Source organism: Psychrobacter sp. P11G3, from assembly GCF_001435845.1.
Lineage (GTDB): Bacteria > Pseudomonadota > Gammaproteobacteria > Pseudomonadales > Moraxellaceae > Psychrobacter.
This window is the reverse complement of the sequence record NZ_CM003596.1, coordinates 2403298-3256231: the sequence shown is the minus strand read 5'-3', so window position 1 is coordinate 3256231 and position 852934 is coordinate 2403298. Positions and strand designations below refer to the sequence as shown.

General features: G+C 43.1%; 684 protein-coding genes, 17 tRNA genes, 12 rRNA genes, 3 pseudogenes and 1 riboswitch. Of the genes and pseudogenes, 416 read left to right on the top strand and 300 right to left on the bottom strand.

All coding sequences use genetic code 11. The features are described from left to right. The first annotated feature begins 591 nt into the window (after nt 1-591). From rpmH to AK824_RS13175, 8 genes are all read left to right on the top strand, one after another. A complete protein-coding gene (rpmH, locus tag AK824_RS13205; RefSeq protein WP_007394757.1) occupies nt 592-726 on the top strand; it encodes a 50S ribosomal protein L34 in 135 nt (44 codons plus the stop codon). Between the two features lie 179 nt (nt 727-905). Next, nucleotides 906-1277 carry a ribonuclease P protein component gene (gene rnpA / locus AK824_RS13200; protein ID WP_057762244.1) on the top strand — a complete coding sequence of 124 codons (372 nt, stop codon included), beginning with the start codon at nt 906-908 and terminating at the stop codon, nt 1275-1277. 1 nt (nt 1278) lies between these two features. Beyond that, nucleotides 1279-1659, top strand: coding sequence for a membrane protein insertion efficiency factor YidD (yidD, locus tag AK824_RS13475; RefSeq protein WP_082624661.1), 381 nt, complete (start codon nt 1279-1281; stop codon nt 1657-1659). 215 nt (nt 1660-1874) lie between these two features. Further along, nucleotides 1875-3557: a membrane protein insertase YidC gene (gene yidC, locus AK824_RS13195; protein WP_057762242.1), complete on the top strand. Its 1683-nt coding sequence runs from the start codon at nt 1875-1877 to the stop codon at nt 3555-3557. A gap of 280 nt (nt 3558-3837) precedes the next feature. Further along, nucleotides 3838-5226 carry a tRNA uridine-5-carboxymethylaminomethyl(34) synthesis GTPase MnmE gene (gene mnmE / locus AK824_RS13190; RefSeq protein WP_156410741.1) on the top strand — a complete coding sequence of 463 codons (1389 nt, stop codon included), beginning with the start codon at nt 3838-3840 and terminating at the stop codon, nt 5224-5226. 87 nt (nt 5227-5313) lie between these two features. Continuing rightward, nucleotides 5314-5772, top strand: coding sequence for a transcriptional regulator NrdR (nrdR, locus tag AK824_RS13185; RefSeq protein ID WP_057762240.1), 459 nt, complete (start codon nt 5314-5316; stop codon nt 5770-5772). A gap of 126 nt (nt 5773-5898) precedes the next feature. Continuing rightward, nucleotides 5899-6954 (top strand): bifunctional diaminohydroxyphosphoribosylaminopyrimidine deaminase/5-amino-6-(5-phosphoribosylamino)uracil reductase RibD, encoded by a 1056-nt coding sequence (gene ribD / locus AK824_RS13180; protein WP_057762239.1) that lies wholly within the window; start codon nt 5899-5901, stop codon nt 6952-6954. Nucleotides 6955-7385: 431 nt separating this feature from the next. Continuing rightward, nucleotides 7386-8060 (top strand): riboflavin synthase, encoded by a 675-nt coding sequence (locus AK824_RS13175; protein WP_057762236.1) that lies wholly within the window; start codon nt 7386-7388, stop codon nt 8058-8060. A gap of 105 nt (nt 8061-8165) precedes the next feature. Here the strand turns inward: AK824_RS13175 and AK824_RS13170 are convergent, their stop codons facing one another. Then, nucleotides 8166-10919, bottom strand: coding sequence for a response regulator (locus AK824_RS13170; protein WP_057762234.1), 2754 nt, complete (start codon nt 10917-10919; stop codon nt 8166-8168). A 327-nt stretch (nt 10920-11246) separates the two neighbouring features. Here AK824_RS13170 and fmt point away from each other — a divergent pair, with 327 nt between their 5' ends. From fmt to AK824_RS13130, 8 genes are all read left to right on the top strand, one after another. After that, a complete protein-coding gene (fmt, locus tag AK824_RS13165; protein WP_057762232.1) occupies nt 11247-12317 on the top strand; it encodes a methionyl-tRNA formyltransferase in 1071 nt (356 codons plus the stop codon). A gap of 65 nt (nt 12318-12382) precedes the next feature. Next, nucleotides 12383-13969, top strand: a complete 1587-nt coding sequence (locus AK824_RS13160) for a transcription antitermination factor NusB (protein WP_057762230.1) — start codon at nt 12383-12385, stop codon at nt 13967-13969. Nucleotides 13970-14014: 45 nt separating this feature from the next. Then, nucleotides 14015-15436: a threonine synthase gene (thrC, locus tag AK824_RS13155; protein ID WP_057762227.1), complete on the top strand. Its 1422-nt coding sequence runs from the start codon at nt 14015-14017 to the stop codon at nt 15434-15436. A 323-nt stretch (nt 15437-15759) separates the two neighbouring features. Beyond that, entirely contained in the window at nt 15760-16857 is a 1098-nt protein-coding gene (locus tag AK824_RS13150) for a LysM peptidoglycan-binding domain-containing protein (RefSeq protein WP_057762225.1), read from the top strand. A gap of 75 nt (nt 16858-16932) precedes the next feature. Further along, nucleotides 16933-18183 (top strand): DNA-processing protein DprA, encoded by a 1251-nt coding sequence (dprA, locus tag AK824_RS13145; protein WP_057762690.1) that lies wholly within the window; start codon nt 16933-16935, stop codon nt 18181-18183. A gap of 117 nt (nt 18184-18300) precedes the next feature. Continuing rightward, on the top strand, nt 18301-18930 hold the full coding sequence (locus AK824_RS13140; RefSeq protein ID WP_057762223.1) for an L-threonylcarbamoyladenylate synthase: 630 nt from the start codon (nt 18301-18303) through the stop codon (nt 18928-18930). 290 nt (nt 18931-19220) lie between these two features. Then, nucleotides 19221-20231: a TIGR01777 family oxidoreductase gene (locus tag AK824_RS13135; protein WP_057762221.1), complete on the top strand. Its 1011-nt coding sequence runs from the start codon at nt 19221-19223 to the stop codon at nt 20229-20231. A gap of 86 nt (nt 20232-20317) precedes the next feature. Beyond that, the gene (locus AK824_RS13130) at nt 20318-21451 is read left to right on the top strand and encodes a metallophosphoesterase (protein WP_057762219.1); all 1134 of its coding nucleotides are present in this window, start codon (nt 20318-20320) and stop codon (nt 21449-21451) included. Nucleotides 21452-21487: 36 nt separating this feature from the next. Here the strand turns inward: AK824_RS13130 and AK824_RS13125 are convergent, their stop codons facing one another. Beyond that, nucleotides 21488-22882 carry an alpha/beta hydrolase gene (locus tag AK824_RS13125; protein ID WP_057762217.1) on the bottom strand — a complete coding sequence of 465 codons (1395 nt, stop codon included), beginning with the start codon at nt 22880-22882 and terminating at the stop codon, nt 21488-21490. Between the two features lie 433 nt (nt 22883-23315). Here AK824_RS13125 and grpE point away from each other — a divergent pair, with 433 nt between their 5' ends. Together grpE and dnaK are read left to right on the top strand one after the other, a co-directional pair. After that, a complete protein-coding gene (grpE, locus tag AK824_RS13120; RefSeq protein WP_057762215.1) occupies nt 23316-23915 on the top strand; it encodes a nucleotide exchange factor GrpE in 600 nt (199 codons plus the stop codon). A 183-nt stretch (nt 23916-24098) separates the two neighbouring features. Continuing rightward, nucleotides 24099-26039 carry a molecular chaperone DnaK gene (gene dnaK / locus AK824_RS13115; protein ID WP_057762214.1) on the top strand — a complete coding sequence of 647 codons (1941 nt, stop codon included), beginning with the start codon at nt 24099-24101 and terminating at the stop codon, nt 26037-26039. Nucleotides 26040-26268: 229 nt separating this feature from the next. On the opposite strand, the gene AK824_RS13110 is transcribed toward dnaK, so the two are convergent. Together AK824_RS13110 and AK824_RS13105 are read right to left on the bottom strand one after the other, a co-directional pair. Then, the gene (locus AK824_RS13110) at nt 26269-27078 is read right to left on the bottom strand and encodes a methyltransferase domain-containing protein (protein WP_057762212.1); all 810 of its coding nucleotides are present in this window, start codon (nt 27076-27078) and stop codon (nt 26269-26271) included. Between the two features lie 71 nt (nt 27079-27149). Beyond that, nucleotides 27150-28382 carry an 8-amino-7-oxononanoate synthase gene (locus tag AK824_RS13105; RefSeq protein ID WP_057762210.1) on the bottom strand — a complete coding sequence of 411 codons (1233 nt, stop codon included), beginning with the start codon at nt 28380-28382 and terminating at the stop codon, nt 27150-27152. A gap of 308 nt (nt 28383-28690) precedes the next feature. Between AK824_RS13105 and AK824_RS13100 the strand changes: the two genes are divergently transcribed. The 4 genes from AK824_RS13100 to AK824_RS13085 all read left to right on the top strand — a co-directional run bounded on the left by AK824_RS13100 (nt 28691) and on the right by AK824_RS13085 (nt 31582). Further along, nucleotides 28691-29227, top strand: a complete 537-nt coding sequence (locus tag AK824_RS13100) for a porin family protein (RefSeq protein WP_057762208.1) — start codon at nt 28691-28693, stop codon at nt 29225-29227. A 215-nt stretch (nt 29228-29442) separates the two neighbouring features. Beyond that, a complete protein-coding gene (locus AK824_RS13095; protein ID WP_057762205.1) occupies nt 29443-30018 on the top strand; it encodes a porin family protein in 576 nt (191 codons plus the stop codon). Nucleotides 30019-30210: 192 nt separating this feature from the next. Beyond that, nucleotides 30211-30705 (top strand): NfeD family protein, encoded by a 495-nt coding sequence (locus AK824_RS13090; protein ID WP_227511172.1) that lies wholly within the window; start codon nt 30211-30213, stop codon nt 30703-30705. Between the two features lie 16 nt (nt 30706-30721). Further along, nucleotides 30722-31582, top strand: coding sequence for an SPFH domain-containing protein (locus AK824_RS13085; RefSeq protein ID WP_057762202.1), 861 nt, complete (start codon nt 30722-30724; stop codon nt 31580-31582). Between the two features lie 78 nt (nt 31583-31660). On the opposite strand, the gene hemN is transcribed toward AK824_RS13085, so the two are convergent. Continuing rightward, complete coding sequence (gene hemN / locus AK824_RS13080; protein WP_057762201.1) at nt 31661-33217, bottom strand: oxygen-independent coproporphyrinogen III oxidase; 1557 nt, start codon at nt 33215-33217, stop codon at nt 31661-31663. 295 nt (nt 33218-33512) lie between these two features. Then, nucleotides 33513-35963, bottom strand: coding sequence for a penicillin acylase family protein (locus AK824_RS13075; protein WP_057762200.1), 2451 nt, complete (start codon nt 35961-35963; stop codon nt 33513-33515). Between the two features lie 334 nt (nt 35964-36297). Here AK824_RS13075 and AK824_RS13070 point away from each other — a divergent pair, with 334 nt between their 5' ends. Then, entirely contained in the window at nt 36298-37878 is a 1581-nt protein-coding gene (locus AK824_RS13070) for a YifB family Mg chelatase-like AAA ATPase (RefSeq protein ID WP_057762198.1), read from the top strand. Between the two features lie 50 nt (nt 37879-37928). Here AK824_RS13070 and AK824_RS13065 read toward each other — a convergent pair whose 3' ends face one another. Then, a complete protein-coding gene (locus AK824_RS13065; RefSeq protein ID WP_057762196.1) occupies nt 37929-38612 on the bottom strand; it encodes a phosphoglycolate phosphatase in 684 nt (227 codons plus the stop codon). A 121-nt stretch (nt 38613-38733) separates the two neighbouring features. After that, nucleotides 38734-39231, bottom strand: a complete 498-nt coding sequence (locus AK824_RS13060) for a DUF4385 domain-containing protein (RefSeq protein ID WP_057762194.1) — start codon at nt 39229-39231, stop codon at nt 38734-38736. 80 nt (nt 39232-39311) lie between these two features. Between AK824_RS13060 and AK824_RS13055 the strand changes: the two genes are divergently transcribed. Next, a complete protein-coding gene (locus AK824_RS13055; RefSeq protein WP_057762192.1) occupies nt 39312-39794 on the top strand; it encodes a hypothetical protein in 483 nt (160 codons plus the stop codon). A 124-nt stretch (nt 39795-39918) separates the two neighbouring features. Here AK824_RS13055 and AK824_RS13050 read toward each other — a convergent pair. Continuing rightward, nucleotides 39919-39994: transfer RNA gene (locus tag AK824_RS13050), tRNA-Phe, on the bottom strand. A gap of 122 nt (nt 39995-40116) precedes the next feature. Beyond that, complete coding sequence (locus tag AK824_RS13045; protein WP_057762190.1) at nt 40117-40539, bottom strand: hypothetical protein; 423 nt, start codon at nt 40537-40539, stop codon at nt 40117-40119. Between the two features lie 375 nt (nt 40540-40914). On the opposite strand from AK824_RS13045, the gene hisB reads away from it, so the two are divergent. The 3 genes from hisB to AK824_RS13030 all read left to right on the top strand — a co-directional run bounded on the left by hisB (nt 40915) and on the right by AK824_RS13030 (nt 42977). Then, the gene (hisB, locus tag AK824_RS13040) at nt 40915-41580 is read left to right on the top strand and encodes an imidazoleglycerol-phosphate dehydratase HisB (RefSeq protein WP_057762189.1); all 666 of its coding nucleotides are present in this window, start codon (nt 40915-40917) and stop codon (nt 41578-41580) included. Nucleotides 41581-41768: 188 nt separating this feature from the next. Further along, nucleotides 41769-42404, top strand: a complete 636-nt coding sequence (hisH, locus tag AK824_RS13035; RefSeq protein WP_057762687.1) for an imidazole glycerol phosphate synthase subunit HisH — start codon at nt 41769-41771, stop codon at nt 42402-42404. Between the two features lie 183 nt (nt 42405-42587). Beyond that, on the top strand, nt 42588-42977 hold the full coding sequence (locus AK824_RS13030) for a hypothetical protein (protein WP_057762188.1): 390 nt from the start codon (nt 42588-42590) through the stop codon (nt 42975-42977). Nucleotides 42978-42999: 22 nt separating this feature from the next. Here the strand turns inward: AK824_RS13030 and AK824_RS13025 are convergent, their stop codons facing one another. From AK824_RS13025 to AK824_RS12955, 15 genes are all read right to left on the bottom strand, one after another. After that, nucleotides 43000-43467: a hypothetical protein gene (locus AK824_RS13025; protein WP_057762186.1), complete on the bottom strand. Its 468-nt coding sequence runs from the start codon at nt 43465-43467 to the stop codon at nt 43000-43002. Between the two features lie 32 nt (nt 43468-43499). Further along, nucleotides 43500-44837: a valine--pyruvate transaminase gene (locus tag AK824_RS13020; protein ID WP_057762184.1), complete on the bottom strand. Its 1338-nt coding sequence runs from the start codon at nt 44835-44837 to the stop codon at nt 43500-43502. A 126-nt stretch (nt 44838-44963) separates the two neighbouring features. Next, nucleotides 44964-47606: an ABC transporter permease gene (locus tag AK824_RS13015; RefSeq protein WP_057762182.1), complete on the bottom strand. Its 2643-nt coding sequence runs from the start codon at nt 47604-47606 to the stop codon at nt 44964-44966. Between the two features lie 19 nt (nt 47607-47625). After that, complete coding sequence (locus tag AK824_RS13010; protein ID WP_057762180.1) at nt 47626-48342, bottom strand: ABC transporter ATP-binding protein; 717 nt, start codon at nt 48340-48342, stop codon at nt 47626-47628. Next, entirely contained in the window at nt 48342-49196 is an 855-nt protein-coding gene (locus AK824_RS13005) for an arylesterase (protein ID WP_057762179.1), read from the bottom strand. Before AK824_RS13005 ends, AK824_RS13010 begins: the two co-directional genes overlap by 1 nt. 311 nt (nt 49197-49507) lie before the next feature. After that, nucleotides 49508-50740, bottom strand: coding sequence for an MFS transporter (locus tag AK824_RS13000; RefSeq protein WP_057762177.1), 1233 nt, complete (start codon nt 50738-50740; stop codon nt 49508-49510). Nucleotides 50741-51136: 396 nt separating this feature from the next. Continuing rightward, nucleotides 51137-51382 carry a (Na+)-NQR maturation NqrM gene (nqrM, locus tag AK824_RS12995; RefSeq protein ID WP_057762175.1) on the bottom strand — a complete coding sequence of 82 codons (246 nt, stop codon included), beginning with the start codon at nt 51380-51382 and terminating at the stop codon, nt 51137-51139. A gap of 200 nt (nt 51383-51582) precedes the next feature. After that, entirely contained in the window at nt 51583-52737 is a 1155-nt protein-coding gene (locus AK824_RS12990; protein ID WP_057762173.1) for an FAD:protein FMN transferase, read from the bottom strand. Between the two features lie 127 nt (nt 52738-52864). Then, on the bottom strand, nt 52865-53665 hold the full coding sequence (locus tag AK824_RS12985; RefSeq protein ID WP_057762172.1) for an SDR family NAD(P)-dependent oxidoreductase: 801 nt from the start codon (nt 53663-53665) through the stop codon (nt 52865-52867). A gap of 619 nt (nt 53666-54284) precedes the next feature. Next, a complete protein-coding gene (gene nqrF / locus AK824_RS12980; protein ID WP_057762171.1) occupies nt 54285-55520 on the bottom strand; it encodes an NADH:ubiquinone reductase (Na(+)-transporting) subunit F in 1236 nt (411 codons plus the stop codon). Nucleotides 55521-55642: 122 nt separating this feature from the next. Continuing rightward, complete coding sequence (nqrE, locus tag AK824_RS12975) at nt 55643-56251, bottom strand: NADH:ubiquinone reductase (Na(+)-transporting) subunit E (RefSeq protein ID WP_057762170.1); 609 nt, start codon at nt 56249-56251, stop codon at nt 55643-55645. Then, nucleotides 56251-56922 (bottom strand): NADH:ubiquinone reductase (Na(+)-transporting) subunit D, encoded by a 672-nt coding sequence (locus AK824_RS12970; RefSeq protein ID WP_057762168.1) that lies wholly within the window; start codon nt 56920-56922, stop codon nt 56251-56253. The genes nqrE and AK824_RS12970 overlap by 1 nt, the downstream gene beginning before the upstream one ends. A 1-nt stretch (nt 56923) precedes the next feature. Further along, nucleotides 56924-57826, bottom strand: a complete 903-nt coding sequence (locus AK824_RS12965; RefSeq protein ID WP_057762167.1) for a Na(+)-translocating NADH-quinone reductase subunit C — start codon at nt 57824-57826, stop codon at nt 56924-56926. Continuing rightward, nucleotides 57807-59042 (bottom strand): NADH:ubiquinone reductase (Na(+)-transporting) subunit B, encoded by a 1236-nt coding sequence (locus tag AK824_RS12960; protein ID WP_057762164.1) that lies wholly within the window; start codon nt 59040-59042, stop codon nt 57807-57809. The genes AK824_RS12965 and AK824_RS12960 overlap by 20 nt, the downstream gene beginning before the upstream one ends. 5 nt (nt 59043-59047) lie before the next feature. Beyond that, nucleotides 59048-60400, bottom strand: a complete 1353-nt coding sequence (locus AK824_RS12955; protein WP_057762163.1) for a Na(+)-translocating NADH-quinone reductase subunit A — start codon at nt 60398-60400, stop codon at nt 59048-59050. A 1095-nt stretch (nt 60401-61495) separates the two neighbouring features. On the opposite strand from AK824_RS12955, the gene hisA reads away from it, so the two are divergent. The 3 genes from hisA (at nt 61496) to AK824_RS12940 (ending at nt 64335) form a co-directional block, all read left to right on the top strand. Further along, nucleotides 61496-62233 (top strand): 1-(5-phosphoribosyl)-5-[(5-phosphoribosylamino)methylideneamino]imidazole-4-carboxamide isomerase, encoded by a 738-nt coding sequence (hisA, locus tag AK824_RS12950; protein WP_057762161.1) that lies wholly within the window; start codon nt 61496-61498, stop codon nt 62231-62233. Between the two features lie 65 nt (nt 62234-62298). Next, entirely contained in the window at nt 62299-63972 is a 1674-nt protein-coding gene (locus AK824_RS12945; RefSeq protein WP_057762160.1) for a mechanosensitive ion channel family protein, read from the top strand. An 81-nt stretch (nt 63973-64053) separates the two neighbouring features. Continuing rightward, complete coding sequence (locus AK824_RS12940; protein WP_057762159.1) at nt 64054-64335, top strand: hypothetical protein; 282 nt, start codon at nt 64054-64056, stop codon at nt 64333-64335. A 117-nt stretch (nt 64336-64452) separates the two neighbouring features. On the opposite strand, the gene rnr is transcribed toward AK824_RS12940, so the two are convergent. The 4 genes from rnr to thrS all read right to left on the bottom strand — a co-directional run bounded on the left by rnr (nt 64453) and on the right by thrS (nt 70980). Further along, on the bottom strand, nt 64453-66729 hold the full coding sequence (rnr, locus tag AK824_RS12935) for a ribonuclease R (protein WP_057762158.1): 2277 nt from the start codon (nt 66727-66729) through the stop codon (nt 64453-64455). A gap of 139 nt (nt 66730-66868) precedes the next feature. Beyond that, on the bottom strand, nt 66869-68113 hold the full coding sequence (locus tag AK824_RS12930; RefSeq protein WP_057762157.1) for a toxic anion resistance protein: 1245 nt from the start codon (nt 68111-68113) through the stop codon (nt 66869-66871). A 405-nt stretch (nt 68114-68518) separates the two neighbouring features. Beyond that, nucleotides 68519-69022 (bottom strand): translation initiation factor IF-3, encoded by a 504-nt coding sequence (infC, locus tag AK824_RS12925; protein ID WP_057762155.1) that lies wholly within the window; start codon nt 69020-69022, stop codon nt 68519-68521. A gap of 23 nt (nt 69023-69045) precedes the next feature. Next, complete coding sequence (gene thrS, locus AK824_RS12920) at nt 69046-70980, bottom strand: threonine--tRNA ligase (protein ID WP_057762153.1); 1935 nt, start codon at nt 70978-70980, stop codon at nt 69046-69048. A gap of 1132 nt (nt 70981-72112) precedes the next feature. On the opposite strand from thrS, the gene AK824_RS12915 reads away from it, so the two are divergent. The 17 genes from AK824_RS12915 (at nt 72113) to AK824_RS12835 (ending at nt 91496) form a co-directional block, all read left to right on the top strand. Next, nucleotides 72113-73651, top strand: a 16S ribosomal RNA gene (locus AK824_RS12915). Between the two features lie 75 nt (nt 73652-73726). After that, nucleotides 73727-73803 (top strand) — tRNA-Ile (locus tag AK824_RS12910). A 9-nt stretch (nt 73804-73812) separates the two neighbouring features. Continuing rightward, nucleotides 73813-73888, top strand: a tRNA-Ala gene (locus tag AK824_RS12905). A gap of 347 nt (nt 73889-74235) precedes the next feature. Further along, a 23S ribosomal RNA gene (locus AK824_RS12900) occupies nt 74236-77091 on the top strand. A gap of 184 nt (nt 77092-77275) precedes the next feature. Next, nucleotides 77276-77389, top strand: a 5S ribosomal RNA gene (gene rrf, locus AK824_RS12895). A 693-nt stretch (nt 77390-78082) separates the two neighbouring features. Continuing rightward, nucleotides 78083-79621: ribosomal RNA gene (locus AK824_RS12890) — 16S ribosomal RNA — on the top strand. A gap of 75 nt (nt 79622-79696) precedes the next feature. Further along, nucleotides 79697-79773: transfer RNA gene (locus AK824_RS12885), tRNA-Ile, on the top strand. Nucleotides 79774-79782: 9 nt separating this feature from the next. Continuing rightward, nucleotides 79783-79858: transfer RNA gene (locus AK824_RS12880), tRNA-Ala, on the top strand. 347 nt (nt 79859-80205) lie between these two features. Next, a 23S ribosomal RNA gene (locus AK824_RS12875) occupies nt 80206-83061 on the top strand. Between the two features lie 184 nt (nt 83062-83245). Beyond that, nucleotides 83246-83359, top strand: a 5S ribosomal RNA gene (gene rrf / locus AK824_RS12870). A 693-nt stretch (nt 83360-84052) separates the two neighbouring features. Beyond that, nucleotides 84053-85591 (top strand): 16S ribosomal RNA (locus AK824_RS12865). Between the two features lie 75 nt (nt 85592-85666). After that, nucleotides 85667-85743: transfer RNA gene (locus AK824_RS12860), tRNA-Ile, on the top strand. Nucleotides 85744-85752: 9 nt separating this feature from the next. Next, nucleotides 85753-85828 (top strand) — tRNA-Ala (locus AK824_RS12855). 347 nt (nt 85829-86175) lie between these two features. After that, nucleotides 86176-89031: ribosomal RNA gene (locus tag AK824_RS12850) — 23S ribosomal RNA — on the top strand. A 184-nt stretch (nt 89032-89215) separates the two neighbouring features. Next, nucleotides 89216-89329 (top strand): 5S ribosomal RNA (gene rrf / locus AK824_RS12845). The 16S, 23S and 5S rRNA genes sit together here with 6 tRNA genes alongside, the layout of an rRNA operon. 223 nt (nt 89330-89552) lie before the next feature. Beyond that, nucleotides 89553-90530: a DGQHR domain-containing protein gene (locus AK824_RS12840; protein WP_057762151.1), complete on the top strand. Its 978-nt coding sequence runs from the start codon at nt 89553-89555 to the stop codon at nt 90528-90530. After that, nucleotides 90531-91496 (top strand): hypothetical protein, encoded by a 966-nt coding sequence (locus tag AK824_RS12835; RefSeq protein WP_057762149.1) that lies wholly within the window; start codon nt 90531-90533, stop codon nt 91494-91496. It abuts the gene before it with no gap. A 77-nt stretch (nt 91497-91573) separates the two neighbouring features. On the opposite strand, the gene AK824_RS12830 is transcribed toward AK824_RS12835, so the two are convergent. Then, the gene (locus tag AK824_RS12830) at nt 91574-91834 is read right to left on the bottom strand and encodes a DUF1289 domain-containing protein (protein ID WP_057762147.1); all 261 of its coding nucleotides are present in this window, start codon (nt 91832-91834) and stop codon (nt 91574-91576) included. 187 nt (nt 91835-92021) lie between these two features. On the opposite strand from AK824_RS12830, the gene AK824_RS12825 reads away from it, so the two are divergent. The 3 genes from AK824_RS12825 to AK824_RS12815 all read left to right on the top strand — a co-directional run bounded on the left by AK824_RS12825 (nt 92022) and on the right by AK824_RS12815 (nt 95539). Continuing rightward, entirely contained in the window at nt 92022-92681 is a 660-nt protein-coding gene (locus tag AK824_RS12825) for a YqiA/YcfP family alpha/beta fold hydrolase (protein WP_057762144.1), read from the top strand. A gap of 110 nt (nt 92682-92791) precedes the next feature. Next, nucleotides 92792-94678 carry a DNA topoisomerase IV subunit B gene (gene parE / locus AK824_RS12820; RefSeq protein WP_057762142.1) on the top strand — a complete coding sequence of 629 codons (1887 nt, stop codon included), beginning with the start codon at nt 92792-92794 and terminating at the stop codon, nt 94676-94678. A 165-nt stretch (nt 94679-94843) separates the two neighbouring features. Beyond that, nucleotides 94844-95539, top strand: a complete 696-nt coding sequence (locus tag AK824_RS12815; RefSeq protein ID WP_057762140.1) for a lysophospholipid acyltransferase family protein — start codon at nt 94844-94846, stop codon at nt 95537-95539. 179 nt (nt 95540-95718) lie between these two features. Here the strand turns inward: AK824_RS12815 and AK824_RS12810 are convergent, their stop codons facing one another. Further along, complete coding sequence (locus AK824_RS12810) at nt 95719-96501, bottom strand: meso-2,3-butanediol dehydrogenase (RefSeq protein ID WP_057762139.1); 783 nt, start codon at nt 96499-96501, stop codon at nt 95719-95721. A gap of 298 nt (nt 96502-96799) precedes the next feature. Here AK824_RS12810 and AK824_RS12805 point away from each other — a divergent pair, with 298 nt between their 5' ends. Then, complete coding sequence (locus AK824_RS12805) at nt 96800-98242, top strand: hypothetical protein (RefSeq protein ID WP_156410717.1); 1443 nt, start codon at nt 96800-96802, stop codon at nt 98240-98242. Nucleotides 98243-98387: 145 nt separating this feature from the next. Here the strand turns inward: AK824_RS12805 and AK824_RS12800 are convergent, their stop codons facing one another. Then, nucleotides 98388-100052, bottom strand: a complete 1665-nt coding sequence (locus tag AK824_RS12800; RefSeq protein ID WP_057762135.1) for a mechanosensitive ion channel — start codon at nt 100050-100052, stop codon at nt 98388-98390. Between the two features lie 456 nt (nt 100053-100508). Here AK824_RS12800 and AK824_RS12795 point away from each other — a divergent pair, with 456 nt between their 5' ends. After that, a complete protein-coding gene (locus AK824_RS12795; protein ID WP_057762133.1) occupies nt 100509-101240 on the top strand; it encodes a BamJ family beta-barrel-assembly machinery protein in 732 nt (243 codons plus the stop codon). 137 nt (nt 101241-101377) lie between these two features. Here AK824_RS12795 and argA read toward each other — a convergent pair whose 3' ends face one another. Next, nucleotides 101378-102700 carry an amino-acid N-acetyltransferase gene (gene argA, locus AK824_RS12790; RefSeq protein WP_057762129.1) on the bottom strand — a complete coding sequence of 441 codons (1323 nt, stop codon included), beginning with the start codon at nt 102698-102700 and terminating at the stop codon, nt 101378-101380. Between the two features lie 398 nt (nt 102701-103098). Here argA and AK824_RS12785 point away from each other — a divergent pair, with 398 nt between their 5' ends. Further along, a complete protein-coding gene (locus AK824_RS12785; protein ID WP_057762127.1) occupies nt 103099-103686 on the top strand; it encodes a hypothetical protein in 588 nt (195 codons plus the stop codon). Between the two features lie 174 nt (nt 103687-103860). Here the strand turns inward: AK824_RS12785 and AK824_RS12780 are convergent, their stop codons facing one another. Further along, nucleotides 103861-104865 (bottom strand): patatin-like phospholipase family protein, encoded by a 1005-nt coding sequence (locus tag AK824_RS12780; RefSeq protein WP_057762125.1) that lies wholly within the window; start codon nt 104863-104865, stop codon nt 103861-103863. 280 nt (nt 104866-105145) lie between these two features. Here AK824_RS12780 and recG point away from each other — a divergent pair, with 280 nt between their 5' ends. The 6 genes from recG (at nt 105146) to ahr (ending at nt 115527) form a co-directional block, all read left to right on the top strand. Next, the gene (recG, locus tag AK824_RS12775) at nt 105146-107497 is read left to right on the top strand and encodes an ATP-dependent DNA helicase RecG (RefSeq protein WP_057762123.1); all 2352 of its coding nucleotides are present in this window, start codon (nt 105146-105148) and stop codon (nt 107495-107497) included. Nucleotides 107498-108042: 545 nt separating this feature from the next. Then, nucleotides 108043-109335 carry an efflux RND transporter periplasmic adaptor subunit gene (locus AK824_RS12770; protein WP_057762120.1) on the top strand — a complete coding sequence of 431 codons (1293 nt, stop codon included), beginning with the start codon at nt 108043-108045 and terminating at the stop codon, nt 109333-109335. Beyond that, nucleotides 109332-112421 carry an efflux RND transporter permease subunit gene (locus tag AK824_RS12765; protein WP_057762118.1) on the top strand — a complete coding sequence of 1030 codons (3090 nt, stop codon included), beginning with the start codon at nt 109332-109334 and terminating at the stop codon, nt 112419-112421. The genes AK824_RS12770 and AK824_RS12765 overlap by 4 nt, the downstream gene beginning before the upstream one ends. A gap of 84 nt (nt 112422-112505) precedes the next feature. After that, nucleotides 112506-113216 (top strand): AraC family transcriptional regulator, encoded by a 711-nt coding sequence (locus AK824_RS12760; RefSeq protein ID WP_057762116.1) that lies wholly within the window; start codon nt 112506-112508, stop codon nt 113214-113216. An 89-nt stretch (nt 113217-113305) separates the two neighbouring features. Beyond that, nucleotides 113306-114241 carry a DMT family transporter gene (locus tag AK824_RS12755; RefSeq protein ID WP_057762114.1) on the top strand — a complete coding sequence of 312 codons (936 nt, stop codon included), beginning with the start codon at nt 113306-113308 and terminating at the stop codon, nt 114239-114241. Between the two features lie 284 nt (nt 114242-114525). Beyond that, nucleotides 114526-115527 (top strand): NADPH-dependent aldehyde reductase Ahr, encoded by a 1002-nt coding sequence (gene ahr, locus AK824_RS12750; RefSeq protein ID WP_057762112.1) that lies wholly within the window; start codon nt 114526-114528, stop codon nt 115525-115527. A gap of 450 nt (nt 115528-115977) precedes the next feature. On the opposite strand, the gene AK824_RS12745 is transcribed toward ahr, so the two are convergent. Beyond that, entirely contained in the window at nt 115978-117261 is a 1284-nt protein-coding gene (locus AK824_RS12745) for a hypothetical protein (RefSeq protein WP_057762111.1), read from the bottom strand. Nucleotides 117262-117363: 102 nt separating this feature from the next. Between AK824_RS12745 and AK824_RS12740 the strand changes: the two genes are divergently transcribed. From AK824_RS12740 to AK824_RS12730, 3 genes are all read left to right on the top strand, one after another. After that, nucleotides 117364-117555, top strand: a complete 192-nt coding sequence (locus AK824_RS12740; protein ID WP_264753488.1) for a helix-turn-helix domain-containing protein — start codon at nt 117364-117366, stop codon at nt 117553-117555. Between the two features lie 288 nt (nt 117556-117843). Then, nucleotides 117844-118776, top strand: coding sequence for a leucine-rich repeat domain-containing protein (locus AK824_RS12735; RefSeq protein WP_057762107.1), 933 nt, complete (start codon nt 117844-117846; stop codon nt 118774-118776). Between the two features lie 66 nt (nt 118777-118842). After that, nucleotides 118843-120198 (top strand): phospholipase D-like domain-containing protein, encoded by a 1356-nt coding sequence (locus AK824_RS12730; protein ID WP_057762105.1) that lies wholly within the window; start codon nt 118843-118845, stop codon nt 120196-120198. A gap of 42 nt (nt 120199-120240) precedes the next feature. Here the strand turns inward: AK824_RS12730 and drt2 are convergent, their stop codons facing one another. Both drt2 and AK824_RS12720 read right to left on the bottom strand, forming a co-directional pair. Continuing rightward, on the bottom strand, nt 120241-121572 hold the full coding sequence (gene drt2 / locus AK824_RS12725; protein WP_057762102.1) for an antiviral reverse transcriptase Drt2: 1332 nt from the start codon (nt 121570-121572) through the stop codon (nt 120241-120243). 428 nt (nt 121573-122000) lie between these two features. Continuing rightward, nucleotides 122001-122438 carry a hypothetical protein gene (locus tag AK824_RS12720; protein WP_057762100.1) on the bottom strand — a complete coding sequence of 146 codons (438 nt, stop codon included), beginning with the start codon at nt 122436-122438 and terminating at the stop codon, nt 122001-122003. A gap of 276 nt (nt 122439-122714) precedes the next feature. On the opposite strand from AK824_RS12720, the gene hsdR reads away from it, so the two are divergent. The 3 genes from hsdR (at nt 122715) to AK824_RS12705 (ending at nt 128537) form a co-directional block, all read left to right on the top strand. Continuing rightward, nucleotides 122715-125141, top strand: a complete 2427-nt coding sequence (hsdR, locus tag AK824_RS12715) for an EcoAI/FtnUII family type I restriction enzme subunit R (RefSeq protein WP_197411854.1) — start codon at nt 122715-122717, stop codon at nt 125139-125141. A 127-nt stretch (nt 125142-125268) separates the two neighbouring features. Continuing rightward, a complete protein-coding gene (locus AK824_RS12710) occupies nt 125269-126744 on the top strand; it encodes an N-6 DNA methylase (protein WP_057762096.1) in 1476 nt (491 codons plus the stop codon). A gap of 2 nt (nt 126745-126746) precedes the next feature. Further along, nucleotides 126747-128537, top strand: a complete 1791-nt coding sequence (locus AK824_RS12705; RefSeq protein WP_197411803.1) for a restriction endonuclease subunit S — start codon at nt 126747-126749, stop codon at nt 128535-128537. Nucleotides 128538-128648: 111 nt separating this feature from the next. On the opposite strand, the gene AK824_RS12700 is transcribed toward AK824_RS12705, so the two are convergent. The 12 genes from AK824_RS12700 to hisF all read right to left on the bottom strand — a co-directional run bounded on the left by AK824_RS12700 (nt 128649) and on the right by hisF (nt 144282). Then, nucleotides 128649-130241 (bottom strand): Tn7-like element transposition protein TnsE, encoded by a 1593-nt coding sequence (locus tag AK824_RS12700; RefSeq protein WP_057762094.1) that lies wholly within the window; start codon nt 130239-130241, stop codon nt 128649-128651. Continuing rightward, nucleotides 130219-131778: a TnsD family Tn7-like transposition protein gene (locus tag AK824_RS12695; RefSeq protein WP_057762092.1), complete on the bottom strand. Its 1560-nt coding sequence runs from the start codon at nt 131776-131778 to the stop codon at nt 130219-130221. Before AK824_RS12695 ends, AK824_RS12700 begins: the two co-directional genes overlap by 23 nt. A 1-nt stretch (nt 131779) precedes the next feature. Continuing rightward, nucleotides 131780-133456 carry an AAA family ATPase gene (locus tag AK824_RS12690; protein WP_082624659.1) on the bottom strand — a complete coding sequence of 559 codons (1677 nt, stop codon included), beginning with the start codon at nt 133454-133456 and terminating at the stop codon, nt 131780-131782. Nucleotide 133457: 1 nt separating this feature from the next. Beyond that, nucleotides 133458-135551 carry a Mu transposase C-terminal domain-containing protein gene (locus AK824_RS12685; RefSeq protein WP_057762090.1) on the bottom strand — a complete coding sequence of 698 codons (2094 nt, stop codon included), beginning with the start codon at nt 135549-135551 and terminating at the stop codon, nt 133458-133460. Next, nucleotides 135535-136344, bottom strand: a complete 810-nt coding sequence (locus AK824_RS12680; protein WP_057762086.1) for a heteromeric transposase endonuclease subunit TnsA — start codon at nt 136342-136344, stop codon at nt 135535-135537. Before AK824_RS12680 ends, AK824_RS12685 begins: the two co-directional genes overlap by 17 nt. 151 nt (nt 136345-136495) lie before the next feature. Then, nucleotides 136496-138340, bottom strand: a complete 1845-nt coding sequence (gene glmS / locus AK824_RS12675; RefSeq protein ID WP_057762084.1) for a glutamine--fructose-6-phosphate transaminase (isomerizing) — start codon at nt 138338-138340, stop codon at nt 136496-136498. Nucleotides 138341-138522: 182 nt separating this feature from the next. Next, on the bottom strand, nt 138523-139899 hold the full coding sequence (glmU, locus tag AK824_RS12670) for a bifunctional UDP-N-acetylglucosamine diphosphorylase/glucosamine-1-phosphate N-acetyltransferase GlmU (RefSeq protein ID WP_057762083.1): 1377 nt from the start codon (nt 139897-139899) through the stop codon (nt 138523-138525). A 206-nt stretch (nt 139900-140105) separates the two neighbouring features. Then, nucleotides 140106-140699, bottom strand: a complete 594-nt coding sequence (locus tag AK824_RS12665) for a phosphatidylglycerophosphatase A family protein (protein ID WP_057762081.1) — start codon at nt 140697-140699, stop codon at nt 140106-140108. A gap of 3 nt (nt 140700-140702) precedes the next feature. Beyond that, nucleotides 140703-141734 carry a thiamine-phosphate kinase gene (gene thiL, locus AK824_RS12660; RefSeq protein ID WP_057762079.1) on the bottom strand — a complete coding sequence of 344 codons (1032 nt, stop codon included), beginning with the start codon at nt 141732-141734 and terminating at the stop codon, nt 140703-140705. Nucleotides 141735-141736: 2 nt separating this feature from the next. Beyond that, the gene (gene nusB / locus AK824_RS13470; RefSeq protein WP_082624658.1) at nt 141737-142579 is read right to left on the bottom strand and encodes a transcription antitermination factor NusB; all 843 of its coding nucleotides are present in this window, start codon (nt 142577-142579) and stop codon (nt 141737-141739) included. A gap of 216 nt (nt 142580-142795) precedes the next feature. Beyond that, complete coding sequence (ribE, locus tag AK824_RS12650) at nt 142796-143314, bottom strand: 6,7-dimethyl-8-ribityllumazine synthase (protein WP_057762077.1); 519 nt, start codon at nt 143312-143314, stop codon at nt 142796-142798. A gap of 185 nt (nt 143315-143499) precedes the next feature. Next, the gene (gene hisF / locus AK824_RS12645) at nt 143500-144282 is read right to left on the bottom strand and encodes an imidazole glycerol phosphate synthase subunit HisF (protein ID WP_057762075.1); all 783 of its coding nucleotides are present in this window, start codon (nt 144280-144282) and stop codon (nt 143500-143502) included. Nucleotides 144283-144379: 97 nt separating this feature from the next. Between hisF and AK824_RS12640 the strand changes: the two genes are divergently transcribed. Continuing rightward, a complete protein-coding gene (locus AK824_RS12640) occupies nt 144380-145228 on the top strand; it encodes a class II glutamine amidotransferase (protein WP_057762073.1) in 849 nt (282 codons plus the stop codon). A 44-nt stretch (nt 145229-145272) separates the two neighbouring features. Here the strand turns inward: AK824_RS12640 and AK824_RS12635 are convergent, their stop codons facing one another. Further along, a complete protein-coding gene (locus tag AK824_RS12635; protein WP_057762072.1) occupies nt 145273-145461 on the bottom strand; it encodes a hypothetical protein in 189 nt (62 codons plus the stop codon). A gap of 23 nt (nt 145462-145484) precedes the next feature. Between AK824_RS12635 and AK824_RS12630 the strand changes: the two genes are divergently transcribed. The 3 genes from AK824_RS12630 (at nt 145485) to AK824_RS12620 (ending at nt 148004) form a co-directional block, all read left to right on the top strand. Next, the gene (locus AK824_RS12630; protein ID WP_057762070.1) at nt 145485-146648 is read left to right on the top strand and encodes a homoserine kinase; all 1164 of its coding nucleotides are present in this window, start codon (nt 145485-145487) and stop codon (nt 146646-146648) included. 72 nt (nt 146649-146720) lie between these two features. Further along, a complete protein-coding gene (locus AK824_RS13720) occupies nt 146721-147083 on the top strand; it encodes a hypothetical protein (RefSeq protein ID WP_227511171.1) in 363 nt (120 codons plus the stop codon). Next, nucleotides 147084-148004 carry a class II glutamine amidotransferase gene (locus AK824_RS12620; protein WP_057762068.1) on the top strand — a complete coding sequence of 307 codons (921 nt, stop codon included), beginning with the start codon at nt 147084-147086 and terminating at the stop codon, nt 148002-148004. A 20-nt stretch (nt 148005-148024) separates the two neighbouring features. On the opposite strand, the gene AK824_RS12615 is transcribed toward AK824_RS12620, so the two are convergent. Both AK824_RS12615 and AK824_RS12610 read right to left on the bottom strand, forming a co-directional pair. After that, nucleotides 148025-148615 (bottom strand): YchJ family protein, encoded by a 591-nt coding sequence (locus AK824_RS12615; protein WP_057762066.1) that lies wholly within the window; start codon nt 148613-148615, stop codon nt 148025-148027. A 59-nt stretch (nt 148616-148674) separates the two neighbouring features. After that, on the bottom strand, nt 148675-149391 hold the full coding sequence (locus AK824_RS12610; RefSeq protein ID WP_057762064.1) for a metal-dependent hydrolase: 717 nt from the start codon (nt 149389-149391) through the stop codon (nt 148675-148677). 126 nt (nt 149392-149517) lie between these two features. On the opposite strand from AK824_RS12610, the gene AK824_RS12605 reads away from it, so the two are divergent. Together AK824_RS12605 and acnA are read left to right on the top strand one after the other, a co-directional pair. After that, the gene (locus AK824_RS12605) at nt 149518-150597 is read left to right on the top strand and encodes a DUF3025 domain-containing protein (RefSeq protein WP_057762063.1); all 1080 of its coding nucleotides are present in this window, start codon (nt 149518-149520) and stop codon (nt 150595-150597) included. 296 nt (nt 150598-150893) lie between these two features. Further along, entirely contained in the window at nt 150894-153731 is a 2838-nt protein-coding gene (gene acnA / locus AK824_RS12600) for an aconitate hydratase AcnA (RefSeq protein WP_057762061.1), read from the top strand. Between the two features lie 99 nt (nt 153732-153830). Here the strand turns inward: acnA and AK824_RS12595 are convergent, their stop codons facing one another. The 5 genes from AK824_RS12595 to gltX all read right to left on the bottom strand — a co-directional run bounded on the left by AK824_RS12595 (nt 153831) and on the right by gltX (nt 157233). After that, nucleotides 153831-154484 (bottom strand): LysE family translocator, encoded by a 654-nt coding sequence (locus AK824_RS12595; RefSeq protein ID WP_057762059.1) that lies wholly within the window; start codon nt 154482-154484, stop codon nt 153831-153833. Nucleotides 154485-154776: 292 nt separating this feature from the next. Next, nucleotides 154777-154852: transfer RNA gene (locus AK824_RS12590), tRNA-Glu, on the bottom strand. A 148-nt stretch (nt 154853-155000) separates the two neighbouring features. After that, a tRNA-Ala gene (locus AK824_RS12585) sits at nt 155001-155076 on the bottom strand. A 122-nt stretch (nt 155077-155198) separates the two neighbouring features. Beyond that, nucleotides 155199-155564 (bottom strand): hypothetical protein, encoded by a 366-nt coding sequence (locus AK824_RS12580; RefSeq protein ID WP_057762057.1) that lies wholly within the window; start codon nt 155562-155564, stop codon nt 155199-155201. A gap of 142 nt (nt 155565-155706) precedes the next feature. Then, nucleotides 155707-157233: a glutamate--tRNA ligase gene (gltX, locus tag AK824_RS12575; RefSeq protein ID WP_082624657.1), complete on the bottom strand. Its 1527-nt coding sequence runs from the start codon at nt 157231-157233 to the stop codon at nt 155707-155709. Nucleotides 157234-157597: 364 nt separating this feature from the next. On the opposite strand from gltX, the gene rsmH reads away from it, so the two are divergent. The 8 genes from rsmH (at nt 157598) to AK824_RS12535 (ending at nt 167895) form a co-directional block, all read left to right on the top strand. Then, entirely contained in the window at nt 157598-158632 is a 1035-nt protein-coding gene (gene rsmH / locus AK824_RS12570) for a 16S rRNA (cytosine(1402)-N(4))-methyltransferase RsmH (protein ID WP_413772224.1), read from the top strand. Nucleotides 158633-159063: 431 nt separating this feature from the next. Then, nucleotides 159064-159546, top strand: a complete 483-nt coding sequence (locus tag AK824_RS12565) for a cell division protein FtsL (protein WP_057762053.1) — start codon at nt 159064-159066, stop codon at nt 159544-159546. Further along, a complete protein-coding gene (locus tag AK824_RS12560) occupies nt 159543-161633 on the top strand; it encodes a peptidoglycan D,D-transpeptidase FtsI family protein (protein WP_057762051.1) in 2091 nt (696 codons plus the stop codon). Before AK824_RS12565 ends, AK824_RS12560 begins: the two co-directional genes overlap by 4 nt. 66 nt (nt 161634-161699) lie before the next feature. After that, nucleotides 161700-163415, top strand: a complete 1716-nt coding sequence (locus AK824_RS12555) for a UDP-N-acetylmuramoyl-L-alanyl-D-glutamate--2,6-diaminopimelate ligase (RefSeq protein WP_057762049.1) — start codon at nt 161700-161702, stop codon at nt 163413-163415. A gap of 82 nt (nt 163416-163497) precedes the next feature. Then, complete coding sequence (locus AK824_RS12550) at nt 163498-164946, top strand: UDP-N-acetylmuramoyl-tripeptide--D-alanyl-D-alanine ligase (protein ID WP_057762047.1); 1449 nt, start codon at nt 163498-163500, stop codon at nt 164944-164946. A gap of 3 nt (nt 164947-164949) precedes the next feature. Further along, nucleotides 164950-166068, top strand: coding sequence for a phospho-N-acetylmuramoyl-pentapeptide-transferase (gene mraY / locus AK824_RS12545; RefSeq protein WP_057762045.1), 1119 nt, complete (start codon nt 164950-164952; stop codon nt 166066-166068). 139 nt (nt 166069-166207) lie between these two features. Continuing rightward, nucleotides 166208-167155 (top strand): putative RNA methyltransferase, encoded by a 948-nt coding sequence (locus AK824_RS12540; RefSeq protein ID WP_057762044.1) that lies wholly within the window; start codon nt 166208-166210, stop codon nt 167153-167155. A 425-nt stretch (nt 167156-167580) separates the two neighbouring features. Then, nucleotides 167581-167895 (top strand): hypothetical protein, encoded by a 315-nt coding sequence (locus tag AK824_RS12535; RefSeq protein WP_156410716.1) that lies wholly within the window; start codon nt 167581-167583, stop codon nt 167893-167895. Nucleotides 167896-167990: 95 nt separating this feature from the next. Here AK824_RS12535 and AK824_RS12530 read toward each other — a convergent pair whose 3' ends face one another. Both AK824_RS12530 and AK824_RS12525 read right to left on the bottom strand, forming a co-directional pair. After that, nucleotides 167991-168710 carry a hypothetical protein gene (locus AK824_RS12530; RefSeq protein ID WP_057762040.1) on the bottom strand — a complete coding sequence of 240 codons (720 nt, stop codon included), beginning with the start codon at nt 168708-168710 and terminating at the stop codon, nt 167991-167993. 493 nt (nt 168711-169203) lie between these two features. After that, nucleotides 169204-169294, bottom strand: a tRNA-Ser gene (locus tag AK824_RS12525). A 177-nt stretch (nt 169295-169471) separates the two neighbouring features. On the opposite strand from AK824_RS12525, the gene AK824_RS12520 reads away from it, so the two are divergent. From AK824_RS12520 to AK824_RS12510, 3 genes are all read left to right on the top strand, one after another. Continuing rightward, nucleotides 169472-170317: a DNA/RNA non-specific endonuclease gene (locus AK824_RS12520; protein WP_227511170.1), complete on the top strand. Its 846-nt coding sequence runs from the start codon at nt 169472-169474 to the stop codon at nt 170315-170317. A gap of 71 nt (nt 170318-170388) precedes the next feature. Further along, nucleotides 170389-170652 (top strand): hypothetical protein, encoded by a 264-nt coding sequence (locus tag AK824_RS12515; RefSeq protein ID WP_057762038.1) that lies wholly within the window; start codon nt 170389-170391, stop codon nt 170650-170652. Between the two features lie 261 nt (nt 170653-170913). Beyond that, complete coding sequence (locus tag AK824_RS12510; RefSeq protein WP_057762037.1) at nt 170914-171297, top strand: DUF2147 domain-containing protein; 384 nt, start codon at nt 170914-170916, stop codon at nt 171295-171297. A 194-nt stretch (nt 171298-171491) separates the two neighbouring features. Here the strand turns inward: AK824_RS12510 and AK824_RS12505 are convergent, their stop codons facing one another. The 4 genes from AK824_RS12505 to AK824_RS12490 form a co-directional block, all read right to left on the bottom strand. Further along, nucleotides 171492-172754 carry an ammonium transporter gene (locus tag AK824_RS12505; RefSeq protein ID WP_057762031.1) on the bottom strand — a complete coding sequence of 421 codons (1263 nt, stop codon included), beginning with the start codon at nt 172752-172754 and terminating at the stop codon, nt 171492-171494. Between the two features lie 107 nt (nt 172755-172861). After that, nucleotides 172862-173200 carry a P-II family nitrogen regulator gene (locus tag AK824_RS12500; protein ID WP_010197981.1) on the bottom strand — a complete coding sequence of 113 codons (339 nt, stop codon included), beginning with the start codon at nt 173198-173200 and terminating at the stop codon, nt 172862-172864. Nucleotides 173201-173679: 479 nt separating this feature from the next. Then, nucleotides 173680-174534, bottom strand: coding sequence for a universal stress protein (locus AK824_RS12495; protein WP_057762029.1), 855 nt, complete (start codon nt 174532-174534; stop codon nt 173680-173682). Nucleotides 174535-174708: 174 nt separating this feature from the next. Further along, nucleotides 174709-176208, bottom strand: a complete 1500-nt coding sequence (locus AK824_RS12490; protein WP_057762027.1) for a SulP family inorganic anion transporter — start codon at nt 176206-176208, stop codon at nt 174709-174711. A 709-nt stretch (nt 176209-176917) separates the two neighbouring features. On the opposite strand from AK824_RS12490, the gene murD reads away from it, so the two are divergent. Both murD and AK824_RS12480 read left to right on the top strand, forming a co-directional pair. Then, on the top strand, nt 176918-178342 hold the full coding sequence (gene murD, locus AK824_RS12485; RefSeq protein ID WP_057762025.1) for a UDP-N-acetylmuramoyl-L-alanine--D-glutamate ligase: 1425 nt from the start codon (nt 176918-176920) through the stop codon (nt 178340-178342). Between the two features lie 280 nt (nt 178343-178622). After that, a complete protein-coding gene (locus AK824_RS12480) occupies nt 178623-179819 on the top strand; it encodes an FtsW/RodA/SpoVE family cell cycle protein (protein WP_182176715.1) in 1197 nt (398 codons plus the stop codon). Nucleotides 179820-179955: 136 nt separating this feature from the next. On the opposite strand, the gene gluQRS is transcribed toward AK824_RS12480, so the two are convergent. The 6 genes from gluQRS to AK824_RS12450 form a co-directional block, all read right to left on the bottom strand. Continuing rightward, the gene (gene gluQRS / locus AK824_RS12475; protein ID WP_057762677.1) at nt 179956-180951 is read right to left on the bottom strand and encodes a tRNA glutamyl-Q(34) synthetase GluQRS; all 996 of its coding nucleotides are present in this window, start codon (nt 180949-180951) and stop codon (nt 179956-179958) included. A 242-nt stretch (nt 180952-181193) separates the two neighbouring features. After that, nucleotides 181194-181631, bottom strand: a complete 438-nt coding sequence (gene dksA / locus AK824_RS12470; protein ID WP_057762021.1) for an RNA polymerase-binding protein DksA — start codon at nt 181629-181631, stop codon at nt 181194-181196. 492 nt (nt 181632-182123) lie between these two features. Continuing rightward, complete coding sequence (locus tag AK824_RS12465) at nt 182124-182963, bottom strand: metallophosphoesterase (RefSeq protein WP_057762019.1); 840 nt, start codon at nt 182961-182963, stop codon at nt 182124-182126. A 309-nt stretch (nt 182964-183272) separates the two neighbouring features. Further along, a complete protein-coding gene (locus AK824_RS12460) occupies nt 183273-184076 on the bottom strand; it encodes a metal ABC transporter permease (RefSeq protein WP_057762017.1) in 804 nt (267 codons plus the stop codon). Nucleotides 184077-184173: 97 nt separating this feature from the next. Then, a complete protein-coding gene (locus tag AK824_RS12455) occupies nt 184174-184896 on the bottom strand; it encodes a metal ABC transporter ATP-binding protein (protein WP_057762674.1) in 723 nt (240 codons plus the stop codon). A 245-nt stretch (nt 184897-185141) separates the two neighbouring features. Beyond that, nucleotides 185142-185690 (bottom strand): Fur family transcriptional regulator, encoded by a 549-nt coding sequence (locus tag AK824_RS12450; RefSeq protein WP_057762015.1) that lies wholly within the window; start codon nt 185688-185690, stop codon nt 185142-185144. A gap of 183 nt (nt 185691-185873) precedes the next feature. Between AK824_RS12450 and AK824_RS12445 the strand changes: the two genes are divergently transcribed. From AK824_RS12445 to AK824_RS12385, 13 genes are all read left to right on the top strand, one after another. Next, nucleotides 185874-186758 (top strand): metal ABC transporter solute-binding protein, Zn/Mn family, encoded by an 885-nt coding sequence (locus AK824_RS12445; RefSeq protein ID WP_057762013.1) that lies wholly within the window; start codon nt 185874-185876, stop codon nt 186756-186758. Nucleotides 186759-187034: 276 nt separating this feature from the next. Next, nucleotides 187035-187433, top strand: coding sequence for an ATP synthase subunit I (locus tag AK824_RS12440; RefSeq protein WP_057762011.1), 399 nt, complete (start codon nt 187035-187037; stop codon nt 187431-187433). A gap of 676 nt (nt 187434-188109) precedes the next feature. Further along, complete coding sequence (gene atpB / locus AK824_RS12435; RefSeq protein WP_057762009.1) at nt 188110-188976, top strand: F0F1 ATP synthase subunit A; 867 nt, start codon at nt 188110-188112, stop codon at nt 188974-188976. Nucleotides 188977-189009: 33 nt separating this feature from the next. Further along, entirely contained in the window at nt 189010-189258 is a 249-nt protein-coding gene (gene atpE, locus AK824_RS12430) for a F0F1 ATP synthase subunit C (protein WP_010197960.1), read from the top strand. Nucleotides 189259-189375: 117 nt separating this feature from the next. Next, nucleotides 189376-189846, top strand: a complete 471-nt coding sequence (locus tag AK824_RS12425) for a F0F1 ATP synthase subunit B (protein ID WP_057762007.1) — start codon at nt 189376-189378, stop codon at nt 189844-189846. A 13-nt stretch (nt 189847-189859) separates the two neighbouring features. Then, the gene (locus tag AK824_RS12420) at nt 189860-190483 is read left to right on the top strand and encodes a F0F1 ATP synthase subunit delta (protein WP_057762004.1); all 624 of its coding nucleotides are present in this window, start codon (nt 189860-189862) and stop codon (nt 190481-190483) included. A 93-nt stretch (nt 190484-190576) separates the two neighbouring features. Next, a complete protein-coding gene (gene atpA, locus AK824_RS12415) occupies nt 190577-192121 on the top strand; it encodes a F0F1 ATP synthase subunit alpha (RefSeq protein WP_057762002.1) in 1545 nt (514 codons plus the stop codon). A 216-nt stretch (nt 192122-192337) separates the two neighbouring features. After that, the gene (gene atpG / locus AK824_RS12410) at nt 192338-193219 is read left to right on the top strand and encodes a F0F1 ATP synthase subunit gamma (RefSeq protein WP_057762000.1); all 882 of its coding nucleotides are present in this window, start codon (nt 192338-192340) and stop codon (nt 193217-193219) included. 38 nt (nt 193220-193257) lie between these two features. Next, nucleotides 193258-194691, top strand: coding sequence for a F0F1 ATP synthase subunit beta (gene atpD / locus AK824_RS12405; protein WP_057761998.1), 1434 nt, complete (start codon nt 193258-193260; stop codon nt 194689-194691). Between the two features lie 114 nt (nt 194692-194805). Then, the gene (locus AK824_RS12400; protein WP_057761996.1) at nt 194806-195222 is read left to right on the top strand and encodes a F0F1 ATP synthase subunit epsilon; all 417 of its coding nucleotides are present in this window, start codon (nt 194806-194808) and stop codon (nt 195220-195222) included. Nucleotides 195223-195822: 600 nt separating this feature from the next. Further along, nucleotides 195823-196539 carry a response regulator gene (locus AK824_RS12395; RefSeq protein WP_057761994.1) on the top strand — a complete coding sequence of 239 codons (717 nt, stop codon included), beginning with the start codon at nt 195823-195825 and terminating at the stop codon, nt 196537-196539. A gap of 329 nt (nt 196540-196868) precedes the next feature. Further along, nucleotides 196869-198566: an ATP-binding protein gene (locus AK824_RS12390; RefSeq protein ID WP_057761992.1), complete on the top strand. Its 1698-nt coding sequence runs from the start codon at nt 196869-196871 to the stop codon at nt 198564-198566. Between the two features lie 191 nt (nt 198567-198757). After that, nucleotides 198758-198937 carry a hypothetical protein gene (locus tag AK824_RS12385; RefSeq protein ID WP_057761990.1) on the top strand — a complete coding sequence of 60 codons (180 nt, stop codon included), beginning with the start codon at nt 198758-198760 and terminating at the stop codon, nt 198935-198937. Nucleotides 198938-198975: 38 nt separating this feature from the next. On the opposite strand, the gene AK824_RS12380 is transcribed toward AK824_RS12385, so the two are convergent. Beyond that, complete coding sequence (locus AK824_RS12380; RefSeq protein WP_057761988.1) at nt 198976-200451, bottom strand: ATP-binding protein; 1476 nt, start codon at nt 200449-200451, stop codon at nt 198976-198978. A 426-nt stretch (nt 200452-200877) separates the two neighbouring features. Between AK824_RS12380 and rpsP the strand changes: the two genes are divergently transcribed. From rpsP to rplS, 4 genes are all read left to right on the top strand, one after another. Then, nucleotides 200878-201147, top strand: a complete 270-nt coding sequence (gene rpsP / locus AK824_RS12375) for a 30S ribosomal protein S16 (protein WP_021812802.1) — start codon at nt 200878-200880, stop codon at nt 201145-201147. A gap of 165 nt (nt 201148-201312) precedes the next feature. Then, nucleotides 201313-201846 (top strand): ribosome maturation factor RimM, encoded by a 534-nt coding sequence (rimM, locus tag AK824_RS12370; protein WP_057761985.1) that lies wholly within the window; start codon nt 201313-201315, stop codon nt 201844-201846. A 77-nt stretch (nt 201847-201923) separates the two neighbouring features. Then, nucleotides 201924-202688, top strand: coding sequence for a tRNA (guanosine(37)-N1)-methyltransferase TrmD (gene trmD / locus AK824_RS12365; protein WP_057761983.1), 765 nt, complete (start codon nt 201924-201926; stop codon nt 202686-202688). 205 nt (nt 202689-202893) lie between these two features. Then, nucleotides 202894-203316: a 50S ribosomal protein L19 gene (gene rplS / locus AK824_RS12360; protein WP_057761981.1), complete on the top strand. Its 423-nt coding sequence runs from the start codon at nt 202894-202896 to the stop codon at nt 203314-203316. Between the two features lie 224 nt (nt 203317-203540). On the opposite strand, the gene AK824_RS12355 is transcribed toward rplS, so the two are convergent. Beyond that, nucleotides 203541-204101, bottom strand: a complete 561-nt coding sequence (locus AK824_RS12355) for a DUF4442 domain-containing protein (protein WP_057761979.1) — start codon at nt 204099-204101, stop codon at nt 203541-203543. Nucleotides 204102-204613: 512 nt separating this feature from the next. Here AK824_RS12355 and AK824_RS12350 point away from each other — a divergent pair. Continuing rightward, nucleotides 204614-206137, top strand: coding sequence for a DUF3360 family protein (locus AK824_RS12350; protein WP_057761977.1), 1524 nt, complete (start codon nt 204614-204616; stop codon nt 206135-206137). Between the two features lie 154 nt (nt 206138-206291). Next, nucleotides 206292-208136, top strand: a complete 1845-nt coding sequence (uvrC, locus tag AK824_RS12345; protein ID WP_057761975.1) for an excinuclease ABC subunit UvrC — start codon at nt 206292-206294, stop codon at nt 208134-208136. A 133-nt stretch (nt 208137-208269) separates the two neighbouring features. Here uvrC and AK824_RS12340 read toward each other — a convergent pair whose 3' ends face one another. The 8 genes from AK824_RS12340 to urtA form a co-directional block, all read right to left on the bottom strand. Continuing rightward, nucleotides 208270-208842 (bottom strand): dihydrofolate reductase, encoded by a 573-nt coding sequence (locus AK824_RS12340; RefSeq protein ID WP_057761973.1) that lies wholly within the window; start codon nt 208840-208842, stop codon nt 208270-208272. A gap of 64 nt (nt 208843-208906) precedes the next feature. Next, a complete protein-coding gene (locus tag AK824_RS12335) occupies nt 208907-209776 on the bottom strand; it encodes a thymidylate synthase (protein WP_057761971.1) in 870 nt (289 codons plus the stop codon). 148 nt (nt 209777-209924) lie between these two features. Next, a complete protein-coding gene (gene lgt / locus AK824_RS12330; RefSeq protein WP_057761969.1) occupies nt 209925-210809 on the bottom strand; it encodes a prolipoprotein diacylglyceryl transferase in 885 nt (294 codons plus the stop codon). Nucleotides 210810-211126: 317 nt separating this feature from the next. After that, nucleotides 211127-211825, bottom strand: a complete 699-nt coding sequence (gene urtE / locus AK824_RS12325) for an urea ABC transporter ATP-binding subunit UrtE (RefSeq protein ID WP_057761967.1) — start codon at nt 211823-211825, stop codon at nt 211127-211129. 78 nt (nt 211826-211903) lie between these two features. Then, on the bottom strand, nt 211904-212713 hold the full coding sequence (gene urtD / locus AK824_RS12320) for an urea ABC transporter ATP-binding protein UrtD (protein WP_057762671.1): 810 nt from the start codon (nt 212711-212713) through the stop codon (nt 211904-211906). A 44-nt stretch (nt 212714-212757) separates the two neighbouring features. Further along, nucleotides 212758-213828 (bottom strand): urea ABC transporter permease subunit UrtC, encoded by a 1071-nt coding sequence (gene urtC / locus AK824_RS12315; RefSeq protein ID WP_057761965.1) that lies wholly within the window; start codon nt 213826-213828, stop codon nt 212758-212760. A gap of 10 nt (nt 213829-213838) precedes the next feature. Beyond that, the gene (urtB, locus tag AK824_RS12310) at nt 213839-215527 is read right to left on the bottom strand and encodes an urea ABC transporter permease subunit UrtB (protein ID WP_082624703.1); all 1689 of its coding nucleotides are present in this window, start codon (nt 215525-215527) and stop codon (nt 213839-213841) included. 364 nt (nt 215528-215891) lie between these two features. Beyond that, nucleotides 215892-217244 carry an urea ABC transporter substrate-binding protein gene (gene urtA / locus AK824_RS12305; protein ID WP_057761963.1) on the bottom strand — a complete coding sequence of 451 codons (1353 nt, stop codon included), beginning with the start codon at nt 217242-217244 and terminating at the stop codon, nt 215892-215894. Nucleotides 217245-217672: 428 nt separating this feature from the next. Between urtA and AK824_RS12300 the strand changes: the two genes are divergently transcribed. Both AK824_RS12300 and AK824_RS12295 read left to right on the top strand, forming a co-directional pair. Next, nucleotides 217673-219325, top strand: a complete 1653-nt coding sequence (locus AK824_RS12300) for a DUF4139 domain-containing protein (protein ID WP_057761960.1) — start codon at nt 217673-217675, stop codon at nt 219323-219325. A gap of 108 nt (nt 219326-219433) precedes the next feature. Continuing rightward, entirely contained in the window at nt 219434-220261 is an 828-nt protein-coding gene (locus AK824_RS12295) for an NRDE family protein (protein ID WP_057761958.1), read from the top strand. A gap of 90 nt (nt 220262-220351) precedes the next feature. On the opposite strand, the gene AK824_RS12290 is transcribed toward AK824_RS12295, so the two are convergent. Next, the gene (locus AK824_RS12290) at nt 220352-220870 is read right to left on the bottom strand and encodes an RNA pyrophosphohydrolase (RefSeq protein WP_057761956.1); all 519 of its coding nucleotides are present in this window, start codon (nt 220868-220870) and stop codon (nt 220352-220354) included. A 475-nt stretch (nt 220871-221345) separates the two neighbouring features. Between AK824_RS12290 and AK824_RS12285 the strand changes: the two genes are divergently transcribed. Then, complete coding sequence (locus tag AK824_RS12285; RefSeq protein ID WP_057761954.1) at nt 221346-221759, top strand: OsmC family protein; 414 nt, start codon at nt 221346-221348, stop codon at nt 221757-221759. Between the two features lie 11 nt (nt 221760-221770). After that, nucleotides 221771-222199, top strand: coding sequence for an MAPEG family protein (locus tag AK824_RS12280; protein ID WP_406947838.1), 429 nt, complete (start codon nt 221771-221773; stop codon nt 222197-222199). A gap of 45 nt (nt 222200-222244) precedes the next feature. Here the strand turns inward: AK824_RS12280 and AK824_RS12275 are convergent, their stop codons facing one another. The 7 genes from AK824_RS12275 to AK824_RS12245 form a co-directional block, all read right to left on the bottom strand. Continuing rightward, nucleotides 222245-223279 carry a tRNA dihydrouridine synthase gene (locus AK824_RS12275; RefSeq protein WP_057761952.1) on the bottom strand — a complete coding sequence of 345 codons (1035 nt, stop codon included), beginning with the start codon at nt 223277-223279 and terminating at the stop codon, nt 222245-222247. A 75-nt stretch (nt 223280-223354) separates the two neighbouring features. Next, complete coding sequence (locus tag AK824_RS12270) at nt 223355-224854, bottom strand: UvrD-helicase domain-containing protein (RefSeq protein WP_057761950.1); 1500 nt, start codon at nt 224852-224854, stop codon at nt 223355-223357. 216 nt (nt 224855-225070) lie between these two features. Continuing rightward, on the bottom strand, nt 225071-225988 hold the full coding sequence (tatC, locus tag AK824_RS12265) for a twin-arginine translocase subunit TatC (protein WP_057761948.1): 918 nt from the start codon (nt 225986-225988) through the stop codon (nt 225071-225073). Next, nucleotides 225988-226683 (bottom strand): Sec-independent protein translocase protein TatB, encoded by a 696-nt coding sequence (gene tatB, locus AK824_RS12260; RefSeq protein WP_057761947.1) that lies wholly within the window; start codon nt 226681-226683, stop codon nt 225988-225990. Before tatB ends, tatC begins: the two co-directional genes overlap by 1 nt. A 26-nt stretch (nt 226684-226709) precedes the next feature. Continuing rightward, a complete protein-coding gene (tatA, locus tag AK824_RS12255) occupies nt 226710-226949 on the bottom strand; it encodes a Sec-independent protein translocase subunit TatA (protein WP_057761945.1) in 240 nt (79 codons plus the stop codon). A 205-nt stretch (nt 226950-227154) separates the two neighbouring features. Continuing rightward, nucleotides 227155-228012: a bifunctional phosphoribosyl-AMP cyclohydrolase/phosphoribosyl-ATP diphosphatase HisIE gene (hisIE, locus tag AK824_RS12250; RefSeq protein WP_057761943.1), complete on the bottom strand. Its 858-nt coding sequence runs from the start codon at nt 228010-228012 to the stop codon at nt 227155-227157. 187 nt (nt 228013-228199) lie between these two features. Beyond that, the gene (locus AK824_RS12245; RefSeq protein ID WP_057761941.1) at nt 228200-228643 is read right to left on the bottom strand and encodes an acyl-CoA thioesterase; all 444 of its coding nucleotides are present in this window, start codon (nt 228641-228643) and stop codon (nt 228200-228202) included. A gap of 435 nt (nt 228644-229078) precedes the next feature. Between AK824_RS12245 and rpmI the strand changes: the two genes are divergently transcribed. The 5 genes from rpmI (at nt 229079) to AK824_RS12220 (ending at nt 234237) form a co-directional block, all read left to right on the top strand. Further along, on the top strand, nt 229079-229276 hold the full coding sequence (gene rpmI / locus AK824_RS12240) for a 50S ribosomal protein L35 (RefSeq protein WP_057761939.1): 198 nt from the start codon (nt 229079-229081) through the stop codon (nt 229274-229276). 119 nt (nt 229277-229395) lie between these two features. Continuing rightward, nucleotides 229396-229752 (top strand): 50S ribosomal protein L20, encoded by a 357-nt coding sequence (gene rplT, locus AK824_RS12235; protein WP_011281252.1) that lies wholly within the window; start codon nt 229396-229398, stop codon nt 229750-229752. A 326-nt stretch (nt 229753-230078) separates the two neighbouring features. Continuing rightward, nucleotides 230079-231134 (top strand): phenylalanine--tRNA ligase subunit alpha, encoded by a 1056-nt coding sequence (gene pheS / locus AK824_RS12230; protein ID WP_057761938.1) that lies wholly within the window; start codon nt 230079-230081, stop codon nt 231132-231134. 188 nt (nt 231135-231322) lie between these two features. Next, a complete protein-coding gene (pheT, locus tag AK824_RS12225; RefSeq protein WP_057761936.1) occupies nt 231323-233722 on the top strand; it encodes a phenylalanine--tRNA ligase subunit beta in 2400 nt (799 codons plus the stop codon). A 215-nt stretch (nt 233723-233937) separates the two neighbouring features. Then, a complete protein-coding gene (locus AK824_RS12220) occupies nt 233938-234237 on the top strand; it encodes an integration host factor subunit alpha (RefSeq protein WP_057761935.1) in 300 nt (99 codons plus the stop codon). 246 nt (nt 234238-234483) lie between these two features. Here AK824_RS12220 and AK824_RS12215 read toward each other — a convergent pair whose 3' ends face one another. After that, the gene (locus AK824_RS12215; RefSeq protein ID WP_057761933.1) at nt 234484-234840 is read right to left on the bottom strand and encodes a hypothetical protein; all 357 of its coding nucleotides are present in this window, start codon (nt 234838-234840) and stop codon (nt 234484-234486) included. 544 nt (nt 234841-235384) lie between these two features. Between AK824_RS12215 and AK824_RS12210 the strand changes: the two genes are divergently transcribed. Beyond that, on the top strand, nt 235385-236272 hold the full coding sequence (locus AK824_RS12210) for a KPN_02809 family neutral zinc metallopeptidase (protein WP_057761931.1): 888 nt from the start codon (nt 235385-235387) through the stop codon (nt 236270-236272). 194 nt (nt 236273-236466) lie between these two features. Here the strand turns inward: AK824_RS12210 and AK824_RS12205 are convergent, their stop codons facing one another. The 3 genes from AK824_RS12205 to trxA form a co-directional block, all read right to left on the bottom strand. Next, nucleotides 236467-236694, bottom strand: a complete 228-nt coding sequence (locus AK824_RS12205; protein ID WP_057761930.1) for a hypothetical protein — start codon at nt 236692-236694, stop codon at nt 236467-236469. Nucleotides 236695-237011: 317 nt separating this feature from the next. Next, nucleotides 237012-238280, bottom strand: a complete 1269-nt coding sequence (gene rho, locus AK824_RS12200; protein WP_055125334.1) for a transcription termination factor Rho — start codon at nt 238278-238280, stop codon at nt 237012-237014. A gap of 525 nt (nt 238281-238805) precedes the next feature. Continuing rightward, the gene (gene trxA / locus AK824_RS12195; RefSeq protein ID WP_057761928.1) at nt 238806-239132 is read right to left on the bottom strand and encodes a thioredoxin; all 327 of its coding nucleotides are present in this window, start codon (nt 239130-239132) and stop codon (nt 238806-238808) included. Between the two features lie 481 nt (nt 239133-239613). Between trxA and AK824_RS12190 the strand changes: the two genes are divergently transcribed. Next, the gene (locus AK824_RS12190; protein ID WP_057761926.1) at nt 239614-240327 is read left to right on the top strand and encodes an RluA family pseudouridine synthase; all 714 of its coding nucleotides are present in this window, start codon (nt 239614-239616) and stop codon (nt 240325-240327) included. Between the two features lie 217 nt (nt 240328-240544). After that, nucleotides 240545-242047 (top strand): flavin-containing monooxygenase, encoded by a 1503-nt coding sequence (locus tag AK824_RS12185; protein ID WP_082624702.1) that lies wholly within the window; start codon nt 240545-240547, stop codon nt 242045-242047. A gap of 11 nt (nt 242048-242058) precedes the next feature. Here the strand turns inward: AK824_RS12185 and AK824_RS12180 are convergent, their stop codons facing one another. The 3 genes from AK824_RS12180 to AK824_RS12170 all read right to left on the bottom strand — a co-directional run bounded on the left by AK824_RS12180 (nt 242059) and on the right by AK824_RS12170 (nt 246709). Then, nucleotides 242059-243006, bottom strand: coding sequence for an NAD(P)-dependent oxidoreductase (locus AK824_RS12180; protein ID WP_057761921.1), 948 nt, complete (start codon nt 243004-243006; stop codon nt 242059-242061). A 325-nt stretch (nt 243007-243331) separates the two neighbouring features. Then, the gene (locus AK824_RS12175) at nt 243332-244288 is read right to left on the bottom strand and encodes a response regulator (protein WP_057761920.1); all 957 of its coding nucleotides are present in this window, start codon (nt 244286-244288) and stop codon (nt 243332-243334) included. Between the two features lie 105 nt (nt 244289-244393). Beyond that, nucleotides 244394-246709 carry a sensor histidine kinase gene (locus tag AK824_RS12170; protein ID WP_057761917.1) on the bottom strand — a complete coding sequence of 772 codons (2316 nt, stop codon included), beginning with the start codon at nt 246707-246709 and terminating at the stop codon, nt 244394-244396. A 664-nt stretch (nt 246710-247373) separates the two neighbouring features. On the opposite strand from AK824_RS12170, the gene rapA reads away from it, so the two are divergent. Both rapA and AK824_RS12160 read left to right on the top strand, forming a co-directional pair. Further along, nucleotides 247374-250262: an RNA polymerase-associated protein RapA gene (rapA, locus tag AK824_RS12165; protein ID WP_197411802.1), complete on the top strand. Its 2889-nt coding sequence runs from the start codon at nt 247374-247376 to the stop codon at nt 250260-250262. Nucleotides 250263-250622: 360 nt separating this feature from the next. Continuing rightward, nucleotides 250623-251525 carry an acyl-CoA thioesterase gene (locus AK824_RS12160; RefSeq protein ID WP_057761915.1) on the top strand — a complete coding sequence of 301 codons (903 nt, stop codon included), beginning with the start codon at nt 250623-250625 and terminating at the stop codon, nt 251523-251525. A gap of 86 nt (nt 251526-251611) precedes the next feature. Here AK824_RS12160 and mutY read toward each other — a convergent pair whose 3' ends face one another. The 5 genes from mutY to AK824_RS12135 all read right to left on the bottom strand — a co-directional run bounded on the left by mutY (nt 251612) and on the right by AK824_RS12135 (nt 259787). After that, nucleotides 251612-252886 (bottom strand): A/G-specific adenine glycosylase, encoded by a 1275-nt coding sequence (gene mutY, locus AK824_RS12155; RefSeq protein WP_057761914.1) that lies wholly within the window; start codon nt 252884-252886, stop codon nt 251612-251614. Nucleotides 252887-252991: 105 nt separating this feature from the next. Beyond that, on the bottom strand, nt 252992-254416 hold the full coding sequence (locus tag AK824_RS12150) for a KAP family P-loop NTPase fold protein (protein WP_057761912.1): 1425 nt from the start codon (nt 254414-254416) through the stop codon (nt 252992-252994). Nucleotides 254417-254546: 130 nt separating this feature from the next. After that, nucleotides 254547-255503 carry a ribosome biogenesis GTPase YlqF gene (gene ylqF, locus AK824_RS12145; protein WP_057761911.1) on the bottom strand — a complete coding sequence of 319 codons (957 nt, stop codon included), beginning with the start codon at nt 255501-255503 and terminating at the stop codon, nt 254547-254549. Between the two features lie 125 nt (nt 255504-255628). Further along, a complete protein-coding gene (locus tag AK824_RS12140; RefSeq protein ID WP_057761910.1) occupies nt 255629-258877 on the bottom strand; it encodes a DUF2339 domain-containing protein in 3249 nt (1082 codons plus the stop codon). Between the two features lie 172 nt (nt 258878-259049). After that, nucleotides 259050-259787 carry a dienelactone hydrolase family protein gene (locus AK824_RS12135; RefSeq protein ID WP_057761908.1) on the bottom strand — a complete coding sequence of 246 codons (738 nt, stop codon included), beginning with the start codon at nt 259785-259787 and terminating at the stop codon, nt 259050-259052. 235 nt (nt 259788-260022) lie between these two features. Between AK824_RS12135 and AK824_RS12130 the strand changes: the two genes are divergently transcribed. Then, nucleotides 260023-260547, top strand: coding sequence for a YcgN family cysteine cluster protein (locus tag AK824_RS12130; protein WP_227511241.1), 525 nt, complete (start codon nt 260023-260025; stop codon nt 260545-260547). 7 nt (nt 260548-260554) lie between these two features. Here the strand turns inward: AK824_RS12130 and AK824_RS12125 are convergent, their stop codons facing one another. Continuing rightward, entirely contained in the window at nt 260555-261904 is a 1350-nt protein-coding gene (locus tag AK824_RS12125; protein WP_057761904.1) for an Lnb N-terminal periplasmic domain-containing protein, read from the bottom strand. 288 nt (nt 261905-262192) lie between these two features. Between AK824_RS12125 and AK824_RS12120 the strand changes: the two genes are divergently transcribed. The 5 genes from AK824_RS12120 (at nt 262193) to AK824_RS12100 (ending at nt 269692) form a co-directional block, all read left to right on the top strand. Next, entirely contained in the window at nt 262193-263092 is a 900-nt protein-coding gene (locus AK824_RS12120) for a CBS domain-containing protein (RefSeq protein ID WP_057761902.1), read from the top strand. 290 nt (nt 263093-263382) lie between these two features. Then, nucleotides 263383-264957, top strand: a complete 1575-nt coding sequence (gene lnt / locus AK824_RS12115) for an apolipoprotein N-acyltransferase (protein WP_057761900.1) — start codon at nt 263383-263385, stop codon at nt 264955-264957. Between the two features lie 192 nt (nt 264958-265149). Next, nucleotides 265150-265599: a hypothetical protein gene (locus AK824_RS12110; RefSeq protein WP_057761897.1), complete on the top strand. Its 450-nt coding sequence runs from the start codon at nt 265150-265152 to the stop codon at nt 265597-265599. 299 nt (nt 265600-265898) lie between these two features. After that, nucleotides 265899-267467 carry a peptide MFS transporter gene (locus tag AK824_RS12105; protein WP_057761894.1) on the top strand — a complete coding sequence of 523 codons (1569 nt, stop codon included), beginning with the start codon at nt 265899-265901 and terminating at the stop codon, nt 267465-267467. Nucleotides 267468-267874: 407 nt separating this feature from the next. Next, nucleotides 267875-269692: an aminopeptidase P family protein gene (locus AK824_RS12100; protein ID WP_057761892.1), complete on the top strand. Its 1818-nt coding sequence runs from the start codon at nt 267875-267877 to the stop codon at nt 269690-269692. A 138-nt stretch (nt 269693-269830) separates the two neighbouring features. Here AK824_RS12100 and AK824_RS12095 read toward each other — a convergent pair whose 3' ends face one another. The 3 genes from AK824_RS12095 to AK824_RS12085 form a co-directional block, all read right to left on the bottom strand. Continuing rightward, nucleotides 269831-270679 carry a cell envelope integrity TolA family protein gene (locus AK824_RS12095; RefSeq protein WP_057761891.1) on the bottom strand — a complete coding sequence of 283 codons (849 nt, stop codon included), beginning with the start codon at nt 270677-270679 and terminating at the stop codon, nt 269831-269833. Nucleotides 270680-270809: 130 nt separating this feature from the next. Beyond that, nucleotides 270810-272060 (bottom strand): beta-ketoacyl-ACP synthase II, encoded by a 1251-nt coding sequence (fabF, locus tag AK824_RS12090; protein WP_413772223.1) that lies wholly within the window; start codon nt 272058-272060, stop codon nt 270810-270812. A gap of 237 nt (nt 272061-272297) precedes the next feature. Continuing rightward, nucleotides 272298-273656 carry an anhydro-N-acetylmuramic acid kinase gene (locus tag AK824_RS12085; protein ID WP_057761889.1) on the bottom strand — a complete coding sequence of 453 codons (1359 nt, stop codon included), beginning with the start codon at nt 273654-273656 and terminating at the stop codon, nt 272298-272300. Nucleotides 273657-273799: 143 nt separating this feature from the next. On the opposite strand from AK824_RS12085, the gene tyrS reads away from it, so the two are divergent. Then, complete coding sequence (tyrS, locus tag AK824_RS12080) at nt 273800-275011, top strand: tyrosine--tRNA ligase (RefSeq protein WP_057761887.1); 1212 nt, start codon at nt 273800-273802, stop codon at nt 275009-275011. Between the two features lie 98 nt (nt 275012-275109). Beyond that, nucleotides 275110-275337 (top strand): DUF1653 domain-containing protein, encoded by a 228-nt coding sequence (locus AK824_RS12075; protein ID WP_057761885.1) that lies wholly within the window; start codon nt 275110-275112, stop codon nt 275335-275337. A gap of 87 nt (nt 275338-275424) precedes the next feature. On the opposite strand, the gene AK824_RS12070 is transcribed toward AK824_RS12075, so the two are convergent. Then, on the bottom strand, nt 275425-276393 hold the full coding sequence (locus tag AK824_RS12070) for an alpha/beta fold hydrolase (RefSeq protein ID WP_057761884.1): 969 nt from the start codon (nt 276391-276393) through the stop codon (nt 275425-275427). A gap of 191 nt (nt 276394-276584) precedes the next feature. Between AK824_RS12070 and AK824_RS12065 the strand changes: the two genes are divergently transcribed. Continuing rightward, entirely contained in the window at nt 276585-277265 is a 681-nt protein-coding gene (locus tag AK824_RS12065; protein WP_057761882.1) for a hypothetical protein, read from the top strand. A 69-nt stretch (nt 277266-277334) separates the two neighbouring features. Here AK824_RS12065 and AK824_RS12060 read toward each other — a convergent pair whose 3' ends face one another. Both AK824_RS12060 and upp read right to left on the bottom strand, forming a co-directional pair. After that, nucleotides 277335-278084: an SDR family NAD(P)-dependent oxidoreductase gene (locus AK824_RS12060; protein ID WP_057761880.1), complete on the bottom strand. Its 750-nt coding sequence runs from the start codon at nt 278082-278084 to the stop codon at nt 277335-277337. Between the two features lie 73 nt (nt 278085-278157). Next, nucleotides 278158-278817 carry a uracil phosphoribosyltransferase gene (upp, locus tag AK824_RS12055; RefSeq protein WP_057761878.1) on the bottom strand — a complete coding sequence of 220 codons (660 nt, stop codon included), beginning with the start codon at nt 278815-278817 and terminating at the stop codon, nt 278158-278160. A gap of 481 nt (nt 278818-279298) precedes the next feature. Between upp and AK824_RS12050 the strand changes: the two genes are divergently transcribed. From AK824_RS12050 to AK824_RS11990, 13 genes are all read left to right on the top strand, one after another. Continuing rightward, nucleotides 279299-279865 carry a DNA glycosylase gene (locus tag AK824_RS12050; protein ID WP_413772222.1) on the top strand — a complete coding sequence of 189 codons (567 nt, stop codon included), beginning with the start codon at nt 279299-279301 and terminating at the stop codon, nt 279863-279865. 684 nt (nt 279866-280549) lie between these two features. Beyond that, a 16S ribosomal RNA gene (locus tag AK824_RS12045) occupies nt 280550-282088 on the top strand. Between the two features lie 75 nt (nt 282089-282163). After that, nucleotides 282164-282240 (top strand) — tRNA-Ile (locus AK824_RS12040). Between the two features lie 9 nt (nt 282241-282249). Then, nucleotides 282250-282325 (top strand) — tRNA-Ala (locus AK824_RS12035). A 347-nt stretch (nt 282326-282672) separates the two neighbouring features. Next, nucleotides 282673-285528: ribosomal RNA gene (locus tag AK824_RS12030) — 23S ribosomal RNA — on the top strand. 184 nt (nt 285529-285712) lie between these two features. Then, nucleotides 285713-285826, top strand: a 5S ribosomal RNA gene (rrf, locus tag AK824_RS12025). Nucleotides 285827-286025: 199 nt separating this feature from the next. Continuing rightward, on the top strand, nt 286026-286373 hold the full coding sequence (locus tag AK824_RS12020) for a hypothetical protein (protein WP_057761874.1): 348 nt from the start codon (nt 286026-286028) through the stop codon (nt 286371-286373). Nucleotides 286374-286754: 381 nt separating this feature from the next. Continuing rightward, nucleotides 286755-287813: a TRAP transporter substrate-binding protein gene (locus AK824_RS12015; RefSeq protein WP_057761872.1), complete on the top strand. Its 1059-nt coding sequence runs from the start codon at nt 286755-286757 to the stop codon at nt 287811-287813. A gap of 18 nt (nt 287814-287831) precedes the next feature. Beyond that, the gene (locus AK824_RS12010; protein WP_057761870.1) at nt 287832-288359 is read left to right on the top strand and encodes a TRAP transporter small permease; all 528 of its coding nucleotides are present in this window, start codon (nt 287832-287834) and stop codon (nt 288357-288359) included. Then, nucleotides 288356-289645 carry a TRAP transporter large permease gene (locus AK824_RS12005; protein WP_057761868.1) on the top strand — a complete coding sequence of 430 codons (1290 nt, stop codon included), beginning with the start codon at nt 288356-288358 and terminating at the stop codon, nt 289643-289645. Before AK824_RS12010 ends, AK824_RS12005 begins: the two co-directional genes overlap by 4 nt. 144 nt (nt 289646-289789) lie before the next feature. Further along, the gene (locus AK824_RS12000; RefSeq protein WP_057761866.1) at nt 289790-290008 is read left to right on the top strand and encodes a dodecin family protein; all 219 of its coding nucleotides are present in this window, start codon (nt 289790-289792) and stop codon (nt 290006-290008) included. A gap of 162 nt (nt 290009-290170) precedes the next feature. Next, nucleotides 290171-291223, top strand: a complete 1053-nt coding sequence (locus AK824_RS11995; protein WP_057761864.1) for a 5'-nucleotidase — start codon at nt 290171-290173, stop codon at nt 291221-291223. A gap of 40 nt (nt 291224-291263) precedes the next feature. Next, nucleotides 291264-291869 (top strand): rhomboid family intramembrane serine protease, encoded by a 606-nt coding sequence (locus AK824_RS11990; protein ID WP_057761862.1) that lies wholly within the window; start codon nt 291264-291266, stop codon nt 291867-291869. Between the two features lie 57 nt (nt 291870-291926). Here AK824_RS11990 and AK824_RS11985 read toward each other — a convergent pair whose 3' ends face one another. The 3 genes from AK824_RS11985 to AK824_RS11975 all read right to left on the bottom strand — a co-directional run bounded on the left by AK824_RS11985 (nt 291927) and on the right by AK824_RS11975 (nt 294777). Next, nucleotides 291927-292475, bottom strand: coding sequence for a hypothetical protein (locus AK824_RS11985; protein WP_057761860.1), 549 nt, complete (start codon nt 292473-292475; stop codon nt 291927-291929). Between the two features lie 169 nt (nt 292476-292644). After that, a complete protein-coding gene (locus AK824_RS11980) occupies nt 292645-294513 on the bottom strand; it encodes a sodium:solute symporter family protein (protein ID WP_057761858.1) in 1869 nt (622 codons plus the stop codon). Nucleotides 294514-294516: 3 nt separating this feature from the next. Continuing rightward, a complete protein-coding gene (locus AK824_RS11975) occupies nt 294517-294777 on the bottom strand; it encodes a DUF4212 domain-containing protein (protein WP_057761855.1) in 261 nt (86 codons plus the stop codon). Nucleotides 294778-295550: 773 nt separating this feature from the next. On the opposite strand from AK824_RS11975, the gene AK824_RS11970 reads away from it, so the two are divergent. Continuing rightward, nucleotides 295551-297047 carry an alanine/glycine:cation symporter family protein gene (locus tag AK824_RS11970; protein ID WP_057761853.1) on the top strand — a complete coding sequence of 499 codons (1497 nt, stop codon included), beginning with the start codon at nt 295551-295553 and terminating at the stop codon, nt 297045-297047. 136 nt (nt 297048-297183) lie between these two features. Here the strand turns inward: AK824_RS11970 and AK824_RS11965 are convergent, their stop codons facing one another. Then, on the bottom strand, nt 297184-298821 hold the full coding sequence (locus AK824_RS11965; RefSeq protein WP_057762658.1) for an electron transfer flavoprotein-ubiquinone oxidoreductase: 1638 nt from the start codon (nt 298819-298821) through the stop codon (nt 297184-297186). A gap of 551 nt (nt 298822-299372) precedes the next feature. Between AK824_RS11965 and AK824_RS11960 the strand changes: the two genes are divergently transcribed. The 4 genes from AK824_RS11960 to AK824_RS11945 all read left to right on the top strand — a co-directional run bounded on the left by AK824_RS11960 (nt 299373) and on the right by AK824_RS11945 (nt 303048). Then, a complete protein-coding gene (locus tag AK824_RS11960) occupies nt 299373-300164 on the top strand; it encodes a DUF1285 domain-containing protein (protein WP_057761852.1) in 792 nt (263 codons plus the stop codon). Between the two features lie 211 nt (nt 300165-300375). Continuing rightward, nucleotides 300376-301365, top strand: a complete 990-nt coding sequence (gene murI / locus AK824_RS11955; RefSeq protein ID WP_057761850.1) for a glutamate racemase — start codon at nt 300376-300378, stop codon at nt 301363-301365. Nucleotides 301366-301536: 171 nt separating this feature from the next. After that, on the top strand, nt 301537-302544 hold the full coding sequence (locus AK824_RS11950; RefSeq protein ID WP_057761847.1) for a DUF4062 domain-containing protein: 1008 nt from the start codon (nt 301537-301539) through the stop codon (nt 302542-302544). 204 nt (nt 302545-302748) lie between these two features. Next, complete coding sequence (locus AK824_RS11945) at nt 302749-303048, top strand: hypothetical protein (RefSeq protein ID WP_057761845.1); 300 nt, start codon at nt 302749-302751, stop codon at nt 303046-303048. A 117-nt stretch (nt 303049-303165) separates the two neighbouring features. Here AK824_RS11945 and AK824_RS11940 read toward each other — a convergent pair whose 3' ends face one another. The 4 genes from AK824_RS11940 to msrA all read right to left on the bottom strand — a co-directional run bounded on the left by AK824_RS11940 (nt 303166) and on the right by msrA (nt 307017). Continuing rightward, the gene (locus AK824_RS11940) at nt 303166-304626 is read right to left on the bottom strand and encodes a lytic murein transglycosylase (RefSeq protein WP_057761843.1); all 1461 of its coding nucleotides are present in this window, start codon (nt 304624-304626) and stop codon (nt 303166-303168) included. 227 nt (nt 304627-304853) lie between these two features. Further along, nucleotides 304854-305567, bottom strand: coding sequence for a DUF1499 domain-containing protein (locus tag AK824_RS11935; protein WP_057761841.1), 714 nt, complete (start codon nt 305565-305567; stop codon nt 304854-304856). 50 nt (nt 305568-305617) lie between these two features. After that, nucleotides 305618-306310 (bottom strand): thiopurine S-methyltransferase, encoded by a 693-nt coding sequence (gene tmpT, locus AK824_RS11930; protein WP_057761839.1) that lies wholly within the window; start codon nt 306308-306310, stop codon nt 305618-305620. Between the two features lie 185 nt (nt 306311-306495). Further along, nucleotides 306496-307017: a peptide-methionine (S)-S-oxide reductase MsrA gene (gene msrA / locus AK824_RS11925; protein ID WP_057761837.1), complete on the bottom strand. Its 522-nt coding sequence runs from the start codon at nt 307015-307017 to the stop codon at nt 306496-306498. Nucleotides 307018-307276: 259 nt separating this feature from the next. Between msrA and cmoA the strand changes: the two genes are divergently transcribed. The 3 genes from cmoA to AK824_RS11910 are packed head-to-tail and all read left to right on the top strand — an operon-like array spanning nt 307277 to nt 310333. Continuing rightward, nucleotides 307277-308074: a carboxy-S-adenosyl-L-methionine synthase CmoA gene (cmoA, locus tag AK824_RS11920; RefSeq protein ID WP_057761835.1), complete on the top strand. Its 798-nt coding sequence runs from the start codon at nt 307277-307279 to the stop codon at nt 308072-308074. 50 nt (nt 308075-308124) lie between these two features. Next, nucleotides 308125-309171, top strand: a complete 1047-nt coding sequence (cmoB, locus tag AK824_RS11915; protein WP_057761833.1) for a tRNA 5-methoxyuridine(34)/uridine 5-oxyacetic acid(34) synthase CmoB — start codon at nt 308125-308127, stop codon at nt 309169-309171. 34 nt (nt 309172-309205) lie between these two features. Next, nucleotides 309206-310333, top strand: a complete 1128-nt coding sequence (locus AK824_RS11910) for a DUF1176 domain-containing protein (RefSeq protein WP_057761831.1) — start codon at nt 309206-309208, stop codon at nt 310331-310333. Nucleotides 310334-310499: 166 nt separating this feature from the next. Here AK824_RS11910 and AK824_RS11905 read toward each other — a convergent pair whose 3' ends face one another. Beyond that, complete coding sequence (locus AK824_RS11905) at nt 310500-310718, bottom strand: DUF2788 domain-containing protein (RefSeq protein WP_057761830.1); 219 nt, start codon at nt 310716-310718, stop codon at nt 310500-310502. Nucleotides 310719-311096: 378 nt separating this feature from the next. On the opposite strand from AK824_RS11905, the gene argS reads away from it, so the two are divergent. The 3 genes from argS (at nt 311097) to AK824_RS11890 (ending at nt 315037) form a co-directional block, all read left to right on the top strand. Beyond that, a complete protein-coding gene (gene argS / locus AK824_RS11900; protein ID WP_057761828.1) occupies nt 311097-312926 on the top strand; it encodes an arginine--tRNA ligase in 1830 nt (609 codons plus the stop codon). Between the two features lie 87 nt (nt 312927-313013). Next, nucleotides 313014-313817, top strand: a complete 804-nt coding sequence (locus tag AK824_RS11895; RefSeq protein WP_057761826.1) for an SPOR domain-containing protein — start codon at nt 313014-313016, stop codon at nt 313815-313817. Between the two features lie 125 nt (nt 313818-313942). Continuing rightward, complete coding sequence (locus tag AK824_RS11890; protein ID WP_057761824.1) at nt 313943-315037, top strand: PTS sugar transporter subunit IIC; 1095 nt, start codon at nt 313943-313945, stop codon at nt 315035-315037. 161 nt (nt 315038-315198) lie between these two features. On the opposite strand, the gene AK824_RS11885 is transcribed toward AK824_RS11890, so the two are convergent. The 3 genes from AK824_RS11885 to clpP all read right to left on the bottom strand — a co-directional run bounded on the left by AK824_RS11885 (nt 315199) and on the right by clpP (nt 318614). After that, nucleotides 315199-316044, bottom strand: a complete 846-nt coding sequence (locus AK824_RS11885) for an SDR family NAD(P)-dependent oxidoreductase (protein ID WP_057762656.1) — start codon at nt 316042-316044, stop codon at nt 315199-315201. Between the two features lie 481 nt (nt 316045-316525). Then, a complete protein-coding gene (clpX, locus tag AK824_RS11880; RefSeq protein WP_057761822.1) occupies nt 316526-317800 on the bottom strand; it encodes an ATP-dependent protease ATP-binding subunit ClpX in 1275 nt (424 codons plus the stop codon). Nucleotides 317801-317987: 187 nt separating this feature from the next. Then, a complete protein-coding gene (gene clpP, locus AK824_RS11875) occupies nt 317988-318614 on the bottom strand; it encodes an ATP-dependent Clp endopeptidase proteolytic subunit ClpP (protein WP_197411852.1) in 627 nt (208 codons plus the stop codon). An 816-nt stretch (nt 318615-319430) separates the two neighbouring features. Here clpP and AK824_RS11870 point away from each other — a divergent pair. From AK824_RS11870 to AK824_RS11840, 7 genes are all read left to right on the top strand, one after another. Continuing rightward, on the top strand, nt 319431-320456 hold the full coding sequence (locus tag AK824_RS11870; protein ID WP_057761817.1) for an urease accessory protein UreD: 1026 nt from the start codon (nt 319431-319433) through the stop codon (nt 320454-320456). 119 nt (nt 320457-320575) lie between these two features. After that, a complete protein-coding gene (gene ureA / locus AK824_RS11865; protein WP_057761815.1) occupies nt 320576-320878 on the top strand; it encodes an urease subunit gamma in 303 nt (100 codons plus the stop codon). Between the two features lie 56 nt (nt 320879-320934). Continuing rightward, complete coding sequence (gene ureC, locus AK824_RS11860) at nt 320935-323124, top strand: urease subunit alpha (protein ID WP_082624652.1); 2190 nt, start codon at nt 320935-320937, stop codon at nt 323122-323124. A 166-nt stretch (nt 323125-323290) separates the two neighbouring features. After that, the gene (gene ureE, locus AK824_RS11855; RefSeq protein ID WP_057761813.1) at nt 323291-323923 is read left to right on the top strand and encodes an urease accessory protein UreE; all 633 of its coding nucleotides are present in this window, start codon (nt 323291-323293) and stop codon (nt 323921-323923) included. Then, on the top strand, nt 323913-324707 hold the full coding sequence (locus AK824_RS11850; RefSeq protein ID WP_082624651.1) for an urease accessory protein UreF: 795 nt from the start codon (nt 323913-323915) through the stop codon (nt 324705-324707). The genes ureE and AK824_RS11850 overlap by 11 nt, the downstream gene beginning before the upstream one ends. Nucleotides 324708-324764: 57 nt before the next feature. Continuing rightward, nucleotides 324765-325454, top strand: coding sequence for an urease accessory protein UreG (gene ureG, locus AK824_RS11845; RefSeq protein ID WP_082624650.1), 690 nt, complete (start codon nt 324765-324767; stop codon nt 325452-325454). A gap of 50 nt (nt 325455-325504) precedes the next feature. After that, nucleotides 325505-326257: a HupE/UreJ family protein gene (locus AK824_RS11840; RefSeq protein ID WP_057761811.1), complete on the top strand. Its 753-nt coding sequence runs from the start codon at nt 325505-325507 to the stop codon at nt 326255-326257. A gap of 183 nt (nt 326258-326440) precedes the next feature. On the opposite strand, the gene tig is transcribed toward AK824_RS11840, so the two are convergent. Then, nucleotides 326441-327784 (bottom strand): trigger factor, encoded by a 1344-nt coding sequence (tig, locus tag AK824_RS11835; protein WP_057761809.1) that lies wholly within the window; start codon nt 327782-327784, stop codon nt 326441-326443. Nucleotides 327785-328318: 534 nt separating this feature from the next. Continuing rightward, nucleotides 328319-328972, bottom strand: coding sequence for an RdgB/HAM1 family non-canonical purine NTP pyrophosphatase (gene rdgB / locus AK824_RS11830; protein ID WP_057761807.1), 654 nt, complete (start codon nt 328970-328972; stop codon nt 328319-328321). Between the two features lie 552 nt (nt 328973-329524). Between rdgB and AK824_RS11825 the strand changes: the two genes are divergently transcribed. Beyond that, nucleotides 329525-330154, top strand: a complete 630-nt coding sequence (locus AK824_RS11825; protein ID WP_057761805.1) for a superoxide dismutase — start codon at nt 329525-329527, stop codon at nt 330152-330154. A gap of 85 nt (nt 330155-330239) precedes the next feature. Here AK824_RS11825 and AK824_RS11820 read toward each other — a convergent pair whose 3' ends face one another. From AK824_RS11820 to AK824_RS11810, 3 genes are all read right to left on the bottom strand, one after another. Beyond that, on the bottom strand, nt 330240-330818 hold the full coding sequence (locus AK824_RS11820) for a hypothetical protein (RefSeq protein ID WP_057761803.1): 579 nt from the start codon (nt 330816-330818) through the stop codon (nt 330240-330242). Nucleotides 330819-330975: 157 nt separating this feature from the next. Beyond that, complete coding sequence (locus AK824_RS11815; RefSeq protein WP_057761801.1) at nt 330976-331794, bottom strand: DUF72 domain-containing protein; 819 nt, start codon at nt 331792-331794, stop codon at nt 330976-330978. 71 nt (nt 331795-331865) lie between these two features. Further along, nucleotides 331866-332942 (bottom strand): polyprenyl synthetase family protein, encoded by a 1077-nt coding sequence (locus AK824_RS11810; RefSeq protein WP_057761799.1) that lies wholly within the window; start codon nt 332940-332942, stop codon nt 331866-331868. Between the two features lie 880 nt (nt 332943-333822). Here AK824_RS11810 and fadB point away from each other — a divergent pair. From fadB to AK824_RS11790, 4 genes are all read left to right on the top strand, one after another. Continuing rightward, complete coding sequence (fadB, locus tag AK824_RS11805) at nt 333823-335982, top strand: fatty acid oxidation complex subunit alpha FadB (protein ID WP_057761797.1); 2160 nt, start codon at nt 333823-333825, stop codon at nt 335980-335982. Nucleotides 335983-336218: 236 nt separating this feature from the next. Then, nucleotides 336219-337391, top strand: a complete 1173-nt coding sequence (fadA, locus tag AK824_RS11800) for an acetyl-CoA C-acyltransferase FadA (protein WP_057761795.1) — start codon at nt 336219-336221, stop codon at nt 337389-337391. Nucleotides 337392-337676: 285 nt separating this feature from the next. Further along, entirely contained in the window at nt 337677-338252 is a 576-nt protein-coding gene (locus AK824_RS11795) for an isochorismatase family protein (RefSeq protein WP_057761793.1), read from the top strand. A gap of 239 nt (nt 338253-338491) precedes the next feature. Further along, nucleotides 338492-339121 (top strand): HD domain-containing protein, encoded by a 630-nt coding sequence (locus AK824_RS11790; protein WP_057761791.1) that lies wholly within the window; start codon nt 338492-338494, stop codon nt 339119-339121. Nucleotides 339122-339215: 94 nt separating this feature from the next. Here AK824_RS11790 and asd read toward each other — a convergent pair whose 3' ends face one another. Beyond that, nucleotides 339216-340052 carry an archaetidylserine decarboxylase gene (asd, locus tag AK824_RS11785; RefSeq protein WP_057761789.1) on the bottom strand — a complete coding sequence of 279 codons (837 nt, stop codon included), beginning with the start codon at nt 340050-340052 and terminating at the stop codon, nt 339216-339218. 113 nt (nt 340053-340165) lie between these two features. On the opposite strand from asd, the gene dtd reads away from it, so the two are divergent. The 3 genes from dtd to phoR all read left to right on the top strand — a co-directional run bounded on the left by dtd (nt 340166) and on the right by phoR (nt 342585). Next, nucleotides 340166-340618 (top strand): D-aminoacyl-tRNA deacylase, encoded by a 453-nt coding sequence (dtd, locus tag AK824_RS11780; RefSeq protein ID WP_057761788.1) that lies wholly within the window; start codon nt 340166-340168, stop codon nt 340616-340618. A 112-nt stretch (nt 340619-340730) separates the two neighbouring features. Continuing rightward, nucleotides 340731-341435, top strand: coding sequence for a phosphate regulon transcriptional regulator PhoB (gene phoB, locus AK824_RS11775; protein ID WP_057761786.1), 705 nt, complete (start codon nt 340731-340733; stop codon nt 341433-341435). Nucleotides 341436-341493: 58 nt separating this feature from the next. Then, nucleotides 341494-342585, top strand: coding sequence for a phosphate regulon sensor histidine kinase PhoR (gene phoR / locus AK824_RS11770; RefSeq protein ID WP_057761783.1), 1092 nt, complete (start codon nt 341494-341496; stop codon nt 342583-342585). A gap of 107 nt (nt 342586-342692) precedes the next feature. On the opposite strand, the gene AK824_RS11765 is transcribed toward phoR, so the two are convergent. Then, complete coding sequence (locus AK824_RS11765) at nt 342693-343283, bottom strand: M23 family metallopeptidase (RefSeq protein ID WP_057762651.1); 591 nt, start codon at nt 343281-343283, stop codon at nt 342693-342695. Between the two features lie 197 nt (nt 343284-343480). Here AK824_RS11765 and AK824_RS11760 point away from each other — a divergent pair, with 197 nt between their 5' ends. Continuing rightward, entirely contained in the window at nt 343481-344203 is a 723-nt protein-coding gene (locus tag AK824_RS11760) for a putative quorum-sensing-regulated virulence factor (RefSeq protein WP_057761782.1), read from the top strand. Between the two features lie 48 nt (nt 344204-344251). Here the strand turns inward: AK824_RS11760 and AK824_RS11755 are convergent, their stop codons facing one another. Continuing rightward, a complete protein-coding gene (locus AK824_RS11755) occupies nt 344252-345097 on the bottom strand; it encodes an alpha/beta hydrolase family protein (protein WP_057762649.1) in 846 nt (281 codons plus the stop codon). A gap of 423 nt (nt 345098-345520) precedes the next feature. On the opposite strand from AK824_RS11755, the gene AK824_RS11750 reads away from it, so the two are divergent. Then, the gene (locus AK824_RS11750; RefSeq protein ID WP_057761780.1) at nt 345521-346204 is read left to right on the top strand and encodes an LOG family protein; all 684 of its coding nucleotides are present in this window, start codon (nt 345521-345523) and stop codon (nt 346202-346204) included. A gap of 132 nt (nt 346205-346336) precedes the next feature. On the opposite strand, the gene AK824_RS11745 is transcribed toward AK824_RS11750, so the two are convergent. Further along, nucleotides 346337-347956: an FAD-dependent oxidoreductase gene (locus AK824_RS11745; protein WP_057761778.1), complete on the bottom strand. Its 1620-nt coding sequence runs from the start codon at nt 347954-347956 to the stop codon at nt 346337-346339. 557 nt (nt 347957-348513) lie between these two features. Between AK824_RS11745 and AK824_RS11740 the strand changes: the two genes are divergently transcribed. Continuing rightward, entirely contained in the window at nt 348514-348951 is a 438-nt protein-coding gene (locus AK824_RS11740; protein ID WP_227511169.1) for a COG4315 family predicted lipoprotein, read from the top strand. 151 nt (nt 348952-349102) lie between these two features. Here the strand turns inward: AK824_RS11740 and AK824_RS11735 are convergent, their stop codons facing one another. Then, nucleotides 349103-350194 (bottom strand): GNAT family N-acetyltransferase, encoded by a 1092-nt coding sequence (locus tag AK824_RS11735; protein ID WP_156410715.1) that lies wholly within the window; start codon nt 350192-350194, stop codon nt 349103-349105. Between the two features lie 232 nt (nt 350195-350426). After that, a complete protein-coding gene (locus tag AK824_RS11730) occupies nt 350427-351026 on the bottom strand; it encodes a YceI family protein (RefSeq protein ID WP_057761775.1) in 600 nt (199 codons plus the stop codon). Nucleotides 351027-351529: 503 nt separating this feature from the next. On the opposite strand from AK824_RS11730, the gene AK824_RS11725 reads away from it, so the two are divergent. Then, nucleotides 351530-351808, top strand: a complete 279-nt coding sequence (locus AK824_RS11725) for a type B 50S ribosomal protein L31 (protein WP_057761772.1) — start codon at nt 351530-351532, stop codon at nt 351806-351808. 110 nt (nt 351809-351918) lie between these two features. Here AK824_RS11725 and AK824_RS11720 read toward each other — a convergent pair whose 3' ends face one another. The 4 genes from AK824_RS11720 to AK824_RS11705 form a co-directional block, all read right to left on the bottom strand. Next, complete coding sequence (locus tag AK824_RS11720; protein ID WP_057761770.1) at nt 351919-352779, bottom strand: SGNH/GDSL hydrolase family protein; 861 nt, start codon at nt 352777-352779, stop codon at nt 351919-351921. Then, on the bottom strand, nt 352773-354170 hold the full coding sequence (locus AK824_RS11715) for a nicotinate phosphoribosyltransferase (RefSeq protein WP_057761768.1): 1398 nt from the start codon (nt 354168-354170) through the stop codon (nt 352773-352775). The genes AK824_RS11720 and AK824_RS11715 overlap by 7 nt, the downstream gene beginning before the upstream one ends. Before the next feature lie 210 nt (nt 354171-354380). Beyond that, nucleotides 354381-355448, bottom strand: a complete 1068-nt coding sequence (locus AK824_RS11710) for a bifunctional nicotinamide-nucleotide adenylyltransferase/Nudix hydroxylase (RefSeq protein ID WP_057761766.1) — start codon at nt 355446-355448, stop codon at nt 354381-354383. 139 nt (nt 355449-355587) lie between these two features. Continuing rightward, the gene (locus AK824_RS11705) at nt 355588-356577 is read right to left on the bottom strand and encodes an alpha/beta fold hydrolase (protein ID WP_057761764.1); all 990 of its coding nucleotides are present in this window, start codon (nt 356575-356577) and stop codon (nt 355588-355590) included. Nucleotides 356578-357160: 583 nt separating this feature from the next. Between AK824_RS11705 and nfuA the strand changes: the two genes are divergently transcribed. Further along, entirely contained in the window at nt 357161-357844 is a 684-nt protein-coding gene (nfuA, locus tag AK824_RS11700) for a Fe-S biogenesis protein NfuA (RefSeq protein ID WP_057761762.1), read from the top strand. Nucleotides 357845-358098: 254 nt separating this feature from the next. Further along, nucleotides 358099-359421, top strand: coding sequence for an O-acetylhomoserine aminocarboxypropyltransferase/cysteine synthase family protein (locus AK824_RS11695; RefSeq protein ID WP_057761760.1), 1323 nt, complete (start codon nt 358099-358101; stop codon nt 359419-359421). Nucleotides 359422-359536: 115 nt separating this feature from the next. Here AK824_RS11695 and AK824_RS11690 read toward each other — a convergent pair whose 3' ends face one another. After that, nucleotides 359537-360556 (bottom strand): adenosine kinase, encoded by a 1020-nt coding sequence (locus tag AK824_RS11690; protein WP_057761758.1) that lies wholly within the window; start codon nt 360554-360556, stop codon nt 359537-359539. A 53-nt stretch (nt 360557-360609) separates the two neighbouring features. Further along, nucleotides 360610-361566 (bottom strand): 16S rRNA (cytidine(1402)-2'-O)-methyltransferase, encoded by a 957-nt coding sequence (rsmI, locus tag AK824_RS11685; protein WP_057761756.1) that lies wholly within the window; start codon nt 361564-361566, stop codon nt 360610-360612. A 143-nt stretch (nt 361567-361709) separates the two neighbouring features. On the opposite strand from rsmI, the gene AK824_RS11680 reads away from it, so the two are divergent. The 8 genes from AK824_RS11680 to hisC all read left to right on the top strand — a co-directional run bounded on the left by AK824_RS11680 (nt 361710) and on the right by hisC (nt 369834). Then, nucleotides 361710-362195 (top strand): YraN family protein, encoded by a 486-nt coding sequence (locus tag AK824_RS11680; RefSeq protein ID WP_057761754.1) that lies wholly within the window; start codon nt 361710-361712, stop codon nt 362193-362195. 267 nt (nt 362196-362462) lie between these two features. Continuing rightward, nucleotides 362463-363263 (top strand): BON domain-containing protein, encoded by an 801-nt coding sequence (locus AK824_RS11675; protein ID WP_057761752.1) that lies wholly within the window; start codon nt 362463-362465, stop codon nt 363261-363263. A 237-nt stretch (nt 363264-363500) separates the two neighbouring features. Beyond that, nucleotides 363501-364496 (top strand): alpha/beta hydrolase, encoded by a 996-nt coding sequence (locus tag AK824_RS11670; RefSeq protein WP_082624648.1) that lies wholly within the window; start codon nt 363501-363503, stop codon nt 364494-364496. 164 nt (nt 364497-364660) lie between these two features. Beyond that, on the top strand, nt 364661-364912 hold the full coding sequence (locus tag AK824_RS11665; protein ID WP_057761749.1) for a BolA family protein: 252 nt from the start codon (nt 364661-364663) through the stop codon (nt 364910-364912). Nucleotides 364913-365023: 111 nt separating this feature from the next. After that, complete coding sequence (gene murA, locus AK824_RS11660; RefSeq protein WP_057761747.1) at nt 365024-366292, top strand: UDP-N-acetylglucosamine 1-carboxyvinyltransferase; 1269 nt, start codon at nt 365024-365026, stop codon at nt 366290-366292. A 94-nt stretch (nt 366293-366386) separates the two neighbouring features. Further along, a complete protein-coding gene (gene hisG / locus AK824_RS11655; RefSeq protein WP_057761746.1) occupies nt 366387-367079 on the top strand; it encodes an ATP phosphoribosyltransferase in 693 nt (230 codons plus the stop codon). Between the two features lie 251 nt (nt 367080-367330). Next, the gene (gene hisD / locus AK824_RS11650; protein ID WP_057761744.1) at nt 367331-368626 is read left to right on the top strand and encodes a histidinol dehydrogenase; all 1296 of its coding nucleotides are present in this window, start codon (nt 367331-367333) and stop codon (nt 368624-368626) included. Nucleotides 368627-368700: 74 nt separating this feature from the next. Continuing rightward, complete coding sequence (gene hisC, locus AK824_RS11645) at nt 368701-369834, top strand: histidinol-phosphate transaminase (RefSeq protein ID WP_057761742.1); 1134 nt, start codon at nt 368701-368703, stop codon at nt 369832-369834. 154 nt (nt 369835-369988) lie between these two features. On the opposite strand, the gene AK824_RS11640 is transcribed toward hisC, so the two are convergent. Continuing rightward, a complete protein-coding gene (locus AK824_RS11640; RefSeq protein ID WP_057761740.1) occupies nt 369989-371722 on the bottom strand; it encodes an anthranilate synthase component I family protein in 1734 nt (577 codons plus the stop codon). Nucleotides 371723-371725: 3 nt separating this feature from the next. After that, nucleotides 371726-372961, bottom strand: coding sequence for a beta-ketoacyl-ACP synthase II (locus AK824_RS11635; RefSeq protein ID WP_057761738.1), 1236 nt, complete (start codon nt 372959-372961; stop codon nt 371726-371728). 499 nt (nt 372962-373460) lie between these two features. Here AK824_RS11635 and AK824_RS11630 point away from each other — a divergent pair, with 499 nt between their 5' ends. The 15 genes from AK824_RS11630 (at nt 373461) to AK824_RS11560 (ending at nt 394102) form a co-directional block, all read left to right on the top strand. Continuing rightward, nucleotides 373461-374552 (top strand): EcsC family protein, encoded by a 1092-nt coding sequence (locus tag AK824_RS11630; RefSeq protein WP_057761737.1) that lies wholly within the window; start codon nt 373461-373463, stop codon nt 374550-374552. 411 nt (nt 374553-374963) lie between these two features. Beyond that, the gene (gene rpsL / locus AK824_RS11625; RefSeq protein WP_011281154.1) at nt 374964-375338 is read left to right on the top strand and encodes a 30S ribosomal protein S12; all 375 of its coding nucleotides are present in this window, start codon (nt 374964-374966) and stop codon (nt 375336-375338) included. Nucleotides 375339-375556: 218 nt separating this feature from the next. After that, nucleotides 375557-376030, top strand: coding sequence for a 30S ribosomal protein S7 (gene rpsG, locus AK824_RS11620; protein WP_057761735.1), 474 nt, complete (start codon nt 375557-375559; stop codon nt 376028-376030). Between the two features lie 343 nt (nt 376031-376373). Next, nucleotides 376374-378500 (top strand): elongation factor G, encoded by a 2127-nt coding sequence (fusA, locus tag AK824_RS11615; RefSeq protein ID WP_057761733.1) that lies wholly within the window; start codon nt 376374-376376, stop codon nt 378498-378500. A gap of 223 nt (nt 378501-378723) precedes the next feature. Then, nucleotides 378724-379914: an elongation factor Tu gene (gene tuf / locus AK824_RS11610; RefSeq protein WP_057758488.1), complete on the top strand. Its 1191-nt coding sequence runs from the start codon at nt 378724-378726 to the stop codon at nt 379912-379914. A 329-nt stretch (nt 379915-380243) separates the two neighbouring features. Next, nucleotides 380244-380319, top strand: a tRNA-Trp gene (locus AK824_RS11605). A 51-nt stretch (nt 380320-380370) separates the two neighbouring features. Then, on the top strand, nt 380371-380856 hold the full coding sequence (gene secE, locus AK824_RS11600; protein ID WP_057761731.1) for a preprotein translocase subunit SecE: 486 nt from the start codon (nt 380371-380373) through the stop codon (nt 380854-380856). A 71-nt stretch (nt 380857-380927) separates the two neighbouring features. After that, on the top strand, nt 380928-381458 hold the full coding sequence (nusG, locus tag AK824_RS11595; protein WP_057761729.1) for a transcription termination/antitermination protein NusG: 531 nt from the start codon (nt 380928-380930) through the stop codon (nt 381456-381458). 90 nt (nt 381459-381548) lie between these two features. Continuing rightward, nucleotides 381549-381980, top strand: coding sequence for a 50S ribosomal protein L11 (rplK, locus tag AK824_RS11590; protein ID WP_057761727.1), 432 nt, complete (start codon nt 381549-381551; stop codon nt 381978-381980). Further along, the gene (gene rplA / locus AK824_RS11585; protein WP_057761725.1) at nt 381980-382681 is read left to right on the top strand and encodes a 50S ribosomal protein L1; all 702 of its coding nucleotides are present in this window, start codon (nt 381980-381982) and stop codon (nt 382679-382681) included. The genes rplK and rplA overlap by 1 nt, the downstream gene beginning before the upstream one ends. 457 nt (nt 382682-383138) lie before the next feature. Continuing rightward, nucleotides 383139-383666 (top strand): 50S ribosomal protein L10, encoded by a 528-nt coding sequence (gene rplJ, locus AK824_RS11580; protein WP_057761724.1) that lies wholly within the window; start codon nt 383139-383141, stop codon nt 383664-383666. A 120-nt stretch (nt 383667-383786) separates the two neighbouring features. Continuing rightward, complete coding sequence (gene rplL, locus AK824_RS11575) at nt 383787-384158, top strand: 50S ribosomal protein L7/L12 (protein WP_057761722.1); 372 nt, start codon at nt 383787-383789, stop codon at nt 384156-384158. A gap of 764 nt (nt 384159-384922) precedes the next feature. Continuing rightward, the gene (rpoB, locus tag AK824_RS11570; RefSeq protein WP_057761720.1) at nt 384923-389041 is read left to right on the top strand and encodes a DNA-directed RNA polymerase subunit beta; all 4119 of its coding nucleotides are present in this window, start codon (nt 384923-384925) and stop codon (nt 389039-389041) included. A gap of 151 nt (nt 389042-389192) precedes the next feature. Continuing rightward, a complete protein-coding gene (rpoC, locus tag AK824_RS11565; protein WP_057761718.1) occupies nt 389193-393410 on the top strand; it encodes a DNA-directed RNA polymerase subunit beta' in 4218 nt (1405 codons plus the stop codon). 167 nt (nt 393411-393577) lie between these two features. Further along, nucleotides 393578-394102, top strand: a complete 525-nt coding sequence (locus tag AK824_RS11560) for a DUF6586 family protein (RefSeq protein WP_057761716.1) — start codon at nt 393578-393580, stop codon at nt 394100-394102. Between the two features lie 160 nt (nt 394103-394262). On the opposite strand, the gene AK824_RS11555 is transcribed toward AK824_RS11560, so the two are convergent. Then, nucleotides 394263-396899: a penicillin-binding protein 1A gene (locus tag AK824_RS11555; protein WP_057761714.1), complete on the bottom strand. Its 2637-nt coding sequence runs from the start codon at nt 396897-396899 to the stop codon at nt 394263-394265. Between the two features lie 193 nt (nt 396900-397092). Here AK824_RS11555 and pilM point away from each other — a divergent pair, with 193 nt between their 5' ends. The 11 genes from pilM (at nt 397093) to AK824_RS11500 (ending at nt 414084) form a co-directional block, all read left to right on the top strand. Then, on the top strand, nt 397093-398148 hold the full coding sequence (gene pilM, locus AK824_RS11550) for a type IV pilus assembly protein PilM (RefSeq protein WP_057761712.1): 1056 nt from the start codon (nt 397093-397095) through the stop codon (nt 398146-398148). Then, nucleotides 398148-398801 (top strand): PilN domain-containing protein, encoded by a 654-nt coding sequence (locus AK824_RS11545; RefSeq protein WP_057761710.1) that lies wholly within the window; start codon nt 398148-398150, stop codon nt 398799-398801. The genes pilM and AK824_RS11545 overlap by 1 nt, the downstream gene beginning before the upstream one ends. Next, nucleotides 398798-399523 (top strand): type IV pilus inner membrane component PilO, encoded by a 726-nt coding sequence (locus AK824_RS11540; protein ID WP_057761708.1) that lies wholly within the window; start codon nt 398798-398800, stop codon nt 399521-399523. Before AK824_RS11545 ends, AK824_RS11540 begins: the two co-directional genes overlap by 4 nt. Further along, entirely contained in the window at nt 399523-400056 is a 534-nt protein-coding gene (locus AK824_RS11535) for a pilus assembly protein PilP (RefSeq protein WP_057761705.1), read from the top strand. Before AK824_RS11540 ends, AK824_RS11535 begins: the two co-directional genes overlap by 1 nt. Before the next feature lie 27 nt (nt 400057-400083). After that, nucleotides 400084-402435 (top strand): type IV pilus secretin PilQ, encoded by a 2352-nt coding sequence (gene pilQ / locus AK824_RS11530; protein ID WP_057761703.1) that lies wholly within the window; start codon nt 400084-400086, stop codon nt 402433-402435. A 205-nt stretch (nt 402436-402640) separates the two neighbouring features. Then, nucleotides 402641-403201, top strand: coding sequence for a shikimate kinase AroK (aroK, locus tag AK824_RS11525; protein WP_057761701.1), 561 nt, complete (start codon nt 402641-402643; stop codon nt 403199-403201). 75 nt (nt 403202-403276) lie between these two features. Further along, nucleotides 403277-404383: a 3-dehydroquinate synthase gene (gene aroB, locus AK824_RS11520; RefSeq protein ID WP_057761700.1), complete on the top strand. Its 1107-nt coding sequence runs from the start codon at nt 403277-403279 to the stop codon at nt 404381-404383. A gap of 130 nt (nt 404384-404513) precedes the next feature. Then, nucleotides 404514-405602, top strand: a complete 1089-nt coding sequence (locus AK824_RS11515; protein ID WP_057761698.1) for a hypothetical protein — start codon at nt 404514-404516, stop codon at nt 405600-405602. Between the two features lie 864 nt (nt 405603-406466). Then, nucleotides 406467-410930: a glutamate synthase large subunit gene (gene gltB, locus AK824_RS11510; protein ID WP_057761696.1), complete on the top strand. Its 4464-nt coding sequence runs from the start codon at nt 406467-406469 to the stop codon at nt 410928-410930. Between the two features lie 231 nt (nt 410931-411161). Beyond that, nucleotides 411162-412583, top strand: a complete 1422-nt coding sequence (locus AK824_RS11505) for a glutamate synthase subunit beta (RefSeq protein ID WP_057761694.1) — start codon at nt 411162-411164, stop codon at nt 412581-412583. A 289-nt stretch (nt 412584-412872) separates the two neighbouring features. Continuing rightward, nucleotides 412873-414084 (top strand): FUSC family protein, encoded by a 1212-nt coding sequence (locus AK824_RS11500; protein WP_057761692.1) that lies wholly within the window; start codon nt 412873-412875, stop codon nt 414082-414084. An 81-nt stretch (nt 414085-414165) separates the two neighbouring features. Here the strand turns inward: AK824_RS11500 and AK824_RS11495 are convergent, their stop codons facing one another. Beyond that, the gene (locus tag AK824_RS11495) at nt 414166-415299 is read right to left on the bottom strand and encodes an ABC transporter substrate-binding protein (RefSeq protein ID WP_057761690.1); all 1134 of its coding nucleotides are present in this window, start codon (nt 415297-415299) and stop codon (nt 414166-414168) included. A 375-nt stretch (nt 415300-415674) separates the two neighbouring features. Here AK824_RS11495 and AK824_RS11490 point away from each other — a divergent pair, with 375 nt between their 5' ends. After that, on the top strand, nt 415675-416502 hold the full coding sequence (locus AK824_RS11490) for a 3-oxoacyl-ACP reductase (protein ID WP_082624646.1): 828 nt from the start codon (nt 415675-415677) through the stop codon (nt 416500-416502). A gap of 201 nt (nt 416503-416703) precedes the next feature. Here AK824_RS11490 and AK824_RS11485 read toward each other — a convergent pair whose 3' ends face one another. Further along, a complete protein-coding gene (locus tag AK824_RS11485) occupies nt 416704-417534 on the bottom strand; it encodes an HAD family hydrolase (protein WP_082624645.1) in 831 nt (276 codons plus the stop codon). 300 nt (nt 417535-417834) lie between these two features. Between AK824_RS11485 and AK824_RS11480 the strand changes: the two genes are divergently transcribed. The 3 genes from AK824_RS11480 (at nt 417835) to AK824_RS11470 (ending at nt 420103) form a co-directional block, all read left to right on the top strand. Next, complete coding sequence (locus tag AK824_RS11480) at nt 417835-418341, top strand: hypothetical protein (RefSeq protein WP_057761688.1); 507 nt, start codon at nt 417835-417837, stop codon at nt 418339-418341. A gap of 450 nt (nt 418342-418791) precedes the next feature. Further along, a complete protein-coding gene (locus AK824_RS11475; RefSeq protein ID WP_057761686.1) occupies nt 418792-419265 on the top strand; it encodes a BLUF domain-containing protein in 474 nt (157 codons plus the stop codon). 373 nt (nt 419266-419638) lie between these two features. After that, entirely contained in the window at nt 419639-420103 is a 465-nt protein-coding gene (locus AK824_RS11470) for a BLUF domain-containing protein (RefSeq protein ID WP_057761684.1), read from the top strand. A 116-nt stretch (nt 420104-420219) separates the two neighbouring features. On the opposite strand, the gene AK824_RS11465 is transcribed toward AK824_RS11470, so the two are convergent. Together AK824_RS11465 and parC are read right to left on the bottom strand one after the other, a co-directional pair. Continuing rightward, a complete protein-coding gene (locus AK824_RS11465; protein WP_057761683.1) occupies nt 420220-421338 on the bottom strand; it encodes a YecA family protein in 1119 nt (372 codons plus the stop codon). A gap of 126 nt (nt 421339-421464) precedes the next feature. Beyond that, on the bottom strand, nt 421465-423771 hold the full coding sequence (parC, locus tag AK824_RS11460) for a DNA topoisomerase IV subunit A (RefSeq protein WP_057761681.1): 2307 nt from the start codon (nt 423769-423771) through the stop codon (nt 421465-421467). 457 nt (nt 423772-424228) lie between these two features. On the opposite strand from parC, the gene AK824_RS11455 reads away from it, so the two are divergent. The 6 genes from AK824_RS11455 (at nt 424229) to AK824_RS11425 (ending at nt 432824) form a co-directional block, all read left to right on the top strand. Continuing rightward, entirely contained in the window at nt 424229-426022 is a 1794-nt protein-coding gene (locus AK824_RS11455) for a vWA domain-containing protein (RefSeq protein ID WP_057761679.1), read from the top strand. Between the two features lie 353 nt (nt 426023-426375). Beyond that, nucleotides 426376-428103: an AMP-binding protein gene (locus tag AK824_RS11450; RefSeq protein ID WP_057761677.1), complete on the top strand. Its 1728-nt coding sequence runs from the start codon at nt 426376-426378 to the stop codon at nt 428101-428103. A gap of 509 nt (nt 428104-428612) precedes the next feature. Further along, on the top strand, nt 428613-430412 hold the full coding sequence (locus AK824_RS11440; RefSeq protein ID WP_082624644.1) for an AMP-binding protein: 1800 nt from the start codon (nt 428613-428615) through the stop codon (nt 430410-430412). Nucleotides 430413-430593: 181 nt separating this feature from the next. After that, nucleotides 430594-431310: a ribonuclease PH gene (gene rph / locus AK824_RS11435; protein ID WP_057761673.1), complete on the top strand. Its 717-nt coding sequence runs from the start codon at nt 430594-430596 to the stop codon at nt 431308-431310. Nucleotides 431311-431428: 118 nt separating this feature from the next. Then, nucleotides 431429-431920: a hypothetical protein gene (locus AK824_RS11430; protein WP_057761671.1), complete on the top strand. Its 492-nt coding sequence runs from the start codon at nt 431429-431431 to the stop codon at nt 431918-431920. A gap of 265 nt (nt 431921-432185) precedes the next feature. After that, entirely contained in the window at nt 432186-432824 is a 639-nt protein-coding gene (locus tag AK824_RS11425) for a hypothetical protein (protein WP_057761669.1), read from the top strand. A 111-nt stretch (nt 432825-432935) separates the two neighbouring features. Here AK824_RS11425 and hemJ read toward each other — a convergent pair whose 3' ends face one another. The 6 genes from hemJ to serB all read right to left on the bottom strand — a co-directional run bounded on the left by hemJ (nt 432936) and on the right by serB (nt 438702). Next, the gene (gene hemJ / locus AK824_RS11420; protein ID WP_057762639.1) at nt 432936-433370 is read right to left on the bottom strand and encodes a protoporphyrinogen oxidase HemJ; all 435 of its coding nucleotides are present in this window, start codon (nt 433368-433370) and stop codon (nt 432936-432938) included. Nucleotides 433371-433410: 40 nt separating this feature from the next. Then, nucleotides 433411-434574, bottom strand: a complete 1164-nt coding sequence (bioB, locus tag AK824_RS11415) for a biotin synthase BioB (RefSeq protein WP_057761667.1) — start codon at nt 434572-434574, stop codon at nt 433411-433413. A gap of 253 nt (nt 434575-434827) precedes the next feature. Then, nucleotides 434828-435334, bottom strand: coding sequence for an SCP2 sterol-binding domain-containing protein (locus AK824_RS11410; protein WP_057761664.1), 507 nt, complete (start codon nt 435332-435334; stop codon nt 434828-434830). 206 nt (nt 435335-435540) lie between these two features. Then, entirely contained in the window at nt 435541-435933 is a 393-nt protein-coding gene (aciT, locus tag AK824_RS11405) for an AciT family ciprofloxacin tolerance protein (RefSeq protein WP_227511168.1), read from the bottom strand. Nucleotides 435934-436215: 282 nt separating this feature from the next. Beyond that, entirely contained in the window at nt 436216-437211 is a 996-nt protein-coding gene (locus AK824_RS11400; RefSeq protein WP_057761662.1) for a DUF368 domain-containing protein, read from the bottom strand. A 300-nt stretch (nt 437212-437511) separates the two neighbouring features. After that, nucleotides 437512-438702: a phosphoserine phosphatase SerB gene (gene serB / locus AK824_RS11395; RefSeq protein ID WP_057761660.1), complete on the bottom strand. Its 1191-nt coding sequence runs from the start codon at nt 438700-438702 to the stop codon at nt 437512-437514. Nucleotides 438703-439160: 458 nt separating this feature from the next. On the opposite strand from serB, the gene AK824_RS11390 reads away from it, so the two are divergent. From AK824_RS11390 to AK824_RS11365, 6 genes are all read left to right on the top strand, one after another. Beyond that, complete coding sequence (locus tag AK824_RS11390; protein WP_057761658.1) at nt 439161-440606, top strand: hypothetical protein; 1446 nt, start codon at nt 439161-439163, stop codon at nt 440604-440606. Nucleotides 440607-440792: 186 nt separating this feature from the next. Continuing rightward, nucleotides 440793-441029, top strand: a complete 237-nt coding sequence (locus AK824_RS11385; RefSeq protein ID WP_057761656.1) for a PA3496 family putative envelope integrity protein — start codon at nt 440793-440795, stop codon at nt 441027-441029. A gap of 298 nt (nt 441030-441327) precedes the next feature. Then, nucleotides 441328-441885: a YecA/YgfB family protein gene (locus tag AK824_RS11380; protein WP_057761653.1), complete on the top strand. Its 558-nt coding sequence runs from the start codon at nt 441328-441330 to the stop codon at nt 441883-441885. 108 nt (nt 441886-441993) lie between these two features. Beyond that, the gene (locus tag AK824_RS11375; protein ID WP_057761652.1) at nt 441994-442434 is read left to right on the top strand and encodes a YbjQ family protein; all 441 of its coding nucleotides are present in this window, start codon (nt 441994-441996) and stop codon (nt 442432-442434) included. 78 nt (nt 442435-442512) lie between these two features. Further along, nucleotides 442513-443010 carry a YbjQ family protein gene (locus AK824_RS11370; protein WP_057761650.1) on the top strand — a complete coding sequence of 166 codons (498 nt, stop codon included), beginning with the start codon at nt 442513-442515 and terminating at the stop codon, nt 443008-443010. 422 nt (nt 443011-443432) lie between these two features. Next, nucleotides 443433-444356 (top strand): bile acid:sodium symporter family protein, encoded by a 924-nt coding sequence (locus AK824_RS11365; protein ID WP_057761648.1) that lies wholly within the window; start codon nt 443433-443435, stop codon nt 444354-444356. Nucleotides 444357-444515: 159 nt separating this feature from the next. Here the strand turns inward: AK824_RS11365 and AK824_RS11360 are convergent, their stop codons facing one another. Next, nucleotides 444516-445658, bottom strand: coding sequence for a formate/nitrite transporter family protein (locus tag AK824_RS11360; RefSeq protein ID WP_057761646.1), 1143 nt, complete (start codon nt 445656-445658; stop codon nt 444516-444518). A gap of 312 nt (nt 445659-445970) precedes the next feature. On the opposite strand from AK824_RS11360, the gene AK824_RS11355 reads away from it, so the two are divergent. From AK824_RS11355 to AK824_RS11345, 3 genes are all read left to right on the top strand, one after another. After that, nucleotides 445971-448940, top strand: a complete 2970-nt coding sequence (locus tag AK824_RS11355) for a valine--tRNA ligase (protein WP_057761644.1) — start codon at nt 445971-445973, stop codon at nt 448938-448940. 288 nt (nt 448941-449228) lie between these two features. Then, nucleotides 449229-450947 (top strand): hypothetical protein, encoded by a 1719-nt coding sequence (locus AK824_RS11350; protein WP_057761642.1) that lies wholly within the window; start codon nt 449229-449231, stop codon nt 450945-450947. An 8-nt stretch (nt 450948-450955) separates the two neighbouring features. Beyond that, the gene (locus AK824_RS11345; RefSeq protein WP_057761640.1) at nt 450956-452254 is read left to right on the top strand and encodes a VWA domain-containing protein; all 1299 of its coding nucleotides are present in this window, start codon (nt 450956-450958) and stop codon (nt 452252-452254) included. 109 nt (nt 452255-452363) lie between these two features. Here the strand turns inward: AK824_RS11345 and AK824_RS11340 are convergent, their stop codons facing one another. Further along, the gene (locus AK824_RS11340) at nt 452364-453260 is read right to left on the bottom strand and encodes an ABC transporter substrate-binding protein (protein WP_057761638.1); all 897 of its coding nucleotides are present in this window, start codon (nt 453258-453260) and stop codon (nt 452364-452366) included. Nucleotides 453261-453411: 151 nt separating this feature from the next. Next, nucleotides 453412-453528: riboswitch (TPP riboswitch) on the bottom strand. Here AK824_RS11340 and AK824_RS13580 point away from each other — a divergent pair. The 3 genes from AK824_RS13580 to AK824_RS11330 all read left to right on the top strand — a co-directional run bounded on the left by AK824_RS13580 (nt 453489) and on the right by AK824_RS11330 (nt 454827). Then, complete coding sequence (locus AK824_RS13580) at nt 453489-453665, top strand: hypothetical protein (RefSeq protein ID WP_156410713.1); 177 nt, start codon at nt 453489-453491, stop codon at nt 453663-453665. (Overlaps the previous riboswitch by 40 nt.) Nucleotides 453666-453951: 286 nt before the next feature. Further along, nucleotides 453952-454374 carry a YbaN family protein gene (locus AK824_RS11335; protein ID WP_057761636.1) on the top strand — a complete coding sequence of 141 codons (423 nt, stop codon included), beginning with the start codon at nt 453952-453954 and terminating at the stop codon, nt 454372-454374. Nucleotides 454375-454617: 243 nt separating this feature from the next. Further along, entirely contained in the window at nt 454618-454827 is a 210-nt protein-coding gene (locus AK824_RS11330) for a cold-shock protein (protein ID WP_045453470.1), read from the top strand. 181 nt (nt 454828-455008) lie between these two features. On the opposite strand, the gene AK824_RS11325 is transcribed toward AK824_RS11330, so the two are convergent. Next, on the bottom strand, nt 455009-456133 hold the full coding sequence (locus tag AK824_RS11325) for a YeiH family protein (RefSeq protein ID WP_057761634.1): 1125 nt from the start codon (nt 456131-456133) through the stop codon (nt 455009-455011). A gap of 221 nt (nt 456134-456354) precedes the next feature. On the opposite strand from AK824_RS11325, the gene AK824_RS11320 reads away from it, so the two are divergent. After that, the gene (locus AK824_RS11320) at nt 456355-457290 is read left to right on the top strand and encodes a LysR substrate-binding domain-containing protein (protein ID WP_057761632.1); all 936 of its coding nucleotides are present in this window, start codon (nt 456355-456357) and stop codon (nt 457288-457290) included. Nucleotides 457291-457409: 119 nt separating this feature from the next. Here AK824_RS11320 and AK824_RS11315 read toward each other — a convergent pair whose 3' ends face one another. Together AK824_RS11315 and AK824_RS11310 are read right to left on the bottom strand one after the other, a co-directional pair. Continuing rightward, nucleotides 457410-457871 carry a universal stress protein gene (locus AK824_RS11315; protein WP_057761630.1) on the bottom strand — a complete coding sequence of 154 codons (462 nt, stop codon included), beginning with the start codon at nt 457869-457871 and terminating at the stop codon, nt 457410-457412. A gap of 99 nt (nt 457872-457970) precedes the next feature. Then, nucleotides 457971-458432: a universal stress protein gene (locus AK824_RS11310; protein WP_057761628.1), complete on the bottom strand. Its 462-nt coding sequence runs from the start codon at nt 458430-458432 to the stop codon at nt 457971-457973. Between the two features lie 397 nt (nt 458433-458829). On the opposite strand from AK824_RS11310, the gene AK824_RS11305 reads away from it, so the two are divergent. Next, nucleotides 458830-461910: an insulinase family protein gene (locus tag AK824_RS11305; protein ID WP_057761627.1), complete on the top strand. Its 3081-nt coding sequence runs from the start codon at nt 458830-458832 to the stop codon at nt 461908-461910. Nucleotides 461911-461991: 81 nt separating this feature from the next. On the opposite strand, the gene AK824_RS11300 is transcribed toward AK824_RS11305, so the two are convergent. The 3 genes from AK824_RS11300 to AK824_RS11290 form a co-directional block, all read right to left on the bottom strand. Beyond that, the gene (locus AK824_RS11300; RefSeq protein WP_057761624.1) at nt 461992-462555 is read right to left on the bottom strand and encodes an NUDIX hydrolase; all 564 of its coding nucleotides are present in this window, start codon (nt 462553-462555) and stop codon (nt 461992-461994) included. 216 nt (nt 462556-462771) lie between these two features. Next, nucleotides 462772-464052, bottom strand: coding sequence for an AGE family epimerase/isomerase (locus AK824_RS11295; protein ID WP_156410712.1), 1281 nt, complete (start codon nt 464050-464052; stop codon nt 462772-462774). Nucleotides 464053-464056: 4 nt separating this feature from the next. After that, the gene (locus AK824_RS11290) at nt 464057-464872 is read right to left on the bottom strand and encodes an SDR family oxidoreductase (protein ID WP_082624643.1); all 816 of its coding nucleotides are present in this window, start codon (nt 464870-464872) and stop codon (nt 464057-464059) included. Between the two features lie 619 nt (nt 464873-465491). On the opposite strand from AK824_RS11290, the gene AK824_RS11285 reads away from it, so the two are divergent. Next, complete coding sequence (locus AK824_RS11285) at nt 465492-466226, top strand: NUDIX hydrolase (protein WP_057761619.1); 735 nt, start codon at nt 465492-465494, stop codon at nt 466224-466226. A gap of 132 nt (nt 466227-466358) precedes the next feature. Here the strand turns inward: AK824_RS11285 and AK824_RS11280 are convergent, their stop codons facing one another. The 3 genes from AK824_RS11280 to nhaA all read right to left on the bottom strand — a co-directional run bounded on the left by AK824_RS11280 (nt 466359) and on the right by nhaA (nt 469803). Continuing rightward, nucleotides 466359-467732, bottom strand: a complete 1374-nt coding sequence (locus AK824_RS11280) for an oxygenase MpaB family protein (protein ID WP_057761617.1) — start codon at nt 467730-467732, stop codon at nt 466359-466361. Nucleotides 467733-467797: 65 nt separating this feature from the next. After that, the gene (locus AK824_RS11275) at nt 467798-468400 is read right to left on the bottom strand and encodes a DUF2799 domain-containing protein (protein ID WP_057761615.1); all 603 of its coding nucleotides are present in this window, start codon (nt 468398-468400) and stop codon (nt 467798-467800) included. Between the two features lie 200 nt (nt 468401-468600). Beyond that, the gene (nhaA, locus tag AK824_RS11270; RefSeq protein WP_057761613.1) at nt 468601-469803 is read right to left on the bottom strand and encodes a Na+/H+ antiporter NhaA; all 1203 of its coding nucleotides are present in this window, start codon (nt 469801-469803) and stop codon (nt 468601-468603) included. Between the two features lie 464 nt (nt 469804-470267). Here nhaA and AK824_RS11265 point away from each other — a divergent pair, with 464 nt between their 5' ends. After that, on the top strand, nt 470268-471023 hold the full coding sequence (locus tag AK824_RS11265) for a TSUP family transporter (protein WP_057761611.1): 756 nt from the start codon (nt 470268-470270) through the stop codon (nt 471021-471023). 118 nt (nt 471024-471141) lie between these two features. Here the strand turns inward: AK824_RS11265 and AK824_RS11260 are convergent, their stop codons facing one another. The 3 genes from AK824_RS11260 to radC all read right to left on the bottom strand — a co-directional run bounded on the left by AK824_RS11260 (nt 471142) and on the right by radC (nt 477006). After that, nucleotides 471142-472518, bottom strand: coding sequence for a dicarboxylate/amino acid:cation symporter (locus AK824_RS11260; RefSeq protein ID WP_057761609.1), 1377 nt, complete (start codon nt 472516-472518; stop codon nt 471142-471144). Between the two features lie 524 nt (nt 472519-473042). Further along, on the bottom strand, nt 473043-475973 hold the full coding sequence (locus tag AK824_RS11255; protein WP_057761607.1) for an acyl-CoA dehydrogenase: 2931 nt from the start codon (nt 475971-475973) through the stop codon (nt 473043-473045). Nucleotides 475974-476322: 349 nt separating this feature from the next. After that, nucleotides 476323-477006 carry a RadC family protein gene (gene radC, locus AK824_RS11250; RefSeq protein ID WP_057761605.1) on the bottom strand — a complete coding sequence of 228 codons (684 nt, stop codon included), beginning with the start codon at nt 477004-477006 and terminating at the stop codon, nt 476323-476325. Between the two features lie 128 nt (nt 477007-477134). On the opposite strand from radC, the gene coaBC reads away from it, so the two are divergent. Both coaBC and AK824_RS11240 read left to right on the top strand, forming a co-directional pair. Then, complete coding sequence (coaBC, locus tag AK824_RS11245; protein ID WP_057761604.1) at nt 477135-478541, top strand: bifunctional phosphopantothenoylcysteine decarboxylase/phosphopantothenate--cysteine ligase CoaBC; 1407 nt, start codon at nt 477135-477137, stop codon at nt 478539-478541. Nucleotides 478542-478621: 80 nt separating this feature from the next. Continuing rightward, complete coding sequence (locus AK824_RS11240) at nt 478622-479404, top strand: sulfite exporter TauE/SafE family protein (RefSeq protein WP_057761602.1); 783 nt, start codon at nt 478622-478624, stop codon at nt 479402-479404. A gap of 204 nt (nt 479405-479608) precedes the next feature. On the opposite strand, the gene AK824_RS11235 is transcribed toward AK824_RS11240, so the two are convergent. The 3 genes from AK824_RS11235 to AK824_RS11225 all read right to left on the bottom strand — a co-directional run bounded on the left by AK824_RS11235 (nt 479609) and on the right by AK824_RS11225 (nt 482652). Continuing rightward, nucleotides 479609-480523: a histone deacetylase family protein gene (locus AK824_RS11235; protein ID WP_057761600.1), complete on the bottom strand. Its 915-nt coding sequence runs from the start codon at nt 480521-480523 to the stop codon at nt 479609-479611. Nucleotides 480524-480651: 128 nt separating this feature from the next. Further along, nucleotides 480652-481512: a type III secretion system chaperone family protein gene (locus AK824_RS11230; protein WP_057761598.1), complete on the bottom strand. Its 861-nt coding sequence runs from the start codon at nt 481510-481512 to the stop codon at nt 480652-480654. Between the two features lie 30 nt (nt 481513-481542). Continuing rightward, entirely contained in the window at nt 481543-482652 is a 1110-nt protein-coding gene (locus AK824_RS11225) for a hypothetical protein (RefSeq protein ID WP_197411800.1), read from the bottom strand. Nucleotides 482653-482811: 159 nt separating this feature from the next. Between AK824_RS11225 and ccmA the strand changes: the two genes are divergently transcribed. From ccmA to ccmE, 5 genes are all read left to right on the top strand, one after another. Beyond that, nucleotides 482812-483441, top strand: a complete 630-nt coding sequence (gene ccmA, locus AK824_RS11220; protein ID WP_057761596.1) for a heme ABC exporter ATP-binding protein CcmA — start codon at nt 482812-482814, stop codon at nt 483439-483441. A gap of 84 nt (nt 483442-483525) precedes the next feature. Beyond that, nucleotides 483526-484233 (top strand): heme exporter protein CcmB, encoded by a 708-nt coding sequence (locus AK824_RS11215; protein WP_057762635.1) that lies wholly within the window; start codon nt 483526-483528, stop codon nt 484231-484233. A gap of 230 nt (nt 484234-484463) precedes the next feature. Next, on the top strand, nt 484464-485252 hold the full coding sequence (ccmC, locus tag AK824_RS11210; protein WP_057761594.1) for a heme ABC transporter permease CcmC: 789 nt from the start codon (nt 484464-484466) through the stop codon (nt 485250-485252). Nucleotides 485253-485268: 16 nt separating this feature from the next. Then, nucleotides 485269-485490, top strand: coding sequence for a heme exporter protein CcmD (ccmD, locus tag AK824_RS11205; RefSeq protein ID WP_057761592.1), 222 nt, complete (start codon nt 485269-485271; stop codon nt 485488-485490). 243 nt (nt 485491-485733) lie between these two features. Continuing rightward, nucleotides 485734-486234, top strand: coding sequence for a cytochrome c maturation protein CcmE (gene ccmE / locus AK824_RS11200; RefSeq protein WP_057761590.1), 501 nt, complete (start codon nt 485734-485736; stop codon nt 486232-486234). Nucleotides 486235-486334: 100 nt separating this feature from the next. On the opposite strand, the gene AK824_RS11195 is transcribed toward ccmE, so the two are convergent. The 7 genes from AK824_RS11195 to AK824_RS11165 form a co-directional block, all read right to left on the bottom strand. Then, nucleotides 486335-487183, bottom strand: a complete 849-nt coding sequence (locus tag AK824_RS11195) for an aldo/keto reductase (RefSeq protein WP_057761588.1) — start codon at nt 487181-487183, stop codon at nt 486335-486337. Between the two features lie 339 nt (nt 487184-487522). Continuing rightward, the gene (locus AK824_RS11190; RefSeq protein WP_057761586.1) at nt 487523-488500 is read right to left on the bottom strand and encodes a MetQ/NlpA family ABC transporter substrate-binding protein; all 978 of its coding nucleotides are present in this window, start codon (nt 488498-488500) and stop codon (nt 487523-487525) included. Nucleotides 488501-488670: 170 nt separating this feature from the next. After that, the gene (locus tag AK824_RS11185; protein WP_370587210.1) at nt 488671-489327 is read right to left on the bottom strand and encodes a methionine ABC transporter permease; all 657 of its coding nucleotides are present in this window, start codon (nt 489325-489327) and stop codon (nt 488671-488673) included. A 49-nt stretch (nt 489328-489376) separates the two neighbouring features. Continuing rightward, nucleotides 489377-490147 carry a methionine ABC transporter ATP-binding protein gene (locus tag AK824_RS11180; protein ID WP_057761581.1) on the bottom strand — a complete coding sequence of 257 codons (771 nt, stop codon included), beginning with the start codon at nt 490145-490147 and terminating at the stop codon, nt 489377-489379. A gap of 256 nt (nt 490148-490403) precedes the next feature. Further along, nucleotides 490404-492533 carry a sensor histidine kinase gene (locus AK824_RS11175; protein ID WP_057761580.1) on the bottom strand — a complete coding sequence of 710 codons (2130 nt, stop codon included), beginning with the start codon at nt 492531-492533 and terminating at the stop codon, nt 490404-490406. 85 nt (nt 492534-492618) lie between these two features. Continuing rightward, on the bottom strand, nt 492619-493341 hold the full coding sequence (locus AK824_RS11170) for a response regulator transcription factor (RefSeq protein ID WP_057761578.1): 723 nt from the start codon (nt 493339-493341) through the stop codon (nt 492619-492621). 259 nt (nt 493342-493600) lie between these two features. Next, entirely contained in the window at nt 493601-494821 is a 1221-nt protein-coding gene (locus tag AK824_RS11165; RefSeq protein WP_057762633.1) for an efflux RND transporter periplasmic adaptor subunit, read from the bottom strand. A gap of 686 nt (nt 494822-495507) precedes the next feature. Between AK824_RS11165 and pilG the strand changes: the two genes are divergently transcribed. The 9 genes and pseudogenes from pilG (at nt 495508) to AK824_RS11120 (ending at nt 508692) form a co-directional block, all read left to right on the top strand. After that, nucleotides 495508-495885 (top strand): twitching motility response regulator PilG, encoded by a 378-nt coding sequence (pilG, locus tag AK824_RS11160; RefSeq protein ID WP_057761576.1) that lies wholly within the window; start codon nt 495508-495510, stop codon nt 495883-495885. 179 nt (nt 495886-496064) lie between these two features. Next, nucleotides 496065-496427 carry a response regulator gene (locus AK824_RS11155; RefSeq protein WP_057761573.1) on the top strand — a complete coding sequence of 121 codons (363 nt, stop codon included), beginning with the start codon at nt 496065-496067 and terminating at the stop codon, nt 496425-496427. A gap of 3 nt (nt 496428-496430) precedes the next feature. Further along, nucleotides 496431-496961 carry a chemotaxis protein CheW gene (locus AK824_RS11150; RefSeq protein ID WP_057761571.1) on the top strand — a complete coding sequence of 177 codons (531 nt, stop codon included), beginning with the start codon at nt 496431-496433 and terminating at the stop codon, nt 496959-496961. A gap of 330 nt (nt 496962-497291) precedes the next feature. Then, a pseudogene (locus AK824_RS11145) lies at nt 497292-498578 on the top strand (methyl-accepting chemotaxis protein); the annotation flags it as partial. A 184-nt stretch (nt 498579-498762) separates the two neighbouring features. Beyond that, nucleotides 498763-499620, top strand: coding sequence for a CheR family methyltransferase (locus tag AK824_RS11140; RefSeq protein ID WP_082624642.1), 858 nt, complete (start codon nt 498763-498765; stop codon nt 499618-499620). Between the two features lie 30 nt (nt 499621-499650). Continuing rightward, complete coding sequence (locus tag AK824_RS11135) at nt 499651-506526, top strand: Hpt domain-containing protein (RefSeq protein WP_057761567.1); 6876 nt, start codon at nt 499651-499653, stop codon at nt 506524-506526. Beyond that, nucleotides 506516-507511: a chemotaxis protein CheB gene (locus AK824_RS11130; protein ID WP_057761565.1), complete on the top strand. Its 996-nt coding sequence runs from the start codon at nt 506516-506518 to the stop codon at nt 507509-507511. The genes AK824_RS11135 and AK824_RS11130 overlap by 11 nt, the downstream gene beginning before the upstream one ends. A 17-nt stretch (nt 507512-507528) precedes the next feature. Further along, nucleotides 507529-508026, top strand: a complete 498-nt coding sequence (locus AK824_RS11125) for a hypothetical protein (protein ID WP_057761563.1) — start codon at nt 507529-507531, stop codon at nt 508024-508026. A 138-nt stretch (nt 508027-508164) separates the two neighbouring features. After that, a complete protein-coding gene (locus AK824_RS11120; protein WP_057761562.1) occupies nt 508165-508692 on the top strand; it encodes a cytochrome b in 528 nt (175 codons plus the stop codon). A gap of 80 nt (nt 508693-508772) precedes the next feature. Here AK824_RS11120 and minE read toward each other — a convergent pair whose 3' ends face one another. From minE to AK824_RS11095, 5 genes are all read right to left on the bottom strand, one after another. After that, on the bottom strand, nt 508773-509063 hold the full coding sequence (gene minE / locus AK824_RS11115) for a cell division topological specificity factor MinE (RefSeq protein ID WP_057762631.1): 291 nt from the start codon (nt 509061-509063) through the stop codon (nt 508773-508775). A gap of 2 nt (nt 509064-509065) precedes the next feature. Next, nucleotides 509066-509878: a septum site-determining protein MinD gene (minD, locus tag AK824_RS11110; RefSeq protein ID WP_057761560.1), complete on the bottom strand. Its 813-nt coding sequence runs from the start codon at nt 509876-509878 to the stop codon at nt 509066-509068. Nucleotides 509879-510167: 289 nt separating this feature from the next. After that, nucleotides 510168-510992 carry a septum site-determining protein MinC gene (gene minC / locus AK824_RS11105; RefSeq protein ID WP_057761558.1) on the bottom strand — a complete coding sequence of 275 codons (825 nt, stop codon included), beginning with the start codon at nt 510990-510992 and terminating at the stop codon, nt 510168-510170. 71 nt (nt 510993-511063) lie between these two features. Beyond that, entirely contained in the window at nt 511064-512161 is a 1098-nt protein-coding gene (locus AK824_RS11100) for a hypothetical protein (protein WP_227511167.1), read from the bottom strand. Between the two features lie 390 nt (nt 512162-512551). Beyond that, nucleotides 512552-513505 (bottom strand): acyltransferase, encoded by a 954-nt coding sequence (locus AK824_RS11095; RefSeq protein WP_057761555.1) that lies wholly within the window; start codon nt 513503-513505, stop codon nt 512552-512554. Nucleotides 513506-513883: 378 nt separating this feature from the next. Between AK824_RS11095 and AK824_RS11090 the strand changes: the two genes are divergently transcribed. The 7 genes from AK824_RS11090 to AK824_RS11060 all read left to right on the top strand — a co-directional run bounded on the left by AK824_RS11090 (nt 513884) and on the right by AK824_RS11060 (nt 522674). Further along, nucleotides 513884-514540, top strand: a complete 657-nt coding sequence (locus AK824_RS11090; RefSeq protein ID WP_057761553.1) for a YiaD family glycine zipper/OmpA-like lipoprotein — start codon at nt 513884-513886, stop codon at nt 514538-514540. Nucleotides 514541-514895: 355 nt separating this feature from the next. After that, on the top strand, nt 514896-516356 hold the full coding sequence (locus AK824_RS11085) for an imelysin family protein (protein ID WP_057761550.1): 1461 nt from the start codon (nt 514896-514898) through the stop codon (nt 516354-516356). Between the two features lie 285 nt (nt 516357-516641). Further along, entirely contained in the window at nt 516642-518318 is a 1677-nt protein-coding gene (locus AK824_RS11080) for a di-heme oxidoreductase family protein (protein ID WP_057761548.1), read from the top strand. Between the two features lie 69 nt (nt 518319-518387). Beyond that, a complete protein-coding gene (locus AK824_RS11075; RefSeq protein ID WP_057761546.1) occupies nt 518388-519539 on the top strand; it encodes an imelysin family protein in 1152 nt (383 codons plus the stop codon). A gap of 3 nt (nt 519540-519542) precedes the next feature. Next, nucleotides 519543-521105: a DUF1513 domain-containing protein gene (locus AK824_RS11070; protein ID WP_057761544.1), complete on the top strand. Its 1563-nt coding sequence runs from the start codon at nt 519543-519545 to the stop codon at nt 521103-521105. 216 nt (nt 521106-521321) lie between these two features. Further along, nucleotides 521322-521855: a M48 family metallopeptidase gene (locus tag AK824_RS11065; RefSeq protein WP_082624641.1), complete on the top strand. Its 534-nt coding sequence runs from the start codon at nt 521322-521324 to the stop codon at nt 521853-521855. 216 nt (nt 521856-522071) lie between these two features. Further along, nucleotides 522072-522674 carry a methyltransferase domain-containing protein gene (locus AK824_RS11060; RefSeq protein ID WP_057761540.1) on the top strand — a complete coding sequence of 201 codons (603 nt, stop codon included), beginning with the start codon at nt 522072-522074 and terminating at the stop codon, nt 522672-522674. Here AK824_RS11060 and AK824_RS11055 read toward each other — a convergent pair. Both AK824_RS11055 and AK824_RS11050 read right to left on the bottom strand, forming a co-directional pair. Then, nucleotides 522652-523323, bottom strand: coding sequence for an HD domain-containing protein (locus tag AK824_RS11055; protein ID WP_057761538.1), 672 nt, complete (start codon nt 523321-523323; stop codon nt 522652-522654). The two genes, AK824_RS11060 and AK824_RS11055, sit on opposite strands and share 23 nt — an antisense overlap. A 39-nt stretch (nt 523324-523362) precedes the next feature. Then, complete coding sequence (locus AK824_RS11050) at nt 523363-524274, bottom strand: hydrogen peroxide-inducible genes activator (RefSeq protein WP_057761536.1); 912 nt, start codon at nt 524272-524274, stop codon at nt 523363-523365. 268 nt (nt 524275-524542) lie between these two features. Between AK824_RS11050 and ahpC the strand changes: the two genes are divergently transcribed. Continuing rightward, nucleotides 524543-525109: an alkyl hydroperoxide reductase subunit C gene (ahpC, locus tag AK824_RS11045; RefSeq protein ID WP_057761534.1), complete on the top strand. Its 567-nt coding sequence runs from the start codon at nt 524543-524545 to the stop codon at nt 525107-525109. A gap of 170 nt (nt 525110-525279) precedes the next feature. Here the strand turns inward: ahpC and AK824_RS11040 are convergent, their stop codons facing one another. Further along, entirely contained in the window at nt 525280-525528 is a 249-nt protein-coding gene (locus AK824_RS11040; RefSeq protein WP_057761532.1) for an HP1242/YdcH family protein, read from the bottom strand. Nucleotides 525529-525967: 439 nt separating this feature from the next. Here AK824_RS11040 and ahpF point away from each other — a divergent pair, with 439 nt between their 5' ends. Further along, on the top strand, nt 525968-527545 hold the full coding sequence (gene ahpF / locus AK824_RS11035; RefSeq protein WP_057761530.1) for an alkyl hydroperoxide reductase subunit F: 1578 nt from the start codon (nt 525968-525970) through the stop codon (nt 527543-527545). Nucleotides 527546-527803: 258 nt separating this feature from the next. Beyond that, entirely contained in the window at nt 527804-529252 is a 1449-nt protein-coding gene (locus AK824_RS11030; RefSeq protein WP_057761528.1) for an alanine/glycine:cation symporter family protein, read from the top strand. 70 nt (nt 529253-529322) lie between these two features. On the opposite strand, the gene AK824_RS11025 is transcribed toward AK824_RS11030, so the two are convergent. From AK824_RS11025 to AK824_RS11000, 6 genes are all read right to left on the bottom strand, one after another. After that, on the bottom strand, nt 529323-530072 hold the full coding sequence (locus AK824_RS11025; RefSeq protein WP_057761526.1) for a glutathione S-transferase family protein: 750 nt from the start codon (nt 530070-530072) through the stop codon (nt 529323-529325). 182 nt (nt 530073-530254) lie between these two features. After that, a complete protein-coding gene (locus AK824_RS11020) occupies nt 530255-531112 on the bottom strand; it encodes a bile acid:sodium symporter family protein (RefSeq protein WP_057761524.1) in 858 nt (285 codons plus the stop codon). A 387-nt stretch (nt 531113-531499) separates the two neighbouring features. After that, nucleotides 531500-531832, bottom strand: coding sequence for a protein tyrosine phosphatase family protein (locus AK824_RS11015; protein WP_057761521.1), 333 nt, complete (start codon nt 531830-531832; stop codon nt 531500-531502). Nucleotides 531833-531896: 64 nt separating this feature from the next. Then, a complete protein-coding gene (locus tag AK824_RS11010; protein ID WP_057761519.1) occupies nt 531897-532223 on the bottom strand; it encodes a protein tyrosine phosphatase family protein in 327 nt (108 codons plus the stop codon). Nucleotides 532224-532459: 236 nt separating this feature from the next. After that, nucleotides 532460-534163: a SulP family inorganic anion transporter gene (locus AK824_RS11005; protein ID WP_057761518.1), complete on the bottom strand. Its 1704-nt coding sequence runs from the start codon at nt 534161-534163 to the stop codon at nt 532460-532462. A 46-nt stretch (nt 534164-534209) separates the two neighbouring features. Beyond that, the gene (locus tag AK824_RS11000) at nt 534210-534497 is read right to left on the bottom strand and encodes an ArsR/SmtB family transcription factor (RefSeq protein ID WP_057761516.1); all 288 of its coding nucleotides are present in this window, start codon (nt 534495-534497) and stop codon (nt 534210-534212) included. Between the two features lie 378 nt (nt 534498-534875). Between AK824_RS11000 and AK824_RS10995 the strand changes: the two genes are divergently transcribed. From AK824_RS10995 to trxC, 3 genes are all read left to right on the top strand, one after another. Then, nucleotides 534876-535748 (top strand): MBL fold metallo-hydrolase, encoded by an 873-nt coding sequence (locus tag AK824_RS10995; RefSeq protein ID WP_057761514.1) that lies wholly within the window; start codon nt 534876-534878, stop codon nt 535746-535748. Between the two features lie 159 nt (nt 535749-535907). Continuing rightward, entirely contained in the window at nt 535908-536528 is a 621-nt protein-coding gene (locus AK824_RS10990; protein WP_057761512.1) for a class I SAM-dependent methyltransferase, read from the top strand. Between the two features lie 147 nt (nt 536529-536675). Continuing rightward, nucleotides 536676-537113, top strand: a complete 438-nt coding sequence (gene trxC / locus AK824_RS10985) for a thioredoxin TrxC (protein WP_057761510.1) — start codon at nt 536676-536678, stop codon at nt 537111-537113. Between the two features lie 187 nt (nt 537114-537300). Here trxC and AK824_RS10980 read toward each other — a convergent pair whose 3' ends face one another. The 4 genes from AK824_RS10980 to AK824_RS10965 form a co-directional block, all read right to left on the bottom strand. Further along, nucleotides 537301-537696, bottom strand: a complete 396-nt coding sequence (locus AK824_RS10980; RefSeq protein WP_057761508.1) for a hypothetical protein — start codon at nt 537694-537696, stop codon at nt 537301-537303. Between the two features lie 165 nt (nt 537697-537861). Then, the gene (locus AK824_RS10975; RefSeq protein ID WP_057761505.1) at nt 537862-538221 is read right to left on the bottom strand and encodes a SirB2 family protein; all 360 of its coding nucleotides are present in this window, start codon (nt 538219-538221) and stop codon (nt 537862-537864) included. 74 nt (nt 538222-538295) lie between these two features. Beyond that, on the bottom strand, nt 538296-538616 hold the full coding sequence (locus tag AK824_RS10970; RefSeq protein WP_057761504.1) for a BolA family protein: 321 nt from the start codon (nt 538614-538616) through the stop codon (nt 538296-538298). A gap of 284 nt (nt 538617-538900) precedes the next feature. Beyond that, nucleotides 538901-539713 carry a M48 family metallopeptidase gene (locus tag AK824_RS10965; RefSeq protein ID WP_057761502.1) on the bottom strand — a complete coding sequence of 271 codons (813 nt, stop codon included), beginning with the start codon at nt 539711-539713 and terminating at the stop codon, nt 538901-538903. A 531-nt stretch (nt 539714-540244) separates the two neighbouring features. Between AK824_RS10965 and AK824_RS10960 the strand changes: the two genes are divergently transcribed. Together AK824_RS10960 and AK824_RS10955 are read left to right on the top strand one after the other, a co-directional pair. Continuing rightward, a tRNA-Gly gene (locus AK824_RS10960) sits at nt 540245-540319 on the top strand. A 210-nt stretch (nt 540320-540529) separates the two neighbouring features. Further along, a complete protein-coding gene (locus AK824_RS10955; protein ID WP_057761500.1) occupies nt 540530-541936 on the top strand; it encodes a Na+/H+ antiporter NhaC family protein in 1407 nt (468 codons plus the stop codon). A 34-nt stretch (nt 541937-541970) separates the two neighbouring features. On the opposite strand, the gene AK824_RS10950 is transcribed toward AK824_RS10955, so the two are convergent. After that, nucleotides 541971-542876: a LysR family transcriptional regulator gene (locus tag AK824_RS10950; RefSeq protein ID WP_057761498.1), complete on the bottom strand. Its 906-nt coding sequence runs from the start codon at nt 542874-542876 to the stop codon at nt 541971-541973. 137 nt (nt 542877-543013) lie between these two features. Between AK824_RS10950 and AK824_RS10945 the strand changes: the two genes are divergently transcribed. The 3 genes from AK824_RS10945 to AK824_RS10935 all read left to right on the top strand — a co-directional run bounded on the left by AK824_RS10945 (nt 543014) and on the right by AK824_RS10935 (nt 545170). Further along, nucleotides 543014-543394, top strand: coding sequence for a DoxX family protein (locus tag AK824_RS10945; protein ID WP_057761496.1), 381 nt, complete (start codon nt 543014-543016; stop codon nt 543392-543394). Between the two features lie 345 nt (nt 543395-543739). Then, nucleotides 543740-544453 carry a pirin family protein gene (locus AK824_RS10940; RefSeq protein ID WP_057761495.1) on the top strand — a complete coding sequence of 238 codons (714 nt, stop codon included), beginning with the start codon at nt 543740-543742 and terminating at the stop codon, nt 544451-544453. A gap of 105 nt (nt 544454-544558) precedes the next feature. Beyond that, complete coding sequence (locus AK824_RS10935) at nt 544559-545170, top strand: nitroreductase family protein (protein ID WP_057761493.1); 612 nt, start codon at nt 544559-544561, stop codon at nt 545168-545170. A gap of 220 nt (nt 545171-545390) precedes the next feature. Here the strand turns inward: AK824_RS10935 and AK824_RS10930 are convergent, their stop codons facing one another. The 3 genes from AK824_RS10930 to nadR all read right to left on the bottom strand — a co-directional run bounded on the left by AK824_RS10930 (nt 545391) and on the right by nadR (nt 547944). Next, nucleotides 545391-545825 (bottom strand): Mpo1 family 2-hydroxy fatty acid dioxygenase, encoded by a 435-nt coding sequence (locus tag AK824_RS10930; RefSeq protein ID WP_057761491.1) that lies wholly within the window; start codon nt 545823-545825, stop codon nt 545391-545393. A gap of 220 nt (nt 545826-546045) precedes the next feature. Further along, nucleotides 546046-546777, bottom strand: a complete 732-nt coding sequence (gene pnuC / locus AK824_RS10925; RefSeq protein ID WP_057761488.1) for a nicotinamide riboside transporter PnuC — start codon at nt 546775-546777, stop codon at nt 546046-546048. Nucleotides 546778-546885: 108 nt separating this feature from the next. After that, complete coding sequence (gene nadR / locus AK824_RS10920) at nt 546886-547944, bottom strand: multifunctional transcriptional regulator/nicotinamide-nucleotide adenylyltransferase/ribosylnicotinamide kinase NadR (protein ID WP_057761487.1); 1059 nt, start codon at nt 547942-547944, stop codon at nt 546886-546888. A 742-nt stretch (nt 547945-548686) separates the two neighbouring features. On the opposite strand from nadR, the gene AK824_RS10915 reads away from it, so the two are divergent. The 4 genes from AK824_RS10915 (at nt 548687) to AK824_RS10900 (ending at nt 553052) form a co-directional block, all read left to right on the top strand. Beyond that, nucleotides 548687-548899 (top strand): PspC domain-containing protein, encoded by a 213-nt coding sequence (locus AK824_RS10915; RefSeq protein WP_057761485.1) that lies wholly within the window; start codon nt 548687-548689, stop codon nt 548897-548899. A 460-nt stretch (nt 548900-549359) separates the two neighbouring features. After that, the gene (gene glyQ / locus AK824_RS10910; protein ID WP_197411849.1) at nt 549360-550361 is read left to right on the top strand and encodes a glycine--tRNA ligase subunit alpha; all 1002 of its coding nucleotides are present in this window, start codon (nt 549360-549362) and stop codon (nt 550359-550361) included. A gap of 9 nt (nt 550362-550370) precedes the next feature. Further along, nucleotides 550371-552464 (top strand): glycine--tRNA ligase subunit beta, encoded by a 2094-nt coding sequence (gene glyS / locus AK824_RS10905; protein WP_057761483.1) that lies wholly within the window; start codon nt 550371-550373, stop codon nt 552462-552464. Nucleotides 552465-552761: 297 nt separating this feature from the next. After that, on the top strand, nt 552762-553052 hold the full coding sequence (locus AK824_RS10900) for a hypothetical protein (protein WP_227511166.1): 291 nt from the start codon (nt 552762-552764) through the stop codon (nt 553050-553052). 78 nt (nt 553053-553130) lie between these two features. Here AK824_RS10900 and AK824_RS10895 read toward each other — a convergent pair whose 3' ends face one another. After that, nucleotides 553131-553592: a cell division protein ZapA gene (locus AK824_RS10895; protein WP_057761481.1), complete on the bottom strand. Its 462-nt coding sequence runs from the start codon at nt 553590-553592 to the stop codon at nt 553131-553133. 106 nt (nt 553593-553698) lie between these two features. Beyond that, nucleotides 553699-554139, bottom strand: coding sequence for a hypothetical protein (locus AK824_RS10890; RefSeq protein WP_057761479.1), 441 nt, complete (start codon nt 554137-554139; stop codon nt 553699-553701). Between the two features lie 212 nt (nt 554140-554351). On the opposite strand from AK824_RS10890, the gene AK824_RS10885 reads away from it, so the two are divergent. The 5 genes from AK824_RS10885 (at nt 554352) to AK824_RS10865 (ending at nt 559639) form a co-directional block, all read left to right on the top strand. Continuing rightward, nucleotides 554352-555005 (top strand): UPF0149 family protein, encoded by a 654-nt coding sequence (locus AK824_RS10885; protein WP_057761477.1) that lies wholly within the window; start codon nt 554352-554354, stop codon nt 555003-555005. 48 nt (nt 555006-555053) lie between these two features. After that, the gene (argE, locus tag AK824_RS10880) at nt 555054-556340 is read left to right on the top strand and encodes an acetylornithine deacetylase (protein ID WP_082624640.1); all 1287 of its coding nucleotides are present in this window, start codon (nt 555054-555056) and stop codon (nt 556338-556340) included. A gap of 170 nt (nt 556341-556510) precedes the next feature. Further along, nucleotides 556511-557239 carry a LysE family translocator gene (locus AK824_RS10875; protein WP_057761475.1) on the top strand — a complete coding sequence of 243 codons (729 nt, stop codon included), beginning with the start codon at nt 556511-556513 and terminating at the stop codon, nt 557237-557239. Between the two features lie 798 nt (nt 557240-558037). Next, entirely contained in the window at nt 558038-559252 is a 1215-nt protein-coding gene (locus tag AK824_RS10870) for an RtcB family protein (protein WP_057761473.1), read from the top strand. Nucleotides 559253-559384: 132 nt separating this feature from the next. Further along, entirely contained in the window at nt 559385-559639 is a 255-nt protein-coding gene (locus AK824_RS10865; RefSeq protein ID WP_057761470.1) for a hypothetical protein, read from the top strand. Nucleotides 559640-559741: 102 nt separating this feature from the next. Here the strand turns inward: AK824_RS10865 and miaB are convergent, their stop codons facing one another. Then, nucleotides 559742-561235, bottom strand: coding sequence for a tRNA (N6-isopentenyl adenosine(37)-C2)-methylthiotransferase MiaB (miaB, locus tag AK824_RS10860; protein ID WP_057761467.1), 1494 nt, complete (start codon nt 561233-561235; stop codon nt 559742-559744). 347 nt (nt 561236-561582) lie between these two features. On the opposite strand from miaB, the gene AK824_RS10855 reads away from it, so the two are divergent. From AK824_RS10855 to AK824_RS10840, 4 genes are all read left to right on the top strand, one after another. After that, nucleotides 561583-563715, top strand: a complete 2133-nt coding sequence (locus tag AK824_RS10855; protein WP_057761464.1) for a lytic transglycosylase domain-containing protein — start codon at nt 561583-561585, stop codon at nt 563713-563715. Nucleotides 563716-564210: 495 nt separating this feature from the next. Further along, complete coding sequence (locus AK824_RS10850) at nt 564211-564891, top strand: T2 family ribonuclease (protein ID WP_227511165.1); 681 nt, start codon at nt 564211-564213, stop codon at nt 564889-564891. Nucleotides 564892-565267: 376 nt separating this feature from the next. After that, entirely contained in the window at nt 565268-566251 is a 984-nt protein-coding gene (locus AK824_RS10845; RefSeq protein ID WP_057762621.1) for a malate dehydrogenase, read from the top strand. A gap of 293 nt (nt 566252-566544) precedes the next feature. Continuing rightward, nucleotides 566545-566784 carry a DUF2789 domain-containing protein gene (locus tag AK824_RS10840; RefSeq protein ID WP_057761462.1) on the top strand — a complete coding sequence of 80 codons (240 nt, stop codon included), beginning with the start codon at nt 566545-566547 and terminating at the stop codon, nt 566782-566784. A gap of 78 nt (nt 566785-566862) precedes the next feature. Here AK824_RS10840 and ribF read toward each other — a convergent pair whose 3' ends face one another. Further along, the gene (gene ribF, locus AK824_RS10835) at nt 566863-567945 is read right to left on the bottom strand and encodes a riboflavin biosynthesis protein RibF (protein ID WP_057761460.1); all 1083 of its coding nucleotides are present in this window, start codon (nt 567943-567945) and stop codon (nt 566863-566865) included. A gap of 215 nt (nt 567946-568160) precedes the next feature. On the opposite strand from ribF, the gene AK824_RS10830 reads away from it, so the two are divergent. Next, a complete protein-coding gene (locus AK824_RS10830) occupies nt 568161-568781 on the top strand; it encodes a GNAT family N-acetyltransferase (protein WP_057762618.1) in 621 nt (206 codons plus the stop codon). Nucleotides 568782-568792: 11 nt separating this feature from the next. On the opposite strand, the gene AK824_RS10825 is transcribed toward AK824_RS10830, so the two are convergent. From AK824_RS10825 to ampD, 3 genes are all read right to left on the bottom strand, one after another. Then, on the bottom strand, nt 568793-569416 hold the full coding sequence (locus tag AK824_RS10825) for a nuclear transport factor 2 family protein (RefSeq protein ID WP_057761458.1): 624 nt from the start codon (nt 569414-569416) through the stop codon (nt 568793-568795). A 129-nt stretch (nt 569417-569545) separates the two neighbouring features. Beyond that, a complete protein-coding gene (gene murJ / locus AK824_RS10820) occupies nt 569546-571096 on the bottom strand; it encodes a murein biosynthesis integral membrane protein MurJ (RefSeq protein WP_057761456.1) in 1551 nt (516 codons plus the stop codon). Nucleotides 571097-571208: 112 nt separating this feature from the next. Then, nucleotides 571209-571838 (bottom strand): 1,6-anhydro-N-acetylmuramyl-L-alanine amidase AmpD, encoded by a 630-nt coding sequence (gene ampD / locus AK824_RS10815; protein ID WP_057761454.1) that lies wholly within the window; start codon nt 571836-571838, stop codon nt 571209-571211. 151 nt (nt 571839-571989) lie between these two features. Here ampD and AK824_RS10810 point away from each other — a divergent pair, with 151 nt between their 5' ends. From AK824_RS10810 to lpxC, 12 genes are all read left to right on the top strand, one after another. Further along, nucleotides 571990-574152 (top strand): Lnb N-terminal periplasmic domain-containing protein, encoded by a 2163-nt coding sequence (locus tag AK824_RS10810; protein WP_057761452.1) that lies wholly within the window; start codon nt 571990-571992, stop codon nt 574150-574152. Nucleotides 574153-574277: 125 nt separating this feature from the next. Next, the gene (locus AK824_RS10805) at nt 574278-575117 is read left to right on the top strand and encodes an SDR family oxidoreductase (protein ID WP_057761450.1); all 840 of its coding nucleotides are present in this window, start codon (nt 574278-574280) and stop codon (nt 575115-575117) included. Nucleotides 575118-575197: 80 nt separating this feature from the next. Then, nucleotides 575198-576220 (top strand): hypothetical protein, encoded by a 1023-nt coding sequence (locus AK824_RS10800; protein ID WP_057761447.1) that lies wholly within the window; start codon nt 575198-575200, stop codon nt 576218-576220. Between the two features lie 62 nt (nt 576221-576282). Then, nucleotides 576283-576999, top strand: a complete 717-nt coding sequence (pyrE, locus tag AK824_RS10795) for an orotate phosphoribosyltransferase (protein WP_057761444.1) — start codon at nt 576283-576285, stop codon at nt 576997-576999. Nucleotides 577000-577064: 65 nt separating this feature from the next. After that, nucleotides 577065-578036, top strand: coding sequence for a glutathione synthase (gshB, locus tag AK824_RS10790; RefSeq protein ID WP_057761442.1), 972 nt, complete (start codon nt 577065-577067; stop codon nt 578034-578036). Nucleotides 578037-578333: 297 nt separating this feature from the next. Continuing rightward, complete coding sequence (murG, locus tag AK824_RS10785; protein ID WP_057761441.1) at nt 578334-579419, top strand: undecaprenyldiphospho-muramoylpentapeptide beta-N-acetylglucosaminyltransferase; 1086 nt, start codon at nt 578334-578336, stop codon at nt 579417-579419. A gap of 65 nt (nt 579420-579484) precedes the next feature. Then, complete coding sequence (murC, locus tag AK824_RS10780) at nt 579485-580924, top strand: UDP-N-acetylmuramate--L-alanine ligase (protein ID WP_057761439.1); 1440 nt, start codon at nt 579485-579487, stop codon at nt 580922-580924. A gap of 23 nt (nt 580925-580947) precedes the next feature. Beyond that, nucleotides 580948-581940 carry a D-alanine--D-alanine ligase gene (locus tag AK824_RS10775; RefSeq protein WP_082624639.1) on the top strand — a complete coding sequence of 331 codons (993 nt, stop codon included), beginning with the start codon at nt 580948-580950 and terminating at the stop codon, nt 581938-581940. A gap of 377 nt (nt 581941-582317) precedes the next feature. After that, nucleotides 582318-583106, top strand: coding sequence for a cell division protein FtsQ/DivIB (locus AK824_RS10770; RefSeq protein ID WP_057761437.1), 789 nt, complete (start codon nt 582318-582320; stop codon nt 583104-583106). Nucleotides 583107-583270: 164 nt separating this feature from the next. Further along, a complete protein-coding gene (gene ftsA / locus AK824_RS10765; protein ID WP_057761435.1) occupies nt 583271-584563 on the top strand; it encodes a cell division protein FtsA in 1293 nt (430 codons plus the stop codon). A gap of 265 nt (nt 584564-584828) precedes the next feature. Further along, the gene (gene ftsZ / locus AK824_RS10760; RefSeq protein ID WP_057761433.1) at nt 584829-586034 is read left to right on the top strand and encodes a cell division protein FtsZ; all 1206 of its coding nucleotides are present in this window, start codon (nt 584829-584831) and stop codon (nt 586032-586034) included. A 324-nt stretch (nt 586035-586358) separates the two neighbouring features. After that, nucleotides 586359-587276 carry a UDP-3-O-acyl-N-acetylglucosamine deacetylase gene (lpxC, locus tag AK824_RS10755; protein ID WP_057762614.1) on the top strand — a complete coding sequence of 306 codons (918 nt, stop codon included), beginning with the start codon at nt 586359-586361 and terminating at the stop codon, nt 587274-587276. 298 nt (nt 587277-587574) lie between these two features. Here lpxC and AK824_RS10750 read toward each other — a convergent pair whose 3' ends face one another. Beyond that, complete coding sequence (locus AK824_RS10750) at nt 587575-588090, bottom strand: hypothetical protein (protein ID WP_057761432.1); 516 nt, start codon at nt 588088-588090, stop codon at nt 587575-587577. Nucleotides 588091-588339: 249 nt separating this feature from the next. Here AK824_RS10750 and AK824_RS10745 point away from each other — a divergent pair, with 249 nt between their 5' ends. Further along, a complete protein-coding gene (locus tag AK824_RS10745; RefSeq protein WP_057761430.1) occupies nt 588340-589068 on the top strand; it encodes a CHAP domain-containing protein in 729 nt (242 codons plus the stop codon). A gap of 135 nt (nt 589069-589203) precedes the next feature. On the opposite strand, the gene AK824_RS10740 is transcribed toward AK824_RS10745, so the two are convergent. Next, nucleotides 589204-589962 (bottom strand): DOMON domain-containing protein, encoded by a 759-nt coding sequence (locus tag AK824_RS10740; protein ID WP_057761428.1) that lies wholly within the window; start codon nt 589960-589962, stop codon nt 589204-589206. Between the two features lie 219 nt (nt 589963-590181). Then, entirely contained in the window at nt 590182-590493 is a 312-nt protein-coding gene (locus tag AK824_RS10735) for a YhbY family RNA-binding protein (protein ID WP_057761426.1), read from the bottom strand. A 334-nt stretch (nt 590494-590827) separates the two neighbouring features. Here AK824_RS10735 and AK824_RS10730 point away from each other — a divergent pair, with 334 nt between their 5' ends. From AK824_RS10730 to AK824_RS10705, 6 genes are all read left to right on the top strand, one after another. After that, nucleotides 590828-591460: an RlmE family RNA methyltransferase gene (locus AK824_RS10730; RefSeq protein WP_057761424.1), complete on the top strand. Its 633-nt coding sequence runs from the start codon at nt 590828-590830 to the stop codon at nt 591458-591460. 401 nt (nt 591461-591861) lie between these two features. Then, nucleotides 591862-593757: an ATP-dependent zinc metalloprotease FtsH gene (ftsH, locus tag AK824_RS10725; RefSeq protein ID WP_057761422.1), complete on the top strand. Its 1896-nt coding sequence runs from the start codon at nt 591862-591864 to the stop codon at nt 593755-593757. A 456-nt stretch (nt 593758-594213) separates the two neighbouring features. Continuing rightward, nucleotides 594214-595107 (top strand): dihydropteroate synthase, encoded by an 894-nt coding sequence (folP, locus tag AK824_RS10720; protein WP_057761421.1) that lies wholly within the window; start codon nt 594214-594216, stop codon nt 595105-595107. A gap of 126 nt (nt 595108-595233) precedes the next feature. Beyond that, nucleotides 595234-595515, top strand: a complete 282-nt coding sequence (locus tag AK824_RS10715; RefSeq protein WP_057761419.1) for an FAD assembly factor SdhE — start codon at nt 595234-595236, stop codon at nt 595513-595515. Nucleotides 595516-595567: 52 nt separating this feature from the next. Continuing rightward, nucleotides 595568-596026 (top strand): hypothetical protein, encoded by a 459-nt coding sequence (locus tag AK824_RS10710; protein WP_057761417.1) that lies wholly within the window; start codon nt 595568-595570, stop codon nt 596024-596026. Between the two features lie 241 nt (nt 596027-596267). Continuing rightward, the gene (locus AK824_RS10705; RefSeq protein ID WP_057761415.1) at nt 596268-596981 is read left to right on the top strand and encodes a YidB family protein; all 714 of its coding nucleotides are present in this window, start codon (nt 596268-596270) and stop codon (nt 596979-596981) included. A 194-nt stretch (nt 596982-597175) separates the two neighbouring features. Here the strand turns inward: AK824_RS10705 and AK824_RS10700 are convergent, their stop codons facing one another. The 3 genes from AK824_RS10700 to trmB form a co-directional block, all read right to left on the bottom strand. After that, nucleotides 597176-598267: a regulatory protein RecX gene (locus tag AK824_RS10700; protein ID WP_057761413.1), complete on the bottom strand. Its 1092-nt coding sequence runs from the start codon at nt 598265-598267 to the stop codon at nt 597176-597178. Between the two features lie 40 nt (nt 598268-598307). Continuing rightward, nucleotides 598308-599360: a recombinase RecA gene (recA, locus tag AK824_RS10695; RefSeq protein ID WP_057761411.1), complete on the bottom strand. Its 1053-nt coding sequence runs from the start codon at nt 599358-599360 to the stop codon at nt 598308-598310. Nucleotides 599361-600417: 1057 nt separating this feature from the next. Then, nucleotides 600418-601257 (bottom strand): tRNA (guanosine(46)-N7)-methyltransferase TrmB, encoded by an 840-nt coding sequence (gene trmB, locus AK824_RS10690; protein WP_057761409.1) that lies wholly within the window; start codon nt 601255-601257, stop codon nt 600418-600420. A gap of 201 nt (nt 601258-601458) precedes the next feature. On the opposite strand from trmB, the gene AK824_RS10685 reads away from it, so the two are divergent. Continuing rightward, entirely contained in the window at nt 601459-602388 is a 930-nt protein-coding gene (locus tag AK824_RS10685; RefSeq protein ID WP_057761407.1) for a DUF2628 domain-containing protein, read from the top strand. A gap of 45 nt (nt 602389-602433) precedes the next feature. Here the strand turns inward: AK824_RS10685 and AK824_RS10680 are convergent, their stop codons facing one another. The 8 genes from AK824_RS10680 to gmk all read right to left on the bottom strand — a co-directional run bounded on the left by AK824_RS10680 (nt 602434) and on the right by gmk (nt 613345). Then, on the bottom strand, nt 602434-604320 hold the full coding sequence (locus AK824_RS10680) for a monovalent cation:proton antiporter-2 (CPA2) family protein (protein ID WP_057761405.1): 1887 nt from the start codon (nt 604318-604320) through the stop codon (nt 602434-602436). A gap of 90 nt (nt 604321-604410) precedes the next feature. Beyond that, nucleotides 604411-605115, bottom strand: coding sequence for a hypothetical protein (locus AK824_RS10675; protein ID WP_057761404.1), 705 nt, complete (start codon nt 605113-605115; stop codon nt 604411-604413). 307 nt (nt 605116-605422) lie between these two features. Continuing rightward, on the bottom strand, nt 605423-606616 hold the full coding sequence (locus AK824_RS10670; RefSeq protein ID WP_082624637.1) for a cation diffusion facilitator family transporter: 1194 nt from the start codon (nt 606614-606616) through the stop codon (nt 605423-605425). A 217-nt stretch (nt 606617-606833) separates the two neighbouring features. Next, nucleotides 606834-609122 (bottom strand): primosomal protein N', encoded by a 2289-nt coding sequence (locus AK824_RS10665; protein WP_057761402.1) that lies wholly within the window; start codon nt 609120-609122, stop codon nt 606834-606836. Nucleotides 609123-609269: 147 nt separating this feature from the next. Beyond that, nucleotides 609270-609650 carry a RidA family protein gene (locus AK824_RS10660; RefSeq protein WP_057761400.1) on the bottom strand — a complete coding sequence of 127 codons (381 nt, stop codon included), beginning with the start codon at nt 609648-609650 and terminating at the stop codon, nt 609270-609272. A 105-nt stretch (nt 609651-609755) separates the two neighbouring features. Continuing rightward, the gene (locus tag AK824_RS10655) at nt 609756-611954 is read right to left on the bottom strand and encodes a RelA/SpoT family protein (RefSeq protein ID WP_057761397.1); all 2199 of its coding nucleotides are present in this window, start codon (nt 611952-611954) and stop codon (nt 609756-609758) included. 339 nt (nt 611955-612293) lie between these two features. Beyond that, a complete protein-coding gene (gene rpoZ / locus AK824_RS10650) occupies nt 612294-612554 on the bottom strand; it encodes a DNA-directed RNA polymerase subunit omega (protein WP_057761396.1) in 261 nt (86 codons plus the stop codon). 164 nt (nt 612555-612718) lie between these two features. Next, nucleotides 612719-613345: a guanylate kinase gene (gmk, locus tag AK824_RS10645; protein WP_057761394.1), complete on the bottom strand. Its 627-nt coding sequence runs from the start codon at nt 613343-613345 to the stop codon at nt 612719-612721. 372 nt (nt 613346-613717) lie between these two features. On the opposite strand from gmk, the gene ispH reads away from it, so the two are divergent. The 11 genes from ispH (at nt 613718) to AK824_RS10590 (ending at nt 624056) form a co-directional block, all read left to right on the top strand. Continuing rightward, nucleotides 613718-614674 carry a 4-hydroxy-3-methylbut-2-enyl diphosphate reductase gene (gene ispH, locus AK824_RS10640; protein WP_057761392.1) on the top strand — a complete coding sequence of 319 codons (957 nt, stop codon included), beginning with the start codon at nt 613718-613720 and terminating at the stop codon, nt 614672-614674. A gap of 59 nt (nt 614675-614733) precedes the next feature. After that, nucleotides 614734-614982, top strand: coding sequence for a hypothetical protein (locus AK824_RS10635; protein WP_057761390.1), 249 nt, complete (start codon nt 614734-614736; stop codon nt 614980-614982). A gap of 54 nt (nt 614983-615036) precedes the next feature. Continuing rightward, complete coding sequence (locus AK824_RS10630) at nt 615037-615852, top strand: thioesterase family protein (RefSeq protein ID WP_057761388.1); 816 nt, start codon at nt 615037-615039, stop codon at nt 615850-615852. 535 nt (nt 615853-616387) lie between these two features. Continuing rightward, nucleotides 616388-618349: a molecular chaperone HtpG gene (htpG, locus tag AK824_RS10625; RefSeq protein ID WP_057761386.1), complete on the top strand. Its 1962-nt coding sequence runs from the start codon at nt 616388-616390 to the stop codon at nt 618347-618349. A 320-nt stretch (nt 618350-618669) separates the two neighbouring features. Next, complete coding sequence (locus tag AK824_RS10620; protein ID WP_057761385.1) at nt 618670-620151, top strand: C13 family peptidase; 1482 nt, start codon at nt 618670-618672, stop codon at nt 620149-620151. 120 nt (nt 620152-620271) lie between these two features. Next, nucleotides 620272-621162 carry an S-formylglutathione hydrolase gene (gene fghA / locus AK824_RS10615; RefSeq protein ID WP_057761382.1) on the top strand — a complete coding sequence of 297 codons (891 nt, stop codon included), beginning with the start codon at nt 620272-620274 and terminating at the stop codon, nt 621160-621162. A 298-nt stretch (nt 621163-621460) separates the two neighbouring features. Then, on the top strand, nt 621461-621673 hold the full coding sequence (locus tag AK824_RS13755) for a TIGR03643 family protein (RefSeq protein WP_057762609.1): 213 nt from the start codon (nt 621461-621463) through the stop codon (nt 621671-621673). Nucleotides 621674-621787: 114 nt separating this feature from the next. Then, nucleotides 621788-622477, top strand: a complete 690-nt coding sequence (gene rpe, locus AK824_RS10605) for a ribulose-phosphate 3-epimerase (RefSeq protein WP_057761380.1) — start codon at nt 621788-621790, stop codon at nt 622475-622477. Between the two features lie 211 nt (nt 622478-622688). After that, on the top strand, nt 622689-623087 hold the full coding sequence (locus tag AK824_RS10600; RefSeq protein ID WP_057761378.1) for a hypothetical protein: 399 nt from the start codon (nt 622689-622691) through the stop codon (nt 623085-623087). 124 nt (nt 623088-623211) lie between these two features. Beyond that, on the top strand, nt 623212-623523 hold the full coding sequence (locus tag AK824_RS10595; RefSeq protein WP_057761376.1) for a hypothetical protein: 312 nt from the start codon (nt 623212-623214) through the stop codon (nt 623521-623523). A gap of 221 nt (nt 623524-623744) precedes the next feature. Then, on the top strand, nt 623745-624056 hold the full coding sequence (locus AK824_RS10590) for a hypothetical protein (protein ID WP_057761374.1): 312 nt from the start codon (nt 623745-623747) through the stop codon (nt 624054-624056). A gap of 141 nt (nt 624057-624197) precedes the next feature. Here the strand turns inward: AK824_RS10590 and rpmG are convergent, their stop codons facing one another. Beyond that, nucleotides 624198-624353 (bottom strand): 50S ribosomal protein L33, encoded by a 156-nt coding sequence (rpmG, locus tag AK824_RS10585; RefSeq protein ID WP_010201403.1) that lies wholly within the window; start codon nt 624351-624353, stop codon nt 624198-624200. A 128-nt stretch (nt 624354-624481) separates the two neighbouring features. Further along, complete coding sequence (gene rpmB / locus AK824_RS10580) at nt 624482-624718, bottom strand: 50S ribosomal protein L28 (RefSeq protein ID WP_057761372.1); 237 nt, start codon at nt 624716-624718, stop codon at nt 624482-624484. 484 nt (nt 624719-625202) lie between these two features. Between rpmB and AK824_RS10575 the strand changes: the two genes are divergently transcribed. Both AK824_RS10575 and purU read left to right on the top strand, forming a co-directional pair. Next, nucleotides 625203-630869 carry a hypothetical protein gene (locus AK824_RS10575; RefSeq protein WP_057761370.1) on the top strand — a complete coding sequence of 1889 codons (5667 nt, stop codon included), beginning with the start codon at nt 625203-625205 and terminating at the stop codon, nt 630867-630869. A gap of 211 nt (nt 630870-631080) precedes the next feature. Beyond that, nucleotides 631081-632001 carry a formyltetrahydrofolate deformylase gene (gene purU / locus AK824_RS10570; protein WP_082624635.1) on the top strand — a complete coding sequence of 307 codons (921 nt, stop codon included), beginning with the start codon at nt 631081-631083 and terminating at the stop codon, nt 631999-632001. 84 nt (nt 632002-632085) lie between these two features. Here purU and AK824_RS10565 read toward each other — a convergent pair whose 3' ends face one another. Next, nucleotides 632086-632850 (bottom strand): cytochrome C assembly family protein, encoded by a 765-nt coding sequence (locus AK824_RS10565; RefSeq protein ID WP_057762605.1) that lies wholly within the window; start codon nt 632848-632850, stop codon nt 632086-632088. A gap of 452 nt (nt 632851-633302) precedes the next feature. Here AK824_RS10565 and ffh point away from each other — a divergent pair, with 452 nt between their 5' ends. From ffh to AK824_RS10530, 7 genes are all read left to right on the top strand, one after another. After that, entirely contained in the window at nt 633303-634847 is a 1545-nt protein-coding gene (gene ffh / locus AK824_RS10560) for a signal recognition particle protein (protein ID WP_057761369.1), read from the top strand. Between the two features lie 270 nt (nt 634848-635117). Continuing rightward, nucleotides 635118-635819, top strand: coding sequence for a tRNA (adenosine(37)-N6)-threonylcarbamoyltransferase complex dimerization subunit type 1 TsaB (gene tsaB / locus AK824_RS10555; RefSeq protein WP_057761367.1), 702 nt, complete (start codon nt 635118-635120; stop codon nt 635817-635819). Nucleotides 635820-635961: 142 nt separating this feature from the next. Then, entirely contained in the window at nt 635962-636804 is an 843-nt protein-coding gene (locus AK824_RS10550) for an undecaprenyl-diphosphate phosphatase (protein ID WP_057761366.1), read from the top strand. 66 nt (nt 636805-636870) lie between these two features. Then, nucleotides 636871-637770, top strand: coding sequence for a class I SAM-dependent methyltransferase (locus AK824_RS10545; RefSeq protein WP_057761364.1), 900 nt, complete (start codon nt 636871-636873; stop codon nt 637768-637770). Nucleotides 637771-637858: 88 nt separating this feature from the next. Beyond that, nucleotides 637859-638101 (top strand): hypothetical protein, encoded by a 243-nt coding sequence (locus AK824_RS10540; RefSeq protein WP_057761362.1) that lies wholly within the window; start codon nt 637859-637861, stop codon nt 638099-638101. A 129-nt stretch (nt 638102-638230) separates the two neighbouring features. Further along, nucleotides 638231-639148 (top strand): 4-hydroxybenzoate octaprenyltransferase, encoded by a 918-nt coding sequence (ubiA, locus tag AK824_RS10535; protein ID WP_057761360.1) that lies wholly within the window; start codon nt 638231-638233, stop codon nt 639146-639148. Then, complete coding sequence (locus tag AK824_RS10530) at nt 639141-639818, top strand: DUF4112 domain-containing protein (RefSeq protein ID WP_057761358.1); 678 nt, start codon at nt 639141-639143, stop codon at nt 639816-639818. Before ubiA ends, AK824_RS10530 begins: the two co-directional genes overlap by 8 nt. Before the next feature lie 150 nt (nt 639819-639968). Here the strand turns inward: AK824_RS10530 and AK824_RS10525 are convergent, their stop codons facing one another. From AK824_RS10525 to ispZ, 6 genes are all read right to left on the bottom strand, one after another. Continuing rightward, a complete protein-coding gene (locus AK824_RS10525; RefSeq protein WP_057761357.1) occupies nt 639969-640613 on the bottom strand; it encodes a hypothetical protein in 645 nt (214 codons plus the stop codon). Nucleotides 640614-640695: 82 nt separating this feature from the next. Continuing rightward, nucleotides 640696-641130, bottom strand: coding sequence for a secondary thiamine-phosphate synthase enzyme YjbQ (locus tag AK824_RS10520; protein ID WP_057761356.1), 435 nt, complete (start codon nt 641128-641130; stop codon nt 640696-640698). A 105-nt stretch (nt 641131-641235) separates the two neighbouring features. Further along, nucleotides 641236-643287: a tRNA (5-methylaminomethyl-2-thiouridine)(34)-methyltransferase MnmC2 gene (gene mnmD / locus AK824_RS10515; protein ID WP_057761355.1), complete on the bottom strand. Its 2052-nt coding sequence runs from the start codon at nt 643285-643287 to the stop codon at nt 641236-641238. Nucleotides 643288-643411: 124 nt separating this feature from the next. Continuing rightward, nucleotides 643412-643801: an SH3 domain-containing protein gene (locus AK824_RS10510; RefSeq protein WP_156410711.1), complete on the bottom strand. Its 390-nt coding sequence runs from the start codon at nt 643799-643801 to the stop codon at nt 643412-643414. A 56-nt stretch (nt 643802-643857) separates the two neighbouring features. Further along, a complete protein-coding gene (locus AK824_RS10505) occupies nt 643858-644184 on the bottom strand; it encodes a YciI family protein (RefSeq protein WP_057761353.1) in 327 nt (108 codons plus the stop codon). Between the two features lie 97 nt (nt 644185-644281). Further along, nucleotides 644282-644833 carry a septation protein IspZ gene (gene ispZ, locus AK824_RS10500; RefSeq protein WP_057761351.1) on the bottom strand — a complete coding sequence of 184 codons (552 nt, stop codon included), beginning with the start codon at nt 644831-644833 and terminating at the stop codon, nt 644282-644284. Between the two features lie 291 nt (nt 644834-645124). On the opposite strand from ispZ, the gene AK824_RS10495 reads away from it, so the two are divergent. Beyond that, the gene (locus tag AK824_RS10495; RefSeq protein ID WP_057761349.1) at nt 645125-646006 is read left to right on the top strand and encodes a PHP domain-containing protein; all 882 of its coding nucleotides are present in this window, start codon (nt 645125-645127) and stop codon (nt 646004-646006) included. Nucleotides 646007-646277: 271 nt separating this feature from the next. Then, nucleotides 646278-647705 carry a GGDEF domain-containing protein gene (locus AK824_RS10490; RefSeq protein WP_082624634.1) on the top strand — a complete coding sequence of 476 codons (1428 nt, stop codon included), beginning with the start codon at nt 646278-646280 and terminating at the stop codon, nt 647703-647705. Between the two features lie 109 nt (nt 647706-647814). Here the strand turns inward: AK824_RS10490 and truD are convergent, their stop codons facing one another. Next, nucleotides 647815-649131, bottom strand: coding sequence for a tRNA pseudouridine(13) synthase TruD (gene truD / locus AK824_RS10485; RefSeq protein WP_082624633.1), 1317 nt, complete (start codon nt 649129-649131; stop codon nt 647815-647817). Between the two features lie 243 nt (nt 649132-649374). On the opposite strand from truD, the gene AK824_RS10480 reads away from it, so the two are divergent. Then, entirely contained in the window at nt 649375-651024 is a 1650-nt protein-coding gene (locus AK824_RS10480; protein ID WP_057761347.1) for an FAD-dependent oxidoreductase, read from the top strand. A gap of 365 nt (nt 651025-651389) precedes the next feature. Continuing rightward, nucleotides 651390-652013, top strand: coding sequence for a GNAT family N-acetyltransferase (locus AK824_RS10475; protein ID WP_057761345.1), 624 nt, complete (start codon nt 651390-651392; stop codon nt 652011-652013). 44 nt (nt 652014-652057) lie between these two features. On the opposite strand, the gene AK824_RS10470 is transcribed toward AK824_RS10475, so the two are convergent. The 4 genes from AK824_RS10470 to AK824_RS10455 form a co-directional block, all read right to left on the bottom strand. Next, nucleotides 652058-652219, bottom strand: a complete 162-nt coding sequence (locus tag AK824_RS10470; RefSeq protein WP_227511163.1) for a hypothetical protein — start codon at nt 652217-652219, stop codon at nt 652058-652060. Nucleotides 652220-652518: 299 nt separating this feature from the next. Beyond that, on the bottom strand, nt 652519-653883 hold the full coding sequence (gene gorA / locus AK824_RS10465; protein ID WP_057761341.1) for a glutathione-disulfide reductase: 1365 nt from the start codon (nt 653881-653883) through the stop codon (nt 652519-652521). A gap of 174 nt (nt 653884-654057) precedes the next feature. After that, nucleotides 654058-654510: a threonine/serine exporter family protein gene (locus tag AK824_RS10460; RefSeq protein ID WP_057761340.1), complete on the bottom strand. Its 453-nt coding sequence runs from the start codon at nt 654508-654510 to the stop codon at nt 654058-654060. A 1-nt stretch (nt 654511) separates the two neighbouring features. After that, nucleotides 654512-655300 (bottom strand): threonine/serine exporter family protein, encoded by a 789-nt coding sequence (locus AK824_RS10455; protein WP_057761338.1) that lies wholly within the window; start codon nt 655298-655300, stop codon nt 654512-654514. Nucleotides 655301-655430: 130 nt separating this feature from the next. Here AK824_RS10455 and AK824_RS10450 point away from each other — a divergent pair, with 130 nt between their 5' ends. Then, nucleotides 655431-655712 (top strand): DUF503 domain-containing protein, encoded by a 282-nt coding sequence (locus tag AK824_RS10450; protein WP_057761335.1) that lies wholly within the window; start codon nt 655431-655433, stop codon nt 655710-655712. 137 nt (nt 655713-655849) lie between these two features. On the opposite strand, the gene AK824_RS10445 is transcribed toward AK824_RS10450, so the two are convergent. Next, the gene (locus tag AK824_RS10445; RefSeq protein ID WP_057761332.1) at nt 655850-657151 is read right to left on the bottom strand and encodes a PDDEXK-like family protein; all 1302 of its coding nucleotides are present in this window, start codon (nt 657149-657151) and stop codon (nt 655850-655852) included. Between the two features lie 101 nt (nt 657152-657252). Here AK824_RS10445 and AK824_RS10440 point away from each other — a divergent pair, with 101 nt between their 5' ends. Next, a complete protein-coding gene (locus tag AK824_RS10440; RefSeq protein ID WP_057761331.1) occupies nt 657253-658185 on the top strand; it encodes a hypothetical protein in 933 nt (310 codons plus the stop codon). A 101-nt stretch (nt 658186-658286) separates the two neighbouring features. Here AK824_RS10440 and uvrA read toward each other — a convergent pair whose 3' ends face one another. Then, nucleotides 658287-661193, bottom strand: a complete 2907-nt coding sequence (gene uvrA / locus AK824_RS10435; protein WP_057761328.1) for an excinuclease ABC subunit UvrA — start codon at nt 661191-661193, stop codon at nt 658287-658289. Nucleotides 661194-661906: 713 nt separating this feature from the next. On the opposite strand from uvrA, the gene AK824_RS10430 reads away from it, so the two are divergent. From AK824_RS10430 to AK824_RS10385, 10 genes are all read left to right on the top strand, one after another. Continuing rightward, complete coding sequence (locus AK824_RS10430; RefSeq protein WP_057761326.1) at nt 661907-663271, top strand: MFS transporter; 1365 nt, start codon at nt 661907-661909, stop codon at nt 663269-663271. A gap of 129 nt (nt 663272-663400) precedes the next feature. After that, complete coding sequence (locus AK824_RS10425) at nt 663401-664012, top strand: DUF3833 domain-containing protein (protein ID WP_082624632.1); 612 nt, start codon at nt 663401-663403, stop codon at nt 664010-664012. Nucleotides 664013-664329: 317 nt separating this feature from the next. Continuing rightward, nucleotides 664330-664953 (top strand): single-stranded DNA-binding protein, encoded by a 624-nt coding sequence (gene ssb / locus AK824_RS10420; protein WP_057761324.1) that lies wholly within the window; start codon nt 664330-664332, stop codon nt 664951-664953. A gap of 1177 nt (nt 664954-666130) precedes the next feature. After that, on the top strand, nt 666131-666454 hold the full coding sequence (locus AK824_RS10415) for an H-NS histone family protein (RefSeq protein ID WP_057761322.1): 324 nt from the start codon (nt 666131-666133) through the stop codon (nt 666452-666454). A 229-nt stretch (nt 666455-666683) separates the two neighbouring features. Beyond that, on the top strand, nt 666684-667511 hold the full coding sequence (gspN, locus tag AK824_RS10410; protein ID WP_057761320.1) for a type II secretion system protein N: 828 nt from the start codon (nt 666684-666686) through the stop codon (nt 667509-667511). Then, nucleotides 667512-668417 (top strand): type II secretion system protein N, encoded by a 906-nt coding sequence (locus AK824_RS10405; protein WP_057761318.1) that lies wholly within the window; start codon nt 667512-667514, stop codon nt 668415-668417. A 77-nt stretch (nt 668418-668494) separates the two neighbouring features. Beyond that, nucleotides 668495-670738 carry a type II secretion system secretin GspD gene (gspD, locus tag AK824_RS10400; protein WP_057761315.1) on the top strand — a complete coding sequence of 748 codons (2244 nt, stop codon included), beginning with the start codon at nt 668495-668497 and terminating at the stop codon, nt 670736-670738. 497 nt (nt 670739-671235) lie between these two features. Beyond that, nucleotides 671236-672168 (top strand): TatD family hydrolase, encoded by a 933-nt coding sequence (locus tag AK824_RS10395; RefSeq protein ID WP_057762598.1) that lies wholly within the window; start codon nt 671236-671238, stop codon nt 672166-672168. Between the two features lie 100 nt (nt 672169-672268). Next, nucleotides 672269-673138 (top strand): tRNA threonylcarbamoyladenosine dehydratase, encoded by an 870-nt coding sequence (locus tag AK824_RS10390; protein ID WP_057761313.1) that lies wholly within the window; start codon nt 672269-672271, stop codon nt 673136-673138. Between the two features lie 21 nt (nt 673139-673159). Next, entirely contained in the window at nt 673160-674962 is a 1803-nt protein-coding gene (locus tag AK824_RS10385; RefSeq protein WP_227511162.1) for a GAF domain-containing hybrid sensor histidine kinase/response regulator, read from the top strand. Nucleotides 674963-675120: 158 nt separating this feature from the next. Here AK824_RS10385 and efp read toward each other — a convergent pair whose 3' ends face one another. Then, complete coding sequence (efp, locus tag AK824_RS10380; protein WP_057761310.1) at nt 675121-675693, bottom strand: elongation factor P; 573 nt, start codon at nt 675691-675693, stop codon at nt 675121-675123. Nucleotides 675694-675853: 160 nt separating this feature from the next. On the opposite strand from efp, the gene epmB reads away from it, so the two are divergent. From epmB to AK824_RS10340, 8 genes are all read left to right on the top strand, one after another. Beyond that, nucleotides 675854-676861 (top strand): EF-P beta-lysylation protein EpmB, encoded by a 1008-nt coding sequence (gene epmB / locus AK824_RS10375; RefSeq protein ID WP_057761308.1) that lies wholly within the window; start codon nt 675854-675856, stop codon nt 676859-676861. 368 nt (nt 676862-677229) lie between these two features. Further along, nucleotides 677230-678987, top strand: coding sequence for a hypothetical protein (locus AK824_RS10370; RefSeq protein WP_057761306.1), 1758 nt, complete (start codon nt 677230-677232; stop codon nt 678985-678987). A gap of 322 nt (nt 678988-679309) precedes the next feature. Continuing rightward, complete coding sequence (locus tag AK824_RS10365) at nt 679310-681397, top strand: EAL domain-containing protein (protein WP_057761303.1); 2088 nt, start codon at nt 679310-679312, stop codon at nt 681395-681397. Nucleotides 681398-681461: 64 nt separating this feature from the next. After that, nucleotides 681462-681920 carry a c-type cytochrome gene (locus AK824_RS10360; protein ID WP_057761301.1) on the top strand — a complete coding sequence of 153 codons (459 nt, stop codon included), beginning with the start codon at nt 681462-681464 and terminating at the stop codon, nt 681918-681920. A 31-nt stretch (nt 681921-681951) separates the two neighbouring features. After that, nucleotides 681952-682995 carry an AAA family ATPase gene (locus AK824_RS10355; RefSeq protein ID WP_227511161.1) on the top strand — a complete coding sequence of 348 codons (1044 nt, stop codon included), beginning with the start codon at nt 681952-681954 and terminating at the stop codon, nt 682993-682995. A 256-nt stretch (nt 682996-683251) separates the two neighbouring features. After that, a complete protein-coding gene (locus AK824_RS10350; RefSeq protein WP_057761299.1) occupies nt 683252-684268 on the top strand; it encodes a hypothetical protein in 1017 nt (338 codons plus the stop codon). Next, complete coding sequence (locus AK824_RS10345; RefSeq protein WP_057761297.1) at nt 684265-686529, top strand: transglutaminase TgpA family protein; 2265 nt, start codon at nt 684265-684267, stop codon at nt 686527-686529. Before AK824_RS10350 ends, AK824_RS10345 begins: the two co-directional genes overlap by 4 nt. A 95-nt stretch (nt 686530-686624) precedes the next feature. Further along, nucleotides 686625-686912 (top strand): DUF4031 domain-containing protein, encoded by a 288-nt coding sequence (locus tag AK824_RS10340; RefSeq protein WP_057761296.1) that lies wholly within the window; start codon nt 686625-686627, stop codon nt 686910-686912. A gap of 90 nt (nt 686913-687002) precedes the next feature. Here the strand turns inward: AK824_RS10340 and AK824_RS10335 are convergent, their stop codons facing one another. Beyond that, complete coding sequence (locus AK824_RS10335; protein WP_057761294.1) at nt 687003-687521, bottom strand: DUF302 domain-containing protein; 519 nt, start codon at nt 687519-687521, stop codon at nt 687003-687005. Nucleotides 687522-687632: 111 nt separating this feature from the next. Then, nucleotides 687633-688553, bottom strand: a complete 921-nt coding sequence (locus tag AK824_RS10330) for a LysR family transcriptional regulator (protein WP_057761292.1) — start codon at nt 688551-688553, stop codon at nt 687633-687635. Nucleotides 688554-688845: 292 nt separating this feature from the next. Between AK824_RS10330 and AK824_RS10325 the strand changes: the two genes are divergently transcribed. Continuing rightward, nucleotides 688846-689976, top strand: coding sequence for an S-(hydroxymethyl)glutathione dehydrogenase/class III alcohol dehydrogenase (locus AK824_RS10325; RefSeq protein ID WP_057761290.1), 1131 nt, complete (start codon nt 688846-688848; stop codon nt 689974-689976). A gap of 124 nt (nt 689977-690100) precedes the next feature. Here the strand turns inward: AK824_RS10325 and AK824_RS10320 are convergent, their stop codons facing one another. Beyond that, nucleotides 690101-690796: a haloacid dehalogenase type II gene (locus tag AK824_RS10320; RefSeq protein ID WP_057761288.1), complete on the bottom strand. Its 696-nt coding sequence runs from the start codon at nt 690794-690796 to the stop codon at nt 690101-690103. Between the two features lie 44 nt (nt 690797-690840). Further along, nucleotides 690841-691494 (bottom strand): DsbA family oxidoreductase, encoded by a 654-nt coding sequence (locus tag AK824_RS10315; RefSeq protein WP_057761286.1) that lies wholly within the window; start codon nt 691492-691494, stop codon nt 690841-690843. Nucleotides 691495-691885: 391 nt separating this feature from the next. On the opposite strand from AK824_RS10315, the gene AK824_RS10310 reads away from it, so the two are divergent. The 7 genes from AK824_RS10310 to AK824_RS10280 all read left to right on the top strand — a co-directional run bounded on the left by AK824_RS10310 (nt 691886) and on the right by AK824_RS10280 (nt 699881). Next, a complete protein-coding gene (locus AK824_RS10310) occupies nt 691886-692542 on the top strand; it encodes an oxygen-insensitive NAD(P)H nitroreductase (RefSeq protein WP_057761284.1) in 657 nt (218 codons plus the stop codon). A 457-nt stretch (nt 692543-692999) separates the two neighbouring features. After that, entirely contained in the window at nt 693000-693671 is a 672-nt protein-coding gene (locus AK824_RS10305; protein ID WP_057761282.1) for a 2Fe-2S iron-sulfur cluster-binding protein, read from the top strand. Further along, nucleotides 693668-694660, top strand: coding sequence for an FAD binding domain-containing protein (locus AK824_RS10300; protein WP_057761279.1), 993 nt, complete (start codon nt 693668-693670; stop codon nt 694658-694660). Before AK824_RS10305 ends, AK824_RS10300 begins: the two co-directional genes overlap by 4 nt. A 2-nt stretch (nt 694661-694662) precedes the next feature. Further along, a complete protein-coding gene (locus AK824_RS10295) occupies nt 694663-697101 on the top strand; it encodes a xanthine dehydrogenase family protein molybdopterin-binding subunit (protein ID WP_057761278.1) in 2439 nt (812 codons plus the stop codon). A gap of 111 nt (nt 697102-697212) precedes the next feature. Continuing rightward, nucleotides 697213-698538 carry an XdhC family protein gene (locus AK824_RS10290; protein ID WP_057761276.1) on the top strand — a complete coding sequence of 442 codons (1326 nt, stop codon included), beginning with the start codon at nt 697213-697215 and terminating at the stop codon, nt 698536-698538. After that, a complete protein-coding gene (locus AK824_RS10285) occupies nt 698535-699257 on the top strand; it encodes a nucleotidyltransferase family protein (protein ID WP_057761274.1) in 723 nt (240 codons plus the stop codon). Before AK824_RS10290 ends, AK824_RS10285 begins: the two co-directional genes overlap by 4 nt. Before the next feature lie 72 nt (nt 699258-699329). Beyond that, the gene (locus AK824_RS10280; RefSeq protein ID WP_057762594.1) at nt 699330-699881 is read left to right on the top strand and encodes a GNAT family N-acetyltransferase; all 552 of its coding nucleotides are present in this window, start codon (nt 699330-699332) and stop codon (nt 699879-699881) included. Between the two features lie 19 nt (nt 699882-699900). On the opposite strand, the gene AK824_RS10275 is transcribed toward AK824_RS10280, so the two are convergent. The 11 genes from AK824_RS10275 to hutU form a co-directional block, all read right to left on the bottom strand. After that, nucleotides 699901-700581 carry a class I SAM-dependent methyltransferase gene (locus AK824_RS10275; protein WP_057761272.1) on the bottom strand — a complete coding sequence of 227 codons (681 nt, stop codon included), beginning with the start codon at nt 700579-700581 and terminating at the stop codon, nt 699901-699903. A 418-nt stretch (nt 700582-700999) separates the two neighbouring features. Continuing rightward, nucleotides 701000-701614 (bottom strand): hypothetical protein, encoded by a 615-nt coding sequence (locus AK824_RS10270; protein WP_057761270.1) that lies wholly within the window; start codon nt 701612-701614, stop codon nt 701000-701002. Nucleotides 701615-701754: 140 nt separating this feature from the next. Next, on the bottom strand, nt 701755-702378 hold the full coding sequence (locus tag AK824_RS10265; protein ID WP_057761268.1) for a hypothetical protein: 624 nt from the start codon (nt 702376-702378) through the stop codon (nt 701755-701757). 124 nt (nt 702379-702502) lie between these two features. Further along, nucleotides 702503-703252: a PhnD/SsuA/transferrin family substrate-binding protein gene (locus tag AK824_RS10260; RefSeq protein WP_057761266.1), complete on the bottom strand. Its 750-nt coding sequence runs from the start codon at nt 703250-703252 to the stop codon at nt 702503-702505. 3 nt (nt 703253-703255) lie between these two features. Continuing rightward, the gene (locus AK824_RS10255; protein WP_057761264.1) at nt 703256-703750 is read right to left on the bottom strand and encodes a PAS domain-containing protein; all 495 of its coding nucleotides are present in this window, start codon (nt 703748-703750) and stop codon (nt 703256-703258) included. Nucleotides 703751-703926: 176 nt separating this feature from the next. After that, a complete protein-coding gene (locus AK824_RS10250) occupies nt 703927-704289 on the bottom strand; it encodes a roadblock/LC7 domain-containing protein (RefSeq protein WP_010201036.1) in 363 nt (120 codons plus the stop codon). Nucleotides 704290-704533: 244 nt separating this feature from the next. Continuing rightward, nucleotides 704534-705811 carry an imidazolonepropionase gene (gene hutI / locus AK824_RS10245; protein WP_413772221.1) on the bottom strand — a complete coding sequence of 426 codons (1278 nt, stop codon included), beginning with the start codon at nt 705809-705811 and terminating at the stop codon, nt 704534-704536. Nucleotides 705812-705908: 97 nt separating this feature from the next. Further along, complete coding sequence (gene hutG, locus AK824_RS10240; protein ID WP_227511160.1) at nt 705909-706940, bottom strand: formimidoylglutamase; 1032 nt, start codon at nt 706938-706940, stop codon at nt 705909-705911. A gap of 24 nt (nt 706941-706964) precedes the next feature. Continuing rightward, nucleotides 706965-708527, bottom strand: a complete 1563-nt coding sequence (gene hutH / locus AK824_RS10235; protein WP_057761259.1) for a histidine ammonia-lyase — start codon at nt 708525-708527, stop codon at nt 706965-706967. A gap of 160 nt (nt 708528-708687) precedes the next feature. Next, complete coding sequence (locus AK824_RS10230; protein ID WP_057761257.1) at nt 708688-710052, bottom strand: YjiH family protein; 1365 nt, start codon at nt 710050-710052, stop codon at nt 708688-708690. A gap of 70 nt (nt 710053-710122) precedes the next feature. Continuing rightward, nucleotides 710123-711841, bottom strand: coding sequence for a urocanate hydratase (gene hutU, locus AK824_RS10225; protein ID WP_057761255.1), 1719 nt, complete (start codon nt 711839-711841; stop codon nt 710123-710125). A gap of 366 nt (nt 711842-712207) precedes the next feature. Here hutU and AK824_RS10220 point away from each other — a divergent pair, with 366 nt between their 5' ends. From AK824_RS10220 to AK824_RS10205, 4 genes are all read left to right on the top strand, one after another. Further along, a complete protein-coding gene (locus AK824_RS10220) occupies nt 712208-712981 on the top strand; it encodes a UTRA domain-containing protein (protein WP_057762592.1) in 774 nt (257 codons plus the stop codon). Nucleotides 712982-713410: 429 nt separating this feature from the next. Further along, on the top strand, nt 713411-714247 hold the full coding sequence (locus tag AK824_RS10215; protein WP_057761253.1) for an amino acid ABC transporter substrate-binding protein: 837 nt from the start codon (nt 713411-713413) through the stop codon (nt 714245-714247). 74 nt (nt 714248-714321) lie between these two features. Then, entirely contained in the window at nt 714322-715005 is a 684-nt protein-coding gene (locus AK824_RS10210) for an amino acid ABC transporter permease (RefSeq protein WP_179797881.1), read from the top strand. 59 nt (nt 715006-715064) lie between these two features. Further along, a complete protein-coding gene (locus AK824_RS10205) occupies nt 715065-715808 on the top strand; it encodes an amino acid ABC transporter ATP-binding protein (protein WP_057761251.1) in 744 nt (247 codons plus the stop codon). A gap of 113 nt (nt 715809-715921) precedes the next feature. Here the strand turns inward: AK824_RS10205 and AK824_RS10200 are convergent, their stop codons facing one another. From AK824_RS10200 to AK824_RS10180, 5 genes are all read right to left on the bottom strand, one after another. Next, the gene (locus tag AK824_RS10200; RefSeq protein ID WP_057761249.1) at nt 715922-716875 is read right to left on the bottom strand and encodes a DMT family transporter; all 954 of its coding nucleotides are present in this window, start codon (nt 716873-716875) and stop codon (nt 715922-715924) included. 299 nt (nt 716876-717174) lie between these two features. Next, nucleotides 717175-717921, bottom strand: coding sequence for a lysozyme inhibitor LprI family protein (locus tag AK824_RS10195; protein ID WP_082624631.1), 747 nt, complete (start codon nt 717919-717921; stop codon nt 717175-717177). Between the two features lie 6 nt (nt 717922-717927). Further along, the gene (locus tag AK824_RS10190) at nt 717928-718575 is read right to left on the bottom strand and encodes an anthranilate synthase component II (protein ID WP_057761245.1); all 648 of its coding nucleotides are present in this window, start codon (nt 718573-718575) and stop codon (nt 717928-717930) included. A 72-nt stretch (nt 718576-718647) separates the two neighbouring features. Continuing rightward, nucleotides 718648-720066 carry an anthranilate synthase component I family protein gene (locus AK824_RS10185; RefSeq protein ID WP_057761244.1) on the bottom strand — a complete coding sequence of 473 codons (1419 nt, stop codon included), beginning with the start codon at nt 720064-720066 and terminating at the stop codon, nt 718648-718650. 100 nt (nt 720067-720166) lie between these two features. After that, complete coding sequence (locus AK824_RS10180; protein WP_057761242.1) at nt 720167-720442, bottom strand: Trp family transcriptional regulator; 276 nt, start codon at nt 720440-720442, stop codon at nt 720167-720169. A 498-nt stretch (nt 720443-720940) separates the two neighbouring features. On the opposite strand from AK824_RS10180, the gene AK824_RS10175 reads away from it, so the two are divergent. The 3 genes from AK824_RS10175 to AK824_RS10165 all read left to right on the top strand — a co-directional run bounded on the left by AK824_RS10175 (nt 720941) and on the right by AK824_RS10165 (nt 727758). Then, a complete protein-coding gene (locus AK824_RS10175; RefSeq protein ID WP_057761240.1) occupies nt 720941-723043 on the top strand; it encodes a TonB-dependent receptor domain-containing protein in 2103 nt (700 codons plus the stop codon). Nucleotides 723044-723941: 898 nt separating this feature from the next. Further along, nucleotides 723942-726263 (top strand): FepA family TonB-dependent siderophore receptor, encoded by a 2322-nt coding sequence (locus tag AK824_RS10170; RefSeq protein ID WP_057761238.1) that lies wholly within the window; start codon nt 723942-723944, stop codon nt 726261-726263. A 163-nt stretch (nt 726264-726426) separates the two neighbouring features. Next, nucleotides 726427-727758 (top strand): PepSY-associated TM helix domain-containing protein, encoded by a 1332-nt coding sequence (locus AK824_RS10165; protein WP_057761237.1) that lies wholly within the window; start codon nt 726427-726429, stop codon nt 727756-727758. Nucleotides 727759-728187: 429 nt separating this feature from the next. On the opposite strand, the gene AK824_RS10155 is transcribed toward AK824_RS10165, so the two are convergent. From AK824_RS10155 to AK824_RS10140, 4 genes are all read right to left on the bottom strand, one after another. Further along, complete coding sequence (locus AK824_RS10155; protein ID WP_057761234.1) at nt 728188-728958, bottom strand: iron ABC transporter ATP-binding protein; 771 nt, start codon at nt 728956-728958, stop codon at nt 728188-728190. Nucleotides 728959-729017: 59 nt separating this feature from the next. Beyond that, complete coding sequence (locus tag AK824_RS10150) at nt 729018-730103, bottom strand: iron chelate uptake ABC transporter family permease subunit (RefSeq protein ID WP_057761232.1); 1086 nt, start codon at nt 730101-730103, stop codon at nt 729018-729020. A gap of 83 nt (nt 730104-730186) precedes the next feature. Then, nucleotides 730187-731272 carry an ABC transporter permease gene (locus AK824_RS10145; protein WP_156410709.1) on the bottom strand — a complete coding sequence of 362 codons (1086 nt, stop codon included), beginning with the start codon at nt 731270-731272 and terminating at the stop codon, nt 730187-730189. Between the two features lie 81 nt (nt 731273-731353). Continuing rightward, complete coding sequence (locus AK824_RS10140) at nt 731354-732406, bottom strand: siderophore ABC transporter substrate-binding protein (RefSeq protein ID WP_057761230.1); 1053 nt, start codon at nt 732404-732406, stop codon at nt 731354-731356. A gap of 485 nt (nt 732407-732891) precedes the next feature. Between AK824_RS10140 and AK824_RS10135 the strand changes: the two genes are divergently transcribed. The 3 genes from AK824_RS10135 (at nt 732892) to AK824_RS10125 (ending at nt 735166) form a co-directional block, all read left to right on the top strand. Beyond that, on the top strand, nt 732892-733851 hold the full coding sequence (locus tag AK824_RS10135; RefSeq protein WP_057761228.1) for an energy transducer TonB: 960 nt from the start codon (nt 732892-732894) through the stop codon (nt 733849-733851). 108 nt (nt 733852-733959) lie between these two features. Beyond that, nucleotides 733960-734649: a MotA/TolQ/ExbB proton channel family protein gene (locus tag AK824_RS10130; RefSeq protein WP_057761226.1), complete on the top strand. Its 690-nt coding sequence runs from the start codon at nt 733960-733962 to the stop codon at nt 734647-734649. Between the two features lie 115 nt (nt 734650-734764). Further along, nucleotides 734765-735166 carry an ExbD/TolR family protein gene (locus AK824_RS10125; protein ID WP_057761224.1) on the top strand — a complete coding sequence of 134 codons (402 nt, stop codon included), beginning with the start codon at nt 734765-734767 and terminating at the stop codon, nt 735164-735166. Between the two features lie 225 nt (nt 735167-735391). On the opposite strand, the gene AK824_RS10120 is transcribed toward AK824_RS10125, so the two are convergent. Continuing rightward, the gene (locus AK824_RS10120; RefSeq protein WP_057761222.1) at nt 735392-735931 is read right to left on the bottom strand and encodes a DUF2799 domain-containing protein; all 540 of its coding nucleotides are present in this window, start codon (nt 735929-735931) and stop codon (nt 735392-735394) included. Between the two features lie 357 nt (nt 735932-736288). Between AK824_RS10120 and AK824_RS10115 the strand changes: the two genes are divergently transcribed. Together AK824_RS10115 and topA are read left to right on the top strand one after the other, a co-directional pair. After that, nucleotides 736289-736885, top strand: coding sequence for a hypothetical protein (locus AK824_RS10115; RefSeq protein WP_057761220.1), 597 nt, complete (start codon nt 736289-736291; stop codon nt 736883-736885). Nucleotides 736886-737168: 283 nt separating this feature from the next. Then, nucleotides 737169-739835, top strand: coding sequence for a type I DNA topoisomerase (gene topA, locus AK824_RS10110; protein ID WP_057761218.1), 2667 nt, complete (start codon nt 737169-737171; stop codon nt 739833-739835). A gap of 225 nt (nt 739836-740060) precedes the next feature. Here topA and AK824_RS10105 read toward each other — a convergent pair whose 3' ends face one another. Together AK824_RS10105 and lon are read right to left on the bottom strand one after the other, a co-directional pair. After that, entirely contained in the window at nt 740061-740618 is a 558-nt protein-coding gene (locus AK824_RS10105; RefSeq protein WP_057761216.1) for a superoxide dismutase family protein, read from the bottom strand. Nucleotides 740619-740976: 358 nt separating this feature from the next. Next, nucleotides 740977-743580, bottom strand: a complete 2604-nt coding sequence (gene lon / locus AK824_RS10100) for an endopeptidase La (protein ID WP_227511159.1) — start codon at nt 743578-743580, stop codon at nt 740977-740979. Nucleotides 743581-744014: 434 nt separating this feature from the next. On the opposite strand from lon, the gene AK824_RS10095 reads away from it, so the two are divergent. Next, a complete protein-coding gene (locus AK824_RS10095; RefSeq protein WP_057761214.1) occupies nt 744015-745376 on the top strand; it encodes a Na+/H+ antiporter family protein in 1362 nt (453 codons plus the stop codon). 43 nt (nt 745377-745419) lie between these two features. Here AK824_RS10095 and AK824_RS10090 read toward each other — a convergent pair whose 3' ends face one another. The 3 genes from AK824_RS10090 to AK824_RS10080 all read right to left on the bottom strand — a co-directional run bounded on the left by AK824_RS10090 (nt 745420) and on the right by AK824_RS10080 (nt 747003). Continuing rightward, nucleotides 745420-745917: a hypothetical protein gene (locus AK824_RS10090; protein ID WP_057761211.1), complete on the bottom strand. Its 498-nt coding sequence runs from the start codon at nt 745915-745917 to the stop codon at nt 745420-745422. A 100-nt stretch (nt 745918-746017) separates the two neighbouring features. After that, nucleotides 746018-746278 carry a hypothetical protein gene (locus tag AK824_RS10085; protein ID WP_057761209.1) on the bottom strand — a complete coding sequence of 87 codons (261 nt, stop codon included), beginning with the start codon at nt 746276-746278 and terminating at the stop codon, nt 746018-746020. Continuing rightward, nucleotides 746278-747003, bottom strand: a complete 726-nt coding sequence (locus AK824_RS10080) for a 5-formyltetrahydrofolate cyclo-ligase (protein WP_227511158.1) — start codon at nt 747001-747003, stop codon at nt 746278-746280. Before AK824_RS10080 ends, AK824_RS10085 begins: the two co-directional genes overlap by 1 nt. Nucleotides 747004-747201: 198 nt before the next feature. On the opposite strand from AK824_RS10080, the gene fumC reads away from it, so the two are divergent. From fumC to AK824_RS10065, 3 genes are all read left to right on the top strand, one after another. Beyond that, entirely contained in the window at nt 747202-748605 is a 1404-nt protein-coding gene (gene fumC, locus AK824_RS10075; RefSeq protein WP_057761207.1) for a class II fumarate hydratase, read from the top strand. Between the two features lie 186 nt (nt 748606-748791). After that, on the top strand, nt 748792-749619 hold the full coding sequence (locus AK824_RS10070; RefSeq protein ID WP_156410708.1) for a TdeIII family type II restriction endonuclease: 828 nt from the start codon (nt 748792-748794) through the stop codon (nt 749617-749619). Between the two features lies 1 nt (nt 749620). Beyond that, nucleotides 749621-751102, top strand: coding sequence for a DNA cytosine methyltransferase (locus AK824_RS10065; protein WP_057761205.1), 1482 nt, complete (start codon nt 749621-749623; stop codon nt 751100-751102). Between the two features lie 114 nt (nt 751103-751216). Here the strand turns inward: AK824_RS10065 and AK824_RS10060 are convergent, their stop codons facing one another. The 4 genes from AK824_RS10060 to AK824_RS10045 all read right to left on the bottom strand — a co-directional run bounded on the left by AK824_RS10060 (nt 751217) and on the right by AK824_RS10045 (nt 755012). Then, the gene (locus AK824_RS10060) at nt 751217-752029 is read right to left on the bottom strand and encodes a MipA/OmpV family protein (RefSeq protein WP_057761203.1); all 813 of its coding nucleotides are present in this window, start codon (nt 752027-752029) and stop codon (nt 751217-751219) included. A gap of 147 nt (nt 752030-752176) precedes the next feature. After that, a complete protein-coding gene (locus tag AK824_RS10055) occupies nt 752177-753262 on the bottom strand; it encodes a rhomboid family intramembrane serine protease (RefSeq protein ID WP_057761201.1) in 1086 nt (361 codons plus the stop codon). A 185-nt stretch (nt 753263-753447) separates the two neighbouring features. Beyond that, nucleotides 753448-754647, bottom strand: coding sequence for an alpha-hydroxy acid oxidase (locus tag AK824_RS10050; RefSeq protein WP_057761199.1), 1200 nt, complete (start codon nt 754645-754647; stop codon nt 753448-753450). A 56-nt stretch (nt 754648-754703) separates the two neighbouring features. Next, a complete protein-coding gene (locus AK824_RS10045) occupies nt 754704-755012 on the bottom strand; it encodes a glutaredoxin family protein (RefSeq protein WP_057761197.1) in 309 nt (102 codons plus the stop codon). A gap of 297 nt (nt 755013-755309) precedes the next feature. Between AK824_RS10045 and mtgA the strand changes: the two genes are divergently transcribed. Next, entirely contained in the window at nt 755310-755999 is a 690-nt protein-coding gene (gene mtgA / locus AK824_RS10040) for a monofunctional biosynthetic peptidoglycan transglycosylase (protein ID WP_057761195.1), read from the top strand. A gap of 170 nt (nt 756000-756169) precedes the next feature. Further along, on the top strand, nt 756170-758413 hold the full coding sequence (gene ppk1, locus AK824_RS10035) for a polyphosphate kinase 1 (protein ID WP_156410735.1): 2244 nt from the start codon (nt 756170-756172) through the stop codon (nt 758411-758413). Here ppk1 and AK824_RS10030 read toward each other — a convergent pair. Further along, a protein-coding gene (locus AK824_RS10030; protein WP_264753486.1) for an IS5 family transposase occupies nt 758410-759110 on the bottom strand; the annotation gives its coding sequence in 2 pieces (ribosomal slippage) (nt 758410-758933 and nt 758933-759110; 702 coding nt in all). The genes ppk1 and AK824_RS10030 overlap by 4 nt on opposite strands. A 452-nt stretch (nt 759111-759562) precedes the next feature. Here AK824_RS10030 and AK824_RS13650 point away from each other — a divergent pair. The 4 genes from AK824_RS13650 (at nt 759563) to AK824_RS10015 (ending at nt 760720) form a co-directional block, all read left to right on the top strand. Then, nucleotides 759563-759733, top strand: coding sequence for a hypothetical protein (locus AK824_RS13650; RefSeq protein WP_197411797.1), 171 nt, complete (start codon nt 759563-759565; stop codon nt 759731-759733). A gap of 63 nt (nt 759734-759796) precedes the next feature. Continuing rightward, nucleotides 759797-760054, top strand: a complete 258-nt coding sequence (locus AK824_RS10025; protein WP_057761194.1) for a hypothetical protein — start codon at nt 759797-759799, stop codon at nt 760052-760054. A gap of 66 nt (nt 760055-760120) precedes the next feature. Beyond that, entirely contained in the window at nt 760121-760447 is a 327-nt protein-coding gene (locus AK824_RS10020) for a hypothetical protein (protein ID WP_057761191.1), read from the top strand. A gap of 72 nt (nt 760448-760519) precedes the next feature. Next, nucleotides 760520-760720 (top strand): hypothetical protein, encoded by a 201-nt coding sequence (locus AK824_RS10015; protein WP_057761189.1) that lies wholly within the window; start codon nt 760520-760522, stop codon nt 760718-760720. Between the two features lie 175 nt (nt 760721-760895). On the opposite strand, the gene AK824_RS10010 is transcribed toward AK824_RS10015, so the two are convergent. Further along, nucleotides 760896-761693: a MiaE family protein gene (locus AK824_RS10010; protein ID WP_227511156.1), complete on the bottom strand. Its 798-nt coding sequence runs from the start codon at nt 761691-761693 to the stop codon at nt 760896-760898. Between the two features lie 551 nt (nt 761694-762244). Between AK824_RS10010 and AK824_RS10005 the strand changes: the two genes are divergently transcribed. From AK824_RS10005 to AK824_RS09955, 11 genes are all read left to right on the top strand, one after another. After that, on the top strand, nt 762245-764443 hold the full coding sequence (locus AK824_RS10005) for a malate synthase G (protein ID WP_057761187.1): 2199 nt from the start codon (nt 762245-762247) through the stop codon (nt 764441-764443). Between the two features lie 610 nt (nt 764444-765053). Then, nucleotides 765054-766103 carry a porin gene (locus tag AK824_RS10000; protein WP_057761186.1) on the top strand — a complete coding sequence of 350 codons (1050 nt, stop codon included), beginning with the start codon at nt 765054-765056 and terminating at the stop codon, nt 766101-766103. Nucleotides 766104-766298: 195 nt separating this feature from the next. After that, nucleotides 766299-767933 (top strand): CTP synthase, encoded by a 1635-nt coding sequence (locus tag AK824_RS09995; protein ID WP_057761184.1) that lies wholly within the window; start codon nt 766299-766301, stop codon nt 767931-767933. Between the two features lie 215 nt (nt 767934-768148). Further along, complete coding sequence (gene kdsA, locus AK824_RS09990; RefSeq protein ID WP_057761182.1) at nt 768149-769024, top strand: 3-deoxy-8-phosphooctulonate synthase; 876 nt, start codon at nt 768149-768151, stop codon at nt 769022-769024. Between the two features lie 27 nt (nt 769025-769051). Next, nucleotides 769052-769309 carry a heavy-metal-associated domain-containing protein gene (locus tag AK824_RS09985; RefSeq protein ID WP_057761180.1) on the top strand — a complete coding sequence of 86 codons (258 nt, stop codon included), beginning with the start codon at nt 769052-769054 and terminating at the stop codon, nt 769307-769309. 240 nt (nt 769310-769549) lie between these two features. After that, entirely contained in the window at nt 769550-769774 is a 225-nt protein-coding gene (locus tag AK824_RS09980) for a heavy-metal-associated domain-containing protein (protein ID WP_057761178.1), read from the top strand. A 236-nt stretch (nt 769775-770010) separates the two neighbouring features. Continuing rightward, nucleotides 770011-772368, top strand: a complete 2358-nt coding sequence (locus AK824_RS09975) for a heavy metal translocating P-type ATPase (protein ID WP_057761176.1) — start codon at nt 770011-770013, stop codon at nt 772366-772368. 326 nt (nt 772369-772694) lie between these two features. Continuing rightward, on the top strand, nt 772695-774011 hold the full coding sequence (eno, locus tag AK824_RS09970; protein ID WP_057761174.1) for a phosphopyruvate hydratase: 1317 nt from the start codon (nt 772695-772697) through the stop codon (nt 774009-774011). Between the two features lie 166 nt (nt 774012-774177). After that, on the top strand, nt 774178-774486 hold the full coding sequence (locus AK824_RS09965) for an FtsB family cell division protein (protein WP_057761172.1): 309 nt from the start codon (nt 774178-774180) through the stop codon (nt 774484-774486). 167 nt (nt 774487-774653) lie between these two features. Beyond that, a complete protein-coding gene (gene ispD, locus AK824_RS09960; RefSeq protein ID WP_227511155.1) occupies nt 774654-775382 on the top strand; it encodes a 2-C-methyl-D-erythritol 4-phosphate cytidylyltransferase in 729 nt (242 codons plus the stop codon). 431 nt (nt 775383-775813) lie between these two features. After that, the gene (locus AK824_RS09955; RefSeq protein ID WP_057761169.1) at nt 775814-776422 is read left to right on the top strand and encodes a BLUF domain-containing protein; all 609 of its coding nucleotides are present in this window, start codon (nt 775814-775816) and stop codon (nt 776420-776422) included. 239 nt (nt 776423-776661) lie between these two features. Here AK824_RS09955 and AK824_RS09950 read toward each other — a convergent pair. The 4 genes from AK824_RS09950 to pyrC form a co-directional block, all read right to left on the bottom strand. Then, nucleotides 776662-776737: transfer RNA gene (locus AK824_RS09950), tRNA-Glu, on the bottom strand. 52 nt (nt 776738-776789) lie between these two features. Then, complete coding sequence (locus tag AK824_RS13715; RefSeq protein WP_134292217.1) at nt 776790-776987, bottom strand: hypothetical protein; 198 nt, start codon at nt 776985-776987, stop codon at nt 776790-776792. Between the two features lie 280 nt (nt 776988-777267). Further along, nucleotides 777268-777948 (bottom strand): ribonuclease T, encoded by a 681-nt coding sequence (gene rnt / locus AK824_RS09945; protein WP_057762574.1) that lies wholly within the window; start codon nt 777946-777948, stop codon nt 777268-777270. A 270-nt stretch (nt 777949-778218) separates the two neighbouring features. Next, nucleotides 778219-779289, bottom strand: a complete 1071-nt coding sequence (gene pyrC / locus AK824_RS09940) for a dihydroorotase (RefSeq protein WP_057762571.1) — start codon at nt 779287-779289, stop codon at nt 778219-778221. A gap of 335 nt (nt 779290-779624) precedes the next feature. On the opposite strand from pyrC, the gene AK824_RS09935 reads away from it, so the two are divergent. Continuing rightward, complete coding sequence (locus tag AK824_RS09935; RefSeq protein ID WP_057761167.1) at nt 779625-780863, top strand: argininosuccinate synthase; 1239 nt, start codon at nt 779625-779627, stop codon at nt 780861-780863. Between the two features lie 144 nt (nt 780864-781007). Here AK824_RS09935 and AK824_RS09930 read toward each other — a convergent pair whose 3' ends face one another. Further along, on the bottom strand, nt 781008-782276 hold the full coding sequence (locus tag AK824_RS09930) for a hypothetical protein (RefSeq protein WP_057761166.1): 1269 nt from the start codon (nt 782274-782276) through the stop codon (nt 781008-781010). A 140-nt stretch (nt 782277-782416) separates the two neighbouring features. Between AK824_RS09930 and AK824_RS09925 the strand changes: the two genes are divergently transcribed. Beyond that, nucleotides 782417-782932, top strand: coding sequence for a L,D-transpeptidase (locus AK824_RS09925; protein WP_057761164.1), 516 nt, complete (start codon nt 782417-782419; stop codon nt 782930-782932). A gap of 150 nt (nt 782933-783082) precedes the next feature. Here the strand turns inward: AK824_RS09925 and AK824_RS09920 are convergent, their stop codons facing one another. Together AK824_RS09920 and AK824_RS09915 are read right to left on the bottom strand one after the other, a co-directional pair. After that, nucleotides 783083-784681: a CYTH and CHAD domain-containing protein gene (locus AK824_RS09920; protein WP_057761162.1), complete on the bottom strand. Its 1599-nt coding sequence runs from the start codon at nt 784679-784681 to the stop codon at nt 783083-783085. Between the two features lie 153 nt (nt 784682-784834). Beyond that, on the bottom strand, nt 784835-786421 hold the full coding sequence (locus AK824_RS09915) for an isocitrate lyase (RefSeq protein ID WP_057761160.1): 1587 nt from the start codon (nt 786419-786421) through the stop codon (nt 784835-784837). Between the two features lie 698 nt (nt 786422-787119). On the opposite strand from AK824_RS09915, the gene AK824_RS09910 reads away from it, so the two are divergent. Together AK824_RS09910 and AK824_RS09905 are read left to right on the top strand one after the other, a co-directional pair. Then, on the top strand, nt 787120-788109 hold the full coding sequence (locus AK824_RS09910; protein WP_057761159.1) for a LysR family transcriptional regulator: 990 nt from the start codon (nt 787120-787122) through the stop codon (nt 788107-788109). A 402-nt stretch (nt 788110-788511) separates the two neighbouring features. Continuing rightward, nucleotides 788512-789885, top strand: a complete 1374-nt coding sequence (locus AK824_RS09905) for an NAD-dependent succinate-semialdehyde dehydrogenase (RefSeq protein WP_057761157.1) — start codon at nt 788512-788514, stop codon at nt 789883-789885. Nucleotides 789886-790049: 164 nt separating this feature from the next. On the opposite strand, the gene purN is transcribed toward AK824_RS09905, so the two are convergent. Beyond that, nucleotides 790050-790742, bottom strand: a complete 693-nt coding sequence (gene purN / locus AK824_RS09900) for a phosphoribosylglycinamide formyltransferase (RefSeq protein ID WP_057761155.1) — start codon at nt 790740-790742, stop codon at nt 790050-790052. Continuing rightward, entirely contained in the window at nt 790742-791803 is a 1062-nt protein-coding gene (gene purM / locus AK824_RS09895; protein ID WP_057761153.1) for a phosphoribosylformylglycinamidine cyclo-ligase, read from the bottom strand. The genes purN and purM overlap by 1 nt, the downstream gene beginning before the upstream one ends. A 500-nt stretch (nt 791804-792303) precedes the next feature. Here purM and AK824_RS09890 point away from each other — a divergent pair, with 500 nt between their 5' ends. The 3 genes from AK824_RS09890 to AK824_RS09880 all read left to right on the top strand — a co-directional run bounded on the left by AK824_RS09890 (nt 792304) and on the right by AK824_RS09880 (nt 795349). Beyond that, on the top strand, nt 792304-793410 hold the full coding sequence (locus AK824_RS09890) for an AI-2E family transporter (protein WP_057761151.1): 1107 nt from the start codon (nt 792304-792306) through the stop codon (nt 793408-793410). Between the two features lie 328 nt (nt 793411-793738). Then, on the top strand, nt 793739-794542 hold the full coding sequence (hda, locus tag AK824_RS09885) for a DnaA regulatory inactivator Hda (RefSeq protein WP_057761150.1): 804 nt from the start codon (nt 793739-793741) through the stop codon (nt 794540-794542). 102 nt (nt 794543-794644) lie between these two features. Further along, complete coding sequence (locus AK824_RS09880; protein ID WP_057761148.1) at nt 794645-795349, top strand: DUF2057 family protein; 705 nt, start codon at nt 794645-794647, stop codon at nt 795347-795349. A gap of 118 nt (nt 795350-795467) precedes the next feature. Here AK824_RS09880 and AK824_RS09875 read toward each other — a convergent pair whose 3' ends face one another. After that, nucleotides 795468-795953, bottom strand: coding sequence for a Dps family protein (locus AK824_RS09875; RefSeq protein WP_057761146.1), 486 nt, complete (start codon nt 795951-795953; stop codon nt 795468-795470). A 260-nt stretch (nt 795954-796213) separates the two neighbouring features. After that, on the bottom strand, nt 796214-796879 hold the full coding sequence (locus tag AK824_RS09870; RefSeq protein WP_057761144.1) for a YcxB family protein: 666 nt from the start codon (nt 796877-796879) through the stop codon (nt 796214-796216). 467 nt (nt 796880-797346) lie between these two features. Here AK824_RS09870 and serS point away from each other — a divergent pair, with 467 nt between their 5' ends. The 4 genes from serS (at nt 797347) to AK824_RS09845 (ending at nt 802859) form a co-directional block, all read left to right on the top strand. Further along, a complete protein-coding gene (gene serS, locus AK824_RS09860; RefSeq protein ID WP_057761140.1) occupies nt 797347-798633 on the top strand; it encodes a serine--tRNA ligase in 1287 nt (428 codons plus the stop codon). Nucleotides 798634-798928: 295 nt separating this feature from the next. Continuing rightward, nucleotides 798929-800926, top strand: coding sequence for a transketolase (tkt, locus tag AK824_RS09855; protein ID WP_057761138.1), 1998 nt, complete (start codon nt 798929-798931; stop codon nt 800924-800926). Nucleotides 800927-801197: 271 nt separating this feature from the next. Beyond that, complete coding sequence (locus tag AK824_RS09850; protein ID WP_057761136.1) at nt 801198-801740, top strand: hypothetical protein; 543 nt, start codon at nt 801198-801200, stop codon at nt 801738-801740. A gap of 60 nt (nt 801741-801800) precedes the next feature. Beyond that, a complete protein-coding gene (locus tag AK824_RS09845; protein WP_057761134.1) occupies nt 801801-802859 on the top strand; it encodes an NERD domain-containing protein in 1059 nt (352 codons plus the stop codon). 42 nt (nt 802860-802901) lie between these two features. Here the strand turns inward: AK824_RS09845 and AK824_RS09840 are convergent, their stop codons facing one another. The 8 genes from AK824_RS09840 to AK824_RS09805 form a co-directional block, all read right to left on the bottom strand. Then, nucleotides 802902-803873, bottom strand: coding sequence for a peptide ABC transporter ATP-binding protein (locus AK824_RS09840; protein ID WP_057761132.1), 972 nt, complete (start codon nt 803871-803873; stop codon nt 802902-802904). Beyond that, nucleotides 803870-804937, bottom strand: coding sequence for an ABC transporter ATP-binding protein (locus AK824_RS09835; protein WP_057761130.1), 1068 nt, complete (start codon nt 804935-804937; stop codon nt 803870-803872). Before AK824_RS09835 ends, AK824_RS09840 begins: the two co-directional genes overlap by 4 nt. 1 nt (nt 804938) lies before the next feature. Beyond that, a complete protein-coding gene (locus AK824_RS09830; RefSeq protein ID WP_057761128.1) occupies nt 804939-805853 on the bottom strand; it encodes an ABC transporter permease in 915 nt (304 codons plus the stop codon). 133 nt (nt 805854-805986) lie between these two features. Beyond that, a complete protein-coding gene (locus AK824_RS09825; RefSeq protein WP_057761126.1) occupies nt 805987-807003 on the bottom strand; it encodes an ABC transporter permease in 1017 nt (338 codons plus the stop codon). A 195-nt stretch (nt 807004-807198) separates the two neighbouring features. Further along, nucleotides 807199-808839, bottom strand: coding sequence for an ABC transporter substrate-binding protein (locus AK824_RS09820; RefSeq protein ID WP_057761124.1), 1641 nt, complete (start codon nt 808837-808839; stop codon nt 807199-807201). A gap of 459 nt (nt 808840-809298) precedes the next feature. Then, entirely contained in the window at nt 809299-810927 is a 1629-nt protein-coding gene (locus AK824_RS09815) for a GMC family oxidoreductase (RefSeq protein WP_057761122.1), read from the bottom strand. Between the two features lie 190 nt (nt 810928-811117). After that, complete coding sequence (locus tag AK824_RS09810; protein ID WP_057761120.1) at nt 811118-811444, bottom strand: DUF779 domain-containing protein; 327 nt, start codon at nt 811442-811444, stop codon at nt 811118-811120. Nucleotides 811445-811600: 156 nt separating this feature from the next. After that, entirely contained in the window at nt 811601-813127 is a 1527-nt protein-coding gene (locus AK824_RS09805) for an acetaldehyde dehydrogenase ExaC (RefSeq protein WP_057761119.1), read from the bottom strand. A 326-nt stretch (nt 813128-813453) separates the two neighbouring features. Here AK824_RS09805 and AK824_RS09800 point away from each other — a divergent pair, with 326 nt between their 5' ends. From AK824_RS09800 to AK824_RS09790, 3 genes are all read left to right on the top strand, one after another. Then, complete coding sequence (locus tag AK824_RS09800; RefSeq protein ID WP_057761117.1) at nt 813454-815391, top strand: AAA family ATPase; 1938 nt, start codon at nt 813454-813456, stop codon at nt 815389-815391. A 159-nt stretch (nt 815392-815550) separates the two neighbouring features. Continuing rightward, entirely contained in the window at nt 815551-816699 is a 1149-nt protein-coding gene (locus tag AK824_RS09795) for a type I glyceraldehyde-3-phosphate dehydrogenase (RefSeq protein ID WP_057761115.1), read from the top strand. Between the two features lie 92 nt (nt 816700-816791). After that, nucleotides 816792-816882, top strand: a tRNA-Ser gene (locus tag AK824_RS09790). 111 nt (nt 816883-816993) lie between these two features. On the opposite strand, the gene AK824_RS09785 is transcribed toward AK824_RS09790, so the two are convergent. The 3 genes from AK824_RS09785 to AK824_RS09775 form a co-directional block, all read right to left on the bottom strand. Then, nucleotides 816994-817725, bottom strand: a complete 732-nt coding sequence (locus AK824_RS09785; protein ID WP_057761114.1) for a hypothetical protein — start codon at nt 817723-817725, stop codon at nt 816994-816996. Nucleotides 817726-818048: 323 nt separating this feature from the next. Further along, nucleotides 818049-818378 carry a hypothetical protein gene (locus AK824_RS09780; protein WP_057761113.1) on the bottom strand — a complete coding sequence of 110 codons (330 nt, stop codon included), beginning with the start codon at nt 818376-818378 and terminating at the stop codon, nt 818049-818051. A 190-nt stretch (nt 818379-818568) separates the two neighbouring features. Further along, a tRNA-Asn gene (locus AK824_RS09775) sits at nt 818569-818644 on the bottom strand. Nucleotides 818645-819131: 487 nt separating this feature from the next. Between AK824_RS09775 and AK824_RS09770 the strand changes: the two genes are divergently transcribed. The 13 genes from AK824_RS09770 to AK824_RS09710 all read left to right on the top strand — a co-directional run bounded on the left by AK824_RS09770 (nt 819132) and on the right by AK824_RS09710 (nt 833444). Continuing rightward, nucleotides 819132-819476, top strand: a complete 345-nt coding sequence (locus AK824_RS09770) for a DMT family transporter (RefSeq protein ID WP_057761111.1) — start codon at nt 819132-819134, stop codon at nt 819474-819476. 1 nt (nt 819477) lies between these two features. Then, entirely contained in the window at nt 819478-820047 is a 570-nt protein-coding gene (locus AK824_RS09765; RefSeq protein WP_227511154.1) for a TetR/AcrR family transcriptional regulator, read from the top strand. Nucleotides 820048-820196: 149 nt separating this feature from the next. After that, entirely contained in the window at nt 820197-821699 is a 1503-nt protein-coding gene (betB, locus tag AK824_RS09760; protein WP_057761107.1) for a betaine-aldehyde dehydrogenase, read from the top strand. Between the two features lie 118 nt (nt 821700-821817). After that, nucleotides 821818-823518 (top strand): choline dehydrogenase, encoded by a 1701-nt coding sequence (betA, locus tag AK824_RS09755; RefSeq protein WP_057761105.1) that lies wholly within the window; start codon nt 821818-821820, stop codon nt 823516-823518. 292 nt (nt 823519-823810) lie between these two features. Further along, nucleotides 823811-825856 carry a choline BCCT transporter BetT gene (betT, locus tag AK824_RS09750; protein ID WP_057761103.1) on the top strand — a complete coding sequence of 682 codons (2046 nt, stop codon included), beginning with the start codon at nt 823811-823813 and terminating at the stop codon, nt 825854-825856. 222 nt (nt 825857-826078) lie between these two features. After that, on the top strand, nt 826079-826567 hold the full coding sequence (locus AK824_RS09745; protein ID WP_057761101.1) for a M48 family metallopeptidase: 489 nt from the start codon (nt 826079-826081) through the stop codon (nt 826565-826567). Nucleotides 826568-826828: 261 nt separating this feature from the next. After that, nucleotides 826829-827251 carry a hypothetical protein gene (locus tag AK824_RS09740; RefSeq protein WP_057761099.1) on the top strand — a complete coding sequence of 141 codons (423 nt, stop codon included), beginning with the start codon at nt 826829-826831 and terminating at the stop codon, nt 827249-827251. 131 nt (nt 827252-827382) lie between these two features. Then, nucleotides 827383-828537 carry a flavin monoamine oxidase family protein gene (locus tag AK824_RS09735; protein ID WP_057761097.1) on the top strand — a complete coding sequence of 385 codons (1155 nt, stop codon included), beginning with the start codon at nt 827383-827385 and terminating at the stop codon, nt 828535-828537. 77 nt (nt 828538-828614) lie between these two features. Continuing rightward, nucleotides 828615-829556 (top strand): DMT family transporter, encoded by a 942-nt coding sequence (locus AK824_RS09730; protein WP_057761095.1) that lies wholly within the window; start codon nt 828615-828617, stop codon nt 829554-829556. Nucleotides 829557-829765: 209 nt separating this feature from the next. Then, the gene (locus AK824_RS09725; protein ID WP_057761093.1) at nt 829766-831526 is read left to right on the top strand and encodes a TrkH family potassium uptake protein; all 1761 of its coding nucleotides are present in this window, start codon (nt 829766-829768) and stop codon (nt 831524-831526) included. Nucleotides 831527-831593: 67 nt separating this feature from the next. Further along, nucleotides 831594-832295, top strand: coding sequence for a potassium channel family protein (locus AK824_RS09720; RefSeq protein WP_057761091.1), 702 nt, complete (start codon nt 831594-831596; stop codon nt 832293-832295). A gap of 44 nt (nt 832296-832339) precedes the next feature. Beyond that, complete coding sequence (locus tag AK824_RS09715) at nt 832340-832882, top strand: DUF3124 domain-containing protein (protein WP_057762569.1); 543 nt, start codon at nt 832340-832342, stop codon at nt 832880-832882. 142 nt (nt 832883-833024) lie between these two features. Next, complete coding sequence (locus AK824_RS09710; RefSeq protein WP_057761089.1) at nt 833025-833444, top strand: PaaI family thioesterase; 420 nt, start codon at nt 833025-833027, stop codon at nt 833442-833444. Nucleotides 833445-833465: 21 nt separating this feature from the next. Here AK824_RS09710 and AK824_RS09705 read toward each other — a convergent pair whose 3' ends face one another. The 10 genes from AK824_RS09705 to AK824_RS09660 all read right to left on the bottom strand — a co-directional run bounded on the left by AK824_RS09705 (nt 833466) and on the right by AK824_RS09660 (nt 844719). Continuing rightward, nucleotides 833466-834155 carry a c-type cytochrome gene (locus AK824_RS09705; protein WP_057761087.1) on the bottom strand — a complete coding sequence of 230 codons (690 nt, stop codon included), beginning with the start codon at nt 834153-834155 and terminating at the stop codon, nt 833466-833468. An 87-nt stretch (nt 834156-834242) separates the two neighbouring features. Next, nucleotides 834243-835844 (bottom strand): flavin monoamine oxidase family protein, encoded by a 1602-nt coding sequence (locus tag AK824_RS09700; protein WP_057761086.1) that lies wholly within the window; start codon nt 835842-835844, stop codon nt 834243-834245. Between the two features lie 70 nt (nt 835845-835914). Further along, nucleotides 835915-837219, bottom strand: a complete 1305-nt coding sequence (locus tag AK824_RS09695) for a cytochrome c (RefSeq protein WP_057762567.1) — start codon at nt 837217-837219, stop codon at nt 835915-835917. A gap of 190 nt (nt 837220-837409) precedes the next feature. Next, nucleotides 837410-838024, bottom strand: a complete 615-nt coding sequence (locus AK824_RS09690) for a YceI family protein (protein ID WP_057761084.1) — start codon at nt 838022-838024, stop codon at nt 837410-837412. Nucleotides 838025-838295: 271 nt separating this feature from the next. Continuing rightward, nucleotides 838296-839120, bottom strand: a complete 825-nt coding sequence (locus AK824_RS09685; protein ID WP_082624628.1) for a PAP2 family lipid A phosphatase — start codon at nt 839118-839120, stop codon at nt 838296-838298. Nucleotides 839121-839258: 138 nt separating this feature from the next. Further along, nucleotides 839259-839732, bottom strand: a complete 474-nt coding sequence (locus AK824_RS09680; protein WP_057761083.1) for a diacylglycerol kinase — start codon at nt 839730-839732, stop codon at nt 839259-839261. A gap of 178 nt (nt 839733-839910) precedes the next feature. After that, nucleotides 839911-841251, bottom strand: a complete 1341-nt coding sequence (locus AK824_RS09675; RefSeq protein ID WP_057761082.1) for a sensor histidine kinase — start codon at nt 841249-841251, stop codon at nt 839911-839913. A gap of 127 nt (nt 841252-841378) precedes the next feature. After that, the gene (locus AK824_RS09670) at nt 841379-842074 is read right to left on the bottom strand and encodes a response regulator transcription factor (RefSeq protein ID WP_057761080.1); all 696 of its coding nucleotides are present in this window, start codon (nt 842072-842074) and stop codon (nt 841379-841381) included. Nucleotides 842075-842181: 107 nt separating this feature from the next. After that, nucleotides 842182-843888 (bottom strand): phosphoethanolamine transferase, encoded by a 1707-nt coding sequence (locus AK824_RS09665; protein WP_082624627.1) that lies wholly within the window; start codon nt 843886-843888, stop codon nt 842182-842184. A gap of 141 nt (nt 843889-844029) precedes the next feature. Then, complete coding sequence (locus tag AK824_RS09660) at nt 844030-844719, bottom strand: Crp/Fnr family transcriptional regulator (protein ID WP_197411796.1); 690 nt, start codon at nt 844717-844719, stop codon at nt 844030-844032. A gap of 85 nt (nt 844720-844804) precedes the next feature. Here AK824_RS09660 and AK824_RS09655 point away from each other — a divergent pair, with 85 nt between their 5' ends. From AK824_RS09655 to AK824_RS09645, 5 genes and pseudogenes are all read left to right on the top strand, one after another. Next, nucleotides 844805-845596, top strand: coding sequence for a class II aldolase/adducin family protein (locus tag AK824_RS09655; RefSeq protein WP_227511153.1), 792 nt, complete (start codon nt 844805-844807; stop codon nt 845594-845596). A 7-nt stretch (nt 845597-845603) separates the two neighbouring features. Next, nucleotides 845604-846476, top strand: a complete 873-nt coding sequence (locus AK824_RS09650) for an alpha/beta fold hydrolase (protein ID WP_057761076.1) — start codon at nt 845604-845606, stop codon at nt 846474-846476. 1011 nt (nt 846477-847487) lie between these two features. Continuing rightward, a pseudogene (locus tag AK824_RS13820) lies at nt 847488-848366 on the top strand (ESPR-type extended signal peptide-containing protein); the annotation flags it as partial. Nucleotides 848367-848549: 183 nt separating this feature from the next. After that, nucleotides 848550-849059, top strand: a pseudogene (locus tag AK824_RS13815) (hypothetical protein); the annotation flags it as partial. Between the two features lie 327 nt (nt 849060-849386). Beyond that, the coding region (locus tag AK824_RS09645; RefSeq protein ID WP_413772220.1) for a beta strand repeat-containing protein at nt 849387-852934 on the top strand (3548 nt) is incomplete at its 3' end.

The following is an 852934-nucleotide window of genomic DNA, read 5'->3' as shown; positions in this document are numbered from 1 at the left end:
GAAAAATACTGACCTTGTAATCTGAAATAATAGTTATTTTTTAGCAATATAAATTGCTACCTAAGCCTCGATATTACACGTAACAACTAACCAAAAAGTTCGTACTGATATCCTATACGAAGGTGTATATCAAGTAGCGCCTAATTTAACACAGATACCCTGTGGATAAAACCTTGTTTTTTGTGGATAAGACTGTGGACAGTTTTATGCATAACTTTCACAAGCTAGTTATCCATATTTAACCCACAGTTTATCCACAAGTTTACCCATAGCCTAGTAAATTGATAATAAAAAGGAAAATAGACTTAACCACAGATAATTATGGTCCCAATAATAACAATACTATATCTATATTAATTAATTATTATTATAGTGTTTGAACCAACCTGTGGATAACTTTGTAAATATATAGAATATATAACTATAAAATTTGGTTAACTAGAAATAGGTTTTAAGGAAATATCTTTACTAGATTTGTATGAGGTATTTCCTATTTAGGGACAAAGCAAATTAGTTTATTGACCAAAACTATACTGAATGGTATAATCCTCCGTTATTACGAATTTAGTCCATTATTTTGATAGGTGAGTTATGAAACGTACATTCCAACCAAGCGTGATCAAGCGTAAACGTACTCACGGTTTCCGTGCTCGTATGGCAACTAAAAAAGGCCGTCAGGTCTTAGCTCGTCGCCGCGCTAAAGGACGTCATCGCCTTACTGTATAATCAGTAGATTGCGATAAGCATGGCTAACAGTGCTTGTTGTGTTCTTATTGCTTATAGATTGCGATAGTCAATCATCACAACTGACACTTAGCCATATATTAAAAGCGCCCACATAGGCGCTTTTTTTGTCTCTATAATTTGTTATTATTTCTTCTATCGTTATTCTACTAGGTTGTACTATGTCCAATACTCTATCAGATACACCTGCAGCTAGTTTCACTAAACAGCAACGCTTGCTTACCCCTGCAGCCTTCCGTGAGGTATTTGACGCACCTGAGCGCAAGATTCATCAGAGTCATTTAATGGCTTTTGTACGTACTAACGAGCATGCACAGCCACGAGTCGGTATGGCTATTACCAAGCGTAAAGTACCTACTGCTGTCGCTCGTAATCTAATCAAAAGATATGTGCGTGAAGAGTTCCGTACCAAAGCTTTCAAAATGGAAAATAATGACATTGTTTTTATTGTCAAAAAACCTATTAAAGATATAGATAATAAAGAATTAAAAAATCAAATAATTAATATTTTTAAAAAAATAGAAAGAAAATAAAATGAATTTTTTATTTAAAGAAATACTTATAAGTAAATTTATTTATAAATTATTTTTTAATTTAATTATTTTTTATCAAAAAATAATTAGTCCTATAATACCTGCTCGTTGTCGCTATTATCCGACATGCTCAAATTATGGCAAACAAGCTTTAACATGGCATGGTACTCGTAAAGGTGGTTGGTTATTATTAAAACGTCTTAGCAGGTGTCACCCTTTAGGTGGACACGGTATAGACTTTGTACCCTTACCCTTAGCTTCCTATAGCTATCAATACATATCTTTTACTGATGTATCAAATAATAACCCCCAGAGTTTGGGTGTTTATCGAGACAATACTAGCTATGTTTCACAGCTTAATCATTTGATAAAATCAACATGAAGTCGTCCTCTTTAGTCTCAGATAGATACTCTGTTAAGTTACCCACAAGTTATCCACACTCTTGGTATCATTTGAGACAGATTTTTAGTAAAATGATGCACATTTTATGTAAATGACTACTGATGCAGTTGCAATGTGACAGGACAGCTGTGTAGGACAGTCATGACACATGCCCTAATTTTTCATTCCCTAATTTTTTAATCTAGGAAAGGTTTATGCAAAAGATATTTCGGGTGATGATCATCATTGCGATGCTAATTACCGCTTATCTGCTGATTTTGGCATGGCGAGATGATTATGCCGATGCTCCAGCTGTAGATGCGGTGCCAGAAACTACAAGTTCGGTAGGTGCTGACATTCCTTCTACTACTGGTGCAGCAGGTGATATCCCGGTACAGACATTACCTGTGGATAATAGTGCTGTGACAGCGACTCCTGCGAAAAACGCTGGTCTAATCACGGTAACAACTGATCGCTATGATATAAAAATCAATCCAGAAGGTGGTGATATTGTTTATGCTGCACTCAAGCAGTATGACGCAACGCTCGATAGCGATAAGCCTTTCGTATTGTTAGAAAACAACAGTAACCGTGTGTATGTGGCTCAATCTGGACTTATTGGTCAGAACGGTATTGATACAGCAGAAGGTAGAGCGACTTATAACCATACTGCTAACAATTATGTGATGGAAGATGGACAGCAAACGTTGTCAGTGCCGCTTACTTATAAGAAAGACGGTGTGACGATTACCAAGACTTTCACTTTCACTGAAAATAAATATCCAATCGATATTAGCTATCAGATTCAAAACGCGTCTACCAATGCTTGGCAAGGTCAGATGTTTGCACAGTTAAAGCGTGATGATAGTAAAGATCCTGGTATGTCTGATAAAGGCGCGCTGAGCATGGCGACTTATCTAGGCGGTGCTTGGGGTACCCCAGATGATCCTTATAATAAGCTGAAATTTGGTGACTTTAGTGATGGTGAGTTGACGACCACTAGCGATAAAGGCTGGGTTGGTATCGTACAGCATTACTTTGTATCTGCTTGGACGCCTGAAAATTTCACTGGTAAATTCTTTACTCGTGAAACAGGTAGTGATTATTTTATCGGCTTTAATAGCCAACCAGTGAATGTAGCACCAAACAAACAAGTTACTTTAAATGCAATACTGTATGCAGGTCCAAAAGTTCAGTCTGAGCTAAAAGACGTTGCGGTAGGCCTTAACAAAACAGTTGATTATGGTCTGCTGTGGCCAATATCAAAGGTCTTATTTGCTATCTTGGAAGGTGTGCATAAGGTTGTTGGTAACTGGGGTTGGTCAATTATTTTACTGACTATCTTAGTAAAAATTGCCTTGATGTGGTTCTCTAATAAGAGCTACTACTCGATGGCTAAAATGCGTGCCATTGCGCCAAGACTCAAAGTGCTTAAAGAAGAGCATGGCGATGATCGGATGAAAATGTCGCAAGAGATGATGGCGATATACAAAGAAGAAAAAGTCAATCCGATGGCAGGTTGCTTGCCAATCTTGATGCAGATGCCGATTTTCTTAGCTTTGTACTGGGTATTAGTAGAGAGTGTTGAGTTGCGTCACGCACCATGGATTTTGTGGATTCAAGATCTGTCAGCGATGGATCCGTGGTTTATCTTGCCGTTGTTAATGGGTGCGTCGATGTTTGTACAGCAGCAGTTGAACCCGCAGCCAGCAGATCCGATGCAAGCAAAAGTCATGAAGTTCTTGCCGATTATCTTTACTGCATTCATGCTGTTCTTCCCAGCAGGTTTGGTTTTATATTGGACAGTCAACAACTTGTTTAGTATGACTCAGCAATATATCGTCAATAAAAAAGTCGATGAAGAGCAAAAGCGTCGTACGGTAAAAGTGGTCGATTAATCAGTTCTTTGTCAGAAACACCAAAAACCATCGCGCAAGCGGTGGTTTTTTTATAGGTGGTGGATAAGTGGTAAATGTTATCCACAGCTTATCAACATTATCCACAGCTTATAAATATCAAAACGAATATATGTCTGATGCGGCTACCTTTCAAAGTTTGCTTTGTCAGTATGAGTCCAGACGTCTATAATGGAGCTTTTAAACATTGAGAGTCATTGTGGATTCCTTAGAGACAGCATTAGCCGTACCTAATTCTTCTGAAAAGTCTAATACATCTGGATTGGCCACAATTGCTGCGATTGCAACGCCGCTTGGGCGAGGAGGTGTGGGTGTCATACGTCTATCAGGCAGCCGTGCTTACGATATGGCATGTGCCCTAACAGGTAAGTCTGCTTTTACGCCGCGAATGGCTAGCTTTTGTCGTTTTTATCAAGCTGATGGCACTGTCATTGATGAGGGATTGGTCTTGTTTTTCAAAGGTCCGCATTCATTCACAGGTGAGGACGTTATTGAGCTGCAAGGGCATGGTGGTGTTATTTTACAAAACCAGTTGCTCGCGCGCGTATTTGAGCTAGGTGCCAAGCAAGCAAGTGCAGGAGAGTTCTCTTATCGTGCCTTTGATAATGATAAATTGGACTTGGTGCAGGCAGAAGCGATCGCTGATGCGATTGATGCCACCAGTGCTGCCGCCGCCAGTAGTGCGATTCGTTCTTTAAGTGGTGAGTTTTCACAAAAAATTAACCAGTTATTAGAACAACTCATTCACCTTCGTTTACATGTCGAAGCTGCTATTGATTTCCCCGACGAAGAAGACGTTGATTTTTTGTCTGATGGCGTCATACAAAGTAAGCTTGAGCAGACGCAAGATAAGATACAACAAGTTTTATCAACGGCAAAGCAAGGTCAGCTTTTGCGCGACGGTATCCATGTCGTGCTAGCAGGTAGGCCAAACGCAGGTAAATCTAGCTTGCTCAACCGCCTTGCAGGGCAAGAGCGTGCTATCGTGACTGATGTCGCCGGTACTACGCGTGATACGCTGCAAGAGACAGTCGTGCTCAATGGTTTGACGCTACATCTGACTGACACAGCAGGCCTACGTGAGACAGAAGACACTGTGGAACGTATCGGAATCGAACGTGCCCGTACAGCCATCACGCAAGCTGATATGCTACTGATGGTCTATGATGTGACTCGCGATGTTGAAGAAGAAAGCACACCGTTGCAGCTTGCTGAACAGTTGTTTGGTGAACTGCCAGAAGCTAAACGCTTACTTATCATTGCTAATAAAAGCGACTTATTGAGCGATAATAATAGAGAAGAAAGTGCTGCTAAGACCCAAACTGAAATCAAAAACAGAGGTTATCAGCAGGTTAATGTTTCATGTGAAACAGGCATTGGTATCGATAACTTGGTTGAAGCATTATGTGAGAAAGTAGGCTTTCATCCACCAGAGAATAGCTTAATCGCTCGTACCAGACATCTCGATGCACTTAGACGAACTGCTAATTTCTTGGCAGAAGCCCATGAGCAATTAACGGTATTCGAAGCGGGTGAGTTGGTTGCTGATAGCTTACGTCAAGCACAGCAGAGCTTGGGTGAAATTACGGGTGAGTTCAGCGCTGATGACTTATTGGGTAAGATATTCGGCAGCTTTTGTATTGGTAAATAACTGTTAAGTGGTTTTTGTTATTATCCAATAACATGAACCATTATAAAAACACTGCTTTTATTCTCAATCGTAAAATAAGGAAATGCTATGCACTGTCCGTACTGTAATGCGTCAGAGACCAAGGTTATTGACTCACGTCTTGCTGCGGAAGGGGCACAAGTGCGTCGACGCCGTTCGTGTAACAGCTGCCAAGAACGTTTTACGACTTTTGAGATGGTAGAAGTGGTCATGCCAAGAATCATCAAATCAAGCAACAAGATCGAACCTTACGACAATGAAAAGCTGCGCCGTTCTATTTTACTACCTTTACAAAAGCGTCCTATCACTATCGATGAACAAGAGGCGATGATTAGTCGTATTGAAAAACGTGTTAGGCAGATGGGTGAGCGAGAAATCAGTAGTAAAGTCTTGGGTGAAATCATCATGAGTGAACTCAAAACTTTGGATGATGTCGCCTATGTACGCTTTGCTAGTGTGTATCGCGACTTTCAAGATATCGATGCATTTCATCAAGAAATTGCCAATATTCGTCCAAATGAGAAGTAAGCGAAGCAAGCTTTTGAGTAATCCCTAGTTGATAAGTGTTTCCCAATTACTAATCAGAATTATCAATCAGCTTTCAACGCTTATTTTCTTATATAGAGTCTTCAACTATTTATTAAGCCTAGCCTTATGTCTAATCAAAGCCATGCTCAAGATGCACAAGACCGCTACTTTATGATGCTTGCTATCGAACAAGCGAAGCGCGGTTTGTATACTACTAGACCGAATCCTGCAGTAGGCTGCGTTATTGTTCAGGCAGAGCGGATTGTTGGTCAAGGGTTTCACCCTAAAGCTGGCGAACCACATGCAGAAGTGTTTGCACTTAAAGAGGCCGGTACACAGGCAGCAGGGGCAACTGCTTACGTTACATTAGAGCCATGTAGTCATACGGGACGTACACCACCATGTGCGCTGGCACTGGTTGTTGCTAAGGTAAAGCGCGTTGTAGTTGCAGGTCTAGATCCAAATCCGCAGGTTGCAGGTCGCGGTGTGAAACTATTAGAGCAAGCTGGTATTGAGGTAACGGTCGGTGTCCTGACAGAGCAGGCAGAAGTACTAAACCGTGGTTTTCTAAAAGCCATGCGTACTCAAATGCCTTATGTACGATTGAAAATAGCGACCAGTTTAGATGGCCGTACAGCGATGGCATCTGGTGAATCAAAGTGGATTACCTCGACAGCTGCCCGCGAAGATGTACAAAAACTACGAGCACAAAGTGGTGCGATTATCACAGGTAGTGAAACCGTAATAACTGATAACCCGCAGCTCAATGTGCGCTCAGAACAATTGGACGTACCACCTGAAAAAATACCTAACCCTAAAATAGTCATACTTGATAGGCGTCAGCGTTTAAAGCACAGCCTACAGTCTGATTATCAGCTGTGTCAGCATCCAGATACTATTTATTGGCATGAAGATGATTTGCCGGCGTTGTTGGCTAAGTTAGTCAGTGAGCATCAATGCTATGACGTGTTAGTGGAGGCAGGTGCTAGCGTTGCAGGTAGTTTTTTGAGTCAACAGTTGGTAGATGAGCTAATCGTATATCAAGCACCTTGTTTACTTGGTGAGCAAGCTCGTCCAATGGTTGATTTCAATCCTATGTCCCTTGCTCAGCAGTTACGGTTTGATATAGAAAGTCATCAACAGCTTGGTCCAGATCTTAAATTAACCTTATTACCTTTATAAATATTCTTCGTATAAGTAGGTTGTCCACAAATCATAAGAATAAGCTTGGAATGTGGATGAAACAGTAATTGATTTACGTGTTTCACATGGAACTGTGTATAACTTTGTTTCACATGAAACAAGAAAGATATGTGTCTCTAGGATGTATTTATAAATATTATTTTAAATCAATAACTTAGAATTTATTTTCTAGATGGATACGTACCATGAGAAATTTACATTTGTTGTGGATAACTATGTATTTATAGTGGTTTCTAACTATACCTCTATTGATTTATCCCTACTTATCCACAACCTATCCTATTAAAGGTCAAATCTATTGATGTTTCACTGTCAGCTATTTGAACAAATTGTGATGAAGAATTGATAGTTGATTTGATAAACTAAAATATTCGCCTATAACGGCAATACTATAATGAGATGAGGATAATATGTTTACTGGAATTATAGAAAGCGTTGGAAAAGTTAAATCTATGCAGGCTACAGGCGGTGACATACGTTTGACAGTAGAGTCTGATGACTTGGATTTCAGTGACGTGAAGCTAGGCGATTCTATTGCATCGAATGGTATCTGTTTAACCGTGGTAGAGCTCGGAAGTAACTACTACTCTGTCGATGTCTCACGTGAAACGATTGCTAGAACAGCATTAGAAGGGTTAAAAGCCGGACATACGGTCAATCTAGAAAAGGCCATGCTACCAACGACTCGTTTTGGTGGTCATATTGTCGCTGGTCATGTAGATGGAGTAGGGGTAGTTAGTAAATTACAACAAGATGCTCGTTCTATCTATATTGAGATTGAGATACCCCAGGATCTGGCGCACTATACAGCGACCAAAGGCTCTATTACAGTAGATGGTATTAGTCTGACGACCAATTTAGTGCGTGACAATATTGTTTCTCTAAATATCATTCCGCATACTGCTCAAGTGACAAATATCGCTAAGCATTGGTTAGTAGGTAACAAAGTGAATATTGAAGTAGATATCGTTGCCCGTTATCTAGAGCGTCTATTAAATAAATCTCAATCTGGCGGTATGAATGCGTCAAACCCGCAAAGTCAAATCACAGAAGCATTTTTGGCCGATAATGGGTTTATGAAATAACAATTAAGCTTACCGAAATATTATCCTCGTACCAAGTTTTTGACCCTATCGATATTACTTTGACTAAGTGATATCGATAGGGTATTTTTTATTTGCACTAGAGATTTATTGTATAAAACTCTGCAAAACGGATTCTAAGTCTTTTTTGCTAATGGGTTTGGATAAAAACTCGTCCATACCAACTTGCATACAAGCCTCGCGATCCTCTTCTGTATTATTCGCAGTTAGCGCCACAATCGGTATTTTATCACCTTGCGAGCGAATCACTTGTGTGGCTTGTAGGCCATCCATAACGGGCATTCTGCAGTCCATCAAAATCAGAGAGATCTCTTCACGTCGGCTTTTGAGCTTCTCAAGTGCTTGCTGTCCATCTTCTGCGACGATGCTACGATAACCAAGTTTACTTAACATCTTACAGGCTATCTTTTGGTTAGTAGGACTGTCTTCTACGACCAAAATCAGTGGCGACAAGATTTCTTTCTTAGGTATATCTTCTACAAAAGATAGACTGCTGTCGTATTGATGTTTGACCAGTATGTTTAGCGTTTTCCTTGCAAACAAGGTTAAGCGTAGTAGCTCAGACAGTAATAAACTTGCGTCCAAGGGTTTGGTCAAAAATCCATCATATTGGCCTAGTAAAGTAGAAGGGATATGCCTTTCAAGTTTCATGCTAAGTAATATCTTTGGTAGTGAAGGCGTAGCGACTAGGTCGTTTAACGCTTCTTGTTGCTCGCTATGCTTGTTGCTCGCATGAACTGGTGAGGTGATGGATTGGCTATACTCATAATCTAATAACAAGACAGGAATGATGGTTTGCTCATCTTGTTTTAATTGTTTTTTTAGCTGCTGTACAGTCGCTCTATCTAAAGTGCTGTAGATAGTCACGGATATCGTTAAGTACTCGCACAAACGTTGTAAATGTTCAGCAACTAGAGGTTGATTGATGATAGCGATAAGGTGAATATGGGGCAGCTGCGAACAACGATGATATACCGATTGATAAGTGGCATGAGGATAAGGAAGGTAGAGGCTAAATATCGTCTCTTTATCCACCGTATTACTTAGTTCGATGAAACCGCCGAGTAACTGAGCAAAGCTATTGGCATCACTCAAGCCAATATTACTGTCTTCAACTAAGTTATGATTGCTTTGATTCAAGATATTGACTAATTGATTTTTTCTCTCAGGAGTAATAGTTGCTCCAGTGTCTTTTACGCTACAGCGAATCCAATAAGATGTCTGCGCAGGCATTGTCGTGTCATTGTTAGGAGTTGAATGCTGATTACTTATTCGCGTTACTTTATCTTCAGATACACGATCAACAGTGAGCGCGACATAACCTGATGTTGTAAAACTAATAGCATTTTTCAACAAGTTTAATAGGATATGGTGCAGTCGAATGTAATCAGTTTCGATGTAACGAGGACAGTCCGGCGCAAAGAAATAGATCAATTCTAACCCTTGTTGTCTTATTTCTTGTGTGACTAAATTGCTAACCTCTTTGCTTACCTTATAAATATCAACCGTTTCTATACTTAGACGTGTTTTTCTGACTTCAACTTCCTCTGTTGCTAGCGTCTCATTGAGCACAGTCAACATGCTTTGACTGGTTGTAATCAATGTATTTAGAGTTTTTTTGCCTTGAGCTGTCAATGTTGAAGGGTCGATGGGTTCCAACGAATCAATTATCTTCTCTAGTGGTATCCTTAACTTACGACCTATAAATGCCTGGGCTTCGTTTGATTCATCAATTTGTAATTGCAGTTGTTTGTTGTGCAGCTGTAATTGCTCAGATTGATGGAAAATCTCATCGACATTATTGAAAATCACAGTAAAACCATGAACTTGCCCATGTTCACCGAACCATGGTGTTACGTGTAGTTGGTAGGCTTGTTTATTTTCCAAGCCATAAACTATCAGTGTGCGAGTAACGCGCAAACTTGAAATAGTTTTTAACAGTATTTGAGTGGCCTCATCTTTCCCTTCAACGAAATCAGTTAGCTCATAGCTTTGCTCTCTTTGTGTAGGAGGAGTAAATACTTGCTCAAAGCGCTGATTATAGAAACTAATTTGACCATGTCGTATACTCATCAACATCGGTAAAGGTGCTTGATCAACCAAGCGTTCTAAACGATGAGACAGTGTTTTGATACGCCGATAGTCATTATGTAGTTGGTAGCTGACGCGACTTAGGGCATGACCTAACAGCATGAACTCGGTAGTAGATTTCTTTTGTAAAAACGGCGGCGGCGTATAAGATTCTTTTGCGCGACTACTCAAATTATCGGTATAAACCAGTAATTGCTCCCAGTTGGTTCGACGATTAAGCATATAGAGCAATGCCATGAAAAATAGTACGATGGCGACCATCAAAGGGAGCCAATAACGGTAAGATATCCAGTCAACAACAAAAGGCTCATGACGTAATACGATATAAATCTGGTGTCCGCTTTTTAGATTAATAATCCCTGTTAGTTCATTACTATTGACAGTATAAGAGCTATGGTCGCTGCTGCTAGAAGCTGATGTACCGATGGTAGGGAAAGCAACGGTAGAAAAAGCAGATTCATTAGGACGAGTATTATGATGAATATAGGTCTGCCCAGAAGGCATCATCAAAATCAGCTGATAACTCAGTTGGTCAAAAGTAGGTTGTTCTAAGATTTTTTTTATTTCACTATCTACAGGTGCTGCATGCTCAATAATACTGTGCTGTAGGGAATAAAAAGTATCTATGCTATGTTGCTCACTATGTTTTTTCATCCCATCAAACATTGTGACATAGTACAGCAGTAACATAACCGTGAGAGACAAGGTATAAAAAATCAATAAGCGCTGTAAGGACTGAAACTGTTGCATGAAAGCGTGGCCCTATCTCGACACGAAAAAATATAGTGAAATTAAAATTAGGTTTCTACATATAGTAGGTGAATTATACAGCAGTTGAATTGCCTAAAATTTTTAGTGTTACCTTCTATTTATAGCAGAATAACGGCTTACTGTTTACAGAGAGTGGTTATTAACACCAAATTGTTTTGTAAAAGATATAAATAGAACGTTCGATGTCCTTGATATTATAAAGGCAAATAATGTCATTGATTATCATGAAGTGATGTCATTACAATCATGGCACTGCGCCGTAAACTCACCTATAATGAACAAATAAACCTTATATAATGCATGATTATGACTACAACTGCTCCTACCTTTGATACATCTAACTCGCTTACTGACCATGATAACCCAACTACTAACCGATTAAGGGTAGTATTTGCGGGTACGCCTGAATTTGCTGCTATTAGCCTTGAGTCATTAATTAAGCAGCAAGAAGTGCTGAATATAGAGATAGTCGCTGTTTACACGCAGCCTGATCGTAAAGCAGGTCGTGGTCAAAAGTTGTCAGCCTCTGCGGTAAAAGAAGTTGCATTGACACATGATATCGCTGTAGAGCAGCCAGTCACTTTTAAAAAGTCTAGTGCAGAAGGGCTAGCTGCTAGGCAAACTCTGCGCACCTACCAACCAGATGTGATGATTGTCGCCGCTTATGGATTGATCCTACCTATCGGTGTACTAGAGACGCCTACTCATGGTTGCTTGAACATTCACGCTTCACTATTACCACGCTGGCGCGGTGCTGCACCTATCCATCGAGCACTCTTGGCCGGAGATGATGAGACAGGAATTACTATTATGCAGATGGACAAAGGTCTTGATACAGGTGACATGCTTTATAAAGTTAGCGAAAGTATTGCCTCTGATGATACCGCTGCTAGCCTACATGATAAGATGGCTGCACTTGGTGCGACAGCCATTAGTACGGTGCTAAAGGATTTGCCCACTTATCAAGCGCAAGCTATCGCTCAAGATGATAGTCAAGCCAACTATGCTGAAAAGCTGGTCAAAACCGAAGGCGAAGTTGATTGGTCGCAGCCTGCTGCCGCTATTGAACGCCAAATTCGTGGGCTAACACCATGGCCAGGTGCTTATACTTTCCTAGCAGGGCAGCGCGTTAAAGTACTGGCTAGCTTATCTGTAAATACATCGCAGCAAACGAATAAACCTGCTGGGACGGTCATCAGTGTCGGACGAAAAGCGATCTTAGTCGCTTGTGGTAAAGAGAGTGACACTGAATCATCAGCCACCACTTTAGCTATTACCCATTTACAGTTTGCGGGTGGTAAGCCAATGACTGCCGAACAAGTTTGCCATGGCAACCAATTAAATGACGGCGATCAATTTACGTCAGAAACAAAATAACGTTACTTATATTTAACCTACTTGCACAAGACGCTATCGATTATACGTCAAGGAAATGAAATTTAATGAGACAAAACAGTACTGCGCCTAGAAACAATAAGCTCAAACCATCAAGCAATCTTATTATGAATGGCAGCGTACGCGTGCGTGTGATTCGTACCTTACTGGCTATTCAAAATGGTCAGTCGCTCTCAAGCGTCCTTGATCCATTATTGAATAGTCTACATGATGGTGACAAAGGCTTTGCTCATGCGTTACTGCTCACGACATTGCGCCAATGGCACGCGCTGGCACGTTTGCTCGATAGCTTAGCAGACAACCCTATCGACGAAGTTGAAGTGCGTACCACTATTCAAGTCGGCTTAGTACAGTTGCTATATTTAGAAGTGGCTGACCATGCTGCAATTCATGAAACCGTTGAAGCAGCAAAAGAAATTGAGTTCGCTCATTCGACTGGTTTAGTAAATGCTATTTTGCGTAAAGTCGCTAAGAATCCAAGCAAATTCCGTAAGAAGTGCGATAAAAAGCATAGTCTGCCGAATTGGCTCGCTTATCAGCTTAAGCAAGATTGGAGCGAGCAGTATGATGAGCTGACACAAGGCTTACGCCAAGCGGCACCGATGTTTTTACGAGTGAATTCTGCGGTTACTTCGGTAGAAGATTATCAGCATGCATTGGATGGCACAGAAATTGATGCAGATATCGTTGAGCTAACGACTGGCTTTAAGGTAGCAAGCTCATCAGAGTCTGCCACTTCTACCACGCTATCAACCAAAGGTCTTAGACTACATCAAAGCACTGCCGTTAATGCTTTGCCTGATTTCGCTTTAGGAACGGCTAGCGTACAAGATATGCATGCTCAGTTAGCTGCACCGATTATCAATAAAGCATTAATGGCTAAGCTTAGTGCTGAAAAATCTGATACGGAAAATACGAATAATGAGCTACATATTCTAGATGCTTGTGCGGCACCTGGTGGCAAGCTTGCTCATTGGTTGGAGCTTATAAGCGCTAATGACGAATCATCATTGTTTCACGTGAAACAAGACAATAATCAAATATCACCTGAAACGTCGCCTGTGACTACTGATATCAAGGTAACGGCTATCGATAACGAAGCACCACGTATCGAGCGTATTCGTGAGAATTTACAGCGCCTAAATTTAAGTCAGCATGATCTACAGAAAGCAGAGAAAAGTGTCGCGCTTAATATCGTCTGTGCAGATGCAACCAGATGGCAGCATGGCAAAAATAAAAAAGCGGCTACCAATGAACCCGTGTTTGATGCGATATTATTGGACTCTCCTTGTACTGCGACTGGCGTGATTCGCCGTCATCCTGATATCAGTATCCTACGTACCGAAGAAGATATCGAGCAAACGGCACTGTTGCAAGCAGACATCTTGCATAACTTATGGCCACAACTTAAAGCTGGTGGTTATCTGCTGTACGTGACCTGTTCTATCTTAAAGCAAGAGAACGTCGAGCAAATGCAGGACTTTATCACTCATCATAATGACGCAGTAGTGATCGAGTTTACTGAAGATTGCAACTGGGGTATCGAACAAGCAATCGGTCGTCAGTGCTTACCCATTGATAGCGCGAGTGGTGATGGTTTTTATTATGCATTGCTACAAAAAACTGCTGAATAAACCGTTTTAATTATTGAATAACATTATTGTAGACAGGACAATCTAATGAAATATATCAGTACCCGTGGTCAGACAGCGCCGATGGATTTTAGTGATGTGCTTTTGATGGGTCTTGCCCCAGACGGTGGTTTGATGTTGCCTGAGCATTATCCAAATATCGATAGTGCAACCCTTGATGAATGGCGTACGCTCAGCTATCCAAAGCTTGCAATGGCGATTATGCAGCGTTTTGCCACTGATATTCCTGTGGCTGATTTGCAAGATATCATTGAACGCACTTATACCACTGAGGTGTTTGGCTCTGACGAGATTGTTCCTGTCCGCAAACTTGAAGACAATTTATATATCCTAGGACTATCAAACGGTCCTACATTGGCATTTAAAGATGTCGCCATGCAGTTTTTGGGCAATGCCTTTGAGTATGTGCTTAAGAAAAAAGACGCGCGTATTACTATCATTGGTGCCACCAGTGGTGACACAGGTAGTGCGGCGGAATATGCACTACGTGGCAAAGAAAATGTCGAAGTCTTTATGTTGTCACCACATGGCAAGATGAGTGAGTTCCAGCGTGCGCAGATGTATAGCTTGACGGATGCTAATATTCACAATATCGCTATCGATGGTATGTTTGATGATTGCCAGGATATCGTTAAAGCGCTACAGCAAGATGCTGAGTTTAAGGCGGCTTATAATTTAGGCACGGTAAACTCTATCAACTGGGGTCGTATCCTAGCGCAGATTGTTTATTACTTTAAAGCTTACTTTGCGGTTACGGCGAGCAACGATGAAAAAGTCAGCTTTAGCGTACCATCAGGTAACTTCGGTAATATCTGTGCTGGTCATATCGCGCGTGAAATGGGACTGCCAATTGACCGCTTAATTGTCGCAACCAATGAAAATGACGTGTTGAATGACTTCTTTAATCAAGGTGCTTATCAGCCGCGTCCGACTGAAAAAACCTACGTAACCTCTAGTCCGTCTATGGATATTTCAAAAGCGTCTAACTTTGAGCGTTTCGTTTATTTACTATTAGAAAAAGACAGCGCACGCGTTCATGAGTTATTCGATGGCGTAAAATCAGGTCGAGGCTTTGACTTATCTGAGTTGATGGAAGCGGTTAATAGCCGTTACGGTTTTGCTGCTGGTAAATCTACTCATAGCGACCGCTTGCAGACTATCAAAGCGCTTTATGAACAGCATGGTGAATTGGTTGATCCACATACTGCAGACGGCATTAAAGTCGCCAAAGAGCTACAGTTAGATGGCGAAATCATCGTTTGTGCAGAGACGGCATTACCCGTTAAATTTGCAGATACTATAGTTGAGGCTATCGGTCAGATAGATATCGCTCGTCCAGCGCATACTGAAGGGTTAGAGAGTTTACCGCAGCATGTAGTGGTACTGGATAACAAGGCAGAATTGGTCGCTGAACAAATCCGCCAACATGTTACGCCGAATCTTACTTAAGTAATTATGGTCTTTATGCTTATCATTAACAAAGAAAAGTATCCGCGTGAAAGTTACACCATTGTAATAAAGTGTTTATGATTGTGTTATGGTAGATATAATTGTAATATTAGAAACAGCGTCAGCAAGTCATCATCGTGCTAGGCGCTTTTTAGGAATTATTCTAGCCAATTACACTGAACAGTTACCCTATAATCGCCATGAGAATTTTATTAACAAGTTACTGATAAATTTGATCTTTTATTAATCCAAAAGATTTTACAGTAATAAATTAAGGATAGTTCTTTGCGTCGAACACAGTGGTACATATTGTGGATATAACGATGAAGATGAGCTTAAAAAAGATAGCAAAAGCACTGTTAATGACGACGTTTAGTAGTGCCATGTTGATGAGCACGGCTCAAGCTAACAATCCGCCGCCAACTATCAAAGCTGATGCGCCCAATCGTTATATCGTTAAAAAAGGCGATACCTTATGGGATATTTCAGGTCGCTATCTAGACAGTCCTTGGCGCTGGAAAGAAATTTGGGCAACCAATAAGCAAATCAAAAATCCAAACCTTATCTACCCCAATGACGTTCTTATCCTTTGTGTGATTCAAGGAAAAACGCTGATTGGCGTTGATACTGGTGAAGGCTGTGCTGGCGTTGAAAAACAGCTTACTGGAAGTGTCAGTACGAGTACGGTCGCGATTACCTCGACGGCCAATAGCATTCCTCCTATTCCGTGGTCAGCTATTCAGCATTGGCTTGATAAAACGCTTATCGTTAATCCTCAAGACTTTAATACCACACCTTATATTTTAGCTTCTAAAAACCGTAACTTAATTACTGCGCGTGGTGATAAGGTCTATGCTAAAGGCGTACCGCTTATCGTAGGCCAGCGTTACGGCGTTTACCGTGAGGGTGAGCTATATGTGGATCCTAAAACGCAAGAAGTGATAGGCTTAGAAGTTACACAAGTAGCGACTGGTCTTGTTACTTCTACAGAAAGTAATGGTGTGACTAGCTTGCAGCTTATCGATAGCTATGGCAAAGAAGTGCGTGAAGGGGATCGAGTGTTTGTAGAGTTAGACAACGCTATTCCTCCTGTCTTTTATCCAACGCCTGCAAGTGTCAGTCGCGGCGGTATGATCGTGCGTGTCATGGACTCTATCAGCTCGGCTGCGAAGGGTAGTGTGGTCGCCATCAATTTGGGTAGCTTACAAGGTGCTAAGCCAGGTGATGTGCTAACGGTTTATCAAAAAGGGCCTTTGGTACGTGATACTAAGGACAATGACACACCAGTCCGTCTACCAAACGAGCCTAGCGGTATGGTGATGGTTTTTAATACCTTTGACCACATCAGCTATGCTTATGTACTTGATTCTGAGCTGCCACTTAATATTGGCGATCAGTTATTACCACCTCCTTATTTATAAATAGCTATAAGGTTTTATTAAGCAATATATTAAACTAAATACTAATCTAAGCTTGCCTATACGAGACAGATGACAATGACGGCAGTCACCTCTTCTTTATCCGACGATCAGCGCGCTATCTTAGCGCTGTGGTACGAGGTGAATGCGTCTTTATCTGCTTATCACAAACTGATCACTTCTTTTGGTTATCCGCAGCTTGCTTGGCAAGCCAAAGTAGAGGCATGGAAGCAGCTAGGTATTCATCATACCCATCTCAAACGTCATGAACAGCCAGAGCAAACACTCGCCAATATCGATAAGATTCAGCAAGCATTGATAGATGGGCGTTATGGTTTACTATTCGCTGATGACACCGATTATCCTGCCCAACTCTCACAAATCTACGACCCGCCGCCATTATTATTTTATCGTGGGAATAGCGCACGCCTGCATCAAGCACAAATCGCTATAGTAGGTAGCCGCAAACCCACCGCGCATGCGCAAAAAATCACGTTTGATATGGCGCAGTACTTAGCGCAAGCAGGTTATATCGTTACTAGCGGTCTGGCTATGGGTGTAGATAAACGCGCACATTTAGGTGCATTAGCGCAGGCAGACCCTGACTATCAGGGACGGACAGTTGGTGTAATGGGTACGGGGATCGATGTGAACTATCCTAATCATCGGGATCAATTATTTACTCAAATTGTTGAGCAAGGTGGCTGCATCATCAGTGAGCTATTACCACACACTCAGCCGCATAAACATACTTTTCCGCGTCGCAATCGTTTGGTGGCTGGGCTGAGTCTTGCGACCATTGTGACGGAAGCGACAATCAAGAGCGGCTCGCTTATCACAGCACGTCTCACGTCTGAGCAAGGTAAACAGGTCTTTGCCATTCCCAGTCATATTGACAATAGTAATGCAGAGGGTTGCCATCATTTGATACGTGAAGGCGCGACCTTGGTTTATCATCCTCAGCAAGTACTAGAAGACGTCAATGGTCAGCTTGACTATGATAAAGGCGCTTATAGAACAGCGAATGTTACTAATTTCAATAGCAATCACTCGAATATCACTCAGACTTCCGATGCGTTTGAGATAGAGAAAAAATCAATCAAATCTACTAGCCAGCAACCATCCTCTGAGATAAAGCCTGCGCGCAGCACAGTCATTGTGCCTGAGCATTTAGCTGCAATCTATGAGCAGCTTGACTGGCATGGGCAAGATTTAGATGCGCTTATTAGTGCAACCAAGCTTGCACCGCCGCAGTTGATTGGTCAGCTAATGGAGCTTGAGTTAATGGGTCTCATCAGCGAACAAGGTGGACGATATTTACGCGTTTAAAGTATCGTAAATATTCCTTATTGGACACTGGCATAGATAGCCCTTAGTTGTAGACTCTCCTAGATAATATCTCTCTTGTGGTATTATTAGAATTTACTTCTACGAACCATTTAAGTCATGAGCCAACCTACACCCCTTATTACTGATTCTGCTATCCAAGCCGCTAAGTGGCTAAAAGAAGGGCAACTGCTCGCGTACCCCACAGAAAGCGTTTGGGGTATTGGTTGCGATCCTTATGACCAAGCAGCTGTTCAGCGTATTTTGGATATCAAACAACGTCCACAAGCCAAAGGCATGATAGTCGTCACTGATAGTGTGTCTCGCTTAGCACCTTTGCTAGCCTCTTTAGATGATGTTCAGCGCCAGCAGGTTGTTGATAGTTGGCAGACAGACGATAGCGGAGATGAAAAGGACAGTCGTCAAGCACATACTTGGTTATTACCGATTCCTCAGCCGCTTGCGAGCACTGTACCTACTTGGATTATCGGTCAGCATCAGACTATTGCTGTTCGAGTTATCTCGCATCCTACAGTTCGTCAGCTTTGCCAACAGCTGGTCAGTGAAGAGAATCCATTTGGTCTATTGGTTTCTACAAGCTGTAACCCATCAGGGCAAACGCCTGCTAGCACTTTTGATACCGCCTATGCTTATTTTAATGAGCAAATTGGTTATTTGCAGGGCGATACGTTAGGTTATACATTACCTAGCCAAATTCGTGACGCAACGACAGGTTTTGTCGTTCGATAGCTCTCTCTATAAAAACTCTTAAATTTCTCAGATGCGATTGCTTGCAATGCAAAGTGATGGGTGTCGCTGTACCTTATTTACTTCAGCATTCATAGATTAACCATTTGCTAGCTTGCCTATTTGCTCACCTTCCTTTACCAAAAGCATGTAAAAGTCGTTTTGATAAAAACCACAAAAAAGCAGACGATGGTTATAACGGTCTAGTTTTTATTGAACGATAAGTACTTCAGCAATAAGTAACTCAAAGATAAGTCATAGTGATGATATTTGAGGCATATAGGGAGTAGGATATGAAGGTTTTGATTAGTGGCGGTTCAGGGTTCTTGGGAAGTGCGTTTAGTCGAGAGCTAATGGCACGGTCTCGCGCGCAAAATAACGACGTGTCGATTACTTGGCTAACTCGTGATAGCGGTCAACCACATCCCGATGATATCAATATGATGACTTATGACGAGCTGGTAACGTCTGATATGAGCTTTGATGTCATATTAAATTTAGCAGGCGCAGGGATTGCTGACTCTCGTTGGAGCGATGAGCGTAAAGAACAGTTGATGGCGAGCCGTATCAAACCTACTCAGTCGATATTGGATTTTATCGCACGTGCTAGCACCAAACCCAAGTTACTGGTGAGCGGATCAGCAATCGGTTGGTATGGTACGCAGGGCGACAAGCCACTGACTGAAAACAGCGATTATGAGACGGATTTTGCTCATACATTATGTGATGAATGGGAGCAATTAGCACTTAAAGCAACCGATCACGATGTTCCTGTAGCTATCGTCAGAACAGGTGTAGTCATCCATCCTGAAGGTGGTATGGTGGCTAAATTATTACTACCCTTTAAATTTGGTGTCGGTGGTCAGTTGGGTAATGGACAGCAAATCATGAGCTGGATCAGCCGTGAAGATTGGGTTAGTGCGGTTATCTTTATTATCGAGCAGCAGCTTAAACTTACTAAAGAATCAGACGTTAATCACATCGAAAGCTTAGCGCAAGATAATGCACCTATTAGTGACAGCACTATCAAGACTGCAAGCGGTACGGCAAATAATATAAATGCAGTCGTATATAACCTTACTGCTCCGAATCCTGTGACCAATCATACTTTTACCAAAGCACTTGGCTCGTGGCTACATCGCCCAACTTTTTTTACTTTGCCAGAGTTTTTGCTCAAGCTGATGTTTGGTGAAATGTCGACCTTACTTATTGATGGTCAAAAGGTGCTGCCACAAGCGCTATTGGATGCAGGTTATTCGTTCAAACACTTGACACTCCAGCACGCATTAGAAAATCAGAAATAGTTATATAGCAGTTGTTTCATGTGAAACATTACGAACCATCTTCTGATAATTAATTACTGAACCGTATTTATGTCTAAGGGCAGTCCATGCGTTACGCATTTTTCTTCACTATATTTTTGCTATTACAGCTGTTCAGTCTGGGTACAGTATTAAGTATACAGTGGTGGCTCCAGCCTTGGATAACGCCAACATTACAGACAACGATATGGGCCAGTGTATTTATTATTACTAATGGCCTATTAGTATTGAGCGTAAAAAGAGCATTTGCTAACAGTTATCGTTGGATTAGTGGGTGGATGCTAGTCATGCATTTTATGATACTGACGGCGTTGGCAGTGAGTCTACTTTACGGAGGGTATCTACTAGTAATTTCTTTATCAGACAGTACGTTGCACCAATCGAATGAGATGTTTATAGCGCTAAGAGCACTAGCGCTACTCCTATTTATAGGACTATTTATTTATTCGTTATATAGTGCCTATGCGCCTGTCATACGCAAGTTGTCTATTAAGATAGATAAACCTTTAACCAAGCCACTACGCATTGCAGTCGCTAGTGATTTGCATATAGGTCGATTGTTTGGTGTGAGAGCCATAGATAGATTGCAACAACTTATGATTCGCTCTGGTGCAGATATGCTGCTGATGCCAGGGGATATTATGGATGATAATACAGATGCCTTTAATGAATGTCATATGGAGCAAAACCTAGCAGAATTGTGCAATAGTCTGCCACGTGGTGTCTATGCGACATTGGGTAATCATGACTTATATGGTCATGAGCGACCTATTAGCGAAGCGCTGCAAAATGCAGGTATACAACTGTTGAACGATGAGGTGCTCTGTATCGAGCATGAGGGTCAACCAGTATGGCTAGTTGGACGTTTTGATAATCATAAACGTCAACGTATAGCAACTACCGATCTGCTTGCGCAAGTAGATACGTCGCAGCCAGTGATATTGTTAGACCATAGACCGAGTGATATAGATAATCACAGTCAATTACCTATAGATTTACAAATCTCGGGACATACTCACAACGGTCAAGTATTCCCCGCTAATTTCATCGTAAATGCTATTAATCGTTTGGGTTATGGCTATGAGCAGATTGGTAAAGGACACTTCGTCGTGTCCTCTGGCTATGGTTTTTGGGGTATTCCGTTTCGATTGGGATCGCGCTCAGAGATTTGGTTGATTACACTATCTGGCAATACAAATTAGTTAGTTATACAAATCAATAGTTAGTTAGAAAATGGTCTATGCAGCTAACTGGGATTGTGTACTGATGATTTCACGTACAAAGCTGCTAAAACCATGAATAATATTGTTTGTCTCTTGTCCAAGACCTTGATGGACACTCATAAAGTGAATAAAGCCATGCGGTGCACCAAGCACAGTATAGGTCTCTACAGCAACGCCGTAACCTTTCAGCTGCTTTGCATACGCAAATGCCTCATCACGTAATACATCGAGCTCGGAAGCTACAATGTAAGTTGGGCAAACTTTACTATTATCACCCAGCATAGGTGAGTTCAGTATGTGTAAGCGAGGCAGCGGACTGTTTTCCAAGCAAGCAGCATCAAATACTGCTACATCAGCATGATCTAATAGTAGGCCTTCGCCATATAGCTCCCAACTTGGATAGTCTGTCTCAATATCAGTGACTGGATATAAAGGCATCTGCGCTAGAGGTTCGGGTAGTTTTTCTAATAGATTAAACATTTTCTGACCATCTAACCCTAGGTCTGCCCATGCGCTTTTGCTCGGTGCGGTCAGCTGCTGCGCAATTAAAGTTGATAAACCACCACCTGCGCTATCACCAGCCAATACGATACGAGAAGGTAACGCACCTAATTTGTGACAGTGCTCAACCAACCAGGCATACGCAGTGATACAGTCTTTTAATGCTGCGGGAGCAGGACATTCAGGTGCTAAGCGATAATCGACACTAACCACAGACCAGCCAGTTTGCTCACAGACCGCATGACAGAACTCATGATGTGTATCGACATCACCAATGCAGAACCCGCCACCATGAAAGAACAGCATGACTGTTTCATCAGGATTATGAATACGTTTTCTTCTAAAACCAGACTTTTTGCCGCCTGCTTTATAGCAACGAACAGTCATGTCGCCATCATCCGCATTGGCAATCGTTTCATCTTTCCAACTAACAGGTGAGTCACTTTTTTTAGTGAAGGGCTTTATATTGCTTAGCATAGTCGTATTGGCTTGTTGCCATACTCTAGGTGATTGCATGGCTACCGCATCAGCAGTAAATCTCTCACGCAATTCCAGCATTGGGGTTAGTTCTAACGGCGTTTTGAGGTAACTATTTACTGCAAGGATGAGACGTAGATGAGCATTTGCATGCAGATACTGTTTTGAATTAGGGCCTTTAAGGTAACCAATTACACCTTCCAAAATAGGGTCTGGTAAGTAGCCCAGACTTTTCATTGCATAATGCAATGTATGCGGCTGGTAGTTTGCTACAGGGTTATAAGCGAGTATTTTCTCTTTAACGCTCAGACGTTTTTCTAATGAGTCATACGCTTGCGCATCTTGATTTGATGGCTCTTTTGACGCTAAGTGCAATGTCATCAATGCTTTATTAAGCAAAGTATTGATAGATAAATTTTTTGAATTAGACATAACAGCTCTCATAAATGATTTTTAGCGTGCATTTGAGTGTGGGCGATAATATTTATAGCAATGATAAAATAGCTAGCAGAATAATAGCGTATCGTTTGGTAATAGCTTGATTAATAAGCGTAAAGCAATTGGAGTAAATAGCGGTTTTTTGTTCTTTTTGTGAGTGAATATTGAGATTTATTGACATGGAACAAAAATGTTTGACGCATCGTATTAATGACACTTCACGAATATTTGTCATAAATGGTAAAAATTCCTTTGCTCTAGGCTTGAAATTTGTCTTCATCACCTTTATCAAGCAGCTATTGAAGCGTATTAAAAAAACAATGAGTCAGAAACATCGAGCATTTAATAATGGCATAGTAGGACCAGTAATTATTCGGTCTACTGTGCCGTCTCTTAATCTTCATTATTGAAATTCCAAGGAGCTATCATGAGCGAGCAAAACCCGAACCACGAAAATCTTGACCAAAATGTGGCACATGAGAATATTGATCACAATGACAGTATCTTAGAAGAAACCATGAAAGAGTTTGATCCACAGAATAATTCAGGTGAAGAAACGACTATCGAAAACGAAATCAACCTTGATACTTTCAAAGCGCGTATTGCTGAGCTAGAAGGCGAAGTAAAACAAGCCAAAGAAGGTACTGCACGCGCTAATGCTGAAGCTTACAATGCGCAAAAACGCATGGAGCAAGAAGCGGATAAGAGCAAAAAATTCGCACTACAGAAATTTGCTAAAGAATTGTTAGACATCGTTGACAACTTAGAGCGTGCTATCGAAAATGCCGATGCCAATGATCCAGTCGCTGAGGGTGTGCAATTAACGCACAAAGCATTGGTTGCAGTATTGACCAAAAACGGCGTAGAAGTGGTCGATCCACAAGGCGAAAAATTCAACGCTGACTTCCATGAAGCAGTGGGTATTGACCCAGAAGCAGCGGCAGATACAGTGGGTACGGTCTTACAAAAAGGCTATAGCCTAAACGGTCGTCTATTACGTCCGGCCATGGTTCGTGTTGGTCAGTAATATTTTTAGGGCTAAACCTTACTAATATGAAGGTTTTTCACAAAAAATGACATGAAACACAGTTTTTGCGTGATTATCGCCTTGAAAAATACGACGGGTAAACCGATATATAGCAACAAGTGACCGACTACGGTCTGGATAAATAAGTATTTATAGTTAAAAACAAATTAGGAGCAATTGATTATGGGTAAAGTAATTGGTATTGATCTAGGTACTACTAACTCGTGTGTAGCAGTAATGGAAGGTGACAAAGTTAAAGTCATCGAAAATGCTGAAGGTACTCGTACAACACCATCAATCGTCGCTTATAAAGATGACGAAACGCTTGTTGGTCAGTCAGCTAAGCGTCAAGCAGTAACTAATCCAAGCAACACTTTGTTTGCGATTAAGCGTTTGATCGGTCGTCGTTTCGATGACAAAGTCGTGCAAAAAGATATCGGCATGGTTCCTTACAAAATCGCTAAAGCAGACAACGGCGATGCATGGGTAGAAATCAACGGTAAAAAACTTGCGCCACCACAGGTTTCTGCTGAAATCTTGAAAAAAATGAAAAAAACAGCAGAAGATTATCTTGGTGAGAGCGTGACTGAAGCAGTTGTAACTGTACCTGCTTACTTCAATGACTCACAGCGTCAAGCAACTAAAGATGCGGGTAAAATCGCTGGTCTTGATGTAAAACGTATCATCAATGAGCCAACTGCTGCTGCACTTGCTTATGGTATGGACAAGAAGCAAGGCGATAGCACTGTTGCTGTATATGACTTAGGTGGTGGTACTTTCGATATCTCAATCATCGAAATCGCAGACGTAGATGGTGAGCAACAATTCGAAGTACTAGCGACCAACGGTGATACTTTCCTAGGTGGTGAAGACTTTGACTCAGCATTGATTGATTTCTTAGTTGCTGAATTCAAAAAAGAACAAGACGTGAACCTAAAAGGTGACTCTCTTGCGATGCAGCGTCTAAAAGAAGCGGCAGAAAAAGCGAAGATTGAGCTATCAAGTGCACAAAGCACTGAAGTAAACTTGCCATATATCACTGCTGATAGCAGTGGTCCTAAGCATTTGGTTGTTACTATCAGCCGCTCGAAACTAGAGAGCCTAACTGAAGAATTAGTACAACGTACAATGGGTCCTTGTAAGACTGCACTTGAAGATGCTGGCCTAAAAATTGGCGACATCAACGATGTAATCTTGGTTGGTGGTCAGACTCGTATGCCACTAGTACAGCAAAAAGTACAAGACTTCTTCGGTCAAGAGCCACGTAAAGACGTGAACCCTGATGAAGCAGTTGCAGCTGGTGCAGCGATTCAAGGTGCCGTATTGTCTGGTGACAAAACTGACGTATTGCTACTTGATGTAACGCCATTGACCCTAGGTATCGAAACGATGGGTGGTGTCATGACGCCAGTTATCGAGAAAAACACCATGATTCCTACTAAGAAATCACAGGTATTCTCAACTGCTGAAGACAACCAGCCAGCAGTAACGATTCAGGTATATCAAGGTGAGCGTAAAATCGCTAACCAAAACAAAATGCTTGGTCGTTTTGACTTAACGGATATCCCACCAGCACCACGTGGCCTACCGCAAATCGAAGTGTCTTTTGACATCAATGCTGATGGCATCATGAACATCTCTGCAACCGATAAAGGTACTGGTAAAGCACAAAGTATCCAAATCAAAGCGGATTCTGGTTTGTCGGACGAAGAAGTCGAACAAATGGTTCGCGATGCAGAAGCCAATGCTGCTGAAGATGAGAAGTTCGCTAACCTAGCGCAAGTTCGTAACGAAGCAGATGGTCGTATTCATGCCGTACAAAAAGCGCTAAAAGAAGCAGAAGATAAAGTCACTGATGAAGAAAAATCAACAGTAGAATCTGCTATCACTGAGCTTGAAGCAGCAGCGAAAGAAGATGACCATGACGAAATCAAAGCTAAGCTTGAAGCATTAGACAATGCATTCTTGCCAATCAGCCAGAAAATTTACGCTGATAGCGGCGCTGGTGCAGAAGGTATGGATCCAAGCCAGTTCCAACAAGGTGCTGACGATGCTGGTAGCAACAAAGCTGATGACGACGTCGTTGATGCTGAGTTCACTGAAGTAGACGAAGACAAAAAATAATACCAAATTCAAAAACGCGATCAGCTGCGTCAAACTTGCTTAGTCTACCCAATGTAGTACTTACGCTCGTTTTCCTTGCTACTCAAGTTTTTGAAAATGGTATAGTCGATACAAATCGATAACTAGTTAAATTAAAAAAACGCATCCTTCGGGGTGCGTTTTTTTATGGCTGTTTTTTCTAACGGCTACTGTTTCTGCTAGCTATTGTTTTTATTAATAAGGTACGTGCTTATAGTTTAAACGCGCTCACTATGAGCACTTCATAGGTTAAATTAACCACGAGCTGTCCTGTTTCATCCTTTCCTGAGAATTGCTGCCAATAGTCTGACTCAAATTGCTGTAGACGCGATTTTGTCCATATAAAGGTTTGAGTATCATCTGACGTAACCTGAGTTTGATTGGTCGATACGCCAGTGAGTTTCATATGCTTTAAAATAGCGTAGGGAGTAGGAAATGGTAAATCGAAGCGCTGAATTGAGAGTTCGATATTCTTAAAGCCAGCACTATCTAATGCCAATTGCCATTTATCAATATCTGGATAGTAAAGCCCTTGGCCAGTAAGAGTTTTAATTTGCAAAAAGTTATTTGGCGTAAAAGTACTAAAGACCAGTTGTCCTCCAGGTTGTAGACGCTGCGCGGATTGCGTGACGAAACTCAACGGACTATCAAACCATTGCACGGCATTGGCACTAACTATCAAGCTATGATTTTCTGCTAAATCTATCGTTTCAGCATCACCAATCATTACGTCAGCAGTTGGCAGTATTGATTGCAATGTAGCCGTCTGCTCACTACATAACTCATTGATAAGCCAGTGCTGGCTTTGAATATGCTCAGCGAGTAGGCGCGTCATTTGACCTGTGCCTGCACCCACTTCTAGCACACTGCTTTGCTTGATATGAGCAATACTGTCTAATAAATAATGACAAACGATCTGTTGAACATTGGCATGTTGATCATAGTCACTTGCATTGGCAAAGTGGCGAGCGATGGTTTGTTTTCTAACACTGAGGTCATCAGCTGTGTCGAATGTTGTCATAGGCTTTATTATGTCCAAGTGCGCCAGTTATCTATCAATAGTAGAAATAAAGTTTGTGTCAAACGATAAAGTTACAACTGCTGTATCAATCGCTCGCAGTCTTCGTTAGTCAGTTTGGCATTCATAACTAAGCGAATACGGGCAGTGTTTGCAGGTACAGTAGGCGGCCTGATAGGCAGCGCGTAAAATCCTGCTGCCTGTAACTGCTGGGCTTTGGCAAGCGCACGCGCATTATCGCCCAATATATAAGGAATGATAGGAGAGTCGTAACTGATATGTTGAGCAGTAGGTGATACACGGTGTTGTGGGTCGATAGCTTGGCTCAGTGTGATAGACAATTGCGCTAAATGCATACGTTGGTCGGTTAAGGTTGGCATTTTGGCTAAGATAAATCGTGTCCATGCGTGATTGATAGGAGGAAGTGCAGTGCTGAAAATCAGTGGACGCATGGCATTAATTAGCCATTGTTTGACGACCTCATCACACATGATATAAGCACCAATTGAAGCAAATGCTTTACCAAAGGTACCCACCAAGTAGTCAATATCCGCCAAGGTATTTGTTTCTTCCGCCAACCCTAAACCTGTATCGCCAAGCACTCCAACAGCATGTGCTTCATCGACATACAGCTCAATACGAGCATCTTTGGATTTTAATTGTACTAGTTGAGGCAAATCAGCACGGTCACCATCCATACTAAATATACTCTCGGTGACAATAATGATGCGTTCGACCGTCTCGTCTACTTGTTCAATAAACTTGGCTAAATGCTCGTAATCGTTATGACGGTAACGACGATAGGTAACAAGTTTGCTTTGGCTCAGGCGCATCCCATCGATAATGCTAGCATGTACTAGCTTGTCAGCCAAAATGAGTGTTTTGACTGGCAAAGCTGTCAATGCTGGCAAGATACCTAGGTTGGCGTGATAGCCACTGTTCAATACCAATACAGATTTGGAGTTGGTTGAACTCTGTTTCTTTATGGCGCTTTGATACCAGTTTTGCAGTTCTTCTTCTAGAGCTTCTAACTGTATATCGTTGCCTGTCAGTAGGCGTGAGGAAGTGGCACTCATTTTAGGAGTGTGTGTAGTAGATAGCTGTCCCACTTGAGCTAGAAATTCAGCTTGCATCTCGGTATCGCCACCTAAACCAAGATAATCATTACTCGCAATATTGAGTAAAGCCTTACCATTGCTAATCACATATCGTCCATCATGCTTTAGATTTGGTAATTGACGATACTGCTGCTTTGCTTTTAAGTCTGCAAGTGCGCTTTGCAAACGCTCAGTGATAGAATTTTGCATTTTTTCTCTCTAATTATTGTTATATCAGTCATATTTAGCTGATTTTTATAGCAAGAAAACTGTGAAATGAGTACGGATTATTGCATAAACTGGGTGGATGTAACAAAAGGTTTCATATCTAAGCCTTTGTAACCCATACACTGATGAATACTTTCAAATCTTAACTTTCGTACCATTAAACACTGACAGAGTGTCTGAAATAGTTTGTTACTATGTATTCATCGTTAGCAGACAAGGCGATAGGGCCACAAGGCCAATATAAACAAATAAATAACTTGTTTGTCCAAATTTCTTTCAAGGAGCTAATAATGAAAACTCTACAAAAAACAATACTTGCACTAGCAACTGGTTCTTTACTTTCTGTAGGTGCACAAGCCGCTGTTAACTATGGCAACGGCTACACAGGTCAGCCATATGTCGCTGCTAAAGTTGGTCAATTCGATCTAGATATCGATGGCGCTGATGATCCAACTGCATATGGTGTAACTGCTGGTTATAACTTTGATCCTAACTTCGGTGTAGAAGCAGAATATGTAGGTTCAGATGATGCCGATTATAGAGGCGGTGACATCGATGCTAAAACATATGGCGCCTATGGTACTTACCGTTATGCATTCCCAAACAGTGGTCTATATGCAAAAGGTAAACTAGGTGTTGCGAAAACTGAAGTAGAAGCATCTAATACTACTTTAGGTTTATACGACGGTTCAAAAGACGATACTAACCTTGCTGGCGGCGTAGGTCTTGGTTATGCAGTAAACTCTGACTTCAGTGTTGAAGCTGAATACGATATGCTAGGCGATGATACAGATCTTATGACTGTTGGCGCACAGCTAAAATTCTAATTACTTAGAAAACAAGTTTTTAGCTAAACAGCTATAATAAAGAAACGATCACTTTAAGTGGTCGTTTTTTTTCGCTTAAAATTATATAAAACATATGTTTACTTTATCAAACAGTTTGGTATGATACTAACACTGCTATTTAGTGAAAAATAGTTCAGTAAAATCTGATAACTAGAAAGTTGTTTTTCTACTAAACCTAAAATTGAGAACAATCTATGAAAAATCTACAAAAGGCTTTAATCGCAGCAATCTTCGGTTCAGTAGTGACAATGAGTGCACAAGCAGCAATCTCCTTTGGTGCTGGCCAATCGTACGCTGGTGCTAAAATTGGTCAATATAGCCCAGATGACGTAGATGATGATGCAGTATCATACGGTGTTTACGGTGGCTACAAGTTTACTCCAAACCTTGGTGTTGAAGCTGAATATCTAACCACTGGTGATGCTGACGCGTTCAATGATAGCTTTGAGAAATCTGAATACAACGCTGAGGTATATGGCTTGTATGGTACTTATGATTATGCTTTTCCAAACACAGCCTTGTATGCTAAAGGTCGTTTAGGTATCGCAAAGAGTAAAATCGATGGAGACTACACAAATAAATTTGACGCTAGCGAAAACGAAAGCTATAGCTATTCTGATACAGGGTTGGCCGGTGGTTTAGGCATTGGATACAATATTACTCCTGTAGCAAGCATCGAAGCTATGTACAACTTTTATCCTACCATCGAAGATGAAGGCGATGATTTAGACTCTAATGGTATTACATTAGGTGCACATTACAAATTCTAAGCCTTGAATCTTAGCTAAAAAACGATCACTTTAAGTGGTCGTTTTTTTTTGCTTAAAATTTATGATGAAGTTTTTAAGGTAATAATTTATAAGTAGCTCACCGATAATATATCATTATCGTTAAAGCGTTGTTATCCTTAAAAATGTGCTACATTAAAAACTGGAATGATAAAGATAGGAATGGTGGCAAGGATGGAGATACTTTGGATGATTGAACCTTGGCATTGGTTAGTATTGGGCTTCTTATTACTAATCGTTGAGATGTTTGTACCGACGTTTGCCAGTTTGTGGTTTGGCGCCGCTGCCATCATCGTTGCAGCGCTATCATGGCTATTGCCTATTTCTGTCTCTGTTCAGATTATCGTCTGGTTAGTGCTCTCTGCTGTGTTTTTGCTAGCTTGGTTTAAATTTATCAAACCGTTGTCAGTAGATCGTACCAAAGCTGGGCTAGGCGGTAGTGTCATAGTTGGTGAGGTAGGGATGATTATCGTGTCACCGCAGCTAGATAAAGCTGGCACAGTTAGGTTTAGTGTTCCTATCGTTGGTGCGGCTGAATGGATGTGCCGTACGAGAGGGGAGCAAGTGGCAATCGGCGATAGGGTAGTAGTGACTGATATTGTTGGTAATGAGCTGATTGTGAGCAGTACAAAAGCGCAGGCAGCAATGCATAAAAGTATGCAGGTATAATAATAAGGGATGAGTTATGGAAAGCTTTAGTATTGTCATGGTGGTATTGATTGCACTGGTGGTATTCACCGTGTTTAAAGGCGTACGTATAGTACCGCAAGGTTATAAATGGGTAGTGCAGCGACTGGGTAAGTATAGCCAAACGCTAGAGCCTGGGCTTAACCTCATCATCCCTTATGTAGATGATGTGGCTTATAAAGTAACGACCAAGGACATCGTACTCGATATTCCGTCACAAGAAGTCATTACTCGTGACAACGTCGTTATCATTGCAAACGCTGTCGCGTATATTAATATCGTGCGTCCTGACAAAGCGGTCTATGGTATTGAAGATTATGAATACGGTATCCGTAATCTGGTGCAAACATCGCTACGTTCGATTATTGGTGAAATGGATCTTGATAGTGCATTGTCTAGTCGCGACGAGATCAAAACCAAGCTCAAACATGCGATTTCAGAAGATATCGCAGATTGGGGTATTACCCTTAAGACAGTAGAGATTCAAGATATTAATCCTTCGCAAACCATGCAAGCATCTATGGAAGAGCAAGCAGCGGCAGAGCGTTTACGCCGTGCGACCGTGACCCGTGCTGATGGTCAAAAGCAAGCTGCTATCTTAGAAGCGGATGGTCGCTTGGAAGCGTCACGCCGTGATGCTGAAGCGCAGGTCGTACTAGCCAGAGGTTCTGAAGAGTCGATTCGTTTGATTACCAGTGCGATGGGCGAGGAAGAGATGCCGATTGTATACTTGCTTGGTGAGCAATATATCAAAGCGATACGAGAGCTGGCTGAATCTGACAACTCCAAAATGGTGGTGTTACCTGCTGATATTTTAAGTACCGTAAAAGGTATGGTCGGTGATAAATTAAAAGTGTAAGAAATCATAGCACTGTTAAAAAAAGACCTCGTTTGAGGTCTTTTTTATGTCTATTAATTGGACGAATGACTCGCTAACTTAGATAACTTTTGAAAAGCGGTTTTGGTGTTTCTTGTCCAAGTATTCATCAAATACCATGGCGACGTTACGGCCAAGCAAGCGACCTCTGGGTAAGACACGAATACCTGCTGCATCCATATCAATCAATCTATCGTCTTGCATAGCGCCTAACTGCTGTATCTCATTAATAAAGTAGGTGATGGCATCGATACCAAACTTTTGATTCACATCTTTAAAATCGAGGTAATCATGACACAGTAGGTTCATGATGGCATATTCACGCAAGCGGTCTTTGATAGAGGTTTTTATGTACTTTACCGCAGGCATGACAGTTGGATTGATTTTCGCCATATCAATCTTGGCTTGATAGCTCTGTAGATCAGTATCGTTTTGCAAAATATAGCGCGTATTGGCATTAGAAATCTGACTGATTGATGAGACACCAAAACCTAATAAGTCACAATCTCCCATGATGGTGTAACCCTGAAAATTACGATGTAGTTTACCTTCGCGCTGGGCAATAGCCAACTCGTCATTAGGTTTGGCAAAGTGATCGATCCCGATATATTGATAGCCAGCTTCGGTCAATGTGTTGACAGTATTGCCGAGCATCGTCAGTTTGGCAGCTGGGCTAGGCAAGTCTTCATCTTTTATCTGACGCTGGGCTTTAAATCGTTCAGGCAAATGCGCATAGTTAAAGACTGACAGGCGATCTGGCGACATCTCGATGATACGATTTACGGTTTTGTCCAAAGTATCAGGCGTTTGATGCGGTAAACCATAAATCAAATCAATATTGATAGAGCGAAAACCAAGCTCACGTGCTTCTGTTAGCACGCTTTCAATAAGCTCTGCGGAATGCACACGATTAACGGCAATTTGCACGGTTTCATCTAAATCTTGTACACCTAAGCTGATACGGTTGAAACCGAGATTACGTAATATCTGTAAGGTGTTTTCACTCAGCTCGCGAGGATCAATTTCGATAGAATAATCGCCTTCATCTTCTGGTAAGAACTCAAATTGAGTCTGTAAAAACTCCCATAATTGCACCATCTCTTCATCACGCAAAAACGTTGGTGTACCACCGCCTAAATGTAGCTGTTTGACCAATGGTTTGTCGCTGCCTTCTGGCGTAGATAACAAGCGGCGCTTATGCGTAATTTCAGCGATTAAATACTGCAAGTAATCGCCAGAATCACTATTTTTTTTGGTAATGATCTTGTTGCAAGCACAGTAGTAGCAAAGGTGGCGGCAAAACGGTATGTGAAAATATAATGATAAGGGAGCACGCGCTTCGCGACTCTGCAGGATTTTTGTCTCAAGACCGATAGCCTCAAAGCTATCCGGTATTGGAGTAAATTCTAAAGCAGTCGGATAAGAGGTATAACGTGGCCCTGAGCGATTGTACTTATTGATGATTGCCTCATCAAATGCTGGTAGCTGCTTGCTAGTAATGCTGCCGCGTGTACTGGCATAAGGGTTGTCAGGTTGCGTAACAGGGCGCACAGTCGTGGGCGGCTCGTCCGCACGGTTGTAGGGCTGCTGAGTGTTCTGTTCTGAATAGTCTGTCATGCGATATTCCTCGTTTTTACTCTAGATACTGCTGGTTTTTATATTATCAATGACTTCAGATTTGGTATTTATTTTTCAATTTTATGACTGATCGATAATAAGATTTGAATACGTCATCGGCAGCAGTATGTATCGCTAAATGTATAGTAGATAGTATAACAAATCCCTATTAGCAGTGGGGTGGTCGGTGGGTATTCTTAAATATTAAAATAGAGCGTTATTTACACATAAAAAAACCTCAGAACGACGCTGAGGTTTTTTTACTTATACTTTTATATCTATCTTTCTGTTAAAGCTATTCTCTTAGCTGAATAGTATTACCAACAGCCTGATCGCTGACTTCAGTTTTGCTAAAAGGTAAGCGTATCCAGTCTTTAGCTGAGTAACGACGTGTCTGATCACGATGATAAGGTCGAGTGCTGTCTGACGCTTGAGAATAAGCCAATAACGCCTCTACGATTGGGCCTTTACTGTCAAAAGTAACCGTCTGCATGTATGTAGGGCCATTGGTGATTGGCTGATAAGTACCATCTTCATTTAATCCAGGACTTTGAGCAACGTTAAAGATACCTTCACGTCCTAATCCACCATGCATAGGAATCTTCTCATCGTTATTACCCGCATCGATGACATATTGTAAGTCTGCTAAAGACGCATCAAGCGCTATATTCTTTTCATTAAAGTAAGTAATAGCATCTCCTAAAGCTTTGCGTGTGCCATCATTAATGATAAGACCACGAGGTGTGTTGACAGGGTCATTGATATCGAATTTTATGCTAAATGCATCATCCGTCGTTTCCGTAAAGTTGACCTTACGCCAAAACTCTCTAAATACATGAGCGCCTTTACTATCAAGGTTATTACGGCGGTCCCAATTACTTAGAACATCACAGGCTTGAGCAGCATCGATGGTGCCACCACTTGTCAAAGGCAAGGTAGAATTGGCTCGGCAATCTGCTAATACATCATCTAATACAAGCTCAGCAACATAGCTGCGGTTGCCATAAACGACGTCTTGCATATTATCTAAATTAAAGGTATTTCCTCCAAGTTGGTCTTTATTGCTCAATCGATCTGAAATCTGCGTCAGACCCATACGTGAACGCATGAGTAGTGGCACACCATCTACTGCATTAGCGCCCAAAAATGGTGATAAGCGACGACGTAGGAGCGGTGAGAATCCAGTCAGTGGTTGTTTTGGATTGCTCAACCAATAGCTGTCATTTGAGTTGGCGACGTAGTCATCACGGATTAAGAAAGGTAGGTTTGAGCGTCCAAAAATACCTGCTTGTGGTGAGTCCTCATCATTGCCCCATTCACAGGCAGCGGTAGCACCATTGAGTGCTGGCAAGTCTGATGCAATCAATGCGCCAAGGAACGGGCCAGCATTGGCACTACAAGATTCTAGCTGTTGTTTAGTGACATGCGGTACGGTTGAGATATCGGCATATAGAGCTTTGCCGTAGCGATCAGTGGCAATAGTATTGACGAAGCCCAGACCAAGCGTATCCTGCATTCTATCGACCAAATCTTCAACACTGGTTGCTTTATTCATGCTGCGCCATTGATTCAAGGCACGTGGATTCTCAGATGCAGCATCGCGAATGGTATAAGCTAGGTTATTATCACCCCAGTTAGGTAGTTGACCGTTCAGTGCCTTTACATTCAGCATAGGCCCATACTGTGATAAATAGATAGGACGAACCAACGTTTGATTATTTGGTAATTGAATGGTCACATCGACTTGTTCAATATCACGCTGCTCAAATACACCTTCACTATTTTGATAATTGTATTTCATAGGATTACCATTCACCAAGCTAAGCTGATAAAGGGTAAATCGTTTGGCTGTAGAGACTGTATGACTCCAAGCCACATCCTTGTTGAAACCGATATTGATGAATGGTTGGCCTTGTTGAGCAGAACCCATTACGTCAATCTCACCTGGTAAGGTTAAATGAAACTCATAAAAGCGTTGCACCCCTTCCCATGGTTCGTGCGGATTACCATACAAGATACCACTTTCCGTACCTGTTACCTCGCTGCCAAATGCATAAGCATTACTACCGCCTTTCATCGCATTGATTGTAGAGTCATCAAACTCCACTGCTGGCTCTGGGCTGACAGTACGCATTCTACTGCTGTTCATAATCGTATTCTGAGCAGGAGGTGCTGCTGCCACGATCGGTTTAACAAAATTAGACAAGCCGCCGCGCAAGTTTGCTTTGCCGTAGACAGTTAACAAGTCATCAATCGTAATCTCACGTACCCATTCGGCACCAGCACAGTCAGGATTGATATTATCAACACCTGTATCACGTAGATACCGGCTATAGCCAGCAGCGTAGCCTGTGACAGCATCAATAGTCTCGGGGTCCTGAGCGGCTAAGAAACTAGCACGTCTCTCTGGGGAGTTATACCAAGTATAAAATATGTCGCTTGCCACATCGCCTTCATCGCCTAGGTACAGCATACTTTGACCACTGGCCACGACGATTTCACGCGCCAGTGAGCAGATGTTGTCTTCGGCAAAAGCATAACCTACGCCGTAACCTAAACCTTTATAATCATTGGCTGTAATATGTGGTATACCGAACTCAGTACGCTGAATATCTGCTGAGTAAGTTGGTGGGTCGAACGTTGAATTGTTATCGTTGTCTCCGAAACAACCAGATAGTCCTAGAGAGACTGCCACTGTGAGTAGCGCGAGCCTAGGCACACGCTGATTAAGCATATCAATGCTCATAAGCTTATCCATCCATGGTTAGTTGGTGTGTATAAAGCCGTAGAAAACAGCAATCACCGAGCTTTATATGATCAATAAAATCCTTTTATTGCCAATGCTCTTTCTGACCTTAAATGTCTGATATGGATTTGAATTTATTGGAATATCTAGCTGTAATTGAAACTTCCAAAAAGCTTTAGATAAACTGTAAACTCAAGTCAAATAAGACAAAGCATAAGAGCATTTGCTCATCATATAACAGTAAATAGTATCTACACCAGCAATAAAATACGACATTTGCGCGTTGATAAATAATACTTTATTATCAATGACACTCTGTATTAGGAAGATGCTGATGTCGTTTGCCCAAGTCTATACCCGTTCGGTGGTTGGTCTGCATGCTCCCAAGGTCATCATTGAGGTGCATCTATCGCAAGGACTACCTGCATTGACCATCGTTGGCCTACCTGAGGCCGCCGTGCGTGAGAGTAAAGACAGGGTACGCTCCGCCATTCTCAATTCAGGTTTCCAGTTTCCTAATCGCCGCCTCACGATTAATTTAGCCCCTGCTGATCTACCTAAAGATGGCGCGCGTTTAGACTTACCAATTGCTATCGGTATACTGGCAGCAAGCGGACAGCTTGAGCCAGAGGTGCTATCAGGATTTGAATTTATTGGCGAGTTAGCGCTCAATGGTCAATTGCGACAAGTAACTGGTAGTTTGGCAGTCGCACGTGCAATCAAAGCTGAGAAGTTGGCGTTAGCATTGTCGCAGTTAGCAGCGAGTGACCAAGGACAAAATAATTCAGATACCTCGCTGCAGACAACTCCGCAACTGATTGTACCGATTGATAATGGTCGTGAGGCCAGCCGCGTTGATGGCGTAACGATACTAGCTGCTCAGAGTCTAAAAGCAGTTTGCGACCATCTACAGTCGCTCGTTGACCCAAGTGCAAACTATGAGAGTTTAGCAGTGGTGCAGCCAAGTCTTGCTCAGAAGCATGTCGGCTATCAAGTGGATTTAGCTGATGTCAAAGGACAGCACCATGCTCGGCGCGCGTTAGAGATTGCCGCTGCGGGCGGTCATTCATTGTTATTTACAGGGCCACCAGGTTCTGGCAAGACGCTTATGGCGTCACGATTGCCAACGATATTGCCAGATTTGAGTGATGAGGATGCGCTAGAAGTTGCCAGTACCTATTCTGTCGCAGACAGTGATTATGACTATGGGACGCGGCCATTTAGACAAGTACATCATACGATATCAGCTGTAGCATTAGTCGGTGGTGGTTCACGGCCAAAACCGGGCGAGATTACGCTAGCTAATAAAGGCGTATTGTTTTTAGATGAATTACCTGAGTTTGATCGAAGCGTACTGGAAGTATTGCGTCAGCCGCTAGAAGCCAAACAAATCACGATTAGTCGCGCTAACTCTCAAATGACCTTTCCAGCGAATTTTCAACTGGTCGCTGCGATGAATCCTTGCCCATGTGGTTATGATGGCGATACATCAGGACGTTGTCGCTGTCGACCTGAGCAAATCAAACGCTATCAAGATAAGTTATCTGGGCCTCTCTTAGATCGTATTGACTTACATATTACCGTGCCTGCGTTACCGATTGCCGATCTGCAAAATAGTCAGGTAGGTGAAACCTCTAAGCAAGTACGGGCTCGCGTAGTGGTCGCGCATCAGCATCAAATGCAGCGCCAGCAAAAGGTTAATAATGAGCTTAGCCCTAGCGAAATCGATGAATATATCCAGCTAGGCGACAATGAAAAGCAGTTATTGCAACTTGCTCAGCAGCGTCTGAATTTATCAGCACGTGGCTACCACCGAGTATTACGAGTAGCACGTACAATCGCGGATTTGGCTAACAGTACCAATATCAACAGCGCCCACTTATCTGAGGCGCTGAGCTATCGCAGTAAAGCGTAATCTCTGTTTGAGCAAGTTACACTATGATGATTTGATAAATTCTTTATAGACTAAACTCTATCTTTCATAATCCAAGCAACCAAGTCAGCAAAGTGGTCAAATGCTTCGGTCGGGTTTAGCTCTCGAATATCTTGCCCATAGTTATAGCCATAAGACAGACCGAGCGTGTCCATATTGGCGTTCTGTCCAGCCAACATATCGTTTCTAGAGTCCCCAATCATCACTGACTGCTCGACACTGACATTGAGAGTCTCACAGACGTGTAGTAGGGGCGTTGGGTCTGGTTTTTTGACAGGCAAGCTGTCGCCGCCCATCACTTCGCTAAACAAATCCTGCCAGCCAAACGACTGCAATATCTTCGGCACAAATCGAATGGGCTTGTTGGTGACTAAAGCAAGCGTATAGCCAGCTGCGTGCAACTTTTTGAGTCCGTTATCGACATCTGGATAGGCAACGGTTTTGCTACCACTGAGGTTTTGATAAGCCTCAAAAAATATTTGCTCTGCGTGATCAGCTTCTTCGACCGTTAGCTCACCCTCTGCTACTTCTACTTTACCAACCAAAGCGCGCTCTACGAGCAGTCGTGAACCATTTCCTATCCAGTTCCGTATCATCTCGATAGGGTAAGTGTCTTTGCCCAATGTGGTTAGCATGGCGTTGGTGGCGTCGGCCAAATCGGGTACGCTATCAATGAGCGTTCCATCAAAATCAAAAATTAAAAGCTGCTTATTCATTATTCCTCACTATTAAAAATCGTTATATTTATTATATTGGCCATACCTTAGCACAGTAGCGTTTTGAGACCAGTCAATTTAGTTTATCTGTTGTGCTTAATGTCTTGAGCATTAGCATCTATTAGACATCTTTATAGCGTTCACGATGTTCTTTCTTCATTCTCAAATAATCTTCGTTCTCACGACATTCGTCCCATTTAACTTTAAAGATCCGTGCAGATTCTGCTTTGACTGGGTCTTCCTCTTGTCGTGGCAATTCTTCGCGGCCATGGGCGCCGCTTTGACCTTTTTTATCATCAGGTACCGCGCCTTTATATTTTTTACCGCCTTTATGATTGGCATAGCGACGAGCACGGGTATAGCCCATTTGGATAAACTTGCGCGCCATATCTGCGCCGACGAAGTCATCATCAGCCAAGTAATCTAAAAACATCTGATAGATAGCTTCACTGCTTTCGCGGGCGATGTCGGGAGTCGCAAAACGCCAATGGGGTAAAATCTCAGACTTATAAGGCTCTACCAGTAATACGCCTTGCTCACCGCGACCGACACGGTACAACTCAGGCTGAGCGCGCAAATCCAAACTCTTATAATCCAAGTCGTAATCAAACTCTCTCATATCTATGACCTATTATTTTTATCTATTCGTATATGGTTATTGAGTATACTTAGCCAAGCTGTTTAGAAAAAAGCACAAAAATGTTATGCAACCGTGACAGTAGGTATTTAGCATCAGAAGCGATGAGTGAAAATGGTTATGGTAAAGTCAGCTATGAGACATATGAAGGCTATGAGTATGATGAATACAATGCTACGAGAGATGTTATGTTGAGAAATAAGATAAGTGTCAAGAAGCCGAGCCGCTTGCTATTGCCTAAAAACATACTGGTGGCATGGCTATTGCTAACGACAAGCATACTAGCCAATACGACTGCCCACAGCGCGTGGTTTGAACGCTTAATTCCGCAAGGGGAGACTTATACGGTACGCGAGATAGATCGCGATTTGGCATTCGTGATAGATGGCTTTATCTATGATGCGCGTACGTCTTGTTTTTTGGCAGTAGGCGACCGAGTGATATTCTTTGAGGGGCGTCACGGTATTGATTACCGCGCAACTATATACGACTTGGATTCGCGTGAGCGCTGTAATTTACTATTACGTGGTCGGTTGTACGAATAGTGGTCGGCTATACGAATAAGAGCAAAGTATGAATAGAATAAACGCTAAAGAATACGGGAAAATTTAAACATAAAAAAAGCCCCGAACATCGCTGTTCAGGGCTTTTTAGAATTCTATTAACGAATGGTGGCTCGAGGCAGGATCGAACTGCCGACACACGGATTTTCAATCCGTTGCTCTACCTACTGAGCTATCGAGCCGTCTTCGTTGAGGCGCTATTAAACTAAATATAGGCTCAGCTGTCAAGCAATTTTTGCATTATATCTGATAAAAGACGATAAATAATTAGATATTGGCAAAATTAACCATTTTAGCGTTCAGTTTAGTCTTTTACACGTAATAGTTCGTACTCACTCATGATACGGTGAATATCAGCGTCAGCAGGGACAAATTCACGTACGCCTTTTCTAACTTCGCAATCATAGACCAGTTTAATAAACTTGGCATCGATAGCACGTTTACGATTCTCCGGATGCACCGTGAGATATTGTAGGCGCTTAGCATTGGTCTGACCATCATCAAAGCAAGCGACCGCAGCGATAGGCTTATCATTGAACATCCCAACATACAGATACTGTCCACGTTTAAACCCTTGCTCAACGATATTTAATACCTCGAGACCATCAGGCTGTGCATCATCACTATCGTACAACGCTTGCAAGCGCTCTTCTAGCTCATTGTCGCGAGCAGGTTTTTTGATAAGTGGCGCATCCAAACTATTAATGGCGATCGCTTCTAAAGGCATAGCAGTTCCTATAAATAGAGGGTTTCTATAGTATAAATTAGCAGTATGAGGCAGCACGATGTCATAGCGTGTAGTGCCGTAAGTAAGGGTCTTCAAAGTCAGCGCGAGTCATGATTGATAAAACTGAACACACTATTTTAGCAGAATGAGGTGATTTTGTGCGTGGTTTACCGCTTGGTCATGGCAGTAAATGTTAGGGTTTGCTATGATGAGGCTATATAATATTTAGTATGTATCAGCCCTAATATGTTGATATCTTTTGTATATATCATTTTCTGCTAAGGTCTGTCCCAGACACTAGTAAAATATTTTGGGCAGGTTTTCGCCTTATTTATTGACCGCTTTTCACTGATAAAAAACTGATAGAGAGTAGCCATGACAGCCAATGCAACGACGACTGCTGCCACACCTGAGCAAACTGAGTCAAAAAACGTAAATCTATATGGTCGCCCTGAACGTATCGCGACCGTTGAACGTATCACTGCCGAAACGCAAATCACCTGTACCGTTAATTTAGATGGTACAGGTAAAGGTGTGGTAGACACTGGTGTGCCATTTTTGGATCATATGATTGATCAAATCAAGCGTCACGGTTTATTTGACTTAGACATCAAATGTACCGGTGATACCTTTATTGATGACCATCATAGCGTCGAAGACACTGGCATTACCCTTGGCCAAGCGTTCAATAAAGCATTGGGTGACAAAAAAGGCATTCGTCGTTATGGGCACTTTTATGCGCCGCTAGATGAGTCATTGACCCGTGCTGTCGTCGATCTGTCAGGGCGTCCTGGTTTGCATATGGATATCCCATTTACGCGCTCGCACGTCGGCCGTTTCGATGTTGATTTGTTTAGTGAGTTTTTTTACGGGTTCGTCAATCATTCATGGATGACGGTGCATTTGGATAATCTCAAAGGCAAGAACAGCCATCATCAGATCGAATCAACCTTTAAAGCCTTTGCTCGTGCGTTACGTATGGCTTGTGAGTATGATGAGCGTGCGTTGAACACCTTGCCATCGACCAAAGAAGCTTTCTAAGGCGCATTTAAGGCTCTTCTACGGTGTCAGTCAAGCTTGGCGTACTAGTTGTACAGCCTGCGCTTGACTTCCTTGTAGCAAAACCTTATCTACACCCGCGATAATAGAAAAGGCCATAGCCAACAATATAAATGGTCAATAATATAAATAGTACAGTAGTCAAAATATTTAAAAATGAGAACCAATCGATGACTAAAGTAGCACTATTAGATTATGGTATGGGCAACCTGCATTCTGCTAGCAAAGCCCTATCGGTAGTCGGGGCAGAAGTCTCTATCACCAATGATCCAAAAGTCGTCGCGGCGGCTGATAAGATCGTCTTCCCTGGTGTGGGTGCGATGCGTGACTGTATCGCTGGTATGCATGAAGCAGGAATTGATGAGGTCATACGCCATGCAGTTTTTAACAAGCCCGTTATGGCCATCTGTGTGGGCATGCAGGCGTTGTTTGAGCAGTCAGCTGAAAATGGTGGCACGGACTGTTTGGGCATCTTAAACGGCACTGTAGAAGCATTTGACCCTACGTGGAAAGACAAGCAGGGCGCAACGATAAAAGTACCGCATATGGGCTGGAATACTATTAGCGGCATGGATTTTGACCATCCGCTATGGCATGGTATCGAAGACAACGCGCATTTTTACTTTGTACATAGTTATTACTGTGAGCCTGCTGATAGCTCACAAGTGGCGGCGGTATGTGATTATGGCCAACCGTTCTGCGCCAGCGTGATCCAAGACAATCTATTTGCCACCCAGTTCCATCCAGAAAAGAGCCACACCGCTGGCTTGCAACTGTTAAAGAACTTTGTAGAGTGGAATGTGTAAATAGTTGATAAATGTGAAGTGAATATTTAATTTAGTAGAAGGTAGATTATCAATTGTATAATCTGCCTTTTTTATACTCAGTGATCACTTTGTAGCTGCTATTCTTTAGCTATTATAGTTTAGCCATCATGGTTTAGTGATACGCTCAGTTATTTTCTACTCGCTTATATTTGGAATATCTCAGTGGATTTTACTGCCTTTAAAATGAATGTTGTGGAAACAACGGGCCTTGCCAAAGATGCTTTACATATCTATGTCGGTGTCGGTATTTATCTGCTGTGTCTGGTTGCGCTGCGTCCTATCATCAAAAGCCAAGGTATTCGGTCATTTATCGCATTGATTGTCGTAACTTGCATTGCGCTGTTGGGTGAGTATTTAGACAATCGAGATATGATTGAATCGCTTGGCTTGGCAGGCTTGAGCCGTGATCAGATACTCGCGAGTATCCGCGATTTGATTAATACCTGTATGCTGCCGTACGTGCTCTTTGCGCTGAATAAGTGGACGACTATATTTCGACCAACCAATAAATCGACTTCATTGACCAAAGGCCATAAAAAAACGGACTATTAGTAAGTCCGTTTTTTGTTGTACCTCAAAAAATATTTAGTTTATTGCTTGAGGAGAGGAACAAAGCTAATACCACAGCAATTATCGGCAACACCAGAAATTTACTCCATCCAAACGGCAAAGCATAAGCCAGTTTCGGGTAAAAAGGGCAGACATAGACAGCTATTCTGTCTTCTGAAGTTATCGAATTCGCTACTGCCTTTCTAACTCCGTTTTCACCAAAACTACGCACCCCTCCAAAAGCATTCAGTAATGTGCTGGTATAAATGACACCTTCGAACTCATATTGATACTTAATAAAAAGCTCATGCACATCATCCAGATAAGAGAATTTGGCAGAAGTAATCACTACTCTTTTGCTTAAAACCTTTGAATCTACTTTTGGAAAACATAAAAATATAAAGTCAGTTATGATCGCTATTAAGATCCATACCAAAAAAATAGCTGAAAATATAAATATGCCATAGAGTAAAAATATTGGGTACATAGCCATCAGACTCTAGGTTTATATGTTAGCTATATTTATTAGCTATTAGCTTCATCATACAACTCACGTACCACTTCACCAATCGCTTTGATACCATCAGAGAGTGTCTGCTCGTCAGCAGCGATACTCATACGAATACACTCGTGTGCGTGCTGATAATCGCTAACATCGACACCAGGGAAGAAGTATTCGCTTGGCACAATAAGCGTGCCTTTTTCTTTGAGGCGTTCGTATAGCTCAAGGGTGCTAATCGGTAAGTCTTTAAACCACAACCATAAGAATATCGCACCTTCAGGCTTATGAATGACCAAAGGATAATCACCCAAGGCTTCTTTTAATAGCTTGACCGCAAGGGTGGCCTGCTTTTGATAAAACGGCTTGATGTCGTTATCTGACAATTGCTTGATACGGTCATTTTCTACCAGTGGCGTTGCAATCGCTGCACCAAAGCGTGTCGGCGCTAGATTGACCACGGCATTCATTGCGCTGACCGCTTCAATTACTTTGGCATCGGCCACGATAATACCCGTACGCATACCAGGCAAACCAATCTTCGACAGGCTAAAGCACAGAATCGTATTATTATCCCAATTCAGGTGCGCGTCAGAGTAGATGATGTTGGGGAAGGGCATACCGTAGGCGTTATCGATAATCAGCGGAATGTCATAGCGTTTGGCAATCTCGGCCAAATGCGCCATTTCTTCATCGGTCAGCACATTGCCCGTTGGATTGGTCGGGCGTGAGCAGCAAATCGCACCGATACGACCTTCTTTTAATGCTGGCAAGTTCTCTAATGCATCAAAATCGACACGATATTTAAAGAAACCTTCCTCGCCATCATGCGTCACTTCATCGATATGCGGTAATACCGCGGTGAAATGTTGACCTTCCACATGCACATCGCTATAGCCAATATACTCAGGGGTCAATGGCAGTAGAATGGACTTGTCGATAGATTGGTTCTTTTCATCTTGACTGTTTTCATCAACGAAAGCACCACCAAACAGATTAAATAGATAGAAAAACGCATTCTGTGAGCCATTGGTCAGAGCGATGTTTTCTGAGGTGAGGTTCCAATCATAATGACGGTTAAAGAAGCCAACCAACGCATCGATAAAGGCGGCATCCCCTTGCGGATTAGAGTAGTTCGCCATACTGATAATCGCGCTACTATTGGGTACGCCTGTATCATTATCAACACCTAGCGCCTTATATGTCTCCAAAAATAACTCATTAACGGCATCAATTTTGGCAGGATTACCACCGCCCAGCATGTTGACTGGCTGATCGCTTTTTAGCGCATCGCCTAGATCGTCCATCAATTGTGAGATGCCAGTGGGCTGAGTAAATTTTTGACCGAACTTTGAGAATTTCATAAGGCTACCATGCTATTTGGGAAGGTGTTAATGAGGTATAGGCACGCATACCCCTAATGATAATATGGGCGTTAGTATAGCAAATAGTCAGTTTTAAACGAGTTGGAATCGTAAAATAAACTATTGCTAAATCATCGCCCTGACCCTTGCCATAATCCCGCGTCCAATCACCAATCTCACATAAATAATGGCAATGGCAAACAGCAATACGACTAACGCCGCACCGCCAATCGCCAAGCTCGTCCACGGCACACTAAATTGTAAATTAAACCACTGCGTGATAGCAGCCCATGCACCAACGCTAGCGATAACAACGGCAAAGGTCGCTGCGCTAATACCAAGCACGCCCAATTCTAAAATATTGAGCATATACAGGTCACGCTTTTGCATACCGAGCAGTCTAAATGAAGCGCTGTCTTTCATACGATCTTGCGAGGTAGACAGCAGCGAGCTGATTAGCACCATGACGCCAGTGAGTAGGGCAAGCAAGGTGAATACATAGACCAAGCGGCTCATTTGTACCACCAGCTCTTGAATTTGTTTCGCAATAGCAGTGCCATCGATCGTAGTGACAGCAGGGAACTCGCGTACCAGTTTGCCTTGTAGTTCTGGAATGGCATCTTCTGATACGTGGGCAGTAGCAAACTGAATCTGCGGGGCAGCGGACAGCACGGACGGCTCAAATAAGAAATAGAAATACGGACTTGGGCCACGTTCATAGCGCGTGCGAATACTGGTAATTTGCCCGATGATTTCGATACCTTGAATGTTAAAACGCACCTGATCGCCCATACCGACATTGAGCATACCTGCGGCAGTGTCCAAGATAGACAAGGGTTTGATTTGTTCGTTTGTCGCATCGATAGGCGTATATAGCGCATCATCTGTGAGCGATTCAGTGATGTATTCAGTATCCATGACCGTATCTGCATAGCTTAAGTTAAACACTCGCGTAGGATCATCAAACCCATCAGCAGGCTCGATATCTTTTGCCGCCACATCATTTGCCGTCTCTACACGCGCACGAATGACGGGATAATAAGTGACAGGCGCTTCAATGATTGCATCAATATCGTCATGTTGATCGCTCTGCACATCGAGCAAAAACAGATTAGGCGCATCTTCAGGATAGGCGTTGATAAACTGCGCATTGATACTGTGATTGAGTGTCGTGATAAGCGTCAGCACCGCTACCGATAGTGATAAGGTGACAAAGAACAACGCCGATTGGTTGCCTTTACGCGCAAGGTTATGGATGGCAATACGCTGCATCCAACTGACCTTGGTATTACTCGCTAACTTGTTAAGCAGCCAGATCCACCCACGCGCCAATAGCCAAAATATCGCCACAAAGCCAATCAAGCCGCCCAATAACTGCGCCCCTAATGACAGCGAACCTACTTCATAGGTAAAGAAAGCATACAGCCCTGCCAGCACCAAGCCATACCATAGTAGCGGCACACGTCGATACCAAGGCAAATTTTGTGTTTGCGTATTCGCCCCTTGATTGAGTAGGGTAGCGGGTTTGGTTGTATTAAGCGCGCTTAGACCACGCTGTGCAATCAGTAACGTCAGGGCTAAAGCAATGAATATGGTCTTGATCGCACTGATTGGATTGATGGCGAGACCCACGTCGGCAGGCAAAATAGCTACGAGATAAGGTTGCCCGATTTTAAGCAAGCCCAAACTCAGGACAATCGCGGCAACACAAGCAATGGCGGTGGTAACGATAAGCAGTTGATAATAGCTGCGCTTGAGTGAACCAAGTGGCTCGCCGAGCGCCAATCGAATGGCATTATTGGATTGCTGCTTGCTGACAAAGGCGCTAATGACGCCGTACATGGCGACGGCAGAGAGTAGCAATACCGCAATGACCAGTAATTTTAAGAACATCAATACATTGTCAGAGATACGGGACACAGAGGTATCTTCGGACTGGGCTTCAGACAGCTCGATATCAGGATAATTGGTCAGAATATCTGTGAACGCATCACGCTGCGTCGTGATCAGCTCGGGATCACCTGCTATCTCAATACGGTAATTGACGCGGCTACGTTGACCGAGTAGGTTGGTGGCTGCCAAGGCATCTTGTTTCATCAACACCCGCCCACCAAAACCAAACGCGGTCAAAGGTCGGTCAGGTTCTTTGGTCAGCACATCACTGATGGTAAACTGCGCATCACCAATGGTGATACGGTCGCCGACATCGGCCTGTAGACTACTGAGCACTTCTGGCGCGACGATCACACTGTCAGATGTTAGCTGATCCCACAGCGGCTGTCCCGAGGCAAGCTCTGCTGTGCCGTATAAGGGGTACGACGGCGAGACGGCTTTGACGCTGGCAAGCAAGGTTTGCTCATCATTGACCAGCATGGCGCTAAACTGATAGTCATATACCGTCTGTGTATTAGGGATAGTTTCTACCTGTGACAATACTTCGCTTGGCCAGTCTTGCTTACTGTTTAGGATTAGATCCCCACCAACGAGCGCGCGCTGATTGTCATTGATGTAGCTATCGACAGACTGCTGCACCGAGTCGAGGGTCAGGTAGGTTGCAAGCGACAAGGTCAAGGTCAGTAGAAACAACACAGGATATACCCAGCGCTGCCACCAGCTACGGCTGAGTGCTTGCGAGCCTAGATTTTGAAAACCTAGAGTACGGGTAAATAGTTGACTAAGGATGCCGCTAGGATAACTGGACTCTTGATGCATACTGGTAGCAGTCTTTTTTGTATCAGGCGATTTGTTGTCTGTGGGCTTACTATTCATTAAGATACAATCCAGTTATTCATGTAGGTACAATGCGGCCGTCATGCATGGTGATGACGCGATCTGCCATCTCGGCAAGTGCAGGATCATGAGTCACGACCACCAGTGCCGAGCCAACCTGTTGGCGTAAGTCCAATAGCAGCTGCATAACTTGATCGGCATTTTGCTCGTCTAGGTTGCCTGTTGGCTCATCCGCAAAGACAATCTTTGGATGCGATACCAGTGCTCGCGCCACCGCTGTACGCTGCTGCTCACCACCTGACAACTGATTGGGTAAGCTGTTACGTCTATGACCTAAGTCGACTGCATCTATCAGCTCGTCTACGCGTGATGGGTTTGGACGTCTGGCAATATCAAGTGGAAAGGCGATATTTTCAGCGACGGTTAGTGTGGGCAGTAGATGAAACGACTGAAAGACAAAGCCCATATCCTGCTGTCGAATAACGGCAAGCGCATCCTCGTCAAGACTGCTGAGCGTTTGATTTGCCAGTGACACCGTACCGCTATCGGGATAGTCTAGCGCGGCAAGTAGTCCTAGTAAGGTCGATTTGCCTGAGCCTGATTTGCCCATGATGACCACAAACTCGCCTGCATTAACATGGATATCAACGTCTTTGATGATGGACAACTTTTGCTCACCGACTTGTACGGTTTTGTTTAACTGTGAGGCAGTTAGTAGGGTTTGTGTCTTAAAGTCTGTTTGCGATGTCTCTGCAATCGAGCTTGATGATGTCATTACATGGTCTCGTTAGTCGTATTTTTAGTCGTCTGTTTTTGCGCAGTTGTAGATGTGTTATCGGTATCGGCTGTTTTTAGCTCTTTTAACTCATTTAATTTAGGCTCTAGAATAGGCAAGATATTGTCATTGACGATAATCTCGTAGCCTTCTTTGGTCGGATGAATGGCGTCGGCTTGGTTGAGTGCGCGGTCACCGCCGACGCCCTCTAAAAAGAACGGAATGAGCGTTAGATTCATGTCTTTCGCAATACGAGGATAAATGTCTGAGAATGCCGCCACGTATTCACTGCCTAGATTGTCATAGATCGACATACCGCCCAAGATGACGACACTGCCATTGTCTTGCAGGTGCTTAACCGCAGTACGAATATTGGCTTCAATTGTCGCTACATCGATACCACGTATGGCGTCGTTGGCACCGATAGTCAATATAGTGATGTCAGGTTTGGTTTGCGATACCCAGTCCAATCGATTGACCAGACCAGTACTGGTTTCACCGCTTAGACCTGAGTTGATAACTTTGGCGTTAGCATAGCCCATCTCTTGTAGACGATCTTCTAACTGAGCAGGGTAATTGTCGTCTTTGTCCACTCCCAGACCTTCTGTCAGTGAGTCACCAAGCGCCAAAATAGTAAGTGATGAGGATTTGACCTGTTGATCAGTTGAGGCTGCGGTTTCAGTAGCTACTGGAGCAGTGCTGGCTTGACTGTTGGTCGCTTCAGTACTGGTACTCTGCGTGTCAGTAGCAGATGTGGTTTCAGCATCTTTCTGACAGCCACTGATAGCCATTACAGCCGCGAGCATGGCGATAGCAGGCAAGCGCTGAGCAAAACGAGAGGGAAATTTCATCATGGGTGTTATGTCCTATATGCAATCAAACCAGTGTCTAGTCAAATCCTATCTAAACCAGATACAGTATCAGTCGGATAAATCGTCAGGCTCGCTCAGTCTACTATTGGTAGTACTTTCACTCACCTTCCTTTTATCCGGGTTATATTGAGTATCCAGATTATATTAAGTATCTAAGTTATATTAAACTGACTATAGCAAAATAAGACAGTGACCTATATTGGCCTAAGGTTAATTTAAGGCCGCTTTATTGCGCGTTAGCAATCATAGCCTTGTAGACCACAAAAACTGATAGACATGAAAGCTGATAGCAATCAAATATATTTACCATCGACCATCACTGGACGACTAACAAGCCAAGCAATCACGACGTTGACAATCATCAGTATCAGCATAATAAAAAGTGGCATACTCCAGCTACCAGTCATTTCATGCAGCCAACCTGTACCCAATGGTCCAAAAAACGCAATGACATAACCAACTGCTTGAGCCATACCAGACAGCTCACTTGCCTGATTAGTCGTATAAGTACGCATAGAGAATAGCATCATGCTCAAGGTAAAAATCGCCGAACAGCCCATGCCCATCATGCCTGACCATAGCCATGCCAAATCAGTCGATAGATAACTGACGCCCAATATACCAATGACATTTAGCACAGCAGCAAATACCGCTAGCGCTTGAATAGGGCGGCCGCGATTGACCAACCAAGTTAAACTTAAGATAGAAACCGGTGCCATAAACTGAAATACAGAACCCATTTGTCCAGCACTGACGGCAGATAGTCCCTTACTGACCCAAATCGACGGTAAAAAACTGGCAACGGTGTAAAACAATAATGACTGTAATCCCATAAAAATAGCAATCTGCCACGCAAAGGTGGTTCGCCACATGGAAATATCAGAAGAGCTTAAGGCCGCAGGGATGACCGCTTGATGGTTAGATGAACCCAAACGCAAACGTAAGAACAACCAGATAACAAAGGCAAAAACACCTAGTATCGTCCAACCGCCTAATGCCCACTGCCAACCAACCTGCTCCGATAGCGGTAATACGACGCCTGCGACGATACCTGCTGCTGTGGTCATCGTCAGACTAAACAACCCTGTAATCAGCGGAATATGTTGTGGGGTACGCTGCTTAATGACCGGTGCTGCTAAAGTATTAGCGAAACCAATGGCGAGGGTAAGTAGCAAAGTACCAATTAAAAACCCACTCCACGTCGGGATAGCGGTACGAATAATCATCCCTACCGTTAACAGTCCAATCATGGCAATCAGTGTATTTTCTAGCCCGAATCGCTTACCAATGGTTGGAGAAATCAGCGCACCAACGGCAAAGCTCAGCATAGGCACTGCTCCTAGCCAGCCTATCTGAAACTCAGAGATATCAAGCGCGTCTTTTACCACTGGGGCGATAGAACCTAGCGCGACGATAGGTGCACGCATATTGGTTGCTAGCAGAATCATGGCACACAGAACCAACCAAAAGGTAAAGCGTGAGGAAGGCAGGCTAGATGAAACAGATAGATTGGACGAGGTAGACATAGCAGCACAACGATGACAGCGAAAAAGAACACGTTATTAAACAGCGCCAAGAAATTGCCGCTTATAAAATAACACCAGAGAGCATTTACCCAGACACGTACCTAAACGGTAAGCGATATCTTAAATGAGACCGAAAAATATATGTAGCACGTAAGACATACAATTTGCTGCACTGATTTTGCTAAATTTGCAGGCAGGTTAGTCAAAATGCATTTGTGGTTACTTCGAGTTACGGCTATAGAACAGTGATAATAAGAGATGGCGATAATAAGGAATCTCAAATAAGCAGTCTTATCGCACAATAAAAATAGCGTCAAGTCACTTTTGAATGACTTGACGCTATTATAAGAACATATGTCAGGTAAATGCTACCAGCGTATGGTAACCAATAGGCTATTAAACCGATTTACCCAATTGAGCAGCTCTTAATGCATTCTCTTGCTGTTCAGCGATTAGTGAATCGCACTTATTGGGATCATTACCGCAAAACGAGCAATTTTCATCACCCATCAATTTAGCAACACCGCCACAAGATCCTCTAAGCGGCTTTTTTTTGACCATATAACCGACGCCCATAAAAATAAAGAATAGGACAAATACGGTGAAAGTAATGGCAAGCATAGGAAGCAGTTGGCTAAGCATAGAGGAAACCTCATTTTAAAAAATAGGGCAGTTATTAGTAGTGCTGTCTAAGTTCATGACAGCTAAGCACCATTAATAACAACTGTATAATAGTATAACAAATTTTAGTGCGGCTCGTTGTGCGTTAACGTATTCTCTTATTTCACATCTATCACTTACCAGTGGCTTCTAGAGTGTGCTGTCTAGAGCTTGGAGAACGATTAGAGCTTTTTATCAGCACGTAATGCTTTCATCGCTGGTGTCTGTACCACTTGCCAATCGTCAATATCATCATCAGCAGCTTCGTTGGACATATCGTCAGAACCTTTTGCCTTTACATCGTCAGCTAGTACCACAAACATGGCTGCTAGATTTTGTGTTTTAGCGAGGTCTAGTGCTTTGTAATAAGGCATCGCGGTAAGGGCAGTTGCCCACGCATCCGCCAATGCAACCGAATCAGCTGCGACAGTAACTGAAGGTGCGCCGCCTGCAATAGGGTTGCCCGTTGTCGGGTCGATAGTATGGCTATAGCGTTTGCCATCGAATATGACAGAATTGCGATAGTTGCCAGAGGTCGCTAGATGCATTTGGCTAGCCGTGTTTTTCGGCTGGCGAATAGCAGATATGGTCTGACGTTCACTGACCGTGCTGCCTTCAATAGGAGCGTCAATCGCAATTTGCCATGGCTGCTGCTGGTTATTCACACCAGAAGTGGCTATTTCACCGCCGATCTCAACCATATAGTTACGAATTTGGTAATCCTCTCTCAGCACATCAGCGATGACATCGACGCCATAACCTTTGGCAACAGCAGAAAAATCTAAACCAACGCCGTCTTTGGTCTTATAGATGGTGTCGTCTTTCTTTATGATGCTCTCAAAATCGACCAATGCTTTTGCTTGCGCAATCTCTACTGCGGTCGGTGGACTTTGTAAACGCTCGACCGTCATGGTGCTCCCAAAGCCCCATGTATTTACGAGTGGCATAACGGTAGGGTCAAAAGCACCGCCAGATTGCTGATAGACAATTTGCGATACATCTAGCACACGACTAAAATCAGCATCGATAGTGATAGGTTTGTCTTTGCCCAAACGATTGAATGTAGATATGGTCGAGTCGTTTTGATAAGTAGACATGCTATCGTTAATTTGTTTTAGGCGCTCGTCTACCGCAGCTTGTATGGCGGCTTCGTCCGCATCATCAGGCAACTGATAGCTAATATGGTAGCTCGTACCCATCGTCTCACCGATCAGATAGTTATAGTCTGGGGGTTGCTGGCAAGCGCTGAGCCCTAAAGTACTAGCAAGGCTGATGACGCCTACTAAAGTAAGGTGCAGAGGTTTTTTGGAAGATAAGCTGGATATAGTGTTTTTCATAATATTTTCGGTATGGCGTAGAAATGAGTAGGGTGTAAAACAAGCCACGCTTATTTTACACCCCTTGAACCCAAAAATACTAATGAAGGCACCATTCAGCGACAATTCGTTCGGTTGATTGAGTGGCTTACTTCACTTGTGACTCACGTATGAGCTTATAGAGTTTTGGTGGAGAGACGCGGTTGACCCGTGTGGCCAGTTTTTCTTTGCGACCAGCGACGATGATATATTCCTCTCCCTTGGTGAGCGCCTTCACGACTTGTTTGGCAAACTCAGTCGCAGTTAGACCATTGTTGGTCGCTTCATCCATCGTACCTTGTGCGCTACCGTCGCCAGTCAACGCATTGATAGAGATATTAGTCTGAATAAACCCGGGGAATATCGTGGCTACTTTGATACCTTGATCATGTAGCTCAGCACGCAAACTGTTGGCCCACATATGCAGTGCGGCCTTGGCTGCTCCATAAGCACCGCGATATTGTGTACCCAATAAACCTGCTACACTCGAGACCATTACTACTTTGCCGCCGCCTTGTGCGATAATATCAGGCAATACCAGTCTAGTAAGGCGCGTCTGGGCAAAATAATCTATTTCCATGATTTGGCGTTCAACTTCTTCAGCCGTGTCCATGATGAGCGAACGCTGACTGATACCAGCATTATTGATGAGCCAGTCGATTTTTTCCGCCTGAGCTTTAGCAGTAGCATAAGCTTCTTTGGTTTGGTTGGCATTACTGATATCAAAGGGAACGACAATATGTTTGTTAGCGCGTTTGCAGCTATTTTTGACCACCTCTAACTTATCACTGTCACGTCCACTTAGAATAATTCTAGCTCCGCGTTTGGCGAAGGCAACGGCTAATGCTTGTCCAATACCACTAGAAGCACCGGTGATCCAAATGGTCAAATCTTTGTATTTCGTTTTCATAAGAGTCCTTTCTTAATTTGTTAAAATTCTGTGCATGTTTGAGATATCATATTTTTCAGATAAGTGTTTTTTCTATTCAAGACTATGAGCTAAATAGCATCGTATAGTCAATCTAAAAGAAAAAAGGTACCTTATAAGGTACCTTGAAAAATAGATTAAATATAATCCTCAGAAAATAGATCTCTTTTAAGAAACTCGTCTGTTCGTATAACGATAACCCTCTGACTCCATGCAAGAACTGAACAAGCTGCTTTCTCTCTCACTTTTTACCTTTGCAATTCCAATTTGATAACGACATTTTTGTATTGCATTATGTGTATCATGTTGAGATATTCCTGCTTTTTTCCAAGTCGACTTAGGCGCACTTGAACAACCCGACAATATTAGAATAGAAGCAAGAATGCTTGTAAGTATACTAATTTTCATACTAAAACCTTTTATTGAATTCAAAAATAATAATCTATTGTTCAATTAAAACTGATACCAGTTCTAAGAACCAACAATTATTTAATAATAACAATAAACATCTATTATTGTAAGGTTTTGGAAACAAAAAAGAGTCTCAATTGAGACTCTTTTTTATATTCTTAGATTTGTGCTGTCAGATTAATTATCTAACTTAACCACCGAAATCATCAAGCATGATGTTTTCGTCTTCCACGCCCATGCTGTGTAGCATGTCAATTACGGCAGCATTCATCATCGGTGGCCCACACATGTAGTATTCACAGTCTTCTGGGTTTGGATGATCTTTCAGATAGTTTTCGAGCAATACGTTATGGATAAAGCCTGTTGGACCTTCCCAGTTATCTTCTGGTAATGGGTCAGACAGTGCAACATGCCACTCAAAGTTATCGAACTCTTCTTCTAGCTGATCATAGTCTTCAACGTAGAACATCTCACGAATAGAACGAGCACCATACCAGAAGCTAATCTTACGATCAGTGTTCAAGCGTTTGAGCTGATCAAAGATATGCGAACGCATTGGAGCCATACCAGCACCACCACCGACAAAGATCATTTCAGCTTCGGTTTTCTTGGCAAAGAACTCACCATAAGGACCTGAAACCGTCACTTTGTCACCAGGTACTAAGCTAAATACCCATGAAGACATTTTGCCTGGTGGAATACCGTCAGGACCACGTGGCGGTGGACTTGCGATACGGATGTTAAACTTGATGAGGCCTTTTTCTTCAGGATAGTTGGCCATTGAGTAAGCACGGATAACTGGCTCATCAACTTTCGAGACATAGTTGAAGATACCGAATTTTTCCCAGTCTTCTCTATACTCTTCATCAATCACAAAGTCTTTGTAGTGCACTTCATGCGGTGGCGCTTCAAGCTGCACATAACCACCAGCGCGGAAGTTTACTTCTTCGCCTTCTGGAATTTTTAGTACCAGCTCTTTAATGAAAGTGGCAACGTTATCGTTAGAGATAACTTCACATTCCCATTTCTGTACATCAAAGAACTCAGGGTCAATCTCAATTTTCATGTCTTGCTTAACAGCTACCTGACAAGCTAAGCGCATGTGATTGCGGATTTCACCTTGAGTAAAATAGCCTTCTTCGGTGGGCAAAATAGAACCACCACCTTCAATAACGCGGCAACGACACTGCGCACAAGTACCACCACCACCACAAGCTGAAGATAAAAATATACCTTCGCCCGCTAGCGTTTGTAGTAGTTTGCCGCCAGCTGGTGTCACCACATCATTATCGGGATTATCATTAATATGGATAGTGACATCGCCTGAACTGACCAGTCTTGAGCGCGCCGCCAAAATAATAGCGACGAGGCCCATGATGATCAAGGTAAACATAGCAACGCCACCAATCGCCGTAGCGTAATCCATGGTAGGTATCCTTAATCTATGGGGTAGGGGTGTGGGGGCATAATCTATGCTGTACCCAAACCTCTACCGAATAAATGAATTAAATAAGTCAAATAGCTAATGAAAGCTTTGAGCTTAGCGGTTTAGATGGACATACCACCGAACGACATAAAGCCGAGCGACATAAGACCAACCGTGATAAAAGTAATACCAAGACCACGCAGCGGTGCTGGAATGTCTGAGTATTTTAGCTTTTCACGGATACCCGCCAATGCTGTAATAGCAAGTGCCCAACCGAAGCCTGCCCCCACACCATAGACAACAGATTCACCAAAGTTATAGTCACGCTCAACCATAAATAGTACACCACCCAAGATGGCACAGTTTACGGTGATGAGTGGTAAGAATACCCCAAGTGCGTTATATAGACTCGGTACAAACTTGTCCAAGAACATCTCTAGGATCTGTACGGTGGCTGCAATCAAACCGATATAACTTAGCAATCCTAAGAAGCTCAAGTCGATATCAGGGAAACCTGCCCATGCCAGCGCACCATCTTTTAGGATAAACTGGAATAGTAAATTGTTTAGTGGAACGGTAATTGCCATAACGACAATAACCGCAACACCTAGACCAATCGCTGTAGAGACTTTTTTGGATACGGCCAAAAAAGTACACATGCCTAAGAAGTAGGCAAGCGCCATGTTCTCGATAAAGACTGAGGTTATAAATAAACTAACATAATGTCCCATTAGTGACCGCCTCCATGTGCCATGCCTTTAGACTGCGGCTTCATTACAAACTCAGCTTCTTCAACTTGTTCTGGTTTCCAGATACGGACAACAGCGATGAACAAACCAATGATAAAGAACGCTGACGGTGGTAACAGTAATAGACCGTTTGGTATGTACCAACCGCCATCAGTGACTGGCTGTAGAATCGTAATACCAAACCAAGTACCAGCACCCAATAGCTCACGGATAGTTGCGACAAATAGCAATACTGCTGAGTAACCAAGACCGTTACCAATACCATCTAAAAAGCTTGGGATTGGTGGGTTGCTCATAGCAAATGCTTCGGCACGGCCCATAACGATACAGTTCGTGATAATCAGACCAACGAAAACTGACAGACCTTTACTGACGTCATAAGCCACTGCTTTTAGTACCTGATCAACCAAGATAACCAACGAAGCAATAATCGTCATCTGTACGATGATACGAATGCTTGATGGAATCTGCTTACGGATAATCGAGATAAAGAAGCTTGAAAATGCCGTTACCAAGGTCAATGCCACACACATGACCATAGCGTTAGCCATACTGGTGGTGACAGCCAATGCCGAACAGATACCAAGGATCTGTAGGGCAATTGGGTTATTATCAAAGATAGGCGTGGTTAAAATGCTTTTAGTGTCAGCCATGTTATGCCTCCTTGCCGTTTGCTACTGGTAGCTTGGCTGCCAATTCGGTTTTAGGTTGAGCTGCCGGCTTTGATTGATTTGCTTGCGTGTCTGCACCTTCAACCGTTTGGCCGCTCTTTTCACGTAGCGTATCTAGATAAGGCTTATAACCTTGCTCACCTAACCAAAACTGAATCATGTTGCTGACGCCGCGGCTAGTCAATGTTGCACCGCTAATACCATCAACCCAGTTCTCTTTTGGGTTACCAGCTTTGGTTACACCAGTGGCAACGTTACCATTCTCGTCATAAGACTCGATACCGCTCCACTTTGCACGCCACTCTGGCTCTTCGATACGAGCGCCAAGACCTGGGGTTTCTTTATGCTCATAGAAACTGATACCTTTGATGGTATTCATATCACTTTCGAGCGTTAAGAAACCATAGATAGTGCCCCATAGACCGTAGCCCTGAATTGGCAGTACAACTGTTTCTGGCTGACCTGCGTCATCATTTTTGACATAGACTTTGGCGTATTTTGGCTTACGACCAATACCAGCAGGATCGTTGTCACCCAAGTCTTCACTTAGAGCTTGGTTTTTTGTCGCTTGACTGGCGTCATAAGCATTACGATCAGGGATGCCAGCAGTTTTTAGCGCGTCGTCATCGAGATAAGTACCTTCGTTTAGATCAATGATTTTTACTTCAAAGTCTTTAAAACGTTCGGCGACATCATCTGCTGTATCAGACTCAGCGTCATACATATCAGCCGCAACTAAGATGTTTTTGTTGCGGTCTAAACGTGCGTTTTCAACTTGCGCAGGCTTTAGACCAACAGCCACTGCTGAGACCAACACTGAACACACCAAGCATAGCGTCAAAGCCACACTGATGGTTTTCGCGTTATTACTTTTGGGCTTGGACATAGCGAACCCTCCGAGCGGTTTGGCGTTTGATATTTGCTTGAGTCACAAAGTAATCAAACAATGGAGCAAATAAGTTGGCAAATAAGATGGCCAGCATGATGCCTTCTGGGAAAGCAGGGTTGATGACGCGAATCAATACGGTCATAAAACCAATCAAGATACCGTAAGCCCAGCGGCCTTTGTTTGTATGTGCAGCTGATACTGGATCGGTTGCCATAAATACAGCACCGAAAGCAAAGCCACCGATAACTAAGTGCCAGTAGAACGGCAAGCTCATCATCATGTTGTCTTCAGAGCCAATCATGTTGAACACAAGAGACGTCGCAATCAGACCGACCACACAACCTGCCATAATGCGCCAAGAAGCAATACGCGTCCATAGCAACACTGCCGCACCCATTAGAATGGCTAGCGTCGATACTTCACCGATACTACCTTGCATATTACCTAAGAATGCATCACTCCACGTGATGGCATTACCATAAACGTCGACGAAGTCCTGAGGAACCACACCAAGGGCTGCAAGGCCAAGAGGGGTTGCACCTGAGAAACCATCTACTGCCGTCCATACTGAGTCACCAGACATATAGGCTGGATAAGCAAAGTATAGGAATGCACGACCCGATAGGGCAGGGTTAAGGAAGTTTTTACCAGTACCACCGAACACTTCTTTTGCGACGACTACACCGAAGATAATACCTAGGGCAACTTGCCATAAAGGAATATCAGGTGGTAGACATAATGCAAATAGAACTGAAGTCACAAAGAAACCTTCGTTAACTTCGTGTCCACGGACGACAGCAAAGATAATCTCACAGAGAATACCCACTGCAAACGTCACGATATAAATAGGCAAAAACTGCATCGCACCATAGACGAAACTTGCCCAGATACTGTCTGGGTTATAGCCTGCCATGCTAGTGATCACAGTACGCCAGCCTTCAGGCTGTAAGCCAAGCTGAGCGATAGCGGTTAGTGCTTGATGACCAATGTTGTACATACCCCAAAACATCGCTGGGAAGGTACATAGCCATACGGTAATCATAATACGCTTTAGGTCAATCCCGTCACGTACATGTGATGACGCATAAGTGGTTGAGCTTGGTTGACGTAAGAACGTATCAAACATCTCAAAAATAGCGTAGTACTTCTCGTGTTTGCCGCCTTTGGTGAAAGATGGCTCCATACGATCGAACATATTGTGTAAAAATTTCATCGTGGTTAGCCCTCCAGCTCAATGCGCGTTAAGTTATCACGCAAAATATCACCGAATTCATATTTGCCAGGAGATACAAAGGTGCATAGTGCCAAATCTTCTTCGTCCAGTTCAAGCACACCCAAATCTACTGCGCTAATGATGTCTTCGACGATCAATGCACGTAGTAATTGAGTTGGTAGGTAATCTTGTGGCATGACTTCTTCATAGACACCGATTGGTACCATCGCTCGTGGTGAGCCGTTACTTGTGGTAGTAAAGTCGTACTTTTTGCCACCAAAGAACTGCGAAATATAGATAGGCAGTTTTGAGAAGCGGTTTTTACCTGGAGTAAAGAAGTGGAACGCAGGACGCTCACGACCTTCAGTCAATACGCTGATCTGATTGTGAAAACGACCCAGATAGGCGATGTTTTCAAACACTTTGCGACCAGACAATACTGAACCTGAAATGATACGGTTCTCGCCAGCAGCCAGCTTACCTTTGGTCAATGCAGTGATATCAGCACCGCGCTCAGTCATAACCAAATGTGGGTTGGTGACAGCAGGACCTGCTAAGCTCACCATGCGGCGCGTATATAGACGACCTGTCGTAAACAATTTACCGATGGCAATCACGTCTTGATAACCAATCGTCCATACGGTCACACCGCGGCTGATAGGATGCAAAAAATGAATATGCGTACCAGCAAGACCAGCTGGATGCTTACCAGCAAAACCATGATACTCAGTGACGTTATTCGCTGCAGTCTTTGCAACTGGTGTCAGTTGGGTATCGCCGTGATGACAGACAAAGGTCTTTGGACTAAGCGTAGATAATACAGCAAGTCCATCATTGAACGCTTGTAGCTGCTCATTGATCACAAGCATTGGGTCAAAGGCAAGTGGATTGGTATCCATTGCTGTGACAAAGATAGCATGTGGACGAGCGCCGATTTCGGGTGCGCGGCTATAAGGACGCGTACGGAACGCGGTCCATTCGCCAGAGGCAATCAGTTGGGTTTCAACGACTTCAGAGTCTAGGTCAGCAAGCTGCTGTGAGTCATAGCGCTCAAAGTCTACTTCTTCACCATTTGGGTCGACCGCAATCACAAGACTCTCAAACACTCGACGTTCGCCACGTTTAACAGCGACGACCTTACCGGCAGCAGGAGCAGTGTAGACCACGCCAACACGTTTTTTGTCTTCATAAACGGGCTGACCTTTGGCTACAATGTCACCTTCTTTGACATTCATAGTGGGCTTCATACCCACATAATCATAGCCAACAAGTGCTACATGTGTCGGTTGGTGCTCAGATATCTCGCGGGAGGGTTCACCAGTGATGGGCAAATCCAAACCTTTTTTGATGGTAATCATAAGCGAAAACTTAGTCCATAGTCTAAAACGATACCAGACGTCCTGTTTGGTATATCGGTAGCATGAACGTTTGTATCACTCAACAAAGCCTTCAATCGTCTATTTCCTTTATAGTGAAATAGGGATGAAAGCTCTGTGAAGACAATACATGATCATAACTACTAGTAAGAGTATTAACGCTGACCTTAGACTCCTTAACAACACGTTAATGTCTTATTCGAATTACCAAAGTGGCGACTGGCTACCAAGGTGTATGCTAAAACCGCTTCATCGAAATCAATCGCTATAGCACATGGCTAAAAGAGACTGGTTTAAATACAAATGGCTTTATCACACGTTTCATTGAAATTTAAAACTTGTAACACCAGTATGTTTGACCATCTCTCGTTCACTAATATCGTCTAAAGATATTCGGTAGAATAAGAGTGTGGCCAAATAACGATCTATTAAGGTAGATGATATACTGGTTAAAAGACAAACTAGCTAAGCAACTGATAAGCAAACCTCGCTTATTATAAGCTGCTATAGTTTTAATCGTAACGGTTTTAATATAGTTAGCTAGTGATAGGGACTTGCAAGACATCTAATTAAGGTTAAATACCGCAGAATCGATGGTTTAGAGACTATTAGTTGAGATTTTTCAGATAGTCCTTTTTAGCAATTTCTTGGCCAATATTTTATTGGCGTATTGAGCGATTGCTCGATCCATCCTGATCACCATGCTGTATTAGTGAGTTGTAACAACTCAACAAAAAGCGTAACACATGGTTACTATCACATAGAAACAAATAAAAATTTACCTAGGATTATACGCTAAATTGACCTAAAATTGCCAGTCAGTAATAGAATTTAACGATTGTTGGTAGTGATTCTACGTACTAAAACTTATGGTTATGATTGTCTAGTTTCTGTTTTTCTTATTTGTATTCAAACAGATTGCTAACTTAGCGATGTCTTGGTTTTCGATCTGTCCATAATTTATGCTACTTTTAAGCAGCGTTTTCTCTCGTTATTTGATGCTTCAATAACGTTTCATTCTCAAAATTTTAATTTACTAAATTTATTGCCAATCTTGTGCTTTATAAGGAATGCTATATGTGTGCTGTGCCTGTCATTATCCCGGCTATTGATTTAAAAGATGGTAAGTGTGTACGTTTAAAACAAGGCCGTATGGAAGATGATACGGTGTTCTCTGATGACCCAGTTGCCATGGCAGCGCGTTGGGTAGATGAAGGCGCTCGTCGCTTACATTTGGTCGATTTGAATGGTGCTTTTGATGGCGTGCCAGTACATAGACAAGTGGTCAATGATATCACCAAAGCCTATCCGAACCTGCCTATTCAATTGGGTGGTGGTGTACGTAACATGAACACTATCGAGCAGTATATTACCGCAGGTTTGACGTATATCATTATCGGTACAAAAGCCGTTGAAGATCCTGATTTTGTCGCTGAAGCTTGCCGCGAATTTGCAGGGCATATCATCGTCGGTATCGATGCCAAAGACGGTATGGTAGCCACTCATGGCTGGGCAAACGTGACAGATACCAAAGCGACCGAGCTTGCTAAGCGCTTTGCAGATGTAGGCGTATCATCAATCGTTTATACTGATATCGCGCGTGATGGCATGATGCAAGGCGTCAACGTTGAACAAACTGTTAATTTGGCGCGTGAAGGCAGACTACCTGTGATTGCATCAGGCGGCGTTACCGATATGAAAGATATCGAGCTGTTAAAGCCTTATGGTGATTGTATCGAAGGTATCATCACTGGTCGTGCTATCTATGAAGGCACGTTGAATTTGAGCGAAGCGCAGATTTATTTAGATAGCTAAATCCAGATAGCCAGTTACCAACAACAAGCTAAGCGAGAAAAATCCGTAAAAAATTAAGGATGCTTATGGCCACTTATATTGACCGTCCGATAGTACGCAGTTTTATAAAAGCGTGGGGTCAAATAGTGTTGTTACTAAGCATCCTTTTTGCGTTTTCAGCGCATGCTGCCAGTGAAGAGATTTCTGGTATCGCAGCAGCGCTAGGTATAGAGACAACTGAAAGTGTAGATACGACAGAGGCAAGCGTATCTAACGATAATTCTGCTATATCAGAAAATGAGACATCAGACAGTGAAGTCACAGAACCTGCCAGCTCATTGCCAACGCCAGCTACGCCACCAATAATCAGTGGCGAAAGCACTAATAACGCACAAATCGAGACCACACCCACACCGCAAAAAGACAACGATATTCGTCAACGTATCAGCGGTATTTTCTCTGAAATCGAAGGCTTACAAGCCGTCAATGTTAGTGTCACTCAAGGGGTCGTTACCCTAACGGGAGAAACAGCCAACGAAAAAAAAGCACAACAAGCGATCAACTTAACCAACCGACTAACAGATGTCGTCACTGTAGAAGATAGAATTAACCGCACACTAGATGTTCAAGAGAATGTCTCAACGGTCTATCAAGGTCTAAAAGCGCAGGTGACCAATCTAGTGAAGGCGCTACCGCTACTATTGGTTGGCATCTTTATATTTGCCTTGGTAGCATGGTTTGGCAGTTGGTTATCTAATCGCAAAAAAATGTGGCAACGTCTAACACCCAATCCATTTGTCGCTGAGCTGCTGTCACAAACGGTCAAAGTCATCTTTATTATCTTTGGTCTGATTCTAGGGCTAAGTCTGATAGGTGCAGAGACTATTTTAGGTACTCTGCTTGGTGGGGCAGGTGTCATTGGTATTGCGGTTGGTTTCGCAGTCAAAGACACCATTGAGAATTATATCGCTTCATTAATGCTGAGCATTCGCCAACCTTTTCGTGCTCGTGACCATATCGTGATTAATGGGCAAGAGGGCATCGTGGTTCGTTTGACTTCACGTGCGACAATACTGATGACACTGGACGGTAATCAGCTGCGCATTCCTAATGCTGAAGTCTTTAAAGGTACCATTCTAAATTACACCAAAAACCCTGAGCGCCGATTTACTTTTGAATTGGGCGTTGATGCCAATGATGATCCATTAGCAGCAATCAAAGTCGGATTGGATGCGATACATACGCTGGCGTTTGTGTTGAATGAGCCTAAGGCGATTGCGGTCATTACCAATGTGGGTGATTCTAATATTGTTTTGGAATTTCAGGTTTGGGTAGATCAATCAGAGACCGACTTTGCCAAAGCACGCAGTATCGCCATTCGTGAGACCAAGCATGCATTAGAAGATAAAGGCTTTAGCTTACCTGAGCCTATTTATCGTCTGCGCTTCAATAACAAGTTAGAAAAAGCCTTTGAACACATGCAAAGCAGTGCCAACAATGCTAATAATGTTCAATCTGATATAACGATTACGCCAACTGCCTCTAAACCTGCTGACACAAATCAGGTCAGCGGGAGTCATACGGATGACCAAGATAAAAAACAAGCCAAGGCTCGAGCCAAAACCATTTTGCAAGGTCGCAGTGCTAATGAGGTTCTCGACGCCCGTCCTGACGATAAGCTGATGGAAAAGGTAGAGCAAGAGATTGCTCAAAGCTCAGATGAGACTGACTTATTGAATAATAATAGCCCGCAAGAATAGGTACTAGACGTTAAATAAGATTTAGGCATAAAAAGTGCAACAGAATCTATATTTGGTGGTTATTCAAATACGGGGCTTTTTATGGAAATGAAACACGTTATTATCTTTGCAGTAATTGGTATTGTGGCATTACTTGGCTTTAACATTATCAATGGCAATAGTCGCGAACAAAATAGAGAGATTGCAACCAGTAGTGTAGCGGCTGAACAGCCTGATTCTACAGTAGCTACATCTGATACAGATATTACTAGCCAGCCACTTAGCCAACAGCCGAAAGCTATCGTAGATAGTGCTACTAGCAAAATTGACCAAGCACAGCAAGCCGAACAAGACCGTGTAGAGCAATTGGACGATGCGCAATAGGCACAATAAATAGCTATATCATTGATGATTGAAAAGTACACAGCATAAAAAAGGCTAACGATTACGTTAGCCTTTTTTATTGTATTACAACATCAGTATCCAAGTATCAGTCTAAGCTTAGCTTTTTTTGGCAGCGCCTCTGCGGTTGCTGCTTCTTTTTGCTGGGGCTTTCTTAGGCTGCTCTTTCTTCGGTTGACCTTTTTTGCTTTGGTTCATTGCACTAGATTGCAATTTAGCCTTCAAATCAAAATCAATTTGTAACAGGTCCATGTTGACACCCGCAACCTTCACTTTAACCGAATCGCCCAATCCAAATAGTGTGCCTTTATCTTTACCGATAAGCTGCTGTTGCTGCTCATCGTAGACAAAGAAGTCATCGCCAACGTTTGAGATATGAACCAAACCATCGATATATAAGTCAGTCAATGTGACGAATAGACCAAAGCTAGTAACCGTAGTCACAACGCCTTCGAACTCTTCACCGACATGATCGGTCATATAGTGACACTTGAGCCAAGACTCTACATAACGTGATGCTTTTTCTGCACGGCGTTCTGTATCTGACGTTTGTGTACCAGCACCTTCAAGAGAAAAGTCCATAACAGGCTGTTGGCTGTTGGTGACTTTTGCCTTAATCGCGCGATGCAGCATCAAATCTGGATAACGGCGAATCGGCGAGGTAAAGTGGCTATATTCGTCATATGCTAAGCCAAAGTGACCAATATTGTCAGGTGCATAGTTTGCTTGCATCATTGAACGCAGCAGCATGCTATGAATACTGATGGCATCTGGTCTATCTTTAGTTGCTTCGATAATGCGCTGATAGTCCGCTTGCGTTGGATTCTCTTCTGGGAATGGTAAGCCAAAGTTTTTTGCATATTCATGAATACGCATCGACTTCTCATTATCAGGCTTGTCATGGTTACGATATAAAACTGGCAGCTCATGTTTAAGCGCGAAGTTTGCAGCACAAGTATTGGCAAGCAGCATACATTCTTCGATTAGCTTCTGAGAGTCGCCACGAGTGCGCGGTAAAATCGCTTCGATTCCGCCTTTCTCGTTGAACTTGATATACGTTTCAACCGTTTCAAATTCCATTGCATGACGTTCTTCACGCTTTTTAAGTAGTAGCTCATACAATTGATGTAACGTATCAACAGATTTTTTAACGTCTTTATTACCCGTTAATGATTTAGGTAATCTCTTATCATTCGGGTTCACAAGATAATCATTTACTTGATTATAGGTGAGACGTGCTTGTGAATGCATCACTGATGGATAGAACTCATATCCAGTCACTTTACCGGCGCGCGATATCTTGATATCAGCAACCATACATAAGCGATCTAAATTAGGGTTCAGTGAACATAGACCGTTAGATAATACTTCAGGCAACATTGGAATTACGCGATGCGGGAAGTATACTGAAGTACCACGCTCATAGGCATCTTGATCAAGTGGTGAATTTGGTGTCACATAATAGCTGACATCTGCAATCGCAACCACAACACGGTAGTTACCACCAGAACGCTTTTCAGCAAATACAGCATCATCAAAGTCACGAGCATCTTCGCCGTCGATAGTGACAAGCGGTAGATGACGTATATCTGTACGACCTTTTATATCTTTTTCCGTTGGCTCTTGATAATCATCGGCTTGCTTAAGCGCAGCTTCGCTAAAATCTGATGGAATATCATAGTTGAGCAGGGTAGTCTCAATAATCAATTCACGATCATTGTCATCAGACAGCACTTCAGTGATTTTACCAGTGGCAAATTCATGCTGGTTTGGCCAGTCAATGATATCGACTTTAACAGGAGCGCCTTGCTTAATATTTAGCGCCTGAACATTGTCATCAGTAACCGTAATCGGTTGATGATTGTTTGGGCTACCAAGCTCAACACAATAGCCATCTTCATCACGAGCAAGTGTACCGATAAAGTTGTTTTGACGACGTTCGACAACATCGACGATACGCCCTTCGGTACGTCCACGATTGTCAGTCGAAGTGCCTACGGCTGCTACTGTATCGCCATTAAATACCCAGCGCATTTGTTTTTCATGCAAAAACAAATCTGGCATATCACTTAGCACTACAAACCCAAAACCTTTTGGATGTGCAGAAACTGTACCTGAGACGATATCTTGCTTAGTCACCGTGCGATAGCGATAAGGACGACCATCACGGTTTACTTGGCCGTCACGCGCCATTGCCTTTAGGCGATTGCCCAAAGCATCAAACTGATCAGGGTCATCAATGTTAAAGGCTTTTGCCAATTGTTGATGCGTGACTTCCCCATGCTCATTAATCGTGCTGAGTATCAGCTCACGACTAGGAATCGGGTTGTCATACTTTTTTGCCTCACTTGAGGCGTTTGGATCATTCCAACTCATAAATTACCGTATCTATTTTTAAAATTATTAATAGTGGCTATCTTAACACGAACGACGTTGCAATATCTTGCGTCAATTGTCTTATGTGTATTCGGTAGCAGGAAGCGGTCAGTTTTCTGGCGACCGCTATAGGGATAAATCAAATATCGATATCGACATTGCTCGATTGGTTAGTGATCTTTTTACTATCCAACTCTTTTGAGACTTCTAATACCGTAGTCTGATTTGATTTATCTAAGTATTTTTGTGCTTTATCTACTTCCGTGGTCAATGTATTGACCGTTTGCTTCATATTCTCTAGCGCTTCAATTTTGTAATTGCTAATCATATCCATAGTGTCATAGACATTATTGAAGGCATTTTGCAGTTTATCAAGTTCAATACTACTGCTGGTCGCCTGCTCATGGATTTCACCTGACTGACGTTTAAGCATGGCTGAAGTTGATTCAATCAAACTACTAGTGGTTTTATTCAACGCAGTGATTTGATCTAATACCAACTTTTGATTGGTCATGGCTTGGGCAACTACCACCGCTGTACGTAGTGCAGACACAGTCGTCGTCGTTGCTCGATCAACCCCTTTTATCAGCTCTAAATTATTACGGCGAATAGTATCAAGCGCCAAATAGCCTTGTACATTCACTGCTAACTGAGTTAAAAAGTCAGTGTTTTTTTGACGGACATAAAACAACATCTCTTCCTTGATAATGCGTGCCTTTTCTGGATCTGTTGCTTCTATCGCATAGACCTTTTGCTCAAGTTGCTCATCAATCTTTTTGCCAACATAGACATACTGACGAATAGACTGCATCAGCTCCCACATATTGACTTTTTCTTGCTCAATCATCGCATTATCTTTGAGCAATTCATCTTTACCATTATAGAGACTAGTCACAACGGCATTAATATGTGACTGCGCTGACTCATACTGACGGAAATAATCTTGTACTTTATTACCGAATGGGATGAGACCGAACAACTTGCGTGAGCTAGTCAGCTCTTTTTTGCTCGGATCCAAATCTTCAACAATCCCGCGTAGTTCCGTCAATGATTTGGCGATAGGGGAGTTGTCAAATAAACTGTCATTAAGACTTTTTGCAGGCAAATCTAACATTCGGTTAGATACTTGTGCAGATTCACGAATCTCTTTGGTACCTAGATTATGAATAGACTGCACGTTCTGCCGAAACTCATCGCTATGCACAGAGTTGGTCAGCACATGATCAACAAAAGCATCAACCTTGGCATCGAGCTCAGGAATTTGGCTTTCATCCAATTTGACCATCTGATCTGCTTCACTTTTCTGTATTTCTTTGACAGGTTCAGGTGCTGTTAGAGAGATACTAGGAGTTGTAGCGTTTTCTGGTGGCGTCAATTCTTGCATGAAATATCCTCTGATATCGGAAAAGGGAAGTGTTTTTTGTCAACGACTTTGACAGCCGTGATATACATTGTTTTTATTTATACACTTAGCTTTTATACATTTATAAAACGTCTTTAGCTCATACTGATTTCTATCAAATGATCACTAGTGACTGCTAAATACCGACTAGCAAATATAACTAGACCTTTAGATTACCGTGTAATCAGAAAGTTGAGAAGGTGGATTTTGTAAAATAGCGTCAGTCAATGATACTAGGCTATTATGTTCAGTACGGCTATGTCCATTACTACCGTTTTTGAACCTAGATAATAAAAAACCATCAATATCCCGCAGCATATTGATGGTTAGAGTTATAAATAGCTATATTGACTAACAGCCACCACTCAAAGCAATCCAATAAACAGATTACTTTTTCTTAGTGGGTCCAAGCAGCATACCCATTTGACGACCTTCCATCTTAGGGTACTGTTCGACGTTTGAGATATCAGCAGTATCTTCAATGATACGATCAAGTTGTTTGCGACCGATATCTTGGTGCGCCATTTCACGTCCGCGGAAACGGATGCTAATTTTAACTTTGTCTTGATCTTCCAAGAAGCTCACGATTTTTCTCAGTTTAACCTGATAATCGGCCTCTTCGGTACTAGGACGTAGCTTCATCTCTTTAAGCTGAGTCTGCTTTTGGTTTTTCTTAGCTTCTTTAGCCTTTTGCTTTTGATCATAGAGGAAATGCTTATAATCCATGATCTTACATACTGGCGGCTTAGCTTCAGGAACTAATTCAACCAAATCTAGATTTTCATCACGTGCCGCTTTCATCGCGGTTGCGATATCAACCACGCCCATTTGCTCGCCATCTTCTTTAACGAGACGGACTTCTTTGACATTGATATCTTCGTTGATGTTCAAACGGTTGGACTGTTTAATAGGTATTACTCCTCATCTGTTTTTGGGGTCTGTCGGCCTTTTTTACTGACAGCGGTCTGTACTAATGTAATAAATTCAGAAACACTCATCACGCCAAGGTTCTCACCTTCGCGAGTTCGGACGTTAACACTGCCCGATTCGACTTCTTTATCCCCTAATACTAGCATATAGGGAATACGTTCTAATGTTTTCTCTCGTATCTTAAATCCAATCTTTTCGTTACGCAAGTCGCTAATAGCGCGCAAACCTGCATTTTTAAGCTCGCTAACCACGTTTTCACATGCATCAGCTTGTTTATCAGTGATGTTCATGACCACAACTTGCTGCGGTGCTAGCCATACTGGCATCCAACCGGCGTAGTTTTCGATCAAAATACCGATGAAACGCTCAAACGAACCTAAGATTGCACGGTGCAACATAATAGGTACTTCACGATCGTTTTGCTCATTGACGAACTCAGCATCTAGTCGTTCAGGCATGTTTGGATCAACCTGAATGGTGCCACACTGCCAAATGCGTCCTAATGAATCCTTTAGACTGAACTCAATCTTTGGACCATAGAATGCACCTTCGCCAGGTAAGTAATCCCAGTCTAGTCCTGAGCTATCAAGCGCATCTGCTAGAGCCTTTTCTGCAAAGTCCCAAGACTCATCACTACCAACACGTTTTTCAGGGCGGGTAGACAGTTTCATAATAATATTGTCAAAACCAAAATCTTCATAGACAGCAAGCGTTAGCTTAATAAAGTCAGCAACTTCTTGTTGAATCTGCGACTGTGTACAGAAGATATGCGCATCATCTTGAGTAAAACCACGTACGCGCATCAAACCATGCAATGAACCTGATGGCTCGTTACGATGACAAGAGCCAAACTCAGCCATACGCAGTGGTAAGTCACGGTAAGACTTTAGTCCTTGGTTAAACACTTGCACGTGACAAGGGCAGTTCATTGGTTTTACCGCATAATCACGGTTTTCACTAGAAGTCGTGAACATATTGGTTGCATAGTTGCCCCAATGTCCTGAGCGCTCCCACAAGCTGCGATCAACGATTTGAGGTGTTTTAATCTCTTCGTAGCCGTTATCATATTGTACTTTGCGCATATATTGCTCAAGTACTTGATAAATCGTCCAACCATTAGCATGCCAGAACACCATACCTGGCGCTTGCTCTTGCATGTGAAATAGGTTTAGCGCTTTACCAATTTTACGATGGTCACGTTTTTCTGCTTCTTCAATACGCTGGATATAAGCCTTTAGCTGTTTCTTATCAGCCCATGCAGTACCATAGATACGCTGTAACTGCTCATTTTTCGCATCGCCGCGCCAATAAGCACCTGACATTTTGGTCAGTTTAAATACTTTCAAAAAGCGCGTGTTTGGCACATGCGGGCCACGGCACATATCGACATATTCTTGGTGATGATACAAGCCAAAGGCTTCTTCACCTGGCATATCATTAATAAGCTTTAGCTTATAGTCTTCGTTACGTGATTCAAATATCTCAATCGCTTCGGCACGTGGCGTCATTTTTTTGATAACGTCATAATCTTGCTTGATCAGCTCCATCATGCGTTTTTCAATCGCTTCCATATGCTCAGGCGTAAATGGTGTTTCACTAAAGATATCGTAATAAAAACCATCGTCAATGACAGGACCAATGACCATCTTCACATCAGGGTATAGCTGCTTAACCGCATGACCTAATAGGTGAGCGCATGAGTGACGGATAATATCAACACCGTCGTCGTCTTTTGGCGTTACGATTTCAACATTGGCATCAGCGACGATAGGATCATGTGCATCTACTAGATGACCATTTACACGTCCAGCAACTGTCGCTTTAGCGAGTCCTGTCCCAATACTTTGCGCCACTTCCATGACTGTTGTATGACCTTCAAAGTCTTTTACACTACCATCGGGTAAAGTAATCGCTACCATAATCTATTCGCCTATTATTGGGTCCGTTGGCAGTGATGATTGCAACCATCAATCATATAACCGTGAGACCACATCAATTATATCTAATCATTGTGATATGTTGTGAAAGGGACGCATTACCTAAGGCCTTACTATGACTATATATGCTAGAGCTGATGTAAGGCTTAAAGCCATTTAATCAATAGCATTGCAGCAAAACGCATTTCGCTATATGAATAATACAACAGGTAACATATATAAGTAATGCAGCAGAATACCTATTATAGCAAAAACCGTCTCTCAACACTAGATATCAAGAGATTGCGCGACGACTAATATAAGAGCCATATCTTATAACAAAGGGAGTATCAGATACTGCAATATATAGAACAATACATTGAAAGCATCATATAAACCCGAATAACTTAGCTTCTATATAGTGCTAGTTATATGAATATCAACATTGAGAAATATGAGAGATAATTTACTTAGAAGGGATATGCAGGAAGATCAGGATGAATAAGCCTAGTTATTATGATTAAATAAAGCCTACCTTTATTAAAATTTGGTGAGCTAAATCATATTGCACACTAGTATTTAAGAATATAAACAACCTCAAATTTATAACCCATTGAAAAAAATACAGATTTATTCATCTACTAAAATAACTTTAAAAACATTAATAAAACGGGTTGACACAAAAGTTAAACCGTCTATAATACGCACCTCATCAAGACGAGCTGGAAGTAGCTAGTGTGTAGATTACACATTAATAACCCAGTTAACTTGTTGAAACAAATTAAAAAAAGAAGTTGACAGACTATTAAAACATGATATGATGGTCAGCTCGCTAAATAGGATAAGCCACATTGGCTGACTTATTTAGTTTGAAATACTAGCACTGGACGACAGTGTCAGACATTATTTAAAAGCATAACTAAAGAACAACTTGTGTGGATTTTTGCTGATTCAGAATGCTAAAAAATAAAGTTGACTATCTTTTCTTTTCGGAAAGATTATTAACTATAAAAATTATCATTTAAGACAGCAGAAAAACTCAAAGTTAATTCATTACGAACATAATTTTTAGCGATTTTGCCAGATTAGATGAGCCAAGTTTAGAAGCTTCTTTAAAGAGCTTCATAGCAAGATTAAACTGAAGAGTTTGATCATGGCTCAGATTGAACGCTGGCGGCAGGCTTAACACATGCAAGTCGAGCGGAAACGATGGTAGCTTGCTACCAGGCGTCGAGCGGCGGACGGGTGAGTAATACTTAGGAATCTACCTAGTAGTGGGGGATAGCACGGGGAAACTCGTATTAATACCGCATACGACCTACGGGAGAAAGGGGGCAGTTTACTGCTCTCGCTATTAGATGAGCCTAAGTCGGATTAGCTAGATGGTGGGGTAAAGGCCTACCATGGCGACGATCTGTAGCTGGTCTGAGAGGATGATCAGCCACACCGGGACTGAGACACGGCCCGGACTCCTACGGGAGGCAGCAGTGGGGAATATTGGACAATGGGGGAAACCCTGATCCAGCCATGCCGCGTGTGTGAAGAAGGCCTTTTGGTTGTAAAGCACTTTAAGCAGTGAAGAAGACTCTTCGGTTAATACCCGGAGACGATGACATTAGCTGCAGAATAAGCACCGGCTAACTCTGTGCCAGCAGCCGCGGTAATACAGAGGGTGCAAGCGTTAATCGGAATTACTGGGCGTAAAGCGAGCGTAGGTGGCTTGATAAGTCAGATGTGAAATCCCCGGGCTCAACCTGGGAACTGCATCTGAAACTGTTAGGCTAGAGTAGGTGAGAGGGAAGTAGAATTTCAGGTGTAGCGGTGAAATGCGTAGAGATCTGAAGGAATACCGATGGCGAAGGCAGCTTCCTGGCATCATACTGACACTGAGGCTCGAAAGCGTGGGTAGCAAACAGGATTAGATACCCTGGTAGTCCACGCCGTAAACGATGTCTACTAGTCGTTGGGTCCCTTGAGGACTTAGTGACGCAGCTAACGCAATAAGTAGACCGCCTGGGGAGTACGGCCGCAAGGTTAAAACTCAAATGAATTGACGGGGGCCCGCACAAGCGGTGGAGCATGTGGTTTAATTCGATGCAACGCGAAGAACCTTACCTGGTCTTGACATATCTAGAATCCTGCAGAGATGCGGGAGTGCCTTCGGGAATTAGAATACAGGTGCTGCATGGCTGTCGTCAGCTCGTGTCGTGAGATGTTGGGTTAAGTCCCGCAACGAGCGCAACCCTTGTCCTTAGTTACCAGCGGGTTAAGCCGGGAACTCTAAGGATACTGCCAGTGACAAACTGGAGGAAGGCGGGGACGACGTCAAGTCATCATGGCCCTTACGACCAGGGCTACACACGTGCTACAATGGTAGGTACAGAGGGCAGCTACACAGCGATGTGATGCGAATCTCAAAAAGCCTATCGTAGTCCAGATTGGAGTCTGCAACTCGACTCCATGAAGTAGGAATCGCTAGTAATCGCGGATCAGAATGCCGCGGTGAATACGTTCCCGGGCCTTGTACACACCGCCCGTCACACCATGGGAGTTGATTGCACCAGAAGTGGATAGCTTAACCTTCGGGGAGGCGTTCACCACGGTGTGGTTGATGACTGGGGTGAAGTCGTAACAAGGTAGCCGTAGGGGAACCTGCGGCTGGATCACCTCCTTATAGACGCATTCGGTCAGCAAGAATTCACAACAAGTTGTTCTTTAGTTTAAGCTTACGTTTTTAAAAAACGTATTAGGGTCTGTAGCTCAGCTGGTTAGAGCACCGTGTTGATAACGCGGGGGTCGGTGGTTCAAGTCCACCTAGACCCACCATTTTACAATGGGGCCATAGCTCAGTTGGTAGAGCGCCTGCCTTGCACGCAGGAGGTCAACGGTTCGACTCCGTTTGGCTCCACCACTACTAAGACGGTTAAGTAAGCTTTAGATGCCAATAAATAAATAGGTATTAAATAGAAACAAGTGATTTTAATTGATTACTTCTTTCTGTTTTATACAGAATCTGTGACTCGACGAGAGCATAGAGACTATTTAAAAACATAGATATGAGTCTGGGTTAGGATGAGCGTGTTCACGCGCACTTCCTAACCTTAATAACTCGCCTCTTAACGACATCAGTTGTTATCCCAGGGGTGAGTTATTAAAAAAAGTAAAGAGAACTGAATCAAGCGTATAAACATAGGTGATATCGTTATCATAATTAGATTGTATGACACTTAGAAGTCGAAAGACTACTTGGGGTTGTATGGTCAAGTAATGAAGCGCACATGGTGGATGCCTTGGCAGTCAGAGGCGATGAAAGACGTGACAGCCTGCGATAAGCTTCGGGGAGGCGGCAATATCCTGTGATCCGGAGATTTCTGAATGGGGAAACCCACTTACCATAAGGTAGGTATCCTAATTTATTAGGAAGCGAACGAGGGGAAGTGAAACATCTCAGTACCCTTAGGAATAGACATCAATTGAGATTCCCCTAGTAGCGGCGAGCGAACGGGGAGAAGCCGATTAATTCTAATGTAGAAGAACAGCGTGGGAAAGCTGACCGTAGTAGGTGATAGTCCTGTATTCGAAACATTAGAGTTAACATATTAAGTAGAGCGGGGCACGAGAAATCCTGTTTGAAGATGGGGGGACCATCCTCCAAGGCTAAATACTCCTGACTGACCGATAGTGAACCAGTACCGTGAGGGAAAGGCGAAAAGAACCCCTGTGAGGGGAGTGAAATAGAACCTGAAACCGTGTGCGTACAAGCAGTGGGAGCCCACTTGTTGGGTGACCGCGTACCTTTTGTATAATGGGTCAGCGACTTATATTCTGTAGCAAGGTTAACCGTTTAGGGGAGCCGTAGGGAAACCGAGTCTTAATAGGGCGTTTAGTTGCAGGGTATAGACCCGAAACCGAGTGATCTATCCATGAGCAGGTTGAAAGTGCCGTAACAGGCACCGGAGGACCGAACCCACTGTCGTTGAAAAGCCAGGGGATGACTTGTGGATAGGGGTGAAAGGCTAATCAAACTCGGTGATAGCTGGTTCTCCCCGAAAGCTATTTAGGTAGCGCCTCGGACGAACACCATTGGGGGTAGAGCACTGTTTCGGCTAGGGGGTCATACCGACTTACCAAACCGATGCAAACTCCGAATACCGATGAGTGATATCCGGGAGACACACGGTGGGTGCTAACGTCCATCGTGGAGAGGGAAACAACCCAGACCGCCAGCTAAGGCCCCAAATTCCTAGTTAAGTGGGAAACGAGGTGGGAAGGCATAGACAGCTAGGAGGTTGGCTTAGAAGCAGCCATCCTTTAAAGAAAGCGTAATAGCTCACTAGTCGAGTCGGCCCGCGCGGAAGATGTAACGGGGCTCAAACTAGGAGCCGAAGCTGCGGATTTGAATTTGTTTTCAAGTGGTAGGGGAGCGTTGTGTAAGCCTGTGAAGGTGTGTTGTAAAGCATGCTGGAGGTATCACAAGAGCGAATGCTGACGTGAGTAACGATAATGCGAGTGAAAAGCTCGCACGCCGGAAGATCAAGGGTTCCAGTCCAACGTTAATCGGGGCTGGGTGAGTCGACCCCTAAGGCGAGGCCGAAAGGCGTAGTCGATGGGAAATCGGTTAATATTCCGATACTTGTTTATAATGCGATGGAGGGACGGAGAAGGTTATGTCAGCCTGGCGTTGGTTGTCCAGGTGAAAGGATGTAGGTTTATAGCTTAGGTAAATCCGGGCTATTTTATACCGAGATCTGATAGCAAGCTGTACTTGTACAGCGAAGTGGCAAATACCATGCTTCCAGGAAAAGCTTCTAAGCAATAGTTATAAACGAATCGTACCCTAAACCGACACAGGTGATCAGGTAGAGAATACCAAGGCGCTTGAGAGAACTCTGCTGAAGGAACTAGGCAAAATGGTACCGTAACTTCGGGAGAAGGTACGCTGTTGGTGGTGATAGGACTTGCTCCTTGAGCTGCTGGCAGTCGCAGATACCAGGCTGCTGCAACTGTTTATTAAAAACACAGCACTCTGCAAACACGAAAGTGGACGTATAGGGTGTGATGTCTGCCCGGTGCTGGAAGGTTAATTGATGGGGTTAGCGTAAGCGAAGCTCTTGATCGAAGCCCCAGTAAACGGCGGCCGTAACTATAACGGTCCTAAGGTAGCGAAATTCCTTGTCGGGTAAGTTCCGACCTGCACGAATGACATAATGATGGCAGCGCTGTCTCCAGCAGAGACTCAGTGAAATCGAAATCGCAGTGAAGATGCTGTGTACCCGCGGCTAGACGGAAAGACCCCGTGAACCTTTACTACAGCTTTACATTGAACTTTGACCTGACTTGTGCAGGATAGGTGGGAGGCTTTGAAGCCGAGACGCTAGTCTCGGTGGAGCCAATCTTGAAATACCACCCTGGTCATGTTGGGGTTCTAACTCAGGTATAACAATACCGAGGACAATGTATGGTGGGTAGTTTGACTGGGGCGGTCTCCTCCTAAAGAGTAACGGAGGAGTACGAAGGTGCGCTCAGACCGGTCGGAAATCGGTCGTAGAGTATAAAGGCAAAAGCGCGCTTAACTGCGAGACCCACAAGTCGAGCAGGTACGAAAGTAGGTCTTAGTGATCCGGTGGTTCTGTATGGAAGGGCCATCGCTCAACGGATAAAAGGTACTCTGGGGATAACAGGCTGATACCGCCCAAGAGTTCATATCGACGGCGGTGTTTGGCACCTCGATGTCGGCTCATCTCATCCTAGGGCTGAAGCAGGTCCTAAGGGTATGGCTGTTCGCCATTTAAAGAGGTACGCGAGCTGGGTTTAGAACGTCGTGAGACAGTTCGGTCCCTATCTACCGTGGGCGTTGGAAATTTGAGAGGATCTGCTCCTAGTACGAGAGGACCAGAGTGGACGAACCTCTGGTGTTCGGGTTGTCACGCCAGTGGCATTGCCCGGTAGCTACGTTCGGATGGGATAACCGCTGAAAGCATCTAAGCGGGAAGCCCACCTCAAGATTAGATTTCCCTAAAGAGCCGTTCAAGACTAGGACGTTGATAGGCAGGGTGTGGAAGCGCAGCGATGCGTGTAGCTAACCTGTACTAATTGCTCGTTTGGCTTGACCATACAACACCCAAGTGGTTTGTATACAAGTCTAATTAATCTATCTTGTATAGCTCAGGCTATAGAAACAGACAGAACATTTCGATATCACCTTTAACCTTGATTCAGTTAGGTTACAAGTTGATCGACAACAAGCTTAAACTTGATGTCAATAAAAACAACAACAGACTCATATCTAACCCCCTTTGCTGACGACAATAGCGCGATGGCCCCACCTGATCCCTTCCCGAACTCAGAAGTGAAACATCGTAGCGCCAATGGTAGTGTGGTTCGCCCATGTGAGAGTAGGTCATCGTCAGCTCTCTATTCTAGATAAAGCCCCCAACGCTAACGCGTTGGGGGCTTTTCTTTGTGCGCGGTTTGGTAATAATACTTTGATCAACAGCCGCCAGCTCATTCAGTAAAATAATCATAAAAAAAGCTCAATTAACCTTGACCCAGTCTCAAACAAGCGTATAATGCCACCCAGTCGAAAGGGAAGTGGGTTACTGATTTGAACGATGTAAATTGTTTGAATTAAATAGAAAATACTTCTTGACTAAATAAATATAGCGTCTATAATACGCACCTCATCAAGACGAGCTGGAAGTAGCTAGTGTGTTATTACACATTAATAACCCAGTTAACTTGTTGAAACAAATTAAAAAAAGAAGTTGACAGACTATTAAAACATGATATGATGGTCAGCTCGCTAAATAGGATAAGCCACATTGGCTGACTTATTTAGTTTGAAATACTAGCACTGGACGACAGTGTCAGACATTATTTAAAAGCATAACTAAAGAACAACTTGTGTGGATTTTTGCTGATTCAGAATGCTAAAAAATAAAGTTGACTATCTTTTCTTTTCGGAAAGATTATTAACTATAAAAATTATCATTTAAGACAGCAGAAAAACTCAAAGTTAATTCATTACGAACATAATTTTTAGCGATTTTGCCAGATTAGATGAGCCAAGTTTAGAAGCTTCTTTAAAGAGCTTCATAGCAAGATTAAACTGAAGAGTTTGATCATGGCTCAGATTGAACGCTGGCGGCAGGCTTAACACATGCAAGTCGAGCGGAAACGATGGTAGCTTGCTACCAGGCGTCGAGCGGCGGACGGGTGAGTAATACTTAGGAATCTACCTAGTAGTGGGGGATAGCACGGGGAAACTCGTATTAATACCGCATACGACCTACGGGAGAAAGGGGGCAGTTTACTGCTCTCGCTATTAGATGAGCCTAAGTCGGATTAGCTAGATGGTGGGGTAAAGGCCTACCATGGCGACGATCTGTAGCTGGTCTGAGAGGATGATCAGCCACACCGGGACTGAGACACGGCCCGGACTCCTACGGGAGGCAGCAGTGGGGAATATTGGACAATGGGGGAAACCCTGATCCAGCCATGCCGCGTGTGTGAAGAAGGCCTTTTGGTTGTAAAGCACTTTAAGCAGTGAAGAAGACTCTTCGGTTAATACCCGGAGACGATGACATTAGCTGCAGAATAAGCACCGGCTAACTCTGTGCCAGCAGCCGCGGTAATACAGAGGGTGCAAGCGTTAATCGGAATTACTGGGCGTAAAGCGAGCGTAGGTGGCTTGATAAGTCAGATGTGAAATCCCCGGGCTCAACCTGGGAACTGCATCTGAAACTGTTAGGCTAGAGTAGGTGAGAGGGAAGTAGAATTTCAGGTGTAGCGGTGAAATGCGTAGAGATCTGAAGGAATACCGATGGCGAAGGCAGCTTCCTGGCATCATACTGACACTGAGGCTCGAAAGCGTGGGTAGCAAACAGGATTAGATACCCTGGTAGTCCACGCCGTAAACGATGTCTACTAGTCGTTGGGTCCCTTGAGGACTTAGTGACGCAGCTAACGCAATAAGTAGACCGCCTGGGGAGTACGGCCGCAAGGTTAAAACTCAAATGAATTGACGGGGGCCCGCACAAGCGGTGGAGCATGTGGTTTAATTCGATGCAACGCGAAGAACCTTACCTGGTCTTGACATATCTAGAATCCTGCAGAGATGCGGGAGTGCCTTCGGGAATTAGAATACAGGTGCTGCATGGCTGTCGTCAGCTCGTGTCGTGAGATGTTGGGTTAAGTCCCGCAACGAGCGCAACCCTTGTCCTTAGTTACCAGCGGGTTAAGCCGGGAACTCTAAGGATACTGCCAGTGACAAACTGGAGGAAGGCGGGGACGACGTCAAGTCATCATGGCCCTTACGACCAGGGCTACACACGTGCTACAATGGTAGGTACAGAGGGCAGCTACACAGCGATGTGATGCGAATCTCAAAAAGCCTATCGTAGTCCAGATTGGAGTCTGCAACTCGACTCCATGAAGTAGGAATCGCTAGTAATCGCGGATCAGAATGCCGCGGTGAATACGTTCCCGGGCCTTGTACACACCGCCCGTCACACCATGGGAGTTGATTGCACCAGAAGTGGATAGCTTAACCTTCGGGGAGGCGTTCACCACGGTGTGGTTGATGACTGGGGTGAAGTCGTAACAAGGTAGCCGTAGGGGAACCTGCGGCTGGATCACCTCCTTATAGACGCATTCGGTCAGCAAGAATTCACAACAAGTTGTTCTTTAGTTTAAGCTTACGTTTTTAAAAAACGTATTAGGGTCTGTAGCTCAGCTGGTTAGAGCACCGTGTTGATAACGCGGGGGTCGGTGGTTCAAGTCCACCTAGACCCACCATTTTACAATGGGGCCATAGCTCAGTTGGTAGAGCGCCTGCCTTGCACGCAGGAGGTCAACGGTTCGACTCCGTTTGGCTCCACCACTACTAAGACGGTTAAGTAAGCTTTAGATGCCAATAAATAAATAGGTATTAAATAGAAACAAGTGATTTTAATTGATTACTTCTTTCTGTTTTATACAGAATCTGTGACTCGACGAGAGCATAGAGACTATTTAAAAACATAGATATGAGTCTGGGTTAGGATGAGCGTGTTCACGCGCACTTCCTAACCTTAATAACTCGCCTCTTAACGACATCAGTTGTTATCCCAGGGGTGAGTTATTAAAAAAAGTAAAGAGAACTGAATCAAGCGTATAAACATAGGTGATATCGTTATCATAATTAGATTGTATGACACTTAGAAGTCGAAAGACTACTTGGGGTTGTATGGTCAAGTAATGAAGCGCACATGGTGGATGCCTTGGCAGTCAGAGGCGATGAAAGACGTGACAGCCTGCGATAAGCTTCGGGGAGGCGGCAATATCCTGTGATCCGGAGATTTCTGAATGGGGAAACCCACTTACCATAAGGTAGGTATCCTAATTTATTAGGAAGCGAACGAGGGGAAGTGAAACATCTCAGTACCCTTAGGAATAGACATCAATTGAGATTCCCCTAGTAGCGGCGAGCGAACGGGGAGAAGCCGATTAATTCTAATGTAGAAGAACAGCGTGGGAAAGCTGACCGTAGTAGGTGATAGTCCTGTATTCGAAACATTAGAGTTAACATATTAAGTAGAGCGGGGCACGAGAAATCCTGTTTGAAGATGGGGGGACCATCCTCCAAGGCTAAATACTCCTGACTGACCGATAGTGAACCAGTACCGTGAGGGAAAGGCGAAAAGAACCCCTGTGAGGGGAGTGAAATAGAACCTGAAACCGTGTGCGTACAAGCAGTGGGAGCCCACTTGTTGGGTGACCGCGTACCTTTTGTATAATGGGTCAGCGACTTATATTCTGTAGCAAGGTTAACCGTTTAGGGGAGCCGTAGGGAAACCGAGTCTTAATAGGGCGTTTAGTTGCAGGGTATAGACCCGAAACCGAGTGATCTATCCATGAGCAGGTTGAAAGTGCCGTAACAGGCACCGGAGGACCGAACCCACTGTCGTTGAAAAGCCAGGGGATGACTTGTGGATAGGGGTGAAAGGCTAATCAAACTCGGTGATAGCTGGTTCTCCCCGAAAGCTATTTAGGTAGCGCCTCGGACGAACACCATTGGGGGTAGAGCACTGTTTCGGCTAGGGGGTCATACCGACTTACCAAACCGATGCAAACTCCGAATACCGATGAGTGATATCCGGGAGACACACGGTGGGTGCTAACGTCCATCGTGGAGAGGGAAACAACCCAGACCGCCAGCTAAGGCCCCAAATTCCTAGTTAAGTGGGAAACGAGGTGGGAAGGCATAGACAGCTAGGAGGTTGGCTTAGAAGCAGCCATCCTTTAAAGAAAGCGTAATAGCTCACTAGTCGAGTCGGCCCGCGCGGAAGATGTAACGGGGCTCAAACTAGGAGCCGAAGCTGCGGATTTGAATTTGTTTTCAAGTGGTAGGGGAGCGTTGTGTAAGCCTGTGAAGGTGTGTTGTAAAGCATGCTGGAGGTATCACAAGAGCGAATGCTGACGTGAGTAACGATAATGCGAGTGAAAAGCTCGCACGCCGGAAGATCAAGGGTTCCAGTCCAACGTTAATCGGGGCTGGGTGAGTCGACCCCTAAGGCGAGGCCGAAAGGCGTAGTCGATGGGAAATCGGTTAATATTCCGATACTTGTTTATAATGCGATGGAGGGACGGAGAAGGTTATGTCAGCCTGGCGTTGGTTGTCCAGGTGAAAGGATGTAGGTTTATAGCTTAGGTAAATCCGGGCTATTTTATACCGAGATCTGATAGCAAGCTGTACTTGTACAGCGAAGTGGCAAATACCATGCTTCCAGGAAAAGCTTCTAAGCAATAGTTATAAACGAATCGTACCCTAAACCGACACAGGTGATCAGGTAGAGAATACCAAGGCGCTTGAGAGAACTCTGCTGAAGGAACTAGGCAAAATGGTACCGTAACTTCGGGAGAAGGTACGCTGTTGGTGGTGATAGGACTTGCTCCTTGAGCTGCTGGCAGTCGCAGATACCAGGCTGCTGCAACTGTTTATTAAAAACACAGCACTCTGCAAACACGAAAGTGGACGTATAGGGTGTGATGTCTGCCCGGTGCTGGAAGGTTAATTGATGGGGTTAGCGTAAGCGAAGCTCTTGATCGAAGCCCCAGTAAACGGCGGCCGTAACTATAACGGTCCTAAGGTAGCGAAATTCCTTGTCGGGTAAGTTCCGACCTGCACGAATGACATAATGATGGCAGCGCTGTCTCCAGCAGAGACTCAGTGAAATCGAAATCGCAGTGAAGATGCTGTGTACCCGCGGCTAGACGGAAAGACCCCGTGAACCTTTACTACAGCTTTACATTGAACTTTGACCTGACTTGTGCAGGATAGGTGGGAGGCTTTGAAGCCGAGACGCTAGTCTCGGTGGAGCCAATCTTGAAATACCACCCTGGTCATGTTGGGGTTCTAACTCAGGTATAACAATACCGAGGACAATGTATGGTGGGTAGTTTGACTGGGGCGGTCTCCTCCTAAAGAGTAACGGAGGAGTACGAAGGTGCGCTCAGACCGGTCGGAAATCGGTCGTAGAGTATAAAGGCAAAAGCGCGCTTAACTGCGAGACCCACAAGTCGAGCAGGTACGAAAGTAGGTCTTAGTGATCCGGTGGTTCTGTATGGAAGGGCCATCGCTCAACGGATAAAAGGTACTCTGGGGATAACAGGCTGATACCGCCCAAGAGTTCATATCGACGGCGGTGTTTGGCACCTCGATGTCGGCTCATCTCATCCTAGGGCTGAAGCAGGTCCTAAGGGTATGGCTGTTCGCCATTTAAAGAGGTACGCGAGCTGGGTTTAGAACGTCGTGAGACAGTTCGGTCCCTATCTACCGTGGGCGTTGGAAATTTGAGAGGATCTGCTCCTAGTACGAGAGGACCAGAGTGGACGAACCTCTGGTGTTCGGGTTGTCACGCCAGTGGCATTGCCCGGTAGCTACGTTCGGATGGGATAACCGCTGAAAGCATCTAAGCGGGAAGCCCACCTCAAGATTAGATTTCCCTAAAGAGCCGTTCAAGACTAGGACGTTGATAGGCAGGGTGTGGAAGCGCAGCGATGCGTGTAGCTAACCTGTACTAATTGCTCGTTTGGCTTGACCATACAACACCCAAGTGGTTTGTATACAAGTCTAATTAATCTATCTTGTATAGCTCAGGCTATAGAAACAGACAGAACATTTCGATATCACCTTTAACCTTGATTCAGTTAGGTTACAAGTTGATCGACAACAAGCTTAAACTTGATGTCAATAAAAACAACAACAGACTCATATCTAACCCCCTTTGCTGACGACAATAGCGCGATGGCCCCACCTGATCCCTTCCCGAACTCAGAAGTGAAACATCGTAGCGCCAATGGTAGTGTGGTTCGCCCATGTGAGAGTAGGTCATCGTCAGCTCTCTATTCTAGATAAAGCCCCCAACGCTAACGCGTTGGGGGCTTTTCTTTGTGCGCGGTTTGGTAATAATACTTTGATCAACAGCCGCCAGCTCATTCAGTAAAATAATCATAAAAAAAGCTCAATTAACCTTGACCCAGTCTCAAACAAGCGTATAATGCCACCCAGTCGAAAGGGAAGTGGGTTACTGATTTGAACGATGTAAATTGTTTGAATTAAATAGAAAATACTTCTTGACTAAATAAATATAGCGTCTATAATACGCACCTCATCAAGACGAGCTGGAAGTAGCTAGTGTGTTATTACACATTAATAACCCAGTTAACTTGTTGAAACAAATTAAAAAAAGAAGTTGACAGACTATTAAAACATGATATGATGGTCAGCTCGCTAAATAGGATAAGCCACATTGGCTGACTTATTTAGTTTGAAATACTAGCACTGGACGACAGTGTCAGACATTATTTAAAAGCATAACTAAAGAACAACTTGTGTGGATTTTTGCTGATTCAGAATGCTAAAAAATAAAGTTGACTATCTTTTCTTTTCGGAAAGATTATTAACTATAAAAATTATCATTTAAGACAGCAGAAAAACTCAAAGTTAATTCATTACGAACATAATTTTTAGCGATTTTGCCAGATTAGATGAGCCAAGTTTAGAAGCTTCTTTAAAGAGCTTCATAGCAAGATTAAACTGAAGAGTTTGATCATGGCTCAGATTGAACGCTGGCGGCAGGCTTAACACATGCAAGTCGAGCGGAAACGATGGTAGCTTGCTACCAGGCGTCGAGCGGCGGACGGGTGAGTAATACTTAGGAATCTACCTAGTAGTGGGGGATAGCACGGGGAAACTCGTATTAATACCGCATACGACCTACGGGAGAAAGGGGGCAGTTTACTGCTCTCGCTATTAGATGAGCCTAAGTCGGATTAGCTAGATGGTGGGGTAAAGGCCTACCATGGCGACGATCTGTAGCTGGTCTGAGAGGATGATCAGCCACACCGGGACTGAGACACGGCCCGGACTCCTACGGGAGGCAGCAGTGGGGAATATTGGACAATGGGGGAAACCCTGATCCAGCCATGCCGCGTGTGTGAAGAAGGCCTTTTGGTTGTAAAGCACTTTAAGCAGTGAAGAAGACTCTTCGGTTAATACCCGGAGACGATGACATTAGCTGCAGAATAAGCACCGGCTAACTCTGTGCCAGCAGCCGCGGTAATACAGAGGGTGCAAGCGTTAATCGGAATTACTGGGCGTAAAGCGAGCGTAGGTGGCTTGATAAGTCAGATGTGAAATCCCCGGGCTCAACCTGGGAACTGCATCTGAAACTGTTAGGCTAGAGTAGGTGAGAGGGAAGTAGAATTTCAGGTGTAGCGGTGAAATGCGTAGAGATCTGAAGGAATACCGATGGCGAAGGCAGCTTCCTGGCATCATACTGACACTGAGGCTCGAAAGCGTGGGTAGCAAACAGGATTAGATACCCTGGTAGTCCACGCCGTAAACGATGTCTACTAGTCGTTGGGTCCCTTGAGGACTTAGTGACGCAGCTAACGCAATAAGTAGACCGCCTGGGGAGTACGGCCGCAAGGTTAAAACTCAAATGAATTGACGGGGGCCCGCACAAGCGGTGGAGCATGTGGTTTAATTCGATGCAACGCGAAGAACCTTACCTGGTCTTGACATATCTAGAATCCTGCAGAGATGCGGGAGTGCCTTCGGGAATTAGAATACAGGTGCTGCATGGCTGTCGTCAGCTCGTGTCGTGAGATGTTGGGTTAAGTCCCGCAACGAGCGCAACCCTTGTCCTTAGTTACCAGCGGGTTAAGCCGGGAACTCTAAGGATACTGCCAGTGACAAACTGGAGGAAGGCGGGGACGACGTCAAGTCATCATGGCCCTTACGACCAGGGCTACACACGTGCTACAATGGTAGGTACAGAGGGCAGCTACACAGCGATGTGATGCGAATCTCAAAAAGCCTATCGTAGTCCAGATTGGAGTCTGCAACTCGACTCCATGAAGTAGGAATCGCTAGTAATCGCGGATCAGAATGCCGCGGTGAATACGTTCCCGGGCCTTGTACACACCGCCCGTCACACCATGGGAGTTGATTGCACCAGAAGTGGATAGCTTAACCTTCGGGGAGGCGTTCACCACGGTGTGGTTGATGACTGGGGTGAAGTCGTAACAAGGTAGCCGTAGGGGAACCTGCGGCTGGATCACCTCCTTATAGACGCATTCGGTCAGCAAGAATTCACAACAAGTTGTTCTTTAGTTTAAGCTTACGTTTTTAAAAAACGTATTAGGGTCTGTAGCTCAGCTGGTTAGAGCACCGTGTTGATAACGCGGGGGTCGGTGGTTCAAGTCCACCTAGACCCACCATTTTACAATGGGGCCATAGCTCAGTTGGTAGAGCGCCTGCCTTGCACGCAGGAGGTCAACGGTTCGACTCCGTTTGGCTCCACCACTACTAAGACGGTTAAGTAAGCTTTAGATGCCAATAAATAAATAGGTATTAAATAGAAACAAGTGATTTTAATTGATTACTTCTTTCTGTTTTATACAGAATCTGTGACTCGACGAGAGCATAGAGACTATTTAAAAACATAGATATGAGTCTGGGTTAGGATGAGCGTGTTCACGCGCACTTCCTAACCTTAATAACTCGCCTCTTAACGACATCAGTTGTTATCCCAGGGGTGAGTTATTAAAAAAAGTAAAGAGAACTGAATCAAGCGTATAAACATAGGTGATATCGTTATCATAATTAGATTGTATGACACTTAGAAGTCGAAAGACTACTTGGGGTTGTATGGTCAAGTAATGAAGCGCACATGGTGGATGCCTTGGCAGTCAGAGGCGATGAAAGACGTGACAGCCTGCGATAAGCTTCGGGGAGGCGGCAATATCCTGTGATCCGGAGATTTCTGAATGGGGAAACCCACTTACCATAAGGTAGGTATCCTAATTTATTAGGAAGCGAACGAGGGGAAGTGAAACATCTCAGTACCCTTAGGAATAGACATCAATTGAGATTCCCCTAGTAGCGGCGAGCGAACGGGGAGAAGCCGATTAATTCTAATGTAGAAGAACAGCGTGGGAAAGCTGACCGTAGTAGGTGATAGTCCTGTATTCGAAACATTAGAGTTAACATATTAAGTAGAGCGGGGCACGAGAAATCCTGTTTGAAGATGGGGGGACCATCCTCCAAGGCTAAATACTCCTGACTGACCGATAGTGAACCAGTACCGTGAGGGAAAGGCGAAAAGAACCCCTGTGAGGGGAGTGAAATAGAACCTGAAACCGTGTGCGTACAAGCAGTGGGAGCCCACTTGTTGGGTGACCGCGTACCTTTTGTATAATGGGTCAGCGACTTATATTCTGTAGCAAGGTTAACCGTTTAGGGGAGCCGTAGGGAAACCGAGTCTTAATAGGGCGTTTAGTTGCAGGGTATAGACCCGAAACCGAGTGATCTATCCATGAGCAGGTTGAAAGTGCCGTAACAGGCACCGGAGGACCGAACCCACTGTCGTTGAAAAGCCAGGGGATGACTTGTGGATAGGGGTGAAAGGCTAATCAAACTCGGTGATAGCTGGTTCTCCCCGAAAGCTATTTAGGTAGCGCCTCGGACGAACACCATTGGGGGTAGAGCACTGTTTCGGCTAGGGGGTCATACCGACTTACCAAACCGATGCAAACTCCGAATACCGATGAGTGATATCCGGGAGACACACGGTGGGTGCTAACGTCCATCGTGGAGAGGGAAACAACCCAGACCGCCAGCTAAGGCCCCAAATTCCTAGTTAAGTGGGAAACGAGGTGGGAAGGCATAGACAGCTAGGAGGTTGGCTTAGAAGCAGCCATCCTTTAAAGAAAGCGTAATAGCTCACTAGTCGAGTCGGCCCGCGCGGAAGATGTAACGGGGCTCAAACTAGGAGCCGAAGCTGCGGATTTGAATTTGTTTTCAAGTGGTAGGGGAGCGTTGTGTAAGCCTGTGAAGGTGTGTTGTAAAGCATGCTGGAGGTATCACAAGAGCGAATGCTGACGTGAGTAACGATAATGCGAGTGAAAAGCTCGCACGCCGGAAGATCAAGGGTTCCAGTCCAACGTTAATCGGGGCTGGGTGAGTCGACCCCTAAGGCGAGGCCGAAAGGCGTAGTCGATGGGAAATCGGTTAATATTCCGATACTTGTTTATAATGCGATGGAGGGACGGAGAAGGTTATGTCAGCCTGGCGTTGGTTGTCCAGGTGAAAGGATGTAGGTTTATAGCTTAGGTAAATCCGGGCTATTTTATACCGAGATCTGATAGCAAGCTGTACTTGTACAGCGAAGTGGCAAATACCATGCTTCCAGGAAAAGCTTCTAAGCAATAGTTATAAACGAATCGTACCCTAAACCGACACAGGTGATCAGGTAGAGAATACCAAGGCGCTTGAGAGAACTCTGCTGAAGGAACTAGGCAAAATGGTACCGTAACTTCGGGAGAAGGTACGCTGTTGGTGGTGATAGGACTTGCTCCTTGAGCTGCTGGCAGTCGCAGATACCAGGCTGCTGCAACTGTTTATTAAAAACACAGCACTCTGCAAACACGAAAGTGGACGTATAGGGTGTGATGTCTGCCCGGTGCTGGAAGGTTAATTGATGGGGTTAGCGTAAGCGAAGCTCTTGATCGAAGCCCCAGTAAACGGCGGCCGTAACTATAACGGTCCTAAGGTAGCGAAATTCCTTGTCGGGTAAGTTCCGACCTGCACGAATGACATAATGATGGCAGCGCTGTCTCCAGCAGAGACTCAGTGAAATCGAAATCGCAGTGAAGATGCTGTGTACCCGCGGCTAGACGGAAAGACCCCGTGAACCTTTACTACAGCTTTACATTGAACTTTGACCTGACTTGTGCAGGATAGGTGGGAGGCTTTGAAGCCGAGACGCTAGTCTCGGTGGAGCCAATCTTGAAATACCACCCTGGTCATGTTGGGGTTCTAACTCAGGTATAACAATACCGAGGACAATGTATGGTGGGTAGTTTGACTGGGGCGGTCTCCTCCTAAAGAGTAACGGAGGAGTACGAAGGTGCGCTCAGACCGGTCGGAAATCGGTCGTAGAGTATAAAGGCAAAAGCGCGCTTAACTGCGAGACCCACAAGTCGAGCAGGTACGAAAGTAGGTCTTAGTGATCCGGTGGTTCTGTATGGAAGGGCCATCGCTCAACGGATAAAAGGTACTCTGGGGATAACAGGCTGATACCGCCCAAGAGTTCATATCGACGGCGGTGTTTGGCACCTCGATGTCGGCTCATCTCATCCTAGGGCTGAAGCAGGTCCTAAGGGTATGGCTGTTCGCCATTTAAAGAGGTACGCGAGCTGGGTTTAGAACGTCGTGAGACAGTTCGGTCCCTATCTACCGTGGGCGTTGGAAATTTGAGAGGATCTGCTCCTAGTACGAGAGGACCAGAGTGGACGAACCTCTGGTGTTCGGGTTGTCACGCCAGTGGCATTGCCCGGTAGCTACGTTCGGATGGGATAACCGCTGAAAGCATCTAAGCGGGAAGCCCACCTCAAGATTAGATTTCCCTAAAGAGCCGTTCAAGACTAGGACGTTGATAGGCAGGGTGTGGAAGCGCAGCGATGCGTGTAGCTAACCTGTACTAATTGCTCGTTTGGCTTGACCATACAACACCCAAGTGGTTTGTATACAAGTCTAATTAATCTATCTTGTATAGCTCAGGCTATAGAAACAGACAGAACATTTCGATATCACCTTTAACCTTGATTCAGTTAGGTTACAAGTTGATCGACAACAAGCTTAAACTTGATGTCAATAAAAACAACAACAGACTCATATCTAACCCCCTTTGCTGACGACAATAGCGCGATGGCCCCACCTGATCCCTTCCCGAACTCAGAAGTGAAACATCGTAGCGCCAATGGTAGTGTGGTTCGCCCATGTGAGAGTAGGTCATCGTCAGCTCTCTATTCTAGATAAAGCCCCCAACGCTAACGCGTTGGGGGCTTTTCTTTGTGCGCGGTTTGAGTTTGATTTTGTAATATTACAATACTGATTATTCTTCATTATCGAAAAGCCTATAATAGTGTATGCTTATTCTCTGTAAAATATCATATTAGAATTAAGTTTTTATCGAAGTAAGCTGTTAATACTTTAATAAAAATTCAATAATAGAAAAGGATTTTAAATGAACGATAAAGATAAAGAAAGCTATGGTAGTGTAAGTCTAGTTCGGCAAGGTGAGCATAGGTTTTATTCGTTTACTATGCCAAGTGATGTGCTATCAGAGACTTGTTATGTTATAAACCGTGATGAAGATCCTATCGAAGGTTTCCAACGAGAACTAGATAAAAAAAGAGCTATTGAAATAGCTAATTATATTGATTCAGGCTTGGGAACAATTCCTAGCTCAATTGTTTTGTCAGCGCAAGAAGATAGTAAGTTTCATTATGATTCTAGGAAAAAGTCAGTAAGCTTTCTAAATATTGACAAAGCATTTTTAATTATCGATGGTCAGCATCGAGTTTATGGTTTCAAAATTGCGAAAACAGCACTTAGAATACCTGTGGTTGTTTATGAAAACTTATCTAAACGTGATGAATCTAGATTGTTTATTGATATTAATTCTAAGCAAAAAGGTGTACCTACAGAACTTCTATTAGATATTAAAAGAATGGCTGAGTATGAAAATGATACTGAGCAATATCTTCGAGATCTTTTCGATATATTTTTGACAGAGAATGATAGTGCTCTTTATAATAGATTATCAGCATCAAAGAGAGAGAAGGGGAAAATAACACGTTCAGTTTTCAATACCGCTGTAAAACCATTGGTTAAAGTATTTGGAAGTAAGACAACAGATGAAATATATGAAATTTTCAATTCTTATTTAATAGCTTTCAACGAAGGCGTTTTAGCTCCAAATCAATTACAGGAGCAAACGTTCAACACAACTGTATTTAAAGCAATTGCAGGATTTTTTCCAATAATTACTGCAAGAGTACAAGATAGATTTGGTGCAATTTATTCGGTTGATAATTACTATGAATTTACAACAATTGTTGGTCAAAGGATTAAACCTGTCAAGATTGCAAGTCCTACTAATGCATATAAACCCATCGTAGAGCATTTAGAGGAATCATTAAAACAGGAATTTACACTTTAAATGATTTCTGAAATTAAACTAATTCATCAATTTTCGATGAACGAAATATTTGAAGTAGGTTCATCATCAGAGTCGGACTTGAAAGCATGGGTTGCAAATGGACATTACTTATTATCTGATTGTTTAGCACCTTCAAGAAATAATAGAGTTACTGAATTCAAGCTAAGATTCCAACAGACAGAAACTCTCTATGTATCACTTGCGAATGATTGTAATAGATTTGCACAAGCTGCAATCGAATCTATGTTAAGCATAGGAAAAATTAATAAATTACCAAAAAGTACTGGTTGGGCAACTGTTCAATTGTATTATTCAGCTTTTTTTGCAGCACACGCTATATTGAGGATTTATGGGAGAGCTTGTAGTCAATTAGAGGTAGACCATACAAATAAGGTGCTCGAAATAGCTAAAACAATGCAGCTTGATAATGGGGCTGTTAATATAGAAAGTGGATTCTATTTTTCACTGATTGAAAATAATAAAGTAAAATTTAGTAAAATGAAAGACTCACATGCTGACACATGGGCGTCATTTTCAGGTTTGCTAATGTGGTTGATTGACAATATTCCAAACGCTACAGCAATTGGAAAACATAAGTCAGATACATTGGATTTAATTTCCAATATTAAAGCTGCATTACATCTATCTGGTGCTGCTAGAGGAAACTGGCTATCTCAAATTAGAAATAAAGTTAATTATCAACATACTCATGGTGTTTGGTATCCATATAGAGGTGCATTACACAGTTCTGAAATGATATTAAGAAACACGGAATGGCTTAAACCCCCGACCTCTTTTGATTTGAATTTAAACAATAATGATATTTCAATTCTATATAACTTAAGCAATTCAATTTTGTCATTAATGTACCACCTTATGAAGTATGGTTACGAACGTTCAGGTAAAGTTTGTTTGCCCTTAACTAATGGGACATTTCGTCTAATAAATCAAATACAGGCACCATAACGCTAATAAAAACTCACTATTAAACCATTAGGGATTTAAACTTTACGAGCTACAGCGCAAATTATCTTGTAAATTTCTCAAAACAACTCACCTATCTCAGGTATCTCTTCAAAATCAAAACCTAACTGTTCGTCTTTACGCTGTTTCATTTGTTCTATACGCAGCTTACGTCCTGCGATAAGCCTTAGCACCTCGCGCTGCTGCTCTGTCGTCATATCATGCCATAGCTGGCGCTCAGTTCGACTACGCAGGCAACCAAAGCAATAACCCTTCTTATTGCTTTGACAAAGACCAATACATGGGTTGGCAATCTCGAACAGCTCAAACTGTTGATTCATGACTCCTCCATAATGACTATCGTCATTCCTTTGACCTGCATAAAATCACTGTACAACATTATTATGTCGCAAATACTGACTAATAGTGTGCCATTTTATTGTTATTATTTCCGTCTAGCGGGTGCTATGCTTAGCTTTGATAGCCTTTATAAGATAATCATAACAAAATTAATAAGTGAGATGATACGTGAACTTGATTTATATCCATGGATTGGACAGTGATGCCAACTCGACCAAAGGGATGTTGTTAGAAAAATATTGCCAGCTTCATCATCCTGATATCAATGTGCTGCGTCCTGATTTAAATAAGACCCCTGCACAAGTGTGTGAACAGTTACTGTCTTTAGTCAAAGCGCTAAATAATAGTGAAGATAGAAAATCAGCAGATAAACAGACTGAGTTACCAAATACGGTATTAATCGGCAGCTCGCTAGGTGGGTATTTTTCTACTTTGATAGGCAATCAGATAGGTTGCCCAGTTTTACTGCTCAATCCTAGTACTCAGCCCCATATCACTTTACAGCGTTTCTCTAATCAATCAGCATATAGCTTAAATGAGTCATCTACTAGCAAAGTCCTACATACGACAGCGGGTGGCTGGAATATTACGCCTGCAGATTTACAGTGGTTTGCAGATAATCAGCTGTTATCAGTAAATTATCCCGATAAAGTTGCTGTGCTGCTAAAAGAAGGCGATGAGCTGTTAAATTCTGAATTTTCTAAAGATTTTTATCAAAGTCAGGGCGCATCGGTAACGGTGCAAGTGGGTGGCGATCATTGCTTCAGTGACTTTGATGAGCAGTTGCCCATGGTGATGAATATCTTACAAGATTTAGTACAACCTTAAATAGACGACATTATATGACGTAAGCGATGGAGTATTAACGTTAACGTCGCTATTTTTCGTTATAATGGTTTAATAGAATTAAACGCACGCGAACAGTTAAGGATGCATTTGTGAGTCAATATAATGCGCAATCGTTAGAAGTTTTAGAAGGTCTTGAGCCAGTCCGTCGTCGTCCAGGTATGTATACCGATACCACGCGCCCGAACCATTTGGCGCAAGAGGTCATTGATAACTCAGTTGATGAAGCGTTAGCTGGTTATGCTAAAACCATCAAGGTGCAATTGCATAGTGATGGATCGTTGTCTGTCGAAGATGACGGGCGCGGTATGCCAACTGATATTCACCCTGAGTTTGGTCAATCTGGTATTGAGCTGATTTTGACCCGCTTGCATGCAGGTGGAAAGTTTTCGACCTCTAATTACGAAGTGTCAGGTGGTCTGCATGGTGTAGGTATCTCTGTCGTCAATGCGCTATCAACTCGCGTTGAGGTTACGGTATGGCGTGATAGCACACAGTTTGATATGGCATTTGAAAATGGCGCACCAGTTACGCCATTAACGCAAGCAGTCAGCTCAAACAAACGCAAACGTGGCACTAGAGTGCACTTTTGGGCGGATGGTAGTTTCTTTGATACGCCCAAATTTAATGTAAAACAGCTCAAGCATAATTTAAAAGCAAAGGCTGTTTTGGCCGCTGGACTGACGATTGAGTTCACTGATGATATCAATGACGAAAAGGTCGTTTGGCAGTTTACGGATGGGGTAGTCGAGTATCTAAGCGAACAATTAGATGGTTTGGAAACATTACCTGAAGCACCGTTTTATTATAATTATGATGCGAAAGCAGGTGAACGAGCGGCTATTACCTTTGCCTTGTCTTGGTTACCTGATGGTGGCACGCCGATTCAAGAAAGCTATGTGAACCTGATTCCCACAGCTCAGGGCGGTACGCACGTCAACGGACTACGCACGGGTATCTTAGAAGCTCTGCGTGAGTTCTGTGATATTCATAATTTGCTACCACGTAGTGTGAAACTAACCGCGGAAGACGTCTGGGATGGGGTGAACTATATCTTGTCTCTGAAGTTCTCTGAGCCGCAGTTTTCTGGACAGACCAAAGAGCGCTTATCTAGTCGCGAAGCGGCGGGCGCTGTACAGACATTGGCAAAAGATGCCTTTAGCCTATGGTTAAACCAGCATGCGGACATGGGTACACAAATCGCTGAATTGGCAATTAATAAAGCAGGTCGTCGTCTGAAATCTGCCAAAAAAGTTGCTCGTAAGAAAATTACTCAGGGACCCGCATTGCCTGGTAAATTGGCAGACTGCCGTGGTGATTTACGTGATGGCGCTGAGCTGTTTTTAGTAGAGGGTGATTCTGCGGGTGGTAGTGCTAAGCAGGCCAGAGATCGTCATTATCAGGCAATATTACCTTTGCGCGGCAAAATCTTAAATACATGGGAAGTATCATCAGATACGGTGCTATCAAGCCAAGAGATTCATGATATTGCCATAGCTATCGGTGTCGATCCTGCCTCTGATGATTTGTCCGAGCTGCGTTACGACAAGATATGTATCTTAGCAGATGCTGACTCTGATGGACTACACATTGCGACATTGATCTGCGCACTGTTTGTGAAGCATTTCCCTGCGCTAGTAGATGCGGGTCATTTGTTTGTGGCCATGCCGCCATTATATCGAGTAGATGTAGGTAAAGAAGTTCATTATGCATTGGATGAGCCGGAGCTTGCACATATCTTGGCTAACGTACCAGGCAATAAAAAAGCTCAGATTACACGTTTTAAAGGGCTTGGTGAAATGAGTGCTGAGCAACTACGTGAGACGACGATGAGCCGTGATACACGCCGCTTAGTACAGTTAGATATGGATGACATGGTACTGACCAATAGTGTGATGGATATGCTACTGGCTAAGAAGCGTGCCTCTGATCGTAAGTCGTGGCTTGAGAGTAAAGGTGATTTGGCCGATATTTCTTAACACTTAGCAATAAGTTTAAAGAAGTAAGTGTACAGAATATCGAAATAGGTCATTACTTATATTTATGGTTAAACGATCTATCACATAATAAAAGCACGCAAAATTCAGCCTAGCCACAAAGGCTTAATGGTATTATGTCAGTACCTTTCATTATATTGTGCTGTCATGATACCGAAGATTTTTAACCGTTCTAAGTCTGTTGTTTCTAAACCTGCGCGCTCCAAAGTACTCCCAAAACTTAGCAAAAAGCATTTGGGAGACAAGGTTCCTAAGCGTGGCAATAAGTTTGCGCCTGTTATTGCATCCGCGCTGTTAAAGGCGTCAGGTTGGCGTACGGTAGGTGAGATTCCAAATATTTCACAAGCTGTAGTGCTTGCGCTGCCACATACTTCTAATGTGGATGGTATTTATGCGATTCCAAGTCTGTTTGCATTAGATATCAAAATCAGCATTATGGGCAAGCACACGCTATTTAAAGTACCTGTGTTTGCACAGCTATTGAATTGGATAGGGGTCATTCCTATCGATCGTGGTAATAAAGGCTCTGTGCTGCAAGCCAGTATTGATAAGTTCAAAACTGGTGAACCATTATTTTTAGGATTATCACCAGAGGGGACACGGCAATATACTGAGTCGTGGAAGACAGGTTTTTATTATTTAGCAGTGGGTGCTGGTGTGCCGATTTTGCCAGTAGCGATGGACTACAATACTAAAGAAATACGGTTTATGTCGCTGGTTTATCCTACAGGTGATATCGAAGCAGATTTACCAAAAATATATTCTCAGTATAAAGGGGTGCTACCAAGACATCTTGAGCGTTTGTCGCAGCCACTACAGGACATCAATAATGCAGCTGAATAAGCCAAATGTTATAAATATTGGTTTAATTAGTTAAGTTAAAATCACTGGTTGTATGACAGGTACGAAAACTCAAAGCTATCTACAACTAAGTTCTAATAATTAATTTTGAAAAAGCCCCTGATATGATGGTATCAGGGGCTTTTTTTGAATAATATTTGGATGTCTATCAGCTTAACAATTTAGAACTGTGGTTGGCCGTTAGAAGCGCTAACACCGCCGTCAACAGGTAGATTAACACCAGTAATCATAGAGGCATCATCACTTGCTAAGAAGGTAATGGCAGCGGCGATATCCTCTGGAGTTGCCAAACGTCCAAGCGGACAGCGAGCTAAGAACTTATCCGTTTTAGACTCATTATCTTGGATAGCCGTAGTCATATCAGTTTTGGTGACACTTGGATTAACCGCATTAACACGAACCCCATCCGAACCATGATCTAATGCCAATGTACGGGTTAAATTAGTCACACCCGCTTTAGCAGCATTGTAAGCAGCCATATTCCAGTCACCACCCACGCCCGAGAGCGATGAGATATTGACGATATTACCCTTTGATGCAATTAAGTGAGGCATAGCCGCTTGAGAGACGTAAAAAGTCCCATTTAGATTCACATCGATAGCAGAGCGCCAATCATCAGCAGATAATTCTGTAATTTTACCTTGGGTTGCCTTACCAGCATTATTTACCAAAATATCAATCTTACCGAATTTGTCGATAGCGCGCTCAACCATCTCTTGTACTTGGCTTTGGACGCTGATATCGCATGTAATAATGAGATAGTTATCGGTATGAATCCAAGTACGATCTTGCGGCAACTCTTTTGCAGTTTCTTCTAATGTTGCTGCCGTACGTCCTACTAAAACCACACTAGCGCCTTCCTCGGCAAAGCGAATAGCAGTTGCACGGCCAATACCAGAGCCTGCACCCGTTACAACGACGGTCTTTTCTTTAAAACGCTTCATAATGTTTAATCCTTATTATTATATAATAGTCATTAAAGTTTCGATGATTAAAAATTCAACGACTACGGTTTCGATACATACAACTAAGTACAGTTTGTTATCCATAAACTTGCACGCAAGCAATACTGCTTTGATATCATCATAACAAGTGATCGCTTTGAAAGCGACTGTCTCTGATAGTGCTTATGTAGCATAATTTTGTATCATTCAGATATTTGTAATACGCGATAATCATGTTGTTATTATTACGAGCTGGCATGTGCGATATTCACCATACGATAATAGAAGGTTGGAACTTGTGTCCCATTCGATTACTACTATGCCCGACTGGGGCTATCTGACGACTGAGCTAGTCAGTTATTTACAAGCAGATGCTATGGCAGTGACTTTAGCAGGCATGCATACGATTGAGCATGAATACAATGCTCAGTATATCGCTCGTCACTACCAATATCAGCTACCACTTGGCAAGCTACAGCTGTTGGAGCTGACACTATATCTACCCTATGATACAGAATCAGCTGACATTGAGGCTGTGCGTATGACTGCGGTAAAGTCAGCACTTACATGGTACAAGTCATTATCGTCTCAAAATGAAGACAATGCTTCAGCTGGTTATGAAGCTATGATTTTTGATATTCAGCTTGTCGGAGGAAGTAGCAGTCTCAATCAAGATGATAACGATGACAATTCAAATAGTGCTCTACAGCGACTCAAACACAATTTTGGGGTTCGTTACTTTTTAGAAGACTTAGTTGTCGACATGAGCGAAAGCATGCAGCAGCTACAAGTATTTAGCTGGGATGACTGGTATTCGATAGCAGCAGCAGTACGCACCCCATGTGAATTATGGCGTTTCTTAGCTTATCATCTGGAGCAACTACAGCAGTCGGCTGTAAACCATATTCCAAGTTTCGAGTCAGAAGACGCTTTGGTTGAGCGCTTCTTACAAAGTCCAGATTTATTTGCCCCTGCCATTGTAGTTGATAATGCGCTCATCAAAAATGAAGTACAAGACGAACCTAACTCAGCATTGGTAGCCATCACGCTTGCCTACAAGAACCAAAGTTCAACTGCTCAGATGTACCATCAGCATATGATACAAGCAGCCACTATATGGTCTCAGCTAAGTATGCAGATGATAGATACGTATGGTAAAAAGCACGTAACTAGCAGTGACGAACAGACAGAAACACCGCTCGCTCACTGGCAACAACAACTGCTAGATGAGTCTTTGTTTTCACGCCACGAGCTTATTCGTACGCTATATAGACACCCTAAACAAAGCGCAGCGCTGCAAAAAGATGGCTATGTCGTACATCAACATTCTTATGAGAGTTTGGGACGACATTATGTACTGGTGTTTTACGGGCAAGAGTCAAAAGGACTTAATAGCAAAGCCGCTGTCCAACCAAAGCTAGCGAAGATCGCACAGGACGTTGCCACACGTTTGCCAATTATTGAACTACATCATGTAGTTGTGCTTGGTATCGACTTTATCACTGAGAATAATGAGAATTTTTTCGATATTGATTTGTGGATTCAGCCAGTTGATGCGATGACTCAAAGGGAGCGCCAACTTACTAAGCAAATGCAAAAGCTAAAACAACAAGAATTAGATAAGCAAAATACACCACCTGCTAGTAGCGTAGAAGATAGTAAACCTGCGAAGGCGCAAAAAGAAAAATTGCCTCAAGTACAAATGAGCTTAACGATTCCAGCGCGCAAAGATAAGCAGTAGATTGTAGCGTGAAATTGTTTGAATGAACTTTGATAACAAGAATTATAGATATTAAGAACCACAGATATTATTAATATATTTACTGACATAAAAAAAGACAGTCTAGGCTGTCTTTTTCTTATCTAAACTAAACAATCAAAAATACTTATTTATTGATATCGTCATTAAGACCGCTACCAGGAAGTACGTCATCACTGTTGTAGATGTCATTAGTATCAACACGTGGTGTATCAACTACATCGGTACGTAAATCAGTGGTAGGGGTACTAGCAGCAGAGGGCGTGTTTTCACGAACTGAATCAGCAACCTTTTCTTGAGTTGATGAACTTGGCTGTAGCGCAGATTTTGCTTTTGCTTCAGTGCGTTCATGATCCATCTTATCCTGCATTTTACGTAGGAAGCGAGCTGCAGCTTCTTGACCACCAAGACCAAATGATAGGGCAAAGGCAACGGCTACCGCGCCTAGTGTTAAACCAAATGCTAGGTTAACGATTGAATCGGCAATACCCATCGCTTTTAGACCCATCGCTAATACTAAGCCCATAATTAATACACGTACGATGTTTGCTAGGAATTGTGAACCTTGCTCAGAACGTTCAACCACACCTGCAATGATATTGGCAAGCCAGAATCCGATAAATAGGATAATTGCGCCTAGGATGATGTTTGCACCGAATGCGATAAACATCGTAATAATAGCTGAGATAGGCTCGAAACCTAACAAATCAGCAGCTGCAATAGCAGCAAATAGCATAGCGAAGAAGATAATCGCATAACCAACTAGGTCAGAGATTTTCTTGTCGCCCATGGTTTCTTGTAGACCAACTTTCGCAGGTAATTGATTGATTTGAGTGTTCTCAATCAGACCTTTGATGATGTTGGCAACCATGCGTACAACATAGAAAGTTACTACTAGGATAGCCACTGCCATAAAGATGTTTGGCAAGGCTTCCATGATTTTGTTAAGCATATTGGTCGCAGGGCGAGCAATTACTTCGATTTTTAGTGCATTTAGAGCAGCAATAATGGTTGGAATGATAACCACTAAAAATGCTAATGAACCTGCAATGTTAGGTAAGCTGTTTTGCTCACTTAAACCTGCTTTTGATGCTAATTCTTGTACATTAAAAGTAGAAACAAGGTTGGTCACAATACCGCGTACGACTTTGGCAATGATATAACCAACGACGAAGACCACACCAGCAATCAAGATATTAGGGATAAAGCTAAAGATTTTGTCGACCATATTAGTCAGTGGTGCAAATAAACCATCAAGCTCTAATTGACCAAGTACCATGGTCAACACAACCAATAAGATGAACCAGTAAACCATATCAGCAATCGTACTGCTCATTGGTTTTACACCAGCTTGTGCACTTAAACGCTCATCCATAGAGGTTTTTGCAAGTGCAGCGTTGATCGCTGTGCGTGCGACAGTAGCCACGACCCAACCGATCACACCAAGTGCGATAGCGCCGATAAGATTAGGGATAAATGCCAATACTTGATTAACCATATTTGCGAATGGTGCTGAGATAGAGTTTAAGTTTAATTGGCTAAGTGCGCCTGAGATAGCAATGATGAAAATAAACCAGAAAACAATCTTGGAGATGATACCTTCAAGGTCGTAGGTCTTACCAGTTGAAGAGTTCATACGCTGATTGAGATTAACTTTAGAGAGTACGCCGCGTACCAGTGCTGCGATACCAAGGGCTACTAGCCAACCAATAACGAATATCAAAATAGCACCAATGATGGAACCGATAGGTCCACCGAGATAGCCGTTAAAAGATGTGTACATTGGGTTCATCTTATCCTCCTTGAAGCATCTTATATAACTCGCCAAAAACAATGTTCATACAGCGATTAATGAGCAAGACATACAGATGGTTGTCATAAATAGTATTTTTAGAATCAGTTATATAGAGATATTATCGTTTTTGAGCATAAACTATTATCAGCAGTATCTCTTATTTATATTACAGTGACTTCGCTATCGATATCTGCTTATTTTTGATAAAAATTAAAGCTCGGTTACTTATCTCCTTAACTAATTCAGCTTAGCTGATGTATTGATGGATTTAAAGACAGAAAGCTTTACCTGTTACTATATTTGTGTGATAACTTGTTATTATGATAGAAGATATTAACATAGACTATACATTGACCCGATAATTTCATGCAAAGCGTGGTTCCCAAAACTAAGATTTGTTATTATAGAGGAATGTGACATCTCGCCACTATTCTTACAATTAGAGAGTACTTTATGAAAAAAATCACTACTTTAGGCGTTAGTGCACTTGCTAGCGCTATGTTGTTAGTAACAGGCTGTAGCACCAACAATGGCAATCAAGAAACAGCCGCTCAAAGCGTTTCCATTACCGAACAAAGCTCAGCTAGTGAAAAAGTAGGTTATAGCTTAGGTTTCATGATGGCAGAAGGTAACAAAGACGCTGTCAAAGATCTAGACCTAAATACTTTTGAAAAAGGCTTCCGTGATGGCTATGAAGGCAATGAATCAGCATTGACCCAAGAGCAAATGCAACAAGTATTGATGGACTATCAAAAAGAGCAAGAAGAGCAGTTTGTTAAAGACATGGAAACTAAGGCGACAGAAAATAAAGCCGCTGGTACTGCATTCTTAGCAGAAAACGCTAAAAAAGAAGGCGTGAAGCAAACAGAGTCTGGTTTACAGTATAAAGTTATCAAAGCAGGTACTGGTAAATCACCAAAAGCAACTGACGTGGTTGAAGTAAACTACGAAGGTAAATTGCTTGATGGTACGGTATTTGACAGCTCTTATGAGCGCGGTGAGCCAATCGAGTTCCCACTAAACCAAGTAATCGCTGGCTGGACTGAAGGTCTACAGTTGATGAAAGAAGGCGGAAAATACGAGTTCTATATCCCATCAGACATCGCTTATGGCGAAGCGGGTAACGCTGGTATCGAGCCTAACAGCACCCTTATCTTTACTGTTGAGCTATTAAAAGTAAAATAAGTATCTAAAGCAAAATTATTAGTTTAGGTACTTAACTTAAAAAAAGCCTTCATAATTATATGAAGGCTTTTTTACGATTAATATTTTACCTCAGACTGATATCGACCTTACAAAGCCGATATCAAGTTGGCGATAAACTATAGATTCTTTTGAAAGACTTTAGAGTTACGGCCATTATGGTATTTCTCTAAACGTGCTTCAGGTAAAGCGCTGGCTTCAACTTCAGCAAAGCCTTGCTCGACGAACCAATGCGCAGTACGAGTGGTCAAAACAAATAGCTTGTACAAGCCATGACTGCGCGCTTGCTGCTCTAGAAACGCTAGTAAATCTGCACCACGGCTACCACTACGGTACTCAGGGCGCACGGCAACACAGGCAACTTCCGCTGACTCTGAGTCTAGCGTATGCAATGCTGCACAGCCCAAAATCATACCATCACGCTCAATCACACTATAGTTATCAATCTCTTGCTCCAAGCGCTCACGTGAGCGGCTGACCAAGATACCTTGCTCTTCTAGAGGTGACAGTAGCTCAATAAGACCAACCACGTCATCGATATTGGCACGGCGAATTTCTTCATAAGGGTCGTGACTAATCAGCGTACCAGAACCATCACGTGTGAATAGCTCTTCTAGTAATGCGCCGTTTTTGGCATACGAGATAATATGCGTGCGATGCACACCTTGACGACAGGCTAAGCTTGCACAGTTTAAGAAATAATTAATTTCGCAATTTAAATCACGATCACGTAAGAAGCGATCAACTTCATTAGGAATCATTTCACGTAATAAACGATCGTCGTCGTTGATACCCGCTTCTTCGCCTAAGAATATAAGCTTGTCAGCACCCAGTGCTACAGCAGCGCTTAGGGCAACATCTTCCGCCAATAAGTTAAATACTTCGCCAGTCGCAGAGTAGCCCATCGAGCCTAGTACAACGATATGGTCGTGAAGTAGATTGTTTTTGATGGCTTCCACATCGATAGAACGCACTTCACCCGTCATTTGGTAATCAATACCTTCACGGATACCGTATGGGCGCGCTGTCACGAAGTTGCCCGATATTGCATCGATACGCGAACCATACATCGGAGAGTTGGCCAGTCCCATTGATAGCTGAGCTTCAATCTGTAAACGAATAGCACCAACGGCTTGTAAGATAGACGGCATCGCCGCACGTGGCGTAATGCGGATGTCTTGATGTAGCGGCGATTCAATGTTAGCGTCTTTTAAGTTCTTTTCGATTTGCGGTCGTGCCCCGTGTACCAGTACCAGCTTGATACCCAAGCTATGCAACAAGGCAAAATCATGAATAAGGGTGCTGAAGTTCGCATGATTGACCGCTTCACCACCAAACATGATCACGAAAGTTTTGCCGCGATGGGTATTAATGTAGGGTGCAGAGTTACGGAACCAATGGACGTATTCAGGGTTGATCTGGGGCATGGAGCTAGTAGTCATAATGGGAGCAGTAGTCGTTAGAATAAGAAAAGGGGCGCAGCAAAAAAATGCCTAACGCTAAAGATTTACCATAGCAAAAAACGCGGTTATGAGCTATCTTTTATTTCAGCTGTATTCAAGCATTCTAATTGCCAATCGCTGATATACACAACCTCAACACTGGGTTAATGTACGTACAAATGCTTTTTGTTATGCTAAGCGCTATTGCTTTACAGATGCTGAGCGAAGATAATCAGGTTAGATAAGTGAGTTCATGTTTTTCATAGATTGCATGAGCTATTTCACAGCGATATCTTATATACATCGTAATGCGTTTTATCTGTTGAACAAATTATAAAAATAACTTAAGTTGCACCATCTGTGTTTTACCGATATATCAACCAGGGATAATGAAAATCATGAAAAAAAGTAACCAGTTTGCTAGCCCGTTCAGTGCTTGGAGCGGCCACCGCTTATTTCACGTTGTTGCCGGTACGCTCATCGGTGCAATGGTAGTTACACAAGCCTCAGCAATGCTGCCAACACCAGAGCAAGCGGTTGATAGCTCAATGGCTATTCAGACAAGTGCCCATAAGAGCAGCAACTCAAGTGCTCAAGCCGTTAACAGCAGAATTACAGCGTCGTTGGTCAGCGTTGATGCCAATGGTCAAGAAGTACTCGTCCCTGTAGATACCAACACGCGTTTGCAGTCAGGTAATGTATTGGAGTATCAAGGATACTTTACCAATACCAATGCAGATCGCGTCCGTAAAATGACCGTTACGATGAGTATTCCAGAGCAGGTAGAGCTGCTGAAGACTGTTGCTCCTGAATTTCCGTATGGCAGTGTAGATGGTAATAATTTTGCTCGTATGCCATTACGTACCAAAGTAGATAATCAGCTACAAGATGTCGCGCTTAAATACTATAAAGCGGTACGTTGGGACCTAGAAGGTGTGGGCCTAAATGATACCGTCGCTGTAAAATATCGCGCGCGTGTCAAATAGTCCTGAATTTTTGGATTAGAATTTAGCTAGCATTGATATAATTAGCACTGGAAACTATCCATTTAGTACTGAAAGCTATCAATAAAAAAGCACCACAGTTTATAGCTGCGGTGCTTTTTTATGGTGTGACAGGACGTTTGATAATTTTACTGATAAGTAATTAATAATACTCAATTATAGCGTGGCATATTTGCTACTAGATTTTTCTTGGATAAGTTGTTTAATAGCATTGATTTGCGGCGTTGTAGCTTGAGCGCCTGCTTGTATCAGACTGCGCCGCTGACTAGTATCTATTGAACTGTTACGACCGACATTGGGAGTAATAACAATATCCGCTCGATCTCGTTCGCTCTGGTTTGATGCGGAGCGCTTAGTAGTCAGGTTGGTAGCTAGAATATTGGTTTCTAGAAAGCCCCAAAAGTCACTCAATGAGTTCATAGTCGGTATTAGATTATTAGTACTATCACTGCCTTGAGCTCCCGTCACATCTACAGCAATGACAATATCAGCACCTAAGTCATAGGCGCTATCTACGGGTACTAAACTGACCACACCGCCATCGATATATTTTTTACCGACCTTTTCAGGAATGCGTGGGGCAATAAAAATATTAGGCACGCTACAGGACGCTTGTACGGCAAGCCCTGCATCGCCAGTGGTAAAGACTGTTTTCTTCAGAGTGTGTTTCTCTGCTGCGATTGCCGCAAAAGCAATGGGGAAATCCTCTATAGCACGCGCATTCACTTTGCTATTAATAAAATTTTTTAACTTAATACCTTCGATAAAACCTTGATTGGACAAGGTAAAGTCTGTGAGCTGGCTATCAGTAGTGGTCAGTGCCAATTGCTCAAGCTGTGCCGGCGTGTAACCACTGGCGTATAAGCTACCGATCAAGCTACCCACACTCGTACCGACCACCAATGTTGGTTTGATACCGCTTTCTTCTAGCGCCTTAATGACACCCACATGGGCAAACCCTTTTGCACCGCCACCACCCAATACCAGTGCGACAGTAGGAGTCTTAATACTAGGCTCTGGCGTTGCAGGAATAGTCGATGGCAATGTGCTACACGCACTAATATAAAAACCGAGTATAGGTATTAAGCTCAACCTCAGTAATTTTAGATTATGGCGAATCAGATTGTGACGAAATTGACGAGGCAAAATAGAAACAAGCATAGAAAAACACCTTACGAAATTGCCAGAATTCAAAAAAACAGACATCAGTTATTGGTATGATGAGAAGAAGCGGTTTATCTATAGTAGATGGACTGTATAGATGCTATTTTACTAAATAGCCTAGCATAAGCAATTGTATTGTCAGCTATAATGAAATGAACCGACCTTTTTATACGTACTATCGTTATCGCTATTCTATGCTACAAGTCATCATGTACAGCCTATTAAAAATGCTCGATTTAGCATACAAAAATTAAAAATAATATTGTTAGGATCTTTAATGCCAATATCGGAGAGTCACGCCTCATCTAACTCATTAGATCACTTTAGATCTGACATGCCGCTGTCAGCACTAGATATGCCAGTGTCTGCGCTAGCAGGTGTGGGGGTAAAAGTCGCAGAGCAATTGGCGCAATTGAATATCAAGCGGATATTCGATTTGCTATTACATTTGCCCCGTGATTATGAGGATCGCAGTCGACTGGTATCAATCGCCGATGTAGAGCATGGACAGTCAGCGCTAATTACCGGTCATATCGTCCATGTCGATACCAAGCGCAGTGGGATGACTGTGACGGTGGACGATGATACGGGTACGATATCATTACGGTTTTTTAAGGTCTATCGTGGTCTGGTACAAACCATGAATTTGGGGACACGCTTACAGCTATTTGGTGAAGTCAAAGTCAGCCGCTACGGCAAGCAGATACATCATCCTGAATATCAAGTCATCACTGACAATACAGTCATGACCGATACGGGATTGCAGCCTATCTATCCTACTGTCAAAGGCTTACATCAAAACAAGCTACGCACTTTAATTAAGCTAGCATTGCAAACGGTTCGGAGCCAAGGTTTGCCTATGACATTGTTTACGGCTGGAGACTTTGCAGTTGTATCCGATTTGCCATTAGTGCCTTTTGAGCCATCCAAATCAGCGGTGTCAGAGGCCGAATATACCGAAGATATTTTTTCGACGTTAGCACGCAGCGTACCTGATAATGCGATTGGCAATAGCGTATATAAACCCAATCCTTCTACCTATCAGGCAGATAATGACATACATAGCGTTGCTGCCAGTATTGCTCAGCATAATGTCTATAATTTAACGATATTTGAAGCATTGGTACTGCTGCATACGCCGCCTACTTATACCAGCGCGTCTCAACAATACAAACTATTCACTCAACTCAGTGCTCGTACGCATGCTGCTTGCCAGCGCTTGATTATTGAAGAGTTGACTGCGCATCAGCTCAGTTTGCTATATCGTCGCCAACAGCTACATCAGCATAAAGCGCCCAAATGCACTACCAATAGTCCTCTTGCTAATAAGCTGTTTTCTGCATTGCCTTTTGATCTAACGGGTGCGCAAAAAAGAGTGATGAAAGACATTACTGCGGATATGGCAACGTCAATTCCGATGCTACGACTGGTACAGGGAGATGTGGGTGCTGGCAAGACGTTGGTGGCAGCAGGAGCAGCGGGTTATGCACTCGATAGTGGCTGGCAGGTAGCGGTCATGGCACCGACTGAGATTTTAGCAGAGCAGCATCTACTGAATTTTAAGCAATGGTTTGAGCCATTGGGCATTGGTGTCGGTTGGCTTGCAGGTAAGCAAACGGCCAAACAGCGCCGCGAAGCATTGGAAGCGGTTGCAGAAAATACCGTGCAAGTGGTGGTCGGTACTCATGCACTGTTTCAGGAGCAAGTTCAGTTCGCTAAGTTAGGTTTGGTTATCATTGATGAGCAGCATCGATTCGGTGTTGAGCAACGCATGGCATTGACCAATAAAGGCGTGGCTAATAGCACCCCGCACCAGCTAATCATGACCGCAACACCGATTCCAAGAACCTTAGCGATGAGTGTCTATGGCGATATGGATACCTCAATCATTGATGAGTTGCCACCGGGACGTACGCCAATTACGACGGTAACCATCGATCGCAATCGACGCGATGAAGTCATAGAACGTATTGCGATTAATTGCGAAGCGGGCAGGCAAGCGTACTGGGTATGCTCACTGGTAGAAGCGTCTAGTGTCTTGGATGCGCAGGCAGCCGAAGCTACTTATGAAGACTTAAATGAACGTCTAGATATTCGTATTGGACTGGTGCATGGCAAAATGAAGTCTGCTGATAAGCAAGCCATCATGCAAGAGTTCAAAGCAGGTAATTTGGATTTGTTGATTGCGACGACTGTCATCGAGGTAGGGGTCGATGTACCCAATGCGTCATTGATGGTTATCGAAAATGCAGAGCGTTTGGGACTATCACAATTACATCAGCTGCGCGGGCGAGTCGGACGTGGCTCGACCAAAAGCTTCTGTGTACTGTTATATCAAAAGCCGCTATCGGAGACAGGTACTGAGCGACTAAATGTCCTACGCGATAGTACCGATGGTTTTGTCATTGCCCAAAAAGACTTAGAGCTACGTGGGCCAGGAGAGCTGTTAGGCAAACGTCAAACGGGTAACGTTGGCTACTATTTGGCTGATTTGATCCGTGATGAGCAATTATTTGCCATTGCTCAGCGGTTAGCGAAGCATTTGATAGCAGACCCTGCACGAAAAGCAGATGTTAGTCAATTGATTCATCGCTGGATGCCTGAGGCAAGTCGCTATACCAATGCCTAGTGTCTGGTAATCAGTGCTTAGTACCCAGTGTCTAGTGATCAGTGTTTAGTGTGTAGTACCGGTATTGGCAAGTAGGTTCAGTGCGTCATTGAACACATTTCTAATTATCGGCAAATAGTATGGCCGCAAGGTTAAAGTTATTTATAGACAACACTCCATCCATAGTCAGTCGTTGAACACATCAGATATTCAGCGACTGGCTATACGCGCTCTTATTTCTTTAAATTGGTCGATATGCCTTGAACATTGCACAGATATTCGGTCTAAGTTTCAATTAAATCTATGAACGCTAGACGCTATATATAAAAATAAGATGATGACTAAATATATGCTATTCTCGATAATTTGATGAACTATTATAATAATAAACAGTGCTTTAGAGAACATCGTAATACTCTCTGTAAGTAACGCTCATAGCCCTATATCAGGCTGTCCAAACATTGCTTCGATTGCGTGCCACTTTTTATTATTGCTGTGACTGATTGATATTTTTAGTCATTTTATATCGAGTATTTCAATATTGACTGTACCTACAGAGAGTTATCATGAGCGATTTTGAAGAAACCCATCCTAAGCCGTCAGCTGAATCTGAGTTGCCGCCATATCGTCAAACTGACACTTTATCTCAAAGACCATCTGCAAAACCACCAATATGGTTGTGGCCCGTATTGGCAGCCGTGCTAGTGATAGGGGTGCTGCTTGGGAAGTACTGGGGCAATGATAGTAATGCCGCTGCAGATGAGTCAGCAACTGCTAATTCTGTCGCAAACGATCAAGCAACCGGCAGTGACGCCAGTATTGAGCAATCAGTACTCTCAGTAGAAACAGTTAGTCCAAGCCAAAATGATATCGGCAGCACGCTCAGTGCCGATGGAACCATCAATGCTAAAGATACTGCGAATGTCAGTGCAAAAGTCAATGGTGTGGCTATCGAGCGTATTTTGGTCGAAGAAGGCGACCGCGTTAGAGTAGGTCAAGTCTTAGCCGTGTTCGATACGGACGCTATGAAGCAGCAAGTGCTACAAGCGCAAGCAGATGTTGCAGAAGCGGAAGCTACCCTTGCCAATGCCAGCGCTGATGCTGCACGTGTGCTGCCATTGATCGATATCGATGCCATTAGCAAACAAGAAGCCGATCGCTACCGTACTTCGGAAGTCCGTGCGAGAGCTTCTTTGCAAGCGTCTAAAGCTCGTTTGAGTAATCAGCGTTTAACATTAGAGAACGCAAAAGTCGTCGCTCCTGTCAGCGGTATTATCAGTGAAAAAATGGTAGAAGTCGGGCAGGTGGCAGGCGGGGATCCACTATTTACGATTATCAAAGGCGGGGTTTTGGAATGGCGAGCAGATATAGATCCTAAGCTTGTCGGTGATATAGACGTCGGTACGCCTGTACAAGTCAGTCTGCCGGGTGGTGATACAGTGATGGGGCAAGTAAACCGCATCGCACCAACCGCAGACAACAACCGCCAAATTACGATTTATGCTAGCCTAGCTGCCAACTCAAAGATACGTGCAGGCATGTATCAAACAGGTGAATTCCTATTAGGAAGTACCAGTACGCAAACGATTCCTAATAGCGCAGTAGTCAGTAATGATGGTTATGATTATGTGATGCTCGTTACCGAATCGACTACTCGAGATGATCGATCGATGGGACGTATCAAGCAGCAGCGAGTGACATTGGGTGAGCGATTGGGCGAGAGCGTAGCAGTGCTAGAGCCTTTGCCAAGTGACAGTCGTATCGTAAAACAGGGCGGCAGCTTCTTAAATGACGGTGACCTAGTACGTGTTGTTGACGGTGTGTCTCAAACCAGTAAGCCAGTGCAGGCACAGTCATGAGCTTAAACGTCTCCGCTTATTCGATAAAGAACCCGCTCGTTGCTATCTTGCTGTTTGTGCTGCTGACGCTGGGCGGCATTTACGGTTTCATGAAAATGAAAGTCCAGCAGTTTCCGGACATAGATTTGCCAGCGGTGGTGGTCACGGTGACGCTACCAGGTGCCGCGCCCTCACAGCTCGAAAACGATATCGCCAAAAAGATTGAAAACAAACTGACCAGTATCGAAGGCGTGAGTCATATTCGCACCACGCTACAGACGGGTGCGGCGACCATTGCCACTGAATTCACCTTAGAAAAAGATATTCAAGAAGCGGTAGACGATGTGCGGTCAGCAGTCGGTGAAGTACGTGGTGATCTACCAGCTGCGGCTAATGATCCTATTATTACCAAAGTATCTACTGCTGGTTTTCCAGTGGTTACTTACTCTGTTGCTGCTGAGAATATGAGCGTGGAGGATCTATCTTGGTTTGTTGATGATACCGTTACCAAGCGGCTATCTGATATACCAGGTGTTAGTACCGTGAGCCGTGTTGGCGGGTTGCAGCGTGAAATCACAGTTGCTGCTGACCCAATTGCGTTAAGTGGTCTGAAGTTTTCTATTTCGCAATTATCGCAGCAAATCGCTGGTATCCAGCAAGACAGTTCTGGTGGGGAGGCGGAAGTTGGCAATACGACTCAGACCATCCGTGTTCTCGGTGCCGTTGAGCGAGCAAATGAGCTAAACGACTTGCAAGTGGCTGTCCCTACGGGGGGCACACAAGCTTTAGGTCGTATGGCAAAAATTACTGACGGCGCAGCAGATGCAAGCTCTATTGCTAAGCTAGACGGTCAAACAGTGGTGGCATTTAACATCACTCGCTCGCGCGGTGCCAGTGAGGTCGACGTGATGGACCTGGTTGATGAGGAGCTTGCCAAGCTGACTGCTGATGTCGGCAATATCAGTATTGAAAAAGTCTATGACCGAGCGACACCCATTGCAGAAGACTATGAAGCTTCGTTAAGAATGCTCATCGAAGGTGGGCTGTTGGCTGTAGTGGTAGTCTTCCTGTTTTTGCGCAATATTCGCGCGACTATCGTTGCCGCGGTCGCTTTGCCGCTATCAGTCATTCCAACTTTTTTAGGTATGTATCTGTTTGGCTTTAGTCTGAATATCATCTCACTACTGGCATTATCGCTGGTCATTGGGGTGCTGGTCGATGATGCAATCGTTGAGGTCGAAAACATTATACGCCATCTACGTATGGGTAAAACGCCTTATGAAGCGGCGATGGAAGCCGCTGATGAAATCGGTCTGGCCGTTGTCGCGACTACTTTTACTTTGATTGCAGTGTTTTTACCAACGGCTTTTATGGGGGGTATCGTTGGACAGTTTTTCCGTCAGTTTGGTTGGACAGCTGCCTTATCAATTTTTGCCTCGCTAATGGTAGCTCGCCTGATTACCCCGATGATGGCAGCTTATATCTTACGACCTGAGAAAAAGCACGTCGAAAAACAAAGCGCGATAATGAAGTACTATCTTAAGATTGTGTCTTGGACCCTACATCATCGCTGGATAACCATGGGTGCAACGCTTGTTTTATTTGTGGTATCGCTAGCTTTAGTTAAGCTGCTACCTACGTCATTTATCCCTGATAATGATATCGATCAAACTCGAGTGGCTATTGAGCTGACACCTGACGTGTCGTTGGCAGATACTGAGCGCGTGGCGGCACTAGCGAGTGCTCGCATTTTGGCCATGCCTGAGGTGACCAATATCTTTACCTCAGTGGGAGAGGCACAGGCGTCGATGGGTGCGTCGGATGGTGGCGGCGGTAAGGCTGAAAACATCGCGGGCTTGGATATCGTACTTGCTCCGCGTGCAGAACGAGGCACCAAGCAAGAGATAGAACGCAAAATTAGCAAGCTGATGCAAGAGGTGCCAGGAGCACGGTTTACTGTCGGGCTATCGAGTGGTGGTGAGAGTGGCTATAACTTTTCATTAACCAGTACCAATCCGCAACTGCTTGAACAAACTGCACAAAAAATCATGTCTGAGATTCGAGGGCTACCAAGTGCAGGTGCTGTGACCAGTGATCGCAGTCTGCCACGCCAAGAGCTAACGGTAACGCCAGATAGATTGGCAATGGCTGACAAAGGGGTGACCACGCAAGATATCGCTACGACTCTACGTGTGGCGACTGTAGGCGACTACGAGCAGCAATTGTCCAAGCTCAATCTTGATACGCGTCAAGTACCAATCGTTGTACGTTTACCTGATGTGGCTAAGCAAAATGTTAGTCAGCTAGAAGGTTTGTACGTGCCGAGTACTATGCCTGCAGGTCAAGGCGTGCGCGTCGGTGAGGTTGCTACGCTAGACTTTGGCACTGGGCCTGCACAAATTAGCAGACTGGATCGAGAGCGTGCTATTAGTATCACGGTACAACCTGCGAGTGGCGAGCTTGGCGATTTGGTACAGGCGGTAAAAGCAGTACCGACCATGCAGCAACTGCCGCCTTCGATTACCATTATCGACCAAGGTCAAGCCGAAAACATGGCAGACCTCTTTAGTGGCTTTATCATTGCGATGTCCGTCGGTGTGGTTTGTATTTTAGGCGTGCTGATTCTACTTTTTGGTCGTTTGTTGCAGCCTTTTACCATTCTGATGGCGTTACCTCTGTCGATTGGTGGGGCGTTTGTCGGCTTGGTTATTACAAATAGCAGCTTATCGATGCCTTCGATGATTGGTTTTATTATGCTCATGGGTATTGCGACCAAAAACTCAATCCTGCTGGTCGATTACGCGTTGATTGCCCAACGCCGAGGGCTGGCGCGTTTTGAGGCTATCGTAGATGCATGCCGCAAGCGTGCACGGCCTATTATCATGACAACTATTGCGATGGGTGCAGGTATGTTGCCCCTAGTATTTGGTTGGGGTGATGCAGATCCTACGTTTAGGCGTCCGATGGCAGCAGCGGTACTGGGTGGTCTGGTGACCTCTACGCTATTGAGCTTGGTTGTTATTCCTGTCGTCTATACCTTGATGGATGATCTATCAGGATGGTTTGCTAAGTGGTTGGCTCCACATGGCAAACCTAGTGACCTCTAATAGTCACTTCTCATAGAGAGCCAAATAGCTAACCAAATAGTGAGCCAAGACACGACACAATAGTAGCAATGTGGAAAATGCTGAATGATTAACACGCTCTCGATTAGGTCATACACTCGTCAGACTAGAGGACATTCTCATGACTTTCATCAGATTGTTTTGCCTTTGCGAGGGGCAATCAATATCGAAGTTGGGAGCTATACTGGAAAGGTTATCCCAAGCGAATGTGTTGTCGTCAAGGCAAATGAAAAGCACTACTTTAGTGCTGAGGAGAATGCAAAGTTTATCGTTGTGGATACAGATCTATTGCCAGAAAATGTGTTTTATTCATCACAAATTGTCTTTTCTATAAGTTCGCCATTGTTGGCATTTTTGGCGTTTTCAGAGAGTCAGTTAAGGTATCAAATCAACCCTGAAGTCGAGAAGTTGATGTTTGATACCTTTTATAAACTCCTAGAACAACAAAATCTATTTGTGCAATATGACGCTCGAATTAGAGAAGTCGTCGCATATATTCACCACAATTTTGCTAAAAACCTTTCTGTCGAAGTGTTGGCGGATATCTCTTGTCTCAGTGCCACACAGTTTAAAAAGAACTTCAAATCGCAAACAAGCCAAACCGTCACTGAGTACATCACAAGGATCAGGATGCAAAAGGCGCAAGCTTTGTTACTACATACTGACTCACCTATCGCTATCATAGCCGAACTGGTTGGTTATACGGATGTTAGTGCTTTTAGCCGCCGCTTTTCTAATTATTTTGGTATTGCCCCTTCCAAATTAAAACACGTCTAACCAGACATGCAAACCGTCCAATCTGCACAAATAGTAGTCTGTAACTCTCTATAATAATGTTATTCATTATAACGTTAGAGGTAGCTACTATGCTGCAGAATAAATCTAGTCTAAGTGCTATTTTATGTGTGATAGCTGCCAGTGTCCTTTGGGGAACGACAGGTACAGCCTCTGCTTTTATACCTGACGTTAGTCCATTAGCCGTTGGTGCGTTTTCGATGGGGGTAGGCGGTGTATTGCTAGTATTGAATGCTAAGAATAATTTATTAAGCGATAGACAGAAACTACTTTCTCAGCCTAGTCTCTTATTCATCGGTAGCCTATGCGTTGCTATCTATCCTTTGGCTTTTTATTCCTCTATGAGATTGGCTGGTGTCGCTATTGGTACAGTGATCTCAATTGCCAGTGCACCATTTTTCACTGTTATCATGGAGCGTCTGATTAGCAATAAAATAGTCACTAGTCGATGGGTGGTAAGTTTTATATTTGGTGTGGTTGGCGTTATTTTGCTGACTTTAGGGAAAACCCAATATTTGGATATAAACGTACAAGCAAATAATCGAATACTAGGCGTGTTGTTAGGGTTAGTTGCAGGATTGACCTATGCCACATATTCATGGACAGCACGTCAGATGATAGAGAACGAGGTAAACTCGAAATCAGCAATGGCCAGTATGTTTGGTCTGTCGGCAATCTTATTGTTGCCATCATTATTATTAACAGGGGAAAACCTGTTTTTGGATGCAAAACATATAAGCGTTGCCCTATATCTGGCAATTGCGCCGATGTTCTTTGGTTATTTACTTTTTGGTCAAGCGTTGAGAGTGATTGAGGCGAGCAAAGCGACGCTTATCACGTTATTAGAACCTATTGTAGCCACTATATTGGCTATCATTATAATCGGTGAAACATTCTCTCCTATCGGCTGGCTAGGGATGTCACTCATGATAATATGTCTTTTATTGCAGGTAATGAAAACGCCAAAACTGACAGGTTATCGAGTAAGGCGTGCACTGTACAAGTAACCAAGCAATATAAGTAATCAAGCAATATTTCTGACGATAAGCAGTCTTTTGATGAGTTACTGCCTGCTAAGTATGATTCTTTGTATGACGTTAGTCTAAAACTGGTAAGTTGAATGGATTAGGTGGGTCAGTTTTTGCTATAGTCTGTCCAATCAAATTTATTGAAGAAATTTTTTATCTCTTATAGCACTATTTTAATTTTACTAATAGATAAGTAGCTATTAGAACGATAAACCAATCTCTATAAACTAACCTCTAAAAAAACTAGAAAATAAGGAATAACTATGATTAACGCATATGCAGCACAAGAGAAAGGTGGCAAATTTGAGCCTTATGAATATGACCCAGGTGCTCTAGGCGATCACGAAGTAGAAATCGAAGTACATAGCTGCGGTATCTGCCATAGTGATTTATCGATGTGGCAAAATGAATGGGGTATGACTCAATATCCGTTTGTCGGTGGACATGAGGTTGCAGGTAAAGTCCTTAATAAGGGCAAGCACGTCAAGCATCTAGAATTGGGCGATAAAGTCGGACTTGGCTGGCATAAAGGGTATTGCAACGTCTGCGATCTATGCATCGATGGGGATCATAACTTATGCCCTGAGCAAGAAGGCACGATCATTGGTAATCATGGCGGCTTTGCAGATAAAGTACGCGCAAAAGATACTAGCGTCATCAAGATACCTGAAGGGCTTGATTTTAACGCAGTAGGACCACTGTTATGTGGCGGTGTCACAGTGTTTAACCCACTTATGCAGTACGACATCAAACCAACTTCTAGAGTGGCTGTAATTGGTATTGGTGGTTTGGGTCATTTGGCATTGCAGTTTGCCAATGCGTGGGGCTGTGAAGTGACGGCATTTACCAGTGAATCAAAAATGGAGGAAGCAAAAGAGATGGGCGCTCACCATTCACTAAACTCAAGAGATGATAGCGAAATTGAAAAAGCCGCAGGTTCTTTCGATCTAATCATCTCAACAGTGAACGTTGATATGAACTGGGATGTTGTGATCAAGACGCTAAGACCAAAAGGTAAGCTGCATTTTGTTGGACTGTTAGAAGCGCCATTAGAGATATCGGCTGCACCAATGATTATGGCTCAGAATAGTCTATCAGGCTCGCCAGTTGGCTCACCATCGACGCTACGCAAAATGTTAGATTTTGCTGCGCGACACAATATTCAGCCAGTCACTGAAACATACAAAATGTCTGAAATTAATGAAGCGTTTGAGCGACTAGAAAGTGGTAATGCTCGCTATAGAGTGGTGCTAGAGAGAGACTAAACGTCTCTATAGGCGACTAAATGTAGCCACTAAATAAGCATAATAATAGTGATACTCTAATTAATAAATAGAGTGTCACTATTTTTTTGTATCGTAATTCTACTTTTCACCAGTTTTTAAAATATGAGGGTTATTTGGAACTGGGTCTAAGTGTTTTTATTTGATTCTTTACTGATGTAGTTCTTACTGCTTTTTTCTAAACTGCTAGTAGGTCGTTTTAAAATTATAAAAAAACCCTGCTACTGAGTTTACAATAGCAGGGGTAAATATTTGTCTTTTCAGGTGTCACCGAGTAATTACCTATCATACTAAAATATTTCTAAGTCATTGATTAATATAGAGTGTAAAATTTACTAATAATAATTACCTATCATACTGCATAGGAGAACATCATAAAGTAATTCCAATATTTAGTAATTACCTATCATACTGAAATGGCGTTTATTTACACTACTTCAAACCATTGATCGTGATTGAGTAGTTATTACTTTGCGCACTTCCTAGAGTGGCATAACCTACTTGTCCAATAGCCTGCTGCGATTTATAAGGGTTAAATAGCTCATCGAGAGTGTAATGAAAACCACAATCCTCCATTCCAAACACGTAATCAAAAAATACCTTTGCCATAGCAGACTGAGGATGACTGGCATCGCGATAAGATTGGTTAGGATGCCAATTGCCACTAGCTATCTTACCGAAAACCCGTTCGATATTACCTGAAATAGAGTTTGATGCATGCTTTCTAGTAATATTCGGTTTCTGCACGTATGCAGCGGCACTTTCAACCGCTTTATAGATTATATAGTGCATAATAGAGACAGAGCATTCAGCTATACATGCTCTAAGTAAGCTTATGAGCTTGTCACCAATAGGTGGTGCCAAATTGTTTAGTTTTGACCTAGTAATCAGATAGCTTATGCACTCTCCTAGCTGTATTTGTTGACACCACATTTCAAACTGGGTATTGCTGACTAAAGCACTGATATTTTTTTTGGATTTAGCATCTACCATTATCTTAGTGAGGTCATTAATATCATAAGCAAACTCAAAGGTTGCCTGATAATAATCAATCTCTAACTCTTTTTCTTTATTGACACTAACATATTCATAGCTCTCTTCAGGAGCCAATAAAAGTAGATTTAGTTTGAAAAGATGATTAAGTATTTTTTGATCTAGTCCAAAGAACGGTGATAAAAATAGTGATATATTATCGCGCAGAGAGATCGTAGTTTTTAGATTTTCTGAGCCTAAGCTTTCTATAGTTGTAGCAAGTAAAAGCTTATCTACTTCATTAAGCTCAGTTATTAGCGGAACTTTAGTTAATTGAGTACCTCTGTAACCATCAATATATTCGAGAGCCGCTTGTTTTTGCTCTTCTTTTAAACGCTTTTGCTCAAGACAATAATCTAAGTGCTCTTGATCCCTTCTTTTTTGAAGCGCTTCCCGACAATCATTACACCGCCATCTAATAAGATCTAATTGAATTAGTTGTGAACGAGTGTAGCAAATCTTAGTTGTACCGCAGTCTATGCATTGGCAGTCTAGTACGGCAAGATGAGCATTTACTTTAACGATACTAGGTATATCTTGATACTTAACATCAAACTCTTGACCTATCTCTTTACAGGTATATATAAAACCACTTCGTTTATCGCCTTCTCTTAGCCAGTACCTCTCACAGATCAGCTTATTAGTTTCTGTTATATCTGGCTGATACTCTAGTTTAGTTTTCACGCCCACCTCTCAATACCGACTATATCCCGTGGATATTGTAGCTTACCACTGTGAGTATTGCTATCTTTAGCAGTGGTTAATGAGATGACAACAGATGAGCGTATGATTACCTTTGGAAAGCGCGTCCGTGAGGTGCGAAAAAGCAAAGGAATATCCCAAGAAAGATTGGCAGAGATGGCTGGTATTGATAGAAGCTATATGGGAAACATTGAGCGTGGTGAGAAAAATATTACGTTGAAGAAAGCGTATGAGATATGTGATGCACTAGATATTGGGATAAAAGACTTAGTCTAGACTTATAACTAAATCTCGTGACATTAGAGGTTCCTGGGACTGGATTTAATTATAAGTTAGGATTAGATAAATAGCTGTTTAGTTGAGTTTTTTGAATATACTTTAACCATAAAGATAACAGTAGGACAACTATTCAGTCAAAAGTAACTTAAGACTCAATACGCATTCAGTCAAAATATAAAAGCGTTTTTAAGTTTCAAAAGTGCATGGTTATTTAGCTTCTTATCATCTATAAATGCTATGATTTTAACCAATGCTCAATAAACTTTTCTAAAAGCTAAAAATATTATGCCTCCAAACTATAATAATGCTAATCAAAACAAAGTAGAGTCTCAATCTCTCATAAAATCTGTTGATAATCGCCAATCCCTCACTATAAAAGGTAAAGGTAGCTTATTAGCATTGACAGACTCTATTATTAGTTCAGCAATCGCCGTGCGCAAGGCTAACCAATTAGAAGTTGATTGTGGTTGGATGCAAGAAATCTGGGATTGGGCAGATAGGTTTGAAATTAATGAAAATATAATACCCCGTAATCAAGATGCTCTAATGGCATTAACTAGCCTTCCTACTGAGGATAGTGGAAGTTGGGATATTTGGGACTTACCAGATAGTATTGGTCGACTTACCAATTTAACTAAGCTTAATATTGGAGGACAATGTCTTGATATATTATTACCAAGTAGTATTGGTCAGCTTACTAACTTAACTCATCTTGATATTTATCATAACCAACTTCAAAAACTACCAGACTGGATTAGCCAACTCACTAAATTAACTTACCTCGATGTTAATGAATGTATGCTTACCGAAATGCCAGAGTGGATTGGCCAACTTACCAACTTAACTCATCTTCATATCAATAACAATGAAATTACTGAACTACCAGAAAGTATTGGTCAGCTTACCAATTTAACTCACCTCGATATCAGTTGTACTGAAATTACCGAATTTCCAAAAAATATTAGTAAACTTACTAAATTAACTCATCTGAATATTAGATTCATTAGGATTGTTGAACTGCCAGAGTGGATTGGTCAACTCAACAACTTAATTTATCTTGATATTAGTGACTGTGGACTTACCGAACTGCCGGAGTGGATTGGTCAACTCAATAACTTAACTTACCTCAATATTGATGGTAATGATTTTAGAGAGTTACCTAAAGGCCTTGAACAGATCACTGATTTAAATACTATATGGAATGCACCATGGGGCTAAAGCGCTAATTTAAAACTAGTGTCTTAAAAATTTTTCTATTTTTTAATCATCCAAAGGTAGGTAAAAGTGCAAACCGAAGCCCTATTTGAAGATATCGCAGACCGTATTGGCCTTGAGCTTGAGCAAGCAAAGCACAGCATCTATATTGCTGTTGCTTGGTTTACCAATCGGACCTTATTTAACACGCTTGTTGAGAAAGCACGAAAGGGTGTTACCGTTCAGTTGATGCTATCCAACGATCATATTAACCAGCAGAGCTATGTTGATTATAGTCTGTTAAATATTGGTCACTCAGCTGCCTACCTCATTGGTGATGGTAAGCAAGGTTTGATGCATAATAAGTTTTGTATCATTGATAATGACACCGTGATCAATGGCTCTTATAACTGGAGCTACAAAGCTGAGAAGAATCACGAGAATATCCTGATTACTAAAGGCGATAGTGTCTTAGCTGAGCAGTTCATCAAGCAATTTAAGAAAATTCGCAATACCTACTTTGATCATCAAGATTCCACGCCAGAGCTGCCTCTCGATAAAATCATTAAGCGTCTCGAGATTATTAAAAATTACGTTATCCTAGAAGGCGTAGAAGATATCACCCGCGAAAACACCAAGCTAAAGACATATGCTTTTCAACAAGATATTGCTGATATTACCCAAGCTTTGCAGCAGCATAGCTTTGAGACCGCAATAACTCTTATTGATCAGTTCATCAAAAACCATCATGCCTTAGTCATATATAACGATATTGACGTTAGTGCTTTAAAACTCGAGATTCGCCAGCTCGAGCACCAACTCAATGCCTATGACAATGAAAAAATAGAGTTGGAACAGTTACTCTCAGAATTTCATCACAAGCATACCAGTGAGCTTGGAAGCTTTATTAAACAGTTACTATATCTACGAAAAATATCCACTAAAGATAATCCTCAAGAGTATGCAGAAGCTGTGCAGGATGAGCAAGACTATAACAAGCACATTAAAACTGAGTTAGAAAAAACTATCTATGAGTTAAATAATGATGAGCGTACTGATTTGAAGAAGGCATATCGTCAAGCCAGTCAAATATGCCATCCAGACCGCGTTAATGAGGAGATGAAAGGTATTGCTGAAGAATTATTCATTCAGCTTAACGAAGCTTACAGAAAAAACGACTTAGCTGAGGTAAAAAGGATTTTATCAGAGCTAAAGCAAGGTATGTTCAAACCTCGCTCAGAAACCGTAAGTAAAGCTGATCAGCTTAAAGTCATCATTCAGATACTCAAACATAAGATTGAAAAGGTTGAACAAGAGCTTTTTGCGATCAAGGATAGTGATGATTATCAAAAAATAAGCGCTATTAACAATTGGAATGCATACTTTGAAGAGATTAAGTCGCAATTGATCGAAGAGATTGATTACCTTGAGAGCAGTAATGTATAGGTAGTTTTATTAAGTAGGCGTACCTACAGTTACCGACTAAAATTATGCCTTCTTAGCTAAATATTCATTAAAAAGCCTATAATGTCCTTTCACTTGTCTCTTAACATTATTAGAGCCATGCACATTCGCAACCCGGAAAACATAACCAATATAGTTTCTTTTACCAATATAAGTAAATCTAGTATGAAGCTTTCGCATATACATACTGTTCCCATTACGCTGACTAGGTTCTAGTCTTTGGTAATGGGAGGTTCTCATTCTGATGGCTTTTCTTAGCTTACGATTATATCTAGATAGACCAGTCTCTCTTAAGTAAATGTTCTCACCGTCAAATAACAACCCTAAATACTGGAGCTTACAAGGATTGCTATAACTAATACTCCTTGAATTGAAATTTGAAATTCCGTTTTTAAACTCTATTTGCTGAGTCTTTTTATTATTTATTGGAAGTCTTAATTTACTGATTTCAGCTTTGACTAGACTTTCTACTTCCAACTTACGGCTTTTATCAAAAACGAAGATCATGTCATCACAGTACCTAAAATATTTGCCGTCTATTTCTGCTAGGTACTTACTTACTGCTTCATCGAAATCCATCATATAGATATTAGATAGCAAGCCACTCATAGGTGAGCCTTGGGGAATGCCTTTGCCACTTTTATTAGTTGTTACTAGACCATTTTTTCTGATTTTTTCTCGGAAGTCTTTGACAGAACACAGTCTATCCAGCCGTTTATTTAGAGTTCTAGAATGTAGTGATAAACCTAGCTCTTTATATAGCCCTTTCTTATCCACTGAAGCAAATCTTGTCAAAGACCTGTATATTTTATAGTGATCCTTTGGTAAGCCACTAGTGTCTAACAAGCGAATCCAGTTGTCTTTCAGAATGCGATGATCGAGATTATCAAAAAACTTTGTTATGTCATAACAAAGAACTAAGCAATCTTTTTTCTGAGTAATATAGTCAAAGACGTTCTTGCTAAAATGTATATTGCACTGAGATACTCTATTACCATTGATAGTCTTCTCAATTTTTCTAAATGCTAAAACAGTATCTGTGAGTGAATTTTCTGATAAATAAGACTCATAAGGGATTTCTAAGGATTTAGAGTAATAAGCGTAGATACTACTATCGACATGGCTTGGATAGTTAATCAGCCTATCTTTGGGTGAAATAACAATTTTTTTATTTGATTTTCTGATTTTTTCGTCAACTATGTTGTACGAAATAAAAGGATAAAATGAGTGTTGTTCTATGTTCGAAGGTTGAGTGACATATTCATAGAGAAAAGTATAGGAGGGTTTTTCGTCGAAGTGTAGATAGTTTCGGTTTTTTTGTCTTTGCTTAAAGAAATTCTGATCAAGCTCTATCATTGTATGTCCTTGCCAACTTAGGAGGGTCAGATGACTGCAATCTTTTACTTCTTATGAAGTACCCCTCCAAAGTCATACGAATATCAAAAGATATCCCTCCTCGTGGCGCAGTCTAACATATCGAAGGAGTCGTGCTATGCTAACACTAATCATCATAAATACTGTCTTACAGTATCTAAATAAAGATCATGGACAGGCTCAATTGATACTGATAGTACTATCAGGATTAATTGATACTGGAGTCCAATGGTTGACACAAGCTTCCATTTAGACAAAATCCTAAATGCTCTATGATTCTATCTAAATCTGTAATTTTGTCAATTAAAATCTGGTTTCAGAATATTTGTATTATTGCAGCATTGAATATAATACGAAGTCTATTGTGTGGAAGTAGATATCAATCTAATTACAGTGCTAGCCTTCAAACCCTATTTACAGAACTTGGCAAAAATTCCTTCAACTGCTTTTCTGTCCATACGATATTCGAAATTCTTATCATAAGGATTTTCTTCAAAAGCCATTGAGGTTTTTAGACTTATATTTTTGTTATTATCTATTTTGACAAAAGACTCTGAAGGGTTGAGGCAGTTGATTTGGACATGGTTGGCAAATGCACCATAGTAACCAGTAGATTCTACAAAAAAGAATATAGCTTCAGGTCTTCTGGTTTTTGCATTCTCAGCCATAACTGAGATAGGAGTGGCATACCAATCAGTCGTTTTCTCTGTTTCGGTTACGGGCTCTTCATAAATGATTACGTCCTTTAGCTTTAATATCTCTTGAGATGTCATTGCTTTAGCATTAGCTGTTTGACCGAGCATCAGACCTACAAAGATAATTGCTAGTGATTTTGTTGTACTTAGCATGTAATTCCCCGTGACTATTATTAGTAGATTTTAGGAAAGTATAGTTGTTTTAAAATAAAATCGATTTAATTTTACTAAAAAAATGTTTATTTATTTCTTATGCTATAAAAATCTTTATAGCAGCTTTGACAAGTTATTCTATTCGACTAATTTTGCCTCAAAGGTATTTAGCTACTACAAGGTTGATACTTCAACAGAAGAATAATACACAACATATGTTAAAGTATAAGTTACACCCAACACTAGCTAGATAGGAAGCCTACTGCCATGGCTGGTATCAACAAATTAGAGTTATCCGAAACAGATATTATTAGCAAGTTCATTCTGCCTGCCATTAAGAGTTCAGGTTGGGATGACATGACACAAATTCGCGAAGAGGTGAAGCTTCGTGACGGTAAAGTTATCGTCCGTGGTCAAATGGCAGTGCGTAAAACGGTCAAGTCTGCTGATATCGTTCTATATCATAAGCCTAATCTACCGCTTGCGGTTATCGAGGCCAAAGCGAATAAACACTCTATTGGTAAAGGGATGCAGCAAGCGCTTGATTATGCTGGGCTGCTCGAAGTGCCGTTTGTGTTCTCATCCAATGGTGATGGCTTTATTTTTCATGATAAAACCAGTACTACTGTCCTCGAAACAGAGATTTCACTAGGGGATTTTCCGACGCCAGCTGAGCTATGGAATAAGTACTGCCAGTGGAAAGGCTATACGCAAGCTCAACTGCCTATTATCACTCAAGACTATCATGATGATGGCAGTGGTAAGTCACCACGCTACTATCAGCTACAAGCCATAAATAAGACCATAGAAGCCATTTCTCGTGGACAGGATCGCATCCTACTCGTAATGGCAACAGGGACAGGTAAAACCTACACTGCATTTCAAATCATCTGGCGTCTGTGGAAAGCGAGAGAAAAGAAACGTATCTTATTTTTAGCAGACCGCAATATTTTGGTCGATCAAACTCGGGTGAATGACTTTCAGCCTTTTGGCACTGCGATGACCAAAATAGAAGGCCGTACCGTTGATCCAGCATTTGAGATTCATCTTGGCTTATATCAAGCATTAACAGGTCCAGAAGAGCATCAGAAAGCCTTTAAACAGGTTGCGCCAGACTTTTTTGACCTGATTGTCATTGACGAGTGCCACCGAGGTAGCGCTGCTGAAGACAGTGCTTGGCGTGAGATATTAGAGTACTTTAATAGCGCCACACAAGTAGGCTTAACAGCGACTCCTAAAGAGACTGAAGATGTCTCTAATTCTTATTACTTTGGAGATCCTGTTTATACCTATACCTTAAAACAGGGTATCGAAGATGGATTTTTAGCGCCCTATAAAGTGGTTCGAGTTGATATCGATGTCGATATGCAAGGCTGGCGTCCAACCAAAGGACAGACAGATAAGCATGGTGAGTTAATTGAGGATCGTATCTATAACCAAAAAGACTTTGATCGTAGCTTAGTGATTGATGAGCGTACTGAATTGGTGGCTCAGACCATCACTAGCTACCTTCAGCGCACTGACCCAATGGCCAAAACCATTGTGTTCTGTAATGATATTGATCATGCAGAGCGCATGCGCCGTGCTTTGATTAACTGCAATCCAGAGCAGGTTAAAAAGAATGAAAAATACGTCATGAAAATCACGGGTGATGATGAGTTGGGCAAAGCGCAGCTTGATAACTTCATCAACCCAAAGAAACCTTATCCAGTAATAGCGACAACGTCAGAGCTGATGACGACTGGTGTTGATGCTCAAACTTGTAAGCTAATCGTCTTAGATCAAAATATCAAATCGATGACCAAATTTAAGCAGGTTATTGGCCGTGGTACTCGTATCAATGATAAATATGGCAAGCTTTGGTTTACGATTCTCGACTTCAAAAAAGCGACTGAGCTATTTGCAGATGAGCGCTTCGATGGTATTCCTGAACGTATCATGACTGTGACGCCATCACAGATTAATGAAGGGAGCGCTGAACTGGACGAAGTGGTCGATGGCGAGTCAGACGCAGAGTTAGATATTGCGAGTGGCACTGAGCTAGCCTATACAACCCAAGATGATAAGAGCGGCTTTGATTTAGGGGTTGGTATGGGTGATGACATGGGTGTCAGTGAACCTGCGAAAAAATACCATGTGAAAGGTGTGTCTGTCCAAGTCATGGCACAGCGTATCCAGTATTATGATACTGATGGCAAGCTGGTCACCGAGTCTTTTCAGGACTATACTCGCAAAACTTTTACCAAACAGTTCGCTAGTTTGGATGAGTTTACCAAGCGTTGGAACGATACTGAGCGTAAACAAACCATCATCGATGAGCTGGCAAACGCTGGTATCATTTGGGAAGCATTGCAGGAAGAAATTGGGTCAGATATGGATCCCTTCGACCTAATTTGCCATGTGGTATATGATCAACCACCTTTGACCCGTCGTGAACGTGCGAATGAAGTTAAAAAACGCAATTACTTTACCAAGTATTCAGAAACTGCTCAAAAAGTACTGAATGCCTTGCTCGATAAATATGCTGATGCGGGTGTAGAAGAAATCGAAAGCCTTAACGTGCTCAAAGTAAAGCCACTTGATCAGCTGGGTAGTCCGATGGAAATTGTCAGAGAAGGCTTTGGTAGTAAACAAGACTACCAGCAAGCCATCAGTGATCTTGAAAACGAAATCTATTGGGCACCGCCACCTAAACAAGCTTAAGTGACTATAAAGAACTTAGCTACAATATATATATATCTAAGCCTCTTATTGAGGCTTGTTTTATTCATACTATTTATTAAAATCTATCGTTTATTAAGACCTACCGTTTATTAAAAAGAGAAACAACATGTCAATCAGTTCAGTTATCAAGTCTATTCAAGATATCATGCGTCAAGATGCTGGTGTCGATGGTGATGCCCAACGTTTAAGCCAATTGTCATGGTTATTGTTTCTCAAGATATTTGATGCGCAAGAAGAAGCGCTTGAGTTCGAACAAGAAAACTATAAAACTCCCATCCCTGAGCAATACCTTTGGCGTAATTGGGCGGCTGATCCCGAAGGTATCACTGGTGAGGAGTTACTAGAGTTCGTAAACGATGAAATATTCGTTGAGCTAAAAAACCTAACAGCGCCAGTAGATACCAACCCACGTGGCTTTGTGGTGCGTCAAGGTTTGAGCGATGCCTACAACTATATGAAAAACGGCACGCTGCTACGCCAAGTGATTAATAAGCTCAACGAAGTGGATTTTAACCGCTCAGATGAGCGTCATCTATTTGGTGATATTTATGAGCAACTGCTGCGTGATTTACAGAGTGCAGGCAATGCAGGTGAGTTTTATACCCCTCGTGCTGTGACACGCTTCATCGTTGACCGTGTGGATCCAAAGCTCGGTGAGCGCGTCATGGATCCAGCTTGTGGTACAGGTGGGTTTTTGGCCTGTTCGTTCGATCATGTCAAAAACAACTATGTTGAAACTGCTGAAGATCACCAAGTACTACAGCAGCAGATTCTAGGGTTTGAAAAGAAACAACTGCCGCATTTGCTCTGTACGACCAATATGATGCTGCATGGTATCGAAGTTCCCGTACAGATACGCCACGATAATACCTTAAATAAGCCGCTGTCTAGCTGGGACAGCGATATTGATGTCATCGTAACCAATCCGCCTTTTGGTGGCACTGAAGAGCACGGTATCGAAAAAAACTTCCCTGCTGAGTTCCAAACGCGCGAAACGGCTGATTTGTTTTTACAATTAATCATTGAGGTTTTGAAAGATAAAGGTCGCGCTGCCATCGTATTACCTGATGGTACTTTATTTGGCGAAGGGGTAAAAACCAAGCTAAAGAAGATGCTGACAGAAGAATGTAATCTGCATACTATCGTGCGCTTACCAAACGGTGTGTTTAACCCTTATACGGGTATTAAGACCAATATTCTCTTCTTTACCAAAGGCCAGCCAACCAAAGATATTTGGTTTTATGAGCATCCTTATCCTGAAGGCGTCAAAAACTACAGCAAAACCAAACCAATGAAGTTTGAAGAGTTTCAAACCGAGATTGACTGGTGGGGTGATGAATCTGACGGCTTCGCCAGTCGTGTTGAAAACAATCATGCTTGGAAGGTCAGTATTGAAGAGGTCATCGAGCGTAACTATAACCTTGATATCTCAAACCCCTACCAAGGCGAGGTCATTGATTATGATCCTAATAAGCTACTGGCTGAATATGCAGAGCAACAACAGAGCATCGATACGTTACGCAGCCAATTAAAAGAAGTACTGGGTGCTGCACTGTCTGCTAACACGACAGAGGACAAGTAGCTATGAATGTAAAAACGAGCTTAGAGATGAGTAAAGACATAAGCAAGCCAGAGCAGCTAATCACTGAACATATCGATATCTGGACCAGCGCTATATTGCCTAAATCGACTAGTGGGCGTGGTAGCAGTAAGAAGTATGAGCTATACGGCATTAGCAAATTACGTGAGCTGATCTTGGAGTTGGCAGTACGTGGCAAGCTAGTGCCGCAGGATGCTAATGATGAGTCTGCCTCTATTTTGTTAGAGAAAATAGCAGTTGAAAAGGCTCAGTTAATTAAAGACAAAAAAATCAAAAAACCGAGAACACTGCCAAAATTTATTAAAGAAGATGAGCCTTTTGAGTTGCCATTAGGCTGGGAGTGGTGTCTGTTATTAGATATTGGACATGATTGGGGACAAAAAAATCCAGATACCGATTTCACGTATATAGATGTCGGGTCAATAGACAAAAAGCTTGGTCTAATTGAAAATGCTGATGTTTTAAATGCTGATAATGCTCCCTCCCGAGCAAGAAAGATTGTAAAAAAAGGGACTGTTATATATTCGACTATTAGACCTTATCTCTTGAATATTGCAGTTGTTAATAGAGAGTTTGAGCCAGAACCTATTGCTAGCACTGCATTTTCTATAATACATCCTTTAGACGGTATATCTAGTAGCTTTGTATATCGATACTTAAGGTCACCTAGTTTCGTTAGCTATGTAGAGAGCTGCCAAACTGGTATTGCTTATCCAGCTATTAACGATAAGCAGTTTTTTAGTGGCTTAATTCCTATACCACCTACCAACGAACAACACCGTATTGTCGCTAAAGTCGATGAACTCATGATGCTATGTGATCAGCTAGAGCAGCAAACCGAAGCCAGTATCGACGCTCACGCCACGCTTGTAGAAGTCTTATTAGCCACGTTGACAGATAGCACTGATTCTGATGAATTAGCGCAAAACTGGGCGAGAATTTCTGAGCATTTTGATAGCCTATTTACGACTGAGCAAAGCATCGAAGCCCTAAAGCAAACTGTATTACAATTGGCGGTGATGGGTAAGTTAGTTCCGCAGAATCCAGAAGATGAGCCTGCTTCGGTGTTGTTAGAAAAGATTGCGGAAGAGAAAGAGCAGTTGATTCAAGATAAGAAAATTAAGCCACGTAAAGCATTACCACCTATCGAAAATGAAGAAAAATTATTTGATTTACCATTAGGGTGGGAATGGTGTCGATTAGATGATATATGCGATGGTATAACTTCTGGATCAACGCCACCTAAGAATTCATTTATAGATGAAACAGGTATCCCATACTTGAAGGTTTATAATATAAGAAACCAAAAAATAGATTTTGAATACCAACCACAATTTATTGAGGAAAGTTATCACTCTTCAAGTTTGAAGCGCTCTCAGCTTTGCCCAGGAGATGTGATAATGAATATTGTAGGTCCACCTCTAGGAAAGATAGCTATCATTCCCGATACCTATCCACAATGGAACTGCAATCAGGCCATTGTGATGTTTAGACCATTCATTTCAGATCTAAATAAATTTATCTATACCTACTTAGTTTCAGGTATGTTTCTTGACAAGATTGCGCTAATAGGAACAGCTGGTCAGGATAATATTTCAGTCACAAAAAGTCGTGCAATCTTATTGCCAACACCACCTCTTGCAGAACAGCTGCGCATCGTTGCTAAAATCGACGAGCTAATGGCTATTTGCGACCAGCTAAAAGAGAAGATAAGACAGTCTCAAGAGACGCAAGTTCAGCTTACCGACGCGTTGGTTGATCAGGCTTTGGGGTGAGTTTTAGTATTGGGCTAGATATTTAGGTGACATAAAAAATCCGACTTCGAGTCGGATTTTTTATGCAGTGTTTATGTCAAACCCGTGCTTGTTTAACAGTTAATACAGTTTCTAAGAAACCAATGAAATCACTTCTTTTTCCAGACCGTTGAGCCATTTTTGTAGCATTCTTTCATCGCATTCTTTTTCATAAAAGCCAGTAGGATGATTAAGCGTTTTGTAATCACCCAATAGCAGTGCCGCATCTGTCCAAGAGATTGAGCCTTTGACTATACTCGTCATAAACCTCTGCATTTTGCGTTCAAGTTGATTGTAGCTGTCAACCTTAACGATTAGCGTTGATAAGCGTTTTTTAATATCTTTAGTATATACCTCAAAAACTGAGAATAGTTGGTTATCATATTCAAACCTAGCTTCCATCATATTACGTGGAAGCCCATCTTCAGTTATGTGCCTACGACAGTACTTCACTTTAGGAAGCTTATGAAACTGTCGGAAAAGATCAGTATCATACTCAGCTGTAAAACGTTCTAAAAGTTCAGTAATTGCTTTAAAGCTTTTTGCGTTATTGATAGTCTGGTCAGGGTTTTTTTGGATATTCTGATAGTCACCTTGTGCAACGTTGCCAAATACAGTTGCGTCGTCAGTCGCCACAAAGTTTGTCTTGGGTTCGCCATCAATATCTTCCTCATCTGCTAGTTTAGGACCTTTTCTTGACCTGATTTTTTTATAATCGAGGCTTGTTTTAATAGGGTCTTGAAACTGTAAGGCGACTTGATTTGTATCTATAGTTTGTTTGCTTCTATCAATATCAGCCTCACTGGCATCATCAATAGTATGTGAGTTGTCGCTATTTTGAGGTTTAACCGCCACTTCAGTAGCCAATGGATTGATAGATTGTTTATTGTCTACAAAGTGCTCTCCTATGAAGTGTACATCAAAGTCAATATTAGAGATTAGGTTGCTGATAGATAGAATTTCATCAACTCGATAAACACCATTCTGATTCTTATAAAATCGTGCTTTAATCTTAATGTTTTTAAGCGGTGGTGGTGTGAAATTAAAAATCCAGTTTTCGTAGTCACTATTATGTGTGGTTTCTCGTATTAGGTGCTTATAGATACTGTCATAGCTTTGGCGCATCTCATTATTTAGTAGTAACCAAGCTAAATGACTTCTCAGTACATCATCTTTAAAATCTTTTTGGGTAAGTGGACAATGTGGCAGTACCTCTATAATGTGTTTCCCATCAATAAAACTAGTATTGAAATCGAGATGTAAGGCTCTCTCTTGAAGTCCAGATGTTGCTAAGTATGCATTATAAAAAAACAGAACTCTGGCTAATTCAAATTTTGGGATATGGCATACCGCTGAAATATTTCGAGCGCCTACTGAGCTTAATGTAACCGAAGTAGGGGATTCAAAATATTTAGCATGGAAGTACTCAAAATCAAACCAGTCTTCCAGATCGTCAATAGTAAACTCAAAAACAGGACCTTTTTTACTGCCATCATAATAGTCATTTGAGTAAATTCTGCCGCGACATAGAGCAGGCGCATTGCTAAATTTTATGCCTTTCCAGTCGTTTTCACCTTTGCCATTACTATAATTTACAGTTATTAGCCAGCTGTCATATCCTGATTTCCTAGATAAGGAGCCTATGTTGGTCAAATATGCATCATTAGGTAAGACTGTTATTTCCATGTTTAAAGTTCCAATTTTCTATTTCAATTAAACGACCTATGGATCTGTGAAAACGGCTAGCCTCTGCAGTGAGTCTTTGCTCACTTAATCCAGCTTTGCGTAGTATTATCCAGTCTGATAGTGACTCACCGCTAGAGATTCTAGATATATATACCCGAGTTAGTCGCCTAATTTGATAATCGCTTACACTCTCACTATATTTAGAGAGAAAGCTAGATATCAAAGGCAGTTTGTCCAAGTTCTTCTCAACTGTCGAAGAGGTTTTGGCTTGATGTAACCACCAGTTGCTTGATCTTCTAGGGCTATCTAGATTCCATATTAGGGTGTTTTTAATGTTTATTAGCTGCCTTACGTACAATCTATCTCGTTTGGGCCAATCGTGCTTTATACCATTTTCAATATGTTTACTATGATGGGACCTGTTGTAAGAAAGTAGCCATGATTTATCATGACGGTAGAGCCAAGCATATAACCCACCATCTTTTTGCCGAGCTTGCTTGATGCTTTTCTGACACGCTACTAATAGGTTTTGCCATTGGTCGCGCTTAAGTTGTACATTTGAAGCAGGCTTTTCGCTAGATTTTAGTGATTCATCTTCTTTTTTTATACTTAGCGCACTTACGTGCGAAATAATCTCTTTAAAATACCAGTTCCGGTCAATAAATGCTTCAATGACAATAAGATGCTGAAGGTAGCTGAAGCTTTTTCTGTGTTTACGAAATATTGAACGTAACCAGCTATTATCTGCATCTAAATCATGCAAGTTGAATTGATGTAGATTACTGATACTCCATCTATCTAACAACTTATTTACGATACTATCAAAGTCGATATGTCCCGAGCCTCTATTACAATTGGCCGACAAGGCTAAGTTTTTGTAAAACAGAGACCATTGTTCATAGCTAGGAGATGGTAAAGGCGGTAAGGTTAACAACTCTAGGGCTTTATGGGTGACAAAAATATCTGTTTCGGATGCATTGGTTTGAACGATAGCAGCATTATCTTCAAAATTGGCTGAAACATATGAATGTCGTGCACTAGGACGAAAATCAAGCTCAGACTCAATTAGAGTGCCATGTTTAAGGCAGCAATTCACTCCCTGTATTTGCCACAGTCTTGACCAGTAACACTCACCTAAAACTTCTAGCTGTTTTTTAAAACAAGAGGGGCAATAGCGCACTTTTTTAGGTGTGGGTACGCTGGAAGCGTTTAGTCCTACTGCTAGATGTACGGAACCGCGTGACTCTTCTTTCATCCATGCTAAGCACTGTCTACGTCTACCTTCAGGAATAAATGATGCATAAATAGGAAATAGGGTATGGCTATAGATTAAGGTTTCTATTTTGTATTGATGGCTACGATATAACTTTACGATAGAGGATACCTGGTTAGGTAAATCAATTGTGGCAATGACTTTTCGATTATCAAAAACCTCATCAAGTAGCTGTTTTGGGCTCGTAATGCCAGCTCTGACACCAGCTCTAGCAATGACACTATAGATCAGTTCATTTTTATACAGCATGGGAAAGTTAAGCATTTTAGATAGCTTCTAACCATTTATTAAAGTCGAAGACTACCGTTTTATGATTACTCTTCAAGTAGTCATAAAATGGTAGTGATTCAGACTTTTGGCTGTATAGGAATCTAAGGTCATTGTTATCAAGTTTTTGCCAATCATTTTTCCTGATAAGTTTTGATTTTTGCGCTTTTATAATATTACTGTGATTGCTTCCATTTGGTATTGAGGGACTAGCCTGTAAATCCTTTAACTGTTGAGCTGCCATGACAAGGAGTTGTAGTGTCTCAGTATTAGGGTGTGTTGCTACGATTTGTGTTACTACAGTAGGAAGTAGCTCTGAATCACACCCTGTATCCTTGAGTAAACGATGCAATCTGATGCTTGATTCATCACCCTGATAAATAGTCTCATCGTCTATATCATCTAACTTTTCATTAATACGCTGCTGGAACTGTAGTATTTTTTGATCAACTTCTGGAGTGACAAGATCTGAATACTGTGCGATACGGTCAGGGATCCCTGACTGTAGGGCTTTTATCATTGGATGAATCGGTTTCAGGTCTTCTTCATAGGTTGTTTGTAATACTCTGACTGTAATTTTCTCAATGCCAGATTCTATTGCTCTAAATTGAGCTAATACAAATATTTTTACGACAATGTCTAAAATACCTTGTGATAATTCATACCATACATCACGTATTTCCTTGGATAACTCAGTGTCAGCCCGGTTTAGCCATTGATATTTCCATAGCGTATTTGTAAATGAATGCCATTCCTGAGAGGTATGTTTACAGCTTCCTTGTTTCATTTGTTCCCAAAATACAGAACCCATTCCAGCACCACGTCTAGCAGAACGAAAGTCTTCATCAAATATAAAACGGGCTTTAGGTGTACCGATCATAACGACTGGTAGATTGATAGTATTAACTAGCGTCACAAAAAAATTCAACATTTTCTCGCTACCACCAGATTTACTAATACTTAAATGTTGGATTTCATCGATAATCAGTAAGCCAATAGCATGATGGTTCGCCAGCTGCCCCATTAAACTCATTAGTGTTTCAATACTGTTCCTTTTTTGACCATATCGTTTTTCGTAGTTTGTGCTCAATGCCTTATCAATAGCACGAAAAAAATGTAGGCAGAGACTTTTTAGAGAACCATCGTGTGGACAATCTATTTTTAAGTATACGATTTGAGTGAAGTTATGTTTTGTATGGTAGATACATTGGGGGTAGGTATTAAGAATACGACTGATTGTGGTAGTTTTTCCACTTCCTGAGCAACCTATAAAAGCTAGGCTGCTAGCTGTAGATTCTAGAGGACCATACTGAAAGCTGTCTGCTTCACCATCTTTAACTCTTCTATAACCTTCTTGTAGAGACTGAGCTAGGTTACCACCATGTAAATTCCTTCCCACATAACCTTCACGTAGCATAATGGAAAGTTTGCTTTCTAATTGAATATGTCGAATAATTGGCTGAAAAAAATTATTCATCAGTCCTACGAGTAAGTGGGCTCTCCTAGTAGGACTTGCATTTTTATCTGAATATAAGATATCAACACGACTTCTAAGTGTCTCAATAACAGCTTTCGGTTCAGCGATAGGAGGTAGTGCTTCAATGAATGGGTTATCGTTATATCTAGGTATATCTGTTTTTCTATAGTCAGCCACAACAGTGTTTACAGATATCATATCATTCGTCCTCAAATAACAGCGATGTATAAGTCGGGTTGCTTAGAGCAAGCTCTTCATCAGACAGTTCATTTTCAGACTCACTCTTCATTATTTTTAAATGAGATTTTTTATTTGTTTGATGGAATTGTCTCCGTTGATGGCGTTCTGAATCTTTTTCTACATCTCGATTACTTCTGATTTTTGAGATTCGGGAGTGATTAGATTCATTACTGTTATTCTTTTTAATCTCAGAATCTTTTAGAATAGCCTTTATTTCATCTTCTAAGTCTATTAAAGCAATTCTGCTTTTCATTTCTTGTTTTGCATTAGCTACTTTTTGTATTTTTTGAACCTGCCATACCTCCCACCAACTACAGTTTTTGAACTCCCTTGAGCGATCTGCAAGTGTTCCAATCCAGTAATTAAGACTATTATCCTCATAAAAAATATAAATTTTTGAGGCATCAATTAAATCATATCCTACCTGAATAGATCTAGGTCTTTTAATAGTACCTTTGCGATGTAGCCAGCCATGTTGCATTATCTCAGAGCATGTATAGTAAACACCAAACAACTTTATACCTAAGTTCGAGATAGTTGCTGTATGTCGTGGTAATAAGGCTACATGAATGCTATCTGCATCGACAGCTCTTAGTTGACCAGTTCTATTTTGCAATCCCCAGTTCCATATCTTAATTGGTATAAGCGGCATATCTGGAGGCATATCAGCCTCTCTATCATAGCTAGCTAATAGATGAGACTTATTATGTATAATTATTGAATTTATGATGATTTGAGTAAAATCTGTAATAGTTAAAGTGGCATCTATGCGATAGTCGTGTCCACCTTTTCGTACTTCTTTTATACCCTGTACTACTCCCATTTTGGTCGTATGAGGTTTAAATTTTGCTTGAATAGTATGGAAGTATCTTTCAACGATACCCTTCAAATCACCTCGATAAGCGGGCGTATTTTCAATTCTTACTGAAAAGCTCTTCTCAAGCGTTTCAATTTGAGAGCTTAGTAACTCTCCTCTATCGGCAAGTATCGATTCAGGTAAGCCGATGCATGGCCAATCCTCTAAAGAAATATCTATACCAAACTTTTTGCATATACTTGTTTTATCACAGACGGCTGTTTTTATTGCTTGTACGCTTGTTACATAGGATGGGTTTTCAAATCCTATATAAAAACCTGCCACCATTCTGGAAAACACATCTGCTACCAAATAAACAATTGGTCTACCAACGATGCTAGCTCTATCAGAGTCAGATAATAGATAAATGTCAGCTATGGTTGCATCAATTTCATACTTTGAACCAGGGCCTAGAATATGCGTATTTACTGTTGAGTGTAGCGGGCGTATGTCTTTATTAAATATCTTATTATTAGTGCGGCTTCTGAGCTTTTCTAATGTATTAAACTTAGTATCGTAATGATATTTAAATTGCCAGATAGTAGGGATTTCTGTGTCGTCAATTTGAGGATATTTAGAACGATAAATTGATTGAAACTTACGATATGCATAGCCTATCGTATGCTTACTCTGATTTAGTAAATGACGATTAATAACTAAATTAAATAACCTTGCAATTTCATCAGTTATTATCATACCTTTGCCATCGCTATAAATACGAGGTCGGCCAAGCTTCTTCTTTATTTGACGTTCTTTGCCATCTTTACGCTTATTTGTGCGCACAGGCAGTAGAGCATTAGGAGTTTGTCCTCTCTGCCAATAATTCCTTAGTAAGCGATATAAAGTTTGTTTAGTAGTTTTATTTTGAGCTAAGACATCATTAATTAATGGGCCTCTAACGTTTGCCTCATAGTGATCTGGGTTTAATATTATGGGAGATATTAATGCATAATTATTATCTCGCTTAATTGCTCGTGATGAGGCGCTAGGTTCATTAGTCAAACGTAAATTCTCATAAGGATCCTGGGTCAGTATACAAGCCTCCTCTTCAATGAGTACATTCAAGCTTAATCGGTCTATAAACTCTGGCAAGGCAGATTTGTCATCAATATTAATCCAAATATATCCAGATATTATTTCACTCAATAACCTGAATTTCGTTTGCTTATAGTCATAAACATCATTGATTCGAAGCATGTTTGAGCTCCCTGTCTATGTAATTAGAATAAACCTTATCTACTATGGATAGTTCAGCACAAACGATCTTTCGGTAATCTTTTCGTATATCAAAGCTGATATAACCGTGGGCTATTAAATTCTTTAGTTTGCCTAATGCTGTACCAAGAGGGTGGTCGTAAGAAGAGTCAATTTTCTTACAAAAATCTATGATTTTTAGAGTAGGGCTTTCAATAATCTGTTCTGAATAGAAAGTGAAATCGTTTTTTTCAATAGTAATCAGATAAGTATTCTTAGAGGGGTACAACCATTTTATATTGTCAGTTACAGCTCTAGGAATGTCTTTTTCAGTAATGATTTTGAAATCCACATCTTTTTGTTCCCAGTATCTGCGCTCTAATTCTAACTTTTCTATAGTTCTATTATCATCTAAATGATTGCTATATTTAGCTTGGAGCGCTAATTGAGACGTTACTGAGTTAATGTTTTTAGATATGACGTAAAAGTCAGTAGTCATTATTTTAAGCTCACCTTTTTGAGATGGATGTTTAATTCCTACATCATCAGCAATTTGCTTAGTTATGTTGATATCTAAAGGGAACTGCTCTTGTATATCCTCAGTACTACTTTGCCACTCGAAAAGTAAAAATACTGCAAGCTCAAGATCAGAGAGTAGGTGATGTGTTCGTTTAGTCTTATGGCCAAAGACACGATGAGATCTTCCAAGTGAGGATATATCAGCTACTTTGATAAATGGCTGATAATCTTTCGAAGACTCAGTTGTTGTAGATCCTTTTCTATTTCTGTTATTCACAAAAAAATCCTTTGCCATCTCGTTAATACAAGATAGCAAAGGATCAATCATCATACAATAGTATGATAGGTAATTAATCAGTATGATAAGTAATTACTTGGTATGATAAGTAATTACTCAATGACATCAGGTTAGTGTAGAGTAGTTTTTCTTATTCTACCGTGACTGATTTTGCCAAATTGCGTGGCTGGTCGACATCTGTGCCACGCAGTACTGCTACATGGTATGACAACAACTGAACAGGCACGCTGTAGACGATAGGGGCAAGCGTCTCGCAAACATCGGGCACATATACTAAGTGCAGTCTATCTTCCGCGACCATTTGACTGGCTTCGCTAGCAAATACAAATAGCTCACCATGACGCGCATGCACTTCTTGCATGTTGGCTTTTAATTTATCAAACATACTGTCTTTGGGCGCTAGTACGACGATTGGCATGTCTTTATCGACCAATGCTAATGGACCGTGTTTGAGTTCACCTGCCGCATAACCTTCTGCATGAATGTAAGAAATTTCTTTTAGCTTTAATGCTCCTTCTAGCGCAATCGGGAACTGTAACCCGCGACCTAAGAATAGACAGCTTTTCTTATCTTCAAAGCTTTCACTCATGGTCTTGATAGGAGCATCAAGGTTTAAGCTGGCGTAGAGTTGTCCTGGTAATTGATGTAACTCACTTAATAACGTATTTAAGTGGTCGTCAGTCATGCGCTGCTGCGTGACGCCAACTTTTAATATCAATAGTATCAAAGCCACAAGCTGAGTGGTAAATGCTTTGGTAGAGGCGACGCCAATCTCAGGCCCTGCCAATGTTGGCAAGAAAATGTCTGTTTCGCGTACCAGCGATGACGTCGGTACATTACATAATGCCAAGCTGACTAAGCCTGCTGGTGTTTGCTTCTGGATATCACGTAACGCTGATAAGGTGTCGGCCGTTTCACCAGATTGAGAAATACAGATGACCAAAGTATTATCGACAACGACAGGATTGCGATAGCGGAATTCGCTGGCAACCTCGACGGAACAAGGTATACGAATAAGGCTCTCAAACCAGTATTTTGCGACCATACCAGCGTGATAACTGGTACCACAAGCAATGACTTGTACATGACGAACACCTGATAACAGTGTCTCATGACGCTGTAAAAAATCGTCGCGTAGTTTGGTGGTTTCACCATTATCCAAAGCCATCTCTATCGTACGAGCGACGGCATCTGGCTGCTCGTAAATTTCTTTGAGCATATAATGTTTGAACTCGCCTTTATCGGCATTGTGCTGGGTTGCATCAATTTCATGTATCTGACGTTGGACTTCAACACCATCTGCATAAACTTGAATGTTATTACGAGTTAATTTGGCGATATCACCTTCTTCTAGGTACATAAAGCGGTTAGTCACCGGCAGCAACGCCAACTGATCTGATGCGATAAAGTTCTCACCGATACCGACACCAATCACTAAAGGTGAGCCTAGACGTACAGTAATGAGCTCATCAGGGCAATCTACGTGGACGATACCCAATGCAAAAGCACCGTGCAATAACGGGATAATGGTGCGGACCGCTTCTAATAAGTCAGGTGTCTTTTTGTAGATATCATGGATTAGATGCGCCACAACTTCAGTATCTGTCTGTGAAGTAAATACGTAGCCTTTGGCTATTAACTCTTCTTTCAGCTCAGCGTAGTTTTCGACGATACCATTGTGCACGACCGCAATTTTGCCTGATACGTGTGGGTGCGCATTACGCTGTGCTGGCTCACCATGAGTTGCCCAGCGCGTATGAGCAATACCGATATGGCCATCAAAAAACTCTGGGTTGATAGCAACGGCATTAACCAGTGCCTGTACTTTACCCACTTGGCGCTCACGGTGTAGTTCATCATCACGAATAACCGTCAGGCCAGCTGAGTCATAGCCGCGATATTCTAAACGCTTTAGGCCTTCAAGTAAGATATTAGCGATATTTCGCTCAGCAACGGCGCCTACAATTCCACACATGGCTATTCCTTAGATTCAATTTTTAGTAGTTCAATATATAATGGTGCAAGATCAAAAAATTTGGTTGGTCATTAATGATGAATCATCAAACGACAAATATAGTGAAGCAGCACCACAAAGGTTGCCGCACTGCTTAAATTGGTTCAAGAATGACTGAGGTTGGCTAAACCACCAATGAGCAATTATTTTTTAATGGGTCTTTGAAAGTCATTTTTTTGTACTTGACGCGCACGACCAAACGCTAAGGCACTACGATCAACGTCTTTGGTAATCACAGAACCAGCGGCAACGGTAGCAGTATCGCCAATAGTCACTGGCGCGACTAAGCTAGCATTAGAGCCGATAAACGCATTGTCTTCAATGATGGTTTGCGATTTATTAGCACCGTCATAGTTACAAGTAATGACACCAGCACCGATATTAACGCCTGTACCGACAGTCGCATCGCCGACGTAGCTTAAGTGATTTACTTTACTGCCTTTGCCGATAGTCGATTTCTTAATTTCGACAAAGTTACCAACTTTGCTGTTATCAGATAGTACGGTATCAGGACGCAAGTGCGCAAAAGGCCCGATATCAACACCAGCACCGATATCAGCGCGATCGATCACGCAATACGGTTTGATATAGCAGGCATTACCAATCTTGGCATTTTTAATAATACAGCCCGCTTCGATATAGACGTTGTCACCTAAGGTACAGTCACCTTCAAACACCACATTAACGTCAATAAACACGTCTTGACCAGCGCTTAACGTACCACGGATATCGACACGAGTAGGGTCGGCAAACTGTACGCCAGCTTCTTGTAAGTCAGCAACTAGCTTACGTTGCCAAGTGCGTTCTAGACTAGCAAGCTGTTGGCGATTATTAACTCCTTCAATCTCAAACGTATGCTCAGGCTCAATCGCTGCGATAGTAATACCATCGGCAACTGCCATTTTGACGATATCCGTCAGATAATATTCTTGCTGTGCATTATCGTTAGAGAGCTCAGGTAAATATTTGTGCAGTAGCGCATTGTCGACACAGTAAATACCGCTATTAATTTCTCTAATGCTTTGCTCTTCAGCATCAGCATCTTTTTGTTCAACGATGGCTTCAATATTACCCGCTTGGTCACGCTTAATCCGACCCAATCCAAACGGATTATCGACCGTCAGCGTCAGCATCGACATACCATTAGTATTGGCAGTTTTTAATGCCGTTAGCGTTTGACAGCTGACCAATGGCACATCACCGTAAAGAATGAGACTTTGTCCTGACTTGGGTAAATCAGACAGTGTCACCTTGACCGCATGGCCAGTTCCCAATTGCTCAGTTTGAGCAACCCAAGTAATCGATGCTTGTGTATATTGATTGGTAATCTCTGACTTTACTTGATCACCACCAAAGCCATGAACAATGATGGTTTCATTAACAGTGAGCTGATGACAAGTATCTAGCACATGACCTAATAAAGACTTCCCAGCCAAGGTCTGCAATACCTTTGGCTTTGCTGATTGCATACGTGTGCCTTTACCGGCAGCTAAAATAATTACAGAAAGAGGAGATGTCATAATAGGCTCGCAAATGTAACAAAATATAAGATTGGATTATAGCGCAAATGTTCATTTATAAAAACGCTGTGATGTGCAGGCTTTGTAATACAACCTGCTGACAATAAATCAATCATCTATGCAAGAGAGTAGCGTTCAAATTGATAACGTTGCTAGGCTAAGCGGTTATAGAGTAGTTAGCACAGTATCGAAGTAGTTAAGGTAACTTATAACAGCACACCAAACATAACCGCTACCCATACTACTGCTGCCATGATACCGGCGATGATGTCATCAAGCATAATACCTAACCCACCAGCGACCCTTTTGTCTACCCAGCCAATCGGTGGCGGCTTTAAAATATCAAATACGCGAAATAGGATAAAGGCGGTCGGTAGCCAGCCCCAAAACATAGGCATCATCATTAACGACAATGTGTTTTCAGGCTTAGGAAATAAATAAGACAAAATGTAAGATAACGGTAATAAGGTAATCCACATGCCTGCCCATTCATCCCACACAATATGTGGATCATCGTGCACCTTCATTAATTCAGAAGTACGCCCACAGATCCAGATACCAACCAAACAAGATAAAATAGTCAGCAGTAAAAAAGGAATAAAACCTAGACTCATGAGGGGCACGCCCACAATCAGCCCGCCAACGGTACCCCAAGTGCCAGGTGCACGGCGTGGCAGACCACTACCTAAACCTAGCCCAAGCCAATAAACCACACGGTCAAGCATGCTGGCACCGACTGGTAATGGTGGGCAGTCATTTGCTTTACGGATGTCAGGCTTAGATAAGTCGTGATCAGTCATGGATTAGCCTGTAAAGTGTTGGTAACCAGTAAGATTGGGCCACGTTAAAAACGGTGCGGGCTGAGTTGGCGTCACTGGCTGATTTTGATAAAACAGTTCAAGACGTGAGTTATCAGCAGACTTGGTATTTGTCGCTATAGGATCTGATAGTGCAATTACCTCGCCGATACAAGTGACAGGTGTGTTGCCTATAGGCGGTTTGATATGAGCAGGTAAGGTAAATGCCAGTTCATAATCATCGCCGCCCGCTAGTTGACCTAACAAACGATTAGACAAATCGACAGTAGACAATGATTCGCTACTCGGTAGCTTATCTAAATGGATGCGCATGCCGACAGAGCTTTGCTGACAGATATGACCAAGATCTTGATAAAGACCGTCGGAGATATCTATCATCGCTGTTGCACCCATCTTTGCCAATGCTGCACCTAGCGCAATACGCGGCGTCGGCATATGTAGACGATGTGCTAACTCGATACCTTGTGCGCTGTCAGGATGCTGTAAGGCGAAAGCGGCATCACCAAGTGTGCCTGAGACATAAACCTTATCACCCACTTGTGCACCTGAGCGGTAAATGGCAGGTATATCTGCAGTCAGCAACCCTTGTGCGCTGATACTAAGTACTAAGCGCTCACTGCGTGTCGTATCACCACCGATCAGCGTCACGCCAAACAGCTGGCAAGCATGAAACAGCCCTTTGGCAAACTCAGTGAGCCATTCGTAATTTGCTAGACGTTCAGGTAGTGCCAGCGCTAGCATAATGCTATGCGGCGTCGCACCCATAGCAGCAATGTCTGAGACATTAACAGCTACGGCTTTATAGCCAATCGCAAATGCTAATTCGTCAACTCTTTGCCAATCAGCATGAAAGTGACGACCTTGAACCAGTGTATCAATACAGCTAACCAAACGTGATCCTACTGGCAATGCCATCACAGCCGCGTCGTCACCGATACCTTTTTCGATACCAGTTAATGGCGCATGCGTGGCCTGCATCTGTGAGAATATACGCTCAATCAGCTCAAACTCGTTCATGGTTAGTCTTTGGTATCGTTAGCGTTTTTCTTGCTCGCCTTAAAGTCACTGATATTTGCACTGGCTTTACTGGCACTACTGCGTTTGACGTTAGCTTTGTTAGCACTAATACGCGGCTTATTTGATGCAGTCGGCTCATCGACGATAGCGCTTTCTATTTCAGCAGCAGTTTCGATATTATCGGCTGAACTTACTTCAGGCTGTTTAGCCGCCGCTTTTTGTGACGTACGTAGATTGGCATTAGTATCTGCTTGCACTTCGACTGCGCGCAGCTCACCAGCCATTTTATCCAGTACCGCATTAATCAATTTATGAGCATCAGTCGCCCCAAAGTGATTATTTAGCTTCATCGCTTCATCAAGCACGACTTTATAAGGAATCTCTACACGGTTTTGTAGCTCATACGCGCCAATCAACAAGATAGCGTGTTCAACCGTATCTAGCTTATCAACCTCACGATCGAGATGCTGACTGATAAGCGCATCGAGTGCTTCAATCTGCTCTGGGATGTCGCGCATCATTTCATGATAATAACCGATATGGACGGTATGCATGGCATTGGTTGCACGCGTGCGAGCAGCAATATCGTGCGGAGCATTGGCTTTCCAGCCAAGCTTGCCATCTACATCAAAGCGGCGATCAGTAACGAGCCATTCGTATAGGCCCTGCATCGCAAAGCGACGTGCCTTACGGATAGCAGTGTGACTGGTCTTGTAAGAAGACTCACTCATATCGAATGTTTGATCACCCGCACTACTGCTCGCTATACGGGTAGCCTCAGCTTGTCCATCATTGGCTTGTGCGGTTTTCGCAGCGCTAATAGCGCGCTTGAGTTGGTCAGTCATAGGGGGTCTGTACCTAAATTTTTGAGATGATACCCAGTCAAAATATAAATGAACAAAGTAGCTTTTTAGCTTTGTTTATTCAAAATTTCAAAGGGTATAGAAATACGGCGAAAATTCAAAAAATAGCCAATTGTTTTGATAGCTGGCTAGTGCTATGAGGTGCTGTTATTACTAAATAGCAGCACCAGTTAAACTAATAAATTTGAGCTTTAAAGCTTACGCTTCATCGATATCATCAATATCTAGCTGTGACAAAACAGCGATCATTTCTAGTACAACCATCGCAGCTTCAGAGCCTTTGTTACCAGCTTTAGTACCAGAGCGCTCGATAGCTTGCTCGATGCTATCAGTAGTGATGATACCGTTAGCAACAGGGATATTATAATCCATTGCAACAGCGCTCAAACCTTTGGCAGATTCGCTAGCTACAATATCAAAATGCGGCGTGCTGCCACGGATGATTGCACCCAGTGCCACAATCGCGTCAAAACGATCTGACTCAGCAGCACGTTGGGCAACAAGTGGTAGCTCAAATGCGCCAGGCACACGAATAACAGTAATGTTGCTACCCAGTACGCCATGACGGAGTAGGGCATCGATTGCACCATCGACTAATGACTCAACGACAAAACCGTTAAAACGACCAACAACGATACCAATGCGAGCATCAGCGTTTTGATGTAGGTTACCATCGATATGAGTCACGTCGTTGCGCTGCTGTTGTAAGTTCGACATAAAAAATCCTTTGCTTAATAAGCGTTCAATTGAAATATAGGCGTCAATAAATAGCTAAATAGTCTGATGCGTTCAATCGACTCGGTCGCCTATTATTTTGGCGTTGCCTTAGTTAATTGAACGAAAATAAATGGTTAGCGCTATGATAGCATTTTTTTGGGTTTTATTTGTATATTACGAGCGTGCTAAAGACGCATCTGTATTCCTTGCGCTGCCATATACTCTTTGGCCTCCAATACCGTGTACTCACCGAAGTGAAAAATACTGGCGGCAAGTACGGCATCTACGCCGCCTTCTAGTACGCCTTCTGCTAAATGTTGCAGGTTACCGACGCCGCCTGAGGCAATAACTGGTACATTAACACGGCTCGTAATTTGCTGCATCAGCGCCAAATCATAGCCTTTTTTGGTGCCATCACCGTCCATTGAGGTGACCAGTAGTTCACCAGCGCCCAACTCTGCCATTTTGCTCGCCCAAGCAACGGCATCGATACCCGTTGGTTTACGGCCACCATGAGTGAAAATCTCCCAACGTGGCACGACAACACCATCGACATTGATATCAGCGACACGTTTGGCATCGATGGCAACGACGATACACTGATTACCAAATTTCTGCGCGGCTTCACCAACGAACTCCGGCGTAAATACAGCTGCTGAGTTAATCGCCACTTTATCCGCGCCAGCATTGAGTAAATTGCGGATATCAGCGATTTTTCGAACGCCGCCGCCAACAGTCAGCGGAACGAATACCGTTTCTGCCATGCGCTCAACAGTATGATAAGTGGTATCGCGCTCATCATTGGTCGCAGTAATATCCAAAAAAGTAATCTCATCAGCGCCTTGCTCGTTGTAACGTTTGGCTACTTCAACAGGATCGCCTGCGTCTTTGATATCAACAAACTGAACACCTTTGACCACGCGGCCATTGTCTACGTCAAGACAGGGAATAATACGTTTTGCTAGCATAAAACCGCCTATTAATTCGCGCAAGAATACAAAGATACATCACATAAAATGCTATGATACGCGTAACTATTTTACAAAACAAATGCAAAGGGTGCTTATGTGTCAACTGCTTGGCATGAACAGTAAAAATCCTGCTGATATCGGTTTCTCTTTTGCTGGTTTTCGGGCTCGTGGTGGCCTTACAGACGATCATGTTGACGGTTTTGGCATCGCTTATTTTGAGCCAACGGGACTGCGTTTGTACTGTGATAATCGCGCAGCGATGGACTCTCCACTTGCTGAATTGGTCAGTCAAACCCGAGTAAAAGCTGACAATACTATTGTCCATATACGCAAATCAGATGATCAATTACTCAGTAATGCTCATCCTTTTACGCGTGAGATTTGGGGTGAGGCTTGGGTGTTTTCTCATAACGGTAAAATGACCATCGAAGAAGCAGACGATAGTGACCCTATCAAGCAGGGCAAGTCACATCACTATTGTCCAGTAGGTGACACTGATTCGGAGTTTGCGTTTTGTTATTTGCTTAATCAGTTGAAAGACCAATTTGAGTACAAGCCTGATGCGCGGACATTGTATGAGTTCTTGACCGTGCAATGCCGTTTTTTGGCAAAATATGGATTGTTTAATTGTTTGATGTCCAATGGTGAGTGGATGCTTGGTTATGCCAATACGTTATTATTTCATGTGACCCGTCAAGCACCATTTGGTTCAGCAGCTCTCATTGATGTGGATGTGACGATGGACTTTGAGACCGTTAACGAGACAGATGATGTCATGACAGTGCTCGCTACTACCCCGCTTACCAGTGATGAAAACTGGCAACAGCTGGCCGTTGATGAGTGCATTATTTTTGCAGATGGGCATGTGGTTTATCAAGATGTTCCTAATTCCCCTGTTTATTTATCGATTGAAGAGGGTTTGAAGATTGCAAAAAATGCCTAGCCTATGTGTTAGCTGATTTATTAAGTAGTTGTCTTAATGAGTCGTTATTTTGCTAAGTGGCTACTTTTATCAATAACAGTATCGGCCACGTTGTAGAGCTTAGCTGGTTGACAAAATATCCTAACGATATTTAAAGTTTGCTTATCGGCGACGTAATGGTCACTATTATTGTCTGCCGCCACATTTATTATTACCCAAATTGAATTTATTATTTCACCTACTACTTCTACCATTTAACCGTCATAAGTGAGATGTCATGTCCGTCTATACCCAGTTAACCGATGATCAGTTTGCCGCCTTTTGCCAAAGCTTTGGCGTGTCTTTTGCCCGTGCGATTCCGATCACTCAAGGTATTAAAAACTCAAACTGGTTTATTCAAACGACTGACGATGTAGATGGTACATACTCTTACGTGTTCACGTTGTTTGAAGAGCGTCCGCCCGCTGATATCGAAAAAATGGCCGTTATTCTTAATCAGTTAAATGGCAAACTGCCAGTTGCCGCGCCGCTAGCCGTTATTGAATCAAATGGTTCGCAAATGAATGGTGATGATAAGCGCTATGTTATCCATTATGAAGACAAAGCGATTACGCTAGTACCGTGTCTAGCAGGCTCACATCCGGATCAAACCACGCAAGCGATGTGTCATGATATTGGCGCGGCATTAGCAATGCTGCATGAAACGCTACAAGCACTACAACCAAGTGAGCAGTATGGCGTGCCTCTGTACCCATGGGCAGATGTGCGCGACCGTGAAATGCAGTTCATGCCAGGTGACGAAGCTAAGCTGATGAGCGATATCTGGCGCTCTTATTCAGAATTGCCATTGGCAACCTTGCCAAAAGGCCTATGCCATTTAGATATGTTTGCTGACAATACCTTATGGAATCTGCAAAAAGGTGAAGCGCGTCTGACAGGTCTATTAGACTTTACCGAAGTCAGCGTTGAGCATTACGTGATGGATATTGCCATTACCATAAATGATTTTTGTACTACGTGGGGCGTTGCAGAGCAAGGCGAATCCGTTAACTTTGATCGCAGTAAAATGGCGGCGTTCTTACAAGGTTATGAATCGATACGCCCGCTAAACAGTGATGAAAAGCGTGCACTACCTGTTATGCTAGCAAAGGCCGCGGTGATTTTCTGGTTGTTACGTTTAAACGTGATTCACTATAATCGTACCGAAGGCCGTACGGGTGATAACATCATGGTCAAAAACCCTGACTTAATGAAACGTCTGGCCGCTTATCATTGGGCGCATGTTGAAAAGTCGCAAAATACCGTATTTGTACTATTAAGCAAACCAGATAATCAAATAGTTGGTGTATTTAGCAGTATTACTCAAGCTGATCAAGCGCAGGAAAAATTAAATAGTAGTGAGTTTGCAATCAAAGAATATACGCTAGATCAATTGTCTTAAGCATTGCCTATTCATTTATTCTAGTACCAATGCTAGTACTAATTTTAGCACCGAAACCTTAGAGGCGACCCCATGACCGATCAAGTTGATAACTGGCACAAACTGGCGCGCTACGATACCAATATGCAAGGTGAGCTGCACGCCAACCTACTACGTAATAACGGCATTACCGTATCCTTGCAGCCGCTTAGCGCTATCCCTGGTATGAACTCGGGTATCGTTCTCTGGGTAGAAAGTGCTGATCTGGCAGAAGCTCAGCGCATTTTGGATACCATCCCAACTGATGGGGCGGCCTTACTAGATGAAATGAGTGATGCTGACTTTGATGCGCTATCTACCGCTCAAAGTAACGCTCCCCAAGGCAACCTGACAGTAAATGATGAACCGATCATAAACGATGATTCGCTTAATAATAACAATGGCGGTAACGATTAAATGTGTCAACTCTTAGGAATGAACTGTAATACCCCAACGGATATTGGCTTTAGCTTCGCAGGGTTTCGCAAGCGCGGCGGTATGACGGACAGTCATGAAGATGGCTTTGGTATTGCCTTTTTCGAGCGCAGCGAATGCAGCAATAATGACAAAACCAACGATGAGACGGCAAATGACTCAACGGGTTTGCGTTTGTTTCATGATAATCGTCCAAGCCATCTGTCGCCAGTCGCTGACTTGGTCAATAACTATCCAATCAAAGCCATGAACGTCATTGCGCATATTCGTAAGGCGACACAAGGGCAGAACTGCTTGGCAAACACCCATCCATTCGTCCGTGAAGTATGGGGCGAGCAGTGGGTATTTGCTCATAATGGGCAGATGAATAGCGAATTTATCAAACGCTGCCAGCGCTTGCAAGATAACGGCAACGCCTCACACTGTCAGCCAGTCGGTTCAACTGATTCTGAAATGGCATTCTGTTATTTGGTCAATCGTCTAAAAAGCAGCTTTAAGTCGCGTCCTGATGACAAAACGCTGTTTAATTTTTTGACCACACAGTGTCGCTATCTCTCTGCCAATGGGTTATTTAATTGCTTAATATCGAATGGCAGGTGGCAACTGGCTTATGCGGGTAGCTTGCTGTTTTATCTCACACGTAAAGCGCCATTTGGTGAAGCGAAACTCGCTGATGATGATATGGCGATTAACTTTGGTGATGTGACTACAGACACGGATAAAGTCACTATTTTAGTCACTGTGCCATTAACTGAAAATGAGAAATGGCAACAGTTGGCGGTCAATGAATGCTTAATCTTTCAAGATGGTGATGTCATTTATAAAGATAGCCCAAGCCAGCGCAAGTTTTTGACAGTGGACGAAGGCATTGCGATTGCACGAGCCGTTGGGGCGAGTGTTTAGGGAGCGATAATTAATGTTGTTTAAATAAAACTCCCACAACACCGCTTAAACTTCTCCCCAGAACCACAAATACACGGTTGCTTTTGGCTAACAGTCATCGCAATCGTCGGATCTAAGAAATACCAGCGCACATCGTTATTAGCCTTGTCTTTTACCTTTACAAAGGTGGACAGCTCATGATGCGCCTGTGTTTTTTCTGCTAAATCACTGGCTGTTTCCTCAGGACTTTTAAAATAAGCCTTAAACTCAACCTGTGCATGACGTTTACCGAGTTTTGGCGTGTGCTCTACAATCTCTAATCCTGCCCAATCTGTCTCTTTTGCCCAACTTTCAATCGCTGCAACATTAAGTAGTGCTTGCTGAGCAGGTACTGTGGTCTTGACGATATACTCTGGTTTCACGAGTACAAACGCACTATAGCGCGTACGCATGAGCCGTTCGGCTGTCTCCGCTTTTATACCATCTGCTTCGTCAACCTCATCATTATAAAAAGCAGCATTATAAAAAGCATAATGATAAGGCTGGCAGCAGTTTTGATAGGATAGCGGAGCGTTTGCCGTCTCTGCTGTTAGATTGATTTGGCAAGGGCAAGTATCTGGGTAAGGTTGCATGTTTTACTCTAATTTTTGTTTGGGCTTATTCGTTTAGGCTCAGTGGTCTTTTGATAACTTTATTGCAGCATGCTTTTTATTAATTCTGGCAATATACCAACTTTGAGCTGCGCCCATGCAGAAGGGTCACTTAGTCGTGACCAAAACATCTCAAAAGGTGGGACGGCATACACCAGTAGCGCAAGGATAGTGTATAAAAGCAAATACCACCATTTGTCTTTTGGCTGATAAAACTTCATCGCCGTGCCCGATGAGCGCTTCATTTTCATATTGGACAGATTGACGCTATACAGCTCGTCCAATGACAAATGCACCATCGCGCCACCAAATAAAAACAGCCCATAAAACCAACTGGTTGTCAGCGGTAGGTGCAAGCCATAATAGCTTAAACAGGTCAGACCCAATCCCAGTATTGCCATATAAGGCACAGAGTGGATGACGCCGCGATGCACCGTCATAGTAGTAAAAATATGAAAAACGACGTAGCGCATAAAACCGTAGCCTGCTAGCCACAATACTATCAATGCCAGTAAGCTCAAGTCACTACGCCAATGCATGACCAGACCAAAGGCAAATATGAACGAGGTAATATTAAAACCGAGCTTAATCGGTGTTGAATTATCAGAGTCCAAGTCTGGCAACAACCCGCCGATAGTACCAAGCGCCACGCACACCAAAAACCCTGAATCATCAATCAATCCAGCTTTATAAACCGTCAAACTCAGTGTGCCGCTGACCATAAAAGCGACATTTAAGTGGGTATTAAAATTTGCCATAAAACTCATTCATCCATAGCGCTCAAAAAGTCCTTTCGAGCGGCGCATCTAGCAGTAAAAAAGCGCACCATGATACCATAGACCGTCCATACGTCTAATAGAGATAGCCTGTAAGAGAGAGCTTCTATGCCTGCCAGTGATTTACCCGCCACACTTAACTCTGATACTCATACTAAGCAGCCGCCAGTAGTAGAAGGTCAGCTTGATAACAGCTTTGCTACCATTGATTGGCAAGTGCCGTGGTTGTCGCATATTACTCAATTGAGTTATATCAGCAACACGATTGAACGCCTTAGTCGCTCAGAACCGCAGAGGAATAGCTTAGATGGTTTAGGTAATTTGGGTGATTCAGAAAGTTTGGATAATGTGAAAAGTCTAAATAAGTACGATATAAATGCTTCTGACATCAATACGCCTGACACGATTGCTAAGGTCTTAAAAACGGCGATGGCGCAGCAGGCTGAATATTTGCAACAGCCGTTACCGCATACCAAACCTGCTCATGACCACAAATCTCAGACGCTACAATTCGTCTCTCAAGATGCATTGCCTGAAGGGGATGCCTATGAGCACTTTATCGGCACAACTGGCAATATCCCGACGCGTGATAACTTACATGACTTGTTTAATGGCAGTATTTGGCTGACCTTTCCGAAGACTAAAGCCATGCTGAACTATTACCATATGCTAGAAATCGCAAAGCAAGGCATCAGCGAGCATCGAGGGCGTGTGCGCGACACTATTACTGTGTTTGATGAGAATGGCGCAGTGCTAGTGACTTCTGATGCTAGTATCGGTGAGGCATTAGTCAATTTTGACTGGCAGGCAAGTTTGGTGAAACCACGTGCTAAATGGGACAACCCAACCCAGCCTGATGACAGTGCTCAAGCCGCAGTTTATATCTTTGGCCATGCATTGCTTGAGCAGTTGGTACACCCACGCAAACCTCTATGCGCTCACAGCATTATCATTCATGTTGCACAAGAATTCTTTACCTTATCGTTAGCTGGACGTATGAGCTATTTGGATGACAAAGTTGCTGAATACATGGATACATTATTGTCCGATGATGACGTCAAACCGCGCCAGCTTGCGCCGCTACCGATTTTAGGGGTGCCGCATTTTTGGGCAGAGAATGCCAATACTGACTTTTATGAAGACAGCTACGTGTTTCGCAATGGACGACGTAAAAAAGACAAAAAATAAATAGAAAGGGATTGCTTAAACATAGCTCGCTAAACCGTTGTTACGTTTACGATTGTGCCACGATTCGACAACGTCCAGACGTTAACAAAGCCTTGTATGTTTGTTATGGTAAAAGGGAGTTTCTGTTAATCACTACAGATATGATTATCTCTTTTGTTAACAATGACTCATATTAGACAGTTTTGCGAAACTGCAGTATTGATTTAAGACAGATCAATCATTTATTGAGCCACCAGTCATACATAAACTTATAATAATTTATGTTCAGGATTTATAACAACGATAAGGAAGCTATCATGAGTGATATTTTTGATGTAAAAGACACCCTTTCGGTTGCTGGTAAGGAACATGCCTACTACAGCCTGCCAAAGCTGACCGAAACTTATGAGCATATCAAGACACTACCATTTTGTATGAAAGTGGTATTAGAAAACTTATTGCGTAACGAAGATGGCGGCCAGTCGGTTGGTAAAAACCATATCGAAGCGGTTGCCAACTGGGATGCAGGGGCTGAGGCGTCAAAAGAAATCGCCTTTATGCCAGCGCGTGTGGTATTGCAGGATTTCACTGGTGTACCATCAGTAGTCGATTTGGCTGCGATGCGTGATGCAGTGGTCGAACTTGGCGGTAAGGCTGAGCAGATCAATCCGTTTATCCCTAGTGAGCTGGTCGTCGATCACTCTGTACAGGTCGATGCTTATGGCCGCGAAGATGCGCTAGATTTGAACGAAAAAATTGAATTTAAGCGTAACAATGAGCGCTATGAGTTTTTGCATTGGGGCAAGCAAGCCTTTGAAAACTTTGTCGTAGTACCGCCAGCGACAGGTATCGTGCATCAGGTTAACCTTGAGTATTTAGCCCGTGTTGTGATGGCAGCAGACGTCGATGGCGAGCTGACGGCTTATCCAGATACAGTGTTTGGTACAGACAGCCATACTACGATGATTAATGGTATTGGTGTGCTTGGTTGGGGTGTGGGCGGTATCGAAGCTGAAGCTGCAATGCTAGGTCAACCGTCATCGATGCTGATTCCACAAGTAGTCGGTTTTGAGCTAAAAGGCAAGCTAACTGAAGGCGTCACGGCGACCGATTTGGTATTACGTGTCGTTGAAATGCTGCGTGCACATGGCGTAGTGGGCAAGTTCGTCGAGTTTTATGGCGAAGGCTTACACAGTATGCCGCTAGCGGATCGCGCCACCATTGCCAATATGTCACCAGAGTATGGTGCGACTTGTGGTATTTTCCCAATTGACCAAATGGCGATTGATTACCTGCGTTTATCTGGCCGTGACGAAGAGCAGATTGAGCTGGTTGAAAAGTATGCCAAGGCGCAAGGCTTATGGCACGATGCCGATACACCAGCGGCGACTTATTCTAGTAAACTAGAGCTAGACTTATCTTCAGTACAGCCAGCATTGGCTGGTCCTAACTTGCCACAGCAGCGTATCAATCTGTCTGATATGCATGAAAAATTTGGCGAAACGCTAGAGAAGATGAATAAAGACCGCAAAGTAGAGGTACATGGCAAAATACGTTTCGATCAAGAGGGCGGTGAGCAAGAGCAAGCAGAAGATCTAGCGGCTGAACCAAAGATCGAAGTCGACACAAGAGATGATGATCTCAAGCATGCTCCAGCAAACAGTGTGTTTTCAAATGTTAGTATTGATGACAAGCAGCACAAATTGCGTGATGGCTCAGTCGTAATTGCTGCCATTACCTCTTGTACCAATACCTCAAACCCAGCAGTTATGATCGGTGCAGGTTTGGTTGCCAAAAAAGCGGCTGCAAAAGGCCTTAAAGCCAAACCTTGGGTTAAAACGTCATTGGCTCCTGGCTCTAAAGTTGTCACTGATTACTTAGAAAAAACCAACCTCATGGATGAGCTAGAAAAAACAGGCTTCTATCTTGTGGGTTATGGGTGTACCACCTGTATCGGTAACTCAGGACCACTTCCTGAAGCGATTGAAAAAGGTATTGAAGAGAACGACTTGGTTGCTGCTGCCGTACTGTCAGGTAACCGTAACTTTGAAGGTCGTATCCACTCACATGTGAAGGCCAGTTATTTGGCATCACCGCCGCTAGTAGTTGCCTATGCGTTGGCAGGTACAGTCGATATTGACTTAACAACACATCCACTAGCACAAGATCAAGACGGTAACGATGTCTATCTAAAAGATATCTGGCCGACATCAGAAGAGATCAACGAGCTAATTGCCAATAATATCGATGCTGATATGTTCCGCAAAAACTACGGTGAAGTGTTCGATGGTAGTGCAGCGTGGAACGCCATTAGCTCAGCGGATAGTCAGCTGTATCCGTGGGACGAAGGCTCGACCTATATTAAAAACCCACCGTTCTTTGATGGTATGACCATGAAGCCAGAAGGTATCCCTGATATCGAAGGCGCGCGTATCCTAGGTCTATTTGGTGACTCAATCACCACCGATCATATCTCACCAGCAGGTAATATCGATCCAGACTCACCAGCAGGTAAGTACTTGCAAGAGCGCGGTGTGATGGAAGCAGACTTCAACAGCTATGGTTCACGCCGTGGTAATGATGCAGTCATGACTCGTGGTACCTTTGCCAATATCCGTATCAAAAACGCCATGATGGGCGGTAAAGAAGGTGGCTATACCTATTACTTCAAAGATGACAGCGCTACGCTACAAGATGGCGAAGAAATGCCTATCTATAACGCAGCGATGAAGTATAAAGAAGATAAGCGTCCGCTAGTGGTATTGGGCGGTGCAGAGTATGGTTCTGGTTCGAGCCGTGACTGGGCAGCTAAAGGTACTATCTTGCTAGGTGTAAAAGCAGTGCTAACCAGCTCGTTTGAGCGTATTCACCGTTCAAACCTAGTCGGTATGGGTGTGCTGCCATTGACGTTTAAAGACGGTCAAAATGCAGAGACATATAAACTAGATGGTTCTGAAGTGCTGAGCATCACAGGTCTGGACAATGGCGAGAGTAAAACAGCCACGGTTACGGCTACACGTGCTGACGGATCGAGCGAAACCTTTGAAGTCAATGTCGGTCTACAAACCCCAAAAGAGCGCGAATATGTGCGTCATGGCGGCGTGTTGCATTATGTGCTACGTCAATTGGCAAGCGAAAGTAAAGAAGCTGGCTAGTAATTAGTTAAGCTTTATATGACAAAAAGCCCAATCTCCATCAAAGTAGGGGATTGGGCTTTTTTATGGAAGACGTTTTCCTTCTTGTTACTTTACTCTTCAAGCCTTCTCAGTCAACAGCTTAATTCCTAGCCCCATAAATACGACACCACTTATTTTATTCATCATGGATTCAATTTTTGGATTCTCTCTTAGTTTTTTGCTGAACTTTGACGCCAACATCGCCAAACTCAAGCACCATATAAAGCCTGTGGTGGCAAAAGTCAGCCCTAACATCAAAAATGACAGCATGCCATAAGCATAACTAGCGTCGATAAACTGAGGGAAGAACGCCAAGAAGAATAAAGCGACTTTTGGATTAAAAGTATTGGTTAACACGCCTTGCTTATATATTTGCCAACCATCTACAGCCTTTCGGCTGGTCACGTCCTGATCTTTGGATAAATTGTTCGTTATTGAGTTAGAGTTTTTGCTCGTCAGCATCTTAAAGCCTAAATAACACAAATAGCTGGCCCCAATATATTTAACAATCATAAAAACGGTAGGGGAGTTGGCAAGCAGTACTGATAATCCTAGCGCCGCCAATAACGTATGTACCAAAATACCCAAAGTAATGCCAAGAACAGAATAAAACCCTGCTGTTTGCCCCTGTGAAACACTACGGGTGATGATGTACATGCTATCCGTACCTGGCGTTAGGTTTAACAAAATAGCTGCCAAGATAAACCCTAGATAATTTTCGATACCAAACATCGCAATCACTTCCCTTTAATCACGCTAAGCCCCATCATTTATAGTAGGTAGGTGCACATTATAAATAAGCTTGTCAGGTCGATATTAACGAGTATTAGATAGGTTGGCAATAGCGCTATCAACAGTAAGCTAGCAGCTATTAATAATAAGCTAACGACAATAGAATAGAGGGTTTTGAGAAATGACAGACATAAAAAAGCCCAGTCACCGTATGATGACTGGGCTTTTTTATTGTTCGCTTATTAGTCTAATCTGATGCTAAGCAAAAGTGCTAATAAGTGACGCCGAATAGTGGCGTCCCCAGGGGGATTCGAACCCCCGTTACCGCCGTGAAAGGGCGGTGTCCTAGGCCTCTAGACGATGGGGACGCATAGAGTGTTATAACCAGTGGTTACAACGGTACTTCACAATATCAGATAGCTTATTAAATAAGCATTGCCTAGGTGCTGATATCGTCCTACTAGCGAGTATTTATGATTACGTTTCAGTAATACTGAGCGTTGCTATAAATAAGTATGGTGGAGCTAAACGGAGTCGAACCGTTGACCCCTTGCATGCCATGCAAGTGCTCTACCAACTGAGCTATAGCCCCTCGCTAAGAGTGTGCGTATTTTATGCAAGACCAGCAGCTCTGTCAACCACTATTTTAAAAATAATGCATAAATATGCAAAAAAAAGCGATTTAGCCTACTCTAAAAGCTTAACAAGCCCAAATTAACGTGGATTTTGCTTCAGTGCAATCTCTTTTAGGGCTTTATCGGTATAAAACTCTGCTTCGCTACCATCAGAGAAAATAATCGCACAGCATTCAGTTGGCATATATTGACCGCCTTTTTCTCGGATCGTTCTGATACCTTTGACGCCAATGATGTCGTATTCGCCTAATTTATCTAGATTATGCTTGGTGTAACCGCAGTAAGTGCTGTATATCCATTTTAAATCTTCGTAGTCTTGGCCCTTGGTCAGAGTCAACGTTGCATCAAACAGCTCTTTTACGATGGCATCATAATATTTCTGTGCTTCTTTTAGGGTGTCAAATACATAATCTTTACTTTCTATCGTGACGGTTTTGGCGGCCATGTTTGTTTCCAATTAAAAGGTTTAATAAAAGACATCTAACAATCTGAGGGTGTAGTGGCTAATAACAACGAAAAAAGGGTCAGAGATGGACTGACCCTTTTACATTCGACAAGTTTAGCTAGTTAACTGTTTAGTAGATAAGTTATTCAGTAGCAGCTAAGAAATCTGGCAATTCTGCCGCTTGTTTCTCAAGTTTTTTCAGTTTCTTTTTACCGAGGCCGCCTAATACATCAACTGCATGACGCAAGCGAGTCAAGGTCATATCAGCACCGATAATCGCCATAGAGTTCATGACTGGCGTCGATGAGGTGCTACCAGCGATAGCGATAAAGAACGGCGCCATAAAGTCACGCATCTTGATATCAAGGTGAGCAGCAAGGCCTTTTAGCGTGGCGTAGATATTTTCTTCTGACCACGTTGGCAAGACTTCTAATTGCCAAAGCGCTAATTGCAGCATCTCGATAATTTGCTCAGGGGTGAGCGATTTATGAGTGAAGCTCTCAGCATTGATGTCAGGTAAGTTTTGGAAGTAGAAACCACCCCAATTAACCGCATCAGACAATAGCTCAATACGTGGCTGAATCGCCGCTGCGATAGCGGTGAGCTTGTCACTGTTGCTGGCCCACTCAAGGATTTTATTCTTTAATTCTTCAGGGCTAAGCACACGTAGCCATTCTGCATTGAGCCAGTTTAATTTTTCGATATCGAAGATAGGGCCACCAAGCGACACACGCTGAATATCAAAGCTGGCGATCATTTCTTCTAGCGTAAACTGCTCAGCATCATTGGGCATTGAGTAGCCCATACGACCAAGATAGTTTAATAATGCTTCGGGCAGCACGCCTGCATCACGATAGTAGGTGATAGAGGTTGGGTTTTTACGCTTAGACAGTTTTGATTTATCAGGGTTACGCAGTAGTGGCATATGGCAAAGTGTCGGCATTTCCCAACCAAAATAATCATATAGCAGTTGATGCTTAGGCGCAGAGTTCAACCACTCTTCACCGCGCATCACATGAGTGATTTCCATCAAATGGTCATCGACGACGTTGGCGAGATGATACGTTGGCATGCCGTCTGTTTTTAGCAGTACTTGCATATCGACTTGAGTCCAAGGGAACTCAACGGTGCCACGTAGCATGTCTTGTACCTGACAAGTGCCTTCGGTCGGTACACGCATACGAATCACGTGCGGTTTGCCCTCGCTTACCAATTGCTCGGTTTTTTCTGGTGCACGATGAGCACAGCGACCATCATAACGAGGAGTCTCGCCATTGGCCATTTGCTCAGCACGCATAGCGTCTAACTCTTCACTGGTACAAAAACAGCGGAACGCATGGTCTTTTTCTATGAGTATCTCGGCGTGTTTTTTGTAGATATCGCTACGCTCGCTCTGACGATAAGGGGCGTGTGGGCCGCCAATATCTGGACCCTCGATCCAATCCAGACCAACCCAACGTAGGGCGTCCAAAATCATTTGCTCTGATTGCTCAGTTGAGCGAGTCTGATCAGTGTCTTCGATACGTAAGATGAATTCGCCGCCATGCGCTTTGGCAAAGGCTAAGTTAAATAGGGCAATATAGGCAGTACCTACGTGTGGGAAGCCAGTTGGTGATGGAGCGATACGCGTGCGCACAGGGCGCGTGCTGTCAGTAGAGGTTTGCATGATAAAAGTCTCAAAGTTTGCTATCGATATAAGCTATTAGTATAAATAGCGATGAAAGATATGAAGTCGATGTTAAGAAATAGCGTAAAATATAGCGCTAGTATAACAGAGACATGTGATATTTTTAATGAAAAGCCCTTCTAGTGCTTGACTACAGGTGTATCCTTGCGATAATAATGCTAAGCAAGTCATAACTTGTTTATTTTCATCTAATTACTGGCCAGTATGGTCGTCATCTATTGAGTTGTTTGTGTCCCTATCAAAGTCTAAGCCAAAATCGAAAGCCAGTCCTTCTGCCGCCGCTGATCTCTCTGAGTCAGCGTCTAATCCTTCTGCTGTAAAGGATGCGTCTACGCAAGATGTCGATCTGGATGTTACTCACGCCCGTCATGAGGGCGATATCACGTCTGATGAATTGAGTTTTGTCCATGATGCGGTGCTGCTGCAAGAGACTGTCGCAGCAGTACTGGGTGTAAAATCCTTGCCCAAGCAAACAGAAGGCGACCAAAATAGCTTAAATATAAGTGGTATCTACGTTGATGCAACCTTTGGTCGTGGCGGCCATAGCAGGCTACTATTAAGCCAACTTGCTGATGACGCAATACTGATTGTCTTTGACAAAGATCTGACAGCCATTAGCGTGGCGCAAGAGCTGGCAAGCAAAGACAGCCGTGTGCGTGTGGTTCACGATAGTTTTGCGACGTTGACCGACAGTCTGGCTGCTAAGGGCATCACTGAAGTTGATGGATTGATGGCAGATTTGGGCATTTCATCACCGCAGATTGATGATGGTAGTCGCGGCTTTAGCTTTATGCGTGACGGGGCAGTAGACATGCGTATGGACACCAGTCGAGGCCAGTCAGTTGCTGAATGGCTTGAAACAGTCGATGATGAAACGTTGGCCAATGTGCTTTATGAGTTTGGCGAAGAGCGTCATAGTCGCCGTATTGCGCGCGCTATCAAACAGATGGAGAGCTACGAGTCTACGCTTGAATTGGCAGAAGTCATCAAAGTAGCGCATCCCAACTGGCAGCGCGGCAAACATCCAGCGACGCAAAGCTTTCAGGCCATGCGTATTTTTATTAATAATGAGCTGGGCGATGTTGACGACTTTTTAGAGCAAAGTATTCCTATCTTAAAGTCAGGTGGGCAGCTTGCGGTCATTAGCTTTCACTCATTAGAAGATCGCCGTATCAAGCAGTTCTTGCAGCGACATAGCAAAGGGCAATATCCAGAAGACGAAAACCTGCCAATGCCGCCGAATCGCCCGCGCTATTTTAGCAAACCAAAACGTGTCGGCCCAAGCAAAGCTGAGACGAGTCAGAATCCGCGCGCGCGTAGTGCATGGCTGCGTATGGCAACTCGCACCGACACAGCTTATGAGCAGACAACAGGGCTATAGAAGAACATCATGACGCCGCAAGTCATAGTCGAATATGATTATTGAATTGTCTAAGATTGCTAATGTTTGTCTAAATGATGCGCAAATGTCCTAATGGCTACGCCACTGTTAAAAATCTGTAAATATTGTCTGTTAGGCTCAGCAGTTGGTTTTTATCTGCATGATAGTTGCACAGATTTATATGTAGTACAGCCATACAACATGTTTGGTTGTGGTATGACATATTGATAGCCATGAGTTGTGATGACTTGTGGCTCTTAAATAAATTGGCTATTGAATATATTTTTTACGTTCGTTTTTTAAGTGTAGTTTTTACACTTATAAGTGTCTTTGGTTTTATATTTATCGATGGTACGACCGAATAATGACACGTTCATCTTTCGCAATCCGTTATCTACTCTATCGTTTACGTTCACCTTTTTGAGATCGTCATGGCAATATCTGACAAACCTGCGAATCGCCGCACTGCTACACCTTATAATACCGATGTCGGCGAGCTGTTCGTGCGCCGGTTTAATGTGGTGAGCATTTATGTGGTCGTGCTACTGCTATTGGCAGCCACGATTGTATGGAGTGGTATCAAAACTGCCGAAGAAGTTCAGCAATATCATCAGGACTACAAAACCTTGCAAGACATGAAAAAACAAGAACGTAAGCTACAAGTAGAGCATCAGCGTCTATTGATTGAGCAGCAAACCTTTAGCGCCACACCGCAGATTGCCAGTCGAGCGGTTGCTGAATTGGGTATGTATTCGCCAACATTAAAGGATAAGCTGATTATCCAGCCTGGTGTCGCTACTGCATTGGTGCCAGTGGTTACGGAAGACTCAGATGAAGATATGTCTGACGTTATTGGGCCACGTGCCTCTACCGACATCTCTCCTGAAGAACCAGCGACGGAGGCAGGACAATGAGTGAGAAAAAGCCTAAATCCACCGCAAAGAACACTAGCAAAAAACCAGCCAGCGGTAAGGTAACCAAACCTCTACGCCGAGCCAGTGCTGCTAAATCTGGTCAGACGAGCAGCAAACCTGATAAAGCTGCAAGCAATCGTAAGGCCAAATTGTTTGGTCGCATCAAAAAAAGTGACACCCAAGGCGCTTATACCAGTGTAAAAAATCGCAAAAGTAAAATGGTTTTTTCGAGCAAAGCGTCAGGTGCTTCTGCTCTTGGTGGTTTCGAACAAGACAAAAACCGTTTTCGTATGGTCTGGGGTCTAGCGCTGGTCATATTAGCGCTACTGATTAGCCGCGCCTATTATATTCAGGTTGCCAACGCACAGTTTTATCAAGACAAAGGTAATGAGCTCATTACCAGTGAGCGCACCCAAAAATCTTATCGCGGTATGATTACCGACCGTAATAATCTACCGCTCGCAGTCAGTGCACCGCTCGCGACGGTTTCGTTTAGTCCGCATGATTATTCGCGTGAATATTACGAGCTAAAGCGCATTATTATTACCAATCCTAGCAGTCCACAATTACAGGCGCGTATGCAAAAGCGTCTGGATAATATGGATCTGACAAAGTTAGCCGCTGCTGCAAATATATCGGTCGATGAGTTGAAAAAAGTCACGGCTATTGATGACAGTATCGATGTGACCGATGAGAAAGCCGTAAAAGCTGCTTTGCCATCTGGCGCAGGCTCGCACTATTTACCACTGCTTAATAAGGTCACACCTGAGATTGCCCAAAGCGTCAGCTCACTTGACTTCCCTGGCGTCTACGAAAAGAATTTCTTTCAGCGTTATTATCCACAGCCACAGTCTAATGCACAGTTGCTAGGATTTATGGGTCAAAACGCCAAAGATCCTGAAGGCGGCTACGAAGGCCGTGCTGGTATTGAGCGTCAGTATGAAAAAGATTTGGCAGGTGATGACGGAAAAGTACTGGTTCTAAAAGACGCCAAACAAAACAGTCTAAAAGAAATCAAGCAGATTGAGCCAGAAGTACCCGGCAAAGATGTGGCATTAACGATTGATTCGCGCTTACAGTATTTGCTATATAAAGAGTTAGAAAAAGCTGGACGCTTACAAAAAGCACGCTGGTCAACAGGTATGATCGTTGACGTGCAAACTGGTGAAGTATTGGCGTTATCGACATGGCCGTCGTTTAACTCAAACAACCTCAACGAGATGACAGGTGAAAATCAGCGTAACCGCGCACTGTTAGATGTGTTTGAGCCAGGTTCGGTGATGAAACCGTTTACCGTGGCGGCAGCGCTAGACTCGGGTAAATATACGCCAACAACTTTAATTGATACCAATCCTGGTTCGATTCGCGTACGTGGCTATACCATTCGAGATCATAACAACCTGGGCATGATTAACATGGCCACGCTATTACAGAAATCCAGTAACGTTGCCTCTACCAAGATTGCGCTATCACTGCCAGCCGATGCTATTAGTAATATGCAACGACAGTTTGGCTTTGGCTCAAAAACACCTTTGCAGTTCCCAGGTGAGGGCAGTGGTTTAATCGTTACGCCAAAAGAGAAAGAAACCTCGCGCCGCGCGACGGTCAGTTATGGTTATGGTCTACAAGTGACATTGGCACAGGTTGCACAGGCGTATTCAGCCCTAGCAGCAGGTGGAGTCATGCATCCATTAACTTTAATTAAAGATGATAAGTCGCAGCCAAGCAAACGTATTATGGCGCATGAGCAAGCAATGTCTATCGTACAGATGCTTGAGAGCGTGACTGAGCCTGGTGGTACGGCGAAAGCCGCCGCCATTGATGGGTATCGCGTGGCAGGTAAGACAGGTACGTCACGCCGTATCAATCCAGATGGTGGCTACTATACCGACCAGTATCGTAACGTCTTTGCTGGCATGGCACCTGCATCCAATCCAAAGCTGGTAGGCGTAATGCTTATCGAAGACCCGCGCGGTCAGATTTATGCTGGTCTAACGGTCGCACCTGTCTTCCATAATGTAATGAAAGAAGCATTGCGATTGTATAATGTGCCTTTGGATAAGCCACTAAAAACGGAAGCGCAGTAAGCGTTCAATTATTTTAAATGTCCAGCTCTACTGAGCTGACACGTTTTAACTGTTTAGGATTTATCTATGACTATATCATCGCTAGATAGCGCTACTGTGACTTTACAACAGCTTATAGATGCCAATAAAAGCCAGCAGCAAAAACTGGCTGAGCAGCTTACAGCGATGATAGCAACATCGATTCAGGAAACATCCAATCAAGCGAGTTTAAATCAAGCTCAATCTATTGCCCATATTCCGTTTCAACAGTTTCGCTTGGACAATCGCCAGTTGGAAGCGAATGACGTATTTGTTCTGTTAAAAAGTCAAACAGCCAACTCTCAAAAAAGTCGCGACTATTTACTGCAGGCCGCTGAGCAAGCCGCATTTGTTCTCTCAGAGATTGACCCTAGCGTTTTGCTTAGCGAAGCAAATAATCCCTCAAATACCAGTAGTGAACCGCAGATAGATATTATTGCTAATGCACCTCAGCAACTAGCAGCATTGCCATGCCCTGTATTGTACGTTCCTAATATTCGTGATTTTTTAGGTAGCTTAATTCAAGCGCGCCTGCAATATCAGCAGCCAGTGACTCTACCGACCGTGGTTGCGGTGACTGGTACAAATGGTAAAACAACCATCAGTCAATTAGTAGCACAGCTTACCCAGTTGATGGGTCAGAGTAGCGCGGTGATGGGTACGGCAGGTAATGGTAGACTTGGTGCTCTAGTGCAAGCCAGCCATACCACGGGCGATGCGTTAGCTGTCCAGCAGTTCCTATATCAAATGGGAACAGAGCAGGCAGAAATATTGGCATTAGAGGCCAGCTCTCATGGGTTGGATCAGCAACGTCTACAAGGTATGCCAGTCACTGTAGCGATTTATACCAATTTGAGCCGTGACCATTTAGACTATCATGCTGATATGGCAGAATATGCTGCTGCCAAAGCCAAGCTGTTTGATAAAGCTCATTTCCCAGATTTGACCCATGCTATTATTAATATCGATGATGAGCATGCTCAGGTTATGTTAGATACAGCAAACGCCAGCGGTTTAACGGTATGGACATATAGTTTGGATTCATCAAAAGCGGCTACTTTTGTTGCCGCTGATATCGCGCCCAGTTTGCAAGGCGTCAAAATAAATCTGCGTACTGATTTTGGCGATGACAAAGCTGACAACATAGAGATTATCAGTCCATTATTAGGTCGCTTCAATGTAGCCAATTTGCTCGCAGCGATAGCAGCTGTCGTAGCACTCGATGATGATTTGGCCATAAATATCGAGCGTATTGCACCTGCTGTTGCACAGTTGCAAGGTGCGGTTGGGCGTATGCAACGCGTACCATCAAATGATGGCTGCTTTATCGTGGATTATGCGCATACTCCAGATGCGCTAAGCCAAGTGCTGGCAAGTTTAAAAACCCACTGTAAAGGTCAGCTATGGGCAGTATTTGGTTGCGGTGGAGATCGTGATGCAGGCAAGCGACCATTGATGGCGCAAGCAGGTCTAGCAGGTGCTGATCAAGTTATTTTGACCGCGGATAATCCACGTACCGAAGACCCAAATGTAATTTTGCAAGATATGCAGGCTGGTATGGCCGCTGAGCAATATCAACGAACCCATATCGAGCCTGCCCGCCAAACTGCTATTGAATATGCAGTTAGTCACTCAGGTGTAGATGATATCGTTGTCATCGCAGGTAAAGGTCACGAAACCTATCAAGAGATTAACAACGTTCGCTATGATTTCGATGACAGTGTTGTTTTGCAGCAGGCATTGAGTCAAGCGGGACGTGTGTAATTGATAGGCTTTCGATGCATGCATTAGTAAAAATTGATCATTAAATATAAAAATTAAGTAGTCATCATATAAGGTAATCATTATGACAGCCGACACCGATAATACTGCCCAGACGCAAGGGCTCTATGTCTGGCAAATGGACAATCTGCTCGCAGCGACCACGTCGCTCGATGGGCATTGGCAACTACCACGAGGCCATGCAGAAGAGCAGACTGCTTTAGCCAGTAAGCGGATAGCCACTGATACTCGCACGATAAAGCCAGGCGATATATTTTTGGCATTAAGCGGCGATAATTTCGATGGACATGATTATATCGAGACAGCAATATCAAAAGGCGCTGTTGCCGCTGTCGTCTCGCGTCCTACTTCGTTGTCCGGCCCAACTGCTATTCCACAATTGGTGGTCAGCGATACTCGTTTGGCGTTAGGTCAATTGGCAGCATATCGTCGTCAGCAGCACAAAGATTTAACCGTGATTGCTATTACGGGTTCTAGCGGCAAGACCACCTGCAAAGAAATGCTTGGCAGTATTTTTGGTAGATTGGCACCGACCTTAATCACTCGTGGTAACCTCAATAACGATTTGGGTGTACCAATGATGTTGCTTGAGCTATCAGATCATCATCGTTACGCTATTTTGGAGTTGGGCGCAAACCATATTGGCGAGATTGCTTATACGACTGAAATTGTTCAGCCTGATGTGGCCTGTATCTTAAACATCGGTACAGCGCATTTGGGCGAGTTCGGTAGCCGTGAAGGCATCTGCCAAACCAAGGCTGAGATTTACCATACATTGACAGACGCGCAGTTTGCAATTGTTCCTGATAAGGATGATTTTACCAATCAGCTACGTCGTATCGCTGAAAAGCATACCTCACATGTGATTGGCTTTGGTAATACGGATGTAAGCGCAAGCCATCTAGACGTAGAGCCTGAGCGTAGCGAATTTAAGCTACATATCGGTAACCAAATCCATGCTATCAACTTGCCATTGGCAGGTGAACACAATGTCAATAATGCCTTGGCTGCTGCTGCCTGTGCGCATGCGCTAAATATTGAGGTAAGCGACATTGTGGTTGGGCTCGAAAATGCGCGTCCTGCTAAAGGTCGTTTAAATAGCCAGATACTTGGTATGCATCGTCTCATTGATGACACTTATAATGCCAACCCGCATTCAGTACGTGCTGCCGCCAAAGTATTGGCTGCGCAAACAGGTACGCAAGTGATGGTACTGGGCGATATCGGTGAGCTAGGAGAGGCGGCTATTAGTGAGCATCAGAGCTTGGGCCGTACTATCGCGACCACAGGTATCAACGTGCTGCTTTGTGTTGGCGAATATGCCCCTTATACCGTTGCGGGTGCGCAAGAAGTGTCTGATATCAGTGCGCATGCCTTTGCCAACAAAGACAGTTTATTAGAGTATTTACAGCCGTATTTGCAAGCGCAACAAGCTAAGCCTTGTACTGTGTTGTTCAAAGGCTCTCGTTCCATGGGAATGGAAACACTTATTCATGCGCTAGTAGAGGAGTAGGCGGTGTTAGTTTGGTTGTTCGGCTGGCTTGGCCAGTATTATACGCCGTTTTCTGCGGTTTCTTCGTTGACACTTCGAGCATTGCTTGCCGTTGTTACCGCCCTTATGTTTAGCATGATGTTTGGTGGCCGTGTTATTCGGCACTTGCGATCACTCAAATATGGTCAGGCCATTCGTAATGATGGGCCTCAGTCGCATTTGGCCAAGACTGGCACACCAACCATGGGCGGGGTATTGATCCTCAGTGCGATTGGGATATCGACGCTACTGTGGGCACGATTAAACAATCCTTATGTTTGGATTTTGCTCGTGGTTATGGTTATCTTTGGTGCCGTAGGTTGGGCTGATGATTGGTTAAAAATTAAGTATAAAGATCCAAAAGGCTTAATCGCTCGCAAAAAGTATTTTTGGCTGTCTATGGGTGCGTTATTTGTCGGTGTTTCTTTGTACTATATCGCCACGCTACAACCCGATATCAATACCACGCGTGAGATGCAGGATCTGCTATTGCCAGTATTCAAAGACTGGATGATTCCATTTTCAGCAGTGCCATTTGGTATTGGCTTTATTATCTTTACCTATTTTGTGATTAATGGTGCTTCTAACGCAGTCAATCTAACCGACGGTTTGGATGGTTTGGCGATTTTGCCAGTCGTTCTCGTCGCTGCAGGTTTGGGCGCGATGGCCTATGTATCAGGCGATGTACGCTTTGCTGATTACTTGCATGTACCTTATATTCCTTATAACTCCGAAGTCATCATCGTCTGTGGCTCAATGGTCGGAGCAGGTCTTGGTTTCTTATGGTTCAACGCGCATCCAGCACAAGTATTTATGGGTGATGTTGGCGCGCTAGCACTGGGTGCAATGCTAGGTACTATCGCCGTGATGACCCGCCAAGAGATCGCCTTTGCGATTATGGGTGGTTTGTTTGTCGCAGAAGCGCTATCAGTTATGTTACAGGTTGGCTCGTATAAACTGCGCAAAAAACGCGTCTTCCGTATGGCGCCGCTGCATCATCATTTCGAAGAAATTGGTTGGAAAGAAACACAAGTGGTGGCGAGATTTTGGATTATTGCCATTATCCTTGTCATCCTTGGGCTAATGACGCTAAAGCTACGTTAAGCTATAACCGTCGAATATCTATATAGATATCAATTTGCAAAACTCCAAAAAGCCGTTTCAATCATGATTGAGACGGCTTTTTGTCGCTCAAGACCCATGAATTTTGTTAAAATGCCAAGCATACTGCTATCACTTTGAGATGCCCGTGTCGTTATTTATTTGTCCACTTTGTCAGTCACCGCTACAGCCCGCTGCAGATACTTGGCGCTGTGATGGTAGTTTGCACCCTAAGCAGACTTCACATCCCTTTGATGTAGCGCGTCAAGGCTATGTCAACCTGCTGCCAGTACAACAAAAAAAGTCCAAAGCACCTGGGGACAGCCAAGAATCTATCGATGCGCGTAAACGGTTCTTGAATCATGGGCACTATGCCTTGCTCCAAAAACTAATTAGTCAAAAAATGACAGAGTTGCTGTCTAACGATGAGTTCATAAACGAGCAAGATATCAAGCCAGTCAATTGGCTTGATATTGGCTGCGGTGAAGGTTACTACACGCAGGCAATGGCACAAATGAGCTTGAATGTTATAGATACGCTTATAGCCGCTGACATCAGTAAGCCTGCAGTGGTTGAGCTGGCCAAAGTCAGTAAACTAGCAGGTCGTCTATGGTATCAGCCGCGTAAAGAAGATACTGCCAAGACGACTGCGGTCTATCCATTAGTGACCAGTGCTGCACATCTACCGTTACGCCCGCACAGTATGACGGGTATTAGTAGTATTTTTAGCCCTATTTTGCCCGAGGCGTTTGATAATGTATTGATGAATGGTGGCTATCTGATTATTGCCAAACCTGATATCGGGCATTTGGCAACGATGCGTGATGCGTTATTTGATGATGTACGTGAGCACGATTCTGATAAATTTTTGCAAGAATTGGTACCATATTTTACGTTGGTTGAGACCTGCCGTGTCAGTACAGAGCTGACGTTATCCGCAGAGGATTTGGCTGATTTGATGACGATGACACCTTACGCTTATCGTGCCCGCAGCGAAAAAAGGCAAGCACTACTGGCCGCCGTAGAAACAGCAGCATTTAGCACAGAGGCCAAGTTTGTGGTTTATATTTTGCAGAAAACGTCTGTTTAGCACATTTAGAGCATAGTAGTATGGAGTATTGCTATGCTCGTTTTAAACATTAACCAGCAACTTCTAATGAGTTAAGTTTTTCGAATAGCAGAAATATTGATATTAGGAAATTTGGCTTAACCGTAACCATATTCCTCATTAAGTAGATAGTAATTCGCGTTTTTATACACATCCTGTCTACGATGCTTACCGATAAAGCGTAAATACACTGTCATTTAACCAAATATTACGCCAACATCTAACATGCCTTTAAGCACGCATGCCCTCGTAACAATCGCAACCTTTCTTCAAGTTTCATAAATCTACTTAATACTAGAATCATTTATTATTCTCTTTGTCGATAGAGTAAAGCTTTATCACGATAGTTCATTTAAAACTAAGTGAATTATTTATAACTACTCTAAATATGAATTCAAAGGAATAAAATGATGAAAAAGATACTAGTTAGTTCGATTTTAGCCGCTACTGCTTGTTTGTCGATGGTCGGTCAGGCCAATGCTACGCCTAATTTTGATAAGCATCATACAGCTCAGGTACAGCAACAAAAACACAGCAGCAATAAAGCGAGTAATAACTATAAGCATGCCAAAGCTAAGGCAGCAAAGTCACATCACAAAGCGAAAATAGTGGCTACTAAGCACAAAGCAACAGCCAAAAATGTCCATGCTAAAAACAGCAATGCTAAAAATAGCCACGACAAAAACAATCATGACAAAAATAACCATGACCGTCGCTCGTAAAAACACGATCCTAGCATCCAAAAATAGCGCCTTAATGAGGCGCTATTTTTTTTGTTCTTATATGACACTATTGATCGTTACTAGTTGAGCAAGTGCTACTGACTGATAAACGTCATTGATTTGAACAGGCCATTTTTATTAGGCTGAGTGAGTGTCACTTTACTACTTAAAACATCGCCTTTAGCATTGATTTTATAGCATTCTGACGACGTACCTGCAGTATCAGACGTCAAAAGTAGATTGCCTGAGGTTTCTATACAGAGCCACGCCGTGTTATTTGTATCTTGTGTGAGCGACCAGTCCTGCTTATAGGTGGCGGTTTTCTGACGCATACTGCTGTCAGCATATACGTTTTCAGTGATAAGCTGACTTGAGTCGCCCACCGTAGCTATCTTAGGGATACTCGTCGTTTGGTTAGCGATTGAATACTCACCCGTACTATCCGTAAAACCATGGAACACCAATGGATTTAGCGTAAAATAATTGATAGCGACTGACTGATCCGTAATCTGCTGATTCACTGTGTTGATTGTGCTGACTTCTGCGCCTTGTACCATTTTATTATTAAAGCGCATGCTGCCTTTAGGGGTGATTTGAATATCTGCGGCTACGCTTTGTCCGCCGACAGTAGCTACTAGTTTTTCACTACGTTGTTTGGTATAGATATTGAGTATGGCAGTCTCAACTGGGTATTGAGTGACGACTTTATCAGAGCTATTATTTTGATTGGTATTACCTGTTACCATGCCGCCTATGCCAGTAGCGCAAGCACTCAATCCGAGTCCTGCTACGATACACATTCCTAGTGTTTTCATTGTTGTATCCTTTAGTTTATTTAAATAAATACTATTGATATCTACTATAATCCAATTTTTGGACAATGGCATCTGCCGAGTATCAGTGACCCTACTGTTATTACATTTTTGTACGGTATAGCAATGATGGTAAATATAGATATAAAGTTAGATTAAGCGCCACAGAAAAACTCAAAGCATTTTCGTATAAGGGTCTAGGAATAAAATTAAGCTGATAATAAAACGTATCGTAATAGAATATCGACTCATTTTATGAGTCACTCTCAGTCCATGATACAAGTTTTTTAGCTTGGTCAATCAATGTGTTATTCAATTAGATATATAGTTATTAGATCTCATACAACACACGAAGTTAAGGCTAAACAGAAGTATTTCAGACAGCAGTAGAGGATGAGTATAGACTGAAAGTCTTACTGTTAAAAAATATAAAGAATATTGAGAGAAGGGTAGAACAAGATAGAAAAACTGAGGTTTTGCTTAAGCAGAATAAGATTGGCGGTGAAGGAGGGATTCGAACCCTCGATACGCTATGAACGTATACACACTTTCCAGGCGTGCGGTTTCAGCCACTCACCCACTTCACCGTTTTTTGAACGCCTAAGTATAGCGGATACCATTTAGAATGTCACGACTTGCGCGCTATCTTTCTTTATTGGCAAGCGCCTGCTAGGATAGCAAGTATGTAACGGCAAGTATAAATGGTTGAGAGTTGAATGATAAGTTTTAGTAGGCTTAAGTACGGATGTAAGAATAGTGCGCTGATGGCAGTATTGCTTGTCGCGACGGGTATTACTCAAGCACACGCTGATGATTTGACCCAGTGTAGCCAGTCTTTCTATGGTGGTATTTATCCTGAATTTACCAATACCAAGTTAAAAAAAGACACACAAGCGCTATGTATGGATGGCTTTGCGGTTATGTACTCGGGGGTATCACGTACACCGCTTTGGTCAGCAGAGTATCTCGATCGCACACGTCTGCAACAAGCTAAGCAGATCGATCGTGAAGACAGCTTTCATGAAGAAAGTAAGCTACCAAAGTCAGCACGAGCCTCATTATCTGACTATTCAGGCTCTGGCTATGATCGAGGACATTTGGCACCCAATGCCAATATGGCCAATCGCAGCCAGCAGTATGATAGTTTTAGTTTAGCGAATATCGCTCCGCAGTCACCACGTAACAATCGCTATATCTGGCGTAATATTGAATCTGCCACTCGGTATTTAACGCAGCAATACGGTGAGGTGTATACCATCACAGGTGTGGCATTTACCGATAAAAAAACCAAGCAGCTCGCTAACCGTGTCCTTGTGCCTAGTCATTTCTTCAAAGCGGTATATATCCCAGCAACCAATCAAGCAGGCGTGTATTACGCCCCAAATGATGAGTCAGAACGCATCGATGTGATCAGTATCGATGAGCTGACCACTGAGATTGGTATCGATGTATTACCTATGCTAGATAGTCAGTCCAAATCTCAAGCATTTGATTTACCATTGAAGGCGGGTGAGAGCTCAGATACCCCCGAGGCACCAGTGGAGGAGCCTGAGTGGATGCTGTTTGTATGGGCTATTTTAGAGTGGTTAATTGCACAATTTCAGGCTTAAACTGAAAGTAAGCCCCTAAAATAGCCACATTTCGAAAAATATAAATTGTTACTGATAATAAGGATAATCAAATGATTGAGCCATTCGCCAACGACCATCAAAGCATGCAGATTGGTGATCTTGTCATTGAAAATCAAAAAGACAAGATTATTATATATGGTGATATTGATCTCACTTTTGACGAGTTAGGATACGAGCAAGCCCAACAGTTACATGAGCTGTCGGAGAAAATCGTACAAGCATTTGCAGATAAAAATCTATATAGTAAGAATGATGCTAAGTCAAAGGAAAATGATGACCAATTAGATAAAGATATCGACAATCCTTTCCTATAAGTCTTTGATATGGTTTTATTTTTACAGAAATAAGAAACTGTAAAAAAATTACTAGGCAAAACCTAAAAATTGCTTATAATGAGTTAAGACATCGCTTGTGTCGCTCGAATCTTTGACCAAAAGCTTATAAGTTGTAATGGTAACTATCATTTAAAAAGGTCGAAACCGTAAAGCTCGTAATGAAAGGTTCTAGCAAAGGATAAGCATAGGACAACAGAAACATAACGTTTCGAGTAATCATTGTATGAAGGGAGTCAATCTATGAAATTATTTACAAAGACCACTTTAGCAGTTGCTGGTATTGGTATTGCTAGCATGGCATTCGCCGCTGACCCATTAGCCAACACTACTTGGCAGACATATGATGATGGTGAACCAAAAGGTACGGTAAAAATCACTGAGTCAAATGGTGTTCTGACCGGTACTCTTATTGCTGCCAATACTGCGAAAGGCAAAAAGCACGTTGGTACGACCATTATTAGAGGTCTAAAAGCTGACGGTGGTGGTAAATATAGTGGTGGTACGATTACTGATCCAGCAAAAGGTAAAGACTATCGTATGACTGCAAGCTTAAGCGGCAACACATTAAAGCTAAAAGGCTATATCGGGCCATTCTCTCGTAGCCAAGAGTGGAAAAAGAAATAAACTAAAAAACTAGTTTCAGCGTAATATATAAAAATCCCGCGTTACCGAAAGGTCTCGCGGGATTTTTTACGTTTTAGATTTAAGCTTATGGCTTCAACAGGGGAGAACTTCAAACACTAAAATTATAAGCGCTGATACTACAGTAGGTAGTATCAGCGCATTTGACATCAATTCTTAGCTTACTTGAAAGGAGCTTATCTTATAAATTCTGGGTAAGCTTCCATACCACATTCTGCAATATCAGCACCTTCGTACTCGTCTTCTTCAGAGATACGTAGACCGATAACTAGCTTGATGATAGACCAAACCACTAGGCTGGCAATGAATACCCAAGCAAAGATGGTTGCAGCACCCACAATCTGACCGATAAAGGTAGATGCTGGGTTAGTAATAGGTACAATTAGCAGACCAAATAGACCGACCACACCATGAACTGAGATTGCGCCAACTGGATCATCAATCTTGATTTTGTCCAAGGCTAAGATTGATAACACTACAATGATACCGGCGATAACACCAAAGATAGTAGCTTGTAATGCAGAAGGGGTTGAAGGCTCAGCAGTAATGGCAACTAGACCTGCTAGTGCACCGTTTAGGAGCATGGTTAGATCCGCTTTACCAAAGATGATGCGGGCTAAGATTAAGGCACCGACAGCACCACCAGCAGCAGCAGCATTAGTGTTCAAAAATACCATTGCAACAGCATTAGCACTAGCGATGTCGCCTAATTTAAGCACTGAACCACCGTTGAAACCGAACCAACCCATCCACAAGATTAGTGTACCGAGTGCTGCCAACGGTAGGTTAGCACCAGGAATAGCGCGTATCTCGCCGTTAGGGCCATATTTACCTTTACGTGAGCCTAAGAGCAATACACCTGCTAGAGCTGCTGCTGCACCTGCCATATGTACAATGCCAGAGCCTGCAAAGTCAGAGAAGCCCATGTCGCCTAGGTTGAATAGGCCAAAGACATCGTTGCCGCCCCATGTCCAGCTACCTTCTAGTGGGTAGATAACACCAGTCATGACCACAGCAAATAATAAGAATGACCACAGTTTCATGCGCTCAGCAACGGCACCTGATACGATTGACATACAGGTTGCTACAAAGACCACTTGGAAGAAAAAGTCTGATGCGGCAGAGTAGACAGAGTCGCCACCGAAGCCATTTTCAGCAGAGGCTGCTAGAGCGTCTTCTACTAACGTATCACCGCCTGCAATTCCGCTTAAGAATAGATCGCCACCATACATAATCGCATAGCCGCATACCATATACATGATACTAGCCGTTGCAAATAGTGCGACGTTTTTGGTTAAGATTTCGACTGTATTTTTTGATCGGACCAGTCCGGCCTCTAACATAGTAAAGCCTGCTGCCATCCACATGACCAACGCACCACATATCAAAAAGTAAAACGTATCGAGCGCATATTGGAGCTCAAAGATTTGACTTTCCATTTAAATTCCCCCTTGAATTTATAATATAGATATCGGCATTACCGATAGATAAAAATGCTGTAAGAGTCTGTACCTATAAGTTTATGCCCGTAGGTAGGTCTTCAAATTTAGATAGCGTCAGGTCCTGTTTCACCCGTACGGATGCGGATAACTTGCTCAAGTGCAGTGACGAAAATCTTGCCATCACCAATCTTACCAGTGCTAGCGATACGAGTGATTGCCTCGATAGCAGGCTCAACCATCTCGTCGATCACAGCGACTTCGACTTTTACTTTAGGTAAAAAGTCCACCACGTATTCTGCGCCGCGATAGAGCTCTGTATGACCTTTTTGACGACCGAAACCTTTGACTTCAGTGACAGTGACACCTTTAACACCGATGTCGGAAAGCGCTTCACGCACGTCGTCGAGCTTAAACGGTTTTAAGATCGCAGTGATTAGCTTCATAAAAAATTCCTTATTTGTGTGATGCCGCAGATTGATAGAAGTACTATGGTGCATCATCATATCTCTGCCTTGCTTACTGTAAGTTATTCAAGAACCGTGCCAACCTACTCAAGGGGGGAGGTAGAATTGGTATTGTTCATTAAAAAGTAACGACAGTAGTAACATAGAATATGGGCTACGATGCAACGATTAGAGCCATCGCTACAAGCATAATAAAGGTGAATCAATCTTTAGCGTTTGGTTAACGAAAACTTTATTATAACCAACTTTTTGAGTGCTTGGGGAGGCTATCCCTTTATTTCATGTGACGATTTGCTAACTTGAGTTTGGTTGTTAGCTTGGCCGTTTCATGCAAGCGTATCAAAGATGAATGGCGGAAAGGTAGAGAGAAAATAGAGATAAGCGGCAGAGCCTAACATAGTAGTCAGACTCCCGCGCTTAGGTAGATAAAGGGTTTGGGCGTGTTTATATATACGTCGTTATGCTTTAGGAAATAGTAGATAAGGGGTTTTTGTGCTGACCAATAGCTTTTTTGTATCGCTACCTTGTAGTAATTCGCGGAGACGAGATTGGCCAAAAGCCCCAGTCATAAGTAAACCGATATCATGTTGGTTTTGATAGTAGTTCAAAGCTGCCGCGACATCACGGCAGTCAAGCAATGTCTTTTTGGATTTGATACCCGCCTGTTTGAGCTTGGCATAGGCTTCACGCAACGCATCACAGTTATCAGAAGTTTCCTTGCCAACCATCACAATATGAACCGTTAGTGCACGCACCAGTGGCGTTTTACACAGCCAATTTAGTAGTTTATGGCACGTTGGACTGTTATCAAACGCAAATAAAGCAGTAGTAGGGGGCAAAAATGGTGCATGTGTCACCAAAATGGGGCAGTGGCTAACTCGAATGAGTTGGCTCAGCGTTGATTTGCAGGTGACATGATGACCTATAACGATCATTTGTGCTTTGTCATCGACGTAATCAATGCTCTGATTGAGGTTCTCATGACGATGCAGTGTATATGTCTTTAGCTTATGGCGTTGCTGTTCACAATACGAGGTTGCTTGAGATAATAGCAATCGGCCCTGTGCTTTTAGCTCACAGTTGCTCAAATGTTCTTTGGATGTGAATTGTTCGAGCAAAGCATTTTCGTCATCAATATTGAGGCAACCAGAGTAATTAATAGCGGCTTTTTGCTGCAAGCTTGGCATCGAGTGCAATAAGCCAACAGGCGCGCGCAGGCGAATAGAAGCCCACATACTGGCCTCTAGTACTGCTTGAACATGATCAGGACAGTCCAAGCAAGCAATCACACTATCTGGTTTTAAATTACTCATAAAACGACCACATCATTTTAATAATAAAAATCTGCTATCTCAGTTTATGGTTGGCGTATGCAAAATACATCCAACCCTTTTACCAATATAACTGTCTATTAATATCCGATACATCAGCCATGGACTAATAATATAGCCACATGGCAACCGTGTAGATTCGCTTAGCAATTTCGCTTAGTCTAACAAGCCAATGTCTCGGCGGTCATGAACAGAGAAGCGATCAATCAGTGTTCGACTCGCATTGTTGAGTCCTACCACTTTGACATCAATGCCTTCACGTTGCAAGCGCATCACTAGCTTGTCCAAGGTATCAACAGCGCTGACATCCCAAAAATGTGCTTGGCTTACATCAATCTGAATACTATCTACAGCTTCTTTAGTATCAAAACTATGTAGGAACTGGGTGGTAGAGGCAAAGAATACCTGCCCTTGAACATAATAGTAGCGAGTGTTGCTGCTATCATCATACTCACTAAAGATGGTTAGGAACTGACCAATTTTATTGGCAAATGCCAAGGCAGATAGTAAGACACCTACGCCGACACCGTAAGCCAAGTTGTGAGTAAAGACGGTAGTCAATACAGTCGCCAGCATTACGATATTAAACGACATTGGATGCGTCTTAAACTCGCGAATAGACTGCCAGTTAAACGTGCCAATCGATACCATAATCATCACTGCAACCAAGGCTGCCATTGGAATTTGACTGACCCATTCACTTAAGAACACGACCATGATCAGAAGAACAACACCAGCCATCAAAGTAGATAGACGTGTACGACCACCCGATTTGACGTTGATCATTGATTGGCCAATCATCGCACAGCCTGCCATACCGCCAAAGAAACCTGATACGACATTAGCCATACCTTGACCACGACACTCTTTGTTTTTATCACTCGGTGTATCGGTCAATTCATCGACGATCGTTGCTGTCATCATAGACTCTAAAAGACCAACGATGGCAAGCGCGATAGAGTATGGCGCAATAATCAGCAAGGTATTTAGGTTTAACGGAATATCAGGTAACAAGAATACTGGTAATGAATCTGGCAAGTCACCCATGCTGCCAACGTTGCGAATATCGAGATTCATATACATTGCAACAGCGGTCAAACCTACAATACAAATAAGCGGCGAAGGAACGATGCGACCGATTTTAGGAATAAGTGGAAACAGATAAATAATCGCCAAACCAGCTGCCGTCATGATATAAACGGTCATGCCAACACGCTCAGTCATGGGGTTCAGTTCTGGTAATTGCGCAGCAAAAATCAATATTGCTAGGGCGTTGACGAAACCGATAACCACTGAGCGGGAGACAAAGCGCATCAGGTTACCAAGCTTTAGAATGCCCATCACGACCTGAATGGCACCGCAAAGCAAAGTTGCAGCAAGCAAATATTGCAGACCGTGGTCAGCAACCAAATCGACCATGACCAGTGCCATCGCGCCAGTCGCCGCCGAAATCATACCTGGACGACCACCGACAAAACTGATCACTACCGCGATACAAAATGAGGCATATAAGCCAACCTTTGGATCAACACCAGCGATAATAGAAAAGGCAATGGCTTCTGGAATAAGGGCTAGGGCTACAACCAAACCCGATAAAACGTCACCGCGAACATTGGAAAACCACTCGTCACGCAAGTTATCAATAAAAGATGTCATAAGTAAACTACATAGGGTTAGAGGCAAAAAAAGTAATCATTACTCATTTATAAAATGATCGCGTCGCTAATAATAGCTATTCATTTTTCTTTTACTTCAACATGCACTAGGTCATGTTGCTGTGTTGGATTGTGAGAAACTAATAACCAAGATATCTAACTAATAACTGAGGTATCTAACTAATAACCAAAGTATCTACTGATTTTTTTGGTATCAAAAATACGCTCATCAATAATCAATACGATGATAAGGGCAGTAAATTACCTAAAAATATTTTTTAAAAGATTGCTTAAAATAGGCAACTAGATAGATGTACCTACAATAATATATAGAGTCAGCAATCACTTGCTGTAGTAGAAGGTGATATATCACTCGTCAAATTATCAAAATTGTTTGATACACCCTTATCATAACGAGAATCGTTGATGAAGAGGCGTGACAATAGCGCGATAAATGTGACAACATGCTAAACTAAAATGCTTGAGCAATTTGCTCAGCAAAATAATGATAAATATTAATCAAGCTGACTATTATAGCATTAGCCACTTAATATAAAAACAGGCGAATAATAGCATAAAGTCATAAAAAATCAGTACCGAAATCTGCACGATGGCGTTAAGATGCTGCACATCTTAGCAGCGCCGATTAGAGTCGCTATACAACAAATTTATTTGATACAACTTTTCTCGTTTATATAGAAGGAATAGATATGACCACTAATACAGCAACAGAAGCCTTACTTCATAAGGGTAGTGGTCTACAAGTCGTGGTGGGTTTGGGGCAGTCTGGATTGTCAGTCGCGCATTATCTGGTTAAGCAAGGCTATCAAGTCGCAGTCACTGATGCTCAAGCTACCCCTAAATTGGCCGATCAGTTGCCAGCCGAGATAGATATTCGTCAGTTTGGTGAGATAGATGCCGATTTATTGCAACAAGCCGCACGTATTGTTATTAGCCCAGGTATTTCTCTTGAAACTGCCGCTGTAGCTGCTGCTCGCCAAGCCAATATTCCTGTAGTTAGTGATATTCAACTGTTCTGTGAAGCGTGTACCGCACCCATCGTAGCGATTACAGGCTCTAACGCTAAAAGTACAGTCACTACGTTAGTTGGTCAAATGGCGGCAGATGCTGGCGTTAACGTGGGTGTCGGTGGCAATATCGGTGTACCAGCTTTAACATTGCTAGATAATTCTGATATGGAACTTGCGGTGCTTGAGCTGTCTAGCTTTCAATTAGAAACCGTCACTAACTTGGGCGCAAAAGTAGCGACTGTGCTCAATATGTCGCCTGATCATTTAGATCGTCATGGAGATATGCTTGGCTACCATCAAGCCAAACACCGTATCTTCCAAGGTGCCAAGTCGGTAATGATTAACCGCGAAGATGCACTTACTCGTCCATTGGTCGCAGACAACCTACCGAGAATTAGTACGGGTATTCATGCCCCTGATAAAGGTCAGTATGGTCTGATTACCGACACAGAGGGCCAAACTTATCTTGCTCGTGGTACAGAACGATTACTGTCGGCAGACAAACTGTTGATTAAAGGTCGTCATAATCTACTGAATGCGCAAGCGGCTCTAGCACTTGGTGAGCTGGCAGGCTTACCGCTAGAAAGTATGCTAACCACTTTACAGCAGTTCACAGGTCTTGAGCACCGCTGCCAATATGTGGCTAATGCTGCTGGCATTGATTATTTCAATGATTCTAAAGGCACCAATATTGGTTCGACCATGGCCGCTATCGAAGGCTTGGGCGCAGTCTATGCGCCGAAAGACGGTAAGCTATTATTGATCTTAGGCGGGCAAGGCAAAGGGCAACAGTTTGGTGAATTAACGCCTTTTATCAATCAATATGTGAGCCAAGTTTTGTTTATTGGTGAAGATGGTCAGCAGATTGAACAACATCTAAGAGCTGCGAAATTGAGTGATGATGTCGCACTACATCAGTGTCAGACATTAGAGAATGCGTTTGCGACTATTCAACAAGTCACTACCAGTAGTTTATCGCAAGTACAGGCTGTATTGTTGTCACCTGCCTGTGCTAGCTTTGACCAATATAGTGGTTATGCGGCTCGCGGTGAGCACTTTAGCCAACTGGTCAATCAATTAGACACCGCCCAATCAGAAGCTTGATAGGTAGTCGAATATATTAAGCAGCTATATAGGTTGGCATAGCAGATGTCTATTCTCTAGCAACAGCCAGTATTTTCTGGATAAATGATTGTTTTGCTTATAGATTGCTGCTACTGTCAAGCATATAATCCTGATTACTAAAATAGGTGCTAGCTAAGGCGTTTGCCGCTGGTTACAGGTTTTCTATCACCATCTGTTTAGTACGATTTACTTTATGATTTTTTAAACGGTGGCGTTTCATAGACGCCGTGTTTTTTCGTTTGTTAGTGTATATAAAATTATGGCGCTCTCTTCTTTTTTTCGTTCCTCGCCCCAAACCAAGCAAACCTCTGGCTCAGACGGTGTTCTGTCTATGCCATCAGCGCGCGCAATTTTATTATCAAGCGTCGGCTGTATGATGGTGCTTAGTCTGCTGATGGTTGCTTCTGCTTCTATTCCTTTTGCGCTTAGCCGCGGTATGACAGAGCTGTATTTTTTCAAAAACCAGCTGTTGTATATGACGATTGGTTTAATCGTTGCGGTTATTCCTTATTATGGCGTGTCTTTACGCACACTTTATAAAACTGAGACCCAGTTTGCTTTGTTAGGCATCACAGGGCTACTGCTTGTTGCCACGTTGTTTAGTACGCCAATTAATGGCTCCAAACGTTGGCTCACAGTAGGCGGCTTTAACTTTCAGGTAGCTGAGTTGGCCAAACTGGTCATGATTGTGTTTGTATCTGACTTTGTAGTGCGTCGATCTTTTGAAGTTCGTAATGGCCTAGACGGTTTTTTGCGAATTATGTTGGTAGTAGCGCTGATAACGATACTGCTATTGTCGCAGCCAGATTTTGGTTCTTTTGTCGTCATTATTGGTACGCTGTTCGCGATTTTTTATATTGCTGGAGCACCTTATAAGCACTTCTTAGCCTTGGGTGCTGCTGCTGTTGGTGGTGCAGTGTTAATGGTGACTACGGCAGAGTACCGACTGGTGCGTGTGATGTCGTTTATGGATCCATTTGACGATGTACAAGATACTGATTATCAGCTCGCACGTAGTTTGATCGCCTTTGGTCGTGGGCAGTTCACGGGTGTCGGCTATGGCGAAAGTGTACAGAAACTGTCGCATTTGCCTGAGGCGCACACGGATTTCTTATTGGCTATTACGGGTGAAGAGTTAGGGTTCGTCGGTGTCAGCATGGTACTGATACTTGAAGCGTTAATTATCGGTAGTGCGATGCGGATCAGTTACAACGCGCTCAAACGCCGCCAGATGCGCATGAGCTATACTGCTTTCGGTATTGGTGTGGTATTTATTGCCCAGACGATTATTAACGCTGCGATGAATATGGGTGCCATTCCAACCAAAGGTCTCACTATGCCGTTCTTTAGTTATGGTGGTTCGTCTATGTTGATTAGTTTGGTTATGGTCGCTCTATTATTAAAGATATATAAAGAAAGCCCTGAAATAGAAAAAAGCCAATGCCGTTATTATTAATAGGCTCTATATATAATAGTCTTTGCATAGATTCAGACTTTCGGTAAATAGTGTGCAGTACTATTGCAATAAAAAGCGTCACTCATAGTGGCGCTTTTTATTGTCTATGTCATGACTTTTGATGGAATAACTCTTATTAATAAGACAGATTTAACTGTTGCTTGCCTTGTAGTGGGGTATTGTCCCATTGAGCAATGGCTTGTTTGAGCATATTTTCTGGGGTATCGATATCGACCTTTACTTGCTGTAATAGAGATAGGGCTTCAGCAATAAGTTGACTCGGGTCTGATGTGTCGATTGGTTGGGCAAGGTTCTGCTTAGAGAGCTTTTGGCCGTCAGCATTATTGATCAATGGCAGGTGATACCATTGGTCAATAGTGGGTAGGCGGGCTGCTTGCATGATGCCGATTTGCGCGGTCGTCATAGGTAGGATATCAAGACCACGCATGATATGAGTAACCTGCTGTAGACCATCATCGAGACTGGCTGCCAGTATGTAATTGATCATACCATCTTGGCGACGAGCGACCATATCGCCTAGTGTCTGCTGCGGATTATCCCATTGTAGTCCTTGAATACCATCATTGAACCCAATCCGATAGTCTGGTAGCTGAATACGTAGCTTATGCTGCTGTCTATCAAGGTCAGCTGCCACACAGCGACGCGGATACCGCTGCCTATTGAGTTGTACTTGGTCAATTGATGGAACTTGTTCGTCTAACGATATCTGATCAGTTGGCGCAGCTAAGCTAGCACGACTATGATTTCTACTTATCTCTTCTTGCGCCCAGTACTGCTCTAAATCTTTACGGGAGCATTGGCAGCCATAGGTCAACGGCCCTAGGTATGATGATAGATAATCGTTGTAGATATCAATGCGCTCAGACTGATAAATAACATCACCATCCCAATGCAATCCAAGTGCCTCAAGATCCATTAAAATTTGCTCAGTGAACTGCCGATCACAGCGTTCAGTATCGGTATCTTCCATACGCAACAGCCATTTACCACCGATTGATTTGATATGGCAAAAGCTGGCAAGCGCGGTGGTTAGAGAGCCGAGATGTAACTCACCCGTTGGTGAAGGCGCAAAGCGGCCGATAGGCTGTGATGGTAGCGTTTGAGTTGGCATGACGGTAGGCATTGTTTTCAAAATAAATGGCTGTCTATAAAAGGTAATAAAGATAGAATAATAAATATGAGTATCAAAAGATATTCATTAAATGAGATTGTTTTGTTGGTCATATCATTATTCAGGCGATTGTATTTGTCAGAGCAAAGTCAGTAATGCAGCAAAGTAGTCACAGTCTAAAATACAAAAAGCGACCTGTTATAAGGTCGCTTCTGCTTACATTCATATCTGTAATATCTGATCTAAGCGCCTTGGTTTTGACGTTCTTTGATTTCAGATAAGGTTTTGCAGTCGATACATTGAGTAGCGGTTGGACGTGCTTCAAGGCGACGTAATCCAATCTCTACACCACAAGTCTCACAAAATCCATAGTCGTCATTTTCGATTTCTAACATAGATTTGTCGATTTTGCGGATAAGTTTGCGCTCACGGTCGCGAGTACGTAATGCCAATGCAAACTCTTCTTCTTGAGTGGCACGGTCATTGATGTCTGGCATGGCGCTTGACTCATCTTGGATGTAGTTTTTAGTACGATCCGCTTCGCCAATCAGTTGGTTTTTCCAATCCAATAAAATAGCCTTAAAGTGCTCCAACTGCGCATCAGACATATACTCTTCGTCTTTGGCCGGCACATAAGGAGTAAATTTAACTTCACTCGGATTCGTGGTCAGGGTGCTCATATGGGTATCCTACTTTTTCAAATTAATTCAATAAAACGACGTATCAAAAGACAAGACGTTATTAATGCTACAAACGCTACAATTTGTCCTTTTATCAAACGTTTCACCACTTGGTAATACAAGTAACACAGCTGATCAAATAATATCGTAGACTTTATATCTTGACAGTTATATACCGATTGTTAGATAGGTTGTTATATAAACTTCGGTTTTAATAATACTGTCTAAAGCATGCCGTAGGTCATTGATTGTGAAAACTGAGCTTGTGGTTAATGGGCCATCCTAGCTATCGTGCAGTGGCTTCATATTAGATATTGGGCCACCCTTGCTTTATTTCATAAGTTGTATCATTGTTTGTAATAATAATGAAGTGATTTTTTATATTGAATGCATATTTTATTTGTTTATCATCGCATTTTCGATTAGGAATTATTGACGAAAGCTATAAGTATAAAGGGCTATAGCTTTTACTAGTACCAATAATTCTGGGCATCAAGTATCCAGTCTTTCAACCCAGCTTGCAACTGTTCCATTGTTGGCTAATTGCAACCAGCGATATCCTGGTAATGCATGCTCATCATAAGAGAAATCATCTTCATAAGGTTTGAACTGATAGCAGGTAGATGGTGTGCTATACACCGTGACGCCTTGGCGCAGACGAACTTGATCTTGATGAGTATGCCCACTGATCACCACTTGTAGCTGTTCAAATGGTGCCATATGCTGCCAAAAACTCTCAGTGTTTTCTGCCATATGGGTATCAATCCAAGCAGAATCAACTGGAACAATATGATGGTGTAGGGCAATTAATGCGGGCTTATCACAGGTGCTGAGTCTCTCACATAGCCAATTGATATCAGTGGGCGTGATCTCGCCTGCAACCTTACCAGAAATGGAGGAGTCTAATAACAACAGCTGCCAGTATTCAGTCTCAATGACATGACGACTTAACAAACGTGAGTCAGCAGGCTGAGCGACAAGCTCTCGCTGAAAAAACGGCAAGTCTTTACCGTTTTCATCTGTTACATCATGGTTACCAGCAATACAAGCAAAAGGAATCTGAGTCGCTTGTAATACCTTAAAGATATGATCGTAAATTGTAGACTTTACACGATTAACCAAGTCACCGGTCACAATAATCAAATCACAGCGAATGTCTTCACTAAGCGCCTGCTCGAGCACTGCTTCAAAGCTACGCTGACAAGTCACGTCATCACTATAGATGTCACTCTCATCAACAAAGACAGGCGTCGATAAATGCAAATCAGTAATCTGTAAAATATTTATCGTTTGGTCGGAGGTGCTTAACTTATTGGCAGGATAGTTTGGCATTGGTTCAGTCCCTTATCGAATCACAACAATAAGTATTGTTAGCGCGAGTATGGATAAATGAGCTACTATTTTTCACTGGGTATTTATAATTATCATCAATCTACTATAGAAGAGCACAGCGCTTATCTTGAGTTTACTTTAACTCGAATAAACGATATTTCTACTATTAACTAGTGATATCAAAGCCAAAGCCAACTTATAGTATTATCGAACTAAAGCATTCATTATATTAATAAAATAAAATTGAACAAAAAGATAGCGAAAAACAGTCATAATTTATTCATTATAACGTATTTATAGCGACGCTAACTAAAGTTTTATCTTTATTAACTTCGAAGAAATCAATGCTATAAAAAATAAAGCTGCCAATATCAATACGATAGATAAACCAGTTTGTATGTCCAACCAAATACTACCCCACACACCAAGTGTCACACCCAGTTGAGCGACTATCAACGCAATAATCACCATTTGTTTTGGTGAAGTAACCCACAAACGCGCGGTAAGAGCAGGTAATACCAACAGCCCGCTAATCAATAAGCTACCGACGGCTTGTAAAGCAACGGCACAAAAGCCTGCCAAAATACCCATGAAGAACAACCGTTGACGGGTAGGGTTAATGCCTTGGATACGCGCCAATGCTTCATGCGTTGCGAGTTTGATTTGTGCGGGCCAAATATAGCTGAGTAAGCCTAAGCCTATCAGTACGCACCCTGCGAGTAGGGGTAAATCACTCCAACCAAGTTCCAGTAAATTACCAAATAAAAACCCCAGTACATTGGCTTGTTGGTCTGTCAGCTGGGTCAAGGTCAATAAACCCAAGCATAACAATGACACAGCAACGACGGCCAAAACTGCGTCAGCAGGCAAGCGTTCATCATCAATTAAAACCAACCCTAACACGACAGCGATACTGACTAACGCAACACCGATGCCCATCGGCATTTGCCACCAAGCTGCTAGAGCCACACCCAACAAAGTGCCATGTGCTAAAGCATCAGCGAAGAATGCCATACGGCGCCACAATACCAAACAACCTAAAGGTGCGGATAGTAGCGCTAAAATACTGCCAGCGATCCAAGCAGGAGCGATAATAGCTAACCATGAGGTCATAATAAATATCCATGAAATTTTATAGAGGCTTAATGCTGCGTTGCTAGATGTCAAAACATCAAGAGCTATACAGCTATAATGTATGCGGTGCTCAGGATTATAGTTCGAGCTCGTTTGGTGCATGATGCTGGCAAGCGTGTGGTTGATGCACGTAGGGCTGCTCATAGTAATGGCCAAACAATTTTTTGAACTCGGTACTTATGGCAAGCTCACTTGGTTGTCCCTCACAGCAAATATGCTTATTGAGACAGATAACGCGTCGACTGCCTCTCATAACCCAATGCAAATCATGGGATATCACTAACATGGCACAACGTAAAAAATCTGGTAGCTTATCGATAAACTGATATAGCCAAACCTCTGTATCAGGGTCAAGCCCTTGCATAGGCTCATCCAAAATCAATAAGTTCGGTTTGTCCAATAATGCTCGGGCAAGCAAAACTCGTTGGGCTTCTCCGCCGGACAAATGCAACATTTGCCGTGATAACAAATGCGTCAGTGCTAAATTATCAAAGATAAACTGGCGCTGCTCAGTGGTTAGTCGCTTTTTATCTGCTTGATCCAAAAGATCACTGACGCGCAATGGCAATATCGGTGGCACAGCAAATCGCTGCGGTACGTAGCCAAGCTGTAATGGCTGATGTGCTGTGATGCTGCCTTTGGTGGGGTCAATCAAACCCAAAATAAGCTTGACCAGTGTCGATTTTCCAGCTCCATTAGGCCCAACGAGACTCACGGTTTCATTGGTCGCAATGTCGATATCGATATTCGAGAGAATACGTTGTGGCCCAATATAGTAGCTGATATCACGTAGGCTCATCAGTTGGCTAGCATCGTTTGCAGCATTACTATCTGCAGTAGGTGCGACCGGCTGTTTAGAAGGTAGAGTAGACAGGCTCATAATATGACAACGAATAGATAAGTAAAAGATAGAGATAACCAAAATATGGATATTAAGAACGAACAAAGAGAAGGGTGGACAATATTTATAAACTACTAGGTTTATAAGCTACTAAGTTCCTGAGTTTATAAGCTACTAAGTTTGTAAGTTGCTGAGTTTATAAGCTATTGACAGGCCTGACACCGACCGCTAAGTTCGATCACACTGCGTTCAACGACGAATCCCACATCCTGCTCAGCAAAGGACATTATTTCTTGAACGGGTAGGCTACTGCATTCTTGCACACGTTGGCACTGCCCGCAGATCAGGAACGCCGCTGTATGCTGTGCTCTTGGATGGCAGCAAGGCACATAAGCATTAATAGAAGTCAATTGATGAATCAAACCTTCGCTTAATAAAAACTCTAAACTGCGATAAACCGTTGGTGGGGCGACGTTCTTTGTGGTTTTTCTTTTGCCCGACTGATCTTTTGTTTCGTCACTATTGTCAGTATCTGATAGACGCACACTCTGTAATTGAGCGATCAAGTCGTAGGCACCGATAGGCTTGTTTGCTTCTAATATCAGCTGATATATTTGCTGACGTAACGCAGTAAAACGTGAGCCATTTAAGCGACACTGCTCTTTTGCAGCGTTGAGGCGCTCTATGACGTCCTGTGGCGTAAAGTCTTGCGCATCATGCAGATGTTCACAAATGGATGAATGAGTAGACATGGTACCGACTCCTAGAAATAAAATGGCTTTTTTATTATGTTTTTTATTGTTATAGTATAACATAATAAAACGAAAAGAAGATAAGCTGTCTTAAGCTATCTGGTATCTATTACGTTTTCATCAAATGCGTTATTTCATGACTAACACTCATTCTTCATCACCTATATAGCGAAGATACCAACTATGAACTCAGTTTTTAATCACCTAATACGCCCAACCACTATACTAAAACGTTTACTAATTTCAGGCATGGCGCTGAGTCTTCTGACACTAAGTGCTCAAGCAGCAACCGTAAGTGTAAGCAACTATCCGATGTTTTTACTCAGTGAAGCGGTCACTGAAGGCGCACCATCAGCCAATAGAATCTTACAGGCAGGTGATGTTGGGCATCATGGTAGTGTTAGTCCAAGTGATATGAAAGCCATTAAAGACAGCAAATTTGTAGTCTGGTTTGGGCCTGTATTAGAGAATAGTCTAACTGGTAGTTTGAAAAATGCACCCAACGCCATTGCTATGTTTGAGTTTGATGCGTTTAACCGCTATCCGCTGCGAGACGTAAAAGGCGAGGCAATTGAAGGTACGCTAGATCCACATATTTGGTTAGATCCTGAAAATGCTAAAGCTATTACCCGTGCACTAGCCGTGATCCACAGCCATGCTAATCCGGAGTATACAAGCACTTATCAAGCCAATGTTAAAAAATTTGCGGAACGTATGGATAAAGCGGTCGCTGACGTACAGAAAGGCACACAGGAAAATCGCCCTTACTGGGCATATCATGATGCCTATCAATACATTGAAAAAGCTGCTCATATAAAATTAGCCGGTAGTCTAAGTCCGGATCATCATATTTCTCCTAAAGCCAGCCAGCTACTTTGGTTGAATAAGAATCGTCCTGTGAAGCAAATGTGTATGGTTAACCAAGGCACTGTTTCAAAAGGTCTGCTTGCCAAACTGCAGCCAGTCAATACAACCATACAAGTCGAAGACATGAGTAATAATAGCAAAGACTTTATTAGTAGTTGGCAAACTATGGCTCAACAAATTAATAAGTGTGTTGCACAATAGAGGCGATATAGATTACTACATTATAAGCCGCGTAGAAGTATCTATGTGAGAGCGTGATATGAACTTGGTAAGTGAAAATGCGCTATTACCATAACTGTTTTGAGTTAGGTTACTGATAAAAGTCATATTTTACTTGCTTAATAGTTACGCTCTACCTATAATAAGTAGCGTTTTATTTTGGCCGAAAGGTAATGCCTGTAGAGTAAGTCATTCACGGATAAAATTATCATAAGTATGATATATTGTCCCAATGCTGTAAGGGCTATAGGAATACCGATGACCAAGCCTGCCAAACGCACGCAAAAAGACAAGATTGGCATCTATATTAAACGACAAGCATGGATACTATTTATCCTTATTATCATTGCTTGGTTAGTAGATACTATTTGGCTACATAGTGAACTTACGATAGCAAAAAGCGCTGCAATTGGTGCGCTATTAAGTTTTATCACTCAAGCAGTATTTGCGTTTTTTATTTTTTGGTACACCGGATATCGCGCGCGCCAACACATCGTTAGCCAGCTATATCGGGGTCAAATGTCAAAATGGTTATTGACCGTGTTTGGTTTTGCACTAATTTTTATTACCGTACAACCCCTATCTGCGCCAGCGCTGTTTATCGGTTTTATGGTAATGCAAATTAGTCACAGTTGGATGTTGTGGCATATACGCTAGCGCTAATAAATGATCGCTAAACAGATGGTTTATTAATAGTACTGGCAAGTCACCCTGCCGTCCAGCTTCTCTATGACTAGTTCGAAAAGTCGAAGCACAACGCTGTCTTAGGATAGTACCAGTGATTATAAAGACCGCACTATGAGTCTCAATGTTAGACGTAGTATGCAGTAAGAGGGTAGGGGTTATTCAACTATCTGTATTGCTGATAATTAGATTACTGATATCTAATTATGGTTAGTGGCTATATTAGCAAGTAAAACTGGTGGCTAACTTATTCATACAGTGGATAAAAAAATCACAATTGACTTTACACGAATACAACGCTGCATTAATATAGGCGGCTAAATATTTTGCTTATAAGCGCTATATTAGGCGCCGATCGTAAAAAACGGTCAGTGGGCAAGCACATATATAATAATTTTGCGTATAAAAATGCAAGGGCTATTACTGATTCATCATAAGCCCTTTTTTGATAGCTAAAATTTATCTCAAGCTATCAATTATTGCATATTAGTAATAGAACTATGGGTTGGATGTTGTTGGTTACATGAGCGCTTTAGCATGAATTATTTGCTTGCTTATAAGCACATCAAATAAAACACTAAAACCTCATCAGATGACAACCATATTTTTGGTAGTTGATTAAATCGTTGATTAATAAGAAGCTTACATTATGGCATCCGAGCAAACATCATCAGAATATATCTCTCACCACTTAACGAATTGGACGTACGGCTATCTGCCGGGCGAAGGTTGGAAAGTTGCCTATACTGCTGAAGAAGCAGGGCTAATGGGCTTTAAAGCTATCCATCTTGACTCTATGCTATGGTCAATTGGTCTGGGCATTCTATTTTGTACCATCTTTTGGATGGTTGCCAAAAAAGTCACTTCAGGCGTGCCAGGTAAAATGCAGGCAGCAGTTGAATTGATCGTTGAGTTTGTTGATAACAACGTTCGTGATTCATACAGTGGTACATCAAAACTGATTGCACCATTGGCGTTGACCATCTTTGTTTGGATCTTTTTGATGAACTTGATGGATTTAATACCTGTTGACTTCGTTCCAGGTATTGCGGGACAAATTGGTGCTGCAATGGGCCATGATCCAAATCATGTTTTCTTTAAGATTGTTCCAACGACTGATCCTAACATCACGCTTGGCATGTCTTTCTCTGTCTTTGCACTGATTATCTTTTATAGCATTAAAGAAAAAGGTTTAGGCGGCTTTATTGGTGAATTAACACTACATCCGTTTGGCGCCAAAAACCCAATCGTACAAGCGATTTTGATTCCCATCAACTTCATCCTAGAAGCAGTTACTCTAATAGCCAAACCTGTATCACTTGGTTTGCGTCTATTCGGTAATATGTATGCTGGGGAATTGATTTTCATACTGATTGCTCTAATGCCGTTTTGGATTCAATGGGCGTTATCGGTACCGTGGGCTATCTTCCACATCTTAGTTATTACACTTCAAGCGTTCGTATTTATGATGCTGACGATAGTTTACATGTCGCTTGCATCATCAACTGAACATTAATTAGACATTCAATAGGTAAATGAGGATACATCAATGGATCCAGTATTAGGTGGTTACACAGTTATCGCAGTAGCGCTACTTATCGGTCTTGGCGCACTTGGCACAGGTATTGGTTTTGCTATTCTAGGTGGTAAATTCCTAGAAGGCGTAGCACGTCAGCCAGAACTAGGCTCACAGCTACAAACTCGTATGTTCATCGTAGCAGGTCTTCTTGATGCTATTCCGATGATCGGTGTTGGTATTGCTATGCTATTGTTATTCGCTAACCCTCTAGCAGGTTAATCAGAAAGCTCAGTTGTAAATGTTTGGTAGTCAAAGTTTGTATCTTAACCATAGCCAAAGTTTGGCTATCAAATATGATCAATGAAACTGATTTTTCATTAACAAAGAGGTGATCACGTGAATATCAATTCTACCCTCATCGGTCAAGCCATTGCTTTTGCAATCTTTGTGATGTTCTGCATGAAATTCGTGTGGCCACCACTTATTGGTGCCATCAATGAGCGTCAGCGTAAAATTGCTGAAGGCCTGAATGCCGCAGAAAAAGCAAAAGCAGACCTGGCGACCGCGGAGCAAGATGTCCAGCAGGAGCTTACTCTTGCAAAGACTAAAGCTGCTGCTCTAATCGAGCAAGCGAACAAGAGTGCCAACCAGCTTGTCGAAGATGCAAAAACGCAGGCCCAAGCGGAAGGCGAGCGCATTCGTCAACAAGCGCAAGCATCTATCGATCAAGAAATCAATCAAGCGCGTGAATCATTACGTGCCCAAGTTGCTGAACTGGCTGTACTTGGTGCAGAGAAGATTTTGCAAGACAAAGTCGATGTGCAAAAACATGCCAGTATGTTAGACCAACTGGCGGCGAAGCTGTAATTGTGAGGATATAATGGCTGACTTATCAACCTTAGCACGACCGTACGCTAAAGCCGCGTTTGACTATGCCAACGAAAACGGCGCAGTCAACGAGTGGGAAAACTTCTTACTTGTTGCTAGCACTGTTGTCAATGACAAGTCGTTCAGTACTTGGCTAGACAATCCAGCTGTTTCTGCTGAGCATAAGTCAGCTGCTTTGGTCGATCTTTATGATACGCAAGTAGCTAGCGCTAATGATTCTGCTTTTAAGCAGTTATTAAGCGAAGCTCAAGGGACTAGCCTTGACAGTAACGTAAGCTATCCAAAAGTATCAGTAGCACTTAGTAACTTCGTTAAACAGTTATCAGAACAAGAGCGTCTGGCGCTGCTTCCTGAAGTTTATGAGCATTATCGCCGTCACAAGGCAATAAGCTTAAAGCAGCTTGACGCATATGTGACCTCTGCCTACCCATTGACTGATGAACAGCGTCAAACGCTACAAACGCGTCTTGCTGCCTCGCTAAATGCTAGTGTAGTGATTCACGAATCAGTTGATCCAAGTCTATTGGCAGGCGCTACAATCAAAGTCGGTGACAAAGTCATTGATGATTCGATGCGCGGCAAGTTACAACAGTTAAAAACACAGCTAACTGCCTAATGCCAATCATCAATACAGTCAAATATTGGCTGTATGATTATAAGAGCAATTAAGTCAGTGGGCGGGTTATCATAAATTAAAGGAAACAAGGCAATGCAACAATTGAATCCAGCGGAAATCAGTAACCTGATTAAGCAGCGTATTCAAGACCTTGATGCGGGTGCAACTGCAAAGAATGAAGGCACGATTGTCAAAGTATCTGACGGTATCGTGCAGATTCATGGTCTTGAAGATGCCATGTACGGCGAAATGATTGAGTTTGAAGGCGAAATCTACGGAATGGCTCTAAACTTAGAGCGTGATTCTGTTGGCGCGGTAGTACTTGGTGATTACCTAAAGCTGCAAGAAGGTCAAAAAGCCTATTGTACTGGTCGTATTCTTGAAGTACCAGTAGGTCCTGAGCTGTTAGGCCGTGTTGTTGATGCTTTGGGTAATCCTATTGATGGCAAAGGTCCTATCGATGCCAAGATGACTGATAAAGTCGAAAAGATCGCTCCAGGCGTTATCGACCGTCAATCAGTAGATCAACCAGTAATGACTGGTTATAAAGCCGTTGATACCATGATTCCAATCGGTCGTGGTCAGCGTGAGCTTATCATTGGTGACCGTCAGACTGGTAAAACAGCGATGGCTATCGATGCGATCATCGCACAGAAAGCTTCAGGCATTAAATGTGTATACGTGGCTATCGGACAGAAACGTTCAACTATCGCTAACGTAGTACGTAAGCTTGAGCAAACTGGCGCACTAGAATATACCACTGTTGTGGTTGCTTCAGCATCAGAGCCTGCAGCACTTCAGTATATTGCACCGTATTCAGGTTGTACGATGGGCGAATACTTCCGTGACCGCGGCGAAGATGCACTGATTGTATTTGATGACTTATCAAAGCAAGCAGTTGCTTATCGTCAGATTTCACTACTATTACGTCGTCCGCCAGGTCGTGAAGCTTATCCTGGTGACGTATTCTATTTACACTCACGCCTACTTGAGCGTGCATCGCGTGTAAATGCTGATTATGTGGAAAAGTTCACTAACGGTGAAGTGAAAGGTAAAACTGGTTCTTTAACCGCACTACCAATCATTGAAACACAAGCTGGTGACGTATCTGCATTCGTACCAACCAACGTGATTTCGATCACTGATGGTCAGATCTTCCTAGAGTCTAGTTTATTCGCCTCAGGTATCCGTCCAGCAGTAAACGCTGGTATCTCGGTATCTCGTGTTGGTGGTGCCGCTCAGACTAAGATCATCAAAAAGCTATCTGGTGGTATTCGTACCGCTCTAGCTCAGTATCGTGAATTGGCAGCATTTGCTCAGTTCGCCTCAGATCTTGATGACGCAACTCGCGAACAGCTTGATCATGGTGAGCGTGTAACTGAATTGATGAAGCAGAAGCAGTATCAGCCGATGTCAATCTCTGAGCAAGCAGCCGTTATCTATGCTTCAAACGAAGGCTTCTTAGCTGACGTACCTGTCGAAAAGATTGGTTCTTTCGAAGAAGCGTACCTACGTTATATGCATGATGAGCAAAGTGAATTGATGCGTGAGATTGATGACACTGCGAACTACAATGATGATATCGCAGGTCGTTTAAAGTCATCTCTAGAGACCTTTAAACAAAATCACAGTTATTAATTTAACGGGTTAAGCCGAATTGGTTATAACTGTAGCTTAGAGCTGATAAAGTGGCGCGTTGTCTGACCAGATATTTGCGCCACTGTTTTAACCATTACCGGTATTAGATCGCGTAATGCCACAAGATATAAAATGTTATTCTGTAGGATTGATGTTGTATATCAAACGATTGTCGCATGCGCCAATGCTTTTTAACCCTCTTATATTGGAATCATTATGGCAAGCTTAAAAGAGATACGTGCCAAAGTCACCAGTATTAAAAGCACCCAGAAAATTACTCGTGCTATGCAAATGGTAGCGGCAAGTAAAATGCGCCGTGCGCAAGAGCGCATGGAAGTGGGTCGCCCGTATGCTGATAGTATGCGCCGGGTTATTTCACATTTGGTGCATGCCTCATCAGACTACAAACATCCGTATATGGTATCGCGTCCAGTCAATAAGGTTGGCTATATTGTCATTACCTCTGACCGTGGCCTAGCGGGTGGTTTGAATATTAACTTATTCAAAGCCCTAACTAAAAGTATCCAAGATTATCAAGATCAGTCTGTACAAGCTGAGTTTGCAGTCATCGGTGCCAAAGGTGTGAGTTTCTTTAAAAACTTTGGTGGTAAAGTTACATCGGCTGTGACCGATTATGGCGATAAACCAACGTTTGAACAATTGAATGCACCGGTTCAAGCGATGCTTGAAGACTATAGTAACGGTAATATTGACCGTATCTATGTGGTCTACAACCGATTCATCAATGCGATGACTCAGAAACCAACAGTCAATCAGTTGGTTCCTCTACCAGAGCAGTCATTTGATGATGAAGACAGTGGTCTACAGACAGAACTTAGCTGGGATTATATCTACGAGCCTGACATCAAGACGTTAATTGATGAATTGCTTGGTCGCTATATTGAGTCGATTGTTTATCAAGCGGTAATGGAAAACATTGCCTCTGAGCAGTCTTCACGTATGGTTGCGATGAAAGCGGCAACAGATAATGCTGGTGACCTTATTAACGATTTACAGTTGGTTTATAACAAGCTGCGTCAAGCGGCGATTACCCGAGAAATCTCGGAAATCGTTGGCGGTGCTGCTGCTGTTTCATAATTGACTACACCTATATATAGAAGTTCAAGGAGAACGCAATGAGTAGCGGTCGTATTGTACAGATTATTGGCGCGGTTCTTGACGTTGAGTTCAACCGTAATGAAGTTCCTCAAATTTTTGATGCCTTGCAAGTAGACGGTACCGAAACTACCCTAGAAGTACAGCAACAGCTAGGTGACGGTATTGTACGTACTATTGCAATGGGTTCAACCGAAGGTTTAAAGCGTAACCTACCTGTTACTAATACTGGCGCACCTATCTCTGTGCCTGTAGGTACTGGTACGCTAGGTCGCATCATGGATGTTCTTGGTCGTCCTATCGATGAAGAAGGTCCTGTTGTTGCTGACGAAAAATGGTCTATCCACCGTGAAGCGCCAAGCTACGCGGATCAGTCAAACAGCACTGAGCTACTAGAAACTGGTATTAAAGTTATCGATCTACTTTGCCCGTTTGCTAAAGGTGGTAAAGTTGGTCTGTTTGGCGGTGCTGGTGTTGGTAAAACCGTTAACATGATGGAGCTGATTAACAACATCGCTCTAAAACATGAAGGTTTGTCAGTCTTTGCTGGTGTTGGTGAGCGTACTCGTGAAGGTAACGATTTCTATCACGAAATGCAGGAAGCTGGCGTTGTAAACACTGAAGACTTTAGTAAGTCTAAAGTAGCAATGGTATATGGCCAGATGAATGAGCCACCGGGTAACCGTTTACGTGTTGCACTGTCTGGTTTGACCATGGCTGAGTACTTCCGTGATACCAAAGATCCTGTTACTGGCAAAGGTCGTGACGTACTATTGTTTGTTGATAACATCTACCGTTATACACTAGCGGGTACAGAAGTATCAGCACTACTTGGTCGTATGCCGTCAGCAGTTGGTTATCAGCCAACACTAGCTGAAGAGATGGGCTTACTACAAGAACGTATTACGTCAACTCAGTCAGGCTCTATTACTTCAGTTCAGGCGGTATACGTACCTGCGGATGACTTGACCGATCCATCACCTGCTACAACGTTTGCTCACTTGGATGCAACCGTTGTACTAAGCCGTGATATCGCATCACAAGGTATCTATCCTGCGGTTGATCCATTGGATTCAACATCACGTCAGCTAGATCCACAAGTAATCGGCGAAGATCATTACAACGTTGCTCGTGGTGTTCAGGAAGTTCTACAGCGTTATAAAGAGCTTAAAGACATCATCGCTATCTTGGGTATGGATGAGTTATCAGAAGAAGATAAACTGGTTGTTTATCGTGCTCGTAAGATCCAGCGCTTCTTGTCTCAGCCATTCCACGTAGCCGAAGTCTTCACTGGTGCACCTGGTAAATACGTACCACTACGCGATACCATTGCTAGCTTTAAAGCAATCATCGCTGGTGAATATGATGACCTACCAGAGCAGGCATTCTACATGGCTGGTAGCATCGATGAAGTAGTCGCTAAAGCTGAAAAAATGAAGTCTAAGTCAGCGTAAGTTGTATAAGCATAAGCTAACGAGTAGATATAATATAAACCTTGTATCTACTCTTCAGTAACGCATCGCAGTTTTACTGTTTTTTGATCGCGCTTTGATGGTAAGGAATTAAGTATGGCAACGTTACAATGTCGCGTCGTAAGTGCTCGTGAAGAGTTATATTCAGGCGAAATTAGCATGTTAATAGCTACTGGTACCGAAGGCGAGATTGGTGTATTGCCAGGTCACACACCGCTTATTACTTTGCTAAAGCCAGGTGCAATGCGAGTGCAAACACCAAACGGTGAAGAAGAAGTAATTTACGTCTCAGGTGGTGTATTAGAAGTACAGCCTAAGATGGTTACGGTATTGGCTGATACAGCCATGCGTGCACACAATCTTGACGAAAGCAAAATCGTTGAAGCACGTAAAAAAGCTGAGCAAATGCTAGTTAACCAGTCTGATACGCTACAAACAAATGCGGCTTTGGCCTCACTTGCAGAGTCAGTAGGACAATTACAGACTATCCGTAAGTACAAAAACCGCGCGTAATTTATTACTGATAGCTCTAGCTAATCATTTAGAGTTATCGCTAAAAGTAATAATAAAAAGACAGTCCATTATATGGGCTGTTTTTTTATGTCTATTCGTTATGAAATTAACGGTTCTGAGGTAAATACACACGGTTATTACTTGGATAGTATTTGTAGTAGTTCAATCTATTCTCAGAAAAAATCTTTTATTATCAATGAATCATCGCCTATTAGAATTTTCTTAAAAAGACACTGGCGACAGCGTTAATATATGGTTATATTAGACATAACGTATTATAAGTAACGAGCAGTAACTGTACGCGATAACGTTGGCTCGATGGTTTGGATAATTAGCAAACGATAGATAATACAAATTGCAATGTACTAACGAAGTAATTGACGTAATTTCTGGACGCAAACTAAAGTTTTGATAGGGGTAGTTTATAGGTTTTGTTACCGACTATAAGCTATAGTATAGGAAGCTGATAATTTAATAGTATACTGTGCTACCAAGTTTGTAACAGCTATACGAACATCAATTGTGCCACTATATGGTGCTATTAATTTTACCGCTCTTACTTTTACTGCTTTTAAATTAGATGTATTAGAGGATATAACAATGACAACGAATGAAGAAGACAACACCCCCCGAATCTTGATTGTTGAAGATGATGAGCGCCTGGCCATGTTGACTCAAGATTACTTGGTCAAAAATGGTTTAGAAGTGGCAATTGAAACTGATGGTAATCGTGCTATTCGCCGTATCGTCAATGAGCAACCAGATATGGTTGTACTGGATGTCATGCTACCTGGTAGTGATGGTTTGACTGTCTGCCGTGAAGTTCGTCCGCACTATCAAAATCCAATTTTGATGTTGACTGCACGTACTGAAGACATGGATCAGGTATTGGGTCTTGAAATGGGTGCTGACGACTATGTTGCCAAGCCTGCTCAGCCACGTGTATTGCTTGCACGTATTCGCGCGCTACTGCGCCGCTCAGAAAATGCACCATCAGAAGATGTGCCACAACGTCTAGAGTTTGGCGAGTTAGTCATCGACAATGGTGGTCGTTCAGTTAACCTAGGTGATGAGTTGGTTGATTTCACAAGTGCTGAATATGATTTACTATGGTTGCTTGCTTCTAATGCAGGTCGTATCCTATCTCGTGAAGATATCTTTGAGCGTCTACGCGGTATTGAGTATGATGGTCAAGATCGTTCAATTGACGTACGTATCTCACGTATTCGTCCAAAAATCGGTGATGATCCAGAAAATCCAAAGCGTATTAAGACCGTACGTAGTAAAGGCTATCTATTCGTAAAAGAAGGCAACTAATATTGTTGCTTTTATAGGTTGATTAATTATTAATCACTATTCGAAAAAACCAGCAACGATGCTGGTTTTTTTGTGGCTAAATTTTAATTTTTAAACTTAAATGCAGTGTTATGTGGTTTAATTAAGACATTATTATAGACGCTGACTAAATATATGTCATACATATAAGTCTTTGGATGATTGCTGCATATGGATTAAAATGCGGTAATTAAAAGTCAAAGTTAAAGTTTATCCCTATTCAATCATGTTCGATATCGTCAAACACATAGCACTACCTATATGTTTGATGATATTGGCAATCTCTATTTATTAAGTTGGTCACGGCACGTATGTCATTAGTCTCTTCTTTAAAACACAGTATTTTTGTTCGTATCTATGCTGGGCTACTTATAGTCTGCTTGTGTGTGGCATTGTTTGCGCAGTTATTGATGGATACCATTAATAAGGAGCGTGTGCAGTCCTATCGTGAAAATATGGCAATGGGGGCTTTCCATTTGGTGAGTGAAGGAATCTCTCACCAAAATAGCGAAGAAGAGCGTGAATATTGGTTATCAGATGCGAGTAGTTTGTTTGGTACTACTTTTAAAGTCTTGCCTATTGACGAAGTAGATTTTAGCGCCAGTGAGCTACGCCGTTTTAAAAATGATAATACCGTTGTGCGTTATTTCAACCAGCCTGTATATGCAGATGTTTATTATCGTTTGCCAGACAACAAGAGTGTGTTAACAGCAAGAATCTCTCAAGTTACCGAACAGCAAGTACGGGCAATCGCGGTCTTTTTATTAGATGACTTGTCTTATCACATGACATTATCGGACAAGCGTGCACGTTTGGCTGAATTGGAAAAAAAGTTTTCTTTTCCTTTAGCGTTCAAAGCAGTCAATACACTTGAGTTAGATTCAGATCAGATGTCTCGTCTGCGTCGTGACGAAGTCGTCATATCACTGCAAGATACTAATAGTAGTACAAGTAACTCGGCGATTAGAGTAGTGGTACCCTCTGAAATCAATGATATGGCAATTTTGATTGGGCCTATACCGTTATTTAATTGGTTCCCGCTCAACTTAATTATTAGTATGATTCTTATTAGCATGTTCCTAATTAGCTTAGGTGTATATGCGCTCATCTTCCCGCTTGAACGTAAGCTACAATTGATTCAGGTAGGTGTAAATGAGGTCAGCCAAGGTAACCTTGATATTCAAGTACAGGTTATTGGTCAAGATGAAATAGCACGTTTGTCAGCGACTTTTAATGCCATGACCTCGCATATTAAGCGTTTGATTGAATCACAGCGAGAGCTTACCCGAGCGGTCTCACATGAGCTGCGTACGCCAGTGGCTCGTATTCGATTTGCGGTAGATATGCTTGCTGATACGGATGACGAAGACTCACGTTTTATGCAGCGTGACTATATTGATGAAGATATTGAATCGCTTAATGGTTTGATTGATGAGATTTTGACCTATGCTAAGCTTGAGGAAGGGTCACCAAAGTTAGACTTAGAGCCAGTAAACTTAAGAGAGCTGTTAGAGCAGATCGAGCGCGAAACCAATGCGCTAGGTAAACCCATCAAAATAGTAACCAGTTTGCCAAATGCCAAAGTAACGGCAGTTGCAGATAGACGCTACTTACACCGTGTGATTCAGAACCTTGCAGGTAATGCGTTACGCTATGCAGAAACAACCATTATCATTAGTGCTGGTGTCAAAAAAGGCAATGCCTTCGTTAGTGTCGAAGATGATGGACATGGTATTCCTGAAGCAGATCGCGAAAAAGTATTCATTCCATTCTCACGCTTAGATGACAGCCGTACACGCGCGTCAGGTGGCTATGGCCTAGGCTTGTCTATTGTATCGCGTATTGCCTTTTGGTTTAATGGTAGTATGAAGGTAGATGAGAGTCGTGAGTTAGGCGGCGCAAGGTTCGTGATGACGTGGCCTATTAAACCATTGACGCAAATTCTTGCTGCTGATGAATTGACGCAGGAGAAAAGCGAGCGCGACTTCGATACTAAGTTGTCAGATTAGACCAAGTTATAGGGCTAAGCTATAAGAGCAAGCTATCAGACTAAATCATCAGACTACGCCATAATTATTAGTCATGATACTAAAGATAACCAGCGTCATCTTAACGGTATAACACGATAGCGCTTTATAGCTAGGTGACGCGCTTGTCGCTATTTTTAAGACAGTTGGACAATGTCATAGGAGAGCATAGGATGCCGTATTTATTTGGTGGCTTGGTAGTGTTGAATGCGATTACGCTAGGCTATTATTTATTTTTAAAACAGCCGTCAACGACCCAAACACTACAAACAGCTCAGGCTGAAATTACCCAGCCACTAGCTTTCACTAATAGTGCTGAGTATATTCCACCGGCTATTGGTAGCAAAGACTAGCGTTGACCTCTTTGCTTATTCAAATTAAAGTTTCATCGCTATTTTGAATTTGTCACCGTACTGTCTACCTCAGATACCTCTTCTACTTCAGCCGCTAATGTCGTATCTCCAGCGACTTTAGAGAGTAGGGGAATACGTACGCATACTTGTAGCCCACCTTCAGGGTGGTTAATGGCTTCAACAGTACCATGATGTAATCGTGCAATACGATCAACAATTGCAAGACCTAGTCCGCTACCTTGAGTAGTCCGTGCCGTCTCTCCACGTTCAAACGGTTGCATAATTCGCTCTAATTGATCGTCAGCGACGCCATCACCGCAATCTCGTACACAAATCACTAGTTGTTCTTGAGCTTCTTTGTTCACAACATTTTCGCTGACCACATCCGTATCTTCGTCTTCGACAGTTTCTATAAATGTTGGTATAACCGTAGCCGATAAATAAATAGGTGGCTTTCCATAACGATTGGCATTATTAACCAAGTTGATAATCAGACGCTTGATGGATAATGGACGTACGGGAACGACCTTGTCGCATTCTGACTCATATACAAACTTCATTGGCGCAAACTGCACCATGATTTCATTAAATATAGTGTCTAGATTGGTCAAACTGACTGGCTCATCAGAACCGTCTTTCATAAACGAGATGAACTGCTCCAAAATGGCATCCATATCCTCAATATCGTAAATCAGCCCTTCACGGAAAAAATCATCTGGTAGCATTTCTGCGGTTAAGCGCATACGTGTCAACGGCGTCCGCAGATCGTGTGAGATGCCGGCGAGCATAATGGTTCGCTCTTTCTGCGCTTGATTCAATGTCGTAAACAGTCGGTTAAACGCCATATTAACTTGACGTATTTCTGTGGGGCCTTTTTGCGTTGGCAGTGTGGTTGCATGACCGAGACGAATATAGTTAGTAGCTGCACGTTGTAGGTAGCGTAGTGGGCGATTTAACTGACGCGCTAATAGAATAATTGTGAGTAACGATAGGATAGGCAGTCCGATCAAAAATAGCACCAACAACGTTGGGCTATATTGTGAATAGTAAACCACAGGCTCACGCACCCAAAAACTGTCATCACGGCTATCTTGTACCCATAGCTGCGGTGTTGGCTTAAATTTAAAATAAACCTCTACAGGGCGGCCGAGCTGCGCACCGATTTCACGCTGTAGTACGTCCGTAAAAAAGCTCACGAACGGCTTATCAGCGACTTCTGGAAAGTCGCTTGGGTTATTCACCACGACGACATGAGAGTGCTGGTAAATCCATTGACGTACTTCGGGACGACCTTGCCAGTCTTTATTGACGCTATTGATCAGCTGTAATTCACTCGTCAAATAACGCGCATGGTTTTTTAGCTCTGGCAGATACAGACTACGCCAAAAGAACAAAATCGATAAGCTCACACTGATAAGCACGATAAAGGCAACCATCAAGGTCGTTAGCCAAGTGTTAGAATAAGAGCGTGGCAGCCAACCTTTACGACGCGGCTTTGGGTTCGGAGAGATCATATGTGTCCAACAGAGTAAAAGAAAAGTTAGTGTGATATAGCGTGTAGCTCTTTAATTGCGATTGCCTTAAAGCTAGTCCGTGCATCAATTTATAGCGGTATATCATAGAATAGCATAATCAATAAATAGTACTGATACAGTATGCAATCGACGAGCGAGCGAGATAGTTATTGGAATAGGTATAAAATTAAGCTTAAGGATAAATGTACTTAGCAATCATCTGTTTTTCAGAGAGAGCGATAGTAATCTATAGAATCTAAAGAAAAACTTTAAAAATAAGCCATTATCATCAGTTATATTTTACTTAGGTCGACATTTAAGCTATTGTTAATAAATAATTAAATATGCACAGTTTATGTTTTCAACAAATAAAGACTGTGATATAATTATGCCCTTTTTGGTATACCTGCGAAAGAGAGAATTCACATGGTTGTTATTCGTTTAGCACGGGGCGGTGCCAAGAAACGCCCATTTTATCAAGTAGTTGTTGCTGATCAACGCCGCGCGCGTGACGGTCGCTATATTGAAAACATCGGCTTTTTTAACCCACTCGCTAAAGAGTCTGAAGAAGCAGTACGCCTCAACATGGAAGCGTACAATGCGTGGATCGCAAAAGGTGCACAACCTTCAGATCGCGTTGCTTCATTAGCAAAAGCTTACAACAAGTCTGCAGCTCAAACTGAAGCAACTGCTTAAGTTTTGGTTGTTACTGAGACGTTCGTAGCAAAACTATGACATGACTCAGTAGACTTTAGAATACATAGCGTAACTGGTCTGACCAGGGTGCGCCATTAACTGTTTATCGCTTTTGACGCAATTGTTTTTGCAATTGCTGTTTTAATCATTGTTAGGTTAGCTGCTATGTCATCTGTTCCAAACGCTAGTGCCCTTATGAAAATTGGTCAGCTTAAGAAGCCTTACGGCATTAAAGGCTGGCTTTGGGTATTCAGTGATACGGATGACCGTACAGCAATATTCGACATGAAGCCGTGGTGGATGAAAACTGCCACTGGCATGAAACCTTTGACTGTGAAGGCTTGGCGTGAGCAAGGAACAGGAATTGTGGCTCAATTTGAGCAGATTCCTGATCGTAATGTTGCTGAGACTTTGAACGGTGTTACCGTTTGGGTCGAACAAAACGTCCTACCTGAAACAGCTGAAGACGAATATTATTGGTCGGATTTGGTCAGTCTGCGCGTGATGAACGAGCAGGATGAGTATCTAGGTAATATCACTGAAATGTTTGAAACCGGTGCCCATGACATCATGCGTGTAACGGCAAATTCAGACAGTTTGGACAATGAAGAACGCCTGATTCCATGGCATAAGCAAACTGTGATAGAAGTCAATATGACTGAAAAAACAGTGCTTGTGGCATGGCCGAGTGATTACTGATAACGTTTCTGGCTTTTTAGTCAGACGTTATTATTACTTACACCGATTGTTTTAGCCTTAACGCAAGTAGACATCAGATGTATTTTGCCGTAATTAGTATTTTTCCTGAGATGTTTGCCACGATTCGTGAATTTGGAATCACGGGCCGAGCAGTGACTCAAGAGCAAGTTACGATTGAATGCATTAATCCACGTGATTATACCACCGATAACTATCGCCGTATTGATGAGCGCCCTTATGGGGGTGGTCCTGGGATGGTGATGATGGCTGAGCCATTATCGAAAGCCATTGAGGATGCACGATTGCGTGCCAGTCAGCATGGTTGCCGTGTCGATAGTGAGCACTGTCCGGTGATTTATATGTCGCCGCAAGGGCAAACGCTTAGTGAGAGTAGCGTAGTCAATATGACTGATTACGATGGCATGATTTTATTATGCGGTCGTTATGAAGGTATTGACGAGCGTTTACTATCACAATATGTCGATATGGAAGTATCGTTAGGTGATTACGTGTTGACTGGTGGCGAGTTGCCAGCAATGGTGCTGATGGATAGTGTGATACGTCGTTTGCCCGATATCATGGGTGATGACAAGTCAGCGGAGCAAGACTCTTTTGTCGATGGCTTGCTTGACTGTCCACACTATACTAAGCCGCATGAGTTTGCGGGTATAGCGGTTCCTGAGGTATTACTTTCAGGTCACCATGCCAATATCGCTAAGTGGCGTTTTAGTCAGCAAGTCAGTCGTACGCAAACGCGTCGTCCAGACTTATGGCAAGCGTTTACTCCAACGGTAGAGCAAGCGAAGTGGTTGAAAGCATTGGCCAAAGCAGATAAAAAGTAGATGTTTAAAATCTAATTTTATCGTTACTAAGTTTGATAAACAGTTAAGAAACAGAATTTTGAGCAATAATAAAACGAGTCATAGCATAGTGGCCGTTGGTTATAACCCATTTACGTTGTGTCTCACTATAAAGAGATGCGATTAATTATTACAAACAGGTGATATGCGTCAAGCCTCTATTATCTAATGTGAGGAGATAACTCTCATGAGCAACAAGCATCCATTGGTTCAGGTCATCGAAAACGCTCAATTGCTTGAGCGCCCAAGCTTTGCACCCGGCGATACCGTTGTGGTACAAGTAAAAGTACGTGAAGGTGAGCGTGAGCGTTTACAGGCTTTTGAAGGCGTTGTAATCGCTAAGCGTAACCGCGGTTTAAACTCAGCGTTTACCGTACGTAAAATCTCAAGCGGCGTTGGCGTTGAGCGTGCATTCCAATTGCATTCACCAATCATCGAGAGCATCGAAGTGAAACGTCGCGGTGCTGTTCGCCGTGCGAAACTATACTACTTACGTGAGCGCTCTGGTAAATCAGCACGTATCCGCGAAAAACTTGGTGCTCGTCCAGTTGCTAAGAAAAAAACTGACGCTGGCGTACCTGATGCAGTTGATACTGCACCTGGTATCTAAGCACAAGTTTGCCGTTTTGAGTTAGTCCTATAATTTTAGGATTGGCTCAGGACAAGGTAATAGTAGATACAAGCCCTTATTCATAGGTTTATTTATAAATAAGCGGGCCATACCAAAAAAGACGAAACCCCAATCTATGCGAAAGCTAGATTGGGGTTTTTGTATGTATAGCATTAATTATTTAAGTTTTATCAGCTCTAATAGTGCCAGTTATAAGCTAAAGCTTATTGAGCATCAAATGTATCGATGCGGTTGACTTGCTCTTTGGACTTACTGTATTTGCGCAGTCTAATGTATAAAGTCTTGGTAACGGTCGCGATTAGCTTTTGCTGCTCATCAACGATATCGACTTTATACTCACGGAATACCGCTTCACCTTCTTTTGCCAGCTCTTGAATAGTAATGATTTCAGAGCTAGGTATTTTCATGCGCGCAGTGACTTTACTATTGCCAGGCGCAACAAAATCAATGTGCGAGCTTTTGTCCCACACCACATAATTGCTACCCAATTGATGCATCAACATAAGCATATAAAAAGGGTCAACCATCGAATACAAGCTACCACCGAACTGAGTACCGACGATATTTTTGTTCAGAGTGTTTAGTCCCATGCTGACTACGCACAAACCCTGATCGAGACTGATATGATCGATTTTGATACCTGCACCAATGTATGGTGTATAAGTATTAAGGCGCAGCTTTAATAAATGCGGTGTCAGCAATGGCATGATGCTTTGCTTGGCCCGACGTTTCAAAGTCTCAAGGTTGGTAGGTAATACGCTCATAAACTTGTCCTGTTGCCTTTTCTCAATTTTTTGATTGTATCAATAATGCGGTTTTAAACAGTATCACTGAGAAATAAATCGATAAAAAGTATTTATCATAATTAAAAAGTACTCAGCCTGCTAGCTCTAAAGCGTAACCAAAATGACATATTTATGCCCACTTATAAGTAACGATCGTTATTTATTATAACTATCTTTGCTATTCATCTATGTGATAAAAAACCATCTAGATGTAAATCATTATCAATAAAACGGTCGTTTATTCTAATTCAACATCTACAACAGAGTGGTTTTTTCCTTATGGTTTTCTATTAAGGTTAATTTTGTCTTAAATAGAAACTTTAGTTTATATATTATAATGAGATACATAGTATCTTTAAATGGTTTTAGGTTCGCATTTCATTAAGTCTTGGCATACAATAGTTCGCAGTTTGTAATAGGCGCTTTGGTCTATGACATTAGAGCAGAGCGTGTGTAGTCAATCAAAGACGTAATCGACACAAGGAAATGTGATGAGTAACCCTCAGACCCCATCTTCAGGGTCTAATACGCCGACCTCGAACATAAATCACGACAATCAAGTACAAGGCAGTTATGTAGATTTGCATAAGCCCAGTTCTAGTTTCGACAGTCGTGACGCTTACTTAAACCATGAATTACAAATCATGCAGCCGAAACGCTGGCGTCCTAATTTACCATTCCGTGATTACCGTTTTGAATACGAAGATACTATTCCAGCAATGGCCGCGACCATCGGTAAAGTTGTTATGGTGGGCGCCATTGCAGCAACCTTTGCAGGTCCACTCGGCTTAGGTGATGCGTTTGTCTTAGAAAACGTGCGCTATGAGCTATTGATCGTCTCCTTCTTTATTATCTTATTTTCGGGCTTTTTATTGCCGACAGCCAACCTTGCTGGTACTCACGGCCCACTTATTCCTCTGATTCCTATTGTGGTAGCAGCTGGTGGACACCCGATGGCCTTTGGTTTGCTTATTGGTGCTTTTGGTCTGCTCCTCGCGATTAGTAAAGGGGGGAGTTTGTTAGCTAATTTGACCAGTAAAGGTGTGTGCGGTGGCCTCTTGATTTACTTGGGCTTTATCGGAACCACCTCACAGGTCAAAAACCTCTTTGCTTGGGCAGAAGGGATTGGCATGTCGCATGTTGCTTTCTTTATTATTCTAGCGACTATCCTGCTGTATGCATTGCTTGAGCATTGGCAAAAACGCTGGCTCGCGGTTCCGCTAAGCTGTGTGTTGGGTGGTGGTCTTGCCTTTGCATTGGGCGCACCTTTTGAGTTCAAAACAGCGCCAGGTCTACCAAACATGAACCCAATGTATTGGTGGGGCGAAAATACAGGTTGGATGTTAGGTCTGCCGACGATTGAAAGCTTCATTGTAGTATTGCCGTTTGCTATTTTGGCCGTAGCAATGTGGTCGCCAGATTTCTTAGGCCATCAAGTATTCCAAAAAATCAGCTATCCTAAGCGTACTGAAAAAGTGCTTATGGATATTGATGACACGATGACTAGTGCTTCATTTCGTCAGGTAGTCGGCTCTGTATTGGGCGGCGCAAACTTTGCGTCATCGTGGGGAACGTATATCGTTCCTGCAGCGATTGCCAAACGTCCAATTCCTGCCGGTGCTTTATTGACGGCTCTATTCTGTATTATCGCAGGGGTTTGGGGCTATCCGATGGATTTGGCCATTTGGCAGCCAGTGATGTGTGTGGCCTTGATCGTTGGGGTATTTATTCCATTACTAGAAGCGGGTATGGAGATGACGCGCGAAGGTAAAACCACGCAATCTGCTGCTATCGTGGTATTTGCTTCGGCATTGGTTAACCCAGCCTTTGGTTGGTCGCTCACGTTATTGCTTGATAACTTGGGACTGATTGGCTCTAAAGAACGTAGTGCCAATTTGACTAAGATGAGCCGCTGGATCATACCGGGTATTATGTTTGTGGTACTGACAGGTGTCATGGCTATTGTCGGTATGCTACCGGGTATTCCAGCACTGATGGCAAACTTTCGTCATTAGTAGTATATGATTGTATAAACGATAATAGAACAAACTAAGCCGGCGAAAGCTGGCTTTTTTATGGGTAGCGCTGCGATAATAATTGGCTTGTAAAACAATGACTCTCGCCCCATAACTAGCAGTATTACTAAGATTTTTAAGAGCAATAAATTCTATGGTTAATGTCTCAGAATCGAGTCCTGTCGATGATAAAAAAGCCCGTCTTAAGCATTTGATTAAACGCCTGCCTAACCTGCCAGGGGTGTATAAGATGCTGGGTAAGAACGGCGATATATTATACGTTGGTAAAGCTAAGTCGCTAAAAAGCCGAGTAAATAGCTACTTTGCTAAGACGATAGATCATCCAAAGACGCGGGCGCTAGTGGCGCGGATTCATAATATTGAGACTATTATCACGCGTAGTGAGACCGAAGCGCTATTGCTCGAGCAGAATCTAATTAAGGAGCATCGCCCACCTTATAATGTGTTGCTGCGTGATGATAAATCCTATCTTTATGTGTTTATCTCAGCTGATAAGCCATATCCACGGTTGGCTTACGGTCGCGGTAAAGGCAATCATCAAAAAGGTCGATTTTTTGGCCCGTTTCCCTCTGCACATGCGGCAAAAGAAACATTGTTATTGATGCAGAAGATGTTTCAGATGCGTCAATGTACCAATACCTTTTTTAAGCAGCGTCAGCGTCCTTGTCTGGAGTATCAGATCAAACGTTGTCGTGCACCTTGTGTCGGTTTGGTATCGCCAGAAGAATATGCAGAAGATGTGAATAATACCATTCGTTTTTTAAAGGGCGACTCTAGCGATATCCATAGTACGTTGATTGAAAAGATGGAAGCGTCAGCTGAAGCGTTAGATTTTGAGAAAGCAGTCTTTTATCGCGATCAGCTGTCTATGTTACGCGAGGTGCAAGCAAGGCAAGCGGTCTATACCGTACAAGGTGAGGCAGATGTGATTGCCATTGCCAGTCAGGCTGGCATGACCTGTGTGAACGTGCTGACGGTACGTGGCGGCCGTGTATTGGGCGGGAAAAACTATTTCCCAGATGTGGATAGTAGTGAGTCGTTAGCAGACAATTTATCGGCCTTTATTACGTCATTTTATTTCCAAGTGACCGATGATTTGCCCGCTGAAATCATATTGAGCCATCAGATACCAGATCAGGTAGCAGTGAGTGAAGCATTGGCAACGCACTTTGGTAATAAAGTAGTTATCAAGACCAATGTACGTGAGCATCGCTCAGAGTGGCTAGACTTAGCCACATTGAATACCAGTAATGCACTAAAAACCAAGCTTGGCGATTATCTAGAGCTGCATGCACGCTTTGGTGCACTAAAAGACGTATTGGCGACTGTCACCGATCGGACGATTGATCGCGTCGAATGTTTTGATATCTCACATACGATGGGTGAGGCGACCATTGGTAGCTGCGTGGTGTTTGACCAAGGTGGCTCGCGCCGTCGCGATTACCGTCAATATGCTATCCATGATATCCAAGGCGGCGATGACTATGCCGCGATGAAGCAAGTGCTGACCAGACGTTATAAAAAGCAGCCGTTGCCTGACTTGCTATTGGTTGATGGTGGTAAAGGTCAGCTTGGTATTGCTAAAGAAGTATTAACTGAGTTGGGTATTCTTGGTGACACCTTGCTCATTAGTGTGGCAAAAGGGGAAGGGCGCAAGGCTGGGCTTGAGGTATTGCACTTTATCGATCATGAGCCGTTAGATCTACCGATGGATAGCAAAGCACTGCATTTGCTGATGCATATTCGTGATGAGGCGCATCGTTTTGCGATTACTGCTCACCGTAAAAAACGCGATAAGCGTCGCTCGTCATCAGTGCTAGAGGTAATACCGGGACTGGGTGAAAAACGTCGTCGTGATTTGCTCAATCACTTTGGTGGTATGCAGCAGCTGCTTGGTGCTTCACAGCAGGAGTTGGCAGGCGTACAAGGTATCGGTCCCGTACTCGCAAAAACGGTTTATAAAGTATTGCACGAGTAATGGATTAGATATTATCAAGCAGCAGTTTCTATTGATTGTCTATAAATAAGACTGTGTGAAGATTAAAAAAAAAGGGGGCAGTCTTGGATAAGTAAAATTATCCAAGACTGCCCCCTTTTTTAATAGGCTTTTACTACTTATCAGTTTCTACTTTATAAGTCGTAAACTTAAAGCTTAAATCGCTTTTCTCATCGTGCATTTGCTCAGATTCGTCTGCTACTTTAAATCGTTCTGGCAACTCAGGATAAAATGCATCACCGTCTGCAATATCAGTATCTACATGAGTCAGCTCAATACGGTCGGTGTACATCAGAGCATCACTAAATACGCGCTCACCGCCAATCACCCAAATCGTATCGAGATGCGCGCCATGTGCTAGGCTAGCTGCTTGTGTCAGTGCGTCATCTAAGTTGTGTACCACATAAGCATTGCTGATATCTACAAGACCTTTTGTCTCAGCATAATCCATCTGTGTCGTGACAATGAAGCTCACACGCTTAGGTAATGGTTTACTACCCATTGACTCAAATGTCTTACGACCCATGATCACGATACCTTGAATCTTGCTATCGTTTTCTTTGGTCGTCATGCTTTTGAAATGTTGCAAATCTGCTGAGATATGCCACGGTAGCTCATTGTTTTTGCCGATACAGCGATTGCTACTAATAGCAGCGATTTGGGCAACTTCGGTATGGGCATAGCTCATAATATATCCTTTTTATTATATTCTTAAATTTTGCTCTTATTTAGCGTAGTTAACCAGACTAACTTTATACGGCAACTTTGGCTTTGATAGCAGGGTGCGACTCATAGTCATTGACACTAATGTCTTCGTATTCAAACGCAAATATGTCTTTTACTTCAGGATTCAAAGACAATGTCGGCAGTTTATATAGCGAGCGAGTCAACTGTAACTCAGCCTGCTCACGGTGGTTTTGATAGATATGGCAATCACCACCTGTCCAAACAAACTCTCCAACTTCTAAACCACACACCTGCGCGATCATATGAGTCAATAGCGCATAGCTCGCAATGTTGAAAGGCACGCCTAGGAATAAGTCAGCCGAACGTTGATATAGCTGGCATGACAGCTTATTGTCTGCGACAAAGAACTGAAATAATGTATGACATGGTGGTAGGGCTACTTGCTCTGCTTCACCTGGATTCCAGCCTGACACAATCAAGCGGCGCGAATTCGGATTGGTCTTTATCTGTTCAACGACCTGTGCGATTTGATCGACGCCATCAGCGTTATAACTGGCGTCTTCATTTTTGGTCGCGCCATAGTTACGCCATTGATGCCCATAGATAGGACCCAAATCGCCAGCAGGTCTGTTAAAGCGCGCGGTCTGTTCTGCTGTCGCCCACTCATTCCAGATACGAACGTTATTCTGTTGGAGATAATCGACATGAGTGCTGCCACTTAAAAACCATAATAGCTCATAAGCGATAGATTTAAAGTGAACCTTTTTGGTCGTTAGCAGTGGAAAGCCATCTGCTAAGTCAAAGCGTAGCTGCGCGCCGAAATGGCTAAGCGTACCCGTACCAGTACGATCACCTTTTTCGGTGCCATTGTCGAGAACGTGGCGTAGCAAATCTAAATAGCCTTGCTCGTTATTACTTTGGATGCCATTGATCATAAAATGCTCTTTAGTTACTGCTGACAGCACATACAGGCTAGATGAATAGTCGATATATACACTGTCATTATTGAAAGTATTGCCAGGATAAGCGTTTTGACAGCTTACCCTATTTTAAGTCATCAACCTTTATCATAAAAAGGTAGGCTTAATAAGCAGCTTGCTTACCCCAGTCGTAGATGCCGCGTTTATAGGCATAACCGATCAAGAACAGACCGATAATTATCATTGGGGCGCTTAGTATCTGACCTTTGGTCATCCAGCCTAGCAAGATGAATCCTTGGTCGATGTCTGGCTGGCGAAAAAACTCAATGATGAAACGGCTAAAGCCATAACCAAGCATAAAGACACCAGTCACTGCCATACGAGGACGGGGCTTCGATGAGTACCACCACAAGAATAGAAATAACAGTAGACCTTCTGCAAGGGCTTCATACAGTTGCGACGGGTGACGAGGCAACAGGTACTGGCCATTGACCTCAGTCATCAGGTCTTGTAGCGCAGGATTGGCTTGTAGCTGCTGCATATCAACGCTAGCGGCCTGCGGGAAGTAGGTCAACCAGTTATAGCCACCATCAGAGACGCGGCCCCATAGCTCGGCATTGATATAGTTACCAATACGTCCGAACAATAGACCAGTTGGCACACAGGGAACGACAAAATCGAGCACTTGGAAAGGTGTCTTTTTATATTTGCGGGCAAAATACAGCATACCCAACATGACACCAATCAGGCCACCATGGAATGACATACCGCCTTCCCAGACTTTAAACAGATAGGCAGGGTTTTGGAGCAGTTCACCGAACTGATAAAACAATACATAGCCGACACGGCCACCTAATATCACACCAAGTGCGCCAAAGAACACTAGGTCAGAGACCATATCTGTCGTCCAGCCTTCACGTTTGGTACTGCGATACCATGCCAGTCCGTAGGCGGCGGCAAATGCCAACAAATACATCAGCCCATACCAATGGACTTCGACAGGCCCAACTGCTAATGCTACAGGATCGTACTGAGGATGAATCATCATAAGGGCATCATAATATTGATAATAAAATACTGACTATAATAGCAAATTTCGTTCAATGGGCATACACAATTGCTATGACGCCAATCAGAGGATATTGGTAATGTGAGTTTTTGAAATGGCACAGAATATATAGGCTAAGAGTCAAAAAATAAGAAGTGAGGTAAAAAGTGACTTTAATTAAGGAGTGTTTTCGTGATGATATGTAATCTTGGTAGCTAGCAGCTCAGAATAAAAGCGTGATTTCTGTTGTTTTAAGCGGTCACTACCAAGTGTTCGTAAATAAACGCAGTTAAGCCAATATAGCTAAGTAAATGCAGCTAGATGGCGACTAAGTCTTGTACTTTGTTTTCGACCATCGTGTCGCCTGCGCCTTGTGAGACTACCTTGCCGCGTGATAATACCGTGTAATTGTCAGCAAGCTCTTCGGCGAATTCATAGAACTGCTCAACCAGTACAATGGCCATGTCACCTTTGTCAGCCAAGTCACGTAGTACTCGGCCAATATCTTTGATGATAGAAGGCTGTATACCCTCAGTTGGCTCATCTAAAATTAACACAGTCGGCTCGGAGGCTAAGGCACGGGCGATAGCAAGTTGCTGCTGCTGACCACCAGACAAATCACCACCGCGGCGATGTTTCATCTCATCGAGTACCGGAAAAATATCGTATAAATGCTTGGGTACGTGTTTTGCCTTGCTGCGTGAAAACTTGGCCATACCAATTAATATGTTCTCTTCTACCGTCAGTGTCGAAAAAATATCGCGGCCTTGTGGTACATAAGCCAATCCTGCTCGTACCCGTTGCTCTGGAGACATCTTGCTGATGTCTTTATCATTAAGCAAAATTTCTCCTGATTTAATCGGTAGTATCCCCATCAGGCATTTAAGCAGAGTAGTTTTGCCCACGCCATTACGTCCAAGTACCACGCTGCATGCGCCTACAGGCGCTGTAAACGAGACATCTCGTAAAATATGACTGCCGCCGTAATACTGGTTGATATCGTTCACTTGTAACATGGCTGTCTCCTAAACTCTAAAACTTTTCTAATATTTCAAAGGGAATGTTCGTTTGGCTCGTCTAGATGATACGTTTAGCTATCGACCTAAGTAGGACTCAATCACTGCTTCATTGGCTTGCACTTCCGCTAACGTACCTTCGGCCAAAATCGCCCCTTGTGCCAATACTGTGACTTTTTCACTAATCGCATCAATAAAGGTCATGTCATGCTCAACTACCACTAAGGTATGATTCTTTTTAAGGCGTAGACACAGCTCAGCGGTATGTTCAGTTTCTGCATCAGTCATACCGGCCACAGGCTCATCAAGCAGAATTAGCTTGGGGCTTTGCATTAACAGCATGCCAATCTCTAGCCATTGCTTTTGTCCATGTGAGAGCAAGCCAGCAGGTTTATTGATCTTATCGGTCAGGCGAATTTGTTGTAGGGTCGCGTCGAGGGTATCGCGAGTATCGGCATTGAGTTTGTTAAATAAGCTTTTAACCACACGTTTATCTTTCGGTGCAGCAAGTAACAGATTATCCATTACCGTAAAATTTTCAAAGACAGTAGGTTTTTGAAACTTACGGCCGATACCCGCTTCAGCGATTTCTTCAGTAGATAAGCTGGCAAGGTTGTGAGTCTGACCAAAAAACACGCTGCCTTCGGTAGGGCGGGTTTTACCTGTGATGACATCCATTAGCGTGGTTTTACCAGCGCCGTTGGGGCCGATGATACAGCGTAGCTCGCCTTCTTCGATATAGAGCGATAGATTGTTAAGTGCGCGAAACGAATCAAACCAAACGCTCACATCTTCTAAATACAGAGCAATACCATGGCTAAAATCGACGCCTGATTTTTTGGGGTGACTGAGACCGTCACGTCCATCAGTATGATCATATTCAGACAGCGCTTTGGTCGATTGCTCAGTCGATGAGGACTTATCTTTTAGCATTATTGTTTCTCCTTTTTGAAGCGATCGAACAAGCCCATAATGCCATTAGGTAAAAACAACGTCACGACGACGAACAGTCCGCCTAATATCAATAGCCAAAATTCAGGGTAGGCGACCGTAAAGTAGGTTTTTACAGCGTTCACTACACCAGTTCCTAAAATCGCGCCAATTAAGCTTCCTCGACCACCAGTCGCTACCCAGACGGCTATCTCAATTGAGTTAACAGGGTTCATTTCACTCGGATTGATAATGCCTACTTGCGGTACGTATAGCGCACCTGCGATACCAGCGATAACAGCGGATAATACCCAAGCGGATAGTTTGTACCACAACGTACGGTAGCCCAGATATTGCAGGCGGTTTTCACTGTCACGAATCGCACCAAGTACTCGCCCATAAGGTTGGTTCATTAAATGACGCAAACCCATATAAGAGACTAACAATGCTACGGCCGTGACAAAGCAGAGCATTGAGCGGGTAGAGGCAGCGGTAATGTCGTAGCCGAGTAAGGTGGTAAAACCAGTAAAGCCATTATTACCACCAAAGCCTGTCTCATTACGAAAGAATAGCAAGGCTGCTGCATAGACCATGGCTTGAGTGATGATAGAAAAATAAACGCCTTTGATTTTGGAGCGAAAAGCAAAAAAACCAAATATAAAAGCAACTAATCCAGGTACTAATACGACCAGTGCGACTGCCCACCAAAAATGCTGCGTGCCAGCCCAATACCAGGGCATTTCAGTCCAGCTCAAAAAACGCATAAAATCAGGAAGCGCGTCGCCAGCAGTCTCACGTGTTAGGTACATGCCAAACGCATAGCCACCTAAGGCAAAATACAAGCCATGTCCCAAGCTCAAAATACCGGCATAGCCCCAAACGAGATCTAGCGCCAATGCCACCATCGCTAGCGCCATGATTTTACCAATCAGGGTAATCCAGTAGGCTGAAAGGTGAAAAGCTGAAGTCTCCGGCATAAGATGTAGCCAAGGTAGTATCAATAGTATGGCAAAACATAAGCCAATTAAAACAGCACTACGCGGCGTATCAGACAGTAATTTGGTCAGTATCATAGAAGTCTCCTTATTCGACAAAGCGGCCTTTGAGTGCAAATAAACCTTGTGGCCGTTTCTGAATAAACAGAATCACAAGAACCAACAACACAATCTTTGCCAATACTGCACCGATACCAATCTCAAGTATCGTGCCACTCACACCAAGTCCCAAGGCGGCCAATACTGCGCCCCATACTTGTCCGACGCCGCCAACGACGACGACCAAAAACGTATCAATGATATAGGTTTGGCCCAGATCAGGACCCACGTTGCCGACTTGGGCAAGGGCGCAGCCAGCCATACCAGCCAGCCCAGAACCCAGACCAAATGCCATCATATCGATACGTGCAGAAGGAATACCAACAGCACGTGCCATTTGACGGTTTTGGGTAACGGCTCGTATAAACAAACCAAAGCGGGTTTTGTTGAGCAAGTACACCAGTAGCGCCACGACGATGACGGTAAAACCAATAATAGCAATACGGTTGTAAGGCAGTACCAAACTTGATGACACTTGATACGCACCGCTGAGCCATGCCACGTTACTGACTTCAACGTTCTGCGCACCGAAAATCATCCGTACTAATTGCATCAATATTAAGCTCACGCCGAATGTCGCCAATAATGTCTCTAGCTCACGACCATATAATGGACGAATGACAATGCGCTCGATGATCATACCGATAACAGCGCTGACTAAAAAAGCGGCTGGAATAGCGGCAAGCAAATACCAACCAGCCATATCTGGCATATAAGCTTGAAAGAAGTTTTGCACCATATAGGTGGTATAAGCCCCGATCATAATCAGCTCACCGTGCGCCATATTAATTACGCCAAGCAAGCCAAAGGTAATGGCGAGACCAAGTGCGGCGAGCAGTAAAATACTGGCGGTACTCATACCGGTGAAGATATGGCCGGTCCATGTGCTGATTTCGATACGGCGTGACACGCTAGATTCAGCATCGATAAGTGCAACTTTAAGCGAGGCATCTAAGTTATCCGCAGCGAGGGCAGATTCAATATCGACCAAAACTTGTGGGTTATCACTATCTGCAAGTAGATTGACCGCTGCAATCTGAGTGGGCAGGTCACCGTTTTTGAAATCAATACGAGCTTGTAGTGCAGTTAGTGCCTTTTTGACTTTAGCATTGTTCTCATTTCCTGCTGCGATCATAATAATGGCTGGATCTACTTGGTCAATATTATCGGCCAAAATCTCTACAGCTTGCAGGCGCTGTGCTGGCTTGTCAGATGCTAGTTTTACCTTGGCTTGACCAAAGATGAGCGCTGAGCGTAGGGCATTGGTCAGGGTGATTTGTGATAAATCACTTGGCCAATCGTCAGTCTCTTTTTTATCAGGATAAGTAAACAGCTGGTCATCTTTATTAAGTAGATACGTTTGCCCACTGTTACCTTGATACAGCTCATCATTGGCAATGAATTCAACCAAACTATCTAAACTCTCAACGGATCCTGGCCAATCACTTAGCATAGCTTGGCGCTTACTAAAATCACCCGCCACAAATTTTTGAATAGCATCGCCTGAGTTTGTAGTTGCTGTCGAAATATTTGAGGTGCTGGCTTGAGTGGAAATGGCTACGTTGATAGGTGTGACCAAAGATTGCTCACTATGAGCGGTATCCGTATCGTGGTCATGTACCTGACCATCATGATCGGCATACGCCGTGGTGGTGAATGTTGTTATGCATAATGCCATCAATGCAAGTAATCGCAGAGGCGCATAAATTGAAAAACGAGCCGCATACTGCATGACTTCACTGGCTGATGCTTGTGGGTTATTATCATTTTTGGACGATGTTGGCCCTATAAACGGGCGTAAAGTATGGTGCTGCATGTGCGGCTCCCTGTTTTTCACAGACAACAAACCCTTAGCCACTACTACTTAACGTATTAAGCGATAGAAGAGTTGATAAGGTTTGGCGTTATTTAAAAGTTGAGAATAAGTGTTGAGAAAAATATGAAAGTAGGCGTTAGGATTGTTATCAGTGTCGTTTATCCATCCGCCTACTATTCAATTACTATCCATGTGATTTTCAGTATCATTTTATTTGTAGGACAGGTTATTTAGGAATGTACTCGCTCCATGGCTGGGCTTGGATGACCTCGGGCGTTTTGAAAATCGTATCAAAATGTCCATCGGCACGAATTTGACCAATCATGACAGGCTTCCATAGATGATGGTTTTCTTCATCCATTTTTAGCGTGTAGCCAGAAGGTGCGTCGAACGTTTGTCCCGCCATGCTAATACGTACTTTATCTACATCAGTCGTACCTGCTTTTTCGACAGCTTGCTTCCACATGTTGATACCGACATAAGTAGCTTCCATTGGATCATTGGTCACGACTTTTTCAGCATTCGGTAGTTTTTGGTCCAATGCATACTGCTTATAGCGTTTGGTGAAGGCACTGTTGGTTGGGTTTTTGATCGACATAAAGTAGTTCCATGCCGCCAAATGCCCTTGTAGCAGACTGGTATCGATACCGCGTAGCTCTTCTTCACCGACTGAGAATGCCATGACTGGAATATCTGATGCTTTGATACCTTGGTTCGCTAGTTCACGATAGAACGGAACGTTTGAGTCGCCATTGATGGTCGAGATAACCGCGGTCTTTTTGCCCGTTGAGAACTTTTTAACGTTAGATACGATGGTTTGATAATTGCTGAAACCAAATGGTGTGTACTCTTCCATGATGTCTGCATCAGCCACACCTTTCGATTTCAAAAACGCCTTTAAAATCTGGTTAGTGGTGCGTGGATAGACGTAATCAGTACCTAACAACACAAAGCGCTCTGCACCGCCGCCTTCTTCACTCATTAAATACTCTACCGCTGGAATAGCTTGCTGGTTTGGTGCCGCACCAGTGTAAAAAATGTTTTCTGACTGCTCTTGTCCTTCGTACTGCACTGGATAGAACATCAATCCGTTTAACTCTTCAACCACAGGCAACACGGATTTGCGTGATACCGATGTCCAACCGCCAAAGATGACATCTACTTTGTCTTGAGTGAGTAGCTGACGTGCTTTTTCAGCGAATAATGGCCAATCAGAAGCAGGGTCGACGACGACTGGTTCGAGTTGCTTACCGAGCACGCCGCCATTGGCATTGATTTCATCAATCGTCATCAATGCAGTATCTTTTAGAGAGGTTTCAGAGATGGCCATGGTGCCAGACAGCGAATGTAGTATGCCGACTTTGATAGTGTCGCCAGCAGCAGCAGGCTCGGTGGTTGTTTCTGTGCTGGTTTCAGTTGTAGTCTCTGTTGATGCTGCAGTTTCGGCAGGTTTTTGACAACCAATAAGACTTAAGCTGCCAACGACGGCCACCGCTAGTAACGAAAAACGTGATTTTATTTTTCCGTGTGATTGAGGGTCTACTACTTGAGTGTTGGCTAAAATTGGTAACGAAAACATGGACATCTCCTAATAAATACAAAAGGTAAAATAATGTTCCTGAACACCTATTAAGAGTTCAAGTTCCGTGCCAAGTTAAAAAAGCCAATAATCGAGTAATAATTGAGCAATAATTAAGTTCTGATTAATATATTCATTAATTTAGTGCAGGATGGTTAATAAATTGCACCATAAAGGGGAGATGAACAAAAAAATGGTGCAATACAGAAAACCAAATTTTTAAAATTGAAGAGCTACCATATGAAGAGATTTATCGATAAAGGCGCTATTTACTAAAAATGCTGTTTACTAAAAATGCTGTTTGCTAAAAGCATTTATTGCCAAAGACTTGCAAAACGGCTACGGTAATATCTCTAAGATAGTTACTATTTTGCGCGTTGAGCCAATGCGTGGCTGCCATGATGGATTTTACTGCTAAGGAATGATGTATGAACGCACAATTAACGGATTCGCCTGTCTCAACAGGCCATGGCAGCGTATTACCGCCGCTTAATCAAATAACTAGATTTACTATCTTGCCATTTGTACTTAGTAGTAGTGCCATTTTGGGATTGTCTTCGGCACAAGCGGCCACCAGTAGCGTCGAGCAAGTGACCATTTATCAGGGGCTGGCAAGCGTGACGCGCGCATTGCCTATCACAGGTAGCGGTGAGCAAACGGTGGTGTTTTCCTGCCTGTCACCTTATATGGATAAAGAAAGTCTAAGTGTACAAGCGACAGGTAGTGTCAACGTTGGGGAGGTCAGTATCGAAGAGCTGACAGGTGAGCAGGCAGCCCAGTGTCAGTATCAAGGTGACGCCAAGGTACAGACGCAGCAAAATACCTTAGCCAATATCAATGCTGAATTAGAAGCGGCACGATTAGCAAAGGCTTACTTGCAGAATTTGACCAAAGCCACGCAAGTCAATACAGACAGCACGATTGCCAATAATGCCCGCGATATAGAAACTCAAGCGACCAGTATTAACCAAAGGATTTTAGAGATTCAACAGCGACAAGCGCGTGCCCAAGACGCACTGAATCAACTGATGGCAGGCAGCGCGACATCGACCTTTAACAAGGTGACACAGGTGAGTGTACGTACGGCAAGCCGCTCGCCAAGTAGTATTAAGTTGCATTATCAAGTGCAAGGTGCAGGTTGGGAGCCTGCATATCAAGCTCGCCTAAACACAAACAGTGAGCAGTTAAGTATCACAGCTTCTGCGATTATCGCCCAGCAAACTGGCGAGAACTGGACAAACGTACCACTGACACTCAGCACCGTTAATCCCAATCAAAGTACGACGGGGCAACTGCCGTATGTACAACGTCTATCATTGTATGAAGAGAGCGAAGATGCTCGAGTAAGACGTGAGCTACCTATGATGGATGCGTCCCCTGTTATGATGGAAGAGCCTGCTTATAATAAAGGAGCAGGGGCAGCTATGGCACCGCTACCTAATTTTACCGTTAGTAGCCAAAATAAAAATGGCATTATCGAGTATCGTTTACCGCAGTTGGTCAGTATTCCGAGTGACGGGAGACGGGTACGCACAGTGATTGGGGAGCAGGCAGGTAATAGTAAGCTCTGGATTCGCAGTACGCCAAGTGTTGAGACTGCTGCCTACTGGTATGCGTCAGCGCCGTTTTTGACGCCGGACTGGGTCGATGGTTCGCTACAGCTGTACCGTGATGACAATTATGTGGGTCAGTCGCGTTATAGTTATCAAGTACTAAAAGAGCAGGGGATTGGATTTGGTCGTGATTCAAATATGCTCGTAAAAGAGCTGACCAATGAAGATAAGCAAGGTGAGAAAGGCGTGCTAAACCGTACGCAAACACTGACGACTACCAAGGCATATCAGTTTACCAATCAGCACAATCGTAGCGTACGATTGCAAGTACTGGGCAGTGAGCCTATCAGTCGTGACGATAGTTTAAAAATTGCGGTAACGCATACGCCGCCTGTAACTGAGCGAGATTGGAATGACAATCAAGGCATGATAGCGTGGGAGTTTGACTTACCAAGTAAGCAATCACAAGTAATACGTTCAACCTCTCAAATTAGTTATCCTGCCAATAAATTACTGACTGGCAATTAATAAGTACTGCCTGTAAGTGCTACCTTATTAATAGGTAAAGTCTGAAATAATATCTTTGCCTCTATTAAGAATTACCCGCATAACGAAAATTATTATAAAAGGAAAGCTATGTGTATTGTCGCTATTGCTTGGCAATTATTTGATGAGTTACCGCTAGTACTACTGTCTAACCGTGATGAGTTTTTGCAGCGCCCAACTGAGCCGCTCCACCAGTGGTCTGACCAACCTATCTATGCTGGACGCGATAAGCAAAGCGGTGGCACGTGGTTAGGCATTCATCAGCAAGTGTCACCAGCGCAGAGTGCAGAGTATTATGAACAAAATGGTCGTTGGGCTGCGGTGTTGAACTTTCGTGATGGGGTGCAGGCAAGCAGTGATGAGCGCTCACGTGGTGCGCTGGTCACTGAATTCTTGACAGGGACTTTAAGTCCGATGAATTTTGCACGGCAGATTGATTTGCAGGATTATGCGGGTTTTAATCTGATTATTGGTGACGCTGCGCAAGCTGTGATCGTCAATAATCGTGGTCATGCACCCACGCCATTATATGCAGGTCTACATGTTATCTCTAATGGTCAACCAGAGGACAGTTGGTTTAAGACAGAGCAGTTGCGCGGGCGACTACGTCAAGAAGTGCTGCCATTGATTGCAGAGGATAGCTCGCCTGCGTACTGGCAAGTGGCGGCTTTTAATGTCTTGTCAGATAGTACCAAAGCACCAGAAGACAAACTGCCTGTGACTGGCGTGGCATTTGAAGTGGAGCAGATGTTATCGTCTGTTTATATTGAACCTGTCGCTTTTGGCGATACTGAAACTAGCAAACCTACTTATGGTACCCGCACTCAAAGCATCTTAACGTTGCGCAAAGAGAGAGATACGGGAGCAAACTACACGGCGAATATTATTAGCCGTGAGTTTGATAGTCATTCAAAGTGACCGTTAAGAGATAATAAAAAACACCCACGGTAATTGCTAACATTCTAGCTACTATCGTGGGTGTTTTGCATTGTACTATTGAGTGACTCATTACATAAGCAGATGATTATTTTGCTCAGGAATGATCAGCTCTTGCTTCAGAGGGAGTTCGCGTACCAATTCTTGCAAGGCACGACGATAAACGCCTCGTTTAAAGTGAATTACTTGTCCGAGTGGATACCAGTAGCTGACCCATTGCCAATGGTCAAATTCAGGTTTCCCTTCATCAAAGCGGATATGTTGAGTATTTGGCTCATCTAAGCGTAGCAAAAACCATTTTTGTTTTTGCCCAATACATAAGGGATGCTGACCATGACGTACATAACGTTTTGGCAAACGATAGCGCAACCAGTCTTGCGTGACTGCCAATAAGTCTACATGACGCGGATGTAAGCCGACCTCTTCCCAGAGCTCGCGATACATTGCATCCATCGGCGTCTCCCCGCGGTCGATACCACCCTGCGGAAATTGCCAAGCGTTGTGACCAATACGTTTTGCCCACAGAACCTGCCCTTGTGTATTTGCCAAGATGATGCCGACGTTGGCGCGAAAGCCGTCTGCATCTATCATGACTAAACCTTTTAATTTGTTTAAAAATAGCTTGTTTTGACTTGAAACCGTGACAGCAATCGTAATTATTATAAGGTGATTGTTATCGATATCCGCTCAAAACAAGATTCATTACCGTTATTAAACCAAGAAACAAGCGAAATGTGTAACAGTATTTTGCTATAAAATGTTTCACGAGTTTTACCTTTTAAAATCAACTATTTATAAGTAAACTTTTGTAGGTTTTTATACGGCATTTTTAGGCAAGTGTTGATGAGTAGTAATAGGCGGATGAACATACGATTATTTAGTAAACTATCGAACTCCACTATTTCTATATGTATAAAGTGGTAAAAGCACAGATTTCACTGGTGAGCTAGTAGCAAAACAATGAGCCTATAAAATCTTGCTTTGGCTTATGCTACACTAGCTGGGCAATATATCATTCACACAATAATAATAGGCAATACGCCATTTAAAATAAGGAACATCTACAATGTCAGAATCAAAAGCAAGCGTCATATGGCAAGAGAACAAAGCCTTTATGGGTGTGTCACCATCAGGACATAATGTACAAATCGATGCTGATAAAGAGAAAGGCTCAAGCCCGATGGAGCTCATTTTGTTAGGACTAGGTGGTTGCGCCAGTTATGATGTCGTAGAGATTTTACAAAAATCACGCCAAGCAGTGACGGATGTACGTTGTGAGCTAACTGCCCAGCGCGCTGAAACCGTACCAGCGGTCTATACCGATATTCATATGCATTTCATTGTCACTGGTCAAGAGGTCAAAGAAAAACAAGTCGAAAAAGCCATCCAGTTATCAGCAGAAAAATACTGCTCTGCCAGCCGTATGTTAGTAGCAGGTGGGGTCAATATTACCCATGATTTCGAAGTGGTTGCAAGCTAGGAACTTATATAATGATAAGTGCATTCTTTGAGTTGGTAACTGACAAAGTGGCGTCTGCCATTTTAGCCATGGTGGTAGCAAGCCTACTGCCATGGGCGGTGTCAATCGTTGCGAAAGTATCTGGTGGCTTTAGAATCAGAAATAATGCACATCCTCGCGAATTTTTTCAAAATGCGACAGGCATGGCAGCACGTGCTAATGCAGCACAGCAAAACAGTTATGAAACCTTGCCAGTGTTTTTGGCGGCAGTATTGGTAGCTATGTTGTTCTTTGTACCGCAGTCGATTATCAACGTGTTGGCTTGGCTGTATGTGATGATACGAATTGGTTTTTGCGTGGCGTATATTACTAATTTGGCAATGTTCCGCTCTATCCTCTGGGTACTATCAATGGCCTGCTGTCTGATGCTATTTTATTTAGCGATACGAGTCAGCGTCTAGTAAAAATATCCGTAACCGCCAAAACGCTCAAATACAAGCAGGTGATTAATCTCGTACACTTGCTTGTAGGGCGCTAATAATCACCGCTTTATTTTTTTCTCGTTTGATACTTTCCCATACTGTTTGCGCCTCAGCATAGCCTTTGGTGAGCATCCCTAACCACTGTTTATAACGCCCAACCAATACCACATCGTTCTTTGCCTCACCTTCCAAAAACTTAATTTGATGGGCGATCAAATCTTGCCATAACAATGTAGCCGTATTCTCTACGCTATCAGTACTGTTTTTAGTATCATTATCAACCTGTGCCACTAAATCAGGACGCGTTACTGCGCCGCGACCTAACATTAAATGCTGTGTACCTGCTTGCGTCATACAATTTTGCGCATGCTCAAAGTTCCAAATTTCTCCATTAGCAATGACTGGAATATCGAGCGCATTAAAGCTCTGGATTTTGTCCCAATAGGCAGGCGGCTTATAGCCTTGGGTTTTAGTGCGTGCATGAATGGTCAGCCAGTCGGCGCCGCTATCGTTAATTGCGCCGCGAATATCATCCATGCGACTGGTATCGGTATAGCCCAAGCGAATCTTAGCTGATACTGGTATGTGAGCGGGAACGGCTTGACGTACGGCACTGATAATCTGATACATTGTTTCAGGTTCATCTAACAATACAGAACCACCACGATGGCTATTGACCGTTTTTGCAGGACAGCCAAAATTGATATCAATCGCAGGTGCACCAAGCTCGCAAGCATAAGTGGCGTTTTCTGCCATCAGCTGCGCTTCGCTACCCAAAATCTGTATATGAATGGGCGTACCAGAGGCTGTTTTGGCATCATGATGTAGCTCAGGCACATATTTATAAAACACATGCGCAGGCAAGACGTGCTGAGTGATGCGAATAAACTCACTGACTGACCAATCATAAGGACGACCCAAGTCAGACGCAATTTGGGTTAAGATTTGGCGCATTAATGGATCGGTCAAGCCCTCCATAGGTGCGAGCAAACGCACGGGAGCTGCAAATAACTGATTAATAGTATTTTGACGCGTTTGAAGTTGCTGGCTATTATTCATGCTGGTGATTCACTGCTAAAGGGTCGTTATAAGAGAGATTGAATAAAACTTGAGTCTGACAGAGGTGTAGGGTAATTAGGTATTACCAAAAATCACTTTTTTGCCCGTCTGCAATCCTGATATCAAGTCTTTAATATTATGAATATCCAAATTGCTTTGCGCACGAGTACAGGCGACATAGAGTAGGCGCAACTCTTCTGGACTAATCTTGACCGCGTTGGTGGTCACATCGTAGTAAAAATCATCATCTAACTGTACTTTTCCCCATTCGAGCCCTTTGGCTTTATGAGCGGTAGAGATGACATAATCTGCATTTTCGATACTGGTCAGACTATTGACCGCTTGGCTGAGGACATTAGTGCCATGGTCATCGACCAGTTTGACCAGTGTTTTTAGGTCACTACCTTCGTTAGTCTCAGCGTACTCTTGCACATCACCCCAATTATAAAAATAAGCCAGCTCAGGTACACCGTAAGCCGATTTACCGTTTTTTAAGTTTTCGGCTGCCTGACAGAATTTGAGCATACGGTCGGTATCCGCTTGTAGCGCCACGCGATGCCCGTGCTTTAATCCTGTCAACAGTTGTGACATGGCAGCAGCATTAGTACGGCACAAAATAGCATCTTTCTTACTATGTACCATGCCCTTATCGGTAGAGGACTGTTTATTCGGATTGCCTTTTAGCGGTACGTCCTCTTGTAGTGCTTTTAATAGGGTATTGGCCACTTCTGCAATCGGCTCACCAAAGCGAAAAGATTGCGTCAATAATGTCTGCGGCAATGGCAACTTTTTCATGGCATTGACCGCGCCGCGCCATTCATAAATCTGCTGATGCGCATCGCCCACATAGATGACTTGTCTCGACTGCTGTGTCAAGATACCCATCATCAATGGGTCGGCATCCTGTGCTTCATCAAATAAGATAAAGTCCGCTGGAATACTAGGTTTAGACAATGCCCAGAGCTTGAGATAAATATCATGGCCAATACCAGCAGGGTGACGCGCATCAATCGACTGTAACCAGCGCTGCTCAACAGCGGGGTAGAGCATCTCGCGTAACTGTTCTGCATCTGAGTCATCGAGCCAACTTGGGAAGAGTATGTGCCTTGGCGCAGGGTAGCTGGCATGCGTGCTGCAAAAATTACTTACTGCATCGCTGACGAACCGAGACAATCGTGCGGGTGTCAGCGTAATGTATTTATTAACCCCATCCATTTGTCGACGTACTTGCACAGGCTGTAGTCCCAAATCATCACCGAGGCGCTTGGGTGAAAAGCGTGGCAAAGATAGCTTGGCGGTAATATCACGAGCAACATGACGATAAGCTAGTGAATGAAAAGTGCGGCACTCTACATGCGGTGGAAACTTTGAACGAGCATCATTGGCAATCGCTTTGTTAAAGGCCAGATATAGTCCGCGTCCACGTAGGCGCTCACCAATTAGCTTGAGCGTCGTTGTCTTACCGGCGCCCGCATAAGCAACCACTTTAAACGACTTATGATCCATCGCCATATTCAGCGCGCTCAGCTGCTCGTCAGTGGGATCGCTCATATAAGCTGGCATAGATGCGGACATAATAAAGCTACCTAAATACAAAAATTGATTAAAAACAAAAGGGGCAAAAAAAGCCACTGGGTAAACAATGGCTTATAGATGATGGTGATGCTAAAACGTGATAGTAAGCAATCAGCTTACTAATGAGGCAAGAATAAAACGGTGTAATGGTAGTTTAACGCATAGCTATATGTAATCAATAACTTTATTTTAGTCTAGATTAGACTGGTAAGTGTTTTATTCTTTATTTGTCGACACGAGAGTAGGACTGGGCTCTTCTTTGATTAAAATCTTTGCCAAAAACAAACCAAGCTCAAACAACAACCACATCGGAATCGCTAGCATGAGCATCGATACGCCATCGGGCGGCGTGACAACGGCAGCCACAGCAAAACAGCCTACAATGATATAACGACGTTTTTCTTCTAAGCTCTGAATGGAGACAATACCTGCCAATATCAATAGCAAAGTAACAACTGGAATCTCAAAGGTTAAGCCGAATACCATAAATAATTTCAAGGAAAAACTGAGATAGCTGTCGATATCCGTCATGGGTAGTACGTTTTGCGGGGCAAACATGATAAAGAATTTTAAGACCCCTTTGAGCACAATAAAATAGGAAAAAGCCACACCAGCATAAAACAGAAATATAGAAGATAGCAGCACTGGAATAGCGATTTTCTTTTCTTTCTTATACAGACCGGGCGCTACAAATGACCAAATTTGATAAAGGATGTAGGGCATCGCCAAAAATGCGGCTACAAATACGGTCAGACGTATCGGCGCCATAAAGTTTGACGTGATATCGGTGGCAATCATGGTTGAGTTGGCGGGTAACTGCGCAACTAATGGATCAGATAACAAGTTGTATAGCTCGCGCGAATAGCCGACCAAACCTAAAAATATTATCAGTACCGCCACACATATTTTGATCAAATGCCGACGCAGCTCAATCAAATGCTCGGTAATAGGCATATCAGCCAAAGGGCTTAAAACATCATCTGATTTTTTATCTTGAGTGGTATTGGTCGTTGCTGCAGCACCTTGATTAAGGGTGTTTTGATCGATAGCTTCTTGATCAATAACATCTTGGTCAGTAATGGCAGAAACAGCGATTTTCTCTTGACGATTTTTTTTGCGCTTGAATAATGGCATCAATCAGTCTCCTGCTTATGGTCAGAAGTCTGCATGTTGGCAGGACTGTTGAGTAGGGCGTCAGCTTTATAATTTGGCACATATGGCGGCATTGGGATCCGACGTGCTTTATCATAAGCGCCCAGCCGAAACCACATATTTTCCCACGGTCGGGTAGTAATGGTCTGAACAACTGGCACTGCCTTGGCGTTATCGCCCACATTTGCATCATTTATATCGTCACCGCTGTGACCGCCTTTCGATAATCGGCTATTTTCCAATGTATCTGTCTGCTCGTCAGTGGCATAAGCATAGTCGAATGCTTTTGGCGTGGCTGATTGCTGCTTTTGTGTGCGGCTATTTTTATGAGCTTCGTCACCCTTGCTCTTTTCAGCGTTCGTAGATGCTTCAGAAGCTGTCGCAGCAGGACTATGTGAGCTTTCAAAAGCTTTCATATTGCCGCGCATCTCAGCCATTTCACGCCTCATTTCAGCTTCAGTCTGGCGAATTTTGGCGAGCTCTTTTTGCATTTGCTGACGTGTCTCAGCCAAGTCAAGCTCAGCCTCTATTTCAGACTGCAATGTTGAGACTGTCCGGCGAATTTTGGCATACCATTGCCCAGCAGTGCGCGCTGCCTGTGGCAGTTTTTCTGGGCCTAGTACGATTAGGGCGATAACGCCAAAGAGAAGTAATTCAGAAAACCCGATATCAAACATAATGGTCCGATGTCACTGTTTAGATGCTATACGTTATGCTTATCATCAACCTTGGTGGTTGAGCGCTCTTCAGTGTGTGCCGTTGCATCGTGGTCAAGAACCGCGTGTTTTTTGGCATGCTCTGTATTTTCATCTTTAACAGCTTCTTTAAAGCCTTTCACAGCACCGCCCAAATCTTTACCAGCATTTCTGAGTTTTGAGGTGCCAAACACGACAACGACAACGACCAATAGTATCAGCCAATGTGTAATAGAAAAACTACCCATAATGGTATCCTTGTGACCTGGTTTTGTGACTTGGTTTTCAGTCTTTATATGCCTGCTTTTAGTTTGCAAAAAGGTCCAACTAGCAAACAAAAAGTATCGACATATAATGCGAGATAAAACAGAGCTATATTATAACCTGCACTTATTACAAATAGGTGAAAGCAACAATAATCCAATAAAATAGACGTTTATTTTTTATTTAGGCTTATCTAGCGGCTTTTTCATCGATACCGGATAACCCAAAACGTCTGCCTAGCTCGTTTAACACGGCATCCGACTCTATATCAAACCATGCCAGCCCAACCAAGGTATGGAACCAGACATCGGCGAATTCATAGATCAGCTCATGACGCGCTTCATCATAGCTTGCTTTGTCTGTACTCTCATCGCAGTTAGCAAAATCTTTGGCAGCGATGATACTTTCTGTACTCTCTTCACCGATTTTTTCTAATATCTTATTTAATCCTTTGGCATACAGACTGGCCACATAAGAGCTGTCGGCATCGGCTTGTTTGCGCTCTGCTAATACGCTATCAAGCTGCTGTAATACAGAGGCTTTATCGACTTGTGCTTGAGCAGTATCAGATTGTGCTTGGATAGTATTAGAGTCAGTATTCGCACCAGTGTTTTCAGTTTCAAGAGTTTCGCTAGTAGATTCATGAGAATGATAAATATCCGCAGGGTCTTTTAATACTTTATCGACGGTCTGCCATTCAGGCGTTTGACCTGATAAATCCAACCGCTGATAGAAGCAAGACTCACGTCCCGTATGGCAAGCAATGCCGCCAGCCTGAGTGACGCTAAGCACAATCACATCTGCATCACAGTCTAGACGAATATCATGCACAGTTTGCGTATGGCCTGATGACTCACCTTTATGCCACAGCTTGGCACGCGAGCGTGAAAAATAAACCGCTGTTTGTGTTTGTGCGGTGAGCTGTAGTGCTTCTGCATTCATCCACGCCATCATCAAAATACGACCTGTCTGATGATCTTGAGCAATTGCAGGAATCAAACCATCATCATTAAAAGTTACGGCAGTCAGCCAAGCAGGTAAAGTCATAATGTATTTGTCGTCTTATAGGTAGAAAGTGGAAAAGAGTGATAAGCAATTATACTACTTATGATTAAAGCGGGGAGATTATCTGAAATGCTTTGCAAGATGCTGACAGCTAGCAATATGATGTCAACTAAATGCACTATAAAATGCAATTATGCTAATGACAGCATACTATTTATGACAAGCGATTCTACAGTCTAAATAAATGCGGATACAACGCTTCTTTGATCGAGTTATCAAGCTTAGTCACTTTATTGAGGTTAAAGTCGTAACCTCTAAAATGCTGGCGCGCTTTTGCTACTATCTCGCCCGTGTGCATCCGCGCGACCTTTAGGATTATATTACCGCCATTATCATATATTGGCTCGACACCAACTTCAAATAACAGCTCTTCTCGTACGCGGATACGGCTTACAATATCTAGCTGCAATTTATCAATAATCAAGCCTTGATGGTCTGCGTTGATTTCTTTGACACCTTTAGCGTATAGAAATCTTAGCCGTGCTTCGGACAATAGCGCTGTCAGAGATTCTACCGTCATATGCTGTCCTGCGTCGGCTTCCGTATGACGCACACGCATCACTGTCTCAAAAACAAACAAGTCGTCGTCGAATACTAACTCTTGTTTTGACACACTATCTCCTAGAGTGATGGCCAAAGATTGTTCTATTTATCATGCTGTAGGTTAGTAGGATTGTTATCGTTATCACTATACATTACAGCCTAAATATTCATGGTGAATAAGTGGGTTTCAATAGGGTTTATATAAAGATATAGCTCAGTCTCTACTTAAGCACAGCTTAGGCTGACATTCAATCTATTTGAATAAAAATCAGCCGTTTTATTAAGGCTTTTAAGAGAGCTGCTATCGCTTATTTGATGCTGATTACTTGTCTATATTGTCTACTAAAACCTCGCCAAAACTTTACTTGGCAAAACAAGGCACTATCTGCTAAAATAGCGCCTCCCACCTCGAGGCAAATAGAGGTTTAGTGGTTATTTATATAACGATTATTCAGTGTGACTATTTGACGACCAGGTTCTAAAACAGAAAAAGAGGCAAATCATCATGAAAGTTAAGATGAAAACCAGAAGCGGCGCAGCTAAACGCTTCAAAAAAACAGCGAATGGCTTCAAGCGTAAGCAAGCATTCAAAAGCCATATTTTGACCAAGAAATCAGCTAAGCGTATTCGCCAATTGCGTGGTCTTAAGTTGGTGCACAAGTCTGACGAAGCAGCAGTTCGTCGTATGTGCCCATACATTTAATAGCCTACCGTCATCTATCTTTGATTGAAAATATTTGACTTTGCAATCTGACAATGATGTTTGTTATTTAACGGCATCATCACTCGCTTAACAGTGATTAAAAAATCTTGGAGTAAATTATGGCCCGTGTAAAACGTGGTGTACAGGCAAATCGCCGTCACAAAAAAATCTTAAAGCGCGCAAAAGGCTACTACGGTGCCCGTTCACGTGTTTACCGCGTAGCGGTACAGGCAGTGACCAAAGCTGGTCAATATGCTTATCGTGACCGTCGCAACAAGAAACGTACTTTCCGTCGTCTTTGGATCGCACGTATCAATGCTGGTGCACGCTTAAACGGCTTAAGCTATAGCCGCTTCATCAATGGCATGAAAAAAGCAAACATCGCAATCGATCGTCGCGTTCTAGCAGACATCGCTATGCATGATGCAGCGACTTTCACAGCATTGGTCGAAAAAGCAAAAGCGGAATTGGCCTAAATATTAACCGTCCTTTAGGTATGATGCTTTTAAATAATTATTTATCAGCAGTTGTCTAAATGGATAGGACTAATATTGATTAATAGTATGATATTAATAAAAGCTACCGCTGGTCGGTGGCTTTTTTTATATTAAATTATTTTAAGCGTGCTCTATATTGAACTTTGTCGAGCAAAAATACGCTTATCATCGTCTAAATATTCAAGCCATTCTTATAACCAGCCTTTATATGAACTTTTATATAAACATAGCTGGATAAATGGTTTGCAATATTTGGTCAAATCCCTACAATTAATAGTCCGTTCAAATCAGGAATAATGCGTCTTATGACTAACCCTGCTGCCACCAACGACTTGTCGGCGCTACCGACCTTGTCTTCAGAGCTTAATGAGCTTAACGAAGCTCAGCTTACCGAATTTGCGAGTGCTGCTGAAGCTCTAATCCTACAAGTAACTGATGCGCGTACACTGCAAGATTTGCGTGTGCAGTTGACTGGTAAAAAGAGTCCGTTAACGGGCTGGTCAAAGCAGATGGGCAAGCTCGATGCTGATGATAAGAAAACTTATGGCGGCTGGTTGCACCAAGTACGTAGCCGCATTCAGCAAGCATTAACCGATCAGCAGCAGCAACTAGAGGTCGCCGCGCTCAATGCCAAGCTAGAAAGTGAGAGCATCGATATCACTTTGCCTGCTCGCGGTGGTCAAAAAGGTCATCTGCATCCAGTAACGATGATTACTCAGCGTATGCAGCAGTACTTTATTCAAGCGGGTTTCAATGTCGCAACTGGCCCCGAAGTTGAGAGCGACTACTATAATTTTGAAGCGTTGAATATCCCGTCGCACCATCCTGCGCGCGCGATGCATGACACCTTTTATTTTGATGCGCATTATCTATTGCGTACGCATACCAGTCCTGTCCAGATTCGTACCATGGAAAAAAATGAGCCGCCGATTCGCATTATTTGCCCAGGTCGTGTTTATCGTAACGACTCAGACCAAACTCATTCGCCGATGTTCCATCAGTTAGAAGGCCTTATGGTCACCGAGTCGAGCACTTTTGCTGAGCTAAAAGGTTTGATTAGTGAGTTTCTAGAAGCGTTCTTTGCCAAAGAGCTGACCGTACGTTTCCGTCCGTCGTTTTTCCCATTCACTGAGCCGTCTGCAGAAGTGGATATCTTAGATGATAATGGCAAGTGGCTTGAAGTGATGGGCTGCGGTATGGTACATCCACAAGTATTGACCAATTGCGGTATTGATAGCGACAAATACACTGGCTTTGCTTTTGGTATGGGTATCGAGCGCTTTGCGATGCTGTATTACGGTATTGATGACTTGCGCTTATTTTTCCAAAATGACGTGCGCTTCTTAAAGCAATTTGGCTAGAGTTTTCTTTATACCTATATAGTTAGTTCAAGATAATTTAGATCCAAGGAACGTGAGTGAAAGTGCTACCAATCGTAGACTGAGCGAGCCTGACGCTGTATCTAATTTATATAAGATTGACTATAGCAAGCGAATTCGCCAAGCTTTACTCCAACATCTTTATTATAAAATTCTGATCCGAGATATTTATGAAAATTAGCGAACAGTGGCTACGTCAGTGGGTAAACCCTACAAATACTAGCGAACAGTTAGCCGAACAGTTGACTATGGCAGGTCTTGAGATTGATGATCGCTATGCGGTTGCCCGTGCTTTTAGCGGTGTGGTTGTCGGTGAAGTCATCAGCATTGAGCAGCATCCTGATGCAGATAAATTACGTGTTACTCAAGTAAATATCGGTGACGCTGAGCCGCTACAAATTGTCTGCGGCGCGCCTAACGTGACCGTCGGTATGAAAGCACCGGTTGCTACCGTTGGCGCGATATTACCAAGCGATGATAAGAAAGGGTTTAAAATCAAAAAGAGTAAGCTACGCGGTGTGGCCTCAAACGGTATGCTATGCGGCGCTTCTGAAATTGATTTAGTCGATGATATAGATGGCTTGCTTGAGCTGCCTGAAGATGCACCAGTTGGTACAGATATTCGTGAGTATCTAGGTTTAGATAATCAAATATTGGATATCTCAATCACCCCAAACCGTGGTGATTGCTTTAGCGTACGTGGTATCGCTCGTGAAATATCTGTCATCAACGATTTATCTGTACAAATGCCAGAAATCTCTGCCAATACTGCTGGCACTGCTGCAACGCCAGCTGTGACAGTTGATGCAAAGGAAGCCTGTCCTCGCTATCTGTTACAATCGATTAGCAATATTGATCGTAGTATCGATACTCCGAAATGGATGCAAGATGCGCTGGTACAGTCAGGACTACGTTCACACAATTTCTTGGTCGATGTGACCAACTATGTATTGATGGAATTGGGTCAACCGTTACATGCGTTTGACGCAGACACGATCGAAGGTGATATCGTTGTACGTTTGGCACAGCCTGATGAAACCATTACTTTGCTTAATGAGCAAACCGTTACCTTGACCGGTGATGAGCTTGTGATTGCTGATGACAAAGGTGCCTTGGCACTGGCTGGTATCATGGGTGGTCAGCGTAGCAGTGTCACTGATAGCACTACCAATATCGTTGTGGAAAGTGCGTTCTTTAATCAGCTAGCTATTGCTGCACGCGCACGTCGTTTTGGGCTACATACGGACGCATCACAGCGTTTTGAGCGTGGCGTCGACTTTGAATTGCCAGCATTGGCGTTGGCACGAGCTTGTGATTTAATCACCAGTATTACTGGAGGGGAAGCAGGTCAAATAGTCGCGGCCGAAAACCTTGAGCATTTGCCAGCACGCGCACCGATTACATTGCCAATCGCGAAAGTTCGTGATGTCATTGGGATTGATATTGAACCAACTGAGATGGTACGTATCTTGACTCAGTTGGGTTTTGACGTAGAGCAGCAGAGCGATGCATTAGTTTGCAAGCCGCCATCTTATCGTTTTGATATGAGTATCCGCGAGGATTTAATCGAAGAGATTGCTCGTATCTATGGCTATGACAATATTCCAAGCGTCCTGCCGCATTTGCAGGTCAGCATGGATTATGATGATACTGCAGATTTGACGCATCAGATGAAGCTGGCATTGGTTGATAATGGCTACATGGAAGCTATCAGCTTTAGCTTTAGTGATGCAAAACTAGAAGCATTACTTGATGATGAGGCGCTAGGGGAGGTGTTAGCACTGGCAAACCCTATCTCTAGTGATTTGGCCGTTATGCGTCGTACCTTGCTATCGAGTCTACTGCCTTGCGTACAATATAATTTAAATCGCCAGCAGCCACGCGTACGTTTCTTTGAGACGGGTCTTAGCTTTGTTGGACAAAGTATCAGGGACTTAGTACAAACGCCAAGTATTGCTTTAGTTGCAGTTGGTGATATATGGAGCGAACAAGCTTATCAGAATCGTGCGTTAGATTTTTATGACCTAAAGCATGATATTGAGCAGCTATTACCAGCTCAAATCGATAGCGCACGTATCCGCTATGAGCGTAGTACGCTGAGCTTCCTGCATCCAGGACAAAGCGCTGAGTTATATATCGATGATATATACGTTGGTTGGTTGGGTCAGTTGCACCCAAATACTGCTAAACAATTAGATCTGCCGGCTACATGGGTCGCTCAATTGTCACTGGCACCGCTATTGACGATTGCACGTGAGCAGCATGCTATCACGACACCAAGCAAGTTCCCGCAAGTACGCCGCGATATTGCTATCTTGGTAGACAGTGACATCAGTTTGCAGACACTAGAGACAACGGTGCGAACTGCGGCAGGTAATTTGTTGACTGATCTTTGGTTATTTGATGTCTATCAAGGTGACAAAGTACCAGAAGGTCAGCGCTCACTAGCGTTTGCACTAATATGGCAAGACAGTACGCAAACGTTGTCTGACGAAGCCGTCAAGACTGCCACAGATAAAGTGGTACAAGCGCTAACTGACCAGCATTCAGTACAGCTGCGCGACAGCTAACATTTAGTAAGTATTATCCCCAATGCTCTGTAGTCTTTTTACCATGAGGCTACGGAGCATTGCTATTCATAGCATAAGTTAAGTGGTTATTAATAAAGGATTTTAATAAAGACTTTGTTAAAAAATGGTCAAAAAACCTTTATAATAGCTAGCCTTAACCCTCATACCGCTAAACCATGATATTCGACATCACGACATAGCATAGGAGTCGTACTGTGAGCACCTTAACCAAATCTGACATGATTGAGCATTTGATGAGTCACCTAAACCTAACACGCCAAGAAGGCCGCTGTCTGGTGGAGAACTTTTTTGATGAGCTGTCAGAGAGTTTGATTGATGGCAAAGAGGTCAAGCTTTCAGGCTTTGGCAACTTTGAGCTTAAAGATAAAAACAGCCGTCCAGGCCGTAACCCGAAAACAGGGGAGCCTGTTGCAGTATCTGCACGCCGTGTGGTTACTTTTAAGACAGGGCAAAAATTTCGTCAGAAGGTTGACGAGCGTTTGTTTGATAGCTAATACTTAGTTTGGCACTGCGCTGAACGATAGTGTGTCTGTTTTATCGTGAGTTTATAAGAATGCTAGTGCGTATTTGCACTTAGTTATTTTTGCGTACATCTATATATTTCGATATTGCAGCACGCATCGCATATTAGGGTTATCTATAAAGTAGAAACCTACTAAAATCATAAATGATAGACATAAAAAAAGAGAGCATAGGCTCTCCTTTTTTTACTACAGTTTATCTATTGTATGAACAATAAATTACTGAGCTTCTTCAACTACTACTTCGTCAGAAGCTTCAACAGCAGCAGTATCAGTTTCGCTAGCTACGTCTACGCTAGTGGTGTCGCCGTCTACAGGAACTTCAGCGTCCATTTCGTCAGTAGCAGTTGCAGCTTGTGCATCAGCGATGTCAGCTTCAGCGCCAGCAACAGCAGCGTCAGCATCAGCAGTCATTTCGCCTTCAGCAGCAGCTTCGTTTAGCTCTTCAGAAGCGTCTTGCACTTCTTCTTGCGCGTCAGATAAATCTTCAGCAGCGTTTTCTTTGCTGCTATCACAGGCAGTAAGGCCCATAGTTGCAGTCATGATACCAGCTAGAGCAAGTAATTTAAGTTTCATATGGTTTTCTCCGGAAAAATGAAATGAGCAGTAGCAGCAACAAAGGTCGAAATCCGAGATTTCTCAGAATTCAACTAGTCTTAGTCACAGCTACTCAGCTTCCACGCATTCTATAGGTTTTCTAAGTAAATAGAAATAGCCTGTACAATTAAGTAACAATAAAATTTAAAATAATATTTTACTTTCTCTATCCGATATACTTTTTAATACAAGAAGCCAGATTAATCGACGTATAATCAATGACATCAGAAGGATTGAGCGCTTTTTCGGTTCTTGTTTTTTAACTCAAATTGTCTATATTAATCCCGTTTGTATGAGTAAAAATGAAGTTAAATAGTCCGATTATCATTCTATATTACATAAACACTAGTGAAGTTAGCAGTTTTATAGGTTTCTCCTTGCTTTTAGGATAGTAGACTAGGTCATAGCGCAAATTGACTGGCCAAATAATATATAACATAAGTAATGAGTAATAGAAGTAGTGGCTAGTAGAGATAGTAGTTAATAGAAATAATGAATCAATCTATATTTGAGGAATAGAATTATGAAATGGCAAGGTAGACGAGGTAGCTCGAATGTGCGCTCTAGCACAGGTGGCGGTAAGATGATCGGTGGTGGTATTGGTGGTATTATCATCGCAGGTATCTTGTGGTTGGTATTTGGGGTAAACCCAATGACCGCATTACAGACAGGTCAAGCGGTTACAGGTGGTGGTAGTGAGTCATCTACCGAGCTGGCAACCAGCACAGACCGAGACACGCAGTTTGTGAAAGTTGTACTAGCAGATACAGAAGAAGTCTGGCATCAAATCTTTAATGAAGCTGGTAGCACTTATCAAGAGCCGTCATTGATTTTGTTTAATGGTCAGGTTAGTTCGGCATGTGGTAGTGCTAGCTCTGCAACAGGTCCATTTTATTGTCCAGGGGATCAGACTGTTTATTTGGATACGTCATTCTTTGTAGAGATGCGACAGAATCTTGGTATTTCAGGCGATCAGCAAGGCTCTGGTGGTGAAGAGAACCAAGGCAAGGCTGGCGATTTCGCACAGGCCTACGTGATAGCGCATGAGGTAGGTCACCATGTTCAGACGTTATTGGGCATTAGCCAACAGGTCAATGAAGCTCGTCAGCAAGTGACTCAAGCACAGTCCAATAAGCTATCAGTATTACAAGAGTTGCAAGCGGATTGTTTTGCTGGTGTATGGGCACAGCGCAATCAAGAGCGTGTACAGTTTTTAGAAGCTGGTGATCTTGATGAAGCGGTAAATGCAGCTAGTCAAATCGGTGATGATCGTCTGGCGAAAGCGAGTGGTGGTGCAGTAGTGCCTGATAACTTTACTCATGGTACCAGTCAACAACGCGTCGAATGGTTCACCCGTGGTCTACAAAGCGGTAATGTACAATCTTGCGATACGTTCAGCGGTGCACTTTAATGGCCATATATATTAATAATCGTGTATTTGACTAACGATGTTTTGTAATACTGATGTTTTTGACTATAAGTCTAGTGCATGGACTTATAAACAAAATTAAGACACAAAAAAGCCTGCAACGAATTGCAGGCTTTTTGTCATCTTTTATCTGATACTACTCAATCAATTTTCAAATAATATCAGCGTAGAAAGATTTAGTTGTTATCAAGAACATAACCACCAGCACCGCCAATCGCTGCACCAGCCAATGCGCCACGAGCGATATCTTTGCTGTCGCCTTTGCTTTTAATAAGAGCACCAGCTGCTGCGCCAGCAGTAGCACCTTTAGCAGTGTTGCTCATACCGCTATAAGAGTTACAACCAGTCATGATTAGTGCTGAGCTAGTAATGGCAGTCATTGCGATCGTTTTAGCAAATTTCATATTATCACCTATTAAGTCATCAAGTTTAAAATACAATACCTTCAAAATACTGTGTCCATGATATTTTCAAGTATATTCCTACTGTCTGTCATAATAGTCGGTTACTAATAATATAGTCGTAGTAAAAACGCTAAACTTTGCAAACGAGATGTAAGCGATGTTGCCGTACTGTATCATCGGCAATGCCTGTGAACGACAGAGCAGCATAGCTTAATTGGCTTAACTGTTAATACTTCGATACTGCTATAAAAAAGACTACCTATAGGTAGTCTTAATATTGAATCAAAGCTGAATATGTCTAGCAAACTAATCAAGAATTAGTTTTGTGATTTACGCTTCATTTGCTCGAAGAATTCATCATTGGTTTTCGCTTCTTTTAGGCGATCCAATAAGAACTCAGTAGCTTGTACGCCATCCATCGGTTGAAGTAGTTTACGTAAAATCCATACTTTACGCAGCTTGTCTTCGTCCAATAGACGCTCTTCGCGGCGTGTACCAGATTTTTTGATATTAATCGCAGGGAATACACGTTTTTCAGCCAAGTCACGCTCAAGCGTAATCTCTTGGTTACCCGTTCCCTTAAATTCTTCAAAAATAACGCTATCCATCTTACTACCAGTATCAATCAATGCACTGGCAATAATGGTCAAACTACCACCTTCTTCCACGTTACGCGCAGCACCAAAGAAACGTTTTGGACGTTCTAGGGCATTGGCATCTAGACCACCCGTCAACACTTTACCTGACGATGGAATGACCGTGTTATAAGCACGTGCTAAACGCGTAATTGAATCAAGTAAAATCACCACGTCTTGCTTATGCTCGACCAAACGTTTGGCCTTTTCGATGACCATTTCAGCGACTTGTACGTGACGCTGTGGTGGCTCATCAAAGGTAGAAGCAACCACTTCACCGCGTACCGTACGTACCATCTCGGTGACTTCTTCTGGACGCTCATCAATCAATAGTACGATCAAATAGCATTCAGGGTTATTACGAGTGATTGATTGCGCGATGGTCTGTAGCAACATCGTTTTACCCGCTTTTGGCGGTGCGACGATGATAGAGCGCTGACCTTTACCAATCGGAGCGATTAGATCGATGATACGACCAGTCAAATCTTCAGTGGTTCCGTTACCAAGCTCAAGTTTTAAATGCTCAGTTGGGAATAGGGGCGTCAGGTTCTCAAAGATAAGCTTATGACGTGAGCGATCTGGCGTATCAAAGTTAATCTCGCCAACTTTTAATAATGCAAAATAACGCTCAGAATCTTTTGGTGGACGAATCGTACCAGCGATACTGTCACCAGTTTTTAGACTGAAACGTCGAATTTGGCTAGGGCTGACATAAATATCATCAGGACCGGCTAAATATGAGCCTTCTGATGAGCGCAAAAATCCAAAACCATCAGGAAGAACCTCAAGTACGCCGTCACCATAAATGGCTTCGCCGTTACGCGCATGGGTTTTTAGAATAGCAAAGATAATGTCCTGTTTACGGCTACGCGCCATATTATCAAGACCCATTTCTTTGGCGATAGCCAATAGCTCAGCGATTGATTTTTTCTTTAATTCAGTAAGATTCATAGATAGGTCATTAGCAATTGATCAGATGAGAGATGCCATTAGCAGCACAAGTCACGACAGTGATTAAAATAACGGTAATATGATGATATGGGTGTGTGCACAGCGCTGTAGTTTATGTAGTTTTGGTTTTATATGTCTGCTTATGTACGCATTGCCATGATTGGATGCAAGGTAATAAGAAATAAGGATAAAAAAGGCTACATAAGAGTCTGCGTCAAAAACTCAATATCAGTAATTGCGTTTAGTCATTTTGTTCAGCAATGGTGTTTATAATGACGATTGTGTTTTTGTTGATAAACACGAGGAGAATAGCGACAAGATACTTAGGAAAACAGTTGGTTTTCTCTTGTCAGCAGACTATACGGTCTTCACAATAGCGTTGTCAATAAATTTTGCCAAAAAAGTCATATTATCGAGTTTTTTGCACAAAAAACAAGCAAAAAAGCCACTATCTTGGTTAGATAATGGCTTTCTCAGTTATTCTATTTTACCCGCTCAGGGTAACCTAGAGCGAGCAAATGTAACTTATAAATGCTTGTCTAGTACTTTAGCCAATTCAGCTTTTGGCTGTAGGCCCATTACTGAATCAACTTTTTCGCCATCTTTGAATACAAACAGGGTTGGGATGTTACGAATACCAAAACGGCTAGCCGCTTGTGGGTTGTTGTCTACGTCTACTTTAACGATTTTAACTTTACCTTGGTACTCAGTCGCTAGATCTTCTAAAATAGGAGCGATGGCTTTACAAGGACCACACCATGGTGCCCAGAAGTCTACTAGTACAGGTACGTCTGATTGTAGAACGTCTTGATCAAAGTCTGTGTCGGTAGTATGTACAATAAGGTCTGACATAATTTTATCTCTCTTGTTTTATTACTTCTATCACCACTCATCAACATATATATTGGTTTAATAATAAATCGGTTGGTGGTCAAAGAATTGTTTAGAAGGGGTGAAAATGTGCCATTATATTAACATGTTTGCCCTAATTTGACAGATACAGGCTGGTTAAATTGTTTAACAACTAGTATTAGCACAATAAATCGAAACGGTGCAGCACAAGAGTATCTAATCTGTTATTTGATACGATTATACTTATCAAAGTATGTATCTCAGTGCAATATAAGTCGTATTTTATACCTCGTTTGTATAGTAGTTATTGATTAGTAGCTAGCGATATTAACAACGTTAAAAATCAGTCAAAGTCTTGACCTTCTGTCCAAATAATCATTGTTTCTACAATGGCTATCGTGCCAAATATAGCTATCATGTCTAAAAGACTAGCCACCAAAAATCCTTATCTTAAAACCAATTTACATAAGTAGTTAAATTTATGCCTTTTACCGATGAAGAAGTTAATGCCCTCAATGCCCAAGAAAGCGCTTATCCGCTTGAGTTTTTTAAAAATTTTGCGCAAGAAATTACGGTTTATGAAGACGATGACATTTGGGTAGTTGATAAACCTGCAGGCCTATTAAGCGTCGATGGTAAAACACTTAAAGTCAGTCTGCTTGCACGTCTTGAGCGTGCCAATCCAGCTGTCAAATTGATTCACCGCTTAGATATGGACACCTCAGGACTGCTTATTTTTGCAAAAAATGCAGCAGCGCAAACCAATATCAGTAAGCAATTCATCGAACGTCTACCGCAAAAAAAATACCAAGCACGTGTTTTTGGTGAATGGGAGCAGGTCGGCGCAACTGGTGAGATATCAGTGCCAGTGCGCTATGAGCCAAGTACCAAACCGCGCCATATCGTCGATCACGACTGGTCAAAGCATGCACTGACGTTATACGAAGTTGTGGCTCACGAAACCTGTAATGGCGAGGCAGTCACTCGGGTCATGCTAAAGCCAGTCACTGGTCGCAGTCATCAGCTACGCGTACATATGGTCCATGTCGATCATGTGATGATTGGCGATCCGATTTATGCTGAAGGTGCTGCATTAGAGATAGCACCAAGATTGAACTTACATGCACAGCAATTGCGTTTAAAGCATCCGGTACTGGGTGCTTGGATGGACTGGGAAAGTCCCTGCCCATTTTAAATCGTTAGATTTTGCCGCGTGCTGTTAATAGACGTGATAAACGGCTCTGAAGCCAGCTATGAAATGCCAGTCATGCAAATACAAGGATGAAAGTATGCTTGATATCACCACTACCAAACAGGCCATTAAAAACCGCCTTAAAGGTAGAAAATCAAAGACGGATAAAGTAGCCGACTATGAAGTATTGATTATCGGTGCAGGTATCGCAGGTATTGGTATGGCTTGCCGTTTACAGCAACAGCAGCATAAAGGTCTATTCGGTCATAAAGCTCCCAAAAAGCAAAAGCAGGTAAAACTGACTAATAAGCATAAACCTCCACAGCGCTTTGCTATCTTAGAAAAGCGTGCTGATTTGGGTGGTACATGGGATTTATTTACCTATCCGGGGATTCGCTCTGACTCTGATGCCTTGACCTTTGGTTATAACTTTAGGCCGTGGCTTGATTATAGAATGCTTGCAGCAGGCGATGATATTAAGCGCTATATCGCTGATACGGCACACGAATTTGGGGTGACCGAGCATATCCACTATCAGCACGAAGTTCAGCAGATATCATGGTCTAGTGATGATCAACAGTGGTCAGCAACCATCAAAAACCATGCAAACGGTGAGATGTTTGTTAAGACTGCTAAGTTTATCGTAGGTGCCACTGGTTATTATGATTATGAGCAGGGCTATCGCCCTCATTTTGATGGAGAGGAGAATTTCCACGGTCAAATCATTCATCCACAGCATTGGAACAATCTAGACTATGATGATAAAAAAGTCATCATTATTGGTAGCGGTGCCACGGCGATGACGTTGCTACCTGCGCTAGTAGATAAAGACAGTGATCAGTGTGCACGTCATGTCACGATGCTACAGCGTACGCCGACCTATGTAGCAAGCGTGCCAGGTGATGACCATGCTATTGACTGGTTATCAGGCAAGTTTTCACCATTATCAAAAGAGCAGGCCTATACGGTACTACGCGCGCGCAACGTGTTACGGCAGCAAGGCCTGTACAAAGTTGCGACTCATGCACCCAAGGTGATGAAAGCAGTCTTAAAAAATGGTGTGAAAAAAGAGTTAAAAGGTAGCGGCGTTGATAGCAACCATTTTATGCCTGACTATAATCCGTGGGATCAACGAGTATGTGCGGTGCCTGACGGTGATTTATTCAAAGCCCTGCAGGACAAACGCGCAACAGTAGTAACCGATCAAATTAGTCACTTTACTGAAACAGGGATTATGCTGCAATCTGGTCAGCATCTCGACGCTGATATTATTGTTACCGCGACTGGTTTAAAGCTACAGATGCTGGGAGGGGCAGCGGTATATATCGACGGTCAATCTATCGATATTGGCACGCGTATGACCTATAAAGCAGTCATGATAGAAGGCGTGCCTAATCTGGCAGCACTGTTTGGCTATACCAATGCCTCGTGGACACTAAAAATCGATTTGGCTTGTCAATATGTAGTGAGGCTACTGGGATATATGCATAAAAACCGCTGTCAAGTCGCATTACCACAAGCACAGACTACAGATATGACAGCCTGTGCTCAAGCAGATACCGTGATGGGTTCGCTATCGTCTGGTTATGTCAGGCGCGGCAAAGACGAGCTACCTAAGCAAGGCGATCGCTATCCTTGGTTCGTGACCAACAACTATCTAAGCGATCGAGTCATGCTTAAGTATCGCAAGATAAAAGACGACTGGTTACGGTTTATTCGTTAGCGTCTTGGTAATTATTGATGATGGTTGTCGATGAAGTCAGTAACTTGCTTGCTTAACATCTGCCACAAGGTCTCCTGGGCGCTTTTGCTACCCCATGCATTGTGCGGACTAAAGATAACACGCGGATGGTCGCTGATACTGAGGAGCGGATCATCGTCAGCGATCGGTTCTTGTTCAAACACATCGCTAGCATAGCCGATGATTTGCTCACTATTAATCGCGTCAGTTAATGCTTGGCTATCAACAATGCCGCCACGTGCGACGTTGACAATGAGCGGTTGTTTAACCATTTTTGCCAGAGTATCCTTGTTAATAAGATGCTCAGTTTGTTCATTCAATGGGCAGTGCAGACTGATCACATCTGCCCGCGCTAGCACTTCATCAAACGCAGTATAGTCGTCGCTGCGTGGTTCACGTTCTTGGTGCTCTGCCCACAGTACGGTCATACCAAAGGCACGAGCGATTTCGGTCACGCGTTTGCCGATAGTGCCAATACCGATGATACCTAGCGTCTTATCCTCCAAATCAATCAGCGGAATATCCAGTAGGCAAAAATTGCCATTTGCCAGCCACGTACCATCAGCGACTTTCTGATGGTAGTGGATGCCTGCGCGCATTGCATTTAACATTAGCATAAAGGTATGCTCGGGCACGCTTTTGACCGCATAACCAGCGACATTGAACAGCGCAACACCGTGCTTATCGCAAGCGGCTTGATCGACGTTATTCATGCCAGTAGCAGTCAGTTGAATAAGCTTAAGTTTCGGTAACTGCTCTATCACCTCAGCACCAATCTGGACTTTGTTGGTAATAATAATGTCAGCATCTTTGCAACGCTCAATGATGACAGCCGTGTCTTTTGGCGTGTCGTTATAAGTGATGTAATCGCTCACACCCATTGGGGCTGGCAGGTCAATACCTTCAGAAAAAGTACCTTTATCTAAAAAAACGGCTTGCATGGCTAGTCCTTACTTATTGTTGTCTTATAGATAGTTAGCGAATAGATAGTTAGCGAATAAATTACTATCGCATGATTTCTTATCGGCTTAATGTAGCACGTTGGTATTTTTAGTCAAAAAGAAGCAAGCAGTAAAAAGGCATTTTCACTGTATTTTTAGCGTAAAAGCAGTATCTATAAAATGGATGTTATTTTAAACAAAGAAAAGACCTCTATTTCAATATTGAAATAGAGGTCTTTTAGCTAGACAAAGCACTTTTTCGTTGACACAGCTTGTATTACAAGCGCTATCAAGCCAACTTTGCAAACACTGCTAATAACAAATGCTAAAAAGAAAAACGCTTGCGCAATTTGCCAATGAAACTGCGTACGCGATTACTCAAATCGATACGCACATCATTGTCAGGGTCGTGTTCGACTTCATAACGTTTAACCAAGTCAGGACTCGCTTTGAGTTTAGTATGATGTTGAAAAGCACGATTAACACTAATCTCTAGCAAGCTCGCGCGCATCGGCTTCGGCAAGCATCGATAGACCTGACCCTTGTTAATTAAATCAATCAACAAACCTGCATCTTGAAACTCAGTTTGCACCAAAACGACCAAATGCGGTGCATCTTGCTTTAAAGTGAAGATTATTGGTGCAATGTTTTCGCCACTAACATTGATGTCAGTAATACACACACCAATGTCGTAGTTTGCCAGATAGTCATAAGCCTCCTCTAAACCTTCAGCATGCAGTACCTTATAATTATTGGAAAACTGCTTGCGGATTTGTTCGATTAGCTCATTTGTTTCGTCGATAACCAACAGGGTTTGCTTATTGTCTGAGCTATCAATCTGATCGGCATCTTCATCTGGATTGTAGGTCAACGCGATTTCAGTGGCACGCCCAACCACAGCGATAAGTTCCTCAGACTTGCAGGGCTTGGTCAAATAACGATAAATCTCTCCATCGTTGATAGAACCAATAATGGCATTCAGATCGGCATAGCCCGTTAATAAAATACGCATGGTAGACGGTGATATATCTTTTACTTCACGTAAGATATCGACACCGACACGCTCAGGCATACGTTGGTCACTGACTGCTACGTATACATGGTTGTTTTTAATATAGTCGATATACTCAGTGGGGTCGGTCGTGATAAAAACATCATGAGTTTTACGAAAGAGGAGTTTCATAGAACGTAAAATGCGTTGTTCATCGTCAATAAACGCGATTTTCGGTTTAGGTTCAGTACTTAGAGCAGAGGGTTGTATGTTATCTTTAACTTCATTCATGATCGTATCCTTACGATGAATAATAGAGGCTAGGTTGTAAGTATTATGTCTGTTGTCAGCACAGCGCATAACTGAGCTGCGCCGACAATATAATAAGCGTGTTGCTTATGCCGACATACTTTGTTCCGTTAAATTATTGTTGATAGGTAGGGTTAAGGTAAACACCGTGCCAACACCTTCAGTAGATGTGGCAGTAATCGCACCATTGTGTTGTTCCATGATTTGCTGACTGATTGCCATGCCGAGGCCAGTGCCTTCACCTGCCGCTTTCGTAGTAAAGAAGGGCTCAAATATCTGATCCAATACCGCTTGGCTCATGCCTTTACCATTATCAGTTACTTCAATGTAGACGTTGGTTTCATCAGCGTAGGTACGCACCTCAATCTTGTCATCAGGATTGCCCTCCATTGCTTGCGAAGCATTGTTCAATAGGTTAACTAATACCTGATTGATTTGCGATGGTGAGCATTTGATTTCAGGCGTTGGGCCAAAATTGGTGACAATATCTTGATGTCTGATAGAGTTTCCAGCGATTTTGAGAGAAGATTCTATACATTCGCGTACATCAATGGTCTTCACTTTTGACTCATCAAGGCGTGCAAAGTTACGTAAGTTGAGTACCATCTCGGTAATCTGTTCTACCCCAAACAAAGAGTCTTTAATCAGCTCTTTTAGCTCAGACGATAAGTCATCTTCTTCGATTTCATCCGAAGCACGGACAATATCTGCTAGCAGTTTATCTATTTTTTCATCAGCAGCAGCCGATTCAGATTGAACGCCTTTTAACCCTTGTACCAACTCAATCAGCTCTTCGTATTGCTCAGTCAATTGACCGATAATTTCGAGGTTGTTTTGTACATAAGATAAAGGTGTATTTACTTCATGAGCAACGCCTGCAACCATCTGACCAAGTGTGGCCATTTTTTCAGAACGGATCAGCTGTAGCTGAGAATTTTTCAGCTCTTTTAGTGTGTCTTGCAGTTCAGCGGTGCGTTCTTCGACTTTAACCTCTAGCTGTTGATTGATATTGGCAAGCTTACCTTCATTAGATTGGATACGATGGAGTAGCTCACTGATAGAGTGGTTTACTAGGCCAATTTCATTGCGTCCGCCTGAAAATTTGACGTCACTAAGCTTGTTATATTGCTTATCATCGATTAGTTTTTCTGCGAGAGAGATTTTGTCTGTGGTCTTTTTCAATGGTTTGAATGCTAAGAACGTCAGCATGAAATAGATTAGTGCAGCGGTTATAAATAACGCTAGCATGATTAAGTTGATTAGGTTTTTGCTCAAGTTATCTGCGATAGCATTAACGGCAGCATCTGGTTGTACTACGATTAGTTTCCAGTAGGTCTCAGGAATCTGGAAAACATATGCCTGACTACCATTGTAGTAGCTATCATTTGTTAGATCGAAGCTTTGTAGCAAGCGACTGTCCATCGTGCTTGTATTGCTTGCATTAGCATTCAAATAGGCGGCGTAATTGATAAGCTCAGAATTACTAACAGCAGTGGCCTCATTTTTATCAAGTGTTGCAATGACTTGTTGTACTTCAGGAGGCATTTTTGCGGCAATTTGTTTGATAATCTCGCTATGCTGAGCATCTAAAAAATCTAAGATAGGTTGCCACGCAGGGTCTGAATCAATGACTTGTTTGATATCCAGTGGGACACCAGTTTCTTCGTCAATGTAGTTTAAGCGCTCAGGGTTAGATGAGGCGATAACCTTATTACTGTTATCAATCAATAAAATATAACCTGAGCCAGAGCTTTCACTCAGCTTAACGATGTTTTCTTGTAGCTGGTTGAGCGTAAAGTTAACGGTACTTGCACCCCAAAACTGATTGTCACGTTCAATAGCGACACCGCAGCTCATTGCCAATTCACCTTTGGTTTGAGTGGGGCTTACGTCAGCCCATATACAGCCATTAGGTCTGAGTACTTTTACTTTGTTAAACCAGTTTTCATTGTAATAAGGATTAGCAGGGTTTGGATCCGTTAATATTGCTCGGTAATCGCCATCTTGGCGAACCATCAAAAAGGGATGAGTCGCCGTACTGTCTCCGAGTGCACCATTATCAGGCCAAATACCACCACTACCTAATAAGCTATAATCCCGCTTATCAAAAGCGTTAGCCGTGCTGGTCTGCAAAATATTTTCTTCGATTGGCAGTGTTTGAGCGCTTTGCTGTAGTTGCAACGCGCTACGCATGACGCGATTGACATCAGCCGAGATGCTGTTGACGGCGGTATTCCCTCGTTGAGCCACTAGTTTTCCTGACTCAAGTCTGATTTTTTCATAGCCTTCTTTTTCGACAATGTAAACCACAACGGCAACAACAACGGCAAAAGCAAGAAACAAAATAATGGTAACTTGGGTGCTGACTTGGTTAAATAAGCCAACTTTTTTGGAGGCACTCATAAATGTATTCATCCTTGAATTATATAAAGTACAAAAAATACGATTAGCAGTATTTTTAGTATAAAAAAAGCTGCGATTATTAATGCTGAATAATTTGTTGACTAAATATCTGAATAAATAGCACAACGATGTGAAGCCGTTACTTCTAACGAAGGGCGCAATCCATAAACCCATCCGCTTGTCTACAAACTAAGTCCCTATAACAAGTATTAAAATTCGTCTACTTGTGAATATTGATACCTGTCGATAAGTAGAAGGAAAGCGCTAAATACTATTTTTTAATCATAAATATGAACAATTGAAGTAACGAAAAACACATCTATTTTCATAAAGTAACATTATAGAAACAATTTTATGATGTAAATGTTTTTTCTATACTTGCGAGTCGTTATCTTATTGTTTTATATGACCAACTTATGCTTAGCATTGGCGTCATCTTGTATGAATCTGCTCTTGAAAAGTCAACTTAACGCACTCATCTACCCGCTAACGTTATATAATGGTTGGGCTGAACGATTGGCTTGATTGGTGTTGTGGCATTTCTTCTATGTCTTTTTGACATTTTATGGTGTGAACAACCTTATTTAGCTATTGTTAGCCGCCATTGCTGTTTTCTAAGCTATCTATCTAAATTTCATTATCTGAGTACAAAAGACATCGCCTTATGACTATCTCTATTGCTTCATTGCACAGTACTGAATTCGCCGTTGGTCAACGTTATTTATCTGATACGGAGTCTGAGCTTGGCTTAGGTGTGGTCATCGATGTTGACGACCGATGTGTGCATATTTTATTTCCGCAAAGTGAAGAGACACGCGTCTACGCAAAAAACTCTGCGCCATTATCGCGCGTGGTGTTTAAGGTGGGCGATAGCATCTACGATCAAGATGGCAAAAGCTATACGGTCAATGCTGTTGATGAAGTGATGGGCGTACTTAAATATGGCGTCGATGAGCACGAGCGCGGCATCATGGAAACCCGCCTTGCTGCCAATATCACGTTGGCCAAGCCGCTTGAGCGTTTGCTTGCTGGCCGAATTGAGCGCGGTGACTGGTATGAGCTGCGTCAAGATATCTTGCGCATGCAGTCAGCGCTAGCAGGTCATCCATTAAAAGGCCTAATGGGTGCACGTGTCGATATCATCGAGCATCAGCTGTATATCGCACATGAAGTCGGTAAGCGTATCGCACCGCGTGTACTACTGGCTGATGAAGTTGGCCTTGGTAAAACTATCGAAGCGGGCATGATTATTCATCAGCAGTTGCTAACGGGCAAAGCTGAGCGTGTGTTGATTTTGGTGCCAGATAGTTTGCAGTACCAATGGATGATTGAGTTACGTCGTCGCTTTAATCTGAATTTTGCCTTGTTTGATCTAGTGCGTACTGCGGCTATTAAAGAACACGACCCTGAACAAAACGTCTTTGCTACTGAGCAATGTATCATTGGTGGTATGGATCTGTTACTCGATCACCCAGATTTATATGATCAAGCGATGGATGCAGGGTTTGATTTATTGGTTGTCGATGAAGCGCATCATCTGCATTGGGATGAAGCACAGGGCGGCAATGATAAGTATGACTTGATTGCGGATTTCGCCGAAGAAACACCGGGCGTGATGCTATTAACAGCAACGCCAGAGCAGCTTGGTGCGCAGAGTCACTTTGCCCGTTTGCGTTTGCTTGATCCAGACCGTTTTGATGATTTAGATGAGTTTATCGATGGTCAGGAAGCTTTTGCAGAGACAGCAGCAGTTGCTGGTGTCTTGATAGAAGAAAAGCCATTGAATGAAGGCCAAATTGCTGCCTTAAGTAGTTTATTAGACATTAGTATTGAAGAGTTATCTTCAATCAATGAAGATGAAAAACTGCGTACACATGCGCTAAACGAGCTGTTAGATCGTCATGGTACAGGTCGTATTTTGTTCCGTAATACTCGTGAGAGTGTCAAAGGTTTCTACGGCCGTAGTAGCCAACCATATCCACTGCCATTACCTGAAGCATGGAAAGACAGCTATCAAACCAATGGTAAGTTGCGTGAGCAGCTATGGGGCGAAGAAAACCAACCAGACGGTGGCTGGCTAGAAGATGATCCGCGTGTTTCTTGGTTGATTGATATTTTGCGCGGTGAGCTTAAGCATCAAAAAGTGCTATTAATCGCTCGTAGTGGGGCGACGGTAGAAAGTTTAGAAGCAGTATTGCGTCTGCATGCAGGTATCAAAACAGCTATCTTTACTGAGCAAATGACTTTGCTTGAGCGTGACCAAGCAGCTGCATTCTTTGCAGATAGCGAAGGTGCGCAGATACTTCTATGTTCAGAAATTGGTTCAGAAGGTCGTAACTTCCAGTTTGCAAGCCAGTTAATACTATGGGATCTACCTGCTAACCCAGATACGTTAGAGCAGCGTATCGGCCGTTTAGATCGTATCGGTCAGACCCAGCAAATCATGCTACATGTGCCTTATGTACAAGGTACAGCGCAAGAGCGTCTGTATCAGTGGTATAACGATGCGCTGAACATGTTCAATCAGATATCGCCAACTGCCCAAAGCGTGCAAGAGCAATATATCCAAGAGCTCAAGCCAATGCTTGAGGGTGCTGATACCGCTGAAAATAATGTCATCTTGCAAGACATCATTGACGAGGCGCTACAGACACGTTTGGGACTAGAAGCACAGCTACAGGCTGGTCGTGACCGTCTGCTAGAGTACAACTCATGCCGTCCGCGTGTCGCTGGTCGTATCGCTGATGCTATGCGTGACTTTGATGGTAATAATTTGCTGCCGCACTTTATCGAGCGTTTCTTTGCGTCTGCCAATATCGATCACAATATCCAGCGTGATGGCTCGTGGGTTATCGCACCGATCGATAGTACTGAGATTAGTGACTATATTGATGGTTTGCCCCTTGGTGATGAAGACGGTATGACGTTGACTTTTGAGCGTGAGCAAGCGCTTCAGCGTGAAGATATCGAATTCATCACTCACGAGCATCCATTGATGCGTGCGATTTATGAGCTGGCGAGTACCAGTACCTTTGGTAATACGACAGTTGCTATGCTAAAAAGTGCCGCTGTCCCTCAAGGTATGGTACTGCTAGAGGTGAACTTCCGTGTTGAAGCGATTGCGCCAAAAGTGCTTAATTTGCCAGCGACTTTGTCTACGCAAAATATCCGTGTCTTTATCAGTGAGCAGGGTAGTGATTTATCGGCTCGTATCAGTGCTGAGATGATTATGCCGCACGTTGAGCGATTGGATAAAAACCGTGCCCGCCAAGTCATTAAAGTACGCGGTGATGTAATTGAGCAGCGCTATTACGAAGCTGAAGATATTGCTCGCCAGCAGATTGCTGAGATTGGTGAGCAAGCAAGTAGCCGCTTTAGCCAGCAGTGGTCACGCGAAATTAAGCGTTTAAAACATCTACAGACGATCAATCCAAACGTACGTCCTGAAGAGATTGAGCGTTTAGAGCAGCTTAAAGCTCAAGGTGAGCAAGCACTTAGTAATTTATCATTAGTACCGGATTCTATTCGCGTACTCGTAGCAGTTAAGCCATAAACATCGACGTAGTTGTCAAAAACGAGGTGTTATTATACATCTCGTTTTTTTATGGTTGAGATTGCTTGCTTTGCTCTTTAGTTGTGATTTGTCTGGCAAAAACAGCTAAGCAATACTTATGAGTAAGCTGACAGTAACTAGTCAAAGCCACCAATATTGGGTAAGATGTTTACCTTTTCTATAGAAAATAAATATTCGGTGATAACATCGCTAACGATGTTTGTATGTTTATTTTAAGGTCTCCTTCGACAGATCTTAACCAGTGATCTCGCATTATTTTACATTCAAATATGATGGCTATATGGCATCAATATCATCAGATGCTGAGCGTTTTTGATAAAAATAAGGAAACATATCGTCATGTCCGATAATCTACAACTGATTGATGAGCTGCTGGCTACTATCGCGCTTATTGAAGTTACCCCTGATGTGTTTGAGGGTAAAAGCCATGACTATGTGGGCAGTCGTATATTTGGTGGGCAAGTGCTCGCTCAAGCGATTATGGCAGCGGCGCATACATTAGATAAAGACAAACCTTGTCACTCACTGCATGGCTATTTTTTGCGTGGTGGCGATATCAACCAACCGGTGATATACCAAGTCCGTCGATTGCGTGATGGTCGTAGCTTGTCTGCACGTGAAGTCACGGCTATTCAGTACAAAGAAGTACGTGGTAAGCCGCCTGTTGAGCAAGTGATCTTTTCAATGATTGCCTCGTTTTCGCCGATGGAAGATGGGCTTGAGTATCAAGAAGACATGCCTGTCTATCCACCGCCAGAAGACCTACTGACAGAGCAAGATTTAAAAGAAGAGAATGTTGGAAAAGTACCAGAAGCGTTAAAAGCAAGATTTATGCGCCGCCGTCATGTTGAGATTAAGCCAGTTAAGCCGCGTAATCCGATTAGCCCAGAACCTATGAAGCCTAAGCAAGCAAACTGGCTACGCATTCGTGAATTGGGCAATCAGCCAGTGGCTATTCAGCAAGCGCTATTGGCATTTTCGTCTGACTTTTATTTGGTTGGTACAGGGCTGATGTCACATGGTGTTAGCTTTATGACCAGTGGTCTACAGGCTGCCAGTATCGATCATTCCATGCATTTCCATCGTGATTTTGACTTGAATAAATGGATGCTGTATGACATGTGGAGTGATACCACGTCTAATGCGAAAGGGTTGAACCATGGTCAGTTTTGGCAAGATGGCAAACTGGTCGCTACCGTGCAACAAGAAGGACTCATGCGTTTACGTGTGCCAAAATCTTAAGGTGCTTTAGACCCAGTTATCTTTATATTGGAATAAAAAAAGCGACTCACTATTAATAATGGGTCGCTTTTTTTTATTTCAATTTCTTATTCTAAGATCTTAACCATCGCGCGAGGTAACCCTAGGCTGTCTTGCGCTTTTTGTTCGGTTAACCATTTAAAGTCAATTTCAGCCGCTGCTAATTTCTGATTTAGCTCAGTTACTTGCGTCGCGTCAATCGTCAATTTACGCGGGGTCAAATACCAGTGAAAATGCGTCAGCGAGTGCTTGATAGGGGCGTCATCGAGTAAAGTAGTGCTGACTGATTTTGCGACCAGTTTATTTTTTATGAGCCATTCATTTATGATTTGCTCAGCAGTGGTAAACTCTGCTTCGTATACTTTTTCATTACTACGTACATCGTTTACTATGCTTGGTGGCTTATCATCGCTAGCTAGCGTCTTCTTAACGGTAGCCTTAGTGTTCGCTTTACCGTCAATTTTTTCTACAAACTGTAATGGCAAGCTCCATAATCCACCCCAAATGCCATTGTCAGGGCGCTGTAGCCACAATATCTGACCATCTGCACTTTCGATTAGCAGTGCATCACTGAACTTACTAGGTTTGGGCTGCTTTTTTGCTTTGACGGGATAATCAGTCTCGCACCCTTGCGTATGCGCTAGGCAGTCTTCTTTTAATGGACATAATAGACAGGCAGGCTTGCTACGGGTACATAATGTCGCACCCATATCCATCATAGCTTGCGCAAATAGTCCTGAGTTTTCTGTCGGTGTCAGTCGCTCTGCCAATACCCATAAATCTTTGGTGGTAGCAGATTTAGTGATATCGCCGTCGATAGCGGCCCAACGTGTCAGCACTCGTTTGACGTTACCATCGCAAATGACGCCATAATGATGTAATCCCATCGCCATAATCGCGCCAGCGGTCGATGGCCCAACGCCAGAAATCGCTTCCCATCCTGCTAGTGTCTGCGGAAACTCGCCCGTTTCGGCGATGACCTCAACCAACTGCTTAGCACCTTTATGCAAATTACGTGCGCGTGCATAATAGCCAAGTCCTGCCCAATGCTCTGCTACGGTATCCCATTCTGCTGTGGCCAAATCCTGCACGGTCGGAAACGACGCCATAAAGCGTGCAAAGTAGGGCAGTACTGTGGTCACTTGTGTTTGCTGAAGCATGACTTCGGATAGCCAAACAATATAAGGGTTGGGCGTGTCGGTCTGGTGTTGTTGCCAAGGTAAGTCGTGGCGACCATTTTCGGCAAACCAATCAAGTAGGCGTGGGGCAAAGGAGTTTAGAGATTTGGGAGAGTGGCTAAAGTTAGTTTTAGAAGATGTAGAGTTGGCAGCTAGCTGGGTCATAGGCTCTTATATTTGGTTTTTTGAAGGTAAACAATTATACCTGATATACGTATTTGCTACGACCCAACTTTGGCGCAATGCCATTAAATAATATAATAAAAATAACTACTTAACGATATCAAAAAGTAGAAGGTTATTGATTGTATGGTCGATGTATTTGTAAATGTAACTTGATTTTACAATATGATGAGTAGAATTCGATTCTTGTATGAAGTCGAAGTCCTTTAATATATGTTCTATTAGTCTGCTGATATGATGGTCCATTTTACCATCATAGGTTGTAGTGTGAATAAAGTCATCTTTTGAAAGGCCGTGTAGTATTAGAAGGATAAAAAATTTAGTTGGGAAGTTTTCTAAAATACTTTGGTCATTTAGTAAGTAAATCTCTTCGGAAGAAGAGCTGAATTTTAATATATCCGTTACTTGTATATTTCTATCACGAATTTGCTCAAATAAATTTTTGTTGGCTATATATGCAAATGATAAAAATACTATTAAAAGCTGCTCTACCTCTGGATTTCTACTTTTCGAGTTATCTTCAAATATGATAAGTGTTTCAATACAGCGAACAACTTGCTCTACCTTTCGTAACGACAGATGGGCAATTTTTACAAATTTAGAAATATCGTAGAGAAATTCGTTATCTTTAAACGCTTGTGGGATTACCTTGCTATCTCGTACTACTGTCTTGAAGTGAGTGACGTTATTTTCGATTGATTTACCCTCAGTATCTTTGGTCGCAGTTGGCAAATTAATCTGATATTTAAAAAATTTATAAAGGTAGTCGTGGGAGTTGGTTTCGCTACCATAGCTATGTTTGATAGTCGCTTTAAGCTGCTCAGCATTGGTAATCAAAATAATCTGCACATTTTTAACATCAAAAACATGCTTGATGGTCTCTAACATCATCACTGCAAAGTCTGGACGACAGCGATCAAGTTCATCAATCAGAAGTATAACGGGTGTAGTAGATGCTATATTCTTCAATGCTTCTTTAAGTGTTGATAAATTCTTTTCAGCCTCTACTTGGTCTTTGATCATCGACTCAAGAGATTGGTCAATAAATGAGTCCGAACCTTCTTCTATAGCTTCCATACCTTTCTGAAGATCGTCAGGCATATCTGCTGCATATTTGCCAAATGCTAAGCTCGCTATTGCCTTGATACTGATACCTGAGACTAAACGCAAATAGGGAATAGCGTTTTTGATAAAGCTTTTTCGCCTATCATCGTCCTCATTATAGAATCCAGCCACTTCTGCAATAAGGGTTAATAGTGGCTCATTTGCATGGTCAGCTTGAAAAGCATTTACATAGCCAACTTTATAATCGTTGGGATTATCAGCTTCAATCAAGTTTTTGAGTTTGAAGCAGAACTCCGTTTTACCTGTACCCCATTTGCCATCAATGATAAGGGGTGAGACATCAATATCTGAAACCAAAAGCTTAATGATTTTTTCAGCAATAGGTTTACGTATGAATTCATCTCTACTAGAAAAAGTTAACTCTTTCATTACGTTATAATCTGTCATTAAGCACTCTCTATATTTATAATTCTAATATACGATACTGATGTTATACAGATAATACAGACATAAAAAAAGCCCATAAGGGCTTTTATATAGGTAATAGCTTTTTGAGCAATGATCTTTTAAATAAACGCTATTTACGATTCTTTCGCGTTTTTAGACGACGTAAGCGCTTTTCTTCCTCTTTCGCTTTTTTCTTCTCTTCAGCAGCGAGTCGTTGTTCAGCGACCACAATTTCTTCAGCTTCAGTCATCGCTGGTGTTTCTAGCGTGATACGACCAATCTTTGCGCTACGCAATTCGTTAATGAGAATCTCAGACATACGGTAAGTATCGACTTGATTGCCCGCGCGTACACAGCCGCGATTACGTCCAGCCACTTCAAAAAACTCCCAGTCGGTCTTTGGCAGCTCTTCAATTTTGTAGCGAGTTTTTAGCAGCTCAGGATAGGCTTGCATCAGGTACTCAGCGGTATAGCTGGCTACATCAGCGAAGTCAAAAGCCGTATCACGGATACCGCCCGTCGCTGCTAAACGATAACCAGAGTTTTCGTTTTCAACCTTTGGCCATAGCATACCAGGCGTGTCATAGAGCATAATGTCATCGTCGAGCTTAATCAGCTGCTGCGATTTAGTCACGGCTGGCTCGTCGCCTGTCTTTGCCACAGCGCGTCCTGCTAGCGTATTGATCAGCGTTGATTTGCCAACGTTTGGAATACCCATAATCATCGCTTTGATTTGACGACCAGTCCCGACTTTATTAGGTACGAGATGCTTACAGATGGCGATGATGCGTTTTACATCATTGGCTTTTTCAGTATCGCAAGCAATGGCTTTGACCCCATCTTGCTGCTCGAGATAATCCATCCAAGCTTGCGTCAACTCAGGATCGGCAAGGTCAGCTTTGTTCAGGATTTTGATAACAGGTTTTTCGCCGCGTAGTGCTGCGACCATTGGGTTTTCACTACTATATGGAATACGCGCATCGATGACCTCGATGACCAAATCCATCTGCGGCATGACTTCTTTGATTTCGTTACGGGCTTTGTTCATATGCCCAGGGAACCACTGAATACTTGCTCTCTTATCCATCTGCTTTCATAACCTTTTATAAAAAATGCTAAAAGTAAAACAATCAACGTTTACTTTCTAATGGTGCTCAGTTTACTACAGAACCACATTGCTCACGGCACAATTTCACCCAACCAGCTTTGTCATTACGCTTGATTTTGGTTTTCTGTTTCCTCATGCGCGGGTGGTAATGGGGCAAGGTAACCAATTAATAGTATTAAACTGCCTGCGCCAAGGAAGGATATGACTCGCCAAATTGCCTCAGTCTGTGACAAATCTACCAAGACCAGCTTGAGTACGACGATACCTAATAATCCAATACCCATAAACCAAAGCGCGCGTTGCCAGTAGCGACTCGCCATGATGGTGGCGATCAATGCCAAGAGCGTCCATAAAATCGTCAGTCCTGTTTGTACTTGCTCGCTCTGCCATGCGCCGCCTTGATAGTCATTCCAAAGAGGCGTACCAATAAAGGCATGTAACGTTCTGACCAACATGCTGGAGATTAACCAAAAACTGATCAGTCCCAATACAATTAACAGACTCTCAGCAGTAAATACGCGCTTAGATTTGGCAGCTGCCCCCGACTCGGTAAAATTTTCATTGTGACGGCGTTGGCTGATGTAATACAGACTAAAACCAACCGATAGCGTCAACCATGATGTGATGTCATATAGGTTGAATAATGGAAAATAAGACATTCCCCAAATCATACCGTCATAAGACCAATTGGTAAGAACAGTCCACAGTAAAGCAATAGGAGCAAAAATGGCAGCACATCCTAATAGTGCCTGTCGCCGATCAAACCAATACAGTAGACCTTGTTCTGAAACTTTATTGGTCGATGTATTTTCTGAATTTTTTCTCGTATAACGATGATTTAACCATAACCCAAGCAATATAAGCACCGCTGAAAACAAGAAAGCCATCACGCCATCAGAGTCTGGTAGGCCGTAATGCGCAGCGGCAGCAATGAGTAAGATACCCGTACCTAGCCAACTTGCACCAGTATAGCGTGAGGTATTGCTGTTATCGGACCATGTATCAAACCATGTTTTTAGCCATAGCTGCCCCATGACTAACCAGCCGATTATTAACCCTACAAACACCAACCATTCCGCTGTTGCCCATGTTAAATTTCGCTCAAATTTTTGTGGCAGTTGCAGTATTAGCATGAAGTAGAACAGGGCTAGTAACCCATGACTAAGCTGTCTAATTTCCGCCCACGGACGATAGCGATTGATGACCCAATAAGCAATCAAGCTGATGAGTGCTGCCAGTGCAATTACCGTCGTGCTTGATTGCCAGATATCAAACCAATGATGCAAATCAAGCATCAGTACTTGTAGCATCCAAGCCATCGCGGTCAATGTTAAAAATTTGATGAATCTAGGGCTATGCCAAATGAATTTGAATACACGACTCTGACTATTGATAGAGGTCAGCCATTGCTGCGCAGCTTGCGTACTGACACCCAGCGCACGCGCATAGCTGGTTAATACATCTGATGTGCCGTCCAATGTTTGTGATTGTATGACCGAGGATGTTGTAGTGCCTTTATTGTTAAGGCTATTAAGTTTGTTACTACTATCTAAGCTATTAAGCAGCACAGCAGGGGAGTTGCTATCGCGTAAGATAAAGACGGTCGCTAGATAACTGAGCGCTGAAATACTAAAGGCTAAAACGGGATAGTCTTGGATAGAGAATATCGCTGTCGTCACTAGCATACCAATACTAACGAGCTGTAATAGCAAGCCGAATAACACCGACCACGATCGCAACGAGCGTCGTCCAAACCATACTAGTGCCAACCCTTGTACTGACCAACCAAAAGCAATCCATTCAGCATCTAGTGCCAGCGGAATCACCAGCGCCAAAAACCCAAATCCTAAAGCCAGCATGCCTTCAGTAATTAAGGCATAGCGCTCACTACGCTGAATAAACACCCAGCCCAGCCCAAGGTAGACAGTCGCCAAAATCGCGCTAGTGATGGTCAGGGCATTAGGAATCTTATCAAGTAAAGCAGAAAGCAAGCCGAAAGACAGAAGCGGTACTGAAAACAGTAAACCAGTATCAATAGGGAATACATAGGAGCTGCCTACATGGGCTTTATCCAAGTGTTTTGTATCATCTGTATTATCAGCATGACTGAGGTTTTTCTCGTGTAGCGCGTTATAGGTAATGATTTGCTGCGCATAACGAATGACGACAAATAAATAAAGTAGCCAGTGTAAGGCTACTAATGCCACCAATGACCAACGCTGCGTTTCAATGACGGCGCTCAGGTTTTCGCTGACACCCCAATAGTACGCCAAGCCAAATGTCACAGTCACACCGAATAGATTTAATATTTTCCACGGTCGATAGTGAGCAATGACGGCAATGGTGACGTTTAGCAGTAGATAATAGCTGAATAAGGTGACCAAGCTGCCAGTATCTTCACTGGTCAAAATCGGTGCAAAAAATCCACCCGATAATGCCAGTAATGCTAAAGGAAAAGCGTTTTGACGTACGGCGAGAGCAATGGTAATGGCAGACAATAACCCAAGTCCGATAAAGCTCGGGATACTAGGAATAATTTCATAAACACTGTAAGCGAAAAAGGTGCTTAGATAGGCAATTGCTAAACCTGCACCTTGTAGCGTGATCCCATATGAGAAGCGTTTTGCGGTCAGCTTTAACCCAAGCGCTGCCAATGCTAACCCTGTAACGCCAACTGCTATCAGCTTTGTGGCAATCGAAATCTCGATATATTCGCTTAATAAGCGAAGCAGGAGCACCACACCTACTAATAGTACCATTACGCCGACTCGCACGACCAAGTTGCCACCGAAAAACCAGTTTTTGATTGAATGAATCAGTGAGGTCACAATAGGCAATGAGCGTTCATCAGGCTCAATTGGGGCAGCTGGTGCGCTCGGTACCGGCACGCTATACGCAGTTGTTTTTGAGTAAGGATTATCTATAGGGTCATCATTAGCGACGTCCGATATGATATTTTGGGCTGGCGCTGGTGTTGACGCTGGCACCATCGTTGGCAATGGTGGCGGTGATGTGTTTGTTAAGGTATCGGCTGTTGACGGATGTTGTGAATCAAAAGCTCTACCCTCAGTCGCGTTATTTTTAGGTGCGCTATTTTCAGTTACGGTATCTTCAGAAAAAGGTCTACGCACATGACCATTGTCATCAGCCAAACGGGTAGATGAGGCAGTCATACGACTCATGCTATTGTCTTTTCTGAGGTCTTTTTGCTGTGCAAGCTCAGCTTGTAGTTTTGTGACATCGCGGCGTAGATGCTCGATTTTTCGAGCTATCCTAGTATACAACGCGACCACCACGATCAATAAAATCGTAAAAGCCAGCCAGCCCAACTGGGTCACCATTAGATACAACATCTTCGTCACTCAATCCAGTTTATAGTAAAGTGATAATGACGTGATTTGATAAGAAGCACAAGACTACTCTGATTACTCATCTAAAAGACAAATGCTAGAATGACACTCAAAATAAAAGGGTAGCTTAATAATTAAGCTACCCTTTTTAATGGTCTTTATACCAAATCGTTTTTTATGCTAGATTGGCTTTCATAAACTCAAGCATGTTTTCCCAGCTTTGTTTAGCAGCAGCTTCATTGTAACCAAGATCTACTTCGTTTTTAGCAGCTCGTTCATCAGCATGCGGATTGGTAAAGCCATGTTTGGCATGGTCATAAACGTCGATAGTGTAATCAACATCGGCTGCGTCTAGCTCTGATTTTAGACCTTCGATAGCGTCCATTGATACCATTGAGTCATCACGGCCGTGAGCAACCAACACTTTTGCTGCAAAGTTTTTGTCTGCTGGTTGTTTTGGCGTTGGGTTACCATGGAACGTAGCAACCGCTTTTAGCGGCATGCCTTCGCGAGCCATATCTAGTACAACTTTACCACCGAAGCAGTAACCGATTGCGCCTAAGTTGTCACCATCGACTGATAACTGATCGCTGAAGTCATTAAGGATTAAGCGGCAGCGTGCCATTAGCATGTCTTGATCGGCCAGTACTTGCTCCATCCACATGTTTGCCATTGCCGCATCGGTGGTTAGTTTACCTTCACCATAGACGTCCATAGCGACTGCCGCATAACCCGCCTCTGCCAAACGCTCAACCACTGATTTTGGATGATCAACCACGCCCCACCATTCTGGTGCAACCAAGATACCTGCTGCTGGATTTTCATCTGAAGCGTTTTCTGGTAGTGCTACATAACTGATAAGTTCTACACCGTTTTCGGTAGTACTGATTAATTCAAAAGTCTTAATTGACATATTATTGTCCTTTTTTATGTTGTGAGTTTTAATTATTCGTCATTGTGATGGTTCGTTTCTCTAACTCGTACTACCTTAACGCCCATGTCTAGCAAAAACAGCTATAATACTGTAACGCTCTTTATCAAAATGCTACTGCGACTTTATGACTATAAATTTGTTAAACAAAAATAATGACCAATCTGACTTGAACTCAGGTCTCGATGCAGCGGCCAAGCCTGCGCAATCGGTAAGTTTGTTCCCTGATAGTACCGATGTCGATTTTGTTAATTCTAAGTCTGAACCACTACGTCCGCAGTTCTGGTCGCGATTTTCATTAACAGAATTAAACCATAGCGAGTGGGAAGCGTTGTGCGATGGTTGCGGCAGTTGCTGCTTGATTAAGTATATCGATGAAGATGAAAGCGGTAATGTGGATGAAGAGCTGGTCGAATATACCGATGTCACCTGCCAGTTGATGGACTGCGCGACAGGATATTGCAGTCACTATGCAACGCGTCAGGAGCACGTGCCAGATTGTATTCAGCTGACTATGGACAACTTGCCCAAAATGATGTGGCTACCATCGCACTGCGCTTATAAGCGTTTGTATAAAGGGCAGGGGTTACCAAGTTGGCATTTATTATTGACTGGGGATGCGGTGGTGACACAACAACAAATGCGAGCGGCCAACGTGGGCGTCGCTGGTCGCTGTGTCACGGAAATCGGTATGTCTGATGAAGAAATGGAGACACGGGTGGTTAACTGGGTTAATCCTTAGTCTACAGTTAGTTAGATGCCTGAGCAGTAGATTTGGCTTTTGCTTCCGCACTGGCTTGCGAGTTAGCCAATGCTGGTATCGGAATATCTTGACGAATCTGCTGTGAGAATTTACGGCTGTTCTCATCTCTACTAACGCTAGACTTTAGGTTATTCTGATTATCAAAGCCTTTTGCTTTTGGGTTGATATGAGTGCGCTCATACCACGTATTCATTGACCAAGGCTGGTTGTCCTTTTCTGGAGCTGCATCCAACATACCTACATCATATAGATAGTTCGGTAACCAACCAGACACCCAAATCCGATAATCCCATGGCAAGCGATCGCCACTGACGATACGCGCCATATAAAAGATAATATTGGTACAGTTGCTGAGCAATGTATTGTACCAAGCAGGTTTAGCGTTCAAATCATCAGCCGCCGTTAGATAAGACTCAAATAGCGACCTCACTTCATGCTGTTGCAAATTGCTAATAGGAAACAGATAAACCTGTTCGCCACGAGCGTTGCTGCGAGTGTAAATAATATCGCGCTCTTCTGCGGCAATCAGGCTCAGCTCATAACGTCGAAAAAACCCAGCCAGCGCTGAAAAAGACTCGCCGTCTTCTTTACGAATTTCAAATGAGAAGGCTAGTGGTCTATCATCTTCGAATCGAAAGCTAACTAAGGTATGAGCAATTAGTGGCCCCATCCAATAAGAATTGGTCACATCAACGCCAGAGAGTTTAGACAAATCAATCGTACGGGTCTCCCAATGCTCGGTAGCGTCTTCTTCAGTTTGCCAATCAAAGTTACGAACATTGGTTAAGGTAATCAAGTCAGAGTTAGTCGCATCGCGCTCATAGGAGACTCGCTGACTGACTTCAGCCATCCATTCTCGATCTTGTTTCGGTTCGATAGAAAAAAACCAACCTAGACCTACAAGCCAAACAGCGCCATATACGCCGATAAGCAGCTTGGTTGCTATATTTTTGCTAATTGATTTTCTATTAGATAGTGAGTCACTGTGCAATACTCTTGTGACAGTATCCCAATAACGAGTACTTAGCAGCTCAGCTAATATCCCTACAATCGCTATTGTCGCAAGCCAAGTCAATACTGAGCTGATGCCGTATTGATACCAAATCGCGAGTAACAACCATAGCGCCGATAACAATAACGTAACGGCAATTAAAAAAGTCACAAGACGCTGGCGCCATGTAGACTTTGGCTGATTGCTATTTGATGAGCTGTTTTTTGATATTTCGCGTTTTAAGTCAAGACTCTCTAAACCACGGCTCTCTAAGCCACGTCTGTCTGACAGTCGACTGCGTGAACGCGACGAGAGTAAGCGAGAAAAAACGGAACGTAACGACATAGGGTTTGCTTTGATAAATAAAGGCTTTGACCATAGCAAAGTTTATAACACGCTGACAATACAATTTGAGTGAATTTGTCGTTGAATGTCGGTGAGCCTTGCGATAAAGTGAAGCTAATTTGTACTAGCAAATTTGTTATTCATCCATTAATTAATAACAAATCAGCTGTTTTATTTGCTACTTTTATCCCCATCTAGGCTCTACTTGTTTTTTTATTGAGTATTGTTCGTTTTTCTATTGAATACTATTCTAATTTTTATTAACTAAAGAGGTTAAATCACACCACCATGTCTGACGACACTCCCAGCCCGAGTAGTTGGTCGATGCGCGGCTTAAAACGCTGGCTATCGACCGCCCCCGAAACCCGTGATGAATTGATTCGTCTGGTACAAGACTCGCGCCAGTTTTTAGAGCCTGATACTGTCGATATGTTAGAAGGCGTGCTAGATTTGCCTGCGACACAAGTCCGCGAAATCATGACACCGCGTCCGCAAGTGATTGGCCTGCACGAGAGCACCAGTCTTGCCGAAGTGATGGACATCATTCTTGAGACCACTCACTCGCGCTATCCTGTTTTTGACAGTCAAGATGATGATGCCGTCATCGGTATCTTATTGGCAAAAGACTTGATTCCGATTCTGGTACATATGGTTCGCAATCAAGAAGACAAAATTGACAGTAAGCGTCTTAGAGACTTGGTGCGCCAGCCGTTATATATCAGTGAAACGGCTCGTTCTGATACCTTGTTGCGCTCATTGCAGCGCACCCAAGTACATATGGCGATTGTCGTTGATGAGTTTGGTAACTTTGGTGGTGTGGTCACTATGGAAGATTTGCTCGAGGAAATCGTTGGTGATATCGTCGATGAGCATGATGACTTTGATGAAGACAGCGATATCAACAATATCGTCCCTGATCCAGAAAAGCCAAACACATGGCGTGTCCAAGCGTCTACAGTAATCGAAGACTGTAATGATGAGTTGGGTAGTCGTTTTGACGATACCGATGTCGATACGATGGGCGGTTTGGTTATGCAAGCACTTGGCTTTGTTGGTGATTTAGAAGGCGAGAGTGTCGTGATAGATGATTGGAAAATTACCATTACCGATGTAGAAGGTCGATTTATCCAAAATCTAGAGCTGACCAAAACCAATGCTGAGCAACAGATATTGATAGGCAGCCACTAGCTTTTCTATAGGGCTATACCAAATGCCTAATTAATACAGTTTCAGGCAAGCTTATTTCTAGCAAATTCAATAAAAAACACGATGAAAAATCGTGTTTTTTGCTTTCTGCCTTTTGGTCTTTAGAATGAGGTTTTAGCTACGCAAATTTACCCACTTGTAGGTTTTGACTGGTATGATGGGTGGGTTTTATTTGTGGCCCTGCATAAAGCATTATGCAGTCAGGTTTTGCGTGAGTGTTATCTCATCGCTTAGCTGAGAAATTTTAGAAAATATGGTTTTGGATAACTGCTATGCGTCTGTCTACTGTTGATTTGCAAAAACGTCTGAACCCCGATAAGCCAAAAGGTTTACACATGGGATTGACGGTACTAATAGCTTGGCTGGCAGGGGCCGCTTTTATACTCGCGCTCGCGCCTTATGGTATTTGGCCAGTTGCCTTGGTATCACCTGCCATCTTATATGCGTTATTGGTACCAGCGATGACAGGTCGCCGCGCCTTTCTAATCGGTCAGGCCTACGGTACAGGGCTATGGTGTGTTGGCGCGTTTTGGCTATACACCTCGATACACGTTTATGGCGATACACCCGCATGGCTTGCGCTGATTATGATTGCGCTCATGGGTCTAGGCATGGGCTTGTTCCATGGCTTTTTGGCGCTCATCTTTAATCGTGTGGTCGGCAAGCAGCCGTTATCTTTTGCTGCCTTATGGATACTCCAAGAGTGGATGAAAACTTGGTTGTTTACTGGTTTTCCTTGGCTATTCGTCGGTTACGCGTTTACTGAACAGTATTGGCTGTCTTCGCTAGCACCTGTGGCTGGCGTCTTTGCGATTTCTTTCGTAGCGGTATTATTGGCTGCCAGTATTGTTGAACTATTGCGTCGTCGCGGTGGCTATATGATTCCATCCATAGCATTGCTAGTCATTAGTAGCGCGCTATGGTTGATCAATCCGCAATGGACCAAACCAAAAGGCACTCCTGATCTATCGGTATCTTTGATTCAGGGTAATATCCCGCAAGACCTAAAATGGCTCACTGAGTATCAGATTGAGACGCTAAAAATCTATGCAACGTTGACTCGTGATGAGTGGGGACGTGACATCGTGCTGTGGCCTGAATCGTCGATTCCTATGTTTCAGACAGAAGCTGTTGGGTTTATCAGTGAAATGGTTGCGATGGCCAAAGAGACTGACACGACATGGGTGACAGGTATTCCTTATAAGGATGAAGCAGCGTTTGATGCCAGTACAGATAAATATCCGCCGTTCTACAATAGCGTGGTTGCGCTAGGGGCACAGGCAGAAGGGCTGTATAAAAAGCAACGTCTGGTGCCATTTGGGGAATATATTCCATTCCAAGGCGTGCTTGATATTCTGCCAAATCTAGCAGGTAGCCAAGACATTATGAGTTATAGTCGCGGCAATGAACAGCAGTCGCCGCTGCGTGTTCGAGGGCATAATTTAGGTGCAGCCATCTGCTATGAAGTGGCTTATCCAGACACTACGCGCAAAAATGCGATTGGCACGGACTTCTTATTGACCATCTCAAACGATGCTTGGTTTGGTACGTCGGCAGGCCCGCTACAGCACTTACAAATGGTACAGATGCGCGCATTAGAAAACGGTCGCTGGTTTATGCGTGCGACCAATACAGGTGTGACAGCTATCATTGATCACAAAGGTCGTATCGTAGAGCGTGCACCGCAGTTTGAACGTACTGTATTGCGCGGTGACATTCAGGCACGAGTTGGCAACACGCCATTCATGCGCTTTGGTCAATATCCTATTTTGTTTATCATGGCACTGTTGCTGATACTCAGCTATTTGGGTAAACGTCCGAAAACTCCAGTACGTTTGGTTAAGTAGTATTGTTAAGTAAGATGTGTTGATAGCGAATAATAGATAACTGATTAAGTAGTTAGCTGTCACAAGTGCCAAAAATGAATATTTAAATTGTGGATAATAAACCCTTTAAATACTTAAGGGTTTTCACAAATCAGTATAAATTGCGATATAATAGGTCAATATTTCAAATATTTTGTGCAAGGTGGATAAGGTATGTCAGAAGGTATCGTTAATAACAATCCAAAAAAAGAGCTGTTATTCGCTTTAGGTGGCATTGCCATGTTCTTAGGTATTGTCTTACTTATTGGTGTTTCTGCATTTTTGCGTCCAGCAGGCGAGCATATTACTGCTGAGACAACTGAAGCATCAGCTGCGGCAGATGAAGCAGAAGCCACTGCTACTGAAGAAGAAGCGGCTCCAGCCAATGCAGAAGCTGCGACAACAGAAGAAGCGTCAGATGCTACAGCGCCTGATACTGCAGCAGATGCAACCGTAACACCAGCGACAGATGCAGATAGTGCAGTTGTCACCGCAGAAGCTGGTACAGCAACGGCCTCTGGTACTGTAAGTCAAGCCGCTGTTGCCGATGCTGATTTGACCGCTGAGCAAGCGGATGGTGACTTAGATGCTGGCGACGCTACTGATGAGACCGCAGCACAGTAAGCTGTAGTATGACTATGTAAATGATCCAAAATAGTGCCACTCGATTGTTAAATGAGCTGCATTATGAAGTCTGTATCAACAGTGCTATAAGCATAATATTACTGTCCTAGATACCTATAAAAAGAGTCCGTTCTCAACCATTGAGAGCGGGCTTTTTTTATGAGTATTTGTGTAATTTTTGACCAATTCTTTCTTTACTTGATTATAGCCAAGTGAAACAATGTTCCGCCTATATGACCGTCCATCTGGATAATCAGGGGTTTGGTCATTACAAATATGATCTTTAAAGGAATAAAGTTATGGGCACAGAAACAAATTCGGGGGCTAGTGCAGCAGAGCTAGAAGCACTAGACAATGGCTTTATGGGACATCCTGCGCCCTTACGCTCATTGTTTTTTACCGAAATGTGGGAGCGATTCTCCTATTATAGTATCCGTCCACTATTAGTTCTATTTATGGTGGCAACAGTGAGTAGTGGCGGTTTTGGCTTCGATGAAGTCACCGCTTCTGCTATTTATGGTATTTTTGCCGGTTCGTTATACTTAGCAGCAGTACCAGGTGGCTGGTTAGCAGATAACTGGCTAGGTCAAGAGCGTGCGTTATGGTGGGGCAGTATTATTATTGCCCTTGGTCACTTGTGTATCGCGCTTTCAGCGATGTTTGGCATGACGCTGTTCTTTGTTGGTTTAATCTGTATTGTCTTGGGCTCAGGGTTATTTAAGACCTGTATCTCAGTGATGGTTGGTGCGTTGTATCCTAAAGGTGACTCTCGCCGTGATGGCGGTTTTACCTTGTTTTACATGGGTATTAACATCGGTGCGTTATTAGCAGCACTTATCGTTGGCGTATTCAAAGAAAAAGGCATGTGGCATGTCGGCTTTGGCGTTGGTGGTTTGGGTATGCTGGTCTCATTACTGATTTATCGCTTTGTCGCGCAAAAGAACTTAACGCGTTATGCACGCGCTAAAGGTATTTCTGCTGAGTGGGAAAAATCTAACGACCATTACAAAAACATCGGTCGCTGGGTTGGTGGTTTTGTCGCCTTGCTAGTAGCCGCAGTGCTATTAGTGTCTACCGGCATGATATCGTTCAATCCTGAGATGGTTGCAGAGTATATGACGTATATCATTGCTGCGGTGGTCATCTTGTATTTCGCTATTATGTTTATCTCTCCGCGATTGGATAAGACGGACAAACTACGCTTGCTAATTTGCTTTGTTTTAATTATTGGTTCGACGCTGTTTTGGTCAAGTTTTGAGCAGCAGCCAACGTCTTTTAACTTATTTGCCGATCGTTATACCGATCTGAATGTTTTAGGATTTGAGATACCAAGTATTTGGTTCCAGTCATTGAACCCGCTATTTATTTTAATATTGGCACCTATCGTTAGTATTATTTGGGTCAAGCTTGGTAACCGAGGTCTTGAGCCTAGCAGTATGGCTAAGTTTGCACTCGGTATGCTACTGGCAGCCGCAGGTTTCGCCTTGATGATTTTTGCTTCAAAAAGCATTTTAGCGCCTGGTGCTGGCCTGGCATCGCCACTATGGTTGGTTGGTAGTTTATTATTATTGACGCTAGGTGAGTTAGCATTAAGCCCAGTTGGTTTGTCTGCCATGACTAAATTGGCGCCAGAGGGTATGCAAGGCCAAATGATGGGGCTGTTCTTTGCTTCTATCGCTATGGGTAACTTGGTTGCCGCTTTCTTTGGTGGGCATGTATCTGCTGACAAAATCGAAGGGTTACCAGGTCTGTTTACCACCATGACCATCTTCTTGGTAGTTACCGCTGTACTATTATTGATACTAGCAAAACCTATCAATAAAATGCTCAAAGAAAGCGAGCGTGAGAAACAATTGGCTAAGCAATAAGATAGTCTGATGTACATTTGTGATTAACAACAGCACAAGTGACATATAATGAGACGTGTTACCATTACTGGTAGCACGTTTTATTGTTTTAGTTGATGAGATATTTGGCACAAGCCATTGAAAGCTTACTATCTGCCCAAACATCTAATGATAGGGCACTGTGAACCCCAGTGACGCAATATTAATCTCAATTTTTTATTCTCAATAAGTAGAAGTAATTACCCAAACAAACATAATTAGATAGCTAAATAATTAGACTGTTTGCTTGAATAATTGCTATCGATAATAAATATCTTATTAAAACTAAAGCGGTATCAACAACTCAAACAAGACGACTATTAGAACAAGACGATTGTAAATAATCGCTCCATCATCATATTTTTATAATTTCTATAAGGACACATTCAATGAATAAACAAGCCATTCACGAACGTATTGCTAACTTACGCAGCACCTTAGCCGCGCAAGATCTCACCGCAATCATCGTACCGTCTGCTGATCCACATTTATCTGAATATCTACCAGAATACTGGCAAGCACGCTTATGGCTGTCAGGGTTTACCGGTTCTGTCGGCACGCTTGTTGTGACTGCTGATTTTGCAGGTCTATGGACGGATAGCCGTTATTGGGTACATGCTGCCGACCAGTTAGAAGGCACAGGTATTACTTTAGAAAAGCTTGCGCCAGGTCAGCCAAATCATATCGACTGGCTAGCCGATCATTTGCAAGAAGGGGATAGCGTAGCAGTAGACGGCAACGTACTATCTATCGCCGAGCAAGATCGCCTGCTAAATGCTTTTGATGCCAATGATATTACTTTGATCACTGAGCGTGATGTGCTGACAGAAATTTGGACAGATCGTCCAGCACTACCAGCGGCCAAATTATATACTCATGATGAGCAGTTCCTTGCTCAGTCAGCCACCTCAAAGCTTGCTGATGTGCGTGCAGGCATGGCAGAAGCTGGTGCGACCCATCATCTGCTTTCAAGCTTAGATGACATCGCTTGGTTGACGAACTTGCGCGGTGCGGATGTTGATTATAATCCGGTATTCTTGTCGCACATGTTGATTGATGCCGATAAAGCAACGTTGTTTGTTGATACTGATAAAGTAAGCGAAGATATCGCACAGAGTCTAAAAGACAGTGGTATCACATTGGCTGACTATTCTGCTGTGCAAGAGGCTTTGAGTGCATTAACGCCAGACGATTTATTACTGTTAGATCCGAGCAAAGTCGCAGTAGGTACACTCTCAAAAATGGCAGATGATGTTGGTTTTATTGAGCAAATGGCGCCTAGCACATTACTCAAATCTGTCAAATCTGATGCAGATATCGATCATGTTTGTGAAGCGATGCGTCAAGATGGTGCTGCTTTGGCTGAGTTTTTTGCCACATTTGAGCAGCGTCTAGCAAACGGCGAGCGTTTAAGTGAGCTAGATGTTGATAGTATGCTGATAGACGTGCGCAGTCGTCAGCCGCATTATGTCTCGCCAAGTTTCCCGACCATCGCAGGCTTTAATGAAAATGGCGCATTGCCACATTACCGCGCTACACCAGAAAAATTCAGCTACCTTGATGTGGCTGAGGGCGAAGGCGGGTTACTACTGATTGACTCAGGTGCACAATATCAAAACGGTACGACTGATATCACCCGCGTAGTCGGTATTGGGCAAGTCACTGCTGAGCATAAACGCGACTTTACGATTGTGTTAAAAGCTCACATTGCGCTAGCTCGTGCTCATTTCCCTGATGGTATTGCTTCACCATTGATTGATGCCATTTGCCGTGCGCCATTGTGGCAAGCACAGATGGACTATGGTCATGGTACAGGTCATGGCGTTGGTTATTTCTTGAACGTACACGAAGGCCCACAAGTCATCGCCTATAGCGCCAGCATACCAAAAGAGCGCGCAATGAAAGTCGGTATGATTTCAAGTAATGAGCCAGGTCTATACCGCGAAGGAAAATGGGGTATCCGTATCGAGAACTTGGTAGTGAATACGCCAGTTGCTAAGCCTACTGAGACAGAGTTTGGTGATTTCTTAAACTTTGAGACCATCACTTACTGCCCAATCGATACGCGTCTGATTGAGCCGTCACTGTTGGATCAAACCGAGATTGATTGGCTAAATGACTATCATAGCCAAGTCTTCGCAGAGCTAAAAGATCGTGTTGAAGGTGCAGCGCTTGAATGGTTGACTGAACGTACCAAAGCCATTTAATATCAAGCTCAAAACATTAACTAAAAGTACTAAAAAGCCCCGTAAACAATTTACGGGGCTTTTTAGTGTTCGTTATTTAGTACTTACTACTGAGTGACTGTTGCTAACTGTAGGTTCAACACTGAAAAAGGTACACTGTCAGTGAATACTTTTCTTAGCAGCTTCATTATTAGTAGTTAAGTCATTCTGCTCGCTAAAGTGTTGAGTGACCTCAGCACGTAGCCAAGACTTTAGGTTTTCGGACATCAGCATCATTTGCTCACTGAGATAGTCATCGACCTGTGTTTCTAGCTCGCGGATTAGCTGTTGATGTGTTGCATCTAGCTTCGCGTCTTTTAAGGCCAAATTAATCGCTGCACTGGCTTTATTGTTAATGTCTTTAATGTGGTTATCGCTAAGCGTATGTGCCTGTTCGCCAATGGTTTTGTTATCAGCACTTTTATTATCGCTAGCATTGCCTTCAGTATTTTTTGCTTCTGATGCCACTTTTTCAGTCTTTGCGCTAGAATTATCAGTAACAAAATCGTCAGTAACAGCGCTATCTGTCACGACTTTATCTGTGTTTACTTTAGCTACGTCATTATTAGTAGCCAGTTCTTTGTAGTTTTCTTTCTCTAACGCTGTCTGCTCATTTTTTTCTTGTTCTTTTTGAGTCGCTTCTGCTTTGCGTGTGGCTTCTTCTGTTTCTTTTTTCTTCTGCTCGTCTTCTAGCTTTTGTTTTGCAGCGGCCGCGTCTTCTTGCTCTTGTTTGTCCGCGATTGCTTTCGCAATGGCTTGTTCGGCATTGTAGTTGTCGTATAGCTCGTCTACATACGCATCTAAATCATGAGTATTAAAAGTGAAGTCTTCAAATGAGGTGTCAGATTGCAGCAGAGTAGTGATGTCTTTTAGTTCTTGGGTAATCGCTGCGCGTACTGGCTCAGGTGCACACGTCCAGCGTTGATAAAACTGATGGGAAAATGAGTAGCTTGACATGGTATCTTCCATAAATGTTCCAAAAATTACCCCTTATCATACGCAAGTACGATAAGGGGCTGCAAGTGGACAAACGTAGCAAATCTGACACCAACGTTACAACGCATTCATTACAATGCGCTGCGAGGTAGTTGGGTGGCTGTTATTGATTGACAGGCCAGCGAGCAAATACCAATGAGCCATTGGTACCACCAAAGCCAAAGCTGTTGGATACTGCATACTGCAGGTTATCAACTTTGCGCGATTCATTAGCCACATAATCAAGGTTACAGTTGTCCTCGATATCATCTAGATTGATCGTAGGCGGTACATGCTGGTGTTGTAGCGCTAATACTGTAAAGATGGCTTCAACTCCGCCAGCAGCACCAAGTAAGTGACCAGTCATCGATTTGGTTGAGCTGACTAAGATGCTGTCTTTTACAGGAGAGAACACAGTTTCGATAGCAATAGACTCAGCCACGTCACCCGCAGGGGTACTAGTACCATGAGCGTTGACATAACCGACGCTTGATGACTCGATCCCAGCATCGTTTAGTGCATTTTGCATCGCTCTTGCCGCACCGCTACCGTCTTCTGGTGGTGCAGTAATATGACTGGCATCATCACTCATACCAAACCCGACTAGCTCTGCCAATATCGTTGCACCGCGAGCTTTGGCATGGGCAAGGCTTTCTAACACCACCACACCAGCACCATCACCAAGGACAAACCCGTCACGACCTTTATCAAATGGACGTGAGGCTTTGGTTGGCTCATCGTTGCGCGTAGATAGTGCGTGCATCGCACTAAAGCCAGCTATACCAAGTGGGCTAGAACCCTTTTCACTACCGCCTGCCAACATAACGTCAGCATCGCCATAAGCGATCAAACGAGCAGCAAGACCCATAGCATGAGTCGCCGTGGTACAAGCCGTCGATGTCGCAAGGTTTGGGCCTTTTAACTTATGCTTAATCGCTACCAGTCCAGCGGCCATATTAACGATAGAGCCTGGAATGATAAAAGGTGAGACTTTGCCTGCGCCTTTTTCGTGTAGGGTATCACGACTGTTTTCAATCGTTTGGATACCGCCAATACCTGAACCTAAAATAATACCAAAGCGATCTTGGTCAACGCCTTGCACAGGCGCATCAGCAGCACTGACTTCATCGATAAAACCAGCGTGCTTTAGGGCCATGGCAGAAGCGGCAACCCCATAATGCATGAACTCATCATAGCGACGCGCATCTTTGGCATTCATATATTGCTTGGCATCAAAGTCTTTGATCACGCCTGCGATTTGCGCACGGTAGCCTGTGGCATCGAAATGCGTAATCGGTGAGATACCACTCTCGCCATTGAGCAATTTGGTCCATGAGCTATCGACGTCTAGACCGAGCGGCGTAATGGCGCCCATACCTGTGACTACCACACGCGTATCATCAGAACGCTCGTAGTGAGGTGGTTTTTGACGCGATTTATGTACAGGTGCTGCAGTCATATTATTTGTGTCATCAGTGGTGGCTTGGTCGATAGGTGAACTACTATTCTGGCTCATGCGATATATCCTATACTTACAGGTCCTAAGAGGATGGCGTTTCAAAAGTCATTATAAAACACATAGGTGCACGTATGTAAACTAAAATTTAACTGGTCAGGCAAAACATACTTGACCCAATACCACGCCTTTATTTGCACCAGTTACCGCTGGTAAATTACCAGTTTCACCCATCAATGTTTGTCTGGCCAACCATGCAAAAGCAACGGCCTCTACCCATGTTGGCGCAAGCCCTAAATGTTCAGTGGTTTTTACTGTGCAATGGGGTAGGTGTGCTTGCAGGCGTGCTATTAAATAGTCATTCAATGCGCCGCCGCCGCAAACATATACCGAGCTGTTTTTGGCAAGGCTGACAAACATATTGATTTGCGTACTGGCACTGATAGCCGTTAGCTCAGTCAAGGTTGCTTGCACATCGGCTGCTGAGTAACTGATGTTAGCATTGGCTTGCTCAAAAGCCTGTAGCTCGTCCTGCAACCAAGTTAAATTAAAGTCCTCACGACCTGTGCTTTTTGGATGAGCCTGAGCAAAAAACTGATGTGCTAAAAATTGCTGTAATAATGGCTCAATGAGGGTTCCAGACTGCGCCCAAGCGCCACCTGCATCATAAGCATTGTCGGTATGCAAAGATATCCACGCATCCAATAATAAGTTGGCAGGTCCAGTATCGTAACCAACAACTTGAACTTCTTCACTGGCTGGCAAGACGGTTATATTGGCAATACCGCCTAAGTTTAATAGCACACGGGTACTATCGGGATTGGCAAATAATGCCTGATGAAACGCAGGTACTAACGGCGCGCCTTGACCACCAACTGCCATGTCACGACGTCGGAAATCACTGACCACGCTGATGCCTGTGCGCTCAGCGATGATATTGGCATCAACCAGTTGCAACGTAAATCCCATCTGCGGGCGATGGCGTACGGTTTGTCCATGACAGCCAATCGCTAGCACTGACTCAGGATCGGTATTTGATTGTTGCAATAGCGTATTGACCACTTCGCTCGCGAACTCAGCATACGCGCGACTTGCCCAACCGAACCAATCCAACTCACTGCTTGGTTCATCGGCCTCTGGTACGAGTTGATTCACGCCATTCGGCTGACATAATGCCAATAGTACTTCACGCAGACGTGGCGGAAAATCTTGGCTATACGTTGTAAGCAGTCTCATCGGCGGTTGGGTGCCATCTTCGTTGCTCATCTCAGGATTAAACTGACAAAGAACCGCATCCATACCATCCAAACTGGTGCCAGACATCATGCCGATATATAAGCCATCATCGAAGCTTTCAAATACGGTTTGCTCAAGGGCATCCGTTAAGGTGGCATAGTTCGAATTATCAGAGGTCAAATCATCAATATCGTCTGAAGGGTTATCCAAACCATTATTCATAAGCAAGTCTGCGAGGGCATTATGGTCAGTATCAGCAATCGATGCGGGGTTGGTCATGGCAATTTACCTTAAAAAACGCTAGTATATCCGTCAAATTCTAGCATTTTTTCTGACCTTTTGAGGTTCTAAACTTCCTAAGGTGTTGAGCCAGTAACCGTCATTCATAAAAATCCCAATTAAAGTGATATATAGAGAGCATCATGACCAATCAAACTTACACCCTAGAAGAACAACTGGCCCTTATTCAGCGTGGCACGCAAGAGATATTGTCTGAAGATGACTTAGTGGCTAAGCTAAAGCTCAATCGTCCATTACGTATCAAGGCAGGCTTTGATCCTACCGCACCAGATCTACATTTAGGTCACACGGTATTGATCAATAAACTTAAGCATTTCCAAGATTTGGGTCATGAGATTTATTTCTTAATCGGCGATTATACCGCCAAGATTGGTGACCCTTCTGGCAAAAACAGCACACGTCCACCGTTGACTGATGAGCAAATCAAAGCCAACGCCACGACTTATGCTGAGCAAGTATTTAAAATCTTGGACAAAGAAAAGACTCGCGTGGTCTTTAACTCTGAGTGGTTCAATGACATGAGCGCCGCTGACATGATTCAGCTTGCCAGTCAGCAAACCGTTTCGCGTATGCTAGAGCGTGATGACTTCTCTAAACGCTATGCATCACAAACGCCCATCTCAATCCATGAGTTTCTTTATCCTTTAGTACAAGGCTACGATTCTATCGCCCTAAAAGCCGACGTTGAGCTTGGCGGTACCGATCAGACCTTTAACTTGCTAATGGGTCGCACGCTGCAAGGACGCTATGGCCAAGAGCCGCAAGTTTGTATTACTGTGCCAATCTTAGAAGGGCTAGATGGTGTCAACAAAATGTCCAAATCACTGGGCAACTATGTCGCTATCTATGATGCACCAGGCACCATGTATCAAAAAATCCTGTCGATGCCGGACACACTGATCCATCGCTACTTTGAGTTTTTAAGCTTTAAGCCAATGGAAGAAGTGGCAAGCTTGATGCGTGAAATGGAAGACGGACGCAACCCACAAGAAATCAAACGTATCTTAGCCGAAGAGTTAATCGAACGTTTCCATGATGCTGATGCCGCTGCTAATGCGCACAAATCTGCCGGTAACGTTTTAGCAGATGGCGAGCTACCAGTTGACTTGCCAGAAGTGATGCTTGATTTAGAAGGGCAAAATGCGTTATTCATCACTCAAGTATTGAACCAAGCCAAGCTCGCTAAAAACAACTCAGCAGCCAAAGATATGGTGAAACGTGGCGCGGTAAAAGTAGATGGCGAAGTCGTTGATGGTGGCTTTAGTCTAACCTCAGGTCAAACGGTCGTGATTCAAGCTGGCAAGAAAGCGTATGCAAAAGTGACGGTTGGTTAGATAATCTATAAAAATGATTAAGAGCGAGGTCGGCAGTAATTGTCGACCTTTTTTATGAAGCGACAATTAGCAGCCATTTTTAATAGTAGGAGTTTGCTATGACTAAAACCATCTCTCAAGGCATCTACCGTCACTATAAAGGCAGTTTGTATCAAGTATTGCATGTGGCGCAGCATTCAGAAACCGAGGAATCGCTAGTGGTATATCGTTGCCTATACGGTGAATATGGCGTGTGGGCACGTCCGCTTGCGATGTTCGCTGAAACGGTCACGGTCGATGGTAAAGAAATTCCACGATTTGAATTGATTAAACCATTGAATGATTAATACTTAGCCAACGATTCAGATTGAATTTAGCGCACAAAAAAGCGACCCGTTGAGGTCGTTTTTTTGTGCATTATTAAAAACCCATAATTAAGCGTTCAGAAACTCTTTCAATACTTTATAAAAACTAACTGGTGCATCCATTGGTACAGCATGCCCTGATGTTGGCAAAATAATACTACGTGCATGGGGCAGCAGAGTGGTCAAACGCTGTTGCCATTCTGCATGATATAACTGCGAGCGCGCACCAATTAGTAAAGTAGTCGGAATATTGATAGTGGGCAAAACATCTCGGTAATCGTAGGGCAGCGCAACATAAGCCGATAGGCAGCGCAGTTTGTGTTGCCAAGTCGCGTGTTCCATTAATGAGATTTTGTGTGGTGCCCGATAACTGAGGGCTTTTACCAATAATTGCGAAGGTTTGCTACTAACAGAGAGCAGAGAAAAAGAGCGTTCCATGTCTAATAAATTTACTTTTAATCGATAGGGCAGGTGACGGAAGTCAACCATTTGCTCGGCTTGTAGATAAGGGGCAGTGTCGGTAATTAATCGTGTAAATTGCGCAAACAATTCGGTTTGTCGTGTACCGAATACACCGCCACCTTGCCAGTCTGGCTGATTATGAATAATCGGTGCTTGGTCAATATTCAGATAGTGACTCACGCGCTGAGTACCAAAGTGCTGAAAATATGCCCACATGACCAATGCTCCCATCGATATCGCGGCAACAGGAAAAGCCTCAAAGCCAGTTTCTTTACTTACGTATTCAAATACATCTTGGGAATCCTGTGTATATTGCTCAATAAAATCAAACGTTGGCAACGTTAGGTCACTGGCCAAACCAAACCCTCTAAAATGCGGCAAGTAAAAGCAGTAATCTTGAATGAGCGGTAAAATAAATGGCAAAAATTGCCTCGCATCCATACCGAAAGCGTGCATTAATAGGACAGGTTTACCTTTGCCAATGACAGAGACGGGCAGCAGCGTTCCATCGGCTGTTTGGACAGTAATGGTCTTTAACTGGTAGGGAGTAGGAAAGGGTATGAGGTCTTTTTTCATAGAGTGATATCTCTTTGATTTTTCAAGCTGTCTCGGTCAATTTAGCTAAGAAAGTATTGCGGTAGAATACACCGCGACAAAATAGTTATACCGCGAATAAAAGACTGCTATATTAAAGCTGTCACCTGACCATAGCATAGAATTTGGCTGGCGGTAAAAGCAGTAGCATTAACTGACAAGGATACAAGTGCATGAGTAGATCAACCTTGCCATTACTCGATAGTAGCCTATATCCACAAGTATGGCAGCAGCAGACATTTACCAGTCCGCAGACGCTTTTACTATCGATGCTGTCTGCTACTTTGAGTAGGGAGGTCACAATTGATGCCAGTGCTTTTACGAAGCAGTTATTGGCAGATGATATTTATCAAGAATGGATTAATACCACAGTATTTGGGCGTTATTTGCATCGTAACTTCACCGCATTCTATCAGCAGACAGAAGACAGTTTTAATACAGATATGCCTGCATTGTTCCGTCAAGAATTAGTACGGCATGCGCAGTATTTACCATTAGGTCAGGTATTGTTTTTTGCAGGAGATATGCCCAAAAGTGTACGACAGACTAAGACGTTAACCACTACGGTGAATCCGGCAACGGCAATAATAAATGCTCAGACAATGTCTGAGAATCTGGCACAAAAGCTGACCGTGAATACTTCAAAGTTAATTATTAATCAGATAACTATCACTGGTAAGCAAGTTTTAGGGTTTGCGATACGTCATAATAAACGCACTAGCGAACGTCTGCGTAATGAAGTGCTGATTTTGGACTTTCAGGATTTGCGTTTGCTCAATGAGCAAGCTATTGAAGACATAAAAAAAAGCAATATAGATGACTCTATATTGCTTCGATCGTATGAGATACGCTAACAGGTTCGGTATTGATAAGTGATATATCTATAATCAACATTGATACTATAACTAGCCGAGCAGTTAATATTAATTTTGCTTGGCAATCGTTAGTCCATTATAAGTCTGGGCGACTGGCATTACTTCTAGACGGTTGACGTTAATATGAGCAGGTGACTCAATTAGCCATAACAAAATATCACCGATATCTTCACCTGTCATAGTTCTAAAACCGTCATAAACCTTGGCAGCTTTGTCATCATCGCCATGATAGCGCACGTTTGAAAACTCAGTGCCAGCCACATTACCAGGCTCAAGGTTGGTCACACGCACTTGGGTACCAATCAAATCCGCTCGCAAGTTTAAGCTGAACTGTTTTACAAACGCTTTAGTTGCACCGTAAACGTTACCACCAAAGTAAGGCCAGCTACCAGCAATCGAACCGACATTGATGACATAGCCACTGTCACGCTCAACCATCGCTGGCAAGACCGCATGGGTCAACGCCATCAAGCCTTTAATGTTGGTATCAGTCATACGCATCCAGTCATCTAGACTGGCCTTGTGAGCAGGCTCTGTACCCAGTGCCAATCCTGCATTATTGACCAAGACATCGATCTGTTTAAAACCATCAGGCAAGTCAGCAATGATTTGCGGGATAGAAGCTGTATCACTCACATCCATAACGACGGGTAAAAAAGCCTCACCTAAAGTCTCTGCCAAAGCATTCAGTTTATCAAGGCGTCTGGCGCAACCAACCACGCGATGGCCGTTAGCAACCAAACGCTCTACCAACGCTTTACCAAAACCCGCGCTCGCTCCTGTAATCAATACGTTCATGATCTATCCTTATTATTGATGTTGTCTGCTATTGCCATAATTTTGATGACGGCTTTATTTACCCTAATGAGACTTATCTATTCGATAATTGCTTACCAAAAATCTTATCACCAGCATCGCCTAGACCTGGGATGATGTAACCGTGCTCATCCAAATGGCTATCTAATGCAGCGGTATAGATAGTCACGTCAGGATGCGCTTCATTTACCAAGCGTACGCCTTCAGGTGCAGCAACCAATACCAATGCTTTAATATTAGTACAGCCATTTTTCTTTAACATCTCAATAGTCGCAACCATTGAGCCGCCCGTGGCTAGCATTGGATCAATGATTAGCGCAGGACGTTTGTCCATGTGGCTCACGAATTTTTCAAAGAACGGTACTGGCTGCAACGTTTCTTCATCACGTTGTAGACCGACCACAGAAATCTTAGCAGTAGGGATCAAATCGAGCACCCCATCAAGCATGCCAATACCTGCGCGTAAAATCGGTACGATCGTCGCCGTCTTACCGATGATTTGCTCACCAGTGATCTCGCCACACCAGCCTTCCATTGGGAAAGTTTCGATTTCAAAATCACGGCTTGCTTCATAAGCCATCAAGCGCGCAAGCTCTTTGGTCAATGTACGAAATTTATAAGTACTACAGTCTTTTTCGCGCATAAGGCTGAGTTTATGACGGACTAGTGGATGATCGATTACCGTAATTTTTAAATCGCTGTTTAAGTCACTCATAAGTACTCTCTTGGTTTCTTGTCTGATGCTTGCGCAGTTACTGCGGTTGCTATTAGTATAAAAGATACAAACATTTACCGCACTTTAACCATATTCTTAGCTCGTAAATAGTAAAGTGAAACCCTTTACAATCAAGCCAATTAACTACTTTACAACAGTGCTCATTTATCGCAATCACAATATTTGCGTTCACAGCTGCCATCAAAGCCTAAGCAATTCAGGCTAAGTAAAATGATATCGCGCTATTTAAGTCAACTGATTGAACCGACTAAGTTTGACTATATAACGTGATTATAAGTGAGGTAGTGTTTAGACTTGCTATGATACCAAAAAAACCGCTTTTCTGACGAAGAATATCATGACTATAAAAACATCAAGCACTCAAAAAACCACTGCTACTGAATCAAAATCATTGGATGACAAAGCCACAGAGCTTGAAACCCATCCTTTTGAGCCTGTCTTACCGCCCAATGCAACAGTCATGATGATGGGTACGTTCCCACCGACTGCTGATAAATGGGCGATGAGCTTTCATTATCCTAATTTTTATAATGATATGTGGCGAATATATGGTCGAGTATTTTTTGATAATGCTGACTACTTTAGAATAGGCGATGAGAAGCGCTTTGACCCTGAGCGCATTCGAGATTTTATGTTTGAACGTGGCATTGCTTCTTGTCCGACAGTAAAGCAGGCCATCCGTGAGACGGGTAACGCTTCGGATAAAAATTTAACAGTAGTCACACCTGTTGATCTAGATGTTATCTTGCCGCAAGTGCCAAAGGTAAAGTCATTGTTTACGACAGGAGGCAAGGCGACCGAAGTACTGCTCGGATTACTAGATGAGCCAATTGCTAAATCAAAGCATCCGAAAACCAATCAAAGTATGGATTACCCTTATCAATGGCAAAGTACAGATAATCAGAAAGCTGAGGTGAATAATCTAACCCTATATAGGTTACCGTCGACCTCACGTGCCTATCCGTTATCGTTGGATAAGAAAGTCGCGGCGTATAAAGCGTTTTTTGAAAAAATGGGTAAGTTATAAAGTAGAAATAGAGAAATGGTTGCTTTAATAGAAGATAAAGGTCAGAGATAATATGAGGTATCTGTCTAGTAATGCTGAACGTTTTTGATATTAGAAAATATAGTAAAGAGTACATTTATAGTCAGTCTCTAAACTTATTGAAATTAATTAGACGATAACCCATTGAAAGAAATGCAGATTTATTCATCTACTAAAATAAGATTAAAAACATTAATAAAACGGGTTGACACAAAAGTTAAACCGTTTATAATACGCACCTCATCAAGACGAGCTGGAAGTATCTAGTGTGTAGATTACACATTAATAACCCAGTTAACTTGTTGAAACAAATTAAAAAAAGAAGTTGACAGACTATTAAAACATGATATGATGGTCAGCTCGCTAAATAGGATAAGCCACATTGGCTGACTTATTTAGTTTGAAATACTAGCACTGGACGACAGTGTCAGACATTATTTAAAAGCATAACTAAAGAACAACTTGTGTGGATTTTTGCTGATTCAGAATGCTAAAAAATAAAGTTGACTATCTTTTCTTTTCGGAAAGATTATTAACTATAAAAATTATCATTTAAGACAGCAGAAAAACTCAAAGTTAATTCATTACGAACATAATTTTTAGCGATTTTGCCAGATTAGATGAGCCAAGTTTAGAAGCTTCTTTAAAGAGCTTCATAGCAAGATTAAACTGAAGAGTTTGATCATGGCTCAGATTGAACGCTGGCGGCAGGCTTAACACATGCAAGTCGAGCGGAAACGATGGTAGCTTGCTACCAGGCGTCGAGCGGCGGACGGGTGAGTAATACTTAGGAATCTACCTAGTAGTGGGGGATAGCACGGGGAAACTCGTATTAATACCGCATACGACCTACGGGAGAAAGGGGGCAGTTTACTGCTCTCGCTATTAGATGAGCCTAAGTCGGATTAGCTAGATGGTGGGGTAAAGGCCTACCATGGCGACGATCTGTAGCTGGTCTGAGAGGATGATCAGCCACACCGGGACTGAGACACGGCCCGGACTCCTACGGGAGGCAGCAGTGGGGAATATTGGACAATGGGGGAAACCCTGATCCAGCCATGCCGCGTGTGTGAAGAAGGCCTTTTGGTTGTAAAGCACTTTAAGCAGTGAAGAAGACTCTTCGGTTAATACCCGGAGACGATGACATTAGCTGCAGAATAAGCACCGGCTAACTCTGTGCCAGCAGCCGCGGTAATACAGAGGGTGCAAGCGTTAATCGGAATTACTGGGCGTAAAGCGAGCGTAGGTGGCTTGATAAGTCAGATGTGAAATCCCCGGGCTCAACCTGGGAACTGCATCTGAAACTGTTAGGCTAGAGTAGGTGAGAGGGAAGTAGAATTTCAGGTGTAGCGGTGAAATGCGTAGAGATCTGAAGGAATACCGATGGCGAAGGCAGCTTCCTGGCATCATACTGACACTGAGGCTCGAAAGCGTGGGTAGCAAACAGGATTAGATACCCTGGTAGTCCACGCCGTAAACGATGTCTACTAGTCGTTGGGTCCCTTGAGGACTTAGTGACGCAGCTAACGCAATAAGTAGACCGCCTGGGGAGTACGGCCGCAAGGTTAAAACTCAAATGAATTGACGGGGGCCCGCACAAGCGGTGGAGCATGTGGTTTAATTCGATGCAACGCGAAGAACCTTACCTGGTCTTGACATATCTAGAATCCTGCAGAGATGCGGGAGTGCCTTCGGGAATTAGAATACAGGTGCTGCATGGCTGTCGTCAGCTCGTGTCGTGAGATGTTGGGTTAAGTCCCGCAACGAGCGCAACCCTTGTCCTTAGTTACCAGCGGGTTAAGCCGGGAACTCTAAGGATACTGCCAGTGACAAACTGGAGGAAGGCGGGGACGACGTCAAGTCATCATGGCCCTTACGACCAGGGCTACACACGTGCTACAATGGTAGGTACAGAGGGCAGCTACACAGCGATGTGATGCGAATCTCAAAAAGCCTATCGTAGTCCAGATTGGAGTCTGCAACTCGACTCCATGAAGTAGGAATCGCTAGTAATCGCGGATCAGAATGCCGCGGTGAATACGTTCCCGGGCCTTGTACACACCGCCCGTCACACCATGGGAGTTGATTGCACCAGAAGTGGATAGCTTAACCTTCGGGGAGGCGTTCACCACGGTGTGGTTGATGACTGGGGTGAAGTCGTAACAAGGTAGCCGTAGGGGAACCTGCGGCTGGATCACCTCCTTATAGACGCATTCGGTCAGCAAGAATTCACAACAAGTTGTTCTTTAGTTTAAGCTTACGTTTTTAAAAAACGTATTAGGGTCTGTAGCTCAGCTGGTTAGAGCACCGTGTTGATAACGCGGGGGTCGGTGGTTCAAGTCCACCTAGACCCACCATTTTACAATGGGGCCATAGCTCAGTTGGTAGAGCGCCTGCCTTGCACGCAGGAGGTCAACGGTTCGACTCCGTTTGGCTCCACCACTACTAAGACGGTTAAGTAAGCTTTAGATGCCAATAAATAAATAGGTATTAAATAGAAACAAGTGATTTTAATTGATTACTTCTTTCTGTTTTATACAGAATCTGTGACTCGACGAGAGCATAGAGACTATTTAAAAACATAGATATGAGTCTGGGTTAGGATGAGCGTGTTCACGCGCACTTCCTAACCTTAATAACTCGCCTCTTAACGACATCAGTTGTTATCCCAGGGGTGAGTTATTAAAAAAAGTAAAGAGAACTGAATCAAGCGTATAAACATAGGTGATATCGTTATCATAATTAGATTGTATGACACTTAGAAGTCGAAAGACTACTTGGGGTTGTATGGTCAAGTAATGAAGCGCACATGGTGGATGCCTTGGCAGTCAGAGGCGATGAAAGACGTGACAGCCTGCGATAAGCTTCGGGGAGGCGGCAATATCCTGTGATCCGGAGATTTCTGAATGGGGAAACCCACTTACCATAAGGTAGGTATCCTAATTTATTAGGAAGCGAACGAGGGGAAGTGAAACATCTCAGTACCCTTAGGAATAGACATCAATTGAGATTCCCCTAGTAGCGGCGAGCGAACGGGGAGAAGCCGATTAATTCTAATGTAGAAGAACAGCGTGGGAAAGCTGACCGTAGTAGGTGATAGTCCTGTATTCGAAACATTAGAGTTAACATATTAAGTAGAGCGGGGCACGAGAAATCCTGTTTGAAGATGGGGGGACCATCCTCCAAGGCTAAATACTCCTGACTGACCGATAGTGAACCAGTACCGTGAGGGAAAGGCGAAAAGAACCCCTGTGAGGGGAGTGAAATAGAACCTGAAACCGTGTGCGTACAAGCAGTGGGAGCCCACTTGTTGGGTGACCGCGTACCTTTTGTATAATGGGTCAGCGACTTATATTCTGTAGCAAGGTTAACCGTTTAGGGGAGCCGTAGGGAAACCGAGTCTTAATAGGGCGTTTAGTTGCAGGGTATAGACCCGAAACCGAGTGATCTATCCATGAGCAGGTTGAAAGTGCCGTAACAGGCACCGGAGGACCGAACCCACTGTCGTTGAAAAGCCAGGGGATGACTTGTGGATAGGGGTGAAAGGCTAATCAAACTCGGTGATAGCTGGTTCTCCCCGAAAGCTATTTAGGTAGCGCCTCGGACGAACACCATTGGGGGTAGAGCACTGTTTCGGCTAGGGGGTCATACCGACTTACCAAACCGATGCAAACTCCGAATACCGATGAGTGATATCCGGGAGACACACGGTGGGTGCTAACGTCCATCGTGGAGAGGGAAACAACCCAGACCGCCAGCTAAGGCCCCAAATTCCTAGTTAAGTGGGAAACGAGGTGGGAAGGCATAGACAGCTAGGAGGTTGGCTTAGAAGCAGCCATCCTTTAAAGAAAGCGTAATAGCTCACTAGTCGAGTCGGCCCGCGCGGAAGATGTAACGGGGCTCAAACTAGGAGCCGAAGCTGCGGATTTGAATTTGTTTTCAAGTGGTAGGGGAGCGTTGTGTAAGCCTGTGAAGGTGTGTTGTAAAGCATGCTGGAGGTATCACAAGAGCGAATGCTGACGTGAGTAACGATAATGCGAGTGAAAAGCTCGCACGCCGGAAGATCAAGGGTTCCAGTCCAACGTTAATCGGGGCTGGGTGAGTCGACCCCTAAGGCGAGGCCGAAAGGCGTAGTCGATGGGAAATCGGTTAATATTCCGATACTTGTTTATAATGCGATGGAGGGACGGAGAAGGTTATGTCAGCCTGGCGTTGGTTGTCCAGGTGAAAGGATGTAGGTTTATAGCTTAGGTAAATCCGGGCTATTCTATACCGAGATCTGATAGCAAGCTGTACTTGTACAGCGAAGTGGCAAATACCATGCTTCCAGGAAAAGCTTCTAAGCAATAGTTATAAACGAATCGTACCCTAAACCGACACAGGTGATCAGGTAGAGAATACCAAGGCGCTTGAGAGAACTCTGCTGAAGGAACTAGGCAAAATGGTACCGTAACTTCGGGAGAAGGTACGCTGTTGATGGTGATAGGACTTGCTCCTTGAGCTGTTGGCAGTCGCAGATACCAGGCTGCTGCAACTGTTTATTAAAAACACAGCACTCTGCAAACACGAAAGTGGACGTATAGGGTGTGATGTCTGCCCGGTGCTGGAAGGTTAATTGATGGGGTTAGCGTAAGCGAAGCTCTTGATCGAAGCCCCAGTAAACGGCGGCCGTAACTATAACGGTCCTAAGGTAGCGAAATTCCTTGTCGGGTAAGTTCCGACCTGCACGAATGACATAATGATGGCAGCGCTGTCTCCAGCAGAGACTCAGTGAAATCGAAATCGCAGTGAAGATGCTGTGTACCCGCGGCTAGACGGAAAGACCCCGTGAACCTTTACTACAGCTTTACATTGAACTTTGACCTGACTTGTGCAGGATAGGTGGGAGGCTTTGAAGCCGAGACGCTAGTCTCGGTGGAGCCAATCTTGAAATACCACCCTGGTCATGTTGGGGTTCTAACTCAGGTATAACAATACCGAGGACAATGTATGGTGGGTAGTTTGACTGGGGCGGTCTCCTCCTAAAGAGTAACGGAGGAGTACGAAGGTGCGCTCAGACCGGTCGGAAATCGGTCGTAGAGTATAAAGGCAAAAGCGCGCTTAACTGCGAGACCCACAAGTCGAGCAGGTACGAAAGTAGGTCTTAGTGATCCGGTGGTTCTGTATGGAAGGGCCATCGCTCAACGGATAAAAGGTACTCTGGGGATAACAGGCTGATACCGCCCAAGAGTTCATATCGACGGCGGTGTTTGGCACCTCGATGTCGGCTCATCTCATCCTAGGGCTGAAGCAGGTCCTAAGGGTATGGCTGTTCGCCATTTAAAGAGGTACGCGAGCTGGGTTTAGAACGTCGTGAGACAGTTCGGTCCCTATCTACCGTGGGCGTTGGAAATTTGAGAGGATCTGCTCCTAGTACGAGAGGACCAGAGTGGACGAACCTCTGGTGTTCGGGTTGTCACGCCAGTGGCATTGCCCGGTAGCTACGTTCGGATGGGATAACCGCTGAAAGCATCTAAGCGGGAAGCCCACCTCAAGATTAGATTTCCCTAAAGAGCCGTTCAAGACTAGGACGTTGATAGGCAGGGTGTGGAAGCGCAGCGATGCGTGTAGCTAACCTGTACTAATTGCTCGTTTGGCTTGACCATACAACACCCAAGTGGTTTGTATACAAGTCTAATTAATCTATCTTGTATAGCTCAGGCTATAGAAACAGACAGAACATTTCGATATCACCTTTAACCTTGATTCAGTTAGGTTACAAGTTGATCGACAACAAGCTCAAACTTGATGTCAATAAAAACAACAACAGACTCATATCTAACCCCCTTTGCTGACGACAATAGCGCGATGGCCCCACCTGATCCCTTCCCGAACTCAGAAGTGAAACATCGTAGCGCCAATGGTAGTGTGGTTCGCCCATGTGAGAGTAGGTCATCGTCAGCTCTCTATTCTAGATAAAGCCCCCAACGCGTTAGCGTTGGGGGCTTTTCTTTGTGCGTGGTTTGGTGCCAGTGCTAGTTGCTGGAAAGTTTAGCACTAGATACTTCGGTCAAGAATCCAAACTTTCCTACAAGTCAGTTTGATGTGATATTATTTATTCACTTCTAGAGTCTACTATCTGTCATTTATTTTGGAGCACGTTATGGGCGTTTCACTCTACTATACTGCTGAACGTTCTACTCTCTTGACTCAGCAGGAGCAAGAAAAAATCGCGTCAATAGTCGATGAATATAATGAAAAATTCGAGCATGCAGATAATGCAGAGACTTTCGATCTCTATGCATATGATGATAGTGAGTCAGAGGTAATACTAGCAGGAGCTACGAAGTTGCCTGCTAGTATGGATGTAGGAGATCTTATGTATACCCTAGAGCATTGGCTACAGTGTCTGACCGAGATTCGTCTTACGGTAACTGATGCAGAATGGCATGTGCATCTAGATGATAACGATGCTGTATGGGTAGATGATAAATGGCAGATGGAAGAATAACGTTTTATCACTATTATTATTTATATAACTGCCTAGAGCAGCTTCGATAAGCTCATAGAATATTTACACAAAAAAGCTCTCAACTGGATAACAGGCTGAGAGCTTTTTTATGAGGAATTATTTTAATCTGCTTACTTTTTAATATTATTTATGTAGACAATTAGAGTATTAAAAATATATCTATAATATGAATATATCTTTCACAATCTGCTCAAAATGATTTGACTTCTATCATTATAGCTGCTAATTTTAAACAGTACTTTTATTACAGGTATGTAAAAAATATATCTAAACCTTGTAGCCAATTTAATCTAGGATGAATCAGATTGTCTGTTCGTAATACCTTACTCTTATTCTCATAATTATCAAAAGGAATTGATAATGAAGTTAGCTCCTCTTTTTTCAATTGGTGCTTTAGCCGCTATTAGTCTTCTTGGCTGTTCTAACCAATCTGCTGATACGACTGATGGCTCATTAGCGACTTCTCAAGAAACTACCGTGCTACGGTTTTCGCATTTTTGGCCAGCAACCTCATCTATCAGTAAAGAAGTCTTTGAGCCTTGGGCAAAACAGATAGAAACAGATTCTGACGGTCGCCTAAAAGTTGAACTTTATCCATCGGCGGGCCTTGCTAAAGCAGACGTTACTTATGAATCTGCTGCCAAAGGTACGATCGATATTGGTTCACAAGCACATGGTTATACCAATGGTCGCTTTCCTCTGACTCAGATTACTGAGCTTCCAGGTTTATCAAACTCAGCAACTCAAATGGGCTGTATGCTACAGACCCTATATGATGATGGTACTTTGGCGAGTGAGTACGAAGATACTCATTTACTGTTTATGTATGGCGGGGGACCTGGTGCACTTCATACAACAGATAAGTTAATTCGTACGCCTGCAGATATGAAAGGTATGCGTATTCGACGTCCTTCAGCTGTGGCAGGTGATATCATCGAAAGTGCAGGCGCTTCACCAGTCGGTTTACCTGCAAACGATATGTATACCTCTCTACAGCGTGGTGTCGTTGATGGTTTAAGTTTCCCTTGGGAGGCGGTAACAGCTTTTAAAATCGATGAGATTACCAAATATCATACCAACATTCCTTTCTATAGTTCAGCGCTTATGGTCACGATGAACAAGGACAAATATGACAACTTACCTGATGATCTAAAACAAGTTTTGGATAAAAACTCAGGAATGGCGTTGGCCAGTAAAGTTGGTGAAGTATTTGATAAGCATGACCAGATGGCAATTCAAGCTGCTAAAGATAAGGGTGATGAAATTGTCGAAATTCCTGATCCGCTAAATGATCCAGATTGGAAAGGGCCACTTGAAAGAGGAACCCAAAAATATCTAAGTGATGTTAACGCTTTGGGTTTAGATGCTGATGGCGTCTATGAAAAAGCAAAAGCTGCCAGTGCTGCCTGTAAGGTCTAACCTAATTGGAGGTGTCACATGGCATTTTTAGTCAAGCTCAGCGTTTTAATCTCTAGATTATGCCAGTTTATTGGTGGGGTGAGTCTCATCATCATCGTACTAACCACCATGCTCGATGTCGTCGCACGCTACATATTCAAACTTACCGGTGGTGAGTTTGGATTCACTGTCAAAGGCAGTGTAGAGATTGTTTCCTACTTCATGCTATTTGCATTGCTCGCTGCCTTTGCCGCGTTTGTCGAACGCTCACAAATCATCGTCGACGTCTTCACCCAGAAAATGCCACAGTCTATTAAAGGCTACCTTATGGGTATCTTTATGATGGGCTTCTTTGTCATCGGCATCGTCTTCTCATGGGGACTCTACGAGAGCGCCATTGATGCCTTAGAGTATGGCAAAGTCACCCAAGATCTTCGAATATCTATGATGCCTATCTATATGGTTAGTGCATTCTTAAGCATCCTACTGGCCATTCGCTCATTGATCGAATCCATCAACATCTTTAAGACAGGCGAATTCTTTGACGCCGAGGAGACAGGCGCATGAGTCCAGAAATTATCGGTGCGATTGGCCTAGTCGTCATGATCCTGCTTGTCGTCTTACGCGTACCAGTCGCACTTGCCATGTTAGGGGTGGGCTTAGTCGGTTTTGGTGCGGTTACCGCGCCTAGTGGTGCCCTACAAATGCTCAAAGACATCCCAGTTGATGTCTTAGCAAAGTATGACTTTAGTGCCATTCCCTTATTTATTCTGATGGGCGTGTTTGCTACTCACTCGGGCATGGCAGGTAAACTCTTTGAAGCCACCCGAACCATATTTGGCGGGGTAAGGGGAAGTCTTGGTATTGCTGGTATCGGTTCATCCGGTATCTTTGCCTCTATCTCAGGCTCATCACTCGCCACTGCCTCTACCATGACCAAAGTGGCGCTACCGCAAATGGAGAAGTACGGTTATCAGCCAGGCTTTGCCTGCGGTATCTTAGCCGCTGGCGGTACGCTTGGTATTATGATTCCGCCCAGTATTGCTCTACTGGTCTACGCCATCTTAACCCAGCAGTCAGTAGGTGACATGTTCATCGCTGGCTTCTTACCCGGTATGCTCGGTATGGTAATGTACTCACTTACCGTCATGGTGATGGTACGCTGGAAACCACACTTAGCAAAACGTGGTGAGAAAACTACGTGGAAAGCCAAGCTGCTGTCACTGACTGGTCTGATCCCATTTAGCTTTATCTTTATCGTGATTATTGCTGGTATCTTCTTCGGGTTATTTACCCCAACAGAAGGCGCCGCAGTAGGGGCATTTGTCTCATGGGCTTATGCTTTTGCTAAAGGCATGCGTTTAGAAGGTCTCAAGCAGTCACTGATTGAGACGCTAGCACTCTCTGCAGTGGTGTTCTTTATGCTACTGGGTGCAGAGGCATTGGGGTATTTTATCTCAGTCTCACGCTTGTCTTATACCTTAGCGTCTTGGATCGGTGGATTGGCGGTCAGTCCAATGATTGTGCTGATCTGTATCCTGTTCATGTATTTCTTATTAGGGCTGTTCATGGATGCCTTAGCAATGCTAGTAATCACTATACCCGTGGTATATCCAATCATTCTAGCGTTAGGGTTTGATCCAGTCTGGTTTGGCATCATTGCGGTATTGACGGTGGAGCTTGGTTTGATTACGCCGCCGATGGGGATGAATATCTTTGTGATTAAGGCGATGGCACCGCACATTAAGCTGAGTGATATGTTCCGCGGGGTGGCTCCATTCATTGTCTCTGATGTGATTCGGTTGGTTATCTTAGTGATGTTCCCTGCGATATCACTGGTACTGCTCGGGTAAGTTATACACAAAGTAACATAGATACACTGTTGTATGTGGGGTATAACGCTAGAATGGTTGAGAGACAGAGAGCCAAATGTACATTTTTATCATTATTCTGTCTCATAAAAATTATTTTAAAATCATATGGATGTGAAAAGTATTATGACTATTGCTAAAAATATTGAGATCAGCAGTACTTCTGAAACCAGCTTTGAAGATGCTATTCAACAAGGTATCGCAAGAATCTCCAAAACAGTCAAAAATGTTGAAGGTGCTTGGATCAAAGAGCAAAAAGTAGGTGTCACTGATGGAAAAATCAGTAAATATCATGTCATCATGATCGTAAGCTTTGTCATCGATGATGGTACTGATATCAGCTAAACATTGATAAAGATAAAAAAGACTGCGATTGCAGTCTTTTTTTTGCACAAGAAAACGATCATTAGCAGAACTACGATATACACGAGTAGCTACACGGCTTACTCATATATATAGTAAAATAAATCCTCTAATTCTCAATACTTATCATAGAAGCACATATTTATGGCTGTCGATTTTAGTAATACGCTTATCGTCGCAATTTCTGCGACGGCACTTTTTGATTTGACTGAGTCAGAAAACTATTTGCTAGAGCTGCTAGAGCAACGACCTTCAAGTGCTATAAAAGAATTTAGGGAGTACATGACCGAGCGTGAAAATGACCCCTTGAATATTGGTGCAGGTTATCCGCTAATTAAAGCGTTACTAAACCTAAATAAGTATTCTGATAATAGTGACGGACAAGATTCAGATATTGAAACGCCTTTAGTAGAAGTCGTTATCGTTTCAAAAAGTAGCCCAGATACAGGCATTCAAGTGCTGAATGCAATTTTAGAACGCGGTATCAATATTTCACGCTCGGCGTTTATTTCAGGCAGTCCTGTAGCGCCCTATATAAAAGACTTTAATGTTGATCTGTTTTTGACCACCAATCGTGACGATGCCCAGCAGGTGGCTGATGCCAATATTTGTGCCTGTGCCATATTAGACGCTACGCCTGTCAATACTTATGAGTTGGATACTGAGCAGCTACGTATTGCCTTTGATGGGGACGCGGTACTTTTTGATGATTCAGGTGAATTGCTATACAAACAAAAAGGGCTGCGAGCCTTTCATGATCGTGAAGTACAAATGCGTGATTTGCCGATTGAAAAAGGCCCTTATGCTGAATTGTTGATTAAATTGTCAAATCTGCAGGAGCGTCTACCTGCTGGTCTAAAATACTCGCCAATAAAAATTGCGCTTGTGACCGCGCGCAATGCACCAGCTGACTTACGTGCTATCAAGACATTACGAGAGTGGGGAGTGAATGTCGATATGGCATTTTTTTTGGGAGGACTAGAGAAAACAGCGGTACTCAGAACATTTGCGCCGCATATCTTCTTTGATGATTCAATCAAGCACATTGATGCAGCACGTCGCTTTATTCCTACGGCCTTGGTTCCTTATCATTCGACGTCATTATTGCATGGTGACAACTATCTCACTGCTGATGAGGATGCATCATTGTTATCATTCAAACCTGCTGTGCACCCACTATTTGCTGTAAATCATTAAGTAGGTATAAAAAATTTAGGTAATAAGGATAGGATGGTATATGAATTGGCAGCAGTTGCTTAACTTAATTGTCGTGCGGATAAAGCAGGTTATTGGACTGTATGCTTTTGTGCTTATACCGATGTGGGGCATGTTTTTTCTAAATGAAGTGGTCTTATTTGGTATGTGGAACATCTTCGGTATCGTGCCGCGTGCTTTAGATGTAGGTAGTATGATAGGGGTATTTGCTTCATGGACCATGCATGGCAATTTGTCACATTTGACTGGCAATACGGTGACGCTATTACAAATTCTTTTTTTATTTGGGCTGTTTGAGAAAAATGCTTATCGCACAGTGATTAAACTGGTGGTTGCCTCAGGACTGGTCACTTGGGTTATCGGGTCGCCGTCTTCTATCCATATTGGCGCATCAGGGCTTTGCTTTGCAATGTTAGGTTATATGATAGGCGGGGCTATATTTGCGCGACGCTGGGGTTATCTGATTGCTTGTATCGTCATGGGAACTGGTTATTGGCTGACCATTAAGCAAGGATTGATGCCGCAACAAGGTATCTCGTTTGCGGCACATTTTGGTGGCTTGTGTGCGGGGCTATTGCTGGGAGCCAATTCAAAGCATACTTATTCAGCAGCTTCTCAACGCTATTAAAAGCAACTGGATGTCAGCATTTAATCAACCAACATTATCATACTAAGCATTATTGGATCAGACGCTTTCATCAGTACAGATTTTGATAAATAAAGGGTCATCTGTAGTTAGCTCTCGCCATGCAGTGGTCTGTTTAACATGTTCATCCACCGTCAGCGTGCTACCTTTTTCTGGTATCACGTAGTCCGCTCGTGAAGGAGTAGTGCAGTCTATTACCTGTAAAATCTTCTGCACACTTCTGCGTCTTTCAAACAAATACAAATTAACTAAGTGCATGTCTGGATTGTCAGCATGCATACTGGCATTGCCCGTATCTGCCGCAATAAAGCGCAAGACTTGTGGTTTAATATAAGACCATGGGCGAAACCATTCTGTACTTTCGGCAGTTTTTATGACCTCAACACCATCTGGCAGCTGACGGACTTGCTGACCGTACCAGTTGTATTCTTGATGTACCTGAAACCCAAAAATACCAATCGCAGCAAATAAGGGAATCAGCCACTTTGGCGCGCGCTTACCTGACAGTTTACAGAGGTGAGTTATGATCAGTGCCAATCCAGCCATGCCAAATGCGGCAGCTATGGTAGCGATAAACTCAAAAAGCATAAAATATTCCTTAATGCGCTAGGCACTTTTAGTCAGGTATGTTCAATTGGACAAAGCAAAACCATCATCTAACTATTATTTTAATAAGTATTAGATAAAAAATCACTCACCAGCAGTGGCTGCCAGTGAGTGATATATAGTAACAGAAGACATATCATCATTCGTCAGATTAATGGTCGACCGCACCGCCTGCACCGCGTGGTGAGCGAACGCTTTCAACCAATTCTTGAATATGCAGCGGTGGCGCTTTGGTTGCATAAGAAACGATGAATGCAACGATAAAGTTAAGCAGGGCACCAATCACACCAAATGATAGTGGTGAGATACCAAATAGCCAGTACTCCGCTGTATCAGGGAAGTTAGCAGTACCACTGATAAAGAACCAACCTTTGAAGACGAAGATGTAAACCAAGATACTGATCAAACCTGTCAACATACCGGCGATAGCGCCAAGGTTGTTGATACGTTTTGAGAAGATCCCCATCATTAGTGCAGGGAAGAGGGACGCACCAGCGATACCAAATGCCAATGCAACTACCTGTGCTGCAAACCCTGGTGGATTCATACCTAAGTAAGTAGCAACCACAATCGCAATACCCATCGTAATACGTGCGACCTTGAGCTCTCCTTTGTCAGTAATGTTTGGATTTAGGTTTCGTTTGATTAAATCATGACTAATCGCTGACGAGATAGCGAGCAATAGGCCAGCAGCAGTTGATAGTGCAGCGGCTAGACCACCTGCAGCGATCAAACCAATTACCCAAGATGGCAGTTGTGCAATCTCTGGGTTGGCCAATACCAAGATATCAGCATTGACGTCGAGCTCGTTACCAGCCCAACCTGCATCTGCAAAGCGGCCATCAAGTTCGAGATCATGTGCAGCACGTGCTGTTTCAACCGCAGTCGTAGCAGCGCCTACATCACCGCCTTCAGTCTGTGCATTGGTTAGAGCAACTTCTGCAGCGCCCAGTCCACTATCGTTATACATTTGGATACGACCATCGTTATTGAGGTCAGTATATTTGATCAGGCCAGTATCTTCCCAAGTTCTCATCCAGTCTGGACGTTGGTCATAGTCGATAGCAGGCTCTGCAACCCCTTGTGGATAGATAGTATCGATAAGGTTTAAACGTGCCATTGCGCCAACAGCAGGTGCTGTGAAGTACAATAATGAGATAAATACTAACGTCCAACCAGCCGTCCAACGTGCATCGGCAACTTTAGGAACGGTGAAAAAGCGAATAATAACGTGAGGTAGACCAGCGGTACCAATCATGAGTGATAAGGTGAACAGCACCATGTTTAGCTTGTTAGGTACGTCAGCTGTATATGCTGTGAATCCCAAATCGGTCACGACTTGATCAAGCTTGGTTAAGATAGGGACGCCAGATTCGATATGGTTTGAAAATAAGCCCAAACCTGGAATTGGATTGCCGGTTAATTCAAGTGAGATAAAGACAGCAGGAATGGTATAAGCAATCATTAGAACCACATACTGCGCAACCTGCGTGTAGGTAATCCCTTTCATACCGCCAAGAACTGCATAAAAGAATACAACAACTGCCGCAATAATAAGACCTGTGTTGTTATCTACTTCTAAGAAACGTGAAAATGCGACACCAGCACCTGTCATCTGACCGATAACGTATGTGGTAGAGGCAATAATCAAACAAACCACGGCAATCATTGCAGCCGTTTTTGAATAAAAGCGATCTCCAATAAAGTCAGGCACCGTGAACTTGCCAAATTTACGTAAGTAAGGAGCCAGTAGCATGGCTAGTAGTACATAACCACCTGTCCAGCCCATCAAGTAGGTCGATGCGCCATAACCGCCAGCAGCAAGCAAACCTGCCATGGAAATAAAAGATGCTGCACTCATCCAGTCAGCAGCCGTCGCCATACCGTTAACTACTGGATGTACACCGCCGCCCGCCACATAGAATTCACTGGTTGTCCCAGCCCGAGCCCAAATCGCAATACCAAAATACAGAGCGAAAGATAGCCCTACGAAAATAATATTAACTAAATACTGACTCATGGTCTATTCCTCATCTACGCCATATTGTTTATCTAACTTATTCATACGCCATGCGTAGAAGAAAATTAAAATGATAAACACCCCTATAGAGCCTTGCTGAGCGAACCAAAAGCCCAAGTCAGTGCCGCCGACTTTGATGCCGGCTAAAAGAGGACGCAATAAAATAGCAAAACCATAAGAACATAGTGCCCAAACTACTAGGCTACCTAAGATGAGACGGACATTGGCACGCCAATAACCGGATGGATCGTTATGATCTTTCATAGGACAACTCCTTTTGTCTTCCCTAAAAAATACCAACAATATAAAAAGAACTGCGATTATTTCTTACCACAAAAGTATAAAAAATAGTCAGGTACTGCTTTATATAGTGAAAACGATGATGCGTGATAGTACGTTTAATGCTCGGTAGTTCTCTACTTCAAATAAAAGTAATTAACTGTTTAAGCATCGCATTGACTTAAACCATCGAATGGCAAAAATAACGTTTCTTGAGGAAGACAGAAGGGTGGACTATCCAATGTCTTTTTAGCAATCTCGTCTTCCTGACAAGAGTTTCAATCTTTTTAACGCGCTATCCTATTGTGCTGCCTGATAGCTTCTTGTACTGCTTAATAGCTTCGACAACCATAAAACAGGCTAAACGGATATAGAATTTATATTAGCACGGTTTAATATAGATAATTGCAAACTACTGCGCATGAATAATAATTGAATTACTAAAAATTAGTTTGCTTATCATTCATTGAAAAACCCGACGTTACGGAAACGGTACGGCAACCGTGTAATTTATGCGATTAAATTATCACTTAATCTATTCTATATAAGATAAAACATAAGCATTATTTATTTTAAAAATAATTATATGAAGTCGATAAGCAAACGTGATGGTCGCATGTCGCTCAATATCTATATCATGCACGTGTCTTTTTGGTATCAGGTATTTTGCGCAGAAGCTTATATAGTCCATGGCTACCAAAACATGATATCGATATGAAATTTAAGTAACGCGTATAAAGAATGAATAAGGAGCCCATATGAACGAAGGGATAGTAGGTTGGTTTAATAACATCGTAAATTATGGTGTCGGTATTATCTGGGGTAACAATGACTGGCTGATTGCTAGCAACCCTTGGTATGGATTACTGATGTTCTTACTAATTGGTGCAGGTCTTTACTTTACCGTCGCGACACGTTTTATTCAGTTTCGTCACTTTGGTCATATGTGGAAGTTGCTACGCGTGTCCAACCAAGGACGCAAAGATGGTGGTATTAGCTCATTTGAAGCCTTGATGACGTCGCTGGCTGCGCGTGTTGGTACTGGTAACTTGGCAGGTGTGGCAATTGCCATCTATCTAGGTGGACCAGGTGCTGTATTCTGGATGTGGATGACGGCACTTGTTGGTATGTCGACCAGCTTTATCGAGTCAACCTTAGCACAGGCATATAAAGTACCGCATAATGATAATGTGTACCGCGGTGGCCCTGCTTATTACATCGAAAAAGGTCTAGGCAAACGCTGGCTCGCCGTGTTTTTCTCATTATGTTTGTTAGTGGCCTTTGGTTTGGCATTCAATGGCGTACAGTCCAATACCATCGCTCAAGCGACCAATGAAGCCTTTGGTGTGCCAACGTGGATGACAGGTTTGGTATTGGTAGTACTGGTAGCGCCAGTAGTATTCGGTGGTTTGCGCTCAGTAGCTCGTATCGCGGGTAAAATCGTACCAGTGATGGCTATCTTGTACATCTTGCTAGCGCTATTTATTATCGTGACTAACTTCAGTCAATTCCCAGCAGCGATCGCGTTGATTGTAAAATCAGCATTTGGCTTTGAGCAGGCGGCAGGCGGTGTCATCGGTTATGGTATTGCGCAGGCAATGATTAACGGTATTAAACGTGGCTTGTTTTCTAACGAAGCAGGTATGGGTTCAGCACCGAATGCTGCAGCAACGGCAAAGAGTCATCCTGATCATCCAGCAGTGCAAGGTTTTATGCAGATGCTAGGTGTATTTATGGATACCCTTATTATTTGTACCGCGACGGCGTCGATTATTATCTTGTCTGGTGTGGTCGACCCTAATGTCGAGCAAGAAGGTATTCAGTTAACCCAGCTAGCCTTATCACAGTATGTGGGTGACTTAGGTGTGGTGTTCGTGGCGATTGCGATTTTCTTCTTCTCATTTACGTCTATCATCGCCAACTATAGCTACGGTGAGTCAAATCTTGAATTTATCTCTGGTGCCAAAAATGCCAAAGTGATGATTATGGTTTTCCGCTTCCTAGTATTAGGTATGGTATTTATCGGCTCTGTTGCCAGTTTACCTGCTATATGGAACTTCGCTGACTTATCTATGGGTCTGATGGCCTTGGTCAACTTAGTGGCAATCTTGCTGTTGTCTCCTGTAGCGCTAAGAATACTACGTGACTATGAGCGTCAGGTAAAAGAGGGTAAAACAGGCGATCAAATTAAGTTTGATCCTGATAACTTTGTAAAACTCAGAGATGAAGCCAACCGTGATGCTTGGACAGACTAAGCAACATTGATTGGTAAAAATAGCTTGTTCTAAGCATTAAAAAACCGCCCGACTCTTATATAGAGAAGGGCGGTTTTTATTGGAGCACAGTTTTAATGATATTAACTGTATCAGCTCAAACCAGAATTATCCTGATTTACATGTTTGGATAGTTAGGACCACCGCCACCTTCTGGCGTTACCCAAGTGATGTTCTGTGAAGGGTCTTTGATATCACAGGTCTTACAATGCACGCAGTTCTGCGCATTAATAACAAACTTAGCACCTTCAGCGTCTTTAACCACTTCATATACACCGGCTGGGCAGTATAAACGTGCAGGCTCAGCATACAACGGTAAGTTGATTGAAATAGGTACCGTTGGATCAGTAAGTTTTAGATGCGTTGGCTGATCTTCTGCATGGTTGGTATTAGAGATAAATACCGACGACAATTTATCAAATACCAACTTACCATCAGGCTTAAGATAGGTAGGTTGATAAGCGTGGTTAGCACGCTCTAACTGATCGTAATCTGGGATATTGTCATGTAAAGTGAATGGCATTTTACCTTTTAACAAGTTGTGCTCGATAAAGGTGAAAGCGCCGCCCATGAACAGACCCATACGGTGAATTGCAGGTGAGAAGTTGCGCGACTCATAGTTATCTTGATACAACCATGACTCTTTATACATTGTGCTATAAGCAACCACTTCATCATGCTGACGGTCAGCTTGCAACGCCTCAAAGATCGCTTCGGCTGCGAGCATGCCTGACTTCATAGAAGTATGTGTGCCTTTGATCTTTGCTGGGTTTAAGAAACCAGCGTCATCACCTACCAACACACCACCGGGGAAAGTGAACTTCGGTAGTGAGTTTAGACCACCTTTGGTCAACGCACGAGCGCCGTAAGAAATGCGCTTACCGCCTTCTAAAACGTTTTTGATAACAGGGTGCGTTTTCAAGCGCTGCATTTCATCGAATGGAGACATGTAAGGGTTGTGGTAAGACAAATCTGCCACAAGACCAAAGCTTACTTGGTTGTTTTCATCAAAGTATAACCACCAGCCACCAGTAGAGCCAGTTTCAGTCAATGGCCAGCCAAGACCATGCATGACAACACCTTGCTCATGCTTTTCAGGCTCAACTTCCCATAGCTCTTTTAGACCGATACCATAATGCTGAGGATCAGAATCTTTATCTAGATCAAAACGGCTGATTAAGCGTTTGCCTAAATGCCCACGGCTACCTTCGGCAAAAATAGTGTATTTGGCAAGGAGCTCATAACCAGGCTCAAAGCTTGGCTTGGCTTCACCATTGGCTGCCACACCCATATCACCCGTTAATACACCTCTGACCGAACCGTCGTCGTTGTATAAGATGTCATCGGCAGGGAAGCCTGGGAACATCATGACTTCAAGCTCTTCTGCCTGTACGGCTAACCAACGAACGACATTACCTAGCGAGACAATATAGTTGCCATCGTTGTGCATCGGACCTGGAATCAAAGAGTCAGGCACTTTAGTTGAGCGTGTGGCAGAGTTCAAGTAATAGAAACGATCTTCTGTCGCTGGCACGTTAAGTGGTGCGCCTTTTTCTTTCCAGTCAGGGATTAGCTCATTTAGAGCGCGTGGCTCGATGACTGCACCAGACAACGTATGGGCACCAAACTCAGAGCCTTTTTCGACCACACAAACCATAAACTCATCATTACCAGCTTCAATAGCGAGCTGGCGCAAACGAATGGCAGCAGACAGACCTGCAGGTCCACCACCAACGATGATGACATCGAACTCCATTGATTCGCGTTCGACTTCAGGTTCCGCGGCAACTGGCGCTACGACTGGTTCTGCTTTATCTAGCGTTGCGGTCTCTGTCGCTACTGGTGCGTCAGCATTCACAGTATTACCATCGATAACTGGCGTTTGATTGTCTTGCTCTTGCATACCTACTCCTAAACTTTTAGTGGCTTATCTCAGGGCATCATTAGCTTAACAACTGAATAATAGACTTGCGGCGCTAACGTCACTCAGACATATGGCTGCCCGATAAAACTGTCTTTGCGGCATCAATTGACCTGTTATGATTAATACCAATTTATCTAAGGATATCAACGCATAACGTAAGATGTGTCATCAATACAACACCCACTTGACCATTTCAATAAAAAATCGTTACTCATTATAAAAGAAAAGTCCTACAAACACGATACGCATTTATGAGTATCGATGCTAAGGTAATGTTAAGAATATGAGGTTGTTATAACGATAAAGTCTCATCATACCTGAAACAAAAATTTATAGTAATAATAGATAAGCCAAACTTTGAATACTAAATAAAGGGATTTATAATGAATAACGATAATAATAGTGTTGAAGACAGTCATGAGGGAATAGCGGAAGCACCGACCAGTAAGACTTCTAGCCTAGATAGCTTAGATAATTTGGATGCACTAAGCCAGTATATTAAGTCTACGAAAGGCACTCGCGAAGGGCGTGCAATACCACCGCTTGAAAAATGGCATCCTGAAGATATTGCTGATATGGATTTGACTATCAAGGCAAACGGAGAGTGGTGGCATGAAGGCGGGCAAATGACCCGTGAGTCATTGGTCAGCTTGTTTGCTACAATACTATGGAAAGAAGAAAATAATGGTGATACTGAGTACTTTCTAAAAACCCCTGTACAGAAAATCCGTATCCAAGTAGAAGATGCGCCACTTCTTATCAATGATGTTGGTATTGTCCATGAAGATGATATGAGTTGGTTGGAGTTTACAACGACGACAGGGGATGTGGTTCGTTTAGACGATGAGCATTCGATCGTATTAAAGGCGTATAATTCTAATAAGAGCGATTCTAATGACAGCGATTTTAGTGCAAGCGACTCTAATAACAGTGATAAAGCGAATCAAGCAAATCAAGTGAGTACCGCTGACGATGTTGTAGATTCTCAGGAATTAGCGTCTACAGAGCAGGTACGCCCTTACATGATGGTTAGAAATGGATTGACTGCGCTTATTGGCCGCAATACTTTTTATCACCTGACTGAAATTGGAGCATTATCAGAAGAAAATGGCAAGACGATATTAAAGCTACAGAGTGGTGGCAAGTCTTATTCATTATCGATGCCTACTGATTAGGTATTATGTTTATCTCTTAATTGCTGTATGCCGATGAGTGCTATAATTTTATAATGGCGCTTGATTATCTATTGGGTTGAAAAATTATTATCGTATAAAGGTAGTCGATAGAGAGCCGATGTAGAGTAACGCCATACATGCAACATATATATAGCGCATTTAACTGGGTAATGAAATTGATGAATAATATGATAATGGCATTAGCATAAAGATGGATATCAAAAACCAGACAGTCGGAAAGCTCAGACCGTGTATTAATATATCTGTTGACCAGAGTCTCAAAGCTATTGATCTAATAGATGTCAATAAACATGTTGGTAATACAGTTGTAAGCGATAAAAACCGTAGCGCGCCCATTGGAGTGTTTGATTCTGGTGTTGGCGGTTTGTCTGTTTATTTGCATTTGGCACAGCAGCTGCCTACTGAGCGTTACGTATATTACGCCGATACGCTAAATGTACCTTATGGCAATCGTGATAGCGAAGATATTGAAGCACTAACACTAAAAGCCGTAGAGTGGTTACATCAGCAAGGCTGTAAGCTAATAGTTATTGCGTGTAACAGTGCTTCAGCATATGCGCTAGATACTGCCCGACGCTGCTATCCACATATACCTATTGTAGGTCTTGTCCCTGCATTAAAGCCTGCGGTACTAGCCAGTAAGAGTGCTCATGTAGCGGTGCTAGCAACCAAAGCAACTTTGAATGGCACCTTATTAGATGATGTTATCATCAATTTTGCTAAACCTAATAACACAGTAGTCACTAAGTATTTTGATCCGCAACTGGTACCTTGGGTAGAAGCAGGTATGTCAGAACAAGACGAGACAGCCCAAAGATTACGTCAACAGGTACGAGTATTTGCTAGTGAAGGTGTTGATCAGTTAGTGTTGGGATGTACACATTATCCGTTTTTTAAGACATTCTTGTTAGATGAGATTGCACAGCAGCAGTTATCAATACAAGTCATTGATTCTGGTCAAGCGATTGCTGAACGGGTTAGACAGCTATTGATTGCAAACAACTTGTCTGCATCATTGATGAGTGAAAAACAAGAAAATCTGTCACAAAAAACCAGTAAGAAAAATACCATTACTAGACCGCCATTAACTTTTCACGCCACTAAATATAGTGATAGACTATGCGCTTTAGTTGAGCGCTTACTCGGTACAGAAATGGCATTGCAATACTACTCTCACTAGTTATTATCAAAGCTAGTGATATCAATACGCTGTATGCAACGCTGACTCAGTTAAAATAAATTGAGTGCATCTTTTTAAGCTAAGAGTATGCTAGGCTGAGCAAGACAAGATTTTTGTGCTCTATCTCACACCCTATCCTTTTTATGTCACAACCTACGCTTAGAGGTAATTGTGCCGAATCGTCGCTATCATATTCATATTATATGCGCTGACAACGACCAGTTGTTGGTTCTAGACAGCTTAGCGATATTTTTTCAGGCACGCGCATTTCTGACCTATGATGTTTCTAGCAAGTTATCTAAAGCCTCTTTTTATGGCCGCCAGTGTATTGACTCTTGTGATTATGCAGTCATGATCGTTGGCGACAGCTACGGGACTGTGCAAAAAAACGGCGTCAGCCAGATGCATTTGAGTTATCTAAATGCCAAAGCGAAGCTTAAGCCGCTAATTGTGCTGGTCAAAAATCACTCTCCAGACGCTGTCGTCAGCCGACAACTTCAAGAGTTTATTAAGTTAGTCACCAAGCAAGATAACCAGCTACATTACTATGATACGGAAGAGGATATCGAGCCATTACTGGTACAGGCTCATTATAATGCCGTCGCCAATAATAAAATGGTAGGTGGCTGGGTCAGAGCGAATGATGAAGAGAATACGACTAGTAAAAAGGTCGTGTATGAGAAGCTAGTCGACATATTACCTAGTACTACCGAGGTAGAGAAAAACAGTTCTGATAACGAAGACTTTATAGCAGATAAGGTTAGTGAGCCAATTGAGTTAACAGAGTTTTTTGAGATTCAATATAGTGCTCAAGCTTATGAGGGCGGTAATCTAACGGACGTAACCAGATCGCTAACACTCTCGTGGCACGAGATACTTATGACCCTCATAAGAATACCGTCTACTTTTTCGAGCTATGGCTTGCAAAATGCCATCAATCGTTTGATTACCGCTAAAGCGGAAGTAGACATCAAAAAAGAGATGCCAAACGTTCATGCTGTCTCACGCTGCCAAATCTCTCAAGCTGATATTAATAATTTGCAACGTAAGCTAGTCGGTGCAAACTGGATACAATTGATGACTTATGGCACGCGGGTATCACAAGAGCTTTGGAAGCTGACCTTCTACGCAAAAAACCTACTGCAAAATCATACCTCAAATACGAATAAACAAGACTAGTAATTATTCGCTAGCGTGTTCAATAATAGCCATTTAAAACGTCCTCTTCGGCAGCTCGACTACGTTTTGTAATACAAAGCATACGTGCGATGCTTGTGAATCTTCCTCAGACCCGTAATAATAAAGTCAGTCAGTTAACAGTATTAACAACGTTGGCTGTTTGAGAATGAGAACTATAATATTAATAATTAGGGAGAGCGTACGATGAGCAATGCTAAAAATGACGAGTTAAAAAGAGAGATTGATGGTCTAGAAAAGTCCATGCATGATGCTGATCAGTTTCATACGTTAGAAGAGCAAGTAGCAGATATGAAACGCCGCGGTATAGATCCTAGCAAGGCCTACAAAGATTTAGACAGTAAAGCGGAAGATGAAGATTGGGGCGATGCGACTTGGAAAGAAAATGGTAAGTGGGAGCCAAAAACGGCTGCCGATCTAGATGACAAAGCTCGTGAAAATTGGAATGGTGACAATGGTCAGCCTAAGCCACCACCTATTGTCTAGATACGTATTTTAAGAAAATGAGATAATTTCTTCTAATAACTATCTATAAATCAGAAAGCCACGCTATCGTTAGCGTGGCTTTTTTGATGCATTTAAGTAGTATCACTTATCTTGCTACTATGAACCTTGGTCTATACGAACAAGTTTGATAGTGCCATCGGCATCAGTAACGCGGCGATAACGTGTATTGCCAGAATTTGACGAGCTCGCTGATGGCTGAGATGAGTAGCTACTAGGAGCAGTCGTTTGCTGCTGAATCAATTGTCCCATGCGATCGGCAGGTGCAGTGTTCAGAGGTTTGCTGTTTGCAGGTTGGCCGTATTGAGTTTGACTCGGCGCTGCATTACCAACGATGGCGCGATAGAACTTCTGGCCTGCGCGTCCGTCAGCTGGGAAAATACCGCGACTAGTCTGGTATTGCTGGATAGCAGTACGAGTATTGTCTCCGATGATGCCATCTACACCGCCGATATCATAACCGGCGTTTAACAACGCTTGCTGAATGTCTTTGGCCTGCTGACGGCTGATACCAGGATCGTCTGTCGGCCACGCAGTGATAAAGTCTGTTTTGCTGCTGTCTTCGCGAGTGATTAGATCTGATAAGTGTGCAATCGCTAGTGCGTAGTTTTCTGATGCGTTATAAGAGTAGAAAGTGTCGAAGTTTTTACCGACCAAGAAAGCAGGGCCTTCCATACCAGCGGGTAATAATAAGCCTGCACTGCTCAAGTCATATGGTAACGGACTGCCATTAGCCAACGTCAGACCTTGGTCACGCCAGTGGCTTATTGACTTTTTGTCTTTACGATTAGATGCGGCCCAAAATCCATCAGGTAGTTTGACTTCATAGCCCCAAGGCTCGCCAGTACGATAGCCGCGATTGTCCAAGAAGTTTGCCGTAGAAGCGAGTGCATCAGGTACGCTATTGACCAAATCACGGCGACCGTCACCATCGAAATCTACTGCCAATTCTAAAAAGGTGCTTGGCATAAACTGCGTCTGTCCAAAGGCACCTGCCCATGAGCCTGTCATATCGTTTGGTGCAATGTCACCGTTTTGCACGATTTTTAGCGCATTGGCGTACTCACCTTGGAAGTAGCTTTGACGACGATCGAAACAAGACAATGTCGCTAAAGACTCAAATAATGGTTTTTTACCTAGCGTTTGACCAAAGTTAGATTCTACGCCCCAGACACCGAGCACATGCTCAGCTTTTACGCCATAACGTGACTCGATTTGACGTAGTGTAGAGCCCCATTGACGTTTGGCTCGGATACCGTCCTCGACACGTTCTTTGTCTACCAATGCTGATAAGTAGTCCCAGACGTCTTTTTGAAACTCTGGTTGATAATTCAGTGACTGAATGACACTAGGATCAGGCTGGCTTGGGCGATAGTTATTAAAAGTATAGCTATCAACACCGCTAAATTTGCTAGAGTTTTTTAGATTGTCCAGACACTGCTGAAACTCACTATTGGATAAATCAGGTGCTGGCGGCTGCGCGGCTTGAGCAGTGGTAGCAAGGCTGATGCCGACAGCAACACTAAGCAGCGACAAAGTAGAAAAAGGAGTCAAACGCATGAAAATATCCTATAAACGTTAAAATAGTTATCGAAAGGCAAATAATGATATTAACGTAGAGTAACCAATCTAAACAGTAAAGAAAAGCTGTCGAAGTACCAAGGTTATAAATGGTTACGATAAATTGACGCTGCCGTGAGATTAGAAGAGGATTTCGTGGAGCTGAAGATGTAAAGTATCAGACAGTATTTCAACTCGAGGACTATTCCTTAGAAGGTAGAAACTGTTTATTTGGCTAGCACACTATCTAGTTCTTCTATAAAGCTATGAATCCGCGCCGCATTTTTGCCCAAATCGCTCTGTCCAACTCGTGACTTACTACGAATATCAACCAAGCGCTCGCTATCGTTGTCAATCACACGAATGATCACATCATCTTTGAAACCAAACCAAGCAGTCGTCTCTGTTGCTTCGATGATGCCTTTATCGGCGTCAATATTGACTAGCTCCCACCCTAAATTTTCTATGGTTTGTTTGGATGCTTCGATCAGTTCAGACTTCGATTGAGTATAGGTCAATGTCTGCAAATCAGGATAGGCTGTACGTTGTTGTTCAGCCACTTCTGCACCTGCGTACGCTACGGGATTCGGAGCACCTGCACGCAGTGGCGCAATCGCGACAAACTCAGGCGGATTCACCAAATCGGTAGAAATATCGTGAATAGGTGGTACATTTTTGGCCGTATTCATCATGCCAAGCGGGACAGCGATTGCCGCGACAGCAAGTATGGCTGAGGCTAGTGCGCTCCCAATACTGGCTGTATTGCGTTTAAACAATAGCTGTATAGCCAACAATACCAGTGCTGCGATACCAGCAAACAACCCAAATTTAAACCCTGCAAACGCAGTGCTTAATTCTACAGCGCCAAACTTATACAATGGGCCTGCTAGAGCAACTAGCAGAATAGCAATTACACTCATTAGACCGACTATCATTTTCATTCAATTTCTCCATTGCCATTTAGCAGCTTGTTAAAGGTTATATGAGTTTTTTATTTACTGCTCAATAGCCAAACCTGTTCTGTTACGGTGATATCAGGTGCAGAACCTATAGAAGAAGGCACGCTTGCTAGCTGATAGATTTGGTAGTGAGCGCTATAATACTGCTCTAATTGTTCGTTATTAATAGAGAAGGGTGGTCCATTCTTTTTACGCTGATCGTAATTTAGCGTGAGTAAAAGCTGCGGTGTTATTTCATTGTTAGCACCATCAACTTTACTGGTATCGCTACTAAGTTTCCGCACTTGCTCACTATATCTCACACGCATATCGTCTGGTAGGGCGATTAATGCCGCTTTATCATATACTGCATCAATAGAGCCAATATCTTTAGCGGTCAGTGCAAAAATATCAGCGACCCATAAAGTGATGGTCTGTCCTGACAACTGACCTTGATAGTATTTCATCGTTGGATTGTCTGCCTGTTGATAGACGGTAGGTTCGATGTTTTGCTCAGTAAAAAAATCTTGTACGGCTGTTTCGACTAACTCAACGCCCGCCACATCATAGCCTTGCGTCGCTAGCCAAACCATATCGATAGATTTGCCACAAAGCGGAACGAAGACACGGCTACTAGCAGGTAGATTTAGGCGGTTAAAGTGCTCAATTAGCAAGGGATTGACCGTAGATTGATTGAATCCAATGCGACCTTCTTGCCAACGTTTTTGCCAAAACTCAGAGTTCATGCTGTGGTCCTCTATCTGTAAGTTTTTATATATAGATCTAGCTTTAATAATATTGATTGGTTATGTCAAATGTATAAATAGTAAAAAGCCAAACACCTATAGTATAAGTGTTTGGCTGGTATCTAACATTAGGCTAAGAAATTTTTTGAATAAATAATGTCTTATTCAATTTAGCTAGCCATCATTTAACTAACCATATATTTGCTAAATTCTTTACGCAGTTTGGCAAGCTTTGGTGGAATTGCAAAGTTGCAATAAGCTTGTCCTGGATTTCTGTTGAAGAAATCTTGATGTGAGTCTTCTGCTTGATAGAATTCAACGGCAGGATGTACTTCCGTCACCACATTGACACCCATATCGCGTAACTTATTGATGGTACGGTCAACGGTCGGTTTTTGACTGTCTTCGGTGTAAAAGACCACGCTACGATACTGACTACCAACATCATTGCCTTGACGATCCATCGTGGTGGGATCATGCGTGGCAAAGAAGACATCGAGGATTACTTCTAACGGGACAATAGACTCATCAAATTCGACTTTGATAACTTCGACATGGCCAGTCGTACCACTACAGACAGCTTCATAATTGGCAGAGACAGCATCGCCGCCCATGTAGCCTGAGACGACAGATTGCACACCTTTTACCGATAAAAATACAGACTCGGTGCACCAAAAGCAGCCACCGCCTAATACGATCGTTTGCATAATTTTTTCCTATTATTATAAATATGGGTTAAGCGCTATATTTGGTAGTGATGCTCTCGTTTTTCAATGCTTCTTTCAAACGTCTCATTACCCTTGGCACTATTTATTCAGCTTAGCAGGCAAGCCAAAGGCGATAAGTAACAAACAGTAATGTTATAATGGGCTTTTGCTATCTTGCTTCTTTATCAACTGATAATGACAAGCGAACTACCAAGCAAAATTCACCAAGTAATTCTTAATTTCAGTTCTATTCTAAAAAATGAGTCGTCCCATGAGCCAATCCCAGCCTGCTATCAAACATGACACCCTATTTGATAAACCGTTTACTACGCCACTGGATAAGGCCGCACGCTTTTCATTTGACGAGCAAGTGGTGGCTTGTTTCCCTGACATGATTCGTCGCAGTGTACCTGGTTATGGGCAGGTACTGGCTATGCTACCCATATTTGCCCGTCGTCATTGCAAGTATCGTCAGCAGAGCGATAGTGGTCAGCGTGTTAGTCGTGTTTATGACTTGGGCTGTTCATTGGGCGCAGCCAGTATGACGCTAGCTGGTGAATTCGATCCACAAGACTTGCAGATTAAAGCAATTGATATATCACCAGCGATGACGACCGAGGCGACCACGCTACTGAGTGAGAATTATCCTGAGCACGATATCGAAGTAATCACAGCAGATATCCGCGATATTGAGCTTGAGCCGTGCGATATGGTGATTTTGAACTTGACGCTACAGTTTTTGCCAGCTGCCGATAGGGTCGCAGTATTAGAGAAGATTTATGTGGCATTGAGCGAAGGCGGCATATTGGTACTGACTGAAAAAACTCATGCGTTTGATGAGCAGTATGATGCGTGGTTGGTTGAGCGTTATTATGATTTTAAACGTGCCAATGGCTACACTGAAATGGAAATCAGTGGCAAGCGTAATGCATTAGAAAATGTTCTTATTACTGATACCTTAGATGAGCATCATGCACGGTTAGATCAAGTTGGGTTTGCGCGTCATCTGACGTGGTTTCAGTTTTTGAACTTTGTTTCTATTGTGGCGTTTAAATAATCCTTACCTTTAACACAGTTATTTCTTAATCAATACGGTAACCTGCTTTTATGCTCAACGACACTATCATTAACGCCGAACGCGAATTATATCTAACCCTACTAGAGCTGGCACAGCAGCAGCCGAGCGCTTATGAATGGCTCAAACAATTACCAACGTGGCTAGGTGATATAAAAGACAAAGCCAACTATGCGCACGCGCCTGCCTACCAAGCGTCAGTCGCTCGTTTGCCAAACTTAGCTGTCAATAACGTCGACCTAAACAGCGATACATTGACGATTGAGGCAGATCTAAATGAGTCTCAGCGCAAACAAACAACGGCGTTATTAAAGCAGTTGATGCCGTGGCGTAAAGGGCCATTTCAGATTGGCGGTCAAATCGGCGATGATGAGTCAGGTATTAAGATTGATACCGAGTGGCATAGTGATTGGAAATGGAAACGCGTTGCGCCGCATTTAAGTAGATTGGACGGTCGCCGCGTATTGGATGTGGGCGGTGGCTCTGGCTATCACGGCTGGCGCATGGCAGGGGCTGGCGCGGATACCGTTATTATCATTGATCCATCATGCTTGTTTTATCATCAATTTATGGCGATTCGTCACTTTGTTGGTGCTGCAGACGCTAGTGATACAGGTAGCTATCGGACGCATTATATTCCTGTACCGCTTGAAGCGTTACCTGAACACAGTCAGCTGTTCGATACTGTATTTAGCATGGGAGTGCTGTACCATCGCCAGTCACCGTTTGAGCATTTACAACAGCTTAAAGGACAGTTAGTCAAAGGTGGTGAGCTGGTACTTGAGACGCTAGTGATTGAAGGTGATGCCAATACTGTACTGGTGCCGCATGACCGTTATGCTCAGATGAATAACGTCTACTTCTTGCCATCGGTGGCGGCATTAATTGGCTGGTTAGAGAAAGCAGGGTTTTCAGATGTGCGCTGCGTTGATGTAGCAGTCACCTCGACTGAGGAACAAAGACAAACCGAGTGGATGACCTATCATTCGTTAGCAGATTTTTTAGATCCTAATGACTCGACTAAGACCGTCGAAGGATATCCTGCCCCCATGCGTGCGACTTTGATTGCCAAAAAATAGCATTGATGGTGGTAGCTAACATAAGGAAAGCACTATGAAGACATTGAAGACTTTTATTGTAGCTACCATCAGCTTGCTATCGCTACCTGCTATGGCAGGTTATGGAACTGTATCCGAAGGCTGGGGCTTTGTACAAGACGACTGGCAAGTGGTTTGTGATAATACGCGCACTTGTCGAGCAGTTGGTTACGCTAGTGAAGCACTCATAGATGAGCCTGCCTCAATATTGCTCACAGCATTGCCAAAAGTAGCTCTGCCAAAAGCGCAAATTCAGTTTATCTCAGAAGTGCCGCTAGATGATCTTAAGCCTGCTGAGCTTTGGCTGAACAATAAAAAATATGGGTTGCTGCAACCCCATAAAGAAGACAGTCTACTATACGACTTATCAGCCAAGCAGGCTCAAGCACTGCTTGATCATGCTCGTATAGCGACCAAGATAGAGATTAGAGTGGGCGACAACCACTGGCAGATCAGCGATAAAGGAATGTCAGCCGTATTGCTCAAACTAGAAGATGAGCAAGGTCGAGTAGGGACGCCGATAGCATTGGTCAGTAAGAATAATCCAAATCGTCAACATCCTAAAGCAGCTTTGCCAAAACCAATCATTCAAAAAGCATTTGCATATTCAGCAAAAGACAACAAAACACTTGCTCCATCAAAGCTGGCGTATTTTCAGAAAAATATTGATAAGTGGATTGATATTAATGCCGAGCAGCTTATAGGGTCTAAGGACGTGATGGGCGACTGTGAGCTAATCAACCCAAAAACTGAAACATATCAGCGAATGTCAGAGTATGGTTCTACGATGCTTGGTTGGGACTTTATACCAGTTGATGACAGTTATACGTTAGCCGCGCATACTTGCTGGCTAGGCGCTTACAATTTTAGTAATGGCTATTGGCTCATTGATAATGCAAAACCTAGCAAGCCTATGCTTATCACGACAGCAGGGAATGATTATTTCGATGGTGAGATTTCGGCCACTCATAAAGATCGAGGCATTGGTGACTGCTGGAATAGTGCGACATGGACGTGGAATGGTAAAACGTTCGTTAAGAGCGCAGAGGCGAGCACAGGATTGTGTCGCGGTTTTGCTGGTGGGGCATGGGATCTACCCACCTATGTGAGTCAGGTCATAAAAAACGATGCTAAGGCTCAGTAGCTTTTTCGATTTAAAAAGGCATTGATCTAAGGGGCTTTTATTCAAAAGCCTTGATTTAAATGACTGACACCTTATAAAGCGCAGCAGTCACAAGTCATATATTGCATTTTTAGTTTTGCTACTCATGTCCTAAGCGATATCAAAAGATAGTGATAAAAATGGCCAATTAGATTAACCATTTTTTGAACGCGACTTCCATGACTATCTTAAGGATAAAACCAACAGAACCTGCGCCTAAGGCTAAGAATATCCAAAAAGTACCAGCGCGCCCAGCATCAGACTTTTTAGAGATATCCCACATAATAAAAAACAAGAAAGCGATGAATATCGGCAACAAGACGTACAGTCCCCAACTGGTGACAGTACTGGCGGCAATAGCAAACATGGCGTAATCCTATAATAGAGTAGTAACGCGTCTTCTATATTTTAGAAGAGCCGTACAAACCATCATTATAACGTGGAAGCAGTCAGGTATAAACGACTGCCCAGTATTGAGCAACAGTAACGCTACAATTCATGTTATGAGTTATTTATCAGTTTTGCATCATTGATATTAGTCAGTCTAAATCCTGATAACGGTAAGATTTTAGTGCTAATTTTGGCGCAAATGGTGCAATAAAGCGCAAAGATTGTTATATTTACAGGTTACTTATCTTTTTACATTATTCTATCCCTGCAATGTCGGTCGCTATTATAATAAGCAGTTATCGATTGCTCGCATTCGCACCGTTTTTGTTGTTTATTTAATTGAGTTCAAATTCCTATGTCACAAGCCCAAATTGATACGCTTGCATCCCTATTTAATGATGCAATTCAAAACCTACAAGCAGATGGTACGCTACCAAGCGATTGGCAAAACAACAGTCAAATTACCCGTACAAAAGATTTAAGCCACGGTGATTTTGCCAGTAATATCGCGCTAACAGCAGCGAAAGCGGCCAAGGCCAATCCGCGTCAACTTGCTGAAAAAATCGTCAGCGCATTGCCTGACAATCAAGATATTCGCCAAGTAGAAATCGCAGGACCAGGGTTTATTAACGTATTCTTAAACTCGGAAGCTAAATTTTCTGTATTGGATGATATCTTTACATTGCAAGATCGCTTTGGCTTGAGCCATCAGTTCGACGGTCAAAAAGTCCAAGTTGAGTTCGTCTCTGCCAATCCAACGTCGAGTCTGCATGTCGGTCACGGTCGCGGTGCTGCATTTGGCATGAGCGTCGCTAACTTGCTAGAAGCTATTGGCTATGACGTCACGCGTGAATATTATGTCAATGACGCTGGTCGTCAAATGGACATCTTAGCCACTAGTACATATTTGCGCTATCTACAGCTAAATGGTGAAGAGATAACTTTCCCAGTTAATGCCTATCAAGGTGATTATGTTAGTGATATTGCCCAGACGCTAAAAACACAACATGGCGATAGCTATGTACATAGTTTTGTAGACGTTGCCAAAGATGTGCCAGAAGATGCTCAGTTTGAGATTAATGCTGACGGCGAAAAGACCGTTATCTCAGGTGATAAAGAAGCACATATTGATGGCTTGATTGCCAATAGCAAATCATTGCTAGGTGATAGCTATGCGTTATTTTTAAACGCGGCATTGAGCAGTATTTTGGCGGATATTAAAGATGACTTAAATGACTTTGGTGTGAGCTATGAGTGCTGGTTTAGCGAAAGATCTATCGATAGCGAGATTGAGCCTGTCCTACAGATACTAGATGACAAAGGCTACCTATACGAAAAAGACGGCAACATCTGGTTTAAATCGACTGATTTCGGTGATGAGAAAGACCGTGTTGTACGCCGTGCCAATGGTCAATCAACGTATTTTGCTTCTGACATCGCTTATCATAAAAACAAGTTTGATCGCGGCTTTGATAAAGTCATTAACGTTTGGGGCGCAGACCACCATGGTTATGTCCCACGCGTAAAAGCCGCTCTACTAGCCCTTGGTATCGATGCCGAACGCCTTGACGTGGTGCTTGTACAGTTTGTCGCGTTATGGCGCGGTAGTGAAAAGGTACAAATGTCATCGCGTTCTGGTCAGTTTGTGACCTTGCGTGAGCTACGTGCAGAAGTCGGTAACGATGCTGCACGATTCTACTATGTAGCGCGTAAGCCTGAAGTGCATGTTGATTTTGACTTAGAACTTGCCAAATCACAAAGCAAAGATAATCAAGTGTATTATATCCAGTATGCTCATGCGCGCGTTTGCCGTGTGTTAGAAAAACTGGCAACTTACGATTTGACCGTAGATGATGCCATTGGTTTGGCACATCAAGACTTGCTAAGTGCGCCAAATGAAGACGAGCTGATTAAATTGTTAGCAGGATATCCAGCGACGTTACTTCGCGCAGCGACTGGTTACGAGCCACATGTCTTGACCAACTACCTAAAAGAGCTAGCGGCATTGTTCCATGGTTGGTATGACACCAATCGTATCTTGCCTATGAGCTTGACTTCAGGTGAAACGCCAAGTCAGGTTGAGCTAGACTTAATGCAAGCGCGTTTACGTCTGTCAAAAGCCGTTAGACAGGTATTGGCAAATGGACTTAGCCTGCTAGGCTTGTCTGCACCGTCTAGCATGTAGTGCTTTTCTAATATGTGACATGAGTATAGACAGCTAATAGCATTAATTTGATGATGATAGTTAAATCCAGTAGGGAGAACGAGATCCATGCTAGCCAAAAAACCTAAAGGCGCAACAGAAAAGCGCAAATCAAGTAGCGTATCAGGCTTATTGTGGATGTTTGTTGGGGCCGTATTGACCCTTATGATCGGGGTGTTTATCTACCTCTCACCACTATTCAATTTCAGTCCCGCTGATGGTAGTGCTGAGAACGATTCTGATCGCCAAGTACAGCCACGTGTGGATACTGATACCGATAATGGCGATTATGAGTTCTACGATATTTTACCTAATCAAGAGATGGCAACCATCCCTGATGAAGATATCGCTGACATTGATAATGATCAAATAGGTGATATCGGTGCGTTTGAACCAGACGTCGTCGTGACTCAACCAGAGAGCGATGCAGGCAGTACAGAAACGGGCAGCTTCGGTGGTTCGGGAAATGCGACTGTCGAACCTGCTGGTGCTAATAATGCTGGGTCGAGTGAGGATATCGTTGTCGTTGAAGAAGATGCAACCTATGATGGTACGCCGCCTGCTACTAGCAACGCTACAACCCGCAATAACAATGCAGCAGCAAGTACGGCAAGCATCCAAGCTGCCAAACCTGCGGCGACCTACATCTTGCAGATCAATAGCTTTAGTGATGCAGATGAAGCGGATCGTCGCCGTGCGCAAGTACTGATGGCGGGTGTCGATGCTCGTGTGGTCAAAAACACGACGGGTAATGGCTTGCCAATTTATCAAGTCATCTCGCGTCCACTGAATAACCGTCAAGCAGTAACGACAGCACAGCAGCGCCTACAAAACAATGGTATAGACTCTATTATCGTTGAGCAGCGTCGCTAGGTTCAGTCGTTTACAGTTATTGTATTTATTAAAAAAGCGTCGTAATGACGCTTTTTTTATCTCTTTATTTTATCAAAATCTTTCTAGCTGTTTTATCCTATTAAACGTCCATTAAGAGTATGGTTATGACCGTATCTAACTCAGTAACACCGCAAGCAGGCATTATTAAAGCGTTCTTTCAAAAATACTTTATCGATGCTTTTACTGGTATGGCTCTCGGGCTATTTGTCACGTTGATCGCAGGTCTGATTATTTCGCAAATCGGTGGTTGGTTAGATTTGCCAGCATTAGTCGCGGTCGGAAAGCTTGCCTCGATATTGATGGGTGCTGGCATCGGTGTAGGTATCGCTTATTATCTCAAAGCGCCAACGCTAGTGATGCTTAGCTGTCTCGTAGCAGGTATGCTTGGTGCTCATTCTGAAGCACTAATGGCAGGAACGCTCTTTACGCCGCAAGTGGGTGGGCCCGCAACTTTTGTAGCATTACCAGGTAATCCAATCGGTGCTTATCTGACCTCTGTGTTTGCTTATCGTGCTGGCACTTGGGTCGCTGGGAAGACGAAGCTTGATATTTTATTGGTGCCCTTAGTGGTGTGCGGCGTCGCACTATTAGTCTGTGCGCTGCTCAACCCGCCTATCGTAGCAGGGGTCGCAGCTATCGGTCAGGGTATTCATGCTGCTACTGAATTACAACCACTGCTAATGGGTATCGTCATCGCTGTAGTAGTTGGCATTTTACTGACTCTGCCAACGTCAAGTGCAGCTATTTGTATTGCTATTGGGCTTGGTGGCTTGGCGGGCGGGGCAGCAGTAGTAGGCTGTGCCGCGCATATGATTGGTTTTGCTGTTGCAAGTTTTAAGGACAATGGCTTTAGTGGTGTCATCTCTCAGGGCTTGGGTACTAGTATGTTGCAAATCCCTAATGTGCTCAAAAAACCTATCGTTCTGCTACCTGCTGTCATTGCTAGTGCTATCGTTGGGCCTATCGCAACCGTTGGTTTTGGATTAGCTTGTACCGCGACAGGCGCGGGTATGGGTACCGCTGGTTTGGTCGGTGTGTTTGGGGTGATTGAGGCATCACAGGAGATTATGAGCACTGGTCAGCTGTGGACAGCGATTATCTTATTGATGTTTGTATTGCCTGCGGTGATTGCAGGGTTGGTGGCTTATATCATGCGCCGTATGGGTTGGTTGGTCGCTGGTGATATGAAGCTGCCTTAATGCTTGGAAGTATTGAGTTAAAATATCATCACCAGTCTCAAAATTCAGTCTTATCCTTCATCAATAATGGCAACTTTCAAAAAGCCCAGCTACGACTATAGCTGGGCTTTTTATATATAAATTCATCAATTTCTCATTATAGAGGGAATGTTGATAACATACTATTTAACGGTCTTCAGCTTCTTATGACGACGTGGTTTTAGTTTGCGGGACAGTTGATGGAAGTCGTTCAGCACTTGGCTATAATGTGAAGGAAATACACGTTGGATGGCATCAATCATCTTGGCATCGTTACCAATCAGGCAGCGCTGTTCGTTGGTCGCTGCTGCCTGTAGGATAATCCAAGCTGCTTCATTGGCATCGAACTTTAGAAACTTATTAAAACTTCTGATGGCTTTGGGCCCAGTGCTCATGCCAATATCATGGATGCTCTCATTACCGCGCGCGCTGTTGGCAATATTGGTTTTGATACCACCTGGATGGATACAAGTCGCTGATACCCCGCAGTTCTGAATGTTTAGCTCTTGGCGTAAGCTCTCTGTGAAGCCGCGTACGGCAAATTTGCTAGAGTTGTAGGCTGACTGTGATGGCTGAGCGGTCAAACCAAACAGACTTGAGATATTGATAATATGTCCATGCTCGCCAAATTGGCTTTGTTTAACGCTGTTTTTGATTAACGGTAAAAACGCCTTAGTACCGTAAACCACACCCCAAAAATTAATGTTCATTACCCATTCAAGCTCACTAATACTACTGCCTTCGACGGTAGAGTAGAGTGCGACACCTGCATTATTAAAGATAAAGTTTACTTTGCCATGATCGCTCATAACACTATCAGCCCATACTTCCACCGCTGTATTATCTGATACATCGAGTACGGTCATAGTGACATTGATATCATAATTGGTAAGTAACTGTTTGGTCGCTGCCAGCTGTTCGGGATTAATGTCCGATAGTGCAACATGACAGCCCATTTTTGCTAAATGAATGGCCAGCTCACGCCCCATACCAGAGCCTGCGCCTGTGATAGCAGCGACGTGGTTGCGATAGTAGGATTCAACATTTGAGTCATCCAACGAGGTACGGTTAGAGGAAAACGGTAGGTGTTGGCGCAATGAAGTCGCCATAGCGGTCACATGGTTGAGCATAATAAACAATCCTTTGTCTTATTAATCATATGGGTTGTACGGACTATATCTTGCGGTATATAGAAATAAAGTCTAAGGGTCAAGACAGACTATCTACATTAGCATGGTTTGTGCTGACGTTTACTCGCGATTGATAAACGCTGCTGTCATTTCGGAGCAGGTGTAATGGAAATCGCCAATTTCAGTAGGCAAGTTATCTAGTATCAAGTTATCTAACAGACAAGCTATCCAACAGATAAATTGATTAAATAATAGGTATAAAAAAAGCGCCTGAGCTAATTTAGCCAGACGCTTTTTAGTAGTCCGTTAATGATAACGGACTATTTATATCAATTATAACTTAAGCAATTTTAGGTACTTTACCTTCATTGATAACGTCCGCATCAACCATTACAGTTTTAGCATTTTCCATAGAAGGCAATTCATACATAGTCTCAAGCAAGGCGTTTTCTACGATAGAACGTAGACCACGAGCACCAGTCTTGCGCTCCATGGCTTTTTTAGCAATGGCATCTAGTGCTTCTTGAGTAAAGCTAATTTCAGCACCTTCCATGTCAAACAAGTACTTGTACTGTTTTACCAGTGCGTTCTTAGGTTCAGTCAGGATTTGTACTAGGGCTGCTTCATCTAGCTCTTGCAGTGCCGCAAGTACTGGCAAACGACCGATCAGCTCAGGAATCAGACCAAACTTGATCAAATCTTCTGGTTCGACTTCTTGTAGCAAGTCTGAGCTGCGACGGCTGTCATCTTTTGAGCTGACATCAGCGTTAAAGCCAATACCACCTTTTTCAGTACGCTGCTGAATGACTTTATCAAGTCCAGCAAATGCACCGCCAACGATGATTAGGATGTTGCTGGTATCCACTTGGATCAGCTCTTGCTGCGGGTGCTTACGACCACCGTGCGGCGGGATAGCAGCCACAGTGCCTTCGATCAGCTTTAGCAACGCTTGCTGTACGCCTTCACCTGAAACATCACGCGTGATAGATGGATTGTCGCCTTTTTTACTGATTTTGTCGATTTCATCAATATAGATGATACCTTGCTCAGCTTTGGCCACATCATAGTCAGAAGCTTGAAGTAGCTTTTGTACGATGTTTTCAACGTCTTCACCAACATAACCAGCTTCGGTTAAGGTCGTGGCATCAGCCATCGCAAAAGGTACATCTAGCAGACGAGCTAAGGTTTGCGCAAGTAGCGTCTTACCGGAACCAGTAGGACCGATTAGCAAAATATTACTCTTAGCCAATTCTACCATTGCATCATCAGCGCCAATTTTGGCTTTCTTGCTGTCGTTGGCTAGCGTCTGGCTAACTTTTAGACGTTTGTAATGGTTATAGACGGCAACAGCCAATGCTTTTTTGGCAGCGTCCTGACCGATGACATACTCATCAAGCTTGGCACGCAGCTCTTTTGGCGTTGGTAATTTTTTATTGACCCAAGAAGTATCTACTTCGCTATCATCATCACCGTGCTCTGCGCTGTCTGCGATTAAGTCAGTACATAGCTCGATACATTCATTACAGATATTGGCATCATCAGCAGCAATCAGTTGCTGTACATCGCTTTTGGCTTTACCGCAAAACGAACACTGCGGGGTATTATCTTCTGCCATAAAAGGCGCTCCTAAAATTTAAAACTGGTTAGTTTATTTGTAGTATGTCAATTGTCGTATTCATTCAATGGTCATACCTTCCAATAGGTCAGGTATGACATTGATAACGGTTTACTGTACGGCAAATAAACTATAAAAGGTCTTATGATTGCACTCTCAATGAAGAGGCATCACGTTAATGCTTAGATTACAAAGATTCAGGACGACGCTCTAATACTTCGTCAACCAAACCATACTCTTTGGCTTCTTGTGCATCTAACCAATAATCACGCTCAACGTCTTTTTCGATTTTCTCTACTGGCTGACCAGTGCGCTCAGCTAAGATACTATTTAGACGTGCACGAGTTTTAAGGATTTCACGAGCATTAATTTCGATATCGGTTGCTTGACCCTGCGCGCCGCCTGAAGGCTGGTGAATCATAACGCGAGCATTAGCAAGTGAGTAGCGCTTGCCTTTTTGACCAGCAGCCAATAGGAATGAACCCATGCTATAAGCACCGCCCATACAGATAGTAGATACCTCAGGTTTGATGAAGTTCATGGTATCAAAAATAGCCAAGCCAGCACTGACTGAACCACCTGGTGAATTGATATACAAATGGATATCTTTGTCAGGGTTTTCAGCTTCTAAGAAGAGTAACTGGGCAACGATAAGGTTAGCCATGTTGTCTTCGACCTGACCGGTCAAAAAGATAACGCGCTCACGTAATAGACGTGAAAAAATATCAAACGAGCGTTCACCGCGTGAGGACTGTTCAACCACCATAGGTACTAAAGCCGCTTGTGTGGTCTGTACTTCTTTGTGCGCACTCATCAGCATATCAAAATGCGGGTTGGCAGTGATGCGATCATAATCTGTCATAGAAAAGTCCTATCGATAAATGTATAAAATAAAAATGGATTGAATGATTTTATTGTCTAGTAGTTTTTGACTAATGGGTTGTTTATAAGGGGGCTGCGCTCACTATTCAAGCCTATAAAACGGGTTTGTGCATAAAATAGCTGAAAAAGTGAGCATCCTATCTGTTTGGACTTTTTACATATCTAAAAAGAAATACAAAAGATAGATACTGACCCAAATATCCGCAAATCAGGCGCATTCTACAGAAGCTTATCCTGTTATAGATATCATAGAGCAGTGTCTCACCATACTTTTTAACATAGAATACCTGATTAACCGCCTTGCAATCTACCTATCTTACTACTCAATTGCGCAAATGGTTTATTATCAAATCGATCATTGAGCGCATTTACTCATAATTATCCTTATAAATACAAAGGGCGGCCTGAAATAGTGTGTTAATAGTCCAAGTTTGAATGCTAAAAAATGGTGCATACTATTGAAAAATGCCATATTTTGGTGCAAATAATCACTTATTTATGAATTACCAGTGATAAAAGGCTGATTAAAAAATAGCTAAACCAGTTTTGTCGTGTTAGTAAGAAAAAATATACAGTCAAAACCAAAGTAAAATCATTATGTTGGATGTATAAGCTTACTTTGTGCAATAGCATGCACATACAAGTTGGCATAATGATTGTATAGACAGTGAGATTAGCTGACTTTTTGGTCAGGAACTAGATTACTAGAGCGTATTTAATGAGAAAAATGAGCAAATGAGTATATGAAATGAGTTGGGCTTCTTCTTTAACATTGAGTTTTGACACTGTTAAGCGCACAGATACTGCCAAAATTGCGGCTTCTACCGCTAAAACACGGCTATCTCATCGTAAGCACACGGGCGCGCTTATGGTACAGCGTGCCCTATATCCTGAGCCACGTGTACAGCAAGGTATTTGTCATATATTGATGTTATATCCGCCAGCAGGTATCGCAGGCGGTGATACGCTGACGATAGAGTTGCGTTTAGACAGTGGCAGCCATGCTGTGATCACCACACCAGGGGCGGGTAAGTGGTATGGTAAAGACAGTGTTAGCCAAAAACATAAAGCTCCGTTGGGCGATAACGATACTCACCAAAGTATGAGTCAAGACGAGATAGCTGCCTATGCGAGCCAACACGTACAGGCCAACCTCGCAGCAGATACCCGTTTAGAATGGCTGCCACAAGAGAGTATCATTTATAATGAAGCCAATATGCATGCAGTGAGTCGCTTCGATTTGACGGATTCATCTAGTCTACTGACATGGGAGATTAGTGTATTTGGGCGGCAAGCTTACGACGAGCAGTTTTTGCAAGGGCGTTATCATACTGGATTGAACATCTATAGAGATGGTAAGGTTATCGTTGCTGAGCGAGTGGCGCAGGCAGCAAAAAGTCGCTGGTTTACCTCAAATTTAGGATTAGCAAACCAGCATATTTATGGATCGTTTTGGGCAGTTCCAAGCTTAAGCGACGTCCATGATAATCTTGAATTGTCCGCATCGCAAACCACGCAATCGACCGAAACAGCCCAAGCAACTATCAAGCAATCATTGACCCGCTATCTAGATAACACCGTAGCAGCATTACGACAAGTAATTGCTCAAGCACAACTGCCTGTCTACTGCACTCATAATTGCCAAGCGATCAGTATCCGCTACATCGGCTCAGATGTACGTGGTTGTTTTGAAGCGTTTTATCAGCTGAGAGAAGTCTTGCGAGACCATTGGTGGCAACTTGAGCCTTGTCGTCCACGTATTTGGGACACCTAATACGGCCACTTTAAATAATGAAACTAAGATGATATTGCGACTGTTTTTAATCGATATCTAATGCTTTGAAAACCTCTAATCTGCTATAAATATAATGATAAGTACAACAAGGAATTATCATGCACCTGACCCCAACAGAAAAAGACAAACTCATGCTATTTACGGCTGGTATGGTGGCTGAGCGTCGCAAAAATCGCGGTGTTAAGCTCAATTATCCTGAAGCCATCGCTTATATCAGTATGCTGCTGATGGAAGGCGCACGAGATGGCAAAAGAGTTGCTGAGCTGATGAGTGAGGGTGCTACGTATTTGTCTGCTGATGATGTCATGGAAGGTGTCGCAGAGATGGTAGATGAAGTGCAAATCGAGGCGACCTTTCCTGATGGCACCAAACTGGTCACGGTACATAATCCCATCGTATAACGCTGTATACCATTGTTATAGCACTGAAATGCTCACTATAAAATAAGGCGGCTACCATGCAAGCAGGCGAATACCATATCCAAGATGGCGATATTATCTTAAACCAAGGGCGACAGGTGCAGACCATCAGTGTCAGCAATACTGGTGATAGACCTATCCAAATCGGCTCGCATTATCACTTTTATGAAGTCAATGATGCCTTGAGCTTTGAGAGAGAGCAGACTCGGGGTTTTCGTCTCAATATTATCTCTGGCACCGCTGTACGTTTTGAGCCGGGCCAATCGCGGGAAGTCGAATTGGTAGCATATGCTGGCAAGCAAGATGTATATGGTTTTGCTGGGCGCGTCATGGGCGCCGCTCATCCAGACAAAATATCAGAGAGCACTACTGATAAGAAGGTAACCGCTACTTCGCAAAAACGAGTCAGTCGTCGCATTTATGCTGAGCATTTTGGTCCTACCACAGGTGACAAAGTCCGTCTTGCCGATACCGAGCTTTGGCTACAGGTTGAAGCAGATTTAACCAGTCATAAAGATACTGCTGTTGATCAAGCGGATACGTCGCAAAGTGGTGAGAGTAGTAGCAAGCCTGTTGAAATCAAAGGTGAAGAAGTTAAATTTGGCGGTGGTAAAGTCATTCGTGATGGCATGGGACAAGGACAATTGCTAGGCGCGGAAGTTGCCGATACAGTTATTACCAATGCATTAGTCGTTGACTATACAGGCATCTATAAAGCGGATATCGGTATCAAAGATGGTCGTATCAGTGCCATTGGCAAAGCGGGCAATCCTGATATCCAGCCTGCCATCGATATTCCTATTGGCGGAGCTACCGAGATAATCTCTGGTGAAGGCAAAATTCTGACAGCAGGTGGCGTCGATAGTCATATTCACTTTATCGCGCCTCAGCAGTGTGAGACGGCGCTTATGTCAGGCGTGACCACAATGCTAGGCGGCGGCACAGGGCCAGCTCAAGGAACGCTCGCTACTACTTGTACACCGGGGGCGTATCACATTGCCTCGATGCTAAAGTCTACCGATAGTATTCCTATGAATATTGGGCTATTGGGTAAAGGCAATGTAAGTGTACCAGAACCCATTGCTGAGCAAATCGAAGCAGGTGCCGTGGGACTAAAGCTACATGAAGATTGGGGTACAACCCCGCAAGCCATCGATAACTGCTTGAGTGTCGCTGATGACTATGATGTACAAGTGGCCATTCATACCGATACTTTAAATGAAAGCGGTTATCTCGAAAGTACGCTCGCTGCTTTTAAAAACCGCTGTATCCATACTTTCCATACTGAAGGGGCGGGCGGGGGCCATGCGCCCGATATTCTAAAGGCTATTGGCGAGTCGCATGTGCTGCCTTCTTCAACAAACCCAACGCGTCCATATACCGTCAATACTATTGATGAGCATCTCGATATGCTGATGGTCTGTCATCACTTGAGCCCTGCTATCGCTGAAGATGTGGCCTTTGCTGAAAGCCGTATTCGTCAAGAAACCATCGCCGCAGAAGATATCTTGCATGATTTGGGTGCTATCTCAATGATGAGTAGTGACTCACAAGCCATGGGGCGAGTGGGTGAAGTAGTAATTCGTACTTGGCAAACCGCGCACAAAATGAAAGTTCAACGTGGCCATCTAGCGCCAGATGCAACGGCGAACATTGAAGATGAGCAACAGTACATCACTTTGACAGACTATGACCAAAGCGCGGACAACGACAACTTCCGTATCAAGCGCTATATCGCAAAATATACAATAAACCCTGCGATTACTCACGGTATTAGCGATATGGTCGGCTCAATCGAAGTGGGTAAATGGGCAGATATGGTGCTATGGTCGCCCAAGTTTTTTGGGGTAAAACCTGAGTGCATCATCAAAGGTGGACTCATTGCTGCGGTACCGATGGGCGATATTAATGCCTCTATTCCTACTCCTCAGCCTGTGCATTATCGTCCTATGTTTGCGACATATCCAAAATCGGTTGCTCAAACTAGCATTACCTTTATGTCGCAAGCGGCGATCGACAAACAGGTGGATAAACAGCTCGGGTTGACCAAAGTCATTCAGCCAGTACATGGCATCCGTAAAATTCGTAAAAGCGATATGCGCTTTAATAGCTACTGCCCAGATATGGACATCAATCCTGAGACCTATGAAGTACGTGCGGATGGTAAAACACTCACCTGTGAGCCAGCCGATGTACTACCCATGGCACAGCGTTATTTTTTATTTTAGAGCTTATGATGCACGTTTATAGGAGCTCTAAGACAGACAGTGAGCCATAAACCATTTATACCAATGGTCAGTTGGTTTCTTGAGTGAGATCGTATCTTTATTCCCAACACTTTTACCATCAATACTATTGACCAATAGTTTGAGCAACAACAGTCAGAGAAGAATAATGAAAATATTTAATACCCGTTTAAGTACGCTTAGCGATACCCAAAAAGCACAATTGGCAGAACAGTATCAAGCCGACGATTACCTGCTATTGGATTTTGATACTCGTCAGCATTCTCGCTTTAGAGCCATTACTGTCTTAGGCGAAGCGGTCGGTGTGGATCTACCTCGTACAGGCGGATTAAAAGGTGATGATGTCCTTATCAATGAATCAGGGGAGTTAATGCAAGTCATCGCCAAGCCGCAAGCCGTGACTAAGGTGACTGCTGACAATGATTTTCTACTAATGAAAGGCGCTTATCATTTGGGCAATCGTCATGTGCCATTGATGTTTGATCACAGTTTTAATCAGGGTGATGCAGGCTATGCGTTGTACTTTGAAAACGATCATGTGCTGGCACAAATGTTAGAAAATCTCGGTCTACATATCGAGTCTACGTCAGTGCCATTTGAGCCTGAGACAGGCGCTTATCAAACGGGCCAAGGGCATGCGCATGGCCACTCTCACTCACATGCACATGCACATTCGCATAGTCATCAGGAAAGTCATAGCCATGATGAAAGCCACAGCCACGGACATCAACATAGTCATAGCCATCATGATGCGCCTGTAGGTCGTTCAAATGATGGTTAATACCAGTGCTCAGCCTACTCAGTCTGCCCAACTTGGACAGCTACTGATGCTGGCATCGAGCAATTTGCCGATTGGTAGCTATACCTATTCGCAAGGTGTGGAGTCAGCGATTGAGTCAGGGGTTGTCTCTGATGAAGCCAGTACGCTTACATTTATGCAGGACTATCTAGCGCTTGCGGTGATTGGCTATGAGCTGCCTGTATTAGGGCTGATAATGTGCGCGCTCAGCCAAGGTCATGAAGCGCTAGCGGCAAATCTAGCACACGATTATCACGCTGGTCTCGAGAGTAAAGAGTTTGTACTGGAGTCGCAGCAATTGGCACAGGCAATGGTGTCTTGGCTCAACGAAGTCCTGAGTCTTGGCATACCGGCCGAAATACCTGACGATGGCTTTTTGCCGCTTTTTGCTCATGTTGCTCAGCATTGGCAACTGCCACTAGCGCAGTCTATGACTACTTATGGATTTGCGCAATTAGAGAATATGGTGCTCGCCGCTGTCAAGACAGTGCCGCTAGGACAAATGGCAGGTCAGCGTATTCTGTGGCAATTGCAAAGCGATCTGGGTGCTCAGGTCGAAGCTCTAAGCGATGATGTGCAACAGGCTTTCGATGCTTTAATCACATCGATAAATACTATGGATACCTTAGATAAAATTGAAGAGTCTGACTGTCAGCAGCTATGCCAAGACCTCTATGAATCACTTAATATCTCTAATAACTTGCCCAATTTGGCTATTCTTTCGAGCATGCACGAGGAGCAATACAGTCGGTTGTTCCGCTCATAATTTTATCTTTATTTCCATTTATACTTATTAATATACAAACTGTTTTAGGAAATTAATATGTCTCTAACTCCGCTCAAACCACAAAACTCTAACGCTGCATCAGACGTACAAACTGATAGTGATAGCCAGAAACCATCTTCTGCCTTATCGTGCTTACGCCTTGGTATTGGTGGTCCAGTTGGTAGTGGTAAAACTGCTTTGACTTTAAGGCTATGCCAAAACCTGCGCGATACGGTCAATATGGCAGTCGTGACCAATGACATCTATACCAAAGAAGATTCAGAGTTTTTGACCCGCAATGATGCCATGCCCGCTGAGCGTATCCGCGGTGTAGAGACGGGCGGCTGTCCGCATACGGCTATTCGCGAAGATGCTTCTATTAATCTGACTGCGATTGCTGAGCTACAGGCGACTTTTGAAGAGTTGGAGTTGATTATCATTGAGTCAGGTGGCGACAATCTAGCTGCGACATTTAGCCCAGAGCTGTCTGATTTGACCTTGTACGTCATTGATGTCTCTGCAGGCGATAAGATACCTCGTAAAGGAGGTCCCGGCATTACCAAGTCTGATTTATTGATTATCAACAAGACTGACCTTGCCCCAATGGTTGGTGCTTCGCTGGAAGTGATGGAACGCGATGCCAAAAAAATGCGTGGCGACAAACCTTTTGTCTTTAGCAACATGAAAACAGGCGATGGGCTAGACGAGATTATCGCCTTTATTAAAGAACATGGCATGCTTGCCTAAAGAACAGCTGAGCTTTTACCATTAAAATATAAAGAATAAGGAAAAAACGCATGGCACAGTGTACAAAAGATTTTCACACCGACAATTCTCGCTTTTCACAAGTGCTCTCAGCTCGTCATATCGTATCTGGTTCGGCTGTGATGATGACCTCACTAATGCTATCGTCATTGGCGCAGGCGCATTCAGGGCATATTCACTCGACTACCGCGCAAGCGCCATCATTTTTAGGTACGTTGCAAGCAGGACTGATGCATCCAGTGACTGGCCTTGATCATTTGTTTTTGGCAGTAGGTATGGGCATGTTGTTTTATGGTCTACAAAAGCAGCGCTTAGGCATGATGTCGTTGACGGCAGGGTTGTCATTAGGTGCAATATTGGGCACGGCTGGCGTACTGATTGGCGGTATGGCATTTGCTGCATCATCTGGGCTAATTGAAGTGGCGATATCACTGTCGGTGGTCGTATTGGCTATGGTTTTGATGAGCCAAAAAAGCAGACAAGAAGCATTCTCTGCACAGACCCATACAGCACGCACGCCAAGCATTCAGCAGTTGTCATTGTTTGGCTTTGGTGGTCTGGCGATCTTTCATGGTATGGCACACGCGATGGAAGTACCAGCGAATGTTGGTGTGAGCGGTCAGCTAGGATTTTATGCAGGGATGATGGTCACGATGCTAGCGCTATATGCAGTTGGTACGCTGGTTAGTCAGCAGTTGCAGCAACGCTTTAGCGATAGCTTGTGGTTACAGCGCGGACTAGTACTGCTAGGATTAAGTGCCGTATTTGCACCTGTTTTGGTGTAAAACGCGCTTTATAGTACGAGTACGATGCTTGTAGATTCGATGCTTGTAGGTTCGACAGTTATGGCTGATTTTATCTAACTATTGAACGCCATAAAAAATGCGCCTCCGATCAAAAGGTCGGGGGCGCATTTTAGTTTTGATAACCGACTATAGCATATCTAAAAAGATAGCTCGTCGTATCAATTACATGCCTTGCTGCTGTTGTTGCTGAGCCGCTAGCAAGTCTTGGTAGCTAACTTCTTTGTCAGTAACTTTACCTTGGCTGATCAAGTAATCTACTACTTGGTCTTCTAGTACAACAGACTCAATGTTAGCGCGCTGCTGCTTGTCATTGGTGTAGTACTCGATTACTTCTGCTGGATCTTCATAGTTTTCAGCGGCTTCTTTGATGAAGGTTTCTACACGCTCTTGATCTACTTCTAAGCCTTTGGTATCGATAACACGGGCAACGATGATGCCAAGACGGGCAGCACGTAGCGCTTGCTCTTCAAATAGCTCATTTGGCAGCATGTCTTTATCGAAGCTATCAGCATTTGCGCCGAACTGCTGAGAAAAACGTTGCATCATCATGTTGCGTTGACGCTCGATTTCTTGCTCTAGCATCGCGTTTGGTACGTCAAACTCATTCTTTTCTAGCAATGCGTCAAAAGTCGCTTGCTTAACTTGGCTACGCGCAGCGTTTTTGATTTCGCGTTCCATGTTTTTGCGTACGTCTTCTTTCAATTTCTCAACGCCGCCTTCTTTTACGCCGAATAGCTCTAGGAACGCATCATCAATTTCAGGTAGCTTAGATTTTTCAACCAGTTTTACGTTGATTTTGAACTGAGCTTCTTTACCAGCTAGGTTCTCAGCTTGGTAATCTTCTGGGAAAGTCACGTCGATAGTTTTTTCTTCGCCAGCTTTCATGCCTTTGATACCAGCTTCAAAACCTGGAATCATTTGGTTGCTACCGATAACCAATTTGAAGTCTTCAGCAGAGCCGCCTTCAAATTTTTCGCCGTCGATAGAGCCTTCAAAGTCAAAAGTCACTTGGTTGTCTTTTGCAGCCATGCCCTTTTTCTCAACGAATTCTTCACGTTGCTTTTGTAGGTTTTCGATCATAGTGTCAACGTCTTCTTCACTCACTTGTGCAGTGTGACGCTCAACTTCGATCTCATCAATACCTTGTACGTCAACTTCTGGGAAGATTTCAACAGTGGCTTGATATACCAAGAAATCGTCTTCAAGTTTTACGTCGTCGATGTTAGGCATGCCAACAGCGCGGATGTCTTCAGATTTGATCGCTTCAAATACAGTATCACGGATGACATCGTTGATAACTTCTTGTTGAATGCCAGCACCGTACTGAGAGCGGATGTGTGACATAGGAACGTTACCTTTACGGAAACCGTCAATCTTGGCAGTTTTCGCAACTTGGCGAATACGGCCTTCAACTTTGTTTTGAATTTTTTCAACGGGTACTTTAACCGTTAGCTGGGTTTCTTTATTAGATAGCTTGTTGGTTGTGACTTGTAAATCTGTAGCCATGTTAATTACACCTTTAGGATTAAGTAGTACGTTTGATTAATGAAATAGTACTTAGGGTTAAATTGTAATAGACAGACCGCGCCTCAAATTACGGGCATGTACGACGGGCTGCCGTTGAAATAAATAGGGGATAGCGATAGCGCACAACGTCAAATTCAGTGCCAGTAGCAATCGCCGCTGATACTAAAAGGTGAACCTGCTGAGGTTGTCCATGCTATCAAATATCGATAATAAACCGTTAATGCACCGCATAATAACGCTTTTTGGTGAATTATACAGCCAAATAACGGATTTCAACAAAATTTTAAAAGTAGAACAGTATAATCTATCTGTTTATTAAAGTAAAAATTATCTCTTTGATGGCATGTTTCCTTATGTTGCTTGCTCTTATATGGCTTAATTTTATATAAAGAGTTAGCCATATTCGTATTCAATAAATCAGATAACGAATAAAAAACGGCGATAAGGTTGTAAGCGCATTATGAGCATTAAGCGCACTTACGGATAGTTATAAATAGAACAGCTGTAAAGTACTTATAAAGGTAGCTGTGCCAATAGCTGCTGGATTGCCTGACCACGATGACTGATGCTGTTTTTATCAGCAGCGCTCAGACTAGCCGCACTGGCTTGCAAGTCAGGTAACCAAAACAATGGATCATAGCCAAAACCGCCGTCACCATGCGCTGTCTCTGAAATCTCACCATGCCATAATCCTTGGGCGACAATCGGTAGAGGATCATCAGCATGACGCACCATTGCCAGTACGCAAACGAACATACCTTTGATCGGAATATCCGGCTCTGCTGCGCGGATAGGCTGCAAGTCAGCGATGAGCTTGGCATTGTTTTTACTATCGTTGCCATGTTCACCAGCATAGCGAGCAGAGTAGATACCTGGCGCATTACCTAGTACAGGCACGCACAGTCCTGAATCATCAGCAATCGCAGGCAGTCCACTGATACGGCTCGCATGACGGGCTTTGATAATGGCGTTTTCTACAAAGCTTAAACCATCCTCGATGGCATCTTCGATATCAAGCTGACCTTGCGGGACAATCGTCACGTCCAAGTTCGCTTCGGCAAATAGCCGTTTCAACTCAGCCAATTTGCCTTTATTGTTACTGGCCAGTACCCATTGGTTGCCAGATGTCGGATTGGTAGCAGTTAACGAGGTATCAGTGGTGCTCATAGAGTTATTCCGTAATATAAAGATGATGAAAAGCTGTTGTTCGAGTAGGTTTTATTTACCTTCTGTAGCGTTAATCGGTAAATTATTTGTCGATTGAATTAGTTATACTAACAATGATAACGCATGAGTTTAGAGTGAACGCAGTTAACGCTTAATAAATAACCAATCGCTATACAGATTGTACGGGCTATAACATTTGGTAACTGATATTATTGGTCACTATTGCTATAATAGATATCAAGCTACAGTAAATTATATCTTATAGCTTGTGAATATTAAGTTAATAAAAGTCTATAAAGTCAGAGACTTGGCTTTTTGGCGAAGAATAATAGCAATAACTAACCGCTAGGTTAATTTTGGATTCATAATGATACGTGATATTGTATTGAGCAGTACCGTGTATCAAGCGATAAAGTTCATTTCAAACAATAAACTCAGCCAATTTAGTCCGCTATTTTGTAGTGTTTTTTGCGGTGTAAAAATAGCGTAAAATTCAGTTTCTATAAGCAAGTTTTTATAAACTAACGGCTAAACAGCAAGGATAAAATAACTATGTCAAACATTACTTTACCAGACCTACCATATGCAAAAGATGCACTAGAGCCACATATCAGTGCCGAAACGCTAGAGTATCATCATGACAAGCATCATGCTGCTTATGTAAACAAGCTAAAAGATATGTTGCCAGGTTCTGGTCTAGAAGATAAAACATTGCCAGTAATCATCGTAGCGACTGCTAAAGATGACAGCAAGCAAGGTATGTTCAACCAAGCAGCTCAAGTATGGAACCACACGTTCTACTGGAACTGCATGACGCCAACGAACGGCGGCGGCGAACCTACTGGTGATCTAAAAGCAAAAATCGAAGAAGATTTCGGTAGCTACGACAAGTTCCGTGAAGAGTTCAAAAACGCAGCATTGACTCAGTTTGGTTCAGGTTGGGCATGGCTAGTTGCTGATAAAGTCGGTGGCAAATTGTCAATCGCCAAAACTGCTAACGCTGATACCCCACTTGCACATGACCAAGTAGCGGTATTGACTTGTGATGTATGGGAACACGCGTACTATGTAGATTATCGTAACCGTCGTCCTGACTATGTTGACACGTTCCTAGACAAGCTAGTGAACTGGGACTACGCAAACGCAAAATATAAAGGTCAAGATGCTGGCGTTGAAGAGTAACCTTTAACGACTAAGTATTTGATTGAAAAAAAGGACACCGCGAGGTGTCCTTTTTTTTTGTTATATAATCTCTTTACAATACTAATCAGTCTTTTAGTGCTTTTGTCCAGAAGGTTCTCAAAGAGTCAATATAGCGTTGGATGTCAGTCTCCGATAATATAATACTCTCGTTAATAAAAAGGTTTGGAGCAATTTTATATAATTGTTTTGCAGCACTACTCCCAGAACCGTGTTTGATTGCGTTCGCAGCATTTCTTAATTCTTTATTTAGTATTTTCCAGTCAGGACAAGCATCAATATCGTAATTTTTCTTAGCTAACATAGGCTTTAAAATATTTGTTTGATCTGACTTAAAGATTCTTTTCTTTTGACGCTCAAAAAGATGAAACAGCCAAACTGCCGTAGAGTTTACAAACTCTTGCCTTAGCTCTTTTTCAATGGAAAAATGATTAACTTCCTCGAAATAAGCATCTTCTTCTATACATGCTTCATCATCTATATCTGGATTAAAACTCTTTGACTTTTTTTCAAGAAACTTCCTTCTTTTTTCTGTGGCTTCTAATTCGATATATTCAAAGCTATTTAATAGTCGAGTAAGAGTTGTTCGTTCGAATCCATCTATCTCTTGCTCGATATTTATTTTTATTATTTCGGGATCCATCATATTATATTCCTCCTCAGGAAACGTAAATTCAGGCTGTGGATAGCGTAGTAGACGTAGGCTGGGCTTTTAATCCAGCACTGTGTCTTTATAAAGTTTTAAAGCTGGGTTAAAAAAACTAGCCTACAAATATAGTTAAGATTATTATTTAAACTTAATCCTACAACACCTCAAACCCAAACTTACCCAACGCTTCTCGCAGCATCGCAATATTATAATAAGCATGGGCATTGACGGTATTTTGAAAGAAGATATAGAGCGTATCAAAATGCTGACGCTGATTGGCAATCGCTTGCGCCCAGTCCTGCATTTCCGCCTCGCTATAGCGATAATCATGGCGGTCAGCGGCACTCATGGCATCCCACCAGTTTAGATTATTGCCATGCATACGCAGATAGCCGGTGCGTTCGGTAAATATTAGCCGTGACGGCGGCAGTCCGCCAACCTTGGGATAATCAACGCTACACCAAATGAGTCCTTGCTGCTGGAAACTATCGACCACTTGCGGTGTGTGCCAGCCGTTATGACGAAACTCAATGGCGAGTGGATAGTCTTGAAACCAACTGACGAGATTGGCCAAATAGAGACGATGCTCACGAGTACGATCAAAGCCATGTGGGAACTGAAGTAACAAAGGCGCTAAAGCATTTGCTTCGATAAGCGGCGATAAGGCGTTTAGAAATGCCTGTGCATGTTCGGCAGTGCCTTTACGTGCATGAGTAAAGTCTTGATGCAGTTTGACGGCGAACTTGAGCTGACTGTCCGCTTGTACATAAGCTTTATCAACCATCCCAGCAAACGCTTTCTGTCCGATGGGCGCATAAAATGTACTATTGATTTCGACTGCGCCATATTGCTTGGCATATTCATGTAAGAAATCGGTTTTTCTGGTGCCGGTGGGATACAGCGTACCGAGCAAGTCGGTGTCGCTATAGCCGCCAGTGCCGAGGTAAATGCGCGGGGTAGGGGAACTGTCCATGTTGACCACTCACTGCCGTTTTGGGTAATAAAATTTACTACGATATCTGCTTTCGACTGCTATTCGACAAGCTACTTTTTACGTGACCAGAGCCATTCAATCAGTGCCAGTAGTGCATCATTGTCTGCGCCAATGGTATTTTCATTGTCGCTAAGTTCACGACTATTTAGTTCATGAGAAATGGCTGCACGTCCGTCATTAAACAGTGATTGCGCATAGCTGGTCGCGTCATCGACACCCATCAGTTTTACATAGGTAGATTTGTCTAGTTTTTCATCGCTACCCGCAGGCTTACCAAGCGTATCAGTCGTCATCGTGACGTCTAGCACATCGTCTTGGACTTGAAAGGCCAGACCGATATATTGCGCGCACTCTTGCAATGCCATGCGCTGCGGAGCCGTTGCACCAGCACAGACGCCGCCCATGAGCATCGCCGCTTCAATCAACGCCCCTGTCTTATCACGGTGGATAGCTTCCAAATCATCCTGCGCGATATTGGCACTGGCTTCAGCATTGAGGTCTAACATTTGACCTGACACCATGCGTCTGGCGCGCGGCGCAAATATTGCCATGAGCTGACTTGCGATAGTTGCATCGAATGGCGCAAAGGTTAGCATCTCCGCAGTTAGTACTTCAAACGCTAGTGTCTGCAATACATCTCCTGCCAACAGAGCCGTCGCTTCATCAAAGGCGATATGCGCAGTCGGTTGCCCACGGCGCAGCTCATCATCGTCCATACAGGGCAAGTCATCATGCACCAACGAATAAGTATGCAGCAGCTCTACCGCCAATGCGGCACGGCGCGACATATCATAGTCTGAGTCGTTTTCTAGTAGCGCGTCCAGCTCAGCATCGAGAGTATTGATATCGTCATTAGGCTCGTCTGTACGCGCATTATTGCTGCTATTAATACTGGCAAAAGCGCTGGCAACCATCAGTGGGCGTACCAGTTTACCTTGACCCGTCATTACGTAACGGCAGGCATCTACCAGTGGGCTAGGGAGCTTGGCATAAGCAAACAAGACCTCGATATCTTGCGCTAATTGGGCACGCACAGCACCATGGAATTGCTCAGTGCTTTGAAAAGAGACAAAGTTAGAAGGGATAACGCCAGTAGAGGTAGTGCTAGAAGTAAGGGAAACAGTCATAATCCAACCATTTATCAGGGATACAGTAAAACTTATTAGGGATAAGGAAAAAACGCTATTAGTGTAGCATGATAGGTCATATCGCTTATGTGACACACGGTATCAATTGATTGTTTTTTGCATTTTTCTACCGAAGTTTATTTAAAAACAGTGCAATCTTAGCTGCAATACAGCGACAAGATTTTGTTACGGATGGATGATGTCACTCTCTGGTTGAATATGTTCTGATAAAAGAGCAAGCTAGGCTGGTACGTTAATTTTATTATAGTAGAAAAGTGGTATTGAATGCTGACACTGAATAGCTAGCACTGACCAAGTAGCATCGATCAATTGGCACTTATTAGATAGCGCCAACGGACTGTCGTTCCAAAGATGGCATTCGTTGAGCCAACGACACGAAATAAATCTAAATTAACAATTCAGTATACATTTATTCACTAAAACACTTTTAGCGCAAGGTAAATGCCTGCAAGTGATTTAAGAGTGACTTGCGAGTATGGTATTAGCTTGTGACAGTTAGGGGCATAATCCCCTACACTAATTGACGTGAAAATGGTCTGATGGTGACCCTACTGGGTTTTTTCTCAAGATGTTCAATCGTCGATACCGAGTGTTAGACCAAGTCTCAGTCAATATTTTGAACATCAGTACCTGCAACAGCAGTATATAAATGAAGCGTCATATGATGTCATGCAAGAGACGCAAAATGCGTGCATCATGATGAACGCTGGATAATAAAGACATCTTCACTTGTGAGCTGGTTATATGTTTGTCTTTATAACATGACAAGCGCACAGTGCTATTACCCATTTTACTAACAGTAACTGGCTATTTATTTTAATTCAAAACGTAGCTTTCGTTATATAGAAAGGAGTTTCAAATGGTATACCAAGGAAATCGCATCACGGTGACAATGCTAGAGGATGGCATCGCCAACATGCAGTACAACGCCGAAAATGAGAGCGTGAACAAATTTGATGCCGAAACCAACAAACAGTTTGGTGAAGCAGTTAGTGCGTTAGAAAAAGCCGACAACGTAAAAGGTCTTATCGTTACTTCAGCCAAAGGCGTGTTTATCGCTGGTGCTGATATCACAGAATTCGTCGGTTCTTTCAAAAAATCAGAAAGCGAGATCAAAGATTGGGTCGTTCATGTTAATGACGCTTTCAATCGTTTTGAAGACCTGCCATTCCCGAAAGTTGCGGCTATCAATGGCGCGGCAATGGGCGGCGGTTGTGAAATGACTTTGGTTTGTGAATACCGTGTCATGAGTGACAAAGCGATCATCGGTTTGCCAGAAACTCAGCTAGGTATCTTCCCAGGTTTCGGCGGGACAGTTCGTAGTACGCGTATCATCGGTATCGATAACGCACTTGAGCTGATCGCGACTGGTAGCCCAAAGAAAGCATTGGCAGCATTGAAACTAGGCTTGGTTGATGCGACTGTACCTGCTGATGACTTACAAGATGCCGCAATTGATCTAGTCAAAAAATGTATCTCAGGTGAGCTTGATTGGAAAGCAAAACGTGAAGAAAAACTGGCTCCAGTTAAGCTAAACCAGCTTGAGCAAGCAATGGCGTTCAACAGTGCCAAAGGTGCTATTTTCGCTAAAGCCAATCCTAAGCAATATCCAGCGCCAGCAATCGCTATCGAAACGATTGAAAAGCACGTTAATTTATCACGTGACAAAGCAATCGAAGTAGAAGCTGCTGGTTTTGCAAAAGCCGCTAAAACCCCACAAGCAGAGAGCTTGGTTGGTCTATTCTTAAATGATCAGCTAGTCAAAAAACTGGCCAAAAAACACAGCAAGCAAGCACACGACATCAGCGAAGCTGCTGTACTAGGCGCTGGTATCATGGGTGGCGGTATTGCTTATCAAGCAGCCAGCAAAGGCTTGCCAATCATCATGAAAGATATCAAGTCTGAGCAATTAGACCTTGGTATGGGTGAAGCGAGCAAATTGCTTGGCAAAATGGTAGAACGCGGCAAGATGACCCCAGCAAAAATGGGTGAAACATTAAGCCGTATCCGTCCTACTTTGAACTACGGTGATTTTGCTGAGACTGATATCGTAATCGAAGCTGTCGTAGAAAATCCAAACGTGAAGCGCGCGGTACTAAAAGAAGTAGAAGGTCTCGTAAAAGACGATTGTATCCTAGCATCAAACACGTCGACTATCTCTATTACGTTCCTAGCAGAAGCGCTTGAGCGTCCAGAAAACTTCGTTGGTATGCATTTCTTCAACCCAGTACATCGTATGCCACTCGTCGAAGTTATCCGCGGTGAGAAATCATCTGAAGAAGCTATCGCGACTACTGTTGCACTTGCTTCTAAAATGGGCAAAGTGCCTGTAGTAGTTAACGACTGCCCAGGTTTCCTCGTAAACCGTGTATTGTTCCCATACTTTGGCGCGTTTGACTTGCTACTTAAGCAAGGTGCTGACTTTGCTCATGTCGATAAAGTTATGGAAAAATTCGGTTGGCCAATGGGCCCTGCATACCTAATCGACGTGGTCGGTCTAGATACAGGTGTACATGGCGCAGCAGTGATGGCTGATGGTTTCCCTGATCGCATGAAGCCTGATTATAAAGGTGCTATCCAGCATCTATATGACAATGAGCGTCTAGGTCAGAAAAACGGTATCGGTTTCTATAAGTACGAAATGGACAAGCGCGGCAAGCCAAAGAAAGTTGCTGATGAAGCCACTTACGAGCTGCTAAAAACCACAACTGACAGCGAAAAGCAAACGTTTGATGATCAAGCAATCATTGATCGCACTATGATTGCCTTCTGCAACGAAACGGTTCGCTGCCTAGAAGATAACATCGTAAGTACCCCAAGCGAGGCCGACATGGCGATGATTATGGGCGTAGGTTTCCCTCCATTCCGTGGTGGTCCTTGCCGTTATGTCGACCAAATGGGTCTAGATAACTACTTGGCACTATGTGAAAAATACGCACATCTTGGCAAAGCTTATGAAGCGCCACAAAAGATTCGCGACATGGCAGCCGCAGGCGAGACTTTTTACGCAACAGCGTAATAGTCAGTCATTACTAGGATGAAGTGCAGTACGTTTGTTATTTTGCATAAAAGTAGTTGAGACATGAATCGTCTCCAATAGCGAACGTACGATTATAGTTGGTTCAGTTTAACGCTAGTACGAGTAGATCAAGCCCAAATGTACCTATTGTACTTTGAGCGAGATTAACAAAGTAAAAGTAATAGTCGTAAATTGGGCTGACTACACTGACAATAAAAATTGAAAAGGAATATGGTATGACAACTTTAAGTCCAAAAGATGTGGTCATCGTAGATGGCGTACGCTCGGCAATGGGCAAAACCAAAAACGGTATGTTCCGTCATGTACGTGCTGATAGCATGTCAGCGGAACTAGTACGTGCGCTAGTAGAACGTAATGACTTTGATACCAATGATATCGAAGACATTATCTGGGGCTGTGTAAACCAGACGCTAGAGCAAGGCTTGAACATCGGTCGTAACATCGGTTTGCTAGCTGGTATCCCGAAGACTGCTGGTGGCCAAACGGTTAACCGTCTATGTGGTTCTTCTATGCAGGCGCTACACACTGCTGCTGCACAGATCATGACCAACCAAGGTGATGTATTCATCATTGGTGGTGTTGAGCACATGGGTCACGTTGGCATGATGCACGGTGTTGATTTGAACCCTGCTGCTTCTAAGCATTATGCAAAAGCGTCAAACATGATGGGCTTGACTGCTGAAATGCTAGGTCGTATGAACAACATCACGCGCGAAGAGCAAGACGCGTTTGGTCTTGAGTCACATCGCCGCGCATGGGCTGCAACCACTGAAGGTCGTTTTGACAATGAAATCATCGGTATCGAAGGTCATGATGCTGCTGGTCGTCTGCAACTATGTACGGTTGATGAAGTAATTCGTCCAGATGCAACGATGGAGCAAATGCAAAAACTACGTCCAGCGTTTGATCCAAAAGGCGGTACAGTAACAGCGGCAACCTCATCTGCATTATCTGACGGTGCGTCAGCAATGCTAGTAATGAGCGCACAAAAAGCCAAAGATCTAGGTCTAAAGCCACGTGCCCGTATCCGTAGTATGGCTGTGGCTGGTTGTGATGCTGCTATTATGGGTTATGGTCCTGTACCTGCTACCCAAAAAGCATTGAAGCGTGCTGGCATGAGCATCGATGACATGCAAACCATCGAGCTAAACGAAGCATTTGCTGCTCAAGGTCTATCGGTATTAAAAGGTCTAAATTTATCTGATAAGCAAGATATCGTTAACATCAACGGTGGTGCCATTGCTCTAGGTCATCCACTAGGATGTTCAGGTGCTCGTATCACAGTGACATTGCTAAACGCGATGGAGCAGTCAGATACTGAAATCGGTCTAGCGACAATGTGTATTGGTCTTGGCCAAGGTATCGCTACTATTATTGAGCGTGTTTAATCTTATTTATATAAACAAGATTATTTGAACACTTAATAAGTAGCTACTCGCTAACGAAAAACCTCTAGTCATAACGGCTAGAGGTTTTTTTATGGGTAAAATTAATAGTTAGCCAGTTAGTAAATCACAGAGTCAAAAAATACAGTATTACGGCGATTAAAAATTATCTCCATTGACGCATTCATGAAACTATGACTAAATAAGAGAAAGATGAACCATGGCACTGTTTATGATAATTCTAAAATAGTTTTTAGTTGCAACTGTCAGCCGTACAAGGAGTGTACTATGTCTACTATGATTAATGATCGCACCTATCGAATCGCTCGTGAGAATACCCAAGCAATGATTGTCGATGTGCAAGAGCGCTTAACGCCGCATATCTATGATCACGAAAATATCGTCAAAAAAACCGTTACCTTGATTAAAGGGCTGCAAGCGCTCAATATTCCAATCATGCTCAATGAACAATATAAAAAAGGATTGGGCGATACTTTGCCAGAGCTGCGCGAGGTACTTGAAGGAGATAATGCCAAGAGCTTTGAAAAGGTTACCTTTAGTGCCTGCGATAATAATGATTCATGGCACCATTTAGCGCAGCAGAACCGTAGTACTGTTCTGCTTTTTGGTGCTGAAGCTCATGTCTGTATTATGCAGACGGCACTGGATTTATTGGATAATGGTATGCAGCCTGTCATTATTGGTGACGCGGTGGGTTCTCGTTTTCCTTATGACAAAAAGCAAGCAATTCGCCGTATTCGCCGTGCAGGTGGGGTGATTAGTACCGTTGAATCAATCTTATTTGAGCTGTGCCGTAGCAGCGAAGATTCTGCATTTAAAACCATTATTAATTTGATTAAGTAGGTGGTTAAGATTTAGGTGCTTAAGGACTTGGATAAATAGGAATTCAGTTTAACCATTTATCTTCTAACTTATAATAGATAGCGCTTGGTAAAATAAGCGCTATTTTTTTGATAACGGTAATAGTCTTTTAACCATTGTTAGATATCAAACTAACTATAATACCTTAAGCAATGAAACTTAAAATCGCTAGAACTTATAACCGTTAAAACCAATTACTAGAGAAAACCAGAGAAAAAATAATGTCGCAAGCCAGCTCTATATCACTCACTCATTCCGAATCTACTTCACATATCGATATCGATGATGTCACTCATTTCTTATTGGAGTTAGATGCGCTCAAACGCGTGAATCGCCGTAGCTATGTGACACAGACCACTCGCAAAGAAAACTCTGCCGAACATTCTTGGCATTTAGCGATGGCCTGTTGGTCGATTGCTGAATTATTTGCACTAGATGTCAATCATGAAAAATTGCTGAAGATGGCGTTGGTTCATGATTTAGGTGAGATTGATGCGGGCGATACTTTCTTGTATGCCGATACGCGTACTGATGCACACGTCGAAGAGCGTGCAGGTATTGCCAGATTGCAACGTGAGCGAGGCAATGGCATTAGTGATTTAAGCGAGGTTTGGGAAGCGCAAGAAACAGGAAGCAGCAAAGAGAGTCAGTTGCTCAGAGTCGTTGATCGTTTATTGCCGTTTTTACTCAATCTGAATACCAACGGTAAAACGTGGATTGAGCTTGGCGTTACGCGCTCGCAGGTGGCGGGGGCTCATGCATTTATCAAAGACAGCTTCCCTCCTATTCATGATTGGCTGACAAAAAATATTGATTATGCAACTCATCAAGGATGGCTGATTGATGCGTAAATCTGCATAAATAACAGGCATAAAAAAAGCCCAATAAAGCATGATGATTTACGCTTAACTGGGCTGATATTTTCAGTACTTTTATACAAGCACGTTATTGGGCGTTTGCCGTTCCTAGCAACTGACCCATTTGCACGATGCTATTGGCTTGCATACTATCTAGCCAGTCAGCCTTTGCTGCTTTTGGCAATACCACGATAGCCGTTGAGCCCAAATAAAAGCGTCCAAGCTCTTCGCCTGCTGCAAACTGCATATCATGATCGGACTCGAATATGTCGTCAGTACGAGCAATTTTGCCAGTGGCGACAGTTTCAATACCAGCGACGATCATAGCACCAACCATTACGACAGCTGCTTTGCCATACTTGGTATCAAACATACAGACCAGACGCTCATTACGCGCAAACAAGTCTGGCACGTTAGCCGCCGTAGTATTGTTGACCGAAAACAGGGTGCCAGGTACATAGCGAGTCTTGGTCAACGTGCCAGTAAACGGCATATGTACACGGTGATAATTACTAGGCGCTAAGTAGATAGTCGCAAAACTACCATCAGCGAAATAACTGCCATCTTCACTATCAGCAAGCAGTTGGCCGACATCATAGTGACGACCTTTTGCCTGTAATAGCTTATGGTCTTCGATTTGTCCTAGCTGAGAGATAATACCGTCCGCAGGGCTCACGATACCATTTGCAGTGGCGTCGATAGTACGAGCGTCTTCTTTTAACTCGCGGGTAAAAAAGTCATTAAAACTCTCATAAGCGTTTAGGCTTTGGCGTTCGTACTCGTCTAAGCTGATATTATAAGCTTTGGCAAAGCTACGGATAAAGGTGCGTTTGACATAAGGGTGGCGACTGGCGGCCAAACGTCCAGCGACTTTACTGAGCTTTTGCTGCGGCACAAGCTGTTGTAAGGTGGTAAATACATTCATAATAAGGCTACCAAAATAAGGTGTAATATAAGAAATAATAGTTAAGTTAATGACGGTATTTTATCATGGACAGCATATTATTGTATGGCCATAATCTGTTAAGGAATTAGTAAATGAAAGCACTCATACAACGGGTGAAGCACGCTAGTGTGGTCGTCGATCAGCAGTGTATCGGCGAGATTGAGCATGGGGTATTGGCATATGTTGGCTTAGGGCACGAAGACGATTTTGCCGCTGCCCAGCGTATGATTGACAAAATACTGACCTATCGCATTTTTGAAAATGACGATGATCCGGCCAAATTTGGTAAACTGGATAAAAACGTTCAGCAGGTTGCTGGTGGGCTATTATTAGTTTCACAATTTACCTTGATGGCAAAAACAGACAAAGGACGCCGACCAGACTTTGGTGGTGCGATGGCACCTGCTGCGGCGCAAGCGCTATTTGAACAGTTGGTCGATTATGCCAAAACTAAGCATCCAAATGTGGCAACTGGTCAGTTTGGTGCGGATATGCAAGTGTCGAGCGTTAATGATGGGCCGCTCAATTTTTTACTAGAAATCTGATTTTAGAGTGTCATCAAGCTGTCATAATTAATCCGTTTAATAGGTAGAGACTGGTGAGTATATATCGCCTTTTTACATGCTAGATTTTGTCCTCTAACACCGAGAATGTCCTATGTATAATGAGCAAATTTTGATTGTTGAAGATGAGCCTGCGATTCGTGAAATGGTTGTCATGACGCTAGAGATGGCTGGGTTTGATAGCTTGCAAGCGGCAGATGTGTCAGAGGCGCATCAGCAAGTGGTCGATCATAGGCCGTCACTGATACTGTTAGACTGGATGTTGCCGGGTGACAAGAGCGGTGTGGATTTCTGTCGTATGCTCAAAAACGATGAGCTGCTCTCTGAAATACCAGTCATTATGCTAACAGCAAAAAGTGAAGAAGACAGTAAGGTGCATGGTCTTGATGCAGGTGCAGATGATTATATGACCAAGCCTTTTTCGACTCGTGAGCTGATTTCTAGAATCAAAGCCGTACTACGCCGCAGTAGCGCGATGAGTAGCGACAAACCTATCGAAATTGGGCAGTTAAGTCTAGATACTAAGAGTCAGCGCGTGACAGCTGCAGGTAAAATCGTTGATGTTGGGCCCACAGAGTATCGCCTATTGGCATTTTTTATGAGTCACCCTGAGCGCGCCTATACACGAACGCAGCTGCTCGATCAAGTATGGGGCGGCAATGTATATATCGAAGACCGAACCATCGATGTGCATATCAAACGTCTACGAAAATTACTGCGACCTTATGACTGTGATACATTGATACAGACGGTACGTGGGACAGGCTACCGATTTTCTAGCCTGATTGAGCCAAGTTAATCTTGTACAAATAATGCCGCAGCAATATAAAGGCCGCGGATAGTGGTAAGGATAAGAAATGGACAAGATAGCGCCAGCACAAAGTGAGCAATCAGCTTTACTAGAGCAAATATCTACTCAAAGTACAGCAGAGCAACTCAAAAAAATCGGTAGTGCACTACGAGCCCTGCGCGATGCAGTGATTTTGCTCAACAATAATGACGGCCTAGAATGGTGGAATCAGGCGGCGCAAGACTTATTGCTGCTACAGCCAGAAGATAAAGGTCAGAACATATTTGACTTTATTACTGTACCTGAGTTCCGCCAGTATTATGAAGGTACAACGATACCTAACGATGGCGTCCATATAGAATCATGGCGAGATCCTAGTCGCTACTTGAAGTGCGAACTGACGCCTTTCGGTGATGAAAAACTGCTGTTTGTATATGATGTGACCCGCCTGCGGCACTTAGAGCAGATGCGGCAGGATTTTGTGGCGAATGTCTCGCATGAGCTTAGAACACCATTGACTGTGATGATGGGCTATCTGGAGAATTTCTCCGATCAGCCAGATATGCCGCCGCAATGGCGTCGCGGTTTTGAGCTGATGACGCAGCAAACAGCCCGTATGAACAGAATCGTGAATGATTTATTGCTACTGTCTAAGATTGAAATTGAAGAGTCACACGAGCTGCATTATATAGATATGACTAAGCTACTGACCAACATCTACGACGACGCACAGGCCTACAACCAAGCATATAAACACATCATTCATTTGCATATAGATACCTATGATGGGCTGTACGGGTCAGAGATGTACTTGAATAGTGCGCTATCCAATCTAGTAATCAATGCAATCAAATATACGCCAAAGGGCGGCAATATCACTATCAGCTGGACAAGGACGTCTGATGGTTGCCGTTTCGCGGTCGAAGATGATGGGATCGGTATTGCATCAGAACATATCGCCCGTTTGACAGAGCGTTTCTATCGTATCGACAAAGGTCGTAGCCGTGCAACAGGTGGTACAGGGTTGGGATTAGCGATTGTAAAACACGTATTGCACCAGCACGAAGCGCAGTTGCAAATCGATTCAGTAGAAGGGGAAGGGTCGACATTTAGTGTGGTATTCCCCTCAAACTACGTCAGATCCGTCACAGCCAATTAATATGATTTCTGGTCTGTATTAGCGTGCGTTTCTCGGCTTAAGTTTTTTAACTAATATCAGCTCAGTGCTATTTCAAATTAGGTTAACGACATACTTTTCTGTATCCGTTAATCCTTTTGCAAAAGCGGATAAGGGTTGACCGCACTGCCATTAATATAGATACCATAGTGTACATGTGTCGGTGTTCCTTTTGCATTACCGCTATCACCCACATAACCTATCACGTCGCCCTGATTGACCCAATCATTGGGAGAGATGTCAGCATAGTCTTCTAGATGAGCGTAGTAATGTCCTGCGCCACCAGGCCCTACCACCACAACCACGCGTCCACCCAATGTGTTCTCACCAACCTTGCTTACTACGCCTTGCGTGGTCGACTGCACGGGAGTATTGCGCGGCGCAAAGATGTCGATGCCTTCGTGGGAGCGGCCTTGACTACGTGCTGCACCCCAAGTGTCTGTCAGGTTTCGTTCTGGTAGTGGACTGGGTAAGCTGTTTTCGGTCGGCAGTTCTTGTTGCAATAGACTCAGTTGCTGCCATTTGGCAACCACAAATGACTGCGTTTGTTGGCTAATACTAGGTAGTAGTTTATCGAAGACAAATAACAGTGCTAGCAATACAGTAGCCTTAATCAATAGGCTTATTAAACGACTGAAAAAAGAAGGTCTGGGAGGCTGGTTGTTTCCATCTGCTAGCATTGATGTCTCATATATATTTGATGTCATTTGAAAATTTATTATAAAAGCTTCGTCTGATAACGTATGTATCGCATTGTTATCTATCGTTTTTACCCCCATAGTTATTCTTATGGTTAAGGATATAGACAGCAAATACAGTTTTATCTACTTAACATTTCTGCTGAGCATAGACAGTTGCTACTGATGGTTAATACTTTATGAATGATGCTTTTAAGCCTACTGATATTTCTGCCACGCGCGAAACAGCGCTGGTTATCGATACCGAAACAGATCAGGGCAGTGATCCCAGACCTATCCAAGTTGCTACTATCAATGTAGCAACTGGTTTTGAGTGGATGAAATACTTTAACAGTGGTCGATCTATTTCACCCATTGTCATAAAAGTGCATGGTATTACCGATGATGATGTGGCTGGACTTGAGCGCTTTGAGTTGGAGCAGTTTGAATTACCAGAGTACTTGATTGGTCATAACGTACGTTTTGATTGGCGAGTGATTGGCAGTCCTTCTGCTAAGCTGATTTGTACGGTGAGACTTGCGCGGGCAGCCTTTCCAGAATGGCGTGCTTACGGTCAGTCTAAGTGTATCGAGCAGCTATTGGGCAAAGGTGAGGCGAGTGCAATGACGATTGCCGCTCATGATGCGCTTGGCGATGCTCGGATGTGTTATCTGCTGTATCAAGCATGCTGCGAGCGTCTAGAGATTGCGCCGACAGATTTTGCAGCGGCACATGCTATCTCTAATAAGGCGACTCCTGTGAGCAAAATGCCGTTTGGTAAGCATAAAGGCAAACCTATCAAAGACGTGCCCATCAGCTATGTTAAATGGATGATAGGCAATATTCATAATATGCAGCCGTCCCTGTATTCGGCACTGACTAAACGCTTAAAACTGGAAGAAGCCGAAAATGCAAAAAAGTAACCTGAATTATCGTGGGTCTACCATGTAGGGTGCAACATGCTGCTAAGCTTATGGTTGGTCGTGCAACCATGTCACTGCCATCTGCCATAGCTGCGGCGCTTTGATATTGGTCTTGCTGCTAAAATAGCGCATATGACCGATATGATTTAGTCCAAAATCCTCAGGGTCCAAGAAACGCTTTTCGACAGGCATTTTTGTAAATACCCTTATCATATCGTCCATGTTTTCACTGTTGGCGATATCATCATCGCTAAAGCCAAGCCATAGTGCTGGCATGCTGAGCTCATCATAGAAATGCGTATGTATGCTTTTGCCAAATGCGGTTTTGATATAGCCCGCCCCATTGCACCATTCACGCCATTGACGAGCCACGCCGCGTGGCAGTGGCTCACCCATACCGATTTTATCTGACGGCGTATAGCCCAGTGTTAAATTAGTGAACGGAATAAATGCATCCATAAAACCCATGGCTTTGAGCTTATATGGCATGCCCATATTTTTGATACGCCCTGACGAGCAAGCGACATTGAACACTGAGCCAATCGCCTGATAATTGGGCATCAAGCCAATGAGCTGACCACCTGCGCTATGACCGATAAGATGATAAGTCGCATCAGGAAACTCATCTTGTAAGGCATCAAGTACAGCTGGCATGTCGTGGCGACCCCAACTGATTAAGGAAGCGCTACATTTTGCCAGTTCGGTCGATAGTGACTCACCGATTCCTTCATTATCAAAGGTCAGCACTCCAAAGCCGCTTTCTGCTAGGTAGGTCGCAAAATTATGATAAAAGTGACGCTTAATACCTGTGGCAGGTGCCATCATGACGGCTTTTTTTGTTGCATCTTTAGGGCGATAGACCGTGGCTGCCAATGCTTGGTTGCGATCGGTCATGATGCTTAATGAGTAAGTATCAATATTGCTCGCGTCATTCGTATTGCTTTTACTAGTGAGATTGCTATTAACCACAGAGCTTGATAGCTCGGCAGTAGGAGAGGTGTTGTGATTATCCATGGGTATACCTTAGTATTTTTATTAGTAGATAATGAATATCGAACTATGATGAACAATAAATGCGCATCTTGAAAGTGTAGTCGTTGCGTAGTGATAAATCGTTGTGACTATGTGGTAGCATTGCTTATGTTAAGATAAATGCTGGCAAGACAGTTGCTCAAATATGACTTACAAGTTTTGTATAGCTTGGCTGAGTTTGTCTTATGAATCATGTGCATGACAATATAAATGATAGGTGTCGGTATGCAGCCTTCACTAATAACAAGCACTCAATAAAAACTGACAGGTAATTAAGGAAGCTATATGCAAATGAAAATCAACGATGATACTTATGACGTAATCACGAGTAAAGACATTACCAATATTGAAAAAGCAGTCGACAAGTCTGCTCTATCAATGCCGCTCGTGGCTGTGTACTGCGGTTCACGCTTGGGCAATGGTGACGTGTATGAACAGGCGGCGCGCGAGCTCGGCAGTGCTTTGGCAAATAATGGCATGGGTCTAGTATATGGTGGCGCCAGTATTGGTCTAATGGGCGCAGTTGCGGATGAAGTAATCAATGGCGGCGCGCAAGCAGTGGGCGTGATTCCAACCTTTATGCTCAAGCACGAAATCGCTCACGAGCAGCTGACTCGGTTGCATTTGACTGACACTATGCACACGCGTAAGACCGTCATGGCAGAGTATGCCGATGCCTTTATCACGTTACCGGGCGGGCTAGGAACGTTAGAAGAGATTATGGAAATCGCCACGTGGCGTCAATTGTACCAGCACGAAAAACCAATGATTATTTTGAACATCAATGGTTTTTATGACCGTATGATTGAGCATTTGAAATATACCACTGAACAAGGCTTTATGAAGCAGGAAGATTTAGACCGTCTAGTGGTGTGCAATACCATCAGCGAAGCGATCGATATGCTACAGACAGTAGTGACCATAGATGATGCTGTGGATACGGAGAAAATGGCTGGTAGTAATAGTTAAGTCGTATAGCTATTCATACACCGCAAATGCTTAAATATTAAAAACTATTGCAACAAAAGGAGTAGATAACCAAACCTCGGTTATCTGCTCCTTTTTTAGATGTATTAACAACCTATCAGCGAATCATGTCTATTAGGCATCAGCAGGCGTGAGATCGTCCAATGCTACTTCACGAATGCTATGATTAACATGAGCCATAGCGATTGGGAATCCACGCTGCTCAGCGAGCTCACGTGCAACCTCATCGACAGCGAGGCTATCGTTGTGAACAAGGTACGACCATTCATGGGCATAGCGACTACGATTCAGAGATGTATCGTTCTCTATCAAGCCTAGCTCTGTCAGCTCATTAACGATTTGATCAGCGGCAATCAAGGTCGAAGATGCTTTGACGTTTTCTGCACGGGCATAGCGTATATTAGAGTATAAACTCACATCAGCAACTCGCAGCGTATCATCCTGTCCAGGAATCTGCTGCCCACCGTATAGCGCGTTACCAACAGTACGTGCGCTGTTGAATGTTGGTACAAACTCAGCCACATACTCAATCGCTTGCTGACTACGTGCCTGTAGGGGTGCTTTATCCCAACCGTCTTCAATATAATGCACGTATTGCTGCGGTAGTTTGGGCTGCGCACTGTCTTCACTTGATGCGACAAGACCATCATCAAACAGAGTAATGGCTTTACTCATACCGTGAATTTGAAAGTATCCGCCAGGGTAAGGAGTAAGCTGCGCCATGCCTTCTGGCGTTCCTCGTTGACCATAAACGATAATCTCTGGTATCTGTCCACCAGCATCGCCCCAATGAGTCACATAAGACGATTTGAACTCAACCATACGCGTGACTTCGACACCAACCATATCGTCAATAACACCTGTACGGAACCCACAAGCATTGACTAGGTAATCAACTTCGATAGACTCAGGCTGAGAGGCATGTTCTTGACTATGGATTTGTTGATAGTCGATACGCCATTTGGTGACATGATGGTCAGCGTTGGTACAGTTCTCACAATCTACCGGTACAACTTTTTGTACAGCAGTTTCAGTAAATACGTGCGCATTATCGTATTCTTCAAGTGCAAGTTTGGCAGAAGCTGCTAGACGAAAAATATTCCAGCCATATTCTTGAACGACAATTAACGGAAATTTAACTTTGTTCAAATCTAAGTATCTAGCGACTGGAATCATCCACTCATCAACCGTACTTGGTACAGCGACTTGCTCACGTTCAGACAGCTCAATCAATTGCTCATGACTATAGAGCTGATAGTAATCTTCAGGCTCGCCCAATACCTTATTATTAGCATCTTGCTCAATCAGTTCTTGATAAGCATCGGTCAAAATATCTAAACGCGGTAGTAAATCTTCAGGCAACCCTTCATCACGTGTCGGTACGGCAAACACCGTAGGACGAACGTCAATAGTGTGCGGATACAAACGCAAAATATCGATACATTGCTTGAGCAGTGCTACGCAATCCTCGTCCGGTATTTCACGATATAAATTACCACCTGCATGCAAATGACACATAGGTGGTCCATCAATGAGAGATTTTTTCTTTTCAAACAAATAGGTCTCTAATCCTAACGCAGCAAGTCGAATTGCAATCGTCGATCCCGCAGTACCGCCGCCCAAAATGCCAACACGCTTTTTAGGTTGAATGTTTTTTGCCCCGTAAGATAACACATCAGAATGAGCGTCACGATTAAAGGATTGAGCGTAGTTTTTATCAAAAGACTGAGTCATTGTCGTCGTTGTATCCTTAATAGCGTCTGTATTAGGCCATGCTCGATATATGTATCAAATGTTCTATATTTCTTGATATGCGTGCGAAGGTAATTAAGTTCAACACACAAATCTGAACTTCAATAGTCATCTTTTCTATTGTTTAGCCATTCTTCATCTCTATAGGTTTATTTTACGAAGAACTACAGACAATATGATGGGAAATACGTAAGAAGATGCATGAGTTTTGTCAACGAGTCGCTATATGTGTGAAGTTTTTCAGAGAAACAAGTCTGTCTAAAAATAGAGTAAACGAGAGAGGTGGCAAACTTGTGAAATCAAAAACAAGGTCGTTTTATTGTTTTGTAAAATTCGACCACTTTTGTAAGCGTGTATATTGATTATCAAGATAATATAAAACCATATGCTATATTTATTTTGCTTAACAAGAAGTGTCGGTTCTGTTTTGATGACTGTTCAAAATTACAAATGTCAAAATTAACAAAAGGGACAGTCGATAAAGTAAACGACAACAAGCTTATCGCTATAAAAAATACGACTAAAATTACAAGGAAGTTATGATGAAAAATATAATGATGCTATCGGCCTTAACAGGTGTATTGGCACTAACTGGCTGTACTACTTTAAAAAACGTAGTCGGTAATGATATGTCAGGTACGCATGAAGTACAGGCAACAAGCAATAATACAGCACCAGTCACTAGCAAGAATGGGGTGCTGGTAGATGCTACCAACCATATGACGTTATATACGTTTGATAAAGATTCTATGAACCAGTCAGATTGCGGTACAGCTTGCCAAGTTGTGTGGCCAATCTTCAAAGCGCCTAGTGATGCTAAAGCCTCAGGTCAGTTCGCTGCATTTAAACGTGAAGATGGCAAATATCAGTGGGCAATGAACGGTAAGCCTTTATACTTCTATGCTAACGATACAAAAGTTGGTGACAAAGACGGTGATGATAAACTTGGCGTTTGGCACGTTATCCCAAGTAAATAACAGGTGTTAGATATAAACTGACTCGAAAACGTTGAGACAAAAAAGCAGCCCGTCCTCTATAGAGGCAGGCTGTTTTTTATTTGCTTGGGGTTACTCTTTACTGTATTAACAGTAGCGTTCATATATTCTCTAGTATTAGATGCAATCTGTACTATGTCACATTTGCTAAAGGCTCAACTTGAATAGTCTCTAGCACTTCTTCTTTGCTAGGCTGTTTTCTGTATAAGGGAAAAAAGTCTGAGAGCAGATCACTTTCCGTGAACCAGATATCCGCCACTAACTCTGTATATTTCACTACATTAACGACGAGTCTATAAGTCTTGAATAGTAACTCTTGCGAGCTAAAGCCTTTTTTATACTCATATAAAGAATCTAAATTGGAACCAACGCCGCCACCAAGATGTAGCACTTCATAACGGTTCTCTCGTCCCCAATTGCGAGCGACATGAGTGATAAGTTTAGAAGGTTGTAGATGCGTATAGGCGTTCAGCGTACCGCCAAGATGAAACTGCATAATGCCTGACTCTTGGCAGAGCGTATATATAGAAGACCCAATTGCTTTATCGTCTTGATAGGCGGTTATCAACAATATTTTTTCTTGAAGGTTTTCAAGCAAATTAAAGAAATAATCATCATCGAAGAAGTAGTAATCACTGGCCTTGACGTGTCGCATTGTCTCTTTATAAATGTCTGAAAACACCATCGCATTCTGCCGAGTTAAGAATTCTGTTTTTGTCACGACATCCATTTTTATGGCTTTTTTGATACCGCGGCGATGTCGATTTTGTGTCTCGCTCCAATGCTCTTCTTCAGACTTACTCAAATCAGACATCAAGGTCAGCCCGTGAGTCAGTGCTTTGCCAACTGTAGGTATCCATTCTTTATTAATAATCGGGTGCAACCGCATAAATAAGGACACGCAGCCTCTCTCGCAAAGAAAAGCTCTTATCTCATCTAGTAAGACGTCTAACTCGGCATCAGTAAGGGTTTTGTCCATCAACGGGCCACCGTAACCATAAGTGGAAGTAGCATCCCAGTGCTCTGAGTCAATTTGTCTAATTATGATGGGTAACAATACTTCTTTATCTTTATAGCGAGCGATGATTCCTTGAGGTTTGCCCTTGTCGATGACAGCTGAGGCCGCAATCCAACCAGATAAGTGATATATATCAAAATGATGATTTGATACCTTCTTATCCCACTCAGCATCTATCGCTATGTAATCAACTTGTACTGTATCCACGTTGCTGCTCCCTCAGTGTTGCGTTATATATTCGTAAATCCGTATATACGAATATAACAACAAAGTATGAAGCCTTCAAGTACATAAAAACCTTTTATGTAAAATAATGAATATATATGATTAGAGCGTAGAAGCATTTATAGGAAATAAAAAAGCAACCTGCCTCTATAAGTGAGGGTAGGCTGCTTTTCTCATTTTTTTCAAAAGCCGTTAGAGAGCTATAAGCTTACAGTTATTTCTTTTCTACTAGCTCGCCATCGATTTGGATAGGGACATTGGTCGTGATACCGTCAACGTAAGCGGTCATACCATAAGCGGCGCGATCAAGTGTACCAGTGGCACGGAAACCAACGACTGGCTCTTTAGTAAGAGGGCTATTAGCGATTTTGTTTAACGTGACATCTAAGGTCAGTGGTTTGGTTTGACCAAGCAAAGTGAAGTCACCGGTTACTTTAGCCTGTTGTGGATTGATGAATTTGACCTGAGTAGATTTAAAAGTCATGGTTGGATACTTTGCAACATTAAAAAACTCATCTGTCTTTAAATGCTTGTCACGAGCATCCCAATTGGTGTCGATACTATCAGTCGCAATGGTAAAGTTCATGCTGGTTTTATCAGGAGCTTTAATATCGTAATTCACCATACCTTTGACATCATTGAAGTGGCCCATGGTGGTTGAAAACCCCAAGTGACTGACAGAAAATCCGACGCGAGTATGTGAGTCATCTAGCTGCCATTGAGTCGGTAGGGCAGCGCTTGCCATGGTAGTAACTGCTAATGCTGAGCCAATAAATAGTGCTTTGGTGGCCGTGCTTATTTTAGTATTTAACATTAAATGGTCCTTATTTAATTCAGTTAAGTTACGAGTGATTGAGAAGTAAATTAGTTGCTGGTAGCGATGTTCAAATGGAGTTTGTATCGCGTAGCTGTACCCTTTAAGTATACTATGTATAATTAAGAGCTAAGGTTGTATTTGGTTAGATTATCTACAATAGTAGATATCATTGATTAATTTAACTAACTTTATTACTGTACTAAAATCAATCGCCTATCTCAACACTCTCGAGCTTTCAGTGACAACTTATCACATATCTCTATCACAACTGCTCCTTGCGTCTTACGTCAAAAACCGTTAAAATCGCGGTTTAATTTTCCCGCTGGGGAAAGGCTAAGCGAACAGAAGGGTGGTGTTGGGTGCTGGAATAAGCCAGTGACGCAGTTGCCATACTTGTAATGTCCTTAGTGCCTCAGTTACGTATGTCATCATTTGTTTGATACATCATCGCTGATGCTGTATTTAGACGTTGTACATACATCGGACCTAGAGAGTATATTATGCGTAAAGATATCCATCCTAATTACCAAGAAGTTTTATTCCACGACACTAACGCTGACGTGTTCTTTTTGACTCGCTCAACTGCTAAGACTAAAGCGACTCGTGAATACGAAGGTAAAGAATACCCATACTACCCACTTGATATCTCAAGTGCGTCGCATCCATTCTATACTGGTGAGCAACGTAAAACTTCTACTGAAGGTCGTGTTGCAAGCTTCAACAAACGCTTTGGCGCATTTGGTGGCCGTAGCAAGAAAGCTGCAGACGCTGCTGAATAATTTACACTTATGGTGTAAATATATTTCGCTAAGCAATAAAAAACCGCTGATTATTCAGCGGTTTTTTTTGGTTTAATTTTTTATGATCTAAAAATCATGCTATCAAGTTTTTAGCGCTCAAACTCAGTGGTAGATGAGTCCAATATCTGAATAGAATCTAGTAACTGAATAATAGTCTCTACGATTTGCTGCGCCCAATAGCCGTACATCAGACTGCTAGGATGAAATCCATCACTGGCAAACATCACATTGATATCGATAGCCGAGCCATTTGCATGCTCTTCTAGCATCCGTGTAAAGTCAGTTGCCATATAGGTGACACCAGCATGAGCCGCACAAACCTGCTGCAATATCCCATCCAGTATCGATGCTTTTGCACCCACAAAGTTATTGAGCGGAGCAGGGATTGCAGGCATTTGCGCCATTGGTGGCAAACTTAAAAAAACCAGTTCTCGTACGCCAAATTTGCGCTGTGCAACATTGATAATGTCTTCAATTTGCTGTTGCCATTTATGTACAGAGACATTGGACGTCGTATCATTGACCCCTACGCTTAGCAACATCACATCGATAGGCTGTTCAGGAGCTGGTAGGACATATAACCTGCGTAGAATATCAAAGCTGGTATGACCTGTTGTCGCTTGCAATGACCAATTGAGTCGAGCAAAGTTCGATTGGATAGCTTTGTTTTGCTCCAGTATCGGTATGAGCTTACCGACCAACGCTTCTTGCTGCGTTTGGCTACCCACACCTGCCGCTGCCGAATCACCAACTACCATGAGGTTAAATGTCTTAGCATTTTGCGTTGATACCTCATTATTCGCTTGAGGCAGCTCAATCATGCCGTGCCTTTCGCCATGTGGTTCAGGTAAGCGGACTGTATCACGCTTGATTTTGCGACCTTGATAGAGGTAGACAGGGGCAAGTAAGACGTCTCTTGCAACCGATGTCAGCTTATTAGTATCTACCATCCTGCACGTTCCCTGATAGTGGTGAGACTGTCTTCAATTAACAATTGACCATCGACGTAGACATCGCGTAATAGATTGTCAGTTGGGTCGCTCATCTCATTTTCTTTCATAGTTGTTAACTGGCCGCTGTCGTCTTTTACCAGTGCCAATCGTCCTTTTTTCGAGCGTTTTGAGCGGCTGGTGACAGGATCTTTATAAATATCCTTCCATGCGCCATCGATAGAGATAGCGCTAGATTTCATTGCCCAACTCATGGTGTCGCGGTTGACTTGCTGCAATAGACCACCGCCCATACCAAATGTCACGTTTTCTATGCTAAAGCCTGCTTTGATGACCACATCAATAATTTTACTTAAGCTTTGCGAGCTGATGCCATCACCTTGGATGATGCGTACGTAGTCGGGTAGCACTTTATAGCCTTTACTGTTTATGGTCGTACCGAACTTCACTGCCAAGCGCTCTAACGCTTCACGGACGACTTTGGTAGGTTCGCCGCTGTCTGGACGAATGACCAAAGTGCCGCCCATATTTTTGACTTCATCTTTTAAGGCGTCGCCCCAGATATTGTCGATGGCATTCCATAAATCATAACTATCTGAGACGACCGAAAATGCTTTGTCTGTGCCACCAAACTGTTCGATCATATTGTGAAAAGCAGCAGTCTCGCTACCACGTCCCCAAGCTGTCATCGTACTGTGCTCGGCCGCTGGAATAGAGAATGCAGGCATATCATCACCCATCTGATACCAGCGACTAGCAGCAATAAGCGCTGTCATCGAGTCAGTACCAGCAAAGTTGACCAAATGCGCTAAGCTACCGAGTGCAACTGTTTCTTGGCTCGATGCACCGCGCGCGCCAAAGTCATGCAAGCGAAAAGGCAGGGATTCTGTATTGTCCGCTGATTTTTCTAACGCTTGACGGATAATGTCTTTGCAATAGTGAGAAACACTAGCGACCGTGGATGGATACCAAATCGCACGCAATAGCGCTGTTTCGATATAGCTGGGTAGCCAGTAAAACTCAGGATCGGTATTGATCACTTGGCAGACTACATTGGACACAGGCACGATGCTGCCTTCGGGTACGGCTTGGATACGCAGTGGCAAATAGCCGTCATGTTTTTCGATTAAATGTTCCCAGCCAGCACGATTGAAGGTCAGGCCATGCGCTTGAATGACCTTTTCGGCTTCATCGATATCTTGATGAGTAATAGGCGTACTTAAGTACTCTTTGATAAAGGCTTGTAAACCAAAGAACACCACATCGTAGTCTCCCTTGCGCGCCTCAATGTAGCTTGACAGATACTCGCTACCGCTCGGGTATTGGACCCAATGTGAGGTTTTATAGCTGTCGCTATTTAAGATTAAGTTGTTTAAATTACTGGTATACATCACAGAACTCCTCTGCTTTGAAATGCCGCAGCTGCTTTAATAAAAGAACAGTGGCGGCGGTTGATTGCCGTCTATCGGCGTTGGTATCAAATCATTAGTGCGTTATTTAGTGATAGCTGTTTTGATTACAATTTGCTCAAGTAGCTATTAGAAAAAGCTACTAAAAAAGACTACTAAGGAAAGCTACTAGAAAAAACGATTAGCAACGAACTACAAGCCCACCATCTTAGTAATAATTGCATAGTGATCTTCAAACATCATTTTTGCATCAAGCTCTGCCAAGGGTAGCCAAAATGCCTTGGTCGCATCATCGCCGCCTTTTACTTTTGGCAGACCTTTTGGATCGTTTTTGAGTTGAAAATAAAACGCTTGAGTAATGGTGCGACCACGCGCTGAGCGATATGGGTCGTCAAAGGTATGTTGGCTATGGCAGGAGCCGCGCAGTACTGGCTCAGGCACCTTGAGGCGAGTTTCTTCACGTAGCTCACGGATACAAGCATCAAACAGCGTCTCCTTTGGATTTAAAAATCCACCCGGCAGCGCCCAGAGTCCACGACCTGGCATACTGCGTCGCTCAACCAGTAGAATGTGCCCCGACTGTACAATCAATGCATCGGCTGTCATAAAGGTAGGCGGGTATGGTGCTGATTCCCACTGTCTTTTATATTTATCAATAAAGTCTGCTTCTTCATGCAGCTGATGATAATCGTCAGTTTGTTTGAATGCATCGAGGACGTTGCGCGTAGACTCAGGCGTACGCTCAGGTGTCGGCGTAGCACCCATCAGATAGCTGTCGCGAATCGGCGTGGCTGATAAGTTATGATAATTGGGCACTGACACAGAGTCCCAGTTGGGAAACAATGACAGATAGTAAGATGAGCTATCTTTTGAATGACCAATCAAGCCAATATCCGTCTGCAAGTCGCCAGTGACAGATTTTACGCCTGCTTGCACATACTGTAGCCAGCGGGTGTCATTATAAAGTGCGTCATCTAAGCCAACACAGTGAATGCGTGCGGCTTCTTCTTCAGAGTAGGCGCCTTTAATCATGGCGGCACGCTCAGCGACGCTAAATGGATTGCGTAAGCTACGTGGCAAGTTGGCTGAGCCAATGAGCATAATCACTTCGTCTGAGCGTTTTAATGCCTCATCGATGACGGCTTTGTGACCAGCATGGAACGGCTGAAAGCGACCGATAAAGACTAGATAGCGATAGTGTTTACTGCTTTTTTGATCTAGGTTCTGCTTATCTGACTGTTGCTCTGATAATTCACTCATAGACGCCAACTTCCTACGACTTATTTTTATTGATTAAAAATTAATGACGCTAATACTGACACAGCCCATGACTTTCTGACAAGTATAAAGATGTTTAGGGGTGTGTCATTATCGAAACCGTCCAATCGATACATATGCTTTAACGGGCATGCTTCTCTATCCATGCCGTCACCGTTGGCCAGATCTCTGTGGCAGCATTGCGGCTGATCATGATGCGACTGTGCGTATAATCATCTAAATCGCCGTTACTAAGCGAGTATTCTCGAAAGACATTGGTTGAGTTGTTAAAGCCATCAAAAAACAAACGACAGCCGCGAGTAGGGGAGATGAAGGTATCGCCTTTCGCGCTAATAGAATAAACAGGAATGGTAATCTGAGCCATATGATGTCGATAGTCAATAAAGTTATCGCCAGTACTTTTCTGCTGACTAATGCTTTCGTTCACTTCGTCTATATTCGTCCTGCCTTTCTCAAAATTAGCCTTTTTCAAAAAACTGCTTCTAAAGTTTTTTTGCAGATTCCAGTCATACCACTGGGTCATCGTATAGTAGCTTTCGTTAAAAGGGCCTACCTTGAATTGCTTAGCTGGTATGAAGCCGACCAACCGAGTGACTATCTTGGCTGTAAGTATTTTTGCGTAGCTGGTCGAGTCTTGCGCCGCCCCAAAAGCTTGGCAGGCAAACATACTTATACTATTGACCTTATCGATATAGCTTGGGTTTTGAATAAGAAACATGGTCAGGCCAACACCGCCACCACTATGAGTAACGCAGTGCAGGTTATCGAGTTTTAATTCTTCAAAGAAATAACGAAAAGTCGCTTCATAGTCGTAAGTGGCGACGGTCTCAAAGTTGAATTTTTCTTTCGGTAGCGAGCTATCACCATGCCCACGCCATTCCATGATGTAGCAGTGATGACCAAGCCCTGCAAAATATTCAGCGATTTTGAGGCAAGTTTGCTTGTCAGAAAACGTACCATGCGTCAAAAATATGTTTTGCGGTGTGATGTCAGGCAGGCTGTTTTCTGACGTGTTAGCTATCGTAGCTTCTTCTGAATTATCAACTACCTTCCAAACGGCAATTTTCTCATCATCCTTGGTAGTTACTAGGTGCAACGTCCGTGTCATCATAAAATGATCCTATCTAAAAAACACATAATCTTTATACAAGTCGATATTTATACAAGCTGATAGTTATACAAGACAATTAAAAGTTACCATGCTCATAACGCTAATGCATAAAATCATTCAAATTATCAATACTACGTCAAAACCAGATGACTTGCTCGGACTAGATGTGAACGGTATGACATATCGAAAACGCTGAGTGCGCTTGATAAATGGCGCCGCTGTCTTTATATAGAGAATAACTTGGCAGCCTACACAATCATTCAGTGTGTTTATTTGTCATGGTTTACATATTGAGTTGCTTTACCACCTGTTAGCATCATTAAAAAAACCAATGACGACCATTTGCCATAGCCTCACTTCAATTCACAGTAGCGTGGTCGGAATTGATGTGTGATTCAGGTATAATGACTGCTATAGACGGATTAAACTTTATACTCATGTCGGACAATGTCATACAATAATAAATATCAATCATTGCCAGTCTGTATGCCTTATATAAATCGTAAACATTTTAAAAATCCAAATTCACGACACAGTAGCCATAATAGATATAGCGTTTGTGTCATAACGCATAGGAAACATTATGAGTGAGCAAAACCAAGCTGATAACCAACTAGACCAAACTGCTGGCTATGAATCAGCCCTAGATACCGAGCAAGTCGAAGCAAAAAGCAACATCACTATTACTGAGTCAGCTCAAGGCTACTTGGCAGATTTGTTATCTAAGCAAGATACCGATGGTATCGGTGTGCGTATTTTCGTTGAGCATCCTGGTACGCCGCGTGCAGAGTGCTGCATGGCTTATAACCAGCCGGGCGAAGAAGACAGCGCTGACTTGCGTTTTACGTATGAAAACTTCTCTGCATTTATTGAGGCGGCGTCAGTACCTTATTTAGAAGACGCGGTCATCGATTATAATAAAGATCGTTTTGGTGGTCAGCTGACTTTCCGCGCGCCAAACTCTAAAGTACCTAAAGTAGGCGCTGATGCTAGTGTCGAAGAGCGCATCAACTATGTATTGCAGTCAGAGATCAACCCTGGCTTGGCAGCGCATGGCGGTGACGTACAGTTACTTGAACTGATTGATGAAGAAGGCATTGGTTTAACCGCTGTATTGAAATTCGGTGGTGGTTGCCAAGGGTGTTCAGCGGTTGATATGACTCTGCGTCAAGGCGTTGAAGTGCAGCTAAAACAGCAAATTCCAGAATTGACCCAAGTGGTTGATGAAACTGACCATACTCGTACAGAGAATGCTTACTATAAATAAAGTAAAAAACAATTAAAAGCAATTGGCTGCTATAAAGGTGGCCATATCTCTAGTATAGCTATACCTATTTGGTTTGCTGCTTATTAATATTTGTCATGAAGAGATGAGTATTTTGCTATTCTTTTAATAAAGAAGCTGAGTTAAGATGAACTCAGCTTTTTTTATTGCTATGATTTAGCAGACAGCTTTTTAAGGTGATTTTTGAGCGATACGTCGTCAACAAATCATCTTTTATCAAAATAAAGGAATGTACTATGAGTGACGGATCAGCAGACCAGCAAACAGCCCAACAATCAGTAACCCCTCAACGTCTTGAGACCTTAGCGATTCATGCTGGCTATAGTGTAGAGCCAACGACCAAAGCAGTCGCCGTGCCTATTTATCATACCAGTTCATATGCGTTTGATAATACTCAGCATGGTGCAGATCTGTTTGATTTAAAAGTCGCAGGCAACATCTATACTCGTATCATGAATCCAACCAACGCGGTGCTAGAAGAGCGTGTAGCTGCGTTAGAAGGCGGTATTGGTGCGCTTGCCGTAGCTTCTGGTATGGCTGCCATTACTTATGCGATTCAGACCATTTGTGAAGCAGGCGACAATATCGTCGCTGTATCAACGCTATATGGCGGTACTTACAATTTGTTTGCCCATGCATTGCCGCGTCAAGGTATCGAAGTGCGCTTCTTTGATCATAAAGACCCAGAAGCCATTCGTGATCTAATCGATGATAAGACTAAAATGGTGTTTGCAGAGAGTATCGGTAACCCACTAGGTAATATCGTCGATATTCAAGCGCTTAGTAATGTCGCTCACGAATACGGTGTGCCTGTCGTGATTGATAATACGGTGGCGACGCCTGCGATATGCCGTCCATTTGAGTTCGGTGCAGATATCGTGATTCACTCATTGACCAAGTATATGAGTGGAACGGGTACATCAATTGGTGGTGCGATTGTTGATAGCGGTAAGTTTGCTTGGGGTGATTATCCTGAGCGTTTTCCACTGTTGAATACGCCAGATCACAGCTATCATGGAGTAAACTTCGTCAAAGATGTAGGCGCACCAGCCTTTATCGCCCGTGCCCGCGTTGCGCCACTACGTAATACTGGGGCAGCACTTAGCCCGCTAAATGCCTTTGGCATCTTGCAAGGTATGGAGACGCTGAGCTTACGTATGGAGCGTCATGGGCAGAACGCACAAGCCGTCGCAGAATATTTGCGTGACCATGACAAAGTTGCGTGGGTGAAATATGCAGGTCTGTCTGACCATCCTGAGCACGAGCTTGCCAAAAAATATATGAAGGGCACGCCTTCTGCTATTTTGACCTTTGGTGTTAAAGGTGGCCTCGAAGCAGGAGCGCGCTTTATCGATGCGCTGCAACTGATTACTCGTCTGGTAAATATTGGTGATGCGAAGTCACTAGCATGCCATCCAGCGACGACCACGCATCGTCAGTTAAATGAGCAAGAGCTAGAAAATGCAGGCGTCAGTACGGACATGGTACGACTGTCGATTGGTATCGAACATATCGAAGACATCAAAGCCGATCTTGCCCAAGCATTAGCTTCTGCTTAATACAAAGAGCATCTATTAATTGAGCAAACTGTTTGAACAAGTCTAATATAAACAAAAAGCCCATATCGATTTGATATGGGCTTTTTGTTTTGCGTCCAATAGATGTGTTTAACGATTAAGCAGACAGTACACGCTGCGCGATATCTCGATAATCGTGCGAGGCAAGACGCGGTCCAAACTGCTGAATAACTTGTGCTGATATTTCGCTGGCAAGACGACCGCATTCTGGCAGACTATACTGCTGCGATAATGCATATAAGAAAGCACCAGCGTAGTTATCACCTGCACCGTTGGTATCGATGACATTGGCCACTGCTGGTGTGGCAACGTCATGCACTTCAACTTCTGCCTCGTCATTAGGCTGGTGCGCGATGACCGCACCGTTGGCACCATCAGTGACGACAGCAATTTGGCAATATTCAAGCAGGGCACGCGCCGCTGCTTTGACTTGTTTTTTATCTGTAAACAGTCTAGCTTCTTCGCTATTACAGAATATCACTGCGACTTTATTGCCGAGCATATTAAGCAAACCATCTTTGGCAAATTTTACTACTGCAGGGTCAGCAAAGCTCACTGCTATTTTTGCATTATGAATACCGGCTTGTTGACGTAATTGAGTCATCGCTGGTTGGATACTCTCAGACATCGCCAGATAGCCTTCGATATATAGCCAATCTGCTTGTGTCAATGCGTCAAAATCAACATTGTCAGCGGCAATCTCACTTGAGGTACCAAGATAAGTCTGCATGGTGCGTTCGCCATCTTCGGTAACGGCAACCACACATGAGCCGGTCACACCGCCTTCATGAATAGATTTGTCTGAGGTCGCGACACCTGCTTCATGCAAGTCTCTGAGGTAAAACGCCCCTTGATCATCATCACCGACGCGGCAAGCATAAAAAGGCTTACCGCCTAAGCTGGCAAAGGTAAACATGGTGTTGGCTGCAGATCCGCCGCCTGCTTGTTTTGATGGCTCAATCTCAGCCAGTTTAAAGTAAGCCAGTAGTTGCTGCTGCTCTTCAAACTCTGCCAGCGTCATATTACCTTTGGTCAACTCGGTCTCTTCTAGTGCCGCATCTGACAGCACATATTCATGATCAACCAACGCATTACCTATTGCCATTACATCGTACATTGCTTATCTCTCCTCAATTCATTTATAAATGGTTATCTTTTTATTATTAAAAACTAGTCTGCTTGCAACTCTAGTAGACGCTGATAAAGTGCATTTTTCTTTACACCAGTGATGTCAGAGGCCAGTGCGGCTGCTTTTTTGACTGACAAATCCTCCAACAAACGCTGTAGCAATTTATCATGCGTACTGATGTCGTCAGTGTCTTTTGCCACACCGACGCCAGCGACCACCACGACTATCTCACCGCGTTGTTGATTGTCATCTGCTTTGACAAATTCAACCAACTCGCCAAGGGTGCTCTTATGTACCGTCTCAAACGTCTTAGTTAATTCCCGACAAAAAGTCACTGCGCGGTCTGCACCAAATATCGTTGCCATGTCTTCTAGACTAGCTACGATGCGATGCGGCGCTTCATAAAAGATTAAAGTTTCGGTACGTGCGATTAGATCGCTCAGCTGTTTTTGACGACCATGTGTTTTGGCGGGCAAAAACCCAATAAAGCTAAATCGATCAGATGGTAACCCTGCTACTGACAATGCGCCAATTGCAGCAGAAGCTCCAACGATAGGTGATACGGTCACGCCAGCTTCATGCGCGGCTTGCACCAGTTGATAACCTGGATCGCTGACTAGAGGTGTACCTGCATCACTAATCAAGGCAACCGAATGACCTTGCTCAATCATTTCAATAATTTTGGGCGTTTGAATGGCGCTATTGTGTTCATGATAGGCCCATAGCTTATTGTGACCTTTTTGCTTTGTCGTCGTATCATCATCTTCGACACTACTTTTGGCAGGACGAGTCTCTGAGTCTTTTGTCTCGTCACCTTTGCTGCCTTTGGTATCGATGCCAAAATGTGACAGTAGTTTACCTGAGGTGCGGGTGTCTTCGCAGGCAATAATGGCGACCTGCTTTAAGACATCAATTGCGTGCGATGTCATGTCGGACATATTGCCAATCGGCGTGGCAACGATATAGAGACAAGCTGGCATCGCAGTAGGGGTAGACATGAAAACCTCGGGTCGTTAAAAAGACGTTAAAAAACAATAGTGCGCTAGTATGTACAGTCGTTATCTATGGTTTTTCAGTCAAATAATAGGTGAGGGAACCGATAGATTTTGAGAGTAGAACGTGCAGAAGTGGCTAGTTTAGCATGTTGTGCTATGATAATTCTCAAATGTTAATCAGACCAATTAACCTTATGCCTAATCATAAGCCCTTAATCTTAACCTCACCAAAACAACGCCAAGGCAGCCTGTTTGAGCAGCAGGCGTGTGAGTATTTACAAGCGCAAGGGTTGAGGTTGGTTGCGCAAAATTGGCAACAGCCAAAAGTAGGTGAGCTGGATCTGGTCATGATTGAGACAGGTTCAGCATGGTCAGCACTAGTATTTATTGAAGTTCGCCAGCGCAAGTCCTCGAATTATGGCGATGCAGCACTCAGTGTGACAGCCAGCAAACAGCGTAAAGTTATTAAGACAGCGCAGTCCTTTTTGCAGCAGTATCCTGAATATGCTCATTATGATTGCCGCTTTGATGTCATTGCTTACAACACAATGAATGAGTTGAGTCTAAAAGATGAGCAGTTAGACAATCAACCAGAATGGATTCAAAATGCTTTTATAGCCAGTGCTTGGTAATAGAATAATTGAGATAGATGCTGCCAAATGAAGCATCTAACCATATCTGACAAGTAAGGTTCGTTACTAAAAAGCTAACCGCTGATGGCCAAAATTAAGTAAAGTAGCGGTTATAGTTAACTTCCTATAAATCAGATACAGTATTAGCTTATAGCTACTTTTAGCTCGTTACTACTAGGGCGTGTTTTCTTCAAAATAAAGACACGACCTAGATTAAGATTTGCTCAATTTATAAAATTGTCACAACCATGTTCTAAGAGGTAAATAATGACACGGATGCATTTGCGCACTGCTATTTTTGGTTCACCACGCCGTATTACGACTGGCATTATGATTGCTGCCTGCGTTGTCAGTACAGGTTGTGCCACCAACTATCTGACCAACAGTACAGAAGGGACTTACGGCGTGCCAATGACTGAGCGCACGATTCCGCAGCGTCTGCTCGATCGTAGTATTGAACATACTGCCAAAATCAATGTATACGGGTTAAAAGAAAACCTGCAGCAAACCAGCCGTATGGGTATCGATAGCTTCAATAGCGAAGTACTGCTCACAGGTGAAGTGCCAACTGAAACGCTCAAAGCAGAAGTAGAGAAAGTCGTTAGTTCTATGCCAGATGTACGCCGTGTCTACAATGAGATGGAAGTGAGTGCATCAAAAGGGTATAGCTCGACGGTTCATGATGGCTATATCACTTCAAAGCTGCTGGCCAAAATAGCTGCTAGCGATGGTGTGAGTGCCTCACAAATTAAAGCCGTTACTAATAATGGCGTGGTCTACATTATGGGCCGTATGACACCCACTCAGCAGAGTCATCTGATTGATATCGCTAATGGCACCGTTGGGGTCACTGAGTTGGTATTGCTGACAACTGTCGTTGACGATAGAGGGGTCAAAATAAATAATGATGACATCATGTATGAGAATAATTTGGCCAATCCTGCAGTAGCGCCAGCTGCTCAAGATACTACTATCAGTACGGCAACGCCTATTGTCATAACGGAAGAAGAGGCTACTACTACGCAGCCGTCTTCAAGCCCTTATATTGACCTTTATCAGAATCAGTAAGAACTTTTAGTTCGCCATGCAATAAATGACGTTAATCACAATAAGCCTAAATAGTGATAACAGTAAAGGCACGAGAAATCTTCAGCCAGTGAGTACTATATCAATAGTAAAACGTAGCAGAGTCAGCGCATTAGCCAACGATACTAATATCAAACACATCATTGGCTAATGGATGAACCATTATCGCTGTTAGCCTGTTACTACTGATTGATAAATAAATATAATAGGATACTGGTCATGAAGGATTCACAGGCAAATATACAACCAAATAAAGAAACAAGCGTCATTGGTAATGTAGGCATACACAATAAACCTGCTCATAAGAAAACACGAACATTGAGACTTGGTGGTGCGGCAATATTGGCATTGGGCAGTATCGCGTTAGCCACGCAAAACGCACAGGCATTATCACCGTTGGCTATCGTCAATGGGATTACTTCTAGTGGTGGCGTTGGGGTAAGTAAGGATATCTTATACGGTGATCAGCCTTCACAAGACCTAGATATCTATTATCCAAAACCGCTAGCACAAGCAATGAAATCTCAAAGTGCTATTAATACCAGCTATCCTATGGTGGTATTTGTCCACGGCGGTTCATGGGAGAGCGGCAATAAAGAACAATACGCCTTTGTCGGTCAGAGCTTAGCCAAAGCAGGGTATGTCACCGCAGTGATTAATTACCGTAAAGCGCCTGAGCACGTCTATCCTGATTATGTCAAAGATGCAGCTCAGGCAATTGCTTGGAGTATTGAAAATGCGACCAGTCTCCATGCTGATCCGTCACGCCTAGCGGTGATGGGGCATTCTGCTGGCGCGTTTAATGCAGTAGCAGCCGTTGCCAACGAAGACTTTTTGGCACCTTATGGTATTAAGCCAACAGATATTGCAACCGTTATCGGAGTTGCAGGTCCTTATAGCTATGATTTCCGTAAGTTCAGTAGTGCAACGGCATTTGGCTCCAATGCTACGCCCGATCAGGTGATGCCAGATCGTCAGATTAAAGGTGCACAGCCGCCGTATTTATTATTAACCGCTGAAAAAGACAAAATTGTACATGTGACCAATACAATCAAAATGACAGAGGCATTTAAAAAAGCAGGCGTCACCGTTGAAACGGGCGAAATAGAAGGGGCTAGTCATGCAACCAGTATTGGTGCGATGGCACCGCCGCTGCGCTGGGTCAATGATGTACGTGCGCAAGTATTGACCTACTTGGATAAAACGCTCAAATAGCTTATCACTATGTATATCGACGACTTTTGACCATTTAATTGATAGTACTGTCTTAATGCTCAAACACACTTGAGTAAGACAGTACTGTAAGATATGCAAACTCTTGTTATAATGTCATCACTTTAAATCTATACCCTATTCTAAACTTTAAGGCAGACTATTCTATGAGCATGAACGCTGACGATTTGATCGCATTTTTACAGACTCACTTCCCAGACGCTTTTATTCAAGCTGCCAACCAAGGTAATAAGTTTGACGTACGCGTGGTCGATGCCAGCTTTGAAGGCAAACGCGCGGTTCAACGTCAGCAAGCAGTATATGCGTTAGTCAATGATAAGATTGCGAGTGGCGATATTCACGCACTTAATATCCAAGCACTGACGCCTGCTGAGTGGGACGCTCAATCAAAAGGCTAATTAAATAGCTGTCTATATGACTAGATATTGCTGAATCGGCCATATGCATGGTTGAAAGTTGTAGTTCTGGTTTTCATAATTTTTTATACTCATCGCTAGGTTGTCACCTTTATGGATCAATTTTTAATCACTGGTAGTAGTCGTATCGCAGGGGAAGTCACCATCTCAGGCGCCAAAAATGCCGCTTTGCCGTTACTCGCAGCTATGATATTGGCTGAGACTCCAACGACACTGCATAACGTGCCGTCACTACAAGACGTGCGAACGTTGATTGAATTGATCGGTGGCATGGGTATCAAAATCCAGAAGCAAGATGATACGGTCACTTGCGATACCAAGAGTATCGATAATTTTTATGCCCCGTATGATTTGGTCAAAACCATGCGCGCGTCAATCTTGGTGCTAGGGCCGTTACTTGCACGTTTTGGCGAAGCCGAAGTCTCATTGCCAGGTGGCTGCGCGATTGGTTCACGCCCTGTTGATCAGCATCTAAAAGCTTTTGAAGCGATGGGTGCCGCAATCAGTGTGGAGAATGGCTATGTAAAAGCTCAAGCGCCAAAAGGCGGCAAGCTATTAGGCTGTAATTTCTCATTTGATATGATTACCGTTGGCGGTACTGAAAACGTCATCATGGCAGCAGCATTGGCCAAAGGCACAACTGTCTTAGGCAACTGTGCTTTAGAGCCAGAAGTAGTAGATTTGGCCAATATGTTGGTTGCGATGGGTGCCAAAATAAGCGGTATCGGTACATCAACGATGACCATCGAAGGGGTAGAGCGTCTACACGGCTGTGAGTACTCAGTGGTCCCTGACCGTATTGAAACAGGCTCATACCTTGCTGGTGCCTTGATGACACGTGGCGATGTATTGACCAAAAAAACATCTGCTCTATTGTTGACGCCAGTGCTAGAGAAGTTCGAAGACATGGGTGCAACTATCACGAGTGGTGATGACTGGATTCGTGCGCAAATGAAAGGCCGCCCAAAGGCAGTTGATATTCGTACACAGCCACATCCTGGTTTTCCAACGGATATGCAAGCTCAGCTTATGGCTATTGCTTGCTTAGCTGACGGTACAAGTACTTTTATCGAAAACATTTTCGAAAACCGCTATATGCACGTACCAGAGCTCAATCGTTTGGGCGCGTCTATTCAGGTCGACGGTCACACTGCGGTAGTACGAGGTGTCGAAAACTTTACCGCAGCACCAGTGATGGCGACGGATTTACGCGCGTCTATGTCATTGGTAATGGCAGCGGCGACCGCTGAAGGCGAGAGCCTGATTGACCGTATTTACCACATCGATCGTGGTTATGAGCATGTTGAAGACAAGCTGCGTAGCTTAGGCGTGAACATTGAGCGTATTAATACCAACGCTTAATATTGATTGACTCAATATCGACTGTTACCCATATTACGATATAAATTAAAAATTCCCCTTTCAATAGGGGACTGCACATGGACACGATGTCATTATGACTGAGACAAGCAAATCTTTACCAGCCAGCGGTTTATTAAACGAAGTAAACGATGAGTTTTCAGGTCTAACCTTAGCTTTATCAAAAGGCCGCATTCTAGAAGAGACCATGCCACTGCTACGTGCAGCTGGCGTTGATCTTTTAGAAGATCCTGAAGCGTCACGTAAACTTATTTTTCCAACCTCAAATCCAAATGTGCGTGTATTGATCTTGCGTGCCAGCGACGTGCCGACCTATGTCGAACATGGCGCTGCTGACTTTGGGGTGGCAGGTAAAGATGTGCTGCTTGAGCATGGTGCCAATCATGTTTATGAATTGCTCGATTTGCAGATTGCTCAGTGTAAACTGATGACTGCGGGTGTGAAAGATGCACCGCTGCCAAATCGTCGTCTGCGTATCGCGACCAAATATGTCAATGTCGCTCGTGCTTATTTTGCAAGCCAAGGTCAGCAGGTTGATGTCATCAAGCTTTACGGTTCGATGGAGCTTGCGCCATTGGTTGGCTTGGGCGATCTGATTGTCGATGTGGTCGACACAGGTAACACACTACGCGCCAATGGGCTTGAAGCACGCGATCATATTTGTGATGTTTCCTCACGTCTGATTGTCAATCAAGTCAGCTATAAGCGCAAATTTGCATTACTAGAACCAATCTTAGATAGCTTTAAAAATAGTATCGCCAATGGCTAATTATTCAGTGCAAGTCATTGGTAATATAAAGCACGGTTATACAAATTTTTAAACCAGTTTAGCAGGCTATGAGTGACGTAGCGTGCTAAACTGGTTTTGTTGTCTTAGCTTGCGAAAATATAAAATCACCATAAAATTCAGACAAGAAGACATCGAATAAGTCGCAATACTCTTACCGTATAAACCTACTTTACTCAGTTCCAAACCGTTCATTTTTAGCACTACTTTACGCTCAGATATAGGATTAGGTCATGCGCCAGTTAAGTACCCAAGATGCCGATTTTGATAGTCAATTGACACAGTTGCTTGCCTTTGAAACAGTCAATGATGCCGAACTACTACATACCGTCGATGATATCATCGCGCAAGTACGTGCTGATGGTGATAACGTCGTGTTGGCATTGACCCAACAGTTTGACCAGCATCCAGCAACGTCGATGCAAGAGTTAGAGTTGTCTAAAGAAGCGCTTGCTGAAGCGTTTGCCAATCTTGATGAAAAAGTAAAGACAGCGTTGACCACAGCCGCAACTCGGGTACAGACATTCCATGAGCGCCAAGTACAAGAAACATGGCAGTATGAAGACGAGCTAGGCAACCGATTGGGTCAAAAAGTCACGCCACTTGATCGCGTTGGGATTTATGTACCGGGCGGTCTGGCTTCTTATCCTTCTTCAGTATTGATGAATGCCATTCCTGCTAAGGTAGCTGGCGTCACTGAAGTTATCATGGTTGTACCAGCGCCTAAAGGTGTGCTTAATCCGTTAGTATTGGCAGCGGCCCATCTGGCCCAAGTCGATCGCGTCTTCACTATTGGTGGTGCTCAAGCAGTAGCAGCCTTGGCCTATGGCACTGAGACGATTCCAGCCGTGGACAAAATCACAGGACCAGGTAATAAGTATGTTGCAGCAGCCAAACGCGCGGTATTTGGTCAAGTTGGCATCGATATGATTGCTGGACCTTCAGAAGTATTAGTATATGCAGAAGGCGAAGCACAAGATAGAGCGGACTGGCTAGCGATGGATCTGTTGTCACAAGCTGAGCATGATCGTATTGCACAAGCTATCTTTGTGACGACTAGCGAAGAGCAGCTCAACGAAGTAGCGTTAGAGATAGAAAAAGCATTGGCTGAACTGCCAAAAGCAGATATCGCGCGTGACTCCTTGCAGAACCGCGGTGCACTGATTTTGGTAAAAGATCGTAGCGAAGGTATGGCACTTATCAATCGTATCGCTCCTGAGCATTTAGAGTTATCTGTTGATAATCCTGACGCACTATTGAGTGATATTCGTCATGCCGGCGCTATTTTTATGGGTCGTCATACGCCCGAAGCTATTGGGGATTACTGTGCAGGGCCAAATCATGTACTGCCAACATCAGGTACGGCGCGCTTTTCTTCACCGTTAGGTGTGTACGATTTTCAAAAGAAATCATCCATCATTTATTGTAGTGAATCTGGCAGCAAGCCTCTGGCTGAGACAGCTGATATTTTAGCGCAGCGTGAGGACTTAGAAGCCCATGCGCGTTCAGCTCGTTATCGTTATCAGTAATTGATTTTGAATTTTTAGCTTTTACTTTTGATATTTATTTTTAATAGTCTTTGTGGCTAATAGTAGGATAATTTATGAGTGAGTCAAAGACAGACACCAGACTGTGGTCGTCTAAAGCGCGCAACTTGTCACCTTATGTTCCAGGTGAGCAGCCGCAACACGACAATCTATGCAAACTAAATACCAATGAAAACCCATTTCCACCCTCGCCAAAAGTAGGGGAGGCTATTGCCAAGGTTTTGGAACAGCAAGCTGATGAGTTACGTTTGTATCCTGCTCCTGAATCTAATGACCTACGTGCTGCATTGGCACAGTCATACAACCTTGATATCAATCAAGTATTTGTCGGTAATGGTTCGGACGAAGTCTTGGCTTTAGTCTTTGCTAGTTTCTTTTTAAAAGAGCGTCCGCTACTATCACCTGATATTGGTTATAGTTTTTATCCTGTATATGCGCAGACGTTCGGTGTGGAGCTCGTACAGATTCCTCTAGAAGAAGATTTTAGCATTGACCCTGATGCTTATCGTCAGCCTTGTAGCGGTATTATCATCGCCAACCCTAATGCGCCAACGGGCTTGCTATTATCACTTGCTGATATTCGTAAACTTGCGAGTGAGCATTCTAATGCTGTCATTGTAATTGATGAGGCGTATATCGATTTTGCTCAGATAGATGAAAGCAATGCAGATGCTCCAGTCTCAGCGGTGAGTTTAATCAATGAGTGTGATAACGTTATCGTGACCCAAACCTTTTCAAAATCACGCTCGCTTGCTGGATTGCGGGTTGGTATGGCCTTTGGCAATGCATCATTGATTGAAGCACTAACACGTATGAAAAATAGCTTTAACAGTTATCCATTGGATAAGTTGGCTCAGGTTGGGGCGACTGCGAGTGTGTTAGATACTGAATACTTTGAGCAAACCCGTCAGCAAGTCATTGATTTACGTACGTCGCTAACAGCAGAGTTGACGACATTGGGCTATAAGGTCCTACCGTCACATGCCAACTTCGTATTTGCTCGTCCAAAAGATGGCGATGCAAGTGCTGTCGCGAGTGCGTTACGTGAGCAGGGTATTATCGTTCGCCATTTTGATAAGCCGCGTATTGCAGAGTACTTGCGTATTACTATCGGTACGGCAGAGCAGAACAACCGTTTGATTGATGCTCTAAAAGCCTTGCAAGTCGATGCTAGCGTTGCTGCTGAATAACATTATATTGATAGCTTAATATAGAATGTTGATAGGTACGTCTCTTTATTCAGAACGCGCACCACTATCAATAAGTCTTAAAAAAAAGCCTGCTAACGTAACGTTGGCAGGCTTTTTTAATTTCAAATTAGCAATAATATTTGAGTTCGCTATCTTAGGTTTTTTGAGCCAGTACTGATAACAAGTTACCTACTTTATCTAAGCATTCTTGGTATTCAGCGTCACAATCAGACGCGACGGTAATACCGCCACCTGCCCACAGATTAACGTGTCTTTCTTCATTAAGGCTATTATCTGACGAAGCATTGGCTTGCAATGTACGAATCAAAACGTTCCATTGACCACTACCATCAAAATTCATATAACCCATAGTGCCACAATAGGCACCGCGTGGCGTAGACTCTAACTCAGTGATGATTTCGACAGCGCGTTTTTTTGGTGTGCCAGTGATAGAGCCAGCAGGCAGACTACCAAACAATACAGCCAACGGATGAGTATCAGCTTTTAGCTCAGCAGTAATGGTGCTCACCATATGATGCACGTTGCTAAAACTCTCAATTGCAAATAACTGTGGTACTTTCACACTGCCAATTTTGGCGTATTTACCTAAATCATTACGCAGTAAATCCACAATCATGACATTTTCGGCACGGTCTTTTTCGCTATTGACCAATTGCTGCTTATACAGATCATCTTGCTCGTTAGTACCACCTCGAGGCATGGTTCCCTTGATAGGCTTGGTACGAATAGAATGTTTGCCAGTGTCTTTTTCTCTAGTGAATGTAAAGAATAACTCAGGTGAGCAGCTTAACAATTCAAAATGATTGCTGTCTGCGTTAAAGCTGCTGCTTCTATTTAGGTAATCACCATCATTGCCCTTAACGCTCATATATCCTGCAAAAGGCGCTTTTGTATTGCGATATAGCGCAGGCAAATAGTCAATAAGCGCAGCTGTTGATTGGCTAACATCATTGCTATACGGTAGTCTGCCAAACCATTTCTGTGTCAGGTTTATCTGATAGCAGTCGCCTTGCTGTAGATAGTCTTGTGTGCGATTAAATGCTTGTTGATAATCAAGCTCACTCCATCGCGGACTTAAAACTAGGGAAGTGATGTTTGATACATCTTTAAACTGTGACTGATTGAGGTGTTTATCAGACAGTTTTTGATCCAGTTCGTCGAGGTAAGAGGTAAGAGTCGTTACAAGATTATCGTTTGTCTTATGACCAATATTCTCAGAAACATCATCGTTAGTTAGATGACTCTTTAACGTCCAACCTATATCAGCATGTGCCGTAGGTGTTAGATAAATATCATAATGTGCCAACGAAGCACAAGGCTGATTTGCCAATTCAATCCTATCAGCAGAGCTTAGCTCATGGGCCGCAATATCATAACCAATAAAACCGATTAGCCCATGATGATAACTGGGTTTTGGGCTTTCTTCGTTATTGATATATGAGGTGTCGTGATTAACTTCTTGAGCATTGCTATAAGCGATTAGCTCATCTTGCCATTCTAGATAGCTCATATAAGCGGTTGTGCTAGCATAGCTATTATCAGCGCTATTTACATCAGTATCGCGACTTAAGTCAGTATTGCGAAAACTCTTAATCACCTTATAAATATTAGGTAAATCACTAGAAGACTGCTCATCATTGGGATAGACAGACCAACTGACTTTTGGGAGTAAACCGATCACGGGTCGACCATCATTATTAAGCCAAACAAGCTGCCAGTTTGCTTTAATATCTTGGTCGAGCAAGTGACGCTGTAGCTGCGGCATCAGCTCTGCAGCAGACAAATCACCAAAACGCCAGCTAGGTTTGCTAGCTGGCGATGGCGCAGAATCTGTCTGCTCAGTTGTATTGTGATTTGATACAAGCATGGGTTAAGCGTCAAACTTTTTGATAATCAGCGTAGCGTTAGTACCACCAAAGCCAAAGCTATTACTCATCAAAGTTTCAAGATTTGCTTCACGCATTTCGGTGACAATATCGAAACCTTCAGCAGCAGGATCTAAATTATCAACATTGATACTTGGAGCGATAAACCCGTCCTGTAGCATTAGTAGACAGTAAATCAGCTCTTGTGCACCAACAGCGCCCAAGCTATGACCTGTCATTGATTTGGTCGAGCTGATAGCAGGTACTTTACTGACGTCATTATCAAATACTTTAGCGATCGCTTTAAGCTCAGTAATATCGCCTAGCGGCGTACTAGTACCATGGCTGTTGATGTAATCAACACTTTCTAGACCCGCTTCGGCTAAGGCTTGTTGCATACAGCGAACTGCACCTTCACCGCTTGGCGCAACCATTTCTGCACCATCAGAGCTGGCACCATAGCCAACGATTTCAGCCAAAATATTGGCACCGCGTGCTTGAGCATGCTCCAGACTCTCTACAACAACCATCGCGCCACCAGCAGCAATCACAAAACCATCACGGTCTTTGTCATAGGCTCTTGAAGCAAGTTCTGGTGTGTCGTTATACTGAGTACTAACTGCGCCCATGGCATCAAACATACAAGACTGCGTCCAATGCTCAGCTTCACTACCACCAGCCAATATCACATCGGCTTTACCCAATTGGATAAGCTCAGCAGCATGACCGATACAGTGTGTCGAAGTCGCACAAGCAGAAGCGAGCGAGTAGGAAACGCCTTGGATTTTGAGACCAGTTGCTAAAGCGGCTGATACCGAGCTGCCCATTGTCTTTGGTACTGCCATTGCGCCGACACCGCGTAGACCTTTTTCGCGCATAGCATCGATAGCATTGACGATATTTTCTGTTGATGCGCCGCCCGAACTTGCCACTACACCCACTCGTGGGTTGTTATTGATGGTATCAAGTGACAGGCCAGAGTGCTCAATCGCATTTAGCGCACTAACATAAGCATAAAGACTGGCGTCACTAAAGAACCGTTTCAGCTTACGATCGATACCACTGGTATCAAGTTCTGATTGATTGATACTACCGCTCACGTGTGATTTAAACTCGTGCTCAGCATAAGAATCGTTAAATGTGATGCCAGACTGACCTTCTTTGAGGGCAGTGGTGACAGTATCTAAATCATGTCCAATACAAGAGACAATCCCTGCTCCAGTAATAACGACGCGGCGCATATGCTATTCCTTATAAGTAACGACTTGCTAGCAGTTGGTTGCAATATTCGTGGTAAATCTATATATGATGTTTAACTATGAGTTAATTCGAACATTATAATGAAAAAATAGTCTATGTAGATAACGATAGCATGAATTTAGGTAACGAAACTCTGTTAACGGTCTATCAGAGGCAATATAAGTTCAGTGTACAATTATGCTCTCAGTTATGGCACATGATAACGTATCAAGCACTGGAAATCTTTGGACAAGTGTAAAATAACGACAAAATAACACTTATGACTGAGTTTTGAGTAAAGAGATGAGAAGTAAGACTAACTACTGACTATGGACGGAATTATACTTTAGATACAAAATTTGTGATTCTAATAACATTGTTCGCACTGACACCAGTTACGATAACTGGCTAAAATAATAGATTCATTATTATTAATAATTAACTATCATACTAAAATACAATTATATTAAAAAACTAACTCATCATATTAAGGACATCACGATGGCAAAGCGTAGTATTCTTTCTAAAAGCATCAATACCATTGGCTCTTTCACTCGAAACAATTTAGAGCGCGTAGGGGCTATGATTGATAGCGTAAACGCCAAAACAGGCAAACCGCGTCAATACAAAGCCGTCGACCTAGGCGATGAAGACTACCAACAAGACTTGTTTCGTGAGCAAACACTAAAGGCTACGCAGCAACTATTAGGACCACGCTTCGCTACTTATGGTAAATATGCCAAGAAAGTTGTGCCGAATAGTTTTTTTCAATCAACAGTTGATGGCGCATTTGCCCAAGTGGCCAACCTCGCTGCGAACTGGAGTCAACTCGACTTACCTAATGAACATCGCTTTGCCAATATTGCTACCTTAGATGACGAAGAGCGTTATGCGCTAGCTACTGATATTGCTAACCAAAATCGCGCGCTTGCAATGATGGGTGGTTTGACGGGTTTGGCAGGTCTACCAGGTTTGCTTGCTGATACATTATGGCTATTACTGGTTTCATTACGTACGGTTTATCAGATTGCTGCTGTATACAATAAGCCACTAACAGGTAAGCAAGGCGTCAAGATGGCGTACGAACTACTATCAAACGCTGATCTGAGCAAGATGCAAGAAAAACAAGCGCTACTAGCTGGTCTAGGTATTGGTAAAGGTTTGCTTGATAACGCTCAAAGCAACGGATTGCATAGTGAACTTAAAAATCTCGGTCTGAAAAATAAAAATGTAAATTTCTATGCTGAGCAAATAGACAAAGTCGCCAGTCAAGTAGGTATTGATTTAGATCAGATTAATTTATCATGGGTTCGTCGTTTTATTCCTGTCACTGCAGTAGCGATCGGCATGCACTATAACAGCCAATTGATCGACGAAGTTATTGGCGTTGCTCAAGCGACCTTTGCACCAGAAGCAAAATTGGCTAATCGTGCTATTACTGATGACAGCAGTAGTGAGGCTAAAGTAGAAAAGGCTGATACTAATGAGGCGAAAAAAGACGCAGAGCACAAAGAAAAAAGCAATGATTCAGAAGAAGAAACTAGCAGTAAAAAAGACTCAGACAAGCAAACGTCTGATAAAAAAGCCAAGTAATAAACATATTATTTGCTAGTTGGGTTAGATATTTATAAGCACCACGGTATTTATCTTGGTTTGATTGAGCAACACGACTTGAAAATTAGGATAAATACCACCACTTAGTTACTATCAAGTACCATTTCAATGTTAAACATCTTTTCTTAATGATGCTTGAGCTCGCTTTGTTTGCTTTATTTATTACGCTATTTTTCGGCGAAAAAACGATAAAGTGATACAATGAGAGGTTGAATGCATATCTGTCAAATGTTGTAAAGCGAAACCATTCATAAGTGGTTGAAATAGCAGCAACAACTCTTTATAATACACTGTCCTAAAAATGGGTGCCCCGAAATCTGCAATTATTGTCAGATAGATGGTGCATTGGCCCATTTTTTTGTTTTATACCAAACGGGAGAAGGATGCCTTATGGCAACAACTAACCAATTGATTCGTAAAGGTCGCAAAACCATCAAGGAAAAGTCAAAAGTTCCTGCGTTGGAAGCGTGCCCACAGCGTCGCGGTGTATGTACTCGTGTATATACTACCACGCCAAAAAAACCTAACTCTGCCATGCGTAAAGTATGTCGTGTACGTTTGACTTCAGGCTATGAAGTATCAAGTTACATCGGCGGCGAAGGTCATAACCTACAAGAGCACAGTGTTGTTCTAATCCGTGGTGGTCGTGTAAAAGATCTACCAGGTGTACGTTATCACACTGTTCGCGGTGCATTAGATTGCGCAGGCGTTAAAGACCGTAAGCAAGGTCGCTCTAAGTACGGTGCTAAGAAGCCTAAAGTTTAATAACTAAACGTTATTAGATAAGCTTTTTGCACTACCCAATAACTGTGCATGGGTTTGGTGTCAGTAGTAATATCGCTTTTATATAAATATATATCTGTGATTTGCTCTTAAAACATACCACCATGCAGTAAGGCTAACTGATAACTCACTGCTATATCCTAATGATAAGTAGTCGATGTTGTGAATGTTAGACACTCCTGAAGATAAGGAAATTTATTATGCCAAGACGTCGCGTCGTTGCTGCCCGTGAGATCCTACCGGATCCTAAGTTTGGTAGCCAAACTGTTGCAAAATTCATCAACCATGTAATGAGTGATGGTAAAAAATCTACTGCTGAGCGTATCGTTTACGGTGCACTTGAGACAGTAAGTGAGAAGCGTAAAGTTGAAGATCCAGTATCTTTCTTCGAAGAAGTGCTAGAAAATGTACGCCCAATGGTAGAAGTAAAAGCTCGCCGCGTTGGCGGTGCAACCTATCAAGTACCAATGGAAGTACGCCCCTCCCGTCGTACTGCATTGGCTATGCGTTGGTTAGCTGAAGCTGCTGCTAAGCGTTCTGAAAAATCAATGGCTTTGCGTTTAGCTGGCGAATTGAATGATGCTGCTGATGGCAAAGGCGCTGCTATGAAAAAGCGTGACGAAGTTCACCGCATGGCAGATGCTAACAAAGCATTCTCTCATTACCGTTTCTAAGCTACTTTTTAATAGTAGCTTGAGATTAGAGGCTCATGCCATTTAATCTTACATTGTTGTTTATTCTATTGATTGCCGCCATCATCATTCGGTCATATATAAATGTTATTTATTGATGACTGAGGTGGCGGACATCTATCCAGATGTCTCTCTTAACAAATACAGTTTTTGCTGGAGAGCATCCCAAATTTGATGCCGCACTATTCTTAGTATTTGCTCTTTTTTTGTCCGTATTAGGCTCAATAATCAGTAAGTAATATTACGAAGCTGAACGCTTTGTCATAGAGTATGAGGTAGAGACACAATACATTATTATATACACGACTTTTCCTAGGAAAACACTATGGCTCGTAAAACTCCCCTAAAACGCTATCGCAATATTGGTATCTCAGCGCACATCGATGCTGGTAAGACAACCACTACAGAGCGTGTTTTATTCTATACCGGTGTTAGCCACAAAATTGGCGAAGTACATGATGGCGCAGCCACTATGGACTGGATGGAGCAAGAACAAGAGCGTGGTATTACTATTACCTCAGCGGCAACAACTTGTTTTTGGTCAGGTATGGCTAAACAGTTTGACGAACACCGTATCAACATCATCGATACCCCAGGTCACGTTGACTTCACGATCGAAGTTGAACGTTCTATGCGTGTACTTGATGGCGCTTGCATGGTTTACTGTGCAGTAGGCGGCGTTCAGCCACAGTCTGAGACCGTATGGCGTCAGGCGAACAAATATAAAGTACCACGTCTTGCATTTGTAAACAAAATGGATCGTGTTGGTGCTGATTTCTATCGTGTTATCGAACAGATCAAAACTCGCTTAGGCGGCAACCCTGTACCATTGGTTATCCCAATCGGTAAAGAAGATGACTTCGAAGGCGTTGTTGATCTAGTGACCATGAAAGCTATCTATTGGGACGAAGCGTCTCAAGGTATGCAGTATGATGAGCGCGAAATCCCAACTGAACTACAAGAAAAAGCAGCAGAATACCGCGAGCACCTTGTAGAAAGCGCTGCTGAAGCAAACGAAGAGTTGATGAACGAATACCTAGAAAACGGTGAATTGACTGTAGAACAAATTCACGGTGCTATTCGTCAGTTAACTATCGATAACGAAATCATCCCGCTTCTTTGTGGTACTGCCTTTAAGAACAAAGGTGTACAAAAGATGCTAGATGCCGTTATTCAGTATCTACCTGCACCAATCGACGTACCTGCTATTAAAGGTATTCTTGATGACAAAGACGAAAGCGAAGGCAGCCGTGAAGCATCAGATGAAGCACCTTTCTCAGCACTAGCGTTCAAAATCATGAATGACAAATTCGTTGGTAACCTAACCTTCGTACGTGTTTATTCTGGTGTAATGAAGCAGGGTAGCAGTGTTTATAACCCAGTTAAGATGAAGCGTGAGCGTGTTGGCCGTATCGTACAGATGATGGCAAACTCTCAAGAAGAGCTTGCAGAGATTCGTACTGGTGATATCGCAGCTCTAGTCGGCATGAAAGATGTGACTACTGGTGATACGCTATGTGATGAAGACAACGTGATCACTCTTGAGCGTATGGAATTCCCAGATCCAGTTATCTCTCTAGCTGTTGAGCCAAAGACCAAAGCTGACCAAGAAAAAATGTCAATCGCTCTTGGCCGTTTGGCAAAAGAAGATCCATCGTTCCGTGTACACACTGACGAAGAATCTGGTCAGACAATCATCAGTGGTATGGGTGAGCTACATCTAGAGATTCTTGTTGACCGTATGAAGCGTGAATTCAACGTTGAAGCAAACATCGGTGCACCTCAGGTTGCTTATCGTGAGACGATTCGTAACACTGTTGAACAAGAAGGCAAATTCGTACGTCAAACAGGTGGTCGTGGTAAGTTTGGTCACGTATGGTTACGTCTTGAGCCACTTGATCCAGCTGGCGACACTGAATATGAATTCGCTGAAGAAGTTGTTGGTGGTACTGTACCAAAAGAATTCCACGGTGCTGTTGATAAAGGTATCCAAGAGCGCATGAAAAACGGCGTACTTGCAGGCTACCCAGTAGTTGGCGTAAAAGCGACCTTGTATGATGGTTCTTATCATGACGTTGACTCTGATGAATTGTCATTTAAGATGGCTGGTTCTATGGCCTTCAGAAAAGGTTTCTTAGCAGCTGATCCAGCGCTACTTGAGCCAGTAATGAAAGTAGAAGTTGAAACACCTGAAGACTACATGGGCGACATTATGGGCGATCTTAACCGTCGTCGTGGTTTGGTACAGGGTATGGAAGATCTACCTGGCGGTACTAAACAGATTCGTGCCGAAGTACCATTAGCGGAAATGTTTGGTTATGCCACTCAAATGCGCTCTATGTCACAAGGCCGTGCAACTTACTCAATGGAATTCCAAAAGTACGCTGAAATTCCAAAATCAGTTGCTGCTGAAATCATCTCTAAGTTCAACTCTAAAGATGATGACGAGTAAATAAAACTTACTAAAGGTGACAATATAGAGTATGTCTGTGTATTGTCACTAAAGAATACGCCAATAACTTGTTAAAAGACTTGTTATTGGCCGCGATTTTCTTATAATATCTGCACATTAGTATGTGCAACCTTTTAACAATTATCTTAATGTGGTCAAAATCGTCTTAATAATCATATTTATATGAGTTAAGTCTTGAACCCCAAAAAAAGAGGAAATACCCATGGCAAAGGCCAAGTTTGAACGTAACAAGCCACACGTCAACGTCGGTACAATCGGACACGTTGACCATGGTAAAACAACCCTTACCGCTGCAATCGCAACCGTAGCTGCAATCACCTCTGGTGGCGAAGCCAAAGACTACGCGTCTATTGACTCAGCACCAGAAGAAAAAGCACGTGGTATCACAATCAACACCTCACACGTAGAATATGACACAGACAGCCGTCACTATGCTCACGTAGATTGCCCAGGTCACGCCGATTATGTTAAAAACATGATCACTGGTGCTGCCCAGATGGACGGCGCAATCCTAGTCGTATCTGCAACTGACGGCCCAATGCCACAGACTCGTGAGCACATCTTGCTTTCACGTCAGGTTGGCGTACCGTACATCATCGTATTCATGAACAAATGTGACATGGTTGATGACGAAGAATTGTTAGAACTAGTAGAAATGGAAGTTCGTGAACTATTGAACGACTATGACTTCCCAGGCGATGACACTCCTATCGTTAAAGGTTCTGCTACTGAAGCCCTAAAAGGCTCAGAAGAAAAATACGGCCAACCAGCTGTTGTAGAACTACTAAACGTACTAGACACCTACATCCCAGAGCCAGAGCGTGACATCGACAAAGCATTCCTAATGCCAATCGAAGACGTATTCTCAATCTCAGGTCGTGGTACTGTAGTAACAGGCCGTGTTGAATCTGGTATCGTTAAAGTTGGCGACGAGATCGAAATCGTTGGTATCCGTGACACTCAAAAAACCACCTGTACTGGTGTAGAGATGTTCCGTAAACTGCTTGACGAAGGTCGTGCAGGCGAAAACTGTGGCGTACTATTACGTGGTACTAAGCGTGAAGACGTACAACGTGGCCAAGTACTAGCTAAGCCAGGTTCAATCACTCCTCATACCAAGTTTGACGCTGAAGTATATGTATTGTCAAAAGAAGAGGGTGGTCGTCACACACCATTCCTAAACGGCTATCGTCCACAGTTCTACTTCCGTACTACTGACGTAACTGGCGCAATCCAATTACAAGACGGTACTGAAATGGTAATGCCTGGCGATAACGTTGAGATGGGCGTAGAGCTTATCCACCCAATCGCTATGGACAAAGGTCTTCGCTTCGCTATTCGTGAAGGCGGCCGTACTGTAGGCGCTGGTGTTGTTGCTAACGTATTGAACTAATATAAGTCTCAGTAATGAGCTTTTGAATTAGTCATAAAAAAGGCCATCCTATTTAGGGTGGCCTTTTTTTATTGGAGAAAGTTGAAGCATGATCGAAAATAGAATTATGCCTAGCGTGTATTAATGAATTGGCTGTATGTGTGACAGAGAAAATTATTTGTTAGATAGCATATTGTAATCTGCAGCATAGCTTGTTATATTATCGCTGCACTTAACGCTAGCAACTATTTTAGATTGCGGCAGTGCAAAATCAGGTAAAATTAATAATTTTGCCGTCAAGGGCTTGCATTCTATGCTAAATATTGTATAATGCTGTCCTTTACACCCATAGGCGATTGGCTCAATTGGTAGAGCATCGGTCTCCAAAACCGAGGGTTGTAGGTTCGAGTCCTACATCGCCTGCCATCTTCTTATCACATCTTTGTTGTACCCCACCATCTCCGAAGCGAGTTCTTTATGAGCAATGATCAAGATAACCTCGAGACTAAGTTATCTGATGCCAAGGCGGTTGCTGGTGGAATGCTGTCTAAAAATAAGCATGTTTCAGCTAGCGGTACTACTGCTGTTGAAGTGGCTAAGACTGGCTCAATAAAAGATTTGATTTTGTGGCTACTTGCCGCAGCTGTATTAATCGGTGCGACTCTAGTAAATCAATATTTACCCGGCTATTGGCAACCTGCCAACGATGTCTGGGTACGTATTGGTATTATTGTCGCACTTGTTGTATTTGCATTAGTTTGTTTGGCGCTAACGCATCAAGGCCGTGCTTTTAAAATATTATTAAAAGACGCTGCTGTTGAGCTTCGCCGAGTGACATGGCCAGGTAAAGACGAAACCTTTCAATATACATGGCAAGTGATTGTTGTGATTGCGATTGCTGGTTTCTTTATTTGGTTATTGGATAACTTTTTTAATTGGTTCGTTGGTATCTTTATCGGTTAATAGCACGTATTAGTGACTATTAGCGAGACATTTACTCATAACGACTTATTTATAATGATCAGGAGCGTGATATGCGTTGGTATATTGTCCAAGCGTTTTCAGGATATGAAAAACAAGTACAACGTTCATTAACTGATCGTATTAACCGTAGTGACTTTGCTGAGTCATTCGGTGATGTATTGGTTCCTACTGAAGAAGTCGTCGAAATGAAAGACGGCAAAAAACGTAAGAGTGAGCGCAAGTTCTTTCCTGGATATGTATTGATCCAAATGGAAATGAACGACAATACTTGGCACATCGTAAAAGACTGTCCTCGTATTATGGGCTTCATCGGTGGTACGCCTGAGATGCCTGCACCGATTACGCAAGTAGAAGCTGATCGCATTCTAAACCGTTTGAACCAGACTGAAACTGACCCACGTCCTAAGACTCTATTTGAGCCGGGCGAAGAGTTGTTGGTTATTGATGGTCCATTTACTGACTTTAAAGGGTTGGTAGAAAAAGTGGATTACGAGAAGTCTAAGCTACATCTAACGGTAAACGTATTTAATCGACCTACGCAGGTTGAGCTTGAATTTAGTAAAGTTGAAAAACTAGACTAAATTAGCAAAAAATTCATCAACCGGGGAGCTGTTAGTCAATTAGGTATATACCACATTGATTTGGCGCTATCACCCATTTAGGAGAGTATCATGGCTAAGAAGATTGATGGTTACATCAAACTGCAAGTGCCTGCAGGCAAAGCAAATCCTTCACCACCTATTGGTCCAGCTTTGGGTCAAAAAGGCGTGAACATCATGGCGTTCTGTAAAGAATTTAACGCTGCGACCTCAGGCCAAGAGCCAGGTCTACCGATCCCAACTGAGATCACAGTATACAGCGACAAATCTTTTACCTTCATCATGAAGTCACCACCAGCTGCATACTTACTACGTAAGGCTGCTGGTATTGCTAAAGGTTCAGGTACACCGAACACTGCTAAAGTTGGTAAAGTTGACCGTGCACAACTAGAAGACATCGTTAAGACTAAGAATGCAGATTTAACTGCAGCTGATCTTGACGCTGCTGTCCGTACCATCGCTGGTACTGCACGTTCAATGGGTATTACCGTGGAGGGTGTATAATGTCTAAGCTAACCAAACGTCAAAAAGAAATTCAAAGTCGTATTGATAACGAAAAACAGTACACTATTGAAGAAGCGGTTCAAATCCTAAACGATTTGCCAGCGCTAAAATTCAAAGAGTCTATCGATATCGCAGTAAACTTGGGCGTTGACCCACGTAAATCTGATCAAGTAGTTCGTGGTGCAACCAACCTACCTGCTGGTACTGGTAAAACCAAACGCGTTGCTGTATTTGCTCAAGGCGCTGCTGCTGAAGCTGCTAAAGAAGCTGGTGCAGACATCGTTGGTTTTGAAGACCTAGCAGAGCAAATCAAAGCCGGTAATATGGACTTTGATGTTGTTATCGCAGCTCCAGATGCTATGCGTGTTGTTGGTCAGTTAGGTACTATCCTAGGCCCACGTGGTCTAATGCCTAACCCTAAAGTTGGTACAGTAACGCCAAACGTTGCTGAAGCTGTGACAAATGCGAAAGCTGGTCAGGCTCAGTACCGTGTTGATAAAGCTGGTATCATCCATGCAACTATCGGCCAAGTAGGTTTCACTGCTGATCAAATCGAGCAAAACGCGCAAGCGATTCTTTCTGATCTAAAGCGTGCTAAGCCTGCTACTTCTAAAGGTACTTTCATTAAGAAAATTACCTTGTCTAGCACGATGGGTCCAGGTCTAACGATCGACGCTGTTCCTTATCGTACTGCTAAATAATTAAAGTTTTTATCTTCAAATATTTTGAGTGATAAACACAAACAGTTTTTAAAGAATTAGGTCAGCGTAGTATTTGCTACGCTGTCTAAGACCGTAGGTAGAGAGTAGTTTAGAGTCATAGTTAACGATCTTCAGATAGTTGTTTATGATGATAAGTCACTTTTGTTAATCGACGACAGATGAAAATCTTAGTTGTCCTACGCAGACGGTGGCCCACACAGTTTAAGACACGAGCGAATAGGGCGATAAGGTTATTTATAACTTTCAAACTATTACTCAACGTCATTCTGATAACGGTGCCGTAATCAGTCGTTACCAGTAGATGCTTTTTTTATTAATTGAATCCGTTGGTAATGTGTCGTATCAAGTCAGTCTTAGCTTACAGTTTGAGCGCATAAAAACCTTGTTTTTGGCACTTTTATTATAAGTCGATTGATAAGATTAAAGGAGTCAACTTATGGCATTAACGCTAGAACAAAAACAACAAGTTGTGGCTGAAGTGTCTGAAGTTGCTGCTAATGCTTACTCAGCAGTAGCTGCCGAATATCACGGTATTGGTGTTGCACAGCTTACTAAGCTGCGCGAACAAGCTCGTGATAAAGGTGTTGTTTTGAAAGTGGTAAAAAATACACTAGCAAAACGCGCTTTTGAAGGCACTAAGTTTGAGAGCATGTCAGACCGTATGACTGGTCCACTACTTTTGGCTTTCTCTATGGAAGATTTGGGATCTGCTGCTCGAGTCGTTTTCGACTTCAGCAAAGATAACAAAGCTTTAGAGACCAAATTAGTATCAGTCGGTGGTGAAGTTTATGGTCCAGAAGAGCTAGAGCGCGTATCGAAGCTACCAACTCGCGACGAAGCAATCTCTATCTTGATGGCTACTATGAATGCACCAGTGACCAAGCTTGTCCAGACTATGAACGCTGTTCCTGGCAAGTTCGTTCGCACTGTAGCGGCAATCAAAGACGCAAAAGAAGCTGCTTAATTGCTTGTTTTAACGTAACTTTAACATCGCTAATTTTGGTTGCATTTTATTGTCACATTAGGCAAGCAACCAAGGCGATATTAGAATCAATTAATTTTTATCAGATAACGGAGAGTTCTCATGGCACTATCTAAAGATGACGTGTTAAATGCAATCGCTGAAATGTCAGTAATGGATATCGTTGAGTTAATCAGCGACATGGAAGAAAAATTCGGCGTAACAGCTGCTGTTGCTGCTGCACCTGCTGCTGCTGGTCCTGCTGCTGCTGCTGCTGAAGAAAAAGACGAGTTTGACGTAGTTCTTGCCAGCTTTGGCGAGAAGAAAGTTGGCGTAATTAAAGCCGTACGTGAAGCTACTGGTCTTGGCCTAAAAGAAGCGAAAGATTTGGTTGAAAGCGCTCCAGCTCCAATCAAAGAAGGCGCATCTAAAGCTGAAGCTGAAGAGTTGAAAAAGAAACTTGAAGAAGCTGGTGCAACTGTTGAACTAAAATAAGTTTAACACTGTACGAAAAAAAGCTGGTAATGCCTTGCATTGCCAGCTTTTTTTTACTATAATTCGTAGCTTGACCTTTTGTGTCTGCCAACATACGTATGCAACATCACGGTGGATACCCATCAAAAGGACAGACGATATACATGCAAGCACACATGCCAGTTTTTGAAATCAGTTAATATGAGCTAAACGTCTGTAGATGTTTGGCATTTTTTTGTGTCTGCATGCTTTCCTATCAACACTATAGTTTATACTGATTCTAAAAGTTATAGTTACCCCGATTATTAATCCTGAAAAAAGCGGTATTCTTAAAACAGCTGTTGATCATAAGTTGCCTACTTGGTGTGGCATGACTGTCGATATTTAGTCTCATAGACAGTTTGTATGTGTAGGGAACATAGTTCGGTAATAAGTAGTCTAGATGGCAAGTGGTATGGATGTAATCTTAATAGACATTATTTCCTAGCAATGTATTTGTAAATTATGCCTGATAGGCAATGCGTTATAGATTATATAATATTGAATTTTTTGGTTGCAACAGTCATATAGACTGATTCACTTACCATGAATCTAGCAAGCAACGACGAGATTAAGTGAAGTGTGCTAGGTAAGCACTGAAGAGTAAAGTAGTAATTGACAGAAAAGACATGAACTGAACACGAAGACCCGTTTTATATTATCGTTTACGTCGCCACGTTTGCATCGTATTTATGCATACTGGCCACGCTTTTAATTTGTTTCCACGTTTACTGTAAGGACTCTCGATGGCATATTCTTATACTGAAAAAAAGCGTATTCGCAAAAGTTTTGCTGAATTGCCCACTGTAATGGACGTTCCCTATTTACTGTCTATTCAAGTAGATTCTTACGAGCAATTTTTGCAAGAGCACAAAAAGCCAAAAGCTCGTGAGAATACTGGTTTGCAAGCTGCGTATTCCTCTATTTTCCCAATTGAGAGTCACTCTGGTAACGCTGAGTTGCAATTTGTTGAGTACTATTTAGGCACGCCTGAATTTGATGAGCGTGAGTGTATCTTACGTGGTTCAACGTTTGCGGCGCCGATGCGTGTCAAAATCCGTTTGATCATCAAAGACAAAGACAGCAAAGACAAAGATAGCAAAGCTGCTATCAAAGATATCCGCGAGCAAAGCGTCTATATGGGCGAGATGCCTTTGATGACTGCTAACGGTACCTTTATCATCAATGGTACTGAGCGTGTTATCGTCTCTCAGCTACATCGTTCACCTGGTGTATTCTTTGATCATGATAAAGGTAAATCGCATTCAAGTGGTAAAGTGCTTTATAACGCACGCATTATTCCTTACCGTGGTTCATGGTTAGACTTTGAATTTGATGCAAAAGATTTAGTATTTGCTCGTATTGACCGTCGCCGTAAATTACTTGCGTCAATCATTCTACGCGCACTTGGTCTAACAACTTCTGAAATCCTAGATTTATTCTTTGATAAAGTGGCTGTTTATAAAGGCGAAGAGCAGTTTGAAATTGATTTAGTTGCTGATCGTCTACGTGGCGAAATGGCTCAGTTTGATATCGTATCACCTGAAGGTGACGTTATTGTAGAGCAGGGCAAACGTATCAATGCACGCCGTATCCGTCAGCTTGAAGAAGCAGGTATGACGAAGATTGCTGTGCCTGATGAGTATCTGTACGAGCGTATTTTAGCCGAAGACATCGTTGTTAATGACGAAATCATCGCTAAAGCAAACACGCCAATCGACCATGAGTTATTGGTAAAATTGAACTCATTTGAAGCCAGTGGTGCCATCAAAGAGTTCAGCATTCTATTCACGAATGATATCGACCAAGGTAGTTATATTGCCGATACGCTACGTGCTGATAGCACCTCAAGTCGTGAAGAAGCGTTGATCGAAATCTACAAAGTCATGCGTCCAGGTGAGCCACCAACGGTTGAGACTGCTGAGAAACTGTTCGAAAGCATGTTCTTCAACGCAGATCGTTATGACTTGTCAAACGTTGGCCGTATGAAGTTCAACCGTCGTCTTGGTTTAGAATTTGACAACACTGATGATCCTGATGTACAGCGTGAACGCAGTGTATTGACCAACGACGATATCGTTAACGTTTTAAAAGAGCTTATCGAGATTCGTAATGGTCGCGGTGATGTCGATGATATTGACCATCTTGGTAACCGTCGTATTCGTTCAGTAGGCGAGATGGCAGAAAACCAATTCCGTGTTGGTCTAGTACGTGTTGAGCGTGCTGTAAAAGAGCGTTTAAGCTCAGCAGAATCAGACAACCTGTCACCACAAGATTTGATTAACTCTAAGCCAGTAGCGGCTGCGGTTAAAGAATTCTTTGGTTCAAGTCAGTTGTCACAGTTTATGGATCAGAACAACCCGTTGTCTGAAGTTACCCATAAGCGCCGTGTATCAGCGTTAGGACCTGGTGGTCTAACTCGTGAACGTGCAGGCTTTGAAGTACGTGACGTACATGATACGCATTATGGCCGTGTATGTCCTATTGAGACTCCTGAAGGTCCAAACATTGGTCTAATCAACTCACTAGCGACATTTGCTAAAACCAACAGCTTTGGCTTCTTAGAAACGCCTTATCGCCGTGTGGTTGATGGTAAAGTGACTGACGTTATTGAGTATCTATCAGCAATCGAAGAAGTAGGTACTGTCATTGCACAGGCTGATTCTCCGATGACTGAAGATGGCGCGTTATCTGACGAGATGGTCAGTGTACGTAGCTATGGTGAATTTGTTCGTATGCCGCCAGAAAAGGTGACGCATATGGATGTATCACCAAGTCAGGTAGTATCGGTTGCAGCAGGCTTGATTCCGTTCCTAGAGCATGATGATGCTAACCGTGCCTTGATGGGCTCGAACATGCAGCGTCAGGCTGTTCCTACGCTACGTGCTGATAAGCCGTTAGTAGGTACTGGTATGGAGCGTCACGTTGCTCGTGACTCTGGTGTTTGTGTTATCGCTAAGCGTGGGGGTGTGATTGAAGATGTTGATGCATCACGTATCGTTGTTCGTGTCAACGAGGACGAGATGACTGCTGGTGAAGCGGGTATCGATATCTATAACTTGATCAAATACACGCGCTCTAACCAAAACACTTGTATCAACCAACGTATCATCGTTAACCAAGGTGACGAGATTGCTTTGGGTGATATCTTGGCTGATGGTCCTTCAACGGATCTTGGTGAGCTAGCACTAGGTCAGAATATCCGCATCGCATTTATGCCGTGGAATGGTTACAACTTCGAAGATTCAATCTTGCTATCTGAAAAAGTAGTTAAAGAAGATCGTTTCACTACGATTCATATCCAAGAATTGACTTGTGTGGCTCGTGATACCAAGCTAGGTACAGAAGAGATCACTGCTGATATTCCAAACGTTGGTGAAGCAGCACTATCAAGTCTTGATGAAGCAGGTATCGTCTATATCGGTGCTGAAGTTGACGCTGGTGATATTCTAGTTGGTAAAGTGACGCCAAAAGGTGAAACGCAACTAACGCCAGAAGAGAAACTACTACGGGCTATCTTTGGCGAAAAAGCGGCTGACGTAAAAGACACTTCACTACGCGTACCAACTTCAAGTAAAGGTACGGTTATTGATGTACAGGTCTTCACCCGTGATGGCGTTGAAAAAGACGCACGCGCAAGAGCGATTGAAAAATCGCAGCTTGATAGCTATCGCAAAGATTTGAAAGAAGAGCTACGTATCTTTGAAGAAGCAGCACGTGGTCGTATTGGTAATCTATTAGATGGCCAAAAAGTCAGCGGCGGTGCTGGTCTAAAAGCTGGTACAGTTATGGCATTGGCTGATATGAAAGATATGAGCCTTGAGACGTTGCTTGATATCCAACCAGTAGAAGAAGAAATCTCTGAGCGTCTAACGCAAATCGCTGATTACTTGGTTGATAAGCAGAAAGACATCGATGTGAAGTTTGCTGAGAAAAAACGCAAATTGACTGCTGGTGATGACTTACAACATGGCGTACAAAAAATCGTTAAAGTATATCTAGCGGTTAAGCGTCGTATTCAGCCTGGTGATAAGATGGCTGGTCGTCATGGTAACAAAGGTGTTGTATCGCGCATCATGCCAGTTGAAGACATGCCTTATGATGAAAATGGTAATACCGTTGACATCGTATTGAACCCACTTGGTGTACCATCTCGTATGAACATCGGTCAGGTTCTAGAGACGCATTTGGGTATGGCAGCGAAAGGGTTGGGCGAGAAGATTGACGGTATGCTCAAATCTCAAGCAGCAATCAAAGAGCTACGTGACTTCTTGGACAAAATCTATAACCAAGTAGGCGGTGAGCAAGTTGATCTTGATAGCTTGAGTGATGATGACATCATGGCGCTAGCAGACAACTTACGTGGCGGTGTACCGATGGGCACAGCAGTATTTGACGGCGCAAGAGAAAGCCAAGTTAAAGACTTGCTCGAGCTTGCTGGTATGGATCGCGATGGTCAGCAGACGTTATATGATGGTCGTACAGGTCAGAAGTTTGACCGTAAAGTAACCGTTGGTTACATGTACATGCTCAAGCTTAACCATTTGGTTGATGACAAAATGCATGCGCGTTCAACCGGTTCTTATTCTCTAGTAACGCAGCAGCCATTGGGTGGTAAAGCTCAGTTTGGTGGTCAGCGCTTCGGTGAGATGGAAGTGTGGGCACTAGAAGCATACGGCGCGACTTACACGTTGCAAGAAATGCTAACAGTGAAGTCGGATGACGTTGAAGGCCGTACTCGTATGTACAAAAACATCGTTGATGGTGAGCAGTATATGGATCCAGGCATGCCTGAGTCGTTCAACGTACTGACCAAAGAAATCAAATCACTGGGTATTAATATTGAGTTAAAACAAAGCAACTAGCCCGTTGTTTAACTTAGTTGTCCACTAAAGGCAGTCTGCTTTATTGCTGCTGCTTTTAGTGATTTGTCTCAACCCTATTCATTGCCTTCATTCATCTTATCTGCGTCAATGGTACGCTGTCAGATGATTATAAAGATAACGGAGAAGCAACTTGAAAGATTTACTCGATATCATGCAAAGCCCTACCGGCAACGGTAACCAAGAGTTTGATAGCATTCAAATTACTTTAGCCTCACCTGACGTTATTAAGTCATGGTCACACGGCGAAGTAAAAAAGCCTGAAACCATTAACTATCGCACGTTTAAGCCTGAGCGTGATGGTCTTTTTTGTGCCAAAATCTTTGGCCCAGTAAAAGATTTCGAATGTTTATGTGGTAAATATAAGCGCCGTAAGTTCCAAGGCGTTATCTGTGAAAAATGTGGTGTCGAAGTTACCACTGCTAAAGTTCGTCGTGATCGCATGGGTCATATCGATCTAGCCAGTCCAGTTGCGCATATTTGGTTCTTAAAATCATTACCAAGCCGCATCGGTCTATTATTAGACATGACACTACGTGATATCGAGCGCGTTCTATATTTCGAAAGCTACATCGTTACTGAGCCTGGTCTAACTAGCTTAGAAAAGTACCAGTTGCTTGATGATGAAGATTATTACAAAGCGCTTGAAGAGTTTGGTGACGAATTCACAGCCAAGATGGGTGCTGAAGCCGTTCAAGACCTATTAAAAGACATCGATATCGATCTTGAAATTGATGAGCTACGTGAAGCGATTCCACAAACTGGTTCTGAGACTAAGCTTAAGAAAATGTCTAAGCGTCTCAAATTATTAGAAGCATTCCGTGATTCTAATAACAAGCCTGAGTGGATGGTAATGAACATCTTGCCAGTACTACCACCAGATTTGCGTCCTCTAGTACCGCTAGAGGGCGGCCGTTTTGCGACATCAGATCTAAACGATCTATATCGCCGCGTAATCAACCGTAACAACCGTCTTAAGCGTCTGCTTGAGCTAAGCGCACCTGATATCATCGTACGTAACGAAAAGCGTATGTTGCAAGAGTCGGTAGATGCGTTGCTTGATAACGGTCGTCGCGGTCGTGCCATCACTGGTAGTAACAAGCGTCCATTGAAATCTTTGGCAGATATGATCAAAGGTAAGCAAGGTCGTTTCCGTCAGAACTTACTTGGTAAGCGTGTCGATTACTCTGGTCGTTCGGTTATCGTTGTAGGTCCAACACTACGTCTACATCAGTGTGGTCTACCTAAGAAAATGGCACTAGAATTGTTCAAGCCATTTACTTATAACAAACTATTGTCTCATGGTTTAGCGACTACGATTAAAGCTGCCAAAAAGATGGTAGAACGTGAAGAACCACAAGTGTGGGATATGCTGGCCATGGTTATCCGTGAGCATCCAGTATTGCTTAACCGTGCACCAACACTTCACCGTTTGGGTCTACAGGCATTTGAGCCAGTATTGATCGAAGGTAAAGCCATCCAGTTGCATCCGCTTGTTTGTACTGCATTCAACGCCGATTTCGATGGTGACCAAATGGCCGTTCACGTGCCATTGACGCTAGAAGCACAGCTTGAATCACGTGCCTTGATGATGTCTACCAACAACATCTTGTCACCTGCGAACGGTGATCCGATCATCGTACCATCTCAGGATGTTGTACTAGGTCTATATTACATCAGTCGCTCGTCGATCAATGCCAAAGGCGAGAGCATGATTTTTGCTACCGTTAATGAAGCATTGCGTGCAATTGGTTCAAACGACCTACATGTAAACGCTAAAATCAAAGTGCGTGTTACTGAGACGCAAATTGACGAAGACGGTAACGAGACTAAAGAAATCAGTATCAAAGATACGGTTGCTGGTCGTCTACTTATCTGGAACATCATGCCTAAAGGTATGACGTTTGATGAGTGTAACCAAGAGATGACGAAGAAAAACATCTCTCGTTTGATCAACTCTTGCTACCGTAAAGTCGGCGTAAAAGAAAGTGTTATGTTTGCTGACCAATTGATGTATCTTGGTTTTGCTCAAGCAACGCTATCTGGCGTGTCTATCGGTATCGATGACATGGTCATTCCACCACTCAAGAAGCAAATCATCGAAGTGGCAGAAGGCGAAGTTCGCGAAATCGAAGATCAGTTCGAGCAAGGTTTCGTAACTGCTGGTGAGCGTTATAACAAAGTAGTTGATATCTGGTCACGTACCAATGACAAAGTCGCTAAAGCGATGATGGACAACTTGGCAACAGATAAAGTTATTAACGCACAAGGTGAAGAAGACGAGCAGAAGTCATTCAACTCTATCTTTATCATGTCGGATTCTGGTGCTCGTGGTAGTGCGGCTCAGATTCGTCAGTTGGCTGGTATGCGTGGTTTGATGGCTAAGCCGGATGGCTCGATTATTGAGACACCGATTAAAGCTAACTTCCGTGAAGGTTTGACAGTACTACAGTACTTCATCTCAACTCACGGTGCACGTAAAGGTCTAGCGGATACGGCACTGAAAACGGCTAACTCGGGTTACCTAACTCGTCGTCTGGTTGATGTGGCACAAGATTTGGTTATCACTAGTGATGACTGTGGTACTGAAGAAGGCCTACTCATGAAACCACATATCCAAGGTGGTGAAATCATTGAGAAGCTAGGTGAGCTAGTACTGGGTCGTGTGACTGCTCGTGATGTGACGTATAACGATGATGCTGATAAAGTATTGATTCCAGCTGGTACATTGATCGATGAGTACTGGGTTAACGTCCTTGATAACAACGCAATCGATGATATCTGGGTACGTTCAGTAATTACGTGTGATATCGAACATGGCGTATGTTCACAGTGTTATGGTCGTGACCTTGCACGTGGTCATAAAGTGAATATCGGCGAATCAGTCGGTGTTATGGCAGCTCAATCTATCGGTGAGCCGGGTACTCAGTTGACCATGCGTACGTTCCACGTGGGCGGGGCAGCGAGCTCAGCCTCTGTAGACAACAGCATCTCTGTACGTAATGCTGGTCAAGCGCACTTTGAAAATATGAAAACAGTACAGCATACCGATGGTCACTTAGTCATCGTATCGCGCTCAGCTGAAATCGCATTGACCGATGAGCTTGGCCGTGAGCGTGAGCGCTATAAAGTACCATATGGTTCAAGCGTACTTGTGAAAGACGAAGAGCAGGTTGAAGGCGGTCAAACTATCGCTAAGTGGGATCCGCATACGCATCCAATCATCACAGAATTTGCTGGTACAGCACGCTTCAGTGACATCACTGATGGTATGACTGCAACAGTAAAAGTTGATGATGCGACTGGTATGAGCTCATTTGAGATTCTAGCTACTCGTGACCGTTCAAGCTCAGCAAAAGACTTACGTCCTGCGATTATCTTGAACACTGACGAAGGCAAAGAAGTGGTTTACTTCTTACCAGCTGAAACTATCATCCGCGTAAGCGATGGTGAAAAAGTAGCAGCAGGTTCGATTCTAGGCCGTGTACCACAAGCGTCTTCTGGTACAAAAGATATTACCGGTGGTCTACCACGTGTTGCTGACTTGTTCGAAGCACGTCGTCCAAAAGATCACGCTATCATGGCAGAAATGACTGGTGTGGTTAGCTTTGGTAAAGAGACCAAAGGTAAGAACCGCTTCATTATTACTAATGAAGATGGTGAAGTACATGAAGAGCTAATCCCGAAATGGCGTCAAATCAACGTCTTTGAAAACGAGACGGTAGCACGTGGTGAAGTGATCGCTGATGGTCCACAGAACCCACATGATATCTTGCGTTTGAAAGGTCAGACTGCACTTGCTGATTATATCGTCAACGAAGTACAGGACGTTTATCGCTTGCAGGGTGTAAAAATCAACGACAAGCACATCGAAGTTATCATTCGTCAGATGTTGCGTAAAGTTGAAATCACTGACGGCGGCGATTCAAGTCACTTCAAAGGTGATCAGGTCGAGTATGCAGATATCAAAGCATTGAATGCTAAGCTAGAAGCGGAAGATAAATTCCCAGTACAGTTTGAGCGTCAATTACTAGGTATAACCAAAGCAAGTCTAGCAACTGAAAGCTTTATCTCAGCGGCATCTTTCCAGGAAACAACCCGTGTACTAACTGCGGCTGCTGTGACTGGTAAAGTGGATGAGCTACGTGGTCTGAAAGAAAACGTGGTCGTTGGTCGCTTGATCCCTGCAGGTACTGGTCTTGCTTATCATAAAGCACGTAAAGAGAAAGCAGATCAGAAGCTACAAGATAAAGATTTGAATGCAGCGTTTGATATGACTGCAAGCACTGATAGCAAAGACTTTGCAAGCTTCGACGAAGCATTTGCTCAAGAGTTAAATCAAGATAATTAATCGTATTAAGTACCTTGATTCATTCTTAATTTGATAAAAAAGCCAGCCTAAGTTGCTGGCTTTTTTGTGTGTATAAAAAACTGAGAAAGGCATGGTGCTATTATCTAAAAAAATAGTACACTGGAAAATATGCTTTAATTCACTACTTATAAAAGGATAATTAGCAAATGGCAGGTAAAACTCGCGTCGCCAAATATCAAGCAGATCGAACCAATCAAAAGTTATATTTCTGTCGTTTATCTTGCCAATCTGCAGGAAGTACCAATGATAAGCAGTTATACCAAGCACACTGTGAGACTGCTATTTTTCATTTGCATGGTGCTTTATTAGCATTTATTCAGGAGCTTAGTCATTTCTATAGCTTAAACATGACGGCGCCAACTTTGCTCGATATTGAACAAGCGCTAAGCGAGCGTACCCAAGTATCTCCTGAGATTCAGCGTTTGCAGCAACTGCAACAACAAGGCTTTATCGCCAATATAGAGCGTGCTTATCAGCGTTGTCTGTATGCAGTACCGCCAGATACTATCGTCGATGAAGCGCTAAGCAGTCATTCAGCGTCGCCAGACTTGATTGTCAATGTTGTCACTTTATCCAATCAATGGCTGCCTGATGAGACCACAATACGAGAATGGCGCAATCAGCTTTTAGAACTGATTGAACAATTGCGTGCAGGTATGGTCGAGTTCTAATAGGAAGTTCACCAGAAGATTTATTTGTTGATCGCTATTTATTGAACCATTTGAGAGTATGATTAAGTAGGGTAGGTCATAGTCTACAGCGCGTAAAAAAGGCTTATTCAGTCATTGCTGAATAAGCCTTTTTCTTATTAACTAAAAATAGTTTTGTTTTTTACTCTGGCATCGGAGGCATACTTTCAACGGGTGTCACCGTTAATGGATTTTCTGGTACGCTGTCATCACTACGATTGCTACTTGGTTTCGTTGATGGTGGAGTGCTCGTCTCCTCAGTAGGCTCTGGAACCGAAGGCTTACGCTGCTGGGTTTGAGTCTTGACTGGTTTTGCTGATTTATTGGCGCCATCATTAACTAGGATGCCATCATTAGTCATTTCTATAATGTCTTGCTGTTGCTTTCTGGATTTTGAGCGGTTATTGATAGATACCCATTGGCTTGGCGTGTCTTTGAGCTGAGCCTTCATAAAATCCATCCAGACTGGCAGCGCTGCTACACCACCGTATTCACGGCGGCCCATAGTAGATGGTTGGTCAAATCCCATCCATACTACTGTCGCATTGGTAGGATGGAACCCAGCAAACCACGCATCTTTAGCCTGATTAGTGGTACCAGTTTTGCCACCGATATCATTGCGACCTAATGCCTTTGCTCTTACCGCTGTACCGCGTTGGACTACATCGCGTAGTATATCGGCCATCTCAAAAGCGACTCTAGGTTGCAGGATGCGTGGTGCTTGTTTGGCCCTCACATATTGTACGGCTGGCGCTTTTAGGCGGTCTGACTGTGGACCTGCGTTATATACCGTTAAATCAAGCTCTTTATCTGTTGTTTCGCTAACATCATTGTTTTCTAATGATGAATTATCGGCAGTTATTTCATTAGTGCTATCATCAAGCGCTTCAATTGACTTCTCATAATCTTCAACTAAGCTGCTATTAACCTTTTCAAGTTTTTCGTTAAAGCATAGTGCACATGCTTGACGTGGATTTGCCTGAAACAACAGCTCGTTCTTATAATTGTAAATTTGTTCAATAAAGTAAGGTTGGACACGATGACCACCATTCGCGAAAGTTGAGTAAGCCGTGGCCATTTGTAAAGGGGTGGCTTGTCCTGCTCCAAGTGCTAATGACAAGGTTGTTGGTAGCTTTTCTTTATCAAGACCGAATTCATCTAATAGGTTGCGCGTACTTGAGATACCGATCGCTTGTAACAAGCGAATAGATACAAGGTTACGAGACAAATATAAACCACGACGTAAAGTGATATCACCTAAGAAACGTTCATCAGAGTTTTTCGGTTTCCAGTCACCTACTTGAATAGCTCGGTCAGACACGATGGTATCTGGACGATAACCTTTCTCTAAAGCAGCCGTATAAACAAGTGGCTTAATGGTTGAGCCAGGTTGACGCCATCCTTGCAAGGCACGGTTAAACTTACTGTGGTTAAAATCAAAGCCACCGACCAATGCATTGACAGCACCAGTCTCTGGATTCAACGAGACCAAGCTGCCTTGAATTTTAGGTATTTGACCTAGTTGCCAGTTGCCATTCGAAGTAGGTATCACACGAACGATATCGTTTTTCTTAACAACTTGACTGGCATTGCTAGGGTAATAACCAATACGGTCGGCAGAAATATATTTGCGTGCCCATTTCATACCAGACCAATTAACGGTCACTTCTTCACCAGATTGTAGGACTGCATTAAAACTACGAGAATTGACTTTAGTCACTTTGGCAGGAGACATATTGCTGTAGCGTCGGAAGTTTTCGAGAGGCTCATCATTTGCTTCAGCCCCGCGCCAACCATGGCGATGCTCATAGGCAATTAAGCCTGTTACTACTGCTGCTTCTGCATCTGTTTGTGCTTTACTATCTACTGTGAGACGTACGCGCCATCCGCCGTGCATGACTTGATCGCCATAACGTTCGACCAAAGAAGCTCGCGTCATTTCTGCCAGATAAGGCATATTTACATCGAGCTTTTCTTTATATAGGTTGATACCTATAGGGGAGTTGACCGCTTCATCATACTGAGCTTTGGTAATATAGCCAAGCTCACGCATGCGTCCAACGATCCAGTTACGGCGAGTCAATGCGCGGCTAGGATTTGCAACAGGGTTATACTTAGAAGGGGCTTTTGGTAGACCTGCTAACATCGCCATTTCAGCAATAGTTAGATTGTCTAATGACTTACTATAATATTTTTTGGCCGCAGCACGAATGCCGTAGGCACCTTCGCCTAGATAGATTTTATTGACATATAGCGTCAAAATATCATTTTTGCTCAGTTCGTCTTCGATCTTCCGCGCCAAAAACAACTCTGTTAGTTTGCGGTTTAAAGTACGTTCTGGACTTAAAAAATAGTTTTTAGCGACCTGCATCGTAATGGTAGAGCCACCGGTTTGACCATCGTCATCAGTGACTGCTTCGGTGACAGCGCGACCAAGACCTTTGATGCTAATTCCGCTATGCTGAAAGAAAGAAGCATCTTCGGCCGCTAAAAAAGCATGGGTTAAATCTTCAGGAATTTCATCAAAACTAACTGGTAAAGATAAACGATTGCCGTATTGGCCGATTAATTTATCATCACTACTATAAATCTGTAATGGCATTTCTAATTTGGCCGTTTTAATTTCTTGCGTACTAGGTAGGGTCGGCGATAGATACATGGCCATCCCATAAAAACCAATAGGTACAGCAAGTGCTAGAACAACTGCCAATGCTAGGCAAGCGATAAAGAGTCCCACCAAAAAGCGAATGAGACGAGCGGTAGCATTTATTTTGGCCATAATAAGACTTATTAGTTAGAATTTGTAGCAGACAATATTATTATACATTGAACAAAATAGGCAGGTCATAATAAATGTGTAAGTTGGCCTTAATATATTTTTAAATGCTTGAATCTATCAATTAAGTAAAGTATTGTATTGAATTATTACAAATAACTACCAGATTGTACACTTAATATAAGGTATAGAGCTAGTGAGGCTATTTACTTCCAAAAGTCGACATTTGATTGGCGTGGATATTTGTGCCACTTCAGTAAAGTTGGTTGACATACAGCGTCAGCAAGGCATGTTCCACCTAAAATCTTATGGTATTGAAAGACTACCGGAAGGTATCGTGGTTGATAAGATTCTAGTAGATACAGAAGCTGCTGGTAATATTATAACGAGCTTGGCACGACGCTGCCAAGTCGCGGGTAGCAATGCTGCGACAGCGGTTTCTGGCTCTGCGGTGATTACTAAAATCATTGATATGGATATGACACTCAGCGATGTTGAGCGTGAGGCGCAAATACGTTTGGATGCTGACCAGTATGTGCCTTATCCATTAGAAGACGTCAATCTAGATTTTGAAGTATTAGGACCGTCTTTGGTTAGTGAAGATATGGTTCAGGTGTTGCTTGCTGCCTCTCGCTCAGAGAACGTCGACCAACGTGTCGATGCTTTGGCCTTTGGTGGCTTGCAAACGAAAATTATGGATATCGAGTCTCATGCAATCGAGCGCGCGTTTGGATTGATGGTAGATAGCCTACCGAATGTACCAGAACTAGTAGCATTGGTAGATATTGGCCACAATCAGACCACATTATATATCGCTAAGAATGGCGAGTTTATTTATAGTCGTGAGCAGTTGTTTGGCGGTGCTCAGCTGACCGAGGCAATACAAAATCGCTATGGCCTATCAGCAGAAGAAGCGACATTGAGTAAACGCGAACGTACCTTACCTGATGATTATTATCCTGAAGTACTGACCCCTTTTATAGAAAATACCATTCAACAGATCACTCGCTCTTTACAGTTTTATTTCTCATCAAGTCAATATAGCAGTATCGATCATGTGGTGCTTGCAGGAGGCAGCAGTTCTATTGCAGGTCTCGCTGGTATGGCACAACAAAAGCTGGGTGTAACTGTCAGTGTTGCCAACCCTTTTACCAATATGACTATTGCGCCAAATATCGATAATGAGCAACTGGCGGTTGATGCGCCAAGCTTAATGGCTGCATGCGGTCTTGCGTTAAGGAGCTTTGACTAATGGCTCGTATTAACCTTTTACCTTGGCGACAAGAAGAGCGTGAACGTCGTAACAAAGAGTTTATGACTTTAATAGTGGCGGTGACGTTACTCACCTTGTTAGCAGCCTTTGCTTCATGGAGTTATTTCAACAATGAACTTGATGAGCAGCTTGATGCCAATGCATTAATCGAACAAGAAAACACTCGCTTAGACACCGCATTGACTGAGATTGACAGTTTAGAGCAGCGCCGTGAAGACATTATTTCACGCATGCAAGTTATTCAAGATCTACAGGGGCGACGTCCTGTACCTGTACGCTTGTGGGATGATCTCGCTAAAGCTATTCCACCAGCACTTTATCTAAATAACCTTAAACGTGAAGGTGATACGCTAACTTTGACAGGCTTAGCGGACAATCCAAACATTGTGTCCAGCCTGATTCGTAACCTTGATAACAGTAAATGGATGGGCAACTCAGCAGTAAGTAACATTCAGCAGAATATTAGCGCTTATGAGGCTGCTCCAGTCCTCAATAATACGGTTAATACTGGTGAGCAGGCGCGACCTGTTTATCCTGAAGACAGTTACGTACAGTTTGTAGTAACGACTAGAGTACAGTCGGAAACTCCGACTGCTACTGATACCGATACTGGTCTAGGAGGTGCGTTATGAAGCTTATCCGCAAAAAGAGCCTCTCTAAAACCAAAAAATCTGCTTTAAAGCCAAAAAAGCAATTCGATTTAAATGAGTTTCGCCGTAGTTTTGAGTCGCTAGATTCAGAAAATTATGGCAGTTGGCCATTACCTGTAAAGGTGACAGTGATTGGTCTTATCATCACTTTTATCGCAGCATTGTCATGGGCATTACCCATCAGCAGCAAAATTGACGAGATCAATGCGGCTGAAAGCCAACAACAAACTCTACTTGATAGCTACCGTGAAAAAGAATCTCGCGCACGTCATTTAAAAGCGTATCAAGCGCAAGTTGTCCAAATGGAAACTGAATTTAATACTTTATTAGATCAGTTGCCAAAAGATACACGTGTGTCAGAATTGGTAGAAGGTATAAACATGACAGGCGTTGGTAGTAATATCCGCTTCCAAGATATTTCAGTAGAACCTGAAATTGAAAACGAATTCTTTATTGAGCAGCCAATACGTATTGCGGCGTTAGGCGAATACCATCAGTTTGGTAGCTTTATCAGTGGCCTTGCCGCACTGCCTCGAATTATTACGATGCATGATTTTGAAGTCAGTAACCCGCAGCCTACATTAGATGTTTTGCCAGAGCTTAATCTAGTCTTGCAAACTAAGACTTATCGCTCTAAAGAAGCGGCTCCTGAAGGTGATGAAGCCGCTGCTACTGATACAAATGCAAATGCAGGAGGCAACTAATGAATATCCAAAGAATGCCTATGCTATTGGTTTTAAGTGTCGCTGTTTTATCTATGACTGGGTGTAGTGACCGTATAGGTATGGCAGAGCAAGCGATGACCGATATCCGCAACCAGCCTGCACAGCCTATTGAGCCGCCGCCTAAAGCCGAGCTGGTAGAAGATTTTGTATATAGCGCAAGCTCGCAACGTAGTCCGTTTTTACCACCGAGTTTAGTCAATGTGCAAGGCCCGACCACTCCTATAGATGGTGTACGACCAGATATCAACAGAATCAAAGAACCGCTTGAGCAGTATGAACTGTCGCAATTGGTCTTCCGAGGTGTGGTGATTTCGCCCGAAGGTCAGCGATATGCATTGATACAACGTCCTGATGGTTCGGTTGCGAGTGTTAAAGTAGGCGATTATCTTGGATTGAATGACGGCCGTATTGTTGAAATCACGCCGACCCAGGTTAACTTGATTGAAATTGTGCCAGATAGCCGCGCAGGGTTTGTAGAAAAACCCCAGTCGCTGGTATCCCCTATAAGCTAAGTCGGCAGATTTTTTGAGGAATAAATAATGACAGTACGCAATAACAAGGTAATGATGATGAGCAACCGCATGTCTTCTGCTTTTGCCATTTCAGCACTGGCAGTCAGTATGGTGGCTGTGACTAATAGTGCTCATGCTGCACAGCGCATTGATAATGTCTCTGTAGTACAGACCGCACCTGCAGTGACGCAAATGCGTTTGGGATTTACAGGATTGCCAGTATTGCCTGCAGCCTATCAGCTTGATGATCCTAGTCGCTTAGTCCTAGATTTCGAACAAGTACAGAATGGGCTTGCTAGCCGCTTTAACGAATATAACATTGGTGCGATTAATGACGTTACTACGCTAAGTAGTGACAGTACCACGCGCCTTATTGTTGGTTTAAAAGAGTCAGGAAGTTATACGACAGCGATTGAAGGTAATGATTTATTGCTGACCATCACTGACCCTAATCGTCCTGTCATTACCAGCGACCCGATTCAAGATGTACTTAATAACAATAATAGTATGACAACGACCGCTGTCGTTACGCCTATTGTTGAGAGTTCTACTGTACCAGTAGCACCTGTACGTACCACGAGCAAGGTTGTTGTGAAGAACGAAGTACCAGCTGACACGATGGTGGTCAGAGTCAATCCGCTTTTGAACCCTCAACTAGCAGCTTCACAAGTAAGCAAGCAGTATAGCTATGATGGGCTAAGCGCAGTCAATTTTTCAGCAGGCAGTGATGGTGGCGGTAATGTCAGTATGGTACTTGCCAACGAAGCTATTCCAGTAGATGTGCAGCGCCAAGGTAATAAGCTTGTCGTACGTTTGACTGGTAGTACGGTTCCGAGAAATTTATTGCGCCGATTGAATATTAACAGTGGTCTTGTTGGTAGTATTGATACCAAAAACCAAGGACAGAATGGCGTCGTTACCATTAACATGAATGACGATTATGAGTATCAAGCCTACCAATCAGGTAACCAGTTAAATATTGGTATTAAAAAACCTGAGCTGTTACGTGAGCCAACGCTGGAAGAAAGAGTCTATAGCGGCGAACCGCTATCTATGGAATTCCAAGATGTTGAGGTTCGTAGTGTCTTAGATATTTTGGCGCAGTTTACTGAGATGAATATCGTGGCAAGTGATTCTGTTGCTGGCAACATCACTTTGCGTTTGATTAATGTTCCTTGGGATCAAGCCCTCGATATTATTTTGAAAAGTAAAAATCTAGGCAAGCGTGAAAATGGTAATGTGATTTTGGTGGCGCCTTCTACTGAGCTGGCTGAGCAAGAAGCACGTGAACTAGAAGCGCAGCAAGCTGTTCAATCTTACGCACCTTTGCGTACTGAGTACATTCGTTTAAGCTATGCAAAAGCACAAGATGTCTTAACGCTTATTTCGCAAGGTAGCGGCGCGACTGGTAATAGTAGTGGCCTCGCAAATCGTGAGGATAATAATACATTGTTATCCAATCGTGGTACGGTAACAGTTGATGAACGTACCAATACTTTGATTATCAAAGACGTTGCTGACAGTATCGAAAACATCCATAAATTAATCAGCAAAATTGATATACCTGTTCGCCAAGTCATGATCGAAGCACGTATCGTCAGTGCAACTGATAGCTTCAGTAAAGAGATTGGTGTTCGTTGGGGTATCTTGTCAAATGGTGCTGCCAACAACCGTAGCTTATTGGTTGGCGGTAGCGATCAAACCTTATGGGATTTGAAAGATTTTGATGTAGAGACGACGACGGTCAATGGTCAAACCGTTTCTTATCCTTCTTATGACATTACTCGTCCTGATAACCTAAACGTTGATTTAGGCGTTTCTAACCCAGCAGGTAGTATTGCCTTTGGTTTGCTCAGTATGTCTGATGTGATGCTCGATCTTGAGTTGTCAGCACTACAGGCGGACAACCGTGGTGAAGTTATTTCTACACCTAAGATTTTAACCGCAGATAAGCAAACAGCAAAAGTTTCTTCTGGTACTCAGATTCCGTATCAGGAAGCATCAGCCAGTGGTGCGACGACAACCAGTTTTAAAGAGGCTGCATTAAGTCTAGAAGCGACACCAAATATCACACCTGATGGTAAAATTGGTTTGCAATTGGTCATTACCAACGGCACGCCGACAATCATTAATAATCAGGTTGCTATCTCTGAGGATTCTATATCAACCAATGTTATTATTGAAGATGGTCAGACAGTGGTATTAGGCGGCGTCTTTAAAAATCGCACTAGTAATGGCGTAGATAAGGTGCCTTTCCTAGGAGACTTGCCTTATATCGGTCGTGCATTCCGTCGTGATGTACGTAGTAATAGTAAGGAAGAGCTACTTATCTTTGTGACCCCAAAGCTTATTAATGATGGTACGAGTCGTCTGAACTAATCATAAATTGTTTAGCTGATTGCTAAAAAAAGTAAGCCATAGTGCTTGCTTTTTTTATGCGTGACACTAGTGGTTTTCTAGCTGCAATATCTATGTATGTACTGATAAATAGTGTGCTCTAAATTTTACTCACAATAATCACGGCTCATTACTAGCCAGAATAACAATGACGTTGTATCATACCTAATTTAGCTGAGTAAGTATTATGGGGCAGGAATTACCGTCGGTGTTTTTAGTGGGTCCGATGGGAGCAGGGAAGACGACAATCGGAAAACTGCTTGCCAAGCAGTTAGGTCGCACCTTTGTAGACAGCGATTGGTATATTGAATCGCAGACAGGTGCTGACATTGCTTGGATATTTGCCAAAGAAGGTGAGGCAGGCTTCCGTGAGCGTGAAACGCGTGCCATTGATGAATTGACCCAAAACTCTCAAATCGTATTGGCGACCGGTGGCGGTGCAGTCATGTGTGCTGAAAACCGAGAGTTCCTAAAACAGCGTGGCATCGTCGTTTATCTTAATGCACCTGTCGAGGTGCAGCTGGCACGTACCTCTAAAGACAAGTCTCGACCATTATTACAGCAGCCTAATCCTAGAAAAATATTGCAAGAGTTATACAGTGCGCGCGATCCACTCTATCGCCAAGTCGCCCATATTATTATGCCTACTGGTCACACGTACCCACGCCACATGGTCAATCAATTAATGCAGCAGCTAGAATCATTCGTCGATTGCACTACGGACTCATCGGTGCACCAAGAAGACTAGTAATAGACTGGCAACTACGATTGATATGCAGACTCAATTACTTTTACCTCATCGAAAATGCTTTAGGAGTATCACATGGTAATGCCGTTTCATGATGGCTTAATAGTTCATACGCAAAGTCATGATTATCCTATTGTTATTACTGAACAATCTGCGACCGAACATAGCAGTATGGCAAAGCAAATCACGCCTTATATCAGTGGTCGTCAAGTTTTGATCGTCACCAATGACACTGTGGCACCTTTATACTTAAAAGCATTAGAAGATGAGCTAGCAGAACAGTTTGTGGTAAAGGTGTGCGTACTGCCAGACGGTGAACAATACAAAAACCAGGCAAGTATTGATCAGATTTATGATGCACTGATGACAGAGCACTTCAATCGCGATGTGACACTTATTGCCCTTGGCGGTGGTGTGGTTGGAGATATGACTGGTTTTGCTGCTGCTAGCTTTATGCGCGGTGTCAATTTTATTCAAATTCCAACGACGCTATTGTCACAAGTGGATTCTAGTGTTGGTGGTAAAACGGGTATCAATCATCCGCAAGGTAAAAATATGATTGGTGCTTTTTGGCAGCCGCAAATGGTGCTTGCTGATATGAGTACGCTTAAGACACTGCCTGCGCGTGAGCTATCGGCTGGAGTGGCTGAGATTATTAAATATGCCCTTATCATGGATGAGGTCTTTTTAACATGGCTTGAGGCAAACTTGCCTGCAATGATGGCGCTTGATTTGGCAGTACTTGGTGAAGCTGTAAAGCGCTGCTGTCAGTACAAAGCCGATGTAGTGGCACAAGATGAAAGAGAGTCCGGTGTGCGCGCGCTATTGAACTTTGGTCATACTTTTGGTCATGTGATTGAAACACATGAAGGCTATGGCAATTGGTTACATGGCGAAGCAGTAGCGGCTGGTATGGTACAAGCAGCTGAGCTATCGCAAAAGATTGGCTGGCTAACTGATAATGAAGTTATACGTATTAAGCGTGTTTTGGAATTGGCAAACTTACCTATTACGCCACCAGCTATCGATGTAGACACTGCTTTAGATTTAATGGGACACGATAAAAAAGTGAAACACGGACAAATCCGCCTAATTTTGTTAAAATCAATTGGCGATGCGGTAATGACTAATGAGTTTGACGGCGAACTATTGCATGAAGTTTTGTCAAAACATAGCGCGTAACGTCTCAAGAACTTATCGTTTATATATTTATACTAAAATCTCGTACTTATAGCCGACTGGTTAGCTGTACCTCTGTTTAAATAAGCATCTATATCATGCTGTAAAACATGTGTTTACCAAGGACCGCCTCATGGCAACATCAAAAACAAAAACGCGTACTGCTAGCCAATCATACAGTCGTCAAGCACTGATTTGGCTAATAGTGACTCTACTTTTAGGGGTAGTCACAGCGTTAGTATGGATGTTTAGTCAAACGCCAGCCATGGGTGCCAAAATTGAGAATGCACCAATATCAGCGCCAGAGATTTTGAATGAAGAGTTTGAGCAACCACTAAAAGTTGAATCGCTGCATGAGTTAGATACGGATGTGCAACCGATTAATTTTGATGCAACGATTCGAGATTTGCGCGATTATCCGGACGAGTTCAAAGACAAGCGTTATCTGCTAGCTAATAAAGGCAAGTGGACTGTTCAAGTAATGAATGTCGCTGAAAATGATGTGATTGTTAGTTACTTAGAAGGCCGTCAAGATCGTGATAAATTTGCTTATTTCCGTTATCTTGATGATGAAAAACAAGTCCGTTATATGCTGACTTATGGGATTATGAGTAGCCCGCAAGAAGCAGTAGGAGCCGCAAAGCTAATAGACTTTAAGTTACCTACAAACGTACGTGTACTGCCAGAAGAGATTAGTCGGTATGTCAGTATCATTGATAATTATGAGCGTCCTGATCCAGTAAAAGATTTGAGTACAAAACGTACACGTGCCGTCGACTTAAAACCTACCAAGCGTGAAGTGCCTGCTCGTTTGCAAGAAGAAGCTGATGACGCCGCTGCTCAAGCAGCTAGTGCTAACAGTAATCGAGGTAACCAAGAAAGCGCTAATGGTAGCAGTCCTCAAGAGAGTATTCGTCAGTCGGTAGATACCTCTGCCACGTTATCTGTTAGTGAAGAGCGTACGGTTGGTGGTGAGACGCAGACAATATCTGAAGCATCGCCAAAAGACGAAAACAACGCAAGTAAGTCCGCGCCAGAAAATAAAAAGCCTGCGGCACCGGCGGAGAGCAGTACCAGTAAGAAGCCACCAGTCGTGCCAACGCCTAAGCCCCCTAATAGCACAAATAATAATTCAAATGCTAATGGCAAAAGTGCTAACGCAAATCCTCCCAAAAATAATAGCGACAGTATAAAAGCGCTAATAGAAGATAAGAGTAATTAGTTTTTGTCTGATTAATTTAACCCACTAGCGATTTGGTTAGTGGGTTTTTTTAGCGTTATACGAAATCATTCCATCGTCATAATAAGCGGTAAGCTACTACTGTTAAATATTATCAAAGCCTTTTGCTAACTGTCATTTATATTGTTCGCATTAAAATTTTAATAACAGTTTTATTTGTCCTATAACCAATAGTAATAAGTCCTCTTACAATTTATGGCTAATGAATCGATAGAAAAGACTAGATTTTTCGACAATCATTAACTAATATAACTGTGGGCGACGTTCTGTATAGTTATCGTAAAAAATGTCTATTTAACAACTATTTAGTAGTTTTTTCGTGGTTTTTAGAGTTCTTTACTAAATATTATTGTCTCAAGCGCAGTTACTTACTATCTATAATAAGGTTAACGTAAGTGACGCAACCTCTCTTATTGTCACTCTTTTTAGGGTAAACAAAGTGCTTGAATACAGAGCGTCAGATATTCAAGATAAACAAATGCACCGTTATTAAGTCATTGTATGTTTAGCTCTAAATGCTAGACATGACAACATAACAAATGATGCTTAAATGAATGGCATTAGATATCACTGATTGAGTAACTGGCATTTAAGGGCGTAGATTCTCCCGTTGCCAAGGGCTGCTACTTACTATCTTTTGATACACGGACCACATGTCAAGACATCAGCTAATGACCAGGAGGGTCAAGGGTTTTACTTTCTCTTAGAGTATGATGTCTATCGAGCATTGCACTATTTGCCAATTCGAACACACGAATATCCACTATCAGCCCGTTCTGCTTACGGGTACCAACTTATACTCCGCATTGGAAATGTAAGTTGCCCGTCTACTTAAAAGGACAAGCTATGTCAATGATTTCCTCACAAACACACCTGGCCACGCCAGATGATTTTTCTGATAATTGCGGTTTTGGCCTAATTGCCCATATTGAGGGTGAAGCGAGCCATGATTTGGTAAAAACTGCCATTCATAGTTTAAGTTGTATGACACATCGCGGCGGTGTTGCTGCTGACGGTAGAACTGGTGATGGTTGTGGTTTACTATTAGCGACGCCTACCGATTTCTTTAAACAGATTGCTGACGAGCAGCAATTTGCCATTACGGACAACTTTGCTGTCGGTATGGTGTTCGTGAATTTAGATAGCGATAAAGCCAAGCATAGCCAACAAGTATTAAGCGATGAGATTACAGCCCAAGGGTTAGAAGTGGCTGGCTGGCGTGATGTACCACTTGACTTGAGTATTGTTGGTGAGATTGGTCGTGAGACATTGCCAGACTTTAAGCAAGTGTTTGTTAATGCACCAGATGACTTGGCTGCTGACGACTTCAACCGTAAGCTGTTTGTTGCACGCAAAAAAGCAGAGCAGCGTTTGACGGATGATGAGCTATTTTACGTTTGTTCATTGAGTTGTCAGACCATTATTTATAAAGGCTTGGTAATGCCTTCAGATTTACCAGCGTTTTTCTTGGATTTGCAAGATGAGCGTTTGGCGTCACATATCGTAGTCTTCCATCAGCGTTTCTCAACCAATACCTTGCCGCGCTGGCCATTGGCACAGCCATTCCGTTATCTTGCGCACAATGGTGAGTTAAATACCATTACAGGTAACCGCAACTGGTCTAAAGCTCGTACGCCAAAGCTAAAATCAGACAAACTGCCTAACTTGAATGAGCTGACACCACTTGTAAATAGTACCGGTTCAGATTCATCTAGCTTAGATAATATGCTTGAAGTGCTTATGTCTGGTGGTATGAATCTGTTCCATGCGATGTCTATTTTGGTACCGCCAGCGTGGCAGAATGTTGATAGCATGGACATGGATCTGCGCGCGTTTTATGAGTTTTACTCACAGCATATGGAAGCGTGGGACGGTCCAGCAGGTCTAGTCATTCAAGATGGACGCTATGCGGTCTGTATGCTCGATAGAAACGGTCTGCGCCCATCACGTTGGGTAACCACTAAGAACGGCTATATCACTGTTGCATCAGAAGTGGGTGTTTGGGATTACGAGCCACAAGATGTATTAGCAAAAGGTCGCGTTGGACCTGGTCAAATGCTGGTCATTGATACGTTGACTGGTCAAATTCTAGATACGACCGCTATTGCAACTTTACTAAAAACGGCGCATCCATATCGTAAATGGTTGCGTGAAGAAGCAACGCGTGTTCGTGATGATGAACGTCTAGAAGAGACGTTGGCAACGCAAGCGTGCCGCGGTGATAAGCTAAAAGCGCTACAAAAGATGTATCACATCACCAATGAAGAGCGCACAGAAATTATTCGCCCTAATGCTGAAAATGGTCAAGAACCAGTCGGCTCAATGGGTGACGATACGCCAATGGCTGTACTGTCGCAGCAAATCCGCCATGTCGGTGATTTCTTCCGCCAACAGTTTGCACAGGTGACTAATCCGCCAATTGATCCATTACGTGAATCAATCGTGATGTCGTTGCAGACTTGTTTAGGCGCTGAGACTAACGTATTTGCGCCATCTGCGAGAGATGCTCATCGTATTATTTTGTCATCGCCAGTATTGTCAGCCAGCAAGATGCAGCAGCTTGAAACTTTGGATGATCCAGCGTTCAAGATGGCTCGCATTGATCTGAACTATGACCGTACTTTAGAGCTATCTGATGCTATCGTGGCTATTTGTGAGCAGGTGGCAGATAACATTCGCTCGGGTAATACGTTGATTGTCTTGTCTGATAAAGATATCGATACAGACAAAGTACCCGCCAATGCCATTATGGTGACTGGTGCTGTGCATCATTATCTAATCGCGCAAGGTATTCGTACCGATGCTAACTTAATCATTGAAACAGGTCTGGCCCGTGACTCGCATCAAATAGCAGTATTGATTGGCTTTGGTGCAACTTGTGTATATCCATATCTGGCATATGATGTCATTGATGATTTGGTCGCGACTGGTGAGCTACTTGGTGACCCAATTCAAGCCCGTGTTAATTTCCGCAAAGGCTTGGATAAAGGTTTGCTAAAAATCTTATCAAAAATGGGTATCTCTACCATTGTTTCTTATCGCGGCGCGCAGTTGTTTGAAGCGGTTGGCCTATCAGAAGAAGTCGTCAATTTATGCTTTAAGGGCGTACAAAGTCGTATTAAAGGTGCTACCTTTGCCGACCTTGCAGCTGATCAAGCACAATTGGCTGCCAATGCGTTTAAGCGACGCGCTCCTCTAGATCAGGGCGGTCTGCTCAAGTTTGTCTTCAACAAAGAGTACCATGCCTTTAACCCTGATGTGATTAACAGCCTGCATACCGCGGTACGTACTGGTGATTACGATAATTACCGTAATTATGCTGATCTAGTTAATAGCCGTCCGGTCGCGACTTTACGTGATTTGTTGCAACTGAAAACTGACAACAGTATCGATGTCAATGAAGTAGAAGATATCTCTGAAATCTTGACGCGTTTTGACTCAGCTGGCATGTCACTAGGCGCGCTATCTCCTGAAGCGCATGAATCGATTGCGATGGCTATGAATACCATCGGTGGTCGCTCAAACTCTGGTGAAGGCGGTGAAGATCCTGCACGTTATGGCACATTGCGCAACTCAAAGATCAAGCAAGTTGCCTCTGGTCGTTTCGGGGTCACGCCTGCCTACCTTCGTTCCGCTGAAGTCATGCAGATTAAAGTAGCCCAAGGTGCCAAGCCTGGTGAAGGTGGGCAGCTACCTGGTGGTAAAGTCAACGCGCTGATTGCACGTTTGCGTTATTCGGTGCCAGGTGTGACCTTGATTTCACCACCGCCGCATCATGATATTTATTCTATCGAAGATTTGGCACAGCTGATTTTTGATTTAAAACAAGTCAATCCAGATGCATTGGTATCGGTTAAATTGGTCTCACGTCCAGGTGTTGGTACGATCGCGACAGGCGTTGCAAAAGCCTATGCCGATTTGATTACTATCTCGGGCTATGACGGTGGTACGGCAGCGTCTCCGCTATCGTCTATCCATCATGCAGGCTCACCATGGGAGCTAGGTTTGGCTGAGACTCATCAGTCCCTACGAGTGAATGGGTTACGTGATAAGGTACGTGTCCAGACTGACGGTGGTCTAAAAACAGGACTGGATGTAGTAAAAGCTGCTATCTTGGGTGCAGAGAGCTTTGGCTTTGGTACCACGCCAATGATTGCAGTTGGTTGTAAGTACCTACGTATTTGCCATTTAAACAACTGTCCAACAGGTGTTGCTACTCAAAAAGCCAAGCTGCGTGATGAACATTTTATTGGCGAAGCAGAAATGCTGATTAACTTCTTTAAGTTTGTCGCAACTGAGACGCGTGAGTGGTTGGCAGCGTTAGGTGTTCGTAGTATGGAAGAGCTGGTTGGTCGTACTGACTTGCTCGATATCTTAGAAGGTAATACGGACAAGCAGCGTCATCTTGATTTAACGCCATTGCTATTTAGTCACCCAGCCAGTGTAGGCAAAGCACAAACTTGTCAGGTTGAGCGTAACGAGCCGTTTGATAAAGGCTTGCTTGCTGAGCAGATGATTAGCGATATGCTTGTGAACATTCGCAAAGGGGCAGGCGGCGATTATAGCTATTTCGTTGGTAACTGTGACCGCTCTATCGGTGCTCGTATTTCTGGTGAGATTGCGCAAGTCTGGGGCAACCTTGGCATGAGCGATATGCCAATCAAGCTTCGTCTAACTGGTACTGCAGGACAAAGTTTGGGCGTATGGAACGCTGGCGGTTTAAATATCGAGCTTGAAGGCGATGCCAATGACTATGTGGGTAAAGGTATGGCAGGCGGTGAGATTGTGATTTATCCGCCAAAAGACTCAAACTTTATGGCACAAGAGACGGCCATTATCGGTAATACCTGTCTCTATGGTGCAACTGGCGGTAAGCTATATGCTGCTGGTACTGCAGGTGAGCGTTTTGGCGTCCGTAACTCTGGCGCACATGCAGTCATCGAAGGCACAGGCGACCATTGCTGTGAGTATATGACTGGCGGTATCGTCACGATTCTTGGCCGTACTGGACTCAACTTCGGGGCTGGTATGACTGGTGGCTTTGCGTATGTACTCGATATGGAAGGCGACTTCTTTGACCGTTGCAACCATGAGCTAATCGATCTAAACCGTATTTCAAGCGAGCAAACAGAAGAGCATCGCATTCATTTGCAACAAGTGATTGAAGCTCATGTAGATAAAACAGGCAGTGCATGGGGTCAGACTATTCTGAACGACTTTGAGCACTATGTTCGTAAGTTCTATTTGGTTAAGCCAAAAGCGGCGAACATTGCAAGCCTTCTTAAAACTACCATGGCCGACCCACAATAGCCGATACATGACTGCCTATCGTATCAATGGAATGCATTGATGGATTGTATTGATGGATTGGCAGTCGCTTTAATCAGGTTAGCCAGCGTTCCGTTTTTAGAGACGTTTTAACTCACAGGTTTTCAGCAGGTACGTGACAGCAGCGATACATGTCTTAGATTTTAGACAAACCAAACATCGCTGACTGTCGCCACCCACTGCAAAAGAGCCTTATATAAAAGAGATAGCACCATGGCAAAACGCTTAGAAAATAACTTCCAGTTTTTAGATGTACCAAGATTTGATCCAACCAAAAAAGACATTGCAACGCGTTCAACAGAGTTTGTTGAAATTTATAAGCCTTTCGAAAACGAAGCCGTTGCTCAGCAAGCACATCGTTGTCTTGAGTGTGGTAACCCGTACTGCGAGTGGAAATGTCCAGTACACAACTATATTCCTAACTGGCTAAAACTGGCCACAGAAGGCCAGATATTTCAGGCAGCTGAATTGTGTCACCGTACCAATACCTTGCCTGAAGTATGCGGACGAGTTTGCCCGCAAGATCGTCTGTGTGAAGGCGCTTGTACGTTAAATGATGGTTTTGGCGCAGTGACCATTGGTAATGTCGAAAAATATATCAACGATACTGCGTTTGCACTTGGTTGGCGTCCAGATATGTCTGAAGTCGTTTGGACAGATAAAAAAGTCGCTATCATTGGCGCAGGACCAGCGGGTCTGGGTTGCGCGGATATCTTGGTCAGAAACGGTGTCAAACCAGTTGTCTTTGATAAGCGCCCTGAGATTGGCGGCTTACTGACATTCGGTATTCCTGAATTCAAGATGGAAAAAGACGTCATGCGCAATCGCCGTGTGATCTTTGAAGACATGGGTATCGAATTCCGTTTAGAGACAGAGATTGGTACAGACGTCACCATTGATGAGCTATTGGCTGACTATGACGCAGTATTTATGGGTATGGGTACATACACCTATATGCGCGGCGGCTTCGCTGGTGAAGAGCTGACAGGCGTCTACGATGCACTAGATTACCTGATTGCCAACGTGAACCGTTGTAATGACTGGGAAAAAGACGCTGAAGAGTACATCGACTTTAAAGGTAAAAAGGTGGTGGTACTTGGTGGCGGCGATACAGCAATGGACTGTAACCGTACCAGTATCCGTCAAGGCGCCGAAAAAGTAGTTTGTGCCTATCGCCGTGACGAAGAAAACATGCCGGGTTCACGCCGTGAAGTGGTCAATGCTCGTGAGGAAGGCGTCGAGTTCTTATTTAATCGTCAGCCAACCGAAATCATCGGCTTAAACGGTAAAGTTAATGGCGTAAAAGTTGTTACTACTCAGCTGGGTGCACCAGACAACCGTGGTCGTCAACGCCCTGAACCAATTCCTAATTCTGAAGAGATCATCCCATGTGATGCAGTCATCATGGCATTTGGTTTTAGACCAAGTCCTGCTGATTGGTTTGAGTCTCAGCAAGTGGGGATGGACAGCTCTGGTCGCGTACTAGCAGCCGAAAAGCAAACCTTCAAATTCCAGACCCAAAATCCTAAAATCTTCGCTGGTGGCGATATGGTGCGCGGTTCTGACTTGGTTGTGACGGCGATTTGGGAAGGCCGCGAAGCTGCGGAAGGTATTCTAGACTACCTAGAAGTGTAATACGCTAGCGCAATAGACTATTATTCATTAACACTAATGCAGATCTTGATAAGTAATTCGATGAGTCATTTGGTGAATAGTCTTCAATAGTGTAGATATCAATATAGTGTGCTAGGATATTTTTTATAACGCCTTTTACCTGTGAATAATAGGTAAAAGGCGTTATTTTTTGCCCGTCATTTTGCTGATAGAATATTAACTTATACTTACCGCTATTTATTGAGATATTTTAATAATACTTTATTAGAATGTCTCACCTAAACATTCCACCCAAAAAGAGTAGCCTTGCGTGAAACCCACCCTTTATCAGCGTATTACTGCTCCATTTTTCGAACCCTATGTTCGCTACCAACATGCAGATATCCTACATGCCACACGCCTAGGTACGGCTGTGATCTTGGCCCTATTGGTCAATAAAATCACCAATCTTCCGCACGGTGAATGGACGACCATTACCGTATTTATTATTTTAGGGTTATTGCAATACCAAGGTGCTATTTATACTAAGGCGAAAGAGCGCGTAATCGGTACTTTATTAGGTATTGGTACTGCGCTTGGGGTGTTATGGTTTAATCAAAATGCGGGTGCATGGTTGTGGGTGGACTATGCGCTCATTGGTCTGCTAAGTGGCATTATTGGCTATCTAGCCGTTAGACAGCTTGGGTATACAGGACTGTTAACGGGTATCACTATGTTGATGATTGTCTCTGATTTAGGCAATAATAGCATTGGTCAAGATGGTATCTACCGCGCGCTAAATATCTTACTGGGGACAGGCGTTTCGGTAGCAGTGACGCTGATTTTGCCGCTCAAATCAACGTTGATGTGGCGATTTTTATTGAGTAGCAACCTTGACGCTTGTAGTAGCCTCTACGCTGGCGTAGGTCATCATATTGACGCGACAGACGGAGTAGTAGATGACTCTGTTCAAAAATTAAACCCAGTGGCTTTTCCTGTTAAGGAAGTACCAGTTGATAGAGCGTTGGTCACAGCGTTACAGCAGATTAATAAACGTCTGCTGGCTGTGCGACCACATATCGCGGCGACAGCCAGTGAGTCAGGAATCGAAAAAGAAACGCTAGAGACGATCCAACGTACCCACCGTAATATTATCGGGACGATTGATTTACTGTTAAGTGCGGCACCGCGCTTAGCGAATATTGAGATTGATGAAGAAAACCATGTTCTATTGGTACATTATCAGCATGAGCTAACCCAAGCGATGCAGCACATGGCGGCAGTGTTACGTAGTCCAAGCGATGAGGTATTTCGACCCATTACCCGTATTGCCGTCTCAGAGTACCCAAGCGTACAGCACCTAGCATTTGAGTGGCAGGGGTATTTCTGGTTGACCCAAACCTTGCAAACTCAATTACAGCAGCTGAGTGATTTACTACAAACATCGAAGCCGCATTGGTTTGCTGCATCTGGTCTGGGCTATCAACGTCGCGAGCAGCGCCGGATGAAAGAGCAGGGCGGCGAGACAGATTTACATTTGTAACGCAAAAAAACGCTGACCATTTAAGATCAGCGTTTTTATTTTTAAAAGACTACTTTATTTTAAAGTACTAAATCAAAACTATTAACGACCAGTCTTTAGCTTGTCCCAGTACTGTTGATACACTTGCAACGCTTCATCACCCACATCTTCTTGGAACTCAGCTTTTGCCAGTACTTCTTTAGAAGGATAAATCGTTGGATTGTTTTGGACGCTCTCATCCATCAATTCTCGCGCTGCTATGTTTGGTGATGCGTAGCCAATCTCTTCGCTGACAATTTTTGCATTTTCAGGACGCAATAAGTAATCAATAAATTTATGTGCTGCATCAACTTGCTTGGCGTTTTTTGGAATGACAAAGTTGTCCATCCATAAGATAGCGCCTTCGGTTGGATACTTATAAACTAAGCTAGTCAAACCTTCGTCATTGGCCATGACTGCTTCACCATTCCATGTCATACCAAGCGCAGTCTCACCTTCGATATATGGCATACGTGTCGCATCAGAGTTAAAGGTTTTGACGTTTGGCATCAACGTGGTGAGCTTATCGTAAGCGGCTTCGATTTCGTCAGGATTGCTACTATTACCTGAGTAGCCAAGAGTCAGCAGTGCCATACCAAAGACTTCACGCACATCATTAGTCAGCATCACCTGACCCTTATACTTAGGATCCCATAGGTCATTCCAGCTATTGACAGTTTTCGGATCGACACTGTCACCGTTAATGGCTAGACCGGTGCTGCCCCACATATAAGGGATAGAGTATTTGTTATCAGGATCAACTTTGGTATTGGTAAATGAGGTATCAAGGTTTTTAAAATTGCTCAGTTTTGATTTGTCTAGCTCTTGTAGTAGTCCTTCTTTCGCCATCTTTTCGACGTAATAAGTCGATGGAATCGCTAAGTCATACTGGCTCGAATCATCCAATAGTTTGAGTTTGGCATACATCGCTTCGTTAGAGTCAAATGTGGTGTAATTAACTGAGATGCCAGTTTCTTCTTCAAAACCATCTAAAATCTCTTGCGGCATATATTCTGACCAGTTGTAAAGGTTCAGCGTCTCATTGCTCGCCGCAGCACTGCCATCCGCTGCATTATCAGAGTTGCTACAGCTGGCAAGCACCAAGCCGACAGCCGCTGCTAATAATGCTTTTGGCACTATACGACCGACACTAGCCGAGGTGTGAGTAGTTGGATGGGACGATGATAAATGGGTCAAAATATCTCTCCTAAATAAAGATAATGCAAATCAGAAAAATTCAATAAAAAAGCCAAAAAGATAAAAGCCTGATATGGCCAATAAAACTATTATGGTCATTAATTTATACAATTTAAAGGGTTGTTATTAAGGTAATGCTTAACAATACTAATAAAAATAGCCAGTTGGGCTAATGAGATGAGTAGCAAAACTAATTTAATGACAGCTAATTTTAGGTAGAATTGCTAGCGAGCTGCTAACGTCGAATCGAAAAAAGATAGCATATAACCATGCTATGATTGGCGCAGGCCGAAGTATGACGAACATCATTTAAGTAAGTATAAGCCTTTGGCTTTAAGACACCAACCATACCATAATAATAAAGGATACAGCACAATGACCGAAAGTACCTCAACTCAAAACGCCTTGAATAAAAGCCACTCAGTTATACCGGTATTGCTTACGGATAAAGTCGCCATAGTCACTGGTGCCAGTCGTGGGCTCGGTGCACAGATTGCACAGCAAATGGCAGCGGCAGGTGCTATCGTTTGCGTCAACTACCTCAATAGTAAACAGGCTGCTGAGGCGGTAGTGGCTGATATCATTGCGACAGGTGGCCAAGCATTTGCTTATCAGGCGGATGTGACCGATCTTGAGCAAGTACAAGCCATGGCAGCTGAAGTCATCACTCGTCATGGACGTATCGATATACTGGTCAATAATGCTTTGCCGAATTATCAGTTCAATCCAAGTGCTGCGTACACCAGTATTGAGACCGTAAAGTGGTCGCATTTTTCACAACAAATGGACGGTATCGTCAAAGGCGCAGTCAATACAGTGCAAGCGGTGCTTCCGCAGATGAAAGCGCAGCAAGTAGGTAAAATTATTAATATATCGACCAATCTTGTCTACAACCCAGTGGTTACCTATTATGATTACACCACGGCTAAATCAGCATTGATTGGGCTAACACGCAATCTCGCGAGCGAGCTTGGTCAATATGGTATTCGGGTTAATTTGCTGGCAGGTGGATTATTAAAAACTACCGACGCAAGTAGCTTAACCACTGAAGAGGTATTTGATTATATTGCGACTACAACGCCGCTGCGCCAAGCGACTTCGGTAGCTGATTTTGCCAATTCAGTATTGCTCATGGCGTCTGATTTGAGCATGGCTATTACTGGACAATCTATCGCTGTGGATGGTGGCTTGACTATGCCTTAATCGAGGTCTTAACTGACGCCTTAACGTTCTATTGGATTTGTAGAAGGGATAAAATGATCGTCAATGTGATGGAATCATCATTGCTACAGTTTTCATTTATATTTTCTATATAAAATTAGCCCATAACAAAAAGCCCTTACTACTCGGTTAGTAAGGGCTTTTTTTAAATAAACATTAATGGCTTTATGTGCCTGAACAGTCTTATGACTTCATTGCTAACTGATTAAGCACGGTTTGAATACCATATTCTTCAATCGTCCCAGTGACAAAGTCAGCGCGTTCTATTAAAGCTGGCTGCGCATCTCCCATGGCCACGGCAAACCCGACCAAGTCGAACATTTCTAGGTCGTTCATACCATCACCAAATGCCATACATTCGCTTGCATCCACTGCATAGTACTCGCACATATCTTTGATACCGCGGGCTTTTGATGCCTCTGCTGGTAATATATCAGCACCAATCTGATGCCAATGTACCAGCTTTAAATCATACTGAGCAAAATCGATATCCTGCATTTTTTCTTGCTGATTGTTAAAAAATACCGAGCATTGATAGACGGTATTTGTCTTGTAGTACTCAGGGTCAAGGATCGAATTGGGCGTGACCGCATTGAACTCGCGTAAACGTTCATTTTCACCTGACCACGCGATATGAGTGGCAGAGTCAAATTTATGAATCAAATCACTCTGCTGGCACAGGCGTACGATTTTATCTGTCTGTTCAGCCGTTAATGGGTAGTGGCTGATTCGGCCGCTTTTATCAAAACTATATTGTCCATTCATACAAATAATGGCGTCCAATATATCTGCATCAAGCAACGCTAGAATGTCTTCAGGCAATATGGCTTTAGAACGACCAGTCGAAATCACTAGCTTAATATCGGTATCTGCAAGCTGCTCAAGCGTCGCTTTATTGTGTTCAGCGATGATGCCGTTACGGCTTAAGGTATCATCAATGTCAAAAAAGATGATTTTTGGGGTCGAAATCTTAGTAGTCATACTTTCTTTGGCAATCTTATCTTCGATAAACATGATGATCCTATTATTCTTAGTCGTGTAGTTACAATGATTCAGATACTACTACAACATACCCAATCAGATAAATACCTATCGAGTAACCTATGATGCTGCAAATACGCTTATTGAGTCAGCATTAGCATAGTGAGCTTTGCGGTTGCTTATCACTTGCCCAAAGGATTAACAAAAATGCTAAACGATATGATTAACTTAACCGTGTCTATTTATTATAAAGTTATATTCAATTATCAAAACCAATCTACGAAATAAGATGGACTATCGTTATTAATGCAGCAGCTACCTAAAGGAATAAGTATGAACTTTTTCACCTTAAAATCGGTTACAGTTTTGGCAACCTTGGCTTTATCTGCCAACGCTTTCGCAATGGATGTTGATTTTAACGATACTGCTTGGGATGGCAAAAAAATACCTGAGGGGCAGCAATGTCTAAACTATGATGGCAAAAGTCCAGCCACGCCTAGCATGACTGTTTCAAACATTCCGGCAGGCGCGGAAAGCTTGGTGTTCGTCTACAACGATGTAAGCAATAAACGTATGCAGCATGGTGGCCATGGTATCGTGGAGTTCGCACTACCAGAGGGTGCTACGAGTGCAGAATTGCCACGAGTATTTGGTCACACTTACGAAGTACCAGTAGGTATTGAGATGGTCGCAGAATACCGTAACCGTAAAGGTGAGGCGGGCGGTGCATATAAGCCGCCTTGCTCTGGTGGAAAAAACCATCTGTATACGGTAGATGTACAAGCATGGCAAGGCGACTCGGTACTTGCTGAAACAACCGTTGAGATGGGTCGGTATTAATACGTTAGCTATTCAATTAATATGCAACAATTGGTATGCAACAGAGCCGTCTATACAAGACTGTTTATATACCTTAGATGGCTTCTTATTGAGGGTAGGTTGTGTTTTACATGCCTATAAATGCGCTAGCTCAACAGACATTACAGGCCCTGATTGATGTTTATAATATTTAGTTAATCAGTAAACGTGGCTCAGTCATATAAGTGTGTTGAGGCAGGGCTATAGGAAAATATAGATTAGGCTTGTTAACTATTGGAATAATGCCAAGATACTGAACGTGACAACTTTGTAGTATAATTTTACTACTATGGATATTGGTATGCTATATCATTGAAACTTCTATGTTATAAATCTAAAAAAATCATAGCAAATGATAAAAAAAGTTATTAATTATACTTTATCTTAAAGTATATCTTGATTTAAATGAATTTTTTATAAATAAGGTTTCTTATGAACATAACGACAAGCCAACCTTCAGAAGATAGAAAAAGGCATGGCGAGCATATTCTTATCCACATGACATATATCGCCAAAAATGTCGATCTAGATTCGGGGATTGAGCTGACTCGCGCACTTGAGTACTGGCGCAGATATTTTGAAGAAAACGATATCGTTTCAGCTTTAGTCATTAGTGAAGGTTATTTCGTTCAAAGTTTTCAAGGAACAAGACCTGCTATCAATACTGCCTTGGAAAAGATACTTGACGAGCATTCCACTATTGTTCCTAATATTGTGAATATAGAGGAAATAGAATCGCGCCAATGGAGTGGGTTTTTAGTTAAGCATCTAACCTCAAGCGTTGAAGATGAAGAGCATGCCCTAAAGAACTTTTCAGCAGGCTCTGACTACAATCCTTATCTAATGAAAAGCTCTCAGATTGAAAGCTTCTTGAAGGCGATATTCGAAAATGCTGAATCCAATTAATTTTTAATGAGTAGCATTTATTTCTTAAATATTTGCCTCTTAGAGTTGTTAGTAGTCACTTGTCCTAGATAGAATAGAAAAGCCGTCCATACGTTTGTATAGGTGGCTTTTTTTTGAAAGCAAATTAGCAGTATCGGTACAGGATGTTTTCTTAGCAACTGGATAAAATATTGGCGGATGTTCATAAGTGACTATTCATACCTGACTCTTGCAGTATTTAACTACTAAAAACGTCTTGGTGATATCTGTTTTTGTTATGTTATTTTAAGCTATGGATGATAAGAAGCTGGTCAATTCCCAAGAGTTTTATTGATTATACTTTATGATAAAGTGTATATTAGTTTATATACCTATTATATAAATGGATTTTCTTATGCAAATAACCACACGTCAAACTTCAGAAAATAGGAAAAGACATGGCGAGCATCTGCTGATTAGCCTAACGTATATCGGTAAAAACATCGAAATGAAAACAGGTATAGAGTTGACTCGTGCTCTTGAGCAGTGGCGAAGATACTTTGAGGAAAGTGGGTTAGTTGCAGCGCTTGTGATCAATGACGGTTACTTTGTTCAAAATATTCAAGGCTCAAGACCGGCGGTCAACGCTGCTCTAGCGAAGATAATTGATGAGCATTTCAAGATTATTCCTAATGTTGTCAAGGTGGAAGAGATAGAAGCGCTTCGGTGGGATGGGTTGGTAACCAAGCACCTGACGGAAAGTGCCGAAGATGAGGAGTATGCCTTAAAAAATTTCTCAGCAGGTTTTGACTTCAATCCTTACCTAATGAAAAGTACTCAGATTGAAAGCTTTTTGTCAGCGATATTTGAAGGTGGTTAATTCAGAAATTGTAGATGCGTAGTATGCGTTCAGTATAAAGACTGTCTGCTCTAACCAGCATAAGAAAGCCGTCTATACTTGTGTATAGACGGCTTTTTGTTCGATTGAATTTATTATTAAAAATTTATTTTCCTAATGCTACCAATGTTCCACCCCGAAAAATTGACACCATCATCAACTAGTAAATTATCATTATTAGGCTCGAACGGACTTATCCCTGACATGATAAGGCCATTTATTTTATCTTTTTGTTCGTCCGATAAACTGTCCCACCATATAGGTGAAATAAATGTATTTTCAGCAACTCCAAAAAAGAACCTTATTAGCGCACTAAAAATTTTCTTTGGTTCTAAAGCTAATAATGATTCAATAAAGCTTAATACTTTGGTAGAGTTTTTAGACCAACTGAAAACCACATACCCTTTGCCATCACTAGAAAATGAATTAAAAACTAAGTGCTCAGCAACAATATTTAAGTCACCTAAATCTTGGATTAAATTTCCATCAAAGTCATTCATAGGGGCAATAATTGAAGAGACAGCGACAGGCATAGGTGATGTTGAATCAATAATAAGATGGCTTAAATTGCCAATTGATTTTCCTAGAAGTTGGTCATCAAGTTGAGATTTAAGATTCGATAATTCTGCAAGAGCAGCATTAGTTCCTGTTTCATGATTTGCAGCAAATTTTTGAATCAACATTTGAACTAATAGGCTCTTACCTTTATCACTATTTTTAGCGAAATCAGAGGTGTGAAGCCCTCCTTCTTTAGCATAAATCTCTTTTGCTACTGAACGGCACATTAGAGCTAAACACTGTTCTTCATCTCCAATAAACTCTCTATCTTCAATACAAGAGAAAAGGGACTTATCATGTTTGGAACAGAAACCCTTAAAGGTAGAAGCTTTATTAATTCCTATTTTTTCTGGAATTAACTCCCCTTTGTTTCTTGCTATATTTGCGAAGTTTATTTTTAACCCTAAAACATGGTTACTTTCATCTGCAATTTCTTTTAGGCTACTGCTTTTTGAGACAGTATGAGCATTAATGATTTTTTGACTACACTCATGTTTTAAATCAGCGGGGGCATAACAATATTTTCGTGAAGCATTTTTCTGACTATGACCAATAGCCTCGCCTTTACTCACAGGAGTTTCGTTTTCACGTCCATAGTGGCAACGTTTAAATTTCTTTCCTGAACCGCACCAACACTTATCATTACGTCCTGTTTTCATAGGTTTCTGCTTATATTTAATTTGCTAAGAAAATATTCGATATCGCGTAGGCTGGGTGAAGTTTATGATATGCAACACTACGAACATGCGAGCTAAACGTTTAATATGTTTGAGGATTTATCTAAGTTATCCAACTTCAACACTCGTCACGTTCTGAAAGCCTCTTGGCAACTGTCCACCACGATTACCGCGAACACCCGTATAGTTAGCCAAATCATTTGGCTTGAGTGTCACATGGCGTTTGCCAGCAGTAATGACAAGGCTGTCTTGCTGACTAAGTGGTGTGATTGCGAGCACTTCTTCACCGTCTTTTAATTTAATAAGTTTGTTTCCTTTACCGCGCGCTTGTTCAGGCAAATCATCAAGGGCAAATATCAGTAGATATCCTGCATTGGTCGCGACAGCAACATGATCAGGTGTCACACGTATATTACTATTTTCACCTTCGGCATTGGCGGCGGTCTCTACTGGCGCGTCGATACGCGCAACAGGGAGCAAGCGACTATCAGTTGCTAGGTTAATGACGTTTTTACCAGCTTTCTGATTGCTATCGAGGTTGCCAATGGTATTGATAAAACCATAACCTGCTGAGCTGGCAAGGATAATACGTTGATCGTTATCACCCGTTAGTAGCTGCTCAAAGCTAGCGCCTGCTGGCGGCTTTAATACACTGGTCAATGGATCGCCTTGACCACGTGCAGATGCTAAATTATGCGCATCAATACTATAGCTGCGTCCCGTACTGTCGAGCACGTAAATCCTTTCGTTTGATTTGCCGCGCACGTGCGCTTGATAGCTGTCACCTGAGCGGTAACTCATACCAGCGGCATCGACATCATGGCCCTTGGCGGCACGAATCCAACCTGCTTTTGATAAGATGGCAGTGACCGGCTCACTCGGTACGAGGTCTGACTCTTTCAGTGCTTGTGCTTCTTCGCGTTCTGCCAATGGTGATACACGCTCATTGCCATGTTCTTTCATATCGGCAGTAAGCTCATCGATCATCAGATTGGTTAGACTGTCTGGATTGTCTAAGTATTCTTGAATGATGGCACGTTCGGCAGCAAGTTCATCTTGCTCGCGGCGCAGCTCAATCTCTTCTAATTTTGCCAACTGACGCAAACGAATATCCAAGATAGCATTGGCTTGAATGTCAGTCAGGTCATAATCCTGCATCAAGGTCGCTTTTGGATCATCCTCTTCACGAATGATGCGAATCACTTCATCAATATTCAGATAAGCAATCAGCAAGCCCGCCAAGATATGCAAGCGTTTATCGATTTTATCTAGGCGATATTGCAAGCGTCGCGTGACCACCGAGCGGCGACAGATTAACCATTCTTCCAAGACTTCCTTTAAGTTTTTCACCTGCGGCTTACCATTTAAGCCAATCATGTTCATATTAACGCGGTAATTACTTTCTAGATCAGTACTAGCAAATAGGTGACTCATGACACGATCGACATCGACTCGCGTTGAGCGCAACTCAAGGACGATACGGCAGGCATTTTCGTGATCTGATTCATCGTGAATATCGGTAACCCATGGCAGCTTTTTATCGGTCATAAGCTTGGCAATTTGCTCTTGGATTTTGTTGCCTGAAACTTGGTAAGGAAGCGCGTCAATAATGACAAGATTCTTTTCTTTAGAGTCAACATGAAAGGTGGCGCGCATCTTATAACTGCCGCGTCCAGTCTCGTACATCGCTTGCAAATCTTTTTTGCTGGTGATGATTTCCGCTGGCGTTGGCAAATCAGGTGCGGGTATCGATTGGGTAAGCTGCTTAACCGACAGCTCTGGGTTTTTGAGCAGACGAATGGCTGCGCGTACCACTTCATTAAGGTTATGCGGTGGAATATCCGTTGCCATACCAACCGCGATACCTGTCGTACCGTTTAATAAAATATTAGGCAGGCGGGCAGGTAGGGTAGTTGGCTCTTGCATCGTACCATCGAAGTTATCTTGCCAATCGACTGTACCTTGTCCCAATTCTGCCAGCAGTGTATTGGCATAAGCCGACATTTTGGCTTCGGTATAACGCATCGCCGCAAAGGATTTCGGATCATCTGGGCTACCCCAATTACCTTGACCAGTGATAAGCGGATAGCGATAACTGAACGGCTGTGCCATCAGTACCATGGCTTCATAACAAGCACTGTCACCATGCGGATGGTATTTACCCAATACATCACCGACCGTACGCGCGGATTTTTTCGCCTTAGCAGATGACTTTAGCCCAAGCTCGCTCATGGCATAGACGATGCGACGCTGGACAGGTTTTAGACCGTCGGCGATATTTGGCAGCGCCCGATCCATGATGACGTACATGGCATAGTTGAGATAGGCCTGCTCAGTGAACTCTGCGACTGAACGAGTATCCATCGGCTCATTGGGAATAATTGGGGCGATCGTATGATCAATAACATCAGACATAAAATAGGATTCACTTATCAGTTTTAATAGGTATAGATAATTGGTTCAAGCATACAAATAGGATAGTGCTATCGTAAAGGATATTGCACCAATTAAAAAGACGTATGTCAGAATATACGACATCTCGTGACGTGCTTAAAATAAGCGCTTATAAAGGTCTTTTATAGTATGGTGATTCATAGCTTTTATAGATTAAGTTAAGTATAGTAAATCTAATATTTGTTTTTTATATGGTTAATAAATGTCTTAAGGTTTAATCGTTTTTATTTAGGATATTTTATCTATTATTAGTCTATAAAAAGTAGGTACAGAATAGTTTTAATGCAAAATTAATAACTGAAAGTATGACAGTTAATAGACTGAAGAAGGCGGCTGCTTTGCCTATTTAGATAGCATTAACCATATATTGACACGGACAAGTCGCTACTGAATTATCTTACAATAAGGAGTTTCTGTTATGTCATTTGACCCTTTATCTAAAATATCTGCCTCTACCATACTAAAAAACGAAAGTAAGCACCTAGGGAAAAACACTACTAGAAATGTGCTGTTGATTACTGCTGTAGCCAGTCTAGGATTGACAGCCTGTAATACTTCACAAATGAGCAAAACGCTACCAGCCGAGACAAGCAGCACAGTCAATCAAGATGCAGCAGTGATGTCAGAGTCTATCATGGCGTCACCCAGCGTCAGGCCATCCGTCATCAGCCAACAGATGATGATACGTTCTGCGGCGCAGACAGGTATCGTACGCCCATCACCGAGCATCATAGTCACGCCAGAGGCAAAAGACAACTATCAAAAAAACGCAGCTAATCCTGTACATCGAACTACGGATATGGCGGTATCAACCTTGTCTATCGATACCGATACGGGCAGCTACGCCAATGTGCGCCGCTATTTAAACGAGGGTCAACTACCACCTGTTGATGCCGTACGGGTAGAGGAATTGATTAATTATTTTAACTATCAATTTGATGATGGCAAACGCTTAGGTAGTGCCCCGTTTGTCGTATCAACTGAAGTAGTGGACTCACCTTGGGATAGGGCAGATCAGGATAATAAAATCGTCAAAGTCGGTATCAAAGCCGTTGATAGTAGCTGGTCGCAAAAAACGGATAAGCAGTCTATGCCACCTGCCAATCTCGTATTTTTGGTAGATGTCTCAGGGTCTATGTCGTCACGCGATAAGCTACCATTGGCACAGTCGTCGCTTAAGTTGTTGACAGGGCAAATGCGTGCCCAAGACAGCATCAGTATTGTGACCTACTCAGGTAGTACTAGTGTGGCGTTACCTACGACCAGTGGTGACCAAAAAGCAAAAATATTGGCTGCGATCGAGGGATTAAACGCCTCAGGCTCGACCAATGGCGAAGATGCTCTGAAATTGGCCTACAGGCAAGCTGAGCAGGGTTTAAAAAAGAACGGTATCAATCGAATCATGATGTTAACGGATGGCGATTTTAATGTCGGTATTAGTGATGTCGATGAGATGCTTGATTTGGTCAAAGCCAATCGCGATCGCGGTATCTCTTTGTCTACCGTTGGCTTCGGTCGCGGTAATCTGAACGATCACATGATGGAGCAGATGGCGGATAACGGCAATGGTAATTACAGTTATATTGACAGCTTAACCGAAGCAAAAAAAGTCTTTGGTGATGAATTAGCCGCGACATTTAACACCGTTGCTAAAGACGTAAAAGTCCAAGTTGAATTTAATCCTGATGTGGTGAGTGAGTGGCGCTTGATTGGTTATGAAAATCGTGTACTGGCTGAAGAAGACTTCAATAATGACAAAATTGATGCAGGGGAGCTCGGGGCAGGTAAGGCGGTTATCGCCTTGTTTGAAGTGACACCAAAAGGACAGAAAGGGTTATATAGCGATCGTCGATATGCTGACAGCAATGCCAGTATTAGTTCGAATAACAAACAGAAATCTAATGAGCTTGGCTATCTAAAAATTCGTTATAAAGCACCGACAGGTGGTAGCTCCAAACTCGTTAGCCAACCGATTAATAAAACTAGCCACGCTTTAAATAAAGCCAGTATCGATACTCAGTTTGCGATGGCAGTAGCAGGGTTCGGTCAACGCTTGACTCAAAGCGATTATATTAATGATTGGCAGTACAGTGATAGCACTAAACTTGTCAAAAGTAGTATCGCAGATAGACCAAGTAGCGATACTGATGGTACTCGTCGCAACTTTGTGACGTTGACTGAGCTGGCGAGTGCGCTGAAAAATAGCCGATAGTGAACAGATATCGTGTCGGGATGGTCATTAGGGAGCAAAAGTCAAGGGTCATATTTTCTAATGGCTTGACTGATATTTTTAGTCTAATATATTGATATTTATAGGGATATTGAGCGTCAAGCCTATTTGAGAACTGGTGTAGCAATCTTTTGTATTGAGTACTATGTATAAAGTGTGTATGTTAATGAACAAAGGGCTATTTACCGCTATATTGTTCGCTCAGCACTATACAAATATGTCGCCGCCTTGCTTTTTATCATAACGATAGGCAAGACTCTGACGTTTTGTATATTTATCACACTGTGATTGGCGTGGGTTGACGGTAATGTATTATTACTAGGAGAGAAAAGATTATGGAAAATCAAGGAAACTTAACCCGTCGTGACGATAAAGTTTGGCTAAAAACGTATGAAGAACTTGGTCTGGAGTATGACATTGAGTTGCCAGCCGATAATACGTCACTTATCGATATTTTCGAAAAAAGCTTCGCTGAAAATGCTGATAAAACTGCCTATATCTGCATGGGTTCATCGTTAAGCTTCCAAGAAGTGGATCTATACAGCCGTCAAATGGCCGCTTATCTACAGTCATTAGGATTGGTCAAAGGCGATAAAGTTGCGGTCATGATGCCCAACATTTTGCAGTTACCAATCTCTGTCATCGCTGTACTACGTGCAGGCTTTACCTTAGTCAACGTCAACCCTCTGTACACTACCAGAGAGCTTGAACATCAGCTGACTGATTCAGACGCCAAAGTGCTAATCATGGTCGAAAACTTTGCCAAAACCTATCAAGACATCGGTCGCAATGTGGTCGATAAAGTCGTGATTACTGGTATGGGCGATTTGATGGGTACGCTCAAAGGCTTTATGGTTAATACGGTCGTCCGCCATGTCAAAAAAATGGTACCAGACTATAGTATTTCTAATAGCATCAGCTTCAAAACAGCACTAAAGCAAGTCACGGCTAGCAAATATAAGCGCCCAACCAATATCACACTCGATGATATCGCCGTCCTACAATATACCGGTGGTACGACAGGTGTGGCGAAAGGCGCAATGCTAACGCACAAAAACTTGGTAGCAAATTTAATTCAGTCTAATACCTTTTTGGGCACTGCTTTTGATGATTTCGATCAAAGAGGTGAGCAACCTGTGATTATGACGGCATTGCCGATGTATCATATTTTCTCATTTACCGTATGTGGCATGTTCGGTCTGTATCGCGGTTGTGTGGTTCTATTAGTACCAAACCCACGCGATCTTGATAGCTTGTTAAAAGCATATAAAGCCAATCCACCAGCGTTCTTCCCAGCGGTAAACACGTTGTTCAACGCACTTGCTAACAACGAAGAATTTATCGCGATGGATCATAGCAAGCTGCGTCAATCGATGGGCGGCGGCATGGCAGTACTGAGCCCAACAGCAGAAAAATGGCGTCAAGTAACTGGTAATATTATCATTCAAGGTTACGGCCTGTCTGAAACAGCACCAGTTGCGACCTCTAATCCTAGCAACAGTAAAACATTCACAGGTACCATTGGTGTACCGATGCCAGCAACAGATGTGGCAATTTTGGATGATGCAGGTAATGAAGTGGCACTTGGTGAGCGCGGTGAGATTAGTGTTCGTGGTCCACAGGTCATGAAAGGTTACTGGAACCGTGAAGATGCTACTGCCGAAGTCATGACAGCAGATGGGTACTTCCGTACTGGTGATATCGGTATCATGGCTGACAACGGATATGTGACCATCGTTGACCGCAAAAAAGACATGATTTTGGTGTCTGGTTTTAACGTTTATCCAAACGAAGTCGAAGAAGTCATGGCTGGCCATCCTAAGATTTTAGAATGTGGTGTCATCGGTATCGAAGACGAGAAAAGCGGTGAGATTCCTAAGATCTATGTTGTCCGTAATGATCCTAGTCTGACTACCGAAGAAGTTCTTGAGTACGGTAAAGAGAACCTAACAGGTTATAAGCGTCCTCGTCGTGTTGAGTTTATTGATGAGCTACCAAAATCGAACGTTGGTAAGATTTTGCGCAAAGATTTACGCGTACTTGAAGAAAAAAACCACGGTTAATTTGCTGATACACGCACCTAGAGAGTTGTTTGATAGCTGCGTGTATCAACTAAAGATACATGTGAAAGTAACGCTCGATTAGATACTGTCGTAACTAAAGTAGTAACCAAAAATGATAAGGCTGCAACCATGCTGTCTTATCATTTTTTTGTCTTTATCGCTTTTGACATTTGCGGATGACAGCTACTATTAATAGAGAATATCTATTAAAACTGCTATAGTGCCCATCGACGTATTTTTGTTTTCATCCAAAAAATCGTACTGGTTCTGCTCAAGGTAACAGGCAAAATCATGGTAGTAAATATCGTTTTCGACTTGGTCGTACTGAGTGGTAGTATTATTTATCATAGACCCAGCAATACACTTTAATTTGCAAAGCTTATGAATGACAAACCCGTTCATACTTATCTATTTCTTATTCATAAGCTTCTGCTGTCAGCGATAATCATAAAAAATGGTGTTTCCATTAGCATATTCAATGTTTTTAACAGTAACATTTAGGGAAAATTATGACGGATAATATTAATAAAAAAACGGCAGATAATAGCGCTGCAACTAATGATAAAGACAATACTACTAACGACATTTATCAAAGCAATGCGTTTCCTACTATGCCGACCATCGACGGTGATAGTCCGTGGCTGAGCGCTTATGAGCGCTATAGCATCGATGCTACTATCGAGATGCCAGAAGACAATACCTCTTTACTGGATGTGTTCGAGCGTAATTTTAGCCGTTATGGCCAAAAACCTGCCTATATCTGCATGGGCTCATCGATTACTTTTAAGCAATTAGATCTATATAGTCGCCAGATTGCTAGCTATTTGCAGTCAATAGGACTGGTTGCAGGCGATAAAGTTGGGGTAATGATGCCCAACGTCTTGCAGTATCCAGTGGTCGCTTTGGGTATCATTCGCGCAGGGATGGTGTTGGTCAATGTAAACCCTCTATACACCAGCCGTGAGCTGTCACATCAGTTGCATGACAGTGGTGCGAAAGCGCTATTTATCGTTGAAAACTTTGCCAAGACCTATCAAGATGCTGAAGACAAAGGTCAGGTAGAGCATGTAGTCGTGTGTACCATTGGTGATATGCTAGGTACGATTAAAGGAGCCGTGGTTAATCTTGTGGCTCGTCATGTCAAAAAGATGATTCCTGCTTATAGCATACCGAATAGCGTGAGCTTCAAGCATGCCTTAAATGCGGAATCAGCCAGTAAGTACCAACGACCTGAGTTAAACTTAAGCGATGTAGCGCTACTGCAATATACTGGTGGTACGACGGGAGTAGCGAAAGGCGCGATGCTGTCTCACGGCAATCTAGTCGCTAACATGCTACAGGTCAGCGCGCTGATGAACAGTGCATTTGATGATGATATAGATGGTAGAGATGTGATTTTGACCGCACTGCCGTTATATCACGTATTCTCATTTATGGTCTGCGGCATGTGTAGTATGTATCAAGGTTATGCCTCGCTACTCATTCCAAATCCGCGCGATCTTGATGGGCTTATCAAAGAGATGGCCAAGTACAAGCCAGCGTTTATCCCTGCGGTGAATACTTTGTTTAACGGCTTAGTACACAAAGATAACTTTGCTGATTTGGACTTTTCTAATCTAAAAGCGTCTATCGGCGGCGGTATGTCAGTATTACCTAGCGTAGCGAAGGAATGGCATAAAATCACTGGCCTGCCTATCGTTGAAGGTTATGGCTTGTCTGAGACCTCACCTGTGGTAGCATTTAATCCGATGACTATTGCGGAATTTACTGGAAAAATCGGTATTCCTGCGCCTAGTACGGATATTGTGCTCATTGATGATGACGAAAATATAGTAGCCATGGGCGATCGCGGTGAAATCTGCGTAAAAGGTCCACAGGTCATGATTGGTTATCAGAATCGTCCGAAAGAAACCGCAGAATCTTTTACGGCTAGCGGTTACTTAAAAACGGGCGATATCGGCATCATGGACGAAAAAGGCTTTATCAAAATTGTCGATCGCAAAAAAGACATGATTTTAGTGTCTGGTTTTAACGTCTATCCAAACGAAATCGAAGAGGCGATGAGTGAGCATCCAGCAGTCGTAGAATGCGGTGCTATTGGTGTACCGAACGATGATCGCGGCGAAGAGCCAAAGCTGTTTGTGGTCAAAAAAGGCAACGTGACTGAAAAAGAGCTACTAGAATATGGCAAAAAACAACTGACTGGCTATAAGCGCCCACGTCATATACAGTTCGTTGACGAATTACCAAAGTCGAACGTTGGCAAAATCCTACGTAAGGAATTGCGTAAGATGGAAGGGTTAGAGTAGTTTATATCTGACATTCTGTTGATAACGATGGCGTAATGGCAGGTGCGAATCTTGCTATTGCGCCGTTGTCACGTTAGGATATCTTAAGATTTTAGTCGACTACATACCTATCAATGTGTTTACTAACGACTGATAGGTATTTTTATGACACTGCTTTTATAACATTGTACTAGGAATTTTTATGCGTATTGACAATCGTGAGCTTGACCAACTTCGCTCGATCAGCTTTGAGCGCCATTATACGAAGCATGCTGAAGGGTCAGTATTGGTAAGTTTTGGCGATACCAAGGTACTATGTACTGCCAGTGTAGAATCTGGTGTGCCGCGCTGGCTCAAGGGTAAAGGCAAAGGTTGGATCACAGCCGAGTATGGCATGTTGCCACGCGCGACCAACACGCGCAATCAGCGTGAAGCGGCTCGCGGTAAGCAGTCAGGTCGTACGCAAGAGATTCAGCGTTTGATCGGTCGTAGTTTACGTGCCATGATTGATCTGAGTAAACTTGGTGAAAACACCATCTATCTTGATTGCGATGTACTGCAAGCGGATGGTGGTACTCGCACGGCCAGTATCACTGGTGCTGCGATTGCGCTTATCGATGCGCTAGAGAGTATCCAAAAGGCCAAGAAACTTAAAGCAGATCCGCTAATCGGATTGGTTGCTGCGGTTTCCGTTGGTATGAAAGATGGCGAAGCATATCTTGATCTGAACTACGAAGAAGACTCTAGCTGTGATACCGACTTGAACGTTGTGATGACCCAGAAAGGCGAGTACATTGAGCTGCAAGGTACTGCTGAAGAAAAGCCGTTCACTCGTGCTCAAGCAGATGCTATGCTGTCATTAGCTGAAAAAGGCATCGCTGAATTGATTAAAATGCAACAGACGGCGCTTGGTTGGTAGACTAGCGTTTAGATACAACACACTGTCTTTGTTTTTAGTGTCAATAACTGCCTGTTAGCTGCTAATAGGCAGTTTTTTAATAGAAAATATTCGTACATTACGTAATAGGTAACAACACATGCTAAAGCTGACTGATGATGGCGCCAAAATCACCTTACAAGGGCAATCAAGTGCTGCTGATAATGGCATGTTTTGGTTTGGTTCTGCATTATTGGTAGGGGCCGTCGCAGTCGCTATGGCGATGAGCTTATTGCCTGAGCGTCTAGCCATTGGTGCACTTGCGCTTCTTATTATCGGTAGTTTTGTGTTTAACAAAAAGCGTCAACAGCAGAAAAAATCCATGAGTGGCATGATTAGCAGCGGGACGTTATGGGTTCGGGCGGGTGAGCTGGTACATGATAATTTAGGTAAGCGTGAACATATTCATTTGACTGACGGTGATAAGATAACACTGATTGGCGAGCAATTACAGATTGTCGATAGCAGTGACGTCCGTAAATATCGTATTACTGGCTTTGAGATTGCTCAAGAAGCAAAAGCTGCGAAAGCTATCTTAGAAGGGCAAGCGCTAACGAAACGCCATGTAAATATTAAAATGAAGAGTAATTAGTATCATTTCTCAATTTCATACTTTATGAAAGCATGGCTATCATCTTGGTATTATCTAAACTTCAAACTCAAGTGTCATTTTAAATTTCATTCGACATGCCTCTTCCCAATATTGTCATCTATCAGTATATTTATACCGTCTATCACCTATCGCAGGCGAATAGTGCTTGCAGATTTGTGCGCAAATGGTTTATAAGTAGGATTATAAAATTTATCCTTCTTATTATTGATACTGTCATTGAGATTTAGTTGACAAGGAGTTAGTCATGCTGCGTTTGTCTATATCGCCAGTCGCCGCGTTGTGCGGTTTTTTACTATTTACCTGCGGCATGGTAGGACAAGCCCATGCAGATAGTATGAGTATGCTTATCGCTCAAAAATCTATTCAACCAACGATGAATACGTCCTATCGTTATCCTGAGGTACAGCGTTCAGCACCTACAGTCTTACCAGTGTTTTTATCAGGCAACTATGACAATGTCGATAGCGAGTATCTACCGCTATTGAGCAATGCCGAGACGCAGAGTAGTATGGCAGCACGTGAGGTGGTCAGTACCGCCCGAAAAATGGCACTTAACGAGCGCACGATTATTCAAGGTGGCTGCTGGGACTATTTAAATGCGGTATTCAATCGGGCAGGGGTATCGCGTAATACCATACACAAAGGCACTTATGCGCAAGGGCCCTATGCTAGTAGCAGTGAGATTGAAGCAGGCGACTGGCTCTATTATATCAATCATGGTTACAATGGCGTCGAGCATAGTGGTCTGTTCGTCGGTTGGGTCGATGAGCGTGCCAAGCAGGCATTGATACTGAGCTATGCTGGTGAAAATCGCCGTGAGCCAGCTCGTTATCGCGTTTATGACTTAAGCAATGTTTATCAAATTATGCGTCCGAGCGTTTAGTGTTCGATATCTCCAGTTTGACAACCTGTTCTATAAGTGAATAAAAAAGCGTCCGCAACTCATTGAAGTTACGGACGCTTTTGCTTTACAGGTTAAATGGTTTTTCTTATATTAAAACGGTTTTACCACGACTAGAATGACGATAATCACTAAGGCAAAGACAGGCACTTCATTAAACCAGCGCCAGAATTTATGCGTTTTATAGTGTGGATTATCAATTAGCTTTTTACGATAAAAGCCGCAAGCGCCATGATAGCCTGACAGCAGCACTACTAATAGCAATTTTACGTGTAGCCAGCCTTGGGTTTTATAGACATCCCAGCCCAGTCCTAACATCCATAGACCAAAGATCCATGTCGCTATCATCGATGGAGTCATGATGCCGCGATACAGCTTGCGCTCCATAATGGCAAAGCGCTCATGACTGATGCTATCGTCGCTCATCGCATGATAGACGAACAGGCGCGGCAAATAAAATATCGCTGCAAACCAGCAGACCATCGAGATAATGTGCGCCGCTTTAATCCAGTTAAAATAATCTGCCATCATAGTTTCTCTTGCTTAGCTTATATTTTTTAGCGTGGGCTTAATCTGCCAATACAACTTGTGTTTGATGACCATTCATCGCATCCATTACAGGCAGTACTTTAGGCGCTCTTGGTGCGGCAAACTGTTTGGTTAGGCCAAGCTCACGCATGAGTCTGTCGTCACCTGACTGGCTGGCATTACCAGTAGTAAGAAGCTTGTCACCATAAAAGAATGAGTTAGCGCCTGCCATAAATGCCAACGCTTGCTCAGAATCTGACAGACTTTCGCGGCCAGCAGATAGGCGCACGTAGCTAGTCGGGCAGCAAATACGGGCGACCGCAATAGTACGAATCCACTCAAGTACAGACAGCTGACCTTCGGCTAATACTTTATCCCCAATCGGTGTACCTGCAATAGGTACTAATAAGTTAACTGGAATTGATTCAGGCGCTTTTGGCATTTTTAGCAGTTCAAGTACCCAATCGATGCGATCATCACGGCTTTCGCCCATACCAACGATATTACCACTACAGACATTAATGCCAGAGTTACGCACGTTTTCTATCGTATCTAAACGCTCATCATAGCTGCGCGTGCTGACGACTTGCTCATAGTAGCTGCGTGAAGTATCTAGGTTATGGTTGTAGTAATCCAACCCTGCATCGGCCAACTGTGTTGCCTGATTGGTATCAAGCATGCCTAGTGTCATGCAAGTTTCAAGTCCCAGTGCTTTTACTTCTTTGATCAGCTCAACCACATAGGGCATGTCTTTGGCACTTGGATGTTTCCACGCGGCACCCATACAGAAACGCGATGAGCCACTGTTTTTGGCACGTTTGGCCGCTGCGATGACTTTGTCAACTTCTATGCGTTTTTCTGCTTGTAGTTTGGTGGTGTCGCGATGATGGCCTGACTGTGAGCAGTAGCCGCAATCTTCAGGGCAGTTGCCCGTTTTGATAGAGAGTAGCGTGCTGATCTGTACTTCATTAGCAGTAAAATGCTTTCTATGGATGGTTTGTGCTTGTAACAGCAAGTCCATTAGAGGTAAGTCAAACAGTTGCGCGATTTCTTCACGGCTATATGTTGTAACTACTTTATTATCAGTTTGAGTCGCGTCTGTAGCTATGCTGGCCAAAAAATCACTGTTGGTCGCATCTGGCTGAGTGGCTAGATCAGTTGGCTGGGTGGCGTCAGGTTCGGAGATGCTAAGCAATCCTGCCATAAGGTAAGTCCTTTTATAAGAATGAGAGAGTATTAAATAAAACCAATGTTTTTATCTATTGTCATTTATAAGGTAACAAAAAAGGTTGCCGTATAGTATACCGCAACCTTTTTAGAAAATCAGAACACTGCTAGACAGTATGTATAATTGTCACAGTAGCGCACATAAATAGTAACTATACGTTTGGACGTTTGGCTATTTAGTTCTATATCATCCATTCTACCAATGACTACCGCTCAGTGCACCATTCTTTTTATTTACCAAGTTTGTGCTTAGCGATACCAACCCAATGCTCAGCAAATTTCTGTGCTTTATAAGCGTAAGGTTTAGCTTTTTGGATATATGGTTTGCACTCTTCTGGGATAGCTGGAACGATATACTTAGCAAGTTTGTTGAACCACATCATTAGGCTATAGTCGCCTTCGATGCTCAAGTTACCTTCTTGTACAGCAGTCATAAAAGCAGGCAAGCTACCTTTGGTCAGCAGTCTAACGCCAGTCATAGAGTCTTTGAAAGTGATGGTCAAATCGGCTTCTTTTGCATGGCCGCTTTGTTGACTAAACTGTCCATTATCAAAGCTAAAAGAACGAGCGATATCAGACTCAGTACTAGCAAACTCAATCGTAACTTGACGATCAGCGAATAACGCTTTGACGTCTTCGTTATCGCTATCAGCTAACATAGACAAACGATAGCCAACGACAGCCAATAAAGCATCTAATGGATCAGATTTGATATCTAATACAGGAACAGTAAACATAGCAGAACTCCTAAAGAAATGAGGCATAAAAATAAAGCGTACTTTATACCAGTTTTTATGACAAATATATAACTGGATTATAAACTATCACAGGGTGCCAACTCTTTAGGAGTTAAGTAGAGAGCGTTAAGTATCTTGTAACATTCGATGTCACTGACGTAAGTAAGGTATTGATATAGACAAGCACAGGTATAAATAGGACAGTTTTAACGGAAACGTGGCTGATAGTTATCATCGTAGACAGGAGTGTGTTCGATATAGCGTGCGGCTTCTAGCTCACGTTGCTGACTAACGGTCTGGCTCACATCATCATAGCGTAATGCCCGATACAGTACCCAAGCTGCTAATGGTAACCAACTGATGCCCATAGCGATGATATAGCGATGCCATGATGATAGCTCCATCAACATAGGACGACCGGCTAATATATTTTGAATCAACTCAACGGTGAACCAATAGGCCATACCGCCAAACAGATATAGCAGTAGCCAACGATATGACGACAAGGCGAGCACCACTACTAAACTGGCTAGGATTCCATAACCCAGCCATGCCGCGCCGCTCCATGCCTCTATACCGATAAAAGAAAATATAGTCATTAACATCATTCATCTCGCTATTCATAAGGTGAATTCCAATGAGACTATTATGAGAGGTTATTGAGTAAAGCTGAAGAGGGTACAGGCGACTTTGCGACAACCGTTGACGTTTGGTTTTTTGGCTTGTTTTGCGATATTTAATAGCTAGGTTTTAGGCTAAGCGCCGTGAGGTCAGGCGCTTATTCTGAGTAATATGGGAATGGTTTTGCTAGTCTATGAAGGCGTTTATTAGCTAGCAGACCGAGCCAAACTAGAAAGCAGGACTGACAGTTCGTTGAATACTTAGACTCGATTGGTACGATTACCCCACCACGATAATAGCGAAACTAGAATAGCACCGAGCAGCATAAGTCCTACTGTCGTTGACCACTGTGCACCAGTAGGGTATTGCCATGGCATGACATTATGGACAGCTTCAGTATTTAGCGAGCCTAGCGCATCTACTTTCCATGGCCATACTTTTATTAGAGAGCCTGCGATAAAGCCCGTCAGCAATGCCAGGGTAGCCTGATAATAATGCGAGAGTAGCCACTTAAGTGCGCGCGTGAATAGCAGTAGCCCAGTCGCCATACCCGCAATGACTGTGAAAATGGCGCTCAAATTCATTGTATCGACTGCTTCTAATACCGCATCGTAAGCGCCTAGCAATAGCAAAATAAACGACCCTGATATGCCTGGTAGGATCATGGCACAAATAGCAATTGCCCCTGCAAAAAACAAATACGGTAAGCTAGGCGTGGTCGTGAGTAACGGCATACTACTAATGACTACAGCGGCAATAAGCCCAGTCGCGAACAGTGCGACACGCCCTATATTCCAGCGTTTAATTTCACTGAGTAAGATAAATACCGTTGCGACGACCAGTCCAAAAAAGAACGACCAAATAAGCAATGGTTGGTTGTCCAATAAATGCTTAATGATACCGGCTAAAGTTGCAAAGCTAGTGGCAATACCCAGTAGCAAACACAATAGAAATGTCGCGTCTACTTGTCGCCAAATTGCAGCGAATCCTTTGATGCCACCTTCCTGACGAAATATCGTCCAAAGATTGGGGCCGATACTGCCAAGTGCGTTAATCAAGCGCTCGTAAATCCCTGCAATCAACGCAATAGTGCCGCCAGAGACGCCAGGCACAATATCAGCTGCTCCCATGGCCATCCCTCTGACATAGATACCTACCAGCTGCTTCGGGCTATCGGTACGTACAGGTACCGTATCTTGTTCTAGTAGCGTTGGCGCTGACGGCTGAGTTGGCCGTGGAGATTGTGGTGCCGTCATGAGCATTCCTTTATCATTTAAAAATAAGTGTCATCTAAAAGTAAGCATTAGCTAAAAATAAGCGTACATAGCAGATTTTATTAATTATCATCACGTACTAAGGCGTATCTTCCATTCACTTAATAGGCATCTAACTGAACTAAAAATGGATAAATCTTGTCAGACATCGTCAAATAGCTAGCTAATATACCGATACTATCTACGCTACTTTCCTTGTCTAAGCCACGCCCTAAAGTATAAAAGCCAGATTAATGACAAAACATTAACCTAGCTTATTAAATGGCATAAAGCATTCTGCAATTACTCAGTAGGCGCCAGTGCAGGATAGCCAAGAGCGTACAGAGTACCTTCAAGCCCTGTCACGTTGATAGCGGCGTCAGCACGTGCTTGGACGATTGGTTTGGCATGATAGGCCACACCCAGATCAGCCAGTGCCATCATCGGTAAGTCGTTAGCACCGTCACCGATACAGACCACTTGTGACGTCTCAATGCCTAGGCGCTCAGCAGTATGCTCAACGATAGCAGCTTTTTTGGCACCATTGACAATAGGCCACTGTACATGACCAGTGACTTCACCTTCTTCGATATCTAGAGCGTTGGCATGCACTTCATCGATACCCAACTGCTCAGCGATATAACGGGCAAAATAAGTAAAGCCGCCTGAAACTAGCATCGTATGATAACCCAATGCTTTTAGCGCACTAATCGTCGTGCGCGCACCAGTCGATAACGTTAGGCGACTACAGATATCATCAAGCACATCAGTAGAAGTGCCTTTTAGCAAGGCCACACGCTGAGCAAACGATTCATCAAAATCAATTTCACCGCGCATTGCGGCTTCAGTGATGGCTTCTACTTCCTCGCCAATCCCAGCCGTTTTTGCCAGCTCTACGATGACTTCTTGCTCGATCAAGGTTGAATCCATATCGAAGCAGGCAAGTTTGTGCGTCCGTAGCATATGACCGACAGACAAGATATGACAGTCCACGACGTTTATGTTGCCTGTGCTATCTGCACTGCGTGTATTGTTATATTCTTCAGTTAGGTCATGACGCAAGCGAGTGGTCAGCTGATCATCAATGATGTGAGCGGCTGCGGTTTTTTTGCCAGGATGCATTAGTGTGTCAGTGACTGGCACTAACAGATAACGGTAGACCTGAGTATGGGTAAAGGGTAGGCGCTGTGCGTCTGCTGCTGTAGGCTCTGTATCAGATACCGTGATATTGACGAAGTTAGCGTCAGTATCTTCCGCAACCGTTACTAGATGCCAGCTTGGCTGTTCATCGACCCACGACTGAACGTACTGATGAATATCTAATGCAGATACCTGAGTCGGCAGTACTACGATGAGCGCAAAAACAGGTAGCGACTGTAGCGCATCAAAGTCTTGCAAATTGGTATCTTCGGGTAATAATGCCGCAATAGAATCAACGGCTTGTTGCCATGCTTTGCTGTCTTTTGGTAACGAATAAGATGTATTTTTTGGCATGGCTCAATTGTCCCTTGTATGCTCATATAAGATTAGGAATAATAACAGTTTTACTGGGCAGCGCCTATAGATGACGCGCAAAGTAACAATGATGCTAAAAAACAGATTTTATGGTGTAAGAAGCCATAGAAAATGCAATAAAGTTATTATGATAAATTTATAAAGCGCTCACGCTATAAGGCTTATTATGGTGATATAGTAGATGAGATAAGCTGGCTGTTTATCGGCTGTGCTTTCTTATTAACGATGCCTTCGCAAAAGATAGTAAGGCAAAAGGTATCAAAGATAGTGAAGCTGGCAATAATATTGATGGTGTTGATAGTCATTGATAATCAGTACTGCTTTATCACTATGTGCGCACTACCATTGGCGCGCATCACAATTGTTTAAAAATTAGCCAAAAAATGAGCAGTAGCCTCGTTTTTTAATTTCTTCTCTCCAAAAAAGTTTAACATATCATGACGTATTTAGCGCCGCGGCAAGGGTTGTTTGCCATTATTCTTCTGGTTAGTTTTTGTTTGCAGACGCTGTTATTGGTCATTAGTACTGACCAACAGCTGAGCAATAGTCGTGCGTTAAAAGGCGAGCAGATGGTCGCCCAGCTGATTGATGAAGCAAGGTTGTCTTTAGAAAATAAAGACCGTGTGAGTTTAAGCGTTATTGCCAACCGCTATACCAGCGAGCAAGACGTCACACGGATACTGATTAAGGACAACAACGATGATATCTTGGTACCAGTAGGCAATGCGCCAATGCAGCAAGGTGACACCATTCGTCAAATCGCCACCAATGGCGATGCAGTCATCGGTAGCGTGGCATTGACCCTAAAAGACGTCAGCAAAGGCGAGATTATCGCCATGCAGTGGCCGTTTGTCATCGGCACCATGCTACTACATTTATTGCTTTGGTTGATTTATGGTTACCTCGCTCGTCCGACCAAAGAGCAAATCAATGCATTGAGTCGAGATATCCAAGAATTGTATCGCGACCAATACAGACCAGTCGATCAACGCGGCTATGACCGTGAACTTGAGCGCCAGTCAGCGCCTAATTTAGCAGACAGTCAAGTAGCGACTGATAATACGGCAAACGCCACAGATGACGAAGTGACTAATGCCCGCAAGTTTAATGTGCATAATGAAGTGAACGAGTATCTTAGAACCCAGCAAAACCAAGAGACAGGTAGTGATACTGACAATCTAGCGGGTGCGGGTGAAGGTAGCGAAAGCGAAATAGCAGATACAGGCGGTGTTGCTTCTCAAGCTGCCAGTCATACGTCTAAACTGTCTGCCACCCGATCCGTTGATAGCGTCAAAGTTCAAGTCGTATTCCATGATGAGTTCAATATGCTTGAACGCCTTGCACCTGCGCAGCGTCTTCCGTATTTAGCACTCTGCACTCAGCTGCTCAATCAAGCCGTGACTGAGCTACTAAGACAGCCATTGTTGTTGGGTGTGAGTGCGATGAATGAAGCTCACTTTGAAGATAATGGCGCAAGTGTGGTACTAAAGGCTGATAATAGCCACGCAAAAGTAGCGCTCGCAGGCGTGATGCTTGCCAAGCTATATTTAATGCTCAACAAAATTATCCACGATAAGCATATTGAGCTATCACGTTTTGCCTTACCAGCAAAAGCGGGCGTGAGTGATGACGCGCAATCAGAGCCAATGACCCATTTGCTCCAGAGTATCGGCAAAAAAGAGCAGCTATTGATACTATTGCCAAATGCCGGTCTCAAGCAAATCAGCAATCATGTACAAGTACATAACATCATGCGTCCAACTACCGTCTATGAGCGTGAGTGTGCGATATTTGATGGTGCTAACGACTCATTGATTCAGCGTTTGGCCGATGTGCGCAACGCAGTTCTAATGATTGAAGATGAGGACGAGCTACACATTTAATGCCGACTGTATTTGGTCATTTATATTACAATTGTCTGTTATATAGCCTACTGGACTATCTTAATCGTAGAGTTGAAATGTACCATATTGCGAAAAAGGATTGACAACATTCAATAGAGACTTTATAAGGCATATATATATTGATGTATTCTTAATACCCTTGCCTAAAAATGATAGGAGTTTGTCATGAGTGACGCTGATATTGACGACGATTTTGATGATGATTTTGTCGACGATGATGATGCAAAGATGGTTGAAGAAGCTGAGACGAGCGTACGTACACGTTTAAGTAGTCTTGAAAAACGTCGGCTAATCGATAATTTGCTAGAAGAAAAGCGTTTGGCTAAAGAGTTAAAAGACGATCTAGACGATATAGACAACTTCGATGAAGACGGCGATGATTGGGATGATGACGATTTTTAATTTGTCGGCATCAGTCGTTTCAGTGGACTAAAGTGCTTTAGTGGCTACTTTAATGACAGTGACTATTTTAGTGACTAAAATTATTTAACCAATCAAACTGGTTGCCTGCTGTTTGCCAATTTTCTAATTTTCTAGGGTTGCTCGCAACCAGTTCATCTCGATAATACTTACCTGATAGAGGTTGCTTGAGTTCGATTAATTAAGCAGCCTTTAGTCTCTACTTAAGTACTCGTCCTCTTTTATTTAACCGATCGCCCACTGCGATTGATGACATCTATCTGCTAAGGAAAACCAAATTATGAGTAACCAACTAAGTTTTGATGAATTACTAGACTATTTGGACAATCAAGAAAGCCAGTTCGTGCTAGATAGTGTCGCAGCGCATGGTTTTTTGACAGCGACGGTCATCGGTCGTCCATTGCCTAACTGGATGGATGCCCTGTTCGAAGGTCACGTAAGTGAGATTCCAGAAAATGTCATCGATGGCATTAAACGCTGGCGCGATTCGATCATGGCTGAGCTAAAAAACGAGACGCCGATCGAATTACCATTTGGTGAAGATGCTGGTAACGAAGAAGTGGCGGTTGATTTCTCTGATGAGTCAGACATCGTTGCTTGGTCAATTGGTTTCGTCGATGCCATGTATGGTGACGAAGCAAGCGATTGGTTCGAAGATCAAGAAACGGCAGAAGACGTCGCGGTATTGACCTTGCCAATGATCGTACTAAGCGGTATCGATGATGAAGACCCAGAGCTATCTGAGATGCGTAAAGACGAAGACAAAATGGTACAGATGGCCAATAGTATCGAAGGCAATTTGACTGAATTGTTCTTATTGTTTCATACCAACGATTAATAATGCTAAGAAACAGCGCTATTAGCAGTGCTGTTTCTATTTTGCCTATGCTGTATCGCAGCGCTTTAGTTTACCACGTATTTTATAAGTCACCGATAAGGTCATCCTATGACTGTGCAACTCTCTAACCTTGAACACTTACCTAACTATCAAATTACCGAACGCCTAGACGTGGTGTACGGTAGTACCGTGCGCTCAAAGCACGTCGGTAAGGATCTGTTCGCTGGGTTAAAAAACATCGTTGGCGGTGAGCTGACGGCTTATACCGAGCTATTAGAAGAGTCACGCCAAGAAGCAATCGATCGCATGATTGTCAAAGCAGAGGCGTTAGGTGCTGATGCGGTGGTCGGTCTACGTTTTTCAACTTCTAGCATCGCCCAAGGTGCGTCAGAGCTGTTTGTCTATGGTACGGCGGTCAAGGTTGCGCCGATATCACAACAGCAGTATCAAAACCCGCCAAGCGATGGTTATAATCATTCTAGTCAAAACACAAATACTCAGACCCAAGTCGCACCCGATGATTTACCGCGTTTTAATCCTTTTGGTTAATCCTATAATATTAAAGACTACAATACTAAATCCTATAATGTTAAAAGCACCGATGCTTTTTATGATGAGAAACGTGCTATGAATGATTCACTCACGCAAGTGCTCATCAACTATGGGCCGTTTGTCTTCTTATTCGCGGCTGGCTGGTTCTTCGGATCACGCCACGAGCGTCAGCATTTGGCACAGTTAATAGTAGCAGAGCAAGCATTGGGCGATATTACTGTCTCAAGCGAACGTCTATACCGTCCCAAGTTAGCAGTGGGTAGTGAAGGCGAGCTGGTACTTGGTAGTGTCGTCATCGCTCAAGATTATTTCAAAATGATTATCGCCCGTGTACTGAGTGTCTTTGGCAAAAACCTAACTACCTACGAGACATTATTAGATCGCGCGCGCCGTGAGGCGATCGTCCGTATGCGCACCCAAGCAAAAGCCAAAGGCTACACACATATCTATGGTTTGCGCTTAGAAGTCACCAATGTCAACCAATTGGGCAGTATGGTAGAAGCCATAGCCTATGGTACAGCGGTAATCAGTACTGACCATACATCTGCTACACCTCACGTGATACCCGTCTAGATCGTTTTTACCTCAGTCTCAGACATATAAACTGATAGTTGACTGACGAGTAGTCAAAAAAATCAAAACCATGCACTTTTACAACGATATACTGAATTTTGCCGTTCCGTTATTATTTCGGTTCGTATGGACTAAAAATCGTTATTGCCAAAAATTAGTACTACAAGAATCAGTATTACAAGTACTCGTACTATAAAAACCAATACCGTAAAAGACCAGTACCATAAAGAATTAATACCGTAAAAGATGAGTATCATCAAAAAATTGTCGTTCTAAGCACACAGTTGTGTGAATCAAGATTATATAAAGAGCTGACAACATCGATGGCTGTTACCCCAGATATCAGCAGGATTGGCTGATTGAGCATCACAACGTTGTCATAAACTTGCCCGTGTAAGGGCTCTATCTACAAGGATGTAGTTATGGAAGGTGTGGAGTTAGTCACGTTTGTAAATTCAAAAGTTATTCCTATCAGTATTTTTTTGATTATGATGGGAATGGGACTGTCCCTAGTTACCAATGACTTTAAACGAGTCGTCAAGTACCCCAAGGCCGTCGGTATAGGTCTCACCAATCAGCTTATATTTTTACCATTAGTTGGCTTTGCTTTAGCGGCGTCTATGTCATTAGAGCCTGAGTATGCGGTTGGGGTTATGTTGCTGGTACTGTGTCCTGGTGGCACCACATCAAACCTATTCACTTATCTTGCCAAAGGCGATGTCGCCCTGTCGGTTACAATGACCGCTATTGCCAGCGTCATTACTGTATTTACCATTCCTATCGTACTTAGCTTTTCGCTCGTCTATTTCATGGGAGCGGGCAGCGAGTTTCAATTGCCAGTCGCCAAGACCATGATTAGCCTGATTGCGCTGACTATCCTGCCGGTTAGTATCGGGATGCTGATCAAAAACTATAAGCCTAAATTTGCTGATAGAGCACAGGTTATGGTATCTCGTTTTGGGGTGATCTTTTTGAGCTTCTTGGTGCTTTTCTTGAGCTATGTGCAACGAGACATCATCGTAGAGGCTCTAATTGCTACTGGTCCTGTATCGCTCATATTAAACGTATCAACGATGGCACTTGGGTATTATACGAGTAAATGGTTTGGTCTCAATCCTGAACAGAGAAGATCAATCACCATGGAAGTCGGTCTACAAAACAGTACGCTATCGATGTTTATGGCATTGACGCTGCTCGCTAACTATAAGATGTCGTTGACGCCAGCTATCTATACGCTAATTATGTTCTTGACCGCTGGTATCATGGTCAGAGTATTCACAGCTCAGCACAATAAAGCCAAAAAAACCGAGATAGAAAACAGTGTATTGGCAGCACGTAGAATGTAAGGTGTTTAAGATAACCGTAGTAATGTATTGTCACGCCAGTTGAGACAGTACTTGGCAAAAAAGTAGCAATGTATGGCGAAATAAAAAAGCCCGCAACACGCTTCGTATAAGGAAGTGCGTTGCGGGCTTTTGTGTGTAGTACCTTTTTTCATCTCGAATCTAAAATCTTCGTCTGTCTATTTTTGCTCTCGCCTCGGCAGTTTGCTCTTTGACCTTTTCAATTTCAAATAAGAACGTACGGTTTTTGAGTACGGCAACGAACACCACGCCGCCCACCGTATTGCCGGCTAGTACCACGACTAAAAATACCAAATAGTGCCAAAGGCTGACGGTGTTGCCATATAGTAGTGCTGAAAATACTTCGATATTGCCAACAATACTATGGTGCAATCCCAAAAATCCGATACTACCAGTGATGAGTGTGACCAAGACGATACGGCTCAGAGTGTCACGGGCAGAAGTCACTAGCCATGCCGCGACGCCCATCATCCAGCCTGCCAGTACTGCACTACCAAAGATCACCCACCACTCAAACCCCAAGATATGCTCGGCATAAGCGTCAATGGCATGATCTGTAAACAGGTGCATGTGTAGTCCTAGACCAATCATAAGGGCTGCAAATATACAACCGCCCACGATATTACCAGCAATAACGATGCCCCACAGCCTGAGCAATTTATGTAGTGGTTCGATTTTATTGAGCACAGGCAGACTGAGTAGGGATGTCTGTTCGGTAAATAATAACGACTGACCGATCACCACGATAATAAAACCAATCGGATAGAGCAGGGATGACAATACCATCGCATAGCGACTGGGCAATACGTCATTTAGTAGTGCAAATGCGGATAAAATCACAAAAAAACTGATACCAATCTCGAGTCCAGCGGTAAAGGCACTGGTAAATAACGAACCAAGTGAGCGCTGAAAGGTTTCTTTGGCATGTATGACTTGCTCTACCAAGATACTGGCGTAGCTTTTTGCTTGGCTTAGATTGTCATCACTGGCGACTTTTTTGATGGTTTCTTTATCTTCTTCGCTGATTTCTTCTGGCAAGTCATCATTATCTAGTTCTTCGGTAGCTTTTATGTGGTCATCTGAGTGATGACTGTCCACATCAGAGCTGTCTTTTACAGCGTGGCTGTGCTGTAGTGTATGACTGTGCTCCGTACTGTTATTTTCGTGATTGCCATTCAGCGCATCGTCATCTGAATTTACGTGACTTGTGGTACTCGTATGCAGAGCCTTATCGTTTGGCAAGTTGTTCTGAGAGTTAGGGGGTTGCTCGGTATCTTGGGACACGGTCAGCTCACTGTTGGTTATATAGTGTTTTAGTACGTTTCAGGCTTGGTAGTTTTAAATTTTAGTATGCTCAAATACAGCTATCATCCATATTTTATCGTATGAGGGTAAGATATTCTGTTGCGCATTTGGCTGACTGGGGTTGTTAATTGAGGAATAAATGCGGTTCACGTCCTATAAATTGCCTTACCATCTAACAAAATATGCCTATCTGCGTTAAAATCACACTATCAATAACTTTCTCTGTTTTTATAGCATTCTGTGCCATCTCAGTTTGACCACATTCATTACCAACAATAAGATCACCCTATTATGAGCAATCCTAATACCGATACCAGCATTGATAGCAATGCGAAAACCAACCTGACCCAGTCGATCCAAGCGGCGCTAAGCCAATTAGAGAGCGCCTATAACCCTGCGGAAGTTGAAGCAGGTATGTATCAAGGCTGGGAAGAAAGTGGCTATTTTCAGCCGACGTTTGACAAAGACGAGTCGTTTTCTATTGCGCTGCCACCGCCAAACGTCACCGGCTCGCTACACATGGGTCACGGTTTTAACAACGCTATTATGGATGCGCTCACCCGTTATCACCGTATGGATGGCGACAATACGCTTTGGCAGCCAGGTACGGATCATGCGGGTATCGCAACCCAGATGGTCGTTGAGCGTCGTCTGGAAGCGCAAGGTATCAAGCGCCGCGATATGACGCGTGCAGATTTCATCGATAAAGTATGGGAATGGAAAGAAGAGTCGGGCGGCAATATCACTAGCCAAATTCGCCGTTTGGGCAGCTCGGTTGATTGGTCGCGTGAGCGCTTTACCATGGATGATGGTCTGTCTAACGCAGTAAAAGAAGTGTTCGTTCGTCTGTTCGACGATGGTTTAATTTATCGTGGTAAGCGTTTGGTTAACTGGGATCCAAAGTTCCAAACCGCGCTATCTGACCTAGAAGTGGAAAACCACGACGAAAAAGGTAGCTTGTGGCATTTCCGCTATCATTTCACAGATAAAGACTTAACGACTCAAGATGGTAAAAACTATCTGGTGGTTGCTACTACGCGTCCTGAGACATTGCTTGGTGATACCGCTGTCGCCGTTAATCCTAGCGACGAGCGTTATGCGCATTTAGTCGGCAAAACCATTACTTTGCCAATCACGGGCCGTGTCGTGCCTATCGTCGCTGATGACTATGTCGAAAAAGACTTCGGTACGGGTTGTGTCAAAATCACTCCAGCGCATGATTTTAATGATTATGAATTGGGTCGTCGTCATAGCTTGCCATTGATTAATATTCTTGATGAGCGCGCTAATATCTTGCCAGCGATGGAAGTTTATCCTGATCTGCAAACGCGTGAGCCAGAGTTAGAAACCACGCCTAGTGACTATGCAGGACTTGAGCGTTTTGCTGCGCGTAAATTCCTTGTAGAGCAAGCAGGCGAGCAAGGCTGGCTAGAAGATATCGAAGACTACGCACTTAAGGCTCCGCGTGCTGAGCGTGGCGGCACGATCGTTGAGCCATGGTTGACCGATCAGTGGTATGTCGCGGTCAAAGAGCTTGCCAAGCCTGCGATTGACGCGGTAGAAGACGGCAGCATTGAGTTCGTTCCTGCGCAGTACAAAAACATGTATATGGCGTGGATGACCGATCTACAAGATTGGTGCATCAGCCGTCAACTCTGGTGGGGACATCGTATCCCTGCATGGTATGACGATGCGACAGGTGAAATCTATGTCGCCCGTGACGAAGCCGAAGTGCGTAGCAAATACAACCTAAGCAATGATGTTGTATTACGCCAAGATGATGACGTACTCGATACGTGGTTCAGCTCTGGTCTATGGACGTTCAGTACGCTTGACTGGGCAGACGTCAACGCTGATCCACGCGTGATGGACACCTTTCATCCAACTAGCGTATTGGTGACAGGTTTTGACATTATTTTCTTTTGGGTTGCCCGCATGATCATGATGACCATGCACTTTGTGAAAAACGAAGATGGCACGCCGCAAGTACCGTTTAAGACCGTATATGTGCATGGTCTGGTACGTGATGGCAACGGTCAAAAAATGTCAAAATCAAAAGGTAACGTCTTAGATCCGATTGATCTAATCGACGGTATTGAGCTAGAAGCGTTGGTGGAAAAACGTACCAGCAATATGATGAACCCAAAAGACGCGGCCAAAATCGAAAAGCAAACGCGTAAAGAGTTCCCAGAAGGCATCCCAGCGTATGGTACGGATGCACTGCGCTTTACCTTTACCTCATTAGCCAGTACTGGTCGCGATATCAACTTTGATCTAAAGCGTGTCGAGGGCTATCGCAACTTCTGTAATAAAATCTGGAACGCCAGCCGTTTTGTCCTCATGAACTGTGTCGATGGCGAAGGCAGTGCCAAGCCTATCGACCAAACGGCGAACCCTGATGTATGGGAACTACCAGAAAAATGGATCATGAGTCGTCTAAACTCTAGTATCAAAGACATTCATCAACATTTCGCCCAGTATCGTCTCGATATGGTCAGCCAAGATATCTATGAGTTTATCTGGAACGAGTACTGTGATTGGTACGTTGAGCTTGCCAAAGCCAGCCTAAATGATGACTCGGTGTCTGACGAACGCAAAGCGCAAATCCGCTATGTGCTGCTGCACGTGCTAGAGACGGCGCTACGTTTCACCCATCCAATCATGCCGTATCTGACTGAGCAAATCTGGCAGACCATTGCGCCGCTACTGGGTCGCAAAAACACCGACAGCATCGTGGTCGCTGACTATCCACAGACTGATGGTAGCCAAATCAGTGAGCAGACCGAAGCGGATATGGCATGGCTACAAGAGCTAATCGCGAGCGTCCGTAACATCCGTGGTGAGATGAAACTGGGTAACGCGGTACGTCTGCCAGTGCTACTACAAAACGTCTCTCAAGATGAAGATGCGCGTCTATCACGTATCAAAAACCAGTTCAAAGCGCTTGCCAAAGTCGAGAGCTTAGAGATCGTCAAAGAAGGCGATGAAGTGCCACTGTCATCATCAAGTATGGTCGGTCAGCTACGTGTACTCGTACCGATGAAAGGTCTGATCGATCCAACGGCTGAGCTGGCACGTCTGGGCAAAGCGCATGAAAAGCTACAAAAGCAAGCCGATGGTATCGCTCGTAAGCTAGGTAATGAAGGCTTTGTCAGTAAAGCACCTGCGGAAGTGGTCGATGCTGAGAAAGCGAAACTGGCTGAGCTAGAAGGGCAGTTGACGGCGATGACAGCGCAGATGGAGCAGCTGAAAGCGTTGTGAGCAGAAAGAGCTTAAAAAGCATAGCCTCAGCATCGGAGTCCTTTAATAAGGGGCAAATATGCGATGCATGAGGCGGTGTCTTTTTAAAGGCTTCGCTCGGCGCTCGTCCCTCGCGCAAGAACAATAAGAGTGACCTAAGTAAGAAAGTATAGGGTAGGTTGGCATTGAGGTGCAAAACCAAAACATGCCTTAACTGTTGGATATTATAGACTCTATCCAGTCTAATAGTATTAGCTATATTAAGTTTTAGTTTTAGAGAAATATAAATTTAGTAAAGAGTTTAAACATATGCAAAGTAATTCTGTTATTTTCTCTAATAAGGCTTCGGATTTACTTGATAAATATCAACTAAGTCTTAAAGATAAAAATAAAAATAATTTTCATTGTTATTTGCTGAAATTCTATGAATTACTGGAAAGTTATATATCAGAAGAGGTTTTTATTCAACTTGAAAAGTTACGATCAGAGTGTGAAAATCAGTACGAAGCTGAGGCTCTTGATAAGGATATTAATGATCTGAAAGTCTATTTGGGCATAGGGGAGTATTCAGGTGTCTCTAGTAGTTTAGGTGATAGATTGAAATCTATTAGTATAAGTATTAAGGATATTCACTTTCCGAAAGACGACAATCTAATTTATGTAACTAGTGAAACTAAGGAGGTACTATATAGACTAGGTAGAATAGATTTTATCAACTGTAAGTTCGATTCAAGTCGACTCAGTACAAATGATAATATGTACTTTGAATTATGTGATTTTATAAAAGACATTTATATTACTCCGTTCTATAAGAATGGCTTTGGTGAAAAGTACCGTTATATAAGTTGTAATTTCCATAATAATGTTTATTTATCTGCTTCAGATGATAATAAACAAGAGTTATGCAATGTATTTTTTGAGTGTGACTTTTTAAAAGATGTAGATATCCAAAATTTAAATTTTAAAAAAAACCTTTTTAGCTTTCCTGATGTTTTAGATTCTATTAAAAAAAAGAGCGCTCTTGTAGCTTTATCTACCAGTAACAGCGAATTTTTAAGAATAAGAAATTGTCATAGTTTTAATAAATTAATAATATCTAATTGCAGTTTTGAAACTGATTTAAAAATAAATGGTTTTGATGACAAATATTTTAATGAAGTTGAAATGCATGATTATAAGTATAAAGCAGGCAGTTCCAACATTAAAGAGCTTAAAATAATAGACACAAATTTTAAATCAAAATTAGAAATTAAGAATAAAAATATTGATATTTTTAATTTTGAAAACTCTAACGTCACTAAAATTTTTGATCTATTTGGAAGTAGGTTTATACAAGCAAAATTTGATAAATGTATATTCAGTGATTTTGCTGGATTTGAAGATGTAAATTTTGGAAATGAAGTGGAAAAGGATAATGAAAAATTCTTAACAGTTTTCAAATATGTTACTTTTATGGACTTCTCTAGTTTTAGAGGAGTTAAATTTAATTCTGGATTAGACTTCTCAAAAACTAACTTAAAAGATACACCTAACTTTCTTAATGTTTATATTAGTCCAATAAACACAAATCGCGAAACATTTAGAATTATAAAAAACTCATTTGATGATGCAGGCAATAAAATTGAGGCAAACAGGTTCTTTATCGAAGAAATGAAGGCTTATAGAAGAGAGCTGAAAATTAAAGGTGGGGAATGGTTTAATCGCTTTATACTTTTTTTCAATAGATGGGCTTCAAATTTTGGTGGTAATTATATTTTACCCATAATTTGGTTAGTAATCAGTGTTGTGATTTACTCAGAAATTATTGATTGGCACAATAGATTTTTTGTTGAAAACGAGTATTTTTGGAATCGTGATTTTAATACTCTATCTGTCAGAGCAAATAGTATTGCAGAAAGTTTTTTACCTTTTAGTAGATTCTTACAGGGTAGAGAGGGTCTCGAATTTACAAGCTTATTATTTTATATATTGTTTGTCATACTTACTTGGCAGACTATTGTTGCGGTAAAGAGGCATACTCAACGTTAAGGAACACCATGAACCATCTCACCGTCGGACAACGCGCGCCTTTAAGCAATCTTGCTATTGACGACACCGCACCCATCACGCTTAAGTTCACTCGTCAAAGCCCAATAGAGATGGACATTAGCTGCTTTGCCTTAGACGCAGCGGGCAAACTGATCAATGATGATTACATGGTGTTTTACAATCAGCCAACCTCACCGTGCGGGCAAATCAAGCTTACCCATTACGAATCGCAGCCAACGGCGAATAAAGGCATCCAAGCCGAGTTTGAGGTTAACTTATCCAAACTGGCTGCAAATATAGACAGCTTGTTTTTTGTGTTATCAGCCGACACGCCGCTCAATCAAATTCAATCGTTAGAGATTGGTATTTGGCAGCAGTCGCAAAAAGTGCAGGCAGCGTATCAAGCAGCAGATTTTGCCCAGCAGCAAGCCAGTATGCTGATGCAGCTGTATCGTAAGGGTGGCGTTTGGCGAGTATCCAACGTCGCGCAAGGCTTTAATGGTGGACTTGCCGCCATCGTGCAGCATTTCGGTGGTGACGTAGAAGAGAGTAGCCCGCAAGTACTCGAGCCGACCGTAGCGCCAGTGCAAGCAAAACCGTCGTTAGAGAAGGTCATGCTAGACAAAGCGCCAAAACTGGTCAATCTGGCCAAAAAAGCCACGATATCGCTTGAGAAACGCCAATTGCAGCAATTAACCGCAAAGGTAGCGTTGGTGTTAGATGCCTCAGGTTCAATGAATAGACAGTACAAAAAAGGCCGCGTGCAAGAGGTAGTCAATCGCATATTGCCATTGGCAGTGAACTTCGATGACGACCAAGCACTAGACTGCTGGGCGTTTGCCCGAGATCCGCAGTATTTGGGCGAGATTGGACTGAGCAATTATGACGGTTTTATCAACAACGCTCATGGCGGCTGGCGCAAATGGGCACTTGGCCCACGCATAAACAATGAAGCAGAAGTCATGAAAGCGGTGACGGAGTTTTATCAAAAGGACGGCTTGGATGTGCCTGTCTACGTGCTATTTATCAGTGATGGCGGGGTGAATGACAATCGCGGTATCACGAGAGTCATGACGGAAGCCGCGAAACTGCCGATATTTTGGCAATTTGTGGGCTTAGGTGGTCGTGGTTATGGCATCCTCAAAAAACTAGACGACATGACAGGGCGCGTGATTGATAATTGCGACTTTTTTGAACTCGATGATTTGGATGACATTAGCGAAGAAGCTTTGTATGAAAACATGCTAGAAGAGTTTCCAATGTGGCTAAAAGAAGCCAAGCAGCTTGGTATAGTCACTTCACTATAAAAGTATGACTGCGTTAACCTCATTATTCGATGACAGCTAAATAAAAAACCGCCACAGCAAATATGATGGCGGTTTTTTGTTATTCAAAATATCTTAACTTCTAAAATCTCTATAGCGCCCACAGCGATTGATATTGCTCATCAGTCAACGTCACGATATCGATCTCGGCTAGCATCTCGCGCAGTTCTTCCCACTTACTTGCATCAGGCTTGATCGGTGTAATCAATCTGCCTAGCGTATTATCAATAATGGCATCCATCAGTATATCTGCTTCGGTTTTACTATAGTCGTAATACATATGGTGGGCAATTTCTGAATCATTTTTACACAGTTCCGTCATCTGATTGGTCACTTGGATAAAGGTATCTATCGCGTCTTTTTTCGCGCTATAGATCTCATCCGTTGTCAGAATCTCTAACGCCGAAAAATTCGGATAGGGTGACAGGTGTTGATCGATAAACGTAAAGTCTAGCCCTTCATGAGTCGCTTCAACGCCTTCAAAGTTATAAAAACATAACCATGCACCATCTAGGCTTGGGTCTTCTTGCAGGTTTTTTATATGATAAAAGTCTTTTTGCACAAAGCTCACATTATCACGGCTGATACTAAAGCCATTTTTCTTGGCATAACGCGCCAATATCTCAAAGCCAATACGATTGGTCTTTTCTTCAGCAGCAGGGGTACAGATGCGAATAGGCTGATTGTTTTTGAGCTTATCCATGCTGGACTGTTGCATCAATATGCCGCCATCGGTCTCAAAAAAGCAGCCAAGCGCACGCAAATTCGGCGCGTAATGCTCAAACAGATGAATCGGTTCATTTACATGCAGATCGATACTTTGGTTCTGTAATTCGGCAAAGCCATCATAGTGGTCATCTGGCTCGATGATAGTAATATCAAGCCCTGCCTGCTCATATGCGCCTGTGGTCACACCAGCGATAAAGGGCAGATGATCAGGGTTTAAAAACCATTCGAGGGTCAGAGTAAGTTTGGTGGTCGGCTGCATGGTTGTTTCCTTTTTAGGTATGGAAAACAATCAGACTGATACTATTAAAGTAAAACAAGAAAGGCCAAATAAGAAAGGTAAGGTCTCAATACTAGAGGTGCGTTCATAACAGGACATCCTCTATAGACTGCTCTTATTTGTAGACCTATTAAGGCGTGTCACGCTTGTTTCCTACGTCAGTGCTAACTGCTTCAGGTTCACGGGTGTCTCTCAGCGATGATGTGGGCTGTGTCTACAGCGTTAAATCAAAGCACCCCGACAAGATTGATTGGTATTACATTGTTTTTGATCAGTACTGCTAATGAATCCGTACTGCGAATGGCTATTATCGATAGTTACTGCATCATCATAGACGACTTACAAGATGGGATGCAAGCGCGTATCGGGAAAGACGATGGCAGGTGATGACTGGTGTTCGTTAATCGCTCTTTATAAAAGTTCTCATTTATGACAGCTTTTTATAAGCGCTTTTAATCGACGTGTTAATAAAAAAGTGCAGCATTTATCATTGGTACTTACCCAATTACTAACCAAACATACCTATCAATAGCAAAAACCTTATATAAATAGTCTTGTGCGCAGACGGGCGATATTGCATGATTAGCCTTCTATGCCACCGCTTATATAATAGGCGCTACTTTAAACAACTGACATTTGGCATAACTGACAACTTACACGACCGACAACTTATATGACCGATAATAAAAAAGCGTTCTATTACCGACCCAAGACGGATCAATCCAACAGCCCAATGCTGCGTTGGACCTTTGTGACGCTTGGTTGGCTGTTTTTTATCTTAGGTATTATCGGTATATTGTTGCCAGTGATGCCCACCGCGCCTTTTATCTTGCTAGCAGCAGGCTGCTGGGCACGCAGTTCTCGACGTTTTCATTTTTGGCTGATTAATCATAAATACTTTGGTAAATTTGTCCGTGACTGGGAAGCAAATCATGCCGTTCCGCTTTATGCCAAGTGTTTAGCGACGGTTATGATGGCAGCATCGACAATTATGTTATTTTATCGTTTGCCTGCCGATATGATGTGGATGGCATGGGCGGTAGCCGCTGTCTGTAGTGGGGTAGCGATATATTTGTTCCGTTTACCAAATGCCTAAATCTGTTGCAATTTGCGCCAAAATCGGTCAATAAACGGCTCTGGTTACACGAAACATGAGATAAGACTTGCGATACTGGGATGTACCCCTTATAATACGCCCAAGCTTAAGAGCAGTTCTGCACCAAATCATTACCTCGTAGTATTAGTTATAATCCTTCGTTTTAATATTTATCGTTCAGTAGCTATTTGCAAGCGTTACCGGTCACTAGACCATTAATAAATTTAAAAGTAGGATTATACTATGTCAGACGTTCAAAAAGGTACAGTTAAGTGGTTCAACGAAGCTAAAGGCTTTGGTTTTATCGCTCCAGAAACTGGCGCAGACGTTTTTGCTCATTACAGCGAAATCACTGGTTCAGGTTTCAAAACTTTGGCTGAAGGCCAAGAAGTTGAGTTCACTGTAACTCAAGGCCAAAAAGGCCCACAAGCACATAACATCGTTGCTATCTAATTTGTCTTTATAGACAGATAGATAAATAGATGTAGAAAAGCGAACCTTCGGGTTCGTTTTTTTTCGTCTATCATTTGGTGTTAAATGAAATGACAGATGTAGAAAGGCCTCCGACATAGAAAGTTGGAGGCCTTTTATATTGTGCAATGACATCAGCAGTTAAGAATGGACATTTAGCTTATTATATAAAGCTAATGCCGATATTAATCAGACCACCGCCCAGTATTAACCAACCAAACATAATGGCACCCAAAATAAGCGGTCTAACGCCAGCTTGTTTGATCGCACTTAGATGCGTGGTCAGACCTAATGCAAACATAGCCATTGTAAGTAGCACATCGTCTAGCATCACCATACTGCGTACGATACTCTCAGACATCGGCACCCATGTATGTATCAACACAATACCGATAAAGATAAACGCGAACCATGGCACTTTGACTTGTTTGACCCGAGTCATAAATGACGCTGTCTCGTTTTTACTGCTTTTATCTTCTAGAGTCGAATCATCTACGGTACGATCTTTGGTTAGCGCAAAAGATAACACAAGCAGGAAAGGCGCGAGCATCATAACGCGTATCATCTTGGTCACAACAGCGGTATCGCCAATCTCAGTATTGATTGCATTACCTGCGACTACGACTTGCGCTACTTCATGAACGGTTGAGCCAGTGTACATGCCGTACTGCTGGGCGCTGAGCCAAGGCTGTAACCAACCGAGATGATAGAGAAAAGGATATAGTAGCATCGCGATAGTGCCAAACACCACCACAGTTGCCACGGCGATAGTGACCTTGTGAGCTTGCGCGTTGACCACTGGCTCTGCAGCAATGACGGCAGCAGCACCGCAAATACTCGCGCCTGAGCCAATCAAAATAACCGTTTCTTTATCGACCTTTAACCATCTAGTACCCAACCAATAGGTCAGCAAAAAGGTTGACGTCAGTACCAGCGCATCAGTCATAATCGCTGGCATACCGACGCTCGCAACTTGTGTCATGGTCAGTTTAAACCCATAAAACATAATCGCAAGTCGCAATATCTGACCTTTGGCAAAGCAAACGCCGCCGTTTAAACGTTCAGTGAACTTGGGATAGATGGTATTGCCCAAGATCATGCCTAGCAAAATCGCTAGCGTTAAAGAGGATAGTCCAACGATACGTCCGTTTGACCATACATCCAGACTACTGTCCAACCATAAGCAGAACAAACTACCGATCAGAACAACTACCAATCCTGCCAAGTGACGGTGATTAGGGGTATAGTTATGAACGGAGTTGCTGATTGATTGGACGAATGTGTGCATGACGCGGCATCCTATTACTTATATTAAGATAAGCATAAGCTTATGAATGGACAGTATATGCCCGCCACATTTATAATAAAAACAGATTAATAAGATATAAATTATCGATTTTTTAGGTTAGAGATTATGATAGAAGTCGATATACCGCGCATGAGCAGCAAAAAAAGATACGCATCACGAATAAAACAGCGCAAAAACTAACATAAGGCATCATTGATAATATGAAAAAATCTGTGCAGACAGTGCCAAAGATTACGCTTAAGCAGCTCGCTGTTTTTGTCAGTATTTATCAGACAGGTAGCACCAGTCGCGCCAGTGAGGAGCTACACTTATCGCAATCAGCGGTCAGTAGTGCGCTGACAGAGCTGGAGTCTAGACTACAGATGCCGCTGTTTGAGCGCGTTGGTCGTCGGCTCAATCAGCATCCCAATGCTCATCCTATTTATATACAGGCACAGGCTATCTTGGGACAATCACTCACGCTTGAGCATTATCATCAATATCAAGCAGCACAGATTCACATCGGTGCTAGTACCACTATTGGTAATTACGTGCTGCCGTCATTGCTTGGCAAGCTATATGAGGCGCTACCCGATGCCAATGTCGATATGTATATTGCCAATACGCAAGAGGTAGTGAGCGAGGTTGAGCAACTCAATATCGATATCGCGCTGGTAGAAGGAATGCCGCGTCCGGTAGATATGAAAGTTATTGAGCAGCGTGAGTGGCGCACTGATACGCTGATGATATTTGCCAAGCGTGATAGCAAGTGGCTAAAGAATGTGGCTACCTATAGCGAAGACGAGGACTGCTATCAGCTGAGTATTAATCAGCTAGCGCAGTTGCCGCTACTGGTACGTGAGGCAGGGTCAGGCACAAGGCAGATTATCGATGAGCAATTGCTTAAGTATCTACCTAATGCAGAAGTGGTAAAGGCAATACATCAGTCCGAAGCCATCAAGCACATGGTGAGTGCAGATATTGGTCTTGGTTGTCTATCGCAGCATGTGATTGAGACAGAATTAGCAACAGGTGAGCTGGTACAAGTGAACGTAGCGGGAATTGATTTATCGCGTACATGGTGGCTGGTCTGGCATAAAGCCCGTCACCAAAGCCCGATTTGGCAAACCTTTATAGATATTATTCAACAAGGTTAAACAATGAGTCTGGATGAACCTAAAGCTATCAGCCATAAAAAAGCGCAGCGTTGAAGTTTACGCTGCGCTTTTTTGTTTAGGGTATGCTTTATATCACATAAGACAATCAGAGCATATTTTTATGCTGAAACAGGCTTGTCCAGTCTTACGACAAAGCTATCGCAAGGTACATTAGGTAAGATGTTATCCGCAGTTGCGCCACTGATCCATGCAGCGATACCAGTACGCTTATGACGACCGATGACCAACAGATCGACATCGTGTTTATGACAGTAGCTGACGATACCTTCACTGCTAGAAATGGCGGTCGTGACTTCTGACGTTGCTGCATTTAGCTGATTGCGTTCAAGGAACTGCGCCAGCTTTGCACGCGCTTCTTGGCAGCGTTCATCATCAATCTCATCGTATAGGCTAGAGGCAGGCACCAGCTCATAGCCAAAGCCAACCATAGTGTCTTTGACAATATGCAAAACAGATAGCTTAGAGCCTGGACGGTTTTCGACGATGCGCTTGGCCTTTTGGGCGACTATATCTGCATCAGAGAGTAAGTCGGTGACCAGTAAAATATGTTCGTAACTCATAGCGTCTTCCTCATGTCAGATAGTATTTACTATAGCACTACTCTAGGGCGCTGTTAAGTAAAGCTTGTCGTCTTTAGCAACGAATTAGAGTAATGCCAATTATTCCAAGACAGGCTGATCAAGCTTCACCACTAAGCTATCGCAAGGGACATTTGGCAAGATACTATCGGCAGTGGCTCCTACTAACCAAGCAGCGATACCATGACGCTCATGGCGTCCAATGATAAGTAAGTCGACGTCTTTTTCACGGCAGTAATTAATAATACCTTTGCTATTAGAGATGGCAGCGGTGACCTCAGAGTTGATTGCTTCCAGCTCATTACGTGCCAAAAATTGTGCCAGTCTAGCCCGTGCTTCTTGCCAATTTTCACTATCGACATCACCCGAGAGGCTAGAGGCAGGCACGAGCTCATAACCAAAGCGCACCATGTCATCCTTGACTATATGCAAGACGGAAAGTCTGGCTTCAGGAGAGCCTGCGAGAATACGCTTGGCTTTTAGCGCCACTTTGTCCGCATCGGATAGTAAGTCAGTGACCAGTAAAACGTGTTGGTAGCTCATAAGATACTCCTAGTTAGTCGTTAACTTTACAGTATAGTCAATCCTTTATAAAAGAGTTACGGTGTTAACCTCGCTTGAGGTATCACGTATACATCTGCACTCAGTTGCCTTGTAATTCTTTTAAACTAAATTAACTATAGCAGTGCAGGCCGTCTTTGTTAAGCGATAAATCCATAATAAAATTGTGGATATTGATGAATTTGTAACTATAAGGCTTTAATAGCTAAAGTTGCTAGCCGCGTAGGTTATGTGGTGGATTATTGCGTGACTGATGCCTTGACTTATCCATGTCGCAGCCCCACTAATAGCGCTAAGCCAACTCTTTTTTAGCCAATTTATTACTCTATTTTCCCTGGCATTCAGGGCACTATACGCATAATAAGCGATAAGGATAACTATGACGGACACGCCATTTACTGCTGATTTAACCTTGCATCCAGCATTTGAGCTGATTGAGCATCGCCATATTGAGGCGCTATCGATGGATGTGCTGATCAGTCAGCATGTAAAAACAGGAGCGATGCATTATCATCTGGCACACCCAAGTGATGAAAATGCATTTTTGGTCGGTTTTCGCACCCAGCCAATGGATTCAAAAGGCGAGGCGCATGTCTTAGAGCACGTGGCATTATGTGGTTCGAACAAGTTCCCAGTACGTGATCCGTTCTTTTCAATGATTAAACGCTCATTAAACACGTTTATGAATGCGATGACTGCAGCTGATTGGACTGCCTATCCGTATGCGACACAGAACAAAAATGACTATTTTAACTTGCTCGCTGTCTATCTAGACGCATCGTTTTTCCCGAATATCCATCCGCTCGATTTTGCCCAAGAAGGCATCCGCGTGGAGCTTGATGAAAACGATAAGCCGCAGTTTAAAGGTATCGTTTTTAATGAAATGAAAGGCGCGATGAGTGGCGAGATTGATCAGTTATATCATACGGTTGCTCATCATCTGTTCCCAACGACGACTTATCACTACAATTCAGGCGGTGATCCTGCTGATATACCTGACTTGACGCACACTGAGCTGACCGAATTTCACCAGAGCCATTATCATCCGTCAAACAGCGTTATCATGAGCTTCGGTAATATTCCTGTTGCTGAGACGCAAGCGAAGATACACGAAGATGCCTTGATTCAGTTTGAAGCAGGCAAAAAGCATGTATCGCGTCCAGAGCAACGTTTGTCTGCACCAATCAGTGCGGTTGATACTTATACTGCTGACGAAGCAGGCCCAGATCAGACGCATCACGTGGTTGCTTGGTTACTACCATCGATTACCGATCCTAAGCAGCGCTTAGCATTGCGTCTATTAGAAGGCGTGCTGATTGAGCATGCAGGCTCGCCATTGCGTGCTTATCTTGATAGCCATCCACTGGGTAAAGCACCAAGTCCGCTATTGGGACTTGATGACAGTCATTATGAAATGGTCTTTTATACGGGACTGCGCGGCTCTAACCCTGAACATGCCGAAGCGGTCGAGCAGGGCATTATTGATTTGCTGACCGAAGTGGCCAATTCACCAGTTGATGATGAGACAATCGAAACCATTCTGCATCAGATTGAGATTGATCAGCGTCACATCGGCGGCGATAGCATTCCTTATGGTCTAAACCTGATGTTAGAGGGCTTTAGTACCGCCATTCATGATGGCAACCCTATCGACGTCTGGGAAGTAGATGAGCATCTACAATGGCTACGCGAGCAAGTCGTCGATCCGCAGTGGCTACCGAACTTGATTAAAACGCATCTATTGGACAATCAGCATCGTGTACGCGTAACGATGACGCCTGATAGCGAAAAAACAGCGCGTTTGGCAGCAGCTGAACAGACTCGTTTAGATACTATCGCGATGGATTTGACTGCTGATGACAAAGCTATTTTAAAGCAACAAGCTTTAGATTTGGCTGCACGTCAAGCTGCGCCAGATGATTTGAGCTTGTTGCCAAAAGTTGGTTTAGAAGACGTACCAACGGATATTAGCTTTAAAGAAGGCACGCAAAAGCAGGTGCGTTTGAGCGGGCAAGACAGCACGCTATTTGAGTATGAAGCTGGCACTAATGGCATTTATTACTATCAAGTGATTGTCCCACTCACTGAAGCAATTGGTAATGCGAGCGCAGATGCGCTACCAGTCAATGATGTGATCAATCATCCATTGTTGCCTATTTATTTAAGTCTATTGTCTGAGCTAGGTACTGACTCGCTTAGTGCTCATGAGATGCAGGCAAAACAGGCCGCGCATTCTTCTGGTGTGACCGCTCGTATTAGCCAACGTACCAATGTCGATGATAGCCAAGCGATTAGCAGCTACTTTGTCGTGGCAACGCGTGCGCTAAATCGTAAGCCTGAAGCGATTGATTTGCTCAAGGAAGTGATGGAGCACAGTATCTTCTCTGAGCATGACCGTATCAAAGAAATCTTGCAGCAGCGTCAAGCGGGTTGGCAATCAAACCTAGCAGGATCTGGTCATTCATACGCGATGCAAACGGCCAGTCGTGGTATGAGTCGCCAAGCGCAGTTGGAGTATGTGCGCAGCGGCCTACCAGCATTAAACGCACTTAAAGATTTCTTGGCACATGCTAGTACAGATGATACTCAGTGGGATCAACTGGCTACGAGCTTGATGGATTTACATCAACGTCTGATCAGTTTGCCTAAGCATGCCGTTATTATCTGTGAGGCAGAGCAAACCGAACGCTTGAGTAGTTTAATCGTCGATAGCTGGAAAGATAGCCAAGCGCCAAAGATTGCTGAGAATTTGACCAATATTGAGACTAATATCCCAAGCGAGTTTGCCAATCTGCAATTAGATACTGCATTGAATGATGCGACTGATACAGTCAAAACATTAGAGAGTGGCGACGATGTTAAAAACGAAGTGCTCGATGTTGCAGATTTAGCATGGCTAGTACCAACCAACGTCTATCACAATGCCAGTGCTTATACTGTACCTGCTGCTGACCATCCTGATACCGCTGCACTAATGGTATTGGCGCCTTACTTACGTAACGGCTATTTGCACAGTGCGATTCGTGAGCGCGGCGGTGCCTATGGCGGCGGCGCAGGTTACGATGCCAATGCTTGTGCCTTTAAGTTCTTTAGCTATCGTGATCCACAATGCGCTGAGACCTTTGCTCACTTTGACGCCAGTATCGAATGGCTATTAAACGAGCCACAAACCGATGAGCAATTGGAAGAAGCTATCTTAGGTATTATCTCAGGCATGGATAAGCCGGGCTCTCCTGCAGGCGAAGCAATCAAAGCGTGTTTTGCTAACTTGCATCATCGCGGTGTTGACTGGCAGCGTAAAATGCGTGCGTCGATATTGGCCGTCACGGTTGCTGATTTGCAGCGCGTTGCCAAGCAATATCTGCAAGGTAAAAAGCATGTACGTGCCGTGCTAGCGCCTTATGACAAAGAAGAGGCAGTAAAAGGCCTAGGCTTTGAGGTTTGTAGAATTAAGAGCTAAGACAATTAGGTTTGTTTTTGATTAAAGTTAAGCACAAAAAAGCCAAGCATCATGCTTGGCTTTTTGCGATTAGGTAATTGACTAATATCGCTTGATACTCAAATCTTTGCCAATTTTGTCTTGATGAATCGGAAATTCTGACAACTCGTTATACTGCTTACGATCAGCAAAGTAGCTTTTTAGAGTACGGCGAATGGCTTCAAACGCCAGTGTATCCCATGGGATATCTTCTTCGCTAAACAGTGCACAGTCGAGACTTTCTGAGCCAATACCATACGCGCCATCTTTTAGATCGGCCAGATAGATAGAGTAGATCTGCCCAATATCTGGCAAGTCATAAATGCAGTATAGATGCGGATTCAGTACGATGGCATCAGCTTCTTCGTAGCTCTCGCGTGCTGCGCCTTCAGCCATGGTCTCGCCATTTTCCATAAAACCTGCAGGTATCGTCCATAGCCCATATTGTGGCTCAATCGCTCGGCGGCAGAGTAGCACTCTGTCTTCATGTACCACCAGCGAGCCACAGATAACTTTTGGGTTTTCGTAGTGGATATAGTGGCAATTAGGGCATACCAAACGCGGCATATTGTCCGTAGGTGGGATTTTTCGTTCTGCTTCATGACCGCATTGGAGACAATAGCTCATACCAACTACCTTTATTAATAAATATTGTGTGTCCACTTATCTTAAAAGTTTTTTTGCCGTTCTGATGTTTGCTTTTGTATACAGCAATGATAGTGGAAAATGCTTTTAAGCATATCCTTTAATTTTTATGATTACAGTGAAAACGCTCTGACAGCGTATTTCAATCGCCATCAAAGCGTTCTTATCTTATCGAGTATATCCTACATAACAATTAAGTTATAGGAATTGGGTTTTTGTTTCGAGCATCTGTGTGCGTAATCCACCAGCTACCGAGGCAGAGGTAGGAATCAATGGCGTTACAGTGGCTTGAAAGTCATGATAAAGATCCTCGCGCGTCGGATACACGACCGTACTTAAGTTGCCATCTGCATCTACCTCATGACGCCAACCGCCATGCTCAAGATCAATCAAAGTACTGGCAATATAATCCCAAGCTAAACGGTAGTAATGTTCAAAGCGTGGATCATCCGTACGGCGCGATAGCATCAGCGCGGTATTAGCCATCTCAGCCTGTACCCAGTAAGGACGGTTTGGTATTGAAATCTCATCATCCCAGCCGATGGTATAGACCATGCCAGATTGACCGTCAGGTGCCCAGCCGCGCTCGATAGCGCTATCAAATAATGCGGTAGCATCAGGTAGCAGCCAATCAGGTACGTCATAACCATGCGCAATACAGGCAGACTCAACTTTCAGCAGCAGTCCTGCCCATTCTGCAAAATGACCAGGTGTGAGCCCCCAAGGTCGCAGGTCATCAGAAGGTTCATTCGCATCGTAGTCAGGTAACAGATTCCACTTGCTATCAAAATGTTCAGGTAGGCGACCATCGTAATTACTAGGAATATCATGGCCGAAACGCTTGGCTAAGTGTAGCGCACGGTCTAGCCAACGCGTCTCACCCGAGGCATCTGCCAGTGCTAAGCAGGCTTCGGTCGTATGCATGTTGCAATTGGCACCGCGATAATCTTCAGGATCAGACCAGTCAGCCGCAAAAGAGGGCAGCATCGATTGTTCATTTTCTAACCAGAAGTGCTCATCGATAACGTTTATTGCAGCTTGCATGAGCTCTGAACCACGTGGGCGACCAGCAATGCTAGCAGAAGCGCCAGCAAGCGCGACAAATGCATGTAGATAGGCGTTTTTGCGTGATGGGTTTTCCTGAGTTGAAGAAGCATCACTGAACCAACCGCCATGTACTGAGTCGCGTAATGGGCCATCGAGCAACGCATCTAGGCCATGGTCAGCAAGTGTTGCCGATCCCGGTATACCCATTAGTGCCGCTAACGCATAGCAGTGCACCATCCTCGCAGTGATGATGCTCTTTGCTGTGTCATCTACCATGCTCCCATCATGACCCAAAGTAGCAAACCCTGATGGCACGCGTGCTTTGGCATAATGTTCGAGCAGTCGTTGCCCTTCAGCAAGCAACCAGCGGCGATGAGTACTGCTATCTGCCCAACAGACAGATAGCAGGTCAGAGGAGTCAGGAGAATCCATGATATCAGCCATTGGTAATCATGCCTCCGTTTATGTGCAAGGTCTGACCAGTCACGAAGCTACTGTCTTGGCAAGCAAGAAATACATAGGCAGCACCCATTTCACGTGGCTGACCCATACGCCCCATTGGTGAAGACATAGATTCTAAAATATCTTTGTCAAAGTCTTTAAATACCAGTTGAATCTCGCTCACTACAGGGCCTGGTGCCACCTGATTGACTCGAATACCGCGACTAAGTAGTTGTTGCGATAGAGCGCGAGTATAGCCGACGATAGCGCCTTTGGTAGCGGTATACGGCACCAATACATCATTGCCGACATACGCATTCACTGAGGTGGTATTGATGATGCTATCACCTTCTTTCATATGTTCAAGGGCGGCGCGGGTTGCATAAAACATCCCTGCCATATTGACATCGAAATGCTGTTGCCAGTCTTCATCACTGACCTCAGACAAATCATGATACGGCTTTTGCATACCAGCATTGTTGACTAGTACATCAATGCCGCCCCATTTTGCCACGACGGCTTCTACTGCCTCTTTGCAACTACTGCTATCTGCCGTATCACCCTGCAATACCAACGCGTCTGCGCCTTCTGCTTCAATACCTTCACGTGTCTCATTCGCGCTTTCTTCATCAGAGTGATAAAGGATGGCAACTTTGGCACCTTCGCGTGCCATATGAAAAGACACTGCGCGACCGATACCACTGTCTCCGCCAGTGATTAAAACGCGCTTATCAGCCAGTTTTCCTGAGCCTTTATAATTATCATTGATGTATTCAGCAGGTGGCATCATGTTGTCGATTTGGTCTGTCATAATCTGTATCCTTCGTTCTTTTGAGGTGTCATCTATTTTTATTACAGCAAACCTATGACGCTGGCATCGATATTTTTATAATGCTATTTTAGAATGTCTGCCTCATAGCCTTGCTAACGACTATCATAATACTCAGATACATTTTTTGAAATATTACTCGGTTAATGTTTAGTAATTCAAAAATACGGTTATGAGACTTATTACCATGAACGAATATCAAGAAAAAAGGATATTGGGAAAGTCTTATTCAATAAAGTTATCACCGTCTAAGAAAGACGAGATAAGGCATTTAGTGATTTATAAAGGTGTGAAGACACAGCAAAAAACAGTCATTTTGTTGAAATATTCACTTTGATAGAGACTCAGTCTACATAACAAAGCCTATACATAAGCGGCAAGCAATTTTATATTTATCATAGTAACCCGATATATGTATAGCAATCAGCCGATACGTTAATGAATCGCATTTTGCCTGAAACAACAACAATATGAGATGCATCTACTAAAGCAATAATCGGACTAATAAGAAAGGCTGCCATACTAGCAACAGGTTATACTGGTATGCTGGCACAGGTATTTTCATGAATAATATGAAGATGACCACTCATAGGATTTGATAATGACCATACCCGAAAATATTGATTTCTTTAACAAGTTTAGCGTCGCTGTCCCAAGTTTTATTCGTCATCCCACACTCAGAAAACTGGCCGAGCGAGTGCAGCACGAGACATTGAACGCGCTGACGAGTCCAGCGATGTACGAGAGTGGCAACACCTCACAAAGTACGCGTATTTTAGACAGCTTATATCAGACACCCATTGCTGATGCATCAATATTGGTTGCGATTACTCATGAGCGCAGGCCTAAACTACTACTAACACGCCGCGCCGCCCACATGAACAGTCATGCGGGTGAAGTGTCTTGTGTGGGTGGTAAACATGATCGAGGCGATGGCAATAATGTCGTTACCGCATTGCGTGAAGCCTGTGAAGAAACAGCGCTACCGCCCAATAAAGTCCAGTTGCTTGGTCAGCTACCTATCCAAACTTCAAAAAGTGGTATGAGCGTACGTCCAATCGTCGCGCTTATCGCCCCAGGTCTGGTACTCGTACCTGAAGCGGGAGAGATATCACGTATCTTTTGGGCAGATTTAGAGTCGTTAGTCACTCAACCAACAGTAGAGTATGAAATTGAGTATAAGATGCAAGAGCAAATGGCTACCATACTGACGCCGAGCTGGCAGGTCGATGGCGAGACAGTGTGGGGACTAACAGGACGGGTAATTGCTAACCTATTAGAAACAGGGTTTGATCGACAGCTCGAATGGTATTACCGCGTAGAAAACAAACGCTGATAAATGTCATCTACTTATAATATAGTCGATGCAATTTAAAAGTAGTACAAGGCAACCGAGTGTAGATGCATATGTGATACTTCAAACGAGGTTAACGCAGTAATGCTTTTATAGTGGAATGCCTATGGTCATCTACTTATAATAATCATCGTTCTTCTTAAGCCACCAGTTCATATTGTCTTGGCGCTTGGCACGGAATGCTTCTAGCTTATGAGCAACGGATGCATTATGCTGCCGTGCAGTATCGAGCGCAAAAAGAATCGGCACTGAAGATAACACGCCAAAGCGTATCTTTGATTTTGGTAAGTCCAGACCATCGCCTATATCATCACCAACTAAGGTGCGGGTGACACTGGCGTTAACCATTTCAACAAAACGTCCACGGCGATTGTCTTTACCCATCAACTGGCGCGGCAAATCATGCAATGCTTTTGCCAATGGTTGACCCATCTTAAAGTCTAGCTGCTGTATCGATAGATAGGTATAGAGCCATTCCCAACACGCGGCCTCATCTTTTGGTAAACGATCTAGATCAACCCCCATCCAATAACTGGCAAGATTCCAGAGATGCAAGATACCTTCGGCTTCTTCTGTGCTAATACGTGCGCCCAACAATCGTAGACCGCGCATAATCAGTAACGAGAACTGTAAGTGGGTGGCAATCATATCGGTTTGATTGATAGGGATGCCCCAATAGTCAGTATTCCAACTGCCGTCAAGGTTATGATGTTGCTCGGCATTTGGTATCACGCCTGTAGCAGCATTGCCTTTCCATTTGAGTAAGTTTTGCCGTACCAAGGTATGTATCTGACGTACTTGGATCGATTGTCGCCAGCCCTCAGAACCAATGGCCAATACTTGCTTGATAGGTTTGTTTTGATTGTCTGCGCTCATATTAGATGAGGGGTGTTCAGACACAGCCAAGATATAAGCATAAGTACGCATCAATCGAGGTAGCGCATCGTGCATCAGTGCACCTGTCTGAATGAGTGGCAGTGATAAGGCAGGAATGCTATAGCCAGCCATCAGAGCAACATTACGCAGTAGCCAAATGAGCATCAATGGATAGCGCCGATAGGCAACCGCGCCTATTTGAGCAAGCTTTGGGTCGAACCAGTCAGGATGGCTGCTAAATTGTTCAGTGAGCGCGCTAAATGATGGATTGGTTGCAAGGTCATTGTTTACAAGGTAATTGCTTGCAGAATTATTATTTGAACTATCGCCAAGAATAGTATGCTGTAAGGGCTTTGCAAATTTTATGTTCTGAGCGGCTAACGCGTCTGCGAGTGGATCGCCAATATCATAACCTGCCACTATCTCATTTAGTAGAGCAGGCGAGATCGTAAAGTCTTTTGGTAATAAATAGCGTTTAATGCGTTTTAGAACCTGCAAATCACTATGGTCATTAATAGCAGTGGTACGTCCATGACGCTGATAAGCGTTCGATGATTGAAAGTCAGGTTTGTCAGTTGGAGTACTTACCGTATTGATGATTTTCTTATCCATAGTTATCAAGTACCATTTTCAGAGTTAGAGCGTAAAACCTGCATTGCGTTAGCTTCGCACCCCAGTTATTCGTAAAAATTACTGGATTGGTTCAATGAATCTAATTGCTGTTGTGTTGTTCGGATACGGCGTTTGATATCACGAATCTCATCAGATAGAGATAACAGCCGTGCACGGGCTTCTTTTTCATTAGAAAAGTCTAGCATGTCACCATTTTCTAACTTATTGAATTCTGATTGGTAAGTATCTAGGAGGCGACTGTCTTTATCTAACTGACTGTCTAAGGCGTAATAATCTAGCCCTTTTCGATTAGCCACTTGCAATGTGTTGGCCATAGTGATTGGGCAAACATTGTTCAACTGACGACCACGTCTGCCAATGTTATAGGCATTATTAATGGTGCAGTATTGTTGCAGACCAAGTTTACGACCGCGCTCCCATGCTTGGTAGTCAGGGGCGACGCTAGCTTTGGCACAGGCTTTTGTATGAGAGGCTAATCGATCTGAATGGTAACCTGTCACGCCATCGTTATAGCCGATAGCTTGCCAGTCACCGACGAGACATTCTTGCTTGGAGAGTGTTGCACAGCCTGCTAGCAGATAGATACTACCGAACACAGATAACCCTAATGCCAGTTGACGTACAACGCGGTGTATAGGTCGGTACATGATTAGCTCCGGTAGCTGTGATAACGATAATAACTATGAACACAAATAAATGATGCTAGCAATCAATCACGTTATATAGTCTTGTCATTGATTGCTAAATTATTTCTAAACATCACGATAACGCATATATAAATAAAATAGAGCAGCTTATAAATGGCATCAATATTAATCAGTACCACTATAAGCTATTCTACGTTTCATTAATGCGGGCGAGTCAAATCGACCGATGTACCACTAGCATTGTCTTTTAAGCTCATTTTTAGCATGATGTAACCTGCGATACCAGAGACGATTGAACCCATAATAATACCCAAGCGCTCATCAAACATAGTGGTGTCGCCAGCGAACGCCAAGCCACCAATGAACAAACTCATGGTAAAACCAACACCGCATAATAGAGCTGCGCCGTAGATTTGCTTATAGTCCATACCTTTTGGCATGGTTGAGATACCAAGTTTAAAGATTAACCAGCACATAATCATGACGCCTAATTGCTTACCGATAAACAAACCAGCAGCAATACCTAGCGGTACTGAGTGGAATAACTCAGCAAAACCTGCGCCTTCGAGCGAGATACCCGAGTTGGCAAAAGCAAAGATTGGCAAAATACCAAAGGCAACAGTATTGTGCAGATCATGCTCTAGCTCTTCAAGCGGAGAGTGCTCAGGATCAGTACGATCGAACATCGGGATAAATAGTGCTAATACCACCCCTGCCAATGTTGCATGGATACCAGATTTGAGTACAGCAATCCACATGATCAGACCGATGAGTAGATACGGCGTGATGTTGGTGACGTTACGGCGATTAAGAACATACAAGAACGGCAAACATAAACCAGCTACTGCCAATGACTCTAATGACAACTCACTGGTGTAAAACAAAGCGATAATCAGAATCGCACCAATGTCATCAAAGATAGCAATAGAGACTAAAAATACCTTTAAAGAGTTGGGTACACGATTACCTAAGAGACTCAAAATACCAAGTGCAAAGGCAATATCTGTCGCAGCAGGAATGGCCCAACCTTTCCAAAACTCAGGCTCATTGTAGTTAAAGAGCAGATAGACAATCGCTGGCATAATCATACCGCCCAATGCGGCACCTGCTGGTAGTATTATCTGTTTGAGATTGGACAGCTCACCGATGAGTACTTCACGCTTAAGCTCTAATCCAACCAAGAAAAAGAAAACCGCCATCAGACCATCGTTAATCCAGTGATGAGCGTCTTTGGCAATCGCAAACTCACCAATCTGAATGGCGACTGGTGCATGAATAAAACCTTCATACCAAACATTAAGAGGGGAGTTGGCAATGATCATTGCAGCAATGGCAGCCAATGCTAAGACGATACCGCCTGCTGCCTCAAATTCAAAAAATGCTTTAATCCTTCGTATTGCCATATCATCCTCATTCGCTAAATACAATTTACTAAATAACCTCAAATATCCATCAATGTCTGCGCTACCTATAATTTTGAGGTAGCAAATAGACAGAAACAGTTTCTCATACTCTTATCAATATAGACAACAAAATACGTTGAGCCAGTGCCAACGGTCTACTTTTTTATATTCATAATAGCAATATTATAAAGAGGATTTGACGAGCACAATAGTTGTAAGTCGTTACATCTTTTTAATAAGTCGCTATTCGGTTGAGTATATTCGGAATGTTATTAGACAAATTTAGCAGACTTTGTTACGTTTTTGGCTTTTTTTACGGTTTTATCTTTATAATGAGCAGCGCTGTGCGATGTGTCATTATTTCTTTTGCTAGCACTGGTAAGCTGTCAGCTTATCGATAACGATATTTTAGCCTTATCTCAGAACTCCTTTTCTCTTCTTATCATATTTTGCAGGTCAGTGTCATGGACTTAACTTTCTCGTTAGAGATTATTTTAATGCTTACTGCGGTGGCCGCATTAGCAGGATTTATTGATGCTATCGCTGGCGGTGGCGGGTTGTTGACCATCCCTGCCATGTTACTGGCCAACATCCCACCAGTATTAACGCTCGGTACCAATAAACTGCAAGCGGCATCAGGCGCACTAGCGGCGTCTATTACTATGATTAGGAAAGGAGTCGTCAAACCGCAACGTATCAAAGTAGCTATCATCGCCGCTTTTATTGGTTCCGTTATCGGCACCATTGCTGTACAGATGTCACCACCTGACTTGCTTGAAAAGGTCATTCCGTTTTTAATCGCGGCTATCGGTATCTATACATTATTTGCCCCTAGGTTGGGTGAGGTAGAGGCTGCACCGCGCATCTCAGAGGGCAAATGGCAAAAAGTCGTGGCACCGTTGATCGGTTTTTATGATGGTTATATCGGTCCAGGTACGGGTATGTTTTTTGCGCTTGGCAATGTGGCATTGCGTGGTCGTCAAATTATCGAAGCAACAGGCGCGGCTAAAGTATTGAATTTATCGACCAATATTGGCTCGTTAATCTTCTTTATTTTGGGTGGTAACGTACTGTGGAAAGTGGGGCTAGCGATGATGGTTGGACAAACCATCGGTGCCTATTTTGGCTCACATATGGTGGTTAAAGGCGGTAGTAAATTAATTCGTCCAGTAATTGTACTGGTCTGTCTGGCGATGTTGACCAAATATGTGTTTGGCTAATTAGTTGTTGATAGAACCGTATCAATCATTATTATTTACTGATTATTAATCATAAAAAAACCTCAGCCAATTTGACTGAGGTTTTTTATTTTATACACTTCTATCTAGCAGGAGTGGGTTAGCGGCGACGATCAACATCATCGTATTCACTACCCATGATGCCATCACTAAAGACTTCAGAGAACTCACGCTCATTGTCTTCATCAATATGACCATCAAATACGTCTTTTGCACCAGCGTTAGGATCATTGTAAATAGCCAGATCCATTTTGCCTTCTGATTTTGCCACGATAGTAGTAACAGCAGCATCACCACCCACGTTTACAGCAGTACGTAACATATCAAGGATACGATCCACACCCAAGATTAGACCGATACCTTCGATTGGTAGACCCACTTGAGCAAATACCATAGACAGCATGATTAGACCAACACCAGGTACACCAGCCGTACCAACAGACGCCAGTACTGACATCAAGATGACGGTTAAGTATTCGGTTACGCCCAAATCAATGCCGTAAATGTTGGCAATAAAGATGGTCGCAGTACCCTGCATAATGGCCGTACCATCCATATTGATGGTAGCACCAAAAGGAACAGTGAACGACGCAACTGAGTTGTTTACACCCATACGCTTGGTAACCGTACGTAAGGTAATAGGAATCGTCGCGTTCGAGCTTGAGGTACTAAAAGCAAAGATCTGTACTTCACGCATTTTTGCCAAGAACGTCTTGATAGACAGGCCTGAAGATACCTTAAGTACAATCATCATAGTGACAAAGAAGTGGAAGGCCAATGAACCGACCAATACCGCGACATAACCAAGTAGTGACCAAATCAAGTCTAAACCTAGCTCTGCCATTGCTTTGGTCAATAGCGCAAATACACCATATGGTGCAAGGTTCATGATGATCGTGACCATCTTTAAGATGACTTCGTTGATCAGCTCTAGGCTCTGCACTAAGCCTTTGGCAGGTTTACCTACCATCAAGATACTGACACCGATCAAAATAGCAAAGAAGATGATCGATAACATATCGCCATTTGCCATTGCACTGATGGGGTTCGATGGGATAATGTTAGAGAACACATCAAGTAGAGGCGGCGCTGACGCTGCTTCAAACTCGGCTTCCGTTCCGATATTCATGCCTTTACCGATACCGAATAACGAGCCAAGACCAATTGCAGTCGCAATAGCGAGTGCAGTGGTTATCATATAAATAATGAACGTTTTAGTACCAATACGTCCAAGTAGGCGAATATCACCGATACCGCATACACCGCAAATCAGTGAGATAAGCACCAAAGGTACGACCAACATTTTTAGCGAGTTGACAAATAGTTTACCAACAATGGCAAGGAAGCCATTGGTGATATAAGTATTAACAAAGCCACCTTCGCCGTTCAATCCTGAGTAGTTTAGAAATAGGCCCAGTCCAATACCGAGCACCATGGCAACAATGATCTTGCCCGTCAGTCCCAAATTCTTCCACATAATTCATATCCTTTGTGTGCATAACAGCTTTATAGTAAGTGTTCATTAGCCAACATGATTGTACTTATCAGCCTTACTACAAAGCTTGTTATGACTATTAAGTTCCCGTGATTGTCGCTCGATGTCACATTTTCGTGGACAATATAAAAGAATAGCTAAGGGCACTGCAAGATTTTTTTCTGATTTTATTCTAAATGTACATTCCTCGTTACAACTATGTGCCCATAATATAGTCAATATTTATTCTAAACGGTTTGTTTCCCATATGAAACAAAATATTCATGAAAGAGTTTTTAGGGTAAGCGAATATGTCAAACTATTGATATTGAACCATTGATTTCAAATTATCGAAATGCAAAGAAAAGAATAAGACTCATATGATTAGTTAAGCTTAGAATTTCCAATAGACCTAAAAAAGCCAGACTATCGTTTATAGATAGTCTGGCTAATAAAACGTGAAAGTTTTACTATAAAATCTAATAATACTCAGTTTCTAATAGCAATATTAAAAACAGAATAGACTATTAAGCCTTATCGTCTTCTTCGCGTGATAAAGGTGATTGGCGTTCTAAGGGCTTGATATCATTATCACTTGCTTCAGCATTGATCTCGTCAGGTGGTGCAATATGACGATTGTGATTATTGCCCATACGCTCGTTAAGATGTGACTCAGCATCACGATGGCGATGATCGAGTGCCTCTATCTCAGGCTCTGACTCTTCAAAATCTGTCTGCGAATGTACTTCTTTAATAGTATCTTGCTCACTGACTAACTCTACATCGCCATTACTTTCGTAACCATGATTAGGATTGGCATCGCCAGTATGGTTGTCTGTATTTGCAGGACTGTCTAGATCATTAACAGCTGGTTCGTTAGTGGCTAGCTCATCGACGACAGATGCATCGGTATCCACAGCGATACCGTTTTTACTCTGAGCTTGTCTTTTTAGCTGTGCGTAATCAGTCAGTTGATGAACTGCATTTTCGAGGGCATGCGGATTGTCACGTTCTAGCGCTTCCGATAGATGCTCGTCAAACGTATCGGTCAATAATGAATCAAAACGCATGGCGTTATATTGAATCAGCACTTCTGCTTCTTCTTCGGTAATGCCGCCATTTTGACTGGCGTGTACCACATGGTCTTCAAAGGTTAGACCTTCAAAGCTGTCTTGATGCTCTGCTTTTTTAAACTTCTGCCACAATGGTTCGATTTCGACCAACGTCTGATAAGCATGCTCCATACGACCAGTTACATCGTCTGCATCGGTATTGTAATAAACCATGGTTTTAAGATAATCGCGGAATGGGTTGGCTGCAAAGTCATCCATGAAAGTATCACCCAATTGGCGTTTTAGCTCATCGCTTGCTGGGGTAAAGATACGTCCACTTGGGAAAGTCACAAAGCTGACCACATTGGCTGCCATACGATTCGGGAAGTTGGCAAAGAATGACACAAAGGCTTCTTGAATCGTATACAAGCTGTTTTGTAGCGCAACTTCGGCATGCAATCGCTCAGACTCTGACTTACTACCATGCTCATAGAACTGCAAAATAGCAGTCGCAATAAATAGATGACTATGGATATCTGCTAAACGACCAGAGAGCATCTCTTTACGTTTTAAGTCTCCTGCTAGTAATCCTAATGCCATGTCAGCAGTTAGGGCAAAGCTCGCACTGAGACGATTGATATGTTTGTAATAGGGACGAGTAAAAGCATCTGCGAAACTCGGGGCCTTATCGCTACCACCGATGTAACCTGCGACAAAGGCTTTGGCGCCACGGTTAAACGTGTAGCCTAAATGCTTAAAGAAAAGGGTATCAAACTTTTCAGTAGCAGCCGCTTTGTCTTCGCTTTGTAGTAACTGAAGCTCATCGAACAAGTAAGGATGACAACGCATCGCACCTTGACCAAAGATCATGAGTGAGCGGGTCAAAATGTTAGCGCCTTCGACCGTGATAGATACAGGAATCGCCTGATAAGGTGTTGCTAAGAAGTTACGCGGACCCATCTGTACAGCACGACCACCGACCACATCCATACCGTCGTTGACGACGCTACGCATGGTTTCAGTCGCATAGTATTTTGCCATGGCAGTCATGACTGATGGCGTGCCACCTTGGTTTAATCCGCAAGTGACCAAATGTCGGAACGCTTCTAACATATAAGTGTTACTCGCCATACGGCTAGTAGCGTCTTGTACACCTTCAAATTTACCTACTGATATCTTGAACTGTTCGCGAACTTTCGCGAACGCGCCGACAGATAGATAGGTCATTTCACTGGCTGATGTCGACAGAGCGGGCAGAGAAATACCTCGACCAACGCCCAAGCATTCCATAAGCATACGCCAGCCGCGACCAGCGTTCTCGACGCCACCGATGATGTAATCTAATGGGATAAAGACGTCTTTGCCATCGACCGTACCATTCATAAACGGTGAGCCGATTGGATTATGACGTGGCCCTGTTATGACACCTTCGTGGTTAGCTGGAACAAGGGCACAAGTAATGCCATAATCGGTTTTTTCAGGATTGCCAAGCAGACCTTCTGGATCATGCATTTTAAATGCTAAACCAACGACAGTAGCGACAGGTGCTAGGGTAATCCAGCGCTTAGAGAAGTTCATGCGTAAGCCAAGCACTTGTTCGCCTTCGTGCATACCGTAGCAGACTACACCTGTATCAGGAATCGCACCTGCATCAGAGCCAGCTTCAGGGCCAGTCAAACCAAAGCAAGGCACTTCATCACCTTTCGCAAGACCTGGCAACCAGCGCTGCTTTTGCTCGTCTGTACCATAATGCATCAATAGCTCACCAGGGCCGAGCGAGTTGGGAACCATACAGGTCACAGCGGCAGTCGGCGAGCGCGATGCAATCTTGCTCATTACACGGCTTTGCGCATAAGAGCTAAATTCTAAGCCGCCAAATTCTTTTGGAATGATTAAACCTAAGAAGCCATTACTTTTGATAAATTGCCATGCTTCAGGTGATAAATCTTTATCTTTATGCTGAATTTGCCATTCATCAAGCATGGCGCATAAGGTTTCTACTTCATTATCGATGAAACTCTGCTCTTCTTCTGAAAGCTGCGGATAAGGATAATTGGCAAAGGTATCCCAGTTTGGCGCACCCATAAACAGCTCTTTTTCCCACCAACTCGTACCCGCATCAAGCGCTTCACGCTCTGTATCACTCATACTCGGCATCGCACCGCCTAGCGCTTTATATACAGGCTTAGTGATTAACGATTGGCGAAGCGGTGCAACGAGTAAGACCAAGCACAATAGTGCCATTGGTATACCCAAAATGAGCGACCATGGGCTGATAATTGCGGTAACGATAACCGTAATTAGGGCGACGATGCTACCGGTGACCCGTGATAAGGACAACAAAAAGATGGCCAAGACCACGGCTAACTGAATGATGACTGCCAAAATAAACAAGCCAATTGCCATGACTATCTCCTTTAAAGCGCTGAATAAAAAATGCGAAAAGTACGTAAGTGAATAAACTAACTATAATTATTTTTCGTCTTGCCACTCACTGTCTTATAAATATATTGAATGATTTGTTAATCCATAAATGCTCGGTTCTACGTCTCTTAAGTACCAGTATTAACGGTCTAGTAATTAAACGATAAATAAATGACAAGAATGGCTACTAATATGAAACAGTTGTCGATAACTATCAAGAGCCAAAATGCTACGCTCTGTCGATGATATGTATCAAACATAATTGTTTGCAGGTTTTCCAAACAGACACATGGATTACATAGCTAGCTATTATCGAGAACTAGCCAAAGGGCTAACTAAAAGGGGCAAGGCAGCTCTCGGCATAAGACAAAGTATCGTTACGTCCGACGATAATGTGATCGACAAGCGAGATATCTAGCAGGTCACAGGCTTTTTTTAGCTCATAGGTCAGTAAGTTATCTGCCGTTGATGGCTTGGCATCGGTATGAGGATGATTATGCGCGATGATAAGTTGGCTAGCAGCATGGCTTAGTGCATGTCGCAGTACGTGCTTGATACAGACCGAGCATGATGAGATGCCACCAGTGAATAATATCTCAAAGTTTAAAAGGTTGAGGGCATTATCCAGACAGAGCACTGCAAATACTTCACGGTGCTCACCGCGCAACTGAGTGCTGATATAGTCTTTGACCGCTTGTGAGCGTCCTAGTGCTTGCCCAGTTTTGAGTTGACTGTCCAGATAGCGCGTACCCATCTCAAGTGAGGCTAATATTTGGGCGTACTTTGCAGGACCCATACCATGACAGGCAAGAACCGTCTGTTGAGGGGCGGCTAATAGCTCGGCTAAGCTACCAAACTGATCAATCAAATGCCGCGCTAATTCAATCGCTGATTGAGACTGAGTACCGGTGCGCAAAAATATGGCCAGTATCTCGGCATCAGACAAATGAGCTGCACCAAATTTTAAAAGTTTTTCGCGTGGCCTGTCATCCTCATGCCAGTCTTTGATCGCCATTGTCACTCCTTGAAAATGGGTGGATACTCGTTATCTGAGATAGATACGGAAAATCTTACCCAATTTATCTCATAATTGTTACTATAAGCGCAATTTTATCTTTTCACTTTTTTGTTGATGCCACGCTTATGTCCAATATTGTGCTTGCTATTACTGGCGGTATCGCCGCTTATAAATCTGCTATATTTGCCCGCTTGTTAGTGAAGGCAGGCTTTGATGTGCGCGTTATCATGACGACAGGCGCACAAGCATTTATCACACCGCTGACTCTACAAGCATTAACGGGTAACGAGGTGCATGTATCGTTGCTCGATGAGCAAGCCGAGGCAGGCATGGGGCATATTGAGCTGGCTAAGTGGGCCGACTTAATCGTGATTGCACCTGCTTCAGCCAATACGCTTGCGCGTCTGGCCATGGGTATGGCTGATGATCTATTGACCACAGTGTGTCTGGCCACTACTGCGCCCGTCATTATTGCTCCTGCCATGAATCAGCAGATGTGGGCGCATCCAGCAGTCAGTCTAAACGTGCAAACATTGCGCGATATGAATTATCAAATTATCCAACCAGCTAGCGGTGAGCAAGCGTGCGGTGATGTCGGAGCAGGGCGATTGCCTGAGCCTGAGCAATTATTAGATGAGGTGTTACTATTCATAGCAATGAATACAACGCCGCAGTTGCTAGCAGGTAAAAGAGTAGTCATTACTGCAGGTCCAACGGTAGAAGCGATTGACCCTGTGCGTTATCTGTCTAATCACTCTTCAGGAAAAATGGGCTTTGCATTGGCACGTGCCTGTGTGGCTGCTGGTGCAGACGTTGTCTTGATCGCTGGTGGTAAAGTGGCATTGCCCACGCCGCTTAATGTCACACGAATCGATGTGCTGTCTGCCGAAGATATGCTGATAACGGCGCAGCAATGTGTGGAAGGTACGCATAGCGAGCTGCAATTTGTCCTTGAAGAAGAGCATGACCATTCTCATGAGCACGATCACTCTCATAACCATTCTCACACTCACGAGCATCATCATGGCGATTGTGGTTGCGGTGATGACGATGTAAGCGACCATGACCATAATGACTTGCTACATTCTCATGATGACAACCAATTTGTAAAAGCAGATATCTTTATCGCGACCGCAGCCGTGGCAGATTATCGTACAGAAGAAGCCGCACCGCAAAAAATCAAAAAAACACAAGATGCCATGACGCTCAGTTTGGTTAAAAACCCTGATATTCTAGCGACAATTTCTCTTGCGCATCCAGAGCTATTTGTCGTTGGTTTTGCAGCAGAGACGCAAGATGTCGAGCGTTATGCCCGTGGTAAGTTGGTCGCAAAAGATTTGGATATGATTGCTTGCAATGATGTCTCACGTGCAGATATTGGTTTTGCTAGTGATGACAATGCGATGCAGGTGTTTTTCTCTGAGCGCTATGAGCGTGACACAGTAACACTTGAGAAGACCAGTAAAGATAAAATTGCTGAGCAACTAGCTAGCATCATCGGTCAAGCAATTGGTCAACGTAAAGATAGTTAGAGCTACAGACGCTAAATCTGATAGCTAGCATGTAGATAGTGTGTAGATATAGACGCTGAGCCTCAAATGGTATGACCGATATGATGAATATAGCTGGTAACGATAGCACTCAGATGCTAGTGCTGACGATCATTTTTGCGCTTGCCTCACTGCTACATGGTATTAGCGGACTTGGCGCAACGCTAGTGACGACCACTGCGCTTGCTAGTATGTACCCATTGCAACACGCCATTGTGTTAGTGATTTTCCCCTCGCTAGTCGTTAATGTGATGACCTGGCTAGTAGGCGGTGAGCGCACCATTTGGCAAAACTTTATCTACTACGGCAGACGCTATTGGTTGCTTGCGCTTACTAGCCTATTGGGTAGTATTTTAGGTGCGAAACTATTGCTATGGGTCGATAGTGCTTATATTCTTTTATTGTTGGCCGCGGTCATTGCTTTCTACGTTGTGAGTAGTTTACTCGGTAAGCAAATCCGTCTACCAAACACCAGACCTATGTTAATTGCCGTTGGCTTTGGTGCAGGCGTCATCGGCGGCTCGACCAATGCGATGTCGACCATACTGATGATGTATTTACTGTCTGCCAGTGACGATAAAAATACCATCGCCAAAGTCGGCAACATGTGCTATTTCTTAGGAAAGATTGCTCAAATTATCGTGTTGCGTGAGCCTATCATGGCACTGAGCAGTGGTGAGTGGCAGCTGATTACTTTTTTAAGTGTGCTGTCTATAGTCACACTGCTAGTTGGAATCCGTTTGCGTCGCTATTTGCCGCAAGCGCGTTTTCGTCAGCTTATTTTATTGATTTTAATCGTGCTCGGAATACGTGTCGGTTGGCAAGGTATTACCGCATTGTTATAGCTAAAGATATAAGCCTTTTCAGCGATATTTTATTAGGGCGTGTCCTCATTTCAAAAATGGTGAGAAAAATAAGATAAATTGCTGTCAAACAAGGAAAATAGTGCAGATAATATCGAGATATTGCCCAACTATTTGACGCTGTTTGACAAGATTTAGCTATTTTTGGCCCATTTAAAGGACACTCGTTTGAATTGAGGACACGTCCTAGACCAATGCTTCAAAAAATATCTGCTGTGCCAAACGAAAGGTATTGCAGTGCGCTTCAACCACGTCTTCGATATCTTCTGAGTAGCCGCCACCCATCACGATAGCGACAGGAATATTGGCAGCTTTTGCTTGCTGCAGTACATATTCATCACGCGCCTTGCATCCTGCTTGTGTCAATCCAAGTTTGCCGAGCTTGTCGGTGGCGAGCACGTCGACAGCAGACTGATAAAAAATCATATCTGGTGCAACCTCAGCGATTAAGCGTGGCAGCGTGTCTTCTAATATCTGTAAATACTCAGCATCGCCGGTATCATTGTCTAGCTCAATATCCAAGTCAGATACTTGCTTACGAAACGGGTAGTTCTTTGCCCCATGCATACTAAAGATAAAAACGCGGGGCTCATCTGCCATGATGCTGGCGTTGCCATTGCCTTGATGAACGTCCAAATCGATAACTAAAATCTTTTTTGCCTGTCTACGATTTAGCAATAAGTTGCTAGCGATACAGACATCATTAAATACGCAAAACCCTTCTCCATGACCAGCAAAGGAGTGATGGGTGCCGCCTGCGACGTTCATCGCTACGCCATATTGCTGAGCATATAGCGCGCATTCATACGTTGCATGAGCAATATAACGTCCGCGCTCGACCAACTGCGGCGTCATCTCAAATCCGATCGCACGAGCAGCCTTGCGCGGCAGTGTTTGAGTTTTAAGCTGATACCAGTACTCTGCGGTATGCGTGGTCAAAATCTCATCTTCGCTTAAGCGAGCAGGGGCAAAGAAGTTATCTTGGCTGATAGTGCCTTCTGCCAGTAGACGCTCAGGAATCATAATGTACTTTTGCATGGGGAAGCGGTGCTTTTCGGGCACGGAGTAGCGAAAGACGTCAGAGTAGGCAATTTTTAGCATAAGATTTCTAGCTTAGTATTGATGGTTTTTTGGATAGAAAAATAAAGGGACAAGTATCAGCTATCGTCGGTTATGGCTTGATTGAAAAACCAGTTTATCGGATGAACTTAATTATCGAACGGACTGAACTATTGAACAAACTGAGTCGGCAGAAAGAAAGTGCGCGCGTCTGTCTGTTGACGTAGCTCTACAAGTAGCGTTTGCATGTCTTCAGCAGGGTCTTGATTATTAACCAAGTTGCCAAATAGCTCGTTGGCGACCGTAGTCATCGCAACCACGCTTTGGAGTAAATGCTCAATGATCTCATTATCTAGACCAACTGCTTCGACATCGATAGCATTTTTGTAGCGTATCTCACCATCGTTGACATCCATCTCTAGATTACCGACTAGCATGTCATAGTTGATTTGGGTGATAAGTAGCATCGCAGCGCTTTGATGAGTTTCTGGTATCAAAAATGGCAAGATGCCGTAGATGGCTAACAGTTTGTTTTTTTCTTGCACCCGAAACAGATAGCCACAGTTTATTTGCTTATGACGCATTCTCAAGGAAAAATGATGCGATTTTTGGCTATCGTTGGTTTTGGGTCGATAATGCGTGTAGTGCCACTGTTTGTCATTGAAGTATTGCTTTAAGCAGTCGACGATAGGCGTATCACTTTGGTTTTGAGATTCTGCATTTGCGCTATCGGTTTTTAGGTTATTGGTTTTGAGTTGAGATGTATTTGCTTGTGCTTGTGCTTGATTGCTATCCTGTTCGCTGCTCTGATTCGCCTCTAATTCATGAGAGATATCAGAGATAGTACTATCAGTAGCTTGAGAACTGATATTAGAAATATCAGCTGATATATTTTTTGTATTATTAATCTCGCTGTCAGCAAGTGATGCATGCCCTTGCTCGCTTGCAGCATCGACGACTGACTGCGGTGCGGCAGCAGTCAGTAACCGTTTGATCTTTTGCCATAAGCTGAGTTTATTGCGTTGACTCATAATTGTATGCTGACAAGTAAGGGTTATAAATTAATCGTGAGTGAATGCCAAACCTTCTTTGATAGTAGGCTGTGCATAGAACGCTTCTAGCATTTCACGAATATGAGCCGTTAACCAAGGCGTCTCAAGAGCATTGTAAACGATAGGCAGTAGTGTAGTGCTACATTGCTTCATGGCTGCTTCGTCAATGTGCAAACTCGCCGCAATGGTCGCCATCGTGTCAGACTGATGATTGGCATACCAAGTGTCAATGCTTGCCGAGACTAAGCTGTGCAGATACGGTGACAGTCGTAGACGATTGTAGCTTTGTTGGATACTGGCTTCGATATGGTCAATGCTACTGTTACCAGGCTCATCGCTTAAATAGGTTTGTAGCTCGCTAATCGGTTGGTCTTTGATACGATCCCAGCCCATAACCATCAGGCGCGCCACTTCTTCGTTTGATAAGTGTTCTTGGGCATTGGCTTCGGCTTTGCGCGTCAAATCTTTGATATTGCGATGCAGGTACGTTTGCAGTTTTTCATCGAGGTTTCTGTTGGTCGCTTTTTCAAAAGAGCTACGCCCAAGCTTCATCAATTTACCAACGCCACCTGCTTTATCGAGGGTGCTTTCCATAAAGTCATTGATAGCGTGATAGAGTGTTTGGGTCAATAAATCTGCAAAGGTTTCGTTACCGACCAGCGTATGAATCAATATGTTGCGCTGCTGCTCATGGCTACCGATATAGTTGGCCAGCGTTTCAACTTGGGCATCATCGATCAGCTCAGACAAAGGCACGTTATCATTGACTGGGTGATAAATAATGGTGTGCAAAATATCACGGATATCGGTACGCATCACCTCAGTCATCTGCTGATTTAACAGCCAGTCTTTCATCAGCTGCTGTAAATGGTCACAGGTGATATATTTGCTCAAAGGCTGCGCACCAAACCATTGCCAAGCTTCCATCGCTAGTGGCTCAGCTTGATTGTGCAACCACTGCTGCATAAAGTTGACTTGAGCATCGATCAAGCTATCTACTGTCAAACGGCTGGCTGATGGCTCTTTTAACAAGTTAGTGTCTGCGTTGTCATTGTTAGTCTCTGCAGCAGTATTAGGTTTTTGGCTATCTTGTGAAGTCGGCATAGGTTTTGAGGTCATATTTTAAAGTCGTATTTTTTTGAGGTCGTACTTTTTGAAGTCAGAGTAATCGACAATTTGTTATACTGTGTGTTTGTAGCGAGCATAGGGTATTATGCCACGAACATTACCTTTGTTTGTGATGAATATTGACTGCTTGATAAATAACCAGAGGTTTTGATGACGGTTTTGGATACGCCTTTACTTGCACTTGAGGAGCTGACGGTTCAGCGCGGTGAGATACCGCTGTGCGAAGGCGTTGCGTTGGAGCTATCTGCAGGTAGTATTTGCCATCTAATCGGGGCAAATGGGACGGGAAAGACCACGTTACTCATGCAGTTGGCTGGATTGTTACCTGTTTTGTCAGGTGAAGTTACTTATCAAGGACAGTCGTGCCTGCCCATTCAACCTTTATATGTCTCGCACCAGTTGGGCATCCATCCAAATCTGACAGTAGCACAGAATCTGACATTTCTGCTGAACCTATATGGTATCACGCCAAGTATTACCGATATTGATGATGCGCTCACATGGGTTGGACTGCAAGGGTTTGAGACGATCAGCTCAAGCCACCTGTCCGCTGGGCAAACGCGGCGCATCACGCTGGCCAGATTGTACCTACTAACTCCTGATTTAACACCGCTCTGGTTACTTGATGAGCCTTTCACGGCACTGGATGTTGATATGGTGGCACGTATAGAAGCGCGGTTACGCGACTTTGCACAGGCTGGCGGGTCGATACTAATGACCAGCCATCAAGCAGTCGGTGTCGCCAATCAAGTGCTCGATTTGTCAGATTACATGGTATAAGTTTGATTGCTATCAGTACCATCAGCATATGTGCAAGGACAAATAATGACAGACAGTCCAATACAAGTAGGATCAGTAGCAGCCATGAATAAAAGTCCAAATGCTATTGTTGCGGCACCTCGCAGTATTGGCTTCCTGCAGCTATGGCGACGCGAATGGCAAGTCAAGCAGCAAGGAGCGGTACAATGGTTGTATCCATTAGTGCTGTTCTTAGTGATTATCACTTTGTTTCCGTTGGCAGTGGGTAGTGAGCCTGCGCTATTGCAGCGTCTGGGCGTATCAGCAGTGTGGATTGCTGCGTTGCTGTCACTGGTAATGGGCGTTGATGGCTTGTTCAAGCCTGCGCTTGATAACGGTACGCTTGCGCAATTGGTCGTCGCCAAAGCGTCACTACCGTTATGGGTATTTATTAGACTGGTCATTCATTGGATTTTTAGCAGTGGTATTGTGGCAGCGCTTAGTTTGCTTGCCGTGCCGTTGTTTCAGCTTAGTTGGTTTGAAGCGTGGATATTGATGGCTTCTATCGTGACAGGTAGCCCAATTCTCCTAATGCTATCCGCGATTGCTAGTAGCTTGACGCTATCGTTAAAGAATGGGGCAGTATTGGTGCCTTTGATTGCTTTACCGATGCAGTTGCCAGTATTGATTTTTGCTACGGGTGCGGTTGATTTATTTGCCTCTGGGCTGAATGGTTTGCCTATCTTAGCTTTATTACTAGCAGGAAGTATTGTTTCTGTCCTAGTTATGCCTTGGGTGATTGCTACAACTTTAAAAATGTCATGGCTCAATTAAACGATTTGCGTTTTGTAATCCTAAAGTCCAGTTATCTAAATTTAGTTATCTGCATCACATGTATTAACATCGTGGTGAAAACTGGCAATTTTGCTATAATAGTCAATTGAATACGTAAACAGCTCTTTGCAGATTCTATCCAGTGTTTAACGCCAGCAGGTGAGTTGATAGTGGTGCTTATATAGACCGCATCATTTATCACCAGTAAGCTGTGTAATAGGTTTCTTCCAATGCCCAACCTGAATAACGTCTCATCCCCTAGCTTGTGGCAGCGCATTTGGCAGGGTTTCTTGACCACTGTGGGTACCAAGCAGTTTTTTCGTATCTTTAGCCCTTGGGTCAAGTGGTTAGCGATACTAGCCAGTCTCTGTTTGCTCATCGGTAGCGTATGGGGCCTTGCTTTTGCGCCGCCTGATTATCTTCAGGGTAATAGCTATCGCATTATCTTTATCCATGTTCCAGCGGCCAGTCTTGCCATTTCTATCTATTTTTCCCTTGCGGTCTTGGGGGTAATTTATTTGGTATGGAAGATTAAGACAGCCAGTTTGGTTGCGCAGGCACTTGCCCCAATGGGCTTTTTGCTATGTGTCATTAGTTTGCTTACAGGCTCTATCTGGGCAAAGCCAACATGGGGTACTTACTGGGTATGGGATGCGCGCCTTACGTCAATGCTGATATTGGCGTTTTTATACGCGGGCGTAATGGCACTGTTTGCCGCTTTTGAGCATACGGCCAATCGTGGTAAAGCGGCCGCTATTTTGTCTATTGTAGGCGCAGTGAACCTGCCTATTATCAAGTACTCAGTAGAGTGGTGGAATACCTTGCATCAAGGCGCGACCTTTAGTTTGACTGCCGCACCGAAGATGTCGGCAGATATGTGGATGCCTTTGCTACTGATGATCATCGGCAGCTATTTACTGGTTGCGACATTAGCGATTTATCGTACCAACACGCTGATTTTATACCGTGATCAAGGCAAAGCGTGGGTTAAAGAATACATTCGTGGTCAACACAAATAACGGCTAGGAAAATACTATGCAGCCTTACTTTTATAGCGTATCTGAGTTTTTCGCCATGGGTAAGCATGGGGTTTTTGTGTGGTCGTGCTGGGCGATAACGATCGGCGTGATGTTGGCGTTTATTATCTATAGCCGCAAACAACGACAGTCACTTATCAAACAGCTGACAATCCAGCAAGCGCGACAAGCACAACGAACGACCAAAACCTCAACGCCTGTAACTAAACAAGCGGAATAAAAATCATCTTAATATCATGGTTTTAGCGTAAGGAGCCGTATCCTTACACTGACAAAAATATGACCTTATAGGCAGTGATGAGGCTTATTGATTTATCTGAAAAATGCTACCATATAGCGATTAGAAGAGTACGATTAGAAAGACATTTTTAGAACGTTTTTCTAATGGTGGTTTCTTCAAATTTTTCTGCTTTATAGATTGATTATGGTTTATAAAACAGTGACTCATTAATGGGGTAGTGGTATGAATGCAGTTCGTCGGAAAAAACTGACGTGGGTTATGTTTACGCTGGCAGGTGCAGCAATAGCAGTTATGTTGGTTGTCTATGCTATTGGACAGCAAACTGACTACTACTTTGATGCAACCGCTATTGCCCAAGGTGAAGCGCCTCAAGACAAACGTATTCGTGCTGGAGGTATGGTGGTTGCCGGTAGTGTGCAGCGTGCAGCAGACAATCCATTAAATGTTGAGTTTGCGATTACTGATTTTCAGTCAACCGTGCCCGTGACTTACCAAGGTATTCTGCCAGATTTATTTGCTGAAAATTCAGGCGTCGTTGCCACTGGTAAAATGCAGGGCGATACTTTCGTCGCTGGGGAAGTGTTGGCTAAGCATGACGAAAACTATATGCCACCAGAAGTTGCTAAATCTATGAAAGAAAATAATCGTAGCGGAGCGATACCTTCTTCTGAACAGTATAATCCTGCTGAAAAAATTCATGAGACCGAAACGCTACAACAGTAACGATTATAAGTTGTCGTACCATATAAAAAAGCCACCGATAATCGGTGGCTTTTTATTGAGCTTTGTTTAGCTAATCAATTAATCGTACTTATTAACTCTATTAGTCATCCCATATTGGGCTATAGTCAGGATGCTCAATTTTACGACCGTCAGAGCTGGCTAGGTTGCCGATTTTTTCTAATTCGTCTGCACTTAACTCAACCTTGATGGCATCTAGATTACCTTGCAAGTGATCAGGGTTAGACGTTTTTGGAATAGCCACACGATGCTTGTCTGATAAGATCCAAGCTAGTGAGATTTGTGCTGGTGTTACGTTGTGCTTATCTGCAATCTCTTTAATTACTTCGTTATCAAATACATCACCACGCGCTAATGGCGAGTAAGCTTCTAGCAGAATGTGATGATTATTCAAAAAGGTCTGCAATGTGTTTTGCTTAATAAAGGGATGAAACTCTACTTGGTTCACGACGATAGGCACATCAGCATATTTCTTGGCCTCAATGATATTAGCAATATTGAAGTTTGAAACACCAATATGACGCGTCACGCCTTGCTTTTGGAGTTCACACAATGCAGGAATAGTCTCAGACAATGGCACGCGGTCATCAGGCCAGTGCAATAGCAATAGATCGACATAATCTGTACCCAAATCTTCCAAAGAACGTTTCGCTGCGGCGACCAGTTTTTCTGGCTCAAACTTCATATCATCTGGAAAAATCTTGGTAGTTAAAAAGAACTTATCGCGAGCCACGCCTGACTGTCTGATACCTTCGCCAACTTCTTTTTCATTGCCATAAGCTTGAGCGGTATCGATATGCTCATACCCCATTTCTAACGCTTTTTTGACCACATCCACGCAATCTTGTCCAGTTGACTGCCAAGTACCTAGGCCTAGGATTGGGATATTTGCTTGTCCAGCGGTACGAATATTATAGTTTTTAGCGCTCATATTATTATCCTTGTTATGTGTATCTTATAATTTTCATTCGTTTTAAATGTCATCAATAGTATGGTCTAACGAGTAAATCACTATTGAGCCTGTCCACTATAGAAAAAACCAAGGACAAGTGGAAGAGTGAGTGACGGTTTCCTACAAAGGGTAAACAGGCTGTAACGTGATTTTTAATAGTTATTTGATAGTTATTTAATGCACAGTTAGTCTTTTGATAACGGTACTGGAAGACAGCACTCCTAAAATGAAAGATAAAAAAAACGCCCATCACTTTAAGTAATGGGCGTTTCTATTAATCATAACACCTAAAAAACTAGGTACTTTTGATTTAAAGTCTTATTGAGCAGCAGCTTCTGCAGTTTCTGGAGCGTCAGCGCTTTCAGTTTTAGCAGCAGTGTCCGTATGTGCGCTGTGATCAGTACCCCAGATTTTTGGGTACTTATAGCCAGGAAACGTTTCATGAGCGTACTTTTTGAAAGCTTCTGAGTTATAAGCGTTGGTCACATCTTCAACCCATTTTTTACCAGTATCAGCAGATTTGATTGCTGACCAGTTTACATAAGCAAAGCTTGGCTCTTGGAACAATGCTTCGGTCAATTTGATACCAGAGTCAGTAGCATAGTTACCGTTGATAACCGCGAAGTCAACTTCATCACGTGCGCGTGGTAATTGAGCAGCTTCTAGTTCAACAATTTCGATATCGTATTTGCTGTTGTCAGCGATATCAGCTTTTGATGCTGTCAATGGATCGATGTTGTCTTTCAATTTGATCCAGCCAAGATCGTTCATCATAACCAAAGCACGTGCAAAGTTACTAGGATCGTTTGGTGCAGAGACACTCATACCTTTGAATGCAGCATCAAGACTGGTCTTTTTACCTGAGTAAATGCCAAGCGGAGCCGTTGGTACTTGGAATGCTTCTACTAGATCAAGGTTGTTTTCTTTTTTGAAATTATCAAGATAAGGTTTGTGCTGGAAGATGTTGATATCCAAATCGCCTTCAGCCAATGCAAGGTTAGGACGGACATAGTCAGTAAAAGCAATCAACTCAACTTCATAACCTTGAGCTTCAAGCGTGCTCTTTACTTGGTTACGAACCATATCAGCAAAATCGCCTTCAGTCGTACCGATAACGATTTTAGTATGGTCAGGGTCGATATCGCTAGCGGCAGTTTCTGCAGTGGCACCTTCGGTTGCTGGCTCTTTAGTCGCTTCTGGCGCTGATGAATTGCTGCAACCGACTAAGACTAGACCTGATACACCAACAGCGGCAAATGCGGTAGCTAACTGACGGCTGATATCTGTTAATTTCATAATATGTCCTTAATAATGAATGGGATTGAGTAGAACGTTTATCGTCTGAACATTAAAAAAGCAACATTATAAATAGTAATGCTGCTTTTGTTGTAAGAGCTGAGATAAGGGTTGAGTGTTGCCAAAAATAAACCTAGTCGCTCGTAAAGTCAAGTATTCTCTAAAGCGGTTTAACGTTTGTCTAAACGATTGGCGAGCCAGTTACCAGAGGCTTGAATCGAGACGACCATGATAGATAGTACAATCACGATAAAAATCATTACCTCAGTTTGATAGCGATAATAGCCATAACGAATGGCCAAATCACCCAAACCGCCACCACCAATCATACCAGCCGCCGCTGAATAAGAGAGCAAGCTGATACAAAGAATAGTGACTGACAATACTAAACCTGAGCGCGCTTCATTAAGTAGTACTTTAATAATGGTAAAAGGCCTGGCACCCATCGATTCAGTGGCTTCGATAATACCGCGCGGCACTTCGCGTAAATTTTGCTCGACCAAACGCGCAAAATAAAACGAACCAGCGATAGCAAGTACGAGGGATGCAGCGATCGGTCCGATACCCGTACCAACGATGGCCTTGGTAAACGGACTCATCGCAATCATCAAAATTACAAATGGGAAGGCACGCATAAAGTTGGTGATACCACCAAGTACACCGTACAGTGTCTTGTTTTGCAAAAACTGTCGATCACTAGACAAAAACAAGAATACGCCAAACAGTCCACCGATGACGATTGCTACCGTGGTTGAAATACCGAGCATCACAAACGTATCAATAAACGCGCTCACGATCTCTTTGCGTAACACAAGTAGCTTATCTATAGAGGCGGATAATTCAGTACCAGTTAACATATCTATTTCTCCTGCCTCATTAGTCCTCGACGACTAGGCCTTTGCCAATCGGGGTGGTTGCTTGAATCAGACCGTCTCGCACATCCGCAACTTCTAATAGTTGTCCTTGATGCAATAACGCTGCGCGATCACAAAGTCTACGAATAACACTCATCTCATGAGTCACGATGACGATAGTCACGCCAAGCTGCTCATTGATATCGCGCAGACAAGTCAGCAAACTACGGGTCGTTGCAGGGTCAAGCGCACTGGTTGGCTCATCGGCCAACAATACTTTTGGACTAGGGGCAATCGCGCGAGCAATACCCACACGCTGTTTTTGTCCACCTGATAGCTGCGCAGGATAGTGACCAGCACGATCGGTCAAGTCAACAATCGCAAGACAATCCATGACGCGCTTATGAATGTCGCGACTTGGATAACCAGAGATTTTTAAGTTAAATGCCACGTTGTCAAAGACCGTTTGATTAGACATTAGATTAAACTGCTGAAAAATCATACCGATATTATGACGGGCAATGCGCAGCTCACTGGCAGACAGCGTAGTTAGGTCAGTACCGTCTATCACGACTTGACCCGAATCTGGACGTTCAAGCATGTTGATTAGGCGCAATAAGGTAGATTTACCTGCACCTGAATAACCCATTAGACCAAAGATTTCGCCTTGTTTGATAGTCAGAGATGTCGGCTCAACAGCGGTAAACCAATGTGGTTTGCCGTCCTTGTCTTTGATTGATCGGTCGCTTAAAAAACTTTTGGTCACATCGTTTAAGACAATCATGTCATTCATGGAGGGCTCAAAATTTAATAAATTTTTTAATGGTTAAAAACGCGTCATCAGGCCTCTTTCAATATGTAAGAAGCTTGCTAAAACGACAACAGTCAATAACCGTATAATAAGGGGCGGTAATATAGCATATTATCAGGCACTTTGGATATGCACATACGTGTCCGGCTTATGATTAATAGTGATTAAGAATAAGCAGTTAAAATGGCAAGTGTGAAGGTGACAGCGTGATAGCTATCTATATAATGATGGGGACTGATTACTCGTGATAGTTGTAATGAGGATCGTGATGAATAGGGATAGTCACTAAAAATCTAGTATGACCATTTAGCGTATCTGTAATAATGCGTCCTTGATGGGCGGTAACGATTTGTGAAACTAGGGATAACCCTAATCCAGAGCCTTTGTTTTTCTGCTGCAAACGTACAAATGGGCTAAAGACTTCTTCTCGCTTACCTTCAGGGATGCCAGTGCCTTCGTCGATTACAGCCAGCACCGCATATTTTGGCAAAGGACGTTCAGGTTCAGTTTTGGCTTTTTTCATATGCTTGGCAAATAAGCCTTCTTTACGCACGACTGCGCCTGAGTTCTCACTGTTTGAGCTATTAGATTTGGCATCATCTTTCGTATTATTTGAGCCATTATTTTTAATAGCGGTATCAGTAATAGATTTATCTGGTTTTTGAGCGCTATTATCGACGAGAGTGCCAGCATTCGCGTTTTCTACGTTGCTTATAGAGTTTGTTTTAGCTACTTCAATCAAGTCAGTGTTGTTAGTAGTATCAGTGTCGCTAGCAGGTTCAGTAGAATCTGGAACAGCTCTCCAAATAACTTTCTTAATTCTGTCAGTCAACTCATTGGTAAAGCTGTAATAGTCAGCAAGTAGTGATGTTTCGCCAGTAGTAGGTTGGGGTTTGCTAGCACTGTCTATTAAGCTGCCATCTGAAAGGCCATTATCAATACTGACTTCATCATTCCTCTCGTTGTTTTCATTGCGAGCAGCTATGTCTTCACCGTTTTTGTAGATCGTCGGCGTTGGTAGATCTGCTATTGAGTCAGTCGTTTCTGATTTATTTTTATCAACCGAACTAGTAGTTTCATGTTTAGCGGCTTGGTGTTCAATTATTTTGGCATCAGCGTTTTCTTCATAATCGTCAAAATCTAAACTGTTGTAATCGACAAAGCTGCTGCATAGCACTGTTTGTAATAGATAGTCGGGCACAGTTTCGGCTTCTTCTATGCTTTGAACACCATATAGCAATACCGTAACAGGTGGCTTGCCATGTAGCATAGCGTTGGTAAGTAAGTTACGAATCAAATGAGTCAACATTGATGACTGACCATCTATCACGATGTGCTCACCAATCAGGGTGGCTTCAGGATAGTGCTGACGTTCTTGATTTACCAAATCGTATAAATCGAGGTTTTCAACTTGTTGTAAAGCATGTCCCGCATCCAAACGGCTAACCAGTAATATGCTTTCTACTAAATCATTAAGACCTGACAAGTCTCTATTGATCGCTTGTGCCCGTTTATCGAACTTTGCTTTGGTATCAGTTGGTAGCGCATTAGCCAACATATCCATCATTTCAATCTGTAGACGGATACGCGTAATCGGTGTGCGTAGCTCATGAGAGGCATGTGCTAATAGCAAGTTATTGGCATCAATTAAGTGTTCAATTTTTTGTGCTGCTTGGTTGAATCCGCGTGCTAGTGCAGCGATTTCGTCATTACCACGTGCATTCACTCGCACCGTAAAATCACCATCACCCAACTGAGTCATTTGCTGGCTCAATTGGTCAATACGCCATGTCATCGTCCGGGCAATCAACCATAGTACACCTGCCATAATGAGCAAGAGTAGTAGCGTACCAGTGAACAAGTTCAAGGCTGCAGAAAGGACAGGTTTTTTAGGCGTTAGACGTGATTCATATAGTAAGGTATAACCCGTACTGCTATATACTTGGGCTTGCTTAGTAGGTGATGTATCTGCAAGTGACGGAAAAACGCGTGAAAATAAAGAAGGAGTAGGGGGAAGCTCTAGGGGTAGGTCGCTATTGTCAGTTTGCATGAGCAGCCGACCTTCACTGTCATACAATCCCATTTTTGCTTGCAGTGATTCATCAAAAATATCAAAGCTTTTCTTAACGACCGCCAGCATAAAACGCGACTGTAAACGGTTGTCTTTGCTGATGGAAATATTCAATTCGTGCAAGAATGGATCGATTTGACCCAAAATCTGTGTGGCTAATATCTCTGAGCGAATACCAGCGTCTTTGTCATGAACAAGTTGGGTCAACAGCACCATTGCTACAGCAAATAACGTAAGTGCCAGCATAACGCTGGCAAATAGTTTGGCAAATACGGAACGAAAACCCAATTGCTGCATTAAACGATCTCTATTATTAAACGCTTGTACCGACTCATAGTATAGAGTTTACACCATGAGTCAGCTAATTAGGTATCCTTTACGATTACACCTGATCAGTGGCAAATTGATAGCCGACGCCGCGTACGGTAATAATACGTTTTGGCTGGCGTGGATTGTCTTCGATCAAAGCACGTAGACGCGAGATATGTACATCAATCGCACGGTCAATATTGTCTGAGCTGTCATCATTTGGCATCGCTTGCCAGAGTTGCTCACGATTCAACACCTTGCCAGAATGAGTGGCGAAGTAATGTAACAACTGAAACTGATGCGTGGTCAGACGTACCGGTTGGTCATCGATAGTGACTTCATGACTATCAGGAAACACACTCAAACGGCCAAAGGTTAAGCTGTCTGATTGGCTATCGGCTTGATTTGGTTGCTCATGGCGACGAATAACCGCACGAATACGAGCTAAAAGCTCACGTGGCTCAAAGGGTTTGGCGATATAATCGTCAGCACCCATCTCTAGCCCCAACACGCGATCGGTTGTGTCGCCTTTTGCGGTCAGCATGATAATAGGCACTTTATTGGTCATGTTGTTCTTGTTGCCACGAATCTTTTGACATACTTGCATACCGTCCATATCAGGTAGCATAAGATCCAATACAACCAAGTCAATATCGCGCTCTTTGGTGTCTAATAAGTCGAGACCTTCTTGACCAAGACCAGCATGATGCACATCATAATAGTTCATGGTCAAATAATCGCTGATCAGCTCAGCCAAATCTGGATCGTCTTCAATCAATAAAATCTGCTTACTCATGGGATGTCCTCTAATTGTTATTGTGATTTATAAAAATATAACGTTTCTGGTGATAACGAGCTGTTGGTAATAATAAATAGTTAAACTATTAAGCCTTTACGTTTTCAAATATACAGAATAGCGCATAATTAAATGTGAGTCGTCTTTTAATACTCGGATAATGCTATATATGGTAGGGCCATATTGCCTAATTATGCTGTTACAAAACAAGAGAAGCTTTGTTAATGTTTCTACGTAATGTAACTGTCAGCATAAGCTATTATGACACAATGACTTTTTTACCTTTAGAATCAACAGGTAAGTCAGCCAAACAAATTAAGCTATCATTGCTCACACCGGCTATCAAATATTGCTGCGTAGTAGGATCGTATTCCACTACCTCAATAGGTTGGCGTGTTAAACGCTGATCTTGACCTATAATCCAAACATTCGCAGTCAATGGTTGTAGCGGCATATAAGGAGGAGTTTGCAACTCTGTCAGATCAACATCATGTAGCGCGCGCTTAGGTACGATAGTGCCTACATCTATTTGACCATAGTTGACGCGCCCTGTGACTTTCATATTTGGCAATAATTTATCACGACTTACTTCATTATCGATGACATTAACATAGACTAAGAGCTTTTTAGGCTGACTGGTCGATACCAGTTTGCTGACTTGTCCCGTAAACTTGTCTGAGATACCTTCGGCAGTAAAATTGACTGTCTGACCAACTGAAAGCTGTGGTTTTGCTTGTATAGGCAGGGTAGCCATAAAGTGCAGTTTGGTCTCATCACTGATCTGTAGTAGAGACTCACGCGCTGCTAGCTGTTGTCCTACATCAGCAGATAAGCTTTCTACTCGCCCTGAGAAACTAGCATGAATGGTAATCGAATTATACGGTGCATCTTGTTTGGCAGTATTGAGGTCTGCATTTTGATTAGTGATGTCGCTATCAGTATCTATCGCAGAGTTTACTTCTAACGTTTTATCACTATCAGTTTTTCTCACAACAGCAATGTCTGCGTCTGGCGCAGCTTGTGCAGATTTAGCATCAGAGTTTTGCGTATCTACTAGATTGGTTTTATTAACATCGTTTGATTCTACATTACCTTGCTCAGGCTTATTCAAACCTTCAGCTTTGCTAGCCGTACCTATACGTCTAAAAACTAGCAATGGTGTGCCTTTTTCTACCCATTGACCTTCACTAACCAGTGTCTCTTCTATACGAATCGGATGTACAGCAACAAATGTGGTCTGCTTGATAGGTTCGATATTACCTTGTAAGCCGAGACTCGGCTGATACCTTGAAGGCTTAATACTCAGGATATGTTCTGGCGTCATGGTGACACTATCACTTGTGATGATAAGTGGCGTGTCTGCGGTTTCTGCTTCAGTGTCAGTAACGGCTGATTCATTTATAGGTGACGGCTGACAAGCAGCGATAAATAGTACGCTGAATAAATAGAGGCTTTTTCTTAAATGTCTAGAAGCTGTCATAGCAGTCACCATTGTAATCGTCATATCATTATATAGTGAATTGTAACTCGGTGGAACGACTGTAAGATATTTACTAAATTTAAGAAAGCTGATAACTCAGTATTGAGAAGAGTTGAAGTTATACCTTTAATAGATAAGAACAGTTATTTGTGATACCAATGAGTTCGAACATAATTTTGCTAATTACTGGAAAAGTAATACTAACTATGCTAAAACAAACACTATAAAATATACTGATACATTTTTATTACAAATGAAAATTATCCAGTAATATGATTACCAGTTATATACAATACAAAGTTATAATAATAATGCCTTCTATCTAAATTCCAATTTATTTATATATCAAAAATTGGATTTATATTTAATTAAAATCATTGTTATATTTGACTTCTTTATTGGATATGCGCAGGGTAAATTATCTTATTCAAGGCACTCAAATAACCCTAGATTTTGTAAGATTAATAATAATAAAGTGCGTATAGTACGCTATATTGATACCGCGATTAGTCAGTAGGCATCAATTGTAGAAGATTCGCTGTTATTACAAATTTCAACGCAGACAATGCAAATGTAGGTACTTATATCGATCTGACAATAGATGATATAAAAGTTGAAAATAGTCAAGAAAATTTTGTATTGCTAGATAGCGTTACGAACAAATAGTCGTTTACAGGACAATGAGAATGGAAAATAATTTTGAAGGTTTAAAAGTAATGGTAATTGATGATTCAAAAACCATTCGCCGTACTGCAGAAACTTTATTACAAAAAGCGGGCTGTGAAGTAGTGACCGCTATCGATGGTTTTGATGCGTTAGCAAAGATTGTAGATAACAATCCAGATATTATTTTTGTCGACATTATGATGCCACGTCTAGATGGATATCAGACTTGTGCGCTGATAAAAAATAACCCTGATTATGCTAATAAACCGGTAATTATGTTGTCATCTAAAGATGGTTTATTTGATAAAGCACGTGGTCGTATTGTGGGTTCTGATGAGTATCTGACAAAGCCATTTAGTAAAGATGAGCTTTTTGATGCTATTAATCAGTACCGTTAATCGAATAAATATAGACTTACAGGGAGTGATTGATATTATCGCTCCAGATTATTCAATACTGAATAATTATGATTAAAGAGTGGCTACCAGTAGATTTATAGGTGCTATTTTTAATCATTTTATCTGAACCATATATCAATATATCTTCACAGATATTTTAGAACTTAAAGGAACCTCCTATGACTACCGTTTTAGTCATTGACGACTCGCCATCAGAAATGGCGAAATTTCGCGATATGCTTGCCAAAAATAACTTTCAAGTGTTGGAAGCGACCAATGGTGAGCAGGGTTGCCAGATGGCAGCTGAACATTTACCAGATGTGATTTTGATGGATGTGGTCATGCCTGAAATGAATGGTTTTCAGGCCACGCGCAAGATTACTCGCGGTAAAACCACTGCTCATATCCCTGTCATCATGATCAGTACCAAAAACCAAGAAACAGATAGAGTTTGGGGCAAGCGTCAGGGCGCCAAAGAATATATGAACAAACCAGTTGATGAAAGTGGATTGGTCAATATGATTCGCAAAGTGATGGAGTAACTTGTGGCTTCTAGAGGATTTATTGAGCTTCTGCGTTTAGCAGATTTGGCACGCGCGCGCAAAAGCGGTCGCCGCGGTGGCCAAGAGTTTGATTGGCAAGGTGTGGTATTTGAAATTGGTGGGCAGCGCTTAGTTGCCCCTATGGGTCAGGTATCAGAGGTATTATCTATGCCAGAATATACTAGCCTACCTCTAGTAAAGCCATGGATGCTAGGTATTGCCAACATTCGTGGGCGACTCTTACCTTTAACGGATTTGTCGCATTTTTTGCAAGTACCTAGTCGCTTGACACAAATGAGCCAACGAAAAGTTATCGTCATTGATTATGACAATAACTTTTCAGGACTGCTGGTGGATCAAGTACTTGGTATCGAACAGTTCACACAAGAACAGTATCGTCCAGAAGCCATAGATCCAGAGTCGCCGTTTGCGCCTTATAACCATGGCAAGTTTTTCAAAAATGACCAAGACTGGTATGTATTTATGCCAAGTTTGCTTGCGCAGGATACTCAGTATTCAGATGCTGCAATATAATTGTCGATATCAGATGCTGCAATATAATTGTCGATAATAGAAGACCTGTCTGTTAAGTAACGACAGAGAAATAGCGACTGACATAATAGGGTTCGATGTCAGCATTTATACAGGCTTTGCTAATCATTGTTTAGATAACAATACGATTGTCAAAGTCAGCCACAATTAGACTTTGATGACTGTTTGAAAGGAAGACGCAAGATGAGTGATGTGATAAAAAAACCTGTAGCTGGTATGGCTAAAACATCAGCAGATGGCAAAGACGCTGATAGTACTTGGAAGCTATTGTTAGGATTTTTTGTTCTATTAAGTTTGGCTTGTCTGATTTGGCTAGTTAACTCGCTATCATCGGTAAGTCAGTATTTCGATAGTTTCAATCAATCCGTTATCTTGCCAGCGGCTGTATTTGCAATCGGCGCATTGGGGATTGTGTTTGCTTTGTACCAGCTACTGAAACACCGTGGTGGATCAGAGCGATCACTTATTGAGAAAGAAACCTTGCGTCGTCGCCAAGAAGCAGAAGCTGAGTCTGAGCGAGCGCGTCAAATCCAAGAAGAAAACGAACGTAACCAGATCGCTATTTTACGTCTACTTGATGAATTGGGTGATTTGGCAGAGGGTGATTTGACCGTTAATGCGACTGTATCAGAAGACTTTACAGGGGCGATTGCCGATTCAGTCAACTTTGCAATTGACCAATTACGACAGTTGGTACTTGTTATTAACAGCACTGCTGACCGAGTCTCACAGTCTTCAGATCAAACGCAGATGAATGCTGTTGAACTGGCTGAAGCTTCTGAACACCAGGCACAAGAGATTGCTGGTGTATCAGCCGCTATTAATGAGATGACTGTCTCAATTGATCAGGTTTCAAACAACGCTGCGGAATCTGCAACGGTTGCCCAGCGTTCAGTTGCTATCTCTCACAATGGAGCAGAAGTTGTACAACGCTCTATTGAGGGTATGAACGTTATTCGTGATCAGATTCAAGAAACGTCAAAACGTATTAAGCGTCTTGGTGAGTCTTCGCAAGAGATTGGTGATATCGTTGGACTAATTAACGATATTGCTGACCAGACCAACGTTTTGGCATTGAACGCCGCTATTCAGGCATCGATGGCAGGGGAAGCGGGCCGAGGCTTCGCGGTTGTTGCTGATGAGGTACAGCGTCTGGCTGAGCGTTCAGCGAACGCTACTAAGCAGATTGAAACATTGGTAAAAACCATTCAGGCCGATACCAACGAAGCAGTTATGTCGATGGAATCAACAACTTCTGAAGTTGTACGCGGCGCACGCTTAGCAAAAGATGCGGGTGAAGCACTAGAAGAGGTACAGAGCGTTTCTAACACCTTGGCTGACTTGATTCAAAACATCTCAAACGCTGCATTACAACAGGCTGAGTCTGCGGGTCACATTTCTCACACCATGAACATCATTCAAGATATTACCTCGCAAACTTCTTCTGGAACGATGGCAACAGCCCGTTCTATTGGTGAGCTAAGTGAAATGGCAGCAGCACTACAGGAATCGGTAACGGGCTTTAAGGTATCGAACGACGACGAGCTAGTAGATTATGAAGTGTTAGATACGGAAGCCCCATTGAAAGAAAGCGTTTAGTGATTAGTTATTCTGTTAGAGCAAGATTGGTAGCATTTGATTGTTCTGCGTATTGAATAAAGTTGCTGCTGTAAGAATGATAAGAAGAAGCCGTAATCATAGTAGGTGATTTATCTAGCATAGATGGTGTTAATAAGCCAAATCATCTGCTTATACAGTTGATCTGACATTAGGTAATACTTTGATGAAAGTCGACAGTTTGGATGTGCAACGATGGCAAAAGTACATAGAGCAGGAAACTGGATTTGTGCTGCCAGACATACAGCTACAGTGGTTGGCCAATGCAATTGACTGTACGGCGATGTCGAACGGATTGAGCGTTCAACAATTATGGTATCAACTATCGAAAAATGATGAGTTGCGTCAGCAGTTGCTGGATAAAGTACTCATTCATGAGAGTCGCTTCTTTCGACATAGACCCTCTATCGACTTTGTTACAGAATATGCATTGCAGCATCGTAAAGCGGACAACATTGATAGTTTGTTTCGTATTTGGAGTGTTGGCTGCGCAAGTGGACAAGAAGCTTGGTCACTGGCCATGAGCTTGGCCGCACAGCGATGTCAAGGCTATAAAATATTAGGGACAGACATCAGCGAAGAGGCTATTAAAAGCGCACGGTTGGGGCAATACGATAACAGGCAGCAAACTTTAATCCCGCAACCGTGTCAGCCGTTTGTTCAGCCGCTACCTTCTAAGAGTACATCAAACAGATTGAAGCCTAGCACATCAGAAGCGGCTAATAGTATGCAGGAGAGTTGGCAGGTAGCGCCTGTATTGCAGCCACACGTCAATTTTTCTGTACATAATATTATTGAACAAAAACCACCCACTACGCATCTTCAGAATGTGATTATTTGCCAAAACATGCTGCTATATTTTCGTAAATTTGATCAGCGTGATATTTTGGCACGGTTATCAGAGCAGTGCGCGTTAGAGGGATATATTATATTGGCTCCAGGTGAGGCGTTGTTCTGGCGTCCTTCAAATATGCGCCGCATTGCGCACCCACAGGTTAATGTGTGGCAAAAAATTAGTGCCTAAATTAGTGCATAGACGAGTTAGGATAAACCTATGAAAAACCAGCCCAATGACATCGTGACATTTCAGTGGTTGCTACCATTATTCAATCAGCAGTTAACACAGATATCTGACGGTTGGCAATTAGGTGAATCTAGCATCGACCATGAACAGCTGATATCAAGTTATCATCAGGTTAGTGGTGCACTCATCATACTTAAGCATCCCTTATTAGCAAATGTTGCTAGCAAGTTGAGTCAACTCGCAGGATTAAGAAATTATGATGATTTTTCTATTAAAGAGCGTCGTATAGGTCAGTTCTCTCATCGATTGTTGCAACGAGAGATCAATCAGTATGCGCGTACAGGGATCTATCATATAGAGCTGATAAACAGGGCAGTTGATGAGCTGACCCAAGCTTTGTCTCAACGAGACATAGAAACTGACATTCCTGTAAAAATTAGTGATATTGAGCATGAATACACGAATGATCATGCGAATAACGAAAATATTATCAATAGTATTGAAGCGGCCGTGCCGACAGAACAAGCTACCGCTAGATTGACAAGTGAACAGTGTCAGCAGTTGCTACTCGTATGGCGTCAGCAAGTACAAGCATTACTGATCACTAATACAAATCAGTCATCAGCACTCAGTACCTTAGAAAAAGCTAGCCAGTATCTTAGGCAGACAACACAAGATAGTGGTTTACAAAGACTATGGTGTTTGACTGAGTTACTGCTAAGCGATCTGGCCCAAAACGAGACACCACTTCCTGAACGTTATGCACCATTATTAGGTCAGCTTGATCAAGTTATAGAATCTTGTGCCCAATCAAATGAAGTACCTTCAACTATAGTTGTAAGATTGACCACCGCAATCTATGTCGAATTGAGTTATCTAGCGCACAGTAGCAAACGTACTCAGTCTATTTTGGATAAAGTATCTCAAAGTAGCACGACAGCGTCTCGTTTTTTACCGCAATTATTAACTCAGCTCGATGCGCTTATTTTCAAGCTGGATGAGCCAGATAGCTTGGTAGCTCCTTTACAACATATCAAAGAGCAGCTCAAAAACCGAGGCTGGACTTACTATGTGTCTCAGGTGGAATCAATTCTTGCAGATTTGAAACAGTCTCTCGTATCAGAAACAAGTTTTGCGCAAGAGCAATGGCAAATTGAACGCAAGCTGCAAGAGTTATACAACGCTATTTATAGTACTGAGCAAACTATTTCACTTAAGATTGGTGATGCGACCTCTTTCGCTACTTTGTCTGAAGTGATAAGCAGCAATGAAACAGAATTAACAGGTAAACATGACTCTATTCCTACCGATGATGGCCTACGTGAGCTTCGAATTGCAGTAGAAGAAATAAAGCAAAATTTTAACGATTATATACAACATCAAGATATTGAGTTATTACCAGCGTCTACTGATTTTACCAGTATTGGTCAAGCTTTTGATGATATGGAATTGCCAGAAATCCGTCATACTATGGATGATATCGGTAGTCTATTTGCACAGTTAACTACTCGTAATATTACTACCCCGAGCTGGAGTTTGGTGCAGGCGTTGGCTGAAAGCTTAACGTCTATTGAGCTATTACTTGATTATCTTGCGCAGCAGGTTTTCGACCAGCAGTTGCTCACTTTAGCAAATGAACATACGGCCAGAGCAACACAGCTTCTTGATACTGATATCGATTCACCAGAAGCGCTTAACGAGACTGTACTCACTCAAGAGTCAGCCGCGACGAATGTTGTACGTTACGACGATAATGGCGAAATTAGCCCTGTTATCAATGTGGGCGATGAGAGTGTAGTTGAACCAGATAGTGTGAGTCTGTCCAACAATACTGAAAGTGATGCACTAAAGCAGGCTCGTGAACACGTGAAGCCTGATAACTTCGAAACAGATGAAGATGTCCACGATATCTTTATTGAAGAAGTGACTGAAATTATTACTGATCTTGAAGATTTTCTTCCTATCTGGGCGCAAGACTTGCAAGATCTAACCCCATTGACTGAAGTGCGTAGAGGTTTTCACACTCTAAAAGGCTCAGGTCGTATGGTTGGTGCCTTTAGTATCAGTGAGATAGCATGGTCAATCGAAAACCTACTCAATCGTTTATTAGATAAAACATTGCCAGTAACAGATGATGTTGTGAATCTAGTGGTTGATACCACAAAAATTCTACCAGTATTGGTAGCAGATTTTTCAGCGCAGCGACCACCAAGCTTTGATCCTGCGATTGCTATCTTACAAAGTAGTAATCTGATGAGTCAGCAGCCGGTTAATACTGGACTGACGCTAACTGAACTTGCTCCTAAAGAGGTTATGTCAGATGATGCAGAATTAGAAAAATCGCTACTAGAAATTGATGATGTTGATAACGATTCTAATAACGATAGTACCGAGTTAGTCACTGACTCGAATAACGAAGACGCAAATATCAACGAATATCTATCTACATTGGATATTCCAGAGAGTCTTGCACCTTTTATTAGAGAGACTAATCAACTACCAGCTGATGCCGACGATGCAGATCCTGATATCAAAGAGATATTTATAGAAGAGGCCAATGAAGTATTGGCAGAAATTGTGCCATTGTATGAAAGCTGGCAGAAAAATTCGACCGATCTAGAGGGATTAAAAGATATTCGCCGTGGTTTCCATACCTTGAAAGGTTCGGGCCGCATGGTAGGCGCTAACTATACAGCTGAACTAGCATGGTCTATAGAAAACATGCTTAACCGTATTTTAGATAATAGTGTCGCTATCTCAGTTGATATGCGTCAGTTGATTACAGATGTACTGGCAGCTTATCCTGATATGCTTGTAGCGTTTGAACAGGGTACTCAAGATTATCCAGCTGTTGTCCCAGTGTGGATTGCGTGTGCTGATGCATATAGTAAACAGCAGGGTAATGGATTTAGCTATGCTGCTTTGTTTGCACAATCAGCAAGTAGTTCTATAGACGAGATGGAGGAAACGAAGCCATGGTCTGATACGGCTGAGACTAACAATGCTTATGATGACAACAGTAATGAAGCAATAGATTCTACCTTACAGACCTTTCATTCAGTTAACGAAAGAATGGCTGAGGCAGCGGTTGTTCTTACCCCTCAAACCGAAGAAGAAAAAGCATTTTGTAAGATATTTATTGATGAAGCAGAAGAGCTGCTTGATTGTATCGAACAGTTTGTCAAAGACAATAGAGAACAGCATCATATAGAAATCACAGATGAAATCGTACGCGCATTTCATACTTTGCGCGGCGCTTCTGGTTCTAGTGCTTTGGCCGCTATCAGCGAAGTCAGTGCGACCATCGAGCATAGCTTGGAGTCACTACAACAACAAGATATAGGCATGAATGCTCAGCACTTAGCAGCATTAGCCCAGTCAGCCACATTAATAGAGGGTTATCTAAACAACTATAAGCAAAATATAGAGCCGCACGATGCATCAACAGAGGACGATGGGTCGCAGAGTCAGCATGATATAGCATCATTGCAGGCCATGCTTGATGAGCAATACGTGGCTAATGACACTACTGTCATGACCAATAAGAAACCGACGATAGAAGAGTTATTAGACAGTAATATTGATACGTTGCTCGATGCTGAGTGGGAATTAGATGATGCGTTGAATCATACTGAGATAGAGCATGTTCAAGGCTATATAGAGCAGCAAACCTTTCAAATAGCTTCTCTTATGGAAAAAGCGCAAGCATTTCCAAAATTTGTCACGATTTTAGATGAGCTGGGTAATGCGTATCGTTATTTGAGTAATAATATCGATAAAGCTCAAAATCAAGACATTCAAGCGATATTGCATGCAGGTCATGCTCAGCTGATTGGCTTGTTTGATGCCTTAGCTGGAAGTACCTCCTTAAAAATAGATAAACAAGTCATTGATGATCTACAGAGTATTTATCAAGAAAGGGGTGAGAACGAGGACGTTGGCTTCACCGTTAAAGTTGTTTCAGCAACTGAGTTACAGTTTGAAACGATTGACACTGATATCGAGCTATTAGAGATATTTTTAGAAGAGGCACAAGAGCTTGATACTGCACTAGATGAAAGCTTTAATAAATGGCGTGCCGATATCACTAATATCAATGCGCTGAAAGTTTTACAGCGTCATTTGCACACGATTAAAGGCGGTGCACGGATGGCTGGTATCCGTAGTATTGGTGATTTGACTCACGAAGCAGAAAGCGTCTATGAATCGTTTGTAGAGAGCCGAAGAGCGCCAACCGCGCAGTGGCTTGAAATCATGCAAATGGTGCAAGACACGATGTCACTACAAGTGATGCATATTGTGAGTCATAAGAAATCTTTCTTTACTCCAGAGCTCATTGAGCAGTTGCGCCAGCTTGAAAAAGCAAAAACGTTACCAGAGGTAATAGATCTAGTCATACCAGTACCGAAAAATCACTTTGAACCTACAGAGCGTAGCATTGCTGCCAATGTTGTTGACAGTGATAATGAGGCATTGAGTACCCTAAGTCTGGATAGCATGATTAAACAATCATGGGCCAATGGATTGCCTGATCCTGATATATTAGCAGTATTTTTGGAAGAGGCAGAAGAGCTTACCAATCGTAATAAGTATCTGCACTTGTTCTTAAAAGACACGAGTAATACCACAGCGTTGCAAGCGCTCCAACGTGACTTACATACCATAAAGGGTGGCGCACGCATGGTCACTGCCTCTGGTATTGCTGACTTAGCTCATGAAATGGAATCAGTTTATACGGATTTTGTCAGTAATCGACGTCCAGCCACCAAAAAAGTATTAGAATTACTGGTTGCAAGTCATGACTGGCTAGCTGATGCAGTATTTATTCTTCAACAACATGTTAATCCACCGACGCCTACGCTGTTAATTGAAGCGTTGGAGCAGTTTGGTAGAAACCCTGATAGCCTAAAAACGATACCTAAAGAGTCTCTACAAGCCCAGCGTGAAGCAATCTTGATTGCCAAAGAAAACCAAGATTCGCAGTATCTTGCAAAAGATATCAGTGAAATGCCGTCTATGCTTAGAGATACTCATGAGGAAGATCAGAGCGCTAGTAGCAATGAGATGATTCGTATCTCGGGTGGTTTAATTGAGCACATGATTAATTTATCTGGTGAGTCAGCGATTAACCGTGCTCGTATCGATATGGGTATCAGTAGTCTAACAAACAGTATTGAAGAGATGGGTACGACAGTACAACGTTTGGCAGATCAGCTACGTCGTATGGAGATCGAGCTAGAAGCACAGATTCTGTCTCAGATAGATGAGGAACTCATCGATAATGAAGACTTTGACCCTCTAGAGATGGATCAATACTCATCTTTGAATCAGTTGTCTAAATCTTTAACAGAGTCGGCCTCGGATTTGGTTGATATTAACCATACATTATTAGAAAAGACACGTGATAGTGAAAGTCTACTTTTACAGTTGTCTCGTACCCAGACTGAACTGCAAGACGGTTTGATGAATTCGCGTATGGTGCCATTTACGCGTTTGACACCACGTCTTGAACGTATCGTACGTCAAACAGCTAACGAGCTCAATAAGTCTGTTGAACTGACCATCATTAATGCTGATGACGAGATGGATAGAACCATCCTAGAGCGCATTACGTCACCGCTTGAGCATATGTTACGTAATGCTGTCGACCATGGTATTGAAACCACATCGACCCGTCTGAAATCAGGCAAAGAGCGTAGCGGCCGTATTACCCTTGAAGTACATCGTGAAGGTAGTGAGATCGTCATCCAATTAACAGATGATGGGCGAGGCATTGATGTTGAAGCGGTACGTAGCAAAGCCATCTCTCAGGGTCTAATTGATGCAGACGATAATAGTCTGTCAGACCTTGATATTATGCAATATATTTTCAACGCTGGATTGAGTACTAGTCAGCAAGTGACTCAGATTTCTGGACGCGGCGTTGGTATGGACGTTGTTATTAGTGAGATTCGCCAACTAGGTGGATCGGTATCTGTCGTTTCAGAGTTGGGTAAAGGCTCTAGTTTTACGATGCGCTTACCACTGACAGTAGCCGTGTCTGACGCGTTGGTTGTTCGTGCTGCAGATCGCTACTACGCGATTCCATTGGTACAGATCGAGCGCGTGGTTCGAGTGAATCCAGAGAAGCTCTATGACTATTATCAATCAAATGATGCCACATTGAATTTCGAAGACACTGAGTATCGAGTACGCTATCTAAATGAAATTTTATCAGGCAATAAGTTAAATGAGTTGGTCGTAAATACCAATACCAGCTTACCGCTTATCATTATTAAAAACCGTACCGGACAGAATATTGCTTTGCAAGTGGATCAGATTGCAGGTTCGCGCATAGAAGTTGTTGTCAAACCTTTAGGCCAACAGTTATCAAATATTCCAGGGGTTTCAGCTGCTACTATCATGGGTGATGGCTCGGTCATGCTCATCTTAGATCTGATTGCTCTTATGCGTAATGCGCAATTGGTCAAGAATATTACGAAAGCTGCTGATGCTAAAAGAGGACGTATAGAGTCTAAATCTACCATTTTAGTCGTCGATGACTCAGTGACAGTGCGTAAAGTAACCTCACGTTTCTTAGAGCGCCAAGGGTTCAATGTGGCAGTCGCTAAAGATGGTATTGACGCAATTGAAATATTGCAAGATATGACACCAGATATGATATTGCTTGATATCGAAATGCCTCGTATGGACGGCTTCGAGGTCGCCACTCAAGTCCGACATAATAGTCGTCTAAAGCAAATTCCGATTATTATGATAACGTCACGTACTGGCGAAAAGCATCGTGAGCGTGCCTTAGAGATTGGTGTGAATGACTATATGGGTAAACCATTCCAAGAAAAAGAGCTGCTTGATAAAATGCAAAAATTACTAGGTGAAGGGGTCAGCCTGACTAATGAAGGATAATGCACGTGTTTTAGCGCTGCGAAAAAAAAATAGAAACGATATTAAAGTGATGGTGGTGGCAGAAGATCACCGCCAGCGCATGGCTTTTTCAGATACGGTACGTAGTTTCGGCTTTACGCTGGTCGGCTGTGTGTCACGAGCACAGTGGCAGGAAACAGGTGAGCTTTCTAATTCAGCTATCGATATTTGGTTGATAGACAGTGATTATGATGACAGTGTGGCAATAGCGACGGTGGCATCCAAACCAGCAGCAGTACTGGTTGGCTTCAGTCAAGCACCGTATCTAAATGAATCCCAAGAATATGCAAAGTGGCAACGTAAGTTAAAGCGTAAATTTGCCCAATTGCTTGACTTGCCAATATTGGTAGATGCTCCAGCTTACAAGAGTCCTGATACTGACTGGCATTATGTCGTATTTTTGGGTGCTTCTATGGGTGGCCCTAGTGCAGTTAAAGAGTTTTTAGATAACGTACCAGCCACACTACCAATTTGTATTTTATTGGCACATCATTTTAATCAGGCTATGATTGGTACGTTGCCGCGCATACTTAATCGTCATAATGACTGGCGCTGTAAGATTATTGCTTCTTCACAGCGGCTACGAGCAGGAGAGTGTCTGATAGTACCTATTGATAAGCAGGTTGTCTGTGATTCAACAGGTCGCGTGATACTATTGGATCAAGATTGGCATGGTGAATATAAGCCTGCAATCGGGCAGTTGCTTAAAAATACCAGTGATGTTCATGGTAGCGAGCTTATTAACATTATATTCTCAGGTATGGGTAATGATGGCTCTCAGTATCTAGACTTAATCCAAGATAATAATAGTCAATTATGGGCACAAGATCCGAGTTTGAGTGCATGTCCAAGTCAACCTCAGGCTATCATTGACTCAGGGTATTGCAATTTTGTTGGTAGCCCTACCGATTTAGCAAAAAAACTAATCGATTACATTGGTGAAAGGGCAGATAGCCATTCACATTAACTTATTGCGAGTGACGTATGACACAAATTTTGAAACATTCGTTTGAGGCTGTGAGTCTGTTGACTACCAACAACGGTATGCTTGACGTCACTATTGTTCCAGCCGTTAACCAGCCGGACTGGATCATTCCAAGCAGCCTAATTTTGAGTGTGGATGAGTCCCAGCAGCAGGTTTCTAGATACGACTGGCAACAACAAAATTTGGCTGTATTTAATTTGCTACTGCAAGATCAAGCTCCAGACAAAATGATTGTTTTGGAAGGTAATACGACTAATCACCGATTTGCCTTACAGACGGCAGGTAATTTGCGTCAGCTGCAAGCACGAATTTCTGAAGTGAAAGATGTAGAGACACCGGAACAGTTTAGTACTACCAATGGCGAAGATAGGGAAGAGTATTTTGATAAAAATGACGTCTCATCCTATCTATATCAAACAGTGATGATTGATGACGAAATCTATTTGGTGCCAGATTTGGATAAAATTGCCCATCACCTGATTGATTTAGATGGCTAGATTCTCACCTGTATTTAAGGTATTCTCCATTCTATAAATAGTAAGCCAGTAATGTTAATGACTTCATCTCTTGAAGAGCATTAGCTGGCTTATAAAACTGATTAGAGATAATTCCTGATAAAGGTAGTAGAGTCACTCATGAATAATGCCAACTCGAATGTATCAAAGTGGTCGGTTAGTAGCCGTATTTTTCATTGGATTAGTGCAGCCTTACTGTTAACCACATGGATAATGATACTGCTATATGAGAATTTAGATAGCAATGTGTTTATTGGATATCATAAAGCGTTCGGCGTGAGCCTGTTATTTTGGATGATTGCCCGAGTTATCAACCGCGTTTTTACTAAGGCACCACCACCGTTAGCCATGCCAAAATGGCAAATGCTCATATCTCAGCTGTCACATTTTGCTCTCTATGCCATACTGATTGCTATGCCAATGGTTGGCTTACTGATGGCAGTATATGGCGGTCGACCGGTTGATATTTTTGGTATCTTTCAGATCCCTGTATTCGTGACCCCAGATAGAAGCTTGGCTCGTTTTTATAATAACTTGCATACTGAGATTATCTGGCCGATGATTATTGGTTTTACGGTCTTGCATATAGCAGCCGCGTTATACCATCAGTTTGTCAAAAAAGACAATCTTATTGCCCGTATGAAATAATCTATAATCGATAAAAAAAGCCCCAAGTATCAAACTTGGGGCTTTTTTTATCGATTATAGAAATACGTACTATTAGAACGCTATTTCTTATGCTCAGGCAAATTAATATTCATCTCTAACACATCTAAGCTGTCTTCAGAACGATGGTTAATATTGACATCATCAATCTGCACACCGTTAACGTATTTGTTCACAACTTCTAAGATTTCACGTTTCATTTTTTCGATACGATCAACCGTTAAGCGATTGTTTAATCTGTTTTCGCTAGCAACGATAACTTTTAAACGCTCAGTTGCTAAATTTGCGCTACCTGCGTTACTGTTGTCATCAGTACCAAATAGGCTACTCCAAAATCCTTTTTTCTTAGTCATCATTATCCCCCAAACCAGCGCTGTAATAGACTCTTTTTCTTCACGTCAATATGACGTAGTGGACGCTCTTCACCCAAGAAACGGGCGACAATGTCTTCATAACATTGACCAGCAACAGAGTCAGTATAATGAATAACTGGTTCGCCATGGTTGGACGCTTCGAGCACTGAATGGCTCTCGGGAACAACACCAAGTAGTGGAACTTTTAGGATATCGTTCGAGATAGTATCAATATCCATCATCTCATTGGCAGCCGCACGTTCAGGATTATAACGAGTGATAATCAAATGCTCGCGAACAGTCCCTTGGTTCTCTTCTACTTTTTTCGTCTGACTTTGCAGAATACCGATGATTCTATCTGAGTCACGCACTGAAGAGATCTCAGGGTTAGTGACAATAATAGCTTCATCCGCATGATACATCGCTAGCTGTGCACCGCGCTCGATACCGGCAGGCGAGTCACAGATAATATAGTCAAACTGTTTAGAGAGTTCAGCCATTACTTCTGATACCCCTTCGTCTGTCAATGCGTCTTTATCACGCGTCTGACTGGCGGGCAGAATATATAGGTTTTCAAGCTGTTTGTCTTTGACAAGTGCTTGCGACAAGCGCGCGTTTCCAGTGATGACATCAACGAAGTCATAAACAATTCTGTTTTCGCAACCCATGATTAAGTCTAGATTACGTAGACCTACATCAAAGTCGATAACAACTGTTTTATAGCCACGTAACGCCAAACCAGCGGCAAAAGAAGCACTTGTCGTGGTTTTACCCACACCGCCTTTACCTGAAGTGATTACAACTATCTTCGCCACAATGGCACACTCCTATGAATCAATGGGATATCTTTTATATAAATAGCAAAATTACATGTTATTTACCTAACATATATACACTATCTTCGAAGCTAGCCTAGCATAAATAAACAAAAATTTATAGCAGCTCGATACTAAAGCAGAAAAACAACCTATGTATCGCTCAATTAGCCTCTCTGCGTGGTATTAGTAGGATTATAACTATGCTTTTTGGCTTGTCGAATAGAGCAGCTTAACTACCTTAGTTTTCTATAAAGTCACTTCACGGTGTATTATTTTTAATGGCGTCTTAAGCTTCATCCATCACAGTAAATACTAAGCCTTCGCCTTCTACAAATTTCACTTGCACCGACTTGTCGATGACATGCTCAGGTAAGTTGTCTCGTAAGCAATAGGTTCCTGCTACCGACACCAATGAAGGATTAAAGACTTGGCAGAATATACGGGCATCTTTATCCCCTGTTGCGCCTGCCACCAAACGCCCTTGTGCACGGCCATATACATGCAAGCTATTGTCAGTAATCGCTTCAGCGCCGCTATTGATACTACTGGTCAAAATCAAGTCGCCACCAACGTGATTGAGGCTTTGTCCTGAACGCAGCATTTGATCATAGATTAAGCTAGTAATATGCTGAGTACTTACCAATGTCTCGGTGGGCATACTAGATAGTGTCGTTTCAGTAGCAGGTTCGCTCGTAGTAGAAGTATCATCGACGCTATTAGCACTAACGGTTTCGGCATTGTTATTTTCTGGTGATGGTTGGGTAGGAGTAGGCGCTTTTTTACTTGGTAATATACGTTCAATACGCTTACCATCTGCTGGGAATATCGCTAAGCGCTGCTCACGTGCTTGCGCATCAAGCATACCTGTCACCACCCCAATAGGCTGCAATCCCCACGCCCATAACAGCTCTACTAGTGCTGATAAATCCTGCTCAACGTCACTATCAATAAGGATAGGGATATTGCTCGATTTATTGCTGAGCGTTTCAGTTAGCTGAGCTTCTATAGCTGATAGATCGCTTGTACTAAACTGTACGCGTGAAAACGTCAGCATCTTGCCGTAGAAAGCTAGCGCTGGTGCAGTCTGGTTATCGTTAGCTGAAACTGTCATATACAAACCCTTAAAAATAATTCTGTCACGGTATTATGTCTCTTATTACATCATGCTATTAGATAGCTAAACTATAGATTTAACATATCTTGGTGCTTCCATTGCTGCACTTTTACTTGTGCTTCAAACGCAGTCAAACTGTCATCAATGATACTAGAAATTAAGGTATCTAGCGCTGTATTATTGGTATCTATTTGAGCAATAACGCTAGCAATTTCCATCATTAATATATCCAAGCGCTTAGGGTCCAAAAGCCGCTTGTTTAATGCATTTACGACGTTTTCACCGATATTGTGCCCGACGTGATGTAGCTGTGATTCAATCAGACTGCCCGCGATCGGTATCATGCGTAGATAGCGGCGCAATTCAGGTGTGTTGGCCAATCCTTCTTCAATAGCATTGCCCATTTCGCTCGCCAATATACTGCCGCCACCTGATGAGGCAGTCAGTTCCTGCAGCTTTGGTGCAAGCTCTGTACGCAGCACGGATAATACGGCCGCTTCAATCTCATTTCGATTTTTTGCAATCGTCGACTCAATGAATGATTTATGCGTGTCTGAACTGGTTAGCTCTTGTCGAAAGTTCTGTATCGCGGTCAAAATAACGCGATCGGAGAGCTCTTCTAACAGCAGGTCAATGTAGAACTTGATTCGGTTGATCCACGTCTGCGGCAGTACTTGATAACCAAGCTGATATAGACGTCGTCCAATAACGACCGCTCGCAGCAGTCGCAAAGCACGTAGCTGCGGAAAACAGCCTAATACTTCGTACCAATGAACGAATGGGAAAAAGAACCAGCGATAATAGACTTTTTGTTTGATGGCAATCGCCCAGCGCAATAGCAACTCAACGACCAAAAAGATAGTAAAAAAACCTCCAGCAGTGCGTAGAGGATCATGTAGAGTGTTCTGATACCAATTGAGCGCTTCACTGATGGTTAGCCATTCTGCAGCATTACTACTAAAATTGCTCATCAAAATAGCATCGATACTGATCAATAGCAGATCAATACTGATGGCAATAATCATGACAATATCGTAAGTGAGCTTAAAGCGACTCGGCTTTGGATGGTTCGGTTTTGGTGGCTCATCACTTATTGGATAAGGAGGCTGACTCAAAACAGATTCGGTAGCTAACGGCGAGCTAGTAGTAGAGGTGGGCACAGTCATACCTTATAAGTAATAAATGGCACAAAAAATGGGTAAGAATTCGATATTTACTACCATTTACTATCAAAGTAGACATCGAAAATCTATGAGTTCATGATTAGTCACATTATCAATGAATAAGGCTAAAAAACAACCCATCTTTGATTAAAATTTACTTATGATGCATGGCTGTTTTAACAGTAAACATCATAAGTAAGATATGACTATTGTGACATTTGTACCCGCAACTTTATTGCCCTATAACTTTTTATCTCGTGCTCGATACTTATTACATTAACGTTTGTTACATCGATATTTAGTACTTAGTACGCTTGCATAGACTGTGCTTGGTATTTGATAAGGTCTAACGGTCAGCCAATTTAGTATTGCTGAGCATTCTCATTAGGCATTTTACGTTTTAGGATTGGTTTCAAAATCTGCCAACATAGTGCTGATGCGTTCATCTTTTTGACGCCACACCTGTTCAACCCAGTCGAACATTTGAGCTTTTGTGTCTTCATCATTTTCGTAGCCACCTTGTTTGATACTTTCGAACAACGCATCTGGTATGTCGATGTAGCGCAAGTCAACGCCCAAGCGTTTGATATTACCTTTCCAAAGATCCCCATAGCTTGGCACACCATCAGGGTATACGATGGTCATGTCTAATATGCCATCGATATCTTCACCTAGCGCGCTGATAGCCAATGATAATCCGCCTGCACGAGGTTTTAATAAGTGCGTATAAGGCGATTTTTGCTGAGCTTGTTTGGCTTTGGTAAAACGAGTACCTTCCAAATAATTTAATAAGGTAAAAGGTTTGTCTTTTAGTAGGGCGCAGGCACGTTTGGCTTCTTCGATGTCTTTGCCTTTTAGCGCAGGGTTTTTGGCGATGGCTTCTTTTGAGTGTCGGCGCATCATTGGAAAATCTAAAAAGTAAAAAGCTTGACCAACGATAGGGATGTAGATCAGCTCAAACTTGGTAAAAAATCGCGTGAGTGGCAAACGTTTTTCGCCAATATACTGCACGATGCTGGTATCAACCCATGATTGGTGGTTGCTTACTAGCAGGTATTTACCATTAGTATGAATATCGTCCGGTAGGTTGATACGCCAATCTTTGCGAGGCAACATATTGTCGATCAAAGCACTGTTGCTGCTGATCCAGTGAGTAGCAATTTTGATGACGGCTTTGTCTGCAATAGAGGCGCCAGTAATGACTTTACCGACGCCCATTAGCCATAAAGGAATACTACCACCGAAGCTATTGGCGGCGATGACACCAGTGGCTGTTGCAAGCGACATAGCTTTGCCTAGTTTAGGCGAACGTTTATGCATTTTTCGAATGGTAGATGTCAATCGCATGCTCAATCCTTTTCAGTCTATCTGATTAATAATAAGCCGTATGTCGCTGAATCTGTCCTAGTCATCAAGTCAGTAATATTATGAACGTAAAGCTTTAAATTATGACTATTTAAAGCCGACAAATTCAGCAATATAATTTTAGCAGAAACATGTTGTAGTGTACGGCTGTAAACGTGACTAGTGGTAGCAAGGCACGAAGATTTGACCTATAAAATCATTGAAATATAACCTGCACTTCTCATACAGAGGTATGACAAAATATTACACAGAGATAGGTTGTAGTTGCCATAATAATGGGGAATGTAGATAAGTACTTAAAAAAGATTAATGGACAATCTTTATAAAAAGCACGATTTTTTAAACTTAAGAGGAAATATTATGCGTAATACTTTAATGATTGCAGCAGTAGCATCAGGTCTAGCACTTAGTGGTTGTACAACAGATCCAAACACTGGACAACAGCGTCTAAACAAAGCTGCTCTAGGTGGTCTAGTTGGTGCAGCAGGTGGTGCAACTATCTCAAAAGCAACAGGCGGCGACAAAACTGGTCGTGATGCAGCTATCGGCGCAGCACTAGGTGCAGGCGTTGGTTACTACATGGAGCGTCAAGCTCGTCAACTTGAGCAGCAAATGGCTGGCACAGGCGTAACTGTTGAGCAGAACCCAACCACTGGTAACATTGATTTGGTTATGCCAGGTAGCATCACGTTTTCATTTGATGATGCAACCCTTAGCTCATCATTCAAGCCAACGCTTGATAAGCTTGCTTCAACGATGAACCAGTATAACCAAAACACAATTACTATCGCTGGTCACACTGATAGCAAAGGTTCAGCATCTTATAACATGGGTCTGTCACGTGATCGTGCTTACTCAGTTGCTAACTACTTAACAGCTCGCGGTGTTGCTTCAAACCGTGTAAATGTTGTTGCTTACGGTGAGTCACGTCCAATCGCAGACAACAACACTGAATATGGCCGTGGTCAAAACCGCCGTGTTGAGCTAACAGTTAACGCACCACAGAGCGTAAACTAATAAATAGTTATAACTAATAAATAGCTATATAGCTATTAAGTATGTGCTAGATATTTGAGCACATATATTTCAAAAAGAGTCAGCAATATGCTGGCTCTTTTTTTGTATTTTCAGTTTGAATAAAACAGTGATGATTGATAGATATAGTTAATATTAAATTAAATATTGATAATGATTATCAATAACACTATAATTTGTCAGTGTTTGCTATCAATGCAATATTAAACGTCTTATCGTGCGCACTGAGAGTCAATGTGCATGGCTAAGATAGCCTGCTGTAACATGGCTTGATTATCAAAATAATTGAGGCTACTTAACCAAAACGAATTTTTTGCTATATTTCTTGAGGATATGTATGACGATTACCACAGTAACGAGCCGTAAGCTTTTACCAACTACTTTAGCTGTTGCACTTGCAGGATTGTTAATGGTGTCGGGCTGTACAAAGCAAGCCGATGAAGACACCAATGCTGCGACAGAAACGCAAACAGAAGTAGCAAACACAGAGACAGCTGATAATTCAGAGATGACTACTGCCGAAAAAGCACATATTGATAGATTGATTATCAGTTATGCAAATATGGCACACGCCGCTTATAAAGATTCGTTGGACACGGCCAAAGCGCTACAAACTGCGGTAGAAACATACGTGGCCACCCCAACACAAGAAAACCTTGATGCTGCAAAAGCTGCCTATAAAGCAGCACGTCAGCCGTATTCACAAACTGAAATTTTCCGTTTTGATGAAGGCTTTGTGACTGCCAATGATAAACGTGCTATCAACAGTATTGATAGCTGGGAAGGGCAGATCAATGCTTGGCCACTTGATGAAGCATTGATTGATTATGTTGGTGACGACTATGAAGGCGAATATAACAGCCAAGAGAACATCATCAATAGCGACAGCATTACTGTCGGTAGTATCAAGCAAGATACCAGTACAATCACACCTGAGCTACTTGCAGAAATGAATGAAATCGGTGGTAGTGAAGCCAATGTAACCACTGGCTATCATGCCATTGAATTTATGCTGTGGGGTCAAGACAACAATGGCGTGAAAGAAGGCGCAGGTAATCGCCCAGTCGCTGACTATGTGGCTGAAGCCGGACAGTGTACTAGTGGTGAGACCGTCAACGAAGATGCCGGTATCTGTGAGCGCCGCGGGGAATTCTTAACTGCTGCAACTCAACTATTGGTTGATGATTTGACCGCGATGGAAGCACAGTGGCAGCCTGATACTGAAAATACTTTGCGTAGTGATTTGATAGCGCGCAAATATGATAATGGTCTGCGCCAAATTATGTATCAAATGGGTAGCCTAGCATTAGGTGAGCTTGCTTCTGAGCGTATGCAGGTCGCTTTTGTTACTGGCTCTACCGAAGATGAGCACGAATGCTTTAGTGATTTGACTCATCTGAGCTATGCTAATAATGCGCGCGGTATCCAAAACGTCTTTAATGGTAGCTATACAACAGTCGCTGGTAAGACAGTTGGCGGCTACGGTATCAAAGATTATCTAACGGATAACGGACATACAGAAGCCGCTGATAAATTGGCTGCTGAGTTCAACAAAGTAGAAGGCGCGTTCAACGTTATCGTTAAAAAAGGCGAAAAAGACGGCATCAAGATTGATCAGATGATTGCAACTGTCGGTCAAGCTAGCCAAGAAGGTATCTCTGCTGAAGAACAAAACATCCGTCGTGGATGGGTTGAAGCGGGCATCACTAGCTTACAAGAGCTGACGGCCAGTATCGAAAACGCTGCAAAAGCAGTTGGCATCGATAATCTAGACGCAGATGCTGGGTCACAGTTTTAAGAAAAATTTAAGCTAGCGGTCCTTATTTAAAAGCCTTTCATTGGCTTTGTGACGTTTTATTAGTCGTTATAGGTCAGTAACCGCTGTTTATTAGATACTTAGATTAGATATAATACGTGCGTTGTCAGCCACCGTTGGCAACGCATTTTTACGAGCATTAAATAAGCCAATTGGCCGGTGTACCATTTCATTATATGTCGATAGGCAATGATTGTGACGACATATAATGAGATGGTATGACAAAATTTTAATGGTTCTACTCTAGCGCTAAGGCAATTAATTTCTATGAACGCCAATAATGTTAACCCCTCTGATTCTCCTCTTGCTACTCAAATCCTACGACATATACCCTCTAAGCTTGCGCTAATTATCGCCAGTGCAATGGCTATCAGTGCATGTCAACCATCTGATAGCGTTTCTGACGACACTTCTGACGATGTTTCTGATGTTACTTCAGAGCAGGCCTCAAGTAATGAAAGCAGCAGTGAAAACAGCCAATCGCTGTCGGCCGAACACGTCAAAAATATAGAAGCACTGGCAGGTGTGCCAATGCAGCAACTGGTGAGCTTTGATCCTCAAGAGATCAAGCAGGGCGGTGACTCTGGTATTAGCATTAGCAGTGCTGAGAGCTACTCGAAGCCTTCATCGAATCTAGCAGCTTCTCGTAAAGGATCATTCTTTATTGGTAACGCGTTTTTCAAACAGCCATGGGTGGTTGCTCCTGCTAGTACTGATAGTCGTGATGGACTGGGCGCATTATTCAATGTGGCCGCTTGCCAGTCTTGTCATGTCAAAGATGGGCGAGGTCATGCGCCGATGACTGCCAATGATGATGCTGATAGTTTGTTAATTCGGCTGTCTATGCCAGCGACGACCGATGAGCAGCGCAAGCAGCTACAGGATTCGCTAATTGAAAAGGTGGCTCATCCTATGTATGGTGGCCAGCTACAAGATCGTGGTATTCAGGGCGTGCCTGCTGAAGCCAGAATTGCGGTGCAATGGACAGATAAACCAGTTACCTTTGCTGATGGGTACGTCGAGACGCTACGTGCGCCAACGTTTAATTTGACCAAACCTGGTTACGGTGCTTTTGACGATGACATGATGGTATCGCCGCGTGTGGCGCTACCGATGATTGGGCTTGGGCTACTAGAGCAAATACCTGACGATGACATTAAAAAACAAGCCAGCGACAGTAGCAATGGTGATATCAGTGGTAAATTTAACTGGGTAATGGATCCGCAAACGGGTAAGCGTGCGCTTGGACGATTTGGGTGGAAAGCGGGTCAAACCAAGCTGATTACTCAGAACCAAAGTGCCTTTAACGAAGACATGGGTCTGACGTCCAACATCCGTCCTAACGAATCCTGTATGCCAACGCAGACCGCTTGCCTAAATGCAGCGACAGGTGCTGATGAGCAGGGCAATGGTAAGTCACCTGTTGAAGTAAATGATGAGGTTGCTAAGTTTGTAGAGTTTTATACTCGCAATCTAGCAGTGCCGCATCGCCGCAATGCGGATGATAAGCTCGTGCTGGCTGGCAAAAAGCGTTTTTATGACATGGGTTGTCAAAGCTGCCATACGCCAAGATATCAGTTGCCAAAAACCGACGATGATCATCTTGAGCAGCATGGACAAGTGATTTATCCTTATACAGATTTGCTATTGCACGATATGGGCGATGATCTCGCTGATCGTACGATTGCTGGCAAACTACCACCAAAAAGTGCCCAAGTTGAATTTTTAGCCAACTCTTATGAATGGCGTACGCCAGCACTTTGGGGCGTGGGGCTTGCGCAGACAGTTGATCCTCAAGCGACGTTTTTGCATGATGGCCGTGCCCGTACATTGATGGAAGCGGTTTTATGGCATGGCGGAGAAGCCGAAAAGCAAAAGCAACAAGTATTGAAGTTGGACAAACAAGGTCGCGCAGAGCTTAATGCGTTCCTAAAATCACTGTAATAAAGTCGCTATTATAAAATCAGTATAAAAACGCTATAAATTACTACCTATAACATTACCGAGAAACCTATGAAAATAAACCACGCTTTGGCAATGGCGCTATCTGCATTGAGTGCTGGACTGCTGATCAGTTGTGTCAAACCTGCCGATGACAACAAAGCTGCAGATGTAGACAGCCAAAAAGTTGTGCAAGACAGTGCAGCTACTGACAGCTCAGTAGAAAACAGCAAAGAAAGTACTGAGCAAATCGTTGCAGTAGATATCAGCCCTGAGACTGCAAAAACGTACTTGACGCATGTGGCTGACGATATCGTGATTCCCGCGTATGCTGATGCAGCCAAGCAAAGCGATCTATTGAACGAATTGGCGCAGAAGCATTGTACCCAAGCTCCAGTAAGTGGCGATGAGCTACAAGCATTACGTGCGCAGTGGCTAGTATTGGCACAAGCATGGTCAAGTGCTGAGATGGTCAACTTTGGTCCTGCGACTGCTAGTATGAGCAATTTATATATAAACTACTATCCTGACGAGCGCGGACTCGTACACAGTGGCGTGGCTGATTTAATCGCTGCCAATCCAAAACTAACGCCAGAGCAACTTGCTGGTGAGAGCGCGATTGTACAAGGCGTGCCAGGATTAGAAGAGGCCTTGTTTGCCAATGAAAGTTTAGACGCTAGTCAGTGTGCTTACGTGATTAGCGCTAGTAGTGCGTTGAGCACGCGTCTAAAAGACATCGAGAAAAACTGGCAGCAAAACGCGACGGATTTATTGGCGATAGACAAAACAGCAGAAAGCGATAGAGGCCTAAATCAGTGGATTAACTCTCTACTATCATTGATTGAAACCATGAAGTCTAATGCCATTGATCAGCCACTCGGTCTGACAGGTAAAGCAAAGGGTCATTTACCTGCTGCTACTGCTGGTCAAAGCCGCGCTATCATCAATGCTAAGTTAGATACTATCAATAAAGCCATGACTGACCCAGTATTGACGGCTATTCTTGGTAGCAATGATGAAAACAAAGTTTCGGATAATCTATCAACTGCATTAGCTGACACGACTGCATTATTAGCACAAATGCCAGAAGATTTATCAGAGGCGAATAAGGACGATCAACAAGCGTTGTACGATCATTTGACTGATGTCACCCGTCTTATTAAGCGCCAGTTAATCCCAGCACTTGGTATCCGTGTGGGCTTTAATAGCACTGATGGCGATTAGACAATGTCTACTATCGAAGCGAGTACAGCAGTGTCAGTAGCCCAGACTCATGACCAGATGAATAGGTCTAATCGGTCTGGGAAAACTTCGTCAGCTCATGAGCTTTTGACGACTTCAGTGCTGACAGCAGTGGGTACGGCGGCGCTGGTCGGTATTCACCATCGTTATCGTAAGCAGCAGCATCCAGATGCCAGTCTGCAAGATTATGTAGATGGTATTCGTACACAGTTGCAGGCATTACGAGCGGCACCTGATTCAACGCCGAAGCTTTCGCGATTGCGCTATGCTTGTGAGCAAGCAGCGGCAACATGGAAGCAGGCTTATCATGCTGTAGGTGATGATAATAGTGATGTACCTGATTTTGCTGTCATGCATACGACAACGATGCTGGCACGACCAGTCAGTTGGGTCAGTGGCGTCGCATCCATGCCAAAAGATCAGGCCACATCAAGCCAGAATGAGCACGACTTTGGTGTGGTAGGTATTGATGCTGACAGACAAATCGTTTGGCAGACGACTATGCCTGAGCGTGTCCACGACATCGTTGTTCAGCCTGTATCTGTTAATGTATCTGAAGCTCAAACTCAGCATAGTAATGTCAATCAAAGACGTGATGTCGTCGTCATGGGTCGTCGTCCAAGCGAAAAATTCTGGGTGCTTAATACATCAAATGGGCAAGTACAACATGCGATTACAGCTGATGTAAACCGTCACTTTTATGGTCATGCTTGCTACAGTTTAGATGGCAGCTTGCTCTACGTAACCGAGAACGACACAGTGAGTCTGGCAGGCAAAATCGGTATCTATGATGCCCATGATGCTTATCAAAAAGTAGCAGAATTTGACTCATATGGTATAGGCCCGCATGAGCTGATTATGCATCCTGATAGCGAAACGCTCGTCATTGCAAATGGGGGTATCAAAACCGAGCAGGCCTCACGCGAAGAGCTAAATCTAGATACCATGCGACCATCACTGGTTTATCTGAATCGTCACGATGGCACATTGCTTGAGCAAGTGACTCCCGAACATAATCAGATGAGTGTGCGCCACTTAGCCATGCACAATGACGGCACAGTGATGATCGGTATTCAGTTCCAAGGTGAAAAACATATCAATGTACCATTGGTATTGACTCATAAACGTGGTGACGGCAGCTTTATTCCACTCATTATGCCAAACAATCAATGGCAACGTTTTCACCAATATATCGCTAGCGTGGCGGTGGATAGTGAGCGTAACTTACTGTGTGTGACCACGCCGATTGGTGGCTGTGCGGCGATTTATGATTTGCATACTCGTGAGCTGATTGATGATGTAAGCCTGCCAGATTGTGCAGGGGCTTCGGTGTTAGCTAATTCTAGTGCTTTAATGAGTAAAATTGATAAATATGCCGAACCGACAGGATTTATCGTCAGTGATGGTCAAGGGCAGTTAACTGCGTTAAGAGTAAATACTTTACCAGAAGTAAAGTTAGACGTAGGCGACATTGAACTTCATGAGCGGATTATCAAAGACAGTCAACTGCATATGATGTCGTTTGACAACCATTTGCAAGCACTGTGACCCATGACGTTCAACAAGAGCGACAGACGCACAGGCATGGCGATTAATAACGACTATTGCTAGAACAGTAGTAATAGTCGGCCAAGGAGGTAGAGCATTAGCTTAGATACCAATTTAGATACTGTCAGACAGCAACTTGCACAGGCAGGCATCGAGCTACATATCAGTCAAAAGCGTGTTAAAAATATCAATTTTTGCTTAAAGCCTTATACGTTGATGGTCTCTGCACCAATGCATGTCAGTGCATCACAAATGTTGCATGCTGTGGCTAAGCGGATGCCTTGGGCGATTGCAAATCACCCACAGGTATTAGAACAATATAGACGTAGACAGAATACGTCGTCAAACTTTTCAGCTGCTAATAACTCAGTTTTATTATGGGGTACAGAGCAATCGTTTACGCTCAGCCCCGATCAAAAAACCACCTATTATCGGCAACAACTCTCCGAAGTCACACCTGCATTATTTGATAAGTGGCAGCCAATCGTTGGCGTTTATGCCAATGAAATACGATTGAAAAAAATGCACACACGTTGGGGCAGTTGCAACACGCGCGCAAAACGAATTTGGCTATCAGTCTATCTTCCTGCCTATCCTATCGAATGCACCGAATACGTAATCGTTCATGAGCTGTGCCACTTGCATCATGCCAACCATAGCCGAGCGTTTTGGCAAACGGTTGCCACAGCGATGCCAGATTATCAGCAATGGCATAACATACTAGCGGGCAAAACAGGGCAGCTGGATTAAACCTATTACCTAACTATTTAAATAGTTCTAATAAATAGCTCGATATCATCTGTGTAACTTTCATTATGCAGAGCACCTAGTCCTATTCTCATCATCATTTTTTAAAATAGGGACACGCCTTTAAAATAAGGACACGTCTGAATAAGCCTGATATGATAAAGAATAACGGTACAAATCGTGTCGTTTAATCAGCAGGTTTATATACAGGGATGTCATATGGAAAACGTCAACCAAGCGGAGTTTTGGCAGCAGCGTTATGAGAAGAACAGCATCGGTTGGGATATGGGGCAGGTATCGCCACCGCTAAAAGCTTATATTGACCAGTTACCTGAGAGCGCGAAAGGTCAGGCGATATTAGTGCCAGGTGCAGGTAACGCCTATGAAGTGGGTTATTTATATGAGCAAGGTTTTACCAATATTACGCTAGTTGATTTTGCCCCTGCACCGATTGAGACGTTTGCAGAGCGCTATCCTGATTTTCCTTCTGAACATCTGATCTGTGCGGATTTTTTTAGCTTGTTAGCTGAGCAGTATCAGTTTGATTGGATACTTGAGCAGACGTTTTTTTGTGCGATTAATCCATTGCGACGTGATGAATACGTGCAGCAGATGGCAAGGTTGTTAAAGCCACAAGGTAAGCTGGTTGGATTGTTATTCGACACGGATTTTGGACGAGAAGAGCCACCATTTGGCGGCAGCAAGGAAGAGTACCAACAACGTTTTCAAAGTCATTTTGATATCGATATTATAGAGCCCAGCTATAATTCACATCCAGCACGGCAAGGTAGTGAGCTGTTTATAAAGCTGCAAGCGAAGTAAGCTCGCGCTTGATATTAGCTCGAGCTTGCGTTTCTAACTGATCATAGTAATGGTCAGTCAGATAGAGTTTGGGATGTGCTAGTAATCCTTGTAACACTGCAGTGCGCCCATCACGGTAGCTGTCATCGGCGACATGCTTATATTCTTGACGTATCGCCTTTGCATACTGCCTGTAGGTAGGCCAAGGCGCACCCAAAATACTCAAATCCATATCTAACAGATATGCCGCATCGTTATATTTGTCACTGTCTACCAACGTATCTAGCTGATGATTAGCGGTCATCATAATGAGAGCATGAATCTGTTGGTATTGCTCTGAACTGAGATAAGGGCTCAAAGCATCTGTCGCAAATTCTGCACTTTTCAACTCATTGTCGGATCGTGTTGGGTCGTATATCACATCATGATAGTACAGTACTAATGCAATGATATGCGGCTCAGACAGAACCTGCTTAATATTCTCAAACTCTACCAACAACTGCTCAATGTGATTGAGTGTATGATAAGCACGTTGTGGTTCGCCATAGCGCGTCACGATCTCCTGCCAAAGCCTATCTACTTGCTTTGGCGAGATATCACTGGTCATAGTTGACAAATGCTGTGCAAAGCACTTGCCAAGCTCATCATGCTTATTTGAGACAGTTTTCATATGTCGTTTTTCACTATGACCGTGGTAAAGATGGTTTGATTATTCTTTATTAGCTACCGCATCTTTAAATGCTTTGTTGAATACATCTCCAAGCAAGCTAACATCATCGACACGCGCATAGTTCAGACGGGTGACAAAGGCAATATGGCGATGCGGCCCGTCTTCAGCCAATGGTATGGCGACGGCATTTTGGTTTTGCAGGTGTAGCTGATCGAGCGCCATTTCAGGCACTAGCGTTGTGCCCATGTTGGCAAGTGCCATTTGAATCAAGGTATTTAAACTGGCATCTGAGAAGCTTGATTTCATCTGGGCACGGTCGAAATGACAGACAGACAGCGTCTGGTCCGTTAAGCAATGACCTTCGCCAAGTAACATCAGGTTGGCAGTTGCCAGTTCATCAGCATTGATGGTATCAAGCTTGGCATGTATGTCGTCTTTTGGAAATACAGCGAAGAAGTCTTCACTCCAAAACTCAAAACTGTGTAGCCCATCTACTGCATAAGGTAGCGCAATGATGGCCGTATCGATATGACCGTAGCGTACTTGCTCAAGCAGACGCTCTGTCTGTTGTTCGACGATGGTCATACGGAACTCTGGATATTGAGCACGCAGCGCAGGCAGTACTTTTGGCAGCAAATAAGGCGCTATTGTCGGAATAATACCGACAGTCATAGGATAGGCAAGTGGCGTCTGATGGCTATGAGCACGTGTGGTCAAATCGCTGACCTCAGAAAACACTCGCTGCGCCCGCGTGAGAATGTCTTGACCGATAGGGGTAATCAATACCTGTTTATTATTACGCTCAAAAATCTGAGTATCTAGCTGTTTTTCTAATTCTGCGATACCCAAACTCAGTGCAGACTGCGAGATATTGCAATCCTCAGCAGCACGTTTAAAATGACGATGTTTGGCGACGGCTAGGGCAAACTCAAGTTGTCGTAAAGTAATCATAAAACCTCTCTTTTAATGGGTTTTTAATGCAATTTATTATGTTTGGTCAACCTTTATAAGGTAGCAAATTACCAATTAAGCACCAATGATAAAATGTAGAGATAATAGTTTAACAAGTTTAATAAAACAAAACATCACATTAAAAAGTTTTAACTGGATTAACCATAGAATTCGCGTATAGTTTGTCAGGTAGCCCAGAGAGCTAGAGGGCTAATTGAAAAAACCATATAATTAATTTTCAATTTACTTAACTATAGAGGAGCCAACCATGGCGTCTATCATCAATCAAGAAATCCCAGAATTTTCAGCAGATGCATACGTAAACGGTGAGTTCAAAACCATCACTTCAGAAGACGTAAAAGGCAACTGGGCGATTTTCCTATTTTACCCAGCTGATTTCACGTTTGTTTGCCCAACTGAGCTAGAAGACATGGCCGCTCATTATGACGAGCTAAAAGGCCTTGGTGTTGAAGTATACTCAGTATCTACTGACACGCATTTCACGCACAAAGCATGGCATGATTCTTCAGAAGCTATCGGTAAAGTACAATACCCAATGATCGGCGATCCTACTGGTAAAATCACTCGTGGCTTTAACGTCATGATTGAAGAAGCAGGTTTGGCTGAGCGCGGTACATTCTTAGTAGATCCTGATGGCTTGATCCAAGTCGCTGAAATTCATGCTGGCGGTATCGGCCGTAGTGCAAAAGATATGCTACGTAAAGTGAAAGCAGCACAGTATGTTCGTGAAAACGACGGCGAAGTTTGCCCAGCAGCTTGGGAACAAGGCGGCGACACATTGAAGCCAAGTCTTGACCTAGTTGGTAAAATCTAAGTAGATATTTCATACTTAGATAAAAGTAGCGCCGTATCTTAAACATCTGATTTAAGTCAGTACTACTAATAAAGACCCCATTAACATAAGTTGATGGGGTCTTTTTACGTCTTAAGCATAGATATTGTTAGTATTATTTTTTCAGCATATCTCTAAGTATAGACGCAATATTAAGCGCGAGACTGTGCTTTATTTTTATCAATAGTTTTATAAATCTCGTCTTTAAGCTGTAGCTTTCGTCGTTTCATCTGTTCGATTTCTTCGTCGCGACTGGCATGCTTGACCACATCGTTTTCAAGCTTATTAATTTGCCTATCTAGAGTCGTATGCTCGTCAAAGATACTCGCAAAATGCGTGTCCTTTTGCTTGAGCTCATCGATAATATCACTGTGATCTTGCCATGTGTCTGTCATTGTCATGTTGTCATCCTTGTTATTTAGTGCAAGCTTAGAATAAGCGTAAGCACGTTATGGTTAAGACGCTTATGATGGTGAGACTTTGTTTGGAAGGGGTGAAAGTTTAATGGTAATAAAGATAGTTATTTCACGATATTGACAATGCATATTGCTATCAATACCATTCGATTGTAGCGAAAAAATAGACCATGTACCATCACTATCATTTGTTTGTGTATTTGTATTTAATTATTTAAAACAATAAACGATTGGTTTTATAAAACATAAAGTTTGAGTTTCTCAGCTTGCCGAAATTCGCTAAACGCTTGATAATAGACACATCAAAGGGCAAGAGCCCACTACATATAATCTTTTATACAAAATTATTAACACCAACTATTTCATATTTAGACGCGTAGCATGACAGCTGCCGTTACATATTCAGTCATAATGAGGAACAAACATGATAGATCAGAATTTATTAGATGCCGTTAAAAGCTATAGCGAAAATATGACACGTCCAATTACCTTTGTATTGGGTAATGGTACGCATGCAAAACGTGCAGAATTGGTAGATTTTTTGACCAAGATCGCTGGAACAACAGACAAAATCAACTTCGATGCAGAAGCAACTGACGATAGTTTGCCTAGTGCGATCAGTTTCAAAGTAGTCAGTCACATTGATGGCGCATCAAACGACACTGGTATCGTATTCAGCGGTATCCCAGGTGGTCATGAGTTTACGTCATTGATTTTGGCGATTCTGCAAGCGGGTGGTCATACGCTAAAGTTGGATGAAGGTATCCAAAAATTAGTTAAGCGTTTTAATAAGCCGCTACAGTTCCAGACCTACGTGTCATTGTCATGCCATAGCTGCCCAGAAGTCGTTCAGGCATTGAACCAGTTTGCGCTACTAAACGATGGTATCAGTAATGAGATGATCGACGGTGCATTATTCCAAGAGCAAGTAGAAGCGAACAAAATCCAAGGTGTACCAGCTGTATTTTTGAATGGTAAGCCATTTGCTAACGGCTTAATCGACACTGCTAAATTGATCGGAAAATTGCAAGAGCAGTTTCCTGACTTATTGTCAGAAGTAGAAGACGATGCTGAGCAATTAGAGCAGCAAGATGTCACTATCATCGGTGCTGGCCCTGCAGGTGTGGCCGCTGCCATTTATACAGCGCGTAAAGGCTTGAAAGTTACAATGGTCGCTGACCGTATCGGTGGACAAGTAAAAGACACGCAAGATATCGAAAACTTGATTTCAGTACCGCTAACTAATGGTACAGATTTATCGACTAACTTTGTCAAGCACTTGGCCGAATATAACATCACATTAAAAGAGCATGTGAGCGTTAAAGAAATTGGCGAGACTGAAGAAGAGAACTACAGTATCCACCTAAATACTGGTGAGACTTTTAATACTCGTAGTATCATCTTGGCGACAGGTGCTCAGTGGAGAAAGCTTGGTGTACCGGGTGAAGAAGAAAATATCGGTAAAGGAGTGGCTTTCTGTGCGCATTGTGATGGTCCATTCTTTAAAGGTAAAGATATCTCAGTGATCGGCGGTGGTAACTCGGGCGTGGAGGCAGCACTAGATTTGGCAGGTATCGTCAATCACGTTACTGTACTCGAGTTCGCTGATGAGTTAAAAGCTGACCAAGTACTGATCAATAAAGCCAAAGAAAAAACCAACATTGAGTTCATTACTGGTGCAGCGACACAAGAGATCAAAGCGACTGATGGCAAAGTATCGTCTATCGTCTACCAAGATCGCAGCACAGGTGAGACTCATGAGCGTGATTTATCAGGGGTGTTTGTACAGATTGGTTTAGTACCAAACACTGGATTCATCAAAGGCTTTGTTGATCTAAACCGCTTTGGTGAGATCGAAATCGATGAGCGCTGCCGTACAGATCGTAAAGGTATCTTTGCTTGTGGTGATGTAACCACCGTGCCATTTAAGCAGATTAACATTGCGATGGGTGAAGGTAGTAAAGCGGCATTGTCAGCGTTTGAATACTTGGTCATGCAGTAAGCCGTTCAGTTTAGTTTAAGCATAAAAGGCCACCTCGGTTGAGGTGGCTTTTTTGTGCTGTCGTATAAATACGTCTATATAAAAAAATCCTGATATTTAGAAAATAGACTCTTAAGTAAACAAATAACGCGATTTCACTCAGAAAATATCAGTATTTACGTTACAAATTCGACATTTGCATTACAAACTCGTGTTGTTGATGCAATAATGTATGCAATAAAACCTATCATAGCGTCATGAACTATAAGGAAAATAGGCATGGAATACATTGAAGCTTTTTTTGCCCTAATCGGGGATCTAACGTGGGGCTGGGCGCTCGTGCCTATGCTAATTATCTTTGGTTTATTATTTACCATCGTAGGTAGGTTCGCTCAGTTTAAATATTTTAAACGTATGTTCCGCGTATTTAAAACGGATGAGGTAGGTGACGACGGAATTTCTGCCCGTCAAGCGTTGCTCGTTTCTATCGGTGGACGTGTAGGCGGCGGTAACATTGCTGGTGTTGCTGTTGCCATCTCTTTAGGAGGTCCGGGAGCGGTATTCTGGATGTGGGTTGTCGCTTTAATTGGCATGATGACTAGCATTGTCGAGTGTAGCTTAGCGCAGCTTTATAAGCGTAGAGACACTGATGGTAACTTTCGCGGTGGCCCTGCAACCTATATTTTACATGGGTTAGGTAAAGACTATCGCTGGCTTGCCGTCATTTATGCTATTGCTTTACTACTGTCTTTCTCTATTGGGTTTATCGCGTTCCAAGGTAATACGGTGGCAGGTTCTGCGCTTGAAAGCTTTGGGATTGATCGCTGGATATCGGGTGTGGTGTTGGTCATTGCGGGTGGATTTATTGTCTTTGGCGGTATTCAGCGCATTGCAAAAGTAGCTGACGTTGTCATTCCTGTTATGGCATTAATCTATATTGGTATGGCACTTGTTGTTATATTGCTCAATGTCACAGAGCTGCCTACGTTGATGGTAATGATTGTTAAAAATGCATTTGGTATTGAGTCTGTCGTGGGCGGTGGTATTGGTGTGGCGATTGAGCAAGGTATGAAGCGTGGTTTATTCTCTAATGAAGCAGGTTTGGGTTCTGCGCCTAATATTGCTGCCACCGCTTATGCGACTCATCCTGTGAGTCAAGGTATCTCGCAGTCACTGTCTGTATTTATTGATACGATAATCGTATGTAGTGCCACCGCATTTATGATTTTACTGAGCGGCGTATATCAACCAGGTGCTGAAGTCGATGGTATTGTACTGGCCCAGCAAGCGTTAACGACTCAGCTTGGGAATTGGGCGCAGTATATTCTGACCATATCGCTATTGTTATTTACACTAAGTTCTATCATGTATAACTACTACATGGGCGAAAACGCTATTAATTTCTTGATCAAAAAGAATATTAAAAAAGCGACCTTGGTTTTACGAATTGTCGTAATGGCGATATTATTCTTGGGCGCAGTGGCTCCTGCCGCTACTACAGTATTCTTCTTCGCTGATCCGTTGATGGGCGTGCTAGCGCTAGCAAACTTACTGGCCTTGATTATGTTGTTTCCACGAGCTAAGCGTTTACTTGACGACTTTGCAAGTCAGTTGAAATCAGGGGTTAAAGAGCCGCTATTTGATGCAAAAGAGTATGAGAAGTTAGATCTCGATCTGAGCGCATGGGGCAAAAAAGCAGTAAAAGAGGCATTAGAGCAAAAGCAGTAGTACTTATACGCTTTATGTCTTATAAAAAAACCACTTTAACGTAGTTAAAGTGGTTTTTTTATGCAAGATACTATTTATTCGCCAATACGCCAACGACAGACAGTATCTCGCCTGCTTCATCTTCTTCAATAGTTCGAGTTTCTGTCAGTGCTGATTGTTGCCACGCCTGTATGTGTGGATGATTTAGCATGGTTTGGCAATACTGCTTGGTCAGTGGCTGCAAAGTAATATTGGACGTATCAGCATAAGTCTGTAATCGCAGCACCACTGGAGCAAAAAACACATCAGCTGCTGTGAAATCTCCGAATAAGAAACTGTCTGCTGAGCAATTTTTTAAACAATCGGCAAAGATGTCTTCGATACGAGTGATATCTGCTAAGCAAGCACTACTTGGTTGTATCTTAGCCGTTGCTCGTATATTCATCGGCATCTCGTTACGAATGCCTGTCAATCCCGAATGCATCTCAGCCACGATGCTTTGGCAATAGGCACTATTTATTCTACTTTGACTATTATGTCGTTTTTCAGCGTTAGATTTATCAATACCTGTCCAAATATCAATATCCGTAAAGTACTCATTGACATGCATAGCAATCGCTAAGGTGTCCCAAACGGTTACTTTATTATTATCTTCACCGTAGACTAAAATAGGTACTTTACCCGTTGGTGAATGCGCTTCGAGCGTTGGACGTGCTGATGGATGAAACAACTCAACAAGCTGCTCATCAAAATCAACATTGAACGCTTTGAGCAATAGCCATGCTCGTAGCGACCAAGATGAGTAGTTTCTATTCCCAATAATTAATAGCGGTTTTTGCATTATAGAGTCCTATTAAGCGATAACAGTAGCACTTTATTATGTACTCAATGTTGAGTATTGACCAGTCTATAACCCGAGCTATATTTCTATCATTTAAATCCTATTTCAAAAAAAGCACCCCTCCAATGTTTGGAAGGGCGCTTATTTAGAAGGACGTTTTTGTTTTTTCGCACGTACTATAATCAATTCTTGTTTTTGATTAGGAAAATAACAGGCAGCGCAACGACATACATCAGCACACCGTACAAAGCAGCAGGCAGCGCGATGACGGGTAGTGTGCTCACACCCATGATGATAGGGGCTAAGGTAATAGCCGTCGTGCTATTTTGGATACTGGTTTCTATCGAGATGGTTTTGGTATCAAACCAGCTTAGCTTTAGGACTCTAGAGATTAAGATACTAATAGCAAATAAAATAGCAATGATAAAGACCAGCTCTAAACCAATTTGAGTGAACTGTGATTGTAGTAATTGCCAGTTAGAGGCAATAGCAGCAAAGACAATTAAGACAAAAAACACGCTGGCCAAGCCGTTTAGAAGGCTGCTACGACGTACCATAAAGTCAGTAAATTTGTGGCGAGCAAGCATACCAAGAGATACAGGCAATGTGGTCAATAAGAACATGACTAGGCCAATCTTTATCGCGCTAATAGAGTTTGCCTGATCTTTCATAAAGTGATCAAAAGCCAACGTAATTAAAATGGGCAATGTAATGACCGATAGTATGCTGACCACACCAGTCAACGCGATAGAGAGCGCGACATTTCCTTTGGCATAGTAGGTCAGCATGTTGCTAGTGACGCCGCCGGGGCAAAAACTAATCAGCATAATTCCAAAAGCAATGGCTGGTGGCGGAGCCGTCACTAACACGACTGCGAGCGCAACCAACGGTACCAGCACAACTTGATTGATTAAACCAACAAAGAACGCTTTTGGATATTTGGCAATGACCTTAAAATCACTCAGTTTTAGCCCTGCTCCTAGAGTGAACATAATGTAAGCAAGGGCTATTGGCAGTAATGCTAGCGCGGTATTATTCATCAAACATTCCTTGTGAAACTAAAATACCATATCAAGATGGCGTTTTGAAAGTAAATAGCAGCGGGGCAACCTTGTCACCATATAGCTGCTCACATTCCATGTGTTTTGGTATTTAATCGTCTAGCTATTTAGGTGTCTCAACCACCAAGCTAGATCAAGCCTATCAATTGATAATAGCGGTATTACGCTCGTATAGTAACCCACTTGTCGTGACTATTGAGGTTGGTCGAGGTTGTTGGAAGCTATCGGGAAGTGATTGGGCTGTGACTAGGTAGTGATTGTACTGTTTGTAGTTAATGCAACTTTGAGCATAATGATAAGCGCAATAAAAAGCCCACAAGATTCTGTGGGCTAAATACGCTAACTTTCTAGTCTACTTATGTTGCACTAGTCATCTAGTAAATCCATTTGCTTAGCTGCTTCATAGATACCGTTTGAGCGGTTACCCGTGCGGCAAAAAATCAGCATTGGCTGCTCAGCTTGATTAAAGAAATCTGCAAACGTTTCGACGTGAGTTTGATTCAGCTCATTACCTGCAAAAGAAATCTCTTTATAAGCAAGACCAGCTTCTTTGGCTGCTGCTTCGATTTCGGCACTGGTTGGCTGATTTGGTTCTTCACCATCAGGACGGTTATTGATAATGGTTTTGAAACCATTTTCGGCAATCATAGGCACTTGGTCAGGCGTGATTTGTCCGGTAAAGCTAACTTCATGGCTCATAAGAGCTCCTTTTTTTTATTGGTGTTGTTGGGTTTATAAAACGTGTTAGTTCGAGCTATGGCTGTTATAACAGGCCTTGCATCAATGCGCTTTGGTATAGTAGCTTGGCGCGTGCCCCAGTACCGCAAAACATTAATATAGGCTTAGGCATTGAGTGATAAAAATCGGCAAACTGCTCGACCGTTAGCATACTTAGGCGCTCATCATCAAACGGCAAATGCTGATACGCTAGGTTTGCCTGTTCGGTAGCCGTTGCCAAATCGCAGCTATTAGGCTGTGTCTCAATCTCGGCATCTGGCCGAATATTAAGCACTGAGCGATAACCAAGCTCAGCAATCTTAACGCATTGGCTTGGGTATATTTGCTTATAAATCGTTAAATCATCGGTCATAAAATAGGTTCAGTTATATGTGTTAAAGTATATTTATTATTGAAGTTTGGGCTAAGAATATCAAAGGACTATAAATCAGCATTTTTTACACCGATTTCTAGGTTAATTGATTCCTTATTTAGTGCGTCTAGCATAACACAGGCGCTATCATAGCGATATTGTGTTGTAGGCCACAATAGTAATTGAGGTTGAGTGAAATTAATGTAGCAGCAGCTTTGTTGTGGTCAAACTATAGATTATTTTAATGCATCGACAGCATCTAAGGTGCTTAGATAGACTTGCCCTGATAGCTCGCTAATCAATGGGGTGTGACCGATGATGTCCATCACAGGACCTTTGATAAAGCTAAAATGTAAGCGCTTGTTCTGTAACGCCAATTCGTGGTTTAGGGTGCAAAGCATTTCTTGGGCGGTCAGATCTATATGATTGACGGCGGCCATAATCAATATGATTTCATTAGCATCGGGATATTGCTGCATGGCATTGAGGATACGTCGATGTACAGATTCACTATTACCAAAGAATAAACTCTCATCAATACGTAACATCAATAAGTTGTCAAAAGTTACGACATCATGGCGATTGATATTACGAAAATGTCCTGTACCACCCAACTGTCCAACGACAGCCACGTGCGGCTTACTCGACTGCCAGATAAGACTGGCGAATGACACCATTAGACCAATGACCAGTCCCGTGTTTAGTCCAAATATAAGCACACCGACGAACGCTGCTAAAAAGCTAGCACCATCTAAGCGATCGCGCTGCCATGCAGATTTCAACGTCGCAATATCTATTAGGCCAATGATGGAGGCCATGATGGTTGCGCCCAGTAGTGCATAGGGTAGTGGGGCAAGCGCATTGCTAAAGGCTATGAGTGCGGCAATCATTATCAGTACGGTGACGAGACTGGCAAGTGGTGTCTTCGCGCCTGAATCGGCATTGATAGCTGTACGCGAAAAGCCACCCGCAACCGCAAAACTTTGGAACAGTCCACCAGACAGGTTGGCCAGCCCAAGTCCAGTCAGTTCACGATTGGCATCAAAGCTCTCACCACGCAAGCGAGCATAGGTGCTGGCAACTGAACTGCTCGACACAAATACGATCAGTGCCATCAATCCTGCGGTTGGCAATAGCTTTAGCGCTTCTTGTAGGTCTGAGATATGCGGTAACGTAAAGCTCGGCAGACCTTGTGGAATACGACCGATGGTCGCGACACCATGCGTGCTCCAATGCAGTGCCATACTAAGTACGATAGCAATGCCAAGTAGAATAAGCGGAAATAAGCGCTCTGCCCATTTGGCATACGACGATGATAGCCACGTCTGCCATATCCACTCACTTGCATAGCGATTGGCAACCAATAGCGCAAATGCGGTAATACCGATAGCTAAGGTCAATGGATGCAGCTGGCTGGCATAGCGTTGCATGGTAGTCAAATACCCAATCAAACTATTGCCAGTGACCGGAATATCGGTCAGATATTTGAGCTGACTGACAAATATAAGAACCGCTGCACCGCTTACAAACCCTGCAGACACGCCGCGACTGATAAACTGCATGATCCAGCCAAGTTTTAACCGTCCTGCTATCCATAGCAGTGCACCTACCATCAGTGCCAATAGGCTAGCCATCAGTGCATACTGTTCAGTACCTTGCTCAGCGTAAGGCAGTAGGCCACTGGCGGTCATGATGGCGGTAATGGCAACAGGTCCTACGGCTTGCACGTTGCTAGAGCCGAGCCACGCATAAACGAGGACAGGTACGATCGCTGCATATAGGCCATAGACAGGCGGCAGTCCTGCAAGCACTGCGTAACCTAGGCTCTGCGGTATGACCAACACACCCACCACTATGCCTGCAACGAGATCAGTCGGCAACGCTGAGAGCTGGTATTGACGCAGCCAAGCTGGAATCAGACGAGCGACGATAGAGGACATATCAATCACCACAGTAGATAGTACAAATAATTAGGCGAGGGCGACGTTATTCTGCTTTGGCACAAAAACGTTGATACAGCAGATCGAGTACAGCTAGCGCATCCTCGCTTGCGATACTATAGTAAATTTGCTTACCTTCGCGGCGTGTGGCGACCAGTTCGTCTTTACGCAATATACCCAATTGCTGCGATAAGCTCGGCTGTCCAACCCCGACCAAATCCTCAAGCTCACCGACGCAATATTCACCTTGAGTCAATTGACAAAGAAGAAGCAGGCGATCAGGATGCGATAGCGACTTTAGTAGTTGGCTGGCTTGTAGCGATGCTTGCTGCATTTGCTTGGCAAGATCGGCAGGTACTAAATCTGCAGTATCAGATGACCCATCGACAGTGGTACTGCGAGTAGGTGTACCTTCGGCTGAAATAGAAGTAGTCAGAACAAATTCCTTACATTAGAGGGTAACAAATACCATGATGTTTTGAACAATATATAGTTGATTATCAATGATATCACGCCACATAGCAAGTTATCATTAATTACATTATATAAATTGATAAATTGTATGGTGGTTGTTATATTGGTGGCATCAGATAAGTCGTAGGAACGCATTATATACGACTGAATATCATACTTAAGGGTTAATTAAAGATAAAAATTCCTATAACCAAAATATGTATAAATAACTTATGTATAAATAATTAAAGAGGCCGCCATGCAAGTTCATTCTTTTTTAGATAGCGATACAGAAACCTATACCCACGTACTTGCTGATACTGAGCAAAAACTATGCGCCATTGTCGATCCTGTATTGAACTTCGATGCTAAGTCAGGCCGAACCAATACTAGTAGTGTCGATGAAGTGATTGAGTTTGTACGTGAGCAAGATTGGACGCTCAAGTACATTATTGAAACTCATGCGCATGCAGATCATTTATCTGCCGCCATCCATGTAAAAGAAAGCCTTGGCGGACAGTTAGTCATCGGTCAGCATATCACCGAAGTACAAAAAATCTTTAAGCAAATTTTTAACTTTGACACTAGCTTCCGCACTGATGCCAGCCAGTTTGATATTCTGACAGACGAAGGTGAGACCTTAGAGCTTGGTAAAATTACTATCACTGCGATGTATGTACCCGGTCATACGCGTGCCGATATGGCCTATCTAGCCGCTGATGATGAGAAAACAGTGGTATTCGTTGGAGATACGTTGTTTGCGCCTGACGTCGGTACAGCGCGCTGTGATTTTCCTGGTGGCGATGCCAAAACGCTTTATCAGTCTATTCAAAAGCTGCTAGCACTTTCTGAAGATACCGTCATGTATCTGTGTCATGATTATCCGAGCAAAGGTCGTCAGCACTGCCCAACGACGACAGTAGCCGCACAAAAACTAGAAAATATCCATGTCAAAGACAGTATAAACGAAGCAGAGTTTGTGCAGATGCGTGAGCGCCGTGATGCGACTTTAGATATGCCTCGCCTTATCATTCCTGCTGTACAAATCAATATCGATGCCGGACATTTTCCCGAGCCAGAGGACAATGGTACGCGCTATCTAAAAGTACCGATCAACGTCCTTGGTGGATAAGTCAAACAGTTTAATAACTGAAAGTCATTACCCGATGCAGCTCTACGTAAGTATCGTATGATTGATATCTATAAGAATGCTAACCTGTAGACTGTCCATTTTTAGATGCTATGTATGACCACCTGCAAGCGCTAAGTGCGGCAATAACTGGAGAGAGCAATGAACCCTTACGAGCGCTATGTGTTGCCAAAGATGATAGATATTGCCTGTAGTACGGGCAATGTAATGAAAGCGCGCTCTAAAATTGTTCCGCAAGCGCTCGGTAAGGTGTTGGAGATTGGCATTGGTAGCGGTCTGAATTTACAGTTTTATGATGCCAACAAAGTCTCTTCTATTATCGGTGTGGATCCAGCGGCTCAAATGCAGTCGCTGGCTCGTGAGCGTGCAGCTGGCATTGGCATTCCGGTTGAAATGGTAGCCGTCGATGTACAAGGTATCCATGCTGATACGGATCAATTTGATACGATTGTGATGACTTTTACCTTGTGCAGTATTGATGACCCAGTAGCCGCGCTCCGAGAAATGGCGCGCGTGCTAACACCTAGCGGTCGCTTACTATTTTGTGAGCATGGACTGGCACCAGATTTTTCTGTTGAGCGTTGGCAGCATCGATTGACACCTTTTTGGAAACCTATAGCAGGTGGGTGTCATTTAAATCGCGATATTCCGGCGCTTATTAGAGAAGGTGGTTTTGCTATTGATGAGTTGAGCGAAGCGTATTTGCCCGGTCCACGGCCGATGAGCTATGTGTATAGCGGTGTGGCACAGCAACTGGCATAAAGGATGAGTATAATTAACTATGCTAAAATTATTTACCAATCAACGCGACGAGACTATAACTACAGCAAGCAACGTAAATAGCCTTTAGATAAGAGCGTTCATAAACAGTATTTGAAACAATAAAATAATTAGAATAGGAATTAAATAATGAGTGAGCAAAGTTTTCATCTAGTATGCCCACATTGCCAAGCAACCAACCGTGTGCCTGCTGCACGATTAAGCGCTGCGCCAAAATGCGGTAAATGTGGTCAGCCATTATTAACTGCTAGTCCGCATGAGCTAAATGCGCAAACAACCAATAAGGTTATCCAAAAGAACGATGTGCTGACTATCGTGGATTTTTGGGCGAGTTGGTGTCAACCTTGTATTATGATGGCGCCAGAGTTCAAGAGCGTGGCTAGCCAATTGCCACAAGTGGTCTTCGCCAAGGTGCAAACGGATAAATACGAGCAGGCAGCCGCTCCTTACAATATTCGCAGCTTACCAACGATGGTTGCTTTTAGAAATGGTAAAGAAATCGCGCGACAATCAGGTGCGCTACCAAGTCATCAAATCATCCAGTGGGTGCAAAGCTTACAGTCGTAGTATGAGCCAGATAAGTCTGTTTATCATCCAAACTATTTATACAAATACTCATGTTTTCTTACAGAAAACCGCAGCAATAAAAAAGCCAATACGCGATCTGCATATTGGCTTTTTTACGGTGTCATGTACTATTTTACGGTGTCATACACCATCTTAGTCGTTTAGATAGCTTTGCACTTGCTTAAGCTTATTCACCATAAATCTTGATGCCATTGGCAAAGCTACAACGTTGAATACGGGCCGATTGGACAATTGCATCACGCTCACCGTAGAGACGTGATAATTTTGCGTCGCGTGCTTTGGTATTGTTGCTCTTGCCCAGACCAAAGCTGATATTTGGCGAGATACCCCAGCGTCCGGCAGAGACGCCTACACCGACGCCTGATGCCGATAGCGTAGATTGCTCGTTACGTGCCGCTTCGACATAGCGGTTGACGCGAGTGTACTCTTGGCTAAGTGCTTGGCAATTATAATTTTGATAAGTACTCGGCGGTACATATTGCGGGGTGATGTTACCAGTAGAGGCACAGCCTGAGAGCGCAAAAATGCCAGCTAGTAGTGTCGCTGTCGTAAACGTTTTCATAATGGCTCCAGTGGCTAAGTGATTGTATTTATATCTATTTAAGATAGCAAAAATAGCGCGATTAAGATATTGAAAATCCATCGATGATGAAAAATTTTCGTATCATGTCATCAACATATCGACAGCTTTCTAAAACGGTTGCTTATTAAAACAGAAAATCGCTTATTAAAATAAGTTTGCTGGTTTGGCAAAGGCAAGTATTACGATCCCGATATAAGCAACGGCAGCGATAAGAATACCTGTTTTTCTTTGCACAGGTGTCGCATCAACCTTAAACGCTTTGATACTTGAGCTAATAGCAGCGATCAGTAAGATGATTTTGGCAAACACCCACTGTACAGGAGCGTTGGCACCCATCAATTGCATTAGCATCATTGCACCTGACAGGATAAGCAGGGCATAGATAATATGTGTGGCTATTTTGACTGCTCGTGGTGCGCGTCTATCTGCGCTGAGTACTAAGTAGCTTTGATATAAAAATAGCGCAACAGTCAGCGCTGCCATCAGCATATGTAGATGTTTCATTGAATATTGCTCCCTCTAAAACTGCAGTATATAGGCTAATTTAGAATAGTTAGTTGCGATTCAAACATAATCGGCTATTTGTTTTGACCAGCACATAATGGACTCGCAGGGCTTTGACCTTGCCATTCTGTCGGAGTATAGGCATGGATAGCGAGGGCATGTACTTGGCCGCCTTGTGAAGTGAGTAAAGGCGTGACTAAGCCATATATAAGCTGATGACGCCCGACCAGTCTTTTGCCTTCAAATGCATCGCTAACGATAGTGAGCTTGAAGTGGCTTTCTTTACCTTCAAAGTAACCAGCATGCGACATTGACTCATTGATCAGTTCAATATGCTGCGGCGCAAGCGCCTGTAATTCGGTATGAAGTGCGTCGGCAGTAGGTGTAGTACTCATAACAATCCTTCAGTGTGTTTTTCGCAATTTGATTGAGCAATCTGCAAATAATATTTATCGACATTATAACAGACACGGTAAGTGGCATAGAGTGTGATTGCCAAATCGCCTAATTGCAAACCCTGCTGATTACAGTGCTTATCAACTGCAATGCTTATCAATGATAAAGCCTGTAATGTCTGGCTATAACTAAAAAAACAAAGCACAACGCTTTGGCTGTACTTTGCTTCTATGATATTTAAACAGGTACTGCTAAAACCTAAAAGTCGCTAATTAGCTACTTATTAGCGGCGCGACTGTTGATATAGAGGCGTAACTTTTGGCATCAATGACTGTAACTCTGCGATACGGCTGCTGCTCGTTGGGTGAGTGCTGAGGAATTGTGGTGGCTCACCCTGGCTTGCTTTTTGCATTTTTTGCCAAAGCGTAACAGCCGCCTGAGGGTTATAACCTGCACGTGCCATCAGCTCAAGACCGATCTGATCGGCTTCACTTTCTTGAGTGCGACTGTGGGGTAGGCTCAAACCTAAATTGCCCGCAGTACCAGCTAACTCAGCCTGTCCTTGTGACAAGCCAAATATACTAGCAGCCAGACCAATACCAGTTTGGGTTGCATACTCGCGTGATAGACGCTCGCGTGAATGCTCACGTAGTGCATGAGAGATTTCATGACCCATGATGGCAGCAATCTCATCATCAGTGAGGTTCAGACGATCGATGATGCCTGAATAAAACATAATCTTACCACCCGGCACTACAAAGGCATTTAGATCGTTGGACTTGATGGTGTGTACTTCCCATTGCCACTTGGCTGCATCAGCGCGATAGACGCCAACTTGACCGACTAGACGGTTCGCAATATTTTTTAAGCGGTTTAGCTGAGCGGTATTGGTATCTAGCACACCTTTTGATTTTGCGTCTTGTATTGTTTTGGCATAGCTTTGGGCAGATAGTGCCAATACTTGCTCACTAGACACTAATAGTAACTGCTGACGATCAACACCAACTGCGCCAGAATTGGTAGTGCTGGTACAACCAGTTAAGGTCAGTGCTGACAACGAAGCGGCCATCACTGTCGTGGTTAATAACTTCTTCATAAAAATATCCTCTCGATAAGATGGAAAAACGTAAAGTCAAACAAGTTAAAAAAATAGTGCAGCAGATGTGGGAACCGTGTTTATTAATCTTTTAGTAAGGCTCATTCATCTGCTTAAACAGTAAAAGTCTACCTTAACTGCCATTGGACATAAGTATAATAATGTTAACCACTTAAAACCAAGATAGGAAAAGTAACAATAAAGCGTATGATTGTAAGTGCGATATGTTTTTATTAGAGTGAAAATAGTGAGTTTTTCTTTTATCAATTGTCTTATGACTGTTGTAAAGTTAAAGGAAATAGAGCTCAGACTTAAAGTTCTATAATTAATGTGAAATATTTTTTATATTATCAAAATTAATTCCTGTTTTTAAATCAATTGCTTATGTTGATTTTCCCTGTAAAAAGGGCATCTGGCTAAAAATATTAGAAATAAATTCTAAAAAAGGTGTTGACACCCACAGAATATTTGCTAAAATAGCCAGCCTATCGAGACGGAGTAGTTGTTAACAACGCTACAGATTGATACTAAGCGGGAATAGCTCAGTGGTAGAGCATAACCTTGCCAAGGTTGGGGTCGAGAGTTCGAATCTCTTTTCCCGCTCCAAATATGGCTTGAAAAAGCGTAAAAAGCCTCACTTCACAGTGAGGCTTTTTTTTATGTGTAAAATCTGTCCTAAGTCAGCGGATAGTGGAAATATAGAAAGCAAAAACTAGAGCTAATTATCAGCAAGACAAAGATTATCAATATTGAAGAATAGATGCGCACCCCCGAATACCTGAGCAAACTAAACCTATAGCAACATAAGGGTATCCAATGCCACCAAAACCGCTTACATTAATCAGTGCCAAGCTCGCCTTTATCATATCCGCCATCGTTATCGGTATCATGGGTATCACCATGATCGGCTTTGGCTGGGTGCCTCATCTGTCTCTTATCCTCGCCATCTGTGTACTACTGGCTATCGGTATGTATAAAGGTCTGAGCTTTGATGACATGCAAGCTCAAATGGCCTCAGGTGTCATGCGTGGTATTGGTGCTATCTATCTGTTCTTCTTTATCGGACTGATGGTTGCGGCTCTGATGATGTCAGGAGCGATTCCTACACTGATGTATGTAGGCTTTCAGCTGATCTCACCTGAGTATTATTATATCTCTGCCTTTATCTTGACCTCTATTATCGGTATTGCATTGGGTAGTAGTTTGACGACTGCAGCTACTTTGGGCGTGGCGTTTATTGGTATGAGCAATGCCTTTGATGCCAATGTGGCGATAGCGGCTGGGGCTGTGGTTTCAGGTGCGTTCTTTGGCGATAAGATGTCGCCATTGTCGGATACCTGTACGATTGCGTCTTCAGTAGTGGGTATTGATCTGTTTGAGCACATTCGTAATATGATGTATACGACAGTACCTGCGTGGATACTGACGGTGATCTTATTTTGGATGTTCTCAGGGCAGACGACCAGTGCTGATCTGAGTCAAGTGAAGATATTGCAAGGTCAGTTAATAGACAGTGGTTTGGTACATGGGTATTCGGTACTGCCGTTTGTGGTATTAGTCGGACTAGCACTGTTTCGGGTCAATGCGATTTATACGATTATCTGTACGATTGCCGCGGCACTTATTATTACTTATGTACATAGCTCACCAAGCTTTGGTCAATTGGGCGGTTATCTGTTTGCAGGGTATGCTCCTGCTGAGTCATTAGAGCTAGGGGAAGTAGGTGGTATGCTGTCGCGTGGCGGTGTACAGAGTATGTTCTTTACTCAGGCGATTGTGATACTGGCATTAAGCTTAGGTGGTCTGTTAACGGCACTAGGGATTTTGCCTGCACTGCTATCTGGTATTAAAGACACATTGACGACTTCAGGCCGAGCGATATTTGCGGCAGCGATGTCGGCACTAAGCATTAACGTACTGATTGGTGAGCAGTATTTGAGCATCTTATTGTCTGGTACGGCATTCCGTTCAACATTTGAGCGTCTACACTTACATCCAAAGAATCTGTCTCGGACGATTGAGGATGCAGGAACGGTGATTAATCCATTAGTGCCTTGGAGTGTGTGCGGGGTGTTTATCAGTCAGGCGCTAGGGGTACCGGTATTAGATTATCTGCCTTATGCGTTCTTCTGTTATTTGTCGTTACTGTTGACACTGCTATTCGGGTTTACGGGGATGACGATTAGTAGAGTGAAAGAGGGGACGGCGACCCAAAATCAATAGCAATTGATATCGTTAGGGATAATAAGAGTGTTGATTAATATTGATCCCAGTACGGATTGTCACCGAATTGCTCGGTAATAAAATCAATCAAGTAGCGACAACGCTGTGACAAAAAACGATTTTTTGGATAAACAGCATAAGCGGTTAGGGTTGGCAGTTGATAGTGTTGGAAGACAGGTACAAGCTCGCCAAGCGCCAGTTTTTTATAAGCAATAAAAGTCGGCACAAAGGTAATCCCATGCCCTTTGACTGCCAAATCCACTAAAAACTCACCATTGGTGGCTTTGATTTTAGCATCTATCGTACGATGATGACTTCTGCCTTCAGCATCCACCAAGTTTATACTATTGGTTTGACCGAGACTGTATTGCAAAAGCGCATGGTTGTCTAAATCGTCTAGCGTTTCAGGCGTGCCCATTCTTGCCAAATAATCGGGACTGGCGCAAATCACACAACGAATCAATGCCAATTTTTTTGCTTGATAGCTAGAATCTTGTAGCTCGCCGATTCGAATGGCCAATTCATAGCCTTCTTCAATCAAATCGATACGTCGGTCAGAAAAATCCAGATCAAATCTCAGATTGGGATGCTTATTGGCGTATTTATCAATTACATCGTTCAGATGCATGAGTCCAAAGGACAACGGCGCTGTCATTTTTAGCGTACCTTCAATACGCATGGGAGCGTCAGTAGTATGCTCATTGACAGCGTCAACCGCACGCAAGATATTGTTCACTTGCTGATAATATTGCTCACCAGCTTGCGTCAATTTAGATTGGCGGGTAGTACGGCTGATTAATTGACTGCCTAAACGCTCTTCCAATTCTTTAAGTCGGCGACTGACGGCTGATTTTGCAATATTTAACTGCTCAGCAGCCTTGGTAATACTACCTGCCTCAACAATGCGTACAAACATCGCCATGTCTTCTAATTGACCCATTATCGATGCCTCATGATTGTTCTTACACCAAGAACTTATATTTGTGATTATTGCTGTTTATCCCATGCTAGTCAACGCCTATAATCGCGCTATTCTCTACTTAGAGACATGATTAAACATACTTTTGGAGCGTTATTATGGACAAGTTACAGCAATTTAGCGCACCGCTCGGTCGTCTATTATTATCAATCATTTTCATCTTTGCAGGCATTGGTAAAATCACAGATTATGCGACCACTCAAGGCTATATGGAGTCAGTAGGTGTGCCTGGTATGTTATTACCATTGGTAATCGCGTTTGAGGTACTAGGTGGTATCGCTATCTTGCTAGGTTATAAAGCTCGCCCAATCGCTTTCTTGTTTGCTGGCTTTAGCATCGTGTCAGCCATTATTTTTCATCAGTTCTGGACTGATGAATCACAGATGATCTCATTTATGAAAAACATTTCGATCGCAGGTGGGTTTTTGATGATTTTTGCTCATGGTGCGGGTGCTTACTCAATAGATAATAAGCGATAAACAATCATTAGCTGAGTTACCTCTTATACGCTTACGAAGAACAATCATAAAAGGGTAGTTTCGAATAAAGAGCGTCATAAACAATTTCACAGAAAATTTCAACAGCAGACAGTTTTTATATAAGCATAACTTAAAGTAATTTATATAAAGTTAGCTGTGCTAATATATGTAAAAAATCTGTATTACGTTAAAACTGCTCTGATTGTTCCACAAAACAGAATAGTTAATTGCATTTAGTGTTGTTTATCTATGTAGAATTAATAATTATAATAAGCCCATTGTTTAAATAGATTAATCGATAATAAGTATATAGAGGATTAATCTGTTGATAGCTAAGGACAAATTATGAAAACAATCTATCATGCAGCAGACTCACGTGGCGATGCCAATCATGGCTGGCTTAAAAGCAGGCATACCTTTAGCTTTGCCAATTATCACAATCCTGAGCGCATGGGCTTTGGTGCCTTACGCGTTATTAATGATGATTTTGTCATTGGCGGTCAAGGGTTTGGCAATCACTCGCACCGTAACATGGAAATTATTAGTATTCCTCTATCCGGTAAGCTCGCTCACGGCGATAGTATCGGCAACGAGGGCGTCATAGAAACTGGTGAAATTCAAGTGATGTCAGCGGGTACAGGCATTACCCATAGTGAAATGAATGGTGACGATGCAGAGGCTGTGAGGTTTTTGCAGATTTGGGTGATACCAGACAGAATGGATGTCGCACCGCGTTATCAGCAAGTGCATATGGGCGATATCATGCGACCTAACGAGTTTAGCCAAGTGCTATCACCTAATGCTAATGATGCAGGGGTTTGGATTCATCAAGATGCTTGGTTTAGCATGGGTGATTTTGACGAAGGTATATCGCAAACTTACCAATTAAATAATCCTAACAACGGTGTCTACGTATTTGTCCTCAGCGGTGAAGTCGTAATAGATGGTAATACTTTGGTTAGTAGAGATGGTTTGGGTATTTGGGATACTCAGAGTTTTACGATGGACGCAACAGTAACTAGCCGTGTGCTAGTGATGGAAGTACCGCTATTTATGTAGTCAAGAACAAAGTGCTTTATCAATTAAAGTACTCATACCAATAAATATTAACGCTAAAAATTATTTTTATTAACAACTATTTTACTAACAACATGGAGAAACACTATGTCAGATTTAACAACATTACAGCAGCTAGCAGAAAAACGTCGTTCTATCTATGCGCTAAGCAACCAGCTACCAGTAGCTAATGACGAAATCGTGAAAATAGTTGAGCATGCTATTTTGCACACGCCATCTTCGTTTAACTCGCAATCAACGCGCATTGTTGTATTGTTCGGCGATGATCATCGTAAGTTGTGGGACATGACCGAAGATACATTACGCGAAATCGTTGGTGACGAAGAGAAGTTTAAATCGACCAAAGAGCGTGTCAATGGTTTCCGTAATGGTGCTGGTACTGTATTGTTTTTCGAAGATCAAGCAGTCGTTAGAGGTATGCAAGAAGCAGCGCCACTATATGCTGACAACTTCCCAATCTGGGCAAGTCAAACCAGCGCCATGCATCAGTATGTTATCTGGACGGCACTAGCCAGTATCGATGTTGGCGCAAACTTACAGCACTACAATCCAGTAATCGATCAAAAAGTAGCTAGCGCTTGGGATATCGATAAAGACTGGACGCTAAATGCACAATTGGTATTTGGAACGATTGAGCAGCCAGCGGGCGAAAAAGCATTTAAGCCAGTCGAAGAGCGTATGAAAGTTTTTGGTGCTTAATATAAGTTAGTTTATTCTATTTTATATAGTCCTAAAATCTTAATAGCCCCAAAAGCTCAATAGTCCCAAAAGCTTACGTAAAACAAAAAGCGCCACTCAGTAATTGCTAGGTGGCGTTTTTTTATTGGTGACATTATTTTGTTAAGGGTAACAGTTGTAGATGTTATCAATAGCCTACAGCTAAGCTAAATTCCTGCAAAAATTACGCAGAGATTAACGACTATTTACGCTGCATCAAACTATTAGCCACCCATGCTGGACCGATTAATAGAAACTGTAAATCCTTAAAGAAAGAAGGTTTTTTGCCTTCGATTTTATGCCCGATGAATTGTCCAATCCATGCAACGATAAATACCGCTGCCCACGCTTTAAAGCCCCATGGCATCGCTGCCATCACTGATAGACAGATAAGAATAAACATCCCCATCGCTAAAAACAGTGGCGTAGATAAACGCATATAAAATAGTAATACCAATGCGCTAAGCACCAAGGTAAACCACACAGATAATGACATACCCATACCTAGCAGACTAACAAAGATCGTCGGTACACATAGCCAATGGATTTTTTTATTGACCAAGTTTTGATGACTGACAGAGTACTCACTAAGCCATTGCTCTAGCGTACGTTTGGACATTTTTGGTTGACGAGACATACTAACCTCCCTGTTAGTAAATAAGATAAATAACTCATACTCGCTAATGGACTCGCTACTAATCTCAGTATGAAGACAATTGTTAATATCAGTTGTAGCACTAATTGCGCCTGTCTACCACGTTATCTGATAGACGGTACAGTCAATTTCACTTGTACTATTGATACTATATCAGCAAGATTTTATTCAAACTTCCAAGGGGTTTTGTATAAGAGACGCGTTATCCTTGCTCGCTGCGATGCCATTCATACAGGCCGATAAAGGCGTTTACTTGATACACCATAGTCTGAATAGCAAAGATATAGTTACCAGACATCAGATTCACGATGAGCCAGACAAAGTTGACGATAATCCACAACCACCAGTTAAACGAATATCGCAAAATCATAGCTGCCTGAGCGGTAATAGAAAGCACAAAGGCAATGACGTTAATCCAAAAGAAAGAGATAAATCCCAAAAACAGACTACTATCATCCTCTACGACTGCATAGCCGTAGCTCGCTAGTAGATCATTTATCGTGGGAAACAAGGCAAGACCAATGACGATAAATGCAGCGGTGATTAACCAAACAGCTTTACTCGCTGATTTGGGTATCATGTCGCCATCAGGATCGGTGTGTTTGGACCAATAGAAGATACCGTAAACATGGGTAAAAAAGTTAAATAATGGAGCAAGCATTAAGCCTACTGCGCCAGACGTTGCCTGTACGATGACTTCGCCAGCCGTTGCCCCCATACCAAAGCCATTGCCCATGACGTTTTTGCGAAATGATAGCGAGACTACGCAAACCAAACCAATGAACGAGACCGCTAAATAAAACCAATCAAGCGTGGTATGGTCTGTCGTGAGCCAAAAACCTGCGGACAAAGCAATAACACCGCAAATAAACCAAATGATAATCCATTGCATCGCCCATTTTCCGGTGATGTTGTCCAAGAGCTGAATACGCATCGCTTTTCCCCTAAAGTAAATACTGATATCAATATAGTGCTAACTACTATGTGCTAGTTAAATAAAGTGTGCTAGTGAATAAATTATTATAAATATGCTCAGTACAGTTTATGATTTTTTGCCATAGATATATTGATCAATCAATAACAATGCTTGCTGATAGCGAGCGTCATAGTCGGGCTGATCAATCATATGCGGTGCAATATCGTGACGCGCAAAAATATCTATCAAACGCTGCTCAAAGCGTCCACGCGCTTCAGGCGTACCCAAAGATCGCATACCATCGTCAACCCATGGAGTATTGTTGTCTAGCATGATGGTGTGGTCTAAACGAAACTCATCAATACAAGCAGCCACAAAAGGATGCGTGCGACCCTCGTATTCTTCACAAAATGCTTGCGTAGTGACAAAGTCAGTATCAACGATGGTGATAGGGGCCGTTGCATTGGCTTTAGCTTCTCGGATTGCCTCAGCGTGATCAAGACAAATAGGGCCATAATCACTATATTGCAGGCCAACCTCGCTACCACCCAAATCTGTACCGACATACAAACGACCCATTTCTAGGGCAAAGCTGGCACCATAATAATTGGCAAGCTTATGGACTAGCGTTGTCTTACCTGAGCTTTCACCGCCGACGATAGCAACAGTCTTGGTATAGTCGACGCGGGCTTGCGGATGAAGTTCTGACCAATAGGCGACTGGATCACGCGCAATGGCATAAGAATCAAATTCCGGCTGTAGCGGCGTAGTAACGACTGGCAAAAGCAACTGCTCTTGTATGTCATTGCGAGTGAGCGGATGGTTGTCCGCCATAAACAATACAGTCTCTGTTGATAGTGATAAGGCGTCCATCAAACGTTGTAATTTGACATTACTAGCATCGACATCAATACTGACATCATCACTGGCACTATACAGATGTTCGTGCAGCGGTAGCTCGATCTCATGAGTAGTATGAATATGAATAAATGGCAAGTCGACACAGGCCATCTGTAGCCAACGTGCTTTGTCTTGTAAGGTGATGGTAAAATCAGGATGCGGCAATGGATGCGCCATAATAACGATATGCAAGGTTTTGGCTTGTCCTGCTGCATCCAATATGCTGCGCATCTGCCCTAAGTGCAGGGGCTCGAAATGTCCAATCATCAATCCAGTGTCGTACATAGTTATCCTTATTATTTTTTATTCTAATCTCAGTGTTCCATGTCTATTTCAAAAACTACGACTAATACTGTTTGAGTTGAATGAGCCAAACTAGACATCTATCAAGATCCAAAGTAGACACCTATTAAGAATCGTAATACCAACCACGTTTTTTACTTCTACTATTCTTCGTAAAGGTACTTTACCTAATAGTTGAGCAGTGTCCTAGTTTTTATCATAGAACATCTGAAAACCTAAATTGCTTATCAGCATGGTATAAAGCTTTTAGATGATTTGCAGGTGGGTTATTGTAAAAATAAGGTATATCGAACGTACAAGGAATCGCACGTTTTTTAATTGAGAATTTTTTAACTGAGTAAAATTGGTTAGCTAAAATATTATTCAGACTATCAAAAGTTTGACTCAATTTTAGCGTTATAAAGCCAGCTTATCTCTTTGATTAAATTAAAAATAACGAGATACGTGAAGCTAAATTGCAAAGTTATAGCAACAAAGGTAGTTTTGAAACATTTTGAAATAACTATTTAAAATCAGGGGCTTGCATGGTGCTATGACAGATTAGGGTAAGCTTGAGTAGCATAAACTCACAAAGTACTGCTATACCTTCAACAGATAAATCCTGAATTATTGATATACTGATTCGTAAGTTAGCAAAGAAAGATAATGTTTTAGCTAAATACGTAAGACAATCAAAAAATAGAATAAAAAATAAACAAGAATAGAAAAAAGAGAGGTATTTGATTTGGCTAAGTTAGCAAAATTACATCGCTCACCAAATAATCGCATGATAGCAGGTGTGATGGGTGGCATTGCAGAATATGCTGGTTGGTCGCCAACATGGGTGAGAGTATTATTCGTAATCATCTCATCGTTAAGCGCAGCAGTACCAGGCATTTTAATTTATATCATCTTATGGATAATTATGCCAAAAGCAAATAGTCAGTCTTATCAATAGCAAGAGCCTGATAGTTATTTTTAAGATTAGCTTTTTTAAGTCAGTTAAAGAGTCAAGTTTAAGTTAGACGTAGTTGCTAAAAACAGTAGACCTCTAAAAAATAAAAAGCCTGATCAATCAGGATGCCCAAGATACAATTTTCCTCCTGCCCGAATGCTAGCGCATTTGGGTATTTTTTTATTTATTGTATTAGTACGACTTCCATGATGATTTGCCTAAAAATACGCTATACAACTGAGGTTTTGTGCCCACTATGCAAATTTAGTTGATGTAAATATGGATAAAATAGTCAATTTTTAGTAAGGTGAGCAGGCAGATAGAGTCGTTACCGAATAGGTCGCGCGAGCGCTATCAGAGATTTATTTAATAATACTCATTTCACAGTGGCTTTACTATGAAAACCGAAACTATGACATCCCAAGCGATAAACCCGATGACACAAGATAAAGACTCTCAACCGATGACTTTTCAAGATTTAATCTTAACTTTGCAAAATTATTGGGCCGATAAAGGCTGCGTTGTATTGCAGCCCTACGACATGGAAGTCGGTGCAGGTACTTTTCATACCGCGACGTTTTTGCGCTCGTTAGGTCCTGAGCGTTGGAATGCAGCGTATGTACAGCCATCACGTCGTCCTACTGACGGGCGCTATGGTGATAACCCGAACCGCCTACAGCATTATTATCAGTTCCAAGTTGTACTAAAGCCAAATCCACCTAATATCCAAGAGTTGTATTTGGACTCACTACGAGCCATCGGTATTGATCCATTGGTGCATGATGTGCGCTTTGTAGAAGACAACTGGGAGTCGCCAACGCTTGGTGCGTGGGGACTTGGTTGGGAGATCTGGTTAAACGGTATGGAAGTCACGCAGTTCACGTACTTCCAGCAAGTCGGCGGTATTGAATGTTTCCCAGTCACTGGCGAAATCACTTATGGACTTGAGCGTTTGGCCATGTATGTACAAGGCGTTGATAGCGTTTATGATTTGGTCTGGGCAGATGGTGAATTTGGTCGTGTCACGTATGGCGATGTCTTTCATCAAAACGAAGTCGAGCAGTCTACCTACAATTTTGAGCACGCTGATGTGCCGATGATGGGCGAGATGTTTGATTTTTATGAGCAACAAGCCGACAAATTGGTCGATGCAGGATTGCCATTGCCAGCTTATGAGATGGTATTAAAGGCATCACATGCGTTTAACTTGCTTGATGCACGTGGCGCGATTTCAGTGACTGAGCGTCAGCGTTTTATCCTACGTGTGCGTACGCTTGCTCGTAAAGTTGCCTTTGGTTATGTCGAAGCTCGTGCCAAATTGGGCTTCCCGTTGGCTGATGAAGAGCATCGCCAAGCCGCACTTGATAAGTATTTATCAAAAGAAGACGTGGCAGCAGACAGCTTAGCAGCAGATGGCGTAGCAAAAGAAAATACTGACACTAACCAATCTACTAACGATAAATAGGAGCATCCCATGAGTACTATTCTATTTGAACTGGGGTGTGAAGAGCTACCTCCAAAGAGCCTAAAACCATTACGTGATGCGCTACAAGCCAGTGTTACTGAGCAATTAACTGCAGCAGATATTACCTTTGATAGTATCAAAGCCTTTGCTGCTCCGCGCCGTTTGGCAATTCAGATTCAAGGTATTAGCGATAAGCAGCCGGATCGTACTGAACAAAAACGCGGACCAGCGATTAAAGCGGCATTTGACGCAGAGGGTAATCCAACACGTGCGGCCATGGGTTTTGCCAAAGGTTTGGGTATTGAAGCTAGCGAGCTTACGACGATTAATACCGATAAAGGTGACTATGTTGGTTTTGAGCAAACCATCCGTGGTCAAGCGACTACTGAGCTACTGCCTGCTATTTTCCAAACCGCGCTAGATAATCTGCCGATAGCCAAACGTATGCGTTCAGGCGCTAGCCGCAACGAGTTTGTACGTCCAGTACAGTGGGCAGTATTGATGCAGGATGATACTGTCATCGATGCTACTATCCAAGGTCATCAGACTGGTACGCAAACGCGTGGTCATCGCTTCCACAGCCCTGATTACCATAACATTGCTCATGCCAATGATTATGAAGAATTACTAAGTGGTCTAAAAGTGGTGGCAGATTTTGATAAGCGTCAAATGCTGATCAAAAACCAAGTCAAAGCTTTAGCGGATGAGGTTAATTCCGATGCCATCGTACCGCAGTATTTGTTGGACGAAGTCACCGCATTGGTTGATTTCCCAATTGCGCTACGAGCAAGCTTTGAAGCGCGCTTTTTACAAGTACCGCAAGAGGCACTTATCTCGACCATGCAAGCGGATCAAAAATATTTCTGCTTAACCGATAAAACTGGCAAATTACAGCCTTACTTTATCTTTATTACCAATATTGAATCAAAAGATCCTAACCAGATTATCGAAGGTAATGAAAAAGTTGTACGTCCACGTTTGGCTGATGCAGAGTTTTTCTTCTTGCAAGATCAAAAGCAGCCATTGTTTGCGCTCACAGAAAGCCTAAAAAATCGCGTATTCCAAGACAAACTGGGTACGATTTGGGAGAAGTCTGAGCGTATTGCTAGACTGGCAGCATTCATCGCCACGTTAATGCAGCAGCAGGGTCACGATATCAATGTCGATGAAACCGTACGTGCGGGCATTTTATCTAAAGCAGATTTGGCCAGCTCGCTCGTCGGCGAATACCCTGAATTACAAGGTATCGCAGGTACGTATTATGCGCGTCTAAACGATGAGCCTGAAGCGGTTGCAGCCAGTTTAGAAGAGCAATATCTGCCGAAATTCAGTGGTGATGTGTTACCACAAACACCGATTGGTATTTGCTTAGCGTTAGCTGATCGTTTGGATACATTGGTTGGTATTTTTGCGATTGATCAAGCACCGACAGGTTCAAAGGATCCGTTTAGCTTACGTCGTTCTGCTATTGGTATCTTGCGTATTTTGATCGAAAAGCAGTTGCCGATTAATCTGGTAGCGCTCGTTGAGCAAGCGATTAAAGGCTATAGCGATGCTGAAGGTAGCAAGATTGCCAAAATGGGTGATACTTTTACCCAAGTCATGGCATTCCTAAACTCGCGCTACCGTGCGATGTATACAGAGCAGGGCGTTAGCGTCGATACGATTCAGGCAGTACAAGCGATTAACCCGCATATGCCGCTTGATTTTGATCAGCGTATCCGTGCAGTGCAAGCATTTAGCGAGCTGTCACAAGCGTCGATGTTGGCTGATTCAAACAAACGCGTTGCTAATATATTGGCCAAGTCAGAAGTAAGTGTGGCTGATACAGTCGATGAATCACTACTGTCTGAACCTGCTGAGCAAAATTTATATGCGAATGTGCAGCAAGCACAGACAGTGGTACAACCATTGCTGGAGCAAGCTGACTATACGCAAGTATTGCAAACGCTGGCTAGCTTAGATGAGCCGTTGACCCAGTTCTTTGATCAAGTAATGGTCAACAGTGAAGATGCTGCACTTAAAAACAATCGCTTGGCATTGCTAAAGCAGGTTCGCGCCTTGTTCTTGACGGTAGCTGATATCAGTGAGCTACAGCTGTAACTCTGCTAAAAGCTGATAGTTACTTTAACCTGATTATTGTTTTAACTTGACTGTTACTTTTGATAAAAAACCTGGCTTATCATGGCCAGGTTTTTTGTTATGCAGTTGACTGGTTTACTCATACAGTTATCCGTTAGATATAACCAGTCAATTAGTGCAATCAGCAATTAAACGGTAAAGGCATTGTATTATCGCTATTATTGACGGTAAAATTTATGCTATCAAAACGTCTTAAGTAATCTTATTTAGTAGATTTCATTATTTCTCACGTTTACCCGTAATCGAAGGAGCACTGCCGTGTTTGCTGTTATTATTGTCATCCTTATTATTTGGGCTTCAATGTGGGCTTTTTACAAGTTTATGTACCCGCGTGCACCTAAAAGCATGATGCCAAAAGAAGGGGATGTGATCACTCCACGTCAGTGTAATTTCTGTGGCAACAGCTTGGCTGAATATCGCGGCGTACTTGAAACCAAAACAACTACAACTATCGATGGCAACGTTGAAGCGAACCAAGAGTTATTCTTTTGCAATTATGAGCATCAGGCAGACTTTCACGCAGGCAAGACCTACACGCCTTATGCATAAATAGATAAATGATTGACCATAAAAAAGCGCCTAACTTTATTGGCTAGGCGCTTATGTGTTTAATACAGTACGATGCATCTACAGAATAGAATGAGCATCTTTCATGATTTTATTGAGCAATGCCTCGGACTGTTTGTCTTTCTGCAAGCGATCTTCGTCACTTCTTTGATTGGCATGGATTTTTTCATACAAGTTTAAGCAGCACAGTACCAGTATGCTTTCTTGACTAAGGCTTGGCGCATCTCTTTTTAGATCGAGCGCATAGTTGTTAATATACGAAACCGCTGACAGTAGCTCTTCTTGCTCATGTACTGGACAAAAGATTGGATAAGTAACCCCAGCAATTGCAATATCAACTTTCTTGATTTGTGGTTCTGGTGCTTTAGGTGTCTTGGTATTAGATTGTGCCATGGCGCTTGATATATTTGATGCTGTTGGTGTCGTTTTTTGCGCTGGTACTGGCACACTTGTTACTGGCGCACTTGGCGCTTGAGTATTTTTTGGTTGTTTTTCTATCGATTTGCTTTGGTCATCGGTCATGATAAATCCTACAATGTCTGGTCAGTGAAATGAGTGATATCAGATTTTACAAATAGCGTTATGCAGTTTTACAAGCAATATGTCTGCTATCTATTGCAAGAATGCGTTAGCCTTCTGCTTGATCGATACGGGTTAGGCGCTGTAATACGACTTGCGTACGCTCGGCTGCCAATTGGTTCTTCTTTTGTAGTTCACTGTTTTGTTGTTTGATATCGCTATACTGCTGCTTTAGCTCATTATTGTGTTGTTGCAGCTCGCTGTTTTGTTGTTGTAATTGGCTGATCTGTTTTTGCAGTTTGTCTTGTTCTTCACCGATCATATGGTGCGCTTCTGCAAGACTCTGATAGCGCTTATCGAGATCGTTCAGTTGTTTTTTTGCACCGTCACGTTCGTTATGGCTGTTGTCTAATTTGGTTTTTAGTGCGGCAAATTCTTTTGAATCAGTAACAGGATGTTGTTTTAAGCTGCTAAGTTCAGCACTGACAAGCTGATACTGTTTTTTGATGTCGAGTACCATTTTTTCTAATATTCTAAGTTGATCATACATAGTCAGTTTTTATCCTTAACAAGTAAGCGTGAATGAATTTTGTTCGCTGCATTTAATAATGCCATAGGTGACCGCATAATATCTATATCAACAAAGTAATTACAAGCATCAGGCTTTGTCTTTTCACTTTTATTTATCGATGATTTGTCTATGACATTTTATCGCGACTATTTTTATTTTATGAGCAGTAATCAATTACTAGGACATCTATTATGAATGATAATATCTCTGGCTGGAATACTTGGCTGACTGCGTTTGATGATTGGACTGACGTGTCTATCAGCGAAGTGCATGGCATGATGACAGGGCTTATGACGGCTTGTAATGCACCCGACGAAGCAACTTGGGCTAAGGTATTTGAAGAGCTTAGCTTTGCCCCGCTACCAGAACCTGCATTGACCTTGCTGACAGAAGAAGCGGAAGACATCGTGTTTCAGCTAAAAGACAAAGATGATGCCTACGCGTACATGCCGCTCATCCCAGATGATGAACATGATTTATACGAGCGCGTGATGGCGTTGAAACAGTGGGCAAACGGTTTTATGACCGGTTTTGGTATTACTGATTGTGGTTTGACCAGTGAAGAAAACGAGATGCTATCTGATTTGGCTAAGATTGGCGCAATTCGTCTCGAAGATGATGAAGATTTTGAAGGTGGCGAAGAGTCTTATCTTTACATCTATGAATTTGCTCGTATGGTACCCGTAAGCTTTGCCACGCGTAAACGCAAGGCTGTCAAAGATATCGCACTGATTGCTGGTTTGTCTATCGATGCCAAAACAACCAAAGAGCTGCAGGCAGAAGGTAAGCTACCAAAACCAATGCCGCCAGTGGTTGATGTGATGAATCATAACAATCCATCGTAAGACAGCTCTGCCACATCATAGTTCTGAAAATTGTAGTAAGGATATTTTATGATCCAAAATAACAGTAGTAATAGCGACAACGTCAGTAATAGCGATAACGTTGATAATAGCATCGATGTCCAGCTAAAAAGTGCTGAGCATCCTACTCAAAGTCTCGATTGGCTAACACGTCTCATCGCCTTTGACACGGTCAGTCGCCACTCTAATTTGGCTTTGATTAACGATGTAAAGTCGTACTGTGAGCAGTTGGGCCTTACAGTTGATTTGACCTTTAATGAAGCTAATACCAAAGCTAACTTGTTTGTGACTGTACCAGCTGGTGAAAACGCTGATATTATCAATAATGGTCTGGTCTTATCAGGCCACACTGACGTTGTGCCAGTTGATGGACAAGCGTGGTCTTCAGAGCCATTTACCGCGACGATACGTGGTGATAAGCTATATGGTCGCGGTGCGTGTGATATGAAGGGCTTTATCGCTTGTGCGCTCACGTTATTGCCGCAAGCCGTGCAGTTATCGAATAGCGGTCAGCTACGTCGTCCGTTGCATTTGGCATTGTCGTTCGATGAAGAGGTTGGTTGTTTGGGTGCGCCATTGATTTTGGCAGACCTAAAAGCACGCGGTATCACGCCTGATTACTGTATCGTTGGTGAGCCCACTAACATGGCTATGGTAGTTGCACATAAAGGCATCGCAGTTTATCGTTGCCGTGTACATGGCAAGTCGGCGCATTCGTCATTGATTGCACAAGGTGTCAATGCGATTAGCTACGCGAGCAGATTGGTTGGCTATGTAGATACGCTTGCTGAAGAGCTGAGCGCTCGTGATGATAACGATGCGTTATTTACAGTGCCTTATTCAACATTGTCAGTAGGTACCATACATGGTGGTACAGCGACTAATATCGTGCCCAATCTGTGCGAGTTCACCTTTGACTATCGTAACCTGCCGCACATGACACAAGACGATATACTAGCGCCCATTCAAGCAAAAGTCTCTGAGCTAAATGCCCAAATGCAAGCACGCGCGCCAGAGACTGGTATTGAGCTAATGCAAGAAGAAAGCGTTCCAGCCATGACAGATGATGATAGTGCTGAGTTGCAATCATTGATCGCTGCGCTGACAGGAGATGATGAGCGTCATAAAGTGGCTTATGCGACTGAAGGCGGTCAGTTTACTAATGCAGGTATCCCAACGATTATCTGTGGCCCTGGTAGTATTGAGCAGGCGCACAAAGCGGATGAGTATGTGGAGCTTAGCGAAATTGAACGCTGCGATGCGTTTTTAAAGAAGCTATTAGATAGCTGTACGACTCAGCCATCTATGCAGTCATAATTATTCAGAAGAATGCGTGTCGTTCCTTTAAGCATTTTTGCGAGACTTTTTTGACATATAGGTATAAATGACACTGTCTGAATGGCGGTGTTTATTTTTTAGTCGCATATTTAAGTCGTACAGTCTTTCGTATTAGAACCATTTACACATGACAAAGTAGGGGTGGGTTGATGTCTTGGCATCTGTTTGCAGTGTTTTTCGCAAGTACGTTTTTTATCTCAGCGACTCCTGGTCCTAATATGCTGCTAGCGTTTCAGTATGGCATGAACTATGGCGTCAAACGAACCTTATGGACGCTAGCAGGTCTGAGCCTCGGCCTGTTTGTATTACTGCTATCGACACTGCTTGGATTGGATGTAATCAGTCGCCAGTCACCGTGGCTACTGACCATTATCAAAGCCGTGGGTGCGGCATATTTAATCTATTTGGGTATCAGCTCTTGGCGCGATGCTGGCGACGGTAGCTTGATGAGCGATGCTAAAGAGTTGAGTGCCGAGGTAGCAGCAGACTATGCGGTTTCTGATGGCGCACCTAGCACACTACAGCCGCGTTCGCTATCTAGTGCTGCTACTAAAATAGCGCCGAGCAACACGACCTTGTTTCGTACTGGCGTTTGGGTATCACTATCTAATCCGAAAGCTATTTTGTTCTTTGCGGCCTTTTTCCCTAAATTTATCAATTTTAGTGTGCCACTATGGCCGCAATATGTCCTATTAACCATCGGCTTGTTTTTGAGCGAAACGATTTGGCAAATCGTATACACGCTAGGCGGCAAAAAGCTGGCAAGTTGGCTCGATGTTGGTAATCGTTTAGCATGGCTCAATCGTGGTTGTGGGGTGATATTTATAATTATCGCTGCTGCTTTATTAGCTGAAGTATTAAATAGCTTTATGGTCTAAAAATTAATGAGTTCTATATTTGAAGTAAAATTTTTAAAGCAATACGTTTAATGGAATGTAATTTATTTAAAATATTCCCTACATGCATAAAATTAATTATTGACTTTATTTTTTAAATCGTTATTATTACCAAATTGATTTATTGGCTTCTATGTAAGTGATAAGTCATTCTAATAAATCTGCTACTATTGTCTACAATAATTAGCCATAACCTATGGAGGAATCATCGTGTCCTATTTAACTATCAAGACGTTTTTAAAGATTGAATATGTAAACCACATGACAGCAATGACACCTTCGAAAAGGTTTGGCTAAATTTTTATATAAGCTATTGAGTGATATTCCATCTATCGATATCAATAAATAGCCTTCTGTATCTACTTGCGCTATCTCTTTTCTAAGTCTATTGTGCCAAATTTGCTCTGCGATCGTGCTAAGCCATATTGCGCATGCTGTTATCTGTTTGCCTAACATTTTTCTTTACCGTTATTGCTAATAAAGCGACTCAGGCTATGATTTAGCTAAAGCTTTTCTATGCGTATACTATTTACGCTGTGGCCGACGGTTCTGATCTATATTATCTTTCTTTAAAATGTCTATAATAAATTAACCATGAATTTTTATTGATTTTTTAATTAATAAGAATACGGTTTTTTATTGCCTAAATTTTTTATTTAATATTTATTTTCTTATTAAACATCGTGTTTATTTAAGACGGATAACTGTGTCTTAAAAAGATAAATAGGCAAATTAAAAAATACATGGCTTCAAAATAAAAAAATTGGAAAAAAATAAATAATGAGCATTCAATTAGTATTAAATAAAAATAGTAAACATGGCGTACCTGTCAAGATTTATACCTCGAATGTTGAGCAAGGTGCGATGCAGCAGTTACGCAATTTAGCCCAGCTAGAGTTTGTGCATTCACACATTGCAGTGATGCCCGATGTGCACGTTGGCAAAGGCGCAACAGTCGGTAGTGTGATTCCGACCAAGTCAGCCATTATTCCTGCCGCAGTTGGGGTAGACATTGGCTGCGGTATGAACGCAGTACGTTTGTCCCTGACGGCGAGCGATCTACCTGATAGCTTAAGGTCACTGCGATCGATCGTGGAGCAACAAGTGCCAGTCGGTTTCAATATGCATAAGCAAATCCAAGCCAAGAACTCAACGCTTGATCCACTAGGTAAACGCCTAAAACCGATTACTGATAAACACCCAGGTTTACTTAAAATGCTTAAAGGTTTTGAGCGTACGTGGGCAAAGCAGTTAGGTACATTGGGCGGTGGCAATCATTTCATTGAGCTGTGCTTGGATGAGAACAATGATGTCTGGGTGATGCTGCATTCTGGCAGCCGCGGCATCGGTAATTGTATCGGTCAGTACTTTATTAACCTTGCCAAAAAAGAACGTCAATCGCGTTTTGGTCATGTACCAGATCGTGATTTGTCTTACTTTGCCGAAGGGTCTGATAGCTTTGCCGATTATGTCGAAGCAGTAGGCTGGGCGCAGGATTACGCGCTTGAGAACCGCCGCGAGATGATGCGTCTCGTTATTAAGTCATTGCAGTCGCCACAAGCGGGATTGCCACGATTTCAGCTGACCAAAGAAGCCATCAATTGTCATCATAATTATGTCAATGAAGAGGTGCATTTCGGTGAGCAAGTCTATGTGACCCGTAAAGGCGCAATCAGTGCTTATGAAGGTGAGCTTGGGATTATCCCAGGATCTATGGGCACAAAGTCTTTTATCGTACGTGGTCTAGGCGCGGCAGAGTCGTTTTGTTCTTGCTCACATGGGGCAGGGCGACAAATGAGCCGTGGTAAAGCGATACGCGCGTTCACCATTGATGAGCTAAAAGCGCAGACGGATGGTGTCGAATGTCGCAAAGATAAAGGCGTCATCGATGAGATACCCGGCGCTTATAAAGACATCGATGAAGTGATGGCCAATCAAACGGATTTGGTTGAGGTGGTGCATACGCTAAAACAAGTCATGTGTATTAAAGGCTAATACCAAGCCTGCAAATCATCTTAGCATCGTCAAACTCGTTTAATGTACTGAATGTACAATTGGCACTCCTTTTCCTCGCTAAGATGATTTTCGGCGTTGGTATCTCAAGAAAATCAAAGAATAGGTAACAACATGAGTTTAAAACAAACCTTAAAAAAGGCCAAGCAGATTGAACGGCAGTTAGAACAGCAAGCGCAGTTAGAACGTCAAAATATGACAGGTGTGCAACACTCGCTAGGCACTGTCAAACCGCGTAATTATTTGGCGCTTGATCCACTATTAAGAAAAGGTGGTATTCACGAAAAAGAAGATATCGACATCGTCCGAAAAAAACGTCGTCGCGAGACCAAGCAGCAGTTACGGAAGACGGATTGGTTATCAGAATAGTGGTAGTTAACATTCATCCACAAAAAAGCCGTTCGCTATTATAAGTGAACGGCTTTTTTATTCTTACTCAAATTTATAACTTAACCATTGTTACCTTAACCACTATGCCAATACTTCGATTAGCTCACCTTTCACCATGTGCGGACTAACGAAATCAGTAATACGTACGCTCACGAGTTTACCCAATAGCTCATCCATTTTCTCAACATCATGAGGGAACATAACGGTACGGGTATTATCTGCTGTACCGATTAAGCAATCAGGATGACGGTTGGCAACTTGTTCAACCAAGACGCGTGTCGTCGTACCGACCATCTCATGGGTTTTAGCAAGTGTTGAGTCAATGATGACTTTCTGGAATTCAGCCAAGCGAGCTTTTTTAGTGGTGAAGCTTACATCATCTGGCAACTCAGCGGCTGGCGTGCCTGGGCGCTTAGAGTAGATAAAGCTGTAAGAGTGATCGAAGTTCAACTCTTTCGCCAAGTTCAAGGTATCTTGGAAGTCTTGATCAGTTTCACCAGGGAAGCCAATGATAAAGTCACTCGACAAGTGAATATCTGGACGAATGGCTTTTAGCTTATTGATCTGGTTAATATAAACGTCGATTGTATGGTTACGTTTCATCGCTGCCAAGATAGCGTTTGAGCCACTCTGAACCGGTAAATGCAAGTGCGATACTAGCTCTGGCAATTGGGCATACGCATCAATGATATCATCAGTGAACTCTAGCGGATGGCTAGTCGTATAGCGAATACGCTCGACGCCATCGACATGCGAGACATAGTGTAATAGTTCAGCGAAACGGCAAATGCTGCCATCGTCTTTTTCGCCGCGATAGCCGTTGACGTTTTGACCCAATAGGTTGATTTCACGGATACCTTGAGCAGCAAGGCTGTCAATCTCAGCCAATACGTCATCAAGTGGACGTGATAACTCTTCACCGCGGGTATAAGGCACGACGCAAAATGAGCAATATTTTGAACAGCCTTCCATGATAGAGACAAATGCTTTGTAGCCTTCTACTCTTGGCTCTGGCAAAAAGTCAAACTTCTCGATGCTAGGGAATGACACATCAATCGTACCAATACGGTTTTTAGGCGCGATTTCACGTTGCTCATTTGATTGATCGTATAGATCTGGTAGGCGATGCAAGGTTTGTGGGCCAAATACCATATCGACGTAGGGCGCACGCTTCTGAATATTATCGCCTTCTTGTGAGGCCACACAACCACCAACACCAATGACGAGGTCAGGACGTTTTTCTTTTAGTTTGCGCCAGCGGCCCAATTCCGAAAAGACTTTTTCTTGCGCTTTTTCGCGGATAGAGCAGGTGTTCATCAGTAGTACATCGGCCTCATCGATATCATGAGTCACCTCCATACCATGTGAGTCGCCTAGCACGTCTAGCATTTTGCCAGAGTCATAGACATTCATCTGACAGCCTTGGGTGGTGACAAAGACCTTTTTTGTCGCTGCTTTTTCGACGGGTGCTTGGGCTGAACTTGCTTCTTTGAGTGCAGTGACAGCACGTGCGGTGACAGTCGTCTCAGCAACAGCATCGTCATCGATGCGGGGATTGAATACAGTAACACTCATAAGGATAAGTCCATGATTGACCAAAAATATAGCGGAGTAGCCGATTAACAGGTGGCGTATTTTATCACAACCCTGTGCCAATGTGAAAAATTAGCACGAGCGATGGGGTATCAATATGATAAATAATTCATAGCAGTATCAATTATTTACTGTCGTTCATATTACTATTCATAAAAACTGCGGCTCGTTATCACTTCTATGTTACACCGTGCTGTCCTATTTATTAACAAAAGGTAAAGGAGATAGTTGAAAGCACAATGAGTATAGTATGATGATTGCTATACCCTTGGCGGTACTTAGCGAACCGTTATTCACATATTTGTAGAGATATCATAAAGAGAGTCAGTATGACAAAGTTGCGTGTTGCGCATAGCATCAAGGATGAAGAGTCTATCAGTCAAAAACACGCGTCAAAGCGAATCACAGTAGGTACGCTACGGCTGAGCGCGTTGAGCGTGGCAACAGCGGTAAGTGCACTTGGTGTGTCACAGGTCGCTTGTGCCGAGTTGACGTGGGGCGATGAGGAAAGCTACCAACAAGAAAGTAACTATCAACAAGATTATCAGCAAGACAGCAGTATTGACTCATTTATGGCAGCCGCTATCGCCGCAGATCGCGGTGATGTGAGTGCGCTCTATAACTATGAGCAAGTCATGAGTGGCGGCTTGTTTGCGATGTATCCGACCTATTGGCGTATGAATCTAGATCTCAATTCACAAAGTTCAGCAGCTGTCTCGCAGTTTGTGCGTCAGTATCCAGATACGGTTATGGCTGAGAAATTAGTGGCTGATTTTGCGGAGACCAAAGCAGGATCGAATGATTATGCCTCGGTTAGACAGGTAGCCAATTTAATTACCAATGCCGATGCCAGTGAGCGCTGTGCGGTTGCGCTTGGGTTTAATAATGGCGGTGACACCATGCGTGCTATGGCAGCCAAATCTGATGTGTGGCTAACCACTAAAAAGCAACCAGCATTGTGCGATCAGTTAGCGATGGAGATGAACAACAACGCGCTGATTAGTAATCAAGATCGTGCGGCTCGTCTCAAGCGTATGCTACGTAAAGGTAAGACCGGTGATATTATGGCATTGTCCTCACGCCTTGGTACGCCAATTGCTTATTCGGCGCTTAGTGAAATTCAGCTTAATCCGTCTTCTTTCTTTAGCCGTTTTGGTCGTGAGCCTGCTAGCCAAACCAATCAATACCTATATATGTATGCAATCGGCCGTATGGCTGACAAGTCTTATCGTGAGGCGGCGCTACAGTTAGACTTTGATATCAAGCAGGACAATCAGCGCGCGGTCAGATTGTTGAATGATGAGACACGACGCTATGCTTATCGTACGCTTGGGGTACAGCGTATGAATCACAACACTGACGACGGCTTTAACGCTGAAGCAGTCGATTGGTTCCGCAACAGTTTGGACAATGACTTTAATTTTGAAGAAGCTGAAGATTATGCTATGGCAGCGATTCGCTTCGGTCGTTGGGATGATGTGGTAGAAGCTATCTCAAAAATGGATGGCGAAACGCAAAAAGAAGCCCAGTGGCAGTATTGGCTAGCTCGTGCGTATGAGCAGTCAAGCGATAGTAGTAAGCGCAATACGTCCAAAAAAATGTATCAGAACTTAGCAAAAAGTAATGACTACTATGGCCTGATGGCAAAAGACAAAATAGGGCAGCGTTTCGATGCTAGCCGTTTAGGCGGTAGTAATTTGCCTAATGTCAGTACCGCTGATCGCGCGCGCGTCATGCAAGATGCCAACTTTGCCCGTGCGTTTGCGTTATATAACTCTGAAGCTAGTCGTGCTTATGCCAACCGCGAGTGGAACTGGGCAGTGAAGCAAGCTCGTGATAATCGTGATGACAATTTAATTATTGCCGCTGCTCGTCAAGCCTATGATATGGGCTGGCTCGATCGAGCGATTTATGCCGTTGATAATACTGATAGAGTGGATAGCTTAGCACTTTCGCATCCGATGCCGCATCAAAGTGCAGTCGTACGTTATAGTGAGTCAGCGGGTATTGATCCAGCATGGGCATACGGTATTATGCGTCAAGAAAGCCGTTTCGTATCTTCTGCGCGCTCAAACGTGGGCGCGAGCGGACTGATGCAGGTCATGCCTGATACCGCAAAATATATCGCTCGTAACCTAGGCGAAACTTATAGTGCGAGCCGTGCTAACAGCGGTGATACCAATATCCGCTATGGTACATGGTATATGGGTGATATCTTGGGTAAGCTAAACTATCAGCCAGTATTGGCAACCGCAGGTTATAACGCTGGTCCCAATAACGCCAAACGCTGGCAGCCAGTTTATGGCTCACTCGCTGCAGATCAATATGTAGAGTCGATTGCATTCCCTGAGACACGCAACTATGTCAAACACGTAATGGAAAACGCCACTATCTATAGTAGTCTGTTGGGTCGTGGTCAGCCGATTACTCAGCGTATGGGTACGGTGCCAGCTGGCTTTTAATCACTGAACTTGCACTTGATAAACCACTAATGATTTATTGTTAGTGGTTTATTTTTATCTGCTGATTTGCTTTGCTAATTGTCAATTGATCAACTCTGACTTGCCCAAGCAGCACTCATTTGGCTAAGATAAGTTTCATATTCTTTATCCTTCAATACTTTATCAACATTTATCGAGCATCCTGACGATGTCGTCAACGTTTACGTTTTTGCTATAGATTAAAAAAAACGTTTTGTTACCATTGCCTTAATGGGAAACCCTATTTTTCAGTCTTGTTCTTAGGTCAATGCGTGTTTTATGTATCGCGTCTAATGATTTAAGTTATAGCCTATGTCTTATCATTGCTAACTAACTGCCCTCAGTCCTATGATCAAAAAATATTTTAGTCTGTCTACGTCGCCAAAAACCAAATATTCGTTATCTAATCGGATATGCTTTTTATCGAAGGCAAATACAAAGACAGATACAAATCTGAGCAACAAGGTTGCTAATTCTATGATGCGATTGCGTGCAGAGTTGGCTAGCAAACACCGTGTAGGTAGTATTAAAGCGACGATGAGCTTCGGCGCTTTACTGCTTATACAAGGCGTTATACTGCTACCAGCACAGGCGGCTAGCACGGTTAAGACTGGTCAGCGCGTATTGATGATTGAGATGACTCCAGCATTATGTAATATGCAGCCAACGCGGGCACGTATGCGTCAGTGTTTAGAAGGGTATTCGTTAACCGTATCTGGACTGGATATGGGATATGGCGAGCGCTGCGGTCGTGGTAGTGAGCCACGTCTCACACCGCTACAACTAAAAGTCGTCAACCGCATCATGCCTGACACAACGGTACGTAGCCAAACGTGGCAACGCTATGGAGCCTGTAGTCCGCTTAGCGCCAGCAGTTACTTCCGCCAGATTACTAACTATGCAGGTGGATTAAAATTACCGAACGAGTTAAATACGGGTAATAGTTATACCGTTTCCAAATCACGATTTATCAGTCAAATGACCCGTCTCAATAGTGGCATGTCTTCAAATAGTGTGGACCTCATTTGTCAAGAAGGTAGCCGTCGCCAATCGATACTCACTGATATACATGTGTGTTATGAGGGTAGTGATTTTGGGACTTGTCATGACGTTGTAGACAGCTGTGGCAGTAAATTTATCATTTCAGGTGGACGATAACCTTTACTTAGTTATCTGCTCAAACTTCTTTTTTGATACCATTTTTCATTTCACTTAATCGAATTTAATGGTGCGAATCGCCTATTTTGACCATTGTATCTACGTATAGCACAGTGAAAATATGCTTTAGTTATCATGTACTGAAACCCTCTAGCGCTTTATTCGTAAGCGCTTAGCCTCTACAAGAGTCCTCTCGTATAAAATGTAACAATATAATCCCTGACGGGTCTATGACTGTATCTAGACGGTCACTGCGATGAAGTGCTACACTAGCTCTCGGTTTATACATGCTGCTATGCGGCAAACAAGTCGATATCTAAAATGATAATCGTTCATTAGAATTATCTAATAATTAATTAGGGAGTATTCAATGTCAATGAAACAGCCTTTACGTGTTGCCGTCACTGGTGCCGCTGGTAATATCAGCTACGCGATGCTATTTCGTATTGCATCTGGCGAGATGCTAGGTAAAGATCAGCCAGTTATTTTGCAATTACTTGAAATTACGCCAGCTCTTGACGCCCTAAAGGGTGTGGTCATGGAACTAGAAGACTGTGCATTCCCATTGTTGGCTGGTATCGTCCAAACTGACGATGCTAATGTCGCATTCAAAGATATCGATTATGCTTTACTGGTTGGTGCACGTCCTCGTGGCCCAGGTATGGAGCGTAAAGATTTGCTAGAAGCCAATGCTGCGATTTTCTCAGCACAAGGTAAAGCATTGAACGAAGTCGCTAGCCGTGATGTAAAAGTATTGGTAGTCGGTAACCCTGCCAACACGAACGCACTTATCGCTCAGCGCAATGCACCAGATCTTGATCCACGCAACTTCACTGCAATGACTCGTCTAGACCACAACCGTGCTATGGCGCAGTTGGCTGGCAAGACTGACAGCACTGTAAATGACGTGAAAAAAATGATCATCTGGGGCAACCACTCGTCAACTCAATACCCAGATCTAACTGCTTGTACGGTAAACGGTAAGCCTGCTCTAGATTTAGTTGATCGTGACTGGTACGAAGCGACTTATATCCCAGAAGTACAACAGCGCGGTGCTGCGATCATTAAAGCTCGCGGTGCATCATCTGCCGCTTCTGCTGCCAACGCTGCTATCGCACACATGCGTACGTGGGCACTAGGTACTGATGAGAACGATTGGGTATCTATGGGCGTTTACTCAAACGGCGAATACGGTATTGCTGAAGGTTTGATCTACTCATTCCCATGCACATGCACTAACGGCGACTGGTCTATCGTAGACGGCGTTGACGTATCATCAGATTTCTCGAAAGAGAAAATGGCTGCCACTGAGCAAGAGCTTAGTGAAGAGCGTGATGCAGTAGCACACTTACTACCGTAAATATAAGCTGCTATCCAGTAAGCTATGATTTAAGTAGTAAAGATAAGTAGTACAAAAAAGCCCTCTTAAATGTGAGGGCTTTTTTATGTCTATAAGAAATAGGCAGATGAAATCAACTTAATCAATATTTTAAACTGATAAGAGCAATTTACCGTTAATACAATTGATAACGTTAGATAAACGTTGATTAACAGCTATTAAAATAAAGCTTGCTACAATGAATATGTCAATTTGAATAATAAGTACATTAAACAATAAGTACGATCCTATTCGTACCATTTAAGGAGAAATTTATGTTGGGTGAACCAGAATATAGTATGAATGAGTTATTTGCTCAGTTAGGTCTAGACAGCTCTGATGAAGCAATTGATAATTTTATTGCAGCAAACCAATTGGCTAGCGAAGAAAAACTGACAGAGGCTAGCATTTGGACGGACAATCAGCGTATGTTCCTGCAGGAAGAGTGGCAAAAAGATGCAGCATGGGTAGAAACCATCGATGAGCTAAATGTCCGTTTGCATCCTGACGCATAAATATTTATAGACATATATAAAAACCCCGCGATAGTCTTAACATCGCGGGGTTTTTTATGTCTGGAGTAACACTAAACCTTAAATTTGCTTTTCGCGCCACTCAAGTAGATCTGCAACGTCTTGATGAATACCCGCTTTTAGTGCTTCTAGTCCATCATAGCGACGCTCACCATGCAAAAAGTGTAGGAAACGTACGTGTAAGTTCAGTCCATATAGATCAGCTTGCAACTGTGGAAAGTGGACCTCTAGTCGCCAGTCATCACCTTTATCAACAGAAGGTCTTTTGCCAATATTAGCCGTGCCAAACAAACTATGCGGACGCAAACCGGCCACACCTGTATGACCATCGGTGGCAAGCGTAGTCAAACCATCAGCGATCACATTACCATTGTCATCTAAGCTCACCACATCGACTGCAAAAATACCATGTAGGGCAGGCTTTATTCGTTGCAAATCGATATTTGCGGTAGGGAAGTCTATTGTTCGACCTATCTGGTCGCCGCGCACAACCACTCCCGTAATTGCATAGTCACGACCAAGTAACCTGTTGGCTGCTTGAAGATCACCTGCCAATAGTAAGTCACGAACACGAGTAGAGCTGATACGGGCAGCGTCGTTATCGGTCGTATCAACACTGTCGCTATCAGTACTATCGTTATTAGTATTGCTATCAGTGACCGTATGCAGATTGGTCACATCCAAGCCATAACCACGCAAAAACTGACTGTCGCCAGTACGGTCATGGCCGAAGCGGAAGTCATCACCTAGCACCAATGCTTTGACGTTCAAACGCTTGGCTAATATATCGGCAAATGTTTGTGCTGATAGCGAGCGAAATTCTGTATCAAAACCTGCTACGATCAACGTCTCAACGCCATATTCTGCTAGCAGAGCTTGCTTCTCTGCCAGATTGGTCAAACGTGCAGGCGCTTTGGCAGGTGCAAAAAACTCACGTGGCTGCGGCTCAAATATCATGACCGCTGCACCCAAATCTTGGGTATGCGCAATTTCACGAACTTGGGCTAGCATGGCTTGGTGACCAAGATGCACACCGTCGAAATTGCCGATAGTGAGCACGCAAGATGCCAACTCTACTGGGACAGTGTCCGTAGATGAAGTGTGTGGCGACGAAATCAGTTGCTCAAGAAAATAGGTTTTCATAAGTTTTCAGCTATGATGAGACCAAATAAAAAACGAAAAAACACATCTATGCTTAAAATTGATGTGTCTAAAACCAGCCATTATAAAGTAAAATAGCCACACTAACATCCTATAGTCTACGTGTAATGCAAGTATGGCGCATAGGGTGGCTATTCTTTATTGCCAATGATGCTAATACCAAACCTAACAACAATCTCGACAACGATGGAGATCTTATGTCTGCTGCTGCCTTAAATACGATACCAACCGAACTATCGACATATCAGCTCACCGATCAGTTCGTTGTGCAGCGTGCAAATAAAGAAGATTTAGCAGAAGTCTTAGCCATTTATAATCAAAGCATACCGGGCAAACAAGCAACAGCTAATCTTGCATTGGTTACGCTAGAGGAGCGTGCTGCTTGGTTTGAGGAACATTTGGATAGTGCAACCAGACCGATATATGTGGTCAAGGCATTACCATCAAATAATATAGATCAAACCAAGGCGCCGATAGTCGCATGGGGCAGCTTTAGCGATTTGTACGCACGTACGGCCTATCACATCAGTACCGAGATTAGCATCTATCTAAATCAAGATTATCAGGGCAAAGGGTTAGGCAGTTTGCTGACCCGTTGGATGTTGACGCAAGCACCAAGCCTAGGTATTCGAAATGTCATTGCCCTTGTCTTTGCTCATAACCATCCAAGCTTAGGGTTATTCCGTAAGCTTGGCTTTGAACAATGGGGCTATATGCCCGAAGTCTGCGATATGGAAGGGTTTATCGCTGATGTTGTGATGCTTGGCAAAGCAGTGACATCAGACGATATTTTAGATAAAGCGCCTGAAACAATTTAGCTTAAAACGCTCTAACCTAAAATCTTCCATTGACCTTCTATCTTCTGTAGCTGGTAGGTCAGTGGTGCAGGTTCGCTCTGTCTTTTTAGCATCAGCTCGCCAGTGATGGTGGCACGAGTTTTATCATCATTATATTTGGTATCAGTAATCGTAACGCCATCCACCGTTTGCTGAAACGCAGACTGGGTGTTGGCAAGCTCTTCTTCAAAGTCTGCCATATCAACTTGGTAATATGACGCCGCATCCTTCACGTCACCATAATATAAGCTGTTTAGGGCTTGCTTGACAGTATCCTCTGGCGTACCGGCTTGAGTCGGATTGGTCACTAGGCTTTTTTGTTCGGCCGCATCAGTGACTGGATTAATATTATCACTATCAATCGCTGTCTTGTCTTCAGCACTATCTGTAATTTCGCCTGTTTCGCTAGCACTGTCATCGGTCATCGCTTGGTCAGTCGTATCATTGTCTAATGTGACGTCTTCTGAGGTATCCACGGTCGCTGCCACATCTTCATTATCGGTAGCAGTTTCAGCCGACTCATTATTGCTACAGCCGCTAATAAGTAATCCAGTGCTTAGTACACCAGTTGCTAGCAAAATTGGTAAGCGCTGGAAGATTGGCTGTTTCGTTGTCATATCAAACCTCAAATGTCATTTATTCATTAGTGATCTATTATGACAATTATCAGCAGCGAGCATTGTCATTTCTCATAACAGGCTTGTTTTGGTTTCGTAAGCCTGTCATAAGTTTGCTTATACTTTATCCTAACCGTGCTTTAGCTGACGCGGACGGAAACCAGTCGCTAGCAATACCACACCGTAAACCAGCGCTCCGACGGCACACATAATGATCAGTGCGACGATACGTTGCCACTGAGCCTGATCGGTGGGGAAGTAAGGTAGCATAAAATACAGCACACCAATCATAGAGCCAGTCGAAATAGCAAACTGCGTAAACAGCTTTTTCCAATGCGGACCGAAACGGAAAATATCACGCTTGTGTAAGAAGTAATATAGCAAGCCTGCGTTTACAAAAGCAGCGCCAGTCGTAGCTAATGCCAGACCACCATGTAGCGGTATCTCTAAGAAATAGAATATCCCGATAAAAATAACACTAAAGATCATATTGGCGATGACAGAGATGATGCCGATTTTTACAGGGGTTCTAGTGTCTTGACGCGCAAAGAATGCTGGGGCAAATATCTTGATGAGCATAAATCCTAGAATACCACCTGCCATACTACGTAAGGCCAGTGAGCTCATCTGAGCATCACGTAAGGTAAACTCACCACGTAAAAATAGTGCTTGCATCAATACATCTGCCAGTACAAATAAGGCAGCTGAGGCAGGCACACCGACTAAGATGATAAGACGTGCTGCCCAGTCGATGGTTTTTTTGAAACTGACGTCGTCTTTTTGAGCTTCACTTTTTGATAGGCTTGGTAATATGACGGTACCAATCGCCACACCAATCAGACCCAACGGTAGCTCGCTCATACGTTCAGCTGCATAGAGCCAAGAGACGGAACCGCCAATCATTAACGAGGCAAAGATAGTGTTCAATAGTAAATTAATCTGAGTAACAGAAACACCAAAGATAGCAGGTAACATCAGTTTCAAAATTCGACGAACGCCTTCGTGCTGAAAATCAATCTTTGGTGCGACAAGCAGCTTTTGTTGCCAGAGCTGCGGCAGTTGAATCAAAAACTGTAGCAAACCTGCGATAGCAACGGCATAGCCAAGCGCCATGATGGGCGTATCAAACATCGGCGCAAAAATCAGCGCACCACCAATCATACACAGGTTCAATAACACGGGCGCAAAGGCGGGTGCGGCAAAACGACCGTAGCTTTGCAGAATACCACTCGCAAAGGCTGTCATAGAGATGAATAGCAAATACGGAAAGGTAAGACGTAGCAACTCGGCAGTGATGGCAAACTTATTGGGTTGATCGGCAAACCCAGGTGCAAACAACGTCACTACCCAGGGTGCGATTAAGATAACCACCACTGTCAGCATCGATAGCACTAGCAATAATGCACCCGAGGTACGACTGACCAAAATCTGCACTTGTTGCAAGCTGTACTTTTCTTTGTATTCGGACAGTACCGGCACGAAAGCTTGGCTAAACGCACCTTCTGCAAACAGTCGTCGTAAGAAGTTTGGGATTTTGAAGGCGACCAAAAAGGCATCCATCAAACCACCTGCACCAAAAACCCCTAGCAATACAACATCACGTACCAAACCTAAAATACGCGATAACATGGTCATGCTGCTGACCACCATGGTTGAACGAAATAACCGACTTTTTGCCATGAGAACCTATCTTGCTAAGTTGTATATTGAGTTATGTGCTAATGTGATATGGATAAAAAACTGACGAATTATATCACTTTCACAATTGAGATAAATGGATTGAGTGTGGAAATCACTTCTGCGACGGTACATCGTTTTTCGTTGCATCAGCAACTAACTGGCGCAACCTTGCCCATTCAAAATAATCACCAGGGTCAGTCTTACGCCCAGGCGCGATATCGCTATGGCCTGTTAAGTGGCGACGTGTTTTGGGATAGGCCTTATAGATGGCGGCAATTACGTCGGCTAGCTTCTCATATTGAGCAGAGGTGAAGGACACAAAATCCGACCCTTCAAGCTCGATGCCAATGCTATAATCATTACATTCAGGTCGACCCAAGTAGCTAGACCGCCCAGCATGCCACGCCCGTTCGTTGAAATTGACAAACTGAGTGATAACGCCATCACGTTCGATAAATAAATGCGCTGATACTTCTGCACCTTTGATTGTTTGAAAATAAGGATGAGCATCCCAGTCTAGTTGATTGGTAAATAATGCTTTTACATAATGCATGCCACTAGCGTCGCAGGCACCAAATTCATTCGGTGGTAGACTAATATTGTGCACGACGATGGCGTCAATACTTAAACCTTTTGGCCTTACATTGTAATTGGGTGAAGCCAACCAAGTAGCTGTTGATAGTAGTCCATCTTTGATGGTCATTGGCGACGCAGATGATGAGTTTGGCAATGATGCAGACATAATGCTCTCTTTTTATACTAATATTGATAATGGTGTAATAAACAATCTATCTAAATAGTTAAATGATAGTGGGCGATGTGTTTGATTTTTTGACCCAGCAACTTTAATAACGCTGATAGCGTATGAACAATAACGCGCGAGATTTTACCTCATGTCTATAAAACTGACGTCCATACCTATCGATTGTACGCTAACGACCATTGGCCTGCGAGCACGTCTGCCATTGGCTATAGCAGGGTTGCTACTCTCAGCTCAAACACAGGCATTTCTACCAACGCCGCTGTCTGTCCTTGAATCAGATGCATTGTCACCTGACGCATCTAGCTTAGCACCTACTAGCACAGCACCTACTTATTCTAATTCAGATGCATTATCTGAGTCGGGTAGCATCAGTAGTGCTGAATCTAACATTCAAAAGAGTATTTTACCTGAATCAAGCTTAGCGACAGAACAGCTGCTATCGACATGGCGTCAGCAAGTAAAAACAGACAAGTTGGCACAGCATACAACATGGCGACGCTTGTTGTATTTTTACGATGATAAAAACAGTGTATTGGGTAAAAAGAAAACCGAGAGTTTGGTTGATGATCCGAGCTTTTTTTTAAGTAAAAATGGTCAACGAGATTCAGGTGCAGAGTTGGATGCGATGCTCGTAGCACTTGCACAAGAGTTGGTGTCATCATCAGCGACTGATAACGACCAAGCCAAAACTGATGCCAATAATAATTCTGTCTTATGTCGTTTTCCAGCACGAGTAGCATGGTTGGCAGAGATGTTAGCGATCGATACTGCAAGTCTATCTGCTGATTGTCCAGAATTGGATGAATGGATGTCGACATTAGCGCCTGAGCAGCTATCTATCATGTTTGCGCAGGAGTACTTGGACAATCCGCTCTCTGCATTTGCTCATACGCTGTTACGCATTGACTCAAAAGCGAGTATCGCCGATCCAAACCAAATCGATAAGGCTTATGCGCTGAATTATACGGTAGACGGTGATCCAAACGACAGTTTCCCGATCTATGCTACTAAGTCAATGATTGGTAGCTACAACAGCGCTATCGAAATCGACCCATATCCAGAAATGCTAGCGAAATACCTGCAAGATGATGAACGTGATACGTGGACATATCAGTTGAGTCTGACGCCCGCGGAAGTTCAGCAGATTATGCGCCACGTTTGGGAAACCAAAGCATTAAAAATGCCGTATTACTTTACCACGGACAATTGTGCTTCTGAGATTCTGCGTCTTATTGATGTGGTCCGTCCGCAGCAAAACTTACTAAGCCAGTTGTCTTATGCTGTCGTGCCTTCTGACGTGATTCAGCTATTAAATGATGAGCAGTTGCTGGCAAGTACCACTTATACGCCTGCTGATAATACCTTACGTCAAGCTCAGCTCAATGAGGAAAAACAACAGCACGCGCAGTTGGGCTATCATAATAGCGCCAAACAAACCGTGAATGAGATCAAGTCTGCGCAGCTTAACCCTGTATCGAGCATGTCAGCTGGGGGGCAAATACTGCTCAAGCGTCAAATCGACGTATCGGATAATAATCCGATAGACAGGCATCCGCTACAGTTGGGCACGATAGGTATAGGTCAGCGTGGCGACAATGGCTATATGGATATTGGGTTTCGAGCGGGGTTTCATGATACGCTTGACCACGCCTCAGGGTATCCACAGTTTTTTAATTTAGAAGGGCTGGCTGCGACATTACGACTGTATGATACAGATGATAATAACCCCAATCAGCCAGATAGTGTGACCTTGCAAAATGTCACTTTGATTCGAGGCCGCTCTTTTAATCCAGTAAATGCAGCCAAAAAAGGCAATACTTGGGGCGCCAGTATTGAAGCGACGCGAGTAAACGATGGATCGCAAGAGGCAGGTACGGATCATTTGGTTGGTAGTGTGGGTTACGAGAAAGGCTGGTCATGGGCATTTGGTACGCCAGCCGCAGGTACGGGTGAGATGCCGCCGCAACTGTGCTATACCTTTTTGACAGGTACAGGGCAAGCGGGGCGAGGTATCAATAAAGGCTTTCGTCTAGGCGCAGGTATCAATGCAGGCTGCCGTTATCAGATTAACAATCAGTTACGCGCGCAAGCTGAATTGCAATTGCCATATTGGTATCATGGCAGCAGCGATGAATCCAACGTCCGTGGTCACTATTGGCAACCAATCTCAAGCTTAGGACTGCAATATGACATTGATAAAAAACAAGCACTACGTATTAATGCCAATTACGAATGGCAAGAACGTATCGATGCCAATGATGATATACAGCTATCGTACAGACGGTATTTTTAGGTACTGATTTAAATATTGGTTTAGACACTGATTTAGCCGTTGATTTAGGCATTAATTTAAACAAAATGGCTTTTAAATGCTGTAATGGTTGTATAAAGAAAGTTGTATAAAGGAAAATATGCTTTATGAGTACGCAAAATTTACTAATTATCGGTCAAGGTGATATCGGCCTGCCAGTGACCAATAAACTTGCCCAAGATGGCTATTGTGTGACTGGGCTTGCTCGTAGTGAGCGCCATCATTATGATTTGGTAGATAGTGCAGGTTTTTTGCAGGCTGATGCATTGACGCTGACGGCTGAGCAGCTACAAGCGTTTACTCATATTGCGATTATCGTCACCCCTGATGAGTATTCAACCAGCGGGTATCACGACAGTTATCTAGCGATTAGTCAGCATTTGGCAACGCTTGCTCCACAGCTCACCAAATTTGAGCGTGTGGTATTCATTTCTTCTACTGGTGTCTACGGTCAGGACAATGGTGAGTGGATTGATGAGCATACTGCACCTGTTACGCCTGCGCGTGAAGCCTCGAAATTCATATTGCAAGCAGAGCAAGCGCTGCAACAAGGCTTTGGTGATAAAGCCATTATTATTCGCCCCAGTGGTATCTACGGTCGCGAGCGCTTAATGCGACTACGTAAGGCTCGTGAGTCAGATAAAGATCCAGTGCCAGCTGAGCATTGGAGCAACCGTATTATGGATCGCGACTTGGTCAATATCATCACTAAAGTGTTGACGATAGAAACATCAAAGCCTGTTTATCTAGCGACGGACTATCGACCTGTTACTACGTTTGAGCTAGGGGTTTGGCTCAGTGAGCAGGTTGGCGAGACACCTCCTACTATTGATAATACAAAAACCTCAGTGACAGGAAAACGCTTGCACAGCAACATTCCGTTAGCTTGGCTTGATTATGCTGATTGGCAGACAGGCTACCGAGATATTTTAAATCATCAAAAGTAAGCCTTTAGAGTTAAGCCCTAAAGAGTAAAATAGCCCTTGGTATAATCGTTCTTATTTATTTTCTAGTCTATGGAGATTTCATGTCCCAGCCTTCTACTTCTGATGATCGTTTGTCTCATGCTAATCTGGCAATAGAAGGCGGGCAGCTGGCAGAAGGTCATGTGCAAAAAAAGGCTGAGCAATCGTCTATATTAGCTGATTCACAGCAACCTGCGATCGTACATCCTAACTTTGATCCCAAACAATCTCCTCTTGACCCTGCCAGACCATTAAATGATATACCTGAGCCTGCTCGTCGCCTAAATGGTCAACTGCGCAGGCTCTACGGTAACTCTACGCGGTTCTATCAGCCTAATGCAGACAGCTTATCGAAATGGTCACTGATTGCTTCAGAGGCATTGGCTGAGCATTTATCATTGCTGAATGCGGCACAGCTTATTGAATTGCCGGATAGCTTTTATCAGAATCACAGTGAGCAGCCAATAATATCGACATTATCGAATATGACATTGTTAGATATGTCAGATATTCAACAGGCGATTCGCGCTTATCCAAAACTGAACCGTTATGGGTTTTTGCCTATTGATAACTCTACAGTGACTGAATCAGATAACGATTCAAACAATGACAGCAAGGCTCAAAATTCTGCATTATCTATGCGCGCATTGACCAAACGTTATAATCCGGATGAGCTACTCAACAGTCTGTATGCCGACGATTGGCAAGTGATACTACAACCGCAGCAGTTTGAAACAGGCGAGGGCAGTTTGGCCACGGATATTATGGCATGTAGCGTGGCCGTCCATGCGCTAAAGCAGTGTAGTACCCGTAAGAGTATCAATCATAGCTATAGCGCCGCAGAAATTTGTCAGCATGTGCGTAGCTACTTGCTCAGCCAGATCGTTTGTGAGCCGTCACAGCGCCACGCATATCGTCAGATTCGACTATTTGCTGGTCATATTATTGTTGCCGCTTATCATTTGGGCTGGGAGATACAAGTCCGAGCAGATGGACAAAGCTATTTTAATATCTCGTCGCGTAGTGGTTTGTTGACTCGCTACGCCAATATGCAGGATTATGAGATCAATGGTTGGTCAAGCTGATCAATAATGCGTACAATAATGCAAATTTTTTGTCCCCTCTTTTTGCTGATAGGAATGTCATAATGTCTCATGTAACACGCCCTCAAGACCCTACATTTGCATCTCATCGATTTATTCAACTGGCTCTAGACAACCAAGTGCTAAAGTTTGGTGAGTTTGTCCTAAAGTCTGGTCGTATCAGTCCGTACTTTTTTAATGCAGGCTTGCTTGCGACTGGTGAGATGTTGTCGTTACTAGCACGTGGTTACGCAGATGCCTTGGCTGAACAAATGAGTACGGCAAATAACGGCGATAATGAGCAAGAGCTGGTCATCTTTGGTGCGGCTTATAAAGGTATTCCTTTTGTCGCAGCGACGGCGCAAGCGTTATGGCTACATCATGGCATTAATGCTAAGTGGGGTTATAATCGTAAAGAAGCCAAAACTCATGGTGAAGGCGGAAATTTGGTCGGTGCTGACGTAACTGGCAAGGCCGTTTGGGTGCTTGACGACGTCATCACAGCGGGTACAGCCATGCGCGAAGTGGTCGAGATTTTAGAGCAAGCAGGCGCAAGCGTTGCTGGTATTATCGTCGCACTTGACCGTAAAGAGAAAGGTCAAGCCGAGCACTCTGCTATTCAAGAGCTTGCCGCGACACTAGAAGTGCCTGTACGTGCATTGGTCGATATCGATGATTTGATCAGTTATTTGGCCGATGACCATGGTGCACAAAACGGCCAGCATAAAGACGCGACCCAGTTAGCCAAAATGCAACACTACCGTGAGCAGTACGGCGTATAGTTGGGCACTGATGTTGTTTAATAAGTTCGTTTCATATCAACAATATAACGTAAGTGAGTCTTATCATGAGCCAACAAAAACAAGAAAAGTCGCTAAAAATACTCGTTATTATGGATCCTATCGAACGGGTCAATTATAAAAAAGACACCAGTCTCGCTATGATGTGGGCCGCTCAAGACCGTGGCCATCAGCTCGGTTATTGTCAGATTCATGACCTGTGGTTGGACCGTGGTCAGTTGATGGTTGATACGCAGCCACTGACAGTAAAGCGTGATCCTGCAGATTTCTATACATTGGGTGATAAAAGCACAGGGCCAGTCGGCGACTATGACATGATTTTGATGCGCAAAGATCCACCGTTTGATATGCGCTTTATTTATGCCACTTATATGCTAGACCATGCCAAAGCAGCAGGCGTGCTCGTGGTCAATGATCCACAAGCGATTCGCGACTGCAATGAGAAGTTATTTGCGACGTGGTTCAGCGATTATATGAGCCCAACGATTGTGACCAGCAAACAAGCACACATTCGTAAGTTCATCGCTGAACAGCAGGACGTCATCGTCAAGCCATTAGATGGTATGGGCGGCACTGGTATTTTTCGTTTAACTGCTGATAGCCCAAACATCGGAGTGACGTTAGAGATACTGACTGAGCTTGAGACTTTGCCCATCATGGCGCAGCGTTATTTGCCAGAAATCAAAGAGGGCGACAAGCGCGTATTGATCGTCGATGGAGTCGTGGTAGATTATAGTTTGGCTCGTATTCCAACCAAAGGCGAGACCCGTGGTAATCTAGCAGCTGGTGGTAGTGGCGTTGCTATGCCATTGACTGATATCGAACGCCAAGTAGCAGAAGTTGTGGCGCCAATTGTCAAAGAAAAAGGCCTAATGTTCGTTGGTCTAGACTTGATCGGTGGGCGCATCACTGAGATTAACGTTACTAGCCCAACATGCGTACGTGAGATTGATGATCAATGCGGTACAGATATCGCGACCGACTTTATCGTGGCGATTGAGAATAAATTTACTGCGTAGCTTTCGCTATGTTCAGGAATATTTTGAGTTCAGGAATATTTTGACTACGTAAAACCTATATTTTGAGGTATTGTTAGTCATTAGATTTTCCTTACCGTTTATTAGCATTACACGATGCCAAGCTATGACCGATCATAGCTTGGATTTTTGTTATTTTTGCTGCATAAAGTACTGTATATAAGACAATGATTTCCTCTATACTATGCGGGCTTTGGCTAGGTCGTTATTTTTCATAATTGCTACCGCAGTAGTGAGATAAACCCTTCATATAAATAAAGTAAAGATAGGCAGGCGTTCATGAAAACACCGCATATATTGATGATGGCAGCTGGTACGGGCGGGCATGTTTTTCCAGCGCTTGCAGTGAGCGACGAGTTGACTCAGCGCGGTGCGGTGATTCATTGGTTGGGAACGCCAAACGGTATGGAAAACGGTTTGGTTGAGCCGACAGGTTATCCTTTTCATGCTATTAATATGCAAGGGCTTCGTGGCAAAGGCGTTGGTCGACTATTAAAGCTACCAATGACTCTGTTATCCGCAACGATGGCAGCCGTAAAAGTGATACGTAGTAATCAGATTGATGTGGTCGTTGGGTTCGGTGGTTATGTCACTGCACCCGGCGGTATCGCTGCACGTATGACTAATACGCCATTGATTATCCATGAGCAGAATGCTATTGCTGGCATGAGTAACCGCTACTTATCTAAACTGTCGACCAAAACATTACAAGCGTTCGAGAATACCTTTGCCAATAGTCAGCAAGATGCAAAACTTGAGACAGTGGGCAATCCTGTGCGTAATGCCATTACTGGTGTCGCAGAGCCAACGGTACGCTACGATGTAAATGACAGTTCACCACTTAAACTGTTGGTAGTCGGCGGTTCACTTGGCGCTCAGGTATTAAATGATACAGTACCAAAAGCGTTAGCATTACTAGATCAGCCATTTGAAGTCCTACACCAGTGTGGACGCAATAATGAAGCAGCCACGCAAGCGGTTTATAGCGAACAAGAATTAAACAACCATCAGTTTACTGTACAACCGTTTATTAATGATATGGCAGCAGCTTATAACTGGGCAGATATCATCGTTTGCCGCGCAGGTGCGCTGACCGTGACCGAGATTCAAAACGTCGGAATTGCCGCTATTTTTGTACCGCTACCGCATGCAGTGGATGACCATCAGACGGCTAATGCGCGCACGCTGACCTCGCATGATGCTGCAGTTTTATTGCCACAGTCAGAGCTAACTGCCAATAGTTTAAGTGACGAGCTTGGCGCACTCAATCGAGAGAAGTGCTTGGCGATGGCGAAAAAAGGCCATGCATTGGCCAACCGTAGTGCGAGTAAGCAAGTTGCTGATATCATTTGGCAAGCGCTATAGTCTGTCATCTATACCCTTATTTGAATTTACTAAGTTTTATTGACCTTTAATAAAGAGAGATCCTTATGCCTACCTCTGCGAAAGCTCTACCTAAGCGTTTGATTGAAATACCAGAAATGCGCCGTATCCAGCATTTGCATTTCATCGGTATTGGTGGCTCAGGCATGTGTGGTATCGCTGAGGTGATGAACAATCAAGGCTATCAGGTTAGTGGTTCTGACATCGCAGAAAGCTTGGTGACTAAACGATTACAGCAGATTGGCATCGAGATATCGATAGGCCATGACTCCAAAAATATTGCCAATGCCGATGTTATCGTTGTCTCATCAGCGATTGATCGTAGCAACCCTGAAGTAAAAGCAGCACTTGAAGCTCGCCTGCCAGTAGTACGCCGCGCCGATATGCTTGGTGAATTAATGCGCTATCGTCATGGTATCGCAGTTGCTGGCGCGCATGGCAAAACGACGACGACCAGTTTGCTAACCACAATGATGGCAGAAGGACAGCTAGATCCTACTTATGTCATCGGCGGTAAGTTAAATGCGTCAGGCAAAAATGCGGCATTGGGTAGCAGCCGTTTCTTGGTAGCAGAAGCAGATGAGTCTGATGCATCGTTCTTGTCATTGCATCCGATGGCCGCGATTGTGACCAATATCGACCAAGACCATATGGAAACCTACGAAAACAGCTTTGATAAATTAAAAGCCGCTTATATCCAGTTTCTACAAAACATGCCGTTCTACGGTTTGGCAGTGGTCTGCGGTGACGATCCTGAGCTATATGCGATGATTGATGATATCGGTCGTCCAGTATTAACCTTCGGTCTTGAACCGTTCAATGACGTACAAGCTGTAGACTTAGTGACAGAAGGGACTAAGACTCATTTTACAGTACTGCGCCGTGACCGTGAGCCATTACGCCTGACGTTGAACATTCCTGGTACACATAATGTCTATAACGCTCTTGCTGCCATCACGATGGCGACCGATGAAGGCGTTGATGATGCAGCAATTGAGCGTGCTCTGCAGAAATTTGAAGGCGTGGGCCGTCGTTTTGAACAGCATGCCTCTGTCGATATCGATGATGGCAATGTCTTATTGATTGATGATTATGGTCATCACCCAAAAGAAGTCGATGCGACCATCAAAGCCGCTCGTCAAAGCTTCCCTGATCGTCGTTTAGTAATGCTATTTCAGCCACATCGTTATAGCCGTACCCGTGATTGCTACGATGATTTTGTAGAAGTGCTATCGAGCGTTGATGAGCTATTATTATTAGATGTTTATTCAGCAGGTGAGAACCCGATTATGGGCGCTGATACCAAGTCACTAGCGCGCAGTATCCGTTTGCGCGGTGAAGTTGAACCGACTATTATTGATAAAGACAATCTAGCCCCTGTTATGCAGCGTTTGCTAAAAGCCAACGACATGCTGATTACCCAAGGTGCTGGTAATGTTGGGCAAATTGCTATCGATTTGGCTGCCAATAACCTTTATATTAAGTAAGCTAAAATTTAGGGACGATCCTCATGACAACTGATAATAAAGACAATAATAGCACTCAAAATGCAGCTACCAATGATACATCTTTAGACACGACGACTCATACAAAAGACGCCAGTCAGTTTGGCAAAGTCGCCGTTATTTATGGTGGCAGTAGCAATGAGCGCAGCGTGTCTTTGGATAGTGGTGCGGCAGTATTGCAAGCACTCCAAAACCAAGGCGTTGATGCCACTCACTTTGATCCAAAGCATCAAGACATTACTGAGCTACGAAAATTTGACCGCGTGTTTAATGTTTTGCATGGTCGCGGCGGCGAAGATGGCCTGCTGCAAGGCGTACTACAGTGGTTTGATATACCGCAAACTGGTTCAGGCATTCTAGCTTCTGCATTAGGCATGGACAAAGTACGTACCAAGCAATTGTGGCAAGGTTGCGGCCTTTCAACTGCACCATTTTCATTATTGACGGCTGATACTGACTGGCAGCAAGTGGTTAATATGTTAGGTTTACCACTTATCATTAAACCAGTTCATGAAGGTTCAAGCATTGGCATGACCAAGGTTAATCATCTTGATGAGCTGCCTGCCGCTTATGCAACTGCAGTGGAATGTGGTGATGCGGTGATGGCTGAGCGCTGGATTACAGGTCGCGAATTTACGATTGTGATTATCGATGATGAAGCCTATCCAGTTATTCGCCTTGAGCCTGCCGATATCACTAATTTCTATGATTTTGAAGCCAAGTATAATCGTAACGATACCAGTTACTACATTCCCTGTGGATTGAGCGCTGCTGATGAAAAGCACCTGCAAGATTTAAGCCTTGCAGCATTTCGTGCAGTAGATGCAAAAGGCTGGGGGCGTATCGATGCCATGCAAGACGAAGCAGGCAATTTTTGGTTGCTTGAAATCAATACCGTACCAGGTATGACCAGTCATAGTTTGGTTCCGATGGCGGCCAAAGCTCGGGGACTAGATTTTGATGCACTATGCTGGCATATTTTGGCGCAAACGCTATAACTGTCAAATCAACCAAATTGAGCAGATAGTGACGACTCTTTGTGTCACTAGAGCTGCTATACCACAGCTTCATGTAAACTTGTGTAAATTCGCTGCTGCTAGTTGGTGTTTGGCTATTGTTTAACCATAAAATACGTTAATATTGTAAGAATAGGTCTATTTCGGTGATATTTATGTTGTTTTGTGAATACAACTGATAACTTATTCATAATTTAAGAAAAATGTTACGTTTAAATCAACGTAATCACTGTATATAAGCTATATTTTTAATAAAATTTGATAACATATCGACTTAATAAGCTTCTGCCAAAAATACGCAGATTTATATCAATAAATAGCATGATCAGTTTTATGCAAATATAGGGACAAAGGTCGTTATGGCTCAAACTGTCAACGAGGTAACTGACTTGATGAGTGATAAAGCCGGTCGCCCAAAATCTAAGATCCAAATACCGGCAACGGTAAAGTATCTATTTATGGTACTGGTCTTAGGTTTGCTAGTGCTAATATTAATGATGGGCGGCAAAGCGTTACGTGATGCGCCGCCCGCAAATATTTATGTCAGTAATCAAGGTTTGTCTGCTGCTCAGTATGGCTCATTGCAAGACGTGATGGAACAACAACAAGTAAGTAGCTTCTTTACTTCTGATTTGCAAGCATTGCGAGATATTACAATGGGCTTAGCCTGGGTAGACCAAGTAAGTATCTCTCGTGATTGGCAACGTGGCATCGTCGTCAATGCGTTACCCAAACAAGCAGTTGCTAATTTTGGTACAGAACGTTTGGTCGATGCAAAAGGCGCTGTATTTGTTCCTGCTGATAGTAGAGATTTAACACAAGAGCGTTTTGCCACCCTACAAGGCGAGATGTCTCAAGCACCAGTTATTATGCAACAAATGCAGCAGGTCAATGATTGGTATGCACCGCTTGGTATGCAGGTCGAAGATATCATTCTGTCACCGAGAATGACTTGGCTAATCCGCTTTGACAATGGATTACGTGTAATTGTAGACAATGAAAATACGGCGCAAAAACTACTGAATTTAAGCCAGCTGCTTGGTAATCAGTTACGTACGCGTCGAGATGACATGCAGTCTGTAGATTTACGATACAAAAATGGCTTTACCATTGCTTGGAACGTGACACAGAGTGCTGAATCAGAATAGCCTAAGTAAGTATTACATCTATACATAACCGATGTGAACTAATACAGTTTATTTAGTTTGAAGAAAATATGTACAACATCATAGCGTATTAGTAACGCTTTTTTTAATGATTCAATAGAAGAGCGTCACTTGCTCTTCTATTTAGCGATAATTTGTCTGGTACCATGAAAAATAATGAAAATCTGGTTGTTGTCCATCTAAGTGCCACGGCAGTATATGTCGTCATAGGCAATGTTGTCTCTGCAAAAGACATTCGTATTTTGGGCGTAGGACAAGTTAAAAACAGCGATTTTTATCAAGGTCAAATAAAGCATCGTGAACGTCTGCAAGGTGCTATTAAGCAAGCCATTCAAGAAGCGGAAGACACCGCTAACTGCCGTGTGCATAGTGTTTGGTTAACGCTTGCGACCCCTGAGCTATCTAGCAAAAACAGTGCTGGAGAGGTCAAAGTAGAAGATGAAGTTGTACGTGCCAAAGACATGGTACAAGCATTGGCCAATGCAAAATCGCGTGATTTATCATCTGACTATTATTTGATGCATTGCTGTCAGCAAGGTATTTATGTCGATGAGCAAGATTTTATGGTGGATGATGTCATCGAGATGATGGCACACAATATCACCGTGATGTACCACATGATGATGATGCCTGTTGCCAGCCGTCAGAATATCCAAAAGCTATTGCAAAGTTGTGACGTCGGCATTGATCATATTGTTTTTGATGCAGTGACCAGTGCTGAGTATAGTTTGATGACTGAGGAACGCCAGCAAGGCGTTTGCTTAGTAGATATCGGTGCTAGTACGACCAGCATTTGTGTATATAAAGAAAACAAGCTGATTTTTACCCATTGCATAGCAACAGGCAGTCATGAAGTGACAATGGATATTTCAGCTGATTTTGGTATCTCTATGATTGAAGCTGAAAAACTGAAGAAATCTCATGGTACAGCTGATGTTAATAGTGTCGATCCAAGCGCCTTCTTTTTATTCAAGCCTCAAGGCTCGGGCGACGAAATCAATATTGGTATCTATAACCTAGCACGTATTATTGAAGCTCGTTACGTTCAGATATTTACTGAAGTAGCGCGTCAATTACACGAAGCAGGTTTGATAGGCTATATCGATAAAGGGATTGTGTTGACTGGCGGCGGTAGTACGATTAAAGGTATGATACCCTTTGCCAAAAAGCTACTAAAAATGCCTGTCGTACTGACCAATACTCATCCTGCTATCAGTGCTTATAATCATTTTGATAATGATGAGTCGTTTAAGCTACTAAATAGTCAAGTGAATGACCGTGCTTATCAGACGGCTTTTGGTACGTTGTTATACAGTCAAAGTGAGCAGTTTCGCCGTAGTGAGAAAAGCGAACCTGAAGCGATTCAAAACAATCGCGTATCAGGCGTGTTTCGGAGCGCGGGTCAACGGTTTGCAAATGTTTTAAAGAAAATACTATAAACCTGTTTAATATCGTATCTAGAGCATCTATACATTATGGAATACCTCTAAGTTGATTAAGCAAAAAATAAAGTAACATTGCGAATAAATTCGTTTTAAAAATAAAGTATTAAGTAATAATGACATATTATTGTCTATACTGATCGATTTTAGCCATACCCTGTTTTATTTAAATACATTTATATATAGTATGTCGATAGCGCGCCACATGAGTGCGTTACTATGTATCGACTTACACGCTATCTGCAACTGGAGAATCTTTTTTATGTCAAAATACACCATGCCAGATGATAATCAGCTTCAAAACAATGGCCAAGCAAGCTTCACTGTATTCGGTGTTGGTGGCGGCGGCGGTAATGCAGTTGAACATATGGTACAGCAAGGCATCAGAGGTGTAACGTTCGTTTGTGCCAATACAGATAAACAAGCGCTAGATCGTCTTACTGCACCGCACAAACTGCAACTGGGTGCAAAAACCAACCGTGGTCTAGGGGCAGGCGCAAATCCAGAAGTGGGTCGTGAAGCAGCAGAGAGCGAAGAAGAAGCGATTCGCGCATTGCTTGAGCACTCAGATATGGTATTTATCACTGCTGGTATGGGCGGCGGTACTGGTACAGGTGCAGCGCCAGTTGTTGCTCGTATTGCGAAAGAAATGGAAGTGCTGACAGTTGCGGTTGTGACTACGCCATTCAAATTTGAAGGTGGTAAGCGTATCAAAGCTGCTAAAGCAGGTATTGAGCAGCTGACTAACTTTGTCGACTCAATTATCACGATTCCAAATGATAAGTTGATGAGTGTATACGGCAACATCTCTATGCAAGATGCTTTCAAAAAAGCGGATGATGTATTGCTGCATGCTGTTCAAGGTATTGCGGAAACCATCGCTAGCGAAGGTATGATCAATATTGACTTTAACGATATCCGTACGGCGATGACTGCGAAAGGTCATGCGATGATGGGTATTGGCCGCGCCAGCGGTGATGATCGTGCGCGTCAAGCGACTGAAAAAGCCATCAGATCACCACTACTTGATGATTTGCGTTTAGAAAATGCAAAAGGTCTACTGGTCAACGTTATTTCTTCAGAGTCATTGTCACTAGATGAGATGAGCAAAATCAGTGCAATAGTCGAAGAAATTACTGACATCGACGACGCTCATATTTTCTACGGTTCTGTGATTGATGAAAAAATGGGTGACGACTTACATGTAACCGTCATCGCAACTGGCTTAACGTTAGACGAAAATGCAGGTCAAGAGCCAGAAGTAGTAGAGCAGCCAGTACCTTCTGTTAATAGCACTCAACCTGTTGATCCTAATGTGCATACCAGCGCTTTAAACAGTCAGAAGCAGTCACAAGCTCAGCAGTATCAAGATAGCGTTGCACGTCCTAGTGCAAGTGCACCTCAAGAGCAGCCTAAGACTAAAACAAACAGTATCCAAGACTATTTAAAGCGTCAACAGAATAAATAGTACTTCTAATTTACTGTGAGTAAGAAAAAGCCAGCGTTTTAACGTTGGCTTTTTTGTGTTTAAAGAAAGATGAACCGTTTTCTATAAGAAAAACCATGACAGTCTTCTATGTAATCTATATGTATATGACTGTCGAAACTTATGTGAGCCTCGTTGTTTTATAGCATTAGGTAGGTCATATAAAGTAAAAATCAGCAATAAGATATTGACGATAAGTGTTATCAATCAAGGAGATAAGAAAATTAGCGCTTTTTATATATAGCGAATAAGGGGTCGGTAATGGTACACTATGTCAATTGTAACAAAATATGTGAGAAGACAACCATGAACCAAAGAACCATAAAAACAGCAATAGCCGTTACGGGTACTGGTCTACATAGTGGTCAGCCTGTTGACTTGGAGTTTCATCCACAGCCGATTGACACTGGTATTGTTTTCGAGCGCTCTGATATAGAAGGTAGTCAACCAATTCCAGCGAGTGCGTTTTTAGTACAAGACACGATGATGTCATCGAACTTAGTGTTTGGTGGTACACGAGTGGGCACGGTTGAGCATCTGCTTAGTGCCATTGCTGGTCTAGGAGTAGACAATCTGTTAGTTCGTGTCTCTGCTTCAGAGATACCAATTATGGATGGTAGCGCTGCGCCTTTTGTCGCGCTCTTACTAGATGCAGGATTTTGTGAGCAAGAAGCAGCCAAGAAATTTATTAAAATTATACGCCCAGTACGAGTAAAACTAGAAGATAAATGGGCAGAGCTACGTCCTTATGAAGGGTATGAATTAAACTTTGAGATTGATTTTGATCATCCTGCGTTTGATAAGAACTTTCAGCATGCACAGTTGCAGTTCTCTACACAGAACTTTATCGAACAATTAAGTACTGCGCGTACTTTTGGATTTTTACGTGATATAGAAGCACTACGTCAAAATAACTTAGCACTTGGCGGCAGTATGGAAAACGCTATCGTTATCGATGATGCCAACATACTTAATGCAGAAGGCTTACGTTTTAACGATGAGTTTGTTCGTCATAAAATTTTAGATGCTTTGGGAGATTTGCATCTGATTGGCTACCCAATTTTAGGTCGTTTTAATGCCTATAAGTCTGGTCATGCTCTAAATAATTTATTGGTACGTGAAATACTGTCTGACGAAGATAACTTTGAAATTGTAACTTTTGATGACAATGTAACCTGTCCTATCGAGTATTTGCCACTTAGTGATTTGGTTATTGAAGGATAAATACAGGAATATACAGGAAGTATCGAAACATTTACGCAATATTACATAGACGGCTCATAATTACATTTATATAATATGCTTTATTTTGAATATATAGTCTATATAAATATATGAATTTTCCGTTAAGGCACATAATACAAAAGCTGTAGATGGTTTTTAAGTCCTTCGTTAGCTATATCCATAATCTGGATGTAACTAACGAAGGATTTTTTTTGTTCAATGCATTACAAAAATCCATCTTTATCAATGCCATCACCTGCTCTTATTTACATAACTTTACATTTAATGGTCGGTATTTTTAATGATTAATCAAACGCAAAAGAGCTTTTTTGAGATTTTCATCAGTGGTGACATGCTCTGCGGCCTGTGATATAGTCCGTTTTGTGTTCTGGCTAAGCGCCTGATTTTCATTGGCTTTACGAGAATTTGGCAAGTGCAGTGATGATGCTGATGATTGTTTAGATGAATAATTATCGATAGAGCTTTTAGCCACAACGACGCGAATTTGCTTGAGTTGTTTAAATGTAATTGACTGCTCTGTTAGTATTTGCAAATACGAGCTATGTAAATAGCGAATATGATTTGCTGCTGTCATTGAGCTAACACTTAATATCAACTGCTCAGGTGTTAAGCCTACAACCCAACAGGTATTGAGTATTTCTTCAGGTAGACAGTCTACCAATAGCGCTTTTATCTCGTTGGTTGCTTCTATATATAGTCGCATGTTGTTAGCAAGGGTTTGAGGTAGCGCGCTACCGGCAAATGCTTGATGATCTATAAGCTGGGCAAGCCGATTAGGTTGTTTTTTTGACATCGTAAGTACTCATCTAATAGGTGACAAACTCGATACTCATAACAGACATGCTAAAAGCAATATATAGCAGATGGCTTATAAGATAGTTGACTAGGTGGGAGGTACTACTGGCACTAGTCACTATTTGAAAAGAATGAACCGTTGTAATAGGGATTTTATCACGTCTATTTGATGATTATATCCTCTAAATTAATTGATGCTTCGTTACGGATGACGAGCAGACTTGTATTAACAATAGGTAGTAAATTTATGAAACAAGCTTTATTAATTTTGTCAGTATTGGGAATGGGTATCGCACAGACGAGTGGTGCTGCCGAAACAACCTTTCAACCAAATAATACCTTGAGTCATACCATCACAAATATTTCTACTTCTGCGAACTATGGTTCTAGTCGCAACATCTACAGCACTAACAGTGGTGCCCATGTATATAGCAACGATGAGATCAGTCAAGCAATTGACAACCTAAGCGCTCATGCTAAGCAAAAAGAATACCAACTAGCTTCACTGACCAGTCGTTTGTCTTACGAGCAACGTCAGCAGCAAGCAAGCCGTGTACCTGACCGCAACTCTGCTCCTGCTATTGCAGCAGCAAATGCCTCTCGCGTTGCACTATCTAGAAGCTCTGGTTACTGTGCTCGCTATGTACGTAAAGCATTACAATCAGCAGGTTATGAATTTACGCCTAATCCTTCAGCCTATCAGTACGCCTCTCGTGGCACGCTAGCCCAAGCTGGCTTTACCAAGATCAGTAACGACATGGCACCACAAGTTGGTGATGTCGTTGTCTATAACCGCACGTCAAGCCGTCCACATGGTCATATCCAGATCTTTGATGGCAATGACTGGGTATCTGATTTCCGTCAAAACAGCATTAGCCCATATAGCGGTAACTACAGCTATACGACATGGCGTGACTCGCAGTATGTTGATGATGCATCAGACCGTGGTATCTACCTTGCGATGGCTGATAAATAAACATCAGTTAAATAAGATTAAAGTTTTCTCCAAACTCAGTAATGCTCTTTATGACATTACTGGGTTTTTTTTGTACTTTAAATAATTATATCTAAGAATAGCTATATTTAAATGAGTAAAGCTCATATAAACAAATCAAAGCTCAAAATTTGGCCAATAGTCGCGATTGTGAAAATCAGGAGGGGAGGCATGGCCCGAGGCAAAATATAAGTCAGTTTTGCCAAACCATAAGATGACACAAGGATGTATTTGTTCGATCCTCATGTTTGCAATAGCGTATTGTTGATTCGGTAGCTGCGTTATAGGTAGGCTAAAGCTACGCTCATAATGAGCAGGTGTCTGCGCTACCATTGGAGCTCTAGATAAATGGCTTTCTATTGATGTGGCTGCCAAATCATTATGTTTATTCCAGTTAATAGATGCGCATGTGGTTCCGTCGGTCTCGTACAAAGGTACTGGCGGTAGTATCGAAGGATTACGATAGTTCTCAAACTGATAAACAGCGTAACGGCCATCAGGACTCGCATTAATCTCTATATAAGCGTTTGCTTGCTGAAGTGGTATCTTGTGAGGTGCTACGACATCTTCATTATTAATCTTACTACCATTAACCTCACTGCCAGCAATAAAGCATTCAAGGCACGTTTCTTCCCATAGGTAATCAGTGAAATTTACTTGAGTTTGTTGCCATGTTGACCAATTGAGTTGATTTGCTAGAATTTGGCTAGACAGACTCACTTGATAGGTCAGCACCAGTTGCAAAGCTGGTTGCTGGATGATCTCTGCACTTACTTTGATAGAGATATTTTCTAGCTCTTCTATAGATACACCTAATTCCTGAGCGTCTTTCGCTATCGTCTCGGTGGCTAGACGGAGGTTAAAAGATTGGTTCATTATGGGTACATCTCGACGGTAATAGTAAAGAGGTGATAGTGACAAGAGAAAGTATACTGATTAATGGCACTAATACTATATGGTAAATATAACCGAGACTATCGAAAAACATAAAAGCCGCGAGCAAGGTGCGTCGCGGCCTTTGTATTTCATTATCGTTTGGCTATGATATAAGTGAACATAAAACCCAGTCACTTAATTCCAGTCGGTCATGACATATTACTGTGCGTGACGTGCTAGGTTAGACAGTTTTGGGTTGGCATTTGGGTTTTTGCGTAGTAATAATGCCATACGACCAATAGAATGAACCAAAGACGCATTAGCCGCTTTAGCAAGTTCAGCGCCAACGATGTCACGCTCTTCTTTCGTGCCAGCAGGCAATTTCACTTTGATAAGCTCATGATCTGTTAGCGCGCGATCGATTTCTTCAGTAATGGTTGGGGTAATACCCTTGTTGCCGATCATAACGATAGGCTTTAGCTCGTGACCGATGCCTTTTAGACGTTTGATGGTAGCGTTATCGAGTTGCATAGAATTCCTAAGTGTTGGTAAAAATAAAAATGGTACTGTCAAAAACAGTTATTGATCATTATAGATAATCTGTGACCATCTTGCATGAGATCAGCAGGATTTTGCACGATTTTACGTGACGAAAATGTTAAACTGAATGTTTGGTACATTATAAACGCTACTGCCTTATAAAACAGTTATTTAACCAATAGAATTTGGTCAGTTTGCAACCAACCATGAATAAGAAATCTGATTAACACTGTATTTAGAATAATCTGCAACGGATTAATATCAGTTTGTAAGTGATAGAGCAATTAAAGCAGCTAGATTTAGTAAAGCAATAGGAGCAGGTATTTTGGCCACGCGTATTGAAAACAAAAAACTATCAAAGAGCAGCAGTGCTTGGATGAAAGAGCATATTGACGATCATTATGTACAAAAAGCTCAAAAAGATGGCTACCGTGCCCGTGCCGCTTATAAGTTGTTAGAGATTAATGAAAAAACCAATCTGATCAAAAAAGGCATGACGGTCGTAGATTTAGGCAGTGCACCTGGTAGCTGGTCACAAGTCGCTGGTCGATTGGTAGGTGATGATGGTATCTTGATTGCCTCTGATATTTTGGCGATGGATACCTTGCCTGATGTGACCTTTATTCAGGGTGATTTTCGTGAAGCTGAAGTGTTTGACGCTATTATGGCAGAAGTGGGTGATAGACAAGTCGATGTCGTATTGTCTGACATGGCACCCAATACCGCTGGGAACAGTGCTATCGATCAGCCACGTATGATGTACTTATGTGAGCTGGCTGTAGACTTCGCACTTGCAACCTTACCAGAAGGTGGCGCACTTATTATGAAAGTGTTTCAAGGTGAGGGTACACAAGAATTACGCAAGCAGATGCAGCAGGATTTTAGTAAGATTCGTAGTATAAAGCCAGGTGCGTCACGACCACGCTCAAAAGAGATGTTTTGGATAGCGATTAAATAGTTTTAACATCAATAGGTTGCTGCTCTTGTAAGCGTGAGGGTAAACCACCATAAAGTGTTATTATCGCGATATAAAATCTGCGTCAATTGTTAAATGAATAATCGTGAAACCTGCTTGAATTATGCGGGTTAGCACCACATATCATGGTATATTACCTTTGTTTTCAGCATACGTTTTAGGCAAAGTCGTCTGATAATAAGCGTTTTACAAGCTCAATGATCGTATATCTATGTTTATCTCATACTGATTATTTATAAAAACAATTTTTATGCTATCTATAAATCATATAAGTTTAATTTAGCAGCTTGTTATTATCGGGATATTCGTTAAAAATGAGCAATACGTTTATAGACGTCACGTGTTTAATAAACACACCAATAAGTAAGGGATGGGAATAACTAGTGAGCGACATGGTAAAAAATACCTTATTGTGGCTGGTGGTAATCGGCGTTTTGGTGCTGGTGTTTAGCGGCTTTGATCAATCCTCTGAGCCGGATAACCTTAACTACTCTGAGTTTGTGACCGCAGTGTCAGAAAACCAAGTAGCCAGTGTCGAGATCGACGGCGAACAGATCACCGGCGAAAAGAAAAATGGCTCCTCTTTTGAGACCATTAGACCAGCTGTGTCAGATGACCAGCTCATGCCAATGCTACGTGAGAACCAAGTCGAAGTTCAAGGAACTGCACCAAAGCGCCAAAGTGTATTGATGCAACTACTGATAGCCAGCTTCCCAATTCTATTGATTATTGGTCTGTTCTTATTCTTTATGCGTAACATGCAGGGCGGCGCTGGCGGTAAAGGCGGCGGCCCAATGAGCTTTGGTAAATCGAAAGCGAAGATGCTGACCGAAGATCAAATCAACGTTAACTTCGAAGATGTGGCTGGTTGTGAAGAAGCCAAAGAAGAAGTCGTTGAAGTGGTTGAGTTCTTACGTGATCCAGACAAATTTACCAAACTGGGTGCAACGATTCCTCGTGGTATCTTGATGGTAGGTCCTCCAGGTACGGGTAAAACCTTGCTAGCGAGAGCTATTGCTGGTGAAGCTAAAGTGCCGTTCTTCTCAATCTCAGGTTCTGATTTTGTTGAAATGTTCGTCGGTGTTGGTGCATCACGTGTCCGTGATATGTTCGAACAGGCGAAGAAAAGCGCTCCTTGTATCATCTTTATTGATGAGATTGATGCAGTCGGTCGTCATCGTGGTTCCGGTATGGGCGGCGGTAACGACGAGCGTGAGCAGACATTGAACCAACTATTGGTTGAGATGGATGGTTTTGAAGGTAATGAAGGCGTTATTGTTATTGCCGCAACCAACCGTGCTGACGTGCTTGATAAAGCATTACTGCGTCCAGGTCGTTTTGACCGTCAGGTACAAGTAGGCTTGCCGGATATCAAAGGCCGTGAGCAAATCTTAAAAGTGCATTTGAAGAAACTGCCGAACACAATCAGTGTAGATGCCAGTTCTCTTGCTCGTGGTACGCCTGGGTTCAGTGGTGCACAGCTTGCTAACCTTGTAAACGAAGCTGCATTATTTGCCGCACGTCGCAACAAGACCAGCGTCGATATGAATGACTTTGAAGATGCGAAGGACAAGCTATATATGGGTCCTGAACGCAAATCCATGGTAATCCGCGAAGAAGAACGCCGTGCAACTGCATATCACGAAGCGGGTCATGCGTTAGTAGCTGAGCTATTACCAGGTACAGATCCGGTGCATAAGGTTACTATTATGCCGCGTGGCTTTGCCCTTGGTGTCACTTGGCAGTTGCCTGAGCATGATCAGACTAGTATGTATAAGTCGAAAATGCTGAGCGACATTGCTATTTTGTTCGGTGGTCGTATTGCTGAAGAAGTGTTTATCAATCAAATGTCGACAGGCGCTTCGAACGACTTTGAACGTGCTACCAAAATGGCACGTGCAATGGTCACGAAGTACGGTATGTCTGATGCACTTGGTATCATGGTGTACGAAGATGACGACAACTCACAAGGTTATTTTGGTGGTGGTGGACGTACGATTTCAGAAGCTACTCAGCAGAAGGTCGATGAAGAAGTGCGTCGTATGCTAGAAGAGCAGTATGATATCGCTCGTGAATTGATTGAAGCTAACCAAGACAAAATGCATGCGATGGTTGATGCGCTTATGAACTGGGAAACTATTGATCGTGATCAGCTGCAAGATATTTTAGCAGGTGAAGAACCACGTCCACCTAGAGTTTACCAGCATAACGAAGTAAACTTGTCGAAAAATGACGTTAAAACAACTGGTGCTACACCGCCACCACTACCAGCGATGTAAGTACTAGCGTACTCGTGTTTTATAAAAAGCCCTTTATGATAAAGGGCTTTTTTATTGTCATCATTTTATGAAGGATTTAGAACCCCATAAGATTTACTGGTATCATAAGCGTAGATAATAATAAATAGGGCGTGTTGAACATTCACAAATAGGCACTGCTAATCGCTAAAACTGTTTCAGACAAGGGATAAAGCGACGGTAATGCTCCAGCCTTAACTAGGTTTGCAACGTACTGCTTGTATGGATCTGGGGGCAGTTTTAGGCTCAGCTCTAATATTAACAGAAGGAGACAGGACTCTTTTTTGCCATTTCATTGTTAAAAATACAAGCTTAGAATGACTAAACTTACTATTTTCAACGTCGAACTGTCTAAAAAATAGTCTCTGTCAGTGCCATGGTCGAATGTTCAATACGCCCTAAAGCTGCATTATAAATTTTACTTGCGATGGATTATTCATGTCATTATTCCAACCTTTACCCAACTACCAAGTATCTAGCCGTGATAAAACCTTAGATTTGTCGCAGCCGCATGTCATGGGTATCTTGAACGTAACGCCAGATTCGTTTTCAGACGGTGGGCAGTTTAATGCAGTAGATAAGGCCGTCGCTCATTGTCAGCAGATGATAAGTGAAGGCGCTACTATTATCGATATCGGTGGTGAATCTACTCGTCCAAATGCGCAAACTGTGGCAACTGATGAGGAGATACAACGAGTTGTGCCGGTGGTTCGAGCCATTCGTCAGCACTGTGGTGACAGTATTTGGTTATCGATTGATACTAGCAGCCATGAAGTCATGCAGGCAGCATTTAATGAAGGCGCTGATATTTGGAACGATGTACGAGCACTGAAACGTACTGGTGCGGCAGAGCTGGCAGCTAAGCTTGATATACCTGTTATGCTAATGCATATGCGCGGTGAGCCAACGACAATGAATAATCTGGCACAGTATGACGATGTGATCGATGAAGTGCGTACAGAGCTGATTGACCGTATTAACGAAGTAGTTAGCATCGGCGTCAAACAAAGCAATATCATTATCGATCCAGGTTTTGGTTTTGCCAAAAACTATGAGCATCACTGCGCATTGTTAAGCCAGCTGAGTAGCTTGCAGACATTAGGGCTGCCAATGATGTTTGGCATTTCTCGCAAGCGTTTCTTGGCAGAAATATTGACCAGAAGCAATGTTCCAGCAGTAAATACGACGCAAGCGATAGAGCGTGATTCGGCAGGAACCGCTGCTGGACTACTTGCCTTACAGCAAGGAGCAAGTATCATTCGTACGCATAATGTGGCGATGATGCAGCAAGCAGTGGCCTTATGGAGTCAACTGTCAGCATATCGTTGTTAATTTCATTCTACATGTCCAGATGCATAGTGAGATTTCAAGACTATAAATGTTCTATACGCTATGCCTGATATTTTTTTCTAAACTATTTAAACCAATAAAACCATCTCAATTAATAAGAGTAAATTTATGACTAGTACCACTCAGCCAGAACCAACCAATGAGCAGCGCCGTATTATTTATCAAGCTCGCCGCGGATTAAAAGAATTGGATTTTTATATTGATCCTTACGTCAAAGAGCTGTATCTGACAGCAGATGCTACTGAACAAGCAACATTTGCAGAAATGCTGACTCATGAAGACCCAGACTTGCTTGATTACTTTACCAATCAAAATCGTCCAGAAGAGGATGATATCTGGGCATTGGTCAATAAGATAAAAACATGGCGCCATACCAAAGACTTGGTTTAGCTCTTAAGGAATGGGTCGGCACAATACCTAACGTTTCCCATGGTACGCTTATATGACGCCAGTAACCTCGCTACGTACTGATACAGTTATCACGCCTGCCAGTTATTTACGCGCGCTGCTATATGTAGCTTTGACTGGCGTTATGATGATATTGGCATGGTTTGCATCTTTGGCTTTGTGGCAGTATTTACTGATCTTAATAGTCTCGGCAGCAGTTGCAAGTTATCTGATTATATCGAGACCAATCTTATTACATATTAGTCAGCCATCGCTCAGTCAGCGTGTCGATAAAGAATGGCAATTACTGATACGAACGGGACGCGGCGATGAGTTATGGCAAGCAGAGTTAGTCGATATTAATCGTTACCAATGGGTGATGAGTATCGAGTTCAATATCGTTGAGCCTTATCAAAGATCGTTTTCGACCACTATATTCCGCGACCAAGTAAATCACGAGCAATGGCGACAATTAAATATTTTAGCCAATACCAGTAAGGGTAATGCTAGATAACTGAGTAATTATGGAGCTTAATTTTTTCCTTTTACGATGAAAAATCTCTACACGTCATAACAAAATAGCTATCTCAAAGGACAAAGAGGTTTGTTATATTAAAATCTGTTATATTAAAAATAGAAAATAAAACTCGTAATTTTGCTGTCCCGTTATTAAAGAACATATATGCAGATATGATATTTCATAAGTTTTAGCAGTATTTTTGTACTAAACAATACGATAAAAAGAGGAATAGATAATGAGCTTATTAGGGAATTTAGTGAGCCAAGTGGCACGTAGTGCAATGAATCCAGACGACGCTCAGCGCAATCCAGTTAACCAACGTACTGAAACACGGCAGACTGGTGGACTAGGTAATATTTTAGGTAGTGTACTGGGCGGTGGCAGTCAGGCAGGTGGTTATAGCCCTCAACAAAATAGCCGTCAAGCAGATAATGGTTTTGGCTTAGATGACATCATTGGTGGTCTCACGGGCGGTAGTCAGCGCGGCGGTATGAGTTCAGGTGCTGGTGGACTAGGTGATATTTTAGGTAGCGTATTAGGCGGTCAGCGAACTAATAGTGGGTTTGGTGGTAAAGGTATGCTCGTTGCTGCATTGATGCCTATGGTACTTAGTTGGATCAAACGTAATGGTGGTTTGAGCGGTGCATTGTCAAAAATCACTGGTATGGGCTATGAAGGTCAAGCACGCTCTTGGATGAGTAATAACGAAGCAAATGATAATTTGGATCCAAACGAAATTAACCGCTTATTTGATGAAAATGAAATTCAGCAAGTGGCCGCTCATACTGGTGCTAATGAAACTGAGGTAAGACAGGGACTCGCTGAGCTGTTGCCTGAAGTAATGAATCAGCTAACGCCTAATGGCAATCTGGATAATGAGTCTGAGGCCAATGAAGAGATAGATCAAATCATTAGCCAGCTATCTAGTCGTCTTGGTAATTTTAAGTAGTTTGGCAGCTTAGAATTTGAAGACTTCTAATTGTATACTTTAAAGCCGCATCAATTGAAATGACTGGCAGTACTGATTCTGGCAGCATTGATTAAAGAGCACGTTATATAACGTGCTCTTTTTTATGTCTATCACAACAGTATGACTGTCGATGAATACCGTTTGGTAGGGACAGTGATAGCGATAGTAAGCCCTTAAAATCGCTCGTCTAGGGTCTCTGTGGTATGGTTAAGTGCGGCAAAGCAGATATCGGTATTAAACCCTCTATACTGCAAAAATCGTAGCTGCTTGGCTTTTTCCTTTTGCTCAACTGGTATGTCATTACCGTACTTTTTGGTACGTGCTATCACAGCCAGTTTCAGCCAATCTACACCATCGACTAGGTTATCTGCATCATCATCTACAAACTCACTAAATTCATCAGACTCAGTATTTGCCATATCGATTAGCTCATCGATGTTACCTGGCATAGCAATCTTCTTACGATAGAATTCTTGTTTGATCCGACCACGTCCGCGGCCTTTGCGAATGTTCTCACGTATCAGCATTAGGGTAGTGCGATAATCACTCTGATACCCTTTTTCTTCAAACTCATCGAGCAGTGCGTCAATTTTTTCTGGGTCTTGCTCTTTGTCGATCAGCTTTTGCTTTAGCTCAGCCTTACCGTATTCACGGCGTGATAAATAATAAAATGCGAGCCAACGCAATCGACTTTCTGCTTTAATCACATCGATTTCTGCTTGTTTTTGTTCAGGGGTTCGTAAGTAGGCTTTGAGCGCGGCTGGTATATTATCGTTTTGGCTGTCTGTTTCACTATCATTGATAGAAAAAAGCTCAGCTTCATGTTCTGAGTTTTTGGGTAGCGGCTCAGTGCTACGACCATTATCTGTTGCTAAGCTGTTGTCAACTTCGTCATTCTGAATGTCGAGTTTGACTTCTGCCAGCATCTCTTGGATGGTTTGCGCTTCGGGTGGTTGATATGTAGGGGTGTCACTAGGCTCAGCGGTAAAATTAGCCGCTGGGTGGAAACGCTTTTTACGTTTTTTAGATTTAGAAGTCTTCTTTGATTTAGGAGAGGAGTCTTCGAAAAACGCTGTATCAATAGTAGCATCATTCTTGACTGAATCACCTTTATTTGAACGGGTAGTCCGTTTACTGGATTTCTCTGGTTTTTTAGACTCTTTCGTATGAGAATTCTTGGACGGTTTTTTTGGTTTGCTATCAATAGAACTAGCTGAGTCGGCACCCGACTCAGCTAGAATTTCAGCTAAGGTTTTAATTTTCATAATAAATCATAGTAACTGACAACGGTTAATCGCTAAACCATTATTGTACAGGTTCAGAAGCCTGTTCTGCTTCTTCAGTTTCGTCGGCTTTGCTGTTTTTCTTTGTACCAAGCTTTTCGTCACGAATCTTGTCTTCGATTTCTTGAGCAATGGCAGGGTTCTCTTTTAAGAAAAGCACAGAGTTGGCTTTACCTTGACCGATTTTTTCGTCGCCATAGCTGTACCAAGATCCTGCTTTACCAACCGCTCCAATCTCTACACCTAAGTCAATGACTTCGGCTAAGTGGTTAGTACCTTCACCGTAAGTAATTTCAAACTCAGCTTGGCGGAAAGGTGGTGCCATTTTATTTTTAATGACTTTGACACGGGTCTGGTTACCGATGATTTCATCACCGTTTTTGACCGCACCAATACGGCGGATATCCATACGTACAGAGGCGTAGAATTTCAGCGCGTTACCACCAGTCGTAGTCTCAGGGCTACCGAACATAACACCAATTTTCATACGAATTTGGTTAATAAATACCACCATACAGTTAGAGCGTTTGGCGTTACCAGTGATTTTACGTAGGGCTTGACTCATCAGACGTGCTTGCAGACCCATGTGCGAGTCGCCCATTTCACCTTCAATCTCGGCACGTGGCGTCAAGGCGGCTACTGAGTCAATCACGATCATGTCGATTGCGCCTGAGCGTACCAACATATCGGTAATTTCAAGTGCTTGCTCGCCATTGTCAGGCTGAGAAAGCAATAAATCATCAGTGTTTACCCCAAGCTTGCGCGCATAAACAGGGTCAAGCGCATGCTCAGCATCGATAAAGGCACAAGTGCCGCCTTGCTTTTGACATTCTGCAATAGCTTGCAGGGTCATCGTCGTCTTACCTGAGCTTTCTGGACCGTAAATTTCAACGATACGCCCTTTTGGTAGACCACCAATGCCAAGCGCAATGTCTAATCCTAGAGAGCCTGTAGAGACCACATCGGCGTCAAGGATGGCTGAGTCATCGCCTAGATGCATGATGGTGTTTTTACCAAATTGCTTTTCGATTTGACCTAATGCCGCTTTGAGGGCTTTGGCTTTATTGTCGTCCATATTGGATTCCTTGTTTTCGGTAGTTAAGTTGATGCTATAAATAAAATATTGGTACGGTTAAAACTTTTGGCAAACGCATACTGACTGTTATGAAGTCGGCAATGATTGTTTGGCTGTTTTATCGAAAAATAGGTTGTCACGTGACTGGTATAGGTAGTAGTATCGAATGTATCTTTCTACTATACAGTAAAATTAAATAGCGAGAGAAGCAAAAATAAGTCCGTACTATACTGTCGTTATCGTTGTTATTAAGTCAGACTTGGCGTGGTAATTACTCGACTCAACTTCTTAACGCTGTTGATTTGATAAGGTAATTATAACAAAAGCAAAGCACTATAATGAGCGTTGAGGGATACTAGACGACACTATCTGTCGTATGGTATGACGCTGAAAACTTATAGAAATGATGCGATAGGTCGCTGTTGTTTTGAACCTGATAATGACTATGCTTGTCAATAGATTTAGGAGTTGTCCACAACAAATAAAAGGCTTATTTTCGCTAATTGTGAAACATTATGAAGAATTAAATTATTTTAGAAATTATTTAAAATAATTTTTTATGCGTACGAATTTAATATAAGATATTGATTTTAAACATTTTATAAATTGTACAAAAAATGAACGATTTTACCTTATCCTTTAAGTTGCTTAGCTATAAACTTGTCAAGTGGTGACTTATACACAGGGTTATCCACAGCTTATGGGGAGAACTCTGTAAAGCCTTATAATACATAAGTTTACGTAGATTATTAGTATGAGGAACGGATTCTATATCTCGTTTTTAATCACTTTATAGAAGCAATTTTGTCTACAAACAACGCTATGAGCGCTATGTTTCACAAATTATAAATTTATCTTTTTTATGCATAATCATACTATAGGTATTAAAAGTCAGGAGTATGACTCAATATATGTAACTAAGATATTAGCAGACATAGTTATGCATAGGATGTCTAGTATTTTTAGAGTTATTTTTTACAGCCTATAAAGGGCCATAAAAAAGCGGCTACATCAGATAGCCGCTTTGTCAAAACACTTAAAAGTAAAGCTGTATTAATCAGTCTTTGATATAGATCAAATCCCAAACACCATGCCCACGGTCGAGGCCACGACGTTCAAACTTAGTCATTGGACGAAAGTCAGGACGCTCAGTGAAATTACCTGTACCTGCTTTGTTGGTTAGTCCAGCGAAACCATCCAATACTTCAACCATCCAAAATGCATAATGCTCCCAGTCAGTTGCTGTATGGAACCAGCCGCCTTGCTTTAAGCTGCGCGTAACGATGGTCATACGTTCAGGACTGACAAAACGACGCTTATAGTGACGCTTCTTTTGCCATGGATCAGGGAAGTATAGCTGAATACGGTCGATATGGTTTTCTGGTAGCTGCTTGAGCAATTGAATGGCATCACCGTTGATGATTTTTACGTTGCTCAAATCTTGGGTGCCAGCCATATAAGCACATTTACCGATACCAGGCTCATGCACTTCTACACCGACAAAGTTACGAGTAGGTTCAGCAGCCGCCATTTCAATAAACGAATCACCCAAGCCAAAACCAATCTCTACCGTAAGCGGTGCATCTGGACCGTTAGGGCTATCAGCGAACAACGTACGTAGGTTGTCAATACCGGTAAGGTCGCCATCACCAAAACTGTTATTGACCAAATACTCAGAAAATTCTGGAGCAGTTAGTGCAAGCTCAGCGTTTTTGTTCATGTGCGTACGGCGCTTCATAAACGTATTGACGATGCGAATATGCTTGTCAGAGGTCGGTTCTATCTCATGGTTGGTGCTGTTATCGATATCGATAGGCTCGCTTGTGCTATTAAGGGTTTGCTCATCAGTAGTATCAGTACTATTGACGTTGTCATTGATATCAGAATGTTGACTCATAGGATTCGTAAGGCTTAATTAGGTGGGTGATGTTTGCTTATTATAAGTCAAATCCATACAACTGTGAACGGACAATCCTAGTTTCGCGTATTTACAGGTCGGTGCTGTGGTTTCTCTATGTTACATACGGGTTTTAGCGTTATCATATAATGGTATGTTTCAAATGCTTTTTCTAAGAGTCAGCAAGTAGAGCGTGTTGCCATGTTATTTATCGAGACAGATTCACCGCCACCATTTTATCAAGAGTCGTTAACACCTGCTAAACGTAAGCAGTTAGACAAGTGGTTCATCGGTAATCGTACCCAGCGTTATTACCTTAAACGTTTTGAGCAGTTTGATCAGCAAGGTTATCTGTCGCCAAAATGGCATTGGGCTGCTTTTTTTATCACTTTTCCTTGGCTGCTATATCGCAAGCGCTATATGGATGCGATCGTCTATAGTGTCGCAGGGTGGTCTTTTATCCAGCTTAATGTCGCGCTGGTGCTAGTCGCCTTTGAGTTTGTAGCGATGTCCTATGTGCCAGATGCCTATCAGATGGCAACACGTATCGGCATTGCTGCCGTTATTTGGCTATTTTGGTCGTTTATGGTGGCACGCTGGACAGATGCGTATTACTACCGTATGGCAAGGCGTGAGATCGCTGATGCGATAAATGACCATCCGCGAGATGAGGCCGCACAGAAGGCGCATTTGCAAAGAGAAGGTGGTGTTAGCTTGTTCGGACTGGCATTAGGATTTGGTTTTTTTGCGTTTTCGCTATTGGTGATTAAGGTGCAGTTCTTACCGATTATTGCCAAGCCAAAAGCAAACGAAGTGTTGTTTGATGCTTATGATATTGCAAAGAATGCCCAAAACCGAGTGGCGTTGATTTATCAGCAGACAGGGCAGTGCCCAGTAAATCTGCCTCTGAGTACCGAGCAGCAGCAAATACACATGCATGTCGATACTCAAGTTGCTGGCGTAACAGAAACCGACTGTGCGGTAGTGGCAACGATTCAGAACGTGACGTTTCCGATACGCTACTTAAACGAGCAGACGCTGGTCTTTTATCATATACCAGACAGTGATAACTGGGATTGCACCAGCTCACTGAATAAAAAACAAGTCCCTAAAAACTGCATAGCTGATTAGGGGCTGTATTTTACGAGTATTTGTAGATGTTGCTAGTATTGAGAGCTAATGCTTAGAGTCCGTTGCAGTATCATCTTTTTCCTCAACTGGTGTTGCTTGGCTCTTTAACGCTTCATAAAAGTCGGTCAAATCCATTTTACGTGCTTTACCAATATCTTCGTCAAACAAGCTTTCAAGCTCAGCCATTGATGATTGCGCGGACTCAATCATGCTAGCTTCATCATCGTAGATAGCTTGTTGGCGTTCGATCAAGTCATCATCATAATCACGGAATGTTTTTACTGTTTCTCGCGCTTTTTCTGGAGAAATACCTAATAATTGTAGTGATTCGCGTGACATATCCAAAGACGACAAATAAGTCTCACGCCAAATATGACGTACGCCAACTTCACGCAAGCGATAATAGTGCTGACGATCGCGCGCTCTTGCCAATACAATCAGTTCAGGATAATTCTTACGAAGATACTGAGCGGTGGTGATAGAACGTTCTAAATCGTCGATGGCAAGAATAAACACTCGCGCTTTCTGAATACCTGCTGCTCGTAAAATCTCAGGGTTTTTCGGATCGCCATAATAGACTTGGTTACCGAATTTTCTTACAAAATCTACTCGGTTTGCAGAGCGTTCAATGGCGGTAAATTCGATATTATGCATGCGTAGTACACGGCCAATAATCTGACCAACGCGGCCAAAGCCTGCAATAATGACCTGATGCTCATGATCGGGAATGGTATCGTATTCGCGACTCGGTTTGCTCTTGGCAAATAACGGTTCACCCACTTTTTCTAACAATAAGAATGCCAGAGGTGTTAGCGCCATCGAGATGGTAACGACTAGGTTAAGAGTATTAGCAAGCTCGGGACGTAAGACGTTTTGGGCTGTGGCAACACTGAATAGGACAAAGGCAAACTCACCACCTTGGGCTAGGGTCACACCCAATCTGATACTGGTCGGCCAGCGATTGCCCGATACTTTGGCAATACCTGCAATCACTGCAAACTTGATGAACATCAATGCGAGCGCACAGCCAATAATAAAGATGGGCTCTGCCAAAATGAGTTTGACATCGGTAAGCATACCGACCGACATAAAGAACAGACCTAATAGCAACCCTTTAAAAGGTTCGATACTGGCCTCTAGTTCATGACGATATTCGGAATCAGCGAGCAATACACCTGTCAAAAATGCACCCAATGCCATTGATAGCCCGATTTGACCCATCAAGATAGATACGCCCATCACGATAAATAGCGCGACCGCTGTCAGTAGTTCCGATGCACCACTTGAAGCCACAAATTTAAAGAAGGGTCGAACCACATAACGGCTGGCAAAAATCAGACCAGCAAAGACAGCAAATACCTTACCAAAATAAATCAAATCGTAGCTTTGCTCACGCACCCCTGATAAAAAGGGAATGACTGCTAACAATGGAATGACCGCGATATCTTGGAATAGTAAGATAGTGAAGGCTTCTCGACCGTGCGTGCTCGAAAGCTGCTGTTTTTCAGTCAGTATCTGTAGTACAAATGCAGTAGAAGACAGGGCTAAACCAAAACCAACGATAAAGGCGGTATCTAGTTGTAAGGAGAAAAACTGATGTAGGAGCCACATCAGTAGCGTACCAGTCAAACCGACCTGCAAACCGCCCAATACAAATATAGAGCGGCGCAATGCCCAGAGCCGCGAAGGCTGGAGCTCAAGCCCGATAATAAACAGCAGCATGACCACGCCAAACTCTGAAAAGTGCAATAGACTTTCAGCGTCGCCTGCCACATCCAAGCCACTTGGGCCTAATATGAGTCCAGTGATGAGATAGCCTAAAACTGTTGCAATGCCGAAGCGTTTACCAAGAGGGACAAAGAGCAATGCTGCTCCCAAAAATATAGTGGCTTGCAACATGAGATTTGGTGAGCCGGCGGCGGCAGCAAACATCTGGGCTCCTTAAAATTTGAATAAAATACACAATATAAAATGGACGTGACTAAAATCAGTATGGCTAAAACGATATCGCGCTAATATCTGTTATTTTTTGCGATAAATTTTCCACACACCATTGTCTGCAAGCGGATTATTATAAGCATCGTTGCGGCGTTTACGCGGTGTCTGGCGACTATCGACAATCTTAAAGTCAGGCAGGGCATGTACAATCAGACCAGTACGATAAAACCGTACTCGCTCAGGCTCTAGCATCTCGCCCTTACTGTCGCGACAAAAAACATAAGCACGCAGATCGATAAATTCACGATGCGCTACCAGTCGCGCTTCCTCGTCGTTATCTAGCACCGCTGTCATGCGCTTAATTTCATCATCCGTATATTGACCACATTTATCAGTCAGGGCGCCTACTGATCCAAAGCTTTTAGATTCTTTAGCGCGTGTCTTAGTTAAATGTAGACGCTGAACGTGATAGATGAATTGCGGTATCTCAAGGCTGGCAGGAAGTGGCAAGTAATCAGGTGGCATATTGGCCGCTGGATAAAAATCCTTTGCACGCTCAAGCAGATTTTGCCAACGTTGCTGATAGGTTTGGACTTCGGCTAAGTTGCCTTCATAAATAGGCATATCACGAATTTGGCGCAAAATATCAGGTGGAAACTGTTCATTACGAAAGTTTGCAATGTCTTCTTGCAGCGTTGATAACAAAACTTTGGCGTGTTTTTTGCCATCTTTTGATGCAGGATCATCGATATAGTCTGGGGCGACAAAGGGTGCTGAGCGTCTAGACATAGTGTTGTATCATCAATAGATAGAGTGAAAATACCAAAAAGTATGATTATAAAAATTAACTGGGGTGCTAAACAAAACTTTATAATAGTTATTATAACCACATAAGCCGATTTGGACTTGAGTTTTTTGAATTGAATAAAGCAAAAGTTTGTCGCAAATCATGACTGCTTTAATGTGATCTAGATTCTAGTTCTAATTCTATGTAACTTTTAGTATGAGCCAGTATCAAATGCCTATACTTGTATTTGCTAAGTTATAATTCGACTTGCTGACCTCTTTATTCAATCATTGAGCTGAAAATGTATCGTCAATGGTTATGACCAATATGACTATCACCATCAGGTAGCTGTCCCGAAATATCACAGACCAATGCATCGCTATGTGAGATATTCTGCGGATGAGACGAGCTTTCGACCTGAATAGTAGCATGGTGAATACCAAGCTCTAGCAGTCTTTGCTCGAGACTGGCAATCAGAATATTTGACTCATGGATACTCATCTCACCATCGACCACCACGTGACAAGAGAGTGCATTGAGACCGCTAGTAATACTCCAAACATGTAGGTCATGTACTTTTTGTACTTGAGCGTCTTCGAGTAATTTTTGCTCCACATCGACTAGCGATATATTGGCGGGCGTTCCTTCCATCAATATATGCACAGAATCACGTACGACGCGGTAGCCGCTGATTAAAATAAGTACGGCAACGATTACTGATGCCACTGCATCTGCCCATACCCAACCAAACCCCATCATGAGTAGCGCAGCGACAATTGCAGCTACTGACCCTAATAAATCGCTCAATACATGTAAATAAGCGCTTTGCATATTGAGGTTAACTGGTTCTTCATTATTAGGTTTCTGCTCTGCGACCTTGGCATCATCCGTACCATGACTATGACTAGGATTATGGCCGTGTGACTCGCCACCTTGACTACCTCGGTGCATTAGCCAAGCGACCAAAATATTGATCAGCATACCGATAGTGGCTACGATAAGCATGCCTTGGGTCGCAATTTCTGGCGGTGAGTTAAAGCGTTTGATCGCTTCATAAAAAATCATCAAAGCAATTATGACAAGTGTCGCGCCATTTACCGTAGCGACTAATATCTCAAAACGCTTGTATCCGAAGGTTTTCTGGTGAGTGGCCGCTTTTTCGCCGATTTTAAATGCGACCAAAGTGGCGCCAAGCGCTATCGCATCGCTTAACATATGTCCTGCATCGGACAGTAAGGCTAAACTACCGGTAAGCCAGCCACCAATGGCTTCGATAAACATGTAACCAGTAATGATAATAAAGCTGAACAGCAAGGTACGCTGATAGCCCTTGGTATCTCGTGCTGTAGTTGTCTGTTCTAGATGCTCATCATGATCGTGATGGCCTTGGTTTTCCTGAGTGTAGTTATTTTCTTCATCTTCGCGAACGTACTTAGGCACATCCGTATTATCATGCTGCTGGCTATGATTGTGCTCGTCAGAGTTTGGATTATTTGGATTCATAATAATACTCAAATTCGCTGATAGTTGCGTTCGATAGATGATGCTTACTGACAAGTGACGTTTGCTATGGGTAGAGTAGGCGTAAAGCCTTTGCCGCATATCATTTGATGGTTATAAATTTAACATAGCCAAGCATGAGAAGCTGTAACGACGAAGTAAACATGATGAGGAGATGAGTAGAAAGATATGCGCCCATTTGTTGAGAGCTGCGTGAGAACTACCAACCGACAGGATCAATATCCAAAGTGAGCTTAAGGTACTTAGCGCTTGGTAGAGCGAGCACTGGCTGCCACCACTGTCCTAACACATGGTGCAATTGACGACGGTCTTTAGCCAGTAGCAAAAGCTGTGTATGGTAGCGGCTGTTCTTTTTACTCATGGGCGCATCAATAGGACCGAGAACAGCGAGGTTATGAGCATTCGGCAAATGCGCAATAGCATCTTTGAGCGCTTGAGTGGTGGCTGCCAATGTTTTGCCTTCGCAGCGTATCAATGCCGCATGTCGATGAGGAGGCAAACCCATCATTTGACGCTCTTGCAGTAGCTCGCGTGCAAATGACAAGTAGCCGTCTTTGACCAGTTTTAATAGTAACTCGTTATCAGGTTGCAACGTTTGGATCAATACGCGACCAGCTTTGTCACCTCGACCAGCACGGCCTGCCACCTGAATCATGAGCTGTGCGGTATGCTCTGGTGAGCGAAAGTCTGCTGATAAAAATCCGCGATCGGCATTGGGTAAGCAAACCAGCGTGACATTGGGGAAGTGATGACCTTTGGCAACCATCTGTGTTCCGACCAATATGGCAGGGTTGCCTTTATTAATTTGCTCGTAAATATTTTCCCAGCTGTCTTTGCGTCTTGTGGTATCACGGTCTATCTGAATAATCGGATAGAGCTCTTTGCTAGTTTGGGGGTTAGCAAAGATTGCGTGTAGATTTTCGCTGAGCCTTGTCGTTCCCATACCTTTGGCATCTAGGTTTTGACTGCCACAATCAGGGCATACGGTAGGGATATAGGCTTGCCAATCGCAATGATGGCATTTCAAATAAGAGTTGTTTGAATAACTGTTTCGCTGAGCTTGGCTATTATAGTGAACGGTCAGGTGCGCGTCACAGCGCGGACAATCCGCTTGCCAGCCACAAGCCTCGCATAAGAGAACAGGCGCATAGCCACGACGATTCAAAAATATTAGTACTTGATCACCAGCTTCTAGCGTTTGCCGTATCGCCCCGATCATGGCGTCCGTCAGCCCTGTATCATAGCGCGCACCGTCATCTTGTGCTTGTTGATGGGTGCTTTGCAAGCGAGCATCGATCAGTTGCATAGTTGCAGGTTTGGCATTGCCCGGACGAGTAAGCAGTTGGTATTCTGCCAGTTTGCCATCATCGACCAGTTTTAAATGCTCAAGGGAAGGTGTAGCAGTACCAAGTATCACTGGGATTTTGTACTGCAAACCTCGATAGAGAGCGACATCAGCGGCATGATAACGCAATGTGTCTTGTTGCTTATACGAGCCATCATGCGCCTCATCAACGACAATCAGGCCTAAGTCTGCAAAGGGGTATAGCACAGCTGAACGTGTACCGATCACGATTTGTGCATGACCCGTACGGCAGTCTTGCCAACCTTGTAAGCGATGAGTGTTAGTCATGCCAGAGTGTAATAGCACAATATGGGCGGCAAACCGACTGGCAAATCTTGCCCGCGTTTGCGGTGTGAGACCAATCTCTGGCACTAAAATAAGGACTTGTTTGCCAGCCTCTAGTACGGCTTGCATCGCTTGCAGATAAACTTCGGTCTTACCACTACCAGTAATGCCGTTGAGCAAAAAACCAGTATAAGTATCGGATTCGTGTGCAGCAATAATAGCGTCGACAGCAAGTCTCTGCTCCTCGTTGAGATCAAGTGGCATTTTTGCCAGTCTGACTGGAGTAGGTGCTTGTTTTGGCTGAATATAGCGCTCGACTAACCCTTTATCTTCTAGCGTCTTTAGAAATGCTCGTTGCATCCCTTCTAGTAGCAATACATCTTCACTTGCGCCGTGCTGACCATGTAGCTTTAGCATGTCGAACTGCTGCTTTTGTTTTTTAGCATTGGCTCGAAAATCATCATCAGTGATATGAGGCAAAATTCGCCAATGGGTAATCAGCAAGTCTAATGGTTTGCCTTGACGGACAAGGCTTGGCAGGATAACTGCTAACACGTCGCCAAGTGGATAATGGTAATAGCGCGACAGCCAGTAGGCAAGCTTGAGCATGTCCGAGTCCAAAATAGGCTCAGCATCTAGACATTTATTAATAGGTTTAATTTTATTAACAGGTACGCTGCTATCGTCTTGTGAAATATGAGCAATCACAATGCCAATCAGAGTCTGACGACCAAACGGAACCTCAACACGGCTGCCAATTTGCGGTATCGCACTGTCTGGCAACGCAAGCATATCAGCTGGTAAGCTATAGTCAAACACCCGATAAAGGGGAACGGGCAGAGCAACTTGTACCAACATAAATGGCTTCGCAGTCTTATTAGGTGAATATGAGATCAGAATAATAGAACGGAGACCAATAAGCTTAGCATGATGCTAAGCTTATGGTGATATAACTTATAGGCTGTTGCTAAAATTAGCACCTAATACTAAGCATCAAATATCATCTTATTCGATATAAAGAATAGACTCAATTTCTACCACACCACCTTTAGGTAGAGCAGCTACTTGGACGGCAGCACGGGCAGGATATGGCTCGCTTAGATTGGCGACAAACACTTCGTTCAAGACAGCAAAATCACTCAAGTCAGTTAAAGATACATTGAATTTGACCACGTCATTTAGACTACCACCAGCGGCTTCACAGATAGCTTTGATGTTTTCAAATACTTGCTCAGCCTGTGCTTTAAAACCTTCTCTTAGCTCCATCGTGTCAGGATCGAAACCAAGCTGACCTGAGATATAGACAGTATTGCCGACTTTTACAGCTTGTGAATAAGTGCCGACCGCTGCAGGTGCTTTATCAGTTTGGATGGTTTGACGAGTCATGGGGTGTCCCTTTTATATTTTATGTGAGTGATTCATTGCTACTAGAATAGCAGTTCTATTTTAGCTATTTGCATCACGACTATAGCAGTGATGCAAATGTGCTTATTATAATTGATATAACCGTATAATGTTAGGGAAACCTAGCAGCGAGCGTAGTTCACGGATACCCTGTGCTAAGTGGTTGCGACTACGTACCACGATATGAATGATTGTGTCAGTATTGCGAACATCAACGGTTTCCACACCCATGTTGAGCTGGCGTAAGTGATAGATAACTTCACTGATTTGCTCGTCACTAAGCGCAATAGAGAGCTTTAAATAAGCAGGAAAACGAATCTTACCGCTGTTTTTTAAGTCATGCTCGCCGATGTCGCCTTGTTTGACTGCATTGTCATTGCGCCAACGTAACTGGATCACCTGATAAGGATTGTCTTTTCGGATATCGTCCAGTGAGAAGCACTTATGACGATGGACGACCAAACCATGACGTGATAAATGCCCTACGATAGGGTCGCCATATATCGGATGACAGCAATTAGCAAAATCAAGCTCGACGCCAGCAGCATTTGCAATTAGCTGTTGCGGTTGGGTCATGTCATCGCTATGTACTTTTGCCTGTAGGTCGCTTAGTTCGTCGCTAAACAAACGTGTCACGACTAATTGAGGAAGTAGCGTACCTGAGCTTATTTGTTCAAATAACGCATCTTTTTCTGTCAGACCGCGCCATTCAGTCAGGTCTTTCCAGTCTGCATCTGTCAAGTCATCAAAACTTTTCTGATGCGTTCGGAGTGCACGATCTAAGGCTTGCCTGCCATGGTGTTGTTTATCAGCGACAGATAAATCTTTAAACCAACGTAAAATCTCTTCACGGGCTTTGTTAGTCACTACAAATCCTAACCACTCAGCTTTTGGTTCTGAGTGACTGTTTACTTCTATCTCAACGGACTGTCCATTTTTTACCACGGTGCCGAGCTTTGCAGCTTTACCATCGATATTTGCACCAACGGCCACGTTACCAATCATAGGCCCGACCGCGTAGGCAAAATCTAGAGCGGTTGCCCCTTGAGGAAGCTCGTAAGCACGCCCTTGAGGACTGTAGCAAATGATTTTACTAGAATGCAGATAATCCATCAGCTCATTGATGGTAGAGACTGCTGCTGAGAAATCAGGACTGTTTTCATTCAGATTATCTTCATCGACTAAATCTTTCATGTTGCGCAATGACGCTTGGATAACCGACTGACTAACATCAGACGCGTGTTCTGCCCCGATGACACCAAGTCTTGCAGCGCTCTGCATTTGCTTAGTCAATATAGTGACCTTTACCACGTCATTGTCACGCTCATAGATGAGGGTGAGGGATTGGTTACCACCTGGTAGCGGACGACGAATATTGTCCGCAATATGGGTATCATCAATCTGATATTTTTTGATTAAGTAATAGGCCAGCTTGTCGCAGGCTTCGATATTGTCGAGGACGATTTCAAACGCATAATGGCGCAGTAATGCATTAATCTCACCGCGATTGCGGAAAAATTGACGATATATGACCACGCGATTGTCCAATACCTTGACCAGACCATTGAGATCCAAGTTATTTAGCACGATACTCAAATAACGATGAATGGACTCTCTTTGAAAGTTTCGTCCAAGCCCATGCTGTAGCAGTTTATCAGACAGTTTATTGTACATATCGGAGTCTAAATTGCGATAACACAATACTTCGATATAGTCAGCAATATCATTCAGACCCATTAATCGGGCAAATGGCACATAAAAATCTAAGGTTTCTTGAGCTGTGGTGCGCTGCTTCTCAGGCCGTACCGCATCAAGCGTAGACATATTATGTAGACGGTCAGCAAGCTTGATAATGAGTACACGCGGGTCAGCGAGGGTAGCGGTCAGAATTTTATGAAAGGTGGCTGCTTTATTCTGCTGCTTGTTATGCGAAGAGGACTTTAGCTTGGTCACACCATCGACCAGTCTTGATACAATTTCGCCATAACGCTGCTTGATTTGCTCATCACTGACTTCGGTGTCTTCGACCGTATCATGCAAAATTGCTGCAATGATGGTATCTCGATCTAAGCGAAAGCCCGCTAGTATCTCAGCGACAGCGATTGGATGCGTGATATAAGGTTCCCCTGATTTGCGCTTGTCTTTAATGTGCGCAATATCTCCGAACTCACAAGCATCAACAATATCACGGCGCTCAGCAGCAGTGAGATAACCTACCGAACGTAGTAAATTATATTGAGCATCATCGACGAGGTGATGACTGAGTTTGGGTAGGGTTTGACTCATAAAATGATGATCCTATTTTCCATGACCTACTTGTTGGGCCACTTACCGAAGCAAATGGAGGCTAAATAATGACCTACCATACAAAACTTAAGGATGAGTACGCCATTCTCTAATTAATCGCAAATCGCTTTCAATGTCAACTGATAAGCGTGTGGGCGATGAAAAAATTTCACTCAGTGGTCTATTTTGGGGATAAATGGTGACCAAAATAGCCAATACATTATTATTACAACCAAAAAACCACAGCCTATGCTGTGGTCTCTATAGTTGAACAAGATGTGTATTTATTTTATAAAAACACGATTGGCTTTATAAAGTACATCTTATCAAAACAGCTTATTAGAAGCTGTGGTCGCCTGACAATGCTAAATCTAATGAGCTAGTAGCAAAATTATGCTCTGGCTGATTTAGGATGTCGCGTGTGATTTTGCCAGCGGCAATTTCACGTAGTGCCAATACTGTAGGCTTGTCGTTATCAACGTCAACCAACGGCTCGGCAATACCTTTGGCCAATTGACGGGCGCGTTTGCTTGCGACCAAAATTAGCTCAAAGCGATTATCAACATTATCCAAACAATCTTCAATCGTCACTCGTGCCATAAATAGCTACCTCGGTTGTTTTTATTAGTAACGGACCTTGCCCGCCACTCAATAAAAATAATATCAAAAATATAAAGGGGGATAGCTAAATATTATAGCATTTTTTGCCAAGTCGCGTAGTTGCTTTTTATATCTACTTACGAGATTAGCTGCTTGTGCGTAGTTTACTCTTCTACCTGAGTGTTTAGCAAGTTGCTAATCGTGCGATGATAGCGCTGCTGCTGACGACTAAGTGTCTGCCTGTCGGCCACGATAATGGCTTTTAGCTCAGCTAAGGCGACATCAAAATTATCATTGATCACTACATAGTCAGCATTCACATATTGTGCCATTTCGGTGACCGCGCCAGCTAGACGGTGCTCTATAACTTCTACAGAATCCTGCGCGCGAGTTGAGAGACGTTGACGTAATGTCGCAATGCTAGGTGGTAGAATAAAAACCATAATGGCATCGGGAAAGATATTTCTGATTTGCGTCGCGCCTTGCCAGTCAATCTCCAAAATAACGTCAATACCCGCTGCTAGCTGGGTACGGACACTTTCCTCTGACGTGCCATAATAGTTACCAAATACTTCAGCATGCTCTAGAAATAGACCCGCATTGATACCATTGGTAAAACTATCGGTATCTGTGAAATGATAGTGCTGACCATCAATCTCGCCTGGACGTGGTGCGCGAGTGGTGTGAGAGACGCTGACAGTCAAGTCATTGGTGGTCGCAAGCAATTGCTTAACCAGTGAGGTCTTGCCAGTACCTGAAGCGGCAGTAACGATGAATAATGAACCTGTCATACAATTTATCCTAATAGAAGGTGTCTTGGTAACTTGTAAAATGTATTGTAATAAATGCGTATTGATAAAAGTTAAGCAGTGCCTCAGTCGAAAACAAAGACTGGAAAAAATAAAAAACGCCATCATGTATGGCGATAGAAATTATAATAGATGCATTATTATAAACTGCTTTTATACAAGTTAAAGCTGGTTTTGCAATATGTCATAAGCATGCTGAGGTTTGCCTACAAAATATTGCTATGAGTAGACAGCAATTTTAGAGAGCGATAAAAGCAAATTATGCTAAAGTAGAGCATTGATTTTGCCCTAACTTTTGAATAAAAAATTCAAAAATACGTTTTAACTATAAATTATCCAATGATAGGCCTTTTTATGCAAATTTATCTTGCCAATCCCCGTGGATTTTGTGCTGGTGTGGACCGTGCAATTGCGATTGTTAATGAAGCATTGACGCGTTTCGAGCCGCCCATTTATGTCCGTCATGAAGTTGTGCATAATAAGTTTGTGGTGTCAGACTTGGCCAATCGTGGTGCGGTATTTGTTGAAGAGCTTCACGAAGTGCCAGACGGCTCTATCGTTATTTTTTCCGCTCATGGGGTCTCCAAAGCAGTTGAAGATGAAGCTGAGCGCCGAGATTTGACGGTGTTTGATGCAACATGCCCGTTAGTAACTAAAGTACACATCGAAGTAGCAAAGTTTGCACAAGATGGGATGGATGCAGTGTTAATTGGACATGCAGGACACCCAGAAGTCGAGGGTACTATGGGGCGCTTTAATCGTCGCCATGGTGGGCAGATTCATCTGGTCGAAGATGAAGGTGATGTGGCCGCATTGACTGTACAAGATGCTGAACGCTTGGCATTTGTGACTCAGACAACCTTGTCGATGGATGATACTGCGCGCGTCATCGATGCGCTGCGTGAAAAATTTCCTAGTATCCAAGGCCCTCGCAAAGATGACATTTGCTATGCTACTCAAAACCGCCAAGATGCGGTAAAAGATTTGGCCAGTCGCTGTGAAGTAGTCTTGGTAGTTGGTTCGCCAAACTCATCAAACTCCAATCGCTTGCGTGAGCTGGCTGAGCGTATGAATTGCCGTGCGTATTTAATCGATAATGCCAGTGAGATGGACAAGCGTTGGTTAGATGGTGTGCAGAGTATAGGCGTGACCGCTGGTGCATCCGCGCCCGAAGTGTTGATCCAAGAAGTATTGCAACAGCTGCAAGACTGGGGTGGTGATCTGCCTAGTGAGCTATCTGGTATTGAAGAAAATGTGACGTTTAGTCTGCCAAAAGCATTGCGGATTCCTGTCACTCAGGTTGGTAAGTAACTAATATTCGTGTTTGTATTTATATTTGTATGAACAATCATTGATATGGATAAGGTCGCATGAAAGAACCAAAAGCCAGATTTGTATTGGCAGAGGCCACGCTCGCTGAAGTCAACAAGCAACTAAAACTCAATATGCTAGTGATGGCAGCAGTGGTTTTCGTATTGTTTATGAATATCATGAAGTTTATGGCAGAAAAAAGCTTTTTCTACGCGATGCTCGCAGTAGTTATGATCTGTTTGCTATTTTTCATACAAAAGGCTCGCCGTATTCTCACGCTAAGAAAACAAGAGCTTATCCATAAATAGAAAGTACAAGCCTAAATAAAAAATACAGATGAAAGTGCCAAATATAGGATAGCTATGACTGCTTATTACAAATTTATTAAACGAGAATTACAAGAAGACGGTGTTAGTGTGGCGCATTATCAGCCAACCAAGCATGCACAAGGTGCTTGGAATGAGCATGAGCAGCACATGGCGCCAGCAACAGGCCTATTAACAGCCGAGATTAACAGCTTCGCGCCGCAACCTAATACTCGTATCGCACGTGTGAGCCTCGATATCTTGGGGCTAATACCGCTTGACGATTTTACTATCACTACTCGCTGTATCCGACCAGGCAAGACTATTGAGCTGGTCGAAGCGGTCATGAGTAGCCGTGGGCGCGATGCTATCATTGCAAGAGTATGGCGACTGATTACTCAAGATACCAGCGAGATTGCCGGACTTGAAGATCAACCAGCAGAATATAAACCTGAAGAACTACCAGTTTGGGAAGGTATGAAAGGCTGGCCGGGCGGTTTTATTGAAAGCGTAAGTCTAGTAGCGACAGAAGACCGTCGTGCTGGTCGCGGTATGGTATGGATTACCAATGATCTCGACATGATTGAAGGCGAGCCGACTGATGATTTGGTGCATCTATTAGGTATGGTCGATACTGCCAATGGTGTTGTACCAAGATTAGGTCTTGGTTTATCTAAGTTAGAGTGGATGTTTCCCAATACTGATTTGCAAATCCATATGCATCGCTCGCCAAAAGGTCGCTGGCTGGGTATCGAGGCTGTACAACAATATGGCGATGATGGTATCGGATTGACCAGTGCGGTATTGCACGATGTATACGGCCCTTTTGGTCGTAGTGAGCAAATCCTTACTATTCGTCCGATGCCACGTTAAAAAACTAAGAGTCAGTCAGGCCATAGTTTTGTAAAATAAAACGATGTGTTGCAATCAATTAATTATACAAATAATAGAGAAATGGTTTTAATAGTAGCTAACAAGACAATATTACTAAAAAGATAATATTACTAACAGGCCGATGTTAATCGACATAGAGGTTACTATGAAAACCCATACTCAATTTTCAAAAAAGCTGACGACTCTCTGGGATATATTGATAGAAGCATATTCAGAATAGTTGCTATCGTTTGCGCTTTGATTGCTATGTCAGAAAACGACCGAGCAATTAAATGACGAAGCAAGTAAATAACCGAGTAAGCAGATGACTGATACCAGAACACCGCCTTGGTAAACAAGCGCGGTGTTTTTTATGGAATAAAGCTTTTGAGCTTGAATTTTTTCTCAATGCCCCTATTAGTATAGACAGTTTAACGGTATTACATACGGCAAGTTCTCTAACATTATGAGAACGGCTTTAGTGAGTGTATCGTTATCTGATAATAGGTCTTTCATAGAATTTAAAGGAGTTTTTATGAGTGAAGCAACTCAAGCTGAAGGTCTGAATCCAGAATTAAAAAAACATACGTTTGAAGCGGAAGTGGCGCAGTTACTGCATTTGGTAACGCATTCACTATATTCTAACGCTGATATTTTTGTCCGGGAGTTGGTATCTAATGCGTCGGATGCTTGTGATAAGTTGCGCTTTGAAGGCACAAATGATGATAGCCTTTATGAAGATGATGGCGAATTAAAAATCCGCATCGCTGTTGACGAAGCCGCCAAAACCATTACCTTTACCGACAATGGTATTGGTATGAACGAAGCCGATGCAATCGAAAACTTAGGCACGATTGCTAAATCAGGCACCAAAGCATTTTTGGACAAATTGTCTGAATCACAGAAACAAGACGGACAATTGATTGGTCAGTTCGGTGTTGGTTTTTACTCAGGTTTTATCGTGGCTGATACCATCAGTGTTGAATCACGCAAAGCGGGTGAGCCTGCGGATAAAGGCGTGCGCTGGGTATCAGATGGTACTGGTAGCTTTACTGTTGAGCCTATTACCAAAGACACGCGCGGTACGGCGATTACTCTGCATCTAAAAGAAGAATATAGCGAGGGCGAAGATAACTACTTAGATCGCAGCAAAATCAAGCGCTTGGTTAATAAATACTCTGACCATATCAGTTTGCCGATTCAGATGCGTAAAGAGATCTGGCAAGAAGATGTAAAAGAAGACGAAAACGACGACACGCCTGCTGGTGGCGAGATGGTACTCACTGATGAGTGGGAAACAATCAATAAAGCCAGTGCACTGTGGACGCGCTCAAGCTCTGAAATTGAAGATGATGAGTATGTTGATTTTTATAAGAATATTTCTTATGACATGGATGCGCCGCTTACTTGGACGCATAACCGTGTAGAGGGTCGCGTACAGTATACGCAGCTACTATATATCCCTAAAAAAGCGCCAGTCGATCTATACACTCGTGAGCAGCAGCATGGTCTAAAGCTTTATGTGAAGCGCGTCTTTATCATGGACGAAGCTGAGCAATTGCTACCGATGTATTTGCGTTTCGTGAAAGGTGTGATCGATTCAGCAGACTTGCCATTGAACGTGAGCCGTGAGCTACTACAAGAATCACGTGATGTAAAATCTATTCGTGATGGTAACGCTCGCCGTATCTTAACCTTACTCGCAAGCCTTGCGAATAGCGAAGACAGTGACAAGCAAGAGAAATTTGCCCAGTTCTATGCAGAGTTTGGTGATGTCATCAAAGAAGGTCTAGGCGAAGACGCAGGCAATCAAGAACGTATTGCTAAGCTATTGCGTTATGCTACCAGCACGCAAGACGGTCTGGTGACAAGCTTTGAAGATTATAAAGGTCGTATGAAAGAGGGTCAAAAAGCCATCTATTACCTCACAGCTGATAACCTAGCCGCTGCGAAAAATAGCCCGCAACTTGAGCTATTCAAGAAAAAAGGCATCGAAGTTATCTTGATGACTAGCCGTGTTGATGAATGGGCAATGAACTTCTTGACCTCATTCGATGAGACACCGCTGCAAAACATCGCCAAAGGCGCAGTAGATTTAGGCGACTTGCAAGATGAAGCAGAAAAAGCGGAAGCAGAGAAAGCACAAGAAACGCTAAAGCCAGTAGTCGATAAGCTAAAGGCTGCGTTGGGCGAGCGTGCTAAAGACGTCAAAGTGTCTACTCGTTTAGTCGATAGTCCAGCTTGTTTGGTTGTAGGTGAAGGTGAGTTATCGCCACAAATGATTCAGATGCTACAGCAAATGGGTCAGGATGTACCAGCAAGTAAGCCAACGCTAGAAGTAAATCCTGATCATCCACTCATTAAGAAGCTTGAGAGTAGTGAGCAATTCGATGATCTAGCACAAGTGATCTTTGATCAGGCATTGTTAGCAGATGGCGGTCAGCTAGACGATCCAGCCGCTTACCTAAAACGCGTCAATGAGCTATTGATGAGATAATGTTTAGTAATTAGCAAAAAAGGGAGGCTTTATATAAGAGGCCTCCTTTTTTATTTGAATTTTTGGCCAAATTTTAGTGAATTTTACAAATCAGCCTTATCCTCTTAACCGACAATCCGTTACAATCGCGATAGATTAGCGAGCTAGAATATTAGGCAGTGCTAGTCATCTTCTATAATCACTCCATCGTGAATTCAATATAAATCGATGTCTGCATGCTGTACAAAAAATCGTCAACTGATTGCACCGCGCGGCTGTTACATTAAGATAATTATCATTGAGTCATTTTATTTTTCTCGACTGGCTAGAGGTCTAAGTCTTTGTCACTTACGTCGTTAAAAACCGTCTCGCTTCAGCGTTTTTCGCTCAATTTCGCTGCCAATATTATTGCAACCTTGTGGATGCTAGTGGGCTCAACACGGGCTTTTTCTTGGGTTAAACCCACTTTTGTACAGTTTGCCGTATTTGCGCTATTGGCGCTTGGTAGCAATGTCTTATTTTCATGGTTAGCTGCTGAAAGCGGCAGCATATTTAATGAGCAAGGATTGGTCAGTTATTTGATCTGGCCGATGATTATTTTGCTTGGTGGTATCATTTTGGCTCGGCGAGCGAGCAACCAAGCATTGGTATTTGTACCAGTAGTACTGTGGTTGGTCGCTGATACATTGTCAGCCCTATTACAGAGCTTGGTGCAGTTTTTTGGTAGCTATGGTTGGTTGCCAAATTGGAGTTATTCGTTCTTACCAGTACTGTTTTTAGTATTGTTCTTATGGCAAACGCTAGCGTTACTTTGGATATTTTCCCGACGTCTGCGCATACCATGGTGGGAGCGAATCATTGTATTGGTCGGTGCGGTAGCGTTGCTGACTATCTGGCAGCGTAATGTCGCAGATCAGCCGATCTTTAAACAAATACCTATAGAGCCTGTACTAGAAGAGGCGGCATTGTATCAGCAGCCACGTTTGTTACAGCAAGCATTGGATAGTATAGACCCGAGTATCGATGGCAAAACCGACTGGTACTTTATGGGAGTCGCAGGATTCTCTGATCAAAACGTCTTTCGTTCTGAGATTAATAAGGTGCGCGAGCTGTTTGACGTGCGCTTTGGTACCAGCGGGCATTCACTATCGCTGATTAATAATACTTATAGTTGGCTAGATGAACCAATCGCTACTAAGACCAGCATTTTGCGCGGCTTAAAGAAAATCGGTCAGCAGATGAATGCTGATGAAGATGTGTTGTTCCTGACGTTGTCTTCACATGGTAATCAAGATATCGTCCAGTTGGCAAATCCGCCGCTTGCGATGGATAATTTAGATGCTACATGGTTGCGTGACGCGCTAGACGCATCTGGTATCCGCTGGCGTGTGATTGTGGTGTCTGCCTGCTACTCAGGTTCATTTATTGACGAATTGGCATCGCCAACCACGGTAGTGATTACTGCATCAGCCGCTGACAAAGCATCATTTGGCTGCACCAACACAGCTGAGATGACCTATTTTGGTCAAGCATTTTTTTCTGAAAGTTTACGAGGAAATACCAGTTTTGAGTCAGCTTTTAAGGATGCCAGTATACGGGTCAATGAGCGTGAGAGCGCTATGGGTTTTGAGCCATCGGAGCCGCAAATGGTCATTGGTAGCTTAATGGAGACAGCATTGCCTGCATTTGAGCAAGTATTGTTTGATAAGGCGCACCCATCCGTTGCTAGTATTACAAATAATGCTACTTCTACAACAGTTAATACTCTACCTGACAATGCTACTAATATATCGGTAGACGAAGTAGAGATAGCCGCTGAATAGCTAAATAAATATAAAGTATGATTTGGCATTTAATGAATGCCAATATCAGATTTACTATTAGATGATGAGCATTTATTAAACATCGTCATTGGTTCTATTTTGAATAAAAGGATATCACTCATGCAAAATTCTTATAGTCATAGTTTATCTACCAATAAGCAGCTTACCCAAAAAAGTGTGAATCGTTGCTTTAACGGTGAGCAGCATTATTATAGTCACGAGTCGACATCTACCAAAACCTCTATGACGTTTAGTATTTATCTACCTGATGAAGCCTTGGCTGGACGACGTTGTCCTGCGATATTGTATCTATCAGGTTTGACATGTAATGCCGATAATGTCACTCATAAAGCGCATTTTCAGCAAAAATGCAGCGAGCTTGGTATGATACTTATCGCACCTGATACTTCACCTAGAAGTAGTGAAGACAGCGATGTACCAAACGACGATCGCTATTTTGTCGGGCAAGGCGCTAGCTATTATGTTGACGCGACTCAAGCGCCGTGGTCAGACAATTTTAATATGCAAAGCTATATTGTCGATGAGTTATATGACTTACTACGTTCAGAGTTCCCAATCCATAGCATCGGTGTCACAGGGCACTCAATGGGTGGTCATGGTGCTCTGTTGTTAGGATTTAAGTTCCCAAGTAAGTTTGTCAGCGTATCGGCTTTATCGCCAGTATGCGCAGCTAGTGAATCTGCATGGGGGCAAGCTGCCTACACAGAGTACTTCGGTGATGATAAGTCTCTATGGGCGCAAGCGGATGCCTCACAGATGATTGAAAAGGTTGGCCAGCAGTATTCGAGCATTTTGGTTGATCAAGGCGCAGCTGACAATTTCTTAGCAGAAGGTCAGCTACAGACTTCTAAACTACAAGATGCTTGTGCAAAAGCCAAACAGCCCTTAACATTACGCTACCAAGCGGGGCATGACCACAGCTATTATTTTATCCAAACAGTGATTAATGATCATATCGAACATCATTGGCATATGGCTCAAATGAGCTAAGATGTCCTGCAGATGACCGTGATACATTTTTCGCTATTCCATTCATGCTCAACAGGTAATTTTTATGGCAAGTTATCAAGATTTGACAGCTTCTAAGCCAAAGAATAAGTCAGCAGATACGAGCTCTACAAAAGCGACTATGCAGGCTGATATGGATGCTGCTCTACAAAACAAACAACGTAGCAATGATTATAATGATGAAGTTTCTCAAATTAAGTCAGACGAGTTGATTGCAAAAACCGTCAACGACGCTGGCGATAGAGTACTTGATGATGTGCAAATATCTCGCGTGATAGAGATGGCGTGGGAAGATAGAACGCCATTTGGCGCTATAGAGCATAGCTACGGTCTCGATGAGACTGGGGTTATCAAACTCATGCGCCAAGAGCTAAAGCCATCATCTTTTCGCTTATGGCGTCAGAGAGTGAGCAATCGTGCTACCAAGCATGAGGCAAAGCGCTCTTTCGAAGTTGGCCGTGCTTATTGCAAAACACAATATAAGCAGCGTTAAATAATTAAGTATTTAATATCAGTACATAAAGGGCTTGCAGTATAGGTGAGCCGCTTGAAATTTTCTTTGTAATTTATCAATATCTTATATAAACATGAATTAGGTAGCTCAATTATGAACAGTCCTGCTAAACCTTATCTTATTGCACCGTCGATACTCTCAGCTGATTTCGCGCGGTTGGGCGAAGAAGTGGAGAAGGTACTAGAGTCGGGTGCCGATGTGATTCATTTTGATGTAATGGACAACCATTACGTACCTAATTTGACGTTTGGTAGCATGATTTGTAAGGCGTTGCGTGACTATGGTGTTGAAGCGCCAATTGATGTGCATCTGATGGTTTCACCTGTCGATAGTATGATTGAGCAGTTTTTGGAAGCGGGTGCTAGTATCATTACCTTCCATCCTGAAGCTAGCGCTCATATCGATCGCTCACTTCAACTTATCAAAGATGGCGGTGCAGAGTGTGGCTTGGTATTGAACCCAGCAACGCCGCTGCATTATCTTGATTATGTCATGGATAAAGTAGATCAGATTTTATTAATGAGTGTGAACCCGGGCTACGGTGGACAGTCGTTTATCGATAGTACGTTAGATAAAGTTCGTCAGGTACGTCAGCGTATTATTACTAGTGGCCGAGATATTCGATTGGAAGTTGATGGCGGTATCAAAGCTAGTAATATACGTGCGATTGCTGAAGCAGGCGCTGATATGTTTGTCGCGGGTTCTGCAATCTTCAATCAAGAAGACTATAAAGCGGCTATCGATGAGATGCGCGCAGAGTTGCTATTAGCCAACAACAGCTAGCGAGTGTTGTATGGTTAATAAACGCTATTAGCCATACAATAATAATATTAGAATGTGCTGTATAACTTATGACTATATAGTTAATCCCATATAAAAGAGCGACAGCGTTAACCTCGCTTGAAGTATCGCATATACATCTGCACTCAGTTGCCTTGTATTTCTTTTAAATTGAGTCAGCTATATATAACGGTCAGTCGCGTAAAGGTGAAATATGGACACAAATAATTCTAGCAGTTCAACAGAACCTTCTGTGCAAACAAGTTCTCATGAGACGTTGAATCAGCAGGCTAAGCAATCACTTGCAAGTGAAACACCGCAGCGCAGCTTGGTGCCTAGAGGTATTACCGTTGGCTTAGCGATGTTTGCACTTGTACTTAGTTTGGCAGGTTATGGCTTTCGCCTGATGGTGGGTGATGATGTCGGAACAGTGCTGCGCCATGCTGCGGTCATTGTGCCTGCGTTTATGTTAGGTATTCCGCTATTTTTTTGGGTGGGTTCTCGCATACTCAATAAAGTCAAAGGCCTGCATATCGAGAGTTGGAATGCGATTAGTTTGGGCTATTTGACCTCTTGTATATCGATGCTATGGCTGATGGGTACTTACAGTTAAATTGTTTCACTGTAAATATAAGGCTTTTCTGCGCCTATATCGTTTATTCGCGTCTATATAATATCGTAATATTTTATATTTTTAATCATTAAGCCATGTTCTACAAGCATGACTGGAATTTTATATGAGAATCGTACCAGCCAGTATTGCTAAAATTATCTATCCTAAAGACTTACCAAATGGCTTATTTACCAGCTTAATTATCGCTTGTTTATTAATGGGGTTGGCATCACTACGTCACGGAACCGACTTACAAGGTTGGCTAAATGTCATTGAAAACTGGCTGCTTATGCTGCTGATATTGCCCACTGCGACGGCCACCGTTGCACTGCCATTTAAGTATCGTGATCCTAGCCTTGAGCTAAAGCTAGTTTATTACCTTGGAATGTTTGTGGCCTTCTTATTTACATTAGGAAAGTTACGTTATTGGCACTAATATATACAAATGACATGGCATTCAAGTTTGCTTTTATAGCGAAGACTTATGTGACAGCCCTTGAATTCCAGTGTTAAAGCGTCCATTGTATGAGTAAGACAGATTTACCCGCGTTACTGTAAGACGATAGATTTGCCGAATGAGTTTATTTTTAAGAAATGACTGCTTTGCAATGACTAGTTTCTCTACCAGTACTAAACGGGATAATAAGGAACACATTAATGCCATACGATATCGATAATGATATAGAAGTAGATAACGAGAGTAGCGATCAATTTGCAGGATTTGCCAAAGAAACCACGTTAGAGCTGGTGGAAGCAGATGATGGTAGGTTGTTGTTGCGTGATGCTGAACAAGACGAAGCGCCGTTGATGACTATTGATTTTTCTGACAAGCTAAAAGAACTACTTGGTAGTGACACTCAGGCGATTGGTCAACATATGATTCATGCTGCGATTCAGGTCATTATGCAAAAGCAAATGAGCAAGTGGCATGCGCATGTATATGATAAAGAACCAATACATTACAGCTAATCTTTGTTTGTCTTTGAGCACCAGTCAAAGCGAATGACTGAAGATATAGCTTAGTAATATTAAACTACAGCCATAAAAAAAGGGTTTATCAATTGATAAACCCTTTTTTTTGTTCAAATAGTACCACTTATAAAATGGAAATTATTTGATTTTAGCTTCTTTGAAGATCACATGCTGGCGTACTTTTGGATCAAACTTTTTGATTTCCATTTTGCCAGGCATAGTGCGCTTGTTTTTAGTAGTGGTGTAGTAATACCCAGTACCAGCTGTTGATACTAATTTAATTTTATCTCTCATGATAGCTTTCCTGTAAATGAGGGGTCTTCAAACGATAGGTACGTGTCTCAAAGAGTGAGTTGCCACAATTAATGTAGCAAAACAGCAGCCTCAATGATGAGAGTCATCACTCAGCTGCTATTTTTAACTTAAACTTTTTGACCTTGTGCGCGTAGATCCGCTAACACTTTATCGATACCAAGTTTGTCAATGATGCGCATACCTTTGGTAGACACACGTAGACGTACAAAGCGGTTTTCAGACTCTACCCAAAAACGATGGTTGTGAAGGTTTGGTAGAAAGCGACGACGGGTTTTGTTGTTTGCATGCGAAACATTATTACCCACCATAGGGCGCTTTCCAGTCACTTGGCAAACTCGAGACATGGCGAACTCCTAATCTATGAGGTATGAGTTTTTCTCATACCAGTCTGGGCAAGTTGCACGTTTTTGCGGCATGGACACAGCAAGCGGCAGCTTTGCACCAAACAAAACTATATGAAGGTTGAGCTGGTTTTGCTGTTATCTAAAGGCAAATAACAGGCTGACCAATTCAGAAAATTTTAAAGCCGACATTTATACCATAAAACAGATGAATACTCAAATATTTTTACAATAACTGTCGAATTAAAGGAGGGCTATTATACCCTGAAATGAGCGCTCTATGTTGTTGATTGTTTAATAGTAAAGATTAATTTTTAGTTGTAAGTTATAAAAAAAGTCAGTAAAGTTGCTGTTATATATTTAATACAATCTGTTAATACACCAGTATTACTGTAAACCTATGTATCATTACCAATCTCTTTTGATTCTGAGTAATGATTTTTTGCTTATTTGCTCAGATAAATTACTGCTCATGCGGAGTCAAAACATGTCATACAGCTCTCTACCCCTTACTTCTAAGTTGTTTCAGCTCACTTCTTTGACTTGCGCATTAGCATTAGCAGGTTGTGGTGGAGGCGGTGATGGTGACACCGTAGACTCTGTTGCACCGGCACCTGATTTGGGGGTTACGCAGCCTGGAACGGATGGTAGTGACGGCGGTGAACAAGTACCAGATGTTGAACCTGATTTTTTCTTACAGAAACTCAGTACATCACCTACTATCATCGAGTTATCTGATGAGCAGGCTATCTTTAATGTTACAGTCAAAGCTGCCGAAGTAGGCTCAGGTGGTGCGATGGTTGGCAAAGCAGTGACATTAAAGGTAGTGAGCTCCGAAACCAACGGTATCACTATCGAAGGTCAGAGCACTCAAGTGACTGATAGTGATGGTAACGCAGTATACACGCTAAAACTTAACCCACAGGCAGTCGCAGATAAAGAGGCGTTAATCGCAAACGGCTTTACCTTAATGGCTACTGCTAATAAAGCGGATGGGACAGCTGTTGCACCGCAGGAGCTGAAAGTCTCCGTTAGTAGAGAAGGTAGTGGTGATGGAACTCAAGTTGTTGAAAGTAAACTGAGCGTTACTCAAAGTCTTGATACAAGCTCTGTCTCCAATAATAAACTGAACCCTTATGGCGATACGGCAGTTATAAGTGTACAGCTGAAAAATGAAAAAGGTGCACTGGTTCCTGATGTCGAGGTCGGTCTCGGTCTGGATCAGACAGACGGTGTCTCTGTCGACGCTGCTAGTCAAACAACTGATTCGACAGGTGTCGCTACTTTTAATCTCAAGATCGATAGTAACTTGCCTGAAGCGACACGTAATAAACTGCTACAAGGTATCGTTTATGCTATCAATATCAAAGAAAGCAGTGGAGCTACTAAGCTTGTATCTGGCAAGCTAGCTGTTGCATTACCTGTTCAAGACTACGATCTAAAAGTTTCAGGAAACTCAACGCAGCTTAGTGCTTATGGGGATACACAGCAGCTGACTATCACTGCTTCGCCTAAAAATACGAGTGTGTCTACCCAGATTGCTGGTGCAAAGGCAACAATCAAGCTAGATAATGCCTCTAAAGGAGTTAGCCTAGCGAGTGAACAGTTGACATTAGATGCTAATGGTCAAGCGACTGTAGCATTAACTATATCGCCAACATTGAGCGCCACTGAACGTCAAGAGCTTGCAGAAAAAGGTATTAGCTACACTATTTTACTCACAGAACCAAACCGTTCGACGTCAACAGCGAGTCCTTCTAGCGTAGTCATTGTTCCAACTGCGGAATACAAAATAAACTTTAATGAAAGCAATAAGAAAGAGCTATCAAGCTCAGGTGGCAGTGCAGTCATTAGTTTCCGCGTTAATGATAGCCGCGGCGGTGTAGTGGAAGGACAAAAAGTAATAGCAAGTTTACCAGCAAGTCTGGCTGCTGCAGGTCTACTAACCTTAGAAAATAACTCAGAACAAACCACTAATGCTAAAGGTGAAGTTAGCTATACAGTACGAGTGCCTAATAATTTGACTGTGTCACAAAAAGCACAGATCGAGAAGGTAGGTAGTTTTGTATTGTCTGCAAATATAACAGAAGCGTCTGGAGTGCCAAGCACTACCAGTAGTGAAAGTATTCGTATCGGCTCCGACATCGGACAAAGCGATATTACATTAACTGCGCAAAGTGTACCTGCAGTTGCGAGTATCTTAGATGAAGAGTTCAAATTACAAATCTTAGGTAAGCGTAAAGATGGTAGCGCTGCAGTCGGTCGTACAGTTAAGCTTGTCATTAATGAAGGATTTGCTACAGGTATTACTATTCAAGGTAACGAACAAACCACAAACAGCAGTGGTGTGGCAGAGTTTACAGTTCGTATCAGTCAAAACCTAACACAAGCACAGCGTGATCAGCTAATAAAAGCAGGTATTGCCTACACGGCAGTATTGACTGATGAAGATGGTACTCAATCCAAAATTATTCAGACAGTAAAAGTTGAACAGCCAGCAACGAGTATACAGTTTGCTTCTATCACAACTCCAGAAGTTAGCGAATTGGGCGGCAGCGGCAACATCGGTGTGAAATTAACCACTAAAGCGAGTAGTGCTCAGCCAGTCAGAGACAAAGCGGTCACTATCCAGCTAGGTGCAAAAGCATTAGAGTACGGTGTCACAGCCACTCAAACCACAGCGACTACAGATTTTAATGGTGAGGCGATTTTTGCTATTAATGTACCTGAAGGTTTGACATCGGTGCAACGAGCAGATTTAAAGAGCACTGGTATCAACTATCAGCTAACTTATGCTGAAAACAATGTTTCTTATAAGTCAGAAATACAGAAAGTAAAAATCACTACGCCTAGCGTTAGTTTAAGTATCTTGAATGCCACCAATAATATCGATAATCAAGCAGGATATATCTTAAACAATGTGGGTAGTACTGCTACCATCCAAGCACAGTTAAATAATCAGTCATCTGGTGAGCAAGTCGCCAATCAAACAGTGAAACTTGTATTTAATAACCCTGAACTAGCAAGCTTGTTAATAGTAAATGGTCAGCTTGGGTCATCAAATATCACTGCTAGTACAGATACTAATGGTTTGGTTAGCTTTAACGTTGTAGTTCCAAACAACTTAAGTGATGAGCAAAAAGAAGCACTCAGCAAACAAGTATTGACAGCTACTCTGACAGAAACATTAACTAGCAAACAACAGCAAGTCAAAATTAAAGTCCAATCGATGACATCGGCCATTTCTATAATTGCTAATCCAGTAAATGCCTTAAACTTGAATGGCGGCGAAACACAGGTTGAGGTAACAGCAAGAGACGGTAAAGGTAATATCGTTGCTGGACAAAAAGTGTTCCTTGCACTACCAGCCTCTATTGCAAGTCAAGGGGTTACCTTAGTGTCAGGTGGTAATCAAACTACTGATGATTCAGGCAAGGCTGTGTTTACTTTGGCAGTACCGAACAGCTTAACTGATGCTCAAAAGACCGCGTTAGGCACAAGCTTTGTGGTGGCATTATCAGCAGCTGATAGTAGCGGAAATATTGTGACGCAGACGAGTACTGTCCGTACTACTGTGCCAAATGGTACGACTGAAAGTCTTACTATTGGTGCAAATAAAGTCGTCAATACCAAAGGTGATACCTTCAAAGTGTTTGTTCGTTTAGAAAATACAGACGGTGCTATTGCCAATCGTCAAGTTACTTTAAACGTTGATGATCCTATAAAAACAGGTGTCAGTATCTCGAACGGTACTGCTACTACCAACAGTGATGGCGTAGCTACCTTTAACCTAACTCTTGAAGATGGGGCGAACGTTAACCAAGCAACGCTAGAGGCTGGTATTCGATTAACAGCGACCACGACCACTGCTGAAAATACTTCATTGGTACAAAACTATATCGTTGCAGTAGATACCGCTACGATCGATAGCTATCAGTTAATAGCGTCTTCTGATAAACCAACACTGACCACGGGCGGTGACCAAACTCAAGCTTCATTTATTGTCACAGACAGTCAGGGTGGTATTCTGACTGGTGTGCCGATACAGTTAAGTATCGAAAATTTAGAGTCAAGCGGTGCCGCGTTAACTACATCTAGTACAGTTATGAGTGATAGTAGTGGTCGGGTTGACGTGGGTGTATTGTTAGCAGCTAACAGTATCAATGCACGCCTCAATCATAGTGTTGTAATCAATGCCAAAATCGTCACGCCACAATATGACGTAGATGGTAATGTCAGCATGCAAGTGCGCGAAGAGAAGTCTTTGAGCTTATCAGCAGTTGGTACAACACTCACCCTTACAGCATCTGAAAAAAATCTAAAAGATAACAGTACAACCACCCTATCTTCTACTTTAACTGATGGGACGGGACTTGCGATTGCTAATGCCAACGTAGAGCTCATTGATAGTGAAGGTAAAGTCATTGTAAGTGGTATGACTACAGATACAGAAGGTAAAGCTAGCTTTACAGTCAACGAAAGTGATTTGAGCTTTGATAGCAATGGTAACTTACGTGTCTTCGTGAGAGCAGTGGGTGAGCGAGAACTGACCACGCAGCGTAGTACCAGTAGCATTGATTTGGTTAAGGTATCGCAAGCGGGTATTAGTTTCATCGATATTGAAGATGTTTACGATGTTAATGAGCAGCAAACTATCAATGTCCAAATTCGTGCTGATAGTCCAGAATTAGCACAAAGTCTGGTTGGTGAGACTATTGAAGTGCAAACGACTATTGGGCAGTTTAATAATGGCAGCGGTAACAATAATGTCATCTTTACAAGAAGAATCAGAGCTACTGATATAGCTGCAAATGGCTATACGATTACAGTTCCTGTGAAGCTAACGTCTGAGTTGGCAGGTACAGCAGTACTAGAGGCTAAAGTACTAGGTATATTCGCTACAGGTACTGCGGGTAGTCTTAAGTATCAAACAACCGTAGACACACGTTTTAGAGCTACTACGCCAGCTAAGGTACTGTTCCAAGCGGTAAGATCAGTTATCACACCAGGTAGCAGTACGGAGCTTGTCGCAACCGTCAAAGATAAAAATGATGTACCAGTCGAAGGGCAGACAGTCGTCTTTAGCCGTGTCTCCGATTCTTCAGCAGGAAGACTGTCTGCGGCAACTGCTATCACTGATAGCAAAGGTCAAGCACGTGTAGTGTATTTGGCAAACGCCAGCTCACCGATTAATGGTGTGACTCTCAATGCTCGACTACTAAACGACCCTAGTAATATTGGCAGCAAGTCTACCAATATTACCGTGTCAAAAGATGCTGTTTATACAACATTGACGTTTGCTAATAAAATATCTTCTGACGACATCTACTACACAGTTAATGGCTCGATATCGGTTATGGATGGCTCAGGACAAGCCGTGGCTAACAAAGAGGTATCTATCAAGTCTTACGCAGTAGAGTATGCACAAGGTCGCGTGTGTCTACTAGATAGTAGTACTTCGTATCAAGGGGCTAATACGGTAGACGGAGAAGGCAATATCAATACGCCGGAACCTAAAACGTTCTCTGAAAAATCTATTGTATTATTACAATCTAACTGGATTACGAGTGAAGACAGCCCAGAATATAACTACATCTTAGATAACGATGATGATGTAAATAACAATGGTGTACTGGATACCATTAACCCAGTTGCTATCATTGGTGGGACATTTGCTGAAGATGGCTATTCTTTTATCACTGACGCAGAAGGACGTGCTGATTTCCAAGTTCGCTATCCTATCCGCTATTCAAACTGGGTCAAAGTAAGGTTCGATGCATCAACTTTCTTAAATGGTAGTGAAAATACCCAAAGCCTGAACTACTCGTTACCATACTTGGATGGTGACTTGGATATCGTTGATGATACCTTATTCAGCCCTTGGGTGGCAGATGCTAGCCCGTTTGGTCCAGGTAATGCAACTTGTGTGAATAGCTTGAGTGTTAATATCGATGCCGAAAAAGATACTACGAAAGTGATACTGTCACCGTATCAGCAAAGCTATGCAGTATCGATCAATGGTGTCAGTCCAAATGCACAATCGCAAGGTTATAACAGTTATATTTTAGACTTTAATCAAGCGTTTGAATTAGGTGCTACGTTAGGCGTCGTGAGTAATGGAGCAGGTTTTACCAGAACTATAAAAGTCGAATAACATTGCCAAATACTGAAAAGTAATATTTTAAAACCCCCAACCCTATGTTGGGGGTTTTTAGTTTGTCCTTTCAAATAACCAAATCACCTTAAATAACCAAAAACAACCAACTCGCTCAGCAAAGTATTGCAAAAAAGATTAAAATAACCGGTTTACTATGCTGTCAGCGATTTTTCAGCGATAAGTCATCATCTTTTATATTGGGCAAATTATGTCAGACAACACTAAAACGGTTTCATTATCGACCATAGCTTCTCAGAGCAAACAGATTCCTAGCGCTATTGATACAGCCACGCTGCTCATCAAATGCAAAGATCAGGCAGGTATCGTACAGGCAGTTTCTGAATTTATTCATCGTTATGGTGCTAATATCATTACGCTTGATCAGTATTCAACGGCGCATGAAGGCGGGCAGTATTTCATGCGTTTAGAGTTTGCTTTGGCAGGATTGAGCGATATTATCGAGAATTTTGAAGCCAGCTTTGCGCATACGGTTGCTAAGCGCCACGACATGGACTGGCGTCTACATAACAATGCAACGAAGACCAAAGTCGGTATTTTGGTGTCTAAGTTTGATCATGCGTTGTTAGATTTATTATGGCGACATCAGCGTGGATTGCTCGATTGCGAGATTACTTGCGTGGTCAGTAACCATCCTGATTTGAAGCAAGCAGTACAAAATTTTGGCATTACTTTCCATCATGTGCCAGTGACCAAAGACAATAAGTTCGATGCAGAAGAGCAGATTCATAAGTTGATGGCAGGTAACGACTTATTAGTATTGGCGCGCTACATGCAGATTTTGTCATCAGATTTTGTCAAACGCTGGCCGATGCAGATTATCAATATTCATCATTCATTCTTGCCTGCGTTTGTGGGTGCAGATCCTTATCGTCAAGCTTATGATAAAGGTGTTAAGCTTATCGGCGCAACTGCGCATTATGTCACAGCTGAGCTTGATCAAGGGCCTATCATCGAGCAGGATGTACACCGTGTGACGCATCGCCAAGGGGTGACAGAATTGCGTGCTATCGGCCGTGATATCGAACGCAACGTATTAGCACGTGCTGTAAACTGGCATGTGCAAAACCGTGTGATTGTAGCGGGTAATAAGACAGTCGTATTTAACTAAGAAAAATGAGTAGTGAGTCGGCTAAGAATAGAAAAAGGCGGTCAGTAACTATTGTTGCTGACCGCCTTTTTATGATGTGATATTTTATAGGAGCATTTCTAAGACGAACTTGCTACCAACAAAGCCAATGGCTAATAGGATAAAGGCATAAATAGTGATATTGGCCGCACGTTTGCCTCGCCAGCCTGCACGCCAGTTACCGAATAGTAGTACACCAAATAATAACCACGACAGTAGACTAAAAACAGTCTTATGCACGATATGCTGTGCCATCAAGTCTTGTACATAGATAAACCCAATCCCCAGTGCGATACTGAGCAATACAAAGCCTACCAACAGCATATCGAATAATAAACTCTCCATACTTTGCAAGGAGGGTAGCTTATTGACCCAAAAGCGGTGAATGGTATGATGCTTGAGCTCACGTATTTGTAGACGTAGAAATAGCGCTTGTACCGCCGCCATCAGCAGCACACAATAGGCAGCCAATGATAATATGATATGAATTTCAAGCCCAATACTGACATTAGTGAGCGGTTGATAAGGGGCGCGGCCGACATAGCCGACAGTCATACCTATTAGGGCGGTGGGTGCAGCCAAAATACCAAGGCTAAGAATAGGGCGATATAAACAGAACAACAGATAAAAGAATAAGAAAAATAAACTGGTCAGACTGATTATATTGAACAAGTTGAAATTTAAACCATACAGCGTCACAACGTATGGATATAGCAGTACCGCATGTGCAGCCATACCGATGAGCAACAAGCCCAAACTGAGGCTTTTGTGGATAGGTTTGTCCTGAACCAGCGCCCAACCAATATGGATGCTGGCTAAGATATAAGCCATGCTAGCAAGTAAGAATGCAAAGTGCACAGATAAAAAGCCTCATCTTATACTGAGCATAAACTGCCGCTCAATGTGTCGCTAAAGTGGTATTATCAGAATGATTAGAATAATCGTCCAATTTATCATAAAATGGGTGCCAATTGAGCACCATCTTGCTTATAACTTATAAATGATCAGCAGTGCTGCATAGCGCAAAAAGTAAAATATATCATCTATAAAAAGTTGACTACAATTATAAGCGCTGTGTCCTTTGCGAAACGACTATAAGTTTTGAGCCATGTTAATGCTATAGTATTGATAATATAATTCTTTTATCATGTCCCTTGTCATGCAATATCCTAATATCTTATAGCGTATCCTAATATTATTTATGAACCATTTTAATGGTTTGATTTAGAGTTATTTTAATTGCGTATTATTTAATTGAAAACCATTTTAACTGAGAGTTATTTATGTTTGATACCTTAACAGAACGCTTATCGTCGAGCCTACGTAACATCGTCGGTACCGGGCAGTTGACCGAAGACAATATCAAAGATACGTTACGTGAAGTGCGTATGGCGTTGTTAGAAGCTGATGTGGCGTTGCCTGTCACTCGTGATTTTGTAAAACGCGTAAAAGAACAAGCGCTTGGTGCTGAGGTGCTAAAAGAGTTAGCGCCAGGTCAAGCGTTTGTAAAAATCGTACACGACGAGCTGACCGAAATGATGGGCAGCGCCAACCAACAGTTAGAGATGACAGGTAAACCGCCGGTTGTCTATTTGCTAGCAGGTCTACAAGGTGCAGGTAAAACGACTACAGCAGGTAAGTTGGCCAAATATCTACAAGAGCGTCAAAAGAAAAAAGTCATGCTAGTCTCTGCCGACGTCTACCGCCCAGCAGCTATCAAACAGCTGGAGCAAGTAGCCGGTCAAGTGAATGCTAAGTTTGTGAACTCAAGCACAGATGAGAATCCAATTGATATCGCAAAGCGTGCGATAGAAGAAGCCAAAATCCAATATCAAGATATTCTGATCATTGATACCGCTGGTCGTCTACATATCGACGATACCATGATGGATGAGATTAAGGCGCTAACTGCTGCGGTTAATCCATCTGAGACGCTATTCGTTGTCGATGCCATGACGGGTCAAGATGCCGCCAATACCGCAAAAGCCTTTAATGATGCGTTGCCGTTGACGGGTGTTATCTTAACTAAGACTGACGGTGATGCTCGCGGCGGTGCGGCGCTTTCTGTACGCGCTATCACCGGTAAGCCAATTAAGTTCTTGGGTCGCGGTGAAAAACTAGACGAGCTAGAGCTGTTCCACCCTGAGCGTATCGCGCAGCGTATCCTAGGTATGGGTGATGTACTGAGTCTGGTCGAAGAGGTTGAGCAGAAAATTGACCGTGATAAAGCCGAAAAAATGGCGAAAAAGATGCAAAAGGGCGGTGACTTCGACCTTGAGGATCTATTGACTCAGTTCCAGCAGATGAAGAGCATGGGCGGCATGGCAGGTTTCTTGGATAAGATGCCTGGTATGGGCGGATCAGATATGCAAAAAGCCGTCGAAGACGCCAAACCAGAAGAAAAAGTACGTGAAATGGAAGCATTGATTAATTCAATGACGCCGTTTGAGCGTAAAAATCCTGACAAGATTAACCCAAGTCGTAAGCGCCGAATCGCTGCAGGTTCAGGCCGTGAGATTCAAGATGTTAACCGTTTGCTCAAGCAACACAAGCAGATGGCAAAAATGATGAAAATGATCTCAAAGCCTGAAGGCATCAGTAAAATGATGAAGTCTATGCAAGGCCTCATGGGTGGCGGTAGTGCTGGCGGTGGCGGCGGTCCATTGTTTGGCGGCGGTCAGCAAGGTGGCGCTAAGGACGTGAATCCAGAACAAATGGCCAAGCAAATGGGACTGGATCCAAATAACATGCCAAGCACTGAAGAGATGCAAAAGCAAATGCAAGAAATGCAAAACCAAGCGCCAAAGAAGTTCAAAACCCGCTTTTAAATAACAATTAGTTATTTTTAAGATGTTTGATCAAAGCCCCGAAGCCAATGAAGCTTTGGGGCTTTTTATCGTTATCAGTTACAGATAAATACTGATGGATAAAGTGTGAAAAATATAGAAATTAATAAAATTCGTGTACCCTAAATGCTATGATATGCGCTGCTCTATTCTGTCAGTATTCTTATAGTGCATGAATGATAGATCGTTATGAAAAATTAGTAAAATCTGACAAATCAATTTAGAACGCCAAAAGTAAAAGCCGAGGTTGTGATGTTTTTAGCAATGGATACCGTGTTCGATCAGTGTTCGATCGCGATTTTAGATTCGAGTGGACAGGTACTATCGAGCCATACCGAAACAGGTAAGCGTCAGCAGACTCAACAGATTTTACCGATGATTGATGCTGCATTGTCTGAGGCGCAGTTACGTCTTGCTGATATACAGGCTTTAATATTCAATCGCGGGCCGGGTGCGTTTAGTGGTATTCGCATCAATACGGCAGTGGTACAGGCTCTGTCTGTAGCGCATGATTTGCCTTGTGTTGGCGTCTCAAGCCTGCAAGCAATCGCACAATGCGCGTATCAGAAATACGGGCTGACACACCTATACAGCGCCCTTGATGCTCGTATGCAGCAAGTCTACTTTGGACAGTATGAGTTGGTAACTGACGACCAATTAGGTCATAGCATTATGCAGCCAGTATTGGCTGATGGTAGCGATAGCACTGAGCAGCTATTTGATTATGATTGCCAAACCGCACTTAGCCTACCTATTGTGGGTAATGGCGCGCCGCTATTGGCACGATATGATCAGCAAGACTACCATGAAGATGTTTGGCCAGATGCTGTTGTCATTGGGCAGCTTGGTATTGCTCAGTTTGCAAACGATGGTGGTACAGAAGCGTCGCAGGCATTGCCAAAATATCTACGTAATCAAGCTTGGAAAACACTTAAAGAGCAAGGCAAAGCATAGCTTGATAAATATGCTTTTTGCAGCCAGCTTTTTAGTGTTTAGCAAGCGTATACCCATATAAAATCAACGTTAATATAGGACAGCCAATCGGTCTGTTTTTAGGCCAGTTTTTTCAGGCCAGTCTGTTTCTAGGAAAGTCACTGTGGATATAGTTTTATTCGTTCAAGCTGTCATCATGGGTATCGTTGAAGGTATCACTGAATTTTTACCCATCTCTAGTACGGGATATTTGATTTTATCAGCGGATGTGATGGGTTTCTGGACTAAAGAAAAGGTTGATTTATTTGTCGTGGTGGTACAGCTTGGCGCTATTTTGGCAGTGATTTATGACTATTGGGGTAGATTGTGGCAAGCACTGATGGGTTTGTTGACTGGCAAAGCAGAGGGCATGACCAATCCTAGACAGCTGGGGCTGAGTCTGATTGTCTCTACTATCCCTGTGATGATTGTTGGTTTTACCTTTGCCGATGAAATCAAAGCTTATTTGTTTAATCCTATCGTCGTTGCCATTATGCTCATCATCGGCGGTCTACTGATATTCTATGTGGAAAAGCGTCCTAAAACGGTCATTGCAGAAGAGGCAGAAGATGTCAGCATAAAAACTGCGTTGATGATTGGTCTGTTTCAATGTTTAGCTCTTATACCCGGGACGTCACGCTCAGGTGCCACTATTATTGGTGCGCTGTGGTTAGGTGTCTCACGTAAGGCTTCTGCTGAGTTTTCTTTCTTTTTGGGTATTCCTGTCATTGTAGGCGCGGCACTGTTGGATTTACTCAAACATGGTGACGTACTGAAGAGCAGTGAAGACTGGCTGGTGCTAGGTATCGGAACCATCGTGTCATTTGTAATAGCGCTACTCTGTATCCGCTTACTTGTGGCATGGGTAAGTCGCCGCGACTTTACTATTTTTGCTTGGCTGCGCATTATCACGGGTGTTATCGTGCTGGTCGCCGCTTGGGGCTTTGGTTATCAAATGGCTGGCTAGATTTGCGTTATGATTTAACACGCCAGTAATTTATAGTGAAAATAAGCAGCAAATAGGATGATGGTTATGACCGATGTGCCCCAAACGTATGACGAAACAGGTGCTGTTGTACATTGTCAGTTATTCTACGTCAATGACAGCCAGCAAGCACAGGTTGAGAGCCTACAGTCATTGATAGCTGAGCATACATTACCAATTATCTTAGATATAGAGGTCGCTACAGAGAAACTAACTCAAAAGTGCCGTCAGCAATTGAGCCAAGCATCTACTCAGCCTATTTTATTATTAGATGATAAAGACAAGCTATCATGGCTAAGTGATGGGCTCAGTGTGGCACCTGAGTGGGACAAGTTGCAGCGCCGTGTAGTGAGTGCTGGCCGTAAGTCTGAGTTGCTATTACAAGCGGCCAGAATCACATCAGATAGTCACGTTATTGATGCAACTGCTGGCTTTGGGCATGATAGTTTGATATTGGCAAGTACTGGTGCACAAGTTACTATGCTTGAGCAGCAGCCGTTGATGGCATTGCTGTTACTTGCAGAGCAGCAGCGTATGAGTGCGCTACCCAATTGGCAAAAGCTCATGAGCCGTCTACAGATTATTAACACTGATGCGCTCAGTTATTTTGCGAATTTAGAAGCCTGTACCGTTACAGATAATGCCACGGCAATCGATGTCGTCTATTTGGATCCGATGTTTCCAGAGGGTAGCTATCAAGATAGCAAAACAGGCAAAGGGGCAAAAGTCGGTAAGCATATGCAGGCACTGCACCATTTGGCTCGTCCACCAACATTAGATGAAGAGCGACAGCTGCTAAGTAGTGCACAGACCGTTGTCAAACAAAGTACGCAGGGCCAAGGTCGCGTGGTCGTAAAGCGTCCACAGTTTGCACCGCTGCTTGCTGATAAGCCAGCTAGTGAAAGCTGGCACAATGAAGCCGTGCGCTTTGATGGGTATTTTGTCTGATAGCTGCTGTTGATAATGAATGTACGAGTGTAAATGTACGCAATTAATCAGCTTATGTGGGCAGAATTAATGGATTTAGGAACAAGGAATGTCAGCGTTAATCATTTGGGTTATGGGTGCAATTCTATTGTTGATTAATATTATGCTGCGTACTCGCATTCTTCGGCTTGAGGCACGGTTAAAAGAGCTGAGCAATCCACAAGAGCAGCTGGTATTTTTACGTCAACAAGCAGCACAGAAAGACAAAGTCCCAGCGTTAAAAGCTTTGCGCAAGCAATATCCTGAGCTATCACTGATCGAAGCGAATAAATTATGGCAACAAATTCAGTAGCCAGACCATTAACTTAGTAATTAGTCTATTAAACCTCAGCAACTAGCCCCTTCAGAAATTAATTTAGTTGTTCTGAGCTAAGTGTATAAGCGCACATAAAAAGTATTCAAACAATGATAATAAAAAGCCATGACATTTAAAGACAAGCTACAAGCCTATATCCAGCTAACCCGTTTTGATAAGCCAGTCGGCATTGAGCTGCTCTTATGGCCAACGCTTTGGGGCGTACTACTCGCTGCAATGGGTCAAGCGCAGCAGCAAGGAATAACGGCAGCGTTGCCAAGTATCAAGGTATTTGCGATATTTGCCCTTGGTGCAATATTTATGCGAGCGGCTGGTTGTGCGATTAATGACTTTGCGGATCGCAAAGTAGATGGTCATGTAACTCGAACTAAAGGCCGCCCATTAGCAGATGGACGCTTATCTGGTAAAGAAGCTATCGCTGCATTTTTAGTACTGGTGCTGTTAAGTGCCAGTCTGCTATTTTTCCTGCCGATAGCTGTATTCTACTGGTCGCTTGGTGCCGTTGTATTGGCATTTATTTATCCATTTATGAAGCGCTATACCCATCTGCCGCAAGTATTTTTAGCAGCTGCTTTTGGGTGGGCAATACCGATGTCCTATGTGGCGGTGCAAGGTGCTCCCGATATTTGGTGTTGGCTGCTATTCCTAGCGTATATGTGTTGGACAGTGGCCTACGATACCCAGTACGCCATGGCTGACCGTGAGGATGACTTAAAAATTGGCGTGAAATCAACAGCGATACTATTCGGTCGTTATGATGTAATTATCATTTCAATATTGCAGATGCTATTTTTGCTAATGATGGGCGTGGTTATGTGGCATTACTTTGCTCCGACCACATTGGGCGTAACCCCAGTATTTGGATTGGCGCTTGTTGCGATGATGTTTGCCAAACAAAATAGCGCTTGTGCCAGTCGTAACCCTTTGGCTTGCTTTCAGGCGTTCTTGGCCAATATCTGGGTAGGGCGCTATGTCTTTGCTCTCATCGCAGTTACTTGCATATGGACGACGCTAAATGGATAAGTTCGATAAGTTGCCGAGATTCAAATCAAAGAAATCTTCTGATACAAATGGCTCAGGCGTAGACTATCAAGCTAAACTTGCCGAACATAGTCTGACTCGTGAGCAAGTTATCGCAACTGAGCGTAAACTGGCAAAATTTGCCAATACTATGGATTCACTAGTGCGAGTGCCTTTTACTAAGCAAGGAATGGGTGCGGATGCGGCGCTTTCGACCATTCCACTCGCAGGAGATTTGGCAGGATTGGCATTGACCAGTTATGCATTTATATTAGGACGTCAGTTAGGTGTGCCCGCTCATAAAATGACGCCAGCGGTTAGATTCGCACTTATTGATATGGTCGTTGGTATCGTACCTGGCATTGGTACGCTATTAGATATTTTTATTCGTCCTAGCCGTAAGACACTGGGTATCGTGCACGAGCATCTACATCATGAGTATGGTATTACCGAAACCATGCATATGGATCGACCGTTTTTACACCAGTCACTAGAAGACAAGCAGCAGCAAAGCCGCTTTGGGTTTTTTTGGCGTAATCCAATCGTTGCTTGGTTATATCTGCACATCCCTGACTTTCTTGGACTACTGGTCATTGTATTTGTCGGTTGGGGATTGTGGACAGTAATAAGCTGGTTGATCGGGATGTTTGGGCAATCGACTGGGTTTGGGTAAATACAATCACTCATCACTCATTAGACAGCTCAGTAGAGACAAGTCAGTACAGAGCAATACGCAGAAACGAAAAAGGCGGCAACGATAATAGCGTTTGCCGCCTTTTTTATGGTTTCAAATAGGGCATTGAAATAAAGGCCGCCTCAGACTTTATTCAGTGATGACTTCTGCTTCAGCACTGACGGCATCAAAGCTGGTGACTTTATTGTTTCGGATAAGGTCGATAGTACCGCCACCAGCATGACTGACGAGTTGGATACTACCGTCAGCTGATTGATAAGTAGGATTGTTGCCTTGGCCTTCTGGTGCGCTCAATGTCATTTTTGGCTGGTTGGGACGAGTAATGATAGCGTTAAGCATACCAGCTGCCGACGTCTCAAAGACTACGGACAAATTCTCACCTGCTGCACTTTTATAACGGACATCAGTGATTTGTGCGCCTTTGATAGCTTGTTCTGGATTAGGCTTTTCAGCGCTATCATTTGCCGTAGATGTAGTAACACCAAGATCTTTATCTAACTCCGTTAAGCTCATATCACGTTCTGAATCAGTATCGGTCTGCGCTACATTTTTAGCGTCATCTGCATTGCTATCTTCAGCTGCATCTACATTGATATTGGTCGTTACTGGCGTAGTTTGCGTTGAGGTCTCAGCTGTAGTTGTATCAATTGCTTCAGGTTCTGGATCTTTTTGACAAGCAGTCAGTAGCAACAGGCTCAAGAAAGTAGCAGGAGCCGTACGATAAAGCAGTTTAGGTCTTCGTAAGTTTAGTGTTTTTGAGAGAGAGTTATTCATAATCAGCTTTATCCGTTAATAGCGCTCTACGTAGATGTAGCAATTTGCAAGGGTCAACCTGCTATTTATTGACAGTATATTATTACGTATTTACCGTAATCACCAGCTTACGCTGTCCGCCATATTCTGGCAGGTCTCTATGCTCACATAAGTAAATACCTTGCCACATGCCTAGACCTAACTGACCATCGACAAGCGGTATAGTCAAGCTTACTCCAAGCATCATGCTTTTGAGATGCGCTGGCAAGTCGTCTGAGCCTTCTAAGGTATGGCGATACTCTGGCTGGTCTTCTGGTGCGATTTTATTGAGCCAATCATCTGTATCTAGTCTGACATCTGGATCAGCATTTTCATTGATCGCAAGACTGGCTGACGTATGCAGCAAAAATAGATGAACCAACCCTACCTTGGCAGAACGAGGTAGCAGCTGAGAAATCGCTTTTTCAACCTTCGGAGTAATGATATGAATGCCGCGCGCATAGGCAGGTAGAGTAAAGGTGGTTTGGTAATAGCTCATAGGGTATATCTCATTATTAGAGTCGACATCAAATTAAGATATCATAAGACAGTATGAACTATGGAAATCGTTGCTGTTATTTACACAAGAGCCATTTATTTATTCTTAAACAAGCGGCGTTTGTAAACGTGTACGATTGGGTGATAGGCGTGCGAGCATTGCCTCTGACAGTGGTGCAAATGACCCTAGCACCATATCTACTAACGCTTCAGCGCAAATAGGTGCCAATGCATAACCCTTTGCGCCCATCGCACTTATTGTCCATATCCGCTGACTGTTTGCCAATTGTCCAACGATAGGATGGTAATCAGGCGTTTGGGTGCGAATGCCAGCTCGTCCCTGCCACAGACTCGTATCCGCCGGAATAATAGATGCCATTTCAGGAATAGCAGTGATGAGCTTGTCTCGGCTAATTTGATGCTCTTCAGGACGTATGTCAGTACTTGTGTCATTGCGGATAAAACTCGCGCCGAGCAATAAATAGGGCCTATCAGCGACGACTGTATTTAACTCATCATCTCCAGTCTGCGCGTTGAACAGCGCACAGTAACCACTATATTTAAGCGGTATTTTAGGTAGCTTTGATAGTTGCTCCGTTGAGGGCGTAAACCAAGACAGCTGCCCACGAATTTTACGGCAATCAAAAATACGCTGATCCAATTGATGACTCTCAAAAGCCGCGCAAATGACGATATTATCAGCAGTCATAGTGACAGTATTACGGTTTTCATCGATACCTTCGATACGAACTTCCTGCTCAGTCTCGTTGATTTTATTCACTTCTAACTGCTGAAAGCGAATGAGTGGATGAGTTAGTATGATGTCTTTTAATGCTTGTGGATTGACTAAGCCAGACTGAGGTAAGTACAAGTTCTTTGATAAGTCCTGCTCTTTTAGGCCACTAGTAATCTGTGCTTGCTCATGCGATAGAGTGGTCGCCATCTCATCAGGATAGTTGGCAATTTGTTCTGTACCGATATTGGCTTTTATGAGTAAATCAAGGGCGCCAGTCAGTTCAAGTATCGGTGCTGTATGAAGCTGTACGGCTGTTTGATTAAGGTCTCGATATAGCCTGCTGCTATGGAGATAGCCTATGGTATGCAGATGCTCGTCAACATGGTGGATCGGCGTCATTTTGGGCGCAAGTAATGCTCTAGGATTGCCCGATGCACCTGCTAAGGGCGCTGATTTATCTAATAAAGTGACAGTAATACCACGATTGGCAAGCGACCAAGCTGTGAGCAACCCTGAGACACCTGCACCAATGACGACAGTGTGTTCAAATGTGCTATAAGTTGTTTCCTGCTTTGCATCGCGACCTTCATTAACACTATCAGTATCACCATTTTCTGCATTGGTAATAATGGCCGTTAGCATTTCTCGCTTTCGACCAAAACCTCTGACTTTTTTAATTTGAAAGCCATGTTGTTTTAGTCCGCGCTTGACGATACCTGCACAGCTATAAGTAGCGGCAGTCGTATGAGGGCGTGATAGGCGCTGCATTTGTGCAAAGATACTTTCAGCCCACAAGGTGCTGTTGCAAGAAGGCGCAAAACCATCTAAAAACCAAGCATCAATATAAGGTGTATGCTGGTTAGAATGGTCTAATGCCAGTTTGCTTAGACTTTCTGCAGCATCACCAAGCCACATATCGACGGTTAAGTTATCATGAGAAAAACTTAAACGATGACAGCCTGCAATTAGGGGCGGATATGCAGCCAAAAGTGGCTCAATAAATGCCATTAGCTCCGGTGCGCGCTGACCCCATAACGCAAGTATCTGCGTCAAATCCGCTAGCGGTATAGGGAACTTTTCAGTAGTAATAAAGTGCAGACGAGCCGTTGCTAATTGCGGATTGGTTTCACGCAGTTGTCGCCACAATTGCCACGTTGCTAGTAGATTAAGCCCAGTTCCGAAGCCTAGCTCAGCAATCGTAAAGCATTGCTTTGATGCCAGATATGCTAAACGCTCTGGTAACTGATTGTGCTCTAGAAACACGTGACGTGTCTCTGCCAAACCATCCGCATGAGAAAAATACACATCCCCAAACTCACCTGATACTGGCACCATATTGCCAGTATCATCCGTCTGCCAGTCAATCTTGGCAGGTATGATAACGTTTAAATGTTCAGGGTTTTGATGATTAGCGGTAGACATGAGGCATTTCTTAGGAATATCAGTAACGGTAGCTCAACGATCAGCAGTGACGGATCAATGATATCGACATTTGGTCAGACGCAGCGAAGCAGAATAATGCAAGTCAGTGCTAGCAAAGCTGACGCTACCAGCGTTCACGGCGGACAAATACTAACCACGAGACAAAAATGCCGACTAACAAGCTGATCAAAACGGTAAACGCACCATATAGAAATAACTGTCCTTTACTTTCGTAAACCAAGACATTTACTTGGGTCTGCAAGTCGTTCACTTGACGCTGTAGTTGTGCATTACGGCTAAGCAATTCTTGATTGGCAGCTGACAATGCTTTAGTAGATGGTTGTAACTGTGCCGCCAAGGTATCATTGATATCTAAAGCTGAGTTTTTCGTTGGCAAAGCGCGCGCCGCTACTGGCCCAGTCAGCGGCAGCACTGCTGTCGGATCGGTTGCATCGACAGCAGGTGTTATGGGCGCAGTAGGTGCAGCCTGCGCCGAAACGGCTGTCGCTAACATGAGACCAATCAGGGCACTTTTGTAGAAGCAGGTAGGTGAAAAAGAGACTCTCTGGATCACGATGCAGCTACTTGATTGTTGCTATCAGTTGGTGCTGGCAATGCTTGAACAAATGGTTTGATATCGACATGACTATACACGCCATCACGTAAGTAAGGCTCATCGTTTGCCCATGCTTGAGCCGCTTCGATAGAGTCAAAATCTGCAATGATTAAGCTGCCTGACATATCACTCTTGCCATGCTCGATAGGCGTTGGACCTGCGATAACGAGGCGTCCCTCTTGGTGCAGCGCTTTTAAGCGTTCAATATGTTCAGTACGAGTGATCAGACGTTGTGCACTGCTATTAGCTACGTCATGACCAATGATTGCAAATAAAGACATGAGACTTCCTTAGTGAATAATAAAAAAGTAATGGTGAGCTTAGTATAAACGTCATAGCAACAAAATTGTGATTGCTGCCATGACAAGGCAACAGAAACTATTTATTGGCTTTGTCTGTTAGGGCAGGGTTGAGATGCTTTTTCAACACGGCAAATTGAGCCACGACAAACACCAGCATAATCGGAATCCAGCCATAGGTCTTAAAGTTGATCCATGCTTCATCTGACATTGTGAACGCTGTGATATAATGTAGTACAGCCATTAGGGCAAAAAACAATGCCCAAGCAACGGTCAGCTTTTTCCAGCCGCTAAGCGTCAGGGTAAATACCTCTTTCATAGCAAGCTGCATCAATGGCTTATTAATAGCGGCACTGACGAATAGCGTCAACGCAAAAATACCATTGATAATGGGCGACTTCCAACGCAAATAAATATCATCACGCAGCAGTAATGTGCCGCCGCAGAATAAAATCGTTAATAATAAGACAACCCATTGCTGCTTATCAAACTTACCCTTTTGACGAATAAAATGAATGGCGTAAACAATAATAGTGGCGACGAGCAAAGCCCCTGCCGCTGCTAAAATACCGTTATAACGCGCCGCGATAAAAAAGGCAATTAAGGGAATAAAGTCTAATAATGCTTTCATAGCAAAGGGTATGTCCAACAAAAACGTATGGGGTAGTTTACACGTCTACTGCACCAAAAAAAAGCAATCAACACGATAATCATGCGATATACGCGACCTACAGAGTAATACTTTCTTATTGCGCTTGATGACTATGCCACTGGCCAAATATAAACACAAATACAGCACCGATAACTGCTAAATCTACAGAATCATCAAGACAAACTACAACGCACATAATCGTAATAATGATTATCTGCTCACTAGCTTTTATTCTACTCTTATTTTATTTAACATTTTAAGGCTCAGCTTATGAAAATCGACTTACATTGCCACAGTACTTGTTCAGATGGTACCTATGCACCGACTGAGGTCATACAACGTGCTCATTCAGCGGGCATCAATGTATTGGCGTTGACTGACCATGACACGCTGGCAGGGATTGACGAGGCGAGAGACGCTGCCAGTGCCTGCGATATGCAAATTATTAATGGCGTTGAAATCAGCTGTGAACATACATTAAGCGGTGGTTACGGAAAGAATAAGTCTACCAATAAAATTATTCATGTACTTGGACTGGACTTTACTGATCGCGAAAAAATGCACGCAACGCTGCAGCAACTGCAAGACAGTCGGGCCACTCGTGGTCAGCGTATCGCCGAAAAATTGAGTGAGCTATTGAATATTAATTATGATGAGCTATGGCAGGCAGTGCTCGATAAAGCAGGCGGTAACCCTCAAGCAGTCGGCCGCGCCCATATTGGACAGGTATTGTTTGAGCGCGGTGAAGTCAAAACCGTTCAAAAAGCCTTTGATAAGTACCTAGCAGATAATAAACCTGCCTATGTAGCAATCGAGGCGTTGACGATGCAGCATGGTATCGAGCTGATTCATGCTTGCGGCGGCAAAGCGGTGCTCGCACATCCCACGCGATATCAACTATCAGCGACACGCGTGCGTAAACTGATCGAAGAGTTTGCGCAGCTTGGCGGGGATGCTTGTGAACTACCAGCCACTAGTGAGCCAATTAGTACCCGCAGAATGGTCGACCGTAGTCTTGCTGAGCATGGTCTTGCGGCATCTATAGGTAGTGATTTCCATGGTAGTAACATGCCTTGGCGACGTTTGGGCGATGTTCCTACTTTAAATGATGATCAGCAAGGGGTTTGGGAGTCTTTTGCAACGCTTGCTTAGTGAGTAGGATTTAACTTTTTACAGTTACTTCTAATAAGGTTATTTCTAATGAGGTTACTTCCAATAGTGATAGGGCCTTATTTATCATGATTAATAAGGCCAAAAAGGGGTACATAAACACAATTACATTCATAGAGAAATTATTGGGAAATAAATGCGTAAAACAGATTGATAATTCAGGTATAAATTGCCACACTGAATAGACCTTAATTGTGGCTCACGGCTCACTATTTTTTAACTCTATAAATTTGACTATCTGCGGTAGTGCATTATGGCTGTATATAAGTTCTATCTAGGCCACAGAGAGCTTTCTAAGGCTGTTTTTGAGTGGGAGGCTGCTGATAGGACGGCTCTACTAGCAGCATTTATGATGATGGAGGTTTTTTCACATTGGTTATGGTGCTTATTTGTATGGTATCGCCGCGATACTTATAGTGTTTACATTGATATCAACCTGCTCTATCTAGTATGGATTAGCGTGTCTATAGTTGTTGTTTTTTTGCTATGGATGTCCAGTCGTTTTTCGCCAGTTAGAAGCATCAGTAGCAATCTGAACATATGGCAAGCTTTGCTCATCACTATTTATAGTGTCTATATTACTTTTATTGTCACCATATTAGGGCATAGTAGTCTTGTAACGGGTGTATCACTAGTAGGTGGTGCTATGCTAGGAATGATGCTCGTTAATCGGAATTATGTTTGGCGAGCATTTATAGGGCAAATTATAGCGATCTTAGCAGTATCGCTGCTTCCTCATTTTGGTATTACGATACCCAATCTACGCCAACTTACAGCCACCACGCTTCCTCCTAGTATTCATAGTTATATGACTTATAGTGATATGACTATCATCAAAAATGAGGCGTTGACCTGGGAGGGTCTTAATCACCTGCGTCAATCTTCCAACCTTTTGTGGCGCTCTACCCATATTTATATGTCGCTACCAAAAGCTATTTTTATCATTTATATGTTTCGTATTTTGTTAGTGTCATTAGATGACAGTAGGAGAGAAACCCTACGACATGCCAATCAAGATGAGTTGACCCAGCTGAAAAACCGCCGTTATGGTCTGAAAAAAATGAAGTATGCTTTGGCTACTGTGCGAGAATATCAAGACTTAAGCGTCATGCTGTTAGATTTAGATTGGTTCAAACAGATCAACGATAATTATGGTCACGACGTAGGTGATCAGGTTCTGATTGAAATATCGCAGACGCTAGCGCAGTCGTTAACAGATGAGTCAATTATCAGTCGTTACGGCGGCGAAGAGTTTTTAATTGTACTACCAGACACGAAGCATGATAGTGCTATGATGATTGCCGAGCAACTACGCCTCAACATTGCTGAGCATGTCATGAAGATTGAAGGTCTGGCTGATTTTAATGTGACAGCGAGCTTTGGGCTATATACCTTAACTCATGAAGAGCGAGATTGTATTGTCCAAGGGTATGAAAAGATTACGCAGCAAAAGACCGTTGCTCGAACGTCACCTCTTATCAAGCCGATTGCTACTCAGCGCGCGGAAAGCCAAATTGCCTCAATACAAAAGCTGCCTAGTGATATTTGCCAGCGTTTGATTAGTACAGCAGATAAAGCCTTGTATGAGGCCAAGCACCGTGGTCGTAATCAAGTTGTCAGTGCAAATGAAATGTGGGCCGAAAAAAAAGGCGGTAAGCAATCGCTTTACAAAAGCCGTTAGCCGCTAATCAACAACCATACCGATAACACTGTGTAAGTGTTATCGGTATGGTTGATATTCTATTGATTATTCCAATTTAGAGACCAGTTTCATTTATTCATCCATCCAATCAAGATATCAACTGCTGTACCAAGCTTGCGAGCACACTTGTGGCAAAGCTACCCGTAGTCAAAGTAAAGTTTAATACCAGTGTTTGATCGTCCGACCACTCCCAACTTAACGCCTCAATCGGTAGACGTAGCGCTCGTCTTTGCGCCTTAATATCGTGCTGCTCTAATCCAGTTGCTAGTTGCATGAGTAGGGGGCTGTGTTGTACTACCGTGGACTCTGAATCTGCAGCGCTACCAGTGACTTTATCGTTACCCGTGCCCCATAGCACAGCAGTTGGATGAATATCGCCACTGTCAATACGAGCATGCAACGTATCATCTAGTGTCTCACTAGTGAATATCGATCCTGAACCATCTAAATTGAACACTTCACCTGCTAGGCCAGTGTTCCAACTGCCATTACGCACTCGCGCTGCCAATATCTCATTAAATATCAAGCTACGTGCAGCAGACAATTCCATCGTATTTTGCTCGCGCGGGGCACGCTTACGTTTGCTCTTTTTTGGTTGCGGGCGAGGCTCTCGCGGTGGACGAGCAAACAGTGATAAAGCTTCTCTGACGTTGTTACCCTGACGGCCAAAACGCTGTGGACCAAAATAATTGGGTACACCGTTTTTGCCAATGCGCGTTAGATGCTGCTCGACGGCCTCTTTTGCAGATAGTGGTTGCTCGGGTAATGCGTCATTTTCGCCATTTTCGTCACTAGCGCTCGCAAACTGGATATCACGTAAAGTAATAACAAACTGATTGGCACGGTGCGTACCGCGATTGAGCTTTTTATTGTGCCAGTGCTGCGCAAGGATAGTGACAGTCTCATTTTCGCCGATGTCCACTGGTGCAAACTCAGTAGGCGGTAATTGCTTCTTTGGTATACGCAAACTGAACCATTGGGTCGTCAACGCATGACGATCCTTCAGCCCTGAGTAGCCAACATCACGCAATGGAATGTCTGCCCACTCTGACAGTAGTTTCGCCAGATAAGCAGTATTCATGCCTGATTTTTCGATATGCAACCATAAATGCTCACCTTCACCAGTGAAGTCTAATGGCAATAGCTCATTAACGATAAAATCAGTCGCATTGGCTTTATAAGTCGCTTGCTGTATCGGCTGCAAACTTGGCTGAGGCAAATTAGCAGTATCTGTAATAGTGGCAATATCAATATGAGCTAGGTCAATTTGCTCACTAGCTGTTCGTTCATTAGCGTTTTGAGCAACAGCTATTGGATCAATAGCTACTGGATCAAGAGTAGCAGCTTGGCTATCTAAACTATCTTGAGAAATAGTTATTTCGTTTTGGTTGTCTTGAGAAGTCATAAGGTCGTCTTTTATTTTGTTTATTAATAATGATTAGAAGTAAAAGGAGTGCGGAAAGCAAAGTCGCATAATTACGTTTTGCAACGCAGCAAACATACAAAAAAACATCGTGTGCGAGGCGCTCTTGCTACTATCAATGCATAGCATATTAAAAATAATAGGATAAGTTGAATTTGTCTGGTTGGTTACGGTCATTTTCAACCTGCTGTCATTAGACATCATTATAACTGTTAAGGAAGCATTATGACCGACGCAACGAACAACACAGTCACCATCAGCAAAGCGGATATCCCAAGCGGTGGCATGAAATCATATAAGCAAGAAGACGATAGTATCATTTTAATCACTCGCGATGACGATGAGTTCCGCGCATTCGATGGTAAGTGCCCACATGCGGGCGCAGATTTGGGTGATGGATTACGCTGTGGTAATCGGGTAGTTTGTCCTTGGCATCATGCAACTTTTGATAGTCGCGATGGCTCACTATTAGAGCCGATAGCGACTAAAGGCTTGACCCAGTACGAACTGACTCATGATGGTGATAATCTGACAATTGATACCTCAACTCAGGTAACGGGGCAGGTCGAAAGTGATAAATTGACTGACACTCATACTATTATCGTTGGTGGGGGCGGTGCAGGATTTATGACAGCCGACCAGTTGCGTCAGGGTGGTTATGGCGGCAAGATTACGTTGATTAGTAAGGATGATAAAGCTCCTTACAACCGACCTTTATTATCCAAAGCGTTTTTGGCAGGCAAGATGGACGAGGATAAGCTGCTATTGGGTGGTGCTGACTGGGCGGGTAATAACAATATTGAGTTACGCCTCAACCAAACGGTTAGCGAAGTGCTACCCAATGAAGCGACCATCGTCATCGAAGATGATGATGGCAACAGTGAGCGACAAACCGCAGACTTCTTGGTCGTCGCCACTGGTGCTAAACCAAACTTACCACCTATTACAGGTGCTGAGATGGATGGCGTATATACACTACGTAGCATGAGTGATGCCAAACTCATTAAAGCGGCCAGTCATGACCAGCGTGTGGTGATCATTGGTACAGGTTTCATCGGTATGGAAACCGCGTCGGCGTTAGCACAAGCAGGCACGACAGCTTCTATCACAGTGATTGGGCAAAGTAGCCGTGTGATGGGCAATATTGTCTCTGAAACGGTGAGTAACGCCTTAATTAAATTACATGAAGAGAAAGGCATTAACTTTGTGTTTGATGCAACTGTCAATGAAATTACTAAGGTTGACCGTCAAGTGGATAAGGATGGAAATAACAATAACCAAGCTTTTTCAAATGTAGGCGGTGTCACGCTGGCGAATGGCGAGCATATTGATGCTGATATCGTGATATTGGGTACTGGCGTGTCTCCACGTACAGAGATATTGAGCGAAGTTAACGATCCAGATGGTGTACAAGTCGATGCGCATCTACAGCTGCGCGATGGCGTCTATGCGCTAGGTGATATTGCAAAAGCTAGCAACCAAATGGGTCGCATGCGTATTGAGCATTGGCGCGTAGCATTGCAGCATGGCATGGTCACGGCAGCTGCAATCCTAAATGATGACAGTGTCGATTCACTGGAAGCGCGTATTCCTTTCTTTTGGACCATGCAATATGGCAAGAGCCTACGCTATAGCGGTCATGCCGCGACACCAGATTACAATATCCTATTTGGTACGCCAGATACGCATGATTATATAGAATACTACTTCGATGATGAAGGCGAGGATACACGGGCTAGTGCAGCAAGTACGCTTGGACGTGATAAAGAGCTGGTTGCCTTTTCTGAGCTATTACGCCGTGGTCATGCACCGACGCGCGCGCAGCTTAATGCAGGGCTCAATATTATTGAGCAAGCGCATGCATTATCGCCCTAGTACTGTAGACTGATAAGTATTAGTATCTGGGCATGTCATCAATTAGCACATGAATACATTTAGTGGTCTTAAAATGGCTAAATTTTACTAAACATCTTCAGAAATCTTGCAAGTATATTCATATTAACGGCAATTTCTTCCTCGTTTATCTACAATTTTTCTCATTTTAAGCTGCACAATCTAAGTGATGACATACCCCTAGACTGGCTTAGTGATCTAAGTCAGTTTTTTTATAGTTAAATCTATATAGATCTGCTACATCGTCATCCTTGTTAAGTATACTAATGTATCACTTGCACTCGGTTTTCTTGTATCGAAATTATTTAAATGCAACTATCTATAGACGGAAAAGGAAAAATTATAATATGAGCGAAAATAATATAAATAACAGCAATATAAAAACAGACCACTTTAATAAAGAGTCGGTATTTTTGCGTGAAGCGACATTAGAGGATATTGGCGCACTTGAGCAGTTATTGAACTGCTGCTATCGAGAGACAGCAGGTTGGACTAATGAGGCCGATTTGATCGGTGGTATCAGGACCACATCAGCGGAGCTTGCTGCTGTAATCAATGATCCTAATCACTATTACTTTGTTTATCCAAAAACCACAACGGGCGATCGTGATGGAGACGAAACGGGTGAAATACTTGGCTGTATCGCTGTCGATATCAAAACCGATGCTGACTCAAATAAAAAAGCTTATATCGGTATGTTTGCGGTGCATCCTGTGCTACAAGGGAAGGGTGTTGGTAATGTAATACTACAAGCGGCTGAGACCTTTGCTGATCGCCACTTACAATCACTGAATCAGCCGAGTCGTCTGACCATGTCTATCTTAAGTCATCGTCCTGAGCTTTTAGCTTACTATCAGCGCCGTGGTTATCAGTTCAACGGTAACAAAATGCCGTTTCCAAATGATGGCAATAATGGCGAGCCAAAGCGTGATGATTTAGAGCTATTAGAACTAGAAAAAGTCGTTAACTAATCAAGTTGGCCTAGTAAAAAACACTAAAAAATATTCTATCTCGCTCAACCCCAAAAATGTCCAAAGGTCATAAATAGTCCAATACTCAGCAGCATAAATGCCACAATAATTAAGCGTTTGAACCAGTTAAATGCTGGCAAGCGCGTGGCATTATCATCCGACATTAGGTAAGCGAACAAAAACAATAGGCTTGCTGCTAATGTCATTATCCCAAGCCCAATCGGTAATATAAATAAGTACACTTGCCACACAGTCATCTCTCAACGGTCAGTATTAATCGCATCATAACAGCATCGGGATTGCGCTGTCAGTATGCCTTGCTTTAAATTTCTTAATGCAAATAATAATTAGAAAGTATAGTAGTCACCAGTGCGATATAAAAGTTATAAGACGTTTTAGGTATACGAAGATATATGCTTACGTCATGACTGACAATAAAAAAGGACGCTCAAACGGCATCCTTTTTTATAATAGCTAAGACTAAGAGAAACGTTAAACAGTGAGCTTAACGCATCGTCACAAACTCTTCCGAACCAGTTGGATGGATGGCAACGGTATTGTCAAAGTCAGCCTTGGTCGCGCCCATTTTGATAGCGACTGCAAAGCCCTGAATCATCTCATCGACGCCAAAACCAATACCATGTAGGCCAATGACTTTTTCTTCATCGCCTAAGCATACTAGCTTCATGGTGCATTTTTGACGATGCTGAGTGACCGCGCTATACATATCGGTAAAGCTTGAGGTATAACATTTGATGTTTTCTTTGCCGTAGCGTTCCACCGCGTCGATTTCAGATAGTCCAATCGTACCGATAGCCGGATGGGTAAAAATCACGGTCGGTATCAACGTATAGTCTAGATGTTCATTTGGCTTATTGTTAAACAGACGCTCAGATAAGCGGCGACCAGCAGCAATCGCTACGGGCGTTAAATCTACGCTGTTCTCGATAATATCGCCAACTGCATAAATACCATCGACATTGGTATTTTGGAACTGATCGACTTTGATTTTACCAGTCTCAGTCGTCGCAACCCCTGTCACTTGCAGATTGATACCGTCTGTCGATGGCGCGCGACCAATCGCCCATATCAAGCAATCGACAGTATCGATACAGTCTTCACCGCCATCGTTGGTGGTCAAATCCAGGCTGTCATCGTCATTTTTATTGACTTCACTGATCACCGTATTGGTGTGTAATTTAATGCCAGCTTGTTCCATTTCTATCAGCAAAGTCTCTACGATAGTATGGTCAAACGTACGTAGTGGCGAGTGTTTGCGCACATACAAATGCACATCGGCACCCAGACTGTTTAACACGCCTGCGATCTCGACAGCGATATAGCCAGCACCTACAATCGCCACGCGTTTTGGCAAATGGTTTAAGGCAAAGAAACCATCAGAGTCGATGCCGTATTCTGCACCTTTGATATCTGGCTGAATAGGATGACCGCCCGTAGCAATCAAAATGTGATCAGCGGTAATCAGCTCGCCATTCACTTCTACGGTATTGGTATCGACAAACTTGGCAAAGCCTTTGATCACTTCGACGCCGTTTTTTGCCAAGTTATTGTCATAAGCGCGGTGAATGTTTTCGATGTATTGTTGACGGCTCTGTACCAGCTTTTGAAAGTCAAAACCTTTTAACTCAACATCAAAACCATAATCTGGTGCATATTTGTGGATAGCTTCAGCCACTTGGGCGCCATACCACATTACTTTTTTGGGAACGCAGCCCAAATTCACACAAGTGCCGCCCAATTGATTGGCTTCGATAATAGCGCATTTTTTACCGTAGCTGGCTGCACGGTTGAGTGAGGCGATGCCGCCGCTACCGCCGCCAATAGAGATATAGTCATAATGTTTGGTCATAATACGGTCTCTTTATTAAGTTGTTATTGGTGCTGTTTCTGACTCTACTGTAATGGGTCTTATCGTCCATCTTACAAGTTTTTTATGGTTAGCGTATGTTGAATCGCTTGACTATAAACGGTGGTTGGTTAAGAAATGCCTAGCATTTAGATATTTAAATCCCCTCAAACCCACTTATACAATAGGACGACGTCTATAAAATAACAACCCCGGAATGGACAAGCCAAGCACCAATCCTGAGGTCACAAACAGCGCTTCAAACAAATACACCATCATTTGGCTAAATAACTCATCTGAAAAGCCAAAATAGCCAATCTGCACCATACTGACCATCGCTTTATAGGCGGCGATACCAGGCATCATACAAATGACGCTAGGCGAGATGAGCGCTTTGGGCGGTAGAGTATATTTCTTAGAAAAATACACACCCAAAAAGCTGGCAAGCATCGCGCCAAAAAAGCTAGCAACCACGATATGAATGTGTTGATAAACAAGTGCTGTTTTTAATCCAAAGCCAAATGCGGTCATCAGCAAACACGGCAAGATATAGCGTTTGGGTACGCTAAACATCAGCGTCCAACCAAGGGTGATGATACAAGACAGTATGACGGTTTCAATAAACCACATCTTAAAACCCCCAGTGCTGTATGCGAAGTAAAACTAATGCCATCACGATACCGACGCACGCGGATAAGGTAAGCATATAGGTAAAGACCGCACGCCCAACGCCAATATTGACATAGCCTTTTAAGATATCGGACAAAGAGTTAATCAAAGGAAAGCTGGGCACCAATAGCAGTACGCTGGAAGCTACAGCGATATCGGCATTATTACCAATATCAAAATAGTAGGTCGTCGCCCCAATTAGTGAGGCAATAAAAGCGGTCACAATGACCGTGATAAAAGGGTTAAAGTGGTGTTTGGACAAATAGATCCGAGTAAACATCGCTACCATGCCAGCGATGAATGTCACCGCCGTAATCGACCAACTACCACCATTCAAATAAGCAAAAGCCGCACAAGATGCACCCACAAATAGACTGACGAGCCACGTTGGATATACGGTCTTATCCAACTCATCAAAGTCAAGGGTAGTGCGGTCAATCAAGTCATTATGATCGACAGTGGCTTCGGTTTTATTGACGATTTGCTGGATTTGTACCAACAGATTGACGTTGATGCTCTGATTGATCGTGTCTCTGGTAGTAGTGATACAGCGCTCGTCACAGATAGTCGTCAAGGTAATGGCGTTAAAGTTCAGCGAACATTCGACGCTGTTCATCCCTAAGGCAAGCCCCAAGCGTTTGGACAAGTCCACCACCACGGCAGACTCAGCGCCATACTGCATAAGGAGTAATCCGCAGCGCACGCATAGTCGGGTAATGCGCTGCTGCTTTACGTAGCTGATAGAGGTCATGGGTGAGATACGCGTGTTGGTTGGTATTGATACGCTATTATAAAGGGTCTGAATGGTGATGCGCAGACATTATCGGATATTATATTTGATGCTACTATAAAGTATAAATCTTTTTGGCAAGGAGCATAAAATGCATATCGCTATTTTGACGCTGATGTTTTCATTGCCCGGTTGTGGCTCACTAAAAGAAAAGCGCCAATGCATGGGCGGCTTGCACGCGCGCTTTGGCAATACGCCAAGTGTCGCGGTCTGTGAGAGCGGCGGCCGCGATCGGCATGATGCCAGTGAATGGACGTTTGTGATCGTTGGACTATCTAAACGTGAGGTCGAGTCGCAATGTAGTCAAATTGAGGAAAAGCTAGAACGTACGGTAGATGCAAGGGTAATGAATGTTGAGAGGGAGTTTGTTTAGGTTGGGCTTTTTGGGGAGAGAATCCTGCTTCTCGCTCATATCTTGGTTGCCTGCTAGAGCGGTGACTAATAACCAGTGGCGTTCCTATTATCTTAATACCGCTCCTAGCTAAGTTATCAAAAATAGTGTCAAGCTTTCTACATATGAATGCTCTTTACATCATCAATCATTTGAATAATACCATTAGCTGTTTCAGTCACCCATTCTTCTCGACTTTCCTCATTGATAATATCGAAAAAATTATCATCAGGGTTTTTAAAGTTAATTGACCGTGGTGGGTAAACTTGCCCACCTAAATTTTGCTTCTTATTTTGATACTTCCAATTTTTAGGTAGTTTCTCAACTGCCGCTTCGAAACTTTGCATATTGCTTGGACATTCTGATAGACGTCCATCTTTGTCTACTAACGTTATGCTGTAATATAAACGATGATTTAACTCAATATAACAATAAACTCCCACATTGTTTTTTTCGGTTATTTTATAGCATAGACCATATGCCTTAGCTTTACCTTTCGTACCACCACCTGAAAAATACTGTTTTACTGCTTTTTCTTGGCTATAAGGAGACAGCTGGTTATCGCAAAAAGTAAAATTTAAATTTTTCTTATTGAAATAAGCCAACAAACTATTCCACATCTCATTCTGAATATTCTTTTGAACGGTTTCAAAATTCTGGCTTAGTTCATATACTGTCTTAAGGTTATTGTCATCTGCCAAAAAATCTACATACTCTTGCTTCATTTTCGCATTCCTTGTTTGACCTGTAATTCTAGCAACGGTATTAATGTATTGCTCGATAGTCTGCTCTATATGTGGATAATCTACTACCTTTTGCTTACATAGCGTCAAAAAGTTAAAGATGTCTTCTTTATAGCTAATTACACCATAGTCTTCGTTATTAATACTACCCTTGCCATAGTGTGATACGTCATCACCAAAACGATTTAAATATACTATATAGATATTTTTATCATCATAACCCATTTCTTGGCAAGCTTTATAATATCTTCCCAGCTGGTCTTTTTGATCTAGAGCATAAATCTTATTTTCGATAATAATGACATTTTTTTTGATATCATTGTCTTTGACTTCGAAAATAATATCTGCTATTCCATGATTTGAGTGATGGAATTTATATTCAACTTCACAACTGTAAACGACCTTTGGGTCTAGTTTTTCTCGATCCCACTCTTGTGTCGCTATGGCATTATTTAATACCGTTTCAATGAATAATTGTTGGAAATCTGCTATTTTATGGCTAGCATTAGGATTCAGTAGTTCAGCGAGAAAGCGAGAATGTAAACCAACTTCTTCACCTGTCTTACGTAGGATCGTGAATATATTAAAATCTAGTTTTGACCTATCATGTTTTTGCTGGAATTCCTGCTCCTTTTCTTGTAAAACTAAAATATTCTGTTTGAAACTATTGCTAAGCATAGCTATATTTCCTAGTGGTTTTAAGTTTGATCCTCAGGTTAAGTCTATCAAACTAATATAGACCTTCATGCTTTCCAAAACATGGCAAAGAGTTAACTACTATGAGCAGTAATTCTAAATATACAATGAGTGATATTCCTGATTATAAAGAACCTGAAGGATTTATGCTCGTCATAACAGGTCAAGTAACTAAAAAGGTAGCGCAAAATATTGGTAAAAATAGGTTTAATAAAGCCTCTAATAGATATTTAAAACTCGGCATTCATGATTCGGATTTTGAAATAGTTAGTTTATACGATTTAAGGAATATGACCGAAGTCGATAGAAGTCAGCAGCTTATAAGTCAGAAAGTCATAGTTTTTTTAGTTGAAAACGAGGCTAGCTTTGATTGTTTACGCATCTTTCAAGAAGAAATAGCTTATACATCAGCACTGACTTTCGTAATTCTCCCTTCAACCATAGATGAAATAAATAGTTTTAAAACTAAATCCGAAAATGCTTTAAGGGATAAGGCGAGCACACTATCATCTATTCCTACTTTTGCTATACCTTTTACCACATCACAAGTAAAAAGCGATTTTGTAAACAATATGAGCATAGAGAGTTATAACTTTTATTATTCCTTTATAGATTCAGTTGTAACTACAGTTTGTAGCGTTTACAGGCAGGATGACTCTATGATTGGCTATGACTTTAATGATTGGAAACATATATTTAGCGGCAACAGACTACTAAATATACTTCCAACAATTTACGCAACCGAAGATAACAAAGCTAATTTCAAGAGTAATTATTTAGAAGGGTTAAAAAAAGCAGAAATTAACCTGACTGACATTAAAAATATAATCTGTGTAATAAGTGCTAGTAGACCTCCTAGCTTAGAACAAATATGTGAAGTCACCGAGGCTATAGAGAATGACTTTGCTATTTTTTGTACAACAACTATGAAACTTACTCAAGATTTAGCTGCTTTCAAAGACCCAAGTATAGTAAGTGTCAATATTGTAGTAAGTAGGCATTGTGAAGATGGATAACTAGCGGTATAGAGTAGATTAAGTACGAAAACTAAGTTTCGGTCAACAAAAAAGGCCACTCTCTAAAGAGTAGCCTTTTATCAACTATTTACTAATTTGTCTTAGCTGACGTCTTTGAGTCCTTCCTCAAGCATTGGCTTTAAGAATTCACCCGTATACGAGCCTTTGACTTCTGCCACTTCCTCAGGCGTGCCTTCAGCGATGATCAGTCCGCCACCTTTACCGCCTTCAGGGCCTAGATCAATCACCCAATCTGCTGTTTTGATGACATCGAGGTTATGCTCGATGACCACGATAGTATTACCTTTATCGCGTAGGGCATGCAGGATATTGAGCAGCTTATCGATATCATGGAAATGCAAACCAGTGGTTGGCTCATCCAAGATATACAGCGTCTGTCCCGTATCGCGTTTGGCAAGCTCACGCGCCAGTTTGACACGTTGCGCTTCACCACCTGATAATGTTGGTGCAGACTGACCCAAGCGGATGTAGCTCAGACCGACATCCATCAATGCTTGCAGACGACGATAGATCGCTGGTATCGCTGAGAAGAACTCAACGGCATCTTCAACCGTCATATCAAGCACGTCAGCGATGGTTTTGCCTTTATAGTGAATCTCTAGCGTCTCGCGATTGTAGCGCTTGCCCTCACAGGTATCACATGGCACATACATATCAGGTAGGAAATGCATCTCAACTTTGATAAGACCATCACCTTGGCACATCTCACAGCGTCCGCCTTTTACATTGAAACTAAAGCGACCCGGCTTATAACCACGGGCGCGTGCTTCTTGCGTCTGGGCAAACATCTCACGCACAGGGGTAAACACACCTGTATAAGTCGCTGGGTTTGAGCGCGGCGTACGACCAATCGGGCTTTGATCGATATCGACCATTTTGTCCAAATGCTCAAGACCGCTAATGCTCTCAAATTTATCGGCAATCAGCGTTGAGGCATTGTTTAACTGAGTCGCTGCCAATGGCATAAGGGTACGGTTAATCAAGGTTGATTTACCCGAACCTGAGACACCAGTCACACAAGTCATGATCCCAACAGGAATGGTCAAATCTACATCGTGTAGGTTGTTGCCTGACGCGCCTTTTAGCTCGATGGTCATTGGTACTTTTTTGGCTTTGGCCTTACCTTTGACTTCTACATCGATAGTTTTGGCTTTATGACGCACAGTCGGAATTTCGATTTTTTTCTTACCAGACATATATTGCCCAGTCAGCGATTCTTTGTTTGCCATGATGTCATCGACCGTACCTTGAGCGATAATATGACCGCCATGTACGCCTGCACCGATACCGATATCAATCACGTGATCTGCTTGGCGAATCGCATCTTCATCATGTTCAACGACCAGCACCGTATTGCCCAAGTCACGCAAGCGCGTTAGGGTTTTTAGCAGACGATCATTGTCACGCTGATGCAGACCGATTGACGGCTCATCAAGTACGTACATGACGCCCATCAAACCTGCACCGATTTGGCTAGCCAGACGAATACGCTGTGCTTCACCACCCGATAGTGTCTCGGCGGAGCGAGCAAGAGTTAGATAGTCCAGACCAACGCTCACAAGAAAGTTTAAGCGCTCATTAATCTCTTTAAAGATTTTTTCGGCGACTTCACCTTTATGGCCGCCAATCTTTAGCGTTTTATAATAGTCAGCCGCATCACCGATAGATAGCTTAACGATTTCTGCAATGGTCTGATCATCAACACGGACGTTACGTGAGATTTCATTCAGGCGCGCGCCGTCACAGACGTTACAAGTGGTATCAGCCAGATATTTAGCCAACTCATCACGCACAAGGTTACTTTGCGTCTTGGCATAACGACGCTCCAAGTACGGAAGTACGCCTTCAAATGGTACAGTCTTATTGGTCTTGCGACCGCGCTCATCAGTAAAGTTAAAAGTCAGCTTTTCTTTACCAGAGCCGTGCATGATAAGGTCTTGCTGCTCTTTGGACAGATCTTGCCATGGCGCATCCATATCGATTTTAAAATGCTTACAGACAGTGCTAAGCAAGCCAAAATAGTACGCATGACGCTTGTCCCAACCATTGATTGCGCCTTGATTAAGTGACTTCTCATGATGAGTAATCAGCTTTTCAGCGGCAAAATATTGACGTTTTCCGAGACCGTCACAGCTTGGGCACGCGCCATATGGATTGTTAAAACTGAACATGCGTGGCTCAAGCTCAGGCACTGCACGATCACAGACAGGGCATGAATGCTTGGCTGACATGACTTGGTTTTCATCACCGCCTTCTTTTGGATTGCCATCCATAAAGTGCAGCGTGACCAGTCCTTGACCCAAACGTAACGCCGTCTCTAAGCTCTCAGCGACACGGTTGCCCAAGTCATCACGGACTTTAAAGCGATCGACCACCACTTCGATGGTATGTTTTTTCTTCTTATCCAGTGTTGGTAGCTCATCGGTATCATAGACATCACCGTCGACGCGCACACGGACAAAACCTTGACCGATGAGCTGCTCAAGCAAGACGGTATGCTCACCTTTACGCTCACGGATGACAGGTGCCAAGATCATAATCTTGGTGTCATCTGGCAAAGCCATGACTTGATCGACCATCTCAGTGACCGACTGTGCGACCATTGGCTCACCGTGTTCAGGACAATATGGCGTACCGATGCGTGCATAGAGCAGGCGCAGATAGTCATAAATCTCGGTAATCGTCCCGACGGTCGAGCGTGGGTTATGGTTGGTTGATTTTTGCTCGATAGCAATCGCAGGGGACAGACCCTCGATACTATCAACGTCAGGTTTCTCCATTTGCGAGAGGAACTGACGCGCGTAGGCCGATAAACTCTCGACATAACGACGTTGCCCTTCGGCATATAGCGTGTCAAATGCCAACGAAGATTTACCAGAGCCAGATAGGCCAGTAATTACCACGAATTTATCTCGTGGGATGTCTAAATCGATGTTTTTTAAATTATGAGTACGTGCGCCGCGTATTGCGATATGGTCATGTGCCATCGGTTACAGGTTTCCTATTTGCTAAAAGGGGATTGGGAAATATCTCAAGCTAAAAAGTAAATACAGATCAGTAAAGTGGTTGGTTAAAACGTGAATAATTCTAAATTTTCGATGTTGTTATAAGTAGTGTTGTTATAAAAGGTATCGTTATAAATAATGTCGTTATTAAGAGTGCCGTTATAAGGGGTACATACATTGATAAAGTAAAAGTTAAGCCAGCCTAGTTATTCATTTTCTATTGTTGTTTGGCTTTATGTTGCTTGTCGCTCCTACCACTATTTTTTATAGGACTAAGCAAATCTAAATCGAATCAGTGTTAAGTAACAGGCATCGTTTGTTATGGTTTTGACCAAAAATGTCATTTTATAGAAGCGTTCGTCGTTACGTAGATATGGTGAGTTAGCCGTTAATTGTGCTGACAACGTTTTACTTTATTGTCATGGTGACAGCATTATTCAAGGTGTCACTATGCATCTAATGCACTTGGTAACAAAATAATCTCGTAATATGAATGGCTTGGGTTAAGGGCGCATACGTTACTGCACCAGTAAGACAAAAGTCTCGGCAACCAAACGGCGAATGTCTTATACTAGGGGGCTTGATTTATAGGCCAATGCCTTGATAAACCAGTAGTGATAAATCATGGTATGGCACAGTGTTAGTCGTGAAAGATAGCAATGAGCAACCAGCAATGATCAACCAGTGAGGCAAGTATGAATAGCGTAGAGAAACGGGCAATCCTCGGAGTCGGTGGCATCTTTGCCTTACGTATGATTGGCTTGTTCATGATTGTGCCGGTATTTTCTGTTTATGGTGACAATTATGCACACGCGACGCCGTTTTTGATTGGTTTGGCCGTTGGTATTTATGGCTTAGGGCAGGCCATCTTTCAGATACCGATGAGTTTGGCTGCTGATAAATTTCCGCGTAAGCCTATTATCTTTCTGGGGTTGATACTGTTCGCAGTCGGCGGCATGATTGCAGCAAATGCGACGGATATTTATGAAGTGATCATTGGTCGGGCGCTGGCGGGTAGTGGTGCGGTCTCTGCTGTGCTTATGGCACTATTGGCTGATGTGACGCGTGAAGAGATGCGTACCAAAGCGATGGCCACGATGGGTCTGACGATTGCGACTTCTATTATGCTGGCCTTTGCTTTTGGGCCATTATTAGTCGGCTCGCTCGGTATCTCTGGACTGTTTTGGCTGACCTCGGGATTTGCTATTTTGGCGATGCTGCTATTAGTGGTAGTACCGACGCCTATGCGTGTGCTCAAGCACAACCTAGATAACAAAACCATCGGTCAACAGTTGGCCACTGTCCTCAAGATTGGTGATCTTAACCGCTTACATATCGGTATCTTTGCGCTACATCTGACGATGACTGCGATATTTGTGATATTGCCGCACCAGCTCAGTGACGTACTTGGCTTGTCAGTACGTCAGCAAGGCATGGTGTATTTGCCACTATTGTTTATTGGCTTCGCCATCGCGATACCGTTTATCATCATCGCTGAAAAGAAACGCAAAATGCGTCAGGTTTTTTTGGGTGCGATTGCATTAATGACCGCCGCTTTAGCATTGTTAGCGCTTGGCAGTCAGGTCGGTGTTGGTATTATATTGGGTTTGCTGCTGTACTTTATGGGTTTTAACTTACTTGAGGCGACGATTCCCTCATGGATATCTAAGCGCGCACCAGTCGCCAATAAAGCGACCGCAATGGGGCTTAATTCTTCCAGTCAGTTCTTTGGGGCGTTTGTAGGCGGGGCAATGGGTGGTCTGTTATTAAGCCAGCCTAATTTGTTGGCGTGGGGCATACTGGCTATTATTATGGGTGCCGCACTGCTTATTATTATTCCCATTTCTCAGCCACCTTATCTATCGAGCACAACGGTTACTATTCCCAAAGACATCAATATCCAAGACTGGTCACGACAGATGCTGGCAGTAGATGGCGTTGACGAGCTGGTCGTCATGGCAAAAGAGCAAGTCGCCTATTTAAAGTTAGATAAGACACAGTTGACGGATGATTCACGTCAGCAGCTATCGAGTTTGGCGCAAAGTCCGCTAGATATATAGCAGCTTTATACTTGTAGTTGTATACGGAAGTGAAGCCAAATAGCAAAAATTGCACAGACAGCAATCTCATAAACCATCAGTATCAATAAGTAGAAACTAACTATTTATCTCTATTTAAAAGGAATTAATATGAGTAAATTTAAGATGTTGTCTGGTAATGTCATTGAGGGTAAAAAGAAGGCGCATCGCTCAGTAGCCAAGCTAACCGTAGGTCTTGGTTTATCAGCCATGCTACTAACTTCTAGTTGCGCCACACAAAATATTCAGGCGTATCAGAACACCACACCGACGCTCGACATGCATGAGTTTTTTTCGGGTCAAATCGATGGTTGGGGTATGTTCCAAGGTCGAAATGGCGAAGTCAAAAAGCGCTTTTATGTTGATATTGATGCAACCCATGAGGGAGACGATGTCATTGTATTAAACGAGAAGTTCTCGTGGGCAGATGGTACGAAATCGCAGCGTATATGGCGTCTGACTGAGCAGACAGATGGCAGCTGGAAAGGTGTGGCAGGTGATGTTATTGGCGAGGCAACAGGGAAAGTGGTTGGCAATACGTTGCACTGGAATTACTTGTTAGAGTTACCTGTCGAGGATAAAACTTACAAAGTGAATTTTGATGATTGGATGTATCTTATCAATGAGGATGTCATGCTCAATCGCTCAGTGATGAAAAAATTTGGCGTTGAGCTGGGTAGTGTGACGTTAAGTATGCATCGTAAGCCTTCCGATGCTAACTAGAAATCTCTAAATCACTTGATAGTAAGTTAGGTGCTATGCAATATCGATAAAGGTAGACGGTGTTCTTCAGCGTCTTAAAATGGCAAAATAGCAGCATATTTATCTATTACCTGTTATTTATTGAATTCTACAATATCGACTAGCATACCTAGATAGAGTATCTAAGCGACATAGACTGACGTGCATCATAGATAGCCTATAGATATTTCGATAAAAATTGGTTAAAGTAAAATTATACAATTGGTAGTATCAAATGACGCTATCAGATAACGATTAGAACAGTTTATTAAATTATTCATAAATAAAAGGACGGTATCATGCGCGGAGTCAATAAAGTTATCATCATCGGTAACCTCGGAGCAGATCCTGAGGCACGCCAATTCAGCAATGGCGGTAGCGTAACCAATATTTCGGTTGCGACATCAGAGCAGTGGACAGACAAACAAAGCGGCGAAAAAAGAGAAGCGACAGAGTGGCATCGTATCGCACTTTTCAACCGTCTAGGTGAAATCGCAGCGCAATACCTGCGCAAAGGCAGCAAAGTCTATATCGAAGGTAGTTTGCGTACACGTAAATACCAAGACCAAAGTGGTCAAGACCGTTATATTACTGAGATTCGCGCTGAACAAATGCAAATGCTTGATGGTCAAACTGGCGGTGGTCAGGGACAAGGCAATAGTGGTGGTTTTGGTAATAACCAAGGTGGCTCAAATCAGGGTTATGACAATCAAAATGGCCAAAACAACTATGGTCAGCAAGCAAATAATCAAATGGCACATCAAGGCGGCTATAATCAACCAGCGGCTCAAGGTGGTCAGAATAGCTTTAACAATCAAGCGCCTGCTCAGCAAAACCAGTTCAATCAGCCAGCACAGAAACCTGCACAATCTAAGCCTACAGCCATGCCAGATGGCCCTGTAGATGATGACATTCCGTTCTAAATCATATAAGAAAGAAAGTGTAAAGGTGTATTGATATTTATTATCTTATAACTCTTTGATAGAAAGCTTTAGCCCTGAATCTTATCCTCATATTAGTGTAAATATTGAGAATAAGATTCAGGGCTATTTTTTAATAGTAATATATAAATTATTATAAGAAAATTAATGTTAAAAAAGCCCTGCAACTGCAGGGCTTTTTTAATGCTTGCTATAGTTGATTCAATTTAAAAGAGATACAGGGCAACTGAGTGCAGATGTAACTGTGATACTTCAAACGAGGTTAACACTGTAGCTCTTTTATAGAGGATTAACTATATCCAAAATATAATTCAGTTAATACTTTTTAACGTAGCTAAACTAATTTTTTATTAAAAATGTTTTTAATTTATTTAGTATGCTCTTAATCTGTAAACGATTAAACTTAAGTTTAATCAGTATTGGTTTAATACTATTGGTTTTTACATTAGTTAATATGCTTACTACCTTCTATACTCTATATTGACCGTTTATACCAAAAAATAATTATGATTAGTGACGTTTGGTTTTAAAAATTGCTATACTAACTTTATATAGCATATAGTTAATATATATTGATCGTCTCTAAATAAAATAACTCTCGATGATAATAGCCAAAGTTTTACTTGTTTCTTATTAATAAATCGAAAGCTATTTAGATAATAGATTTTTATATTAAATGGTTAACTTCTTCAGAAAGCAGCATAGCAACGACATAGTATGTTACAGAGCTGATGCAGAACTATCTCTAAAATTAGCAGTATTTGAGAGTATAGTGCATTGACTTACTACTCTATCATTTTAACAGTAGATTTTTGTCGAAATATTATTGTGAGATTCTAGCACTAGTCAAAATACTAGATTTTTTTTATTAGAAACTGCTTTCAAAGCTATAATAGCAGCATATAAAGAATGATGACTTGTGTGTTTAGATTTATCTAAAACTAATCTTATTTAAAATGGATACAATGAGCATCTATCGCTATATATTTTCTATTTATGATGGATTGTTCGGGCTGTTATTAGAAACTAAATATTCTTTAGAATTAATTATATTTTATACATAGATTTAATGGCCAATGAACGATTTGTTCACTGCATTATTTCACGAAAAACAATACCTCAATAGAGGCTACACTCTTATTTTATAGTTGGATTTATTATGAGCAAAAATAACGCAATTGATTTAGAAAATTTGAACGTGGATGAGTTACGTGCTATCACTGAAAACGCTCAACAACTTATCGCTAAAAAACAACATCAACGTTTGTATGATGCGTATATGCAGTTCGAGCAGATTGCAGAAAATAGCAATGCAACGATCGAAGAGATACTAAAAGCTGGTGAAAAGTTAGAGAAAAAACGCAGTATTAAATATCGCAATACTGATGATCATAGTGAAACTTGGACTGGACGTGGCCGTAAGCCAACGTGGTTGGTTGAAGCGCTAGCAGCAGGTCGTGATATCGAAGATTTTGCTATTTAATTAGCTGTTTTCTTATAAAATGCCTTTCTGTGAGCCAGCTTGAAATTGCTATTGATAATGGTTTATTTACAATCATTTAGCGATAGATAGAGCTGCTTTCGAGAAAATAAAAGCCAGTATCTTTACTGCCAGTATTTTGGCAAAAAGATACTGGCTTTTTTTCTGTCATCTATATGCCATTGTTTGTTATGATAATGACGTTTTTGTCTTATATAAGAGTTGTACGACTGTGGCCCAAGTATCTGAGTTTTCTCATAAACGTCCCCGTAAGCTCTGGTGGCTAGTGGGGTTTGTGTTGTTTGCGCTATTTGCTGTGTTGCAAATGCCAGCAGCATGGTTACTTGAGAAATACGCACCAGATACGCCTTATGTCCAGCATGTATCTGGCAATGTATGGCAAGGTGCTGCTATTTGGCAGTTGCCTATGTCATCGACGTCGCTCACAGGTATGGCAGAATGGTCATGGCAGCCTTGGCAGTTACTCATAGGTAAGCTAGGGGCGGACGTCAACATTCACTCATCACAGACACGTCTGAATGGGCAAGTTAAACTTGGGTTAAACTCATGGCAAGTTGACGAGATGAGTGGGAAAATTGCACCTGAGACGCTAGCGAGTGTGGTCAACTGGCAGCTGCCAAATACCCCTATTCAGGTAAATAATGTATCGCTAACGCGCCAGTCTGATAAAAGTGAGGCATCTAGTAGTGAGCCTGCTCAGGACGCTGGCGGATTTAGTGCAGCGGATGGCCAATTGACTTGGGTTGGTGGTGAAGTCGGCTATCCTAGTGGTGGCAAAGTTTTTTATATTACGATGCCTGCTTTAAGAGCTGAGCTTAGTACAGAGCAAAAAAACAATAGAGATTTGCTGCATGTTAATTTATTGAACAATCAAGATAAGCGTTTGGGTGATCTGTATCTCGATAGCGATAATATGCTCGATGTCAGTTTGACGCAGCGTTTGCTAGAGAACATGCCTGAGTACAAGGGACAAGCCCCTCAAGATACGCCAGTTGTCAGTGTGCGCCAGCCATTGCTAGCTGGTTTGGGGGCGAACTAAATGCTTAATATCGCCGCAAGCCTAAAACCTGTTATCAATACTCTCAATCGCTTTTCAGCTTGGTTGTTATTGTTAGCCATTGCTTGGCTATGCTGGACAGCGGCCCGCCTTTTATGGTTATTGCTAGCAGCGCCTTTAGCACCTGCATTGCCTTTAGCGCCTCTACAGAATAATGCCAAATCCACCAATGATTATCGTGGCTTATTTGCAATCTTTGCTGATCCCGATCCTGTTACCGCAGCCGTGCAACCACCTCCCAACATTGAGCTCAAAGGCGTACTACTAGCCATACCTGAGAGCATGTCTTCCGCCTTATTGAATGTCAATGGCGAAGTCAAAAATTACCGCATCGGTGATGAACTAAAGGACAGTGATTATACGCTCGTGGCTGTTGATTGGAATTCAGTCATTATCGCTGATGCTAACGATAAAGAAACCGTTATTAAAATGCCAGAGGCGATGCCATTAGACCAGAGTGATATGCTAGCAAGCGGAATAAGCAATCAGCGTTTGCCAAACAATAGCATGTTGCCTACAGCGCCCCAACCAGTACAAAACACTGTTCCTGAGACAGAAGGGACAACTGGCGCAGACACTTCAAAAAGTCCACAGTCGGCTATCGAAGAAGCGGTTACGGCCTTGCAAGAAAACCCTGCCAGTTATTTAAGTAGGATGGGGGTGATGGCATCAGGTGAAAGCTATCAAGTCACAGCGGCGATGCCTGCTGGCCTACGTAATCGTTTAGGGCTTGAGCCAGGTGATAAGGTATTGACAGTCAACGGACAGAGCGTAGGTAATAACCCTGCGCAAGATGCTGGTGTACTTCAGCAAGTACAGCAAGCAGGTGAAGCGCAGATAGAGGTTCAACGTGGTGAGCAAGTTATTACGATTCGCCAGCAGTTCTAGCAAGGTAGGTTTTTAGCAACATTGCTCCTTAAAAATTCAGCACATAGTAAGCAATATCACTGTAGGTAATCATCAATATGGTAAGTTTTCAGAATTTTTCAGCCACGCCTTTGTACTGTAGCCTGCAGCGTTTGATGCGCCTGTGTCGTCCACTTTGTCTAGCAGTGCCTTTATGGGCTGCTGGTGTTGGTCTTGCCAATGCTGAGAGCTGGAAAGTCAATTTGCAAGACGCTGATATCAAAGCTTTTATCAATGAAGTTGCGACCATCACCGATCAAAACTTTGTTCTTGATCCGCGTATCAATGGCAATGTCACAGTCATCTCTAACAAAGCCTTGTCCCGTGATGAGATTTATCAGTTATTTCTGAGCGTGATGCAAGTGAATGGTATCGCTGCGATTGAGTCAGGAACGACGACAAAACTGGTACCGGATAATATTGCTAAGCAATCTGGTGTGGCGGTTGATTTACGCGGTGATAGTGTTGGCGAGTCGCTCGCTACTCGAGTTATTTATTTGACTAACACCCAAGCTGCAGAAGTATTAGGTGTTATTCGCCCATTGATGCCGCAGTCGGCTCACGCGGCCGCTGTACCTGGTGTCAATGCGCTAGTATTGTCCGATAGAGCAGACAGCCTTAACCAACTGACAGCCCTTATCCGTGATTTAGACAGCAATGTGAATGACAGTTTGCAAGTGATACCACTACGCCACGTCGATGCCGAACGTATGATGGAATTGATTAGCGCCTTAGTCTCAAGTGCGGGTAGTGGGCAAGCACAAGGTGGCAACAATCAGCTAAAGGTGATTGCTGATACGTCAAGCGATAGACTGTTAGTCAAAGGCAGTCCTGAAATGATTGCTAAAGTCCAAGAAATGGTCAATCAATTGGATACTACGCCGACCAGACGTTTAAGTGGTTTACGTGTCTTTCGTTTAAAGTATGCTAGTGCTGGTCATATCGCCGATATGTTACGCGGCTTACTCGCTAATCAATCTATCAATAGTGCTGGCGCGACCTCGACATTAGAATCAGCTTCGCTAAATGATGCAAGTAGCACAGGCGCTGCAATTAATAATGCAGCTAGCGATATCCTAGGTAGCAGTGCAGCTGCTGTGTCGACTAGCAGCACAAGTGGAACAAGCACAGGAGTGGGCGGTCGTCCTTTTAGTATTATTGCTGATGAAACTCAAAATGCCGTTATCGTCAATGCCGCACCTGAGCTAATGTTTGAGATTGAAGACGCGGTCAACCAATTAGACAGTCGCCGCGCACAAGTATTGATTCAAGCCGCTATTGTTGAAGTGTCAGGCGATGATGCTACTCAGCTAGGTGTTCAGTGGGCGCTAGGTAACGCTAATAGTGGCTATGGAGTGGTCAACTTTAACAATGTGGGAGCCAGCGCAACGACGCTTGCAGCTGCCGCTTTAGCAGGGACAAGTACGGCAGGTATTAGCGCTGCAGCCAGCTCTATTGCAGGTGCACTGATAGGAATTGGAGACAGTCGCAAAGACAGTCAGGGCAATACAGAATTTTATGGTGCTATTTTACAGGCGCTTGACTCATCTACCAGTGCTAATCTATTGTCCATGCCATCGATTTTGACATTGGATAATGAAAAAGCCAGTATCTTAGTTGGTCAAAACGTACCTTTTGTCACAGGTTCTTTTACCACTAGTGGCAACAATTCAAACAACCCATTTCAGACAATTGATCGCCAAGACATTGGTATTAATTTGAACGTCATTCCCCACATTGGTGATAATGGCACAGTACGATTAGAAGTGTCGCAAGAAGTTTCGTCAGTCGTACCAGGCAGTACGGGTAATGCCAGTGGGCTAATTACCAATAAAAGCCTTATTAATACGACCATTCTAGCGGATGATCAGCAGACGATTGCCTTGGGCGGCCTGATGCGTGACAACACCACTACACGTCAACAGAAAGTTCCTGGGTTGGGCAATGTTCCTGTTATCGGTAGACTTTTTCGTTCTGATAACGACAGCACCCAAAAGAGCAATTTGATTATCTTTTTACAGCCGACTATTTTACGTGATGGTGGCGCGGTAGCGAGTGTGACTGAACGCAAATTCAATCAAATGAGAGTGTTGCAGCTGGTCATTGATAAAAACGGTACGATTAAGCAATTACCATTGAGCGGCACTGAAGGTTGGAATGGTAATGTCAGTGCAGATTACGAGCTCATGCCGCTCAATCCCCTTATCCCTAAACGTGATCAAGCGCCAAAATCTACTTCGCAAGGTTTTACGAGAGTAGATAATCCTAATAGCGGTATCACGACCTATCCTCTTAATCGTTAAAATATTAGCCGTATATATAACGGTTAATATGATTTAACTGACATAAATTAATGTACGATGTGATAGATAATAGTTACATCGTACATTAGCTTGCGTATTCATAACACAGATAAACATAGACGCTTTTATATTTGGGTATATTAGTTACTAATAAAATAATGAGTTACGTATCATGTTTTTCACTATAGTAAATCAGAAACTAAGATGACAGATTATAAAAATACGAAAAAATGGCTTTTACTAAGTGTGGCTGCAACTGCGCTATTACTCATCCCTAGGCGCAGTAGTCGAAAGGACAATACGAAGATAGTAAATAACCATGATACCGTATCTAAGGGTAATGATATCAATGATGCTCGTTAGAATGCAGCTAATAAATAGAAGTTAGTAATTAAAAAATAGAAGCTCAATAATGCGTTTATAGCAGTATTACTTAACTTTATCTTTTGAAAAGTCAGTTTTGGAGTTTATTAATGTGTGGCAACAAATCAGTGACCATGGCTGAGAGAACAGATGCTAGAGAAGTTTTAAAAAATGTCTATTCTCTTATAGATACGCATACACATTTTGACGCTCCTATATTTGATCCTGACCGAATACAGCAGGTAGAGCAAGCTTATAGTCAAGGTATCCGTCATTTAGTGCTAGTCGGCTATCTATACGAGTATTTTAATCGAATGTATGATATTCAAGACTTCATCACCAAAATGTCGCCGCCATCTGTGACAAAGGCAAACAACCAAGAGAAATGCGATGTTGTAGCCCATATCGCGCTAGGTTTACATCCTTTTTATATTGAGCAACATACCGATGACCATTTAATACAACTTGAGCAAATGGTGATAGAGCGTCGTCCGTTAGCTATCGGTGAGATTGGACTAGATACCTTTACCGATGCGATGAAGCAGCCTAAGATATTTGCTAAACAAAAAAGATTCTTTGCGGTGCAGTTGGATATAGCAGTGGCCCATCGACTGCCAGTGATGCTGCATATTCGTAAAGCGCATGCCGAAGTACTTGCAATATTAAAAGCACATAAATACGACGCGCATAAATTAGGTGGTATTGCCCATAGCTTTAGCGGTGGCGAGCAAGAGGCGAAGGCTTTTGTAAAATTAGGGTTTAAGCTGGGTGTTACGGGACAGATTACCAATCCGAACGCCAAAAAACTGCGCCGTGCTATTCAAGTAGCAGTTGAGAGTCATGGCATCGAATGCTTGGTCATTGAGACGGATTGTCCAGATATGACACCTATTATGTGTCAGACATCGGATGACACACATTCACATAATAGAAATATACCAGCCAACCTGCCATGGGTATTAGCAAGCTTGAGTGAACTATTAGAAATACCACATGATAAACTTGCTAAGCAATTGTGGCAAAATAGCTGTGATGCTCTGGAAGTAGACTGGGCTTATTCAGTGTGACTATGCTATTTATAAGAAAAGCATCGTTGTAATTAGAAGCTAAAAAGTATGAGCCGTATAAATGACAACCAAAATATTTGAAAAGAGAATTTGATCTGTTATGAGTGACACGCGACAATTTGAACAACCAAAATCCGTCGAAGACAGTCTTGCACAAGACGAATCGCGCCAACAAGATGAGCAGTACGATCGTCGTTTTCAAGGTACACGGACACTATATGGTACCTCTGCGGTTGATACTTTTTCGGCAGCTCATGTCTACATTATTGGTGTAGGAGGAGTGGGCTCTTGGGCAGCAGAGGCACTGGCTCGGACAGCAGTGGGAACAATTACGCTGATTGATTTGGACGTATTGGTTGCGTCTAATGTCAATCGCCAATTGCCTGCACTAGACAGCACGTTTGGACAAAGTAAAATTGAAGCAATGGCAACTCGTATTAGAGAGATTAATCCCACAGTAACCTTGAATTTAGTCGATGACTTTTTGACAGTAGATAATGTCGCCACACTCTTACCAAGTCGGGAAGCGGTCAAATCCGCTACTGCTCAGGGTAGACCGATTGTTATTTTAGACTGTGTAGACGATATGAATGCGAAACTAGCAATCGCTTTACACTGTCGTTTTAATAAACTAAAGTTGGTCTGTGCGGGCGGTGCAGGTGGTAAGATAGATCCAAGTCAGATTAGAGTAAGTGATTTGCGTGACTGTTATCAAGACCCACTACTTGCAAAGTTACGCAACAAGTTACGCCACGAGAAAGGCATTAATAGTGCTTTAAAAGAAAAATTTGGTATTAAATGTGTTTATTCGACAGAGCCGCCAATTTTAGATAAAAGCTGTCAAACAGGTGGTCTGCAGTGCGGTGGTTATGGCTCAGCAGTGGTCGTTACGTCAGTGGTGGCGATGATTATGGTGAGTGAAGCATTACAATTATTAATAAGACAGACGAGTCGTAACTCATACGTCTGATATTATTTAATGGAGTTTACCTTGTCTATATCTAACTCACCTCAGCAGAGCTACCCTGTCGCGGTAGATGAAATAGAGCGTATCAATAAGCTAAGAAAGTATCAGGTACTCAATGAAGATGAGGAGCCTGCGTTTGATCGGCTAGTTGAACTCGTAAAGCTATTTTTTGATGTGCCTGTGGTTACCATTACTTTCATGGATGAGGAAACACAATATTTAAAGCCAGCCTGTCAATTCGATAGTGAAGATGAGGCTGTAAGCAAAGGGCCACGTAACACGGCTTTTTGTAATTATACAATATTGTCTGATGATGTATTAATCGTGTTAGACACCTTTAGGGATAGTCGTTTTAGCCAAAGTCCGATGGTCACAGGTTCTCCATATTTAAGATTTTATGTTGGTGCACCTATTATCTTAAATGAAGACAACAAAAGGTATCGTCTAGGTACATTATGTCTTATGGATACTGAGCCACATCAGAGTTTTAGCAGCCAACAAGAAAAGATATTGGCGCAGTTTGCAATGATGGCCGCAGATGCGTTGAAATTACAAGATAAACAACGTGATGCTAAGCGTGCTAATGAGATGAAATCGAGCTTTTTGGCCAATATGAGTCATGAGATTCGTACACCGATGAATGGTATTATCGGTATGGTAGAGATGTTAGGCGATACCGAACTCAGTAGCGAACAGCGTGACTATGTTGATAACATCAAAGTCTCTAATGAACATTTGATGGTCATCATTAATGGTATTTTGGACTTATCGAAGGTTGAGTCTGGAAAAATGACGATTGATTCTATTCCATTGAATTTATCTAGTTTATGTAATGAAGTCGTCAGTTTATTTGCGATTAAGGCACGTCAAAGAGGCGTAACTTTAGATTATCATTATACTGAAACACTATCACCTTATGTAAACGGCGATCCTGTACGTCTGAAGCAGATTATCGCAAACTTGGTCAATAATGCGATTAAGTTCACGCGTGAAGGTGGTCAAGTAAGCATCGATGTCAAACATATGGACAACTGCTACTGTCCAGATAACATTGATGAAAAATTCGTGAATACGAGTCAAGAAAAAGAAGCAAGCAAAATAGAATGCAATAAAACTGGTCAGAACATGACTTTGTGTATAGAAGTGAAAGATACGGGTGTTGGTATTAAAGAAGAGTCGTTAGAGGCGATATTTGACGCTTATGACCAAGCGAATAAGTTTACTCATCGTATTTACGGTGGTACTGGACTTGGACTGTCTGTTTGTAAGTCCTTAGTCGATTTGATGGGTGGTCATATACATGTAAATAGTGAAGTAGGGGTTGGTACGACATTTAGTGTTTTATTACCGCTGACTACTATTGATGAAAACAAGTATGAAACATGGCAAGACTCTCACGATACGACTATGATTGAACCTACGCATGAGCGGTCTGGCCATATCTTGTTAGTCGAGGATGATGCTGTCAATGCGATTATAGCCAAGAAATCACTAACCAGCAGTGGTCATACCGTCACCCATGTTACGGATGGGCAGCAAGCAATTGAGGCTTTTGCTTTATTCCCTGATCGTTATGATGTGATATTGATGGATCATCATATGCCGATTATGGATGGAGTACAGGCAACTATTAAATTGCATGAACTATATGATCCTCAAGCGTTGCCGCCTATTATTGCCCTGACTGCCAATGCAATGGACGGCGAGCGGGAGAAATATCTAAAAGTTGGCATGCAGGATTATTGCACCAAACCTTTTAAGCAGGAGCAGTTGAATGCCTTAGTGCAGTATTGGCTGATACAAAAGCAATCATTGGAAGAAGAGTAACTTACTAGATATTAGTATCAGTGCCTTTGATTAGCATCTTAATATAACTATGATCGGTAAATATAAAAAAAGCTTAACCGCCTATATGGTGGTTAAGCTTTTTTATTGATGATAAAGATATCAGTAAATATCAACTACCAGTCATGTTTAGAGCGATATTAGTTCACGCGAGTTTGGTAGTCGCCAGTACGCGTATCGACACGAACCACTTCACCTTGTTGCACAAATAATGGTACACGTACAACGGCACCTGTCTCTAATTTAGCAGGTTTGCCACCACCGCCTGAAGTATCGCCGCGTACGCCAGGATCTGTTTCTGTGATTTCTAACTCAACGAAGTTAGGCGGCGTGACTGACAGAGGAGCACCATTAAATAACGTAATGGTACATAGAGCATTGCTGTTTTCTTTTAACCACTTGATTGAGTCACTCATTGCGTTTTTGTCCGCTTGAATCTGCTCAAAGCTCTCAGGATGCATAAAATGCCAAAACTCGCCATCGTTGTATAGATAGTTCATTTCAGTATCCATCACATCAGCAGCTTCTAAGCTGTCACCTGATTTGAAAGTTTGTTCCAGTACTTTGCCACTACGAAGATTGCGCAACTTAACACGGTTGAAGGCTTGACCTTTACCAGGTTTGACAAACTCGTTTTCAAGAATGGCACAAGGGTTGCCATCAAGCATCACTTTTAGACCAGCTTTAAATTCATTAGTAGAAAAACTTGCCACAAGAAACTCCTAGGGGTTGTAAATGTAATAGTAAGACATAGGGCTGACTGTACCAAAATTTTCTGTTATGCCAAGTATTTACGGATTAACGAGGATACTTTGATAGGCTAGACACTAAGGGCGTATAATATCGGATTTTGGGCACAGGTAATAGGCTGTCATGATAAACCATTTAATCACACAAAAAAACTGGCAAACGCAATTATCGGAAGCTATTACATCTGTTGATGAGCTATTGAGTATCCTACAGCTTGAATCAATGCGTGCAGAAGTTTACGTACCTAAGCATTTTGAACTGCGTGTGCCGCGTGGCTTTGTGACAAAAATGGCTATTGGCGACCGTAATGATCCCTTGCTTAAACAAGTGTTGCCAGACCAGCAAGAGCAAATTAACGTCACAGGCTACGTAGCAGATCCGCTAAGCGAAAACACTCAAAATCCTGTAAAAGGCTTGCTCCATAAATATCAATCAAGAGTGTTGTTAACGATTACAGGCGCGTGTGCTATTCACTGCCGTTACTGCTTTCGTCAGCATTTTGACTATAGTGCCAATATGCCGACTGCTGATGCAAAAGAAAATATCATTAACTATATTAATGCGAATCCTGAGGTCAATGAGGTAATTTTGAGTGGTGGTGATCCACTAAATGTGACCAATAGACGTTTGTTTTCATGGTTAGATACTTTGGAGTCTCTTCCGCAGATTACTACCATTCGATTGCATACGCGTTTACCATTGGTGATACCTGCACGCTTGGACGCTGCATTGTTAGAAAAGCTGTCTCAGAGTCGCTGCCATATTGTAATGGTTATTCACTGTAATCATGCCAATGAGCTAGATGCACCAACCGCTGAATACTTGCAACGTGCGAGAGCAGCTGGAATTACACTATTAAACCAAGCCGTGTTGTTAAAAGGTATTAACGATACTCTTGACGCGCAAGTGCAGCTTAGTCAGCGTTTGTTTACTTCTGGCGTGCTACCATATTATTTGCATGTGTTGGACAAAGTGGCTGGCGCAGCGCATTTCGATAGTAGTGAGCAAGCAGCGATTGAGCTTTATTGGTCATTGCTAGCATCATTGCCAGGTTATCTCGTCCCTAAGTTGGTCAGAGAGTTACCGAATAGACCTTTTAAAGTGCCGATTGATATTTACAGCAATAGCTAATGTAGGGCACTATGTCAATTTAAGATAATTAGTAAACAAAGAGCGGCTTTTAAAAAAGATGCGGATAGTATCTTTAAAAACTAAAATCTAGTATTTATGCTTTTTTCTAAGTATAAATAGATATATGATTGGAAAAGAATATAGACTGTCAGTATGTAAGTTAATTAAAAAGTATACCACTTTAGATATAAGATTTTGCCAGTATGTAGGTATTGTCAGAGCGTACTGCTAGACTTAGGCTCACAATAAATAGATATCATCACTTTTCTATAGTCGAGCTTAACAAACATTTTTTAGGCCATACATGTATTTGTACTGCTGCATATTACTGATTGCCTCAGAGTGACTAATAGAGAGTAAAGATACTGATGATAACGTTATCAATGTTTCAAGAGCATTTAGATTCTACAGATCCACTACCTCCGCTATCTAATCGCTCAGTAAATGGTCAAGAGCGTTACTTGTTAAAGATGTTGGCAACGCTACCTACGCTTACCCAAGAGCAGCAAACAGAGCATTTAGAGAGTCTACTGACAGTATTACGTGAATCCAATATGGATGAACAACAGCGTCTTAAATTGATGGCAACAGTCATTGATGCCTCAGACCGACTGATTGCAGCTTTTAGGCAGCACTATATCTATGAGACAGGTGCGCTTAGTCAGGATCAGATGTCTTATATCGCTCAAATGCAATCGCTACATTATTTAATTATTATGGTTTACGACAAAGTCATACGTCGTGAGACGCAGTTGTCTGAAGCCTCCTCAAACCAATCTTCTGGTAAAGGTTGGCAGCGTTTTTTTGGTGCTGAAACTAAACCTGATAGCACGCTTGCTATTGCGATTTATCAATCACTATTAAGGTACCAAAAACTATTAGCAGAAGATACACTGTGCTATCGAAAGCCATCAGATTACCTGTGGTCTAAAGTCAATCGGTTGTACTATCTGGCTCATCAGAGAAAAGTGACTGATATTGATTTGAGCCTACATACCGTCACACAACAAACAAACAGCATTCATCAGCTATATTGCCAAATCTGTTTGCATCACTTGTTAAATTTGCGTGCTATGAGGCGCCCGAATATCTTGCTTGTACAGCGTCTATTGCCTGACTGGGCTAAACACATGGTCGCGACAATGGAGCCCGCCACCGAGACAAAAGTTTTTGTTGATCTTAATAGTAACAATCCACCAAGCTATCTGACCGTCAACTCTCATATCAACCCCTATGAAGATCGTCATGACTGTCTATTTATAGAACTGACACCGATTGTTGAATATTTTGAGTCACGTAAAGAAGCCTTTATCGATGAAGGCAACACAGCCGAATATAGTCTGCTTAATGCTATTTCGATGACCATCAGCTATCGTTATTTACAGCCGCCACTTACCTTGCCAACCAAATATACTAGCAAACATCAGGCAAAGTTAATCACCAATTTTCATGATATACACTACCATGTAGGTCATTCAAAAACTTTTGCCAATTTAATCGCTATAAAACATCTACGAGAAGAAGACAGACCCTTATACGATACATTTGATAGCGAGCGTGGCCGCAGTAGCGTTATAAACATTGAGACATTTGATGACCATGACAGTTCTTCAGCATATCGCAGACTGCATTTATTGCCAAAAGCTGGTGATCTCAATAAGAATGTTGCCGACAAAAACATTCTCAATAAAGAAGGGCTTATTGTAGAAAAAATTGTCCCTGACCTTTCTAAGACAGCACCTCAGCCTTTACACATCATGAGCCTGATTTTAGTCTATGGAACTGAAAATACAGAACAGCCTAATTGGTCAATAGGGGTGGTACGCTGGTTCAATGTCGATACTAAAAATCCAGAAGTAGAATGGCAGATACTCGGGCATAAAATTGTGGCATGTGGATTACGTTTGGAAGGCAGTAAAACGCGAAGTCATCATTTTGTACCAGCATTTATTCTCGGTAAAGATGAACAGCTACAGACGACTGGCACACTAATCGTACCACCTTCTTACTTTCAAGCTGATGATAGAGTCGTCATGCGTATTGGTAATAAACAAACCTCCCTACGATTAGGTCGCAGGCTAATGATGACTGATAAGTTTAGTCAATATGAGGTGGCTCAGTTATAGCGCTTAGGGATGCTTAGATGTGACAGGAGTTTCAGGCCATAACGAAGAATTTATACAGATTGTCGCCAGTAATATAGTAGGCGACAAAGGGCATAAGTTAATCTGCAGTTGGTCTAATTATTGTCTATAATGATAAATATTGTTACTCTGATTTTTATGATATCTCTAACTATAAAATAATTATCATGGTGAAAGCTCAGTCTATACTGATAGGATGCAAAGAGTATTAACGCTAGCGTCTTTTGTGTGCTAGGTTAGTTTTAGACAAAGATGTAAAGTAATAAAATAATAGATAACACTACGTACGACTAAAAGGCTCCTTATGCGCTCTCAATCTCTTTTAAATTTATTGGTGATCAATGACGATCAGCTCTATGCTGAACGTCTTGTTCAGTTATTGAGTCCTTATTATGATAGTGTGAATTTGGGGTTTTTGGACGATAAAGAAGAGCTATTGAAACTTCTGCGCCAACCGTGGGATGTACTGGTATTTGGCAAAGCTTATAATATGAGCTTTACAGATGTGGTGAGCATCGTACAAGAGCAAAATATCGATCTGCCAATGATCTGTTTAACGAATGAAGAGATAGCGTCGACTGCCTACAATGAGTATGAGCTACCGACTGTGATTAGTGGCACGATGGTCAAAGCGCTTGAAATGAATCAAGAAATGCCAGTGGTAATGGCTATTTGTCTACAGCATAGTAGTTTGCGCAGTCGTCGTGAGCTAAAAACCTTACGTCAAGTGCTTTCTGAAGCAGAACAACGCGCCAATGTATTGATTAAGAACTCTAAGAGCGCGGTCGCTTATATAGACGAGGGTATTCATATATTTGCTAATGAGCCCTATCTTCAGCTATTCGGCTTTAAATCGATGAATGAAGTGGTAGGCGTGCCTATTATTGACCTGATTTCAGGTAGAGATAATGTTCAAGGGTTTAAACAGTTTTTACGTCAGTTTGACAAAGGCAGTCGCCAAGACGTTGAGTTTAATTTTGAAAGTGTACGGACAGATGGCAGTACTTTTGAAGCGAAACTACAATTAGCATCAGCCACGTTAGAGGGCGAGCCAGTCATTCAGATTATTATTCAGCAGAATAGTAATAATAGTGCAGAGGTTGCCAAGCGTTTAGCGGAAGCTGAACGTAAAGATAATTTAACTGGCCTAGATAATCGTCGCGGTTTTGAAGATCAGATGATAGCAATACATCAGCAGGCGTCCCAAGGACTAATAACCGCAGCCCTGCTATATGTGCAGGTTGATAATGTAGGAAAAATAAGAAGTAGCTTGGGTCTACAAGGAATAGATACAACGGTCAAGCAAGTTGCCCACACATTAACTGAGCTAGTACCTGATGGGCATGTAAGTCGTTTTAGCGATACCGCCTTCACGATTTTAGTAAAAAACAAGACGACGAGTGATATTGAAGAGCTTGCTGCGCATATCGGTTCGTCTATAAAGGGTATGTTTATTGAAGTTGATAAACGTACAACCAATACAACAGTTAGTATTGCTATTGTCAAAATTGAAAAAAATACGGTAGAGCCTGTCATTATATTAGAACGCGCCATGGATGCTATCAGCCAAATCATGGTAGAGACTTCTAATAGTGGTGGTTCTTACCGTATATATGACCCAAGCGAACATGCTAATAGCGATGATCATGCACTTGCTGAGTCATTAGTGGATGCCATTACTAATAACCGCTTTGAGCTATCATTTCAGCCAATATATGACATCAATAACGATCGTAGCGACTTTTTTGAAGTGTATCTACGGTTACCGCTTTCAGATGCTGACAATACGGTATTAACCCCTGATCAATTTATGGCGGTGGCTAAAAAACATCAACTTTTAGAAAAGATTGATCGATGGGTGCTTATCAATGCCTGTAAGAAAATCAATGACGTCCGTAAAGTTCATCCTGAAGCTAAATTGTTAGTACAATTAACCAATGCTTCACTGGTTGATAAAAAACTGCCGATAGTGGCCAGTCAATTGATAAAAGCGGTAGGCGGCGCAGCTGGTGTATTGACACTCCAGTTCAATGAAATAGATATCTCTGATCACTTAACCGTCGCCAAATCTCAATTTTCCGCGCTTAACGATGTTAACTGTCAACTAGGTATCAATAATTTTGGCTCTTCTGTCAAATCTATTGAAATTGCCAATTTTGTCCAGCCTGATATGGTACGCTTGGCGCGCAGTTATATCCAAGATATTGGTTCAGCAGAAAATCTAGAAACGGTCAAGTCTCTTATCACACGTACTAATAATATTAAAGTCGATGTGCTTATGCCTTATATAGAAGATGCAGCAACGATGTCAGTCGCTTGGAGTGTGGGCGCACGCTATTTGCAAGGGTATTATTTAGAAGAGCCTAGTAGCACAATAAAGGTAGCGAGTTAAAAGGCCAATACGTCATATCGTTTATGTCATGGCGATAATATTCCTTAATCAAAGATTGCTAAAAATGTCCCTTATCAGTAGATATCAACTGAGCAGCCTTTTGGCTGCTGTTCTGTTACTCGCAGCTTGTGAGAAAAAGCCACCTGACCACCGTGCTCCTGTGACCTTGCCTTTATATACCGATGGCGATGCGGACAACGGTTCGATAATTTATAAAGATGCTTGCGGTCAATGTCACCAACGTAATGCAGGTCTGAATAAAAAAGGCCCACAGTTAATGAATATATATGGTGCGCCAGCTGCCGAGTTAAAAGATTATACCTACAGCAAAGGGCTAGAAGATTCAGGTTGGATATGGGATGCAGAGACACTCGATCCATATATTGCAGATGCCCAAAAAGCCATGCCAGATTCTAAAATGTTGTCTGATCCGATGCCAGATGCGAAAGAGCGTGCCGATATCATTGCTTATTTATCTACGCTCCGTGCTGATGCACCAACCGTTACAGATGATGTGAACTGACATTTGACTTATCATCGTTATGACCTAAAAAATGAGCCAACAACCTACTATGACCCATGCAGCTAACGATAGATCATTATCCATCTCTCAGAAAACAGCGAAACCGTTTAGCCAGTCCATACCTAGTACGGCTAATTTTCAACGCAATCAGCAGCAAATTGCACAGCTGTTAGCGCAATTAAATCAGATTGTATTGGACAAGCCGCAAGCAGTTAGGCTAGCACTCAGTTGCATCTTAGCAGGTGGTCATTTGTTATTGCAGGACTTGCCTGGTATGGGTAAGACGACTTTGGCACAGGGCTTGGCACAGCTGTTAGGTTTGAGCTTCAGTCGAGTGCAATTTACCAATGATATGTTGCCTGCTGATATTTTAGGTATGAGCATCTACGACCAAAGTAAACAGCAGTTTGAGTTTCGTTCGGGCCCTATCTTTACACAGTTATTACTTGCTGATGAAATCAACCGTTCCAGTCCTAAAACACAGAGTGCGCTACTTGAAGCGATGGAGGAGCGCCAAGTCACGCAAGATGGCCAGACTTATCCTTTGCCGCAACCTTTCTTTGTCATTGCCACCCAAAATCCGTTGCAACAAGCAGGTGTCTATCCGCTCCCAGAGTCGCAGTTAGACAGATTCTTGTTATGTTTATCGTTGGGTTATCCATCGCCTACCGCAGAGCGTGAGCTGCTAAAAGGTAAAGATCGTCGCGAGCTACTCAAAGACTTGAATACGGTACTTGATACTGAAGCTGTACTACTGGCTCAGCAGGGTGTTAGGCAGGTTTATGTAGCAGATACAGTACTGGATTACTTGCAAAGACTAGTTGCAAAAACTCGCGCAAGCCAAGAGTATCATGGCTTATCCCCTCGCGGTGTGTTGTCGCTACAACGTGCTGCCCAAGCGCATGCCTATGTATCGGGATATATGGAAGTGACCCCTGAGGATATCCAAGCGGTTTTTGCTGCGGTCACTGATCATCGCCTCGGTCAGCGTTTCGTACCCGCGCATGTGACTGGTGGACAAGCAACAAAAACCATCGCCCAACGTATCCTAGCAGAAGTGTCAGTCGTTGCTTAGCAGCTGGCAGACTATTTGACCCTATTGATTAACTACATCGCTGAAATATAGTTCTACACGTAGTCAAATCTATATAACTTAGAAAAAATATCAAAGTCACTCAGTTCACTATTTACGGTATTTTCGCTCGCTTTTCTTGTATTCGAATTGTCCTGAATCAACTATATCGTTCTATTCGTGAGTTTGTTTGTCAGTCAGATGATATAAATACAAATGATGACAACATTGTCAATCAGATGGTAATAATAAGGTAGTCATGAGCTTGTTACCAAAGGCCTTAACCGCACCAATAAAATCAGCTCTGAGCCGCTGGTTTGCCTCGCGCGCACCTAAAAGTGATAGTGCTACGCTTAATGTGCGTAATGTCTATATTTTCTTTAGTCGTGAAGGAATGCTATTCGCCGTATTGTTAGTAATTACCTTTATCGCGGGTATTAACTATGGCAACAACTTAGTGCTTGGTTTGTGCTTTTATCTGGTCAGTATTTGGCTAATTAGTTTTCATGTTACTTTTGCTCATATATCTGGTCTGCAAGTGCGTCTGCTAGAAGTCACTATGACAGAAGCTGGCTTGCCTGTTTGGATTACACTACAATTGAATAGTGATAGTCGCCAACCAAGGCGCCAGTTGCTATTTGAATTTGAGCAGATAACCAATAAGAAAACCAAAAATGGCATAAACGCGCAAAGTTCAGTGCTTATCACACGGCTACAAGGCGAGCAAGTCATTCGACTGCCTGTCCAGACCTACAACCGTGGCCAACTTGAACTACCGCGGTTAAAAATAAAAACAGTTTATCCCTTAGGTATCATGCGTGCATGGTCTTATGTCTACTTTGCGCGTACAGCTTGGGTATATCCAAAGCCTGAAGTCTTTGACTGGCAAGCAAAATATGCAATCGCAAGCTTAGAGGACTTACCAACAGGTGGACAGTATAGACAGGGTCAGGACGACTTTGAGCGATTAGATAACTATATCGAGGGTGAATCATTGGCCCGAGTCTCTTGGGGGCATGTAGCGCGGGGACAAGGTATGCTGACCAAGCACTTCGCTGATCCGGTCGGTCATGAGCAAACGCTTGATTATGCAGATATGCCAGCTGCACATCACGAGCAAAAACTTGCACAATTGGCTTATGGGGCATTGACGCTGGGTCAGCTAGGCGTGCCGTTTCAGATGCGTTTACCTAGTGATACTCCTGCTACTGCGGAGATGGGTAACGGGGAACCCTTTGCGCAAGCATGCTTGCTAAGGCTTGCGAAAGCACCATGATCAACTCTAAACGCTCATCTTCTGCTCATGTTGATACACTGTCCACAGAGTATTCTGCGCTCGATGCTACAAATAGTGCTAGCTTTGAGCAGTTGGCTTTAGCTCAAAAAGTCTCGTTTCAACCTGAGCGAAATGACGCTAAATGGTATCGTAAGTTATTTGCACTGCCAGCTTATTATTGGGTATTAATTGCTCAAGTCGTCGTTGTGTTACCGCATGCCGCACATTTGCCATTATGGCTGATAGGATTTGCCGCCGTCAGTATCGCCGCTCAATTGCCTCATATTAAAGCTAAATTCAAAAAACTATCGCACCTAAAGCGTATTTATCAAAGTATGCAAATGCTAGGCTTTCTGCTGGGGCTATTAGGTCTGTGGCTAACCTACAATACAGCATTTGGGCTCGATATGGGTGTGGCATTTTTGGTGCTATGCTTAGTTAGTAAGCTATGGGAGCTATATAAGCGCCGCGATGCCTATGTGGTGTTGAATTTATCATTTTTCGTGCTTGCGGCATTGTTTTTGATGGACCAAGGTTTACTGACTACTTTAGAAGTGATCGTTGGAGCAGTCGTTGTATTGCTAGCATTTATTGCGCTTAATGATGATAGCAATGCTAACGGTGATGGACGCTTGCGGACATTGGGTGTGTTAGGGGTTGGCGCGTTACCATTATTGGTGGTGCTATTTTTGTTTTTTCCGAGACTGCCACCGCTGTGGTCCGTACAGCTCTCCGGTCAGCAAGCAACCACAGGTGTCTCTGATAGTATGTCTCCTGGTGATTTTGCCAATTTAGGGCAGTCAACTGAGCTGGCCTTTCGGGTAGAGTTTGCTGATGAGCGTCCACCGCAACAGCAGTTGTATTGGCGCGGTTTGGTATTTAGTGATTTCGATGGCGTCACATGGCGCCCAGCCCATCAAAGGGATCAATGGTCGTCGAGATTGCAAGCACCTGCATGGATTCAGAATGCCTTTGCTACTGTACCTGACGAATCAAGGGCGGCACCTGTCAATTACAAGGTTATCTTAGAACCCACTCAGCAAAATTGGCTATTTGGTCTTGATTATCCGTTCTCACAGCAGCCAGATATCAATACTACCTCTGAATTTACCTTATCAAAGGGTCAACCTGTTACCCAGCAACTTCGCTATGATGTGTTGCAGTTCGCACAGATGCGTATTGATCCAGTTCTGACAGAGGCATCAAGACGTGAAAATCTTGCCTTGCCTAACGAAGGTAACCCTCAAGCACGCGCGCTTGCTAAGCAATTATTTAAGCAGTCAGGTTCAGACCCTGTGCGCTACATAGCGGCTATCGAGCAATGGATCAATCGGACAGAGTTTCGCTATACGTTGTCGCCACCACGGCTCAATACCAATCGTATTGATGAGTTTTTATTTGAAACCAAAGCAGGGTTCTGTGAGCATTATTCGTCAAGCTTTACCTTTATGCTACGCGCCGCTGGTATTCCTGCACGAGTAGTAGCCGGCTATCAAGGCGGTGAGCCGAGTCGCAATGGTAACGTATGGGAAGTGCGGCAAATGGATGCGCACGCATGGACGGAGGTTTGGCTTGAGGGCCAAGGCTGGGTACGTGTGGATCCGACAGCCTTTGTGGCGCCTGAGCGAGTAGAGCAAGGTATGAATACTATGACCCAGCAGCAAGGGGCGGCTATGTTTGGCAATGGTGCCAGTGCGCAAATCAGCTATCAGCAGTATCAAATGCTACAAACGCTACGCCGACTATCAGACCAAGCGAGCTACTACTGGCAAAAAGACGTAGTCGGCTATGACCAAGACAAACAGGCCGACTCGCTACTCAAATGGTTCAATATCAGCTCAATCATGCAGCAAATTATTTGGTTAGCCACCAGTGCGGTTTCCGTTATGGTTGTCTTAGTTTTTGTCATTTGGTATCGCCGCCGCAAACGTTGGCACCCAGCAGACCTACCTCTTGCTCAGCTCTCAAAACGTGTTGCCAAGCATGATAAGTTATTAGCTCGCAATGATAATGAAGGGCAGCTAGCTTGGTTGGAACGTTTGGCATCAGCTATTGATAGCCGTCAGGATAACAATGCTCACTCTGCTACGAGTCAGCTAACAGATAGTAGCGACCCAATCGTTATTCAAACAAAGCTTATTGAAATTAGGCAAAACTACCGTCAGTTACGCTATGGACGACTGAGTACATTTGATAGCAGTCATAGCGAGTATCAAGAAAGACTCAAACAACTTAAAAAAGACGTACGTGCATTGTTATAAAGGTTTTTTGTGATAGTGCTATTAAGTTGCTAAGGTATTTTGAACTGACTATAAGTTAGGTAAGCGAATTAGTGAATAAGTAGAGAGGCGGTTATATGGCGATATATGTAGATTTTGTGCAGATAAAATTCAAAGGCCATAAGTGGTGTCATATGCTGGCGGATAGCTTGCAAGAGCTGCATGACTTTGCGGCATTTATTGATGTAGATGCGCGACTATTTCATCGTAACGCCAGCTATCCTCACTATGACATCACGGTTCAAATGCGTGAAATCGCTATTGCCCAAGGTGCTATTCCTGCCGATAGAAAAAAGATTATCGAGTGCGCAAAGAAATTAAAAGTAGAGTTGAATGACCAGATAGAGCAATCTAGTCATTCTTGATATGAGGGATTTTCAAGTAAATAAGTAATGTTTCAATTGTCTGTTCACTTATCTACTCGAATGTATATTTATTCAACTATACTGAGCACATTATTTTGCTGTGGCTGCAGTACTGATAGCGTTAAGTGCTTTTGAGATATTAGCAATCTCAGTATCACAACCTTTGATATTGTGGCGTGTCTTGAGGTAGTCAGGGTTGTTGTATGACAGCCATACTTTTTTATCGGCATCTTCGCTAATCAAGATTTTTTGTGGTAAATCAATGGCAACGGTCTGCTCACAGTTCATTAATGGCGTACCTGCTTTAGGGTTACCAAACATAACGACTTGCGTTGGTCTCAATGATAAGTCGGCACTCTGTGCATTTTTCTGATGATCGACTCGCGCAAATACTTTCATACCCTTGCTTTCGATCACTGAGACCAGTTTGTCTGCGGTATCTTGGACGGAGTGATTGCTCTGTAAAGTTACCAAGCCTTTTTCAGCATTGATAGAGGTTATGGTGTCTTTCATAGCACCGGTGCTATTGGTTTTATTCAGCAGCGTATCGATACTGGCACAAGAAGAAACGGCTACTGCTAGTGCAGCGATAGAGACGATTTTAATCATAATGACACCTTTAAGTTATCTGTAGTATGGTCAGTCCTAACTATAATGAGCAACATCGAATATTCATTGTGCGTAATCAGGTTTGTGATTGCAATACGTCTTAACAGAACGTTAAACCAAATGTTCTGCCAAATAATCTACGAGCAGCCTAATTTTTGGTGATAAATGACGGTTATGTGGATAAATGGCCCAAATGCTTTCTTCGGGCTCTCTATAGTCATCAAGTAAACTGACCAACTCGCCGGACGCTAAATACTTTTGCACATAATAATCAGGCAGCTGTACGATACCCAGCCCTTTTAGTGCAGCATCGACCAGACTATAGCCGCTGTTATATTGCACCGTACCAGAGACACGCAGGTTCCGCTCTATACTTGCTTGTTGGTTGTCCGTCTTACCATGAGTATTACTGTTCTCTTTTACTTTAGCAGTATCTATAAAGTGCCAGTAGTCACGAGTACCCAATAGGCAGTTATGTTGACTTAAATCACTTAGATGGTGTGGTATACCATGTTTTTTGAGATAAGAGGGCGCCGCGCAGACAAAGTTAGTACGCAGGCTAAGTTTCTTTGCCATCATCGTCGAGTCATGCAATTTACCAATACGAATCGCCAAATCATAACCCCCTTCAATCAAATCAATTTTCTGATTGCTCAAAAAGGCAGTCACTTCGATATCGTGATACTGCATCATAAAATCATTGATGAGTGGTAATAACTGCTGCTCACCATAAGTAACGGGCGCTGTTAGTTTTATCCTGCCTTGAGGCTTTGATTGTAAGTTGCTTACGGCTTGCTCAGCGGCATCCAAGCCATCGAGCACACTGCGGCAATGCTGATAGAATACACGGCCTTCTTCGGTGAGTGAAACCTTGCGTGTGGTTCGATATAGCAGCTTTATATTTAAGCGTTTTTCTAACGCGCTGATTTGACGGCTGACTTGTGCCGTCGAGATACCCAGCTCTTTTGCACCACGTGTAAAGCTCTCATATTCTGCGATATAGACAAACTCACTAATTCCTTCCCAACGCATGATTATTACCAATATGTAAAAGATATTTGCAAATATAGCATATTGTTATCCGCTCAGAAATAAATATAATGGTTAGTATCAATGTAAACAGATGGTGTTTTACTGTCATCGATGCTTGCCTATAGAGGGCAGGCAAGATAAGCTCAGTCTATCTTTATTCGTTTTAACTGTAGATATAGTGACCGCTAAAATCCATAAAATGTGTTAGCAAGTTACCAGAATGTATTGCACTTATAACGCAACTGTTGTGTCGTCACCCATAAATAACAATCAATTAAAAAGAGAGATTTTTATGTCAGATAAATTTATTAAATCAAAAGCCGCCATCGCGTGGGGTCCAAAGCAGCCACTATCTATCGAAGAAGTGGACGTCATGCTACCGCGCAAAGGCGAAGTATTGGTAAAAATCGTCGCCAGTGGTGTCTGTCACACAGATGCTTTTACCTTATCTGGTGAAGATCCAGAAGGCGTGTTCCCTGCGATCTTGGGCCATGAAGGCGGCGGTATCGTTGAACAAGTTGGCGAAGGCGTGACCAGCGTTCAGGTCGGCGATCATGTCATTCCGTTGTACACGGCAGAATGCGGCGTTTGTAAAATGTGCCGCTCAGGTAAAACCAATCTTTGCTCGGCAGTACGCGAGACTCAAGGCAAAGGCTTGATGCCAGATGGCACCACACGTTTCTATAAAGATGGCGAACCTATCTACCATTATATGGGTTGCTCAACTTTCTCTGAGTACACGGTTTTACCAGAGATTTCTTTGGCTAAAGTCAATAAAGAAGCGCCATTAGAAGAAGTCTGCTTGCTTGGTTGCGGCGTAACTACTGGCATGGGCGCAGTCATGAATACGGCAAAAGTCGAAGAGGGCGCTACAGTGGCTATCTTTGGTCTGGGCGGTATTGGTCTGTCAGCGGTCATCGGTGCTGCCATGGCAAAAGCCAGCCGTATCATCGCGATTGATATTAATGAAAGCAAGTTTGAGCTGGCCAAAAAGCTAGGGGCAACCGACTGTATTAACCCGAAAGATTACGACAAACCAATTCAAGAAGTTATCGTTGAGCTAACCGATGGCGGTGTTGATTATTCGTTTGAATGTATCGGTAATGTCGATGTCATGCGTTCAGCGCTAGAGTGCTGCCATAAAGGTTGGGGCGAGTCGGTCATCATCGGTGTCGCTGGCGCTGGACAAGAAATTTCAACCCGTCCATTCCAGTTAGTGACTGGTCGAGTCTGGAAAGGCTCAGCATTTGGCGGTGTAAAAGGTCGCACAGAACTACCAGGTTATGTCGAGCGCTATCTAGCAGGCGAGATTCCTTTACAGGACTTCATCACTCATACGATGCCAATAGAAGACGTCAACGAAGCGTTTGACTTGATGCACAAAGGCGAAAGTATCCGTACGGTTGTACACTTCTCAGAGTAATCAACAAAGACAGCAACGACGTTATTGTCTTAGAAATACTGTATCCAAAATAAAAAGGCTGCTTCAATATTGAGGCAGCCTTTTTTTAATATTATTTTCACACATAGCTTAAAGGTTAAATGTATCAAGCACTCTTTTTGCTAATGATTTGATCCGCTAGTGTCGATAAATCTGATGCGGTCAAATCTGGAACTGGTACGTTGGGCGCGTTCAGCATCGCATTATAGGGACGGGTCAAAAATGCACCGCGACAACCAGCCGCTTGTGCGCCTATAGTATCCCAGAGATGACAGGCGACAAGGCATAAATCTGACGTATCAACAGCTAGCGTATCAGCCACCAATTGATAAGTATCAGGTGCTGGCTTGAATTTGCCAACAGTCTCAATGCTAAAGTGCTGCTCAAAGAATTGACTGAGTCCTGCTTTTTCTAACGGCGTTGGGGACGCACTGCTTGCTGAATTGGTCAGCGTGACCAGTCGAAACCCTGCATCACGCAAACGAGTCAGTGCTGGTGCAGCATCAGGATGGGCAGGTAATGCACTCATTCTTTCTTTAAACTCATTGATATCGTCGTCTGTCAAAGTAACTTGTCTGATGTTAGCAACCATTTGCAATGCACCAACCCCAAGCTCGCCAAAAGGCGTATAGAGGCCGGACAACGTCATAGTTTGCGAGTACAGTACTAGCTGAGCGAACCATTCTCTCAGCACTCTTTGCTTACCAAAGACGCGCATGAATAAAGGCGTTAGCGTGTCGATATCGAGCAATGTTTCATTGACGTCGAACACAATAATCGAGGGAAAGCGTTCAGAAGACATAAAGTATCCTTTTATAGAATGACATTTTTATAACGTCGTATGGTTTACTCAGTCATGTTGGCCAATTGCTCTAAGATACTGATATAGTTCTCGACCCCTTGAGCACCGCTGACCAGATGACGCTCATTAAAGATAATCGCTGGTACACTTTGGATGCCTTGCTGTTGCCAATGCTGCTCTTCTGCTCGTACTTCTTTTGCAAAGAATTGACCTTCCAACACTGCTAATGACTCACTACGATCAAGCCCAGTCTCTGCTGCAATATCGGCAAGCACATTGATATCTGAGATATCTCTGTTATTGGTGAAATGCGCAGCAAACAAGGCTTGCTTTAGCTCATGCATGCGGCCTTGCTGATCAGCGAAATGTAGCAGCTGATGCAAATTAAATGTGTTATGCATACGTGTGTCATCATTGAAATTAAATTCAAAGCCAACTTCCTGTCCAGCTTCAGTCATTCTGACTCGGCTAGCATCTGATTCTTGCTTAGTAGAGCCGTACTTCTCGATGATGTGCTCACGTAGGTTTTGACCTTCGCTTGGCATATTTGGGTTTAGCTCAAACGGATGCCAGTGGATAGTGTGAGCGGTATTGGTTTGCTCAAGTGCTGCTGCTAATTGGCGATAACCGATAACGCACCAAGGACAGACGACGTCTGACACGATATCTATTCGGAGTGGTTTTTCTGATGTGCTCATATTTCCTCGCGGGTATTATTATGTATGTTTTATTTGAGATGTATAGATAGAGGCATATCAGTTGGAATCAAGCAGATATACCTAGTTATCAGACAACTATAACTAGTTACCATATATCAAGTCAGTTCATACTAAGAGAATGACTAAGTGATTACAATGTAGTCTGCGCAGTCGGCGTCGCCAATTCGGTAGCGTAATTGTAACTATTACTAATAAGAAAGTAGGCGTTTTTGCAATACGCTGACTCAGTCATAACAAAACCTACGAATACTTAACCAAGCAGGCATGGTCATAAAATAGCTTTTTATTTAAAGTGGCTTAGTTAAATGGCAATCGAAGAAGAAAAATTCTAAGCAAGAATAAAAAACTAATATCAATAATGGAGTCATCGATGAAAAGTATCACTGAAGCAATGAACTGGCGCTACAGCACAAAAGAGTTTGATACCAATAAGAAAATCTCAGTAGAAGATTTCCAAAGTCTAAAGGATATTTTGCGCCTCAGTCCTTCGAGTACCAACATTCAGCCTTGGCATTTTGTCATTGCTGATGATGAAGCTGGTAAAGCCCGAATCGCAAAAGGCACGGAGGGCATGTACGAGTTCAACGATGCCAAAGTAAAAGGTGCCTCGCACGTCATTGTATTCTGTAGCCGTGTCTATGCAGATGATGAGTTTTTGAATGACATACTAGAAAAAGAAGAGGCAGATGGTCGTTTTGCAGAGCCAAAATTTAAAGAGCAAATGCATCAGACGCGTAAAATGTTTTTGGACATTCGCCGTTATGAGCAAAAGGACGAGCCACATTGGTTGATAGAGCAGTTGTATCTTAATATGGGCGCTTTGCTACTAGGAGCAGCAACCTTAGGTATTGATGCGGTTCCGATGGAAGGGGCAGACTTAAAAGCACTTGATGAAGAGTTTGATTTACGTAGTAAAGGCTATACCGCTGTGGCAGTCGTATCGCTTGGTTATCGTAGTAAAGATGACTTTAACGCTGATCTGCCAAAATCACGGTTTGATGAAGAGACGATTATCACGAAAGCCTAATTAGGTAATTGCTAAGAAAATAGCTGCTTTAGTAAGTTCTAATGCATGGTTACTATATTTAAAGCGTTTATAAAAAAGCCCCACAGACATTTGTCTGTTGGGCTTTTTTACATTAAAAACTTATCTACTGTACTGGTGAAGAGGTTTGATTTGATAAGTGACTATGCCAAGTTATAGTCAAACTATAGAAATGGTCTTGAAGAATTTACGGGTTAAGTTTGGTGGTTATTAGCTAAAGGAAAGTGGTGAGGCTTAATAATGTAAACGATTATCAATTACCCTATAGCTATTGGTAGCGCTAACTTTCAGAGACTGTCTTGGATTAAAAACTACACTGCAATCACTACAAAGTAAAAACAAAACAACCGTTTTCATCCGTCATAATAAATTTATTGACGCTGTATTTACGAGGCGTTTTCATCACCCCATTATATTCATCTGCCAGCGAGAAGCCAGCATGTCTACTTTGACGTTAACAATCAATAAGCAGGATTATCAGCTCGAGAATCTTGACGCCCGTACGACACTGCTCGACGTCTGTCGTCAGCATTTACAAATCACCGGACCTAAAAAAGGCTGCGACCACGGTCAATGCGGGGCATGTACAATGCTCATCAATGGACGACGGGTTAATTCTTGTCTGACGCTCGCCGTTATGCATGATGGTGATGACATCACAACAATTGAAGGTATCGGAATGCCAGAATCACTGTCGGCATTGCAGCAAGCGTTTAAAGACAATGACGCTTTTCAGTGCGGATATTGCACGCCTGGTCAGATTTGTTCAGCGACCGCATTGATAGAAGAAGTGAAACAAAATTGGCCAAGCCATGTGAGCACCGACTTAAAAAATCCTGATGGTCGCCTTGTACAAGAAATTGCTGAGCGCATGAGCGGTAACATCTGCCGCTGCTCAGCTTATCCAAATATTATCAAAGCCATTTCACAAGTGCTTGAGAGTCAGGTATCAGATAGTCAAGTATCAGAGTCTAGTACTCAAACAACAGACAACGCAGTGCAAAACTCAAGTGTGACAGGCATCTGGTCACCGCCACCGAGCGAGGCGCAACTTGGTAAGGCCTCATCGAATAACAAGACAGCAACTGCTACAACAGGAGGCCGCTCATGAAACGCTTTGAATATAGCCGTGCTGATGCACCAGAGCAAGCGGCAATATCTGCCAGTACTGAGGATGCGTCTTTTATCGCAGGCGGTACCAACTTATTAGACTTGATGAAATTGGAGATTGAGACCCCAATTAAATTGGTCGATATTACTCGTTTAGAATTAGAGCAAGTTGAAACCACTGCCGACGGAGGTTTGCGCATCGGTACGCTTGTGACCAATAGCGATTTGGCAGCGCATCCTGAGGTTATTGCCAATTACCCAGTATTATCCCGAGCGATTTTGGCAGGAGCGACTGGCCAGCTGCGTAATAAAGCAACGACTGGCGGTAATTTCTTGCAGCGTACTCGTTGTTATTATTTTTACCAGACAGATAGCGCCTGCAACAAGCGTGAACCGGGCACAGGTTGTCCTGCTATCAATGGTGAGAACCGTACGCTAGCTATTTTAGGTACGAGCGATGCCTGTATTGCGCAGCATCCATCTGATATGGCAGTGGCCATGCGCTTACTGGATGCCACTATCGAAACAGTTAAAGCGGATGGTTCGACTCGTTCTATCAATGTGAAAGACTTTTATTGCTTACCAAAAGATACGCCGCATATTGAAAACGTATTGGAAGCAGGTGAGCTGATTACTCACGTTGTATTACCTGCACCTGTCAAAGGTATGCATACTTATGACAAAGTGCGAGATCGCGCCTCATATGCGTTTGCGCTCGTGTCCTGTGCCGCAGTGATAGACGCTGATGATAGTGGCAATCTGAAAACGGTACGATTGGCATTTGGTGGTATCGGTACGGAGCCATGGCGTAACGAGGAAGTTGAAACGTTGTTAATGGGTACTGATGGCAATAATGATGTTATCGCGCAAGCTGCCGATCTGTTATTGAATGATGCCAAAGGTAATGGTCAAAATGACTTTAAGATACCGTTGACGCGTCGCCTACTAAAACAAGTCATTCAGCGCGCACTAGCGGGCGAGGGAGCATAATCATGTCATTATTTGAATCAATCACTCAGTCAGAACCGACCAAAAAAATGACCATGGATGAACCTGTTGAGTCTTTATTTAGCACAACAGCGAGTAAACTGGTTGGTAAGCCAATTAACCGTGTTGACGGCTCGCTAAAGGTTAGTGGTCAAGCGCATTATAGTGCCGAAATCCATTTAGACAATAAAGCGTACGGTGTCCTGGTCGGTGCGACCATTGCCAAAGGACAAGTCGAAAATATCGATAGCAGTTCTTTAGATGGCATTCCTAATATTATCAAGGTCGTGACAGACCCTAAGCACTTCTTGCGTAACTCTCAGCAAGGCGGGTTAAAAAAAGCACCGAAGCAGGGAGCGACTGAGGTTTTTTATCATGGTCAGCCTATTGCGGTGGTCATCGCTGAAACCTTTGAGGCAGCAACAGAAGGGGCGAACGCGCTTAAAGTCACTTATAAAGATGAGACTGATCAGGCGGCATTGAATTTTACCAAAGAGTTGTCCAACGCCCATGCAGTCGATGAGAAAAAAGGCTCTGATAAAAATTACGTCCAAGGTGATCCTGAGCAAGGATTGACTGATGCTGAAGTAACACTTGATCGCTTCTATCATACGCCAAGTCAAAACAGCTCGGCGATGGAGCCACATGCGACATTGGCACATTGGGAAGGCGATAAGCTCGTTCTTTATACGGCAAATCAAATGCTTGCGTCTTGTAAGCAGCAAGTGATGGACGCGCTAGACTTAAACAAAGATCAAGTTCAGCTGATCGCGCACTATGTCGGTGGCGGGTTTGGTAGCAAGCTCGGTATTGCGCCTGAGTCTATTGCCGCTGCTATTGCGTCAAAAGAGCTTGGTCGTCCAATATTGATTACCATGACTCGTCCACAAGTGATGGAAGCGACAGTCAGACGCTCAAACACTCGTCAGCGCATTGCAATCGGCTGTGACAAGGATGGCGTTATCGATACGTTGATTCACGATACCATTTCTAGTAATTTGCCAGACGAAGCATTCTTTGAGCCAACTGCCTTGTCTACGCACTATCTATACAGTGGTAAAAACCGCCGTGTAAACTATGAAATGGTCGACATGAACCAAGTATTGTCAGGCTCGATGCGTGCACCTGGTGAAGCGGTCGGTATGATTGCCGTTGAATGTGCAATGGATGAATTGGCTGCGCAATTGGACCTTGATCCTATAGAGCTACGTCGCCGTAATGAACCCGAAAAAGACCCTAGTAAAGACATTCCGTTTTCGACGCGCCAGCTGATTGCCTGTATGGAGCAAGGTGCTGAGCAGTTTGGTTGGAGTCAGCGTAACACAAAGCCTGCCAGTCAATTAGAAGGCGACTGGTGGATAGGAACGGGCATGGCTGCTGCCGCACGTGGTAATCAATTACAGTCTTCTGAAGCTCGTGCAACGCTGCAAATCGATAAGTCAAAAGCGCTTGGTGTTAAAGCAGTTATTGAGACAGATATGACGGATATCGGTACAGGGTCTTACACTGTATTCTCTCAGGTAGCTGCAGACCTGTTAGGACTACCTATTGACCATATCGAGATGAAATTAGGCGATAGTGCCCTGCCGCCTGCATCAGGTTCAGGTGGTAGTTGGGGCGCTGCAAGTGCAGGTAGTGGTGTCTACCTCGCTTGTGAGCAGTTGCGTGAGATGTTAGCAGCAAAAGTCGGCCTGTATCCTGATACGATTCAGCTAGATAATGGTCAAATTAAGCAAGTAGGCAAGCACGACTTAACAGCGATAGAGGCAGCCAAAGAGAACGGTCAAGCGTTTGCTGATAGCACTATTGATAAAATATCTGAAACGACCGGAGTCTCATTTTCAGAGAATGTATTAGAAGAACAGTCAGAATCAGAAAAATATGATTTTGACAATACAGAATCATATGCGCTTGCTGACGTGGTCGCAGGATATGATGAGCAAAAAGTCAGTGCTAAAGGACAGATAAAGCCAGGTAAAAATGGTAAAAAGTATCGTCAATCTTCTTTTGGTGCAAACTTCGCTGAAGTGGCCGTGCATAAGGTCACTGGTGAGATTCGAGTAAAACGCATGACGGGTGCATTTGCTGCAGGTCGTATTCTTAACCATAAGACAGCGACTTCGCAATGCTATGGCGGCATGGTATTCGGTATTGGTTCAGCGTTGATGGAAGAGGTCATCCACGACAAACGTGACGGTCGTCTATGTAACCATGACCTCGCTGAGTACCATGTGCCAGTCAATGCCGACGTACCACAGCTAGATGTGATATTGGTTGAAGAGGATGATCCTTATACCAACCCGATGCATATCAAAGGTATTGGTGAGACGGCTATTGCCGGTGCTGCCGCCGCGATTGCTAACGCTGTATACAATGCCGTCGGCGTACGTGTTTATGATTTTCCGATTACTCTCGATAAATTGCTTTATGAGATGCCAGAGTAATTTTTTGAGCCATATGTACGACAGGAACCCGCTTAATGAGCGGGTTTTTATAACTCAATCAGCAGTATATTTCGTCATTATCAAGAAAATAACTACCAAATAAGAGGCGTTATGAATCAGGTCGCTGACATTCTTAAGCTGGCAATCAAAGCTAAGCAACAGGGTATTGATGCTGTATTGGCAACGGTCGTACGTACTGAAGGCTCAGCATATCGCCGTGCTGGCGCGATGATGCTCATCTGTGAGGATGGTCGTTCAGTTGGAATGATTAGTGGTGGTTGCTTGGAGCCGCACATTATCAAACGTGCCTTTTGGCTTACTCGTAACGGTGCCAATGTGCAAGTTTATCAGACGGGTGATGACATTAAATATGCTGACGATGGCCAAGCGCAAGCAGGCGCGAGGGAAACTAAGTCTGATATATATGATGAGCCAGATAACGGTTTAGATGGCGGTTTAGATGAAGCGGACTTTGATGAGCTAAATTTTGGATTAGGCTGTAATGGGCGAGTGCATGTATTATTTGAGCGACTAACGACAGCAACGCCACTGCTAGAGACAATCCGTAATGTTCGACGTACTCAGCAGCCAATTACTGTAGCGACTTTAATTCGTGCTGACGACTATCAGCATCAAGACTCTATATCGCAAAACAGTGATAACTTACAAATCGGGATGCGGATTAATTTAGATGAACACCGCAGTTTGGGAAGTGTTTCTGCACTAGGGAAAACAGCGTTTTCAAGCATACTTGCCAATACTATAGAAGAATTAGCAGAATATAAGCTGTTTGATAAAAATACCGAATATGTGACGGTAGAAAACGGCGAGGTAACAACAGAGTGGCTTGTGCAGCGCCTGCAACCACAATTGCGTCTATTGATTTGCGGCGCAGGTAATGACGTGATGCCACTGGTGACCATGGCCAAGCTACAAGATTGGCATGTGACAGTTATAGATAGCCGCGCGCAATATGCGACGCGTATGCGGTTTCCTCAAGCGGATGTTGTGATGTCGCTATCTTTAGATGACAGTGAGACTTTGCTTAAGCTCAGTAATAACGCAGCCGTCGCCCTGATGTCACACAGCTTGAGTCAAGATCGCGCGCGCCTAGCTGTACTGCTCGAGCATTCAAACAATTATAAATACTTAGGACAATTAGGGCCGCGCTATCGAACCGAACGTTTAATTAATGAGATTAGCATAAACCTTAGCAATCCTACTATGTTAGAAGCTGGCATTCATAAATTGCATTATCCGATTGGTTATAAGTTGGGTGGAGATGGCCCTGAGGCACTTGCGCTTGGCATCATGGCAGAGATTAATGCGGTCATGCATAGTCAAGACGCTCCAGTAAGTGGTTCACATAACAATGTTTCAAATATCCCAGCGGTGAGTAATGATACGGATGCCAATATTGTCCAGAGTGGCGTATGAGCAAGAGTGCATTTACAGAAGGTGCTGAACATACAGAAAGTACTGAACAGCAGAGCCAAAACCATGCGGTTATTATCTTGGCAAGTGGCCTCAGTCAGCGTCTCGGTCAACCCAAGCAGCTACTTGTCAAGAATGGCGAACCGTTGATTATTTATATGACTCGACTGGCAATAACGACCAATCCGCAAGACATCGTCGTTGTCATTCCTGATAATCAGCATTTGATTGCTAGTACGATGACAGAGTTGGCTAATCAATATCCAGCGGTTCAAATAGTGGTGAACTCACAAGCTGATACTGGTATGGCGCACAGTTTACGTTTGGGTATTGGAAAAATTGCTGCTCTTGAATCGACTTCAATCGATCGAGTGCTCATCATGGGAGTCGATCAAGTATTGTTAGATAAGCCACACCTAACAGCTTTGCTAGCGGGCAAGCAGACGGTAGTGGCCAGTCGCTATCACAGTTGGCAACGTTTAGAAAAACATCAAAATCGAGATAAAACGGTGTCTGATATTATAGGTCTACCTTTAGCAATTAACTATAAACTGCTGAGACAGTGGCAGTCAGAATTGACAGGAGATAAAGGGCTTCGTTACCTCATTAGAGAATTGCCTGCTGATCAAATAGGTGAGGTCGATAATGACCAACTTAGCTACGATATTGATACGCCCGAGCAGCTAGCATTTGCCAGAAGGCAGGGCTGGCTTGATAGCTAGCCTGATTAATTTAATTGATTTTGAACAGTATTCATTTTGAACAACGAAATGCGAGAGAATAAAATTATAAATATGATAGAAACCGAACGACTGTATCTTAGACAATGGCAAGCGAGCGACTTTGCGCCATTCGCTGAGATGAATGCTAACCCTAAAGTAATGGAATACTTTCCTAAGCTATTAACTACTTCGATGAGTAATACTGTCGCCAAAAAATGCCAGTCGCTGATTGATGATAATGGGTGGGGTTTTTGGGCGGTGAGTCTAAAAGAGACAGATGCTTTTATTGGTATGGTTGGGTTAAATCATGCGCATGCCGATATGCCGTTTTCTCCTGCTGTTGAGATTGCTTGGCGGCTACATAATGACTATTGGGGATTAGGGTATGCGACTGAGGCGGCAAGTGCTTCATTAAATTTTGCGTTTGATACATTAGGACTAGATGAAGTCGTTGCCTTTACGGCTGTTATCAATAAGCGCTCACAATTGGTTATGGAGCGCCTTGGTATGACCAATACACAAGAAAATTTCTATCACCCTATGCTTGATCCTAATCATCGGCTCGCTGAGCATGTGCTATATAAAATCACTCGGCAGCAATGGCAGGATACTGTGCTCACCTAGTTGCATTAATAGCTGGCTTTTACTCTGTTTGATTAATATTATCTCGCGAAAACGTCAAAATATGCCCTTTAAAAGGCAGGTCTAGGTAAGTAGTATTTTCAGGTTTTACATGCTTACTACTAAAGCCAAACTCAGTCATCTTATTGGTTAGTTTGTTTTTACGACCGCGACCAGGATCGACCACGATGACTTCGCAAGTCGGCATAGCATGACGGTCAATGAACTCAGCCAATATATCAATGTGTTGGTCTTCATAGAGCAAGTCACTGCCGATAATCATATCAAATTTACCAAGATGGCTATTGTCCTCTGCCCAATCTAAACGCTCAAAATTAATCTCTTTGTTATTATTCAGCGTGGTATTCCTATCAAGGAAATACTCAACCGTTGGATGATAGTCAGTCGCTGTAATGTCCGCATGTCTATGATTCAGTAGCAGACTAGAAAGCGCCATACCACAGCCAACTTCCAAGATACGTTTGCCTGCAATATCGTAATCAAGCATATGATTGGCCAGCACCAAGCTTGACGGCCATATCACCCCAAACATCGGCCAAGAAGCGGAGCAAATGCCAAGTTTTAACGCTTCGTCATCAGGGTCACTAAATTGTTGATTGTCACGTAGTGTACAAATATGAATGTCGGTGTTGCCAATTTCAATCGTTTGATAACGCACGCGCACAGTGGTCAGCGAAGTCATAAACTGTCCTAAAAAACAAGCAAGAATGCAAGGTTTGGCAGGGGTTGCCGATTTCGGTAGGGTACAACATTGGAAAAGATAATTAAAATATTGGAAGCTGTATAGATATTTGAATGATTAGAGATTTATGGCAACTTAAGTTGTGGCAAGAAGATACTTAAGCGTGTGAGGAGAGTATGACCTAAATTCTGACAAGTTATTGTTAATTCTGAGAGTATTGTTATTGCTGCGTAGAATTGGCTGATATCAGAGAGTGATATAGATAAGAATGGTACGAACATTTTCGTATAAGCATAAGTAGTGCGCTTAATTTGAGCTAAGCGCACTACTTATGCTTGCGTAAAAGATCGAGCTTGAGCATCAAATCAGTCGATACAGTGGAATCAATTAAGCGAGTTAAATCAGTTAAGAAACCTCCTTAGTTAAGAAATCTCAATCCAGAGGTTTTGAGTGCCCATACCAGCTCGACAAAGGCACGACTATTGGTCAAAGGTTCACCATCGATGATAAGGACGTAGCCTGCATTATCTATCCATAAAAATACAAAGCTGGTCTCAGGAATGAGTAGGTCAACCTGCTGAAAGAACGAGATGGCTTGGCTTTCTACCGCCCATCCACGTTGCTTTTGGCGAAGCATAAATCCTGAAAAATCAGCGGCGGCGACACTGAGCATATCTGCTTCTTCTTGACTATAGCCCACTCGCGCTAAACAAAACCCTTCATCAGAGCCAATCGCGGCTCGGCGTTTACCAGACAAGCTCGCCACGACATAAGGCAAAAACTGGTCCAATGGTAAGTTAGGCGCTGGTAAAAACAGCGACAGCTTTTCAATCCAGCCTTGTTCGATAAAACTCTGTAGCCAGTCATCAGAATAACGCTGAAGCCAGTCAGCAGCGAGCAGTGTCTGATCATAAGACAGTAAATTCTGTAATGCTAGCTGCTCATCAGTCGGTTCGTTCTGTGAAAACGCCTCAAAAATACCAGCTGGCGTCAGAGTAAGATAGGTTTTATCAGCATTTAAGTAAGAAGACATAGTAACTACCATTATGATAAAAGTGATTAATAAGTGACGAATTAGGCTTTCATATCTTTGAATTCAAATAATTTCGATACAAGGAAACCGAGCGTAAGTTATACATTAATATGCTTAGCGAGGATGACGATGTAGCGGATTTATATGGATTTGACTATAGTTTGATCGAGATGTTGTTGGCAGTTGTCCCAGCGCGCATCGAACTGCCAGTCACTTCTACCCAAGCGAAACCATACCAGCGAAAATGCGAGACGATCATTGCGCGCAGTACAATGGACAAAAAACTCATTTTCGATTTGCTCAATTGTACCCCAGTCTTCGTCCTCACGCGCTTGCATCAGCTCAGTGGTGATATCTTTAGCGATTTCTCGGGCATCGTCGCTGCTGATACGCAGCCGTTGCTTTTGCTCATTGAGAGAAGGGGATATCAGCACACTCCAACGAGTGGCCAACATACTATTGCGCTGGATGTATCTTTTCTTATCAATGCAATCGCGAAAGCCTTGCTGGACATGAGGATACAAACGATCTTTGATACGAGTAAACAGATTGTTTACATCGTATGGGATATCAAACCAGCACCCATAAAAAAAGTCCGCTACAGCGCCTTGTAACGGTTCTTTCTCCGTCAACAGTAACGCTGCATTGATACGCTGCTCATGAAAGTGACGGTTGTTAGGAGCTAAAAATACTTTACGAGAGTAAAACCGAAATACTCGATGCGCGACTCTTTCATTTTCTTTGATCAGGTCTGAATCAGACATAGTAATACCCTCCTGTCATCGCTATTATTACGACGGTGCTGGCTTCAATTATAATGATGTCGTACAACAAGCGATGACTTCATCTCGCAAAATAGCGCTTGATATCAATATAATGATCGAGCGACTAGTCCAATAACGTTTGCATTAAATCAATCATAAATTCGGCATCTTCTTCGCTCATCGGCTCAAATCCTTGAGGCATACCAAGTTCAGCTAATGCTTCTTTACCATCGTCATCGTTGTGCAAACTGAGGATGGCTTCTAGGAAGATTGGCGCATCGGGAAAGTCTTCTTTGACAAGGAGTACATGACTGATATCAGCCAAGTCACTTTCGATAAGTACCGATAGCTGAGTCTTGGTCAAACGTGAAAAGCTATGAAAAATCTCTGCCAAAAAAAATGCGACTTGGGCTTCACCTTTGATGACTTTGCGGGCAGCCGCTTGATAAGTCTCGGTCACATCCCAGTTGAGATCAGAGGCTTCTATATCGACGGCTTCTAGCAAGCGCAAACCAATCAGTTTGACATCTCGGTTGTCGGCCATCGCGACAGTAGCCCCTGCTTGAATGTCTTCCAAACGGCTAATAGCGCTATTGGCTGCGGCTGCAATGACCATCTCGTCAGATTTGCCGATAGGTCGGGCAATGGCTCGATAGCCTTGCTCTCGGATGAGAGTGGCTGCATCAAAAGGGTTGGCATAAATGATTTGAATGTCACCGGCACTAATGACCTGCTCTTGCTCAGCGTGAGAGGCAGGAATATTGAGATGCATGTTTAAGTTGGCACGTTTTTGAATCAAGGTGTTGAACATGTGCCAGCCTGCAAAGCGATCAGGCGAAAAATCAGGGGCGATTAACATATTGTGTGTCGTCATGACTTAGCATTCCTCATCTTGTTTCATTTGGGCATATTGAGTCATCGCTGCTTCAATTTTGCTGCGTGATGGTTTGCGTCGTACCGAGGTGTAGCCGACGGTTTCGCCGCGACGCACGTTAGGTACGACGGTTGCATAGACCCAATAATGACTGCCGTCTTTGCATAAGTTTTTGACATAGCCATGCCATTTTTGTCCAGACTCAGCAGTACTCCATAAGTCTTTATAGGCGGCTTTTGGCATATCAGGATGACGCAAAATATAGTGCTGTTGGCCAATCAATTCATCTACATGATAGCCACTGATTTCGATAAAGGCATCGTTGACGTGAGTGATGATACCGTCGAGATTGGTACGCGAGACAATCAGTTTGCCATCTGGGTAGGGGCGCTCTATACCAGTATCATAGACAGTCCGTGAGGTGCCATCATGATAAGTCATCGTGATTTGCTCAGCAGGCATATCGGGTTTGTGTGCATCAGGGATTGGAGAACCCATGGTCATCTCCTTTATTGATCGTTATATCGTCAATCCTCTATAAATTGGATACGGTGTCAGCCTTGCTTAGCCTACTACTTGTAGTACTTTCACTCGGTTTTCTTATATTCAAATTATATTGAACCAACTATGTTTATAGTAATTAAAAGCTAATAAATTCGATAAGCAGTCGCTAATCAAATGAGCTTTGCCAACGCTTCTGAGGCACGCTTAATATCTAGGAATATCAAGCCAAGCTTGGCATTGGGTTTTGCCATGATGGTGAGTACTGCTTCATCGCCTGATGAGGTCATGATGACGTAGCCTTTCTCGCCTTGAATCATAATGCGATCGATACTACCGCGTGCCAACTCTCGTCCTGCACGGTCACCTAACGATAATAATGCTGCTGACATAGCACCCACGCGATCTTCATCCACGCCAGTTGGTAGAGCTGAAGCAATCATAAGACCATCGTTAGAGATTAGCGCAGATGCTTCAACATCTGCTGATGAACTGTTTAAGTCTTCCAATATCTGCTGAAATGAATCTGTACGCATATCGCTTTCTCTATACTGTTTGTTAATTTTTATTTATGAACTATAGTTAGCCAAAAATAACCCTGTTTAAAAAAGGGTATTATAAATCCTTACTAATAATATTGATATAGAAAATCCCTATTTAAAGTAAGGTTATGAAGTTTTTTTTCTTCAATTTCATAAAATTTGCAACATTGTTATTAAAAAAGCCCCAATCACTCAATGATTGGGGCTTTTCTAATGACGATAAATAAAGGTAGGTTGATTACAGTGTCTCGCGCCATTGTCCTTGAACCATGATACCTTTGATAGGGTTTAAGCCCATCTGATAGGCCAAGTCAGCGGGACGAGCGATATCCCATAGCGCTAAATCAGCATCGCAGCCCACTTCTATTCTGCCTTTGTTAGATAGTCCTAACGCTTGTGCTGCATAAACAGTCGAGCCTGCCAGTACTTCTTCAGGGGTGAGGTAAAAAAGCGTGCAGCCCATATTCATCGTCAATAACAGCGACGTTAACGGTGAGGTGCCAGGGTTGCAATCAGTCGAAATTGCCATAGGAACTTGATGTTTACGTAAGGCTTCAATCGGTGGTGGCTTAGTGTCACGTAGCGTATAAAATGCTCCTGGCAATATCACTGCAACGGTATTGCTAGCCACCATTTTTTTGATGTCTTCCTCTGACAAGTGCTCTAGATGATCGCTCGATAGGCCATTATATTCAGCAACCAAAGCACTACCACCTATATCAGACAGCTGCTCAGAGTGCAGTTTGACTGGTAGATCCAATGAGCGAGCTACTTCAAAGACTCGTCTGATTTGTTCTGTACTAAAGGCGATATTTTCACAGAAGCCATCGACTGCATCGACTAAACCTTCTGCATACAGAATTGGCAGCCACTTGCAAACTTGCTCAATATAGTCGTCCGCACGGTCTTTGTACTCAGTAGGTAGGGCATGCGCCGCTAGGTAAGTGGTGCTTACATGAATGTCGTGCTTTTCACCAAGCTGGCGAGCGACCGTGAGCATTTTGCGCTCAGTATCTAAGTCCAAGCCATAGCCCGACTTGATTTCGATGCTGGTGACGCCTTCTTTAATGAGGGCGACTAAACGTTTTTCACTTTGGGCAAATAGTGTCTCAATACTGGCCTCGCGGGTGGCACTAACGGTCGCGACAATACCGCCGCCTTGTGCAGCAATGTCTTGGTAACTGGCACCTTGCAAACGCGCTTCGAATTCATTGCTACGATTGCCGCCATAGACGATATGGGTATGACAATCGATAAGCCCTGGGGTTATCCATTTACCATCGACATCTGTGACTTGATTCTCTTCATAATGAGGCAGATGCGCAGTGATTTCGTCATGTGCCCCAAGCCAAGCAATTTTGCCGTCTTTAATACCGATAGCCGCGTTCTCTAACTGACCGTATGGGACGCTATCAGCGTGCTCATTTTTGTCATCACTTGTATCAATACCAAAACCATAATGCGCTGAAAAGGTGGCGATATTGGCGTTAATAATGATGTGGTCAAATGATGTCATAGTAGATTCGTCGAGCGTTTTTTCTATAGGATTTTTCAATACGGAGTTCTTTGATTTATTCATAATATGCTCCTAAATTATTGGGAGGCTAATGTGTTTAAGTGATAATTAAATGCTGTTTTACAATAGTCGCTAGTAAGCGAGCAGCAACTTTGCAGCTACGACTATCAATATCAAAGGTAGGATTGATCTCAGCAATGTCTGCCATTTTTACTTTGCCTGATGCCATAATGAGTTTAACCATACGCTCAACAAAGCCTAACTCGATACCAAAGGCGGCAGGTGCGCTCACTCCTGGGACAATACTAGATGGCAAACAGTCCATATCGATGGTTAAATACACGATATCGACCTGATCTATAAAGCTTTTGACCTGCTTAGCAAGTGTGTTCCAAGGCTCATAATGACAGTCTTCATCACTGATGACCTGTACGCCCAATTGCTCAGCGCGATCAAAGAGTGCTGCCGTATTAGAAAACCGACTGACGCCGATACAGTAATAATGGAAGGGTTGATCGTGTGCGTCAAGGTGCTCGGCAATCTGGCGAAACGGCGTCCCAGAGGTCGCAACATCAGACTGACGAATATCAAGATGAGCATCAAAATTAATAATGCCGATAGTAGGCGTGACATTGGCATTGTTCGTATTTTCTAAGGCCTGCCATAATCCCAAAAAGCTACCATAAGCGACGGCATGACCGCCACCAAGTCCGATGGGTAGACCACCTTGCTTGACGATTGCACTCACTGCATTGGCATATTTGAGCTGAGCTTGCTCAAGAGAGCTGTCGGCAAAGCCATCATTATCATCACAATGAATGTCGCCAGCATCACCTAATAAGGATGACAGCTGACCATCAAAGCGTTGTTGCAACTCGGCAATGACTGGCAATGCAGCGAACGCGCGACGAATCAAAGGTGGTGCTGCTCTTGCACCCACGCGCCCTTGATTGCGTCTGACCCCTTGGTCACACGCAAAACCAACCAGCCCAATATGCTGCTGCTCATAAGGCTGGGCGAGCTGATACCAGTAGCGGGCGCGTGCAGTCTCAAACGGCTCAGCACGGCCTGTCCACTGAGTCATATCAGCAGGTGTATGGCTAATGGGTATGGTTGCTACTGTCATCATTGCTCTCCTTTAACCAGTTAACCGTTACTTAGACTCGTACCAGTCGCTACGCAGTTCTTGCCAATGCTGAGCAAGTGTACCGTCTAGTACTAACTGTTTGGCTGCCTCGATATCTGGGGCTAAGTAACGATCTTTATCATAGAACGTGACTTTCTCGCGTAGCTTTTGATGCGCCACTGTCAACGGCTCTGATGTCTCGAGTCCGCGATGGAAGTCGATACCTTGACCAGCAGCCAGTAGCTCAATACCGATGATGGTGGCGGTGTTTTGCGCCATCTCGTATAGGCGGCGTGCGCAATAGGTGGCCATAGACACATGATCTTCTTGGTTGGCAGAAGTCGGGATACTATCGACGCTACCAGGATGGGCGATAGATTTGTTTTCTGAAGCCAGTGCTGCGGCGGTTACATGCGCAATCATAAAGCCTGAGTTTACCCCAGCATTATCAACCAAGAATGGCGGCAGACCACCTGATAGAGTCGCATCGATTAGCAAAGCGACACGGCGCTCAGACATAGAGCCAATCTCAGCGATTGCCAAGGCTAAAATATCAGCGGCAAAAGCGACTGGCTCAGCATGGAAGTTACCACCTGATATGGCGACAGGACCATCTTCGTTGTTGAAAATAAGTGGATTGTCTGTTACCGCATTAGATTCGATTAGCAGCGTTTTCCCTGCTTGATTGATGATATCAAGACAGGCACCCATGACCTGTGGCTGACAACGCAGGCAGTAAGGATCTTGCACTCTATCGTCTTGCTCGCCATCGTGTGAAGCACGAATAGCGCTGCCTTTGATTAGCTGACGATGTGCCTTAGCGATTTCTATTTGACCATGATGGCCACGTACTTCGTGAATACGCGCATCAAACGGTGAGTCTGATCCTTTGGCAGCATCAATCGACATCGAGCCGACGATGGTTGCTGTCTCAAGTAAATCACGCGCTAAGAAATAACCCCGTAATGCCAGCGCGGTTGATACCTGCGTACCATTGATTAGTGCAAGGCCTTCTTTGGCTGCAAGGGTAATTGGCTTAAGTCCATGCTGCGCTAGGGCATCAGCGGCAGGCACTTTTTTACCGTCAACAAAGACATCACCTTCGCCCATCATTGCCAGCGTCATGTGTGACAACGGAGCTAAGTCACCAGATGCACCAACTGACCCTTTGGCTGGGATATTGGGTGTGATTTGATTGTTGATTAAGGCAAGTAAACTATCTACCACCTCGCGACGTACGCCAGAGACACCTTGCGCCAAACTGGCTACTTTCATCACCATAATCAGTCGTACCACGCCTGCAGGGAGAGCTTCACCAGTACCCACAGAATGAGAAACGATTAGGTTGCGCTGAAGTAGCTCAAGTTGGTCGTCACTGATACGCGTCTTTGCCAATAGGCCAAAACCGGTATTGATACCATATGCACTTTTATCTCGTGCAATGATGGTGCGCACATCTTCATGTGAGGCATCTATCGCTTCATAAGCACTCTCAGGTAATGTCAATATGACAGGCTGCTCGTAGATATCACGTAGCATTTTAAAGCTAAGCTGGCGAGGGTATAGGGTTAGTTGTTTGATGTCGTTCATAGGGGTAATCCTAGTGTTGTAAGTCATATAGTCATTCCACTATAAAAGTATTACAGCGTTAACCTCGTTTGAATTGAGGACACGCCCTAGTATCTTTATTAAAATGAAGTTGTTAAAAGGTTTTTAATCAACGAAATATCTATTATTGGGTTTGAATTTTCTAACCAATCCAATTGAGGTGCATAGCTAGCTGTCCAAAGGCTGCAGCCAATAAAATACTGAGTACCACGCGCTCGAACCAAATGACGACCATTTTGCCAACAGAGATAGGAATCTCGGTGGCAAGCACGCATGGAATCATGGCTGAAAAGAACAGCACACTGCTAATGGAAATGACCCCTGCGACATAGCGTGTCAGAATATCTGCTTCACTCAATAACAACGCTGGCAAGAACATTTCAGCCAATCCGGCTGACATACCTTTGGCAGCGACGAGCGGCTCTGGTAAGCCGCCAAGCCATGTAAAGGGATAAAGAAGCAAGCCCAACGCATCAAATACGGGCGTATATTTTGCCAATAGCAATCCAGTTAAGCCGACCGCGATGATAGATGGCACAATGGCGGCTGCCATCGTTAGACCGTCGCGAAAGTTAGACCATAAGATTTGTTTGAGGTCAGTGGCACGGCGCGAAGTAGACAAGCCTAAATCAAATGCTGCTGCTAACCGTGTACCACCTTTATGATCTAAAGCGGGACGTTCGACATGATCATCAAAGAGACTGATAGGTGGAATACGAGCTGTAATCGCAGTGACAATAAAGGTAATTACTAGCGTAGACCAAAAGAACACGTTCCAAAATTCCATTAGACCAAGCGTTTTGGCAACAATCACCATAAACGCCGCTGATACAGTCGAAAACCCAGTCGCAATGATAATAGCTTCACGCGCTGAGTATTGCTTTTGCAAGTACACGCGATTGGTGATGAGCAAGCCAATAGAGTAGCTACCGACAAAGGAAGCAACGGCATCAATCGCTGATGAACCTGGTGTTTTCCAAATAGGTTTCATAATTGGCTGCATGAGTACACCAACCATTTCTAGTAAGCCGAAGCCAACCAAGAATGCCAAAATCAGCGCCCCAAGCGGTACAATCATACCGACTGGTAAGGCCAACTTTTCAAACAAAAATGGGAGCATGTCCTTTTCCATCATAAAGGCAGGTGCAAGGTCAGCCACATACATCACTGCCAACATCAGACCAATGACTTTAAAAGTAGTCATAATCATGTGAGTGATATTTGTACGCCACGAGCCATCGATGAATGGCTTACTCACGCCATATAGCATGAGTAAAAACAACAGCGCTACAGACAGAGTATGCTGCTGAGTGACCAGATAGGTCGCGCCATGATCGAACAAAATCGTACTTTTCTCACCAATGGTAAATGGCACAAAAAACATCACTAAACCGATCGCACTGAATAGGATCAGCTGTATTAATGCGATAGGGGTTGATAGTAGTTTTTTCGATGATGTCGTTGTAATTTCATCGTTTAGACTAGATGTCGTATTTTGCTCAATCATATTATCCTCCTTGATAAGACGCCGATTATGTCCTTATGGTAATTCATTGCTCATAAGAACAAGGGACAAACTATTTAATCATTGGCAGATTTAAACCATAGTCTTTCGCTGTTTTAATCGCCAGCTCATAACCTGCATCGGCATGACGCATGACGCCTGAACCGCAGTCATTGACTAACACGCGTGACAATCTTTTGGCTGCGGCGTCTGTACCGTCTACGACAATGACCATACCTGAGTGCTGTGAGTAGCCCATGCCAACGCCGCCGCCATGATGCAGCGATACCCACGTCGCACCGCCTGCCACGTTCAGCATGCCGTTTAATAGTGCCCAATCAGATACGGCGTCTGAGCCATCTCTCATGCTCTCGGTTTCGCGGTTTGGACTGGCAACAGAGCCCGTATCCAAATGGTCACGACCAATGACGATAGGACCTTTTAGCTCACCGTTTTTGACCATTTCATTAAATGCTAAACCTGCTTTATCACGCTCACCAAGCCCTAACCAGCAGATACGCGCAGGCAAGCCTTGGAACTGAATGCGCTCTTTTGCCATATCTAACCAACGATGAATATGTTTGTTTTCAGGGAATAGTTCTTTAATTTTTTGATCAGTCTTATAGATATCTTCTGGATCACCTGATAACGCTACCCAGCGGAATGGGCCTTTGCCTTGGCAAAACAGCGGACGAATATATGCAGGGACAAAACCTGGGAAGTTAAAGGCATCTTTAACGCCTTCATCAAAAGCGACCTGACGGATGTTGTTACCGTAATCAGTCGCTGGAATGTCCATCGCTTGCAAGTCTAAAATCGCTTGGACGTGTACGGCACAAGACTGAGCAGCGGCTTTGGTCAGTGCGGCATGTTGCTCTGGATCTTCTTGGGCGGCTTTCCATTCCTCTACCGTCCAGCCGCTTGGTAGATAGCCATTGATCAAGTCATGTGCTGAGGTTTGATCGGTGACCAAATCAGGCTTCATGCCACCATCGTTAGCACGCTTGACCATCTCGGGTAAGATATCTGCGGCATTGCCAAGTAGGGCGATAGAGACGGCTTCACCCGCATCGGTATGTTGTTTGATTAACTCATAAGCGTGGTCAAGATCATCTGCTTGCTTATCGACATAACCAGTACGTAAGCGGAAATCGATACTAGACTGCTGACACTCGATGTTTAACGAAGTCGCACCTGCAAAAGTCGCGGCTAGTGGCTGCGCGCCGCCCATACCGCCAAGACCCGCGGTCAAAATCCAACGACCCGCCCAGCTACCGTCATAATGCTGACGACCCGCTTCCACAAAAGTCTCATACGTACCTTGGACGATGCCTTGCGTGCCGATATAAATCCAGCTACCTGCAGTCATCTGACCGTACATAAACAGGTCTTTGCGATCCAACTCGTTGAAGTGCTCCCACGTTGCCCAGCGCGGTACAAGGTTGGAGTTGGCAATCAAGACACGCGGTGCGTTTTCGTGTGTTTGAAACACGCCGACTGGTTTACCAGACTGTACTAGCAACGTCTCATCATCTTCTAATTCTTTTAGTGATTCTAAGATTTGATCATAGCTTTCCCAGTTACGGGCTGCGCGTCCGATACCACCGTAGACGACCAGGCTTTTTGGGTTTTCTGCCACATCAGGATGCAGGTTGTTTTGCAGCATACGATAAGGTGCTTCGGTCAGCCAGCTTTTGCAATGTAGCGTGCTACCAGTAGGCGCAGCAATATTACGGCTCTCATCACGGCGAGTCAGCTTAGTCTCTTTGTTGGTTCCATTGTCAGTAGTCATGATCATATCCTTGTGATAGCGAATAGGGCGATAAAGTCATCAAAGTAAGTGTCTTACAGTCAGCCTAGGTATTTATCTACTAAGCATTCATCTAAATTCATAAAAATATCGAATCGATAAAACAAATTTTCTAGCACTTCTGTAAAGTTGTATATACAAATTATCAAAGATACTTTTTTCATGCAAGGTTTTTTTTCATGAGCTGATTATTTTTGTTATTCACTCAGTCGATTTAGATAACACCGAGTGAGTTGAAAAGTGCCCTAGTCAATACTGAACGCTCAGACATTTTGACTAAGGCTTGCGTGATGGTCTCGTGATATTATGTGGTCATTCCTATTAGCAAAACTGACGGTCAAGGCGGATATGACAAAGACGATTCCGGCGTATCAACGCATAAAAAACGCCATACTAGACAATATTCATTCTGGTAAGTGGCAAGCGGGCAACGCGATTTCGACAGAAATGGCATTGGCTGAAGAGTTTGGTGTGTCACGAATGACGGTCAACCGTGCGCTAAAAGAGCTGAGCGAGGAGCGGGTGTTAGAGCGTCGACAAGGGTCGGGCACGTTTGTCGCGCAGCAGCAGTTTAATCATACCTTTGTTGAGGTACGCAACATCGCTGAGGATTTAAAGTCGGCCAATCGCGACTATGAGGCACAGGTCGTGAGTAAGCGTGCTATTACGGCTGATATGCTCGATAATGAGCTGCGTCGTAAGTTTGGTATTGATGAAGGGGCTATAATTGATGAAGGGGCTACGTCTGTAAACGCGATTGCTCAGACAGATGCTAGTGATGAAGCTGTCCTGTATGAAGTAAAAATCATTCACTTTGCCGATGGTCAGCCCATACAGTTTGAAGAACGCTGGGTCGATGCCAAAAAAGTGCCAAAATTTATCGATCAGGATTTTAGTGTAGTCAATACCAGTGATTACTTGATTGCCAAAAGTCCTCTAGAGAGTGGAAGCTATACCATCCGAGCATTGGCAGCCCCTGATGAGATTGCTGAGTTTTTGCAAATTGCGCCGCAGTCACCAACGCTTGTGTTGCGTCGGCAGACCTATTCGGCTGGCCAAGTCGTTACCTTTGTAAAGATGTGGCATGCGGGTGATCGCTATCAGTTCTCAGGCGAGTTATAGCAGATATAGTCAAGCCTATATAAATCCGCTACATGGTCATCCTCGCTAAGCATACTAATGTATAACTTGCATTCGGTTTGCTTGTATCGAAATTATATTGAACTGTCTATAGCTTACGTATGCTCACTGATTTTGTACGTTTTTCTGTCTAAAGTGAGATACTATATCCATAAGTTGCTATTTAATAAGATAGCAATTGGCGCTAATTAAACTCGTCAGAATATTTGAACAATCGTTAAAAATTAAAATATAATATAGAAACAGTATTGAAAAATAGCCCGAATAACCTCAAATCGGGCAACCAAAGCCGAATATCATAGAAGAGCTTATATTGTTCTTCTGTGTCGGCTTGTCCTATTTATTAGCACCGTATATTTTATTAGCATTATGCGTTTTTACTTTATTCATTCACTCTTATAAGGACGTCTTATGAAACGTCGTACTCTTTTAGCCCTTGCCGCCAGCACTATGTTCCTTGCTGCTTGTGGTCAATCTACTACCAACGAAGCCGATACCAGTGCAACTGACAGCGCTGCAACAGGCGGTTCTGATTTACTACAACGTATCAACAACGGCGGCACTATCAACGTCGGTACAGAGGGTACTTATCCTCCGTTCACGTATCATGATGAGAGCGGCAAACTAACGGGTTATGATGTCGAAGTAACGCGTGCAGTGGCGGATAAACTAGGTGTAGACGTTGAGTTTAAAGAAACCCAATGGGATGCGATGCTGGCAGGTTTGGATTCAAAACGTTTTGATATGGTGGCTAACCAAGTTAGTTTGACCACGCCTGAGCGTAAAGCAAAATATGACAAAGCAATGGCTTATAGTTGGTCAGGTGCGGTTGTATTGGCACCTACTGATGACAACCGTTATAGCTCGTGGGAAGGTCTAAAAGGCCTACGTACGGCGCAATCACTTAGCAGTAACTACGGTGAGCTTGCAGAGCGTTATGGTGCAGAGATCGTTCCTGTCGATGGTATGGCGCAAGCGATTCAATTAGTAAAGCAAGATCGCGCTGACTTTACGATGAATGACAATCTAGCGGTATTGGATTATCTCAAAAAGTTCCCAGATTCTGATCTTGAGATTAAGCTAACTGCACCTGCTAGCGAGTTACGTGGTTCAGGCCTAGTGCTTATCAAAGGTGATGATGAAGTTGTAGCTAAATTAGATGAAGCAATGGCTGAATTGGCGGCTGAAGGTACGCTAACTAAGCTTAGCGAACAGTTCTTTGGTGCTGATATAAGTCAACAAAAATAATGTCAGTTTCTATCATGTCAGCTTCTGTAATGTCTACATCATGGTTCGCGGACTTATTGGCCGTATTGCCATTTATGAGTCCTGATCGAGCGCAGATTGTCATCTCGTCGTTTTGGCCAATGCTCAAAGGCGGTATCTATTATTCGATACCGCTGGCATTGATCTCATTTGCGATCGGTATGGCCATTGCACTGACAGTGGCATTGATTCGTATCATTCCGCGTGCCACTTGGTTCCATGAAATCATCTATCGGCTCGCTCGCGTCTATGTGTCCGCGATTCGCGGTACACCGATGCTGGTTCAGCTGTTTATTATTTTCTATGGTCTGCCAAGTGTCGGGGTGAAGCTTGATCCCTTTCCCTCAGCGATTATTGCATTCTCATTGAACATCGGTGCTTATGCATCGGAGACAGTGCGTGCTTCGATTTTGTCAATACCAAAAGGGCAGTGGGAAGCAGGATCGACGGTTGGCTTGACGTATCTACAGACGTTTCGTCATGTGATTTTACCGCAGGCGCTTCGAGTATCGGTGCCGCCGTTGTCCAATACCTTTATCAGTCTGGTAAAAGATACCTCACTTGCCTCATTGGTACTGGTCACTGAGCTATTCAAACAAGCGCAGATTATCACAGCTCGTAACTATGAGTTTATGCTGGTCTATACAGAAGCGGCGATTATCTACTGGGGTATCTGTCTGTTCTTGACCTTTATCCAAGGCAAGCTTGAAACTCGGCTAGACCGTTATGTAGCAAAATAAGCTACGTAGTAAAATAAATTATGGCTCAATAGACACGCCCTAGCACAACAGGAATTTTTATGATCAAAGTCACTAATATTCATAAAGCCTTCGGTGGCAACCAGGTGCTAAAAGGCATCGACTTGACCATCAATAAGGGCAAAGTAGTCGTAATATTAGGACCTTCAGGATCGGGTAAAACCACCTTTTTGCGTTGTTTAAATGCGCTAGAGATTCCTGATCAAGGTGTGATTGCTTTTGATGACGATAGCTTGAGCGTCGACTTTGCCACTAAGCCAAGCAAAAAAACGCTACTAGCTTTACAGCGTAAGTCAGGTATGGTGTTTCAGTCTTATAACTTGTTTCCACATAAGACAGCCATTGAAAACTTGATGCTTGGGCCTACGGTCGTACAAGGGCAAAGCAAAGCGCAAGCCCGTGAGCAGGCATTGGTACTACTTGAGAAAGTTGGACTGTCGGACAAAGCAGATCTCTATCCATTTCAGCTATCTGGTGGTCAACAGCAGCGTATTGGTATTGCCCGTGCGCTTGCTATTGAGCCGTCGCTATTACTGTTTGATGAGCCAACCTCTGCGCTTGATCCAGAGTTGGTACAGGATGTGCTTGAGACGATGAAGCAGCTAGCCTCTGAAGGTTGGACGATGGTCGTGGTAACTCACGAAATCAACTTTGCCCGCGACGTTGCCGATCATGTTGTACTGATTGAAGATGGTCATGTCGTCGAAGAAGGCAGTGCCAAGCAGCTGTTTGAAGACTCAAAGCATCCTCGTACGCAGGCATTTTTGCAACGTATTGAGCAGTAAAAACGTTTGTTTTTGCGTAAGTAATAAAACAAAAAGCCCCAATCATGATGCCATGGTTGGGGCTTTTTTTTATCGAAATAAATGGGATATATCTCAGATGGGAAGACAGTAAACTATACTTTTTGTCGTTGTTTTAACCAGCGAGGTACGCGAGTGGCGGTACCATTTAATACAGCATTTAATAAAGCTGCTAGCAAGATAAGTGCCACGCCTAGATATTGAATCCAAGACAAAGATTGATGCAGTAACAGCATCGCGAGCGCAATCGCAGTCAATGGCTCAAAAATCGTAAATACCGATGCACGAGTGGCAGGCAGCTTTTCCAATGCCTTCATATATAGCCCAAATGGTACGACGGTTCCCAATAATGACAATCCTAAAACATAGCCCCAAGTCATTAAGGGCAGACTCAATAACTGATCATAAGTGTTATAGGTCTCAGGCAAGAGCAGTAGTACGCCAGCACTAATGATAATGGAAGTGAAAAATACCAAAGGGGCAGGGTGAGCGTAATGCATCGCGCGCTTGCCCAATACGCCATATAACGAATAACACATCCCTGCTGATAGACCGAGTAAAATCCCCCAGTTAACTTTTGCTTGTTCACCTAACATGGTCAATCCCACACCAAACACTGCCATTAGGGCTAGCAACACTGATTTACGAGTGATGGACTCACTCAGTAAGAACTTCGAGAACAATAAACTAAATACAGGCGCGGTATAGAGTAAGGCAACGGCAGGGCCAGCACCGACATAACTAACCGCAAAAAAATAGCAAACCGACATACCAAGTACGCCTATCAAAGACTGCATCGCCAGTCCAAGCCATTGCTTTGGCTGCAATTTGATGAGGTGTGGCCACAGTTTTGGTAGCATGGCTAAAATAATAAAGGCCGCCGTGACAATGCGTAATATCGTTACCTGCCAACCACTAAAGCCAATTTGGTTGAGGTAAGTCGAGAATATACCCAACGTACCCCAGCAAACGGCTGCCGTGATGATTTGAATGGTGCCTAGCCATGATTGATGAGAGTGCGTCGTCATTCCGTTGTCGATGTTTGCCATACTGTTTTCTTCTTACGCTCTAAGTGACACAAGGTTTTTTAAGATTGCTATTGATACAATCTCTCCAAGCAATACTGAAATAAGAAAAGACAACCTAATTAAAGGCTGTCTTTTGTTTATTATTTTGAGTCTATCATTAAAAGATAATAAATGACTACTAGGGCGTATGCTAAATTCCATCAATAGTTATTTAAATGGCTAAAAAATGGCTAGCGTTTACTAAATAACCTAAACAATATCGAATCATTAACTCATATCATATTTGTGTTCGCATCACTTTTTTATTTCTATAGTCTTTGTTAATCAATCCATAAAAAGAATGTTTGCTCTCGGAGAGCATTTCGCTGAATAAAGCACACTTTTTCCACTTGGGTTCTTGGCAGATGATCCGTATCGGCTCCGCAATTTTTTGAGCGCTGCTTTATCCACTGAGTCTGCTCTTTTTTAAGATCAGCCGCCATATCCTCACCGTACAGGCGTCTGACTTCATTTCGCGTTACTCTATAGCTTTCATTCAATGCTTTATCAGACGTGTTATATATCTGATCAATCAGAACAGCTTGTGATGCTAATGGTAGATAAGTTGTGTTTTCTTTGTAGGCGGCACTATAGGTATCGACTGTCCATTTACTTCTTATAGATATCTCATGGTTTGATGTATCTATAAACCCGTCAAAATCTTCGCCCTCAAAGGTATAACCCTGAAATCGACACGGGGTCACGCCATCTTTACATAAGCTATGCTTGGTTTCCGCAGAGTAGTATTTAACAGCGTAGGGCGACTTACTAGGTTCTGGTGTTGTCTGCAATAGCCGTCCTAAATCGGGAGCGACCAGTAGCATATTGTTGCAAGTAACGCTTCCTTCTGCACAGCTCTCATAAAGGTTAAGACGTTGACCTTGGATGTCCATGCCCATTGTAAAGTTTGCCTGTACAGGAGCTACAGCCGAACTGACAGATGTCATTAGCGTTAAGCTCAAGAGCAACACAGTACGTCCGAGTAAGCTGGATGTATTTAGGCTTGAGCTAGACATGGAGACGGACATATAGGTTTACACCTGCAATAAAAAGTTACTCAGCAAACGCTTAGCACCTTCAGTGGCAAACGACTCAGGATGAAACTGTACGCCTTGGATTGGGTACTCTTTGTGCGCCAGTCCCATAATCTCATCACCAGTCAATGCTGACTCAGCAAAGCTCAATTCAGCACGGTTGTCATTAGCGACTACCGAGGTAATTGTCAGACAGCTTGGGATGGTGTCGGCTTTTACCACCAGTGAGTGATAGCGCATGATCTCAAGCTCTTGTGGCAAGCCTTGATAGATACCTGAGTTATCATGGCGAATTGATGAGACTTTGCCATGCATCGGTACACTGGCGCGTACCACGTCACCACCGAACACATGAGCAATGCCTTGCATACCTAGGCAGACGCCTAATAGCGGCACCGTTTTGCCCAGTGTCCCGATCACCTCTGCACAGATGCCAAAGTATGCGGGATCGTCAGGGGAGCCAGGGCCAGGTGAGATAATGATTCTATCAAGATTCATCGCTTCTACGTTTGCTAAGGTAATTTCGTTATTGCGCTTAACGATGACGCTAGCTTCTTTATCACTGTCTAAGGTTTGGAGAATCTCGCCTACATATTGGTAGAGATTAAAGGTAAACGAGTCGTAGTTATCGATAATTAAAACATTCATGGGTTATAAACTCTTTTGTAAAAATAGTGCTAGGTAAAATATGGTCAATTTATGCAGTACGTTTGGTATCCGTTATGATTGCATGAAGCTGTCTAACACGACTTTCATCGCCGATAGTTTGCGCTGAATCTCTAAGTATTCATCGGCTGGGTTTGAGTCGTAAACGTTACCGCCGCAAGTTTGGGCGTAGGCAGACTCGCCATTGATAAACAGACTGCGAATAGGAATGGCAAAGATACAATCACCATTGAAATTGAACGAGCCTAATGCACCACCGTAAGCACCGCGACCATCTGGCTCTAGCTCATTAATCACTTTAATGGCTTCTACTTTAGGTGCGCCTGATAGCGTCCCAGCAGGGAAGTTGCTAGCAAGGGCACTAAACATGTCTTCGTTAGGATGCAAGATACCAACGATTTCAGAAGAAATATGCTGCACGTGAGAGAAGCGTTTGATATCCATCAAGCTACGTACTTTTACCGTACCAAAACGTGCCACACGGCCAATATCATTACGATGTAGGTCGACCAACATATTGTGCTCGGCAATTTCTTTATCATCGTTGAGCAAGGCGCGGGCAAGCTTACGGTCCTCGATTACGTCCGCACCTCGCTTGGCAGTCCCTGCAAGCGGATAGGTTTCCATTTCACCCTGACGCAAGCGGAATAGCAGCTCAGGAGAAGCGCCAATGATGCACTGCTGCGCAAATTTCATAAAATACATGTGCGGTGATGGATTGACAGCGCGCAGTTTTTCATAAATCGGCATCTTGTCACCAGCGATACGATATTTAGACTTAAAACCTACCTCACACTGAAAGATACGCCCAGCGATGATGTCTTCTTTGACTTGCATGACGACATTGGCATGCTCCTCTTGGCTCATACCATCGCCCAAAAATTCAACTTTAGGCGCTTCATAGCTAGGCGTTGGCTCATCGAGTAGGGCTTTGATTTGCTCGATGCGGTTTTCTTGTTGAGCGGTTGGGTAATAAAAGTAGAAGATTTCCCCAGTCATCTTATCTAGGGTCAATCCATCTAAATACACGCCAAACTTAAATGGTTCAAAGTCTTCACTGGCTTTTGCATTGAGGCTAGGTTCAAAGAAGTTCACGCAGTCATAACCCAAATACCCGACCAGACCACCGCTTTGATCGCGGGCAATGACATGCTGCGGTGTTATGTCACGCAGCAGTTGATAAGGGTTGTCGGTTTGATAGCAGCTTGTTTCAGCAGTTTTATTGTCGGTAATAGCAAGCGTGTTGCGGTCTAAGGCTGCGATAGTCGTCACAGGATCAAAGCCGATCGCATGATGGCGCGAGATGTGGCTGTCTTCGCCCAATGATTCGAGTAAATAGCAGGTATCAAACGCGCTTTCGATACGCTTGAATAATGCAAAAAAATCGATATCTTGCGTCAGTTTGATGCGTTGTGGTTTGCTCGGAATATCGATAGGAGCAGGGTTGGTCTGTGTGCGAGTACTAGAGGTCATAACAAAGTCCGAAATGGTTCAAATATGTGTTGATTAATAATTGTTGATTAATAAGTGTGGGAGTCGTCAGTAAAAAGCTAGATAGTATCGTCGTCAGAGGCTAAGAGCGGTCTCTATGAGTGGCCAGTAACGCGCTGACATCATGGCTTTGCTTGGCCTTGGCACCACGAGAGACAGTGGCGATACCAACGCCTAGCTGCTCAGAGATATCACGTTGGGTGATGCCACGATCTAGCAAGTCAAAAATGCGAATACGATTGGCGATGTCATGCTGTTCTTTATCGGTCAGCAAGGCACTGAGCAGCTTTTCGATATCTGCGCTATCAGTACAGTTGGTCAAATGTTTCACTAAGCTCTGATAAGGATCGGTAGTCATAATAGGTCATCTTAGCCAAAGAAAATAGATAGGTCGCTTGTTGAGCGATTTTTCGCTGAGAACCATCTTGTTTCAGTATTCTAGTACAGTAGTACAAGAAATACAAGTGATAAGTTGAGTTAATAGCAGGCTGCTGTAGAAGTGATGATTTTTAAGCCTTGTTTATACAGATTCAACTCGTAGTCATTGTCATATTTGATAGCATATTTATAGTTGGTACCAAGCGTTGCTGTGTTTCCTTGGCATACTAAGCACTAGAATTGAGAATGTATGATATTAATTATTGCCAAATTGTTAATACTTAGTTATTATGCCTCTCATTATTTAAACGCTAATTATTATCATTAACATTAATCATGTTATTCGCACGATGAGTTAAGTGTTTTAAGGTATTTAATCTTCTGGTGGGCACTATTTTAAAGGTTGTTTGACGATAGCCTTTAAAAATAATTCTAAAAATTCTAATTTCTGACAGTAAACAAAGTGAGTAAATGTGTTATGCGCGAAGTAAAGTTATCTAGTCAATTGACAGTATTGTCTATCGGTGTCGCCGCTGTATTGTGGACGCAAGCGGCCAGTGCCGCAACGGCAGCAGATATGCCAAACACGACATTGCAGACTATCACTGTAACAGCAAATAGCTCAGTACGTGACGCTGTACAAGAAGACTCTGTCTACATAGATGACTACACCCCAGCTGCACAAGCCAGCCATTTGAGCGATTTTCTGGACGTTGTACCAGGAGTAAGCGTGGGTGGTACTTCATCAGTCAACCAACGTATTCGTGTACGCGGTCTTGATGATACCAATCTAAAAGTAACAATTGATGGCGCACGTCAAGAAGGCGCGTTGTTCTACCATATGGGTGATGTCACTATTGATCCAGATCTGCTAAAACAAGCAGAAGTATCAGTGGGCAATAACTCAGTAACGCTAGGCAATGATGCCATCGGCGGTGCGGTTGCTTTTGAGACAGTCGACGCGGCAGATTTACTTAAGCCAGGTCAAAAGGTAGGTGCTAAGCTACATACAGGTTATGCTAGCAACAATGATGAACTGCTAACTTCAGCCACTGTGTATGGTGCGCCAACAGAAAATGTTGATTTGCTAGCTTATTATGGTAAACGCAATGCGGACGCTGGTGAAGACGGTAAAGGCCGTAAAATCCAAACGGAAGACAGCGAAGGCGAAAACATCCTATTAAAAGCTGGTGCTTATGTCGGTAGTGATCATCATGTAGGGGCTAGCTTTAGCCGTACCGAAAACAAAGGCAAGTTCCCATTACGTCCAGATTTTCCTGCTGGTGGCTGGAACCCAATCATCCCGCAGGAAGTCAAACGCGATACCTATGCGCTTGACTACGCATATAGTCCTGCCAACCAATTGGTCAATGTAGATGCCAATGTATATCAGACCAGCACGCAGATTTTGCGTAACTCTGATGGCGTACCTGGGTTTGAGTTTGATGCAGAAGTCCAAACCACAGGCGCAAAAGTACAAAACACCAGTATTGTTGATAGCAGTATCATCAACGGTGTGCCAGGGGTTCATAAGTTAATCGCTGGAGTTGAGCATTACAAAAAAGAATCTGACTATAGCAGTGTTCAACGAGGTACAACTATACCAGTTGCTGGTACAGATGAAGCAACCAATACTTCTGTGTATCTAGAAGACCAATGGCAAATGGGTAAGCTTAGCTTAACGCCAGGCATCCGTTATGACCGTTATGAGTCTCCAGAGTATGTATCAGCTGGCAAGACTTATGACAATGTCGTTGGCGCATTGGCTGCTAGCTATGAGATTGCACCGCGCACCCAGCTATTTGCAAGCTATACTCAGTTATTTAATGGTCCAGATCTTAGCCAAACGATTTTTAACACTGATGGCGCTGATACGTATGTGAACAATGACCTAAAAGCAGAAGAAGGTGACAATGCAGAAGTCGGTATTGCTACAACGCTGCGTGGTCTGACTATGGCTGATGACTCTTTAAAATTAAGTGCTAAGTACTTTGAAACCAATATCGAAAACTATATTGAGTTTGTACGTGCAGGTGGTAGTAGAACTGGCATGAATTGCACAACTGGGCAACTAGGTACAAGTGCTGCCCCTGAAGCCTGCCAAGGTGTCATCAATAATGATGAAGATTTCAAAATCAAAGGTGTAGAGCTATCAGCCGATTATCGCGCAGATAACTTCAACATGGGTCTAAGCTATGCTCGTGCACGTAGCAAAGGCGAAGATACAGGTTACAATATCTCTTCTGTCAGTGGCAGTGGCTCTGAGTCTGGCGATAAGTACATGGTCAACTTGGGTTACGCTCCAACCAATACTACTGAGCTTGGCTGGCGCAGTACTTATGTCGCCGATGTGACACCGAATACCGCTGGTGATGACAACGAAAAACCAGGCTATGATGTGCACGATATCTTCATGACTTACACGCCAACTCAAATCCAAGGTTTGAAGGCCACGCTAGGTGTATACAACATCTTTGATGAGACTTATGCAAGCCATGCGTCACGTAACTCTATCGATGATGCCTATACTGATTTTGAAATGGGACGTAATATCAAAACGTCTTTAACTTATCAGTTCTAATCTAGCTTATCGAATTTAAGTCTAATCGTACTTATAAAGTCAGCTGTCTTATACGGGAGCTGGCTTTTTTTACGAGATTTTTGAGAGTGCGATTTATCTAAGAGTAGATGTTAAGTTGCTCGTTTGGTAGAAGGTGAAGCTACCGTATAAATAGCATATGAGTTAAATCGTATGCGAGTCGTATGCGAGCACTATGCCAATACTCTAAACAACAGCGAGCTATCATCGAAGCTCATTTATATCTTTCAAATTATCAGGAAATGATTGTGAATGAATACGGGCATAGAGTAATCAAACGTCGAAATTCTGAAGCTGACGCATAATGTTTTTAACTGGCCGAATTATCATATTGGAAATATCGATAAGGTTTGACAGTGTAGCGCTTATACAACTGAAACTAACAGGCATTTCTATAAATATATTGAGCATCCATTAAACCGTTAACTGAACCACATATAAGAATGCAAACATTAATGATAATTATTATCATTAATGTTTGCATTCTTATATGTATCTTGCTAAAGTGTGTTTCGTTCATTACAGAACAGTTAATGGCCCTTTGCTCTATTCCATTTATAGAGACTTTTTAAACTAAATATTTAATTCGTTGACTAATGACAGTTACAGCGTCATCAAACTTTTAACCCTACTCAGTACATACCCTTATTCGTTTACTCTCAATAGCTAAGCCTCTTGGCGATATTTTAGTCATGTTTTTATAACACATATATTTACGGACACGTCTATCCGACAATCGTATGTCAATTTTAGACGTTTATTTATGTGTACTTGCACCGAGAATGCATCCGAAGCATTGCATAAAAAGTGGCTAAAACCATTCACTGACGATGAGATAAACAGGTATTAACGAAATTGTGCGCTTCAAGGAATATTACTTATGTCAAACCAATCAGGTTGCTCTGATTTCTCAGTCATCACTTCTCCAAAAAAACTTCAACGCGTCGTGACTGGTAAGCTTTTACTAAGTATCGCTGTGACTTCTATTCTTAGTAGTACTGCTTTTGCTGCCGAGGGTGATGAGGTAGCTGTGCAAGGGGCGACCGACCAAGAAGCTGTGCCTACAGCTACATTGGATACAATTGTGGTGCGGGCAGCAAGGGACGAGCTAGAACAAGCAGCAGGGCTGTCTATTATTAGTGAAGAAGCCATCGAAAAAGCATCAGTTTCTAATGATATCTCGGAAATTGTACGTAAGATGCCAGGTGTGAATTTGTCGGGTTCATCAACGTCAGGTCAGCGTGGTAACCAACGTCAAATTGATTTGCGTGGTATGGGGCCAAATAATACACTTATCTTAATTGACGGTCGTCCTGTCACTTCTCGCAATTCCTCACGACCTAGTCGTGGGAGTGAGCAAGACACGCGTGGTGACTCGCAGTGGGTACCACCAGGCGCTATCGAAAGCATCGAAGTATTGCGTGGTCCAGCAGCAGCCCGTTATGGCTCTGGTAGTATGGGCGGCGTGGTAAATATCATTACTAAGAGCCCGACTGAGCCAGAGTTTTCTATCAGTGGTCACTATGAGGCACCAGAGAGCGATCTAGAAGGCAGTAGCTGGCGTACCAATATCAATATGGCAGGTGCCTTGACAGATAAGCTGTCCTCGCGTACCACTCTTGGTTATCACGATAGTGAAGGCGATGATCCTTATATCAATGCCAAAGATGCACAGATTGTTGATGGGCGCAGTGGTCCGGCTGCCTCGGTAGCGGCAGGTACTGAAGGTGTCGAAAATATCGATGTACGTCAATTGTTCGAATACGCGATGGATGCGATAAATACTGTCGGTTTTGAAGTAAATTATAGCCGTCAAGAAAACCGCTGGGCGGGTGACTCGTTGTTCCAATCAGTGAATGAAACGTTAATAGACGAATTAGACGGCGAAACAACGAGCAAAATGCAACGCTATGGTGCGGCGATCACGCACCGAGGTGAATATGATGACGCTAGTAGTAACAGTTTTGTAGAGTATACTCGGACAATTAATGAGCGCTTGGGTGAAGGTAGTGCGGGTGGTGGCGAAGGACAGATTGTCCTACCTGACGACGGCGAGGATTTTAAATGGACAGAGGCGACTTATGATACGCTGAATGCTAAATCAGAATGGGATATTTACTTTGATCGTCATACCTTGACTGCTGGTGCAGAGTTTCGCGGCGAGAAGCTGGATAACCCTGTGGTATCTGATTTGGCATTTGCAGAGGGTTTTGATTTTGGTGATGTAGAGACCGACCCTGAACAGCGTGATCCAACCTCGGATGCCTACCTGATCGGTGCTTATTTAGAAGATAACTACGAGATCACACCTGACTGGTATGTGACTCCAGGTCTACGCTTCGACTATCATAGCGAGGCTGGTAGTAATTGGTCGCCTAGTATCAATACTACTTGGCACTTTAGTCCTGATTGGTCAGTGAAAGGCGGCGTCAGTCGTGCGTTTAAAGCCCCTTCATTATATCAGCTTGATCCAAACTATATTTACTATACTGGTGGCAATGGTTGTCCATCTTGGGTACCTGCTGATGAAAGAGGTTGCCATGTATTAGGGAACCCTGACCTAGAAAATGAGACATCTTGGAATAAAGAGATCACCTTTACTTATGATGATGGCACTGGACTGAATGCAGGCTTGACTTATTACCACAATGCCTATGATAACCGCATTGGCGCTGGTACAGATCGTGTGGCGGTAGATCCAGCGACAAATCGTTCTATCTTTCAATGGGACAATCAAGGTGAAGCAATTGTCGAAGGTTTAGAAGGTTTTGTACAAGTACCAGTCACTGACAATGTTTCGTGGTCTACCAATATCACCGGTAACATCCGCTCAGAGCGAAAAGACAATGGCGAGCCATTATCGCTCATTCCTAAGTTCACTGTGAACACGGGTGTGGATTGGGATATTACGCCTCGCTGGAATGCCGACTTTGATGTGAGCTACTATGGCACGATTGAAGCCCCTACGATTTCAGTTACGACTGGAGAAGATAGTGGTGACCCGTTGCTTGATCGCGAACCGTATGCCATTGCCAATGTGAGCACTCGCTATGATCTGACAAAAGCGATTACTGTTGGTGCTGGTATCAAAAACTTATTTGATGAGGGTGTTTATCGTGAGGGTACCGCTACGAACGCAGGTGCACGTACGTTCAATGAACCTGGTCGTACTTATGTGTTCGACGTTAGCGTTGATTTTTAGGAGGTAGACACAGGGTTTTTTAAATTAGAAAAAGGTCTGAGCTATTTGCTTAGACCTTTTGTGTTGTTAGGGCAGGTTCTCATTTTCAAAATAAGCCTATGCCCCCGTAAATATTTTTAATAATTCAATAACTTACTATCACAATATAACAGCAGATTTATTTATGTCATTTAATTTTCGCTATAGCTGTCTTTGGATTCACCGTTATACTGGGCTTGCCATGGCAGCGTTTTTAATTATCACTGGTATTACTGGCACGTTATTGGCATTTCATGACGAGCTAGACGATATCTTCAACCATAAACTGGCTCAGGTCGAAAAACAAAGTGCATCACATCTGCCTATTGCCGAGCTTCATGATAAGGTCATCAGTGCGTACCCTCAATATGCTTTTTCTAGCATGCCAACCTCGATAGCAGCAGAGAGGTCAGCCGTATTTTCGGTAGATAGAGCACGAGGAAAAGCCGCCCAAAACCAACCAAAAGCACCGTTTCAACAGGTTTATGTCCACCCTTATACTGGCGATATCATTGGTACTCGTGATAGAGATGAGTGGGCATGGCACAACACCATGTGGAAAGTGTTTTGGTTACATCGCGATTTATTATTGGGTGATATTGGAAAATTGCTACTAGGGATTGTCGCGCTCGTATGGACAATTAATTGCTTTATTGGCTTTTACTTAACGTTTCCTAGAGCGATCAAGAAAAAAGCACAGAATCAAACCTCGCCTAAAAAACGTGCCTCATTTTTGAAACGTTGGCTACCAGCGTGGAAAATTCGTACCAAAAGTAATATGTTTAAATTGAATTATGATCTACACCATGCCTTTGGGCTGTGGTTATGGCTCATGCTGTTTGTCATCGCGTGGTCGAGTGTTGGTTTTAACCTAAGAGAGGTCTATCAACCTGTGATGCATGCTGTCGTAGGGCTTGAGGGAAGAGATGAAAGACAGGAGAACTCAAGAAAACCATCAGAAAAAACGGAGCAGGCTTCTGGTGTAGAAACAGCAACTAGGGTTAAGGCTGTAAGCAATGAGGCTGTCGATGTCGAGGCTGTTGATGTGGTCAACAAAGCCAATAGCATTGCTTATTTGAGTGAGCAGGCAAATACCGTTGCCCAAAGCAAGGGTATGCTAGTACGGGAGTTTTTAGGCATACGCTGGATTGAGGATGAGGGTCAATGGCAGCTGCGCTTTAAAACAGATAAGGATATTGGTAAAAAAGGCGGTGCATCATCCATCACGGTCAATGCAAAAACGGGTAGCGTTGAACAGGTGAACTTTGGCTACCAAAACTCATCATTTGGTAGCAAAACCAACAATTGGTTGATGACTTTACATATGGGTCATATTGGCCATGGCATCGGCCACTTACTGTATCAAATATTTTTAGCACTGGTAGGTTTGGCTGTGACAGTGTTGTCCATTACGGGCGTCTATCTATGGTGGAAAGGTCGACAGCAACGACTTAAAGCGTCGCAAAAGGGTAGGTAATATAGTGATATTTCTAGGGTATATTTTTATTTAGATAGCTATCTGTTGAATCAAAGGTATGCCCTAGTTATAAATTTAATTGCAAGAATATTGTGTATGCTATCGAGACAGTAAAAATGAAGAAAGCAAACGTTTCACCTATCATGACCCATCTATGCCAACTACTATTTTCATCATAGTTCTTTGTGTAATCTACTGAAGAAATGTCTTGAGTAAAATCCATAGGAATAACCACTAATCTTAGACCATATAAGGTCATTCCTAACCAAAAAAAGGTATTTGATATATCCTTATTTAGAGCATAATAAATGAACAGGCAAAGGCTAATCACTAAAATTAATAGAGATAGGTTTTTGTAGTTTATCCATCGATTATTTAATAGCGCTCTATGCATCTATAGTTTCTTTTATTATTTGCGAAATTCTTTATTTAAACCGTATCAACAATCACTGGACGACCCTGATGACTTAGGACAGTGACATCGACGTTATATAAATCTTTCATCGTCTCTTTAGTAATAACATCAGCAGGACGACCAACAGCCGTCACTTCTCCTGCTTTCATCGTAACCACAGTATCCGCAAACTGTGCCGCTTGGTTGATATCATGCAGGACTATTACCACGGTTTTTTGCTGATTATGGCTAAGCTGGCGTAGCTCACGCATGAGTCGACCAGCATGATACATATCTAGGTTGTTCAGTGGCTCATCGAGCAATAAATAAGGCGTATCTTGGCAGACAATCATGGCGATCAGCACGCGCTGTCGCTGTCCACCCGATAGCGTTGACAAGAAACGCTCGGCAAGTGGCTCAAGCTCAAAGCGTTCGAGGATTTCCTGTACTTTTTGCTGATCGTCAGCGGTCGGTTGTCCTTGATGATAAGGGTAACGACCAAACATCAGTAGCTCATGTACGCGCAGGCGTCCTTGTACATGGTTATCTTGCCCGAGCATAGCGACCGTCTTGGCCAGCGTCCGCGCCTGACAGCTGACAATATCACGCTCTTCATTATCTACAGCGAAGCTCACCTGCCCAGATTGTAGCGGCTGCAAGCGAGCCATAACAGAAAACAACGTAGACTTCCCAGCGCCATTAGGACCAATCAAAGCAATTACCTGCGCCGTTGGTAGGGACAGCGTAATGTCATGCAAGATTTGTTGTTTGCCAATATGGTGAGAGATATTATTCAGTTTAATCATAGTCAGTCTTATTTAAAAAAGTCTTAGGGTCTTCTCTATCAACAGCATCAGCTAAATAGTTATAAAGAACGACGTTGGGACATAAATATCAATGCTAAGAACATCAATCCGCCCGCCAGCTCTATCACGACGGACAATACGCCTGCCATATCTAGCACTTGCTCAAAGATAGTTTGCCCCAGCACCAAGCAAATCATAGCGACCAAACTGACCAATATTAGCCGCTCGGTGTGATACATATGTCGCGCGATACGATTGGTCAATGCGCAAACCAATAGACCAAAGAAAGTCACTGGACCGACCAGTGCCGTGGCTGTGGCAACCAGTACAGCGATGACAGTTAATAGACCAAATGCCAGACGTTGATAGTTGATACCAAGGTTGATGGCCTGTGCTTGTCCGAGCATCAACACATCGCACTGGTAACGCCAGCGCCACACAAATATCGCAGTGATAGCACAGATAAATAAGCTGATACCTAGTAGCTGAGGATTGACCGTATTGAACTGCGCGTAGCTAGCGGACTGTACGACCACAAAATCATCAGGGTTTATCAGCCGTGCAATGAGTGCTGATAAACTGCGAAACAACACGCCAAAGATAACCCCCACCAAGATTAGCCGCGTCAGATCCTGACTGCTTTTAGAAAATAATAGCTTAAACAATAATAAAGATGCCCCAAACATCAGGACAATCTCTAACGTGAATTTGGCAATAGGATCGAGACTGGTAAAGCTAATCGCACCTAAAAAGAAAACCAGTAAGCTCTGCAACAGAACATAGAGTGAGTCAAACCCGAGTAGGGAAGGCGTTAGAATTGGATTGTGAGTCAACGTCTGAAACAGTAACGTCGACACGCCAATCGCATAGCCAACCACCATCAATGCCAGCAGTTTTTTGCCGCGTAATGGTAGCGCAAAGTCCCAATAGCCATTGACATTGAGTGTCATAAACAAGGTCATCGAGATAAGTAGAATAATAGCTGCTATGGATTTTGGATGGGCAGCTATCCATGTCCAAAGCTTTGCCAACTGACCTTGTGCGGCAGCTGAATACTGACCATCTGCTGAAGATGAGTTATCTATCGCTGTGCTGGTTTTGGTAGCATCAGTCTTGGTAGAAGTAAGCTTAGTTGATGAGAACATACAAAAATCCTATGGTGCCAAGCTCTAGTAAAGCCAAAAATGAACGGTGGTAAGTGAGCCTTAAAAGGTTGACACTCATGATGCTACTGCTCAGAGGGCGCTCGCAATAACAGCCATAAAAACAGCACCGTACCAACCACACCAAAAATAGTGGCGACCGGCACTTCAAACGGATAGCGAATAGAGCGCCCGATAATATCGCACAGTAATACAGCTGAAGCACCCAGTAGCGCGACTGCTGGCAAGCTGCGACGTAACTTGTCACCCATCAATCGGCTCACGATGTTTGGCACGACCAAACCAATAAAAGGAATCATACCTACAGTCACGACGACGACCGCACTCATCATGGCGACCATACCTACGCCAATCCAAGTGACCTGACGCTTACTGATACCTAGGTTCAAGGCGATATTGTCACCCAAACCGACGATGGTCAGCTTGTCGGCAATGATATAGGCCAATACGCACAGCGCGCCCGTCAGCCATAACAGCTCATAGCGCCCTGCCAATACGCCCGAAAAATCCCCAAACTGCCAAACACTCAGCAGCTGCAGTGATTCAGTTTGATAAGCGATAAAGGTAGTGACTGCTTCAATAATGCCGCCGAAGACAATACCAATCAGTGGAATCATCAAAAAATCAGTGGGCGGAATGCGGTGAATCAGCAGCATAAATAGCATCATGCCAAAAACGGCAGCGATGGTTGCCACGCCCATTTTGACAATGAGCGCACTGGCAGGGAACAGTAAACTGACCACCAGCAAACCAAGTGCAGCGCTCTGAGTTGCACCAACCATGGACGGCTCTACAAAGCGGTTTTTTAGCACCACTTGGATAATCATCCCAGCCACTGCCATTGCAATACCAGTCAAAATAATGGCAATAGTGCGCGGTATACGGCTAACCAATAGCAATGAGCTATCGGAGTTGGCACTCTGAGTCAGCAGACTCTGCAAGATACCTGACCACGAAAAGTCAGCCACACCAATAGATAAGCTCAATAACACTAAAAGCCCCATAAGAATGAGGCTTGCTGTATTGATGAACCACGGTGGTACGACAGTACGTCGATGTAACGCATTGCCAGTACCGCTCTGCCAGCTTGACGCTGATGGAGCAGTACTGGATTTGAGCCTAGCATGAGTACGGGGTGAAAATAACGACATAATCTCTACTGGCTTAAAAATGAGCAGGGTTAACGGTAATAATACTTACTTGTGCAACAATCGTTTGTATAAGCAATGACGTTATTTAGCATTAGTAAAAGCATCTTTAATTGTCGTTAGATCCTGCATCCACTGGTAGTAGCCGCCAAATGCTAAGTAAGAATCTGGGCTCAAATAAACCACTTGCTGCTTGCTCCATGCATTGCTCTGGGCAACCAATGGATTGTCTAATACGGCCTTGGCACCAATACCGTCTTCACCAATTGCAGCACTACGGTCGATGACAAATAACCAATCTGGATTGGCTTTTTGGATGTATTCAAACGATATAGGCTGACCATGAGGCGCATCGGCAATTTTGTCATCTGCCATTGGTACACCTAACACAGTATGGATAAAACCATAGCGAGACTTGTCACCATAGGCTGACATTTTATTGCCATTGACCATGACGACTAGGCCAGTGCCTTTATTTTCTTTTGTTAGACTTTTGGTCTCAGTGATGAGTCCATCAATGTTCTGTTGTAGCTTAGCTGCTTGATCGCTTTTACCAAACAATGCACCTAAATCATGCAGGCGCTGTTTGCTTGACTCATAGATATTGGCTGTATCAATACTCATGTCCAATGTCGGCGCGATACTTGATAGCTCGTCGTATTTTTCTGCCATGCGTGAACCGACCAAAATAGCTTGCGGTTGCATTGCATTCAACGCTTCAAGATCTGGCTCAAACACAGTACCTACCGATTTTGGATCAGGTTGCGTCTCTGAGTGTAGATTCTTTAGTAATAGACCACCAGGCATACCATCGACCGCCACATCTAGCGCGGCCAAGTCTTGCATCAACGTCATATCATAAACGACAAGTGGCGATGGGTTCATAGCCAGCTCAACATCACCTTTTACAGTATTGACCATGATTTTCTCAACAGATACAGCGTCGTTATTAGCAACGTTCTGTGATTCATCAGCCGTTGGGTTTTCAGTTTTGGCGTCTGCTGGCTCAGAGTCATTGGATTCAGGCGAGCTACATCCTGCCACTACGGTAGCTAACAAAGCTGTCATGGCGGCAGTCAATAATGGACGTTTGAAAAAAGAGGCGGTAGGTCTGCTAGATAATAAAGGTGTCGGCATAATGAACTCGGTCTATCAAAAAATGTTTAAGCAATTGTCTAAGGTAATTGCAAATGAATGACGCTAAAAATATTAAGTCTGAAAGATGCTTGAGATAAAAAGCATAAAATAAATAGTCTACTTAGTACCAATTACTAACTTTTTATACGAATAGTTTTTATAAAAATAGTTTGGGTAGACAATACAGCGGTTATAATAAAGTAGTTGAGACTCATTATCAATATAAATGATAATGGTTTTTATTAACAGTAATTGCTATATTAAAGGCAACGTATTATTTGATGAAAAGATAAGGTTCATAGTAATGAAATCTAAAGTAGATAACGTTCATAAAAATGAGTGTTGCGATAGGTAAAACTATTAAGCAATATTACGTGTCAGAGATGTATTAAATAATGAAAATATTGTAAATTATTATTGATAATAATTATCGTTTGCATTATTATCTACGCCATTCTACTCTGAGTAATAAACATTAGGCTGTTATGAGTTCAACGGATTTAGACGCGCCACCACTTAAGTCGTTATTGCTAGCTATTGTTGCAGTCTTAGGACTCCATGTGCTTGCCGCAATTGCACTAGTGGCAATAAAAACGCCTGAACTCAAACCTGAGCTAAAAAAAGAGATGTCACCACTTGAGATAAAGTTTGTGTCATTACCGGCAAAAACGGTCTCAACTGAAATAGAAAAGCAAACAGTCACAGCCAAAAAAGAAGTACAGCCTGAGGTACAAGTTCAGCCAGCGCCGCAACCTGAACCAAAGCCTAAAAAGCCGGTTAAACAACCAACAGAGACACCAGTAAAACCAAAAGAGCCTGTTGTAAAAAATGTAGAGCCGAAAGTGACGCCTGTGATAGCGTCAGAAAAGCCTCGTCCTGATACCAGTCAAAAAGTAGCCCCAAAAGAGCCGCTACCGAAGCCAAAGGTTGATAACTCAGCAGCTGAAGCACAACGTCAAGCAGCTGCCCAAGCTGAATCAGAGCGACAAGCCAGAAAAGCTGAGCAAGAGGCGCAAGCTAGGGCAGAGCAAGAAGCTAGAAGAGTCACTGATGCCAAAGCTGCCGCTCAGGCGAAGGCTGCCGCAGAGGCCGCCGCTGCACAAGCAAGAGCTGAGGCGGAAGCAGCAGCTGCTTTAGCACAGAGCAATGAGCCTGTGAGCTTTACTGCTAGCTCAGCCAACTGGGCATCTGCGCCAAACTTTAGTTTCCCTGAGCGCGCTGCACGTAGAGCCCGTTCTGGTGATACGCTCAACGTTGTCTTGGTATTACGAGTCAACAAGCAAGGCGGCATCGATAACGTGCGAGTTGCTCAATCATCAGGTAATCCGCTAGTAGACAAAGAGGCCAGACGTCAAGTGCGATCGGGCAAGTTCAAACCCTTTACTAAGAATGGCGTACCCGTGGTAGGTGATGTGACCCTACCGATCAGTTACGCAGTTCCTTGATAGTTCATACTTTATAACAACGTATTTATTGATCATCTTTCATTATAAAACTAAACGTGATATTTACCTCAGTATCATGTAATGGCATTACACATTAAGGAGTCTGACATGGACTTTATGCAATACTGGCAGATCAGCGACATGGTGACAAAAACGTTGTTCTTTTTGTTGCTTGCGTTATCTATTCTTTCTTGGGTGACAGGTATCGTCCGCGTATTGCAAAGCCGCAAACTGGCGACCAATGTAGCAGATGATTTAAGTCAGCAATTGCAAGCCAGACAGTCTGATTTGGCTGGTACTGATGCTGCCACACGCCGTTTGGTGACTGAGCAGACTTTGCTCAAGCATATCGGTCGCTATCGCTTTGCTAGTGAGCGCGGTCTGCCGATTCTTGGTACGACAGCAGCGATTGCACCGTTCATCGGCTTGTTTGGTACGGTATGGGGTATTTTCCATGCCTTGCACAACATCGGTATGAGTGGTCAGGCAGGATTAGGGCAAGTTGCAGGGCCAGTCGGTGAAGCTCTAATTATGACAGGTCTTGGTATTGCAGTAGCGATTCCAGCCGTGGTGTTTTATAACCTTGCAGTACGTATCAATCGCCGCATAATGTATCAAGCCAACGACAGAGCGCATGATTTATTGGCGCAATCAACGGGTCTTGTGGATACTACCAAGGTAACTGCGAGCCATGCTACTAGTGCCTCACAAGTGCACGCTGCAACAAGCAGTCGTTCAACGACGAGCGAGACGCAGCATACCAGCAACTACAGTAATTCTGTGCCAAAGCAGCTATAGATAGTGTTGATTTTGCAAGTATTAAGTCTGCCAGCGCTAGGTCTGTAAAGGCTCAAACGACAAGTCGAAAAACGGCTTGGCTGTGTGAAAATAACCAAAAGCATTGAGAGTAACTATGGCATTTCAATTGGGTGATGATGACGTACGAAGCATGGATGAGATGAACCTCATTCCGCTTATCGATATCATGCTGGTATTGATGATTATATTTTTATTGACAGCGACCGTGTTGAATCCGACGGTGCCTTTAGATTTGCCCGAGACTAGTGCCGCGCTCAATGAAACGCCGCCAGAAGCGATTCAAGTCAGCATTGATAAAGACGCAGGGATATTCTGGGATAGTGATCCAATTAGCATGGAAGAATTAGAGACACGCTTGCAGCAACAAGGCGCGACTGGTAAGAACCCAGCGGTACAGTTACGTGCGGATAAAGAAGGCAGGTACGATACGGTCGCTCAAGTCTTGGCAGCGGCAAGTAACGCTGGACTGACCAAAATCGCCTTTGTGAATGAATAGCTTAGTAGATAAATACTGAATAACTTAAGCACTGAATAGTTTAAACACTGTGAGTCAGTGCTAGTAGCTTTGACTTTATATTAGAAAACTGGCTAGATAAATCAATAGCCCGACCAGTAAGACAACCAGCACCGCTATAATAAAAACAATTAAAATAATAAAATTTTCTCCAACCTCATTAACTACTTAAACCTCAAATTAAGTCGTTAGTGAGGTTTTCTTTTTTTACCAGCCGTAGCCAAATGGACGATAGCCGTAACCGAAGCCTGCATGTCTGTAGCCAAATGGGTAAGGTGAGCGTAAGTAGTCGAGATCGCGCTGACGGATATAGTAGTAGCGCCCTTGGGAGTAGGCTTCTTCTAACTTATCAATACCCTCTAACGAACAGACAGGTTGCCAGTCATAGCCTTCGCGGCCGAGCTTATAAGCATTCAGCTCGGTACAGTAGTTTTTGAGACCTTGTTGACGGCCTTGCTCCCATTGGATACGGTTAGGGCTAGCACCGCCGACACTGGCGCAGCTATTGGTATAGTGACCGAAGTAAGCGCCTGAACGTCCTTGCGAGCCATCAGCATAGCCGACTTCTTGCCAGTTACTGCTTTGACACTGCTGCGGAGTTAGGCTCTGAGTCGTGGCACAGCCCGATAATATCAGTACGACCGCGCCAAGTAGCGATAAGCTCATGCCTGCTTTGCTCATGACTTTACTTGTCAGCTTGCGAGCGTGATAAGCGCCCGATGAGTTTGACTCAATAAGATAATTCATAATAAACCTGCGCGCGTTTAAAATTATGGTTTATCATAGCACTTTTTTGCGCTGACCACTTTTCGTATCTGGTTTTTATAGCGTACTGTACTCGGTAAGTTTATATACGCTAAATAATTGATTTAATAGCGTAACTTGCTAAATTGTCATATGCTTTAAAAGCACTTACTGTACCGTGATTGGACGATAACGCTTGATTTTTAATGGTTCGTGCTCATTATAAGCCCTTATATATCGTTGTTTATTATCGTACTAATCGCAAAACTATATGTACTATGTATAAATAACGGTTCATTAGCGATATTTACCTTTATATCTCTTAGTATCTTTTTCATTTAGTCAAAAGGCCAGACCATCATGGGAACATTGATTGGCGTTATCATTGTACTATTCGTATTAGGGAGTATGATGGCGCTCAAACCGAACGGTATCGATCAGCGTTTGGATAAGCTGCGTATGACCGCGCGTCGTTTACAGCTCAATCCAAAACTCGTTTCGTGCCCTGATTGGATCAAAGGCCGTGACAATGAGTATGGCCGCGGTATGCTTGGACAGTACTGCCTGATATTTGAAGATACTAAACTGCCGCATACCCGTTATCAAGTGATTGATGGGCAGTGGCGACCAGACAGCAGTTTTGTCGATACCAGTACAGATGATAAGACGCTTACTATTCCCAGTGCGATTCGTTCTAGTCAAATCAGCAATAATCCAGTAGTCAAAAAGACTGATTTTAGCTTGGATCAAGTGCCGTTAGAGCTGCCCGTAAGTATCGAGCCGTTAGTTAAAGGTCTATTGACCAAGGCCAATAGCATTATTATTTATTGGGAAGATATTGCTTATGTACGTCCAGCATCTAACCCAACGTACCATCAAAAACGGATCGAAGCGGACTTATTAGTGCTCAAAGAAAACCTTGAGAAATGGGCGCTACAAATGCAAAAACAAGCATAAACCTAGTAAAGCGTATTTTCGTCTCCATTAAAGGGCAATATGCAAGCGGTTTGTCATATTCAAATTATTTAAAGTTGACAGTTTAACGCTTAGCAGTGTAACGTCTTTATAACTATATCTTTATTTTATGGTTATTATTTGTTCTATAACCTTTTTTATCAGCAGCGATTATTATTATAAATAGTTGAACAATGGTCAAACCATGAGTATCAGCTTCCATAAATTGCCGTGCTGCTGAATTTAACCTTACTTTTAATTTACTTATATTATGGTGTCGTCAAACATGGCAAAAACCACAACCAAAAAAAGTCCAGCACCAGCTGCTGACAGCCCAAAGGGTAAGTCTTTGGTGATTGTAGAATCACCAGCCAAGGCAAAAACGATTAATAAATACCTTGGTGATGACTTTATCGTACGCTCAAGTATCGGTCACGTCCGTGATTTGCCGGTCAGTGCGAGCAAAAGCGCAAAGAAAGCAACAACTGCTAAAAAAGATGACAGTCTGACTAAAGAAGAAAAAGCGCAGCAAGCACTGGTACGCCGCATGGGTGTAGATCCAGAGCATGACTGGGCGGCAGTCTATGAAGTACTACCAAACAAAACCAAAGTCATTAAAGAGCTTAAAGCATTAGCCAAAGACGCTGACAAAATCTATCTAGCAACGGATATGGATAGAGAAGGGGAAGCGATCGCTTGGCATCTAAAAGAAGTCATCGGTGGCCCTGATAGCAAGTATCAACGTGTGGTCTTCAACGAGATTACCAAGTCAGCTATCCAAAGTGCGTTTAAACAGCCTTCAAAATTAGACATTGACCGCGTGAACGCGCAGCAAGCGCGTCGGTTCTTGGACCGTGTTGTTGGTTTTATGGTATCGCCACTATTATGGCAAAAGATTGCTCGCGGACTATCAGCAGGCCGCGTACAGTCAGTCGCTATGCGCTTGGTCGTCGAGCGGGAGCATGAAATTCGCGCGTTCATTCCAGAAGAATACTGGCAAATTCATGCTGATACGCACATTGCTGATGGCAAAGCCAAAAAAACCTCAGACGCTGAGCAAATCGGTATACGCTTAGAGGCAACCAAACAAGGTGGCAAAACCTTAAAGCTTGGTAATAAAGAGCAGACCGATAAAGTCCTAGAGATACTCAAAGCAAGCGATTTTATTGTTAAAGAGCGTGAAGAAAAACCAACACAATCACGTCCAAGCGCGCCATTTATTACTTCGACCTTGCAGCAGGCTGCTAGCACGCGCTTAGGATTCTCTGTTAAGAAAACCATGATTTTAGCGCAGCGTCTATACGAAGCCGGTCATATTACTTATATGCGTACCGATTCGACATTCTTATCAGGCGATGCGCTTGCTGCGGTCCGTGGTCATATCGAAGATAGCTATGGCGCAAAATACGTACCAGAAAAACCAAATTTCTATGGTAACAAGCAAGGCGCACAAGAGGCGCATGAAGCGATTCGTCCTTCTAATGTCAATATGAAGTCAACGCAGCTCAAAGGTGTTGAGCGTGATGCAATACGTCTATACGAGCTAATCTGGCGTCAATTTGTAGCGTGTCAGATGTTACCTGCCAAATACCTATCAGTAAACCTATTTGTAGGCGCAGACGATATCGAGTTAAAAGCGCGCGGTCGTACCATGGTGTTTGATGGCTACACAAGAGTGATGCCACCAGCTAAGACTGACGATACCTTACTGCCTGATGTCAAAAAAGGCGATAAGTTAAACCTAGATAAGCTAGATCCAAGTCAGCACTTCACTAAGCCTGCGCCTCGCTATACTGAAGCAAGCCTAGTCAAAGAGCTTGAGAAAAAAGGCATCGGTCGTCCATCGACGTATGCCTCAATTATCTCAACCATTCAAGATCGTGGTTATGTGAAGCTTGAAAATAAGCGTCTATTTGCCGAAAAAATGGGTGATATCGTTACTGATAGATTGACGGCTAGCTTCCCAGATTTAATGGATTATACCTTTACTGCCGCGCTCGAGGACAAGCTCGATCATGTGGCAGAGGGTGATCAAGATTGGAAAGATGTGCTTGATAATTTCTATGGCGAGTTCAAAACGACTCTAGAGCGTGCCAAAGAAAAAGACGGCATGCGTCCAAACGATCCGACCGATGTACCAGATGTCCACTGTGATATCTGTGATCGTCCGATGCAGCTGCGTACAGGCTCAACAGGCGTATTCTTGGGCTGTACTGGCTACAATCTACCGCCAAAAGAGCGCTGTAAAGGCACCAAAAATCTAATGCCAGTCGAAGCATTCGCCAATCTAGATGATGCGGAAGGTGATGACGAAGCGGCAGAAGTTAAAGATTTGATGGAGAAAAAACGCTGCCCGAAATGTGGCACAGCGATGAATGGTTACATCGTAGATGGTGGCCTCAAACTACACATTTGCGGTAACAACCCTGATTGCGATGGTTATATCCTAGAAGAAGGCAAGTTTGAAGTTCCTGGCTCAGATGCACCAACCATTGACTGTAATAAGTGCGATGGGCAGATGGAGCTTAAAACAGGACGCTTTGGTCCGTACTTTGCTTGTCAAAACTGCGATAATACGCGTAAAGTACTAAAAACAGGTGAAGCTGCGCCGCCGCGTATGGATCCAATCCATTTGCCAGAGCTAAAGTCGACCAAGCATGATGATTATTTCATTTTGCGTGAAGGGGCGGCTGGGATGTTCTTAGCAGCATCTAAGTTCCCGAAAGTGCGCGAGACACGTCCGCCAAAGCTGGCTGAGCTACGAGAAATTAAAGATAAAATGGAAGAGAAGTTCCAGTATCTGTTCGCAGGACCAGATGAAGATCCTGAAGGTAACCCAACCATCTTGCGCTGGTCACGTAAGAAAAAAGAGCAGTATATCGGTTCTGAAAAAAACGGCAAGGCCACACGTTGGGGTGTTTACTGGCGTAAAGGTGAATGGGTAGAGGAATAACTATTAGTTAAATCCAATATAGTGCTTTTATAGCGTCAGACTCATTTAATGTGCTACAGGTACAATTTGCATTGGTCTTTCTTGTATTGGCTTAAACAAACCTAATAGTTACTTCTAATAAAAAACCCTCTTACAGTTTAAGAGGGTTTTTTTGCGCCTATAATATTTCTTTTAAGCCGTTTCTATGTCTATAGACTTAGCCTAAGTTCATAGGTTTGGATAGTATTAGTTTTTTACGATGATACCGCAACCAATACGATCGCCTGCATTACCTGAAGGCTGACTGGTATAGTCGTCAACGCCAGCATGTACGATAAAGGCCAAACGATTTACGCTGTATTTACCTGCTTCAGTCGCTGCAATTTTCTTGTTCACATAGTTAATAGTAGCAACACCATCTTCATTAGCAGTTAAGTTTGGCAAGTCACCAGCGTGACCATTCATATCATCTGGATTAGAGTGTGGCTTGTTGTCTGGGTTGAAGTGACCGCCTGCCGCTTTACCCATAACGTCACAGCTGCCAGTTTCGTGGATATGTAATGAGACGGTTCTGCCTGGCTGTAGGTTAGTGAGTTTACCGTAAACTTGGACGCCGCCATCGACTGGACGTAAGAAAACTTGACCAACTTCTTTCTTCTTGCCATCTACTGTTTGTATGGTTGATTTTAGCGTCGGTTGTGCTAAAGGATTACCCGTTTGCATTTGACTTTCTACGGTTTGGCAACCAGTCATTGCTAACGCTGAACCGCATAATAAGGTACTTGCAAGTAATGTCTTATTCATTATTATCTCCAATTGTTTAATTTATTATTTTCAACCTTAATCAAAGCCACGAATATCTATCGTTATTGTTCTATAAAACCGGTGTCAATATTCGTTAACATCGGAGTCAGTATAGCCAAGCTAACGCTATAGTTATTCATCAAATGCGCAACAATCAGTGAATAAATGTAAGTAACGTATGGGTTTGAAAAACGAAATAGCATAAATAATTTTGAAATTAAATGACTTTAAATGCGTAAGAAATCTACTAAGAAGGCTATGAACTGCAAGAAAATGAATAATAAATAGGCATAAAAAAGCCGCCCATCATTGTGATGAGCGGCTCTTATTTTTTAAGAATTGGCTAACGAATAATCGATTAATTGTGCAGTGCTTTTCCAGAAGTTTTATCGACGGTCACTTTGGCAGGCTTAATTGGTGTTGGCATACTGACCAAAGCAACCTTTAAGATTTCTTCAATCGTCGCGACTGGCTGAATGGTTAAGCCTTCTTTCACGTTATCAGGGATATCAGCCAGATCACGCTCATTGGTCGCTGGGATTAAGACATGCTTGATACCGCCACGATGTGCTGCAAGTAGCTTTTCTTTGAGACCGCCAATACGTAATATCTTACCGCGTAAGGTAATCTCACCTGTCATCGCAATATCTGGACGGATAGCGATACCTGTCAACGCAGAGACTAGCGCTGTCGTCAGTGCACCACCAGCAGATGGGCCGTCTTTTGGCGTAGCACCTTCTGGCATATGGACATGGACGTCTGTTGTTTTAAACGTCTCGTAGTCGATACCTAAGCTGTCACCTCGAGCACGAACTACGCTCATGGCTGCGCGAATCGACTCTTTCATCACATCTCCTAGTGAACCGGTAAAGCTAAGCTCGCCTTTACCTTTCATGCCGACCGCTTCGATAGTCAATAGTTCACCACCGACCTGAGTCCATGCAAGACCAGTGATACGACCAATCTCAGGCTCTTCTTCAGCCAGACCGTAGTCATACTGATGCACACCTAGATAGTCATCGATGTTTTTGTCATCGACTGTCACTAGCTGACGTTCTGCTTTTCTCGGAGCGCGAGCACCATGAGTTTCAACCGAACCGCGAACCACTTTACGGCAGATTTTGTTCACTTCACGCTCAAGGTTACGCACACCTGCTTCACGCGTATAGCTACGTACGATGCTGTGCAATGCCGCTTCAACAATCTCAATTTCGCCTTCTTTAAGACCGTTTTGTTTAATGGCTTTTGGTACTAGGTATTTCTGTGCAATATTGACCTTTTCTTCTTCGGTATAACCCGGCAAGCGGATGACTTCCATACGATCAAGCAGTGCAGGTGGAATATCCATGCTATTGGCAGTACAGATGAACATCACTTGCGACAAATCTAAGTCCATATCTAAATAATGGTCGTTGAACGTATCGTTCTGTGATGGATCCAATACTTCAAGCAATGCTGATGCTGGATCACCGCGGAAGTCTTGCGCCATCTTATCGATTTCATCTAATAAGAACAGCGGGTTTTTGACTTCTACTTTTGCAAGTGATTGAACGATTTTACCCGGCATCGCACCGATATAGGTACGGCGATGACCACGAATCTCTGCTTCATCACGTACGCCACCAAGCGCCATACGCACAAACTTACGACCCGTGGCACGGGCGATAGATTCACCCAATGAGGTTTTACCGACACCTGGAGGACCGACGAGACATAGAATCGGACCACGCAGTTTTTTCACGCGTGATTGTACGGCGAGATACTCTAAGATGCGGTCTTTTACATCTTGTAGACCATAATGATCCTCGTCTAATACAGTCTTCGCTTTATCTAGATTAATAGATACTTTAGTCGTCGCATTCCACGGCGTGTCCAAAATCCATTCAATATAGTTGCGTACCACTGATGATTCACTTGATGCAGGTGGCATCATTTTGAGCTTTTTGAACTCTTGCTCAGCTTTTTTGCGCACATCTTCTGGCAAGTCAGCATCTTCTAAACGCTGCTCTAACTCAGCCACATCATCCTCACCATCGAACGCGCCGTCATTCATATCTGACAGCTCATTTTTGATGGCTTTCATCTTCTCGTTCAAGAAGTATTCGCGCTGATTGTCTTCCATTTGCTGACGGACAGCATCTTGGATATCTTGTTCGATATTTTGCTCAGCACTTTGCTTGACCAAGTATTCAGTCAAAGTATTGATATGCGTTTTGATATCGTCTTCTTCTAAGAAAGACTGTTTGATATCAAGGTCCATCGACACACGAGTTGAGATGAAATAAACCAACTCAAGCAAGTCGTCGATACGCTTAGCCACACGAGTCAGCTCACGTGCATTGCGAAGTCGCGCATCTGCATAGCTTTCGAATAATGTGGTTAACGCTTGAATGGTATTTTTCTGTTGGCTCTCATCCATGCTGACATCAAGGTCGGCACGCTCAAATCTCGCCATCAATAAATCATCATGGCCTTCTATATTATCGACACGAGCGCGGTATTGACCTTCGATCAATACTTTAATGCAGTTCTCATCGCTATCGTGTGGCATAGTGCTGACGATGCGACAGACCGTACCGTACTGATACAAGTTATCTTGATCAATATCTTCGGTCAGTGAGTCTTTTTGCGCGACTACCAGTACTTTATTGCCATACTCAGCCTGTGCCAACTCAACCGCTTTCACCGATGGCGCACGTCCCACAAACAATGCAATCTGCATGTGTGGATAGACGACGACGTCGCGTAATGCTAGCAGTGGCAGATAGCTTTCATCTTCATTGTCTTTGACAGCGTTGGATGAGGCATTTAACGCATCCGTAGATGCGCTTTCTGTCTCATTGTTCGCATCAGCACTGATGTTAGCGTCAGTGTCAGTATTTGCATCAGACGTCGTGTCAGTGTTAAGGGCAGATGATACATCGATGTCGATGTTGTCTTTATCAATATTATGTTCACTCATATGTTTTTCCTCGTTCCCCAGACTTGTAAAGTCAAGTTCGTGGTTCATGTTTAGATAAATGGTGCTCACGAAAAAAATTGCAAGGCTGATTGGTGAAGTCGTCTGCTTATCTTTGTTAAATAGTTATCTGAGCGTCCAGTTATTAATGCAATTAATGTGGGTAACGATGTGTCGTCAATGGTATGACTGGTCTATGAATAATAAAGACAGTCAGAAATTATAGAAGAGGGTTTAGATGTGTAAATGATATTTGGCTGCTTATGATGATGTCTAATCGGTTCTATGCGTAGGCTTTATACCCAAAATAAGGTAAACTGGCGCGCGTCTAAAACAGGCTCTCATATTGAGACGTTTTAGACAACAGGGCGATATTCATTAGTTTCAATATTCATAGGTCTCATTAAGACCAAAGTATAAAGAACAAGGGGCAACACATGGCCATCAATGCAGTATTGCTAGCAGTTATTATCATGCTAGGACTGTCACTTTCGCGAGTGCACGTGGTGCTCAGTTTATTAATCGGCGCGCTGGCAGGTGGACTGCTGGCAGGGCTTGGTATTACCGATACGTTAAATGCCTTCCAAGAAGGTATCCGTAATGGCGCACAGATTGCGCTGTCTTATGCCTTGCTAGGGGCGTTTGCCGTGGCGATTGCTCATTCGGGCTTGCCGCAATCGTTGGCAGGCGCGGTCATCAAACGTATTGATGCTGCGGGTACGAGTGGCATGATTAAGTACATGCTGTTTGCAGGCCTCATTACCATGAGCTGCTTTAGCCAAAACTTAATCCCTATTCATATTGCCTTTATTCCGCTACTGGTACCGCCACTATTGTTAGCATTCAATCGCATGCAGATTGATAGACGCCTGATTGCTTGTCTGATTACGTTTGGACTGGTCACCACCTATATGTTTATTCCTTATGGTTTTGGTGATATTTATCTGAATCAGATTATGCTAAAAAACGTGGGTGAAGCGGGTATTGAGGTTGCCAATATTTCTGTGGTGCAAGCCATGGCGATTCCTGCATTGGGTATGCTAATTGGTTTGCTAGTTGCTGTATTTATCAGCTACCGTAAGCCACGTGCGTATCAGCAGATTGCGTTAGATCAGCAAGCGCATGATGCTGTAGTAGAAGGCGATGCATTAAGCAAAACTGCTGCTGGTGCACAGTCGCAAAGCAAGCTAAAGACGCTGGTTGCACTGGCTGCTATCGTGACGGCTTTTGTGGTGCAGTTATACACTGATTCACTACTACTGGGCTCAATGTTTGGCTTCGGTGTGTTTATGGCAACTGGCGTGGTGAAGTGGCGTGATGCTGATGGCGTCTTTAATGACGGTATCAAACTGATGGCGATGATTGGCTTTATTATGATTACCGCACAGGGCTTTGCTGAAGTAATGAAAGCGACTGAGCAGATTCAGCCATTGGTCGATGGGGCAGCATCACTGTTTGCTGGTAACAAAGCGATGGCGGCATTTATTATGCTACTCATCGGTTTGATTGTGACCATGGGCATTGGTTCTTCATTTTCGACCATTCCTATTTTGGCTGCGATTTATGTGCCGCTGTGTATCTCTTTAGGGTTTTCGCCGTTGGCTACTGTGGCGATTATCGGTACGGCTGGCGCGCTGGGTGATGCGGGTTCGCCTGCGTCAGACTCGACATTGGGACCAACGTCTGGTCTAAATATCGATGGTCAACATGACCATATCAAAGACAGTGTAATCCCCACTTTTATTCACTATAATATTCCTTTATTAGTGTTTGGTTGGATAGCCGCAATGGCGTTGTGATTGGTAGCATATATGCATAGCGAGTTGATCGATTTCTACGTATCTACGATATTTTTTTATCGTAGATACGCTGCTTTATTTGTTTACTGTTTTTATTAATAGAGTGCATAAAGAAGAGTTCAAGATAAATAAAGACAAAGATGCCATACTCTAGATCGCCATTTATATAACCGTATAACAGCAAACCTACGGAAAGTATTAGTAGGATTAATATAGCGTAAAAAGTGAAAGTTGATAACCATAAAAAGTTTTTATCGGAAACCAAAGTTAGTTGCTCATTTTCTGCATTCAGTTGCGCTGAAAAGCTATTGATGGATAACAAGTTATTATCATATATACGCTTTTTTTCTAACTGTCTTTCTCTATAGCTAGCGAGAATAAATAAAATACAAGCGGAGAGAAAGTAAAGGAATGATATTAAGCTTTCAGAATCATCATACTCCCAAAAGTAAATACCGAATATTGTTACTCCTATCCAAAAAAACAGGGCAGCTGTCAGTACATAAAACGATCTAGACTTCTTAACAGAGAGAGTTGTCACTAGAGTTTTTATCCTATTTGTTAATAATAATAATCATTATTATCTATGATAAGATATACTCTGAATTTAAACAATAGTTCTGTTTAATTGAAAATAAATATCAATGACTGTTGTCCTCAAAATCTCTCAACTCGTCACTTAAACTACTCAAAAACGCATCGCTTTGCGCTAGCAATTCATTTAAGCGTTCTTCATTGACGAGCCGTGTCATTTCATCAGCGCTAAAGGGTTGCTCTTGACTGTAGTAACGCAGCTCTCTAGCGTCCTCGCTACCTAACGTTTGCAAATACTCATCCACACTGTCTGCACTGGAATCAGCAGCGCTAGAGTTAGCATCTGTCGCTTGCTTATCGTCTTTCATTAAAACCACCTTATGCCGCTTGGCGTAATTAAGCCGTCTAATGGCACATCCCACGGTTGACGCGCTAATTGTTCAACCACTTGAAAATCATAGCACCAGCCTATCTTTAACGGCCTTGAAGTCCCTGAGCGATAGCTGTTACCAAGCGTCGTATCATAAAATCCACCACCCATGCCCATGCGGTTGCCGTGTTTATCTACCGCGACTAACGGACAAATAATCACGTCTAATTCGTGCGCCCACAGCAAACGACGATGATGATTTTGCTTCATACCCAAACGATGAATACGTGTCGGTATGTTGAGTAGTTTTGAATGATAAATGGGTACAAAGCGTAGATGTTTATCATCACTGCCGTTGCTGGTACGACTGAATGAACCAACGACTGGTAAGTAAGGTAAATAGCCTAAGCGTTGACACCAATCTAAAATTGGCTGAGTAGGTAGCTCACCAAAGCCATCGTAATATAAGCCAATGCGTGCATTCGTTGGCAATCGCTGCTGTAGTTTGGTTAGATGTAAGCTCGCAGACTGAGCAAGTTGTCTACGTTCTCCATCGCTCAACTGACGGCGTTGGCGAGTAAAGTGTCGTCTAGGCGGATTGCTAATGACAGATTCAGATGTTTCAGTATTTTTTGAGTCACCATTATTTGAATCAAGCCTATTATGCTCAGGCCGTATTGGTTTGGGGTGCATGGTTTCAGAGTGCATAATTTTAGAGTGCATAGGTATCTTATCCAATGAAGTATCAGATTGGTGATGACAGGCGTTTTTAGGCATCGCTCAAGGCTATTTGTGAATATTCAACACGCCTTAGTCATGCTATCATAACGCCACTTTACATCGTATTTCCGTTTATGTGCAGCAGCTGTTGCACTTTTTATCGTTCAGTTATTTAACAACAAACCAGTAAAGAGGGTAGTTATGTCGACACAGAATCAGGCAACTCGTACCGAAAAAGACACCATGGGCAACGTAGAAGTCCCAGCTGATGCTTATTGGGGCGCGCAAACTCAGCGTAGCCGCGAAAACTTCAAAATCGGTGGTGAGACTTTGCCGCGTCCAATGATTGAAGCGATGGCACTGGTCAAAAAAGCCGCTGCGATTACCAATGCAAGCCTAGAGCGTATCGAAGGCGACAAGCGTGATCTCATCGTACAAGCCGCTGACGAAATCATCAATGGTGGTCTGGTCGATCAGTTCCCATTGGTTGTATGGCAGACAGGTTCTGGCACCCAGTCAAACATGAACATGAACGAAGTATTGGCCAACCGTGCTAACGAAATCGCTGGTTCTGAACGTGGCAGCTACACGCCAATTCACCCAAATGACCATGTAAACCATGCACAGTCTACCAACGACAGCTTCCCAACGGCGATTCGTGTGGCAGCTGCTCGTCAAATCAACAGCTTGTTGATTCCAGCGGTACAAGCACTACGCGATACGCTAGCGGCAAAAGCCAAAGAATTCGATAGCATCGTAAAAATCGGTCGTACGCATCTACAAGACGCGACGCCTTTGACCCTAGGCCAAGAGTTCAGCGGCTATGTGAGCCAACTTGACCATTCATTGACTCGTATCGACAACGCGCTACAAGGTCTATATGAATTGCCACTAGGCGGTACTGCGGTTGGTACTGGTCTAAACGCCCATCCTGACTATGCAGTAAAATCAGCTGAGCAACTAGCGACTTTGACTGGCTTGCCATTCGTCACGTCACCAAACAAATTTGAAGCACTAGCCGCTCGTGATGCAGAAGTATTCGCCTCAGGCGCACTAAAAACATTAGCGGGTAGCTTAAACAAAATCGCTAACGACGTACGTTGGTTGGCATCTGGCCCTCGTTGTGGTCTGGGTGAGTTGACGATTCCTGAAAATGAGCCAGGCTCTTCTATCATGCCAGGTAAAGTTAACCCAACGCAGTCAGAAGCAATGACTATGGTTGTCGCTCAGGTTATGGGTAACGACACGACTATCAGCATGGCTGGCGCGTCAGGTAACTTTGAGCTAAACGTGTATAAGCCAGTTATCGCGTTTAACTTGTTGCAGTCTATCAAGCTGCTTGGCGATGCTTGCAACAGCTTCAACGAAAACTGTGCCGTTGGTATCGAGCCAGTAAAAGACAAAATCGATGACTTCTTGCACAATTCATTGATGCTAGTAACGTCATTGAACCGTCATGTTGGTTATGAAAATGCAGCTAAAATCGCTAAGACTGCTTATAAAGAAAACAAAACTTTGAAGCAAGTTGCGGTTGAGCTAGAGCTATTAACTGAAGCGCAGTTTGATGAGTGGGTAATTCCTGCTGATATGGTACATCCTAAGTAAGCAGTAGACCAAATAATGACCTGCTACGGCGTCAGACTCGCTTAATGTACGATAAGTACTATTTGCACTTGTCTTTCTAGTAGCAGCATCATATTTGTTTCACTGAGAACTTAGAAAAAAAAGACCTTGTTGTACAAACTGACGAGGTCTTTTTATAAGAGTTAAGTTCTTCAAAAGGAATAAATAGTGGCAGAAAATAATGTAAAAGAAGGTATTAATAGAGTCATTACAGAATTGATGGATAGGGTAATGGACAGGGTTTTAAATAGAGACCCGTTTATTAAAGAAAAGCACCATTCACAGAAACCATTATATGCTGCTCTAGTGCCAGATGAAATATTTAAGGGGTCTCATTTTGAGAGGCGTTTTGTGACGCCTTTTGGTGGTGTATGGGAGAGATTAGCTGAAGTGGTTGCTGTAGAACATCACGGGCGTTGTGAAACAGGTACTCATGTTATTGGTGAAATAGGAGCTGAAAGATTACGTAGGATTCAACAGGTTCTGAACAGGCTGGAACATAAGGGAAAAGATCGAAGTCTACCTAACTGGAAAGGTGAGTTGCAATACATTCTAGAAGGCGGTGGTAAGTTGATGCCAGCATCAGTAGTTTGTGATGTTTTGATTAAGAGTACAAAAACACATAAGACTTATGCGTTCGAAGTCAAAGCACCTCTTCCTAATAGCGACCAGACTAAAGTAAGTAAAGAGAAAATTTTTAAATTGTTAGCTATGCAGCCCCCGAAAGTGGATTTTGCATTTTTTGCTCTTCCGTATAATCCTTATGGTAAGAAAGCTGATTACAATTGGGCGTTTCCTAAAAGATGGTTTGACATGAACAACGATGAGTCCGTCTTAATCGGAGAAGAGTTTTGGGATTTGATAGGCGGCGAGGGTACATACGAACTTTTTATTGATGAAATTAATTCATTGGGTAAAAATTATAAAGAGCGAATTTATCGTGAGTTTTTGGGTATTGAACCACCTGGAAATTATAAAGAGGATATATTGCATTAAAATGGGAACATCAAAAATTAAATTTATAGACTTGTTTTCAGGCATTGGTGGGTTCAAAATGGCTCTCAGTGCTAATGGTGGCGAATGTATAGGCTTTAGTGAAATTGATAAGGATGCTATCGAAACATACTGTGACAATTATCGTATTAGCCCAGCTTTAAATTTTGGTGATATTCGGAAAATTGAAGAACTACCTGAGCACGATTTGTTGACAGCAGGGGTTCCTTGTCAAAGCTGGTCTATTGCAGGAAAAAATCTTGGCTTCAATGATGATCGTGGTCAGTTATGGAATGATACGATCTACTTACTTAATCAATCGCAGCCTAAAGCTTTTATTTTTGAAAATGTAAAAGGGTTAGTTGATCCAAGAAATAAGTCAGCACTTCAGTATATTCTCAAACGTATTACACAAGCCGGTTATTATGCGAATTACTATATTCTCAACTCACATGATTATGGAGTAGCACAAAATCGTGTTCGTATTTACATTGTTGGGTTTCGTGAAAAACAGTTTTTTGATAAATTTAACCCTCCCCGAAGCGTCGAAAAAAAAGTTGTCTTAGCAGACATATTAGATATTGATCTTCCTGAAATTGAAAGTAATAATGAGCAAGTGGACTTGTTTGGCTTCAGTAAAAAAGTAAACAAACAAATGAGTCTTTCAAGTAAAAATGGCTACAATGATTACTTCTTATTTAATGATCTACGTAATGGCGAAACCACAATTCATTCATGGGACATCCTTGATACTACTGATAGAGAGAAAGATATATGTCTATTATTATTAAAAAATAGACGAAAAAAACAGTTTGGTTTGCTGGATGGTAACCCTCTCTCATTAGTACAAATACAAAAAATTGATCCTAGTATCAATTTTTATGAACTAGAAGATTTAGTTCGTAAGGATATTTTAAAGAAAGTTTTTTATAGATTTAAAGTATTAGCTTGTTGTGATACCGATTTAACCGATAGCGAAGCTGAACTTTTAAAATTTGCTCATGATGGTGTACTGCAATTAGACATCCTAAAAACACAAAATTCATTAAGGTTAAATAGTAGATCACTTTCAGGGTTGCTTTCTTCTTTAATCAATAAAGAAGTGATTAGTTGTATTGAGGAAAGGTATGAGTTTAAAAACACAAAGATTAGCAGTGGAATAGATGGTATTAACCGTATATTTTTACCTACTTCAGATGTCTTTCCAACTCTTGTAGCTAGTGACACGAATGATTTCGTCGCGCTCAAACACATAGATAGAGAAACGAATGAAAGTTATAAGAAAAAGTTTCTAGAGGAAGTCTATTTCACTAAGCAGTATAGAAAAATTACTAAGGAAGAAGCTTGTCTAATACAAGGTTTCCCAAGAAACTTCAAGCTGCCAGAAAGTCGTTCACGATGGATGAAGCTAATTGGAAATAGTGTATCTGTTCCTGTTGTAAGTTCACTGATCGATTCTATCGTTTCAACGGAAGTTTTTGATTGATTGTAAACTGGAATGACTTAGATTATTTATGTAGGCTTCATTATTATATATCAGTAAAAAGGCCTTACCACATGGCGCGTTAAGGCCTTTTTTCTATCAAAAATCCAGTCCTAACTAAAACTTATAGAGCAAACCAAGTGTCGTCGCCGCTTCAGTACGTGAGTCGACCATTGGGCTATCGTACTGCTCATTTGGTACATAGCTCACGCTTTGATTGGCAAATCCTGCCCAGCGCTCATTGAAGTCATAGTTGGCACTGATGTTGATATACGGATTCAAGCTAGAGTTAGATTTATAAGTGTCAACGCCCGTTTTAGCAGCCTCTTTTTCACTGACACCATAGTAGTATTCATTGTAGTCAGCATCATGATATTCAAAGCCAATACTTGGATAGACCGTTAGCTTGCCTTTAGTGATTCTAGAAAGGTAGGTCAAGCGAGCCGTATTACCGCCACTACGATCTAATACATCAGCACCTATCTGCGCGCGGATGCCACCGATAGCGGTACGACGCTGGTAGCTTAGACCTGCTTCTGCTGATGATTTACGCTCATCCAAGCCTTGCAGTGCGCCATTGGCATCATCAGGTTCAAACTCAGAACCCGCAAGCTTGGCATAGGCAGACAGCTGATTGACACCATCGTTGATCAGATACGCACCAGCTTGCGCACCGCGTACATAGACTTTGTTGTTGTCATAAAATGCACCTGGTAGCACGCGCACTTCAGTGCTGTCTTCGAGATCGTAGGCTGATTTGACCGCCATGACATTGACCCCAACGCTAAGCTCAGCATCTTTGTCAGTCGGCAAGTTGTCATTAAAAAGTGCGGCGTTAGACATGCTAGCCACACTAAATAGTGCAGTAGCGGTGAACGCGCTAAACATAGTACGTGTAGAGATATTAGGTAGCGCTGCAAGTTTTAACATAATTGGATCTCGTAAGTGAGTATAAATAACTGAGTGGTGCGATTAAGCAAAACGTGTTTAAAAGGACAAGCTATAAAACGAATCAGTAATGTTGGTCAGTATGCTGTTTTTGGAGTCTATATAGCAATGATAGATAAGTATGAGCATTTACTCAATGGCTTTTAGTACTTGTAGTAATTGCTGGTGAATATCTTGCCACCACCAGACAAAACCAATACTGATAAGTAACATCGCAAGCCATGGTAAGAGCTGCCAAATAATGGAGGGTTTTTTAAGTGCTTCGGGTTCAATACTATTATGAACAGTGCCATTGTTTAACGGTGAATTGATAGTATTAACGCTATCGGCACTATTGTTAGCATTTATATCAGACGCATTCGTTTCATCGTTTGCAACAGCAGTATCTTGCTCGATTGAGTTGGCAGCAAAGTGAGGTGATTGATCGAGAGGAGTAGCATCATAACGGCTTTGGTTATCGTGTTGTTCACGATATTGACCGCTATACTGACTGTCATATGGTGGGTTGTCGTGAGCGCTGTATGAGTAGTTGGTTTGATAAGCGTTGAACGTGCGCTGCTGCTGAATCGCTGCGTTTTGTATAGCGACTGCCAGACGCTGACGGTAGCCAATCGCAAAAGCCAATGCAATCACTAGTCCCGTGATTGCGCCACCGATATGACCCGCATTATCAATACCCGGTACGGCAAACCCATAGACGAGGTTGATGCCCATAATAAATATCAGACTTTTGAGGTTAAGTACTATGCCATTGACCGATATCTTAAACAGTGCGGCAATTAATAGTGCCGCGCCAATACCCATGATGCCGCCTGATGCGCCAGCTGATAGTCCAGGCTGTCCCGTACCATCCAAAATACTTTGCCACGTCACATAGCTATTGAGTAAGTTACCACCGATTGCTGCCAGCAAAAATAACGCTAAAAATTTGGCTGAGCCAAACATCGGCTCGGCAATTTGCCCAAAGAAATACATGGCGAACCCATTAAACAATAAATGCATCAGACCAATATGCAAAAACGCACTACTGACCAGCCGCCATGGTTGGTCTTGCATCGTGTAAGGCAATGCATTCGCGCCCCATTTGAGCAGTGCTTCAGTGGAGGGGTTATTGGCATCGACACCTGTCAGCACCTGCATAATAAATAGCCCGATAAAGCTGGCTAATAGCAGGGTAGTGACGGGTGCTGTTTTTAATAGTTGTTGAATGGTCATAAAAGCGAGATATCATCAAAATGTTGTATATATAGTATAAAGGGTATGGTCAGATAATGTTATTTATCCGCAGGTCATCATGGTACAAGTTTTCATAGTCTTTATGGCTGATAGCTTTTAAAACTAGCAAGCTCTTAGAAATCGAAAGTTCTTAAAAACGGATAGTTCTGAAAAATGAACAGCTCTTAAAAATTACCAACTTTAAGATTCTCATAAGTACCTTTTACCAAGATATCGTCCGTAACTTTATTGATATCGGTATGACCGCAGAATGCCATTGAGATATCACACTCTTTATAGATAATTTCGAGCGCGCGGCGTACGCCATCTTCACCATAAGCGCCCAGTCCATAGAGAAAAGCGCGACCAATCATTGTGCCCTTTGCACCCAGCGATATCGCTTTTAGCACATCTTGACCAGAGCGAATGCCACTATCTAACCACACTTCAATGTCGCTATTCTCAGCATGGACAGCTTGTACGATGTCAGACAGCGCAGAAATAGAAGACAGCGCACCGTCTAATTGACGGCCACCATGGTTAGAGACGACCAGTGCATCGGCACCGCTACGGGCAGCCATGATGGCATCTTCCGGCTCCATGATGCCTTTGATAATCAGCTTGCCGCCCCACATATCTTTGATACGCGCCACATCATCCCAGCTCAAACGTGGATCGAACTGCTCTTCCGTCCATGAGCTTAATGAGGACAAGTCTTCAACGCCTTTGGTATGACCGACGATATTGCCAAAGCTACGACGTTTGGTGCCTAGCATATTCATACACCACTGCGGCTTGGTCATTAGGTTGATGATGTTAGTAAGCGTCGGTTTAGGCGGTGCAGACAAGCCGTTTTTAATATCTTTATGGCGTTGACCCATGACCTGCAAGTCGGCAGTTAATATTAGGGCTGAACAATTGGCATCTTTGGCTCGTTGAATCAGATTGGCCATATAGTCTTGATCGCGCATGACATATAACTGAAACCAAAACGGCTTGCTGGTATGAGTAGCGATATCTTCGATAGAGCAGATGCTCATGGTCGAGAGCGAGAAGGGCACGCCAAATTTTTCGGCAGCACCCGCGGCATGAATTTCGCCATCTGCCCACATCATGCCAGTGAACCCAGTTGGGGCGATGGCGACGGGCATATTGACGGACTCGCCAATCATTTGTGTCGCTAGACTGCGATTGTCCATATCGACCAATACTCGCTGGCGCAGTTTGATACGGTCAAAGTCAGTTTCATTACTGCGATACGTGGTCTCAGTCCATGAGCCTGAATCGACATAGTCATAAAACATACGCGGTACTTTGCGCTCAGCGACACGGCGCAGGTCTTCAATCTCTGTTACTTTCTTTAAAACAGGTTTTAAATCTTTCATGATTTCTCACCACTTTATCATCGTAATAGGACGTCTTTGTTATAGGTCTAATGCTATTAAGCGAGCAGCTGCTGCAAATCCATCACCGAAAACGGATAGTTTAATCGTTTAGACGGCGTCAAAATTACAGGAATAGTGGTGGCAAATTCCATCATCAGCGCCTCATCAAAGTCTGCAATATCGACATGTTGGTAACTAATCGGTTGTACAGCCTGAAACTGATTAATTATTTGCTCAGCAATATCACATAAATGGCAGCCTGAGGTGCCGAGTAGCCACCATTGATTGTTATTTTCAGCGGTGTTGAGGCTTGGATTTGCTGCAATAACGCGCGCTCGTAATACTTCTATATTATCATCGTGCATGGGTAATCTCTTATCTTCATACTGATTGCAAAGCGCTGATGCTCAGCACGTGCTTATTTAAAACATAAAATACTTTAACGGTCATTACATCATAAAGAAGTAGGGTAAATAATGACAGCGATTGTGAGATTAGGTAAGATGACCTGCTATTGATCGTTATTAATGACTAATGCTCAACGGTCGATGAGCGGCTATAAATGGCCCGTTTACAATCATTGATTCTTAGTTGATGTCTCATAGTCATTAATAGAGTATCTATCTTATCTTATTACTTTTTTAACCACTCGGATATCGCGCATGGCAAGTTTTGGCACATTTATCAAACGTCTGTTATTGGCAATTATGCTATTGGTTGTCGCATTCCATATATTGGTCGTTGGGCTATTATTAATTTGGAAAACGCAGCCAATCAACAACAGTATGTTTATGTTGACGCATCGCCTAACGGGCGGCACAGTCACTCAGACATGGGCTGAATATGATGCGATTGCCAAATCTGCCAAGCAAGCGGCGATTGTGAGTGAAGACTCGACGTTTAGTCAGCACAGCGGTTTTGATTTTAAAGGTATCAAAGCGGCGCAAAAGAAAAATGAAGAAACAGGTAAAATGTCTGCCGGCGGCTCAACGATTACTCAGCAATTGGCAAAGAACTTATTCCTAACCTCGCATCGCTCTTATGTGCGTAAAGCGGAAGAGGCTGTCATTACTGTGATGATTGAGACGCTATGGGATAAGCAGCGCATTATGACCGCTTACCTAAATGTGGCGGAGTTTGGTAATGGTATCTATGGTATTGATGCAGCAGCGCATCATTATTTCGATAAGTCTGCGGCCAATCTAAACCGAGATGAGTCAGCGCTTCTGATTGCGATGCTTACCAATCCAAAGTACTACGAAGACAATCAAGGCGATAAGCGTTTACGTAACAAGCAACGTATTATCAAAAAACGTATGAAAAATGCCATATTACCGCAAGCATCTTCATAAACATGCAACCTTAGAGCTGTACTATATTGTAGGCTGTACCATTTCAAATAAAACTAGGGTGTGTCCTCATCTTAAACATGCTAACAAAAATGAGGACAAGCCATAATAAAACAGAACTATAAAAGATGATGGCGTATCGATAACGCAAAAGGAGTAGTGACGTGGTAGAGATGACTAGTAATCAGGGCAGTGGTGATGTTAACGATATGATTGACGTTAATAATGTCAATGAGGGCGCTAACGACAATATTAATAAAGAGATTAGTATAGATAATAGCCAAAATAATTTAGCAGAAATTGAATGGCAACGCTCAGCAGATGGCAGCTATTCACCGAGCAGTTATATCAATCGTGATTTGTCTTTATTACAGTTTCATCTGCGAGTATTAGCGCAGGCATCTAGTTCGCGTCACCCACTGCTTGAACGCTTATTTTTCTTGATTATTTTTTCATCCAATCTTGATGAGTTTTTTGAGATTCGTGTCGCTGGCATCATGCAAAAGCTTAACATCGGTGATGTATCGACCAGTGCTCATGGCATGCGTCCTAGCGAAGTGCTAAACGAGATATCTATTATCACTCATGCCGCAATCAGTGAGCAGTACCGTATTCTAAATGAAGATATCCTGCCAGCGCTTGCGCTTGAGGATATTCGCTACCTAAAACGTGATGAGCTAAACGCTGAGCAGTCTGCATGGATGAAGCGCTATTTTACGGAGCAAGTCGTACCCGTATTGACACCGATTAGTATTGATCCGGCGCATCCATTCCCGCGCCTTGTAAATAAAAGCTTAAACTTTATCGCTACCTTGGAAGGCAAAGACGCCTTTGGACGTGATATCAACTTAGCAATTGTACCTGCGCCACGCAGTCTACCGCGCGTGATTCGTCTGCCAGATGAGCTGACTGGTGGCAAAGAGCATCATGTGATGCTATCCGCTATCATTCATGAGCATATCGGTGAGCTATTCCCTGGAATGAGTGTGACAGGCTGTCACCAATTTAGGCTGACGCGTAATGCCGATTTGGATTTGGCAGATGATGTTGAGGACATTGCCAAGGCACTAGAGGGCGAGCTTGAAAACCGCCGCTTCGGTGACAAAGTACGTCTAGAGGTCACTACCAATTGCCCTGCGCACATCAGTGACTACTTGCTCAATGAGTTTGAGCTGCATGCCAATCAGTTGTACCGTGTCAATGGTCCTGTCAATCTGACGCGCCTGTTGTGTGATTTTAATATTCCAAAGCTGCGCTATCAGCCATTTACACATATCTTGCCAAAGGCATTCCGCCGAGAAATGGATAAGTCAGATAAATCGACCAGTATGTTCGCCGCCATGCGTAAGAGCGATGTGTTGGTTCATCATCCTTTTCATGCGTTCTCACCGATTATTAATTTACTTTGGCAAGCGGCCAGCGATCCCAAAGTATTGGCAATTAAACAAACGCTATATCGTTCAGGCACCAATTCAGAAATCGTCAAAGCACTTGCAGCCGCTGCTCGTAATGGTAAAGAAGTTACGGCTGTTATTGAGCTGCGGGCGCGTTTTGATGAAGCGTCTAATATCGCAGTTGCCAACTATCTACAAGAAGCAGGCGCGGTCGTGGTCTACGGTATCGTCGGTTACAAGACCCATGCCAAGCTCATGCTAATCGTACGCCGCGAGGAAGACCGAATCCGCCGTTATGTGCATCTGGGCACCGGTAACTATCACGCGGCCAATGCTAAGGTTTACACAGATTATGGTCTGTTTAGCGCTGATCCTGATATCTCAGAAGATGTCCACAAAATATTCCAAGAGCTAACCGGCATGGGTAAGCCAGCCAACCTCAAAAAACTGCTACATGCACCGTTTACTTTGCATGAGAAATTGATGAGCTTTATCGATGATGAAATCGCTCATGCCAAGGCAGGCAAGCGCGCTCATATCATCATTAAAGCCAACGCGCTCACTGAGCGTCGCCTGATTGATAAGCTATATGATGCCTCACAAGCAGGCGTCACTATTGAGCTGATACTGCGCTCTATGTGTTGCTTGCGTCCGCAAGTAAAGGGCCTGTCGGAAAACATCACGGTACGCTCTGTCATCGGACGGTTTTTAGAGCATACGCGCGTTTATTATTTCTATAATAATGGCGATGAGCGTCTATACTGCGGTAGTGCAGACTGGATGGATCGTAACCTGTTCCATCGCGTAGAAGTGGCGTTCCCGATTGAGAACAAGAAACTGTTTAAGCAGATTTATCAAGATGGCTTGATTAACTACTTACAGGATAATACGCAAGCATGGACACTTGATGGCACTGGCGTTTGGCATCAGCTACAGCCAGCAGCAGGTGAGGAGCCACACGTCGCACAAGAGCATTTATTAAAAACGATTAATCGTGTCGAAGAGTCTAGGGCGTGTCCCTAATTCAGTTTGCAATGAATCATAGTACAAGCTAGATACAGCATAGACTTATAATTACGAGCCAATTTCTCGTATCTAGTCGCAATACCACGGAAGTGCTTTAGCCTTGCAAACGTGTTTTCAACTAAGTGTCGTAGCTTATATAAATAGTGATCAAACGCTACATCTGGTTGTTTAGCATTTTTTCTTTTAGGGATGACAGGGCTTATGTTATCTTGCTTTAGCCTAGTTCTAATGGTTTCAGAATCATAAGCTTTATCAGCAATAAAGTAGGTCGCATCCGTTAGCATCTCTATAATATCATCTACCGCTTGGCTGTCGTGGACGTCACCCCCAGTGATTTTAAAATCAATCGGGTTTCCATGCGAATCGACGGCGAGATGAATCTTGGTAGTGGTTCCACCTCGTGACTTTCCAGTAGCTCGAAGCTCTCCTCGTCTTGCGCCGCTTGAATGCTGATGACAGCGGATATAGCTTCCGTCTGCGAATACCCATTCTTCATCAATACTTGCTCGTAGGTCAAAAAAAATTGTTCCCACAACCCCTTTTTTGACAACCTATTAAAACGGTTGTAGGCCGTTTTCCATGGGCATAGCTCACTCGGTATATCACGCCATGGCGCGCCTGTACGAAGTTTCCACAATATGGCTTCCATGACTTGTTTGTCGTTTTTCCAAGTATGACAGCCATGAGCCTTCATGGTACTTTGGAGTTGTTACCATGTATTATCGGTGAGCACTGTTCTTGCCATAATTTAGAGAGCCCTGTTTGAAATAGTCTCTTTATTTTAAAGCCTTTATACTTACTTTTACAGATTAGGGACACGCCCTAGTTAATTTGCAAAGATACCTTTAGGTGATAATCAGCTATTCAATTATCTATCTGACCAAGCACTGGTAAATACTGGTGCTTGGTTTTTTTGTGCTTACCAATTGCAAAAGTTACAAACTGACTTGCAACCTCACAATTATTCACATATTGATACGGCAGTACACTGGTGCATTACCCAAGGTCATACCTATAATTAATATCAATTCTGACGCTACTTGATAAGTATTGGTTACTCATTTGGGCGTTGGGACAAGTTCAAAACGTATATCGATTTAATGTTTTAAAACCATGTAATCAGATCATGATAATAGGAAATAAACCATGAGTACTACTAATGATGACAATTCAGATATAAAACAAGCTGCAGAACAGGTAAATGGTCAGGAAGTTGAGAAAAACTTAGCAGAGAATAAAAAAGTCGACGCCCCTGAATCATTAAGTGAAGAAGAGCACACGCCTTTTATCGACGATGATTTACGTACTGATAAGTAATCTATAACATCAAACATCAAACATCGAATTAATAATAACAAATAATAAAGCGAGGGATACGCCATGACTATGCAAGTACCAGTAGCAACGGAAACAGAAGAAAAAGTAATCGTGGATGACCCTGCTGCTAGTGAACTAGAAAACCCTAAAGATAGCTATGCAGGGCGCAAGCATAAGCCTGAAATTGATGGCCCTGAGCAAGATTCACAAGAGACCGATGAAGTTTATGCTGATCCACGTAAAGAAGAGAATCTTCGAGCAGGTGGCAAGAACGCAGCAGAACTAAGTGCTTATGACTTGAGCCAAAAAGGTAATGAGTAAAGGACTATAGGTAACAGCGGGCTAACCAAAGCGACAAAATTATAAATATAAAAAGAGGATATGATAATGCAAGCCAAAGACTCAGCAATAGACAAGAAAAAAGTACTAGGATCTGACGATCATAGTGCAATTGAAAAAAACACCACTGAGAACAAAGGGACTGATACTTTTGATGAGTCTGTTGTCGACTCAGAACACGTAAATGATAATGACAATCCAGCGCGCCAACCAGATCGTCGTGATCAAGAAGGTAGTACCGCGTTTGACGACAATATTAATGAAGATACTGTCGGTAGTGCAGCACCAAAGAGTGAGGGTATTAATGATCTAAATCGTTATGCCAATATTGATAATGCACAAACTCGTATCTTAAATCCTGATGAAAAAGATTAGATAGGTTTAAATCTCGAAAGATATATAGCGTTTCTTGGGTTAGACGAGTAATTATTATAGTAGGGAGTACCAATGAATAACTCACATAATGAAAGCGTCAATAGCGATCATAACTTAAAAGATGCAGATGATAATAATGGTATTGTCCCTGATGATGCATTACAGAAGGCAAATCCAGCTGCAGCAGAAAAGGCTACGGAAGACCATGATCCGCATAATGTCGCCAAGAGCAACAAACAGTATGATAGTCCATTGATGGAAGATAAAAAGTAAGAATTCACTACATTAATAGCTATTAGTATTTGTACATAAATAGGTATTTGTACATAGATAAAAGGCACTGTGTTTGGTAAGAGTATATAACTCGTATCAAACACAGTGCCTTTTTTGTTTCCTACATTTTTTTTCTACATTATATAGGTAGATAGGTTTAGGTGAGGTGTGGGCTTTAGACAGGTGTACCACTATGAAAGCGTAGCTCAGCATCTGGGCTACTGATTAACTCAGCCTCTACTTCTTTAAAGAACGCGACTCTCTCATCGATATTCTCATCTGACAATGATTGAGCGAGTGCAAGATAATCTTCGAAATGACGGCTCTCTGACTTGAGCAGATAACGATAATACTTCGCTAAGCGTTCATCATCGATGACCTCGGCCAACGCTGCAAAACGCTCACAAGAGCGCGCCTCAATAAATGCCCCAATTATCAATACATCGACCATCGCTGCTGGCTCGTAAGTGCGTTTGTGCTTCAACATCCCCTTAGCGTAGCGTCCAGCACTTAGATATTTCCATTCCTGCCCACGCTCATTCATGATACCCAGTACTTGCTCGTAGTGCAGCATCTCTTCACGTATCAGCTGTGCGAGTTTACGTTGCAAGTCATAAGAGAACTCATAACGAAATATCAAATTCATCGCAGTACCAGCGGCCTTTTTCTCGCAGTTGGCATGGTCTTGAATGATCATAGGTAGGTTTTCAATCGCAGCATTTACCCAAGCTTGCGTGGTTCGAGCACCTAAAAAATTATAAACAGGAGATAAGTCTACCTTTATAGGAGTGCGCAGATGCGTAATATCGACACTGTCTTCTTCAGGTAGCTCTTCTTCGATTAGATCTGTTTCGGCACTATTATTTACAGTTTGAGAAACATTTTCTTCGACAGATTTTTTCTCGATACTATCGTTATCTATAGTATTTGCTGTTGATTGTAATGTTGCGAGGTCTTGTTGATTGATAGTCATAGTCTAAGGAAGCTTTATTTATGAATGGTAATAGCAGTAATTATATCGTTAGTCTGACCTAGATACGATGCTAAATAACTGACAGTCATCAATAAGTGTTTATTAATAGATAACGGTTAAGCATAATTAAAAGTATTAATGATTACTTACTGTTTATATTAATGTTGCTGCATCTATTTCCCAGATGATGATTATAGCTCCTAGAGTAGGCTGCTTATACATTATCATTATTAAACAGCCTAAGTATTTACTTGGTGAATGGTGTTTCCTTGTTAATTTTATTATTTGATAGTAGGATGAGATTTTGTTCTTTAAGCATTTCATCTTACTTTTATGATTCGCTCTTAGTAAAAAGTAAGTCTAATATTAATAGGTTACCTTTTACTAGAACATCAAATTTGTAGATATATTTTCTCAGAAAAATTAGAGAATCAAAGATTCCACAACGAATGAGATATGAACATTTAAAACCTCACAAGATTAAAAAATCTTAAACAGTTACTGTCACAACTCAGTATTAGTACCCCTCACGAACAGATAAGGATAACAATATGAGCCAGTCTTCTAACACCAATCGTATTCAAAAAGGCAGTCTTGCCATCGATCAGCAGTTATATGACTTTATTGAAAACGAAGTATTACCGAAAGTCGGTGTTGATTCAGACGATTATTGGTCAGGTTTCGAAAAGGTTATTAAAGAATTTACCCCGCGCAATAAAGCGTTGCTTGCGACTCGTGACAAGATTCAAGCGCAAATTGACCAATGGCATCTAGATAATCCTGCAAAAGATGGCGAAATCGACTATCCAGCTTATAAGACATTCCTACAAGAAATTGGTTATTTGCTACCTGAAGGCGAAGCATTTACAGTTGATACCAAAAACGTCGATGACGAAATCGCGCACATCGCAGGGCCGCAGCTAGTCGTACCAGTTCGTAATGCTCGTTATGCGCTTAATGCGACCAACGCACGTTGGGGTAGCTTATACGATGCTTTGTATGGCACCGATGTTATCAGCAGTGACAATGGTCAAGAAGCGGGTGGTAGCTATAATCCTACTCGCGGTGCTGCTGTTGTCTCGTATGCCAAAGCGTTCTTAGATGAGCACTTCACACTAGCATCAGGTTCTTACAATGATGTAACTGGTTTTAAAGTAGTCGATGGCAAGCTAGAAGTCGTACAAGGTGATAGCAGTACTGAGCTAAAAGATACGGCTAAGTTTGTCGGTTTTGTCGGTGACGCTGAAGCTCCTACAGGTGTACTGTTAAAGAACAACGGCTTGCATGCTGAGATTCAAATCGATAGTAGTCATCCAGTGGGTAAAGACGATCCAGCAAACATCAAGGACGTACTGCTTGAGTCGGCTATGACAGCCATTCAAGATTGTGAAGACTCAGTTGCTGCTGTAGATGCAGAAGAAAAAGTCGAAGTCTATCGTAACTGGCTTGGCTTAATGAATAGCGACCTACAGGAAACCTTTGAAAAAGGCGGCAAAACGCGTACACGTAAGCAAAACCCAGATCGTGAATATAACACGCCAGATGGTGGCAAGCTGATCTTGCCAGGTCGTTCGTTATTATTAATTCGTAACGTCGGTCACTTAATGCAGAACCCTGCCATCTTAGTTGATCTAGATGATGGTCAAGAGCAAATATTTGAAGGCTTGATGGATGGTTTAATCACGCCACTCTTATCACTTAATGATATCAAAGGCAAAAACGAGCTATCAAACTCGCGTCAAGGCTCAATGTATATCGTGAAGCCAAAAATGCATGGTCCTGAAGAAGTCAAAATGGCCAATGACTTATTTAATGCATCTGAAGACCTGTTAGGTCTAGAGCGCAATACGCTCAAAATCGGCATCATGGACGAAGAGCGCCGTATGACGGTCAACTTAAAAGAAGCAATCCGCCAAGCCAAAGAGCGAGTTATCTTTATTAACACCGGCTTCTTAGATCGTACTGGTGATGAGATGCATACCAGCATGAATGCAGGTCCATTTGTACCAAAAGGCGAGATGAAGTCGCAAGCATGGCAGCCTGCTTACGAGCAGTGGAACGTCGATATCGGTCTAGAGACAGGCCTACAAGGTCGCGCACAAATTGGTAAAGGTATGTGGGCTAAGCCTGATGAAATGAAAGAGATGATGGATACTAAGGCCGCTCATCCTGAGTCTGGTGCTAGCACTGCGTGGGTACCATCACCAACGGGCGCTACCTTGCATAGCATACACTATCATCAAGTGAGCGTGGCTGATGTACAAGATACGCTAAAATCACGCGAGCGCGCTAGCTTGGATGACATCTTGACCATCCCATTAGCAAAAAATACCGACTGGACTGATGAAGAGAAGCAGCAAGAGCTTGAAAACAATGCTCAAGGTATCTTGGGTTATGTCGTACGCTGGGTAAATCAAGGCGTTGGTTGCTCCAAGGTGCCTGACATCAACGATATCGGTCTCATGGAAGATCGTGCTACTTTGCGTATCTCAAGCCAACATATTGCCAACTGGTTGCATCATGGTGTGGTTAGTGAGCAGCAAGTGATGGATACGATGAAACGTATGGCCAAGGTCGTCGATGAACAGAATGCAGGCGATGATGACTATCAATCAATGGCAGATAACTTCGATAGCTCTTACGCGTTCAAAGCCGCCTGTGATTTAGTCTTTAAAGGACGCGCGCAGCCTAGTGGTTATACTGAGCCATTGTTGCATCAAGCACGTTTGGATCTCAAAGCAAACGCTTAGAACAATAGACCAAATATGACATGTATCTAAGCATACTTGATGAGTAAGTATGCCAGTCAGTCTTGCTCATTTGTAACTGATAAATTTGCTCAAATAGATTATTAACTTCTTAATTAGCACTATTTATTTTTTAGTAAATAGCGCTTTATTTTTGAATATTATTCGATGTTTATTATAAAAATTTAAGAATATTAGTAATCATATTAACCAATATTATTCGTATCTAATTGAGTAAGTGGAAGTTTTTTAACAATCGTTCAAATAAAGTAAAGTATCTGTTATTTGATAATAGATGTATCGAAAAGGCAAAAAAATATGTTGCAAATTATGTCAAAGTTGTTATGCTTGTACTCGAAGTATGAGTTTGGTAACGGATGTTACGCAATGGAAGGATAAAAACTAAAGATTACATGGCAGTTACTTTTTTAATCCCAGTTATGTAAATCATGGTTTTTTTCATCTTACTGTAATAGAACTTCGCCACACTTGTTTCTGACTAATCTCGGTAGCCAGTTACACATTATATCTTTGAGGATTTGTGACGATACCATTATGGGCGCCAGCTAATAATAGCTTGCTCATTACTACAATTGTAAAGTGGAGATACCCCATGAAAAAACTACTTTTAGCTACAGCAATCGCAGCCCTATCTGTATCTGCAGCCAATGCAGCACCAACCGTTTATGGTAAAGCATTTGTCGGTATGGACTACGTTAATTTAGATGATGAGACTCGTACTGATGACGATATGGACGCCGTCCAAATCAACTCATATTCTTCACGTCTTGGTTTCAAAGGTTCTGAAGCAATTACTGCTAATACTGATGTAATCTATCAGTACGAAGTGGGTATCAATATTGATGGTAATGCAGGTGATGATAACAATATTGCATTCAAAAGCCGTGATACTTTCTTAGGCTTGAATAATGATAACTATGGTGAAATCCGCGTTGGCCGTAATACATCAGTTGTTGATTACGTAAATAACGTTGTGACTTCTGGTAGTGGTTTTTGGGATAACCTAGGCTCAAATCAGCTTGAAGAAAATGAAAACGGCTATAATATGACTGATAGCGGTCGTATTAACAATTCAGTTATCTGGAAAGCTCCTAAATATAATAACCTACCATTAGATGTTGCACTTATGTATAGCGCTGATGAGTCTTTTGTCTCTGATAGTGGTGATCGTAATAATGGCTTTGCTGCTGCAGCAATGTATGATGCCGGTACTGGTGTTACATTTGGTGTTGCTTATGATAAAGATGTTAACCTTTCTGGCGATTTAATTCGTGGTACGGCTACTGTTGATCTAGGCAAGTATATGGCAGCTCCTGTAGTACTTGGCGCTCTATATCAAGTAGCTGATTTTGATAGTGATGCAGCTAACAGAGGCGATGATAAAGAAAAAGGTCTAGTTGTTAGTGCTAAGATGGGCCTAAATAACTTCGCTAAGCCAGCTGCTGTTTATATTCAATACAATAACACTGACAACTTGCTTGGCTTTGATGAAGCTGATTCTGATCAAATCGTAGTTGGTGGTGAATATGCTTATAAGCCTAATATGATTGCTCATGCTTATGTTGGTCAAAACTCAGCTGACCTTGGTGGTGCTGACTACGATCTACTCGCTATCGGTGGCGGTTTAGAATACAAATTCTAAATTAGATTGTCTTATAAGTTATTTATAAAGACTCATCCTTCGGGGTGAGTTTTTTGTTGCGTAGCGTTTTAATAATAGAAAAATGTTTGCTACCAGCACGAAAATATAAGAGTTTCAGACAGTTTGCATTTTTGCCCTATATTTTGTGGCGTATTTTTAGTAAAATCCTTCTTTACCAATTACCGACAGAGTACTATGACCAAGTTTATATTCGTGACCGGTGGGGTAGTGTCCTCACTAGGAAAAGGTATCACCGCAGCTTCTCTTGCAGCGGTCTTAGAAGCACGTGGCGTGACTGTCACGATGACCAAAATGGATCCGTATATTAACGTTGATCCAGGTACAATGAGCCCGTTTCAGCATGGTGAAGTATTCGTTACTGAAGATGGCGCAGAGACCGATTTGGATTTGGGTTATTACGAGCGCTTCTTGCGTCACTCAAAAATGAGTAAGAGTAATAACTTTACCAGTGGCCGTATTTATCAGAACGTGTTGAATAAAGAACGCCGTGGTGAATATCTAGGCGGTACTGTACAGGTTATTCCACATATTACTGATGAAATCAAAAACAAAATCCTTGCCAGTGGCGAAGGGTATGATATCGCTATTATCGAAATTGGCGGTACCGTTGGTGATATCGAATCACTTCCGTTTATGGAAGCCGTACGTCAGATGCAAGTAGAGCTTGGCCGTAATAGAGCCATGCTAATGCATCTTACTTTAGTACCGTATATTGCTAGTGCTGGTGAGACCAAAACCAAGCCGACACAGCATTCAGTGAAAGAGCTACGCTCTATTGGCCTACAGCCTGATATCCTAATCTGCCGCTCTGACCATCATATCTCACAAGACAACCGTCGCAAGATTGCGCTATTTACCAACGTTGAAGAGCGTGCGGTCATCATGTGTGAAGATGCACAGAGTATCTATCAGATACCGCGCACATTACACGAGCAAGATCTTGATGATTTAATCTGTGAGCGTTTCGGTCTTGATGTGCCTGAAGCTGATTTGAGCGATTGGGACAAAGTAGTTGAAGCACAGTTGAATCCAGAAGGAACAGTGACTGTTGCGATGGTCGGCAAATACGTCGAGCTTCCAGATGCTTATAAGTCTATCAATGAAGCATTGCTACATGCAGGTATCACGCATAAAGTAGACGTGAAGATTGACTATATCGATGCTGAACGTCTAGAAGATGATGATACTTTGCTTGCGCAGCTAAACGATGCTGATGCTATCTTAGTACCAGGCGGTTTCGGTGAGCGCGGTACGATGGGCAAGATAAAAGCCATCACTTATGCTCGTGAAAACAACGTTCCGTATCTAGGCATTTGTCTTGGTATGCAGTTGGCAGTAATTGAGTATGCACGTAACGTACTTAACATTAATGCCAACTCTTCTGAGTTTGATCGTAAGACAGCTGAGCCTATCATTGGTCTGATCACTGAGTGGTTAGATGAGCGCGGCGAGCTACAGATTCGTAGTGATGATTCAGATTTGGGTGGCACGATGCGTCTAGGCGCACAGCAAGCAGAGCTGGTTTCTGGTAGTAAGCTAAGCCAAATTTATGGTGCAAGCAATATCACTGAGCGTCATCGCCATCGCTATGAGATGAATAACCGTTATATCGAGCCGTTAGAGCAAGCAGGTATGACCATCTCTGGTTATTCTGCCAAGCAGCATTTGGTAGAGTCGGTAGAGATCTCTGAGCATCCATGGTTTGTTGCTGTACAGTTCCATCCAGAGTTCACTAGCTCACCACGCGGTGGTCATCCACTGTTTAATAGCTTTGTAAAAGCGGCTAAGAACCACAACGAAGCAAAATAGCTCTCAGAATGTAATGTATATTGAAAGCGTTTATTATAAAAAAGACTAATCTCCGGATTGGTCTTTTTTTTGTTTAATTCAGGCTGTTTGTTGTTATTAATTAGCAATCATCTTTACTAATGACGTCTAATTACGCTTGCATACTTTTTTTAATCAGCCTATCGGTTACAATATGGGATAGAGATATTTATAACAAAATAAGAGGTAATGGCTTCATGGAAAATTTATTGACCGCACAATCACATATCACGCTCAACACTCCTAATAACGATACGATTAAAATTGGTAACGACCAGCCTTTTGTATTGTTCGGTGGTATGAATGTTTTAGAGTCTAAAGAATTGGCATTTGAGATTGCTGAGCAGTATGTTGATATTTGCCAGCGCTTGGGTATCGGCTATGTTTTTAAAGCGAGCTTTGATAAAGCCAATCGCTCAAGTCTACATTCGTATCGTGGGCCCGGTTTAGAGCAGGGTATCGATTGGCTAGGTCAGATCAAAGAAAAACTCCAAGTACCGATTATCACTGATGTGCATGAACCACATCAAGCAGCACCAGTCGCTGAAGTGGCTGATATTATTCAGCTACCTGCATTTTTGTCACGTCAGACGGATCTAGTGCATGCGATGGCAAAAACAGATGCTATTATTAATATCAAAAAGGCGCAATTTTTGGCTCCTCACGAGATGCGTCATATCGTCAATAAATGCCTAGAGGGTGGTAATGATAAATTGATACTTTGTGAGCGTGGTAGTGCCTTTGGATATAATAACTTAGTCGTGGATATGCTTGGTTTTGATACCATGAAGCAGATGGATATACCGGTATTCTTTGACGTGACGCATAGTTTACAACAGCCAGGTGCACGTAGTGATAGTGCTGGTGGACGTCGTGAGCAGATTACAACGCTTGCCCGTGCAGGTATGGCTACAGGGTTGGCAGGGTTATTTTTAGAAGCGCATCCAAACCCAGAAACTGCAAAATGTGATGGTCCATGTGCGCTGCGTATGAGCCAACTAGAGCCGTTCTTACGTCAACTTAAGCAAATTGATGATTTGGTCAAAGGTTTTGAAGTATTGGATACTCATTGATACGATACGTTATAAGAGGGCTATACAATGGCAATTCAGGTGGCGCAAGTAAGCATCGAAAATATTGACGATGCAGAGGGCTTAGATAGCGTAATGACTGTGCTTAAGAATATCTCAGGCGTGACGGCTATTAATTTGGATCCTAAGCATAATGTCGCAACGGTAAGCTATGATGATACAGATACTAGTATCCATGCCTTAACAGCAGCGATTAATATGGTGGACTATGTGACTCAGCCATTTCCGATTGATTCACCGCAGAACCCGCACCATAACGATTTATAATTACGAATAGCTATTGCTATAAATTTGTCAGTGAGCTCTTTTACGTTTTTATTAACAAGTTGCCGCTTCGTTAATAAAGCAACAACCAAACGGTCTTGTTGTCGAGGGTAATAGGGCTTATGCTTATTTAATGTAGCTTTGATAGTTGCTCTTACTTTGATAACTTAAAAAATATCAAAGTAAGCATTAACAGAATCACTATTAGAGCTGCCTGTTACTAATAAAAATAAGGAGCCTAATATGGCAGATCAAACACGTATTATTAAAATTGACGGTATGACTTGTGGCGGATGCGTAGCAAGCGTACATACAGCAACAGCCGATATTGATGGATTAGAAACTATTACCGTTGACCTCGCTGACAACTTAGCGACGATAACCTTTGATGATAGCAAAACCAGTGCAGAGGCTATTGCTTCAGCTATTGACGATGCTGGATTTGAGGCGACAGTTGCTAACTCATAAATCTCATCACTTATTTACAGAACCAGCTAACATGTTATTACAAGCATGATAGCTGGTTTTTTAATGATTAACGATTATGAGTCTTCAGTCTCGATACATTGATATTTTGCTACTTTGTTTAAAATATTAATAACAAATACGATATTACCCAATTCCTTTATTTGAATTTTTTGCCCACCCACTGATATTTTATCGTGGTTCCTACGAATTTATAGGCACCATGACGAGTTTTATTTATGAACGATACCACCCGTACTACCAAAGATGAGTCTTATGATGTCGAAACTGATGTTGAGTCCAACACGCCACTGACACCGCAACGCGCGCATTTGCAATTAGCGATTGATGGCATGACTTGTCAGGCCTGCGCTTCAAGAATCGAGAAGGTGCTTAACAAAAAGCCTTCGGTGTATGAGGTAAGTGTGAGTTTTGCTGGCGAGACTGCCAATGTTGATTATGATCCAACCCAGACGACGCCTGAACAGGTGACAGAGTGGGTGAATAAAACGGGCTTTGTGGCTAATGTGCAGGCAGCCGATAGCTTATTTGCTCAGACTGACGAAGATACCGCCACTCAATACCCATGGCGTTTGATCGGATTATGGGTTTGTTTGGTGCCGTTTTTGGTGGGTATGGTAGGTATGTTGGCGGGTTTTGGTATGGCGTGGATGCCGCCAGTCTGGGTGCAATTTATTTTAGCGACTGTAGTACAGTTTGGCTTGGCGTTACCGTTTTATAAGAGCGCATGGGCATCTATAAAAGGTGGCCTTGCCAATATGGATGTGCTGGTGGTCATTGGTACCGTGACGATATGGGCGTATTCGACTTATCTATGGCTCACGCACGGCGATGGTACTTTAAACAGCCTATTGCAAAGTGGGCATCTGGGCGGACACGGTGCTGGTAACAGCCCAGCCGTATATTTTGAAGCAGGGGTGATGGTCATTGCCTTTGTGCGTACAGGTAAATATCTTGAGGAACGTACCAAGAAGCACAGCCTAAACAGTATTGATTTATTATTGTCATTGACACCTGATGAAGTAGAGCAGCAGCAGCCAAATGGTGAATTTCATAATATTGCGTTGTCTGATGTACAAGTAGGTGACATCCTACGTGCAAAGCAAGGCAGCCGCGTCGCTACAGATGGTACCGTCATAGAAGGCAGCGGTTGGTGCGTGGAGAGTCATTTAACTGGCGAATCAGTCGCACTCAAAAAAGAGCAAGGCGATGGATTGCTGGCAGGTGCCTTGGTAGAGAATGGCAGTCTGCTATACCGTGTCAGTGCGAAGGGCAGTGATACGAAACTCGGCGATATGGTACAAGCGTTGAGTGATGCACAAGGCTCAAAAGCCAATCTAGCGCGTCTCGCTGATCGAGTAACGGCTATTTTTGTCCCTGTAGTGGTAACGATTGCGTTGGTTACTTTTGGGGTCACATGGTGGCTAACAGGTATGGTTGATACTGCTTTAATGCACGCAGTATCGGTATTGGTCATTGCTTGTCCTTGTGCACTTGGTTTGGCCACGCCAGCGGCAATTATGGCGGGTATGGGCGTTGCTGCGCGTCATGGTGTGTGGTTCAAGGATGCGCAAAGTCTTGAGGCAGCAGGTAATATCGATACGGTAGTACTCGATAAAACAGGTACATTGACCATTGGCAAGCCTACTATCGTCGATCATGTCATGGTTGATAAATCGCTTGCTGTGGACGATGTATTGCAGATTGCCGCCAGTGTCGAGGCGCATGCCAGTCATCCACTAGCAACGGCTCTGGTAAACACAGCTAAAGACCGTCAACTGTCTCTATTTAATGTGACTGACATCAGTGTGATAAAAGGCGCTGGTATACAAGCAAATATCGAAGGGCTTGGATTAGTAAAAGTGGGTACGGCAGAGTTTGCGAACTTGACGTTGCCAAGATTCATGCCAAAAGTATGGCAAATTGCTAGTACCGTTGCGATTAGTATCAATGATGAGCCATTAGGCGCGTTTGCACTAGCCGATGACTTAAAGGCAGATACGCCGCAAGCAATCGCTGCACTACAAAATGCAGGTATTAATGTCATTTTGATGAGTGGTGATAAGCAGTCCGTCGTCGATCATGTAGCAGGGCAGTTGGGTATTGATAAGGCTTATGGCAAGATGAGCCCACGTGACAAGGCCAGCCAAATTGCACTATTGCAAACTGCTGGTCATAAGGTAGCGATGGCAGGAGACGGCGTTAATGATGCGCCAGCGATGGCTACTGCTGATGCCAGTTTTGCGATGTTTGAGGGAACTGATGTCGCGCAGCATAGTGCTTCTGCACGTCTAATGGGTGAGTCGCTCATGCATATCGATGCCGCGCAAAAAATCGCTCAAGCGACGCTACGTAATATTAAACAAAATCTGTTTTTTGCCTTTATTTATAACTGTCTAGGTATTCCGCTTGCTGCGTTTGGGTTTTTGAATCCGATGATTGCCGCCGCTGCTATGGCGCTTAGCTCCATCTCAGTACTTATGAATGCACTACGATTGACACGGTTTAAGACAGAGGTTGAGCTAGATAATACGGTATCCACCTCTCATACGGATAAAGAACACATAGCGAAATAATAGCTATCATATCTGCCTAGGTCTTCTATAAATATAAAACAGATAGCTATCGCATATATGTATCTCTTAGATTGTTTTTATGACGGCAAGTCGGTGTAAGATAAGGGAAGTTTGGTAAAATATATGCTATGATGCCAAGCACTATAGCCGACTATTAATCTGCTCCATACACCTCTAATCGTTAGGCAACGATAGCCACAAGATAGAAAGGTATGAAGGGTTTTTAGGGTTACGCGCTATATGATATTTTGCTTTATCTTTTTTGTATGCTAGCTGCCGTTATTTATCTCACAAACTTGGCATGACCAAAGGAATTAACAGACATTATGTACGCTGAAGAAACCAACAACGTCACCGCAATTAAAGACATTCGCGCTCGTGAAATTTTAGACTCGCGCGGCAACCCAACTATCGAAGCTGATGTTATTTTAGCTGACGGTACTGTCGGCCGTGCTGCTGCTCCAAGTGGCGCATCAACAGGCTCACGTGAAGCGCTTGAGCTACGTGATGGCGACAAGACCCGCTTTATGGGTAAAGGCGTCAAAAAAGCCGTTTCTAATGTCAACAGTCAAATTCGCAGTGCCTTGATTGACAAAGATGTGACTGAGCAACAGGCCATTGATGATGCCATGATTGCACTAGATGGTACAGAAAATAAAGAAAGCTTGGGCGCCAATGCCATGCTAGCTGTGTCACTTGCGACAGCAAAAGCAGCAGCCAAGTCACAGAATTTGCCATTACATCAATACATTGCCAATCTACGTAATCAAACGTCGTTGACCATGCCTGTGCCGATGATGAACATCTTGAACGGTGGCGAGCACGCTGACAACACGGTTGATATCCAAGAGTTTATGATTGAGCCTGTAGGCTTCACAAGCTTCTCAGAAGCGCTGCGTGCTGGTACAGAGATTTTCCATAGCTTAAAGTCTGTGTTGAAATCACAAGGTCTCAACACTGCCGTTGGTGATGAAGGTGGTTTTGCACCGAACCTACGTAGCAACGAAGAAGCCATTACGGTTATCATGCAAGCGATTGAACAAGTTGGCTACAAAGCTGGTGAAGATATTCATCTTGCGCTAGATTGTGCGGCTAGTGAGTTTTACAAAAATGGTCAATACGTTTTGGCAGGCGAAGGTAACAAAGCCTTTGATAGCCAAGGTTTCTCAGACTATCTAGTTGGGCTGGCACGTCAGTATCCTATTATCTCTATCGAAGATGGTCTTGACGAGTCGGATTGGGATGGCTGGAAATATCTGACCGAGCAGATTGGCGATAAAGTCCAATTGGTTGGTGATGATTTGTTTGTGACCAATCCTGCGATCTTGCAAGAGGGTATCGATAAGCATATTGCCAATGCTATTTTGATTAAATTTAATCAAATTGGCACCTTGTCAGAAACGCTAGATGCGATTTATATGGCTAAGAAAAATGGCTATGCAACCATCATTTCACATCGTTCAGGTGAAACGGAAGACAGCACCATTGCAGATTTGGCTGTTGGTACTGCTGCAGGCCAGATCAAAACTGGCTCGCTATGCCGTTCAGACCGCGTAGCGAAGTACAACCAATTGCTACGTATCGAGCAGCAAGTACGCGCAAGCTACCGTGGCCGTGAAGAGTTTATCGGTCTACGCGGCTAAGAGTTTGACTGGCTCTTTGGCGTATAATATACGTTAAGTAATATACGCTAAAAAGCCTAGACTCATTAGCTGAAGTCAATATTTGGGCGATATATAATCATTTGTATATCGCCTAATCAGCTTAAATTTTACTATCCTCTTTTATACCGTTTGGCGTTATCACCTTATGAAATATTTTAGCCAATTTATACTACTTGCTTTAGCCGTTGCAGTGCTTTTAGGATTGCAATATCAGTATTGGTTGGGTGAAAATGGCCGTTTTGAACACAATAAGTTGACGGCCCAAATTGAAGAGCAACAACGTTTGAATGACAATCAAGTTGCAGCAAACAACTTACTACGCACCGATGTTCAAGATTTAAAAACGGGGCTTGAGGCCGTAGAAGAGCATGCTCGCTTAGATTTAGGTTTAATCAAACCCAATGAGACTTTTGTCCAAGTATCCACCGCACCAACCACGCACAGCAACTATTAGCTTTATAAATACACTAGCCTTCACGAATACACTAATTTCTACGACATGACTTAATTTTCATGACGTAGCATTATAATGTTGTTATCTGACAACATTCATCACACTTAACACCTGCTTTATTCCTCTTTACATATACTGTCATGGGCTTAAACCATGAGTACACTACTATGAATACAACCCCTAATATACATGCCATGATCGTCGCAGCTGGTCGCGGTAGCCGTTTTGGTGCGTCTATTGCCAAGCAATATACAATGCTAGAAGGTCAGACGCTGTTGCAGCATAGCGTGGCACGACTTGCTTGTAGCGATTACATCGATAATTGTCTATTGGTCATATCAGCCGATGACAGCACGGCGCAACAATTAGAGTTTGCACTTCCTGTACGCTATGCAGTCGGCGGAGCAGAGCGTTGGCAGTCAGTACAAGCAGGCGTTGAAGCAATTAGTCAGACAGGTGCTGATGATTCGGATTTGGTGCTTATCCATGATGCAGCACGTCCCGCTGTACCGAATGTAGATATCGATCAAGTGATTGAAGCCGCGATGCTGGAGCCTTACGGCGCTATTCTAGCGACACCAGTGGCTGATACGTTAAAAGCTTCCTATCAGCTAGCTACCTCCGCAGAAGAGAGTCGTCCACATTCTTATACCAAATCTACCATTGATCGTAGCAACATGTGGCAAGCACAAACCCCGCAAGTATTCCGTTTAGGTCAATTAAAAAAAGTCCTAAATTATGTGTTTGAACATCAGCTAAGCATCACAGATGAAGCCAGTGCTTTTGAACAACTAGATTTACCAATACGCTTAGTCTCTGGTAGTCGCCAGAATATAAAACTGACCTATCCTGATGATGCGGTACTGTTAACAGCGATTATGGGGCTTCAGTCTTAGCCTCAATCCTACTTCTGTTAACGAGTATCAGTTTTACTCCTTTTATACTTAATGGTGGCCATGATAAGAATTATGGCTTCAGTAATCACTATATCCTCGTTAAAACTTTCCGTACTATTTCAAAAAAATAATGAATCCAAAAGTCAACTATCACTAAAGCTTATACTAAGAATATATATAATCTACTTTGGAATATAATATGGTTATTACATATGTTTTTTGTGTCTGAGCAGGCCTATGTCCAGTAATAGGTTGCTTTAATGACCAAACTAACCTATGATGTAACTAACTTAATACAATTAATATAAAAACTTATAAAATCAATAATATATCAGACCGATTCATTACGCTTAGTTATGTTGTCTCTATATTTTTTCTGAAGTTAGTATGATTGTTTTAGCGACATTTACCTGATAATAGGGAGAAGCTGATTGTCAACAATCAACGATTCAACAAATCCAGTAACGCCAGATCTCTGCCAGCTTGTATATATAAGCCGGATTACCTCTACTGGTCTTTCAAGTCCTAGCACGCTTAATGATATCTCAGAGACCGCGGTTGAACGCAATAAAATAGATAATGTCACGGGTATTCTTTGCTATGGCAATGGCTACTTTTTACAGTGTGTCGAAGGATCAGAGCAGGCACTAACCAATCTAAAAAATCGTTTGTTGGTGGATGATCGACATAAAGAATTAAAGATTTTAGATTTTTCTGAAATTACCAAACGCCGTTTTGCCGGTTGGTCATTACGTTCGATTACCCTTGAGCGTTGGATGACTAAAGAGCCTGAGCTTAAAAAGTTAATGCCATTTAAGCCGTATGAATGGGATTCTAATGAGTGGCAGAAGTTCTTAGACATATTGCAAGGCTACTATGAAGAGCAAACGAGAACAGGCAACGTCGATACGCCTCCTGTCAAATACAGCACGCTAGGGGTGACTTTAAGTAAGGTTGTAGGGCAGCATCAGGCGTTCTTTTTAATCCAGACGATATTGGGATTGATGATAGTGGCTACGTTGCTATGGTTGCTGCTGTAATCGACAGATATGAATAAAGTACCCATTGAGCCAAGCTATATTTATAGTTAATAAGACAACTAAATAGAAAAAGCCAGCATTCAAGTGATGCTGGCTTTTTTATTTAAAAGAATAAGTTGGCTCTTAATGACAGACATAAAAAACCCAGTTCATAATAAATTATGAACTGGGTTTTTGGTGGTACGCTTATTAGTCTAATCTAGTGCTAAGCAATAGTGCTAACAAGTGACGCCAAATAGTGGCGTCCCCAGGGGGATTCGAACCCCCGTTACCGCCGTGAAAGGGCGGTGTCCTAGGCCTCTAGACGATGGGGACTAGTAACAACACTTCAACTGCTTTCACCATTTATGCTGAAGTGGTGCGTATTTTAATAGCGTCGGCGCTTCCTGTCAAGCCTTTTTCTACGTCTTTTTAAAATTAAATATCTTTTTTTAATTGCGCGACGAGGATGTAGGTCATTTCGCTTTAAATGATAGCGAATCCATAAAGAAGTACAGGCGCTAATCGTCAATGCAAGCAGCATATAACCGAGAATGGTACCCCATAACTTGAGCTGTGGATCCATAATAAAGTCCCTCCTATTAATCTTGATAGTGCTTGCTATCAAGACAGGGTGAGCAACTTAAACCATCTATAGGATATAACTACATCGCTTAAGAGTGATATTTTATCATCAGACCGTTATTCATATCCAATAAAACAACCACATCTGTAATCAATAAATAGTTCCGTCTATTTATTATGATATCAATCATATCCCTATTGATTGCCAAATCAAGATGTCAAAGTCATCAAGTATTACAAATAGCACTATTATGTATGATTGGCAATATAGGATGTGTGACTTATTGACTGTCGCTATCAGCTGACTCTTCTTTCGCCTCTTCATTATGCAGTGCATTGGCCAACATAGGGTAGTTATTTAGTATATGACAGAATAGCTCAGCAGTCTTTTGAGTGTCATACAGAGCTGAGTGAGCATTCTTACCATCAAACTCTAACCCTGCTGCTTTACAAGCACGTGCTAGGACAGTTTGACCAAATGCCAATGCTGATAAGGTGACGGTATCGAATACTGAAAAATTATGAAATGGATTGTGGTTTTTGCTATTGGTTCGTAGCACAGCTGCATTTAAAAAAGCCAAGTCAAAATGGGCATTGTGTCCAATTAAGACACATTGACGGCATTCTTCGTCACGGCGTACGTCTTTTAACCCTTTAAAGATGCGGCGCAATGCTGTCTTTTCATCTTCCGCAATAGCTTTGCGCATTGGGTTTTTAGGGTCAATACCGGTAAAGGCAAGGGCACTTGGCTCTAAGTTTGCACCTTCAAAAGGCTCGATATGAGCGTTGAAAGCTTCACCTGGATAAAATACACCTTGCTCATTCAGTAAGACAGGGATACAGGCAATTTCTAACAGTGCATCGGTCTGGGCGTTGAAGCCTGCTGTTTCCACATCGACGACGACAGGCAAGAACTTACGAAAGCGGTCTTTTAATGCCATAGGTGCTTGCTCATCTGTCATTGAAGCTGCATCTTCAGCGGAAGCGTTTAGAGTAGCATCAAGACTGGCAGATTTAGGATTTGATAAGTCTTCGTCAGGCAAGGTCGCTATGTTTTGATTGGTCATATAAAGTTAAATCACTTTTATCAGTCGTACTAATATATTGAATAAGAAATAAGCATCCTATGATACTAACTGTACCTTTAGTACAAAGACATCTACTACAAAGGTATCATCAATATCATAGGATAAAATAATAGGTCATTCATTGAATGCTAAGCTTTGCGGGCGTTAAGCCTTAATTGACCAAGGTAGCGTTTCACCTGCCATTAGGGGAGTCAATGATGCACCATCAAAATAAGGATAGTCAGTTGGTACTTGCATAGGCGTGTTAACAAGCGTGATAGTGCTTTCATTTAGAGGTAAACCGTAGAACTGAGCGCCAAAACGACTGGCAAAACCCTCTAACTTATCTATCTTTCCAACACTATCAAAGGCGGTCGCATACAAAGGCAGCGCCGTGGCTGCACTATAGCAACCGGCACAGCCACAAGCGGCTTCTTTTTTATCTGTCGCATGTGGCGCAGAGTCAGTACCTAAGAAGAACTTTGGATTACCACTAGTAGCTACATCTAATAGCACTTTTTGATGGCTCTCACGTTTTAAGATAGGTAGGCAATAAAAGTGCGGTTTGATACCACCAACCAATAGATGATTGCGGTTAAACATCAAATGCTGCGGCGTAATAGTCGCAGCAACATGGTTGCCTTGTGACAATACAAAATCTGCCGCATCGCTAGTAGTGATGTGCTCTACTACTATTTTCAATGTAGGGAATTTCACGATAATTTGTGCCAGCACTTCATCTAAGAAACGTTTTTCACGATCAAAGATATCTATATGGTCTTGGGTCACTTCACCATGAATCAGTAGTGGCAAGTTGTACTTTTCTAAAGCTTCAAAGACATCGACGCAAGCATTAATATTGGTGACGCCATCTGCAGAATTGGTAGTCGCTCCAGCAGGGTAGAGTTTGACTGCCTGTACAATACCTGACTGCGCTGCCAACTCGATATCTTGGGCAGTGGTATTATCCGTTAAATATAGAGTCATACGCGGATCGAAAGCTGACTTGCGCTCAAGACTTAAATCGCTTGTTGCTAATTGCTCCATGATACGTGTGCGATAGGCAATCGCATCTTGCGCATTTTTGACTGGAGGCACAAGGTTTGGCATACAGATGACACGGTTGAAGCTGCTTGCTGCATGAGGTACGGTCGTGCTCAAGGCTAGATCGTCACGCAAATGAATATGCCAGTCATCTGGCTGAAGGATGGTCAATTCTCTAATCGAATCAGTCATAGTGTCAAAGCGCTCTATATCGTCAAATAAAGGAAACAAAAGGGAGTGATACTGTGGGTCTATCATAACAGATTTGCCCACTTGACTAAATATAAGGCTAGATATCTGTACATAATTCATCGAGCTAAGATGAATATCTTATGTTTAAATGATGTTTAAATGTTGGTGGCAAAAATGAGGTTGACTAGAATTTAAGTCAAAAGCGTATGCCTTATGGCAGTTAGACTTTTGCCCATAGTAAATATGATGTACACTGAGCAGGTAATTATCGTTCGACTTGCTTTCGATTTGATCGTCGCCTTTTCTAAAACTATATTTCATAATAGGAGTTCTTCATGGCTCAACTTGATCCAAAAAATATTAATAAAATCGTCTTGGCTTATTCAGGTGGTCTTGATACCTCAATCATCGCTAAATGGCTACAAGAAACTTATGATGCGGAAGTAATCACCTTTACCGCTGATATCGGTCAAGGCGAAGAAGTTGAGCCAGCACGAGCCAAAGCTCAAGCAATGGGTATCAAGCATATCCATATCGAAGATTTGCGCGAAGAGTTCGCTCGTGATTACGTATTCCCTATGTTCCGTGCTAACGCCATTTACGAAGGTGAGTACTTACTAGGTACGTCTATTGCTCGTCCATTGATTGCCAAGCGTTTGGTTGAGATTGCTAAAGAGCATAACGCCGATGCCATCAGCCATGGTGCGACTGGTAAAGGCAATGACCAAGTTCGTTTTGAGCTAGGTGCTGTTGCTTTGTCACCAGACGTAGTAACCATTGCTCCTTGGCGCGAGTGGGATCTATCAAGCCGTGAAAGCTTGATGAAATATGCTGAAGAGCATGATATCGCCATTGATTATGCGGGCAATAAGAAAAAGTCTCCTTACTCAATGGATGCTAACTTACTGCATATCTCTTATGAAGGCGGTGTCCTAGAAGAACCGTATACTGAAGCAGAAGATGATATGTGGCGCTGGTCTGTCAGCCCAGAAGAAGCACCTGATGAAGCGCAATATCTAGAACTAGAATACGAAAAAGGCGACATCGTTGCTATCGATGGTGAAGCACTTAAGCCTTATGAAGTCATGATTAAGCTGAACGAAATCGGCGGCAAACATGGCATCGGCCGTTTAGATATCGTTGAAAACCGTTACGTCGGTATGAAGTCACGTGGTTGCTATGAGACGCCAGCGGGTACGATTATGCTAAAAGCGCATCGCGGTATCGAATCACTAACGCTTGACCGTGAAGCTGCCCATCTAAAAGATGAGCTAATGCCGCGCTACGCAAAAATCATCTATAATGGCTATTGGTTCAGTCCTGAACGTATGATGCTACAAGCATTGATTGACAAATCACAAGAATACGTCAACGGCACTGTACGTGTAAAACTATATAAAGGTAGCGTGAGCGTTGTTGGTCGTAAATCTGATGATTCGTTATTTGATGAAAAAATCGCCACTTTCGAAGATGATGCGGGCGCTTATGATCAAAAAGACGCAGAAGGCTTTATCCGTCTAAATGGCTTACGTCTAGCTATCGAAGCTAGCCGTGGTCGCGATTTATCTAAGTAAGTTTTTTGGCTACTGATAGCCAATTCGTAACTTAGATCGCACAAAAAAAAGAGACTCTATGTTGATAGGGTCTCTTTTTTTATGGTTAATAAATGATTGCTAAAACGGTTGCTTTGAGAGTAGCTATTTCAAAAGTAAAATGCTTTACTCAGTTTTTTCCGTTTCTACAACGTTAGATTCCTCTTCATCTACCATTACGATGGCTACGTCTTGCTGTTGGCGCTCATCAATGGCATCTTGTTCTAATACTTCTTCAGTTGCCAGGATCGCACCGTCAGATTTTTGCGATTGGTACTTTAAGGTAGCGAGCGCACCAAGGACACCAACGACAAGTATGATGATAAGAATGACAGGATTTTTCCATAGTGGTGTAGAAGCTTCATACTCGATAGGCTTTTCACTAGTAGTGGTCGGTGTATTGTCGTTATTGCCGCCGATTAGTCCCAAACTTACTAAAGGCGGTTTAGGCGGATTGGCTGGTTCAGAATTAACGCGCAGTCGATTTCGACTGAGATAGATATCTGAGATTTTGGCCAACTGCAATAACCAACGTTGATGTGGTAAGGCAACGGCATGCATCTCCGTAAATACCAGCATATCGTTGTGACGACCCTGCTGTAGATTGTCAGGTGAGCGTCCAATCGCTTTTAGATAATTGCCTGTTGCCATTTGCATGTCTTGCACAGGTTCATAGTTTTCAGGTTTGAATCCAGACAGTTCATACCAGTAAGGATCAAAAGAAGGTGGAGTGCTTGATAACTGCTCAGCATTTAATAAAGTACGTTCCGCATTATTCTCTGAGTTGTTCTCTATCACTTCAACAGCTTTAGTAGTTGATTCGGGCAGGTCACTATTGCTTTCTGTCTCAGCAGATGAGGTATGCGTATGCTCTGGGCTAAATCGGGCCGCTGATAAAAACTGTGGTTGTAGTGCAAACCATTTATTGATCTCATCACTGTCTAGTTGACTGTATTCTGTCAGGATAGCTAATTCACGCAGCACAATCACGCACAATGAGGTGAGTAGAGTTTGAGCCTGCTGCGTCGTTGCATCGATCTTTTCAGCGATATGTTCGCTTGCCTTTATGACACGGGCATTGTCACTAAATACGGCATCTGCCGCATCGTGACGATGGTAGAGTGTGGCGCTAATGGTTGCAAAGTTCATTGAGTTATACTGTCGTAACTCTTTGACAGCACCACGACCAAACAACTTTTTGCTGACTGCCTGTCCCTGATGACGCTGCTGATAGGCGAGAAGCGCACTTACGATGGCTTGTAGACTGGCATCCATCCCTAAGCGAGCTTGCGGTAGAGAGAGCTGTGCCGCATCGGCCAAAAGTGACAGCATAGGCTGGGTATCATGATATAAAAAATCATACATCGACACACGTGTCGGTGAAATAGTCGTCATAATCTGCTAGCATCAAAAAGTGTGCCCCTATATTACGGTGCCAAATGTCTTGATACAATCCCTTGATAATAGAAATTTTCAATCATTTTACTAATAACCTTGATAGTAATCTGATGAATGACTGATAGTCGGAAGCATTTATGACCAATAATAAGACGCTTGATAAACAACTCGTGATTAATATCGCTGAGCAAACATTAACGATGTACCAGCAGCAGACTGAGGTTGCGAGATACGTAGTCTCCACTGCAAAGAATGGAATTGGTAGTCAGCAGGATAGTGGTTGCACGCCGCTCGGTAGGCATGTCATTGAACAAAAAATAGGTGGTAGTGAGCCTATGAATGCGGTATTTGTCGGGCGTGTGCCGACAGGTGAGATATACGATGCAAATCTTGGTGAGCTACATCCTAAGCGTGACTGGATATTAAGCCGTATTCTTTGGTTAAGCGGTCTTGAAGAAGGGTTAAACAAAGGTAGTAATGGCCAAGGTGGTTGCGATACTTATGAGCGCTATATCTATATTCACGGTACACCAGATACTGAACCAATGAGTATTCCGCTATCACATGGCTGTATCCGTATGCGTAATAAAGATATTGTAGAATTATTTGAGCAAGTAGAAGAGGGTATGCCCGTTACGATTGTGGCTAATTAGGTCGTGTTGCGCACAAATTTAACTATGGCGCTGACAGAAACTATTTCAAAACAATAAAAAAGACAGTCTTTTATATAACAAGCTGTCTTTTTTATGGAGCAGTTTTACTTTATGAAAGCAGTATCCGTCATAAACATAATATTCCTACTTTTACCAAAACGTTGAGCTATCTGCAAATTTTGCTAAACGTGCATCAATATGACTTTGGTCATCAGTCAGTATAGCTGTAAACCAACCCGCACCATATAAAGCATTAGCATCTGTTGTTGATTTCAACTCATAAAACTGCTGATATTGATTATCATCGTTCAGTTGTTCTAACGATTTTTGCGCTTTTATCAGCCGTTTTAGCCAACGTTTGGTTTTCTTTTTAGCTTTTTTCTTACTTAGTAAAGGTGTGGAAAATTCACTGATGTAACGCAAATCTCTTAACTGATTGAGCAACTCGCTTTCAGACTGGCCATTATCATGAGTGTCTGTGCTTACCTCTACGTCATCGCTCACAAGCTCAGCAACACTTACTTCATCACTTACTTCGTCAGCTTTTTTATTGGTTTTAAGGCATTTTTTATATAGTTTAGAGAGGACTTTCGTTAGCTTATCGCGGGCAAGCTGATCAGTCTGAGGTTCAATGCTTGGGTCGCTCATGGCAAAGGCAATCAGCTCTAGCAAGGTTATCTGAAAGTCATTGGCTTGCAGCGTATTGATAGGTGTGATTTTGATATTCTCGATATCTGTCGTCCAGTCAACGGCAGGCGCGCCACATGCTTGTAGCTCAGGTTCGATCTGTGTATTGATATAAGCAAGTTGATAGTAATCGCTAAGCAAGGTTGCAGTTTGCTTTAGTATCGGCAGCCATTCAGGGTTAATTTCATCAGAGAAGTCAGCAAATGCTTTCAACGCAGTACGCAAGCGATCAATACCAATCCGCAACTGTAGAATATGATTGTCATCTATACTGCCAGCGACGATAGCACTGCTATTTGGTAGTATCTGTAATAAGCAATTATGTACGACCGCACGTATAAAGGCAGGCGCACTACTGTCTTTGTCTATTTGCAATTGACTTAGGTTTGCGTTGACCGCTGGACTGTGATTTTGTCCGTTAATAAGTAAACCGCCGTTTTCAGCTTTGGTAACGGTAGATAGACACAGCTTATAGCGCTTGCACCATGTTTTGGCAGTCGTAAATAGAAAATCTAAATCTCCTGACACCAATTCAAATTCTATCTCTTGAATAGCTTTGCGTAGCGAGTCATCAGTACCATGAATAATCTCTCCCTGATCGTAAGCCATTTCGATACAGTTATCGGTTTCATCCTCATTACTTTCTGTTAGCAACCGCGTAGTGCGCTCGACGTCAGTAACATAAAGTCGCGTCAGATTTTTCGCTAACTTTTTAAGTTTAAAATCAGCCAATGCTGCAGCGATTGGAGTGTCTCCATATATTGTCAAATCAGGCATCAGCTCATTATTATCGAGCATTATTTGTACTTGCTCATTATCGAGTACAGCATTGTGCTCCAAGCGTGCGGCGATACCATCACCACCAGCTTTAATGGTTTGGACCCATGTATCGCCTTCTTTGCGAATACGCAGACCGATACCTGCCTGTGCAAGCTGTTGATCAGGCGTATCGTAATAATGTGCAGCCAGTTGCGTCACTTGTGAGGATTTAACGTGCGTTTGACGCATTAAACCCTTTAGCCGTGACTCTGGTACCAAAAACTTCAGCTCTATCTCTTGCATATTAGCTCCTAATAATTCTGCCTGATGGCTCTGATCGGTGGTTGTGATAAACCATTATTAGTCTACCATTCTCTGATTATTTAAACCGTAATAAAAAACCGCCCTACATGATGTAGAGCGGTTTTTTGATAAATACTGCTAGTCTGTCGGTTATTAGAACTGGTTCATCGTGTTCTTGCCGCCGCCAGCTTTCAGAGCGTTATCGCCTGAGAAGATTTCTTTGTGGTCATCGCCAAGGTCAGAACCAGCCATTGCTTGGTGCTTAACACAAGAGATACCTTCGCGGATTTCTTTACGCTGTACGCCAGCTGCATAAGCAAGCATGCCTTCTTCACCGAAGTAACCTTTAGCAAGTTCATGAACGCTAAGAGCAGTCGTGTGGTAAGTCGGTAGCGTGATTAAGTGATGGAATACACCAGCTTCACGTGACGCATCACGTTGGAAGTTCTTAGCGGCTACATCAGCTGCTGCATCAAGATCAGTACCGTCGTAATCAGCACTCATCAAGTCATCTTTATTGTATGCAGAGATGTCTTTGCCTTCTTCTTCCCACTGAGCGATAACTTGCTTACGGAAGTTAAGCGTCCAGTTGAATGATGGGCTGTTGTTGTATACGAGCTTCGCTTTAGGCTGTTGCTCTTTAATACGGTCAACCATTGATTTGATATGTGCAACGTCTGGAGTCGGTGTTTCGATCCATAGTAGGTCAGCGCCGTTTTCTAGGGCCGTTACACAGTCAAGTACAACACGGTCAATGTTGGTCTCTTCACGGAACTGATACAGACCGTTAGGTAGACGAACTGGGCGTACTAGTTTGCCGTTGTGCTTAAGTAGGCTGTCGTTTTCTTGAGCGTTTTCTAGCGTTACTTCTTCCATTTCGATGAAATCGATGTATTTAGAAGCAAGGTCGCCTGGCTCATTTGATACTGGGATTTTTTGCGTTAGTGATGCGCCTTCAGAATCAGTACGAGCAACGATAACGCCGTCTTCAACACCAAGCTCTAAGAATGCATAACGGATAGCGTTTAGTTTAGAGATGAAGTCTTCATGTGGTACAGTTACTTTACCAGCCTGGTGACCACATTGCTTAGCATCAGATACTTGGTTTTCAACCTGAATGGCACAAGCACCAGCTTCGATCATTTGCTTAGTCAATAGGTAAGTAGCTTCTTCGTTACCGAAACCTGCATCGATATCAGCGATGATTGGCACAACATGTGAATCAAAGTTTTCGATTTTTTCTAGGATAGCTGAAGTGTCTTGGCCAGCTTCTTCAGCAGCGTTTAGCTCACGGAAGTAGTCGTTCAATACTTTAGCATCTGCTTGACGTAAGAAGGTGTAGATTTCTTCGATTAGCTTAGGTACTGAGGTTTTTTCGTGCATAGATTGGTCAGGTAGTGGACCAAACTCAGAGCGTAGGGCAGCTACCATCCAACCTGAAAGGTAGATATAAGTTTTAGAAGTCGTACCGAAATATTTTTTCTTAGCGTACATAGTTTGCTGTGCAACAAAACCATGCCATGCACCTAAAGACTGCGTGTACTGAGACGTATCATTGTCATAGTCTTCCATGTCTTGACGCATGATTTTTGCAGTATATTTTGCGATATCCAAACCCGTTTTGAAACGGTTTTGTGACATCATACGTGCAGCATCAACTTCGCTAATGTTCTGCCAGTTGCCGTGCTTTTGCTTTAATTCACGTACTAAGTCGATCGCTGATTTATATGCAGTTGACATCTATAGTCTCCTTGGTGGGGTGTAAAAACAAATAAGTTAATTGTTAAAATAATGGGTCTGTCGTTTTACTAAAATCCGCTTTACTAAAACCTTTGTACTAAAAAGTAATATTCAAAATTTGGTCTATCTTTTATCTATCGAAGCTCTATTTACCCTAAACAAACCGCTAGGCTATTACAAGAAATTTGCTGAACTCAACAGTTGAAAATAATTGCTGGTTTATAAATATTTATCGATTCTCACTATATGTCTAAAAGGTATCTGAATACTTAATAGCCAGTGATGTCATAATTGGTAGCAAGAGATGTTACAATAATGAGGCCAATTAACCGTATTTAACGACTGATAAAAACCATTAATATATTACTTAGCGACAATATTTAATCGGATAAAAACAGCTTATGAACTCAAAGTTCACTATCCATGCTGCAAATCCTTTATAGAACTCACTATAACCACCTTACCAAGATTTATCTAATTTATGATAGTTATCTTTGGTATTTCTGTATGATATAATGTTTATATAACAGGGTCTTACGATAGGTTGAATGAGTTATAATGCAGATCTATCAGGAAAAACCAGAACCAAATTAGTAAAAAATAATGAAATTATGCTGTGATAGTGCACAAATCACCGTAGCAGCACTACAAATGCCAGCCTTAACATGGTGTTTATTCAAAAGCCAAGAGAACCAAATATGAATTTGCAGCGGGTTGATTTAAATTTATTAGTCCATCTAGATGTGTTGCTACGAGAAAAAAACGTTACTCGCGCAGCCGAGCAGCTTGGGATTACTCAGCCTGCTATGAGTAATATCTTGCGCCGTTTGCGTAAGCTGTTTAATGATCCATTATTGGTACGCTCATCTGAGGGCATGACGCCGACTGAACGCGCCCTTGAGCTACAGCCGCGTATCCGCGAGATACTCGCTGACTTGACTCAGGTGTTGGAGCCACGTACTGAATTCCGCCCTTATAGTACCTCTCGTGTGTTCCGTATCATGACATCGGATTATGCCGAAGCGACCCTAGTACCTAAGCTGGTAAAAGCACTACGTTCTGAAGCACCCAATGTGATTTTGGACTTTTTGACTCCATCAGACGTCTCTTACCGAGATATGGAGCAGGGACGAGTTGATTTAGCGATTAACCGTTTTAATGAAATACCTCAAAGCTTCCATCAGGTTCTAGTATGGCGTGATACTTTTAGTTGCTTATTATCTTCTGACAGTCCTTATGCCAATCGTTTTAATCTGAAAAACTATCTAAAAGCACAGCATGTCTGGGTATCTAAAACCGGTATGGGCGTGGGTTTTGGGGTCAATCCAGAGAAATCTGGTGGACTAGGGTCTATTGATCAAGCCTTACAGCGCCTTGGGCAAAAACGCCAAATCAGTGTCTTTACTCGACATTATCAAATGCCTGCTATGCTTGCAGCAAATAAAGATTTGATAGCGACTTTGCCCACGCGTGTGGCAAGAATGCAGGCGAATAATGACAGCATTATGATGGAAGATCCGCCGTTTTTTATCCCTGAATTTGAGCTTACGATGGCATGGTCTCCTTTGTTGCAGCATCACCCAGCCCATCGCTGGTTACGTCAGTTAATTATGCATGTGGCACGACAAGTCGTTGCTGAAGAAGAAAATCCGCCACAAGAGATACCTGTCATTAATCATTTGTTTTGATTGGTTTGTGTGAGTTGAATCTATCTTTTATTAGAGCGAAATGTTGCTGATTATCTGAATTTTTAGTAAGAGTATTTTTCTTTATCCCCCACTATACATAGTTATTAGACCAGCCACTAGGCTGGTTTTTTGTGTTCTAGCATTTAATAGTTAGTATATGATATGTAGTTATACTTAATAACTCAGTCACACTATTAACATCTTCAACACACTTCACAATATATTGTAAAACTCTTCATCAAATAGCTTGTTAAGATAACGGCAGATAGAAAACGAGCTACCAATAGATTGTGCTATCGACGTAAATTTAATAATTAAAGCTGTCACAGCAAAATAACTACGAGTGGCAATAAACTCGATCATAAATCCCAAATATAAATTCGAATAATAAGGACAGTAACTATGTCAGACATTACTACTATTAACCCAACCACGGGCGAAGAAATCAGTAACTACAATTATATGAGCAACGAAGAAGTCAACAAGATTGTCGATGCTTCACATAACGCATTTCTAGAATGGCGTACAGTGAGTCACGAAGAACGTGGCCGTGTCATCAAATCTATCGGTGATAAGCTGATGGAATATAAAGAAGAGCTGGCTAAACTGATGACTGAAGAGCGCGGCAAGTTACACAGCCAAAGCATGCAAGAGATTGATCTTTGCAAAGCCATCTGTGATTACACTGCTGAAAATGGCGTCGCTTCTTTAGCTGATGATGTACGTGATATCGAAAGCATGAAAAAAGGGCTAGTGACGTATCAACCTATTGGTATTATCTACGGCATGCAGCCTTGGAACTTCCCAGCGTATCAAGTATTCCGTTATACCATCGCAAACTTAATGGCAGGTAATAGTGTTCTGCTAAAACACGCATCTAACGTAACAGGCTCTGGTCTACTAATTGAAAAAATTCTTCATGAGTCTGAATTACCAAGTGATTTGTTCCGTACGATTATCATTGATCATGACCAGTCAGAAGCATTGATTGGCAATGACAAAGTACGCGGCGTGACATTGACAGGTAGTGACAAAGCAGGCGTGATCGTTGGTCAGCAAGCAGCTAAAGCGATTAAGAAAGCTGTACTAGAGCTAGGTTCAAACGATGCGTTCATCGTACTAGGAGATGCTGACATCGAAACAGCAGTAGAAACTTGTACTCAAGCACGTCTAATCAATAACGGTGAAACTTGTGTAGCAGCCAAACGCTTTATCGTAGTCGATAGCGTATATGATGAGTTCCGTAAGCGTATCGTTGAGAAATTTGAAGGTACTAAAGCGGGTGATCCAATGGATGACAGCTCAGATATCGGCCCATTAGCACGTGCAGATTTGCGTGAGCAGCTACATGAGCAAGTAGAGCAAAGTGTGGCTAAAGGTGCAACGATTGCTGTTGGCGGTAAGGTACCTGAAGGTAAAGGTAGCTTCTATCCAGCAACTATCTTAGAGAACGTTGAAAAAGGTCAGCCTGCATACGATGACGAACTATTTGGCCCTGTCGCTTCACTAATTCGTGCCAAAGATGAAGAAGACGCAATGCGCATCGCTAACGACAGCCGTTATGGTTTAGGTGGCGCGATTTTCTCGAAAGATGAAGAGAAAGCCGTTCGTTTAGCACGTGAGCAATTTGATACAGGTATGGTCTATATCAATGGTTATGGCCTAGCTAATCCTGCACTGCCATTTGGTGGCGTGAAAAACTCAGGCTATGGCCGTGAGCATGGCGGCTTCGGTATCAAAGAGTTTGTCAACATCAAAGCGGTTCACGTATTCTAAGAATGAACTAATTAGACAAATTAGCTAAATAGATAACTATTTACGATTTTAAATGATAGTAAATAGTTATCAAATAAAAAAGCCCAGTTACTCATTACGAGTAGCTGGGCTTTTTATTGAGCTATATAAAGCATTATTAAAAGCAGCTTGATAGGCCAGAATTCTTATCCGTCTATAAGCAATTGCAAAGGCAACTTAGGTAAATAAGTTTGTGTTTGCGATGATGTATTATTTGCTTCAAGTGACAATACATTTTTTGCTAGTAGTAAAATCGTCCAAGGTAATAGCTGATGCTCAAGCTTCTGTACCCGTGACTGTAAGCTCTCTGCGGTGTCGTTGATATCGACATCTAATACAGCTTGAGTCAACACCTGACCTGCATCAAGCTCCGCTGTCACTTTATGAATACTACACCCGTGACTACGTTCACCCGCTTGTATAACTCGTTTGTGAGTATCTAAACCCTTATAAACCGGAAGTAGAGAAGGGTGAAGATTAATCATGGGCGCTGGTACATTATCGATAAATGAGCCACTTAGTACGCGCATAAACCCAGCTAAGACGATCAAGTCAGGTTGCCACGCTATTAGCTGTTCGTTGGCGTGGGTTTCAAACGTCTTGATACCCATACGTTTACCACTAGCAACGTGTGACAATACCGCAACTGGAATATTGGCATCTTTAGCACGTGTCAATGCATAAGCATCTTCACGGTTACTAATGACACCAACGATTTCAATCGGTAGCGCACCTGCTTGCATTGCATTGATTAACACTTGCAGGTTGCTACCACTTCCTGAGACTAGAACAGCAATACGCAATGGTTTGATAGGCTGGCTTGCGTTATCAATTGACATTAACGGTACACCACTGCATCCGCCTGGTCATCAGTGCTGCGTTTGATCATTTCACCTATTTGCCAAGCTGTCTCGCCCGCATCAGTCAAGGTCTGGATAGCAGCTTCTGCTTTGTCTTTTGGCATAACGATGACAAAACCAACGCCGCAGTTAAAGGTACGGTACATCTCGCTCTGCGCGATATTACCTTGGGTCTGGAGCCAAGTGAATAGCTCTGAGAACTGCCAGCTATTGGTATCGATGCTAGCTGCTAGGGTATCAGGTAGTACACGTGGCAGGTTGTCCGTTAGACCACCACCTGTGATGTGTGACATCGCATGTAAGGCTGAGCTACCAAGCGTGTCTTGTAATGCCTTGATGGCTTTTACATAGATACGGGTAGGAGCCATTAGAGCGTCTTGAATAGGCTGGCCGTCTAGTTGCTCATCGCTACTCGTAACATCTACACCGCTAACTTCGATGACTTTACGAACCAATGAGTAACCGTTTGAGTGCGCGCCACTTGAGGCAAGGGCAATCAGTACATCGCCTTCTGCGACATTTTCACCAGTGACAACTTCTGCTTCTTCAACCACGCCTACGCAAAATCCAGCTAGATCGTAATCGTCGTCTTGATACATGCCTGGCATTTCAGCAGTTTCACCACCGATAAGCGCACAGTTAGCTAACTTACAACCATCACCAATACCAGTCACGACAGTCGCCGCTACATCGACATCTAGTTTACCAGTTGCATAGTAGTCTAAAAAGAACAGTGGCTCTGCGCCGCAAACCAATAAATCATTGACGCACATCGCCACCAAATCAATACCAATCGTGTCATGACGGTTCAGCTGTAGGGCTAATTTTAGTTTGGTGCCGACGCCATCAGTACCAGAAACCAATAATGGTGAGGTATAACCTGTTGGGATACGGCATAACGCACCAAAACCGCCAAGTCCACCCACGACTTCAGGACGAGTAGTGGCTTTTGCAACGGACTTGATTCGCTGAACCAAAGCATCGCCTGCATCGATATCAACACCGGCATCTTTGTAGCTTAAAGAAGGCTTGTCACTCATAGTCATCTCACAGTTGGGGATAGATAATTGGGATTAAAAAGTAAAGTAATTGAGCACGCAAAAATTAGCGTTATAAAGTTCAAAAGCAAAGTTTAAAGACAGTGCGCGCATTATACCCAAAAACAGACCGTACTCGCAAAGCAACTTGCCAATATTTGACTAAGATTTGCATTAAGTGGCAAATAAGCGGTTAAGAAACAAAAAATGACTGATTTTTTATTGTACTCTGCGATAATAGAACGCTAAATTTATTGTCAATATTGGCCTTAATACAAGTCCAAATGTGATTGACAGAATAAAAACTAATAAACATAAATTTATTAAAAATTAGACTTTTTAGGAACGTTGATACGTCTCAGTTTAGCTAGCTAAAACTAATGAGAAAAGAAAGCAATTCGCCTAGTGACACATCGTGATGACGGCATTTATTTTTTTAGAAAATACTATTACTGACTGACTGTCACTTTTTTTAACCTCGTCCAACTATAGGATTACTTGCCATGATGAACCAACCAATAGATCCTTTTTTTCGGCGTTTATTTATTGTCGTGGCGTTAGTGGTGGCTGTGTTTCTCTTGTATTTGATGATGCCCGTCATCGTACCTTTTGTTTTTGCCTTTATGTTGGCTTATCTATTTAACCCTCTAGTCAAGCGCCTATCAAAATACATCAAGCGCTGGGTCGCGATTATTATCGTCTACTCGACGATTACTCTAGGGATGGCGTTATTATTATGGTGGTTGGTACCGACATTGTGGCATCAGCTGCAAGCGGCGTGGGATTATTTGCCAAAGATATTTAATTGGTACAATCAAGTCGTACGAGAGTGGTTCAATAGTAATACTCGTATCAAACTGCCTCAATTAGAGTCGAAAGAATTTTCCGATACTCTCGTCGATTATATGCAAACTAACTATAAGTTCGCTGATGCTAGCACCATGATGAGCCAAATACTGACCTCAAGTATGAACTTCATCAATAATGCTGGCCTTATTGTATTGGTGCCTATTTTGACCTTCTATTTCCTATTTAATTGGGATCAGCGTTTGCATAACTGGAAAATGGCGATACCAGGTGCTTACTGTCAAAAAGTGACTGAAATAGCTAAAGAGTGTGATCTTGCATTGATGGCATTTATTAAAGGTCAATTGCTAGTGATGGTATTGCTAGGCGCTATTTATGCTGTACAGTTGCAGCTTATTGGATTAGAGCTTGGGCTTATCATTGGTATGGTAGCAGGCATTGCCAGTTTTGTGCCGTACTTAGGGTTTGGTATTGGTTTTATCGCGGCTATTATCGCCTGTCTATTTCAGTTCGGATTGGACTGGACGTATTTGTCATTGGTCGTAGGTGCGTTCTTGATTGGACAAGCTGCAGAAGGTTATATCCTACAACCATTGCTGTTAGGTGATAAGATTGGTCTATCGCCATTGTGGGTCATATTTGCCGTCTTGGCTGGTGCCAGTCTACTAGGCTTTGTCGGTATGCTTATTGCCTTACCAGTGTCCGCTGTCTTAAATGTCTTGTTCCGCCATTTATACAACTACTATCGAACCACTGACTTTTATAAAGGTCGTAAACAACTGGCATTGTTTGAAAAAAGATAATTATCTTATTATTGAACATACTAGATAAAGATCAATATGCAATATTAGGATATGAACGCAATGATTGATAAGGCTTAATGGGTAAAAGACTTGTCAGTCATTTTGTAAATATGTTATATATAGGCGCAGTGTTGATAGTATCAACCGTTTTGGTACCAGTTTTGCTAAATTTGTTTTCAACAAAGTGACTGACCTATTTTTGCAAATACTATAGGGCCATTACTTACAGTTGTAGCGGCTAGTATTGATAGTAATGAATACAGCTCAAAGTAACCTATCTTTTCTATTATATTTTTCCATTGCACTACGCAACACGAGTTGATGATTCATGGCAGAAGCACAGCTAAGTCTCAATCTGGACATTAAGCATGATGCAAGTCTCAGCGACTTTGCCGGTCCCGGTTGGATGTCGATTATTGATGCAGTACGGCAGTTACATGTTGGCCTGATCGGTCAACTATATCTGTTTGGTAGCCCTGCTACAGGTAAGTCTCATTTGCTGTCTGCTATTTGCGAGTCATTTATCGAGATGGACAAATCAGCTATCTGTTTGTCCCTTAATGAGCTGATTCATACAGATGTCCACGTACTATCATCGTTAGAAAACTTTGATTTGATTGCTATTGATGATTTGGAAGTGCTTGAGCAAAGCAGTCAGTGGCAAGAAGCTTTATTTCACCTGATCAATCGTAGCCGAGAAGGGCAACGCCAGTTATTGTTTGCCGCCAATAAACCAGCCGACGACTTACCCTTTCAATTGAGGGATTTGTTGACGCGTCTGGCACAAGCACCTACCTTCAAAGTCCCTACTGGACATGATTTGGCAGACAGGCAAGCATTATTACAGTCTATTTTGCGTCGGCGTGGATGGCAGTTTGACGAGCGAATTATTGATCACTTACTAACTGATGGACCACATCGTATCGGTGCGATGATGGAAGTACTTAATTATATTCAACCAATGTTCTCTAACCTTGGTCGCAGTAATATCTCAAAAGCAGTCATAAGTGATGCTTTGCGTACCATTGATGAGCAGACGCTTGCCGCAGAGCTTGCTGATATCGCTCAAGAGACACAAGTGGATAACGACACACCTGATCAAGACCAACATACGATGCCACTTGATTTTTAGCAGCAAAACTCTTAGCAGTAAGACCTTTAGCAGCAAAAAATGAACAACCGTTAGAATACGAATCTTTTGTCCAACTCGCTTTTACTATTAATGGAATAACTTATGAAATCGAATACTTTTTTGCTAAAGAAACTAACGATAGGTACGTTATTGGTAGGTGCTGCCTCGGTCTCTATGTTGTCACAGGCAGCAGTGACCCTACAGGTTGATGACCATATCAAAGTAACTGCTATTAATGGGCAGGAAATTCAGCAGAGCGCTTTTCAGCCGCTGCAAAAAACATTTACGTTACAGCCTGGACAACATGCTATTACTGCTAAGTATGACCGTCTATATAACTTGCGTCGTGATGAGCATGATTATTTGCGTTCAGGTAACGTCAGTGTGACAGCACAATTGGCCGACAATCAAACATATCGTTTGACTATGCCTAATCAACCAGAAGCATATGAAGCTGCTAAAGACTATGCTAAGCAGCCAACACTCGCTGTGCAACAGAATAATACGGTCATTGCTAGTCAGCAAAGTATGGTCGGTAACCAAGGCGGCATATTCTCAGGCATTGGTAAAGCACTAGGCGGCGTGTTCGGCGGTGCAGGTGATGCAGAGTTACAGAACCAACGTGCTATCGCCTCTTTAGATCAACCAGTAGTAAATACTACTAGCAACGTCAATACTGGCACGACCACTGTTAAGCAAGCATCTAGCGTAAACACTTCTACTAGTACGTTAGATACGTTTATGCAAGTTTGGCTACAAGCTACGCCTGCTGAACGTGAAAAAATGCGTCAATGGATCCAAAAATAAAACAGTCTTTTCTAAAAGATAGACAATAAAAAAGCACCTAATTAGGTGCTTTTTTATTATTTAGAATCTGATAATCATTAGAGTTAGTAAGGTCAAACCGAATAAAAACTAACGACTATTAACCCAAAAACGCGTTATACATCCATACCAGTTTTTCTTGCTCTTGTACGTAAGCATCAACTAGGTCAGCTGAACCTTGGTCTTCGCTCTCTTCTGCTAGGGCTGATACTTGACGCTGTTCTGCAATTAATGCTTGTAAGCCAGTGACTACGCCTTTGACGCAGCTTGTACCATCTTTGACATTCTTGTCTTCACTGATACTAGTATGCTGCGTAAAATCGCTATAAGCGTGAAGTGGTGTACCACCCAAGGTCAAGATACGCTCAGCAATTTCATCGATTTGGACCTGTAGTGACGTATACAATTCTTCAAATTGTGGATGCAAAGTAAAGAAATGCTCACCTTTTACATTCCAGTGATATCCACGTACGTTTAAATAAAACACGTGATATGTTGATAGTAGATTGTTTAATTTGGCGATAACTTCGCTCATGTCTGCTTTTTCTAGACCGATCTGGTTAGTAGCATTATTAGAATTACTCATAGTATTGTCCTTATAGTGTGAGTGTAGTTATACGATAATAAGTAAAGAAGGATAAAGGCTCTAATAAATTAACATACAGCGAAAAATACTTTAGTTTTCATCTGTAACTATTAATATAGATTCTATCTCTTCCTTTGATACTTATAATAATAGCAAACTATTATTAATAAGTTAAATTTAATAAATACAATCTTATGATTGATTTTATAAAACTAAAATCAGGTCTCTCTATTATCTTTCTAAACAATAGAGAGCTCCAATTATAGTTGTGCTGGCGCTTGCAAGTTTTCGGGGTTCAATCCTTTGACAGGAACTACTTCTTGTAAATGTTGACGAACAGTGTCGATAGGAAACTTCTGCGCTTGCAAGCGTTTCGGTACGATTTGGCTGCCTTGTTGGCCTTTCAACTCAAACATCATAAAGATATAGTCGTCAGTCTCATCCCAGCTTTTGATCGCAGTCCAAGGAATGACGGCTTGCTGAGTTGCGCCTGCACGCATCTGCATACCGCGCATTTGTGAGTTCTTCATCATATCAGGTTGGTTGCTTGGCATCGCCATAACTAAACCGTGCTTTTGTACGCCCAGCTTCATCTGACGCATCTCATCTGGCATTTCTTGATCGGCGACTTGTTTTTCAAACTCTCTTTTTACATACCATTTAAAACCCAACGTACGAGCCAGTAGATAAATCACCACGCCAACGAGCATTAACCAAAATATAATGGTTGAGTAGCCTGTCACAAAGATGAGTCCTGCAATAGCAAGTATCACAACCACTGCCATAATGATCCATTCTTTGGTTTTAAAGCTCGATAGACCAAAAGAAGGACTGGCACTGGCAAACAGTTCATACTGTGCTTGGTGAAATTCCGCCTCAGTCAGATTCAAGGCGACAGGTTGGAGCGTGTAAGGGTACAGGGCCATAAAGGTTTCTCAGATACTTGTGTTAAAAGTGTTGGGTTTATATCGCCAAAGCCAAGCTATGATGTGCCACTTGGCTGGAGGCAAATAAAGGTATGCGCTTATCTTACCGAAAAGTACTCTTAAATGAAACATATAAGCAAGGCTGTTCGCTGATAGGGACGATATTAATGGTTTTATAGGGGTGAGCGAGGGGTGTTGAGATTGGTCAAAACTTTGGATATGGCCCTGAGATAAATGCAACTTGCTAACCATAACGGAAATGGTCGCCCAAAAACAAACCTACAGCCGCCAAAAGTGACCAAAACATGGTCAAATCTGCTAGGTCTTGGTATTATAGCGGCTACAAGATGTGTTGGTACAAGACATAACGCCATAGCCCGTTGTCACAAAGACAGTGATAGCGAGACGTTAGGCAACTATTATATTAATAAACCTTTTATTCACCTTTAGTGTTACAGGCAACTACTATGATTGATCCGAAACTCTTACGCGGCGATTTGAGCGACCTACAGCAGCAGCTAGCCACCCGTGGTTATACGCTTGATATGGCGTTTTGGCAGACGATTGAAAACGAGCGTAAATCGCTGCAAGTTAAAACCGAAGAGTTGCAATCGCGCCGTAACGCGGGTGCTAAGCAAGTAGGTGCCCTAAAAAAATCAGGCGAAGATGCCAGTGAGCTATTGGTTGAGATGCAAAGCGTTAGCGGTGAGATTAAAGCTGCAGAAGACGAGTTACGTACTCTGCAAGAGCGTATTACTCAAGCCGCTTTGCAGATTCCAAATATTCCAGCGGCAGATGTACCAGTGGGTACGTCAGAAGACGATAACGTAGAAGTGCGCAAGTGGGGCACGCCGCGTACGTTTGATTTTGAAATTCAAGATCACACCCATATCGGTGAGACACTTGGTATGCTGGATTTTGAAGCCGCGACCAAATTGACTGGTAGCCGTTTTAACGTGCTAAAAGGTCAATTGGCGCAGCTGCATCGTGCACTGATTCAATTTATGCTCAACACCCATACCATGAAATACGGCTATCTTGAGACTTATGTGCCTTATATCGTCAATAGCGATAGTCTAAAAGGGACGGGTCAGTTGCCTAAGTTTGAAGATGATTTGTTTAAACTGAGCAATCACACGAATAACGATGAAATGGATTTTTACCTTATTCCAACCGCTGAAGTGCCAATGACCAACTTGGTACGCGGCGAACGTTTGGATATTAAAGAGCTACCGCTAAAATTCACCGCGCATACACCATGTTTCCGTAGTGAAGCTGGCTCACACGGGCGTGATACTCGCGGCTTGATTCGTCAGCATCAGTTTGAAAAAGTTGAAATGGTCAATGTCGGTACCGCTGAGCAATCTGATGACTTGCTTGAGGCAATGACAGGGCAGGCTGAATATATCTTGCAGCAGTTGAATTTGCCATACCGCACGGTACAGCTATGTACTGGCGATATGGGTTTTGCTGCACAAAAGACTTATGACATCGAAGTATGGTTGCCAAGCCAAGATACCTATCGTGAAATATCTAGCTGCTCTAACTGTGGTGATTTCCAAGCGCGCCGTATGGGTACTCGTGTCAAAGATGGCAAACAAACCAGCTTAGCTCATACTTTAAATGGTTCAGGTTTGGCTGTGGGTCGTACGCTACTAGCAGTGATGGAAAATCATCAAAACGCTGATGGCAGCATTACGATTCCAGAAGTATTGCGTCCGTTTATGGGCGGTGCTGAGACTATTTCAGTTTAATAAATGGACTATAAGTAATGAGCTGCTTGTCAATTAGGTCATTCGCAGCTTGTTATTTATAACTTAAATTAAAATCCGTCATTGCTAATCGTTTAACAAAACTGATGTGAGTCATTGCTAAATATAAACGGTCTTGTTACCGCATTTTAGGCTAGGCTTATAGCAAATATGTTAATATTGCATTTTTATTTTATAGCCTATCCATTGAGGACGCCTGTCGCGTTTTTGATGGATTATCCTCTGAGTAAACTCTCCTCTTATCTTTATACGACTCATTCGAATATTAGGACACTCTATGCCAGCTCCAATTAGCGAACGTAAACTAGCCAATGCCATCCGTGTACTGTCGTTTGACGCGGTTCAAAAAGCCAACTCTGGACATCCGGGTGCGCCAATGGGTATGGCTGATATTGCCGAAGTTTTGTGGCGCAAATTTTTGAAGCACAATCCAGCAGATCCTAATTGGCACAACCGTGATCGCTTTGTACTGTCAAACGGTCATGGCTCGATGCTTATCTATTCATTGCTACATTTATCAGGTTACGATGTGAGCGTTGATGACCTTAAAGGTTTCCGTCAGCTGCATTCAAAAACCCCAGGGCATCCTGAACTTGGCTACACACCTGGTGTAGAAACGACGACTGGTCCACTAGGACAAGGTATTGCTAATGCCGTTGGTTTTGCAATCGCAGAAAAAACCCTAGCCGCACAGTTCAACCGTGACGGTCATAACATCGTCGATCATCATACCTATGCGTTCTTGGGCGATGGCTGCTTGATGGAAGGTATCAGTCATGAAGTTTGCTCACTCGCTGGCACGTTGGCGCTTGGCAAGCTGGTATTCTTCTATGATGACAATGGCATCTCTATCGATGGTAACGTCGAAGGCTGGTTCACAGATGATACTGAAGCGCGCTTTGAGTCATACGGCTGGCAAGTGATCAAAGTTGACGGTCATGATACTGATGCAATCACGCAAGCGACTGAGCAAGCGATTGCAGAGACTACCAAGCCAAGTCTAATTATTTGTAAAACCACGATCGGTGCTGGTAGCCCTAACAAACAAGGTCTAGCCGCCAGTCATGGTGCACCACTTGGTGATGACGAAATTGCCTTGACTCGTGATGCGCTGTCTTGGAAGCATGCCCCATTTGAATTAGATGACGAAATCTATGAAGCGTGGGATGCTAAAGCCAAAGGCGATGTACAGCAAAAGAATTGGGACGCGGACTTTGAAGCATATAAAAAAGCCTATCCAGAGCTTGCAGCAGAACTATCACGTCGTCTAAATGGTGAATTGCCTGCTGACTTTGCTAGCCAAGCGCAAGCCTATATTCAGCAAACGCAAGAAGCGGGCGGCGATGTCGCTAGTCGTAAAGCCAGTCAAAATGCAATCAATAGCTTGCAGCCATTATTACCAGAATTATTGGGCGGCTCAGCAGATTTAGCTGGTTCAAACCTCACGCTATTCAAAGGTGCTAAAGGCATCGAAAAAGATGCTGACGGCAACTATATCTATTACGGTGTACGCGAGTTTGGTATGACTGCGATTGCCAATGGTATTGCATTGCATGGCGGCTTTATCCCTTACGTAGCGACTTTCCTCATGTTTATGGAATATGCACGTAACGCGGTACGCATGGGCGCATTGATGAAGCAGCGCGTCATCCATGTCTATACGCATGATTCTATCGGTCTGGGTGAAGACGGCCCAACGCATCAGCCAGTTGAGCAATTAACTAGCCTACGTACCACGCCAAACCTACGTACATGGCGTCCGTGTGATGCGACTGAATCTGCGAGTGCTTGGGTAGAAGCAATCAAATCAGAAAACAACCCATCAGCATTGATCTTTAGTCGTCAAAGCTTGCCACATCAAGCGCGTGATAGCGAGCAAGTAGCGAATATCACCAAAGGCGGCTATGTACTGGCAAAAGAGCAAGGCGAGCTACAAGCAATCATCATCGCCACTGGTTCAGAAGTTGGCCTAGCGATGGAAGCGTATGAGGCGTTGAGCGCAAATGGTGTTGGCGTCCGTGTGGTGTCTATGCCATGTGCTGAGATTTTCGTTGAGCAAGATGCTAGCTATCGTGAAGCTGTATTACCTGCCAATATCCGTGCTCGCGTCGCAGTAGAAGCGGCGCATGTAGATTACTGGTATAAGTTCGTTGGTCTAGATGGTAAAGTCATCGGTATGACCACTTATGGCGAATCTGCTCCTGCTAGCGACTTGTATAAAGAGTTTGGTATCACGACTGATGCTGTGGTTGAAGCGGTAAATAGTCTGGTGTAATTAACCTAACTTAGTTAGCGTTTAAAAAAGAGTCACTAGAGAAATCTAGTGGCTTTTTTTTATGGCTTAATCTTTGACCTTTCTTTTGGTCTGCTTTCATCAATATGGTTATTGGTAAAACAACTGCTGCAATCAGTACTAAATTCTGTGCCTCAATATAATGATTTAGTGGTAAATTAGAATAGATTGATTGCTCACAAAGTTAAGTTTTATTTCTTGTGCAGCTCTCATATAAAAATAAATTATATGACTATAGAACTGGAAAAATTAGATGGATAGTATCGAACTGGCAAATGCTATTACATGGCTAAAACAGATTGAACTAAGTGAAGGCTTGATAGCAGCCTGCATAATCGGAATATTTGGACTGTGCGGTATTCTCATTACTCAGAGAGCTGAACGCAAAAAGGAGTATGAAGCCTTTTTGAGAATAAAGTTTGAGGAAGTGGTTTTTAGACTAGTTGATTTTGCAGCCATTATTCATGAAGTACAATCTAAAAGTTTTTCAAGCAATGATGATGAAGCTTTAGATGTTGATGAATTTTACAGAGAAGGTGGCAAGATAGAAATATTAATAGCTTTATATTTTCCAGAGCTTGAGAAAAAATATGAGTTGTTTTTAAATGCAGGGGGAAACCTGATAAATGCACAGCATGAACATGAAGTTAATCCTAGCGATAGTACTTTAGATGTACTTAAACAGCTTGATGAAGAATATGATCGGGTTTATAAGAGTTTTTATAAACATATCAAATCATGTTCTTCTGCTTATGCCAAGCCTTTAAAGCATCGTAAGAGAGTGCTGATTAATTAAATTTAAAGAGTTTTGGTATTACGCTTAGCACATTCTATAACCATTCTAAAGATCGCTATTATGTCCCTAAAATCTAGCTTTAAAGGTTTCCTAGGTGAAACCGTCATCAACGTCGCCATGTGGCTAAAGCTTGAAAAAGATGTTTATCACCGATTAAACGGTATTACCTTGCCAAGAGCCAATGGTGGCAGTACCCAAATAGATCATATCATCGTTTCTGTATACGGCATCTTTGTGATTGAAACCAAAAACTATAAAGGCTGGATATATGGTAGAGAGAATCAAAGACAGTGGACGCAATCCTTTCCTAATGGAAGTAAGTTTAAATTTCAGAACCCATTGCGCCAGAACTACTTGCACATTAAGACGCTCGCAGATTTATTAGGCTTGGAGCTGAGCTATTTTCATTCGATGATTGCGTTCATCGGTGAGTGTGAGCTAAAAACCCGCGATGAGTTGCCCGAGCATGTATTGACGAGTGGTATGGTATCTTATGTGAAAAAAAAGCAAGATAAGATACTCACTGAAGATGAGGTTGCATCTATCGTTGAGCAGATTAATAGCAATAGATTTAGCAAATCTTGGCGCACTAACAGAGAGCATAAAGCCTATCTAAAAGACAAGCATAGCAATCCAAGCCAGAATACAAACAAACAGCCTAGCGGTAACGCTACTGATAAACCAGTTGCTGTTGCTGTTGCTGGAGTAGCTAATAAGCCTACACCAGAGCCGATAATAAAAGAAACCGCTAAACGAGCTATTCTAAAAAGTAGGGAAGTGCATCGATGGTCTGGTCAGACTGAAATTGAATCTAGCGATTTACCAATTGATAGTATGGACACTCAGCAGGCAGTCATTCCGCGTACAATTACATCGCACGATATTGCTGATAAGGTTTTTCTTACGCCGTTTGAAGTTATGGAGCCTGAACTAGCAGCGAGTTCTTCTGCGACAATTGAGGTGATAGACCATACAGCTGATTTAATTCAAACGCCAACCTGTCCAAGGTGTAACGGTGAGATGATTAAGAGAGTAGCAAAAAAAGGCCTGAATCAAGGTCAGACCTTTTTTGGTTGTAGAAAATTTCCTAAGTGTCGCGGTGTAGTGAATATTGATTAGTCGTTAGCCATTTTAACCTTAGCCATCCTAACTTTAGTCACCTTAACCATATATCTCTTCTAAACGTAAACAAGCGACCAATCGACCGTCCCATTCTCGCAATTGCGGCTCTATTTCGCTGCATTGCTGCTTGGCATATGGACAACGTTTATGCAGTGCACAGCCACTTGGTGGATTGAGCGGACTTGGTAGCTCACCTTGTAGGGTCAGATCGTTTTTATGACCATTTACCGTTGGTGCAGCAGCCAATAGGGCGATGGTATACGGATGTTTTGGCGCATTATAAATCGCTTCTTTCGGCCCGTGCTCAACAGCTTGACCTAAATACATGACCATCACATCATCAGCGACGTGGCGTACGACCGATAGATTGTGCGAGATAAAAACGTAAGCGGTGCGATACTCATCCTGTAAGTCCATAAATAGATTTAAGACTTGCGCTTGGATTGATACATCGAGTGCGGAAGTCGGTTCATCAGCGACGACGATTTTAGGGTTGAGCATCATCGCGCGGGCGAGGGCAATACGTTGGCGCTGACCACCCGAAAACATATGCGGATAACGACCAGCGTGTTCGGGACGTAGACCGACATGTCTCATCATCTCGTTGATTTTGTCACGTTTTTCTTCTTTAGACAGTTTGGTATGGATATCCAATGGTTCTGTCAATTGATAGCCGATGGTATGACGCGGGTTCAAGCTACCATAAGGATTTTGAAAGACCATTTGAATTTCAGTACGCAACTCTTTTAGTGCTTTTCTGCTATAACCAGTGGTGCCTTCATCGTTGATAAATAGCTCACCATGTGTAGGCGATTCGATGAGTGTCAACTGGCGGGCAAGCGTGGATTTACCGCAGCCTGATTCGCCAACGACGGCCAATGTCTTGCCAGCTTCAAGCTCGAATGAGACGCCATTGAGCGCTTTCACGTAGGCCTTTGCTTTGCCCAGACCTTGTGATACTGGGTAGTGTTTGTGTAGATTGTCTGCTTTTAGGACCACTTTATTACTCATACTTGTGACTCCAAGGTAGCAGCGTGAGAGGGGCGAGAAGTAATATTAGAATCAATACAACGTACCTTGCCATTGGGCGTATCTAAAATAGGCGGTGGTACTTCACAAGCAGGTTCTTTATACGGGCAACGGGGAGACAGCAAGCAACCAGCTGGCCTGTCATATTGACTTGGCACGACTCCTGGTAAACTGTTTAGCCTATCTTGACCGATGGCTAATTCAGGGATGGCTTGTAGCAATGCTTCAGTATAAGGATGTGCAGGCTTTTGAAAAATCTCTGGCACGGTACTGGTTTCAACCACTTGTCCAGCATACATGACCGCGACATCGCGCGAGTTTTGCGCGACAAGGCCCAAATCGTGGGTAATTAATACCATTGCCATTTGTTTTTCGCGTTGTAATCTGCTCAGCAAATCCATGATCTGTGCTTGTACCGTGACATCGAGTGCGGTGGTTGGTTCATCTGCGATAAGCAGTTTTGGCTCGCAAGCAATAGCCATCGCAATCATAACCCGTTGACTCATACCGCCTGATAGCTGATGCGGATAGACCTTAAGTCTGTTTTTGGCATCGGGCATCTCGACCAACTCTAGCAGCTCTAAGATGCGTGTTTGTACGGCTGCGCCTCGTAAACCAAGGTGCTTGCGTAGCACTTCACCTAGCTGCATCTCAACCGTAAAGCTTGGATTTAGGCAAGACATGGCATTTTGAAAAATCATAGAGATGTCTTTACCAATGATGCCGCGTCTCTCTTTGGCTGACATACTGAGCATGTCTTTATTGTCAAAGACCACTCGCTGTGCGCGTACGGTCGCGGAAGGTGGCAACAGACCCATTAGCGCCATCATAGTGACTGACTTACCTGAGCCAGATTCACCCACGACAGCGATGACTTCACCTTGGGTTATCTTTAACGATACATCATCGACTGCGCGAAAGGCACGCACCCCTTGTCCAAAAGTGACAGACAGGTTTTCGATATCTAATAGCAACGGTGAGTCTTTTGTTGATGCACCATTCATAGACGTATGAGTGATAGGCGTATTAATTAATGGTTCAGTCATCTTAGGTCACCTGCTTTAATTTAGGATCCAGCGCATCGCGTAAGCCATCACCAGTCAGGTTAATCGATAATGCAGCCAAGAAAATAGCGACACCCGGCCAGATTGCTAGCCAAACATTACTTTGAATATATTGACGCGCCGTACCTAGCATCGCACCCCATTCGGCATCAGGTGGCTGTACGCCAAAACCTAGGAAACCAATCGCACCTGCTTCTAAAATAGCAGACGAGAAAATCATCGTTGCCTGTACGATAAGCGGTGCCATACAGTTGGGCAAAATGGTGATAAACAATAAACGCAGCACGCCAGCACCCATTACCTGCGAGGCAATAAAATACTCACGTTGTAGCTCTACCATCGCCGTAGCACGAGTTAACCGAATAAAAGGCGGCGTACAGACCAGTGCGATCGTAATAATCGTATTGGTCATAGATGGCCCTAAGATAGCGGCGATAATAATAGCCAATAGCAAGCTCGGATATGACATCAAAATATCATTGACCAGCATGACCGCTTTGCCCCAGACCTTTGGCCAAAATGCTGCACTCAGACCTAAAGAAATACCAACCAACATCGCCAAAGTCGTTGCGCTTAGACCGATAAATAATGAATAACGCGCGCCATACATCACTCGAGACAATGTATCTCGGCCCGCGTCATCAGTGCCTAGCCAAAACATCGCATTGCCGCCATCAAGAAAGGCAGGCGGTAATTGCTCTTGACCGGTGAACAACTCATAAGGATCGTGAGGGGCAATAGCAGGCGCGAGTATGGCAACTAGAACCATGAGTGCCAGTACGATAAAACCAATCACGGCGCCTTTGTTTCGGCAGAACGTCGATAAAAATAGCTGCCAAGATGACGGCGGTGTGGCTGCCATCAGATTGACATCAGAAGGGAGAACAGAAGGCTTCATGAGCATTTCCTATAGTGGCTAGCGCAGTGACATTTTTTAGAATCTTATTCATAAAAAAGTACTAAGCATTGCTAAAACTTCACTTGAGCGCTAATCATCACTATTTATAATGTAAGTATTTATCAATGTTAAATTAAGAAGTATGGCGAATACGTGGATTGATCAGACCATACAAAATATCAATAAATAAACTAACCAAAATCAGAGCGGTGGCGACCAACAGGATACCGTTTTGTACAATAGGGTAGTCACGAGTGAAAAACCCATCGAGTAGCCAATTACCAACGCCTGGCCAACTAAAGATAGTCTCGGTAATAATGGCACCTGCGAGCAATGTTGCCATCTGTAGGCCAACGACGGTAACCACAGTAATCAAGGCGTTACGCATTACGTGGACTAGTATCACTCGGCGTGGAGACAAGCCTTTGGCTCGCGCTGTACGCACGTAATCCTCGTCTAATACCTCTAGCATCGCAGAGCGTGTCATCCGCGCAATCATCGCTAACGGAATAGTCGATAAGGCGATAGAGGGTAAGATAAAGTGTTTGACCACGTTCCAAAACGCGCCAGGCTCTCCCGAGCTTAGTGAGCCAAGTAACCATGAGCCATACAGTGGCTGCACATCTAAAAACTGTGCGACAGATATGACTCCAGCGACAGGCAAGAGACCTAAATAATGAGCGAAGATACCAGTCAGGATAGGGCCCAATAAATAGATGGGCATAGAGTAACCTGCCAACGCGCCTGACATTAGGGTGTAATCAATCCATGTACCACGGCGCAGGGCAGCAAAGATGCCTAAGCTGACACCAATGACACTAGCGATAACAATAGCGCATAACGCCAATTCTAGAGTAGGAACAAAGTGGGCAAAAAAGTCTTGTAATACGGGCGTACGAGTACGAAAGGACTGACCAAAATCACCTGTTAGGATGCCAGTCAAATAATCCCAATACTGGGCAACGAGCGGTTTATCTAATCCTAGCCTTTCTAAGGCACGAGCATGTAGCTCTGGATCGACCATACGCTCACCCATCATAATCTCGACCGCATCTCCAGGTACGAGACGAATCAGAGTAAAAGTCGATAGCGTTAGGCCAAGATAGACGGGTATTAAAATGGCAATACGACGCAGAATATAAAGTAGCATGGGCTGCTCAATAGTTGTGGTTCAATGATTAGAGTATTAGCGATGATGAAGAGATCCGTGACAAAGCGCTTAGTTCATATTGTTCATATCATTCATATAAATTCGGCTGGAGCAGAGTATCTGACCCAGCCGCACTTATATGAATGAATAAAATGAATAAATTGCTTACGTCGTAACGGAATTAATCAGTCAAGGTTATTCAACTTTTACACCATCAAAGCGTATTGAGCCAAGCGGGCTAATTTTATAATCGACCACGTTTGGTGCGGTGAATACGGTCACTACCGAATGCGCCATTGTCGTCCAAGGAAGCTGTTCTTTGAATATCTGCTGAGCTTGCTCATATTCACTGACACGCTCATCTTGATTGTTAATCTGACGGGCATTGGTCACCAAATTATCGAAGTCTTTATTACACCAGCGCGAATAGTTATTACCACCGACCGCGTCACAAGACAATAACGAACCAAGCCAGTTGTCTGGATCACCATTGTCGCCAGTCCAGCCTGCTAGAATGACATCAGGTTCACCTTTAGCAGCGCGCTTGAGGTACTCGCCCCACTCATAAGTCACAAGCTTGGTATCGACGCCAATCTTCGCCCAATCTGCTTGTAGCATTTCAGCCATTAGCTTGGCATTTGGGTTGTACGGACGCTGAACTGGCATATACCATAGATTGATAGCTAGGTTGTCTGCGCCAGCTTCTTTGATCAGTGCTTTTGCTTTCTCAACATCGTAAGGCGCATCTTTAAGTGACTCATCATAGCCCCACTGCGTTGGCGGCATTGGGTTGGTTGCTTTGAGGCCTTCGCTCTGATAAACCGCGTTAATAATAGCGTCTTTGTTGATCGCCATATCTAATGCTTGACGCACTTTAAGATCGCTCAGTTGAGGTTTTTCTACGTTATAACCGACATAGCCGACGTTGAAGCCAGGCTGATCGAGAACAGTGGCTTTACCTGACTTTTTGACAGATTCGATTTCGGCAGGTTTTGGATAAGCGGACACATGACATTCGCCAGCTTGCACTTTCTGTGCACGAACTGCCGAGTCTTTAGTGATAACAAACACTAGGTTGTCGATATAGATGTCGTCTTTATTCCAATAGTCTGGGTTTTTGGTATAACGAATTTGCGCGTCTTTTTGATAAGAAGTAAAGACGAAAGGTCCAGTACCGACGGGCTTAGTATTAATATCAGCAGCATTGCCAGAGGCTAGCAATTGATCTGCGTACTCAGCAGAACCAATATAGGCAAAAGGCATCGCTAGGTTCTGTAGAAACGGCGCATTGGTTTCGCTAAGGGTAATCTTTACCGTATAGTCGTCGACCTTTTCGATATTAGAGATGATATCAGGTAGTCCCATGCCGACCGAATATGGGAATTCAGCAGGATAAGCTTTGTTAAACTCAAAGTCTGGGTTGGTAATACGCTCTAGCGTAAAGACAATGTCATCCGCGTTGAAATCACGAGTCGGGGTAAAGTAGTCAGTTGTACCAAATTTGACCCCTTTGCGTAGATTAAAGGTATAAGTCTTGCCGTCTTCGCTAATATCCCAGCTCTCCGCAAGTCCTGGTTGAATCTCAGTTTCCGCTCTTTTGAATTCTACCAAGCCATTATAAATAGGGAAGGCACTCGCATCAAAATCCGTACCTGAAGTATATTGCGCTGGATCGAATCCAGCAGGGCTACCTTCTGAGCAATAGAGCAATGTTTTGGCGGCTTTGGCATCTGAGCTAGCAGCAGAATCATCCGTAGTTTTGTTGTCTCCACTACAGGCGCTGATTCCTAAGACAAACGTCGCCAACATTGTAAGTTTGAAGAGTGATTTTTGCATTATTACATCCTATGTAATGGTAGGTAGGTACTCATGTATCCATATGTTCGTACTCGAGCATGAATACAATGAGAAAGCGTTTAGTGACCTCTAAAGTATCTATCTATGCAGTATTTTATATACACAAAATAAAACATATTAAAGGTTGTTATAACTTTAAATTATATAGATGGAAACTAAAAATATAAATAAGTCGTTCGAATATACTCTCTTAATCTGTGATAATGCAAGCTATAAATAGACTAATTTTGATAAAAAATGCACGGTTTTGCCGTATTTAGCATCAATAAGATATTAAATACTAAATTCTATGGCTTTATGTTTATTCGCTCTAAGTAGCAAAGAGACACACTTTTAAATTGCTAACCAGTTACAATTTTACTAATTGTAAACAATTAGAAATAATAAGGTTATGTCTCTTTAAAGCAATCAGCTATAAGCAGTTTGCCCAATACAGCATTAAACAGGGTTATGATTTGCCTTAATGAGATCGGCTATTTTTTCGGCAATCATAATAGTTGGCGCATTGGTATTGGCGCTAATAAGCGTTGGCATCACTGATGCATCGATGACTCGTAGTCCGCTCACACCTCGTACCTTCAATTCCAAATCAACCACAGAACTGTCATCTGAGCCCATGCGGCAAGTGCCTACTGGGTGATAGATGGTATCTGACTTATTACGGATATAGCCGAGCATGCCGTCTTTTTCGAGGTAAGGGGCAGGGTAGTCTTCAGTAATGTATTTAGCGAGTGCGGACTCTTGCATGATGGCTCGAGTACGCTCGGCACCAGCTACCATATACTCTACGTCTTTTGGATGCGACAGATAGTTTGGATCGATCAAGACAGCATCAGAAGGGTCGGCTGAGTCTAATCTGACAGTACCTCGACTTTCAGGCCGTAAGTAGCAACTGTGACAAGAGACAGCGAAGCCGCGTCTGAGATCACGGCCATGCTCTATCACGCGCGAGATGACAAAGTGCAGCTGGGTATTTGGCCACTCTTTTGGATCGTCACCGACGCTAAAGAACGCACCTGCCTCTGCATAGTTGGTAGACAGCAGCCCTGTACCGTCTTTTCTCCACTGCCGAATGCTTTTGGTCAATGTCGAAATCGATGCCATGCCAATACCGATGACGTCAGTAGTATTGACCTCATAATCAAAGACGACGTCTAAATGATCCTGCAAATTACCACCGACTTCAGGTGCATCTACCACCACATCAATACCATGAGACTGCAAATGCTCTGCAGGGCCGATACCTGAGAGCATCAGAACTTTGGGTGAACCAAACGCGCCACCTGATAGTAGGACTTCATGACGCGCCGTGACAGTATGTTCGACACCGTCTTTTTCGTAGACGACGCCTGTCGCTTGATTGTCTTCGATAATGACGCGGTTAGCCTGCGCATGAGTGATGACAGTTAGGTTGGAGCGGTGTTGTACGGGATGTAGATAGGCGGCCGCAGCAGAGCAGCGTTGGCCTTGTTTTTCGCCATGGAAATGAGTGACTTGATACAATCCTGTACCGTCTTGCTTTTCGCTATTAAAGTCGGTGTTATGATCTAGGCCATTGGCAATCGCAGCTTCTACGAATGCTTTGGAGATGTCTCGTGGACTGAGTAGGTCGCTAACATGCAGCGGCCCGCTATCACCATGTAGATCATCGCTACCACGAACGTTGTTTTCAGCTTTGATAAAGTAGGGAAGTACATCGTCAAATCCCCAGCCAGTACAGCCTTGCTCTACCCAGCGCTCATAATCTAGCTTACTACCACGCGTATAGATCATGGCATTGATAGCTGATGAGCCGCCCAGACATTGTCCACGTGGCTGAAAACCTTTACGGTTATTAAGGTGCTCTTGCGGGGTGGTGTGAAAGCACCAGTTATTCAATTTAAGTGGTTTGCCAGGAACCATCAGAATCAGTCCGGCAGGCACACGTACTGCTAGATCTTTGCCATCACCGCCGTACTCTAATAAACAGACACTGATATTTGGGTTTTCAGTGAGACGGCTGGCGAGCACGCAACCTGCTGATCCACCACCGACGATGACATAGTCAAATGTTGTGTCAAATTCCATTTCATATTCCTTATAGCATCCATGCTAATTAAAATAGGGTACGCTTTACAGTAACTATTATTTTGCTGAAATAATAAAATAAAAATGACTCTGCGGTATCTGTTTGCGCCAATATCATAGGACAAGCTAAGGCTGTTATATTCGGTACATTATTTAAAATTAATGCTACCTAGTTTTGCACCAAACGACCTTATATCGCACAGATTTCTGAGCGTACGATAAAGCGTTTGCCTTCAGGGATTTCTAATGAAAAGCTCGCACCGCGCCCATTGACGACATCAATGGTGAGATCGGTATGCTGCCATAAATTGTACTGTGCCTTGCCCATATAAAATGGGCAGCCAGCAAGTTCACCAACCAGCACATCCTGACCACCTACTTTGAACTCTCCTAATGGATAGCACATGGGCGAGCTACCATCGCAGCAACCACCTGATTGATGAAACATTAGTTCACCGTGCTTGGATTTCAATAGTTCAATGAGCGCTTTACAAGATTCTGTTGCTGCAATTTTCATAATCAACTCCTATGCTATCAGTGTCGAAAAACATACTATTCTAAAAAGCTATTATTCAAAACATGGCTTTTTACGACTTCTTAAAGTGAAAATGCAACCTATCTTGCGACAGATTGCATTTGTTTTCTAAGTACTGTCATGCGTTCACAGGTTAGATTAGAAGAAACCCATTTTTTTAGGGCTGTACGACACCAGCATGTTTTTGGTTTGCTGATAATGATCGAGCATCATCAGATGGTTTTCGCGGCCGATACCTGATTGCTTATAGCCACCGAATGCCGCATGTGATGGATATAGATGATAGCAGTTGGTCCATACGCGGCCTGCTTGGATACCGCGGCCAAAGCGATATGCCTTATGTACGCTACGTGTCCACACGCCAGCGCCTAGACCATATAATGTGTCATTGGCAATTTGCATGGCTTCTTCGTCGTCTTTAAAAGTAGTAACCGCGAGCACAGGTCCAAAGATCTCTTCTTGGAACACGCGCATATCGTTGGTACCTTCAAAGATAGTTGGCTTAACGTAGTAGCCGTCTGCTAGGTCGCCATCGTGTTTGGCTTGCTCGCCACCGACTAGGACTTTTGCGCCTTCTTTTTTACCGATATCAAGATAAGATAGAATTTTCTCTAATTGATCTGAGCTGGCTTGCGCACCAATCATGGTATCCGTGTCTAATGGATTGCCCATTTTGATGGCTTCGACACGAGCGATACAGCGCTTGATAAATTCATCATAGATGCTTTCGTGTACGAGCGCACGTGATGGGCAGGTACAGACTTCACCTTGGTTTAGGGCAAACATGACTAGACCTTCAACCGCTTTGTCCAAGAAATCATCGTCTTCGTCCATGACATCGGCAAAGAAGATATTTGGACTTTTGCCGCCAAGCTCTAGCGTCACTGGAATGATGTTTTCACTGGCGTACTGCATGATGAGGCGACCGGTTGTGGTCTCACCAGTGAAGGCAACTTTGTTGATACGAGGGTTTGAGGCAAGTGGTTTACCAGCTTCGACACCAAAGCCATTGACGATGTTTAACACGCCTTTAGGTAAGATGTCAGCGATACCGATCGCTTCTAACATGTATAGTATAGAGGCAGGCGTTTGCTCAGCAGGCTTCATAACGATACAGTTACCAGCGGCTAGAGCCGGGGCGATTTTCCATACTGCCATTAGAATAGGGAAGTTCCATGGGATAATCTGTCCGACAACGCCTAGCGGCTCATGGAAATGATAAGCAACGGTGTCTTCATCAATTTGACTGATACCGCCTTCTTGGGCGCGGATGGCACTGGCGAAATAACGGAATTGATCGATGGCTAGCGGAATATCTGCCATTAAGGTTTCGCGTACAGGCTTGCCGTTTTCGTAGCATTCAGCAATAGCGATCGCTTCTAGATTGGCTTCCATGCTATCTGCGATTTTTAATAGTAAGTTGGCACGTTCAGCGACGCTGGTTTTGCCCCAAGCGTCTTTGGCAGCATGCGCGGCATCTAGGGCTTTTTCGATATCTGCTTCTTTTGAACGGGCGACTTGGCAAATGGTTTTACCATCGATAGGACTTGGGTTGTCAAAGTACTCGCCATCGACAGGAGGGGTCCACTCACCATTAATAAAGTTATCGTATTTTTCGCGGAATTGGACAGGACTGTTTTCAGTATTGGGATAAGCGTATAACATTAACCACTCCTTGTTGTGTATTATGGTTATTTAAAATATGGTTACTTACGTATGACCATTTAAAAATACATTCTTGGTCTTCCTAACCAAGTTATCATCCTATCGTACTGAGCTTTTTAGCAGAACGATAATGACTTTTTATAATGATATATTTTGTATCGTATAACTTTAAGTTATGTGATATGAGTCGGTTAAAATGGTTCGCAAACGGTATGCAGCTGTTATAATTGGGAACATCTACTTTGGCTTGCTATGGTTACTGAATTAATCATGGTGGCTTTCTTTTTGTACTATTTCTTCTTCATAATATTGGTTGGTTTGGATCTATGCGTCAATCTTCTGCTCTTGATATCCTAAAAACAGGTCAAAACGTCTTTTTGACTGGCTCAGCAGGTTCAGGTAAGACTTATACTCTCAATCAATATATCGATTATTTACGCGCTCGCCGCGTCCCTGTTGCGGTGACAGCCAGTACGGGTATTGCCGCCACGCATATGAACGGCACGACGATTCATAGTTGGTCAGGCATCGGTATCAAAGATGAGCTCACTGATCGAGATTTGTCTACCTTATCACGCAAGCAGTTCTTAGCAGACAGGTTGAAGGATACAGCGGTCTTGGTCATTGACGAGATATCAATGCTACATGCCAAGCAGCTTAACTTGGTCAGCCAAGTGCTCAAGCATATTCGCAAAAATGACAAAGCATTTGGTGGTATTCAGGTCGTAGTCGCAGGAGACTTCTTTCAGTTACCGCCGATTGGCAGTAAAGGTGAGACGAATCGTGAAAAATTCGCCTTTATGTCTGAAGCGTGGCTCGATGCCAAATTTCATATTTGCTACTTGTCTGAGCAGCATCGTCAAGTCAGCGATGCAGCCAATGGCGGTCTCGATTTAGACGATATTCTTAACCAAATTCGTCGTCAGGAAGTGACTTTTGAAGCGATTGCCGCTTTAGAAGCAACTTATGACCAAAGCGTCGATATCAAACGTACGCGTCTGTATACCCACAATCTCAACGTCAATAAAATCAATGACAAAGAGCTGGCGTCTTTAGATGGCGAGATGATGCGTTTTGAGGCGACGGCGACAGGCGATAGTAAGCTGGTTGAGACGCTAAAAAAGACCGTGCGTACCCAAGACGAACTGATTCTTAAAGTCGGCGCCAAGGTAATGTTTATCAAAAACAATGCTGAGCTTGGTGTCTCTAACGGGACGATGGGCGAGTTGATTGGGTTTGCTGCTGTCAAAATAGAGGATAAAGACAGTAATGACGCGTTAATCGAAGACGATAGCAGCGATGACGTTGATGAGGATGCTACTGGCGAAAAAACGACCAAAGGTAAGAAGTCTGCTGCTAAAAAAGATAAAGAAAAACCAAAGTCGAAGAAACCAACGACCCAAAAAATGCCTGTCGTGCGGCTTAACTCAGGACGAGAAGTTATCGCTGAGCCTGAAGAGTGGATTATCGAAGATGAAACGGGTGACGTGCTGGCAAGTTACTTACAAGTGCCGCTCTGCCTAGCATGGGCGATTACCATTCATAAGTCGCAAGGCATGACCCTCGATGCGGCTGAAATCGATTTGTCGCGTACTTTTGAGTTGGGACAAGGTTATGTGGCATTATCACGCCTCAAGTCGCTATCTGGCCTACAGCTGCTAGGTATGAACGATATGAGCTTGCAACTCGATCCATTGGCTCGTGGTGCAGACAAGCGGTTTCTAGTACTGTCTGAAGAAGCGGATGCTAATTATGCGATGCTCGATGAAGAAAGCATGCAGCAGGCACATGAAAAATTCGTCCTGAAGTCAGGTGGGACATTGAGCAAGTCGGTAATCGATGCTTACGCCACCCTACAAAAGAAGCGACGCGAACAACAGCAAGCAAAAATCGATAAAAAACAGAAACTTGGCAATCAGGTCTCTGATAAATCAGACAGTACCCTACTTGCGACCAGAGTGTTGTTAGAAGAGAGTTTGACCATTGCGGAGATATCACAAGCGCGTCAGTTGTCACAGTCGACTATCATGCGTCATATTGCTGACCTAAAATCACAAGATCCAAGTCTTGCCTGCGATCATCTGCGTCCAGATGATGAGGTAATGACAGCCGTTGGCAATGCCTATGTCGTTATTAAAGTCGCTAATAATCCAAATGACTTCAATGATGACGGTAGCATCAAGCTGCGTCCGATATATGATCATCTTAAGCAAAGCATTGACTACAATACCATTCGCCTCGCATTGATTTTTATCACCCCATAGTTTTGCTGCGTATAATTTTATTGCCTACAACTTTATTACCGTTAGTTTTATAGGCTTTATCTTTGCTATTTCTTAGTATTTAGCAATCATTAGCGCACTCAACGTGATAACGCTCAGTTTTTACCCCCATTTATAGCGATACCCTTTATGTCCGATGTTATGCCTGATTTTTCGAGCGCTACTTATCAATTGACCTCTGACCCGATAGCGGCGACGTTCCGTACTACTGGTGAGCACACACAGCCACTGAGAGTCGCTATCAATGGCTTTGGGCGTATAGGGCGCAATGTACTTCGCGCTTTGCTAGAGCGCTTTGAAGTGTTAGGCCGTGCGATTCATGTGGTGGCAATTAATGACTTAGCACCAGCCGATATCTTATTGCATTTACTCAAGTTTGATAGCACCCATGGTCGCCTCAGTCGATTAGGGGTAAATGCCGAGATTGTAGAGAGTGAATCAGGTGATAGGAGCAAGACCGAACTCTGTCTGACCAAAAACAATCTGACTTATTGCATCAATATGCTATCAGAGCCTGACCCCAAAAATTTACCTTGGCAGGCGCTGGGTGTCGATGTAGTACTAGAATGTACTGGGCATTTTCGCTCGTATGAGCAGGCGACGCTACATATCGATGCTGGCGCGCAACAAGTAATCATCGGTGCCGCGCCATTTGACGATGTGGATGCCTGTATCGTCATGGGCGTGAATACCGATGCGCTCACGCTTGAGCTACCGATTATTTCTAGTGTTTCTTGTACCACGCAGGCATTGGTACCGTTGATTGATACGCTAGATAAGGCGTTCGGTGTGCAGTCCGCCATGATGACAGAGATTCATGCAGTCACTGCCGATCAAACAGTGCTTGATCAAGCACATCGAGATCCAAGACGGGCGCGCGCTTCTGGCTATAATATTATCCCAACGACATCCAGTAGTATCGCTGCCACAGAGCGGGTGCTACCAGCCATGGTCGGCAAGATAAATGGGCATTCGATACGAGTGCCCACTATCGACGTGGCTGCGATTGATGTCACCTTTGTGTTTGATACGCCAGATGTCGATGTCGAGACAGTACGAGAAGTACTTAAATCTGCCAGTCAGGCGCATTTGCATGACATCATGACTTATACCGATGAGCCACTGGTATCTAGTGATTTTATCCATCAGACTGAGTCGCTAATCATTGATGGTCAGCAGCTTATGCAAGTGGGTGGTCAATATAAGGTTTTTGCATGGTATGATAATGAATGGGGTTATGCCAATAGGTTGCTCGATATGTGCTTACATCTGGCCTCAAGCAAACGATAATGCACCAATTTACAAGTATTCGAAAATTAATTGAATTTTTTTAGTTTAGGGGCTTGCATTATAAAATGATATCTATATAATGATGCACCAATGGAGACGTGGCAGAGCGGTTGAATGCACCGGTCTTGAAAACCGACAAGGGTTAATAGCCCTTCGAGAGTTCGAATCTCTCCGTCTCCGCCAAATTCGAAAAAGCCCCAATCAGCAATGATTAGGGCTTTTTTTTATGGTATTGATAAAAGTATTAATTAGTACCTTCTACTTCTATAAAATCCTCAATAGTAGGTTATACAGCTACTTCACTAACGAATTTTCAAATTCGATTGTCTGATCATCTATTAAGGTAAGCGTACCTTTATTAATCTCGATAGTGATGCCACTAGCATTTTTGATAGCGCGCATGACATTGATATCCTCAATGCTGCTTTCAATAATGATTTTGCCAGACTGTTCTGGTGCGATAGGTGGATCAAACGTTGTCAATGGCACATTAAAGTTTTTGCCCTTTGTCAGGTTGGCATCCTTCATAGTCAGCGTCCCTTTAAAACTCTTTATCGTGCCTTTGCCATGATTGGATAGCATAAACTGCATTTTGACTTGATTTAAGCTATCGCTATCACTTGTTTTCACAGGGAGCAGGGCGACAGGATACATCTGTGCGGTAGCATTAGTCGCCTGACCTTTGACGATAGGACTTTTCTTGCCCGTTGGGTTGTTTGGATGCAGACGCTCGTATTCACGCTGTTGTATTAGCGCTTGCTTGATAGTGGTGCGCGGCATGGCTCCTGATTCATAGGCATCGCTCAATTTCATGCGCAGCATATATCGGCTGAGTACTTGTTGATCGGCCTCAGACAATTGCTCAAAAGTTTGCCCTAGCTTTTTTTGCCATTGGTCTGAATCTGTCGGTATGGTTGTTTTACTTGGATCAGTCTGCGGCGATGAGCAGCCAGTCGCAATCACTAGCATTGCTACCGTCATGGTTGAAAACAAAGTTTTGTTGAAACGCTGATGTAAGCCCGTCATCGTACCCCTCCTTGCAGATCTTTATTATGTTAAAACCCTATAAATAGTCGCGACTATATTCTTAATATACCTTGTTTAAACATCTGTTGTGTTTAGTTATGGCTAACTAAAATCGCAAATATCGCAGAGTACTTAAAAAAATACGTACTATGAATAAGATGCAAGAAGGGCATAACAAGAAGAGAGTTAGAGAAGAATCAGTAATGTTTTAACTTTTATAACAGTCACAAAAAAGACCAAGCTCGCGTTAGCAAACTTGGCCTTTTTTATTTTAATACTATTTAGCAGCGTTACTATTAGTTAGCAACGATACTATTAATTGTTTAATCGTTGTCTTGTAACTCAGATAGCGGGTGAGTGATGTTGTTATTATGCGTCACTACAATCGCTTCATCAATAATATGCTGGCTAACGCCGCGTTTACGTAGCGTTTCGATGAATACTTCATCATGGGCAAGCGTATAATCCTGATGGTCACGATCCAAGCCCTGACGAATATAAAGACGAATAAGCCCTTGAATGCGCTTAAAGCCCAAGTCTGATGACGTCGTTTCTAATAGGCCAATCATTTCTTCAGACAAACGAATACTAATCGGGCGCATGATCTTTTGCGGATGATCAGAAAACTTATTTTTTATACGTACAGGTATCATAATAAACCATTACTTTTAGTGAGTAAGAGCGAAGCACTCAAACAAAAACGAACCCAATCAAAACTAATCTTACCATACAACAAAAATGTCTAAAAGAACACCACAGCCGTGCTAATATTATTAGAAGTAAATATAAAAGACGCAGCAATAAAAAAACCTCCATCAAATTATGATGAAGGTTTTTAGTATATGGCTCTCCAACCTGGGCTCGAACCAGGGACACACGGATTAACAGTCCGTTGCTCTACCAACTGAGCTATTGGAGAATAGCTGGTCATAACAGCAAGTTATTGACGCTTTATATTAAAGCAGTTAATTAGCTTGTTTGCGTTATGTGGGGCACATTTTAGCCAAGTCATTACAGGCTGTCAACCTTATTATGCGTTTAATTATAAATATTATCGCAATTATTGAAAATTAACGCCAATCCCTTATCAGATAGGCTATTTCAAGGCAGCACTTAGTAGGAAATGACGATAAATGTGCTTCAGAAATAAAAAATATTTTCAGAAACTTTTATATGGCACATAGGATAAACGATAAAAATATAGAACCAGACATCAATTCGGCAAAGTAAAACTGGATCTAATGCTCTATATTTTCGAATATTAAGGTGGTGCAACACCGTTTGACACAATAAAGTTGCAAGACAGCCCTTCACATTGGTAGTAGAGTTCTATAAAATACCGACCATGTGGTTTCTTTGCTATGTTTTTTCATAGCATGCGTTGAACAAAAGCGGGTGTTCTAAAGATGAGTCCTACTACGATTGCTTACGGTTATCTGACTATTGCTATTATATGCGAAGTGGTGGGTACGACTTTTTTGGTAAAGTCAGAACAGTTCACCCGTTTGGTGCCAACTTTGATGATGGGTGCGCTCTATGCGGTTTCATTTTATCTACTGGCTCAGACGCTCAAGACCATACCGCTAGGCATTGCGTACGCACTGTGGGGCGGGCTTGGGATTGTGCTGACATCACTCGCTGGTGTGGTGCTATTCAAGCAAAATCTTGATACAGCAGCAGTGGTCGGTATCGCGATGATCGTCGGCGGTGTTGTTGTGATGAACTTATTGTCTAATTCTGTGGTGCATTGATATGGAAAATGCTTATAAGCGTAAAAAACAGCCAGAAGTCATTCGTCGTGCGTTGTTGGATCAGGCAGCACGTATCACATTGGAGCAAGGCTTATCTAAAGTGACGTTTCAGGCAGTCGCTGATGCAGTTGGGGTGACAAAGGGTGGCGTGATGCATCATTTTTCTACCAAAAATGCACTCGTGCTAGAAGTATTCAATGATGCAATGGCTAAGTTTGAGGCAGAAGTAAATTCAGCAATGGCTGACGACCCTGTTAAGTACGGTTCATTTACCCGCGCTTATATAGATGCCACTATCAGCCTTGGCGAGCAAGGGCAGGAAGAATACGATAATCAAGCAACCCTATATGTGCTGATGCTAGGTGATAGTGAGCTGCGTGAATTGTGGGCTAAATGGGCGAATGAGCAACTCAAAAAACATGCAGCAACGGATAATACCGAGACATTATGTATGGTTCGCCTCGTCGCTGATGGTATTTGGCTCTCAGACTTTTCAGGTATCGACATCGCAGACAAACAATCATTACGTGATCGTTTAATTAAGATGACACAACAAGACTTTGATTTATAAAACGATTCTGATTTATAAAATAATTTTTACTTTACTACTTAAAGACTAAATTTCTTAAAGACTAAATTTCGAAACTTAACTAACGACGACATTATTCGGCCTGAGTACTTTTATATAGCTACTTTTGCCAATCGTCCTAAGGAGAATTTATGACTGATATTAATAATTTGACAGATATTATCGATTTAGACCAAGTACAAACAGCCTATATCAATGGTCGCTATTTAGCGGTTGATGAATCGCTGACGACTTTTGAAGATATTAATCCAGCCACTGGTGAAGTATTGGCAACGGTTCAGCAAACCAGCAATGAGCAGATTGATGAGGCCGTGAAAGCCGCACATAAAGGTCAAAAAGTTTGGGCGGCGATGACCGCGGTCGAGCGTGGCCGTATTTTATCAAAGGCTGTTGAGATATTGCGCGATCGCAATGATGTGTTGGCACTACTAGAGACCAAAGACACAGGTAAAGCCTACTCTGAGACGAAGTACGTCGATATCGTCACTGGTGCTGACGTCGTTGAATACTATGCAGGGCTGGCGCCGATGATTGAAGGTCGTCAGATTCCATTGCGTGATACTAGCTTTGTCTATACTCGCCGTGAGCCACTTGGCGTGGTCGCAGGTATTGGCGCATGGAACTATCCGATTCAAATCGCGATGTGGAAAGCAGCACCTGCACTGGCTGCTGGTAATGCGATGATTTTTAAGCCATCAGAAGTGACACCGTTGACGGCATTGAAACTGGCAGAAATATTGACAGAAGCTGGATTGCCAGACGGTGTATTTAACGTGGTGCAAGGTAACTATGAAGTAGGTCAAGCGCTAACTGAACACCCAGATATCGCAAAAGTATCGTTCACAGGTGGCGTACCGACTGGCAAGAAAGTCATGTCGAGCGCGGCAAGCTCATCTCTAAAAGATGTAACTTTAGAGCTTGGTGGCAAATCACCATTGATCATATTTGATGATGCAGATATCGATACCGCTGCTGACATCGCTATGATGGCCAACTTCTACAGTACTGGTCAGGTATGTACCAATGGTACGCGCGTATTCGTCCCTAAAGCGTTACAAGCGAAGTTTGAGCAAGCCATCCTAACCCGTGTTGAGCGTATTAAACTAGGCGACCCTATGGATGAGAACATCAATATGGGTCCACTGGTGAGCTTCCCGCACATGGAGCGCGTGCTTGGTTATATTGAACAAGGTAAAAAAGGCGGCGCACGTCTGCTAACAGGTGGCGAGCGCGTTACAACGAACGAGCTTGCAAACGGCGCATTTGTCGCACCGACAGTATTCACTGATTGCACAGATGATATGACTATCGTACGCGAAGAAATCTTTGGCCCAGTGATGTCGATATTGACGTACGAGACCGAAGAAGAAGTCATTCGCCGTGCCAATGATACCGATTATGGCTTGGCAGCTGGGGTTGTGACTACAGATCTAAAACGCGCGCATCGAGTCATCGCTCAGATCGAAGCTGGCATCTGCTGGTTGAATACATGGGGCGAGTCAGCAGCACAAATGCCAGTAGGCGGCTACAAGCATTCTGGTATCGGCCGCGAAAACGGTATCGAAGCGCTCGAACACTATATTCAGACCAAATCTATCCAAGTAGAGTTGGGTGCGTTTGAATCTGTCTTTTAATCAATCTTATTGAGAAAAACGAAGCCAGTAAGGTTGCTTATGAGCTTTAATTTAGACTCTTTATGGCACCTTACTGATCCTAAACGATTTATGTTTTTTCAATATTATGGAGTATGTTATGACATCAACCACACCTGAGTATGATTATATTATTGTCGGAGCAGGCTCAGCAGGAAATGTGCTGGCCACGCGTCTGACCGAAGATGCCAGTATTAAGGTACTGCTGTTAGAAGCAGGTCGTCCAGACTATCGTTTTGACTTCCGTACCCAAATGCCAGCTGCACTTGCCATGCCGCTACAAGGGACGACTTATAATTGGGGTTATAAGACAGATCCTGAGCCATACATGAATAACCGTGTCATGGACTGTGGCCGCGGCAAAGGGCTAGGTGGCTCATCACTGATTAACGGTATGTGCTATATCCGTGGTAATGCGCTAGATTTTGATGATTGGTCTAAAATAAAAGGCCTGTCAGACTGGACGTATTCGGATTGCCTGCCTTATTTTAAAAAGCTAGAAAACTGTGACGCTGGCGAGAACGACTATCACGGCGCGGGCGGTCCTGTTGAAATGACTACCTCAAAGCCAGGGGTCAATCCACTGTTCCAAGCTATGATTGAAGCGGGCGTACAAGCGGGTTATCCACGTACCGAAGATCTAAACGGCTATCAGCAAGAAGGTTTTGGTCCGATGGATCGATTCGTGACGCCTAATGGTCGCCGTGCATCAACGGCTCGCGGCTATCTTGACCGTGCCAAACCACGTAGCAATATTACGATTTTGACCGGTGCATTGACTGACGTAATTTTATTTGACGGCAAGCGCGCTGTCGGTGTCAAAGTCGAGCACGAAGGCCAGACCAAAAACTTCCATGCCGCTCGTGAAGTGATTGTCTCATCTGGTGCGATTGCCTCACCGCAACTACTGCAGCGTTCAGGTATCGGCCCTGGTCAGTGGTTAAAAGACGCTGGCGTGACCGAAATATTGGATCTGCCAGGTGTTGGTAATAATTTACAGGACCATCTAGAGCTGTATATGCAGTATGAATGCAAACTGCCAGTGTCAATCGCGCCTGCCAACAAATGGTGGAATAAGCCTGCAATTGGTGCAGAATGGTTATTCAATGGCACAGGTCTTGGTGCGTCTAACCAATTCGAAGGTGGCGGTTTCATTCGTACCGATGAGAAGTTTACCCATCCAAATATTCAGTATCATTTCTTGCCACTAGCTGTACGCTACGATGGCCGCAGTGCGGTTAAATCGCATAGCTTCCAAGCACACGTTGGCTCACTGCGCTCACCAAGCCGTGGCCGCGTCAAGCTAAAATCACGTGACCCGAAAGCGCATCCAAGTATCTTGTTCAACTATATGTCGCATGATCAAGACTGGCAAGAGTTCCGTGCTGCAATGCGTATTACACGTGAGATCATGCATCAGCCAGCGCTTGATCCTTATCGTGGTCGCGCGATTGCACCGACCGATGATTTGGTCACCGACGCCCAGCTAGATGAATACGTACGTAATCATAGTGAGACGGCTTATCATCCATCTTGTACCTGTGCGATGGGTGAGGATAACAATTCGGTAGTAAACGGCGAAGGTCTGGTACATGGGATTGATGGCTTGCGAGTCGTCGATGCGTCTATCATGCCAAACATTATTAGTGGTAATCTCAATGCCACGACTATTATGTTGGCAGAAAAAATCGTCGACAAGATGAGAGGCGTACAGCTGCCACGTTCAACGGCAGATTATTATGTGGCTAATGGTGCACCGCTACGCTCAGAGCCAATGCGCGATTATCTCTCGTCGGTGTAGGTTGTGATATAAGCTTGCATACAGGATACTGAATAAATAACGATGTGAGAAAATTTTAACCAAAAGGCCTTTCCAAGTAGAGGCCTTTTCTATCAGCGCTAACGTATTAGAATAATGAATACCGTTCAGGTTGAATTTGTTTATAATTTTATTATCTTTTTATTTATTGGTACTGCTTTGTCCGTCATGCGGTTGGTTCCACGTTATACGGTTATAGATCATCAGTCTACTATTAGATGATGCCGGACAAAGCAATATCGGACCCTATTTAATTTACCTATTGAGGTCTTTTATGTACAGTTCGCCATCACAAGATGTGATGAAACCTCTGACCCTAAACAAAACCGTGTTTATGGGCTCAGCTATTATTTCTATTTTATTGATAATCTGGACCATCGCTTTTCCAGATTATAGTGAGGCCTTGTTGAGCGCGAGCATGACTTGGGTATCAGACAAGTTTGGCTGGTATTATATGTTGGTGGTTGCCGCTTATAGTATCTTTGCGTTGTTTGTTGGTTTTTCTAAGTACGGTGATATAAAGCTTGGTCAAGACCACGAAAAAGCACAATTCCCGTTTTTAGCGTGGGCGGCCATGCTGTTCTCAGCGGGTATCGGTATTGACCTGTTGTTCTTTGGTGCCTCTGAGCCTTTAATGCATTATTTGACCCCGCATACAGGCCTAGAGCCTGCTAGTGCTGAGGCCATGCGCGAAGCACTTGCTCAGACTTTCTTGCACTGGGGTCTACATGGTTGGGGTATTTATGCGCTGATTGGTATGGCGCTGGCTTATTTTGCTTATCGCAAAAACATGCCACTCGCGTTACGCTCGCCGTTGACTCCGATATTTGGTGAACGTTTAATCAAGGGTTGGTTAGGCGATGGTATTGATACCTTCGGCGTTGTCTGTACGTTGATGGGTATTGCGACCAGTTTGGGTATTGGGGTATTGCAGGCAAATGCTGGCTTGACTCATGTGTTCGGTATCGAATCTAGCAAAACGGTTCAGGCGCTCATCATCGTAGGCGTTGTCGCGGCGGCGGCTGTCTCTGCGATGACAGGTGTCGAAAAAGGCGTTCGTCGTCTGTCTGAATTCAACATGCTGTCGTCAATACTGTTGTTGCTTGCGATACTCGTGATGGGCAATACGGTGTATCTATTAAATACCTTTACTCAAAATATCGGTCAATATTTCCAAACCATCATTTATAAAACCTTTGACGTTTATGCTTATGACGGTGCTGCTGGTGCCGAGTGGAAATCTTGGTGGACGATATTTTTCTGGGCATGGTGGGTTGCTTGGGCACCATTTGTAGGTCTATTTATTGCACGTATTAGCCGTGGCCGTACGTTACGCGAGTTTGTATTTGGCGTGATGTTTATTCCGCTTGGGTTTATTTTTGCATGGTTCTCTATCTTTGGTAATTCAGCGATAGATTTGGTTGCCAATGGCGCAACAGAGCTGGGTGAAATCGCGGTCAATGATGCGGCAATGGGCATGTTTGCGCTGTTTGAATACTTCCCTTACAGTGAAGTATTGTCATTTGCTGGTGTGGTTATTGGTCTTATTTTCTTTGTGACTTCTGCTGACTCAGGCGCGTTAGTATTAGCGAACTTGAGCTCAAGAGGTATGACCAATGATACCGATGCTCCTGTTTGGTTACGTCTGTTTTGGGCAGCAGCCACTGGTCTTATTACGTTAGGACTGCTATTTGCAGGTGGTTTTGCCTCATTGCAATCTGTCTCTGTCATTGCAGGCTTGCCATTCTCTATTATTCTTGTGCTTTACATGATGTCTATGTGGAAGTCGCTCAAAGAAGAAGGCAACAAGCGTAAAGCCAGTACAATCGGCACAGCAAATGTGTTGGACAGCGGGAAGAGCTGGAAAGCGCGCTTGCAACGTATTGTGAGCTTCCCAGGACATGCACAGGTTGAAAAATTCTTGCATACGGTTGTGATGCCAGCAATGTCTGAGGTCGAAAAAGAGTTTAAAGCAGGTGGCCTCAAAACCTCGTTAGATACCAAAAACCTTGCCAGTATCGGTGAAGGTATCGATGCAGGCATGGATCAAGACAGTGGTCAGGTAGATGGTCTAAAACTGCGTGTCGGTCACGGCGATGAAGATGACTTTATTTATGAAGTCAATCTGATTAAAGCTCATCGTCCTAACTTTACATTGAGCACATCTACCAAGCACGCAGAGTACTATTACCGTGCGGAAGTATTCTTAAGTGAAGGCTCGCAAGAGTATGACTTGGTTGGCTACTCAAAAGAGCAGGTATTGGTTGATATCTTAAATCAGTACGAGCGCCATTTGCAGTATCTGCATTTAGAGCGTTAATTAGGCACACTTTTTAAGTAACATTATCAGTAAAAATGTCCCCATAAGTTGCGCGCAGCTTATGGGGTTTCTTTTATGGATAACTATTTGCAAATAACTATCTTTTGAATTGAAGGCATATCTCAAACAAGTGCAAAACAAGTACCGCAAATATAAGGTAAAATTCCCTAAGATTAAATTGATCGACTGATACGCATCTACGTATTAGCAAAGGATACATTTGTGACCAAATTAAAGTACATAGCGCATTACTCAGAGCAGATTCAAACTCAAGCTGCTCAGCTTATAACTGATGGTAGGTTGGGCGAGTATCTGGAAAAAAAGTACCCGACTCAGCATCAAATCCAAAGCGACAAAGCGCTCTATCAATATATAAATGAGATAAAAACCCAATACATGCGTAAGATTGGTCAGCTATCAAATGTCAGCTATAGCAGTAAGCTCAAGGTTTTAAAACATGCACTGGGTATCCATACGACGCAATCGCGCGTACAGGGCAGTAAGCTCAAATCGCACAATAGCATCACGGTAGCTAGCCTATTTAAGGATGCGCCGCCAGAGTTTTTGCGCATGATAGTGGTGCATGAGCTTGCCCATTTCAAAGAACATGATCATAACAAAGCTTTTTATCAATTATGCTGCCATATGGAGCCTGAGTATCATCAATTTGAGCTGGATACGCGACTTTGGTTACACTGGCGAGAGTTGTAGCCCTAATATAGTCAAGTCTATATAAATCCGCTACATCGTCATCCTCGATAAGCATGCTAATGTATAATTTGCACTCGGTTTCCTTGTGCTGCTTTTAAATTGAATTGACTATAGTATGAATAGTAACCTTATCAACGTTCATAGTAATCTCAATAACAGCCACATAAATATCGTGTCTTCTTTTAAGCCAATCATCTGAGCTGCCAGAATTACGTTATAATCCTAACCACACACGATATAGTCCATAAAAGGTTGTAAACAATGATCAATACCAAAATATATAAAGCCATTTACACCTTAGCTGAAGAGTTATTAGAAGCGGATCGCAGAGGCAATCAAGAAAAATTTGATTCGTTATATGCTGAACTAAACGCCATTTGTACTGACAATGAAGGCACTGACAAAGACCACCCAGAACAATGGGAAACGCTTGCTGACTTCACAGAAGATTTGGACGCAGCATTGGTTATTTATGACAAAGCACTGGCAAAAGCTACTGCCATTAACTCAAAAGACCATATGTCATCGATTGCTTTTTCTATGGCGGTGCTACAGCTTGAGACAGGTGAAAAAGAAGCTGCTATCCAAAGCCTACAAAACGCCAAAGTTACAGCCAATAAAATCGAAGACAAAGAGTTTAAGGTTGAGATTGATGAGATGCTTACGAAGCTATTGGCAGAGTAGTTTTGATTATAGTCAATCCTCTACAAATTGGGGACGGTGTCAGTCTCGCCTAGCTTACTACTTGTAGTACTTTCACTCGGCTTCCTTGTATCCAAGTTATATTGAACCGACTATAAATAGAGCAATCCGATATGCAAGACATACCTGTGGTAATCGTTGGTGGTGGGTTGAGCGGATTATATACAGCCTTTTTATTAGAGCAAAAGGGCATAGCGTATAGACTGCTAGAGGCGCGTGATACCTTGGGTGGTCGCATTGCAGTTGCTAAATATCCAGATGCGCATGCTACTAATAACAGTACTGATATCGACCAAGCAGAATCAAGCGCGACATTTGATTTAGGGCCGTCATGGTTTTGGCCGGATTATCAAACGCAGTTAAGTAGTCTGGTTGAGTCGTTAGATTTATCATGTTTTACGCAGTTCGAAGAAGGCGATATGATGGTTGAGCGGGCTGCCAATCAGCCACCCGTGCGTATGCAAGGTTACAAAAGCGCACCACCTTCTATGCGTCTAGTTGGTGGTATGGCCGCTTTGACTGATGCGCTATATGCTCGCCTAGATGCTAGTTGTATCATGACCAGTCAAACCGTAAGGCAATTAAACAGAACGCCTCAACATATCGAAGTACAGAGCGAAGACAGCTCTGGGCATGTGACCGGACATGTGATGACGTTCCGTGCGCAGCATGTGCTACTTGCGTTACCGCCTCGATTGGTAGAAGGCCGGATAGCATTTCAGCCAGCGCTACCGCAAGACTTAAGTGAACAGTGGCGCAAGACAGCCACTTGGATGGCGCCCCATGCCAAATACGTCGCTGTTTATGAATCACCATTTTGGCGAGATGCTGGTCTCTCGGGTGCCGCGCGCAGTGCGATAGGACCGCTTACTGAGATACATGATGCCTCTACGCTAGAGAGCGATAGGGCATTGTTTGGTTTCTTTGGTGTTCCTGCTCAAGTACGACAGAGCCTCTCTGATACAGTGCTAAAAGAACATTGCCGTGCCCAATTAGTGCGACTATTTGGTACACAGGCAAGTACTCCAAAAGCTGAATATCTTAAAGACTGGTCAAAAGACCCATTAACAGCGACGCCCGCTGATGCTAGCGGCAACGGTCAGCATGCAGTAGCTCCGCCATCCAAGCCAAAAACAGGCGTGTGGCAGGACTGTCTAACAGGTTGTGGTAGTGAGTGGTCGGCGCAGTTCCCTGGCTATGTCGCTGGAGCAATTGATGCAGCAACCGTCGCTGTAGGAAGCCTACCTGCTACCATTTTGCGCCAGTAGATATTAAGGTGCTGTTGTAAGCTATACAAAAGCCATCAAACATGATTAAGAAAGTTCGTCATCCAATAGGATAGTCGATGAATGACTCGCTCAAACAAACCAGTATTCAAAAGACCACTTGGCTGGTGCCTTTCGTTTGTCTGCTGGCAGGTGGCGCACTCACTGGTATCTCGACCAATGTGGCAAAGTACGCTATCGATGTCGGTCTGACCCCATTAGGGTTTTTGTTTTGGTCAATTACTGGCGCTGCTGTTATTTTATTCATGATAGCGCTCATCAGAAAAGAACTTACTCCTCTTAATGCTCGCAGCTTAGAGTATTACTTTGTCGCGGCGCTTGTCAGTGTCGCAGCCGCCAACTTACTGTTATTCTCTGCCATTCCTCATGTGGGCGCAGGTTTCGTCGCCTTAATCCTCTCATTGCCGCCACTGCTAACTTATCTTGGTGCGCTGATACTACGCATAGAGCAATTTTATATTGTCCGTGCGCTTGGGGTCATCGCAGCACTCATCGGGGCAGGAGCATTAGCCATACATAAATTCTCTGCGCCAGATTCTAGTGTGTTTTGGATTTTAATCGCGCTTTGTGGGCCAGTGCTACTTGCTATTGGTAACATATATCGGACATTACGCTGGCCTGATAATGCGTCTTCTGGCGCACTCGCTCCAGGTATGTTGATTGCGGCAGCGCTGCTGCTAGGCTTGTTTGGTATGATGTCAGACTTTTCTATCGCTGTATCTTTAGAGAGTTGGCTACCGCTAAGCATGATAGCTATACAAGCATGCGTATTCGCTGGACAGTTTTTACTATTATTCCTACTACAAAAGACAGGCGGGCCTGTGTTGCTAAGTTTGTTAGGCGCAGTAGGAGCCATTGTCGGCGTGCCCGTCGCTATTTTTTTGCAAGGGGAGAGTCCACCAGAAGGTTTATTTTTAGGTGCGACTTTAATTGCGATTGGCGTGGTATTAGTCACATGGGGCGGTGTAAAAATAGCAAGAGTAAAAGAAGAAGTTTCATAAATGTGTATAAGCGATAGTACTAAACTATAGAGTTATTAAAACCGTTACTTCCTAGTGGGCACTTCTTATCTCGCTCGGATTATCAGTATCTAACTTATCAATAGCTGCGATGACTCAATAATTGGTTACGATTAACTCAAATCACTTTTTGTGGATACGACAAAAAAGGAGTATAAGTATCGTGGTTATTGTTGTCATGGACTCAGGCTATGAATGCAGCCACGCGTTATCGATTATTAAACAATTTTACGATTCTCATTAGTGTTATCGGGGTAGCGATTGCATTGTTAGATAGTGGTTTTACACTACCAACATGGCTCCAGCAAGTATTCCATATTTTCTATTTGGTCATTATCTTTCTTAGTTTTATGGTGACCGCTGGGCGTTACATCTATACCAAAAAGCCATTAACCTTCAATAAAGTCGCCGTCTTTGACGCACTGACCAGCATTGCCATTATCATTTTATTGACCGCGCATTTTACGGACTTAGTACGTTCGGGCCTATCTGCTGCCGTTGATGGCTTTGTCGCGATAAAGATAGCGGTGTTTGTCACCTTCGTCCGCGAACTCTCCGATCATAATTTCAATCTCAATCGTACCTTTCTACATCCTGCGCAGTTTTTTATTCTGAGCTTTTTAGTCGTAGTGCTGGTTGGTGCATTGCTATTGATGATGCCCAATGCGACGACGCAGCCGCTGTCTTTTGTGGATGCGCTTTTTACCGCGACCAGTGCGGTTTGTGTGACAGGGCTTATCGTCGTGGATACTGCGACCTATTTTACGACTTTTGGCCAAGTTATTATTATGGGTCTGATACAAATTGGCGGCTTAGGTATTTTGACCTTTGTGACCTATTTTAGTTATTTCTTTAAGGGCGGTGTCAGCTATGAGACGCAAGCCAGCATCAGCGAGATGTCTTACATGCGCGGTATGGGTGATGTGGTGTCGACACTCAAGTCTATCTTATACGTCACGTTTGCTGTCGAGGCGGTAGCGGCTGCGCTGATTTATATCAGTATTTATGATATACCCAATATGGATTGGTCTGAGCAGCTATTCTTTTCAGTCTTTCATGCGATTTCTGCTTTCTGTAATGCTGGGTTCTCTACCTTTAGTGCTGGCTTGTACGATGATTCGCTACGTTTTAATTATTCACTACAGCTGATTCTGGCAATGACATTTATCTTCGGTGGTATGGGTTTTACCATCGTGGTCAATGTGCTTAGGTATTTACGTTATCGTGCTCAGCGGCTGATAAATCGTCATGACCAACGCTATATTTATCAGCCTTGGTTACTTAATATTAATAGCCGTATTACTTTGATTACCACAGGCGCATTACTGCTAGTCGGTCTGATTGGGGTGATGATATTTGAATACAATAATGTGCTCGCTGACCATACCAGTTTCCTCGGTAAGCTAGTAACAGGGTTCTTTACTGCGGCTACCCCGCGTACGGCAGGTTTTAATGTGATTGATATGGGTGAGCTGACTTTTCCAACGGTGATGCTGACGATATTTCTGATGTGGATTGGGGCATCACCAAACTCGACAGGTGGGGGTATCAAGACCAGCACCTTTGCGATTGCGCTATTAAATACATTGAGTCTGGCGCGTGGTCAGACCAAGATAGAGGTGTTTAAACGGGAGATTGCGGAGATTTCCGTTCGCCGCGCATTTTCTATTATGTGGTTGTCACTACTGGTCATCGGTACGGGCGTGACGCTCATCAGTTATGATCAGCCAGAGCTTGATTTGATTAAAGTAGTATTTGAGTGTTTCTCAGCTTATAGCACGGTGGGGCTAAGTTTAAACCTGACAGCAGACTTATCAGATTTTAGTAAAATAGTGGTTTCGGTCATTATGTTTGTTGGCCGCGTCAGTATGCTGACGATATTTATCGCGCTACTAAAAAATATGCGCCAACGCAATTATCGCTATCCTACGGAAGAGATTACGATTAACTAATTCGTCGCAAACAGACTGTGTTGTTCTTAATAAATAGCAAAAAATATTAAAAAAGGTTGGTTAAGTTATGAAGTACATCATCGTAGGGCTAGGAAATTTCGGTGCATCATTAGGCTCGGCATTGACCAGTCAAGGGCATGAAGTAATTGCTATTGATAGTAGTATGCAACGGGTGGAAGCTTACAAAGAAGTGATTTCGCATACGCTGTGTATGGATGCCACGGACGAGTATACGGTTAGCGGATTACCAATCGTTGATACTGATATTGTCATCGTGGCGATTGGCGAAGATCAAGGTGCCAATGTTATGGCAACAGCGCTATTTAAGACGTTAAAAGCCAAGCGTTTAATCAGCCGTAGTATCAATCCGCTACACGAAAAAGTCCTACAAGCCATCGGCGTGGATGATTTGATTCACCCTGAAAAAGAGGCAGCCAATCGCTGGGCCAAGCGTCTGTCATTACGCTACTTTGTCGATTCGTTTGAATTGAGCGATAACTTCAGCATGGTAGAGATTAAGATTCCAAATGTATTGATCGGTAAGACTGTCGACGACTTACAGTTAGAGCAAAAGTTCAATATCCGATTGCTTAGTACGTTGCGCTATGAGTATTATGAAGACAGCTTTGGTCGTACGCAGAGCAAGCCTAGTATCCAAGGTTTGGCGACGCCTGAACAAGTACTGCAAGAGCGCGATGTACTAGTGATTTATGGTGCCAACAAACATATCAATCAGTTCTTACGTAGTGTGGGTGTGAAAATAAAATAGCAGCTTGCCATTGCAGTAATACCAGAAGGTATAGGGAAATGATTATGAATAAGCGAAGTATCTCTGTCCTACTGATCGCCATAATGACACTACTGTCAGGTTGTGATCAGTCCGCGCAAGACCCGAACGTTCTTTTGTCTGAGCATCAAAAAGACCCGATTAAAGAGTTGGCGATTACCTCAGACGTGGATCACAGTCAGTTTGGTTACAAGCAAACCTTTTATGTGCCGATTTATTCTGATATCTATACCGATAGAGACGCTCGCAAAGTGCTGCTATCGGCGACGCTGAGTGTGCGTAATACCACGCTCAAAAAATCACTGTATATCAATAAAATTGATTATTACGATACAGATGGAGCATTGGTCAAATCATATCTAGATAATCCTATCGAGCTACCAGCGATGGCCACGCTCAACTACATCGTCGAAAAAGAAGAGGATAAAGGCGGTTCTGGTGCTAACTTTATCATCGAAGTTGAAGGTGTAGATGAAACCGTCAAACCAGTGATAGAAGCGGTCATGATCGGTAACTTTAGTAATAAAGGATTTGCCTTTAGTACAGAAGGCACGCCCGTGATACATTGATATATGTATAGTCGGTACATAGTTTAGAATATTAAAAGCGCGCAGTGGCATAGGCGAAAATAGTTTCGATTTTGCCAACTAGTATTGAGCGTATAAATGTATTAATCGAATCAACATGGACAGTTCAATTCAAGGAAGAGTTATGTCTGCAACCAAAGAAGAAATCAGTGCCTTTATGGCATTGGAGTTTCCCCAAACCAAATGCGTCGTCGAGGCGGTCAATGAAAATGGCGCGACCTTATCGCACGAGATTGGCATAAACGAGCTGCGTCCCGGTGGCACAGTCTCGGGACCGGTCATGATGGCCGTTGCTGATGTCGCTATCTATGTGGCGATACTCGGAAGAATAGGTATTGTCCCATTAACGGTGACGACGAGTTTGACCATCAATTTCTTGCGTAAGCCATCAGCAAGTGCTCGTATTATCGCTGAATGTACCTTGATGAAAGTAGGGCGCACGTTGATAGTGGGTGAGGTATCTCTGTATTCAGAAGGGTGTGATGATATGGTGGCTCATGTGGTCGGCACGTATTCGGTGCCGCCTAAGCATATTGAAGGTTAGCTAGTTTATAGTGTATTTTACTTACTCACTAGGGTCTGATCCTGGTGGGAAGTCATGGCGTAGCTGTGCGACATTGGCAGCGTTCACTATATCAGTGAAATTATTTAGATCGCTATGCACATATTGTGTGACAGCTGCTATTTGCTCATCACTCATCATGCGATGAAAAGAGGGCATACCGCGCAGACCATTGATAACGACACTAATAATATAATACTTGGATTGCATCTTACTGTTGTCAGCTAATGGCGGATAGTAGCCTGCGCCTTGCGCACCGTCACCTTTTTGCATATGGCAACCTGCACAGGAGTCATCGTAGAGCTTTTTACCATTGGTTGTGAAAAACCCCGTTTTACCTTGTGTGCTTCCTTCAAATTTAGTGAGCCACTGCTGCATGCTAGCATCATCGCTCATTTTTGGTATTGAGCGCACATCGACAATATTGCTGGTGGGCTTAGCCAACTCGTTTTTGGACATATATACGCCGCCCCATGCGCCTTGATTGCGACTGGATTGATTGTCAAAATTGTTGTCGAATACCATTGGTGTTGTCTGCGGGTGGGCGATAGTAGCTAAGTTTTCTGCTTTATACTGACTACAGCCTGACAACGTTGTTAACGCTATCGATCCACCAACCATGAGCATCATTATTGCCTTGCTCGATCTGAGTGAGCTAGATGGTTTGTTTGGATTTACTACCACTATGTTCATGACTGTTCCTAATGTGCTTAGTCTCATTGTTATTATCCTTGCTTGAACGGCAGAGTTGTTGTTCAAAGCTCATTACTCAAAAGCTGGCTATCCAAGCTTTTTAGCCTTTTGGTGCAAGCGTTTGGCGGCATCCATACCAGATAGAATCGCGCCTTCTTGCCACGCAGGAATGTGCGAACAGTGCTCACCTGCCAGTACGATACGATGGTCCATTTCGCAGAGTGTCTCATAGTACTGCTCACGGCTGGACTCGCTCCAAATACCGTAGCAGCCAAGCGACCAAGGGATACGGTGCCATGCGACAGACGTGCCCGAACGGAACTCTTTGGTATATTGCGGATGAATCTGTTTGCCATAGGCGAGTGCGGCATTGATACGTTCTTTAGGTGTCAATGAGTTAAATTTGTATGAGGCTTCCCCAAATCCATACGCGCCAAGTAGCACGCCCGATCCTGAGCTAAACATATCTTGTGACGGGTAGGAGATTTGTGAGATAGGCATATCGGTATAAGTGATGCCGCCATAGATCCATTCATCCTCTTCCCAAAACCTTCGTTTGAACTCCAAACCTACTTTATACGAGCTGTCATAAGGAACGGCTGCCATCGCTTGTTTCATTGGCGCGGAGACATTGATATCAATCTGCGTCAATATGGATAAGGGAATAGTGCAAATGCACCAATCCGCGCGCACGGTTTTGGCTGCACTGTCAGGGCTATTGCTATCGACATAGTCAACGGTAACCCCAGTTTCGTCTTGATTGATTTTAGTGACTTTGGCATTGAACGTAATCATATCGCGGCATTCACGTGTGAACGCATCACCGATTTTCCCCATACCGCCGACAGGCTGAAACATCGTTGGTTGATGCACATGCACGGTATAGTTGCTATAAATATCCGACCACATACCTGAGTCTAATAGTTTATCCATTGGTATGGGGGTTGATGGCTTGGCATCCGGCATCAATCCACCACCTGGATACACACTATAGCCACGATGCTTACCTGTTTCATGACTTTTGATATAGCGATAGTTGTTATCTAACACGCCCCAGCCCTTGAGACCTTCGAGTAATTTTTCTTTGTCCTCTTTATCTACCGTACTATCGAGGCTGCCTTTATTGACGGCTTTGGACAACAACTCTGACACATAACCGCGTATATCGCTTTGCACTTCGCCCAAGCGCTGCGGTGCACCATCGAAGTGATTGGTACGATGCAGATAAGCACGATCATTGGTTTGGATAAAGGGCTGCAATGCCACGCCGAACTTTTTGCAGTAATGAAAGACCGCGTAGTGATGAATGGGCAAGCGCCATGGCCCACCATTAAAGTAATTGCCTTGTTTAAAGTCGCAAGTGACCTCAGCACCGCCAAGTTCAGTATATTTGTCACCACTATTGAGTGTCCAGCTACGTCCACCGCCACGATTTTGGTACTCAAGCACAGTGACTTTGTAGCCTGCTTTGCGCAGCTCATAGGCAGCAGTAAGACCGCCCAATCCTGCACCCAAAACCACGATACTAGCGCCAGCCGGTGCGCCTTTAAGATTCATCTCTTCTTTGAAGCTCGACTCGGATGCAAACCCCAACGTGGTCATCGCTTGATACATCGCGGTCGCGCCTGCCGTTTTACCTATCATTGAGAGCAGTTGCCGCCGTGTGGGAGATTGGAGCAGGTCATTCATAGGGTTATCCTTATCGTGCTAAGTCTTTGCGTTTTTATTGAAAATACTAATTTAGGCCTATTCTTTATAGCTAACTTTTCTCTTTTATCACGCGTATCACATCATCCGCGCTGACATCGCTGTTTGGTAAACCACCAAATTTAACTCGTACGTAGTTAGTAATATCAGCAATCTGTGTAGGGCTTAAGTCTTTTGAAAAGCCGGGCATTTTTGGTGCTGTGTTAAATGCACCTTTTGCCCCAAATGCAATGACGCCAATGAGTGCATCAGGTTTTACGCGGCGAATACTACTGAGACCAACGATGGATGCATAACGCGCATCGGGCTGGGCGTAACCATCGACGCCATGACAGCTGGCGCAATGTGTCAGATACAACTCTTTTGGCGAGTTGCTGTTCAGACCGCTATTGTTGGCACTGATGACAATATTCGTTTTGGCCTGCGCTAGATAGTCTTTTTGTTCAAGTAAGTTATAAGTAATGGAGTTGCTGACTGGCTGCGGCAGGCGAGACACATTGACTGGTATCAGATAATCATCGGTCTTAATGGCTGGAACGACTTTTAAATAGTCAGCCATCGCTATCAGGTCTTCATCAGTGAGATAACGCGTACTATGCGCCACGGCTTCTGCCATCGGGCCGCCCGCATAAGCGCGCTTATCAATCGTGCCTGTACGTAGATAATTTACGATATCCATTTCGCTCCAAAGGCCGATACCCGTATCGTTGTCAGGCGTGATATTCGGTGCAAACCATTTACCAAGTGGTGCGCCGGATAAATAGCGGTCTTTATCGAGGCCTTGAGTTAAGTTGCGCGGTGTATGACAAGTGCCGCAGTGCTCTAAGTTATTGACCAAATATTCACCGCGCTGCTGAGTGTTCGTCAGCCCTGAGCGATTTTCAGTAGAGGGCACATTGATGACATTCCATGCCAGCATTAAGCTACGAATATTTAACGGGAAAGGCAAATGAGTGGTTTTTTCAGGTGGTTTGTCTACGATAGGAACGGTCTGAAAGTACGCGAACAAGGCGCTGATATCCTCATCTGTCATGCCATGATAAGACGGGTAAGGCATCGCAGGATAAAGCTGATGATTGGGTGCACGACCTTTTTGCAAGGCCTTTTTGAAATCGGCTTCGGTATAGTTGCCGATGCCATAGCGCGTCGATGGTGTGATATTGGTCGAATAGATATTGCCAATGGGTGTCTCAATTGGTACGCCGCCACTATAGTCATCACGGTGGCAAGCCATACAGTCAGCGGTACGCGCCACGTAAGCGCCGCGATTGGCAAGCGCACTATTAGCAGGGCTGACATTTGGTAGGGTTATTCGACTGGGTAAAGTATCTCTTGTCAAACTGACAGTGTCTGCCATCACGAAGTTAGACACTAAGCTGAATCCCAATGTCAGTGTTATTATCGAAGAAAATGACAATGCTGGCACGACGGCAGAAAGTGGCTTCACAATGTCCTTATAATACCGATGAATCATGTCTAATTCCTTTTTAAGCTTCCTGCAAATCACTACCAGTATCCATTCAGACAATGGCGAAATATTAAAAATACTACTGTCTGGCGGCTTCGACCTTGATACTTAAGTCAAGGTTTTTGGTCAGTCCGAACCAAGCGAATTTATTGATATTCCATTTTGTGCGATTAATCGTAGCAGTGAACTCGCCACCGCAAACATCTTTTCTGATGCTCGTGTTTAGATAACAATCAAACTTAGTCGCGGTTAGGCTAATTGGGTGGGTCTCACCATGCAGAGTCAGTTGTCCATCTACCCGAGTGACCTGAGGGCTTTTTTTATCTTGATTAAAATGCCATTTCGTCGATTCAAAATATGCTGAAGGAAATCTCTGCATATCAAAAAATTCAGGCCCAGTTAGACTATTATTAAAAGAAGGGTTGCCCGTATTTAAGGAATTTATCGGTATGATCAGTGAAATGTCGCCTGTTCTTCGGTTTGGATCGTATTGCAATTGACCTTCGATATTGTAAAAGCCACCAGTCGTGGCTGAACTCTTAAAGCGTTCGATAGCAAATCGGATATGAGTGCTGGCAGGATTAATAGCGTAACTAGCAGCTTGACTGCTATTTGCAGTGCCTACGAGTAGCAATGGAATGGTCAAAGAAGAATAGATATACGATGGTTTTGGCCTAATAGACAACAAGCGCATAGCTACATTCCTTTACAGCCTATCGAAATAGGGGAGCTTATTCACAAGCGCTATCCGTGCGTTTACTTAACAATAAGCCAATGATTGTTTATTATTTATACAGGGTTTTTCAAATACTTAGTAGTGCTATTTTAGTAAAGAGTTAACGAATGACTCTGTCATGTCTGAACGTCAATTCCAAGTATGGATGCTAAGTACTGATACCTAATTATTGAAGCTGAGTACTTATGCAACAGTACTGATGCATAAGTACTGAACCTAAGTGCCAACTTTAAGTATTAGAGTGCTCAATGCTAGACAAGCTAATATCAGTATGTCTTTTATCGTCGTTGGTGCTGTGTGTTTTATTCTTAATCGATTGTTTGAAAAATAGGGCTGCGAGCGCACAGGCTATGGTTAATGACAGTAGCATTGAGACCAATGTATGGCTAAAGAAGTGATCGCCAAACAGCATCTTATACAGTCCCATTGTCCAGCCTAAGACCGTTACTGATATGACTATCTGGTAGCAGTATTTTCTTAATGTCGGTAAAAAAGCCAGTCCATATAAAGAAAACCCTGCGCTGGCGTGAGCCGCTGGGAAGCATCTGGCAGGCGTTGCTGCTACGATGTTTTGCCAAAGGTTGAGGTAGGGTAAATCCCCATTAAAAATAGCTAAGTCATTTGGGCAGCTAACATGGGTGACGCCTTTGAGCGTGGCAATAGTAGCAGGTACAATCGCCAATATAATCAGTAGGTAGCTAATCTCGCGCATAGATAAAGGAAGCAGAGATTTATCAAGCTTATAATGACTGAGCTTACTGCGATTGAGCTTATTACGGTTTGGTGCAGTAGCATTAAGCCTTGACTGTCTATACTTGATGATTAAAACCGCTATGAGATAGACAGCCAATATAATCAATAATACTTTGGGCAAATCATAAAAGATAAATGCATAAGGCTGTGCGCCTTTTTCGAGTAGCCAGTGTCCATTATTGTAAAAAATCTCACTGATGCGTACATCTAACTGACTGTGCTCAAAAACTAAGGTGGCCATGATGGTCACGCACAGTAGTTTTAGCCAGTCCCAAGTCATTGCGTTGTTTTCTGAAGTCATGACTACACCTAATAACGTATATGCGATGTTAATAGTTCTTAATACGACCTTCGTTTTATTGTTTGTCTAAGATAGTGCTAGCAGCGCGTTTCGCTGTTAGGCGAGTGCTCGCCATGCTTTAATAAAATAGAGCAGACTTTAATAAAATAGCGCAGACAACGCCATTACCCATAAAACCATTAACAAACTTAACGCTAAGAACTGTGCTGCAGAGCCGACATCTTTTGCGATTTTTGCGAGCGGGTGTTTGGCGGTTGAAGTATGGTCGACGCAAGCTTCGAGTCCTGTGTTGATTAGCTCAACAATCAAAGATAAAAAAGAAGCGACGACCAGCATCATTTTTATACCAAGCGCAAAAGGCAAAACGATGACAGCAGCTAGCAGTACAAGATTGAGCCACACAACTTGTCTAAAAGCCGCTTCAAATTTATATGCGGCTTTAAAGCCATCTATAGAGTAACTAGTGGCTTTTATAATGCGAAGGATTCCCGTTTTACCTTTGGCATGACTCGCAAAGCTATCAGCTGCGAGTGCATTATCATGCGTCGTCTGATTGATAGAACTATGCTCGGCTGATGGGTCTACAAGGTTGGTATGAGTGATTTGCTTCATAGGGCATTCTTAATGGTCTATTGAAATTAAGATAGCCTGAGTATAAGACGGGAGAGGTTAAGAAAACGTTAAGAGGATATAGAGAGGTAAGAATAAAGCGTAATGGGTGTTTAAATTTTTCATTTCCCAATCAGCAATTATGATTGGGAGGTGAAGATGTCTTTGGACTATCACGAGGTTATTTATAATAAATACTAAAGGTGCTACCACCTGAGCGATTGGCTTGGTGAGTGAGCTGCCAGCCCATATGCGACATGATACGCTGGACGATACTGAGTCCTAGACCTGAGCCTTCAACCTTATGTTTTGTCTCATGCTCTGACAACAGGATTGTTTGCTCGTCTTTATACTGAGACTCTAGTCGCTCAAATCGTTCATAAAGTAAAGGCATCATCGCCTCAGGAATACCTAAGCCAGTATCAGTTACCGTAATTTTTCCGTCATCAATAGTAATGGTTACCTCGCCATCATCGGTATATTGAAACGCATTTTTTATGAGGTTGCCCAATGCCATTTTTAGGAGTTCGGGCCGTACGTAAGCGCTGTATTCCTGCTCAGCAATTACCTGACAAGTGACAGACTTATACCGCAGTATGTATTTTAGGCGCTGCATTTCTGCTAAAGCGATATTGTTGATAGAGGTTTGCGGTGCGTCTAACTTTTCAGGCGCGCGCGATAGTAGAAGCAGGGCGGTTATAATCTCGGAAGTTTCTTTGGCCGTGGTACTGATACGGTTGGTAAATTCATTTAAGTGGCTGTCAGCGTCTAATTGCGAGGCCAATACCTCGGAAGCCCCCATGATAATGGTCAACGGTGTGCGCAGCTCGTGGCTGACATCACCAGTAAATAGTTGCTCGCGCTTGAGGTACTGCTCTAACTTGTGGTTTTTCTCATCGATAGCCCTTGCCAAGACACCGACCTCAGATGGCAAGTGTGTCAAATCGCTTAAGTTATGATGATCGGTCTCAACGGCTCGCTTTAAATCCAATAGAGGCTTGATGATTTGTTTAGAGGACAATTGGGAAAAAATAGCGGCGATAAGTAAGCTTAGAATCACGGCTACTTTTAACGTATCTGCAAATATGTCTTCTAGGTGCTCGAATATCGCCAAGACTGGATAATTTCCCATCACCATTTCGGTGTTTTCTAGGTAAGTCAAAATATAGGTTTGACCATCTTGAGTATAGGCAAAAAGATGCAGGTTGGCATGACCTGCTCCAGAGGCTTTATTAACAGTGACAGAAGTCTCTTGCACCGTGTCATTGGCTATCGCTTGTAAACTAGTAGGTGCTTTATCATAGCGGTAAATCTTGATACCTGGGTCAGCGACATAGATAGGCTGGTCACCGTATTTTTCTTGACTGAGTTCTAGCTGCTGCAATAGGCGAGCCTTGACCAAATCTTGCTCTATTCGGCTCTCTGCGTACAAGAAAATACTGACAAAAGCTGCGCACAGTAATAACGCGAATATGAAGTAAGACAGTCTGAATTTATTGGCTATCGAGTCTATATTGAGCATGGCGTAAGACAACTTAATAGAAGAATGCGATATATAACATGGCTGTATATAATAGAGCGACAAATACAATACGGTCAGTCGGCTAGTAAGTCACATGAGGTTTATTTAATCCATACTGCAATCATGACTACGCGCTTGCTGATTTATTAGGGTCAACAACTTGATAACCCACGCCAGGTACTGTGACTATCATAGGTGTGTCAAATGGCTTATCAACCTGCGCCCGCACGCTATGCATATGAGTGCGTAGCGCATCACTGCTGGGTATATCCAGACCCCATACCTTTTCTTCAATCTCAGTTTTACTGACGACTCTAGGCGCTGCACTTATTAGGATGTGCAATATTTTAAAGCCAGTTGGGGTAAGCTTCAGTGATTGTCCCTCACGCATAATAGTATGCTCACTATTGTTTAAGGACAACGCTCCGACCGCAATACTGTGGGCAAAATGATCGTCCTCATGGCGACGTATGAGCGCTTTGATACGGCACTCCAACTCGACCAACGAAAACGGCTTGACCAAATAATCGTCAGCACCGCTATCAAAACCAGCGACTTTATCTAAGATTGTATCGCGAGCCGTGAGCATGAGCACAGGCGTCTTGTCATGCAGCTCTTCTCTGAGTTTTTTGCACAGCTGCGTGCCATCCATACCGGGTAGCATCACATCGAGTAGTATCACATCATAACGATTGTTTGAAGCAAGTGTTAGCCCGCTATAGCCGTTGTGCGCGTTGTCTAACTCAAACCCTTTTGGCTCAAAAAAAGCATAAATATTGGCCACGATATCGGGGTTGTCTTCAATAACGAGTATCTTGTACATGATGCTGACCTAAAAAATAGTGGTTACCTAAAAGGACTGAGTAATATAAAAACGAATGTAGTGAGCTACTTTTAACAAATTATTTGAAGTAAATTATTTTTAGCCACTCAACTAGAATGACCCAATTTAAAAAAAGTTGCTGCACCTTTGACTTCATCGGTCGTAATACCAAAAAAGCTAAGCAATGTCGGGGTAATAAAATCGTGCGACACTGGCTGATTAACCATACTAGAAAGACTTTCAGTATCGATAGTATTGCTGTTGGGCGACCAAACTATCGTAGGCACGTGTTTTTGGGTATCTGGTGCGAACTTATAGGGCAAGCCGTGCAAGTAGATATTATTTTCACCCAAACTCTCCCCATGATCACTAATATATACCATTACCACATCATAATCTTGCTCATAAGGCTTTAACGTATCAATCACATTACTCAAAAAGTAATCGGTATAACGAATCGCATTATCATAACCATTTATCACAGACTGAGCATCACATTTAGACAGCTCATTGGTCATGCAGACAGGGTTATACGCTTCAAATGCTTTGGGATATCGCTGGTAATAAGCGGGGCCATGATTACCCATTTGATGCAGCAGAATAAGCGTATCTTTCGGTGAGCTGCCTGATTTAACCAGTTCATCAAAACCATCAAGCATACCGATATCTCGGCATTCGACATCACAGTTCGGATTGGTATCAGCTGTTTTGTAGTCTTCAAAAGTAACGCGATCAGCCACGCCTTTTGAGCTAGAGTTATTGTCCCGCCAAATGACATTGACCCCTTGCTTGCTTAGTGTATCTAGTACGTTTTCATTATACTTGGCTGTATCGATATCGTAGTCTGCTCGATTTGCATAGCTAAACATGCAAGGTACGGAGTAGGCCGTAGAGGTTCCACAAGAGACAGCATTCTGAAAACTATAGAGGTCTGACTGCTTTGAGAGCAGCGGTGTGGTATTACGTGTATAGCCGTTCAAACCGAAGTGATCTGCGCGAGCCGTTTCGCCAACCACAAACACCATTAGTTTTGGTTTGCCATTGTCATCCACACTATTAGCAGGTGCCACGCGTTTTGCGTCTGTCGCATGTAATGTGAAAGTATCAGGACGGCGCAGCTCATTGACATAGTTTTCGCCAAGTTTGATCGTAGAGTAAATAGGCGTGATCGGGTTAGCATAAGAACGGACTTGTTTATGCTGACGAAAGAAGCTGGCGTACTGGTCACCAAATGGTAAAAGACACGCTGCGATCAGTGCGATAGACAATATCAACGTGGCTGTTTTTTGTAGAATACTGCGTTGCCAAGTAAAGCGTTTTAGACGAATTTTGCTAATGATAAATGCTGGCAACACGCCTAATATCAGCAGTCGAATGACCATGCTGGGGGCAAATAATCCCATCGCCTCTGCTTGATCGGTCTCCAGACTGTTAATCAGCATGTTGGTGTCAAATATCGTCCCATAAGCATCGGTAAAATAACCGCAGATAGCGGCAGTAATCAGTAGCGCAGTCAACACTGGTTTGGCAATAGGGCGATAGCAAAGCAGCTGTAATACCAGCCACATTAGTCCAAACAATAAACCAGTAATAGACAGGATAAATCCGACGTTTGTGCTAAATGGATAGACATTTAACACCTGCTCAAAAAAGCCAATATTGGCAGTCGCCACCAAATATAAAGCGACGATAATAATAAGATAACTGAGATTTACCTCACGACCGTAGAGCTTACTAAGGTAGCTGGTCTTTGTATTGGCGTTGGGTGCGTTGATTTTTAGCACATTGGTCTTGATGACTTGAGATATTGACATACAGATACTTCTCAACAGATGGTAGGAAACGTTATTCCTTACCATAGCAAGTGGTCTGTTAAGAAGATGTTAAGGCAGTTGATGCTAACTCTAATAAGTTAGATATTGTGTGGATTGTTGAGACGGCTTTATATATTCAAGTCAGGCAGGATTCATCATTGCCATTAACTGAGGTTTGTCCTTTATAGTGATAAAACCATAGTGCATATCGATAAGGCCTTGTTTTTGCCATGATTGAATGATTTTATTGATGGTTTGTCTGGTGGTGCCAAGCATAAAGCCCAGCTCTTCTTGCGATAAGCGCAGCTCTATTTTGATATCGTCTCCTATTTGCTTACCATAAGTGTCGATCAGTCCAATCAGCATGCTAGCCAGTCGCGCTGAGGTATTGAGTGAGGTAGCATCATCAATCCAGTCAAATGCTCGTCGGATTCGCTCGCAGGTTATAAGCGCAAGGTGCTTGTATAAAATCGGATGCAACTGCGCTGTCTGAATGACTAGATTTCTTGGGATAGAGATTAGCGTTACTTTGTTAATCGTCCATGCATCATGGGTGCGAGGATTGTCATCTATGATAGATATCTCACCAAACCACTCACCACTAGATAGATGTGCCAGTGTCATGGCATGTCCACTAGCGCTTACATTACAGACTCTAATCGTACCCGACACGACAAAGTGTAGCGCCGCATCATCGTTGTCACCGATGGCATGAATCATTTGACCTTTCGGGTATACCTTTAGCACCGCATCGCCTGCCAGTAGCGGCTGCACAATGGCTGGCAATTGACTAAACCATGGGTCGTTATTTAAATAATGATTGATATTCATAAGTGTAATGTTTTTGACAGATTTGGTTTTATGAAATGGTGTAAAGTAATCATTCAGGATATCTAACACAGTAAAGGAATACACCATGCAAACAACTATGCAAACCGCGACATCAACCGATTCAACCTCGAGTGTACACCATAATATGAGCGAACAAGAGTGGCAGATGCGCGTAAATCTTGCTGCCTGTTATCGAATGATTGCTTCTTATGGTTGGGATGATTTGGTATTCACTCATATCTCTGCACGCGTACCGGGTACTGAGGATGAGTTTTTAATCAACCCGTACGGGATGTTATTTGAAGAAATTACCGCCTCTAGTTTGGTCAAGGTCAATAAAGCAGGCGAGAAAGTAGCGCCATCAGAGTTTGAGGTTAATCCAGCTGGATTTATTATTCATAGTGCGGTGCACGAGGCTCGTGATGATGCTCATTGCGTTATCCATCTACATACAAATGATGGCGTTGCCGTCTCAGCGCAAGAAAAAGGCTTACTGCCTATCTCGCAACAATCATTATTTCCGCTATCCAACTTGGCATACCACGACTATGAAGGCGTCGCATTAAACCCTGAAGAAAAGGTTCGTTTGGTTGCTGATTTAGGCGATGCTCACTTTATGATTTTGCGTAATCATGGTCTGCTCACCTGTGCCGATACGGTGGCCAATGCGTTTTTATACATGTATATCATGCAAAGAGCCTGCGAGATTCAGATCAAAGCGCAGAGTGGGGGCGGTGCATTGACGCCAATACCAGCACAAATATTGGCTGGTATCCAAGCTGCATCAGAGCAAGTCACCCGTGGCGCGAATGGTGATATCGCCTGGCCTGCATTGTTGAGAAAATTGCGCCGCACTGATCCATCGTTTGAGGAGTAAGTCTCTAATGATAACTCTTGATGAGTGGCAACGGCAGGGGCAATATGAATCCATTCATGGGCATCAAATCTTTACTCGGTATGCAGGGGATAAAAGTGCGCCTGTATTGCTATTGATTCATGGTTATCCTAGTGCTAGCTGGGACTGGGAGGGCATGTGGGATACACTAACCGAGCATTATTATGTCATCACACTCGATATGCTGGGGTTTGGGTTGTCAGATAAACCCAAAAACGCACGCTATCTAATCAGTGAGCAGGCTGATATTTATCAAGCTGTTTTGCAAAAACTGGGCGTCAGTGATTATCATATATTAGCGCATGACTATGGTGATACGGTGGCTCAGGAGTTGCTAGCCAGACAAATCGAAGGGAGTGCTGAGCGACACATCGCTAGCGTATGCTTCTTAAACGGTGGTCTGTTTCCTGAGACGCACAAACCTATCTTGGTACAGAAGCTATTGCTATCGCCATTGGGTTTTCTGGTATCAAAGCTGATTAATAAGCAGAAATTTGCGGGCAGTCTACAGCGGATATTTGGTGCCGACACGCAGCCCACAGTAGAGGTGATAGATACGCTATGGCAGCTGTTAAATCACAATGATGGATTGGGTGTGATGCATAAGCTGATTAACTATATGCCCCAACGTCAGCAGTACCGCGAGCGATGGGTAGGTGCGATTATCGACAGTACTGTACCGGTGAAATTGATCGCAGGTGCCAAAGATCCTATTTCAGGACAGCATATGATTGATCGTTATCGCCAGCTGATACCCAATGCTGATATAACCAATATGCCTATGCTAGGTCACTATCCGCAGATAGAAGACTCAGCGGCGATCACAGCAGCCTATCTACAATTTAGACGCAGTATTCTGTAAATACAGTTCAATCTAACAAACGCAGGGCATCAAATGGTGCTCTGCGTTTTTTTATATGGTGAGCACTGAGTGCATCGCTGTCTCTTAGTAAGTATCTGTACGGCTATAGCTAGTCAGTATATGTCGTCTATGCTCTACGCCTATCTGGTGTGCCCTTACTCAACTCTGCTCTTTTATCATGTCACAAGCTGCATTATTAATGTCGTCGTTTATATTAGCTATTTTTACTTATGCGATTCAATTCACAATAACTTTCTATTTTTAATTCTGTTTATTTTAATAAAAATAAAATATAGCTGAATATATTTGTTTGGCTGAATATATTTGTTTGGCTGAATATATTTGTTTGGCTGAATATATTTGTTTGGCTGAATATATTTGTTTGGCTGAATATATTTGTTTGGCTGAATATATTTGTTTGGCTGAATATATTTGTTTGGCTGAATATATTCACTTAAAAGAATATAAAGAAAGCAGGCATTAGTCTTTTGCAATATTGCTGAGTATAATTTTTATATTAATGTTCTATATGTCTTTATTAATAATGATTATTGAAAGCATAAAAATTGTAGAAAAAATGTATCTCGGAAACTCAGTTTCTCCATTGGTTTATGCCTTACAAATAGAGGGATTGGCCATCAAATAAAATCTGAAAAATTTAGATTTATGAGAATTTTGTAAGTGTATGTTATATATATATATTATCATTTGTATACAAGTTTTTTATGCGTATAAAAATATGGTAGTTCTTATCACCTAAAAAATCTATTACTGCTTAATTAACATTGATTACACAATGTCTGTATATAATCGTTTTTGTGATTGATTATTTTATTGTTTGTACTAGAATACTAAATAAGCGTATCTATATTGTTAGTCATATATCCAAAGTATTTCTAGCACAAAGAAGTTTTAAATTTAAGTCTAAAGTAATGTTGCCTTATTTACAGCAGAGAACCATAAGTCCTTCCGTGTTGTACGAGCTCTTTAATTGATAAAGGAATAGAGATTATGAACCGTAACTATAAAGTCATTTGGAATAGATCGTTAGGGTGCTTTATGGCCGTTGCAGAATATGCAAAGAGTCGAGGCAAGTCGTCTAGTAGTGCTGTGACATCAGGTGCGAGCACTCTGTCAACAGGAGGCACGCAAGCATTCACTCTAAGCGCGCTACGATCAAGTATGGTAACTGCTGGTCTGAGCAGTCTAGTATTTATCATCTCTCCACAAGCATTGGCTGAAACTGGAACATTAGGTGGTACAGGTTCTGGTACAGCTATTTCAAATTGTATAGGCGCTAATCAAGCAACAACTCCAGATGCTACAGGTAATGGTGGTGAGGAAGCTGTTGCTATTGGCTGCTATACTAAAACTGGTCAGAATGCGCTAATCGTTGATAGACTGAATCCTAACAGTAACTCAACCACTGCTGATAATAGCAATATTGCATTTAGCACAGAGGGTCAGGAGGCTGGTGCTACAGCAATAGGGTCTGGTGCGGAGGCATTGGGAGCAATCTCAACAGCTTTGGGTACTCAGGCTAAAGCCACGACTAGCTCAGCAGTGGCGATTGGTGCAGCAGCGCTTGCTTCAGGTAATACATCATTGGCTATTGGTCGTCAGTCTGCTGCTACTGCTGATTTTGCGCAAGCACTAGGCAATGTGTCTTCTGCAACTCAGAAAGGAGCGGTTGCTGTTGGTCATTCCGCTGCCGCTACAGGTTATCGTGCTATTGCAATTGGTTCTGCTGATATGGACCCTGCTGCAAACCAATTTGCTTATCAAACTAACGGACAGACAACTGCTACTGCCGCTAACTCTATTGCGCTTGGTGGTGGAGCGCAGGCAACTGAAACTAGGACGCTCGCTCTTGGGACTGGTGCAACAGCAAATAGTGCAAATAGTGTTGCATTGGGTTCTGGTTCAGCGACTGCTGCGTATGTTCGAACCCCAACGGGTACAGTTAACGGCAGGACTTATACCTATGCAGGCACACCTGCTACTTCAAGCACAGTAAGTATTGGTGCATCAGGTACTGAGCGTACTTTGACCAACTTGGCTGCTGGTCGCGTGAGTGCAACTAGTACAGATGGCATCAATGGTAGTCAATTATTTCAAACTAATGCAGAGATAGGCAACCTAGCAGCCAATACAGCCAGTGCACTGGGCGGTAATTCTGCTGCAGGCACAACCAATGGTGGTATTACAGCGCCAAGTTATACGATTGTAAAAACAGATGGCACAAACTATGGTGTTGCTAATAATGTTGGTACAGCGCTGTCAAATTTAAATACAGAAGTTGTAAAGCCAATTACTTTTGCAGGTAATAGTGGTAGTTCAACTCGTAAGTTGGGCGAAACGCTCACTATCTCTGGTGGATTGGCTGGTGCGGGCTCTAATAGCAACATCAAAACAGTTGTAACTGGTAATACGGTCGATATTCAACTTGCTAATGCTCCAGTTTTTACTGGGCAAGTAAAAGCCAATGGTTTTGATGCAAGTAATGCTAAGATTACTAATGTGGCTGATGGCACTGTTGCTTCAGACGCTGTGAACTTGGGACAGCTACAGTCTATTAGTACCAGCGCAGGTGCTAAGACTGACGCTTTAGGTACTAGCACGGCCACTAATTTAGGTGGTGGGGCGTCATACGACACTACTACTGGTGCAGTTAGTACGCCTGTTTATAGTGTAAATAATGTTAACCGTACAGGAGTTGAAGCAGCGATTACTGCGCTAGATCAAGGTTTTACGTTGCAAACTAATGGTGCAAATGGAGCAGCTGTAAAGGCAGGTGATACTGTAGACATTGGTATTGCTGCAGGTGAAAACAATTTAACAGCTGTAAAAACTGGTAACAATATCGCATATAGTTTGAATAAAAATCTAGACTTAGGCGCAGCAGGTAGTGTGAAAGCTGGCGGTATTACAGTGAATAACGCTGGTGTCACTGTTACAGGTGGTGCAAATGATACGGTGCTTTTAAGTAGAAATGGCCTTAACAACGGTAACAATAAAATCACTAATGTAGCTAGTGGTACCAATGCAACCGATGCTGCCACATTTGGTCAGTTGAGTACAACCAATACTAATGTCGCGACAAATGCTGGTAATATTGCAACCAATACAGGTGATATCACGAACCTTCAAGTACAAGCAGGTCAAGGTTTTAATATCAGTGCTGCAGGTGGTGCAAATGACAATGTTCAACTAGGCGAGACCGTTAACTTTACTAATACCGATAACAACCTTGTAGTCACTAATACAGATAATACTATTAATTATAATTTAGCTAAGGATATTGATTTAGGTGCAACTGGTAGCGTAACAGCAGGTGGTTTGACGGTAAATAACTCAGGGGTTACCGTGACAGGTGGTACCAATGATACGGTAATTCTCAGTAGAAATGGACTTAACAATGGTAATAATAAGATTACCAATGTAGATGATGGTACAGATGCTAGCGATGCAGCAACCTTTGGACAAGTCACAGCTGTTGATGACAAAGTAGACACGTTAGGTAGCAACACCGCAACCAACCTAGGTGGTGGTGCTACTTATAACGCAGCAGATGGCAGCGTAAGTGCTCCTGCTTATACGCTAAATAATGGCAACAACGATGCTGGTACTACAAGCTACAACAACGTAGGCGCTGCACTTGGCAATCTTGACACACGTACCAGAACCAACACTGGTGACATTGCTAACATTCAACAGCAAGCGAACCTAGGCTTCAACATCGGTGCGGACAACGGTGCAGATGACAACGTCCAGTTAGGTGAAACCGTTAACTTCACCAACACAGACACCAATTTGGTTGCCACGGTCTCAGACAACGGTATTAACTATGATTTAGCGGACACCATCACCGTTGATAGCGTCACAGCTGGTGACAGCCTCTTGAACAACGATGGTCTCACTGTCTCGAATGGCCCTAACGGTCCTGTATCGTTGACCAATACTGGCCTTGATAATGGTGGCAACACTATTACCAACATTGCTGCCGGCAGTCTGGCTGACGGTTCAACCGACGCTATTAACGGCAGCCAGTTGAACACCGCAGCGGACTCTATCGCAACCACCTTGGGCGGCGACTCAATCTTTGACCCTGCGACAGGAACAGTCACCTCACCGAACTACGTGCTTGATGACGGCACCAACACAGGTACTAGCGCTGCGCCGTTTACTAACGTAGGCGCTGCACTTGGCAATCTTGACACACGTACCACAACCAACACTGGTGACATTGCTGACATTCAACAGCAAGCGAACCTAGGCTTCAACATCGGTGCGGACAACGGTGCAGATGACAACGTCCAGTTAGGTGAAACCGTTAACTTCACCAACACAGACACCAATTTGGTTGCCACGGTCTCAGACAACGGTATTAACTATGATTTAGCGGACACCATCACCGTTGATAGCGTCACAGCTGGTGACAGCCTCTTGAACAACGATGGTCTCACTGTCTCGAATGGCCCTAACGGTCCTGTATCGTTGACCAATACTGGCCTTGATAATGGTGGCAACACTATTACCAACATTGCTGCCGGCAGTCTGGCTGACGGTTCAACCGACGCTATTAACGGCAGCCAGTTGAACACCGCAGCGGACTCTATCGCAACCACCTTGGGCGGCGACTCAATCTTTGACCCTGCGACAGGAACAGTCACCTCACCGAACTACGTGCTTGATGACGGCACCAACACAGGTACTAGCGCTGCGCCGTTTACTAACGTAGGCGCTGCACTTGGCAATCTTGACACACGTACCACAACCAACACTGGTGACATTGCTGACATTCAACAGCAAGCGAACCTAGGCTTCAACATCGGTGCGGACAACGGTGCAGATGACAACGTCCAGTTAGGTGAAACCGTTAACTTCACCAACACAGACACCAATTTGGTTGCCACGGTCTCAGACAACGGTATTAACTATGATTTAGCGGACACCATCACCGTTGATAGCGTCACAGCTGGTGACAGCCTCTTGAACAACGATGGTCTCACTGTCTCGAATGGCCCTAACGGTCCTGTATCGTTGACCAATACTGGCCTTGATAATGGTGGCAACACTATTACCAACATTGCTGCCGGCAGTCTGGCTGACGGTTCAACCGACGCTATTAACGGCAGCCAGTTGAACACCGCAGCGGACTCTATCGCAACCACCTTGGGCGGCGACTCAATCTTTGACCCTGCGACAGGAACAGTCACCTCACCGAACTACGTGCTTGATGACGGCACCAACACAGGTACTAGCGCTGCGCCGTTTACTAACGTAGGCGCTGCACTTGGCAATCTTGACACACGTACCACAACCAACACTGGTGACATTGCTGACATTCAACAGCAAGCGAACCTAGGCTTCAACATCGGTGCGGACAACGGTGCAGATGACAACGTCCAGTTAGGTGAAACCGTTAACTTCACCAACACAGACACCAATTTGGTTGCCACGGTCTCAGACAACGGTATTAACTATGATTTAGCGGACACCATCACCGTTGATAGCGTCACAGCTGGTGACAGCCTCTTGAACAACGATGGTCTCACTGTCTCGAATGGCCCTAACGGTCCTGTATCGTTGACCAATACTGGCCTTGATAATGGTGGCAACACTATTACCAACATTGCTGCCGGCAGTCTGGCTGACGGTTCAACCGACGCTATTAACGGCAGCCAGTTGAACACCGCAGCGGACTCTATCGCAACCACCTTGGGCGGCGACTCAATCTTTGACCCTGCGACAGGAACAGTCACCTCACCGAACTACGTGCTTGATGACGGCACCAACACAGGTACTAGCGCTGCGCCGTTTACTAACGTAGGCGCTGCACTTGGCAATCTTGACACACGTACCACAACCAACACTGGTGACATTGCTGACATTCAACAGCAAGCGAACCTAGGCTTCAACATCGGTGCGGACAACGGTGCAGATGACAACGTCCAGTTAGGTGAAACCGTTAACTTCACCAACACAGACACCAATTTGGTTGCCACGGTCTCAGACAACGGTATTAACTATGATTTAGCGGACACCATCACCGTTGATAGCGTCACAGCTGGTGACAGCCTCTTGAACAACGATGGTCTCACTGTCTCGAATGGCCCTAACGGTCCTGTATCGTTGACCAATACTGGCCTTGATAATGGTGGCAACACTATTACCAACATTGCTGCCGGCAGTCTGGCTGACGGTTCAACCGACGCTATTAACGGCAGCCAGTTGAACACCGCAGCGGACTCTATCGCAACCACCTTGGGCGGCGACTCAATCTTTGACCCTGCGACAGGAACAGTCACCTCACCGAACTACGTGCTTGATGACGGCACCAACACAGGTACTAGCGCTGCGCCGTTTACTAACGTAGGCGCTGCACTTGGCAATCTTGACACACGTACCACAACCAACACTGGTGACATTGCTGACATTCAACAGCAAGCGAACCT

What these genes read in the sequence shown, in the direction of transcription:
- rpmH (WP_007394757.1), top strand. Translation starts at nt 592, where the DNA reads ATGAAACGTACATTCCAACCAAGCGTGATCAAGCGTAAACGTACTCAC.
- rnpA (WP_057762244.1), top strand. Translation starts at nt 906, where the DNA reads ATGTCCAATACTCTATCAGATACACCTGCAGCTAGTTTCACTAAACAG.
- yidD (WP_082624661.1), top strand. Translation starts at nt 1,279, where the DNA reads ATGAATTTTTTATTTAAAGAAATACTTATAAGTAAATTTATTTATAAA.
- yidC (WP_057762242.1), top strand. Translation starts at nt 1,875, where the DNA reads ATGCAAAAGATATTTCGGGTGATGATCATCATTGCGATGCTAATTACC.
- nrdR (WP_057762240.1), top strand. Translation starts at nt 5,314, where the DNA reads ATGCACTGTCCGTACTGTAATGCGTCAGAGACCAAGGTTATTGACTCA.
- ribD (WP_057762239.1), top strand. Translation starts at nt 5,899, where the DNA reads ATGTCTAATCAAAGCCATGCTCAAGATGCACAAGACCGCTACTTTATG.
- AK824_RS13175 (WP_057762236.1), top strand. Translation starts at nt 7,386, where the DNA reads ATGTTTACTGGAATTATAGAAAGCGTTGGAAAAGTTAAATCTATGCAG.
- AK824_RS13170 (WP_057762234.1), bottom strand. Translation starts at nt 10,919, where the DNA reads ATGCAACAGTTTCAGTCCTTACAGCGCTTATTGATTTTTTATACCTTG.
- fmt (WP_057762232.1), top strand. Translation starts at nt 11,247, where the DNA reads ATGACTACAACTGCTCCTACCTTTGATACATCTAACTCGCTTACTGAC.
- AK824_RS13160 (WP_057762230.1), top strand. Translation starts at nt 12,383, where the DNA reads ATGAGACAAAACAGTACTGCGCCTAGAAACAATAAGCTCAAACCATCA.
- thrC (WP_057762227.1), top strand. Translation starts at nt 14,015, where the DNA reads ATGAAATATATCAGTACCCGTGGTCAGACAGCGCCGATGGATTTTAGT.
- AK824_RS13150 (WP_057762225.1), top strand. Translation starts at nt 15,760, where the DNA reads ATGAAGATGAGCTTAAAAAAGATAGCAAAAGCACTGTTAATGACGACG.
- dprA (WP_057762690.1), top strand. Translation starts at nt 16,933, where the DNA reads ATGACGGCAGTCACCTCTTCTTTATCCGACGATCAGCGCGCTATCTTA.
- AK824_RS13140 (WP_057762223.1), top strand. Translation starts at nt 18,301, where the DNA reads ATGAGCCAACCTACACCCCTTATTACTGATTCTGCTATCCAAGCCGCT.
- AK824_RS13135 (WP_057762221.1), top strand. Translation starts at nt 19,221, where the DNA reads ATGAAGGTTTTGATTAGTGGCGGTTCAGGGTTCTTGGGAAGTGCGTTT.
- AK824_RS13130 (WP_057762219.1), top strand. Translation starts at nt 20,318, where the DNA reads ATGCGTTACGCATTTTTCTTCACTATATTTTTGCTATTACAGCTGTTC.
- AK824_RS13125 (WP_057762217.1), bottom strand. Translation starts at nt 22,882, where the DNA reads ATGTCTAATTCAAAAAATTTATCTATCAATACTTTGCTTAATAAAGCA.
- grpE (WP_057762215.1), top strand. Translation starts at nt 23,316, where the DNA reads ATGAGCGAGCAAAACCCGAACCACGAAAATCTTGACCAAAATGTGGCA.
- dnaK (WP_057762214.1), top strand. Translation starts at nt 24,099, where the DNA reads ATGGGTAAAGTAATTGGTATTGATCTAGGTACTACTAACTCGTGTGTA.
- AK824_RS13110 (WP_057762212.1), bottom strand. Translation starts at nt 27,078, where the DNA reads ATGACAACATTCGACACAGCTGATGACCTCAGTGTTAGAAAACAAACC.
- AK824_RS13105 (WP_057762210.1), bottom strand. Translation starts at nt 28,382, where the DNA reads ATGCAAAATTCTATCACTGAGCGTTTGCAAAGCGCACTTGCAGACTTA.
- AK824_RS13100 (WP_057762208.1), top strand. Translation starts at nt 28,691, where the DNA reads ATGAAAACTCTACAAAAAACAATACTTGCACTAGCAACTGGTTCTTTA.
- AK824_RS13095 (WP_057762205.1), top strand. Translation starts at nt 29,443, where the DNA reads ATGAAAAATCTACAAAAGGCTTTAATCGCAGCAATCTTCGGTTCAGTA.
- AK824_RS13090 (WP_227511172.1), top strand. Translation starts at nt 30,211, where the DNA reads ATGGAGATACTTTGGATGATTGAACCTTGGCATTGGTTAGTATTGGGC.
- AK824_RS13085 (WP_057762202.1), top strand. Translation starts at nt 30,722, where the DNA reads ATGGAAAGCTTTAGTATTGTCATGGTGGTATTGATTGCACTGGTGGTA.
- hemN (WP_057762201.1), bottom strand. Translation starts at nt 33,217, where the DNA reads ATGACAGACTATTCAGAACAGAACACTCAGCAGCCCTACAACCGTGCG.
- AK824_RS13075 (WP_057762200.1), bottom strand. Translation starts at nt 35,963, where the DNA reads ATGAGCATTGATATGCTTAATCAGCGTGTGCCTAGGCTCGCGCTACTC.
- AK824_RS13070 (WP_057762198.1), top strand. Translation starts at nt 36,298, where the DNA reads ATGTCGTTTGCCCAAGTCTATACCCGTTCGGTGGTTGGTCTGCATGCT.
- AK824_RS13065 (WP_057762196.1), bottom strand. Translation starts at nt 38,612, where the DNA reads ATGAATAAGCAGCTTTTAATTTTTGATTTTGATGGAACGCTCATTGAT.
- AK824_RS13060 (WP_057762194.1), bottom strand. Translation starts at nt 39,231, where the DNA reads ATGAGAGAGTTTGATTACGACTTGGATTATAAGAGTTTGGATTTGCGC.
- AK824_RS13055 (WP_057762192.1), top strand. Translation starts at nt 39,312, where the DNA reads ATGTTATGCAACCGTGACAGTAGGTATTTAGCATCAGAAGCGATGAGT.
- AK824_RS13045 (WP_057762190.1), bottom strand. Translation starts at nt 40,539, where the DNA reads ATGCCTTTAGAAGCGATCGCCATTAATAGTTTGGATGCGCCACTTATC.
- hisB (WP_057762189.1), top strand. Translation starts at nt 40,915, where the DNA reads ATGACAGCCAATGCAACGACGACTGCTGCCACACCTGAGCAAACTGAG.
- hisH (WP_057762687.1), top strand. Translation starts at nt 41,769, where the DNA reads ATGACTAAAGTAGCACTATTAGATTATGGTATGGGCAACCTGCATTCT.
- AK824_RS13025 (WP_057762186.1), bottom strand. Translation starts at nt 43,467, where the DNA reads ATGGCTATGTACCCAATATTTTTACTCTATGGCATATTTATATTTTCA.
- AK824_RS13020 (WP_057762184.1), bottom strand. Translation starts at nt 44,837, where the DNA reads ATGAAATTCTCAAAGTTCGGTCAAAAATTTACTCAGCCCACTGGCATC.
- AK824_RS13015 (WP_057762182.1), bottom strand. Translation starts at nt 47,606, where the DNA reads ATGAATAGTAAGCCCACAGACAACAAATCGCCTGATACAAAAAAGACT.
- AK824_RS13010 (WP_057762180.1), bottom strand. Translation starts at nt 48,342, where the DNA reads ATGACATCATCAAGCTCGATTGCAGAGACATCGCAAACAGACTTTAAG.
- AK824_RS13005 (WP_057762179.1), bottom strand. Translation starts at nt 49,196, where the DNA reads ATGATGAAATTTCCCTCTCGTTTTGCTCAGCGCTTGCCTGCTATCGCC.
- AK824_RS13000 (WP_057762177.1), bottom strand. Translation starts at nt 50,740, where the DNA reads ATGTCTACCTCGTCCAATCTATCTGTTTCATCTAGCCTGCCTTCCTCA.
- nqrM (WP_057762175.1), bottom strand. Translation starts at nt 51,382, where the DNA reads ATGCTTAGCCAACTGCTTCCTATGCTTGCCATTACTTTCACCGTATTT.
- AK824_RS12990 (WP_057762173.1), bottom strand. Translation starts at nt 52,737, where the DNA reads ATGAAAAACACTATATCCAGCTTATCTTCCAAAAAACCTCTGCACCTT.
- AK824_RS12985 (WP_057762172.1), bottom strand. Translation starts at nt 53,665, where the DNA reads ATGAAAACGAAATACAAAGATTTGACCATTTGGATCACCGGTGCTTCT.
- nqrF (WP_057762171.1), bottom strand. Translation starts at nt 55,520, where the DNA reads ATGGATTACGCTACGGCGATTGGTGGCGTTGCTATGTTTACCTTGATC.
- nqrE (WP_057762170.1), bottom strand. Translation starts at nt 56,251, where the DNA reads ATGGGACATTATGTTAGTTTATTTATAACCTCAGTCTTTATCGAGAAC.
- AK824_RS12970 (WP_057762168.1), bottom strand. Translation starts at nt 56,922, where the DNA reads ATGGCTGACACTAAAAGCATTTTAACCACGCCTATCTTTGATAATAAC.
- AK824_RS12965 (WP_057762167.1), bottom strand. Translation starts at nt 57,826, where the DNA reads ATGTCCAAGCCCAAAAGTAATAACGCGAAAACCATCAGTGTGGCTTTG.
- AK824_RS12960 (WP_057762164.1), bottom strand. Translation starts at nt 59,042, where the DNA reads ATGAAATTTTTACACAATATGTTCGATCGTATGGAGCCATCTTTCACC.
- AK824_RS12955 (WP_057762163.1), bottom strand. Translation starts at nt 60,400, where the DNA reads ATGATTACCATCAAAAAAGGTTTGGATTTGCCCATCACTGGTGAACCC.
- hisA (WP_057762161.1), top strand. Translation starts at nt 61,496, where the DNA reads ATGTGTGCTGTGCCTGTCATTATCCCGGCTATTGATTTAAAAGATGGT.
- AK824_RS12945 (WP_057762160.1), top strand. Translation starts at nt 62,299, where the DNA reads ATGGCCACTTATATTGACCGTCCGATAGTACGCAGTTTTATAAAAGCG.
- AK824_RS12940 (WP_057762159.1), top strand. Translation starts at nt 64,054, where the DNA reads ATGGAAATGAAACACGTTATTATCTTTGCAGTAATTGGTATTGTGGCA.
- rnr (WP_057762158.1), bottom strand. Translation starts at nt 66,729, where the DNA reads ATGAGTTGGAATGATCCAAACGCCTCAAGTGAGGCAAAAAAGTATGAC.
- AK824_RS12930 (WP_057762157.1), bottom strand. Translation starts at nt 68,113, where the DNA reads ATGCAAGAATTGACGCCACCAGAAAACGCTACAACTCCTAGTATCTCT.
- thrS (WP_057762153.1), bottom strand. Translation starts at nt 70,980, where the DNA reads ATGGTAGCGATTACTTTACCCGATGGTAGTGTAAAAGACTTTGAAGGT.
- AK824_RS12840 (WP_057762151.1), top strand. Translation starts at nt 89,553, where the DNA reads ATGAACGATAAAGATAAAGAAAGCTATGGTAGTGTAAGTCTAGTTCGG.
- AK824_RS12835 (WP_057762149.1), top strand. Translation starts at nt 90,531, where the DNA reads ATGATTTCTGAAATTAAACTAATTCATCAATTTTCGATGAACGAAATA.
- AK824_RS12830 (WP_057762147.1), bottom strand. Translation starts at nt 91,834, where the DNA reads ATGAATCAACAGTTTGAGCTGTTCGAGATTGCCAACCCATGTATTGGT.
- AK824_RS12815 (WP_057762140.1), top strand. Translation starts at nt 94,844, where the DNA reads ATGATACCGAAGATTTTTAACCGTTCTAAGTCTGTTGTTTCTAAACCT.
- AK824_RS12810 (WP_057762139.1), bottom strand. Translation starts at nt 96,501, where the DNA reads ATGAAGCGTTTTAAAGAAAAGACCGTCGTTGTAACGGGTGCAGGCTCT.
- AK824_RS12800 (WP_057762135.1), bottom strand. Translation starts at nt 100,052, where the DNA reads ATGAACCCAATGTACACATCTTTTAACGGCTATCTCGGTGGACCTATC.
- AK824_RS12795 (WP_057762133.1), top strand. Translation starts at nt 100,509, where the DNA reads ATGAAAAAAATCACTACTTTAGGCGTTAGTGCACTTGCTAGCGCTATG.
- argA (WP_057762129.1), bottom strand. Translation starts at nt 102,700, where the DNA reads ATGACTACTAGCTCCATGCCCCAGATCAACCCTGAATACGTCCATTGG.
- AK824_RS12785 (WP_057762127.1), top strand. Translation starts at nt 103,099, where the DNA reads ATGAAAAAAAGTAACCAGTTTGCTAGCCCGTTCAGTGCTTGGAGCGGC.
- AK824_RS12780 (WP_057762125.1), bottom strand. Translation starts at nt 104,865, where the DNA reads ATGCTTGTTTCTATTTTGCCTCGTCAATTTCGTCACAATCTGATTCGC.
- recG (WP_057762123.1), top strand. Translation starts at nt 105,146, where the DNA reads ATGCCAATATCGGAGAGTCACGCCTCATCTAACTCATTAGATCACTTT.
- AK824_RS12770 (WP_057762120.1), top strand. Translation starts at nt 108,043, where the DNA reads ATGAGCGATTTTGAAGAAACCCATCCTAAGCCGTCAGCTGAATCTGAG.
- AK824_RS12765 (WP_057762118.1), top strand. Translation starts at nt 109,332, where the DNA reads ATGAGCTTAAACGTCTCCGCTTATTCGATAAAGAACCCGCTCGTTGCT.
- AK824_RS12760 (WP_057762116.1), top strand. Translation starts at nt 112,506, where the DNA reads ATGATTAACACGCTCTCGATTAGGTCATACACTCGTCAGACTAGAGGA.
- AK824_RS12755 (WP_057762114.1), top strand. Translation starts at nt 113,306, where the DNA reads ATGCTGCAGAATAAATCTAGTCTAAGTGCTATTTTATGTGTGATAGCT.
- ahr (WP_057762112.1), top strand. Translation starts at nt 114,526, where the DNA reads ATGATTAACGCATATGCAGCACAAGAGAAAGGTGGCAAATTTGAGCCT.
- AK824_RS12740 (WP_264753488.1), top strand. Translation starts at nt 117,364, where the DNA reads ATGATTACCTTTGGAAAGCGCGTCCGTGAGGTGCGAAAAAGCAAAGGA.
- AK824_RS12735 (WP_057762107.1), top strand. Translation starts at nt 117,844, where the DNA reads ATGCCTCCAAACTATAATAATGCTAATCAAAACAAAGTAGAGTCTCAA.
- drt2 (WP_057762102.1), bottom strand. Translation starts at nt 121,572, where the DNA reads ATGATAGAGCTTGATCAGAATTTCTTTAAGCAAAGACAAAAAAACCGA.
- AK824_RS12720 (WP_057762100.1), bottom strand. Translation starts at nt 122,438, where the DNA reads ATGCTAAGTACAACAAAATCACTAGCAATTATCTTTGTAGGTCTGATG.
- AK824_RS12710 (WP_057762096.1), top strand. Translation starts at nt 125,269, where the DNA reads ATGTCAATCAGTTCAGTTATCAAGTCTATTCAAGATATCATGCGTCAA.
- AK824_RS12705 (WP_197411803.1), top strand. Translation starts at nt 126,747, where the DNA reads ATGAATGTAAAAACGAGCTTAGAGATGAGTAAAGACATAAGCAAGCCA.
- AK824_RS12700 (WP_057762094.1), bottom strand. Translation starts at nt 130,241, where the DNA reads ATGGAAATAACAGTCTTACCTAATGATGCATATTTGACCAACATAGGC.
- AK824_RS12695 (WP_057762092.1), bottom strand. Translation starts at nt 131,778, where the DNA reads ATGCTTAACTTTCCCATGCTGTATAAAAATGAACTGATCTATAGTGTC.
- AK824_RS12690 (WP_082624659.1), bottom strand. Translation starts at nt 133,456, where the DNA reads ATGATATCTGTAAACACTGTTGTGGCTGACTATAGAAAAACAGATATA.
- AK824_RS12685 (WP_057762090.1), bottom strand. Translation starts at nt 135,551, where the DNA reads ATGCTTCGAATCAATGATGTTTATGACTATAAGCAAACGAAATTCAGG.
- glmS (WP_057762084.1), bottom strand. Translation starts at nt 138,340, where the DNA reads ATGTGTGGAATTGTAGGCGCCGTTGCTGAGCGAAATATCGCTAATATC.
- glmU (WP_057762083.1), bottom strand. Translation starts at nt 139,899, where the DNA reads ATGACATCTCCTCTTTCTGTAATTATTTTAGCTGCCGGTAAAGGCACA.
- AK824_RS12665 (WP_057762081.1), bottom strand. Translation starts at nt 140,699, where the DNA reads ATGACTGATCACGACTTATCTAAGCCTGACATCCGTAAAGCAAATGAC.
- thiL (WP_057762079.1), bottom strand. Translation starts at nt 141,734, where the DNA reads ATGAACGAGTTTGAGCTGATTGAGCGTATATTCTCACAGATGCAGGCC.
- nusB (WP_082624658.1), bottom strand. Translation starts at nt 142,579, where the DNA reads ATGACTGACCAACTCAAGCGCGCTATTAGCGCTGCGAAAACCGCACAA.
- ribE (WP_057762077.1), bottom strand. Translation starts at nt 143,314, where the DNA reads ATGTCGAACTTACAACAGCAGCGCAACGACGTGACTCATATCGATGGT.
- hisF (WP_057762075.1), bottom strand. Translation starts at nt 144,282, where the DNA reads ATGCTAGCAAAACGTATTATTCCCTGTCTTGACGTAGACAATGGCCGC.
- AK824_RS12640 (WP_057762073.1), top strand. Translation starts at nt 144,380, where the DNA reads ATGTGTCAACTGCTTGGCATGAACAGTAAAAATCCTGCTGATATCGGT.
- AK824_RS12635 (WP_057762072.1), bottom strand. Translation starts at nt 145,461, where the DNA reads ATGGTAGAAGTAGTAGGTGAAATAATAAATTCAATTTGGGTAATAATA.
- AK824_RS12630 (WP_057762070.1), top strand. Translation starts at nt 145,485, where the DNA reads ATGTCCGTCTATACCCAGTTAACCGATGATCAGTTTGCCGCCTTTTGC.
- AK824_RS13720 (WP_227511171.1), top strand. Translation starts at nt 146,721, where the DNA reads ATGACCGATCAAGTTGATAACTGGCACAAACTGGCGCGCTACGATACC.
- AK824_RS12620 (WP_057762068.1), top strand. Translation starts at nt 147,084, where the DNA reads ATGTGTCAACTCTTAGGAATGAACTGTAATACCCCAACGGATATTGGC.
- AK824_RS12615 (WP_057762066.1), bottom strand. Translation starts at nt 148,615, where the DNA reads ATGCAACCTTACCCAGATACTTGCCCTTGCCAAATCAATCTAACAGCA.
- AK824_RS12610 (WP_057762064.1), bottom strand. Translation starts at nt 149,391, where the DNA reads ATGGCAAATTTTAATACCCACTTAAATGTCGCTTTTATGGTCAGCGGC.
- AK824_RS12605 (WP_057762063.1), top strand. Translation starts at nt 149,518, where the DNA reads ATGCCTGCCAGTGATTTACCCGCCACACTTAACTCTGATACTCATACT.
- acnA (WP_057762061.1), top strand. Translation starts at nt 150,894, where the DNA reads ATGAGTGATATTTTTGATGTAAAAGACACCCTTTCGGTTGCTGGTAAG.
- AK824_RS12595 (WP_057762059.1), bottom strand. Translation starts at nt 154,484, where the DNA reads ATGTTTGGTATCGAAAATTATCTAGGGTTTATCTTGGCAGCTATTTTG.
- AK824_RS12580 (WP_057762057.1), bottom strand. Translation starts at nt 155,564, where the DNA reads ATGGCCGCCAAAACCGTCACGATAGAAAGTAAAGATTATGTATTTGAC.
- AK824_RS12565 (WP_057762053.1), top strand. Translation starts at nt 159,064, where the DNA reads ATGGCAATATCTGACAAACCTGCGAATCGCCGCACTGCTACACCTTAT.
- AK824_RS12560 (WP_057762051.1), top strand. Translation starts at nt 159,543, where the DNA reads ATGAGTGAGAAAAAGCCTAAATCCACCGCAAAGAACACTAGCAAAAAA.
- AK824_RS12555 (WP_057762049.1), top strand. Translation starts at nt 161,700, where the DNA reads ATGACTATATCATCGCTAGATAGCGCTACTGTGACTTTACAACAGCTT.
- AK824_RS12550 (WP_057762047.1), top strand. Translation starts at nt 163,498, where the DNA reads ATGACAGCCGACACCGATAATACTGCCCAGACGCAAGGGCTCTATGTC.
- AK824_RS12540 (WP_057762044.1), top strand. Translation starts at nt 166,208, where the DNA reads ATGCCCGTGTCGTTATTTATTTGTCCACTTTGTCAGTCACCGCTACAG.
- AK824_RS12535 (WP_156410716.1), top strand. Translation starts at nt 167,581, where the DNA reads ATGATGAAAAAGATACTAGTTAGTTCGATTTTAGCCGCTACTGCTTGT.
- AK824_RS12530 (WP_057762040.1), bottom strand. Translation starts at nt 168,710, where the DNA reads ATGAAAACACTAGGAATGTGTATCGTAGCAGGACTCGGATTGAGTGCT.
- AK824_RS12520 (WP_227511170.1), top strand. Translation starts at nt 169,472, where the DNA reads ATGGCAGTATTGCTTGTCGCGACGGGTATTACTCAAGCACACGCTGAT.
- AK824_RS12515 (WP_057762038.1), top strand. Translation starts at nt 170,389, where the DNA reads ATGATTGAGCCATTCGCCAACGACCATCAAAGCATGCAGATTGGTGAT.
- AK824_RS12510 (WP_057762037.1), top strand. Translation starts at nt 170,914, where the DNA reads ATGAAATTATTTACAAAGACCACTTTAGCAGTTGCTGGTATTGGTATT.
- AK824_RS12505 (WP_057762031.1), bottom strand. Translation starts at nt 172,754, where the DNA reads ATGGAAAGTCAAATCTTTGAGCTCCAATATGCGCTCGATACGTTTTAC.
- AK824_RS12500 (WP_010197981.1), bottom strand. Translation starts at nt 173,200, where the DNA reads ATGAAGCTAATCACTGCGATCTTAAAACCGTTTAAGCTCGACGACGTG.
- AK824_RS12495 (WP_057762029.1), bottom strand. Translation starts at nt 174,534, where the DNA reads ATGAGTAATTTAAAACCAGATAGTGTGATTGCTTGCTTGGACTGTCCT.
- AK824_RS12490 (WP_057762027.1), bottom strand. Translation starts at nt 176,208, where the DNA reads ATGACATCTTTTATTGATAACTTGCGTGACGAGTGGTTTTCCAATGTT.
- murD (WP_057762025.1), top strand. Translation starts at nt 176,918, where the DNA reads ATGACCACTAATACAGCAACAGAAGCCTTACTTCATAAGGGTAGTGGT.
- AK824_RS12480 (WP_182176715.1), top strand. Translation starts at nt 178,623, where the DNA reads ATGGCGCTCTCTTCTTTTTTTCGTTCCTCGCCCCAAACCAAGCAAACC.
- gluQRS (WP_057762677.1), bottom strand. Translation starts at nt 180,951, where the DNA reads ATGCCAACTCAAACGCTACCATCACAGCCTATCGGCCGCTTTGCGCCT.
- dksA (WP_057762021.1), bottom strand. Translation starts at nt 181,631, where the DNA reads ATGAGCACCCTGACCACGAATCCGAGTGAAGTTAAATTTACTCCTTAT.
- AK824_RS12465 (WP_057762019.1), bottom strand. Translation starts at nt 182,963, where the DNA reads ATGCCAAACTATCCTGCCAATAAGTTAAGCACCTCCGACCAAACGATA.
- AK824_RS12460 (WP_057762017.1), bottom strand. Translation starts at nt 184,076, where the DNA reads ATGACCTCATGGTTAGCTATTATCGCTCCTGCTTGGATCGCTGGCAGT.
- AK824_RS12455 (WP_057762674.1), bottom strand. Translation starts at nt 184,896, where the DNA reads ATGAGCCTACGTGATATCAGCTACTATATTGGGCCACAACGTATTCTC.
- AK824_RS12450 (WP_057762015.1), bottom strand. Translation starts at nt 185,690, where the DNA reads ATGTCTACTCATTCATCCATTTGTGAACATCTGCATGATGCGCAAGAC.
- AK824_RS12445 (WP_057762013.1), top strand. Translation starts at nt 185,874, where the DNA reads ATGAACTCAGTTTTTAATCACCTAATACGCCCAACCACTATACTAAAA.
- AK824_RS12440 (WP_057762011.1), top strand. Translation starts at nt 187,035, where the DNA reads ATGACCAAGCCTGCCAAACGCACGCAAAAAGACAAGATTGGCATCTAT.
- atpB (WP_057762009.1), top strand. Translation starts at nt 188,110, where the DNA reads ATGGCATCCGAGCAAACATCATCAGAATATATCTCTCACCACTTAACG.
- atpE (WP_010197960.1), top strand. Translation starts at nt 189,010, where the DNA reads ATGGATCCAGTATTAGGTGGTTACACAGTTATCGCAGTAGCGCTACTT.
- AK824_RS12420 (WP_057762004.1), top strand. Translation starts at nt 189,860, where the DNA reads ATGGCTGACTTATCAACCTTAGCACGACCGTACGCTAAAGCCGCGTTT.
- atpA (WP_057762002.1), top strand. Translation starts at nt 190,577, where the DNA reads ATGCAACAATTGAATCCAGCGGAAATCAGTAACCTGATTAAGCAGCGT.
- atpG (WP_057762000.1), top strand. Translation starts at nt 192,338, where the DNA reads ATGGCAAGCTTAAAAGAGATACGTGCCAAAGTCACCAGTATTAAAAGC.
- atpD (WP_057761998.1), top strand. Translation starts at nt 193,258, where the DNA reads ATGAGTAGCGGTCGTATTGTACAGATTATTGGCGCGGTTCTTGACGTT.
- AK824_RS12400 (WP_057761996.1), top strand. Translation starts at nt 194,806, where the DNA reads ATGGCAACGTTACAATGTCGCGTCGTAAGTGCTCGTGAAGAGTTATAT.
- AK824_RS12395 (WP_057761994.1), top strand. Translation starts at nt 195,823, where the DNA reads ATGACAACGAATGAAGAAGACAACACCCCCCGAATCTTGATTGTTGAA.
- AK824_RS12390 (WP_057761992.1), top strand. Translation starts at nt 196,869, where the DNA reads ATGTCATTAGTCTCTTCTTTAAAACACAGTATTTTTGTTCGTATCTAT.
- AK824_RS12385 (WP_057761990.1), top strand. Translation starts at nt 198,758, where the DNA reads ATGCCGTATTTATTTGGTGGCTTGGTAGTGTTGAATGCGATTACGCTA.
- AK824_RS12380 (WP_057761988.1), bottom strand. Translation starts at nt 200,451, where the DNA reads ATGATCTCTCCGAACCCAAAGCCGCGTCGTAAAGGTTGGCTGCCACGC.
- rpsP (WP_021812802.1), top strand. Translation starts at nt 200,878, where the DNA reads ATGGTTGTTATTCGTTTAGCACGGGGCGGTGCCAAGAAACGCCCATTT.
- rimM (WP_057761985.1), top strand. Translation starts at nt 201,313, where the DNA reads ATGTCATCTGTTCCAAACGCTAGTGCCCTTATGAAAATTGGTCAGCTT.
- trmD (WP_057761983.1), top strand. Translation starts at nt 201,924, where the DNA reads ATGTATTTTGCCGTAATTAGTATTTTTCCTGAGATGTTTGCCACGATT.
- rplS (WP_057761981.1), top strand. Translation starts at nt 202,894, where the DNA reads ATGAGCAACAAGCATCCATTGGTTCAGGTCATCGAAAACGCTCAATTG.
- AK824_RS12355 (WP_057761979.1), bottom strand. Translation starts at nt 204,101, where the DNA reads ATGAGCGTATTACCTACCAACCTTGAGACTTTGAAACGTCGGGCCAAG.
- AK824_RS12350 (WP_057761977.1), top strand. Translation starts at nt 204,614, where the DNA reads ATGAGTAACCCTCAGACCCCATCTTCAGGGTCTAATACGCCGACCTCG.
- uvrC (WP_057761975.1), top strand. Translation starts at nt 206,292, where the DNA reads ATGGTTAATGTCTCAGAATCGAGTCCTGTCGATGATAAAAAAGCCCGT.
- AK824_RS12340 (WP_057761973.1), bottom strand. Translation starts at nt 208,842, where the DNA reads ATGAGCTATGCCCATACCGAAGTTGCCCAAATCGCTGCTATTAGTAGC.
- AK824_RS12335 (WP_057761971.1), bottom strand. Translation starts at nt 209,776, where the DNA reads ATGATCAATGGCATCCAAAGTAATAACGAGCAAGGCTATTTAGATTTG.
- lgt (WP_057761969.1), bottom strand. Translation starts at nt 210,809, where the DNA reads ATGATGATTCATCCTCAGTACGATCCTGTAGCATTAGCAGTTGGGCCT.
- urtE (WP_057761967.1), bottom strand. Translation starts at nt 211,825, where the DNA reads ATGTTACAAGTGAACGATATCAACCAGTATTACGGCGGCAGTCATATT.
- urtC (WP_057761965.1), bottom strand. Translation starts at nt 213,828, where the DNA reads ATGATACTGACCAAATTACTGTCTGATACGCCGCGTAGTGCTGTTTTA.
- urtB (WP_082624703.1), bottom strand. Translation starts at nt 215,527, where the DNA reads ATGGCATTATGCATAACAACATTCACCACCACGGCGTATGCCGATCAT.
- urtA (WP_057761963.1), bottom strand. Translation starts at nt 217,244, where the DNA reads ATGTTTTCGTTACCAATTTTAGCCAACACTCAAGTAGTAGACCCTCAA.
- AK824_RS12300 (WP_057761960.1), top strand. Translation starts at nt 217,673, where the DNA reads ATGAACGCACAATTAACGGATTCGCCTGTCTCAACAGGCCATGGCAGC.
- AK824_RS12295 (WP_057761958.1), top strand. Translation starts at nt 219,434, where the DNA reads ATGTGTATTGTCGCTATTGCTTGGCAATTATTTGATGAGTTACCGCTA.
- AK824_RS12290 (WP_057761956.1), bottom strand. Translation starts at nt 220,870, where the DNA reads ATGATAGATGCAGACGGCTTTCGCGCCAACGTCGGCATCATCTTGGCA.
- AK824_RS12285 (WP_057761954.1), top strand. Translation starts at nt 221,346, where the DNA reads ATGTCAGAATCAAAAGCAAGCGTCATATGGCAAGAGAACAAAGCCTTT.
- AK824_RS12280 (WP_406947838.1), top strand. Translation starts at nt 221,771, where the DNA reads ATGATAAGTGCATTCTTTGAGTTGGTAACTGACAAAGTGGCGTCTGCC.
- AK824_RS12275 (WP_057761952.1), bottom strand. Translation starts at nt 223,279, where the DNA reads ATGAATAATAGCCAGCAACTTCAAACGCGTCAAAATACTATTAATCAG.
- AK824_RS12270 (WP_057761950.1), bottom strand. Translation starts at nt 224,854, where the DNA reads ATGTCCGCATCTATGCCAGCTTATATGAGCGATCCCACTGACGAGCAG.
- tatC (WP_057761948.1), bottom strand. Translation starts at nt 225,988, where the DNA reads ATGCCATTATTCAAGCGCAAAAAAAATCGTCAAGAGAAAATCGCTGTT.
- tatB (WP_057761947.1), bottom strand. Translation starts at nt 226,683, where the DNA reads ATGTTTGATATCGGGTTTTCTGAATTACTTCTCTTTGGCGTTATCGCC.
- tatA (WP_057761945.1), bottom strand. Translation starts at nt 226,949, where the DNA reads ATGGGTAGTTTTTCTATTACACATTGGCTGATACTATTGGTCGTTGTC.
- hisIE (WP_057761943.1), bottom strand. Translation starts at nt 228,012, where the DNA reads ATGACTTTACCTGCTTGGCTGACTGCCGTAACTTTTAATGATGATGGT.
- rpmI (WP_057761939.1), top strand. Translation starts at nt 229,079, where the DNA reads ATGAAAGTTAAGATGAAAACCAGAAGCGGCGCAGCTAAACGCTTCAAA.
- rplT (WP_011281252.1), top strand. Translation starts at nt 229,396, where the DNA reads ATGGCCCGTGTAAAACGTGGTGTACAGGCAAATCGCCGTCACAAAAAA.
- pheS (WP_057761938.1), top strand. Translation starts at nt 230,079, where the DNA reads ATGACTAACCCTGCTGCCACCAACGACTTGTCGGCGCTACCGACCTTG.
- pheT (WP_057761936.1), top strand. Translation starts at nt 231,323, where the DNA reads ATGAAAATTAGCGAACAGTGGCTACGTCAGTGGGTAAACCCTACAAAT.
- AK824_RS12215 (WP_057761933.1), bottom strand. Translation starts at nt 234,840, where the DNA reads ATGAAACTTAAATTACTTGCTCTAGCTGGTATCATGACTGCAACTATG.
- AK824_RS12210 (WP_057761931.1), top strand. Translation starts at nt 235,385, where the DNA reads ATGAAATGGCAAGGTAGACGAGGTAGCTCGAATGTGCGCTCTAGCACA.
- AK824_RS12205 (WP_057761930.1), bottom strand. Translation starts at nt 236,694, where the DNA reads ATGAAATTTGCTAAAACGATCGCAATGACTGCCATTACTAGCTCAGCA.
- rho (WP_055125334.1), bottom strand. Translation starts at nt 238,280, where the DNA reads ATGAATCTTACTGAATTAAAGAAAAAATCAATCGCTGAGCTATTGGCT.
- trxA (WP_057761928.1), bottom strand. Translation starts at nt 239,132, where the DNA reads ATGTCAGACCTTATTGTACATACTACCGACACAGACTTTGATCAAGAC.
- AK824_RS12190 (WP_057761926.1), top strand. Translation starts at nt 239,614, where the DNA reads ATGCCTTTTACCGATGAAGAAGTTAATGCCCTCAATGCCCAAGAAAGC.
- AK824_RS12185 (WP_082624702.1), top strand. Translation starts at nt 240,545, where the DNA reads ATGGCTTGCCGTTTACAGCAACAGCAGCATAAAGGTCTATTCGGTCAT.
- AK824_RS12180 (WP_057761921.1), bottom strand. Translation starts at nt 243,006, where the DNA reads ATGCAAGCCGTTTTTTTAGATAAAGGTACTTTTTCTGAAGGTATTGAC.
- AK824_RS12175 (WP_057761920.1), bottom strand. Translation starts at nt 244,288, where the DNA reads ATGAATGAAGTTAAAGATAACATACAACCCTCTGCTCTAAGTACTGAA.
- AK824_RS12170 (WP_057761917.1), bottom strand. Translation starts at nt 246,709, where the DNA reads ATGAGTGCCTCCAAAAAAGTTGGCTTATTTAACCAAGTCAGCACCCAA.
- rapA (WP_197411802.1), top strand. Translation starts at nt 247,374, where the DNA reads ATGACTATCTCTATTGCTTCATTGCACAGTACTGAATTCGCCGTTGGT.
- AK824_RS12160 (WP_057761915.1), top strand. Translation starts at nt 250,623, where the DNA reads ATGTCCGATAATCTACAACTGATTGATGAGCTGCTGGCTACTATCGCG.
- mutY (WP_057761914.1), bottom strand. Translation starts at nt 252,886, where the DNA reads ATGACCCAGCTAGCTGCCAACTCTACATCTTCTAAAACTAACTTTAGC.
- AK824_RS12150 (WP_057761912.1), bottom strand. Translation starts at nt 254,416, where the DNA reads ATGACAGATTATAACGTAATGAAAGAGTTAACTTTTTCTAGTAGAGAT.
- ylqF (WP_057761911.1), bottom strand. Translation starts at nt 255,503, where the DNA reads ATGGATAAGAGAGCAAGTATTCAGTGGTTCCCTGGGCATATGAACAAA.
- AK824_RS12140 (WP_057761910.1), bottom strand. Translation starts at nt 258,877, where the DNA reads ATGTTGTATCTAATGGTGACCCAGTTGGGCTGGCTGGCTTTTACGATT.
- AK824_RS12135 (WP_057761908.1), bottom strand. Translation starts at nt 259,787, where the DNA reads ATGTCAATTAAGACTTTTGAATTAATCAGTACTACCGAAAACGGTGTA.
- AK824_RS12125 (WP_057761904.1), bottom strand. Translation starts at nt 261,904, where the DNA reads ATGTCGTTACGTTCCGTTTTTTCTCGCTTACTCTCGTCGCGTTCACGC.
- AK824_RS12120 (WP_057761902.1), top strand. Translation starts at nt 262,193, where the DNA reads ATGTCTGACGACACTCCCAGCCCGAGTAGTTGGTCGATGCGCGGCTTA.
- lnt (WP_057761900.1), top strand. Translation starts at nt 263,383, where the DNA reads ATGCGTCTGTCTACTGTTGATTTGCAAAAACGTCTGAACCCCGATAAG.
- AK824_RS12110 (WP_057761897.1), top strand. Translation starts at nt 265,150, where the DNA reads ATGTCAGAAGGTATCGTTAATAACAATCCAAAAAAAGAGCTGTTATTC.
- AK824_RS12105 (WP_057761894.1), top strand. Translation starts at nt 265,899, where the DNA reads ATGGGCACAGAAACAAATTCGGGGGCTAGTGCAGCAGAGCTAGAAGCA.
- AK824_RS12100 (WP_057761892.1), top strand. Translation starts at nt 267,875, where the DNA reads ATGAATAAACAAGCCATTCACGAACGTATTGCTAACTTACGCAGCACC.
- AK824_RS12095 (WP_057761891.1), bottom strand. Translation starts at nt 270,679, where the DNA reads ATGGAAGATACCATGTCAAGCTACTCATTTTCCCATCAGTTTTATCAA.
- fabF (WP_413772223.1), bottom strand. Translation starts at nt 272,060, where the DNA reads ATGGGCGCCATTACGCCGCTCGGTCTAGACGTCGATAGCTCATGGACC.
- AK824_RS12085 (WP_057761889.1), bottom strand. Translation starts at nt 273,656, where the DNA reads ATGACCAACCCCGCATCGATTGCTGATACTGACCATAATGCCCTCGCA.
- tyrS (WP_057761887.1), top strand. Translation starts at nt 273,800, where the DNA reads ATGACCAATCAAACTTACACCCTAGAAGAACAACTGGCCCTTATTCAG.
- AK824_RS12075 (WP_057761885.1), top strand. Translation starts at nt 275,110, where the DNA reads ATGACTAAAACCATCTCTCAAGGCATCTACCGTCACTATAAAGGCAGT.
- AK824_RS12070 (WP_057761884.1), bottom strand. Translation starts at nt 276,393, where the DNA reads ATGAAAAAAGACCTCATACCCTTTCCTACTCCCTACCAGTTAAAGACC.
- AK824_RS12065 (WP_057761882.1), top strand. Translation starts at nt 276,585, where the DNA reads ATGAGTAGATCAACCTTGCCATTACTCGATAGTAGCCTATATCCACAA.
- AK824_RS12060 (WP_057761880.1), bottom strand. Translation starts at nt 278,084, where the DNA reads ATGAACGTATTGATTACAGGAGCGAGCGCGGGTTTTGGTAAAGCGTTG.
- upp (WP_057761878.1), bottom strand. Translation starts at nt 278,817, where the DNA reads ATGAGTGACTTAAACAGCGATTTAAAAATTACGGTAATCGATCATCCA.
- AK824_RS12050 (WP_413772222.1), top strand. Translation starts at nt 279,299, where the DNA reads ATGATGATGGGTACGTTCCCACCGACTGCTGATAAATGGGCGATGAGC.
- AK824_RS12020 (WP_057761874.1), top strand. Translation starts at nt 286,026, where the DNA reads ATGGGCGTTTCACTCTACTATACTGCTGAACGTTCTACTCTCTTGACT.
- AK824_RS12015 (WP_057761872.1), top strand. Translation starts at nt 286,755, where the DNA reads ATGAAGTTAGCTCCTCTTTTTTCAATTGGTGCTTTAGCCGCTATTAGT.
- AK824_RS12010 (WP_057761870.1), top strand. Translation starts at nt 287,832, where the DNA reads ATGGCATTTTTAGTCAAGCTCAGCGTTTTAATCTCTAGATTATGCCAG.
- AK824_RS12005 (WP_057761868.1), top strand. Translation starts at nt 288,356, where the DNA reads ATGAGTCCAGAAATTATCGGTGCGATTGGCCTAGTCGTCATGATCCTG.
- AK824_RS12000 (WP_057761866.1), top strand. Translation starts at nt 289,790, where the DNA reads ATGACTATTGCTAAAAATATTGAGATCAGCAGTACTTCTGAAACCAGC.
- AK824_RS11995 (WP_057761864.1), top strand. Translation starts at nt 290,171, where the DNA reads ATGGCTGTCGATTTTAGTAATACGCTTATCGTCGCAATTTCTGCGACG.
- AK824_RS11990 (WP_057761862.1), top strand. Translation starts at nt 291,264, where the DNA reads ATGAATTGGCAGCAGTTGCTTAACTTAATTGTCGTGCGGATAAAGCAG.
- AK824_RS11985 (WP_057761860.1), bottom strand. Translation starts at nt 292,475, where the DNA reads ATGCTTTTTGAGTTTATCGCTACCATAGCTGCCGCATTTGGCATGGCT.
- AK824_RS11980 (WP_057761858.1), bottom strand. Translation starts at nt 294,513, where the DNA reads ATGAGTCAGTATTTAGTTAATATTATTTTCGTAGGGCTATCTTTCGCT.
- AK824_RS11975 (WP_057761855.1), bottom strand. Translation starts at nt 294,777, where the DNA reads ATGAAAGATCATAACGATCCATCCGGTTATTGGCGTGCCAATGTCCGT.
- AK824_RS11970 (WP_057761853.1), top strand. Translation starts at nt 295,551, where the DNA reads ATGAACGAAGGGATAGTAGGTTGGTTTAATAACATCGTAAATTATGGT.
- AK824_RS11965 (WP_057762658.1), bottom strand. Translation starts at nt 298,821, where the DNA reads ATGGAGTTCGATGTCATCATCGTTGGTGGTGGACCTGCAGGTCTGTCT.
- AK824_RS11960 (WP_057761852.1), top strand. Translation starts at nt 299,373, where the DNA reads ATGAATAACGATAATAATAGTGTTGAAGACAGTCATGAGGGAATAGCG.
- murI (WP_057761850.1), top strand. Translation starts at nt 300,376, where the DNA reads ATGGATATCAAAAACCAGACAGTCGGAAAGCTCAGACCGTGTATTAAT.
- AK824_RS11945 (WP_057761845.1), top strand. Translation starts at nt 302,749, where the DNA reads ATGAGCAATGCTAAAAATGACGAGTTAAAAAGAGAGATTGATGGTCTA.
- AK824_RS11940 (WP_057761843.1), bottom strand. Translation starts at nt 304,626, where the DNA reads ATGCGTTTGACTCCTTTTTCTACTTTGTCGCTGCTTAGTGTTGCTGTC.
- AK824_RS11935 (WP_057761841.1), bottom strand. Translation starts at nt 305,567, where the DNA reads ATGAAAATGATAGTCGGTCTAATGAGTGTAATTGCTATTCTGCTAGTT.
- tmpT (WP_057761839.1), bottom strand. Translation starts at nt 306,310, where the DNA reads ATGAACTCTGAGTTTTGGCAAAAACGTTGGCAAGAAGGTCGCATTGGA.
- msrA (WP_057761837.1), bottom strand. Translation starts at nt 307,017, where the DNA reads ATGCAAACGATCGTATTAGGCGGTGGCTGCTTTTGGTGCACCGAGTCT.
- cmoA (WP_057761835.1), top strand. Translation starts at nt 307,277, where the DNA reads ATGAGTCGTCCCATGAGCCAATCCCAGCCTGCTATCAAACATGACACC.
- cmoB (WP_057761833.1), top strand. Translation starts at nt 308,125, where the DNA reads ATGCTCAACGACACTATCATTAACGCCGAACGCGAATTATATCTAACC.
- AK824_RS11910 (WP_057761831.1), top strand. Translation starts at nt 309,206, where the DNA reads ATGAAGACATTGAAGACTTTTATTGTAGCTACCATCAGCTTGCTATCG.
- AK824_RS11905 (WP_057761830.1), bottom strand. Translation starts at nt 310,718, where the DNA reads ATGTTTGCTATTGCCGCCAGTACTGTCACCAGTTGGGGACTGTACGTC.
- argS (WP_057761828.1), top strand. Translation starts at nt 311,097, where the DNA reads ATGTCACAAGCCCAAATTGATACGCTTGCATCCCTATTTAATGATGCA.
- AK824_RS11895 (WP_057761826.1), top strand. Translation starts at nt 313,014, where the DNA reads ATGCTAGCCAAAAAACCTAAAGGCGCAACAGAAAAGCGCAAATCAAGT.
- AK824_RS11890 (WP_057761824.1), top strand. Translation starts at nt 313,943, where the DNA reads ATGACCGTATCTAACTCAGTAACACCGCAAGCAGGCATTATTAAAGCG.
- AK824_RS11885 (WP_057762656.1), bottom strand. Translation starts at nt 316,044, where the DNA reads ATGGGGCGTGAGCTGGCCATTCATTTAGCAAAAATGGGCTGTCATGTT.
- clpX (WP_057761822.1), bottom strand. Translation starts at nt 317,800, where the DNA reads ATGGCAGAAGATAATACCCCGCAGTGTTCGTTTTGCGGTAAAGCCAAA.
- clpP (WP_197411852.1), bottom strand. Translation starts at nt 318,614, where the DNA reads ATGAGTGCGCACAAAGAAGTACAGACCACACAAGCGGCTTTAGTACCT.
- AK824_RS11870 (WP_057761817.1), top strand. Translation starts at nt 319,431, where the DNA reads ATGAGTTGGGCTTCTTCTTTAACATTGAGTTTTGACACTGTTAAGCGC.
- ureA (WP_057761815.1), top strand. Translation starts at nt 320,576, where the DNA reads ATGCACCTGACCCCAACAGAAAAAGACAAACTCATGCTATTTACGGCT.
- ureC (WP_082624652.1), top strand. Translation starts at nt 320,935, where the DNA reads ATGCAAGCAGGCGAATACCATATCCAAGATGGCGATATTATCTTAAAC.
- ureE (WP_057761813.1), top strand. Translation starts at nt 323,291, where the DNA reads ATGAAAATATTTAATACCCGTTTAAGTACGCTTAGCGATACCCAAAAA.
- AK824_RS11850 (WP_082624651.1), top strand. Translation starts at nt 323,913, where the DNA reads ATGATGGTTAATACCAGTGCTCAGCCTACTCAGTCTGCCCAACTTGGA.
- ureG (WP_082624650.1), top strand. Translation starts at nt 324,765, where the DNA reads ATGTCTCTAACTCCGCTCAAACCACAAAACTCTAACGCTGCATCAGAC.
- AK824_RS11840 (WP_057761811.1), top strand. Translation starts at nt 325,505, where the DNA reads ATGGCACAGTGTACAAAAGATTTTCACACCGACAATTCTCGCTTTTCA.
- tig (WP_057761809.1), bottom strand. Translation starts at nt 327,784, where the DNA reads ATGGCTACAGATTTACAAGTCACAACCAACAAGCTATCTAATAAAGAA.
- rdgB (WP_057761807.1), bottom strand. Translation starts at nt 328,972, where the DNA reads ATGAGCACCACTGATACCTCGTTAACTGCTACCAATCCGACATCTGGC.
- AK824_RS11825 (WP_057761805.1), top strand. Translation starts at nt 329,525, where the DNA reads ATGTCAAACATTACTTTACCAGACCTACCATATGCAAAAGATGCACTA.
- AK824_RS11820 (WP_057761803.1), bottom strand. Translation starts at nt 330,818, where the DNA reads ATGATGGATCCCGAAATAATAAAAATAAATATCGAGCAAGAGATAGAT.
- AK824_RS11815 (WP_057761801.1), bottom strand. Translation starts at nt 331,794, where the DNA reads ATGGACAGTTCCCCTACCCCGCGCATTTACCTCGGCACTGGCGGCTAT.
- AK824_RS11810 (WP_057761799.1), bottom strand. Translation starts at nt 332,942, where the DNA reads ATGACTGTTTCCCTTACTTCTAGCACTACCTCTACTGGCGTTATCCCT.
- fadB (WP_057761797.1), top strand. Translation starts at nt 333,823, where the DNA reads ATGGTATACCAAGGAAATCGCATCACGGTGACAATGCTAGAGGATGGC.
- fadA (WP_057761795.1), top strand. Translation starts at nt 336,219, where the DNA reads ATGACAACTTTAAGTCCAAAAGATGTGGTCATCGTAGATGGCGTACGC.
- AK824_RS11795 (WP_057761793.1), top strand. Translation starts at nt 337,677, where the DNA reads ATGTCTACTATGATTAATGATCGCACCTATCGAATCGCTCGTGAGAAT.
- AK824_RS11790 (WP_057761791.1), top strand. Translation starts at nt 338,492, where the DNA reads ATGTCGCAAGCCAGCTCTATATCACTCACTCATTCCGAATCTACTTCA.
- asd (WP_057761789.1), bottom strand. Translation starts at nt 340,052, where the DNA reads ATGAATGTATTTACCACCTTACAACAGCTTGTGCCGCAGCAAAAGCTC.
- dtd (WP_057761788.1), top strand. Translation starts at nt 340,166, where the DNA reads ATGAAAGCACTCATACAACGGGTGAAGCACGCTAGTGTGGTCGTCGAT.
- phoB (WP_057761786.1), top strand. Translation starts at nt 340,731, where the DNA reads ATGTATAATGAGCAAATTTTGATTGTTGAAGATGAGCCTGCGATTCGT.
- phoR (WP_057761783.1), top strand. Translation starts at nt 341,494, where the DNA reads ATGGACAAGATAGCGCCAGCACAAAGTGAGCAATCAGCTTTACTAGAG.
- AK824_RS11765 (WP_057762651.1), bottom strand. Translation starts at nt 343,283, where the DNA reads ATGCTAGCAGATGGAAACAACCAGCCTCCCAGACCTTCTTTTTTCAGT.
- AK824_RS11760 (WP_057761782.1), top strand. Translation starts at nt 343,481, where the DNA reads ATGAATGATGCTTTTAAGCCTACTGATATTTCTGCCACGCGCGAAACA.
- AK824_RS11755 (WP_057762649.1), bottom strand. Translation starts at nt 345,097, where the DNA reads ATGACCGATCGCAACCAAGCATTGGCAGCCACGGTCTATCGCCCTAAA.
- AK824_RS11750 (WP_057761780.1), top strand. Translation starts at nt 345,521, where the DNA reads ATGCAAATGAAAATCAACGATGATACTTATGACGTAATCACGAGTAAA.
- AK824_RS11745 (WP_057761778.1), bottom strand. Translation starts at nt 347,956, where the DNA reads ATGACTCAGTCTTTTGATAAAAACTACGCTCAATCCTTTAATCGTGAC.
- AK824_RS11740 (WP_227511169.1), top strand. Translation starts at nt 348,514, where the DNA reads ATGATGAAAAATATAATGATGCTATCGGCCTTAACAGGTGTATTGGCA.
- AK824_RS11730 (WP_057761775.1), bottom strand. Translation starts at nt 351,026, where the DNA reads ATGTTAAATACTAAAATAAGCACGGCCACCAAAGCACTATTTATTGGC.
- AK824_RS11725 (WP_057761772.1), top strand. Translation starts at nt 351,530, where the DNA reads ATGCGTAAAGATATCCATCCTAATTACCAAGAAGTTTTATTCCACGAC.
- AK824_RS11720 (WP_057761770.1), bottom strand. Translation starts at nt 352,779, where the DNA reads ATGGTAGATACTAATAAGCTGACATCGGTTGCAAGAGACGTCTTACTT.
- AK824_RS11715 (WP_057761768.1), bottom strand. Translation starts at nt 354,170, where the DNA reads ATGTATACCAGTAATTTAAACAACTTAATCTTAAATAGCGACAGCTAT.
- AK824_RS11710 (WP_057761766.1), bottom strand. Translation starts at nt 355,448, where the DNA reads ATGAGTGAATTATCAGAGCAACAGTCAGATAAGCAGAACCTAGATCAA.
- AK824_RS11705 (WP_057761764.1), bottom strand. Translation starts at nt 356,577, where the DNA reads ATGATGACACGGACGTTGCACCTAGTAACTACCAAGGATGATGAGAAA.
- nfuA (WP_057761762.1), top strand. Translation starts at nt 357,161, where the DNA reads ATGAGTGAGCAAAACCAAGCTGATAACCAACTAGACCAAACTGCTGGC.
- AK824_RS11695 (WP_057761760.1), top strand. Translation starts at nt 358,099, where the DNA reads ATGAGTGACGGATCAGCAGACCAGCAAACAGCCCAACAATCAGTAACC.
- AK824_RS11690 (WP_057761758.1), bottom strand. Translation starts at nt 360,556, where the DNA reads ATGTACGATGTAATGGCAATAGGTAATGCGTTGGTTGATCATGAATAT.
- rsmI (WP_057761756.1), bottom strand. Translation starts at nt 361,566, where the DNA reads ATGTCTACCCCTACTGCGATGCCAGCTTGTCTCTATATCGTTGCCACG.
- AK824_RS11680 (WP_057761754.1), top strand. Translation starts at nt 361,710, where the DNA reads ATGTTGTGCTATGATAATTCTCAAATGTTAATCAGACCAATTAACCTT.
- AK824_RS11675 (WP_057761752.1), top strand. Translation starts at nt 362,463, where the DNA reads ATGACACGGATGCATTTGCGCACTGCTATTTTTGGTTCACCACGCCGT.
- AK824_RS11670 (WP_082624648.1), top strand. Translation starts at nt 363,501, where the DNA reads ATGAAGGATTCACAGGCAAATATACAACCAAATAAAGAAACAAGCGTC.
- AK824_RS11665 (WP_057761749.1), top strand. Translation starts at nt 364,661, where the DNA reads ATGAGCATGAACGCTGACGATTTGATCGCATTTTTACAGACTCACTTC.
- murA (WP_057761747.1), top strand. Translation starts at nt 365,024, where the DNA reads ATGGATCAATTTTTAATCACTGGTAGTAGTCGTATCGCAGGGGAAGTC.
- hisG (WP_057761746.1), top strand. Translation starts at nt 366,387, where the DNA reads ATGACTGAGACAAGCAAATCTTTACCAGCCAGCGGTTTATTAAACGAA.
- hisD (WP_057761744.1), top strand. Translation starts at nt 367,331, where the DNA reads ATGCGCCAGTTAAGTACCCAAGATGCCGATTTTGATAGTCAATTGACA.
- hisC (WP_057761742.1), top strand. Translation starts at nt 368,701, where the DNA reads ATGAGTGAGTCAAAGACAGACACCAGACTGTGGTCGTCTAAAGCGCGC.
- AK824_RS11640 (WP_057761740.1), bottom strand. Translation starts at nt 371,722, where the DNA reads ATGCTTGTATCAAATCACAATACAACTGAGCAGACAGATTCTGCGCCA.
- AK824_RS11635 (WP_057761738.1), bottom strand. Translation starts at nt 372,961, where the DNA reads ATGCGCCGCGTCGTTATTACTGGAGCAGGGATTGTCTCTTGTATTGGA.
- AK824_RS11630 (WP_057761737.1), top strand. Translation starts at nt 373,461, where the DNA reads ATGGCAAAGCGTAGTATTCTTTCTAAAAGCATCAATACCATTGGCTCT.
- rpsL (WP_011281154.1), top strand. Translation starts at nt 374,964, where the DNA reads ATGGCAACAACTAACCAATTGATTCGTAAAGGTCGCAAAACCATCAAG.
- rpsG (WP_057761735.1), top strand. Translation starts at nt 375,557, where the DNA reads ATGCCAAGACGTCGCGTCGTTGCTGCCCGTGAGATCCTACCGGATCCT.
- fusA (WP_057761733.1), top strand. Translation starts at nt 376,374, where the DNA reads ATGGCTCGTAAAACTCCCCTAAAACGCTATCGCAATATTGGTATCTCA.
- tuf (WP_057758488.1), top strand. Translation starts at nt 378,724, where the DNA reads ATGGCAAAGGCCAAGTTTGAACGTAACAAGCCACACGTCAACGTCGGT.
- secE (WP_057761731.1), top strand. Translation starts at nt 380,371, where the DNA reads ATGAGCAATGATCAAGATAACCTCGAGACTAAGTTATCTGATGCCAAG.
- nusG (WP_057761729.1), top strand. Translation starts at nt 380,928, where the DNA reads ATGCGTTGGTATATTGTCCAAGCGTTTTCAGGATATGAAAAACAAGTA.
- rplK (WP_057761727.1), top strand. Translation starts at nt 381,549, where the DNA reads ATGGCTAAGAAGATTGATGGTTACATCAAACTGCAAGTGCCTGCAGGC.
- rplA (WP_057761725.1), top strand. Translation starts at nt 381,980, where the DNA reads ATGTCTAAGCTAACCAAACGTCAAAAAGAAATTCAAAGTCGTATTGAT.
- rplJ (WP_057761724.1), top strand. Translation starts at nt 383,139, where the DNA reads ATGGCATTAACGCTAGAACAAAAACAACAAGTTGTGGCTGAAGTGTCT.
- rplL (WP_057761722.1), top strand. Translation starts at nt 383,787, where the DNA reads ATGGCACTATCTAAAGATGACGTGTTAAATGCAATCGCTGAAATGTCA.
- rpoB (WP_057761720.1), top strand. Translation starts at nt 384,923, where the DNA reads ATGGCATATTCTTATACTGAAAAAAAGCGTATTCGCAAAAGTTTTGCT.
- AK824_RS11560 (WP_057761716.1), top strand. Translation starts at nt 393,578, where the DNA reads ATGGCAGGTAAAACTCGCGTCGCCAAATATCAAGCAGATCGAACCAAT.
- AK824_RS11555 (WP_057761714.1), bottom strand. Translation starts at nt 396,899, where the DNA reads ATGGCCAAAATAAATGCTACCGCTCGTCTCATTCGCTTTTTGGTGGGA.
- AK824_RS11545 (WP_057761710.1), top strand. Translation starts at nt 398,148, where the DNA reads ATGGCTCGTATTAACCTTTTACCTTGGCGACAAGAAGAGCGTGAACGT.
- AK824_RS11540 (WP_057761708.1), top strand. Translation starts at nt 398,798, where the DNA reads ATGAAGCTTATCCGCAAAAAGAGCCTCTCTAAAACCAAAAAATCTGCT.
- AK824_RS11535 (WP_057761705.1), top strand. Translation starts at nt 399,523, where the DNA reads ATGAATATCCAAAGAATGCCTATGCTATTGGTTTTAAGTGTCGCTGTT.
- pilQ (WP_057761703.1), top strand. Translation starts at nt 400,084, where the DNA reads ATGACAGTACGCAATAACAAGGTAATGATGATGAGCAACCGCATGTCT.
- aroK (WP_057761701.1), top strand. Translation starts at nt 402,641, where the DNA reads ATGGGGCAGGAATTACCGTCGGTGTTTTTAGTGGGTCCGATGGGAGCA.
- aroB (WP_057761700.1), top strand. Translation starts at nt 403,277, where the DNA reads ATGGTAATGCCGTTTCATGATGGCTTAATAGTTCATACGCAAAGTCAT.
- AK824_RS11515 (WP_057761698.1), top strand. Translation starts at nt 404,514, where the DNA reads ATGGCAACATCAAAAACAAAAACGCGTACTGCTAGCCAATCATACAGT.
- gltB (WP_057761696.1), top strand. Translation starts at nt 406,467, where the DNA reads ATGTCAATGATTTCCTCACAAACACACCTGGCCACGCCAGATGATTTT.
- AK824_RS11505 (WP_057761694.1), top strand. Translation starts at nt 411,162, where the DNA reads ATGGCAAAACGCTTAGAAAATAACTTCCAGTTTTTAGATGTACCAAGA.
- AK824_RS11490 (WP_082624646.1), top strand. Translation starts at nt 415,675, where the DNA reads ATGACCGAAAGTACCTCAACTCAAAACGCCTTGAATAAAAGCCACTCA.
- AK824_RS11485 (WP_082624645.1), bottom strand. Translation starts at nt 417,534, where the DNA reads ATGTTTATCGAAGATAAGATTGCCAAAGAAAGTATGACTACTAAGATT.
- AK824_RS11480 (WP_057761688.1), top strand. Translation starts at nt 417,835, where the DNA reads ATGAACTTTTTCACCTTAAAATCGGTTACAGTTTTGGCAACCTTGGCT.
- AK824_RS11475 (WP_057761686.1), top strand. Translation starts at nt 418,792, where the DNA reads ATGAACATAACGACAAGCCAACCTTCAGAAGATAGAAAAAGGCATGGC.
- AK824_RS11470 (WP_057761684.1), top strand. Translation starts at nt 419,639, where the DNA reads ATGCAAATAACCACACGTCAAACTTCAGAAAATAGGAAAAGACATGGC.
- AK824_RS11465 (WP_057761683.1), bottom strand. Translation starts at nt 421,338, where the DNA reads ATGAAAACAGGACGTAATGATAAGTGTTGGTGCGGTTCAGGAAAGAAA.
- parC (WP_057761681.1), bottom strand. Translation starts at nt 423,771, where the DNA reads ATGTCTGATGTTATTGATCATACGATCGCCCCAATTATTCCCAATGAG.
- AK824_RS11455 (WP_057761679.1), top strand. Translation starts at nt 424,229, where the DNA reads ATGTCATTTGACCCTTTATCTAAAATATCTGCCTCTACCATACTAAAA.
- AK824_RS11450 (WP_057761677.1), top strand. Translation starts at nt 426,376, where the DNA reads ATGGAAAATCAAGGAAACTTAACCCGTCGTGACGATAAAGTTTGGCTA.
- AK824_RS11440 (WP_082624644.1), top strand. Translation starts at nt 428,613, where the DNA reads ATGACGGATAATATTAATAAAAAAACGGCAGATAATAGCGCTGCAACT.
- rph (WP_057761673.1), top strand. Translation starts at nt 430,594, where the DNA reads ATGCGTATTGACAATCGTGAGCTTGACCAACTTCGCTCGATCAGCTTT.
- AK824_RS11430 (WP_057761671.1), top strand. Translation starts at nt 431,429, where the DNA reads ATGCTAAAGCTGACTGATGATGGCGCCAAAATCACCTTACAAGGGCAA.
- AK824_RS11425 (WP_057761669.1), top strand. Translation starts at nt 432,186, where the DNA reads ATGCTGCGTTTGTCTATATCGCCAGTCGCCGCGTTGTGCGGTTTTTTA.
- hemJ (WP_057762639.1), bottom strand. Translation starts at nt 433,370, where the DNA reads ATGGCAGATTATTTTAACTGGATTAAAGCGGCGCACATTATCTCGATG.
- bioB (WP_057761667.1), bottom strand. Translation starts at nt 434,574, where the DNA reads ATGGCAGGATTGCTTAGCATCTCCGAACCTGACGCCACCCAGCCAACT.
- AK824_RS11410 (WP_057761664.1), bottom strand. Translation starts at nt 435,334, where the DNA reads ATGTTTACTGTTCCTGTATTAGATATCAAATCTGATCCATTAGATGCT.
- aciT (WP_227511168.1), bottom strand. Translation starts at nt 435,933, where the DNA reads ATGACTATATTTTCTTTTATCGGTATAGAGGCATGGAGCGGCGCGGCA.
- AK824_RS11400 (WP_057761662.1), bottom strand. Translation starts at nt 437,211, where the DNA reads ATGACGGCACCACAATCTCCACGGCCAACTCAGCCGTCAGCGCCAACG.
- serB (WP_057761660.1), bottom strand. Translation starts at nt 438,702, where the DNA reads ATGCCAAAAAATACATCTTATTCGTTACCAAAAGACAGCAAAGCATGG.
- AK824_RS11390 (WP_057761658.1), top strand. Translation starts at nt 439,161, where the DNA reads ATGACGTATTTAGCGCCGCGGCAAGGGTTGTTTGCCATTATTCTTCTG.
- AK824_RS11385 (WP_057761656.1), top strand. Translation starts at nt 440,793, where the DNA reads ATGAGTGACGCTGATATTGACGACGATTTTGATGATGATTTTGTCGAC.
- AK824_RS11380 (WP_057761653.1), top strand. Translation starts at nt 441,328, where the DNA reads ATGAGTAACCAACTAAGTTTTGATGAATTACTAGACTATTTGGACAAT.
- AK824_RS11375 (WP_057761652.1), top strand. Translation starts at nt 441,994, where the DNA reads ATGACTGTGCAACTCTCTAACCTTGAACACTTACCTAACTATCAAATT.
- AK824_RS11370 (WP_057761650.1), top strand. Translation starts at nt 442,513, where the DNA reads ATGAATGATTCACTCACGCAAGTGCTCATCAACTATGGGCCGTTTGTC.
- AK824_RS11365 (WP_057761648.1), top strand. Translation starts at nt 443,433, where the DNA reads ATGGAAGGTGTGGAGTTAGTCACGTTTGTAAATTCAAAAGTTATTCCT.
- AK824_RS11355 (WP_057761644.1), top strand. Translation starts at nt 445,971, where the DNA reads ATGAGCAATCCTAATACCGATACCAGCATTGATAGCAATGCGAAAACC.
- AK824_RS11350 (WP_057761642.1), top strand. Translation starts at nt 449,229, where the DNA reads ATGCAAAGTAATTCTGTTATTTTCTCTAATAAGGCTTCGGATTTACTT.
- AK824_RS11345 (WP_057761640.1), top strand. Translation starts at nt 450,956, where the DNA reads ATGAACCATCTCACCGTCGGACAACGCGCGCCTTTAAGCAATCTTGCT.
- AK824_RS11340 (WP_057761638.1), bottom strand. Translation starts at nt 453,260, where the DNA reads ATGCAGCCGACCACCAAACTTACTCTGACCCTCGAATGGTTTTTAAAC.
- AK824_RS11335 (WP_057761636.1), top strand. Translation starts at nt 453,952, where the DNA reads ATGACCGATAATAAAAAAGCGTTCTATTACCGACCCAAGACGGATCAA.
- AK824_RS11330 (WP_045453470.1), top strand. Translation starts at nt 454,618, where the DNA reads ATGTCAGACGTTCAAAAAGGTACAGTTAAGTGGTTCAACGAAGCTAAA.
- AK824_RS11325 (WP_057761634.1), bottom strand. Translation starts at nt 456,133, where the DNA reads ATGCACACATTCGTCCAATCAATCAGCAACTCCGTTCATAACTATACC.
- AK824_RS11320 (WP_057761632.1), top strand. Translation starts at nt 456,355, where the DNA reads ATGAAAAAATCTGTGCAGACAGTGCCAAAGATTACGCTTAAGCAGCTC.
- AK824_RS11315 (WP_057761630.1), bottom strand. Translation starts at nt 457,871, where the DNA reads ATGAGTTACGAACATATTTTACTGGTCACCGACTTACTCTCTGATGCA.
- AK824_RS11310 (WP_057761628.1), bottom strand. Translation starts at nt 458,432, where the DNA reads ATGAGCTACCAACACGTTTTACTGGTCACTGACTTACTATCCGATGCG.
- AK824_RS11305 (WP_057761627.1), top strand. Translation starts at nt 458,830, where the DNA reads ATGACGGACACGCCATTTACTGCTGATTTAACCTTGCATCCAGCATTT.
- AK824_RS11300 (WP_057761624.1), bottom strand. Translation starts at nt 462,555, where the DNA reads ATGAGCTATTGTCTCCAATGCGGTCATGAAGCAGAACGAAAAATCCCA.
- AK824_RS11295 (WP_156410712.1), bottom strand. Translation starts at nt 464,052, where the DNA reads ATGGATTCTCCTGACTCCTCTGACCTGCTATCTGTCTGTTGGGCAGAT.
- AK824_RS11290 (WP_082624643.1), bottom strand. Translation starts at nt 464,872, where the DNA reads ATGACAGACCAAATCGACAACATGATGCCACCTGCTGAATACATCAAT.
- AK824_RS11285 (WP_057761619.1), top strand. Translation starts at nt 465,492, where the DNA reads ATGACCATACCCGAAAATATTGATTTCTTTAACAAGTTTAGCGTCGCT.
- AK824_RS11280 (WP_057761617.1), bottom strand. Translation starts at nt 467,732, where the DNA reads ATGGATAAGAAAATCATCAATACGGTAAGTACTCCAACTGACAAACCT.
- AK824_RS11275 (WP_057761615.1), bottom strand. Translation starts at nt 468,400, where the DNA reads ATGTACCGACCTATACACCGCGTTGTACGTCAACTGGCATTAGGGTTA.
- nhaA (WP_057761613.1), bottom strand. Translation starts at nt 469,803, where the DNA reads ATGGCAATACGAAGGATTAAAGCATTTTTTGAATTTGAGGCAGCAGGC.
- AK824_RS11265 (WP_057761611.1), top strand. Translation starts at nt 470,268, where the DNA reads ATGGACTTAACTTTCTCGTTAGAGATTATTTTAATGCTTACTGCGGTG.
- AK824_RS11260 (WP_057761609.1), bottom strand. Translation starts at nt 472,518, where the DNA reads ATGTGGAAGAATTTGGGACTGACGGGCAAGATCATTGTTGCCATGGTG.
- AK824_RS11255 (WP_057761607.1), bottom strand. Translation starts at nt 475,973, where the DNA reads ATGGCAATTGGCTTGTTTATTTTGGCAGTCATCATTCAGTTAGCCGTG.
- radC (WP_057761605.1), bottom strand. Translation starts at nt 477,006, where the DNA reads ATGGCGATCAAAGACTGGCATGAGGATGACAGGCCACGCGAAAAACTT.
- coaBC (WP_057761604.1), top strand. Translation starts at nt 477,135, where the DNA reads ATGTCCAATATTGTGCTTGCTATTACTGGCGGTATCGCCGCTTATAAA.
- AK824_RS11240 (WP_057761602.1), top strand. Translation starts at nt 478,622, where the DNA reads ATGATGAATATAGCTGGTAACGATAGCACTCAGATGCTAGTGCTGACG.
- AK824_RS11235 (WP_057761600.1), bottom strand. Translation starts at nt 480,523, where the DNA reads ATGCTAAAAATTGCCTACTCTGACGTCTTTCGCTACTCCGTGCCCGAA.
- AK824_RS11230 (WP_057761598.1), bottom strand. Translation starts at nt 481,512, where the DNA reads ATGAGTCAACGCAATAAACTCAGCTTATGGCAAAAGATCAAACGGTTA.
- AK824_RS11225 (WP_197411800.1), bottom strand. Translation starts at nt 482,652, where the DNA reads ATGACCTCAAAACCTATGCCGACTTCACAAGATAGCCAAAAACCTAAT.
- ccmA (WP_057761596.1), top strand. Translation starts at nt 482,812, where the DNA reads ATGACGGTTTTGGATACGCCTTTACTTGCACTTGAGGAGCTGACGGTT.
- AK824_RS11215 (WP_057762635.1), top strand. Translation starts at nt 483,526, where the DNA reads ATGAATAAAAGTCCAAATGCTATTGTTGCGGCACCTCGCAGTATTGGC.
- ccmC (WP_057761594.1), top strand. Translation starts at nt 484,464, where the DNA reads ATGCCCAACCTGAATAACGTCTCATCCCCTAGCTTGTGGCAGCGCATT.
- ccmD (WP_057761592.1), top strand. Translation starts at nt 485,269, where the DNA reads ATGCAGCCTTACTTTTATAGCGTATCTGAGTTTTTCGCCATGGGTAAG.
- ccmE (WP_057761590.1), top strand. Translation starts at nt 485,734, where the DNA reads ATGAATGCAGTTCGTCGGAAAAAACTGACGTGGGTTATGTTTACGCTG.
- AK824_RS11195 (WP_057761588.1), bottom strand. Translation starts at nt 487,183, where the DNA reads ATGAGCGCTAAAAACTATAATATTCGTACCGCTGGACAAGCAAATATC.
- AK824_RS11190 (WP_057761586.1), bottom strand. Translation starts at nt 488,500, where the DNA reads ATGAAATTAACAGATATCAGCCGTCAGTTAGCTACCGCATTTGCCGCT.
- AK824_RS11180 (WP_057761581.1), bottom strand. Translation starts at nt 490,147, where the DNA reads ATGAATGACATGATTGTCTTAAACGATGTGACCAAAAGTTTTTTAAGC.
- AK824_RS11175 (WP_057761580.1), bottom strand. Translation starts at nt 492,533, where the DNA reads ATGCAGCAATTGGGTTTTCGTTCCGTATTTGCCAAACTATTTGCCAGC.
- AK824_RS11170 (WP_057761578.1), bottom strand. Translation starts at nt 493,341, where the DNA reads ATGAGTAAGCAGATTTTATTGATTGAAGACGATCCAGATTTGGCTGAG.
- AK824_RS11165 (WP_057762633.1), bottom strand. Translation starts at nt 494,821, where the DNA reads ATGACAGCTTCTAGACATTTAAGAAAAAGCCTCTATTTATTCAGCGTA.
- pilG (WP_057761576.1), top strand. Translation starts at nt 495,508, where the DNA reads ATGGAAAATAATTTTGAAGGTTTAAAAGTAATGGTAATTGATGATTCA.
- AK824_RS11155 (WP_057761573.1), top strand. Translation starts at nt 496,065, where the DNA reads ATGACTACCGTTTTAGTCATTGACGACTCGCCATCAGAAATGGCGAAA.
- AK824_RS11140 (WP_082624642.1), top strand. Translation starts at nt 498,763, where the DNA reads ATGAAAGTCGACAGTTTGGATGTGCAACGATGGCAAAAGTACATAGAG.
- AK824_RS11135 (WP_057761567.1), top strand. Translation starts at nt 499,651, where the DNA reads ATGAAAAACCAGCCCAATGACATCGTGACATTTCAGTGGTTGCTACCA.
- AK824_RS11130 (WP_057761565.1), top strand. Translation starts at nt 506,516, where the DNA reads ATGAAGGATAATGCACGTGTTTTAGCGCTGCGAAAAAAAAATAGAAAC.
- AK824_RS11125 (WP_057761563.1), top strand. Translation starts at nt 507,529, where the DNA reads ATGACACAAATTTTGAAACATTCGTTTGAGGCTGTGAGTCTGTTGACT.
- AK824_RS11120 (WP_057761562.1), top strand. Translation starts at nt 508,165, where the DNA reads ATGAATAATGCCAACTCGAATGTATCAAAGTGGTCGGTTAGTAGCCGT.
- minE (WP_057762631.1), bottom strand. Translation starts at nt 509,063, where the DNA reads ATGACTAAGAAAAAAGGATTTTGGAGTAGCCTATTTGGTACTGATGAC.
- minC (WP_057761558.1), bottom strand. Translation starts at nt 510,992, where the DNA reads ATGACAGTTTCAGCTAACGATAACCAGACTGCACCAGCGCTAGCTTTC.
- AK824_RS11100 (WP_227511167.1), bottom strand. Translation starts at nt 512,161, where the DNA reads ATGACTGTGCCCACCTCTACTACTAGCTCGCCGTTAGCTACCGAATCT.
- AK824_RS11095 (WP_057761555.1), bottom strand. Translation starts at nt 513,505, where the DNA reads ATGCGATTGACATCTACCATTCGAAAAATGCATAAACGTTCGCCTAAA.
- AK824_RS11090 (WP_057761553.1), top strand. Translation starts at nt 513,884, where the DNA reads ATGCGTAATACTTTAATGATTGCAGCAGTAGCATCAGGTCTAGCACTT.
- AK824_RS11085 (WP_057761550.1), top strand. Translation starts at nt 514,896, where the DNA reads ATGACGATTACCACAGTAACGAGCCGTAAGCTTTTACCAACTACTTTA.
- AK824_RS11080 (WP_057761548.1), top strand. Translation starts at nt 516,642, where the DNA reads ATGAACGCCAATAATGTTAACCCCTCTGATTCTCCTCTTGCTACTCAA.
- AK824_RS11075 (WP_057761546.1), top strand. Translation starts at nt 518,388, where the DNA reads ATGAAAATAAACCACGCTTTGGCAATGGCGCTATCTGCATTGAGTGCT.
- AK824_RS11070 (WP_057761544.1), top strand. Translation starts at nt 519,543, where the DNA reads ATGTCTACTATCGAAGCGAGTACAGCAGTGTCAGTAGCCCAGACTCAT.
- AK824_RS11065 (WP_082624641.1), top strand. Translation starts at nt 521,322, where the DNA reads ATGGTCTCTGCACCAATGCATGTCAGTGCATCACAAATGTTGCATGCT.
- AK824_RS11060 (WP_057761540.1), top strand. Translation starts at nt 522,072, where the DNA reads ATGGAAAACGTCAACCAAGCGGAGTTTTGGCAGCAGCGTTATGAGAAG.
- AK824_RS11055 (WP_057761538.1), bottom strand. Translation starts at nt 523,323, where the DNA reads ATGAAAACTGTCTCAAATAAGCATGATGAGCTTGGCAAGTGCTTTGCA.
- AK824_RS11050 (WP_057761536.1), bottom strand. Translation starts at nt 524,274, where the DNA reads ATGATTACTTTACGACAACTTGAGTTTGCCCTAGCCGTCGCCAAACAT.
- ahpC (WP_057761534.1), top strand. Translation starts at nt 524,543, where the DNA reads ATGGCGTCTATCATCAATCAAGAAATCCCAGAATTTTCAGCAGATGCA.
- AK824_RS11040 (WP_057761532.1), bottom strand. Translation starts at nt 525,528, where the DNA reads ATGACAATGACAGACACATGGCAAGATCACAGTGATATTATCGATGAG.
- ahpF (WP_057761530.1), top strand. Translation starts at nt 525,968, where the DNA reads ATGATAGATCAGAATTTATTAGATGCCGTTAAAAGCTATAGCGAAAAT.
- AK824_RS11030 (WP_057761528.1), top strand. Translation starts at nt 527,804, where the DNA reads ATGGAATACATTGAAGCTTTTTTTGCCCTAATCGGGGATCTAACGTGG.
- AK824_RS11025 (WP_057761526.1), bottom strand. Translation starts at nt 530,072, where the DNA reads ATGCAAAAACCGCTATTAATTATTGGGAATAGAAACTACTCATCTTGG.
- AK824_RS11020 (WP_057761524.1), bottom strand. Translation starts at nt 531,112, where the DNA reads ATGAATAATACCGCGCTAGCATTACTGCCAATAGCCCTTGCTTACATT.
- AK824_RS11015 (WP_057761521.1), bottom strand. Translation starts at nt 531,832, where the DNA reads ATGAGCCATGAAGTTAGCTTTACCGGACAAATCACGCCTGACCAAGTG.
- AK824_RS11010 (WP_057761519.1), bottom strand. Translation starts at nt 532,223, where the DNA reads ATGACCGATGATTTAACGATTTATAAGCAAATATACCCAAGCCAATGC.
- AK824_RS11005 (WP_057761518.1), bottom strand. Translation starts at nt 534,163, where the DNA reads ATGTCCTCTATCGTCGCTCGTCTGATTCCAGCTTGGCTGCGTCAATAC.
- AK824_RS11000 (WP_057761516.1), bottom strand. Translation starts at nt 534,497, where the DNA reads ATGCAGCAAGCATCGCTACAAGCCAGCCAACTACTAAAGTCGCTATCG.
- AK824_RS10995 (WP_057761514.1), top strand. Translation starts at nt 534,876, where the DNA reads ATGCAAGTTCATTCTTTTTTAGATAGCGATACAGAAACCTATACCCAC.
- AK824_RS10990 (WP_057761512.1), top strand. Translation starts at nt 535,908, where the DNA reads ATGAACCCTTACGAGCGCTATGTGTTGCCAAAGATGATAGATATTGCC.
- trxC (WP_057761510.1), top strand. Translation starts at nt 536,676, where the DNA reads ATGAGTGAGCAAAGTTTTCATCTAGTATGCCCACATTGCCAAGCAACC.
- AK824_RS10980 (WP_057761508.1), bottom strand. Translation starts at nt 537,696, where the DNA reads ATGAAAACGTTTACGACAGCGACACTACTAGCTGGCATTTTTGCGCTC.
- AK824_RS10975 (WP_057761505.1), bottom strand. Translation starts at nt 538,221, where the DNA reads ATGAAACATCTACATATGCTGATGGCAGCGCTGACTGTTGCGCTATTT.
- AK824_RS10970 (WP_057761504.1), bottom strand. Translation starts at nt 538,616, where the DNA reads ATGAGTACTACACCTACTGCCGACGCACTTCATACCGAATTACAGGCG.
- AK824_RS10965 (WP_057761502.1), bottom strand. Translation starts at nt 539,713, where the DNA reads ATGAAGAAGTTATTAACCACGACAGTGATGGCCGCTTCGTTGTCAGCA.
- AK824_RS10955 (WP_057761500.1), top strand. Translation starts at nt 540,530, where the DNA reads ATGCCACCAAAACCGCTTACATTAATCAGTGCCAAGCTCGCCTTTATC.
- AK824_RS10950 (WP_057761498.1), bottom strand. Translation starts at nt 542,876, where the DNA reads ATGGGTCAATTAGAAGACATGGCGATGTTTGTACGCATTGTTGAGGCA.
- AK824_RS10945 (WP_057761496.1), top strand. Translation starts at nt 543,014, where the DNA reads ATGGACAAGTTACAGCAATTTAGCGCACCGCTCGGTCGTCTATTATTA.
- AK824_RS10940 (WP_057761495.1), top strand. Translation starts at nt 543,740, where the DNA reads ATGAAAACAATCTATCATGCAGCAGACTCACGTGGCGATGCCAATCAT.
- AK824_RS10935 (WP_057761493.1), top strand. Translation starts at nt 544,559, where the DNA reads ATGTCAGATTTAACAACATTACAGCAGCTAGCAGAAAAACGTCGTTCT.
- AK824_RS10930 (WP_057761491.1), bottom strand. Translation starts at nt 545,825, where the DNA reads ATGTCTCGTCAACCAAAAATGTCCAAACGTACGCTAGAGCAATGGCTT.
- pnuC (WP_057761488.1), bottom strand. Translation starts at nt 546,777, where the DNA reads ATGCGTATTCAGCTCTTGGACAACATCACCGGAAAATGGGCGATGCAA.
- nadR (WP_057761487.1), bottom strand. Translation starts at nt 547,944, where the DNA reads ATGTACGACACTGGATTGATGATTGGACATTTCGAGCCCCTGCACTTA.
- glyQ (WP_197411849.1), top strand. Translation starts at nt 549,360, where the DNA reads ATGACTTTTCAAGATTTAATCTTAACTTTGCAAAATTATTGGGCCGAT.
- glyS (WP_057761483.1), top strand. Translation starts at nt 550,371, where the DNA reads ATGAGTACTATTCTATTTGAACTGGGGTGTGAAGAGCTACCTCCAAAG.
- AK824_RS10895 (WP_057761481.1), bottom strand. Translation starts at nt 553,592, where the DNA reads ATGACCGATGACCAAAGCAAATCGATAGAAAAACAACCAAAAAATACT.
- AK824_RS10890 (WP_057761479.1), bottom strand. Translation starts at nt 554,139, where the DNA reads ATGTATGATCAACTTAGAATATTAGAAAAAATGGTACTCGACATCAAA.
- AK824_RS10885 (WP_057761477.1), top strand. Translation starts at nt 554,352, where the DNA reads ATGAATGATAATATCTCTGGCTGGAATACTTGGCTGACTGCGTTTGAT.
- argE (WP_082624640.1), top strand. Translation starts at nt 555,054, where the DNA reads ATGATCCAAAATAACAGTAGTAATAGCGACAACGTCAGTAATAGCGAT.
- AK824_RS10875 (WP_057761475.1), top strand. Translation starts at nt 556,511, where the DNA reads ATGTCTTGGCATCTGTTTGCAGTGTTTTTCGCAAGTACGTTTTTTATC.
- AK824_RS10870 (WP_057761473.1), top strand. Translation starts at nt 558,038, where the DNA reads ATGAGCATTCAATTAGTATTAAATAAAAATAGTAAACATGGCGTACCT.
- AK824_RS10865 (WP_057761470.1), top strand. Translation starts at nt 559,385, where the DNA reads ATGAGTTTAAAACAAACCTTAAAAAAGGCCAAGCAGATTGAACGGCAG.
- miaB (WP_057761467.1), bottom strand. Translation starts at nt 561,235, where the DNA reads ATGAGTGTTACTGTATTCAATCCCCGCATCGATGACGATGCTGTTGCT.
- AK824_RS10855 (WP_057761464.1), top strand. Translation starts at nt 561,583, where the DNA reads ATGACAAAGTTGCGTGTTGCGCATAGCATCAAGGATGAAGAGTCTATC.
- AK824_RS10850 (WP_227511165.1), top strand. Translation starts at nt 564,211, where the DNA reads ATGATGCGATTGCGTGCAGAGTTGGCTAGCAAACACCGTGTAGGTAGT.
- AK824_RS10845 (WP_057762621.1), top strand. Translation starts at nt 565,268, where the DNA reads ATGAAACAGCCTTTACGTGTTGCCGTCACTGGTGCCGCTGGTAATATC.
- AK824_RS10840 (WP_057761462.1), top strand. Translation starts at nt 566,545, where the DNA reads ATGTTGGGTGAACCAGAATATAGTATGAATGAGTTATTTGCTCAGTTA.
- ribF (WP_057761460.1), bottom strand. Translation starts at nt 567,945, where the DNA reads ATGAAAACCTATTTTCTTGAGCAACTGATTTCGTCGCCACACACTTCA.
- AK824_RS10830 (WP_057762618.1), top strand. Translation starts at nt 568,161, where the DNA reads ATGTCTGCTGCTGCCTTAAATACGATACCAACCGAACTATCGACATAT.
- AK824_RS10825 (WP_057761458.1), bottom strand. Translation starts at nt 569,416, where the DNA reads ATGACAACGAAACAGCCAATCTTCCAGCGCTTACCAATTTTGCTAGCA.
- murJ (WP_057761456.1), bottom strand. Translation starts at nt 571,096, where the DNA reads ATGGCAAAAAGTCGGTTATTTCGTTCAACCATGGTGGTCAGCAGCATG.
- ampD (WP_057761454.1), bottom strand. Translation starts at nt 571,838, where the DNA reads ATGTCTGCATCATTGCCAAACTCATCATCTGCGTCGCCAATGACCATC.
- AK824_RS10810 (WP_057761452.1), top strand. Translation starts at nt 571,990, where the DNA reads ATGTCTATAAAACTGACGTCCATACCTATCGATTGTACGCTAACGACC.
- AK824_RS10805 (WP_057761450.1), top strand. Translation starts at nt 574,278, where the DNA reads ATGAGTACGCAAAATTTACTAATTATCGGTCAAGGTGATATCGGCCTG.
- AK824_RS10800 (WP_057761447.1), top strand. Translation starts at nt 575,198, where the DNA reads ATGTCCCAGCCTTCTACTTCTGATGATCGTTTGTCTCATGCTAATCTG.
- pyrE (WP_057761444.1), top strand. Translation starts at nt 576,283, where the DNA reads ATGTCTCATGTAACACGCCCTCAAGACCCTACATTTGCATCTCATCGA.
- gshB (WP_057761442.1), top strand. Translation starts at nt 577,065, where the DNA reads ATGAGCCAACAAAAACAAGAAAAGTCGCTAAAAATACTCGTTATTATG.
- murG (WP_057761441.1), top strand. Translation starts at nt 578,334, where the DNA reads ATGAAAACACCGCATATATTGATGATGGCAGCTGGTACGGGCGGGCAT.
- murC (WP_057761439.1), top strand. Translation starts at nt 579,485, where the DNA reads ATGCCTACCTCTGCGAAAGCTCTACCTAAGCGTTTGATTGAAATACCA.
- AK824_RS10775 (WP_082624639.1), top strand. Translation starts at nt 580,948, where the DNA reads ATGACAACTGATAATAAAGACAATAATAGCACTCAAAATGCAGCTACC.
- AK824_RS10770 (WP_057761437.1), top strand. Translation starts at nt 582,318, where the DNA reads ATGGCTCAAACTGTCAACGAGGTAACTGACTTGATGAGTGATAAAGCC.
- ftsA (WP_057761435.1), top strand. Translation starts at nt 583,271, where the DNA reads ATGAAAAATAATGAAAATCTGGTTGTTGTCCATCTAAGTGCCACGGCA.
- ftsZ (WP_057761433.1), top strand. Translation starts at nt 584,829, where the DNA reads ATGTCAAAATACACCATGCCAGATGATAATCAGCTTCAAAACAATGGC.
- lpxC (WP_057762614.1), top strand. Translation starts at nt 586,359, where the DNA reads ATGAACCAAAGAACCATAAAAACAGCAATAGCCGTTACGGGTACTGGT.
- AK824_RS10750 (WP_057761432.1), bottom strand. Translation starts at nt 588,090, where the DNA reads ATGTCAAAAAAACAACCTAATCGGCTTGCCCAGCTTATAGATCATCAA.
- AK824_RS10745 (WP_057761430.1), top strand. Translation starts at nt 588,340, where the DNA reads ATGAAACAAGCTTTATTAATTTTGTCAGTATTGGGAATGGGTATCGCA.
- AK824_RS10740 (WP_057761428.1), bottom strand. Translation starts at nt 589,962, where the DNA reads ATGAACCAATCTTTTAACCTCCGTCTAGCCACCGAGACGATAGCGAAA.
- AK824_RS10735 (WP_057761426.1), bottom strand. Translation starts at nt 590,493, where the DNA reads ATGCAACTCGATAACGCTACCATCAAACGTCTAAAAGGCATCGGTCAC.
- folP (WP_057761421.1), top strand. Translation starts at nt 594,214, where the DNA reads ATGTCATTATTCCAACCTTTACCCAACTACCAAGTATCTAGCCGTGAT.
- AK824_RS10715 (WP_057761419.1), top strand. Translation starts at nt 595,234, where the DNA reads ATGACTAGTACCACTCAGCCAGAACCAACCAATGAGCAGCGCCGTATT.
- AK824_RS10710 (WP_057761417.1), top strand. Translation starts at nt 595,568, where the DNA reads ATGACGCCAGTAACCTCGCTACGTACTGATACAGTTATCACGCCTGCC.
- AK824_RS10705 (WP_057761415.1), top strand. Translation starts at nt 596,268, where the DNA reads ATGAGCTTATTAGGGAATTTAGTGAGCCAAGTGGCACGTAGTGCAATG.
- AK824_RS10700 (WP_057761413.1), bottom strand. Translation starts at nt 598,267, where the DNA reads ATGAAAATTAAAACCTTAGCTGAAATTCTAGCTGAGTCGGGTGCCGAC.
- recA (WP_057761411.1), bottom strand. Translation starts at nt 599,360, where the DNA reads ATGGACGACAATAAAGCCAAAGCCCTCAAAGCGGCATTAGGTCAAATC.
- trmB (WP_057761409.1), bottom strand. Translation starts at nt 601,257, where the DNA reads ATGAGTCAACATTCTGATATCAATGACAACGTCAATAGTACTGATACT.
- AK824_RS10685 (WP_057761407.1), top strand. Translation starts at nt 601,459, where the DNA reads ATGTTATTTATCGAGACAGATTCACCGCCACCATTTTATCAAGAGTCG.
- AK824_RS10680 (WP_057761405.1), bottom strand. Translation starts at nt 604,320, where the DNA reads ATGTTTGCTGCCGCCGCCGGCTCACCAAATCTCATGTTGCAAGCCACT.
- AK824_RS10675 (WP_057761404.1), bottom strand. Translation starts at nt 605,115, where the DNA reads ATGTCTAGACGCTCAGCACCCTTTGTCGCCCCAGACTATATCGATGAT.
- AK824_RS10670 (WP_082624637.1), bottom strand. Translation starts at nt 606,616, where the DNA reads ATGAATCCAAATAATCCAAACTCTGACGAGCACAATCATAGCCAGCAG.
- AK824_RS10665 (WP_057761402.1), bottom strand. Translation starts at nt 609,122, where the DNA reads ATGTTGGTACAAGTTGCTCTGCCCGTTCCCCTTTATCGGGTGTTTGAC.
- AK824_RS10660 (WP_057761400.1), bottom strand. Translation starts at nt 609,650, where the DNA reads ATGACTCGTCAAACCATCCAAACTGATAAAGCACCTGCAGCGGTCGGC.
- AK824_RS10655 (WP_057761397.1), bottom strand. Translation starts at nt 611,954, where the DNA reads ATGAGTCAAACCCTACCCAAACTCAGTCATCACCTCGTCGATGATGCT.
- rpoZ (WP_057761396.1), bottom strand. Translation starts at nt 612,554, where the DNA reads ATGGCACGAGTGACGATTGAAGATTGTTTGGATAATGTTGATAATCGC.
- gmk (WP_057761394.1), bottom strand. Translation starts at nt 613,345, where the DNA reads ATGACAGGTTCATTATTCATCGTTACTGCCGCTTCAGGTACTGGCAAG.
- ispH (WP_057761392.1), top strand. Translation starts at nt 613,718, where the DNA reads ATGCAAATTTATCTTGCCAATCCCCGTGGATTTTGTGCTGGTGTGGAC.
- AK824_RS10635 (WP_057761390.1), top strand. Translation starts at nt 614,734, where the DNA reads ATGAAAGAACCAAAAGCCAGATTTGTATTGGCAGAGGCCACGCTCGCT.
- AK824_RS10630 (WP_057761388.1), top strand. Translation starts at nt 615,037, where the DNA reads ATGACTGCTTATTACAAATTTATTAAACGAGAATTACAAGAAGACGGT.
- htpG (WP_057761386.1), top strand. Translation starts at nt 616,388, where the DNA reads ATGAGTGAAGCAACTCAAGCTGAAGGTCTGAATCCAGAATTAAAAAAA.
- fghA (WP_057761382.1), top strand. Translation starts at nt 620,272, where the DNA reads ATGCAAAATTCTTATAGTCATAGTTTATCTACCAATAAGCAGCTTACC.
- AK824_RS13755 (WP_057762609.1), top strand. Translation starts at nt 621,461, where the DNA reads ATGGCGTGGGAAGATAGAACGCCATTTGGCGCTATAGAGCATAGCTAC.
- rpe (WP_057761380.1), top strand. Translation starts at nt 621,788, where the DNA reads ATGAACAGTCCTGCTAAACCTTATCTTATTGCACCGTCGATACTCTCA.
- AK824_RS10600 (WP_057761378.1), top strand. Translation starts at nt 622,689, where the DNA reads ATGGACACAAATAATTCTAGCAGTTCAACAGAACCTTCTGTGCAAACA.
- AK824_RS10595 (WP_057761376.1), top strand. Translation starts at nt 623,212, where the DNA reads ATGAGAATCGTACCAGCCAGTATTGCTAAAATTATCTATCCTAAAGAC.
- AK824_RS10590 (WP_057761374.1), top strand. Translation starts at nt 623,745, where the DNA reads ATGCCATACGATATCGATAATGATATAGAAGTAGATAACGAGAGTAGC.
- rpmG (WP_010201403.1), bottom strand. Translation starts at nt 624,353, where the DNA reads ATGAGAGATAAAATTAAATTAGTATCAACAGCTGGTACTGGGTATTAC.
- rpmB (WP_057761372.1), bottom strand. Translation starts at nt 624,718, where the DNA reads ATGTCTCGAGTTTGCCAAGTGACTGGAAAGCGCCCTATGGTGGGTAAT.
- AK824_RS10575 (WP_057761370.1), top strand. Translation starts at nt 625,203, where the DNA reads ATGTCATACAGCTCTCTACCCCTTACTTCTAAGTTGTTTCAGCTCACT.
- purU (WP_082624635.1), top strand. Translation starts at nt 631,081, where the DNA reads ATGTCAGACAACACTAAAACGGTTTCATTATCGACCATAGCTTCTCAG.
- AK824_RS10565 (WP_057762605.1), bottom strand. Translation starts at nt 632,850, where the DNA reads ATGGCTTATATCTTAGCCAGCATCCATATTGGTTGGGCGCTGGTTCAG.
- ffh (WP_057761369.1), top strand. Translation starts at nt 633,303, where the DNA reads ATGTTTGATACCTTAACAGAACGCTTATCGTCGAGCCTACGTAACATC.
- tsaB (WP_057761367.1), top strand. Translation starts at nt 635,118, where the DNA reads ATGTTTTTAGCAATGGATACCGTGTTCGATCAGTGTTCGATCGCGATT.
- AK824_RS10545 (WP_057761364.1), top strand. Translation starts at nt 636,871, where the DNA reads ATGACCGATGTGCCCCAAACGTATGACGAAACAGGTGCTGTTGTACAT.
- AK824_RS10540 (WP_057761362.1), top strand. Translation starts at nt 637,859, where the DNA reads ATGTCAGCGTTAATCATTTGGGTTATGGGTGCAATTCTATTGTTGATT.
- ubiA (WP_057761360.1), top strand. Translation starts at nt 638,231, where the DNA reads ATGACATTTAAAGACAAGCTACAAGCCTATATCCAGCTAACCCGTTTT.
- AK824_RS10530 (WP_057761358.1), top strand. Translation starts at nt 639,141, where the DNA reads ATGGATAAGTTCGATAAGTTGCCGAGATTCAAATCAAAGAAATCTTCT.
- AK824_RS10525 (WP_057761357.1), bottom strand. Translation starts at nt 640,613, where the DNA reads ATGAATAACTCTCTCTCAAAAACACTAAACTTACGAAGACCTAAACTG.
- AK824_RS10520 (WP_057761356.1), bottom strand. Translation starts at nt 641,130, where the DNA reads ATGAGCTATTACCAAACCACCTTTACTCTACCTGCCTATGCGCGCGGC.
- mnmD (WP_057761355.1), bottom strand. Translation starts at nt 643,287, where the DNA reads ATGTCTACCGCTAATCATCAAAACCCTGAACATTTAAACGTTATCATA.
- AK824_RS10510 (WP_156410711.1), bottom strand. Translation starts at nt 643,801, where the DNA reads ATGTTAGCGACAGCCGTTTCGGCGCAGGCTGCACCTACTGCGCCCATA.
- AK824_RS10505 (WP_057761353.1), bottom strand. Translation starts at nt 644,184, where the DNA reads ATGTCTTTATTTGCAATCATTGGTCATGACGTAGCTAATAGCAGTGCA.
- ispZ (WP_057761351.1), bottom strand. Translation starts at nt 644,833, where the DNA reads ATGAAAGCATTATTAGACTTTATTCCCTTAATTGCCTTTTTTATCGCG.
- AK824_RS10495 (WP_057761349.1), top strand. Translation starts at nt 645,125, where the DNA reads ATGAAAATCGACTTACATTGCCACAGTACTTGTTCAGATGGTACCTAT.
- AK824_RS10490 (WP_082624634.1), top strand. Translation starts at nt 646,278, where the DNA reads ATGGCTGTATATAAGTTCTATCTAGGCCACAGAGAGCTTTCTAAGGCT.
- truD (WP_082624633.1), bottom strand. Translation starts at nt 649,131, where the DNA reads ATGACTTCTCAAGACAACCAAAACGAAATAACTATTTCTCAAGATAGT.
- AK824_RS10480 (WP_057761347.1), top strand. Translation starts at nt 649,375, where the DNA reads ATGACCGACGCAACGAACAACACAGTCACCATCAGCAAAGCGGATATC.
- AK824_RS10475 (WP_057761345.1), top strand. Translation starts at nt 651,390, where the DNA reads ATGAGCGAAAATAATATAAATAACAGCAATATAAAAACAGACCACTTT.
- AK824_RS10470 (WP_227511163.1), bottom strand. Translation starts at nt 652,219, where the DNA reads ATGACATTAGCAGCAAGCCTATTGTTTTTGTTCGCTTACCTAATGTCG.
- gorA (WP_057761341.1), bottom strand. Translation starts at nt 653,883, where the DNA reads ATGACCAAACATTATGACTATATCTCTATTGGCGGCGGTAGCGGCGGC.
- AK824_RS10460 (WP_057761340.1), bottom strand. Translation starts at nt 654,510, where the DNA reads ATGTGGTTTATTGAAACCGTCATACTGTCTTGTATCATCACCCTTGGT.
- AK824_RS10455 (WP_057761338.1), bottom strand. Translation starts at nt 655,300, where the DNA reads ATGACCTCTATCAGCTACGTAAAGCAGCAGCGCATTACCCGACTATGC.
- AK824_RS10450 (WP_057761335.1), top strand. Translation starts at nt 655,431, where the DNA reads ATGCATATCGCTATTTTGACGCTGATGTTTTCATTGCCCGGTTGTGGC.
- AK824_RS10445 (WP_057761332.1), bottom strand. Translation starts at nt 657,151, where the DNA reads ATGCTTAGCAATAGTTTCAAACAGAATATTTTAGTTTTACAAGAAAAG.
- AK824_RS10440 (WP_057761331.1), top strand. Translation starts at nt 657,253, where the DNA reads ATGAGCAGTAATTCTAAATATACAATGAGTGATATTCCTGATTATAAA.
- uvrA (WP_057761328.1), bottom strand. Translation starts at nt 661,193, where the DNA reads ATGGCACATGACCATATCGCAATACGCGGCGCACGTACTCATAATTTA.
- AK824_RS10430 (WP_057761326.1), top strand. Translation starts at nt 661,907, where the DNA reads ATGAATAGCGTAGAGAAACGGGCAATCCTCGGAGTCGGTGGCATCTTT.
- AK824_RS10425 (WP_082624632.1), top strand. Translation starts at nt 663,401, where the DNA reads ATGAGTAAATTTAAGATGTTGTCTGGTAATGTCATTGAGGGTAAAAAG.
- ssb (WP_057761324.1), top strand. Translation starts at nt 664,330, where the DNA reads ATGCGCGGAGTCAATAAAGTTATCATCATCGGTAACCTCGGAGCAGAT.
- AK824_RS10415 (WP_057761322.1), top strand. Translation starts at nt 666,131, where the DNA reads ATGAGCAAAAATAACGCAATTGATTTAGAAAATTTGAACGTGGATGAG.
- AK824_RS10405 (WP_057761318.1), top strand. Translation starts at nt 667,512, where the DNA reads ATGCTTAATATCGCCGCAAGCCTAAAACCTGTTATCAATACTCTCAAT.
- gspD (WP_057761315.1), top strand. Translation starts at nt 668,495, where the DNA reads ATGGTAAGTTTTCAGAATTTTTCAGCCACGCCTTTGTACTGTAGCCTG.
- AK824_RS10395 (WP_057762598.1), top strand. Translation starts at nt 671,236, where the DNA reads ATGGCTGAGAGAACAGATGCTAGAGAAGTTTTAAAAAATGTCTATTCT.
- AK824_RS10390 (WP_057761313.1), top strand. Translation starts at nt 672,269, where the DNA reads ATGAGTGACACGCGACAATTTGAACAACCAAAATCCGTCGAAGACAGT.
- epmB (WP_057761308.1), top strand. Translation starts at nt 675,854, where the DNA reads ATGATAAACCATTTAATCACACAAAAAAACTGGCAAACGCAATTATCG.
- AK824_RS10370 (WP_057761306.1), top strand. Translation starts at nt 677,230, where the DNA reads ATGATAACGTTATCAATGTTTCAAGAGCATTTAGATTCTACAGATCCA.
- AK824_RS10365 (WP_057761303.1), top strand. Translation starts at nt 679,310, where the DNA reads ATGCGCTCTCAATCTCTTTTAAATTTATTGGTGATCAATGACGATCAG.
- AK824_RS10360 (WP_057761301.1), top strand. Translation starts at nt 681,462, where the DNA reads ATGTCCCTTATCAGTAGATATCAACTGAGCAGCCTTTTGGCTGCTGTT.
- AK824_RS10355 (WP_227511161.1), top strand. Translation starts at nt 681,952, where the DNA reads ATGAGCCAACAACCTACTATGACCCATGCAGCTAACGATAGATCATTA.
- AK824_RS10350 (WP_057761299.1), top strand. Translation starts at nt 683,252, where the DNA reads ATGAGCTTGTTACCAAAGGCCTTAACCGCACCAATAAAATCAGCTCTG.
- AK824_RS10345 (WP_057761297.1), top strand. Translation starts at nt 684,265, where the DNA reads ATGATCAACTCTAAACGCTCATCTTCTGCTCATGTTGATACACTGTCC.
- AK824_RS10340 (WP_057761296.1), top strand. Translation starts at nt 686,625, where the DNA reads ATGGCGATATATGTAGATTTTGTGCAGATAAAATTCAAAGGCCATAAG.
- AK824_RS10335 (WP_057761294.1), bottom strand. Translation starts at nt 687,521, where the DNA reads ATGATTAAAATCGTCTCTATCGCTGCACTAGCAGTAGCCGTTTCTTCT.
- AK824_RS10330 (WP_057761292.1), bottom strand. Translation starts at nt 688,553, where the DNA reads ATGCGTTGGGAAGGAATTAGTGAGTTTGTCTATATCGCAGAATATGAG.
- AK824_RS10325 (WP_057761290.1), top strand. Translation starts at nt 688,846, where the DNA reads ATGTCAGATAAATTTATTAAATCAAAAGCCGCCATCGCGTGGGGTCCA.
- AK824_RS10320 (WP_057761288.1), bottom strand. Translation starts at nt 690,796, where the DNA reads ATGTCTTCTGAACGCTTTCCCTCGATTATTGTGTTCGACGTCAATGAA.
- AK824_RS10315 (WP_057761286.1), bottom strand. Translation starts at nt 691,494, where the DNA reads ATGAGCACATCAGAAAAACCACTCCGAATAGATATCGTGTCAGACGTC.
- AK824_RS10310 (WP_057761284.1), top strand. Translation starts at nt 691,886, where the DNA reads ATGAAAAGTATCACTGAAGCAATGAACTGGCGCTACAGCACAAAAGAG.
- AK824_RS10305 (WP_057761282.1), top strand. Translation starts at nt 693,000, where the DNA reads ATGTCTACTTTGACGTTAACAATCAATAAGCAGGATTATCAGCTCGAG.
- AK824_RS10300 (WP_057761279.1), top strand. Translation starts at nt 693,668, where the DNA reads ATGAAACGCTTTGAATATAGCCGTGCTGATGCACCAGAGCAAGCGGCA.
- AK824_RS10295 (WP_057761278.1), top strand. Translation starts at nt 694,663, where the DNA reads ATGTCATTATTTGAATCAATCACTCAGTCAGAACCGACCAAAAAAATG.
- AK824_RS10290 (WP_057761276.1), top strand. Translation starts at nt 697,213, where the DNA reads ATGAATCAGGTCGCTGACATTCTTAAGCTGGCAATCAAAGCTAAGCAA.
- AK824_RS10285 (WP_057761274.1), top strand. Translation starts at nt 698,535, where the DNA reads ATGAGCAAGAGTGCATTTACAGAAGGTGCTGAACATACAGAAAGTACT.
- AK824_RS10280 (WP_057762594.1), top strand. Translation starts at nt 699,330, where the DNA reads ATGATAGAAACCGAACGACTGTATCTTAGACAATGGCAAGCGAGCGAC.
- AK824_RS10275 (WP_057761272.1), bottom strand. Translation starts at nt 700,581, where the DNA reads ATGACTTCGCTGACCACTGTGCGCGTGCGTTATCAAACGATTGAAATT.
- AK824_RS10270 (WP_057761270.1), bottom strand. Translation starts at nt 701,614, where the DNA reads ATGTCTTCTTACTTAAATGCTGATAAAACCTATCTTACTCTGACGCCA.
- AK824_RS10265 (WP_057761268.1), bottom strand. Translation starts at nt 702,378, where the DNA reads ATGTCTGATTCAGACCTGATCAAAGAAAATGAAAGAGTCGCGCATCGA.
- AK824_RS10260 (WP_057761266.1), bottom strand. Translation starts at nt 703,252, where the DNA reads ATGACGACACACAATATGTTAATCGCCCCTGATTTTTCGCCTGATCGC.
- AK824_RS10255 (WP_057761264.1), bottom strand. Translation starts at nt 703,750, where the DNA reads ATGGGTTCTCCAATCCCTGATGCACACAAACCCGATATGCCTGCTGAG.
- AK824_RS10250 (WP_010201036.1), bottom strand. Translation starts at nt 704,289, where the DNA reads ATGCGTACAGATTCATTTCAGCAGATATTGGAAGACTTAAACAGTTCA.
- hutI (WP_413772221.1), bottom strand. Translation starts at nt 705,811, where the DNA reads ATGACATCATTTGACCACATCATTATTAACGCCAATATCGCCACCTTT.
- hutG (WP_227511160.1), bottom strand. Translation starts at nt 706,940, where the DNA reads ATGATGACAGTAGCAACCATACCCATTAGCCATACACCTGCTGATATG.
- hutH (WP_057761259.1), bottom strand. Translation starts at nt 708,527, where the DNA reads ATGAACGACATCAAACAACTAACCCTATACCCTCGCCAGCTTAGCTTT.
- AK824_RS10230 (WP_057761257.1), bottom strand. Translation starts at nt 710,052, where the DNA reads ATGATTGAGCAAAATACGACATCTAGTCTAAACGATGAAATTACAACG.
- hutU (WP_057761255.1), bottom strand. Translation starts at nt 711,841, where the DNA reads ATGACTACTGACAATGGAACCAACAAAGAGACTAAGCTGACTCGCCGT.
- AK824_RS10220 (WP_057762592.1), top strand. Translation starts at nt 712,208, where the DNA reads ATGACAAAGACGATTCCGGCGTATCAACGCATAAAAAACGCCATACTA.
- AK824_RS10215 (WP_057761253.1), top strand. Translation starts at nt 713,411, where the DNA reads ATGAAACGTCGTACTCTTTTAGCCCTTGCCGCCAGCACTATGTTCCTT.
- AK824_RS10210 (WP_179797881.1), top strand. Translation starts at nt 714,322, where the DNA reads ATGAGTCCTGATCGAGCGCAGATTGTCATCTCGTCGTTTTGGCCAATG.
- AK824_RS10205 (WP_057761251.1), top strand. Translation starts at nt 715,065, where the DNA reads ATGATCAAAGTCACTAATATTCATAAAGCCTTCGGTGGCAACCAGGTG.
- AK824_RS10200 (WP_057761249.1), bottom strand. Translation starts at nt 716,875, where the DNA reads ATGGCAAACATCGACAACGGAATGACGACGCACTCTCATCAATCATGG.
- AK824_RS10195 (WP_082624631.1), bottom strand. Translation starts at nt 717,921, where the DNA reads ATGTCCGTCTCCATGTCTAGCTCAAGCCTAAATACATCCAGCTTACTC.
- AK824_RS10190 (WP_057761245.1), bottom strand. Translation starts at nt 718,575, where the DNA reads ATGAATGTTTTAATTATCGATAACTACGACTCGTTTACCTTTAATCTC.
- AK824_RS10185 (WP_057761244.1), bottom strand. Translation starts at nt 720,066, where the DNA reads ATGACCTCTAGTACTCGCACACAGACCAACCCTGCTCCTATCGATATT.
- AK824_RS10180 (WP_057761242.1), bottom strand. Translation starts at nt 720,442, where the DNA reads ATGACTACCGATCCTTATCAGAGCTTAGTGAAACATTTGACCAACTGT.
- AK824_RS10175 (WP_057761240.1), top strand. Translation starts at nt 720,941, where the DNA reads ATGCGCGAAGTAAAGTTATCTAGTCAATTGACAGTATTGTCTATCGGT.
- AK824_RS10170 (WP_057761238.1), top strand. Translation starts at nt 723,942, where the DNA reads ATGTCAAACCAATCAGGTTGCTCTGATTTCTCAGTCATCACTTCTCCA.
- AK824_RS10165 (WP_057761237.1), top strand. Translation starts at nt 726,427, where the DNA reads ATGTCATTTAATTTTCGCTATAGCTGTCTTTGGATTCACCGTTATACT.
- AK824_RS10155 (WP_057761234.1), bottom strand. Translation starts at nt 728,958, where the DNA reads ATGATTAAACTGAATAATATCTCTCACCATATTGGCAAACAACAAATC.
- AK824_RS10150 (WP_057761232.1), bottom strand. Translation starts at nt 730,103, where the DNA reads ATGTTCTCATCAACTAAGCTTACTTCTACCAAGACTGATGCTACCAAA.
- AK824_RS10145 (WP_156410709.1), bottom strand. Translation starts at nt 731,272, where the DNA reads ATGTCGTTATTTTCACCCCGTACTCATGCTAGGCTCAAATCCAGTACT.
- AK824_RS10140 (WP_057761230.1), bottom strand. Translation starts at nt 732,406, where the DNA reads ATGCCGACACCTTTATTATCTAGCAGACCTACCGCCTCTTTTTTCAAA.
- AK824_RS10135 (WP_057761228.1), top strand. Translation starts at nt 732,892, where the DNA reads ATGAGTTCAACGGATTTAGACGCGCCACCACTTAAGTCGTTATTGCTA.
- AK824_RS10130 (WP_057761226.1), top strand. Translation starts at nt 733,960, where the DNA reads ATGGACTTTATGCAATACTGGCAGATCAGCGACATGGTGACAAAAACG.
- AK824_RS10125 (WP_057761224.1), top strand. Translation starts at nt 734,765, where the DNA reads ATGGCATTTCAATTGGGTGATGATGACGTACGAAGCATGGATGAGATG.
- AK824_RS10120 (WP_057761222.1), bottom strand. Translation starts at nt 735,931, where the DNA reads ATGAATTATCTTATTGAGTCAAACTCATCGGGCGCTTATCACGCTCGC.
- AK824_RS10115 (WP_057761220.1), top strand. Translation starts at nt 736,289, where the DNA reads ATGGGAACATTGATTGGCGTTATCATTGTACTATTCGTATTAGGGAGT.
- topA (WP_057761218.1), top strand. Translation starts at nt 737,169, where the DNA reads ATGGCAAAAACCACAACCAAAAAAAGTCCAGCACCAGCTGCTGACAGC.
- AK824_RS10105 (WP_057761216.1), bottom strand. Translation starts at nt 740,618, where the DNA reads ATGAATAAGACATTACTTGCAAGTACCTTATTATGCGGTTCAGCGTTA.
- lon (WP_227511159.1), bottom strand. Translation starts at nt 743,580, where the DNA reads ATGAGTGAACATAATATTGATAAAGACAACATCGACATCGATGTATCA.
- AK824_RS10095 (WP_057761214.1), top strand. Translation starts at nt 744,015, where the DNA reads ATGGCCATCAATGCAGTATTGCTAGCAGTTATTATCATGCTAGGACTG.
- AK824_RS10085 (WP_057761209.1), bottom strand. Translation starts at nt 746,278, where the DNA reads ATGAAAGACGATAAGCAAGCGACAGATGCTAACTCTAGCGCTGCTGAT.
- AK824_RS10080 (WP_227511158.1), bottom strand. Translation starts at nt 747,003, where the DNA reads ATGCACTCTAAAATTATGCACTCTGAAACCATGCACCCCAAACCAATA.
- fumC (WP_057761207.1), top strand. Translation starts at nt 747,202, where the DNA reads ATGTCGACACAGAATCAGGCAACTCGTACCGAAAAAGACACCATGGGC.
- AK824_RS10065 (WP_057761205.1), top strand. Translation starts at nt 749,621, where the DNA reads ATGGGAACATCAAAAATTAAATTTATAGACTTGTTTTCAGGCATTGGT.
- AK824_RS10060 (WP_057761203.1), bottom strand. Translation starts at nt 752,029, where the DNA reads ATGTTAAAACTTGCAGCGCTACCTAATATCTCTACACGTACTATGTTT.
- AK824_RS10055 (WP_057761201.1), bottom strand. Translation starts at nt 753,262, where the DNA reads ATGACCATTCAACAACTATTAAAAACAGCACCCGTCACTACCCTGCTA.
- AK824_RS10050 (WP_057761199.1), bottom strand. Translation starts at nt 754,647, where the DNA reads ATGAAAGATTTAAAACCTGTTTTAAAGAAAGTAACAGAGATTGAAGAC.
- AK824_RS10045 (WP_057761197.1), bottom strand. Translation starts at nt 755,012, where the DNA reads ATGCACGATGATAATATAGAAGTATTACGAGCGCGCGTTATTGCAGCA.
- mtgA (WP_057761195.1), top strand. Translation starts at nt 755,310, where the DNA reads ATGGCAAGTTTTGGCACATTTATCAAACGTCTGTTATTGGCAATTATG.
- ppk1 (WP_156410735.1), top strand. Translation starts at nt 756,170, where the DNA reads ATGACTAGTAATCAGGGCAGTGGTGATGTTAACGATATGATTGACGTT.
- AK824_RS13650 (WP_197411797.1), top strand. Translation starts at nt 759,563, where the DNA reads ATGAGTACTACTAATGATGACAATTCAGATATAAAACAAGCTGCAGAA.
- AK824_RS10025 (WP_057761194.1), top strand. Translation starts at nt 759,797, where the DNA reads ATGACTATGCAAGTACCAGTAGCAACGGAAACAGAAGAAAAAGTAATC.
- AK824_RS10020 (WP_057761191.1), top strand. Translation starts at nt 760,121, where the DNA reads ATGCAAGCCAAAGACTCAGCAATAGACAAGAAAAAAGTACTAGGATCT.
- AK824_RS10015 (WP_057761189.1), top strand. Translation starts at nt 760,520, where the DNA reads ATGAATAACTCACATAATGAAAGCGTCAATAGCGATCATAACTTAAAA.
- AK824_RS10010 (WP_227511156.1), bottom strand. Translation starts at nt 761,693, where the DNA reads ATGACTATCAATCAACAAGACCTCGCAACATTACAATCAACAGCAAAT.
- AK824_RS10005 (WP_057761187.1), top strand. Translation starts at nt 762,245, where the DNA reads ATGAGCCAGTCTTCTAACACCAATCGTATTCAAAAAGGCAGTCTTGCC.
- AK824_RS10000 (WP_057761186.1), top strand. Translation starts at nt 765,054, where the DNA reads ATGAAAAAACTACTTTTAGCTACAGCAATCGCAGCCCTATCTGTATCT.
- AK824_RS09995 (WP_057761184.1), top strand. Translation starts at nt 766,299, where the DNA reads ATGACCAAGTTTATATTCGTGACCGGTGGGGTAGTGTCCTCACTAGGA.
- kdsA (WP_057761182.1), top strand. Translation starts at nt 768,149, where the DNA reads ATGGAAAATTTATTGACCGCACAATCACATATCACGCTCAACACTCCT.
- AK824_RS09985 (WP_057761180.1), top strand. Translation starts at nt 769,052, where the DNA reads ATGGCAATTCAGGTGGCGCAAGTAAGCATCGAAAATATTGACGATGCA.
- AK824_RS09980 (WP_057761178.1), top strand. Translation starts at nt 769,550, where the DNA reads ATGGCAGATCAAACACGTATTATTAAAATTGACGGTATGACTTGTGGC.
- AK824_RS09975 (WP_057761176.1), top strand. Translation starts at nt 770,011, where the DNA reads ATGAACGATACCACCCGTACTACCAAAGATGAGTCTTATGATGTCGAA.
- eno (WP_057761174.1), top strand. Translation starts at nt 772,695, where the DNA reads ATGTACGCTGAAGAAACCAACAACGTCACCGCAATTAAAGACATTCGC.
- AK824_RS09965 (WP_057761172.1), top strand. Translation starts at nt 774,178, where the DNA reads ATGAAATATTTTAGCCAATTTATACTACTTGCTTTAGCCGTTGCAGTG.
- ispD (WP_227511155.1), top strand. Translation starts at nt 774,654, where the DNA reads ATGAATACAACCCCTAATATACATGCCATGATCGTCGCAGCTGGTCGC.
- AK824_RS13715 (WP_134292217.1), bottom strand. Translation starts at nt 776,987, where the DNA reads ATGGATCCACAGCTCAAGTTATGGGGTACCATTCTCGGTTATATGCTG.
- rnt (WP_057762574.1), bottom strand. Translation starts at nt 777,948, where the DNA reads ATGACAGATGAGCAAGCACCTATGGCATTAAAAGACCGCTTTCGTAAG.
- pyrC (WP_057762571.1), bottom strand. Translation starts at nt 779,289, where the DNA reads ATGACTGATTCGATTAGAGAATTGACCATCCTTCAGCCAGATGACTGG.
- AK824_RS09935 (WP_057761167.1), top strand. Translation starts at nt 779,625, where the DNA reads ATGGCTCAACTTGATCCAAAAAATATTAATAAAATCGTCTTGGCTTAT.
- AK824_RS09930 (WP_057761166.1), bottom strand. Translation starts at nt 782,276, where the DNA reads ATGACGACTATTTCACCGACACGTGTGTCGATGTATGATTTTTTATAT.
- AK824_RS09925 (WP_057761164.1), top strand. Translation starts at nt 782,417, where the DNA reads ATGACCAATAATAAGACGCTTGATAAACAACTCGTGATTAATATCGCT.
- AK824_RS09920 (WP_057761162.1), bottom strand. Translation starts at nt 784,681, where the DNA reads ATGCAAGAGATAGAGCTGAAGTTTTTGGTACCAGAGTCACGGCTAAAG.
- AK824_RS09915 (WP_057761160.1), bottom strand. Translation starts at nt 786,421, where the DNA reads ATGTCAACTGCATATAAATCAGCGATCGACTTAGTACGTGAATTAAAG.
- AK824_RS09910 (WP_057761159.1), top strand. Translation starts at nt 787,120, where the DNA reads ATGAATTTGCAGCGGGTTGATTTAAATTTATTAGTCCATCTAGATGTG.
- AK824_RS09905 (WP_057761157.1), top strand. Translation starts at nt 788,512, where the DNA reads ATGTCAGACATTACTACTATTAACCCAACCACGGGCGAAGAAATCAGT.
- purN (WP_057761155.1), bottom strand. Translation starts at nt 790,742, where the DNA reads ATGTCAATTGATAACGCAAGCCAGCCTATCAAACCATTGCGTATTGCT.
- purM (WP_057761153.1), bottom strand. Translation starts at nt 791,803, where the DNA reads ATGAGTGACAAGCCTTCTTTAAGCTACAAAGATGCCGGTGTTGATATC.
- AK824_RS09890 (WP_057761151.1), top strand. Translation starts at nt 792,304, where the DNA reads ATGATGAACCAACCAATAGATCCTTTTTTTCGGCGTTTATTTATTGTC.
- hda (WP_057761150.1), top strand. Translation starts at nt 793,739, where the DNA reads ATGGCAGAAGCACAGCTAAGTCTCAATCTGGACATTAAGCATGATGCA.
- AK824_RS09880 (WP_057761148.1), top strand. Translation starts at nt 794,645, where the DNA reads ATGAAATCGAATACTTTTTTGCTAAAGAAACTAACGATAGGTACGTTA.
- AK824_RS09875 (WP_057761146.1), bottom strand. Translation starts at nt 795,953, where the DNA reads ATGAGTAATTCTAATAATGCTACTAACCAGATCGGTCTAGAAAAAGCA.
- AK824_RS09870 (WP_057761144.1), bottom strand. Translation starts at nt 796,879, where the DNA reads ATGGCCCTGTACCCTTACACGCTCCAACCTGTCGCCTTGAATCTGACT.
- serS (WP_057761140.1), top strand. Translation starts at nt 797,347, where the DNA reads ATGATTGATCCGAAACTCTTACGCGGCGATTTGAGCGACCTACAGCAG.
- tkt (WP_057761138.1), top strand. Translation starts at nt 798,929, where the DNA reads ATGCCAGCTCCAATTAGCGAACGTAAACTAGCCAATGCCATCCGTGTA.
- AK824_RS09850 (WP_057761136.1), top strand. Translation starts at nt 801,198, where the DNA reads ATGGATAGTATCGAACTGGCAAATGCTATTACATGGCTAAAACAGATT.
- AK824_RS09845 (WP_057761134.1), top strand. Translation starts at nt 801,801, where the DNA reads ATGTCCCTAAAATCTAGCTTTAAAGGTTTCCTAGGTGAAACCGTCATC.
- AK824_RS09840 (WP_057761132.1), bottom strand. Translation starts at nt 803,873, where the DNA reads ATGAGTAATAAAGTGGTCCTAAAAGCAGACAATCTACACAAACACTAC.
- AK824_RS09835 (WP_057761130.1), bottom strand. Translation starts at nt 804,937, where the DNA reads ATGACTGAACCATTAATTAATACGCCTATCACTCATACGTCTATGAAT.
- AK824_RS09830 (WP_057761128.1), bottom strand. Translation starts at nt 805,853, where the DNA reads ATGAAGCCTTCTGTTCTCCCTTCTGATGTCAATCTGATGGCAGCCACA.
- AK824_RS09825 (WP_057761126.1), bottom strand. Translation starts at nt 807,003, where the DNA reads ATGCTACTTTATATTCTGCGTCGTATTGCCATTTTAATACCCGTCTAT.
- AK824_RS09820 (WP_057761124.1), bottom strand. Translation starts at nt 808,839, where the DNA reads ATGCAAAAATCACTCTTCAAACTTACAATGTTGGCGACGTTTGTCTTA.
- AK824_RS09815 (WP_057761122.1), bottom strand. Translation starts at nt 810,927, where the DNA reads ATGGAATTTGACACAACATTTGACTATGTCATCGTCGGTGGTGGATCA.
- AK824_RS09810 (WP_057761120.1), bottom strand. Translation starts at nt 811,444, where the DNA reads ATGAAAATTGCAGCAACAGAATCTTGTAAAGCGCTCATTGAACTATTG.
- AK824_RS09805 (WP_057761119.1), bottom strand. Translation starts at nt 813,127, where the DNA reads ATGTTATACGCTTATCCCAATACTGAAAACAGTCCTGTCCAATTCCGC.
- AK824_RS09800 (WP_057761117.1), top strand. Translation starts at nt 813,454, where the DNA reads ATGCGTCAATCTTCTGCTCTTGATATCCTAAAAACAGGTCAAAACGTC.
- AK824_RS09795 (WP_057761115.1), top strand. Translation starts at nt 815,551, where the DNA reads ATGCCTGATTTTTCGAGCGCTACTTATCAATTGACCTCTGACCCGATA.
- AK824_RS09785 (WP_057761114.1), bottom strand. Translation starts at nt 817,725, where the DNA reads ATGACGGGCTTACATCAGCGTTTCAACAAAACTTTGTTTTCAACCATG.
- AK824_RS09780 (WP_057761113.1), bottom strand. Translation starts at nt 818,378, where the DNA reads ATGATACCTGTACGTATAAAAAATAAGTTTTCTGATCATCCGCAAAAG.
- AK824_RS09770 (WP_057761111.1), top strand. Translation starts at nt 819,132, where the DNA reads ATGAGTCCTACTACGATTGCTTACGGTTATCTGACTATTGCTATTATA.
- AK824_RS09765 (WP_227511154.1), top strand. Translation starts at nt 819,478, where the DNA reads ATGGAAAATGCTTATAAGCGTAAAAAACAGCCAGAAGTCATTCGTCGT.
- betB (WP_057761107.1), top strand. Translation starts at nt 820,197, where the DNA reads ATGACTGATATTAATAATTTGACAGATATTATCGATTTAGACCAAGTA.
- betA (WP_057761105.1), top strand. Translation starts at nt 821,818, where the DNA reads ATGACATCAACCACACCTGAGTATGATTATATTATTGTCGGAGCAGGC.
- betT (WP_057761103.1), top strand. Translation starts at nt 823,811, where the DNA reads ATGTACAGTTCGCCATCACAAGATGTGATGAAACCTCTGACCCTAAAC.
- AK824_RS09740 (WP_057761099.1), top strand. Translation starts at nt 826,829, where the DNA reads ATGATCAATACCAAAATATATAAAGCCATTTACACCTTAGCTGAAGAG.
- AK824_RS09735 (WP_057761097.1), top strand. Translation starts at nt 827,383, where the DNA reads ATGCAAGACATACCTGTGGTAATCGTTGGTGGTGGGTTGAGCGGATTA.
- AK824_RS09730 (WP_057761095.1), top strand. Translation starts at nt 828,615, where the DNA reads ATGAATGACTCGCTCAAACAAACCAGTATTCAAAAGACCACTTGGCTG.
- AK824_RS09725 (WP_057761093.1), top strand. Translation starts at nt 829,766, where the DNA reads ATGAATGCAGCCACGCGTTATCGATTATTAAACAATTTTACGATTCTC.
- AK824_RS09720 (WP_057761091.1), top strand. Translation starts at nt 831,594, where the DNA reads ATGAAGTACATCATCGTAGGGCTAGGAAATTTCGGTGCATCATTAGGC.
- AK824_RS09715 (WP_057762569.1), top strand. Translation starts at nt 832,340, where the DNA reads ATGAATAAGCGAAGTATCTCTGTCCTACTGATCGCCATAATGACACTA.
- AK824_RS09710 (WP_057761089.1), top strand. Translation starts at nt 833,025, where the DNA reads ATGTCTGCAACCAAAGAAGAAATCAGTGCCTTTATGGCATTGGAGTTT.
- AK824_RS09705 (WP_057761087.1), bottom strand. Translation starts at nt 834,155, where the DNA reads ATGAACATAGTGGTAGTAAATCCAAACAAACCATCTAGCTCACTCAGA.
- AK824_RS09700 (WP_057761086.1), bottom strand. Translation starts at nt 835,844, where the DNA reads ATGAATGACCTGCTCCAATCTCCCACACGGCGGCAACTGCTCTCAATG.
- AK824_RS09695 (WP_057762567.1), bottom strand. Translation starts at nt 837,219, where the DNA reads ATGGCAGACACTGTCAGTTTGACAAGAGATACTTTACCCAGTCGAATA.
- AK824_RS09690 (WP_057761084.1), bottom strand. Translation starts at nt 838,024, where the DNA reads ATGCGCTTGTTGTCTATTAGGCCAAAACCATCGTATATCTATTCTTCT.
- AK824_RS09685 (WP_082624628.1), bottom strand. Translation starts at nt 839,120, where the DNA reads ATGACTTCAGAAAACAACGCAATGACTTGGGACTGGCTAAAACTACTG.
- AK824_RS09680 (WP_057761083.1), bottom strand. Translation starts at nt 839,732, where the DNA reads ATGAAGCAAATCACTCATACCAACCTTGTAGACCCATCAGCCGAGCAT.
- AK824_RS09675 (WP_057761082.1), bottom strand. Translation starts at nt 841,251, where the DNA reads ATGCTCAATATAGACTCGATAGCCAATAAATTCAGACTGTCTTACTTC.
- AK824_RS09670 (WP_057761080.1), bottom strand. Translation starts at nt 842,074, where the DNA reads ATGTACAAGATACTCGTTATTGAAGACAACCCCGATATCGTGGCCAAT.
- AK824_RS09665 (WP_082624627.1), bottom strand. Translation starts at nt 843,888, where the DNA reads ATGTCAATATCTCAAGTCATCAAGACCAATGTGCTAAAAATCAACGCA.
- AK824_RS09660 (WP_197411796.1), bottom strand. Translation starts at nt 844,719, where the DNA reads ATGAATATCAATCATTATTTAAATAACGACCCATGGTTTAGTCAATTG.
- AK824_RS09655 (WP_227511153.1), top strand. Translation starts at nt 844,805, where the DNA reads ATGCAAACAACTATGCAAACCGCGACATCAACCGATTCAACCTCGAGT.
- AK824_RS09650 (WP_057761076.1), top strand. Translation starts at nt 845,604, where the DNA reads ATGATAACTCTTGATGAGTGGCAACGGCAGGGGCAATATGAATCCATT.